The organism is Pseudomonas guariconensis, assembly GCF_040822035.1.
Lineage (GTDB): Bacteria > Pseudomonadota > Gammaproteobacteria > Pseudomonadales > Pseudomonadaceae > Aquipseudomonas > Aquipseudomonas guariconensis.
In genome coordinates this window covers 567,329-1,483,756 of sequence record NZ_CP162012.1, presented here as the reverse complement: position 1 = coordinate 1,483,756, position 916,428 = coordinate 567,329, and the positions used below count along the sequence as shown (strand labels likewise).

At 62.6% G+C, this 916,428-nt stretch carries 816 protein-coding genes, 11 tRNA genes, 3 rRNA genes, 4 pseudogenes and 1 riboswitch (2 of these 835 only partly in view); of the genes and pseudogenes, 339 read left to right on the top strand and 495 right to left on the bottom strand.

From position 1 onward, the window contains the following. Positions 1-154 carry the beginning of a DEAD/DEAH box helicase gene (locus AB1N67_RS06730; RefSeq protein WP_043209349.1) on the bottom strand. It extends 1,172 nt beyond the left edge of the window, so only the first 154 of its 1,326 coding nucleotides appear in the window; its start codon is at positions 152-154; its stop codon lies off the left edge, out of view. Between the two features lie 144 nt (positions 155-298). On the opposite strand from AB1N67_RS06730, the gene AB1N67_RS06725 reads away from it, so the two are divergent. Further along, the gene (locus tag AB1N67_RS06725) at positions 299-1,591 is read left to right on the top strand and encodes a mechanosensitive ion channel family protein (RefSeq protein ID WP_090345382.1); all 1,293 of its coding nucleotides are present in this window, start codon (positions 299-301) and stop codon (positions 1,589-1,591) included. Positions 1,592-1,639: 48 nt separating this feature from the next. Here the strand turns inward: AB1N67_RS06725 and AB1N67_RS06720 are convergent, their stop codons facing one another. The 3 genes from AB1N67_RS06720 to AB1N67_RS06710 all read right to left on the bottom strand — a co-directional run bounded on the left by AB1N67_RS06720 (position 1,640) and on the right by AB1N67_RS06710 (position 3,731). Next, positions 1,640-2,509, bottom strand: coding sequence for a carboxylate/amino acid/amine transporter (locus tag AB1N67_RS06720; protein WP_317847079.1), 870 nt, complete (start codon positions 2,507-2,509; stop codon positions 1,640-1,642). A gap of 197 nt (positions 2,510-2,706) precedes the next feature. Continuing rightward, positions 2,707-3,306 (bottom strand): FMN-dependent NADH-azoreductase, encoded by a 600-nt coding sequence (locus AB1N67_RS06715; protein ID WP_367863619.1) that lies wholly within the window; start codon positions 3,304-3,306, stop codon positions 2,707-2,709. Positions 3,307-3,404: 98 nt separating this feature from the next. Further along, positions 3,405-3,731 (bottom strand): 3-phosphoglycerate kinase, encoded by a 327-nt coding sequence (locus AB1N67_RS06710; protein WP_367863618.1) that lies wholly within the window; start codon positions 3,729-3,731, stop codon positions 3,405-3,407. 48 nt (positions 3,732-3,779) lie between these two features. Here AB1N67_RS06710 and AB1N67_RS06705 point away from each other — a divergent pair, with 48 nt between their 5' ends. The 4 genes from AB1N67_RS06705 to AB1N67_RS06690 all read left to right on the top strand — a co-directional run bounded on the left by AB1N67_RS06705 (position 3,780) and on the right by AB1N67_RS06690 (position 7,975). Continuing rightward, positions 3,780-4,703 (top strand): LysR family transcriptional regulator, encoded by a 924-nt coding sequence (locus AB1N67_RS06705; RefSeq protein WP_043209339.1) that lies wholly within the window; start codon positions 3,780-3,782, stop codon positions 4,701-4,703. Positions 4,704-4,716: 13 nt separating this feature from the next. Next, complete coding sequence (locus AB1N67_RS06700; protein ID WP_182818026.1) at positions 4,717-5,529, top strand: alpha/beta fold hydrolase; 813 nt, start codon at positions 4,717-4,719, stop codon at positions 5,527-5,529. Beyond that, positions 5,523-6,080 carry a peptidylprolyl isomerase gene (locus AB1N67_RS06695; protein ID WP_070571455.1) on the top strand — a complete coding sequence of 186 codons (558 nt, stop codon included), beginning with the start codon at positions 5,523-5,525 and terminating at the stop codon, positions 6,078-6,080. Before AB1N67_RS06700 ends, AB1N67_RS06695 begins: the two co-directional genes overlap by 7 nt. A gap of 62 nt (positions 6,081-6,142) precedes the next feature. Next, positions 6,143-7,975, top strand: a complete 1,833-nt coding sequence (locus tag AB1N67_RS06690) for an ABC transporter ATP-binding protein (RefSeq protein WP_367863617.1) — start codon at positions 6,143-6,145, stop codon at positions 7,973-7,975. Between the two features lie 59 nt (positions 7,976-8,034). Here AB1N67_RS06690 and AB1N67_RS06685 read toward each other — a convergent pair whose 3' ends face one another. Beyond that, the gene (locus AB1N67_RS06685; protein ID WP_367863616.1) at positions 8,035-9,162 is read right to left on the bottom strand and encodes a GNAT family N-acetyltransferase; all 1,128 of its coding nucleotides are present in this window, start codon (positions 9,160-9,162) and stop codon (positions 8,035-8,037) included. Positions 9,163-9,415: 253 nt separating this feature from the next. Between AB1N67_RS06685 and AB1N67_RS06680 the strand changes: the two genes are divergently transcribed. Beyond that, on the top strand, positions 9,416-10,660 hold the full coding sequence (locus AB1N67_RS06680) for a putative porin (RefSeq protein WP_043209330.1): 1,245 nt from the start codon (positions 9,416-9,418) through the stop codon (positions 10,658-10,660). A 173-nt stretch (positions 10,661-10,833) separates the two neighbouring features. On the opposite strand, the gene AB1N67_RS06675 is transcribed toward AB1N67_RS06680, so the two are convergent. Further along, complete coding sequence (locus AB1N67_RS06675) at positions 10,834-11,955, bottom strand: beta-ketoacyl-ACP synthase III (RefSeq protein WP_043209328.1); 1,122 nt, start codon at positions 11,953-11,955, stop codon at positions 10,834-10,836. 207 nt (positions 11,956-12,162) lie between these two features. After that, positions 12,163-16,068, bottom strand: coding sequence for an ATP-dependent RNA helicase HrpA (gene hrpA / locus AB1N67_RS06670; protein WP_367863615.1), 3,906 nt, complete (start codon positions 16,066-16,068; stop codon positions 12,163-12,165). A 519-nt stretch (positions 16,069-16,587) separates the two neighbouring features. Here hrpA and AB1N67_RS06665 point away from each other — a divergent pair. Together AB1N67_RS06665 and AB1N67_RS06660 are read left to right on the top strand one after the other, a co-directional pair. Further along, positions 16,588-17,952 carry a glutamine synthetase family protein gene (locus tag AB1N67_RS06665; RefSeq protein ID WP_043209325.1) on the top strand — a complete coding sequence of 455 codons (1,365 nt, stop codon included), beginning with the start codon at positions 16,588-16,590 and terminating at the stop codon, positions 17,950-17,952. A 25-nt stretch (positions 17,953-17,977) separates the two neighbouring features. Further along, positions 17,978-19,285, top strand: a complete 1,308-nt coding sequence (locus tag AB1N67_RS06660) for an FAD-binding oxidoreductase (RefSeq protein ID WP_043209323.1) — start codon at positions 17,978-17,980, stop codon at positions 19,283-19,285. 78 nt (positions 19,286-19,363) lie between these two features. Here AB1N67_RS06660 and fadD1 read toward each other — a convergent pair whose 3' ends face one another. Then, a complete protein-coding gene (fadD1, locus tag AB1N67_RS06655; protein WP_043209321.1) occupies positions 19,364-21,061 on the bottom strand; it encodes a long-chain-fatty-acid--CoA ligase FadD1 in 1,698 nt (565 codons plus the stop codon). A gap of 292 nt (positions 21,062-21,353) precedes the next feature. After that, the gene (gene fadD2 / locus AB1N67_RS06650; RefSeq protein WP_043209319.1) at positions 21,354-23,042 is read right to left on the bottom strand and encodes a long-chain-fatty-acid--CoA ligase FadD2; all 1,689 of its coding nucleotides are present in this window, start codon (positions 23,040-23,042) and stop codon (positions 21,354-21,356) included. A 212-nt stretch (positions 23,043-23,254) separates the two neighbouring features. On the opposite strand from fadD2, the gene AB1N67_RS06645 reads away from it, so the two are divergent. Next, entirely contained in the window at positions 23,255-24,199 is a 945-nt protein-coding gene (locus tag AB1N67_RS06645; RefSeq protein ID WP_070571450.1) for an alpha/beta hydrolase, read from the top strand. Between the two features lie 36 nt (positions 24,200-24,235). Further along, positions 24,236-24,706, top strand: coding sequence for a MaoC family dehydratase (locus tag AB1N67_RS06640; RefSeq protein ID WP_043209315.1), 471 nt, complete (start codon positions 24,236-24,238; stop codon positions 24,704-24,706). Positions 24,707-24,815: 109 nt separating this feature from the next. Here AB1N67_RS06640 and AB1N67_RS06635 read toward each other — a convergent pair whose 3' ends face one another. From AB1N67_RS06635 to AB1N67_RS06605, 7 genes are all read right to left on the bottom strand, one after another. Then, positions 24,816-26,057 carry an RNA polymerase sigma factor gene (locus AB1N67_RS06635; RefSeq protein WP_102081357.1) on the bottom strand — a complete coding sequence of 414 codons (1,242 nt, stop codon included), beginning with the start codon at positions 26,055-26,057 and terminating at the stop codon, positions 24,816-24,818. Next, on the bottom strand, positions 26,057-26,548 hold the full coding sequence (locus AB1N67_RS06630; RefSeq protein ID WP_090345367.1) for an SRPBCC family protein: 492 nt from the start codon (positions 26,546-26,548) through the stop codon (positions 26,057-26,059). The genes AB1N67_RS06635 and AB1N67_RS06630 overlap by 1 nt, the downstream gene beginning before the upstream one ends. Positions 26,549-26,566: 18 nt before the next feature. Further along, positions 26,567-26,911, bottom strand: coding sequence for a YciI family protein (locus AB1N67_RS06625; RefSeq protein ID WP_043209307.1), 345 nt, complete (start codon positions 26,909-26,911; stop codon positions 26,567-26,569). Between the two features lie 52 nt (positions 26,912-26,963). Beyond that, positions 26,964-27,386, bottom strand: coding sequence for a nuclear transport factor 2 family protein (locus AB1N67_RS06620; RefSeq protein WP_102081358.1), 423 nt, complete (start codon positions 27,384-27,386; stop codon positions 26,964-26,966). Positions 27,387-27,594: 208 nt separating this feature from the next. Then, positions 27,595-28,239 carry a LysE family translocator gene (locus tag AB1N67_RS06615; protein ID WP_043209304.1) on the bottom strand — a complete coding sequence of 215 codons (645 nt, stop codon included), beginning with the start codon at positions 28,237-28,239 and terminating at the stop codon, positions 27,595-27,597. Positions 28,240-28,337: 98 nt separating this feature from the next. Beyond that, positions 28,338-29,294 carry a threonine dehydratase gene (locus AB1N67_RS06610; RefSeq protein ID WP_102081359.1) on the bottom strand — a complete coding sequence of 319 codons (957 nt, stop codon included), beginning with the start codon at positions 29,292-29,294 and terminating at the stop codon, positions 28,338-28,340. A gap of 82 nt (positions 29,295-29,376) precedes the next feature. Continuing rightward, complete coding sequence (locus AB1N67_RS06605; protein WP_043209299.1) at positions 29,377-29,634, bottom strand: DUF2790 domain-containing protein; 258 nt, start codon at positions 29,632-29,634, stop codon at positions 29,377-29,379. Between the two features lie 238 nt (positions 29,635-29,872). On the opposite strand from AB1N67_RS06605, the gene AB1N67_RS06600 reads away from it, so the two are divergent. After that, positions 29,873-30,322 carry a GNAT family N-acetyltransferase gene (locus AB1N67_RS06600; protein WP_367863614.1) on the top strand — a complete coding sequence of 150 codons (450 nt, stop codon included), beginning with the start codon at positions 29,873-29,875 and terminating at the stop codon, positions 30,320-30,322. On the opposite strand, the gene def is transcribed toward AB1N67_RS06600, so the two are convergent. After that, entirely contained in the window at positions 30,277-30,813 is a 537-nt protein-coding gene (gene def / locus AB1N67_RS06595; protein ID WP_043209294.1) for a peptide deformylase, read from the bottom strand. The two genes, AB1N67_RS06600 and def, sit on opposite strands and share 46 nt — an antisense overlap. Further along, on the bottom strand, positions 30,810-31,763 hold the full coding sequence (locus AB1N67_RS06590; protein ID WP_043209293.1) for a YihY/virulence factor BrkB family protein: 954 nt from the start codon (positions 31,761-31,763) through the stop codon (positions 30,810-30,812). Before AB1N67_RS06590 ends, def begins: the two co-directional genes overlap by 4 nt. Before the next feature lie 272 nt (positions 31,764-32,035). Between AB1N67_RS06590 and AB1N67_RS06585 the strand changes: the two genes are divergently transcribed. After that, positions 32,036-32,416: a hypothetical protein gene (locus AB1N67_RS06585; protein WP_043209291.1), complete on the top strand. Its 381-nt coding sequence runs from the start codon at positions 32,036-32,038 to the stop codon at positions 32,414-32,416. Here AB1N67_RS06585 and AB1N67_RS06580 read toward each other — a convergent pair whose 3' ends face one another. Continuing rightward, positions 32,417-33,253: a S1 RNA-binding domain-containing protein gene (locus tag AB1N67_RS06580; protein WP_043209290.1), complete on the bottom strand. Its 837-nt coding sequence runs from the start codon at positions 33,251-33,253 to the stop codon at positions 32,417-32,419. A 130-nt stretch (positions 33,254-33,383) separates the two neighbouring features. On the opposite strand from AB1N67_RS06580, the gene AB1N67_RS06575 reads away from it, so the two are divergent. After that, the gene (locus AB1N67_RS06575; protein WP_090345357.1) at positions 33,384-34,244 is read left to right on the top strand and encodes a DUF6279 family lipoprotein; all 861 of its coding nucleotides are present in this window, start codon (positions 33,384-33,386) and stop codon (positions 34,242-34,244) included. 82 nt (positions 34,245-34,326) lie between these two features. Here AB1N67_RS06575 and aceK read toward each other — a convergent pair whose 3' ends face one another. Next, positions 34,327-36,042, bottom strand: coding sequence for a bifunctional isocitrate dehydrogenase kinase/phosphatase (gene aceK / locus AB1N67_RS06570; RefSeq protein ID WP_367863613.1), 1,716 nt, complete (start codon positions 36,040-36,042; stop codon positions 34,327-34,329). A 216-nt stretch (positions 36,043-36,258) separates the two neighbouring features. Here aceK and AB1N67_RS06565 point away from each other — a divergent pair, with 216 nt between their 5' ends. Continuing rightward, positions 36,259-37,134, top strand: coding sequence for a DMT family transporter (locus AB1N67_RS06565; RefSeq protein ID WP_102081362.1), 876 nt, complete (start codon positions 36,259-36,261; stop codon positions 37,132-37,134). Between the two features lie 90 nt (positions 37,135-37,224). On the opposite strand, the gene AB1N67_RS06560 is transcribed toward AB1N67_RS06565, so the two are convergent. The 3 genes from AB1N67_RS06560 to cysK all read right to left on the bottom strand — a co-directional run bounded on the left by AB1N67_RS06560 (position 37,225) and on the right by cysK (position 40,721). Next, positions 37,225-38,106: a DMT family transporter gene (locus tag AB1N67_RS06560; RefSeq protein WP_367863612.1), complete on the bottom strand. Its 882-nt coding sequence runs from the start codon at positions 38,104-38,106 to the stop codon at positions 37,225-37,227. Between the two features lie 490 nt (positions 38,107-38,596). Further along, positions 38,597-39,532, bottom strand: a complete 936-nt coding sequence (locus AB1N67_RS06555; protein ID WP_324724531.1) for an aspartyl/asparaginyl beta-hydroxylase domain-containing protein — start codon at positions 39,530-39,532, stop codon at positions 38,597-38,599. Positions 39,533-39,746: 214 nt separating this feature from the next. Next, positions 39,747-40,721: a cysteine synthase A gene (gene cysK, locus AB1N67_RS06550; RefSeq protein WP_043209279.1), complete on the bottom strand. Its 975-nt coding sequence runs from the start codon at positions 40,719-40,721 to the stop codon at positions 39,747-39,749. Between the two features lie 133 nt (positions 40,722-40,854). Here cysK and AB1N67_RS06545 point away from each other — a divergent pair, with 133 nt between their 5' ends. The 3 genes from AB1N67_RS06545 to AB1N67_RS06535 all read left to right on the top strand — a co-directional run bounded on the left by AB1N67_RS06545 (position 40,855) and on the right by AB1N67_RS06535 (position 44,171). Then, complete coding sequence (locus tag AB1N67_RS06545; protein ID WP_102081365.1) at positions 40,855-41,928, top strand: DUF748 domain-containing protein; 1,074 nt, start codon at positions 40,855-40,857, stop codon at positions 41,926-41,928. A gap of 206 nt (positions 41,929-42,134) precedes the next feature. Next, positions 42,135-42,980, top strand: a complete 846-nt coding sequence (locus AB1N67_RS06540) for an AAA family ATPase (RefSeq protein WP_367863611.1) — start codon at positions 42,135-42,137, stop codon at positions 42,978-42,980. Between the two features lie 12 nt (positions 42,981-42,992). Further along, the gene (locus AB1N67_RS06535) at positions 42,993-44,171 is read left to right on the top strand and encodes a VWA domain-containing protein (RefSeq protein WP_043209273.1); all 1,179 of its coding nucleotides are present in this window, start codon (positions 42,993-42,995) and stop codon (positions 44,169-44,171) included. Between the two features lie 188 nt (positions 44,172-44,359). On the opposite strand, the gene AB1N67_RS06530 is transcribed toward AB1N67_RS06535, so the two are convergent. The 4 genes from AB1N67_RS06530 to AB1N67_RS06515 are packed head-to-tail and all read right to left on the bottom strand — an operon-like array spanning position 44,360 to position 48,038. Beyond that, a complete protein-coding gene (locus AB1N67_RS06530; RefSeq protein ID WP_332770771.1) occupies positions 44,360-45,277 on the bottom strand; it encodes a biotin-dependent carboxyltransferase family protein in 918 nt (305 codons plus the stop codon). Further along, positions 45,274-45,969 (bottom strand): 5-oxoprolinase subunit PxpB, encoded by a 696-nt coding sequence (gene pxpB, locus AB1N67_RS06525; protein ID WP_332770770.1) that lies wholly within the window; start codon positions 45,967-45,969, stop codon positions 45,274-45,276. The genes AB1N67_RS06530 and pxpB overlap by 4 nt, the downstream gene beginning before the upstream one ends. After that, a complete protein-coding gene (locus AB1N67_RS06520) occupies positions 45,966-46,745 on the bottom strand; it encodes a 5-oxoprolinase subunit PxpA (protein ID WP_090345344.1) in 780 nt (259 codons plus the stop codon). The genes pxpB and AB1N67_RS06520 overlap by 4 nt, the downstream gene beginning before the upstream one ends. 9 nt (positions 46,746-46,754) lie before the next feature. Then, positions 46,755-48,038: an MFS transporter gene (locus tag AB1N67_RS06515; RefSeq protein WP_182941561.1), complete on the bottom strand. Its 1,284-nt coding sequence runs from the start codon at positions 48,036-48,038 to the stop codon at positions 46,755-46,757. Positions 48,039-48,168: 130 nt separating this feature from the next. Between AB1N67_RS06515 and AB1N67_RS06510 the strand changes: the two genes are divergently transcribed. Continuing rightward, entirely contained in the window at positions 48,169-49,080 is a 912-nt protein-coding gene (locus AB1N67_RS06510) for a LysR family transcriptional regulator (protein WP_043215489.1), read from the top strand. A gap of 101 nt (positions 49,081-49,181) precedes the next feature. Here AB1N67_RS06510 and AB1N67_RS06505 read toward each other — a convergent pair whose 3' ends face one another. The 3 genes from AB1N67_RS06505 to AB1N67_RS06495 are packed head-to-tail and all read right to left on the bottom strand — an operon-like array spanning position 49,182 to position 51,009. Next, positions 49,182-49,703, bottom strand: a complete 522-nt coding sequence (locus AB1N67_RS06505; protein ID WP_043215487.1) for a DUF2937 family protein — start codon at positions 49,701-49,703, stop codon at positions 49,182-49,184. A 12-nt stretch (positions 49,704-49,715) separates the two neighbouring features. After that, positions 49,716-50,489 carry a class II glutamine amidotransferase gene (locus tag AB1N67_RS06500; RefSeq protein ID WP_367863610.1) on the bottom strand — a complete coding sequence of 258 codons (774 nt, stop codon included), beginning with the start codon at positions 50,487-50,489 and terminating at the stop codon, positions 49,716-49,718. Positions 50,490-50,505: 16 nt separating this feature from the next. Continuing rightward, on the bottom strand, positions 50,506-51,009 hold the full coding sequence (locus AB1N67_RS06495) for an MFS transporter (protein ID WP_182941563.1): 504 nt from the start codon (positions 51,007-51,009) through the stop codon (positions 50,506-50,508). Between the two features lie 172 nt (positions 51,010-51,181). Here AB1N67_RS06495 and AB1N67_RS06490 point away from each other — a divergent pair, with 172 nt between their 5' ends. Then, positions 51,182-53,254: a S9 family peptidase gene (locus AB1N67_RS06490; protein WP_367863609.1), complete on the top strand. Its 2,073-nt coding sequence runs from the start codon at positions 51,182-51,184 to the stop codon at positions 53,252-53,254. Here the strand turns inward: AB1N67_RS06490 and AB1N67_RS06485 are convergent. Continuing rightward, positions 53,244-53,534: a hypothetical protein gene (locus AB1N67_RS06485; RefSeq protein WP_367863608.1), complete on the bottom strand. Its 291-nt coding sequence runs from the start codon at positions 53,532-53,534 to the stop codon at positions 53,244-53,246. The two genes, AB1N67_RS06490 and AB1N67_RS06485, sit on opposite strands and share 11 nt — an antisense overlap. Before the next feature lie 133 nt (positions 53,535-53,667). Here AB1N67_RS06485 and AB1N67_RS06480 point away from each other — a divergent pair, with 133 nt between their 5' ends. From AB1N67_RS06480 to AB1N67_RS06470, 3 genes are all read left to right on the top strand, one after another. Next, on the top strand, positions 53,668-54,039 hold the full coding sequence (locus AB1N67_RS06480; protein WP_043215477.1) for a YajD family HNH nuclease: 372 nt from the start codon (positions 53,668-53,670) through the stop codon (positions 54,037-54,039). Between the two features lie 70 nt (positions 54,040-54,109). Further along, positions 54,110-54,580 carry an RNA methyltransferase gene (locus tag AB1N67_RS06475; protein ID WP_043215476.1) on the top strand — a complete coding sequence of 157 codons (471 nt, stop codon included), beginning with the start codon at positions 54,110-54,112 and terminating at the stop codon, positions 54,578-54,580. A 127-nt stretch (positions 54,581-54,707) separates the two neighbouring features. After that, positions 54,708-54,989, top strand: a complete 282-nt coding sequence (locus AB1N67_RS06470) for a DUF2892 domain-containing protein (RefSeq protein ID WP_043215502.1) — start codon at positions 54,708-54,710, stop codon at positions 54,987-54,989. Between the two features lie 96 nt (positions 54,990-55,085). Here the strand turns inward: AB1N67_RS06470 and AB1N67_RS06465 are convergent, their stop codons facing one another. Further along, on the bottom strand, positions 55,086-56,294 hold the full coding sequence (locus tag AB1N67_RS06465) for a hypothetical protein (protein ID WP_332770768.1): 1,209 nt from the start codon (positions 56,292-56,294) through the stop codon (positions 55,086-55,088). Between the two features lie 49 nt (positions 56,295-56,343). After that, complete coding sequence (locus AB1N67_RS06460; protein WP_043215470.1) at positions 56,344-56,793, bottom strand: YcgN family cysteine cluster protein; 450 nt, start codon at positions 56,791-56,793, stop codon at positions 56,344-56,346. A 219-nt stretch (positions 56,794-57,012) separates the two neighbouring features. On the opposite strand from AB1N67_RS06460, the gene AB1N67_RS06455 reads away from it, so the two are divergent. Continuing rightward, positions 57,013-57,606 carry a nitroreductase family protein gene (locus AB1N67_RS06455; protein WP_043215469.1) on the top strand — a complete coding sequence of 198 codons (594 nt, stop codon included), beginning with the start codon at positions 57,013-57,015 and terminating at the stop codon, positions 57,604-57,606. 93 nt (positions 57,607-57,699) lie between these two features. Here AB1N67_RS06455 and AB1N67_RS06450 read toward each other — a convergent pair whose 3' ends face one another. The 5 genes from AB1N67_RS06450 to AB1N67_RS06430 form a co-directional block, all read right to left on the bottom strand. Then, a complete protein-coding gene (locus AB1N67_RS06450; protein WP_043215467.1) occupies positions 57,700-58,632 on the bottom strand; it encodes a D-2-hydroxyacid dehydrogenase in 933 nt (310 codons plus the stop codon). Between the two features lie 78 nt (positions 58,633-58,710). Continuing rightward, positions 58,711-59,004 carry a YcgL domain-containing protein gene (locus AB1N67_RS06445; RefSeq protein ID WP_043215465.1) on the bottom strand — a complete coding sequence of 98 codons (294 nt, stop codon included), beginning with the start codon at positions 59,002-59,004 and terminating at the stop codon, positions 58,711-58,713. Continuing rightward, a complete protein-coding gene (rnd, locus tag AB1N67_RS06440; protein ID WP_070571426.1) occupies positions 59,004-60,134 on the bottom strand; it encodes a ribonuclease D in 1,131 nt (376 codons plus the stop codon). The genes AB1N67_RS06445 and rnd overlap by 1 nt, the downstream gene beginning before the upstream one ends. 79 nt (positions 60,135-60,213) lie before the next feature. Then, a complete protein-coding gene (locus tag AB1N67_RS06435) occupies positions 60,214-61,854 on the bottom strand; it encodes a phosphoethanolamine transferase (RefSeq protein WP_070571425.1) in 1,641 nt (546 codons plus the stop codon). Positions 61,855-62,002: 148 nt separating this feature from the next. After that, positions 62,003-62,377, bottom strand: coding sequence for a 5-carboxymethyl-2-hydroxymuconate Delta-isomerase (locus AB1N67_RS06430; protein ID WP_043215822.1), 375 nt, complete (start codon positions 62,375-62,377; stop codon positions 62,003-62,005). Positions 62,378-62,495: 118 nt separating this feature from the next. Between AB1N67_RS06430 and AB1N67_RS06425 the strand changes: the two genes are divergently transcribed. Then, complete coding sequence (locus tag AB1N67_RS06425; RefSeq protein WP_043215824.1) at positions 62,496-62,729, top strand: YdcH family protein; 234 nt, start codon at positions 62,496-62,498, stop codon at positions 62,727-62,729. Positions 62,730-62,840: 111 nt separating this feature from the next. Here AB1N67_RS06425 and AB1N67_RS06420 read toward each other — a convergent pair whose 3' ends face one another. Then, positions 62,841-64,025: a PLP-dependent aspartate aminotransferase family protein gene (locus AB1N67_RS06420; protein WP_043215825.1), complete on the bottom strand. Its 1,185-nt coding sequence runs from the start codon at positions 64,023-64,025 to the stop codon at positions 62,841-62,843. A gap of 156 nt (positions 64,026-64,181) precedes the next feature. On the opposite strand from AB1N67_RS06420, the gene AB1N67_RS06415 reads away from it, so the two are divergent. Beyond that, positions 64,182-64,640 carry an Lrp/AsnC family transcriptional regulator gene (locus tag AB1N67_RS06415; protein WP_043215826.1) on the top strand — a complete coding sequence of 153 codons (459 nt, stop codon included), beginning with the start codon at positions 64,182-64,184 and terminating at the stop codon, positions 64,638-64,640. Between the two features lie 33 nt (positions 64,641-64,673). Here the strand turns inward: AB1N67_RS06415 and AB1N67_RS06410 are convergent, their stop codons facing one another. After that, positions 64,674-67,001, bottom strand: coding sequence for an FdhF/YdeP family oxidoreductase (locus tag AB1N67_RS06410; RefSeq protein WP_317847066.1), 2,328 nt, complete (start codon positions 66,999-67,001; stop codon positions 64,674-64,676). A gap of 276 nt (positions 67,002-67,277) precedes the next feature. Between AB1N67_RS06410 and moaA the strand changes: the two genes are divergently transcribed. Continuing rightward, entirely contained in the window at positions 67,278-68,282 is a 1,005-nt protein-coding gene (gene moaA, locus AB1N67_RS06405) for a GTP 3',8-cyclase MoaA (RefSeq protein WP_043215298.1), read from the top strand. A gap of 20 nt (positions 68,283-68,302) precedes the next feature. Continuing rightward, positions 68,303-69,202: a bestrophin family protein gene (locus AB1N67_RS06400; RefSeq protein WP_043215296.1), complete on the top strand. Its 900-nt coding sequence runs from the start codon at positions 68,303-68,305 to the stop codon at positions 69,200-69,202. Between the two features lie 91 nt (positions 69,203-69,293). On the opposite strand, the gene moaB is transcribed toward AB1N67_RS06400, so the two are convergent. Further along, positions 69,294-69,833 (bottom strand): molybdenum cofactor biosynthesis protein B, encoded by a 540-nt coding sequence (gene moaB, locus AB1N67_RS06395; protein ID WP_043215300.1) that lies wholly within the window; start codon positions 69,831-69,833, stop codon positions 69,294-69,296. Between the two features lie 175 nt (positions 69,834-70,008). On the opposite strand from moaB, the gene AB1N67_RS06390 reads away from it, so the two are divergent. Further along, positions 70,009-70,899: a LysR family transcriptional regulator gene (locus AB1N67_RS06390; RefSeq protein WP_102081372.1), complete on the top strand. Its 891-nt coding sequence runs from the start codon at positions 70,009-70,011 to the stop codon at positions 70,897-70,899. A 17-nt stretch (positions 70,900-70,916) separates the two neighbouring features. On the opposite strand, the gene AB1N67_RS06385 is transcribed toward AB1N67_RS06390, so the two are convergent. Next, positions 70,917-71,717 (bottom strand): helix-turn-helix transcriptional regulator, encoded by an 801-nt coding sequence (locus AB1N67_RS06385; RefSeq protein WP_043215291.1) that lies wholly within the window; start codon positions 71,715-71,717, stop codon positions 70,917-70,919. Between the two features lie 195 nt (positions 71,718-71,912). On the opposite strand from AB1N67_RS06385, the gene AB1N67_RS06380 reads away from it, so the two are divergent. Further along, on the top strand, positions 71,913-73,262 hold the full coding sequence (locus tag AB1N67_RS06380) for an APC family permease (RefSeq protein ID WP_289717021.1): 1,350 nt from the start codon (positions 71,913-71,915) through the stop codon (positions 73,260-73,262). Positions 73,263-73,277: 15 nt separating this feature from the next. Further along, entirely contained in the window at positions 73,278-74,375 is a 1,098-nt protein-coding gene (locus AB1N67_RS06375) for a P1 family peptidase (RefSeq protein WP_197853806.1), read from the top strand. 58 nt (positions 74,376-74,433) lie between these two features. Here the strand turns inward: AB1N67_RS06375 and AB1N67_RS06370 are convergent, their stop codons facing one another. Then, positions 74,434-75,249 (bottom strand): helix-turn-helix transcriptional regulator, encoded by an 816-nt coding sequence (locus tag AB1N67_RS06370; RefSeq protein WP_102081375.1) that lies wholly within the window; start codon positions 75,247-75,249, stop codon positions 74,434-74,436. Between the two features lie 122 nt (positions 75,250-75,371). On the opposite strand from AB1N67_RS06370, the gene AB1N67_RS06365 reads away from it, so the two are divergent. Beyond that, positions 75,372-76,187: a carbon-nitrogen hydrolase family protein gene (locus AB1N67_RS06365; RefSeq protein ID WP_182941575.1), complete on the top strand. Its 816-nt coding sequence runs from the start codon at positions 75,372-75,374 to the stop codon at positions 76,185-76,187. 159 nt (positions 76,188-76,346) lie between these two features. On the opposite strand, the gene AB1N67_RS06360 is transcribed toward AB1N67_RS06365, so the two are convergent. The 3 genes from AB1N67_RS06360 to AB1N67_RS06350 form a co-directional block, all read right to left on the bottom strand. Next, positions 76,347-77,681 (bottom strand): MFS transporter, encoded by a 1,335-nt coding sequence (locus AB1N67_RS06360; protein ID WP_090346948.1) that lies wholly within the window; start codon positions 77,679-77,681, stop codon positions 76,347-76,349. A 57-nt stretch (positions 77,682-77,738) separates the two neighbouring features. Next, a complete protein-coding gene (locus AB1N67_RS06355) occupies positions 77,739-78,809 on the bottom strand; it encodes a C45 family peptidase (RefSeq protein WP_043215277.1) in 1,071 nt (356 codons plus the stop codon). A 241-nt stretch (positions 78,810-79,050) separates the two neighbouring features. Then, on the bottom strand, positions 79,051-79,962 hold the full coding sequence (locus AB1N67_RS06350; RefSeq protein WP_043215275.1) for a LysR family transcriptional regulator: 912 nt from the start codon (positions 79,960-79,962) through the stop codon (positions 79,051-79,053). Positions 79,963-80,205: 243 nt separating this feature from the next. On the opposite strand from AB1N67_RS06350, the gene AB1N67_RS06345 reads away from it, so the two are divergent. Together AB1N67_RS06345 and AB1N67_RS06340 are read left to right on the top strand one after the other, a co-directional pair. Continuing rightward, positions 80,206-81,927 (top strand): amidohydrolase, encoded by a 1,722-nt coding sequence (locus tag AB1N67_RS06345; protein WP_090346949.1) that lies wholly within the window; start codon positions 80,206-80,208, stop codon positions 81,925-81,927. A gap of 120 nt (positions 81,928-82,047) precedes the next feature. Continuing rightward, positions 82,048-82,773 carry a TorF family putative porin gene (locus AB1N67_RS06340; protein WP_367863607.1) on the top strand — a complete coding sequence of 242 codons (726 nt, stop codon included), beginning with the start codon at positions 82,048-82,050 and terminating at the stop codon, positions 82,771-82,773. 103 nt (positions 82,774-82,876) lie between these two features. Here the strand turns inward: AB1N67_RS06340 and mcpA are convergent, their stop codons facing one another. Further along, positions 82,877-84,763 (bottom strand): methyl-accepting chemotaxis protein McpA, encoded by a 1,887-nt coding sequence (gene mcpA, locus AB1N67_RS06335; protein WP_182941579.1) that lies wholly within the window; start codon positions 84,761-84,763, stop codon positions 82,877-82,879. A 328-nt stretch (positions 84,764-85,091) separates the two neighbouring features. Here mcpA and AB1N67_RS06330 point away from each other — a divergent pair, with 328 nt between their 5' ends. From AB1N67_RS06330 to AB1N67_RS06305, 6 genes are all read left to right on the top strand, one after another. Continuing rightward, positions 85,092-86,057 (top strand): amino acid ABC transporter permease, encoded by a 966-nt coding sequence (locus AB1N67_RS06330; RefSeq protein ID WP_070574336.1) that lies wholly within the window; start codon positions 85,092-85,094, stop codon positions 86,055-86,057. Between the two features lie 15 nt (positions 86,058-86,072). Further along, on the top strand, positions 86,073-86,837 hold the full coding sequence (locus AB1N67_RS06325; protein ID WP_043214733.1) for an amino acid ABC transporter ATP-binding protein: 765 nt from the start codon (positions 86,073-86,075) through the stop codon (positions 86,835-86,837). A gap of 60 nt (positions 86,838-86,897) precedes the next feature. Then, complete coding sequence (locus tag AB1N67_RS06320) at positions 86,898-87,737, top strand: ABC transporter substrate-binding protein (RefSeq protein WP_090346151.1); 840 nt, start codon at positions 86,898-86,900, stop codon at positions 87,735-87,737. Positions 87,738-87,817: 80 nt separating this feature from the next. Next, positions 87,818-89,122 (top strand): FAD-binding oxidoreductase, encoded by a 1,305-nt coding sequence (locus tag AB1N67_RS06315; protein ID WP_043214730.1) that lies wholly within the window; start codon positions 87,818-87,820, stop codon positions 89,120-89,122. A gap of 23 nt (positions 89,123-89,145) precedes the next feature. Further along, positions 89,146-89,616, top strand: coding sequence for an Lrp/AsnC family transcriptional regulator (locus AB1N67_RS06310; RefSeq protein ID WP_043214728.1), 471 nt, complete (start codon positions 89,146-89,148; stop codon positions 89,614-89,616). A 116-nt stretch (positions 89,617-89,732) separates the two neighbouring features. Continuing rightward, positions 89,733-90,224: a GNAT family N-acetyltransferase gene (locus tag AB1N67_RS06305; protein WP_043214726.1), complete on the top strand. Its 492-nt coding sequence runs from the start codon at positions 89,733-89,735 to the stop codon at positions 90,222-90,224. Positions 90,225-90,375: 151 nt separating this feature from the next. On the opposite strand, the gene AB1N67_RS06300 is transcribed toward AB1N67_RS06305, so the two are convergent. The 3 genes from AB1N67_RS06300 to AB1N67_RS06290 form a co-directional block, all read right to left on the bottom strand. Then, positions 90,376-90,567: a YhfL family protein gene (locus tag AB1N67_RS06300; protein ID WP_043214725.1), complete on the bottom strand. Its 192-nt coding sequence runs from the start codon at positions 90,565-90,567 to the stop codon at positions 90,376-90,378. A gap of 276 nt (positions 90,568-90,843) precedes the next feature. Continuing rightward, positions 90,844-91,854, bottom strand: coding sequence for an Ldh family oxidoreductase (locus AB1N67_RS06295; protein WP_043214722.1), 1,011 nt, complete (start codon positions 91,852-91,854; stop codon positions 90,844-90,846). A gap of 91 nt (positions 91,855-91,945) precedes the next feature. Continuing rightward, on the bottom strand, positions 91,946-93,571 hold the full coding sequence (locus tag AB1N67_RS06290; protein WP_043214720.1) for an APC family permease: 1,626 nt from the start codon (positions 93,569-93,571) through the stop codon (positions 91,946-91,948). 416 nt (positions 93,572-93,987) lie between these two features. Here AB1N67_RS06290 and AB1N67_RS06285 point away from each other — a divergent pair, with 416 nt between their 5' ends. From AB1N67_RS06285 to AB1N67_RS06260, 6 genes are all read left to right on the top strand, one after another. Further along, positions 93,988-94,761 carry an AraC family transcriptional regulator gene (locus AB1N67_RS06285; protein ID WP_043214719.1) on the top strand — a complete coding sequence of 258 codons (774 nt, stop codon included), beginning with the start codon at positions 93,988-93,990 and terminating at the stop codon, positions 94,759-94,761. A gap of 227 nt (positions 94,762-94,988) precedes the next feature. Further along, a complete protein-coding gene (locus tag AB1N67_RS06280; protein WP_090346145.1) occupies positions 94,989-95,921 on the top strand; it encodes a 4-hydroxyproline epimerase in 933 nt (310 codons plus the stop codon). Between the two features lie 72 nt (positions 95,922-95,993). Next, a complete protein-coding gene (locus tag AB1N67_RS06275; RefSeq protein WP_043214714.1) occupies positions 95,994-96,941 on the top strand; it encodes a dihydrodipicolinate synthase family protein in 948 nt (315 codons plus the stop codon). A 106-nt stretch (positions 96,942-97,047) separates the two neighbouring features. Beyond that, the gene (locus AB1N67_RS06270) at positions 97,048-98,625 is read left to right on the top strand and encodes an aldehyde dehydrogenase (NADP(+)) (RefSeq protein ID WP_043214711.1); all 1,578 of its coding nucleotides are present in this window, start codon (positions 97,048-97,050) and stop codon (positions 98,623-98,625) included. 95 nt (positions 98,626-98,720) lie between these two features. Further along, complete coding sequence (locus tag AB1N67_RS06265) at positions 98,721-99,380, top strand: GntR family transcriptional regulator (protein WP_367863606.1); 660 nt, start codon at positions 98,721-98,723, stop codon at positions 99,378-99,380. An 82-nt stretch (positions 99,381-99,462) separates the two neighbouring features. Further along, complete coding sequence (locus AB1N67_RS06260) at positions 99,463-100,746, top strand: NAD(P)/FAD-dependent oxidoreductase (protein ID WP_367863605.1); 1,284 nt, start codon at positions 99,463-99,465, stop codon at positions 100,744-100,746. A gap of 31 nt (positions 100,747-100,777) precedes the next feature. Here the strand turns inward: AB1N67_RS06260 and abaF are convergent, their stop codons facing one another. The 17 genes and pseudogenes from abaF to dapA all read right to left on the bottom strand — a co-directional run bounded on the left by abaF (position 100,778) and on the right by dapA (position 125,134). Next, a complete protein-coding gene (gene abaF, locus AB1N67_RS06255; RefSeq protein WP_043214705.1) occupies positions 100,778-102,139 on the bottom strand; it encodes a fosfomycin efflux MFS transporter AbaF in 1,362 nt (453 codons plus the stop codon). A gap of 285 nt (positions 102,140-102,424) precedes the next feature. After that, on the bottom strand, positions 102,425-103,084 hold the full coding sequence (locus AB1N67_RS06250) for a GntR family transcriptional regulator (protein ID WP_070094388.1): 660 nt from the start codon (positions 103,082-103,084) through the stop codon (positions 102,425-102,427). Positions 103,085-103,252: 168 nt separating this feature from the next. Then, positions 103,253-104,836, bottom strand: a complete 1,584-nt coding sequence (locus AB1N67_RS06245) for a methyl-accepting chemotaxis protein (protein ID WP_102082638.1) — start codon at positions 104,834-104,836, stop codon at positions 103,253-103,255. Between the two features lie 1,384 nt (positions 104,837-106,220). Continuing rightward, complete coding sequence (locus AB1N67_RS06240; RefSeq protein ID WP_332770757.1) at positions 106,221-106,508, bottom strand: hypothetical protein; 288 nt, start codon at positions 106,506-106,508, stop codon at positions 106,221-106,223. An 8-nt stretch (positions 106,509-106,516) separates the two neighbouring features. Beyond that, the gene (locus AB1N67_RS06235) at positions 106,517-107,059 is read right to left on the bottom strand and encodes a hypothetical protein (RefSeq protein WP_367863604.1); all 543 of its coding nucleotides are present in this window, start codon (positions 107,057-107,059) and stop codon (positions 106,517-106,519) included. A 631-nt stretch (positions 107,060-107,690) separates the two neighbouring features. Then, the gene (locus AB1N67_RS06230; RefSeq protein WP_197853828.1) at positions 107,691-107,939 is read right to left on the bottom strand and encodes a hypothetical protein; all 249 of its coding nucleotides are present in this window, start codon (positions 107,937-107,939) and stop codon (positions 107,691-107,693) included. Positions 107,940-108,285: 346 nt separating this feature from the next. After that, entirely contained in the window at positions 108,286-108,681 is a 396-nt protein-coding gene (locus tag AB1N67_RS06225) for a hypothetical protein (RefSeq protein WP_139146859.1), read from the bottom strand. A 195-nt stretch (positions 108,682-108,876) separates the two neighbouring features. Then, a pseudogene (locus AB1N67_RS06220) lies at positions 108,877-110,025 on the bottom strand (IS3 family transposase). Positions 110,026-110,171: 146 nt separating this feature from the next. After that, a pseudogene (locus AB1N67_RS06215) lies at positions 110,172-110,456 on the bottom strand (polymorphic toxin type 50 domain-containing protein). 162 nt (positions 110,457-110,618) lie between these two features. Then, the gene (locus AB1N67_RS06210) at positions 110,619-110,855 is read right to left on the bottom strand and encodes a hypothetical protein (protein ID WP_274092749.1); all 237 of its coding nucleotides are present in this window, start codon (positions 110,853-110,855) and stop codon (positions 110,619-110,621) included. After that, positions 110,852-119,458, bottom strand: a complete 8,607-nt coding sequence (locus AB1N67_RS06205) for a DUF637 domain-containing protein (RefSeq protein ID WP_367863603.1) — start codon at positions 119,456-119,458, stop codon at positions 110,852-110,854. Before AB1N67_RS06205 ends, AB1N67_RS06210 begins: the two co-directional genes overlap by 4 nt. 22 nt (positions 119,459-119,480) lie before the next feature. Beyond that, the gene (locus tag AB1N67_RS06200; RefSeq protein ID WP_367863602.1) at positions 119,481-121,184 is read right to left on the bottom strand and encodes a ShlB/FhaC/HecB family hemolysin secretion/activation protein; all 1,704 of its coding nucleotides are present in this window, start codon (positions 121,182-121,184) and stop codon (positions 119,481-119,483) included. Positions 121,185-121,432: 248 nt separating this feature from the next. Next, a tRNA-Ser gene (locus AB1N67_RS06195) sits at positions 121,433-121,522 on the bottom strand. 92 nt (positions 121,523-121,614) lie between these two features. Then, positions 121,615-122,325: a phosphoribosylaminoimidazolesuccinocarboxamide synthase gene (gene purC / locus AB1N67_RS06190; protein ID WP_043213139.1), complete on the bottom strand. Its 711-nt coding sequence runs from the start codon at positions 122,323-122,325 to the stop codon at positions 121,615-121,617. A 29-nt stretch (positions 122,326-122,354) separates the two neighbouring features. Beyond that, entirely contained in the window at positions 122,355-123,113 is a 759-nt protein-coding gene (locus tag AB1N67_RS06185; protein ID WP_043213137.1) for an MBL fold metallo-hydrolase, read from the bottom strand. Further along, positions 123,114-124,229 (bottom strand): outer membrane protein assembly factor BamC, encoded by a 1,116-nt coding sequence (bamC, locus tag AB1N67_RS06180; protein WP_043213134.1) that lies wholly within the window; start codon positions 124,227-124,229, stop codon positions 123,114-123,116. It abuts the gene before it with no gap. A gap of 17 nt (positions 124,230-124,246) precedes the next feature. Then, positions 124,247-125,134 (bottom strand): 4-hydroxy-tetrahydrodipicolinate synthase, encoded by an 888-nt coding sequence (gene dapA / locus AB1N67_RS06175; protein ID WP_043213132.1) that lies wholly within the window; start codon positions 125,132-125,134, stop codon positions 124,247-124,249. Positions 125,135-125,393: 259 nt separating this feature from the next. Between dapA and AB1N67_RS06170 the strand changes: the two genes are divergently transcribed. Both AB1N67_RS06170 and AB1N67_RS06165 read left to right on the top strand, forming a co-directional pair. Then, positions 125,394-125,954: a glycine cleavage system protein R gene (locus tag AB1N67_RS06170; protein WP_043213129.1), complete on the top strand. Its 561-nt coding sequence runs from the start codon at positions 125,394-125,396 to the stop codon at positions 125,952-125,954. An 11-nt stretch (positions 125,955-125,965) separates the two neighbouring features. Further along, positions 125,966-126,439, top strand: coding sequence for a peroxiredoxin (locus AB1N67_RS06165; RefSeq protein WP_043213128.1), 474 nt, complete (start codon positions 125,966-125,968; stop codon positions 126,437-126,439). 47 nt (positions 126,440-126,486) lie between these two features. Here the strand turns inward: AB1N67_RS06165 and AB1N67_RS06160 are convergent, their stop codons facing one another. Next, on the bottom strand, positions 126,487-127,557 hold the full coding sequence (locus tag AB1N67_RS06160) for an AI-2E family transporter (protein WP_043213127.1): 1,071 nt from the start codon (positions 127,555-127,557) through the stop codon (positions 126,487-126,489). Between the two features lie 21 nt (positions 127,558-127,578). Next, positions 127,579-127,818: a sulfurtransferase TusA family protein gene (locus AB1N67_RS06155; protein WP_043213126.1), complete on the bottom strand. Its 240-nt coding sequence runs from the start codon at positions 127,816-127,818 to the stop codon at positions 127,579-127,581. A gap of 117 nt (positions 127,819-127,935) precedes the next feature. Here AB1N67_RS06155 and AB1N67_RS06150 point away from each other — a divergent pair, with 117 nt between their 5' ends. Further along, positions 127,936-129,372 carry a M48 family metalloprotease gene (locus tag AB1N67_RS06150; RefSeq protein WP_043213125.1) on the top strand — a complete coding sequence of 479 codons (1,437 nt, stop codon included), beginning with the start codon at positions 127,936-127,938 and terminating at the stop codon, positions 129,370-129,372. A gap of 37 nt (positions 129,373-129,409) precedes the next feature. On the opposite strand, the gene nadA is transcribed toward AB1N67_RS06150, so the two are convergent. After that, complete coding sequence (gene nadA, locus AB1N67_RS06145; protein ID WP_043213124.1) at positions 129,410-130,468, bottom strand: quinolinate synthase NadA; 1,059 nt, start codon at positions 130,466-130,468, stop codon at positions 129,410-129,412. Positions 130,469-130,695: 227 nt separating this feature from the next. Next, on the bottom strand, positions 130,696-132,204 hold the full coding sequence (locus tag AB1N67_RS06140) for a YdgA family protein (RefSeq protein ID WP_367863601.1): 1,509 nt from the start codon (positions 132,202-132,204) through the stop codon (positions 130,696-130,698). A gap of 495 nt (positions 132,205-132,699) precedes the next feature. On the opposite strand from AB1N67_RS06140, the gene AB1N67_RS06135 reads away from it, so the two are divergent. The 3 genes from AB1N67_RS06135 (at position 132,700) to AB1N67_RS06125 (ending at position 137,259) form a co-directional block, all read left to right on the top strand. After that, positions 132,700-134,052 (top strand): APC family permease, encoded by a 1,353-nt coding sequence (locus AB1N67_RS06135; RefSeq protein ID WP_043213121.1) that lies wholly within the window; start codon positions 132,700-132,702, stop codon positions 134,050-134,052. A 65-nt stretch (positions 134,053-134,117) separates the two neighbouring features. Further along, positions 134,118-136,244 (top strand): methyl-accepting chemotaxis protein, encoded by a 2,127-nt coding sequence (locus AB1N67_RS06130; RefSeq protein ID WP_367863600.1) that lies wholly within the window; start codon positions 134,118-134,120, stop codon positions 136,242-136,244. Between the two features lie 67 nt (positions 136,245-136,311). Beyond that, positions 136,312-137,259, top strand: coding sequence for a cation diffusion facilitator family transporter (locus AB1N67_RS06125; protein ID WP_070574370.1), 948 nt, complete (start codon positions 136,312-136,314; stop codon positions 137,257-137,259). Between the two features lie 34 nt (positions 137,260-137,293). Here the strand turns inward: AB1N67_RS06125 and AB1N67_RS06120 are convergent, their stop codons facing one another. Beyond that, entirely contained in the window at positions 137,294-138,094 is an 801-nt protein-coding gene (locus AB1N67_RS06120) for a polysaccharide pyruvyl transferase family protein (RefSeq protein ID WP_324724765.1), read from the bottom strand. Between the two features lie 268 nt (positions 138,095-138,362). Here AB1N67_RS06120 and AB1N67_RS06115 point away from each other — a divergent pair, with 268 nt between their 5' ends. The 3 genes from AB1N67_RS06115 (at position 138,363) to AB1N67_RS06105 (ending at position 143,553) form a co-directional block, all read left to right on the top strand. Then, positions 138,363-140,135, top strand: a complete 1,773-nt coding sequence (locus tag AB1N67_RS06115) for a phosphoethanolamine transferase CptA (RefSeq protein WP_197853448.1) — start codon at positions 138,363-138,365, stop codon at positions 140,133-140,135. Between the two features lie 494 nt (positions 140,136-140,629). Continuing rightward, on the top strand, positions 140,630-142,189 hold the full coding sequence (locus AB1N67_RS06110; RefSeq protein WP_102082139.1) for an amino acid permease: 1,560 nt from the start codon (positions 140,630-140,632) through the stop codon (positions 142,187-142,189). Between the two features lie 74 nt (positions 142,190-142,263). Beyond that, positions 142,264-143,553: an NAD(P)/FAD-dependent oxidoreductase gene (locus AB1N67_RS06105; protein ID WP_367863599.1), complete on the top strand. Its 1,290-nt coding sequence runs from the start codon at positions 142,264-142,266 to the stop codon at positions 143,551-143,553. Positions 143,554-143,577: 24 nt separating this feature from the next. Here AB1N67_RS06105 and AB1N67_RS06100 read toward each other — a convergent pair whose 3' ends face one another. The 5 genes from AB1N67_RS06100 to queE all read right to left on the bottom strand — a co-directional run bounded on the left by AB1N67_RS06100 (position 143,578) and on the right by queE (position 147,489). Continuing rightward, positions 143,578-144,294 carry a glycosyltransferase family 25 protein gene (locus tag AB1N67_RS06100; RefSeq protein ID WP_102082141.1) on the bottom strand — a complete coding sequence of 239 codons (717 nt, stop codon included), beginning with the start codon at positions 144,292-144,294 and terminating at the stop codon, positions 143,578-143,580. 279 nt (positions 144,295-144,573) lie between these two features. Continuing rightward, a protein-coding gene (locus AB1N67_RS06095; protein WP_088136181.1) for an IS3 family transposase occupies positions 144,574-145,724 on the bottom strand; the annotation gives its coding sequence in 2 pieces (ribosomal slippage) (positions 144,574-145,481 and positions 145,481-145,724; 1,152 coding nt in all). A 286-nt stretch (positions 145,725-146,010) separates the two neighbouring features. Beyond that, positions 146,011-146,086 (bottom strand) — tRNA-Lys (locus AB1N67_RS06090). A gap of 61 nt (positions 146,087-146,147) precedes the next feature. Further along, entirely contained in the window at positions 146,148-146,825 is a 678-nt protein-coding gene (queC, locus tag AB1N67_RS06085; RefSeq protein WP_367863598.1) for a 7-cyano-7-deazaguanine synthase QueC, read from the bottom strand. A gap of 16 nt (positions 146,826-146,841) precedes the next feature. Beyond that, a complete protein-coding gene (queE, locus tag AB1N67_RS06080) occupies positions 146,842-147,489 on the bottom strand; it encodes a 7-carboxy-7-deazaguanine synthase QueE (protein WP_043209562.1) in 648 nt (215 codons plus the stop codon). Between the two features lie 316 nt (positions 147,490-147,805). Between queE and AB1N67_RS06075 the strand changes: the two genes are divergently transcribed. Next, a complete protein-coding gene (locus tag AB1N67_RS06075; RefSeq protein WP_367863597.1) occupies positions 147,806-148,177 on the top strand; it encodes a hypothetical protein in 372 nt (123 codons plus the stop codon). Positions 148,178-148,203: 26 nt separating this feature from the next. Here the strand turns inward: AB1N67_RS06075 and AB1N67_RS06070 are convergent, their stop codons facing one another. From AB1N67_RS06070 to AB1N67_RS05960, 23 genes are all read right to left on the bottom strand, one after another. Further along, positions 148,204-149,202, bottom strand: coding sequence for a hypothetical protein (locus AB1N67_RS06070; protein ID WP_367863596.1), 999 nt, complete (start codon positions 149,200-149,202; stop codon positions 148,204-148,206). A 60-nt stretch (positions 149,203-149,262) separates the two neighbouring features. Continuing rightward, positions 149,263-149,562, bottom strand: a complete 300-nt coding sequence (locus tag AB1N67_RS06065) for a hypothetical protein (RefSeq protein ID WP_367863595.1) — start codon at positions 149,560-149,562, stop codon at positions 149,263-149,265. Next, positions 149,559-149,867 carry a hypothetical protein gene (locus AB1N67_RS06060; RefSeq protein WP_261239525.1) on the bottom strand — a complete coding sequence of 103 codons (309 nt, stop codon included), beginning with the start codon at positions 149,865-149,867 and terminating at the stop codon, positions 149,559-149,561. The genes AB1N67_RS06065 and AB1N67_RS06060 overlap by 4 nt, the downstream gene beginning before the upstream one ends. 213 nt (positions 149,868-150,080) lie before the next feature. Then, positions 150,081-150,905 carry a hypothetical protein gene (locus AB1N67_RS06055; RefSeq protein WP_367863594.1) on the bottom strand — a complete coding sequence of 275 codons (825 nt, stop codon included), beginning with the start codon at positions 150,903-150,905 and terminating at the stop codon, positions 150,081-150,083. A 32-nt stretch (positions 150,906-150,937) separates the two neighbouring features. Next, positions 150,938-151,273, bottom strand: a complete 336-nt coding sequence (locus tag AB1N67_RS06050) for a hypothetical protein (protein WP_186600704.1) — start codon at positions 151,271-151,273, stop codon at positions 150,938-150,940. After that, a complete protein-coding gene (locus tag AB1N67_RS06045) occupies positions 151,273-151,620 on the bottom strand; it encodes a hypothetical protein (protein WP_261239523.1) in 348 nt (115 codons plus the stop codon). Before AB1N67_RS06045 ends, AB1N67_RS06050 begins: the two co-directional genes overlap by 1 nt. Positions 151,621-152,118: 498 nt before the next feature. Beyond that, on the bottom strand, positions 152,119-152,745 hold the full coding sequence (locus tag AB1N67_RS06040) for a recombinase family protein (protein WP_186600706.1): 627 nt from the start codon (positions 152,743-152,745) through the stop codon (positions 152,119-152,121). Between the two features lie 542 nt (positions 152,746-153,287). Beyond that, positions 153,288-154,775 (bottom strand): DUF6538 domain-containing protein, encoded by a 1,488-nt coding sequence (locus AB1N67_RS06035; protein WP_023381904.1) that lies wholly within the window; start codon positions 154,773-154,775, stop codon positions 153,288-153,290. 203 nt (positions 154,776-154,978) lie between these two features. Then, on the bottom strand, positions 154,979-155,785 hold the full coding sequence (gene ybgF / locus AB1N67_RS06030) for a tol-pal system protein YbgF (RefSeq protein WP_070572287.1): 807 nt from the start codon (positions 155,783-155,785) through the stop codon (positions 154,979-154,981). A gap of 6 nt (positions 155,786-155,791) precedes the next feature. Beyond that, positions 155,792-156,292 carry a peptidoglycan-associated lipoprotein Pal gene (pal, locus tag AB1N67_RS06025; protein WP_043209505.1) on the bottom strand — a complete coding sequence of 167 codons (501 nt, stop codon included), beginning with the start codon at positions 156,290-156,292 and terminating at the stop codon, positions 155,792-155,794. Positions 156,293-156,344: 52 nt separating this feature from the next. Further along, positions 156,345-157,616 carry a Tol-Pal system beta propeller repeat protein TolB gene (gene tolB / locus AB1N67_RS06020; protein ID WP_043209564.1) on the bottom strand — a complete coding sequence of 424 codons (1,272 nt, stop codon included), beginning with the start codon at positions 157,614-157,616 and terminating at the stop codon, positions 156,345-156,347. Between the two features lie 26 nt (positions 157,617-157,642). Continuing rightward, positions 157,643-158,719 carry a cell envelope integrity protein TolA gene (gene tolA / locus AB1N67_RS06015; protein WP_043209507.1) on the bottom strand — a complete coding sequence of 359 codons (1,077 nt, stop codon included), beginning with the start codon at positions 158,717-158,719 and terminating at the stop codon, positions 157,643-157,645. Then, positions 158,719-159,171, bottom strand: coding sequence for a protein TolR (gene tolR / locus AB1N67_RS06010; RefSeq protein ID WP_012315816.1), 453 nt, complete (start codon positions 159,169-159,171; stop codon positions 158,719-158,721). The genes tolA and tolR overlap by 1 nt, the downstream gene beginning before the upstream one ends. A gap of 14 nt (positions 159,172-159,185) precedes the next feature. After that, the gene (tolQ, locus tag AB1N67_RS06005; protein WP_043209509.1) at positions 159,186-159,881 is read right to left on the bottom strand and encodes a protein TolQ; all 696 of its coding nucleotides are present in this window, start codon (positions 159,879-159,881) and stop codon (positions 159,186-159,188) included. A gap of 2 nt (positions 159,882-159,883) precedes the next feature. After that, positions 159,884-160,336 carry a tol-pal system-associated acyl-CoA thioesterase gene (gene ybgC / locus AB1N67_RS06000; protein ID WP_043209510.1) on the bottom strand — a complete coding sequence of 151 codons (453 nt, stop codon included), beginning with the start codon at positions 160,334-160,336 and terminating at the stop codon, positions 159,884-159,886. Positions 160,337-160,461: 125 nt separating this feature from the next. Then, complete coding sequence (gene ruvB / locus AB1N67_RS05995) at positions 160,462-161,505, bottom strand: Holliday junction branch migration DNA helicase RuvB (RefSeq protein ID WP_043209512.1); 1,044 nt, start codon at positions 161,503-161,505, stop codon at positions 160,462-160,464. After that, the gene (gene ruvA / locus AB1N67_RS05990) at positions 161,502-162,119 is read right to left on the bottom strand and encodes a Holliday junction branch migration protein RuvA (protein ID WP_043209514.1); all 618 of its coding nucleotides are present in this window, start codon (positions 162,117-162,119) and stop codon (positions 161,502-161,504) included. Before ruvA ends, ruvB begins: the two co-directional genes overlap by 4 nt. A 108-nt stretch (positions 162,120-162,227) precedes the next feature. After that, positions 162,228-162,752 carry a crossover junction endodeoxyribonuclease RuvC gene (gene ruvC, locus AB1N67_RS05985; protein WP_043209516.1) on the bottom strand — a complete coding sequence of 175 codons (525 nt, stop codon included), beginning with the start codon at positions 162,750-162,752 and terminating at the stop codon, positions 162,228-162,230. Positions 162,753-162,933: 181 nt separating this feature from the next. Continuing rightward, positions 162,934-163,680, bottom strand: coding sequence for a YebC/PmpR family DNA-binding transcriptional regulator (locus AB1N67_RS05980; RefSeq protein ID WP_043209518.1), 747 nt, complete (start codon positions 163,678-163,680; stop codon positions 162,934-162,936). Between the two features lie 110 nt (positions 163,681-163,790). After that, on the bottom strand, positions 163,791-165,566 hold the full coding sequence (gene aspS / locus AB1N67_RS05975) for an aspartate--tRNA ligase (protein ID WP_043209519.1): 1,776 nt from the start codon (positions 165,564-165,566) through the stop codon (positions 163,791-163,793). A gap of 94 nt (positions 165,567-165,660) precedes the next feature. Further along, complete coding sequence (locus tag AB1N67_RS05970; RefSeq protein ID WP_043209521.1) at positions 165,661-165,882, bottom strand: FmdB family zinc ribbon protein; 222 nt, start codon at positions 165,880-165,882, stop codon at positions 165,661-165,663. Between the two features lie 99 nt (positions 165,883-165,981). After that, on the bottom strand, positions 165,982-166,302 hold the full coding sequence (locus AB1N67_RS05965) for a ribbon-helix-helix domain-containing protein (protein WP_043209566.1): 321 nt from the start codon (positions 166,300-166,302) through the stop codon (positions 165,982-165,984). A gap of 168 nt (positions 166,303-166,470) precedes the next feature. Beyond that, complete coding sequence (locus AB1N67_RS05960) at positions 166,471-166,944, bottom strand: Dps family protein (RefSeq protein WP_043209523.1); 474 nt, start codon at positions 166,942-166,944, stop codon at positions 166,471-166,473. Between the two features lie 267 nt (positions 166,945-167,211). Between AB1N67_RS05960 and AB1N67_RS05955 the strand changes: the two genes are divergently transcribed. After that, positions 167,212-167,805, top strand: coding sequence for a cold shock domain-containing protein (locus tag AB1N67_RS05955; RefSeq protein ID WP_182817697.1), 594 nt, complete (start codon positions 167,212-167,214; stop codon positions 167,803-167,805). 48 nt (positions 167,806-167,853) lie between these two features. On the opposite strand, the gene AB1N67_RS05950 is transcribed toward AB1N67_RS05955, so the two are convergent. Together AB1N67_RS05950 and AB1N67_RS05945 are read right to left on the bottom strand one after the other, a co-directional pair. Next, positions 167,854-168,060 (bottom strand): SlyX family protein, encoded by a 207-nt coding sequence (locus AB1N67_RS05950; RefSeq protein ID WP_043209527.1) that lies wholly within the window; start codon positions 168,058-168,060, stop codon positions 167,854-167,856. Between the two features lie 4 nt (positions 168,061-168,064). Beyond that, positions 168,065-168,484: an HIT family protein gene (locus AB1N67_RS05945; protein WP_367863593.1), complete on the bottom strand. Its 420-nt coding sequence runs from the start codon at positions 168,482-168,484 to the stop codon at positions 168,065-168,067. Positions 168,485-169,200: 716 nt separating this feature from the next. Here AB1N67_RS05945 and AB1N67_RS05940 point away from each other — a divergent pair. The 3 genes from AB1N67_RS05940 (at position 169,201) to AB1N67_RS05930 (ending at position 173,319) form a co-directional block, all read left to right on the top strand. Next, positions 169,201-170,469, top strand: coding sequence for an OprD family porin (locus AB1N67_RS05940; RefSeq protein ID WP_197853451.1), 1,269 nt, complete (start codon positions 169,201-169,203; stop codon positions 170,467-170,469). A 162-nt stretch (positions 170,470-170,631) separates the two neighbouring features. Further along, positions 170,632-172,347: a proline--tRNA ligase gene (locus AB1N67_RS05935; RefSeq protein ID WP_043209534.1), complete on the top strand. Its 1,716-nt coding sequence runs from the start codon at positions 170,632-170,634 to the stop codon at positions 172,345-172,347. Between the two features lie 18 nt (positions 172,348-172,365). Continuing rightward, positions 172,366-173,319, top strand: coding sequence for a hypothetical protein (locus AB1N67_RS05930; protein WP_367863856.1), 954 nt, complete (start codon positions 172,366-172,368; stop codon positions 173,317-173,319). A 36-nt stretch (positions 173,320-173,355) separates the two neighbouring features. On the opposite strand, the gene dinB is transcribed toward AB1N67_RS05930, so the two are convergent. Further along, positions 173,356-174,414 (bottom strand): DNA polymerase IV, encoded by a 1,059-nt coding sequence (dinB, locus tag AB1N67_RS05925; protein WP_167358118.1) that lies wholly within the window; start codon positions 174,412-174,414, stop codon positions 173,356-173,358. A gap of 221 nt (positions 174,415-174,635) precedes the next feature. Between dinB and AB1N67_RS05920 the strand changes: the two genes are divergently transcribed. The 4 genes from AB1N67_RS05920 to AB1N67_RS05905 all read left to right on the top strand — a co-directional run bounded on the left by AB1N67_RS05920 (position 174,636) and on the right by AB1N67_RS05905 (position 179,077). Continuing rightward, positions 174,636-174,712 (top strand) — tRNA-Met (locus AB1N67_RS05920). Positions 174,713-174,834: 122 nt separating this feature from the next. Continuing rightward, positions 174,835-174,911, top strand: a tRNA-Met gene (locus AB1N67_RS05915). Positions 174,912-175,142: 231 nt separating this feature from the next. Beyond that, positions 175,143-177,785, top strand: coding sequence for a bifunctional lysylphosphatidylglycerol flippase/synthetase MprF (gene mprF, locus AB1N67_RS05910; RefSeq protein ID WP_043208727.1), 2,643 nt, complete (start codon positions 175,143-175,145; stop codon positions 177,783-177,785). Continuing rightward, positions 177,785-179,077 (top strand): virulence factor family protein, encoded by a 1,293-nt coding sequence (locus AB1N67_RS05905; protein ID WP_090346112.1) that lies wholly within the window; start codon positions 177,785-177,787, stop codon positions 179,075-179,077. The genes mprF and AB1N67_RS05905 overlap by 1 nt, the downstream gene beginning before the upstream one ends. Before the next feature lie 75 nt (positions 179,078-179,152). Here AB1N67_RS05905 and AB1N67_RS05900 read toward each other — a convergent pair whose 3' ends face one another. Then, complete coding sequence (locus AB1N67_RS05900; RefSeq protein WP_043208731.1) at positions 179,153-181,051, bottom strand: potassium transporter Kup; 1,899 nt, start codon at positions 181,049-181,051, stop codon at positions 179,153-179,155. A 235-nt stretch (positions 181,052-181,286) separates the two neighbouring features. Between AB1N67_RS05900 and rimO the strand changes: the two genes are divergently transcribed. From rimO to tsaA, 5 genes are all read left to right on the top strand, one after another. Continuing rightward, complete coding sequence (gene rimO, locus AB1N67_RS05895; RefSeq protein ID WP_043208732.1) at positions 181,287-182,618, top strand: 30S ribosomal protein S12 methylthiotransferase RimO; 1,332 nt, start codon at positions 181,287-181,289, stop codon at positions 182,616-182,618. 91 nt (positions 182,619-182,709) lie between these two features. Continuing rightward, positions 182,710-183,168, top strand: coding sequence for a GNAT family N-acetyltransferase (locus AB1N67_RS05890; protein WP_043208735.1), 459 nt, complete (start codon positions 182,710-182,712; stop codon positions 183,166-183,168). Positions 183,169-183,292: 124 nt separating this feature from the next. Then, positions 183,293-184,003 (top strand): rRNA pseudouridine synthase, encoded by a 711-nt coding sequence (locus tag AB1N67_RS05885; RefSeq protein WP_197853453.1) that lies wholly within the window; start codon positions 183,293-183,295, stop codon positions 184,001-184,003. A gap of 93 nt (positions 184,004-184,096) precedes the next feature. Continuing rightward, the gene (locus AB1N67_RS05880; RefSeq protein WP_043208739.1) at positions 184,097-184,558 is read left to right on the top strand and encodes a DUF1456 family protein; all 462 of its coding nucleotides are present in this window, start codon (positions 184,097-184,099) and stop codon (positions 184,556-184,558) included. Between the two features lie 5 nt (positions 184,559-184,563). Continuing rightward, positions 184,564-185,259, top strand: a complete 696-nt coding sequence (tsaA, locus tag AB1N67_RS05875; protein ID WP_043208741.1) for a tRNA (N6-threonylcarbamoyladenosine(37)-N6)-methyltransferase TrmO — start codon at positions 184,564-184,566, stop codon at positions 185,257-185,259. Positions 185,260-185,361: 102 nt separating this feature from the next. On the opposite strand, the gene fpr is transcribed toward tsaA, so the two are convergent. Continuing rightward, positions 185,362-186,141, bottom strand: a complete 780-nt coding sequence (gene fpr, locus AB1N67_RS05870) for a ferredoxin-NADP reductase (protein WP_043208743.1) — start codon at positions 186,139-186,141, stop codon at positions 185,362-185,364. A gap of 120 nt (positions 186,142-186,261) precedes the next feature. On the opposite strand from fpr, the gene finR reads away from it, so the two are divergent. Next, a complete protein-coding gene (gene finR / locus AB1N67_RS05865) occupies positions 186,262-187,188 on the top strand; it encodes a LysR family transcriptional regulator FinR (protein ID WP_043208745.1) in 927 nt (308 codons plus the stop codon). Here finR and AB1N67_RS05860 read toward each other — a convergent pair whose 3' ends face one another. The 3 genes from AB1N67_RS05860 to AB1N67_RS05850 form a co-directional block, all read right to left on the bottom strand. Further along, positions 187,189-187,551, bottom strand: coding sequence for a diacylglycerol kinase (locus AB1N67_RS05860; protein ID WP_043208747.1), 363 nt, complete (start codon positions 187,549-187,551; stop codon positions 187,189-187,191). It lies immediately after the preceding gene. A 75-nt stretch (positions 187,552-187,626) separates the two neighbouring features. Continuing rightward, positions 187,627-188,277, bottom strand: coding sequence for a response regulator transcription factor ErdR (gene erdR / locus AB1N67_RS05855; protein ID WP_043208748.1), 651 nt, complete (start codon positions 188,275-188,277; stop codon positions 187,627-187,629). A gap of 255 nt (positions 188,278-188,532) precedes the next feature. Beyond that, positions 188,533-189,243 (bottom strand): tRNA-uridine aminocarboxypropyltransferase, encoded by a 711-nt coding sequence (locus tag AB1N67_RS05850; protein WP_070572311.1) that lies wholly within the window; start codon positions 189,241-189,243, stop codon positions 188,533-188,535. A 222-nt stretch (positions 189,244-189,465) separates the two neighbouring features. On the opposite strand from AB1N67_RS05850, the gene AB1N67_RS05845 reads away from it, so the two are divergent. Beyond that, entirely contained in the window at positions 189,466-189,888 is a 423-nt protein-coding gene (locus AB1N67_RS05845; protein WP_043208752.1) for a quorum-sensing-regulated virulence factor family protein, read from the top strand. A 1-nt stretch (position 189,889) separates the two neighbouring features. Here AB1N67_RS05845 and AB1N67_RS05840 read toward each other — a convergent pair whose 3' ends face one another. Beyond that, the gene (locus tag AB1N67_RS05840) at positions 189,890-190,096 is read right to left on the bottom strand and encodes a hypothetical protein (RefSeq protein WP_090346107.1); all 207 of its coding nucleotides are present in this window, start codon (positions 190,094-190,096) and stop codon (positions 189,890-189,892) included. 378 nt (positions 190,097-190,474) lie between these two features. Here AB1N67_RS05840 and AB1N67_RS05835 point away from each other — a divergent pair, with 378 nt between their 5' ends. Further along, complete coding sequence (locus AB1N67_RS05835; protein ID WP_043208756.1) at positions 190,475-191,593, top strand: LOG family protein; 1,119 nt, start codon at positions 190,475-190,477, stop codon at positions 191,591-191,593. A 27-nt stretch (positions 191,594-191,620) separates the two neighbouring features. On the opposite strand, the gene recX is transcribed toward AB1N67_RS05835, so the two are convergent. From recX to AB1N67_RS05710, 25 genes and pseudogenes are all read right to left on the bottom strand, one after another. Further along, positions 191,621-192,088 (bottom strand): recombination regulator RecX, encoded by a 468-nt coding sequence (gene recX / locus AB1N67_RS05830; RefSeq protein ID WP_043208758.1) that lies wholly within the window; start codon positions 192,086-192,088, stop codon positions 191,621-191,623. Between the two features lie 7 nt (positions 192,089-192,095). After that, a complete protein-coding gene (gene recA, locus AB1N67_RS05825; RefSeq protein WP_043208760.1) occupies positions 192,096-193,163 on the bottom strand; it encodes a recombinase RecA in 1,068 nt (355 codons plus the stop codon). Between the two features lie 106 nt (positions 193,164-193,269). Then, positions 193,270-193,752: a CinA family protein gene (locus AB1N67_RS05820; protein ID WP_043208761.1), complete on the bottom strand. Its 483-nt coding sequence runs from the start codon at positions 193,750-193,752 to the stop codon at positions 193,270-193,272. 59 nt (positions 193,753-193,811) lie between these two features. Beyond that, positions 193,812-194,309, bottom strand: a complete 498-nt coding sequence (locus AB1N67_RS05815; protein ID WP_043208905.1) for a lysis system i-spanin subunit Rz — start codon at positions 194,307-194,309, stop codon at positions 193,812-193,814. Then, positions 194,306-194,854, bottom strand: coding sequence for a glycoside hydrolase family 19 protein (locus AB1N67_RS05810; protein WP_043208763.1), 549 nt, complete (start codon positions 194,852-194,854; stop codon positions 194,306-194,308). Before AB1N67_RS05810 ends, AB1N67_RS05815 begins: the two co-directional genes overlap by 4 nt. Positions 194,855-194,931: 77 nt before the next feature. Beyond that, positions 194,932-195,435 (bottom strand): hypothetical protein, encoded by a 504-nt coding sequence (locus AB1N67_RS05805; RefSeq protein WP_197853457.1) that lies wholly within the window; start codon positions 195,433-195,435, stop codon positions 194,932-194,934. Between the two features lie 233 nt (positions 195,436-195,668). Beyond that, positions 195,669-196,211, bottom strand: a complete 543-nt coding sequence (locus AB1N67_RS05800; protein WP_253131220.1) for a hypothetical protein — start codon at positions 196,209-196,211, stop codon at positions 195,669-195,671. 24 nt (positions 196,212-196,235) lie between these two features. After that, a complete protein-coding gene (locus AB1N67_RS05795) occupies positions 196,236-197,003 on the bottom strand; it encodes a hypothetical protein (protein ID WP_253131221.1) in 768 nt (255 codons plus the stop codon). A gap of 183 nt (positions 197,004-197,186) precedes the next feature. Continuing rightward, positions 197,187-198,221 carry a phage late control D family protein gene (locus AB1N67_RS05790; RefSeq protein WP_043208765.1) on the bottom strand — a complete coding sequence of 345 codons (1,035 nt, stop codon included), beginning with the start codon at positions 198,219-198,221 and terminating at the stop codon, positions 197,187-197,189. A 53-nt stretch (positions 198,222-198,274) separates the two neighbouring features. Then, a complete protein-coding gene (locus AB1N67_RS05785; RefSeq protein ID WP_043208769.1) occupies positions 198,275-198,481 on the bottom strand; it encodes a tail protein X in 207 nt (68 codons plus the stop codon). Further along, positions 198,456-199,301, bottom strand: a complete 846-nt coding sequence (locus tag AB1N67_RS05780) for a phage tail protein (protein WP_367863592.1) — start codon at positions 199,299-199,301, stop codon at positions 198,456-198,458. Before AB1N67_RS05780 ends, AB1N67_RS05785 begins: the two co-directional genes overlap by 26 nt. Before the next feature lie 9 nt (positions 199,302-199,310). After that, positions 199,311-201,500, bottom strand: coding sequence for a hypothetical protein (locus AB1N67_RS05775; protein WP_367863591.1), 2,190 nt, complete (start codon positions 201,498-201,500; stop codon positions 199,311-199,313). 125 nt (positions 201,501-201,625) lie between these two features. Beyond that, on the bottom strand, positions 201,626-201,928 hold the full coding sequence (locus AB1N67_RS05770) for a phage tail assembly protein (RefSeq protein ID WP_182941628.1): 303 nt from the start codon (positions 201,926-201,928) through the stop codon (positions 201,626-201,628). A gap of 12 nt (positions 201,929-201,940) precedes the next feature. Continuing rightward, on the bottom strand, positions 201,941-202,450 hold the full coding sequence (locus tag AB1N67_RS05765) for a phage major tail tube protein (protein ID WP_102082232.1): 510 nt from the start codon (positions 202,448-202,450) through the stop codon (positions 201,941-201,943). A 12-nt stretch (positions 202,451-202,462) separates the two neighbouring features. Then, on the bottom strand, positions 202,463-203,629 hold the full coding sequence (locus tag AB1N67_RS05760) for a phage tail sheath family protein (protein ID WP_043208780.1): 1,167 nt from the start codon (positions 203,627-203,629) through the stop codon (positions 202,463-202,465). 86 nt (positions 203,630-203,715) lie between these two features. Beyond that, positions 203,716-204,306 (bottom strand): tail fiber assembly protein, encoded by a 591-nt coding sequence (locus AB1N67_RS05755; protein WP_043208782.1) that lies wholly within the window; start codon positions 204,304-204,306, stop codon positions 203,716-203,718. 10 nt (positions 204,307-204,316) lie between these two features. Continuing rightward, the gene (locus tag AB1N67_RS05750; RefSeq protein ID WP_148921619.1) at positions 204,317-205,399 is read right to left on the bottom strand and encodes a phage tail protein; all 1,083 of its coding nucleotides are present in this window, start codon (positions 205,397-205,399) and stop codon (positions 204,317-204,319) included. 477 nt (positions 205,400-205,876) lie between these two features. After that, positions 205,877-206,932 (bottom strand): annotated as a pseudogene (locus AB1N67_RS05745) (phage tail protein); the annotation flags it as partial. Then, positions 206,925-207,533 carry a phage tail protein I gene (locus tag AB1N67_RS05740; protein WP_070572335.1) on the bottom strand — a complete coding sequence of 203 codons (609 nt, stop codon included), beginning with the start codon at positions 207,531-207,533 and terminating at the stop codon, positions 206,925-206,927. The gene AB1N67_RS05740 and the pseudogene AB1N67_RS05745, both read right to left, overlap by 8 nt. A 1-nt stretch (position 207,534) precedes the next feature. Next, positions 207,535-208,416: a baseplate J/gp47 family protein gene (locus AB1N67_RS05735; RefSeq protein ID WP_070572337.1), complete on the bottom strand. Its 882-nt coding sequence runs from the start codon at positions 208,414-208,416 to the stop codon at positions 207,535-207,537. Next, a complete protein-coding gene (locus tag AB1N67_RS05730; protein ID WP_070572340.1) occupies positions 208,413-208,739 on the bottom strand; it encodes a GPW/gp25 family protein in 327 nt (108 codons plus the stop codon). The genes AB1N67_RS05735 and AB1N67_RS05730 overlap by 4 nt, the downstream gene beginning before the upstream one ends. Before the next feature lie 164 nt (positions 208,740-208,903). Then, the gene (locus AB1N67_RS05725) at positions 208,904-209,461 is read right to left on the bottom strand and encodes a phage baseplate assembly protein V (RefSeq protein ID WP_043208791.1); all 558 of its coding nucleotides are present in this window, start codon (positions 209,459-209,461) and stop codon (positions 208,904-208,906) included. Next, the gene (locus AB1N67_RS05720; RefSeq protein ID WP_043208792.1) at positions 209,458-209,955 is read right to left on the bottom strand and encodes a hypothetical protein; all 498 of its coding nucleotides are present in this window, start codon (positions 209,953-209,955) and stop codon (positions 209,458-209,460) included. The genes AB1N67_RS05725 and AB1N67_RS05720 overlap by 4 nt, the downstream gene beginning before the upstream one ends. An 11-nt stretch (positions 209,956-209,966) precedes the next feature. Then, positions 209,967-210,305, bottom strand: a complete 339-nt coding sequence (locus AB1N67_RS05715; RefSeq protein ID WP_289716991.1) for a phage holin family protein — start codon at positions 210,303-210,305, stop codon at positions 209,967-209,969. 462 nt (positions 210,306-210,767) lie between these two features. Continuing rightward, the gene (locus tag AB1N67_RS05710; RefSeq protein WP_043208797.1) at positions 210,768-211,514 is read right to left on the bottom strand and encodes an XRE family transcriptional regulator; all 747 of its coding nucleotides are present in this window, start codon (positions 211,512-211,514) and stop codon (positions 210,768-210,770) included. Between the two features lie 139 nt (positions 211,515-211,653). Between AB1N67_RS05710 and AB1N67_RS05705 the strand changes: the two genes are divergently transcribed. Continuing rightward, entirely contained in the window at positions 211,654-212,550 is an 897-nt protein-coding gene (locus AB1N67_RS05705; protein WP_043208800.1) for a LysR substrate-binding domain-containing protein, read from the top strand. A 1-nt stretch (position 212,551) separates the two neighbouring features. Here AB1N67_RS05705 and AB1N67_RS05700 read toward each other — a convergent pair whose 3' ends face one another. Next, complete coding sequence (locus tag AB1N67_RS05700) at positions 212,552-213,937, bottom strand: amino acid permease (protein ID WP_336202839.1); 1,386 nt, start codon at positions 213,935-213,937, stop codon at positions 212,552-212,554. A gap of 235 nt (positions 213,938-214,172) precedes the next feature. Between AB1N67_RS05700 and AB1N67_RS05695 the strand changes: the two genes are divergently transcribed. The 3 genes from AB1N67_RS05695 to fdxA all read left to right on the top strand — a co-directional run bounded on the left by AB1N67_RS05695 (position 214,173) and on the right by fdxA (position 218,162). Then, positions 214,173-214,973: a phytanoyl-CoA dioxygenase family protein gene (locus tag AB1N67_RS05695; protein WP_367863590.1), complete on the top strand. Its 801-nt coding sequence runs from the start codon at positions 214,173-214,175 to the stop codon at positions 214,971-214,973. A gap of 154 nt (positions 214,974-215,127) precedes the next feature. Beyond that, positions 215,128-217,698 (top strand): DNA mismatch repair protein MutS, encoded by a 2,571-nt coding sequence (mutS, locus tag AB1N67_RS05690; protein WP_090346095.1) that lies wholly within the window; start codon positions 215,128-215,130, stop codon positions 217,696-217,698. A 140-nt stretch (positions 217,699-217,838) separates the two neighbouring features. Beyond that, positions 217,839-218,162 (top strand): ferredoxin FdxA, encoded by a 324-nt coding sequence (gene fdxA, locus AB1N67_RS05685; RefSeq protein WP_043208808.1) that lies wholly within the window; start codon positions 217,839-217,841, stop codon positions 218,160-218,162. A gap of 596 nt (positions 218,163-218,758) precedes the next feature. Here fdxA and rpoS read toward each other — a convergent pair. The 8 genes from rpoS to AB1N67_RS05645 form a co-directional block, all read right to left on the bottom strand. Then, positions 218,759-219,766, bottom strand: a complete 1,008-nt coding sequence (gene rpoS / locus AB1N67_RS05680; protein WP_043208809.1) for an RNA polymerase sigma factor RpoS — start codon at positions 219,764-219,766, stop codon at positions 218,759-218,761. 109 nt (positions 219,767-219,875) lie between these two features. Next, a complete protein-coding gene (locus AB1N67_RS05675; protein ID WP_043208810.1) occupies positions 219,876-220,736 on the bottom strand; it encodes a peptidoglycan DD-metalloendopeptidase family protein in 861 nt (286 codons plus the stop codon). 186 nt (positions 220,737-220,922) lie between these two features. Beyond that, the gene (locus tag AB1N67_RS05670) at positions 220,923-221,561 is read right to left on the bottom strand and encodes a protein-L-isoaspartate(D-aspartate) O-methyltransferase (protein ID WP_167358117.1); all 639 of its coding nucleotides are present in this window, start codon (positions 221,559-221,561) and stop codon (positions 220,923-220,925) included. A 38-nt stretch (positions 221,562-221,599) separates the two neighbouring features. Then, entirely contained in the window at positions 221,600-222,349 is a 750-nt protein-coding gene (gene surE, locus AB1N67_RS05665) for a 5'/3'-nucleotidase SurE (protein WP_043208815.1), read from the bottom strand. Beyond that, a complete protein-coding gene (gene truD, locus AB1N67_RS05660) occupies positions 222,337-223,395 on the bottom strand; it encodes a tRNA pseudouridine(13) synthase TruD (RefSeq protein WP_090346093.1) in 1,059 nt (352 codons plus the stop codon). The genes surE and truD overlap by 13 nt, the downstream gene beginning before the upstream one ends. Then, entirely contained in the window at positions 223,392-223,865 is a 474-nt protein-coding gene (gene ispF, locus AB1N67_RS05655) for a 2-C-methyl-D-erythritol 2,4-cyclodiphosphate synthase (RefSeq protein ID WP_043208819.1), read from the bottom strand. Before ispF ends, truD begins: the two co-directional genes overlap by 4 nt. Positions 223,866-223,989: 124 nt before the next feature. Then, positions 223,990-224,850 carry an S-formylglutathione hydrolase gene (fghA, locus tag AB1N67_RS05650; RefSeq protein ID WP_177343691.1) on the bottom strand — a complete coding sequence of 287 codons (861 nt, stop codon included), beginning with the start codon at positions 224,848-224,850 and terminating at the stop codon, positions 223,990-223,992. Positions 224,851-224,853: 3 nt separating this feature from the next. Next, positions 224,854-225,966 (bottom strand): S-(hydroxymethyl)glutathione dehydrogenase/class III alcohol dehydrogenase, encoded by a 1,113-nt coding sequence (locus tag AB1N67_RS05645; RefSeq protein WP_043208823.1) that lies wholly within the window; start codon positions 225,964-225,966, stop codon positions 224,854-224,856. A 108-nt stretch (positions 225,967-226,074) separates the two neighbouring features. On the opposite strand from AB1N67_RS05645, the gene AB1N67_RS05640 reads away from it, so the two are divergent. Continuing rightward, positions 226,075-226,971: a LysR substrate-binding domain-containing protein gene (locus AB1N67_RS05640; RefSeq protein WP_043208825.1), complete on the top strand. Its 897-nt coding sequence runs from the start codon at positions 226,075-226,077 to the stop codon at positions 226,969-226,971. A 60-nt stretch (positions 226,972-227,031) separates the two neighbouring features. Here AB1N67_RS05640 and ispD read toward each other — a convergent pair whose 3' ends face one another. From ispD to rpsB, 23 genes are all read right to left on the bottom strand, one after another. Next, on the bottom strand, positions 227,032-227,739 hold the full coding sequence (ispD, locus tag AB1N67_RS05635) for a 2-C-methyl-D-erythritol 4-phosphate cytidylyltransferase (RefSeq protein ID WP_102082223.1): 708 nt from the start codon (positions 227,737-227,739) through the stop codon (positions 227,032-227,034). After that, positions 227,736-228,017: a cell division protein FtsB gene (gene ftsB, locus AB1N67_RS05630; protein ID WP_043208829.1), complete on the bottom strand. Its 282-nt coding sequence runs from the start codon at positions 228,015-228,017 to the stop codon at positions 227,736-227,738. The genes ispD and ftsB overlap by 4 nt, the downstream gene beginning before the upstream one ends. Before the next feature lie 157 nt (positions 228,018-228,174). Then, entirely contained in the window at positions 228,175-229,464 is a 1,290-nt protein-coding gene (gene eno, locus AB1N67_RS05625) for a phosphopyruvate hydratase (protein WP_043208831.1), read from the bottom strand. A 149-nt stretch (positions 229,465-229,613) separates the two neighbouring features. After that, positions 229,614-230,459, bottom strand: coding sequence for a 3-deoxy-8-phosphooctulonate synthase (kdsA, locus tag AB1N67_RS05620; RefSeq protein ID WP_043208834.1), 846 nt, complete (start codon positions 230,457-230,459; stop codon positions 229,614-229,616). 3 nt (positions 230,460-230,462) lie between these two features. Continuing rightward, positions 230,463-232,091: a CTP synthase gene (locus AB1N67_RS05615; protein WP_043208837.1), complete on the bottom strand. Its 1,629-nt coding sequence runs from the start codon at positions 232,089-232,091 to the stop codon at positions 230,463-230,465. 269 nt (positions 232,092-232,360) lie between these two features. Continuing rightward, the gene (gene tilS / locus AB1N67_RS05610) at positions 232,361-233,656 is read right to left on the bottom strand and encodes a tRNA lysidine(34) synthetase TilS (RefSeq protein ID WP_090346085.1); all 1,296 of its coding nucleotides are present in this window, start codon (positions 233,654-233,656) and stop codon (positions 232,361-232,363) included. A gap of 148 nt (positions 233,657-233,804) precedes the next feature. Then, the gene (locus AB1N67_RS05605; RefSeq protein ID WP_043208841.1) at positions 233,805-234,752 is read right to left on the bottom strand and encodes an acetyl-CoA carboxylase carboxyltransferase subunit alpha; all 948 of its coding nucleotides are present in this window, start codon (positions 234,750-234,752) and stop codon (positions 233,805-233,807) included. A gap of 105 nt (positions 234,753-234,857) precedes the next feature. Beyond that, positions 234,858-238,382 (bottom strand): DNA polymerase III subunit alpha, encoded by a 3,525-nt coding sequence (gene dnaE, locus AB1N67_RS05600; RefSeq protein ID WP_102082221.1) that lies wholly within the window; start codon positions 238,380-238,382, stop codon positions 234,858-234,860. An 89-nt stretch (positions 238,383-238,471) separates the two neighbouring features. After that, positions 238,472-239,095: a ribonuclease HII gene (gene rnhB, locus AB1N67_RS05595; protein WP_043208846.1), complete on the bottom strand. Its 624-nt coding sequence runs from the start codon at positions 239,093-239,095 to the stop codon at positions 238,472-238,474. Position 239,096: 1 nt separating this feature from the next. After that, the gene (gene lpxB / locus AB1N67_RS05590) at positions 239,097-240,224 is read right to left on the bottom strand and encodes a lipid-A-disaccharide synthase (RefSeq protein ID WP_367863589.1); all 1,128 of its coding nucleotides are present in this window, start codon (positions 240,222-240,224) and stop codon (positions 239,097-239,099) included. Between the two features lies 1 nt (position 240,225). Beyond that, positions 240,226-241,002, bottom strand: a complete 777-nt coding sequence (lpxA, locus tag AB1N67_RS05585) for an acyl-ACP--UDP-N-acetylglucosamine O-acyltransferase (RefSeq protein WP_367863588.1) — start codon at positions 241,000-241,002, stop codon at positions 240,226-240,228. Next, on the bottom strand, positions 240,999-241,439 hold the full coding sequence (fabZ, locus tag AB1N67_RS05580; protein ID WP_003252314.1) for a 3-hydroxyacyl-ACP dehydratase FabZ: 441 nt from the start codon (positions 241,437-241,439) through the stop codon (positions 240,999-241,001). The genes lpxA and fabZ overlap by 4 nt, the downstream gene beginning before the upstream one ends. A gap of 113 nt (positions 241,440-241,552) precedes the next feature. Then, entirely contained in the window at positions 241,553-242,608 is a 1,056-nt protein-coding gene (gene lpxD, locus AB1N67_RS05575; RefSeq protein ID WP_102082219.1) for a UDP-3-O-(3-hydroxymyristoyl)glucosamine N-acyltransferase, read from the bottom strand. A 1-nt stretch (position 242,609) separates the two neighbouring features. Further along, on the bottom strand, positions 242,610-243,113 hold the full coding sequence (locus AB1N67_RS05570; protein ID WP_043208855.1) for an OmpH family outer membrane protein: 504 nt from the start codon (positions 243,111-243,113) through the stop codon (positions 242,610-242,612). A gap of 44 nt (positions 243,114-243,157) precedes the next feature. Next, a complete protein-coding gene (bamA, locus tag AB1N67_RS05565; protein WP_043208857.1) occupies positions 243,158-245,509 on the bottom strand; it encodes an outer membrane protein assembly factor BamA in 2,352 nt (783 codons plus the stop codon). Between the two features lie 79 nt (positions 245,510-245,588). Then, positions 245,589-246,941, bottom strand: coding sequence for an RIP metalloprotease RseP (gene rseP, locus AB1N67_RS05560; RefSeq protein WP_367863587.1), 1,353 nt, complete (start codon positions 246,939-246,941; stop codon positions 245,589-245,591). Positions 246,942-247,016: 75 nt separating this feature from the next. Beyond that, positions 247,017-248,207, bottom strand: a complete 1,191-nt coding sequence (gene ispC / locus AB1N67_RS05555; protein ID WP_043208860.1) for a 1-deoxy-D-xylulose-5-phosphate reductoisomerase — start codon at positions 248,205-248,207, stop codon at positions 247,017-247,019. Beyond that, the gene (locus tag AB1N67_RS05550; RefSeq protein WP_043208863.1) at positions 248,204-249,019 is read right to left on the bottom strand and encodes a phosphatidate cytidylyltransferase; all 816 of its coding nucleotides are present in this window, start codon (positions 249,017-249,019) and stop codon (positions 248,204-248,206) included. Before AB1N67_RS05550 ends, ispC begins: the two co-directional genes overlap by 4 nt. Then, positions 249,019-249,774 carry a polyprenyl diphosphate synthase gene (gene uppS / locus AB1N67_RS05545; RefSeq protein WP_043208866.1) on the bottom strand — a complete coding sequence of 252 codons (756 nt, stop codon included), beginning with the start codon at positions 249,772-249,774 and terminating at the stop codon, positions 249,019-249,021. Before uppS ends, AB1N67_RS05550 begins: the two co-directional genes overlap by 1 nt. A 17-nt stretch (positions 249,775-249,791) precedes the next feature. After that, complete coding sequence (gene frr, locus AB1N67_RS05540) at positions 249,792-250,349, bottom strand: ribosome recycling factor (protein ID WP_043208868.1); 558 nt, start codon at positions 250,347-250,349, stop codon at positions 249,792-249,794. Beyond that, the gene (pyrH, locus tag AB1N67_RS05535; protein WP_043208871.1) at positions 250,346-251,089 is read right to left on the bottom strand and encodes a UMP kinase; all 744 of its coding nucleotides are present in this window, start codon (positions 251,087-251,089) and stop codon (positions 250,346-250,348) included. Before pyrH ends, frr begins: the two co-directional genes overlap by 4 nt. Positions 251,090-251,269: 180 nt before the next feature. Further along, positions 251,270-252,133, bottom strand: a complete 864-nt coding sequence (tsf, locus tag AB1N67_RS05530) for a translation elongation factor Ts (protein ID WP_043208875.1) — start codon at positions 252,131-252,133, stop codon at positions 251,270-251,272. Positions 252,134-252,317: 184 nt separating this feature from the next. Further along, positions 252,318-253,055: a 30S ribosomal protein S2 gene (rpsB, locus tag AB1N67_RS05525; protein WP_043208878.1), complete on the bottom strand. Its 738-nt coding sequence runs from the start codon at positions 253,053-253,055 to the stop codon at positions 252,318-252,320. A 331-nt stretch (positions 253,056-253,386) separates the two neighbouring features. Here rpsB and map point away from each other — a divergent pair, with 331 nt between their 5' ends. From map to AB1N67_RS05505, 4 genes are all read left to right on the top strand, one after another. Then, on the top strand, positions 253,387-254,169 hold the full coding sequence (gene map / locus AB1N67_RS05520) for a type I methionyl aminopeptidase (protein WP_043208882.1): 783 nt from the start codon (positions 253,387-253,389) through the stop codon (positions 254,167-254,169). 29 nt (positions 254,170-254,198) lie between these two features. Further along, positions 254,199-256,901 carry a [protein-PII] uridylyltransferase gene (locus tag AB1N67_RS05515; RefSeq protein ID WP_043208884.1) on the top strand — a complete coding sequence of 901 codons (2,703 nt, stop codon included), beginning with the start codon at positions 254,199-254,201 and terminating at the stop codon, positions 256,899-256,901. 27 nt (positions 256,902-256,928) lie between these two features. Then, positions 256,929-258,122, top strand: coding sequence for a succinyldiaminopimelate transaminase (dapC, locus tag AB1N67_RS05510; RefSeq protein WP_070572373.1), 1,194 nt, complete (start codon positions 256,929-256,931; stop codon positions 258,120-258,122). A 104-nt stretch (positions 258,123-258,226) separates the two neighbouring features. Further along, positions 258,227-258,967: a peptidase M12 gene (locus AB1N67_RS05505; RefSeq protein ID WP_139205759.1), complete on the top strand. Its 741-nt coding sequence runs from the start codon at positions 258,227-258,229 to the stop codon at positions 258,965-258,967. A gap of 5 nt (positions 258,968-258,972) precedes the next feature. Here the strand turns inward: AB1N67_RS05505 and AB1N67_RS05500 are convergent, their stop codons facing one another. Then, positions 258,973-260,619, bottom strand: a complete 1,647-nt coding sequence (locus AB1N67_RS05500) for a Na+/H+ antiporter (RefSeq protein WP_043208891.1) — start codon at positions 260,617-260,619, stop codon at positions 258,973-258,975. A 269-nt stretch (positions 260,620-260,888) separates the two neighbouring features. Between AB1N67_RS05500 and AB1N67_RS05495 the strand changes: the two genes are divergently transcribed. The 4 genes from AB1N67_RS05495 to AB1N67_RS05480 all read left to right on the top strand — a co-directional run bounded on the left by AB1N67_RS05495 (position 260,889) and on the right by AB1N67_RS05480 (position 264,004). Then, positions 260,889-261,236, top strand: coding sequence for an ArsC family reductase (locus AB1N67_RS05495; RefSeq protein WP_090346071.1), 348 nt, complete (start codon positions 260,889-260,891; stop codon positions 261,234-261,236). Between the two features lie 41 nt (positions 261,237-261,277). Continuing rightward, the gene (gene dapD / locus AB1N67_RS05490; RefSeq protein ID WP_043208895.1) at positions 261,278-262,312 is read left to right on the top strand and encodes a 2,3,4,5-tetrahydropyridine-2,6-dicarboxylate N-succinyltransferase; all 1,035 of its coding nucleotides are present in this window, start codon (positions 261,278-261,280) and stop codon (positions 262,310-262,312) included. A gap of 79 nt (positions 262,313-262,391) precedes the next feature. Continuing rightward, a complete protein-coding gene (locus tag AB1N67_RS05485) occupies positions 262,392-263,597 on the top strand; it encodes a cysteine desulfurase (RefSeq protein WP_090346068.1) in 1,206 nt (401 codons plus the stop codon). Continuing rightward, on the top strand, positions 263,594-264,004 hold the full coding sequence (locus AB1N67_RS05480) for a SufE family protein (protein ID WP_090346065.1): 411 nt from the start codon (positions 263,594-263,596) through the stop codon (positions 264,002-264,004). Before AB1N67_RS05485 ends, AB1N67_RS05480 begins: the two co-directional genes overlap by 4 nt. A 99-nt stretch (positions 264,005-264,103) precedes the next feature. On the opposite strand, the gene tcdA is transcribed toward AB1N67_RS05480, so the two are convergent. Then, positions 264,104-264,913: a tRNA cyclic N6-threonylcarbamoyladenosine(37) synthase TcdA gene (gene tcdA, locus AB1N67_RS05475; RefSeq protein WP_070572385.1), complete on the bottom strand. Its 810-nt coding sequence runs from the start codon at positions 264,911-264,913 to the stop codon at positions 264,104-264,106. 249 nt (positions 264,914-265,162) lie between these two features. On the opposite strand from tcdA, the gene AB1N67_RS05470 reads away from it, so the two are divergent. The 4 genes from AB1N67_RS05470 (at position 265,163) to AB1N67_RS05455 (ending at position 270,294) form a co-directional block, all read left to right on the top strand. Further along, positions 265,163-267,754, top strand: coding sequence for a glycosyltransferase (locus AB1N67_RS05470; protein WP_102082214.1), 2,592 nt, complete (start codon positions 265,163-265,165; stop codon positions 267,752-267,754). Positions 267,755-267,933: 179 nt separating this feature from the next. Next, a complete protein-coding gene (gene dapE, locus AB1N67_RS05465) occupies positions 267,934-269,085 on the top strand; it encodes a succinyl-diaminopimelate desuccinylase (protein ID WP_070572389.1) in 1,152 nt (383 codons plus the stop codon). Next, on the top strand, positions 269,085-269,897 hold the full coding sequence (locus AB1N67_RS05460; RefSeq protein WP_043215786.1) for a putative RNA methyltransferase: 813 nt from the start codon (positions 269,085-269,087) through the stop codon (positions 269,895-269,897). The genes dapE and AB1N67_RS05460 overlap by 1 nt, the downstream gene beginning before the upstream one ends. Positions 269,898-269,916: 19 nt before the next feature. Then, positions 269,917-270,294 carry a hypothetical protein gene (locus AB1N67_RS05455; protein WP_043215785.1) on the top strand — a complete coding sequence of 126 codons (378 nt, stop codon included), beginning with the start codon at positions 269,917-269,919 and terminating at the stop codon, positions 270,292-270,294. Positions 270,295-270,391: 97 nt separating this feature from the next. Here the strand turns inward: AB1N67_RS05455 and AB1N67_RS05450 are convergent, their stop codons facing one another. Beyond that, complete coding sequence (locus tag AB1N67_RS05450; RefSeq protein WP_011535295.1) at positions 270,392-270,601, bottom strand: cold-shock protein; 210 nt, start codon at positions 270,599-270,601, stop codon at positions 270,392-270,394. A 231-nt stretch (positions 270,602-270,832) separates the two neighbouring features. On the opposite strand from AB1N67_RS05450, the gene plsB reads away from it, so the two are divergent. The 3 genes from plsB (at position 270,833) to AB1N67_RS05435 (ending at position 274,545) form a co-directional block, all read left to right on the top strand. Further along, complete coding sequence (plsB, locus tag AB1N67_RS05445; RefSeq protein ID WP_090346057.1) at positions 270,833-273,319, top strand: glycerol-3-phosphate 1-O-acyltransferase PlsB; 2,487 nt, start codon at positions 270,833-270,835, stop codon at positions 273,317-273,319. 102 nt (positions 273,320-273,421) lie between these two features. Continuing rightward, positions 273,422-273,820 carry a YbaY family lipoprotein gene (locus AB1N67_RS05440; RefSeq protein WP_043215782.1) on the top strand — a complete coding sequence of 133 codons (399 nt, stop codon included), beginning with the start codon at positions 273,422-273,424 and terminating at the stop codon, positions 273,818-273,820. Between the two features lie 35 nt (positions 273,821-273,855). Then, complete coding sequence (locus AB1N67_RS05435; RefSeq protein ID WP_043215781.1) at positions 273,856-274,545, top strand: DUF4197 domain-containing protein; 690 nt, start codon at positions 273,856-273,858, stop codon at positions 274,543-274,545. Between the two features lie 102 nt (positions 274,546-274,647). Here the strand turns inward: AB1N67_RS05435 and AB1N67_RS05430 are convergent, their stop codons facing one another. Together AB1N67_RS05430 and AB1N67_RS05425 are read right to left on the bottom strand one after the other, a co-directional pair. Next, complete coding sequence (locus AB1N67_RS05430; protein ID WP_070572398.1) at positions 274,648-277,704, bottom strand: efflux RND transporter permease subunit; 3,057 nt, start codon at positions 277,702-277,704, stop codon at positions 274,648-274,650. Positions 277,705-277,710: 6 nt separating this feature from the next. After that, the gene (locus tag AB1N67_RS05425) at positions 277,711-278,811 is read right to left on the bottom strand and encodes an efflux RND transporter periplasmic adaptor subunit (protein WP_090346055.1); all 1,101 of its coding nucleotides are present in this window, start codon (positions 278,809-278,811) and stop codon (positions 277,711-277,713) included. A gap of 169 nt (positions 278,812-278,980) precedes the next feature. Here AB1N67_RS05425 and AB1N67_RS05420 point away from each other — a divergent pair, with 169 nt between their 5' ends. Further along, positions 278,981-279,622, top strand: a complete 642-nt coding sequence (locus tag AB1N67_RS05420) for a TetR/AcrR family transcriptional regulator (RefSeq protein ID WP_043215915.1) — start codon at positions 278,981-278,983, stop codon at positions 279,620-279,622. A 777-nt stretch (positions 279,623-280,399) separates the two neighbouring features. Here AB1N67_RS05420 and AB1N67_RS05415 read toward each other — a convergent pair. Further along, entirely contained in the window at positions 280,400-281,182 is a 783-nt protein-coding gene (locus tag AB1N67_RS05415; protein ID WP_043213796.1) for a class I SAM-dependent methyltransferase, read from the bottom strand. Positions 281,183-281,276: 94 nt separating this feature from the next. Between AB1N67_RS05415 and AB1N67_RS05410 the strand changes: the two genes are divergently transcribed. Then, on the top strand, positions 281,277-281,900 hold the full coding sequence (locus tag AB1N67_RS05410) for an energy transducer TonB (protein WP_070575202.1): 624 nt from the start codon (positions 281,277-281,279) through the stop codon (positions 281,898-281,900). A gap of 2 nt (positions 281,901-281,902) precedes the next feature. On the opposite strand, the gene AB1N67_RS05405 is transcribed toward AB1N67_RS05410, so the two are convergent. The 7 genes from AB1N67_RS05405 to ppc form a co-directional block, all read right to left on the bottom strand. After that, positions 281,903-282,559 (bottom strand): extensin family protein, encoded by a 657-nt coding sequence (locus AB1N67_RS05405; RefSeq protein ID WP_367863855.1) that lies wholly within the window; start codon positions 282,557-282,559, stop codon positions 281,903-281,905. Between the two features lie 40 nt (positions 282,560-282,599). Next, positions 282,600-283,430 carry an isocitrate lyase/phosphoenolpyruvate mutase family protein gene (locus AB1N67_RS05400; protein WP_336202819.1) on the bottom strand — a complete coding sequence of 277 codons (831 nt, stop codon included), beginning with the start codon at positions 283,428-283,430 and terminating at the stop codon, positions 282,600-282,602. A gap of 31 nt (positions 283,431-283,461) precedes the next feature. Then, positions 283,462-284,331, bottom strand: coding sequence for a DUF72 domain-containing protein (locus AB1N67_RS05395; RefSeq protein ID WP_090346049.1), 870 nt, complete (start codon positions 284,329-284,331; stop codon positions 283,462-283,464). Positions 284,332-284,334: 3 nt separating this feature from the next. Continuing rightward, positions 284,335-284,622 (bottom strand): hypothetical protein, encoded by a 288-nt coding sequence (locus tag AB1N67_RS05390; protein WP_043213786.1) that lies wholly within the window; start codon positions 284,620-284,622, stop codon positions 284,335-284,337. A 128-nt stretch (positions 284,623-284,750) separates the two neighbouring features. Further along, positions 284,751-285,425: a tRNA (adenosine(37)-N6)-threonylcarbamoyltransferase complex dimerization subunit type 1 TsaB gene (tsaB, locus tag AB1N67_RS05385; RefSeq protein WP_197853774.1), complete on the bottom strand. Its 675-nt coding sequence runs from the start codon at positions 285,423-285,425 to the stop codon at positions 284,751-284,753. 88 nt (positions 285,426-285,513) lie between these two features. Further along, the gene (adk, locus tag AB1N67_RS05380; RefSeq protein WP_043213782.1) at positions 285,514-286,164 is read right to left on the bottom strand and encodes an adenylate kinase; all 651 of its coding nucleotides are present in this window, start codon (positions 286,162-286,164) and stop codon (positions 285,514-285,516) included. 257 nt (positions 286,165-286,421) lie between these two features. Beyond that, a complete protein-coding gene (ppc, locus tag AB1N67_RS05375; protein ID WP_043213780.1) occupies positions 286,422-289,049 on the bottom strand; it encodes a phosphoenolpyruvate carboxylase in 2,628 nt (875 codons plus the stop codon). Between the two features lie 164 nt (positions 289,050-289,213). Between ppc and AB1N67_RS05370 the strand changes: the two genes are divergently transcribed. The 3 genes from AB1N67_RS05370 (at position 289,214) to AB1N67_RS05360 (ending at position 291,078) form a co-directional block, all read left to right on the top strand. Then, complete coding sequence (locus tag AB1N67_RS05370) at positions 289,214-289,534, top strand: hypothetical protein (RefSeq protein WP_090346043.1); 321 nt, start codon at positions 289,214-289,216, stop codon at positions 289,532-289,534. A 287-nt stretch (positions 289,535-289,821) separates the two neighbouring features. Beyond that, positions 289,822-290,235, top strand: a complete 414-nt coding sequence (locus AB1N67_RS05365) for a DUF4398 domain-containing protein (RefSeq protein WP_043213775.1) — start codon at positions 289,822-289,824, stop codon at positions 290,233-290,235. A 51-nt stretch (positions 290,236-290,286) separates the two neighbouring features. Further along, positions 290,287-291,078, top strand: a complete 792-nt coding sequence (locus AB1N67_RS05360) for an OmpA family protein (protein WP_367863586.1) — start codon at positions 290,287-290,289, stop codon at positions 291,076-291,078. 103 nt (positions 291,079-291,181) lie between these two features. Here AB1N67_RS05360 and AB1N67_RS05355 read toward each other — a convergent pair whose 3' ends face one another. The 15 genes from AB1N67_RS05355 to AB1N67_RS05285 all read right to left on the bottom strand — a co-directional run bounded on the left by AB1N67_RS05355 (position 291,182) and on the right by AB1N67_RS05285 (position 307,386). Continuing rightward, positions 291,182-291,508, bottom strand: a complete 327-nt coding sequence (locus AB1N67_RS05355) for a hypothetical protein (protein WP_043213771.1) — start codon at positions 291,506-291,508, stop codon at positions 291,182-291,184. Continuing rightward, positions 291,505-292,428: an alpha/beta hydrolase gene (locus AB1N67_RS05350; protein WP_043213769.1), complete on the bottom strand. Its 924-nt coding sequence runs from the start codon at positions 292,426-292,428 to the stop codon at positions 291,505-291,507. The genes AB1N67_RS05355 and AB1N67_RS05350 overlap by 4 nt, the downstream gene beginning before the upstream one ends. Further along, positions 292,400-293,677, bottom strand: a complete 1,278-nt coding sequence (locus tag AB1N67_RS05345) for a flavohemoglobin expression-modulating QEGLA motif protein (protein ID WP_043213767.1) — start codon at positions 293,675-293,677, stop codon at positions 292,400-292,402. The genes AB1N67_RS05350 and AB1N67_RS05345 overlap by 29 nt, the downstream gene beginning before the upstream one ends. Before the next feature lie 112 nt (positions 293,678-293,789). Next, complete coding sequence (locus AB1N67_RS05340; RefSeq protein WP_043213765.1) at positions 293,790-294,338, bottom strand: hypothetical protein; 549 nt, start codon at positions 294,336-294,338, stop codon at positions 293,790-293,792. A 46-nt stretch (positions 294,339-294,384) separates the two neighbouring features. Further along, positions 294,385-295,089 carry a TetR/AcrR family transcriptional regulator gene (locus tag AB1N67_RS05335; RefSeq protein ID WP_367863854.1) on the bottom strand — a complete coding sequence of 235 codons (705 nt, stop codon included), beginning with the start codon at positions 295,087-295,089 and terminating at the stop codon, positions 294,385-294,387. A gap of 225 nt (positions 295,090-295,314) precedes the next feature. Next, a complete protein-coding gene (lysS, locus tag AB1N67_RS05330; RefSeq protein WP_043213762.1) occupies positions 295,315-296,817 on the bottom strand; it encodes a lysine--tRNA ligase in 1,503 nt (500 codons plus the stop codon). Between the two features lie 91 nt (positions 296,818-296,908). Next, positions 296,909-298,004, bottom strand: a protein-coding gene (prfB, locus tag AB1N67_RS05325) for a peptide chain release factor 2 (protein WP_102082206.1) whose coding sequence is annotated in 2 segments (ribosomal slippage) — positions 296,909-297,931 and positions 297,933-298,004 — 1,095 coding nt in all. Because the reading frame shifts where the segments join, the coding sequence is not laid out codon by codon here. Between the two features lie 136 nt (positions 298,005-298,140). Beyond that, positions 298,141-299,145 (bottom strand): PleD family two-component system response regulator, encoded by a 1,005-nt coding sequence (locus AB1N67_RS05320; RefSeq protein ID WP_043213758.1) that lies wholly within the window; start codon positions 299,143-299,145, stop codon positions 298,141-298,143. A 51-nt stretch (positions 299,146-299,196) separates the two neighbouring features. Then, positions 299,197-300,210, bottom strand: coding sequence for a chemotaxis response regulator protein-glutamate methylesterase (locus AB1N67_RS05315; RefSeq protein ID WP_090346035.1), 1,014 nt, complete (start codon positions 300,208-300,210; stop codon positions 299,197-299,199). Next, the gene (locus AB1N67_RS05310; RefSeq protein ID WP_090346033.1) at positions 300,207-302,492 is read right to left on the bottom strand and encodes a hybrid sensor histidine kinase/response regulator; all 2,286 of its coding nucleotides are present in this window, start codon (positions 302,490-302,492) and stop codon (positions 300,207-300,209) included. Before AB1N67_RS05310 ends, AB1N67_RS05315 begins: the two co-directional genes overlap by 4 nt. After that, positions 302,489-303,136 (bottom strand): chemotaxis protein CheW, encoded by a 648-nt coding sequence (locus AB1N67_RS05305; protein WP_090346154.1) that lies wholly within the window; start codon positions 303,134-303,136, stop codon positions 302,489-302,491. The genes AB1N67_RS05310 and AB1N67_RS05305 overlap by 4 nt, the downstream gene beginning before the upstream one ends. 8 nt (positions 303,137-303,144) lie before the next feature. Beyond that, positions 303,145-304,404: a protein-glutamate O-methyltransferase CheR gene (locus AB1N67_RS05300; RefSeq protein ID WP_102082204.1), complete on the bottom strand. Its 1,260-nt coding sequence runs from the start codon at positions 304,402-304,404 to the stop codon at positions 303,145-303,147. Further along, positions 304,401-304,907 (bottom strand): chemotaxis protein CheW, encoded by a 507-nt coding sequence (locus AB1N67_RS05295; protein WP_090346027.1) that lies wholly within the window; start codon positions 304,905-304,907, stop codon positions 304,401-304,403. Before AB1N67_RS05295 ends, AB1N67_RS05300 begins: the two co-directional genes overlap by 4 nt. A gap of 5 nt (positions 304,908-304,912) precedes the next feature. After that, a complete protein-coding gene (locus tag AB1N67_RS05290; RefSeq protein ID WP_043213746.1) occupies positions 304,913-306,535 on the bottom strand; it encodes a methyl-accepting chemotaxis protein in 1,623 nt (540 codons plus the stop codon). 131 nt (positions 306,536-306,666) lie between these two features. After that, positions 306,667-307,386, bottom strand: coding sequence for a tellurite resistance TerB family protein (locus AB1N67_RS05285; RefSeq protein ID WP_182941662.1), 720 nt, complete (start codon positions 307,384-307,386; stop codon positions 306,667-306,669). 238 nt (positions 307,387-307,624) lie between these two features. On the opposite strand from AB1N67_RS05285, the gene ydcS reads away from it, so the two are divergent. From ydcS to AB1N67_RS05260, 5 genes are all read left to right on the top strand, one after another. Beyond that, on the top strand, positions 307,625-308,776 hold the full coding sequence (gene ydcS, locus AB1N67_RS05280) for a putative ABC transporter substrate-binding protein YdcS (protein WP_367863585.1): 1,152 nt from the start codon (positions 307,625-307,627) through the stop codon (positions 308,774-308,776). 126 nt (positions 308,777-308,902) lie between these two features. After that, on the top strand, positions 308,903-309,949 hold the full coding sequence (locus AB1N67_RS05275; RefSeq protein WP_197853782.1) for an ABC transporter ATP-binding protein: 1,047 nt from the start codon (positions 308,903-308,905) through the stop codon (positions 309,947-309,949). After that, a complete protein-coding gene (locus tag AB1N67_RS05270; protein ID WP_043213739.1) occupies positions 309,946-310,878 on the top strand; it encodes an ABC transporter permease in 933 nt (310 codons plus the stop codon). Before AB1N67_RS05275 ends, AB1N67_RS05270 begins: the two co-directional genes overlap by 4 nt. Beyond that, positions 310,868-311,674 (top strand): ABC transporter permease, encoded by an 807-nt coding sequence (locus AB1N67_RS05265; RefSeq protein WP_043213737.1) that lies wholly within the window; start codon positions 310,868-310,870, stop codon positions 311,672-311,674. The genes AB1N67_RS05270 and AB1N67_RS05265 overlap by 11 nt, the downstream gene beginning before the upstream one ends. Before the next feature lie 16 nt (positions 311,675-311,690). Continuing rightward, on the top strand, positions 311,691-313,115 hold the full coding sequence (locus tag AB1N67_RS05260) for a gamma-aminobutyraldehyde dehydrogenase (protein ID WP_043213735.1): 1,425 nt from the start codon (positions 311,691-311,693) through the stop codon (positions 313,113-313,115). Between the two features lie 156 nt (positions 313,116-313,271). Here the strand turns inward: AB1N67_RS05260 and AB1N67_RS05255 are convergent, their stop codons facing one another. From AB1N67_RS05255 to AB1N67_RS05245, 3 genes are all read right to left on the bottom strand, one after another. Further along, entirely contained in the window at positions 313,272-314,378 is a 1,107-nt protein-coding gene (locus AB1N67_RS05255) for an NADH:flavin oxidoreductase/NADH oxidase (RefSeq protein ID WP_043213733.1), read from the bottom strand. A 414-nt stretch (positions 314,379-314,792) separates the two neighbouring features. Continuing rightward, positions 314,793-316,502, bottom strand: coding sequence for a single-stranded-DNA-specific exonuclease RecJ (gene recJ / locus AB1N67_RS05250; RefSeq protein WP_043212485.1), 1,710 nt, complete (start codon positions 316,500-316,502; stop codon positions 314,793-314,795). A 30-nt stretch (positions 316,503-316,532) separates the two neighbouring features. After that, positions 316,533-317,075, bottom strand: coding sequence for a YaeQ family protein (locus tag AB1N67_RS05245; RefSeq protein WP_043212483.1), 543 nt, complete (start codon positions 317,073-317,075; stop codon positions 316,533-316,535). A gap of 131 nt (positions 317,076-317,206) precedes the next feature. On the opposite strand from AB1N67_RS05245, the gene AB1N67_RS05240 reads away from it, so the two are divergent. Then, the gene (locus AB1N67_RS05240) at positions 317,207-318,406 is read left to right on the top strand and encodes a CaiB/BaiF CoA-transferase family protein (RefSeq protein WP_090346722.1); all 1,200 of its coding nucleotides are present in this window, start codon (positions 317,207-317,209) and stop codon (positions 318,404-318,406) included. Between the two features lie 10 nt (positions 318,407-318,416). Further along, positions 318,417-319,304: a TIGR02285 family protein gene (locus tag AB1N67_RS05235; protein ID WP_197853355.1), complete on the top strand. Its 888-nt coding sequence runs from the start codon at positions 318,417-318,419 to the stop codon at positions 319,302-319,304. A 149-nt stretch (positions 319,305-319,453) separates the two neighbouring features. On the opposite strand, the gene AB1N67_RS05230 is transcribed toward AB1N67_RS05235, so the two are convergent. From AB1N67_RS05230 to xerD, 6 genes are all read right to left on the bottom strand, one after another. Next, positions 319,454-319,735, bottom strand: a complete 282-nt coding sequence (locus AB1N67_RS05230; RefSeq protein WP_043212477.1) for a DUF3509 domain-containing protein — start codon at positions 319,733-319,735, stop codon at positions 319,454-319,456. Between the two features lie 79 nt (positions 319,736-319,814). Further along, a complete protein-coding gene (locus AB1N67_RS05225) occupies positions 319,815-320,240 on the bottom strand; it encodes a response regulator (RefSeq protein ID WP_043212476.1) in 426 nt (141 codons plus the stop codon). Positions 320,241-320,414: 174 nt separating this feature from the next. Further along, on the bottom strand, positions 320,415-321,824 hold the full coding sequence (thrC, locus tag AB1N67_RS05220; protein ID WP_043212473.1) for a threonine synthase: 1,410 nt from the start codon (positions 321,822-321,824) through the stop codon (positions 320,415-320,417). A gap of 167 nt (positions 321,825-321,991) precedes the next feature. After that, the gene (locus AB1N67_RS05215) at positions 321,992-323,296 is read right to left on the bottom strand and encodes a homoserine dehydrogenase (protein ID WP_043212471.1); all 1,305 of its coding nucleotides are present in this window, start codon (positions 323,294-323,296) and stop codon (positions 321,992-321,994) included. Positions 323,297-323,378: 82 nt separating this feature from the next. Beyond that, positions 323,379-324,140 carry a DsbC family protein gene (locus AB1N67_RS05210; protein WP_043212468.1) on the bottom strand — a complete coding sequence of 254 codons (762 nt, stop codon included), beginning with the start codon at positions 324,138-324,140 and terminating at the stop codon, positions 323,379-323,381. Positions 324,141-324,294: 154 nt separating this feature from the next. Next, complete coding sequence (xerD, locus tag AB1N67_RS05205) at positions 324,295-325,191, bottom strand: site-specific tyrosine recombinase XerD (protein WP_182817325.1); 897 nt, start codon at positions 325,189-325,191, stop codon at positions 324,295-324,297. Positions 325,192-325,259: 68 nt separating this feature from the next. Between xerD and AB1N67_RS05200 the strand changes: the two genes are divergently transcribed. Further along, positions 325,260-327,098 carry a sodium:proton antiporter gene (locus AB1N67_RS05200; RefSeq protein ID WP_043212465.1) on the top strand — a complete coding sequence of 613 codons (1,839 nt, stop codon included), beginning with the start codon at positions 325,260-325,262 and terminating at the stop codon, positions 327,096-327,098. Here the strand turns inward: AB1N67_RS05200 and AB1N67_RS05195 are convergent. The 6 genes from AB1N67_RS05195 to ffh form a co-directional block, all read right to left on the bottom strand. Continuing rightward, complete coding sequence (locus AB1N67_RS05195; RefSeq protein ID WP_043212463.1) at positions 327,092-327,502, bottom strand: acyl-CoA thioesterase; 411 nt, start codon at positions 327,500-327,502, stop codon at positions 327,092-327,094. The genes AB1N67_RS05200 and AB1N67_RS05195 overlap by 7 nt on opposite strands. Before the next feature lie 209 nt (positions 327,503-327,711). Continuing rightward, a complete protein-coding gene (gene rplS / locus AB1N67_RS05190) occupies positions 327,712-328,062 on the bottom strand; it encodes a 50S ribosomal protein L19 (protein ID WP_043212460.1) in 351 nt (116 codons plus the stop codon). A 42-nt stretch (positions 328,063-328,104) separates the two neighbouring features. Continuing rightward, positions 328,105-328,857: a tRNA (guanosine(37)-N1)-methyltransferase TrmD gene (gene trmD / locus AB1N67_RS05185; RefSeq protein WP_043212458.1), complete on the bottom strand. Its 753-nt coding sequence runs from the start codon at positions 328,855-328,857 to the stop codon at positions 328,105-328,107. A gap of 3 nt (positions 328,858-328,860) precedes the next feature. After that, entirely contained in the window at positions 328,861-329,397 is a 537-nt protein-coding gene (gene rimM, locus AB1N67_RS05180) for a ribosome maturation factor RimM (protein WP_070574704.1), read from the bottom strand. Between the two features lie 5 nt (positions 329,398-329,402). Next, complete coding sequence (gene rpsP / locus AB1N67_RS05175; RefSeq protein WP_043212455.1) at positions 329,403-329,654, bottom strand: 30S ribosomal protein S16; 252 nt, start codon at positions 329,652-329,654, stop codon at positions 329,403-329,405. Between the two features lie 237 nt (positions 329,655-329,891). Further along, positions 329,892-331,268, bottom strand: coding sequence for a signal recognition particle protein (gene ffh / locus AB1N67_RS05170; protein ID WP_043212452.1), 1,377 nt, complete (start codon positions 331,266-331,268; stop codon positions 329,892-329,894). 291 nt (positions 331,269-331,559) lie between these two features. Here ffh and AB1N67_RS05165 point away from each other — a divergent pair, with 291 nt between their 5' ends. The 3 genes from AB1N67_RS05165 to AB1N67_RS05155 all read left to right on the top strand — a co-directional run bounded on the left by AB1N67_RS05165 (position 331,560) and on the right by AB1N67_RS05155 (position 335,137). Next, entirely contained in the window at positions 331,560-332,369 is an 810-nt protein-coding gene (locus AB1N67_RS05165) for an inner membrane protein YpjD (protein ID WP_367863584.1), read from the top strand. A gap of 9 nt (positions 332,370-332,378) precedes the next feature. Beyond that, positions 332,379-333,581: a transporter associated domain-containing protein gene (locus AB1N67_RS05160; RefSeq protein WP_367863583.1), complete on the top strand. Its 1,203-nt coding sequence runs from the start codon at positions 332,379-332,381 to the stop codon at positions 333,579-333,581. 254 nt (positions 333,582-333,835) lie between these two features. Beyond that, entirely contained in the window at positions 333,836-335,137 is a 1,302-nt protein-coding gene (locus AB1N67_RS05155) for an MFS transporter (protein ID WP_090346717.1), read from the top strand. A gap of 90 nt (positions 335,138-335,227) precedes the next feature. On the opposite strand, the gene purT is transcribed toward AB1N67_RS05155, so the two are convergent. From purT to AB1N67_RS05130, 5 genes are all read right to left on the bottom strand, one after another. After that, the gene (gene purT / locus AB1N67_RS05150) at positions 335,228-336,409 is read right to left on the bottom strand and encodes a formate-dependent phosphoribosylglycinamide formyltransferase (protein ID WP_043212445.1); all 1,182 of its coding nucleotides are present in this window, start codon (positions 336,407-336,409) and stop codon (positions 335,228-335,230) included. 115 nt (positions 336,410-336,524) lie between these two features. After that, positions 336,525-336,992: a VUT family protein gene (locus AB1N67_RS05145; protein WP_043212443.1), complete on the bottom strand. Its 468-nt coding sequence runs from the start codon at positions 336,990-336,992 to the stop codon at positions 336,525-336,527. A 49-nt stretch (positions 336,993-337,041) separates the two neighbouring features. Continuing rightward, positions 337,042-337,245: a DUF1289 domain-containing protein gene (locus AB1N67_RS05140; protein WP_090346714.1), complete on the bottom strand. Its 204-nt coding sequence runs from the start codon at positions 337,243-337,245 to the stop codon at positions 337,042-337,044. 1 nt (position 337,246) lies between these two features. Next, positions 337,247-337,771, bottom strand: coding sequence for a gamma carbonic anhydrase family protein (locus AB1N67_RS05135; protein ID WP_090346712.1), 525 nt, complete (start codon positions 337,769-337,771; stop codon positions 337,247-337,249). Between the two features lie 45 nt (positions 337,772-337,816). Beyond that, a complete protein-coding gene (locus tag AB1N67_RS05130) occupies positions 337,817-338,416 on the bottom strand; it encodes a CoA pyrophosphatase (protein ID WP_070574714.1) in 600 nt (199 codons plus the stop codon). Between the two features lie 133 nt (positions 338,417-338,549). Between AB1N67_RS05130 and AB1N67_RS05125 the strand changes: the two genes are divergently transcribed. The 5 genes from AB1N67_RS05125 to AB1N67_RS05105 all read left to right on the top strand — a co-directional run bounded on the left by AB1N67_RS05125 (position 338,550) and on the right by AB1N67_RS05105 (position 348,285). Further along, a complete protein-coding gene (locus AB1N67_RS05125) occupies positions 338,550-339,104 on the top strand; it encodes an NUDIX hydrolase (protein WP_043212441.1) in 555 nt (184 codons plus the stop codon). Positions 339,105-339,123: 19 nt separating this feature from the next. Continuing rightward, positions 339,124-339,660 (top strand): murein L,D-transpeptidase family protein, encoded by a 537-nt coding sequence (locus AB1N67_RS05120; protein ID WP_043212440.1) that lies wholly within the window; start codon positions 339,124-339,126, stop codon positions 339,658-339,660. A 215-nt stretch (positions 339,661-339,875) separates the two neighbouring features. Beyond that, positions 339,876-341,498, top strand: coding sequence for a ShlB/FhaC/HecB family hemolysin secretion/activation protein (locus tag AB1N67_RS05115; protein ID WP_232092118.1), 1,623 nt, complete (start codon positions 339,876-339,878; stop codon positions 341,496-341,498). Positions 341,499-341,522: 24 nt separating this feature from the next. Beyond that, entirely contained in the window at positions 341,523-346,049 is a 4,527-nt protein-coding gene (locus AB1N67_RS05110) for a hemagglutinin repeat-containing protein (RefSeq protein WP_367863582.1), read from the top strand. Positions 346,050-346,239: 190 nt separating this feature from the next. Beyond that, complete coding sequence (locus AB1N67_RS05105; protein WP_317847836.1) at positions 346,240-348,285, top strand: PhoX family phosphatase; 2,046 nt, start codon at positions 346,240-346,242, stop codon at positions 348,283-348,285. Positions 348,286-348,379: 94 nt separating this feature from the next. On the opposite strand, the gene AB1N67_RS05100 is transcribed toward AB1N67_RS05105, so the two are convergent. After that, a complete protein-coding gene (locus AB1N67_RS05100) occupies positions 348,380-348,691 on the bottom strand; it encodes a YqfO family protein (protein ID WP_043212432.1) in 312 nt (103 codons plus the stop codon). 2 nt (positions 348,692-348,693) lie between these two features. Further along, the gene (gene purL / locus AB1N67_RS05095; protein ID WP_043212430.1) at positions 348,694-352,590 is read right to left on the bottom strand and encodes a phosphoribosylformylglycinamidine synthase; all 3,897 of its coding nucleotides are present in this window, start codon (positions 352,588-352,590) and stop codon (positions 348,694-348,696) included. A gap of 275 nt (positions 352,591-352,865) precedes the next feature. Between purL and mltF the strand changes: the two genes are divergently transcribed. Further along, a complete protein-coding gene (mltF, locus tag AB1N67_RS05090) occupies positions 352,866-354,323 on the top strand; it encodes a membrane-bound lytic murein transglycosylase MltF (RefSeq protein WP_043212426.1) in 1,458 nt (485 codons plus the stop codon). 13 nt (positions 354,324-354,336) lie between these two features. Here mltF and tadA read toward each other — a convergent pair whose 3' ends face one another. From tadA to AB1N67_RS05055, 7 genes are all read right to left on the bottom strand, one after another. Continuing rightward, positions 354,337-354,816 carry a tRNA adenosine(34) deaminase TadA gene (gene tadA, locus AB1N67_RS05085; RefSeq protein ID WP_043212425.1) on the bottom strand — a complete coding sequence of 160 codons (480 nt, stop codon included), beginning with the start codon at positions 354,814-354,816 and terminating at the stop codon, positions 354,337-354,339. After that, entirely contained in the window at positions 354,816-356,198 is a 1,383-nt protein-coding gene (locus AB1N67_RS05080) for a multicopper oxidase family protein (protein WP_043212423.1), read from the bottom strand. The genes tadA and AB1N67_RS05080 overlap by 1 nt, the downstream gene beginning before the upstream one ends. 182 nt (positions 356,199-356,380) lie before the next feature. Next, positions 356,381-359,626, bottom strand: coding sequence for a dermonecrotic toxin domain-containing protein (locus tag AB1N67_RS05075; protein WP_367863581.1), 3,246 nt, complete (start codon positions 359,624-359,626; stop codon positions 356,381-356,383). 176 nt (positions 359,627-359,802) lie between these two features. Further along, complete coding sequence (gene guaA / locus AB1N67_RS05070; protein ID WP_070574734.1) at positions 359,803-361,380, bottom strand: glutamine-hydrolyzing GMP synthase; 1,578 nt, start codon at positions 361,378-361,380, stop codon at positions 359,803-359,805. 78 nt (positions 361,381-361,458) lie between these two features. Beyond that, the gene (gene guaB / locus AB1N67_RS05065; RefSeq protein WP_043210622.1) at positions 361,459-362,928 is read right to left on the bottom strand and encodes an IMP dehydrogenase; all 1,470 of its coding nucleotides are present in this window, start codon (positions 362,926-362,928) and stop codon (positions 361,459-361,461) included. Positions 362,929-363,075: 147 nt separating this feature from the next. Then, positions 363,076-363,630, bottom strand: a complete 555-nt coding sequence (locus tag AB1N67_RS05060; protein WP_090346696.1) for a sugar ABC transporter ATPase — start codon at positions 363,628-363,630, stop codon at positions 363,076-363,078. Positions 363,631-363,676: 46 nt separating this feature from the next. Then, positions 363,677-364,432, bottom strand: coding sequence for a TSUP family transporter (locus AB1N67_RS05055; RefSeq protein WP_367863580.1), 756 nt, complete (start codon positions 364,430-364,432; stop codon positions 363,677-363,679). Positions 364,433-364,529: 97 nt separating this feature from the next. On the opposite strand from AB1N67_RS05055, the gene AB1N67_RS05050 reads away from it, so the two are divergent. The 7 genes from AB1N67_RS05050 (at position 364,530) to AB1N67_RS05020 (ending at position 373,461) form a co-directional block, all read left to right on the top strand. Beyond that, a complete protein-coding gene (locus tag AB1N67_RS05050; RefSeq protein WP_043210629.1) occupies positions 364,530-365,435 on the top strand; it encodes a LysR substrate-binding domain-containing protein in 906 nt (301 codons plus the stop codon). Positions 365,436-365,455: 20 nt separating this feature from the next. Further along, on the top strand, positions 365,456-366,835 hold the full coding sequence (gene xseA, locus AB1N67_RS05045) for an exodeoxyribonuclease VII large subunit (RefSeq protein WP_043210740.1): 1,380 nt from the start codon (positions 365,456-365,458) through the stop codon (positions 366,833-366,835). Between the two features lie 3 nt (positions 366,836-366,838). Then, complete coding sequence (locus AB1N67_RS05040) at positions 366,839-367,666, top strand: M23 family metallopeptidase (RefSeq protein ID WP_043210631.1); 828 nt, start codon at positions 366,839-366,841, stop codon at positions 367,664-367,666. Between the two features lie 431 nt (positions 367,667-368,097). After that, positions 368,098-369,771 (top strand): 2-isopropylmalate synthase, encoded by a 1,674-nt coding sequence (gene leuA / locus AB1N67_RS05035; RefSeq protein WP_043210635.1) that lies wholly within the window; start codon positions 368,098-368,100, stop codon positions 369,769-369,771. A gap of 218 nt (positions 369,772-369,989) precedes the next feature. Continuing rightward, on the top strand, positions 369,990-371,294 hold the full coding sequence (locus AB1N67_RS05030; RefSeq protein WP_367863579.1) for a hypothetical protein: 1,305 nt from the start codon (positions 369,990-369,992) through the stop codon (positions 371,292-371,294). Continuing rightward, entirely contained in the window at positions 371,291-372,436 is a 1,146-nt protein-coding gene (locus AB1N67_RS05025) for a merozoite surface protein 3b (RefSeq protein WP_070574749.1), read from the top strand. The genes AB1N67_RS05030 and AB1N67_RS05025 overlap by 4 nt, the downstream gene beginning before the upstream one ends. After that, positions 372,433-373,461, top strand: a complete 1,029-nt coding sequence (locus tag AB1N67_RS05020; RefSeq protein WP_367863578.1) for a DUF6384 family protein — start codon at positions 372,433-372,435, stop codon at positions 373,459-373,461. Before AB1N67_RS05025 ends, AB1N67_RS05020 begins: the two co-directional genes overlap by 4 nt. 143 nt (positions 373,462-373,604) lie before the next feature. Here the strand turns inward: AB1N67_RS05020 and AB1N67_RS05015 are convergent, their stop codons facing one another. The 3 genes from AB1N67_RS05015 to zwf are packed head-to-tail and all read right to left on the bottom strand — an operon-like array spanning position 373,605 to position 376,466. Continuing rightward, on the bottom strand, positions 373,605-374,279 hold the full coding sequence (locus tag AB1N67_RS05015) for a bifunctional 4-hydroxy-2-oxoglutarate aldolase/2-dehydro-3-deoxy-phosphogluconate aldolase (protein WP_196167670.1): 675 nt from the start codon (positions 374,277-374,279) through the stop codon (positions 373,605-373,607). Between the two features lie 17 nt (positions 374,280-374,296). Further along, the gene (pgl, locus tag AB1N67_RS05010; protein ID WP_367863577.1) at positions 374,297-375,010 is read right to left on the bottom strand and encodes a 6-phosphogluconolactonase; all 714 of its coding nucleotides are present in this window, start codon (positions 375,008-375,010) and stop codon (positions 374,297-374,299) included. Beyond that, on the bottom strand, positions 374,997-376,466 hold the full coding sequence (gene zwf, locus AB1N67_RS05005) for a glucose-6-phosphate dehydrogenase (RefSeq protein ID WP_043210640.1): 1,470 nt from the start codon (positions 376,464-376,466) through the stop codon (positions 374,997-374,999). Before zwf ends, pgl begins: the two co-directional genes overlap by 14 nt. A gap of 210 nt (positions 376,467-376,676) precedes the next feature. On the opposite strand from zwf, the gene hexR reads away from it, so the two are divergent. Continuing rightward, complete coding sequence (gene hexR, locus AB1N67_RS05000) at positions 376,677-377,540, top strand: DNA-binding transcriptional regulator HexR (protein ID WP_178113806.1); 864 nt, start codon at positions 376,677-376,679, stop codon at positions 377,538-377,540. On the opposite strand, the gene AB1N67_RS04995 is transcribed toward hexR, so the two are convergent. The 10 genes from AB1N67_RS04995 to edd form a co-directional block, all read right to left on the bottom strand. Next, entirely contained in the window at positions 377,533-378,387 is an 855-nt protein-coding gene (locus tag AB1N67_RS04995; protein WP_043210647.1) for a D-hexose-6-phosphate mutarotase, read from the bottom strand. The genes hexR and AB1N67_RS04995 overlap by 8 nt on opposite strands. Before the next feature lie 118 nt (positions 378,388-378,505). Next, positions 378,506-379,849: a carbohydrate porin gene (locus AB1N67_RS04990; RefSeq protein WP_367863576.1), complete on the bottom strand. Its 1,344-nt coding sequence runs from the start codon at positions 379,847-379,849 to the stop codon at positions 378,506-378,508. 42 nt (positions 379,850-379,891) lie between these two features. Continuing rightward, positions 379,892-381,040 carry an ABC transporter ATP-binding protein gene (locus AB1N67_RS04985; RefSeq protein ID WP_090346675.1) on the bottom strand — a complete coding sequence of 383 codons (1,149 nt, stop codon included), beginning with the start codon at positions 381,038-381,040 and terminating at the stop codon, positions 379,892-379,894. A gap of 3 nt (positions 381,041-381,043) precedes the next feature. Beyond that, positions 381,044-381,880: a carbohydrate ABC transporter permease gene (locus tag AB1N67_RS04980; RefSeq protein WP_043210652.1), complete on the bottom strand. Its 837-nt coding sequence runs from the start codon at positions 381,878-381,880 to the stop codon at positions 381,044-381,046. After that, the gene (locus tag AB1N67_RS04975) at positions 381,873-382,781 is read right to left on the bottom strand and encodes a carbohydrate ABC transporter permease (protein ID WP_043210655.1); all 909 of its coding nucleotides are present in this window, start codon (positions 382,779-382,781) and stop codon (positions 381,873-381,875) included. Before AB1N67_RS04975 ends, AB1N67_RS04980 begins: the two co-directional genes overlap by 8 nt. 98 nt (positions 382,782-382,879) lie before the next feature. Beyond that, positions 382,880-384,145, bottom strand: coding sequence for an ABC transporter substrate-binding protein (locus AB1N67_RS04970; protein WP_090346672.1), 1,266 nt, complete (start codon positions 384,143-384,145; stop codon positions 382,880-382,882). A 133-nt stretch (positions 384,146-384,278) separates the two neighbouring features. Beyond that, on the bottom strand, positions 384,279-385,733 hold the full coding sequence (locus AB1N67_RS04965; RefSeq protein WP_090346669.1) for an ATP-binding protein: 1,455 nt from the start codon (positions 385,731-385,733) through the stop codon (positions 384,279-384,281). Beyond that, positions 385,714-386,439: a two-component system response regulator GltR gene (gene gltR / locus AB1N67_RS04960; RefSeq protein ID WP_090346667.1), complete on the bottom strand. Its 726-nt coding sequence runs from the start codon at positions 386,437-386,439 to the stop codon at positions 385,714-385,716. The genes AB1N67_RS04965 and gltR overlap by 20 nt, the downstream gene beginning before the upstream one ends. A gap of 49 nt (positions 386,440-386,488) precedes the next feature. Then, entirely contained in the window at positions 386,489-387,448 is a 960-nt protein-coding gene (locus AB1N67_RS04955; protein WP_250034512.1) for a glucokinase, read from the bottom strand. Continuing rightward, complete coding sequence (gene edd, locus AB1N67_RS04950) at positions 387,445-389,271, bottom strand: phosphogluconate dehydratase (protein WP_043210667.1); 1,827 nt, start codon at positions 389,269-389,271, stop codon at positions 387,445-387,447. Before edd ends, AB1N67_RS04955 begins: the two co-directional genes overlap by 4 nt. Positions 389,272-389,540: 269 nt before the next feature. Between edd and gap the strand changes: the two genes are divergently transcribed. From gap to AB1N67_RS04920, 6 genes are all read left to right on the top strand, one after another. Then, positions 389,541-390,542 (top strand): type I glyceraldehyde-3-phosphate dehydrogenase, encoded by a 1,002-nt coding sequence (gene gap / locus AB1N67_RS04945; RefSeq protein WP_090346664.1) that lies wholly within the window; start codon positions 389,541-389,543, stop codon positions 390,540-390,542. Positions 390,543-390,717: 175 nt separating this feature from the next. Next, positions 390,718-391,230: an RNA polymerase sigma factor gene (locus AB1N67_RS04940; RefSeq protein ID WP_043210672.1), complete on the top strand. Its 513-nt coding sequence runs from the start codon at positions 390,718-390,720 to the stop codon at positions 391,228-391,230. Between the two features lie 91 nt (positions 391,231-391,321). Continuing rightward, positions 391,322-392,284: a FecR domain-containing protein gene (locus AB1N67_RS04935; protein ID WP_367863575.1), complete on the top strand. Its 963-nt coding sequence runs from the start codon at positions 391,322-391,324 to the stop codon at positions 392,282-392,284. 126 nt (positions 392,285-392,410) lie between these two features. Further along, positions 392,411-395,008 (top strand): TonB-dependent receptor, encoded by a 2,598-nt coding sequence (locus AB1N67_RS04930; protein ID WP_367863574.1) that lies wholly within the window; start codon positions 392,411-392,413, stop codon positions 395,006-395,008. Between the two features lie 184 nt (positions 395,009-395,192). Continuing rightward, entirely contained in the window at positions 395,193-395,786 is a 594-nt protein-coding gene (locus AB1N67_RS04925) for a biliverdin-producing heme oxygenase (RefSeq protein ID WP_043210679.1), read from the top strand. 55 nt (positions 395,787-395,841) lie between these two features. Further along, the gene (locus AB1N67_RS04920) at positions 395,842-396,258 is read left to right on the top strand and encodes a YbaN family protein (protein ID WP_090346650.1); all 417 of its coding nucleotides are present in this window, start codon (positions 395,842-395,844) and stop codon (positions 396,256-396,258) included. Here AB1N67_RS04920 and arcD (AB1N67_RS04915) read toward each other — a convergent pair. Continuing rightward, positions 396,238-397,665, bottom strand: a complete 1,428-nt coding sequence (gene arcD, locus AB1N67_RS04915) for an arginine-ornithine antiporter (RefSeq protein ID WP_090346647.1) — start codon at positions 397,663-397,665, stop codon at positions 396,238-396,240. The genes AB1N67_RS04920 and arcD (AB1N67_RS04915) overlap by 21 nt on opposite strands. A gap of 435 nt (positions 397,666-398,100) precedes the next feature. On the opposite strand from arcD (AB1N67_RS04915), the gene arcD (AB1N67_RS04910) reads away from it, so the two are divergent. From arcD (AB1N67_RS04910) to AB1N67_RS04875, 8 genes are all read left to right on the top strand, one after another. Beyond that, on the top strand, positions 398,101-399,528 hold the full coding sequence (arcD, locus tag AB1N67_RS04910) for an arginine-ornithine antiporter (protein ID WP_043210686.1): 1,428 nt from the start codon (positions 398,101-398,103) through the stop codon (positions 399,526-399,528). Between the two features lie 31 nt (positions 399,529-399,559). Beyond that, positions 399,560-400,813 carry an arginine deiminase gene (arcA, locus tag AB1N67_RS04905; RefSeq protein ID WP_043210687.1) on the top strand — a complete coding sequence of 418 codons (1,254 nt, stop codon included), beginning with the start codon at positions 399,560-399,562 and terminating at the stop codon, positions 400,811-400,813. A 66-nt stretch (positions 400,814-400,879) separates the two neighbouring features. Then, positions 400,880-401,890, top strand: coding sequence for an ornithine carbamoyltransferase (locus AB1N67_RS04900; protein WP_043210689.1), 1,011 nt, complete (start codon positions 400,880-400,882; stop codon positions 401,888-401,890). Between the two features lie 119 nt (positions 401,891-402,009). Beyond that, entirely contained in the window at positions 402,010-402,939 is a 930-nt protein-coding gene (arcC, locus tag AB1N67_RS04895) for a carbamate kinase (RefSeq protein ID WP_043210691.1), read from the top strand. Positions 402,940-402,996: 57 nt separating this feature from the next. Beyond that, complete coding sequence (locus AB1N67_RS04890; RefSeq protein WP_070574787.1) at positions 402,997-403,365, top strand: DUF5064 family protein; 369 nt, start codon at positions 402,997-402,999, stop codon at positions 403,363-403,365. Between the two features lie 101 nt (positions 403,366-403,466). Continuing rightward, on the top strand, positions 403,467-404,975 hold the full coding sequence (locus tag AB1N67_RS04885) for a sigma-54-dependent transcriptional regulator (RefSeq protein WP_043210693.1): 1,509 nt from the start codon (positions 403,467-403,469) through the stop codon (positions 404,973-404,975). A 182-nt stretch (positions 404,976-405,157) separates the two neighbouring features. Further along, a complete protein-coding gene (gene gltS / locus AB1N67_RS04880; RefSeq protein WP_043210694.1) occupies positions 405,158-406,363 on the top strand; it encodes a sodium/glutamate symporter in 1,206 nt (401 codons plus the stop codon). Between the two features lie 304 nt (positions 406,364-406,667). Then, on the top strand, positions 406,668-408,497 hold the full coding sequence (locus AB1N67_RS04875) for a potassium transporter Kup (protein ID WP_367863573.1): 1,830 nt from the start codon (positions 406,668-406,670) through the stop codon (positions 408,495-408,497). A 56-nt stretch (positions 408,498-408,553) separates the two neighbouring features. Here the strand turns inward: AB1N67_RS04875 and chrA are convergent, their stop codons facing one another. After that, on the bottom strand, positions 408,554-409,924 hold the full coding sequence (gene chrA, locus AB1N67_RS04870; RefSeq protein WP_043210698.1) for a chromate efflux transporter: 1,371 nt from the start codon (positions 409,922-409,924) through the stop codon (positions 408,554-408,556). A 434-nt stretch (positions 409,925-410,358) separates the two neighbouring features. On the opposite strand from chrA, the gene gcvH reads away from it, so the two are divergent. From gcvH to AB1N67_RS04840, 6 genes are all read left to right on the top strand, one after another. Continuing rightward, positions 410,359-410,742 (top strand): glycine cleavage system protein GcvH, encoded by a 384-nt coding sequence (gene gcvH / locus AB1N67_RS04865; protein WP_250034505.1) that lies wholly within the window; start codon positions 410,359-410,361, stop codon positions 410,740-410,742. 9 nt (positions 410,743-410,751) lie between these two features. Continuing rightward, positions 410,752-413,607: an aminomethyl-transferring glycine dehydrogenase gene (gene gcvP / locus AB1N67_RS04860; protein WP_367863572.1), complete on the top strand. Its 2,856-nt coding sequence runs from the start codon at positions 410,752-410,754 to the stop codon at positions 413,605-413,607. A 145-nt stretch (positions 413,608-413,752) separates the two neighbouring features. After that, complete coding sequence (locus tag AB1N67_RS04855) at positions 413,753-415,129, top strand: L-serine ammonia-lyase (protein WP_043210706.1); 1,377 nt, start codon at positions 413,753-413,755, stop codon at positions 415,127-415,129. A gap of 26 nt (positions 415,130-415,155) precedes the next feature. Beyond that, positions 415,156-416,277 carry a glycine cleavage system aminomethyltransferase GcvT gene (gene gcvT / locus AB1N67_RS04850; RefSeq protein WP_367863571.1) on the top strand — a complete coding sequence of 374 codons (1,122 nt, stop codon included), beginning with the start codon at positions 415,156-415,158 and terminating at the stop codon, positions 416,275-416,277. A gap of 344 nt (positions 416,278-416,621) precedes the next feature. After that, a complete protein-coding gene (locus tag AB1N67_RS04845; protein WP_043210709.1) occupies positions 416,622-416,834 on the top strand; it encodes a cold-shock protein in 213 nt (70 codons plus the stop codon). Between the two features lie 89 nt (positions 416,835-416,923). Continuing rightward, a complete protein-coding gene (locus AB1N67_RS04840; RefSeq protein WP_043210711.1) occupies positions 416,924-417,412 on the top strand; it encodes an RDD family protein in 489 nt (162 codons plus the stop codon). A 161-nt stretch (positions 417,413-417,573) separates the two neighbouring features. Here AB1N67_RS04840 and lptG read toward each other — a convergent pair whose 3' ends face one another. Both lptG and lptF read right to left on the bottom strand, forming a co-directional pair. Further along, complete coding sequence (lptG, locus tag AB1N67_RS04835) at positions 417,574-418,635, bottom strand: LPS export ABC transporter permease LptG (RefSeq protein WP_043210713.1); 1,062 nt, start codon at positions 418,633-418,635, stop codon at positions 417,574-417,576. Beyond that, positions 418,628-419,743 carry an LPS export ABC transporter permease LptF gene (lptF, locus tag AB1N67_RS04830; RefSeq protein WP_043210715.1) on the bottom strand — a complete coding sequence of 372 codons (1,116 nt, stop codon included), beginning with the start codon at positions 419,741-419,743 and terminating at the stop codon, positions 418,628-418,630. The genes lptG and lptF overlap by 8 nt, the downstream gene beginning before the upstream one ends. A 271-nt stretch (positions 419,744-420,014) precedes the next feature. Here lptF and AB1N67_RS04825 point away from each other — a divergent pair, with 271 nt between their 5' ends. From AB1N67_RS04825 to rlmF, 5 genes are all read left to right on the top strand, one after another. Then, the gene (locus AB1N67_RS04825; RefSeq protein ID WP_043210717.1) at positions 420,015-421,505 is read left to right on the top strand and encodes a leucyl aminopeptidase; all 1,491 of its coding nucleotides are present in this window, start codon (positions 420,015-420,017) and stop codon (positions 421,503-421,505) included. A 48-nt stretch (positions 421,506-421,553) separates the two neighbouring features. After that, positions 421,554-421,982: a DNA polymerase III subunit chi gene (locus AB1N67_RS04820; RefSeq protein WP_043210720.1), complete on the top strand. Its 429-nt coding sequence runs from the start codon at positions 421,554-421,556 to the stop codon at positions 421,980-421,982. Positions 421,983-421,987: 5 nt separating this feature from the next. Further along, a complete protein-coding gene (locus tag AB1N67_RS04815; RefSeq protein WP_367863570.1) occupies positions 421,988-422,356 on the top strand; it encodes a DNA polymerase III subunit chi in 369 nt (122 codons plus the stop codon). A gap of 200 nt (positions 422,357-422,556) precedes the next feature. Beyond that, positions 422,557-425,403 carry a valine--tRNA ligase gene (locus AB1N67_RS04810; RefSeq protein ID WP_367863569.1) on the top strand — a complete coding sequence of 949 codons (2,847 nt, stop codon included), beginning with the start codon at positions 422,557-422,559 and terminating at the stop codon, positions 425,401-425,403. A 107-nt stretch (positions 425,404-425,510) separates the two neighbouring features. Beyond that, complete coding sequence (gene rlmF / locus AB1N67_RS04805) at positions 425,511-426,449, top strand: 23S rRNA (adenine(1618)-N(6))-methyltransferase RlmF (RefSeq protein ID WP_043210726.1); 939 nt, start codon at positions 425,511-425,513, stop codon at positions 426,447-426,449. Positions 426,450-426,519: 70 nt separating this feature from the next. Here the strand turns inward: rlmF and AB1N67_RS04800 are convergent, their stop codons facing one another. Next, entirely contained in the window at positions 426,520-426,801 is a 282-nt protein-coding gene (locus AB1N67_RS04800; protein WP_043210728.1) for an HU family DNA-binding protein, read from the bottom strand. Positions 426,802-427,196: 395 nt separating this feature from the next. Here AB1N67_RS04800 and yejK point away from each other — a divergent pair, with 395 nt between their 5' ends. Continuing rightward, a complete protein-coding gene (yejK, locus tag AB1N67_RS04795) occupies positions 427,197-428,204 on the top strand; it encodes a nucleoid-associated protein YejK (RefSeq protein ID WP_043210730.1) in 1,008 nt (335 codons plus the stop codon). A gap of 31 nt (positions 428,205-428,235) precedes the next feature. On the opposite strand, the gene AB1N67_RS04790 is transcribed toward yejK, so the two are convergent. The 14 genes from AB1N67_RS04790 to AB1N67_RS04725 all read right to left on the bottom strand — a co-directional run bounded on the left by AB1N67_RS04790 (position 428,236) and on the right by AB1N67_RS04725 (position 440,014). Further along, positions 428,236-428,499, bottom strand: a complete 264-nt coding sequence (locus AB1N67_RS04790) for a GIY-YIG nuclease family protein (RefSeq protein ID WP_043210731.1) — start codon at positions 428,497-428,499, stop codon at positions 428,236-428,238. 102 nt (positions 428,500-428,601) lie between these two features. Next, positions 428,602-429,075, bottom strand: a complete 474-nt coding sequence (locus AB1N67_RS04785) for a nuclear transport factor 2 family protein (RefSeq protein WP_090346628.1) — start codon at positions 429,073-429,075, stop codon at positions 428,602-428,604. Between the two features lie 86 nt (positions 429,076-429,161). Beyond that, on the bottom strand, positions 429,162-430,442 hold the full coding sequence (locus AB1N67_RS04780) for a CynX/NimT family MFS transporter (RefSeq protein WP_367863568.1): 1,281 nt from the start codon (positions 430,440-430,442) through the stop codon (positions 429,162-429,164). A gap of 13 nt (positions 430,443-430,455) precedes the next feature. Beyond that, positions 430,456-431,103 carry a FadR/GntR family transcriptional regulator gene (locus AB1N67_RS04775; RefSeq protein ID WP_367863567.1) on the bottom strand — a complete coding sequence of 216 codons (648 nt, stop codon included), beginning with the start codon at positions 431,101-431,103 and terminating at the stop codon, positions 430,456-430,458. 988 nt (positions 431,104-432,091) lie between these two features. After that, positions 432,092-433,135 (bottom strand): histidinol-phosphate transaminase, encoded by a 1,044-nt coding sequence (hisC, locus tag AB1N67_RS04770; RefSeq protein WP_324723275.1) that lies wholly within the window; start codon positions 433,133-433,135, stop codon positions 432,092-432,094. A 2-nt stretch (positions 433,136-433,137) separates the two neighbouring features. Then, positions 433,138-434,463 (bottom strand): histidinol dehydrogenase, encoded by a 1,326-nt coding sequence (hisD, locus tag AB1N67_RS04765; RefSeq protein ID WP_367863566.1) that lies wholly within the window; start codon positions 434,461-434,463, stop codon positions 433,138-433,140. 125 nt (positions 434,464-434,588) lie between these two features. Next, positions 434,589-435,224, bottom strand: a complete 636-nt coding sequence (gene hisG, locus AB1N67_RS04760) for an ATP phosphoribosyltransferase (protein WP_043213301.1) — start codon at positions 435,222-435,224, stop codon at positions 434,589-434,591. A gap of 88 nt (positions 435,225-435,312) precedes the next feature. Further along, positions 435,313-436,578 (bottom strand): UDP-N-acetylglucosamine 1-carboxyvinyltransferase, encoded by a 1,266-nt coding sequence (gene murA, locus AB1N67_RS04755; RefSeq protein ID WP_043213299.1) that lies wholly within the window; start codon positions 436,576-436,578, stop codon positions 435,313-435,315. Between the two features lie 24 nt (positions 436,579-436,602). Continuing rightward, complete coding sequence (locus AB1N67_RS04750) at positions 436,603-436,842, bottom strand: BolA family protein (protein ID WP_029613593.1); 240 nt, start codon at positions 436,840-436,842, stop codon at positions 436,603-436,605. Between the two features lie 118 nt (positions 436,843-436,960). Then, positions 436,961-437,263 carry a lipid asymmetry maintenance protein MlaB gene (locus AB1N67_RS04745; RefSeq protein ID WP_043213294.1) on the bottom strand — a complete coding sequence of 101 codons (303 nt, stop codon included), beginning with the start codon at positions 437,261-437,263 and terminating at the stop codon, positions 436,961-436,963. Beyond that, complete coding sequence (locus AB1N67_RS04740; RefSeq protein ID WP_043213291.1) at positions 437,260-437,913, bottom strand: phospholipid-binding protein MlaC; 654 nt, start codon at positions 437,911-437,913, stop codon at positions 437,260-437,262. Before AB1N67_RS04740 ends, AB1N67_RS04745 begins: the two co-directional genes overlap by 4 nt. A gap of 9 nt (positions 437,914-437,922) precedes the next feature. After that, positions 437,923-438,408: an outer membrane lipid asymmetry maintenance protein MlaD gene (gene mlaD, locus AB1N67_RS04735; RefSeq protein WP_009683030.1), complete on the bottom strand. Its 486-nt coding sequence runs from the start codon at positions 438,406-438,408 to the stop codon at positions 437,923-437,925. Further along, the gene (gene mlaE, locus AB1N67_RS04730) at positions 438,408-439,205 is read right to left on the bottom strand and encodes a lipid asymmetry maintenance ABC transporter permease subunit MlaE (RefSeq protein ID WP_043213287.1); all 798 of its coding nucleotides are present in this window, start codon (positions 439,203-439,205) and stop codon (positions 438,408-438,410) included. Before mlaE ends, mlaD begins: the two co-directional genes overlap by 1 nt. Then, a complete protein-coding gene (locus AB1N67_RS04725) occupies positions 439,205-440,014 on the bottom strand; it encodes an ATP-binding cassette domain-containing protein (protein ID WP_043213285.1) in 810 nt (269 codons plus the stop codon). Before AB1N67_RS04725 ends, mlaE begins: the two co-directional genes overlap by 1 nt. A 234-nt stretch (positions 440,015-440,248) precedes the next feature. Between AB1N67_RS04725 and AB1N67_RS04720 the strand changes: the two genes are divergently transcribed. From AB1N67_RS04720 to AB1N67_RS04675, 10 genes are all read left to right on the top strand, one after another. Further along, the gene (locus AB1N67_RS04720) at positions 440,249-441,226 is read left to right on the top strand and encodes an SIS domain-containing protein (RefSeq protein ID WP_043213283.1); all 978 of its coding nucleotides are present in this window, start codon (positions 440,249-440,251) and stop codon (positions 441,224-441,226) included. A 14-nt stretch (positions 441,227-441,240) separates the two neighbouring features. Further along, entirely contained in the window at positions 441,241-441,765 is a 525-nt protein-coding gene (locus AB1N67_RS04715) for an HAD family hydrolase (RefSeq protein ID WP_043213281.1), read from the top strand. 8 nt (positions 441,766-441,773) lie between these two features. Beyond that, on the top strand, positions 441,774-442,346 hold the full coding sequence (gene lptC / locus AB1N67_RS04710; protein ID WP_043213277.1) for an LPS export ABC transporter periplasmic protein LptC: 573 nt from the start codon (positions 441,774-441,776) through the stop codon (positions 442,344-442,346). Beyond that, positions 442,333-442,857: a lipopolysaccharide transport periplasmic protein LptA gene (gene lptA, locus AB1N67_RS04705; protein ID WP_043213272.1), complete on the top strand. Its 525-nt coding sequence runs from the start codon at positions 442,333-442,335 to the stop codon at positions 442,855-442,857. The genes lptC and lptA overlap by 14 nt, the downstream gene beginning before the upstream one ends. Continuing rightward, positions 442,858-443,583 carry an LPS export ABC transporter ATP-binding protein gene (gene lptB / locus AB1N67_RS04700; RefSeq protein WP_043213270.1) on the top strand — a complete coding sequence of 242 codons (726 nt, stop codon included), beginning with the start codon at positions 442,858-442,860 and terminating at the stop codon, positions 443,581-443,583. A gap of 158 nt (positions 443,584-443,741) precedes the next feature. Next, positions 443,742-445,235 (top strand): RNA polymerase factor sigma-54, encoded by a 1,494-nt coding sequence (locus AB1N67_RS04695; RefSeq protein ID WP_090346613.1) that lies wholly within the window; start codon positions 443,742-443,744, stop codon positions 445,233-445,235. 77 nt (positions 445,236-445,312) lie between these two features. Then, positions 445,313-445,621, top strand: coding sequence for a ribosome hibernation-promoting factor, HPF/YfiA family (raiA, locus tag AB1N67_RS04690; RefSeq protein ID WP_043213265.1), 309 nt, complete (start codon positions 445,313-445,315; stop codon positions 445,619-445,621). Between the two features lie 12 nt (positions 445,622-445,633). Then, positions 445,634-446,098 carry a PTS IIA-like nitrogen regulatory protein PtsN gene (ptsN, locus tag AB1N67_RS04685; RefSeq protein ID WP_043213263.1) on the top strand — a complete coding sequence of 155 codons (465 nt, stop codon included), beginning with the start codon at positions 445,634-445,636 and terminating at the stop codon, positions 446,096-446,098. 2 nt (positions 446,099-446,100) lie between these two features. Continuing rightward, positions 446,101-446,955, top strand: a complete 855-nt coding sequence (gene rapZ / locus AB1N67_RS04680; protein WP_070577108.1) for an RNase adapter RapZ — start codon at positions 446,101-446,103, stop codon at positions 446,953-446,955. Positions 446,956-446,975: 20 nt separating this feature from the next. Then, positions 446,976-447,248 carry an HPr family phosphocarrier protein gene (locus AB1N67_RS04675; protein WP_043213258.1) on the top strand — a complete coding sequence of 91 codons (273 nt, stop codon included), beginning with the start codon at positions 446,976-446,978 and terminating at the stop codon, positions 447,246-447,248. Between the two features lie 160 nt (positions 447,249-447,408). Here AB1N67_RS04675 and pmbA read toward each other — a convergent pair whose 3' ends face one another. Then, entirely contained in the window at positions 447,409-448,755 is a 1,347-nt protein-coding gene (gene pmbA, locus AB1N67_RS04670; RefSeq protein WP_367863565.1) for a metalloprotease PmbA, read from the bottom strand. A gap of 109 nt (positions 448,756-448,864) precedes the next feature. Here pmbA and yjgA point away from each other — a divergent pair, with 109 nt between their 5' ends. Further along, a complete protein-coding gene (yjgA, locus tag AB1N67_RS04665; protein ID WP_043213253.1) occupies positions 448,865-449,386 on the top strand; it encodes a ribosome biogenesis factor YjgA in 522 nt (173 codons plus the stop codon). Positions 449,387-449,458: 72 nt separating this feature from the next. Here yjgA and tldD read toward each other — a convergent pair whose 3' ends face one another. The 8 genes from tldD to mreB all read right to left on the bottom strand — a co-directional run bounded on the left by tldD (position 449,459) and on the right by mreB (position 460,554). After that, entirely contained in the window at positions 449,459-450,898 is a 1,440-nt protein-coding gene (gene tldD / locus AB1N67_RS04660; protein ID WP_043213252.1) for a metalloprotease TldD, read from the bottom strand. A gap of 2 nt (positions 450,899-450,900) precedes the next feature. Next, the gene (locus AB1N67_RS04655; protein WP_090346610.1) at positions 450,901-451,752 is read right to left on the bottom strand and encodes a carbon-nitrogen hydrolase family protein; all 852 of its coding nucleotides are present in this window, start codon (positions 451,750-451,752) and stop codon (positions 450,901-450,903) included. Next, positions 451,752-455,570, bottom strand: a complete 3,819-nt coding sequence (locus tag AB1N67_RS04650) for a YhdP family protein (protein ID WP_324723262.1) — start codon at positions 455,568-455,570, stop codon at positions 451,752-451,754. Before AB1N67_RS04650 ends, AB1N67_RS04655 begins: the two co-directional genes overlap by 1 nt. A gap of 82 nt (positions 455,571-455,652) precedes the next feature. After that, positions 455,653-457,110 (bottom strand): ribonuclease G, encoded by a 1,458-nt coding sequence (rng, locus tag AB1N67_RS04645; RefSeq protein ID WP_043213244.1) that lies wholly within the window; start codon positions 457,108-457,110, stop codon positions 455,653-455,655. 54 nt (positions 457,111-457,164) lie between these two features. Then, positions 457,165-457,764 carry a nucleoside triphosphate pyrophosphatase gene (locus tag AB1N67_RS04640; RefSeq protein WP_043213242.1) on the bottom strand — a complete coding sequence of 200 codons (600 nt, stop codon included), beginning with the start codon at positions 457,762-457,764 and terminating at the stop codon, positions 457,165-457,167. A 33-nt stretch (positions 457,765-457,797) separates the two neighbouring features. Continuing rightward, positions 457,798-458,286 (bottom strand): rod shape-determining protein MreD, encoded by a 489-nt coding sequence (mreD, locus tag AB1N67_RS04635; protein WP_043213239.1) that lies wholly within the window; start codon positions 458,284-458,286, stop codon positions 457,798-457,800. Further along, a complete protein-coding gene (gene mreC, locus AB1N67_RS04630; protein ID WP_197971104.1) occupies positions 458,286-459,359 on the bottom strand; it encodes a rod shape-determining protein MreC in 1,074 nt (357 codons plus the stop codon). The genes mreD and mreC overlap by 1 nt, the downstream gene beginning before the upstream one ends. 157 nt (positions 459,360-459,516) lie before the next feature. Further along, positions 459,517-460,554, bottom strand: coding sequence for a rod shape-determining protein MreB (gene mreB, locus AB1N67_RS04625; protein WP_039575577.1), 1,038 nt, complete (start codon positions 460,552-460,554; stop codon positions 459,517-459,519). Positions 460,555-460,755: 201 nt separating this feature from the next. Here mreB and gatC point away from each other — a divergent pair, with 201 nt between their 5' ends. The 6 genes from gatC to AB1N67_RS04595 all read left to right on the top strand — a co-directional run bounded on the left by gatC (position 460,756) and on the right by AB1N67_RS04595 (position 465,971). After that, complete coding sequence (gatC, locus tag AB1N67_RS04620) at positions 460,756-461,043, top strand: Asp-tRNA(Asn)/Glu-tRNA(Gln) amidotransferase subunit GatC (RefSeq protein ID WP_043213235.1); 288 nt, start codon at positions 460,756-460,758, stop codon at positions 461,041-461,043. Between the two features lie 15 nt (positions 461,044-461,058). After that, complete coding sequence (gene gatA / locus AB1N67_RS04615; RefSeq protein WP_043213233.1) at positions 461,059-462,510, top strand: Asp-tRNA(Asn)/Glu-tRNA(Gln) amidotransferase subunit GatA; 1,452 nt, start codon at positions 461,059-461,061, stop codon at positions 462,508-462,510. An 11-nt stretch (positions 462,511-462,521) separates the two neighbouring features. Beyond that, a complete protein-coding gene (gatB, locus tag AB1N67_RS04610) occupies positions 462,522-463,967 on the top strand; it encodes an Asp-tRNA(Asn)/Glu-tRNA(Gln) amidotransferase subunit GatB (protein WP_043213231.1) in 1,446 nt (481 codons plus the stop codon). A 139-nt stretch (positions 463,968-464,106) separates the two neighbouring features. After that, positions 464,107-464,481 carry a septal ring lytic transglycosylase RlpA family protein gene (locus AB1N67_RS04605; RefSeq protein WP_090346600.1) on the top strand — a complete coding sequence of 125 codons (375 nt, stop codon included), beginning with the start codon at positions 464,107-464,109 and terminating at the stop codon, positions 464,479-464,481. 61 nt (positions 464,482-464,542) lie between these two features. Next, a complete protein-coding gene (locus tag AB1N67_RS04600; RefSeq protein ID WP_324723349.1) occupies positions 464,543-465,586 on the top strand; it encodes a calcium/sodium antiporter in 1,044 nt (347 codons plus the stop codon). A 10-nt stretch (positions 465,587-465,596) separates the two neighbouring features. Then, positions 465,597-465,971: a carboxymuconolactone decarboxylase family protein gene (locus AB1N67_RS04595; protein WP_043213226.1), complete on the top strand. Its 375-nt coding sequence runs from the start codon at positions 465,597-465,599 to the stop codon at positions 465,969-465,971. Positions 465,972-466,091: 120 nt separating this feature from the next. Here AB1N67_RS04595 and AB1N67_RS04590 read toward each other — a convergent pair whose 3' ends face one another. The 4 genes from AB1N67_RS04590 to AB1N67_RS04575 form a co-directional block, all read right to left on the bottom strand. Further along, complete coding sequence (locus AB1N67_RS04590) at positions 466,092-467,450, bottom strand: amino acid permease (RefSeq protein ID WP_043213224.1); 1,359 nt, start codon at positions 467,448-467,450, stop codon at positions 466,092-466,094. A gap of 54 nt (positions 467,451-467,504) precedes the next feature. Then, complete coding sequence (locus AB1N67_RS04585; protein ID WP_043213222.1) at positions 467,505-468,446, bottom strand: AEC family transporter; 942 nt, start codon at positions 468,444-468,446, stop codon at positions 467,505-467,507. A gap of 971 nt (positions 468,447-469,417) precedes the next feature. Then, entirely contained in the window at positions 469,418-469,978 is a 561-nt protein-coding gene (locus AB1N67_RS04580; RefSeq protein WP_070093026.1) for a response regulator transcription factor, read from the bottom strand. Further along, entirely contained in the window at positions 469,975-471,234 is a 1,260-nt protein-coding gene (locus AB1N67_RS04575; RefSeq protein ID WP_070577091.1) for an ATP-binding protein, read from the bottom strand. Before AB1N67_RS04575 ends, AB1N67_RS04580 begins: the two co-directional genes overlap by 4 nt. Before the next feature lie 198 nt (positions 471,235-471,432). Here AB1N67_RS04575 and AB1N67_RS04570 point away from each other — a divergent pair, with 198 nt between their 5' ends. The 13 genes from AB1N67_RS04570 (at position 471,433) to AB1N67_RS04510 (ending at position 487,222) form a co-directional block, all read left to right on the top strand. Next, positions 471,433-472,149, top strand: coding sequence for an SIMPL domain-containing protein (locus AB1N67_RS04570; RefSeq protein ID WP_367863564.1), 717 nt, complete (start codon positions 471,433-471,435; stop codon positions 472,147-472,149). 334 nt (positions 472,150-472,483) lie between these two features. Further along, entirely contained in the window at positions 472,484-474,109 is a 1,626-nt protein-coding gene (locus tag AB1N67_RS04565; protein ID WP_090345310.1) for an ABC transporter substrate-binding protein, read from the top strand. Between the two features lie 162 nt (positions 474,110-474,271). Further along, positions 474,272-475,864, top strand: coding sequence for an ABC transporter substrate-binding protein (locus tag AB1N67_RS04560; RefSeq protein ID WP_250034487.1), 1,593 nt, complete (start codon positions 474,272-474,274; stop codon positions 475,862-475,864). 203 nt (positions 475,865-476,067) lie between these two features. After that, a complete protein-coding gene (locus AB1N67_RS04555; RefSeq protein ID WP_043208163.1) occupies positions 476,068-477,444 on the top strand; it encodes an OprD family porin in 1,377 nt (458 codons plus the stop codon). A 65-nt stretch (positions 477,445-477,509) separates the two neighbouring features. Then, the gene (locus tag AB1N67_RS04550; protein ID WP_043208161.1) at positions 477,510-479,105 is read left to right on the top strand and encodes an ABC transporter substrate-binding protein; all 1,596 of its coding nucleotides are present in this window, start codon (positions 477,510-477,512) and stop codon (positions 479,103-479,105) included. 78 nt (positions 479,106-479,183) lie between these two features. Then, positions 479,184-480,194, top strand: coding sequence for an ABC transporter permease subunit (locus tag AB1N67_RS04545; protein ID WP_043208159.1), 1,011 nt, complete (start codon positions 479,184-479,186; stop codon positions 480,192-480,194). A 10-nt stretch (positions 480,195-480,204) separates the two neighbouring features. After that, positions 480,205-481,131 carry an ABC transporter permease subunit gene (locus tag AB1N67_RS04540; RefSeq protein ID WP_043208158.1) on the top strand — a complete coding sequence of 309 codons (927 nt, stop codon included), beginning with the start codon at positions 480,205-480,207 and terminating at the stop codon, positions 481,129-481,131. 10 nt (positions 481,132-481,141) lie between these two features. Then, the gene (locus AB1N67_RS04535; RefSeq protein ID WP_043208155.1) at positions 481,142-482,110 is read left to right on the top strand and encodes an ABC transporter ATP-binding protein; all 969 of its coding nucleotides are present in this window, start codon (positions 481,142-481,144) and stop codon (positions 482,108-482,110) included. After that, a complete protein-coding gene (locus tag AB1N67_RS04530; protein WP_043208153.1) occupies positions 482,110-483,078 on the top strand; it encodes a peptide ABC transporter ATP-binding protein in 969 nt (322 codons plus the stop codon). The genes AB1N67_RS04535 and AB1N67_RS04530 overlap by 1 nt, the downstream gene beginning before the upstream one ends. 352 nt (positions 483,079-483,430) lie before the next feature. Beyond that, a complete protein-coding gene (locus tag AB1N67_RS04525; RefSeq protein ID WP_043208151.1) occupies positions 483,431-484,240 on the top strand; it encodes a nuclear transport factor 2 family protein in 810 nt (269 codons plus the stop codon). Between the two features lie 64 nt (positions 484,241-484,304). Then, positions 484,305-485,711 carry an NAD(P)/FAD-dependent oxidoreductase gene (locus AB1N67_RS04520; RefSeq protein WP_367863563.1) on the top strand — a complete coding sequence of 469 codons (1,407 nt, stop codon included), beginning with the start codon at positions 484,305-484,307 and terminating at the stop codon, positions 485,709-485,711. Positions 485,712-485,744: 33 nt separating this feature from the next. Continuing rightward, positions 485,745-486,086, top strand: a complete 342-nt coding sequence (locus tag AB1N67_RS04515; RefSeq protein WP_043208147.1) for a cupin domain-containing protein — start codon at positions 485,745-485,747, stop codon at positions 486,084-486,086. A gap of 56 nt (positions 486,087-486,142) precedes the next feature. Continuing rightward, positions 486,143-487,222 carry a polyamine ABC transporter substrate-binding protein gene (locus AB1N67_RS04510; protein WP_367863562.1) on the top strand — a complete coding sequence of 360 codons (1,080 nt, stop codon included), beginning with the start codon at positions 486,143-486,145 and terminating at the stop codon, positions 487,220-487,222. A gap of 95 nt (positions 487,223-487,317) precedes the next feature. Here AB1N67_RS04510 and AB1N67_RS04505 read toward each other — a convergent pair whose 3' ends face one another. Beyond that, complete coding sequence (locus AB1N67_RS04505) at positions 487,318-488,901, bottom strand: peptide chain release factor 3 (RefSeq protein WP_043208143.1); 1,584 nt, start codon at positions 488,899-488,901, stop codon at positions 487,318-487,320. A gap of 565 nt (positions 488,902-489,466) precedes the next feature. Between AB1N67_RS04505 and AB1N67_RS04500 the strand changes: the two genes are divergently transcribed. From AB1N67_RS04500 to AB1N67_RS04485, 4 genes are read left to right on the top strand one after another with little or no spacing between them, the layout of a single operon-like run. Continuing rightward, the gene (locus AB1N67_RS04500) at positions 489,467-490,180 is read left to right on the top strand and encodes an ABC transporter permease (protein ID WP_043208139.1); all 714 of its coding nucleotides are present in this window, start codon (positions 489,467-489,469) and stop codon (positions 490,178-490,180) included. 13 nt (positions 490,181-490,193) lie between these two features. Beyond that, complete coding sequence (locus AB1N67_RS04495; RefSeq protein ID WP_043208137.1) at positions 490,194-491,105, top strand: glycine betaine ABC transporter substrate-binding protein; 912 nt, start codon at positions 490,194-490,196, stop codon at positions 491,103-491,105. After that, positions 491,102-491,755: an ABC transporter permease gene (locus AB1N67_RS04490; protein ID WP_043208136.1), complete on the top strand. Its 654-nt coding sequence runs from the start codon at positions 491,102-491,104 to the stop codon at positions 491,753-491,755. Before AB1N67_RS04495 ends, AB1N67_RS04490 begins: the two co-directional genes overlap by 4 nt. Beyond that, positions 491,752-492,912, top strand: a complete 1,161-nt coding sequence (locus tag AB1N67_RS04485; protein ID WP_090345298.1) for a betaine/proline/choline family ABC transporter ATP-binding protein — start codon at positions 491,752-491,754, stop codon at positions 492,910-492,912. The genes AB1N67_RS04490 and AB1N67_RS04485 overlap by 4 nt, the downstream gene beginning before the upstream one ends. Positions 492,913-493,018: 106 nt before the next feature. Here AB1N67_RS04485 and AB1N67_RS04480 read toward each other — a convergent pair whose 3' ends face one another. The 3 genes from AB1N67_RS04480 to AB1N67_RS04470 all read right to left on the bottom strand — a co-directional run bounded on the left by AB1N67_RS04480 (position 493,019) and on the right by AB1N67_RS04470 (position 497,034). Beyond that, on the bottom strand, positions 493,019-495,445 hold the full coding sequence (locus tag AB1N67_RS04480; RefSeq protein ID WP_090345295.1) for a TonB-dependent receptor: 2,427 nt from the start codon (positions 495,443-495,445) through the stop codon (positions 493,019-493,021). A gap of 108 nt (positions 495,446-495,553) precedes the next feature. Further along, on the bottom strand, positions 495,554-496,516 hold the full coding sequence (locus AB1N67_RS04475; RefSeq protein ID WP_367863561.1) for a FecR domain-containing protein: 963 nt from the start codon (positions 496,514-496,516) through the stop codon (positions 495,554-495,556). 17 nt (positions 496,517-496,533) lie between these two features. After that, positions 496,534-497,034, bottom strand: coding sequence for an RNA polymerase sigma factor (locus AB1N67_RS04470; protein WP_043208129.1), 501 nt, complete (start codon positions 497,032-497,034; stop codon positions 496,534-496,536). Positions 497,035-497,094: 60 nt separating this feature from the next. Here AB1N67_RS04470 and AB1N67_RS04465 point away from each other — a divergent pair, with 60 nt between their 5' ends. Then, a complete protein-coding gene (locus tag AB1N67_RS04465) occupies positions 497,095-497,415 on the top strand; it encodes a hypothetical protein (protein WP_139205752.1) in 321 nt (106 codons plus the stop codon). Between the two features lie 213 nt (positions 497,416-497,628). Further along, a complete protein-coding gene (locus tag AB1N67_RS04460) occupies positions 497,629-498,792 on the top strand; it encodes a type III PLP-dependent enzyme (RefSeq protein WP_043208127.1) in 1,164 nt (387 codons plus the stop codon). 125 nt (positions 498,793-498,917) lie between these two features. Here AB1N67_RS04460 and AB1N67_RS04455 read toward each other — a convergent pair whose 3' ends face one another. Together AB1N67_RS04455 and AB1N67_RS04450 are read right to left on the bottom strand one after the other, a co-directional pair. After that, positions 498,918-499,667: a tetratricopeptide repeat protein gene (locus tag AB1N67_RS04455; protein WP_090345292.1), complete on the bottom strand. Its 750-nt coding sequence runs from the start codon at positions 499,665-499,667 to the stop codon at positions 498,918-498,920. 3 nt (positions 499,668-499,670) lie between these two features. Next, entirely contained in the window at positions 499,671-500,351 is a 681-nt protein-coding gene (locus AB1N67_RS04450; protein WP_102081242.1) for a Fe2+-dependent dioxygenase, read from the bottom strand. 221 nt (positions 500,352-500,572) lie between these two features. On the opposite strand from AB1N67_RS04450, the gene AB1N67_RS04445 reads away from it, so the two are divergent. Next, complete coding sequence (locus AB1N67_RS04445; RefSeq protein WP_070577065.1) at positions 500,573-502,813, top strand: TonB-dependent siderophore receptor; 2,241 nt, start codon at positions 500,573-500,575, stop codon at positions 502,811-502,813. 108 nt (positions 502,814-502,921) lie between these two features. Beyond that, positions 502,922-505,477: a PepSY domain-containing protein gene (locus AB1N67_RS04440; protein ID WP_367863560.1), complete on the top strand. Its 2,556-nt coding sequence runs from the start codon at positions 502,922-502,924 to the stop codon at positions 505,475-505,477. A gap of 83 nt (positions 505,478-505,560) precedes the next feature. On the opposite strand, the gene AB1N67_RS04435 is transcribed toward AB1N67_RS04440, so the two are convergent. From AB1N67_RS04435 to trmJ, 21 genes are all read right to left on the bottom strand, one after another. After that, complete coding sequence (locus AB1N67_RS04435; RefSeq protein WP_043208116.1) at positions 505,561-506,355, bottom strand: amidohydrolase; 795 nt, start codon at positions 506,353-506,355, stop codon at positions 505,561-505,563. Further along, positions 506,343-507,491, bottom strand: a complete 1,149-nt coding sequence (locus tag AB1N67_RS04430; protein WP_102081240.1) for a pyridoxal phosphate-dependent aminotransferase — start codon at positions 507,489-507,491, stop codon at positions 506,343-506,345. The genes AB1N67_RS04435 and AB1N67_RS04430 overlap by 13 nt, the downstream gene beginning before the upstream one ends. Positions 507,492-507,659: 168 nt before the next feature. Continuing rightward, positions 507,660-509,126, bottom strand: a complete 1,467-nt coding sequence (gene der, locus AB1N67_RS04425) for a ribosome biogenesis GTPase Der (protein ID WP_043208112.1) — start codon at positions 509,124-509,126, stop codon at positions 507,660-507,662. A 117-nt stretch (positions 509,127-509,243) separates the two neighbouring features. After that, positions 509,244-510,386 (bottom strand): outer membrane protein assembly factor BamB, encoded by a 1,143-nt coding sequence (gene bamB / locus AB1N67_RS04420; RefSeq protein WP_070577057.1) that lies wholly within the window; start codon positions 510,384-510,386, stop codon positions 509,244-509,246. A 1-nt stretch (position 510,387) separates the two neighbouring features. Next, positions 510,388-511,029 (bottom strand): tetratricopeptide repeat protein, encoded by a 642-nt coding sequence (locus AB1N67_RS04415; RefSeq protein WP_043208108.1) that lies wholly within the window; start codon positions 511,027-511,029, stop codon positions 510,388-510,390. Between the two features lie 39 nt (positions 511,030-511,068). Continuing rightward, positions 511,069-512,358, bottom strand: a complete 1,290-nt coding sequence (gene hisS / locus AB1N67_RS04410) for a histidine--tRNA ligase (RefSeq protein ID WP_043208106.1) — start codon at positions 512,356-512,358, stop codon at positions 511,069-511,071. Between the two features lie 24 nt (positions 512,359-512,382). Then, on the bottom strand, positions 512,383-513,492 hold the full coding sequence (gene ispG / locus AB1N67_RS04405) for a flavodoxin-dependent (E)-4-hydroxy-3-methylbut-2-enyl-diphosphate synthase (RefSeq protein WP_043208105.1): 1,110 nt from the start codon (positions 513,490-513,492) through the stop codon (positions 512,383-512,385). 2 nt (positions 513,493-513,494) lie between these two features. Next, positions 513,495-514,535, bottom strand: a complete 1,041-nt coding sequence (locus AB1N67_RS04400) for a RodZ family helix-turn-helix domain-containing protein (protein WP_367863559.1) — start codon at positions 514,533-514,535, stop codon at positions 513,495-513,497. Next, the gene (pilW, locus tag AB1N67_RS04395; protein WP_090345282.1) at positions 514,532-515,293 is read right to left on the bottom strand and encodes a type IV pilus biogenesis/stability protein PilW; all 762 of its coding nucleotides are present in this window, start codon (positions 515,291-515,293) and stop codon (positions 514,532-514,534) included. Before pilW ends, AB1N67_RS04400 begins: the two co-directional genes overlap by 4 nt. Positions 515,294-515,305: 12 nt before the next feature. Further along, positions 515,306-516,451: a 23S rRNA (adenine(2503)-C(2))-methyltransferase RlmN gene (rlmN, locus tag AB1N67_RS04390; protein ID WP_043208097.1), complete on the bottom strand. Its 1,146-nt coding sequence runs from the start codon at positions 516,449-516,451 to the stop codon at positions 515,306-515,308. 24 nt (positions 516,452-516,475) lie between these two features. Next, positions 516,476-516,907, bottom strand: coding sequence for a nucleoside-diphosphate kinase (gene ndk, locus AB1N67_RS04385; RefSeq protein WP_023382208.1), 432 nt, complete (start codon positions 516,905-516,907; stop codon positions 516,476-516,478). An 89-nt stretch (positions 516,908-516,996) separates the two neighbouring features. Further along, on the bottom strand, positions 516,997-517,197 hold the full coding sequence (gene iscX / locus AB1N67_RS04380) for a Fe-S cluster assembly protein IscX (RefSeq protein ID WP_023382209.1): 201 nt from the start codon (positions 517,195-517,197) through the stop codon (positions 516,997-516,999). 9 nt (positions 517,198-517,206) lie between these two features. Then, entirely contained in the window at positions 517,207-517,548 is a 342-nt protein-coding gene (fdx, locus tag AB1N67_RS04375) for an ISC system 2Fe-2S type ferredoxin (RefSeq protein WP_043208095.1), read from the bottom strand. A gap of 3 nt (positions 517,549-517,551) precedes the next feature. After that, positions 517,552-519,414 carry a Fe-S protein assembly chaperone HscA gene (gene hscA, locus AB1N67_RS04370; RefSeq protein WP_043208093.1) on the bottom strand — a complete coding sequence of 621 codons (1,863 nt, stop codon included), beginning with the start codon at positions 519,412-519,414 and terminating at the stop codon, positions 517,552-517,554. Between the two features lie 43 nt (positions 519,415-519,457). Continuing rightward, positions 519,458-519,979, bottom strand: coding sequence for a co-chaperone HscB (hscB, locus tag AB1N67_RS04365; RefSeq protein WP_090345278.1), 522 nt, complete (start codon positions 519,977-519,979; stop codon positions 519,458-519,460). A gap of 8 nt (positions 519,980-519,987) precedes the next feature. Continuing rightward, positions 519,988-520,311, bottom strand: a complete 324-nt coding sequence (gene iscA / locus AB1N67_RS04360) for an iron-sulfur cluster assembly protein IscA (protein WP_043208089.1) — start codon at positions 520,309-520,311, stop codon at positions 519,988-519,990. Positions 520,312-520,353: 42 nt separating this feature from the next. Further along, positions 520,354-520,740 (bottom strand): Fe-S cluster assembly scaffold IscU, encoded by a 387-nt coding sequence (gene iscU, locus AB1N67_RS04355; RefSeq protein ID WP_043208088.1) that lies wholly within the window; start codon positions 520,738-520,740, stop codon positions 520,354-520,356. 46 nt (positions 520,741-520,786) lie between these two features. Then, positions 520,787-522,001, bottom strand: a complete 1,215-nt coding sequence (locus tag AB1N67_RS04350) for an IscS subfamily cysteine desulfurase (protein ID WP_043208086.1) — start codon at positions 521,999-522,001, stop codon at positions 520,787-520,789. Between the two features lie 42 nt (positions 522,002-522,043). Next, on the bottom strand, positions 522,044-522,535 hold the full coding sequence (gene iscR / locus AB1N67_RS04345) for a Fe-S cluster assembly transcriptional regulator IscR (RefSeq protein ID WP_043208084.1): 492 nt from the start codon (positions 522,533-522,535) through the stop codon (positions 522,044-522,046). Positions 522,536-522,703: 168 nt separating this feature from the next. Beyond that, positions 522,704-523,489: a serine O-acetyltransferase gene (gene cysE, locus AB1N67_RS04340; protein ID WP_043208082.1), complete on the bottom strand. Its 786-nt coding sequence runs from the start codon at positions 523,487-523,489 to the stop codon at positions 522,704-522,706. 6 nt (positions 523,490-523,495) lie between these two features. After that, positions 523,496-524,266, bottom strand: coding sequence for a tRNA (cytosine(32)/uridine(32)-2'-O)-methyltransferase TrmJ (gene trmJ / locus AB1N67_RS04335; RefSeq protein WP_197853161.1), 771 nt, complete (start codon positions 524,264-524,266; stop codon positions 523,496-523,498). Between the two features lie 150 nt (positions 524,267-524,416). On the opposite strand from trmJ, the gene suhB reads away from it, so the two are divergent. After that, positions 524,417-525,235 carry an inositol-phosphate phosphatase gene (gene suhB, locus AB1N67_RS04330; protein WP_043208077.1) on the top strand — a complete coding sequence of 273 codons (819 nt, stop codon included), beginning with the start codon at positions 524,417-524,419 and terminating at the stop codon, positions 525,233-525,235. A gap of 145 nt (positions 525,236-525,380) precedes the next feature. Here suhB and AB1N67_RS04325 read toward each other — a convergent pair whose 3' ends face one another. The 6 genes from AB1N67_RS04325 to queA all read right to left on the bottom strand — a co-directional run bounded on the left by AB1N67_RS04325 (position 525,381) and on the right by queA (position 531,453). After that, positions 525,381-525,929 (bottom strand): glycine zipper 2TM domain-containing protein, encoded by a 549-nt coding sequence (locus AB1N67_RS04325; protein ID WP_043208074.1) that lies wholly within the window; start codon positions 525,927-525,929, stop codon positions 525,381-525,383. Positions 525,930-526,049: 120 nt separating this feature from the next. After that, entirely contained in the window at positions 526,050-526,958 is a 909-nt protein-coding gene (gene secF / locus AB1N67_RS04320) for a protein translocase subunit SecF (RefSeq protein ID WP_043208072.1), read from the bottom strand. Between the two features lie 10 nt (positions 526,959-526,968). After that, positions 526,969-528,831, bottom strand: a complete 1,863-nt coding sequence (secD, locus tag AB1N67_RS04315; RefSeq protein ID WP_043208070.1) for a protein translocase subunit SecD — start codon at positions 528,829-528,831, stop codon at positions 526,969-526,971. A gap of 63 nt (positions 528,832-528,894) precedes the next feature. Next, the gene (yajC, locus tag AB1N67_RS04310; RefSeq protein ID WP_023382222.1) at positions 528,895-529,230 is read right to left on the bottom strand and encodes a preprotein translocase subunit YajC; all 336 of its coding nucleotides are present in this window, start codon (positions 529,228-529,230) and stop codon (positions 528,895-528,897) included. Between the two features lie 43 nt (positions 529,231-529,273). After that, positions 529,274-530,389: a tRNA guanosine(34) transglycosylase Tgt gene (gene tgt / locus AB1N67_RS04305; RefSeq protein WP_317848185.1), complete on the bottom strand. Its 1,116-nt coding sequence runs from the start codon at positions 530,387-530,389 to the stop codon at positions 529,274-529,276. Between the two features lie 14 nt (positions 530,390-530,403). Continuing rightward, positions 530,404-531,453 (bottom strand): tRNA preQ1(34) S-adenosylmethionine ribosyltransferase-isomerase QueA, encoded by a 1,050-nt coding sequence (gene queA / locus AB1N67_RS04300; RefSeq protein WP_102081237.1) that lies wholly within the window; start codon positions 531,451-531,453, stop codon positions 530,404-530,406. Between the two features lie 108 nt (positions 531,454-531,561). On the opposite strand from queA, the gene AB1N67_RS04295 reads away from it, so the two are divergent. Then, a tRNA-Leu gene (locus AB1N67_RS04295) sits at positions 531,562-531,646 on the top strand. A 409-nt stretch (positions 531,647-532,055) separates the two neighbouring features. Next, positions 532,056-532,535 (top strand): GNAT family N-acetyltransferase, encoded by a 480-nt coding sequence (locus AB1N67_RS04290; protein WP_043208062.1) that lies wholly within the window; start codon positions 532,056-532,058, stop codon positions 532,533-532,535. 47 nt (positions 532,536-532,582) lie between these two features. Here the strand turns inward: AB1N67_RS04290 and phnE are convergent, their stop codons facing one another. From phnE to AB1N67_RS04270, 4 genes are read right to left on the bottom strand one after another with little or no spacing between them, the layout of a single operon-like run. Then, on the bottom strand, positions 532,583-533,350 hold the full coding sequence (phnE, locus tag AB1N67_RS04285) for a phosphonate ABC transporter, permease protein PhnE (protein ID WP_043208061.1): 768 nt from the start codon (positions 533,348-533,350) through the stop codon (positions 532,583-532,585). Then, positions 533,347-534,174, bottom strand: a complete 828-nt coding sequence (locus AB1N67_RS04280) for an ABC transporter permease (RefSeq protein WP_090345264.1) — start codon at positions 534,172-534,174, stop codon at positions 533,347-533,349. The genes phnE and AB1N67_RS04280 overlap by 4 nt, the downstream gene beginning before the upstream one ends. Next, positions 534,168-534,962 (bottom strand): phosphonate ABC transporter ATP-binding protein, encoded by a 795-nt coding sequence (locus AB1N67_RS04275; protein ID WP_043208056.1) that lies wholly within the window; start codon positions 534,960-534,962, stop codon positions 534,168-534,170. Before AB1N67_RS04275 ends, AB1N67_RS04280 begins: the two co-directional genes overlap by 7 nt. Beyond that, entirely contained in the window at positions 534,959-535,813 is an 855-nt protein-coding gene (locus tag AB1N67_RS04270; protein ID WP_043208053.1) for a putative selenate ABC transporter substrate-binding protein, read from the bottom strand. The genes AB1N67_RS04275 and AB1N67_RS04270 overlap by 4 nt, the downstream gene beginning before the upstream one ends. A gap of 207 nt (positions 535,814-536,020) precedes the next feature. On the opposite strand from AB1N67_RS04270, the gene selD reads away from it, so the two are divergent. Further along, complete coding sequence (gene selD, locus AB1N67_RS04265; RefSeq protein ID WP_043208051.1) at positions 536,021-537,055, top strand: selenide, water dikinase SelD; 1,035 nt, start codon at positions 536,021-536,023, stop codon at positions 537,053-537,055. Then, on the top strand, positions 537,055-538,173 hold the full coding sequence (gene mnmH, locus AB1N67_RS04260) for a tRNA 2-selenouridine(34) synthase MnmH (RefSeq protein WP_070577027.1): 1,119 nt from the start codon (positions 537,055-537,057) through the stop codon (positions 538,171-538,173). Before selD ends, mnmH begins: the two co-directional genes overlap by 1 nt. A 74-nt stretch (positions 538,174-538,247) precedes the next feature. Here the strand turns inward: mnmH and AB1N67_RS04255 are convergent, their stop codons facing one another. Next, on the bottom strand, positions 538,248-539,174 hold the full coding sequence (locus AB1N67_RS04255; protein ID WP_367863558.1) for a LysR family transcriptional regulator: 927 nt from the start codon (positions 539,172-539,174) through the stop codon (positions 538,248-538,250). Between the two features lie 90 nt (positions 539,175-539,264). Between AB1N67_RS04255 and AB1N67_RS04250 the strand changes: the two genes are divergently transcribed. After that, positions 539,265-539,738 (top strand): DMT family transporter, encoded by a 474-nt coding sequence (locus tag AB1N67_RS04250; RefSeq protein ID WP_367863557.1) that lies wholly within the window; start codon positions 539,265-539,267, stop codon positions 539,736-539,738. 43 nt (positions 539,739-539,781) lie between these two features. Here AB1N67_RS04250 and AB1N67_RS04245 read toward each other — a convergent pair whose 3' ends face one another. The 10 genes from AB1N67_RS04245 to hmpA form a co-directional block, all read right to left on the bottom strand. Continuing rightward, positions 539,782-540,321, bottom strand: a complete 540-nt coding sequence (locus tag AB1N67_RS04245; protein WP_148921443.1) for a hypothetical protein — start codon at positions 540,319-540,321, stop codon at positions 539,782-539,784. An 87-nt stretch (positions 540,322-540,408) separates the two neighbouring features. Next, a complete protein-coding gene (locus tag AB1N67_RS04240) occupies positions 540,409-540,786 on the bottom strand; it encodes a YkgJ family cysteine cluster protein (RefSeq protein WP_043208043.1) in 378 nt (125 codons plus the stop codon). A 204-nt stretch (positions 540,787-540,990) separates the two neighbouring features. Beyond that, positions 540,991-542,199 carry an alanine transaminase gene (alaC, locus tag AB1N67_RS04235; RefSeq protein WP_043208041.1) on the bottom strand — a complete coding sequence of 403 codons (1,209 nt, stop codon included), beginning with the start codon at positions 542,197-542,199 and terminating at the stop codon, positions 540,991-540,993. 271 nt (positions 542,200-542,470) lie between these two features. Continuing rightward, positions 542,471-543,358 carry a heme o synthase gene (gene cyoE, locus AB1N67_RS04230; protein WP_043208040.1) on the bottom strand — a complete coding sequence of 296 codons (888 nt, stop codon included), beginning with the start codon at positions 543,356-543,358 and terminating at the stop codon, positions 542,471-542,473. A gap of 11 nt (positions 543,359-543,369) precedes the next feature. After that, positions 543,370-543,702, bottom strand: a complete 333-nt coding sequence (gene cyoD / locus AB1N67_RS04225) for a cytochrome o ubiquinol oxidase subunit IV (RefSeq protein WP_043208038.1) — start codon at positions 543,700-543,702, stop codon at positions 543,370-543,372. Continuing rightward, on the bottom strand, positions 543,702-544,325 hold the full coding sequence (gene cyoC, locus AB1N67_RS04220; RefSeq protein ID WP_043208035.1) for a cytochrome o ubiquinol oxidase subunit III: 624 nt from the start codon (positions 544,323-544,325) through the stop codon (positions 543,702-543,704). Before cyoC ends, cyoD begins: the two co-directional genes overlap by 1 nt. A 3-nt stretch (positions 544,326-544,328) precedes the next feature. Next, positions 544,329-546,347 carry a cytochrome o ubiquinol oxidase subunit I gene (cyoB, locus tag AB1N67_RS04215; RefSeq protein WP_043208033.1) on the bottom strand — a complete coding sequence of 673 codons (2,019 nt, stop codon included), beginning with the start codon at positions 546,345-546,347 and terminating at the stop codon, positions 544,329-544,331. 3 nt (positions 546,348-546,350) lie between these two features. After that, positions 546,351-547,295: a ubiquinol oxidase subunit II gene (gene cyoA / locus AB1N67_RS04210; RefSeq protein ID WP_043208031.1), complete on the bottom strand. Its 945-nt coding sequence runs from the start codon at positions 547,293-547,295 to the stop codon at positions 546,351-546,353. Between the two features lie 557 nt (positions 547,296-547,852). Further along, positions 547,853-548,359, bottom strand: coding sequence for a disulfide bond formation protein B (locus AB1N67_RS04205; RefSeq protein WP_043208029.1), 507 nt, complete (start codon positions 548,357-548,359; stop codon positions 547,853-547,855). A 480-nt stretch (positions 548,360-548,839) separates the two neighbouring features. Continuing rightward, entirely contained in the window at positions 548,840-550,018 is a 1,179-nt protein-coding gene (gene hmpA, locus AB1N67_RS04200; protein ID WP_043208028.1) for an NO-inducible flavohemoprotein, read from the bottom strand. Between the two features lie 156 nt (positions 550,019-550,174). Here hmpA and norR point away from each other — a divergent pair, with 156 nt between their 5' ends. The 4 genes from norR (at position 550,175) to AB1N67_RS04180 (ending at position 553,947) form a co-directional block, all read left to right on the top strand. After that, the gene (gene norR, locus AB1N67_RS04195; RefSeq protein ID WP_043208026.1) at positions 550,175-551,728 is read left to right on the top strand and encodes a nitric oxide reductase transcriptional regulator NorR; all 1,554 of its coding nucleotides are present in this window, start codon (positions 550,175-550,177) and stop codon (positions 551,726-551,728) included. 187 nt (positions 551,729-551,915) lie between these two features. Beyond that, positions 551,916-552,815 carry a chemotaxis protein gene (locus AB1N67_RS04190; protein ID WP_043208024.1) on the top strand — a complete coding sequence of 300 codons (900 nt, stop codon included), beginning with the start codon at positions 551,916-551,918 and terminating at the stop codon, positions 552,813-552,815. An 89-nt stretch (positions 552,816-552,904) separates the two neighbouring features. After that, positions 552,905-553,216, top strand: a complete 312-nt coding sequence (locus AB1N67_RS04185) for a hypothetical protein (protein WP_043208021.1) — start codon at positions 552,905-552,907, stop codon at positions 553,214-553,216. Further along, complete coding sequence (locus AB1N67_RS04180; protein WP_043208019.1) at positions 553,213-553,947, top strand: YkgJ family cysteine cluster protein; 735 nt, start codon at positions 553,213-553,215, stop codon at positions 553,945-553,947. Before AB1N67_RS04185 ends, AB1N67_RS04180 begins: the two co-directional genes overlap by 4 nt. Before the next feature lies 1 nt (position 553,948). On the opposite strand, the gene AB1N67_RS04175 is transcribed toward AB1N67_RS04180, so the two are convergent. Beyond that, positions 553,949-555,532, bottom strand: a complete 1,584-nt coding sequence (locus AB1N67_RS04175; RefSeq protein WP_043208018.1) for a PAS domain-containing methyl-accepting chemotaxis protein — start codon at positions 555,530-555,532, stop codon at positions 553,949-553,951. Between the two features lie 375 nt (positions 555,533-555,907). On the opposite strand from AB1N67_RS04175, the gene AB1N67_RS04170 reads away from it, so the two are divergent. The 3 genes from AB1N67_RS04170 to AB1N67_RS04160 all read left to right on the top strand — a co-directional run bounded on the left by AB1N67_RS04170 (position 555,908) and on the right by AB1N67_RS04160 (position 559,375). After that, positions 555,908-556,132, top strand: coding sequence for a hypothetical protein (locus tag AB1N67_RS04170; protein WP_043208017.1), 225 nt, complete (start codon positions 555,908-555,910; stop codon positions 556,130-556,132). A 204-nt stretch (positions 556,133-556,336) separates the two neighbouring features. Then, complete coding sequence (locus AB1N67_RS04165; protein ID WP_090345248.1) at positions 556,337-557,671, top strand: OprD family porin; 1,335 nt, start codon at positions 556,337-556,339, stop codon at positions 557,669-557,671. 207 nt (positions 557,672-557,878) lie between these two features. Next, positions 557,879-559,375 (top strand): diguanylate cyclase, encoded by a 1,497-nt coding sequence (locus AB1N67_RS04160; protein ID WP_043208013.1) that lies wholly within the window; start codon positions 557,879-557,881, stop codon positions 559,373-559,375. Here the strand turns inward: AB1N67_RS04160 and AB1N67_RS04155 are convergent. After that, on the bottom strand, positions 559,372-559,848 hold the full coding sequence (locus AB1N67_RS04155; protein ID WP_043208011.1) for a PA2169 family four-helix-bundle protein: 477 nt from the start codon (positions 559,846-559,848) through the stop codon (positions 559,372-559,374). The genes AB1N67_RS04160 and AB1N67_RS04155 overlap by 4 nt on opposite strands. 199 nt (positions 559,849-560,047) lie before the next feature. Here AB1N67_RS04155 and AB1N67_RS04150 point away from each other — a divergent pair, with 199 nt between their 5' ends. After that, complete coding sequence (locus AB1N67_RS04150; protein ID WP_070577002.1) at positions 560,048-560,269, top strand: DUF3820 family protein; 222 nt, start codon at positions 560,048-560,050, stop codon at positions 560,267-560,269. A 39-nt stretch (positions 560,270-560,308) separates the two neighbouring features. On the opposite strand, the gene AB1N67_RS04145 is transcribed toward AB1N67_RS04150, so the two are convergent. The 3 genes from AB1N67_RS04145 to ptsP are packed head-to-tail and all read right to left on the bottom strand — an operon-like array spanning position 560,309 to position 565,846. After that, positions 560,309-562,045, bottom strand: coding sequence for a PTS fructose-like transporter subunit IIB (locus AB1N67_RS04145; RefSeq protein WP_367863556.1), 1,737 nt, complete (start codon positions 562,043-562,045; stop codon positions 560,309-560,311). Further along, the gene (pfkB, locus tag AB1N67_RS04140; RefSeq protein ID WP_043208005.1) at positions 562,042-562,992 is read right to left on the bottom strand and encodes a 1-phosphofructokinase; all 951 of its coding nucleotides are present in this window, start codon (positions 562,990-562,992) and stop codon (positions 562,042-562,044) included. The genes AB1N67_RS04145 and pfkB overlap by 4 nt, the downstream gene beginning before the upstream one ends. Position 562,993: 1 nt before the next feature. Further along, positions 562,994-565,846 (bottom strand): phosphoenolpyruvate--protein phosphotransferase, encoded by a 2,853-nt coding sequence (ptsP, locus tag AB1N67_RS04135; RefSeq protein WP_367863555.1) that lies wholly within the window; start codon positions 565,844-565,846, stop codon positions 562,994-562,996. A gap of 286 nt (positions 565,847-566,132) precedes the next feature. On the opposite strand from ptsP, the gene cra reads away from it, so the two are divergent. Both cra and AB1N67_RS04125 read left to right on the top strand, forming a co-directional pair. Further along, complete coding sequence (gene cra, locus AB1N67_RS04130; protein WP_367863554.1) at positions 566,133-567,128, top strand: catabolite repressor/activator; 996 nt, start codon at positions 566,133-566,135, stop codon at positions 567,126-567,128. A gap of 2 nt (positions 567,129-567,130) precedes the next feature. Further along, positions 567,131-567,907 carry a TatD family hydrolase gene (locus AB1N67_RS04125; RefSeq protein ID WP_043207999.1) on the top strand — a complete coding sequence of 259 codons (777 nt, stop codon included), beginning with the start codon at positions 567,131-567,133 and terminating at the stop codon, positions 567,905-567,907. Between the two features lie 54 nt (positions 567,908-567,961). Here the strand turns inward: AB1N67_RS04125 and AB1N67_RS04120 are convergent, their stop codons facing one another. From AB1N67_RS04120 to AB1N67_RS04105, 4 genes are all read right to left on the bottom strand, one after another. Then, a complete protein-coding gene (locus AB1N67_RS04120; RefSeq protein WP_367863553.1) occupies positions 567,962-569,974 on the bottom strand; it encodes a methyl-accepting chemotaxis protein in 2,013 nt (670 codons plus the stop codon). 165 nt (positions 569,975-570,139) lie between these two features. Further along, positions 570,140-570,970, bottom strand: a complete 831-nt coding sequence (gene ampE / locus AB1N67_RS04115; protein ID WP_367863552.1) for a regulatory signaling modulator protein AmpE — start codon at positions 570,968-570,970, stop codon at positions 570,140-570,142. Continuing rightward, entirely contained in the window at positions 570,967-571,533 is a 567-nt protein-coding gene (gene ampD / locus AB1N67_RS04110; protein ID WP_367863551.1) for a 1,6-anhydro-N-acetylmuramyl-L-alanine amidase AmpD, read from the bottom strand. Before ampD ends, ampE begins: the two co-directional genes overlap by 4 nt. 76 nt (positions 571,534-571,609) lie before the next feature. Then, positions 571,610-573,778, bottom strand: coding sequence for a DUF1631 domain-containing protein (locus AB1N67_RS04105; RefSeq protein ID WP_043207990.1), 2,169 nt, complete (start codon positions 573,776-573,778; stop codon positions 571,610-571,612). Between the two features lie 236 nt (positions 573,779-574,014). Here AB1N67_RS04105 and nadC point away from each other — a divergent pair, with 236 nt between their 5' ends. Then, entirely contained in the window at positions 574,015-574,863 is an 849-nt protein-coding gene (nadC, locus tag AB1N67_RS04100; RefSeq protein WP_043207989.1) for a carboxylating nicotinate-nucleotide diphosphorylase, read from the top strand. 83 nt (positions 574,864-574,946) lie between these two features. Here the strand turns inward: nadC and trxB are convergent, their stop codons facing one another. Next, a complete protein-coding gene (gene trxB / locus AB1N67_RS04095) occupies positions 574,947-575,909 on the bottom strand; it encodes a thioredoxin-disulfide reductase (RefSeq protein ID WP_367863550.1) in 963 nt (320 codons plus the stop codon). Positions 575,910-576,236: 327 nt separating this feature from the next. Here trxB and cysZ point away from each other — a divergent pair, with 327 nt between their 5' ends. After that, entirely contained in the window at positions 576,237-576,965 is a 729-nt protein-coding gene (gene cysZ, locus AB1N67_RS04090; RefSeq protein ID WP_043213846.1) for a sulfate transporter CysZ, read from the top strand. Between the two features lie 60 nt (positions 576,966-577,025). Here cysZ and AB1N67_RS04085 read toward each other — a convergent pair whose 3' ends face one another. After that, positions 577,026-578,342: a PAS domain-containing methyl-accepting chemotaxis protein gene (locus tag AB1N67_RS04085; protein ID WP_043213843.1), complete on the bottom strand. Its 1,317-nt coding sequence runs from the start codon at positions 578,340-578,342 to the stop codon at positions 577,026-577,028. 178 nt (positions 578,343-578,520) lie between these two features. Between AB1N67_RS04085 and AB1N67_RS04080 the strand changes: the two genes are divergently transcribed. Further along, positions 578,521-579,738, top strand: coding sequence for a glycosyltransferase family 4 protein (locus tag AB1N67_RS04080; RefSeq protein WP_367863549.1), 1,218 nt, complete (start codon positions 578,521-578,523; stop codon positions 579,736-579,738). 177 nt (positions 579,739-579,915) lie between these two features. On the opposite strand, the gene AB1N67_RS04075 is transcribed toward AB1N67_RS04080, so the two are convergent. Beyond that, entirely contained in the window at positions 579,916-580,398 is a 483-nt protein-coding gene (locus tag AB1N67_RS04075; RefSeq protein ID WP_043213841.1) for a glutathione peroxidase, read from the bottom strand. 147 nt (positions 580,399-580,545) lie between these two features. Beyond that, the gene (locus AB1N67_RS04070; RefSeq protein WP_070576981.1) at positions 580,546-581,031 is read right to left on the bottom strand and encodes a peptidylprolyl isomerase; all 486 of its coding nucleotides are present in this window, start codon (positions 581,029-581,031) and stop codon (positions 580,546-580,548) included. On the opposite strand from AB1N67_RS04070, the gene AB1N67_RS04065 reads away from it, so the two are divergent. Then, positions 581,030-581,332 (top strand): DUF3565 domain-containing protein, encoded by a 303-nt coding sequence (locus AB1N67_RS04065; RefSeq protein WP_043213835.1) that lies wholly within the window; start codon positions 581,030-581,032, stop codon positions 581,330-581,332. The two genes, AB1N67_RS04070 and AB1N67_RS04065, sit on opposite strands and share 2 nt — an antisense overlap. 31 nt (positions 581,333-581,363) lie before the next feature. Beyond that, positions 581,364-583,454, top strand: coding sequence for a phosphate acetyltransferase (gene pta, locus AB1N67_RS04060; protein WP_043213833.1), 2,091 nt, complete (start codon positions 581,364-581,366; stop codon positions 583,452-583,454). Positions 583,455-583,500: 46 nt separating this feature from the next. On the opposite strand, the gene AB1N67_RS04055 is transcribed toward pta, so the two are convergent. The 8 genes from AB1N67_RS04055 to AB1N67_RS04020 all read right to left on the bottom strand — a co-directional run bounded on the left by AB1N67_RS04055 (position 583,501) and on the right by AB1N67_RS04020 (position 595,804). After that, a complete protein-coding gene (locus AB1N67_RS04055) occupies positions 583,501-584,220 on the bottom strand; it encodes an OmpA family protein (RefSeq protein WP_043213831.1) in 720 nt (239 codons plus the stop codon). Between the two features lie 95 nt (positions 584,221-584,315). Then, entirely contained in the window at positions 584,316-584,960 is a 645-nt protein-coding gene (locus AB1N67_RS04050) for an MBL fold metallo-hydrolase (protein ID WP_043213829.1), read from the bottom strand. A gap of 205 nt (positions 584,961-585,165) precedes the next feature. Beyond that, the gene (locus tag AB1N67_RS04045; protein ID WP_043213827.1) at positions 585,166-585,858 is read right to left on the bottom strand and encodes a sensor histidine kinase KdpD; all 693 of its coding nucleotides are present in this window, start codon (positions 585,856-585,858) and stop codon (positions 585,166-585,168) included. Next, entirely contained in the window at positions 585,855-587,462 is a 1,608-nt protein-coding gene (locus tag AB1N67_RS04040; RefSeq protein ID WP_043213825.1) for a tetratricopeptide repeat-containing response regulator, read from the bottom strand. The genes AB1N67_RS04045 and AB1N67_RS04040 overlap by 4 nt, the downstream gene beginning before the upstream one ends. A gap of 149 nt (positions 587,463-587,611) precedes the next feature. Continuing rightward, a complete protein-coding gene (locus AB1N67_RS04035) occupies positions 587,612-590,326 on the bottom strand; it encodes a LuxR C-terminal-related transcriptional regulator (RefSeq protein WP_367863548.1) in 2,715 nt (904 codons plus the stop codon). Between the two features lie 232 nt (positions 590,327-590,558). After that, complete coding sequence (locus AB1N67_RS04030; protein ID WP_043213821.1) at positions 590,559-591,923, bottom strand: DUF1329 domain-containing protein; 1,365 nt, start codon at positions 591,921-591,923, stop codon at positions 590,559-590,561. Positions 591,924-591,947: 24 nt separating this feature from the next. Continuing rightward, entirely contained in the window at positions 591,948-593,810 is a 1,863-nt protein-coding gene (locus tag AB1N67_RS04025; protein WP_043213820.1) for a DUF1302 domain-containing protein, read from the bottom strand. A 311-nt stretch (positions 593,811-594,121) separates the two neighbouring features. Beyond that, positions 594,122-595,804, bottom strand: a complete 1,683-nt coding sequence (locus tag AB1N67_RS04020) for a fatty acid--CoA ligase (protein WP_043213818.1) — start codon at positions 595,802-595,804, stop codon at positions 594,122-594,124. 226 nt (positions 595,805-596,030) lie between these two features. Here AB1N67_RS04020 and AB1N67_RS04015 point away from each other — a divergent pair, with 226 nt between their 5' ends. From AB1N67_RS04015 to AB1N67_RS04005, 3 genes are all read left to right on the top strand, one after another. Next, complete coding sequence (locus AB1N67_RS04015; protein ID WP_090345226.1) at positions 596,031-596,996, top strand: 2-hydroxyacid dehydrogenase; 966 nt, start codon at positions 596,031-596,033, stop codon at positions 596,994-596,996. 50 nt (positions 596,997-597,046) lie between these two features. Continuing rightward, positions 597,047-598,045, top strand: coding sequence for a class I SAM-dependent methyltransferase (locus tag AB1N67_RS04010; protein ID WP_043213815.1), 999 nt, complete (start codon positions 597,047-597,049; stop codon positions 598,043-598,045). A 39-nt stretch (positions 598,046-598,084) separates the two neighbouring features. Next, a riboswitch (yybP-ykoY riboswitch) is annotated at positions 598,085-598,204 on the top strand. Between the two features lie 91 nt (positions 598,205-598,295). Next, positions 598,296-598,880, top strand: a complete 585-nt coding sequence (locus AB1N67_RS04005; protein WP_177343710.1) for a TMEM165/GDT1 family protein — start codon at positions 598,296-598,298, stop codon at positions 598,878-598,880. Positions 598,881-598,958: 78 nt separating this feature from the next. Here AB1N67_RS04005 and AB1N67_RS04000 read toward each other — a convergent pair whose 3' ends face one another. Next, complete coding sequence (locus AB1N67_RS04000) at positions 598,959-599,774, bottom strand: M48 family metallopeptidase (protein ID WP_043213812.1); 816 nt, start codon at positions 599,772-599,774, stop codon at positions 598,959-598,961. A 148-nt stretch (positions 599,775-599,922) separates the two neighbouring features. Between AB1N67_RS04000 and AB1N67_RS03995 the strand changes: the two genes are divergently transcribed. Next, positions 599,923-602,064, top strand: a complete 2,142-nt coding sequence (locus AB1N67_RS03995; protein ID WP_367863547.1) for a methyl-accepting chemotaxis protein — start codon at positions 599,923-599,925, stop codon at positions 602,062-602,064. A gap of 33 nt (positions 602,065-602,097) precedes the next feature. Here AB1N67_RS03995 and AB1N67_RS03990 read toward each other — a convergent pair whose 3' ends face one another. Genes AB1N67_RS03990 through AB1N67_RS03980 form a run of 3 tightly spaced genes read right to left on the bottom strand, consistent with a single transcriptional unit; the run spans position 602,098 to position 603,176 of the window. After that, positions 602,098-602,718: an SOS response-associated peptidase gene (locus AB1N67_RS03990; protein ID WP_367863546.1), complete on the bottom strand. Its 621-nt coding sequence runs from the start codon at positions 602,716-602,718 to the stop codon at positions 602,098-602,100. Between the two features lie 12 nt (positions 602,719-602,730). Continuing rightward, complete coding sequence (locus tag AB1N67_RS03985) at positions 602,731-602,991, bottom strand: putative signal transducing protein (RefSeq protein WP_090345222.1); 261 nt, start codon at positions 602,989-602,991, stop codon at positions 602,731-602,733. Next, positions 602,991-603,176 (bottom strand): CPXCG motif-containing cysteine-rich protein, encoded by a 186-nt coding sequence (locus tag AB1N67_RS03980; RefSeq protein WP_043213807.1) that lies wholly within the window; start codon positions 603,174-603,176, stop codon positions 602,991-602,993. Before AB1N67_RS03980 ends, AB1N67_RS03985 begins: the two co-directional genes overlap by 1 nt. A 123-nt stretch (positions 603,177-603,299) precedes the next feature. On the opposite strand from AB1N67_RS03980, the gene AB1N67_RS03975 reads away from it, so the two are divergent. Then, positions 603,300-604,469 carry a 1-acyl-sn-glycerol-3-phosphate acyltransferase gene (locus AB1N67_RS03975; protein WP_080642133.1) on the top strand — a complete coding sequence of 390 codons (1,170 nt, stop codon included), beginning with the start codon at positions 603,300-603,302 and terminating at the stop codon, positions 604,467-604,469. A gap of 50 nt (positions 604,470-604,519) precedes the next feature. On the opposite strand, the gene AB1N67_RS03970 is transcribed toward AB1N67_RS03975, so the two are convergent. Further along, entirely contained in the window at positions 604,520-604,780 is a 261-nt protein-coding gene (locus AB1N67_RS03970; protein ID WP_043213805.1) for a hypothetical protein, read from the bottom strand. A gap of 159 nt (positions 604,781-604,939) precedes the next feature. Between AB1N67_RS03970 and AB1N67_RS03965 the strand changes: the two genes are divergently transcribed. Next, positions 604,940-605,146 (top strand): hypothetical protein, encoded by a 207-nt coding sequence (locus tag AB1N67_RS03965; RefSeq protein WP_043213804.1) that lies wholly within the window; start codon positions 604,940-604,942, stop codon positions 605,144-605,146. A 92-nt stretch (positions 605,147-605,238) separates the two neighbouring features. Here AB1N67_RS03965 and AB1N67_RS03960 read toward each other — a convergent pair whose 3' ends face one another. Next, entirely contained in the window at positions 605,239-605,823 is a 585-nt protein-coding gene (locus AB1N67_RS03960; protein WP_043213803.1) for a YajG family lipoprotein, read from the bottom strand. Between the two features lie 178 nt (positions 605,824-606,001). Here AB1N67_RS03960 and AB1N67_RS03955 point away from each other — a divergent pair, with 178 nt between their 5' ends. Continuing rightward, positions 606,002-606,235, top strand: a complete 234-nt coding sequence (locus tag AB1N67_RS03955; protein WP_043213802.1) for a hypothetical protein — start codon at positions 606,002-606,004, stop codon at positions 606,233-606,235. A gap of 595 nt (positions 606,236-606,830) precedes the next feature. Beyond that, positions 606,831-608,342, top strand: a complete 1,512-nt coding sequence (gene mqo, locus AB1N67_RS03950; protein WP_070576955.1) for a malate dehydrogenase (quinone) — start codon at positions 606,831-606,833, stop codon at positions 608,340-608,342. Positions 608,343-608,486: 144 nt separating this feature from the next. Here the strand turns inward: mqo and AB1N67_RS03945 are convergent, their stop codons facing one another. The 4 genes from AB1N67_RS03945 to AB1N67_RS03930 form a co-directional block, all read right to left on the bottom strand. After that, entirely contained in the window at positions 608,487-608,777 is a 291-nt protein-coding gene (locus tag AB1N67_RS03945) for a PA4642 family protein (protein WP_043215305.1), read from the bottom strand. A 67-nt stretch (positions 608,778-608,844) separates the two neighbouring features. Continuing rightward, positions 608,845-609,315 carry a hypothetical protein gene (locus tag AB1N67_RS03940; RefSeq protein WP_043215307.1) on the bottom strand — a complete coding sequence of 157 codons (471 nt, stop codon included), beginning with the start codon at positions 609,313-609,315 and terminating at the stop codon, positions 608,845-608,847. A gap of 207 nt (positions 609,316-609,522) precedes the next feature. Further along, positions 609,523-609,996, bottom strand: a complete 474-nt coding sequence (locus AB1N67_RS03935) for a WbuC family cupin fold metalloprotein (RefSeq protein WP_367863545.1) — start codon at positions 609,994-609,996, stop codon at positions 609,523-609,525. Between the two features lie 2 nt (positions 609,997-609,998). After that, positions 609,999-610,556 carry a hypoxanthine-guanine phosphoribosyltransferase gene (locus AB1N67_RS03930; RefSeq protein WP_043215311.1) on the bottom strand — a complete coding sequence of 186 codons (558 nt, stop codon included), beginning with the start codon at positions 610,554-610,556 and terminating at the stop codon, positions 609,999-610,001. 165 nt (positions 610,557-610,721) lie between these two features. Here AB1N67_RS03930 and upp point away from each other — a divergent pair, with 165 nt between their 5' ends. Further along, positions 610,722-611,360, top strand: coding sequence for a uracil phosphoribosyltransferase (gene upp / locus AB1N67_RS03925; RefSeq protein WP_028691132.1), 639 nt, complete (start codon positions 610,722-610,724; stop codon positions 611,358-611,360). Positions 611,361-611,362: 2 nt separating this feature from the next. Continuing rightward, positions 611,363-612,637, top strand: a complete 1,275-nt coding sequence (locus AB1N67_RS03920) for a uracil-xanthine permease family protein (protein ID WP_043215312.1) — start codon at positions 611,363-611,365, stop codon at positions 612,635-612,637. A 71-nt stretch (positions 612,638-612,708) separates the two neighbouring features. Here the strand turns inward: AB1N67_RS03920 and hemH are convergent, their stop codons facing one another. Beyond that, complete coding sequence (hemH, locus tag AB1N67_RS03915; protein WP_182941770.1) at positions 612,709-613,722, bottom strand: ferrochelatase; 1,014 nt, start codon at positions 613,720-613,722, stop codon at positions 612,709-612,711. Positions 613,723-613,735: 13 nt separating this feature from the next. Next, entirely contained in the window at positions 613,736-614,641 is a 906-nt protein-coding gene (locus tag AB1N67_RS03910) for a TIGR01777 family oxidoreductase (protein ID WP_043215315.1), read from the bottom strand. Between the two features lie 188 nt (positions 614,642-614,829). Between AB1N67_RS03910 and AB1N67_RS03905 the strand changes: the two genes are divergently transcribed. From AB1N67_RS03905 to phrB, 4 genes are all read left to right on the top strand, one after another. Then, positions 614,830-615,816 carry an NAD(P)/FAD-dependent oxidoreductase gene (locus AB1N67_RS03905; protein ID WP_043215317.1) on the top strand — a complete coding sequence of 329 codons (987 nt, stop codon included), beginning with the start codon at positions 614,830-614,832 and terminating at the stop codon, positions 615,814-615,816. Between the two features lie 109 nt (positions 615,817-615,925). After that, positions 615,926-616,894 carry a DUF523 and DUF1722 domain-containing protein gene (locus AB1N67_RS03900; protein ID WP_070576948.1) on the top strand — a complete coding sequence of 323 codons (969 nt, stop codon included), beginning with the start codon at positions 615,926-615,928 and terminating at the stop codon, positions 616,892-616,894. Next, complete coding sequence (locus AB1N67_RS03895; RefSeq protein ID WP_043215322.1) at positions 616,884-617,747, top strand: MerR family transcriptional regulator; 864 nt, start codon at positions 616,884-616,886, stop codon at positions 617,745-617,747. Before AB1N67_RS03900 ends, AB1N67_RS03895 begins: the two co-directional genes overlap by 11 nt. 10 nt (positions 617,748-617,757) lie before the next feature. After that, positions 617,758-619,173, top strand: a complete 1,416-nt coding sequence (gene phrB / locus AB1N67_RS03890) for a deoxyribodipyrimidine photo-lyase (RefSeq protein ID WP_043215324.1) — start codon at positions 617,758-617,760, stop codon at positions 619,171-619,173. 75 nt (positions 619,174-619,248) lie between these two features. On the opposite strand, the gene murI is transcribed toward phrB, so the two are convergent. From murI to hemA, 5 genes are read right to left on the bottom strand one after another with little or no spacing between them, the layout of a single operon-like run. Next, complete coding sequence (murI, locus tag AB1N67_RS03885) at positions 619,249-620,046, bottom strand: glutamate racemase (RefSeq protein ID WP_102081215.1); 798 nt, start codon at positions 620,044-620,046, stop codon at positions 619,249-619,251. Then, positions 620,039-620,794, bottom strand: coding sequence for a molybdopterin-synthase adenylyltransferase MoeB (locus tag AB1N67_RS03880; RefSeq protein ID WP_043215329.1), 756 nt, complete (start codon positions 620,792-620,794; stop codon positions 620,039-620,041). The genes murI and AB1N67_RS03880 overlap by 8 nt, the downstream gene beginning before the upstream one ends. Then, a complete protein-coding gene (prmC, locus tag AB1N67_RS03875) occupies positions 620,788-621,618 on the bottom strand; it encodes a peptide chain release factor N(5)-glutamine methyltransferase (RefSeq protein WP_182817185.1) in 831 nt (276 codons plus the stop codon). The genes AB1N67_RS03880 and prmC overlap by 7 nt, the downstream gene beginning before the upstream one ends. Further along, the gene (gene prfA / locus AB1N67_RS03870; protein ID WP_043215331.1) at positions 621,619-622,701 is read right to left on the bottom strand and encodes a peptide chain release factor 1; all 1,083 of its coding nucleotides are present in this window, start codon (positions 622,699-622,701) and stop codon (positions 621,619-621,621) included. Next, positions 622,698-623,975, bottom strand: coding sequence for a glutamyl-tRNA reductase (gene hemA, locus AB1N67_RS03865; protein WP_043215333.1), 1,278 nt, complete (start codon positions 623,973-623,975; stop codon positions 622,698-622,700). The genes prfA and hemA overlap by 4 nt, the downstream gene beginning before the upstream one ends. 144 nt (positions 623,976-624,119) lie before the next feature. Here hemA and AB1N67_RS03860 point away from each other — a divergent pair, with 144 nt between their 5' ends. From AB1N67_RS03860 to ychF, 9 genes are all read left to right on the top strand, one after another. Beyond that, positions 624,120-624,485 carry a hypothetical protein gene (locus AB1N67_RS03860; RefSeq protein WP_367863544.1) on the top strand — a complete coding sequence of 122 codons (366 nt, stop codon included), beginning with the start codon at positions 624,120-624,122 and terminating at the stop codon, positions 624,483-624,485. A gap of 329 nt (positions 624,486-624,814) precedes the next feature. After that, on the top strand, positions 624,815-626,542 hold the full coding sequence (locus tag AB1N67_RS03855; protein WP_090345209.1) for a tetratricopeptide repeat protein: 1,728 nt from the start codon (positions 624,815-624,817) through the stop codon (positions 626,540-626,542). Between the two features lie 3 nt (positions 626,543-626,545). Beyond that, positions 626,546-627,163 carry a lipoprotein insertase outer membrane protein LolB gene (lolB, locus tag AB1N67_RS03850; RefSeq protein WP_043214919.1) on the top strand — a complete coding sequence of 206 codons (618 nt, stop codon included), beginning with the start codon at positions 626,546-626,548 and terminating at the stop codon, positions 627,161-627,163. 3 nt (positions 627,164-627,166) lie between these two features. Next, complete coding sequence (gene ispE, locus AB1N67_RS03845; RefSeq protein WP_250034456.1) at positions 627,167-628,012, top strand: 4-(cytidine 5'-diphospho)-2-C-methyl-D-erythritol kinase; 846 nt, start codon at positions 627,167-627,169, stop codon at positions 628,010-628,012. 34 nt (positions 628,013-628,046) lie between these two features. Next, positions 628,047-628,121 (top strand) — tRNA-Gln (locus tag AB1N67_RS03840). A 47-nt stretch (positions 628,122-628,168) separates the two neighbouring features. Further along, positions 628,169-629,110, top strand: a complete 942-nt coding sequence (locus tag AB1N67_RS03835) for a ribose-phosphate pyrophosphokinase (protein WP_043214915.1) — start codon at positions 628,169-628,171, stop codon at positions 629,108-629,110. Positions 629,111-629,230: 120 nt separating this feature from the next. Then, complete coding sequence (locus tag AB1N67_RS03830; RefSeq protein WP_043214913.1) at positions 629,231-629,827, top strand: 50S ribosomal protein L25/general stress protein Ctc; 597 nt, start codon at positions 629,231-629,233, stop codon at positions 629,825-629,827. 79 nt (positions 629,828-629,906) lie between these two features. Beyond that, the gene (pth, locus tag AB1N67_RS03825) at positions 629,907-630,491 is read left to right on the top strand and encodes an aminoacyl-tRNA hydrolase (RefSeq protein WP_043214910.1); all 585 of its coding nucleotides are present in this window, start codon (positions 629,907-629,909) and stop codon (positions 630,489-630,491) included. Between the two features lie 22 nt (positions 630,492-630,513). Continuing rightward, positions 630,514-631,614: a redox-regulated ATPase YchF gene (gene ychF / locus AB1N67_RS03820; protein ID WP_043214908.1), complete on the top strand. Its 1,101-nt coding sequence runs from the start codon at positions 630,514-630,516 to the stop codon at positions 631,612-631,614. A gap of 94 nt (positions 631,615-631,708) precedes the next feature. Here the strand turns inward: ychF and AB1N67_RS03815 are convergent, their stop codons facing one another. Both AB1N67_RS03815 and AB1N67_RS03810 read right to left on the bottom strand, forming a co-directional pair. Further along, positions 631,709-633,013: a cation:dicarboxylate symporter family transporter gene (locus tag AB1N67_RS03815; protein WP_043214906.1), complete on the bottom strand. Its 1,305-nt coding sequence runs from the start codon at positions 633,011-633,013 to the stop codon at positions 631,709-631,711. A gap of 145 nt (positions 633,014-633,158) precedes the next feature. Continuing rightward, a complete protein-coding gene (locus AB1N67_RS03810) occupies positions 633,159-633,572 on the bottom strand; it encodes a VOC family protein (RefSeq protein WP_043214904.1) in 414 nt (137 codons plus the stop codon). A 100-nt stretch (positions 633,573-633,672) separates the two neighbouring features. On the opposite strand from AB1N67_RS03810, the gene AB1N67_RS03805 reads away from it, so the two are divergent. Continuing rightward, entirely contained in the window at positions 633,673-634,539 is an 867-nt protein-coding gene (locus AB1N67_RS03805) for a LysR family transcriptional regulator (protein ID WP_102081211.1), read from the top strand. Between the two features lie 68 nt (positions 634,540-634,607). Here the strand turns inward: AB1N67_RS03805 and AB1N67_RS03800 are convergent, their stop codons facing one another. The 5 genes from AB1N67_RS03800 to ycaC form a co-directional block, all read right to left on the bottom strand. Further along, on the bottom strand, positions 634,608-635,531 hold the full coding sequence (locus tag AB1N67_RS03800) for a LysR substrate-binding domain-containing protein (protein WP_102081210.1): 924 nt from the start codon (positions 635,529-635,531) through the stop codon (positions 634,608-634,610). 18 nt (positions 635,532-635,549) lie between these two features. After that, complete coding sequence (locus AB1N67_RS03795) at positions 635,550-636,488, bottom strand: HlyD family secretion protein (RefSeq protein ID WP_090345325.1); 939 nt, start codon at positions 636,486-636,488, stop codon at positions 635,550-635,552. A gap of 11 nt (positions 636,489-636,499) precedes the next feature. Beyond that, entirely contained in the window at positions 636,500-636,706 is a 207-nt protein-coding gene (locus AB1N67_RS03790) for a DUF1656 domain-containing protein (RefSeq protein WP_043214896.1), read from the bottom strand. Then, positions 636,696-638,849, bottom strand: coding sequence for an FUSC family protein (locus AB1N67_RS03785; RefSeq protein ID WP_367863543.1), 2,154 nt, complete (start codon positions 638,847-638,849; stop codon positions 636,696-636,698). Before AB1N67_RS03785 ends, AB1N67_RS03790 begins: the two co-directional genes overlap by 11 nt. Positions 638,850-638,923: 74 nt before the next feature. Then, positions 638,924-639,544, bottom strand: coding sequence for an isochorismate family cysteine hydrolase YcaC (ycaC, locus tag AB1N67_RS03780; RefSeq protein ID WP_043214892.1), 621 nt, complete (start codon positions 639,542-639,544; stop codon positions 638,924-638,926). 323 nt (positions 639,545-639,867) lie between these two features. Here ycaC and AB1N67_RS03775 point away from each other — a divergent pair, with 323 nt between their 5' ends. Further along, entirely contained in the window at positions 639,868-640,992 is a 1,125-nt protein-coding gene (locus tag AB1N67_RS03775) for a hypothetical protein (protein WP_090345199.1), read from the top strand. On the opposite strand, the gene AB1N67_RS03770 is transcribed toward AB1N67_RS03775, so the two are convergent. The 12 genes from AB1N67_RS03770 to AB1N67_RS03715 form a co-directional block, all read right to left on the bottom strand. Next, positions 640,989-642,410 (bottom strand): undecaprenyl-phosphate glucose phosphotransferase, encoded by a 1,422-nt coding sequence (locus tag AB1N67_RS03770; RefSeq protein ID WP_043214886.1) that lies wholly within the window; start codon positions 642,408-642,410, stop codon positions 640,989-640,991. The genes AB1N67_RS03775 and AB1N67_RS03770 overlap by 4 nt on opposite strands. A 349-nt stretch (positions 642,411-642,759) precedes the next feature. Continuing rightward, the gene (locus AB1N67_RS03765; RefSeq protein ID WP_043214923.1) at positions 642,760-643,497 is read right to left on the bottom strand and encodes a WecB/TagA/CpsF family glycosyltransferase; all 738 of its coding nucleotides are present in this window, start codon (positions 643,495-643,497) and stop codon (positions 642,760-642,762) included. A gap of 5 nt (positions 643,498-643,502) precedes the next feature. Then, a complete protein-coding gene (locus AB1N67_RS03760) occupies positions 643,503-644,690 on the bottom strand; it encodes a glycosyltransferase family 2 protein (RefSeq protein WP_090345197.1) in 1,188 nt (395 codons plus the stop codon). Further along, positions 644,687-645,889: a glycosyltransferase family 4 protein gene (locus AB1N67_RS03755; protein ID WP_090345195.1), complete on the bottom strand. Its 1,203-nt coding sequence runs from the start codon at positions 645,887-645,889 to the stop codon at positions 644,687-644,689. The genes AB1N67_RS03760 and AB1N67_RS03755 overlap by 4 nt, the downstream gene beginning before the upstream one ends. Positions 645,890-645,919: 30 nt before the next feature. Then, a complete protein-coding gene (locus AB1N67_RS03750) occupies positions 645,920-646,888 on the bottom strand; it encodes a DUF535 family protein (protein ID WP_090345323.1) in 969 nt (322 codons plus the stop codon). 7 nt (positions 646,889-646,895) lie between these two features. Further along, positions 646,896-647,873: a glycosyltransferase family 2 protein gene (locus AB1N67_RS03745; RefSeq protein WP_102081206.1), complete on the bottom strand. Its 978-nt coding sequence runs from the start codon at positions 647,871-647,873 to the stop codon at positions 646,896-646,898. A gap of 4 nt (positions 647,874-647,877) precedes the next feature. Beyond that, positions 647,878-648,387, bottom strand: a complete 510-nt coding sequence (locus AB1N67_RS03740) for a serine O-acetyltransferase (protein WP_367863542.1) — start codon at positions 648,385-648,387, stop codon at positions 647,878-647,880. A gap of 8 nt (positions 648,388-648,395) precedes the next feature. Further along, positions 648,396-649,352, bottom strand: coding sequence for a glycosyltransferase family 2 protein (locus AB1N67_RS03735; protein WP_043208530.1), 957 nt, complete (start codon positions 649,350-649,352; stop codon positions 648,396-648,398). Next, complete coding sequence (locus AB1N67_RS03730; protein ID WP_043208529.1) at positions 649,349-649,969, bottom strand: acyltransferase; 621 nt, start codon at positions 649,967-649,969, stop codon at positions 649,349-649,351. The genes AB1N67_RS03735 and AB1N67_RS03730 overlap by 4 nt, the downstream gene beginning before the upstream one ends. Before the next feature lie 123 nt (positions 649,970-650,092). Beyond that, positions 650,093-651,559: an FAD-dependent oxidoreductase gene (locus AB1N67_RS03725; RefSeq protein ID WP_043208528.1), complete on the bottom strand. Its 1,467-nt coding sequence runs from the start codon at positions 651,557-651,559 to the stop codon at positions 650,093-650,095. 2 nt (positions 651,560-651,561) lie between these two features. Then, the gene (locus AB1N67_RS03720) at positions 651,562-651,750 is read right to left on the bottom strand and encodes a twin-arginine translocation signal domain-containing protein (RefSeq protein ID WP_043208541.1); all 189 of its coding nucleotides are present in this window, start codon (positions 651,748-651,750) and stop codon (positions 651,562-651,564) included. 79 nt (positions 651,751-651,829) lie between these two features. After that, positions 651,830-653,206 carry an oligosaccharide flippase family protein gene (locus AB1N67_RS03715; protein ID WP_090345191.1) on the bottom strand — a complete coding sequence of 459 codons (1,377 nt, stop codon included), beginning with the start codon at positions 653,204-653,206 and terminating at the stop codon, positions 651,830-651,832. A 97-nt stretch (positions 653,207-653,303) separates the two neighbouring features. Here AB1N67_RS03715 and AB1N67_RS03710 point away from each other — a divergent pair, with 97 nt between their 5' ends. From AB1N67_RS03710 to galE, 3 genes are all read left to right on the top strand, one after another. Next, on the top strand, positions 653,304-654,830 hold the full coding sequence (locus AB1N67_RS03710) for an O-antigen ligase (RefSeq protein ID WP_102081205.1): 1,527 nt from the start codon (positions 653,304-653,306) through the stop codon (positions 654,828-654,830). Between the two features lie 5 nt (positions 654,831-654,835). After that, positions 654,836-657,463, top strand: coding sequence for a glycosyl hydrolase family 5 (locus AB1N67_RS03705; protein WP_367863541.1), 2,628 nt, complete (start codon positions 654,836-654,838; stop codon positions 657,461-657,463). A gap of 136 nt (positions 657,464-657,599) precedes the next feature. Continuing rightward, positions 657,600-658,571, top strand: a complete 972-nt coding sequence (galE, locus tag AB1N67_RS03700) for a UDP-glucose 4-epimerase GalE (RefSeq protein WP_043208522.1) — start codon at positions 657,600-657,602, stop codon at positions 658,569-658,571. 29 nt (positions 658,572-658,600) lie between these two features. On the opposite strand, the gene AB1N67_RS03695 is transcribed toward galE, so the two are convergent. The 5 genes from AB1N67_RS03695 to eppA form a co-directional block, all read right to left on the bottom strand. Then, positions 658,601-659,392 carry a CpsD/CapB family tyrosine-protein kinase gene (locus tag AB1N67_RS03695; RefSeq protein ID WP_043208519.1) on the bottom strand — a complete coding sequence of 264 codons (792 nt, stop codon included), beginning with the start codon at positions 659,390-659,392 and terminating at the stop codon, positions 658,601-658,603. An 11-nt stretch (positions 659,393-659,403) separates the two neighbouring features. Beyond that, positions 659,404-660,969: a Wzz/FepE/Etk N-terminal domain-containing protein gene (locus AB1N67_RS03690; RefSeq protein WP_090345184.1), complete on the bottom strand. Its 1,566-nt coding sequence runs from the start codon at positions 660,967-660,969 to the stop codon at positions 659,404-659,406. 21 nt (positions 660,970-660,990) lie between these two features. Next, a complete protein-coding gene (locus AB1N67_RS03685; protein WP_043208514.1) occupies positions 660,991-662,106 on the bottom strand; it encodes a hypothetical protein in 1,116 nt (371 codons plus the stop codon). 18 nt (positions 662,107-662,124) lie between these two features. Next, a complete protein-coding gene (locus AB1N67_RS03680) occupies positions 662,125-662,682 on the bottom strand; it encodes a polysaccharide biosynthesis/export family protein (RefSeq protein ID WP_043208513.1) in 558 nt (185 codons plus the stop codon). A gap of 366 nt (positions 662,683-663,048) precedes the next feature. Then, on the bottom strand, positions 663,049-663,225 hold the full coding sequence (eppA, locus tag AB1N67_RS03675) for an EPS-associated small membrane protein EppA (RefSeq protein WP_167358099.1): 177 nt from the start codon (positions 663,223-663,225) through the stop codon (positions 663,049-663,051). A gap of 379 nt (positions 663,226-663,604) precedes the next feature. Between eppA and AB1N67_RS03670 the strand changes: the two genes are divergently transcribed. From AB1N67_RS03670 to AB1N67_RS03655, 4 genes and pseudogenes are all read left to right on the top strand, one after another. Continuing rightward, positions 663,605-663,994, top strand: coding sequence for a nuclear transport factor 2 family protein (locus tag AB1N67_RS03670; protein WP_090345182.1), 390 nt, complete (start codon positions 663,605-663,607; stop codon positions 663,992-663,994). A gap of 89 nt (positions 663,995-664,083) precedes the next feature. Beyond that, positions 664,084-665,583, top strand: coding sequence for a cytosine permease (locus AB1N67_RS03665; protein WP_090345181.1), 1,500 nt, complete (start codon positions 664,084-664,086; stop codon positions 665,581-665,583). 13 nt (positions 665,584-665,596) lie between these two features. Next, positions 665,597-667,027 (top strand): aldehyde dehydrogenase family protein, encoded by a 1,431-nt coding sequence (locus AB1N67_RS03660; RefSeq protein ID WP_102081203.1) that lies wholly within the window; start codon positions 665,597-665,599, stop codon positions 667,025-667,027. Between the two features lie 377 nt (positions 667,028-667,404). Further along, positions 667,405-668,622, top strand: a pseudogene (locus tag AB1N67_RS03655) (DUF3422 domain-containing protein). Between the two features lie 130 nt (positions 668,623-668,752). Here the strand turns inward: AB1N67_RS03655 and AB1N67_RS03650 are convergent. The 5 genes from AB1N67_RS03650 to AB1N67_RS03630 all read right to left on the bottom strand — a co-directional run bounded on the left by AB1N67_RS03650 (position 668,753) and on the right by AB1N67_RS03630 (position 675,882). Further along, positions 668,753-671,146, bottom strand: a complete 2,394-nt coding sequence (locus AB1N67_RS03650) for a DUF3772 domain-containing protein (RefSeq protein WP_043208504.1) — start codon at positions 671,144-671,146, stop codon at positions 668,753-668,755. A gap of 56 nt (positions 671,147-671,202) precedes the next feature. Continuing rightward, positions 671,203-672,270 (bottom strand): bifunctional DNA-binding transcriptional regulator/O6-methylguanine-DNA methyltransferase Ada, encoded by a 1,068-nt coding sequence (gene ada / locus AB1N67_RS03645; protein ID WP_367863540.1) that lies wholly within the window; start codon positions 672,268-672,270, stop codon positions 671,203-671,205. Positions 672,271-672,361: 91 nt separating this feature from the next. Continuing rightward, on the bottom strand, positions 672,362-672,988 hold the full coding sequence (locus tag AB1N67_RS03640; protein WP_367863539.1) for a DNA-3-methyladenine glycosylase: 627 nt from the start codon (positions 672,986-672,988) through the stop codon (positions 672,362-672,364). 162 nt (positions 672,989-673,150) lie between these two features. Further along, positions 673,151-674,311: an MFS transporter gene (locus AB1N67_RS03635; RefSeq protein ID WP_043208496.1), complete on the bottom strand. Its 1,161-nt coding sequence runs from the start codon at positions 674,309-674,311 to the stop codon at positions 673,151-673,153. Positions 674,312-674,667: 356 nt separating this feature from the next. Further along, positions 674,668-675,882: an MFS transporter gene (locus tag AB1N67_RS03630; protein WP_043208494.1), complete on the bottom strand. Its 1,215-nt coding sequence runs from the start codon at positions 675,880-675,882 to the stop codon at positions 674,668-674,670. A gap of 305 nt (positions 675,883-676,187) precedes the next feature. Here AB1N67_RS03630 and AB1N67_RS03625 point away from each other — a divergent pair. After that, positions 676,188-676,264: transfer RNA gene (locus AB1N67_RS03625), tRNA-Met, on the top strand. 70 nt (positions 676,265-676,334) lie between these two features. Here the strand turns inward: AB1N67_RS03625 and AB1N67_RS03620 are convergent. Further along, positions 676,335-676,952, bottom strand: a complete 618-nt coding sequence (locus AB1N67_RS03620) for a LysE family translocator (RefSeq protein ID WP_090345169.1) — start codon at positions 676,950-676,952, stop codon at positions 676,335-676,337. Positions 676,953-677,148: 196 nt separating this feature from the next. On the opposite strand from AB1N67_RS03620, the gene AB1N67_RS03615 reads away from it, so the two are divergent. Beyond that, positions 677,149-678,042: a LysR substrate-binding domain-containing protein gene (locus tag AB1N67_RS03615; RefSeq protein ID WP_250034445.1), complete on the top strand. Its 894-nt coding sequence runs from the start codon at positions 677,149-677,151 to the stop codon at positions 678,040-678,042. On the opposite strand, the gene AB1N67_RS03610 is transcribed toward AB1N67_RS03615, so the two are convergent. From AB1N67_RS03610 to AB1N67_RS03595, 4 genes are all read right to left on the bottom strand, one after another. Continuing rightward, entirely contained in the window at positions 678,006-678,581 is a 576-nt protein-coding gene (locus tag AB1N67_RS03610; RefSeq protein ID WP_180962693.1) for a D-Ala-D-Ala carboxypeptidase family metallohydrolase, read from the bottom strand. The two genes, AB1N67_RS03615 and AB1N67_RS03610, sit on opposite strands and share 37 nt — an antisense overlap. A gap of 73 nt (positions 678,582-678,654) precedes the next feature. Beyond that, positions 678,655-679,293: a carbonate dehydratase gene (gene can / locus AB1N67_RS03605; RefSeq protein WP_367863538.1), complete on the bottom strand. Its 639-nt coding sequence runs from the start codon at positions 679,291-679,293 to the stop codon at positions 678,655-678,657. 52 nt (positions 679,294-679,345) lie between these two features. Further along, positions 679,346-679,801 carry a ribosomal protein S18-alanine N-acetyltransferase gene (rimI, locus tag AB1N67_RS03600; protein WP_043208488.1) on the bottom strand — a complete coding sequence of 152 codons (456 nt, stop codon included), beginning with the start codon at positions 679,799-679,801 and terminating at the stop codon, positions 679,346-679,348. After that, positions 679,798-680,586, bottom strand: a complete 789-nt coding sequence (locus AB1N67_RS03595; RefSeq protein ID WP_102081248.1) for an energy transducer TonB — start codon at positions 680,584-680,586, stop codon at positions 679,798-679,800. Before AB1N67_RS03595 ends, rimI begins: the two co-directional genes overlap by 4 nt. 301 nt (positions 680,587-680,887) lie before the next feature. On the opposite strand from AB1N67_RS03595, the gene mksB reads away from it, so the two are divergent. Genes mksB through mksF form a run of 3 tightly spaced genes read left to right on the top strand, consistent with a single transcriptional unit; the run spans position 680,888 to position 685,690 of the window. Beyond that, positions 680,888-682,165: an Mks condensin complex protein MksB gene (mksB, locus tag AB1N67_RS03590; RefSeq protein ID WP_367863537.1), complete on the top strand. Its 1,278-nt coding sequence runs from the start codon at positions 680,888-680,890 to the stop codon at positions 682,163-682,165. Then, the gene (gene mksE / locus AB1N67_RS03585; RefSeq protein WP_043208483.1) at positions 682,155-682,862 is read left to right on the top strand and encodes an Mks condensin complex protein MksE; all 708 of its coding nucleotides are present in this window, start codon (positions 682,155-682,157) and stop codon (positions 682,860-682,862) included. Before mksB ends, mksE begins: the two co-directional genes overlap by 11 nt. Next, positions 682,859-685,690 (top strand): Mks condensin complex protein MksF, encoded by a 2,832-nt coding sequence (mksF, locus tag AB1N67_RS03580; protein WP_043208481.1) that lies wholly within the window; start codon positions 682,859-682,861, stop codon positions 685,688-685,690. The genes mksE and mksF overlap by 4 nt, the downstream gene beginning before the upstream one ends. A 129-nt stretch (positions 685,691-685,819) precedes the next feature. On the opposite strand, the gene AB1N67_RS03575 is transcribed toward mksF, so the two are convergent. From AB1N67_RS03575 to rplU, 5 genes are all read right to left on the bottom strand, one after another. Beyond that, positions 685,820-686,275, bottom strand: coding sequence for a CreA family protein (locus AB1N67_RS03575; RefSeq protein ID WP_043208479.1), 456 nt, complete (start codon positions 686,273-686,275; stop codon positions 685,820-685,822). Between the two features lie 11 nt (positions 686,276-686,286). Continuing rightward, positions 686,287-687,405 carry a glutamate 5-kinase gene (gene proB / locus AB1N67_RS03570; protein WP_043208477.1) on the bottom strand — a complete coding sequence of 373 codons (1,119 nt, stop codon included), beginning with the start codon at positions 687,403-687,405 and terminating at the stop codon, positions 686,287-686,289. Between the two features lie 87 nt (positions 687,406-687,492). Further along, positions 687,493-688,716, bottom strand: coding sequence for an Obg family GTPase CgtA (gene cgtA, locus AB1N67_RS03565; RefSeq protein WP_043208475.1), 1,224 nt, complete (start codon positions 688,714-688,716; stop codon positions 687,493-687,495). Between the two features lie 188 nt (positions 688,717-688,904). Next, a complete protein-coding gene (gene rpmA / locus AB1N67_RS03560; protein WP_043208473.1) occupies positions 688,905-689,162 on the bottom strand; it encodes a 50S ribosomal protein L27 in 258 nt (85 codons plus the stop codon). A 37-nt stretch (positions 689,163-689,199) separates the two neighbouring features. After that, positions 689,200-689,514 (bottom strand): 50S ribosomal protein L21, encoded by a 315-nt coding sequence (gene rplU / locus AB1N67_RS03555; RefSeq protein ID WP_003247466.1) that lies wholly within the window; start codon positions 689,512-689,514, stop codon positions 689,200-689,202. Positions 689,515-689,760: 246 nt separating this feature from the next. Between rplU and AB1N67_RS03550 the strand changes: the two genes are divergently transcribed. The 3 genes from AB1N67_RS03550 to AB1N67_RS03540 all read left to right on the top strand — a co-directional run bounded on the left by AB1N67_RS03550 (position 689,761) and on the right by AB1N67_RS03540 (position 691,619). After that, a complete protein-coding gene (locus tag AB1N67_RS03550) occupies positions 689,761-690,729 on the top strand; it encodes a polyprenyl synthetase family protein (RefSeq protein WP_043208470.1) in 969 nt (322 codons plus the stop codon). 160 nt (positions 690,730-690,889) lie between these two features. Further along, positions 690,890-691,231 (top strand): zinc ribbon domain-containing protein YjdM, encoded by a 342-nt coding sequence (locus AB1N67_RS03545; protein WP_043208469.1) that lies wholly within the window; start codon positions 690,890-690,892, stop codon positions 691,229-691,231. A gap of 142 nt (positions 691,232-691,373) precedes the next feature. Continuing rightward, complete coding sequence (locus AB1N67_RS03540; protein WP_043208467.1) at positions 691,374-691,619, top strand: hypothetical protein; 246 nt, start codon at positions 691,374-691,376, stop codon at positions 691,617-691,619. 96 nt (positions 691,620-691,715) lie between these two features. Here the strand turns inward: AB1N67_RS03540 and AB1N67_RS03535 are convergent, their stop codons facing one another. From AB1N67_RS03535 to AB1N67_RS03515, 5 genes are all read right to left on the bottom strand, one after another. Next, positions 691,716-692,333, bottom strand: coding sequence for an FKBP-type peptidyl-prolyl cis-trans isomerase (locus tag AB1N67_RS03535; protein ID WP_367863536.1), 618 nt, complete (start codon positions 692,331-692,333; stop codon positions 691,716-691,718). A 93-nt stretch (positions 692,334-692,426) separates the two neighbouring features. Further along, the gene (locus AB1N67_RS03530) at positions 692,427-692,732 is read right to left on the bottom strand and encodes a DUF6482 family protein (RefSeq protein WP_043208462.1); all 306 of its coding nucleotides are present in this window, start codon (positions 692,730-692,732) and stop codon (positions 692,427-692,429) included. Positions 692,733-692,870: 138 nt separating this feature from the next. Further along, complete coding sequence (locus tag AB1N67_RS03525; RefSeq protein ID WP_043208460.1) at positions 692,871-693,359, bottom strand: TIGR00645 family protein; 489 nt, start codon at positions 693,357-693,359, stop codon at positions 692,871-692,873. A 164-nt stretch (positions 693,360-693,523) separates the two neighbouring features. Beyond that, positions 693,524-693,862, bottom strand: a complete 339-nt coding sequence (locus AB1N67_RS03520) for a hypothetical protein (RefSeq protein WP_043208458.1) — start codon at positions 693,860-693,862, stop codon at positions 693,524-693,526. Positions 693,863-694,024: 162 nt separating this feature from the next. Next, positions 694,025-696,463 carry a Lon protease family protein gene (locus AB1N67_RS03515; RefSeq protein ID WP_043208454.1) on the bottom strand — a complete coding sequence of 813 codons (2,439 nt, stop codon included), beginning with the start codon at positions 696,461-696,463 and terminating at the stop codon, positions 694,025-694,027. A gap of 263 nt (positions 696,464-696,726) precedes the next feature. Between AB1N67_RS03515 and AB1N67_RS03510 the strand changes: the two genes are divergently transcribed. The 4 genes from AB1N67_RS03510 (at position 696,727) to AB1N67_RS03495 (ending at position 700,211) form a co-directional block, all read left to right on the top strand. Next, on the top strand, positions 696,727-697,215 hold the full coding sequence (locus AB1N67_RS03510; RefSeq protein WP_043208451.1) for a DUF3015 domain-containing protein: 489 nt from the start codon (positions 696,727-696,729) through the stop codon (positions 697,213-697,215). Between the two features lie 80 nt (positions 697,216-697,295). After that, the gene (locus tag AB1N67_RS03505) at positions 697,296-699,149 is read left to right on the top strand and encodes a DUF4105 domain-containing protein (protein ID WP_043208449.1); all 1,854 of its coding nucleotides are present in this window, start codon (positions 697,296-697,298) and stop codon (positions 699,147-699,149) included. A gap of 141 nt (positions 699,150-699,290) precedes the next feature. After that, positions 699,291-699,647: a hypothetical protein gene (locus tag AB1N67_RS03500; protein ID WP_043208447.1), complete on the top strand. Its 357-nt coding sequence runs from the start codon at positions 699,291-699,293 to the stop codon at positions 699,645-699,647. Positions 699,648-699,713: 66 nt separating this feature from the next. Next, positions 699,714-700,211 (top strand): GreA/GreB family elongation factor, encoded by a 498-nt coding sequence (locus tag AB1N67_RS03495; protein WP_336202008.1) that lies wholly within the window; start codon positions 699,714-699,716, stop codon positions 700,209-700,211. Between the two features lie 91 nt (positions 700,212-700,302). Here the strand turns inward: AB1N67_RS03495 and gdhA are convergent, their stop codons facing one another. The 3 genes from gdhA to AB1N67_RS03480 all read right to left on the bottom strand — a co-directional run bounded on the left by gdhA (position 700,303) and on the right by AB1N67_RS03480 (position 704,259). Then, the gene (gene gdhA, locus AB1N67_RS03490; protein ID WP_043208443.1) at positions 700,303-701,643 is read right to left on the bottom strand and encodes an NADP-specific glutamate dehydrogenase; all 1,341 of its coding nucleotides are present in this window, start codon (positions 701,641-701,643) and stop codon (positions 700,303-700,305) included. A 292-nt stretch (positions 701,644-701,935) separates the two neighbouring features. Further along, on the bottom strand, positions 701,936-703,603 hold the full coding sequence (ettA, locus tag AB1N67_RS03485) for an energy-dependent translational throttle protein EttA (protein WP_043208442.1): 1,668 nt from the start codon (positions 703,601-703,603) through the stop codon (positions 701,936-701,938). Between the two features lie 251 nt (positions 703,604-703,854). Next, a complete protein-coding gene (locus AB1N67_RS03480; RefSeq protein WP_043208440.1) occupies positions 703,855-704,259 on the bottom strand; it encodes a hypothetical protein in 405 nt (134 codons plus the stop codon). A gap of 242 nt (positions 704,260-704,501) precedes the next feature. Here AB1N67_RS03480 and AB1N67_RS03475 point away from each other — a divergent pair, with 242 nt between their 5' ends. Both AB1N67_RS03475 and glyA read left to right on the top strand, forming a co-directional pair. Continuing rightward, positions 704,502-708,326: an EAL domain-containing protein gene (locus AB1N67_RS03475; RefSeq protein ID WP_367863535.1), complete on the top strand. Its 3,825-nt coding sequence runs from the start codon at positions 704,502-704,504 to the stop codon at positions 708,324-708,326. Between the two features lie 226 nt (positions 708,327-708,552). After that, positions 708,553-709,806 (top strand): serine hydroxymethyltransferase, encoded by a 1,254-nt coding sequence (gene glyA / locus AB1N67_RS03470; protein WP_043208438.1) that lies wholly within the window; start codon positions 708,553-708,555, stop codon positions 709,804-709,806. A gap of 109 nt (positions 709,807-709,915) precedes the next feature. On the opposite strand, the gene yjiA is transcribed toward glyA, so the two are convergent. The 3 genes from yjiA to AB1N67_RS03455 form a co-directional block, all read right to left on the bottom strand. Continuing rightward, complete coding sequence (gene yjiA / locus AB1N67_RS03465) at positions 709,916-710,893, bottom strand: GTPase (protein WP_367863534.1); 978 nt, start codon at positions 710,891-710,893, stop codon at positions 709,916-709,918. Between the two features lie 192 nt (positions 710,894-711,085). Beyond that, positions 711,086-711,283, bottom strand: a complete 198-nt coding sequence (locus AB1N67_RS03460; protein ID WP_008094130.1) for a YbdD/YjiX family protein — start codon at positions 711,281-711,283, stop codon at positions 711,086-711,088. A gap of 18 nt (positions 711,284-711,301) precedes the next feature. Continuing rightward, positions 711,302-713,368 (bottom strand): carbon starvation CstA family protein, encoded by a 2,067-nt coding sequence (locus tag AB1N67_RS03455; protein WP_043208433.1) that lies wholly within the window; start codon positions 713,366-713,368, stop codon positions 711,302-711,304. Positions 713,369-713,537: 169 nt separating this feature from the next. Between AB1N67_RS03455 and AB1N67_RS03450 the strand changes: the two genes are divergently transcribed. Beyond that, positions 713,538-713,903: a PilZ domain-containing protein gene (locus AB1N67_RS03450; RefSeq protein ID WP_043208430.1), complete on the top strand. Its 366-nt coding sequence runs from the start codon at positions 713,538-713,540 to the stop codon at positions 713,901-713,903. 261 nt (positions 713,904-714,164) lie between these two features. Beyond that, a complete protein-coding gene (locus tag AB1N67_RS03445; protein ID WP_043208427.1) occupies positions 714,165-715,682 on the top strand; it encodes a nucleobase:cation symporter-2 family protein in 1,518 nt (505 codons plus the stop codon). A 122-nt stretch (positions 715,683-715,804) separates the two neighbouring features. Here the strand turns inward: AB1N67_RS03445 and radA are convergent, their stop codons facing one another. Next, positions 715,805-717,172, bottom strand: coding sequence for a DNA repair protein RadA (gene radA / locus AB1N67_RS03440; protein ID WP_043208425.1), 1,368 nt, complete (start codon positions 717,170-717,172; stop codon positions 715,805-715,807). 175 nt (positions 717,173-717,347) lie between these two features. On the opposite strand from radA, the gene mscL reads away from it, so the two are divergent. After that, positions 717,348-717,758: a large-conductance mechanosensitive channel protein MscL gene (gene mscL / locus AB1N67_RS03435; protein ID WP_043208423.1), complete on the top strand. Its 411-nt coding sequence runs from the start codon at positions 717,348-717,350 to the stop codon at positions 717,756-717,758. An 81-nt stretch (positions 717,759-717,839) separates the two neighbouring features. Here the strand turns inward: mscL and AB1N67_RS03430 are convergent, their stop codons facing one another. Further along, entirely contained in the window at positions 717,840-718,616 is a 777-nt protein-coding gene (locus AB1N67_RS03430) for a ferredoxin--NADP reductase (RefSeq protein ID WP_090345155.1), read from the bottom strand. Positions 718,617-718,785: 169 nt separating this feature from the next. Here AB1N67_RS03430 and AB1N67_RS03425 point away from each other — a divergent pair, with 169 nt between their 5' ends. Beyond that, positions 718,786-719,910 (top strand): methyltransferase, encoded by a 1,125-nt coding sequence (locus tag AB1N67_RS03425; RefSeq protein WP_367863533.1) that lies wholly within the window; start codon positions 718,786-718,788, stop codon positions 719,908-719,910. Between the two features lie 31 nt (positions 719,911-719,941). Here the strand turns inward: AB1N67_RS03425 and AB1N67_RS03420 are convergent, their stop codons facing one another. The 3 genes from AB1N67_RS03420 to AB1N67_RS03410 are packed head-to-tail and all read right to left on the bottom strand — an operon-like array spanning position 719,942 to position 722,541. Further along, positions 719,942-720,082, bottom strand: coding sequence for a DUF2474 domain-containing protein (locus tag AB1N67_RS03420; protein WP_070576820.1), 141 nt, complete (start codon positions 720,080-720,082; stop codon positions 719,942-719,944). Between the two features lie 11 nt (positions 720,083-720,093). Next, a complete protein-coding gene (gene cydB / locus AB1N67_RS03415) occupies positions 720,094-721,101 on the bottom strand; it encodes a cytochrome d ubiquinol oxidase subunit II (protein WP_043208417.1) in 1,008 nt (335 codons plus the stop codon). A gap of 3 nt (positions 721,102-721,104) precedes the next feature. Continuing rightward, positions 721,105-722,541: a cytochrome ubiquinol oxidase subunit I gene (locus AB1N67_RS03410; RefSeq protein WP_090345150.1), complete on the bottom strand. Its 1,437-nt coding sequence runs from the start codon at positions 722,539-722,541 to the stop codon at positions 721,105-721,107. Positions 722,542-722,882: 341 nt separating this feature from the next. On the opposite strand from AB1N67_RS03410, the gene AB1N67_RS03405 reads away from it, so the two are divergent. The 3 genes from AB1N67_RS03405 (at position 722,883) to trmA (ending at position 726,750) form a co-directional block, all read left to right on the top strand. Then, positions 722,883-724,103 carry an MFS transporter gene (locus AB1N67_RS03405; RefSeq protein WP_367863532.1) on the top strand — a complete coding sequence of 407 codons (1,221 nt, stop codon included), beginning with the start codon at positions 722,883-722,885 and terminating at the stop codon, positions 724,101-724,103. Positions 724,104-724,372: 269 nt separating this feature from the next. Then, on the top strand, positions 724,373-725,668 hold the full coding sequence (locus AB1N67_RS03400; protein WP_043208412.1) for an NCS2 family permease: 1,296 nt from the start codon (positions 724,373-724,375) through the stop codon (positions 725,666-725,668). Further along, complete coding sequence (gene trmA, locus AB1N67_RS03395; protein ID WP_367863531.1) at positions 725,665-726,750, top strand: tRNA (uridine(54)-C5)-methyltransferase TrmA; 1,086 nt, start codon at positions 725,665-725,667, stop codon at positions 726,748-726,750. The genes AB1N67_RS03400 and trmA overlap by 4 nt, the downstream gene beginning before the upstream one ends. A gap of 40 nt (positions 726,751-726,790) precedes the next feature. Here the strand turns inward: trmA and pcaG are convergent, their stop codons facing one another. Together pcaG and pcaH are read right to left on the bottom strand one after the other, a co-directional pair. Next, a complete protein-coding gene (gene pcaG, locus AB1N67_RS03390; protein WP_324723130.1) occupies positions 726,791-727,396 on the bottom strand; it encodes a protocatechuate 3,4-dioxygenase subunit alpha in 606 nt (201 codons plus the stop codon). Positions 727,397-727,406: 10 nt separating this feature from the next. Continuing rightward, entirely contained in the window at positions 727,407-728,126 is a 720-nt protein-coding gene (pcaH, locus tag AB1N67_RS03385) for a protocatechuate 3,4-dioxygenase subunit beta (RefSeq protein ID WP_367863530.1), read from the bottom strand. 199 nt (positions 728,127-728,325) lie between these two features. Between pcaH and AB1N67_RS03380 the strand changes: the two genes are divergently transcribed. Both AB1N67_RS03380 and AB1N67_RS03375 read left to right on the top strand, forming a co-directional pair. Further along, the gene (locus tag AB1N67_RS03380) at positions 728,326-729,210 is read left to right on the top strand and encodes a neutral zinc metallopeptidase (RefSeq protein ID WP_090345142.1); all 885 of its coding nucleotides are present in this window, start codon (positions 728,326-728,328) and stop codon (positions 729,208-729,210) included. Between the two features lie 288 nt (positions 729,211-729,498). Further along, positions 729,499-731,427, top strand: a complete 1,929-nt coding sequence (locus tag AB1N67_RS03375) for a methyl-accepting chemotaxis protein (RefSeq protein WP_070576798.1) — start codon at positions 729,499-729,501, stop codon at positions 731,425-731,427. 144 nt (positions 731,428-731,571) lie between these two features. On the opposite strand, the gene ggt is transcribed toward AB1N67_RS03375, so the two are convergent. The 3 genes from ggt to AB1N67_RS03360 form a co-directional block, all read right to left on the bottom strand. Then, the gene (gene ggt / locus AB1N67_RS03370) at positions 731,572-733,239 is read right to left on the bottom strand and encodes a gamma-glutamyltransferase (RefSeq protein ID WP_043208402.1); all 1,668 of its coding nucleotides are present in this window, start codon (positions 733,237-733,239) and stop codon (positions 731,572-731,574) included. 118 nt (positions 733,240-733,357) lie between these two features. Then, positions 733,358-734,254 (bottom strand): LysR family transcriptional regulator, encoded by an 897-nt coding sequence (locus AB1N67_RS03365; RefSeq protein ID WP_043208400.1) that lies wholly within the window; start codon positions 734,252-734,254, stop codon positions 733,358-733,360. 146 nt (positions 734,255-734,400) lie between these two features. Continuing rightward, positions 734,401-734,991, bottom strand: a complete 591-nt coding sequence (locus AB1N67_RS03360) for an NAD(P)H-dependent oxidoreductase (RefSeq protein ID WP_043208399.1) — start codon at positions 734,989-734,991, stop codon at positions 734,401-734,403. A gap of 190 nt (positions 734,992-735,181) precedes the next feature. Between AB1N67_RS03360 and AB1N67_RS03355 the strand changes: the two genes are divergently transcribed. Next, on the top strand, positions 735,182-735,496 hold the full coding sequence (locus AB1N67_RS03355; RefSeq protein ID WP_182941792.1) for a putative quinol monooxygenase: 315 nt from the start codon (positions 735,182-735,184) through the stop codon (positions 735,494-735,496). On the opposite strand, the gene AB1N67_RS03350 is transcribed toward AB1N67_RS03355, so the two are convergent. Continuing rightward, a complete protein-coding gene (locus AB1N67_RS03350; RefSeq protein WP_043208394.1) occupies positions 735,486-736,250 on the bottom strand; it encodes a sulfite exporter TauE/SafE family protein in 765 nt (254 codons plus the stop codon). The genes AB1N67_RS03355 and AB1N67_RS03350 overlap by 11 nt on opposite strands. A gap of 77 nt (positions 736,251-736,327) precedes the next feature. On the opposite strand from AB1N67_RS03350, the gene AB1N67_RS03345 reads away from it, so the two are divergent. The 8 genes from AB1N67_RS03345 to AB1N67_RS03310 all read left to right on the top strand — a co-directional run bounded on the left by AB1N67_RS03345 (position 736,328) and on the right by AB1N67_RS03310 (position 743,573). Further along, a complete protein-coding gene (locus tag AB1N67_RS03345) occupies positions 736,328-737,212 on the top strand; it encodes a LysR substrate-binding domain-containing protein (protein ID WP_043208392.1) in 885 nt (294 codons plus the stop codon). 147 nt (positions 737,213-737,359) lie between these two features. Next, a complete protein-coding gene (locus AB1N67_RS03340) occupies positions 737,360-737,755 on the top strand; it encodes a hypothetical protein (protein WP_250034434.1) in 396 nt (131 codons plus the stop codon). A gap of 82 nt (positions 737,756-737,837) precedes the next feature. After that, entirely contained in the window at positions 737,838-738,443 is a 606-nt protein-coding gene (locus AB1N67_RS03335) for a CDP-alcohol phosphatidyltransferase family protein (RefSeq protein ID WP_090345315.1), read from the top strand. Positions 738,444-738,473: 30 nt separating this feature from the next. Further along, the gene (locus tag AB1N67_RS03330) at positions 738,474-740,222 is read left to right on the top strand and encodes a bifunctional alpha/beta hydrolase/class I SAM-dependent methyltransferase (protein ID WP_324723121.1); all 1,749 of its coding nucleotides are present in this window, start codon (positions 738,474-738,476) and stop codon (positions 740,220-740,222) included. Beyond that, positions 740,222-741,580 carry a phosphatase PAP2/dual specificity phosphatase family protein gene (locus AB1N67_RS03325; RefSeq protein WP_043208385.1) on the top strand — a complete coding sequence of 453 codons (1,359 nt, stop codon included), beginning with the start codon at positions 740,222-740,224 and terminating at the stop codon, positions 741,578-741,580. Before AB1N67_RS03330 ends, AB1N67_RS03325 begins: the two co-directional genes overlap by 1 nt. Beyond that, positions 741,577-742,005: a hypothetical protein gene (locus AB1N67_RS03320; RefSeq protein WP_090345126.1), complete on the top strand. Its 429-nt coding sequence runs from the start codon at positions 741,577-741,579 to the stop codon at positions 742,003-742,005. The genes AB1N67_RS03325 and AB1N67_RS03320 overlap by 4 nt, the downstream gene beginning before the upstream one ends. Before the next feature lie 10 nt (positions 742,006-742,015). Continuing rightward, a complete protein-coding gene (locus tag AB1N67_RS03315) occupies positions 742,016-742,639 on the top strand; it encodes a 1-acyl-sn-glycerol-3-phosphate acyltransferase (protein ID WP_043208380.1) in 624 nt (207 codons plus the stop codon). A 1-nt stretch (position 742,640) separates the two neighbouring features. Continuing rightward, entirely contained in the window at positions 742,641-743,573 is a 933-nt protein-coding gene (locus AB1N67_RS03310) for a phosphatidate cytidylyltransferase (protein ID WP_102081189.1), read from the top strand. An 88-nt stretch (positions 743,574-743,661) separates the two neighbouring features. Here AB1N67_RS03310 and AB1N67_RS03305 read toward each other — a convergent pair whose 3' ends face one another. Continuing rightward, positions 743,662-743,937 (bottom strand): metal/formaldehyde-sensitive transcriptional repressor, encoded by a 276-nt coding sequence (locus AB1N67_RS03305; protein ID WP_043208377.1) that lies wholly within the window; start codon positions 743,935-743,937, stop codon positions 743,662-743,664. A gap of 70 nt (positions 743,938-744,007) precedes the next feature. Between AB1N67_RS03305 and dmeF the strand changes: the two genes are divergently transcribed. The 3 genes from dmeF (at position 744,008) to AB1N67_RS03290 (ending at position 746,206) form a co-directional block, all read left to right on the top strand. Further along, positions 744,008-744,970: a CDF family Co(II)/Ni(II) efflux transporter DmeF gene (gene dmeF / locus AB1N67_RS03300; RefSeq protein ID WP_367863529.1), complete on the top strand. Its 963-nt coding sequence runs from the start codon at positions 744,008-744,010 to the stop codon at positions 744,968-744,970. 36 nt (positions 744,971-745,006) lie between these two features. After that, on the top strand, positions 745,007-745,765 hold the full coding sequence (locus AB1N67_RS03295) for an aminoglycoside adenylyltransferase family protein (RefSeq protein WP_090345119.1): 759 nt from the start codon (positions 745,007-745,009) through the stop codon (positions 745,763-745,765). 96 nt (positions 745,766-745,861) lie between these two features. Continuing rightward, positions 745,862-746,206, top strand: a complete 345-nt coding sequence (locus AB1N67_RS03290; RefSeq protein ID WP_043215260.1) for a cupin domain-containing protein — start codon at positions 745,862-745,864, stop codon at positions 746,204-746,206. A 204-nt stretch (positions 746,207-746,410) separates the two neighbouring features. Here AB1N67_RS03290 and mmsB read toward each other — a convergent pair whose 3' ends face one another. Then, positions 746,411-747,298, bottom strand: a complete 888-nt coding sequence (gene mmsB, locus AB1N67_RS03285) for a 3-hydroxyisobutyrate dehydrogenase (protein WP_043215258.1) — start codon at positions 747,296-747,298, stop codon at positions 746,411-746,413. Positions 747,299-747,308: 10 nt separating this feature from the next. Then, positions 747,309-748,835 (bottom strand): CoA-acylating methylmalonate-semialdehyde dehydrogenase, encoded by a 1,527-nt coding sequence (locus AB1N67_RS03280; protein ID WP_090345117.1) that lies wholly within the window; start codon positions 748,833-748,835, stop codon positions 747,309-747,311. A gap of 129 nt (positions 748,836-748,964) precedes the next feature. Between AB1N67_RS03280 and AB1N67_RS03275 the strand changes: the two genes are divergently transcribed. Next, positions 748,965-749,909, top strand: coding sequence for a LysR family transcriptional regulator (locus AB1N67_RS03275; protein WP_102081186.1), 945 nt, complete (start codon positions 748,965-748,967; stop codon positions 749,907-749,909). A 47-nt stretch (positions 749,910-749,956) separates the two neighbouring features. Here the strand turns inward: AB1N67_RS03275 and AB1N67_RS03270 are convergent, their stop codons facing one another. From AB1N67_RS03270 to AB1N67_RS03210, 13 genes are all read right to left on the bottom strand, one after another. Further along, positions 749,957-750,457 (bottom strand): OmpA family protein, encoded by a 501-nt coding sequence (locus tag AB1N67_RS03270; protein ID WP_043215252.1) that lies wholly within the window; start codon positions 750,455-750,457, stop codon positions 749,957-749,959. A 3-nt stretch (positions 750,458-750,460) separates the two neighbouring features. Continuing rightward, complete coding sequence (locus AB1N67_RS03265) at positions 750,461-751,732, bottom strand: diguanylate cyclase domain-containing protein (RefSeq protein ID WP_043215249.1); 1,272 nt, start codon at positions 751,730-751,732, stop codon at positions 750,461-750,463. Continuing rightward, positions 751,729-752,295 (bottom strand): YfiR family protein, encoded by a 567-nt coding sequence (locus tag AB1N67_RS03260; protein WP_090346963.1) that lies wholly within the window; start codon positions 752,293-752,295, stop codon positions 751,729-751,731. Before AB1N67_RS03260 ends, AB1N67_RS03265 begins: the two co-directional genes overlap by 4 nt. Positions 752,296-752,375: 80 nt before the next feature. After that, complete coding sequence (gene recD, locus AB1N67_RS03255; protein ID WP_197853205.1) at positions 752,376-754,451, bottom strand: exodeoxyribonuclease V subunit alpha; 2,076 nt, start codon at positions 754,449-754,451, stop codon at positions 752,376-752,378. Continuing rightward, positions 754,448-758,125 carry an exodeoxyribonuclease V subunit beta gene (recB, locus tag AB1N67_RS03250; protein WP_182817114.1) on the bottom strand — a complete coding sequence of 1,226 codons (3,678 nt, stop codon included), beginning with the start codon at positions 758,123-758,125 and terminating at the stop codon, positions 754,448-754,450. The genes recD and recB overlap by 4 nt, the downstream gene beginning before the upstream one ends. After that, positions 758,122-761,604 (bottom strand): exodeoxyribonuclease V subunit gamma, encoded by a 3,483-nt coding sequence (gene recC, locus AB1N67_RS03245; protein ID WP_367863528.1) that lies wholly within the window; start codon positions 761,602-761,604, stop codon positions 758,122-758,124. Before recC ends, recB begins: the two co-directional genes overlap by 4 nt. Before the next feature lie 190 nt (positions 761,605-761,794). Next, positions 761,795-761,910: ribosomal RNA gene (rrf, locus tag AB1N67_RS03240) — 5S ribosomal RNA — on the bottom strand. 122 nt (positions 761,911-762,032) lie between these two features. Next, positions 762,033-764,923 (bottom strand): 23S ribosomal RNA (locus AB1N67_RS03235). Between the two features lie 234 nt (positions 764,924-765,157). Continuing rightward, a tRNA-Ala gene (locus tag AB1N67_RS03230) sits at positions 765,158-765,233 on the bottom strand. Between the two features lie 22 nt (positions 765,234-765,255). Next, positions 765,256-765,332 (bottom strand) — tRNA-Ile (locus AB1N67_RS03225). A gap of 85 nt (positions 765,333-765,417) precedes the next feature. Continuing rightward, a 16S ribosomal RNA gene (locus AB1N67_RS03220) occupies positions 765,418-766,954 on the bottom strand. Together the 16S, 23S and 5S rRNA genes with 2 tRNA genes alongside form the textbook arrangement of a ribosomal RNA operon. A 569-nt stretch (positions 766,955-767,523) precedes the next feature. Next, positions 767,524-769,017, bottom strand: coding sequence for a CoA-acylating methylmalonate-semialdehyde dehydrogenase (locus tag AB1N67_RS03215; protein ID WP_043207811.1), 1,494 nt, complete (start codon positions 769,015-769,017; stop codon positions 767,524-767,526). Positions 769,018-769,086: 69 nt separating this feature from the next. Then, positions 769,087-770,433 (bottom strand): aspartate aminotransferase family protein, encoded by a 1,347-nt coding sequence (locus AB1N67_RS03210; RefSeq protein WP_367863527.1) that lies wholly within the window; start codon positions 770,431-770,433, stop codon positions 769,087-769,089. Positions 770,434-770,737: 304 nt separating this feature from the next. On the opposite strand from AB1N67_RS03210, the gene AB1N67_RS03205 reads away from it, so the two are divergent. From AB1N67_RS03205 to AB1N67_RS03180, 6 genes are all read left to right on the top strand, one after another. Next, positions 770,738-771,652 carry a LysR family transcriptional regulator gene (locus tag AB1N67_RS03205; RefSeq protein WP_043207816.1) on the top strand — a complete coding sequence of 305 codons (915 nt, stop codon included), beginning with the start codon at positions 770,738-770,740 and terminating at the stop codon, positions 771,650-771,652. 89 nt (positions 771,653-771,741) lie between these two features. Further along, complete coding sequence (locus tag AB1N67_RS03200; RefSeq protein ID WP_043207817.1) at positions 771,742-772,404, top strand: TetR/AcrR family transcriptional regulator; 663 nt, start codon at positions 771,742-771,744, stop codon at positions 772,402-772,404. A gap of 9 nt (positions 772,405-772,413) precedes the next feature. Beyond that, positions 772,414-773,001: a YigZ family protein gene (locus AB1N67_RS03195; protein ID WP_043207819.1), complete on the top strand. Its 588-nt coding sequence runs from the start codon at positions 772,414-772,416 to the stop codon at positions 772,999-773,001. 389 nt (positions 773,002-773,390) lie between these two features. Next, the gene (locus AB1N67_RS03190) at positions 773,391-774,077 is read left to right on the top strand and encodes an SDR family oxidoreductase (RefSeq protein ID WP_043207820.1); all 687 of its coding nucleotides are present in this window, start codon (positions 773,391-773,393) and stop codon (positions 774,075-774,077) included. 118 nt (positions 774,078-774,195) lie between these two features. Then, complete coding sequence (locus AB1N67_RS03185) at positions 774,196-775,551, top strand: 8-oxoguanine deaminase (protein ID WP_367863526.1); 1,356 nt, start codon at positions 774,196-774,198, stop codon at positions 775,549-775,551. Between the two features lie 160 nt (positions 775,552-775,711). Beyond that, positions 775,712-776,662, top strand: a complete 951-nt coding sequence (locus AB1N67_RS03180; protein WP_102081251.1) for an adenosine deaminase — start codon at positions 775,712-775,714, stop codon at positions 776,660-776,662. Positions 776,663-776,696: 34 nt separating this feature from the next. On the opposite strand, the gene AB1N67_RS03175 is transcribed toward AB1N67_RS03180, so the two are convergent. Next, positions 776,697-777,410, bottom strand: a complete 714-nt coding sequence (locus tag AB1N67_RS03175) for a helix-turn-helix transcriptional regulator (RefSeq protein WP_043207826.1) — start codon at positions 777,408-777,410, stop codon at positions 776,697-776,699. A 586-nt stretch (positions 777,411-777,996) separates the two neighbouring features. Here AB1N67_RS03175 and AB1N67_RS03170 point away from each other — a divergent pair. Further along, on the top strand, positions 777,997-778,194 hold the full coding sequence (locus AB1N67_RS03170) for a hypothetical protein (protein ID WP_080642059.1): 198 nt from the start codon (positions 777,997-777,999) through the stop codon (positions 778,192-778,194). Here AB1N67_RS03170 and AB1N67_RS03165 read toward each other — a convergent pair. Next, complete coding sequence (locus tag AB1N67_RS03165) at positions 778,145-779,326, bottom strand: multidrug effflux MFS transporter (protein ID WP_367863525.1); 1,182 nt, start codon at positions 779,324-779,326, stop codon at positions 778,145-778,147. The two genes, AB1N67_RS03170 and AB1N67_RS03165, sit on opposite strands and share 50 nt — an antisense overlap. Positions 779,327-779,431: 105 nt before the next feature. Then, positions 779,432-779,629, bottom strand: a complete 198-nt coding sequence (locus AB1N67_RS03160; protein ID WP_070572655.1) for a heavy-metal-associated domain-containing protein — start codon at positions 779,627-779,629, stop codon at positions 779,432-779,434. Positions 779,630-779,773: 144 nt separating this feature from the next. Here AB1N67_RS03160 and AB1N67_RS03155 point away from each other — a divergent pair, with 144 nt between their 5' ends. The 4 genes from AB1N67_RS03155 to AB1N67_RS03140 all read left to right on the top strand — a co-directional run bounded on the left by AB1N67_RS03155 (position 779,774) and on the right by AB1N67_RS03140 (position 785,136). Further along, on the top strand, positions 779,774-780,160 hold the full coding sequence (locus AB1N67_RS03155; protein WP_043207833.1) for a hypothetical protein: 387 nt from the start codon (positions 779,774-779,776) through the stop codon (positions 780,158-780,160). 52 nt (positions 780,161-780,212) lie between these two features. After that, complete coding sequence (locus tag AB1N67_RS03150) at positions 780,213-782,612, top strand: heavy metal translocating P-type ATPase (RefSeq protein WP_090343080.1); 2,400 nt, start codon at positions 780,213-780,215, stop codon at positions 782,610-782,612. Then, positions 782,609-783,013, top strand: a complete 405-nt coding sequence (gene cueR / locus AB1N67_RS03145; RefSeq protein ID WP_043207839.1) for a Cu(I)-responsive transcriptional regulator — start codon at positions 782,609-782,611, stop codon at positions 783,011-783,013. The genes AB1N67_RS03150 and cueR overlap by 4 nt, the downstream gene beginning before the upstream one ends. 179 nt (positions 783,014-783,192) lie before the next feature. Next, positions 783,193-785,136: a methyl-accepting chemotaxis protein gene (locus AB1N67_RS03140; RefSeq protein WP_043207841.1), complete on the top strand. Its 1,944-nt coding sequence runs from the start codon at positions 783,193-783,195 to the stop codon at positions 785,134-785,136. Between the two features lie 198 nt (positions 785,137-785,334). Here AB1N67_RS03140 and AB1N67_RS03135 read toward each other — a convergent pair whose 3' ends face one another. Then, positions 785,335-786,612: an acetyl-CoA C-acetyltransferase gene (locus tag AB1N67_RS03135; protein ID WP_043207842.1), complete on the bottom strand. Its 1,278-nt coding sequence runs from the start codon at positions 786,610-786,612 to the stop codon at positions 785,335-785,337. 119 nt (positions 786,613-786,731) lie between these two features. Here AB1N67_RS03135 and AB1N67_RS03130 point away from each other — a divergent pair, with 119 nt between their 5' ends. The 7 genes from AB1N67_RS03130 (at position 786,732) to AB1N67_RS03100 (ending at position 793,439) form a co-directional block, all read left to right on the top strand. Next, positions 786,732-788,084 carry a 3-oxoacyl-ACP reductase gene (locus AB1N67_RS03130; RefSeq protein WP_043207844.1) on the top strand — a complete coding sequence of 451 codons (1,353 nt, stop codon included), beginning with the start codon at positions 786,732-786,734 and terminating at the stop codon, positions 788,082-788,084. Positions 788,085-788,086: 2 nt separating this feature from the next. Beyond that, positions 788,087-788,938 carry a MaoC family dehydratase gene (locus tag AB1N67_RS03125; RefSeq protein ID WP_043207846.1) on the top strand — a complete coding sequence of 284 codons (852 nt, stop codon included), beginning with the start codon at positions 788,087-788,089 and terminating at the stop codon, positions 788,936-788,938. Between the two features lie 79 nt (positions 788,939-789,017). Beyond that, on the top strand, positions 789,018-789,323 hold the full coding sequence (locus AB1N67_RS03120; protein WP_090343085.1) for a MazG-like family protein: 306 nt from the start codon (positions 789,018-789,020) through the stop codon (positions 789,321-789,323). Beyond that, complete coding sequence (locus AB1N67_RS03115) at positions 789,320-790,069, top strand: methyltransferase domain-containing protein (protein ID WP_043207851.1); 750 nt, start codon at positions 789,320-789,322, stop codon at positions 790,067-790,069. The genes AB1N67_RS03120 and AB1N67_RS03115 overlap by 4 nt, the downstream gene beginning before the upstream one ends. Positions 790,070-790,090: 21 nt before the next feature. Continuing rightward, positions 790,091-790,726 (top strand): DUF4136 domain-containing protein, encoded by a 636-nt coding sequence (locus AB1N67_RS03110; protein ID WP_043207854.1) that lies wholly within the window; start codon positions 790,091-790,093, stop codon positions 790,724-790,726. A 19-nt stretch (positions 790,727-790,745) separates the two neighbouring features. After that, positions 790,746-791,312, top strand: a complete 567-nt coding sequence (locus tag AB1N67_RS03105; protein WP_070572672.1) for a DUF4136 domain-containing protein — start codon at positions 790,746-790,748, stop codon at positions 791,310-791,312. Positions 791,313-791,486: 174 nt separating this feature from the next. Then, on the top strand, positions 791,487-793,439 hold the full coding sequence (locus AB1N67_RS03100) for a pilus assembly protein TadG-related protein (protein WP_232092066.1): 1,953 nt from the start codon (positions 791,487-791,489) through the stop codon (positions 793,437-793,439). Here the strand turns inward: AB1N67_RS03100 and AB1N67_RS03095 are convergent. Next, complete coding sequence (locus AB1N67_RS03095) at positions 793,424-796,066, bottom strand: ATP-binding protein (protein WP_367863524.1); 2,643 nt, start codon at positions 796,064-796,066, stop codon at positions 793,424-793,426. The genes AB1N67_RS03100 and AB1N67_RS03095 overlap by 16 nt on opposite strands. Next, entirely contained in the window at positions 796,063-796,497 is a 435-nt protein-coding gene (locus tag AB1N67_RS03090; protein WP_043207861.1) for a TadE/TadG family type IV pilus assembly protein, read from the bottom strand. The genes AB1N67_RS03095 and AB1N67_RS03090 overlap by 4 nt, the downstream gene beginning before the upstream one ends. A gap of 75 nt (positions 796,498-796,572) precedes the next feature. On the opposite strand from AB1N67_RS03090, the gene AB1N67_RS03085 reads away from it, so the two are divergent. Together AB1N67_RS03085 and AB1N67_RS03080 are read left to right on the top strand one after the other, a co-directional pair. Continuing rightward, positions 796,573-797,043 (top strand): prepilin peptidase, encoded by a 471-nt coding sequence (locus AB1N67_RS03085; protein WP_043207863.1) that lies wholly within the window; start codon positions 796,573-796,575, stop codon positions 797,041-797,043. A 105-nt stretch (positions 797,044-797,148) separates the two neighbouring features. Beyond that, a complete protein-coding gene (locus AB1N67_RS03080; protein WP_367863523.1) occupies positions 797,149-797,925 on the top strand; it encodes a response regulator in 777 nt (258 codons plus the stop codon). 105 nt (positions 797,926-798,030) lie between these two features. Here the strand turns inward: AB1N67_RS03080 and AB1N67_RS03075 are convergent, their stop codons facing one another. The 8 genes from AB1N67_RS03075 to cpaB form a co-directional block, all read right to left on the bottom strand. After that, positions 798,031-798,291: a DUF3613 domain-containing protein gene (locus AB1N67_RS03075; protein WP_102081258.1), complete on the bottom strand. Its 261-nt coding sequence runs from the start codon at positions 798,289-798,291 to the stop codon at positions 798,031-798,033. Positions 798,292-798,310: 19 nt separating this feature from the next. After that, positions 798,311-798,982 (bottom strand): tetratricopeptide repeat protein, encoded by a 672-nt coding sequence (locus tag AB1N67_RS03070; protein ID WP_090343096.1) that lies wholly within the window; start codon positions 798,980-798,982, stop codon positions 798,311-798,313. Between the two features lie 15 nt (positions 798,983-798,997). Continuing rightward, positions 798,998-799,885, bottom strand: a complete 888-nt coding sequence (locus AB1N67_RS03065; RefSeq protein WP_367863522.1) for a type II secretion system F family protein — start codon at positions 799,883-799,885, stop codon at positions 798,998-799,000. Positions 799,886-799,887: 2 nt separating this feature from the next. Further along, positions 799,888-800,769: a type II secretion system F family protein gene (locus tag AB1N67_RS03060; RefSeq protein ID WP_367863521.1), complete on the bottom strand. Its 882-nt coding sequence runs from the start codon at positions 800,767-800,769 to the stop codon at positions 799,888-799,890. Continuing rightward, positions 800,766-802,022, bottom strand: coding sequence for a CpaF family protein (locus tag AB1N67_RS03055; protein ID WP_043207873.1), 1,257 nt, complete (start codon positions 802,020-802,022; stop codon positions 800,766-800,768). Before AB1N67_RS03055 ends, AB1N67_RS03060 begins: the two co-directional genes overlap by 4 nt. Further along, a complete protein-coding gene (locus tag AB1N67_RS03050) occupies positions 802,019-803,212 on the bottom strand; it encodes a pilus assembly protein (protein WP_043207875.1) in 1,194 nt (397 codons plus the stop codon). Before AB1N67_RS03050 ends, AB1N67_RS03055 begins: the two co-directional genes overlap by 4 nt. Further along, positions 803,209-804,405: a type II and III secretion system protein family protein gene (locus AB1N67_RS03045; protein WP_232092101.1), complete on the bottom strand. Its 1,197-nt coding sequence runs from the start codon at positions 804,403-804,405 to the stop codon at positions 803,209-803,211. The genes AB1N67_RS03050 and AB1N67_RS03045 overlap by 4 nt, the downstream gene beginning before the upstream one ends. 66 nt (positions 804,406-804,471) lie before the next feature. Next, positions 804,472-805,407, bottom strand: coding sequence for a Flp pilus assembly protein CpaB (cpaB, locus tag AB1N67_RS03040; RefSeq protein WP_367863520.1), 936 nt, complete (start codon positions 805,405-805,407; stop codon positions 804,472-804,474). A 297-nt stretch (positions 805,408-805,704) separates the two neighbouring features. Between cpaB and AB1N67_RS03035 the strand changes: the two genes are divergently transcribed. Next, entirely contained in the window at positions 805,705-805,944 is a 240-nt protein-coding gene (locus AB1N67_RS03035; protein WP_090343104.1) for a Flp family type IVb pilin, read from the top strand. A 50-nt stretch (positions 805,945-805,994) separates the two neighbouring features. Then, entirely contained in the window at positions 805,995-806,402 is a 408-nt protein-coding gene (locus AB1N67_RS03030; RefSeq protein WP_043207882.1) for a response regulator, read from the top strand. Positions 806,403-806,493: 91 nt separating this feature from the next. On the opposite strand, the gene AB1N67_RS03025 is transcribed toward AB1N67_RS03030, so the two are convergent. Then, on the bottom strand, positions 806,494-808,161 hold the full coding sequence (locus AB1N67_RS03025; RefSeq protein WP_367863519.1) for a ShlB/FhaC/HecB family hemolysin secretion/activation protein: 1,668 nt from the start codon (positions 808,159-808,161) through the stop codon (positions 806,494-806,496). Between the two features lie 112 nt (positions 808,162-808,273). Next, positions 808,274-810,628: a peptidoglycan glycosyltransferase PbpC gene (pbpC, locus tag AB1N67_RS03020; RefSeq protein ID WP_090343112.1), complete on the bottom strand. Its 2,355-nt coding sequence runs from the start codon at positions 810,626-810,628 to the stop codon at positions 808,274-808,276. Between the two features lie 77 nt (positions 810,629-810,705). Between pbpC and AB1N67_RS03015 the strand changes: the two genes are divergently transcribed. Then, a complete protein-coding gene (locus AB1N67_RS03015) occupies positions 810,706-810,999 on the top strand; it encodes a hypothetical protein (protein WP_043207888.1) in 294 nt (97 codons plus the stop codon). Between the two features lie 84 nt (positions 811,000-811,083). Here the strand turns inward: AB1N67_RS03015 and AB1N67_RS03010 are convergent, their stop codons facing one another. Further along, positions 811,084-815,985: an alpha-2-macroglobulin gene (locus tag AB1N67_RS03010; protein ID WP_090343115.1), complete on the bottom strand. Its 4,902-nt coding sequence runs from the start codon at positions 815,983-815,985 to the stop codon at positions 811,084-811,086. A gap of 166 nt (positions 815,986-816,151) precedes the next feature. Here AB1N67_RS03010 and AB1N67_RS03005 point away from each other — a divergent pair, with 166 nt between their 5' ends. Together AB1N67_RS03005 and bla are read left to right on the top strand one after the other, a co-directional pair. After that, the gene (locus tag AB1N67_RS03005; protein ID WP_043207892.1) at positions 816,152-817,489 is read left to right on the top strand and encodes an MATE family efflux transporter; all 1,338 of its coding nucleotides are present in this window, start codon (positions 816,152-816,154) and stop codon (positions 817,487-817,489) included. Between the two features lie 176 nt (positions 817,490-817,665). Beyond that, complete coding sequence (gene bla, locus AB1N67_RS03000; RefSeq protein ID WP_367863518.1) at positions 817,666-818,538, top strand: class A beta-lactamase; 873 nt, start codon at positions 817,666-817,668, stop codon at positions 818,536-818,538. A gap of 40 nt (positions 818,539-818,578) precedes the next feature. Here the strand turns inward: bla and speA are convergent, their stop codons facing one another. The 4 genes from speA to AB1N67_RS02980 form a co-directional block, all read right to left on the bottom strand. After that, positions 818,579-820,492 carry an arginine decarboxylase gene (gene speA, locus AB1N67_RS02995; protein WP_043207896.1) on the bottom strand — a complete coding sequence of 638 codons (1,914 nt, stop codon included), beginning with the start codon at positions 820,490-820,492 and terminating at the stop codon, positions 818,579-818,581. 154 nt (positions 820,493-820,646) lie between these two features. Next, positions 820,647-821,018, bottom strand: a complete 372-nt coding sequence (locus tag AB1N67_RS02990) for a translation initiation factor Sui1 (protein WP_043207898.1) — start codon at positions 821,016-821,018, stop codon at positions 820,647-820,649. A 287-nt stretch (positions 821,019-821,305) separates the two neighbouring features. Further along, on the bottom strand, positions 821,306-821,842 hold the full coding sequence (locus tag AB1N67_RS02985) for an NUDIX hydrolase (protein ID WP_043207901.1): 537 nt from the start codon (positions 821,840-821,842) through the stop codon (positions 821,306-821,308). 2 nt (positions 821,843-821,844) lie between these two features. Then, entirely contained in the window at positions 821,845-822,912 is a 1,068-nt protein-coding gene (locus AB1N67_RS02980) for a DUF2333 family protein (protein WP_070572707.1), read from the bottom strand. 251 nt (positions 822,913-823,163) lie between these two features. Here AB1N67_RS02980 and AB1N67_RS02975 point away from each other — a divergent pair, with 251 nt between their 5' ends. From AB1N67_RS02975 to accC, 6 genes are all read left to right on the top strand, one after another. After that, the gene (locus AB1N67_RS02975; RefSeq protein ID WP_090343121.1) at positions 823,164-824,801 is read left to right on the top strand and encodes a diguanylate cyclase; all 1,638 of its coding nucleotides are present in this window, start codon (positions 823,164-823,166) and stop codon (positions 824,799-824,801) included. Positions 824,802-824,913: 112 nt separating this feature from the next. After that, entirely contained in the window at positions 824,914-826,875 is a 1,962-nt protein-coding gene (locus tag AB1N67_RS02970; RefSeq protein ID WP_043207904.1) for a methyl-accepting chemotaxis protein, read from the top strand. A 138-nt stretch (positions 826,876-827,013) separates the two neighbouring features. Then, positions 827,014-828,792, top strand: a complete 1,779-nt coding sequence (locus tag AB1N67_RS02965; RefSeq protein ID WP_324722826.1) for a protein-disulfide reductase DsbD — start codon at positions 827,014-827,016, stop codon at positions 828,790-828,792. Positions 828,793-828,971: 179 nt separating this feature from the next. Beyond that, the gene (gene aroQ, locus AB1N67_RS02960) at positions 828,972-829,424 is read left to right on the top strand and encodes a type II 3-dehydroquinate dehydratase (protein WP_070090423.1); all 453 of its coding nucleotides are present in this window, start codon (positions 828,972-828,974) and stop codon (positions 829,422-829,424) included. A gap of 101 nt (positions 829,425-829,525) precedes the next feature. Further along, entirely contained in the window at positions 829,526-829,993 is a 468-nt protein-coding gene (accB, locus tag AB1N67_RS02955; protein WP_043207908.1) for an acetyl-CoA carboxylase biotin carboxyl carrier protein, read from the top strand. A 17-nt stretch (positions 829,994-830,010) separates the two neighbouring features. Continuing rightward, on the top strand, positions 830,011-831,366 hold the full coding sequence (gene accC, locus AB1N67_RS02950; protein WP_043207909.1) for an acetyl-CoA carboxylase biotin carboxylase subunit: 1,356 nt from the start codon (positions 830,011-830,013) through the stop codon (positions 831,364-831,366). 56 nt (positions 831,367-831,422) lie between these two features. Here accC and AB1N67_RS02945 read toward each other — a convergent pair whose 3' ends face one another. Beyond that, positions 831,423-835,325, bottom strand: a complete 3,903-nt coding sequence (locus tag AB1N67_RS02945) for a type III effector 1 (protein ID WP_367863517.1) — start codon at positions 835,323-835,325, stop codon at positions 831,423-831,425. A 186-nt stretch (positions 835,326-835,511) separates the two neighbouring features. Here AB1N67_RS02945 and prmA point away from each other — a divergent pair, with 186 nt between their 5' ends. From prmA to AB1N67_RS02905, 8 genes are all read left to right on the top strand, one after another. Then, positions 835,512-836,390 carry a 50S ribosomal protein L11 methyltransferase gene (gene prmA, locus AB1N67_RS02940; RefSeq protein WP_043207910.1) on the top strand — a complete coding sequence of 293 codons (879 nt, stop codon included), beginning with the start codon at positions 835,512-835,514 and terminating at the stop codon, positions 836,388-836,390. Between the two features lie 41 nt (positions 836,391-836,431). Beyond that, positions 836,432-837,796 (top strand): DUF3426 domain-containing protein, encoded by a 1,365-nt coding sequence (locus AB1N67_RS02935; RefSeq protein ID WP_090343133.1) that lies wholly within the window; start codon positions 836,432-836,434, stop codon positions 837,794-837,796. 223 nt (positions 837,797-838,019) lie between these two features. After that, positions 838,020-839,033, top strand: coding sequence for a tRNA dihydrouridine synthase DusB (dusB, locus tag AB1N67_RS02930; RefSeq protein ID WP_043207912.1), 1,014 nt, complete (start codon positions 838,020-838,022; stop codon positions 839,031-839,033). Beyond that, positions 839,030-839,350: a DNA-binding transcriptional regulator Fis gene (gene fis, locus AB1N67_RS02925; RefSeq protein ID WP_008093076.1), complete on the top strand. Its 321-nt coding sequence runs from the start codon at positions 839,030-839,032 to the stop codon at positions 839,348-839,350. The genes dusB and fis overlap by 4 nt, the downstream gene beginning before the upstream one ends. Before the next feature lie 77 nt (positions 839,351-839,427). After that, positions 839,428-841,035 (top strand): bifunctional phosphoribosylaminoimidazolecarboxamide formyltransferase/IMP cyclohydrolase, encoded by a 1,608-nt coding sequence (purH, locus tag AB1N67_RS02920; RefSeq protein ID WP_043207913.1) that lies wholly within the window; start codon positions 839,428-839,430, stop codon positions 841,033-841,035. A gap of 182 nt (positions 841,036-841,217) precedes the next feature. Beyond that, a complete protein-coding gene (gene purD / locus AB1N67_RS02915; RefSeq protein ID WP_043207915.1) occupies positions 841,218-842,510 on the top strand; it encodes a phosphoribosylamine--glycine ligase in 1,293 nt (430 codons plus the stop codon). Positions 842,511-842,642: 132 nt separating this feature from the next. Beyond that, entirely contained in the window at positions 842,643-845,414 is a 2,772-nt protein-coding gene (locus AB1N67_RS02910; protein WP_043207916.1) for a hybrid sensor histidine kinase/response regulator, read from the top strand. A gap of 144 nt (positions 845,415-845,558) precedes the next feature. After that, positions 845,559-846,155: a MarC family protein gene (locus AB1N67_RS02905; RefSeq protein ID WP_043207917.1), complete on the top strand. Its 597-nt coding sequence runs from the start codon at positions 845,559-845,561 to the stop codon at positions 846,153-846,155. A gap of 19 nt (positions 846,156-846,174) precedes the next feature. Here the strand turns inward: AB1N67_RS02905 and AB1N67_RS02900 are convergent, their stop codons facing one another. The 6 genes from AB1N67_RS02900 to cobG form a co-directional block, all read right to left on the bottom strand. Then, positions 846,175-846,798 carry a hypothetical protein gene (locus AB1N67_RS02900; RefSeq protein ID WP_090343140.1) on the bottom strand — a complete coding sequence of 208 codons (624 nt, stop codon included), beginning with the start codon at positions 846,796-846,798 and terminating at the stop codon, positions 846,175-846,177. 81 nt (positions 846,799-846,879) lie between these two features. Further along, a complete protein-coding gene (locus AB1N67_RS02895; RefSeq protein WP_052352398.1) occupies positions 846,880-847,566 on the bottom strand; it encodes a hypothetical protein in 687 nt (228 codons plus the stop codon). Positions 847,567-847,648: 82 nt separating this feature from the next. Beyond that, on the bottom strand, positions 847,649-849,370 hold the full coding sequence (cobJ, locus tag AB1N67_RS02890) for a precorrin-3B C(17)-methyltransferase (protein ID WP_197852678.1): 1,722 nt from the start codon (positions 849,368-849,370) through the stop codon (positions 847,649-847,651). Continuing rightward, positions 849,358-850,089: a precorrin-2 C(20)-methyltransferase gene (locus AB1N67_RS02885; RefSeq protein ID WP_043207927.1), complete on the bottom strand. Its 732-nt coding sequence runs from the start codon at positions 850,087-850,089 to the stop codon at positions 849,358-849,360. Before AB1N67_RS02885 ends, cobJ begins: the two co-directional genes overlap by 13 nt. After that, a complete protein-coding gene (locus tag AB1N67_RS02880; protein WP_043207930.1) occupies positions 850,089-850,715 on the bottom strand; it encodes a precorrin-8X methylmutase in 627 nt (208 codons plus the stop codon). The genes AB1N67_RS02885 and AB1N67_RS02880 overlap by 1 nt, the downstream gene beginning before the upstream one ends. Next, positions 850,708-852,033, bottom strand: coding sequence for a precorrin-3B synthase (gene cobG / locus AB1N67_RS02875; protein ID WP_367863516.1), 1,326 nt, complete (start codon positions 852,031-852,033; stop codon positions 850,708-850,710). Before cobG ends, AB1N67_RS02880 begins: the two co-directional genes overlap by 8 nt. A gap of 240 nt (positions 852,034-852,273) precedes the next feature. Between cobG and cbiE the strand changes: the two genes are divergently transcribed. The 10 genes from cbiE to AB1N67_RS02825 all read left to right on the top strand — a co-directional run bounded on the left by cbiE (position 852,274) and on the right by AB1N67_RS02825 (position 862,616). Then, positions 852,274-853,485: a precorrin-6y C5,15-methyltransferase (decarboxylating) subunit CbiE gene (gene cbiE, locus AB1N67_RS02870; protein WP_090343142.1), complete on the top strand. Its 1,212-nt coding sequence runs from the start codon at positions 852,274-852,276 to the stop codon at positions 853,483-853,485. Further along, entirely contained in the window at positions 853,478-854,572 is a 1,095-nt protein-coding gene (locus AB1N67_RS02865) for a cobalt-precorrin-5B (C(1))-methyltransferase (RefSeq protein WP_102081269.1), read from the top strand. Before cbiE ends, AB1N67_RS02865 begins: the two co-directional genes overlap by 8 nt. Then, the gene (locus tag AB1N67_RS02860; RefSeq protein WP_043207938.1) at positions 854,569-855,288 is read left to right on the top strand and encodes a cobalt-precorrin-6A reductase; all 720 of its coding nucleotides are present in this window, start codon (positions 854,569-854,571) and stop codon (positions 855,286-855,288) included. Before AB1N67_RS02865 ends, AB1N67_RS02860 begins: the two co-directional genes overlap by 4 nt. A 227-nt stretch (positions 855,289-855,515) precedes the next feature. Further along, complete coding sequence (locus tag AB1N67_RS02855) at positions 855,516-855,905, top strand: DUF2946 domain-containing protein (RefSeq protein WP_367863515.1); 390 nt, start codon at positions 855,516-855,518, stop codon at positions 855,903-855,905. Between the two features lie 46 nt (positions 855,906-855,951). Beyond that, positions 855,952-856,434 carry a copper chaperone PCu(A)C gene (locus tag AB1N67_RS02850; protein WP_043207941.1) on the top strand — a complete coding sequence of 161 codons (483 nt, stop codon included), beginning with the start codon at positions 855,952-855,954 and terminating at the stop codon, positions 856,432-856,434. A gap of 19 nt (positions 856,435-856,453) precedes the next feature. Beyond that, positions 856,454-856,885 (top strand): DUF2946 domain-containing protein, encoded by a 432-nt coding sequence (locus tag AB1N67_RS02845; protein WP_090343150.1) that lies wholly within the window; start codon positions 856,454-856,456, stop codon positions 856,883-856,885. Positions 856,886-856,951: 66 nt separating this feature from the next. Further along, positions 856,952-859,003, top strand: coding sequence for a TonB-dependent copper receptor (locus AB1N67_RS02840; RefSeq protein ID WP_090343152.1), 2,052 nt, complete (start codon positions 856,952-856,954; stop codon positions 859,001-859,003). Positions 859,004-859,060: 57 nt separating this feature from the next. Further along, positions 859,061-860,425, top strand: coding sequence for a PepSY domain-containing protein (locus tag AB1N67_RS02835; RefSeq protein WP_182817078.1), 1,365 nt, complete (start codon positions 859,061-859,063; stop codon positions 860,423-860,425). 216 nt (positions 860,426-860,641) lie between these two features. Beyond that, positions 860,642-862,057, top strand: coding sequence for a D-serine/D-alanine/glycine transporter (gene cycA / locus AB1N67_RS02830; protein ID WP_043207947.1), 1,416 nt, complete (start codon positions 860,642-860,644; stop codon positions 862,055-862,057). 40 nt (positions 862,058-862,097) lie between these two features. After that, entirely contained in the window at positions 862,098-862,616 is a 519-nt protein-coding gene (locus tag AB1N67_RS02825) for a GNAT family N-acetyltransferase (protein ID WP_043207949.1), read from the top strand. 86 nt (positions 862,617-862,702) lie between these two features. Here AB1N67_RS02825 and AB1N67_RS02820 read toward each other — a convergent pair whose 3' ends face one another. Next, positions 862,703-863,008, bottom strand: coding sequence for a chaperone modulator CbpM (locus AB1N67_RS02820; protein WP_043207952.1), 306 nt, complete (start codon positions 863,006-863,008; stop codon positions 862,703-862,705). 2 nt (positions 863,009-863,010) lie between these two features. Beyond that, positions 863,011-863,961 carry a curved DNA-binding protein gene (gene cbpA / locus AB1N67_RS02815; RefSeq protein ID WP_367863514.1) on the bottom strand — a complete coding sequence of 317 codons (951 nt, stop codon included), beginning with the start codon at positions 863,959-863,961 and terminating at the stop codon, positions 863,011-863,013. 164 nt (positions 863,962-864,125) lie between these two features. Between cbpA and AB1N67_RS02810 the strand changes: the two genes are divergently transcribed. After that, a complete protein-coding gene (locus AB1N67_RS02810; RefSeq protein ID WP_043207958.1) occupies positions 864,126-865,397 on the top strand; it encodes an Hsp70 family protein in 1,272 nt (423 codons plus the stop codon). 83 nt (positions 865,398-865,480) lie between these two features. Here the strand turns inward: AB1N67_RS02810 and AB1N67_RS02805 are convergent, their stop codons facing one another. From AB1N67_RS02805 to AB1N67_RS02795, 3 genes are all read right to left on the bottom strand, one after another. Continuing rightward, positions 865,481-866,488 (bottom strand): AI-2E family transporter, encoded by a 1,008-nt coding sequence (locus AB1N67_RS02805; protein ID WP_043207960.1) that lies wholly within the window; start codon positions 866,486-866,488, stop codon positions 865,481-865,483. Positions 866,489-866,559: 71 nt separating this feature from the next. Beyond that, on the bottom strand, positions 866,560-866,841 hold the full coding sequence (locus AB1N67_RS02800; protein WP_043207962.1) for a PsiF family protein: 282 nt from the start codon (positions 866,839-866,841) through the stop codon (positions 866,560-866,562). A gap of 74 nt (positions 866,842-866,915) precedes the next feature. Continuing rightward, positions 866,916-867,701 (bottom strand): helix-turn-helix domain-containing protein, encoded by a 786-nt coding sequence (locus AB1N67_RS02795; RefSeq protein ID WP_043207965.1) that lies wholly within the window; start codon positions 867,699-867,701, stop codon positions 866,916-866,918. Positions 867,702-867,908: 207 nt separating this feature from the next. On the opposite strand from AB1N67_RS02795, the gene AB1N67_RS02790 reads away from it, so the two are divergent. Further along, positions 867,909-868,802 carry a DMT family transporter gene (locus AB1N67_RS02790; RefSeq protein WP_043207967.1) on the top strand — a complete coding sequence of 298 codons (894 nt, stop codon included), beginning with the start codon at positions 867,909-867,911 and terminating at the stop codon, positions 868,800-868,802. Here the strand turns inward: AB1N67_RS02790 and AB1N67_RS02785 are convergent. Next, positions 868,783-869,673, bottom strand: a complete 891-nt coding sequence (locus AB1N67_RS02785) for a triacylglycerol lipase (protein WP_102081275.1) — start codon at positions 869,671-869,673, stop codon at positions 868,783-868,785. The genes AB1N67_RS02790 and AB1N67_RS02785 overlap by 20 nt on opposite strands. A 119-nt stretch (positions 869,674-869,792) precedes the next feature. On the opposite strand from AB1N67_RS02785, the gene osmE reads away from it, so the two are divergent. Both osmE and AB1N67_RS02775 read left to right on the top strand, forming a co-directional pair. Continuing rightward, positions 869,793-870,134, top strand: a complete 342-nt coding sequence (osmE, locus tag AB1N67_RS02780; protein WP_043207971.1) for an osmotically-inducible lipoprotein OsmE — start codon at positions 869,793-869,795, stop codon at positions 870,132-870,134. 47 nt (positions 870,135-870,181) lie between these two features. After that, the gene (locus AB1N67_RS02775; RefSeq protein ID WP_043207973.1) at positions 870,182-870,712 is read left to right on the top strand and encodes a bacterioferritin; all 531 of its coding nucleotides are present in this window, start codon (positions 870,182-870,184) and stop codon (positions 870,710-870,712) included. A 135-nt stretch (positions 870,713-870,847) separates the two neighbouring features. On the opposite strand, the gene AB1N67_RS02770 is transcribed toward AB1N67_RS02775, so the two are convergent. Beyond that, the gene (locus AB1N67_RS02770) at positions 870,848-872,914 is read right to left on the bottom strand and encodes an AsmA family protein (RefSeq protein ID WP_043207975.1); all 2,067 of its coding nucleotides are present in this window, start codon (positions 872,912-872,914) and stop codon (positions 870,848-870,850) included. Positions 872,915-873,223: 309 nt separating this feature from the next. On the opposite strand from AB1N67_RS02770, the gene AB1N67_RS02765 reads away from it, so the two are divergent. The 4 genes from AB1N67_RS02765 (at position 873,224) to AB1N67_RS02750 (ending at position 876,083) form a co-directional block, all read left to right on the top strand. Next, positions 873,224-873,814 carry a phage infection protein gene (locus AB1N67_RS02765; protein WP_182942246.1) on the top strand — a complete coding sequence of 197 codons (591 nt, stop codon included), beginning with the start codon at positions 873,224-873,226 and terminating at the stop codon, positions 873,812-873,814. Between the two features lie 121 nt (positions 873,815-873,935). Then, positions 873,936-874,568, top strand: a complete 633-nt coding sequence (locus AB1N67_RS02760; RefSeq protein WP_043211922.1) for a TetR family transcriptional regulator — start codon at positions 873,936-873,938, stop codon at positions 874,566-874,568. A 91-nt stretch (positions 874,569-874,659) separates the two neighbouring features. Continuing rightward, the gene (locus AB1N67_RS02755; protein WP_102081278.1) at positions 874,660-875,778 is read left to right on the top strand and encodes an AGE family epimerase/isomerase; all 1,119 of its coding nucleotides are present in this window, start codon (positions 874,660-874,662) and stop codon (positions 875,776-875,778) included. 53 nt (positions 875,779-875,831) lie between these two features. Further along, the gene (locus tag AB1N67_RS02750) at positions 875,832-876,083 is read left to right on the top strand and encodes a hypothetical protein (protein WP_043211929.1); all 252 of its coding nucleotides are present in this window, start codon (positions 875,832-875,834) and stop codon (positions 876,081-876,083) included. A gap of 47 nt (positions 876,084-876,130) precedes the next feature. Here the strand turns inward: AB1N67_RS02750 and AB1N67_RS02745 are convergent, their stop codons facing one another. The 6 genes from AB1N67_RS02745 to AB1N67_RS02720 all read right to left on the bottom strand — a co-directional run bounded on the left by AB1N67_RS02745 (position 876,131) and on the right by AB1N67_RS02720 (position 882,584). Then, positions 876,131-876,898 carry an SDR family oxidoreductase gene (locus AB1N67_RS02745; RefSeq protein ID WP_043212011.1) on the bottom strand — a complete coding sequence of 256 codons (768 nt, stop codon included), beginning with the start codon at positions 876,896-876,898 and terminating at the stop codon, positions 876,131-876,133. A gap of 600 nt (positions 876,899-877,498) precedes the next feature. Then, a complete protein-coding gene (locus AB1N67_RS02740; RefSeq protein WP_043211932.1) occupies positions 877,499-878,215 on the bottom strand; it encodes an ABC transporter ATP-binding protein in 717 nt (238 codons plus the stop codon). Beyond that, complete coding sequence (locus AB1N67_RS02735) at positions 878,212-879,087, bottom strand: ABC transporter ATP-binding protein (RefSeq protein ID WP_043211934.1); 876 nt, start codon at positions 879,085-879,087, stop codon at positions 878,212-878,214. The genes AB1N67_RS02740 and AB1N67_RS02735 overlap by 4 nt, the downstream gene beginning before the upstream one ends. Next, positions 879,084-880,373, bottom strand: a complete 1,290-nt coding sequence (gene livM / locus AB1N67_RS02730; protein WP_043211937.1) for a high-affinity branched-chain amino acid ABC transporter permease LivM — start codon at positions 880,371-880,373, stop codon at positions 879,084-879,086. The genes AB1N67_RS02735 and livM overlap by 4 nt, the downstream gene beginning before the upstream one ends. A gap of 2 nt (positions 880,374-880,375) precedes the next feature. Continuing rightward, positions 880,376-881,290 (bottom strand): branched-chain amino acid ABC transporter permease, encoded by a 915-nt coding sequence (locus AB1N67_RS02725; RefSeq protein WP_043211939.1) that lies wholly within the window; start codon positions 881,288-881,290, stop codon positions 880,376-880,378. A gap of 157 nt (positions 881,291-881,447) precedes the next feature. Continuing rightward, entirely contained in the window at positions 881,448-882,584 is a 1,137-nt protein-coding gene (locus AB1N67_RS02720; RefSeq protein WP_043211941.1) for a branched-chain amino acid ABC transporter substrate-binding protein, read from the bottom strand. A 529-nt stretch (positions 882,585-883,113) separates the two neighbouring features. Here AB1N67_RS02720 and pncB point away from each other — a divergent pair. Both pncB and nadE read left to right on the top strand, forming a co-directional pair. Continuing rightward, positions 883,114-884,319, top strand: a complete 1,206-nt coding sequence (pncB, locus tag AB1N67_RS02715) for a nicotinate phosphoribosyltransferase (protein ID WP_043211943.1) — start codon at positions 883,114-883,116, stop codon at positions 884,317-884,319. Between the two features lie 3 nt (positions 884,320-884,322). Continuing rightward, positions 884,323-885,150, top strand: coding sequence for an ammonia-dependent NAD(+) synthetase (nadE, locus tag AB1N67_RS02710; RefSeq protein WP_043211947.1), 828 nt, complete (start codon positions 884,323-884,325; stop codon positions 885,148-885,150). A 110-nt stretch (positions 885,151-885,260) separates the two neighbouring features. Here the strand turns inward: nadE and azu are convergent, their stop codons facing one another. Next, on the bottom strand, positions 885,261-885,710 hold the full coding sequence (gene azu, locus AB1N67_RS02705; protein ID WP_043211949.1) for an azurin: 450 nt from the start codon (positions 885,708-885,710) through the stop codon (positions 885,261-885,263). Between the two features lie 347 nt (positions 885,711-886,057). On the opposite strand from azu, the gene AB1N67_RS02700 reads away from it, so the two are divergent. Further along, positions 886,058-886,645, top strand: a complete 588-nt coding sequence (locus AB1N67_RS02700; RefSeq protein ID WP_043211950.1) for a TIGR00730 family Rossman fold protein — start codon at positions 886,058-886,060, stop codon at positions 886,643-886,645. Between the two features lie 120 nt (positions 886,646-886,765). Here AB1N67_RS02700 and AB1N67_RS02695 read toward each other — a convergent pair whose 3' ends face one another. From AB1N67_RS02695 to rnr, 8 genes are all read right to left on the bottom strand, one after another. Beyond that, entirely contained in the window at positions 886,766-889,066 is a 2,301-nt protein-coding gene (locus AB1N67_RS02695) for a YgiQ family radical SAM protein (RefSeq protein WP_070571141.1), read from the bottom strand. A gap of 213 nt (positions 889,067-889,279) precedes the next feature. After that, positions 889,280-890,677 carry a replicative DNA helicase gene (dnaB, locus tag AB1N67_RS02690; RefSeq protein WP_043212012.1) on the bottom strand — a complete coding sequence of 466 codons (1,398 nt, stop codon included), beginning with the start codon at positions 890,675-890,677 and terminating at the stop codon, positions 889,280-889,282. A 113-nt stretch (positions 890,678-890,790) separates the two neighbouring features. Beyond that, a complete protein-coding gene (gene rplI, locus AB1N67_RS02685) occupies positions 890,791-891,237 on the bottom strand; it encodes a 50S ribosomal protein L9 (protein WP_043211954.1) in 447 nt (148 codons plus the stop codon). A 20-nt stretch (positions 891,238-891,257) separates the two neighbouring features. Continuing rightward, positions 891,258-892,151, bottom strand: coding sequence for a hypothetical protein (locus AB1N67_RS02680; RefSeq protein WP_043211957.1), 894 nt, complete (start codon positions 892,149-892,151; stop codon positions 891,258-891,260). Between the two features lie 33 nt (positions 892,152-892,184). Further along, on the bottom strand, positions 892,185-892,415 hold the full coding sequence (gene rpsR / locus AB1N67_RS02675) for a 30S ribosomal protein S18 (protein ID WP_009403887.1): 231 nt from the start codon (positions 892,413-892,415) through the stop codon (positions 892,185-892,187). Between the two features lie 29 nt (positions 892,416-892,444). Next, on the bottom strand, positions 892,445-892,870 hold the full coding sequence (gene rpsF, locus AB1N67_RS02670; protein WP_043211961.1) for a 30S ribosomal protein S6: 426 nt from the start codon (positions 892,868-892,870) through the stop codon (positions 892,445-892,447). Positions 892,871-893,144: 274 nt separating this feature from the next. Next, a complete protein-coding gene (rlmB, locus tag AB1N67_RS02665; RefSeq protein ID WP_043211963.1) occupies positions 893,145-893,891 on the bottom strand; it encodes a 23S rRNA (guanosine(2251)-2'-O)-methyltransferase RlmB in 747 nt (248 codons plus the stop codon). Next, complete coding sequence (gene rnr, locus AB1N67_RS02660) at positions 893,888-896,467, bottom strand: ribonuclease R (protein WP_182942240.1); 2,580 nt, start codon at positions 896,465-896,467, stop codon at positions 893,888-893,890. The genes rlmB and rnr overlap by 4 nt, the downstream gene beginning before the upstream one ends. Positions 896,468-896,740: 273 nt before the next feature. Between rnr and AB1N67_RS02655 the strand changes: the two genes are divergently transcribed. The 4 genes from AB1N67_RS02655 (at position 896,741) to AB1N67_RS02640 (ending at position 899,847) form a co-directional block, all read left to right on the top strand. After that, positions 896,741-896,827 (top strand) — tRNA-Leu (locus AB1N67_RS02655). Positions 896,828-896,914: 87 nt separating this feature from the next. Continuing rightward, positions 896,915-897,001 (top strand) — tRNA-Leu (locus AB1N67_RS02650). A gap of 267 nt (positions 897,002-897,268) precedes the next feature. Next, entirely contained in the window at positions 897,269-898,282 is a 1,014-nt protein-coding gene (locus tag AB1N67_RS02645; RefSeq protein WP_043211968.1) for an extracellular solute-binding protein, read from the top strand. Next, positions 898,282-899,847: an iron ABC transporter permease gene (locus AB1N67_RS02640; RefSeq protein ID WP_043211970.1), complete on the top strand. Its 1,566-nt coding sequence runs from the start codon at positions 898,282-898,284 to the stop codon at positions 899,845-899,847. The genes AB1N67_RS02645 and AB1N67_RS02640 overlap by 1 nt, the downstream gene beginning before the upstream one ends. 95 nt (positions 899,848-899,942) lie before the next feature. Here the strand turns inward: AB1N67_RS02640 and AB1N67_RS02635 are convergent, their stop codons facing one another. The 12 genes from AB1N67_RS02635 to AB1N67_RS02580 all read right to left on the bottom strand — a co-directional run bounded on the left by AB1N67_RS02635 (position 899,943) and on the right by AB1N67_RS02580 (position 914,339). Next, the gene (locus tag AB1N67_RS02635) at positions 899,943-901,877 is read right to left on the bottom strand and encodes a methyl-accepting chemotaxis protein (protein WP_043211973.1); all 1,935 of its coding nucleotides are present in this window, start codon (positions 901,875-901,877) and stop codon (positions 899,943-899,945) included. A gap of 196 nt (positions 901,878-902,073) precedes the next feature. Continuing rightward, positions 902,074-903,366 carry an adenylosuccinate synthase gene (locus AB1N67_RS02630; RefSeq protein WP_013974430.1) on the bottom strand — a complete coding sequence of 431 codons (1,293 nt, stop codon included), beginning with the start codon at positions 903,364-903,366 and terminating at the stop codon, positions 902,074-902,076. A 56-nt stretch (positions 903,367-903,422) separates the two neighbouring features. Further along, a complete protein-coding gene (locus AB1N67_RS02625) occupies positions 903,423-904,610 on the bottom strand; it encodes an ATP phosphoribosyltransferase regulatory subunit (RefSeq protein WP_367863513.1) in 1,188 nt (395 codons plus the stop codon). A 289-nt stretch (positions 904,611-904,899) separates the two neighbouring features. Beyond that, a complete protein-coding gene (hflC, locus tag AB1N67_RS02620) occupies positions 904,900-905,769 on the bottom strand; it encodes a protease modulator HflC (protein WP_043211977.1) in 870 nt (289 codons plus the stop codon). Next, the gene (gene hflK / locus AB1N67_RS02615; RefSeq protein ID WP_043211979.1) at positions 905,769-906,947 is read right to left on the bottom strand and encodes an FtsH protease activity modulator HflK; all 1,179 of its coding nucleotides are present in this window, start codon (positions 906,945-906,947) and stop codon (positions 905,769-905,771) included. The genes hflC and hflK overlap by 1 nt, the downstream gene beginning before the upstream one ends. A 96-nt stretch (positions 906,948-907,043) precedes the next feature. After that, positions 907,044-908,345: a ribosome rescue GTPase HflX gene (hflX, locus tag AB1N67_RS02610; RefSeq protein ID WP_043211980.1), complete on the bottom strand. Its 1,302-nt coding sequence runs from the start codon at positions 908,343-908,345 to the stop codon at positions 907,044-907,046. A gap of 12 nt (positions 908,346-908,357) precedes the next feature. Further along, entirely contained in the window at positions 908,358-908,618 is a 261-nt protein-coding gene (hfq, locus tag AB1N67_RS02605; RefSeq protein WP_003258160.1) for an RNA chaperone Hfq, read from the bottom strand. Positions 908,619-908,712: 94 nt separating this feature from the next. Continuing rightward, positions 908,713-909,684 (bottom strand): tRNA (adenosine(37)-N6)-dimethylallyltransferase MiaA, encoded by a 972-nt coding sequence (gene miaA, locus AB1N67_RS02600; protein WP_182942236.1) that lies wholly within the window; start codon positions 909,682-909,684, stop codon positions 908,713-908,715. A gap of 1 nt (position 909,685) precedes the next feature. After that, positions 909,686-911,581, bottom strand: coding sequence for a DNA mismatch repair endonuclease MutL (mutL, locus tag AB1N67_RS02595; RefSeq protein WP_090343172.1), 1,896 nt, complete (start codon positions 911,579-911,581; stop codon positions 909,686-909,688). Next, positions 911,578-913,017: an N-acetylmuramoyl-L-alanine amidase gene (locus AB1N67_RS02590; RefSeq protein ID WP_167358060.1), complete on the bottom strand. Its 1,440-nt coding sequence runs from the start codon at positions 913,015-913,017 to the stop codon at positions 911,578-911,580. Before AB1N67_RS02590 ends, mutL begins: the two co-directional genes overlap by 4 nt. Next, entirely contained in the window at positions 913,018-913,491 is a 474-nt protein-coding gene (gene tsaE, locus AB1N67_RS02585) for a tRNA (adenosine(37)-N6)-threonylcarbamoyltransferase complex ATPase subunit type 1 TsaE (RefSeq protein WP_043211984.1), read from the bottom strand. Further along, positions 913,479-914,339: an NAD(P)H-hydrate dehydratase gene (locus AB1N67_RS02580; RefSeq protein ID WP_043212015.1), complete on the bottom strand. Its 861-nt coding sequence runs from the start codon at positions 914,337-914,339 to the stop codon at positions 913,479-913,481. The genes tsaE and AB1N67_RS02580 overlap by 13 nt, the downstream gene beginning before the upstream one ends. Positions 914,340-914,404: 65 nt before the next feature. Here AB1N67_RS02580 and queG point away from each other — a divergent pair, with 65 nt between their 5' ends. Next, positions 914,405-915,469, top strand: a complete 1,065-nt coding sequence (queG, locus tag AB1N67_RS02575) for a tRNA epoxyqueuosine(34) reductase QueG (RefSeq protein ID WP_043211986.1) — start codon at positions 914,405-914,407, stop codon at positions 915,467-915,469. A gap of 32 nt (positions 915,470-915,501) precedes the next feature. Here queG and AB1N67_RS02570 read toward each other — a convergent pair whose 3' ends face one another. Next, positions 915,502-916,113: a trimeric intracellular cation channel family protein gene (locus AB1N67_RS02570; RefSeq protein WP_043211988.1), complete on the bottom strand. Its 612-nt coding sequence runs from the start codon at positions 916,111-916,113 to the stop codon at positions 915,502-915,504. 107 nt (positions 916,114-916,220) lie between these two features. Then, positions 916,221-916,428 carry the 3' end of an oligoribonuclease gene (gene orn, locus AB1N67_RS02565; RefSeq protein ID WP_070571130.1) on the bottom strand. It continues 335 nt past the right edge of the window, so 208 of the gene's 543 nt are visible here — the last part of the coding sequence; its start codon lies beyond the right edge, outside the window — the gene reads right to left on this strand; it ends in the stop codon at positions 916,221-916,223.

The following is a 916,428-nucleotide window of genomic DNA, read 5'->3' as shown; positions in this document are numbered from 1 at the left end:
CGGTCTTGCCGCTGCCGGTCTGCGCGGTCACCCGCAGGTCACGCCCTTGCAGGGCCAGGGGAATGGCCGCTGCCTGCACCGGAGTCGGCTCGACAAAGTTCAGCTCGGCCACAGCTTTGAGCAGGCGTTCGTGCAGGGCGAATTGGGAAAACACGGATGTACCTCGGGCAGTCGCTGGAAATTCAGTTGCATAGGGTAACGTTTTCCATCGCTGGCGCCGAATTTCTTTTGGCAACTTGTTGCCGATCCGCGCTCTAATGGGCCTCGTTTTCGCAACACAGACCCTGCTATTACCCTCATGGATATACAACGACTCTGGAACGACGCCCTGGACCTCTGGGGCACCCTCGATCAACACCCCATGCTGCATGCGGCGCTAGGCCTGACGGTGCTGCTGTTGATTTCCCTGATCATCGGCCGCCTCGCGCGCTTTCTGATGCTGCACGCCAGCCGGTTGCTCGCTCGGCAGCAACCGCTCAAGTGGCTCGATGACCTGCGTCACAACAAGGTCTTCCACCGCCTGGCCCAAACCACCCCCTCGCTGGTGATCCAGTTCGGCCTCAAGCTGGTGCCGGAGCTGGGCGACACCGCCCAGCATTTCCTCGGCAACGTCGCCCTGGCCTTCACCCTGCTGTTCATGACCATGGCCGTCTCCTGCCTGCTCGATGCCCTGCTGGACATCTACGCCCGAACCGAGCACGCCCGCACCCGCTCCATCAAAGGTTACGTGCAACTGGCCAAGATGATGCTGTGGATCTTCGCCTCCATCGTCATCGTCGCCACGCTCATCGACCGCTCGCCGCTGTTGCTGCTGTCCGGTCTGGGTGCCATGTCGGCGGTGCTGCTATTGGTGTACAAGGACACGCTGCTGTCGTTCGTCGCCAGCGTGCAGCTGACGAGCAACGACATGCTCCACGTCGGAGACTGGATCGAGATGCCTCAGGTGGGCGCCGATGGTGACGTGGTGGACATCACCCTGCACACGGTCAAGGTGCAGAACTTCGACAAGACCATCGTCTCCATCCCCACCTGGCGCCTGATGAGCGAGTCCTTCCGCAACTGGCGCGGCATGCAGCAATCAGGTGGGCGCCGCATCAAGCGCAGCCTGTTCATCGACGCTGTTGGCGTACGCTTCCTTACCCCGGAAGAGGAGCAGCGCCTGGGCCAGGTCCGCCTGCTGGGTGATTACCTGGCGCAAAAGCGCAAAGAGTTGAGCACCTGGAACGAGTCGCTGGGCCCGGTGGCCGCTCTGTCGGCCAACCGTCGCCAATTGACCAATATCGGTACCTTCCGCGCCTTCGCCCTGGCCTATCTGCAGAACCACCCCGACGTGCAGCAAGGCATGACCTGCATGGTCCGCCAGATGCAGGCCACCGCCGAGGGCGTGCCGCTGGAGATCTACTGCTTTACGCGCACCACTGCCTGGGGCGAGTACGAGCGGATCCAGGGCGATATCTTCGACTATTTGCTGGCCGTGTTGCCGGAGTTCGGCCTGAGCCTGTATCAGCAGCCAAGCGGCAACGACATGCGAGTGGGTCTTGCTGGCAGGCCTCATTCCGCACAACGGCTGAGTGAACTCACCGAGGCTTGAAGCCGGCAGAACGGGGCCGCGCTGCGGCCCCAACGAGCCCTGACACTGTCAGCCAGATGCTGTTGCCGGGCGCTGCTGGCCCAGCCGGCTCATCCAGACCGACCCCAGAATCACCGCCCCGCCTATGAACAGCCGCCCCAGCGGCTCGTCCTGATTCCAGATCAGCAAGTTGAGCAACAAGCCCACGGGCACATGCAGGTTGTTCATTACCGCCAGTGTGCCACCACTGACCAGGCACGCCCCCTTGTTCCACCAGTACAGTCCAAGGGCGGTCGGGAACAAACCGAGGAACAACAACACCAGCCATTGCACGTCGGTGCTTGGCAGGTGCTGGGCGTTGCCGAACAACGCAAAGGCCGGCAGCACGACGATCAACGCCCCGAGGTAGAAGTAGCCAAAGCGCCGGTAGTGCGGCAGATCACTGGGATGCCGGGCGACCAGATGACGGTAGAGCACCTGGCCGGCGGCATAAGTGAAGTTGGCCAACTGCAGCAACAAAAAGCCCATGAAGAACTCACCACTGATGCTGTCGAAGCGGATCACCGCGGCACCGGCCACCGCCACCAGCGCAGCCAGCAAGGCCCAAGCGTTGAAGCGGCGGTTGAGCGCATCTTCGATCAAGGTCACATGCAGCGGTGTGAGGATGGTGAACAGCAGCACTTCCGGCACCGTCAGCACGCGGAAGCTCAGGTACAGGCAGACATAGGTGATGCCGTACTGCAGCGCCCCGATCAACAGCATCGCACGCATGAAGCGCGGCTCTACCTGGCGCCAGCGGGTCAGTGGCAGGAACACCAGCAGCGCCAGCACCACCCGTGCCAGCACCGCGAAGTAGCTGTCCACGTTGCCGGCCAGGTAGACCCCGATCAGGTTGAAGGAGAACGCCTGGATCAGCGCGACGATTATCAGATAGCCCATGATTGCCTCTCGTGAATCAAGGCGGCGACCTTAGCCGGTTGGCCTGCCGTCGTTCAACTATCAAGGCTTCGGCTAGCGCCGGGAACACAAGGCAGTGGCCTCGGCTGACGCGGCAAAAAAAAAGCCCGGCCATCATATGGCCGGGCGGATACACCCAAAGGAGCGACAGGTGTCAGGGGTTGGGAATGCGTTGCGTGTCAGGCCACTGCCGCCAGCTTGGCCTTGGCCTGATTCAGACCCTTCTCGTGGAAATCGCTGCTCATGTTCAAACCTTCAGCGTGAATGAACTCAACGTCGTGGATGCCGATGAAGGCCATGACCTGGCGCAGGTAGGGTTCCTGGTGGTCGGTGCTGGCACCGGCATGAATGCCGCCACGGGCAGTGAGCACAATGGCGCGCTTGCCAGTCAGCAGGCCCTGCGGGCCGGTCGGGGTGTACTTGAAGGTGATGCCGGCACGCAGTACATGGTCCAGCCAAGCCTTAAGCGTGCTGGGGATGGTGAAGTTGTACATGGGCGCAGCCATCACCAGCACGTCAGCGGCCAGCAGTTCATCGGTCAATCCATTGGAGCGAGCCAGAGCCTGAAGCTCGGTCGGCGAGCGCTGCTCCTGTGGCTTCATCCAACCACCGAGCAGGTCCGCGTCCAGGTGCGGTACAGGGGTAACCGCCAAGTCGCGCACACTGATTTCATCGCTCGGATGAGCGGCCTGCCATTGCTGGATGAAGTCACGGGTCAATTGACGAGAAACGGAATCCTGCTGGCGGGCGCTGCTTTCAATGATCAGTACGCGGGACATGGGAGCCTCCATCGGCAAACAAGGGGATGCGAGATGGAGGTGAGATTAAGACTTGACCTATCGATAAAAAAGCGTAAAAAGTGGGTGCAATCTATCGATTAATCAGTTCCTTCGGCTTTGCAGCTCAATGCGATGCGCAGCTTGATGATCTCCCGGTTGAAGGTGGCCGTGACATCGCGGCTCTTGCCCGCCGGCACGTTCACCCGTCGCACCCGCGGCGCTTCAGGCCCATTGCGAAAGGTCACCTTGCACGCCGCCGGGACCTGCCCATAGTTGTTCAGGGTGATCGAGCCGATACTGCGCGCGGTGTCGTAGGTGGTGTAGTCGAGCTTGACCCCTTCCAAGTCCTTCTCGACATCGATGGGGTAATAGGCCATCGCCCCGAGGGGCAGGCACATCAGCAATGCCGCACAACATTTCTTCATAGGGCGCTCTCCTTGACAGAGCGCAGCTTAGGACAACAGGAGCCGAAGATGAAAGCGCCACGCGTAACCCTGGATCAGTGGCGAACTCTCCAGGCAGTGGTCGATCATGGCGGATTCGCCCAGGCCGCCGAGGCCCTGCACCGCTCGCAATCGTCGGTGAGCTACACGGTCGCACGGATGCAGGAGCAACTGGGCGTACCACTGCTGCGCATCGATGGTCGCAAGGCGGTACTGACCGAAGCCGGCAACGTGCTGCTGCGCCGCTCACGCCATCTGGTCAAGCAGGCCAGCCAGCTCGAGGACCTCGCCCACCACATGGAGCAAGGCTGGGAGGCCGAGGTGCGCGTAGTGGTCGACGCCGCCTACCCCAGCGCCCGGCTGGTCCGCGCCCTGAGTGCCTTCATGCCGCAGAGCCGCGGTTGCCGCGTACGCCTGCGCGAGGAGGTGCTGTCGGGCGTCGAGGAAGTCCTGCACGAGGGAATCGCGGACCTGGCCATCAGCAGCTATAGCATTGGCGGCTATCTGGGCGCCGAGCTCAGTTCGGTGGAATTCATCGCCGTTGCCCACCCCGATCACAGCCTGCATCGCCTGGGACGGGAAATCACCTTCCAGGATCTGGAAAGCCAACTGCAAGTGGTTATCCGCGACTCCGGTCGCGCCCAGCCCCGCGATGTCGGCTGGCTCGGCGCCGAGCAACGCTGGACCGTCGGCAGCCTGGGCACCGCCGCCACCTTCGTCAGCAGCGGGCTGGGCTTTGCCTGGCTGCCACGGCACATGATCGAGCGCGAGCTGCAAGAGGGCGTGCTCAAGCCTTTGCCGCTGGATCAGGGTGGCAGCCGCCATCCGCTGTTCTACCTTTATTCGAACAAGGACAAGACCTTGGGTCCGGCCACGCAGATCCTCATCGAGCTGCTGCGCAACTTCGACACCGCGCCACTGGACGTGCCCTTCGCAGCCCCCCCGCAAGCCTGAGAGGACCGCGCCCATGGCCTATTTCGAACACGAAGGATGCACGCTGCATTACGAGGAATACGGCCAGGGCGAACCCCTGGTGCTGTTACACGGACTGGGCTCAAGCTGCCAGGATTGGGAGCTGCAGGTCCCGACGCTGAGCCGAAACTACCGGGTGATCCTCATGGACATCCGCGGCCATGGGCGCTCCGACAAACCCCGTGACGGCTACCAGATCGCGACCTTCAGCGCTGACCTGCTGGCGCTGCTGGAGCACCTGCACACCGGCCCCGTGCACTTCGTCGGCCTGTCGATGGGGGGCATGGTGGGTTTCCAGTTCGCCGTCGACCACCCCGCCTGGCTGCGCAGTCTGTGCATCGTGAACAGCGCACCTGAGGTCAGGCGCAACTCCGTCGCCCACTGGATCTGGTGGATCAAGCGCTGGAGCCTGGCCCGCATCCTGAGCGTCGAGACCATCGGCAAGGGCCTGGCCGAACGCCTGTTTCCCAAGCCCGAACAAACCGAGCTGCGTCACAAGATGGCCCAACGCTGGGCACGCAACGACAAGCGCGCCTACCTCAAGAGCTTCGATGCCATTGTCGACTGGGGGGTGCAGGAACGCATCGGGCAGATCCACTGTCCCACCCTGGTGATCGCCGCCGACCATGATTACACCCCGATACAACTGAAGGAGCGCTATGTCGCCCTGATGCCCCAGGCAACACTGGCGGTCATCGAGGATTCGCGGCACGCTACGCCCCTGGACCAACCCGAGGTCTTCAACCAGACCCTGCTGTGTTTTCTCGCAGCCGCCTCCACTCCTCAAGGATCTTTGAGCCCATGCTGAAAAAACTTCTGCTCACCGCCTGTTCGGTCGCCTTCGCCACCAGCGTCATGGCCTCCGACAAGACCCCTCACGTCCTGCTCGACACCAGCTTCGGCCCGGTCGAAATCGAGCTCAATGCCGAGAAGGCGCCGATCAGCACGAAGAACTTCCTCGAGTACGTCGACAGCGGCTTCTACAACAACACCATCTTCCACCGCGTGATCCCGGGCTTCATGGCCCAGGGCGGCGGTTTCACCGACCGGATGGTGCAAAAGCCGACCCGCGACCCGATCCGCAACGAAGCCAGCAATGGCCTGGCCAACACCCGCGGTACCCTCGCCATGGCACGCACCTCGGACCCGAACTCGGCCACCAGCCAGTTCTTCATCAACGTGGCCGACAACGACTTCCTCAACCCAGGCCGCGACCGTGGCTATGCCGTGTTCGGCAAGGTGACCAAAGGCATGGAAGTGGTCGACCAGATCGTCAACTCACCCACCACCATCAAGCAAGGCATGCGTGACGTGCCGGCGGACCCTGTGTACATCAAGTCCGCCAAACGCATCGACTGACCGAAGGTCTCACAAGGACGTGAAACCGCCTCAGGGTCGGATGGAACAGGAGTGTGCCCATCATGCTGTACCGTCGTTTCGAACAATTGATCGACATCTTTCGCGAGGCACCGAGCGAAGCACCGCCTAGCCAGGTATGGCCGTTCTACCTCTATTACCTGCGCCAGGTCTGGCCCAGCTTCCTTGCACTGCTGGTCGTCGGGCTGGTGGCGGCCCTGATCGAAGTGGCCATGTTCAGTTACCTGAGCCGCATCATCGACCTGGCCCAGGCCACCCCAGGCAGCGAGTTCTTCAGCCTGCACAGCGGCGAGCTGATCTGGATGCTGGTGGTGGTCCTGGTGCTGCGCCCCGTGTTCTTCGGCCTGCACGACCTGCTGGTGCATCAGACCATCAGCCCCGGCATGACCAGCTTGATCCGCTGGCAGAACCACACCTATGTGCTCAAGCAGAGCCTGAATTTCTTCCAGAGCGACTTCGCCGGGCGTATCGCCCAGCGCATCATGCAGACCGGCAACTCCCTGCGCGACTCTGCCGTCCAGGCTGTCGATGCCCTGTGGCACGTGCTGATCTATGCAATCAGCTCGCTGGTGCTGTTTGCCGAGGCCGATTGGCGCCTGATGCTGCCGCTGCTGACCTGGATCGTCTGCTACATCGGCGCGCTCTATTACTTCGTTCCGCGGGTCAAGGAGCGCTCGGTGATTTCCTCCGATGCCCGCTCCAAGCTGATGGGGCGGATCGTCGACGGCTACACCAACATCGCCACGCTCAAACTGTTCGCCCATACCGACTACGAGCAACAGTATGCCCGCGAGGCGATCAGCGAACAGACCGAGAAAACCCAGCTGGCCGCACGGGTCGTCACCAGCATGGACGTCGTCATCACCGGCCTGAACGGGCTTCTGGTGGTGGGGACCACAGGCCTTGCCCTGTGGTTGTGGAGCCAGTCGTTGATCACCGTCGGTGCCATTGCCCTGGCCACAGGCCTGGTGATCCGCATCATCAACATGTCCGGCTGGATCATGTGGGTGGTCAACGGCATCTTCGAGAACATCGGCATGGTCCAGGACGGCCTGCAGACCATCGCCCAACCGGTCAGCGTCACCGACAAGCCCAATGCCCCTGCGCTGAAGGTCAGCCGTAGGGCCGTGCATTTCGATGACGTGAGCTTTCACTATGGCAAGGGCAGCAAAGTTATCGACGGGCTGAGCCTGGATATTCGTCCCGGCGAGAAGATCGGCCTGATCGGCCCGTCCGGAGCCGGCAAGTCGACCCTGGTCAACCTGCTGCTGCGCCTGTACGACGTACAGGGCGGGCGGATCACCATCGATGGCCAGGACATCGCCGAGGTCAACCAGGCCAGCCTGCGCGCGCAGATCGGCATGATCACCCAGGACACCTCTCTGCTGCACCGCTCGATCCGCGACAACCTGCTGTATGGCCGTCCGGATGCCAGCGAAGCGCAAGTCTGGGAAGCCGTGCGCCGGGCCCGGGCCGATGAGTTCATCCCACAACTCTCAGATGCCCAGGGGCGCACCGGCTTCGATGCCCATGTCGGCGAGCGTGGGGTCAAGCTTTCAGGCGGGCAGCGGCAACGGATCGCCATTGCCCGGGTACTGCTCAAGAACGCGCCCATTCTGATCATGGACGAAGCCACCTCGGCGCTGGATTCGGAGGTCGAGGCGGCGATCCAGGAAAGCCTGGAAACCCTGATGCAGGGCAAGACGGTGATCGCCATCGCCCACCGCCTGTCCACCATCGCCCGCATGGATCGGTTGGTGGTGCTGGACAAAGGGCACATCGTCGAGAGCGGCACCCATGCCGAGCTGCTGGCCCAGCATGGGCTTTATGCCCGGCTCTGGCATCACCAGACCGGAGGGTTCGTCGGGGTGGATTGATCGCCGCAACTGCGCCCGTTCGCGGGCTTACCCGCGAACAAAGGGCCAGGCGGCGGCTTTCAATCCTTGCGGTAAGGCAACATCCCCAGCGCCTCTTCGGCATAGGCCTTGACCCCTGCCCGCTCCTGCTCGAGAAAATCCTCGACCGCCCGACGCAACCCCGGATGCAACAGGTAATGCCAGGAGCGCGTCAGCACCGGCTCGAATCCGCGTATCAGCTTGTGCTCCCCTTGGGCCCCAGCATCGAACCGCTGTATCCCTTGGCTGATGGCAAAGTCCATACCCTGGTAAAAACAGGTCTCGAAATGCAGGCGGTCGAACTCGGCCAGGCAGCCCCAATACCGGCCGAAGAGGCTGTCGCCACCGACCAGGCTCAAGGCCATGGCCACATCCCGCCCTTGCTGGCGCGCGATGACCACGCGCACTGCCTCGGGCATGCGCTCTGCCAGCAGGCTGAAGAAGTGGCGGGTCAGATAGGGCGTGCGGCGGCGCACCGCGTAGGTGTTGGCATAGCACAGGTAGACGAAGTCCCATTGCACCTGGCTCAACTCATCGCCACGGTACCAGTGGAAGTCGATCCCCTGCCCCGCCACTTGTTCACGCTCCTTGCGCATCTGCTTGCGCTTGCGTGAGCTGAGGGTGTCGAGGAAATCCTGGAAGTCCCGATAGCCACTATTGTGCCAATGAAACTGGCAGCCCAGGCGCTCCATCCAGCCCGGCACATCGGCGATCTGCTCATCCAGGGCATGGTCGGTGAAGTTGATGTGAGCGCCTGAGAGCCCTCCCTTGACCAGGTACTCAGGGATGGCCTGGAGCAACAGCAGGCCATCGGCGCAGTCTGCCGCCAGCAGGCGGGGGCCACTCACAGGGCTGAAGGGCACCGCGCCAAGCAGCTTGGGGTAGTAGGGAATGCGGGCTCGCTCGCAGGCATCGGCCCACCTCTGGTCGAACACGTATTCGCCGAACGAATGCCATTTGCGATACGCCGGCAGCACCGCGCGCACCTTTTCATCACGCTCCAGCACCAGGTGCTCGGTGGCCCAGCCTGTGGCAGGCGCGACGCTGCCGCTGTCTTCCAGAGCGCTTAGAAACGCATGGCGCAAGAACGGCTGGCCCTCGGGGACCAAGGCGTCCCAGGTCGCCGCCGGCAGATCGTGCAAATGAGCAAGGCTGTACAGGCTGGTCACGATTTCGACTCGCTGCAAAGAGATGGCCAGTATCCCGGATATGGGGCCCCGCACTCAAATGAAGGGGCGCTTGGATCCCACGCACTTAACCGCAGTGCCACCAAATAGACATCATTCTGTCATTCCCCCTCGCAATACTTGCGCCTGTTTTTCGGAACCCCAGCAACCTGTCTATTCAGGCCCTTTCCGAAGACATGCCAACTTGGGGGTGGGCGCCAAAGCCTCCCCACTTTTTTCCAACAGGGAGAACCTTATGCGTCTTGTTTCTACACTTACCGGAGTCAGCCTCACCGGCATGATGCTGGCACTGAGTGCTCCGGCCAGTGCTGCAGTCGACGCCAAGCTGCTCGAAATGCTCCGCGCCAACGGCTCGATCAACCAGGCGCAGTACAACGAACTGCAGGCCGATCTGGCCAAGGAAACCAAGGAAAAGGCAGAGCAGAAAGCCCAGTCCGAGCGCCTGAGCTCCTTCGAACAGAAAGTGGCCTGGGCCGCCAAGACCCAGATCAAAGGCGACGTGCGCCTGCGCTACGAAGACGTCAACGTCGACGACCCCAACCGCAAGAGCCCCAACCAGGACCGCGAGCGCGTCCGTGCCCGTGTCGGCTTCTACAGCGAGATCAACCCGCAGGTCGATGCCGGCGTGCGCGTGGCCACCGGCAGCAGCGCCGATGCCCGCTCCACCAACCAGAGCCTGGACAATTACTTCGAGAAGAAATCGTTGTGGGTCGACCTGGCCTACCTCGACTGGCACCCCACTGCCGTGCCGAACCTGCACTTGATCGGCGGTAAGATGATGCAGCCCTGGGTGAGCATGGGCGACATCATCTGGGACAGCGACATCAACCCAGAAGGCGTGGCCGTCACCTACAAGACCGACCTGGGCGCGGCCGAGCTGTTCGGCAGCGCCGGTCACTACAACCTCAAGGACAACGTCGACGGCGAAGGCGTACAGTTCAAGCACGACGCGCAGCTCTATCACGGCCAGTTGGGCGCCCGCTTCAATGCCGCCGACACCGTCAAGGTCACCGTGGGCACCAGCATCTACGGCTATGACAATGACAAGGACGCAGCCCCACTGCAGGCCTTTGGCAACACCACCAACGAGTTCAACCTGGTGGAAGGCTTCGGCCAGGTCGACTTCACCGGTTTCGCCATCCCGCTGTCCGCCTATGGCCAGTACGTGAAGAACACCGAAAGCACCGACGGCGAAGACAAGGCCTGGCTGGCCGGTCTGAAGACCAAGCTTGGCGCCTGGAGCCTGGATTACAACTACCGCGACGTGCAGCGTAACGCGGTGGTCAGTGCCTTCACCGACTCCGACTTCGGTGCCGGCTACACCGGTTCCCGTGGTCACAAGTTCAAGGTCGGTTACGAAATCGACAAGAACTTCTCGCTGGGCGCGGCCTACCTGATGGCCAAGACCGACCTGTCGCAACTGCCGAACAGCGATGCCGATGTCGACACCCTGCAGGTCGACCTGGAAGCCAAGTTCTAAGCGCGAGCTCCCCTGCGTTGCTCAGGCGGGAAGTGCCGACCCCATCCGGCGCTTCCCGCCTTTTTTATAGGCCATTGGCAGATAAACCCGCCCTCACCAATTGGGCGCTGCCCGTCGAGGGCGCCACTCTACCTGTGGAAGCGGGTTTACTCGCGAAAAGACCAGGGCAGGAATCAGCGCTTGCGCAAGATCACACTACCGATCGAATAGCCTGCGCCAAACGAACTCAGCACACCCAGCGCACCTTTGGGCAGATCATCCTGATACAGGTGGAAGGCAATCACCGAACCTGCCGAGCTGGTATTGGCATAGCGATCCAGAATCACCGGCGCGTCTTCCTCGGCCACATCACGGCCGACCAGCTTCTTGACGATCAGGTGGTTCATGCTCAGGTTCGCCTGGTGCAGCCAGAAGCGCTTGACGTCGGTGGGCTGCAACCCGTTCTCGCCCAGGTGCTGGCCGATCAGTTCGGCGACCATCGGGCACACTTCGCGGAACACCTTGCGGCCTTCCTGGACGAACAGTTTGTCCGGCGCCCCGATGCCCTCCTCCGCCGCGCGGTTGAGGAAGCCGAAGTTGTTGCGGATGTTGTTGGAGAACTGGGTCAGCAGCTTGGTGCTGACAATGTCGAACTGATGCTTGGAGGTGGCTTGGTCGGCACGTTCGATCAGCACTGCAGTCGCTGCGTCACCGAAGATGAAGTGGCTGTCGCGGTCGCGGAAATTAAGGTGGCCGGTGCAGATCTCAGGGTTGACCATCAGCACCGCACGCGCCTGGCCCAGTTGCACGCTGTTGGCGGCGGTCTGGATGCCGAAGGTGGCCGAAGAGCAAGCCACGTTCATGTCGAAGGCAAAACCCTGGATGCCCAGTGCCTGCTGCACCTCGATGGAAATGGCCGGGTACGGGCGCTGCAGGTTGGAGCAGGCGACGATCACACCGTCGACATCGGCCGCTGTGCGTCCCGCGCGCTCCAGGGCCTGGCGAGCAGCGGCCACGGCCATCTCGCAGAGGATCGACGGTTCGTCGTTGGAGCGCTCCGGCAGGCGCGGCTTCATGCGCTGGGGATCGAGGATGCCCGCCTTGTCCATGACGAAGCGGCTCTTGATACCGGAAGCCTTCTCGATGAAGGCCGCATCGGACAGCGGCGCAGCTTCGATCTCGCCACGCTCGATGGCGGCCGCGTTGTCTTGATTGAACTGCTGGGCCCACGTGTTGAAGGATGCCACCAGTTCTTCGTTGGAAATGCTCTGGGCCGGGGTGTACAGGCCGGTGCCGCTGATCACGACGTTATGCACGGTCGTTCCTCTGGTCAAAGGCCACCACCACACGGCGCTGGCCGGAAAAGGGCAACATAATGGCACTTTAGTGCCAATTTGTAGGCAAGGGTTTGCCCCTCGGTCACGGAGCAAACCTGCACCCACAGAACCTGCGGGGGCGGGCGTGTCCCGCGATGGGTCGCACAGCGGCCCAAATTCCCACAAGTTTGCCACATTTCCCGGGCTTTAGGCTTCCACCTGCCCCCACTGTTTGCTCAAACGCTTGTCGGAAACCGGTACCTTGGTCCCCAACTGCTGGGCAAACAACGACACCCGGTATTCCTCCAGCCACCAGCGGTAGACCGTCAGTTGTTCGTCACGCTTGCCCTCTTGGGCATGCTTGTCGGCCCGGGCCTTGTACTGCGCCCACAGATTGGCCAGCTCGCCACTCCAGACACGGTCCTTCTGCACCTGGGCGCCAAGCTTCTCCAGACGAAGTTCCACCGCCTTGAGGTAACGCGGCAACTCCTTGAACCACGCAGCCGGTGTCTCGCGGACAAAGCCCGGATAGACCAGGTTGGCCAGCTGCTGCTTGATGTCGTTCAAGGCCACTGCCTGGCTCAGGTCGATCTTGCCCTTGAAGCGCTTCTGCAAACCGTGCCACAGCTTGAGCACCTCCAGGGTCTGGCGGGCCAAGCGTTCGGCGTGCTCGGCCCAGTTGCCACGCTTACGCTCGGCAAGGCCGGCCAGGGCAGCGCCATCTCGGGGCAGCGGCGCCTCGCCTTCAAGGATGCAGCTGTCCAGGCTGGCCAGCAGAATGTCCTCCACCAACGCCTCGACACGCCCCAACTCGCGATACAGCAAGCCCAGTTCGGTCAGCCCCGGGAGCTTGCCCCGCAGGAACTTGGCAGGCTCGGCCAACTGTTGCAGCAACAGCCGTTGCAAGGCTCGGCGATGCTGGAACTCGGCTTCGGCCTGGGTCGAGAATCGCCCTTCACGCACGGTGCCGGCCTCTTCCACCAAGGCCGGGTAGACCGTCAACGACAGGCCAGCGATCTTCTGCTGCGCCGTCTGCGCCACTTCAGAGAACGCCTTGGCCTGCACCGGTTGCTCGGCCTTGTCGTTGCGCGGCATGGCCAATGCCGCCTGGCTCGCGGCGGCAAATCGTGCTGTCAGCTCGGCCAGGTCACGACCTTCGCCGAGGAACTTGCCTTGGCCATCGACCACTTCGATGTTCATGCGCAGGTGGCCTTCGACCAGCCCGGCAGCTTCCGTCCAGGCCTCGTCGGACACCCGAGCGCCCGTCATGCGCAACAGCTCCTGACCCAACGACTGAGGCAAGGCCCCCTGGCCGAATGTCATGCGCGCCAGGGCGGCCTTGACGAAGTCCGGCACCGGCACGAAGTTCTTGCGCAGGGCCTTGGGCAAGTTGCGCACCAAGGCCACGCATTTGGCCTCCAGCAGGCCTGGCACCAGCCACTCCAAGCGCTCGCCCGGCAGGTTCGGCAGCAGCGGTGCCGGCACCCGTATGGTGACGCCGTCTCGCGGATGACCCGGCTCGAAGTGGTAAGTCAGCGGCAGGCGCAGGTCGCCGACCTGAAGGCTGTCGGGATACTGCGCGGCCGTAACCTCGCTGGCCTCACGAGCCAGCACGTCCTCTTCGCGCATGATCAGCAGGTTCGGATCCTTCTGGCTGTTCATCCGGTACCAGCTGTCGAAGGTCGCAGTCTGGTGGATTTCTGCAGGCAAACGCGCCTCATAGAAGGCATAGAGCGTTTCTTCGTCGGCCAGGATGTCGCGCCGACGAGCCTTGGCTTCCAACTCGTCAAGCTGCTCGAGCAGGCGCTTGTTGGCGGTCAGGCACTTGGCCCGCGACTGGATCTCGCCGCCGACCAGGCCTTCGCGGATGAACAGCTCGCGCGAGGCCACCGGATCGATAGGCCCGAAATGCACAGGCCGGCGGCCGACCAGGATCAGCCCGTACAGGGTGATCTGTTCGTAGGCCACCACCTGGCCGCGCTTTTTCTCCCAGTGCGGCTCGAAATGGTTCTTCTTGACCAGATGCGTAGCCAGCGGCTCGATCCAGTCCGGTTCGATCTTGGCCACCATGCGCGCATAGAGCTTGGTGGTTTCCACAAGCTCGGCAGCCATCACCCATTGCGGACGCTTGCGGCCGATGCCCGAGGACGGGTGGATCCAGAAGCGCCGCTGGCGTGCGCCTTGATAGTCGCCCTCTTCAGTCTTGTGGCCGATCTGGCTGAGCAGGCCACTGAGAATGGCCTTGTGCATACGCGGGAAATCCGCAGGCTCTTTGTTGACCGACAATTGCAGGTCGCGGCAGATCAGCGCTAATTGGCGATGGGCGTCGCGCCACTCACGCAGGCGCAGGTAATTGAGAAAATGCTTGCGGCACCAGTTGCGCAGCGGGTTGGCGGTCAGCGCCTGGCGCTGTTCCTCGAACCCGCGCCACAGGTTGACCAAAGCCGCGAAGTCGGAGTCAGGATCTTTCCACAGGGCATGGGCCTGGTCGGCGGCCTGCTGGCGTTCCGGAGGACGCTCGCGCGGGTCCTGCACCGACAGGGCGCTGGCGACGATGAGCACCTCCTGCAGGCTGCCCTGGCGAGCGCCTTCGAGCAGCATGCGCCCCAATCGGGGGTCGATCGGCAGACGCGCCAGTTGGCGGCCCAAGGGTGTCAGCTGGTTCTCGCGGTTGACCGCCGAGAGCTCCTGCAACAGGTTGAAACCGTCGCTGATGGCTTTGCCATCCGGCGGCTCGATGAACGGAAACGCATCGATGGCGCCCAGGCGCAGGTGCAGCATCTGCAGGATCACCGCGGCCAGGTTGGTCCGCAGGATCTCTGGGTCAGTGAACGCGGGCCGTGCGTTGAAGTCCTCTTCGCTGTAAAGACGTACGCAGATGCCCGGTTCGACCCGACCGCAACGGCCCTTGCGCTGGTTGGCGCTGGCCTGGGATACCGCCTCGATCGGCAAACGCTGGACCTTGGCGCGGTAGCTGTAGCGGCTGATGCGCGCGGTGCCGCTGTCGATCACATAGCGGATGCCCGGCACGGTCAGCGAGGTTTCGGCAACGTTGGTGGCCAGCACCACCCGGCGCCCGGTATGGGGTTGGAAGATCTTCTGCTGCTCGGCCGGCGTCAGGCGCGCGTACAACGGCAGGATCTCGGTATGGCGCAATTGGGCCTTGCGCAGGATCTCGGCGGCATCGCGGATCTCACGCTCGCCCGGCAGGAACACCAGCACATCGCCGGGGCCCTTGCCCTCGCTGCGTTCGTGATGGGCCAGCTCATCGAGGGTAGCGAGGATCGCCTGGTCGACGGTCAGGTCGTCCTCGACCCGGTTGCCCTCTTCGTCCTGTTCGCTGGTCAGCGGGCGGTACCAGGTTTCCACCGGGAAGGTACGGCCGGACACCTCGATGATCGGCGCCCCGTCGAAATGCTTGGAGAACCGCTCCAGGTCGATGGTTGCCGAGGTGATGATCAGTTTCAGGTCCGGGCGACGGTGCAGGAGCGTCTTGAGGTAGCCGAGCAGGAAGTCGATGTTCAGGCTGCGCTCGTGGGCTTCGTCGACGATGATCGTGTCGTAGCGCTCGAGGAAGCGGTCATGCTGGGTTTCGGCCAGCAGAATACCGTCGGTCATCAGCTTGACCAGGGTACCCGCATCGCTCTGGTCCTCGAAACGCACCTGGTAGCCCACCAGAGCGCCCAGCGGTGTGCCGATCTCCTCGGCCACCCGTGCCGCGACGCTGCGCGCGGCGATCCGGCGGGGCTGGGTATGAGCGATCAGGCCATGCTGACCGCGGCCCATTTCCAGGCAGATCTTCGGCAACTGGGTGGTCTTGCCCGAACCGGTCTCGCCGGCAATCACCAGAACCTGATGCTCGGCCAGGGCCTTCTTGATCTCGTCGCGCTTGGCGGCGATCGGCAAGCTGTCGTCGTAGCGGATGCTCGGCACGCTGTTCTGGCGCGCGACAACCTGGGCACAGGACGCCTGGACCCGCTCCACCCATTGGGCAAGCTTGGCCTCGTCGGGGCGCTTGCGCAGCTCGTGCAGTTGCCGCCGTAGCCGATGGCGGTCGGCGATCATGGCGTGGTCGAGGTTCTTCAGCAGTTGATCGATGGCGTGGTCTGTCATGGGGCTTTTTGATGATGCAGGTGAGCCTGCTTTTTCATGATCGTCATTCGGAAAGTCGGGCGATTGTCGCAGATTTGCCGGTTCTCTGCTGCCTATGCGGGACTCTTCGCGGGTAAAGCCGCTCCCAGCAATTGCACAGAACTTGGAGGCTGCCCGGTCCTGTAGGAGCGGGCTTACCCGCGAAGACGCCAGCACGAATGTTTAGCCAATCACGGAATGAAGGTTGCCATTCACTGCTTTAATCAACCTTATGCCCCGTGTGAGTATCCACCGATGACCTGCCGACCGAGCAATGCGCGCCCCACCCTTCCCAAGGCCCGGGCCCGCGCCGGCGAAAACCCGCTGGTACATGTCATCCTCGCCTTCTGGGCCCTGTGGCACTGCCGCCACGCTCGCCCACCGGATACTTCGTTCGCGTCTCACTGATCCAGCCTCGGCCATCCCTGGCCGACATCAATCAGCCCGACTCGCCGCCCACTTGCGGCCGGTCCTGTGCGCCTGCGGGCGCGAGCGAACATCATGCATTTTGCCAACCCCGAGCAAGCCCGTCGCTTTCTGGCCGACAACCCCGATATCGAACTGTTCGAGCTGTTCATCCTCGATGCCAACGGCGTGCCCCGCGGCAAGCTGCTTCACCGCGACGAACTGCTGGCCGTTTATGAAAGCGGTCGCCCGCTGCCCAGCACCATCCTGGGCCTGACCTTGAATGGCGACGATGTGGAAAACTCAGGCCTGGTCTGGGATGTCGGCGACATCGACTGCCGCGCCTACCCTCTGGAAGGCAGCCTGGTGCGCCTGCCCTGGCGGCGCGTGCCGACGGCTGCCGTGCAGGTCAGCATGCACCCCAGCCAAGGGCTGCCCGCCAGCGTCGCCGACCCGCGCCACGTGCTGATTCGCACGCTCGATGCGCTCAAGGCCGACGGCTATTACCCGGTGATGGCCTGCGAACTGGAGTTCTACCTGCTCGACCAGCAGCGCGACGCCCAGGGGCGTCCGCAACCGGCGCTGGACAATGACGGTGGTCGCCCCCGCACCACCCAGGTCTATGGCCTGCGCGAGCTGGAGCAGATCGAGCCGTTTCTCGCCGACCTGTACGCTGCCTGCAAAGCCCAGGGCATCCCGGCGCGCACCGCCATCTCCGAATATGCGCCCGGCCAGGTGGAAATCACCCTGGAACACGGCGATGCACTGCAGGCCATGGACCAGGCCGTGCGTTACAAACGCCTGGTCAAGGGCATCGCCCATGCCCACGGCATGCAGGCCTGCTTCATGGCCAAACCTTTCGCCCACCTGGCCGGCACCGGCATGCACATGCACCTGAGCCTGGCCGACGCCGAGGGCCGCAACCTGTTCGCCAGCGATGATCCCGCCGGCACCCCGCTGCTGCGTCAGGCCGTGGGCGGGATGTTGCGCCACCTGCGCGAGTCGCTGTTGCTGTTCTGCCCCAACGCCAACTCCTACCGGCGCTTCCAGGCCAACAGCTATGCGCCGCTGGCGCCCACCTGGGGGGTGGACAACCGCACCGTGAGCCTGCGCGTGCCGGGCGGGCCTGCCAACAGCCGGCATGTAGAGCACCGCATCTGCGGCGCCGACGCCAACCCTTACCTGGCTGCCGCCGCGATCCTCGCCGCGACTCATCAGGGCGTACGCGAACAACTCGACCCGGGTGCCCCGATCGAGGGCAACGGTTACGCCCAGGCCACCGAACACCTGCCCACCGAATGGCTCACCGCCCTCGAGGCGCTGGAGCATTCGAGCTGGGCCCGGGAAGCACTCGGCGAAGCCTTCCTCGGCGTCTATCTGAAGGTCAAGCGCGCCGAGTATCGCCAGTTCATGGCCGAAGTCGGCGAACAGGACTGGCGCTGGTACCTGCACCAGGCCTGAGCCCCATTCACAGTAAGGAACGAACATGAACTCAGCAGTGAACAACGGGCCGGCCCAACGGGCGCCGTCCTACTACACCGCCACGCTCAACGACCCGACCCAATACCCCACCCTGACGGGCACCGAGCAGGTAGACGTGGCCATCATCGGCGGCGGTTTCACGGGCGTCGCCACCGCCGTGGAACTGGCCGAACGCGGCCTGAAGGTGGCCATTGTCGAAACCAACCGCATCGGCTGGGGCGCTAGCGGACGCAACGGCGGTCAGGTCACCGGCAGCCTGTCGGGTGACGAGGCCATGCGCACGCAGATGCGCAAGCGCCTGGGTGAAGACGTGGACGATTTCATCTGGCACCTGCGCTGGCGGGGCCACGAGATCATCGAGCGGCGCGTGGAGCGCTACGGCATCGACTGCGATCTCAAGCGCGGACACCTGCACGCAGCGATGAAGCCTTCGCACATGGATGAACTGCAAGCGAGCTACGACGAAGCCCAGCGCCGTGGCATGGGCGACCTGGTGCACCTGCTCGATCGCAATGCCGTCAGCGAACATCTGCAAAGCCCGCTGTACCTGGGCGCCCTCAAGAACCGTCGCAACCTGCACCTGCACCCGCTCAACCTATGCTTGGGCGAAGCGCGCGCAGCCCATGGCCTGGGCGCACTGGTTTTCGAGAACTCCGAGGTGCTGGAGATCGTCCATGGGCCACGCCCGGCGGTGGTCACCGCCCGAGGCCGGATCGAGGCGCGCCAGGTGCTGCTGGCCGGCGATGTCTATCACAAGCTGGAAAAGCGCCAGCTCAAGGGCAAGATCTTCCCGGCCATGGGCGGCATCGTCACCACTGCGCCGCTCGGTGAGCTGGCCGACCAGATCAACCCCCAGGATCTGGCGGTATACGACTGCCGCTTCGTTCTCGACTACTACCGTCTCACGGCCGACAAGCGCCTGCTGTTCGGCGGTGGCGCCAACTATTCGGGCAAGGATTCGCGGGACATCGAAGCCGAGCTGCGCCCGTGCATCGAGCGCACCTTCCCAGCGCTCAAGGGTGTGCCGATCGAGTTCAAGTGGAGTTGTGCGATGGGTATCGTGGTCAACCGCATTCCGCAATTGGGCAAGCTGTCGGACAACGTCTGGTACTGCCAGGGTTACTCCGGGCACGGTATCGCCACCAGCCACATCATGGGCGAGATCATGGCCGAGGCGCTGACCGGGACGTTGGAGAAGTTCGACACCTTCGCGGCGTGCAAGCACATCAAGGTGCCGATGGGGGACTTGCTGGGCAATCCGCTGTTGGCGGCAGGTATGTGGTACTACCAGATGCTCGAGAAACTGCGCTGATCACTGAGGGCTGCGTGACAGCCCCAGGATCCGAACCTTGGTTGCGCAGGGCTGCAATGCAGCCCTGCATGAGCAACGTCAGGCGATCTTCTTCAGGCCCTGCTTCTTGAGCTCTTCATCACGCAGCTCACGGCGCAGGATCTTGCCGACGTTGGTGGTCGGCAGCGCATCGCGGAACTCGATGTGACGAGGGACCTTGTAGCCGGTGACGTTGGCGCGCATGTGCTCCATCACCTGCTCCTTGGTCAGGGTCATGCCCGGCTTGACCACGATGAACATCTTGATCACTTCGCCTGACTTTTCGTCCGGCACACCGATCGCCGCGCACTGCAGCACGCCCGGCAGACTGGCCAGTACGTCTTCGAGCTCGTTCGGATAGACGTTGAAACCGGAGACCAGGATCATGTCCTTCTTGCGATCGACGATGCGCATGTAGCCATCGGGCTGGATGACTGCGATATCGCCCGTCTTCAGCCAACCGTCCTGGTCGAGAATTTCAGCGGTGGCCTCTTCGCGCTGCCAGTAGCCCTTCATGACCTGCGGGCCCTTGACGCACAGCTCACCGACCTCGCCCAGGCCCAACTCGCGACCGCTGTCGTCGATCACCTTGCACAGGGTTGAAGGCACAGGAATGCCGATGGTCCCGACCTGGTTGGCCTCGGCCGGGTTGACCGCTGCGACCGGGCTGGTCTCGGTCATGCCGTAGCCTTCGCAAATTGCGCAGCCAGTGACGGTCTTCCAGCGCTCGGCCACGCTCAGTTGCAAGGCCATGCCACCGGAGAGAGTGATCTTCAGCGCCGAGAAGTCCAAGGCGCGGAAGGCGTCGTTATTGCACAGGGCAACGAACAGGGTATTGAGGCCGACGAAGCCGCTGAACTTCCATTTGCCCAGCTCCTTGACCATCGCCGACAGGTCACGGGGGTTGCTGATCAGCACATTGTGGTTGCCGATCAGCATCATGGCCATGCAATGGAAGGTAAAAGCATAGATGTGGTACAGCGGCAGCGGGGTGATGAGGATCTCGCAGCCTTCGTGCAGGTTCGCCCCCATCAGGGCGCGACATTGCAGCATGTTGGCCACCAGGTTGCGGTGGGTCAGCATGGCCCCCTTGGCAACCCCGGTGGTGCCGCCGGTATACTGCAGCACCGCGACGTCGTTCGGCTGTGGGTTGGCTTCGGTCACCGCGCCGCCCTTGCCCAGCGCCAAGGCATCGTTGAAGCGTACGGCGCCCGGCAGGTTGTAGGCCGGCACCATCTTCTTCACGTACTTGATTACGCTGTTGATCAGCAGGCGCTTGAGCGGTGGCAGCAAGTCGGCCACTTCAGTGACGATGACGTGCTTGACCTGGGTCTTCGGCACCACCTTCTCGGCCAGATGCGCCATGTTGGCCAGGCACACCAAGGCCTTGGCGCCGGAGTCGTTGAACTGGTGTTCCATCTCCCGCGCAGTGTAGAGCGGGTTGGTATTGACCACGATCAAACCTGCGCGCATGGCACCGAATACGGCCACGGGGTATTGCAGGACATTGGGCAGTTGTACGGCAATCCGATCACCCGGTTTGAGGTCGGTATGCTGTTGCAGCCAGGCGGCAAAGGCGCCCGACAGGGTGTACAGCTCACCGTAGGTGAGGGTTTTGCCCAGGTTGCTAAAGGCCGGTTTGTCGGCAAAGCGTTGGCAGGATTGCTTGAGCACCGCCTGGATATTGGGGAACTCGTCAGGATTGATTTGCGCCGTTATCCCGGCTGGGTACTTATCCTTCCAAAAATTTTCGATCATGGAAGCCCGCTCCTTCAGCAACAGCGAATTCGTCACGCATTACGCGTTTATTATTGATATGGGATGACGGCTCATTGCAAACCGGATCATCTGGAAGCGCGCCGAGAGTAACAGCTTTGCCAGGGGTCGACTAGAGCCCAAATCGGCCCAATCGGTCACAAAAATGACTCAAAGAAATGTATCGGTCATTTTTAGAGTATTTATCCAAAACGTCGCAATTCAAGCCGAAAACGGCAGGATAGAGCGGTTTACAACCACCCTATTCTGCCGCTCGAAGAAACCTGCGTGAAAATCAGGCGATATCCCGCAGCTCGCGACGCAGAATCTTGCCCACCGGGGTCATGGGCAGCGAGTCACGCAATACGATGTATTTGGGCACTTTGTAACCGGTGAAGTTGGCTTTGCAGTACGCCTTGAGCTCGTCGACGCTCAAGCCTGCTTCTCGCGGCACCACGAATAGCTTGACCGCCTCGCCGGAGCGATCGTCGGGCACACCGATGGCCGCGCAGTTGGCAACCTTGGGATGGCCCATGACCACTTCCTCGATCTCGTTGGGGTACACGTTGAAACCCGAGACGATGATCATGTCCTTCTTGCGATCGACGATCCGGGTGAAACCGTCCGGGTCGATCACGGCGATATCGCCAGTCTTGAGCCAGCCGTCGGCATCCAGCGTCTGTGCGGTGGCCTCAGGTTGGCGCCAGTAGCCTTTCATGACCTGCGGGCCTTTGATGCACAACTCGCCCCGTTCGCCCAGAGGCAGCTCGTTGCCCTCGTCATCGATGACCTTGAATGCTGTGCCAGGCACAGGAATACCTACCGTCCCCAGACGCGCCAGCGCGCCGTAAGGATTGGTGCTGGCGACCGGAGAGGTCTCGGTCAGGCCGTAGCCCTCGACGATGCGACAGCCCGTCAGGCTCTCCCAGCGTTCGGCCGTGGCCTTGACCAAAGCCGTGCCTCCGGAGTTGGTGACCTTGAGCGAGGAAAAGTCCAGGGACTTGAAGCCAGGGTGATCCATCAAGGCGACGAACAGGGTGTTCAAGCCAAGCAAGGCAGTGAAACGCCACTTGCCCAGCTCCTTGATGAAGCCGGGAATATCACGGGGATTGGTGATCAACACGTTATGGTTGCCGGTGACCATCATGCACATGCAGTTCGCGGTGAAGGCATAGATGTGGTACAGCGGCAGCGGTGCGATCATCACCTCCTGGCCATCCTTGATCAGCTTCTGCCCATCCGGGCCGTGCTGGGAGAAACAGGCCAGCACTTGCAACATGTTGGCCACCAGGTTCCCATGAGTGAGCATGGCCCCCTTGGCCAGCCCCGTGGTGCCACCGGTGTACTGCAGCACCGCGACATCATCGAGGCTCAGGGGCACCGGCTTGGGCACCCCCGACCGGCCCTGGCGCAGCACCTGCTTGAACGATATGGCCTGGGGCAGCCGGTAGGCCGGCACCATCTTCTTGACCTTGTCGACCACGGTATTGACCAGCCAGCCCTTGGCGAACGGCAGCAGATCGCCCATCTTCGCCTCGATCAGGTACTCGATATCGGTGTCGCCCAATACCTCTTGGACCCGCTTGCCGAACATGTTCAGGTAGACCAGGGCACGGGCACCGGAATCCTTGAACTGATGGCGCATTTCTCGCTCGGTGTAGAGCGGGTTGGTGTTCACCACGATCAGCCCGGCGCGCATCGCGCCGAACACGGCAATGGGGTATTGCAGGACATTGGGCATCTGCACCGCGATGCGATCGCCCGGAACGAGGTCGGTGTGCTGCTGCAACCAGGCGGTGAAGGCAGCGCTATAACGCTCGAGGTCGCTGTAGCTGAGGGTCACGCCCAGGTTACTGAAGGCCGGACGGTCCGCAAAGCGCTTGCAGGAGCGCTCGAACACGTCGACGACCGATCGATAAGCAGTGATCTCGAGGGTGGAGGGCACGCCCGCCGGGCGTTTGTCGTTCCAGAAGTCGGCTTGCATCTTATTGTTGTTCCTCTGCCATGCGCTGTCCCTGACCTGCCTGCCCAAGCTCACGAAGGGGCAAGAAGGCGTTGAATCGACGTTAGCAGGTAAGCAGGAGACGGCATATACGCCAAGTGCCGCCATTAACATTGTGAATCTTATTTGTGCCCTTCCTGCAATCAGGCCCATTGGGCATACACTGTCTGCAACCCATGAGCCAAGGACTCGCCATGCCCCATGACGCCTTCTGGCTGCCCGCCAGCGAGCATTGCAGCTTGTATGTCCATCAGTGGTTGCCGACAACACCGGTCAAGGCCGTGGTGCTGCTGGCCCACGGCATGGCCGAGCACGCCGGCCGCTACCAGCGCCTGGGGCATGCCCTGGCGGATGCAGGTTTCGCCCTGTTCGCCCCCGATCTACGCGGCCATGGCCGCACCGCGGAACTCGGCAATCTCGGCCTATTCGCCCGCCATCATGGCTGGAACACCGTGGTCAACGACCTTGGGTTGGTGGCCCAGCACATCGGCCAGCAGTTTCCCGGCACACCGCTGTTTCTGTTCGGCCACAGCATGGGCAGCTACATCGCCCAGGCCTACCTCATGCACCACAGCGCCAGCCTCCAGGGTGCCGTGCTCAGCGGCTCGAACTTCCAGCCGCCGCTGCTCTACCGCACCGCCGCGCTGATTGCACGCCTGGAGGCCTGGCGCCAGGGCTATCTGGGCAAGAGTGCACTGATCGAATGGCTGTCCTTTGGTTCGTTCAACAAAGCGTTCAAGCCCAACCGCACGGCCTTCGACTGGCTCAGCCGCGATGCCGAGGAGGTCGACAAGTACATCGCCGATCCCCTGTGCGGTTTTCGCTGTTGCAACCAGCTGTGGATCGACCTGCTCCAGGGCCTGGCGCAGATCAGCCAGCCGAAGAACCTCGCGCAGATCGACCCGAACCTGCCGATCCTCGTCCTGGGCGGCGAATGTGATCCGGTCAGCGACGGCAAGCGTCTGAAGCATCTGGCCGACGCCCTGCGCGCGACCGGCAACCGCCATGTGCAGCTGCGCCTGTACCCTGCAGCGCGACACGAAGTGCTCAACGAAACCAATCGCGACGAGGTCACCGCCGACATCCTCGGCTGGCTGGAGCAGGCGCTGGCCCTTGGCCGCCCTGCCCGCAGTGAATGATGTACACTTGCTCGTCCGCCCCTTAAGGAAGCCCAGATGTCCCAGGTCACCAACACGCCCTACGAAGCCCTCGAAGTCGGGCAGAAAGCCAGCTATGAAAAGTCCGTGGAAGAGCGCGACATCCAGCTGTTCGCTGCGATGTCCGGTGACCACAACCCGGTACACCTGGATGCCGAATTCGCCGCCAAGAGCATGTTCCGCGAGCGTATCGCCCATGGCATGTTCAGCGGTGCACTGATCAGTGCCGCGGTTGCCTGCACCCTGCCAGGCCCAGGCACCATCTACCTGGGTCAGCAGATGAGCTTCCAGAAGCCGGTCAAGATCGGCGACACCCTGACCGTGCGCCTGGAGATTCTCGAGAAGCTGCCCAAGTTCAAGGTGCGCATCGCAACGAATGTGTACAACCAGAACGACGAGTTGGTGGTCGAAGGCGTCGCCGAGATCCTGGCTCCGCGCAAACAGCAGACCGTCGAATTGGTCAGCCCACCGAACTTCGTTGCCAGCTGATCGAGCCCGTCGACAGTACGCCTTCACGGGTGAACCCGCTCCTACCAGGCCAGCGCTGCCCTGAAAACCGTGGGCGCGGGTTCACCTGCGAAAGATTCACTCGCGCCGCCTAGCGTTCCAGCTCCCGCAGACACCGCTCGATGTGCCGCCTCTCCGGCCCCTGCCGGGTAAGCGCCAGCGCCTGCTGCCAGGCTGTGCGGGCCTGCTCGTCCTGACCCAACTGACGGTGCAACTCCGCCCGGGCAGCATGGGCCAGATGATAGTCGCGCAACTCGCCACGCTGCAGAATCGCCTCGATCGCCACAAGCCCCGCCCTTGGCCCGTCACGCCTGGCCAATGCCGCCGCCCGGTTAAGCTCGACCACCGGTGACGGCCAGTGCCGTTGCAACACATCGTACAACCCTACGATTTCCTGCCAGTCGGTCTGCTCGGGACTTGAAGCCTCGGCATGCACCGCGGCAATGGCCGCCTGCACGCTATAGGCACCAAACTGCCGGCTGCGCAGTGCTTGTTGCACCAATTGGCAACCTTCGGCGATCTGGGCACGATCCCACAGGCTGCGGTCTTGTCGGTCCAGTACCACCAACTCCCCCGCCGCATCGCTGCGCGCTTGCAATCGCGAGGCCTGCAGCAGCATCAACGCCAACAGCCCAAGCACCTCGGCATCCGGCAACAACTGGGCAAGCAACCGTCCGAGCCGGATCGCTTCGTCACACAGCTCACGCTGTATCAGGTCATCACCCGTGGAGGCCGAATAACCTTCGTTGAAGACCAGGTAGACCACTCGCAGCACACTTTCCAGGCGCTCTGGCAGTTCGGCCAGCGCCGGTACTTGATAGGGAATGCGCGCATCGCGGATCTTGGCCTTGGCGCGCACGATGCGCTGGGCAATGGTCGCCGGGCTCTGCAGGAAGGCTCGGGCGATCTGCTCGGTGGTCAGGTCGCAGACTTCACGCAGGGTGAGCGGCACCTGGGCATCGGCTGAAAGCGCCGGGTGGCAACAGGTGAAGATCAGCCGCAGGCGATCATCCACCAAGTCCTCCTCCTCGCCGGGACCCTGCCGTTGGTCCTCGAGCAACATGACCAGATCCGCCTGGGATCGGTCGAAGCGGGCGCGCCTGCGCAAGGCGTCGATGGCCTTGAAGCGGCCCGCAGACACCAGCCAGGCACGCGGGTTGTCTGGGATGCCATCGCGTTGCCAACGCTCGACCGCAATGAAAAAGGCGTCGTGTAGGGCCTCTTCGGCGAGATCGAAGTCGCCCAGCAGGCGGATCAGCGTCGCCAGGATACGCCGGGAGTCCTGTCGATAGACCGCCTCGACCTCCCGCCGCACCTGTTGAGCCTCGAGCATCAGTCCGGCATCCGCTGGGTCACCACCTCGACCAGCCGATCCAGGCTTTCACCCCAGCCCTGGTAAAAACCCATCTCCTCATGAGCACGGCAGTCGGCGGCGTTCCAGTGCAAGGCGCGTGCGGTGTAGCGGGTCTTGCCCTGTTCCTCGTCGAAGGTGATCACGGCCGTCATGAACGCTTTGTCCGAAGGTGCCCAGCCCGGCCCGAAGGCATCGGTAAACACCAACCGCCGCGGCGCGACAATCTCCAGGAACACCCCCTGGTTGGGATACTCGGCGCCATCGGGCGCTCGCATCAAGGTCCGGAACAGCCCGCCCACCCAGAGTTGCAACTCGCACTCGGGGGTGGTCATGCCATGGGGGCCCCACCACTGTGTCAGCCACTGTGGCTCGGTCCAGGCGCGAAACACCTTGGCCGCAGGAGCATCGATCAAGCGTGTGATGGACAACTCGTGTGGCGACTGTTGCGGGCCGGGCTGTGCAAGGCTCATGCTGGTCGTTCTCCGTCGTCAGGGTTGCAACTCACGTACAGGCCGTACCTCGACGCTACCGACTCGCGCCGCCGGAATGCCTTTGGCGATGTTCAGTGCCTCGTTCAGGTCGCGCGCATCGACCAGGTAGAAACCCGCCAATTGCTCCTTGGTCTCGGCAAACGGACCGTCGGTCAGGCTCATGCGCCCACCCCGCACACGCACTGTGGTGGCGGTCTGCACAGGTTTGAGCGCCTCGGCCGCAAGCATTCGCCCGGCCCCCTGCAACGACTCAGCGTAGGCCATGCATTCGGCATCTTCAGGGCTGTCGGGCAGGCTGTGCAGCAGCCCTTCGTCACAATAGACCAGGCACAGGTATTTCATGGTCGTCTCCAATGCTGCGCAAAGGTGCGTTTGCCGATGAGCGGCAGGGTCGTTAAGGCTTGAGGTTGAACAGGGCTTTCTGGGTTTGCATGTCGAACGGTGCCGACCAGTGCTCGTGAATGACCTGCCATTGCCCGCCACTACGACGATAGCCTACGGTGGCCCGCATGAAGCCGCATTGGCTCTCGTCGTCCGAAGGGCCGCAGCGATTGAGCCAATGGGCAAAGCCCAGGTCACCGTCGGCATGCACGGTCAGTTGCGCCAGTTCGAACACCATGGGCCCGGTGCAGAAGCTCATGCACATTTCCCAGTGCGCCCGGTAGGCGGCCTTACCCTTGAATTGCAATGCGTTGATGGCATCGAAGGCGACGATGTCGTCAGCGTACGGCGCGCAGATGGCGTCCAGGTCGCGGTCGCGCACGGCCTGCATCCAGCGGTTGATCAATTGGCTGAGTTGGGTTTCGGCGGTGTTCATCGGTGTTTCCTCCAATCGGTCATGAGCGGTTGGCGCCTCAAGTTTCGGCGCCTTCATGACTGGTCGAATGGTGATTGGGGAAATCGACAAGGCAGGCGAAAAAAAATCAAAGCAGCAAACACAGCGGCTTTTCAGCTTTGACGTGTAGGAGCGGGTTTACCCGCGAATGCCAAATCGTTGCTCACGGACAAATCACAGCCCCGGAAAATCACATGGCAGGGCTCGCAAGGATGAACTCACGGTACCCTGAAAGCACCACGTATCCGGCAAAGTAACAGAAGATCGCCGCCGACAGCAGGTACGACCACGTCAGCAGACGATCCCCCAGCAAACGCCCGCCGTGACTGGCGATAGCACACAGGCCCAGGCACCACACCACCCCGGCCGCAAAGAAGCCGCCCAGGAACAGTCCGGCCTCCAGCGGCCCACCGGCACCGGAGCGGGAAATCAGCACCCCGCCCACTGCCGCGAACCAGAGGATGGCACTGGGCGAAGACATGGCCAGGAACATCCCCCGCAAGAATTCGCGCCAGGCCGGCTCCACCACTGCCTGTCCACTGGCCTCCAGATGCCCACCGCGCCAGGCCGCCAGCAACATCTTCAGCGCGAACCACACCAGCAGGGCCGAGCCGCCCAGCCACAACGTCCAGCGCACCGCTTCGAACTGCAGCAGCACGGTCATGCCCGCGAGCGCGGCAACGGCATAGATCAGATCACCCACGCACGTCCCCAGCCCCAGCCACACGCCTTGCATGAAACCGCGTTGCATGGCCAGGGTGATCATGGCGATGTTGGCGACACCGATGTCCAGGCACAGGGACAGGCTGAGGAGGAATCCATTCGAAAAGGGCATGGGAGACTCGGTCATGCAGGTTCAAGGGAAGGCGATTGTGCCTGAGCGAGTGATGCCCTGTTCAGATCTTTCGCGCATGAAACATCGCCTGAATACCCTCAAGCACCGAACAGCACCCGCGCATAGCGCTCTCGATCGATGTTCGCCCCGCTCAGCACCACCGCCACACGCTTGCCGGCCTGACGCGCGCGCTCTTGCATCAACGCCGCCAGGGCCGCTGCGCCGGCACCTTCGGCGGTGTTGTGGGTGGCTTCGTGGTAAAGGCGCATGGCCTGGGCGACTTCATCGTCGGTGACGCGCACGATGCGTGCGGCGTGTTCATGAACCAGCGCGAAGGCATCAGGGTGCGGAACCCGGCAGGCCATGCCGTCGGCGAAGGTGTCGGCGGTCTCGGTAGTGACGATGCGTCCCTGCTCGAAGCTCTGGGCATAAGCATCGGCAGCACTGGAGACCACGCCGACGATCTGGGTCTTCAACCCCAGCAGGTTGCGCGCCTGGATCAGACCACAAATACCCGAACCCATGCCGATCGGCACGTAGACGCAATCCAGGTCTGCCACCGCATCGAACAGCTCCAGCGCATAGGTGGCCACGCCGCGCACCAGCTCCGGATGGAATGAAGGCACCATGGCGTAACCCAGCGACTCGGCAAGCCTGGCGGCTTCTTCGCGGGCCACATCGAAATCGACCCCGTGTTCCACCAATTCGGCGCCCAAGGCACGCATGGCGGCGTTCTTTTCTCGCGAGTTGCCTTCCGGCACTACGATCACCAGCGGCACCCCAGCCTGACGCGCCGCCAGCGCCATGCTCTGGCCATGGTTACCACGGGTGGCGGTGACCAGCCCTCGCGGTGGTTTGCCATTGGCCAACAGCGACCGCACATAGACCAGCCCGCCACGAACCTTGAAGGCACCGGTCGGTGCATGGTTTTCGTGCTTGACCCAGACCTTGCAACCCAAACGGTCGGCCAAAAGCGGCCAGGCATGCTGCGGTGTGGCGGGAACGTGCTGGTGGACGAAGTCGGCGGCTTCACGCAGGGCGGGCAGGTCGAACATGGACGATATTCCTTCATCAAAGGGAGACCGATCCTAAGCCCGACCCGACGCCGAGGTAAACCTTATCTGCCCACCGACAGTTTCAGCCCTGGCTGCAACCCTCGCCCATGGCGCGGTACTGGATGGTGTGTACCTGGCCCTGGTGGTCTTCGTAGGTCATGGTCGCAGGCACCACCTCGCAGACGTTGGGGATGGTCGACAGGCTGATCACCCGCTTGATGTCCAGGTTGGTGGAATAGTCGTACTGCTCGACTGCAGGTTGGTTGGTGGCGGTCTTGACCTCATCGGCGAAGGCGAGCGAGGACATACCGACCAGTGCGAGAATCAGTAAAGCTTTCATGAGAGGTTGGCCTTAAAAGCAATCAACTCGATTGACTTCATATGCCGTGAATGGCGCGGAGAAGTTGTCATCACTCCGAAGATGACACGAAGTACCGATCCCGTTTCGTACTGCCGGGGGATGTCTGAAAGTCTACTCCCCGCCTGGAATAGTTGAACCCCGAACTCGGACAATCACTCTTGCGAACCCTGCAACAATCTGCGAAAAAACGCCTCCACGAAAACCCTTGTCCACGCCCATGAATCCGCTCCATTGCAGCCCTCTGGGGCCCCTTGAACGTAAGCTACTCGATCACTTCTACCGCCAGCACGACTCTCGCATGCGCGCCGCGGGCGATGGCCAATGGTGGGTGGCACGGGCGGGAGGTATCGTCGCGGGCATGAGCCTGAGCCCCGTGGCCCAAGGGCACTGGCTCACAGGCCTGTTCGTTGCGCAAGCGTGGCGTGGCCAACAGGTCGCGTCCCAGTTGATCGAAGCGGCACTGCAGGTCACCTGCGGCCCGACCTGGTTGTTCTGCCATCCTGATTTGGAGGCCTTCTACCAGCGCCAGGCCTTCACCCTGACAGATACGCTGCCCGAGGCACTGGCCTCACGGCTGGCGCGCTACCAGCGCAGCAAGCGTCTGGTGGCAATGGTGCGAGATCAGTCGTCACGTGCATCGAGCCCAGGGAACAGCACCTCGGTATAGCCGAACTTGCTGAAGTCCTGAATGCGCGACGGGTACAGCCGGCCGATCAGATGGTCGCATTCATGCTGCACGACACGGGCGTGGAAACCGTCGGCGAAGCGGTTGATCGGATTGCCATCGGGGTCGATGCCCTCGTAACGGATGTGCTTGAAGCGCGGCACCACACCGCGCAGCCCCGGCACCGACAGACAGCCTTCCCAGCCGTCCTCGACCTCCGGGGACAAGGGCGTGATCACCGGGTTGAGCAGGATGGTCTGGGGTACGGGTTCGGCATCCGGATAACGCTCGCTGCGCTCGAAGCCGAAGATCACCAGTTGCAGGTCGACGCCGATCTGCGGTGCGGCCAGGCCCACGCCGCCCACATGGCGCATGGTCTGGAACATATCGTCGATCAGCGCCTGCAACTGCTCGCTGCCGATCAGGTCCGCCGGTACCGGTGGGGCGATGCGCAACAAGCGTTCGTCGCCCATCTTGAGGATGTCACGGATCATCGGGGGTTCGGCTCACTCGGCTGGGGCTCGACAGGATGTTCATGGCCGAGCACTGTCAATGTCTCCTTGGAGGTATGACCTGCGGCTTCCTTCTCACCAGGGTTCTTGCCTTCGGCCGACATGTGCTCGATCACCGCGTTCATCTCGGCACCGAGCAGCAGCACGGCGGCGGAAATGTAAAAGTACAGCAGCAGGACGATGATTGCCCCGATACTGCCGTACATGGCGTTGTAATCGGCGAAGGTCTTCACATAGTAACCGAATGCCAGCGAAGCAATGATCCACACGACCACCGCCAATACCGAGCCTGGGGTGATGAAGCGAAACTCCTGCTTCACATCGGGCATGACGTAGTAGATCAGCGCCACCGCCACCATCATCAGAATGATGATCGCCGGCCAGCGCAGGATGGTCCAGACCGTGACGATGACCTCCTGCATGCCCACCTGGGCGGCGATCCACTCCATCACCTGCGGCCCTAGCACCATCAGCGCCGCCGCCGCCAGGAGCATACCGGCGATGCCGATGGTGTAAACCACCGACAGCGGGATGCGCTTCCAGACCGGCCGCCCTTCGGGTACGTCGTAGGCGGCGTTCATCGCGCTCATCATCAGGCGCACGCCGGCCGAAGCCGTCCACAGGGCGATGACGATACCCACCGAGAGCAGCCCCCCCTTTGACTGCTGCAGCTGGTCGATCACCGGATTGACCTGCTCCAGGGCCTGGGGCGGCAGCACCAGCTCCGACTGCAGGCGCAGCCAGGAGAAGAAGTCCGGCAGGTGCAGGAAACCGATCAGGGCAATGAGGAACAACAGGAAGGGAAACAACGAAAACAGCATTTGGTAGGCGAGCGCGGACGCATAAGTGGACATCTCGTCATCGAGAAACTCGCGGACGGTGCGCACCAGCACGCGGTGCAGGGGCAAACCGCGCAGGTTGGGGAAAAACATAGCGTCTCCTTTCGCTGCAGGATCGTGTCAGGTGAAGGCCAGCCAATCGGGCAGGCACGTTTCAATGATGCAAGTCTAATAGACCACATCAGACACGTTGCAGCTCAACGCCAGGCCAACAAAAGAAAACAGCTACAAATGCCTGTAGACCGACCGGGGCTGAACCGTAAGCGCCTTGCTGCTGGACCGGGCCGCTGCTCCCAGGCTTGTTTGCCCGCAGCCGGCCCCGCACAATACCAGGCCTTATCTCGCGTCAACCCGCAGGAACCTGCATGAAACTCGACAAACCCACCGCCATCGCCCGCCGTAACCAAGCGCTGGAGCGGCCGGTGCTCAACCGCGACAACACCCTGCTCGCGATCCTGGACCGCAAACGCAACCTGTGGTGGTTCGATGTGCCGACGGCGCTACTGCGCAAAGGCCAGCCCGACTGGGTCAACCTGCTGCTGCACACCCCCGAGACCGATGAGCTGCAGCACCTGAAAGTGCCGACCAACTTCCTGCGCGCTCACCAGGAGCAGATGGAAGTCCGTCATCCGGGCAAGCGGCGCTCGACCATCAGCCTGGCCCTGAGCGCCGACCGTGACTCGCTGCTGCGCGACACCCGCCCCGGTGGCGAGCAGCTGGACTTCACGCCCTTCCTGCAGGGTTGATCAGGCCCGTTCGATGCGATCGTCAAGGATGACGATGCGGCCTTGCTTGTAGAGGGCGCCGATCGCTTTCTTGAAGTTGCCCTTGCTGACATTGAACAGTCGGCTGATCACTTCAGGGTCGCTCTTGTCGCACACCTCGAGCATCCCGCCCGCAGCCTCCAGGCGCGCCATGATCTGCTCGGGCAGGCTGTCGACCAGGACCTTGCCCACCGGCTGCAAGCTCAGGGCGATCTTGCCGTCGTGGCGCACTTCCTTGATGTAACCCTTCTCATGCATGCCCGAACGCAGGAACTTGAACACCTCGTTCTTGTGGATCAAGCCCCAGTGGCGGTTGTTGATGATCGCCTTGAAGCCCATGGGCGTCTGCCCGGCCACCAGCAGTTCCACCGGCTGGCCGGCCTGGTAGTCGGCCGGGGTGCGATCGAGGTAGCGGTCCAGGCGTGCGGTGGCGGTGATGCGACGGGTACGTTTGTCCAGGTAGACGTGCACCACGCAGTAGTCGCCGATCTTCAGCGGACGCGACTCTTCCGAATAGGGCATCAACAGGTCCTTGGACAGCCCCCAGTCGAGGAAGATGCCCGCGCCGTTGATGTCCTTGACCTTGAGACTGGCGAACTCACCGACCTGTACCTTGGGCTTTTCGGTGGTGGCGATCAGCTGGTCTTCGCTGTCGAGGTAGATGAACACATTGAGCCAGTCGTCGATCTCGGCGTCGACGTCCTTGGGGATGTAGCGCTTGGGCAGCAGGATCTCGCCATCCGCACCGCCATCCAGGTACAGGCCGAAGTCCGTGTATTTCACGATTTGCAAACTGTTGTAACGCCCAAGCAAAGCCATTTACGAAGATCCTCAAGACAAGGCGGCTATTCTACACCTGAACAGCCTTCGCCGCCTGGCCGTCCGTGCCCAGGAACCGACGGAGCTCCCTTGCGTCTACTGCCTGGCAAGCTCCAGCAAGGATTCGCCCATGCCCGTCACCCTACGCCCTGTGTTCATCATCGTCCTGTGCCTGACCCTGGCAGTGGCCGCCTGCAGCCGCATCGACCTGGCCTACCGCAACCTCGACGTGCTGGTGCCCTGGTCCCTGGATGACTACCTGAACATGAACCGCCAGCAGAAAACCTGGCTCGATGAGCGTCTCAAGCAGCACCTGGCCTGGCATTGCAAGACGCAACTGCCCGGCTACCTGGAGTGGCTCGACCAGATCCGCCAGATGGTCGTCACCGACCAAGTCACCGACCAGGCACTACTGCAGCGCACCACCGAAGCTCGCCAGGCCATCGGCCGGGTCGCCGAGGCGATCACCCCCTCCGCCACCCAGCTGTTGCGTGGCATGAGCGACGAGCAGGTCGCGCAGATGCGCCAAGCCTTTCTTGATGACATCCGCGAGCGCCAGGCCAACTATGTCGAGACGCCCCTGCCCAAGCAGATCAACGACCGCGCCAAACGCATGGAAAAGCGCCTCGAACCCTGGCTGGGCGAACTCAACGCGTCCCAACGCCTGCGCGTGCTGACCTGGTCCCAGGCCCTCGGCGACCAGAATCGTCAGTGGATCGCCAACCGCGCCCACTGGCAGCAGCAACTGGTGCTGGTCATGGCTCAGCGCGACACGCCCGCCTTCGAGCCCCGCATCGCGCAGTTGCTGCAACGCAAGGAGAGCCTATGGAGCCCGGAATACCGCATTGCCTTCCAGCATTCCGAACAACAGGCCCGCAGCCTGCTGGTGGACCTGATGAAGCAGAGCACCCCGGTACAACGGCAGTACCTCCAGGAACGGCTGAGCAAGGTGCGCAACGACTTCACCGAACTCAAGTGCATGAAGGGGTAGCACCTTTGCGCTGTCGCCGCCTCCAGATAGGCTGTAGCGCCTGGCGACAACCTGCGATGGGCTCTAAGCCAGCCTCAAACGCTCACCGCGCCTTGCGCCGATACGGAAACACGTCGATGACCTTCCCGTCACGGATCGTCGCCTGCAGCCCCTTCCAGTAATCGGCGTCATACAGCTCGCCATGCAACCGGCTGAACAGCCGTCGCTGGCCGATGTCGGCGAACAGAAACGGCGGAAACTCCTCCGGAAACACATCGTGCGGCCCGATCGAATACCACGGTTCGCCGGACATCTCGTCCTCCGGATAACGCGGCGGGGGGATATGCCGGAAGTTCACCTCGGTCAGGAAGCTGATCTCGTCGTAGTCATAGAACACCACCCGACCATGACGGGTGACGCCGAAATTCTTGAGCAGCATGTCACCAGGAAAGATGTTCGCCGCCGCCAGTTGCTTGATCGCCAGGCCGTAGTCCTCCAGCGCTTCCAGCACTTGGGCTTCACTGGCCTGTTCCAGGTAAAGATTGAGCGGCGTCATGCGCCGTTCGGTCCAACAGTGACGGATCAGCACTGTGTCGCCTTCAAGCTTGACGGTCGAGGGTGCCACCTCCAGCAGCTCGGCCAGGCACTGCGCATCGAACTTGGCCTTGGGGAAACGGAAATCGGCGAATTCCTGGGTATCGGCCATGCGCCCGACCCGATCGACGCTTTTGACCAGACGGTACTTGTCGATCACCGTGGCCCTGTCCACGGTCTTGGACGGCGAGAAGCGATCCTTGATGATCTTGAACACAGTATTGAAGCCGGTCAGGGTGAACACGCTCATCACCATGCCGCGCACCCCAGGCGCCATGACGAAGCGATCCTCGGTACTGGCCAAGTGATTGATCAACGCACGGTAGAACTCGGACTTGCCGTGTTTGTAGAAGCCGATCGAGGTGTACAGCTCCGCGATGTGCTTGCCCGGCAGGATGCGCTTGAGGAAATTGACGAACTCCGCCGGCACCGGCACATCGACCATGAAATACGAGCGGGTGAAGGAGAAGATGATCGACACCTCGGCTTCGTCGGTGATCACCGCATCCGCCTCGATGCCATGGCCCTCGCGGTGCAGCAGCGGAATCACCAGCGGCCACTGCTCATCCGGCGTGTACAGCCGCCCCACCAGGTAGGCGCCCTTGTTGCGGTAGAGCACCGGTGAGAACAGCTCGACGGCCAGCGCGGGATCCTTGCAGACCCAATCAGGCAAGCATTCGCGCAGTTGCTGCTCCAGACGTGCTACGTCCCCGTCCAGGTCGCCATAGGGCACATTGAACGGGTAGTCGGCAAAGATCGAGCGCAACAGGCTCCGGACGCTGCCGTCAGGCTGATAGATACGGGTCTGTGCAGCCCGCTCATGTCCGCGCATCGACGGCCGGGTGGTATGGATGAACATGCAGCCATCGCTGATCAGGTCGTGGCTGAACAGGCTGCAGAAGATCGAGTTGTACCAAGTCTCGGCCAACTCATCGTCAAGGCGCGGGTCGATCAGGCGGATATAGGCATTCTTCACCAGCGGCCATTGCTCGACATCGAGCAGTACCGCCTCGGCAAAGCCATCGCGCAGCCAACCATTGACCTGGGCGACCTTTTCTTCATAGAGATTGATGCGTGCCGCCGCAGCCTGCTGGATCTGCTGCCACAGCGCCTGTTCGAAGCGCTCGCGCGCGCCCAGGGTGATGCGCCGGAAATGTTCGCGGTAGTCGTCGAAACCATCGAGGATCATCCGGGCGATCTCGGCCGCCGGCCATGACTGGGACATGCAAGGGACTCCATGCGGGGGTTCAACACGCAAGCTTAGTTGCCCCTGCTTTCGTCGTGCCCTTTTCACAGGCAAACCCGCTCTTGCAGGACAATCGCCGCCCTGTGAGCGCGCACCCACGAAAGGCCACGGACAAATTCACACAGCAAGAAAGGACAAGAACCGCGCTCAGTCGATGGCGTACACTCGCGCCCTTGCCGATTGCTGGAGACCGCTGTGAGCCCCATCGCCCTTGCCCGTCTGCTGACCCTTGCCGCTGTCTGGGGGGCGAGCTTCCTGTTCATGCGCATCATCGCGCCGGAACTCGGCACCGTGCCGACAGCGTTCTTTCGCGTCTCGATCGCGTGTTTGGGTCTGATCGCCATTCTCGCCGCGGCGCGGGTGCGCTGGGACTTCAACGGCAAGCTTGGCGCCTGTCTGGTATTGGGGATGATCAACTCCGGGATCCCGGCCACCTTCTATTCAGTGGCCGCGCAGGTGCTGCCAGCCGGCTACTCAGCCATTTTCAACGCCACCACGCCGCTGATGGGTGTGCTGATCGGCGTGCTTTGCTTCCGCGAGCCCATGACCCTGGCCAAGCTGTGCGGCATATTCCTGGGGCTGTTCGGCGTCGGCATCCTGAGCGGTGCGGGCCCGGTGGCGTTGGATCTAGCCTTGTTGCAAGGTGCCCTTGCCTGTCTGGCCGCGACCACCTGCTATGGCTTTGCCGGGTTCCTTGCGCGACGTTGGGTGAGCGATCTGGATAGTCGGTTGTCGGCCTTGGGCAGCATGCTCGGCGCGACCTTGCTGCTGACGCCGGTGTTCGCCTGGAGTGCCCTCACCCAGCCACCGGCCAGCTGGGGCGGTTGGCCGGTGTGGCTGTCATTGCTGGGCCTGGGCCTGCTGTGCACGGCGTTCGCCTACATCCTGTACTTCCGCCTGCTGGCCGAGATCGGACCGGTCAAGGCCAGTACCGTGACCTTCCTGATTCCGGTATTCGGCGTCCTGTGGGGCGCCTGGCTGCTGGACGAGCCGCTGTCGATGGCGCATCTCTATGGTGGAGTGCTGATCGGTGTGGCCTTGTGGCTGGTGCTGCGTCCGGCCAAAAAATAGGGCCATGGCCCTATCACGGGACAAGGCCCTGCGTCTTGGCAATGGCGTACACCCATTCGCGAAGAGGGCCGCAAAGCGGCCCTCGGTGCATCAGGCTTCAGCCGTACGCAACACCGGCTTGCGGAACACGAACAGCAGCCCGACGACGATCAACCCCATGCCCATCAGGCTGAGCGGTGCCAGACGATTGCCGAAGATCAGATAATCCATCACGGCAGTCACCGCAGGCACCAGGTAGAACAGGCTTGTGACATTGACCAGGTTGCCACGGGCGATCAGGCGATACAGCAGCAAAGTCGCCAACAGCGAGACCACCAGCCCCATCCATGCCAGCGCACCGATGAAGCTTGCACTCCATTGCACCTGGAGCGGCTGAAATGGCGCGAACACTGCGCACATGGCAAAACCGGCTATGTACTGTAACGGCAAGGTACCCATAGGGTTGTCGGTGATGCGCTTTTGCAGGATCGAGCCCAACGTCATGCTGGCCAGCGCCAGCAGGGCGAACAGCATCCCAGCCAGGGATACCCCGCCCAGGTTGAGGCCTTGGTAGACCACCATCACCAGCCCCCCAAGCCCCAAGCCAAGCCCGAACAGCCGGCTCCAGGAACGCTGGCGCTCCATCAGCACAACGGTAAGGATCGGTTGAACACCCATGACCGTGGCCATGATGCCAGGGGTGACGTGGGTGTTGAGCGCCAGCAGATAGAAGATCTGGTAAGCGCCCAACAACACGCAACCGGTACCCAGGGCGCGCAGCACGGCACCACGACCACGCGGCCAGCGCAGCCCCAGCAGTGGGCTGACCATCAGCAGGCCGGCAAGCGCCAGGGCCGAGCGTAGCAGGAGGAAGGCAAAGGGGCTGGCCTGGGCAAGGCCAAGCTTGGAGACGATCGCCCCGCTGCTCCACAGCAGGACGAACAGGCTGGTCGTGGCCGCCGAGGCCACGGATGCTTTGGAAAAGACAGACATGTATTGCCACCTGTATAGGGCAAATGAGCCGAACGGCAGGCTGTCGCGTTAGCGAGGGAGGTAGCCGACCGTGTTCAGTAGGTTGCGAGTGTGATGGGAGGCGGCCAGAGGCCGATCAGCCCAGCACCACTGCGCAAGGAGGCGGAGCTACGCCGCCTACCACGCCACTGACAGGTGGTGGGTAATGACTGATCATGGCCGGCTGCTGACTGCCACGCACAACCACGCCCGCGACAGGCGCGAGGACGACAGCTGTGATGGAAGGGATGGCAGGCATGATCGGGTCTTCGGAGAAGAGAATGTTTCGGAATATAACGGCGAATGCTGGGCCGGGCAATAGCTGCATTCTGGATTGGCGGATCAGGCCCTTTCGCCGGTAAACCCGCTTCCGCACGTTCCAGGTTGAGCCGGTGGGAGTGAAAAACCCGCTCTCAAGGTTTGCGCTGAGCCTGTGAGAGCGGGTTTACCGGCGAATGCGATGACAGGTGATTCAGAACAGCCAACGGTACAGCAGATACGCCACCACCACCGCCAGCACTGGCCGCAGGATGCGGTAGGCCTTGGGATTTGCGCGCTTGAACTGCTTCACGCGGGTGCTGATCTTGTTGCTGAAGCGCTTGCTCCAGGCATAGGCCTGGTTGATCCCGCCCACGCGCTCGTCATCGGTGTTCTGCGGCGCAGTGGCGCGGCCCAGGAAGGCGCTGACCTTGCGGTTGATGCGGGTCATCAAAGGGCTGCTGAGCGGGCGCTCGATGTCACAGAACAGAATCACGCGGGTTACGTCGGTTTCGTTCTTCACCCAGTGCACATAGGTCTCGTCGAACATCACGTCCTCACCGTCGCGCCAGGCGTAGGGCTGGCCGTCGACGTAGATGCGGCAGTTGTCAGAATTCGGAGTAGACAGGCCCAGGTGATAACGCAGGGAGCCGGCAAACGGATCGCGGTGCGGGTTCAGATGGCTGCCACCGGGCAGCAAGGCGAACATGGCGCCCTTGACATTGGGGATGCGGCTGACCAGTTCGACGGTCTTGGGGCAGAGCATTTCGGCCGAGGGCAGCGGCTTGTCGTACCACTTCAGGTAGAAGCGCTTCCAGCCCTTCTTGAAGAACGAGCCGAAGCCTGCGTCATTGTCCTTTTCCGCGGCACGGATGTAGCCCTCGTCGAACAGGCGCATGGCCTCTTCGCGGATCACTTCCCAGTTCTCCTTGAGCACATCGAGCTCGGGAAACCGCTGACGGTCCAGGTAAGGCTTGGACGGCACGCCGGAAAACAGGTACATCAGGCTGTTATAAGGTGCGAACAGCGCCGAATGATTGACGAACTGGCGCAGCACGGGAAGACGTGCCTTGCCGCGCAGGTGCACGAACAGCACACTGGAGAAGAACACCAGCAGGACACCTGCCTTGGCGGCGAAGGAAAAGGTCATGCAACACTCCTTGGAGAAGAAACCAGGCCGTGGCCTGCTCCATTCAAAATCATCCGGCCATCATAAACCCATCTGCCCCTGGTAAAAACCTCCAGGGACGCAGTGCAGTTTTCAGGATCTTGCAACAAAGAGTGCTGCCCGGCATTGCTCCGGATCAGCGGTGCATCAGAAAAGCGGGGCCGCCACACGGCCCCGGTATCGCCAGGACCGCGTGTTACTGCTGGTTTTCCTGTTCGGTGAACAAGTCACTGAACAGCATGCTCGACAGGTAACGCTCGCCCGAATCCGGCAGAATCACCACGAGCGTCTTGCCCTGCATCTCGGGCTTCTCGGCCAGGCGCACGGCGGCGGCCATCGCCGCGCCACAGGAAATACCGCAGAGAATGCCCTCTTCCTGCATCAGGCGCAGGGCCATGGCCTTGGCCTCGTCGTCGGTGACGGTCTCGACCTGGTCGACGATGGACAGGTCAAGGTTCTTCGGCACGAAACCGGCGCCGATGCCCTGGATCTTGTGCGGGCTTGGCTTGAGCTCTTCACCCGCCAGGGTCTGGCTGATCAACGGCGAGGCCACCGGCTCCACCGCCACTGACAGGATCGACTTGCCCTGGGTGTGCTTGATGTAACGCGAAACCCCGGTAATGGTACCGCCGGTGCCGACGCCCGCCACCAGGACGTCTACCGCGCCATCGGTGTCGTTCCAGATTTCCGGACCGGTGGTCTTTTCGTGAATCGCCGGGTTGGCGGGGTTATCGAACTGGCCCGGCAGGAAGTAGTTGGCCGGGTCGGAGGCGACGATTTCGTTGGCTTTCTCGATCGCGCCCTTCATGCCCTTGGCCGGGTCGGTCAGCACCAGTTCGGCCCCCAGCGCCTTGAGCACCTTGCGCCGCTCCAGGCTCATGGATGCAGGCATCGTCAATACCAGCTTGTAGCCACGGGCAGCGGCGACGAAGGCCAGGCCAATGCCGGTGTTGCCCGAGGTGGGCTCGACGATGGTCATGCCCGGCTTGAGCTTGCCGCTGCTCTCGGCGTCCCAGACCATGCTCGCGCCGATCCGGCACTTGACCGAATAGCCTGGGTTGCGTCCTTCGATCTTGGCCAGGATGGTCACACCACGCGGAGCGATGCGGTTGATCTGCACCAGCGGCGTATTGCCGATGGAGTGGGCGTTGTCTGCGTAGATGCGGCTCATGGCAGGAGTCCTTGAACTTTGTAGGAGCAGGGAAAGCTTCAAGGGTAAGCCTGCCCCGGGGGGCAGTAAAGCCCGTTCGAACTCCCCACAGGCCATAGCGGTCAACCGGACAACCTGCCCCGGAGAGCCCTCGATGAAAGCTCGCTATCGTTGGCCGCTGATAGGCCTGGCCAGCCTGGTCGCGCTGTTGCTGGCCCTGCACCTGGCCCTGCCCTACCTGGTCCGTGACTACCTCAACGACCGGCTCGCGGACATGGGCGACTACCGCGGGCACATCACCGACGTGGACTTGGCCTGGTGGCGCGGGGCCTACCAGATCAACGAGCTGAAGATCGTCAAGACCAGCGGCAAGGTACCGGTGCCGTTTCTCGATGCCCCGCTGATCGACCTCTCGGTGAGCTGGCGTTCGCTGTGGTACGACCATGCCGTGGTCGCCGAGGTCGTCTTCGTGCACCCAGAGCTCAATTTCGTCGACGGTGGCAACAAGCAGAACTCCCAGACCGGCCAGGGTACCGACTGGCGCCGGCAGCTAGAAAAACTGCTGCCCATCACCCTCAACGAGGTGCGCATCGAAAACGGCACCCTGACCTTTCGCAACTTCAATTCCAAACCGCCTGTCGATCTGAAGGCCACCCAGTTGGACGCGAGCATCCGCAACCTGACCAACGTACGCGACGAAAAAGGCCGCCGCGACGCCCATTTCGACGGCACAGCGCGGCTGCTGGGCGATGCCCGGGTTGAAAGCCGTGCCACTTTCGACCCGTTCAGCGATTTCGACGATTTCGAGTTTCGCCTGCGCGCGACCGGTATCCAGCTGCGCCGGCTCAATGATTTCGCCAGTGCTTACGGCAAGTTCGACTTCAATGCAGGCCATGGCGATCTGGTGATCGAAGCCCAGGCCGAGAAAGGCCGTCTGCACGGGTACATCAAGCCTCTGCTGCGGGATGTGGATGTGTTCAATTGGCAGCAGGACGTGGAAGACAAGGACAAAGGCTTCTTCCGTTCGATCTGGGAAGCGCTGGTCGGCGCCAGCGAAACGGTGCTCAAGAACCAGCCCAAGAACCAGTTCGCCACCCGCGTGGAGCTGAGCGGTAGCGTGCACCAGCGCAACATCAGCGCCTTCGAGGCGTTCCTGCAGATCCTGCGCAACGGCTTTATCCAGGCATTCAATGCACGCTACGAACAACCGCCGCCCGATTCCGACTGAAGCGGGGCGCGACGCACCATTCAGAGACTGAATGACCAGTCTGCGTTTTCTCTCGCCTGGGCCCGCGTTATAGTCGCTGGCAATGACAAACACGTATCGCCTCTTTCGCGGGTGAATCCGCTGCCACAGGGCCAGCGTCACCGCTTCCTGTGGGAGTGGTCTGCCCGCGAAAGGGTCTTGAATGACACCCCGCAGAGGATCGGTTCATGAAGTTCGAAGGCACCCGCGACTACGTCGCCACAGACGACCTGAAGCTGGCGGTCAACGCAGCCATCACCCTGGAGCGCCCGCTGCTGGTCAAGGGTGAACCGGGCACCGGCAAGACCATGCTCGCCGAACAGCTCGCCGCCTCCTTCGGCGCCCGCCTGATCACCTGGCACATCAAATCCACCACCAAGGCCCACCAAGGCCTCTACGAATACGACGCGGTCAGCCGCCTGCGCGATTCGCAACTGGGTGTGGACAAGGTCCATGACGTGCGCAACTACCTGAAAAAGGGCAAGCTCTGGGAGGCTTTCGAGGCCGAAGAACGTGTGATCTTGCTGATCGACGAGATCGACAAGGCCGACATCGAGTTCCCCAACGACCTGCTGCAGGAACTCGACAAGATGGAGTTCTACGTCTACGAGATCGACGAGACGATCAAGGCCAAGCAACGTCCGGTCATCATCATCACCTCCAACAACGAGAAGGAACTGCCCGACGCCTTCCTGCGCCGCTGCTTCTTCCACTACATCGCCTTCCCCGACCGCGACACCCTGCAGCGCATCGTCGACGTGCACTTCCCCAACATCAAGCAGTCGCTGGTCAGTGAAGCGCTGGATGTGTTCTTCGACGTGCGCAAGGTGCCGGGCCTCAAGAAAAAGCCATCCACCTCCGAGCTGGTCGACTGGCTCAAACTGTTGATGGCCGACAACATCGGCGAAGCCGTGCTGCGCGAGCGCGACCCGACCAAGGCCATTCCGCCGCTGGCCGGCGCCTTGGTCAAGAACGAGCAGGACGTGCAACTGCTCGAGCGCCTGGCCTTCATGAGCCGGCGCGGCAACCGCTGACAGGAGCCGGCCATGCTGCTCAATCTGTTCAACGAAATGCGCGCGGCCAAGGTGCCGGTGTCGGTGCGCGAACTGCTCGACCTGCTCAATGCCTTGCAGCAGCGGGTGGTGTTCGCCGACATGGACGAGTTCTATTACCTGGCGCGGGCCATCCTGGTGAAGGACGAGCGGCATTTCGACAAGTTCGACCGGGCCTTCTCCGCCTACTTCAAGGGCCTGGAGAATCTCGACCGACACCTGGAGGCGTTGATCCCCGAAGATTGGCTGCGCAAGGAGTTCGAGCGCTCGCTCAGTGACGAGGAACGTGCGCAGATCCAGTCCCTGGGCGGGCTGGACAAGCTGATCGAGGAATTCAAGAAACGCCTTGAAGAACAGAAGGAACGTCACGCCGGCGGCAACAAATGGATCGGCACCGGCGGTACCAGCCCATTCGGCTCCGGCGGCTACAACCCCGAAGGCATCCGCGTGGGCGAGGCCGGCAAACGCCAGGGCAAGGCGGTCAAGGTATGGGACCAGCGCGAATACAAGAACCTCGACGACCAGGTCGAACTGGGCACACGCAACATCAAGCTGGCTTTGCGTCGCCTGCGCAAGTTCGCCCGCGAAGGCGCTGCCGAGGAACTGGACATCGATGGCACCATCGACCACACCGCACGGGATGCAGGGCTGCTGAACATCCAGATGCGCCCGGAGCGGCGCAACACGGTCAAGCTGCTGTTGCTGTTCGACATCGGCGGCTCCATGGACGCCCACGTCAAGGTCTGCGAGGAGCTGTTCTCCGCGTGCAAGACCGAGTTCAAGCACATGGAGTACTACTACTTCCACAACTTCGTCTACGAGTCGGTGTGGAAGAACAACCTGCGCCGTACGTCGGAGCGCTTCTCCACCTTCGACCTGCTGCACAAGTATGGCGACGACTACAAAGTGGTATTCGTCGGCGATGCGGCCATGGCGCCTTACGAGATCACCCAGCCGGGCGGTAGCGTGGAGCATTGGAACGAAGAAGCCGGGTACGTGTGGATGCAGCGTTTCATGGAGAAGTTCAGGAAGATCATCTGGATCAATCCGTATCCCAAGCAGGCCTGGGACTACACCGCCTCCACCCATCTGGTGCGCGAGCTGATCGAAGACAAGATGTACCCGCTGACCTTGCAGGGGCTGGAAGACGGGATGCGTTACCTGTCCAAGTAATGGCGTCGCCCGTTTCGCGGGTAAACCCGCGCCCACAGGTGCAGCACATCCATTGCGGACTGTGCTGCACCTGAGCAACTGCCCTGCATAGGCCCGACCCAGGCCAGCCCGCACCTACCGGCTTAAGCACGTACCTTGTGCAAGCCGGGGTCCGGCGCTCCGATTGCCCCGCCAGAGGGCCGGCAGCCTCACCGCCAACGTTGCAGATAAGCCTGCTGCTGCTGCCAGGCCAGCTCCTGCACCACCGCCCTGAAGCGCACCACCGCCCCGGGCAGGCACTGCGCCAGTTGCGCCAGAGCCAAGGGCGTCAGCGCTCCAAGCCGTGGATACCCACCAATGGTCTGCCGGTCATTGAGCAGCACGATCGGCTGCCCGTCCGGCGGCACCTGCACGGCGCCCAAGGGGATACCCTCCGAAATCATCGGTGCGCCCTGGTAGACCAACTGCGGCCCGAGCAGGCGCATACCCATGCGGTCGGCGCGGCTGTCCAGGGTCCACTCACGATTGAACGCCTCGAACAAGCTGGTGCCACTGAATGCGCCGATCTGTGCGCCCATGACCAGCTCCAGTTCGGGCTTTTGCGGGTAGGTCGGACGCAAATGCTGCGCCACTTCACGCAAGGCAGGCGCCCCCTTGGCGAACGACAACACTTGCCCTTTGGCCAGCGCCTTCCCTCTCCCATCGAGGCCGCCGAGCGCCTCGCGTGCCACGGTCGCGCAACTGCCCAATACCGTCTCGGCCAGAAACCCGCCAGGCGCTGCCACGTAAGCCCGCGCGCCTTGCCGAGGTTGGCGAAGACTCAGGCGCTGGCCCTTGCCCAAACGCAAGCTGCGCCAGGGCTGGACAGGCTGATCGTCGACACGCGCATCCAGGTCTCCACCGGCCAGGGCCAAGGTGCAATCGTCCTCGGCGACCAGCGTGAAGCCCCCCAGCGTCACCTCCACCACCGGCGCATCCAGCGCATTGCCCAGTAGCCAGTTGGCCCAGTACATCGCCACCCAATCCAACGCCCCACCCTGGGTCACGCCTAGGTGGCGTACGCCGAAACGCCCGGCATCCTGCAACTGACACAGCGCGGTGCTGGCCTCGATCGTCAATCGCTTCATACCAGGGCCTCCAACGGGCTGTCGTCGCCGCCCAATGCCATGAACTGCTCGTGAGACACCGCCACGAAACGCACCCGATCACCTGGTTGCAGCAGGCTGTAACCCTCACGTGCGTGGTCGAACAAGCGCACCGGGGTGCGGCCGATCAGGTTCCAGCCGCCTGGCGAGACCGCCGGGTAGGCGGCGGTCTGGCGCTCGGCGATGCCCACGCTGCCCGCTGCCACGCGCTTGCGCGGGGTACTCAGGCGTGGGCTGGCCAGGCGTTCGTCCACCAAGCCCATGAAACCGAACCCCGGCGCGAAACCCAGGGCAAATACCGGGTACTCCCGCTCGCTGTGCAGGCCGATCACCTCCGCCTCGCTCAGGCCGCTGCGGGCAGCCAGCACCGGCAGCTCCGGCCCGACGCTGGCGTGGTACCAGACCGGGATCTCATGGCGACGCCCGGTGTTGCCCGCATCCGGCTGCAAATCCGCCAATGCCTGGTCGATCAGCGCGCGCGCCTGCCCAGGTGCCTGCTCGAACTGCACCATCACGGTGGTATAGGAGGGGACCAAATCCACCAGCCCCGCCCCGAAGGCTGTGCGCAGGCGCTGGCTGGCAGCCAGGATCCACGGCATGTTGGCCTCATCGATGACGTCGAACAGGCGCACCATCAAGCTGTCGATGGCCACCACCTCGATGCATGGGTTCATGGCTGCTCCAAGGCGTCGAGGGCCTGGCGGATCTGCCGCACGGCCGCCACGGAGCTGTCATTGTCGCCATGCACGCAGAGGGTACCGGCATCCAGTTGCACAGCACTGCCGTCATCGGCCACCAGCGCCTCACCACGGGCCAGGCGCAAGGCCTGCTCGATCACCAAGGCCGGGTCGTGATGCACCGCGCCGGGCAGGCGCCGGGAAACCAGATGACCGCTAGCGGTATAGGCCCGGTCGGCAAAGGCCTCGAACCACAACGGCACACCGATCGCCTCGCCCAGGGCGCGTGCGGCGCTGTCGTCGGCGGTGGCCATCAGCATCACCGGCAGTCCCGTATCATAGGCGGCCACGGCCTCGAGTACTGCGCGCAGCTTGAGTGGGTCGGCCATCATGTCGTTGTACAGCGCGCCATGGGGTTTGACGTAGGCCACGCGGCTGCCCAGCACCTTACAGATCCCCTCCAGCGCGCCGATCTGGTAATGCAGCAGGTCTCGGATCTCCTCGTTGCTGCACGCCATGGAGCGGCGGCCGAAACCGACCAGGTCCGGGTAAGCCGGGTGCGCGCCGATGGTCACGCCGTGCTCCAGTGCCAGGGCCACGGTGCGGCGCATGGTGCCAGGGTCGCCTGCGTGGTAGCCGCAAGCGATGTTGGCGCAATCAATGTAAGGCATCACCTCGGCGTCCAGGCCCATGCGCCAACTGCCGAAACTCTCGCCCATGTCGCAATTGAGAAGCAGGCGTTTCACCGGTCGAACTCTCTTGTGGTTGTTCATGTGCCTACCTTACCGTGCCTGGAGTTGTTTGCCGCGTGTTTCAGGCAGGCTCAGGGCCGCGAGGATCACCACACCGTAGGACACCGCGGCAAAACCACCAATGCCCAGGCCCAAAGGCACTTTCTGGCTGAGCATGCCGATCAGCAGCGGGAAGAACGCAGCGATGGCGCGCCCCACGTTGTAGCAAAAGCCCTGCCCCGAACCGCGTATGCGGGTGGGGAACAGCTCGGTCAGGAAGGCCCCCATGCCGCTGAAGATGCCCGAAGCGAAGAACCCCAGCGGAAAACCCAGCCACAGCATGACGCCGTCACTGACCGGGATCTGGGTATAAAGCAGCACGATGACGAACGAGCCGACAGCGAACAGGATGAAGTTCTTCTTGCGACCCAGCAGATCGGTCAGGTACGCGCTGATCACATAACCCACGTAGGAGCCGACGATGACCATGGCCAGGTAGCCGCCGGTGCCCAGCACGCTCAGGCCACGCTCGTTCTTGAGGAAGGTCGGCAGCCAGGAGGTGATCGCGTAGTAACCGCCCAAGGCGCCGGTCGTCAGCAGCGAGGCGCGCAGGGTGGTCCAGAGCATGCCTGGGGCGAAGATTTCATAAAAATGCGACGGCGCCTGGGCCTTTTCCACAGCCTTGGCTTGGCGGTAGACCTCCGGGTCCTTGACCAGGCGGCGGACGAAGATCACGAACACTGCCGGCACGATGCCCAGCAGGAACAGCGCCCGCCAGGCCTGCTCCGGCGGCAGGAAGGAGAACAGCAACGCATAGAGGATCGCCGTCAATCCCCAGCCGATGGCCCAGCCGGACTGCACCATGCCCACGGCCTTGCCACGGTCCTGGGCGCGGATCACTTCACCGATCAGCACCGCGCCGGCCGTCCACTCGCCGCCAAAGCCGAAGCCCATCAGGGTCCGGGCGATCAGCAGTTGCTCATAGCTCTGGGCGAAGCCGCACAGGAAAGTGAAGAAGGCGAACCACAGCACGGTCAGTTGCAGGGTGCGCACCCGGCCGATGCGGTCGGAGAGAATGCCGGCAATCCAGCCGCCCAGGGCCGAGGCGATCAGGGTGCTGGTATGGATCAGCCCAGCCTCGGCGGTGGTGATGCCCCACATCAGGATCAACGTGGGGATGACGAAACTCAGCATCTGGGTGTCCATGCCATCGAGGCCGTAGCCGATCTTGCAGCTCCAGAAGGTGCGTCGTTGCTGACGGTCGATGTCGCGGTACCAGGCGAAGGGGCCGTTGGACGGCCGGGGGGCTGCCTGCTGCACGCCGGTTGGGTTCATGATTGCCTCGGCTTGTTGGTATTGTTCTCTGGGCGACGCGTTGCGTCGCGGCCTGGGCGTCATTGTTCAGAGGCCGTGCGCTGGGCGTCCAACGATAAAAACCGCCGGTCTGGAACAAGAAAAACTGATCATGAACCTTCGCTTCCTCGAAACCTTCGTCTGGGTTGCCCGGCTCAAGAGCTTTCGCCTCACCGCCGAGAAGCTCTTCACCACCCAGGCCTCGGTGTCCAGCCGCATCGCCGCGCTGGAGGCGGACCTGGGCGTGAAGCTGCTGTTGCGCGATTCGCGCGGAGTCAGCCTGACACCGGAGGGCAGCAAGGTGCTCGAATATGCCGAGCGCATGCTCGACACCGCCAAGGCCATGAAACAGTCGCTGGACACTGACCGGGCCAAGGTCGGGCGGATCCGCATCGGCGTGATGGATACGGTCATCCACACCTGGATGAGTGCCCTGGTGGCCGAACTGACCGAGCGCTACCCGCAGGTAGAGATCGAGCTGGTGGCCGACACGGCCCTGAACCTGCGCGAGCAGCTGCAGAAGGGCTTTCTCGACGTGATCCTGCAGACCGACCTGCTGCGCCAGGAGTCGATCCGCAGCCTGGACCTGGCACGCTACCCCATGGGCTGGATCGTTGCCGCGGGCTCGACCCAGCAGCATGACTATGCCTCGCTGGCCGAGCTTGCCCGCGAACGGATCATCACCTTCTCGAAGAACTCGCGCCCGCACCAGGAGGTGCTCAGCCTGCTGCAGGCGGCCGGCGCCGAGACACCTCGTTTGAATTGCGTGAATTCAGTGGCAGCCATCACCCGCCTGCTGCGCGATGGCTTCGGCATCGGCGCCCTGCCCCCGGCGCTGGTCGATGCCGAACTTGCCCGCGGCGAGTTGGTGCTGCTGGGTGGCTTGCAGCCACCGCCGAGCCTTGAGCTGGTGGTGGCCTGGCAGACCGGGGTGGAGCTGGTGGAAGAAGTGGTGAGCCTGTGTCGGCAAGTGCTGGAGCGCTACGCGCAGGATGCGGGGGAGCAGCGGATCGTGCTGGTCTGAATCGACGGCGGTGTCATCTACAAGGGCAAACCCGCTCCCACAGGCACGCCGCTGAACGTGAAGTATGCCCCGGCCCTGTGGGAGCGGGTTTCCCGCGGGCCTTAGCGCCAGCTCTCTTTGACGGCCGTGCGACGCCCGCCAAGCGCCACCCAACCAAGCCCCAGCAACAGGCTTTCGATCACCAACGCCAGCACGAAGCCGGCGCCCAAACCCCAGCCGATCGCCTCGGGCACCAGCAGGATCTGATAGCTGTAGCCATTGAGGGTTTCCTCACGCAACTGAGGATCGGCCTGCACCAGCACATGCCAGGTGCGGCTCAGCCACGGGCCTTGCAGCGCCTGCCACTCGTTTTCCAGCAACTGGTTGCGGATCAGCAGGCTTTCGATGCTGTTGGCATCGCTGTTGAACACCGGGTCATCGCTGCTGCGGTAATGGCGTATGAGGGCTTGCAGGTCGCCTTTGAAGAAGCGTTGCGCCGTCTCTTCGAACCCTGAGAGCGCCTCACGCGACTCGAACAGGTGCGCTTCGACCCGTTGGCTGTAATCCTTGATCAGCCCCGGAACCTGAAGACCGACCAACAAGCCGAAGGTGAACAACAGCAACCGCAGGTAACCTCTGAACATGCAATGGCTTCCCTAGCTCTGCCCCTGGGCTACGCACTCGCCATGCCGCCACAGGGCCCATTGACCCGGCTCGTAGCAGTGCCAGGTCTCGTTTTCGGTCAGGGCCTCGGTGGCGATCACCGTGACCACATCGTTGGGGGTGGTTTCAGCCTGGAAGTCGACGTTCAGGTCGAAGTCCTTCAGGCGCGCCGGCCCGAACGGCGCACGGCGGGTGATGTGCACAAGCTTGGTCGAGCAGAAGCAGAACAACCAATCGCCGTCGCTCAGCAGGCAATTGAACACGCCTTGGCCGCGATAGCCGGCACAGGCTTCGACCAGCACCGGCAGCAGCTGTTCGATTTCAACCGGTTCCGGGAAGGCTTCACGCACGCGGTTGAGCAAGTCGCAAAACGCCGCCTCGCTGTCGGTATCGCCCACCGGGCGGTAGAAGGTGGTCTGGCCACGGAAATCGCCCAGCTGGCCGTTGTGCGCAAAGCACCAGTTGCGGCCCCAGAGCTCACGCACGAACGGGTGGGTATTGGACAGGCACACCTTGCCGACGTTGGCCTGTCGGATATGACCGATGACCACTTCACTCTTGATCGGATAGCGCTGCACCAGATTGGCCACTTCCGACTCGCTGCTCGCGGCCGGGTCCTGGAACACCCGCAGGCCACGCCCTTCGTAGAAACCGATGCCCCAGCCGTCGCGGTGCGGGCCGGTACGCCCACCGCGCTGCATCAGGCCGGTGAAACTGAAGACGATGTCAGTGGGGACGTTGGCACTCATGCCCAGCAGTTCGCACATGTTCGATGCCCCTTGCCTACAGACGTGGCTCGACCCGGCCACGGCCGGTGCCGACAGGCACCGCCGGCAGCGGATCGTCGCGGTAGCGGTCGCGACGGTCGGCGGCGACCGGCGCCTCGACCATCACCTGCTCATCCTCGGCAGCCTGGCGCTTGGCGGCGGCATCGGCCTTGGCCCGGCGTTCGCGGGCGCGTTTTTCCAGCGGCCAGCGCACCACCACGAACACCCCGTACAGGATGAACGCAATCAAACCGTACATAGCCAGGTCCGAAGCGGCGCGCCAGGCGTTGTTGCCGACCTTGAAGGCCACGTCCAGCGCCGTGATGGCGATGGCCGGCGCGAAGCTTTCCTTGACCGGGTCAACGATGGTGGGCGTCAGCAACAGCACCGCCATGACCACCCGCAGCGGTTCGCGCAGCCAGCGCCACATCCAGCCAGTGAGCTTGAAACCCACCCACAGGCAGCCCAGGGCGGCAAGGGCGTACAAGCCCCAGGCGAGCGTATAGTCGTTCTCGGTCATGGTGTTCGTGCAAGCCAGGTAAAGAGACGCCTATGATAAACACTTTTGGACCGCGCCGCCCTCTTCACGGGCAATCCCGATTCCACAGGTCGCAAGCCATGCAGACGACCCGTAGGAGCAGGCTTACCCGCGAACAGGCCCATGCAGCCCACCCCTTGCCATGAGACTGCCAATGCCCAACACGCCCCAGCCGCCGATCGCCCACGCCGACAACGCCCCCGACCCGTACGCTTGGCTGCAACAGCGCGACACGCCCCAGGTGCTGGCTTACCTGAACGCGGAAAATGCCTACCAGCAGGCCTGCCTGGCCGACCAGGCTCCCTTGCGCGAGCAACTGTTCGAGGAAATCAAGGGCCGTATCCTGGAAACCGACCTGTCGCTGCCCTCCCCCTGGGGCCCGTACCTGTACTACACCCGCACCACAGCAGGCGATGAATACCCGCGCCACTACCGCTGCCCGCGTCCGGCGGACGACAGCAACACCGTCGATGAAAGCCGCGAAGAACTGCTACTCGACCCCAACGTGCTGGCTGCTGGCGGCTTCCTGGCGCTGGGCTCCTTCAACGTCAGCCCCGACCATCGCCTGCTGGCCTACAGCCTCGATACCAGCGGCGACGAAATCTATACCCTGTACGTCAAGGACCTGACCAGCGGCGCGGTCACCACCCTGCCCTTCGAGGACTGCGACGGCAGCATGACCTGGGCCAACGACAGCCGCACGCTGTTCTTCGCCGAGCTGGACGACACCCACCGCCCATGGCGCCTGCGCCGTCACACCCTCGGTGAGGACACCGCCCAGAGCGTGTTCGAGGAAGCCGATGGGCGGTTTTTCCTGCATTGCTATCGCACCAGCTCCGAGCGACAGCTGGTGCTGCTGCTCAACAGCAAGACCACCAGTGAAGCCTGGGTACTGGACGCCGCGACTCCACAGGCCGCGTTCACGTGCCTGGCGCCCCGGGTCGAGGATCACGAGTACTACCCCGACCACGGCCAGCTCGACGGCCAGTGGCGCTGGTTCATCCGCAGTAACCAGGACGGTATCAATTTCGCCCTGTTCCACGCCCCGGCCGAGCAGGTGCCGACCCGTGATCAATGGCAAGTGCTGGTCCCCCATCGTGACGACATCATGCTCGAAGGCCTGAGCCTCAATGCCAGCGCGCTGACCCTGAGCCTGCGCGAAGGCGGCCTGCCGATCATCGAAGTGCACCCGCGCGACCTGCCGCCCTACCGCGTCGAGCTGCCGGATGCCGCCTATAGCCTGTACGTGCAAGACAGCCTGGAGTTCGTCAGCCCCCGCGTGCGCCTGCGCTACGAAGCGCTCAATCGGCCGGCCCAAGTGCGCCAGCTGGACTTGGCCAGCGGCGCCCAGGCCGTGCTCAAGCAGACGCCGGTGCTGGGTGAGTTCGACGCCGACGACTACGTCAGCCAGCGCCTGTGGGCGGTGGCCAAGGACGGTACCCGGGTACCGATCAGCCTGGTGCGCCGCTGTGACGATCTGGGTAAAAGCGTGCCGCTCTACCTGTACGGCTATGGTGCCTATGGCGAAAGCCTCGACCCTTGGTTCTCCCATGCCCGTCTGAGCCTGCTGCAACGGGGCGTGGCCTTTGCCATCGCCCATGTGCGTGGCGGCGGCGAGCTGGGCGAGGCCTGGTACCGGGCTGGCAAGCAGGAACACAAGCAGAACAGCTTCGATGACTTCATCGCCTGCGCCGAACACCTGATCGCCGAAGGTGTGACCGACTCCGCGCACCTGGCCATCAGTGGCGGCAGCGCCGGCGGCCTGCTGATAGGTGCGGTGCTCAACCAGCGCCCGGAGCTCTTCCGTTGCGCCATTGCCGAGGTGCCGTTCGTCGACGTGCTCAACACCATGCTCGACCCAGAGCTGCCGCTGACCGTCACTGAATACGACGAATGGGGTAATCCGCAGGAGCCGGACGTGTACCAGCGGATCAAGGCCTACGCCCCCTACGAGAACCTCAAGGCCCAGGCCTACCCAGCCATGCTGGTGGTCGCCGGCTACAACGACAGCCGCGTGCAGTATTGGGAGGCAGCCAAGTGGGTGGCACGTCTGCGTACCTGCAAGACCGACGACAACCTGCTGCTGCTCAAGACCGAAATGGGCGCCGGCCACGGTGGCATGAGCGGCCGTTACCAGGGGCTGCGCGATGTGGCGCTGGAGTATGCCTTCGTGCTCAACGAGCTGGGGGTGATGCAATCCGCATTTCACCCAGCCGCTAATGCTTGATCGGCGCCTTCGGCGGCTCCGGCTGTAGCCCTGGCAGAGGCTGGTCTTTGCGCGGCCCGGGCAGCGGCATCGGCGGCAGCAGCGGCGCACCGGGCCGGTTGTCGCCGGCCTTGGGCGGCGTGCTCGGGGTGATCTGTGGGTAAGGTGTCGGCGTCGGCGTGCCCGGCGCCCCTGGCACTGACGTGTTGATCCGCGGCGTCGGCTGGCCCGCAGCCTCGGCGCACGGCGCAAGAGCAAGAGCAAGAGCAAGAATCGATACGGCGAGGATCGCAGGAAACATCAGCAACCTCCTGTCTGGAACCTACCTACAGGCTATGCCCATTCCTGCGTTTTCGCCTGTCCGAGGACAGCGCAGGCGCGCTAGACTCAACGGTAAAACCGTCATCCGCCTGAACACTAGAAAGGTAACACCCATGAGCTCGGCCTCTACTTCCGCCGCCACTGCCCGCCTCGACCGCATCCTCGCCGACGCCAAGCGCGACAAGGAAATGGGCTACCGCGACAAGGCCCTGAAGATGTACCCGCACGTCTGCGGCCGCTGCGCCCGCGAGTTCTCCGGCAAGCGCCTGAGCGAACTGACCGTGCATCACCGCGACCACAACCACGATAACAACCCCCAGGATGGTTCGAACTGGGAGCTGCTGTGCCTGTACTGCCACGACAACGAGCACTCGCGCTACACCGACCAGCAGTATTTCAGCGAAGGTTCCACCAGTACCCCGAGCATCGCCAAGGCAACCCACAACCCGTTCGCCGGCCTTGCGAGCCTGCTCAAGAAAGACTGATCGTCGAATCGCCTCCGCTGCCGCCGGCGAGTCCGTATAATCGCGCTTTTTTTGCGAAGGACCCCGGCACGTGGCAAACAAACGGTACAGCTGCATCGGCCTGTTCAATCCCAAGTCGGCAGAGAACGTAGGTTCGGTGATGCGCGCAGCAGGTTGCTACGGCGTCAATTCGGTGTTCTACACCGGCAAGCGTTATGAGCGCGCCCGCGACTTCGTCACCGACACCAAACGCGTGCACTACGACATCCCGCTGATCGGTATCGACGATCTGCAGCGCATCATCCCCCTGGGCTGCACCCCGGTGGCCGTGGAACTGGTCGAAGGCGCCCGCCCCCTGCCCGAGTACACCCATCCCGACCGCGCGCTCTACATCTTCGGCCCCGAAGACGGCAGCCTGAGCGCCGATGTCCGGGCCTGGTGCGAAGAAACCATCTACATCCCCACCGAAGGCTGCATGAACCTGGCGGCAACGGTGAATGTGGTGCTGTATGACCGCATGGCCAAGGGGCTCAATACCCGCTCGGGGCCCAAATTCAAATGAACACCACCTTCGCGAGGGGGCCTTCGCGCGGTTGAAACGCTCTCCAACAGGTTCCGCCTGGCAATCGAACTGAACGGCCAGCAGCCGTAGCGGGTCAGTTACTTACACCCCACACGGAGACCAAGCCATGCGTGATACCCCTTTGCTTGTGCATACCCATAATGTCCACGGCTGGGAGCGTGCCAGCTCCCTGGCAGGCGGCGCGCTGATGATCGGCAAGGGGCTGCGCCATGGCGGCGCGCTCGGGCTGCTGCAGATCGTGGTAGGCGGCATGGCCCTGGCCCGCGGGATCAGCGGACACTGCTCGACCAAGGCATGGTGGCAACGTCACAGGGCGGAATACCTGCGCCTGCGCGACGATATCGAACGCAGTGCGGAGCAGTTGAAGGCGCTCAAGGCCAAAGGCTGAGCCGCCTGCGTGGCGCATTCGCGGGTAAAGCGCCTCACAGTGGGAACATCGAAACATCTGTGGAGCGGGCTTACCCGCGGACAAGCCCTTGGAACTTCAGCGCAGAACCTTGCTGTCCAGCACCTCGGAAGATCGTCCCAGCACGCTTTCGCTGAGCTGGATGAACTCTGCCGTGCTGACGCTGGGCAGGCGCATCAACGCACGGGTGACGTCGTCCAGCGAGCGTTTGTTCTGGGTGTGCAGGCGGATCTCGCGGTCCAGGGCCTGGAGCAGCAGCACACCTCGGGCAACCTGGGCGGCATCAGCCCTCTCCCCTTTCAGACGGGTGACCTTGGCCGCCTGTTTGTGCAGGCGCGCCTGCCAGGCCTCGTAACGGTCATCACTGAGCCCCCCAGCCCGGCGCAGCAGCTCGGTGGCGTAGTAGTCAGCCAGGCTTTCCCCGAGCCAGTCGCTGCCCTCACGGTCGTTGATCTGGGCGAATACCTGAACCAACTCACGCATCAAAGGGCTGGCGCCACTTTCACCGATCAATGGCCGGTTGCTGTGCAGATAGATGGAATTACGCCCGGCCAGCGCCCCGCGCCACATTTCATCCCGCGCCCCCACCAACAGCAGTTTGGGCGGATTGCGCGGGAACACGGCCTGCACCTGCGGCCAGACGAAAGTCAACAAAGTCAGTGTGTCCATCCGCCGCAAGCCCTGGCCTTGCGGCGCGGCCACGGTGACCTCCGTCTCGCCCAACCGCGCCCGGCGACTGCCAAGGTTGCCAGCAAGCATCCAGCCGGTCGGACGGTCGAACAGGCGCGAGACATCGTCGATGCGAAACTTCTGCTTGCCGATACGTGGCCAAGCGGTTTCTACGCTCTTCCAGCCTGTCGGCAACTCGAACATCAGGCGCGCCACCAGCTCGGTGCCGTCCTGCTGGTCCAGGCGCGCTGGCGGCACCAGCTGGTCCCCGCGAAACAACGCCCAGTGCGGCGTGATGCGGCTTTCATAGGCGCCGCCCCGTGGTTTTTGGTCGAGCTGCACGCGATAGCTGAGCTGGGTCTTGCCCGAGGCCGGGCGCCAAATCCCCCGCTCGCCCTGCACCTGCCATTGGCCATCGGCGTGAAAATCGCTGTACGCGCTGTGCTTGCCCAGGTCGAAGTCCAGGCTGCGCACCACACTGCCATCGGCCAGGGTCAGATGCACCTCGGCCTGCCCGCTCGCCGGCAGCAGGCGCACCTGGTAATCCAGATCGACTTTCTTGGCCCAGGCCGGCGTACAGGCCAGAAGGCCCAGAACCCACAACAAATGGCAACGCATGCAGAAACTCCTTGTTCCCAGAAGCGAAAGACAAAAATGCGCGACGTGATCAGCCGGCGCGGAAGATGAGGTGGTCTTCCCAGTCGTCCTCGTCGACATCGTGCTCGCTGAGCATGCGCCCAGACTGGGAAATACGCTGTTCATGCACTTGGTTGCGATCCCCGCAGACCAAGTGATGCCAGGCAGGCAAGTCCTTGCCTTCACTGACCAAGCGATAGCCGCAGGTGGTGGGCAACCACTTGAACTGGTCGGCCTTGCCCGGGGTGAGCTGGATGCAGTCGGGCACCTGGGCGAAGCGGTTCGGGTAGTCGCTGCACTGGCAGGTGGTGAGGTCCAGCAGTTTGCAGGCGATGCGCGTGTAGTAGACGCTGTTGTCGTCCTCGTCCTCGAGCTTCTGCAGGCAACACAGGCCGCAGCCGTCGCACAGCGACTCCCATTCTTGCGGGTCGAGTTGCTCGAGGGTCTTGCGCCGCCAGAAGGGCGCGGTATCGGCGATCATCACACGTGTTCCTGCTTGGGCCAGCGGCATGCTTGAAACAACACGCTTCAAGCAAGAGCGGGCGTAACGGCTTTTTCTTGTGGCTAGCAGCTTCAAACGCGCAGCTGCCGCCATGGCGGCGCCAGTCTAGAGCCTGTCCCGAACCAAAGCCAGACCGCTTGTCAGTGCCGACCAGACGCAGTAGCGTGCGCGCTTTCCCGTCCATTTGCAGGAGCACGCATGAGCGCCAACCCACGCATCGCCGACTACGCCATCAATGAGCAGTTCATCAACCGCTGGTCGCCACGGGCGTTCACCGCCGAGCCGATCAGCGAGCAGACCCTGCTGAGTTTCCTGGAGGCCGCGCGCTGGGCGCCTTCGGCCTACAACTCACAGCCTTGGCGCTTCCTGTATGCCCGCCGTGACACGGCGAACTGGGAGCGCTACCTGGGCATCCTCAACGAGTTCAACCGCAGCTGGGCGCAACAGGCCTCGGCGCTGGTACTGGTGATGTCCAAGACCACCTTCGCCGCCCCTGGCTCCAGCGAGGAAAAACCGGCCCTGTGGCACACCTTCGACACCGGTTCCGCCTGGGGCCACCTGGCGCTGCAAGCCAGCATCAGCGGCTGGCACACCCATGGCATGGCCGGTTTCGATCAGGAGCTGGCTCGCAAGGAGCTGAAAATCCCCGAAGGCTATGCGCTGCACGCGATGGTGGCGATCGGCAAGCTCGGCGACAAGGCCACCTTGGCCGAGGCCCTGCAAGCGCGTGAAGAGCCAAGCCCACGCCGTCCGCTGAGCGAACTGGCGGCCGAGGGCGACTTCAGCCTCTGAGGCTCTCCCGGCCCTGATGCGCGGATGAACCCGCTCCTGCAAGAGACCGTGCGGTCTTTGTGAGAGCGGGTTCATCCGCGAACTGCGACCGACTCAGTACCCGCGCTTGAAATCCACTTCCCCGCGCAACCCCTGCCCCGCCTGATACGCCTGCATGTTCTCGACAAACAACCGCACCATCGCCACCGGCGAGGTGGGCGCCGAGCTGTGCCCGGTCAACAGCAGGCCCCAGGCCGTCCAGAACGGATGGCGCTGAGGCAGCGGCTCCTGCCGGCAGACATCGATCACTGCCCCGGCCAGATGGCCCTGCTTCAAGGCTTCCACCAGGTCGGCATCGACCACTGCCACGCCGCGCCCGGCATTGATGAACAGAGCGCTGGGCTTGAAGCACTTGAACAGAGCAGCATCGTAGAGATCATGCGTCGCCGGCGTGTCCGGCAGCAGGTTGAGCACGTAGTCGGCCTGCGCCACCATGCGCGGCAAGTCCTCGAGCCCGGCCACCTCGACGAATGGCGCCTGCTCGCGGGCACTGCTGGCAATGCCATACAAGGTCACGCCGAACGGCACGAGAAACTCGGCGACCCGCTGGCCGATATCGCCCGTGCCCACCACGAGCACCCGACGACCTTCGAGGGAGCGCCCCGGACGATCATCCCAACGGCGCTCGACTTGACTGACCAGACGCGCCAGCACGTCGCGCTCGTGAATCAGCATGTAGGTGAGCATGTATTCGGCCATCACCTGGCCGAAGATACCGACCGCACGGGTCAGGCGGTAATCACGCGGCAGGCCTTTGGCCAGCAGCGGCGTGATGCCGGCCCAGGTGGACTGTATCCACCGGGGCGCATGGCCCTGGCGCAGCAGACTGGCAAGCAGGTCGGGCTGGCCCAGCCATACCGGGCAGTCAGGCGCCAGACGCGATAATTCGGCGGAATCGCCGCTGGTCACGATATCCAGCTCTGGCGCCGCCTCGCCCAGCAGGCGGGCATAGTTGGCATGATCCTGTTCAGCGATCAGAACGCGCATGTAGAAGACAACCTTGGCAAACAACGAAAACGACCCGGCAGGCGGGTCGCTTGACGAACGATGGGGACCGGGCCGAGGTCAGGCCGGGTCGTTGCGGCGCAGCAGCTCTTCGGGCAGGTGCTCGATGTAGTCGTCCTCGGGCGGTGGCATCTGCAGGTGGTAGCCCTGGTTGTCGAGGTTCTCAAGCACCTTGGCGATGTCCTCACGCGCCAGCTTGCGCTCGGGGGTCAACACCAGGTCGAAGGCATGCACCGGGGTGCCAAAGAAGGGCAGCAAGGCCTCGGGCACTCGCGCCAGCCCCTCGGCCTTGAGCACATAGAGGTACATTTCGTTCTTGCGAGGGCTCTTGTAGATCGAGCAAATACGTTTCATCAGGAGTCTCCGGCGCCTGCCAGGCTGTCCAGCAGGGCCTGGCCCATGCGCTCGCGGCGCCAGCCGCGCAGCGAATCGGGCAGTTGATAGGGGCCGTTGGGGAAGCCGCTCTTGAGCAAGGCTTCGAGGGTTTTCTTGCGCAGCATCAGTTCCGGGGCGATACCCAGACGCTCGCCTTCGGCCTGGCCGACCGCGCGCAGACGCTTGAGGATGCCGGAGGCCTCGATCGGCAGCGGCTCGGGCAAGGCTTGCGGCCACTGTTCGGCCGGCAGGCTCGCCGCGCGCTTGATCAAGCCAAGCAGGAACTCGCCGTCTTGGCGGATGGTGCGCGGGTGCATGTCGTCGATCCGGGCCAAGGCCGACAGGTTGTCCGGCTGGCTTTTGGCCATGGGCCAAAGCGAGTGCTCACGCAGCACGCGGTTGCGCGGTACATCACGGCTGCGGGCCTCACGCTCGCGCCAGATGCACAATTCGCGCAGCACCGCCAGTTGCTGGGGGCTGAGCTTCCAGGCGAGCTTCACGTCGCGATAAAGCAGCTCCGGCTCGACTTCGCGGCGCAACTGGGCAACCAGCTCGGCGCCGTCTTCGAGCACCCAAGCATACTTGTCGTCCGACAGGCGCGGGCGCAGGGCACTGAACAGCTCGGCCAGGTGCACGGCATCCTCGGCGGCGTAGCTGACCTGGGTTTCGGACAATGGCCGTTGCAGCCAATCCGAACGGGTTTCGCCCTTGGGCAGCTCGATGCCCAGGACCTCTTGCACCAGGCGCGAGTAGCCCATGGAGAAGCCGATATTCAGATAGCCGGCAGCCAGCTGGGTGTCGAACAGCGGTTGCGGCAGCTTGCCGGTCAGACGCAGGAGCACTTCCAGGTCTTCGCTGCAGGCGTGCAGCACCTTGACCACGCCGTTGTCCTCGAGCAGCTCGGCCAGCGGCTGCCAGTCGCGGATCAGCAATGGGTCGATCAGAAAAGCCCGGTTGCCTTCACCGACCTGGATCAGGCCGGCCTTGGGATAGAACGTGTCGACCCGCATGAACTCGGTGTCGAGCGCCACGAAGGGCAGCTCGCGCCAGGCCCGGCAGTGTTCGGCCAGGGTCTGGTCATCTCGTATCCAGTGTATTTCGATGCCCACGAGGCTCTCCCACAAATAATGGCGGGCAGTATATACGGCGCGGGCATTGGGGGTGAAACCTGCGCCATCCTTGGTTTGATCAACGGTCGGCGGTCATCCACGGCCGGCAGCTGGCGAACATATCCATCGATTGCCGGTAGACCTCGGTACGCACCTGCAACAGGCCGAGCATCGAATGGAACAGATTGTCCTGGCTCAGCGGCGCGTCGCGCAGACGGCCCAGGCAGTCGGTGTCGAGGGCGAAGTCCTGGCGGTAGCTGTCGGAGAACCACACCAAAAGCGGCACATGACGCTGTTGCTCGGGCGCCAACATGTAGGGCGTGCCATGCAGGTACAGGTTGTATTCGCCCAGCGACTCGCCATGGTCGGAGAGATAGATCATCGCGGTGTCGACCTTGTCCTGACGGCTGCGCAGGAGATCGATCAGCGAGCCCAGCACCTGGTCAGTGTAAGCCAAGGTGTTGTCATAGCTGTTGACGATGGCCTGCTGGTCGCACTGGTTCAGGGCGTTGCTCTGGCACACCGGGGTGAAGCGCTCGGCGCTGGCCGGATAGCGCTTGTAATAGTCCGGGCCATGGCTGCCCATCTGGTGCAGTACCAGCACGGTGTCCTGAGTCAGATTGTCCAGCAGCTCGCCAAGGCCCTGCAGAAGGATCTCGTCGTGGCATTCACCATCGGCGCAGAGCTTAGGGTCCTTGAGGTTGCTGACATCGACGAACTGCACCCGGTCGCAGGTGCCCTTGCACCCGGACTGGTTGTCGCGCCACTGCACGCTCAGGCCGGCGCGCTGGAGGATGTCCAGGAGCCCTTCGCGGTTCTTGGCAACGCGAGCGTCGTAGTCCTTGCGTGGCATGCCAGAGAACATGCACGGCACCGACACGGCGGTTTCGGTGCCGCACGAATGCACATCGCTGAACGCCAGCAGGCCTTGCTCCTGGTTCAGGCGAGGCGTGGTGTCGCGTCCATAACCCAGTACCCCGAAGTTCTCGGCCCGGGCGCTCTCCCCCACCACCAGCACGGTCAGCGACTTGCGTTCGTGGCGCTGCCAGGCATGGGTGTCACGCTTGGCGTCCTCACCGTAGTGCTGGAACGGCCGCGCGGCACTGCCCAGGCGTTCGCTGACATAACCGAACGAGGCGCCGACGATGTTGCTCGGGGTGAGCATCAGGCGGATTTCATGGTGGTTGCGAAACAGCGAAGACAGCCCCTGGTAGTTGACCAGCGCCACTGAGCCCAGGGCCGCCACACAAGCACCGCTGACCACCAGCTTGCCCAGCAGCTCGCGATGCCAGGGCCGATAGGCGATCCTGGCCTTCCACAGCAGCACCGACGGCAGGACGCCGAGCAGGCCGATGTAAAGGGCAAACTTGATCGACAGCAGGTCACGGACTTCGGCGACGTTGGTCTCGGCCATGTTGCGGAACATGCCTGTGTCGATCAGCACACCGTACTGGTTCATGAAATAGGCAACCCCCGCGCCGCTCATGAACAACACGATCAACAATGGCTTGAGCACATACCTGAACGCCACCAGTGTCAGCAGCAGGTTGAACGCGAACAGCATCATCACGGCGAAGGCCAGTAACAGCCACATGCCCACCATGCCTGGAGGTACAGCGGTTTCCAGGTGCTCCCAGAGCGCGGTATTGAACCCGATCAACAGGTAAAGACTGGCCAGCAACGTGACCCATTCGGCCCGCAGTGTTTTTACGTTCAAGATGATGTTCGCAGTCGAGAATTAAGATCGGCCCACGCACCTGGCAGGGCACCGGGGAAGTTGACCGAACTCTAGAAAGCGCACCATCAAGAATTTGTGAAAAAGACGCCAACAAAGGGTTGGCTGATATCTTTTTAACATTAAATGAATTTCATCTTTCCCCGGCGGGCAGATGTAGCTTGGCGTAAGGCTCGCGGTCGATATCCTGCACCTCTACGCACAGCTGGATATCCAGCCCCTCGCGAGCGGCGATTACTTCGCTCAGCACCTCCAGCAGGCTGGCGGACAACTGCTTCTTCACCTGCGCCGAACGCCCGCTGAGAATCGCCAGCCGTACATGGGCAAACGCCCGTTCGAGCGGTGCGGTGCCCACCCGGTAATGGGCGAAGGCCTGGGCACGGCTCTTGATATCCAGCTCGTCGGCGAACTGCCCGCTGCCCACCAGGGTGTGGTTCAGGCGCATCAGCAGCAGATCGACATTCAGATCGGCCAGGTTGTCGCTGTATTCCAGGTTCAGATGAGGCATGGCGCGGGTTCCAGGTCATGGCGGGAGTGCCACAGCCTACTCCAGTCCCGCAACCGGGCAAAGGCGACTATCCTCAAGGTTCAGGACTTTTTGCCAACCCCTGACCCGAGGTGAAGAAATGCCAGTCCCGCATGATCTGCTCGCTGACCTGCACATTTCCGCTGACGATTTCCAGGCGCTGATCGACAAGGACCAGACGCTCCATCAACTGCACAAGGAGTACAACGCCAAGGACAAGGAAGTGGTGGCCGCCGAAGGCAACGGTACCGCTGACGACGCGGTCAATCGCTTGCGCAAGGAGCGCCTGCTGATCAAGGACAAGATCGAACGGATCGTTCATCCCGCCAGATAACATTCCCTCTTCAAAAACATTCGCGGATGAACCCGCTCCCACAGGTTCTGCAAAAGCCAATGGGAGCGGGTTCACCCGCGAAAGCCATACATACGACCCAAGCGGCTGTCGTTACGCCCCGGCCGAAGCCTTGAGCCCGGTCTCCAGATCCTCGATCAGGTCGCGGTAGTCTTCGATACCCACCGACAGGCGCAGCAGGTTCTCGCTGATGCCCATCTGCCCCTTCTGCTCGGGGCTCAGGGAGTTGTGCGACATGCTCCAGGAGTGGTTGATCATGCTCTCCACCCCTCCCAGCGAATCGGCCAGCACAAAGATCGACAGCGCTTGCACCAGGCGGTTGACCGCAGCGCGGTCGCCCTTGATCTTCATCGCCACCACCGCGCCGCCGCCGCGCATCTGTCGCTTGCACAGCTCATGCTGCGGATGGCTTTCGAGCTGCGGGTAATACACCTGCTCGACCTGCGGATGCCCCTCCAGGAACTGGGCCACGCGCAGGGCGTTGGCGCACTGGCGCTCCATACGCACATCGAGGGTCTTGAGCCCGCGCAGGGCCAAGTAGCAGTCGAACGGCCCCTGGATCGCGCCCACGGCCATGCTGATGCGGCGCAGGCGCTTGAGCAGCTCGTCGTTGGCCGCCACCACCACGCCACCGATCAGGTCGGAGTGCCCCCCGATGTACTTGCTCGCCGAATGCATCACCAGATCGACCCCCAGGGTGATCGGGCGCTGGTTCCAGGGCGAGCAGAAGGTATTGTCGATGCAGGTGAGGATGCCGCGCTCACGGGCCAGCGTGCACACTGCCTGGATGTCCACCAGGTGCAGCAACGGGTTGGTTGGCGACTCGATCCAGATCAGTTGGGTCTCGGGGCGGATGGCGGCGGCGACGGCGTCCAAGTCGTTGAGATCGACATAGGTGGTGGTCAGGCCAGAGGTGCGGCTGCGGTAGTCCTCCAGCAGGCGGAAGGTACCGCCATACACGCCGTTCATCACCACGACGTGGGCGTCTTTGGACAGCAGTTCCAGCACGGTGGCCGTGGCGCCGACACCCGAAGCGGTGGCGACCGCGCCCACGCCCTCTTCCAGGGCGGCGACGCAGGTTTCATAGGCATGGCGGGTCGGGTTGCTGACCCGGCTGTAGGCGTATTCGGGGTGGTCATCCAGACCGCGCTTGATGAACGAGCTGGTGGTGACGATGGCCGGGAAGATGGCGTTGTCGGCGACGCTGGTCTGCTCGCCGGCGTGGATGGTACGGGTGGCGAAATTGCGCGGCTTGTTGTCGGACATGGTCGGGTCCATTGACGATGATGAGGAAGGAAGGCGCCACTATGGCATATCCACTGCCCTTCGCCGAGCGAGGGATGAATCTGCTGCCTGGGCTGTTTGGCTATTCTCGTTATTCTTCAAGCACGCTAATCTCGAGAAACTTTTTCTCAATGGGCGCCCAATAACGGTATGGACAGTTTCGATCAACACATCCTCACCCTGCTCCAGCGCGATGCCTCCATCTCCCTCAAGGACCTGGCCGAAGCCGTCAATCTCTCGACCACGCCTTGCTGGAAGCGGGTCAAGCGCCTGGAGGATGAGGGTTTCATCCGCGGCCGCGTCGCCCTGCTCGACCCCGAAAAGCTGGGCCTGGGACTGACCGTGTTCGTCCAGCTCAAGACCCAGCGTCACGACAGCGCCTGGCTCGAGCAATTCGCCAGGGTCGTGACCGGGTTCGAGGAAGTGATGGAGGTGTATCGAATGTCCGGCGACTGGGACTACATGCTGCGGGTAGTGGTGGGCGATATCGCCGCGTATGACCGTTTCTACAAGAAGCTGATTACCAGCACCGACGGCCTTTCGAACATTACCTCGAGCTTTGCCATGGAGCAGATGAAGTACACCACGGCGTACCCGGTTCACCGCTGAACGCTGGGGCCGCAAAGCAGCCCCGGCCTTCAGTCAGTCTGCGTGGCTGACTTCGATTCTGTTGTCCGCACGCGCCTTCTGAAGCTTGATCGCCACGAACTTCGACGTTGGAGTGTAGGTCCCTTCGCCGTAGCTCTCCAGCGGCACCAGCGGGTTGGTCTCCGGGTAGTAGGCAGCCGCCTGGCCCTCGGGCAGGTCGTAGGCCACCAGGCGGAAGCCCGATACGCGCCGCTCACGGCCGTCTTCCCACAGCGACACCATGTCCACCTGCTCGCCGGGCTCGAAGCCCAGGCGGCGGATGTCAGCTTCGTTGACGAACACCACCTCACGCAGGCCGAACACGCCCCGGTAGCGGTCGTCCAGGCCGTACAGGGTGGTGTTGTACTGATCGTGCGAGCGCAGGGTCTGCAGGATCAGGTCCGGCTGGTCGCCACGGGCCAGGACCTTGGCGTTGACCAGTTGCTCAGGCAGTTCGCTGGGCGTGAACTGAGCCTTGCCAGTCGCCGTGTTCCACGTACGATCGGCGGCCGCGTTGCCCAAATGGAAACCACCCGGCTGCGCCAGGCGCGTGTTGAAATCGGCAAAGCCTGGGATCACATCGGCAATCAGTTCGCGGATGCGTCCATAGTCGCCGATCACCCATTCCCAATCGATCGGATGATTGCCCAGGGTCGCCTTGGCCATGCCGGCAATGATCGCCGGCTCCGAGCGCAGGTGCGGCGAGCGGGGTTTGAGCTGGCCGTGGGAGATGTGCACCATGCTGAACGTGTCTTCGACCGTGACGCCTTGCGGGCCTTCGGCCTGCAGGTCGATTTCGGTGCGGCCCAGGCACGGCAGGATCAACGCATCACGGCCGGTCACCAGGTGCGAGCGGTTGAGCTTGGTGGCGATGTGCACCGTCAGTTCGCAGTTGCGCATCGCCGCATGGGTGCGCGGTGTATCGGGCGTGGCCTGGGCGAAGTTGCCCCCCAAGCCGATGAACACCTTGGCCCGCTTCTCTTCCATGGCCTTGATCGCCAGCACGGCGTTATCGCCATGCTCGCGGGGGACCTTGAACTGGAAGCGTTTTTCCAGGGCATCGAGCAAGCGGGCCGGGGGTTTCTCGTCGATGCCCATGGTGCGGTCACCCTGCACGTTGCTGTGGCCGCGTACCGGCGAGAGGCCTGCGCCAGGCTTACCGACGTTACCGCGCAACAGTTGCAGGTTGACGATTTCCTGGACGGTCGGCACCGAGTGGCGATGCTGGGTCACGCCCATGGCCCAACACATGATCACCCGCTCAGCCTTGCGGTACATGCGTGCGGCCAGCTCGATTTCGGCCAGGCTCAGGCCGGACTGCTCGACGATATGCTCCCAGGATGTGGCATCCAGGACTGCCAGGTAGGCGTCCACACCCGAGGTGTGCGCCTCGATGAAGGCGTGGTCGAACACCGCCGGCTCGCCTTTGGCCTGGGCCTCGCGTTCCCACAGCAGCAAGAACTTGGCGATGCCGCGCATGACCGCCATGTCGCCGCCCAACGCCGGGCGGAAGTACGCAGTGTTGGTCGGCTCCGAGCCGTTGCTGAGCATTTCGAAGGGGTGCTGCGGATGCTGGAAACGCTCCAGGCCACGCTCCTTGAGCGGGTTGAAGCACACCACCTGGGCACCGCGCTTGACCGCTTCGCGCAGCGGTTCGAGCATGCGCGGGTGGTTGGTGCCGGGGTTCTGGCCGATGACGAAGATCGCGTCGGCTTCCTCCAGGTCATCGAACACAACGGTGCCCTTGCCCACACCCAGGGTGCTGGACATGCCCACGCCACTGGCTTCGTGGCACATGTTCGAGCAGTCCGGGAAGTTGTTGGTACCGAAGGCCCGCACGAACAGCTGGTACAGGAACGCCGCTTCGTTGCTGGCCCGCCCAGAGGTATAGAACTCGGCCTGGTTGGGCGACTCGAGCGCCTGCAGGTGCTGTGCGATGAGCGCGAAGGCGTCGTCCCAGGAGGTTTCCACGTAATGGTCGGTGGCCGCGTCGTAGCGCATCGGGTGGGTCAGTCGGCCCTGGTATTCGAGCCAATAGTCGCTCTGCTCGGCCAGGGCACTGACGCTGTACTTGGCGAAGAAGGCCGGGTCCACCGAACGGCCGGTGGCCTCCCAGTTGACCGCCTTGGCACCGTTCTCGCAGAACTTGACCATGTCGCTTCCCGGCGATTCGCCCCAGGCACAACCGGGGCAGTCGAAGCCGCCGTTCTGGTTGGTCTTGAGCATCATGCGCAGGTTCTTGAAGGCGTTCTCGCTGCCCAGCCAGGCCTTGGTCACACTCTTGAGCGCACCCCAGCCAGCGGCGGGGCCGTTGTAATCCCTGATGTGGTTGTCTTCGCTCATGGGGGTCCTCGGGCGCTTGAAAATGCACCGGCAGTGAATCTCCGGCTTTTTTCCAGCCTATGAAGAGCGGCCCCAACGCGTCCAATCGATATGCCTGACAGTGTGATAAACGGTTTCGATCAAGACCGGCAAGCCGCGTATTTCTTGGCCTGCGGCCATGATAGAGGAGACTGATCGTTTAGTCGGGGAAAGCAATTTGACGGGGGTGCGCACAGGTTATAGCTTGGAACTAGTCCGCGGCGCCCCGCCGCTTCACCTAACCTGCAGAGCACGATCGTGGAAGAAAACACCCGGGCACTGATCGACGGATTCAATCGGCGCATCGACTATCTGCGGATGTCGGTGACCGACCGCTGCGATTTCCGTTGCGTCTACTGCATGGCCGAAGACATGCAGTTCCTGCCGCGCCAGCAGATCCTCAGCCTCGAGGAGCTGTACCAGGTGGCCGAGCGTTTCGTCGCCCTGGGGACCCGCAAGATCCGTCTGACCGGTGGCGAGCCTCTGGTACGCCAGGGCATCGTCGAGCTGTGCGCACGTATTGCCGCGCTGCCTGGTCTGCGCGAGCTGTGCCTGACCAGCAACGGCTCGCAATTGGGCCGTCTGGCCCAGCCGCTGTTCGATGCCGGCGTATCACGCCTGAACATCAGCCTCGACAGCCTCGATGCCGAGCGTTTCCGCAGCCTGACCCGCACGGGTGACTTGAACCAGGTGATCGCCGGCATCGACGCCGCGCGCAGCGCCGGGTTCCAGCGCACCAAGCTCAATTGCGTGGTGCTAAAAGGCCGCAACGACCATGAAATCATCGACTTGGTGCGCTTTGCCGTCGATCGGGAACTGGACATCTCCTTCATTGAAGAAATGCCCCTGGGCGTGATCAACGAGCATGAGCGCGGCGAGTCCTACTGCTCCAGCGATGAGGTGCGCGCACGCATCGCCGAGCATTTCACCCTGGTCGACTCGGCCGAGTCGTCCCAGGGCCCGGCCCGTTACTGGCGCCTGGCCGAAGCACCACACACCCGGGTCGGTTTCATCTCGCCCCACAGTCACAACTTCTGCGCCACCTGCAACCGCGTACGCCTCACCGTCGAGGGCCGCCTGCTGCTGTGCCTGGGCAACGAACATTCGATGGACCTCAAGCAGATCCTGCGCGCCCATCCAGGCGACGCCGAGCGCCTGGAACGGGCCATTCGCGACGCCATGCAGCTCAAGCCCTACCGCCATCACTTCGAAGTCGGTGGCGAGGTGCAGATCCTGCGTTTCATGAACATGACCGGCGGCTGACCGGCCGCCTCTGGAACACCATGATCGTCCATCCCCGCCCCGATGTGCTGCGCGTGCTGTTCACCCTCAAGGGGTCGATCGTCAAACGCATTGCCCTGCGCTGCCTGATGGTGACCTTGCTGGCCGCCTTGATCGTGCTGATAGAGCACCACTTTCCGGCTTTTTTCTACCCGGTCAGTGCTACGCCATTCACGCTGCTGGGCCTGTCGCTGTCGATCTTCATGAGCTTTCGCAACAACGTCTGTTACGACCGATGGTGGGAGGGTCGCAAGGCCTGGGGGCAACTGATCATCGAAGCGCGCTCGTTCATCCGCGAAAGCCAGGTGATCAACGATGAGCACCTGCGCGCCCGGCTGCTTCGCGGGCTGTGCGGCTTTGCCCACGCCCTGAATGCACGACTGCGCAACGAAGATGAACTGCAGGCTGCCGGCCCCTGGCTGGCCGAGGCTCCCCGCGCAGGCTCTTACAACCCATGCGACGCCATCCTGCGCGAGATCGGCGAGCAGTGCTCGCGCCTGGCCGCAGACAAGCACATCAGCGAATGGCGTTACACCCTGCTCGAACAGCGCCTGGTGGGGATGTCGCAGGTGCAGGCGACCTGCGAGCGGATCAAGAGCACACCAATGCCCTTCCCTTACACGTTGCTGTTGCATCGCACCAGCTACATCTTCTGCCTGCTGTTGCCCTTCGCCCTGGCCGAACCCCTAGGCTGGCTGGCCCCGGCGTTCACTACCATCATCAGCTACACCTTCTTCGGTCTGGATGCCATCGGCAACGAGCTGGAAGACCCGTTCGGGCGCGATGAAAACGATCTGCCGACCGATGCTCTGGTACGCACCGTCGAGCGCGACGTGCTCTCAGCCCTGGGACACGAGCCACTGCCGCCGGCGTTGATGCCGGTCGATCATGTGCTGAGCTGAGCAACCGCCGCGCGGCCTGTCGCAGTGGGCTTATGCGTGAATACATCAGTGGGCCCACCAGCGCATTCGCGGGTGCCTGCCAAGCGCTTGTCTAGCCGCGGCTTTCGCAGGCTCCCACCGCCTTGAGGTGCGGGACGAAGTTGCATGGCCGGTGCCGCGCATCCAGCTGCTCCACCAGAATGCCTTCCCAGGCCGTGCGACAGGCGCCGGTCGAGCCCGGCAGGCAGCAGACCAAGGTGCCGTTGGCCAGCCCGGCCAGGGCCCGGCTCTGCACGGTCGAGGTGCCGATATCGAGAATCGACAGTGCCCTGAACAGCTCGCCGAAGCCATCGATACGCTTGTCGAGCAGGCACTCCACCGCTTCGGGGGTACTGTCGCGACCGGTGAAACCCGTGCCACCGGTGATCATCACCACCTGCACCTGTTCATCGGCGATCCACTGGGCGACCTGGGCGCGGATCTTGTAAAGGTCGTCCTTGAGCAGCGCGCGCGCCACCAGGCGATGACCGACCTCCACCGCTCGGGTGGCGAGCAGCTCGCCCGACGTATCGTTATCGAAGGTGCGGGTATCGCTGACGGTCAGCACGGCGACATTGAGCGGTACGAACACTGCATCCGGTTTCACACTCACCTTGGTTTCCTCTGCATGGGGCATGGTCACATCACGCTAGGGCCAACCCTTGGGCGACGTCCAATCGATATGACGAACCAAACCATCAACCGGCTCTATCATCACGAAACAATGGCCAGCCACGGCAGACTTGGTTAAGGTCGCGCAATCGACTCCTTGCCTGCCAGACCGCGCCATGGACATCAAACAGCTCAAATTCCTCATCGCCCTCGACCAGACCCGACACTTCGGGCAGGCCGCCGCGTTGTGCCACATCACCCAGCCAACCTTGTCCATGCGCCTGCGCAATCTCGAAGACGAACTGGACCTGGTACTGGTCAAGCGCGGCCAGCGCTTCGAGGGCTTCACCGAAGCCGGCGAGCGCATCCTGGCCTGGGCCCGCACCCTGCTCGCCGCTCACGACGGCCTGCAGGCCGAGGCCGCCAGTTGCCGTGGACAGGTGGTCGGCAGCCTGCGCCTGGGCACCGTGCCGCTGGCCAGCTTCAATCCCATGCACCTGCTGCTGCCGTTGCGCGAGAAGTACCCGGAGCTGCACTTTCAGGTCAGTTCGCTGAGCTCCGAGCAAATCATCGATGGCCTGAGCCGCAACCAGCTGGACCTGGGGATCTGCTACCTGGACCAGGTCAATACCAGCTTCTTCGAGGTGATCGAACTAGGCACCACCACCATGGGCCTGCTGCATGACACCCGGCATTTCGCCTTCGACGGACCGCAATTGCGCTGGGAAGCCTTGGCCAACCTGCCGCTGGGCCTGCTGAGCAAGGGCATGCACTACCGCCAGTCGTTGGACCTGAGCCTGCGTAGCCGGGGCCTGGAGCCCGCTGCGGTGCTGGAGAGCGACTCCACGTTCCAGCTGATCCAGGCCATCAACACCGGCCTATGCTGCGCGGTGATGCCGCTCGATTGCGGGCTGGAAGAGTTGTCCGAGCACTTGCGCATCCTGCCCATCGCCGATGCCAGCATCCACAGCCCGGTAGGCTTGCTGCTGCGCCGTAGCGAGCCGCGCTCGGCGATTGCCGAGCAGTGCTTCGACGAGGCCAAAACGCTGTTTACCGTGCAACCCTGAGCGCGTCCCTGTAGATCTCAAGGATGCTCCGGATCGTGTCCCAACGACTGCAAGAACAGCGAGAACAACTCCGGCTGCGAGGAAATATCCAGCTTGGCATACAGGTGCCGGCGGTGAACCTTGACGGTTTCCGGAGAAATCGCCAGACGCTCGGCCATGGCCTTGGATGAGTAGCCACGCAGGATCAACCGGGCGATCTCGAGCTCGCGCTCGGACAACACCCCCGCCCCGAAATGACTCAGCGCATCGCGCACCTGGGCCGCCACCGGCTCGCCCGCCGGCATCAGGCGTTGGCTGCGCAACTGCCAATGCTGTTGCATCAGGGCCAGCACCCAGGGGCAGAACATCGCCAATTGTCCGCACTGCTGCGAACTGAACGGCCGGCGCATGCCCAACGACAACGACAATGCCCCCTGGCCCGGCAACTGCAGGATGAACTGCACCTCGTCCTCCAGCACGTTGGCATGGAAGTAGTTGAGGTAGTACTCACTTTGGTGGAACTGGTCCGGCGCCACCTCATCGAGCCGGTACAACCCGCTGGACACGCCATCCTGGCAGGCCTGGAAGAACGGATCGAGCTGGTACAGGCCACTGAGGTACAGCGGCATCGCCGCCGGTCCGTCCTGGGGCGCGGCGTCGTATTCCTCGAGCACCAAGGGAGCTGCGTTGCTGGGGTAGAAGACCGCCAGGGCATTGTCGAACGGCAGCCAGCGGTGCAGGAGCAGGATCAACTGCTTCCACAAGCGGGGCTGACCGATCTGTTCGATGGTGCGACCAAGGTTGGCGTGAATGCCGACTTCATGAAACAGGCTTTGCATCCGCAGGCTCCCCTGAATAGGTGATGGGATTTGCCGTCTTTCCCGCCTGCGCGTCAAGTGGGCGTACCCCAATAGGGTAATTGGCCGCACGCCCCGTCACGCCTAGATTGCAGCCCATGCCACGCCCCGCGTCGAGGGCACGCTCCCTTTCTTCGTCACTGCCTCAACCACCAATAACAATTCGAGGAGAACGACATGCACGACAGTGCGCTCAAGCCCAGCCTGGGCATGCTCGATGTGGTCGCCATCACGGTCTCGGCGGTCACGCCGGCCAGTTCCGTGTTCGTCATCGCCCCTTTTGCCATCTCCCAGGCCGGCAGTGGTGCCTTCCTGGCCTTTGTCCTGGCCGCGCTGCTGGCCTTGATGTTCGCCTGGTGCTACGCCGAACTCGGTCGGGCGCACACCTCGGCGGGTGGCGAGTATGTCTATGCCAAGCGGGTATTCGGTGGCATGGCCGGCTACGCCACCTTCCTGACCGTGATGGTGATGCTGCTGTTCATCCCGCCCGTGCTGGCCACGGGCGCAGCCACCTACCTCAACAGCGCCCTGGGCACGCAATTCGACACCCAGACTGTCGCCCTGGCCATTGTCGCCGCCAGCTACGGCCTGGGTATTCTCAACATCCGCGTCAATGCCTGGGTCACGGGTATCTTCCTGCTGTGTGAGGTTGCCGCCCTGCTGGTGATCGTGGTGCTCGGTTTCGGCAACATCAGCCAGCCGCTCAGCGTGCTGACCCAACCCCAGCACATCGACCACGGCCTGCTCACCGCCGCGCCCTGGGCCCTGGTGATAGCCGCCATGGGCACCGCGCTGTTCTCCTACAACGGTTTCGGCGGCGCCGTGGTGCTGGCCGAGGACATGAAAGACGGCGGGCGCAGCAACCACCACGCCGTGCTCTGGTCGCTGGCACTGGTGGTGGCGATCGAGCTGATACCGATCGGCGCCCTACTGCTCGGCGCGCCGTCGCTGCAAGACATGCTCGCCAGCCCCGACCCGATCGGCTATCTGCTCACTGCCCACGGCAACGAAACGCTGTCGCGGCTGGTCAGTGCCGGGATCTTCCTCTCGGTGTTCAACGCCATCATTGCCATCGTCATCCAGTCTGGCCGGGTGGTGTTCAGCAGCGGTCGCGACCAGCTGTGGACGCCCGCGTTGAATCGCCTGTTCACCCGCATCCACCCCCGTTGGGAATCGCCTTGGCTGGCCACCTTGTTCCTCGGTGTGCCCTCGGCGGCCCTGACCTTCAGCTCCAACCTGGAGGGGCTGACCTCCTTCACGGTCTTGCTGCTGGTCATGGTCTACCTGGCCGTGGCGTTATGCGCCCTGTTCAGCCGGGTACTGCGCAGCGACCGCGAGCACCCCTACCGCATGCCGCTGTGGCCTCTACCCGCCTTGCTGGCCACCATCGGGGCTGGCTACCTGCTGCTCAATGGCCTGCTCGACGCCTCGGTCCGCGACACCTTGATCATTCTCGGCATACTGGCTGTCTCGGTGATCCTTTACAGCACCTACGGCAAGCTCAGCCCCACTTTCCAGAAACGCTGAACAACAGGAGTCCCTATGCGCGCGCGTCAACTTGGCATCACCCTGGGCCTGGGCACCCCCGGCCAATTCAACGCCATCACCGATGTGCCCGGTGTTCGCGTCGGTCACAGCACCCTCATGGCCGATAGCGACGACAAGCAGGTGCGCACCGGCGTCACCGTGATCCAGCCGCGCCCTGGCGCAGCCCGCCTGGCGCCCTGCTTTGCCGGGGTCCATGTGCTCAATGGCAACGGCGACGCCACTGGGCTTGAGTGGATCCGCGAAGCGGGCCTGTTGACCACACCGCTGGCCATCACCAATACCCACAGCGTTGGCGTGGTGCGTGACGCGCTGGTCGCCGCCGAGCGCGATGCCCTGGCGGACCCGGCCGTGTACTGGTGCATGCCGGTGGTCATGGAAACCTATGACGGCCTGCTCAACGACATCTGGGGCCAGCACATTGGCCCGGACCACGTGAACGAAGCCCTGGCCCGTGCCGAATCCGGCCCGGTCGCCGAGGGTGCGGTGGGCGGTGGCACGGGCATGATCTGCCATGAGTTCAAGGGTGGCATCGGCACCGCCTCGCGCAAGCTGTCGACCGAACAGGGCGGCTGGACGGTCGGTGCGCTGGTCCAGGCTAACCACGGTCAACGCCGCGAGCTGCGCGTCGATGGCTATCCGGTGGGCCGGGTACTGGATGGCATCCCGTCGCCCTTCGACGAGCGCGGCGAGCCCGGCATGGGCTCGATCGTGGTGATCATCGCCACCGACGCTCCGCTATTGCCACATCAGTGCCAACGCCTGGCCCAGCGGGCCTCCATCGGCATCGCCCGCACCGGCGGCGGTACCGAAGATGCCAGTGGCGACCTATTCCTGGCGTTCTCCTGTGCTGAGCAACACTTACCCGCCGCCGAGTACGGCCGCAAGGGCACCCCGTTCAGCCTGCCGGTGCAGATGCTCAACAACGACCACATCACGCCATTGTTCATGGCGGCGGCCGAAGCGGTGGAAGAGGCGATCGTCAATGCCCTGCTGGCAGGCGTCGACATGCACACCGCCGACGGCGTGCTGGTGCCGGGGCTCGGTGGCGAGCGGCTGCTGGGGGCCCTGCGCCAGGTGGGGTGGCAGGGTTAGGAACCGGGGGCTGCTGTGCGGCCCCGAATCCCCTGAAGCAGGTGCGTTTCGGAAAAAACTAGGAAACAGAGCGCAAGCTACCCAGCGCCTCGCCCGTCAGGAACAACAGCGAGAACAGCTCGCTCTGGGAGTTCACGTCCAGCTTGCGGTACACGTTGCGCCGATGGACCTTCACCGTCTCGGCGGAAAGCGCGAGCTTGGCCGCGGCCTCCTTGTTGGAGTGGCCGGAGAGGATCAAGCGCACCACATCCAGTTCCCGTGCGGTGAGCACCGACTCCAGCTGCCGGCGCGCTTCATCGCGACCTTGGGCAAAGTCCAGCGCCGGTTTGCCCGCAGGTGCCCGCTCCGGCAGGCTCTCGAAATGCAGGCGCTGGCGCATCAGGCCGATCAGCCATGGGCGGATCAGCTCCAGCATGGCGAGCTGCTCGGCGCTGAACCGTCGGCATCCCCCCAGCGACAGGCACAGCGTGCGCCCCTGCCCCACCACCACGTTGAACTGGACTTCGTCGGCGACCACGTTATGGGTGAAATACAGCCGGTAGTAATCAGTCTGCTGGAAGTGCTCCGGGGCGATGTCGGCCAAGCGCACCAGACCGGTCTGCGCCTGCTCCCGGCTGTTGAGGTAGAACGGGTCCAGCAGGTACAGACCATTGGCGTATTCGCTCACCAAGGGGTCGATGCCCTCCCGGTCATAGGGGCTTTGGTCGAAGATCAGTGGCTTGTCTTGGCTGAACAACAAGGCAACCCAGGAATCCACTTCGACGAAGTCGCCCAGCAACGTGGCCAGCGTGCGCCAGAAGCTTGGTCGATCGAGGTGCTCGATGCACTGGCCTATGCCCTGGTGCCACGAAAGATCCTGCAGACTCAGGCCCATGCCTACCCCCGGGTTAACCACTCGGCGTGATTGTTTTGACAGTCGTTGTTTTCATACTTGCATCACCCTTTGCAAAAGTCACCCGACCTCAAAGCGGTCGGACACCACGAGACGGACGCCCTATGAAGATCGAAGTCATACAAACCACGACGCGCGATGGCGACACGCCCTACAACCTCAGTTGCATCCTCAAGGACATCGCCCAGTGTGCGCCGGACACCGACGTCGTGTTGTTCCCCGAGTCGCACCTGACCGGGTTTCTCAGCCAGGAAGACGTCGGCATGCTCTCGGAATCTGTCGAGGGCGAAGCCGTGCAGGCGGTGGTCGAAGCGGCGCGCCAGCGCAATGTGGCGGTGGTGCTGGGGCTTTATGAAAATGCCCATGGCACCTTCTACAACACCACGCTGTTCATCGCGCCAGAAGGCATTCTGCTCACTTACCGCAAGACCCACCTGTGGGTGCCGGAGCATGGCATCGTGGTGCCTGGGGATCGCTTCTCCACCGTGGAGTGGCGTGGGGTGCGCATCGGCCTGCTGATCTGTTACGACAGCGAGTTCCCCGAGACGGCCCGGGCACTGACGGCGCTCGACGCACAGGTGATGCTGATCACCGATGGCTTGGCCGAGCCCGAGGATGACGTGCATCGTGTGTCGGTGATGGCCCGGGCGATGGAGAACCAGGTGTTCGCCGTGGTGGCCAATCGGGTGGGCAATGGGCCGGACGACTGCATGTTCGTCGGCAACAGTCTGGGGGTCGACCCCTTTGGCAGGACGCTGTTCGAGGCAGGCCGGGGCGAGTCACGGCATACCGTGACCCTGGATCTGTCGCTGATCGGCAAGGCCCGTGCCTTCCACGACTACCGCGCCAACCAGCGCATCGCCCTGCCGGGTGAGCGCATCGAGCATCCCAACGGCCTGCGCGAACTGCTCATCGGCTAAGTCCCGGGTGGCGCACGCACGACTACGTGGCGCCTGCTTCGCGGGTAAACCCGCTCCCTCAAGTGCTGCAGTGTCATTAGAAACACTGCTGTACCTGTGGGAGCGGGTTTACCCGCGACGTGGCCAGATCTGTCGATACAGGACTATCGCCATCCCCTCTCAATGCCGGGCCAGCACCGCCTCACCCGCCACACCAGCAGGCGCTTCGTCGATCTGCGCCATGCTCAGGCGCGAAGTCTCGCGCAGCATCAGCGAACACACCGCTACCAACGCCAATGCCCCAGCTCCATACAGGGCCACGCCCAGCGGGTTGTGGTCGGTGAGGATGAGGATCGCCGTGGCGATGCTCGACGCTGTCCCACCGCCCAGCGCGGCACCGATCTGATAGCTGGCCGAGATCCCGGAATAGCGCATGCTACGCGGGAACTGCTCACCCAGAAATGCAGGGATCGGCCCCTGGGTCGCGCCCATCAGCAAGCCCGTGAGGCTGTAGGCGAACAAAGCGATGCCGAAACTCTTCATGCCTACCAGTTCGAAGAAGGCGAACAGCCCGAGCGCCATGACCACCGCACCGAACACCATCACCGTGCGCCGGCCCAAACGGTCGGACAGGTAGCCGAACAGCGGCGCGGAGAACACGATAGCGATCGACAAGGTCAGGTCGAACATCAATGCCTGGGTGCTGCCGAAGCCCACCTGGGTGGCGTAGGTCAGGAAGAACGTGCTGCCGATGTAGGCGATGGTGCAATAGCCGAAGGCAATGCCGGTGCACAGCAACAACTGGCGCGGACGCTGGCGCAAGGCTTCGGCCAATGGTGCACGGACCGGCTTGACTGCCGGGGCTGCGACCGGTGCCGGTGCTTTCAAGCGTGCGTACAGGCCGATCAGCACCAAGGTGCCGCCGAGCCAGAACGGGATGCGCCAGGCAAAATCCACCAGGTTGTCATTGAAGGCGGCACTGACGATGGTAAACACCACAGCGCCGAGGATGCCACCGACGCCGATGCCCATGCTGGTAAAGCTACCCCACAGTCCTCGCCTGCCCGGCGGCGCCGACTCGATGCCGAACAGCGCGGCACCGCCCCACTCGCCACCGGCGGCGAAGCCCTGGATCAGACGCAACACCACCAGCAGGATCGGCGCAACGACGCCGATACTGGCATGGCTTGGCAAGCAGCCGATGAGGAAAGTGCTCAAACCCATGAGCAGCAAGGTCGCGACCAGCACCTTCTGCCGGCCGATGCGATCGCCATAGTGGCCGAACACCAAGCCGCCCAGCGGCCGGGCGAAGAAGCCGGCACCAAAGGCGCTGAAGGCCACCAAGGTCGCGGTCAGGTGATCCATCTGCGGGAAGAACACCTGGGGAAACACCAGCGCAGCCGCGGTGCCGTAGATGATGAAGTCATAGAACTCCAGCGCAGTGCCCATGCCGGAGACGCAGAAGGTCCGCAGCGCAGACCGGGACGACGCAGGTTTGGATTGTTCCGCATGCATTGTTGTTGTTCTCGTTGTCAGCGGGTGCCGCCCTGCTCAGGCAGCACCGGGTGGGGCTCAGAAACGTTCGAAGCCAGCCTTGGCCAGTTGCAGCGGCGTGCCCGCCACGTATTCCAGTACGCAGCGCTCGGTATCGATCCCCACGCTCAGCAGGGTTTCCCAACGTTCGGTGTCGGGCATGGCCATGTCCGGGTGGAAGCAGATCGGCGCACTGTCACCTTGTGCGCCACACATGGCTTCGGCGCGGGCGCGCAGATCGGCACTGCCCATCTGGCCGATCACCTGCTCCAGGTGGCCCAGGCGGCACTGGGTATCGGCACGGTCGGCAACCTGCTCGCCCAGGCTCAGTTGCGGGTCGAGGAAGTGGTTGGTGTGCAGCAACCAGCCGTCTTCACGCGGCAGCACCAGCGCCGTGCGCTCAGGGCTGAGCTCGATGCTGACGGCGCGCGGGCTGCTGTCCTCGCGGGAGAACACGGTGAGCACGGTGGAGGCACTGACCCGCGCCGAACGGGCCAGCTCGATGGCCTCCTCGACGCTGCTGGCCTCTTCGAGCAGACGACGGGCAATGGCGTGCACCGGCACACCGCCGCTGTCGTTGTCACTGGTGTGGTGGAGAATGTTGAAGTGCAGCCCCAGACCTGCGCTGTTCACGCCCAGCTTGGCAAGCATGCCGAATTCGCAGAACAGCTTGACGTTCATGCCACGTTCGGTGTGCAACGCCAGCATCAGGCCATGAGGGCAAAGGCTGTCGTGCCAGTCCCAGGTCTGCAGGGTCTGCGGCGCCCGCGGACCGCGCGGGGCATGCACGGTGGTGGAGCATTCGCTGTGGCGGGTGCGTGCAGCCAGCACCTCGGTGCGCGCGTTGAGGCTTGCCAACTGCCACACCGGCAGGTCGGCGCCGCTGGCCATGCCGATCACCTCGGCCGCCAGATTCGGGCTCCAGGCTTCCAAGGCGGCCAGACTGTTTTCGCCGATACGTTGCGCCTCGCGCACGGACACGCCCACCCGAGGGAAGAAGTCCAGGTAGAGCTGGGTGGTATGACGGATCTGCTCGGCGAAGCGCTCGCCGATCTGGCGACCACGCTCGGCAGGCGTGCGGATATCGGTGACTAGGGTATGGATCTTCACTGCGGGGAACTCCTGGTACAGCAGGCTCGGGGCATCGTTGCTGTTCTGGAAAGAGTGGGGCCGCCTCGCACCTCCGCTGCATGCACCTGCCTTGGGGGTGGCAGATGGTACTGGACCGGGCACGAAGTGGCCGCTGTGTTCAGGCAACCACCGCTAGCCTAGCGAGCCGCCCGCGGTGGATCATCGCCACAACCCGCACAACTTTTGTGCCCAGGCGGAACAATTGCGCCCCGCAGCCCGATCACAGCCCCTGGCTGCGCAGTTGCTCGTGCAGCAAGGCGATGAACGCCTGCACCTTGCGCGTGTTGCGCCGATGGGGCAGGTACAGCACGTGCACCCAGGGCCCGAAGGCACTCAAGGCCCGCCAGTAGTCCGGCAACACTTCCACCAGTTGCCCGCTGGCCAGATAAGGCGCGGCGCACCAGGTGGGCACGAACTGCAGGCCATGGCCATCGAGCAGGCAGGCGAGCAAAAAGTCGAAATTGTCGCTCACCAGCCGGGGCGTGGGCTGGCGCACACGCAACGTCTGGCCTTCATGCTCGACCCACCAGAAGCTGCGGTTTAGCAGCGGATGACGCAACAGCAGCCAGTCGTGCTGGGCGTAGTTCTCCAGGGTGATGGCCTCACCACGTCGGGCCAGGTAGTCGGGGCTGGCACACAGCACCACGCGGTTCTCGATCAGCGGCTGGGCAATCAGTTCGGGCTGGTCGGTGGGGCCATCGCGCAGCGACAGATCGTAACCGCCGTCGATCAGGTCTTCATTGGCATCGTTGAGGTTCACCTCCAGGCGCACCTGCGGGTGTTCACGCATGAAGCGAAAGCAGACCTGGTTGAGAAACGCCGGGCCGAACGAAGGCGGCGCGGTGATGCGCAAAGTGCCGCGCAGTTCGTGCTGCAACTGCTCCACCTCCTCGGTCACCAGTTGCAGATGCATCAAGGCCTGGCGCGCACCTTCCAGATACACCGTCCCGGCCTCGGTCAGGGCCATACGCCGGGTGGTGCGCTCGAACAGGCGCACACCGAGCTCGGCTTCCAGGTGAGCGACGGCCTTGGTGATGGCCGAAGGCGTCTTGCCCAACTGCTCGGCCGCACGACTGAAGCTGCCGTGTTCGGCGGCGGCGACGAAGATGGTCAGGGCCGTCATTTTGTCCATGGTTTCTTCCTGTTCGGCACAAGCGAGGCAATGAAGAGCGCGTGCGGGTATCCACGCCTTTCCATCAAACCCGCAAACACCGCGGATTTGAATAGGCGTCGAGCGGCGTGTGGCTTGCGCCATGGCAATCATAGGCCAGGGATTGTTTCCCGATCGCGAAAAAAGTTGTGCCTGTCGTCGCATTTAACCGGCCTTGCGCGTTGGCTAGGCTGCGGCGCAATCACAACAAGAACGAGGCACCGAATGAAGCACCTCCTGAAGATGGCGATCAGCGCGGGCCTGGCCTGCACCTCCCTGCACAGCTTCGCGGCAGTGGACGTGATCTTTCACAACGCCAAGGTCTACACCGCCGAGCCAGGCCAACCGCTGCAGCAAGCGGTGGCGGTCGAGGGAGAGAAGATCGTTGCCGTGGGATCCGACCAGGCCGTGCTGCGCCTGAAGGCCGCCGCCACCCGCGTCATCGACCTGGGTGGCAAGGTGCTGATGCCGGGCATGCTCGATTCTCACTCCCATGCCATCAAGGGCGGCCTGCAACTGGAACTGGCCAACCTGATGGGCGAGCAGATCCCGCTCGATGAACTGGAACAACGCCTGCTCGAGTGGCGCAAGGATGGCAAGGCCGTGCGAGGCGAATTCCTGGTCGTCGGCGGCGTGCCAGGGACCTATTGGGATGACATCCCAGCCCTGGAGCAGCGCTTCAACCATGGGCAATGGGCCGAGCAGCCGATCCTTCTGGCCGCCAATGATATGCACACCGGCTGGGCCAACCTGGCCCTGCTCAAGCGCGCCAAGATCGATGCCAAGACCATCGCGGCATTGCCTGCCGAGGCGCGCAGCACCATAGGCCAGCATGAGGACGGCACACCCAACGGGTTCCTGGCCGATGCCAGTTACTACCCGGTGACCGACCTGCTGCCACCGCTCTCCCACGAAACCCTGATGACCGCCGGCCGCATGGCCCTGGACTACTCCAAGCAGCTCGGCATTACCGGCTGGATGGACCCACTGGCCAACGAACTGCCCGGGGCGGACGTGAAGAACGACTCGCTCGGCGTGCTGCCGGTCTATAAGGACCTCTCCCAGCGCGGCGAGCTGACGGCCCACATTGCCGCGCTGCTGATGGCCGACTCAAAGGCCCGCCCGGCCGACCTGGATGAGCTGGACAAGGTACGCCAGCAGTTCCTCGGCGTGCGCAACCTCACCCTGCCCGGTATCAAGGTCTTCGCCGACGGCGTGGCCGAGATGCCGGCGCAGAGCGCAGCGATGCTCGAACCCTACAAGAACTCCGGCCAACGCGGCGAACTGCTGCTGGACCCGAAACACTTCGGTGAGCTGGTCGATGCCGCCGATGCACGCGGCTGGCTGGTGCACGTCCATGCCATCGGCGACCGCGCCGTGCGCGAGGCGCTCAATGGCGTAGAACAAGCCCGACGAGCCCGTCACAGCGGCGTCCCCCATTCGATCACCCACCTGCAGATGGTCAGCGCCCAGGACTACCCGCGCTTCAAGCAGCTCGATGTGATCGCCTCGATGCAGTTGTACTGGGCCAGTGCCGACGAGACCAACCTCGATCTGGTCAAGCCGTATGTCGATGAACACGCCTTCGCCCATAGCTATCCGGCCCACTCGCTGTACAAGGCCGGGGCGACCATCGCCGGGGCAAGTGACTGGCCGATCACTACCCCGGAGCCGTGGAAGGCGATCTACCAGGCAGTGAGCCGCAAGGGCCCCAAGGGGGTGCTCAACGCTGACGAGGCCATCGACCGGCAAACCATGTTCCAGGCCTACACCCTCAATGCCGCCCGCGCCATGCGTCTTGAGCAGCAGGTGGGCTCGCTGAAAGTCGGCAAGCAGGCGGACATGATCGTCTTGGACCGCGATGTGCTCAGCGTCGACCCCGAGGCGCTGCGAGATACCCAGGTGTTGCAGACCTGGTTCGCCGGCAAGCAGATCTACCAGCGCTGATCGCTTGGCGGGCCAACCCGCTCCACAGGTGCAACACCGACGCCTGTGGAGCGGGTTTTATCCGCAAAAAGCCACACCCCACGTCACCCGTGCACAACAACAATAAACGGAAAGCATCGAATGACCTTACGCAACCTCATCGCAGGCGGCCTGCTCGCCTGTGCCCCGCTGGCCCATGCCATCGACCTCAATGACGATTTCAGCCTCGAGGCCAAGGCTGGCGTGTTCAGCGACTACCGCACCCGTGGCATCTCCCAGACCCAGAGCGATCCAGCCCTGCAGGGGTCGCTGACCCTGGCGCACGCCAGCGGCCTGTACGCAGGCGTATGGAGTTCGAACGTCGACTTCGGTTTCGGCAGCAGCACACGCCAGGAGCTGGACTACTATGCCGGCTACTTCTGGCAGATCAACGACGATGTCACCCTCGATACTTCGTACATCAAGTACGTGTACCCGCGTCAGGGCAACTTCAACTATGGCGAGTACCACACCGAACTGCGTGCCTGGGGTGTGCTGCTCGGTGGTAACTACTCGGAGAACTTCAACGGCGACCAATCGATGCTCTACAGCTATGTGGGCTACACCACCCTGCTACCGTTCGACACCGACCTGCTGGTGCGCTACGGGCGCAACGACTACAAGGACCCAAGCTGGTTCGCCAATGACGGGACCAGCCGGGACGACTATCACGAGTGGGAAGTTAAGCTGACCCGCACGATGCTGTCGCTCGATTGGTCGGTCAGCTACATCGACACCGACCTTTCCGAAAACGAATGCGCCAGTTACCTGGGTTTCAAGGATGTCTGCTCGGCCACGGTGGTGGCTGCGGTCAGCAAGACATTCTGATCCCTGCGGCCCCCAGGGCTGCCGCCGGCTCCCACGGGTACTGCGCCGAGCCTGAGAACGGCGCGATACCTGTGGGAGCGGGTCTACCCGCGAAGGACCCGCCTCAGATCCTGAAGCTGCCCACCAGTTGCTTCAACCGCCCCGCTTGCTGGCTCAGGGCATCGCAATGGCGCAGGGTTTCGTTGAGGTTCTCTACCCCTTGCTGGTTGAGGCTGTTGATCTGGGTGATGTCCAGGTTCAGGCTCTCGACCACTGCGCTCTGCTCCTCGGTGGCGGTGGCCACCGACTGGTTCATGCCGTCGATCTCGCCGATGCGCTGGGTCACGCTGGCCAGGCGTTCACCCGCCTGGTTGGCCACCTGCACGGTCTGTTCGCTGGACACCTGGCTTTCGTTCATGGTGTACACCGCCTCGCGCGAGCCCACCTGCAGGCTGGTGATCATGCGGTGGATTTCTTCGGCCGACTCCTGGGTGCGGTGGGCCAGGTTGCGCACTTCATCGGCCACCACGGCGAAACCGCGCCCGGCCTCGCCAGCACGGGCGGCCTCGATGGCGGCGTTGAGTGCCAGCAGGTTGGTCTGCTGGGAAATGCCCTTGATCACGTCGAGGATCTTGCCGATCTCGTCGGTGCTGGCGTTGAGCGTCTCGATCTGCTCGCACGACTCGCTGATCTTCTGCGAAAGCGCGGTCATGGCGTTGATCGCATCGTCCACCACCTGACGCCCGTCGTTGGCCTGCTCGCTGGCGCCGCTGGCGTGTTGCGAGGCGTCGGCGGCATTGCGGGCGATTTCCTGGGTGGCTGCGCCCAACTGGTTGATTGCCGCGGCGACGCTGTTGGTGCGCATGCTCTGCTCCTCGGAGCCGATGATCGAAGCATTGGAGGCGTGAACCACCTTCTCCGACAGGTCATGCACCAGGCGGGTGGCCGAGGACACCTCGCTGATCGAGGCGTGGATGCGCTCGACGAAGCGGTTGAACGACGTGGCCAGCTCGCCGAACTCGTCCTTGTGCTGCACCGCCAGGCGGCGGGTCAGGTCGCCTTCGCCTTCGGCGATGTCCTGCATGGCGCGGCCCATGGTGGTCAGCGGGCGCATCAGCACCGGGATGAGCAGGCCCAGCAGGCCGGCGATGGCAGCCACGGCGATGAGCATGGCGATGATCGCCGAAGTACGGAACTGGCTCAGTGCGGCGTAGGCTTTGTCTTTGTCGATGGACAGACCGATATACCACTGCGCCGAAGGCAGGCCTTCGACCGGAGCAAAGGAGATGATCCGATCCTGGCCGTTGAGGGTGACGTCCTGCATGCCTGGCTCGACCTTCAAGGCGGCATCGGGGTAGATGTCCTTGAGGTTCTTCATCAACTGGTCCTTGTCGGGGCTGACGATGACCTGGCCGTTGCGATCGGCGAGGAAGGCGTGGCCGATGCCGCCGAAGTCTACCGAGTTGATGATCTTCACCAAGGTATCCAGGGTCAGGTCGCCACCGACCACCCCAAGCAGGGCGCCGTCGGCGCGGCTTTTGACGGGCGAGGCAATGGTGACCATCAGGCCACCGACAGCGCCTTGGTAGGGAGCTGTGATCACCGTATGGCCGGCACTGGTTGCCGCGTTGTACCAAGGCCGTTGGCGCGGGTCGTAGCCATCGGGCATCTGCGTGTCGGGACGCTGGGTGAACACGCCAGTGGCATGGCCCAGGTAGGTGAAGAGGAAGTTACTGGTGTAGGACGGTTGCTCGATCAACCCGGCCAGGTTCTCGCCGGCGCCCTGCTGGGCGATGTCCTGGGCCAGGTTTTCCAGTACCAGGATGCGTCCGGACATCCAGTTCTGCACGCTGCTGGCGGTCAGGGCGCCCGCCTGTTGCACGGACGACTCGATGTTCTGGCGGATGATGTTGCGCTGCAGGTAGTCGTTGTAGAGGGTAAACAAGGCAAACGCCAATACCACGATGCCACAGGCACTGAGCAGAATCTTGTGGCGGAATTTCAGGTTCATGTTCAGAGACCTTGGTGATTTTTCTTTTTTTTGAAGGTTGCACGCTCACCCCGCCGTCGCGGGGTTCTACCCATTCGCTATCGGCTGCCCACGCTCGGTTCTTGAGTACCCCTTAGCGGTTTTCCGACCTGCGGCACGCAACGCCTTCGCGCGCCCTCATGCCTGGCAGATTTCAAAGGCTCACCTGCATCTGTAGGGGTACGCCTCCTACAAACGCCCCAAAAAACCCTTTGACCCATGCAGATCGCAAGGTGCCGCCCGACGTTTTGCCCACCGATAATGGACCCACAACAACAAAGGGGCTCACCCCCGCAGAGGCACGAAGACAATGTACAAAGACCACATAGTCAAAACGCGTGCGACCGATAACGTCGCGTTCATGGGAACGATCGCTGTCGTCATCTTCGTCGTCGCGCTCTTCTCTGGCGTAGGTGAAGGCAGCCTGGCCCGGCTCATGGGGCCGATCGTGCTCGACCTGCAAGCCCCCTTGCTGCGCAATATCGCCGTGGCGGCCACCCTCTCGACCACGCTGGTCCTGAACCTGTTCATCCTCGGACGCTTCCCGTTGCGGGCGCAGATCATCACGGTCTGGTGTGAACTGCTGGTGCTGTTCTTGCTGTTCTTCGACACCTTCAACCTGTCTTACAGCTTCATCGCCAGCAAGGTCGGCTACATGATCACCCAAGGGGTGTTCACCACCGTCTATGTTTCCACTCTGTCTATTGCCATCGCGTTCGTCCTGGCCCTGCTGGGCGCCACGGCGCGGTTGTCCACCAACGGCTTCGCCATCGCCATCGCCAGCTTCTACACGTCGTTCTTCCGCGGCGTGCCGCTGTTGATCCAGATCTACCTGATCTACCTGGGCATTCCACAGCTCGGCTACGTGGTCGGCGCAGTGCCTGCCGGGGTACTGGCGCTGTCGCTGTGCTACGGCGCCTACATGACTGAAATCTTCCGCGCCGGTATCAGCAGCATCCCGAGGGGCCAGTGGGAAGCTTCGCGGGCAATCGGTCTGACGCCCTGGCAGACCATGAGCCGGGTGATCCTGCCGCAGTCGATGCGCTTGATCATTCCGCCGACCGGCAACCAGTTCATCTCGATGCTCAAGGACAGCTCGCTGGTCTCGGTGATCGGCGTCTGGGAGCTGATGTTCCTGGCTCGCACCCAGGGACGCGCCGAGTTCCGCCACCTGGAAATGCTCATCACCGCCGCCGTGCTCTATTGGCTGCTGTCGATTGTCCTGGAGACCGTCCAGGCCCGCCTCGAAAAACGCTTCGACCGCGCCCACCGCTGAACAAGGAGCATCACGATGAATCAAGCCTTCGCCTGCGCGGCGCCACACGCTGCAGTCTCGATCCGTGACCTGCAAAAATGGTACGGCGACTTCCATGTGCTCAAGGGCATCGATCTGGAGATCGCCAGCGGAGAAATCGTGGTCGTCTGCGGCCCTTCAGGGTCAGGCAAATCCACATTGATCCGCTGCCTCAACCTGCTCGAGGACTTTCAGAAAGGCCAGGTGCTCATCGCCGGCGCCCCGTTGACCCGCAGCGCCGACAGCGTAGCCGGGATCCGCCGCCAGGTGGGCATGGTGTTCCAGCAGTTCAACCTGTTCCCGCACCTGACCGTGCTGGAAAACCTGATGCTCGGCCCGCGGCTGGTAAGCAAGCTCAGCGAGGCCCAGGCACGCGCACTGGCCTACGAGTACCTCGATCGAGTACGTATCAAGAGCCAGGCCGACAAGTTCCCCGGCCAGTTGTCAGGTGGCCAACAGCAGCGTGTCGCCATCGCCCGCGCCCTGTGCATGCGCCCGCGCATCATGCTGTTCGACGAGCCCACTTCGGCGCTGGACCCGGAAATGGTCAAGGAAGTGCTCGACGTCATGGGCGAGCTGGCCCAGGACGGCATCACGATGCTGTGCGTGACCCATGAGATGGGGTTCGCCCGCAAGGTCGCCGACCGGATCATCTTCATGGACCAAGGCCGCATCATCGAGCAGGCCAAACCCAACGACTTCTTCGACAACCCCCAGCATGCGCGGGCCCGGGAGTTCCTCTCGCAAATCCTCAGCCACTGAAACCACACCTTGCTACCGCACGCATTCGACACCCACTACCGTGTAACCGGAGACGTACCGATGACCTCAGTTGCTCGTATCTTCGCTGCCGCCGCCGTCGCCAGCGCCTTGTCGATCACCACCTGCGCCGCCTGGGCAGGCGCGACCCTGGACCGAATCCAGCAAAGTAAGGTCCTGAAAGTGGCCACCGCCGCGAACTGGCCGCCCCAGTCATTCCTGGGCGAGGACAACACCTTGAAAGGTTTCGACATCGATGTGGCCAACGAGATCGGCCGCCGCATCGGCAGCAAGGTGACGTTCGTCACGCCGGAGTACGGCATCATCACCGCCGGGCACTGGTCCAGCCGCTGGGACCTGTCGGTCGGCTCCATGACGCCGACCACCGAACGTGGCCGGGTGCTCGACTTCCCTGCCATCTACTACTACACCCCATACGTCTTCGCCGTGCACAAAGACGCCGCCGGTACCCAAGTCGCCGACCTCAACGGCAAGACCATCGGTGTCGAAGCGGGCACCACCTCCGAGGATTACATCAATCGTCGGCTGAAGATCGACGCCGCAGACGTGCCGCCGTTCAGCTACAGCCTCGAGCCCGGCGACGTGCAGACCTATGGCGATAGCATGGGCCCGCTCGACGACCTACGCATGGGCAACGGCACGCGCCTGGATGCCACGCTGTCCGCCCTGCCCACGGTGATGGGGGCCATCAAGCACGGGTATCCGATCGTGCCGGTGGAGGGCAAGCCCGCCTACTACGAGCCCCTGGCCATCGCCGTGGACAAAGGTGACGAAGCCTTCAATGCCCAACTGGCCAAGATCATCGCCGACATGAAGTCGGACGGCACACTCAAGCAACTCTCCGAGAAGTGGTACGGCACCGACCTTACCCGCGTCCAGTAACCCCTGACTGCCCGGCCCACGCCCTTCATCACGAAGGGCGCACGGCCCGCCTGCGCCTCGAAAAAAGGATGACCGACTCGATGTCCAGCTACACCAACAACTATTACACCGCCACCATGCGCCCTGCCCCTTCGCGCCCGACACTGGCGGGCAAGGCGCAGGCAGATGTGTGCATCATCGGTGGCGGCCTGGCGGGCCTGAGCACGGCCTGGGAGCTGCTTGCCCGAGGGCGCTCGGTGGTGCTGCTGGAGGCAGCCCGCGTGGCCTGGGGCGCCTCCGGTCGCAACGGCGGCTTCGTACTGCAGGGCTGGTCCGAAGGCCTGTCGGCAATCGAACGACGCTGCGGTACCCACACGGCCGGGGCGTTGTTCCGCCTCTCGCTCGAAGGCGTCGACATCGTGCGAGCGATGATCGCTCAACATGGGCTACCCGGTTGCGCGCCCACCACGGGCAAGCTTAGCGTGGTGCGCTATGACGACGGCGACAACCTCCAACGCCAGCGCGATCGTCTGGCGCGCGAGTTCGGTTTTGAAATGGAGTACCTCGACACTCGGGCGATCCGCGACAAACTCAACACTGACCGGTACTTCCAGGGGCTGCGCGACAGCCACGGCTTTCATTTCCATCCCCTGAACTACTGCCTGGGCCTGGCCGAGCTGATCGAACTCAAAGGTGGCAGGATCCATGAGCAGTCGCCGATGGTTCGGGTCGAAAGCCGCGCCGGGCGCCATCAGGTGATCACCGCACAGGGCAGCGTCGAATGCGCTGAGGTGGTGTACTGCTGCGGCGGCTATGGCGGCCCAGAGTTCGGCCCGCTGCGTCGCGCCTTCCTGCCGATTGCCACCTACGTGGTGCTGACCGAACGCCTGGGCGAGCGCCTCGCGGACGTGGTTCGTACCACCGATGCAGTCGGCGACAACCGCCGCGCCTCGGACTACTACCGCATCGTCGATGGCGACCGCCTGCTCTGGGGCGGACACATCACCACGCGCAACTTGCAGGATGAAAAGCGTCTGGGGCAACTGCTGACCCAGGACATCCTCGCTGTCTACCCACAACTGCGCGGCCTGAAGATCGAAAAGGCCTGGTCGGGCCTGATGGGCTACGCCCGCCACAAGATGCCGCATATCGGCCCGTTGGGCGCGGGGCGGTGGTCTTGTGCATCGTTTGGGGGCCATGGTATGAACACCGCACCTGTCGGGGCGCGCGTGGTGGCCGAGGCCATCTGCGGCGAAACGGACCGCTACCGCCTATTCGATGCCTATGGCCTGGAATGGAACGGCGGCCCCTTTGGCCCTGCGGCGGCACAGACGGTCTATGCCGGCCTCAAGCTGATGGACAAGTTCCAGGAGGCGCGGTCGCAACGGCGGGCCATCAAGTACTGACCACCTGATCAAGGCCCACGTCCATGGATGCGCAAACCCCCGGTTCACTGTTCAGCCTGACCGAAAAAGACCGGCAACTGCTCGCGCTGCTGCAAGCCAACGCGCGCGAGCCCACCGCCTCGCTGGCACGCAAGCTCGGCGTCTCGCGTTCGGCAGTGCAAGAGCGCATCGCTCGCCTGGAAAAAGCCGGTGTGATCACCGGCTACAGCGTGCGCATCGACCAGGACAAGCTGCAGCAAACCATCAACTGCTTCACCATGACCTCCTGCACCAACAAGAGCTACACCGATGTGATGACCTCCTTGCGCAAGATGGAGGCGGTCCAGGCGGTGTATGCCGTATCGGGCGAAACAGACTTCATCATTCACCTGGCCACCCACACTTTGGGCGAGCTCAACGCCGAGCTCACCCGCATCAACATGATCAAGGGCGTTGCGCACACCGCCTCGCATATCGTCATGGAAACCAAGTTCAGCCGGCGGTTGATGCTGTAGTCATCGGTTGCGCTCATCCATGTCCAGAGCACTGTATGGCCGGTTTCCTGCGGATCTGTCACTAACGCCCGGGATGGGCCTGCACTAGCATCGGTCACTCCGTCGGAGTGCAGCGCATGAATGAATTCCCCTGCGATATCGATTTCTCGGGCCTGACACCTCGCAGGCTGGAAGTGAACGACCACGCGATGATCTGTGACCACCGAGAACGGATGTTCCTGGAGGCCGGGGGCGATCCTTCGCAACTGCGTGTGATGACCGAACACTTTCGGCCCTGGCTGCTGCCGCGCCTGACCGATGGGCGCTACTACGGGTTCGCCTTGATGGACGGAGCAGTCAACGCGGCGGCGATCGGTCTGATGAGCATCGACTGGCCGCCCCACCCTTCCCATCCGAACCAGGATCAGCGCGGTTATGTGCTCAATGTGTTCGTCGAACCGGCCTACCGGCGGCGGGGGTTGGCGTCGGCCTTGATGCGACTGGCCGAGGCTGAGTTCCTCGCGCGTGGGGTTGGCTTTGGGGTACTGCACGCAACGGAAGTTGGCCGGCCGGTGTATGAGGCACAGGGATGGAAGGCCACTGCCGAGATGGCCAAGTCACTGTGTTAGATAGTTGTGCTTTTGGTTTGGATGGTTGGACCTCAACAACTAATATCATAACGCCACTACTTGTTGGGCTCGGGCAATAAAAAACCCCCTACTCCATTAAGAGAGGGGGTTCTGATTACACCCAATCGAGGTGTAATCCGTACATCCAAAATTACTGCTGTTGTGGCAGCTTGTCGATCGGGCCGCAACCACCGATAACTTTGGAAATGGAAACCGATGGGTGGAACAGGTAGTCGTACGAGCAGTTCTTTGGCTGGTTGTAGACTTGGCCGGTGCAGCCGGAGAGCAGGGCCACGCCCGAAATGACAGCAACAGCGGCAGTGGCTTTGATCAGCTTTTTCATTACTAAATCCTTTAATTTATAATTCACCATCGCACTGATGGCGGCGCGATATTAACCACTTTGTCAAAAAAAATAAACGCCGTTTTCATGGTGCCATAACAAGAGTCGGCAACTTCCTGAGCGCACATAACGCACAGTTATCCAATTGGATTGTTTTTAACTAGCGAGCCATGCAAACAGCAACGCAAGCAACATCCGATTAAAACAAATGTTCGAACGTTACTTGCACGTTGCAACCAGCGCCTAGTTATATTCAGGTAGCGCTTGAAGTCCACTTCACAGCAGGCGTCGAATGTCCTCGACGACCTGACGATTCACCCAGACGCCTTGGGCCAACGAGCGCTTGCGAGCATTGAAGCGCCGCTGGGAAGGCAAGCGTGCCCCCTGGTCGGTGATGGCGGCGAACAGATGCTCTGCCCGCTGCAACCCGGCTTCGAGGTCGTCGCCGAGAAACGCCTTGGGGTCAAACGCCAGCAACAGTTCGCCATGGCACGGCGTGGCACCGGCGCCGCCATCGAAGGCCATGGACTCAAGGCTGGTCATGTCGCCAATCAGTGCGCCTGCCAGCAGCTCGATCATGGCTGCCAGGGCCGATCCCTTGTGTCCACCGAAGGTCTGCATCGCGCCGGCCAGCGCAGCGCTGGCGTCGTTGGTCGGCTGGCCCTCGCTGTCCAGCGCCCAGCCATCGGGGATCGGCTTGCCCTCCCGCGCATGCAGCTCGATATCCCCCCGGGCGATGGCACTGGTGGCGAAGTCGAAGACGAACGGCTCGCCAGCCGGGCGCGGCCAGGCGAACGCCAACGGGTTGGTGCCGAACACGCCCCGCTTGCCTCCTGCCGGCGCTACCCAGCTGTGGCTCGGGGTCATCGCCATGCCGACCAGGCCATGGGCGGCGATGGCCTCCACCTCCGGCCACAATGCAGAAAAGTGGAAGCAGTTGCGAATCACCAGGGCAGCAATGCCCTGCCGACGGGCCTTTTCCACCAGCACGGGAAGGCCGGTCTGGAAGGCCAGCAACGAGTAGCCCTGGTGGGCATCGACCTTGACGATCGAAGGCCCGACGTCATGCAGCGTCGGCAGCACCGCCGGATCGACCTTGCCAGATCGCAGCGAACGCACGCACACCAGCACCCGGTACAGGCCATGGGAATGGCACTCGTCGCGTTGACCTTGGGTGATCACTTCGGCGATGGCCTGGGCGTGGGCAGTGGACATGCCGTTGGCCAACAGCGCGCTGACGGCCAGTGCATGGACCTCTTCGAGCGTCATGTGGACCCTGTCATTCATTTGCGATTACTCCCTGAATGCGACCGCGGCAGCCCTAGGCTGCCGCGGTGCGTGCGTGAAAATGCCAGGCGTGGCGGAGTCGACCTGCGACTCAGCGTGCGTGGGCGGTGGTGAATCCTTTGGCGCTTGGCTGGACGTTCGGTTGTTCTTCCTCTTCATCGGCATCCAGACGCAACAGGTGTGCCGGCACGCCGGTGCGTGCGCCCCAGTAGTAGATGCCCAGGGAGCACAGGCCAACGACGACATTGTCCAGCGGATGGGCGAGCACGCCGATGCCACCGAAACTGCCGAGTTTGGAGAACACGATGATCATCGCGTAGAAGCCCACCAGCCACAGCGACGAATGCACTTGCTGCTTGAGCGACAGGTGTTCGGTGGGCACGAAACGGCCGGCCAACAGATAGACGACGAACATCAGGATCTGCAGGCTCAGCAGCCAGGACACCGTGCTCCAGCCCGACCAGTAGACGATCAACGAAGCGATGATGAACGACACCGGCCCCAGCACGCTCATGGCCTTGACGCGGAATGGGCGCTCCAGGTCGGGTGCGCTGCGGCGCAAGGCGGCGACCGAGACCGGAGCGACCGCGTAGCTCAGCACCAGGGCTGCCGATACCACGTTGATCAGCGCCTCCCAGGAAGGGAACGGCAGGGTCCAGAAGATCGACAGGCCGAAGGTAAGCCACAACGCCGGGCGCGGGATGCCGGATTTCTCGTCGATGCGGGTGAACACCTTGAAGAAGGTGCCGGTCCGCGCCCAGCCGTAGATGACCCGTGGCGTGGCGTTCATGTAGATGTTGCCGCAGCCGCTCGGCGAGATCACCGCGTCGGCGACCACCAGGTAAGCCAGCCAACCCACGCCCAAGGCGACGGCGATGTCGCGGTAAGGCAGCGAGAACTCCTTGTTGATCAGGCCCCAGCCATTAGCCAGCATCTCGGTCGGCACACTGCCCAGGAACGCCACTTGCAGCAGCACATAGATGGCGGTGGACAACAGCACCGAGAGGATCAGCGCGATAGGAATGGTTCGTTGCGGATTACGCACTTCGCTGGCCACCGAGATGATTGGCGTCAGCCCCAGGTACGCGAAGATGATGCCACCGCCGGAGACCGCCATTTCGATGCCGGACATGCCGAACGGCGCGAAGCCCTGGACCTCGAGGTTTTCCGGCCGGAAGAAGCTGTAGAGCACGACGATGACCAGCAGCGGCACGATGAACTTGAACGTGCTGATCAGGTTGTTGGCCTTGGCGAAGGTCTTGACGCTGCGGTAGTTGACCACGAAGAACAGGCACAAAAGGGCGAATTGCACCAGCCAGCCGGCCAGGGTCGCGTCATTGGTACCCGGATGGGTCAGTTGTGGAAACCAGGCCGCGGCGTACTGACGCGAGGCGACGACTTCGATCGCCACCAGGCTCGAGAACGCGATGATGGTGATGAAACCCATCAGATAGCCCAGCAAGGGCCCGTGGGAAAAGACCGGGTAGCGCACCACGCCACCGGCGCGCGGCAAGGCGGCGCCCAGTTCGCAGTAGACGATGCCCAGCAGCAGCACGGCGAAGCCGCCGATCAACCAGGAGATGATGCCTGCCGGGCCTGCGATGGCCGACACATGGCTGGCGGCGAACAGCCAACCGGAGCCGAAAATGGCCCCCAGACCGATGAACGTCAAGTCCATCAGCGACAGTTGTTTCTTGAATTTACCTTGGCCTGACATAGCTAAGCCCTTTTTTGTGGATTATTGAAATAGGCAGAAACTGTGTTGCAGATCAGTGTGCTTGGGCGGTGAAGTTGCAGCCTCTCGATTCGAGAATGCGCGCTCACCGGGTGTCCGGTGCGTGGCGCTCTGTTTTTAAGCGATGGGTGAACAAACCCCGTCCCAGAGAGGCGGGTGGTCTATGGCCGCCTGTGGATCGAAGGGTCCGACGAGGTGCCTGGCACGCTCTGTCTTTTTTAGGTTGAACTGATCGCGGCCACGATTGCTTGATGGTTTTCATCAGCCCTGATGACGAATTCAGCACAATTTGCAGCCACGACTTGACGCGAGGGCCAGCCGCCGAGGCATCCTGAACGGCAAACACAGCCCCTGTCGAAAGCACCCCAGGCTGCCTTCGCTCTCTCAGGACACGCACCATGCCCGAGCAGCATTTCTCCACCTTCAGCGAAGGCCTCACCGCCCACCGGCCGAAAGACATGAAGGAGCTGATGGCCTGCATCTCGCTGATGCAGCCCATGCTCGACGCCATTCCCAATGCGGTGATCTTCGTCAAGGACGCCCAGGCCCGTTACCTGATGGCAAACCGCACGCTGGTCGAGCGTTGTGGCCTCAAGTCCCTCGCCCCCCTGCTCGGACGCACCAGCGCGCAAGTCTTTCCCGCACAGCTCGGGCCGGGCTATACCGAGCAGGACCGTCGCGTCCTGGAAGGCGGCCTGGTACTGCAGGATCAACTGGAGGTGCACCTGTACGGCAGCCAGGAGCCGGGCTGGTGCCTGACCCACAAGCGCCCGATTCTCAATCGCCGCGGCGAGGTGATGGGGCTGATCGGCATTTCCGTCGACCTGCAGTCAGCCGCCCAGGCTCACCCGGCGTACCAGCGGCTGTCGGCGGTGGACACGTACATCCGCGAGCACTACCACCGCCCGATCACGCTGGACGACCTGACCGAAGTCGCCGGCCTCTCGGTGGCGCAACTGGAGCGGTACTGCAAACGCATCTTCCACCTCACGCCCCGGCAGATGATCCACAAGGCACGCCTCGAGCAGGCGCACCTGCTGCTGCGCACCGACCTGCCGATCACCGAGATCGCCCTGCGCTGCGGCTACACCGACCACAGCGCGTTCTCGCGCCAGTTCAAGACCATGACGGGCTTCACCCCGCGCCAGTACCGACAGGCAACCCGCAGCTGACCATCGGACAAAACACCTGACCGCACGTCACTGTGGGCGCGGGTTCACCCCGCAAATACGGGGCTGAACTCACCACCGCACTCTCGGCTGAACACGCTTGCACAGGTATCGATATCCGCCGAGGGAACGCATGAGGGGGTTGATTGTATAAAATCTACATTGTATAAAATCTGCAATCCGCCCATCCCAGCCCCCCGGCGAATGCGTTCAGAGGATTTACAATTTCAATGAAAAGCATCCATGTCATCGACTCCCACACCGGCGGCGAACCTACCCGCCTGGTCATGAGCGGCTTCCCTGCCGTCGCCGGCCAGACCATGAGCCAGAAGCGCGACGCATTGCGTAACGACCATGACCAATGGCGCCGCGCGACCCTGCTCGAGCCACGCGGCAATGATGTGCTGGTCGGCGCCCTTTACTGCGAGCCCGTCTCGCCGGACGCCACCTGCGGAGTCATCTTCTTCAACAATACCGGCTATCTGGGCATGTGCGGCCACGGCACCATCGGCCTGGTCGCCTCGCTGCATCACCTGGGGATGATCGAACCAGGCGAGCACAAGATCGACACCCCCGTCGGCCCGGTCAACGCCACTCTGCACGCCGATGGCGCCGTCACCGTGCGCAACGTGCCGGCCTACCGCTACCGCCATGATGTGCCGGTCCAGGTGCCTGGCTATGGCGAAGTGCGTGGCGACATCGCCTGGGGCGGCAACTGGTTCTTCCTGGTGTCCGACCATGGCCAGGTGCTGGAACTGGCCAACGTCGAAGCGCTGACCGCCTACACCTGGGCGATCCTCCAGGCCCTGGAGGCCAGCGGCATCTTCGGCGAGGACGGCGGCGTGATCGACCACGTCGAATTGTTTGCCGCCGACCCGCAGGCCGACAGCCGCAACTTCGTGATGTGCCCGGGCAAGGCCTATGACCGTTCCCCCTGCGGCACCGGCACCAGCGCCAAGCTCGCGTGCCTGGCCGCCGACGGCAAGCTCGCCCCAGGCCAGACCTGGGTCCAGGCCAGCATTACCGGCAGCCGATTCGAAGGCCGTTATGAACAGGAAGGCGAGCGCATCCGCCCTTCGATCACCGGCCGCGCCCATGTCACCGCCGACAGCCAGCTGCTGATCGACGAGCAGGACCCCTTCGCCTGGGGCATCTGCCAATAACCCCCACGCGCGTCGCGTGCGATGCGCGCCTCCTTCACGACCGACCTGAATGAATGCTTCAAGGAGCCCACAATGACTGACAACATCTTCACTGGCTGCATTCCTGCCCTGATGACCCCCTGCACCCCGGACCGCAAGCCAGACTTCGACGCGCTGGTGAAAAAGGGCCGCGAGCTGATCGATATCGGCATGAGCGCCGTGGTGTACTGCGGCTCGATGGGTGACTGGCCGCTGCTGACCGAAGCCGAGCGCCAGGAAGGCGTGGCCCGCCTGGTCGCCGCTGGCATCCCGACTATCGTCGGCACTGGCGCGGTCAACTCCCGTGAAGCCGTCTCCCATGCCGCTCACGCCGCCAAGGTCGGCGCCCACGGCCTGATGGTCATCCCACGCGTACTGTCCCGTGGCTCGTCCATCCCGGCCCAAAAGGAACACTTCAAGGCCATCCTGAACGCGGCGCCGAACCTGCCGGCGGTGATCTACAACAGCCCCCACTACGGCTTCGCCACCCGCGCCGACCTGTTCTTCGAACTGCGCCGCGAACACCCGAACCTGATCGGCTTCAAAGAGTTCGGTGGCGCGGCCGCCATGAGCTACGCCGCCGAATTCATCACTTCCAAGGATGAAGAAGTCACGCTGATGGCAGGCGTCGACACCCAGGTCTTCCACGGTTTCGTCAAGTGCAACGCCACCGGCGCAATCACCGGCATCGGCAACGCACTGCCACGTGAAGTGCTGCTCTTGATCAAGCTGTGCAAGGAAGCGGCCGTGGGTGATGCCAGGGCACGTCGCCTGGCCCTGGAGCTCGAAGGCGCGCTGGCGATCCTGTCGTCCTTCGACGAAGGCGTGGACCTGGTGCTGTACTACAAGCACCTGATGGTCCTGAACGGCGACAAGGAATACACCCTGCACTTCAATGCCACCGATGTGCTGAGCGACAGCCAGCGCCGCTACGCGGAGAACCAGTACGCCCAGTTCCGCCGCTGGTACGCCAGCTGGTCGGTTGAAAACAACCTGGTCTGATCCCGCCCCGCGTCACCTCCCTGAGGCGGCGCGCCCCCTTTGGCGCGCCGTCCTCACCGTCCCGCCCGACGCGGGAATCCGTCTTTCCCGACCTCAGGAGAGCCCCATGAGTCTTTCAGGTAACCTGCTGATCGGCCAACGCGCCATCGCCGGTACACAAGCCCCGGTCTTCGCCATCAACCCCGCCACCAACGCGCAGCTCGAACCGGCCTATCCAGGCGGCAGCCGTGAGCATGTCGAGCTCGCCTGCAGCCTGGCCTGGGAAGCCTTCGACCGTTATCGCGATACCTCGCTTGAAGCACGTGCCGCCTTCCTCGAACGCATCGCCCAGAACATCGAAGCCCTCGGCGACACGCTGGTCCAGCGCGCCGTGGCTGAAAGCGGGCTGCCGCAAGCACGCATCCAGGGCGAAATCGGTCGCACCTGCTTCCAACTGCGCACCTTTGCCCGCACCGTCCGTGCCGGCGAATGGCTCGACGTGCGTGTGGACGAAGCGCTGCCTGAGCGCCAGCCACTGCCGCGTCCGGACTTGCGCCAGCGTCATGTCGCCCTAGGCCCTGTGGCGGTGTTCGGCGCCAGCAACTTCCCCCTGGCCTTCTCGGTGGCCGGTGGTGATACCGCCTCGGCCTTCGCCGCCGGCTGCCCGGTGATCGTCAAGGCCCACAGCGCCCACCCGGGCACCAGCGAACTGGTTGGCCGCGCCATCCAGCAGGCCGTTCAGGATTGCGAACTGCCCGAAGGGGTGTTCTCGCTGCTGTATGGCTCCGGTACCGAAATCGGCATTGGCCTGGTCAATGATCCACGCATCAAGGCCGTCGGCTTCACCGGCTCGCGCAGCGGTGGCGTAGCCCTGACCCAGGCCGCCCAGGCACGCCGCGAGCCCATTCCGGTGTATGCCGAAATGAGCTCGATCAACCCGGTATTCCTGTTCGAGTCGGCACTGGCCAACCGCGGCGCCGCGCTCGCCGAAGGCTTCGTCGCCTCCCTCAACCAGGGCGCCGGCCAGTTCTGCACCAATCCGGGCCTGGTGATCGCAGTGAAGAGCCCTGCCCTGGACGACTTCATCGCCACCGCCAGCACTGCCATCGCCAAGAGCCCAACCCAGACCATGCTCACGCCCGGCATCTACAAGGCCTACAGCACAGGCGTCCAAGCCCTGGCAGCCAATGCCAATGCACGCCTGCAAGCCAAAGGTGCCGAGAGCGAAGGCCACAACCAGTGCCAATCGCACCTGTTCGTGACCACTGCCCACGACTTCATGCGTGACCACACCCTGCAGGCCGAGGTGTTCGGCTCCTCTTCGCTGATCGTCGAGTGCGACGACCTGGCCCAGGCCAGGCAAGTGGCTGAGCAACTCGAAGGCCAGCTCACGGCCACCGTGCACATGGACGATGCCGATACCGACGCGGTTGCCAAACTACTGCCAACCCTGGAACGCAAGGCCGGACGCATCCTGATCAATGGCTGGCCGACGGGTGTTGAAGTGTGCGATGCGATGGTCCACGGAGGCCCGTTCCCGGCCACCTCCGATGCCCGCAGCACCTCGGTGGGCACCGCAGCGATCCTGCGTTTCCTGCGTCCGGTGTGCTACCAGAACTTCCCCGACAGCCTTCTGCCAACGGCGATCAAGCAGGGCAACCCGCTGAACCTCAGCCGCTTGGTCAACGGCCAGCGGGTTAGCTGACCGGCAATGGCGCATCCACCTACAGGACGTCGGTGGATGCGGTTTTGCCCTTTGCATACAATATGCAAATTCCAATCGGGTTCTCGAACAGTACTATGGCTAGCTTCAAGACACGTGCCCAGCACGTTGCGGACGATCTTCGCAAACGCATCCTCAGCGGTGAGTTCAAAGGCGCCACCCAATTGCGCCAGGACGCGCTCGCGCGGGACTACGACGTCAGCCGGATCCCCGTGCGCGAGGCGCTGCTGACCCTCGAGGCCGAAGGGCTGGTGCAGTTCCATCCGCATCGGGGCGCATTCACCACCGAACTCTCCACCGCCACCATCCGCGAACTCTTCGACCTGCGCGTATTGCTCGAATGCCGGGCCCTGGCGCAGGCCATCCCGAAACTGACCCCAAGCGAACTCGACCGGGCCGAGCGCCTGCTGGACCAATACGACGCCGCACTGGATTCAGGCAGCGACATCGACAACTGGAGCGAGCTGAACTTCGCCTTCCACACTGCCTTGTACTCGCCGGCCCAGTTGCCGGAAACCCTGGCGATGATCACGCACCTCAATACCAAGTGCGATCGCTACATCCGCATGCAGCTGCTCTACACGCGGGAAATCCAGAAAGCCGAAAAAGAACACCGAGAACTGCTGCAACATGCCCGCAACAAAGACATCGAGGCGGCCTGCCGCCTATTGGACCGCCACATCCGCGAAGCCTGCGAGGGCATCGTCGCGGTCCTGGAAAACAGCCTGAACCACTGACCCCCTGCCCTGAGCCTCGTCGCCAGGGCGCGGTTTGAACACGACAATTGTATAAAATCTACGATCACCGAGGTGTGAGCAGATGCTTTCAGACGAACTTCACCGCAACGGTCACGAGGTCTATGATATCGCCGTGGTCGGCGCCGGCATCGTAGGCGTGGCCTGCGCCCTGGCCTTGTCGCGCCAGGGCCATCGGGTGCTGGTGCTCGACCGGGATGAGCCGGGCCAGGGGGCATCCTTTGGCAATGCCGGTCATCTGGCCACCGAACAGGTCTTCCCCATCGCTGACGTGTCCATCCTCAAGCGCTTGCCGGCGATGCTGCTGGACCCGATGGGCCCGCTGCGCCTGGACTGGCGTTACCTGCCCAAAGCCCTGCCCTGGTTCACACGTTTGCTGCTGAACCTGCGTCAACGCCCCTACCGCAACAGCGTCGCCGCCCTGCGCGCCCTCAACGAGGCGAGCCTGGATGCCTGGCGCCGCCTGCTGGGCTCCACCGGCAACACGCAGTTGCTCAAGGAAGACGGCTCCCTGCTGGTCTTCGAACGCCCTGAATCGCGCACCGCGATCGACGCGCTCAAGCAGAAGATGCAGGCTCAGGGCGTGCCCGTCGATTTCTGGGACGCCAACGCCGTGCGAAATGTGGCGCCGCAGTTGTCCGAATCGATCCAGGGCGCACTGTTTTTCCCCGCGACCGGTCATTTCATCGACCCTCACCAGGTGGTGAGGGCGCTGGTGCAAGCGGCCCAGGACAAGGGTGTTCGCTTCGCCCGCCAGCGCGTCGAAGGTGGCCGGGTGCATGCCGATGGCGTTGTGCTGCGCACCGACAAGGGCGAGGTCAATGCCCGAAAAGCACTGATCGCCTGCGGTGCCCACTCCGCCAAACTTACCCAGCAACTGACCGGCAAGAGCGTGCCGCTGGACACCGAACGCGGCTATCACCTGATGCTGCCCAACGAGCACGGCCGCCTGCCCATGGCTGTCACTTCCCTGGAGCGCCGCTTCATCATGACGCCCATGCAAGGCGGCCTGCGCCTGGCCGGCACCGTGGAGTTCGCAGGGCTGGAGCGAGCGCCGAACATGCGGCGGGCATGGCAACTGCATCGGCTGACCGAGGGGCTGTTCAAGAACGCGCTGAATGTAGAAGCGGCGAGCACCTGGATGGGCTTTCGTCCGTCCCTGCCGGACTCGCTGCCGGTGATCGACCAGGCCTGCGACGGCAAGGTTTTGCTCGCCTTCGGTCACCAGCACCTGGGGCTTACCCAGGCGGCGACCACTGCCGAACTGGTCGCCTCCATGACCGGATCGGTGCCCGCTGGAGCTGGGCAATTGCCTGCGCTTGCACCTTACCGTTTGGATCGGTTCTGAAGTCGGGGGCTGCTTTTCAGCCCCCAGCGTCTCAGCGCTTGGCCAACTCCTCGTCCACCGCCCGCAATGACTTGCCCCGGGTCTCGCGGGTCGCGGCCACCGCGACGATCGAGATCAGCGCAGCCCCCACCAAGTACCAGGCAATCGGCGTCGAGCTGTTGTACTCCTTGAGCAAGGTCACCGCGATCAGCGGCGCCAGCGAACCCGCCAGGATCGGTGCGACCTGGTAGCACAGCGACAGCGCCGTGTAGCGGACGTGGGTCGGGAACAACTCCGCCATCAGCGCTGAGTAAGGCGCGTAGGTCATGGACTCGATGGCCAGGCCCAAGGTGATCGCGGCCATGATCAGCCACTCATTGCCGGTGTCCATCATCGGAAAGCCAACGAAGCCCCAGAACCCGGTCAGCACCGCCCCGACCAGGTACACCGGCTTGCGCCCGATGATGTCCGACAGGTACCCCATGGCCGGAATCATGAAGAAGTGCAGTAGGTGCGCGCCGAACATCAGCAGCAAAATCTGCGAGGTGTCCTTGTGCACCACGAGCTTGAGGTAGGTAATGGAGAAGGTCACCACGGTGTAATAAAGAATGTTCTCGGCAAACCGCGCGCCGATGCCGATCAGCACCGCACGCCAGTGCTTGGTCAACACCTCCACCACGCCCAGTTGCGTCTGCGCCACTTTCTGTTGGCGCGCCTGCGCCTCCTTGAAGATCGGCGCATCATCCACCCGCTTGCGGATCCAATAGCCGATCAGAACCACGACCGCGGAGAACCAGAACGCCACTCGCCAGCCCCAATCGAGGAACTGCGCCTCCGAGAGGCTCGAGGACAGGATCAGCAGGATGACCGTGGCAATCAGGTTACCGGCCGGAACACCCGCCTGGGGCCAACTGGCCCAATACCCCCGACGGTTGTCCGGGCTGTGCTCGGACACCAACAGCACCGCGCCTCCCCACTCGCCCCCGAAGGCAAAGCCCTGGATCAGTCGCAGCAACACCAACAGCACCGGGGCGGCATAGCCGATCTTTTCGAAGGTGGGCAGGCAGCCCATCAGGAAGGTCGTGATGCCCACCACCACCAAGCTGATCTGCAGCAGGTGCTTGCGCCCCAGCTTGTCGCCATAGTGGCCGAACACCAATCCCCCCAAAGGCCGCGCCAGAAAGCCCACGGCATACAGTGCGAAGGCCGCGATGATGCCATCCATCGCGCTGCCGGTCTGACGGAAGAACAACTGGCCAAAGACTAGGGCCGAGGCCGTGCCATAAAGGAAGAATTCGTACCACTCCGCCACAGCGCCGGCCATGGCGGCAGCCACCACGCGTTTGATACCGGCGGGCGCATGGTCCGCCTTACGGTCAAGCGTTTTGGATGCCACAGAGGTCGTAGAGGTCATCGATGTTCCGCTCCGTTGATCGTTCGTCCTCGGCGTCCGGCCCCAATGTCCGGGGATGGATCGCCCACTTTTGTTATATCGTATTTCGTATACGATTTTATCCGAGCAAGAATGGGGCCAGCACTTCGCCCGGCTTCGGGCAAAGCGGCGCAGGGCGCGCTGCTACAGGGCTATCGGGTAAAACGGGACATGCCGCACAGGGCCGGGCGGCCCCGAGGGACTGTTACGGGAGGAAGCAATATGGCAGGCGATGCCACAGAAGGGATCAGCCTCAGCGCCGGTCGCTCAGCGATGGGGCAAGTGCTCGTAAAGGCTCTGGCAGACGCCGTTGATGTGCGCTTCGATCAGCTGTGCGGCCAGGTCGGCATCGCGGTTTCGGCACGCGGCGACGATGTCCCGGTGTTCGTGATCGGCGCGCTCCTTGCCGGCTGACAGGCTCATCTGCATGCGCAGGTAGCGCTCGACCTTGTCGTGAATCGAGCGGATCAAGCCCACCAAAAATGGCCTTTGCGCGGGCTCATAAAGACATGCATGCAGCGCCCAGTTCAGTTCGGCCCAACGGCCAATGTCATCCTCGCCAATGAACTCGGCGCAAATCCCTTCCGCTTTCTGGAACGTCTCTTCGGTCATGTTCGGCACCGCCAGGCGGATGGCCTTGACCTCCAGCAGCACACGCACCTCGAACATCTGCGCCAGCTCAGGCTCGGAAATCTTGGTCACCAAGGCGCCACGGTTGCGGTGAAAATCCACCAGCCCTTCCGCCTCCAGGCGCTTGAGCGCTTCGCGCACCGGGATCTTGCTCACGTTGAACGCCTGGGCGATGTCGTCCTGACGCACCGGCTCGCCTTCGGCCAGATGCCCGGAAATGATCGCTTCACGCAGGTGCTCGGCGATGATTTCAGAGGTCGAGGGTGTGACACCCAGATTGGGGGCTTTGCGGGGCAGGATCGGCACGGCGGCATCCAGAGGCAATACAGTGTGGATATCTTATACGATACGCGGCACGACCGGCGCCAACCCAGTGCCGCCGCCACCTCCATTTGATGCAAAGCCCCTGAGGCACGCGCTTCAGGGGCTTGATCCAACGACGGCGAACGCCGATTCACCCACAGGTCAAAGCTTGAATTTGCCCACCAGCAGCTGCAGTTCACCGCCCAACTGCGCCAGCTTGACGCTGGAAGCGGCGGTTTCCTCGCTGGCCGCGGCGGTCTGCTCGGACACTTCCCGCACATTGAGCACGCTGCGGTTGATTTCCTCGGCCACAGCGCTCTGCTGCTCCGAAGCCGTCGCGATCTGCAGGTTCATCGATTCGATGGTCGCCACCGAACGGCTGATGTTCAGCAGCGAAGTGCCGGCACGGCGGGTCAGTTCGACACTGTTGCTGGTCAGTGCGCGGCTGCGCTCGAGGATATCGCTGACCTGCTGCGTACCACGGTGCAGACCACTGATCAACTCTTCGATCTCTTCGGTGGAGCTCTGGGTCCGCTGTGCCAGGCTGCGCACCTCATCGGCCACCACCGCGAAGCCGCGACCGGCCTCCCCCGCCCGCGCCGCCTCGATGGCAGCGTTCAACGCCAGCAGGTTGGTCTGCTGGGCGACCGACTTGATCACATCCAGCACCGTGCCGATCTTGTCGCTTTCTCGCTTGAGCCCGGCCATCGCCTCTGTCGAATGCCCCACCTCGACGTCCAGATGGGTGATCTGCTCGATGGCCTGATTCACCACCGTGTCGCTTTCCCGCGCTTCATGGCCTGCGTTGACCGCCGCATTGGAAGCCTCCTCGGCACTGCGCGCAACATCCTGCACGGTCGAGGCCATCTGGTTCATGGCGGTGGCGACCTGGTCCGTCTCGACCTTCTGGCTGCTCACCCCCGCGCTGGTCTGCTCAGTGACCGCCGACAGCTCTTCGGCGGCGCTGGCGATCTGCACCACGCCGTCGCGCAGCCCGCCGATCAGATCGCGCAGGTTCACTGTCATGCGCTGCATGCTGGCCTGCAGTTCGCCCAGCTCATCACGCCTGGACACCGGAACGTCCTGGCTCAAATCACCATTGGCCACCCGCTCGGCGCTTTGCAGCGCTTCTTTCAACGGCAGCACGATCAAACGCGTGATCAGCCACGCCGCCAGCACCCCGAACACCAGCGCCAGCACCGCGGCGAAGATCAACCGCTGCTTGAACGACTGCACTTCATGGTCACGCTTTTGCGACTGGCTGTCCGACAACTGCCCGGCCGCTTCGAGCAGGTTCTTCAGATCCGACTCCAGCACCGCCAGGGTCTGTACGGCCTGCGCATCGCTGCGCGCCTCCACGGCGCGGACGTAATCCTGGAAGTGTGAACGGTAGGCTTCGATAGCCTGTTCAGCCTGCCCGATCCAGCGCAGATCGTTCGGATCGGTGAACTGCTTGGCGAGCGCTTCGATGCGAAGGTTGAGCTCATCCATCGCCTTGACCATTTGCGCAGCCTGCTCAGCGCCCGGGGAGACGGTGTAGTTCAGCCGCGCGATGCGCACGTCGCGCGTCTCTTCGTTGATGTGGGCGATGCTGCTGAGCTTGGCACTGCGCTCACCCAGGCTGCTCAGTGCGCCCAAACCGATTCCGGCGATCACCAGGGTCAGCAGCAACACCAGGGCAAAGCCCAGGGTCAGTTTCGACCGCACACTTATATCAGCCAACACCTTCACGATTGGGTCGATCATCCGCAGAGCCCTTCTATTGATCGTTCTTGAAATTGCCATTGCCGGGCGATCCCCTCAGGGGCCCGGTTGCACGAGGCGGGAAATGCCGTCGACGACGGCGAAAGAGGTGAGAGAGGGATCAATGCGAGATGAATGCCCGCAGCGTGTGCAGCCCTTTTCCAAGGCTGACGCTGCGCAACACGCGACATGGCATTGAGCCATCAGACGCGCGGAAATATACCTTTGGGGGAAAGGGTCGACAACAGATTGAGCCTCGATCTGTGAACATTCTCACCGCATTTCTGTGGACAGTTTTTCGAGTAGAGGGATACAGCCGCATAAGCCTGGCAGGGTGGGTTTCGCGAGGTTTGTTGGCGCGCGCGTGGGGTAACAGCTCAGGCCGCATTCATATTAGGCCCCAGCAGGCGTCATAAGTAACGACACGCGTGTCTTTGCCTATGAATCCGGCAAGCCGCGTACCCAGGTAGCGGCGTTGCCAGAGCTGGCCCGGCTGCTTTCGACCACACTCGAAGAGTTGTTTGGTCAGCAGCAGGAAACCACTGTACCTAAGCGTGGCCCGGCTCCGAAGTGGCAGCAGCAACCGGAAGCTATTAATCAACTACCCAAGAGCCAGCAGAAACTTGTTGCGCAGATACTCGGAGCCCTGCTCGCTCAGGCCACGATGCTTGAGGACAGCAGGTGCCTCTTATGCACCTATGAATTACCCATAAACGCTATTATCTGGGGCATAAATTTTCCCAATTACCCCAGCATGCAAACAATAGTTCTCTGTCTTTGGATACCCTCCAAGCGCTACTAGTGACAAAGCTCCAATCGTCACCTGACAGAGTCAATGAATCACCATCCCACTCAACCCTTTTAATAAAGAGCGGGAGGAATGACACAACAAGATTTAAAAAGCGACCATTAGTCTACCTGCCAGAGCAGCTGAATCTATCAAAATCCAAATAAACGCTGCTTCTACTGCACCATCTGTTACTTTTGTACCGACTGATACTAGCTTTCACGACTTATAAATGCCCATACCCACTATCATCAATGGGGATCGGCACATCTCTCCTGAGGCACCGAGCTGAGACTTTGTATCCCTCGTGGTAATCAGCAAGAACCTCCGTTTCCACACATGAGGCAGATTCAAGATCACCCTCACCGCCCCCCTTTTATATCGAGGCATCTTCCTGACACAGGACACACTACTGCCCTAAGCTTATCCGACACTTCGCCCAACACAGCCCTTTGAATACTCAAGCGGGCTGCTACTACCGGATCATCTATAGTAACCATATTCATGACCTCGCAGGCACGATGTGAATTCCAGTAAGTTGCCCACGAAGCTTGGCGGCATTCACTAATGCTTGCTGCATCACCTGCACCTTTTGGACCATCAGCTATCCTGCGTCAATATTTCTATAAACCTCTCAAATGCCTGATGGACAGAATCTTTTTCTTCAGGAGAAAGCAGCACATTCATAACCTGACATTCCAGAGCACAGTCATATATATCAATACCAATCCAGCCTTTAGACCAAAACTCTACTGTCCCTAGCTTACTGAAGCCTTCCAACTCTATCCTTTCAAGATCACCAAAATCTCCATTAGGAAATGATGAGTACTCTAAAGAGTACCCCTTTAAAGATGGCCTTATGCCTTCATCAAACCAAGAGCTATCCATAAGACCTCTCATTTCCTATCTAGAATCTCAATATTCTTGACCACCGGAAGATGCTCACCACCCTGTTTATTAAGCAAAAACTGCTGAGACTTGCTTGCATCTGGGCCAATCATTTTAAACCAGCCCTCTTTTCCGCCTTGCAGCAAGCTATTGGCTGGAACATCGAACTCGACATAGACATAGCCTTTAGGTGCAGGCCCTTTAAAGTCAGAAACGCCATTAGTCGAAATAAAGGTTTGTCCTCCACCACCCTGCACCACCTTACTTGTACTTTGCATCTGTGCCAGTTCGTCAGGAGACATCCATCTTCCAACACGAGTCATATTGACATCGTTGATGACCTTGGTTTCGCCAAGCTTTAACGGGGAACTGGCTGTAGCTTTTGCACCCGCAACCCGCTCAGCCTTAACCGCGGCCCAGTACTCATACGCCTTGTTTACATTAGACGAAGCCCCAGGTACAGCCCCTGCTCCCGGCCGGTTACCACCCGCCTCCGCCATCCCGGCGATGCCGCCAATGACGATAGCACCGAAGCCAGACACTTCATCCAAGGAATCCAAAGCTTTGAAGCTTCGATCGAGCTGCTCGAACTTGATGTTCTCACACGTAGCGTGTTGTACAGCGAGTCTTTTAACGCGCTACCGAAACTTCCTCCCAGCCCCAATGCTTGGCTCAAAGCCGTGCTGGTGATGTTTTGCAGCGCCTGATTGGCGGCAAATCGGCTGATATCACCAACCGTATTCAATGGCGCGACGATCTTGTCGGTCGGCAGTTGTGTTTCGGTGCCCGTCAACTTATCGAAATAACCTGTGCTCAGCCCACCCACGACTGAGGCTCGGCCAGCCAGGCGTAGTAGCCGCTGGAATGCACCTTGAGGGTCTGGCAAAGGCGACGTACCGGGTAATTCGTCTTGACCGCTGGCAGTGGTAGCGGGGAAGTAGCAAAAAGAAAGCAGCTCGATAGCTGAGAGATACCAACAGATAACTGATAAATAGCAGCCAGATAGCACAAAAGTAGCAGTTCGAACGGCGTACTCTGCGATCGTTCTTCAAACAACACGAAAGCAACTGAAAAAGAACAGAAAGACAACAGAAAGAGAACACCTGACAACTGAAAAGCAACACCGGCACGAGGCCGATGTCAGGTGAAGACTGTATCTGTACAGGTGAATAAACTGCGAAGTCAACTTAACTCGATTGACCTTAACTGCCCCTCTTCGTCACACAAGATAGTAACCATGCCGTATGGGCAATCAAGCGTTATTACTTTGTTCTTGTATTCCTCATCAACAACTCCAGACGGTCTTCGGCCGGCATTATCGAATTTAATCTCAAGAAAGTAACCCTCTCCATTGTCTTGATTCGGTAAGGCATCCCTGCTTCCTTGTGCAGATAAGATTTTCTGAATTTCCTCAATATGAATCGAAGCCATACCTCTCTGCACCTCAAGGCAGTGGGACAAATTCGCCCTTGCCCAACAAACTCTTAACTTGATTAGGCCGAATTGGACCGACAGAAATTATCTTCATCTCATCTCTTGGCACAGTAATTCGAATCAGTTCCCCTTAAACTTCTTGAATAACATCGATATGCCCCGTCCTTGTATCTAACACACGAGTAGCGCCTGGACTGTTGGCAAGCTTCTGCAGAGCATTCGCATCGAGTTTCCCTGCAAGCTGCCCCATTCGGGGATCATTAAGTTGACCAAATACTCGGTCAGCCACTGAGAAGTCTTTTACCGACCCAGCAACTTCACCAGTCCCTTTTGCACCAAAGAATCAGGCCATTAAGTTCCGAGGCACGCAGCCTTTTTCAAAGAGCATCCTAAAAATATCAACAACAGTCTCAAAATTAGTGCAAACCGCTGAGGCATCAATAGCATCTCCTAGAATATCAACTACCTTTCCTGAGTCTCCATCCCCGAGATAAGACCGAACAATGTAATCCTCGCCATTGTCCTCCCCTAAAGTCATCGCGAACACCCCATCATCTGCAACAACCTGCAAGCTCAACAGCTCAAATCCATTAAGATTCACAGCTTCTAAAGTAACAGAGCCAGACACCTCACATACTTCTCTCAGATGAAGCTCAACATTACTCCAGGACGGTTCTTTAGCTCTCCCTCCGTGGCACTCACTTCCGAATCCAACAACCCATGATAGAGAAAATTTCATCTTCTAATCCTGCTCTCTCAAAGCGCGCATGCCAGGCTGCCAGTATAGAGTCTTACCGGTTGCAGCTTCTTTAACTGTAAGAGAAGTGAGTCCAGACTTCTCTGCCATCGCAGCTATATCTCCTCGGCAATAGCCACAAACCGCTTTGCCAGAGACAGTAAGCTCCATGCTTGCTCCTGAATCGCCCCTGCTTTCCTAGACACTCTCCAAGCTCAGAAAATAGCGTTTCTCATACTCTACTGGCGACAGCTGCATAGCACTGCTGTGTCGACGTTTTGGGTTATAGAACATCTCGATGTAATCGAAAATATCACTTCGGGCTTCGTCACGCGTTGCGTAGATCTTTCGTCGGATTCGCTCCCGCTTCAAAAGCTGGAAAAAGCTCTCGGCTACGGCGTTATCATGGCAGTTTCCTCGCCGACTCATGCTGCTAATCACGTTGTTTGCCTTCAAGAAGCTTTGCCAATCTGAGCTACTGAATTGACTGCCCTGATCTGAATGAATCATCACTTGCTGCTGTGGCTTGCGGCGCCACACGGCCATCAACATCGCGTCGATCGCCAGGTCGCTGCCCATCCTGGGCTTCATTGACCAGCCAATCACTTGGCGAGAAAACAGATCCAGCACTACTGCCAGGTATAGCCATCCTTCATAGGTGCGGATGTAAGTGATGTCTGTCACCCAGACCTTGTTCGGCTCACTGACCTTGAACTGCCGCGCAAGGTGGTTAGGCGAGGCGACGGTTGGCTTTCCGCCATAAAACCCTGGGCGCCGTCGATAACCCGTTTGTGAACGCAGCCCCTCTGCCTGCATCAAACGTCCGACTCGATTTCGCCCACAGATCTCTCCCAGCTCTCGCAGGTCATCGTGAATCTTGCGATAGCCATACACTCCTCCGCTTTCTAACCAGGCATGCTTGATCAAGCCAAGCAGGCGTTGATCTCCTTTGCTCGGCAGATTGAGGCTCGGCCAACCAAGCGTAGTAGCCGCTGGGGTGCACCTTGAGGGTTTGGCAAAGGCGCCGCACCGGGTAATCCGTCGAGTGCTTCTTGATGAAGGCGTACTTCAGCCGCACTCCTTGGCAAAGTACGCGGCGGCCTTCTTTAAGATGTCTCGCTCTTCCGTCACGCGCTTGAGTTCAGCACGCAGCTTGCGCAGTTCGGCTTGCTGGTCATCGTCTTGCTGACGCTGATCTTGGGGTTTGCTGTAGAGCTTGATCCAAGCGTAGAGACTGTGAACGGACATGCCCAGACGCTGGGCAACATCGGCGACAGGCTTGCCTTTCTCGGTCACTTGTTTGACCGCTTCGATCTTGAATTCTTCAGGGTAACGCTGACGACTCATGGCACCTCCTATTTGGGCCTCATTATGAGGCTTGGAGGTGTCTACGAAACCAGAGGCGATTCATACAACTGCCCGCATATTAGCTGAAACACAACCCAAAAGCGCTCTTTGCAGAGAGAGCCTGGCAAAAACCACAGCATCGATATTCATATCACGGCCTCACCGAAACTGTTAATCCCATCTTTAGAATAGTGAATAATTCCATTGGAAGTTGGCATAGCCTTTCCTGTCACAGGATCAACATAATTGCCAATAGCCCCGCCAAAGCTCACTCTTTATTTTGATCCTGGCGCTCCTACTGGAAGATTCCCGACCTGCTGTCCAGTGCCTGCCTTTTCCGCCAGCATTCTTGGGTCAGAAGTTAATATGCTTCGTCCGGACGTATATAAATTATGCCCAGGGAAATGTTTTTCTTGAGCGCTCCATTTTATTTCTGGGACTGTAGCAGTTGCTTTTGCACCAAAAAACCTAGTAAACCACTACACCCATCAGACTCGGCACAGGAGAAACTCTGCCGTTAAAAAGCAGAGCGGGTAGCTTTGAGTCTTGACGCGTGGCCGGCTAGTGGGTGTCTCATTTTCATCATATTGCCACTACCCCTCAATCGACCTCTTCGCCAAAATTATTGATTCTAAGAAACCAGCCAGCGGGATTTTTAGAACTGAGCCATTCAAGTCAGCAAACACCTCAAGTTCTAATTTATCCACTCCTTGATCCTGATTAATTTGAGCTACCGACTCTCCCTTATACTGAATTTCAATAGTCAACTTCTCATAGCGGCTATCGCTAAACCCAAAAATCTCAAAGTCAGGGTTGCTGTCAAGTTTCATAGCTGCACCTTTGGATCTAAGAAACCCGAGAATGAGCCATCACTATTGAACCGTAGCCCTCTACCATCTGGCGTTCTCACCTCTAGCCCACCCCGACTCAAATTTTTAAAGGTTGCGTCAGGATGTTTGAGAATTTCATTAACAATTCCTTGAGCGGTAGCATTTTGCTTTTCAATCCCACCTGAAAGCTTAGGGAATGTTCCAGTTGAGCGCTGCCCAGATGCATGTTTTGTCAGGGCTCTAGCGGCCTCTGTCAGACCTTCCTTATTAATAGGATTTGCAGCCGCTGAGACGAGGTCATCAACCGTGCGCCCACCAAAGCTTCGCAATGCGCTGGAGGTTGCTTTTGCACCTACTTTAGCATTTTTCGCGAGATTACCAGCTGCCGCCATTTGCAAGACTTGCAAAGCGAAAGCCGTACGATCTCCATACTTCAGCCGGATCAACTCCTGCTGAATGGCAGTGATCGCCTCATCATTCGACTGGGAAGCCAGGAGTACTCCAACAGCAGCCCTGACATCCTCATGCCGTAAGCTATCCACAAAGGCATCATTGGCGCCACTCTCATACGCCAACTGCTTCATCACCGTCAGGCATTGCCCCGGGTCGCTTTGGCAAAGCCCTGGGAGATTCTCATTGCGCGCCTTATCCAAATCTGCATAGCGTTTGAGGGCATCCTCCTCACATTTCGCCTCTCCCCCACAGCCTTTGACTTCTTTGGCGCGCGCCTGTATTTCGTTATGCAGCAGATAGTTGTACTGCGTCGAACTCTTCGCCGTCCAGGCACCTGTCTCCAGCTGATCCGCAGTGGCATTGTTGTTCTGAACAAGTACTCCCAGTATTCCCACGAGCTGTGAGCTCATGGTCAGCAGGGCTTCGCGGCTAGCAGGTGAGTAGCTGCTGATCAGCTTGTCCAAATCACCGACGAGCGCCTCATTAAGGCCCGCCCCCGCTGCTCCAGCGGCGAAACTACCACCACGAGCCTCTGCGGCGAGCCCGCCCATCACGGCATGCATCACCACCATTTGCGCATCGCCGGCCTCTAAACCATGCGTTTTGCCAAAATCGCCTATGGCGTTGAAACCTGCTGCAGCGAAGGTGTTATACAAACTGTCCTTGAGCGCATCACTGAAACTCCCCCCCAGCCCTACGGCCTTGCTCAGGGCGGTGCTGGTCACGCTCTGCATCGCTTGGTTCGCAGCGAAACGACTCACGCCGCTGAGGCTTCGCAGATCTACGGTTACCTTGCCAGTGAACGTGTTGGTCTGGGTTTTCAGAATATCGTCGAAGTAGTTTTCCGCGAGGTAGGCGGTCGCCGCAGTGATTGCATAACGCTTCAGGTTGTCGCCACTAGTGGCTTCCTTCAGCCCACGCCCCAGATCACCTTTGTTATTGATTGTGCCAATAGCGAGGTTGCTGGCCATTGCTCCATAAAGCGGACCGAGATAAGCCGAAGCGACGATGGCAATCACCATCGACGGCGCGGCCCCCAATCCCGAGTTGCTGTACTTCCAACTGTCATGGATCTCCCGCACCTGCCGCCAATCCACATCCCCGCGCTTTTCCGCCTCCTTCAGCCACGCCAAATTCGGGTCGGCCTTGACCATCGCGTCGATGGCCTGGCTCACGCTTTGCTGGTCGATGTGCTTGATGTCGATCTTCAGCCCTTCCACGGCCTTGATCGCGACGTTGCCTTGGGCAATCAGCTGGGTCTGGCGCAGCGTCTCATCGGTTTGGCCCTTGCCTTTGGATGACTGCCAAGCCAGATCGCCTTTGCTCTTCTCATGGCTCTCCTGGTGCAGATCCTTCACTGCTTCGAAGGTGACGCTGCCTCCGCTGACGATGGCGATGTCGTTGCCGCTGTCGAGTTTGGCACCCTGGTACTTCTGGTCGCCGCCGCTGAGCAAGGTGATGTCGGCGCCCGCGCTGATCTCGCTGCCCACCGCCTTGATGTCGGTGACTTCGTCACGCTGGGTTTTGCTCTGGCCCCAGTTGCCCTTTTCCTTCATGTCGTACAGCGAGTAGTCGCTGTCGTTGGCGGCGAGCAGCTCGATCTTGTCGCCGGCCACCAGGTAGGCCTCATCGCCAGCGCCGATCTTGCTGCTGACGAGGGTGATGTTTTCGCCGGCATTGACCAGCACGTCGCCGCCCGCCTTCAGCTCGGCGGACTGCTGGCGGACCATGTCGTCCTGGCGCTGGATTTCCTTGCCGCCGCCTTTGTAGTCGCTGTTGCTGTGCGTTTCGTTCGCGGCGGCGCTGATCAGCACATCGCGACCGGCGCTGACGGCCAGGTCCCGGCCCGCCTCGACCCGGCTGGCCACGACATTGACGTCACGACCGGCGTTCACTTGCAGGTCCCCGCCCACCTGCACGTCGCTGCCGTGCTGGGTGACCTCGCTGATATTGCCGGTGACCCGACGGCTCTTGAAGTCGGCGCTGTCGACTTCCTGCGCGGACACGATGCTCAGGTCACGCCCAGCCTGCAATGCCGCGTCGCCCCCGGCCTGGATCACGCTGCCGGTGCTGACCAGGTCGCGCCCGGCGATGATGCCCAGCTCACCGCGCGATTCGATGCGTGCGGCGTTGTTGGCAATTTCCTTGTGGATGCGGTCGTTGACGCTGCGGGTATCGACCGAGGTGATGGTGCGCTCGTTGATGACGTCGCCGGTCAGGGCCGAAAGATTGACGTCGCCACCGCTGATGATGCCACCAGCGGCATTGCGGATGCTGTCCATCGCCAGCAGGTCGAGCCGCTTGCTGGCTTCGATCAGGCCAGTGTTGTCGAGGTTGGTGGCCGTGGCCGAGAGGTTGCCACTGGCGCGCAAGGTACCTTGGTTGCTGAGGTCGCCGCCGCTGATCAAGGCCACATCATTGCCCATGATCAACGCGCCGTTGGGGGCCAAGCGGCCATCGGCCTGGGCCAGGTAGAGCACCGGCACCAGGACCTTTTCGCCGTTGACCACCGCCTCTTCGAGCCAGACGATGTCGTGGGTCAGTGCGGCGACCTGTTCGGCGGTCAGGCCGACGCCCACCTTCAATTGAACGCTGTCTTTGTAGGCAATGGCGTTGTCCATCAGGTACTTGAACAGGGCTTCGTCGTTGGCTATGCCATCGATGTAACGCTGGCCAGTACGTGCCACCACGGCCTGTTGGATCAGACGCTGTTCATAGAGGCCATCACCCAGGCGCTTCTGCGCCTTGTCCGGGTCGTAGCCGACCCGGTCGAGCAGATAGTCCGAGCCCAGGAAACGCTTGAGCTTCGTCAGCTCAGGGTTGGTTTCGATCAAGTATTTGTGGCTGTTGTCCGGGGCAGCCGTGTTGGGCACGCCCTGTACACGCGGCACGCTCAAGGTAGAACCGGACACCGCATTGGCGCTTTGCCCGGCGACGATGAGCCCGCCTGTGCCTTGTGCGCTGCCACCGGCACCGCTCTGGCCACTGAGGCGGAACAAGCCGTTCTCACCTTGAGGCAGGGTGAAGCTCGGCAGGCTGATGGGGTTGACCTGGCGCTGTACCAGGTCCGGCGGCAATTGCGAGGTGACTGCGAACTGGCCGGCAGTCGCACCGTTGGCCGTGTTGACGTTGCGCTTGCTGATGGTCTGGGAGCCGGCATTGCGACGCACCACACTGTTGTCGAACTGGTCGCTGGCATTGATGTTGACGTTGCCGGCGGCCTGAAGCACGGCGTTGGCGACTGGTGTGCCCGACACTTGTACTTCTGCCGTTGCAAGGCCATGGAAGTTATGCGCGGGGTAACCGCCGGACTCGAAGACCTGCTGACGCGTCAAGGCACCAGGGTTGTAGTCCGGCGAGGCGGGATCGTTGTAGCGGTTGTACAGGTCCTTGTTGGCCCTGAATGTCCAGTAATAGGAATCGGTGCGGGTATAGAAAGACCCGTCCAGGTGCTTCTCGACGCCTCCCGCCGCTCCTTGGTTACGGAAGGTGGCAGCATGGATATCGATGTTGCCGCCCGACGCGATGCTGCTGTAGAGGTTATCGAACGCGCCACCGCGGAACCGGAAGTCACCACCGGCGGTGATGCTCGCCTGGGGTGAATCGTGCGTGACGACGTCCTCGTAGCGCTCCCAGGACTGGAACTTGAACTCACAGCCCTTACCGTCGCAGACGTCGTCAGCGAACATTCGGATGTTGCCGGCGACCAACTGCTGGCCGATCTGGAAATCGTCGTCACGGCGATTGTCGAAGTCCTGCACCAACAGCGTCATGGCTCCGGCGCTTTCGAAACTGCCGGAAACGTTCTGGACGCTGCTCGCCCAGCCTTGCTGGTCATTGGCGGCGATATGCAGACTGCCCAGGCTGTAGACATCGGCATAGCGGTTGTTGAAGTTCCCGACGCGCAACTGCATGTCGCCGCCGCTGAAGATCAATCCGTTTTCGTTGAGCAGGGTCGCGGCGGTCAGGTGCAGATCATCCGCACTGCCCAACGTGCCGTAGTTGTTCAGCGTGGCGGCGCTGACACGCAGGTCTTGGGTCGACGTCAACCGCCCTCTGTTTTCGACCAGGCCGGTGCTGGTAACGCTGGTGGTGCCTCCCCCGATAATGCTGCCTGCCTGGCCAAGCGTGATGGAACCGGTGCGCAACGTGAGGTTGCCCACGCTGCTCAGGCGTGCACTGCTCCCGTAGTTACCCGTCAAGGTGAGGTCGAGGCTGCCATCGCTGGCAATCAGCCCGCTGTTGCTCCAGTTGCCGCCGCTGCCGGTCAAGCGCTGCACTGCGAGCAACTGACCATTGGCGCCCTGATTGAATTGGCCAATCGTCAGGTTGAGATTACGCGCCTGGATGATGGCGTTGTTGGTCCAGGCGGAAGCTTGATAACTGAGGTCGCCATTGGTCGTGAAGCTGCCCCCGGCCAGGCCGGCCTGGGCCAGGTTGATGCCGAAGTTGCCGGTGCCGACATGCAGCACGGTACCCGCAGTGTTCTGCAAAGTGCCTGCGCGAAGGTCGAGGTTTTGGGCCGCCGTCTCGATTCGACCGAGTCGGTTGTTCAACAGACCGGATGCAGCTAAAAGCGTGGTACCTGTCTGGCCCAGCGCGCGAATGGCGCCGGAGGTATTGTCGATACTGGCAGCTGACAACGTCACCGGGCCGCTGCTTTCGATCAAACCGTACTGGTTGCTCAAGGCGCCTTGCAGGCTGAAGTCGATACTCGCGGCACCGACCTTGCCGCCCAGGCCGGCACTGCTGCCCTGGTTCAACAGTTGATCGGCGCGAACGTGCAGCAGCTCGCTGGCATACAGCCCACCACCACGGTTATCAAGTTCGCCGGTAACGATGCGGCTTTCACCGTCGATCGCCGAGAGGTGGCCTTTTCGGTTATCGATGGCCGTCGTCGCTTGCACATCGAGCGATTGCGCCTGGGTCGTGCCTGCGTTGTTGCCGAACCAGTCGGTGACCAGTTTCAGCCAGCCCGCACTGCTGAGAACACCGCCGCTGCCGTTGTCCAACCGGGTGCTTTGCAAATCCAGATTGCCGGCCTGGCTGGTGATGTGCCCGCCCTGGTTGTTGGCCACCTCCTGGATGCGCAAGGTCGTGTCGAGCTGCCCTCGCAGGGTGCCGTCGACGTTGTCCAGGTCAGAAGCCGCGATCTCCAGCGTTCCCGCCTTGCTGTAGATCAGGCCACCCTGACGGTTGACCAGGGCCTCGGTCAGCGTCAGGTCTAGTGCATCCTGACTGGCGATGGTGCCAGTTGCACTGTTGTCGAAGCGCCCGGCGAGGATGTGAAGCAGCCCTTGGCTGACCAGTTGCCCACCACGGTTGTCGACGGACCTGGCAGTCAGATCCAGCGGTCCGGCGCTGGCCAATGTGCTGCCCGCCCCGATGTTGAGTAGCGCACCGAGCAAGCCAAGGCGCAAATCACCATCACTGACCAGGCGGCCACCGCTGTTGTCGAGGCTGGCGGTGTCGAGCTTGACCCCGTTCGCGGTGATCTGCCCGCCGCGGTTATCCCAGGCCTTGCCACTGCCGACCAGGGTGCCGTGGGCGCTGAGCAGCCCGCCACTGCGGTTGTCAAGATTACCGGCCAGCTTCAGGCCAAGATTGCCCTGAGTTGAGAGGATGCCACTGGTGTTATTCAGGCTTGCGGCGTCGAGCGTGATATCGCCCCGGCTGACCAGCGCACCCTTGCCATGGTTGTCCAGCGCACCGCTCAACGTCAGGCCAAGTGCACCCTCGCGGCTGGAAAGCGTGCCGCCTGCGCTGTTGTCCAGGCTGACGCCTTCGACGGTCAGCCCCTGCCAGCCAGACATCAACCCTTGGTTGGCATTGCGCAAGGTGGCCGCCTGCAGGCCGAGCTGGCCTGCGCTGATGATCCGCCCTTGATCGCCGTTCTCGAGCGTGCCGCGGGCGACGAGGTCAAAGCTTTGCTTGCTGGAAACCTCGCCACCCCGGTTGTCGAAGTTACCCAGCCCTTTGATCTGCAGCAGGCCGCCTGCGCTGAGCAAGCTGGCGCGATTGTCGAAATCGCCCGGCTGAGCGCCCGTCCCCAGTTCGATCAGGACGTTGCCTTCACCAATCAGTCGCGCCTGTTGCTGAACCAGGCGGGCAACCGTCAACTGCAGGTTCTGCTTGGCAGAGACCTCACCACCGCCTAGGGATTCGAACTGCCCGGCCCGAAGCGTGAGTGCGCCCTGACTGGTGATCAGACCGCCGGATGTGCCACTGGCGTTGCTGCCATTGAGGACATTGCCGGTGGTCAGGTCGAGCCCCTGGCCGGCGCTGATCACACCGTCGCGGTTGTCGAGATTGCCCGAGGTGCCCGTCAGTCGCCCTTGGGCGATCAGGCGTCCATCGCGGTTGTCGGTCGCGCCGAGGGCAAGGGTTAGGTTGCCGTCGCTGGCAAGGCTGCCACCCTGACTGTTGTTCAACGCGCCAAGGTCGAGCTGCACGTCACCCAGGCTGCTGATCACGCCGAGGGCACTGTTGTTCAGGTGTGTGCCAGAGATGCTGACGCCGGCATCGCCGACCATCAGGCCACCGCGATTGTCCAGGCTGGGGCCCTGCACCTCGAGCGTGCCCTTGGCCGAAAGCAGGCCGTCGGCCTGGTTATCGAGCGTCTGTTTCACGCGCGCCTGAAGGGTGCCGTTACTGACGAGGTTGCCCTTGCCACTGTTGTCCAGCCGCTCAAGTTCGAACGTCAGCGACTGCTCGGCCGAGAACAAACCAAGCTGATTGATCACCTCGCCGCCCGCTACATTCACGCGATTGGCGATGGCCTTGCCCTCGCGGTTATCCAGCCGCGTGGCGCTGATACCGAGCTGAGCGTCTGCGACAAGGCGGCCCTTGCGGTTATCGAGCGTTCTGGCTGTTAGCTGGGCATCGGCCCCTTTGAGCGTGCCGCCCTGGTTGTCCAGGGTGCCTGCCTTCACCTGCAGGTTGCGGCTGGCCACCACACTGGCGCTGTTGCGCAGATCCTGCGCCGTCAGCGTTACATCGCCCTGGGTGTTGCGACTGTTGTCTGCATTGACCCCAGCCTCGACGATACCGCTGTTAATGAGCTGCGCGCCGCTGAGCTGGACATGCCGCCCGGCTGCCACGCTCTGGTTGTTGCTCAATTGGTCGCGAGCGCTCAGCTCAGCGGTACCAGCGGCATACACAGGGCCATCGACGATGACCTGCTGAGCCTTGGCGCGCAGATCGCCTGCGCCGCTGACCTGAGCCATGCGCAATTGCCCATTGGCGTCCAGCTGGATATCGCCACCGCTGGCGATCAGCTTGCCATCAAGCTTTACACCCACTCCAGCTTCTGTACCCACCAGCTTGATCGACCCGGCGTACATGCCGCCCAACGCCGAAGAGTCGATGGCCAGCTCTGGTTTGGCGCTGCCGTTGTCAGTGCGAGCAGTGGCAGCCAGTGTGCGGGCGTCGACATCGTTGCGCCCGGCGACGATGGTCAGCTCGCGGGCCTGGATCTGGGCGTTGATCTTCGCGCTGCGGGTGATGATCTCGAAGCTATCGACGTTGGTGGCGTTGAGCCCCGCCCCTTCGATGATTACTTGGCCTTGGTCGACCTGGTGACGGGCCAACTGGCCATTCTCGATCACCGGTCGCCCCGTGCTCAGCGTGGCCCGGGGCGTGTTGATGAAGCCGCAACCGTCACAGGTGATGCCGTGGGGGTTGGCGACGATGACGTGTGCCCGCTGCCCTGCAACTTCGGTGTAGCCGCGCAACTGGCTGGGGTTGGTACCGTTGACTTCGTTGAGGATGGTAGTAGCGGCGCTGCCCTTCAGATTGGGATTGCCGAGGACGATGCCACCCAACTGGGTCGCCTGGGTCCGCCCGGTGGCATTGTTGAGGATGACGCCCTGCTTACCGACGTTGTAATCACTGAAGCGGTTGTGCGAGAGCCCGCTGCCGTTGGGCGCGGCGATGTTGACGATCGGTACGCCGTTGCCCGCCCGATCAAGGCTCGTCCCCGGCGCACTGACCACGATACCTTCACCCGCCTGGGCCCATAACGGCTGCCAGAAGATGGCATTGGCCAATATGAAGGCCAAGCCACGCTTGGGCAATCCGCAAAAGCGCTCACGGGGTTGAATGCTGGCCGAGCGTTGGCGGGCCAGGAAGGCGAATAGGCGAACGTCCATGTGTGCTCTCGTGAATCAGGTGTCAGATGAAAAGGTCCAGGCGCAAATACACCGGGTGTTCCTTGTCGGGCAGCGCATCGGGTCGCTCCAGGCTGCGGGCGAAGGTCACGCTGGCCGCGAGGTGCTCGCCCCGGGCGAACAATTCCAGCGAGTGGCTGCTGGCACGCCCATGGAAGTCGCCGTTGTAGCGGTCATTGCGGATCACACCCAAGTCGTAACCCAGGCCCATGCCGTACTCGGCGACGATCGGCCGCAAGGAGGGCCAGGTGACCGGTCGACTCCAGCGCAGATCGTTGCGCCAGTAACCACCGCTGTCGCCGGACAGCGACTGGTCCTTGAACCCCCGAATCGAAGCCAAGCCCCCTAAACTGATACGTTGCGAGCTGAACAGCACATCCTCGCTGCGCTGGCCGTTGGCCAGGCTACTGAAGCTCAGGCGCTCGCCAAGGAGCTCGAAGCCTTGGATGAAGCTGAGGGTCGCGCTGTATTTGCGATAACGCGCCACTGGTTCGCCGGGCCGCGGATGACCATTGTCCTGGGCATCGAAAGCACCGATGCCCTGCTGAATACCGAGATCGAGGTTGACGAAAGCCCTACCCAGGCGACGGCCATGGTTGATGCCGAACTGCGCCTCGCTGAGGCGATTGCTGCTAGCGTCCAGACGCGTATCTTCGATGTAGTTGTTGGTACGCAGGTGGACGATCCCGACGTTCAAAGCCGTCTTGCTGACTGCGTCACGGTGCACAACGCGCTCGGCGCGCAGTTGGTGGTTCTGGTTGTCACCGGTCTGCTTGAAGGCAAAGCCGTTGGCCCGCGCTGTCGAGCGGTATTCGCTTTCGCTGTAGCTGTAGCTGAAGTTCCACCAGCCCCATGGCAGGTTGTAGTACAGCACGCGGTTGTTCGAACCTTGCGTGTGGTCGCTGACCACATCATGGCCCCCACGTAGCACCAGTTGGTCGGCCAGGCCAAGCGGGCTGTCCCATTCAAACCCCACATTGACTTGCTGCTCGCCCGTGCTGCGCTGGCCTTCATTGTTGCGCGACAGCGAGGCACGCCAAGGCTTTTGCGGTGCATTACGTACCAACACACGACTACCACCGACCGCCTCGCCTGGGGAGAGCTCCATCTGCGCCTGGTTCGACGGCAAACGATTGAGCTGGTCGACCATCTGCTCGATCTCTCGCAGATTGAGCAACTGGCCCGCCGAACCGGGAAAGGCCATGGCCAGTTCACGTTCGGACAGACCACTGCTGTCGTCGGTGCGAAAACTTTCCAGACGCCCTTCCACGACCATCACCTGCAAATGGCCTGACGAAAGATCCTGTTGCGGCAAGTACGCACGACTGGTGACCAAGCCGCGCGCCAAGTACAGGTCGGTGATGGCCTTGAGCAAAGCGTTGAGCTGGGATACGCCCAGGCATTGGCCGATGAAAGGCTTGAGCAGTGCCTGACGGTCACTGGCCGACAGGCTGTCGGCGCCTTTGAGTTCGATGGTGCTGATGTCGAAGCAGCGCACGTCTTCCGGACGCTGGGAGGGTGCGGGCTGGGCAGCCTTACCCGGCAAAGAACGCAGCTCCTCGAGTCGGCGCTGTTGTTCTTCGAGGAGGCGGTTCTGCCGTTCACGGATCAAATCCTGGTCGCCCGGCGAAGCCCACACGGAGCTGACGACACTGCCAAACACGACGCACAAGACAAACCCTTGCGCGGTAAGCTGACCGCACTTCATTGACGCTTCCCTGAGTCATAGAAAATCGGGGAGCGATGTTATTTAGGTGTCACATTTGCGTCAATTTAACACCGCCCTTTTGGCGGTAAGACGGTTCTGAAATTCGGATAAGCGACTACAACGCACCAAGAGCTGGTGGGAATAAATACGGCGCTGCATCCTCCCAGCTACGAAGCAGAGCAATGCCAAGCATTCGACCGAGAATGCAAAAAGCCCCTGAAACTTTCGTTTCAGGGGCTTTTCATGTATGGCGGAGAGATAGGGATTTGAACCCTAGGTACCCGCGAAGGTACAACGGATTTCGAATCCGTCCCGTTCGACCACTCCGGCATCTCTCCAGTGGCGCGCATCATACCAGCGATTTCGCGAAAGGCAAACCCTTCTTTGAAAAAAATCCGCGTGGTATCAGGCGCTTGCGTGAACGTGTCGCTTAGAGCGGCACGCCCAGACGCTTGGCCACTTCCTCATAGGCTTCGATGACATCACCGAGGCCCTGACGGAAGCGGTCCTTGTCCATTTTCTTGCGGGTTTCCTTGTCCCACAGACGGCAGCCGTCCGGGCTGAACTCGTCGCCCAGGACGATCTGGCCGTGGAAGACACCGAACTCCAGCTTGAAGTCCACCAGCAGCAGGCCGGCGTCATCGAACAGCTTGCTCAGCACTTCGTTGACCTTCAGCGACAGCTGCTTCATGGTCGCCAGTTGCTCGGCGGTGCCCCAGCCGAAGGCGACGACGTGGGATTCGTTGATGAAGGGGTCGCCCTTCTCGTCGTTCTTCAGGAACAGTTCGAAAGTCGACGGCTCCAGCTTGATGCCTTCCTCCACGCCCAGGCGCTTGACCAGGCTGCCGGCGGCATAGTTACGCACCACGCATTCGACCGGGATCATGTCCAGCTTCTTGACCAGGCACTCGTTGTCGCCGAGCAGCTTGTCGAACTGCGTCGGAATGCCGGCTTCTTCCAGCTTTTGCATGATGAAGGCGTTGAACTTGTTGTTCACCATGCCTTTGCGATCGAGCTGTTCGATACGCTTGCCGTCGAACGCCGAAGTGTCGTTACGGAACAGCAGGATCAAGCGGTCGGCGTCGTCGGTCTTGTAAACCGATTTGGCCTTGCCGCGGTAAAGTTCTTCGCGTTTTTCCATGATGGGCTCCGCTTGCTTGAGTGGGTGGGCTAGGCGATTTCGCGCCAGTCGAGCCCATGTTCCTGATTCGCCACCTGGAGCCAGTCCGGGTCGCACCCCAAGGTGTCGACGAAGCACTGGCGGGCCAGTTGTGGCCGGTTATTCTTGCTGCTGAGGTGGGCCAGCACCAGGTGCTGCAGATGTTTCCAGCCCAGCTCGGCCACCAGGCTCGCGGCCTGGTGGTTGTTCAAATGTCCCTGGCTGCCGCCGACCCTGAGCTTCAGGAAGTGCGGGTAGTGCCCGCGCGCCAACATGTCACGACAGTGGTTGGCTTCGATCAGCAGGGCGTCCAGGCCTTGGTAGCGCTCCAACAGATGCATGTCGTAGGAACCAAGGTCCGTGAGCATGCCGAAACGTCGACGCCCATCACTGACCACATACTGCAACGGCTCGAGCGCGTCATGTTCGACCCGCGCCGCGCTCACTTCCAAAGCGCCGATACGCAGGCTGTCGCCACACCGGAGCAGACCACTGGCAGGCACCGGCTTGCGCATGCCACGCAGGGTCCCCTCGCTGAGATAGACCGGTACATTGTAGCGCCGAGCCAGCAACCCCACCCCATGCACATGGTCGGCATGTTCGTGGGTCACCAGCACGGCGCTCAGTTGTGCCGCGGACACCCCGAGCAACGCCAGGCGTCGCTCGGTCTCCCGCAGGGAAAAGCCGCAGTCGACCAGGATGAACGTGTCACCACTGGCGATCAGCGTGCCGTTTCCCTGGCTACCGCTTCCAAGTACCGCGAAACGCACTTAGCCCAGGTGGTCCTGAATCATGCTCAGCACGCGGCGGGCCACATCGGCCGGCGCCACGGTGTTGATGTTCTTCTCGACAGTGACCTGCACGCTTTCGCCAACCTTGCTCAGACGGACCTGATAACGCTCGGCGCGAGCCTCACGCTCTTCCTTGCTCGGCTCGCTGCCGAACAAGCGACCGAAGAAGCCAGGCTGGTCCTGTTTGTCGTCGGGTTTCTCGGACAGGTTGATGTAGTAAAGGCCCAGACTGCGGTTGATGTCCTCGACACGCCATTCGCCCTGCTCCAGGGCGCGGCCCACGCTGGACCAGGCGCGATCCAGATCGGCGCCCAGATAAAGTACTGGGTTGCCGCTGCCGTCTTCGGCCAGGCTGACGCGGCTTGGCGCGTCGAAGTCGCGGGCGGCGAGCAGCGAGACCGAACCGCCCTTCTCGGCGCTGCGGTTCATGCTGGCCAGCATTTCGTCGACCAACAGGGCGTCAGCGCCGGTATTGGTGGAGCTGGAGGGGAAATCAGGTTCGGCGGTGCTGCCGGCCGGACGCTCGACGCTAACGACATACACTTCGGAGGTGTTGCGCTGCACGCCTGGCTCCATGCGCACACGGACACGTACTTCGCTGTCCGGGCTGCTGGAGGAGCTGGCAAGACGTTGCCCCAGGGACGCGGAGAGCTCGTCGAAACGCTGCCAGGTGGTGTTGAATTCACCGGTCTGCGGACGCTCCTCGGCGATGCGGAAGCCGTTGTCCTCGAAGAACTGGCGCGCCACCGGCCAGACTTCCGCCGGGGAGCGCTGGGCCAGCACCCAACGGCTGCTGCCGCTGCGCTGCAGGGTGAAATCGCTTGCCTCGGCCGTGGCGGTCAACGGCTGTGGACGGGGCACCTCGAACTCGCCGGTGGCACGATCGTCGGCGACGTTACGCGGGATCGGCAACAGCGGATCCAGGCGCTTGGGGTTGCTGGCGTCCGGCGGCAACTGCATCGGCGCAGTCGGGTGCGCCTGCAGGTAATCGCTGCCGCGGTCGCGGAAATAGCCGTCCTCGCCCCACAGCCAGCCGCAACCGCTGGTGCTGGAAATGATCAGGGCAAGGGTGGAGAGACCAGCCAGTCGCTTCATGCGGGGTACTTCCTCGATTAAACCAGTACGCCGGACTGGCGCAGGGCCGCACGGACTTTTTCGTGGCAGCCTTCGCTCAGCCAGGTGAGCGGCAGGCGGATGCCTTTTTGCATCAGGCCCATTTCCACCAGCGCCCACTTCACCGGAATCGGGTTGGCTTCGCAGAACAGGTCCTTGTGCAGCGGCATGAGTTTTTCGTTGATTGCGCGGGCCTTCTCGGCATTGCCCTCAAGGGCGGCCTCGCACAGATCGGCCATTTCGCGCGGGGCGACGTTGGCAGTGACGGAGATGTTGCCCTTGCCGCCCATCAGGATCAGCTCGACGGCGGTCGGATCGTCGCCGGACAGGACGATGAAGTCCTTGTCGACGCCGTCGAGGATGGCCTTGGCGCGCACCAGGTCGCCGGTGGCTTCCTTGATGCCGATGATGTTCTTGACCTTCGACAGGCGGATGACGGTCTCGGCCTGCATGTCGCAGGAGGTGCGGCCGGGTACGTTGTAGAGGATCTGCGGGATGTCGACGGCTTCGGCGATGTGCTTGAAGTGCTGGTACAGGCCTTCCTGGGTCGGCTTGTTGTAGTACGGCACGACGAGCAGGCAGGCGTCGGCGCCTGCGTTCTTCGCGTTCTGGGTCAGGTGGACGGCTTCGGCAGTGGAGTTGGCGCCGGTACCGGCAATGACTGGGATACGGTGGTTGCTGCGCTTGACGCGTTCGACCACATGCTTGATGACCAGGATGTGCTCCTCGACATCCAGCGTGGCGGACTCACCGGTGGTGCCGACAGCGACGATCGCGTGAGTGCCTTTTTCCAGGTGGAAGTCTACAAGTTTGTCGAGGCTGTCCCAATCAAGACGCCCTTGTGCATCCATGGGAGTGACCAATGCCACCATACTGCCCGCAATCATGTAACTGCTCCTGCCGGAAAAAGAGAGCGGTAATGGTACTGGCGCCATCGGCCTTGCACAAGCGAAGCAGGCGGGTGGAGCATTCCCCTTCGCGCTGCTTTTCGCTACCCTTCTCCCTTTGATCGGCACAGCGTGGCCCGCCGGGCCGTCGACAATGCTCCGCGCCAGCGTCCACGACCTCGAATGCGAGCCCGGGGCCCTGCCGACAGGAGGCTTATGCCTGTCCTGTGCCGACCGCTCATCGCTTTAGGAATGCTGCATGTCCACCCCCACTGTCCGCGAACAATTCCTTGTCATCAGTGCCTTGGGTCCCAACCCCATGGAGCTGGCCAACGTTCTCAGCCGCGCCGCCTTCGACAATCGCTGCGCGGTGATCACTTCGCGCCTGACCCGCCATGGCGAGACCAGTGCCCTGGTCTTGCAGGTCGGTGGCAGTTGGGATGCCCTGGCGCGCCTGGAGGCGGTACTGCCAGGCTTGGGCAAGAAGCACGGCCTGACCCTCGACGTAGTGCGCAGCGCCGATCAGGAAGTACGCCCCCAAGCCCTGCCCTACGTGGCCTATGTCAGCGCCGCCTATCGCCCGGATATCGTCAGCGAGCTGTGCCAGTTCTTCCTCGATCACCGCGTCGAGCTCGAGAGCATGACCTGCGACACCTACCTGGCCCCGCAGACCGGCAGCAGCATGCTCAATGCCCAATTCACCGTGATCCTGCCGGCCGGTACCCAGATCAGCTGGTTGCGCGACCAGTTCCTGGACTTCGCCGACGCCCTGAACCTGGATGCGCTGATCGAACCCTGGCGCCCACAGAATCCCATGTAAGGAAGCCCACCATGGCCGTAGCACTCGACCAACCCGTCGCCGACTTCCAGGCCCAGGCCACCAGCGGCCAGTCCGTTAGCCTGGCCGACCTCAAGGGCCAGCAAGTGGTGCTGTATTTCTACCCCAAGGACAGCACCCCGGGCTGCACCACCGAAGGCCAGGGTTTCCGCGACCAGCACGAAGCCTTCCGCGCCGCCAACACAGTGGTGTTCGGCGTCTCCCGCGATGGCATCAAGTCCCACGAGAACTTCAAGGCCAAGCAGGGCTTTCCGTTCGAGCTGATCAGCGACAAGGACGAGGCCCTGTGCCAGCTGTTCGACGTGATCAAGCTCAAGAAGCTGTACGGCAAGGAATACATGGGCGTGGACCGCAGCACCTTCCTGATCGACAAGAACGGCGTGCTGCGCCAGGAATGGCGCGCAGTGAAGGTGCCCGGACATGTGGATGCGGTGCTGGCAGCCGCCCAGGCGCTGAACAAGCCCTGATATGAGCGCTCACCTCTTCGCGGCTGAACCCGCGAAGAGGTGAGCGGTTACAATATGGGCGCCACTGAAGGCTCGTGCCTTGGCCAGGCATCGAGCACGGCCTTGAACAGTGTTGCCAGCGGAATCGCGAAGAAGATCCCCCAGAACCCCCACAGCCCGCCAAACAACAGTACCGCGCAGATGATCGCCACCGGGTGCAGGCTGACTGCCTCGGAGAACAGCAGCGGCACCAGCACGTTGCCATCGAGCGCCTGGATGATCGCGTACACCGCCATCAGATAGATGAACTGGTCGCCCCAGCCCCATTGGAACAGCGCGATCAAGGTCACCGGCACGGTCACCACCACCGCTCCCACATAGGGCACCACCACCGACAACCCCACCAGCAAGGCCAGCAGCGCCGCATAGTTGAGCCCCAGGCTAATGAAGGCGATATACGTGGCAATGCCGCAGATCAGGATCTCGATACCTTTGCCGCGGATATAATTGGCGATCTGCCGGTTCATTTCATCGCCTACACGATTGAGCAGCGTACGCTGACGTGGCAGGTAGCCACCAACCCAACGGGCGATCAGCTCACGATCCTTGAGGAAGAAGAACACCAGGATCGGCACCAGCACCAGGTAGATCATCGCATTGACCAACAGCGGCAGGCTGGACAGGGAGAACGTCAGCGCCCACTGGCCGAACTTGCCGATCTCACCACGCACCGACTCGATGGCGCGCAGCACTTGTTCATCGGAGACCAGGTGCGGATAACGCTCCGGCAGCAACAGCAGCAGCGACTGCCACTTACCCAGCATGCCCGGCAGCTCGTTGAACAGCGTGATCAACTGGTGCCAGAGCAACGGAACCAGCACCAGCAGGAACACCGCCAGTGCCCCCATGAATAAGGCGAACACCAACCACACCGCCAGCCGGGTGGGAACGTGCAAACGCTCCAAGGCATTGACCAGGCCCTGCATGAGAAACGCCAGGACCATCCCGGCCAGCACCGGTGCGAGCATGCCGCCCAGGGTCAGCACTGCAGTGAAAGCCAGGAACAGCAGCACTGCCAACACCACCGCCTCCTCATCGGAGAAGTAGCGCTGCATCCAGTCTCGAAGCACTTTGAACATTAATGATCCTTGGGATAAGACTCAGGCCTTGCGCAGCCAGTAGGTGTAGACACCGGCCTCGGCGGTTTCACGAAGCAGCGTATGACCGGCGAGCTGGGCAAAAGTGCGGAAGTCGCGCTGGGAGCCGGCGTCGGTGGCGATCACCTTCAGTACCGCGCCGCTGGCCAGCCGATTGAGCTCCATCTTTGCCTTGAGCAGAGGCAAAGGGCAATTAAGCCCACTGGCATCGAGTTCGGCATCGCAGGTGGGTGTGTCGATCATCCGGGCATCTCCTGGCGGGGCATCAGCATTGCAGACAAGTTCGCTAGGATAACGCCACTGGTCGCCAACGTGTGAGCCAGCTACAGTAAGGCTCTTTGATCGATGCGAGCTTCATGCATGAATCTACTGCGCCCCACCCTGTTGACGCTGGCCTGCCTGATGGCCCTTCCCGGTCATGCCGACGACCTGCCGTCACTGGGCGACGCCAGTTCCGCGATCGTCTCGCCGCAGCAGGAGCACCAACTGGGCCGGGCCTGGCTTAGCCTGCTGCGCGGCCAGGTCAACCAGCTGAACGATCCGCAGCTCAAGGACTACGTCGAGACCAGCGTCTACAAGCTGGCCGAAACCAGCCAACTGCAGGACCGCCGCCTGGAGTTCATCCTCATCGACAGCCGTGAGCTCAACGCTTTCGCCGCCCCCGGCGGGATCGTCGGGGTCAACGGCGGCCTGTTCCTCAACGCCCAGACCGAAGGCGAGTACGCCTCGGTCCTGGCCCACGAACTGGCGCACTTGTCCCAGCGCCACTTCGCCCGGGGCGTCGAGGCTCAGCAGCGCATGCAACTGCCCATGATGGCCGCGCTGCTGGCCGGTATCGTGCTGGCGGCCGGTGGTGGTGGCGACGCCGGCATCGGCGTGATCGCCGGCACCCAGGCCGCAGCGATCCAGGAACAGCGCCGCTTCTCCCGACAAAACGAACAGGAAGCCGACCGCATCGGTATCCTCAACCTGGAAAAAGCCGGTTACGACCCCCGCAACATGCCCAGCATGTTCGAGCGCCTGGCCCGCCAGTATCGCTATGACGCCAAGCCCCCGGAATTCCTGCTCACCCACCCGGTCACCGAATCGCGTATCGCCGACACCCGCAACCGCGCTGAACAAGCGCCCAAAGGCGGGGTCGAGGACAGCGCGCGCTACCAGCTGATCCGCGCCCGCGTCGCGCTGATCTACGAAGGCACACCAGGCCTGGCGGCCAAGCGCTTCCGTGCCCAGCTAGACGAAGACCCCACCCTGGATGCCGCGCGCTATGGCCTGGCCATCGCCCAGATCAAGGGCGGCCAGCTCAACGAAGCGCGGGCCAACCTGCAGCCGCTGCTGGCCAAGGCGCCCAACGACATCACCTACAACTTGGCGCAGATCGACCTGGACATCACCAACAACCGCCTGGCCGACGCCCAACAGCGGGCCGAGCGCCTGCGCGCGCTGTACCCGAGCAGCTACCCGCTACAACAGATACGGGCCGACCTTCTGATCAAGCAGAATCGCCCCGCCGAGGCGGAAAAGGTATTGGATGATCTGATCAAACGCCGACCGGACGATCCGGACGTGTGGTACGACGTCGCCGAGGTGCGCGGATTGTCAGGCAACACTATTGGCCTGCACCGGGCACGTGCCGAGTACTTCACCTTGGTCGGCGACTTCGACCAAGCCATCCAGCAACTGGACTACGCCAAGCGCCGCGCAGGCAGCAATTTCCCACTGGCCTCGCAGATCGATCAGCGCCAGCGGGAAATCATGGAACAGCAACGGATGGTCAAGGAGATGATGGGCCGCTAAGGCCAAGGGGGCGCTTTGCGCCCCAGGGCAATGCGGGTCAGGCGTTGCCGGAAAGCTTCAAGCGCGCTGCCTGGGTGAAATCAAGCATGCGATTGAGCGGTTTGATCGCTTTGGGCACAAGCGCAGGATCCACGAAGATCTCGTTGCTGCCCTTGCGCAGGCAGTCGAGGGTGCGCTCCAGGGTGTTCATGGCCATCCACGGGCAATGGGCACAGCTACGGCAGGCCGCACCGTTACCCGCGGTGGGCGCTTCGACGAACTCCTTGTCCGGGCACAGCTGCTGCATCTTGTAGAAGATGCCGCGGTCGGTGGCGACGATGAACGTCTTGTTCGGCAGCGTCTGGGCTGCCTTGATCAGCTGGCTGGTAGAGCCCACCGCGTCGGCCAGTTCGATCACCGCCTCCGGCGATTCCGGATGGACCAGGATCGCCGCGTCCGGATACAGCGCCTTCATGTCGGCCAACTGGCGCGACTTGAATTCCTCATGCACGATGCAAGCGCCATCCCACAGCAGCATGTCGGCACCTGTTTGCTTCTGGATGTAGCGCCCCAGGTGCTGGTCCGGCCCCCAGATGATCGTCTCGCCGTTGTCCATCAGGCTCTCTACGATCTCCAGCGCGCAGCTGGAAGTCACCACCCAGTCTGCCCGCGCCTTCACCGCCGCCGAAGTATTGGCGTAGACCACCACGGTGCGCTCCGGGTGCTGGTCGCAGAAGGCCGAAAACTCCTCCACCGGGCATCCCAGGTCAAGGGAGCAGGTCGCTTCCAGCGTCGGCATCAGCACGCGTTTTTCCGGGGTGAGGATCTTCGCGGTCTCACCCATGAAACGCACGCCTGCCACTACCACGGTACTGGCGGGATGGTTCTTGCCGAAGCGAGCCATTTCCAGGGAGTCGGACACACAGCCGCCCGTTTCCTCGGCCAGCGCCTGAATCACCGGGTCGCAATAGTAATGGGCCACCAGCACGGCGTTCTGGGCCTTGAGCTCGGCAGCGATGGCCGCACGGTAATCGGCCTCCTGCTCGGGCGTCAGCGGATTGGGCTGCTTGGCATCAAGATGGGCTTGAACCAACAGGCGTTCGGAAATCTGGGTCATGATCGCTGAACCTGCAGGCGCATGTGCGCGTCAGTCGAGTGTATCACCCGGCCCTGGCAGATCGGCTAAAGGGTGCCGGATGGCCGAGTGACCATCGCGACCCATCTGCGGGCGCGGACTATTATCGGAGGCCGAAGGCTACAGACAATCGCGCCAATTCAAAAGCCTTTTTTACGCCCCCAGGCCAGGGCCGACGGGGTGTCTGCACTGGCCTGGGCGAACGCATCTCACCCTTGTGACGACAGCGCCGCCAGATGAGCGCCCAACAGCACACCGAACTCCGTCAGGGTCATCTTCCTGCCGTTGAAGTCGACGATACCATCGGCATAATTCAGGCTGGAGATCACGTCATCGCCCTGCACAGTTCCCATGCCACTCTGCAACGCCATCATGCCGACCATCTCCCCCGCCTGACGCGACTGCATCGCGATGGCCTGGGCATCCGTCTGGCCGTCCAGCAAGGCCTGCAGGGTCGCCAGATCCCCGAGCATCGGCTTGGAGACGGACAGCTTGCTTTGCAGGCGGCTGACCATCTGCTCGCCTACCTGGGTCGGTGTCAGATCGAACGAGGGCGGATTGGCCAGGTCCACCGCCAGACTGAAACGACTCTCGCCGTTAGCCGTCTTGAATGACAACTCCTCCAACGCGACCTGCGGCTTGGCTGCGAGCATTCTCTGCAAGTCCGCCTGAACCTTCGCCCGCTCTTGCGGCGTCATCTCGAACGAAGGCTGCGCCTCTCCCCGGGCCGCGCTTTGCTGCAGTTGCGGCATGCGGGACTGGTACCAAGCGATCAACCCCTGCATTGCCGGGATGTCTACGGATTTCATGCTCCAGATCATCCGCCCGCTGCCCACCGCGCGTCCGGCGTAGGTAATGTCGGCGACCTTGTACTCCAGGCGTCCGGACAGCTTGTCTTCGCCCTCGGCGTCATAGCGATTGTTCTGCTCCAGGCCTTTGAGCACCAGGACTTCCTGCTTGTCGCCCAAGGTCACTTGGGTTTCGGCCAATGTCATGTCCAGATTGCCGACATAGATCATGTCATGGCCGGTGCCTTTCAGATCGCCAGCGACCTTGAAGCCGTTGAGCAGCACTTTGACCGGGGGCTGGTCGTCACCGACCAGATTCAGCGCCAGTCGCTCGGCCTTGCCGTCGACCCGCATCGATTGGCCGTCACGATCCCCCCGCAACAGCAGGCGCATGCCAGAGAAATCGAGACTGCTGCCGTCATCTTCGCTGACCTTGACAGGGGCCAGACGGATGTCGCTGGACAAGCTGCCGTCATAGCCCAAGCTGACCTGGCTGGTGATCGGCGCCTGTTCGCCGGCGGCGGTGTACCAAGACGCGGTAGCATCGTCCTTGTCCAACTGACTGTTGCTGGTGGCCAGGACCGGCGCCAGATTCAGGGATTTGACCCGCGACCAGGGGAACGGGCCATGTTCGATTCGGTCGGTCACGCCCAAGTCGAAGCTCAGCGGCTCGCCTTCGCCTAGCCAGAGGTCTTTGGCTTTGATCCGGTAGTGCGCGGTACTGGTGAAGAAGTGCTGATCCAACGAGACCAGTTCCAAGGTCATGCTGCCCCCGGTACCGGCGACCGCTTTCTTCAGTTGCTCGTTGCCCAGGGCAATGGAACGCTCCAGCTCTGCGGGCAATTGCTTGCCCGTGTACCAGGCGCCGCCGGCGGTGACGGTGGCGATGACGACGGCCAGGCCGCAGAGAATGCCTACTGATTTCTTCATGAATAAGACCGATTGCTGTCCATAGGAGGCTGATACGCGGCACCCAGCGCCACGCGGGGAGCCAAGATTATCACTGCCCGCAAAGGGACGCCTGGGCGCGCGATCTTTGCATCGCTGCAATGTAAAATTTTACGAACACAATAATCGACATAGCGACGGTAACATTCCAAAAAACGACCACTCATCTGGATAAACCGTCGATAAACCTTCATCAAAGTTACATCTTGTCACGTTTCACTTGACACCATCCCGCCCTTCGATTTTTATTTTCACCACCCGCCCAGCGCCCCACAAACGAAGAAGAACAGCGCCGCCATCATGACTTCAGTCCGCCCGCCACCTTCGACGTTTTAGGCCCTGCCAGCCCGACACAGGCGTCTCTCGCGCCCATATCCGCTCCGACAAAAAAGGTGAACAACATGGAGCCCACCCGCTCGCTCTTGCCGTGCCTGTCACACACCGTGCCCGCCTCCCAGCCCCAGGAGCGTTGCCAGCATGCAGCCTGACCACAGCACTCACGGCACCGCCCAACTGAGAAAGTCCCTGCGTCTCTGGCACGTGGTCATCATCGGCCTGGCCTACCTCACGCCGATGACCGTGTTCGACACCTTCGGCATCGTCTCCGGCCTCACCGCCGGACATGTCCCAAGCGCCTACATCCTGGCGCTGGCCGGCATTCTGTTCACCGCGCTGAGCTACGGCACGCTGGTGCGCCGCTTCCCGCAATCCGGCTCGGCCTACACCTACACCCAACGCGCCATCAACAAGCACGTGGGCTTCCTGGTGGGCTGGGCCTCGCTGCTGGATTACCTGTTGCTGCCGATGATTAACGCCTTGCTAGCCAAGCTGTACCTCTCGGCGATGTTCCCGGAAGTCCCTGAATGGGTATGGGTCGTGGGGTTCGTCACCCTGATCAGCCTGATCAACATGCGCAGCATCAACTTGGTGGCAAGCTTTAACACCCTGTTCGTCGGCGTGCAGATCGTGATCATGACGGTGTTCGCGTACCTCTGCGTGCGCGGTCTGAGCCAAGGTGAAGGGCTGGGTACCGCCTGGACCCTGCAACCGTTCGCCGACGACCAGACCCACCTCAACGCCTTGGTCGCGGGCGCGACCATCCTGTGCTTCTCGTTCCTGGGGTTCGACGCGGTCTCCACCCTGTCGGAGGAAACCCGCAATCCCGAGAAGGTCATCCCACGCGCGATCTTCCTCGTGGCCCTGATCGGCGGCTTGATGTTCATCCTCATGTCGTTCTTCATCCAGGCGTTCTTCCCGACCATGGAGCGGTTCCACGACCAGGAAGCGGCCCTGCCGGAAATCGCCCTGTACGTCGGCGGCATGCTGTTCCAGTCGATCTTCATCGTCTGCACCGTGATCAACACCATCGCCTCGGGCCTGGCATCGCAAACCAGCGTCTCGCGCCTGCTGTATGTGATGGGCCGCGACAAAGTCATCCCCCAGGGCCTGTTCGCACGCCTGCACCCACGCTACAAGACTCCGGTGCTGAACATCGCCGTGGTCGGTCTGATTTCCCTGTCGGCGATCTTCTTCGACTTGGTGACGGCCACCTCGATCATCAACTTCGGCGCGCTGGTAGCCTTCAGCTTCGTCAACCTCTCGGTGATCATCCACTGCTACCTGCGCGAGGGCCTCAACAAGGGGCTGGCGAACAAGCTGAAATACCTGGTGTTGCCAACCATCGGTTTCTGCATCATTGCCATGCTCTGGCTGAACCTGAACGTGGATTCACTGCTGTTCGGCGGCGTCTGGGCCGCGTGCGGCGTGCTATATCTAGCCTGGTTGACCAAGGCGTTCAGGGTCGCGCCGCCGACCTACCTCGCCGAATGAGACTGCCTGTCGACGACGCCCGCGCTTGATCGCGGGCGTTGTCCTTGATGAGAAGGAAAGCTCCCATGTTCCTGCGCCGCCTCTCCATCCAATGGAAGATCACGCTCCTTGCCGGCTTGTGCCTGTTGACCATCGTCGTGCTGCTGGTAGCCACCTCGCTGTTCCAGGCCAAGCGCAGCGCGGTTCAGGTCTTCCAGGCCAACACCGAACTGCTCGACCAAAGCGCGCGCCTGCGCCTGCAGGCCCACGCCGAAAGCCAAGCCTTGCGCGTGCAACGCTATTTCATGGATGCCTACCAGTACGGCAACGGCTTCGCCCGCCTGGTGCAGGCGCTTCGGCAACGCGGCGGCGAGGACCTGCGTGCCGAGCTCGTCAAGCAAGCCCGTCAGGCGCTGGCCGGCAACCCGGATCTGATCGGCCTGTACCTGGTGTTCCAGCCCAACGCCCTGGATCGACAGGACGCCCGCTTCGTCGGCCAGGATGCCAGCGGTAGCAACGATATCGGCCGCTACTCGTTCTACTGGTCCCAGCCGAGCCCTGGCACCCTCGAATCCGAGGTCATGCCTGAGTCCATGCTGGCCGACACCAGCACCGCAGCCAACGGATCCCCCTACAACCGCTGGCTGACCTGCCCTCTGGAGACCGCTAAAGCCTGCGTGTTGGACCCTTACTTCGACGAGGTCAGCGGTCGCCAGGTCCTGATGACCAGCATTGCCTTGCCCTTGTTGGAAAACGGCAAGGTAATCGGCGTGGTCGGCCTAGACATCGGCCTGGACAACCTGCAGCAATTGAGCCTGGCCGGGCGCCAGGAGCTGTTCGACGGTAAAGGTCAAGTCAGCATCGTCAGCCCCGCCGGCCTGTTGGCCGGGCACAGTCAGGACAGCGCCCAGCTGAGCAAGACACTGGAACAGGCCTTTGGGGATCAAGCCGGCGAACTCGCCGGACCGATACGTGCCGGCCAGGCCGTGGAGCGCCTCGATCACGGCTTGATGCGCATCTCGCGCCCCTTCGCGCCGATCCCGCAGGCCGAAGCCTGGCAGGTACTGCTGGAACTGCCGGAGGCTGTTCTGCAAGCACCCGCGGTCGCTCTCAACCAGCGCCTGGACGCACACAACCAGACCGCCAACCTTACCAGCCTGCTGGTTGGCCTGGCCGCCGCCGTGCTGGGCCTGTTACTGGTGTGGCTGACAGCCCGTGGCGTGACCCGGCCGATCCTTGCCGTGGCCGAGCGCCTACGTGACATCGCCAGCGGCGAAGGCGACCTGACCCGTCGCCTGGATTACACCCGCGAGGATGAACTGGGCCAACTGAGCGGTTGGTTCAACCGTTTCCTGGACAAGCTCCAGCCGGTGATCGCCCAGGTCAAAGGCTCGCTGCAGGACGCCCGCGGCACCGCCGATCAGTCCGCAGCCATCGCCAGCCAGACCAGCGGCGGTATGCAGCAGCAGCAACGGGAAATCGAACAGGTGGCCACCGCCGCCAATGAAATGAGCGCCACCGCACAGGACGTCGCGCGCAATGCCTCCCAGGCGGCCCAGGCCGCGCGCGGCGCCGACCAAGCCACCCATGAAGGCCTGGAACTGGTGGCGGTCACCCGCCAGGCCATCGACCAGTTGGTGAGCGACATGGACAACGCCATGAATCAGGCACGCGCACTGGCCGGGCGTAGCGAGCAGATCGGCTCGGTGCTTGAGGTGATTCGCTCGATTGCCGAACAGACCAACCTGCTGGCGCTCAATGCCGCCATCGAAGCCGCGCGCGCTGGCGAAGCCGGGCGCGGCTTCGCGGTAGTCGCCGACGAAGTGCGCAGCCTGGCCCAACGTACACAGGTGTCGGTGCAGGAGATCCGCCAGGTCATCGAGGGGCTGCAACAAGGCACCCACGATGTGGTCGGCGCGATGCACGAGGGCCAGCGTCAGGCCCAGGACAGCGCCACACGCATGGAGCAGGCGCTGCCCGCCCTGCAAAGGATCGGCGAGGCAGTGGCGGTGATCAGCGACATGAACCTACAGATCGCCTCGGCCGCCGAAGAGCAGAGCGCCGTGGCTGAGGAGGTCAATCGCAACGTAGCCGGCATCCGCGATGTCACCGAGTCGCTGTCCGGACAGGCCGACGAATCGGCCCGCATCAGCCAGGCATTGAATCGCCTGGCCAATCAACAACAGGCCTTGATGGAACAGTTCAAGGTCTGAAGCCCCACGACGGGGACGACACTTAAAAGGATGGCTGCCCTTGGTGCAGCCTTGATGGAGCCCCACGATGGGAAAACCGTTTTTCGACCTGACCAGCGAACAAGGCGTGCTACGCCTGTCCATCGCGGTCACCCTGTTCATCGCCTTGATCGGCATCGCCTTCGGCCTGGCGTCAGGCTCGTTCTCGATTGTCTTCGATGGTGTCTACTCACTGGTCGATGCCAGCATGAGCGGACTGTCGCTGGTGGTGGTCAAGCTGATCACCTCCCACGCCCGGGCCGAGCGCATGTCACGCAAGCTGCGCGAGCGCTTCACCATGGGCTTCTGGCACCTCGAACCCATGGTTCTGGCGCTCAACGGCATCCTGCTGACTGGCGTTGCGCTCTATGCCTTGATCAACGCCGCCAGCAGCCTGCTCGAGGGCGGGCGGGACCTGGAGTTCGGCGTGGCACTGGTGTACGCCGTGGTGACTGTTTGCGCGTGCCTGGCAATCGCCATCGCCGAGGCCCGTGCCAACCGCAAGATCGGCTCGGACTTCGTGCGCATGGACGTCAAAGGTTGGGTAATGTCAGCCAGCATCACGGCGGCGCTGCTGGTGGCCTTTTGTGTCGGCTACCTGGTACAGGGCACCCAATGGGCCTGGATCTCCCCCTACATCGACCCGGCGGTGCTGGCGCTGGTCTGCCTGGTCATCATCCCGCTGCCGATGTCGGTAGTCCGCCAGGCGCTCTCGGAAATGTTCCTGGTGACCCCTGGCGACCTGAAGCAACACGTGGACGATGTCGCCCAAGCCTTCGTCGCCCAACACGGCCTGCAGTCGTATCGGGCCTACGTGGCCAAGGTCGGCCGCTCGCGGGAAATCGAACTCTACTTCATCGTACCGGCCACCATGGCTGCCAGGACCATCGCCGAGTGGGATGCCCTGCGCGACGAGATCGGCAACGCCATCGGCGGCGAAGGTCCGGACCGTTGGCTCACGGTGGTGTTCACAGGCGATCCGGAATGGGCTGAATAGCATCAGCCCTTTGCCACCATGGCAAGCAAGCCCTTCAGAGAGATGGAAACGCCTTGACGAGGCCTTCCTGCAGGCTTTCCAGGCCTGGGCGGGCGTAGCCCTCGGTGCTGCGCTCGATGGACCAGGCCTTGTCCAGGTGAATCTGCTCCGGTGTGACCGGCACCGGGTCGGCGATCCCGAAACTGGAGTAGTAGTCCTGGAATTTGAACTCCCACTGCGGGTAGCGCTTCATGCACAACCACTGGTTCGGGACACCATAGGAGTCCGCGACGATCAGGCCGTGCAGGCTCGTCGACAAGACGAACTCGCACGACGCGATCTCCTCGAGCACCTGCTTGACCGGTGAGAACACATCGATCACTCGCGACCCCGGGATCAACGACAGCAGGCTGGCGATTTCAGGCGAATTGCGATGATTGATATGCGGGATGATGCCTACCCGAATGGTCTTCAACGCCGGCTTCTTGACCAATGAAGAAGCCAACAAGCCCGGGTCACCCAGGACCGGCTGGCCATTCAGGCCCTTTATCTGCTCCAGGCACTTGCGACCACGGACCGCGTGATAGTGGTGGTGGCCGGAAAACACATCGCCCGGCGTGCTGGAGCCGGTACCCCAGACATGCAACTTACGACGAAACCCCCACGTCTTGGCCTTCTTTTCACGGGCCAGGATACTGCCGATGGCGATCATTTCCGCCTCTTTGACCGGGCTGTGCACCACCTTGCGCCCAGAGACGAACTCCACGGTCAAAGCGGACAAATAATCACCAAAGTTCTGTTTGCCAGCATCGTCGCGCCCACTGCCACGACTCCAGAAAAGTTTGATCGGTTTCATGCCCGGGTAAATCCTCTCGCTCGCGGTACTTCGCTCGCGCCAACAGGACAGCGAAAACAGCGTGTTTATTTGGCGGGCAATATATAGGAATTGACTTATTGATTGGAGCGCCTTCGAGCTGTTAATACCCTGCGCGCAATACAATTGCGCAATATCCCTTCTTATCTCATGGATATACGTTGACGTTATTTTCACGCCCACTCCGCTAGCGTCGCAGCCTTTCCGGCAGCCGGCCCCTTGGCTGCCATCGAGTTTCAACGAGGCACACGTGGCAAGCACTACATCCCCAACGATTCGCAAAGGCATGGACTGGGCCGGGCTGGGCTGGCTCCTGCTGTTCTTCTGGTATTTCTCCGGCATCACCCAGGCACTGCTCATGTTCAGCGGCACGACCGGCTTCTCCGGGTTTCGCGATGCGCTGTTTCTGAGCACCCTGTGGCTTGCCCCGGTCCTGCTGCTGCCCCGCCACACTCGCCTCATCAGCGCGCTGATCGGTCTGGTGCTATGGGCGGCTTCGCTGGTGGGCCTGAGCTACTTCGGTATTTACCGCCAGGAATTTTCCCAAAGCGTCATCTTCGTGATGTTCGAGTCCAATACCGCCGAGGCCGGTGAATACTTCAGCCAGTATTTCAGCCTCTGGCTGTGCCTGGGCCTGGTGCTGTACACCCTGGTCGCGGTAGCCCTGTTCAAACGTGTCCGGCCAGTCACTCTCCCGCTGCGCAGCCGGATCCCATTGGTCATCCTGCTGTTGGCGGCCAATCTGGTGTTCCCCTTCTACAAGCAATTGGTGACTCAGCAACGTACGTTCGCCGAAGCAGTGGAAAAGGTTCAGCAGCGCATGGAGCCGGCGGTGCCATGGCAACTGGTGGTCGGCTACCAGCAGTACCGTCAGCAACTGGACAACATGCAGAAGCTGCTGGAGCAGAACGCAGCCCTGCCGCCGCTCAAAGACCTCAAGGACAGCAGCGGCGACGCGCCGCGCACCCTGGTGCTGGTACTGGGCGAGTCCACCACCCGTGAACACATGCATCTGTACGGCTATGGCCGGGATACCACGCCGGAACTCGACGCTCTGGCCGCCAACGACAAGAACCTCAGCGTATTCCGCAACGTGGTGTCGCCACGCCCTTACACCATCGAGGTGATGCAGCAGATCCTGACCTTCGGCGACCAGAAGAACCCGGACCGCTTCCTCACCGACCCGTCGCTGATCAACCTGATGAAACAGGCCGGTTACAAGACCTTCTGGATCACCAACCAGCAGACGATGACCAAGCGCAACACCATGCTGACTACGTTCTCCCAGCAAACGGATGTGCCGGTCTACCTGAACAATCAGCGCAACCAGAACGCCAGCCAGTACGACGAAGTGGTGCTCGCCCCCTTCGAGAAAGCGCTGCAGGACCCAGCCGAGAAGAAGTTCATCATCGTCCACCTGCTCGGCACGCATATGGACTACCGCTATCGCTATCCGGATGCCTACGACCACTTCAAGGATAACCAGGGCGTGCCGGGGGTCCTGACGCCTGACCAGGTGCAGACCTACAACTTCTATGACAACGCGGTGCGCTACAACGACTATGTGGTCTCGAACTTGATCAAACAGTATTCGGCCACCACCCCCAACGGTTTCTTGCTGTACCTTTCCGACCATGGCGAGGACGTCTACAGCTCCGGCAACCACGACCGCCTGGGGCGCAACGAAGGCGCACCGACCCGGCCGATGTACACCATTCCGTTCCTGCTCTGGACTTCGCCAAGCTGGCAGGCTGCACACCCGCGCGACCTGCAGGCCATGACCGACCGGGCTTACAGCAGCTCCCATCTGATCCACACGCTGTCCGACCTGGCAGGTCTGAGCTACGACCGTTACGAGCCCGCCAAGAGCCTGGTAAGCCCACAATTTGTCGTGGCACCCCGCTGGATCGGCGACCCCTACAGCAAGAACGGGCTGCGTGAGTTCGATGCTTTGCCTACGGACAAGACCGACAAGGAACAGCAGACCGTTACCAGCGCCAAGGTGCAACCGGACAAGACCTGAATCACGCCCTCCCCCAAACAAAAAGCCGGTGCCTGGACGATCCAGGCACCGGCTTTTTTTTCTGAGGCCGTCTGTAGGTAAGCGCCATCGAGTTTATGAGTTTTTTTCCGCCAATTTGCAAAGCATGACTACCAAGTCATACAAAATGACGAGAAAAACTGTCTTTTTGACGACCATACAACCCTCTAAATAGAGAGGTACAACGAAATTTGTCGCGTTTGTCGCGCAAACGTTGGCCTACATTATGACAGGTCAAAAAACACACAATCATTCCAAAACAGAATGATGTCTTGCCTAAAGGTCGTTTGTTCCAATGTCATTTGCAGACCGATACTGATCTCGATCAATAAAACCCGCGATTGCACAGGAGACACCGCACGGTTGACGACCGGCTCAACGCGCATTGGGCCTTGCTGCTCGGCCAGCCTCGATCGCAGGCGCCACCAGAAAACAAAAACAAATCCAAAAAATGAACGCAGGTCAAAAGGTTGCCCATGACCCATTCCAATAAAAACGCGAGTTCGGCTACCACCAGCAACACCTCCGGTCACCTGAAGAGAACCCTGAACAGCCGCCACCTGAACATGATTGCCATTGGCGGCTCCATCGGCACCGGGCTCTTCGTTTCCTCTGGCGCCACCATTGCGCAATCCGGCCCCGGCGGCGCACTGCTCTCCTTCGCGATCATCGGCTTGATGGTCTACTTCCTGATGACCAGCCTGGGCGAGCTTGCCGCCTGCATGCCGGTCAGCGGCTCGTTCGCGACCTATGCCTCGCGCTACGTCGACGAAAGCTTCGGTTTTGCCTTGGGCTGGAACTACTGGTACTCCTGGGCCGTGACCATTGCGGTCGACTTGGTGGCCGTGCAGATCATCATGTCCTACTGGTTCCCCGACACGCCCGGGGTGATCTGGAGCGCCCTGTTCCTGGGCCTGCTCTTTGCCTTGAACGTCGCCTCCGTGCGCTTTTTCGGCGAGACGGAATTCTGGTTCGCCCTGATCAAAGTCATCACCATCATCGCGTTCATCTTCATCGGTGTGCTGATGCTGCTGGGCATCCTCGATGGTGGCCAGGACGGCGGCGCGCACCTGTGGCAGATCGGCGATGGCCCGATCGCCGGCGGCCTGCCTGCACTGATCGGCGTGGCCATGATCGTCGGCTTCTCGTTCCAGGGGACCGAGTTCGTCGGCATCGCAGCCGGGGAAACCGAAAACCCTGGGCGCAATATTCCCAAGGCCGTCCGCCAGATCTTCTGGCGCATCCTGCTGTTCTATGTCTGCACCATTATCGTGATCGGCCTGCTGATCCCCTACACGGACCCACGCCTACTTAAGGATGGGCTGTCCGACATCACCATCAGCCCGTTCACCTTGATCTTCGAGAAAGCCGACATGCTGGCTGCTGCCGCCCTCATGAACGCGGTCATCCTCACCTCCGTGCTGTCGGCCGGCAACTCAGGGATGTACGCCTCGTCGCGCATGCTCTACAGCCTGGCTGTCGAGCGCAAGGCTCCGGCACTGTTCGCCAAGCTCACCCGCTCGGGTACGCCGGTCTGGGCGTTGCTCGCCACCACAGTGGTGGCGGGACTGTGCCTGCTGAGCTTCCTGTTCAGCCCCGGCAAGCTCTACCTGTGGCTGTTGAATACCTCCGGGATGCTGGGGTTCATCGCCTGGCTGGGCATCGCCATCAGCCACTATCGCTTCCGCCGCGGCTACAAGCTGCAGGGCAACAGCCTCGACAAGCTCCCGTACGTTTCGAAGTTCTTCCCGTTCGGGCCGTTCTTTGCCTTCGCCCTGTGCATGGTCGTCATGCTGGGTCAGAACTACCAGGCCTTTATCGGAGATCGCATCGACTGGGTAGGTGCGGCTGCGACTTACATCGGCTTGGTGCTGTTCGCGGTGATGTGGTACGGCCACAAGTTGATCACCCGATCGCGCATCGTCCGCTACCGGGAAATGGATTTCAGCGTGATCGAAACCAGACGCAGACAAGACGAACGAAAAGCCCAGAGCAACTTGGATGGCGTTGCGCTAGGCCAACAGGTCTCGGCCTGAACCACCAAGGCGCCGAGCACCTGCCCGGCGCCTTGTTGCCTTGAGCGAATGCCCACTACCGCGTAGGACCACCGATGAGCACCGATTTCAGCAAATCCTTCTACGAAGCCTCCGTCGCACGCGCTTCGTACCCCGTCCACTCGGGCCGCACCGATACCCGGGTGTGCATCCTCGGCGGCGGCCTGGCCGGCCTTTCCACCGCCCTGGGGCTTGCCGAACGCGGCGTCACTGACGTGGTGGTGCTGGAGTCGCAGCAGGTAGGGCATGGCGCCTCAGGGCGCAACGGGGGGTTTGTATTCGGCGGCTACAGTCTGGGCAACGCGGACCTGCTGTCCACCCTGGGCGCCACCGAAGCACGCAGGCTGTACCAGCTGACAGTCAACGCCGTCGACCTGATCCGCACGCGCGCCCGCCAATACGCCATCGATTGCGACCTGGTCGATAAAGGCGTGATCCTCGCCAACTGGTTCAACGATCCGGCCCGCCTGGAAAAACCGCGCCAATTGATGAAGCAGGCCTACGGTGTTGAGTGGGAATGCATTTCTGCCGGCGAACTCAAGGAAATGCTCAACACCGACCGCTACTACGGTGGGCTGCTGGAGCGCAACGCATTCCACTTTCACCCTCTGAAGTATGTGTGCGGGGTGGCACGCACCATCACCGACCTCGGCGCGCGCCTGTTCGAGCACTCCCCCGTGCTCGGCATTGAAAAGCGCTCAGGCAAATATGTGGTGCGGACCCAAGGCGGTGAAGTGCATGCAGAAGAAGTGGTGTTCTCAGGTGGTGGCTACGCACGAGGCGTCTATCGCCCCGTCGAACGCGCGGTACTGCCGATTGCCACCTACGTGGTTGCCACCCAACCCCTGGGAGCGCGACTGAAGGACGCCATTGCCTGCGAATCGGCTGTCTATGACACCCGCTTTGCATTCGATTACTACCGCCCCCTGCAAGACACCCGCATCCTGTGGGGCGGGCGCATCTCCATCCTCGATCGCGGGCCCGAGGCCATCGCCAAGCTGCTCAAGGCGGACCTGGTCACGGTCTACCCTCAGCTCGAGGATGTAGAGATCGACTATTCCTGGGGCGGCCTGATGAGCTACGGGCGCCACCAGATGGCCCAGATCGGCCAGGATGACAATGGCATCTGGCACGCGGTCGGCTTCGGTGGCCACGGCATGGCGCCAACCACGGTTGCCGGCGAAGTACTCGCCGATGCCATTGCGCGCAGGCTTCCTATGCCAGAGGGCTTCGGGCAGTTCGGCCTGACCCGCACCTTCGGCCTCGCTGGCCTCGTGGCCGCCCAGGCGACCTATACCACCTACCAGGCCATCGATGCCTTCGATGCCCGACGCCTGAACAAATGAAACCGAGCGCGTTTCGCCAGCTGACTAACGCGTTTTTCTGAGCAGGGTTGCCTTGAACCTGCGCAGATTGTTCATCACCGGACGCAAGAGCCGACTTCTATCCAGGAAGGACAGCTCATGCAGATCGGTGCGCGAAGGACGTTGATAGCCAAGGTTCCGGGTGAAATAGAACGCCCGTAGATCCTTGTTCGTGTGGATCAACGTGTTGAGGGCTGCGTCGTAATGCATAGGCCCGCCGTCGGGGTGACCCGGCGGCCGTTGCAGGATCTGGAACAAAAAATCCCTCAACCGTTCGATGCATCGGCCGTTCACTGCATAAAAGTGGGACAGGTGGATGGGACGATCGACCACCTGCCAGCCCGGCACATTGGCTTCCTCCTCGAACGGATGCCCGAAGTAGACGATGTCCCACTCCATCCCCTGCAGGGACTCGATCGCTTGTTTGCCGTACTGGGCGATGCGTCTGGAAAACTGGATATCGTCCTCCAGAATGAGGATGTTGTTCACTTTTGATCGGATGGCGTCTTCCAATATCCCGAGATGGCTCAGAAAGCACCCCCTCGCCCCAGCACTTGGGAAGCCCTCCCCCTCGCTGGGTGTAACCGCGTCGAAAAAGCCTATTTTTTCAAAATCGATACTGAAACCGTGACGGGCGAACTCTTGCATGGTTTCCATGCGGCGATCATTTCGAGAAGGGATGTTGATGATTCGGGCGCGATCAAAGTAGTCGATCACATTCATCCAGAGGCCCTCGGCGCAGGGGTCAGAGCGATTGGATCTGAGTATAGGAGACTTCGATCGAACCACCACGGGGCGGCGAGACAACCTGAGGCAGGCTGTCATTAGGTTTAATTTCTGGAAGGCTATATAACAAAATGCTTGGCGCAAAATAGCTAATCATCAACACTCATTTTGATAGTCCTCTGAAAAGCCAGCCAAGTGATCGGTAACTTCAACAACCTCTTCATGCTACGCGTGCGCGAAACCGCCACCGCCGAGCTGTGAATCGCCCCTGCTTTCCTAGACACTCTCCAAGCTCAGAAAATAGCGTTTCTCATACTCTACTGGCGACAGCTGCATAGCACTGCTGTGTCGACGTTTTGGGTTATAGAACATCTCGATGTAATCGAAAATATCACTTCGGGCTTCGTCACGCGTTGCGTAGATCTTTCGTCGGATTCGCTCCCGCTTCAAAAGCTGGAAAAAGCTCTCGGCTACGGCGTTATCATGGCAGTTTCCTCGCCGACTCATGCTGCTAATCACGTTGTTTGCCTTCAAGAAGCTTTGCCAATCTGAGCTACTGAATTGACTGCCCTGATCTGAATGAATCATCACTTGCTGCTGTGGCTTGCGGCGCCACACGGCCATCAACATCGCGTCGATCGCCAGGTCGCTGCCCATCCTGGGCTTCATTGACCAGCCAATCACTTGGCGAGAAAACAGATCCAGCACTACTGCCAGGTATAGCCATCCTTCATAGGTGCGGATGTAAGTGATGTCTGTCACCCAGACCTTGTTCGGCTCACTGACCTTGAACTGCCGCGCAAGGTGGTTAGGCGAGGCGACGGTTGGCTTTCCGCCATAAAACCCTGGGCGCCGTCGATAACCCGTTTGTGAACGCAGCCCCTCTGCCTGCATCAAACGTCCGACTCGATTTCGCCCACAGATCTCTCCCAGCTCTCGCAGGTCATCGTGAATCTTGCGATAGCCATACACTCCTCCGCTTTCTAACCAGGCATGCTTGATCAAGCCAAGCAGGCGTTGATCTTCCTTTGCTCGGGCAGATTGAGGCTCGGCCAACCAAGCGTAGTAGCCGCTGGGGTGCACCTTGAGGGTTTGGCAAAGGCGCCGCACCGGGTAATCCGTCGAGTGCTTCTTGATGAAGGCGTACTTCAGCCGCACTCCTTGGCAAAGTACGCGGCGGCCTTCTTTAAGATGTCTCGCTCTTCCGTCACGCGCTTGAGTTCAGCACGCAGCTTGCGCAGTTCGGCTTGCTGGTCATCGTCTTGCTGACGCTGATCTTGGGGTTTGCTGTAGAGCTTGATCCAAGCGTAGAGACTGTGAACGGACATGCCCAGACGCTGGGCAACATCGGCGACAGGCTTGCCTTTCTCGGTCACTTGTTTGACCGCTTCGATCTTGAATTCTTCAGGGTAACGCTGACGACTCATGGCACCTCCTATTTGGGCCTCATTATGAGGCTTGGAGGTGTCTACGAAACCAGAGGCGATTCAGTTTCGCTTGGAATTTCTCAGATAGATCGTCATGCATCAAAGAGGAGAACAGTCAGGAATCTGACTGACTGACAAGAACGAAAAAGCCCGCAAACCTAGATGGTCGCGGGCTATTCCATACTGAAATCACATCGAAGCGAGCCTAAGGGTCGCTCCAGGGGCAGCAAGACTAGACTGGCTGCGAGTAGCCTTCCCCCTAGTACCTGCATTACCGCTGTGAATATGGTGGGTCGTGTAGGATTCGAACCTACGACCAATTGGTTAAAAGCCAACTGCTCTACCAACTGAGCTAACGACCCGTTGGATGGCGCGTATAATACTGATTTCTAACGGGAAATCAACACCTCATCGGCAATTTTTTCAAAAAAAATAGCGGGTAGGATCCGCCACACCGGCTGCCGCGAAGCCATCGGCCCGCAAACGGCAACTGTCGCACTTGCCGCAGGCGCGCCCCTCGTCGTCCGCTTGGTAGCACGAGACGGTCAAGCTGTAATCCACGCCACGGGCAATACCAGCCTGGACGATCTGGGCCTTGCTCAGATTCTGCAAAGGCGCCTGGATACGGAAGCCCTGCCCTTCCACACCGGCCTTGGTGGCAAAGTTGGCCATGCGTTCGAAGGCCTCCACGAACTCTGGACGGCAGTCGGGATACCCCGAGTAATCCACGGCGTTGACACCAATGAAGATGTCACGGGCGCCCAGCACCTCGGCCCATCCCAGTGCCAGGGACAGGAATACGGTATTACGCGCAGGCACATACGTGACCGGGATACCTTCGCCAGGTGTCTCTGGCACATCGATACTGGTGTCGGTCAAGGCTGAGCCACCAATGCCGTTGAGGTTCAGACCGATTACCTTGTGCTCGACCACGCCCAGGTCTCGGGCAACACGCGCTGCAGCGTTGAGCTCGGCACGGTGACGCTGACCGTAGTCGAAACTCATGGTGTAGCAGCTATAGCCTTCAGCCTTGGCCATGGCGACCACGGTGGCCGAGTCCAGACCACCGGAAAGTAGAATTACCGCGCGTTTATCAGTCATATTGATACTCCTCGTTTCAGCGTCCCGGTTCGTCGTTCCACAGCAGTTTGTGCAACTGCAACTGGAAGCGTACGGGCAGGTTGTCGGCGACGATCCAGTCCGCCAGGTCGGTGGCACTCACCTGGTGGTGGCTGGGTGAAAACAGTACTTCACCCGCACGCTGCGCCAGGTTGTACTGAATCAGCTTGGAGACCGCCCAGTCATAGTCCTCGCGCGAGCAAATGACGAACTTGACCTGATCGTTACGGGTCAGGTGCTCGATATTCTCGTAGAGGTTGCGGTGCGACTCCTCCGAGCCCGGGGTCTTCAAATCGACCACGCGGCTGACCCGTCGATCGACCTGGGCGATGTCCAGGGCACCACTGGTTTCCAAAGAGACTTCGTAGCCGGCGTCGCAGAGGCGCTGGAGCAAGGGCAACGCATTGGGCTGGGCCAAGGGCTCGCCACCGGTCACGCAGACATAGCGCGGCCGGAATCCCGCCACTTGCTCGAGAATGTCGTCGAGGGTACGTACGGTGCCGCCGCTGAACGCGTAGGCACTGTCGCAATACTGACAGCGCAGGGGGCAGCCTGTAAGGCGCACGAATACGGTGGGCAGCCCAGCCGTCCGTGTTTCACCCTGCAAGGAGTAAAAGACTTCGGTGATGCGTAATGTGTCTTGCATGATCGCCACGGGCGTGACAGCTAAACAGGCTGTCCGCCTCCGTCAGGCACTGTCGCGGACTCGACATAGCGTTATCCGCACCAGCGTGTTTACGAAAAAAGGGCCAAGATTCTAACGAAGAACCGGGCAATTAGTCCAGAAGCCTTGAATTTACTGGGCTTGAGCCGTTTGTCGGCTCGTCGCGGCACGTCCGGTGCACAGGGCTTGTGCCCCGCTCTGGCACCGCAACCTTATCGAGCATGCCACTATTTTGATATGGCGGTTTCTAAGCGCCTCGACTAGCGTTGCGCAGACCATTCCTTATGAGCGGCTTGCCATGGACGAACCTTTGTTCTTTGAAGATTTGCGCAAGGCCACCGGCCTGGAGTTTGATCCCCAGTATGTTGCAGCGACGCTCCGCCTCCAAAGCTCAGACCAGCAGGAACAGTATCTGAATGACCTGCGCTTGGTGGTCGGCATCTACAACGACGCCCTTAACCATGACGGAGCAACTACACCCCAAGCGCAGCAGGTGTGGGAGCATGCAAACAAACGGATTGCGTTCTGGGCACAGATGAAGGATTACGCAACCCCTAAGCGTGCGGGGTTGTTTGGCAGGAAGGCTATCGGCCCTGCGGCCCGTATGGCTCTGATGGGCGCCTTATCACCGGAATCGGAGTTTATGCGTGATATCGAGCATGGCCTTTAGCCCGCACTAGGCGGGCCATCCATTATTTAGCCAATAGTTGCCGCGAAGCCGCCGAGGCCACCACCGTGCACGACACGACGGCTACGGTCCAGCGAACTGTTGCCTACTGCCGCCTCCTGGAAACGGTGAGGAGTACGGGCCAGGCGCTCGCCCACTTCCGCCTGCAACTGCTCCAGCGCAGTTTGGCTGACCGCCACCAGCACGCTGTGGGGCAGGACGACACGGCCACCTTGGGTTTCAGCTTCGCGGTAGAGGACGGCGCCACGGGTGCTCACCTTCACCAGCGAAGTACCGGCGCGGAACGACAAGTCAGCAGCGGACAGGCCAGCACCCGGCAAGGTGGCCGGGATGATCTCGTTACCCGCCAGCGCCACCAGCACCTCAAGGTCATGCAGCACCAGTTCAGCGGGATCAACGCCAGCGGCAAGAAGTACCATCAGGCCACGACCGGCAGCCATGACAGGCAGGTCGGCAGCACCAGCGGTGTTCAGTTTCTCGCGGGCTACAAGGTCCAGGGCGGTCGCGGCCATGGTCTTGTTACCAGCGGCAGCGGCATCCTGCACCACGTCAGCGCCAAGCACACCACGGACGCTCAGCACCGCCAGCAGATCAGCTAGCCAGGTCTGGACAGACTCAGCCAGGAGGGCGGCGTGGGCATCACTGGATTTAAGGTAATGGGCCTGCTGACCACGGTACTGCACCATGGCGGCATCATAGTCCAGGGCGGCGGGCAGGTCAGCCAGCGGCATGCCGGAACGGGCAGCCTGGGCGAGCACAGCGCCCAGCTCGCGGGCTACGTCATCTGCGCCAGTGCGCTTGCCTTCGGCTCGGGCCGGGTCAATGAAGCGCTCTGCCATACGGCTCAGCCCGGCCTTCACGTCGGCATAGTTGCTGGGGACAGCAGGCGCGGTCAGCTCCGGCACGTCGAGGCGGTCCAGGGTAATGGCGGTGCGGAGGGCGCCAAGCAGGGCTTGGGTGCGCGGGGATACGGTTGCGTTGATTACTGGCTTGTTGGTCTTGGTCATTTGTGGTCTCCGGTACGTGTTCGTCTACGTGGTTTGAATCGAGGGCGCTAATGCAGCAGGTCAGGTGTTAATGCCGAGCGAGGAGCCTGGGCGCTGGCGGCAACGCTGCAACCACTCGCCGCCAGCCACAACTTCAAGGGTGAACTGTTCGACAGATGCACTGGCTGGGGCCGATTGCGCGGACTGGCTGGCCAGCGCAGCTTCGCGGGCTTGCCTCAACTGGTAGGCCGACATCGACAGGCTCGCCAAGTCGGCTTCGGTCAGGCCACGTTGCCGCCGGGCCTGGGCCGTTGCCCTGGCGGCTTCTGCCTCGGGCGTTTCCTGCACCGATTGGATCATCTGGATCAGTTGGTGGATCATGCGGCCACCGCTGGCGAGCGCTTCCATCTGCCGCGCTGGTTGATGTCGTTGCCCTCGGCTTGAAGCTGGGCGCGTGTGCACAGCAACCAGGCAATCGCCTGGGCCTTCTCCCCGAACGGGAACTCCTTTTGATGCAGCACGCCGTTGCGCTGAACGTGGGCCACCCAGGTCAGGCGTTTAGTCAGCGAGATGCCGCGCACCTTGTCGCGGGTCATCATGCTCAGGACGACGGCCAAAGCCTTGTGGTCGAGGGTCATACTGGCGGTGGGATCTTCCTTCACAATCCGGGTATAGCGGGTGGTCATGGTGTTCTCCTTGAATGCCGCCCACGGCTTCGTCTGAGCGTCTTTGGCTCATCGGCTGGGCGGTGGGGTAGGCTCTTGGTGGGTGCGCTGGAGCGCGCAGCCTGGGCCTGTGGCAGGCCCTAGTGAACTGGCTCGCTGTACACGGCAGGTGTACACGCGTGTACAGCCAAAACTGGTTCGATTTCTATAGCTACTTCGTAGCTTTATGATTGCTCATGCATTACGCAGCAGGTAGTTAGACACTGCGCTACGCCCTTGCCCGGTAGCCTTGGCAATAGAGCCGTACGTAGCGCCCTCAGAACGCATGCGCTTGGCCACGTCGTGCCAGTGCTCACCGGACTCGGCAACATCCTGGCGCGTCTCCAGGGCAACCAGACGGGCCTTCAAAGCGGCAATCTCACGGGCTTGTTCTGCCTGGGTATCGGTGAGCCCAGCAAGGCGCTTGGCAACGTCGGCACGCTGATACAGCGCAGCCACCCCACCGGCCAGGGAGGACTTGCAGATTTCACTTACGTCGCGTGCTGTGCGCATTCCTTCGGCCTCCATGAGTCGGGCGGTGGGGTGGTCGGCCAGCTTCTGCATGGCACTCTTGATGTAGCGGCTCTTGGTTGTGGCTAGCCGTGGGGCGTCATCCTCCCCGACCTGCTGGCGCAGGATGGCGCGGGCGGACGGGCGCACATCATCAAGCGCCCGGTTGTGTGCTTCCGTCATCAGGTCCAGCACTTCCCCTGCCGAGGCGTAGCGGCCACGGTAACCGATAGCCCGCAGCTCCTTCGCCATCTCTCTTCGCTGGGCCTGGGTCTTCCCCATGTAGTGCCGGACAATGCTTTGGGCTGTGGCCGAACCTACTGCAGTGCGGTTGTGGGCGGCCTCCATCTTGGCGACCAGCAGCGTCGCCTCCGCGCCCTTGATGTAGGGGTTCTCTTTGATTACCCGCCGTAGTGCGGCTGCACGGTCGAAGGGTGGCCGCTCATCTGGCTGGCCCACCTCAGCGCCAGCCTGGCCGCGTTGTTTCAACTCTTCCAAGTTCGTTGTCATGGTTCCTCCGGTCGAAGGCGCCAGGCCATCGGTTAAGTAGTGGGATCGGTAATGCCGTACTCTGCGAGCAAGGCGGCTCGGTCGGCGGGTTCATTCTGGATCGCTGATGCAGGACCTGCCGGTCGGCTGGCTGGCGGACGCTTGAACTGCTCGCGGAGGCGCTCCAGTTCTGCGGCGGTATCAATCTCCCGAGCCGCCTTTGTCGCCTCGATCAGCTTCAACAACGACACACTCGCCGAGATCGTGGCAGCGTCCACTGGGTACCCCTCAGCCTTAGCATCTGCGTACCGCTTCTTGGTGCCTTCAATCGTCTCGGCGAGCAGCTCAAGACCCAGCCTGTCGAGGTCAATCTTCTTTCTACGTGCCATCAGGGCTTGCCTCGCTCTGCATCTTGAAGAACGATCAGCAGGGTGGTTTCGGCACGTGCGGACTGGCGTACTTGCTCAGGCGATAGGTTGATCGCCCAGGTGCGATGCTGCGTGCCAAGCAGATATTCGCGCACGTTGGTGCCGTTGATGTTGCGGACCAGAAGACCAGCCTCATCGCGCAGCCACTGCACAGCACGGAGCAGACTTGACGCTGGAAGGTCGGGCAGATGCTTGCGCAGCACAGCGGTGGTAACCGGTGCATTTTGGGTTGCCAAACGCCGCATTACCTCGACGATACGGGCAGCGGCCAAGGGCTTGCGGCCTCGCCGCTTATACAGATCGGACACGGTGAGTCCTCCTTATCAGGATGCAGATCACGCTAAAAGAAAAGGGAAACGCCAAGAGCGGCGTGGTGTGCAGGTGCGTTGCTATCGAACCTATCCAAGAACACGACGAGTGCCGCTCGGTATCTCAGATATCGCCAAAGGTGGGTTCGTATGCCCTGGCCGTTGCACAGCCGGACGGACAACGACGAATTTCGGTGCAGAAGTAAAAAGCGCAGCGACCCGGAAGGGTCCCAGGTCGCCGCGAATCACGTAGGTGTAACGTACAGCACCGGTCGAGATAGATTGACAGGTGTCTAACTATCTCTGGTGTATGGAACATTTACGATATCTATCAAATAATAAAACTTGATAGGGAGTGCCGCCAGGCGCGGAGCCAGCACAAAACAGGCCGGGAGTGCAGCACCGCGACAACTGGCGCTACAGCCGCTCCCAGGGCCTAGAAACGAAAACGCCCAGGCGGATATGCCCAGGCGCTGTGGTAACACCGGCGAGGCTGCCTCAGGCGTTGGCTGTGCGCTCCCGCTTGACCCGCTGGACGGTATTGGTCGAGCAGTCGAGCAGGTCAGCGATACCGCGCACCGACTTGCCGTCCTCCAATAACTGCGCGATTCGGCGGTGCAGATCGGCATCCACCTGGCGCCCCTTATAAGCACCAGCCGACTTTGCTTTCTCGATGCCCTGCGCCTGCCGACGGCGCCGGTCCTCATAATCCTTTCTGGCGACTGCCGCCAGCATATCCAGCAGCATCGTATTGATAGCCGCCAGCATACGACCTGTGAAGTCGTCACCAGCTTTCGCCTGGAGCATTGCTTGATGTGAGGTCGGCAGGTCAAGGGCAACAACAAGTACGCCTTTCGCCTGGAGAGTGGCCCGCAGAGCTGACCAGTCAGCCTCATTCAATCGCGCCAATCGGTCTACCTGCTCGACCAGCAAAATGTCGCCAGGCTCGCTATCTGCTAACAAGCGGAACAGCTCCGGGCGCTGCAACGTGGCGCCGGATTCGTTCTCTACATAGTAACCAGCAACGCGGTGGCCATGCTGCTGGGCGAAATCTCGCAACTGTTCCTTAGCGCGGCTGGCGTCCTGCTCGGCAGTAGAGGCACGGAGGTAAGCACGGATCATCATGATAGTCGCCCTGTAGCGGTTTGGATGTAGCGACTATATGTGTAGCGTTTAGATACGTCAAACAACAATATCGCTACACCAGCACTTGATTGATGAACGGTAGCGCTTGAGGCATACCCGTAACGCCACACTTCAATTCCTTTTGAGCGCAACAAATGTGATGTAGAGTAGCGGCCCTTAGCCACCACTCATGGAACCGAATTATGCCTGGCTCAGTCTGTCCCTCGTGCTCCCAGAAGACCTATTACAACAACGGCGCTGTCAAGCAGTGCACTCAGTGCCATGCAACTGGCTGGGGATGGAATCACGTCGTGGAGCCTGGCCAAGGTAAGGGACAGAAATGCCCGAACTGCACCAAGCAAACACTTCACAGCGTGGCGGAGGTTGGCGCCCTCACCGTTCGCCGATGCTCGACCTGTGACTACAGCCTTGTAGCAAACGAAGGCTAACCGCAATCAATCCGTGGGGACCTGACTGGCACCCCACGGGGGGATTCTGGCCTTGATCGGGTCAGACCCTCCCCTCGCACGACTACAACAAATTTAGGCCGCTGGGCTTTCGAGCAACTGGCGCACCTTGTCCAATAGCTCCCGCTGGGCCTTCAACGCAGACTTGCCACCATAGATGCTGGTCATGCTCTGTTTACCAACGTGCCCAAGGATTGCCCCGGCTTCATGCTCAGAGGCACCGGCATGCCGCATCAGGTCAGCCACTGTATGCCGAACGCCATACAACGTGTAACCGGCAGGCAGGCGACGCCCCAACAGGTCATGCAATCGACGGACACGTTGCTCAGTCCTACGGCCCAGGTCGGCAGCCTCTCCCCTTTCGGCCAGCACCAGCCGGAACAGCCGGGCGTCATCGGCATGCACCGGGAGGTCACGGCGGCTGGCATCAGTCTTCCTACCGGATAACCCTGCCTGGAACACCAGTTCCTTACCGCCCATGATGTCCTCCCGCACCGTCAATGCCTCCGGTCCCTCCCGCAGTAGTTCAGACGGGCGCAAGCCGTACCGGGCCAGGATGAGCAACGCCGCACAGTCCACCTCGGGTGCCGTGTCCTGCATGTTCTGGATACAAGCCTTGAGCATTGCAACGGGGATCGGCTGGCGGGCCTCCTTCCTGGCGCCAGCACCGGAACGAATCGTCTTGGCTGTGGCATCGAGCTTCGGCAGCTTGATCCCCTCCCACCCAGGCATGCAGCGAAGTACGGCCAGAATGGCATTGGTGCTGGTATTGAGTGACGACGCTTTCATGCCCTGCTCAAGGCGCCGTTGGCCATAGTCGAGAATGCTTTGGACCTGCTCCGCTGGGGTGGCTGGCCAACGTAGGGCGTCCCGGCACAGCGTCTGCACCTGCTGTCCACGTCGGGGTGTAGCCTGGGCCAGGTACTTATCCAAGGTCCGCTGAAACTCGGCGGCGGTGGTCTGCCCATGCCGCGCCCGTTGAGCAGGGATTGCAGGTACAGAGTGCTCTGGAACAGGCGCAATAGAAGGCACAGCGTTAGCTGGCTCAGGCGTTGAGGGCTGCCCTAGCGTGGGCACCTCGCCCCTCTCCAGGGCCTCCAGGGCGCGCAGGGCGGCCAATGCCTCCATCGGGCTGTAGTCAGCCGCGCCGGGATGCTTCCCGTCGGCAATCGCCTGTAGTGCGGCCTTGCGCCATTCAAGCTCTGCCGCCCAGGTCGGGGCCTGCCGCTGGCTCGGTTCAAGGGCTTCGACAGCCGACCGGGTAGCATCGTCTACAACGGCCCGCAGACGCTCTAGGATGCGCTCTGCCGTTACCGCTGGGACATCCCCGCCAAGGGCCTGCATCGCCCCTGTACCGCCACCGCAGGCGCTCCCTGCCAGGGCTTCGGCGCAGGTACGGTCGAAGTCAACCGACACCACACGGGCAAGCTGTAGCGCTTCCTTGCGGTCGCTGGTGCCAAGCGCCTTTCGGAACTCGGTACGGCCCACAATGCTGGCAACTTCGACAGGGAAGCGGCGGCGGTAGATGAACCGCCCGTCTCGCTTCATCAGATGATCCGACATGGCGCAACTCCTGGCAGTGGGTCACGTGCACCGGTCATGCGCCCCGGTGAAATGGCCCTCTAAACGGCTGTTGTGCCCCGGTCAACCCAGGGCTGCAAGGCCCGCAGGATGCGGCCTGCGCCGTAATCCGGCAAGGAGTTTGTGCACCATCCCTCTAACGAAAAAACCCGCGACAAGCGCGGGTTTCTTTCGAATGGCGATATTCAGAGCTTTTGCAGGTCACGCTGAGCCAGTTGTGCGGCAGATGTGCCGGGATACTGGGTGATGACCTGCTGAAGGATGCCCTTGACCTTGTCGGTGTGCCCCATACGGCGCTCGACATCTGCCAGCTTGTACAGCGAGTCAGGCACTTTGCTGTGTTTGGGGTACAGCTGGCCGACTTTGGCGAAAGCCTGGCTGGCACCTTGCAGGTCGCCCTTGGCCAGGTTCACCTCACCCAGCCAATATTGGGCATTGCCGGCGTACTGGCTATTTGGGTACTTGCGCAAGAAGGCGCCGAAGGCCTGGCTGGCCTTGTCGAAATCCTTCTGCTTGATCAGGTCGAAAGCTGCATCGTAATAGAGCTTCTCTTTAGCCGGATCACCTGGTTCGCTGCTGGCGGCCGGTTGTTGGGCCGCGGCGCCAGCAGCGGCACCGGTGGCGGCATTGGAGGCGCCACCGGTGGAAGAATTCTCGGGAGTCGCGGCAGGTGCGACACCGCTGTTGATGCGGCGGTCCAGATCCTGGTAACGCTCCAGGTTCTCCTGCTTCATGCGGGCGACATCGTTCTGCAGCTCTTCGATGATGCCTTGCTGGCGGGAAATCTGATCCTGCATCTGTTGCAGCTGCATGAACAGCTGGCCCTGTGCAGAAGCAGGGGCCGAAGCCCCTGCCCCGGCATAGGCGCCGCTCGTGCCATAACCCGCAGGCGGATAGCCACTTGCGTTGTCATCTACTACAGGAACCTCAGCCCAAGCCGCGAGCGGCAGGCTGAGCGCGAGGACGGTTACAGCACGACGGCACATACGCATAAGAACTTACTTACGCAGTTCTACGCGACGGTTCTGAGCCCAGGACTGCTCGTCGTTGCCGGTGGCAACTGGACGCTCTTCGCCGTAGGAAACCAGTTCCAGCTGAGCAGGGGAAACGCCCTGCAGAACCAGGTAGCGTTGAACGGCCTTGGCACGACGCTCGCCCAGAGCCATGTTGTACTCGCGAGTACCGCGCTCGTCGGTGTGGCCTTCCAGAACAACACGGTTGCCATTGGCTTTCAGGTCCTTGGCGTGAACGTCCAGAGCGCGCATGGCTTCTGGCTTCAGGTCCGAGCTGTCGTATTCGAAGTAGAAGGTGGTGATTGCGCGCAGGGCGGCTTCTTCGCTCAGGCTGCCGTCAACAGCGCCAGTGTTGGCACCGTAGCCAGCGTTAGGATCAACAGCGGCGCCTTCGCCAGCGTTGTCACCGCCCTTGGAGGAGCAACCTACAGCCACGGCCATGGCCAGAGCCAGCGCAGCGAATTTACCAAACTTCAGCATTTCCATCGTGAAACTCCTAATGAAACCCCAGTGTGTTAAGCAAAAGTATTACGCCGCATCAGTTCAGGTAAGGGGACCAGGACGGTTCTCTGACTTCGCCTTGAGCGGTAGGAAGCGGGAGCCTCACGCGTCCATTGAGAGAGACGAGCATCAAGACTCCCCGGCCCTGCTGGCGGGTGGCGTAGATTAGCATGGTGCCGTTTGGCGCAACAGTGGGAGACTCATCAAGACTGGTGTCCGACAGAATCTTTACACTTCCGCGCTGCAAGTCCTGGGCAGCCACTTTGAAGTTGGTGAAGCCCTGTTGGCGATGGATCATCACCAGGGTCTTTTCGTCCGCCGACAGTTTCGGGTTGGCATTGTAGTTACCCACGAACGTGACACGCTCGGCGCCACCGCCACTGACCGATGTCTTGTAGACCTGCGGCTTGCCGCCACGGTCGGAGGTGAAGTACAGGGTATTGCCATCCTTGCCCCAGAACGGCTCGGTGTTGATGCCTGGGCCTGCAGTTACACGGCTGATCTGGCGCGAGCCCATGTTCATCACGTAGATGTCCGGGTTGCCGTCCTTGGACAACACGAAGGCAAGGCGCGAACCATCTGGCGACCAGGCCGGAGCGCCGTTGAGGCCTTCGAAGTTGGTGATCTGCTCACGACGCCCGGTATCGATGTGCTGAACGAAGATGCGCGGACGCTTCTGTTCGAACGAGACATAGGCAATACGCTTGCCGTCCGGTGCGAAACGCGGCGACAGGATCGGCTCACGCGATTGCAGCAAAGTAACGGCGCGGGCACCGTCATAGTCCGAACGCTGCAAGGTGTAACGGGTGTTGTTGGCGGAGAAGCGCTCGGCAGTCACGTACAACATGCGGGTGGAGAATGCACCCTTGATGCCGGTGAGCTTCTCGAACGACTGGTCGGCGATGTAGTGCGACATGTCGCGCAGCTGGTCGACGCCACCAGCAACGCTGCCGGTCAGCACCTGCTGTTCGGTGGCGACGTTGAACAGGGCGTACTGCACCTGCAGGCGACCGCCGGACGGCACGATGCTGCCAACCATCACGTATTGGGCCCCCAGGGCTTTCCAGTCACGGAAGATGACTTCGCTGGCCTGGGTCGGCTGGCTGATCATGTTCTGCCGTGGAATGGGCGAGTAGTAGCCGGAGTTGCGCAGGTCATTGCCAATGATCTCGGCCATGTCCTCGGGCAACACGCTGCCACCCTGCAAACCGAACGGCACTACCGCGATCGGAGTCGCCCGATCGCTGCCGCTGGTGACCAGGATGTTCTTTTCCTCTGCCACGGCCATACCTGCCACGCAGCAGAGCATGACCAGCAGTCCTTTCAGACGTTTAATCACAACGCTAGATCCTCAGGTGTAAATGTCATCTTGAATGAACGGTACGGATTGAACTCGTTCGGCTTCAAGCCCTGCATCTCGGTCAGACGACCAATGTTCTTCACCGCTGCCACCGCCGAGCTGTCGAATGGACCGTCGCCACTGGAGCGCGCCACGCTGACGTTGGTGATGGTGCCATCGGGCAGCATGTTGATCTGCAGGACTACCGTCATGCCCCTGCGTGCGGACGGCGGACGCGCCCACCCTTCGGCTGCTCGCAAGCGAATCAGGTCGTCGAAATCGCCGGCCACTTCATCGCCACGCTCATCGGCCAGGGCCTGCTGCCGCTCGGTGGTATCGGACAGCAGCTCGGCCAGGGCCTGAGCTTTCTTGTCCTCTGCCGCCTTGCGGGCCGCTTCCTGCGCCTTTTTCTTCTGGGCATCCGCAGCCGCCTTCTTCTTGGCGTCTTCGGCTGCCTTCTTCTTCGCTTCCTCGGCCGCCGCTTTCTTCTTGGCATCCTCGGCTGCTTTCTTCTTGGCCTCTTCGGCGGCTTTCTTTTTAGCCTCCTCGGCAGCCTGTTTCTTGGCTTCTTCCTCGGCTTTCTTCTTGGCCTCTTCCTCGGCCTTCTTCTTGGCGATATCAGCCTGCTGCTTCTCAGCGGCCTTCTTCGCCTCCTCGGCTTTCTTGGCCTCGGCAGCCTTCTTGGCTTCAGCGGCTTTGGCAGCCTCCTCGGCCTTCTTCGCCTCGGCGGCTTCACGGGCCTCTTCGGCCTTTTGAGCGGCGTCAGCTTTCTTTTGTTCCGCGGCCTTCACAGCTTCCTGCTCGACCTTCTTCTGCTCCAGTTGCTCGACCTCAGTCTGGCGCGAAGCGGTTTTCTTCGCTTCCCCGGCAATCTTCTGATTGGTCTGGGTGGTCGCCTGACTCTTGGATTTGAGCTGATAGAGCGTAGCCTGGACGATCGGCTTGGACGGCGGCAGCTCAGGCGTCATGGCGAAGCTGACGAACAGCATCGCGAACACCAGAACGTGCAGACCAATGGCCCAGACAGTGGGCCAGAAGTAGCTTTCCGAGGCGGATGGCTCTCGCTGTTGCATCAGGGCGCCTCGGTAATCAGGCCAACGTTACCGACACCGGCCTTCTGCAACCCGCCCATGGCACCCATGACCGCGCCGTAGTCGACGGCCTTGTCGCCACGAATGAAGACCTGGGTCTGCTTGCCCTGGTCGCGACCGGCGGCGATGATCTTGGTCACCGCGCTGGTCATTTCGGGCAAGGTCATGGCCTTGTCCATCTGCTTGTCGGTATCGACTTCGCTGCCGAGGTTCCAGTAGTAGGTTTTGTCGGCCTTGATCGAGATGGTCAGGATCTGAACGTTGTTGTCCTGGGGCAAGGCTTCGCTGGAAACCTTGGGCAGGTCGACCTTCACGCCCTGGTTGAGCATGGGGGCAGTCACCATGAAGATGACCAGCAGCACCAGCATCACGTCGATGTAGGGCACCACGTTCATCTCGGCGACCGGCTTGCGTTTGTGGCGAACTCGGGCCATGGGCTTCTACCTGATTACTCTTCGCTGGTGTGCACTTTGCGGTGCAGGATTGCCTGGAACTCGTCGGCGAACGTGTAGTAACGACCGATCAGCACTTCGCTGCGGGCGGAGAAACGGTTGTAGGCAATGACCGCCGGGATCGCGGCGAACAGACCGATCGCAGTGGCGATCAGTGCCTCGGCGATGCCCGGAGCCACTGTGGCCAGGGTCGCCTGCTGAGCCGAAGCCAAACCGCGGAAGGAGTTCATGATGCCCCAGACGGTTCCGAACAGGCCGATGTACGGGCTGGTGGAGCCGACAGTGGCAAGGAACGGCAAGCTCTGCTCGAGCTTTTCTTCCTCACGGGAGATGGCCACGCGCATGGCACGCCCGACGCCCTCCATGACCGCATCCGGGTCGACACCCGGCTGCTGGCGCAGGCGCGAGAACTCTTTGAAGCCGGCACGGAACACCTGCTCCACGCCCGAGTCCGGGTCCGGATTGCTGCCTGCCTGACGATACAGCTTGGACAGGTCGATACCCGACCAGAAGCGCTCCTCGAAGGCATCGAGCGCACGACGACCGGCGCGCAGCATGGTGCTGCGCTGGAAGATCATGATCCATGAAGTGACCGAAGCGGCCACCAGGGTCAGCATGACCAGCTGTACCACTACACTGGCATTGCTGACCAGACTCCACATGGAGGTATGGTCGACGACGTTAGCTTCCACGCTTATTCTCCTGCATTCGATTGAGTACCCGTGCCGTCCGCCAGGAAGGCGTCGCGCAGTTCTGGGGGAATGGCCCGGGGTTTGAAAGTGTCGGCGCGCACGGCGGCCACCAGGAACTGCCCTTCGCAGAGCAGTGTTTCATCCTTTTCCCGCCAGACCTGCTGCACGAAGCGCAGGCTGGCGCGGTTCAATTCAAGCACTTGCGCGGTCACCCGCAATTCGTCGTCCAACCGCGCCGGCGCGTGGTAACGCGCTTCGCTGGAGTGAACTACGAACAACAGGTTCTGGCCGGCAAGCTCGGACTGGGAAAACCCCAGGTGCCGCAGCCGCTCGGTACGCGCCCGCTCCATGAATTTCAAATAGTTGACGTAATACACCACGCCACCGGCGTCGGTGTCCTCGTAATAGACGCGACAGCGGTGAGCGAACGGTTCCAGGCCATTTTGCGCGCGCATACTCTAGTGCTTACTCCTCAGCTTGCCAATCCGCCCCGGCAACTGTTTTTGCATGGATAATGTCTTATTGCCAGTGCGCCAAGCGCGTGCCAGCGGTAGGACCACGAAAACCATGATTCGATCTGTCATTCATCGGGATCGGAGAACTCTCCGCCTTCGGCGAAGCGCCCTGGAATGTTCAGGCCAAAATGCAAGTAGGCATGCCGAGTGACCACCCGCCCGCGCGGCGTGCGCATGATGTAACCCTGCTGGATCAGGTACGGCTCGAGCACGTCCTCGATGGTGTGACGCTCCTCGCTGATCGCCGCGGCCAGGTTGTCGACCCCCACTGGACCACCGTCGAACTTCTCGATCATGGTCAGCAGCAAACGGCGATCGGAATGGTCGAAGCCACGCTCGTCGACATCCAGCAGGTTCAGTGCCATGTCCGCCACGGCCTTGGTGATCTGTCCTTTGCCACGAACCTCGGCATAATCGCGCACGCGTCGCAGCAAGCGGTTGGCGATACGCGGCGTGCCGCGGGCACGACGGGCGATCTCGTAGGCCCCCTGGTCCTCGATGGACAACCCGAGGATGTTGGCCGAGCGGCTGACGATGGTCGCCAGATCCTTGTTGCTGTAGAACTCAAGGCGCTGGACGATGCCGAAGCGGTCGCGCAGCGGGTTGGTCAGCATGCCAGCACGGGTTGTAGCGCCGACCAGAGTGAACGGTGGCAGATCGAGCTTGATCGAACGCGCCGCCGGGCCCTCGCCGATCATGATGTCCAGCTGAAAGTCCTCCATCGCTGGATAGAGCACCTCCTCGACGACCGGCGACAGCCGATGGATCTCGTCGATGAACAGCACGTCATGGGGCTCCAGGTTGGTCAACATCGCGGCCAGGTCACCTGGACGCTCGAGGATGGGCCCCGATGTACTCTTGACCGACACGCCCATTTCCTGGGCGATGATGTTGGCAAGGGTGGTCTTGCCCAGGCCCGGCGGGCCGAAAATCAAAGTGTGGTCGAGGGATTCGTTGCGACCGCGCGCCGCCTGGATGAACAACGCCATCTGCTCGCGCACCACCGGCTGGCCGATGTACTCATCCAGGCTCAGAGGGCGGATAGCGCGATCCTGGATTTCTTCTCGATCGCGGCCATTGGCGGCGATCAGTCGGTCAGTTTCGATCACTTGGCGATCATTCCTTTAAGGCTACGGCGAATCAGCTCCTCGCTGCTCAGACCGCTCTTGCCCTCGATGGCCGCGACTGCCTTGCTGGCTTCCTGGGGCTTGTAGCCCAGGGAAATCAGGGCGCTGACCGCATCGGCCTCCGCATTGGAGGCAGTGCTGACGGGCATTGGGCCATCAGAGACAAGTGTGAACATTGCAGGAGAGGTTTCCCACGCTTTGAAGCGATCCTTGAGCTCCACCAGCAGGCGTTCGGCGGTCTTCTTGCCCACCCCGGGCACACGCACCAGCGCCGAGGCGTCCTGAGCCTGCACACAGCGCACCAACTCATCGACTTCAAGGCCCGACATCAGGGCCAGGGCGAGCTTCGGCCCGACCCCATTGAGGCGGATGAGCTCGCGAAACAGTTCACGCTCGCGCTTTTCGGCAAAGCCATAGAGCAGATGGGCATCCTCACGCACCACCAGATGGGTGTGCAACGTGACCGGCTCACCGATTTTCGGCAACCGGTACAAGGTAGTCATTGGCACCTCCAGCTCATAGCCCAGGCCATTGACATCGACTATCAGGTGCGGCGGCTGTTTTTCCGCCAGAGTGCCGCGCAAACGTCCAATCACGTTCCGATCCTTTCCTTCGGGTGCCGGCCAGAAACCGGTCCACCCTATCAGCAAATGCAGTGGGAGACTGTTCCCCCCACACAAAATATGTATCAGCGCATGAAGCGGCTACAGACGCAAGCGTCCACCGCGTCGCCGGGCTGTGGCCAATCCATGCGGGATGAGGCTGGACCGAGTGTGAGCATGGCACAGCGCGATGGCCAGGGCGTCGGAGGCATCCACCTGGGGCTTTTGCGTCAACTTCAACAGGTGCATGACCATCAACATCACCTGTTCCTTGTTGGCGCCACCGGTGCCGGCCACGGCCTGCTTGACCTGGCTGGCACTGTATTCGGCAATCTCAAGACCCGCCTCGGCGGCCGCGACGATCGCCGCGCCCCGAGCCTGCCCAAGCTTGAGAGCCGAATCGGCGTTGCGCGCCATGAATACCCGCTCGATGCCCATGGTCACCGGCCCGTGCTGGCGAATGATCTCACTCACCCCACGGAACACGACCTGCAGCCGCTCGTGCAATTCGCCACTGCCTGTGCGAATACAACCAGACGCCACGTACTCGCAGCCGCGAGCCGTCTGACGCACCACACCGAAACCTGTGATGCGCGAACCGGGGTCGATACCAAGAATCAGAGTCATAGGGCCTGTCATTGAAAGGAGGCATGTTTGCGAACTGCATCGGCCCTTTCGCGGGCAAACCCGCCCCACAGACATGGCACCGGTTTCGATTGCGGCGCCATGCCTGTGAGAGCGGGTTTACCTACAAAGCCCGTACAGGCGCTGACAAGCTTACAGAGCTGGTAGGGGGCGCCCGAACACCTTAGCCGAGCTTCTCCATGATCTCGTCGGAAATTTCGGCGTTGGAGTAGACGTTTTGCACATCGTCCAGATCTTCGAGCATGTCGATCAGCTTGAGCACTTTCTCCGCTCCCTCCTGATCCAGCTCGGCGCTGGTGGTCGGCTGCATCACGATCTCGGCGTCGGCGGCCTTGAAGCCGGCCTCTTCCAAGGCGTTACGTACGGCATAGAAGCTGTTGAACGAAGTGAATACATCGAAGGAGCCGTCGTCATTGGCGACCACATCGTCGGCATCCGCTTCCATGGCGGCTTCCATGAGGGTGTCTTCGTCCAGGCCCGGAGCAAAGCTGATCTGCCCCTTGCGCTCGAACAGATAGGCGACGGAGCCGTCGGTACCGAGGTTGCCGCCACACTTGGTGAATGCATGACGCACAGCCGCTGCGGTGCGGTTGCGGTTATCGGTCATGGCCTCGACCATGATCGCCACGCCACCAGGACCGTAGCCTTCGTAGCTCAGCTCTTCGACGTTGTCGCTTTCGTTGGTGCCCGCACCACGCGCCACGGCGCGGTCGATAATGTCGCGGCTCATGTTGGCACCCAGGGCCTTGTCCAGGGCCAGGCGCAAACGCGGGTTGGAAGCCGGGTCAGGCCCACCCTGCTTGGCAGCGACAGTCAGTTCGCGGATCCACTTGGTGAAGATCTTGCCTCTCTTGGCATCCTGGCGCTCTTTGCGGTGCTTGATGTTTGCCCACTTGGAATGACCAGCCATAACGACTCCGAATCCTTGAAACAGAAACAGGTTCCGCCCCGAAGGGCGGAACGCGAGAAAACTGCGCCAAAGCGCGTGGGCGCTTCCGCCAGGGAAGCGCCCTGGGTCGATTACTCGACCTTGGTCTGCTCACGCAGACGGATGTGCAGCTCGCGCAGGGCCTTGGCATCCACCAGACCTGGAGCCTGGGTCATGACGCACGCGGCGCTCTGGGTTTTCGGGAACGCGATCACTTCACGGATCGACTGGGCGCCGGTCATCAGCATGACCAGGCGGTCCAGGCCGAAGGCCAGGCCACCATGAGGTGGCGCACCGAACTTCAGGGCGTCGAGCAGGAAGCCGAACTTCTCCTGCTGCTCTTCGGCACCGATGCCCAGCAGACGGAAGACCGCCTGTTGCATTTCCTTACGGTGGATACGGATCGAGCCGCCACCGAGCTCAGTGCCGTTGAGCACCATGTCATAAGCACGCGACAGCGCAGCGCCCGGGTTGGCCTCGAGCTCTTCAGGCGAGCACTTGGGCGCGGTGAACGGGTGGTGCAACGCGCTGAAGCTACCATCGTCGTTTTCTTCGAACATCGGGAAGTCGACGACCCACATCGGTGCCCACTCGCAGGTCAGCAGCTCGAAGTCGTGGCCCAGGCGGATACGCAGCGCGCCCAAGGCTTCGCTGACGATCTTGGCCTTGTCGGCGCCGAAGAACACGATGTCACCGTCGACGGCGCCCACGCGATCAAGGATCACGTTCAGGTTGGCCTCTGGGATGTTCTTGACGATCGGCGACTGCAGGCCCTCGACGCCCTTGGCGCGCTCGTTGACCTTGATGTAGGCCAGGCCCTTGGCGCCGTAGATGCCGACGAACTTGGTGTATTCGTCGATGCGGCTGCGCGGCATGCTGGCCCCGCCCGGCAGACGCAGAGCGGTGACGCGGCACTTCGGATCGTTGGCCGGGCCTGCAAAGACCTTGAAGTCCACGTCCTTGAGCTGGTCGGCAACATCGACCAGTTCCAGCGGAATACGCAGGTCAGGCTTGTCGGAACCGTAGCGACGCATGGCCTCTTCGTAGGTCATGTGCGGGAATTCGCCGAACTCAAGATCCAGGACTTCCTTGAACAGCTTGCGGATCATGCCTTCGGTCAGGCCCATGATCTCGGCTTCGTCGAGGAAGCTGGTCTCGATGTCGATCTGGGTGAATTCCGGCTGACGGTCGGCACGCAGGTCCTCGTCACGGAAGCACTTGGCGATCTGGTAGTAGCGATCGAAGCCGGCGACCATCAGCAACTGCTTGAACAGCTGCGGCGACTGCGGCAGGGCGAAGAAGCTGCCAGCGTGGGTACGGCTCGGGACCAAGTAGTCGCGCGCGCCTTCCGGTGTGGCGCGGGTCAGGATCGGCGTCTCGACGTCGAGGAAACCGTTCTCGTCCAGGTAGCGACGGATGCTGCTGGTGATGCGCGAGCGCAGACGCAGCTTGTCGGCCATTTCCGGGCGACGCAGGTCGATGAAGCGGTAGCGCAGGCGGGTTTCCTCGCCTACATCGGAATATTCGTTCAGCGGGAAGGGTGGGGTTTCCGCCTCGTTGAGCACCTTGAGCTCATAGCCCAGCACTTCGATACCGCCGGACGCCATGTTCGGGTTGACCGCGCCAGCCGGGCGCAGACGCACCTTGCCGGTGATCTGTACGACATACTCGCTGCGCACGCGGTCGGCAGCGGCGAAAGTCTCGGCGCGATCCGGGTCGAAGACGACCTGGGCCATGCCTTCGCGGTCACGGATATCGAGGAAGATCACCCCGCCGTGGTCGCGGCGACGATGGACCCAGCCGCAAAGGGTGACTTCCTGGCCGTCCAGGCTCTCGTTCAGTTGGCCGCAATAATGGCTGCGCATCATGATGGTGGTTTCGCTTCTCGTGATTCGTGTATTCGGTGGAGGTCTTGGCCGCCCAAGGGGCTAATACTGCAAGACCCAGTCACTGCAATTCAACTCAGTCGGCCTTGTCGCCGCCTGCCAGGTTCTTCTTCGCCCCGGTCTTGAAATCGGTCTCGTACCAGCCGTTGCCGCTCAGGCGGAAGCCGGGTACCGACAGCAGCTTTTTCAGGGCTGGAGCCTGGCACGCCGGGCAGTCGGTCAGTGGTGCGGCGCTGATCTTCTGCAACACCTCCATCCGGTGATCGCAGGACGCACATTGATAGTCATAAAGGGGCATGGGGGTGTCTCTCGTCAACCACAACGCTGCCGGGGCAGTAAAAAGCGGGATTATATATGGTTAAGGAGAGCTGCGCAGCCCGCCCGGCGATCAGCGTGCTCAGGGCGGATCGAGCAGCCAGGCCACGCAGATCACCCGAATCAGCCCACTGAAGTTGCGAACCCCACCGTGACGCAAGTGGACCTCCCGATCCACGTAGGACAGCACGGCGCTTACCGTGCATTGGTTGGCCTGGGCGATGCGTTCGAGAATACGCCAGTAGACCACCTCAAGCCGCAGGCAGGTGGCAAAGCCATTGAGCCGGACCGACCGGGAGACCGGCCGAACCTGCATCATGTCGAAATCTGCCCGAAAAGGGTCAATGCACTGCTTGCCCGGCCATTTTCCCTGGCAAGCGCCTCGCCTGCCTTGTTGCATCACTTCCACCACACCACTCCATTGTCTGGAAAAATCCCCTCGCGCCCATGCACGACCGGGCAGATCAATAAAGCGCTGTCAGGGCCTTCAAAGCAGTGGCAAAACCTTCCGGGCGAAACGAAAGACCCGACCCTGGACAGGGTCGGATCGATGGAGCCTACAAACGAACGATCACTTTTCCTCGAGCAATACCCGCAGCATCCAGGCGGTTTTTTCATGGATCTGCATGCGCTGGGTCAGCAGGTCGGCGGTCGGCTCATCGCTGACCTTGTCGACGACCGGGAAGATGCTACGCGCCGTGCGCACCACTGCCTCCTGCCCCTGAACAAGCTGGCGGATCATCTCTTCGGCAGGCGGTACGCCCTCTTCTTCCTTGATTGACGAGTGACGCGCATAGAAGGCATAGGAACCTGGCGCCGGGAAGCCCAACGCCCGAATGCGCTCGGCGATCGAGTCGACCGCCAGGGCCAGCTCGTTGTACTGCTCTTCGAACATCAGGTGCAGGGTGCGGAACGCAGGGCCGGTGACGTTCCAGTGAAAGTTATGGGTTTTCAGATACAGCACGTAAGTATCCGACAACAGGCGGGAAAGCCCATCGACGATGGACTTGCGATCTTCTTCATTGATACCGATATCGATTGCCATGAAGCTCCCCTTTCCATAAGGCTTGGTCATCAAGCGGGCACCCCAAAACTGTATCAGACCCTCCCGCTCCTGCCCGTGACACAGGACAAGCCGTCGCCTCACGGTTTGAGAACCCCCTGCCTTTGCTGTTAAATAGGCACCGTGCCACCCGTGCGGACAGTCATTGCCGGGTGCATAGGCTGGCCAGTTGCGTGATCGCGCCTTGTATCTGCGCACCGCACGTCCAGCTCTTCCTGTGATCGGCCTTATCAATGTGAGCCCACTCAAATGTTCAAGATCGTCCATCTGGTGACGGGCGTAGCAGCTTTGCTGCTGTCGCTCATACCCAGCCTGAAAACCGATGCAACCCCGTTCCTGGAGCAACCTGAAGCCGTCTACCTGGCATTGCTCGGCCTGCTCAACCTGCTGTTGGCACCTGCACTGCCGCTCTACTACAAAGGCGCCCGCCAGCAACTGCAATCGCTGGCGTGCGCCTTGTTGGTGCTGGCGGTGATCCTGCAGACCATCACCCTGCTGGCACGCCCGGAACTGGGCGACCTGCCAGCCCTGCTCTGCGCCACCCTGGCCGTAGCCTTGCACCTTGGCACAGGCTTCGCCCGCAGCTTCAAGAAGCCACGCGCCAACCAAGGCACCTCACAAGATGCGGGCACACGTGATACCGGCACGGTGAAGTGGTTCAACACCTCCAAGGGCTTCGGCTTTATCTCCCGCGATTCGGGCGACGACATTTTCGTGCATTTCCGCGCGATCCGTGGCGAGGGCCACCGCGTTCTGGTCGAAGGCCAGCGCGTTGAGTTTTCGGTGATGCACCGCGACAAAGGTCTGCAGGCTGAAGACGTGGTCGCGGTTTCCCGCCGCTGACCGACAGACCCTGGCGCAGCGGATCCCTCCGCGCCAGGGTCACCCTCCTTAATAATGAGGCGGCGGCGCCTGCTCCCCCTCGCCACCGTACTGCCCCACCACTTCCTCGTAACGCTTGATCAATTCGGCCATCTGCAGCTGCAGGCGCTCGATCACCCGCCCCTGCTCGACCAGCACATCATTCAGCGCCTGAATGGTGTCGTCCTGAAACGCCTGACGGCTTTCCAGCTCGATGACTCGGGATTCCAACGACATAGCCTTAGACCTCCCGGAAGTCATCGTTCAACACCATCCGCAAACGCTGACGGATCGAGTCGATCTGGTCGGCGGTGTACTCGGTAGCAGGCACCCGCCCCCATACTGGCGCGGGCCAGGCCGCGTCGTCGCGTCGGCGCACGATCACGTGCATGTGCAGTTGGCTCACCACATTGCCCAAAGTCGCGACGTTGAGCTTGTCGGCAGCGAAGCTGTCCTTGAGTATTTCGGCCAGGTAAGTGGTTTCCTTCCAGAGCTGCTGCTGGTCGGCTTCGTTCAACTGAAACAGTTCGCTGATATCGGCGCGCCGCGGCACCAGGATAAACCAGGGGTAGTTGGCATCCTTGCTCAGCAACAAGCGACTCAATGGAAAGTCTCCCAACACCAGGGAATCCTGCTGCAAACGCGAATCCAGAACGAACACGGCAATATCTCCTCAAGACGAAACGGCCCGGCCAGAGCGCGGGCGAGATGAGCGAAGGATACCTTGCTTCAACAGCGCCAGCATGAAATGCCACCGCAAGGGCTGTCTTTTTCGGCGAGCAGCACACTTGTACGCACAACCCGGTAACACTGCGCTACTTTTCGCACCAAAAAGGAGCCGACAGCGCAACACACCCCACTGCTTTGTGCGCGGCTTAACAGTTTTCGGTAACACGTTGACTTTTAAGGTAGCTTTTCGCCCACGAGCGTGGCCGCGATTTGGCACACCATCAGACGCTTTTCGCCCCGTATTTATGGACCTTTGCCATCCCTGCCAGAGGGACTGTGAAAAATTCATGAACAAATCGTGATTTTGAGCACGCTTGTTGCATTCCCATCCGACCAAGTCACGAGGCACCTCGGTGCACGAGACAATAAAAAAAGCGGCAGGGATACCCAGGTTGTTCCACCAGCCAGGTGTGTTTACAGAATTGTTACAGCGCTGGCGTTATACGCCCCGAAACTGGGCGTAATTTGCGACATGGAAATAGCCAAACGCGACATGTTGAAAAAGTTCCCTAAAGGTTGTTTTTTCAGTGTCGCCAAGAATAGTCAGCGTGATATACATTTTCGCCGACATAACAAGAAAGAGCTCGCCCTATAACTAAAAGAGCAGGGTGAAGCGGTACTTCCTAAAAACCAAAGGAGCAAATCACGATGCGCGTGATGAAGTGGAGCATGATCGCCCTGGCCGTTGCGGCAGGGACCTCGCAGTTGGCAGTGGCCTCTTCGCAGGACGAATCCAAGGGTTTCATTGAAGACAGCCAGCTGAACGTCAAGACCCGTATGCTGTATTTCAGCCGTGACTTCCGCAACGTGCCCAACGGCGCAAAGAGCCGAGTTGAAGAAACCGGCCTGGGCTTCGTCGGCACGTACGAATCCGGTTTCACTCAAGGCACCGTCGGTGTTGGCGTCGATGCAATCGGTATGCTGGGCCTGAAACTCGACAGCGGTAAGGGGCGTGCCGGCACCGGTCTGTTCCCGCAAGGCGAAGACGGTCGCTCTCAGGATGACTATTCCAAAGGTGGCGGCGCTGTTAAGTTCCGCGTCTCCGACACAGTACTGAAAGTGGGCGACCAATTCACCGCCCTGCCAGTCTTCGCAACCGACGACAGCCGCCTGCTGCCAGAAATCGCCCAAGGCACCCTGATCACCAGCAACGAGATCAAGGACCTGACCCTGCACGCCGGTCACTTCACCAGCCTGACCGCTCAGGAAGAAACCAACCGCGACAGCCTTCACCTGAAGGAAGCCAACGTTGTCGGTGGTACCTACGCATTCACCGAAAACCTGAGCACCAGCCTCTACTACTCCAAGGTCGAAGACTACTGGCGCAAGTACTACGCCAACGTCAACTGGGCGCTGCCGATCTCCGACAAGCAAGGCCTGGTGTTCGACTTCAACATCTATGACACCAAGAGCGAAGGCCACCTGGCCCGCGCCTTCGATGGCGACAAGCTCGACAACCGCGCATTCAGCCTGTCGGGCGCCTACAACATCGGCGCTCACACCTTCACCCTGGCCTACCAGAAAGTGACCGGTGACGGCGACTACGCTTACGGCGTCGACGGTGGCGGCACCATCTTCCTGGCCAACTCCGTGGCCCGCTCCGACTTCAACGCCGAAGACGAGAAATCCTGGCAGGCTCGCTACGACCTGAACTTCGCCGAGTACGGCATTCCAGGCCTGACCTTCATGACCCGTTACGTGCGTGGTACCGACGCCAACGTTTCGAGCGGCGATAACGGCAAAGAATGGGAGCGCGACATCGATATCAAGTACGTGCTGCAGGAAGGTCCGGCCAAGGATCTGAGCTTCCGTATCCGTCAGGCTACCTACCGCTCTTCCGACGCCGTGTACCTGAACAGCTCGCCATCGATCGACGAACTGCGCCTGATCGTCGAGTACCCGCTGAGCATCCTGTAAGCCCCTGGCTTGCAATTGCCCCGCACCGAAAAAGCCCGGCGATCACGCCGGGCTTTTTCTTGGCTGACAAGCGCCCCGCCCTGGGGCATCCTGTACGCCTTCGCTCCGCCCCCGTACAATGCGGGGTCATTTCAACGTCTTAGGCAATCGACACGGCCCACCATGCGTACCAGTCAATATTTGCTCGCCACCCAGAAAGAAACCCCTGCCGATGCAGTGGTCATCAGCCACCAGCTCATGCTGCGCGCCGGCATGATCCGCAAGCTGGCCTCCGGCCTGTACACCTGGCTGCCGATGGGCCTGCGGGTGATGCGCAAGGTCGAAGCCGTGGTCCGCGAGGAAATGAACGCCGCTGGCGCCCTGGAAGTGCTGATGCCAAGCATCCAGCCCGCGGAGCTGTGGCAGGAATCCGGCCGCTGGGAGCAATACGGCCCTGAGCTGCTGCGCCTGAAGGACCGCCATGACCGCGACTTCTGCGTTGGCCCGACTCACGAAGAAGTCATCACCGACCTGGCACGCAACGAGCTGTCCAGCTATAAACAGCTGCCGCTGAACATGTACCAGATCCAGACCAAGTTCCGTGACGAGATCCGTCCGCGCTTCGGCCTGATGCGCGGTCGCGAGTTCATCATGAAGGACGCCTACTCCTTCCATGCCGACCAGGCTTCCCTGCAGGAAACCTACGACCGCATGCACCAGGCGTACACCAACATCTTTACCCGCCTGGGCCTGGACTTCCGTCCGGTGCAGGCAGACACCGGTTCCATCGGTGGCAGCTACTCCCATGAATTCCACGTTTTGGCCGAATCCGGCGAAGACGACGTGATTTTCAGCGACAGCTCCGACTACGCCGCCAACATCGAGAAGGCCGAGGCCATTCCACGCGAAACCGTGCGTCCAGCCCCCACTGAGGAGCTGCGCCTGGTAGACACCCCGAATGCCAAGACCATCGCTCAACTGGTCGAGAACTACGGCCTGCCGATCGAAAAGACCGTCAAGACCCTGATCGTGCGCGGCGCCGAAGAAGGCAAGCTGATCGCCCTGGTGGTCCGTGGCGACCATGAGCTGAACGAAATCAAGGCCGCCAAGCTCGAGCAGGTCGCCGACCCACTGGTCATGGCAACCGACGCTGAGCTGCGCGCCGCCATCGGTGCTGGCGCAGGCTCCCTGGGCCCGCTGAACCTGCCGCTCGAATGCATCATCGACCGCTCGGTCGCCCTGATGAGCGACTTCGGCATCGGCGCCAACATCGACGACAAACATTACTTCGGCGTCAACTGGGAACGTGACTTGCCGGTTCCTCAGGTCGCCGACCTGCGCAACGTGGTCGAGGGCGACCCAAGCCCGGACGGCCAGGGCACCCTGGTCATCAAGCGCGGCATCGAAGTCGGCCACATCTTCCAGCTCGGCACCAAGTACAGCGAGGCGCTCAAGTGCCAGGTACTGGGCGAGAGCGGCAAACCGGTAACCTTGTCCATGGGCTGCTACGGCATCGGCGTCTCCCGCGTGGTCGCCGCCGCTATCGAGCAGAGCTATGACGACAAGGGCATCATCTGGAACGATGCCCTGGCGCCCTTCCAGATCGCCCTGGTACCGCTGCGTTATGAAACCGACGCCGTTCGCGAAGCGACCGACAAGCTGTACGCTGAACTGACTGCCGCCGGTTTCGAAGTGCTGCTGGACGATCGCGACAAGAAGACCAGCCCCGGCATCAAGTTCGCTGACATGGAACTGATCGGCATCCCTCACCGCATCGTGGTCAGCGACCGCGGCCTGGCCGAGGGCAACCTGGAGTACAAGCACCGTACCGAGCAAGAAGCCCAGCCTCTGCCGCTCAACGAAGTGCTGACCTTCCTGCAAGCCCGCATCCGTCGCTGATAGCCCACCGCACGAGTGATCATGTCCAGAAGCACCTTTACCCTGGGGGGCGCCGCACTGTGCGGCGCCCTGCTCGTCAGCGGCTGCGCCAACCAGATGTCCCAACGCAGCGAGCATGAGGAGCGCGCCGAGCGCAAGCTGCTCGAACATACCCTGCAAATCGACGTGGGCGAGCCCAAGGTGATGGAGCTTCCCCAGCGGCGCGTACGTATTCATGAACAGAAGCGCTTCGAAGTTACCGAGTTCGAAGTCACTCGCCGTTACGACCGCTACACGCCTTACCAACCCTGGCGAGAGATCTATGAAATCCCCCTGGGCGCGGTTGCCGTGGTGGCCGGTGTCGGCGCCAACGTGGTCAACGTGTTCGCCCTGGGCAATCTACCGGAAAGCATCACTCACGATTGGCTCAGTTACGGCCTGGCTGGGCTCAACCCGTTCATGAACGTGCCGTCCAATGGTCGCGCGCAGCAGAACCTGGCTGGGGTCAGCGAAGTGCAGAAGGACAAGCGCGAGGAGTACACCAGCCTGCCTTGGAGCGAACGCCTGGTCGAAGTCAAGGCTGGCAAACTGACCCACGAGCTGACCACCGACCATAACGGCGTACTTCGCCTGAACCTGCTCGACAGCCCGTTCTCCGAGCAGAACCTCAATCACATCGGCACCCTGCACCTGCATGTAGCCGACGAGGACAATGGTGTGCGCGGCGATGCCAGCCTGCTGGTCAGCAGCAATTTGCGTGGCAAGCTGCTCGAAGCCCACGAGCTGATCTTCGATGACCTCGAGGGCGACGATGTCGGCCAATGGGTGCATCGGGTCAAGCGCCTGTCGGAGCTGGGCTTGGAAGAAGAAGCCAGCGAGCTGGAGCAAAGCCTGATCGAGTTGACCCGCAATGATCCGGAGCTGCAACGGGACTTCCTGCAAGCACTGACCAAGGACACCGGGCGACTGGTTGCCGACCCTGGAATACAGTAAACCCGCCGGGGCTGCCTAGCGGCCCCTCCCCTTCACTCACTGCGGCGGGAAGAGCTCCAACTGCTCATGCGCCCCACGCAGATCTCGCAATCGAACTCCCACGCCTAATAACCGTACTGGCTTGCCACCCCGGGCAAACGCCTGGCTGAGCAACTGTCGGTAGCTCTCCAGATCACGACCGGCTCCAGCCTGTTCCAGGGTCGTCTGGCTGAAGTCGTGAAATTTTACCTTCACGAACGGTTTGTCCGGCCGGTAACTGTTATCCATGCGCGCAATGCGCGCGTTCAGGCTCTCGAGCAGCTCGGGCAGTTTCTGCAGGCAACTCGCCAGGTCCGGCAAGTCGGTATCGTAGGTATTTTCGACACTTACAGATTGACGCCGGCTGTCATTTTGTACGATTCGTTCATCTATACCCCGCGCCAGCCCCCATAACCGCTCACCAAAACTGCCGAACTCCCGCACCAAAGCCAAGCGCGACCACTCGCGCAGCTCCAGACACGTTTCGATACCCAGGCGTGCCAGTTTGTCCGCCGTGACCTTGCCCACGCCGTGCAGCCTTGCGACCGGCAAGGCTGCTACGAATGCTTCCACCTGGTCGGGGGTTATCACGAACAAACCATTGGGCTTGCGCCAGTCGCTGGCGATCTTGGCCAAGAACTTATTCGGCGCCACGCCAGCCGAAACCGTGATGTGCAGCGTCCGAGCGACCCGCTTGCGAATGTCTTCAGCAATACGCGTGGCGCTGCCGGCGAACCATTGGCTGTCGCTGACATCCAGATAGGCCTCGTCCAGCGACAGCGGCTCGATCAAGTCGGTGTAGTCACGAAAAATGGCGTGGATTTCCCGAGAGGCCTCGCGATAAGCCTCAAAGCGCGGCTTGACGATCAACAGGTCTGGACAGAGCTTGAGCGCATGACGCGAAGACATGGCCGAGCGCACACCATAGGCACGCGCCTCATAATTGCAGGTCGCGATCACCCCGCGCTGCTCAGGCGCCCCGCCCACGGCCATCGGGCGCCCTGCCAAACGCGGGTCGTCGCGCATTTCGATTGCGGCATAGAAACAATCGCAGTCGATGTGGATGATCTTGCGCAAGGACATGGATGACCGTCAGCACTGTAAATTCATACAGATACTACCGGTGCGTCGCCATGTGTTCCAGAGCCGGCCTGTCGGAAAGCCTTCCAATCCGATGCAAGCCCCGTCATTGCTGAGCTGCAGCCCTTATTCAAACGCTAAGAGATTGAACAAAAAAGGGTTTTTCCGAAATAGCGCTTGACATGGCAGAGGATTTCCGTAGAATTCGATCTCACAGGCGCGGGATGGAGCAGCCTGGTAGCTCGTCGGGCTCATAACCCGAAGGTCGTCGGTTCAAATCCGGCTCCCGCAACCAGATTCAGAAAAAGGCCACTGTCGATACAGTGGCCTTTTTTCTTGTCTTAGAAAAAATCTACGACAAATCAAAGAGTAATGCTTGACAGCTACTCGGAATTCCGTAGAATGCGCATCCACTGACGCGGGATGGAGCAGCCTGGTAGCTCGTCGGGCTCATAACCCGAAGGTCGTCGGTTCAAATCCGGCTCCCGCAACCATATTCGTCAGAACAAACCCCGCCTGCTAACGCAGCGCGGGGTTTTTTGCTTTTGGCCCCGTGAATACTTCCCCACTTCGCCTCAAGTGGGGCTCGCCGGATGAACTATCTTTAACCCTGCCAAACCGCTGAAAGCGGGCCGGGCAGGAGTAATATCTGGATACGTTTTCCGAAGGGACTTTCACTTGGCCGCACCTCTGCCCAACCTCGCGCTCCTGGCCCGAGGTTATCCATGATTTCACACGACTCCGAACCTCAGGAGCCTCTCGCCACCGCGCTTCCCAACGCCGCCCGCCGCCTGCCCTGGCTGGAGCGGCTGAGCCGTTATCGCCAACCCTTGGGGCTGGCCTTGACGTTGCTGCTGTTCAGCATGGCCTTGATCGCCTGCCGGCACTTGCTGAGCGAACTGGACATTTATGCCCTTCACGACGCCATGCTCAGCGTGCCGACACGCTCTTTGGCGGGCGCCTTGCTGGCGACCGTCGTGGGTTTTGTGACTTTGCTGGGCTATGAATGGTCCGCCAGCCGTTACGCTGCAGTGCAGCTACCGGCCCGCACATTGGCGCTGGGCGGGTTCAGCGCCTTTGCCATTGGTAACGCGGTCGGGCTGTCGATCCTGTCCGGTGGCTCGGTACGTTATCGCCTGTATGCGCGGCATGGGCTAGGCGCCGCTGAAATCGCACGGATGACCGTGTTCGCCAGCCTATCCCTAGGCTGCGCCCTGCCCCCTCTGGCAGCGCTGGCGACATTGAGCAACCTGCAAGGTGCCGCCACCGCCCTGCGCCTGCCTGCCCCATTGCTGGCCAGTATCGCCGTGGCAGTGCTGGCGCTGACGGCCGTATTGGTAATCGGCCTCTATCGTCGCCGCCTGGACGAGCAACCTCTGGCCGATAGCCTGGTGGTGCAGTTTGGACGGCGCACCCTGCGACTACCAGGCGCCCGCTTGGCCGCCCTGCAGTTGTTGATCACCGCCCTAGACGTCGTCGCCGCCGCTACCGTGCTTTACCTGCTGCTGCCCGAAGCTCCGCCTTTCGGCGCCTTCGTCCTGGTCTACCTGCTCGCCCTGGCCGCCGGTGTACTCAGCCATGTGCCAGGTGGCGTGGGGGTGTTCGAAGCCATTCTCCTGGCCGCCTTCGCCAATCAGCTGGGCGCCGCGCCACTGGCAGCTGCCTTACTGTTGTATCGCCTGATCTATGTGGTCCTGCCTTTGCTAGTGGCCTGTGTGCTGCTGTTGGCGAGCGAAGCCCGCCGTCTGCTGTTCGCCCGCCAAGCGATCAATGCAGCCGCCGGGCTTGCTGCGCCGGTGCTGGCAATCCTGGTGTTTCTGTCAGGCGTCGTGCTGTTGTTCTCCGGGGCCACGCCCGAGATCGACACGCGCCTTGAGCACATGGGCTTTCTGGTGCCCCATCGCCTGATCGACGCTTCGCATTTTGGCGCGAGCCTCATCGGGGTGCTGTGCCTGCTGCTGGCTCAAGGGTTACGCCGGCGACTGTCGGCCGCCTGGCTGCTGACCACCGTCCTGCTGCTGGTAGGCGCACTGCTGTCGTTGCTCAAGGGCTTCGATTGGGAAGAGGCCAGCGTGCTGATCTTCACAGTGGCGCTGCTGACCTTGTTCCGTCGCTCGTTCTATCGCCCAAGCCGGTTGCTGGAGCTGCCCTTCTCGCCGGTGTACCTGGTGGCAAGCGTTTGTGTGGTCGGCGCCTCGGTCTGGCTGCTGCTGTTCGCCTACCAGGATGTACCCTACAGCCACGAACTGTGGTGGCAGTTCACCCTCGATGCCGACGCACCACGTGGCCTGCGCGCCGCCATGGGCAGTGCAGTGCTGTTAGTGGTCGTCGCGCTGACTTGGCTGCTGCGCACCGCACGGCCCGTGATTCACTTGCCCAACGATGAGGAACTGCAACAGGCCAAGGGCATTCTGATGGCCTCCGACCAACCCGACGGTGGCCTGGCACTCACCGGCGACAAAGCCTTGCTGTTCCACCCCAACCACAAGGCCTTCCTTATGTATGCCCGTCGCGGCCGCAGCCTGGTCGCCCTGTACGACCCGATCGGCCCCGCCCAGGAGCGCGCCGAGATGATCTGGCAATTCCGTGACCTCTGCGATCTGCACCACGCCCGCCCAGTGTTCTATCAAGTCCGCGCGGAGAATCTGCCGTTCTACATGGATATCGGCCTGACGGCACTCAAGCTCGGCGAAGAAGCGCGGGTCGACCTGCGCCGTTTTGACCTCGAAGCCAAGGGCAAGGAGATGAAAGACCTGCGCTATACCTGGAACCGCGGCGGCCGTGACGGGCTGACGCTGGAGATCCATGAGCCAGGCGATGCCCCGCTCGAGGCACTCAAGGCAATTTCCGACGCCTGGCTCGGTGGCAAGAACGTACGTGAAAAAGGCTTTTCCCTCGGTCGCTTCAGCCCCGAGTACCTGCAGCATTTCCGTATCGCGCTGATCCGCTTTCAAGGCCTACCGGTGGCCTTTGCCAACCTGCTCGAAACCCAGAGCAAAGAGCTGGCGAGCCTGGACCTGATGCGTGCCCATCCGCAAGCCCCCAAGCTGACCATGGAATTCATGATGATCGGTTTGATCCTGCACTACAAAAACCACGACTACGCCCGCTTCAGCCTCGGGATGGTCCCGCTCTCCGGCCTTCAACCCCGACGTGGCGCCCCCCTGACCCAACGTCTGGGTTCGATGGTGTTCCAGCGCGGCGAGCAGCTGTACAACTTCCAGGGGCTACGTCGCTTCAAGGACAAGTTCCAACCGGATTGGGAACCCCGCTACATGGCTGTGCCGGCCGGGCTCGACCCGTTGGTGGCATTGGCCGATACCGCCGCCCTGATCGCAGGCGGCTTGACTGGATTGGTGAAACGTTGATGATCCGACGCTATTGGCTTTACCTGACCGGCGCCCTGCTCCTGGCCTTGCTGGCCGGTGCCGCAGCCTTCTGGCTGTGGACCCGCCCAGCGCCCGAAGCCCGCCTGGAACACCTGACCCTGGGCGACGGCAGCAGCCTGGTCCGCGCCATACCGGGCGTACACGCCAAGGCCCACGTGGCCATTGCCGTGCCCCAGGACCAGGCGCTCAGCGACAAACAATTGCTGGACCTTAGCCAGGCCGGCGAGGCCCAGCTGGTCCAGGTGCTTCTGCCGCCTGGCGACTGCGTCAAGCAGCAGCGCGCACTCGACCAGGCCATGGGCGAGCTGGCCGCACCGCCGAACTTGGTGGCTGGAATCGGCCCTGGCGCTGCGCAGGCCTGGCGATGGCTGGCCACCCAGAGCGATGACAAGGCCCGCGCCATCTCCGTGGACTTCACCCTCGAACAACCCGGTTGCCAGCCCCTGCCCAAATCCGCCGCCCACGGCCATTGGAACGTAGCGTGGAATGACAACCCCGACGATGCCAGTGCCGCATTCGTGCGCGACCAGGCGAACGCCGAGACGAGCATCGCCGACTACGACATTCACCTGCCCCAGGTGCTCAAAGCTCAACTGACCCAGGCCCTGATCGGCAAGGACGGCAATGCACTGAGCATTCCGGTAGTTGAGGTCCCCGCCGGGCAGACCACCGACACCGTCACCCTGTTCCTCTCCGGGGATGGCGGCTGGCGTGACCTGGACCGCGACGTCGCCGGCGAAATGGCCAAGCTCGGTTATCCGGTCGTAGGGATCGATACGCTGCGCTACTACTGGCAGCACAAGACGCCGGAACAGAGCGCCGCCGACCTCTCTGAGCTGATGCAGCACTATCGCCAGAAATGGGGCACCAAGCGTTTCGTGCTCACCGGCTACTCCTTCGGCGCCGACGTGCTGCCGGCGATCTACAACCGCCTGCCGGATGAAGACAAACAGCGGATCGATGCCGTGATCTTGCTGGCGTTTGCCCGCAGCGGCAGCTTCGAGATCGAGGTCGAGGGCTGGTTGGGCAAGGAAGGTCAGGAAGCCCCGACCGGCCCGGAAATGGCCAAGCTGCCAGCGCCCAAGGTGGTGTGCGTCTATGGTGTCGAGGAGACCGATGAAAGTGGGTGCACCGACAAGACCGCAGTCGGTGAACGCCTGAAGCTGCCTGGCGGGCATCACTTCGACGAGAACTATCCAGCCCTGGCCAAGCGCCTGATCAGCGAGATCGAGACGCGCCAGGGGAAGTCCAGCGTGGCGGAACAGAACTGAAATAAGCCTGCGGGCCGCCTCGGACGGCTGATCACGGGGTTGCCCTGCGATCAGCTGTCCGAATGCCCCTGGGAATCAGATCTCGACCTGCGTTCCCAATTCGATCACCCGGTTCAGCGGCAGGTTGAAGAACCGAAGATTACCGTTGGCATTCTTGAGCAGGAACGCGAACAGGTTGCCACGCCAGCGCGCCATGCCCTCCAGGCGCGAGGCGATCACTGTCTCGCGGCTGAGGAAGTAGGTGGTACGCATCGGGCTGAAATCGAGTCCGTCCAGGTGGCACAGCTTCAGCGCCGCCGGCACGTCCGGTTCATCCATGAAGCCAAAGTGCAGCAGAACGCGGAAGAACCCATCACCATAGGCCTCCACTTCAAAGCGCTCGTGCTCCGGCACCCGCGGCCGATCCTCACTGACCACCGTCAACAGCACCACCTGGCTGTGCAGCACCTGGTTATGCAGCATGTTGTGCAACAGCGCGTGGGGCACAGCGTCTGCCCGCGCAGTGAGAAACACCGCCGTGCCCTCGACGCGATGTGGCGGCTGTACGCGGATACTGCTGATGAACACGGGCAACGGCAGGGCTCCCTCGTCGATACGGTCCACCAGAATCTGTTTACCGCGCTTCCAGGTACTCATCAGCACGAACAGCACGATCCCCGCCAGCACAGGGAACGCGCCGCCCTGCACGATCTTCGGCACGTTGGCGGCGAAGAACAATCCATCGACAAACAGGAAACCCAACAGAATCGGCACCGCCAGCACCGGTGGCCACTTCCACAGCAGCAGCATCACTGCCGACACCAGGATGGTGGTCATCAACATGGTGCCGGTCACCGCAACGCCATAGGCTGCGGCCAATGCGCCCGACGACTCGAAGCCGATCACCAGCAACACGACGCCGACCATCAAGGTCCAGTTCACCGCACTGATGTAGATCTGCCCTTGCTCGTCGCTCGAAGTGTGCTGGATCTGCATCCGCGGGATGTAGCCAAGCTGGATGGCCTGGCGGGTCAGGGAAAAGGCCCCGGAAATCACCGCCTGGGAAGCGATCACCGTCGCCAGCGTGGCCAGCCCCACCAGCGGCAACAGTGCCCAGCCCGGCGCCAGCAGGTAGAAGGGGTTGCGCGCCGCTTCCGGGTTTTGCAGCAGCATCGCGCCCTGTCCGAAATAGTTGAGTACCAAGGCCGGCAGCACCAGTGCGAACCAGGCCCGAGCAATCGGTTTACGGCCAAAATGCCCCATGTCGGCATACAGCGCCTCGGCACCGGTCAGCGCCAGCACCACCGCCCCGAGGATCGCCACACCCATGCCCGGGTGAACAATGAAGAAGTTCAGCGCCCAGCCCGGATTGAACGCCTTGAGCACTTCCGGGCTCTGCGCGATGCCATGCACCCCGAGCGCCCCCAGCACCACGAACCAAGTGACCATGATCGGCCCGAACAGCTTGCCGATTTTCTCGGTGCCATGCTTCTGCACCAGGAACAATGCCACCAGCACCACCAGCGACACCGGCACCACCCAATGATCGATTCCGTCGAAGGCAAGCCCCATGCCCTCAACCGCCGAAAGCACCGACACCGCCGGGGTGATCATGCTGTCACCGTAGAACAACGAGGCACCGACCAGACCGCAACCGACCATTAGCGCCCTGAGCTTCGGGTAATTGGCCGTCGCCCGGCGCGCCAGTGCGGTCAATGCCATCGTGCCGCCTTCCCCCTGGTTATCGGCACGCAGGATGAACATCACGTACTTGAACGAAACCACCCACAACAGCGACCACAGAATCAGCGACAGGATGCCCAGCACGCCATCATGGTTGACCTGTACCCCATACCCCCCGGTGAAGACCTCTTTGAGGGTGTACAGCGGGCTGGTACCGATATCGCCATACACCACCCCAACAGCTGCTACGAGCAGGCCCAGCGAGCGTGTCGCCCCCTGCCCACCTTCGGCGTGACTGCTTGCCTGAACCATCGACCACTCCCGCAGAAGGCCTTCTAGACCCATTTGAGTTGCACCCGCGCCGAGCCATCCCGAATGCCCCCGCGCAACGGCGCGAAGCATAGCGCAGCGTTCGTCGTATTTCTGCTGGTAAAGCGACCTTGCGCTCGCTAGAATTGCGCACTTTTTGATCAGAGGCGCCAAAAGCGCCCATCAGTATCGCCCCCGTCAGCGGCTGGGCGATCTGTCTTCAATACCGAGGTTAGCCATGTCCACCACTCCCGCCACCCCGAAGGTCGGTTTCGTCAGCCTGGGTTGCCCCAAGGCTCTCGTTGACTCCGAGCGCATCCTGACCCAGCTGCGCATGGAAGGCTATGAAGTCGTGCCTACCTACGAGGACGCCGACGTGGTGGTGGTCAACACCTGCGGCTTCATCGACAGCGCCAAGGCCGAGTCCCTGGAGGTGATCGGCGAGGCGATCAAGGAAAACGGCAAGGTCATCGTCACCGGTTGCATGGGTGTCGAGGAAGGCAATATCCGCGACGTGCACCCGAGCGTGCTGTCGGTCAGCGGCCCGCAACAGTACGAGCAGGTAGTCAATGCCGTACACGAAGTGGTTCCACCGCGTCAGGACCATAACCCGCTGATCGATCTGGTCCCGCCCCAAGGCGTCAAGCTGACCCCACGTCACTACGCCTACCTGAAGATTTCCGAAGGCTGCAACCACAGCTGCAGCTTCTGCATCATCCCGTCGATGCGTGGCAAATTGGTTAGCCGCCCGGTCGGTGAAGTGCTGAGCGAGGCCGAGCGCCTGGTCAAGGCCGGCGTCAAGGAAATCCTGGTGATCTCTCAGGACACCAGCGCCTACGGTGTGGACGTCAAGTACAAGACCGATTTCTGGAACGGTCGCCCGGTCAAGACCCGCATGCTCGAGTTGTGCGAGGCCCTGAGCAGCCTCGGTGCCTGGGTGCGCCTGCATTATGTCTACCCATACCCGAACGTCGACGACGTGATCCCCCTGATGGCCGCCGGCAAGATCCTGCCGTACCTGGACATTCCCTTCCAGCACGCCAGCCCCAAGGTGCTCAAGGCCATGAAGCGTCCGGCCTTCGAAGACCGTACCCTGGCCCGCATCAAGAGCTGGCGCGAGCAGTGCCCTGAGCTGGTGATCCGCTCCACCTTCATCGTCGGCTTCCCCGGTGAAACCGAAGAAGACTTCCAATACCTGCTCGACTGGCTGACCGAAGCCCAGCTCGATCGCGTCGGCTGCTTCCAGTACTCGCCGGTCGAAGGCGCCCCGGCCAACGATCTGGGCCTGGAAGAAGTCCCGGACGAAATCAAGCAGGAGCGCTGGGACCGCTTCATGGCGCACCAGCAGGCCATCAGCGCCGCACGCCTGCAACTGCGCATCGGCAAGGAAATCGACGTGCTGATCGACGAAGTCGAGGAGCAGGGCTCGGTTGGCCGCAGCTTCTTCGATGCCCCGGAAATCGACGGCAGCGTGTTCATCGATGGCGATCATGGCTTCAAGCCAGGCGACAAGGTGCGCTGCCGCATCGTCGATGCCGACGAATACGACATGTGGGCAGAACCGATCTGAGCCTCCTCAGGTCAGCCCCGATCAAGCCCCGCCACTGGCGGGGCTTTTTTTTGCATCTATGTTTTCCTCAGGACCCAGCAGGAGCAATGCGATGCAACCGGCACTGACGCTTCAAACGCCAAATGTGAGCGACTACCCGGAACTGGTGCGGATCTGGGAGGCCTCGGTGCGCGCCACCCACGACTTCATGCCCGATGCCTATATCGTACTGCTGCGCGAACATGTGCTACGCCGTTATCTGGACGCCGTGATGCTGGTCTGCTGCAGAGACAGCACCAGGCGCATTCTTGGTTTTGCCGGCGTCGCCAATGGCCGGGTGGACATGCTCTTCGTCGCCCCTGAATACCGTGGCCAGGGCATCGGCAAACGGCTGTTGCGCTATGCCGTCGACGAACTCAATGCCGAGCGCCTGGATGTCAACGAGCAAAACCCGCAGGCGCTGGGGTTCTACCTGCACGAAGGGTTCGAAGTCACCGGGCGTTCGGATACCGATGGACTAGGTCAGCCCTATCCCTTACTGCACATGACCCTGATTCGCACAGGCTCTTGAGCTTTGGATGCAGGATGCCGTACGCCCCTCCTGAAATGGCGTAAATGACATAGATTCCCAGCCCCAAGATCGTCCAGAGAGGTACAATGGCGGCCTTCCCTGCCTCATTTTGCGAATTGCCTTCATGTCAGAACCCCTGCGCCTCTCCAAACGCCTCATCGAGCAACTTGGTTGCTCCCGCCGCGAGGCCGAGCTGTACATCGAGGGCGGCTGGGTCACGGTGGATGGCGTCGTGGTCGAGCAACCCCACTACAAGGTCGGGACCGAGCAGGTTGCACTGCTCCCGGGAGCACGCGCCGAGCAACTGCCACCGGTCACGCTCCTGCTCAATCAAACGGCTGGTCAGGACGCCGAGAGCGGTCGCAGCAGCATGACCATGGCTACCCTCAGCGAAGCCCATCCGCCTTCGGTGCGCCCGCTGCATGGTCACTTCGCCAGGTTGTCCTGTGTCGCGCCTCTGGAACCCGGCGCAACCGGTATGCAGCTGTACACGCAGGACTGGCGAGTCACCCGCAAGCTCGAGGCCGATCTTCATCGGATGGAGCAGGAGTACATCGTCCAGGTCGAAGGCCAGGCGTCGGCAGAGGCCTTGCAGCGCCTTGCCCGTGGCATCACCCGCAGCGGTCAGGAACTGCCCAAGGCCAAGGCCAGTTGGCAGAACGAAAGCCATCTGCGCCTGGCCCTGAAGAATCCGCGGCCCGGGCAGATCGGCGCCTTGTGCGCCGCCCTTGGACTCAAGGTGCTGGGTATGCGCCGTATCCGCCTGGGCGGGGTGTCCATGGGCAAGCTGCCCGCCGGGCAGTGGCGTTACCTGGCGACCAACGAACGCTTCTAGGCCCTGTACGCAATGTATCCGCACCGGGCCACACTGCCCCTAGCATTATCGCCACGCCACTGCTGGCGTGGCGCCTGAACAGGATTTGTCACCATGAACCACAACGATGTCCTGCGCAGCCTGCGCTACATGCTCAAGGTCAGCGATGCCCAAATGGCCGAGATCATTGGGCTGACCGGCCTCGAAGTTTCTCCCGAAGCGGTCGCCACCTACTTGAAGAAAGAAGATGAAGCCGGCTACGTGCGTTGCCCGGAACGGGTCATGGCGCATTTTCTCGACGGGTTGGTGATTCACCGTCGAGGCCGCGATGACAGCCGCCCGGCGCAACCGATCGAAGTCCCGGTGAGCAATAACACCATCCTCAAGAAGTTGCGCGTGGCCTTCGAACTCAAGGAGGAAGACCTGCACGTGATTCTGAAGTCGGTCAACTTCCCAGTGTCCAAACCCGAACTCAGCGCGCTGTTCCGCAAGGTCGGCCATGACAACTACCGACCTTGTGGCGACCAGCTGCTGCGCAACTTTCTCAAGGGCCTGACCCTGCGTGTGCGTGGCTGAGCACGATGCAACACACGGTCTCACCGGTTGGCATCGTCCGCTCCTGCTTCAAGGAGAAGTTCGCCATACCTCGCCAGCCGCAGCTTGCGCCCGCCGCACGTGGCGTGCTGGAACTGCTGCCCCCGTTCGACCAGGGTGATGCCGTCGCCGGGCTCGAACAGGTCAGCCATGTCTGGCTGTTGTTCCTGTTCCACCAGGCCCTGGAAGACAAGCCCCGCCTGAAGGTGCGCCCGCCGCGCCTAGGGGGCAACAAGAGCATGGGCGTGTTCGCCACCCGCGCCACCCACAGACCCAATGGTATCGGCCAGTCAGTGGTGCGCCTGGAGGGTGTCGAGGCAGGTCGTCTGCTGCTGTCGGGGATCGACCTGCTCGACGGGACGCCGGTACTGGACATCAAGCCTTATGTGCCCTACGCCGACTGCATCGATGATGCAACCAACCAGATGGCCAGCGATGCGCCTGAACCTATTGCCGTGACCTGGAGCGAGGCCGCCCTACCCCAGGCCCATACACATGCCTTGCGTCTTCGAGAGCCATTGGTCGAGCTGATCGAGCAGTGCCTGGCGCAGGACCCACGCCCGGCTTACCAGGTACCGCCAGCTGATCGGGTGTATGGGGTGAAGTTCTGGGATGTCCAGGTGCGCTGGCACTACCCGAAGCCAGACCAGATCCGTGTTCTGGAAGTCGTACCGGACGCTTAAGCCTTTCGGAAAATTCCCGGCGGTGCAGCCGCCGGCAGTACCCTTTTCCGGACATAAAAAAACGCAGGCCATGGCCTGCGTTTTTGCGTTGTGCGATTCGTCTTACTTTTCGACGAAAGCACGCTCGATCAGGTAGTCACCTGGCTCACGCATGCGTGGGGAGATCTTCAGACCGAAGCTGTCGAGAACCTCGGCGGTTTCGTCGAGCATGCTCGGGCTACCACAGATCATGGCGCGGTCGTCCTGTGGGTTGATCGGTGGCAGGCCGATGTCGCTGAACAGCTTGCCGCTGCGCATCAGGTCGGTCAGACGGCCCTGATTTTCGAACGGCTCGCGGGTCACGGTCGGGTAGTAGATCAGCTTGTCGCGAACCGCCTCGCCGAAGAACTCGTTCTGTGGCAGGTGCTCGGTGATGAACTCACGGTAGGCGACTTCGTTGACGTAGCGCACGCCGTGAACCAGGATCACTTTTTCGAAGCGCTCGTAGGTTTCCGGATCCTGGATGACGCTCATGAACGGCGCTAGACCGGTGCCGGTGCTCAGCAGGTAAAGGTGCTTGCCCGGGTTCAGGTCGTCGAGCACCAGGGTACCGGTGGGCTTCTTGCTGATGATGATCTCGTCACCTTCCTTCAAGTGCTGCAGCTGGGAGGTCAGCGGGCCATCCGGCACCTTGATGCTGAAGAACTCCAGGTGCTCTTCCCAGTTAGGCGAAGCGATGGAATAGGCGCGCATGAGCGGACGGCCGTTGTCCTGTTGCAGGCCGATCATCACGAACTGACCGTTCTCGAAGCGCAGGCCCGGATCACGGGTGCACTTGAAGCTGAACAGAGTGTCGTTCCAGTGGTGCACACTGAGGACACGTTCGTGGTTCATGTTGCTCATCGATGGGGCTCCTGAAGAAAGACGCGGCGCGGACCTAGCGCACTATTGCGCGATATTTTAGGGGCAGCGACAATATCTGTTAAATGGATTATCAAGATATGTCTTATCGGTTATATAGATATGCGATTCACGCTTCGTCAGCTACAAGTCTTTGTCGCCGTCGCCCAGCACCAAAGCGTGTCCCGGGCCGCGAGCCTGTTGGCGTTGTCGCAATCGGCCGCCAGCACCTCGATCACTGAACTGGAGCGCCAATCGAGCTGCCAGTTATTCGACCGCGCGGGTAAACGGCTGAGCCTCAATGCCTTGGGCCATCAATTGCTGCCCCAGGCCGTTGCCCTGCTCGACCAGGCCAAGGAGATCGAGGACCTGCTCAATGGCAAGTCCGGCTTCGGATCGCTCTCGGTCGGTGCCACCTTGACCATCGGCAACTACTTGGCAACCCTGCTGATCGGCAGCTTCATGCAGGGTCACCCGGAGAGTCAGGTCAAACTCCATGTGCAGAACACCGTACATATCGTGCAGCAGGTCGCGCACTATGAAATTGACCTGGGTCTAATCGAAGGCGACTGCAACCACCCGGATCTGGAAGTGCAGCCCTGGGTGGAAGATGAACTGGTGGTGTTCTGCGCGCCTCAGCATCCCTTGGCCAAGGTGGGCCGGGCAGATGTGGAGACCTTGTCCCACGAGGCGTGGATTCTTCGCGAGCAAGGCTCGGGGACGCGGCTGACGTTCGACCAAGCCATGCGTCATCACCGCGCCAACCTGAACATCCGCCTGGAGCTGGAACACACCGAGGCGATCAAACGCGCCGTTGAGTCCGGCTTGGGCATCGGCTGCATCTCGCGCCTGGCCCTGCGCGACGCGTTCCGGCGTGGCAGCCTGGTGGCGGTGGAAACGCCGGAACTGGACTTGTCGCGGCAGTTCTATTTCATCTGGCACAAGCAGAAATACCAGACCTCGGCCATGCGCGAATTCCTGGAGCTGTGCCGTAACTTCACCGCCGGCGTCAGCCGCAGTGACGAGATCGTCCTGCCGCCGATTGCCTGATCAGAGCAGGATTACACCCCACACCAGCGCCACCATGGTCATCGCGACCAGTTGCGCGGCGCTGCCCATGTCCTTGGCATTCTTGGACAAGGGGTGGCGCTCCAGGGAGATACGGTCGATGGCCGCCTCAACCGCAGAATTGAGCAACTCGACGATCAACCCCAGCAAGCATACGGCGATAAGGATCGCACGCTCCACACGGGTGACGGGCAGCCAGAAGGCCAACGGAATCAGTACGACGTTGGCCAGCACCAGCTGGCGGAACGCCGCCTCGCCCTTGAAAGCGGTACGCAGGCCGTCCAACGAATAGCCGGCGGCGTTGAAGATACGTTTAAGGCCGGTCTGGCCCTTGAATGGCGACATGGACGGTTACTTCACCGATTAAAGGGCCAGCAGATTAGTCCAACCCGGGTCAAAAAAGCGTGAATATACGGGAACTTAGTTAGCCGAAACCGATTCGAGTTGTTGCAGCAGCAACGCTGCCTGAGTACGGGTACGCACCCCCAGCTTGCGGAAGATTGCCGTCACGTGAGCCTTGATGGTCGCCTCCGACACGCTCAATTCGTAGGCGATCTGCTTGTTCAGCAAACCTTCACAGACCATGGTCAGCACCCGGAACTGCTGCGGCGTCAGACTGGCCAGACCTTCGCTCGCAGCCTTGGCCTCGGCCGAGACATCGACCTTCTCGAACGCCTGTGGCGGCCACCACACGTCACCATCGAGCACCTTCTGCACTGCATCCTGGATGACGTCCAGGTTGCTCGACTTGGGGATGAAACCGCTGGCACCGAACTCGCGAGACTTGACCACCACGGCCGCCTCTTCCTGCGCCGAGACCATGACCACTGGAATCTGCGGGTACTGCCCACGCAGCAGGACCAAGCCGGAGAACCCATAGGCGCCGGGCATGTTCAGGTCCAACAGGACCAGATCCCAGTCGGCCTTCTCGGACAGGCGGGTTTCCAGCTCGGCGATGCTCGCCACCTCGACCAGACGTACATCCGGCCCCAGGCCGAGGGTAACGGCCTGGCGCAGGGCGCTACGAAACAGTGGGTGGTCATCGGCAATCAGGATTTCGTATGTGGCCATCGATCTAAGGATCCTGTTCTGTGCCAGGCGCGAGGGGTGGAGGAATGCCTGGCGAGCAACTCAAGGCGCAAACGGCAGGGCCGCCGGCCGCAATGGCACGGCGAAGTCCGGGATAACAGCATCTTCGTCGTGCCCGAATCGGCGCCAAGAATGCCGAGCACGGTCCGGGTGGTCAAGCCAATTGCCCGGTCGTCCCCGCCTCCTTGACTGCCAGCCTGGTCATTATGAACCAATCCACCGCGCCTGCCCCTTGGACTATAGGAAGGTATGCAACCGCCGATGCGCGTCGTCGTCCAGATCCAGCGGCAAGTGCCGCTTGGCACTCAAATAATGCAGGCTGAACACATCCAGGTAGGCGTCCAGTGCCTCGCTGGCGCGTTGGTCACCGGCCAATTCCAAGCACATTGCCGCAACCTCGGCGGTACAGAAATGGTCATCACGTTTGGAACGGCGCAGCTTGTAACGCGACATCTGCTCGGCCTGCAGGCTCAGAACTGGGAAGCGGTCCAGATAAGGGCTCTTGCGAAACATCTTGCGGGCTTCGGTCCAGGTGGCGTCGAGCAGAATGAACAACGGGCGTTTACCCGGCTCGCGCACCACCTCGCTGACAACCCGCTCTGGCGCGACGAACTCACCGGGGAAGACGATGTAGGGCTGCCATTTGGGGTCGTCGAGCAATGCGAGCAGGCGCGGGTCGACGTCGGTACGGAGCCAGCCAAAGGCCGAGGTGTCCTCTACCAGATCAGCGATCAGCCAGCCAGTATTGGTCGGCTTGAGTGGCTCTGTATCATGCATCACCAGACACATGCCGGCGTCGGCGGTGACCTTGGGCTTAAAGGCACACAGGCAGTGGCTGGCGATCACGCGGCAATCCGGACAACGCACCGCGCGCGAACCACGGGCGATGAAGGGCTTGTTGCTGCGGGCCAGGCGTTCGGCGCGCAAGCGTGCTACGGCGTGGCTCATGGCTGCACGCCTCGCAGAAGGAAGGAAACAGGCACGGTTGCAACTCGGCGGGAAACAAGCCGCCAGTCTACCAGAGGCGTTGTCATTTGCCGTGCAGGTGGACGGACGCCTCCTTTATAATCGCGATTTTGGCGACCTGGGATATCCCACAGGCGGGTGGTTTCATGGAACGCCGCTCGCTGGCGCAGGTCAAAGTGCCAGTCATCGAACCAGGAGAGATTCATGCTGCGTCTTACCATCCCGACCTTGAGCCTGCTGCTCGCACTGCCACTGGCGGCCCAGGCGGCCTCCAAGCAGGAATACGAGCTGAACCAGATGCTGCAGAAGGTCGCCAAGGAAAGCAGCGTCGGCACCCCGCGTGCCATCAACGAAGATATCCTCGACCAAGGCTATACCGTCGAGAAAGGCCGGGCGTTGGTCAACCACCTGAGCGTACGCGAGAGCCACGCCGAGCGGATGCGCGCCAACCCGGAACAGGTTCGCAGCCAGCTGGGCGACAGCGTGTGCCGCAACAATGGCTATCGTCAGCTGATGTCCAAGGGCGCGGTCCTGGTCTATCGGTTTTCGGTCTACAAGACCAACCAGCCGATCATGGACCAAGCCTTCGACGCCTCCAGCTGCGTGGCGGGTAACAAGAAGAAGTAACTCAGGCAACCCTGTCGTTGTTACTGGCGCGCCGCTGTTCTTCATCGGCGCGCAACTCCGCCAGCAGAGCCTGGAGATAACGCGAGTGCCGCTCTGCGACTTCCAACCTGCGCAAGCACTCGGCTTCCAGGCTCACTTGATGGGCCTGGGCAGCCCGCTCCAGCAGCAGATATAGCTGCCTATCCACCTCGATGATCAACCGATGCATACCGCGACCTCCTGCATCGAGACGTTGCGTTTCCAGTTAACCAGAGCTGCGTTACAGCTGGCCCCCTCCCGACGAGCGGGAAAACTGCGCTGTTATCGGACATCGCACTGTCTTCAATCGGCACGATCTAACGCTTGGGTCTAGATTGATAGCAAATACCCGCGCATTTCCGGCACCGAGGAGACTGCCCAGGCGCGGCGCTCTTGCACTGCGATAACAACAATGTGATGGACATTTGTCACTGCATCATGGCCTTGAAGGCCCACTGCAATGCTCGGGTTGCATACTCGAGCAACGGCAGCCAGCGACACACGCAGTGTCGCGGCCGGGATACCCCATCGTCCCGGTCAGAGGTTCTGCTGCAGAAGGAGACGTTGAATGCCTTACCAACCGAACGAACTCTTGTTCAATCATTTCAGGGACAACGGCATCGACCTGAGCAAGATTGATGAACAGCTGCAACTGGTCGCGCCCAACAGCCCCAACCTGCCGCTGTACCGCGACATGATGCTGACCATCCTGCGCATGGCCCACGACGACACCAACCGCTGGAACGCCAAGATCACGCTGCAGGCCCTGCGCGAACTCGACCATTCCTTCCGCACCCTGGAACGCTACAAGGGACGGCGGAAGGTCACCGTTTTCGGCTCGGCGCGTACGCCATTGGAACACCCCATGTATGCGCTTGCCCGTGAATTGGGCGCCACCCTGGCACGCTCCGACCTGATGGTCATTACCGGTGCCGGCGGAGGTATCATGGCCGCAGCCCATGAAGGCGCCGGCACCGGGCACAGCCTGGGATTCAACATCACCCTGCCTTTCGAGCAACATGCCAATGCCACAGTGGATGGCACTGACCAGTTACTGCCCTTCCATTTCTTCTTCATTCGCAAACTGTTCTTCGTCAAGGAAGCCGATGCCCTGGTGCTCTGCCCAGGTGGGTTCGGCACTCTGGATGAAGCTCTCGAGGTACTCACCTTGATCCAGACAGGCAAAAGCCCTCTGGTGCCAGTGGTACTGCTGGACTCACCAGGCGGAACCTTCTGGCGCGACGCGCTGGCGTTCATCAGCAAGCAGCTGGAGGAAAACCGCTACATTCTGCCCAGCGACATGAAGCTGGTGCGCCTGGTCCACAGCGCCGACGAAGCGGTGGAGGAGATCAACCAGTTCTACAGCAACTACCACTCCAGCCGCTGGTTGAAGAACCAGTTCGTGATTCGCATGCATCATCCCTTGAGCGATGCAGCGCTCTACGACATCCAGGAAGGATTCGCCGATCTACGCCTGAGCGGCAAGTACCATCAACAACCAGACAGCGGCCTCGAGCACGAGATAGGCAACTTCAACCACCTGACCCGATTGACCTTTGCCTTCAATGGCCGTGATCAGGGCCGCCTACGCGAACTGGTGGACTTCATCAATCTGCCGGAAAACTGGGCCAAGCCCCAGCCCATGCACACCACACAGCGAGCAAGGGAAGCCTTGAAGGTCGATTGAGAAAGGGGACAGCGGGAAACTGAAGAATCAGTCGTCAAGATTGCGGCCGCTGAGCAGGCGGCCGATCAGTTCCATGGGGAATCCACGGTAGGCAAGAAATCGGGTCTGCTGGGCACGGCTTCGGGGATCATGGGGACGTTGCCCGGCGAACTTGCGTTGCCAGACTTCCTGCAGCCGGGCCGCCCAGTCCACTCCGCTTTCACGCAGAGCCTGGTCGATGTCACCACGGTTCAGGCCGCGTTGCCCCAACTCTTCGCGAATACGCGCTGGGCCGTAGCCGGCATTGGAACGATAGGAAATGAAGCTTTCGAGGTAGCGTGCCTCACTTAGGAGCCCCTCTTCGGCAAGCCGATCGAGCGCAGGCTCGATCAACTCATCCGGTGCGCCGCGCTGACGCAGCTTACGTGTCAGCTCGACACGACCATGCTCGCGGCGTGCGAGCAGGTCCATGGCTGTCCGCCGAACGGCGACGGGGTTGTCGAGTACGACGGACATGGGCCAATCAATAACCGGCGTCGGCGTCAGCCATGTCGTCGGCATCGGCTTCAGCAGCGGCGGCCTTGCCAGCAGCGGCGACGGCACCTGCGTTGAGCAGTTTTTCGCGGATTTGTTTCTCGATCTCCGCCCCTACAGCTGGGTTGTCTTGCAGGAACTTGGCAGCGTTGGCCTTGCCCTGACCGATCTTGTTGCCTTGGTAGCTGTACCAGGCACCGGATTTTTCCACCAGGCCTTGGGATACACCCAGGTCGATGATCTCACCGTTGCGGTAGATACCCTTGCCATAGAGGATCTGGAACTCGGCCTGGCGGAACGGCGGCGAGACCTTGTTCTTGACGATCTTGACGCGGGTCTCGCTACCCACCACCTCGTCGCCTTCCTTGACAGCGCCGGTACGACGGATGTCCAGACGCACGGAGGCGTAGAACTTCAATGCGTTACCACCGGTGGTGGTTTCCGGGCTACCGAACATCACACCGATCTTCATACGGATCTGGTTGATGAAGATGACCAGGCAGTTGGCGTTCTTGATGTTACCGGTGATCTTGCGCAGCGCTTGGGACATCAGGCGAGCCTGCAGGCCCACGTGCATGTCACCCATTTCGCCTTCGATTTCGGCCTTCGGGACCAGCGCGGCCACGGAGTCGACAATGATCACGTCAACGGCGTTGGAACGCACCAGCATGTCGGTGATTTCCAGGGCTTGCTCGCCGGTGTCTGGCTGGGAGACCAACAGGTCATCGACATTGACGCCCAGCTTGCCGGCGTACTCGGGATCAAGGGCGTGCTCGGCATCGACGAAGGCGCAGGTGGCGCCGTTTTTCTGGGCTTCGGCGATAACCGACAGGGTCAGTGTGGTCTTACCCGAGGATTCCGGACCGTAGATTTCAACGATACGGCCTTTAGGCAAGCCGCCGATGCCAAGGGCGATGTCCAGGCCCAGGGAGCCAGTGGAAATGGCCGGGATGGCCTGACGCTCGTGGTCGCCCATGCGCATGACCGCGCCCTTGCCGAATTGGCGTTCGATCTGACCCAGGGCAGCAGCCAAGGCGCGCTTCTTGTTGTCGTCCATTGAAATCCTCACGTGTTCGACGGGCGGCCCTGCGGCCGGGAATAACTGTATAAGTAGCCAGTATTATTCCACAGGGATTCGCTTTGGCAAACCCCCGTCGGGTGATTTACTCCGCACCAAGCTGTAACAAGCCGTCTAACGCGGTGATCACCGTCTGTCGGCGCACCGCTTCGCGGTCGCCGTCGAAGTGCCGGCGCTCGCTGATCACATGGTTGCCATCGGCCCATGCCAGCCACACGGTACCCACCGGTTTGGCAGGTGAACCACCATCGGGCCCGGCCACACCACTGACCGCCACGGCAAAACGCGCCCCGCTGGCAGCTTGAGCGCCACGGACCATGGCCTCGACCACTTCCTGGCTCACCGCGCCCACCTGGCCGAACAACACTTCAGGGACACCCAGCTGGCGGGTCTTCTGGGTATTGGAATAAGTCACGTAACCGGCCTCGAACCACGCCGAGCTGCCGGGAATGCGGGTGATGGCCTCGGCGATGCCGCCACCGGTGCAGGACTCGGCAGTGCTCACCTGCGCATTGAGGCGCCGCAAGTGCTCACCAAGACGGGTAGAAAGAACGGTGATCGGGTCCATGGCTGGGCTCCTTGAAAACTGCGCTCTACCCTACCACCCTCGCTTGGCCAGGCAAGCGCTCAGCGCGCCAATGCCCGAATGTAATCCTGGCAGGCGCGCAGGGCGATCAGTCCCCGGTCTCCGGTGTCGGTGATGGCGATAATGCGTCGAGCATCCGCTGGGTCAAGTCGGGCGCGTACGGGGCCATGATCCACGCCGCTGGCGCTGGAGGGGGCAGGCACTGCGGGGCAGTTGGCGCCCTGTTCGACCAAGACTGACAACCGCAGGTCAGCAGTAGCCAGGCGGTCACGCAGGCGAGCTTGAGTCTGTTGGGCATGGGCGAGCTCCTGAAAATGTCGTGTTTCACTGCCTTGCAGGCGTTGTTCAAGTTGCTGGCGTCCCTCGCGCTCGGCGAGCAGCGCTCGCGCTGCTTCCTCTGCACGCGCCTGGGCCTCATGGGCTTGAGCCTCGGCCTGCTGCGCGAACAGCCGGCCGTAGCGCCAGGCCTGGACCTGCCAGGTCAATGCCGAAGACAACAGCACGAGCACCAGACACAGCCCCAGCCATAGGCGGCTCAACACAGCACCTCCCGCGCCCGTGCCCACAAGGCCAGACGATCTTCCAGCCCATTGAGCCCACCATTGATGTGACGGGTAATGCGATTGAACTCACCCCGGTCCGCCAGCGCATTGAGCCCGCGTGAATGCCAGAACCACGCCGCCGATTCACAGGCCCAGCGGGGTTGTTCAAGCATCTGCGGCTGCGCCAGCAGGCGTTCGTCACCAAACAGCGCCCGACTGCAGGCCTGATAGTTATTGCGACCGGTCACCTGGATCAGGCCACGGCCGCGATAGAGCTGACCATCACCATCAGCCTCGGGGGTATTGCCTAGCCGCTGGGCCAGGCTGCCCGTGTCATAACGCGAGAGGTAACGATCATTGCCCAGCTCCTTGAGGTAGCGCAGTTGGCCAGATTCATGGCCGACCTGGGCGAGAAACGCTGCGACGCGTTTGGGATTGTCGATTTCCCAGCGCGGCAGGGTGGTGTTCAGGGCTGGCAAAAACACGTCCGCGACAGGGCGGGCATTGGGGAAGATCGCGAGTAGTTGGTCTTCCGTAAGCATGAATATCTCCTTGATCACGCAGGATTCGGACACAAAAAAGCCCGGTGCGAACCCGGGCTTTATCGAGCCGATCGACATTATTGAAAAAGTGTCCGACGATGTTTCGAGGCGACTCTAAGTGCCGCGAAAAATGGCGCAAAAGATACAAGCGTCAAAAGCACGACATTTCGCCAGATCGACTCATTGTTCCACTCGATTATTTGTCGATTGAAATCATCATCGAAAACAACCAGCCCTTCTTGAGTCGCCAGTTCACGCAGTACAATATCTGGCTCGCCGACTTCCACGGTCAGAAGTACCTTAGAACCAATCCGTAAGCCTGTCTGCTGGTAGATCGCCTGGTTGACATACACTGCCTTGACGTGTTTTGCCCCGTTCAACCTGAAAGTGATCCCCAGTGTTACGATAGCCGGATCATGCTCCCAAGATGAGGCATGGCCGTTAACACGCCCCTCTAAGTTCACAAGCCTAGTTACATCAACCGGTGCATACACTCGAAGCTGCGAGTAGTAGAGCGCAGCAAAAGACCAAAGTCCTACCGCAATAATAAAAAGATTGAAAACCTGTTGTCTTGGGAGCATAGACGTCCATCAACATTGCCTGTACACACTCCGTGAAGACTGCGGACTTCCATGAGTTGACATCGACTTACCAACAGGGAGACGGAGAGAGCGACAAATCATGGGCGCTAAATAAAGCCACCCAACCTCCCCACTCACCCAATGGAGATTTTATATATCGGCTTGCCCCCATAACTATCACCTCCTGCCGCACGAAACTCCACCAGACCCAAGAACTGGTCAGCTAACTTGCATTATTGAAAAAGCGTCCTGCGACTTCTCCAAGCAATTCGAAGTGCCACGAACAAAGGGAATACTGCCACCAATATCAATAGACCGGCATTCCGCCAGACCGATTCATTGTTGCGTTCGATGATCCGCCGATGCAACTCATCATTGAACACAACACGTCCCTCTTGAGTTGTTAGCTCCCGCACCTCACTGTCTTGCCCCGAGGGCTCTACAGCCAAATGCACCCGGCTACCTACTTGTAACCCCGATTGCTGGTAGACCGATAAGTCAGCATACACAGGCTTAATATATTTTTTACCCTGCACACTGTAAGCAACACCAAACTGGACCACGGTTCGGTCATATGCCCAACTTTGTCCCTCACCATGGATCCGGCCCTCTACAAAAAGCAGACGGGTCAAAACAGGTAATGTATATGTCCGCAGCGTACTGTAATACAGTGCAGCGGACGCCAGCAGCACGACTGCAACCAGCAAGACATTAAAAATCTGTAGTTTAGGCGAGACCGCTTTAAGCAGTTCGCGAAACAAAATAATTGAAGACACTTGATGAGAATACCGACTTCTAAATTACCGAGAGGCCGCGGGACTGACTATTTCAATAGGACCAATATCGATTCGCCAATCAGGAAATTCGGAAAGGGGGTAAATAATTGGAGGTGGATAGCCTCTGTCTTCATCACCTACCCAAAGCCCCCAGTAGCGTTCAGGCTTACCTTCCACCAAGACAATGGATCTCGCCGAACGGCCCTCTCTACTCACTTCAGCACGGGCCGCAAAATGGATACCAAGGTGCGCGAGAGATACCCGTTTAAAATTTGGCGCCACCCAATAACTAGGGAAGCTCTCCTTCAGGCTCGCTCGAAGGTAGTTTTCCCACAACGTCTTAGTGAAGGCCACATGCAACAATTTCGCGGCATCTGACATGACGATGCTTACCACACTCGTCCCCACACCAATCGCAACGAAGGGTAGAGATATTTTTACCGCCCCAGCCAGCAATATCAAGCTACCCACAATCCCAGCCACATTCCCAACAATACTGAGAACATCACCGGGATTAACATTACCATGCCTCCGGTATTGAGCCGTTATCTTGAGGAATACTGTCGTTGCTGCAAACGTATTCATCTTGATATTCAGAAATGGCGTAAATCCAGCCGTCAACCTAACAATCGAAGTCACATTGGCCACCGCAGCCCCCGTCTGCGCGCTCTGGTTCACCAAGGCGAAGCCCGTCTTATCACTATTGTACTGATCAACCAACGACGCTCCTGCCGCCGCCGCGCCGACCGGTTTGTCGACATAACCCAAGATAATTTCAATCGTCCTAGCCATGCGGTACTACACCTCAGTCAACGTTTGAACGTCGAGGAGCAGCCGATTGGGCTATACAGTTTTTCGCAACTTACTGTTCCACTCATTACCAGATCCCCGTCATCCTCTGTATTGGACGACGGACAATAAAGGGGCATTGAAAACTAAGGCGCGGGGAAATACGCCCCTGCACTTATCTACTCGCTACTGACTCATCACGCCGGTTCGCTTGGACATTCCTCCTTTTGCCTTTGCTTTCCCCCCATTACCGCCATTGCATTGCACGGTGGTACGCCAGCCCGACAGGGTGAACACCTGCTCGACCGATTCGACCAGATAGTCCCCGTCCAGGCCATGAAGAAACCCTTGCAGATTGATACGTCGCTCGGCGAAGAGGTCGGTACGCCCTGGCATGTCCAGGCGCACGCTGGCGGTGTCGCGATTGAAGCTGGCCAGGCGGGCCCTGGCCGCTTGTTCAGCGGCAGCGCGGTTGGGGTAGAGATGGCGATCGGTGTACACAGGTTGCAGGCCGTCCGGCGCATCGCCATTGGCGAGCTCGACCGTCTTGAGTTCACCGCTGGCAGGATCTTGGTGGCGGGCGCGTACCGCTTTGTGCGTGGTTTTATCGCCCAGGCGAAACTGCCACTGGCTGACATCGGCGCGGGCAATGCTTACCACACCGAGGGCCTTGCCGCTGGCGCTCTGCCCTCCCTGGCGCGGCAGTACCAACAGCTGGCCATTGGCAAGCTTTGCAGTGCAGTCGTGCAGCCGTGCCAGGCGGGTGATGAAATTGAAATCGGACTCGCTGTACTGATCGACCCGCGGCACGTGCAGCGTCACGGGGCACACCGCCTGCCAGCCATTGCGGGCAGCGATGTCGGCAACGATGCGCTGCAGGGTGACCTGCTCCCAACTGCCGCTGCGTATGGTCTTGCCGCTGCCACGCAGGTCGCTGGCCTTGCCTCGGATCACCAGGGTATCCGGCGGGCCGGTCAGCTCGATCTCATCGACGGTGTAGCGCCCCAGCAGGTTCAATGTCTGTCCGGCATAGCCCAGGTGCACCTCGAGCACGGCGCCCCGGGACGGCAGTGCGACAGCGCCGTCACGGGCATCGATGCGCAACTCGAACTCGTCCGACTCAAGGGCAGGCTTGTCCGTGGTGCGCAGTGAGAGCAGGCGGTCGTTGATCAGCAGGGTAACGTCGTGTCCGTCGGCGGTAATGCGAAATTGCGGTTGCATGTCAGGCTCCTTGGAAGGAACCGTTGCCCGGCCCGGTCGAAACCGGCCACGCATCAGTCCCACAGTTGCAGGGTGTCGCTCGCCACCGCGGGCAGCTCCGGCAGTCGAATCCTCACGCCAGCGCGAAACGGCTGAGGCTCATCCGCCAATCCTTGGTTGGCATCCAGCACCGCCTCGACGGAGCCCACAAGGTGCCCGTAGTAGTGCTGGCAGAGCGTGTCGAGCAGATCGCCCTCAGAGGTTGCGCAGGTCTTGGCCATAGCTCACGAACTCCAGTGAAAACCCTTGTTTGCGCGGAATGCCGCCAGCCAACAGTTGGCTCTGCTCCTCTTCGATGCTGGTCAGGCACCAAGTGCCGAGCACCTCGCCGTAGCCGGTGGTCAAGGACAGGGGCAACAGTTGACGGCCGATGCTGCGCAGCGCCTGCAACTGGGCGATACCGCCCTTGAAGCCGGGGTAGATGGCCCCGCGGATGTAGATGTGCTCCTCGCCCAGGCTGACAGCCTGTTGCGCGTTGTCGCGGCTCAGGCGCTCTTGCCCGACCCAGCGATAGCGCGTCTGGCGACGCAACTGATCGAAGGCAGCGGTATCGAGGTTGAAGTAATAGGGCGCAGCGCCTGGCTTCAACGGTTGCAGAACCAACAGGTGGGGGAACGGCTTGACCGCTTCGGCGGCGGGCGTTACCTCGGGCGCGAAGCCCAGAGTCGACAGCACGCCCTCCACCGTCGAACTCACCGCCCCGACGACACGACGGATTGCCGCGCCGGCTTTGGCCGCATGGCCGGCAAAACTGTCGATGCGCTCCCGTACCTGCCGCACCACTGCCACCGCCTGGTCATATTTGGCCACGACCTTGGCCACCTGATCCTGGGCCCGGTTGATCGCGCCCAGGGTGCGCTGGAGTTTGGCCCCAATGATCGGGCCGACCACCGGCAACGCCTCCAGGTCGGAGACGGCGCCCTGGATATGATCGATCGCCTCGGCCATCGGGTCGAGCATGGCATCGGCACGCCGACGCCCTGCCTCTCCCGCCTTGACCAGGGCGTGCAGCGTGGCTTGCAGCTGCTCCAGATAGGTCATGGATAGTCCTCAAAGTGCGATATGTGGGGTATCTGCCAATTGCGCCGAGCGGGCTTGGCGCATCAGCTCTTCCAGCTGACGCCGGGCGATCATCTCCAGTTGCTGGAGGACCGAAGGATCATCCAGGCTGTTGTTGAAAGTGACCGGCATGTTGGATGTGAAGGTGAATTGCTGGTTGATGGTGGTAGGAGGAGTCGGTTGCGTCGGCGACGCAGCGGGTGATGCGGGCAACGTTGGCGGCGCAGAGGCAGTATCCAGTACTCGCGCCGCCTCGCTCACGGCAGGTTTGCCAGCCGCTTCGTCCTTGTTCGAGGCCAGCGTCCTGCCCAGCCAGCCACCGATACCCTCTCCACCCATGCTGCCCAACACGCCTCCGATCAAGCCGCCGATCGCGGTCCCGATCACCGGTACTACCGAACCGATAGCCGCACCGGCGGCTGCACCGGCAAGGCCACCACCCAGACCACCGACAGCGCTGCCATAGCCTTCGAGCTTCCGCTCCTGGGTGGCGTCGCTGTTGAAGGTTTCGGCAAATTGCAGGCCGGTGTCGAGCAACGCAACGCCTGGCACTCGTCTGAACGCCCGTCGGGCCAAGGAAGCGCCGGCACTGCCAGGACTGGCCTTGCCTGCAAGGCCGGTGAACGCGGTGCTGGCTAGGGCGAAAGCAGGCTTCTGGGCAGCCCTTTGCAGGAGGGCTGTAGAAGCAGGCTCCTGCGCCTCGGAAAACGCAGGCTCGGGCGCTGCTTCATCCACCTCCTCTTCTTCCTCGCTTTCATCCGACGCCCATTCATCAACGACTTGGTGTGCATGGCTCGAGGCTGAACGGCTTATGGCACTACCGGGGACTGTTATGGCGGACGGATCGTTGGCAGCCGGCGTGCCGGAGAACACCCCATGTACCGTCTTGCCGAGGAAGCCGCCGATGCCTTCGCCGATCAATTCGCCGATCTCACCGCCGTACTGCTGGATCCGCTTGTTCTTGGTCAGGCCTCCCAATAGCTGCGTGCCGAGGTTCCCCATCGCACCGCCAAGCGCGGATCCGACTGCTTCAGCTTGGTCTTCGCCGCTGTCCTCAAGCAGGGCCAAGCCCAAGTTACCGATCAGCTTGGCGCCAGCTTTGCCAGCGCTCTCCCGCAGACCGCCAGCGAGTCTATTGTGCCGCTTACGTGGCAGACGCGAGTAAGCTTTATGGGCTTTGCGTCCGGCCATCGCGACCGCTGCGGTACCAACGAGGGCACCGCCTATGACCAATCCCCTGTTGATGCCTTCCCGGCTGCTTGTCTGCGGCCCCTGAGAAAACGCCCCTTGTTCCGCGGGTTGCTGCGATAAGGCCGGTGACGCCTGCACTGCGCTGTCGTCAGGCACCTCGTTGGCGCCCGCCGTGTCAGAAAACCAGCCTTGGAATGTCTTGCCGATAAAGCCGCCGACACCCTCGCCTATCAGCTCACCGATCTCACCGCCATGCATTTGGATCTGCTTGTTCTTGGTCAAGCCACCCAGTAGTTGCGCGCCCATGTTTCCGAGCGCACCGCCGAGGGCTGCACCCACCGCCTCGGCCTGGTCCTGGCCACTGTCCTCCAACGTCGCCAACCCCAGTTTGCTGACCAGCTTGGCGCCCGCCTTGCCAGCGCTCTGCCGAACGCCACGGGTGATCTCACGGCGCCTTTTAAGTGATTGGCGCTTATACATCCTGTGCGCAGCACGCCCAAGCGCAGCAGCGGCAACGCCTGCGCCGACGGTGGCCGTGCCGATCATGCCGGCCTTGACTACTGTCAGACCACTGTTCGCCGACTCCAGAGGGATGAATCCCTGTTCCGAGCTACGCGGCTCAGGCGAATCACTGCTCATAGGCCGCTGTACAGGCTTCATCACGACGCTCTGGCGCGGCGCCTGCGTGGAGCCAATCTCGCTTGCAGACAGGCAAAGCTTGCGCAGGCGCTCGATCTCATCGGCCAGGCGCCGCACTTGGTCGACCTGCGCCTTCAAGGCCCATGTCTGATCGCTGGCCAGCCGTCTTTGGGCCTGTGCCGTCTTGTCGACCTCCAACCCCAGACGGCTGATCTCGCTGATGTACGGCTCGACTTGCATGCCCTCAAGCGGCATGCGCAAGCGTTCGAATTGAGCGCGCAACGTATTGAAGGTACTACCCAGTGCCCGATCGCTGGTGACGCCGACGGTGAGCACCGATGTGTTCTCCATAGGTTCCTCCTGATCACTCCGCCAGCCACCAGACCATGTCGCTGTACGACATGGTCATGATTTCGCTCGCGGAAAAGTTCAGCTCCTTGGCCAGCCGCCGGGCGGCGGCCTTCTGCCGGGCAGGGTCAAAGCTCGTCGTCCTGCACCAGGCGAAAGTAGCCGCTTTGCAGGCGGCTGTAGTCCTTCAGGGCCAGGCCTTCCAGATCCTTGACACCGACTTCGGCGAGGGAGGCGAACAAGTTCAGTTCGCGCTGCTCGTCGTCATGGGCGCCGCCTGCCTGGGCGTTACGGATGTCGCGCACCGTCGGGGCGCGCAACGACAGGCTGTCGACCTGCACGCCATTGGCCTCACTGGGGCGCGAAAGCCGCACGGTCACGCGGTCGGCACTGAGGGTCAGCCATTGCGGAAGCTTTTTCGCTTGAGCCATCGTCAGGCCTCCTTACAAGCCAAGGGCCGCGCGCTGGGCGGCCAGTTGATCGACACCGTTGATCACGCGCTTCATGCCCAGGGCGTCGATCTCGTAGACCGGGCGGCCATCGACTTCGAGCTTGTAGAAGGTCACGGCGACGCTGTGCTTGATCTCGGCTTTTTCAGCGGACTTCCAATCGCCCATCTCGACCTCCTTGAGCGCACCACGCAGAGTGACGACCACTGGGGTGATCTTGCCCTTCAGGCCCTTGAAGGCCCCGCGGAAAGTACCGTTGAAGGCGCTTGCATCGGCCAGGCCGAAGAACTTCAGCGCCTCGCGACGCACGCCGGTGGTGCTGAAGGCCGCTTCGAGTTTTTCCATGCCCAGGTCCATCTCGACCGGCATGTCCATGCCGCCTGGGCGGTGCTCCTCCATTTTCAGGGTGAGCTTGGGCAAGGTCAGGCTGGGGACATCGCCCTGGAAGCTGACGCCATCGACGAACAGGTTCAGGTTGGCCAGGGTTTCGGGAATCATTGCCATGTAATGCGCTCCTTAAGCAGCGGAATCGAGAACTTCGGTCAGCCACTGGTTGGTGACTTCGACGCGGAAGTTGGGGTTTTCGGCGGGCGGGACGTCGGTGAAGCGGATGTTCCAATACACCTTGCCCTGCTCCAGCTGGCTGGCGGTGTTCAGCTCGGGGTCGGCATAGACCTCGAAGTTGATGATCGCGCCTTGGTTCTTCAGGTCGCGCATGAAGGCCTGCAGGCCTTCGGTGACGTCCTTGACGTAGGTGGCGGTGATGGCACGATCGACGGCCCATTTGTGGCCGTACAGAATCGCGTCCATGACGATGTCCAGGGTCCGCACGCGGGTGACGAAGGCCCATTTCGGGTCGCTCGACAGCGTACGGTTGCCCCACAGACGGAAGCCGTCGTCGCGGATGATGGTGGCGACGTTGGCGTTGTTCAGCAGGTTGGCGCGGCAGCTGTCGTCGCCATCGAGGAACTCCACCGGGCGACCGGTGCCGGTGATGCCGACGAACTCCTTGTTCGAAGGCGAGGCCCAGAAGCCGTATTCGTTGTCGGTCCAGGCGAACAGGCCGGCGACCCAGGCCGAGCCCGGCGCGTCGACGGTGGCTTCGCTGTCGTTGTCCCAGTAACGCACGCCTGGGTCGACCATGAAGGCCCGCTTGGCGCCAAAGTTGCCGGCGTAGGCGATGGCCGCCTCGTCAGTGGTATTGGGGCCGTCGATGATGGCGATGCCGCGCAGCTTGTCGGCCAATGCCACCAGGGCCGTGCCGACTGCATCGGTGGCGCTGTGCTTGGGCGCCACCAGCAGGCGTGGCTGGGCATTGAAGCGGCTCTTGCCATCGAGCAATGCCTGAAGGCCGGTACGCTTGCCGTCGTTCTGGACAGTGCCGATGATGGCGGCGGTCTGCTCGGCAGCGTCTTCGACCTTGGCCACGCCGCAGGCGACGATCACCGCCTTGGCGCGGGTATAGACGGCGCGGCAGGCCTTGGTGATCGCCGCGTCCTTGCCGAATGCCGCGACCGCTTCGCGCTCGCTGGTGATCAGTACCAAGTCGTTGGCCTTGGCGGTGACACCCGGGCCTTCAGTGAAGGTGTCGACCAAGCCGATGATCGAAGACGACGGCAGCGCGATGCTACGTGCGCCGGTGTCGACGTTGGTCACGGTGACGCCGTGGAAGAATCCAGTCATAGGTATTTTCTCCATTTAGATAAAGAAAAGGCCTTGCGTGGTGGCAAGGCCTTCAGGGTTGCGGGAGCATGGCGCCGAGGGTTTCATCAGGGCTGCTCGGCGCGAGTTTGGTCAGGGCTCGTCGGCCATTTGAAAGACAAGGGATAACCTGGTTGCTGGCTCACTCGGCTGAGGTCGATCCGATAGCGCTTCCAGGCCAGCAGAGTGGCCTGCTCTTCTTCGGACGCCTCACCGATATCTGCGGCGTCTTCCAGCGGCATGATGCGCACGGCAGCTTCGCTGAGCTTTCTGTCACACAACGCGATCGCTTCAGCCATAGCTTTGTCGTATTGGGCCTCAGCATCCGCGACCCACTGGCTTCCGTTCCAGATATGGAAAGGACCTGGATATGGCAAACGAGTCAATTCAGCCGGCAGAGGTCCTAACGTGAGATGATCGCGAGCCTCGCCGGTAGCAGTCAGATAAACCGTGCCACGGTTGTCTTCGACCAGCTCCCAGGCTTCGAGGAACTGGTTACGTACAATTGCGTAACCAGTACGTTGTTCTGGAAGCGCGTCGGTATAAGCGAAAGCCGGTATGAGCCATTTCCCTTCCTCGAGTGGGCTCGGATCGGCAAATCCGTTACCGATATACTCCAGCGTGTCCGGGTGAACATAGTAGATCGTAGGGGCGTCCATTGTTGCCTCGTCAGTATTTGATGCATGCGAGCAATGCCATGTTGCGCGGGCGCGCTTCGTTGCCGCCGTTCGCGGCAATCGTAACGACGTGCGTGTGATCGCCAGCAGCTGCGGCAGTACCGGAGATCGAATGAGTGTGGGCACCGGCAGCGTGGGTAGGGGCCGTGGTGCCATTGAGCAAATTCGCGGTGGTGAAGTTGGGTGAACCACCACCTACGTCGTTGTTCTGAGCACGAGGTGCGGTGTGGGTGTGCTCACCCGCAGTCAGCGCTGTACCGCTGATGGTGTGCGTATGAGCGCCAGCAGCGGCAGCAGAACCAGTATGGGTGTGGCTGAGGTTCTGCCCGGCTTGTATCGAGCCCAGGACCCGGCTGGGATCCATGCCACGACCATCATCCAGGCCACGGATAAACTCGCCACGCAAATCCGGTACGTTGAAGGTGGTACTACCATCGCCGCCCCCGAATGTCGTACCAATCTGGGCGAACAGGCCGGCATAGGCGACGCGTCCTACTGCTGCACCGTTCGCCTTGATGTAGCCCACCGGGGGTGTCGATCTGGCTACATAGATGATACTGCCAGGAGGTACGCCGTTATCGAGTCTCGCCCAAGCGGTCCACTGGCTTCCATAGAAGCTCCGCGCATAAACCGCATTCCCGCCATTGTACTGAATCGCCAATTGCGCACGATTCGATGTAGCAGCAACTGCGACATAGAACGTCGTCGTGATGTGCCAGAAATAGGTCGGGTCCGGGGTGTTCGCATGGTTCGAGAGAATTACATGGTCGGCTGCAAGATTGGGGTCCTGGCCCGTGGATCCTTGGGCAAGACCATAGGCTGCATTCAAGGCAGCGGCCAGGCCCGAAATTTCAGCGATGGAATGACCATGCGATGCCTGCGCCGCACCTAAGGTGGCACGAGCCGCTGCGGCATCACCATCATCCAACAACGAACGGATGAACGCCGACAATGGCGTCGTCGCGAACTGGTCGGTGGCCGTGCTGTAGATCAACTGGTTCGCCGACGTGTTAACACCTGCCAACGCCGTCAAGGTCGCATCTAGTGGCTGCTTGCCCGCCAGCGCATTGGTCATGGTGGTGGCAAAGTTCGGGTCGTTGGCCAATGCTCCGGCCAGTTCCTTTAATGTATCGAGTGTCCCGGGTGCCGAATCGACAAGACCCGCAATTGCCCCCTGGACAAAGGCGGTCGTCGCCAGTTGCTGGGTATTTGTGCCCTTCACCGCAGTCGGGGCGGTAGGCGTTCCACGAAAGATCGGTGAATCGGTGAGACTCAGCTCGGCCCACGTCGACCAGTTACCTGAATAACACGAACGGCTGTACACGCGCCCATTGTTGTAGGTGATGTAGAGTTGCGTGCAGATAGTTGCGGAAGCGGCCTGCACCAATAAAGTACCCGCCACCGGCTCCGGGTAATTGAGGATTAGAGTGGCTTGGGCATTGGCTGTCTGTCCGTAAGAACCCGGCTTCGTCACACTGTTAAGATTGGTTCCGCTGGGTAGATTGCTACCGCTGATGCCACCCTCACCCCAACCAAACGCACCCAATAGCTGTCGAGCAAACTGAGTTGTGGCAATGCTCGTATCGTTACTGTTGATCGCCGGCGTGGGTGATTTCGGCGTGCCGCTCAGAGTCGGAGAAGCGAGGTCGGCCTTGAGGTCCAGCGCCGTGTCAACTTGAGCCTTGGTGTAAACGTCGGTCAGGCCATAGCCTGCAACCGTGGTGGGGTTGGTAGCCGCTGCCACTCGGCCATATTTGTCCACGGAGACGCTACGATAGGTGCCCGCGAGAATTCCGGTACGGCCAAACGCCATTTCGAAGACCAACGCTGTCACGCCCAGCGAGATCACACCATCGGTGACCAGCTGCCATGCACTGTCACCGTTGACTGTCCCCTGCTCGACATGCACCAGAAGCCCTGGCGTAACCTTGGCGGACGTATTGGCATCTATGCAACGCGTCCAGGCGCCAGTAGCCATTTCATAAAGGCCGTTATCCTTCGCTTGCGCCTGGTTCTTCACCAGTACCCGCGCTCCTGCCACCAGCGTCACACCATCGATGGGTTGAACGCCACTGAGCGAGATATTCGCGGTGGTCGCCGCCTGCACTGAGTGTTTGAAGTCCTGCCTCGCAAGTTCCTCGGTCACCCACTCACGAGTGGCAAGCACCACGCTGGGGTCGATCTTCAACTGCACATTGGCAGCGCTGCTGACTACAAGGTTCATGCGCACCACCTGGGTTCGCCCCGAGCCTTGGCTCAACAATGGCTTGAAGGTGGGCGCACAATTGGCCACGGCAATCATGTCGCCGTCTGCGTCGTAAAGTGCGATCTCACGAATCCAACGGCCGCCAACATCTGCCGGAATGACTTGCTCAGCAACAATGATGGCGCTGTTCTTATCATCCACTTTCAGCTGGTTCAGCGGAGCCCGACGCCACTCGTTGATTAACTTGGTCTGACTGGCGCTGGGAGTCGGGTCCGCCCCGTTGGCGTCACCGACTCCCATCTGAGTGATTTTCCATGGGATACCCAAGGCATCCGCATTTGCCTGTTTCGCTGCGCCCACATTGGTGAGAATCGCGTAGAACTGTGAATTCTGGTCAACCATGTGCAATATCCAAGGTATCGATTGTATGTTCACGGCCGCCGCGGCTGATCAGGCCGACGACCTCAAGATCGCGCTCTGCCAGCGGGTAGATGTCCAGTTCATCGCCGTCCTGGCATGCGCAGCCAAAATGGAACTCGCCACGGCTTTCAAGGCTGATGGTCAAGCCGGTCAGGTGGCGGCTGACAGGCCTGGCGTCGTCGATCAATGACGACAGCTGCTCATAGGTGTCTTCGTCGATGCCGGCATCGGACACTCCGATCATCAGGGCAAACGTACCGGGGACCTCCGGCGGCTCGGACTCCCACCATTCCTTGACCTCGATCAGATAACCGAATGGCTCGACCACCCTGCGCAACGCGCCGAGGGTGCCTTTGTGGGCATGGACGAAAAAAGCCGAGCGGATCACCGCACGCTTGATGGTGTCGCTCCAGCCGTCATCCCAGCGGTCTACCGACCAGGTCCAGGCCAGTTGATAAAGCAGGTGTGATGGACAGTTATCCGGGCTATAGAGCAGGCGAAGATCGACACTCAGGTCTTCCTCGCCGGCCCGCTCGATGGCCCGTTCCAGAGGTGTTTGATTAAGGGGAAGCAGACTTGGCATGTCAGGCTCCCCGCTTCACATCGATTCCCGTGCACCAAGCCGCCTGGGCTTTGGTCGGGCGCAAATCAATCCATCCGCCCAACTCCACCCGGCTGACACCGTCGATATGCAACTGGGCATCGATGCCGGAACGTGCCACCTCCAGGCCCAAGCGACGACGCGGATTGACCCAGGCATTCAGGCGGCGCTTGCACTCGGCCAGAACGGCCTCAGATTCCGGCCCCTTGTCGGTCATGTACACCACCGCATCGATGCGATACGGCAGCACCTGTGCACTGCGCACGTTGACCCTATCGGCCACCGGGCGGATGTCGTCGTCGTTGAGATACACCCTGACCTGCTCCAGCAGTTCAGCGCTGGCCACGCCGTCACCCTCAAGGCTCAGCACGGTGACATCTACCACCGCTGGAGACGGACTTTCAGCGGTCGCGTCAGCGACCAGCCCCGAAGCGTTGCGGGCATGCAAGATGTAGCTGTTGCGCGGGCCGGCGGTGGTCAGGCCTTCGTAGACCAGTTGCACCCGCTCGCGCAGGGCGTCGTCGGCTTCCAACACCTGCGCCAGCGGCGGCACCGCCTGCAAGTCCTCGGCCTGGACCACCAAGCGCTGGAGATTGACGTTGGCCGCCAGTTGGTCGAGGTCGCTCCCTTGGGCGTAGGCCAGCAGCAGCGCCTTGGCCGCGTCGTTGATACGGGCGCGGTTGAGCAGCTTGCGGTAGGCCCCGACCTCCAGCAACTTGGTTACCGGGTCGCTTTCCAATTGGGCGGTCCAGCCGTCGCCCATCTGGGCGCGGAAGGCCTCCAGGTCGGCTTGGTACAGCGCCTCGTAGTCAAGGTCTTCGAGCAACTGAGGCGCAGGGAGTTTCGACAAGTCCACCTGGCTCATATGCTGACCTCCACCAGGGCGTCATCGCCCAGGTAACGGCCGCTGAGGGCGAGGTTGACCTGGCCGTCGAGCACCGACAGCACACGCACCCGCTCAAGCTTCAGGCGCGGCTCCCAACGCCCCAAGGCGCGGGCGACTTCCGCTTGCACGGCGCTCTTCCAGCCGTCGTTGACGGGCAAGTCGACGTAGCGACGCAACTGGCTACCGTACTCGGGGCGCATGCGCCGGCTGCCTAGCGGGGTGGAAAGGATGTCCTCGATGGACTGACGAAGGTGGGCGATGCCGGCCAAAGGTTGGCCGGTGCGGCGGTCCATGCCGATCATGGTGCGCCTCCTGTTGCAAGGTGCGAGGTCCGTTGGTGGAATCGCATTTAAGAGTCTCTCCTGGTTAAGGCCTGCACCTGTTCGCGGCTAAACCCGCGATACAGACGCCACGGAGCAGGAAACCTGCTTGTCAGCGCCGGCATTTCCGATGCAGGGGGCCTCGATCAATGCTTGTGGTTAGCGGTGTTGCCAGCGGTGTCGATGATCCTGCCGCCGCCGTTGATGTCGCCGCTGACAGTCAGCGGCCCGTTGATGGCGACCTGGCCGGTCAGGGTGATAGCCGTGGCGTCGAGCTCGATGGCACCCTCGCTGACGCGTAGGGTGCTGGCGCCTACCTTGATGCTGGCGTTGCCGGCAGGCAGGTGGATGTCGTAGCGCTTGGCCTGCCAGTCATAGGCGAGCGAGCCGCCGTCCTCGAACCGCCACACCTCCACATGGTCGCGGTTGTCCGGCGCGCTGCCGGCATTGCCGTAAAGACCCGGCACGAAAGTGCCCTGGGCCGGCTCACCGCTGGGGCTGATCAACACGCCCTGCTCGCCCAGGCTCGGTGCCCGCCAGTGGCGTGCCTTACCGGCGGCCAGGCAATGCCAGCGCAACCAGGCACTGGTCCAGGCTCCATCGGATACCCGCACCCGAGCTGCGGCCAGGTCTACCGCAACAACGCGGCAAGGGATGACCAGGCTGGCCAGCATCCGATCATGCATCGCGCTGGCGTAGCTCATGGGATGTCCTCTGCAGCGATATAACGGTGCTCGTTGCCCGACCCGGTGTCCGGGTCGATGCCCAACATCAGCATGCCGGGCGGCTGATCAGGCCAGTGCCACTGGGGCTCGCCCAACAGCACCGGCTGCTCCCAACGGACAATCCAGTGGCCACCCTCGAACTGCGCCAGCGCATTGCGGCTGGCCTCGACAAAATCCAGGCCCCAATACTGCTGGCGCAGCAGGTCCATCAGTTGTGCAGCCAGCAGGCTTCCCTGCAGGCGTGCATCGGGGTCGCCGAGGTCGGGGGTGATATCCGCCTCGAAGGTGGTGACCAGCACCGAGCGCCCATCCCGTGGCGCGGCGTCCGCGGTCATGCGCACGATGCCATGGCGCAGCGACGGCAGGACGGTGCTGCTCTCGACATCAGAAGCGATATCGACTGACGCAAGTTCAGGAATCGCCTCACGAATCGTTGCGGTCAGGGCCGCATGCAAAGTGGCCAGTTCGCTCATTGCAATGCCTCCTATCGCTCATCGGCCTGGGACACATCACGCAACCCCAGGCGTTTGGCCGCCCAGCGCTCGTAGAGCCCGATAGCTACGTCGGCGCCTGCCATGGCAGTCATGCAGCCAAAGGCGCTGGCGCTCCAGATCGACATGCCGCTGGCGTACAGCAGCATCACCGTCGAGACCCCGCAGACCATGCAAGCCCCGGATCGCAACGCCAGCCGGCGCACCAGCGCCCATCCTCGCGCGCCAGCCTTGTCGGCACGCCACATCTCACCGCTCAGGCCGCCCAGCAATGCCAGGACGATCACCAGCCAGAGCGGTATCTCCAGCAACGTCTGTTGCTCGTTCGTCACTGTCCTGCCTCCTGTATGAATGCCCGCCGGTGCTACCGGCGGGACGGTTGTGTATGAACTCGGCATTCCAAAAAGCCCGGGCTGCCAGGCTTTTCAGTAATGCGTTGTCGAACCGCCGGCCACATCTGGTGACGCCTGGCGGTTCCGCTTCGAATTGGTGTCTCCGACCGCGGCCACCTGCCCGCCGGATAACTGTTCGTGGTGCTTTACGCTGCACACCCGGGCCAGTTGCCAACCCTCTGAACAGTCGAGGCCTGTTCATCGCTGCCTGTGTAACAACCGGTGTCGACCGGCTTGAGACACAGATTATGCATTGATGCATATCCAGTCAATGCATAAATTCATATTTCTAACGAATAAAATTTGCTGAAATGCATGAAGGCTATGCACGACGTGGCTTGTAGGGATTTTCTGCGGACGAAAAAAAACCCGCCGAAGCGGGTTTTCTTGAAAGGAGATGCCTCAGCGAGCGTACATGCCCCACCAGAACACATGGCCCAACAGGCTGATCTGCTCTTCCTGCATCTGCTGGAAGCTGTAGTCCTCGTCAGGGTGTTCATCGCGATTGAAGCTGCGCAAACGAATACCGGTGGGCAGACGGTAGACCTGTTTCACACGTAACTGGCCATTGTGGTTGATGGCGTAGAGGTCACCATCGATGATGTCGCCGATCGCGCATTTGCCGGTGTTGACCCCGACCGTCGCGCCATCACGCAGTACCGGCAACATACTGTTGCCGCGCACGGTCACACACTTGGCCTGGTCGAACTGGACGCCATTGTGGCGCAGGCTGCGCTTGCCGAAGCGCAGGCGGGCCTTCTCGCTTTCCTCGATGACGAATCTTCCTGATCCTGCTGCCAATTCAACCTCTCGAAGAAAAGGAACGGACACCTCGTCATCCTCGACGGGGGTTTCGTCGTCCCACAGGCTGATGTCGCTCAGGTCCGCATGGCCATGGGCCGGCTGCGCCGCCTCGCGGGACTCGCCCAGCTCGACGCGCCCGCGCAGTTGGTCGGTACTGACGCCGAAGTACTCGGCGATCTTCGACACATGCTTGTCGGACGGGTCGACGATCTTCTCGCTGAGGATGCGCGACAACGTGGATTGGGGAACGCCCGTGCGCCGGTGCAGCTCCGTCGGAGACAGGCCGTGGCGGTCGAGCAGTGCTTTGAGTACGGTGGCTACGTTGCGTTTTTGCATACCGTGCATAATGGATGTGCCGCAGCGCAAATGCAATCCGTGCGCGTGCTTTCTCTTATACCCATCGCCCGACCGTGGGGATTTCCTTGTACTCTCATGAGCCCTACACCGCGGGAAGACTCCCCGCGATAGCGAGGTCAAGACAACAATGATCGGCTTTACCTTTCGCCAGCTCGAGTACTTCGTCGCCACCGCCGAACAGGGCAGCGTCAGCGCCGCGGCGCGAGCCAAGCACATCTCCCAGCCCTCGGTGTCGCTGGCGATCTCGCAGCTCGAGGCCATCCTGGGCGAAAAACTGTTCCTGCGTCAGGCCAGCCGGGGCCTGGAGCTGAGCCCGGCGGGGCGGCAACTACTGGAGCAGGCACGCGAGATCCTGGCCATGGCGGCCGGCATACGCAGTGCGGGGGATGAGCCACAAGTGCTGCGCGGCAATCTCAGCCTGATCTGCTTCCAAGACCTGGGCCCGTGGTACGCGCCGCGCCTGCTCAGTGGCTTTCGCCAGCGCCACCCGGAAGTCGCCATGACTTTGTTCGAAACCGACCTTGCCGGGGTCAACCGGCGCTTGAACGAGGGCAAGGCAGAATTGGCGCTGACTTATGACGTGGGCCTGGACCCACAGATCGAGCGCCGAGTTCTGGCACAGGTGGCGCCGTATGCCCTGTTGCCGGCGGACCATCCTTTGGCCCGCCAAGAGCAGGTATCGTTGGCCGATCTGGCCGAGGAGTGCCTGATCCTCGAAGACATCGCGCGAACCCGCGAGTACTTCCTCTCGCTGTTCTGGGCCCACGACCTGCAGCCACGCGCCCAGCAACTGACCCAGACCTTCGAGATGCAGCGCGGGCTGGTCGCCCATGGCTATGGCGTGGCGCTCTCATGCACACGGCCTGCGGGCGACCAGAGCTACGATGGCCGGCCACTGGCGTGCCGGCCTCTGCGTGAAGCCGTCAGTCCGCAGTCGGTGGTACTGGCGCAATCGAGCGCCATGCGCCCCTCCCCTGCGGCCCAGGCATTCCTGCGCTGGGCCAGCGAGCTGTTTTCCGTCTGACTCAGGCGTTGACCGGCGCCTGGCGTGGCTGGCGCGCCACCCACAGCCAGTAGCCGACCGACAGCAGGGCCAACCAGCCCAGGCCGACATACATCGCGGTGCGCGTATCCGGGAACCAGCCCAGCACGCCGAAGATGAACAACATGAACACGATCGCCAGGGCCGGCCCGACGGGCCACAGCGGCACCGGGAAGTCCAGCGCGGCGATTTCCTCGCGGCTCATGCCACGACGCATCGCCACCTGAGACAGCAGGATCATCAACCACACCCAGACGATCGAGAAGGTCACCACGGCGGCAAGGATCAGGAACAAGTTCTCCGGCGCCAGGTAGTTCAGCACCACGCCCAGCAACAGTGCGACGCCCATCACCAGCACGGTCATCCAGGGCACGCCGAAGCGCGACAAGCGGGAGAAGCCGACCGGTGCCTGGCCGTTCTGGGCCATGCCGTACATCATGCGTCCGGCGCTGAAGATGTCGCTGTTGATCGCAGATACCGCCGCTGAAATCACCACGATGTTGAGCAGGGTTGCCGCTGAATCTATGCCCAGGCCACTGAAGATCTGCACGAACGGGCTGCCCTGGCTGCCGATGTTGGTCCAGGGGTAAATCGCCATCAGCACAACCAGCGTGAGCACATAGAACAGCAGGATACGCAGCGGCACCGAGTTGATCGCCTTGGGTAGCACGCGCTTGGGGTCCTTGGCTTCGCCGGCGGTGATACCGATCATTTCGACGCCGCCGAAGGCGAACATCACGACCGTGAAGGAGGCGATCATGCCGCCGATCCCATTGGGGAAGAACCCGCCATGAGTCCACAGGTTGGACAGCCCCGTGACCGTCTCGGCGCCGTTACCCAGCTGGATGCCGAACAGCAATACCGCGCCACCGGCCGCGATCATCGCGATGATTGCGGTGACCTTGAGCAACGAGAGCCAGAATTCCATCTCGCCGAACACCTTCACGCTGCACAGGTTCAGCGCGCCGATGAAGCAGACGATCCCCAGTACCCAGATCCAGCGCGGTGTGTCGGGGAACCACAAGCCCATGTACACCCCGAATGCCGTGACATCCGCCAGGCACACCACCAGCATGGAGAATGCATAGCTCCAGCCGGTCAGAAAGCCCAGGTAGCGCCCCAGGTATTGGCTGGTGTACTGCCCGAAGGAGCCGGACACCGGGTTGCGCACCGCCATTTCACCGAGGGCACGCATCATCATGTAGATCGCCGCGCCGCCGATCAGGTAGGCCAGCAGTACCGACGGCCCGGCCAGCTTGATCGCCGACGCCGAGCCGTAGAACAGCCCGGTGCCGATCGCCGATCCCAATGCCATGAAGCGGATATGCCGGGTACTCAGGCCTCGTCGCAAGTTGTTGTGATCGTTCATCCCAGGGACTCCTCATTGTTCTTGTTCTTGGCCGGCAGTCGCGCTGCCGTTGAAGGGTTCTCGCAAGGCCCGGAAAACGCAGGGCGCAGGGCTATTAACCGGCCAATCGCAGGGCAAGACAACAAGGTGGGGCATACAGAATAGCTATAGTGGCGCATAGGAATTCTGTGATTTACCCGGCCCTCGGCGGCACCCGATGCTGGTGCCACGACAACAACAACGAGAGGGCTGCCCCATGAATCCCCACATCGAAGATTTCCAGCGAGACGGCGCGGTGATCCTGCGCGGCGTGTTCAAGGACTGGATCGAACGCCTGCGCGAAGGCTTCGAGCAGAACCTGGCCGAACCCAGTGCCTTCGCCATCGAGAACGTTGGCTCCGGCGAGAACGGCCGATTCTTCGAAGACTATTGCAACTGGCAGCGCATCCCGGCATTCACTGACTTCGTGCTGAACTCCCCGGCCGCAGGGCTTGCCGGCGAGTTGATGGGCTCGCAGCAGGTACAGGTGTTCCACGACCACATCCTGGTGAAGGAGCCCGGCACCGCCAAGCCCACCCCTTGGCACCAGGACCTGCCCTACTACTGTGTCCAGGGCCTGCAGACCGCCAGTTACTGGATCCCGCTGGACCCGGTTACCCGTCACAACACCTTGAGCGTGGTGCTCGGCTCGCACCGCTGGCCCAAGCCCGTACGCCCCAAACGCTGGGCCAGCAATCAGGACTTCTATGGTGCCACCGACGCCGATGGCCAGAACCTGTTCATGGACATGCCGGACGTCGAGAACGGCGAGTACCAGATCCTTTCCCCGGAAATGGAACCTGGCGATGCCATCGTTTTCGATTTCCGCACCGTGCATGGCGCCGCCGGCAACACAGGCACGAACCGGCGCCGCGCCTTTTCCACGCGCTTTTTGGGAGATGACGTACGCTACGTGCAGCGTCCGGGGCGCACTTCGCCACCTTTCCCTGGCATCAATTTGAGCGACGGCGAACGCATGCGCGAGGACTGGTTCCCGGTGGTCTGGCAGCGCCGCTGACCCCTACCTGACACGCTCAAGCCCCGCGCCTCGCTACGCGGGGCTTGAGCGCTTTCAACAAGGCCGAAGTGGCCAAAGCGGCCTGTGCCCGGCTGACAAGAACCTGTAGACTTGGGCGTTTCGCATTTTGTCTGAGACAGCTTCAAGGCCTTGAATGTCTGACCTTTCCGCACACACACCGATGATGCAGCAGTACTGGAAGCTGAAAAACCAGCACCCAGACCAGCTGATGTTCTACCGCATGGGCGATTTCTACGAGATCTTCTACGAAGATGCCAAGAAAGCCGCCAAACTGCTGGATATCACCCTGACCGCCCGTGGCCAGTCCGCCGGCCAGTCGATCCCCATGTGCGGGATTCCCTTCCACTCGCTGGAAGGCTATCTGGCCAAGCTGGTCAAGCTGGGCGAGTCGGTGGTGATCTGCGAGCAGATCGGCGACCCGGCCACCAGCAAGGGCCCGGTGGAACGCCAAGTGGTGCGGATCATCACCCCCGGCACGGTCAGCGACGAAGCGCTGCTCGACGAGCGCCGCGACAACTTGATCGCCGCGCTGCTCGGGGACGAGCGTCTGTTCGGCCTGGCCGTGCTGGATATCACCAGCGGCAACTTCACCGTGCAGGAGATCAAAGGCTGGGAAAACCTCCTGGCCGAACTCGAACGCATCAACCCGGTGGAACTGTTGATCCCCGACGACTGGCCGCAAGGCCTGCCGGCCGAGAAACGCCCGGGCTGCCGCCGCCGCGCGCCCTGGGACTTCGACCGCGACTCGGCGCGCAAGAGCCTGTGCCAGCAATTCGCGACCCAGGACCTCAAAGGCTTTGGCTGCGACAAGCTGACCCTGGCCATCGGCGCCGCCGGCTGCCTGCTGACCTACGCGAAGGAAACCCAACGCACCACCCTGCCTCACCTGCGCAGCCTGCGTCATGAGCGCATGGATGACACCGTGATCCTGGATGGCGCCAGCCGTCGCAACCTGGAGCTGGACATCAACCTGGCCGGGGGGCGCGAAAATACCCTGCAATCGGTGATCGACCGTTGCCAGACCGCCATGGCCAGTCGCCTGCTGACCCGTTGGCTGAACCGCCCGCTGCGCGACCTCAAGGTGCTCAAGGCTCGCCAGGATTCGATCCGCTGCCTGCTCGACGGCTACCGCTTCGAGAAGCTGCAACCGCAGCTCAAGGAAATCGGCGATATCGAACGGATCCTCGCCCGCATCGGCCTGCGTAACGCCCGCCCACGAGATCTGGCGCGCCTGCGCGATGCCCTCGGCGCCCTGCCCGAGCTGCAGAACGCCATGGCCGAGCTCGAAGCGCCGCACCTGGCACGCCTGGCCGCCATCGCCGGCACCTACCCGGAGCTCGCCAGCCTGTTGGAACGGGCAATCCTGGACAACCCGCCAGCGGTGATCCGCGACGGCGGCGTGCTCAAGACCGGCTACGACACCGAGCTGGACGAGCTGCTGGCCATGAGCGAGAACGCCGGCCAGTTCCTCATCGATCTGGAAGCCCGTGAGAAGGCCCGCACCGGCCTGGCCAACCTCAAGGTCGGTTACAACCGCGTGCACGGCTACTTCATCGAGCTGCCCACCAAGCAAGCCGAGCAGGCGCCAGCCGACTACATCCGCCGCCAGACCCTCAAAGGCGCAGAGCGCTTCATCACACCCGAGCTCAAGGCCTTCGAGGACAAGGCGCTGTCGGCCAAGAGCCGCGCCCTGGCCCGGGAAAAGATGCTCTATGACGCCTTGCTCGAGACTTTGATCGGCCACCTGGCACCGCTGCAGGACAGCGCCGCCGCCCTGGCCGAGCTGGACGTGCTGAGCAACCTGGCCGAACGCGCCCTGAACCTGGACCTGAACTGCCCAAGCTTTGTCGACGAGCCGTGCCTGCGCATCGAGCAGGGTCGCCATCCGGTCGTCGAACAGGTACTCACCACACCATTCGTGGCCAACGACCTGGCGCTGGACAACAGCACACGCATGCTGATCATCACCGGCCCGAACATGGGTGGTAAATCCACCTACATGCGCCAGACCGCGTTGATCGTGCTGATGGCGCACATCGGCAGCTTCGTGCCGGCGGCGCGCTGCGAGCTGTCGCTGGTCGACCGCATCTTCACCCGCATCGGCTCCAGCGACGACCTGGCCGGCGGCCGCTCGACCTTCATGGTCGAGATGAGCGAAACCGCGAACATCCTGCACAACGCCACCGACCGCAGCCTGGTGCTGATGGACGAAGTGGGCCGTGGCACCAGTACCTTCGACGGGCTTTCCCTGGCCTGGGCTGCGGCCGAGCGCCTGGCCCAATTGCGTGCCTATACCCTGTTCGCCACGCATTACTTCGAGCTGACCGTGCTGCCGGAGAGTGAGCCGCTGGTGGCCAACGTGCACCTGAACGCCACCGAGCACAACGAGCGGATCGTCTTCCTGCACCACGTCCTCCCGGGCCCTGCCAGTCAGAGTTACGGCCTGGCCGTGGCGCAGTTGGCTGGCGTGCCTTCCCCGGTGATCCAGCGTGCCCGTGAACACCTGGGCCGCCTGGAAACCACCAGCCTGCCCCATGAGCAGCTGATCAAGGCTGCCAAGGGCGAGCCGCAAGTGCCGCATCAGAGCGACCTATTCGCCAGCCTGCCACATCCGGCCATCGAGAAGCTGGGCAAGCTGGACCTGGACAACATGACGCCGCGCCAAGCTATCGAAACGCTATATCAACTGAAAAACCTGTTATAACGGCGCCCACTACAAACTGGTAGAATCCGCCGCGGTTTGCTGGTGCTGCAGGTTATTAGCCTGGCCTGCAGCCAATGCCTGTAAACCGCGCGGCCCTGATGAGGAAGGGCCGCCGCCGTCGCCTGAGGAGAGAATTAGAAATGACCTTCGTCGTCACCGACAACTGCATCAAATGCAAGTACACCGACTGCGTGGAAGTCTGTCCGGTGGACTGCTTCTACGAAGGCCCGAACTTCCTGGTCATCCACCCGGACGAGTGCATCGACTGCGCCCTGTGCGAACCGGAATGCCCAGCTCAAGCCATTTTCTCGGAAGACGAAGTGCCTGCCGGCATGGAGAACTTCATCGAGCTCAACGCCGAACTGGCGGAGATCTGGCCGAACATCACTGAGCGTAAGGATCCCCTCCCTGATGCTGAAGAGTGGGATGGCAAGCCTGGCAAGATTGCAGATCTGGAACGCTGATAGCGTCCGGATACGAAAAGGCCCCAAACGGGGCCTTTTTCATTTCTGGAAATGCGCCATACAAACTGCCAAAGCCGGCGATGGACTGCAAAGCAGCCCAAGGGACAGGACCACTTCGTTCGAGGCCAAGCGGATAGCCCCTGCACGCCACATGAAGCGCAGCCTCTGCCATTGAATTCAAGGCAAAAAAAAGGGGCGGTTTGACCCGCCCACATTTTTTCCGTAGTCCCTGCTTGTCCTAAACATCATCCTGATGAATCGCATCTTGCGATGTCCATGACCTTCATCCGTGAAGGCTGTGCCGGTCCGTCGACACAGTTCGAATACTAGCCACTCCAGCACGGCGAGCAAGGGCTAAACCTCTCAAAACGCTACAGCTGACACATCTTTTAATGCCTAAAAAGGCGTTATTTTTCAGATACTTACATAAATAGATAGCTTAGAAACGACAATGATTTACTGATCCTTACGGGGAAGTCTTACACCACGAGTAAGCGATCTCTTACACGCAAAGCAACGTAGGTAGCGAAATAAACAATCCTCTCAGATACAAAAACGCCCCGAGATTATCGGGGCGTTTTGTGTTGCGGTTGCGCTTACTGGAACAGCGACTCACTCGAGAGGCCGTTCTTTTCAAGGATTTCACGTAGACGCTTGAGCCCCTCGACCTGGATCTGCCGCACGCGCTCTCGGGTCAGGCCGATTTCCAGGCCTACATCCTCAAGGGTGCTGCTTTCGTGGCCCCGCAAGCCGAACCGACGCACCACCACCTCACGCTGCTTGTCGGTCAACTCACCCAGCCATTGGTCGATGCTCTGGGAGAGGTCGTCGTCCTGCAGCAGCTCGCACGGGTCGGTCGGGCGATCGTCCGTCAGCGTGTCGAGCAGGGTCTTGTCGGAGTCCGGGCCGAGAGAAACGTCCACCGAAGAGACACGCTCGTTGAGCCCAAGCATGCGCTTGACCTCGGCCACGGGTTTTTCCAAAAGCCCGGCGATTTCTTCCGGGGAAGGCTCGTGGTCGAGCTTCTGGGTCAGCTCCCGCGCGGCACGCAGGTAGACGTTGAGCTCCTTGACCACGTGGATCGGCAGGCGGATGGTGCGGGTCTGGTTCATGATCGCCCGTTCGATGGTCTGGCGAATCCACCAGGTCGCATAGGTCGAGAAACGGAAACCGCGCTCCGGATCGAACTTTTCTACCGCGCGGATCAGACCGAGGTTGCCCTCTTCGATCAGGTCGAGTAGCGACAGGCCACGATTGACGTAGCGGCGCGCAATCTTGACCACCAGGCGCAGGTTGCTCTCGATCATGCGCTTACGGCCAGCCGGATCGCCTTTTTGCGACAGGCGTGCGTAATGCACTTCCTCTTCGGGGGAGAGCAGCGGAGAAAAGCCGATTTCGTTGAGATACAGCTGGGTGGCGTCGAGCGCCCGGCTGTAATCGATGTACTTGTGCTGTTTGAGCGATGAGCCTTGTTTGGCCTTGGTCCGAACCGAAGGTACAGCAGGTTCGTCTGACACCACATCCGTTTCCAAAACGATGCCCGTCTCCATCAACAGGAGGTCATCGTCGATGTCAAACTCCGGCACTTCTTTGCTGAGAGCCATTGTTATAGTCCTTTGCTGAGTTCGAACTCAGACTCGAGCGGCACCTGTTTCCCTGGCAGCGCTGGAGCCTGTCCCCTCTACATCAGCAGGAACAGGCTGGGTGCAAAGATCAACGACGTGGCAAGAACTGGAGCGGATCGACGGGTTTGCCCTGGCGGCGAATCTCGAAATGCAGCTTCACCCGATCAGTGCCCGTGGACCCCATTTCAGCGATCGTCTGCCCTGCCTTGACCTGCTGCCCCTCCCGAACCAAAAGCCTGCGGTTATGACCGTAGGCACTGACGTAGGTATCGTTGTGCTTGATGATGATCAGCTCGCCGTAGCCCCTCAAGCCACTTCCGGCATACACCACTGAACCACCAGACGCAGCAAAAACAGGCTGTCCCAAATCACCGGCGATATCAATGCCTTTATTCAAACTACCGTTTGAAGCGAATTTTCCAATCAGCACACCATTGGCAGGCCAGCTCCAGCCCCCTACCGAACGCTCGGCGGCAGGTACCTGGGTAATCACTGGGGCAGTCGTCGTCGCAGGTGGGGTGACCGGTTTACCGCCATTGCTGGCAGGCGGCGTGGAGGTGCTTGCCACCGGGCGGCGGGTGACCGTGGTCTTGCTCGAGGAGGACGGGCTGGACACTACCGTGGTGCTGCCACCGCTGCCGCTGCTGAAGCGGATCGGCTGGCCGGGGCGAATGGTATAGGGCGCCGCGATGCCGTTGCGCGCGGCCAGCTCTTTGTAGTCCCAACCGTAGCGGAAGGCGATGGAGTACAAGGTATCGCCGGGCTTGACCACATATTGGCCTGAGGTAACGGTCGGGCGCTTGGGCACGGTGTTGTTGCGATCCACCACGCGAGCGCCACTCGAACCGGTGCTGGAGCAGCCCGCCAGCGATGTCGCCATGGCCAGCGCAATCACCAGAAGCTTGAAAACCGACCGATCCTTGCGTTGCCGCATGATTGTGTGACCCACCCGCGCTCCCCTCATGGTGCCGAAAAACGATATGACGATACGAAATGCAATATTGTTGCAATTATAAACGAGACAGACCGGCTTGGGTGGCTGGCTCAGGTGCCGCGGCAAGCGCGACGAAACCCCGCACGATAGACAGGTTCGTGGCTGAAGAATTCGTCGACGACGCAAATATTCAGCGCGCCCTCACGCCACCGGACCGTTGAGCAGCGGTACGAAACGCACGGCGCCCAGCACACGACGGGAGAACCCATGTTCCTCGCGTACGATCAACATCAACTGTTGGGACTCGCCGGCAGCGCCCACTGGAATCACCATGCGTCCACCCGGCGCCAGCTGGTCCAGCAAGGCTTGGGGAACCTCCGGCGCCACGGCTGTCACGATGATGCCGTTGTAAGGCGCCAGCGCCGGCCATCCTTCACAGCCGTCGCCCCAACGAAACACCACGTTGCGCAGGTTGAGCTCGACCAGGCGCTCCTTGGCCCGGTCCTGCAGGACCTTGATCCGCTCCACCGAGAACACCCGCTCCACCAGTTGCGCGAGAATGGCGGTCTGGTAACCCGACCCCGTGCCGATCTCCAGGACCTTGTCCAACGGCCCGGCCTCCAGCAGCAGCTCACTCATGTGCGCCACCATGAACGGCTGGGAAATGGTCTGGTTATGCCCGATCGGCAGCGCGGTGTCCTCGTAGGCCCGGTGCGCCAAGGCCTCGTCGACAAACAGATGACGCGGGGTGCGACGGATGACCTCGAGCACTTGGGTGTTCGAGACGCCTTCCTCGTACAGACGCTGGATCAACCGCTCCCGGGTACGCTGGGAGGTCATGCCGATGCCTCGGCGCAGCAGATCGTCCTGTTCACGCATCAGAGCAGATCCTCCACCCAGCCATCGAGACGCTCGAAGGCTTCGTTGAAGGTGCGGTCCAGTTGCAGCGGGGTGATCGACACGTACCCCTGCATCACCGCGTGAAAGTCGGTACCCGGCCCGCCGTCCTCGGCGTCACCGGCCACGGCGATCCAGTAGCCTTCCTTGCCACGCGGGTTGACCACCTTGGTCGGCGCCGCTGCCCGCGCCCGATGGCCGAGCCGGGTGAGCTGGATGCCACGAATGTGTTCCAGAGGCAGGTTTGGGATGTTCACGTTGAGCACGGTGCGAGGCGGCAGCTCCAGGCGCGACTGGGCTTCAACCAGGCGGCGGGCGATGTAGGCCGCGGTCGGCAGGTTGTCCGGCAGGCGCGACAACAGCGAGAACGCCAGCGATGTGCCGCCCAGGAAGCGCCCCTCCAGTGCCGCGGCGACCGTGCCGGAATAGAGCACGTCATCCCCGAGGTTGGCTCCCAGGTTGATACCGGACACGACCATATCGGGCGTCTCGGGCAACAACCCGTTGAGCCCTAAATGCACGCAGTCGGTGGGCGTGCCGTTCAGGCTGATGAAGCCGTTGGCCAAGGTCTGCGGATGCAGCGGCCGGTCCAGTGTCAGTGAACTGCTCGCACCGCTTTTGTCTTGATCCGGGGCAATCACCACGCACTCGGCGTAGTCCGCCAGCGCAGCATGCAGCGCGGCAAGGCCGGGTGCGGTAACACCGTCGTCATTCGAAATCAGAATACGCATGGGCTGTCCGTCTGCCCTGCCGGCACCAGATCGACGAGCTCGCGCACCACCACGGTGGCGAAGCATCCGGCCGGAAGGACGAATTCCAGTTGCAGGATATCAGGCTCGGGATAATGCCACGTCAGCCCGCCAATAGGGAGCCGCAGGATGCGTCGTTCGTGATTCATGCCTGCTCGTGCCAACCACTGGCACAGCGCCAGATGCCGATCGCCGATGGCTGTTTCCAGCATAGACGTATCGCCGCGGGTCGGTGAGACGCCTTCGCCCCAGAGCGGCCCGGTGGGATGCAAGTCAAGAATCGCCAGTCGTGGATCGGTACATTCCTGCTCACCCGCCGGGAAGAAACTGCGGCTTTCTGTGAAGGCCAGCAAATCACCGACCTGCGCTGTGTTCCAGCTGCCATCGGCGACACGCGCGGCCAGTACCTGGTTGAACACGTAGCTGCGCGCGGCGGACAACAGCCGCGAGCGGACATTGCGCTGCTCCGGCAACGCGTTTCGCTCGGCCCACTGGCGGGCGTCATGCACGTTGCCGCCCTCGTGGCCGAACCGTTGGCTGCCGAAGTAGTTGGGTACCCCGTGCTGCTTGAGTTGTTCCAGGCGCGCATCGAGGGCTTGGTGATCGGCCGCAAGGGCCGTGAGGCGCAAGGTGAAGCCGTTAGCCGAATGGGCCCCGCGCTGGAGCTTGCGCTGGTGACGCACCTGCTTGAGTACGCGCAGGCTTGCATCTTCGGCACGGGACAGGTCAGGGTCGGCCTTGCCCGGCAGGTGCAGACTGAACCACTGACGGGTCAGGGCCTGTCGGTCCTTGAGGCCGGCATAGCTGATTGAGCGAACCGGCACGCCGGCGGCACGCGCCAGGCGACGGGCCGCTTCCTCGGTGTTCAGGTCACGTTTTTCGACCCACAGCCAGAGGTGCTCGCCCTGGCCAGAGAGTGGAATGTCCAGCACTTCGTCGACCTGAAAGTCCTCAGCCACTGCCTTGAGCACCGCCTGGCCCAAGGAGCCCCCCCAGGCCCGTGGGCCCAGCAGTTCCAGTTCGGTCATGCTGGCAGCAACAGGGCCACCGCATGCACGGCGATGCCCTCCTCACGGCCGGTGAAACCCAGCTTCTCGGTGGTGGTGGCCTTGACGTTGACTTGGTCGAGTTCGACCTGCAGGTCTTCGGCGATCAACTGGCGCATGGTCGGGATATGCGGTGCCATCTTGGGTGCCTGGGCGACGATGGTGGTGTCGACGTTGCCGACCTTCCAGCCCTTGGCCTGAACGATGCCGACCACATGGCGCAGCAGCGCCCGGCTGTCGGCCCCTTTGAACTGAGGGTCGGTATCGGGGAAATGCTTGCCGATGTCGCCCAACGCCGCAGCGCCAAGCAGGGCATCGCTGAGCGCATGCAGCAGCACATCGCCGTCGGAATGGGCCAGCAGGCCGTATTTGTGGGGTATACGCACCCCGCCCAGGGTAATGAAATCACCGTCGCCGAAACGGTGGACATCGTAGCCGTGGCCAATACGCATAAGAAAAAGCCCTGAATGAGTCAGGGCTGGATTCTACCTGCTTTGCTGGATATTGGGGCTGCTTTGCAGCCCCTTTACCGCAGCGACCCTGCTGGTGCGAAGCGGCCGCAAAGAAGCCCCTGGATCAGACCCTGCCCAACGCCACCGCGTGATGGCGCAGGTGTTCATCGATGAAGCTGGCGATGAAGTAGTAGCTGTGGTCATAGCCAGGCTGCAAACGCAGCGTCAGCTCATGCCCTCCCTTGCGCGCCGCCTGCTCCAGCGCCTGGGGCTTGAGCTGCTTCTCGAGAAAGTCATCCCGGTCACCCTGGTCGATCAGCAGCGGCGGGCATTGCCCGGCGGCTGTCTCGGCCAGCAGTACGCTGGCATCCCACTCGCGCCAGCGCGCCCGGTCGTCCCCCAGGTAACGGGAGAAAGCCTTTTCACCCCACGGGCAATCCATCGGATTGCTGATCGGCGAAAAGGCCGACACCGAGCGATAGCGCCCAGGGTTGCGCAGGGCGCAAACCAAGGCACCGTGCCCACCCATGGAGTGGCCGCTGATACTGCGCAGGTCGGAGGCCGGAAAATGCGCCTCGACCAAGGCGGGCAGCTCCTGCACCACGTAGTCGTGCATGCGGTAGTGCTGAGCCCAGGGCTGCTGGGTGGCGTTGAGGTAGAAACCTGCGCCCAGACCAAAGTCCCAGGCGCCATCCGGGTCACCCGGCACCTGCTCGCCGCGCGGGCTGGTGTCGGGGGCAACGATGATCAGGCCAAGCTCTGCGGCCAGGCGCTGGGCGCCGGCCTTTTGCATGAAGTTCTCGTCCGTGCACGTCAGGCCACTGAGCCAGTACAACACCGGCAGTTTCTCGCCCTGCTCGGCCTGCGGCGGCAGGTAGACGGCGAACACCATGTCGCAACCCAGGACCTTGGAGGCGTGCCGGTAGCGCTTGTGCCAGCCGCCGAAGCTTTTCTGGCAGGAGATGTTTTCCAGGCTCATGGGCAAACCTCAGAAATGGATCACGCTGCGGATGCTCTTGCCTTCATGCATCAGGTCGAAGGCTTTGTTGATGTCCTCCAGGCCCATGGTGTGGGTGATGAAGGTATCCAGCGGGATCTCGCCTTTCTGCGACATTTCCACGTAGCTTGGCAGCTCGCTGCGACCACGCACACCGCCGAATGCCGAACCACGCCAGACTCGTCCGGTCACCAGCTGGAACGGACGGGTGGAGATTTCCTGCCCGGCGCCGGCGACACCGATGATCACCGACTCACCCCAACCTTTGTGGCAGCACTCCAGCGCCGCACGCATCAGCTGGACGTTGCCTACGCATTCGAAGGAGTAGTCCACACCACCGTCGGTGAGATCGACGATGACTTCTTGGATCGGACGGTCATAGTCCTTCGGGTTCACGCAGTCGGTGGCGCCAAGCTGGCGAGCGATCTCGAACTTGGCCGGGTTGATGTCCACGGCGATGATGCGCGAAGCCTTGGCCTTCACCGCACCGATGATCGCCGACAGACCGATGCCGCCCAGACCGAAGATGGCGACGGTGTCGCCAGCCTTGACCTTAGCGGTGTTGAGCACGGCACCGATACCGGTGGTGACACCGCATCCGAGCAGGCAGACCTTCTCCAGCGGCGCATCCTTGGCGATCTTGGCCACGGAGATTTCCGGCAACACGGTGTACTCGGAGAACGTCGAGGTGCCCATGTAGTGGAACAGTTGCTGGCCTTTATAGGAAAAACGGGTGGTGCCGTCCGGCATCAGGCCCTTGCCCTGAGTGGCGCGGATGGCCTGGCACAGGTTGGTCTTGCCCGAGCGGCAGAATTTGCACTGGCCGCATTCGGGGGTGTACAGCGGGATCACGTGGTCGCCGACAGCGACCGAGGTGACACCCTCGCCCACGGCTTCGACGATCGCACCGCCCTCGTGGCCCAGGATCGAGGGGAAGATACCTTCCGGGTCGGCGCCCGACAGGGTGTAGGCATCGGTATGGCAGACACCGCTCGCCACCACACGCAGGAGCACTTCACCCGCTTTGGGCATGGCCACGTCGACTTCGACGATTTCCAGGGGTTTCTTGGCCTCGAAGGCAACAGCGGCGCGGGACTTGATCATCAACGGAACTCCAGACAAGGGATGATTGCTTCGGCTCAGTGTAATTCAAGCACTTTTGATGAATAATCCGGCGCAAGTAAAAACATTATTGCCATGCAGGGATAATCAATGAGCAGTCGCTGGGAAGGCATCGACGAATTCGTCGCGGTGGCCGAGTCAGGCCAGTTCACCGCCGCCGCCGAACGTCTGGGTGTTTCGTCCTCGCACATCAGCCGACAAATCGCTCGTCTGGAAGAGCGCTTGCAGACACGGCTTCTGTACCGCAGTACCCGCCGGGTGACCCTGAGCGAGGCAGGGCAGACCTTCCTGCAACATTGCCAGCGCTTGCAGGACGGACGCGAAGAAGCCCTGCGCGCCATGGGCGACCTTGCCAGCGAGCCCAAAGGGCTGTTGCGCATGACCTGCGCGGTGGCTTATGGAGAACGCTTCATCGTCCCCCTAGTGACGCGCTTCATGGCCCTGTATCCGCAACTGCGCGTTGAGGTGGAACTGAGCAACCGCACCTTGGACTTGGTGCATGAGGGAATGGACCTGGCGATACGCCTCGGGCGTCTGCAGGACTCACGCCTGGTGGCTACGCGCTTGGCTCCCCGGCGCATGTACCTGTGCGCCTCCCCCGCCTACCTTGAGCGCTATGGTCGCCCCCACAGCCTGTCGGAACTGACTCGGCACAACTGCCTGATCGGCAGTTCCGACCTCTGGGTATTGCAGCAGGATGGGCGGGAGTTGAGTCAGCGGGTGCAGGGCAACTGGCGCTGCAACAGCGGGCAGGCAGTGCTGGATGCAGCATTGTTGGGCATGGGGTTGTGCCAGTTGCCGGACTATTACGTACTTGAGCACCTCAACAGCGGTGCGCTGGTATCGCTGCTCGAAGCGCACCAGCCACCGAACACGGCTGTGTGGGCGCTGTACCCGCAGCAAAGGCACTTGTCACCGAAAGTGCGGCGGCTGGTGGACTTTCTGAAGGAAGGGCTGGCGGGGCTGCCAGAGTATCGGCAAAACTGAGGATTCCGATGACCTCTTCGCCGGGGGCACTTGCGAAGAGGTGGACGCAGGCGTTCGGTTTCAGCGACGGGCGGCCCAGCGCTGGCGCAACCATTCCAAGTCTTCCGGGCGGGTGACTTTTATGTTGTCGCTGCGCCCTTCAATCAAGCGCGGCGCCTGACCGGACCATTCGATGGCCGAGGCCTCGTCCGTGACCACCACATCGGAGACCAGGCATTCGGCCAGGGCCCGGTGCAAGGCCCCCAGGCGGAACATCTGCGGCGTGTAGGCCTGCCAGATGGTGCTGCGATCCACCGTGGCACTGACCCGTCCATTGGCATCGGCACGCTTGAGCGTGTCGCGAGCAGGCACCGCAAGTAAACCTCCGACAGGATCGTCGGCCAACTCCGACAGCAACCGATCCAGATCACTGCGTGCCAGGTTCGGTCGCGCCGCGTCATGCACCAGCACCCAGTCGCTGTCCGCCGCCCCTTGGGCATGCAAAAGCAATAGTGCATTGAGCACCGAGTCGGCCCGCTCACGCCCCCCGGCCGCACGCTGTATGCGTGGGTCGTTGGCACAGCGTAGGCCAGGCCAGTAGGGATCATCGGCGGCAATGCTGACCACCACGCCCTTGAGCGAGGGGTGGCCGAGAAAACAGTCGAGGCTATGCTCGAGAAGGGTCTGCCCGCCCAATTGCAGATACTGCTTGGGACGATCGGCAGCCATGCGGGCACCGACGCCCGCGGCGGGAATCACGGCCCAGAAAGCCGGTAGCGTCTGCGTCATTTCTGCGGCAACTGGTAGAGGGTTTCACCCTCCTTGACCATCCCCAATTCGTGACGAGCCCGCTCTTCGACGGTCTCCATACCTTTTTTCAACTCCAGAACTTCAGCATCCAGCACGCGATTACGCTCGAGCAGCCGCTCGTTCTCGGCATGCTGTTCGGCGATCTGCTGCTTGAGCTCGGCCACTTGCGCCAGGCTGCCGTTACCCACCCAAAGGCGGTACTGCAGGCCGCCGAGCAGCAGGAGCAGGACGAGAAACAACCAATAGGGACTGCGCATCAAGATATCCAGAGGTAAAAGGCCGCCGCAGCGAGCTTCCAATAGCACGAAGCCTGGCCGAGGCCAGGCTTCGTCGACAGAAACCCGTAAGAGGCGTCTGACAGCTCAGTACGAACGTTCAGACGGCCTCGGCTGCTGCCTTTTTACCATCTCTTGCTCAGCCGCGAAACTCGGCACGACCGCGGTACACGGCCTTGGCGCCCAGTTGCTCTTCGATACGCAGCAGCTGGTTGTACTTCGAGACGCGGTCGGAACGGCACAGCGAACCGGTCTTGATCTGGCCAGCAGCGGTACCGACGGCCAGATCGGCGATGGTGGAGTCCTCGGTTTCACCCGAACGGTGGGAGATGACCGCGGTGTAGCCGGCAGCCTTGGCCATCTGGATGGCTTCCAGGGTTTCGGTCAGCGAGCCGATCTGGTTGAACTTGATCAGGATCGAGTTACCGATGCCCTTCTCGATGCCTTCCTTGAGGATCTTGGTGTTGGTCACGAACAGGTCGTCGCCGACCAGCTGTACCTTGGCACCGATCTTGTCGGTGAGGATCTTCCAGCCAGCCCAGTCGGACTCGTCCAGGCCATCTTCGATCGAGATGATCGGGAAGCGCTCGGTCAAGCCCTTGAGGTAATCGGCAAAGCCTTCGGCATCGAACGACTTGCCTTCGCCAGACAGGTTGTACTTGCCGTCTTCGTAGAACTCGGAAGCCGCGCAGTCCAAGGCCAGGGTCACGTCGGTGCCCAGCTTGTAGCCGGCCTTCTCGACTGCCTCGGCGATGGCGCCCAGGGCGTCTTCGTTGGAGGTCAGGTTTGGCGCGAAACCACCTTCGTCACCCACAGCGGTGTTCAGGCCACGAGCCTTGAGCACGGCTTTGAGGTGGTGGAAGATTTCGGTACCCATGCGCAGGGCATCGGAGAAGGTCTTGGCGCCAACCGGCTGAACCATGAACTCCTGGATGTCGACGTTGTTGTCGGCGTGCTCGCCGCCGTTGATGATGTTCATCATCGGAACCGGCATGGAGTACTGGCCTGGGGTGCCATTGAGGTTGGCGATGTGTGCGTACAGCGGCAGGTCCTGATCCTGGGCAGCAGCCTTGGCGGCAGCCAGGGAGACGGCCAGGATGGCGTTGGCGCCCAGCTTGGCCTTGTTCTCGGTACCGTCCAGTTCGATCATGGCGCGGTCCAGGGCCTTCTGGTCGGCCGGGTCCTTGCCCAGCAGCAGGTCGCGGATCGGGCCGTTGATGTTGGCAACAGCCTTCAGCACGCCCTTGCCCAGGTAACGGCTCTTGTCGCCATCACGCAGCTCCAGCGCTTCACGCGAGCCGGTGGAAGCACCGGACGGCGCGCAGGCGCTGCCGATGATGCCGTTGTCGAGCAGAACATCGGCTTCCACGGTGGGGTTGCCACGCGAATCGAGAACTTCACGACCTTTGATGTCGACGATTTTTGCCATTGTTGTAAGCACTCCAGAATTGACGAAAACAACGCAGCTAAGGAAATCTGGGCGTTCGCCAGGCAGTTCGGAAACGGGCAGGCCTGGCGAAGGCGACCCCTGACCGTTCGGTCAGGGGTGAGGGCGGTACTTTACCGGAGAAATGAGCTTTACGCGGTCTCTACCGTCGGAAAACTTTTCACCAGGTCGTCCAGTTGCTTGAGCTGGGCCAGGAACGGCTCCAGCTTGTCCAGGCGCAGGGCGCAAGGACCATCGCACTTGGCGTTGTCCGGGTCCGGGTGGGCTTCCAGGAACAGCCCGGCCAAGCCTTGGCTCATGCCGGCCTTGGCCAGGTCGGTGACCTGGGCGCGACGACCACCGGCGGAATCGGAGCGACCGCCCGGCATCTGCAGGGCATGGGTCACATCGAAGAACACCGGATACTCGAACTGCTTCATGATGCCGAAGCCGAGCATGTCCACGACGAGGTTGTTGTAGCCGAAGCTCGAACCACGCTCGCAGAGGATCAACTGGTCGTTACCGGCTTCTTCGCACTTGGTCAGGATGTGCTTCATTTCCTGAGGCGCGAGGAACTGAGCCTTCTTGATGTTGATCACGGCGCCGGTCTTGGCCATCGCCACGACCAGGTCGGTCTGGCGCGACAGGAAGGCTGGCAGCTGGATGATGTCGCACACCTTGGCGACGGGCTCGGCTTGGTAGGGCTCGTGCACGTCGGTGATCACCGGCACCTTGAAGGTCTGCTTGATCTCTTCGAAGATCTTCAGCCCTTCTTCCATGCCCGGACCACGATAGGAGTTGATCGACGAACGGTTGGCCTTGTCGAAGCTGGCCTTGAACACGTAAGGGATACCGAGCTTCTCGGTGACCCGCACGTAGGCTTCGCAGACCTTCAGGGCCAGGTCACGGGACTCCAGGACGTTCATGCCGCCGAACAGGACGAACGGCTTGTCGTTGGCGATCTCGATGCTACCGACGCGAATGATCTTCTGGGTCATGGATCAGGCCTTGTTCTTCTGGGCCAGGGCCGCCTTGACGAAACCACTGAACAGCGGGTGGCCGTCACGTGGGGTCGAGGTGAACTCGGGGTGGAACTGGCAAGCGACGAACCATGGGTGGTCCTTGGACTCGACCACTTCAACCAGCGCACCGTCCTCGGAACGACCGGATACCACCAAGCCTGCCTCGACCAGCTGTGGCAGCAGGTTGTTGTTCACTTCGTAGCGGTGGCGGTGACGCTCGGTGATCACATCCTTGCCATAGCAGTCATGGACCTTGGAGCCGGCCGCCAGCTGGCAGTCCTGAGCACCCAGGCGCATGGTGCCGCCCAGGTCGGAAGCTTCGGAACGGGTCTCGACCGCGCCGGTGGCATCGGCCCATTCGGTGATCAGGCCGACGACCGGGTGGCCGCTGTTGCGGTCGAACTCGGTGGAGTTCGCGTCTTTCCAGCCCATCACGTTACGTGCGAACTCGATGACCGCGACCTGCATGCCCAGACAGATGCCCAGGTACGGCACCTTGTTTTCGCGCGCGTACTGGACAGCGGTGATCTTGCCTTCGACGCCGCGCAGACCGAAACCGCCCGGGACGAGTATGGCATCGGCGCCTTCGAGCAGGCTGGTGCCCTGGTTCTCGATGTCTTCGGAGTCGATGTAGCGCAGGTTGACCTTGGTGCGGTTCTTGATGCCCGCGTGGCTCATGGCCTCGATCAGCGACTTGTACGCATCCAGCAGTTCCATGTACTTGCCGACCATGGCGATGGTGACTTCATGCTCAGGGTTCAGCTTGGCATCGACGACCTGGTCCCACTCGGACAAATCGGCGCTGCTGCACTGCAGGCCGAAGCGCTCGACGACGAAGTCGTCCAGGCCCTGGGCATGCAATACACCTGGGATCTTGTAGATGGTATCGACGTCTTGCAGAGAGATCACCGCACGCTCTTCGACGTTGGTGAACAGGGCGATCTTGCGGCGCGACGACGCGTCGACCGGGTGGTCGGAACGGCAGATCAGCACGTCCGGCTGCAGGCCGATGGAGCGCAGTTCCTTGACCGAATGCTGGGTCGGTTTGGTCTTGGTCTCGCCGGCAGTGGCGATGTAAGGAACCAGGGTCAGGTGCATCAGCATGGCGCGCTTGGAACCCACTTCGACGCGCAGCTGGCGGATCGCCTCGAGGAACGGCTGCGACTCGATGTCACCGACGGTGCCACCGATCTCGACCAGGGCAACGTCGGCATCGCCGGCGCCCTTGATGATGCGACGCTTGATCTCGTCGGTGATGTGCGGGATGACCTGGATGGTCGCGCCCAGGTAGTCGCCACGGCGCTCCTTGCGCAGCACATGCTCGTAGATACGGCCGGTGGTGAAGTTGTTGTTCTGGGTCATGGTGGTGCGGATGAACCGCTCGTAGTGGCCCAGGTCGAGGTCGGTCTCGGCGCCATCGTGGGTGACGAACACTTCACCATGCTGGAACGGGCTCATGGTGCCGGGGTCGACGTTGATGTACGGATCCAGCTTGAGCATGGTGACCTTGAGCCCCCGCGCCTCCAGGATGGCCGCCAAGGAAGCCGAGGCAATGCCTTTCCCCAATGAAGAAACAACACCGCCCGTGACGAATATGTAGCGCGTCATGAAAAACCCTAGAAGTCTGCGTTAAAGCGGTCAGCGCCGCCGGAGAAAGCGAAGGAAGGCCGAAGCCCCCGATCACCTGCGTCAATCACAGTGCATCTCGAACAACTGCCGCGTCTGTACAAACCAGGGATATCCCCGGCATGGAGCTCGCTCGTCATTTTAAGAATCAGCCCAGCAAAAAACTGCTTGGTAATCGGCAACTGCTGTGTTTTCGAGGAACCCACAGAAGCTGTATCAAGAAGGGAGGGTAGTCTACCGGAATGTACCCTTCAGCTCAAACCTTGCACGCTCGTCGGCGGCCGCCAATGCAACTGGATACCGCCCTGCCCTGCCAGCGGCAGGTTGGCCACTGCCAGCAGGCGCTCGCCCTGCCACAGCAGTGGTAAACGCGAGCGCACGAAATGCGGGACTTGCAGCTCGTTCAGCAAGCGCTTGAGGTCACGACGGCCCCGTCCTGGCACCTCGAGCATCTCGCCGCCCTGACGGTAGCGCACCTGCACCTCACCTGGCGGACAATCACCCTGCACGGACACGCAACCATTACCGGGTAACGTCAGAGGCACGCTTGGGTCCGCCCAGGCCAGAACGCCCTGGACCGGCACCAGCCATTGACCCTTCAACCACCAGATGCGCCCATGACTGCGCTGCAACTCACCATCGCCCAGCCGCCACACCGGCTGGGCATCGACGACTGCGTCACGCAGGCTGTCCCAGCCGGCCCAATGACGGGCGTCGGGTAACCGAGTCCGACGGCTCAACCAATATTGCAGGGCATTTCGCTGGCGCGCTGGCGATAATGCCTCAAGCGCGGCCAGATCGAGAGAGTCCAGGCCGAGCCAGGCAAACGGTGCCCCTTGTGCGGCTCCCGCCAGATCATCTGCCGCCAGCTCGTCCAGCAAGCCCAGGGCCTCGCCCAAATGCCCAGCACTGCGGGCAAGATTGCTCGCGGCCTGAGGCCAACGATGATTCAGCACAGGGAATACCTCGCCGCGCAGGTAGTTTCGGGCATAGGTGGTATTGGCGTTGGAGGGATCCTCGATCCAGCAAAGCCCCTGTGCATTGGCCTGCGCGAGCAACTGCGCCCGCCCGACCGCCAGCAGGGGCCGGGCCAGCCACCCCTGCCCCAGGGGGCGTGCTGCCGGCATGGCCGCCAGCCCGCGCAGTCCGGCACCGCGCAACAGACGAAAGAGCAAGGTCTCGGCCTGGTCCTCGCGGTGCTGACCTGTGAACAGCACCTCCCCAGCCCCGAGCACTTGCGCGAATGCGGCATAGCGGGCATCCCGGGCCGCCTGTTCCAGGCTGGCACCGGGCGTGACCTGAACATGGATGACCTGGAGCTCGAGACCCAGCCCATCACAGATCGACTGGCAATGTTGCGGCCAATCATCAGCAGCGGCTTGCAGGCCATGATGGATGTGCACGGCGCGCAGTGGCGGGGCGCGATGACGACGGGCGTAATCGGCCAGCAGCTGCAGCAGGACGGTGGAGTCGAGGCCGCCGGAGAAAGCGACGTACCAGGCGGGGGCATTGAGCCAGGGGGAAAGTTGAGCGGTGAGGTTGATCATCAGGACCTCACATGACGGAGGATCATCGCAGATGCTTCGCGCCCCTTTCGCGAGTGAACCCGCTCCCACAATAGCACTGCGATCTAGGGCAATGCCGTCGTGGAAGGAGCGGGTTTATCCGAAGATAGGCGCGACGCCCCCGAATGGGTCAGACGCCGTAGCTCATCAGGCGATCGTAACGACGGGCCAGCAGCGCATCGTGATCGAACTTGCCCAGCATCTCGAGCTGCTCGACCAGGTCGGCACGGATGCTTTCGGACATCTTCGCAGGGTCACGGTGGGCGCCGCCCAGAGGCTCGCTGATGACCTTGTCGACGATGTTCAGGCTCTTCAGGCGCTCGGCGGTGATGCCCATTGCCTCGGCAGCATCGGCGGCCTTGTCGGCGGTCTTCCACAGGATCGAGGCGCAGCCTTCCGGCGAGATCACCGAGTAGGTGGAATACTGCAGCATGTTCAATTGGTCGCACACGCCGATGGCCAGCGCACCACCGGAACCGCCCTCACCGATGACGGTGGCGATGATCGGGGTCTTCAGGCGTGCCATTACCCGCAGGTTCCAGGCGATGGCCTCGCTCTGGTTGCGCTCCTCGGCGTCGATACCAGGGTAGGCACCCGGAGTATCGATGAAGGTCAGGATAGGCATCTTGAAGCGCTCGGCCATTTCCATCAGGCGGCAGGCCTTGCGGTAGCCTTCCGGACGCGGCATGCCAAAGTTGCGGCGCACCTTTTCACGCACTTCACGGCCCTTCTGGTGACCGATGACCATGACCGGCTTGCCGTCCAGGCGCGCGGTACCGCCGACGATCGCAGCATCGTCAGCGAAGTGACGGTCGCCGTGCAGCTCTTCGAACTCGGTGAAGATGTGGTCGATGTAGTCCAGGGTATAGGGACGACGAGGGTGACGGGCCAGACGGGCGATTTGCCAGCTGGTCAGGTTGCCGAAGATGCTTTCGGTCAGGGTATTGCTCTTGTCTTGCAGACGGGCAATTTCATCGCTGATGTTCAGCGAATTGTCGTTGCCCACCAGGCGCAGCCCTTCGATCTTGGCTTGCAGGTCGGCAATCGGCTGTTCGAAATCGAGGAAATTCGGGTTCATAGGCATCCGTCTTGGGTCTACGGCCAGGCGGCCGGCCGGTTGATCCGTTTGGCGCCCTACCTTAAGGGATCAGGCGCATTCAGGTCGAGATTAAAATTCGTCGGTTCAGCGGTATTGCAGGAAGACGTTCTCACGTCCGAACTGGTCACGCAGCGCTTGAATCAGGCCGTCGGCGGGATCGATCGACCACTCGTCGCCAAACTGCAGCATCGCCCGCGCCTCGCTCCCGGTGTACTCCAAGGTGATCGGGCAGCCACCGCGATGACGGGTGATCAGCTCGCCCAGCCAGGCCAGTCGGTCGCCCTTGAGGGCCTCGTGGGCCACCTTCAGGCGCAGACTCTCGGCCAGCTTGGTGCGGGCATCCTCCATGGTCATCACCTGCTTGACCCGCAGGCGCAGGCCGCCGGAAAAGTCGTCGTGACTGACCTCTCCTTCCACCACCACCATCGCATCCGTCTGCAACAGGGCCTGAGCCGCCATGAACGCATCGGCAAACAAAGAAGCCTCGATACGCCCGGAACGGTCGTCGAGGGTGACGAAGCCCATCTTGTCGCCTTTCTTGTTCTTCATCACCCGCAGCGCAATGATCATGCCTGCCACGGTCTGGGTGTCGCGGGACGGCTTGAGATCAATGATGCGCTGGCGCGCGAAGCGGCGAATCTCGGTCTCGTACTCGTCGATCGGGTGGCCGGTCAGGTACAGGCCCAAGGTGTCCTTCTCGCCCCGCAGACGCTCCTTCAGGGTCAGCTCGCGCACCTTGCGGTGGTTGGCGTAGACGTCGGAGTCCTGTTCGACGAACAAGCCGCCGAACAGATCCACGTGACCGCTGTCGGCAGTACGAGCGATCTGCTCGGCAGCCTTGATCGCCTCTTCCAGGGCCGAAAGCAGCACCGCACGGTTGCGGTCGATGTTGGCCTGGTAGGCCTTGATTTCGTCATGGAAGTACGGGCCCAGGCGGTCAAGCGCGCCACTGCGGATCAGCGCATCGAGCGTTCGCTTGTTGATACGCTTGAGATCGACGCGCTCGCAGAAGTCGAACAGGTTCTTGAATGGCCCGCCCTCGGCACGCGCTTCGACGATGGCCTCGACCGGGCCCTCACCGACGCCCTTGATCGCCCCGAGCCCATAAACGATGCGGCCATCGTCGTTGACCGTGAACTTGAAGTCGGAGTTGTTCACATCCGGCGCGTCCAGGCGCAGCTTCATGCTGCGCACTTCTTCGATCAGCACCACCACCTTGTCGGTGTTGTGCATATCCGCCGACAGGACCGCAGCCATGAAAGGCGCCGGGTAGTGGGTCTTGAGCCAGGCTGTCTGATAGGACACCAGGCCATAGGCGGCCGAGTGGGACTTGTTGAAACCGTAACCTGCGAATTTCTCCACCAGGTCGAAGATGTTGCCCGCCAGGTCTGCATCGATACCGTTGTTGGCGCAACCTTCGATGAAGCCGCCGCGCTGCTTGGCCATTTCCTCGGGCTTTTTCTTACCCATGGCGCGACGCAGCATGTCGGCGCCGCCCAAGGTATAGCCGGCCATGACCTGGGCGATCTGCATCACCTGTTCCTGGTACAGGATGATGCCGTAGGTCGGCGCCAGTACCGGCTTGAGGCCTTCGTACTGGTAGTCCGGGTGCGGGTAGGCCAGCTCGGCGCGTCCGTGCTTACGGTTGATGAAGTCATCCACCATGCCCGATTGCAGCGGGCCGGGGCGGAACAGCGCCACGAGTGCGATGAGGTCTTCCAGGCAGTCGGGCTTGAGCTTCTTGATCAGCTCCTTCATACCGCGCGACTCGAGCTGGAACACAGCCGTGGTCTCGGCCTTTTGCAAAAGCTCGTAGGTCTTCTTGTCGTCCAGCGGGATGAAGTCGATGTTGACATCGGGCAGGTTCTTCTTGGCCTGCTCGCGGTTGATCGTCTCCATCGCCCACTTGATGATGGTCAGGGTACGCAGGCCGAGGAAGTCGAACTTCACCAGGCCCGCAGCCTCGACGTCATCCTTGTCGAACTGGGTCACCAGGCCGCCACCCTCTTCATCACAGGCGATCGGTGAGAAGTCAGTGAGCTTGGTCGGCGCGATCACCACGCCCCCGGCGTGCTTGCCGGTGCCTCGGGTAACGCCTTCGAGCTTCAGGGCCATGTCCCAGATTTCGCGGGCATCCTCGTCGCTCTTGAGGAAGTCGCGCAGGATTTCTTCCTGCTCGTAGGCCTTCTCCAGAGTCATGCCCACTTCGAACGGGATCATCTTCGACAGGCGGTCGGCCAGACCATAGGACTTGCCCTGGACCCGGGCCACGTCCCGCACCACCGCCTTGGCCGCCATGGTGCCGAAGGTGATGATCTGGCTGACTGCATTACGCCCGTAGGCCTCGGCCACGTAGTCGATCACCCGGTCGCGGCCATCCATGCAGAAGTCGACGTCGAAGTCGGGCATGGAAATACGTTCTGGGTTGAGGAAGCGCTCGAACAGCAGGTCATAGGCCAGCGGGTCGAGGTCGGTGATCTTCAACACATAAGCCACCAGCGAGCCCGCACCCGACCCCCGGCCAGGCCCCACCGGCACCCCGTTGTTCTTGGCCCACTTGATGAAGTCCATAACGATCAGGAAGTAACCGGGGAAGCCCATCTGGATGATGATATCCAGCTCGAACTTCAGGCGGTCCAGATAGACCTGGCGCTTCTCTTCGTAATTGGGCGTGGTCTCCTTGGGCCAGAGCACCGCCAGGCGCTCTTCCAGGCCTTCGTGGGAGACGTGACGCAGGTAGTCGTCGATGCCCATGCCGTTGGGCGTCGGGAAATCGGGGAGGAAGTACTTGCCCAACTGCACGGTGATGTTGCAGCGCTTGGCGATTTCCACGGTGTTGGCGATGGCGTCCGGCAGGTCGCTGAACAGCTCGGCCATTTCCTCGGCGGACTTGAGGTACTGCTGGTCGCTGTAGGCACGGGGCCGGCGCGGATCGTCGAGGGTCCAGCCCTCGCCGATGCAGACGCGGGTCTCGTGGGCGTCGAAGTCGGACTGCTTGATGAAACGCACATCGTTGGTCGCCACCAAGGGCGCACCGAAGCGGTCGGCCAGCGCCACGGCGGCATGCACGTACTCTTCGTCACCGCTGCGATTGGTCCGCTGCACCTCGACGTAGAAACGGTCGGGGAACATGCCCATCCAATCGCCAAGCAGCGCCTGAGCCTCGTCCTGGCGCCCCGCCATGAGCGCCATGCCGATGTCGCCTTCCTTGCCAGCGGACAGCGCGATCAGCCCTTCGCTGGCGGGGGCGATCCACTCGCGCTGGATGATCACCAAGCCGTTGCGCTGGCCTTCGGTCCAGCCGCGGGAAATCAATTCCGTGAGGTTGCGATAGCCCTTGGGGTTCATGGCCAGGAAGCAGATCCGCGAGAGCGGCGCTTCCGGGTCGCTGCCAGCCAGCCACAGGTCGGCACCACAGATCGGCTTGATGCCGGCGCCCATGGCGGTTTTGTAGAACTTCACCAGGGAGCACATGTTGCTCTGGTCGGTAATCGCCACCGCCGGCATGTTCATTCCGGCCAGTGCCTTGGCCAGCGGCTTGATCCGCACCAGGCCGTCGACCAGCGAAAATTCGGAGTGCACGCGAAGGTGAACGAAGGAAACCGACATGGAAAATCCTATAGCAGTGCCAGACAACAAGAGCGGGATTGTAGCGTAAAAGCCATGAAAGTTTGGGGCCGCAAAGCGGCCCCAATCGATCAGATCAAAGAGTCGGTGATGCCCTCACGGGCCTCCCACGCCGCGCGCACCGGGGCGAAGGAACGCCGATGTATCGGCGTCGGCCCCAGACGCGCCAACGCCTCAAGGTGCACAGGCGTCGGATACCCTTTGTGCCCGCCGATCCCGTAGCCCGGATAGATCAGCTCGAACGCGCTCATCTCACGATCACGGGTGACCTTGGCCAGGATCGAGGCAGCCGCGATGGCCGGCACCTGGGCGTCCCCTTGAATCACAGGCGCCGCCGGCACCGCCAGCTTGGGGCAGCGGTTGCCATCGATCAGGGCGAGCTTGGGCGTGATGCTCAGCCCCTCGACCGCACGCTGCATGGCCAGCATCGTGGCCTGGAGAATGTTCAGTCGGTCGATTTCCTCGACCTCCGCCCGGGCAATGCAAAAGCTCAAAGCTTTTTCGCAGATCTCGTCGAACAGCGCTTCACGCTTGGCCTCGGTGAGCTTCTTCGAATCGTTGAGGCCAAGAATCGGCCGCTGCGGATCGAGAATCACTGCCGCGGTGACCACCGCCCCGCAGAGCGGGCCGCGACCAACTTCATCGACACCGGCGACCAACTCCTCGACCAGGTTGAAATCCAGCCCCATTTGCATCCTATCGGTCTCCCAGCAAGGCCAGCACCGCCTCGGCCGCCTGGTTGGAGGCGTCACGACGCAGGGTGCGGTGGATCTGGTCGAAACTTTCGGTCTGCTGCGCGCCGTTGCTGATCAGCGGTGCCACGGTCTGGGCCAAGGCTTCACTGGTGGCGGCGTCCTGCAGCAGCTCCGGCACCAGCAGGCGCTGGGCCAGCAAGTTGGGCAGCGACACGTAGGGGCTCTTCACCATGCGCTTGAGAATCCAGTAGGTCAGCGGTGCCAGGCGATAGGCGACCACCATAGGCCGCTTGTACAGCAGCGCCTCCAGGGTCGCGGTACCTGAAGCGATGAGCACCGCGTCGCAGGCTGCCAGGGCCTGGTGCGAGCGGCCATCGAGCAGGGTCACCGGCAGGTCGCGGCCCTGCAGCATCTGCTCGAGCTGGGCGCGTCGCGCCGGGTTGGCGCAGGGCGAGACGAAACGCACGCCCGGCACCAGCTCACGCAGACGCTGGGCCGTATCGAGGAACAACTCGCCCAGCCGGCCGACTTCACCACCACGACTGCCCGGCATCAAGGCCACCAATGGCCCCTCGCCCGCGCCTATGGCGTCACGGGCGGCCTGACGGTCGGCTTCGAGCGGGATCGTGTCCGCCAGCGGATGGCCGACGAAGCGCACCGGCACGCCCTTCTCTTCGTAGAATTTCGCCTCGAAGGGGAACAAGGTGAGCATCAGGTCGCAGCCTTCGCGGATCTTGAGCACACGCTTCTGCCGCCAGGCCCAGACCGAAGGGCTGACGTAATGCACGGTCTTGATCCCGGCCTGACGCAGCTTCAGTTCGATATTGAGAGTGAAATCCGGCGCATCGATGCCGATGAACACGTCGGGCTTTTCGGCGATGAGGGTGCTGATCAGTTCCTTGCGGCGCTTGAGCAGCTCGCGCAAGCGCCCGAGCACCTCGACCAACCCCATGACCGCCAGGCGCTCCATGGGGAAGTAGGACACCATACCCTCGGCCTCCATCAAGGGACCGCCGACGCCAATGAAACGCACATCGGGATGGCGCGCCTTTAGCGCGCGCATCAGACCGGAGCCGAGAATATCGCCGCTGGCCTCACCCGCGACCAGCGCCACGCAAAGCTGGGCCATGTCAGCGGGTGATGCCGCGGGCGGAACTGAGAATCGACTGACGGAACAGTTCGACCTCGCGGTATTGGGAAGCAAGCTCGCCCAGCTCGTTGAGCGCATCTTCCACGGTCAGGCCGTGGCGATAGACGATCTTGTAGGCGCGGCGCAGGGCGTGGATGACTTCGTCACTGAAGCCCCGACGGCGCATGCCCTCGAAGTTCATGCTGCGTGCCTCGGCAGGGCTGCCGAACACCGTGACGAAAGCTGGCACGTCCTTGCCGATGGCCGTCCCCATGCCAGAGAAGGCATGGGCACCGATATGGCAGTACTGATGGACCAGGGTATAGCCGGACAGGATCGCCCAGTCACCCACGTGCACATGGCCGGCCAACGCAGTGTTGTTGACCAGGATGCAGTGGTTGCCGATGACGCTGTCATGCCCGATATGGGCATAGGCCATGATCAGGTTGTGGTCGCCCAGCGTGGTTTCCGAGCGGTCCTGAATGGTGCCTCGGTGAATGGTCACGCCTTCGCGGATCACGTTGTGGTCCCCGATCACCAGACGCGTGGGTTCGCCCTTGTACTTGAGGTCAGGGGTATCTTCGCCGATGGAAGAGAACTGGAAGATACGGTTGTGCTTGCCGATGCGGGTCGGACCTTTGAGCACCACATGAGGTCCGATGACGGTGCCCTCGCCAATCTCCACGCCTGGGCCTACGATCGACCAGGGGCCCACCTCGACACCGTCGGCAATCTTGGCCGACGGATCGATGATCGCCCGAGGATCAATCGAACTCATAGGGAGCGTTCCGCGCAAGTGATCTCTGCCGAGCAGACCGGCTTGCCGTCGACCAGGGCGCGGCACTCGAACTTCCAGATCATGCTCTTACGGCTGAGGAACTTGGCTTCCAGCACCAGCTGGTCGCCTGGCAGCACCGGCTGGCGGAAGCGCAGCTTGTCGGAGCCGACGAAATAGTAAAGAGTGCCGTCCGCCGGCTTGGCATCGAGCATCTTGAATCCGAGAATCCCGGCCGCCTGGGCCATCGCCTCGATGATCAGCACGCCCGGCATGATTGGATGCGCCGGGAAGTGGCCATTGAAGAACGGCTCGTTGATGCTGACATTCTTGTAGGCACGAATGCTCTGGGCCTCGAAATCCAGATCCGTGACCCGGTCCACCAGCAGGAACGGGTAACGGTGAGGCAGGTATTCGCGAATCTCGTTGATGTCCATCATTTCGGGGGGAAGCCTGTAATAAGAATAGGGAGCGCAGGTGCTGACCACACGCTCCTTTTGCAATCCAAAGAGGAGCCAGCTAGCGTCTGTTCACTCTTGCTCAGGGAATGGTATCAGCCTTCTGATGTCGGCTGGCCACCTGAGGTCACGGTATCGACACGTTTTTCCAACTGCTGGAGACGCTTGGACATTTCATCCAACTGGCGGATACGCGCGGCGCTCTTGCGCCATTCGGCCAGAGGCTGCATGGCCGTGCCGGAAGAATAGCCGCCCGGCTCGGTGATCGAACGGGTGACCATGGTCATACCGGAAACGAATACGTTGTCGCAGACATCGATGTGACCCACCATGCCGACGCCACCGGCGATCATGCAATGCTTGCCGATGCGCGTGCTGCCGGAGATCCCGACACAGGCCGCCATTGCCGTGTGGTCACCGACCTGCACGTTGTGGGCGATCTGGATCTGGTTGTCGAGCTTGACGCCATTGCCGATACGAGTGTCCGACAGTGCACCGCGGTCAACGGCGGTGTTCACACCGATCTCAACGTCGTCACCCAGCGTCACACCGCCGATCTGGGCGATCTTCTGCCAGACGCCCTTCTCGTTGGCAAAGCCAAAGCCTTCCCCACCGATCACGGCACCGGACTGGATCACCACCCGCTTGCCGATGGTCACGTCGTGGTACAGCGTGACCCGCGGAGCGAGCCAACCACCCTCACCGATCACGCAACGTGCGCCAATAAAACAATGGGCGCCGACCGTCACGTTCGCGCCGATCCGGGCGCCGCTTTCGATCACGGCGAACGGGCCAATGCTGGCGCTGGCATCGACCTGTGCATTCTCATGTACCACGGCGCTGGGATGAATTCCCGCCACAGCCTTGGGCTTTGGATCGAACAGGTGCGAAATGCGGGCATACGCAAGGTATGGGTCCGCCACGATCAGTGCGTTGCCGGCGAAGCCTTCGGCGTCCTCGGCCTTGAGCAACACCGCGCCTGCCTGGGAATCGTCCAGGTACTTGCGGTACTGCTTGTTGGCAAGGAAGCTCAGCTGCCCGGCGGTGGCCTCCTGCAAGGTGGCCAATCCGGTGATTTGCAGCGCCTCTGGGCCTTTGAGCTGCGCCCCGAGGGCCTCGGCCAATTGGCCGAGCGTCATGGTCACGGTCATATCAACGGGCTTGGTTCATGCGCTCGATGACCTGGCGGGTGATGTCGTACTGCGGCTTGACATCGATTACCGCGCCGCGCTCGAGCACCAGGTCATAGCCACCTTTCTTGATCACTTCCTCGACAGCACCATCCAGCTTGGGCTTGAGCTGCTTGAGCATGTCACGGTCAGCAACGGCCTTGGCTTCGTTCAGCTCCTTGGACTGGAACTGGAAGTCGCGGGCCTTTTGCTTGAACTCGAGCTCCAGGCGCTCACGCTCCTGCTGCTGCATCTTGTCGCCACCCTTGATCAGGCGGTCCTGGATGCCTTTGGCACTGCTTTCCAGGTTCTTGAGCTTGGTCAGTTGTGGACCGAACTTCTTCTCGGCATCGACGGCGTACTTCTTGGCCGCGTCGGATTCGAGCAGCGCCATCTGATAGTTCAGCACGGCGACCTTCATTTCGGCGAAAGCCGGGGTGGCGACCAGCGCCGCGGCCATCACGGCCAGTTGGGTCAACTTACGCACGATGCACTCCTGGATAAACCGTTGTCGTTAAGCAAGGGCCGACCTTAGAAGGTCTGGCCCAGAGAGAATTGGAACACCTGGGTATCGGCGTCGTCCGGCTTCTTCACCGGCATCGCCAGGCTGAAGCTCAGCGGACCCAGCGCAGTGATCCAGGTGACGCCCAGACCGACAGAGCTTGCCATGCCCGAGAAACCGACCTTTTCGCAATCAGGCTTGTTGCCGCAATTGGTGTCGAACACGTTACCCACGTCCCAGAACACGGAAGTACGCAGGGAGCGCTGGTCTTTGACGAACGGCAGCGGGAACAGCAACTCGGCACCGCCCTGGACAAGGACGTTACCACCGAATGGCAGCGGATCCTGGTCCGGGTCCTTGATGGTGCCCGGCTTGGTGCCCTGGCTCGGCGTACTGCGGGGACCCAGACTGCTGTCCTTGAAGCCACGCACCGAGTTGAAGCCACCCGCGAAGTAGTTCTCGTAGAACGGCAGGCCGTCGGTGGAGCCGAAACCATCACCATAGCCCAATTCGGTGTGCAAGCGCAGGGTGTAGTCGTTGGTGATTGGCTTGAACAGCTGGCCGCGGTAGTCGATCTTGAAGAACGACAGGTCGCTGCCTGGAGTGGTTACCTCGGCGCTCAGGCTCTGGGAGTGACCACGGGTCGCCAGCACGCCCTTGTTGAGGGTCGATTCCGACCAGCCCGCCGAAGCCTTGAAGTTCAGGAAGCTGTCATCGCCTTCCTTATCCAGGAAGTCGAAGATCTCGTCGACGGTGTACTTGCCGGTCTTGATCTTGTCCTGCTGTACGTTCAGGCCGAAGGTCAGGCGCGAGGTTTCGCTGATCGGGTAACCGACGCTGACGCCAGCGCCCAGGCTGTCCACCGCATAGCTGGCCACGTCGACATCGAGGTCGTCATAGTCGGTGCTGCGGTAGAAGGCGTTGTAACCCAGGCTGACGCCGTCGGCGGTCCAGTAGGGGTCTACGAAGCCGAAGTTGTAGCGGGTCTGGTATTCCGAACGGGTCAGACCAACGGAAACCTTGTTACCGGTACCCAGGAAGTTGCTCTGGCTGATCGAACCACCCAGGATCAGGCCTGCGCTCTGGGCGAAACCGACGCTGGCGGTGATCGAGCCGGAGGCCTGCTCTTCAACGCTGTAGTTGACGTCGACCTGGTCGTCGGTGCCCGGCACCGGCGGGGTCTCGACGTTAACTTCCTTGAAGAAGCCCAGGCGCTCCAGACGGGTCTTGGACTGGTCGATCAGGTAGGTCGAGGCCCAGCCGCCTTCCATCTGGCGCATTTCGCGACGCAGCACTTCGTCTTCGGTCTTGGTGTTGCCGCGGTAGTTGATACGGTTGACGTAGGCACGCTTGCCCGGATCGACCACGAACATGATGTCGACGGTATGGTCTTCGTCGTGCGGCTGCGGCACGCCGTTGACGTTGGCGAAGGTGTAGCCTTCGTTACCCAGACGACGGGTGATCAGGTCGGAGGTGGTGGTCATCACCTTGCGCGAGAACACCTGGCCTGGCTGCACCAGCAACAGCGACTTGACCTGGTCTTCCGGCACCTTGAGGTCACCGGAGAGCTTCACGTCGCGTACGGTGTACTTCTCGCCTTCGTTGATGTTGACGGTGATGTAGACGTGCTTCTTGTCCGGGGTGATGGACACCTGGGTGGAAGCGATGTCCATGTTGATGTAGCCGCGGTCCAGGTAGTAGGAGCGCAGACGCTCCAGGTCACCGGAGAGCTTCTCGCGGGCATACTTGTCGTCGTTCTTGAAGAAGGACAGCCAGTTGGTGGTCTTGAGCTCGAACAGCTGGCTCAGTTCCTCGTCATCGAAGACATTGTTGCCAACGATGTTGATGTGCTGGATGGCAGCGACGGTGCCTTCGTTGATCTTGATCTTCAGGCCGACACGGTTGCGTGGTTGCGGTACCACTTCAGCGTCGACTTCGGCCGAGTAGCGGCCCTGGGCCACGTACTGGCGCTGCAGTTCGTTACGCACACCTTCGAGGGTGGCGCGCTGGAAGATTTCGCCTTCGGCCAGGCCGGACTGTTTCAGGCCCTTCATCAGGTCTTCGGTGCTGATCGCCTTGTTGCCTTCGATCTCGATGCTCGAAACCGATGGACGCTCGACCACGTTGATGATCAGGACATTGCCGTCGCGGCTCAGCTGGATGTCCTGGAAGAAGCCGGTCTTGAACAGGGAGCGCGTGGACTCGACCAGGCGGCGATCGTCGGCCTGGTCACCCACGTTCAAGGGCAAGGCACCGAACACGCTGCCCGCGGAGACCCGCTGCAGACCATTGACGCGAATATCGGAGATGGTGAAGGACTCGGCGTGAACTTCAGCGATCATCAGTGCGGAGAGGACCGCAGTTAGCAGCAGACGTTTCATGAAGTCCTTTTATTCCAACTGGCAATAAACAACCCGCCGCGATAAGGCGGCAGGTTCGTTCGCAATTGAGCGAAGCTTTTTATAGTCGACCCAGATCGTTGATCAGGGCGAGCAACATCACCCCGATGACCAAACTGATACCGATCTGGACCCCCCAACCTTGCACCCGATCCGAGAGCGGACGACCGCGCGCCAGCTCGATCAGGTAAAACAGCAAATGCCCCCCATCCAGTACTGGAATGGGCAGCAGGTTAAGAACCCCCAGGCTTATGCTCAGGTAGGCCAGGAAATTCAGGAAATCCCCCACGCCCGACTGGGCTGAAGCGCCCGCCACTTTAGCAATGGTTATCGGTCCGCTCAAGTTTTTTACCGAGAGCTCCCCGAACAGCATTTTCTTCAGCGATTCAAGGGTCAGGACGCTCATGCTCCAGGTGCGAGAGAGGCTCTCGCCCACCGCCTCCAACGGCCCGAAGCTCACTTCGCGGAGCATTTCGGCAGGCCATTCGACTCCCTTGACGCCAGCCCCGAGGTAACCCCCAGAGGCCTGCCCTTCCCCGCGCCGCGCAAGGGTTACCGGGACCTCCAGCTGTGCACCATCACGCTCGACGCGCAACTGCACCTTGACCTCGGGACGTGCGCGAACGCTGTCCACGACCTGCTGCCAGTCCGCCAGGGCAACTCCGTCCAGCGCAAGCAACGTGTCGCCGGTCTTGAGCCCGGCCGCAGCCGCAGGCCCCTTGGGGTCGATCTCGGCGAGAACGGGAGGGATGGCTGGACGCCAGGGGCGCAGGCCAAGGGACTGGATCGGGTCCGGCTCGTCGACGCCCTTGAGCCAGTGATCGAGATTGATTTCATGCTGACGCTCGAGGGTAGCGCCCTCATCGCGCACCCCGACCCGCAAGGTGCCGGTCTCACCAAGGCGGCGCACCAACTGCAAATTGACGGCTGACCAGCCGTTGGTCGGCTTGCCGTCGATCGACACCACTTCCTGGCCCGCGACCAGCCCAGCGGAAGCCGCCAGGCTGCCCGACTCCACCGCACCGATGACCGGACGGACTTGCTGGGTTCCGAGCAGCGCCACGACCCAGAAGAACAGGATCGCCAGGAGGAAGTTGGCGATGGGGCCCGCCGCGACGATAGCGATGCGCTGGCCAACCGGCTTGCGGTTGAAGGATTGACCAAGCAGCGCAGGGGGTACCTCTCCCTCACGCTCATCGAGCATCTTGACGTAACCACCCAAGGGAATCGCCGCCACCACGAACTCGGTGCCATGGCGGTCGTGCCATCGCACCAGCGGCGTGCCGAAACCTACGGAGAACCGCAACACCTTGACGCCGCAGCGCCGGGCGACCCAGAAATGGCCGAACTCATGGAAAGTGACCAATACACCCAGGGCTACCAGGGTGCCGATTATCATGTAGAGCGCTGTCATAACCATCTCCGAATGACGTTCAGCCCATCCCTGGAACTCGCGGCCTGCAAGGCGTGAGCATGCAGGCCACCAGCATCAGTAACCGTGGCGCCTCAACCATTCCCGGGAAAGCTCCCGGGCCCGCTGGTCGGCGGCGAATACCGCATCCAGCGTTGGCAGCGCCACCACCGGTTCCTGGTCAAGCACCTGTTCGATCATACCCGCGATCTCGGGGAAGCGGATACGCCGCTGGAGAAATGCCTCCACAGCCACTTCGTTGGCGGCATTGAGCACGGCAGGGGCACTGTTGCCGGCCTCGGCAGCCTGACGCGCCAGACGCAGGCAGGGGAAGCGCTGTTCGTCGGGGGCCTGGAAGTCCAGACGGGCGATCGCGAACAGATCCAACGGCGCGACACCGGAATCGATACGTTCAGGCCAAGCCAGGGCATTGGCGATCGGCGTACGCATGTCCGGATTGCCCAACTGGGCAAGCACCGAACCATCGACGTAATCCACCAGGGAGTGGATGACGCTCTGTGGATGGACCACCACTTCCACTTTGGCCGGAGCTGCATCGAACAACCAGCAGGCTTCGATGAGTTCCAGCCCTTTGTTCATCATGCTCGCCGAGTCGACAGAGATCTTGCGCCCCATGGACCAGTTGGGATGGGCGCAGGCCTGCTCGGGAGTGACGTCCGCCAGCGCGGCGACGGGCGTTTCGCGGAACGGCCCGCCCGAGGCGGTCAGCAGGATACGACGCACGCCCACCTGGGCCAGGCCCCGTCCATGGTCGGTCGGCAGGCACTGAAAGATCGCATTGTGCTCGCTGTCAATCGGCAATAGCACGGCGCCGCTGCGCCGCACCGCATCCATGAACAGCGCACCGGACATCACCAGCGCTTCCTTGTTGGCCAGCAATACCTTCTTGCCCGCCTCCACGGCAGCCAGGGTCGGGCGCAGGCCCGCAGCGCCGACGATGGCCGCCATCACGGCATCCACTTCAGATGCACAGGCGACCTGACAAAGACCCGCCTCCCCTTCCAACACTTCGGTGGGGCAACCGGCAGCGCTCAGACCATCACGCAGGCGCGCAGCGGCATCAGCGCTGGGCACCACCGCATAGGCCGGGCGATGCCGCACACAAAGAGCTAGCAGCTCATCGAGACGGGAGTAGCCGCTCAGGGCGAATACCTGGTAACGCTGAGGATGACGCGCGATGACATCCAGTGTGCTGAGACCGATCGACCCGGTGGCTCCCAGCACTGTGATACGTTGCGGACGACTCACATGACACCCCATTCGGCCGCCCAGAGCAGCACGGCGAACATGGGGATCGCCGCGGTCAGGCTATCGATGCGATCAAGCACGCCACCGTGCCCCGGCAGCAGGTTGCTGCTGTCCTTGATGCCTTCGCGGCGCTTGAACATGCTCTCGGTCAGATCACCGATCACCGAAGACATCACCACGACGACGGCGCCCAGCAGCCCAAGCAGTACTTGCCCGAAGCTCCAGTCGCGAACCAGGCCCACTGCAAGGGCGATCAGCAGGCTGACGGTCATACCGCCATAGACACCTTCCCAGCTCTTGCCCGGACTGACCTGCGGCGCCAGCTTGCGCTTGCCGAAAGCACGCCCGGCGAAGTAGGCCCCGATATCAGCCGCCCAGACCAGAACCATCACCGCCAGGATCAGCCAGTTGCCCAGCTGCCAATGTTTGAGCAGCACCAACCCCTGCCAGGCCGGCAACAACACCAGCAGCCCGATCAGCAGGCGACAGGCGGCACTGGCCCACAGGTCGCTGGTACGAGGATAGGTAAGGACCAGCCAGGTGGCCAGCGCCCACCAGATCACCGACGCCCCCAAGACCCAGGGTGCGAGATCCGGCATCAGATAGAGCAGCATCAACGCCCCGGCCACCACAGCGGCATAAGCCAGGCGCAGCGGTTGGGCCACCAGCCCTGCCAGCCGCGCCCACTCCCAGGCGCCAATGGTCACCACCAGGCCGATGAACAAGGCGAACTCCCCACCGTTGAGCAGGAAGAAACCACCCAGCGCGATCGGCAGCAGGATCAGCGCGGTAATGATGCGTTGTTTAAGCATTAAGCACGAGCTCCAGCCTCGACCTGCTCGCTGGTCTTACCGAAGCGGCGCTGGCGCGAAGCGAAATCGGCCAGGGCGTTGCGCATGGCCTCGTGTTTGAAGTCCGGCCAGTACAGGTCGGAGAAGTACAGCTCGGCATAAGCCAGCTGCCACAGCAGGAAGTTGCTGATGCGATGCTCGCCCCCGGTGCGGATGCACAAGTCGGGTAGCGGCAGATCACCGGTGGCCAGGCACGTCTGCAGCAGATCGGGCGTGATGTCCTCGGGGCGCAGATGGCCCGCCTGGACTTCACGCGCCAGGCGCTGCGCAGCCTGGGCGATATCCCACTGGCCGCCGTAGTTGGCGGCGACCTGCAGGATGAAGCGGTCATTGCCGGCGGTCAGGGCCTCGGCTTCGCGCATTGCAGCCTGCAACTCAGGATGGAAGCGCGAACGATCGCCAATGATCCGCAAACTGATCTTGTTCTCGTTGAGGCGCTTGGCTTCACGGCGCAGGGCCGTGAAGAACAGCTCCATCAGCGCACCGACTTCATCGGCCGGACGCTGCCAGTTCTCACTGGAGAAAGCGAACAAGGTCAGCACCTCGACCCCGGCCTCGGCACAGACTTCGATCACCGCACGCACGGCATCCACGCCAGCCTTGTGCCCGGCGACGCCGGGCAGCAGGCGTCGCTTCGCCCAGCGATTGTTGCCATCCATGATGATCGCGACGTGACGCGGCACCGAAGGCGATGCCGCTGACTTGGTCTTTTCCATGAGAGAAACCCCTGGCCTCAAACGGCCATCAGGTCCTTCTCCTTGATTTCCAGAGCCTTGTCGACTTCAGCGATGAACTTGTCGGTCAGCTTCTGCAGCTCGTCGGCGGCGCGACGCTCTTCGTCTTCGCTGATTTCCTTGTCCTTGGCCAGCTTCTTGAGATCGGCCAGGGCATCGCGACGCACGTTACGCACCGAAACCTTGGCATCTTCGGCAACGCCACGGGCCTGTTTGGTGTAACCCTTACGGGTTTCCTCGGTCAGGGCTGGCATCGGCACACGAATGGTGGTGCCAGCGCTCGACGGGTTCAGGCCCAGGTCGGAAGTCAGGATGGCCTTCTCGATGGCGGCGCTGAGGTTCTTGTCGTGGGCCACGATCTTCAGGGTACGGGCGTCCTCGACGGTGATAGCAGCCACCTGGTTCAGCGGCATCTCGCTACCCCAGGCCGGCACCTTGACGCTATCCAGGATGCTCGGGTGGGCGCGACCGGTGCGGATCGCCGCCAGGTTGCGGCCCAGGGCCTCGATGGACTTGCCCATGCGCTCCTGAGCGTCTTTCTTGATGTCGTTGATCATGCTTCGCCTTCCTCGATCAGAGTACCTTCAGCGCCACCCACCACGATGTTCAGCAGGGCGCCAGGCTTGTTCATGTTGAATACCCGCAATGGCATCTTGTGGTCGCGGCACAGGCAGATTGCGGTCAGGTCCATGACACCGAGCTTGCGATCCAGGACCTCATCGTAGGTCAGGTGATCGAACTTCTCGGCGTGCGGGTCCTTGAATGGATCGGCAGTGTAGACACCATCGACCTTGGTCGCCTTCAGCACCACATCAGCATCGATTTCGATGGCACGCAGGCAGGCTGCGGAGTCGGTGGTGAAGAACGGGTTGCCGGTACCGGCGGAGAAAATTACCACATCCCCGGAGTTGAGGTGACGAATAGCTTTGCGACGGTCGTAATGATCGGTGACACCGACCATGGAAATGGCGGACATGACCAAGGCCGGGATGTTCGAGCGCTCCAGCGCGTCGCGCATGGCCAGGGCGTTCATCACGGTCGCCAGCATCCCCATGTGGTCACCGGTGACGCGGTCCATGCCGGCTGCGCTGAGCGCTGCGCCGCGGAACAGGTTGCCCCCACCGATCACCAGGCCGACCTGGACACCGATACCGACCAGCTGACCGACTTCCAGGGCCATGCGATCAAGTACTTTCGGGTCGATCCCGAATTCTTCCGAGCCCATCAGGGCCTCGCCGCTAAGTTTGAGCAAAATGCGTTTATAGCGAGGTTGGCGACCACTCACCTGCTGGGCCATTGCGAGTCTCTCCTGCGGCGTCTTAAGTAAATTCTGCGCGGGCTGGGTAACAGCCTGCTAACTGTAGCGTGGCACTGCTTCAGCGCCAGCGGAGCCTGGCCGGATAAACCCGGCTCCGGTTTGACAAAGAGGCTGCGCGCGTGAGCGGGCAGCCTCTTTGGGGCGACAGACGAGTCCGTCTTACTGCTTGGCGGCAGCTACCTGGGCGGCAACTTCTTCAGCGAAGTTGTCGACAGGCTTCTCGATACCTTCGCCGACCTTGAAGTAGGTGAAGGAAACGATTTCAGCACCGGCCTTCTTGGCCAGCTCGCCGACTTTGACTTCCGGGTTCATGACGAACGCCTGCTCGACCAGCGAGGCTTCGGCCAGGAACTTCGAGATACGACCTTTGATCATGTTCTCGACGATGTTTTCTGGCTTGCCAGCGATCTTGTCAGCGTTCAGCTGCAGGAAGACGCCCTTCTCGCGCTCGATGGCTTCGGCCGAGACTTCCGACGGCAGCAGGAACTCTGGGTTCGAAGCTGCAACGTGCATGGCGATGTTCTTGGCCAGCTCGACGTCGCCGCCTTTCAGGACGACAGCGGCACCGATCTTGTTGCCGTGCAGGTAAGCACCGACAACGTCACCTTCAACGCGCGCCAGGCGACGGATGTTGACGTTCTCGCCGCACTTGGCGACCAGGGCTTCACGAGCGGCTTCGCGCGAGGCGATCAGCGGGGCTGCGTCGGTCAGCTTCTGGGCGAAGGCTTCTTCGATGCTTTCAGCAACGAAGTTCTTGAAGTCGTCTTGCAAAGCCAGGAAGTCGGTCTGCGAGTTCACTTCCAGCAGGACGGCGGATTTGCCGTCGGTCTTGACGGCGATAGCGCCTTCAGCGGCAACGTTACCAGCCTTCTTGGCAGCCTTGATGGCGCCCGAAGCGCGCATGTCATCAATGGCTTTCTCGATGTCGCCGCCGGCCTTTTCCAGGGCCTTCTTGCAATCCATCATGCCTTCGCCAGTACGCTCACGCAGTTCTTTTACCAGCGCTGCAGTAATTGCTGCCATTTCAAAATCCTCTTGGAAAGTTTTTCAACCATTCCACCCGCTCATCACGGGCGTTCAATTCTGGAAATCCACTGTCTTGATGTCAGCGCACTACAGGATGCGACGGGATGCTGACAGGAGGATTTCAGGTGGCAAAAAGGGGGCCAAGCCCCCTTTTTGCGTGCCAAGTAGACGCAGGCGTCAATTACTCGGCAGCTGGTGCCGCCGCTTCTTCAGCGTAGACTTCGGTGCCGCCAGCAACGTTGTTGCGGCCACGGATGACGGCGTCAGCCATCGAAGTCATGTACAGCTCGATGGCGCGGATGGCGTCATCGTTACCTGGGATGATGTAATCAACACCTTCAGGGCTGCTGTTGGTATCGACAACGCCGATGACCGGGATGCCCAGCTTGTTGGCTTCGGTGATCGCGATGCGCTCGTGATCAACGTCGATGACGAACAGTGCGTCAGGCAGACCGCCCATGTCCTTGATGCCGCCCAGGCTGCGATCCAGCTTTTCCAGGTCGCGGGAACGCATCAGGGCTTCTTTCTTGGTCAGCTTGGCGAAAGTGCCGTCTTCGGCCTGGGTTTCCAGGTCGCGCAGACGCTTGATCGAAGCGCGGATGGTCTTGTAGTTGGTCAGCATGCCGCCCAACCAGCGGTGGTCAACGTATGGCGAACCGCAACGAGCAGCTTGCTCGGCGACGATCTTGCCAGCGGAACGCTTGGTGCCGACGAACAGGATCTTGTTCTTGCCCTGGGCCAGGCGCTCTACGAACGACAGAGCGTCGTTGAACATCGGCAGGGTTTTTTCCAGGTTGATGATGTGAATCTTGTTACGCGCGCCGAAAATGAACTTGCCCATTTTCGGGTTCCAGTAACGGGTCTGGTGGCCGAAGTGCACACCGGCCTTCAGCATATCGCGCATGTTGACTTGGGACATGATAGTTCCTTGATAAGTCGGGTTGGGCCTCCACGTATCCCAATGGCCAACCCACGAGCCCATCGGACTCGGAGCACCCAGGCCATCGTGTCGACACGTGTGTGGGTTTGAGCTTCCGGAGGACCTCCCCCGAAAGCGGCGCATTTTATACCACAGACCGCGAGCGAACGGAACCCAGTCAGAACAGTTCGAATCGACAAGCGACAAGCAAAAGCAAATCGCATGCAGACGGCTGCAGCTTGCAGCTCAATGCTAGGTTTGAAGCCACCCTCTGATAGAATATGGCCTTTCCCGTTTGTTCGCGCCCTCGCGGCGCCGTAGAGAGCCCGTAATGACCGTCACCATCAAGACCGCAGAAGACATCGAGAAGATGCGCATCGCCGGCCGCCTGGCCGCCGAAGTCCTCGAGATGATCGAGGAACACGTCAAGCCCGGTGTCACCACCGAAGAACTGGACCGCATCTGCCACGACTACATCGTCAATGTCCAGCAGGCCATTCCGGCACCGCTCAACTACAAAGGCTTCCCCAAGTCGATCTGCACCTCGATCAATCACGTCGTCTGCCACGGAATCCCCAACGAGAAGCCGCTCAAGGACGGTGACACCATCAACATCGACGTCACCGTGATCAAGGATGGCTACCACGGCGATACCAGCCGTATGTTCCATGTCGGCACCGTCGCCCCGTGGGCCGAGCGTCTGTCCAAGGTGACCCAGGAGTGCATGTACAAGGCCATCGAGCTGGTCAAGCCGGGTTGCCGCCTGGGCGACATCGGCGAGGTCATCCAGAAGCACGCCGAGAAGAATGGCTTCTCCGTGGTCCGCGAGTTCTGCGGTCATGGCATCGGCAAGGTGTTCCATGAAGAGCCGCAAGTGCTGCACTACGGCCGCGCCGGCACCGGCATGGAACTCAAGGAAGGCATGACCTTCACCATCGAACCGATGATCAACCAGGGCAAGGCCGACACCAAGGTGCTGGGCGACGGCTGGACCGCCATCACCAAGGACCGCAAGCTCTCGGCACAGTGGGAACACACCATTCTGGTGACCGCTACCGGCTACGAGATCTTCACCCTGCGCAAGGACGACACCCTCCCGCGCACCTCGGCCTGACGGGGCCAATCACACAGGAACGCGACTCGATGACCCAGGTGGATCCCGAGCTGTTCGACCGCGGCCAGTTCCAGGCGGAACTGGCCCTCAAGGCTAGCCCCATCGCTGCCTTCAAGAAGGCCATCCGCCAGGCGGGCACGGTGCTCGACCGGCGCTTTCGGGAAGGCTGCGAGATCCGCCCTCTCATCGAGGCGCGCGCCTGGTTCGTCGACAACATCCTGCAACAGGCCTGGAACCAGTTCGACTGGCGCGACCAGGCCGGCATCGCCCTGGTGGCCGTCGGCGGCTACGGCCGTGGCGAGCTGCACCCCTGGTCGGACATCGACCTGCTGATCCTGCTCGACAGCGCCGAGCATGAGCAGTACCGCGACGCCATCGAGCGCTTCCTGACGCTGCTCTGGGACATCGGGTTGGAGGTCGGCCAGAGCGTACGGACGGTCGATGAATGCGCCGAACAGGCCCGCGCCGACCTGACGGTCATCACCAACCTGATGGAAAGCCGCACCATCGCCGGCCCTGAAGCCCTGCGCCAGCGCATGCTGGATGTAACCAGCACCGAGCACATGTGGCCGAGCAAGGAGTTCTTCCTGGCCAAGCGCGCCGAACTCAAGGCCCGTCACCACAAGTACAACGACACCGAATACAACCTCGAGCCCAACGTCAAAGGCTCTCCGGGCGGTCTGCGCGACATCCAGACCGTCCTCTGGGTGGCCCGCCGCCAGTACGGCACCCTGAACCTTCATGCCCTGGCCGGCGAAGATTTCCTGCTGGAAAGCGAGAACGAGCTGCTGGCTTCGTCCCAGGCGTTCCTGTGGCGCGTGCGCTATGCCCTGCACATGCTTGCAGGGCGCGCCGAGGACCGCCTGCTGTTCGACCATCAGCGCAGCGTCGCCGCTCTGCTCGGTTACAGCGACGAGAACCCCAAGCGGGCCATCGAACAGTTCATGCAGCAGTACTACCGGGTGGTGATGAGCATCAGCCAGCTGTGCGACCTCATCATCCAGCACTTCGAGGAAGTCATCCTCGCTGACGAAGACAGCGGCACCACCCAGCCGCTCAATGCTCGCTTCCGCCTGCACGATGGCTACATCGAAGCGGTCAACCCGAACGTGTTCAAACGCACGCCGTTCGCCATGCTGGAGATCTTCGTGCTGATGGCACAGCACCCGGAGATCAAGGGCGTGCGCGCCGACACCGTGCGCCAGTTGCGCGAACACCGTCACCTGATCAATGACAAGTTCCGCAACGATATCCGCAACACCAGCCTGTTCATCGAGCTGTTCAAGTGCGAAATCGGCATCCATCGCAACCTGCGGCGCATGAACCGCTACGGCATTCTGGGCCGCTACCTGCCGGAATTCGGCCTGATCGTCGGGCAGATGCAGCACGACCTGTTCCACATCTATACAGTCGATGCCCATACCCTCAACCTGATCAAGCACTTGCGCAAACTCCAGTACACCCCGGTGTCGGAGAAATTCCCGCTGGCCAGCAAGCTCATGGGCCGCCTGCCCAAACCCGAGCTGATCTACCTCGCCGGCCTGTATCACGACATCGGCAAGGGACGCCAGGGCGACCATTCAGAGCTGGGCGCGGTGGATGCCCAGGCGTTCTGCAAGCGCCACCAATTGCCGGCGTGGGACAGCAAACTGATCGTCTGGCTGGTGCAGCAGCACCTGGTGATGTCCACCACCGCCCAGCGCAAGGACCTCTCGGACCCGCAGGTGATCAACGACTTCGCCCTGCTGGTGGGCGACGAGACGCGCCTGGATTACCTCTACGTACTGACCGTGGCCGATATCAACGCCACCAACCCCAGCCTGTGGAACTCCTGGCGCGCCAGCCTGCTGCGCCAGCTCTACACCGAGACCAAGCGCGCCCTGCGCCGGGGCCTGGAAAACCCGCTGGACCGCGAGGAGCAGATCCGCCAGACGCAGACCGCGGCGTTGGATATCCTGGTCCGCGAAGGCACCGACCCGGACGACGTGGAGCAGCTCTGGGCTCAGTTGGGCGACGACTACTTCCTGCGCCACACCGCCGCCGACGTCGCCTGGCACAGCGACGCGATCCTCCAGCAGCCAGCCGATGGCGGCCCCCTGGTACTGATCAAGGAAACCACCCAGCGCGAGTTCGAAGGCGGCACGCAAATCTTCATCTATGCGCCGGACCAGCACGACTTTTTCGCCGTGACCGTAGCCGCGATGTCCCAGCTCAACTTGAACATTCACGATGCGCGGATCATCACCTCCAGCAGCCAGTTCACCCTCGATACCTATATCGTCCTGGACAACGACGGCGGCTCGATCGGCGACAACCCGCAGCGGGTCAAGCAGATCCGCGATGGCCTGACCGAAGCCCTGCGCAACCCTGAGGACTACCCGACCATCATCCAGCGTCGGGTGCCACGACAACTCAAGCACTTCACCTTCGCTCCCCAGGTGACCATCCACAATGACGCCCAGCGGCCGGTGACCATCCTCGAGATCACCGCGCCCGATCGACCTGGCCTGCTGGCCAGGGTCGGCAGGATCTTCCTGGAGTTCGACCTGTCGCTGCAGAACGCCAAGATCGCCACACTGGGCGAACGCGTGGAAGACGTGTTCTTCATTACCGATGCCGACAACCAGCCGCTGTCCGACCCGCAACTGTGCCTTCGTCTGCAGGAGGCCATCATCAAGCAGTTGCAGGCTGGCCAAGCCAGCGACGCCAGCCCGACCCGCGTGACCTTTTAACGATTAGATTGACGAGACCTTGCGCCGATGAACCATGCCCTGACCCAGCTTCAGCCCTACCCGTTCGAAAAACTCCGCGCCCTGCTGGGCAGCGTGAAGCCTGCGGCGGACAAGCGTGCCATCGCCCTGTCGATCGGCGAGCCGAAGCACGAATCGCCGGCGTTCGTCGCCCAGGCCATGGCCGACAACCTCGACAAGCTGGCGGTGTATCCAAGTACGATCGGCCTGCCAGCCCTGCGCCAGGCCATCGGCCAGTGGTGCGAGCGACGCTTCGGTGTACCGGCCGGCTGGCTCGATGCCGACCGTCATATCCTGCCGGTCAATGGTACTCGCGAGGCGTTGTTCGCCTTCACCCAAGCCGTGGTCAACCGCGCCGATGACGGCCTGGTGGTCAGCCCCAACCCGTTCTACCAGATCTACGAAGGCGCGGCCCTGCTGGCGGGCGCTACGCCGCATTACCTGCCATGCCTGGAAAGCAACGGTTTCAACCCTGACTTCGACGCTGTGCCGGTCGAGGTCTGGAAGCGTTGCCAAATCCTCTTCCTGTGCTCGCCCGGCAATCCCACCGGCGCCCTGGTGCCAATGGAGACCCTGAAAAAGCTTATTGCCTTGGCCGACGAGCATGACTTCGTGATTGCCGCGGACGAGTGCTACAGCGAGCTGTACTTCGACGAAGAGGCGCCGCCACCCGGTCTGCTCAGCGCCTGTGCCGAGCTGGGCCGCAGCGACTTCGCCCGCTGCGTGGTGTTCCACAGCCTGTCCAAACGCTCCAACCTGCCGGGCCTGCGCTCCGGTTTCGTGGCGGGCGATGCCAAGATCATCAAGCCATTCCTGCTCTATCGCACCTACCACGGCTGTGCCATGCCGGTGCAGACCCAACTGGCGAGCGTGGCGGCCTGGCAGGACGAAGCCCACGTGCGCGAGAACCGCGACCAGTACCGGGCCAAGTACGACGCGGTGCTGGACATTCTCCAGCCGGTGATGGACGTTCAGCGTCCCGACGGCAGCTTCTACCTGTGGGCCAAGGTGCCCGGCTGCGATGCCGACTTCACCCGCGACCTGTTCGAAGCCGAGCATGTGACTGTGGTGCCAGGCTCCTATCTGTCTCGTGAGGTGGACGGGGTCAACCCTGGCGCTGGCCGCGTGCGCATGGCGCTTGTCGCACCGTTGGCCGAGTGCATCGAGGCGGCAGAACGGATTCGCGCCTTCCTGACTCGCTGAGAGGCGGCGGGTCGGGCAGCGAACTGTCGGTGAGCAATAAGTACCGCACATAGCCACCGGCAACAGGAAAAGCTCCGCATCTTTGACCTAGCGGAGCTTTTCCCTTGACCTCATTGATCTTTCCTCGTCGGCGCGCACCTCTGGACATGCGCCAAGCACATGCCCTGGCGATCGCCGAAAACCCTCGCAACGCTGGCAATGCACCGTTGGCCAACCGCCGTAAACGCGCCCTTGGCGTGCATGGCAAGCTCTGGCGTCCGGGCCGTACCCTTTGGGTCTCGTTCCTAGGCTCGACTGACCGGCGCCTGAAAACCGATATCTTCGACCTGGCCAGCCAATGGCTGGACGAATCCGACGCCAACCTCTCGCTCGACCTTGCGCTGGATGACGACCCACGTGCACAGATCCGTGTACGTGCCCACCCATCGCTGATACACAACGAATCGCTCGTGGGCACAGACGCGCTGACAACCAGGGGCGAAACCATGAACCTGAACGTTGTACCGGCGCAGGCAAGTTTCGAACACGTCGTGCTGCATGAATTCGGCCACGCCCTGGGCGCGGAGCACGAACATCAGCACCCTGGCGCAAACATTCCCTGGAACCTGCCCGAAGTGCTGAAAAGCGTCACCGCGATGCCCGGCTGGACGCACCAGCACGTCATGGAGGAAATGATCGGCACACGTGACGACGTCGGCCTGGTAAAGACCGACTACGACCCCGGCTCAGTCATGCACTACCCAGTTCCCCAGGCCTACACCTTGGGGGACTGGGAAGTTGGGCTGAACAGTCAGCTGAGCGGAAAAGACCTGGCATTCATGCGCCTGGCCTATCCCCATGACTGATGTCCTCAGCGCACTTGGCCCAGGTTCGCCTCGCTGAGGTCTAGCTCGCCCAACACCTGGCGCACCACTTCATCGCCCACCAAGTGCTGGCGATGCAGGTTGTACAGTTCAAGCCGCTGGGCGCGCAGCGCACGTAGACGCAGGCGACGTTCCAACAGGTCCATCTGCTCGGCCAGGGCCCGGGCCTCTGCCGAGTCGTTGTAGCTGTCCAGCTCATCACGGTATTCGGCCATCAGACGCGCCTTCAACTCGGTGGCCATGGTGGCTTGGGTTGCATCCTGAGCGGCGTTGGCATCAATCACTTCTTCCGCCTCCAGCGCGTGGATCGCCGCTTCTGCCGTGCGTCGCCAAGCCTCTTGGACTTCCTGGCGCAAGCGATCATCCGGGCTGCGGGTAACGCCGCGCAGCAGGATCGGCAAGGTGATCACCGCGCAAATCAGTGACAGCAGGATCACCCCAGCGGCAATGAAGATGAGCAGGTCGCGCTCGGGGAAGGCCTTGCCGGCCCCCATCAGCAAAGGTATCGACATCACACCGGCCAGGGTCACGGCGCCGCGCACCCCGCCCAAGGTCAGCAACCAGCAGGAGCGAGCCGTCGGCAGCAGCACCAGTTCAGGCTTGCCGCGCCAGCGCCGCACGACCCCAATGGCGCGCCAGATGCTCTGCACCCAGACAAAACGCAACAGGATCAATGCCGCGAAAATCGCGACCACGTCCAGGCAGCGCCAAGCCAGGGTCGGCCACACCGTGGCTTCATCGGTGACCACGGCCTTGACGATGTCCGGCAACTGCAACCCGAGCAACAGGAAGATCAGGCCATTGAAGGCAAACTCCAGCAGGGACCAGACGCTGCGGTTAAGCAGACGTGTGCTGGTCTGGCGCGGTAACAGGTCGAGCCAGCTCTGCATCATGCCCGCCGCCACCGCCGACAGGATGCCCGACACTCCCAGGCGCTCGGCCAGCACATAAGCGGCGAACGGCAGCAGCAGCATGAACACCACATGGGTCGCTGGGTCATCCCAGCCCCGGGCGATCATCCACATGCGCAGGCGCCCGACCAGCCAGCTCAATACCACTCCCACGCCCAGTCCACCCAGAGCGACCAGCACGAACGTGAGGCTGGCATCGGCCAAGGAAAACACGCCAGTGATAGCTGCGACGAGGGCAAACTTGAAGGTCACCAGGCCCGAGGCGTCGTTCATCAGCGCCTCCCCCTGGAGCATGTGCATCAACGGCGTGGGCAGGCGGTCCTGGGTGATGGCCGACACCGCCACCGCATCGGTAGGCGACAGCACCGCCGCCAAGGCGAACGCCACCGGCAGGGGAATGCTGGGCAGCAGCCAGTGGATGAAGTAACCCGCACCGACCACGGTGAACAGCACCAGGCCCACTGCCAGCGCCACCACCGGACCACGGATGCGCCAAAGCTCACGCTTGGGCATGCGCCAGCCATCGGCGAACAGCAAGGGCGGCAGGAACAGGAACAGGAACAACTCCGGATCCAGCGCAACGTGCAGCCCGAGGGTCGGCCAGGCCAGCAAAGCGCCGGCGCCGATCTGCACCAGCGGAAGCGGCAGCGGAATCACCCGCCCCACCAGTTTCGACAAGCTCACCAGCATCAGCAGGATTAGGACGGTATAGGCTGACTGCATCGGCAAAGCTTCCTCTTTGAACGGACAAACGACAGCGCAGGCGAGATAGCCTTTGAAACAATATGTTAGCGGTGCTCCGCTACCTAGAGCCGCTGCACGATAGTCGCAGCTGCCCTGCCAATATGTAACACAATGCTACTCCTCTCGATGCGACAACCCTGCGCGACCACAGCCGTGGCGCTCAATGGAACGATGCCGCATAATCCGGCGACTGACTTTCGGGAGAACATGGGGAGGATTGGGGAAGCCAACGATCCCCGATGAATTCAATGGCTTACACTCTCTACGGCATCAAAGCCTGCGACACCATGAAGAAGGCCCGTACCTGGCTTGACGAAAACGCCGTCAGCTACGCCTTCCATGACTACAAGACTCAGGGCATCGACCGCGACAGCCTGAACCGCTGGTGCGAGGAGCACGGCTGGGAAGTGATCCTAAATCGCGCCGGCACCACCTTCCGCAAGCTGGACGACGCCAGCAAGGCCGATCTCGACCAGGCCAAGGCCGTCGACCTGATGCTGGCCCAGCCTTCGATGATCAAGCGCCCGGTGCTCGATCTTGGTAACCGCACCCTGGTGGGTTTCAAGCCCGACCTGTACGCCGCGGCACTGGCCTGAACCGCCTTCGCTTCAACCCCTTATTCGCATGAGGTAATTGCATGTCCACTACCCTGTTCAGCCTGGCCTTCGGTGTCGGCACCCAGAACCGCCAGGGCACCTGGCTGGAAGTCTTCTACGCTCAGCCTGTCCTCGCCCCGAGCGCTGAGCTGGTCGCAGCCATCGCGCCGATCCTCGGCTACGAAGGCGGCAACCAGGCCATTGCCTTCAGCAACGCCCAGGCCGCCCAGTTGGCTGAAGCCGTCAAGGGCGTGGACGCCGCCCAGGCCGCACTGCTGACCCGCCTGGCCGAAAGCCATAAGCCGCTGGTCGCCACCGTGCTGGCTGAAGACGGCGCCCTGACCTCCACGCCAGAGGCGTACCTGAAGCTGCACCTGCTTTCGCACCGCCTGGTCAAGCCACACGGCGTGAGCCTGGCCGGTATCTTCCCTCTGCTGCCGAACGTCGCCTGGACCAACCAGGGCGCGGTCGACCTGAGCGAGCTGGCCGAATTGCAACTGGAAGCGCGCCTCAAAGGCGAGCTGCTGGAAGTGTTCTCGGTGGACAAGTTCCCGAAGATGACCGACTACGTGGTTCCAGCTGGCGTGCGTATCGCCGACACCGCCCGTGTACGCCTGGGCGCCTACATCGGCGAAGGCACCACCATCATGCACGAAGGCTTCGTCAACTTTAACGCTGGCACCGAAGGCCCAGGCATGATCGAAGGCCGCGTCTCCGCAGGCGTGTTCGTCGGCAAGGGCTCGGACCTGGGCGGCGGCTGCTCGACCATGGGTACCCTGTCCGGCGGCGGCAACATTGTCATCAAAGTCGGCGAAGGTTGCCTGATCGGCGCCAATGCCGGTATCGGTATCCCGCTGGGCGACCGCAACACCGTGGAAGCTGGTCTGTACATCACTGCCGGTACCAAAGTGAACCTGCTGGACGAGAACAACCAACTGGTCAAGGTAGTCAAGGCGCGCGACCTGGCCGGCCAGACCGACCTGCTGTTCCGTCGCAACTCGCTCAACGGCGCGGTGGAGTGCAAGACCCACAAGTCGGCCATCGAGCTGAACGAGGCGCTGCACGCCCACAACTGAGAACCTGCCCGGGTTTGAAGTGATAAGATCGGGGCTGACGTCATGTCAGTCCCGATTTTTCATTCCAGGCCCCGCGATCATGTTCCAGCCCTCCCCCTGGCGTGCCGACTTCCCCGCCATCGCCGCCCTGCAACGCCAGCACCAGACCTACCTGGACAGCGCCGCCACCACGCAGAAACCTCAAGTTTTGCTCGATGCCCTGAGCCATTACTACGGCCATGGCGCAGCCAACGTGCATCGTGCCCAGCACCTGCCTGGCGCGTTGGCGACCCAGGCCTTCGAGGCTAGCCGCGACAAGGTAGCCGCTTGGCTCAACGCCGCAGATTCCCGGCAGATCGTGTTCACCCATGGCGCCACCTCGGCCCTCAACCTGCTGGCTTATGGCCTGGAATACCGCTTCGAAGCAGGCGATGAGATTGCAATCAGCGCCCTGGAACACCACGCCAACCTGTTGCCCTGGCAGCAACTGGCGCGACGGCGCGGTGTGCGCCTGGTAGTGCTGCCACTGGACGAACATGGCCGCATCGATCTGGACCAAGCCCTGCAACTGATCGGCCCGCGCACCCGGTTGCTGGCGGTCAGCCAGCTATCCAACGTGCTGGGCACCTGGCAGCCACTGCCGGCCCTGCTCTCCCACGCGCGCGCCCAAGGCGCGCTGACGGTGGTCGACGGTGCCCAAGGCGTTGTGCATGGCCGCCATGACGTGCAGCAACTGGGCTGCGACTTCTACGTATTTTCCAGCCACAAACTCTATGGCCCCGAAGGCGTCGGTGTGCTCTATGGCCGTCCGCAGGCACTGGAGCAGCTGCGTCACTGGCAATTTGGCGGTGAGATGGTGCAACTGGCCGACTACCAAAGCGCCAGTTTCCGTCCGGCACCGCTGGGTTTCGAGGCCGGCACGCCGCCGATCGCCGGAGTCATTGGCCTTGGGGCGACCCTCGACTACCTGGCCAGCCTCGACGCCACCGCCGTGGCCCACCATGAGACCAGCCTCCATCACTCCCTGCTGCGCGGCCTGGGCGATCGCGAAGGCATCCGCATCCTGGGCACGCCACAAGCGGCCCTGGTGAGCTTTGTGGTAGAGGGTGTGCACAATGCCGATATCGCTCATCTGCTCACCGAGCAAGGTATTGCCGTACGCGCCGGCCACCACTGCGCCATGCCACTGCTCAAAGGGCTGGGCCTGGAGGGGGCGATTCGCGTGTCCCTGGCCTTGTACAACGACAGCGACGACCTGCAGCGGTTCTTCGATGCCCTGGATCAAGGCCTGGAGCTGCTGCGATGAGCTTGCCTACCGCCGCCAGACAGGCGCTGGAGCACTTCGAACAGGCCCGGGGTTGGGAGCAGCGGGCGCGGTTACTGATGCAATGGGGCGATCGCCTGGAGCCGCTGACAGAAACACAGCAAACCGATGAGCATCGTGTGCACGGCTGCGAAAGCCTGGTGTGGCTGGTGGCCGAGCACGTCGACGGCCAGTGGCACTTCAAGGCCAGTAGCGACGCGCGTCTGCTGCGCGGGCTGTTGGCGCTGTTGCTGGTGCGGGTGCAGGGCTTGCCCAGCGCGGAGCTGGCGCAGGTCGATCTGCGCGGCTGGTTTACCCAGTTGGGGCTGGAACGTCAGCTCTCACCGTCACGCTCCAATGGCCTTCATGCGGTATTGCAGCGAATGGCTGAATTGGCGGGCCGTCAGTGACTGGGGACTCTTCGCCGGTAAGCCTGCGAAAGGGCTCCTCAGGCCACTGTCATCCCTGGCCCCTCGGCCCGATGGGGCAGGCGGCGAGCAATCACTGGCTTACTCGGCCTTGACCCGCTCCGAAGGCCGTCGGGCACCGCCCACCAGTTTTTCCACCGCCTTGCTCGCCGCGACCATGCCGAAGGTTGCGGTGACCATCATCACTGCCCCGAAGCCGCCAGAGCAGTCCAGGCGCACGCCCTCGCCCACGAAGCTCTTTTGCAGGCACACGCTGCCATCACCCTTGGGGTAGCGCAGCTGCTCGCTGGAGAACACACAGGGCACACCGTAGTTGCGCGATACATTGCGCGAGAAGTTGTAGTCGCGCCGCAGGGTCGAGCGTACCCGCGAGGCCAGCGGGTCATTGAAGGTCTTGTTCAGATCGCCGATCTGGACCTGGGTCGGGTCGATTTGCCCGCCCGCGCCGCCGGTGGTGACGATAGCGATCTTGCGACGACGACACCAGGCGATCAGTGCGGCCTTGGCCATCACGCTGTCGATGCAGTCGATGACGCAATCGAGATTTTCAGTGATGTACTCGATCATGGTGTCGCGGGTAACGAAGTCAGCCACCGCATGCACGGTACAGGCCGGGTTGATCGCCCGCAGGCGCTCGGCCATGACCTCGACCTTGGGACGTCCGACTTGCCCTTCCAAGGCATGAGCCTGGCGGTTGGTGTTGCTCACGCAGACATCATCCAGGTCGAACAGGGTGATCTCGCCAACACCACTGCGGGCCATGGCTTCGGCGGCCCAGGACCCGACCCCACCAATACCGACGATCGCCACATGGGCCCGGCGCAGGCGCTCCAGGCCTTGCTCGCCATACAGCCGGGCAACGCCGGCGAAGCGTGGATCTTCTGTGCTCATGATCACCCCCTGAAAAAACGGCGCGCATTATAAGCCAACAGGCGGGCCCTGGGGCTTTCGTGCTGCCCGCTCACCGCACCTGGCAGCCCTTGCGAGGCGCTGGTTAGTAAAGCCCCTACAAATCCTGCTTTAATATCCCACTTATCGCAGTGGTCCTGAGCAATAGCCGAGCGGCTTCAGAACTTCATCTCCGGCGGGAAATCCAAGCCATTGCCCGCCCCCGCTCTCCTTTCGGAATCTGAAACATCTATGTCATCACGCAAATTCGGTCTCAACCTGGTAGTGGTCCTGGCCATTGCCGCGCTGTTCACCGGTTTCTGGGCGCTGATCAACCGTCCAGTGTCTGCCCCCGCCTGGCCGGAGCAGATCTCTGGTTTCTCCTATTCGCCGTTCCGCCTCGGGCAAAGCCCGCAAAAGGGGCAGTACCCCAGCGACGAAGAGATCCGCCAAGACCTAGAACAGATGAGCAAGCTGACCGACAGTATCCGCATCTATACCGTCGAGGGCACCCAGGCCGACATACCGCGCCTTGCCGAAGAACTTGGTCTACGCATCACCCTGGGGATCTGGATCAGCCCGGACCTGGAACGCAACGAACGCGAAATCGCCAAGGCGATCGAACTGGCCAATACCTCCCGCAGCGTGGTTCGGGTCGTGGTGGGCAACGAGGCGCTGTTCCGCAAGGAGGTCACGCCCGAGGCGCTGATCGGGTACCTGGACCGGGTGCGTGCTGCGGTCAAGGTGCCGGTCACGACCAGTGAACAGTGGCACATCTGGAAGGAAACCCCCGAACTGGCCAAGCATGTCGACCTGATCGCCGCACACATCTTGCCCTATTGGGAATTCGTGCCGATGAAGGACTCGCTACAGTTCGTTCTCGACCGCGCCCGCGAACTCAAGCATCAGTTCCCCCGCAAACCCCTGCTGCTTTCCGAAGTCGGCTGGCCAAGCAACGGCCGCATGCGCGGCGGGGCCGACGCGACCCAGGCCGACCAGGCCATCTACCTGCGCACACTGGTCAACACGCTAAACCGACGGGGCTACAACTACTTCGTCATCGAGGCTTACGACCAACCCTGGAAAGCCAGCGACGAAGGCTCGGTGGGTGCCTACTGGGGCGTGTACAACGCCGCGCGCCAGCAGAAGTTCAACTTCGAGGGGCCGGTCGTGGCCATCCCGCAGTGGCGCGCCCTGGCGGTGGCGTCTGTAGTACTGGCGATGATTGCCCTGACCGTACTGCTGATCGACGGCTCGGCACTGCGCCAGCGCGGTCGCACCTTCCTCACGTTCATTACCTTCCTGTGCGGATCGGTGCTGGTGTGGATCGCCTATGACTACAGCCAGCAATACAGCACCTGGTTCAGCCTGACCGTCGGCGTGCTCCTGGCCTTGGGCGCATTGGGCGTGTTCATCGTGCTGCTGACCGAAGCCCATGAACTGGCCGAAGCGGTCTGGATCCACAAGCGCCGGCGCGAGTTCCTGCCGGTGCAAGGCGATTCGGCCTATAGGCCAAAGGTGTCGATCCATGTCCCGTGCTACAACGAACCGCCGGAAATGGTGAAACAGACTCTGGATGCCCTCGCCGCCCTGGACTATCCGGACTACGAAGTGCTGGTGATCGACAACAACACCAAGGATCCGGCCGTCTGGGAGCCGCTCAAGGCCCACTGCGAACGCCTGGGCGAACGCTTCCGCTTCTTCCACGTCGCACCGCTGGCCGGTTTCAAGGGTGGCGCGCTGAACTACCTGATCCCTCATACGGCCAAGGACGCCGAAGTGATCGCGGTGATCGACTCGGACTACTGTGTCGACCGCAACTGGCTCAAGCACATGGTGCCGCACTTCGCCGACCCGAAGATCGCCGTGGTGCAGTCGCCCCAGGACTACCGCGACCAGCACGAAAGCGCTTTCAAGAAGCTGTGCTACAGCGAATACAAGGGCTTCTTCCACATCGGCATGGTCACTCGCAACGACCGAGACGCGATCATCCAGCACGGCACCATGACCATGACCCGACGCTCAGTCCTGGAAGAGCTGGGCTGGGCCGAATGGTGCATCTGCGAGGATGCCGAGTTGGGTCTGCGGGTGTTCGAGAAGGGGCTTTCGGCCGCCTACGCCCACAACAGTTATGGCAAGGGCCTGATGCCCGACACCTTCATCGACTTCAAGAAACAGCGTTTTCGCTGGGCCTATGGCGCCATCCAGATCATCAAGCACCATGCCGCCGCGCTGTTGCGGGGCAAGGGCAGCGAACTGACCCGTGGCCAGCGCTACCACTTCCTCGCTGGCTGGCTGCCGTGGATCGCCGACGGCATGAACATCTTCTTCACTGTCGGTGCCCTGCTCTGGTCGGCGGCGATGATCATAGTTCCACAGCGGGTCGACCCACCGCTGATGATCTTCGCCATCCCGCCACTGGCGCTGTTCTTCTTCAAGGTCGGCAAGATCATCTTCCTCTATCGCCGCGCAGTCGGCGTGAACCTCAAGGATGCCTTCGCCGCCGCGTTGGCCGGGCTTGCTCTGTCGCACACCATCGCCAAGGCGGTGCTGTACGGCTTCTTCACCAGCAGCATGCCGTTCTTCCGCACCCCGAAGAATGCCGACAGCCATGGCTTGCTGGTGGCGATTTCCGAGGCGCGCGAGGAGTTGTTCATCATGCTGCTGCTCTGGGGCGCTGCGCTGGGCATCTATCTGGTCCAAGGCCTGCCGGGGGCGGACATGCGCTTCTGGGTGGCGATGTTGTTGGTGCAGTCGCTGCCTTACCTGGCGGCGCTGGTGATGGCAATGCTGTCATCCTTGCCGAAGCCTGGGGATGAGGCCGTCGAGGCCAAGGCTACCTGACACAGGGGCTGGCCGGGTCACGCCCTGTGGGAGCGCCTCCAGGGTTAGCGATGACTTCTGTCGGAGCGGCCTTGTGTCGCGAAGGGGCCGCAGCGCGGCCCCATTCCCAGTGCCCGTCTTATTCATTTGATATAAGATAACGCCCCTGTTTTCCCGCCCGCCTTGCCCCGGAGTCCTTCATGACGGCCCCAGCCGAGCTTTCGCCTACCCTTCAACTGGCCTGCGACCTGATCCGTCGCCCCTCGGTCACTCCCGTCGATGCCGACTGTCAGGCCCAGATGATGCAGCGCCTGGGCGCCGTCGGTTTCGAACTCGAGCCGATGCGTATCGAGGACGTCGACAACTTCTGGGCCACCCACGGCAACCAGGAAGGCCCCGTGCTGTGTTTTGCCGGCCACACCGACGTGGTCCCCACCGGCCCGGTGCAAGCCTGGCAACATGAGCCTTTCGAAGCCCTGATCGATGCCGATGGCATGCTCTGCGGCCGTGGCGCCGCGGACATGAAAGGCAGCCTCGCCTCGATGGTGGTGGCCAGCGAACGCTTCGTGCGGGACTACCCGAACCACCGCGGCAAGGTCGCCTTCCTCATCACCAGCGACGAGGAAGGCCCGGCGCACCATGGCACCAAGGCCGTGGTCGAACGCCTCAAGGCACGCAACGAGCGTCTGGACTGGTGCATCGTCGGTGAACCTTCCAGCACCAGCCTGCTGGGCGATGTCGTGAAGAACGGCCGTCGCGGCTCGCTCGGCGCCAAGCTGACCGTACGCGGCAAGCAAGGCCACGTGGCCTATCCGCACCTGGCGCGCAACCCGATCCACCTGGCCGCGCCGGCCCTGGCGGAACTGGCCGCCGAACACTGGGACGAAGGCAATGCGTTCTTCCCGCCGACCAGTTTCCAGATCTCCAACCTCAATTCCGGTACCGGCGCCACCAACGTGGTGCCGGGCGAGCTGACCGCGCTGTTCAACTTCCGCTTCTCCACCGAATCCACGGTCGAGGGCCTGCAGGCTCGCGTGGCAGCAATCCTCGACAAGCATCAGCTGGAGTGGAGCATCGACTGGGCGCTGTCTGGCCTGCCATTCCTCACCGAGCCGGGCGAGCTGCTCGATGCGGTTTCGGCCAGCATCAAGGGCGTGACCGGTCGTGATACCCAGCCCTCCACCAGCGGCGGTACCTCCGACGGGCGCTTCATCGCGACCCTCGGCACCCAGGTGGTCGAGCTCGGCCCGGTCAACGCGACCATTCACCAGGTCGACGAACGCATCCTGGCCAGCGACCTCGACCTGCTGACCGAGATTTACTACCAGACCCTGGTACGGTTGCTCGCCTGATGCTCGCCTGCCCGCTCTGCCAGGCCGCCCTGACGCGGCTCGACAACGGCGTGGTGTGCCCCGCCGGGCATCGCTTCGACCGTGCCCGCCAGGGCTACCTGAACCTGCTGCCGGTGCAGCACAAGAACAGCCGCGATCCAGGCGACAACCAAGCGATGGTCGAAGCCCGCCGCGACTTCCTTGATGCTGGCCACTACGCGCCTGTCGCCCGGCGCTTGGCTGAACTGGCCGCCGAACGCCAGCCCGGCGCCTGGCTCGACATCGGTTGCGGCGAAGGCTATTACACCGCGCAGATCGCCCAAGCGTTGCCGCAAGCCCAAGGCTATGCGCTGGATATCTCCCGCGAGGCGGTCAAGCGCGCGTGCCGCCGGGCCCCGCAGGTGACCTGGATGGTCGCGAGCATGGCTCGCGTGCCGCTGCTCGATGCCAGCTGCCAATTCATCGCCAGCGTGTTCAGCCCGCTGGACTGGCAGGAGGCCAAGCGCCTGCTCAGCCCCGGCGGCGGGCTGATGCGGGTGGGGCCGACCAGCGGCCATCTGATGGAACTGCGCCAGGTGCTCTACGATGAAGTACGGCCTTACGCCGATGACAAGCACCTGGCCCTGATTCCCGAGGGCATGCACCACGCCCATGGCGAAGTGCTCGAGTTCCGCCTGAGTCTGGCCGAGCCCAAGGCTCGCGCCGACCTGCTGGCCATGACACCGCACGGCTGGCGCGCCAGCGCCGAAAGACGCGCACGAGTGATCGACCAGCCCGAGCCGTTCGACGTGACGGTTTCCATGCGTTATGACTATTTCGTGCGCCAAGACTGAGCACACCCGGAGCCTTTTTATGCGCCAACCCGATATCGAGATCTACCTCAAGGACACCGACGTCGACCACAAGCAAGTGGCCGAATGGCTCAGCCAGGCATTGGGCACTTGCAGCGAATGGCAGCAGCGTGGCCAAACCTGGAAATGCATGGCCGGTAACATTCCGGTCACCTGGGTACCCAAGGCTGTAGGGAAATGGAACAGCCTGTTCCTCGAAAGCGACCAGACGCCATGGGACGACGACATCGCCTGTGCTCGCGCTGCCTATGCCGCGCTGGGCGTCGAGGTGCGCTGCGCACCCGGCAGCTGGGCCGAAGAAGATGGTGAAGAAGATGCCGATCGCTGGATCCGCATCAGCGCCGACGGTGAACAGGAAATCACCTGGCGCACCCACTGAGGCTACTGCCGACACGCCGCAGCTTCACGTTGGATCGCATCAGGCTGCAAGCTCCACGGACAGCTTGCAGCTTGAAGCTTACTGCTCCAGACGGCGGTCAGAGACCGACGACGTCCTCAGCCTGCAGGCCTTTCTGGCCTTGCACAAGGGCGTACTCCACCTGTTGTCCCTCGACCAGGGTACGATGCCCCTCACCGCGGATAGCACGATAGTGGACGAAGACATCCGCCCCACCTTCACGCTGAATGAAGCCATAACCCTTGGCATCGTTGAACCACTTCACATTCCCAGTCTCACGAGACGACATCTGAACTACTCCGGATTTTTATTTTGAAGATCGCCTTGCAAGCACGAGGTCACCACCCCGTGCCGACGCAGCTCGCAGAAATATCTTGCAAGCTGCGGACCGAGTATATGACAGCGAACAAAAAAATTTCATGACTGGGCGTCGATTTGGCGAATTTTGCCGAACTTGCGCAGATACGGCAGACTAACTGCCTGGAATATCACTTAAAAATCTCTCCCAGGGCACACACCCATGACCCGTTCCCCCCTGCGCCGACTGATTTTCGGCGCCTTGCGTCGCCTGTTGTACCTGTGGGTGCGCTCCGAAACCATCAACCAGTCATCTCTGTCTCTGAAGCTCGATCGCAGCCGTCCCGTGTTCTACGCCCTGCCTTCGCCTTCGCTGACGGACCTGGCCGTCGTCGATCGCGAATGCACCAAGGCGGGGCTACCGCGTCCTGTGCTGCCGGTCAGTGTCGGTTCGCTGCAGGAGCCTGCGGCTTTCTTCTACCTGACGCCCGATCCGGACTGGCTCGGCCGTCATGACAAACGCGGCGCGCCCCCTACCCTGGAGCGTCTGGTCGGCGCAGTGAGCCAGCATCCGGAAGAGGACGCGCAGATCATTCCGGTCAGCGTGTTCTGGGGCCAGTCGCCCGCCAGTGAGTCCAGCCCCTGGAAACTGCTGTTCGCCGACAGCTGGGCGGTTACCGGCCGCCTGCGCCGTCTGCTGACCATACTGATCCTGGGCCGCAAAACCCGTGTGCAGTTCTCAGCGCCTATTCACCTACGCGAGCTGATCCAGCACAACAAAGGCCACGAGCGCACCGTGCGCATGGCCCAGCGCATCATGCGCGTGCACTTTCGCAACCTCAAAACCGCCGTCATCGGCCCGGACATCTCCCACCGACGCAACCTGGTCAAGGGCCTGGTCCATGACCCACTGGTGCGCCAGGCAATCAGCGACGAGGCCGAACGCGAGAAGATCCCTTACGCCAAGGCAGAAGCCCAGGCCCTGCGTTACGGCAACGAGATCGCCTCGGACTACACCTATACGGCGATCCGCTTCCTCGAAGTGGTGCTCAGCTGGTTCTGGAACAAGATCTACGACGGCATCAAGGTCAACCACATCGAGCAGGTGCAAGGCATCGCGCCAGGGCACGAGGTGATCTACGTGCCATGCCACCGCAGCCATATCGACTACCTGCTGCTCTCGTACCTGTTGTTCCGCAACGGCCTCACGCCCCCGCACATCGCCGCCGGCATCAACCTCAACATGCCGGTGATCGGCGGCCTGCTGCGCCGTGGCGGCGCCTTCTTCATGCGCCGGACCTTCAAGGGCAACCCGCTGTACACGGCGGTATTCAACGAATACCTGCACACCTTGTTCACCAAGGGCTTCCCGGTGGAGTACTTCGTCGAAGGTGGGCGCTCGCGCACCGGGCGCATGCTGCAACCGCGCACCGGGATGCTGGCCATCACCTTGCGTAGCTTCCTGCGCTCCTCGCGCACACCGATCGTCTTCGTGCCGGTGTACATCGGCTATGAGCGCGTGCTCGAAGGCCGTACCTACCTGGGCGAGCTGCGCGGGGCGAGCAAGAAGAAAGAGTCGATCTTCGACATCTTCAAGGTCATCGGCGCACTCAAGCAGCGTTTTGGCCAGGTCTATGTCAATTTCGGCGAACCGATCCGCCTCAATGCCTTCCTCGACCAGCAGCAACCCGGTTGGCGCGAGCAAGCCCTGGGCCCGCAATTCCGCCCGGCCTGGCTGAACGAAACCACCACCCGCCTGGGCGAGACCGTGGCACGTCACCTGAACGAAGCGGCTGCGATCAATCCGGTCAACCTGGTGGCCCTGGCACTGCTGTCCACCAGCCGCCTGGCACTGGACGAACGCGCCCTGACCCGCGTGCTGAACCTGTACCTGGCCTTGCTGCGGCAGGTCCCCTACTCCCCTCACACCACCCTGCCGGAGGGTGACGGTCCGGCCTTGATCGAACATGTCAGGGGCATGGACCTGCTCTCGGAGCAAAAGGACGCCCTAGGCCGCATCCTCTACCTGGATGAAGCCAACGCAGTGTTGATGACCTACTACCGCAACAACATCCTGCACATCTTCGCCCTGCCGGCGTTGCTGGCGAGCTTCTTCCTGAGCAGCTCACGCATGAGCCGCGAACTGGTCGGCCAGTACGTCAAGGCGTTGTATCCGTACCTGCAGGCTGAACTGTTCCTGCGCTGGACACCCGAGCAATTGGACGAGGTCATCGACCAATGGCTCGACGCATTGGTAGCACAGGGTCTGCTGCGCTTCGAGAACGGCGTCTATCTGCGCCCGGCCCCAAGTTCGCGGCAGTTCGTCCTGTTGACCTTGCTGGCCCGGAGCATCACCCAGACGTTGCAACGCTTCTACATGGCCACGTCCCTGCTGCTCAACAGCGGCCAGAACACCCTGAGCGCCGAGGAGCTGGAAGACCTGTGCGTGATGATGGCCCAGCGCCTGTCGATCCTGCATGGCCTGAATGCCCCGGAGTTCTTCGACAAGACGCTGTTCCGCCATTTCATCCAGACCTTGATCGACCAGGATGTACTGCGCCCCGACGGTCAAGGCAAGCTGGGCTATCACGACAAGCTCGGCGAACTCGCCGAGGGCGTGGCCAAGCGCGTGTTGTCGGCGGAGCTGCGCTTGTCGATCCGCCAGGTAGCGCTGCACCGCGATGAGCCGGTGGAGGTAGCACCCGCCTGAGATAAGCCCGGACGCAGTAGCCCCAACGCTGAAGACTCCGGAAAAATCCGCTAAAGTCCCTGAGGTTGGCCAAAAGCCAACCCCAAGGACACCGGAGATTCCATGAAAAAACTCTTCATGCTGTGCGGCGTATCCCTGCTCGCAGCCTGCACCAGCAACACACCCTCCCACCAGGCCAGCCTGGATGGCGAAGTCTACTATCTGCAACGCATGGCTCTGCCACCGGCTGCCACCCTGAGCGTGAGTTTGCAAGACGTCTCGCTGATGGACGCCCCGGCGGTGACCTTGGCCAACCAGGCCGGCCCGGTGAAGGGCAATGTGCCGCTGCCGTTTCACCTCACCTACGACCCGACCCAGATCAAAGCCGGCCACCGCTACGCAGTCAGCGCACGCATCGAGCTGGACGGCAAGTTGCTGTTCATCAACACCGAACACCACGGCGTGAACCTCGACGGCAGCGATCCGCAGCCTGTGCGCATCAAGGTCGACCCGGTGCGCTGAGCCCGCCCTCTCCCAGCTATAAGGAAATACCCAGCATGATTCGCACCTCCCTGCGCTTCACCACCCTGTGCGCCGGCCTGCTGCTGTCGGCAAGCGCCCTGGCCCTGTCGCTCGGCGACCTGAGCCAGAAAGATGCCACCGGCGGCTTGAAGGACGCCCTGACCCAGGGCGCTCAGATCGCCGTCAAGCAACTGAGCACGCCTGGCGGCTTCAGCAACAACCCGGATGTGCGCATCGAATTGCCAGGCAACCTGGGCAAGGCCGCCAAGGCCATGAAGATGTTCGGCAAGGGTGAGCAGGTCGAAGCCCTGGAAAACAGCATGAACAAGGCGGCCGAAGCAGCGGTTCCGCAGGCCCAGGCGATTCTGGTCGATGCGGTCAAGAAGATGACCGTGACCGACGCCAAGGACATCCTCAACGGCGGCCAGGATTCGGCAACCCAGTACCTGAACAAGAGCAGCCGTGAAGAAATCCGCGCCAAGTTCCTGCCGATCGTCAAGCAAGCCACCGACAAGGTTGGCCTGGCGCAGCAGTACAACAACTTCGCCGGCCAAGCCGTGGCCCTAGGCGTGGTAGACGCCAAGAGCGCGAGCATCGAGAACTACGTGACCGAGAAAGCGCTCGATGGCCTGTTCGAGATGATCGGCAAGCAGGAGCAGAACATTCGCCAGAACCCAGCCCAGGCCGCGACCAGCCTGGCCAAGAAGGTGTTCGGCGCGCTTTGAAGCGCGCGGCTGCAAGCTGTAAGTTTCAAGCGGTAAGCCACAAGCAAGACGCGAGGCCTGCGTGGCTCGTCCCCCTTGTGGCTTGCCGCTTGCCGCTCCCAGCTAGCCGCTTTTCCTCACTCTGAACCACGCCGCATACAGCGCTGGCAGGAACAACAGCGTCAGCACGGTCGCTACGATCAACCCGCCCATGATGGCCACCGCCATCGGCCCGTAGAACACGCTGCGCGACAGCGGGATCATTGCCAATACCGCCGCCAGGGCGGTGAGCACGATCGGTCGGAAGCGCCGCACCGTAGCTTCGATGATCGCCTGCCAGCGATCCAGCCCCGCCGCGATGTCCTGTTCGATCTGGTCGACCAGGATCACCGAGTTACGCATGATCATCCCCGCCAGTGCGATGGTGCCGAGCATGGCGACAAACCCAAAAGGCTGCCGGAACACCAACAGGAACAGCGTCACACCGATCAGCCCCAAGGGCGCGGTGAGAAACACCATCACCGTGCGCGAAAAACTGCGCAACTGCACCATCAGCAACGTCAGCACCACCACGATGAACAGTGGCATGCCGGCGTTCACCGAACGCTGGCCGCGCTCGGCATCTTCCACGGCGCCACCGACTTCCAGCAGGTAACCCTCGGGCAAGGTATCGCGCACCGTTTGCAAGGTTGGCAGGATCTGCTTGACGAGCGTAGCCGGCTGCTCCTTGTCATAGATGTCGGCCCGCACGGTCACCGTGGGCAGGCGGTTGCGGTGCCAGATCACGCCTTCTTCGAAGCCGTACTCCAAGGTCGCCACCTGGGACAACGCCACGCTCTGGCCGTTGTCGGTGGGCAGCGCGAGGCTGCCGAGGTTGCCCAGCTCACGGCGTTCCTGGCCGGTGCCGCGTAGCAGGATCTCGATCAGTTCGTTGTCTTCGCGGTACTGGCTGACCGTGGTGCCGGTCAGCGAGCTTTGCAGGAAGCTCGACAGATGCGCGGTGCTTACGCCCAAGGCCCGGGCGCGGTCCTGGTCGATCTCCAGGAACACCGCCTTGCTCGGCTCCTCCCAATCGAGGTGCACGTTCACCACATGGGGGTTCTCGCGCACCTTGACCGCTACCTCCCGCGCCAGGGCACGAACCTTCTCGATATGCTCGCCCGTCACCCGGAACTGCACCGGATAGCCCACCGGCGGACCGTTCTCCAAACGGGTGACCCGTCCACGCAGCTCGGGGAATTGCGCATCCAGCGTGGCGATCAACCAGCTGCGCAGGGCTTCACGATCCTCCAGGCTCTTGGCCAGTACCACGAACTGGGCAAAGCTCGCCGCCGGCAATTGCTGGTCCAACGGCAGGTAGAAACGCGGCGACCCCGTGCCGACATAGGCCACATAGTTGGCGATGCCATCCTGCTGCTTGAGCAGTGCCTCCAGGCGCTTGACCTGCTCGGTCGTATTGGCCAGGGATGCGCCTTCGGTGAGTTTGAGGTCGACCATCAGTTCGGGCCGGCCCGAGGCCGGGAAGAACTGCTGGGGCACGAAGCGGAACAGCAGGATGCTGCCAACGAAAGCCGCGACCGTCAGCACGATCACTGTCTTGCGCCGGCGTACGCACCACTCCACGACGCGGCGCACACGCTGGTAGAACGGCGTGCCATAAGGATCCGGACCGTGCGCGCCCTCGGCGTGACGCTTGGCCAGGTCTGGCAACAGGCGGTCGCCCAGGTAAGGCACGAAGACCACCGCGGCCACCCAGGACGTCAGCAAGGCAATGGTCACCACCTGGAAGATAGAACGTGTGTATTCGCCAGTACTGGAGGCCGCCGTGGCGATCGGCAGGAAGCCCGCCGCCGTGATCAAGGTGCCAGTGAGCATCGGGAATGCCGTGCTGGACCAGGCATAGCTCGCCGCCTTGAGCCGGTCGAACCCCTGCTCCATCTTGATCGCCATCATCTCCACGGCAATGATGGCGTCGTCCACCAGCAGCCCAAGCGCCAGCACCAGTGCGCCAAGGGAGATCTTGTGCAGGCCGATGCCGAAGTAATGCATCGTGGCGAAGGTCATGGCCAACACCAGTGGAATGGCCAGGGCCACCACCAGGCCGGTGCGAAGGCCCAGGGAGAAAAAACTCACCAGCAGCACGATGGCCAGGGCTTCGACCAGGACCTGGACGAACTCCCCTACCCCTGCCTTCACCGCAGCGGGCTGGTCCGAAACCTTGCGCAACTCCATGCCCGCCGGCAGGTTGCGCGCCAGGCGGGCGAACTCGCCTTCCAGGGCCTTGCCCAGCACCAGGATGTCGCCACCGTCCTTCATCGAGACCGCCAGGCCGATTGCGTCCTCGCCCATGAAGCGCATGCGTGGCGCAGGTGGGTCGTTGAAGCCGCGATGGACCTCGGCCACATCCCCGATACGGAAGGTGCGATCACCTACGCGGATCGGGAACTGGCGAATCTGCTCGACGCTGTCGAAACGTCCGCTGACACGCAACTGCAAACGCTCGCTGGGGGTCTCGAAGAAACCTGCGGTGCTCACCGCGTTCTGCTCGCTCAGCGCCTGCTGCACCGCCTGCAACGGCACGCCGAGGGTGGCCAGCTTGAGGTTCGAGAGCTCGATCCAGATTTTTTCGTCCTGCAGGCCGATCAGCTCGACCTTGCCCACGTCCTTGACCCGCTGCAGTTGGATCTGGATACGGTCGGCGTAGTCCTTGAGCACGGCGTAATCGAACCCGGGACCTGTCAGTGCATAGATGTTGCCAAAAGTCGTGCCGAACTCATCGTTGAAGAACGGCCCCTGAATCTCGGGCGGCAAGGTATGGCGAATGTCCGCGACCTTCTTGCGGATCTGGTACCACAGCTCGGGGATGGCATCGGAGTGCATGGAGTCCCGGGCCATGAACGTCACCTGGGACTCGCCTGGACGCGAGAACGACACGATCCGCTCGTACTCGCCGGTTTCCATCAGTTTCTTTTCGATGCGCTCGGTGACCTGCCGGGAGACCTCCTCGGCGGTAGCACCCGGCCATATCGTGCGGATGACCATGGCCTTGAAGGTGAACGGTGGATCCTCGCTTTGCCCCAGCTTTGTGTAGGACATCGCGCCAATCGCGCCCAGGAGGATCATCAAGAACAGCACGATCTGCCGGTTGCGCAAGGCCCAGGCGGAAAGGTTGAAACCCATCGGGAATTACTCCTTGGTCGCCAGGTTCACATCACGGTTGGAACGGTCCACGGGCCGGACCTGCTGGCCCTCGCGCAACACATGGCCACCTGCGGCCACTACCCAGTCATCCGCCTTCAGCCCTTCGAGCACCGGCACGCTGTCATCGCCATAAGGGCCCAGGCGCACCACCGCGCGTTCGAGGCGGTTGTCCTTGCCGATGCGCCAGACGTAGGCCTGCCCCTGTTCGGCCGTAACCGCCGAAAGCGGCACCGACAGCGGCGCGCGTTCAGCGTGGGCAATGAACACTCGCGCGCTTTGCCCCAGCTCGGCCGGCGTGCTGGAGGTGGTGAAGGCAATCCGCGCAGCGAAGGTACGCGAGCGAGGATCGGCCGCCGGAGACAGCTCACGGATGCGCCCCGGATAACGCGCGTTCGGGTGCGACCACAGCTCCACACTCACCGTTTGCCCCACGCCAAAGCGGGCGAATTGCTGCTCCGGCAGGCCGATGAGCACTTCTCGCTCACCATCGGCGGCCAGGGTGAACACGGTCTGCCCTGGCGCCACAACCTGACCCACCTCGACCTGACGCTTGGCGATCACGCCTGCTTGAGGTGCCCGGAGCACGGCGTACTCCGCCTGGTTGCCGGCCACGTCGAATTCCGCCTTGGCCTGCTTGAGACGCGCCTGGCCTGCGCGATAGAGGTTCTCGGCGTTGTCGTACTGGGAACGGCTGACCATCTGCCGCTCCAGCAGCTTCTGGTAGCGATCGCGCTCAGCCCGCACCAGGGCCAGGTTGGCTTCGGCGGCAGCGAGCTGGGCGCGGTTGGCCTCCAGTTGCAGACGGACATCCTGTGGGTCGAGCTCGGCCAGCGGCTGGTCGGCCTTGACCCGCTGCCCCTCCTCCACCAGGCGCTTGCTCACCTTGCCGCCAATGCGAAAGGCCAGCTCAGGCTCGAAGCGAGCCCGCACCTCGCCGGGATAACTGTCGGCCGAAGCACCCGTTGGCTGGGGCTGGACCACCAACGCCGGGCGCGGCACAGCAGGGGCCGCGGCCTCCTGACCGCAAGCGACCAGCAGCAACGCCAAGGTGGCGGGTAAAACGATGGGCACGGCATGACGCAACATGATGGATGTCCTTTCGCGAGGAGCGCCTCGAATATTTATACTGGCGAGTATATTAAGTCAGGACACCAGGGTCGGGAAGCGGGTAACACAGAGAAAAACGTATTAACCATCCACGCCTTTAGCAGCCGGATGCGCTGCGACCCGTTAAGATGGGGGACTTTTCATCATGATGCGGATTCCCATGTCCAACGACGCACCCACTGGCCCTGGCCGGCCCAAGGACCTGGCCAAGCGCGAGGCCATCCTCGAAGCCGCCAAGACCTTGTTCCTGAGTCTTGGCTATGCGAACACCAGCATGGATGCGGTCGCTGCGGCGGCAGGTGTTTCAAAACTCACGGTCTACAGCCATTTCAACGACAAGCAGACGCTGTTTGGTTCGGCCGTCATGGCGACGTGTCAGACCCAACTGCCTGACCTGATCTTCGAGCTGCCCGAAGGCGTTCCGCTGGAACAGGTGCTGCTGAATATTGCCCGGGGGTTTCAGGCGTTGATCAGCAGTGACGAGTCGGTCAAGTTGAGCCGGTTGATCATTGCCTTGGGGAACCAGGACCCTGGCTTTGGCGAGTACTTCTGGGAGGCGGGGCCCAAGCGGGTGCTGGCCGGGATGGAAGCGCTGCTGGCCAGTGTCGCGCAGCGGGGGTTGCTGGCGATCGACAATCCCTTGCGGGCGGCTGAGCATTTCTTCTGCTTGGTGAAGGGGGCGCCGGATTATCGGCTGCTGCTGGGGTGTGCGCCGGCGTTGACGGTGGAGGAGGCGGAGGTGCATGTGCGGGAGGTGGTTGGGTTGTTCATGCGGGGGTACCGGGTTTAAGGGCTTGGGCTTTGAGGCTGTGTGAATATCCGGTGTTTGCGGTGGCACCACCGGCGCTTTTCGCCTTTACGGCGACCTACTTTTGCTCTTGGGCAAAAGTAGGCAAAAACCGCTGCCTCCCACATCCGGCCCCTGCGCTGCGCTCCGGGGTTCCCTGCGCTCCGCTGCCTTTCGGGGCTTCGCGGCCTCCGGTTTGCTGCGCAAGCCTCCATCTCGCAACTTCGGCTGCGCCGAAGGGCGCTGCGCGCCTGCCCCTACAGACACCTCCACTCGGCCTCCTGAGGTCGCGATGGGTGGCGCCTGGACTATCGCGCATCAAAAGCAACAGCAACGGCAAACAAGCTGATTAATTTGTTGTTTGTGCCGGTGTTTCGCGGGTTTACCCGCGATGGGCGGAACATACCCCACAAAAACCCCTGAATGAAACAACGCCAACCCAGACGCCGCCCGTAACTTGCGCCCCATCAGCAGGCCGAGCGGAGGTGTCTGTAGGGGCAGGCGCGTAGCGCCCTTCGGCGGTAGCCGAAGTCGCGAGATGGAGGCTGGCGCAGCCAGCCGGAGGCCGCGAGGCCCCGTAAGACACCGCAGCGAGGGGACCCGGTGCGAAGCGCCGGGCCGGATGCAGGGGCGCGCGGCTTTTGATTACTTTTGGCCAAGACCAAAAGTGACCCGCCGTAAGGGCGGAAAGGTGAATCAGCGTCGACAAATCAAACGGATAAGCCCACAAACCTCAAAACCACAACCCAGCCCCAGCCCCAGCCGCAGCCCCAAACCTAATCAAGCCTTGAGCGCCTTCTTGGGATAAATGTCATACCGACTCGATTTCCCCTCCAGACTGTGGCTCGGCTTGGGCCCATCGATAATGGGCGCCTTGCGTGGCCGCTTGACCACAACCCGGTGGGAAGCCAACGCCAACGCCGCCTCCAACAACGCCGGCGCATCCAGGTCATCACCGACCAAGGGCCGGAACACCCGCATTTCCTTCTTCACCAGCGCGCTCTTGTCCCGATGCGGGAACATCGGATCGAGATAGATCACCTGGGGTGGCTCGCCCTCCCAGGCGCGCATGCGCTCGATGGCGTTGCCGGTCAGCAGGTGCATGCGCTCGACGATCGCCCCCACCTCGTCATCCCCACGCGCCCGCGCCAGCCCATCCTCGAGCAAAGCGGCAATCAGCGGCTGGCGCTCGATCAGGGTCATCTGGCAGCCCAGGCTGGCCAGCACGAACGCATCCTTGCCCAAGCCTGCAGTGGCATCGAGCACCTGGGGGCGGACGCCTTGGGCGATGCCGACGGCCTTGGCGATCATCTGTCCGTTACCCCCGCCATAGAGCCGTCGATGCGCCGCCTGTCCTTCGACGAAGTCCACCCGCACCGGTCCCGGCGCCTGCGGCCCTAGCTGCTGGATCTGCAACCCATCAGGCCCGACCTGCACGGCAAACCCCGCCTCGTCATCCACCAGCGGCACACCCAGGCGCTCGGCCCACACTTGTGCCTGGGCCTGGAACTCAGCCGACAACGCCTCGACCCTGATACCCATGCCCTGCTCTAGCTCCACCATCGGTTCGCGCACTCGAAAAAATTAATGAAATCCCGGCCACCGCCGATACACGCAGTATCCGCTATTCTGCCAGAGCACAACGCGCGCGACTGCCATGTCAGAAACCCTTCCCATCGGCTTGACCTACCTGTCGCCTGTCGGCAACTACGGTCGACAGAACACCCAGGCACTCGGGGGCGTAAGCCACCTGTGGCAGGATTTCTTCGCCCGCGCGTTGGCCGAGCAGCAAGGGACGGAAGCGGACCCGGTCAGCCAAGCCATCGCCAAGCAGGTCGACAAGGAAAGCGGTGAACCACTGGGCGGTGTGCGCACCCTGGCGCAGATCCATGTCCAGCGTAGCTGCGATGTCCACGACACCGAGGTCAAGCCGCCCGAGCCGCTGTTCCTGCCAAAGGCCGAATTCGAGACCGAATTGCTGGAAAACGCACCCGAGCCGTTCAGCACCGCCGAACTGATCGAACAACAGCGCCAGCTCGACTTGAGCAACAGTTGGTTGCGCCCAGTGGTCATGAGTCAGGGCCATCCGCTTCCCGAGCCTGGCCCGGCGCCGTCGCCGCGGGCGTTGTTCCTGCCCATCGCCGAGTTCGAAACGGATCTGTTGGAAAACGCCCCCGAGCCCTACGACGAACCCACCTTGGCCAAACAGCAGAACGATCTGGAGTTCGACCTTCACTGGGCGCGCCCGGTAGTGCTGAACAACGTGCGCACGCACGCCTGAGCTCAGCGGCAGACCTGCCAGAGCCCCATGTCCAGGTGAAAGTGGTTGTGGTGCGCCGCGTTGTAGTCCGGCCCCAGCACCGTATTGAAACTGTTGCAGGCCGCGTCATGGACCTCCCGTAAAAACGCCGCCTTCTCCCCGCCCTTCTGCCAATCCCTCGCCAGCACGATGCGTTGTCCATCCTTGAGGCGAAAACCCGTGATATCCAATGCATTGGCGCTGGCATGCTGGCTGAGCCGACCTTGTTTACGGTGGTACACATTTCGGCAGGCAAAGCTGCCCAAGTGCTCGACCTGGGCCACGGGCTGGCCAAAAATTCGTTGCGCCGCGGGCTGCAGTCCATGCTTTTCGAACAACGCGTAGGCCACCGCCAATGGGCAAGACGCCAGGAAGCTGCTGCTAAGGCGCGCTTCGCCAGCTTCGATTCGCCACACGTTGCGCAGCGGGCAATTGGCCGTGGGCGCGCTGTCGGCCTGTGGCCGGTAGCGCAAGGCCGATGTCTGCAAGGCCTGCAGGCACAAACGTGGGTTCTCGCGCAGGCGCGCGAGCTTGTAGGGCGTCAGGAAGTTGGGCGGCTGGCGCACGTCCAGCACCGCCCAGGGGTTCCAGGCGGCAGGTGGTCGCCAGCCCAGATACCACGCCAGGACCGCCATTGTCATCAGGCCGACAACCAGCAGCGTGGCAACACGCACGGGCGCCTCAGCGACGGAACAGGTCGTTGAGCTCGGCAAACGGCAGGGCCTGCGCGCTGTAGCCGAACGAGCCCTGATCACGGATCTCCAGCGCCCCCCGCTGCAACGCTCCCAGCGCGGCGCGTGCGAGCGAGGAGCCTACGCTGATGCGCTTCACCCCCAGGTCCTGCAACTGGTTCACGCTAAGCGGCACACCAGCCAGCCCCATCAGCACGTTGACAGGCTTGGGCGCGACCGCCTGCACCACGGCGCGGATTTCTTCGACGTCGCGCAGGCCTGGGGCATAAAGCACATCGGCACCCGCCTCGGCATAGGCTTGCAGGCGCCGGATGGTGTCATCCAGGTCCAGGCGCCCGTGCAGCAGGTTCTCCGCGCGGGCGCAGAGGGTGAAGGGAAACGGCAGCGCACGAGCAGCCTGCACGGCGGCGCGCACCCGCTCCACCGACAAACCGAAGTCGTAGATAGGGTCGTCGCAGCGACCGCTGGCGTCTTCGATCGAGCCGCCCACCAGCCCTACCTCGGCCGCGCGCCGGATCGTCTCGGCACAATCCTGTGGCAGGTCACCGAAGCCGTTTTCCAGATCGGCGGCCACAGGTAACGGAGTCGCATCGACGATCGACCGGGCGTTACTCAGGGTTTCCTCCAGACTCAAGGCGCCTTCGGCATCCGGCCGCCCCAGGCTGAACGCCAAACCTGCACTGGTGGTGGCCAGGGCCTCGAAGCCGAGGCTTGCCAGCAGGCGGGCAGAACCTGCGTCCCAGGGGTTGGGAATGACGAAAGCGCCCTCACGCTCATGCATGGCCTTGAAGGCTTCGGCTCGCAGGGTTTGCACATCCATGGTCTCAACCTCGGCAGATAGTCAGGAGTCGTCAGAGTAGTCCCAGTTGTTCGACCTCGGGCGCACGCGGCAATTCCGGCAAAGGGTCAAGACCCGGCAAACGCGCCATCAGACGCTCATGAAAACGCAGGGCCAGGGCTGCGGCCTGCAGGTTGTCGGCGGTATGCAAAAAGACATAGGGACTGCGTCCTTCTTCGATCCAGGCGCCAACCTTTTCCACCCAGGGCGTGAGAAAGCTCTCGTTGGCCTCCAGCACCGGATGCCCGATGAATCGCACCTGAGGGTGCTGGCTGAATGCAGCCGGACGTGGCGGGACCCGTGGTTTCTTGGACTGTGCATGCAATACACCCGGCTCGCGCGAGGTGCAACTGAACAGCGCCCGTGGGTCCAGGCAGATGCGCTCGACACCCCGCTCGTGCAACAGCCGGTTGAGCTGGCGCTCCTCTTCGCCCCGGGCGAAAAACGCCTCGTTGCGCACCTCGACCGCCACCGGCACGCCGATTTGGTCGAGAAAATGACACAGCTCGCCAAGCCGCGAAGGGCCGAACTGGGCCGATAGCTGCAACCAGTACGGCGAAACCCGCTCGCCCAACGGCGCCATCAGCCGGGTGAATGCAAGCGCGGACTCCAGATGCTCACGCAGGTCACCCTCATGGGTCACATCACCCGGAAACTTGGCGGTGAAGCGAAAATGCGTGGGCATGACCTGCGCCCAACGCTCCACCGTGGCAGGCGCGGGACGAGCATAGAAGGTGGTGTTGCCTTCGACGGCATTGAACACCCGGCTGTACAGGCCGAGAAATTCAGCAGGACGGGCGTCGGCGGGATAGAGGTAGTCGCGCCAGGCGTTTTCGCTCCAGGACGGACAACCGAGAAAGTAAGGCAGGGGCGATGGATTCATCCATCAAATGTACAGGTCCAACCCCAGCACTTCCATCTCCCAGTCGGTGAAGCCGGCGGTGGCCAGGTAGCTGGCCAGAGCGGTAGCAGTGCGTCGATCACGGGCACGAGGAAAGATCATGTCTTGCTGGCGGGCTGGCAGACCACCGGAACGGCGGTTGGTGCGGGGCTCCTGAGGGGCTTCGACGTCCTCGACCAGTTCGGCATCGTCGATGGTCTCGTCGCGCACCGGTGCCTTGCGCGGGGTGCGCTTGATCGGATAGGACTGGGAGGAGAAACCATCGATACGCATGGACAAGGCACTCAGGATCAATGATGGCAATTTAGCAGCATCAGAGATCCCTCGCTAATGCCCAATTGATAACTGGACCACAGTTCGCACAAAAGGTTGCGACGTCGCTGCGCCGACTGACGAGAGGCTCAGCGCACCTTGGGGGTCGCTACGTTGTCGCGCAGGTACACAGGTTGCGCCTGCTCGGCCGGGATGGCCTCGCCGCGTGCCCAAGCGAAGCGGGCCAGCTCGAGGATGTCCAGGGCGTTGGGCAGCGAGCTGGCATCGCTTGCGCTCACCGGCACGGCCAGCCGTTCGCCATAACCCCATCCGGTGCCGGCGCCGAACCACTCGCCGGTGCAGGCCTCCGGTAGCTGCACACGTTCTGGCGGCAACACCGCCTCGCGCCCTACCAGGCGCATCTCGCCGTCATGGGCTTGATAGCAGCCCCAGTACACCTCGTCCATACGGGCATCAATGGCGGCGGCGACCTGCTGCACCCCGCGCTCACGCAGCGCACCCTGGGCCAGCGCCGCCAGGTTGGAGACCGGCAGCACCGGGCGCTCGAGAGCGAAGGCCAGGCCCTGGACCACACCGATGGCGATCCGCACCCCGGTGAACGCCCCGGGGCCACGCCCGAAAGCAATGGCATCCACGTCGCTGAGCGCCACGCCTGACTCGGCCAGCAACTGCTTGATCATCGGCAGCAGCTTTTGCGCGTGCATGCGCGGGATCACCTCGTAATGGCTGGTCACCTTGCCGTCATGCAGCAGAGCGACGGAACAGGCTTCGGTAGCGGTATCCAGGGCCAGCAGGGTGGTCATCGAACGAGGTATCCAGGCAACGGGGAAAAGAGCGGCAGTATAAACGACAACGGCCCGCAAGCGGGCCGTCGTGACGCACGGAGATGGATCAGCTCAGGGCTGCCAGCACCTTGGCAGTGATCGCCTCGACCGAGCCGACACCTTCGATGTGGCTGTACTTCGGCTTGCCGTTGTTGGCGGCCGAGAGTTTCTGGTAGAAGTCAACCAGCGGCTTGGTCTGGCTGTGGTATACCGACAGGCGGTGACGCACGGTCTCTTCCTTGTCGTCGTCGCGCTGGATCAAGTCTTCACCGGTGACATCGTCCTTGCCTTCCACTTTCGGCGGGTTGTGCTGAATGTGGTAGGTACGGCCCGAAGCCAGGTGCACACGGCGGCCGGCCATGCGGCCGACAATCTCTTCGTCGTCAACGGCGATTTCGATCACGGCGTCGATGTCGACACCTGCCGCGACCATGGCCTCGGCCTGGGGAATGGTGCGCGGGAAGCCGTCGAACAGGCAGCCCTTGGCGCAATCCGGCTGGGCGATGCGCTCCTTGACCAGGCTGATGATCAGCTCGTCGGAAACCAGCTGGCCGGCATCCATGACTTTCTTGAGTTCAAGGCCCAGCGGGGTGCCGGCCTTGACGGCGGCACGCAGCATGTCACCGGTGGAGATCTGTGGAATACCGAACTTCTCGGTGATGAACTTTGCCTGAGTACCTTTACCGGCCCCGGGAGCTCCCAGCAGAATTACGCGCATCTTGTGCTCCTCATATTTTTCTATGTAAATCAACGGATTCGGCGCAGAAGGCCAAGTCCGAAAAATCGGGTGAGACCGAAAATCGGTCAAAAGGCTGCTCAAGATACACAGCGCCCAGCAACCAGACAAGCGTCCCAAAGTTGCAGGAAATCGCCACTTGGGCCCGTTTCACGGCGCGGTTGCGCCCGGCGCAACCTGCCAGCACAACCTCGGCCGAGGGGCCTGCGGCCCCCAGCCAAGGTCAGCCGCCGAACGCCTCAACCGGTATTGCGAAGACCTGCGGCGATACCCGCCACCGTGACCAGCAGGGCCTGCTCCAATGGGCTGTCCAGAGCGGCTTCCCGGCTCCGAGAGCGCGCCAGCAATTCGGCCTGCAGGCGATGCAGCGGGTCCAGATAGGTATTGCGCAGGCTGATGAACTCCAGGGTCTCGGGGCTGTGAGCCAGTAGCACCGATTGCCCGGTCAACCCCAGCACCACCTGGCACGACTGCGACAATAGGTCGCGCAGATGTGCCCCCAGGGAAAGCAAGTGCGGTTGCACCAGACGTTCGTCGTAGGCCTTGGCAATCTCGGCATCGGCTTTCGCCAGCACCATCTCCAGCATGTCGATTCGGGTGCGGAAGAACGGCCACTGTTCACGCATCTGTCCCAACAGCTCGCCCTGCCCACGCGCCAGGGCATTGCTCAGGGCCGTCTCCCAGCCCAGCCAGGCCGGCAGCATCAGGCGCGTCTGGGTCCAGCCGAAGATCCACGGAATAGCACGCAGGCTCTCGATGCCGCCGGCACGGCGCTTGGCCGGACGGCTGCCCAGCGGCAGGCGTCCGAGCTCCTGCTCCGGCGTGGACTGGCGGAAGTACTCGACGAAGTCGGGGTTTTCCCGCACCACGGCGCGATACGCCTTGACGCCGTCGGCAGCAAGCTGGTCCATCAGCTCGCGCCAGGCGGGCTGCGGGGGTGGCGGCGGCAACAGGGTCGCCTCGAGCACGGCGGCCAGATACAGGTTGAGGTTCTGCTCGGCGATGCCGGGCAGGCCGAACTTGAAGCGGATCATTTCGCCCTGCTCGGTGGTGCGGAACCGCCCGCCCACCGAGCCGGGTGGCTGCGACAGGATCGCCGCGTGGGCTGGCCCGCCGCCTCGGCCGACAGTGCCACCACGGCCATGGAACAACAGCAGCTCGACCTGATGCTCTCGACAGATGCGCACGAGGTTTTCCTGAGCCCGGTACTGGGCCCAGGCCGCCGCTGTGGTACCTGCGTCCTTGGCCGAGTCGGAATACCCGATCATCACCTCCTGCGGTCCATGCAAGCTGGCACGATAGCCCGGCAGGCCCAGCAGGCGCGCCATCACCGGCCCGGCGTTGTCCAGGTCGGCGAGGGTCTCGAACAGCGGCACCACGCGCATGGGCCGGGTCAGGCCGGCCTCCTTGAGCAGCAATTGCACAGCCAGCACATCGGATGCGGCACCGGCCATGGAGATGACATAGGATCCCAGCGAAGCCGCCGGCGCGGCGGCAATCTCGCGGCAGGTGGCAAGCACTTCGGCAGTCTCGGCGTCGGGCTTGAAGTGCGCAGGCAACAACGGCCGGCGGTTTTTCAGTTCCGCCTGAAGGAACGCGATGCGCTGTTCCTCGTCCCAGTCGGCATAGCGCCCCAGGCCCAGGTAGTCGGTGATTTCGGTCAGCGCGTCGCGGTGCCGGGCGGCATCCTGACGCACGTCCAGGCGCACCAGGAACAAGCCGAAGGTCACGGCCCGGCGCAAGGTGTCGAGCAGCGGGCCGTCAGCGATGACACCCATGCCGCATTCATGCAGGGACTGATAGCACAGCTCAAGCGGCTCGATCAGCTCGCGGTTGCTGGTCAGCACATCGGCCCCAGGTGCCTGGGCGCTGCTCAGCGCCGCGTGGGCCCAGGCACGGGTGGCGCGCAGGCGTTCGCGCACTTGCTTGAGCAACGCACGATAAGGCTCGGCACTGTCACCCACGCGCTCGCGCAGGGCATTGTTGGCCTGCTGCATCGACAGCTCGGCAGCCAGGTAGTCGATGTCACGCAGGAATAGGTCAGCCGCCATCCAGCGGGCCAGCAGCAGCACTTCGCGGGTCACCACCGCGGTGACATTGGGGTTGCCATCGCGATCGCCGCCCATCCAGGAGGCGAAACGGATCGGCGCGGATTCCAGCGGCAAGCGCAGACCAGTCGCTTCGAATAACGCGTGATCTACCTTGCGCAGGTGGTTAGGGATCGCCTGCCACAAGGAATGCTCGATCACCGCGAAGCCCCACTTGGCCTCGTCCACCGGCGTCGGCCGGGTGCGCCGGATTTCCTCGGTGTGCCAGGCCTCGGCGATCAGACGCCGTAAGCGCTCACGCACCTGTTGGCGCTCAGCAGGTGTCAGGTCACGGTGATCCTGCGCAGCCAACTGGCCGGCGATGGCATCGTATTTCTGGATCAGTGTACGGCGGGCCACTTCGGTGGGGTGGGCGGTGAGCACCAGCTGGATGTCCAGCTTGGCCAACTGCCTGGCGAGGGCATCGTCCGAATGACCGGCCTGCTTCAGCCGGGTCAGTAATTCCGGCAGCACGCGCGCTTCGAAAGGCTCGGGTTGGCCAACATCGCGACGGCGGATCAACTGGTACTGTTCGGCGATGTTCGCCAGGTTGAGAAACTGGTTGAAAGCCCGAGCCACCGGTAGCAGGTCGTCGTCGGCCAGATCGCCCAAGGTCGAACTCAGTTGCTCTGCAGCGCCACGGCGGTCGGCCTTGGCACTGTGGCGGATGTCTTCGATCTTCTGCAGGAACGCCTCGCCATGCTGCTGGCGAATGGTCTCGCCCAGCAGTTCACCCAACAGATGGACATCCTCACGCAAGCGTACATCGATATCGGTCATCGGCCTTCTCTCCGGCGCGGCTCACCGCGCATCCGCTCAGGAACATTGCCCAAGAGTGCCCATGGCAAGGCCGTACTGGCAAGCCGGTTCGGCACCGAGCAACTAAAGTGAATGCAAGGCATCCGAAGTCATGCCCACTTCAGGTTTCGAGCGAGGAGTTTTCCATGGACACCTTCAGGCACATGCTGGACAGCTGGGAATCCAAGGCCCGCGAGAGCTGCGAACGCGTCGAATACACCCTTACCCTGCACAAGCAGGACTTGGTCAAGATCAAGGCATTCGCGCAGGCCTACGGGCTGGACGAGGCCTTCGTCACGGAGAGCCTGTTGCAATCCGCCATCAAGGAGGCGGAAAAGGCCATCCCCTACGTCAAAGGCTCGCAGGTGATCCGTGTCGAGGAGGGCGAGGAGATCTACGCCGACATCGGCAAGACACCCGCCTACGTGCAGGCCGAACAGGCACTGTCGAAAAGTCTTTCGAGTTGACACTTGCCCCCGCGTTGGCGGGGCACGGGACTGCTGCCCCGCCTCGCCCCGTTCGCCTTGTCGCACAGTCTTGATTTGCCACCGATCCCCTTCCACGGTCCCTGCACGTCTGCACAGGCTCGGCATTTTTTTCTGAACTATCGGAAAAAAGCCCAAGTCACAGCCTGTAGCCATCACGCTAAAACCCTGCACACACGCCGTTGTGCACAGTTCGGCCGAAATGCGCGCAGATGACAGGGAAAAAGCGATGGACTGCTAAGGATACCGTCGTAAACAGGAGTGATCCCATGGAGCTGACCATCATGAAGACCCGCACACCTCACCCCTCCTCCACGCCGCTGCGCGGGCTCAAGCTCGCCGCGCTGGCGCTGGGCGGCAGCCTGCTGCTGGCCGGTTGTGCCGGAAAACCGCCCTCCGAGCAATACGCCGTCACCCAGTCCGCGGTCAATTCCGCGGTCAGCGCCGGTGGCACCGAGTTTGCCGCCGTGGAAATGAAGGCTGCCCAGGACAAGTTCAAGCAGGCCGAGATCGCCATGCATGACAAGCAGTACGACGAAGCCAAGCGCTTGGCTGAACAAGCCGAGTGGGATGCACGCGTGGCCGAGCGCAAGGCTCAGGCCGCCAAGGCGCAGAAGGCCCTGCAGGACAGCCGTGAAGGTGTCCAGGACCTTCGCGAGGAAGGCCTGCGCAGCGCCGAATGAGCGCTGCCCTGCCCCGTTTGAGCCTTCGTCATTGATCAAAGGATGAACACTATGCGCAATTACCTCATGATCCCCACCCTGCTGGCCCTGTGCGTAGGCCTTGCTGCCTGCGCCCATGATCCGAACCCCAATCTCGAGTCCGCCCGCACCAACTTCTCCAGCCTGCAAAGCGATCCGCAGGCCAGCAAGCTGGCGGCCCTCGAGACCAAGGACGCCCAGGACTGGCTGAACAAAGCCGACAAGGCATTCATGGAGCGCGAGGACGACAAGACAGTCGACCAGTTGGCCTACCTGACCAACCAGCGCGTGGAAGTGGCCAAACAGACCATCGCCCTGCGCTCGGCTGAAAACGAGTTGAAGAACGCCTCCGCACAACGCGCTCAGGCCCGCCTGGACGCCCGTGACGCACAGATCCGCAAGCTGCAGGAAAGCCTCAACGCCAAGCAGACTGATCGAGGCACCCTGGTGACCTTCGGGGATGTACTGTTCGACTTCAACAAGGCCGAGCTCAAGAGCAGCGCCTACCCCAACATCACCAAGCTGGCCCAGTTCCTCCAGGAAAACCCTGAGCGCAAGGTCATCGTCGAGGGATACACCGACAGCCTCGGCTCGGCGAGCTACAACCAAGGCCTGTCGGAACGACGCGCCAACAGCGTGCGCATGGCCCTGGTACGCGCAGGTGTCGACCCGGCACGCATCGTCGCCCAGGGTTACGGCAAGGAGTACCCAGTCGCCGACAATGGCAGCAACACTGGCCGCGCCCAGAACCGTCGGGTGGAGGTGACCATCTCCAATGACAACCAGCCGGTGCAGCCGCGTTCGGTAAGCCAGATCCAACAGTAAGGCTGGCACAATGAAACAAGAAAGCCCCGCGATCGTCGCGGGGCTTTTCTTTGTCTGTCCTGGCTCTTCGCGGCTTTCGCCGCGAAGGCATCCAGAACGCAGGTCATTGCAGCTGTTGCGGGGTCTCCTGCCCCATACAGCGAATGGCACGCTTGCGGTTGTCCACCAGCACGCCAGTCAGGCCCTTCTGCTGGGTGTCGAACAGCACCAGCACGCCATCGACGCACTGCGCCACCTGGGGCGCCGGGTCGAGGGAGACTTTGTAGTCCTCGCCGGGGAGGGTCTTGAGCATGGTGTAGTCCTGCAGCAACAGGGCGTCCTCGGGCTTGGCGAAATGCAAGTAACCGTAATACCACAGGGTCCCTACCGTCACGATGATGGTACCCACGGCGGTCAGGATCATCGGGATGGCGTTGCGTTCTTCACTCATTGCGCGTTCTTCTCATCAGGGTAATTGGGCACTTCGGCTAGTCGCCGAAGGCCATCGAAATGGCTGGGGTCGTCGAGGAAGCGCAGCATCACCTGGCGCCACGTCGGGTCGGCGAAGGTCTGCACATGCCCGCCTCGGGTCAGTTGCAGCACCCGAGGTGGCGGGGCGTGCTGGTACAGACGGATGCCGCTGTCCATGGGCACCAGGTCGTCGTCGATGCTGTGGAAAAACAGCTTGGGCGGGGTGTCCAGGCGCTCGATCGAGCGGATCGCGCTGTCGCCGTCCGGCACCAGCCAGGACAATGGCACCTGCAACGGCCAGGTCAGCCATGACGTACTCAGGGCAAAGCGCCCCACTTCCCGATAGCTGGCGGGTACACCGTCGAATACCAGCGCACTGAAGCGCTGACGTTGCTCAGGATGGGCCGCCAGGTAGTGAATGGCCATGGCGCCGCCGAGGCTCTGGCCCAGCAGCACCAAGGGCTTGCCTTGGACCTGCGGGGCGTTGTCCAGCCAATCCATGGCCGCCTCGATGTCTTGGTAAACCGCCGGCAGGCTCGGCTTGCCCTGGGAGAGGCCATAGCCGCGATAGTCGATCATCAGCACCTGGTAGCCCTGCTCCGGCAGCCAATAGCTGCCGCCCAGATGCCAGGCCAGGTTGCCGCCATTGCCATGCAGGTGCAATACCGTGCCCTTGACCTGGACCCCTGGCTTGACCGGCATCCACCAGCCGTGAAGACGCGTACCGTCGGCGGCGATGAGGGTCACGTCACGAAATTCGAGCTTCGCCTTCTGCGGGGTGAACGGCAGGCCCGGCTCCGGGAAGAACAACAAGCTGCTACACCCCGACAATCCCAGCACGAGCAAGCCCAGGATGAGGCGGCGACAGGCTTCAGAGAATGTTCGCGTAGTCGGCTTCAATACGATCCAGGCTCAGGTGGTTGAGGAAGTTGGAGAAGCACATCCACGCAGACAGGGCGTTGAGGTCGCGGAACTGTTCCGGCAGGTACTTGGGCGGCTCCACCAGGCCCTCCTCGACCAACTGACGCAAGGTGCGCATGTCTTCCAGGGTGGTCTTGCCGCAGAACAACAGCGGGATCTGCTCGAGCTTGCCTTTCTTCACGGCCAACTGAATGTAGTTGTAAACCATGATGAAACCCTTGAGATAGGACAAGTCCTTGGTAAATGGCAGTCCGTTGGGCACCGACCCGCGAAATACCCGGCTGGCATTGCTGTAGCTCTGGGCCATCTCGAAGCCCTGGCCGCGGAAGAACTCGTAGACCTGCAAGAAGTCCGCCCCCTCCTCCACCATGTGGATGGCCCGGGTGCGGTTGGTGAGCTTGCGCAGGCGGCTGGGGTAGGAGGCGAAAGCGATCACCTCCATGAGAATGGCCAACCCTTCCTGGGTCACGGTCGACGAGGGAGGCCCCTTCGCCAGGAACGTGCAGATCGGCTGGTTGAGGCCATTGAGTGTGGTGCCCACGTGCACCAGGCCTTCGTGGACCTCCAGTGCGCGCACGTCTCGGCTGTTGAACATCGCGTCGGCACGCACCTTGATGTAATCGGCACCGGCCGCAGCGTCGGCCACGATACCGTCGGACTCGAACACGCGGATGGTCTCCTCGGCCTCGCCGAAGACCTTGTTCAAGCGCCGCTGAAGGATCGCTACGGCTTCCTTGGCGGTAAGGTTCTTCGGCTCGTCCTTCAGGTCGCCCCGGCCGTCGATGTTGTTCAGATAATCGGACAGCATCAGGCCCAGGTCGGCCAGGGTCGGGTCGCCGGCATGGAAGGCGTCGGAGGCCGCGCCATACAGCTCCTGGGAAATCAGGCCGAAATCCTCGGTGCCACGGGCTTCGAGCATGCGCACCACCATGCGGTACTCCTTGCACATGCGCCGCATGATCTGCCCGACCGGGTTGAACTGACCGAGCTGGCGAGTGATGTCGCGCTCGATGCTCTGGAACTCGGCCTTCACCGAGTTGGAATCGAACGACAGCGGTCGCCCCTGGTAATAGGCACGGTCCACGGCCGGGGGCTCCTTGCCCTTGGCCTTGAGAAAGCCGTTGCGGATATTGTCGTCCCACTTCACCGCATCGAGCACGCGGATGGGCGTCTGCGCCGCGACGATGCGGTCGGAGAGCGCGCGTATGGTCTGCTGGTACTCGTCCACCCCGGACTCCTTGTTGAATCAAGCTCGTGCTCGGCCCCTTCGCGGACAGACCCGCTCCCACAGGTACAGCGTGAACGCCCGCGAAGAGGCCAGCCAAGCCAGCGATAGTGCGCTATTTGCCACTTCGCTGGAAGCGTGCCACCTCGACGAACAGGTCGGAGTTGGCCGGATCGTCCAGATAGGCCAGCACCCGCGCCGACGGGCTGTCGATCAGCACACCTTCGCCGTTGTCCTCCGGCACCTCGGTGCTGCGTCCGGTCAACTCCTTCTTCTTGACCGCCTGCTGCACCTGGTCGACATCGAGGTTGTAGAGCACAAGTTCCTTGCCATCGACGACCTCGAAGCCGCCGATCAGGAAGTTGCCGCCCAGGCGCTTGGGCACACCGGCCGACAGATACCAGCGATTGCCATGCTGGGACACGGTAAAGACATATTCTTCCGGCGCCTTGCCCTTGGCCGTGGCCACCGCTTTATAGGCATCCCCGCCCACACGGCTGATGCTGAGCTTGAGCGGCTCGCCCCAGGCGTCCTTGCTGCTCCACTTGCCAAGCAGAGCCTTGGGCGCTGCCTGGTTGCTGGGCAGAGGCTCATGGAAGGTCACCAGACATCCACCGAGCAGCAGGAATGACAAAGTCAACAACACCAGACGCCAGGCTTTCATCAGGTTCTCCTTGAAAAGATCGGTCGCCCCTCGGGCCGGTCGTGGCCTAGGCCGATGCCAGCACCAGGTGCAGATATCGGGTAAGGATAGCGAGCATCTGCCCATCGGCTTGCGCATTCGCATCCTTGAGCAGGCCCTGATATTCCATCTGCTCGATTATGGCCGTCAACATCTGAGCATCCTGCTCGGGCTGACGCGACCCCACCACCTGCAGCATTTGCCGTGCGCCGTGCAGGAGGATCTGCTCGTGGGCGCTGACCAGTTCAGCCAGACGCGGGCACAGCAAGGCCTCCTGGCGGAAGGCTTGCTCGGCCATGATGAAGTCACGCCGAGTGTGCAACTGACGGCTGACATAATCGGCCATCATGCGCGCCACCTCGTCCGCCAGGCGTGCCCGGGCCGCGGGGCTGCCGTCGCCCTGGGCGAGCAACTGGCCCAGCACCACTTCGGAACTGGCCCAGAGCTTGGCCATGTAGGCGGCGCTGCGCTCGACGTACTGAGCGAAGGTGTCGGTCAGCAGGTCTTCGATGTCCTTGAAGTAATAAGTGGTCGCCGACAGCGGAACGCCGGCCTCGGCGGCCACCGCTCGGTGACGTACACCGCGCACGCCGTCACGCACGATGATGCGCATTGCCGCGTCGAGAATTTGCTGCCGGCGCTGCTCGCTGCCTTGGCGGGCTGTCTTGCGCCCCTGGTATTGCACGCTTTCGGCGACGGCGCTTGCCACGCCTGCCGCGCCTTGTTGGGCCATTGCGGGAGTCACGATGAATACCTCGTTGAATCTCGGTGAGGGTCGATCCCCTCTGCTTTGAGTAAAGACGGTTGTAGCTTGTTGCGGCCCAATTACGATCAAGGCCACGCCTGATAGGTTCGGTGGTGCTTCAAAAACGACTCGGCACCTGCGCCGTGACCAATCAGTCACTTTCGAACCGCAGGCATGAAAAAGCCGCCCCGAAAGGCGGCTTGTTCAGGATGCTCAGGCCTGTGGACGCATGTGCGGGAACAGGATCACATCACGGATCGACGGCGAATTGGTCAGCAGCATGACCAGGCGGTCGATGCCGATGCCTTCACCTGCGGTAGGTGGCATGCCGTATTCCAGAGCGCGAACGAAGTCGGCATCGTAGTGCATGGCCTCGTCGTCACCGGCGTCCTTCTCGGCCACCTGGGCCAGGAAACGCTCAGCCTGGTCTTCGGCGTCATTGAGCTCGGAGTAGGCGTTGGCAATCTCGCGGCCACCGATGAACAGCTCGAAGCGATCGGTGACGGCAGGGTTCTCGTCGTTGCGACGGGCCAGCGGCGACACTTCGAACGGGTACTCGGTGATGAAATGCGGCTGCTCCAGCTTGTGCTCGACCAGCTCTTCGAAAATCATCACCTGCAGCTTGCCCAGGCCTTCATGGCCGAGCACCTTGGCGCCGGCCTTCTTGGCGATCTCACGGGCGCGGTCGACGTCCTGCAGGTCGGCGGCGGTGAGCTCAGGGTTGTACTTGAGGATCGACTCGAACACCGACAGGCGGGCGAACGGCTCGCCGAAGTGGAACACCTTGTCGCCGTACGGCACATCGGTGGTGCCCAGAACCAGTTGCGCCAGCTCGCGGAACAGCTCTTCGGTGAGGTCCATGTTGTCGCGATAGTCGGCGTAGGCCTGGTAGAACTCGAGCATGGTGAACTCGGGGTTGTGCCGGGTCGAGACGCCTTCATTACGGAAGTTGCGGTTGATCTCGAACACTTTCTCGAAGCCACCCACAACCAGCCGCTTGAGGTAAAGCTCCGGCGCGATACGCAGGAACATGGCCATGTCCAGGGCGTTGTGGTGGGTTTCGAACGGCTTTGCCGCCGCGCCACCTGGAATGGTCTGCAGCATCGGCGTCTCGACTTCGAGGAAGTCGCGTTCGATCAGGAACTTGCGGATGTGCGAGATGACCTGGGAACGGACACGGAAGGTGTGGCGGGTTTCCTCGTTGACCATCAGGTCGACATAGCGCTGGCGGTAGCGCTGCTCGGTGTCGGTCAGGCCGTGGTGCTTGTCCGGCAGCGGGCGCAGCGACTTGGTCAGCAGGCGCACGTTGGTCATCTCGACGTACAGGTCGCCCTTGCCCGAACGGGCCAGGGTGCCTTCGGCACTGATGATGTCGCCCAGGTCCCAAGTCTTGACAGCGGCCAGGGTCTCTTCGGGCAGGGTCTTGCGGTTGACGTAGACCTGGATGCGACCAGTCATGTCCTGGATGACCATGAACGAGCCACGGTTGAGCATGATGCGACCGGCTACCTTGACCGGAATCGCGGCTGCTTCCAGCTCTTCCTTGGTCTTGTCCGCGTACTGCTTCTGCAGGTCGTTGCAGTAGCTGTCGCGACGGAAGTCGTTGGGGAAGGCGTTGCCCTTGGCACGCTCGGCGGCAAGTTTTTCCTTGCGCAGTGCGATCAGGGCGTTTTCTTCCTGTTGCAGGTCTTGCGATTCGGTCTTGAGGTCGCTCATGTCGTCATTGTTTCCATCAGGTGTTCGTTGCCCCTGTCGGGCAGGGCACGCGATACGGGCCGGGCCTCGTATCGCGGCGGTCGTGTGCGGTTTACAGCCCCTGCTTGAGGCTCGCTTCCAGGTACTGGTCGAGGTCGCCGTCCAGGACCTTCTGGCAGTCGCTGCGCTCGACGCCGGTACGCAGGTCCTTGATGCGCGAGTCATCGAGCACGTAGGAGCGGATCTGGTGACCCCAGCCGATGTCCGACTTGCTGTCTTCCAGAGCTTGCGAGGCGGCATTGCGCTTTTGCATCTCCAGCTCGTACAACTTGGCCCGCAGCATCTTCATGGCGGTGTCCTTGTTGGCGTGCTGGGAACGTTCGTTCTGGCAGGCCACCACGGTGTTGGTCGGCACGTGGGTGATACGGACCGCCGAATCGGTGGTGTTCACATGCTGACCACCTGCACCGGAGGAGCGGTAGGTGTCGATGCGAAGGTCGGCCGGGTTGATCTCGATCTCGACCTTGTCGTCGATCTCGGGCGAGACGAACACCGCCGAGAACGAGGTGTGGCGACGGGCTCCGGAGTCGAACGGGCTCTTGCGCACCAGGCGGTGCACACCGATCTCGGTACGCAGCCAGCCGAACGCGTATTCGCCCTTGATGTGTACGGTCGCGCCTTTGATGCCGGCGACTTCACCCTCGGAGAGCTCGATGATGGTGGCATCGAAACCACGCTTGTCGGCCCAGCGCAGGTACATGCGCAGCAGGATATTGGCCCAGTCCTGCGCCTCGGTGCCACCGGAACCGGCCTGGATGTCCAGGTAGGCGTTGTTCATGTCCATCTCGCCGCTGAACATACGACGGAACTCAAGCTGGGCCAGGTTTTCTTCCAGGCCTTGCAGCTCGGTCACAACGTCGTTGACGGCGCCTTCGTCGTTTTCCTCGACGGCCATGTCGAGCAGGTCCTTGCAGTCGGACAGGCCATTGGACAGTTTGTCCAGGGTCTCGACGACCTGCGCCAGCATGGCGCGCTCACGGCCCAAGCCCTGAGCGTACTCGGGCTTGTTCCAGACGGCAGGGTCTTCCAGTTCGCGATTGACTTCGATCAGGCGATCAGCTTTTTGATCGTAGTCAAAGATACCCCCGAATGGACTGGGAGCGTTCGGTGAGGTCCTTGATGGTGTTCAGGATCGGTTGGATTTCCATGGGCGGGCTACTCGTGCGAATTCGGTGAAAAGCCCGCGAGTATAACGCAGTCCTCGCCCCGACGGCAGACCCGCCGGGCGGTAACCGCGAGGGCCGCCGCTAATGGTGTGGACGCTGGCGGCAGACCCTAAGAGCGTCAGGCAACGCCCACCTGATTGCGACCATTGTTCTTGGCCAGATACAGCCCCTTGTCCGCAGCCGAGATCAGCTGCCGGCTGTGGCTGCCAACGCTGGGCGTGAGGGTCGCAAGACCTATGCTCACTGTCAGGCGCGCGTCTGCCTCGGGCGCGGTATGGGGGATGTTCAGACCCAGGACGGTCTGGCGCAGTTTCTCGGCGATCAGCCGCGCACCGCCGGGCGAGGTATTGGGCAGCACCAAGGAGAACTCCTCGCCCCCATAGCGCGCCGGCAAGTCGGTGGGACGCGAGCAGGAACCGCGGATGGCCTCGGCGACCTGGCGCAGGGCCTCGTCGCCGGCCAAATGGCCGAAGCTGTCGTTGTAGGCCTTGAAGTAGTCGACGTCGATCATCAGCAGCGACAACTGTTGTTGCTCGCGTATCGCCCGTCGCCATTCAAGCTCCAGGTACTCGTCGAAATGGCGCCGATTGGACAGCCCGGTGAGGCCATCGGAGTTCATCAACCGCTGCAGCATCAGGTTGGTGTCGAGCAACTGCTGCTGGCTGACCCGCAGCGCGCGATAGGCTTCATCACGTTGCAGCAGGGTCAGGTAGGAGCGGGAGTGGTAGCGGATCCGCGCCACCAGCTCGATGGTGTCCGGCAGCTTGACCAGGTAGTCGTTGGCCCCGGCGGCGAAGGCCGCGCTCTTGACCAGCGGGTCCTCCTTGGTCGACAGGACGATGATCGGAATATCCTGGGTGGCCGGGTTGTTGCGGTATTCGCGCACCAACGTCAGGCCGTCCAGCCCCGGCATGATCAGGTCCTGGAGAATCACCGTAGGTTTGATCCGCATGGCCTGGGCCACCGCCTGGTGGGGATCGGCGCAGAAATGGAAGTCGATGTTCTCCTCGTGGGCCAGCCCACGGCGCACCGCCTCGCCGATCATCGCCTGATCGTCGACCAGCAGGACCATCGCCGCACTTTCGTTGATGGTCGTGAAACCTTCGATCGGTAGATCATTCATGCCTATTCACCAGGTCACTGCCGGCCAGGCGGCGTGACTCAATACATATCGTCATTTCGAAAAGATTTCCATCAGTCGGCCCGCGATGCGTTCCAGCGACCGTATCTCCACGGCAGCCTCGATCGCCGCAGCCGCCTTGGGCATGCCGTAGACCGCCGAACTCTGCTGGTCCTGGGCGATGGTGAGGAAACCACGCTGGCGCATCTGTTTCAGGCCCTGGGCGCCGTCGCGGCCCATACCGGTGAGCAAGACGCCCACGGCATCGCCCGTCCAGAAACGCGCCACACTCTCGAAGAACACGTTGATCGAGGGGCGGTAGATTTCACCGACAGGCTCGGCCGTATAGCTAAGCTGGCCGCCCTGCAGCAGGCGGATGTGATGATTGGTGCCGGCCAGCAGCACTTGCCCTGGCTGGGGTGGCTCGCCCTCTCGCGCCAGGCGCACCGGCAAGCCCGAGACCCCGCTGAGCCATTCGGCCATGCCACTGGCGAATACCTGATCAACGTGCTGCACCAGCACGATCGACGCGGGAAACTCGCGCGGCAAGCCTTTGAGCAGGACTTCCAGCGCCGCTGGACCGCCCGCCGAAGAGCCGATGGCCACCAGGCCACGACGCTGGGACGCCCCCACCAGTGGAGCGGACACAGCGCGGGGCGCCGCGGAGCGTTGCTGGCCGATCAGCCAGCCTATATTGAGGATCTTGCGCAACAGCGGGGCTGCCGCTTCCCGTGCATCCCCCGCACCCAGCGAAGGCGTATCCACCACGTCCAGGGCGCCATGGCCCATGGCTTCGAATACCCGATGCACATTCTGCTTGCGGTCGACCGTGACAATGACGATGGCACAGGGTGTTTCGGCCATGATCCGCCGGGTCGCCTCGACGCCATCCATCACCGGCATGATCAGGTCCATGAGAATCAGGTCAGGGGTGAACTCGGCGCACCGGGCCACGGCTTCGGCGCCATCGCTGGCCACCCAGACCACCTGGTGCTCGGGCTCGAAGGCCAAGGCCCGGCGCAGCGCCTCCACTGCCATGGGCATGTCGTTGACGATGGCGATCTTCATCCCTGGGCACCCCCGATCAACTCCACCACGGCGTCCAGCAACGCATCGTCATGGAAACTGGCTTTAGCCAAATAGTAGTCGGCACCGGCGTCCAGTCCACGTCGCCGGTCTTCTTCACGATCCTTGTAGGACACCACCATGACGGGCAGCGATTGCAGGCGCTGGTCTCGACGCACCAAGGTGACCAGTTCGATGCCGTCCATGCGCGGCATGTCGATATCGGTGATCAGCAGATCGAAATCATCGGCGCGCAGGGCATTCCAGCCATCCATGCCGTCCACCGCCACGGCCACGTCGTAGCCCTGGTTGCCCAATAGTTTGCGCTGCAGCTCACGGACGGTGAGCGAGTCGTCGACCACCAGGATGCGCTTGCGCACCATGGCGCGACCGCCCCGGGCACCGCGCTCGATGCGCTCCAGCCGGCCGGTGCTGAGCAGTTTCTCGACCGAGCGCAGCAAATCCTCGACGTCGATGATCAGCACCACCGAACCATCATCGAGCAAGGCCCCGGCGGAAATGTCCTGGACCTTGCCCAGGCGCGCATCCAGCGGCATCACTACCAGCACCCGCTCGCCGATCAACCGCTCCACAGCCACGCCGTACAGTTGGTCACGCTCACGAATCACCACCACGGGCAGGCTGCGCTCGTCATCCTGCCCGGTCGGACGGTTGAGCAACTGGCTGGCCGAGACCAGCCCGACATGCCGTCCTTCGTGCCAGAAGTGCTGGCGCCCTTCGATCTGCACGATGTCCTCGGCAGCCACCGCCAGGGTGCGCTCGATGTGCGCCAGCGGGAAGGCATAGGCTTCGCCCCCCACCTCTACCACCAGGCTGCGCACCACCGACAGCGTCAGCGGCACCTCCAGATGGAAGCAGCACCCCTGGCCGGACACCTGGGTCAGCTCGATCGAGCCACGCAGCTCGCGCACCATGTGCTGAACCGCATCAAGGCCGACGCCTCGGCCCGACACCTCGGTGACCTTGTCACGCATGCTGAAGCCAGGAAGGAACAGGAACGTGAGCAGCTCCGACTCGCTCATTTGCGCTACGGTCTCGGCCGGTGACAAAGCCCGTTCGACGATGCTACGCCGCAACCGATCAAGGTCGATGCCGGCGCCATCGTCGGTCAGTTCGAGGATCAGCAGGCCTGCCTGGTGCGAGGCGCGCAGGCGAATCGTGCCGTCGACGGGCTTGCCTGCCAGCAGGCGCCGCTCGGGCAGCTCGATACCGTGATCGACGGCGTTGCGCAGCAGATGGGTCAAGGGCGCTTCGAGCTTTTCCAGTACGTCACGGTCGACTTGGGTTTTCTCACCTTCGATCTGCAACTGCACCTGCTTGCCCAGCGATCGTCCAAGGTCGCGGACCATGCGGCTCTGACCGGTCAGGACATCGGCGAACGGCCGCATACGGCAGGCCAGCGCGGTGTCGTAGAGATGCTGGGCGCGCTGGCTGGCCTGCCAGCCGAACTCGTCGATATCGGCAGCCTGTTGCTGCAGGATCTGCTGGGTTTCGCCCAGCAGGCGTTGAGTCTGGGCCAAGGCCTCGAGCACTTCGTGGCTCTGGCCGCTGCCTTCGAGCTGTTGCTTCAGGCCATCGAGGGCCCGCATGCCCTGGCCATGCATGCGCTTGAGCCGCTGCAGGCTGGCCAGGTAGGGCTTGAGTCGCTGGGTTTCCACCAGCGACTTGCTGGAAAGGTCGAGCAGGCTGTTCAAACGATCGGCGGTGACCCTGAGCACCCGTTCGCCACCCTCGCCACCGCGCTTGCCGACCTTGCGAGGCAGGCTGGGCTCAGGCTCGGCCTCGGGCTCTGGCTCTGCCACCACCGGTTCGACCTGCGTGGTCTGCAGTGGTGCAGGTTCGACAGGTGCGGCAGGCTCAGGCACGGGCGCTGCCGTGGGGTCGAGCAGATTAGCCATCTGCACCAGGAACGCCGGCACCGCGGCTTCGCCATCACGGTCATTGGGTGTTGCGATGCGCATCAACAGGTCAGTGCCGTGCAGCAAGGCATCGATATGCTCGGGGCGCAGTCGCAGGCGCCCTTCCTGGGCCGCCACCAGACAGTCTTCCATGACGTGGGCGACGCTGACACCGGCATCGATGCCAACGATCCGTGCAGCCCCTTTCAGGGAATGGGCCGCGCGCATGCAGGCTTCGAGCTGGTCGGCCTGGGTCGGGTTGCGCTCGAGCGCCATGAGCCCGGCACTGAGCACCTGGGTCTGGGCCTCGGCCTCCAGGCTGAACAGTTCGAGCAGCGAGGCGTCGCGCATTTGCTCAGGGGTCATGACAGGCTCCGCTTCACGGCCGACAGTACATGTTGTTCATCCAGCACCCGCACGCTGCGTCCACGCCATTGCAGTACCGCTGCGGTGAAGTGCGCAGCGTCCTGGCCATCGGCCAGGCGTGCCGGATCCAGGCGATGGATACCGTCGATCTCGTCCACCGCCATCACCACCGGGCCGCCCTCCGCGGCGAGGATCAGCATGCGCGGCATCACGCGCCCGGTACGCTCCTGGGCCGGCAACACCTCGACGCCCAGCAAGCCCGCCAGCGACAGGCAGGGCACCAGCGCGCCACGCACATTGGCCACGCCCTGCAATACCCCGGAGCGCTGGTGCGGCAGCGAATGCACCGACTGTAGCGGCGCGATTTCGGCCAGACAGGCACAGGCCAGCGCCAGCCACTCCTCGCCCAGGCGGAACAACAGCATCGAGCGCCCGACGCTGTCTTCGTCCGGCGGCGGCGCCTCGACCTGCTCGTCCTGCAACAGCGCATAGCGATCGAGCAGCCGCGTGGCCGCACTGGCGTAGACCTGGCAGTTGCGGCAATGAATGTGACGTTCGAGCAATGGGCACTGCTTGTCGCCGTGCACACCGATACGGTTCCAGCAATCGTCGATGAGCTCATCGTCCCGTGCGATCAGGTGCATGGTTTCACTCATCGTTCAGACTCCCGTCCCACACGTGCCGCCCGCTCCTGCATACGCCGCGCGCCCGCCTCGTCGCCCTGGGAGGCCAGCAATGCTGCCAAGTGCATCAAGGCCTCGGCATGTTGCGGCTCCAGGTACAGTGCCTTGCGATACTGGCTGATGGCCTCCTGGCTGTCGCCTTCGGTGTCGCTGAGCAGACCGAGCCAGTAGAACACCTGCGCTTTCGGCGCGAACTGCTGCAGGTAGCGCTGGCAGCTGGCGCGGGCCTGCGCGCTTTCACCGGCGTTGGCCTGACGGGCGATGGTGGCCAGCAGCTCGCTCTCACCTTGGGCGTGCGACGGCGAGCGCGGTGGCGACGAAAGAGGGCGCGACAGGCGCACCGGACGGCTGGCAGGCCGTGGGGCCTGGGGAGGCACGGAGGGGGGACGACTGATTGGTGCAACTTGCCCGACGGGTGCAGGCGCCGGGGCTGGCGCCTCCTGGCGCACATAGGCGAACGACTGGGGGATGCCCAATGGACGCATGCCCAGGCGGGCCAGCAGGCTGCCCTCGGCAGGGCCGATGAACAGCACGCCCTGGGCATGGGTCAGGTGCTTGAGCACTTCGAACACCCGGCGCTGGGTCGGGACGTCGAAGTAGATCAGCAAATTGCGGCAGAAGACGAAGTCGTACAGCCCTTGCTGACTCTTGAGTGCAGGATCGAGCACGTTGCCGACTTGCAGATCGACCTGGCGTCTTACCCGCTCGTCCAATTGGTGGCCTTCGTCGGTTTCGCTGAAATGCCGGTCGCGGAACGCCAGCTCGCTGCCCCGGAAAGAGTTGCGCCCATAGATGGCCTGTTTCGCGCGGGCGATGGAACTGGGGCTGATGTCCATGGCGTCGACACGAAATGCAGCCGGGTCCAGACCACCCTCGAGCAGCGCCATGGCGATCGAGTAGGGCTCCTCGCCCGTGGAGCATGGCAGGCTGAGGATTCGCAGCGGTCGCAGACCGGCAAGTTCGGCCAGACGCTTGTGGGCCAACCCCACCAGCGCGGTGAAAGATTCGGGATAGCGGAAGAACCAGGTTTCCGGGACGATCACCGCCTCGATCAGTGCCTGCTGCTCACTGGCCGATTGCTGCAGGCGCGACCAGTAATCGTCCAGGCCATCGGCCTGCACGGCAGCGCAGCGCTGGCGCAAGGCACGTTCGACCATGGGCGCGCCGACCGACTCGACGTCCAGGCCGATGCGCTCCTGCAGGAAACGGAAGAAGTGCTGTTCGATCATGCCGGCACCTGCCCTGGCGGCTCGGGGAACAGCAGATCGCGGACATCGTCCGGCAGCAAGTCGTCCACCTCGATCCGCTGCAGCAGCCCCCAGGCATCCTGGCGCACCGGTCCCAGGTATGGCGCATCGGCGTTGTCCAGGCCATAGGGCTGGAACTCATCGGGCCGGCATCGCAAGGTGTCGGTGGCCTGCTCCAGAATCAACCCCAGTTGCCGGTCGCCGCCATAGTGCACCAGCACAAGCCGGGTGCTGGTACGCAAGGGGGCCGGGGTGGCGAAGCTCAGCGCCGAGAGATCGATCACCGGTACCAAGGTGCCGCGATGGGCAAGGATACCGGCGACCCACGCAGGCGCCTGGGCGATGGGCTTGAGCGTGCGCCGTGGCAATACCTCGATCACCTCGCGCACGTCCAGGGCAAAGCGCTGCTCGCCGATGCAGAACTGCAGATACAGCGCTGCCTTGGCACCGTCGGCCTGCTCCTGATGGGGTTGCACGTCGTTCATCGCCGTCAGACTTTGAAGCGCGACACACCGCCGCGCAGCCCGGCAGCCACCTGGCTCAACTCGTCGATGGCGAAGCTCGCCTGGCGCAAGGACTCCACGGTCTGGGTGCTCGCATCGCTGAGCTGGGCCAGGGCCTGGTTGATTTGCTCGGCACCGGTGGCCTGGGCCTGCATGCCTTCGTTGACCATCAGCACCCGCGGCGCCAGTGCCTGGACCTGGTGGATGATCTGGGTGAGCTGTTCGCCCACCTGCTGGACCTCGAACATGCCCCGCCGCACTTCCTCGGAGAACTTGTCCATGCCCATGACCCCGGCCGAGACGGCGGACTGGATTTCCCGCACCATTTGCTCGATGTCGTAGGTTGCCACGGCGGTCTGGTCGGCCAGGCGACGCACCTCGGTGGCCACCACGGCGAAACCACGGCCGTACTCACCGGCCTTCTCCGCCTCGATGGCGGCATTGAGCGACAGCAGGTTGGTCTGGTCGGCCACCTTGACGATGGTCACGACCACTTGGTTGATGTTGCTGGCCTTCTCGTTGAGGATCGCCAGCTTGGCGTTGACCAGATCGGCGGCGCCCATCACCTGATGCATGGTCTCTTCCATGCGTGCCAGGCCCTGCTGGCCAGAGCCGGCAAGGACCGAGGCCTGGTCGGCGGCGGAGGTCACCTCGGTCATGGTACGGACCAGGTCACGGGAGGTAGCGGCGATCTCTCGCGAAGTGGCACCGATCTCGGTGGTGGTGGCGGCGGTTTCGGTGGCAGTCGCTTGTTGCTGCTTGGACGTGGCGGCGATTTCAGTGACCGAAGTGGTCACCTGCACCGACGAACGCTGGGCCTGGGCGACCAGGTCGGCCAGCGCCACGGCCATTTCGTTGAAGCCGGTCTCGATGCTACCGAACTCATCCTTGCGGGCCAGGCTCAGGCGCATGCTCAGGTCACCCGAACGCAGCTTGTCCAAGGCATGGACGATGCGCTGCACGGGCGCAGTGATGGCACGCAGCAATAGCAGACCGCAGATACCGGCAGCCAGGATTGCCAGCAGCAACGAGACGATCATGCTGCCCTTGGCCGTGGCTACGGCAGAGACGATGTCGTTGGTGGCCGCTTCGGCGGATTCGCGATTGCTTTCAATGACCCGGTTCAGGTGCTGGCGGCCGTTGATCCAGGCCGGGGTGAGGGATTCGTTGATCAGACGCTCGGCTTCGGCATAGCGCTTCTGCTGGTAGGCTTCGAGCACCTGGTCGACGAGCTTCATGTAGTCGGCTTCAAGCACCCTGAACGCATCGAGCGCGGCCTGATCGTCCGGATTATGGATCGTCGCCTGGTAGCTGGCCATCTCCTGTTTGAGGCGCTCATCGAAGCTCTTGAACTCGGCCAGGTCCGCCGGGGTGATTTCCCGGCGACCGGACAACCCCACCAACTGCTGGCTGGTGACGTAGCTGTCGACCCAGGCGCTGCGAAGCATCGAGCTGTAGTAGAAGCCAGGGATGCTGTCCGAGCCTACTGCCTCTTCACTGGCCTCGATCGCCACCAACCGCGAGTATGCGGCGACGATCATCAGCAGCATGATGGCGATGATCACGGCGAAACTTGCCAGGATCCGTTGGCGCAAGGTCCAGTTCTTCACGTTCAGCCCTCAGGAATTCATTACGAGCGGGGAAAAATCGCCAGAGTATAGCCTAGGCGCCCCGCCCGTTCGCGGCTGATTTTGCAGGCTGTGGAGGCGTCCCTTACCTGAGTGGAAGGACGCCCCGTGGCTTACCCGGCAGCGAGGCGGACCTGATCCTCGAGCGCCTGGCGCAGGCCAGGATCCAGACGCAACTGGCGGGCCAGTTCATCCAAATAAGCGCGTTCCATGAAGTTTTCCTGATCGACCATCATCACGCTGGCCAGGTACATTTCAGCCGCCATCTCGGGCGTCTGCGCGGCAGCGGCCACTTCGGCGGGGTCCAGCGGTTTGTTCAGTTCGGCGTGCAGCCAATGCTGGAGCTCGCGGTCGCTGTCCAGGCGGACGAACTCACCTTCGATCAAGGCGCGCTCGCGCTCATCGATATGCCCGTCCGATTTGGCCGCCGCCACCAGAGCGCGCAGCACCGCCTGGCTGTGCTGCTCGGCCTGGGCCGCAGGCAGGCGATCGAGGGTACGAGGCTCGTGGGCCGCGGTCTGGCCCTGGCGCGCCTGCCAGTTGCCGTAGGCCTTGTACGCCAGTACACCAAGCGCAGCCAGGCCACCGTAGGTGAGCACTTTGCCGCCATACTTGCGGGCTTTCTTGCTGCCCAGAAGCAGGCCCATGGCACCTGCCGCCAAGGCACCGCCACCGGCACCGGAGAGCAAGCTGCCCAGCCCGCCCTTGCCTGACTGGCCGCCCAGCAGATCAGCCACGCCCGCTCCCTTGGCGCCGCCGCCCTTGCCTTGCTGGTTTTGCAGCAGCTCCTGGCCGGATTTGAGCAGTTGATCGAGCAAGCCACGGGTGTTCATCTGGCATTACCTCTTGCTGAAAAGGAAAGCCCCAGATTAGGCCTGTGGACTGAACTCACGCTTAATGCATTTGCATCCGGATGTTGCGTAACCACCGGCAAAAAACGAACTAGACTCGACATCGCATGCGCCTGCCCGAACCGGCCGCAGGTGCGCGACAAGCGCACTACGCTTATCCCATCGCTTCGCTGCTTTCTTGATGACTGCCCCGATCAAAAATTCCAAAAGAGGGAACACCATGTCAGTGCACAAGACCGCATTGTCCAGCGCCGTGATCGGCGCCCTGCTGGCCAGCGCCAATCTGCAGGCCGCAGGCCTGCCCCAGAGCATCGGCGATGGCGAGGGGCGCCTGGATATCGTCGCCTGGCCCGGCTACATCGAACGCGGCGAAAGCGACAAGGCCTACGACTGGGTCACCGGATTCGAGAAAGAGACCGGCTGCAAGGTCAGCGTGAAGACCGCCGCGACCTCCGACGAAATGGTCAGCCTGATGACCAAGGGCGGCTACGACCTGGTGACCGCCTCGGGCGACGCCTCGCTGCGGCTGATCGCTGGCAAGCGGGTACAGCCGATCAACACGGCGCTGATCCCCAACTGGAAGAACATCGACCCACGCCTGCAGAATGGCGGCTGGTACGTGGTCGATAAGCAGGTTTACGGCACGCCTTACCAATGGGGCCCGAACGTGCTGCTCTACAGCACCGCAGTGTTCAAGCAACCGCCCACCAGCTGGAGTGTGGTCTTCGAGCCCCAGAACCTGCCGGACGGCAAACCGAACAAAGGTCGGGTACAGGCCTACGATGGCCCGATCTATATCGCCGACGCTGCGCTCTACCTGAAATCCACCAAGCCTGAGCTGGGCATCCAGGACCCCTACGAGCTCAGCGAAACCCAGTACAAGGCCGTACTCGACCTGCTGCGTCAGCAACAGCCGCTGATCCAACGCTACTGGCACGATGCGACCGTGCAGATGAGCGATGTGAAGAACGAAGGCGTGGCCGCCTCCAGTTCCTGGGGTTACATGGTCAATGGCCTGAAGGCCGACAAACAGCCGGTCGCCTCGACCATCCCAAAGGAAGGCGCCACCGGCTGGGCCGACACCACCATGCTGCACAGCGAAGCCAAGCACCCCAACTGCGCCTACAAATGGATGGACTGGTCATTGCAACCGAAGGTCCAGGGCGACGTCGCGGCCTGGTTCGGCTCGGTGCCGGCTGTTCCCGCCGCCTGCACCGGCAGCGAGCTGCTGGGCGCCGAGGGCTGCAAGGTCAACGGGATCGACAACTTCGACAAGATCGCGTTCTGGAAGACGCCGCAGTCCAGCGGCGGCAAATTCGTCCCTTATAGCCGCTGGACCCAGGACTATATTGCGATCATGGGCGGACGCTGAAAGATCGACTGATTGTTGTTCCGGCTTCTTCGCGGGTGAACCCGCTCGGTACGGCGTGATCGCCGTGGGAGCGGGTTCATCCGCGAAAGGGTTCACGCAGTAGATAAAATGCACGGAGCCAGCGCAATGCCCCTAGCAGTCCAGCTCACCGAGGTATCCCGCACGTTCGGCGACGTCAGGGCCGTCGACCGTGTCAGCATCGACATCCAGGAAGGCGAGTTCTTCTCCATGCTCGGCCCCTCGGGCTCGGGCAAGACCACCTGCCTACGCCTGATCGCAGGCTTCGAACAACCGAGCAGCGGCTCGATCCGTCTGCATGATGTAGAGGCTGCCGGACTGCCGCCTTACCAGCGTGACGTGAACACGGTATTCCAGGACTACGCCCTGTTTCCGCACATGAACGTGCGCGACAACATCGCCTATGGCCTGAAGGTCAAGGGGGTGGCCAAGGCCGAACGCTACAGCCGTGCCGACGAGGCCCTGGCGATGGTCGCCCTGGCAGGCTATGCCGAGCGCAAGCCGGCGCAGCTCTCCGGCGGCCAGCGCCAGCGCGTTGCCCTGGCCCGCGCCCTGGTCAATCGGCCACGGGTGCTGTTGCTCGACGAACCACTCGGTGCCCTGGACCTGAAGCTGCGCGAACAGATGCAAGGCGAGCTGAAGAAACTGCAGCGGCAATTGGGCATCACCTTCATCTTCGTCACCCACGACCAGACCGAAGCCTTGTCGATGTCCGATCGCGTCGCGGTGTTCAACCGGGGCCGCATCGAACAGGTCGATAGCCCACGCAACCTGTACATGAAACCGGCGACCACCTTCGTCGCCGAATTCGTCGGGACCTCCAACGTGATCCGCGGCGAGCTGGCCCAGCAGCTCACCGCAGACGTCTCGCCTTTTTCCATACGCCCCGAACACATCCGCCTGGCAGAGCACGCGGCAATCGCCGAGGACATCCAGGTCAGCGGCTTGCTGCACGACATCCAGTACCAGGGCAGTGCCACGCGCTACGAAGTGCGGCTGGACAACGGCCTGCTGCTGACCGTCAGCCAGGCCAATGACCGTTGGCAGGAGCGCCCCCAGCCCTGGCAACTGGGACAGCGTGTGCAGGCCCATTGGCCCCGCGCGGCAATGAGGCGCTTGCGCGAAACCATCCTGGACGAGGGCCAGACCAGATGACCCTGGCGATGCAAAGCCCGTCACTGGTCAGACGGCTCGGCACTCTGCTCTACCGGCGTCCGAACCTGTACTTGTTGCTGTTGTTGATCCCGCCGTTGACCTGGTTTGGCGCGATCTATCTGGGCTCGCTGCTGAACCTGCTCTGGCAGGGGTTCTACACCTTCGACGACTTCACCATGGCGGTGACGCCGGACCTGACGCTGGCCAACTTCGCGGCCCTGTTCGCCCCGGCGAACTTCGACATCATCCTGCGCACCTTGGCCATGGCGCTCGCCGTGTCAGTGGCCAGCGCAGTGCTGGCGTTTCCGATCGCCTATTACATGGCCCGCTACACCTCGGGGCGGACCAAGGCATTTTTCTACATCGCCGTCATGATGCCGATGTGGGCCAGCTACATCGTCAAGACCTATGCCTGGACACTGCTGCTGGCCAAAGGTGGCGTGGCCCAGTGGTTCATCCAGCAGATGCACCTGCAGGCTGTGTTGCAGGCGATCCTCGCCGTGCCCGGGGTGGGTGGCAGCACCCTGTCCACCTCGCACCTTGGACGGTTCCTGGTGTTCGTCTATATCTGGCTGCCGTTCATGATTCTGCCGATCCAGGCCTCGCTGGAGCGCTTGCCGCCCTCGCTGCTACAGGCCTCGGCCGACCTGGGCGCCCGGCCGAGCCAGACCTTTTTGCTGGTGGTGCTGCCACTTGCGGTACCGGGTATCGCCGCGGGGTCGATCTTCACGTTTTCCCTGACCCTCGGCGACTTCATCGTGCCGCAACTGATCGGCCCGCCGGGCTATTTCATCGGCAGCATGGTGTATGCCCAGCAAGGGGCGATCGGCAACATGCCCATGGCCGCGGCATTTACCCTGGTGCCCATCGTGCTGATCGCCATCTACCTGTCGATCGTCAAACGGTTGGGGGCCTTCGATGCACTCTGAAAAAGCCTCGCTGGGCCTGCGCCTGGCGGCCTGGGGCGGGTTGGTGTTCCTGCACTTTCCGATCCTGATCATCTTGCTCTATGCGTTCAACACCGAAGATGCGGCATTCAGCTTTCCTCCGCGCGGATTCACCCTCAAGTGGTTCGCCGTGACCTTCGCCCGCCAGGATGTACTGGAGGCGATCAAGCTGTCGCTGCAGGTAGCCTGTCTGGCCACGGTGATCGCCTTGGTGCTTGGCACCCTGGCCGCGGCGGCGCTGTACCGGCGCAGCTTCTTTGGCAAGGAGAGCATCTCGCTGATGTTGATCCTGCCCATCGCCCTGCCCGGCATCATCACTGGCATCGCCCTGCTCTCGGCCTTCAAGACCCTGGGCATCGAACCTGGGCTGCTCACCATTGTGGTGGGCCACGCCACGTTCTGCGTAGTGATCGTCTACAACAACGTCATCGCCCGCCTGCGCCGTACATCCCAGAGTCTGATCGAAGCCTCGATGGACCTGGGCGCCGATGGCTGGCAGACCTTCCGCTACATCATCCTGCCCAATCTCGGCTCGGCGCTGCTCGCGGGTGGCATGCTGGCATTCGCCCTGTCGTTCGATGAGATCATCGTCACTACCTTTACCGCCGGCCATGAGCGCACACTGCCGATCTGGTTGCTCAATCAGCTCAGCCGCCCGCGCGACGTGCCAGTCACCAACGTGGTCGCCATGCTGGTGATGCTGGTGACCATGCTGCCGATACTCGGCGCCTATTACCTGACCCGTGGCGGCGAGAGCGTCGCGGGCAGCGGCAAATGACCTAGGAGGAGTCCCGATGCAAACCCGAATGCTGATCAACGGTCGCCTGGTCGCAGGCGAAGGCCCCGCCTGGACCGTGCTCAACCCTGCCCTTGGCAGTGCCTTGGCGCAGATCAACGAAGCGACCGAAGCCCAGGTCGATGCCGCCGTGCGCGCCGCAGACCTGGCCTTCGACGCCTGGTCGCAAACCACTCCGAAGGAGCGCTCAGCGGCGTTGCTGGCCCTGGCCGACACCATCGAACAGCATGGCGAGGAATTGGCCAGGCTGGAATCGCAGAACTGCGGCAAGCCCTTTGCCGCCGCGCTGGGTGACGAGATTCCGGCCATCGCCGATGTGTTCCGCTACTTCGCCGGCGCCGCGCGCTGCCTGGGTGGTTCGGCGGCGGGTGAGTACCTGCCGGGACACACCTCGATGATCCGCCGCGACCCACTGGGTGTGGTTGCCTCCATCGCCCCATGGAACTACCCGCTGATGATGCTGGCCTGGAAGATTGCCCCGGCCCTGGCGGCAGGCAACACCGTGGTGCTCAAACCTTCGGAGATGACCCCGCTCACAGCCCTGCGCCTGGCGGAGCTGGCCCAGAACCTGCTGCCGGCCGGGGTACTCAACATCGTCTTTGGCCGTGGCCAGACGGTCGGCGCGCCGCTGGTCACCCATCCAAAAGTGCGCATGGTCTCGCTGACCGGTTCCATCCCCACCGGCGCGCGTATCGTAAGCTCCACCGCTGACAGCGTGAAACGCATGCACATGGAGCTGGGCGGCAAAGCGCCGGTGCTGGTCTTCGACGACGCCGACCTCGACGCGGCCATCGAGGGGATACGCACCTTCGGCTTCTACAACGCCGGCCAGGACTGCACCGCCGCCTGTCGCCTCTATGTACAGGACGGCATCTATGATCGCTTCGTCGAACGTCTGGGCGAGGCAGTGGCAAGCCTCAAACCTGGTCTTCAGGATGCGCCTGACACCGAGCTCGGCCCGCTGATCAGCGCCCAGCACCGCGACAAAGTCGCAGGCATGGTAGAGCGCGCCATCGCCCAGCCGCACATTCGTCTGGTCACCGGCGGCAAGGTCATTCCGGGAGAAGGGTTCTTCTTCGAACCAACCGTGCTCGCCGATGCCCTGCAGGACGATGAAATCGTGCGCCATGAAGTCTTCGGGCCGGTGGTCTCGGTGACGCGTTTCAGCGACGAAGCCCAGGCCCTGGCATGGGCCAACGATTCGGACTACGGGCTGGCCTCGTCGGTCTGGACCCGCGACACCGGCCGAGCGCACCGCCTGGCCGCACGCCTGCAATATGGCTGCACTTGGGTCAACACCCACTTCATGCTGGTCAGCGAAATGCCTCATGGCGGCCAGAAGCATTCGGGCTATGGCAAGGACATGTCGATGTATGGGCTAGAGGACTACACCTGCGTACGGCATGTGATGATCAAGCACTGAGCCAGAGGCGAACGGATCGAGGCTGCTTGCAGCCTCGGTTTGTTTCCGAACTACCGTGTGAGAGCAACTGGGGCGTTTATCCGCGAATGCGTCAGTGAACTCGCCGCCCATTCGCGGATGAACCTGCTTGTGGGATGAAACGCGAAGCGGTGGGCTTCAATCCCTCAAGTCCGACTCATGGATCGGGTTGGCCCGGCTGGTCGCGCGCTGATACTGGGCCGGCCAGGTGGCCTTGTTGCCGCCCAGGTCATCGTCGGCGTGCAAGGGCCAGTAGGGGTCGCGTAGCAGTTCGCGGGCGAGGAAGATGATGTCTGCCTGACCGGTTCGCAGGATGTGTTCGGCCTGGGCCGGTTCGGTAATCATGCCTACCGTGCCGGTGGCGATTTCCGACTCCTTGCGTACACGCTCGGCGAAACGAGTCTGGTAGCCAGGACCCGTGGGAATCTCGGCGTTGACCGAGGTACCGCCTGAAGACACGTCGATCAAGTCCACGCCGAGGGTGCGCAGGCGCCGGGCCAGTTCGACGGTTTCATCCGGGTTCCAGCCGTCTTCCACCCAATCGGTGGCCGACACACGCACGAACAGCGGCAACTCCTGAGGCCACACATTGCGTACCGCCTCGGTCACCTCCAAGGTCAGGCGGATACGGTTCTCGAAGCAACTGCCGTAGCGGTCCCGGCGCTGGTTGCTCAGCGGCGAAAGGAACTGGTGCAGCAGATAACCGTGGGCGGCATGCACTTCGACTACCTTGAAACCCGCGACCAATGCCCGACGGGCGGCATCGGCAAAGGATTGGACGATCCCGGCGATCTCGTCCTCAGAGAGCTCGCGGGGCACGGTGTGCTCTGGATCGAAGGCGATCCGGGACGGGCCGACCGGCTGCCAACCGCCCTCTTCGACCGTGACGCTGCCATGCTTGCCCAGCCAGGGGCGATGGGTGCTGGCCTTGCGTCCGGCGTGGGCAAGCTGGATGCCCGGCACAGCGCCTTGGGCAGTGATGAAGCGGGTGATGCGTTGCAGGGGTGGGATCTGTGCGTCATTCCACAGGCCCAGGTCCTCGGCACTGATACGGCCGTCGGGGGTCACCGCCGTCGCTTCGGTGATCACCAGGCCAGCACCACCAACGGCGCGGCTGCCCAGGTGCACCAGGTGCCAGTCATTGGCCAGACCATCTACAGCGGAGTACTGGCACATGGGGGAAACGGCGATGCGGTTGGGCAGGGTCAGCTGACGCAGGGTGTAAGGCTCGAGCAGCAGGCTCATGAGGGCACCTCCCAGGGACTCCAATGGTTTGGCCGGTCCGGGCACTTGTGTGGGGCCTTGGTCCGGTATCGGTCTTTTTCAGACTAGACCAGATAGGGGGTGGTGGTTTTTTTGTGTTGGGTTTGGGTTATCAGGTTGTGTGAATATCCGGTGTTGGTGGTGGCGCCACCGGCGCTTTTCGCCTTTACGGCGACCTACTTTTGCTCTTGGGCAAAAGTAGGCAAAAACCGCTGGCTCCCACATGCGGCCCCTGCGCTGCGCTCCGGGCCGGATGCAGGGGCGCGCGGCTTTTGGTTACTTTTGGCCAAGACCAAAAGTGACCCGCCGTAAGGGCGGAAAGGTGAATCAGCGTCGACAAATCAAACGGATAAGCCCACAAACCTCAAAACCAACAACCAACAACCAACAACCAGCTCACCGCGGCTCCATGTGCGCAATCATCAACTGCACACTCTCATTCCCCCGAAACTCATTCACATCCAGCTTGTAGGCCAACTCCACCCAGCGCACCGTCGGATTCGGCCAGACATCCCGATCGATGCCAAAGGCGATGCCATCGAGCTTGACCGAGCCGCACTCGCTCTTGAGCACCACCTTCAGATGCCGCTCGCCCACCACCCGTTGTTCGATCAGTTGGAACACACCATGGAATAGTGGCTCCGGAAAGTGCTGCCCCCAAGGCCCCGCATGACGTAGAGCGCGGGCCAGGTCCAGGTGGAACTCCTCGACCGCGAGGGTACCGTCAGACAGTAATCGCCCGGTCAGGTCCTCTTCCACCAGATGCCGACGAACCTCCTCATCGAAGGCCGCGGCAAACGCCTGGAAGTTTTCCACCGGCAATGACAGGCCAGCCGCCATGGCGTGCCCGCCGAACTTGCTGATCAGGTGCGGCTGACGCGCCGCCACCGCATCCAGCGCATCGCGAATATGGAACCCCGGCACCGAGCGCGCAGACCCCTTGAGCATGCCATCGCCGACATCGGCGAAGGCGATGGTCGGGCGGTGATAGCGCTCTTTCATGCGCGAGGCGAGGATGCCGATCACGCCTTGGTGCCAGTCGGCCTCGAACAGGCACAGGCCATAAGGCATGGATTCGACCGGCAGGTCCTTGAGCTGGGCCAGCGCTTCACGCTGCATGCCTTGCTCGATGGACTTGCGGTCCTGGTTCAGGCCATCCAGCGCTTGGGCCATCTCCAGCGCCGCGACCGGATCGTCGCAGAGCAGGCATTCGATCCCCAGGCTCATATCGTCCAGGCGGCCGGCGGCGTTCAGGCGCGGCCCTAGGATGAAGCCCAGGTCAGTGGAGGTGATGCGCCGATGATCGCGCCGGGCGACTTCGAGGATGGCCTTCAGGCCGGGGCGGGCGCGGCCGGCACGGATGCGCTCCAGACCCTGGTGCACCAGAATGCGATTGTTGGCGTCCAGCGGGACAACGTCAGCGACACTGCCCAGCGCCACCAGGTCAAGCAGTTCACCGATGTTCGGCTGCGGCTGATGATCGTAGCGCCCCAGGGCGCGAAGACGAGCACGCAGCGCCATGAGCACGTAGAAGATCACTCCTACACCGGCCAGCGCCTTGCTGGGGAAATCGCACCCTGGCTGGTTCGGGTTGACGATGGCATCGGCATCGGGCAATTGCGCACCCGGCAGGTGATGGTCGGTCACCAATACCTTGAGCCCGGCGGCCTTGGCTGCTGCCACGCCCTCGACACTGGAGATACCGTTGTCCACCGTGATCAGCAGTTGTGGCTCCCCCTGCAAAGCCACTTCGACGATCTCAGGCGTCAGGCCATAGCCGTACTTGAAACGGTTGGGCACCAGGTAATCGACATGGGCCGCGCCCAGCAGGCGAAGCCCCAGCACACCGACCGTACTGGCCGTGGCCCCGTCGGCATCGAAGTCGCCGACGATGACAATACGCTGGCGCTGGTCCAGCGCCTCCAGCAACAGGTCCACCGCCGCGTCGATGCCCTTGAGCTGTTGATACGGCAGCAGGCGCGCCAGGCTCTTGTCCAGTTCGGCCTCGGACTGCACGCCACGGGCGGCGTACAGGCGGGTCAGCAAGGGGGGCAGGTTACCGAGGAACGGCAGGCTCGGTGGCAGGGGACGGGGTTCGATACGCATGAGGTCTTCGGCAGTCAGGTTGGGGACAGGTCAGCCACGCTCACCGAGCAGCCATTCCAGCTGCACTTCGTGCTGGCCACGGTCGTCGGTCACGAACACGGTGCCTTCACTGATCATGACGTCCCACTTGATCGAGCGGGGCATGTCGGTGGCCAGAATCTCCAGCACGTCCTGGGGAACCGCGGCGATGCTGAGGTTCTTCAGGCCCTTGACCGCATCGACCACTTTGTTCTGCCACACCCGCAGGCTGCCGTAGGCCAGCAGACTGGTACGCTCGGTGCGACGCGAGCACCAGGTCAGGCGCTCGGCGTCCGGTTGGCCGACTTCGATCCAGTGCAGGACGCGGTCGTCCAGGCTCTTTTCCCACAGGGCTGCTTCGTCCACGTCGGACAGACCACGGCCAAATGACAGGTTCTCGTTGTACCAGAGCGCGTAGGCCAACAGGCGTACAGCCATGCGCTCCTCGGTTTCCGATGGGTGACGGGCGATGGTCTGACGAACGTTCTCGTACACACCGCGGTCGAGGTCGGTCAGATTCAGTTCGAACTTATAAGTGGTCGACGGCTGGGCCATGGGCGGGGGCTTCTTGCGAAATAAAAGTCACACAGTCTAACCGATCCCACTCTTCGTTGCGCCGCGGCAGTACCTGACGTCGACGACCTATGATAAAACCACGGGCTAAGCCCAGCTGCCACGGATGCCCCATGCCCACGCCAAGCAAACCCCTCGCCGGCCTGAAAGTGATCGAGCTCGGCACCCTGATCGCCGGCCCCTTCGCCTCGCGTATCTGTGCCGAGTTCGGTGCCGAGGTGATCAAGGTCGAGTCGCCCGACGGCGGCGACCCGCTGCGCAAGTGGCGCAAGCTGTATGAGGGCACTTCGCTGTGGTGGTTCGTCCAGGCGCGCAACAAGCAATCGCTGACGCTCAACCTCAAGCACCCCGAAGGCCGCGAAGTGCTCAAGCGCCTGCTGGCCGAAGCGGACATCCTGATCGAGAACTTCCGTCCGGGCGTGCTGGAAAAACTGGGCTTGGGCTGGGATGTGTTGCACGCGCTCAACCCGCGCCTGGTCATGGTGCGTCTGTCAGGCTTCGGCCAGACGGGGCCGATGAAGGACCAGCCCGGCTTCGGCGCGGTCGGTGAGTCCATGGGCGGCCTGCGTTACATCACAGGCTTCGAGGACCGGCCACCGGTACGCACGGGCATCTCCATCGGCGACTCGATCGCCGCCTTGTGGGGTGTGATCGGTGCGTTGATGGCCTTGCGCCACCGCGAGGTCAACGGGGGTCAGGGGCAAGTGGTGGACGTAGCGCTGTACGAGGCCATCTTCGCGATGATGGAAAGCATGGTGCCGGAGTTCGACGTGTTCGGCTTCATCCGCGAACGCACCGGCAACATCATGCCCGGGATCACGCCTTCCTCCATCCACACCAGCGCCGACGGCAAGCATGTGCAGATCGGCGCCAATGGCGATGCCATCTTCAAGCGTTTTATGCAGGCCATTGGCCGCGACGATCTGGCCAATGATCCAGGCCTGGCCACCAACGACGGGCGTGACCTGCGCCGCGACGAGCTGTACGGCGTGATCGACCGCTGGGTCAACAGCCTGCCGCTCGAAGAGGTCATGCGGGTCCTCACCCAGGCCGAGGTACCAGCCAGCCGCATCTATTCGGCCGAAGACATGTTCAGCGACCCACAGTACCTGGCTCGCGAAATGTTCCTCCAGGCCAAATTGCCCGATGGCAAGCCGTTCAAGATGCCAGGCATCGTTCCCAAGCTTTCGGACACGCCAGGCTCCAGCGAGTGGGTCGGTCCGACCCTCGGCGAACACACCGAGTCGGTATTGACGCGCCTGGGCTACGACGCCGCCGCCATCGGTCGACTGCGCGAAACCGGTGCGGTCTGAACGCCCACCGATGCGCGCAATCGCCAGGCACTTGCTTGGGCTGCTGATCATCCTGTGTGGGATGTTGCCGACCATGGGGCAGTCCAAGGAGCGCTTGATCTGGCTGGTGCGCGATCTGCCGCCTTTCACCATCTTCGAAGGCACGGCCAAAGGCCAGGGTGTCGTTGACAACCTGCTGCCGCGGCTGATCGCGCAGATGCCTGAGTACGATCACAGTATCGTCAGGGTGAACCGTGCACGGGGCCTGCAGATGCTCCAGGAGCCCAGCTTTACCTGCGATCCGACGCTGCTATGGACGCCTGAGCGCGCCAAGTTCGTGCGCTTTTCCATCCCTTCGCTGGGGGTATTGAGCAGCGGATTGGTGATACGCAAGCAAGACCAGGCGGCCCTGGCCCCGTTTCTCGACAACCAACAGGTCGACCTCAAAAGCCTGCTCAGCCAGACTCCACTCAAGCTGGGCATCGTCGCCGAACGCAGTTACAGCGTTCAAATCGACGAAATCCTCCGAGAACTACCCGACACGGCCTTGAGCCGCCATTACGGCAATGAAGCTACCGCCAATTTGCTACAGATGCAGCGCTTGGGCCGTCTGCAGCTGGTGTTGGGCTACTGGCCGGAAATCCGCTACTTGATCCAGGCTCAGGGCAACAACCCGGATGAATACGCCTTCCACCCGATCCAGGGCGTAAACCGCTACCAGTTTCTGCATGTGGGCTGCTCCGATACGGTTCTGGGACGCGAGGCCGTCCGTCATATCGACCAACTGCTGCTCACCCTGCGTCGCGAGACACTGCCAGCGTTTTATGCTCGCTGGCTGGCCCCGGAAGAGCACGAACAATACTTGATCGATAGCCAGCACTTTTTCGGCACCCAGACCGAAAGCGCCGAGAAGTACTGAAACTGCCTCGACTGGCTTTAAAAAAAAGAAACCCCGGGCGCAGGAAGGAACACCCAGGGTCGAACGAAAGTCAGGGGGACTTTCCGGAACAGCCTTGAGCACCGGAGCCAAGTGCTGTCGAACTGCTCTTAAGGATTCTGACGAAACCTTCAGGCAAAGGTTCCGGAAAATGCTCGCTGATGCTGCAAGGCTGCGATTACACAGGGTTGCAGACGCCCCTCGGCGATTTGCAGGTCTCGGTGCAGGCCGTCAACCAAGTCAACCAGCAGGCGCTGGTCCTGGAGCTGATGCGGGCTGACCGAACGCCTGAGTGTCACGTCACCCTGTTGATCGATCACGGTCAGTTGACGGTTGCCGCTGGCGTCTGTTTCGCCGAGCAGGGCCTGGTAAGGGGTCAAGGCGTCGTTGAGCAGTTTGCAGATTCTTTCCATCCGGCGTACTCGCTGTTCGTGGAACCTATCGGAACTGACCACCAGACGCCCTGCAAAGTTCGTTCATGCCGCGCCGGTATCAGTGAGCATGCGCGGGGTACATGACAGTTTGAATATGCCCCTCGACTTCATGATGGATACGCTCCAACGCCCGCTGCAACCTCGGCATCACCAACGGCCAGGACAGCTCACCGATAACCCGAACCCCCTGGCGCCTAGCCTCCCGGGCCAGGCCTTCGTCATGGTCGATCGATTGTCCGACGAACAACAATGCACAGGGTTGCTGCGCTTGCGCCACCTGCCGGAGCAGTGTTCGCCCGTAATGTACCGGCAAGCCGTGATCGAGGATCAAAAGGTCGATGATGCCCCGCTGAGCCAGACAATCTTTTGCCTCGGCCAGGTTCTGGGCCACGCGCACATTGAAGACGCCTTGGGCATTGCAGGCCTGATGCAGCGAGATATCGTGGGAAGGTCGTGCGTGAATCAGTACGTTGAGCCAATGCATGAACCGCTCCTGGAGTAGCACTATGCCCATATGGACGGGCGAGCCACTCTAAAAGCCCCATGCGGCGGCTGGAATAGGAAATTACTTAAGCTTCTAAAGAAAGATCTGACTCATCTTTTGCAGACGAGTAGGAAACCGTCTGGGGCCGCTGCGCGACCCCGAGCGGGTTGAATCTTAGAGCGGTTTACCGCGGTTGCCATGCTGGGCGACGAATGCCTGGACAGCCTTCAGATCGTTGGCCAGGACCGTGCAGCGTTCGTCACGGCTGAACAGGTCGCTCAGGTGCGCTGGCAGCTCAAGGGCTTTGCCGACGCCTGCCTTTTCCACCGCTTCCGGGAACTTGACCGGATGCGCGGTACCCAGGACAACCATCGGCGTATCCAGGCTGCGACGGCACTCACGGGCGGCCTTGACGCCGATCGCAGTGTGCGGATCGAGCACCTCACCGGTGGTGGCGAACACCTCGGCGATGGTCTGGCAGGTTTGCTCGTCGGTCACGGCCAGCGAATCGAACAGCTTGCGCGCCTCGGTCCAACGATCCTGTTCGACACTGAAGCCGCCGCCCTGCTTGAAGCGCTCCATCAGCTCGGCGATGGCGGCGCCGCTGCGCCCGTGCAGGTCGAACAGCAGGCGTTCGAAGTTGGAGGAGACCATGATGTCCATCGACGGCGACAGCGTCGGGTGCAAGGTGTCCTTGACGTACTGGTTACCGCTCATGAAGCGATGCAGGATGTCGTTGCGGTTGGTCGCCACGATCAGTTGGCTGATCGGCAGGCCCATGTTGCGTGCCAGGTAGCCAGCGAAGATATCGCCGAAGTTGCCGGTCGGCACAGAGAAGGCCACCGAACGGGCCGGGCCGCCCAGCTGCAGCGCCGCATGGAAGTAGTAGACGATCTGGGCCATGATCCGCGCCCAGTTGATCGAGTTCACCGCCACCAGACGGGTGCCCTTGAGGAACGACTGGTCGGCGAAGCTGGCCTTGACCATCTCCTGGCAGTCGTCGAAGTTGCCTTCGATGGCGATGTTGTGGATGTTGTCGCCGAAGATGGTCGTCATCTGGCGACGCTGCACTTCCGAGACACGCTGGTGCGGATGCAGGATGAAGATGTCGACGTTGTCGCAGCGGCGGCAACCTTCGATGGCGGCCGAACCGGTGTCACCGCTGGTGGCTCCGATGATCACCACGCGTTCACCGCGCTTGGCCAGGACGTGGTCGAGCAGGCGGCCGAGCAACTGCAGGGCGAAGTCCTTGAACGCCAGGGTCGGGCCGTGGAACAGCTCCATCACCCACTCGTTGCCCGCCAGTTGGCGCAGCGGCGCCACCGCGGCATGGGCGAACTCACCATAGGTTTCTTCGAGAATCTTCTTGAAGTCGGCGTCAGCGATGCTGCCATCGACGAACGGGCGCATCACCCGGAAAGCCAGCTCGTGGTACGGCAGGCCAGCCCAGGAAGCGATCTCTTCCTGGGTGAAGCGTGGCAGGTTCTCCGGCACGTACAGACCGCCATCGCTGGCGAGGCCCGCCAGCAGGACGTCTTCGAAATTCAGGGCCGGTGCCTGGCCACGGGTACTGATATAGCGCATGGGTGCAAACCTTTGGTTTGAGCGGCCCGTTTGAGATGCAAGCTAAAAGAGATGCCGACCGGCGTTGCTCTCGTGCTTTGCGTCTCGCCCTTGCCGCGAATTTACTCTGTTCGAAGCCTCAACACCGCACTGCCTTCATTTGCAGCTTGCAGCCTGAAGCTTGCCGCTTAATTGAGCTGTTCGACGCGGATACGCACGACTTTGCCGACCACGTCCTGCAAAGCTTCCAGGGCGACGATGGCGTCGTTGATGCGCTTTTCCACCACTCGGTGGGTCAGGAGGATCATCGGCACCAGGCCGTCCTGCTCCTCGGCTTCCTTCTGCATGATCGACTCGATGTTGATACCACGCTCGGAGAGGATGCTCGCCACTTGAGCCAATACGCCCGGGTGGTCCTTGGCCTGGATGCGCAGGTAGTAGGCACTTTCACAGGCTTCGATCGGCAGGATCGGGTGAGCCGACAGCGAGTCGGGCTGGAAGGCCAGGTGTGGCACGCGGTTTTCGGGGTCGGAGGTCATGGCACGGACCACATCGACCAGGTCGGCGACCACCGAAGAGGCGGTCGGCTCCATGCCGGCGCCGGCGCCGTAATACAGGGTGGAGCCGGCAGCATCACCGTTGACCATGACAGCGTTCATCACGCCATTGACGTTGGCGATCAGACGATCATTGGGAATCAGGGTCGGGTGGACACGCAGCTCGATGCCAGCGTCGGTGCTGCGGGCCACGCCCAGGTGCTTGATGCGATAACCCAGCGCCTCGGCGTAATTGACGTCGGCGGTGGTCAGCTGGGTGATGCCTTCGGTGTAGGCCTTGTCGAACTGCAGCGGAATGCCGAAGGCAATGGAGGCCAGGATGGTCAGCTTGTGGGCAGCATCGATGCCTTCGACATCGAAGGTCGGGTCGGCTTCGGCGTAACCCAGGGCCTGGGCTTCGGCCAATACGTCGGGGAAGGCACGGCCCTTGTCACGCATCTCGGTGAGGATGAAGTTGCCGGTGCCGTTGATGATGCCCGCCAGCCAGTTGATGCGGTTGGCAGACAGGCCTTCGCGGATCGCCTTGATCACCGGGATGCCGCCGGCCACGGCTGCTTCGAAGGCAACAATGACGCCCTTCTCGCGGGCCTTGGCGAAGATCTCGTTGCCATGCACGGCAATCAGCGCCTTGTTGGCAGTGACCACGTGCTTGCCGTTCTCGATGGCCTTCAGGACCAGGTCGCGGGCGATGGTGTAGCCACCGATCAGTTCGATGACGATATCGATCTCGGGGTTGCTCGCGACTTCGAACACATCAGCGGTAATGGGGGTACCGGTAATCTGGCAGTTCGGGTTCTGCGAGCGCATGGCGATCTGTGCCACTTCAATACCGCGCCCGGCACGGCGGGCAATCTCCTCGGCGTTGCGCTGAAGTACATTGAAGGTTCCGCCACCGACGGTCCCCAACCCACAGATGCCTACTTTGACCGGTTTCACTGTGAACTCCCCATTGAACGGCCGGCACCTGCGCCGACCGTGAAACATGCCGTCTCCCCATGGTGACGGCGTACTGATTGAATTACTTGGCAGCCTTGCCGTCGCTGGCCAAGGCCAGCTTGGCGACCTGCGGTGCCGGCTGGTAGCCCGGGATCACCTGACCGCTCTGCAGGACGATCGCCGGCGTGCCGTTGACGCCGATCGACTGCCCGAGCTCGAACTGCTTGCTGACCGGGTTGGCGCACTTGGCGGCCTTGATTTCCTTGCCATCGATCATCTTGTCCAGCGCCGCGCGGCGGTCACTGGAGCACCAGACTGCCTGCAACTGCTCGTCACCTGGCGAGCCGAGGCCCTGGCGCGGGAAGGCGACATAGCGCACCTCGATACCGCGGCGATTGAGCTCCGGCACTTCAGCATGCAATTTGTGGCAATACGGGCAGGTGGTGTCGGTGAAGACGGTGATATGCGACTTGGTCTCGCCCTTGGCAGGATAAACCACCATTTCGGCAGCTGGAATGCCGTTGATGAGCTTGGCGATGCCCTGGCGTTCGGTCTTCTCGGTGAGGTTGACCGGCTTGCCATCCTGGATCTGGTACAGGTACCCCTGCATCACGAACTGGCCATCGCCACTGGCATACAGGACACGACCACCTTGCAGCTTGACTTCATACAGGCCGTTGACCGGGCTGCTGGCGACGCTTTCGACTGGCACTTCCAGCGCAAGGGTCTTGAGGGTATTACGAATGGCCTGCTCGGCACCGGCGCTGGCATCGGTGGCCGCGGCGACGGCAAAAGTACTGGCCAACGCCAGGGCGGCGGCGGCGAAAATCTGGGTCACGCGCATGGGGTACTCCTGAAGGCGGACGGGGCCGGAGGATGTCGATCCGCGGCAAAAACGCGGCGAGTGGACGGCCCTTGATGCAAACCGTCCAAGCCTACCACAACAGGCTGATGCTAAATGCCCTCTCAACCTCCATAGGTCGGAACATGAAAATCATTCATCCACGAGGATGGTGCTGGGCATGCAGCTGCTGCAACCGTGCCTTTGCGACATGGGTATAGATCTGGGTGGTGGACAAGTCACTGTGACCGAGCAACATCTGCACCACACGCAAGTCGGCCCCATGATTGAGCAGATGCGTGGCAAAAGCGTGGCGCAAGGTATGCGGCGACAGCGGTTTGTCGATGCCGGCAACCCGCGCCTGATGCTTGATGCGGTGCCAGAAGGTTTGGCGGGTCATCTGCTCCCCGCGCTGGCTGGGGAACAGCACATCGCTCGGGCGCCCGTTCAACAGGTCGTTGCGGCCGTCGCGCAAGTAGCGTTCGAGCCAGGTCACCGCCTCTTCGCCCATCGGCACCAAGCGCTCCTTGCTGCCCTTGCCCATCACCCTCAGAACCCCCTGGCGCAGGTTGACCTGATCGAGGGTCAGGCTGACCAGTTCGGTCACTCGCAGGCCACAGGCATAGAGCACTTCAAGCATGGCCCGGTCGCGCTGACCGATGGCTTCGGCCAGGTCCGGCGCCTGCAACAGGGCCTCGACATCGTCCTCCGACAAGGATTTGGGCAATGGTCGCCCCAATAGCGGCATTTCCACTTGCAAGGTCGGGTCGACGCCTACCAGCTTTTCTCGCAGCAGATACCGGAAGAAGCCACGCAGACCGGAGAGAAAGCGTGCCGTGGAGCGCGGCTTGTAGCCTTCCTCCAGGCGCCAGGCCAGATGGTCCAGAATCAGGTCACGGCCGGCATCAGGCAAAGCCACGCCGCGCTCTTGCAGCCAGCCGTTGAATAGCGCCAAGTCGCTGCGATAGGAGACGCGGGTGTTGTCGGACAGGCCTTTTTCCAGCCAGAGGGCATCAAGAAACTGGTCGATCAGGGGATGGTCGAGAGCGGGCATGAAAACTCGGTGGCAAACGGTGCAATGGCGCTTAGTCTTTCATAACAACGATGGCATAGGGAGCCCATATGAGCGAACAGCAGATTCTCCTGAGTTTCGGTGGTATCGGCGCGGCCGCCCTCGCCTGCCAATGGCTGGCCTGGCGCCTGAAACTGCCAGCGATACTCTTTCTGCTGCTGTGTGGAATTCTGGCCGGGCCCGTGCTGGGCTGGTTATCGCCGCAGCAACTGTTCGGTCCGCTGCTGATGCCACTGGTGTCCCTGGCCGTAGCCCTGATCCTGTTCGAGGGCAGCCTGACCCTGCACTTGTCCCAATGGCGCGAGATCGGCAGCGTAGTGCATCGACTGGTGACGGTGGGTGCCTTGAGCACCTGGCTGGTGATCGCCCTCGCCACCCACTGGTTACTGGGCTTCGAGTGGCCCCTGGCGATCCTCTTCGGCACCCTTACCCTGGTCACAGGCCCGACCGTGATCGTACCAATGCTGCGAGTGGTGCGACCCAAGGCTGCAATCGCCAATATCCTGCGCTGGGAAGGGATCGTCATCGATCCGATCGGTGCGCTGCTGGCAGTGGTGGTCTATAGCTTCATCATCGCCCGTACCGACGGTGACGGGCTGAGTCAGAGCCTGGTGACCTTTGCCGGCGTGATTTTCTGCGGCAGTACCCTGGGCGCCGCGGGTGGCTGGCTGCTGGGCCAGATCATGCGCGCGCAATGGCTGCCAGAGTACCTGCACAATCTGGCGTCGCTGGCAGCGGTGCTGGGCATCTTCATCGCCGCCAACCAGATCGTCCATGAGTCGGGACTGCTGGCCGTGACGGTCATGGGTATGTGGCTGGCCAACATGCCCGGCGTGGATGTGCGGCAGATCCTGCACTTCAAGGAAAACCTCAGCGTGCTGTTGATCTCCGGGCTGTTCATTCTGCTGGCCGCCCGCCTCGACCTGCATGCACTGCTGGCACTGGGCCCAGCGGTGCTGGCATTGCTGCTGGTCATCCAGTTGCTGGCCCGGCCGCTCAATGTCTTGTTGTCTACCTGGGGCTCGAACCTGAACTGGCGCGAGCGCCTGCTGCTGGCCTGGATCGCGCCACGGGGCATTGTCGCAGCAGCCGTTTCGGCGATCTTCGCCATTCGCCTGGATGAAGCCGGCCACGAGGGTGCACTGCTGCTCGTCCCTTTGACCTTCGCGGTCATCATCGGCACTGTGGTTTTGCAAAGCGCCACCGCAAGGCCACTGGCCCGTCTGCTCAGGGTGGCCGAGCCTGCCCCAAGCGGCTTTCTCATCGTCGGCGCCAACCCGCCAGCCCGCGCCATTGCAAAGGCCTTGCAGCAATTGGGCAGCCGGGTGTTACTGACCGATTCGAGCTGGGAGAATATCCGCGCCGCGCGCATGGATGGGCTGCCGACTTACTTCGGCAACCCAGCGTCTCAGCACGCCGACGCCCACCTGGACCTGGTCGGCCTGGGCCATCTGCTGGGCCTTTCGCCCGCCGGTGAACTCAACGCCCTAGCCTGCGCACGCTTTCGCCATGACTTTGGCCACAATCGATTGTTCGTATTGGCCAGTGGCCTGGAAAAGCAGCGCAGCGACAAGCACCGTGCCAGCGAGGAGCATCGCGGCCAGCTGCTCGGTTCGAGCACGATGACCTATGGGCAACTGGCCAATCGCCTGCATCAAGGCGCCGAGCTGTACAGCACCCACCTGACCGACAGTTTCAACTGGCAGGACTACCAAGCGCTGCATGGCGAACGCGCAACCTTGCTTTTCGCCCGTGACAGCAACGGCTGGGTCCATGTCGCCAGCCCGGACTCCCCTCTCAAGCCCCAGCCTGGCTGGACCTTGGTGGCACTGGTGGAGGCAGACCTGGAGGCGACTACCAAGGTCGAGGCGCAGACCGTGGATCAGTGAGCGGGAAGCACGGGCACCGGCCGCTTGTCCTCATCGATGGCGACGAAGCTGAACACACCATGGATGGCCCGATCGCGGCCATCCAGGTACATGTTCTCGACAAAGACATCCACCTGTACCTGCAGGCTGGTATTGCCGACCTTGATCACCGTCCCCACCAGCTCGACGATCGAGCCCGCAGGAATCGGGTGTTTGAAGTCGATGCGGTCGGTCGACACGGTCACCAGCGGCAAACGACAGAACCGCGTGGCGGCGATGAACGACACTTCGTCCATCCAGGCCAGCGCAGTACCGCCGAACAGGGTGTTGTGGTGGTTGGTGGTGCTGGGGAAGACAGCCTTGGTTACGCGGGTCACCGACAGTTCGGTGCGGCGCTGGATTTCCTGATCTCGAGGGGTGGTCATGAAGGGCTCTTGTCGCAGGGGCTTGAAAGCGGTGTCGCCTGATTCGCGGGGAGCCCTGATTCCACAGGGTTGGCGCAATCGTGGTGGGGGCAGGTTTACCCGTGAAGAAGCTCACACCGCCAATACAGAAATTCAAAAAGCAAAAAAGCAGCCCGAAGGCTGCTTTTTTTCTCGCAAGGTGGCCACTGGGGCCACCGGTCAAACGGCACTCAGGCCAGTTTTTCCTTGATGCGAGCGGCTTTGCCGGACAGGTCGCGCAGGTAGTACAGCTTGGCCTTACGCACGTCACCACGACGTTTCACGGACAGGCTGTCGATCTGCGGGCTGTAGGTCTGGAAGGTACGCTCTACGCCAACGCCGCTGGAGATCTTGCGCACGGTGAAGGCGCTGTTCAGACCGCGGTTGCGCTTGGCGATAACGACACCTTCGAACGCCTGCAGACGGGAACGATCACCTTCCTTCACTTTAACCTGGACGACAATGGTGTCGCCTGGTGCGAAGGTTGGGATTTCCTTGTTCATCTGCTCGGCTTCGAGCTGCTGGATGATCTTGTTGGTCATGCTGTGCTCCTAAGGCGGATAACTCGATCCACCATCGATACGTTAACTATCGTCCCGCTCGCGGAGATATTCCTCGAGCAGCTTCTTCTCTTCTCCAGAAAGCGAGCGACTTTCCAGAAGATCGGCGCGTCGTTCGAAGGTCCTACCAAGGGACTGCTTCAATCGCCAACGCCGGATGTGTGCATGGTTGCCACTAAGCAACACGTCGGGAACGCGCTGATCCGCATACACCTCCGGTCGGGTGTAGTGCGGGCAGTCGAGCAGACCGTCGGTGAAGGAGTCTTCCTCCGCCGAGTCCACATGCCCTAAAGCTCCGGGCAGCAGTCGCGTAACCGCATCGATCAGTACCATGGCCGGCAGCTCGCCACCGGAAAGCACATAGTCACCAATCGACCACTCTTCATCGACATGAGCCTCGATAAAACGCTCGTCAATGCCTTCGTAACGACCGGCGATCAGGATCAACGATTCCTGTTGCGCCAAGTCTTTGACCGCCTGCTGGGTCAGCTTGCGGCCTTGTGGCGAGAGGTAAATCACCTTCGCCGATGCTCCGGTCGCTTGCCTGGCGCTGGCCAGGGCGTCTTCCAGAGGCTTGATCTTCATCACCATGCCCGGACCACCGCCAAACGGCCGATCATCCACCGTGTGGTGACGATCAGTGGTGTAGTCCCGCGGGTTCCAGCAGGTCACGTGCAGCAACCCCTGTTTCACCGCGCGGCTGGTAATGCCGTACTCCGTGATGGCCGAGAACATCTCGGGGAACAACGTGACGACTTCTACGCGAAGGTTACCCATCGTTTAGAAATCCGCGTCCCACTCGACCCGCATCACACCTGCTTCCAGGTCGACTGCCAGCACGCATTGCTCCGTATAGGGCAACAGTCGCTCGCGATCATCCAGGCTGCCTGCGCAAGGCTTGACCACCATTACATCGTTCGCACCGGTCTCCAACAGGTGATCGATCTTGCCGAACAGTTGTTCGTCCTGATTGATGACCTTCAGACCTACCAACTGGTACCAGTAGTACTCGTCAGCGGCCAGGTTGGGCAAAAGGCTCCGCGGAATGCAGATTTCATAACCGCTCAGAAGACGGGCTTCATCACGATCATCAAGGCCCTTCAGTTTCACGACCAGGCCCTTTTGGGAGCCACGACCGTTGACCAGCTCGACCTGTTTTACCTTGCCTTCGTGCCGAAGCGTCCAGCGCGGATAATCCAACAGGTTTTCAATCGGATCGGTAAAGGAATACACCTTCACCTCGCCGCGAACGCCGTGAACCGAAAAAATCTTGCCGACGACAATGAGAGCGTCAGCGTTTTCTGGCGTCGCGTTCATACTGCTCAGGCAGCGGCCTTGGCAGCGTCCTTCAGCAGCTGAGCAACGCGCTCAGACGGCTGTGCGCCCTGGCTCAGCCAGTAGTTGACGCGTTCCTGATTGACCGACAGCTTGACTTCAGCGCCGGAAGCAACCGGGTTGAAGAAGCCAACGCGCTCAACGAAACGGCCGTCACGGGCGTTACGGCTGTTGGTCACGGTCAGGTGATAGAAAGGGCGCTTCTTGGAGCCGCCACGGGCAAGACGGATGGTTACCATGTGAACATCGTTCCTATAGTCGGTGCTGCAAATCTGAATGCCCAAATGGGCACAGGGTGCCCAAAAGGCCGCATATTCTCGGGGAATACACGGACATTTGCAAATGCCTTTTTCGGCGCGGGGCTACCACACCGTTCAGATCTGCCGGTTAAGCCGCGAATTTCGCGACATCGTTCCCGCCGAAGCGGGATTTCGGGAGAGCTGCCTATAGATAGAAGGCAACCTCCCAGAATCGAATTAGAGCTTCGGCATGCCGCCACCTGGCAGCATCCCGCCAAGGCCACGCATCATCTTGGCCATGCCGCCCTTGGCGGAAAATTTCTTCATCATCTTCTGCATCTGCTTGTGCTGCTTGATCAACCGACCGACGTCCTGCACCTGGGTGCCGGAGCCGAGGGCGATGCGGCGCTTGCGCGAACCGCTGATGATTTCCGGGTCGCGACGCTCGGCAGGGGTCATGGAGTCGATGATCGCTTCCATCTGCTTGAACTGCTTCTCGGCCGCACCCTGGGCATTGCCCATTTGCGACAGGTTGACCCCACCGATGCTCGGCAGCTTGTCCATCAGGCCGCCCAGGCCGCCCATGTTCTTCATCTGCTGCAGTTGGTCGCGGAAGTCTTCGAGGTCGAAGCCCTTGCCCTTCTTGAGCTTCTTGGCGAGTTTGTCGGCCTTGGCCTTGTCGATGTTCTGCTCGGCCTGTTCGATCAGGCTGAGCACGTCACCCATGCCCAGGATGCGCGAAGCGATACGGTCAGGGTGGAAGGGCTCGAGCGCTTCGGTCTTCTCGCCCATACCGATGAATTTGATCGGCTTGCCGGTGATCGCGCGAACCGACAGGGCTGCACCCCCACGGGCGTCACCGTCGACCTTGGTCAGCACCACACCGGTCAGCGGCAAGGCATCGCCGAAAGCCTTGGCGGTGTTGGCGGCGTCCTGGCCGGTCATGGCGTCGACCACGAACAGCGTCTCGACCGGCTTGACCGCGGCGTGCAGCGCCTTGATCTCGTCCATCATGTCGGCGTCGATGTGCAGACGACCTGCAGTGTCGACGATGACCACATCGATGTACTTGAGCTTGGCTTCGCGGATCGCCGCCTCGGCAATGGCCACAGGCTTCTGGCTGATGTCCGACGGGAAGAAGGTCACGCCGATGTCATTGGCGAGGGTTTCGAGCTGTTTGATCGCTGCCGGACGATAGACGTCGGCAGAGACCACCATCACGCTCTTTTTCTTGCGTTCTTTAAGGAAGCGCGCCAGCTTGCCGGCAGTGGTGGTCTTACCCGCACCTTGCAGACCGGCCATGAGCACCACGGCTGGTGGTGCGGCATTGAGCGCCAGGTCTTCGTTGGCCGCGCCCATCAGGCCTTCGAGTTCGGCCTGGACGATCTTCACGAACGCCTGGCCCGGGGTCAGGCTGCGCGACACTTCGGTGCCGACCGCGCGCTCTTTGACGCTGTTGACGAAATCCTTGACCACCGGCAGGGCGACGTCGGCCTCGAGCAGGGCCATGCGCACTTCGCGCAGCGTGTCCTTGATGTTGTCTTCGGTCAGCTTGGCCTTGCCGGTGACATGGCGCAGCGTCTGTGACAGGCGGTCGGTCAGGTTTTCGAACATGGTGATCCTTTCAGGCCCTAATGAAGCCGAGGTTTTTCAGGCGCCCAGGTGAATATGCACACGCGCTGGGCACAGCAAGGCGGCGATTATAGCGAAGAGCGAGGGCGGCGCACACCTGGGTGCTGACCACTGGGGTCCAGGTGACTTGTTCGCGGGCGAACCCGCGCCTACAAGGCCAGCGCCGGCCCTGTGGAATCTTGCAGATGGGGTAGGCCCTACCGTCTCCAGTCTTCCTAGAGCGGCGGGATCTATGCCAAACTCCGTCCCTTTAGGGCTTGCCTACCAGGACTTATGCTCTCTTCCCCCAGCCTCATCCCCAACCTGCTCGCCGCCGGCCTCTACATCGCCGCCGCTCTCTACCAAGGCAGTCGCCTGGCCCAGGGCAGCCGCGCCGACAAACGGCTGCTCGATCTGCTCGGTGCCCTTGCGGTCATTGCCCAGGGTAGCGCCCTGTTCTTCCAGCTGATCACCCCGCTGGGCCTTAGCCTCGACTTCTTCAGCGCCGCCAGTCTGATCGCCGTCGCGGTGATCGCGCTGACCTTGCTGGCCTGCCTGCGCATCCCGGTCGAAAACCTGCTCATGCTGCTGTTCCCGCTCGGCGCGGTGACCGCCCTGCTGGCCCAGTTCGCCCCGCCCGGCACCGTACCGCTGGTCAATGAGGAGCCTGGGATCCTGGCGCATATCCTGCTCTCGATCCTGGCCTATGGCTTGTTCACCATTGCCGTGTTCCAGGCCCTGCTGCTGCTGTTGCAGGACTACCAGCTCAAGCACAAGCATCCTTCCGGGCTGATCCGTAACTTCCCGCCCCTGCAAACCATGGAAAGCCTGCTGTTCGGCTTCCTCTGGGCCGGTTGGGGTCTGCTGTCGCTGTCGCTGGTGTCCGGCTGGCTGTTCCTGGACAACCTGTTCGCCCAGCATCTGGTGCACAAGACGCTGCTATCCTGTGTGGCCTGGGTGGTGTTCGGCCTGCTGCTGTGGGGACGCACCCGCCTGGGCTGGCGCGGCCACAAGGCGATTCGCTGGACCCTCGCCGGTTTCTGCCTGCTGATGCTGGCCTATTTCGGCAGCAAGCTGGTACGTGAATTCATCCTGCATATCTGACGACCGCCCATGGACACCCTGCCGTACGCTCCGCTATTCGGCACTCTGGCACTGGCGCTGCTCTGGTCGGCGCTATTCACCGCCGTCGACGCGGCCCGCCAGCAATTGAACGGCCATCAGCGCCCTGCTGACAGCGCCGAGCCCGCACTGCCCGCCCAAGCCGTGGTGCTCTGCGCAGGCCTCGGCAAGCTGCTGGTGCTTGGCCTGGCCTGCCTGATCGGCCAGCGCTACAACGGCGAACACGGCTTCTGGCTGGCGGGCCTTGCCGCAAGCGGCGCCCTGTTGGTCTTGGCCGAGTACCTGCCAAGGCGCGCCGCCCGACGCAACCCGCACGCCTTCCTCAACCTCGGCCCCCTGCTCAGATGGCCTCTGCTCGCATTGCAACCGATGGCCTGCGTGCTCGACGGCTGCGCCAAGTTGATCCTTCGCCCATTGCGCGCGCAACCCGCCGCCGTGGCATTGCACCCACAGGAGCACGATGATTTCGACGAACCAGAGCCCTACGAAGCACCACGCCAAGGGCTGCTCGAAGGGCTGCAATCCCTAGACAAGATCACCGTCAACGACATCCTGGTGCCCCGCAACGAGGTGGACGGCATCAACCTGGACGACTCGCTCGAGCAGATCGCTGAACAACTGATCGTCAGCCGCCATACCCGCCTGCCGGTCTACCACAGTGATATCAACCAGGTCGAAGCCATCCTCAATACCAAGCTGATCAGCCATCTGCTGCCCCATGGCGAGCTGACCCTCCAGGCGCTGCGCGCGGCCTGCTACGAACCCTACTTCGTTCCCGAGAGCACTCCGCTGCAACGGCAGTTGCTGAACTTCCACAAGCAGCAGAGACGCCTGGGCGTGGTGGTGGACGAGTACGGAGAGGTCCAAGGCATCGTCACCTTGGAGGACATCCTCGAGGAGATCGTCGGCGAGTTCGAGGATGAGCACTCGCTGGAAAACCCGCACGTCCACCCCCTGGCCGACGGCCGCTACGTGATCGAAGGCACCGCCTCGCTGCGCGAAATAAACCGCAGTCTGGGGTGGCACCTGCCCTGCGACGGTGGCCCGAAGACCCTCAACGGGCTGGTCACCGAGGCGCTGGAAAGCATTCCGGAAAGCGCTGTATGCCTGAAGATTGGCCGCTATCGCCTGGAAATCCTCGAAACAGAGGACAATTGCGCCAGCAAGGTACTGGTGTGGACCGTGACCCGATAGCTATACTCCGGTCACGCTTACCCAGCCCTGCCGTCCCGCCTGCTACCCGCTTCCGGCACCACACGGCCGGTGCGCTCCACTGACACGCCCCGCGGTCCTGCTTCGACACCCAGAACAGCCCGCTCCCGTCCCTACCCTTGGGCTATCGTCGGTCGAGCGACTCACACTATGACGCTCCGGCGCCCGCACGCCCATGCCTGCCTGGCAGGGAGCGACCCGCCCATAGGGAGCAATGACTGTCAGGGACCTACAACATGACTATCAGCAGTACCTGCGCCGACACCTCGGCAGCCCCCGTCAATTCCCCCGCCCGTGTGGCCACCGCCAGCTTCATCGGCACCGCCATCGAATTCTACGACTTCTACGTCTACGCCACCGCCGCCGCGCTGGTGATCGGCCCGGTGTTCTTCCCGTCGGGTTCGGGCACCGCGCAGATGCTCGCGGCCTTTCTGACCTTCGGTATCGCCTTCCTCGCCCGCCCGCTGGGTTCGGCACTGTTCGGCCATTTCGGCGACCGTATCGGCCGCAAATCCACCTTGGTCGCCTCGTTGCTGCTGATGGGCGTTTCGACCACCCTGATCGGGGTTCTTCCGGGCTATGACAGCATCGGCGTCTGGGCGCCGATCATCCTTTGCCTGCTGCGCTTCGGCCAAGGCCTGGGCCTGGGCGGCGAATGGGGCGGGGCGGCACTGTTGGCCACCGAAAACGCCCCTGAAGGCAAGCGTGCCTGGTTCGGCATGTTCCCGCAGCTTGGCCCCTCCATCGGTTTTCTGGCGGCCAATGGGCTGTTCCTGACCCTGGCGCTGGTGCTCAGCGACGAGCAATTCCGTGACTGGGGCTGGCGCATTCCGTTCCTGCTCAGCGCCGCGCTGGTGATCGTCGGCCTGTACGTGCGACTGAAGCTCGAGGAGAGCCCGGTATTCGCCAAAGCCGTGGCACGCCACGAGCGGGTGAAGCTGCCGGTGGTCGATCTGTTCGCCAAGTACTGGCTGCCCACCTTGCTGGGCGCGGCGGCGATGGTTGTGTGCTACGCGCTGTTCTATATCTCCACGGTGTTCTCCCTGAGCTACGGGGTCTCGACCCTGGGCTACAGCCGCGAGAGCTTCCTGGGCATGCTGTGCTTTGCCGTGGTGTTCATGGCCTTGGCCACGCCGCTGTCGGCCTGGCTGAGCGATCGCTATGGACGCAAGCCGGTGCTGATCGTCGGCGGCCTGCTGGCGGTTGCATCGGGATTCACCATGGAGCCGCTGCTGACCTCAGGCTCGACCACCGGCGTTGCGCTGTTTTTGGCCATCGAGCTGTTCCTGATGGGCGTGACCTTCGCACCGATGGGGGCATTGCTGCCTGAGCTGTTCCCGACCCATGTGCGCTACACCGGCGCCTCGGCAGCCTACAACCTCGGCGGCATCGTCGGCGCCTCAGCGGCACCGTTCTTTGCCCAACAGTTGGTCAGCATGGGGGGATTGAGCTGGGTGGGCGGCTATGTGTCGGTAGCCGCGGTGATCAGCCTGATCGCCGTCTTGTGCCTGAAAGAGACACGCAATACAGAGCTGTAAGTGGGGAGCGGCAAGCTTCAAGCGGCAAGAAAAAGCCAAAGCCTGCGCGGATTTGCTTTTTCTTGCAGCTTGAGGCTTGAGGCTTATGGCTTAAAATTCGACCGTGACCGCCTGGGCAGCCCGGGTCGCTTTGGCCCGCGCCGCTTCGATCGACTCGTCACGCGCCAGGCATACGCCCATGCGACGTTGGCCATTGATTTCCGGCTTGCCGAACAGGCGGATGGCGGTATCGGGCTCGCTCAGGGCCGCACCCAGGTTGGCGAAGGTGGTCTGCTGTGACCGGCCTTCAGGCAAGATTACCGCCGAAGCCGACGGACCGAACTGACGCACTACCGGGATCGGCAGACCCAGAATCGCGCGAGCATGCAAGGCGAATTGCGAGAGGTCCTGGGAAATCAGGGTCACCAGCCCGGTATCGTGGGGACGCGGCGAGACTTCGCTGAACCACACTTGGTCACCCTTGACGAACAGCTCCACGCCGAACAGACCACGACCGCCCAGGGCGTCAGTGACCGCCTGAGCCACGCGCTGGGACTCGGCCAGGGCCTTCGGGCTCATGGCCTGTGGCTGCCAGGATTCCTGATAGTCGCCCTTCTCCTGACGGTGACCGACCGGTGCGAGGAAGGTGGTGCCGCCTACATGACGCACGGTCAACAGGGTGATTTCGTATTCGAAATCGATGAAACCTTCGATGATCACCCGGCCTTTGCCGGCGCGGCCGCCTTCCTGGGCATAGTCCCAGGCCTTCTGCAGATCGGCATCGCTGCGCAGCAGGCTTTGCCCCTTGCCCGAGGAACTCATCACCGGCTTGACCACGCAGGGGTAGCCCAGGTCGGCGACGGCCTTGGCGTAGTCTTCGAAGGTATCGGCGAAATGGTAGGGCGAGGTCGGCAGGTCCAGCTCTTCGGCGGCCAGCCGGCGAATGCCCTCACGGTTCATGGTCAGCTGGGTGGCGCGGGCGGTGGGAACGACATTGAAGCCTTCGTTCTCCAGCTCGACCAGGGTCGCGGTGGCGATGGCTTCGATCTCAGGGACGATGTAGTGCGGCTTTTCGGCTTCGATCACCGCACGCAGGGCAACGCCATCGAGCATGTTGATGACGTGGCTGCGGTGCGCGACCTGCATGGCGGGAGCATTGGCGTAGCGGTCCACGGCGATGACTTCGACACCCAGACGCTGCAGCTCGATCACCACTTCCTTGCCCAGCTCGCCGCAGCCACACAGCAGTACACGGGTCGCGGTGGGCGACAATGGGGTTCCGATACGGGTCATTTCAGGTCCTCGAAGGCGTCCGGGGCTGCGCCGGATTGGCTGCTGCCCGCTGAAAAAGGACCGATATTCTACACCCGCCGAGGCATTCCGGGGCCGCTGCGCAACCCCGATCACATCACCCTGCGACGACCTCGCGTCGGGCGCGCCAGGCCATGGCCAGCCACACGGCAGTGACGCCGGCAAACTTGGACGCCAGAGCCGTACCGATCACTGCCGGGGTCAGGGCGCCGATCATGCCGAAGAAGATGAAGGTGTCCACCGGAATGCTCAGGGCCGAGCTGAGCCATAGACGGTCACGCAACGGCCGACGGGTGATGCTGAACACCAGCCAGTCGATCAGCTCGGAGACGAAGAACGCGGTCGCACTGGCCAGGGCAATGGCAGGCTCCGAGGTGACATAGGACAGCACCAACGCCGCCAGCATGGCCAACAACGCGCCATGACCATAGCGGGTCTGCACCATGTCGCGCAGGATGAACACCAGCCCACCCCAGGCGGACCAGATCACATCCAGGTGCGGAGCACTGGAAAAGGCGTAGTTGATCAGCACTACGCTACTGATATAGGCAATGAGATAGAACATGGGATCACGCGTTGGGCAAGCGGCACAGAATACTTGATTTTGGAGTCAACTACAGCCCCGACCCGATGATCAAGCCTGACGCCACCGCCCGCTCGTGGCACAGCACCAGCACCTGACGGCGCTCGTCGTTGCTCATGCGCGACCAGCGGGTGATCTCGCTCACCGTGCGCTGGCAACCGACGCAGATGTCCTGCTCGTCCAGCGCACAGACATTGACGCACGGCGAGGCGACCGGGCGTTCGGCGTTCTGCATGTCAGTCATCCTGGGGGGCCAGCTCGCGCGCGTAGCGCTCGGCATTATGGACATAATGTGCGGCGCTGGCTTCGAGCATGCGCTTCTGCGCCTCGGTCAACTCGCGCACCACCTTGCCTGGCGAACCCATGACCAGCGAGCCGTCCGGAATTTCCTTGCCCTCAGGAATCAGTGCGTTGGCGCCGATGATGCAATGCTTGCCGATGCGCGCGCCATTGAGAATCACGGCATTGATACCGATCAGGCTGTGATCGCCCACCGTGCAGCCATGGAGCATCGCGTTATGGCCGACGGTCACGCCCTTGCCGAGGGTCAGCGGCGAGCCCATGTCGGTGTGCATCACCGTGCCATCCTGGACGTTGCTGCCTTCGCCGATGTCGATCAGTTCGTTGTCGCCGCGCAGCACCGCGCCGAACCAGACACTGGCCCCGGCCTGCAGGCGCACCTTGCCTATCAGGGTGGCATTGGGGGCGGCCCAACTGGTGGGATGGGTCTCGACCCGCAGGTCGCCCAGGCGGTATTTCATGTCTTGCTCCTCACGGTTGAAGGCAGATGGCGGGTTGGGCCCCGCTCAGATCTGGGTATAGCGCTCAGGGGGCTGGTGCAGGCTGATGCCAGCGTCGAACAGCACATTGACCAGTTCGACGATCATGATCGCCGACAACCCCCAGATCTTGTACTCGCCGTAGCGGTAGGCCGGCACGTACCAACTGCGCCCTTGGTAGTCGATACGGTGGGTATGGTCGCGCGGGTCCTGGCGGAAAAACGCCAGCGGAACCGTGAACACGGCGGCGATCTCCGCGTCGTTGGCACGGTATTCGACATAATCGGGGATGATCCCGACGAATGGCGTCACTTTAAGGCCATGCAGGGAGATCACCGGGCTCAGCGGACCGATGACTTCCACCAGTCCCGGCGGCAGACCGATTTCCTCCTCGGCCTCGCGCAGGGCGGTGAACACCAGGTCCGGATCCTCCGGGTCGCGTCTACCACCGGGGAAGGCCACCTCGCCTCCATGGGTGGAAAGCCCTTTGGCCCGCAGGGTCAGCACCAGCTCGGGCTCTTCGCTACGCGTGATGGGCAAGAGCACCGCCGCCTCGGGGAAACGCCGGTCGGTTTCCAGTGACGTGGGGGTGTGATTGCTCATTCGGCGAAGAAGCTCGTCCAGCATTGCACTCTCTCGATTCCAAGGCCTGCCCTGCATGATGCACCAAAGCCGTGAAGCACCCAAGCCCCGCCAGCAGGCCGCTTGCGCAGCGCAGGGCCGGCACGCCAAGATAGCTGCAGATAAAGGGAAGAACAGCATGAAATTCTGCAGCGCGTGCGGCCAGGCGGTCATTCAGCGGATCCCCGAGGGCGACAGCCGCCTGCGGTATGTCTGCGAGCATTGCCATACCATTCATTACCAGAACCCCAACATAGTTGCTGGCGTGCTCCCCACCTGGGGCAGCCAAGTGCTCCTCTGTCGACGGGCGATCGAACCGCGCCGGGGGTTCTGGACGCTGCCCGCCGGGTTCATGGAGAACGGTGAAACCCTCGATGCGGCCGCCCGACGCGAAACCGTCGAGGAGGCCTGCGCCCGGGTCGGGCAGATGAGCCTGTACCAGTTGTTCGACCTGCCTCACATCGACCAGGTACATGTATTCTTCCGCGCCGAGCTGGCTGACCTGGATTTTGCCGTTGGCGTCGAGAGCCTGGAGGTGCGCTTGTTCGAGGAACATGAAATTCCCTGGAACGAGTTGGCTTTCCGCACCGTCGTACGGACACTAGAATGCTATTATCGCGACCGCATCGGGCAGCACTACCCCGTAGGCCATGAGTACCTGCCGCCGATGAACGTCTCGTCGTCCACCACTTAGCTCTCAGGGATACGGTTTCATGCGTTGGTTGCTTGCCCTTTTCTGCCTTTCCGTTGCATCGGTGTCCCAGGCCGCCTTCACCGAGACCATCATTCGCAAGCCTGTCGAACCGTCTGCGGTCGCCAACCAACCGCTGATCGACAAGGTCCTGGTGATCAAGTCCGAGCGCCGCCTGCAACTGATCAGCCGTGGCGAGCCACTCAAGACCTACCGCATCTCCCTGGGCAAGCAACCCAAAGGCACCAAAGAGCGCGAAGGCGACAGCAAGACGCCCGAAGGCCTGTACTGGCTTGACTGGCGCAAGGTCAGTGACCGCTTCAACCTGGCCATGCACATTTCCTACCCGAACATCAGCGATGCCGCCCGCGCCCGCCGCGAGGGCGTGAGCCCAGGCGGCATGATCATGATCCATGGCACGCCGATCAACGAGGACTACCCGGAGTGGTACTTCCATACCCTGGACTGGACCGAAGGCTGCATCGCCATGCGCAACAATGACATGCGCGAGGTCTGGGACATGGTCAAGGACGGGACCTTGATCGAGATCCGTCCCTGATTCCTACAATTCGATTAACTTTGTAGGAAATTACACACATTAAACCCACCCCCACCTGACGCCCAGATGGGTACGGGACCGCATCCAAACGGTAAGTCGGATTCTTAGAATCCCCGCAAAAAAGCACATACGTGCAGCCATTGCGGGGCTTCTCCATGTCGACTTCCTTGCGTCGCTTCGCCAGGCCAATACTGGCCAGCCTGGCCCTTGCCTTGATGGTCCACCCAACTGCGTGGGCCAACGATCCCGCCACCTCGCAACTACGCGAGCAACAACGCACCCTGCAGCTTCAAGAACGCCGGCAGCGCCTCGAGCGATGGCAACGCCGTCGTCAGCCAGGCCCGGTACGGGTCGACCCTGCCCCACCTACTCGCGCAGATTCACACTGCTGGCCCACCGCCGGGTTACGCCTGAGCGGGAACCGAGTGCTATCGAATCAGCAGCTGGAAGCGGTCCTGCGTCCCCTGTGGCGCCCTTGCCTGAGCGTCGACGACGTCAACACGCTGCTCAGGGCCATCACCGACAGCTACGTCCAGGCAGGTTATCCGGCCAGCCGCCCTTACCTGGCGCATCGGCCCCAGGCCGGCAAGCCACTGGCTATCGTCATCGTCGAAGGCTTCGTCGAATCCATCGAACTGGCCGGTACCGACCTGCCGCTTTCCTTGCGAGGCGCCTTTCCCGACCTGCTCGGTCAGCCCTTGTACCTGCCCGCACTCGAGCAAGGCCTGGACCAGCTCAATCGCCTGCGGGCCTACGACTTGAACGCCGACCTGCTACCGGGCGAGATCCAAAGTGGTACACGCGTGGTCATCCAGCCGCGCCGCACCGGTTCGCGCTGGCACCTGGACAGCCGCCTGGACAACCGTGGCAGTGACCTGACCGGTCGTCATCGCCTCAACCTTGGGTTGGGACTGGACAGCCCACTGGGCTTGAACGACGACCTACGCCTGGGCGTGGCCTCGACCGTGTTCGACGCCCCCGGCCAAAGCCAAGGTGTGAACCTCTATTACAGCGTGCCCTACGGCCCGTGGAGCCTGGCCGTGAACGCCAGCTGGATGCGTTATCGCGCTCCCCTGCCACAACGGCGTCAGGTCAGCACCGGCGAAAGCCATCTCCAGGGCCTGAGCGTGGAACGCCTGCTATGGCGCAACAGCCAAGGGATGTTGAGTGCGCTCGCCCGACTGGACCGCAAGCAACTGGTCAACCGCATTCAACACACGGCGATCGCGCAGCAAAGCCCGACGCTGACCACCTTCGAGGCCGGCCTCAACCTGCTGTGGCTCGAAGGGGGACTGTGGAACGCCTATGTGGGCGTGTCCCAGAACCTGGACTGGTTTGGCGCCGAGCATTCACTGCTGCCCTCGGAAAGGGCTGCGCAAACGCATTGGCGCAAGTACCGGGCCAGCTTCGTGCATTTGCGCCAGGGGCCTGCGCAATGGCCCTGGCGTTGGCAGAGCGAGTTGAACCTTCAGTACAGCGAGCAACCGCTTCCGGCGATCGAGCAATTGCTGCTTAGCGACGACGCCGCCGTTCGCGGCTGGCGTCAGGACACGGTCGCCGGTGCCAGCGGCGCGGTCTGGCGCAACACCTTCAGCCAGCCCCTGCCCTTCTCCCGGACATTGGAGATACGCCCTCACCTGGGCCTGGACCTGGGCTGGACCCGCTTCACCCCCGCCAGCGCTCCCCAACGGATCGCAGGGGGCGCCCTGGGTGTAGTGCTAGGGCCTCCCGCCAATCACCTGCGCCTGGACTATCAACGAGCCCTGTACGCCAGCGAACGCAACCGCCGCTCGCTGGAACCTGGCCTCTGGGTCCTGGAGTGGACCCTTAGTCTCTGATCACACAACAAAAGAGAAAAAACAGTGACCCTTACTACCCACCCCCACTCGGTGAGCCCGGATGTCTTGCGCTGGGCCATTTTCATCGCCCTGGTGACATGCTCCTGCGCCGTGGCCGCAGATGGCCTGCAACCAACCACCGGGCCCGGCGGTACGCCGGTCGTCAACAATAACCACGGCGTACCGGTGATCGACATCGTCGCCCCTAACGCCCGCGGCCTGTCCCACAATCAGTTCCTCGACTACAACGTCGCCAAGCCCGGCGTGGTGCTCAACAACGCCTTGCGGCCTGGCCAATCACAACTGGTCGGAGCCCTGAACGCCAATCCACAATTCCAGGGCCAGGCCGCGTCGACCATCCTCAACGAAGTCGTCAGCCGCAACGCCTCGCTGATCGAGGGACCGCAGGAGATTTTCGGTCGCGCCGCCGACTACATCCTGGCCAACCCCAACGGCATCACCCTCAATGGCGGCAGCTTCATCAACACCACACGTGCCGGACTGCTGGTCGGCACGCCGGACATCCAGGATCAACAGATCCGCTTTCTCGATACCCTGAACGCCAGCGGTACCCTGCAGGTGCTCGAAGGCGGACAATCCAACCGCGAGGCGGCGCTGGAGCTGATCGCCCCACGCATCGATCAGCACGGGGCGCTCGATGCCCGCACAGATCTGAACCTGACTGTCGGGCGAAATCGCATCGATGCCCAGGACGGGCAAATCATTCAGCACCTGCCCAGCGCCCCGGCCAGCATCGATGCCAGCCTGTTCGGCGCCATGCGTGCCGGGCGCATCCGGGTGGTAAGCACTGCCGAAGGTGCAGGTGTACGCGTGGGCCCTTCCCCATTGAGCGCGGATAATGGCATCAGCGTCCGTTCTTCAGGCACCCTGCACGTCAGCGGCACCGCCGATGAACGTGCGCGTCTGCGCACCGAGCAGGGTGAACTGGCGTTGACCGCAGCTGGCGACCTGACGCTCGACGCCGTCGAGGCCAAAGCCGGGCGTATCGAATTCACCGCCGGCAACAAATTGACCCTGGACGCCAAGACTCGGGAAAGCCTCCAGCGCGATCACGAACAATGGAACAACAAGTTCCTCTTCGTCACCACCGAGACCTACAACCGCGAGCGCACCACCACCGACCGTCAGCAACAAGGGACACTGCTGCACGCCGACGAAGGGATCGCACTGCAATCAGGCGATGACATGCGCCTGGTGGCGGCGGACCTTCGAACCCGAGGCGAGCTGAGGCTCGACAGCGCGGCCAAGCTCGATGTCGAAGCCGGCATCGACAGTCAACGGATCGAAGAACAGGTGCGCCACCGCAAGCACCTGTGGCGCGGCGACAGCGATACCGACCGCTACAAGGAAACCGCCAACGCCAGCCAGCTGGAAGGCGGACGCATCGTGATGACCGCCGGCGATACGCTCAAGGTGCAGGGCAGCCGCCTGCAAAGCCAGGGCGACACCCTATTCAAGGCCGGTCAGGTGAGCGTGACCACGACCACCCTGCAGGACACAGGCACACAACGCGACTATCGGGGCGATCTGGTCTCCGGCGCCTTCTTCGGTTCACGCGATGGCAACGAACGCCAGGGTCAGACGGTGGCCGGCAGCGAGCTCAAGGTAGGAGGCGATCTCGACATCATCGCCGATCAGGTCACGGTCAAGGGCAGTACCTTGAGCAGCCAGGGCGATTCGGTCCTGTTCAGCGAAAAGGGCCTGCTGGCCATCGAGGCCGATCGCAACCGCATCACCACGACCGAGCACGAGCGCGACAGCAAGCTGTTTGGCCTGTTCGGTAGCGACCAGACACGCACCACGCGCCAGGAGCAAGCAATCGTCAGCGACCTGAACGCCACCAGCGACCTGCGCCTGGCCAGTGCTGAAGAGATGCGCCTGATCGGCGCCAAGGCCACGGCAGGCAAAACGCTGCAGGTGCAGGCCAAGGGCGACCTGCTGATCGCCAGCGCGCAAGCCCAGACCCACAGCGAAACCCAGCAGGTACAGCGCGGGCTGAAAGCCAGCGCCCGCCAGACCCAGGATGCCCAGGACGGTAAGGCGGATTCGCGCCAGTTCGAAGCGAGCCTGGGGTACCAGGTCACCAACACCCAACAGCAGGCCGATCAGACGATGCAGACACCCAGTGAACTCAAAGGGGCAACGGTAAGCCTCGACAGCGGCGCTCACCTAAAGGTCGATGGCTCCAGGGCCCAGGCCACCGCCGGCACGCTCACCGCCCAGGGCGCGAGAATCTCCCTCGGCGCAACGCACGATTCCGTCCGATCGACCACCGAAAAGACCCGCAGCGAAGGAGGCCTCACAGTCTCGGGTGGCATCGACCGGCTGGGCAGCGCCACGACAGGCCAGCGTCGCCAGAACACCACCGTCGAAAACGACAGCACGGCCGTGCGCAGCGAACTGCTGGCCAAGGGCGATCTGACGCTCTCTACCGCATACCTTGCCAGCGACGCGGCCCGGGTGGAGGCAGGCGGGACCTTGCAGGTCAACGCAGGGCAGATCGACAACCGGGCCGTTGAAGACCTCAAAGAGCGCAAGCAGGATGCCACCGACTGGCGCGCCGGCCTTGGCGCCAGCTTGGAATACCGCGACCTGACCCGGCCCATCGAGCGCCTGGTCCAAGGCGAGGAGGCTGCGCGCTTCCAACAAGCCTCGGTCGAGGATGCCCTGGCCGCCCCCAGCATCGGCGGCGACCTGACTGTCGAGCACATCAAGCGCCTGGAAAACCAGCGACGAGGCTATGCACAGGTCAGCGAATTCACCGGTGCCTCTCTCCAGGTCAAGGCCGACCGGATCGAGGACCAAGGCACTCAATGGCGAGCCACTGCCGGCACGCTGAAGATCGACGCCGGGCGCCATCAACTGAAAGCGGCCAGCGATTCCCAGTCCGACACCCTCCAGCGCCTGGATGCCGGGGGCGACCTACGCGTGGACACCAGTACCGGGCAGGACATCAATGGCCGCGGCGCAGGTAAGGGAGGCTCTGTGGATAAAACGCAAACCCAGCTCACCGCACGCCCTGGCGGGCTGTTCGGCCAACAAGGCGTCCAGATCCAGCTCGCAGGCCCGGGCCTCTATGAAGGCACGCGGGTCGATGCAGGCAACGGCGCCTTCAGCGCCCAGAGTACCGGCAGCTTGACCTTTGCCGCCGCCACCGACAGCACATCCAAGCAATCGCTCCAGCTCACCGGCAACGCCTGGCTCAAGGGCGGCAATCGCCCCGGCAGCACAGGCCTTGAGGGGCGTGGCTATCTTGACCGCGAGCGCGAGCAACGCCAATCGGGTAACGCCCACGTCGCGCAGATCGACGCCAAAGGCGACGTCATCCTCAAAAGCGGCGGCGACCTGCTGCTCGAAGGCACCCGTATCGGCAGCCGGGAGGCGCCCACAGGCGAGGTCCGCCTGGACAGCGATGGCTTGCTGCAGATCAAGGCCGCCCGCAATACCCAAACGGCCAGTGGCGGCAAGATCGGTGGAGGCCTGGAACTGGCCGCCAAGACGGGTAACAGCAAGGGGGGCGCCCTGGGCGGCCACTTCACCCATGCAAAACTGGATGAAGACGCCAACCAAGCGGTCGACGCGCGCATCGACACTCGCGCAGAAGTGCACATGAGCAGCCGCGCCCGCGAGGACGTCGCCCTGCACGCGCAAGGTCTGCAGGTCTCGGCCACGCGGCTCGATCTGCAGACGCCCAATGGCGGCCTGCTGCTAGAGGCTTCAGGCAACCAGGACAAGCGCAGTAACCTGGACATCACCGGCGGCGCCGGCCTGCCCCTCAGCCGAGGCGAACTCGACAGCCGCGGCCTGTATGGCCGGATCAAGCTCGACCTCGATAAACGCGACAACCAGACCTGGAATGCCAACACCCTACGCGCAGACCACATCAACCTGTACACCCAGGGCGATGCCCGCTTCGAAGGTACCAGCCTGGGAGCCGGACGTATCCAGGGTTCGGTTGGCGGCGACCTGTTGCTGGCCAGTCGCAAGGACCGCATCGATACCCTGACCGTCGGGGTAGATGCGCGCTTGAGCCAAGAGAAGAACCCACAAAGCTATACCAACGCGGCCAAAGCCCTGGCGGGCCCGGCATCAGGCAAAGTCGGCAATAAGACCAGCTCCGCCCTGAGCCAGGCCGAGCCCGGCTTGTCCCCTACCTTCAAGCTGGACCTGTCCCATCAACAGCGCGACACCGTGGCCCATCAAGCCACCTTCAAGGGCACCGACGGCATCGCCCTCAAGATCGGTGGCGATGCGAAGCTGGTGGGTGCGCGCTTGCTGTCGGCAAACGGCTCTGTCGAGCTGGATGCAGCCTCCGTCACCCGCCAAACCCTCTCGGGCACCGACTACCGTCGAGATGTCTCGATCGACGCGTCCAACTCGCCGGTCGACCTGGGGACAGCCATCGCCGAGCTGGCCAAGGACAAAGGCGCGGCCGAGGGCGACAACCCACTGGATCTGGGCCTGGTACGCACCAGTGGACACAACCGCACGGAGCAATGGGCCTCGCACATCGAGCAGAAGCGCCGCTAGGCCAACCGTGGCACGAGCAGGCATGCCTGCTCGTTTTCGAGGGCAAGGCCATCCATCACACATCTTGAAAACCAATCCTGGCCGTGACGAACGGGTTTCGGCGACCCTTTCATGGTTTTGCCAAAAAATCGTCATACTTTGCGTTCAAAGTCGCGGTCTTCCTTCCACTCAGCAACGCAAGGACACCCTGATGAGTCGAGAAAGCGGCGATAACCTTGATCGCAACTCCAGCGGCAACCTGCCCATGGCCAGTGTCATGGATGCCTACCTGAGCCGGCGCAGCGTCATGCGCGGCAGCTTGGGGGCGGCCATCGCGCTGATCGCAGGGGCAGGCCTGACCGGCTGCCTGGGCAGTGGCGCCAACCAAGGCACGCCCGCTCCGGCCCGTCCCGCCACTCCCAGGCCCAGACTGGGGTTCCAGTCGATCCCCGGCTCGCGTACCGATGGCTGCGCCGTGGCCGCCGGCTACAGCGCCTATGTACTGGCGCCCTGGGGCACACCGTTGAACAGCAAGGCCAGCCCCTGGAAAGCCGACGGCAGTAACACATCCACAGATCAGGCCAACGCCATGGGCATGCACCACGACGGCATGCACTTCTTTCCCATCGGTGGCAGTTCCGACGATGGCCTGCTGGCAATCAACTTCGAATACATCGACCCTGCCGCGCTGCACCCGAACGGCCCGACCACCTCTGCCAATGGCAAGCGCCCGGCCGAAGAAGTGCGCAAGGAAATCAACGCCCACGGCGCCGGCGTGGTTCGCCTGCGCAAACTCAACGGGCGCTGGCAGGTGGTCGACAATGACCCGCTCAACCGCCGCTTCACCACCGCCTCGCTGATGGAGATCGCCGGCCCTCTGCGCGGCAGCGAGCACGTCAAGACCCGATTCTCGCCCACCGGCACCCAGTGCCGTGGCACCAACAACAACTGCGGTAACGGCTATACACCCTGGGGCACTTACCTCACGTGCGAGGAGAACTGGCCCGGCATCTTCGTCAACAAGGGCACCCGCCCTGCCGACCAAGTGCGCATCGGCGTGGCCACCTCGAGCGGCCAGTACGGCTGGGAGAGCGCCGCAGGTGACCGCAGCGAAGCCAACGACGAGTTCGCCCGCTTCGACATCACCCCTCGCGGCGCCAGTGCCACCGAGGACTACCGCAACGAAGCCAGCACTTACGGCTACATCGTCGAGATCGACCCGTACGACGCCCGCACGCGCGCCGTAAAACGCACCGCGCTGGGCCGGTTCCGCCACGAGGGCTGCTGTCCTGGCCTGGCGGTAGCCGGCAAGCCGCTGGTCTGGTACATGGGCGACGACTCCAACAATGAATACCTGTACAAGTTCGTCTCTGACGCTGTCTGGGACCCTGCCGACGCCAACCCGAGCGATCGACTGGCCACCGGCGCCAAGTACCTGGACCACGGCAAGCTCTACGTGGCGCGCTTCGATGCCGACGGCACCGGCCACTGGCTGTTGCTCGCCCCCGGCACAGCCACCACCGGCGGCAGCACCTTGGGTGCGCTGTACGGCGACCTGGCCGGGATCATTCTCAATACCCGGGGTGCTGGCGATGCCGTGGGCGCAACGCCCATGGACCGCCCGGAGTGGACGGCGGTCAATCCCCTCAATGGTGACGTCTATGTCACCCTGACCAACAACAGCGAACGCACACCGGCCACGGTCGATGCGGCCAACCCACGCGGCCCGAACCGCCACGGCCACATCATCCGTTGGCACGACAGCGACGATCAGCGCAGCTTCACCTGGGACATCTTCGTCTTTGGCGCCAATGCCGATGGCGGTGCCGACATCAATCGTTCGGGCCTGACCGAACTGAACCAGTTCGCCAGCCCCGATGGAATGAGTTTCGATAGCCGCGGTGTGCTGTGGTTCGAGACCGACAACAGCGAATCGAGCGTGACCCGCTATACCAACGACCAGTTGCTCGCGGTGATCCCCACCGATCTGGTGGACGCAAACGGCAGGCAAGTGCCGATCGATGCCCGCAACCAGGCAGACTTGCGCCGCTTCTTCGTCGGGCCGAACGGCTGCGAAGTGACTGGCATCACCTTCACTCCCGACAACAAGACGTTGTTCGTCAACATCCAGCATCCGGCCAACTGGCCCCGCAGCGACATCGCTACCGACGCCACCCCCACGGGCAGCCGCGTGCGGCCTCGGTCGTCGACCGTGGTGATTCAACGCAAGGATGGAGGAGAGATCGGCATCGGCTGATGCCTGTAGAAAGGGCCGCTACGCGTCCCATCGCAAGCGTCGAGCGCGCTGCGATGGGCTGCATAGCGGCCCCTGGGATATCACACGAACGGGATCAGAACTCGGCGAGCCGCCAGACCTCGTAGGCTGGCGTCTCGTACGGGTGGCTCGCCTTGAGCGCGGCGACGACTTGGGCGATCAACTCATCCGCCACCACCAGCTCGACCTTCCACTCCTCCACCTGCTCGACCTGACCGGTCTGCCCGAGGTACGGCTGGCTGCCGTCCAACGGGCGGAACTGGCCCAGGCCCTGCGTCTGCCAGGCACAGTGGTCATAGTCGCCGATGCGTCCGCCGCCTGCGGCGAACACAGCGGCCTTGACCACTTCCACATGGCTCGGCGGCACGAAGAAGGCGAGCTTGTACACGTTTAGTTCACCCAGACGCGCGCATTGCGGAACATGCGCATCCAGGCGCCGTCTTCCTGCCACTCGTCCGGACGCCAGGAGTTCTGCACGGCACGGAATACACGCTCAGGGTGCGGCATCATGATGGTCACGCGACCGTCGCGGCTGGTGAGGCCGGTGATGCCGCGCGGCGAGCCGTTCGGGTTGGCCGGGTAGGCCTCGGTGACCTTGCCGTGGTTGTCGACAAAGCGCAGGGCCACGCAACCGGACAGGTCCGCTTCCAACAGGGCTTCCTCGCTGGCGAACTCGGCATGGCCTTCACCGTGGGCGATGGCGATCGGCATGTGCGAACCGGCCATGCCCTGCAGGAAGATCGAGTTGGACTTCTGCACCTCGACCATCGCCACCCGCGCCTCGAACTGCTCCGAACGGTTGCGCACGAAGTGCGGCCAGTACTCGGTGCCCGGGATGAGTTCGTGCAGGTTGGACATCATCTGGCAACCATTGCACACGCCCAGGGCGAAGCTGTCGTTACGCTCGAAGAACGCCTGGAAGGCTTCACGGGCACGGCTGTTGAACAGCGCCGACTTGGCCCAGCCTTCACCGGCGCCCAACACGTCACCGTAGGAGAAGCCACCGCAGGCCACCAGGCCCTTGAACTCGGCGAAGTCGACACGACCGGCGAGAATGTCGCTCATGTGCACATCGATGGCGGCAAAGCCTGCGCGGTCGAAGGCAGCAGCCATCTCGACCTGGCCGTTGACGCCCTGCTCGCGCAGGATGGCCACTTGCGGGCGCACGCCCTTCTTGATGTACGGCGCTGCGATGTCGTCGTTGACGTCGAAGCCCAGCTTGACCGACAGGCCTGGGTTTTCTTCTTCCAGCAGGACGTCGTATTCCTGGTCGGCGCAATCGGCGTTGTCACGCAGGCGCTGGATCTGGTAGCTGGTCTCGGCCCACTGGCGCTGCAGCAGACGACGCTGGTCGTCGAACAGCACTTCGCCATTGAGGCTGATGGACACTTCGCCGTTGTTGACCGGCTTACCGATCACCGCGACGCAGTCGCCCAGGCCAGCGGCGCTGAACTGTGCCAGCACGTCCGGGGTGGCGTCCTGGCGAACCTGGATGACCGCGCCCAGCTCTTCGTTGAAGAGAATGGCCGGTACGTCGCCTTTGCTGTCGGTCAGCGGATCGAGTTGCAGGTCCAGACCGCAGTGGCCAGCGAAGGCCATCTCCAGCACGGTGGTCAGCAGGCCGCCGTCGGAACGGTCGTGGTAGGCCAGCAGGTGGCCGTCGGCGTTCAGGCCCTGAACCACTGCGAAGAAGGCCTTAAGATCCTCTGGGTCGTCGACGTCCGGTGCCTGGGCGCCGAGCTTGCCGAAGGTCTGGGCCAGGATCGAGGCGCCCATGCGGTTCTTGCCGCGGCCCAGGTCGATCAGGATCAGGTCGGTCTCGCCCTTGTCCATGCGCAGTTGCGGCGTCAGGGTGTCACGGATGTCGACCACCGGTGCGAAGCCGCTGACGATCAGCGACATCGGTGCGGTGACGCTCTTCTCGACGCCGTCCTCGCTCCATTTGGTCTTCATCGACATGGAGTCCTTGCCCACCGGAATGGTAAGGCCCAGTTCAGGGCACAGCTCCATGCCGACGGCCTTGACGGTGTCGTACAGGCGGGCGTCTTCACCCGGGTGCCCAGCCGCGGACATCCAGTTGGCCGACAGTTTGATGTCGGAGAGTTTCTCGATACGGGCACCGGCCAGGTTGGTCAGTACTTCGCCGATGGCCATACGGCCAGAGGCTGGGGCATCGAGCAGGGCCAGCGGGGTGCGCTCGCCCATGGCCATGGCTTCGCCGGTGTAGACGTCGAAGCTGGTGGCGGTGACGGCGCAGTCGGCCACCGGGACCTGCCACGGGCCGACCATCTGATCGCGGGCGACCAGGCCGGTGATGGTGCGGTCGCCGATGGTGATCAGGAAGCTCTTGCTGGCAACGGCCGGGTGGTGCAGGACGCGCTCGACGGCGTTGTCCAGGTCCAGCGTGCTCGGGTCGAAGTCATCGCCCAGCTCGGCTTCACGGGTGACCGAGCGGTGCATGCGCGGCGGCTTGCCGAGCAGCACATCCAGCGGCATGTCCACCGGGGTGTTGTCGAAATGGCTGTCGGTGACGGTGAGGTGTTTCTCCTCGGTGGCTTCGCCGACCACGGCGAACGGGCAGCGCTCGCGCTCGCAGATGGCCTTGAAGCGCTCGAAGTCCTCGGCGCTGACCGCAAGCACGTAACGTTCCTGGGACTCGTTGCTCCAGATCTCGTGCGGGGCCATGCCCGGCTCGTCGTTGGGCACGTTGCGCAGTTCGAAACGCCCACCGCGACCACCGTCGTTGACCAGTTCAGGGAAGGCGTTGGAAATACCACCGGCGCCGACGTCATGGATGAAGGCGATCGGGTTCTTGTCGCCCAGTTGCCAGCAGCGGTCGATGACCTCCTGGCAACGGCGTTCCATTTCCGGGTTTTCGCGCTGTACCGAGGCGAAGTCCAGGTCGGCGGAGCTGGCGCCGGTGGCAACCGACGAAGCCGCGCCGCCACCCAGGCCGATCAGCATGGCCGGGCCGCCGAGCACGATCAGCTTGGCGCCGACAGTGATTTCGCCCTTCTGCACGTGGTCTTCACGGATGTTGCCCATACCGCCGGCGAGCATGATCGGCTTGTGGTAGCCGCGCACTTCTTCACCGCGCGGGGTGTCGATGGCCTGCTCGAAGGTACGGAAGTAGCCGGTCAGGGCCGGACGGCCGAACTCGTTGTTGAATGCGGCGCCGCCCAGGGGGCCTTCGACCATGATGTCGAGAGCGTCGACGATACGGCCCGGCTTGCCATAGGCCTGCTCCCACGGCTGTTCGAAGCCAGGGATGCGCAGGTTGGAAACGGTGAAGCCGGTCAGGCCGGCCTTGGGCTTGGCCCCACGACCGGTGGCGCCTTCGTCGCGGATCTCGCCGCCGGAGCCGGTGGAGGCGCCGGAGAACGGGGCGATGGCGGTCGGGTGGTTGTGGGTCTCGACCTTCATCAGGATATGCACCGGCTCCTGGACCGCGCCGTACTGGCGGGTTTCAGGATTCGGGAAGAAGCGGCCCGCCACGTGGCCGACGATGACCGAGGCGTTGTCCTTGTACGCGGACAGCACGCCTTCGCTGTGCATCTGGTAGGTGTTCTTGATCATGCCGAACAGGCTCTTTTCCTGAGCCTGGCCGTCGATGTCCCAACTGGCGTTGAAGATCTTGTGGCGGCAGTGTTCGGAGTTGGCCTGGGCGAACATCATCAGCTCGATGTCGTTCGGGTTGCGCTTGAGGCCCTGGAAGGCATTGACCAGGTAGTCGATCTCGTCTTCGGCCAGGGCCAGGCCCAGGTCGACGTTGGCCTGGGCCAGTGCGGCACGGCCACCGCCGAGAATGTCCACGGAGGTCATCGGCTTGGGCTGGGCGTGGCTGAACAGGTCCGCTGCGTCCTCCAGACGGGCCAGCACGCGCTGGGTCATGCGGTCGTGCAGCTCGGCGGCGATCAGCGCGACGTCGGCATCGGACAGCTCCCCGGCGACGTAGTAGGCGATACCGCGCTCCAGGCGCTGGATGCTCTGCAGGCCGCAGTTATGGGCGATGTCACTGGCCTTGCTGGCCCAGGGCGAGATGGTGCCCAAGCGCGGGACCACCAGGAACAGGCGACCGGCCGGCTCCTGGACCGGAACGCTCGGACCGTACTTGAGCAGACGCCCCAGCACCTGCTGCTGGTCGGCGGTCAGCTCGCCATCGACATCGGCGAAGTGGGCGAATTCGGCATACAAACCAGTAACAGCGGGGACTTTCTGGCTCAGTTGCTCGAGTAACTTACCGTGGCGGAAGGCAGAAAGGGCAGGAGCGCCGCGCAGGATCAACATCGTCGGGACAGCCTCAGGAAGGGGTGTGCTTAGAGGCCGTGCATTCTAGCCTAATTCGCAGACTTTCGGCACCCGCTCTAAGCCAATGCTGCCGGGCGGCGGAACCGGACTTCGGGGTCAGAAATATCGCTTCAAGCGGCAAGCCTCAAGCGCAAAGAAAATGCAGGCCGCCACGGTCCGCTTTTCGCTTATCGCTTGCCGCCTGAATCAGCTAGCAGACCTGCCAACCATTGTCGAGATATGGCGGGACCGGTCCTTTGCGTATACTGCAACCTATGTTCGCCCTCACTGCTTTGCGCCAGCGCTGCGCCAGATGGCTCTTCGCAACCGGACTCTTCCTGCTGCTCGGTGCCTGTGTTGAAAAACCCAGCACCCTCGAGCGCGTCAAGGAGGACGGCGTGCTGCGCGTGATAACTCGCAACAGCCCCGCCACCTATTTCCAGGACCGCAACGGTGAAACCGGTTTCGAGTACGAACTGGTCAAGCGTTTTGCCGACGAACTGGGCGTGAAACTCGAGATCGAGACCGCCGACAGCCTCGATGAACTGTTCGACCAGCTGGGCAAGCCCTCCGGCCCGGTGCTGGCCGCCGCCGGACTGGTCAGCAGCGAAAAACGCACGGCCCAGGCAAGGTTCTCCCACCCTTACCTTGAGGTGACCCCGCAGGTCATCTACCGCAACGGCCGCTCACGCCCCACCAACGTCAAGGGGCTCATCGGCAAGAAGATCATGGTGCTCAAGGGCAGCAGCCACGCCGATCAACTGGCCGAACTGAAAAAGCAGAATCCTGCCCTGGTATACGAAGAGTCCGACGCGGTCGAGGTCGTTGATCTACTGCGCATGGTCGATGAAGGCCAGATCGACCTGACCTTGGTGGATTCCAACGAACTGGCCATGAACCAAGTCTACTTCCCCAACGTCCGAGTGGCCTTCGACCTGGGGGATTCCCGCGATCAACGCTGGGCGGTTGCCGCCGGCGAAGACAACAGCCTGCTCAACGAGGTCAACGAGTTTCTCGACAAGTCGCAGAAGAACGGCACCCTTCAGCGCCTGAAGGATCGCTACTACGGCCATGTCGACGTGCTCGGCTATGTCGGGGCCTACACCTTCGCTCAACACTTGCAGCAGCGCTTGCCCAAGTACGAGAAGCATTTTCGCACCACCGCCAAGGCCGAGCAGGTGGACTGGCGCCTGCTGGCTGCGATCGGTTACCAGGAATCGATGTGGCAGCCGGAGGTTACCTCCAAGACCGGCGTGCGCGGCTTGATGATGCTGACCCAACGCACCGCCCAGGCCATGGGCGTGTCCAATCGCCTGGACCCGAAACAGAGCATCCAGGGCGGCGCCAAATATTTCATGCTCGTCAAGGACCAGCTCGACGAGAGCATCAAGGAACCGGATCGCACCTGGTTCGCCCTGGCCGCCTACAACGTCGGCAGCGGCCACCTGGAAGACGCACGCATGCTAGCCAAACGAGAAGGCCTGAATCCGAACAAGTGGCTGGACGTGAAGAAAATGCTGCCGCGCCTGTCGCAGAAGCAGTGGTACCGCAAGACCCGCTACGGCTATGCCCGCGGTGGCGAACCGGTGCACTTCGTGGCCAACATCCGCCGTTACTACGACATCCTTACCTGGGTGACCCAGCCGCAGCTCGAGGGGCAGGTGGCCGAAGGCAACCTGCACGTGCCGGGGGTCAACAAGGACAAGCCGGCCGAACAGCCCTCGCCGATGTGACGCACAGGCGTTGCTAGCACTTGGCCCGCCGTGCCTTGAAGAAATCGCTCAGAATCTGCCCGCACGCCTCGGCCAATACCCCTCCCTCGAACATCACCCGATGATTCAAAAAGCCCTGGGTGAAGAACTGCCCCTGGCTCTGCACGATCCCGGCCTTGGGCTCCAACGCGCCATAAACCACCCGCGCAATGCGCGAATGCACGATCAGCCCGGCGCACATGCTGCACGGCTCCAGTGTCACGTACAGCGTACTGCCGGGCAGTCGGTAGTTGCTGGCGGCCTGCGCGGCCGCACGGATAGCTACCATCTCGGCGTGCGCACTGGGATCGCTGTCGGTGATAGGACGGTTGAAGCCCTGTCCGATGACCTGGCCATGCTGCACCAGCACCGCGCCAACCGGCACCTCGCCCATGGCCGCCCCCTGTGCGGCGAGTTCCAGGGCTAATTGCATGAATTCCTGATCGCGGCTGCGATCGATGATCTGCGGACGCATCAGACCACCGCTATCGCGGCCATAAGGCCGGTTTCCATGTGGTCGATCACATGGCAATGGAACATCCAGGTACCAGGGTTATCAGCCACCAGCGCTACCTGGGCGCGCTCGTTCTTGCCCAGCAAATAGGTATCGGTGAACCAAGGTTCGACGATCTTGCGGCGATTGGACGCAATTACCTTGAAACTCATGCCATGCAAATGAATGGGATGCTGGTACTGGGTCATGTTTTTCAATTCGAAGATGTAACTCTTGCCCTTCTTTAGCGTGGCGATCGGGCGATCGGCGCAGGTCTTGTCGGTGATGTCCCAGGCCTGACCGTTGATCTGCCACAAGCTCGGTGGACGACCGTTGTCGGTATCCACCGACACCTTGCCGGCCCATTCGAAATTGAAGTTGAGCTTTTGCGCATTCTCCAAGTCCGGCTCGGCGATCGGGTTGGCCGGTAGCGCCTTGGGCCAATCCCCCGGCGCCTGGTCGCTGGCCACCGAACGCAGGGTCCCCAAGCGCACGAAGCCGTCACGCAGAGAAATCTCCTCGCCTGCCTCGGGGATGCGGATCGCCAGGCAAATGCGCATGCCTGGGCCGAGCCAGTAATCCTCTTCCAATACGCGCGGAGTGACGGGATTGCCATCGAGCGCGTACACCCGCGCCTCGCAGTTGCCCTTGAGGTTGATGCGGTAGGTCCAGGTGTTGTCCAGGTTCAACAGACGCACCCGCACCACCTGGCCTGCCGGCAGCTCGGTGACCGCGTCCGCCTGGCCGTTGATGGTGATCAGGCGCCCAGCCGTACCGTTGCGCGCGGCTTCGCGAGGGATACTGAACGGCAGCCAGCCCCCCTGTTCGTCCACGTGCCAGTTCTTCAGGCTCAAGGTCCGCTCATGCAGGAAACCGGTAGGCTCGCGCTCCTCGACGATCAACGGACCGACCAGGCCACGCCCCAGCTCTTCGGAACTGCTGACGTGGGGGTGGTACCAGTAGCTGCCAGCATCGGGCACACGGAACTTGTAGTCGAAGAACTCGCCCGGCTTGACTGGCAATTGCGAAACGTAGGGCACCCCGTCCATTTCCAGCGGCAGACGGATGCCATGCCAATGGATGGTCGTTTCCACGGGCAGGTGATTGATGAAGCGCACCCGCAACCAGGTGCCCTGACGGACACGCAGTTCAGTACCTGGCGCCGAGGGGCCAAAGGCCCAGGCCTGGGTTTTGAACCCCGGCACCAGCTCCACGTCCAGCGGAGCAGCGATCAGTTCATAATCGTGCCCGGCGTTCTCGTCCTCGACTTTGCCCAACCAGTAACGCGCCGCGCCTCCGGCGCCCAAGCCAACCACGGCAAGGCCGGTCAGGCCCTTGAGCATTTGTCGACGGGTAAAGGACATCGGTGCGGGTACCTCGTTTCTGCGCAATCAGTCTGCCAGCAGTGCTGGCAATGAAGGGCGAATACGATACACCTGCATTTGCGAAAGATTAAGTGAAGTATTGAGCGGGCGACTGGATCACCTTGTCGCAGCGGGAGCGCGCAGAAGGCCTGACTCCCCATAACCCTCTACGCGCCTCGCTATCAATTGCCCGCCTGTCCCACCGTCGCACTCCAGGAATTCTCCGCTCCTGCCCGGATTTTCAACCGCCGCCCAAAGGGGGCATAGAAATCAACGGCAGCATCTCGAAATTCGAGATACGCCAGAGAACGCATCCCCGCCTTGGGCTTCAACACATCGTCAAGCAGGTCCGCGTAATCTGGACGTACGCGCTTAAGTGTGTCGAGGAACATCTGAGGACCACTGATTGCAAAGATCTTGCGCATATAGGGATTGGTCCCGTCAGCGTTTAGCCCGCGGGAACTTTCCAGCTCCCGCAGTGCGTCGATCTCATTGATCCAACGACGATAGGCCGCCTGCTGGATCTCCTGCAGGACCGGATTACCGGCGTGACTCGCAAAATGGCTGTTACCTGGGCCGTAAAAGCCCATTCTTGGTGACGAGACTGCCCCACCGGTCAATACATCATCCGGCCCCGCATTGAGTTCAGCGTCTTCGAACGCCCCGACCATGACGTCATCACAATCCATGTAGAGACCGCCGTATTCGTGAATCAGGCGATACCTCAAGATATCCGAAGCGGCCGCCAGATTTTGTCCGGTGCCACTGCGAAAGTAACGATAAGGCACCACGGTTTCATTATCGGTAAGAAACTTGAAGAAAAACGGCTCGTCCCTCAGCTCTGAAACCACCATGTTGGGAAACTCGGCGAACGCCTGTTTCAACCGATCCAGTTCACCCGTGAACGCGGCATTATCGACGTCCAGATGCAGCGTGAACTTCAAGCCAGGATTGGCACGAATGTTCGTCTTCATCGTTTCAATCAATTCTCCCCTGGGCCCTCGCTCACCAAGCCAAATCTGGTGAACTTCCCGGTTGATCGCACGGGCCTCCTGCGAGACGCCCGGAATACGAGGAAACGTGTAGATCTCATAACGCACGCCGAACCGAAGCGATGCCCGAGCCGCAAGAAACGACTTCACACTGCCTTGCTTCCAGACACCCTTATTGTTCAGCCAGTGGACCTTTCCATCATAAGATTTCCATCCCCCGATATCGGCATCGAAAGTGACGCGCGTGCCCTCGGCGGAGTTCATCGCGTAATACGTGTCTATCTGTTGTTCTTCTTCGAACGCCGGGCGCACCTCGATACCATCCAAGGGCACTTCGATCTGTACGGGAGGATGTGCACGAACCAGGGTAATGCCCGGTTTGACACGCTCCGGCAACGGCTCAGCCTGCGCTGTCACCTCGATGAAACTCTCACCACCGCGCAGGCCAGGTTTGACATCGATATCGGAATAAAACCCCTTCAACCGTTTGATATAGGGGCCTTGGATATCGGCCTCGTATGGAGAAACGATTCTGTACTGCCCTGCGCGCTCGATGCGCTCGACACGGTATACCTTGGCATGTACCCGAGCGTAGCGAGTGAGGACTCCGGAAGCTGCGTCGGTTTCCTGATAGACAGCACCGAAATCATCCACCACCCATTTGCCGCCCTCGCCCAGCGGCCCGTTGTATTCGAACTTGGCCAGTTCATCGCGCAGTTGGGGTGACAATGAACGAAGGCCGTCGGGCTCGATACCGAACGCTTTCACACTGTCAAAGGTTTGAGCATGGAGGTTGGCGCGCGCCTGCCTTTGCGTCTCTTCATGCGCGCGACGGGCCATTCGCTCATCGGCCGATTCATTGGCCCGCTCTTCTCGCTGACGGGCAATCTCTTGCTCCTGCTGCTCTGCCGTAGTGGCATTTTCCAGTTTTTCCTGGGGGGTGAGCGTATTTGCCTTCTGCCCTATCTCGTCCGCAGCCCCTGGGGTGACCGTATCGCCTACCCGCGCCGCAGCGCCTGCAGCCTTGGCCAGCTCCAAGGTGGCTGGCACAGCGTTGAGAATGCCAAAGAAGATGCGGCGCTTGCCTTGCGCCTGATCCTCGACCGTGCCGTTGACGACCTCATCGGCTCCCAAGCCGATCAGCGCAGCGGACATCGTTGCCACGGGCAGCCAAAGTGCCGGGATCGCCATTGCAACGATACTGGTGATAGTCAATGCGGTGGACAGTACCTCGCCTGCGACCCCTTGATTGTAAGCGGCACGGCTTCGAATCAGCCGCACGGCATCGGACTGCAGACGGCTTTTCAGAGAGTTTTTGAAATGTGTGAACGGCCAAGGATGTAGAGCGGGGCCGAGGCTAATTTCATCGTGCGGATTCCAGCGGGAGTAATTGCCCACATGCCAAGAGGGAAAAGCCCCCAGCCCCAACAGCGCTGTCTTTAGGCCTGACACGAATATCCCGTCCGGGTCGTCTTCGGCCTTGAAATGACCTTCCAGAACCGTGCGTCGCTGAGTGAATCTGCACTGCAGGGCGAACCAGTCGCAAAACGCTGCCATATCCTCAAAACCCTGCAGCGGCGAAGAATTGCCGGGGATGTAAACCAGCAGGCGTCCGGACTGTTCATCCTTGAAGACAATAATGTCGCTCGCCGTATAGCGATAAACCAAGAGCTCGCGAATGCTAACGACATGCTGATCGAGCGCCGCTTGTTCGAACGCCTGGTAAGTCAGTGTTTCCCAAGTGGTGGACACCTCAAGCCCCAAGGCCCTGAGCACCATGTACTTGTCATTGAGCGTCAGCGAACCTTCTTCATGCTGAACAAAGGCAGCCCTGAGCACCGATGCCTTGATCAGCAAGTTGTAATCGCGCTCATGAAGACGCCAGAAGTTCTCCAAGTGCCTCAGATAGTTCGCTTGAAGATCGGCCTCCCAGGCGAAATGTTTGAACTGCTTCGGGTCCAGGCGGACTTGCGTATCACTGGAAAAGCGCTGAGGCGTGGTCTTGCGATAGATCGCCTCATAGGCAAAGCAGTTATCCAACGGCAGAGGCGCCTCGCTGATGACCGTGGGATAGCCCTCGACCCTGAACGCCTCCAATGTCCCAAGATGACTAAAGAGGCTGCCATCACCCTGTTGCTGCCAATTACGCATCAGGGCATCGGTCAAGGTCATGGACGATGCGATGTTTGCGCGTTGATCACCCTCATCCCAGGCATCGATATACAAGGTCGTGATGAACAGATCATCAGGGTCGATATCCAGCGCCAACGCTTGCAATACATAGGCCTTGGCCACGTCATGGGCGAATTTGCGCGGCGATGGATAGTCCAATGCCTGCTGGTTCACGAAGTCCTTCAATAAAAAAGGCCCACTTGCTTCCTGCCTGGAGGCAGTTACTTCGTCGTATAAATCCTGGAAAACGCTTCGCTCGGTCATTTCGACAGCCCTTCGCAATGAAGGCCATAGCATGCGAAGTCTGTCGATTCTTAAAAATCCAACTATTTACCACCTGCTGAGAACCCGCCATCCGCTGCGGCGCGCCCAACAAAAAGCCCGCAGATATGCGGGCTTTTTGTTGGCGCTTCAGTTGCCGGGTTACTCCGGCAAGCCGGTCATTCCCACTCGATGGTCGCTGGCGGCTTGCTCGACACGTCGTAGGTGACGCGGGAGATGCCGTCGATCTCGTTGATGATACGGCCGCTGACGGTTTCCAGCAGCTCGTATGGCAGGTGCGCCCAGCGAGCGGTCATGAAGTCCACGGTCTCGACGGCGCGCAGGGCCACGACCCAGGCGTAGCGACGGCCATCGCCAACGACGCCGACCGACTTGACCGGCTGGAAGACCACGAATGCCTGGCTGGTCTTGTGGTACCAGTCGGCCTTGCGCAGTTCTTCGATGAAGATATGGTCAGCGCGACGCAGCAGGTCGGCGTATTCCTTCTTCACTTCACCCAGGATACGCACGCCCAGGCCTGGGCCCGGGAACGGGTGACGGTAGACCATGTCGTACGGCAGGCCCAGTTCCAGGCCGATCTTGCGTACTTCGTCCTTGAACAGCTCGCGCAGTGGCTCGACCAGCTTGAGGTTCATTTCTTCCGGCAGGCCGCCAACGTTGTGGTGCGACTTGATCACATGGGCCTTGCCGCTCTTGGCGCCCGCCGACTCGATCACGTCCGGGTAGATGGTGCCCTGGGCAAGGAACTGGATGTTCTCCAGCTTGCTGGCTTCGGCATCGAACACGTCGATGAAGGTGCGACCGATGATCTTGCGCTTCTTCTCCGGGTCGGTTTCGCCGGCCAGGTTGTCGAGGAACTGCTGCTCGGCATCGGCGCGGATCACCTTGACGCCCATGTTCTCCTTGAACATGGCCATCACTTGGTCGCCTTCGTGCAAGCGCAGCAGGCCGTTGTCGACGAAGACGCAGGTCAGTTGGTCGCCGATGGCGCGGTGCAGCAGCGCGGCGACCACCGAGGAGTCGACACCGCCGGACAGGCCCAGCAGCACGTTGGCCGAGCCGACTTGCTCACGGACCTGGGCGATGGCGTCTTCAACGATGTTGGACGGGGTCCACAGGGCCTCGCAGCCGCAGATGTCCTGGACGAAGCGGGACAGGATGCGACCGCCCTGCTTGGTGTGGGTCACTTCCGGGTGGAACTGCACGCCGTAGTAGCCACGCGCGTCGTCGAACATGCCGGCGATCGGGCAGCTCGGGGTGCTGGCCAGCACGTGGAAGTTGCCCGGCATCTGGGTGACCTTGTCGCCGTGGCTCATCCAAACGTCCAGACCCAGTACACCGTCGTCATCAACGTGGTCTTCGATACCGTCGAGCAGGCGGCTCTTGCCGACCACATCAACACGGGCGTAACCGAACTCGCGCAGGTCGGAACCTTCGACCTTGCCGCCCATCTGTTCGGCCATGGTCTGCATGCCGTAGCAGATGCCCAGTACCGGCACGTTCAGGTCGAAGACCGCTTGCGGTGCGCGCGGGCTGTTGGCTTCGTGGACCGACTCGGGGCCGCCAGCGAGGATGATGCCGCGTGGGTTGAATTCGCGGATCGCTTCATCGTCCATGTCGAACGGGTGCAGTTCGCAGTAGACACCGATCTCGCGCACGCGGCGGGCGATCAACTGGGTGTACTGGGAACCGAAATCGAGGATCAGGATGCGGTGAGCGTGAATGTCGAGGGCCATGACTCAATCTCGTCAGTGGAAATCGGAAACGACGCGGGGCTGTCGTGACAGCCCCGCTAACAGGTATTGCTGGAAGCCTTAGCCTACGCGGTAGTTAGGGGCTTCTTTGGTGATCTGCACGTCATGCACATGGGACTCGGCCATGCCGGCACCGGTGATGCGCACGAATTCAGGCTTGGTGCGCATCTCTTCGATGGTCGCGCTGCCGGTGTAGCCCATGGAAGAACGCAGGCCACCCATCAGTTGGTGGATGATCGCAGCCAGGGCGCCCTTGTACGGCACACGGCCTTCGATGCCTTCCGGAACCAGCTTCTCGGCGCCAGCCGAGGAGTCCTGGAAGTAACGGTCCGAGGAGCCTTGGGCCTGTGCCATGGCGCCCAGCGAGCCCATGCCGCGGTAAGCCTTGTAGGAACGGCCCTGGAACAGCTCGACCTCACCCGGCGCCTCTTCGGTGCCGGCGAACATCGAACCCATCATGACGCAGGAGGCGCCAGCGACGATGGCCTTGGACAGGTCACCGGAGAAGCGGATGCCACCGTCGGCGATCAGCGGTACGCCAGTGCCTTCCAGTGCGGCGGCGACGTTGGCGATGGCGCTGATCTGCGGCACACCGACACCGGCGACGATACGGGTGGTGCAGATCGAGCCCGGGCCAATACCGACCTTGACCGCGTCAGCGCCGGCTTCGGCCAGGGCTTTGGCAGCGGCGCCGGTGGCGATGTTACCGCCGATCACCTGCACTTGCGGGTAGGTCTCTTTGACCCAGCGAACGCGATCGATCACGCCCTTGCTGTGGCCGTGGGCGGTGTCGACCACCACCACGTCAACGCCGGCGGCAACCAGGGCGGCAACGCGCTCGCCGGTATCCTTGCCGGTGCCGACCGCAGCGCCGACGCGCAGACGACCTTGGTCGTCCTTGCTGGCCAGCGGGTAGGCCTTGGCTTTTTCGATGTCCTTGACGGTCATCATGCCCTTGAGGCTGAACTTGTCGTCGACGATCAGGACTTTTTCCAGGCGGTGCTTGTGCAGCAGCTCGCGGACTTCGTTCTTGTCGGCGCCTTCGCGCACGGTGACCAGACGCTCTTTGGGCGTCATCACTTCACGAACCTTGGCGTCCAGGCGGCTTTCGAAGCGCACGTCACGGGAGGTGACGATGCCGACCAGGTCGCCGTTCTCCAGCACTGGAACACCGGAGATGTTGTTCAGGCGGGTCAGGTCGAACAGGTCGCGCACGGTGGCGTCGGCGTCGATGGTGATCGGGTCCTTGACCACGCCAGCCTCGAACTTCTTGACCTTGCGCACTTCGGCAGCTTGCTGCTCGATGGTCATGTTCTTGTGGATGATGCCGATGCCGCCTTCCTGGGCCATGGCGATGGCCAGGCGCGCTTCGGTCACGGTATCCATGGCGGCGGAAACCAGGGGAATGTTCAGCTCGATGCCGCGGGTCAAACGGGTCTTGAGACTGACTTCATTGGGCAGTACCTCAGAATAGCCAGGTACAAGGAGAATATCGTCGAAGGTCAGGGCTTCTTGGCTGATACGCAGCATCGCGGGGGCTCCCGGGCGGGAAAAATGGAAGCGCGCCATTATACTCATCCACGGCGCGCCGCTCAATGCAATTCAAGCTCCAAGTTACAAGCGGCAAGCGACGAGATTCACTCCACCCACGTCTGCGCTTTTGCTGTCGCTTGCCACTTATGGCTGGCAGTTGACCTGCACCACCGCCACCGGCTGGTCCAACCAGTCGGCGAAGCTGTCGAGAAAGGCCTGGGTGAACCCGGCCTCGCCCCAGTTGTTGAAGATGAACCCCAGGTTGGAAAAGGCGCACGGCTGCAGGAACAAAAAGCCGTTGATATCGTCCTCGAAGCCGCACAGCGGGCAGGTGAAGTTGTCGCTCACCCCAGGCATCCACTCCTCCAGGCTCTCGAACAGCGGCTCGCCGATTTCGCGCCGACACTCAGGGCAACCCGCTTCTTCGAGAAAGCCCTCGGTCGGTGTATAGATGCAGCGCTTGAGCATCACCTCCAGGCCGTTGATCTGCTCGCCGAAGGGGAGTCGTTCCGGATGCAACGCGACCTTGCGTGCGCCCTGGGCCAAGGCGTACCCCATGCGATTGCCGGTGCGCCCACAGGTGCTGAGCTGCTCCTCGACGATCTTCTCGCGCACCAACCAGCGCAGGATCGCCCGGGCACGGGCTTCGTGGACCGGGACGGTGGAGAGTTTGGGAACGATGATGCTCTGGGTGTTCATGAACGAAACGGGCCTGCGGACTGCGGTAATAGCGAGATTCTACCGCTCAGCCGCCCAGGTAGCGACCGATCAACGCCACGCCACTGCCCAGCACCAGCCAGGTGACCACACGCACGAAGGCTTCGCGGGACAGCCTCAAGGACAGGTGCCGCCCCAGCCACAGCCCGGCAGCCATCACCGGCAGCAGGCAGGCCGCGACAAACAACAGGCTGGCATCGGCGTATACCCCGGCAGCAACAAACAACGACAGGCGCACAACAGTACTGCAACTGATGAGCGCACTCTGGGTCGCCCTTGCCTGTTCCGTTGAATCCAGCCGGGCATTGAGGTAGATCGCATACAGAAGGCCACCGCTGCCGAACAAGGCGCCGAACAGCCCACCCGCCGTGCCCATCGGCACCGCCCAGGCGCCTGCGAGTCGCGCCGGCCGCACCTTTACGGCCAGGCTATACAACGCATACCCGGTCACGAACAGGCCCATCAGCAACAGCAGAAGGTCCGATTTCAGGCGTAGCAGAAAGACCACGCCCAAGGTACAGCCCAGCGCCATGCACGGCAGCAAGCGCAGCAGTTCGCCACGCACCACCGACTGGCGCGATGGCAACCAGTTGCCAAAGGCCGCGACGAAGTCCAGCAGCACCAGCAACGGAATGATCCGCGACAATGGCATGAAGTGGATCAGCACCGGCCCCGCCACCAACGCCGTACCGAAACCGGCGATACCGAACACGATGTAGGCCACGCCTACCCCCAGCAGGATGGGCAGCCAGTCGAGACCTGAAAACGGCAATTGAGCAAGCATGGGCATGACTCCTGAAAACACCGAGACAGGTTAGCCAGCCACGAGCCATGCCGACTAATATGCCTTTTAACCCTCAGATATCTCGAAAAGGCATGTCATGACTTCCATCCGCCAGTTGCGCTACTTCGTTGAAATAGCCCAGAGCGGCAGCTTCAGCGCGGCCGCCGAGCGGCTATACATCGCCCAGTCTGCGCTAAGCCGTCAGATCAAGGAGCTGGAACATCAGCTCGGTACGCCTTTGTTCGAGCGAACTGCCCGCCAGCCTCGGCTGACCTCGGCTGGCCTGGCCTTTCTCGATCGCGCGCAGCGCCTGCTGGCCGATCTGGACCAAGCCGAGCGCCTGGCCCAGGAGATCGGCCAGGGCCTGCGCGGCAGTCTGCGCCTCAATCACTCCAGCACCGTCCCCTTGACCGGCCGGCTCTTGGCGAGCCTGGGCAGCTACCTGAACAACAATCCTGGCGTGTCCCTGGAGATTGCACAGCAGTCCTCCGAGGCCCAACTGGAGGATATCGCCGAAGGCCGGCTCGAACTCGGTCTGTTGCGTCTGCCGGTGCTGCGCCAGCACCAGGAGGTGGAGATCCATGCCCTGTTCAGCGAGCCATTGCTCTTGGCCGTGGCGGCAGACCATCCACTGGCCGACGCCCCCCAGGTGGCACTGGCGCGATTACGAGATGAGCGTTTCATTTCCATCCCTCATCGACAGCGAGGGGGCTTGAGCTACCTGTCCGCTTCGTTGTGCATGGAGGCAGGATTCTTTCCACGCGCCGCCCAGGTCGTGTCTCGCAAGACCACGCAACTGCAGCTGATACAGGCAGGATTCGGGGTGGCGCTGTTACCAGCCTGTATGCGCGACATCGCGCCGGCCTCGGTGCGTTTCATACCGTTGCAAGAGGCTTGCCCGAGCACCGTGGCCCTGGCGTGTCGACGAGACGCGGGGGAACTGGTGCGCCAGTTCGTCTCGACAATGTCCGGCTCAAGCGCCAGCACAGACAACCAGGCGTGATGTCCTTTATGATGCCGGCCATGATCAGAGACCCCTTCGAACGACTCGGCCTGGACCGCGAGGTCCTCACCGTCAGCCAGCTCAACGGCCGCGCGCGCGTGCTGCTCGAGGATGTGTTCCGCAGTGTCTGGGTGGAAGGCGAGATATCCAACCTCGCCCGCCCGGCCTCCGGGCACATGTACTTCACCCTCAAGGACAGCGGCGCCCAGGTGCGCTGCGCACTGTTTCGGCAGAATGCAGTACGCGTACGCCAGGCCCTGCGCGATGGCCTGGCAGTCAGGGTGCGCGGCAAGGTATCGCTGTTCGAGGGGCGTGGTGACTACCAACTGATTCTCGACACGGTCGAGCCCGCAGGGGATGGCGCCCTGCGCCTGGCCTTCGAGGCCTTGAAGGAAAAGCTCGGCGCCGAGGGCCTGTTCAGTGCCGAACGCAAGCAACCTCTGCCGGCCCACCCGCGCCGCATCGGCATCATCACCTCCCCCACTGGCGCGGTGATCCGCGACATCATCAGCGTGTTCGGCCGACGCGCCCCCCAAGTGGAACTGAACCTGATTCCCACCGCAGTACAGGGCCGCGAGGCCATTGCCCAGATCGTCCGAGCCCTGCGCCTGGCCGACAGCATGGGCTTCGATGCATTGATCCTGGCCCGGGGCGGAGGTTCGCTGGAGGACCTGTGGTGCTTTAACGAAGAGGACGTCGCCCGCGCCGTGGCCGCGTGCGTGACGCCCATCGTCAGCGCCGTGGGTCATGAAACCGACGTCTCGATCAGCGACTTCGTCGCCGATGTGCGCGCGCCGACCCCATCGGCCGCCGCCGAATTGCTGGCGCCGGACAGCAGCGGTCTGCAACAGCGCCTGGACAGCCTGCAGCGGCGCCTGTTGCTACGCATGAAAAACCGCCTGGCTCATGATCACCTGCGCCTGGATGGCCTGGCCCGCCGCCTGCGCCACCCCGGCGAGCGCTTGCGCCAACAGGCACAGCGCCTGGATGACCTGGATATGCGCCTGCGCCGCGCCTTCATGCTCAACATGAACCAGCGCCACGAGCGCCTGGGCCGTCTGGACACCCGCCTGGCCGCGCAACATCCGGGGCGCGCGCTTAAACTGCTTGGCCAGCGCCTGGACAGCCTCGCCGAACGCCTCCCGCGGGCTATGCGCGAAGTGCTCAAGGATCGTCGGCAACGCTTCCAGGCCCAGTTGCAGACCTTGCACGTGGTCAGCCCCCTGGCGACCCTGGCCCGCGGCTACAGCATTCTGCTCGACGAGCGCGGCCAGGCCATCCGCAGCGCCGCCCAGACCCACAACGGCCAGCGCCTGACCGCCCGCCTGAACGAAGGCGAGCTCAAGGTGCGGGTCGAGGACAACCACCAGACTCCGGTCACCCTCTCGCTACTGGACTGACACATGCCCCGCCTGCTCGCCCCTCTGCTCGCCTTCTTCTTGCTGTTGCTCGGTACCCACGCCCAGGCCAGCTACATCACGCGCCAGCTGAACAAGCCGGTGCCCGGAGGCGTGGCGGTGGTCGACCTGGGCCCTGCCCCCTCGGCACCCAGCGCACGCTTCGATGGCAAGCCGGTGCTGGTGGTCCAGGAGCAGGGCAACTGGCTGGCCATCGTCGGCATTCCTCTGACCCAGAAGCCCGGCACCGCGGTGCTCACCCAAGGTTCGCGTACCCTGCCCTTCACGGTCGGCAGCAAGAAGTACCCCGAGCAACACATCACGTTGAAGAACAAGCGCCAGGTCAATCCTGACCCCGCCGACCTCAAACGCATCGAGCGCGAGCTGGCCGAACAGCTCAAGGCCTACCGCAGCTTCAGCCCTGCCCTGCCGAGCAACCTGATCCTCGACAAACCGGTCAGCGGGCCACTGTCGAGCAAGTTCGGCGTGCGTCGCTTCTTCAACGGAGAGGAGCGCAACCCCCATGCCGGCCTGGACTTCGCCGTGCCCGCCGGTACGCCTATCAAGACCCCGGCCAATGGCAAGGTAATCTTGGTGGGGGATTACTTCTTCAATGGCCGTACCGTGTTCGTCGATCACGGACAGGGCTTCATCAGCATGTTTTGCCACATGTCCAAGATCGATGTGAAACCTGGCCAGACGCTGCGTCGCGGCGAGGTGGTCGGCCGCGTGGGCGCCACAGGCCGGGCGACCGGGCCGCATATGCACTGGAACGTCAGTCTCAACGACGCGCGGGTGGATCCGGCAATTTTCATCGGGGCGTTTCAGCCCTGATCCAGGCGTACCGACTTCGCGAGTGAACCCGCACCCACAAGGCCGACGCTGTATTGGAGGCGTTCACAGAACCCTGTGGCGGCGGGTTTACCCGCGAAAAGGCTCACACCGCCAACAACCTTTCCCTTGAGTTGCGCCATCAAAAAATAGCGCGCAAAAATACCGAAGTCGCCGTTCGATATCAGCCATAAAATCTCGCACAAGCGCTTTTTTTAAGCATTCCTCTCAATTTTTTCCGAATGCTTGCCATCCCACCGGTCACTGGTTAGGGTTGAGGCATGAAAACCTTCAGCACCCTCATCCTGCTCCGACAACATCGCAGCCTCTGCCTGGTCAGCGCCCGACTACCAGGCTGATCGCGTCGCCTCGCCTCTTCATCTCGTTATCGCTCGGCAGGCCCGATCTCGGCCGCACATAAAAGGATTGCTTCCATGACCATGCTCAAAGACCCTTCGAAGAAATACCGCGCCTTCCCGACCATCGATCTGCCGGACCGTACCTGGCCGTCGAAGACCATCACCCAGGCGCCGATCTGGTGCAGCTCCGACTTGCGTGACGGCAACCAGTCGCTGATCGAGCCGATGGATTCGGAGAAGAAACTGCGTTTCTGGAAGACCTTGGTGCAGGTCGGCGTGAAGGAAATCGAAGCCTCGTTCCCGTCCGCCTCGCAAACCGACTTCGACTTCGTGCGCACCCTGATCGAAGACGGCCACATCCCGGACGACACCACCATCCAGGTGCTCACCCAGGCCCGTGAAGACTTGATCGCGCGTACTTTCGAATCCCTGCGTGGCGCCAAGAAAGCCATCGTCCACCTGTACAACGCCACTTCGCCGTCGTTCCGCCGCATTGTCTTCAACCAGGACAAGCAGGGCGTGAAGGACATCGCGGTGAACGCCGCCAAGCTGTTCGTCAAGTATGCCGCTCAGCAGCCGGAAACCCAGTGGACGTTCCAGTACTCGCCGGAAACCTTCAGCGCCACCGAGATGGAGTTCGCCAAGGAGGTCTGCGACGCGGTGATCGAGGTGTGGAACCCGACCCCTGAACACAAGATCATCCTCAACCTGCCGGCCACCGTCGAAGTGTCGACGCCCAACGTCTATGCCGACCAGATCGAATGGTTCTGCCGCAACGTCAACCGCCGCGACAGCGTGATCATCAGCCTGCACACCCACAACGACCGCGGCACTGGCATCGCAGCCACCGAACTGGGCCTGATGGCCGGCGCCGACCGCGCCGAAGGCTGCCTGTTCGGCAACGGCGAGCGTACCGGCAACGTCGACCTGGTGACCCTGGCCCTGAACCTCTACACCCAGGGCATCGACCCCAAACTGGACTTCTCCGACATCGACGGCGTACGCAAGGTCGTCGAGGAGTGCAACCAGCTGCCTGTGCACCCACGTCACCCGTACGTGGGCGATCTGGTCCACACCGCATTCTCCGGCTCGCACCAGGACGCCATCCGCAAAGGCTTCGCCAAGCAGAAGGAAGACGCACTCTGGGAAGTGCCTTACCTGCCGATCGACCCGGCCGACATCGGCCGCAGCTACGAGGCGGTGATCCGCGTCAACAGCCAGTCCGGCAAAGGCGGCATCACCTACCTGCTCGAGCAGGAGTACGGCATCAGCCTGCCACGTCGCATGCAGATCGAGTTCAGCCAGGTGGTACAGGGCGAGACCGACCGCCTGGGCCTGGAGATGACTGCTCAGCAGATTTACAGCCTGCTGCACAAGGAATACCTCCAGGCCAACACGCCCTATGCGCTGGTCAGCCATCGTCTGCAGGAAGAGAACGGCCACAGCGCCGTGGAAGTGGAAGTCGCCGGCGAAGGCGAAACCACCCTGCACTGGCGCGGTAAAGGCAACGGCGCGCTGGAAGCGCTGGTCGCCGGCCTGCCCATCAGCGTGGAAATCATGGACTACAACGAACACGCCATCGGTGCCGGCACCAACGCCAAGGCCGCGGCCTATATCGAATTGCGCGTGGCCGGTGGTCGTCCGGTGCATGGTGTGGGGATCGACGAGAACATCACCACCGCCAGCTTCAAGGCGCTGTTCAGCGCACTGAACCGTTCGCTGAGCCAGCAGGCAGCCAAGGCGGCGTAAGCCTCAGCCGTCCCTGAAAAGGGCCCGTATCCGCCGATACGGGCCCTTTTTTTTGCGCAAGATCGCTCGGCCATACACAGAAGGCAGGTAGCCATCACTTTGCCCATAATGCTGGGTATACTCGCTTCATCTTCCACCGCTTCGATCAAGGATGACGACCCGTGAACCCGTCCGCCATCACTCGATCACCGGCAAACGGACCAGGGACGCTGCTTCTGATGACTCCCGTCACCCTCATGGCACTGGCTGACCAAAACAGCCAAGACTACTTGAGCCGCCTAATCGACTGCCTGCACAGTTGCGCCCACCTACACACAGAGCACCTGCAATTACAGGTACACATTCTCAGTGATCTGTACGACATCGCCGATGACAGCTTCGAAGCCCGCCAGATCCAGCACGTGCTCAAGCAACGTCAGCAGCAGCAAGCCCAGTACTACGCGCAACTGAAGCAGGCGAGCCAAGACGCAGCCGTATCGACCCAGACGCTGCGCGAACATCAAGCCAAGCTGGACCAGGATCTGCAACAGGCGCTGGGCGAATCCAGCCAGAGCCCCGCGATGCGTGAGTGCCAGCACGAACTGCAACAGGCTCAAGACGCACGCGAACCCTTGAAGCGCGACCACCTACTGCTCAGCCAGGAGTGCACGCAGAAGCTTGCGAGCTATGTCCGCCATCCGATGTATCGGTACCTGCGCCAGCAAGGCTTTGCCAGCACGACCTATCGACGCAACGCACTGAACCGGTTCCTGGACGAATGGCTCGCCAAGCACTGCAATTTCAGCCAGAACCTGCGCAATGAACAGCTGCTCAACGCCATGCAGCAACACAGCGCCGCACAACTGGCCGAGCATGACAAACACATAGGCGCGCTGGAGCAGCGCCTTGAGGATCTACGCAAGGCACTGACTCAACAGCCCGTCCAGGCCAAGCAAGTGCGACGCATCGAAACGCTGGTCAACCAGGTCATCGATCACTGGGCCCAAGTCGAGCCCCTTTATCTCGAAGCCCTCCGGTATGCGCGCTGCGAGGACGAGGACGGCCAGGATGCCCTGCGCTGGCTGAAGTACGAACTCAAGGCCGAGTCACTGGAGGCAGCACTTGCGCAATGGGCAGCCATCGGCTCGCCCCAGCCCGAGCGCTATCGCCGGGAATTGCTCGCGCTGCGCCAGCGACTGGACATCGCCACCGAGCAGATCAACGAGGCACTAGACGCCCTTCGACATGCCGAGGCACTGGAGTTCGCCTTGCGCGCCAGCATGAGCCCATTCGCTTGCACGTGCGGCGCCCAGTCCACGGCGCCCGTACGGTGTACCTGTCACCTGCTGTTGCCCACAGGCGAGCGCTATACGCCGCGCCCGGACTATGCGTCACTGATCGACAGCTACATGAATCGCGCGCTGCTGCTGGGTTCCCTGATCAATACGATCAAGGCCGCACGCCTGGCACCGGCCACGGCGCCGGAACACACCGTCAGCGACACCTTCTCCCCAGCCCCACAACTCATGCAAGGACACCCATGAGCCAATATCTGGAACGAGCCCTCAATGGCCTGCAACAACTCGGTATCAGCTTCGGCCAGCCCGCCGCTCAGCCCGCCCCGGTGTTAGTGCTGCTGGATAAAGTCGCGCATTACGACAACGACCGCGTCACGGCCATCGCCGCTGTATTGCAGCAAGCCACCCTGTTCAACCAGATCGTGCGCGAGCAGATCGAGGGGATGGACATCGCCAACCGCTACCTGGACATCACCGAAAGCTTCACCTCGATCCGCGAAGATGCCGCGAACATGGCCTCGTGGATGGACGATGGTCGCCTGGACACCCTCGAACGCCTGAAACTGGGTTGGATGAACATGGCCCGCGGCTCGATTCCCAGCCGTTTTGGCGACATTCGTAAGCACTACCTGGAGGTGAGCAAGGCCGCCAGCGACCAGATCGCACGGGAAAACCTCATCCTGGAAACCTACATGGATTTCCGCCTGGCGATGAAGACCGCCGAGGTCGAGGCCCAGCAGGTGCTGGCCATCGCCGCCCAGGCGCTCAAGGCGCGCACCCAGGCCCTGGATGCGGCCAGCGCCCAGGTGACCGCAGCCGAGCAGCAGGACCCCGCCCGGCGCGCGGCGCTGGAACTGGCTCGCGACGAAGCCGTGCGTGCGCTGCAAAACGAAGACAAGAGCTACCAGATCATCAAGGACATTGCCGATGACCTGAGGGTTGGCTACAACACCGCCGAAATGGTCTTCGCCCGCATCAGCCAGGTCCACGTGGTCAAGGAACGCCAGTACCAACGTATGGTTTCGTTCTTCTCCACCAACGAAGTGGTGCTGACCAGCCTGGCCGTTTCGTTCACCGCCAACCAGGGCATGAACGAGGCCACCCACACGCTCAATGCCACCACCGATGGCATCAGCAAGGGGCTCGAAGCCCTTGGCCAACTGGGTAACCAACAGCTGGACGCCGCACTCAAGGCCAGCTATGGCTCGACCGTCCGCGTCGATTCGGTACGCGCCCTGGCCCAGGCCACCCTGGACTTCCAGAATGACATGAAAGGCCTGACCGACACCTACCGTGCAGAGTCCACCAAAGCTGCACAGGAAATCGCCACCGCCGTGGAAGACGCCAAGCGCGCCTTCTCCGCCCTGCTGACCAAAGCCGCGCAATGAGCAACGGCACATTCAGCGAACAGATGGGGGCCATGGCCCTGGTCGACGAGCTACGCCTTCAGCAACGCCAGATGCAGGAACATCTGGACCTGCCGCGGCGCCGCGAGGAAGTCGCCGAACGCATCCGTGGCTACTATCAACGCCAGGGCATCGCCTGCGATGACGCGCTGATCGAACAAGGCGTGCGCGAGTTCTTCGCCCGCCGCCTGGTGTTCGAGGCGCCCGCGCTGAGCTGGCCGCGCCGATTGCTGGCCGGACTTCTCCTGCGCCGCGCGCTGACAGCGTGGTTGCTGGTAGGCGTCGCCCTGCTCGGCGGCACGCTGCTGGCGACCAAGCAGCACCAATCTCCGGCACCCTCCCAACCGAGCAAATCCAGCGTTGCCAGCGCCGGCAACGGCCTGGCCGTGCCCGCACCACAGTGGTCGTCAAAAGCAGAACAGGCCGCCTACCAGGCACGCCTGGAGCAATACACGCAGCTGGTGGCCCGTATCGACGCCATGCCGCTGTCGAGCGACATGCGCGCCAGGCTGATGCCGTACGCCCTGTCAACCGGCCCGCTGGTAGCCAACCATCAACCGGCCGCATCCAGCCAAGCGCTTCGCGAATTGCAGTTGTTCACAGACTTCGTCGAGTCGAAACTGCAACTGGTGATTCCCGACGGCACGGGCGAGGTGTCCGGTTACGAACGCTGCCTGATGGGCGACACGTGCCAGCGAGGCAGTAAAGACGGCAAGGCATGGTTCCTGGTCTTCCAAGGGCACGACCCTCAGGGGCGGGTGGTGACAATGCCGGTGTTAGGCAGCAACGGCTTAACCACCTTCACCGACACCGTGGGCGTCCAGGTCAGCCGTGCGCAATACCTCAGGTCGCGCAAAAGCAAGAGAGCCACTGGCCACATCGACAAGCCGATCTTCGGCAAGAAGGACGCCTACAGCCTTGACCGAGGTTTCGACGCTCGCATTATTCCCGGTGGCAGATACGACAACCCATCCGAAGACCCACAGTACATCACCGCCCGCTTCTGACCGGACCGACCGCAGGCACGCCTGCGGCGCCTCTATTGAGGACCGCTCCCCGGGCAGCGCTCACACATCGTCTTCATGGCAGGCAAAAAAAGGGGCGCCAATTCGGCGCCCCGCAAGCGTTGTAGCACACAACAGAATCAGGTTCAGTCCAGCAGTGCCATCGCCTCGGCGCTGCAGGCCTCGATCCGTGCCCAGTCGCCGTTCTTGATCCAGCTGCTGTCGAGCATCCAGGTCCCGCCCACGCACATCACGTTGGGCTGGGCCATGTAGTTGCGCACGTTGGCCGGGTTGACGCCACCGGTGGGGCAGAAGCGGATGTCGCCGAACGGGCCGGCGAAGGCCTTGATCGCCGCCACGCCGCCGCTGATTTCAGCGGGGAACAGCTTGAAGCGACGGTAGCCCAGGGCATAGCCCATCATGATTTCCGACGGTGTGCTAATACCGGGCAACAGCGGGATATCGCTTTCGACGCCGGCCTGGAGGATGTCCTGGGTCACCCCTGGGGTGACCACGAACTGCGCGCCGGCGGCCTCGACCGCGGCGAACATGGTGCGGTCCAGCACGGTCCCGGCACCGACGCACAGCTCCGGGCGCTGCTCGCGCAGCACACGAATGGCCTTGAGGCCATGCTCGGAACGCAGGGTCACCTCCAGGGTACGGATGCCGCCGGCGGCCAGGGCGTCGGCCAGGGGCAGGATGTCTTGCTCACGGGCGATGGTGATCACCGGCAGAATGCGCGCCTTGCCGCAGATCGCGTCGATCCGGGCGGCTTTCTCGGCCATCGAGAGCAGAGGCTGTTGGCGTTCGAGCGTGGTCATGAGAGTGGATCCTTGGCTCATGGGCACCAGTAGATGTCCAGGGGGTCGTGAAGAAAGGCGCGAATCGGCATTTCGGTTGGTTCAGCGGCCGCTAATGCGGCGCGCAGGGTAGCGAGTTTGCCCAGGCCTTGCACGGACAGCGCGGTGAAACCGGCGCTGGCCAACAGGGCTCGGGTCATGCTCAGGCGCTGGCGCGGCACACTCGGTGCCAGCATCGGCAGGCAGCGGTGCGTGCTTCGCAGGTCCAGGCTTTCAGGCAGGTTGGGGCTGGCCGGGAACAACGAGGCCGTGTGACCGTCATCGCCCATGCCCAGCACCAGCACATCGATTGGGGGCAACGCAGCCAGGGCCTGGTCGGCCAGAACAGCGGCGGCATCGAGACTCTCGGCACAGTGATACAAGCCCACGAAGCGAGCCTTGGCGGCCGGGCCCTTGAACAGGTGACGTACCAGCAATCCGGCATTGCTGTCGGCATGCTCGACCGGTACCCAGCGCTCGTCGGCCAGGCTGACCGTGACCTTCGACCAGTCCAGCGCTTCGCCTGCGAGCTTCTCCAGGAAGGGTACCGGGCTGCGGCCACCCGACAGGACCAGGCACGCCTGCCCCTTATCGACAATGGCCTGGCGCAGGCGCTCGGCCACATCATGGGCCAATGTCGCCGCCAAGGCCTTGCCATCAGCCAGCGAATGCATCGTTACGCTCGCCGGCAGTTGCAGTTCAGATATCGCCATACCACGCCCTCCCATCACGTGTGATCAGTGCGATGGAGCTCATCGGCCCCCAGGACCCCGCCGCATAAGGCTTGGGTGCGTCGCCAGCGTTCTTCCAGCCGGCAATCAGCTGATCGCACCACGTCCAGGCATATTCGATTTCATCTTTGCGCACGAACAGGTTCTGGTTGCCGCGCATCACTTCCAACAACAGACGCTCATAGGCATCCGGGATGCGCGCGCTGCGCCAGGTGTCGGAGAAATTCAGTTGCAAGGGCCCGCTACGCAGTTGCATGCCTTTGTCCAGGCCTTGCTCCTTGGTCATGACCCGCAAAGAAATGCCTTCGTCCGGCTGCAGGCGGATGATCAGCTTGTTACCGATCTGCAAACGCTGCTCGGGGGCGAAGATGTAGTGCGGCGTTTCCTTGAAGTGGATGACGATCTGCGACAGCTTTTGCGGCATACGCTTGCCGGTACGCAGGTAGAACGGCACGCCGGACCAGCGCCAGTTGCGGATGTCGGCACGCAGGGCGACGAAGGTCTCGGTGTCGCTCTGAGCATTGGCGTTGTCTTCTTCCAGGTAGCCCGGCACCGGTGCACCATCGCTGTAGCCGGCAATGTACTGGCCGCGCACCACCCGGGTGCTCAGGGCTTCGCCGGTGATTGGCGCCAGGGCTTTGAGCACCTTCACCTTTTCGTTGCGGATGCTGTCGGCGGACAAATCGCTGGGCGGGTCCATGGCAATCAGGCACAGCAGCTGCAACAGGTGGTTCTGGATCATGTCGCGCAGCTGGCCGGCCTTGTCGAAATAGCCCCAGCGCCCTTCGATCCCCACCTTTTCAGCCACGGTGATTTCCACGTGGGAGATAGAGTTCTGGTTCCACTGGGTTTCGAACAGGCTGTTGGCAAAACGCAGTGCGATGAGGTTCTGCACCGTCTCCTTGCCCAGGTAGTGATCGATACGATAGACCCGACTTTCCGGGAAGAACCGCGCCACGGCATCGTTGACCCGACGGGACGACTCCAAGTCGTGACCGATGGGCTTTTCCAGCACGACCCGAGTACGGGCGGCCAGGCCGGCTTTGTCCAGGTTCTCGCAGATCGCGCCGTACACCGAGGCGGGCGTGGCGAAATAGGCGATCAAAGGCAGGTCTGCGGCCACCTGTTCGGCCAGCGCCTGGTAGCCATCGGCCTGGAGGAAGTCCAGGCGCACGTAGCTCAGGCGGGCGAGGAAACGCCCCAGCGCACCGGGCTCGATGTCCGCCTCCGGCACGAAGCGGCGCAGGTGCGCCTCGATGGTCGCTAGGTGCTGCTCGCCATCGCCGGCTTCACGGGCCAGGGCCAGCAGGCGCGAATCGGCGTGCAGCAAGCCGGCGCGGTCGAGCTGATAAAGCGCGGGAAACAGCTTGCGCAGTGCCAGGTCGCCAAGGGCGCCAAACAGGGCAAAGGTGCAAGGTTCTACACTGATCGCAGCCATGATGTTGGTTCTTTCCTAAAGTTGGCCTAGGAATATCGTTTTCAACCGCGGTTTTCAAGGGGTAATGTAGTAAAAACCACAACATCACCCTACAACTGTGACAGACAAGTGGTGCGGCAACCTCGCCGACAGTACGATAGACACCGTGCAAAAAGCCCGCTGTTCCATCAGCCGGCTGTCTTCCCGACCCAAGGACACACCATGGACCGCGTGAGAAACCTCCTGGAGCAGATCCAGGGACGCCTCGACGAGCTGAACAAGGCCGAACGCAAAGTCGCCGAAGTCATCCTGCTCAACCCGCAACAAGCCACCCGCTTCAGCATCGCCGCGCTTGCCCAGGCCGCCAAGGTCAGCGAACCGACGGTCAACCGTTTCTGCCGCTCCTTCGGTGTCAGTGGCTACCCCGAACTCAAGCTCCAGCTGGCCCAGAGCCTGGCCAGCGGCGCCGCTTATGTCAGCCGCGCGGTGGAGGCCGACGATGACCCGGCCGCCTACACCCAGAAGATCTTCGGCAGCGCCATCGCATCGCTCGACAGCGCCTGCCAGGCGCTCGACCCGCAACAGGTCAGCCGCGCCGTGGACATGATGATCCAGGCTCGGCAAATCCACTTCTTCGGCCTGGGCGCCTCGGCCCCCGTGGCCCTCGACGCCCAGCACAAGTTCTTCCGCTTCAACCTGGCGGTGTCGGCCCATGCCGACGTGCTCATGCAACGCATGCTGGCCTCGGTCGCGCATACCGGCGATTTGTTCGTGATCATCTCCTACACCGGTCGCACCCGCGAACTGGTGGAGGTGGCCCGCGTGGCGCGTGAAAACGGCGCCTCCGTCCTTGGCCTGACCGCCGCCGGCTCGCCCCTGGCCAAGGCCTGCAGCCTGAGCCTGCACATCCCATTGCCGGAGGACACCGACATCTACATGCCAATGACCTCGCGGATCATCCAACTCACCGTGCTCGATGTGCTGGCCACCGGCATGACCCTGCGCCGCGGCGTGGACTTCCAACCGCACCTGCGCAAGATCAAGGAAAGCCTCAACGCCAGCCGTTACCCGATCGAGGACGACGAGCTCAACTGAGCCGGTGTGCCTGCAGGCTCAGGTGAGCCTGCTGCCCCGGCGCCAGGCTCAAGCCCTCGCCGCTGCCGCTGGCGATCTCGACGCAGACAAACCGCTGACACTCGCGGCCGCTGACACCCACCAGCGGGCGCTTGCCCGGGTGCCAGACCACTGTGTCGTCGGAATCCCCACTGTCGATGCACAGTTCACGCTCCCACGCAGGGTCCTGCAGCTGCACCCGGGGCGTACCCGGATAAACCTTCTGGCAACCGCCCTTGACCTTGAGCGCACCGTCCTCGCGGCACGCCTGGCGGTTGAGGCGGTCATAGCCTTCGATGTCCTCAAGCCCAGACAGCGCTATCTCAGACACGTCACTGATACGCCAATAAGCCAGCAGCGCATGACTCAACTGGCAAGGTTCGCTGTCCTGGTGCTCGGTGGTCAGGCTCAGTTCCATGCCGCTGCCCAAGCGCGCGTGCAAGTCCACTTGCCAGTCGCACAGCTGCAGGCGCCAGGTAAGGGTCACGCCCTCCTCGTCCTCCTGGCTCTCGACCAGCTTCCAGTCGAGCAGGCGCGCCCAACCATGGGACGGCCACAAATCTTCGCTGGGATGACGTCCATACCATGGCCAGCAAACCGGCACGCCACCTCGGATCGCCCCGGCCAGCGGCCACTGCTCGGCACACCATAGCCACGGACGTTCGCCGGCAGGCTGAAAATGCACCAGCTGCGCGCCCTGGCGACTGAATACGGCCTGGCAACGGGGGTGATCGATAATCAACACATCGCGCTGCTGGTAACGCTCCCACTCGAACGTCGGCCTGGGCCTCTGCGCGCCAAAGAAGCGATGTAGCGGATGTTCGGGCATGGTTCCAAGCTCTTGTTGTTTGAGATAGCGCTGTCTCGGCGCAGGCTTCATTTCCACCGAGATCCAGTGGAAATGAAGTGGCCGGGAAATGGATGGCGTAAATTTACAACAATTTTTCTCAGAATGACGACTGAATCTTCAATCCTGCGACCAGCGCATTGTCGACCTCATCCACTCCCCCAGGGCTCTTGATGTACTGCAGGTTCGGCCGCACGGTCAGCCAGTTGGTGACGTGAAAGCCATAGTAGAGCTCGGCGTTGTATTCGGTGCGCTGCAGCGGCACGAAGCCCGGATTGTCGTAATCGTCGATACCACTGCTGGCATTGAGCTGCTCGGCGCGCTTCTTGACGTCATCATTGACATGGATCCGCGCGATGCCAAAGCCAATGTCGTCCTTGGGCCGGGCATCGAAGGGGCCTTTGTAGACCATGCCTATCTGCTGGTAGTTGTCGACGACGTTGGTAGCCTTGTCGTGCACGGTGAAATTGGCGAACAGGCTCAGGCCCCGGTTGACATCACCCTGGTGCGCCGTCACCTGCTGCTGGGCCACGACCCACCAGCCGTGCTTGCTGGAGTGGGATTTGAAGTCATTGCCGGTGATGCCCTGGGGCTGGCCGTTGACGTCCTCATAGACATCGTCAGCCTTGGCGGTGCTGTAGTAGTAGCCCAGGCGGTATTCACCCGGCAGGCCGTTGACCTTGGGCGACCAGACCATCTCCACCGGCAGGATCGCGCCCTTGGTGCCGCTGCCGCTGAGTTTGAAGCCGTTGCCGGTCTCAAGGTTCGACGGATTTTGCTCGAAGGCCCCCACCTGCACGAAGAACTCCGGGTTGATGTTGTACTTGACCCGCAGCGCCCACTGGCTGACCGGCCAGTTGTACCAGATACCGCCCACCCAGTTGCCCACCTGGGAGCCGCAGAAGGCCAAGTTCTGGAAGTCGCAGGGGAAGCTGTTGAAGTCCTCGCCCTCACCGAAGCGCCCGAATTTCACATCCAGGGCCCCATCGAAGTACTTCTGCTTGATCCACATCTGCGTCAGCCGCCAGGTCTGGCCACGGCCCCAGACTTCCTGGACCGAGCTGAACTGCCCAGCGCGCGGGTCACTGATGCGGTCGTTGGACAGGTTGCGACCACTTCGTTCGGTGATTGCCAGCTTGAATTCGGCGTCGTGCCAGCCAAGGATCTTCTGAAGATCCAGGTGCGCGCCCAGGGCGAACTGGTCGCTGTAACGGACAGTCTTGTCGTCGTTGTAGCCGCCGTGCAGGTTGCCGGCCACCTCGCCGACATAATCGAGGGTGAAGTCGTAGCCTTTTTCCAATAGCTCGGTTCGGGTGCCGCCCCAGTCCCCGGTCATCCATTTCGAATCCGCCGAGAAGGCCTCGGCCGCGTGTGCCCCACCACTGCCGACAAAGGTCAGCACCGCCAGCGAGCCCAGCGTCCTGATGCGTTTGCGATGGTCCATCCCTTGTTCCTCACTTTTCTTGTTATTGATGGTTTAGACGACTCAGCGCCCTTTGAAACGCGCCACATTGCCCCCAGCGACCGGCGCAGGGGCAACCTGCCCCAGGCGCTCCCCGCTGGCAGCATCGAACAGCAGCACCCGCGAAGGATCGAACTGCAGCTGCAAGCTGTCTCCCACACGGCAGGCGACATCCGGCGCCAGCCGGCAGCAAACCTTGACCTGGTTGAGGGAGACGAACACCAGCAGGTCCGGCCCGGTGGGCTCAGTCACCTGCACCTCGGCGCGGATGCCATGCATGCCCTCGCCCGCGCCCACGCCGATCTGCTCGGGGCGAATGCCTAGCACCACTTCGCACCCTTCGAGTTCGTCCGACAGATGCCCGACGGGCAACTCGCAACGGGCCTGCCCGCTGTCGAGCAACGCCACCAGACGCCCTTGTTGTTTCGTCAGGCGCGCCGGGATGAAGTTCATTGGCGGTGAGCCGATGAAGCTGGCGACGAACTGGTTGGCCGGGTCGTTGTAGATCTGCTGCGGGGTGCCGAACTGCTGGATGACGCCGTCCTTCATTACCGCCACCTTGTCACCCAGGGTCATGGCCTCGATCTGGTCATGGGTGACGTACACGGTGGTGGTTTTCAGACGCTGGTGCATCAGCTTGATTTCGGTGCGCATCTCAACCCGCAGCTTGGCGTCGAGGTTCGACAACGGCTCGTCGAACAGGTAGATCTTCGGCCGCCGCGCCAGGGCCCGGCCCATGGCCACCCGCTGCTGCTGGCCGCCGGAAAGCTGGCCTGGCTTGCGCGTGAGCAGGTGTTCGATCTGCAGCAGCTTGGCCACCCGCGCCACCTCGTCGTCGATCGCCGCCTGAGGCATTTTGCGGATCTTCAGCCCGAAGGCGATGTTGTCGCGCACGTTCATGGTCGGGTACAGCGCATAGGACTGGAACACCATGGCGATGTCCCGATCCTTGGGGCTCATGCCGCTGATGTCGGTGCCGTCGACGAGGATTTCGCCGCCACTGATGTCCTCCAGCCCGGCGATGCAGTTCATCAAGGTCGACTTTCCACACCCTGATGGGCCGACCAGAATCAGGAACTCACCGGACTCGATACCCAGGTCAATGGCCTTGAGGGTATCGGGCAGGCCGCTGCCGTAGCGCTTGTTGACGTTGCGAAGTTCGAGCCGTGCCATGTGTCACCCCTTGACCGCGCCGGCGGTCAGGCCGCGCAGGAAATATTTGCCGGCCAGCACATAGACCAGCAGGGTCGGAAGCCCCGCGATCATTGCCGCCGCCATGTCGACGTTGTATTCCTTGACCCCGGTGCTGGTGTTGACCAGGTTGTTCAGGGCCACGGTGATGGGCTGGGCGTCGCCGCTGGCGAACACCACACCAAAGAGAAAGTCGTTCCAGATCTGAGTGAACTGCCAGATCAGGCAGACCATGATGATCGGCACCGACATCGGCAGCAGGATCCGCCCGAAGATCGTGAAGAACCCCGCGCCATCCAGCCGCGCCGCACGTACCAGGGCCTCGGGCACGCTGCAGTAGTAATTACGAAAGAACAGCGTGGTGAAGGCCAGCCCGTACACGATATGCACCAGCACCAGTCCTGTGGTGGTGCTGGCAAGGCCAAGCTTGCCGAGGGTGAACGAGGCCGGCAGCAAGACGGTCTGAAACGGCAGGAAGCAACCGAACAACAGCAGGCCGAAGAACAGCTGCGAACCCCGGAAGCGCCACATCGATAGTACATAGCCGTTCAAGGCGCCCATCAAGGTGGATATCAGCACGGCTGGCACGGTGATCTTCACCGAGTTCCAGAAGTAGCCTCCGACCGTGTCCCAGGCCTTGATCCAGCCGATCCCAGTGATCACTTCCGGCCAGCTCAGCAGGTTGCCTGCGCGGATGTCTTCCGGCGATTTGAAGCTGGTCAGCAGCATCACCACCAGCGGTATCAGGTACAGCGCACAGGCAGCCAGCAAAGTGGCATGGATGGCCAGGCGGCTGGGGGAGAACCAACGTGGACTAGTCATGGCGCTTGGTCCTCAGTTCCGAATACAGGTAGGGCACCAGGATCGCCAGAATGGCGCCGAGCATGAGGATCGCACTGGCCGAGCCCATGCCCATCTGCCCACGGCTGAAGGTGAAGTTGTACATGAACATCGCCGGCAGGTCGGAGGCGTAGCCCGGGCCGCCAGCAGTCATTGCGGCCACCAGGTCGAAGCTCTTGATGGCGATGTGCGCCAGGATCATCAAGGCACTGAAGAACACCGGCCGCAGGCTCGGCAGCACGATGCGCAAATAGATCCTCGGCAGGCTCGCGCCATCGACCTGGGCAGCCCGAATGATCGACGGGTCGACCCCACGCAGGCCGGCCAGGAACAGCGCCATGACAAAGCCTGAGGCCTGCCACACCGCAGCGATCACCAGGCAATAGACCACCCGGTCCGGGTCCACCAGCCAGTCGAAGCGAAAGCCCTCCCAGCCCCAGTCCCGCAGCAGTTTGTCCAGGCCAAGACCTGGGTTGAGCAGCCACTTCCAGGCGGTACCGGTGACGATCATCGACAGCGCCATCGGGTACAGGTAGACCGTGCGGATGACGCCTTCGCGGCGGATGCGCTGATCGAGCAACACCGCCAACAGCACCCCCACGACCAGGCTGATGGCGATGAACAAGCCACCGAATACCAGCAGGTTCTTGCTAGCGACCCACCAGCGGTCGTTGGCCAGCAGTTTGGCGTACTGGCTCAGCCCGGCCCATTTGTAGCTGGGCATGAAGCTGGAGTTGGTGAAGGAGAGCACGAAGGTCCAGAGGATGTAGCCGTAAAAGCCCACCAGGACAATCAGCATGCTAGGCGCCAGCACCAGTTTCGGGAGCCAGCGTTGCAGGGCGTCCAGGGGGGAGGCCCGCAGGGTTGCGGTTGCTGTGTTCATGTGAAGTACCGAAGAACATGCATCTAGCGCGAGTCCTGTGGAAGCGGGTTTATCCGCCTCCACAGGGGCCAGTAAGGTCAGAGAGACCGCCAGCGGTGCTACTGCGCGGCCTTGATCGCCGCGCCCAGCTGCTTGGCCGCCTTGGCAGGGTCTGCCTTGGGGTCGTTGAGGAAGTTGGTGACCACATCGAAGATGGCCCCCTGCACCGCCAGCGATGAGGCCATGTTGTGCGCCATGCTAGGTTGCAGCCCCTGGCCTTTCTCGGCCTCCTGGAAGTCCTTTTGCGACTGCTGGGTGCAGGCATCGAACGGCGTCATGTCCATGCCTTGGCGCACTGGCAGCGAGCCCTTGGCTTGGTTGAAGGCGGTCTGGAAGGCCGGCTCCAGCGCGACCTTGGCCAGGTCGTTCTGGGCCTCGATATCGTGCTCGTTCTTGAGTTTGAACATCGCCAGGGAGTCGATGTTGTAGGTGAAGCTACCCTGAGTGCCGGGGAATGGCACGCACTGGTAGTCCTTGCCGGCCACCTTGTGGGCGGCGGTCCATTCGCTCTTGGCCCAGTCACCCATGATCTGCATGCCGGCCTTGCCGTTGATGACGTCGGCGGCAGCGATGTTCCAGTCTCGGCCGGCGCGGTTGGCGTCCATATAGGTGCCAAGGCGCTGCAAGGTCTTGAAGGTCTGCACCATCTTGTCGCCGGTGAGCGTCTGTTCGTCCAGCTCGACGAACGCCTTGTGGTAGCCCTCAGGCCCCAGGATGCTCAGCACCAGGCTTTCGAACACCGTGCTGTCCTGCCAAGGCTGGCCGCCATGGGCCAGTGGCTGGAAGCCTGCGGCCTTGAGCTTGTCGGCGGCGACGAACAGTTCATCGAGCGTATGCGGCACCTTGGCGCCTGCCTTCTCGAACACCACCGGATTCACCCACAGCCAGTTGACCCGGTGGATGTTCACCGGCACGGCTACATAGTGATCATCGTACTTCCAGATAGGGGTCAGCTTGGCCGGTAGCAGTGCGTCCCATTGGTTGGCCTTGGCCACCTCGTCGAGCTCGGCGAGCAGGCCCAAGGCACCCCACTCCTGGATATCCGGGCCCTTGATCTGGGCGGCGGCGGGTGGGTTGCCGGCCACGGCGCGGCTCTTGAGCACGGTCATGGCCGCAGCACCGCCGCCACCGGCCACGGCGTTGTCCTTCCAGGTGAAACCGTCTTTTTCGACCTGCTGCTTGAGGGTGTTGACGGCGGCGGCCTCACCGCCGGAGGTCCACCAATGCAGGACTTCGACAGAGCCCTTTGCATCAGCAGCAAGGGCGGTCAGCGGCATGAATGAGGCGAGGGAAACGACAGCGGCTAGGCGAGTGATCGCATTCATCGTGGAGAACCTTTCTTGTTGTTATGCGAGGCAAGTCGTGGTGCTTGCGCTTGCCTTGGAGTCTAAACAGCCGTCGAAGGCCGCCAGGTAACGAAGGGATGCGCGAATGTCACAAAGCGGTGACATTCGCCGCTCAATCGGTGCTACGCGGCAGGCTTAGAGTGACCCGCAGGCCACCCTGACGCAGGTTCAGCAGGCTGACCTCTCCGCCATGGCTATGGGCGATGTTGCGCGCGATGCCCAGCCCCAGGCCGTAGCCCTGCTGCTGACCGGCCAGGCGAAAATGCGGTTCGAAGACCTGCTCAAGGCGCTGTTCGGGAACTCCAGGCCCCTGATCATCCACCTGCAGGACAAACCCCGTGGCGCTGTCGAGAATGCGCAGATGGGCCCGTTCGCCATACTTGATGGCGTTGTCGATCAGGTTACCAATGCACCGACGCAGGGCCAGGGGCTTGCCCGCGTAGGGCGCCAGGGCACAGCCTTCGAGGGTGATGCGGCCGTCGCCCAAGTAGGGCTCGGCGAGTATCTCCAGCACCTGGTTGAGGTCCACCGGCTCGATGTTCTCGTGGATGTCGGTGTCCTTCACACACTGCAATGCCCCTTTGACCAGCAGTTCGAGCTCGTCCAGATCACGACTGAACTTGGCCTGTAGCTGTTCGTCCTCGAGCAGTTCGACCCGCAGGCGCAAACGCGTGATAGGCGTGCGCAGGTCATGGGAAACGGCGCTGAACAGCTGCGCGCGCTCAGTCAGGTAGCGACTGATGCGCTCGCGCATGCTGTTGAAGGCCCGCCCCACTTCTGCCACTTCGCTGCCCCCACCTTCAGTGACTGGCGCGACATCGGCGCCCAGGGACATCTCCCGCGCCGCCCGTGCCAGACGCTTGAGCGGGCGGCTCTGCCAATGCACGAGCAGACCGATGAACAGCAACAGCAAAGCGGTGGTCAACGCGATGAAGCCGATCTGCTGACGCGGCAAGCGCTCGGTTTCCAGGCTCGTGTAGGGCTCAGGCAACAGCGAGGCGATGTACAGCCACTCGTCTTTGTCCAGGCGGATCTGGGTGACCAGCACCGGCGGGTTGAGCGGCTCCAGGGTCAGTGAGTAATGCGCCCAGGAGCGCGGCAGCTCGTCGAGCTTCAGGCCACTATTGAAAATACGCAGCTCCTGGGGGCTGACGAATTCCACGGAGATTTCCATCTGCGGCCCCAGCCGCTCGTGCAGTACCGACTGGAACACGTCGATCACCGCCTGCTTGCGTGGCGTGATCGGCAGCACCGGCATATCCAGCGGCTTGTCGTTGAGCGAGACGAAGAACCGCGTGCCCCCCATGCTGCGCAACTGGTCCAGCACCATCGGCCGATAGGCGACTGGCAATGAGCGGAAGTAGCTGACACTGGCGCTCATCGAATGGGCCAGGCTACGGGCACTGGCCTGCAGGCCCTGGAGCTGGCTGGCACGCAGTTGGGAGACCCAGATCACGCTCGACAACCCTTGGGCCAGCAGCACCACCAACAACGTCAACGACAACATGCGCCCGAGCAGCGAGCGCGGCAGCAAGCGCCAACGCCGCTCAGCAGGCAGGGCAGACATGGGCCGCCAGGAGGTAGCCACTGCCGCGCACGGTGCGGATCAGCCGTGGCGGTTTATCCGTGTCACGTAGCCGCTGGCGCAGGCGGCTGACCGCCATGTCGACGATGCGGTCCAGCGGCATCGGCTCACGGCCTCGGGTGGCATTGCCGATGGTGTCGCGGTCGAGGATCTGCTGCGGATGGTCGAGAAACAGCTTGAGCAAGGCGAAGTCGGCGCCGGAGAGAATCACTTCTTCGCCATCGCGATGGAACAGGCGATGACTGATGGTATCCAGGCGCCAATCGTCGAAGGCCAGCACCGCCTGACTGGGTGCCGCCTGACCGAACTCGGCGCGGCGCAGCAACGCCTTGATCCGCGCCTGCAACTCGCGCGGGCTGAAGGGTTTGCCCAGGTAATCGTCGGCACCCAGCTCCAGGCCGATCACCCGATCGGTTTCATCGGAGCTGGCAGTCAGCATGATGATCGGCACCCGCGCCAGACGCGGGTGCTGACGCACCCAACGACACAGGCTGAAGCCATCCTCGTCGGGCAGCATCACATCGAGAATCACCAGATCGCAGGGCTCGGCCTCCAGCGCCTGGCGAAAGCCTTTGCCATCGGCCTCGGCATGCACCTGAAAACCTGACCGGCTCAGGTACGCCTGCAACAATTCGCGAATGTCCTGGTCGTCGTCGACCATCAGGATCGATTTGCCAGCAGTGGTCACTGAACCTTCCTCTGGTAGTGATAACGGATGGGCATCAAGGGCCTGGCGATCAATGACCCAATGCCTGCTGCAACGCCACACCGGCCCCCAGCAACCCGGAAAACTCCGCAGTCACCAGCCACACCGGCACCCCTTCGAAATAGCCGCTCATGCAGCCCTTGTCGGCAAAGCTCGCGGCAAAGCCACTGTGTAGAAACAGTTCGGCAAAACGCGGAATCACGCCGCCGACAATGTAAACCCCGCCCCGTGCTCCCAAGGTCAGTACATTGTTACCGGCCACGCGCCCGAGGAAACGGCAGAACTGCTCGATCACCGCCAATGCCCGCGGCTCGCCGCCCAGCGCGGCATCGGTGATATGCGCAGGCGTCTTGTGCCTGGGGATGTCGCCATCGAGCGCGCACATGGCTTGGTACAGACGCACCAGCCCGCCGCCACTCAATACCGTCTCGGCGCTGACATGGCCAATCTGCCGATGGATCTGCTGATGGATCGCCGCTTCGCGTTCGTTGCCCACCGGCAGATCGACATGACCTCCCTCACCCGGCAAGGCCAGCCAATGCTGGTTGTCCAGGCGCAACAGGCTGCCCACGCCCAGGCCGGTACCTGGGCCGATGACCAGAGCCGGGCGTGCAGGGTCGGCTGCGCCCGGACACACCTGGCGATACTCGCCCGGCTGAAGGCGCGTCATGCCCAGTGCCATGGCACTGAAGTCGTTGATCAACAGCAGGTGCTCGACCTGCAAAGCCTGGCAGAAGGCACGGCGGCTCAGACGCCAGTGGTTGTTGGTAAAGCGAAATGCGTCGCCGCTCACAGGCCCGGCGACTGCCAGGCATACGGCCGCCAGCCCGCCGCGGGCAATGCCTTGCCCGGCCAGATAAGCCTCGATGGCCTGCTCGGGGCTGGTGTAGTCGGCAGTGGCCAGAACCTGCACCGCCTGCAACTGGTTGTCGTGCCACAAGGCAAAGCGGGCATTGGTGCCGCCGATATCGCCAACCAGCAGCGCAGTCATTTGAGCTGCTCCAGGGCCGAGGTGAAGGCGCTGGCGCCTTGCTCGGCCGGGCTGAACGCCACCCGCATGAAGCCGAACAGCTCGCGCCCCATTCCCAAGTCGTTGCCCTGGGGTGGTGCCGGCAGGTCACGGGTGGCCAGCTCCTCGGCCGACACCATCAGCTGCAGCGTGCCTTCGACGCCATCGACCCGCACGATATCGCCATCGCGCACCCGCGCCAGCGGGCCACCGTCGTAAGCCTCGGGGCACACATGGATGGCCGCCGGGATCTTGCCCGAAGCGCCGGACATCCGCCCGTCGGTGACCAGCGCCACTTTGTAGCCACGGTCCTGCAACACCCCTAGGAAAGGGGTCAGCTTGTGCAACTCAGGCATGCCGTTGCAGCGCGGCCCCTGGAAGCGCACCACCGCGACGAAGTCGCGCTCCAGCTCGCCGGCCTTGAACGCATCGGCCAGGGACTGCTGGTCATGGAATACCCGGGCCGGCGCCTCTACGACCTGGTGCTCAGGTGCCACGGCCGAGACTTTCATCACACCTCGCCCGAGGTTGCCGTTCATCACCCGCAGGCCACCTTCGGCGGAGAACGGTCGCGCCACTGGGCGCAGGATGCTCTCGTCCAGGCTCTGGCGCGGCCCTTCACGCCAGACCAGCTTGCCCCCCTCGAGGAAGGGCTCCTGGGTGTAGCGGCGCAGGCCGTGGCCGGCCACGGTGTTGACGTCCTCATGCAACAGCCCGGCGTCGAGCAGTTCGCGGATGAGAAACGCCATGCCGCCCGCCGCCTGGAAGTGGTTGATGTCGGCCTTGCCGTTGGGATAGACGTGGGACAAGGTCGGTACCACCTCGGAGAGGTCCGCCATGTCCTGCCAGGTCAACTGGATGCCGGCAGCCTGGGCGATGGCCGGGATGTGCAGGGTGTGGTTGGTGGAACCGCCGGTGGCGTGCAGGGCGACGATCGAGTTGACCAGTGCCTTCTCATCGACGATCTCGCCCAAGGGCATGAAGCTGCCGCTGGCCTTGGTCATGCGTGTGACCTGTTGCGCCGCCTCGGCGGTCAGGGCGTCACGCAGCGGTGTATAGGGATTGACGAACGATGCGCCGGGCAAGTGCAGGCCCATGACCTCCATCACCAGCTGGTTGGTGTTGGCCGTGCCATAGAAAGTGCAGGTGCCGGGGCTGTGATAGGACTTCATCTCCGATTCCAGCAGCTCTTCGCGGCTGGCCTTGCCTTCGGCGTAGCGCTGGCGTACGTCGGCCTTTTCCTTGTTGGAGATCCCCGAAGGCATTGGCCCGCCTGGGACGAAGATGGTCGGCAGATGACCAAAGCGCAGGGCGCCCATCATCAGGCCGGGCACGATCTTGTCGCAGATGCCGAGCATCAATGCGGCATCGAACATGTTGTGGGACAAGGCGATGGCGGTGGACATGGCGATCACTTCACGGCTGGCAATGGCCAACTCCATGCCCGGTTCGCCTTGGGTGACGCCATCGCACATGGCGGGCACGCCACCGGCGAACTGGCCGACCGAGCCGATCTCGCGCAGAGCCTGTTTGATCTGTTCCGGGAAGTGCTGGTACGGCTGGTGCGCCGACAGCATGTCGTTGTAGGCCGAGACGATGGCCACGTTGGCGGCGTTCATCATCCGCAGGCTGTGTTTGTCCTCGGCACCGCAGCCGGCCACGCCGTGGGCGAAGTTGGCACATTGCAGGCGGGCGCGCATGGGACCGTCGCTGGCCGCGCCGCGAATCAGCTCCAGGTAGCGTTCACGGGTGGCACGGCTGCGTTCGACCAACCGTGCGGTGACCTCAAGGATGCGCGGATGCATGTACTGGACTCCAGGCTGACTGACTGTAAGGGTGGCGTCGATGGGCATTTCCCCTTCAAACGATTGCGGCCTAGGCTCAAGGTAAGGGGGCCTGACGCGATTTGGGGGTGGTCTGCCCGACCACTCGTTGTAGGTTTAACAAAATACTGCCATCAAAAAGGCTTGTTTTCTATCAAGCAGTGAATAATCTTGTAATTCCAATAACAAAACCGTTTCAGTGAAGTGACCTTTTTGCCACAAGCTTCACTCGGACTGCCAGAGGTAATGCCATGACCCTTCGGATCGCCATCAATGGATTTGGCCGCATCGGACGCAACGTCCTGCGCGCACTCTATACCCAAGGCTACCGCCAGGACCTGCAAGTCGTCGCCATCAACGACCTGGGCGACAGTGCGATGAATGCCCACCTGCTCAAGTACGACAGCGTGCACGGCACGTTCGACGCTCAAGTCGAATCCGACCAGGAGAGCCTGACGGTCAATGGCGACCGTATCTCGGTCAGTGCCATTCGCAACCCGGCGGAGCTGCCCTGGAAGGCCGAAGCGGTGGATGTGGTGTTCGAATGCACGGGCTTGTTCACCGACCGCGCCAAGGCAGCAGCCCACCTGAGCGCCGGCGCAAGCAAGGTGATCATCTCGGCGCCCGCCAAGGGAGCCGACGCCACGGTGGTGTACGGGGTCAACCACGACACCTTGCGCGCCTCGCACCAGATCATCTCCAATGCTTCTTGCACCACCAACTGCCTGGCGCCGATCGCCCAGGTGCTACACCGTGAGTTCGGCATCGAGCACGGGCTGATGACCACCATCCACGCTTACACCAATGACCAGGTGCTCACCGACGTCTACCACACAGACCCCTATCGCGCGCGCTCGGCCACCCAGTCGATGATCCCGAGCAAGACCGGCGCCGCCGAGGCCGTGGGCCTGGTGCTGCCGGAGCTGGCCGGAAAGCTCACGGGCATGGCGGTGCGGGTGCCGGTGATCAATGTGTCGCTGGTAGACCTGACCGTCAACCTCAAGCGCGAAGCCAGCGCCGAGGAGGTCAACCAACTGTTCCTCGAAGCCAGCCGGCACTCGCGCATCCTGGGCTACAACGCCCTGCCGCTGGTGTCCTGCGATTTCAACCATAACCCGCTGTCGTCGATCTTCGACGCCAACCACACCCGCGCCAATGGCCGGATGCTCAAGGTGATGGCCTGGTACGACAACGAATGGGGCTTCTCCAACCGCATGCTCGACAACTGCCTGGCGCTGTGCAACGCGGGTTGACCTGGCAGACCATCGCACGCTGCGCCAGCGCCTGGTGGGTTCTTTTGTAGGACCTGGCGAAGCCTGCGACGGGTCGCAACACCGCGCCACTTACCCACTCTTTACATCGATGAGGCTTGACCAAACCACAAGATGATAAGCATTATCATTTGCCTTTCGTCGGTCAGGTTTCCTCGTGAGTCAGTCCCGGTTCAACACAGTGTTCCTCACCCAGCGCCTCCCTTTGCTGCGCACGTTGCAGCGCATGGTGGGCAACCCCAGCACGGCCGAGGATCTGCTCCAGGAGACCTACCTGCGGGTCACCCGCGCCTTGGGCGAACGCCCCATCGAGCACTTGGAGCCGTTCGTGTTCCAGACTGCGCGCAACCTTGCCCTCGATCACCTGCGCGCGCGCCGCGTGCAGGCCCGCACGCTGGTTGACGATGTCCCTGACGAGGTGCTGCACAACGTCGCCGCGCCGACGAGCAGCAGCGAAGAGGCCGCTCACGCCGAGCAACTGCTCAAGCACCTGAGCGTCAGTCTCGATCAGCTCACCCCACGCCAGCAGCGCATTTTCATCCTCAGCCGACTGCATGGCGCCAGTTACCTGGAAATCGCCGAGCAGTTGAAGGTGTCCGCCAGCACCGTACAGAAAGAGCTGAAACTGATCATGGCCATCTGCGTGGGCGTCGCCGAGCGCCTGCGCTGAGCCGACCATTCGCCGGTCGGCAGCGCCCCCCACTTGCCACGCCTGCTCGCAGCCATGATCATTCGCGAAAAACCCATAGCAAGGATTTTCTGTGACAGACAGCCCTGCCCCTCGCCCGTCTCCCGACGCGCCTGATGCCCGAGCGCGTGCCATGGACGAAGCGCTGAACTGGCTGGTACGTCTGCAATGCGCCAGTGAGCAAGACACTCGGGATTTCGAAGCCTGGCTGGGCGCCGCCGCAGAGAACGCCGAAGCCTATGTCGAAGCCGAAGCCCTGTGGAACGGCGCACCGCTGCATCAGGCCGCCGTGCAATTGAACCACCGTCACCGCACCGCCTTGCGCGGTCGCCTGCGTACCCACTGGAAACCTTTGGCCACCGCCGCCGTGCTGCTGGTCGGGCTGCTTACCTTCGGCAACCTGCCCGTGCGCCTGCAGGCCGACCACTTGACCGTGGTCGGCGAACGTCAGCGCCTGCAACTGGACGACGGCGCCCAGGTATTGCTCAACACCAATTCAGCCTTCGCCAACGACCTGCGTGACGGCCGCCAGGTCGCACGTCTGTTGCAAGGCGAGGCTTACTTCCAGGTACCGGGCAACAGCCCTGCCCCGCTGGAGTTGGAAGCAGGCCCACTGCGCGCGCAGGCAAAAGACACCGACTTCGCCGTGCGTTACCTCGATGGCGAAGCGCAAGTGCGGGTGCAGCGTGGCGATATCGACTTGCAGGGCGCCCGTGACCAGCGCATCCGCCTGTCGGCCGGCGACAGCATCAGCGTCGGCCCTCAGGGGTTCGGCCAGCGCCAACGCCCGGACATGCACAAAGACCTAGCCTGGGTCGAAGGCCGTCTGGTGTTCGAGAACTGCCCGCTCAGCCAAGTGCTTGCCGAAGTGCGCCGCTACTACCCCGGTTGGATCATCAACCGCAACCCGAAGCTCGAACAGGTTGCGGTGACCGGCAACTACCGCCTGGACCAACCTCTGGAAACCCTGCGCGCCCTGGCCCACATCACCTCTGCACAAGTGCATGAGTATCCGGCGCTGGTGATCCTCAATTGACGCCCTGAAGTTTTTTTACGCGATCGCGCCTTCCCGTCCGTCTCGTTATAGCCAATGCAACTGATTCTTGTTTGAAACAAGAACGGTCACCACCTATAACAGTTCGCGCGTCAGGGAGCGCCTTCGATGTCCACAGGTCCAACTCGCCCGTCCACCCCTTCCCGCCGCATGGGGCAATTGTCCTTGCTGACCCTGGCCCTGCTCGCCAGCGGCGCCTGCAGCCTGCCTACCCTGGCCGCAGAACCGGCCAATACCAGCAACCCACGCCTGGGCGACTACCGCTTTGCCATCGAGCAGCAGCCACTGGTCTCGGCGATCAACGCGTTCAGCCAGATCACCGGCTGGCAGGTCGGGTTCAGTGCCGAATTGGCCGAGGGCGTGTCGTCACCGGGGGTACGGGGCTCGCTGCCTGCTGAAGCCGCATTGCGCCGTCTGCTGCAAGGCACCGGGCTGAGCCTGCGCAAGATCGGCAACGCCAACGTGGTATTGGAGCGCCAGCAGGCCGGCAACACCATCGCCCTGCAGCAACTGACCGTGAGCGCCACCCGCAGCGCCCAGGACGTCAGCCAGGTGCCAAGCACCGTCAGCGTGCAGACCCGCGAGCAACTGGATCGCAGGAACGTCAACGACATCAAGGAACTGGTCCGTTACGAGCCCGGCGTCTCCGTCGGCGGCGTCGGCCAGCGCAGCGGCCTGAACGGCTACAACATCCGCGGCATCGATGGCGAACGGATCCTCACCCAGGTCGACGGCGTCTCGGTTCCGGATGGTTTCTTCTACGGCCCCTATGCCCAGACCCAACGCAACTATGTCGATCCCGAGATCGTCAAGCGCGTGGAGATCCTTCGCGGCCCAGCCTCGGTGCTCTATGGCAGCAATGCCATTGGCGGCGCGGTCAGCTACTTCACCCTCGATCCGGACGACATCATCAAGCCTGGCAAGGACATGGGCGCCCGCCTCAAGACCGGCTACAGCTCGGCCGATGAAAGCTGGCTGACCTCCGCCACCGCCGCCGGCCGCCAGGGCGACTTCGACGGCCTGTTGCATCTGAGCCAGCGCAACGGTCACGAAACCGAATCCTACGGCGAGCACGGTGGCACCGGCCTTGACCGCACCAAGGCCAACCCCGAGGATGCGCGCACCACCAACGTACTGGCCAAACTTGGCTGGAACTACGCCGAGGACGCGCGAGTGGGCGTTACCTACGAGCGTTACAAGGACGATCGCGACCAGAATGTGCTCAGTGCCGTGGGTGGACCGTTCATTCCCGGCATGGGCGCTTCGAACATGTATCGTGCCCGAAGCGCCGATGACACCATCACGCGGGAACGCTTCGGCATCACTCATGAGTTCGGCCTCGACAGCCTGCTGGCCGATCACATGAAATGGAGCCTGAACTACCAGATCGCCAAGACCGATCAACGCACCGAGGAGCTGTACTTCGCCCGTGGCCGCGAAGTGCTTCGTGATCGGCAGACGACCTACAAGGACCGCCAATGGGTGCTCGATGCACAGCTCGACAAAGCGTTCACCGTTGGCGCCACCGACCATCTGCTGACCTACGGCACAACGCTCAAGCAAGAAAAAGTCACCGGTTCTCGCAGCGGTACGGGCGTCTGCCTGAATGTTGGTGGCTCCTGCACAGCCATCGGCCAGATCAGTCCCCCAGACAGCCTGGCCCGGGTCAGCGACTTCCCCGACCCGACCATCAACACCTACAGCCTGTTCGCCCAGGACGAGATCCGCTGGAACAACTGGACCTTCCTGCCGGGCGCACGCTACGACTACACCCGGCTCAAGCCGCACCTGACCGATGAGTTCCTGGCCACCCTGCCGACCTCGGGCAACACCACCGTCAGCGACAAACAGAAGAACTGGCACCGCGTTTCGCCCAAGCTGGGCGTCACCTACGCCTTCAACGACCACTACACCTGGTACGGGCAGTACGCCGAAGGCTTCCGCACGCCGACGGCCAAGGCATTGTATGGCCGCTTCGAGAACCCGGCCGGCGGCTATGTGGTCCAGCCGAATCCGAACCTTGAGCCGGAAAAGAGCAAAAGCTACGAGACCGGTCTGCGCGGCAACTTCGATGCGGGCAACTTCGATGTCGCCGTCTTCTATAACAAGTACCGCGATTTCATCAATGAAGACGCCCTGCTCAACGGCAACGACGCGCTCGACTTCCAGGCGCAGAACATCAAGCACGCCACCATCAAGGGCGCCGAGGTCAGAGGTCGTCTGAACCTGGATCGCTTTGGCGCACCGCAAGGCCTGTACACCCAAGGCTCGGTGGCCTACGCCTATGGCCGCAACGATGACACCGGCCAGCCGCTGAACAGCGTCAACCCACTCACTGGCGTGTTTGGCCTGGGGTATGAGCAGGACAGCTATGGCGGCCTGCTGAGCTGGACATTGGTCAAGCGCAAGAACCGCGTCGACGACACCACGTTCTTCTCCCCCGACGGCAGCACTTCGCGCTGGCGTACTCCCGGCTATGGCGTGCTCGACCTGAGCGGCTTCTACAAGATCACGGACGATGTGACCGTCAATGCCGGTCTGTACAACCTGACCGACAAGAAGTACTGGCAGTGGGATGACGTACGCAGCTATGCCACTGTCGGCCAGAACGGCCAGAGCGAAGCCGCCGTCACCCAGCCCGCCAACCTCGATCGCCTGACCGCGCCGGGACGCAACTTCGCCATCAATTTGATCTGGGATATCTGAGCGCCGTCGTGCGACGGCACCGCATCGCCTGCTTCGCGGCTGAAGCCGCTCCCACAGGGGCTGCGCCGGTCTCAGGATCGGCGCGGTACCAGTGGGGCCTTCACCCCTCTGCAAACACCTTTTTTACGGTCGGACCCGACCCGATTCGTCTCGTCTAGAGCCCTCATCTGCCAAGGACCTTTCCATGACCGCCACCCCCGCCCTGCGCTCGCAGCGCCTGAACCAGGTCACCCACGCACCGCACACCGAGCTGGACGCCCTGGTCAAATCCCACAAGCCATTCGACAGCCGCGAAAGCTTCGCCCGCTTCGTGGTCGCCCAGTACCTGTTCCAGTCCGAACTGCAGGCCCTGTACAACGACCCGCGACTGATCGCCATCGTGCCGGACCTGGCCCAGCGCTGCCGTGCCGAGCAGGCACGTCTGGACCTGGCCGACCTGGACACCGACGTTCCCGCCCCTTTGCCCGGCGCGTTGCAAGGGCCGAGCCTGGGCCAGGCCTTGGGCTGGATCTTCGTCTCCGAAGGCTCCAAACTGGGCGCCGCGTTCCTGATCAAGCGTGCCGTGGCTCTTGGGCTGTCCGACAGCTTCGGCGCCCGTCATCTGGGCGAGCCGGCCGGTGGTCGCGCCGAAGGCTGGAAGCAGTTCACCCGAATCCTCGATAACCTCGAGCTTTCGGCCGAGGAGGATGCCGCCGCCGAACGTGGCGCAGTGGCGGCCTTCGAGCGCTTCACCGAGCTGCTCAAGCATGCCTATGCCGCGGATGCCGCACTGGCCTGAGAGGCTTCACCCGGTCACCGCTCCGTTGGCCGGACCGTTTTTTCGCAGTGAGACCATGACCCGACCAGCCCGCTCGAAACTCGCCCGCCTGCTCTACGCAATCCTGGCCTATGTCAGCTTGGGTATTGGGCTGGTCGCGATCGTCGTACCCGGCCTGCCCACCACCGAATTCATTCTCCTGGCCGCCTGGGCAGCGACTCGCAGCTCCCCGCGTCTGAGCGCCTGGCTGGAAAACCATCGGTTGTTCGGGCCGATCCTCCATAACTGGCGCAATGGCAAGGTGATCCAGCGCCGTGCCAAGGTCAGCGCCACGCTCAGCATGCTGCTGTGCGCGGGGCTGATGCTGGCGTTCTTCGAGCATCGCTGGCCAGTATTTCTGGCCATTGGCGGCATGACCCTGGGCAATCTGTGGATCTGGTCGCGCCCGGAGCGACCTGTCCCGCCCTGCCCCTCACAAACTCAGCACCCCTGAATACAAGCCGTAGGCCGCTAGCCCCGCTCCGGCCAGCACCGCTGCGAAGATCAGCTTTTCCCAGCCAGTGAACAACGCCTTGCCTTGTTCGTGCTTGGCTCGGGCGAACAGGATCACGCCCGGCGCATAGAGCAGGGCCGAGAGCAGCAGGTACTTGAGCCCCCCGGCATACAGCAACCAGACGGCATAGAGCAGCGCCACCAGGGCGACTACCAGGTCCTTGCGACGCAACTGCGGCTGCTCGGCATAGCCTTCACCACGCAGGGTCAGCAGCACCGCGTAGGCCGCCGACCAGAAGTACGGCACCAGAATCATCGACGACGCCAGGTAGATCAGGCTGGTGTAGGTGCCCGCCGAGACCAATGTGATCAGCAGGAAGCCCTGAATCATCACATTGGTCAGCCACAGGGCGTTGGCCGGTACATGGTTGGCGTTCTCCTTGGCCAGGAAACGCGGCATGGTCTGGTCCCGCGCCGTGGCAAAGAGGATCTCGGCGCACAGCAGCGCCCAGGAAAGCAGCGCACCCAGCAGCGATATCGCCAAGCCAATGCTGATCAGCAAGGCGCCCCAGGGCCCGACGATGTGTTCCAGCACCGAAGCCAACGAGGGGTTCTGCAGATTGGCCAGCTCTGGCTGGGTCATCACCCCCAACGACAGCACATTGACCAGCACCAACAATGCCAGCACCCCGAGAAAGCCGATGACCGTGGCCTTGCCCACGTCCGAGCGATGCAGCGCCCGCCCCGAATACACACTGGCGCCCTCGATGCCGATGAACACGAACACGGTCACCAGCATCATGTTGCGCACCTGCTCCAGCACGTTGCCGAACTTGGGGTTGCTCAGCCCCCAGATGTCACGGGTGAAGATATCGGCCCGGAAGGCGAAGGCGGCAATGACGATGAAGATCAGCAGCGGCACCACCTTGGCCACGGTGGTCACCTGGTTGATGAACGCCGCTTCCTTGATGCCGCGCAGTACCAGAAAGTGCACTGCCCACAACAGCAAAGACGCACAGGCGATGGCTACCGGCGTATTGCCCTCGCCGAAGACCGGGTAGTAGAAACCCAGGGTGCTGAACAGCAACACGAAATAGCCCACATTGCCCAGCCATGCGCTGATCCAGTACCCCCAGGCCGAGGAAAAGCCCATGTACTCGCCAAAGCCGGCCTTGGCGTAGGCGTACACCCCTGAGTCCAGCTCCGGCTTGCGGTTGGCCAGGGTCTGGAACACGAACGCCAGTGCCAGCATGCCCACGGCAGTGATGCCCCAACCGATCAGCACCGCGCCCACATCGGCGCGCGCCGCCATGTTCTGCGGCAACGAAAAGATCCCACCGCCGATCATCGAGCCGACCACCAGCGCGATCAACGCACCCAGGCGTAGCTTCTGTCCCGGTTCACTCATAGGGCTCCCCTTTGGGCTGTTGTCATACGCATGAAACACCTTGTTGATTCTTATAACGGAGCGGTCAACTCATATTAGACCAAGCGATCAAGGCTAAAACCCTCATAACGAGTCGGTCTATATAGTTGGCATTAATACTGCGCGTTCCATGAGGCAGGTCAGTGACAAACATAGTTAAGACGGGGTTTTCTCGAAAATTTGCTTATTGCCCAAAAGCGGCTAGCTTGAAACCTCGCAGGCCACACGAGCTTTTGCTCTAGAAGGACACGGAGGTGCCAGCGCATAAGGCCTGCAGCATAAGCAGTCGGCACTCTCCAGGAGTCATGTGAAGGAGTTTTCCTACTTCGCATCACCATGAAACTGACCCATGTCAGCACATGGCACAGGCGTCGGATTTACTCTGAGGTCAACTTTCTCCTGGTATGGAGTTGTTAAATGTCTGATTCTCCCGGAAAACTAAAACTGGGTGCACTTGTTGCACTTGTCGTCGGTTCCATGATTGGCGGCGGGATATTTTCGTTGCCGCAAAACATGGCCGCCAGCGCCGGTGTCGGTGCTGTATTGATCGGCTGGGCCATCACGGCGGTCGGCATGTTGACCCTCGCCTTCGTGTTCCAGACGCTGGCCAATCGCAAACCGGATCTGGACGGCGGGGTGTATGCCTACGCCAAGGCAGGGTTCGGCGACTACATGGGCTTTTCCTCAGCCTGGGGCTACTGGATCAGCGCCTGGCTGGGCAACGTCGGCTACTTCGTCCTGTTGTTCAGCACCTTGGGCTATTTCTTCCCGATCTTCGGTGAGGGCAACACGCCGGCGGCCGTGATCGGCGCCTCGATCCTGCTGTGGGCGGTGCACTTTCTGGTACTGCGCGGCATCAAGGAAGCGGCGTTCATCAACCTGGTCACCACCGTGGCCAAGGTCGTGCCACTGGCGCTGTTCGCGCTGATCTGCCTGTTCGCCTTCAAGCTGGACATTTTCACCGCCGACATCTGGGGTAAAGGCTCCCCTGACTTAGGCAGCGTGATGGACCAGGTGCGCAACATGATGCTGGTCACCGTATGGGTGTTCATCGGCATCGAGGGCGCGAGCATCTTCTCCTCCCGGGCGGAAAAACGCTCCGACGTAGGTAAGGCTACCGTCATCGGTTTCATCACCGTGCTGCTGTTCCTGGTGCTGGTCAACGTACTGTCGCTGGGCGTGATGACCCAACCGGAACTGGCCAAGCTGCAGAACCCCTCGATGGCTGCCGTGCTCGAGCACGTGGTCGGGCACTGGGGCGCGGTGCTGATCAGCGTCGGGCTGATCATCTCGCTGCTCGGTGCGCTGCTGTCATGGGTGCTGCTGTGCGCCGAGATCATGTTCGCCGCGGCCAAGGACCACACCATGCCGGAGTTCCTGCGCCGCGAGAACGCCAACCATGTACCGGCCAATGCGCTGTGGCTGACCAACGCCATGGTGCAGATCTTCCTGGTCATCACCCTGTTCTCCAACAGCACCTACCTGTCGCTGATCTACCTCGCCACCTCGATGATCCTGGTGCCTTACCTGTGGTCGGCGGCCTATGCGGTGCTGCTTGCGGTACGGAGCGAAACCTACGAACAGGCCCTGGCCGAACGCCAGAAAGACCTGATCATTGGTGGCATCGCCCTGCTGTACGCCATCTGGCTGCTGTATGCCGGCGGCGTGAAATACCTGCTGCTCTCGGCCCTGCTCTATGCCCCTGGCGCGATCCTGTTCGCCAAGGCCAAGCGCGAGGTCGGCCAACCGATCTTCACCTCGGTTGAAAAACTGATCTTTGCCGCCGTCGTGGTGGGCGCCCTGGTGGCCGCCTACGGACTCTACGACGGCTTCCTGACGCTTTGATCCACGTCTTCGCATTCTTGGAGGAATGAACATGTCCACGGAAAAACAGAAGTACGGTGTCCACTCCGAAGCCGGCAAACTGCGCAAAGTGATGGTGTGCGCTCCAGGTCTTGCTCACAAGCGCCTGACCCCGAGCAACTGTGACGAGCTGCTGTTCGATGACGTGATCTGGGTCGACCAGGCCAAGCGCGACCACTTCGACTTCGTCACCAAGATGCGCGAGCGCGGCGTCGAGGTGCTGGAGATGCACAACCTGCTCACCGACATCGTGCAGAACCCCGAAGCACTGAAATGGATCCTCGACCGCAAGATCACCCCTGACACCGTCGGTGTCGGCCTGACCAACGAAGTGCGCAGCTGGCTGGAAGGCCTGGAACCGCGTCACCTGGCCGAATTCCTGATCGGCGGTGTGGCCGGCCAGGATCTGCCGGAAAGCGAAGGTGCCAGCGTGGTCAAGATGTACAACGACTACCTGGGCCATTCCAGCTTCATCCTGCCACCTCTGCCCAACACCCAATTCACCCGCGACACCACCTGCTGGATCTACGGCGGCGTGACCCTCAACCCGATGTACTGGCCAGCACGACGCCAGGAAACCCTGTTGACCACCGCCATCTACAAGTTCCACCCCGAGTTCACCAAAGCCGACTTCCAGGTCTGGTACGGCGACCCGGACAAAGACCACGGTCAGGCCACCCTCGAAGGCGGCGATGTGATGCCGATCGGCAAGGGCATCGTGTTGATCGGCATGGGCGAGCGCACCTCGCGCCAAGCCATCGGCCAACTGGCACAGAACCTGTTCGCCAAAGGTGCGGTGGAGAAAGTCATCGTCGCCGGGCTGCCTAAATCTCGCGCGGCCATGCACCTGGACACCGTGTTCAGCTTCTGCGACCGCGACCTGGTCACGGTTTTCCCGGAAGTGGTCCGCGAAATCGTGCCGTTCATCATTCGCCCGGACGAAAGCAAGCCTTACGGCATGGATGTGCGCCGCGAGAACAAGTCGTTCATCGAGGTGGTCGGCGAGCAACTGGGCGTCAAGCTGCGCGTGGTCGAGACCGGCGGCAACAGTTTCGCTGCCGAGCGCGAACAGTGGGATGACGGCAACAACGTGGTGGCGGTCGAGCCCGGCGTGGTCATCGGCTACGACCGCAACACCTACACCAATACCCTGCTGCGCAAGGCCGGAATCGAAGTCATCACCATCAGTGCCGGCGAACTGGGCCGGGGCCGTGGCGGCGGCCACTGCATGACCTGCCCGATCGTTCGCGACCCAATCGACTACTAACGACCATTTCCCCGGCCGTCCTCACAAGGCGACGGCCGGGCCGACCCGAACTCAAGGAGAACCGTCATGGCGTTCAACATTCACAACCGCAACCTGCTCAGCCTCGAACACCACACCACCCGCGAGCTGAAATACCTGCTGGACCTGTCCCGCGACCTCAAGCGCGCCAAGTACACCGGCACCGAACAACAGCACCTGAAGGGCAACAACATCGCCCTGATCTTCGAGAAGACCTCGACCCGCACCCGCTGCGCCTTCGAAGTCGCCGCCTATGACCAAGGCGCCAACGTCACCTACATCGACCCGAACTCCTCGCAGATCGGCCACAAAGAGAGCATGAAGGACACCGCTCGCGTGCTGGGCCGCATGTACGACGCCATCGAGTACCGTGGCTTCAAGCAGGAAATCGTCGAGGAGCTGGCCAAGTTCGCCGGTGTACCGGTGTTCAACGGTCTCACCGACGAGTACCACCCGACCCAGATGATCGCCGACGTGCTGACCATGCGTGAGCACAGCGACAAGCCGCTGCACGATATCAGCTATGCCTACCTGGGCGATGCCCGCAACAACATGGGCAACTCGCTGCTGCTGATCGGCGCCAAGCTTGGCATGGACGTGCGCATCGCCGCGCCCAAGGAACTGTGGCCTCATGACGATCTGGTCCAGCGCTGCAAGCAGTACGCCGAAGAAAGCGGCGCACGCATCACCCTGACCGAGGATGCCAAGGCTGCGGTCAAGGGCGTCGACTTCATCCACACCGATGTCTGGGTGTCGATGGGCGAGCCGGTCGAAGCCTGGGGCGAGCGCATCAAGCTGCTGCTGCCCTACCAGGTGAACAAGGAACTGATGAAGTCCACCGGCAACCCTCGCACCAAGTTCATGCACTGTCTGCCGGCATTCCACAACTCCGAGACCAAGGTCGGCAAGCAGATCGCCGAACAGTACCCGCACCTGGCCAACGGCATCGAAGTCACCGAGGACGTATTCGAGTCGCCAGCGTGCATCGCCTTCGAGCAGGCGGAAAACCGCATGCACACCATCAAGGCGATCCTGGTGTCGACCCTGGCTGATCTCTAACGCTATTGGCTGCAAGCTTCAAGTTCCAAGCCACAAGAAACGCGGCGCCTCACACCGACCCGCCTCTGCTTGCAGCTTGCGACTTGAAGCTTGAAGCTGACCTGAGAAGGACATTCACCATGCGTATCGTTGTTGCATTGGGCGGCAACGCCCTGCTGCGTCGCGGCGAGCCCATGACCGCTGAAAACCAGCGCGCCAATATCCGCACCGCCACCGAGCAGATCGCCAAGATCCATCCTGGCAACGAACTGGTCATCGCCCACGGCAATGGTCCGCAAGTCGGCCTGCTGTCGCTCCAGGGCCTGTCCTACAAACCCGACGAGGCTTACCCGCTGGACGTGCTGGGTGCCGAGACCGAAGGCATGATCGGCTATATGATCGAACAGGAGCTGGGCAACCTGCTGGCCTTCGAAGTGCCGTTCGCCACGCTGCTGACCCAAGTGGAAGTGGATGCCAACGACCCAGCCTTCAAGGACCCGACCAAGTTCATCGGCCCGGTCTACAGCAAGGAAGAGGCCGAGCGCCTGGCCAAGGAGAAAGGCTGGGTGGTCAAGGCCGACGGCGACAAATACCGCCGCGTAGTGGCCAGCCCCAAACCCAAGCGCATCTTCGAAATCCGCCCGATCAAGTGGCTGCTGGAAAAGAGCAGCATCGTGATCTGCGCAGGCGGCGGCGGCATCCCTACCATGTACGATGAAAACCGCAAGCTCAAAGGCATCGAAGCCGTCATCGACAAGGACCTGTGCTCGGCCTTGCTGGCCGAACAACTCGATGCCGACCTGCTGGTGATCGCCACCGACGTCAACGCCGCATACATCGACTTCAACAAGCCGACTCAGAAAGCCATTGCCCAGGCCCACCCCGACGAACTGGAACGCCTGGGCTTTGCCGCCGGCTCCATGGGGCCCAAGGTGCAAGCGGCCTGCGATTTCGCCCGCCACACCGGCAAGGTGGCGGTGATCGGCTCGCTGTCGGACATCGAGGAGATTGTCAAAGGCACCGCCGGTACCCGCGTGTCCACCGCCAAGCCGGGGATCAGCTACCGTTGAATGCAGTAGGCGGGCGTCTGACGCCCGCCGTTTTCGACCTTCCAGAGGAGCGTGTCAATGGCCCAATACCACCCCGGTCATGTCCATATCGAGCGCACCGCGCTGAACAAGAATGACCACAGCTATGACTTGAACATCGAATACGAGGCCGCGTCGGACCCCAAGGAAGGCAGAGGCATCCAGTTCCACATGCACGGCATCATCGAGGGCAAGACGGTCGAGGAAAAATTCTTCCTGGCCAAGGACCAGGTGCTGCCCAGCTTCCTCATGCAACTCTCCCGCCGGGCCCAGTCCTACCTGGCGCCGCCCAAGAAGTTCGAGAACCTGGGTTCGCCGCACAAGATCTACGACTGGATGTTCAAGGACATCCGCGAGAAGCTGGACGTGAAATCGGGCGACCCGATCAAGCCTGAACACCTGGAATGACTTCACGATCAGGGGCCGCACAGCGGCCCCGGCAATATTGGGCTTGATCGACCGACCGAGGCATACTACCGCCCTCCCCTGGCCACAGCCCCCTCAACCCCATGCGCATCCACGTCAGTTTCATCGACCGCGTCGGCATCACCCAGGAAGTCCTGGCCCTGCTCGGTGCCCGCAATCTCAACCTGGACGCCGTGGAGATGGTGCCGCCGAACGTCTACATCGATGCGCCCACCCTTAGCCCTGCCGTGCTCGAAGAGCTCCACGATGCGTTGTTCGAAGTCCAGGGCGTGCAGTCGGTGGAAGTGGTCGACATCCTTCCCGGCCAACGCCGACACCTGCAGCTCGATGCTCTACTGGCCGCCATGAGCGACCCGGTGCTGGCGGTGGACAGCGCAGGCAAGGTGCTGCTGGCCAACCCGGCGTTGATCGCCCTGTGCGGGCGCGAATCGGCCGGCCGCTCCGTGGGCGAGCTGTTCAATGACCCAGGTCTGCTGCAGGCTCTGCTGGACAACAATTTCCACCTGCCGATGCGCGAGATGCAGCTCAATGGCCAGAGCTTGCTGCTCGACGCTACACCGATCACCCATGCTGGCGGTCTGCTCACGCTTTACCCGCCGAACCGCATGGGCGAACGCCTGTCGGCCCTGCATCACGACCATGCCGAAGGGTTCGATGCCTTGCTCGGCGACTCCCCGGCGATCCGCACCCTCAAGGCCCGCGCCCTGCGCGTCGCGGCCCTGGACGCGCCACTGCTGGTGCACGGCGAGACCGGCACCGGCAAGGAGTTGGTGGCCCGTGCCTGCCATGCCATCAGCAGTCGCCATGCCGCGCCATTCCTTGCGTTGAACTGCGCGGCCCTGCCCGAGAGCTTGGCCGAAAGCGAGCTGTTCGGCTATGCCCCAGGGGCATTCACCGGGGCACAACGCGGCGGCAAGCCGGGGCTGATGGAGCTGGCCAACCAGGGCACCGTGTTCCTGGATGAGATCGGCGAAATGTCGCCTTACCTTCAGGCCAAGCTGCTGCGTTTTCTGAGTGACGGGAGCTTTCGCAGGGTCGGCGGCGACCGGGAAATCAAAGTGGACGTGCGCATCATCAGCGCCACCCACCGCGACCTGGAGCGCATGGTGGCCGAGGGAAGCTTTCGCGAGGACCTGTTCTATCGCCTCAACGTGCTGAATCTGCAGGTTCCCCCCCTGCGCGAACGTGGCCAGGACATCCTGCTGTTGGCGCATTTCTTCATGCAACAGGCCTGCACACAGATCCAGCGCCCACCCTGCCGCCTGGCCCCGGCCACACACTCGGCGCTCTTGGCCAACCCCTGGCCGGGTAACGTGCGCCAATTGCAGAACGTGATCTTCCGCGCCGCAGCCATCAGCGAACATAGCCTGGTGGACATCGACGATCTGGACATTGCCGGCACCGCCGTGGCCCGTGGCCAGGACGGCGAAGTGGCCAGCCTCGAGCAGGCCGTGCAGGCCTTCGAGCGCGATCTGCTGCAGCGGCTATACCTGAGCTATCCGTCCACCCGCCAATTGGCCAGCCGCCTGCAAACCTCCCACACCGCGATTGCCCAGCGGCTACGCAAGTACGGGATTCCAAACAAAGCATGAAGCGGGGCTCGCGCCTCGGTTCGACAGCGCCCCGCCAGCGTCGGGGTGACGCATAAAACCACAAAAATAACCGTCATAAGCCGATAACTTTCAGAATAAACCTACGTACTCGCGTAATGGCCGTCCCTAGAATGGCGCGCCCAAGTAAATATTCTTCTGAATTTACAAAGAGTACGCATCACATGCTTGAGCTCGATTTCTATGGGACACTCGTCGCCGCCTCCCTGGTGCTGCTATTAGGACGAGGCCTCGTTGCACGCATCGCTTTTCTGCGCACTTACAATATTCCCGAACCGGTCGCCGGTGGCTTGCTGGTCGCCGTGGTGTTATTGGGACTGCGCAGTTTCGATATCCAGGTCCAATTCGATACTTCACTGCAAACACCTTTGATGTTGGCATTCTTCGCCACCATCGGCTTGAGTGCGGATTTCGCCAGCCTGAAGAAAGGCGGCCGTGTCGTCGGCATCTTCCTGCTGGTGGTCACCGGATTGCTGGTGGTCCAGAACGCCATGGGCATCGGACTTGCCACGGCGCTTGGATTGGACCCGCTGATGGGCTTGCTGGCAGGTTCGATCACCTTGTCGGGCGGGCACGGCACAGGCGCTGCGTGGGGAGCCACCTTCAGCGAGAAGTTCGGTCTGGCCTCAGCGTCCGAACTGGCACTGGCCTCCGCCACGTTCGGCCTGGTGTTGGGCGGTTTGATTGGTGGTCCGGTCGCACGCTTGCTCATCGCCCGCGTCCAGACGCCGGGTGTCGAGCAAGAGACGCCCCGCTTGCCACAGGGGTTTGAACAACCCAACAAAGAGCGCCTGATCACACCCTTTTCTCTGATCGAAACCATCGCGCTGATTTCGGTCAGCTTACTGGCAGGTTCCCTATTGAATAAGTTTCTGCACGGGACCGCATTCGAACTACCGACCTTCGTGTGCGTCTTGTTCGTAGGCGTACTGCTACGAAACGGGCTTTCGATGTTTGGTTTGTATCAAGTATTCGAGCGCGAAGTTTCGGTCATGGGCAATGTCAGTTTGTCGTTGTTTCTGGCCATTGCATTGATGTCGCTGAAGTTATGGGATCTTGCGGCGCTGGCATTGCCGTTCTTCATTCTTCTGGCAGTCCAGGCATTGGTGATGGCGCTCTTTGCGATCTTCGTGACCTTCAGGGTCATGGGCCGCAACTATGATGCTGCCGTACTTGCAGCCGGCCATTGCGGTTTTGGCCTGGGCGCCACGCCAACGGCGATTGCCAATATGCAGGCTGTGACGCAACGCTATGGCCCATCGCAGATCGCGTTTCTGGTGGTGCCGATGGTGGGGGCATTCTTCATCGACATCATCAACGCCATTGTCATCAAGCTGTACTTGGCGTTGCCATTTTTTGCCGCCGTGTAACGACCAACTGAATCATCGGGACACGCGGCAGCAGCAGGACGGCCCTGGTCGCAGCGGCAATTTTTACGCTCTTTTTACACTCACCAAAAGCAGTTGAAACGATACTGGCTGCGCTTGCTGCTTGAACGGTCTATGCCGGCGTTGCGCCTCTGCGTAGCGCCAGCATGGACCGTTCAGGCGCCAGGGAAGCGCGCAGCATAGGGAAGGCACGCGCTCTCGACCCGCCCGTCCAGAGAAGTCATCCGTGAGCCAGACTGCGACCACTGCACATCAAACCCTTCCCAGCAAAACCTCAGGCGTCGGCATGCTCGTTGCCGCAGTCGGCGTGGTGTATGGCGACATCGGTACCAGCCCGTTGTACACCCTCAAAGAAGTCTTCTCAGGCCACTATGGCGTCCAGGTCAACGCAGCCGGCGTATTGGGCGTGCTGTCGTTAGTGTTCTGGTCGTTGATCTGGGTCGTCTCGATCAAATACGTGTTGTTCATCCTGCGGGCCGACAACCAGGGCGAAGGCGGCATCATGGCCCTGACGGCGCTGGCGCACCGGGCCGCGGCGCCTTATGCGCGACTGAGCCGGGTGCTGGTGTTGCTCGGCCTGTTCGGCGCTGCCTTGTTCTATGGCGACAGCATGATCACTCCAGCGATTTCCGTGCTGTCGGCGGTCGAAGGGCTGCAACTGGCCTTCGATGGCATCGAGCATTGGGTCGTGCCCGTCTCGGTGGTGGTACTGGTCGCGCTGTTCATGATCCAGCGACACGGCACAGCGCGCATCGGCATCCTCTTCGGGCCGATCATGGTGCTGTGGTTCGTGGTGCTCGGGGCGCTTGGCGTTCATGGCATCGCGCAGCGCCCCGAGGTATTGCAAGCGCTCAATCCCACTTGGGCGGTGCAGTTCTTCGTTGTCCACCCGGGCATGGGTGTCGCCATTCTGGGGGCGGTGGTACTGGCATTGACCGGCGCGGAGGCGCTCTATGCCGACATGGGGCATTTTGGCCGCAAGCCCATCGCGCGGGCCTGGTTTGTGTTGGTGTTGCCCGGGTTGGTGCTGAACTACTTCGGGCAGGGCGCGTTGATCCTGGGCAACCCAGACGCCGTGCGCAACCCGTTCTATCTGCTGGCGCCCGGCTGGGCCTTGTTGCCGATGGTCGGGCTGGCCACCCTTGCCACCATCATTGCCTCACAAGCGGTGATTTCCGGCGCCTTTTCCCTCACCCGCCAGGCGATTCAGTTGGGCTATGTACCGCGCATGTTCATCCAACACACGTCCAGCGAGGAACAGGGCCAGATCTACATTGGTATGGTGAACTGGGCACTGATGGTCGGCGTCGTACTACTGGTGATCGGCTTCGAATCCTCCAGCGCCCTGGCTGCCGCCTATGGCGTGGCCGTCACCGGCACCATGCTGATCACCACGCTGCTGTCATCGGCGGTGGTGCTGTTGCTGTGGAAGGCGCCGCGTTGGTTGGCCGTTCCCTTGTTGCTGGGCTTCTTGCTGGTCGACAGCCTGTACTTTTCCGCCAACGCGCCGAAAATCCTGCAAGGCGGAGCCTTCCCGGTCATCGCCGGGGTTGCCCTGTTCGTGCTGATGACCACCTGGAAGCGCGGCCGCCGGATCATCGTCGAGCGACTCGACGAAAGCGCACTGCCGCTCGACCTGTTCATCGCCAGCCTGCAGTTCCAGCCTCCGCATCGGGTACAAGGTACGGCGGTGTTCCTCACTGCCAGGGCCGAGGCGGTGCCCCATGCGCTGCTGCACAACCTGCTGCTGCATGAACAGGTTGTCCTGTTGACCGTCATGTCCGAAGACGAGCCGCGTGTCAGCGCCAACAAACGCTTCGAGGTCGAGGCTTTCGGCGAAGGCTTCTTCCGCGTGACCCTGCACTTTGGCTTCATGGAGGAGCCGGACGTACCGAAGGCGCTAGGCGGATGCCAACGCGACGGCCTCGATTTCGGCCCCATGCGTACCACCTACTTCCTCAGCCGCGAAACCGTCATCGCGACCAAGCGAATCGGCATGGCCCGGTGGCGTGAGTACCTGTTCGCCTTCTTGCTCAAGAATGCCAACAGCAACCTGAGATACTTCAAGTTGCCGTTGAACCGGGTGATCGAACTCGGTACGCAGGTCGAGATGTGAGGCAAGGGGCCAAAGCCTGCCAAGCCGGCCGACGACACATCGGCCGGCAACCGCTATCACGTGCGCAGCAAGTGCACCGCCAACCCTACCAATGCGCACGCCAGCAGCACTTGAATGACACCACGCTTGAAGCGAAACAGCGCGATGGCCGCAGCGATGGCGATCAGCGCAGACGGCCAATCGAATGCACCACTGAAGCCCTGCGGCCAAAGCACGTGGTAACCGAAGAACAGCGCCAGGTTGAGAATGACGCCCACCACAGCAGCCGTGATGCCGGTCAGCGGCGCTGTGAACTTGATCTCGTTGTGCGTCGATTCCACCACCGGGCCGCCGGCGAGAATGAACAAAAATGACGGCAAAAAGGTGAACCAGGTGACCAGGCTCGCCGCCACTGCTCCGGCGAGAAACGGGTGCTCAGCGCCAAACATCGGATACACATACCCGCCGATGAAGCCAACGAAAGCAACCACCATGATCAGTGGGCCTGGCGTGGTTTCCCCCAGGGCAAGCCCATCGATCATCTGGGTGGGCGTGAGCCAACCATAATGCCCGACAGCGCCCTGGTAGACGTACGGCAGCACCGCGTAGGCGCCGCCAAACGTCATCAGCGCGGCCTTGGTGAAGAACCAGCCCATCTGCGTGAGGGTTCCACTCCAGCCAAACGAGAGCGTCAGAAGCGCCATGGGCAGGGTCCAGAGCACCGCTCCGATCACAACCAGGCGCAACAGATGCTTCCACTGAAAACGTGCATGTGCGGGCGTGGGGGTATCGTCATCGATCACCGCCGGCCCATGGTTGCTCTTGGCCGCGCCATGTCCACCACCGATCACGAACGTGCTCGGCGCGAATCGCCCGCCCAGGTAGCCGATGATCCCCGCCACCAGCACGATCAGCGGGAACGGCACGTTGAGCGCGAAGATGGCCACGAATGACGCCGCAGCCATGGCCCATAGCCAGCCGTTCTTGAGCGCACGCGAGCCGATCCGGTGAGCCGCGTGCACGACGATCGCCGTCACCGCGGGCTTGATGCCGTAGAAAATCCCCGCCACCACAGGCACTTCACCGAAAGCAATGTAGACCCAAGACAAGCCGATCAGGATGAACAACGAAGGCAGCACGAACAGGGCGCCAGCGATCAACCCACCCCAAGAGCGATGCATCAGCCAACCGATGTAAGTGGCCAGTTGCTGCGCCTCGGGGCCTGGCAACAACATGCAGTAGTTCAACGCATGCAAAAAGCGCTTTTCGCTGATCCAGCGTCGCCGCTCCACCAGCTCCTGATGCATGATCGAGATCTGTCCAGCCGGCCCGCCAAAGCTGATGAACCCTAGCTTGAGCCAGAACAGGAAGGCTTCGAACCAACCGACCGGCTGCCGGGCAGCATGCGACGCCGACTGTTCGCTTACCGCGCTGGGTCTCTTGACCATAGGGTTTCCTCGTATGAGAGCGCCGTCAGACCCTCCGGCGACGTGCGGCGGGATCCGCGCGCAGCCGCGCTCGAGGCGATCATCGAGGCTTCTGAATTGTCGCGTTACATTAATCCGGACCGGACAAAAATCAACAGGATAGCCGCGATCGGAAACAGGACACCGCCGCAACCGTATCGATTTCGATACGACGTATTGAAATCGATACACGGCGCGTTGACACCGTCTACGCAACGGTTTGATCCGACAAGGCTTTTCAATCGTCGCTGCTGCGTAGCGATTTCATTACAGGCAGATGACCTAAGCGCACGCACATTCGGACTCACCCCCTGATTTACAAGGCCTGGAGTGACTTGGCCGCATTATTGCTACGGGAATTACAACCAAGAGCGCGGAACCACCGTGCCCACTTCCCTGCTTCGCGAGGATCCCCCATGAGCGAGTTGCGTTTCACCGAAGATCACGAATGGCTGCGCGTCGAAGCTGACGGCAGCGTCACCGTGGGCATCACCGCCTACGCCCAGAATGCCCTCGGCGATGTGGTTTTCGTGCAACTGCCGGAACTGCAGCACTACGACAAAGGCGCAGAAGCCTCCACCGTGGAATCGGTGAAAGCCGCCAGCGGCGTCTACATGCCATTGTCCGGCGAAGTGGTCGCAGTCAACGACCAGCTCGACGCAAGCCCTGAACTGGTCAACGAAGACCCGATGGGCGAAGGCTGGTTCTTCCGTTTCATCCCCGCCGATGCCAGCGCCATCAGTGGCCTGCTCGACCAAGGCGCCTATGACCGCCTGCTCAACGCCAACGACGACGCCTGAGGACCTGCCATGACCATCAACCTCGGCACCGCCAATGAATTCATCGCTCGCCACATCGGCCCACGCAGCGCCGATGAGCAGGCCATGCTCGCCGCCCTGGGCTTCGAGTCGCTGCAAGCCATGACCGCTGCGGTCATCCCTGACAGCATCAAAGGCACCAGCGTGCTCGGCGGCCACGACGGCCAGAGCGAGGCCGATGCCCTCGCCGACCTCAAAGCCATCGCCGGCAAGAACCAACTGTTCAAGAACTACATCGGCCAGGGCTACTACAACACCCATACCCCGGCACCGATCCTGCGCAACCTGCTGGAAAACCCGGCCTGGTACACCGCCTACACCCCCTACCAGCCAGAGATCTCCCAAGGCCGCCTGGAAGCGCTGCTCAATTTCCAGACCTTGATCAGTGACCTGACCGGTCTGCCGATCGCCAACGCCTCGCTGCTCGATGAAGCCACCGCCGCCGCCGAAGCCATGACCTTCTGCAAGCGCCTGTCGAAGAACAAGACCGGCCATGCCTTCTTCGCTTCCAGCCATTGCCATCCACAGACCCTCGACGTGCTGCGCACCCGTGCTGAACCGCTGGGTATCGAAGTGGTGGTTGGCGACGAACGTGAACTGACCGATGTCAGCAGCTTCTTCGGCGCTCTGCTGCAATACCCAGCCAGCAATGGCGACGTATTCGACTACCGCGAGCTGGTACAGCGCTTCCATGGCGCCAACGCCCTGGTGGCCGTGGCCGCCGACCTGCTGGCCCTGACCCTGCTCACGCCGCCCGGTGAATTCGACGCCGACGTCGCCATCGGCAGCGCCCAGCGCTTCGGTGTGCCGCTGGGCTTCGGTGGCCCGCACGCGGCGTACTTCGCTACCCGCGACGCCTTCAAGCGCGACATGCCAGGCCGTCTGGTGGGCGTTTCGATCGACCGTTTCGGCAAGACAGCCCTGCGTCTGGCCATGCAGACCCGCGAACAGCACATCCGCCGCGAAAAGGCCACCAGCAACATCTGCACCGCCCAGGTGCTGCTGGCCAACATCGCCAGCATGTTCGCTGTGTACCACGGCCCGGCTGGCCTCAAGCGCATTGCCGAACGCACCCACGCCCTGACCGCGATCCTGGCCGCCGGGTTCGAGCAGTTGGGCGTCAAGGTCGTCACCCGCGCCTACTTCGACACCCTGACCCTGGCCACCGGTGATGCCACCGCCCGCCTGCATGAACTGGCCCGCGCCCAGCGCATCAACCTGCGCCAGATCGATGCCGCCCATCTGGGCCTGTCTCTGGACGAAACCAGCACCCAGGCCGACGTCGAGACCCTGTGGCGCCTGTTCGCCGAAGGCAAGGCAGTACCGGCGTTCGACAGCTTGGCCGCCACCACTGCCTCGCGCCTGCCGGCCGCACTGCTGCGCCAGTCGGCGATCCTCGAGCATCCGGTGTTCAACCGCTACCACAGCGAGACCGAACTGATGCGCTACCTGCGCCGCCTGGCCGACAAGGACCTGGCGCTGGACCGCAGCATGATCCCGCTGGGCTCGTGCACCATGAAGCTCAACGCCGCCAGCGAAATGATCCCGGTGACCTGGGCGGAATTCGGCAACCTGCACCCGTTCGCGCCTGCCGAGCAGAGCCAGGGCTATCTGCAGATGACCACCGAGCTGGAAGCCATGCTCTGCGCCGCCACCGGCTATGACGCCGTGTCGCTGCAGCCGAACGCCGGTTCCCAAGGCGAGTACGCAGGCCTGCTGGCGATCCGCGCCTATCACCGCAGCCGCGGCGAAGGCCATCGCGACATCTGCCTGATCCCCTCCTCGGCCCACGGCACCAACCCTGCCACCGCCCACATGGCTGGCATGCGCGTGGTGGTCACCGCCTGTGACGCCCGCGGCAACGTCGATGTCGAGGACCTGCGCGCCAAGGCCATCGAACACCGTGACCGCCTCGCCGCGATCATGATCACCTACCCGTCGACCCACGGCGTGTTCGAGGAAGCGATCGGCGAGATCTGCGCGATCATCCACGACAACGGCGGCCAGGTGTACATCGACGGCGCCAACATGAACGCCATGGTCGGCCTGTGCGCCCCCGGCAAGTTCGGCGGCGACGTCTCGCACCTGAACCTGCACAAGACCTTCTGCATCCCTCACGGTGGTGGCGGCCCGGGCGTCGGCCCGATCGGTGTCAAGTCGCACCTGGCGCCGTTCCTGCCGGGCCATGCGACGCTGGAGAACACCGAAGGCGCGGTCTGCGCCGCACCGTTCGGCAGCGCCAGCATCCTGCCGATCACCTGGATGTATATCCGCATGATGGGCGGCGCGGGCCTCAAACGCGCCTCGCAGATGGCGATCCTCAATGCCAACTACATCGCCCGCCGCCTGGAAGAGCACTATCCTGTCCTCTATACCGGCGGCAATGGCCTGGTCGCCCATGAATGCATCCTGGACCTTCGCCCGCTCAAGGACACCAGCGGCATCAGTGTCGACGACGTGGCCAAGCGCCTGATCGACTTCGGCTTCCACGCCCCGACCATGTCCTTCCCGGTGGCCGGCACCCTGATGATCGAACCGACCGAAAGTGAGTCCAAGGAAGAACTGGACCGTTTCTGTGACGCAATGATCCAGATCCGTGAGGAAATCCGCGCGGTCGAGAACGGCACTCTGGACAAGGACGACAACCCGCTGAAGAACGCCCCGCACACCGCGGCGGAGCTGGTCGGCGAGTGGGCCCACGGTTACAGCCGTGAGCAGGCGGTGTACCCGCTGCCGAGCCTGGTGGAGGCCAAGTACTGGCCGCCGGTGGGTCGGGTCGACAACGTGTTCGGCGACCGTAATCTGGTCTGCGCGTGCCCGTCGATCGAGAGCTACCAGGACGCCTGATAGCCCTTGCGCCACCTGACTTGGGTGGCGGCCTGTGGGCGCGGGGTTATCCGCACATGCGAGGGTGGCTTAACCGCCGCGTTCGCGGGTAAACCTGCTCCCACAGAGCTCACCGTCCGCCCAATCAATCTGGCAGGAGGTCACCATGTCTTTGAGCGTTTTCGACCTGTTCAAGATCGGCATCGGCCCCTCCAGCTCCCACACGGTCGGCCCCATGCGGGCGGCCGCACGCTTTGCCGAAGGGCTACGCCGTGATGGCCTGTTGGCACAGACCGACAGCATCAAGGCCGAGCTGTATGGCTCGCTGGGAGCTACCGGCAAGGGCCATGGCAGCGACAAGGCTGTCCTGTTGGGCCTTGAAGGCGAGCATCCAGACACCATCGACACCGAATCGATTCCCGCGCGACTGCAGGCGATCCGCGACAGCGGCCGGCTGCGCCTGCTGGGTGAGCACGAGATCGGCTTCGTCGAAAAACAGCACCTGGCGATGATCCGCAAACCCCTGCCCTACCACCCCAACGGCATGATCTTCCGCGCCTTCGATGAAGCCGGATTGCAAATCCGTAGCCGGGAGTACTACTCGGTGGGTGGTGGTTTCGTGGTCGACGAGGACGCTGCCGGTCACGACCGGATCGTCGAGGACAGCACCGTGCTGCCCTACCCGTTCCGCACGGCCAAGGAACTGCTCGCCCACTGCAGCGAGCAGCACCTGTCGATCAGCCAGGTGATGCTGGCCAACGAAGCGGCCTGGCGCCCGGAGGGCCAGACGCGCGCACGCCTGTTGCATATCTGGCAGGTCATGCAGGACTGCGTCGAGGCGGGTTGCCGTCATGAGGGCATCCTACCCGGTGGGCTGAAGGTCAAGCGACGGGCTCCGGCGTTGTACCGCCAGCTCAGCCGGCATCCCGAGGCGAACCTGCGCGACGCCTTGTCGGTGCTCGACTGGGTCAACCTCTATGCGCTGGCGGTCAATGAAGAAAACGCCTACGGCGGACGGGTGGTCACGGCGCCCACCAACGGTGCGGCTGGCATCGTCCCTGCGGTCCTTCACTACTACATGCGCTTCGTGCCCGGCGCCAGCGAGGACGGGGTGGTGCGGTTTCTGCTCACCGCCGCCGCCATCGGCATCCTTTACAAGGAAAACGCCTCGATCTCCGGCGCCGAAGTCGGCTGCCAAGGGGAAGTCGGCGTGGCTTGCTCCATGGCCGCCGGTGCACTGTGCGAGGTCATGGGGGGCACCCCGCAGCAAGTCGAGAACGCTGCCGAAATCGGCATGGAACACAACCTGGGCCTGACCTGCGATCCGATCGGCGGACTGGTCCAGGTGCCCTGCATCGAGCGCAACGCCATGGGCTCGGTCAAGGCGATCAATGCGGTACGCATGGCCTTGCGTGGCGATGGGCAACATTACGTGTCGCTCGACAAGGTCATCCGCACCATGCGCCAGACCGGCGCAGACATGAAAAGCAAATACAAGGAGACCGCCCGCGGTGGTCTGGCCGTCAACATCATCGAATGTTGACCCGAACAAAAAACGAGGAGTCACCGATGTCCGAAACACTGCAAAAGACCCCCTTGCACGCCCTGCACCTGGAACTGGGCGCACGCATGGTGCCGTTCGCCGGCTACGACATGCCGGTGCAGTACCCGCTGGGCGTGCTCAAGGAACACTTGCACACCCGCGAGCAGGCAGGTCTGTTCGACGTCTCGCACATGGGGCAGATCCGTCTGCGCGGCAGCGATGCGGCCAAGGCCTTGGAATCGCTGGTGCCAGTGGACATCATCGACCTGCCGGTAGGCATGCAGCGCTACGCGATGTTCACCAACGAGCAAGGTGGCATCCTCGACGACCTGATGGTCGCCAACCTGGGTGACGACGAGCTGTTCCTGGTGGTCAACGCTGCCTGCAAGGACCAGGACCTGGCCCACCTGCAAAAGCACATCGGCTCCCGCTGCGAGATCGAGCCGCTGTTCGAGGAGCGCGCCCTGCTCGCCCTGCAAGGCCCGGCGGCGGTCAAGGTGCTCGAGCGCCTGGCGCCGGAAGTCGCCAGCATGACGTTCATGCAGTTCCGCCCTGTCACCTTGCTCGGCGCCGACTGCTATGTCAGCCGCTCGGGCTACACCGGTGAAGACGGTTACGAGATCTCGGTCCCGGCAGCCAATGTCGAAGCCTTGGCCCGCCGACTGCTGGCCGAGCCCGAGGTACAGCCGATCGGCTTGGGCGCCCGTGACTCGCTGCGCCTGGAAGCTGGTCTGTGCCTGTATGGCCACGACATGAACACCAGCACCACGCCGGTGGAGGCCAGCTTGCTGTGGGCCATCTCCAAAGTACGCCGCGCCGATGGCGAACGTGCCGGTGGTTTCCCTGGCGCCCACGCCATCTTCGAGCAGCAACGGCAAAGTGTTGCTCGCAAGCGTGTTGGCCTGCTGCCGCAGGAGCGCACCCCGGTTCGCGAAGGCGCACAGATCGTCGACGCAGACGGACGCACCGTCGGTGAAGTGTGCAGTGGTGGTTTCGGCCCGACCCTCGGTGCACCGGTCGCCATGGGATATGTCGAGAGCGAACATGCCGCGCTCGATACCGCATTGTTTGCTGTAGTGCGCGGCAAGCAGGTTGCCTTGAAGGTCAGCAAAATGCCTTTCGTTGCGCAACGTTACTATCGCGGTTGATTGACTGTGGGCAGGTTCGTCATATTCGTTTTCGAACCTGCCCAATAACTTTTGAACATAGCGCCAGCCCAGGCGCCATGCCGTTTCCGACAATTTTGTCGGTTATCGGAAAAACCCTGAATTCCGGCGGTCTGGAGGGCTTGTTTTTGTCGGCGGAGTTAGCGTAGAGTCACTGCACTGTGTTTGCATGGGTCGCAACAGTTCGTGACCTGGGCCAGTAGCTGAATCTGCTACAACCCGTTCGACGTCTCTTACTTTCCTGCAACCCAGCCCGGTAATCTTTTATATCGGATAGATATGAAAGTAACTGTCATCAAAAATTAAGCTTCATAGGAAACAAGACAATGGCTGAGCGTCAGAACGGTACCGTCAAGTGGTTCAATGACGAGAAAGGTTACGGCTTCATCACCCCAGAAAGCGGTCCGGATCTGTTCGTGCACTTCCGTGCCATCGAAGGCAACGGCTTCAAGAGCCTGAAAGAAGGCCAGAAAGTCTCCTTCGAAGCCGTGCAAGGCCAAAAAGGCATGCAAGCTGACAAGGTTCAGGTCATCGCATAAGCGAGATCCAGACTCCCAAAAGCCCCTGCCAAGTGCAGGGGCTTTTTTTTGCCCGTAGAATAGCGGCTTCGTCATACGGAGCGTCATGCATGTCAAAGCCTCTGCTCACCCCTCAGGGTGACTTCCCCCCGGCTGGCCTGGGCCGTCGACTGGCCGCCATGTTCTATGACTTCCTGCTGTGTACCGCCCTGCTGATCGTGACAGCAGGCGTCTACAAGATGGTGCAGATGTCGATCATCGGCGAAGCCCGCATGCGCGAGCTGACCGAAGCCGGCGCCTTGGACGGCGACCCCCTGTTGTCGACCTTGCTGCTGTTCGCCCTCTTCGGTTTCTTCGCCAAGTTCTGGACCCACGGCGGTCAGACCCTGGGCATGCAGGTGTGGGGCGTGCGCGTGCAGAACGCCGATGGAAGCGCGATCAGCCTATGGCAGGCGCTGCTGCGCTTTGTCGTTTCCATCGCTTCCTGGCTATGCCTGGGGCTCGGGTTCTTCTGGGCGTTGATCGACAAGCGCAAGCGTGGCTGGCACGACATCTATTCGGACACGCAGCTGGTGCGTGTGCCCAAGCGTAAGCCGTAATGTCGTAGCTACTACGCCCCCCGCAGGCTTCGCCAGCTCCCGCAGGATCACCTCCGGCCGGCAGACTGCAAAAGCTGTGGGAGCGGATTTACCCGCCAAAGCAGAACGCCACCCACAAAAAAGCCGACCCTAGGGTCGGCTTTTTCATGTCGCTCGGGCCATTACCCTGCCCGACGCAACAACCACACACCCGCCAGCGCACAGATACCGGCCGGGATCACTACCGCCAGCAGCGGCGGGAAGCCGAACACCTGACTGGAAGGGCCGAGCAGGTCCTGGCCAATGCGGAACACGAAGCCCACCAGTACACCGGTGAACACACGCTGGCCCAGGGTCACGGAACGCAGCGGGCCGAAGATGAAGGAGATCGCCATCAGCACAAGGGCCGCGGTCACCATCGGTTGCAGCACTTTGGTCCAGAAGGCCAACCAGTAACGGGCGTTGTTCAGGCCCTGGTCGGACAGGTAGTGAATGTAGTCCCACAAACCGGTGATCGACAGGGATTCCGGCGCCAGGATCACTGTGTTGAGCAGTTGCGGGGTTACCGACACGTCCCAGCGCTCCTGCGGCGCCTTAACCACTTCGGTATGGTCGCCACGGAAGTAGGTGGTGGCCACGTCGCTCAGCACCCAGTGGTCCTCGTTGTACTGCGCACGGCGCGCAAAGCTGGACGTCACGATGTGTCGCTCGGCGTCGAAGCGGTAGCGGGTCACCCCCAGCAGCAAGCCGTTGGGCTGCACCGAGTTGATATGCACGAACTCTTCGCCCTGGCGGTGCCACATGCCGCGCTTGGAGCTCTGCGCATCACCGCCACCCTGGGCCAGGGAGCGCTCGGCCTGGGCCTTGTTCTCGGTGACTGGCGCCACGTACTCGCCGATCAGCAGGCCGACCAACATCAGCACCAGCATGGGCTTCATCACCGCCCAGACGATACGGCCGATGGACACGCCAGCGGCGCGCATGATGGTCAACTCACTACTGCTGGCCAGGCTGCCCAGGCCGATCAGGCACCCAATCAGCGCAGCCATCGGCAACATCTCGTACAACCGGCGCGGCGCGGTGAGCAGGACGAAACTGCCGGCATCCATCACGGTGTAGGTATCGCTCAGGTCGCTCATCTCGTCGATGAAGGCGAACAGCGAAGCCAGGCCAAGGATGATGCCCAGCACCGCCAGGATGGCCAGGAGCACGCTCTGGCCGATATAGCGATCCAGTTTAGCCATGGGCCACCTCCGTACGACGGGCGGCACGCTTGAGCTGCAGCGGCTCCCAGTACATCAGGCCCAGGCCGATCAGCAGGAACAGCCCGTGGACCCACCACATGCCCAGGGCGATCGGGATCTTGCCCTTCTCCAAGGCGCCGCGTACGGAAATGAGCATCGTCAGATAAGCCATGTACAGAAGAATGGCCGGCAGCAGCTTGAGGAAGCGGCCTTGGCGTGGATTGACCCGGGACAGCGGCACCGCCAGCAGCGTCACGATGAACACCAGCAGCGGCAGGGAAAGGCGCCATTGCAGCTCGGCCTGTTCACGCAGACCGTCCTTGCCGAACAGCTCGGACGTCGGGATGGCTTCACGCTCGGTCACTTCTTCGCTGACTTCGGGCTTGGGCAGCAACACGCCATAGGTGTCGTACTTGATCGCGCGGTAATCGGCCTGGCCGGGGTTACCGTCGTAGCGATAGCCGTTCTCGAGGATCAGGTAGCGATTGCCGTCGGCCTGCACTTCCTGGTGCCCCTTCTCGGCGACCAGCACCGAAGGCGCACGATCCTTGGTCTTGTCCTGGTTGAAGCGCTTCTCGGAAATGAACACACCACTCAGATTGACGCGATCGTCCGACAGCTGCTCGGTGTAGGTCACCCGCGAGCCATCGCGCAGAGTCTGGAAGCGCCCGGGCACCAGGGTATCGAACTCGGTGAGGGCGTCCTGCTGGTTGATGATCTGCTGCACCTGGGCAACGCCCTGGGGCGCCAGGCTCAGGCTCAGCCAGGCCACCAGCAGGGCGACCAGCGCGGCCGGCGCCATGGTCAGCGCCAGCAGGCGCTGCTGGCTCATGCCAGTGGCAGAAAGCACGGTCATCTCGCTTTCGAGGTAGAGCCGGCCATAAGCCAGCAGGATGCCGAGGAACAGGCCCAAGGGCAGGATCAGTTGCAGGAAGCCCGGCAAACGGAAGCCCATGATCAGGAACAGCACGCTCGGATCGAGCACGCCCTGGGCGGCCTGAGCCAGGTACTTGATGAAGCGCCCGCTCATGATGATCACCAGCAGCACGGCGCTGACGGCGCTCAAGGTCACCAGGACCTCGCGGGACAGATAACGAAAGACGATCAAACCAGACACTCCTGGGTTGTCAGGGGCGCAGAGCCAAACAATGACTTGCCGGTTCGCCGACGGCGAACCTCCATATAAAGTGCGCGCATTATCCTGTGATTGACCGCGCCTGTCACTTGGCCGCGCATGACGGCGCATGTCGGGGTTGTCATCCAGGTTCCCCCAGGCTCAAACTGGCAGCTTTTCAAGTGGCACGCGACCTTGCGGCCACACCTGTTTCGGGCGCTTGCACGAGATTGCGCCAACTGACAGATCATTCGGGGACCCTGACATGGAACTGGTTGTAAAAAGTGTAGCCGCCGCCTCCTTGAAAACCGCCACCTTGGTGCTGGCCGTCGGTGAAGGGCGCAAGCTCGGCGACATCGCCAAAGCCGTCGACCAGGCCAGCAATGGCGCAATTAGCGCGGTGCTCAAGCGCGGCGACCTGGCAGGCAAGCCGGGCCAGACCCTGCTGCTGCACAGCCTGCCGGGCCTGAAGGCCGAGCGCGTGCTGCTGGTCGGCAGCGGCAAGGAAGCGCTGGGGGATCGCAGCTGGCGCAAGCTGGTCGCCAGTGTCGCCGGTGTGCTCAAGGGCCTGAACGGCAGCGACGCGGTGCTGGCTCTGGATGACGTCAGCGTCACCGCCCGCGACGCCCATTACGCCAAATACCGCCTTCTGGCCGAGACCCTGCTCGATGGCGAGTACGTCTTCGACCGTTTCAAGAGCCAGAAGGCCGAGCCCCGCGCCCTCAAGAAAGTCACCCTGCTGACCGACAAGCCGGGCCAGGCTGAAGTCGAGCGCGCCGTGAAGCACGCCAGCGCCATCGCCTCGGGCATGTCCTTCACCCGCGACCTGGGCAACCTGCCGCCGAACCTGTGCCACCCGACGTTCCTCGCCGAACAGGCCAAGGAGCTGGGCAAGGCGCACAAAAACCTCAAGGTCGAGGTGCTGGACGAGAAAAAGATCAAGGACCTGGGCATGGGCGCGTTCTACGCCGTTGGCCAGGGCAGCGACCAGCCGCCACGGCTGATCGTGCTCAACTACCAGGGCGGCAAGAAGAGCGAAAAACCGTTCGTGCTGGTCGGCAAGGGCATCACCTTCGACACCGGCGGCATCAGCCTCAAGCCTGGCGCCGGCATGGATGAAATGAAGTACGACATGTGTGGTGCGGCCAGTGTCTTCGGCACCCTGCGCGCCGTGCTGCAGCTGCAGTTGCCGATCAACCTGGTGTGCCTGCTGGCTTGCGCCGAGAACATGCCCAGCGGCGGCGCCACGCGCCCGGGCGACATCGTCACCACCATGAGCGGCCAGACCGTCGAGATCCTCAACACCGACGCCGAAGGCCGTCTGGTGCTGTGCGACACCCTGACCTACGCCGAACGCTTCAAACCTCAGGCAGTGATCGACATCGCTACCCTGACCGGCGCCTGCATCGTCGCCCTGGGCAGCCATACCTCGGGGCTGATGGGCAACAACGACGAACTGGTCGGCCAACTGCTCGACGCCGGCAAGCGCGCCGACGACCGTGCCTGGCAACTGCCGCTGTTCGATGAGTACCAAGAGCAGTTGGACAGCCCGTTCGCCGACATCGCCAACATCGGTGGCCCCAAGGCTGGCACCATCACCGCAGGCTGCTTCCTGTCGCGCTTCGCCAAAGCTTATAACTGGGCGCATCTGGACGTTGCCGGCACCGCTTGGATCAGCGGCGGCAAGGACAAAGGCGCCTCGGGCCGCCCGGTCCCGCTGCTGACCCAATATCTGCTCGATCGCGCCAACGCCTGATGCCACAAGGCCGGTGGCGCCCGCGCGCTGCCGGCCGGTTGACCGAACATGAGCAAAGTCGATTTCTATATCCTGCCCACCGATGCGTTGTCGGCGCGCCTGGATTTCGCCTGCAAGCTGTGCGAAAAGGCCTGGCGCCTGGGCCATCGGGTCTATCTGCACTGTCAGGACGCCGAGCAGCGCAACGCGCTGGACGAGCGCCTGTGGCACTTCAAGGGCGAGGCCTTCGTCCCGCACGACCCTGCCGAAGCCAACGCCGAAGCAGCAGTAGCCCTGGGGCTGGGTGATGACGCCGGCACCCACCGCGACCTGTTGATCAACCTCGGCGCCGAGGTACCGGGGTTCGTCGGCCAGTTCGAACGGGTAGCCGAGATCGTCGTCGAGGAGCCGGGCATTCGCCAGGCTGCGCGAGAACGATTCCGTTTCTACCGCGAACAGGGCTATGCTCTGCAAGACCACCGCTTACAGCGACTTTGACGACGATGGACAAGCACTCTCCCCTGCCCAATTCCGCTCATCTGCTCGACGACCTAGAGTCGATCCGCCAGTTGCTGGGCGATGCCGATCTGCAACCGCCCCTGCTGACCGAAACGGTGGAGCAGATTCCCCTGCTGCTCGACGAGCCAGCAGGCAACACCTCGTCAGTGGCCGAGCCTCTCTCGGTCGCAACCACCGAAGACGATCCGCAGACCCGCCGCCAGGACACCCTGCTGCACCTTGAAGCCGACCTGCGCGCCGCTGCCCAACAGATCATGCAAGACGTGATCAACGACTTCACCCCGCACATCGAGAACGAGATCAAACGACGCCTCGATGCACGCATGGAACGTCTGCTCAAGCGCTCCGAATAAACGCCGCTTTTCTTTGCGGGCAAACCCGTCACTACCGGTACACCGCCGCGCTCAAGGCGCGCACGAGGTCCGTGGGGGCAGGTTTGTCCACAAAGAAGACACCGTTGCGCCTACAGATATCAGCAGCTTGTCGCCTGCGGCCCCTGGCTTGGTTATACTTCCCGGCTTTCCCGAATTAATGCCATAGGGTCCCGCCGCGCATGGATAAGACCTACCAGCCGCACGCCATCGAAACTTCCTGGTACAACACTTGGGAGTCCGAGAACTATTTCGCCCCGCAAGGTGCAGGCGAGTCCTACACCATCATGATCCCGCCGCCGAACGTGACCGGCAGCCTGCACATGGGCCACGGCTTCAACAACGCGATCATGGACGCCCTGATCCGCTTCCGCCGCATGCAGGGCCGCAACACCCTGTGGCAGCCAGGCACCGACCACGCCGGTATCGCCACCCAGATGCTGGTGGAGCGCCAGCTCGAGGCCAAGGGCCAGAACCGTCATGACCTGGGCCGCGAGAAGTTCCTGAAGAAGGTCTGGGAGTGGAAGGATCAGTCCGGCGGCAACATCAGCCGCCAGATTCGCCGCCTGGGCTCGTCGGTCGACTGGACCCGCGAACGGTTCACCATGGACGACGGTCTGTCCGAAGCGGTCAAGGAAGCCTTCGTGCGCCTGCATGAAGACGGCCTGATCTACCGTGGCAAGCGCCTGGTCAACTGGGACACCAAGCTGCATACCGCCATTTCCGACCTCGAAGTGGAAAACCACGACGAGAAAGGCCACCTGTGGAACCTGCGCTACCCACTGGCCGATGGCGCCAAGACCGCCGAAGGCAAGGACCACTTGGTCGTTGCCACCACCCGTCCGGAAACCTTACTGGGTGACGCGGCCGTTGCTGTGAACCCGAACGACGAGCGCTACCAGGCCCTGATCGGCAAGTTCGTCGAGCTGCCGCTGGTCGGCCGCCGCATCCCGATCATCGCCGACGATTACTGCGATCCGGAGTTCGGCACCGGCTGCGTGAAAATCACCCCGGCCCACGACTTCAACGACTATGAAGTCGGCAAGCGCCACAACCTGCCACTGCTGAACATCTTCGACAAGAACGCCCTGGTGCTGGCAAGCGCCCAGGCCTTCAACCTCGACGGCAGCGTCAACGAGCAGATCGACACCAGCCTGCCGGCCCAGTACGCAGGCCTGGACCGCTTCGTCGCGCGCAAGCAGATCGTCGCCGACTTGGACGCCCAGGGCCTGCTGGTCAGCATCGACGACCACGCCCTGAAGGTACCCAAGGGCGACCGTTCCGGCACGGTCATCGAGCCGTGGCTGACCGACCAGTGGTACGTCTCTACCAAGCCGCTGGCAGAACCTGCCATCGCCGCCGTGGAAGACGGCCGCATTCAGTTCGTGCCCAAGCAGTACGAAAACATGTACTTCTCCTGGATGCGTGATATCCAGGACTGGTGTATCAGCCGCCAGCTGTGGTGGGGGCACCGCATCCCGGCCTGGTACGACGAAGCCGGCCAGGTCTATGTCGGTCGCAGCGAAGAAGAAGTCCGTGCCAAGCACAACCTGGGCGCCGACGTGGCGCTGCGCCAGGACGAGGACGTCCTCGACACCTGGTTCAGTTCGGGCCTGTGGACCTTCTCCACCTTGGGCTGGCCGGAGCAGACCGAGTTCCTCAAGAAGTTCCACTCCACCGATGTGCTGGTCACCGGTTTCGACATCATCTTCTTCTGGGTTGCGCGCATGATCATGCTGACCATGCACCTGATCAAGAACGAAGATGGCACCCCGCAGGTACCGTTCAAGACCGTGTACGTCCACGGCCTTGTACGTGACGGCCAGGGCCAGAAGATGTCCAAGTCCAAGGGCAACGTCCTCGATCCACTGGACATCGTCGACGGCATCACCCTTGAAGCCCTGCTGGAAAAACGCACCAGCGGCATGATGCAGCCCAAGCTCGCCGAAAAGATCGCCAAGCAGACCAAGGCCGAGTTCCCCGAAGGCATCGCCAGCTACGGCACCGACGCCCTGCGCTTCACCTTCTGCTCGCTGGCTTCCACCGGCCGCGACATCAAGTTCGACATGGGCCGCGTCGAGGGTTATCGCAACTTCTGCAACAAGATCTGGAACGCCGCCCGCTACGTGCTGGACAAAGGCGAGGATTGCGGCCAGAACGGCGAGGCCTACGAACTGTCGCTGGCCGATCGCTGGATCATCTCGCAGCTGCAGCGCACCGAAGCCGAGGTGACCCGCCAGCTCGAGCAGTTCCGCTTCGACCTGGCCAGCCAGGCCTTGTACGAGTTCATCTGGAACCAGTACTGCGACTGGTATCTGGAGCTGTCCAAGCCGGTACTGTGGGACGAGAATGCCCCCGTCGAGCGCGCCCGCGGCACTCGCCGGACCTTGGTTCGCGTGCTGGAAGTCGCCTTGCGCCTGGCACACCCGTTCATGCCGTTCATCACCGAAGAAATCTGGCAGCGCATCGCGCCGCTGGCCGGTATCGAAGGCAAGACCATCATGCTGCAACCTTGGCCTGTGGCCAATGAAAGCCGCATCGACACCGCCGCCGAAGGCGATATCGAGTGGCTGCAGCAACTGATGGTAGGTCTGCGCAACATTCGCGCCGAGATGAACATCGGCCCTGGCAAGCCGCTGCCGCTGTTCCTCAAGAACGCCAATGCGCACGACCAGCGTCGCCTGCAGGAGAACGAGGCGCTGCTCAAGAAGCTGGCCAAGGTCGAGTCGTTCACCGTGCTCGGCGAGCAGGACGAAGCACCGCTGTCGGCCACCGCACTGGTGGGTGACTTGCAGGTACTGGTGCCGATGGCCGGCCTGATCGACAAGGACGCGGAACTGGCACGCCTGAGCAAGGAAATCCAGCGTCTGCAAGGCGAAGTCCAGCGCGTAGGCGGCAAGCTGTCCAATGCCGCGTTCGTCGACAAGGCCCCGCCTGCCGTGATCGAAAAAGAACGCGCCAAGCTGGCCGAGTCCGAACAGGCCCTGGCCAACTTGACAGAGCAACATGCGCGGATCGCGGCACTGTAACAGCCGCAGACCTCAGTGATGCCCTCGCGGGACAAGCCCGCTCCCACAGATCAACGACGATCATATGGGAGTGGGCTTGTCCCGCGATGCTTTTGAGATTTCACCCCATGAATCAAAAACCCACCCTGCACCCGCGCAATCGCCATCAGGGCCGCTACGATTTCCCCAGCCTGATCAAAGCCCATCCTGAGCTGGGCAAATTCACCATTACCAACCCCTATGGCAAGCCGAGCATCGACTTCGCCAATCCCGAAGCGGTACGGGTCTTCAACCGCGCCTTGCTCAAGGCCCAATACGGCATCCAACACTGGGACATCCCGGCCGACTACCTGTGCCCGCCCATCCCTGGGCGGGCCGACTACATCCATGTGCTGGCCGACTTGCTGGCCGAGGATTGCGGCGGCGAGATCCCCCGAGGCGTACAGGTGCGCGCGCTGGACATCGGCGTCGGTGCCAACTGCATCTACCCGCTGCTTGGCCACAGCGACTACCGCTGGCGTTTCGTGGGTTCGGACATCGACGCGGTGGCCCTGGCATCGGCCCGGACCATCGTCCAGGCCAACGGCCTGGGCAAGGTCATCTCCTTGCGCCAGCAAGCCAACCGCAAGCACATCCTCACCGGCCTGCTGCAGGATGACGAGCGTTTCGACGTCACCCTGTGCAACCCGCCGTTCCATGCCTCCCGCGACGAAGCCACCCGCGGTAGCCAGCGCAAATGGAAGAACCTTGGCAAACAGGATCCCAAGCGCAAGCTGCCAGTGCTCAATTTCGGCGGGCAGAACAACGAGCTGTGGTGCGAGGGCGGAGAGATCCGCTTCGTCACCCAGTTGGTGGAAGAGAGCGTGCAGTACGCCGGCCAGGTGCTGTGGTTCACCAGCCTGGTATCCAAGGCCAGCAACTTGCCCGGTATCGAGGCGGCGCTGAGGAAGGCAGGCGTGAAGGCACAACAGGTAGTGGCCATGGGGCAAGGCCAGAAACAGAGCCGCATGGTAGCCTGGAGCTTCCAAGACGCCGCCGCGCGCCAAGCCTGGCATCGCTCACGCTGATACCCCTTTCGCGGGCATGAAAAAACCGCGCCCGGACAAGCCGGGCGCGGTTTTTTCAAAGCTTCAACAATTACTTGTTGACGGCGTCGTTCAGGACCTTGGCAGGTACGAACTTGACGACTTTCTTGGCAGCGATTTCGATGGCAGCGCCAGTCGAAGGGTTGCGGCCGGTACGGGCAGGACGCTCGGAGACTTTCAGCTTGCCGATGCCTGGCAGGGTGATTTCAGCGCCGTTCTCCAGTTGGTCGGCGACGATCTGGCCCAGTTGCTCCAGGGCGTTACGCGCGGTGGTTTTCGGCGCGTCGATGGCTTCGGCGATATCGGCAATCAGTTGGTCTTTGGTCAATGCCATGGTGGTGTTCCTTCCCTATCAAATTCAGTGGTTATGCAGCGTGCCAGGTCGGTAATCGGGCCAGCCCCTGAAAAATCCGGCGGGCCGCGCCAATCGCGTATGTAGATACGAAAATCGGCGTTTGGTTCGACACGAGCCCAGCGATCTGCCAGCAATGCGCCACCCAAGGGGCGCAAGACCGCGCAAAGCTACCACAGGAATAGATAAATATCCGCTGCCGACTTCGATTTTATGCAGGTTTTTCGGGGCTTTTATCGTAAAACGCAAAAAATTGAACAAAAAACGAACAACAGACATTTACGCCACTATCTGACCACTGCATCGCCCTCTGCCTGGGTTAAACTGCACGACTTTGCAGCGCGGCCTAGCACCGCCCAACCCCGCTCGAGATTTCCATGCCAATCCGTCATTGCATCGTTCACCTGATCGACAAGAAACCCGATGGCAGCCCAGCAGTCCTGCATGCCCGAGACTCCGAACTCGGCGCTTCCGACGCCATCGAAAACCTGCTGGCCGACCTCAACGACAGCTACAACGCCAAGCAAGGCAAGGCCTGGGGGTTCTTCCACAGCGAATCGGGGGCCTACCCCTTCAGCGGCTGGCTCAAGCAGTACCTGGATGAAGAAAAAGACTTCACCGCCTTCAGCCGCATCGCTGTAGAGCACCTGCAAAAGCTGATGGAAGAATCCAACCTGTCCACCGGCGGCCATATCCTGTTCGCCCATTACCAGCAAGGCATGACCGAGTACCTGGCCATCGCCCTGCTGCACCACAGCGAAGGCGTGGCTGTGAACGCCGAGCTCGATGTCACCCCGTCGCGTCACCTCGACCTCGGCCAGTTGCACCTGGCGGCGCGGGTCAACTTGTCGGAGTGGAAGAACAACCAGAACTCCAAGCAGTACATCTCGTTCATCAAGGGCAAGAATGGCAAGAAGGTGTCGGACTACTTCCGCGACTTCATCGGTTGCCAGGAAGGTGTCGACGGCCCAGGTGAGACCCGTACCCTGCTCAAGGCCTTCAGCGACTTCGTCGAAAGCGAGGACCTGCCCGAGGAGGCCGCCCGCGAAAAGACCCAGACCTTGGTCGACTACGCCACCACTCAGACCAAACTCGGTGAGCCGGTGACACTGGAAGAACTGTCCAGCCTGATCGATGAAGATCGACCCAAGGCCTTCTACGACCACATTCGCAACAAGGATTACGGCCTGTCGCCGGAGATTCCTGCGGATAAACGCACCCTCAACCAGTTCCGCCGTTTCACCGGCCGCGCCGAAGGCCTGTCGATCAGCTTCGAGGCCCACTTGCTGGGATCGAAGGTGGAATATGACGAAGAAGCCGGCACCTTGATCATCAAGGGCCTGCCGACCCAACTGGTCGATCAGCTCAAACGGCGCAAGGATTGAGCATAGCCGGGGCTGCAGCGCAGCCCCTGATCTAGCCTTCGGTACCTGCATAGGCTGCCACCAGCGCTTCCTTGGCCGATTTGCGCAGCTTTTTCACCAACCGCTCCTGACGCAGTGCCTCGCCTTTGTCCGGCCACTGCTCCATATATACCAGCGCCTGGGCCGGGCTGGTCTTGAAGTAACGCGCCCCCTGCCCCCTCTGATGCTTCAGGAACCGCCGCTGTGGGTCATCACTGATACCGCAATACAGCGAACCGTTGGCAGCCCGCACCAGATAGACATACCAGGGTTTCACATCCCCGCCCGGAGGTTTTTCACTCGGAGCATCCACTCTTTGCGTCATTAATTTGAAACCCAAAGCCCCACTACACCTAACACGAAAATGAACAGCCCGTGGCTATACCGCGCTTTGCTGGTATGTCCGCAACCCCTTGAACGCTTGCTGGCGAACTTTGTTCTGCAGCAACGGCGACCAGCCCAGCAGCAACCCCGGCAGGCCCAGGGCCTGACGCGACCAGCGCCACAGGTCGAAACTGTCGTCATGCTGGCAAATCAGCCCATCGCGGATCACGAAGCGGGCCTGTATGTCATTGACAACAGTGCGCCCGGTCTGGGTGAACAGATAGCGCGCCACCCAGTGCGCATTCCCCCCGTCCTGATTGGCGCTGACGCTGTCGAAGGTCAGGGAGAAATTTTTGGCACGGCTGGTCAGCATCCGCCACATGTCCCCCACATCACGGCCTCGCAAGGTACCGAAGACAGGGTCACTGAAGGTGATGTCATCGCTGTAGCAAGCCACCATCGCCTCGGCGTCCAGGCGCTGGAAGGCTTGGTAGAAACGTGTGATCAGCTCACGATTGGCGTCGCTCATGGGGCGGGTCCCTCCGGGGGCAAACCTCAACGATAATGTGCCCCGCATGGGAGCGCCATGCTCATTCGCGCCATGAATAGGCTTTGTCACACCTTCTCGCTGACCACCTGCACATGCAATGCCCGCCCAGCCCCAAGGCCGAATAGAATCGCCCCAATGCCCAGCGCCGCGAATATCCAGCCCACAGCCGTCCAGCCCCCCGTCAGGTCATGCACCAGGCCTACGGCAAACGGCCCTGCGGACGCCAACGTATAGCCGACCCCTTGCGCCATGCTCGAAAGATTCGCAGCTACATGGGAATCCTTCGAGCGCAGCACGATCAACGTCAACGCCAGGGCGAACGTACCACCCTGCCCCAGTCCGAGCACGACGGCCCAGCCCCACAGCCCTGAAACCGGTGCATACAAGCAACCGAACAACCCTGCCAGGGTGACCAGCATGACGATGACGATAGCCAGGCGCTGGTCCTTGCCTCGGGTGGCCAGCCAAGGCGCGCTGAGCGAGCTCACCAGTTGCACGATCACCGACCCGGACAACACCAACCCAGCCTCCGTAGGGCTCAACCCCCGGCCGATGAGAATCGAGGGGAGCCAGCCAAACACGATGTAGGCCAGCGAAGACTGCAAGCCCATGTACAGCGTGACCTGCCAGGCCAGCGGATCGCGCCATAGACCGCGCACGCGATAGGCCACCTTGTGCAGGCCGTGCCCCTGGCGCGCCTGGGGCAGCCATACCACCATCGCGATCAACGCAGGCACCAGCCAGAAGCCCAAGCCCAAGGCCCAACTGTCATCGAAGTGGCGCGCCAATGGCACCGTGGCACCGGCGGCCAGAGCCGCCCCCAGGCACAAGGCCATGGTATAGACACCGGTCAGGGTACCGGCATGCTGTGGGAAGTCCCGTTTGACGATGCCCGGAAGCAACACGCCGATGATGCCGATGCTCGCGCCGGCCATGACACTGCCCAGAAACACGCCGGTCACCCCCAGGACACTGCGTACCAAAATACCCAGCGCCAAGGTCAGCAGAATGCCCAGCACCACCCGCTCACTGCCAAAGCGTCGAGCCAGGACCGGTGCCAATGGAGCGAACAGGCCAAGACACAGCACCGGCAAAGTCGTCAGCAGGCCCGCCTGGGACGCGTTCAGCCCTAGTCCCTCCGATACTTGGCCCAGTACCGGCGCCATGCTCGACAGCGCAGGACGCAGGTTCAGTGCCACCAGTACCAAGCCAAGCAACAGCAACCATGGCCGCTGCAGCACTACAGGCTGCTGCTGGACCTGCTCGTCGTCGGCTTCGGCGTCGATCAGCAGTTCTTCGAATTCCTGCTGGCGATGAGCAGTTTCGTGAATGGTGGGTTCGGCCATGGGCGTCTCATTGTCAGGATTCAATTAGGGTACGGCTCAAGTACTTGGCACGTTCCGGATCACATTGTTCGATGGCATCGACGATCTGACCGTGCAGATCGAATACCGTCTGGCACCGGGGGGTGGTCGCCATGTTGTGCTCCAACGCCGCGGCCACAACGCCGGAAAAGTAACGGTAGAGCTCGCTCAACGCAGGGTTGTGGGCGGCGTCCACTAACTGCTGGTGAAAGACCAAGTCGCACTCAACGTAAGTCTTTATATCGCCATGAAAATGCGCAGCAGTGTTCTGCAAAGCCTGGCGCAGGCGGTGTATATCCGCTTCGGTGCGGCGCTGGGCGGCCAGGCCGATCGCTTCGGTTTCCAGAATACGGCGAGTTTCCCGGGCCTGTTCCGACGTGCAGCGGGCCATGGCCTGGACCGCCTGGAGCGGGTCTTGGGCGGTGCGCAGGTAACTACCATCGCCTTGGCGGATCTCGACCAGGCCGCTGAAGGCGAGCACGCGCATGGCTTCACGAACGGTGTTGCGGCTGATGCCTAGTTCGTGGGCGAGTTCGGGTTCAGTGGGCAGGCGTTGGCCGATGGACCAAATACCGCTGGTGATGCGGGTGCGGAGTTGGTCGACGGCTTGTTCAACTAGGGAGCGTTTGATGAGTAGGGTCATGGGTAGATCCGGTCATCGGATGAATTTTGGGTAAGATAGCTGGGTGGTGGGGGTGGGGCAAGGTTTCGGGCTTGGGCTTGGGCTTGGGCTTTCAGGCTGTGTGAATATCCTGTGTTGGTGGGGGCGCCACCGGCGCTTTTCGCCTTTACGGCGACCTACTTTTGCTCTTGGGCAAAAGTAGGCAAAAACCGCTGGCTCCCACATGCGGCCCCTGCGCTGCGCTCCGGGGTTCCCTCCGCTCCGGTGCCTTTCGGGGCTCCGCGGCCTCCGGCTGGCTACGCCAGCCTCCATCTCGCGACTTCGGCTCACGCCGAAGGGCGCTGCGCGCCTGCCCCTACAGACACCTCCACTCGGCCTCCTGAGGTCGCGATGGGTGGTGTCTGGACTATCGCGCATCAAAAGCAACGGCAACGGCAACGGCAAACAAGTTAATTGTTTGGGTGTTTGTTCCGGCCTATTTGCGGGTAGGAGCGGCGGTTCGGCGCCCCGGTTTACCCGCGAATGGCCCAAAAGCTCACCACAAAAACCACTCAATGAAACAACGCCAGTCCAGGCGCCGCCCGTAACTTGCGCCCCATCAGCAGGCCGAGCGGAGGTGTCTGTAGGGGCAGGCGCGTAGCGCCCTTCGGCGTAGCCGAAGTCGCGAGATGGAGGCTGGCGCAGCCAGCCGGAGGCCGCGAGGCCCCGTAAGACACCGCAGCGAGGGAACCCGGTGCGAAGCGCCGGGCCGGATGCAGGGGCGCGCGGCTTTTGGTTACTTTTGGCCAAGACCAAAAGTGACCCGCCGTAAAGGCGGAAAGGTGATTAACCGTCGACAAATAAAACGGATAAGCCCACAAACCTCAAAACCCACAACCAACAACCAACAACCAACAACCAACAACCAACAACCAACAACCAACATAAGGGCGAACAGGTGATCAGTGTCAGCACATCAACGGATAACTCCACGCCCGTCGAACCACCAACCACCCATCCACCTACTCACTCACAGCGCATCAAGCAACGCCTGGTTCTGCTCCGGTGTCCCGATGGTAATCCGAAGGAACTGCGCAATCCGCTCTTGCTTGAAGTGCCGCACGATCACCCCTTGCTCGCGCAAGCGCGCCGCCACCTGGGCAGCGTCCCGCTCAGGGTGCCGTGCAAAGATGAAGTTGGCCGCCGAAGGCAGCACTTCAAAACCGCGCGCCGTCAATTGCACGACCAACGCCTCACGGCTCTCGATCACCTTGTGGCAGGTCTGGTCAAAGTAGGCTCGGTCTTCGAACGCTGCCGCCGCGCCCACGATCGCCATGCGGTCGAGCGGGTAGGAGTTGAAGCTGTTCTTGATCCGCTCCAGCGCCTCGATCAGCGCAGGATGCCCCACCGCCAGGCCGACCCGCAGGCCGGCCAGGGAGCGCGACTTGGACAGGGTCTGGGTCACCAGCAGGTTATCGTAGCGGTCCACCAGGCTGATGGCGGTCTCGCCGCCGAAATCGATATAGGCTTCATCCACCACCACCACCGAGTCACGGTTGGCCTGCAGCAGTTGCTCGATCGCCTGCAACGGCAACAGGCAACCGGTCGGTGCGTTGGGGTTGGGGAAGATGATGCCGGCGTTGGGCTTCTTATAGTCCTCGATGCGGATCTGGAATTGCTCATCCAGCGCCACCTGCTCGAATGCGATTCCGTAAAGGCCGCAGTAGACCGGGTAGAAGCTGTAGCTGATGTCCGGGAACAACAGCGGCGCATCATGCTGGAACAAGCCGTGGAAGATGTGCGCCAACACTTCATCCGAGCCGTTGCCGACGAACACTTGCTGGGCAGTGACGCCATAGTAGTCGGCGACCGCCTGCTTGAGCCGATCACCGTTCGGATCCGGGTACAGGCGCAGGTTGTCGTTCAGCTCGCCTTGCATGGCCTCCAAGGCCTTGGGCGACGGGCCGTAGGGGTTCTCGTTGGTATTGAGCTTCACCAGGCGGGTCAGCTTGGGTTGCTCCCCCGGTACGTAAGGCACCAGGTCCTTGACGAAGGGGCTCCAGAAACGGCTCATGTTCAGTTCCCCTTGCTCTCGGTGAGGATGCGGTATTCGGCACTGCGGGCGTGGGCGGTCAGCGATTCGCCGCGCGCCAGGACCGATGCCGTGTGGCCCAGCTCGGAAGCGGCCTGCTCCGAGCAGAAGATGATCGACGAACGCTTCTGGAAGTCATACACGCCCAACGGCGAGGAGAAGCGCGCGGTGCCGGAGGTCGGCAGCACGTGGTTGGGGCCGGCGCAGTAGTCGCCCAAGGCTTCGCTGGTGTGACGCCCCATGAAGATCGCGCCCGCATGACGGATCTGCGGCAACCATGCCTGCGGCTCGGCGACCGAAAGCTCCAAGTGCTCGGGAGCAATGCGGTTCGCAACGTCCATGGCCTGTTGCATGTCGCGAACCTGGATCAGCGCGCCACGACCATTGATCGATTTCTCGATGATCTCGGCCCGCTCCATGGTCGGCAACAGCTTGGCGATACTGGCCGCCACGCGATCGAGGAAGGCGGCGTCAGGGCTGACGAGAATCGCCTGGGCATCCTCGTCGTGCTCAGCCTGGGAGAACAGGTCCATGGCAATCCAGTCCGGGTCGGTCTGGCCGTCGCAGACAACGAGAATCTCCGACGGACCGGCGATCATGTCGATGCCAACCTGGCCGAACACGTGGCGCTTGGCAGTGGCTACGTAGATGTTGCCCGGACCGACGATCTTGTCCACCTGGGGCACGCTCTCGGTCCCGTAGGCCAGGGCCGCAACGGCTTGGGCGCCACCGATGGTGAAGACGCGATCGACGCCTGCGATGCACGCGGCGGCCAGCACCAGTTCGTTGACCTCCCCGCGTGGGGTCGGCACCACCATCACCACTTCGGACACACCGGCGACTTTGGCCGGGATGGCGTTCATCAGCACCGACGATGGGTACGAGGCCTTGCCGCCCGGCACGTACAGGCCGGCGCGGTCCAGCGGCGTGACTTTCTGGCCGAGCACGGTGCCATCGGCCTCGGTGTATTGCCAGGAATCCTGCTTCTGCCGCTCGTGGTAGCTACGCACTCGGCTGGCGGCGATCTCCAAAGCTTCGCGCTGGGTGGGCGTGATGCGGGTCAATGCCAGCTCCAGGCGTTCACGGCCTAGGATCAGGTCGTCGATACCCTTGGCCTCGACGCCATCGAAACGCTGGGTGAACTCGACCAACGCGGCATCGCCCCGCTCGCGGACAGCCTTGATGATGTCGAGCACGCGCTGATTGACCGCGTCATCGGACACGCTTTCCCAGCTCAGCAGATGATCCAGATGTCGGGCGAAACCCGGATCAGCGGCATTGAGACGGGCAATTGCAGTGGACACGGTCATGACGAGGGCCTCGTTTTATTAGCGAATGCTCAGGCGCCCTAGGCTACCAGTCCATCCGCGCGGGCACCCGAGAAAAATGGCTATGACGCGGATAGACGGACGCGACAGAAAGTCGCGTGCGAAGGTCAGCCGCGGTGTCGCGATTCGACGGCTTGGCGCAGGGTGTCGATCAAGCTCTGGATGCGGGCATGCTGCATTTTCATGGAGGCTTTGTTGACCACCAGGCGCGAGCTGATGGTTGCGATCAGCTCCTGGGGTTCCAGACCGTTGGCACGCAGCGTGTTGCCGGTGTCGACCACGTCGATGATCTTGTCGGCCAGGCCGATCAGAGGTGCCAGCTCCATGGAACCGTACAGCTTGATGATGTCGACCTGACGGCCCTGCTCGGCGTAATAGCGCTTGGCTACATTGACGAACTTGGTAGCCACGCGCAGACGCCCCTTGGGTTCCGGCGCGCCAACCGCCCCGGCGGTCATCAGCTTGCAGCGGGCAATCTGCAGGTCCAGCGGCTCGTACAGACCCTGACCGCCGTATTCCATCAACACGTCCTTGCCGGCCACACCGAGGTCAGCGGCCCCATGCTCGACATAAGTCGGCACGTCGGTGGCGCGCACGATCAGCAGGCGCACATCGTCCTGGGTCGTCGGGATGATCAGCTTGCGGCTCTTGTCCGGATTCTCGGTCGGCACGATACCGGCCTCGGCCAGCAATGGCAGGGTATCGTCGAGGATTCGGCCCTTGGATAGCGCGATGGTCAACATGGGAAACGTCGGTCCTTAAGCGGCTACAGCCGACCGGGCAAGCGCCCGGCCGCGTGGAATTCGGTGGCGCATCCCTGCGCCGAACAGACTAGCCCGGTACGCGGCGGATCTTCGCCCCGAGCATCTGCAGTTTTTCCTCGATGCACTCGTAACCACGGTCGATGTGGTAGATGCGGTCGATCAGGGTATCGCCCTCGGCGACCAAGGCCGACAGCACCAGGCTGGCCGAAGCCCGCAGGTCCGTAGCCATGACCGGTGCACCCTTGAGCGCCTTGACCCCAGTCACGATGGCGGTGTTGCCTTCGACCTGGATCTGCGCACCCATGCGGTGCATTTCATAGACGTGCATGAAGCGGTTTTCGAAGATGGTCTCGATCACCGCGCCAGTGCCTTCGGCGATGGCGTTGAGCGAGATGAACTGCGCCTGCATGTCGGTCGGGAAGGCCGGGTACGGAGCAGTACGCAGGTTGACGGCCTTCGGTCGCTTGCCGTGCATGTCCAGCTCGATCCAGTCTTCGCCGGCTGTGACTTCGGCACCCGCTTCCTTGAGTTTTTCCAGTACGGCTTCAAGGATGGTCGGATCGGTGTCCTTGACCTTCACGCGACCGCCGGTGACGGCAGCGGCGACCAGGTAGGTGCCGGTCTCGATACGGTCGGGCATCACGCGGTAGGTGGCCGAGTGCAGGCGTTCGACGCCATCGATGGTGATGGTGTCGGTGCCGGCGCCTTGGATCTTGGCGCCCATCGCGATCAGGAAGTTGGCCAGGTCGACCACTTCAGGCTCGCGGGCGGCGTTCTGCAGCACACTGCGGCCCTTGGCCAGGGCAGCAGCCATCATGATGTTCTCGGTACCGGTCACGCTGACGGTGTCGAAGAAGAAGTGCGCACCACGCAGGCCGCCTTCAGGCGCCTTGGCCTTGATGTAGCCACCTTCGACTTCGATCTTCGCACCCATGGCCTCGAGACCGCGGATGTGCAGGTCTACAGGGCGCGAACCGATGGCGCAACCGCCAGGCAGCGCGACTTCAGCTTCACCGAAACGGGCGACCATCGGGCCGAGCACGAGGATCGAGGCACGCATGGTCTTGACCAGCTCGTAGGGCGCAACCAGGGTCTTGATGGTGCGCGGGTCGATCTCAACCGAGAGCTTCTCGTCGATCACAGGCTCGATGCCCATGCGGCCGAACAGCTCGATCATGGTGGTGATGTCGTGCAGGTGTGGCAGGTTACCTACGGTGACCGGGCCGTCAGCCAGCAGGGTCGCCGAAAGAATTGGCAGGGCGGCGTTCTTCGCCCCGGAAATGCGGATCTCGCCGTCGAGGCGCGCGCCGCCAGTGATAATCAGTTTGTCCATTGCAATCTCGCCGCCAACGTTGGCTCAGGTGCGCTCAGCCCAGGCTGCGCTGCTGAAAAATTTCATGGTTACCGCATGGATGCTGCCATCGGCGATCCACGGATTCAGGTGAGCATAGATCGCCTGCTGGCGCTTGACCGGGCTCTGGCCGGCCAGCTCGTCGCTGATCACGTTCAACTGGAAGTTGCAGCCTTCGCCCTCAACTTCGACCCGGGTTCCCGGCAATTTCTCTTCAAGGAAGCTTTTAACTTCTACGGCCTGCATGCTCAACCTCAATCGGCGCCCAGTGCGCGCGGGTCGGCCATCATACAAAAAAGCCCCTCGCCTGCGAAGCCCATGGTGGGGTGCGCTGACCGAGGGGCTATCCCTTAGGGGCGAACCATCAGCCCGCCAACACTTCATCGAGGTCATAAACCCCGGCGATTTCCCGCATGTCATCAGGCATGCCACGCAGTTCCCAGCCCTTGCCTGCGGCCTGGGCATCACGGATGAAGCCCAGCAGCAGGGAGAGGCCGACACTGCTGGACTTGGCCACCGACGAGCAATCGAACACCAGCCTAGACTCACGACAAGCCGCGATCAGCGCCTTGCCCTCCTTGCGCAGGGCCGGACCGCTGCGGTAGTCCAGAACCCCGGCCAGGCGCAGGACGCCCGGCTCGGTCATGCTCACGCCAGCTTCGCTCATTTCACTTCCTTGTCTGGCGAATTGTCGGCCGCTTCCTTGGCCTTGGCCACCTCGCCGGCCCAGCCGTCGATGGTCTTGTCCAGATTGTTGCCATTGCGCTGCATGGCATCTGCGAACTGATCGCGGAACAGCTTGCCGATGTTGATGCCATTGACGATCACGTTACGTACCTTCCACTCGTCACCGAGCTTTTGCAGGGTGTACTGGACCGGATAAACCGCACCGTTGTTGCCGGTGACCTTCATGCCCACGCTGGCGCGATCGCCATTTTCAGTCTTGGCCGGATCGACGGTGATGCCTTGGTTGTTGTACTCCAGCAGTGCGTTGCCATAGAACTGCATCAGGCTACGCTTGAAGTTTTCCTGGAAACGCTGCATCTGCTCGGGCGTGGCCTTGCGCGAATACTTCACGGTCATGATGCTCTTGGAGATGCCATCGGCATCGACCACTGGGCCGAGAATACGATTGAGCGCATCGTAGAAGGCCTGAGGGTTGGTCTTGTACTGTTCCTTATTGGCCTTGAGGTCGCTCAACAGGGCATCGGTGGTGCCTTGCACCACGTCACGTGGGGTTTGCCCAGGTGCCGCCAGGGCCAGCAGAGGGAAGGCCGCCAATAGGACCAGCAGGCCGCGTCGCAGGATCGAGATCATGGAAACTCCTTAATTAGCGGGTTGGGCTTCTTTGGGTTCCTTGCCAACGGAATTGAGCAGGAACTTGCCAATCAGATCTTCCAGCACCAGTGCCGACTGGGTGTCATGGATGGTAGAGCCATCCTTGAGCACGTCTTCTTCACCACCCACGCTGATGCCGATGTACTTCTCGCCGAGCAATCCGGCGGTCAGGATAGAAGCAGTGGAGTCGGTCGGCAGATTGTCGACGCTTTTGTCCAGCTGCAGGGTCACCCGACCGGTGTAGGAGTCGCGATCCAGATCGATGGCCGTGACCTTGCCGATGGTCACACCGGCCATGGTCACTTTAGCTCTGACCGTCAAACCAGCGATATTGTCGAAGTACGCATAAACTTTATAGGTGTCGCTGCTGGGGCTTGCGGACAAACCACTGACGCGCAAGGCCAGCAGCAGCAACGCCAGGATCCCGGCCAGCAGGAACAGGCCGACACCGATTTCCAGGGTGCGGTTTTGCATCAGAAATCTCCAAACATCAAGGCGGTCAGAATAAAGTCCAGACCCAGGACTGCCAACGAGGCATAGACCACGGTCTTGGTGGTGGCACGGCTGATCCCTTCCGAAGTGGGTTCGCAGTCATACCCCTGGAACACGGCGATCCAGGTCACGACGAAGGCGAACACAACGCTTTTGATCAACCCGTTGAGCACGTCGTCGGTGAAGGAAACACTGTTTTGCATGTTGGCCCAGAACGAGCCCTCGTAGACGCCCAGCCAATCCACGGCCACCCAGGATCCGCCCCAGATACCGACCACACTGAAGATCAGCGCCAGCATCGGCAGCGAGATGAAACCGGCCCACAGACGCGGGGCGACGATGTACTTGAGTGGGTCGACACCGATCATCTCCAGACTGGACAGTTGTTCGGTCGACTTCATGTTGCCGATTTCGGCGGTCAGGGCCGAGCCCGCGCGCCCTGCGAACAGCAAGGCAGTCACAACCGGCCCGAGCTCACGCAGCAAGGTCAGGGCGATCATCTGGCCAACGGCCTGCTCCGATCCGTACTTGGTGAGAATGCTGTAGCCCTGCAGCGACAGCACCATGCCGATGAACACGCCGGAAACCACGATGATCGCCAGCGACAGTACACCTACCGAATAAAGCTGCTTGACCAGCAACTGGAAGCCGCCACCGATGCCTCCGCGCCCACCCATGGCGTGCCCGAGGAACAGGCAGGAGCGGCCGAGCACAGCCAGGACGTCGATGGCCGAGCGGCCGAACAAACGAATGCGTTCGAGTATGGATTTTCTGCGCATCACCGCGCCCCCAGCAGATCGGCGCGATAGTCAGGCGCAGGAAAGTGAAATGGCACCGGGCCATCCGGATCGCCCTTCATGAACTGGCGGATACGCGGATTATCCGACCCCATCAGCTCGTCGGGCGTGCCCTGCCCCAGCACCTGGCCATCACCGACCACATAGATGTAGTCAGCGATGCTCGCGGTCTCGGCCAGGTCATGGGAGACCACGATACTGGTGATCCCAAGGGCGTCGTTGAGCAGCCGGATCAGGCGCACGAGCACCCCCATGGCGATGGGATCCTGACCGACGAAAGGTTCGTCGTACATGAGGATCTGTGGATCCAGCGCGATCGCCCGAGCCAGCGCCACCCGGCGCTTCATGCCACCGGACAGCTCGTCCGGCATCAGGTCGATAGCCCCGCGCAGGCCCACGGCCTGCAGCTTCATCAGAACGATGTCGCGGATCATCTCGTCCGACAATTGGGTGTGCACCCGCAACGGGAATGCAACGTTCTCGAAAACGTCGAGATCGGTGAACAAGGCACCGCTCTGGAACAGAACGCCCATCTGCTTGCGCGCATCGAACAGGTCGCTGCGCGACAGGCTCGGCAGGTTCTGCCCGGCGACCCAAACCTCGCCGCTGGAGGGACGCAACTGCGCGCCCATCAGGCGCAACAGGGTTGTCTTGCCGCACCCGGAAGGCCCCATGATGCCGGTGACCTTACCCCGTGGGATGCGTATGTCGACATTGCTGAAAATGCTGCGCGAACCGCGCTTGAAGGTAACCCCCTTCAACTCGACCGCGTAGGCGCTATCCACACTCATCTAGACTCCTTGCGATGCAGCCTCGTCTGCAATGGACGCCTACCCTCTTCATGAAGGCACACGCGTCCCTGCCGGGCGCAATAGCGGCGAACTATAGCACCGCTGCAATGCCGCCCCCAAGGCCATTGCAGGGGCTGTTCAGGCCCGCGACAGCAACCCAGGCAAACGAAAGATGAGGGTTTCGCACATTGCCGTTATAATCGGCACCTTTTTTACCAGACATTGCTTTCCGACATGAGCCAATCCAGCGAGCTGATCCAATCCGCCCAGCGCACCCTGCGCCTGGAACTCGAAGCCGTAGAGGGCCTGCTGCCCCGCATCGACGGCAATTTCGTCAAAGCTTGTGAGCTGATTCTGAACAGCAAAGGCAGAGTCGTCGTGCTCGGCATGGGCAAGTCGGGCCATATCGGCAACAAGATCGCCGCGACCCTCGCCAGCACCGGCACCCCAGCGTTTTTCGTGCACCCGGCCGAGGCCAGCCACGGCGACATGGGCATGATCACCCGCGACGATGTCATCCTGGCACTGTCCAACTCAGGCAGCACCGCCGAGATCGTTACCCTGCTGCCATTGATCAAGCGCCTGGGCATCCAGATGATCAGCCTCACTGGCAACCCGGACTCTCCCCTGGCCCAGGCCGCCGAGGTCAACCTTGATGCCAGCGTCGCCCAGGAGGCCTGCCCGCTCAATCTTGCGCCCACCTCCTCCACCACTGCCGCGCTGGTGCTGGGTGACGCCCTGGCCATCGCCCTGCTCGAGGCACGCGGGTTCACGGCCGAAGACTTCGCTTTCTCCCATCCGGGAGGCGCGCTGGGTCGCCGCCTGCTGCTGAAGGTGGAAAACGTCATGCACACCGGCGAAGCACTGCCGATCGTGCCGCGTGGCACCCTGCTCAAGGACGCCCTGGTAGAGATGTCGCGCAAGAGTTTGGTAGGCATGACCGTGGTCCTGGAGGCCGACGGCCGTCTGGCCGGGGTGTTCACCGACGGCGACCTGCGCCGCGCCCTGGAGCGCAACATCGATGTGCACAAGACCATCATCGACCAGGTGATGACCGTCCACGGCAAAACCGCACGCGCCGAGATGCTCGCCGCCGAGGCCTTGCGCATCATGGAAGACAACAAGATCAACGCGCTGGTGGTGGTCGACCAGAACGACCGCCCCACCGGCGCCTTGAACATGCATGACCTGCTGCGCGCAGGCGTGATGTGATGGAGTGCAATGCAATGAACCCGGATCTTCTGCAACGCGGCAAGGCCATCAAGCTGGCCGTGTTCGATGTCGATGGCGTGCTGACCGACGGACGTCTGTATTTCCTTGAAGACGGCAGCGAGTTCAAGACCTTCAACACCCTGGATGGCCACGGCATCAAGATGCTCATGGCTTCGGGCGTGACCACAGCGATCATCAGCGGGCGCAAGACCCCGGTGGTCGAGCGCCGAGCAAAAAACCTCGGCATCCCGCACCTGTTCCAGGGCCGCGAGGACAAACTGGTAGTGCTCGACAGCCTGCTCGCCGAACTGGGCCTAAGCTATGAACAGGTCGCCTACTTGGGCGATGACCTGCCAGACCTGCCGGTGATCCGCCGCGTAGGCCTTGGCATGGCGGTGGCAAGCGCCGCCCCGTTCGTTCGCCAGCACGCCCATGGCGTGACCCAGGCCCGCGGCGGCGAAGGTGCCGCACGCGAGTTCTGTGAACTGATCATGCAGGCCCAGGGCACCCTGGACGCTGCCAACGCCAACTACCTCTAAGGCCAGACATGTTCAGCAAGAAAGCCAGGAATATCGTGCTGCTCGGTGCGATCGCCGCACTGCTGGTGGCCGTCGGCTACTGGAACATCAGCCCCGAGAGTTTCCTCGAAAAGCCGGTGGCCCAGGTCGATGAGAATGCCATCGACTACTATGCGATCAATGCCCACAGCGTGCAGTACCTGCCTGATGGCAAGGTGCAATACGAAATGACCGCCGACAAGGTGGAGCACCTCAAGTCCAGCGAGATCACCCTGGTGACCACGCCGGACCTGCACATGTACCGGGGCACCCAGTATCCCTGGCACGTGCAGAGCGTGCGCGCCGAGGTCAACCCGGATGGCAGCGAGGTCGAGCTGATCGACAAGGTCCGGGTTGCCCGCACCGATGAAAAGCAGCGCGAAACGATCATCACCACCACCCGCATGACCGTCTTCCCGCAGAAGCAATATGCGCAGACCGAGCAAGCCGTTAGAATCGACGGCGCCGGTGGGACGACTACGGGCAAAGGAATGAAAGCGTATTTGAAAGACGGCAGGATGGACCTGCTGTCCAACGTAAGAGGACAGTATGAGGCTCGTTAACACCCTCCCCTTTTTGCTCAGCCTGAGCGCGGCACTGGGAAGCGCGAGCGCCTTGGCCCTGCCGAACGATCGTGACCAGCCTATCCGCATCCAGGCTGACAACGCTCACCTGGACGACAAGCAAGGCGTCGCCACCTACACCGGCGACGTGATCATCACCCAGGGTTCGATGATGATCAAAGGCAACACCGTGACCATCACCCGTGCCGCCTCCGGCGATATCGACGTGGTCACCTCGGTGGGCAACCTAGCCTACTTCGAGCAACAGCAGAGCGCCGCCAAACCCGACAAGATGAAAGGCTGGGGCGTGACCATCCAGTACCAGGCGCAAAAGGACATGGTGATCCTCACCGACCGCGCCAAGGTCGAGAACGAAGGCAACACCACTGAAGGCGAGAAGATCGTCTACAACACCAAGACCCAGGTGGCTACCGCCGGTCGTGGTGGCAATGTGACTTCACCACGTCAGCGTATCGACATGGTGATCCAGCCGAAGAAGAAGGCCGAGTAAATGGCAACCCTCAAAGCCCAGCACTTGGCCAAGAGCTACAAGAGCCGCCAGGTTGTCCGCGACGTCAGCCTGTCGATCGACAGCGGTCAGATCGTCGGCCTGCTCGGCCCCAACGGCGCCGGCAAGACCACCTGCTTCTACATGATCGTTGGCCTGGTCCGCGCCGACCAGGGACGCGTACTGATCGACAACCTGGACGTCAGCCACCAGCCCATGCACGGTCGCGCCCGCGCCGGCATCGGCTATCTGCCCCAGGAAGCCTCGATCTTCCGCAAGCTGTCGGTGGCCGACAACATCATGGCCATCCTCGAGACCCGCAAGGAGCTCGACCGTGACGGCCGCAGAAAGGAGCTGGAAAGCCTTCTGCAGGAATTCCACATCAGCCACATCCGCGACAACCTTGGCATGAGCCTCTCCGGTGGCGAACGCCGCCGGGTCGAGATCGCCCGCGCCCTGGCCACCGCACCGAAGTTCATCCTGCTGGACGAACCTTTCGCGGGTGTAGACCCGATCTCCGTTGGCGATATCAAACAGATCATCCACCACCTCAAGGCCAAGGGCATCGGGGTGCTGATCACCGACCACAACGTCCGTGAAACCCTTGATATCTGTGAAACCGCCTACATCGTCAATGATGGTCAGCTGATCGCCGAGGGCGACGCCGAGACCATCCTGGCCAACGATTTGGTCAAGGAGGTTTACCTGGGCCACGAGTTCCGACTTTAAAGGCCCGGAGTCTGCTTGGAGCACTGAAGGAAGTGACACAGTGCTCTAGGCAAACGCTACAATTTCAGGCATATAACTTGCTTAAAATTGGCGCCTCGGCGCCCTACGTGTAGTGGATGGCGCATGCGCGCCGGCGAACAAGGTATTAAGCCCCAGCCATGAAACCATCGCTCGTCCTAAAAATGGGCCAGCAACTGACGATGACCCCGCAGTTGCAACAGGCCATCCGTCTGCTCCAGCTATCCACCCTGGACCTGCAACAAGAAATCCAGGAAGCGCTGGAGTCCAATCCGATGCTCGAACGTCAGGAAGACGGCGACGACTTCGACAACAGCGACCCGATGGCCGACAACGCCGAAAGCAAGCCGGCTGCCGAAGCCCAAGAGAGCAGCTTCCAGGAAAGCACCAGCAGTGCCGAGAACCTGGAGGAAGGCGAATGGAACGAGCGCATCCCCAACGAATTACCCGTGGACACTGCCTGGGAAGACATCTACCAGACCAGTGCCAGCAACCTGCCCGCCAGCGATGACGACGAGTGGGACTTCACCACCCGCACTTCCGTCGGCGAAAGCCTGCAGAGCCATCTTCTGTGGCAACTCAACCTGGCGCCGATGTCCGACACCGACCGGCTGATCGCCGTGACCCTGATCGACAGCATCAACGAACAGGGTTACCTGGAGGACAGCCTCGAAGAAATCTGCGCAGGCTTCGACCCCGAACTGGATATCGAGCTCGACGAAGTCGAAGCGGTACTGCACCGCATCCAGCAATTCGAACCCGCAGGCATTGGCGCCCGCAGCCTTGGCGAGTGCCTGCTGCTGCAGCTACGTCAGCTTCCGGCGAACACCCCCTGGATGGCTGAGGCGCAGCGCCTGGTCACTGATTTCATCGACTTGCTCGGCAGCCGCGACTACAGCCAGCTGATGCGTCGCATGAAGATCAAGGAGGACGAGCTGCGCCAGGTCATCGAACTGGTGCAGAGCCTGAACCCGCGCCCTGGTTCGCAGATCGAGTCCAGCGAGCCCGAGTACGTGGTTCCCGACGTCATCGTGCGCAAGGACAGCGACCGCTGGCTGGTCGAACTGAACCAGGAAGCGATACCACGCCTGCGGGTCAACCCGCAGTATGCCGGCTTCGTCCGCCGCGCCGATACCAGCGCCGACAACACCTTCATGCGCAACCAGTTGCAAGAAGCGCGCTGGTTCATCAAGAGCCTGCAAAGTCGCAACGAGACGCTGATGAAGGTCGCCACCCAGATCGTCGAGCACCAGCGAGGCTTCCTGGACCATGGTGACGAGGCGATGAAGCCGCTGGTACTGCACGATATCGCCGAAGCGGTAGGCATGCACGAATCGACCATTTCCCGGGTCACCACGCAGAAATACATGCATACCCCGCGCGGTATCTACGAACTGAAATACTTTTTCTCGAGCCATGTAAGCACCTCCGAAGGCGGTGAATGCTCGTCTACGGCGATCCGCGCGATCATCAAGAAACTGGTTGCGGCGGAAAATCAGAAAAAGCCATTGAGTGACAGCAAGATCGCTGGTTTACTGGAGGCACAAGGCATCCAGGTAGCCCGTCGCACCGTCGCCAAGTACCGCGAGTCCCTCGGCATCGCACCGTCGAGTGAGCGCAAGCGACTGATGTAGCCCCTGGAAGAGCCATAGCGTTTCAGTGGCAGGTGCAATACCTGCCCTTTATGCACGGGCAACAAAGGAGAAGCTGTATGCAAGTCAACATCAGTGGACAGCATGTAGAAGTCACTCAACCACTGCGCGAGTATGTCCTTGAAAAGCTCGCCCGCGTGGAGGGGCATTTCGACAAGATCACCAACGTGACGGTGATCATGAAGGTCGAAAAACTGCAGCAGAAGGTGGAGGCCACACTCCAGATTCCCGGCGGTGAAGTGGTCGCCAATGCCGAACACCAAGACATGTATGCAGCGATCGACGCCCTGGCTGACAAGCTCGACCGCCAACTGAAAAAACATAAGGAAAAACAGCAAAGCCTGCTGCAAGGTGCAGCCGCCCGCTGATCCCTCTCATCCATGATCCGACTTGAAACCATCCTGACCCCCGGCCGTTCCCTCGTGAACGTGCCGGGCGGCAGTAAAAAGCGCGTGCTCCAGGAAATCGCCACCCTGATCGCCAGGGAAGTGCCCGAACTGGAGATGGAAGACGTATTCGAAAAACTGGTTGGCCGTGAAAAGCTCGGATCCACCGGTTTCGGCAACGGCATCGCCATCCCCCATTGTCGCCTCGAAGGCTGCACCGCTCCGGTCAGCGCCCTGCTGCACCTGGATGCCCCCATCGACTATGACGCCATCGATGGCGCGCCGGTGGATCTGCTGTTCGTCCTGCTTGTGCCAGAAGCCGCCACCGACGCCCACCTTGAACTGCTGCGCCAGATTGCCAGCATGCTCGATCGCAAGGAGGTCCGCGATCGCCTGCGTGCCGCCAACAGCAGCGAGGCCCTGTACCAGGTAGTCCTGGACGCACAGAACGAGCACTGAACATGCGCCTGATCATCGTCAGCGGCCGGTCTGGCTCCGGCAAAAGCACCGCCCTCGACGTGCTGGAAGACAACGGTTATTACTGCATCGACAACCTACCCGCCGGGCTATTGCCGCAGTTGGCAGAAAACGCGTTGATCAATACCGAACTGCTGCAACCCAAGGTGGCTGTCTCCATCGACGCGCGCAACCTGCCCAGTCACCTGACGCGCTTCCCCGAACTGCTTGAGGGCGCGCGAGCCCAGCATATCCAGTGCGACGTGCTGTATCTGGATGCCGACGAGGAGACCCTGCTCAAGCGCTTCTCCGAAACGCGTCGTCGACACCCGCTGACCAACGCCAATCGCTCCCTCGCCGAAGCGATCCGTGTCGAAAGCGAACTGCTGGGCCCGATCGCCGATCTGGCCGATCTCAAGATCGACACCACCAACCTCAACCTTTACCAGTTGCGCGACTCGATCAAGCTGCGTCTGCTCAATCAGCCCGAGCCAGGCACAGCGTTTCTGGTGGAGTCCTTTGGCTTCAAGCGCGGCATGCCCGTGGATGCCGATCTGGTGTTCGATGTCCGTTGCCTGCCTAATCCGTATTGGAAGCCCGAGCTACGCGAACACTCCGGGCTGGACCAGCCGGTAATCGACTACCTGGCCGCCCAACCGGATGTCGAAGAGATGTTCCAGGACATCTCCAGTTATCTGCTCAAATGGCTGCCTCGATTCGCCGCCAGCAATCGCGCCTATGTCACCATCGCGATTGGCTGCACAGGCGGTCACCACCGTTCTGTCTACCTGACCGAGCGCCTGGGCCAACTTTTGCAACCCACCCTGAAAAACGTCCAGGTCCGCCATCGCGACCTCTAGCCCACAGGATCCGCACCCCAATGCCCGCCCGCGAAATCACCATCATCAACAAGCTGGGGCTCCACGCCCGGGCGGCAGCCAAGTTCGTTGGCGTAGCCGGGCGCTTCCCCTGCCAGGTCAGGGTGGGGCGTGCGCCGGACAAAATGGTGGATGGCAAGAGCATCATGGCAGTGATGATGCTCGCCGCGGGCAAGGGCACCCAGGTGCACCTGATGACCGAGGGAGAACAGGACAATGAGGCCATGGACGCCTTGGTCGAGTTGATCAACAACTATTTCGACGAAGGCGAGTAATCCGCCGCGAAGGGCTCGAATCGAGCCGACCTGGCTGACCTTGCCGCGTAGCCGTACCGGCTCAGATCCAATTCTGGGATGGCAACATCCCCCACACAGAACAAAAGCAAAGGGCCGCTATGCGGCCCTGAGTTTCAATCGTCCCGCCTGCTGGCAGGTATCAGCTCCCCGCCACCGTCATCCGCTCGATCAGCACCGAGCCGCTATGAATATTGCTCCGGGTTTCGATATCACTGCCGATCGCTACGATCTGCTGGAACATGTCCTTCATGTTGCCGGCGATCGTCACCTCCTGGACGGGGAACTGGATCTCGCCATTCTCTACCCAGAAGCCCGCCGCGCCGCGGGAGTAATCCCCCGTCACCATGTTGAGGCCGTGCCCCATCAGTTCGGTCACCAGCAAGCCACGCCCCATGCGGCGGATCAGTGCGGCCTGGTCCTCCACCCCATGGGTGACGAACAGGTTATGCACACCACCAGCGTTGGCAGTACTTGGCAGTCCCAGCTTGCGTCCGGAATAGGTGCCCAGCAGGTAGGAGACCAGCTCGCCTTTTTCCACGAATGGCTTTGCATAGGTCGCCAGGCCATCGCCGTCGAAAGCTGCGCTTCCCAGGGCTCGCGGCAAGTGGGGACGTTCATCGAGCGTCAGCCAGGTAGGGAACAGACGCTGGCCGATAGCGCCATCAAGGAAGGAGGATTTACGGTACAGATTGCCGCCGGAGATGGCCGACAGGAAGCTGCCGAACAACCCGCCGGCCAGTTCCGCGGAAAACAGCACGGGCACCTCGCAGGTCGGCACCGGACGAGCACCCAGGCGGCTGGCGGCACGCTGTGCGGCGCGCTGCCCGATGCTACGCGGGTCGGCCAGCAATTGGCCCTGGCGATTGACGTCGTACCAGTAGTCACGCTGCATCTGTCCTTCGCCTTCGGCGATCATCACGCAGCTCAGGCTATGGCGCGTGGAGGCATAACCGCCGATGAAACCGTGGCTGTTGCCATAGACTCGGCAGCCTTGGTGGGTGTTCAGGGTCGTGCCATCGGCATTGAGGATGCGCGGGTCGGCATCGAAGGCTGCGGCCTCACAGGCCAATGCCATCTCGACGGCCTTTTCCGGCTCCAGGGCCCAATCATGGTAAAGGTCGAGATCAGGGATCTCGCGGGCCATCAGCGCCGCATCGGCCAGGCCTGCGCATTCATCCTCGGAGGTGTGCTGGGCAATGGCCAGCGCAGCCGCCACAGTCTCGCGAATCGCGTCCGGGCCGCTGGCCGATGTACTGGCCGAGCCTTTGCGCTGGCCAACATAAAGGGTGATACCAAAACCTTGATCGCGGTTGAACTCGACCGTCTCGACCTCACGTTGACGCACCGTAGTGGACAAGCCCTGCTCCAGCGACACCGCAACTTCGCAGGCGCTGGCGCCCTGGCGACGTGCTTCGGCGATGATCCCCTCGACCTGTTCCTGCAACGCCGGCAGGTCCTTGGGGCCTACGCTCTGGACTGCACTCATGGTTCTCTCCACTCGAAATTCTGCGTACGGCTAGGGTCATTCTACGACCGGGCCGGACAAGCGGCCCCCGACTGGTTATCATGGCGGCGATTTCTAGCGGACTGCCACCATGGTTGATTCTTACGACGACGCCTTCGACGGCGAAAAAAGCAAAACCCAGATCAAGCGCGAGCTGCATGCGCTGGTCGAGCTCGGAGAGCGCCTCACCACGCTCAAGGCCGATACCCTGGCTCGCCTGCCCCTGACCGACGAGCTGCGCCGGGCACTGGCCGAAGCCCACAAGCACACTGCTCATGGTGCTCGCAAACGCCATATGTCGTTCGTCGGCAAGCTGATGCGCGATCAGGACATCGATGCCATCCATGCCCTGCTCGAACAAATCGACAGCTCGAGCCGCCAGTACAACGAACGTTTCCATAACCTGGAGCGTTGGCGCGATCGCCTGGTCGATGGCAATGACGAAGACCTCGAGCGCTTCGTCAACGAGTATCCCGACACCGACCGCCAGCACCTGCGCTCGCTGATCCGTCATGCCCAGCACGAGAAGGCCCGGAACAAACCGCCGGCCGCCGCGCGCAAGGTCTTCAAATACATACGCGACCTCGACGAGACCCAACGGGGCCTGCGCTGAGGTCCTCGTCCCGGGGCTGACATGCAACCCCGGTGAAATCCCAAAGGACCGCAATGCGGTCCTTTACCCTTGTCACGCGCCTGTACCACCCACGGTGATCGCGTCCAGTTTCAGGGTCGGTTGGCCAACGCCTACCGGCACCGATTGCCCATCCTTGCCGCACGTCCCGACGCCGCTGTCCAAAGCCAGGTCGTTGCCGACCATCGAAACCCGGCTCATCGCCTCCGGACCATTGCCGATCAGGGTCGCACCCTTGACCGGCGCTGTGATCTTGCCATCCTCGATGAGGTAGGCCTCGCTGGTCGAGAACACGAACTTGCCGCTGGTGATATCAACCTGGCCACCACCGAGGTTGGCGCAGTAGATACCCTTTTTCACCGAGGCGATGATTTCCTGTGGGTCGCTGTCACCGGCGCGCATGTAGGTGTTGGTCATGCGCGGCATCGGCAGGTGGGCATAGGATTCGCGCCGTCCGTTGCCGGTGACCGCCATGCCCATCAGGCGTGCATTGAGCTTGTCTTGCATGTAGCCCTTGAGAATGCCGTTCTCGATCAACGTGGTGCACTCGGTCGGGGTCCCCTCGTCGTCCACGCTCAGCGAACCACGGCGCCCCTCGAGCGTGCCGTCGTCGACGATGGTGCACAGCGTCGAGGCCACCTGCTCGCCAATGCGCCCGCTGTAGGCCGAACTGCCCTTGCGGTTGAAGTCCCCTTCCAGGCCATGGCCCACCGCTTCATGCAGCAGTACGCCGGACCAGCCCGGGCCGAGGACCACCGGCAAGGTACCTGCCGGGGCCGGCTTGGCTTCGAGGTTGACCAGCGCCTGGCGAAGCGCCTCCCGGGCATACCCCATGACCCGCTCCTCGGTGAAATAGCGGTAGTCGGTACGCCCGCCTCCGCCTTGGCCACCGCGCTCGCGGCGACCGTTCTGCTCGACGATCACACTGACGTTGAAGCGCACCAGCGGGCGAACATCAGCTGCCAGGCTGCCATCGACCGCGGCCACCAGGATCCGTTCCCAGACCCCGGCCATGCTCACGGTGACCTGCTGGATACGTGGATCCAGAGCGCGAGTGGCCGCATCCACGCGCTTGAGCAGCTCGACTTTTTCGGCGCGACTGAGCACGTCCAGCGGATTGTCTGGAGCGTACAGGGCCACCACATCCTGGCTGCGGAAGGCCTGTACGCGGCCTTCCTGCCCAGCGCGTGAAATCGATCTCGCGGCACGGGCCGCCGAGGTAAGGGCCTCGAGGTTAATGGCATTACTGTAGGCGAAGCCGGTCTTCTCACCGGACTGAGCACGCACGCCCACGCCTTGGTCAAGGTTGAAACTGCCTTCCTTGACGATGCCGTCCTCCAGCGCCCAGGTCTCTGAAATCTGCCCCTGGAAGTACAGGTCGGCTGCATCGATACCGGGCCCCGCCAACTCGCCAAGCACAGCCTGCAGGCTGTCCAGGGTCAGTCCGCCCGGGGCCAGCAGCTGTTCGCTGACGGTGGATAACATCTGGCTCATAGTCACTCCGAGGTGTGCGCAGGCCGCAAGGCGTCCTGCGAGAAAAAGCGCCGGTGCAAGGCAACCGGCATTCGCGTCCGGATGGACGCCTGTTCTGCGCTGTCGCGCTCGGCCAGCAATACGCCTTCGCCGCGCGCCTGTTCGGCGATGATCCGTCCCCAAGGGTCGATGATCGCCGCATGACCATGGGTTTCCCGTGGTCCCGGATGAGTGCCGCCCTGGGCTGCCGCCAATAGGTAGCACTGGGTTTCGATCGCCCTCGCACGAATCAGCACTTCCCAATGGGCCGCGCCGGTCACAGCGGTGAAGGCCGCCGGAGCGCTGATCAGTTCCGCACCGGCCTCGCGCAAGGCGCTGTACAGCTCGGGAAAGCGCAAGTCGTAGCACACCGTGAGACCCAGACGACCGACCGGCGTATCGGCGACCACCACCTGGCTGCCGTGGGCATAGTCATCGGACTCACGATAGCGCCCGCGGCTGTCAGCCACATCCACATCGAACAAGTGCAGCTTGTCGTAACGCGCCGCGACCTCACCGTCCTCGTCGATCAGCAAAGAGCAGGCATGGGCCTTTGCATCTGGCTGGTCGGCAGGCGGCAATGGCAGGGTGCCGGCCACAATCCATAACCTGAGGTCGCGGGCCGTGCGTTTCAACCAGGGCAGGATCGGGCCCTGACCAAGGGCTTCGGCGTGGCCGATCGCCGCCGCATCGCGCCGCCCCATGGCGGCGAAGTTCTCCGGCAGCACCGCCAGCCGGGCGCCGCCGTCGGCAGCCTGCTCCAACAGAGCCCTGGCGCGCTGCAGGTTGGCCAGCACATCGTCCTGGCTGACCATCTGGATGACCGCTGACTTCATTAGCGTTTCTCGAAAGGTTTCACAAAGGTCATTCTAGGCTCTTTCCAGGGCCCCTCGATGCGGTAGTTCACGCTGGCAAAGCGCGACACACGATCACCGATCAGCCGGTCCACCAGGAACAGGGCGCCACCGACAGCCGGTGCGCCGACGATCAAGGCGGCTAGCGGCAGGTTGTTGGTGACCGGCAAGGTCACCTGCAGGTTTGCATCGACGCGATCGCTCACCAGGTCCAACGTGCCATCGAGTTCGAAGTTGCTCGAGGGGCCTTTGATAGTGATCGGCTCGCGGGTCACATAGACCCCCTGGCTTGCTACCAGCAAGCCCTTGACCCGGTCGTAGGCCAGGCCTTTGTCGAACAGATCGGAGAAGTCCAGGCGTAGACGCCGACCAATGGAGTTGAAGTTGAGCAGGCCGAATACCCGCAGTGCCTGGGCACTGCCTTCGACTTCGACGAACTGACCGGAGCGCAAGGCGGCATCCAGGCTTCCGGAGAAACGCTTGAGCGCCACCCACGCCGGCGAGCCAGGCCAGCGACCATCCACGTCGAGGCGGAAATCACGGCTGGTGGCGGTGGGCGCGAAGCCCCACGCCTTGAGTACGTCGGCCAGGTTCTTGCCCTCCAGGCGGCCTTTGTACCAGCTGCCGGTACTCCCTGGCTCGCCTTCCCAGCCACCGCTTCCATCGATACGCAGGCCTTTAAGGTCCAGGTCGACGTCATCGAAAATCATGCCGCGCGGTGTAGGGCGCAGTTTGACCGCCAGGCTACCGAACAGGTCATCTCCGCGGTACAGCTTGTCGATCGTCACATCCAGGGCCGGCACCTTGCGCGGGTCGAAATCGGCGAGCGGGTCCGGCGCATCCTCAGGCTGCTTGCCCGCAGGATCCCCAGGCGGCAGGCGCAAGGTTTGCAATCTGACGACAATCGGCGCCGACTTGGCATCGGGAAGGCGCGCGTTGCCAATGACCTCCCGGCTGTCCAGACGCGCGTCCCAGGCACCACTGCCACGGGCCAGACGCACGACCGCCTGGTTCAGATCGAGGCCAAACGCCTTGAGCTGGCCAATGCTCAAGTCCACGCCCTGCAGGTTCTGCCGGGCATTGCCGCCTGGATCTTGACCTGCGAAGCGCTCCATTTGCGCTTGCCAGGGTGCAATATCCAGCGATTCGATCCGCCCCCGCACCCGCAGGCCCTGGCCAGACGGCAGCTGTGCGGTGCCACCGCCCAGCAGCAGCTCCCCGCGCCCCTGGGCCAGCGTGGCGGCTGGTGCAGCATAGGCGAAGCGGGCAAGCTCACCGTAGCTGGCATCGATACGCCGTTCAGGCCCTTTGAGCGTCATGCTGAAACGGCTGTCGCGGGTGTCCTGAGTGGCCTTGCCGAATGGGGCAGGCAGATCGATTGCCAGGCCTTTGAGCGAGGAGTTGACGCTCAGCCGGTTATCGCGACTGCCCAGGTTGATTTGTAACTGGAAGGGGAGATCGCCTGATGCGGGCAGCGGCTGGGTGAATTTCAGCCAGTCGGTCAGTGCCTTGAGGGGCATCTGGCCACTGGCATCGATGCGGGTCTGGATCTGACCGGGCTTGCCCTCAGCGAAAATCTGCGCGGTGACCGGTTTGCCGAAAGCCTGCAAGGTGATGCTCTTGCCACTTAGGCCTTTGTCCAGATCAAAGCTGAAGTCGCCTTTCAAACGGTTCAACTCCAGGCTCGGCGGGGCGACCTTCAGGCGCGCATCGGCGGTGGCGAAATCGACCTGCACCTTGGGGTGCTCGCCATGGGCCAGGGGAATATCGAGCTTGACCTTACCCTTGAGCGGCCCTTCGCCCTCCCAACCGGCAAACATCTCGCCAGTGCCGATCGGAGCCTCTTGGAGAATCTTCAAGCCATCGCTCAGACGACCATCGAAATCCCCATCAAGGTACAGATGGCTGTGCTCGCCAGCCGCCACATGAGGGATATCGACGCTGACATCACTGACCTGGGTGTCGAGCAGTTGTCCATGCCGGGCCTTGATGCGCACGCCGCTGTCCTCGATCAGCACATCGCCATCGACCTGCTGCACCTGCGGCCAGCCGGGCTGGAAGTCCAGCGCCGCATCGTGCACCTTGAAGAACAGGCTGATGCTCCGCGCTTCGGGCGATGCGCCATGGTTCAGCGAGCCTTGATACTGGAAATAGCCTTCATCGACGTTGCCTTTGACGATAGCGCTGCGCAGCCACTCGTCCAGGGCAGGACTGAGCACCTCGGGCAGGTACTTGGCAGTGTAGCGCCCGTCACCTTCGGTCAGGCCGACGCGCAAATCCATGTAATCCTCGCGGCCTTCCTCGAACAACAAGCGGATGAGGAAGTCAGCGGCAATCTTGCCTTCTTCACCCAGCACCTTGATGTAAGGGGCGATCAGGGTGAAGCCTTCCTGGTCCAGGCGCCAGGTGAGCCGTGCGTTGGCCTTCTGGTAGTGCCAGGGTTTGGCGAAGATGGGATACAGATGCAACATGAAGGCGTCGGTATCCAGGCGCAGTTCGCCTTTGCCCAGGTCGCCGCTGATGCTACCGCTCACGTTACCGGCTGCCGGGGCGCCGTGATAGGCATCGAAGCCGACCTTCTCGAGGTTGGCGGCGAACTGCAGGCGCTGGTCTCCCTCAGCCTTGGGGCGCACGTCCAGGCGCACATTGCGCAGCGCTCCGGTGACCTTTAGGGCGTCTACCACGGCCATGAGTTTTTCCGGCAACGGCGCCAGCCCTTGGACCAGCGGCGTCAGCGGCGTCAGGTCAAGCCGGTCGGCCTGGATCTGCCAGCTTTCCTGGTTCGCCTCCTCGCCGACCTGCTGCTTGAGCTGTACATGGGTTTCCCAACGCTGCTTGCCGATGCTGACGGCCAACGAATCGACCACACCTTCGAAACCGTCCTTGCCGCGCTGGAGCCAGGCGGTCAAAGCCAGGTTATCGAGGGTCACCGCTTTGCGCTCGCTGTAGGCACCGCGCAGCTGCGGCGCATTGAGCCGCACTACCGCCCGTTGCAACTGGCCCCGCCCCCAATCGACCCAGAATTCTCCCCCCGCCCGCAAGGTACGAGCCTTCCACTGCCCCAACAGACGTGGCGGCAGCCAGCGGGCCCAATCGCTTTGCGGCAGGCTCAGGTAGGCTTCGAATTCACCGTCGCGCCAGGCCTGGGCATTGGCGCGGCTATGCACATTGATGGCCATGGGCTGACCATCCGGCAATGTCGCGCGAAGATCCAGAGCCTGGCGGGACGCACCGGCCTGCAAACCCAGGCTCACATAGGTGAGGGTCAGAGGATCGCGTTGCCAGGGATGGAGGGTCACCTGACTGTCGAAGACATCGACCCTGCCCAGTTGTCGCAAGCGTTGCAGGACCTGGGCGGGGTCCAAAGGCGTATCGTCCTTGCGGGGCAACCCTTCGAGCGCCCATGCGCCCTGTTCGTCCTCACGCAGGATCAGTTGCAGACCGCCCAGCTGGATACGCGCCAGACGCAGTTCGCGCGCTTTGAGGCTGGCCCACAGGTCAGGAACGGCCTTGACTTCATCCAGGCGCAATGCCGAGGCGCCCTCGCCCACTTGCAGGTCGCGCACCCGCAGCACCGGTGCCAGGCCACTCCAGCGTCCCTCGAGGGCACCGACATGCACCGGCAGCCCCAAGGCTTGCTCGGCCTTGCTTTCTACTTCGGCACGGTATTCGGCCACCAAGGGGACCAGTTCCCGACCGAGGCTGACGTACAGCGCCACCAGCACCGCCAGCAGGGCGCAGAATCCCAGCCCCCAGCGGGTCAAGGCGCCTAGAACGTGGGTCAGACGTCCCATGGCCATGGCCCTCCAAGTCGTGCCTTAACTATGGCTCGGTACCGTGGCTTTGCCAGCACGCCCGACCGCATAAAGGTTTCAGAACGAGTCAGAGCAGCACCACATCGTATTGTTCCTGCGAGTACATGGATTCGACCTGGAAGCGAATGGTCCGACCGATGAAAGCCTCCAGTTCGGCAACGTTGCCGGACTCCTCGTCCAGCAGGCGATCGACGACTTTCTGATTGGCCAGAACCCGGTAACCCTCGGCCTGGTATGCCCGGGCCTCACGGAGGATCTCCCGGAAAATTTCGTAACACACGGTCTCGGGCGTCTTCAGCTTGCCGCGCCCCTGGCACGCGATGCAGGGCTCGCACAGCACTTGCTCGAGGCTTTCACGGGTGCGCTTGCGGGTCATCTGAACCAAGCCCAGCTCAGTGATGCCGATGATGTTGGTCTTGGCGTGATCCCGCTCGAGCTGCTTCTCCAGGGTGCGCAGCACCTGGCGCTGATGCTCCTCGTCCTCCATGTCGATGAAGTCGATGATGATGATCCCGCCGATGTTGCGCAGGCGCAGTTGTCTGGCAATGGCAGTAGCCGCTTCGAGATTGGTCTTGAAGATGGTCTCTTCGAGGTTGCGATGGCCGACGAAGGCACCGGTGTTGACATCGATCGTGGTCATCGCCTCGGCAGGATCGACCACCAGATAGCCACCGGACTTGAGCGGCACCTTGCGCTCCAGGGCGCGCTGGATCTCGTCCTCGACGCCATACAAGTCGAAGATCGGCCGCTCGCCCGGATAGTGTTCGAGGCGGTCGGCGATCTCAGGCATCAGTTCGGCGACGAACTGCGTGGTTTTCTGGAAGGTTTCTCGAGAATCGATGCGGATCTTCTCAATCTTCGGATTGACCAGGTCGCGCAGGGTGCGCAAGGCCAGTCCCAGATCCTCGTAGATGACCAACGGGGCACCGCAAGTCTGGATCTGGCTGCCGATCTGCTCCCACAAGCGACGCAGGTAACGGATGTCCTGGAGGATTTCGTCGGTGCGGGCGCCCTCGGCGGCGGTACGCAGGATGAAGCCACCAGCGTCCTTGATGTCTTCTTTTTCCACGCAATCGCTGACCACTTGCTTGAGGCGCTCGCGCTCGGCCTCATCCTCGATTTTCAGGGAAATACCCACGTGGCTGCTGCGTGGCATGTATACCAGGTAGCGCGACGGGATCGACAACTGGGTGGTCAGGCGGGCGCCCTTGGTGCCGATCGGATCCTTCGTCACCTGGACCACCAGCGCCTGGCCTTCATGGACCAAGGCGGTGATGTTCTCCACCGCCGAACCTTCACGTTGGGAGATTTCCGAGGCGTGGATGAAGGCAGCGCGTTCCAAGCCTATGTCGACGAAAGCCGCCTGCATGCCGGGCAGGACGCGTACCACTTTGCCTTTGTAGATGTTGCCGACAATGCCCCGACGCTGTGTGCGCTCGACGTGGACCTCTTGCAGGACACCGTTTTCCACCACTGCCACACGTGATTCCATCGGGGTGATGTTGATCAGGATCTCTTCACTCATGGCAGGCTCTCGTCAAAGGTGTTCGGTAATGATGGATCGCGGTCGAGTAGCTGGCTAGCGCGGCGCTGGAACCTCGTGCTGTTGCCAGCAGGCAATCGCGAACTGCCCGAGCAGATCGGCGGTTTCGCTCAAAGGCAGGCCGACCACGGCCGAGTAGCTGCCGGTAAGACCGGTGACGAAGACCGCACCAAGGCCCTGGATGGCATAGCCACCGGCCTTGTCCTGCGGTTCGCCACTGGCCCAATAGCGCTCGGCCTCGCTTGCGCCGATCGCACGGAAACGCACGGTGCTCGCCACGCAGGCGCTCAGGCACCGCTGGCCATCGGTCAAGGCGACGGCGGTGAGCACCTGGTGCTCGCGATCGGAAAGTTCGGCCAGCATGGCCAGGGAATGTTCACGGTTTTCGGGCTTGCCGAGGATGCGGCCATCGAGCACCACGGCGGTGTCGGCCCCCAACACCACCCCAGCGCCTTGAACCTGGGCGAGGCCTGCAGCCGCCTTGGCCCGGGCCAGACGCTCGACATAATCGGCAGCGCCTTCGCCTGGTAGCGGAGTTTCATCGATGGGGGCAGCGACCAGGGTGAACGGGACGCCTATCTGAGCCAGCAGTTCACGACGGCGTGGCGAGCCTGAGGCCAGGTACAGCGGGGTCATGTCGACATCTCCCTGTCAGATTCGGCGTTGCCGTCAGTTGATGTGCAAGCGTCGGCGCAAATCGCGCAGGGCAAAGCTGATCCATGGCCAGAGCAAGGCACTGATGACCGCCGACCAGACCAACGCAAGCGTGGGCAGGCGGTTACCGGTCAGGGCGCTGAGCCACAGCTGGATCAGCTGGGCGATGCCGAAGATCACCAGGATCACCAGGCTCTGCTGCCACATGGGATACATACGCAGGCGCTGTTGCAAGGACAGTACCAGGAACGTGATCAGCGTCAGGATCAGGGCGTTCTGCCCTAACAGGGTGCCGTACAGCACATCCTCTGCCAGACCGAGAATGAATGCAGTGGTCATGCCGACCTTGTTGGGCACCGCCAAGGTCCAGAAGGACACCAGCATGGCCAGCCACATGGGCCGGAACACTTCCATGAACTGGGGCATTGGCGAAACGCTGAGCAACAGGCCGATGATGAATGTCAGCCAGATCACCCAGCCGTTCTTGCTGCGGGAGCGAGCCATCATTGTCTCCGGGAGGGGGGCGGTGCTGCGGGAGCCGATGCCGGCGCGGCAGGGGCAGCAGCAGGTGCAGGGACCACAGGCGCGGCGGGGGCGGCCGCTGGGGCAGGTGTCGTGGCAGGCGTACCCTGCCCGCCTTCGCCGGTACCCTGGCCGTTGGTGCCCGTCGCGCCTTTGCGATCGGCCTCTTCCTGGGCGATCCCGGCATCGGTAGCACGCTGCTCGGCCGTGCGCCGGTCGCTGAACACCAGCAACATGTAGCGGCTGCGGTTGAGCGCGGCGGTGGGAATCGCGCGCACGATCGCAAATGGCTGACCGGAATCGTGGATCACTTCGTTGACGGTGGCCACCGGGTAACCTGCAGGGAAGCGCTGGCCCATCCCGGAGCTGACCAGCAGGTCGCCCTCTTTGATGTCAGCCGTGTCAGCCACATGACGCAGCTCCAGACGCTCCGGGTTGCCGGTGCCGCTGGCGATGGCCCGTAGGCCGTTGCGGTTGACCTGGACCGGAATGCTGTGAGTGGTGTCGGTCAGCAACAGAACGCGCGAGGTGTAAGGCATCAACTCGACCACCTGCCCCATCAGGCCACGGGCATCGAGCACCGGCTGACCAAGGAACACGCCGTCACGCTCGCCCTTGTTGATGAGGATGCGGTGAGTGAAGGGGTTGGGGTCCACGCCGATAAGTTCGGCCACTTCGACCTTCTCATTGACCAGCGCCGAGGAGTTCAGCAATTCGCGCAACCGCACGTTCTGCTCGGTCAGGGCCGCCAGCTTCTGCAGCCGCCCTTGCAGCAACAGGGCTTCGGTCTTGAGTTTTTCGTTTTCCGCGATCAATTCGGTACGGCTGCCGAACTGGCTGGCCACACCCTGCCACAGGCGTTGCGGCAAGTCGGTGACCCAATAGGATTCCATCAGTACCAGCCCCATCTGGCTGCGCACTGGCTTGAGCACCGCGAAGCGCGAATCGACCACCATCAGCGCGACCGACAGCACCACCAGTACCAGGAGACGAACGCCCAGCGAGGGGCCCTTGGAGAAAAGCGGTTTAATGGGCCGTTCCTCGTGGACGACGATTCAGGAGGTCATTGGACATGAAGCAATGCACCGGCCTGCTTGCGGGTTAACGGAAACGACGCCCGGACGGACGCCAGCCCAGCGCATACAGGTAGCACTGTGCGTGCTACCTGTAAACCGGGCGAACACAATCCATGCGTGCATGGACCGTATGGGATCACTCGCTGGAGAGCAGATCCATGGCGTGCTTGTCCATCATCTCCAGTGCACGACCACCACCGCGGGCAACGCAGGTCAGAGGATCTTCGGCGACGATCACCGGCAGGCCGGTTTCCTGGGCCAGCAGCTTGTCGAGGTCGCGCAGCAGCGCACCGCCACCGGTCAACACCAGGCCACGTTCGGCGATGTCCGAAGCCAGCTCTGGCGGCGACTGCTCCAGGGCGCTCTTGACCGCCTGGACGATGGTTGCCAGGGATTCCTGCAGGGCTTCGAGCACCTCATTGGAGTTGAGGGTGAAGGCCCGCGGCACGCCTTCAGCCAGGTTACGGCCACGAACGTCGACTTCGCGAATTTCGCCGCCCGGGTAGGCGGTGCCGATTTCCTGTTTGATGCGCTCGGCGGTGGATTCGCCGATCAGGCTGCCATAGTTGCGGCGTACGTAAGTCACGATGGCTTCGTCGAAGCGATCACCACCTACCCGCACGGATTCGGCGTAGACCACGCCGTTCAGGGAAATCAGCGCGATCTCCGTGGTGCCACCGCCGATGTCCACGACCATCGAGCCGCGGGCTTCCTCTACCGGCAGGCCGGCACCAATGGCTGCGGCCATCGGTTCTTCGATCAGGAACACCTCACGGGCACCGGCTCCCAGGGCGGACTCGCGAATGGCGCGGCGCTCTACCTGGGTCGATTTGCACGGCACGCAGATCAGCACACGCGGGCTGGGCTGCAGGAAGCTGTTCTCGTGAACCTTGTTGATGAAGTACTGCAGCATTTTTTCACAAACGCTGAAATCGGCGATCACGCCGTCCTTCATCGGACGAATGGCAGCGATGTTGCCAGGCGTACGGCCCAGCATGCGCTTGGCCTCGGTACCGACCGCGACGACGCTTTTCTGGTTGCCGTGGGTACGAATGGCAACGACCGAGGGTTCATTCAGGACGATACCGCGCTCACGCACGTAGATAAGGGTGTTGGCAGTACCCAGGTCGATGGACAGATCGCTGGAAAACATGCCACGCAGTTTCTTGAACATGGGAAAGTGACCCTAGGCAAAGCGTGGGTAAAAAAGTGCGGCAAACTCTAACAATGGCGGGGATTTTGGGCAAGGAGCCAATATGTTAAATTGGCAGTTTTTCCGAGCACGCCAGCAGATGATCGCGGCCGTATGACCATCGATCGGCTGGCATGTTCCTCACCACGGACCCTATCCGTTCCGTTTTTCCTGGAGATCCCCATGGCGCTTCAACGCTGCGACGTGGAAAAGATCGCCCATCTGGCCCGCCTGGGCCTGAATGAAGGCGAACTGCCACGCATTACCGATGCCTTGAACAGTATTCTCGGGCTGGTCGACCAGATGCAAGCCGTCGACACCAACGGCATCGAACCCCTGGCCCACCCTCTGGAGGCCAGCCAGCGTCTGCGCCCCGACCAGGTTACCGAAAGCAATCAGCGTGACCGCTACCAGGCCATCGCCCCGGCGACCGAAAACGGCCTGTACCTGGTTCCGAAAGTCATCGAGTAAGGGAAACAGCCTGCCATGCATCAATTGACCCTGGCCGAGATCACCCGTGGACTCGCCGACAAGTCGTTTTCCTCCGAAGAGCTGACCGGCGCCCTGCTGGCGCGCATCAAGCAGCTCGACCCTCAGATCAACAGTTTCATCAGCATTACCGAAGAGCAGGCCCTGCAACAGGCCCGCGCCGCCGACGCCCGTCGCGCTGCCGGCGAGAACAGCCCCCTGCTCGGCGCACCGATCGCCCACAAGGACCTGTTCTGCACCAACGGCATCCGCACCAGCTGCGGCTCGAAGATGCTCGACAACTTCAAGGCGCCCTATGATGCCACCGTGGTCGCCAAGCTGGCCGAAGCCGGCATGGTCACCCTGGGCAAGACCAACATGGACGAGTTCGCCATGGGCTCGGCCAACGAATCCAGCCACTATGGCCCAGTGAAGAACCCCTGGAACCTCGAGCACGTCCCCGGCGGTTCTTCGGGTGGTTCCGCCGCTGCAGTGGCCGCGCGCCTGCTGCCGGCCGCCACCGGCACCGACACCGGCGGTTCGATCCGCCAGCCGGCTGCACTGACCAACCTCACCGGTCTGAAGCCGACCTACGGTCGCGTCTCGCGCTGGGGCATGATCGCCTACGCCTCGAGCCTCGACCAAGGCGGCCCGATGGCTCGCACCGCCGAGGACTGCGCCTTGCTGCTGCAGGGCATGGCCGGCTTCGACGCCAAGGACTCCACCAGCATCGACGAGCCGGTGCCGGACTACAGCGCCAGCCTGAATGCACCGCTCGAAGGCCTGCGCATCGGCTTGCCGAAGGAATACTTCGGTGCCGGCCTCGACCCACGCATCGCCGACCTGATCCAGGCCAGCGTCAAGGAGCTCGAAAAGCTCGGCGCGGTGATCAAGGAAATCAGCCTGCCGAACATGCAGCACGCGATCCCGGCGTACTACGTGATCGCGCCCGCCGAGGCCTCCTCCAACCTGTCGCGTTTCGACGGCGTGCGCTTCGGCTACCGCTGCGAGGAGCCCAAGGACCTCACCGACCTGTACAAGCGCTCCCGCGGCGAAGGCTTCGGCATCGAAGTGCAACGGCGCATCATGGTCGGCACCTACGCCCTGTCGGCTGGCTATTACGACGCCTACTACGTCAAGGCGCAGCAGATCCGCCGACTGATCAAGAACGACTTCATGGCCGCCTTCGAGCAGGTCGACGTAATCCTCGGCCCAACCACGCCGAACCCGGCCTGGAAGCTCGGCGCCAAGAGCAGCGACCCGGTCGCCGCCTACCTGGAAGACGTCTACACCATTACCGCCAACCTGGCCGGCCTGCCGGGCCTGTCGATGCCAGCCGGCTTCGTCGAAGGCCTGCCGGTCGGCGTGCAGCTGCTGGCGCCGTACTTCCAGGAAGGCCGCCTGCTCAACGTCGCGCACCGTTACCAGCAAGTCACCGACTGGCACACCCGCGCCCCTAACGGCTTCTGAGGAATTCACACATGCAATGGGAAGTTGTGATCGGGCTGGAGATTCATACCCAGCTCGCCACCCAGTCGAAGATCTTCTCCGGCAGCGCCACCACCTTCGGCTCCGAGCCGAACACCCAGGCCAGCCTGGTCGACCTCGGCATGCCCGGCGTTCTGCCGGTGCTGAACCAGGAAGCCGTGCGCATGGCCTGCATGTTCGGCCTGGCGATCGACGCCGAAATCGGCAAGCGCAACGTGTTCGCGCGCAAGAACTACTTCTACCCGGACCTGCCCAAGGGCTACCAGATCAGCCAGATGGACCTACCGATCGTCGGCAAGGGCCACCTGGACATCGCCCTGGAAGACGGCACCATCAAGCGCATCGGCATCACCCGCGCGCACTTGGAGGAAGACGCCGGCAAGAGCCTGCACGAAGACTTCAGCGGCTCCACCGGCATCGACCTGAACCGCGCCGGTACGCCACTGCTGGAAATCGTCTCCGAACCGGACATGCGCAGCGCCAAGGAAGCCGTGGCCTACGTCAAGGCAATCCACGCCCTGGTCCGCTACCTGGGTATCTGCGACGGCAACATGGCCGAAGGCTCGCTGCGCTGCGACTGCAACGTTTCGGTCCGCCCGAAAGGCCAGACCGAGTTCGGCACCCGCTGCGAGATCAAGAACGTCAACTCGTTCCGCTTCATCGAGCGTGCGATCAACAGCGAGATCCAACGCCAGATCGATCTCATCGAGGACGGCGGCAAGGTTGTCCAGGAAACCCGTCTGTACGACCCGAACAAAGACGAAACGCGCTCGATGCGCAGCAAGGAGGAGGCCAACGACTACCGTTACTTCCCCGACCCGGACCTGCTGCCAGTGGTGATCGAGGACGCCTTCCTCGAAGCTACCCGCGCCAGCCTGCCGGAACTGCCGCAGCAGAAAGTCGAGCGTTTCCAGAGCCAGTACGGCCTGTCGGCCTATGACGCCAACGTATTGGCAGCTAGCCGCGAACAGGCCGACTACTTCGAGGAAGTCGCCCGCATCGGTGGCGACGCCAAGCTCGCCGCCAACTGGGTGATGGTCGAGCTGGGCAGCCTGCTCAACAAGCTGGGGGTGGAGATCGACCAAGCCCCCGTCACTGCCGAGCAGCTCGGCGGCATGCTGCTGCGCATCCGTGACAACACCATCAGCGGCAAGATCGCCAAGACGGTGTTCGAGGCCATGGCCGCCGGTGAAGGCGACGCTGACAGCATCATCGAAAGCAAAGGCCTCAAGCAGGTGACCGACACCGGTGCGATCGACAAGATGCTCGACGAGATGCTCGCTGCCAACGCCGAACAGGTCGAACAGTACCGCGCCGCCGACGAGGCCAAGCGTGGCAAGATGTTCGGCTTCTTCGTCGGCCAGGCAATGAAGGCATCCAAGGGCAAAGCCAACCCGGGGCAAGTGAACCAATTGCTCAAAGCCAAGCTCGAAGGGTGATTCTGTTCTGGGGCTGCTAGGCAGCCCAACGCAGGCATCGCCAGCTTCCACAGGAGATATAGCCGCTATCCTGTGGACGTTGGCGAAGCAGGCGATGGGGTGCGTAGCGCCCTGAAACCGCAGTCCTGGAGCTTTCGACTTGATCAAGCGTTCCCTCGGCACCCTCGCCCTCTTTTCCCTGCTGGCCGGCTGCGCCAGTCACGATATCGATTCCCGCGGTTACGACCAGACCGGCACTGCCTCTTATTACGGCTCCCGTCACCACGGCAAACGCACCGCCAGCGGCGAACCCTTCAACCAGCATGGCCTGACCGCCGCCCACCGCAGCCTGCCTTTTGGCAGCCGCGTACTGGTGACCAACCTGAGCAACAAGCGCAGCGTCGTCGTGCGTATCAACGACCGCGGCCCGCACACGCGAGGCCGACTGATCGACCTGTCACGGGCTGCCGCAGAAAAAATCGGGATGATCCGTAGCGGAACGGCGCGCGTCCGGGTACAAGGGCTGAGCGACTGATCTGACAGGAGTCCCAACCATTTTCGACCTGGCCACCCTTCCCACCTTCAGCCTTCTGCAACTGGGCATGGGCCTCGTGCTGCTCGTCATCGGCGCGGAGCTTTTGGTACGCGCTGCCTTGCGCCTGGCCACGCGCCTGCACGTACGCCCGCTGATCATCGGTCTGAGTCTGGTGGCTTTCGGCAGTACCGCGCCGCAACTGACCGTGAGCCTGCAAGCGGCCTACCAGGGGGCACCGGACGTCGCAGTGGGCAGCGTGGTCGGCAGCAATATCTTCAATGTGCTGGTGATTCTCGGCCTGGCTGCGTTGATCATTCCCTTGCGAGTTTCCCGGCAACTGGTGCGTCTGGACATCCCGCTGATGATCGCCGCCAGCGCGCTGGTCTATCTGCTGGCAATCAACGGACAGCTGGGGCGACTCGAAGGCCTGCTGCTCTTGCTTGGTCTGCTGGGTTATCTGGCCATGCTCTGGCACCAGTCACGCCACTACGCCCGGACCTACCCGGCCCCCGAGGCCATTCATAGCAGCGCTCCACGCTTCTGGACCGGCGCCGCGCTGCAAGTACTGTTCGGCCTGGGCTTGCTGAGCCTGGGAGGCCACCTGCTGCTGGAGGCGGCGGTCGAGGTCGCCACCGATCTGGGTCTTTCCGAGCGAATCATCGGCCTTACGGTCGTCGCGGTCTGCACATCGCTGCCCGAGCTCGCAGCAGCATTGATCGCCGCCTTGCGAGGTGAACGGGAGATCGCAGTAGGCACGGTGATCGGCAGCAACCTGTTCAACCTGCTGGCCGTGCTGGGTCTGACCGCCCTGGTCACCCCGACACCCTTGTCGATCTCACCCAATGCCTTGGACTTCGACTTACCGGTGATGTTGGGCGTCGCGGCACTGAGCCTGCCGGTGTTCTATTCCGGCTACCGGGTCACCCGCGCTGAAGGCCTGGTGTTCCTTTGCCTGTATCTGGCCTATGGCCTGCATGTGGTGGCGTTCACCACCGGCATGCCGCTGGCTGGTCGCCTGGAGCGGCTCATGCTGTTCTACGTAATGCCCGTGCTCGGCCTGGTGCTGCTGTACACCACGGTACGCGCCTGGCGCCGTCAACACTAAGGAATTGGATATGACCGACTCGAGAAAATCCGGCGAGCAGATACGCCGCCAGGTCATGGGCGATGCGTTCGTCGACAGGGCACTGAACAACGCCACCGACTTCACCCAGCCACTGCAGGACTTCGTCAACGAACACGCCTGGGGCAGCGTCTGGGCCCGTGAAGGGTTGCCACTCAAGACCCGCAGCCTGATCACCTTGGCCGCCTTGACCGCCCTCAAATGCCCTCAGGAGCTCAAAGGCCATGTCCGCGGTGCATTGAACAACGGCTGCACCGTGGAAGAGATTCGCGAAGCGCTGCTGCACTGCGCTGTGTATGCGGGGGTGCCAGCGGCAATCGATGCGTTCCGCGCGGCACAGGAAGTGATCGACAGCTACGAAGGCTGAAGCCGTCTTCAATGCCCCGCCGCTTCGCGGCCTTACCACACCCACAGGTATTGCGCTGCCTTCATTCAATGCGCAACACCTGTGGAAGTGGATTCATCCACGACGAAGCCGCCGCCGTTCTTATCTGGCTTGGCGAGCCTTCTTCAACTTGAACGCCACCCACAAGACCGCGATCCACAGCGGGATCAGCATCACGGAAATGCGGATCGGTGGCGTCAGGTACATCACCACCAAGATCAACACGATGAATGCCAGGCACAGGTAGTTAGTCAGCGGATGTCCCAGACTGCGGTAGAACGGCATGATGCCCGCCGCCAGCTTGGCCTTGCGGAACTTCAGGTGGGTGATGCTGATGCTCGCCCAGTTGATAACCAGTGCCGATACTGCCAGCGCCATCAGCAAGCCGAAGGCCTCCCCCGGCATCAGATAGTTGATCAGCACGCAAAGCCCTGTCGCCAGCGCAGAGACGCCCAACGCGGTCAACGGCACACCCCGGCGGCTGACTTTCAGCAATTGACGCGGGGCATCGCCCTGGCTGGCCAGGCCGAACAGCATGCGGCTGTTGGCGTATACGCAGCTGTTGTACACCGACAGCGCAGCGGTGAGCACCACGATGTTGAGGATGGTCGCCACCAGGTCGCTATCCAGTTCGTGGAAGATCATCACGAACGGGCTGCCGCCTTGCACGACTTTCTGCCAAGGGTAGAGCGACAACAGCACCGCAAGGGCGCCGATGTAGAAAATCAGGATGCGATAGACCACCTGGTTGGTGGCCTTCGGAATGCTTTCACGGGGGTTGTCCGCTTCAGCAGCGGTGATTCCCACCAGCTCCAACCCGCCGAAGGAGAACATGATCACCGCCAGGGCCATGATCAGCCCGGTGATGCCGTTGGGGAAGAACCCACCGTACTGCCACAGGTTGGCAACACTGGCGTCCGGCCCGCCATGGCCACTGCCCAGCAGCCAGGCACCAAAGCCGATCATGCTGACGATGGCCACCACCTTGACCAGGGCGAACCAGAACTCCAGTTCACCGTAGACCTTCACCTGGGTCAGGTTGATGGCGTTGATCACCACGAAGAAGATCGCTGCGGTGGCCCAGGTGGGGAAATCCGGCCACCAGTACTGTACGTAGATACCGACGGCCGTGAGTTCGGCCATGCCGACCAGCACATACACCACCCAGTAGTTCCAGCCTGAGACAAAGCCTGCGAACTCGCTCCAGTACTGATGGGCGAAGTGGCTGAAGCTGCCAGCGACCGGCTCTTCGACCACCATCTCGCCGAGTTGGCGCATGATCAGAAAAGCCATCAAGCCAGCGATGGCATAGCCCAGCAGAACGGACGGGCCGGCCAACTGGATGGTCTGGGCGATTCCCAGGAAAAGCCCGGTGCCGATGGCCCCGCCCAGCGCGATAAGCTGGATGTGGCGATTCTTCAGCCCGCGCTGCAACCGCTCGGGCGTGCTCTGGTCTTGCATGAAGTGTCCTCAATTCGGGAGGCAGTGTTGTTGGTGTTGTTTGCAGTCAAGGATCTAGATCCATCCGCCCCACTGCAAGATGAAAATGCCAATATTGGTGGTGATCGCAGCAAGTAGCGTAGTAATCACGATGATCGAGGCTGCCAGCTCATGATTGCCATTGGCGGCCCGCGCCATCACATAGCTGGCAGCGGCGGTCGGGCTGCCGATATAGAGGAATAGGATGCCCAGTTCCGCTCCTCGAAAACCCCATAACCAGGCGCCCAGCGTGCCGAGCAATGGCAGCCAGACAACCTTGACCAGGCTGGCATCGATCGCCAGCCTGCCGCTGTCACGCAGCGCCGCGAGGGACAAGGTGCCACCGATGCAGATCAGTGCCAGCGGCAGGGTCATTTGCGCCAAGTAGTCGCTGGAGGTGAGCAACCAGTTGGGCAATGGAATCTGGGCGTAAGCCATGGGGGCGGCAAGCAGCACGCTGATAATCAGCGGGTTGCTCAGGATGCTCTTGCAGATGCTCCAGGGGTCGGACTTCAGGTCCGGGCTGTAGACCGCCAGGACCACTGCCGACAGGGAGTTGTACAAAAGGATTACCAACCCCGCGAGCACTGCCCCCAGGGAAATGCCGTAGTCACCGTACAGACTGGCCGCCAGGGCCAGGCCGATCACACCGTTGTTGCCGCGAAAGGCGCCCTGGGTGTAGATGCCCCGGTCGACAGGCGGACAGCGCCAGATGGCCAGGCCCCAGGCCATGGCGAAGCCTGCCAGGGTGGCGATGATGAAATAGACCAGTACTCCGGGCTTGACTGCGGTGGCGAGGTCGGCGTGATAGATACCCAGGAACAGTAAGGCTGGCATGCAGACATTGAAGACCAGGGTCGAGGCGACCTTGATGAAGCTGTCGTCGATCAGGCGGATGCGTTTGAGGAGCACGCCCATGAACAGCATGGCGAACACCGGGGCCGTGATGTTCAGCGTCTGGATGAGGAGGGCGAGCATTGCGGGTCCTGGGGGGTTGCCGTTAGGGGGCTAATGATACGCGAGCGGTGGGAGTTGCGGGGAATTGGCGGTGATTTAGGAAGCTTCCTGCAAGTTTGGCTTTCAGGCTGGGTGAATATCCGGGTTTGGTGGGGGCGCCACCGGCGCTTTTCGCCTTTACGGCGACCTACTTTTGCTCTTGGGCAAAAGTAGGCAAAAACCGCTGGCTCCCACATGCGGCCCCTGCGCTGCGCTCCGGGGTTCCCTCCGCTCCGGTGCCTTTCGGGGCTTCGCGGCCTCCGGTTTGCTGCGCAAACCTCCATCTCGCGACTTCGGCTCACGCCGAAGGGCGCTGCGCGCCTGCCCCTACAGACACCTCCACTCGGCCTTCTGAGGTCGCGATGGGTGGTGTCTGGACTATCGCGCATCAAAAGCAACGGCAACGGCAACGGCAACGGCAACGGCAACGGCAACGGCAAACAAGTTAATTGTTTGGGTGTTTATTCCTGCCTATTCACGAGTAGGAACGTCGAACCGCCGCTCCTACAGGCACAGCGCCGTTCTCAAGAGCGACGGTGAGCCTGTGTGAACGGCAGTTCGGCGTCCCGATTTAATCGCAAATAGGCCCAAAAGCTCACCACAAAAACCATTGAATAAAACAACGCCAGTCCAGGCGCCGCCCGTAACTTGCGCCCCATCAGCAGGCCGAGCGGAGGTGTCTGTAGGGGCAGGCGCGTAGCGCCCTTCGGCGTAGCCGAAGTCGCGAGATGGAGGCTGGCGTAGCCAGCCGGAGGCCGCGAGGCCCCGTAAGACACCGCAGCGAGGGGACCCGGTGCGAAGCGCCGGGCCGGATGCAGGGGCGCGCGGCTTTTGGTTACTTTTGGCCAAGACCAAAAGTGACCCGCCGTAAAGGCGGAAAGGTGATTAACCGTCGACAAATAAAACGGATAAGCCCACAAACCTCAAAACCCACAACCACAAACCACAAAGCCTCACCGCCGCACAGGCCGCTTCTGCAACTTACGCTGCAACGTGCGCCGATGCATCCCAAGGGCCCGCGCCGTCGCGGATATGTTCCCGTCATGCTCGGCCAACACCCGCTGGATATGCTCCCACTGCAGGCGATCCACCGACATCGGGTTCTCCGGCACCAGCGAATCCAGATCCGCATGCTCGGACAACAGCGCCGCCAACACATCATCGGCGTCCGCCGGCTTGCACAGATAGTTGCAGGCACCGCGCTTGATAGCCTCAACCGCGGTGGCGATGCTCGAATAACCCGTCAGGATCAACACCCGCATTTCAGGGTCCAGCTCCAGCAGCTTGGGCAGCAGCGCCAGCCCGGAATCGCCGTCCATCTTGAGGTCTAGGGTCGCGTAATCAGGCACGTCCTGCTTGGCCAGCACCAACCCCTCCTCGGCCGAGGAGGCGGTGCTCACGCGGAAACCGCGACGGCTCATGGCGCGCGCCATGACGCGGGTGAAGGTGGCGTCGTCGTCCACCAGCAACAAGTGCGGCAGCTCTTCGCCTTCGACCAGGTTTTCTTCGCTCATCGTTCATCTCCTCGCTTGCCATGGGGCAGGCGCAGCTCGGTGAGGGTGCCGCCCTGTTCATGACTATAGAGTTTCACCGAGCCGCCAGCACGGGTCACGCTGGCCTTGCTCAGGAACAGGCCCAGGCCGAAGCCTTTGCCCTTGGTGGTAAAGAAGGGTTTACCGATCGCCTCGGCGATGGCGACGGGAACGCCAGGGCCGTGATCGCGGATCGTGATGATGATGTCCTGGGCGTTCCAGTCCAGGCGCACTTCCAGATCCTCGGGGCAGGCATCGGCGGCGTTGTTAAGCAGATTGAGCAAGGCCTGGGTCAAGTCCGGGGGGGGCGTCAGACGCGGAACCTGGCCATCGCGCAGGCGCTGGAAGCGGTAGGTGGCCTCCGGGCGCATCAGGTGCCAGCGGTTGAGCGCTTCATCCAGCCAGGCGGTCACCTCCTGCTCGACCACGCTCAGACGACGGTTGGCTTCGGCGGCGCGGACCAGTTGCTGCAAGGTCTCCTTGCACAGCTTGACCTGGTCCTGAAGGATCTCCAGGTCTTCCTGCAATTGCGGGTCTGTGTGGTCCTGACGCATTTCATTGAGCAGCACGCTCATGGTCGCCAGAGGCGTGCCCAGTTCATGGGCGGCCCCGGCGGCCTGGGTGGCCACGGCGAGCAGTTGCTCGTCTCGAAGGCTCTCCTCGCGGCGATCGGCGCGCAGTTTCTCCTGGCGACGAAGCTCTTCAGCCATGCGTGCGGCGAAGAACGTGATCACGCCGGCCGCCAAGGCGATGCTCAACCACATGCCATAGACCTGCATCTTTTCCCGCGCCATGGGCAGGGTCTCGAGCGGGTAGAACTGCACCAGCAGCAGGCTATAGGCCACCAGAGCAATGCCAGACAGCACCAGCGAATAGATCCATGGCAAGGTCACCGCGGCGATCGCCAGCGGTACCAGGTAGTAGGAAACGAACGGGTTGGTCGAGCCGCCGGAGTAGTACAGCAAGGCACTGTGGATCAGCAGGTCACAGGCCAGCTGCAGGGCATACTCGAGTTCGGTGACCGGCAACGACAAGCGCAGGCGCAAGGCGGTGAAGGCACACAGCAACGACGACAAGGCCAGTGTGATAGCCAGCGACAGCCAGGGCAGCGGGACCAGTTCGGTCCAGTAGGCCACGCCAACGGAGCCAGCCTGGGCGGCCAGGACCAGGATACGAATGAAGGTCAGACGCCAGAGGTTCTGGCGCGTAGCGGACAGCGGATGTGCGGCAGCGAGCATGAGCTCTCCTGATGAGTGCTCCAGGAAAATCGACCGGAGTATACCGAAGCCAGGCGCCCCGCTGCAGCGATGCGGCAAAGCGCCACACTTTGTCACAGGTTAATGATGGCATTTAGGAACCCACTACACTGTTCCCGGTCTGATGGGCCATGCGCGGGATGGACAATGCCCGCGCCTTTATTTGCCAAGGAGTCCTACATGCACATCCCCCGTCGTGGCACCGCGCTGATCCTGTCCTGTGGCCTGCTGGCCAGCCTGCAGGCGTTGGCGGACGATGCGCCGCGCTACAACCAGGTATCGCTGCGCGCCGAAGTCACCAAGGAAGTGGCGCGCGACTTGATGGTCGTAACCCTGTACAGCGAAGCCCAGAACAACGACCCAGGCAAGCTGGCCAAGGAAATCACCGAGACCATGAACAAAGCCGTGCAGCAGGCACGCCAGGTCAAGGACGTGAAGATCAGCCAGGGTAGCCGCAACAGCTACCCGGTCTATGACAGCAAAGGCCAGAAGATCACTGGCTGGCGCGAACGCGCCGAACTGCGCCTGGAAAGCGCCGACTTCCCAGCCCTGTCCAAACTCACCGGGGAGCTGCTCCAAGACCTGAAAATGGGCGGCATGGACTTCTCCATCGCCCAAGCCACCCGCAAGAGCAACGAGGATGCCCTGCTCAAGGAGGCCGTCGACGCCTTCAAGGCACGCGCCCAGTTGGCCACCGAAGCCCTCGGCGGCAAAGGCTACAAAGTGGTCAGCCTGAACCTCAACAGCAGCGGCTACCCACGCCCCTACCTGCGCAGCGCGCCGATGGCCATGAAGGCCATGGCAGCCGATGAAGCCGCTCCCGCGCCGGACATCGAAGCCGGTACCAGCGAAGTCAGCATGAACGCCGATGGCCTGATCGAAGTCCAGATGCCCTGATCGACCTCAGTGAACCGAAGCGACGGGTGCAATGCCCGTCGCTTTGATGTCATTTCCAGAACTGACAGTTTCAAAGCCTCATTCCTACAGCGCTATAGCTGCTTTCCTATTGACTTCAAAGTTGAAAAACATCTGGCAAATTGCCTGCAAAAAACCAGCGCAAACGTTCAACTTTCATGAAAATTACATGGATGCGACATCCATGTACGTTAGTCCCACAATTTTGACGTCAACTATCCCTCTGCCTGTTGCATTGGCGATCTACCCTGCATAAGTATCCGCAGGTCGGCTCACGAGGCCGCCTCAATCGAAAAATGACAACAATGAGGCCACCATGCTTAAACACGCAGTCATTCCGTTCCTGGTCAGCGCAGGCTTGCTCGCCGGCGCACCCTCCGCGCTAGCCGCGACCAACCTGGTGTTCTGCTCCGAAGGCAGCCCCGCAGGCTTCGACCCGGGCCAATACACCACAGGAACCGACTTCGACGCCTCGGCCGAAACCGTCTTCAATCGCCTGACCCAGTTCGAGCGCGGCGGCACCGCGGTCATTCCGGGGCTGGCAACCAAGTGGGACGTCTCCGACGACGGCAAGACCTACACCTTCCACCTGCGCGAAGGCGTCAAGTTCCACACCACCGACTTCTTCAAGCCGACCCGCGAGTTCAACGCCGACGACGTGCTGTTCACCTTCAACCGCATGCTCGACAAGAACCATCCGTTCCGCAAAGCCTACCCCACCGAATTCCCCTACTTCACCGACATGGGCATGGACAAGAACATCGCCCGTCTCGAAAAGGTCGACGATCACACCGTACGCTTCACCCTCAACGAGGTGGACGCCGCCTTCATCCAGAACCTGGCCATGAGCTTCGCCTCGATCCAGTCCGCCGAGTACGCCGACCAGTTGCTCAAGCAGGGCAAGGCCGCCGACATCAACCAGAAACCGATCGGCACCGGCCCGTTCGTGTTCAGCAAGTACCAGAAGGACGCCCAGATCCGTTTCAAGGGCAACAAGGACTACTGGAATCCCGATGACGTGAAGATCGACAACCTGATCTTCGCCATCAGTACCGACGCCTCGGTACGCATGCAGAAGCTCAAGAAGAACGAGTGCCAGGTCACTCTGTTCCCACGCCCTGCCGACATCGAGCCGCTGAAGAAAGATCCGAAACTTCAAATGCCTGAACAGGCCGGCTTCAACCTTGGCTACATCGCCTACAACGTGATGGACAAGATCAAGGGCAGCAACGAAGCCAACCCCCTGTCCCAGCTGAAGGTTCGCCAGGCGCTGGACATGGCGGTGAACAAGCAGCAGATCATCGAATCGGTGTACCAGGGCGCAGGCCAACTGGCGGTCAACGCCATGCCGCCGACGCAGTGGTCCTACGACACCTCCATCAAGGATGCCAAGTACGACCCGGAGAAAGCCAAGCAACTGCTCAAGGAAGCCGGCATCAAGGAAGGCACCGAGATCACCCTGTGGGCCATGCCCGTGCAGCGCCCCTACAACCCCAACGCCAAGTTGATGGCCGAAATGCTCCAGTCCGACTGGGCCAAGATCGGCATCAAGGCCAAGATCGTCAGCTACGAGTGGGGCGAGTACATCAAGCGTTCCAAAGGCGGCGAGCAAGGCGCCATGCTGATCGGCTGGAGCGGCGACAACGGTGACCCCGACAACTGGCTGGGTACCCTCTACGGCTGCGATGCCATGGATGGGAACAACTTCTCCAAGTGGTGCTACAAGCCCTACGACGACCTGATCAAGCAGGCCAAGGCCACTTCCGACCAGGCCAAGCGCACCGAGCTGTATCAAAAAGCGCAACACATCCTCAAGGAGCAAGTGCCGATCACGCCGATCGCTCACTCCACTGTCTATCAGCCGATGAGCGACAAGGTGAAGGACTTCAAGATCAGCCCGTTCGGCCTGAACTCCTTCTACGGCGTCAGCGTGGAGAAATAGGGCCAGCCCCTGCGCCGTGGGCCTGAGCGCCCACGGTGACATTCCGCGCCACGAGCGCCCCCCAGAAACAAGCGCCCTCCCGATGCCACCCGCAGCGGGATCGGATTCCTGTTGCCGCGATTCCTACAAGGTTGCGGCACGACAGATGCAAAAGGACTAGCCATGCGCCCCATCACTCTCCTCGGCACCCTGCTCGGCCTCGGCCTGATGACCCAGGCCCCCGACCTGCTCGCCAAGAACCTGGTGTTCTGTTCCGAAGGCAGCCCGGCCGGCTTCGACACCGCCCAGTACACCAGCGCTACCGACAACGATGCCGCCGAGCCGATCTACAACCGCCTGGTCGAATTCGAGCGAGGCGGCACTGCCGTGCATCCGGCGCTGGCGACCTTCTGGGAGATCTCCGAGGATGGCATGCGCTACACCTTCCACCTGCGCGAAGGCGTCAAGTTCCATGGCAACAAGGACTTCACGCCAAGCCGTGATTTCAGCGCCGACGACGTGCTGTTCACCTTCAATCGCATGCTCGACAAACGACACCCCTTCCGCAGGGCCTACCCCACCGAGTTCCCCTACTTCGTCAGCATGGGGCTGGACAAGAACATCGCCAAGGTCGAAAAGACCGGCCCGCTGACGGTGGTGTTCACCCTCAACAGTGTCGATGCCGCGTTCATCCAGAACCTCGCCATGAGCTTCGCCTCGATCCTCTCCGCAGAATACGCCGACCACCTGCTGGCCGAAGGTCGCGCCAGCGACATCAACCAAAAGCCGATCGGCACCGGCCCGTTCGTGTTCCAGCGTTACCAGAAGGATTCGCAGATTCGCTACAAGGGCAACCCGGCCTATTGGGCGCCGGAGCAGGTCAAGCTCGACAACTTGGTGTTCTCCATCAACATCGACCCTTCGGTACGCATCCAGAAACTCCGCCGCAACGAATGCCAGGTCACCTTGCACCCCCGCCCCGCCGACCTGCCGGCGATCAAGGCCGACAGCAAGCTGAGCGTGCTGCACAAGCCGGGCTTCAACCTTGGCTATATCGCCTACAACACCCAGCATCCGCCCTTCGATCGCCTCGAGGTACGCCAGGCCATGGACATGGCCGTGAACAAGCAGGCGATCATCCAGGCCGTGTACCAAGACTCCGGCCAGGCGGCGGTCAACGCCATGCCGCCGACTCAGTGGTCCTATGACAAAACCATCAAGGACGCAGGTTTCAACCCGGCCAAAGCCCGCGAACTGCTCCAGGCCGCCGGCGTCAAGGAGGGCACCGAAGTGACCCTGTGGGCCATGCCGGTACAGCGGCCCTACAACCCCAATGCCAAGCTGATGGCCGAGATGCTCCAAGCCGACTGGGCCAAGGTCGGCATCAAGGCCAGGATCGTCAGTTACGAATGGGGGGAATACCTCAAGCGCATGAAAAACGGCGAGCACGACATCGCCCTGATCGGTTGGACCGGCGACAACGGCGACCCGGACAACTGGCTGGGGACTCTGTACAGCTGCGATGCCATCGGCAGCAACAACTACTCCCTGTGGTGCGACCGTGAGTACGACACGCTGGTCAAGCAGGCCAAGCAGGTCACCGACCGCGAGCAGCGCACCCGGCTCTATCAGCAAGCCCAGCAACGTCTCAAGCAACAGGTGCCGATCACCCCGGTGGCCCACTCCACGGTCAACCAGCCGATCAGCGCCAAGGTCAAGGACTTTCGCGTCAGCCCCTTTGGACGCAACGACTTTTCCGGTGTGAGTGTTGACTGATTAGCCCCTCTCTTCGCGAGTAAACCCGCTCACGCACTGATCACCGCCCCTGCGGCAGCGGGTTTATCCATGAACAGACCGGCACCGCCAGCACAACGCCCCCGACTCTGCCCGGCGATCCCGCGGCACCCCTGGCAACACCGCAGCAAAACCCCCAGCCCACAAGGCGCGGGAATAACTAGAAATAGAAAGGGAGCTTCACCTTGAGACGTACAACCTTTACCGCACTGGCCCTGTCGTTAGGCGCATTGTCCGCCACAGCCCAGGCCGAACCCGTCAGCCAGGACTTCGTCCCGGTCACCCTCAAATCCAGCAGCGAGCAGGCCGAGGCCACAGGCTTTCTCGAAGGCCAAAGCCTGACCGGCAGCACGCGCAACTGGTACGCCCGCGAACGCGCAACTCGCGCACCGCTGTTCAGGTACTACAAGAGCGACGGCACTCTGCACCGGACTCACAGCCGTGACAACTGGGTGCAGGGCACCATCCTGAATTACAGCTCAGGCTTCACCCAAGGCACCGTGGGCTTCGCTGTCGAAGCCGCCGGCTACAACGCCATCGCCCTCGAGCGTGGCCGCGCCGCGGTGGCCGGGCCGAACAACCGCACGCTGACCCACAGCGATGGCGACGTGATCGGCCAGTGGAGCAAGATGGGCTTGGGCAACGTCAAGGCACGGGTATCCAACAGTACCCTTACCGTGGGCCGTCAGTCGGTGGACACGCCGATGATTTCCTACATCGGCAACCGCGCGTTGCCGTCGAGCTTCCAGGGTGCATTCCTGCACAGCGCCGAATTCGACAACCTGTCGTTCGACCTGGGCACCTTCGACCGCGTCTCGCCCCGTACCGAGCAGAGCTTGAGCAAGTTCCGCAGCGAGTATGGCAATGGCGTGGAAACCGACCGTGCCAGTACCGCCGGGGTCAACTACCAGCCGTTCAAGAGCCTCTCCACCAGCCTCTACGCCACCAAGGTCGACGACTTCTGGAACCAGTACTATTTCGGCGCCAACCACGTGCTGGGCGACAGCGCGGTGCTGAGCCTGACCACGGGCCTGAACTACTACAAGACCGTGGATACCGGCAGCAAGAAGATGGGCGAGATCGACAACGACACCTACAGCCTGTCGTTCGGCCTCACCCATCAGGCCCACACGCTCAGCGCCTCCTGGCAACAGGTCAACGGCAACGAGTACTTCGACTACCTGCACGAAACCAACGGCATCTACCTGGCCAACTCGCTGCTGTCGGACTTCAACGGCCCCAACGAGAAGTCCCTGCAGATCTCCTACGTGCTGAACATGGCCCCCTATGGCGTGCCGGGCTTGAAGTTCAACGTCTACAACGCCCGTGGCTGGGGTATCGACGGCACCCACTACCGGGGCGATGCCTACGACGTCAAAGGCATGGATGGCGAGACCCACTACGAGTGGGGCATCGGTACCAGCTACGCCGTGCAGAGCGGTCCGCTGAAAGACACCAGCATCCGCGCCACCTACACCGCGCACCGCGCCAGCAAAGCCCAGGCCGACGGTAGCCTGGACGAGCTGCGTATCGTCACCACCATTCCATTCAACATCCTCTGACCCCCGCGCCGGCCCGCCTTGTGCGGGCCGAAGCGCTACGCTGGAACAATCTGCAGGGAGGTTTCATGACATCGCTACCATTACGTGCCGCCCTGGCGGCCGTCCTTCTCGGCGCCGCGACCCAGCTCGCGGCCAAGCCGTTGGTGGTGTGCACCGAGGCGAGCCCGGAAGGCTTCGACATCGTCCAGTACACCACCGCGGTCACCGCCGACGCCTCGGCCGAGACGCTCTTCAATCGCCTGGTCGACTTCAAGCCCGGTACCACCGATATCCAGCCAGCGCTGGCCAAAAGCTGGGACATCAGCCCGGACGGGCTGACCTACACCTTCCACCTGCGCGAAGGCGTAAAGTTCCACACCACCCCGTACTTCAAACCCACACGCGACTTCAATGCCGATGACGTGCTTTGGAGCCTCAACCGCCAGCTTGACCCGAAGCATCCCTGGCACGACAAGACCAGCGTCGGCTATCCCTACTTCGAGAGCATGGCCTTCAAGGACTTGCTCAAGTCGGTAAGCAAGACCGACGACCACACCGTGGTGATCACCCTGACCCGTCCGGAAGCCCCCTTCCTGCGCGACATGGCCATGGCCTTCACCTCGATCTACTCCGCCGAGTACGGCGACCAGTTGCTCAAGGCCGGCAAGACTGGCGAGCTCAACAGCAAGCCGATCGGCACCGGGCCGTTCATCTTCCAGCGCTACAACAAGGACGCCCAGGTTCGCTACAAGCCCAACCCGGATTACTTCCGGGGCAAACCACCGGCAGACGCGTTGATCTTCGCCATCGCCACCGACAGCAACGTGCGTCTGCAAAAGCTGCGTGCCAACGAGTGTCAGATCGCCCTGTATCCAAAGCCGGACGACGTGCCGGCGATCAAGGCCGATCCGAAACTCAAGGTTGCCGAGATCGAGGCGCTGGTCACCGGTTACATCGCCATGAACACAGAGCACAAGTACCTGAATGACGTACGGGTGCGCAAAGCCCTCAATATGGCCTTCGACCGTCAGCATCACATTGACCAGCTGTTCGGCAAAGGCAACGCGACCGAGGCGGTCAATCCGTACCCGCATACCATGTTGGGCAACAACGTGACGATCCAGAATCCGCCACGCGACCTGGACAAGGCCCGAGCGCTGTTGAAGGAAGCTGGCGTGCCGGAGGGGACCGTGATGAGCCTCTTCACCCGCAACGGTGGCGGGCCAACCAACCCCAACCCGCGGCTGTCCGCCGAGATGCTCCAGGCGGACCTGGCCCAGATCGGCATCAAGCTGGACATCCGGGTGATGGAATGGGCCGAAATGCTGCGCCGTGCCAAAGCCGGTGAAGCCGACCTGGTGTCTGCCGGCTGGGCCAGCGACAACGGTGACCCGGACAACTTCCTCGGCCCGTTGCTCAGCTGCGAGGCTGCAAAGAACGGTGAGAACTACGCCCGCTGGTGCAACAAGACGTTCCAGGATCTGATCACCCGCGCACGCACGATCACCAAGGATGAAGAGCGCGGATGGGTCTATGCCGAGGCCATGAGGGTGTACGATGACGACCAACCCTGGATCAACATGGCCCATCCCAAGATGTTCACCGCCATGCGTGACAACGTGGAGGGTTACGTGATCAACCCTCTGACCAACAACAACTTCGCCACCACCAAGGTGAAGTAACACAACAACAACGACCGCCGGCGACCCACACGGGAACCGGCGGCACCGCCTGACCGGCTTAATGAGGTACACCCGACGATGTTGAGTTTTATTGCCCGGCGCCTCGGCTTGCTGATTCCGACCTTCTTCGGCATCACCCTGCTGACCTTCGCGCTCATACGCCTGATCCCCGGCGACCCGGTGGAAGTGATGATGGGCGAACGCAGGGTCGACCCTGAAATGCACGCCCAGGCCATGGAGCGCCTGGGCCTGAACAAACCGCTGCCGGTGCAGTACGTGGATTACATCGGCAAGCTGGCCCAGGGCGACCTGGGCGAGTCCCTGCGCACGCGTGAGAGCGTGTGGAACGAATTTCTCACCCTGTTCCCCGCCACCCTCGAACTGGCCTTCGCCGCCTTGCTGTTCGCTGGCATCGTTGGCTTGTTGGCCGGGGTGATCGCCGCGCTCAAGCGCGGCTCGCTGTTCGACCACGGGGTCATGGGCGTCTCGCTGGCCGGCTACTCCATGCCGATTTTCTGGTGGGGCCTGATCCTGATCATGTTCTTCTCGGTGAGCCTTGGCTGGACGCCGGTCTCAGGGCGGATCGACCTGCTCTACGACATCGAGCCGAAAACCGGCTTCATGTTGATCGACACATTGCTCAGCGACGAGGAAGGCGCGTTCAAGGACGCCGTCATGCACCTGATCCTGCCGGCCATCGTGCTGGGCACCATCCCCCTGGCAGTGATCGCCCGCATGACCCGCTCTTCAATGCTCGAAGTCCTGCGCGAAGACTACATCCGCACCGCCCGCGCCAAGGGCCTGTCGCCCAGCCGCGTGGTGTTCATCCACGGCCTGCGCAACGCACTGATCCCGGTGCTGACGGTGTTCGGCCTGCAGGTCGGCACCTTGCTCGCCGGTGCCGTGCTTACCGAAACCATCTTCTCCTGGCCGGGCATCGGCAAGTGGCTGATCGAAGCCATCGGCGCCCGTGACTACCCCGTGGTCCAGAACGGCATCCTGCTCATCGCCTGCCTGGTGATCCTGGTCAACTTCGTCGTGGACATCCTCTACGGCCTGGCCAACCCACGCATCCGTCATCAGCGCTGAGGCCCAAGCCATGACTAGCCCTATTCCAAAATCCGTCACACCGGCCAGCCCAGTGGACCAGAGCCTGCTCTATCCTTCCCCGTACAAGGAATTCTGGCAGGCGTTCTCGCGCAACAAAGGCGCCGTGGCCGGCCTTGCCTTCATGTGCCTGATCGTGTTCTGCGCACTGTTCGCCCCCTGGATCGCGCCGCACAACCCGAGCGAACAATACCGCGACTTCCTGCTCACCCCGCCGGTGTGGCTCGAAGGCGGTACCTGGCAGTTCATCCTCGGCACCGACGAGCTCGGCCGGGACCTGCTTTCACGCCTGATCCAGGGCGCGCGGCTGTCGCTGCTGATCGGCCTGTCGTCAGTGGTGATGTCGCTGATCCCTGGCATCCTGCTGGGCCTGCTGGCCGGATTCTTCCCGCAGATCCTCGGCCCTTCGATCATGCGCCTGATGGACGTGATGCTGGCGTTGCCATCGCTGCTGCTGGCCGTGGCCATCGTCGCCATCCTCGGCCCTGGCCTGATCAACACCGTGATCGCCATCGCCATCGTCTCGCTGCCCTCCTACGTACGCCTGACCCGCGCGGCGGTGATGGGCGAGCTGAACCGTGACTACGTCACCGCCGCACGTCTGGCCGGAGCCGGCCTGCCGCGCCTGATGTTCGTCACCGTGCTGCCCAACTGCATGGCGCCGCTGATCGTACAGGCCACCTTGAGCTTCTCCTCGGCGATCCTCGACGCCGCCGCCCTGGGTTTCCTGGGTCTGGGCGTGCAGCCGCCGACGCCCGAATGGGGCACCATGCTGGCCTCGGCCCGCGACTACATCGAGCGCGCCTGGTGGGTGGTGAGCCTGCCGGGCCTGACGATCCTGCTCAGTGTGTTGGCAATCAACCTGATGGGCGACGGCCTGCGCGATGCGCTGGACCCGAAACTCAAGAACGCCGCCTGAGGAGAACGCCATGTCACTGTTGCAGATCAACAACCTGAACGTGCGCTTCGGCGACGCCAACGCCGTACCCGTGGTGGACGGCCTGGACCTTGCGGTGGACGCCGGCGAAATCCTCGCCATCGTCGGCGAGTCCGGCTCCGGCAAGTCGGTGACCATGATGGCCCTGATGGGCCTGATCGACGCCCCCGGGCGCATCACCGCCGACGTGCTCAATTTCGACGGCACCGACATGCTCAAGCTGAGCGGCCGGCAACGGCGCAAGGTCGTGGGCAAGGACATCGCCATGGTCTTCCAGGACCCGATGACCGCCCTGAATCCCAGCTACACCGTGGGCTACCAGATCGAGGAAGTCCTGCGCCAGCACTTGGGCCTGAAGGGCAAGGCCGCTCGACAGCGGGCCCTGGAGCTGCTCAAGAAAGTCGAGATCCCGGCTGCCGAAAGCCGTCTGGACGCCTATCCCCACCAGCTCTCCGGCGGCATGAGCCAACGTGTGGCGATCGCCATGGCAATTGCCGGCGAACCTAAGCTGCTGATTGCCGACGAACCGACCACGGCGCTGGATGTGACCATCCAGGCGCAGATCATGGAACTGCTGGTGAACCTGCAGAAAGAGCGCAACATGGCGCTCATTCTCATCACTCACGACCTGGCCGTGGTGGCCGAGACCGCAAAGCGCGTATGCGTGATGTATGCCGGCCAAGCCGTGGAAGTGGGCCAGGTGCCGGAGCTGTTCGACGTCCCCGCTCACCCCTACAGCGAGGCCTTGCTGGCTGCCATCCCCGAGCACAGCATCGGGGCCGAGCGCCTGGCCACGCTGCCAGGCATCGTGCCAGGGCGTTACGACCGGCCCAAGGGCTGTCTGTTGTCGCCGCGCTGCCCCTATGTGCAGGAAAACTGCCGCCAGCAGCGTCCGCCCCTCGATCCCCAGGCCCATAGCCTGGTGCGTTGCTTCTATCCGCTGAACCAGGAGGTGGCGTGATGACCGTCGTCCTATCCGCCCGTGAGCTGACCCGCCATTACGAAGTCTCCCGCGGCCTGTTCAAGGGCCATGCGCTGGTGCGCGCCCTCAATGGCGTGTCATTCGAACTGGAGGCCGGCAAGACCCTTGCCGTGGTCGGCGAGTCCGGCTGCGGCAAGTCCACCCTGGCCCGAGCCCTGACGCTGATCGAGGAGCCGTCCTCCGGCTCCCTGCAGATCGCCGGAACGGAGGTCAAAGGCGCCAGCAAGGCTGAGCGCAAGCAACTGCGCCGCGACGTGCAGATGGTCTTCCAGAGCCCTTACGCCTCGCTCAACCCGCGGCAGAAGATCGGTGACCAACTCGCAGAACCCCTGCTGATCAACACCTCGCTGAGCAAGACCGAACGCCGCGAGAAAGTGCAGAAGATGATGGAGCAGGTCGGCCTGCGTCCGGAGCACTACCAGCGCTATCCGCACATGTTCTCCGGTGGCCAGCGCCAGCGCATCGCCCTGGCCCGGGCGATGATGCTGCAGCCGAAAGTACTGGTGGCCGACGAGCCGACGTCGGCCCTCGACGTGTCGATCCAGGCACAGGTGCTGAACCTGTTCATGGACCTGCAGAAGGAGTTCAACACTGCCTACGTGTTCATCTCCCACAACTTGGCGGTAGTGCGACATGTGGCCGACCAGGTGCTGGTGATGTACCTGGGACGACCGGCGGAGATGGGACCGAAGGAGGATATCTACGAGAAGCCCCTGCACCCTTATACCCAGGCGCTGCTGTCGGCGACTCCGGCGATTCACCCCGATCCACTCAAGCCGAAGATCCGTATCGCCGGTGAGCTGCCCAACCCACTCAATCCACCGGACGGCTGTGCGTTCCACAAGCGCTGCCCGTATGCCACCGAGCGCTGCGCCAAAGAAATACCAGCGTTGAGACAAGTGGGTACGCGGCAGGTGGCCTGCCACTACGCCGAGCAGTTTCTCTAGATCGGTCTAGACCTGTTCGCGGGTAAACCCGCTTCCACCAGGATCATCGCTCCCCCTGTGGAAGCGGGTTAGCCGTGAACAGGCCGCACAGTGGCCCTGTGCCTCAATGCATGAAGAACCAGATCAAAATGATCACCGGAATCGGCACCCCAATCATCCAAAGCAGTATCGAGCGCATGGCCTTTCTCCCGTTCGTTGGTGAAAAGACAGCTGCAGTGCCCATGCCAGCCTCACTGAAAAATCACCCTCAGCGTAATCAACGGCTTAGCCGACAAGCCGCTTGGCAACACCGTGCAATATGCCGGATCCGCAGCCTTGCGCCAGGGTGTTCTGCAATGCACTATCAGTGTCCATGACCGCCACTACCCTCCCCGACGGCCCCGAGCAAACCCCGCTCACCGCCGACACCGTGTTGCGCTACCACCTGTGCTGGAAGCACCGCGACCTCGACGGTGTCATGGCGCTGTACCACCCCGACATCCAATACCACGACTTCTTCCAGAACCGCGTGCTCGGCATCGATGAGCTGCGCGATTACGTTCGCGCCTCGCTGCCCCACCAGGTCGGCGAAGACATCGTACACAGCGACCGCATCCGCGTGGACGGCTGCACGGCATTCATCCAGTACGAAGTCACGGTCCAGGGTGGTGACGGATTGGTGGCGTTCCAGGCCAGCGAGGCGATCACCGTCAAGGATGGGCTGATCTGGCGTATCAACGAATACGCCACCTTGGTGCGTCGTGATGCCCAAGGCGCCCGCCGCGCCAACCCGCGTTCGGCCACCAGCCGCCTGGGCCTTTCACCGCGCCAGCTCTCCACCATGGCCCAGGACCTGGAGCACTACTTTCAGCGACAGCGCCCCTACCTTGACCCGGAGCTGGACCTGCAACAGGTCGCCGACCACAGCGGCTACAGCCGCAATCAGATTTCCTACCTGCTCAACCAGGTGCTCGGCCAAAGCTTCTACCGCTACGTCAACCAGGCCCGCCTGCAACATCTGTTGGCCAGCCTCGACGCCCAGCACGCGACAACCCCGGTCGACGATCTGGCCTTTGCCGCGGGTTTCAATTCGCTGTCGGCGTTCTACAAGTGCTTCCGCGAGCACACCGGTTTGTCGCCCAAGGCCTATGTGAAGCAGATTTCCCTGCGTGCACGCACGTAAGACAACCCTCCCCACACGCCACTAGGATCGCCCGCAGACCTTTACGGATGTGGAGCCGAACCCGATGCAAGCCTGGCGTACGATCAGCCTTTGGATGGACCAGCTCGAGGAGCCACTCCGCGCCCGCCCGGCCCTGGACCAGGACCTGGAGGTGGATGTATGCATCATCGGCGCCGGCTACACAGGCCTATGGACCGCCTATTACCTCAAGCGCCAGGCGCCACAACTGAACGTCGCGGTGATCGACGCCAATATCGCAGGTTACGGCGCCTCGGGCCGCAATGGCGGCTGGCTGATGGGCAACCTGCTGGGCGAGGACCGGATGCTCGCCACCCTCTCGCCCCAGCAACGCCGCGCCAGCACCGATTTGCTGCATGACATCCCCAACGAGGTCCACAGCGTCCTGCAACGCGAAGGCATCGACTGCGACTACCGCAAAGGCGGCGTGCTCTATTGCGCCGCCCGTTACCCGGAGCAGGAACGCAGTCTGCGTGCCTACCTGGATGACCTCTATCGCCAAGGCATGAATGAAGACGACTACCGCTGGCTGGGGCCTGAGGCGTTGAATGGCCAACTGCGGGTGAGCAATGCCTATGGCGCGATCTTCAGCCCGCATGTCGCTACCCTCCAGCCGGCCAAACTCGTGCGCGGCCTGGCCCGTGCGGTCGAACGCCTGGGCGTACCGATCTACGAGAACACCCCGGCCATCGACTGGCGAACCGGCGAGGTACGTACGCCCCAGGCGACGATCCGCAGCCAGTGGATCGTGCCAGCCGTGGAGGGCTACGCCGCCAGTCTGCCGCCGCTGGGACGTCATCAGTTGCCCGTGCAGAGCCTGCTGGTGGCCACCGAACCCCTGCCTGAATCGACCTGGGCACAGATCGGCCTGGATCAGGGCCAGGCCTTCAGCGAGGGCAGCCGCCAAGTCACCTATGGCCAACGCACCGCCGACAACCGCCTGGTGTTCGGTGCCCGTGGCGGCTACCGCTTCGGCGGCCGGCTGCGGGAAGACTTCAGCCTTACCGACAGCGAGATCGCCCTGCGCCGCTACCTGTTCGGCGACCTGTTCCCACAGCTCAAGGACGTGCGCATCACCCATTCCTGGGGCGGCAACCTGGGCATGGCCCGGCGCTTCCACCCGCACATGCTGTGCGATCGCCAGCGCAGCATTGCGTTGTCGGGCGGCTATGGCGGCGAAGGCGTCGGCGCCACCAACCTGGGCGGACGCACCCTGGCCGCGCTGATACTCGGCCAGCACAACGCCCTGACCGCGCAGCCTTGGGTGTACGACAACCGCCCGCTGTCGAGCCTGGCCAGCTGGCCGCCCGAGCCCTGCCGCTGGCTGGGCTACAACGCGATCATCCGAAGCTTCGTGCACGAGGACCAGACCCTCGCCCAGCCCGGCAGCGCTCCTTGGCGAAGGCGCCTGGCCAGCACGCTTGCCGACTTCATGGAAGGCTTCATGCGCTGATTCAACCCAAACCAACACACAGGATCCAAGGTCATGAGCATCACCCAGTTCAAGCACACGGGCAGCGTCACCCTGGAAAGCACCAGTCCTGTCGCCGTCCCTCTCGGCGAGCCGGTTGCGGTCACCTCCGTGACCTGCGTCGAGCGTAACGACGGCGTCGAAACCGGCATCTGGGAGTGCACCCCGGGGCGCTGGCGGCGGCAGATCGTGCAGCAGGAGTTCTGCCATTTCATCAAGGGCCGCTGCACCTTCACCCCCGACGGTGGCGAGCCCTTGCTCATCGAAGCCGGCGACGCCCTGATGCTGCCGGCCAACAGCACCGGCACCTGGGATATCCAGGAAACAGTGCGCAAGACCTACGTTCTGATTTTCTGATCCGACGATCGCCTGCCGCCCTTCGATAACAACAAGCACAGCAAGGTATACCGGACATGCGCACCCTCCTGCTCGCCCCTCTGATGCTCGCCACCTGCGTGGCCAACGCCGCCGACTCGGTGAAGATCTACAACTGGTCCAGCTACATCGCCCCCGACACCCTCAAGCAGTTCCAGCAGGCCACCGGCATCCAGCCGACCTATGACGTGTTCGACAGCAACGAGACCCTCGACGGCAAGCTGATGACGGGCAACTCCGGCTACGACGTGGTGTTCCCCTCCAACCACTTCATGGCCCGGCAGATCCAGGGCAAAGCCCTCAAGCCGCTGGACAAGAGCCAGTTGCCCAACTGGCATAACCTCAACCCGGTGCTGCTCAAGGCGCTGGAGGTGAACGACCCGGGCAATCGCTATGGCTTCCCCTACCTCTGGGGCAGCACGGGCATTGGCTACAACATCGACAAGGTCAAGGCGGTACTGGGCGACAATGCGCCGGTGGATTCCTGGGACCTGATCTTCAAGCCCGAGAACATTTCCAAACTCAAAAGCTGCGGCGTTGCCGTGCTGGACAACGGCCCGGAGCTGCTACCGATCGCCCTGCACTACCTGGGCCTGCCGCACCACAGCCAGAACCCGGCCGATTATGACAAAGCCAAGGCGCTGTTGATGCAGGTGCGGCCGTACATCAGCTACTTCCACTCATCCAAGTACACCGGCGACCTGGCCAACGGCGATGTCTGCGTGGTGGTAGGTTTCTCGGGGGATGTGCTGCAGGCGAAGAACCGCGCCGAAGAGGCGAACAATGGGGTGAAGGTGGGCTACTCGATACCCAAGCAAGGGGCGCCGCTGTGGTTCGACATGGTCGCCATGCCCGCCGACGCACCGGACGAAAAAGCCGGCTACGCCTACATGAACTACCTGTTGCAGCCAGAGGTGATGGCCAATATCAGCGACTCTGTGCAGTACGCCAACGGCAACTTGAAGGCAGACAGCCTGGTGGACCCGAAACTCAAGGCCAACAGCATGATCTACCCGAGTGACGAGGTGCTGGGCAAGCTGTATGCCCTGGAGGCGATGCCGGCGAAGATCGACCGCATCCGTACACGGATCTGGACCAGTATCAAAGCAGGCAACTGACAGTCGTCAGCGGCAAGCGGCAAGCGGCAAGAAGAACGGAGCCCGTTCAGGCTCGCGCCGCTTGAAGCTTGCTGCTGGTAGCTTGCCGCTGCTCTTTAGTGATGCTCGCGAGTGGCGCGGAACTTGATGTCCGGCCAGCGCTCTTCCATCAACGATAGGTTCACCCGGGTCGGCGCCAGGTAGGTCAGGTGACCGCCACCGTCGATGGCCAGGTTCTCCATGGCCTTGTTCTGGAATTCCTCGAGCTTCTTCTTGTCGTCGCAGCTGATCCAGCGCGCCGACCAGACGGTGATGGGCTCGTAGGCACATTCGACCTTGTACTCTTCCTTCAGGCGGCTGGCGACCACATCGAACTGCAGCACACCCACGGCGCCGAGGATGATGTCGTTGCTGCGCTCGGGGAAGAACACCTGGGTCGCGCCTTCTTCGGCCAGCTGTTGCAGGCCCTGGCGCAGTTGCTTGGACTTGAGCGGGTCCTTCAGGCGCACGCGGCGGAACAGTTCCGGGGCGAAGTGCGGAATACCCGTGAAGCCCAGCGCCTCGCCTTCGGTGAAGGTGTCGCCGATCTGGATGGTGCCATGGTTGTGCAGGCCGATGATGTCGCCGGCATAGGCTTCCTCGAGCTGTTCACGCTCGGAGGAGAAGAACGTCAGCGCATCGCCGATGCGCAGGTCCTTGCCCAGGCGCACGTGGCGCATCTTCATGCCTTTTTCGTACTTGCCCGAACAGATCCGCATGAAGGCGATGCGGTCGCGGTGCTTCGGGTCCATGTTCGCCTGGATCTTGAACACGAAGCCGGTGAACTTCTCTTCCACAGGCTCGACGGTACGCTCGTGCGCCACGCGGCCCAGCGGACGCGGTGCCCAATCGACAACTGCATCGAGCACATGGTCGACACCGAAGTTGCCAAGGGCGGTACCGAAGAACACCGGGGTCAGCTGACCGTTGATGAACTCGTCCTGGTTGAACTCATGGCAGGCGCCCTGCACCAGTTCCAGCTGCTCGACGAACGAATCGTACTGGTCGCCCAGGTGCGCACGGGCCTCGTCGGAGTCCAGCTTCTGGATGATCTTGGCTTCGGTGCGCTCATGACCATGACCCGGGGTATAGACCACGATGTAGTCGCCGGTGAGGTGGTACACACCCTTGAAGTCGCGGTAGCAACCGATCGGCCAGGTGATCGGCGCAGCCTTGATCTTCAGGACCGCCTCGATCTCGTCGAGCAGTTCGATCGGGTCGCGGATGTCACGGTCGAGTTTGTTGATGAAGCTGACGATCGGCGTGTCGCGCAGGCGGCAGACATCCATCAGGGCGATGGTCCGCGGCTCTACACCTTTACCGCCGTCGAGCACCATCAGCGCCGAGTCGACCGCGGTCAGGGTGCGGTAGGTGTCTTCGGAGAAGTCCTCGTGGCCGGGGGTGTCGAGCAGGTTGATCATGTGCTCGCGGTAGGGGAACTGCATCACCGAGGTGGTGATGGAGATGCCGCGCTGCTTCTCCATTTCCATCCAGTCGGAGGTGGCGTGGCGGTCGGACTTGCGCGACTTCACGGTACCGGCGACGGCAATGGCCTTGCCCATCAGCAGGAGCTTCTCGGTGATGGTGGTCTTACCGGCGTCGGGGTGGGAAATGATGGCGAAAGTGCGGCGCTTCGCGACTTCGGCGGCCTGGTTGGTCATGGGAAATCGCCTGACTTGGGATCAAAAAGGGGCAATATCATACCTGAAGTCGGAGCAGGGCCAAAACCCGCCTGAGGCCATTGGGCATCAGCTTTGAATCTTGCGAGTCGCCGGTGTCGCAGAGAGCCTTCAAGCGTGACCAGTGCATGCCCAGCCATATGCGGTTCAAGCTCAAGTGTTCCGCCGAGAGCCTCGATTCAAGCGAATAACAAGAAAATTGCCCAGCCAAGTCGCCGTACGGCAAACCGCCGAATAGCAGGTACTTCAACGCCTCCACGTGCTATCCACGCTTTTTTATCGCGTGATTTTTCTGAAGAGCCAGTGATTAACACTGGCCAAACGCCTCTTCAGATGGGAACCTTTAACGCCTCGGAGACGTCCACTCCCCTGCAACCCGCCTCGGTTCAGGGCGTGTTTCATCTGCATTTCGGGCCCGACGGGGTTCGGCTCATGGCGTGACCGCCTGTCTTCAGTGCGTCACGCTGCTACTCGCGACCACACTGCCTGGCGCCAGGTATGGCGCCCGCCACGGGAGTGTGTTCGCCGACTGAAAAGGAGTCCGCCTGTGGCTGAACGCTATGGCAAAGGGCTGTTGGGATGGGCCGCCGTGCTCGTCATCCTGGCCCTGCTGGTCCACTGGATCGGCATCGATACCTTCGCGCGTTATCGCGAAGACCTTTGGTTCTATCTGCAAGCGCACCTGGTGCTGGTGCTGGCTTCGATGGCGGCGGCGTTAGCCGTGGGTATCCCAGCCGGCATTGCCTTGAGTCGACCGCACAGGGTCGACAAGGCCGAGCGCTTCATGCAGCTGTTCAACGTTGGCAACACCATCCCTCCCCTGGCCGTCCTGGCCATTGCCCTGAGTGTCCTGGGCATCGGCGCAGGCCCTGCGATCTTCGCCCTGTTCCTCGCCTCCCTCCTGCCCATCGTGCGCAACACCTACGAAGGCCTGAAGAACGTCCCCGCCTCACTCAAGGAAGCGGCCACCGGCATCGGCATGACCGCGCGCCAGCAACTTTGGCAGGTAGAGCTGCCCAACGCTGTGCCGATCATCGTCGGCGGTGTGCGCGTGGCCCTGGCGCTGAACGTGGGCACGGCCCCCCTGGCCTTCCTGATCGGCGCCAACAGCCTGGGCAGCCTGATCTTCCCCGGCATCGCCCTGAACAACCAGCCGCAACTGTTGCTGGGCGCAGCCTGCACGGCCTTGCTGGCACTGGCGCTCGATGCCTTGGTGAGCCTTTCCAGCAAGCGCTGGCTGGAACGCGGCCTGTCCCAATAAAAAGAGGGAACCAATGAACAAGAAAATCGCCTTGCTCCTGGGCGCGGCCATGCTATTCGCAGGGCTCTCCCAGGCCGCGGAAAAACCGCTGATTCGCATCGGCGCGCGGGTCTTCACCGAACAGACCGTGCTCGCTGAAATCACCGCCCAATACCTGCGCGCCAACGGCTACACCGTGCGCGTCACCGAAGGCCTGGGCAGCAACATTGCACGCCAGGCCCAGGAAACCGGCCAACTCGACCTGATGTGGGAATACACCGGGGTTTCGCTGGTCTCCTACAACCACATCGACGAACGCATGCCCAGCGCCGAGGCCACCTACGCCAGGGTCAAGGCACTGGACGCCGAGAAGGGCCTGGTCTGGCTAACCCCGTCGAAATTCAGCAACACCTATGCCCTGGGCCTGCCCCAAGCCGTGGCCAAGGCTTACCCGCAGCTCAACACCATCAGTCAGTTGCAGCGGGTGCTGCGCGACGAGCATGAGCGCAACCACCTGGTGGCACTGGACACTGAGTTCGCCAACCGGCCGGACGGCCTGGTGGGGCTGCGCGAGTTGTATGACCTGCCGCTCGACCGGCGCAACATTCGGCAGATGGACGGCGGCTTGGTCTATACCGCAATGCGCAATAACCAAGTCTTCGCCGGCCTGGTGTACACCACCGACGGGCGCCTGAACGCGTTCAACCTCAAGCTGCTCGAAGACGATAAACACTACTTCCCCGACTACACCGCCGCCCCGGTGGTGCGCCAACAGACGCTCGACGCCAACCCGCGCCTGGCCGACCTGCTCAAGCCTCTGGCCGAGCTGCTCGACGACCAGACCATGCGTGCACTCAACGCCAAGGTCGATGTCGAGCACCAGAGCCCGGCGACCGTGGCCGCGGCATTTCTGCGCGAGCACCCGATCAGCGAGGTACAGCCATGAACCTGCTCGATACGTTCACGCATCTGGACTGGTTCCAAGTGCTGCACCTGACCGGCCAGCACATCACCCTGGTGGGCGTGGCCGTGGGCCTGGCGATCTTGGTCGGGGTGCCCTTGGGGGTCTTGATGACCCGCTTCCCATCCTTGGCTGGCCCCCTGCAGGCCAGCGCCACGGTGCTGCTGACCGTCCCTTCGATCGCCCTGTTCGGCCTGCTGCTGCCGTTCTACTCCAAGTTCGGCCAGGGCCTGGGGCCATTGCCCGCGATCACGGCGGTATTCCTTTATTCGCTGCTGCCGATCATGCGTAACACCTATCTGGCCCTGACCAATGTCGAACCTGGCATCCGTGAAGCGGCGCGCGGCATCGGCATGACCTTCGGCCAGCGCCTGCGCATGGTCGAGTTGCCCATCGCGGTGCCGGTGATTCTCGCCGGCGTGCGCACCGCCGTGGTGATGAACATCGGCGTGATGACCATCGCCGCCACCATCGGCGCCGGCGGCCTGGGTGTACTCATCCTCACCTCCATCAGCCGCAGCGACATGTCCATGCTGCTGGTCGGCGCCGTGCTGGTCAGCCTGCTGGCGATCATCGCCGACCTGCTTCTGCAAACCCTGCAACGTGCCCTGACTCCGGAAGGACTGCGTCCATGATCGAACTGAAGAACCTCAGCAAGACCTTCAACGTCAACGGCAAGGACGTCAAAGCCGTCGACGCGGTCAGCCTCACCGTCAACGAAGGCGAAATCTGCGTGTTTCTCGGCCCCTCGGGCTGCGGCAAGAGCACAACCCTGAAAATGATCAACCGCCTGATCACACCGACCAGCGGCCAGGTATTGATCAACGGCGAGGACACCAGCGCCCTAGACGAGGTGACCCTGCGCCGCCACATTGGCTATGTGATCCAGCAGATCGGCCTGTTCCCGAACATGACCATCGAGGAAAACATCACAGTCGTCCCGCGCTTGCTGGGCTGGGACAAGCAAAGATGTCACGAGCGCGCCCGCGAGCTGATGCACATGATCAAGCTCGAGCCCAAGCAGTACCTGCAGCGCTACCCGCGTGAACTTTCGGGCGGCCAGCAACAGCGGATCGGCGTGATCCGTGCCTTGGCCGCCGAGGCACCGGTGTTGCTGATGGATGAGCCTTTCGGCGCGGTCGACCCGATCAATCGCGAGATGATCCAGAACGAGTTCTTCGAGATGCAACGGGCGCTGAACAAGACCGTGATCATGGTCAGCCATGACATCGACGAGGCGATCAAGCTGGGCGACAAGATCGCCATCTTCCGCGCCGGCAAACTGCTGCAGCTCGACCACCCGGACACCTTGCTGGCCCATCCGGTGGATGACTTCGTGAGCAATTTCGTCGGCCAGGACAGCACCTTGAAGCGCCTGTTGCTGGTTCGTGCCGAGGATGCCGCAGACAACGCCCCGTCCCTGAGCCCCGAGACGCCCGTGAGCGATGCCCTGGAGCTGATGGACGAGCATGACCGCCGCTACGTGGTGGTCACCGATGCGCAGAACCGGGCGTTGGGATACGTGCGCAGGCGCGACCTGCATCGCCAGCAAGGGAGCTGTGGCGATTTCCTGCGCCCGTTCAACGCCACCGCAGCCCACGACGAACACCTGCGCATCCTCCTGTCGCGGATGTATGAGTTCAATCGTGCCTGGTTGCCGGTGCTCGATGCCGAGCAGGTGTTCCTGGGCGAGGTGACCCAGGAGTCCATTGCGGCCTACCTGAGTTCGGGGCGTTCGCGTGGGGGCAAGACCAGTATCGTTTCGCCGGCAGAGGCGGTTGTCGCCCTCTAATAGGCGTGTCGGTTGTGCCGACCGCTTCGCGGGTAAACCCGCTCCTACAGCCAATAGCGTTGTATTTGCGGGAGCGGATTTACCTGCGAATCAGGCACCACTGGTGTCAGAACCCTACACTGGCCTGCACATAGAAGGTGCGCGGCTCCCCCACATAGAGCCCGGCATTGTTGTCGCTGGAGCGGGTGTAGTACTGCTTGTCGAAGAGGTTCTTCACGCCCGCCGCCAGCTTCAGGTTCGACAGCTGCGGTCCGAAGTCATACCCACCACGGGCATGCCAGGTGACATAACCCGGAATATCGCCGAACCGTCCATCGGCACTCGGCTCGGTGATGTAGTTGCCGTTGAACTGGCCATTGGTGATTCCCGTGCCTGGCGAGCGCTGCTTGGACTGGGCATAAGCATCCAGATTCCAGGTCCAGCGGTTCATCTCGTAGCGCAGCCCCGCCGTGGCCACCTGGCGGGAGTAGAACGGCAGGTCACGACCTTTGAAGCCAGGGATCTCGCCTTCATAGGTGGCGCGGGTATAGGTGTAGCCTGCATTGGCCGTCAGCCCTTGCAGGCGTGCATCCAACCCGGACAGGTCATAACGCACGGCAGCTTCGATGCCCTGGTGCTTGGTCGCCCCCAGGTTGGTCCAGCCGACCTCGTTGCTGATGTATTGCAGCTCGTCGTCGAAGTCGATGTAGAACGCGGTCAGCTCGCCCGCGAAATGGCCATCGTCATAACGCGTGCCGATCTCGTAGGTCTTGGCCTTTTCCGGCTCCAGGCCATTGGCGGTGCTGTCGCCTTTACCACCTTGCCCAAGCTGGAAGTACTGCAGGCTGCCGAAAGAGGTCTCGTAGTTGGCGAACAGCTTCCAGGCATCGGACAGGTGATACATCACGCTCAATGCTGGCAGGGGTTCGTTGCTGGTGACACTGCGGTTTTTCTCAGGGACGCGCTGGTAGTCTCCATCCAGCACCGGGCGGTCGCGCCAGTCGGTATTGATGTGCTCGAAGCGGATGCCGGGGGTGATGGTCCAGTTGCCGACGTCGATCTTGTCGTCGATGTAGTAGGCACTGGCTTCGGTGCCCCCGCTGCGGTCCTGGATGACATGGCCGTCGGAACCCGGGACCGGCGTCGGCACGTTGTCGATCAGCGCCAGCTGCGAAGACTGCTCGCGCATGGCTTCCTTCAGGTAGCGATAGCCGACGCTGACTTCCTGGGTGGTAGGGCCGGCGAAGAAGATCCGCGACAGGCGCGGCTCGATGGCGAAGGTATGGTAATTGCGCGGGTACGACGACAGGGTCTTCATGGTGCGGTCGGCGATGGAGCTGCCGCGGAAGCTGTCGGTGTAATAGGTCAGCACTTCGAACTGGGTGGCCTCGTCGAGCTGACGCTGCCACTTGAACGACACGTCCTTGCGACGGCCGGCGAAGTAGTCGTAGTCGCGCACCGACTGGAAGGGGTCTTGGTCGAACTGCGCCTGGGTCAGGCCACCGGGCATGTCGGCCCGACCATCGTAGTAATGGAAGTTGAGCCAGAACTCGTCGCTGTCGGTGGGCGCCCAGTGGGTCTTGAGGATGACGTCGTCGATGTCATTGCCATTGTTGCTGCTGCGGTAACCGTTGCCGTTCACGCCGGTATAGAGCAATGCCACACCCATGCCGTTATCGGCAGTGCCGCCGACAAATGCCGACTCGGTGTGTTTCCAGCCGCCATGGCGAGAGGTTTCCAGCGTTGTGGACAACTCACCCGAAGCTTTCTCCGGGATGGCACGGGTCACGAAGTTGATCACCCCGCCGACGTTCTGCGGGCCATAGCGCACGGAGCCTGCGCCGCGAACCACATCGATGCTGTCGAGGTTGCCCGAGGAAATTGGCGCCATGGACAGCTGTGGCTGGCCATAGGGCGCGAACGCGGCGGGGATACCGTCGATCAACACCGTCGAGCGCGGCGACAGGCGTGATGTCAGTCCGCGCACACCCACGTTGAGCGACAGGTCGCTGCCACCGGTGCCATTGGAATCCTGGACCTGCACACCGGGGATGCCGCGCAGCACGTCGCGTACGTTCATCGCGCCCTTTTCCACCATGGCCTCACGACGCACCACGGTGCGCGCGCCGGGATGGTTCTGTACCACGCTCTGCTGGGCATCCCCCAGCCAGTCGCCGACCACTTTGACGTCGGTGGGCGCCAGCTCAAGGCTGCCGGTGGTCAACACGCCTGCGCTCTCGGCCGGCTTGACCACCACGGTGCCCTGGGACAGCTCATAGGTCAGCCCACTGCCTTGCAATAATTGTTGCAGCGCCTGCTCCGGCGCAAGATTTCCCGAGACCGCCGGGGCCTGCTTGCCCGCCACCAGTTCAGGGCTGAAGAACAATTGCAGGTTGGTCTGTTGCCCCAACTGGCTCAAGGCCGAAGCCAGGGGCTGAGCCTGGATTTGGATCGTCGCCGGCGTTTGTTCGGCGTAGGCATTGGCCGTGGCGGCACTGATCGCCAGGGCCAGCGCGAGGGAAGGCAAACGCAGGAAAGGCTTGTTGTTATTCACGTCGTCGAAGAATCCTGAAAGTCCGGATGAACGCCAACCACACGCAAATGGAAATGCTTGGCAGTTGCAGCTGGCGAGGAAGACGAACGAGAAAAAAAAAACCTGAATTTATTTCGCGATAATTTCGCTGGAGCCGTCGCCGTGGGTCTTGATGGCCACCGGCAAGATGCTCGGCAGGGCCCGAAGCAGCGCGTCGGTGTCATCGACACTGAAGGTGCTGGACAGGCGCAGGCCCGCCGCCTTGCCAGGGGCGACGCGCAGTGGCTGGCTGCGGTAACGGGAGACTTCCGTCACCACCTCGGCCAAGGTGGCGTTATCGAACACCAGCTTGCCGTGACGCCAGGCCGTCACGACAGCCGCATCCACAGGGTACGGCGCCACGACCTGGCCTTGCGGATCGATATGCGCGCCCAGGCCCGCGGTGAGCTGCGCCGATGGACCCGAAGCCCCTTCCACCTTGACGGAGCCCTGTTCCACGGCCACCCGGGTGTGCCCGCGGTCCAGGCGCACATCGAAACGGGTCCCGGTTACGGTGACGCGTCCCTGAGCGGTGTCGACCACGAAAGGCCGTGCGCTGTCGTGGGCGACGCTGAACATCACTTCACCCGCTTCGAGCACGACCTGTCGCTGCCCGGCGCTGTACCTCACGCCCAGGCGAGTCGCGCCATTGAGTTGCAGCTGCGAGCCGTCCGGCAGCTCGATATCACGGCGCTCGCCCAAGGCGGTCTGCAGGTCTTCGCTATGGTTTTCGCGGGTGTATTGCCAGCCACGCCAGCCCAATCCAAGGGCGGCGGCGCCCACTCCCGCCGCCAGGGCCTGCTGCAGGAAACGCCGACGGGGCAGATGCCGCACAGGCTCAGGAACGCACAGCGCCTCCAGGCGCTGGGGCGGGATGTTGTCGGCGGCCTGCCACAACCGCTCGAGCAGGCCGTACTCCTGGCGGTGGCGAGGATCGGCCTTAAGCCACTGATGCAAGCGCGCCCGCAGCTGGGTATCTCCCGGCGCATCCTGGATACGCGCGAACCATTCGGCGGCCTGCTCACGCACGTCTTCGGCGCCGGGCTGTTTCATGCAAAGGGTCTCCTGACTCATCGGGTGGACACATCCAGGTGCTCACGCAGATGCCGGAGCGTGCGGATCATATACTTTTCGACCATGTTCTTGCTCAGGCCCATGCGCTCGGCAATCTCCGCCTGGGTCAGCCCCTCGAGCTTCTGCCAGACGAACACCTGCCGGCAATTGACCGGCAGCTCGGCCAGGGCGCGCTCGACGCTGTCGGCCAGTTCCAGGGCATGTACATAGGCTTCCGGATCACCATTGCCTGCGGCACCTTCATCGAACATCTCCTCTTCCAAGGCCTGGCGCCGGTCCTCACGGCGGTAACCGTCGACGGCAATGTTGCGGGCCGTCTGGTGCAGGTAGGCGCGCGGCTGCTCGATGACCTCTCGCGGGTTTTCCAGCACCCGCACGAAAGCGTCATGGGCGAGGTCCTCGGCCTGTGGACGGTTGCGCAGCTTGCGCGTCCAGGTGCCGATCAGCTCGTGATAGTGATCGAGGAAGCCTTTGTGTCCAGACATGGTCGAGGCCATCTAGGGGCAGGTACAAGGTCGCGAATAGTAATGCTTCTCATAAACGACGGCAAATCAACGATGACCCAGCCCGACCTAGAGATCGGTAACAAAAAATTTATAGGAATTTCGGTCGATCTGACGCGCCCCTCAAGTGGCCATAAATATGAACACTTTGGCGCCATCGATCTGTTGCCTTTGCTCGGTCTCGCGTCGCCAAGAGAACACCATGGCGTCTTTTTCGGGGGCTCGCCTCTGAAGGGGGCGGCGCGCTCCATTCCACAATTCTTTACGCTTGGGAACATCAGCCGTTCACACAGGTCGGTTATTCCAGTGGCAGGTGGCCAAAACGCGACGAACGTGCCGGGATTGCCTGTTGATTCTGCATTCCTCACGCCCTAAAGTGCGCGCCGAACGTCCATGCTGGAAACGATCCATCCGGCTCAAGTACTGACGACGAGACAGCAAGGTCACCCGCCGCTCCGCTTCACGGGCACGGTTGACCTTTTTGCTTTCGGCGACATGCCTTGGGAAGTAGGCGAACCAAAGTGGGGATACGGAGGACGTTCAGTTTGCACCACTTAATTTTTCAGTTTGCCCATGGAGTCCCTCAGCATGTCGATCCAGGTCGAAGACTATTTCGCGCGTGACACCTTCCAGAAGATGAAGGCGTTCGCCGACAAGCAGGAAACCCCGTTCGTACTCATCGACACCCAGATGATCAGCCAGGCCTATGACGACCTGCGCGCAGGCTTCGAATTCGCCAAGGTCTACTACGCGGTCAAGGCCAACCCGGCAGTCGAGATCATCGACCTGCTCAAGGAAAAAGGCTCGAGCTTCGATATCGCCTCGATCTACGAGCTGGACAAAGTGCTGGGCCGTGGTGTCACCGCCGACCGCATCAGCTACGGCAACACCATCAAGAAGTCCAAGGACATCCGCTACTTCTACGAGAAGGGCGTGCGCCTGTACGCCACCGACTCCGAGGCGGACCTGCGCAACATCGCCAAGGCCGCACCGGGTTCGAAAGTCTACGTGCGCATCCTCACCGAAGGCTCCACCACTGCCGACTGGCCGCTGTCGCGCAAGTTCGGCTGCCAGACCGACATGGCCATGGACCTGCTGATCCTGGCCCGTGACCTGGGCCTGGTGCCTTACGGCATCTCCTTCCATGTCGGCTCCCAGCAGCGCGACATCAGCGTCTGGGACGCGGCCATCGCCAAGGTCAAGGTGATCTTCGAGCGCCTGAAGGAAGAAGACGGCATCGAGCTCAAGCTGATCAACATGGGCGGTGGTTTCCCGGCCAACTACATCACCCGCACCAACAGCCTCGAAACCTACGCCGAGGAAATCATCCGCTTCCTCAAAGAAGACTTCGGTGACGACCTGCCGGAAATCATCCTCGAGCCAGGTCGCTCGCTGATCGCCAACGCCGGCATCCTGGTCAGCGAAGTGGTGCTGGTGGCACGCAAGTCGCGCACCGCTGTCGAACGCTGGATCTACACCGACGTGGGCAAATTCTCCGGCCTGATCGAAACCATGGACGAGTCGATCAAGTTCCCGATCTGGACCGAGAAGAAAGGCGAGACCGAAGAAGTGGTCATCGCCGGCCCCACCTGCGACAGCGCCGACATCATGTACGAGCACTACAAGTACGGCCTGCCACTGAACCTGGCCATCGGTGACCGCCTCTACTGGCTGTCCACCGGCGCCTACACCACCAGCTACAGCGCGGTGGAGTTCAACGGCTTCCCGCCGCTGAAGGCCTACTACCTGTAATGCAAGACGGGGCCGCGAGGCCCCGTTTTCATGTGCGCCTTCTTCGTGGGTAAACCCGCCCCATCAAGTCCATTACGGGGCCTGGTGGAGCGGATTTACACGAAGGACTGTAAAGACAGACGCCTTCAAGGCTTACGCCTTTGCAGCTCTTGGGCATACCGCGCGGCAAACGCCATCAGCATCGGCCCCGCGTGCTGCAAGGTCACCAAGGCACTGCGCAGAAAATTCAGGTTCCCCTCGACCCGCGCCCGCTCCAACCAAGGCTGGGCCTCGGCCAACTGCCCACGTTCGACCAGTACCATCGCCAGGCTGAACATGCCGCGAAAATCACCCGCCTCAGCCGAACGGCGATACCAGCGCACCGCGCGCACCGGACTGGCAGCGGTGGCGATCCCCTGCTCCAGGTAACGGCCATACAGGTTCATCGACTTGGCATGGCCCAAGTGCGCCGCCTTTTCATAACAGCTCAACGCCAGAGCCTGGTCCACAGCGACGCCTCTCCCGGTAGCCAGCAGGTTGGCATAGTTGTACAGCCCCCAGTCCAGACCGGCGTCAGCCGCCTGGCGATAGTGAGCAGCGGCCATCCGCAGGTCGCTTTCCCCGCCCCAGCCATGCTCCAGGCATCGTCCCAGCATGTTGTGCCCCATGGCGCTTGCGCCTTGGGCCGCTATAGCAAACCACTGCCGCGCCAGCGCCCGGTCCTGCTCGATGCCGCGGCCATCCAGCAGAATCTGCCCGAGCATCAACTGCGCCTCGACAACCCCCCGTTGCGCCGCGGCCAGGATGGCTTGGGCCGCCTTGCCAGGGCTTTGTTCGAGCATGGCTTGCAGACCTGCGATATCGACGACTTCCTCACGACGCAACTGATATGACACGGCTCAGACCTCGGCCCAGCGGCGCAGCAGGTTGTGATAGGTGCCGGTCAGTTGCAGCAACGACGGGTGATCGGGGACATCGGCGGTCAATTGGCGGATGGCATTGTCCATCTCGAACAGCAAGGTACGCTGGCTGTCCTCGCGCACCAGGCTTTGGGTCCAGAAAAACGCCGCATAGCGCGCCCCACGGGTAACCGGATTGACCTTGTGCAGGCTGGTGCCCGGATACAGCACCATGTCGCCGGCCGCCAGCTTGACCTGCTGCACACCATAGGTGTCCTGGATGACGAGTTCGCCACCGTCATAGCTGTCCGGATCGCTCAAGAACAACGTAGAAGAGACATCCGTGCGTATCCGCTCGACGCTGCCCTTGGGCTGACGCAGCGCGTTGTCGATGTGGAAGCCGAAATTGCCGCCTTCGCGGTAGCAGTTGATCAGCGGTGGAAACACCTTGTGCGGCAATGCCGCAGACATGAACAGCGGATTGCGCCACAGACGATCGATCAAGGCGCTGCCGATCTCCTTGGCCAGCGCGTGCCCTTCTGGCAACTGCAGGTTGTGCTTGGCCTTAGCCGACTGATAACCCGCGGTGACCTTGCCGTCGGCCCAGTCCGCCTGCTCCAGCGCCTCACGGATGCGGGAGAGTTCGTCGGCGTCGAACAGACCGGGAATGTGAAGCAGCATGACGGTGGCACCTGAGAGGTAGTAAGGCTGCCAATGATATTGATTCCCTTTTGCACCACACAAGCCCCGCCAGCCGCTTAAGACGTTTCAGCACAGCAAAACCGTAAAGAGAAATTGTAAAGATTGTAAGTTTCTCGCGACTGTTAACGATTCTCAATTGAGACTCGCAATTGCTTGCATTAAGATCCGCCGACTTCAAACCTTGGGGAAGGTTCATCGAAATGCGTCACGTGCCATCTGCTGTGAGTTCACCACGTCTGCTCGCCTCCGCCATCGGCGTTGCCATCACTGCTTCCTCCGCCGCCCAGCTTGCCCTAGCGGCGGAACAGCCAACCGATGGCGTCGTCTCGCTGGATGCCACCAGTGTCAACGCGGCACAGGACACCACCAGCTACAAGACCGACACGGCAACCTCGAAGAAGTACACGGCGCCGCTGCGCGAAACACCCAAGAGTGTCACCGTCATCCCACAGCAGGTCATTCGTGATACGGGCGCAACCAGTCTCGTAGACGCATTGCGTACGACCCCTGGCATCACTTTCGGTGCTGGCGAAGGCGGCAACCCGGCAGGCGACCGTCCGATCATTCGCGGTTTCAACGCAGAAAGCGATGTATTCGTCGATGGCATGCGCGACGTGGCTTCGCAGAGCCGTGAAATCTTCAACGTCGAATCGATCGAAGTCAGCAAAGGCCCTGGCTCGGCCTTCACAGGCGCAGGCTCCACGGGTGGCAGCCTGAATCTGGTCACCAAAACCGCCAAGCTCGGTGATGCCTACAATGGTGGCTTTACTTGGGGCTCTGACCAGACCAAGCGGACCACGTTGGACCTGAACAAGCAGCTGACCGACACTTCGGCGTTTCGCCTGAACCTGATGAAGCACGAAGCCAACGTAGCCGGCCGAGATGATGTGGATGTCAGCCGTTGGGGTGTCGCCCCCTCGTTCGCGTTCGGCCTCGGTACCGATACTCGCGTGACCGTCGGCTACTACCACCTCAAGACCGACGACATGCCGGACTACGGCATTCCGCTCACGCGTAGCGCCAATCGCAGCAAATACAACGTCGACAAACCCGCGCATGTGGACCGCGACAACTTCTACGGCCTGAACGATCGCGACTATCGCAAGACCACCAACGACAGCGGCACGATCAAGATCGAGCACGACTTCAACGAAAACCTGACGCTGTCCAACAGTTTCCGCATGTCGCGTTCAACCTTGGACTACATCGTCACCAACCCTGACGACAGCAAGGGCAACGTGGCCGACGGCACAGTCTACCGTGCGACCAAGAACCGGAATTCGACCTCCAAAGGTTGGGTCAACCAGACCGACTTGAGCGCGAAGTTCAATACCGGTTCCATCGAGCACAGCCTCGTCACTGGTTTGGAGTTCACCTACAGCGATACGCACAACCGGGGTTACGACATCAAATCCGCGGCGGGCAATGGCACCAAGTGCACCCCTGCTTTGCTGGCATCTGGCGACTGCACCAGTCTGCACGATCCGTCTCCAGATGACGCATGGTCCGGCACCATCACCGACAGCAAGGCGTTTACCGACACCGACACCAAGACCAGCGCTGTCTACGTCTTCGACACGTTGAAATTCAATGAGCAATGGTCGTTGAACATGGGGCTGCGCTACGACGACTACCAGACCAAGTCCAGTGGTTACGCCAACGCAGGTCGTAATGGCCCGGCCGGCAGCTTCTCGCGCGAGAACAATACCCACCTGTGGAACTACCAATTGGGCGTGGTCTACAACCCTCTGCCCAATGGCAGCATCTATGCCGCATGGTCAACTTCGAGCAACCCTTCGGGTGAAACCAGCGGCAACGGTGGCTTGGATTTGACGAGAAACAACAGCGACCTCGACCCAGAACGTAACCGCAACTACGAGATCGGCACGAAGTGGGACTTCTTCGATGACAACCTCTCGCTGACCGCTGCACTGTTCCGCACCGACAAGACCAATGCGCGGGTAACGGACCCTGACAATGCCAGCTACCAAGTACTGGACGGTGAACAGCGTGTCCAAGGCCTCGAGTTCACCTACGCGGGCAACCTCACCCAGAAATGGAAGGTCTATGGCGGCTACACCTATATGGAAAGCGAGATCGTGAAGACCACGACCCCGGCGAACAAGGGCAATCACATGCCTAACACGCCTCGTAACAGCTTCACCTTCTGGTCTACCTACGACATCGTTCCACAACTGACCGTTGGTGCAGGCGCTACCTTCATGGATTCCCGCTTTGGCGATGAAGCCAACTCGGTCGAAGTACCGTCGTACTGGCGTTACGATGCGATGGCGACCTATCGCTTGACCAAGAACGTCGATCTCCAACTCAACGTGCAGAACCTGACCGACAAGCGCTATTTCGATCAGGTGTTCGCTCCGCACTATGCGCACGTCGCACCAGGACGTACTGCACTGATGAGCGCGAACTTCCACTTCTAATCAAGTCGCGCCCCAAAGCCCCGCTCACCTTTCCGGTGACCGGGGCTTTCGCGTACCAAGGCATAATGCTCGCCGCGCCTCGCCCGGCGTCCAGACAAGGTGAATGATGTGGTGAAGAAGTCGCTGTTCCAATTGCACTGGTTCTTTGGCATCACCGCCGGTCTGGTGCTGGCGTTGATGGGCGTCACCGGGGCGGTTTATTCGTTCCAGGAAGAACTGCTGCGCCTGTTCAATCCGCACGTGCTCAAGGTGCAGGTACGCCAGGAAGGCGTGCTACCGCCGGCCGAGCTGGTGCGCCGGGTCGAGGCGGCCCAGGGCGACACCGTCTCGATGCTGTGGGTCGATACCCGTGAGGGCAACGCTGCACGCATTTTCTTCCAGCCGCCACCCGGTGAGCGCCGCGGCCAGATGCGCTATGTCGACCCCTACACCGGCCAGTTCCAGGGTGACGTCACGGGGCAAGGCTTCTTCAATCTGATGCTGCAGCTGCATCGCTTCTTGGCCATGGGCGACACCGGTCGCCAAATTACCGGTGCCTGCACCCTGATGCTGGTGTTCTTCTGCCTCTCAGGCCTGTATCTGCGCTGGCCACGTCAGGCGTTGAACTGGCGGGCATGGCTGACGCTGGAGTGGGCCAAGAAAGGCCGTGCCTTCAATTGGGACCTGCATGCCGTCGCCGGGACCTGGTGTCTGCTGTTCTATCTGCTGTTCGCCCTGACGGGCTTGTTCTGGTCCTACGAATGGTACCGCGAAGGCCTGAACAAACTATTGGCCGACGCCCCCGCCGCCGGGCAGCAGCAAAATCGTGGAGAGGGTCGTGGCCGCCACGGCCCGCAGAAGCTCGACAAGGACGCACCGCCTCTGGTGGTGGACTACGACGCCATCTGGACCAGCCTCAAGGAGGCCGCAGGCCCCGGCCTTTTGACTTACAACCTGCGCCTGCCGCCTGCCGGAGGGCGACCGGCGACGCTCTTCTACCTCCTCGAAGGTGCCGACCACGAGCGCGCTTTCAACACCCTCACGCTGGACCCGGCCACCGGCCAGGTGAAACACCACGAGCGCTACGCCGACAAACCGTTCAAAGCGCAGTTGCTGCAAAGCGTCTATGCCTTGCACGTGGGCAGCTACTTCGGCCTGCCAGGTCGGATCATCGTCACCGTGGCCAGCCTGACCATGCCGCTGTTCTTCATCACCGGCTGGCTGCTGTACCTCGATCGCCGACGCAAGAAACGCCAAGTGCAGGCGGCCCGCAGCTCGGTAACCCCCGCCAAGGCCGGTGGCGACAACTGGCTGATCGGTTTCGCCAGCCAGAGCGGTTTCGCCGAACAGCTGGCCTGGCAGAGCGCCGGCCAACTGCAAGCAGCCGGTCTGCCGGTGCAAGTCCGTGCGCTCGCCGAATTGGGTCAAGCCGACCTGCAACAGGCCCGTCGCGCGCTGTTCGTGGTCAGTACCTTCGGCGACGGCGAAGCCCCTGACAGCGCCCGCGCCTTCGAGCGCAAGGTGCTCGGCCAACCGTGGGCGCTGGACCACCTGAACTACGCCGTGCTCGCGCTGGGCGATCGCCAGTACCCGCACTTCTGTGGCTTCGCCCGCAGACTCCAGGCCTGGCTGGGCGAGCGCGGCGCCACCCGTGCCTTCAGCCCAGTGGAAGTGGACAACGCTGATCCGGCAGCCCTGCTGCAATGGCATCAGGCACTCGCCCGACTGACCGGAGCCGAACCGGTGACTGCCTGGCCAGCACCGTCGTTCGCCAACTGGACCCTGCGCCAGCGCCAATGCCTGAACCCAGGCAGCCAGGGCGCACCGGTCTATCTGCTGGCGCTGCAGTCAGACCAGCCCCACACCTGGGAAGCGGGTGATCTGGTAGAGGTCCTGCCGCGCAACGGTCAACCGCGCATTGACGCCTTGCTCGCCGGCCTGGGGCTGGACGTGACGACCCCGGTGCAACTGGACGGCCTGTGCGAGCCTCTCGGTAAGGCCCTGGCCACCCGCCAGTTGCCGCTGGGCCGGGAACATCTGGTGGGTCTGCATGCCCAGGCAGTGGTCGATGCCTTGATTCCCATCACCCCACGGGAGTACTCCATCGCGTCGATCGCCAGCGACGGCATGCTGGAGCTGATCGTTCGTCAAGAACTGCACCCCGACGGCAGCCTGGGCCTGGGCTCAGGCTGGCTGACTGAATACTTACCGCTGCAGGGCAATGTCACCCTGCGCCTGCGTCGCAACAGCGGCTTCCGCCTGCCGGATGCACCCGCGCCGATGATTCTGATCGGCAACGGCACAGGCCTTGCGGGCCTGCGCAGCCTGCTCAAGGCGCGTATCGCCGCTGGCGAAACACGCAATTGGTTGCTGTTCGGCGAGCGCAACCGCGCTCATGACTTGCTGTGCGGGAACGAGCTTCAGGCCTGGTTGACCGCTGGCGACCTGCAACGACTGGACCTGGCGTTTTCACGGGACCAGGCAGAGAAAGTGTATGTGCAGGATGTCCTGTTGCAGCAGGCCGAGATGCTCAAGCGCTGGGTGGCCGAGGGGGCTTGTATCTATGTCTGCGGCAGCTTGCAGGGGATGGCCGCTGGCGTGGATGCAGCGCTCAATGGAATCCTCGGGGCCGAGATGGTGCAGCAGTTGATCGAGGATGGGCGGTATCGGCGGGATGTGTATTGATTGAGCAAACCCGCACCTACAGGTATTGCGCTGTCCTGTGGCTCAGCGCAGTACTGGTGGGAGCGGGTTGACCTGCGAAAGATTCAATAATGCAGTTCGAAGGTATCGGCATCCAGGTTGGCCGGGAAACGTGCGCGATACGCCGCCAGCTCCGCCGCCCGGAGCACCACGGTGAACACCCCATCGGCTTCGCCGGCACTGAGCAGGCTCTCCCCTTGGAAATCCAGCACCTGGCTGTCGCCTGAATAGGCAAAGCCCTTGCCGTCGGTGCCGACACGGTTCACTGCCGCCACATAGCACAGGTTCTCGATCCCCCGCGCCGGCAACAGACGGTTCCAGTGCTGACGGCGCGCGGCCGGCCAGTTGGCGGTATAAAGCAAAAGGTCGGTGTCCTGGGCATCACGGCTCCACACCGGGAAGCGCAGGTCGTAGCAGATCAGCGGACGCACGCGCCAACCTTTGAGCTCGAACTGCACCTGGCGCTCGCCCGGTGTGTAGTGCCGGTGTTCGCCGGCCATGCGGAACAGGTGGCGCTTGTCGTAATGCAGGATCTCGCCATCGGGCCGCGCCCACAGCAAGCGGTTGCGGTGGCTGCCATCGGCGGCCTGGATGATCACGCTGCCGGTGATCACCGTATCGAACTTCTTGGCCTGAGCCTTCAGCCATTTGTAGGTGGGGCCATTCTCAGGCTCGGCGAGGCTTTCGGACTCCATGGAGAAGCCAGTGGTGAACATCTCGGGAAGGATCACCAGATCCGCCTCGCCGACCTGGGCCAACAGCTCTTCGAAATGCGCATAGTTGGCCTCGCGGTCGTGCCAGGCCAGGGTTGTCTGCACCAGGGCGACTTTCAGGTTAGGCAGTTGGCTCAGATCGCGCATAGTTTTTCCGCCGCCTGACGCAGCGTCTCCTCACGTTTGGCAAAGCACAGGCGCACCAGGCGTTGCTCGGGGATAGGTTGCTGGTAGAACACCGAAACCGGAATGGTCGCCACGCCGTGCTCACGGGTCAGCCACAGCGACATTTCGACATCACCCAGATCCGGGCGTATCTGCGAATAATCCACCAGCTGGAAGTAAGTACCTGGGGTACGAGTGAAGGTGAAACGCGAGTCCTGCAGCAAGTCGCAGAACAGGTCGCGCTTGGCCTGATAGAAGCCCGGCAACTCATCCAGATGTTCAGGGTGCTCGGCCATGTAGTCGGCCAAGGCACACTGCAAGGGCGTTACACCACAGAAGTTGACGTATTGGTGGACCTTGCGCAACTCCACGCTCAACGCCGGTGGCGCCACCACATAGCCGGTCTTCCAGCCAGTGACGTGATAGGTCTTGCCGAACGAGCTGATCACGAATGCACGTGAGTAGAGCTGCTCATGGGCCAATACACTGGCATGGCGCACGCCGTCATAGATCAAGTGCTCGTACACTTCGTCGCTGACCAGGTAGATATCACGACCTTCGATCAAGTGTGCCAGCTGGTCCAGGTCCTCACGGCTAATCAATGCGCCGCTGGGGTTGTGTGGCGAATTCAGGATGACCATGCGCGTGCGCGGCGTCAGTGCATCGCTGAACTTCTGCCAGTCGATACGGAACTCGCCATCGCACAGTTGCACGTGCACGCAGCGTCCGCCGGCCAGTTCAACGGACGGCTCGTAGCTGTCATAGGACGGATCGAAGACAATCACCTCGTCGCCCGCCTGGATCACCGCCTGGATGGCACAGAAGATCGCCTCGGTGGCACCTGGCGTGATGGTCACTTCCTGATCGGCATCGACCGTCACGCCATACAGGCGTGCGATCTTGGCCGCCACTTGCTGGCGCAAGGCTGGCAGGCCGGTCATCGGCGAGTATTGGTTATGGCCGGCCATGACATGGCGGCACACGGCATCGAGCAGCGCCTGGGGCGCGTCGAAGTCTGGGAAGCCTTGGGACAGGTTGAGCGCACCTGTCTGTACGGCCAACTGCGACATGGTGGTGAAAATGGTCGTGCCGACGTTCGGCAATTTGCTGCGGATCATGAAGCCCTCTTTCCTGAACACTGCATACGGCACGGGGTAGAGCCCGAGCATAGCGGATCGAGCGGTCAGGAAAAAGGACGAAGCCACACGCGAAAAGCTTCAAGCGGCAAGAAAGAGCGGACTCGGTGCACTGCTCTCTCTTGAGGCTTGAAGCTTGAAGCTCGCCGCTTACTTGCGCTTGTCCTTGCGCTTCTTCTCGGCTTTCTTGTGGTGCGACATCAGGCGGCGCTTCTTGTTGACCTGACGATCGGTGAGGGTGTTCTTCTTGCCCTCGAACGGGTTGTCGCTGCCCTTGTACTCGATACGGATCGGCGTGCCGACCAGCTTGAGCACCCGGCGGTAGGTGTTTTCCAGGTAACGCGAGTACGACCGCGGGATCTTGTCGGTCTGGTTGCCGTGGATCACGATCAGCGGCGGGTTCGCGCCGCCGAGGTGGGCATAACGCAGCTTGATGCGACGACCGTTGACCATTGGCGGCTGGTGCTCGCTGATGGCGTCCTCGAGGATCTGGGTCAGGCGGCTGGTCGGCCAGCGGGTGACTGCCGACTTGAACGCAGCCTGCACGGATTTGTACAGATGGCCCACACCGGTGCCGTGCAGCGCAGAGATGAAGTGGATGTCGGCGAAGTCGACGAAGAATAGCCGGCGCTCGAGCTCCGTCTTCACGTATTCGCGCTCGCTCGGCTCCATGCCGTCCCACTTGTTCAGGGCGATGACGATGGCACGACCCGCTTCCAGAGCGAAGCCCAGCAGGTTCAGGTCATGATCGACCACGCCTTCACGGGCATCCATGACAAAGATCACCACGTTGGCGTCCTTGATCGCCTGCAGCGTCTTGACCACCGAGAACTTCTCGACTTCCTCGTGGATCTTGCCGCGCTTGCGCACCCCGGCGGTGTCGATGAAGGTGTACTTCTCGTCGTCACGCTCGAACGGGATGTAAATACTGTCCCGGGTAGTGCCCGGCTGGTCGTAGACCACCACGCGCTCTTCGCCCAACATACGGTTGACCAAGGTCGATTTGCCGACGTTGGGACGACCGATAATGGCGATCTTGATGCCATCCTTCTCGCTCGGCCCCGGGATGCGTGCGGCTTCTTCACCTTCGGCAACGTCTTCGTCGAGGGCTTCCTCGACCTTGTCGCGCGGAATGTGGCCCAGCACGGCTTCCATCAAGGCGTTGATGCCACGCCCTTGGGAGCCGGCGACCGGGATGGCATTACCCATGCCCAGTGGCGAGAACTCGGCGCGGGCAACGTCCGCATCGATGTTGTCGATCTTGTTGGCGACCAGGATTGCCTCTTTGTTTCGCTTGCGCAGGTGCTCGGCGATCATCTGGTCAGCGGCGGTCATACCGGCGCGGGCATCCACCAGGAACAACACATAGTCGGCTTCTTCGATGGCCATCAGCGACTGCTCGGCCATCTTCTCGTCCATGCCCACTTCGTCACCGGTGATACCACCGGTGTCGATCAGGATGTAGGAACGACCCTGCCAGGTGGCATCACCATATTGGCGGTCACGGGTCAGGCCCGACAGGTCACCGACGATGGCATCGCGGGTCTTGGTCAGGCGGTTGAACATGGTGGATTTGCCGACGTTCGGCCGTCCCACCAGGGCGATTACGGGAACCATGCGGCTCTCCACTCTTGAATTCTTGAAAATGCAAAGGCCGCTGCAAGGCAGCGGCCGGAGTTCGTGCGGCGCATCAAGCGCCGCGGCTCGAGGCCGTATCCGGCCTCAAGCTTAGCTTCAGCGGATGGTCAGTGCCTCGAGTTTGCCGCTGTTGCCGAAGACATAGATGGTGTCGCCGACCACCAGGGGACGGGCGCGCAGGCCATCGCTGTCGATCCGCTCGCGACCCACGAAGCGACCATCGACCTGGCTGAGCAGGTGCAGGTAGCCCTCGAAATCACCTACGGCCACGTAGCTGGAGAACACCTCCGGCGCTGACAGCTGACGGCGTGCCATGGAGTCGTTGGTCCACAGGGCGCTGGACGAGCGCTCATCGACGCTTTCCACGGTGCCCGACGCTTCGCTGACATAGACGTTGCCGAAGCCCTGGGCGACACCGACGTAGCTGGAGGCATCGCGCTGCCACAGCACACGTCCGGTTTCCAGGTCCAGGCCCGCAACGCGGCCCTGGTAGGTGCTCACGTACAGGGTGCCGCCGGACAGCAGCAGGCCGCCGTCGATGTCCACCACGCGGTCGAGCTCGGAACGGCCCTGCGGAATGGCCACGCGGCTCTCCCACACCGGCACGCCGTTGCGCACATCCACCGCGACCACCTTGCCGGTGGACAGGCCGGCCACGGCCAGGCGGTTGGTCACCACCGGTGCGCCGGTGCCGCGCAGGGTCAGTACCGCCGGAGTGTTCTCATAGATCCACAGGCGGTCACCGGTGGCAGCGTCGAGGCCGATCAAACGGTCGTCCTGGGTCTGCACCACTACCACGTCACCGTTGTTGGCAGGCGGCGCCAGCACTTCGCTGGTCACCCGAGAACGCCAGCGCTCTTCGCCGGTGCTGGCATCCAGGGCAATGACTTCGCCCTTGAGGGTGCCGAGCATGACCAGACCGTAACCCACGCCGACTGCGCCGGAGACCGACAGGTCCAAGTCCTTCTTCCACACCACGTCGCCGTCGATGCGGTTCAGGGCCATGACCCGACCGTTGACGTCGGAGGCATAGATGCGGTCGTTCTCGATGGCCGGAACCAAGGTGTTGTACGTCTCACCCTGGCCGTCGCCGATCGAGCGGCTCCACTGCTTCTTGAGCACCACTTCCTCGGTGAACTTGGTCAGCTCGGCCGGAGGCAGTTCCTTCTTGCTGTTGCTGCTGCAACCTGCGGCCAGCACGGCCAGGGTGAGCACTGCTGCTTGTTTCCAACCGATCACGTCAGGCGTCCCCTTTGGCCAGGTCATCCAGCTTCAGTTGCAAGCCACCGACCGCAGCGTCATCGGACAACGCAGCCTTGGCTTTTTCATAGGCGCTATGGGCATCGTCGGCTCGCCCCAGCTGAACCAGCAAATCGCCCTTGAGTTCTTCGCGGCTGGCCAGGAAGGCCTTGTCGGCATCACCGTCGAGCAGCTTGAGGGCTTCTTCGGCTTTGTCCTGGGCGGCGAGCACACGGGCCAGACGCTGACGTGCGATCTCACCCAAGGTGGCATCGGCCGGCTTTTCCATCACGCTTTTAAGCTCGGCGGCAGCGTCGTCAAGCTTGCCGCTGTCGACCGCGACCTTGGCCACGAACAGGCTGCCGTACTGGGCATAGGCCGAGCCACCGAACTCGCTCTTGAGCTTGCCGGACAGTTCCGCAACCTTGGTTGCGTCTGGCTGACCGCTTGGCGTCAGGCTGGTTTCCAGCAGGGCCTGGTACAGGGCCGAGGCGCCTTGCGACTGGTTGTTCTGGTACTTGTGCCAGGTCTGCCAGCCCATAACCACCACGCCGGCCAGCAGGGCACCGGTCAGCAGCGGCTTGCCGTTGCGGTTCCACCAGTCCTTGGCTGCGGCCAGGCCTTCATCATCGGTACTCGACACCCCAATACTCCTTTTCAGCAATTCGGCTGTTTGACCCTGTCACGCCTGCGCGACAGCGGCTTGCAGATGCTCGGCCAGAGCATCCCAGGCAATGTTCTGTTGTTCGCCCTGGCCACGCAGGGGCTTGAATCCAATCATTTGCTGCGCCAGTTCGTCATCACCGAGGATCAGGGCGAACAGCGCCCCGCTCTTGTCGGCCTTCTTGAACTGGCTCTTGAAGCTGCCGCCACCGGCGTTGACCGCCAGGCGCAGACCCGGCAGGCGATCGCGCAGGGCCTCGGAAAGACGCAGGCCGGCCAGCTCCGCCTGCTCGCCAAAGGCGCACAGGTAGACGTCGATCTGACGGCTAATGGATTCGGGCACCTTGCCCAGGGTCTCCAGCAGCAGGATCAGACGCTCGATGCCCATGGCGAAACCAACGCCCGGGGTCGGCTTGCCGCCCATCTGCTCGACCAGCCCATCATAGCGGCCACCGGCACAGACAGTGCCCTGGGCGCCGAGCTTGTCGGTGACCCACTCGAACACGGTCTTGCTGTAGTAGTCCAGCCCGCGGACCAGCTTGGTGTTGATCACGAACGGAATGCCGGCGGCGTCCAGGCGAGCCTTGAGGCCCTCGAAGTGCACGCGGGACGCTTCGTCCAGGTAGTCTTCGAGCTTTGGCGCACCGACCAGCACCGCCTGGGTACCCTGGTCCTTGCTATCGAGGATACGCAGCGGGTTGCTCTTGAGGCGACGCTGGCTGTCTTCATCCAGTTGCTCGAGACGTGCCGACAGGAATTCGACCAGCGCTTCGCGGTAGCGGGCACGGGCCTCGCTGGTGCCCAGGCTGTTGAGTTCGAGCTTGACCGCGTCCTGGATGCCCAGCAGGCCCCACAGGCGCCAGGTCAGCATGATCAGCTCGGCATCGACGTCCGGCCCTTCGAGGTTGAACACCTCGACACCGATCTGGTGAAACTGGCGGTAGCGGCCCTTTTGCGGGCGCTCATGGCGGAACATCTGGCCCACGTACCACAGCTTCTGCACCTGGCCGTTGCCGGTGATGCCGTGCTCGAGGACGGCGCGCACGCAGGCGGCAGTGCCTTCAGGACGCAAGGTGAGCGAATCGCCGTTGCGGTCCTCGAAGGTGTACATCTCTTTTTCGACGATATCGGTGACTTCACCGATCGAGCGCTTGAACAGCTCGGTGAATTCGACGATCGGCGTGCGGATCTGGCTGTAGCCATAGGTGTCCAGCAGGCCGGCCACGGTACCTTCGAAGTAGCGCCACAGGGGCGACTGGTCGGGCAGGATGTCGTTCATGCCACGGATGGCTTGCAGCGATTTGCTCACGAAAAGTCCTTACGAATCTGGGAATCAGCCGCGGGCGATCAGCGCCGCGTCGGCCTCGGCCTTTTCGGCCGCTTTCTGGCGGATGAGTTTTTCCAGCTCATCGACCAGGTTGTCATTGGTCAGCTTCTGCGACGGTTTGCCGTCGATGTAGACCAGGTTCGGCGTGCCGCCGGTCAGGCCTACATGGGACTCCTTGGCTTCACCCGGGCCGTTGACCACGCAGCCGATTACGGCCACGTCAAGCGGTACCAGCAGGTCTTCCAGGCGCCCTTCCAACTCGTTCATGGTCTTGACCACATCGAAGTTCTGGCGCGAGCAGCTCGGGCAGGCGATGAAGTTGATACCACGCGAACGCAGGTGCAGCGACTTGAGGATGTCGTAGCCGACCTTCACTTCCTCGACCGGATCGGCGGCCAGGGAAATGCGGATGGTATCGCCAATGCCTTCGGCCAGCAGCATACCGAGGCCGACAGCGGATTTCACCGTCCCCGAACGCAGGCCACCGGCTTCGGTGATGCCCAGGTGCAGCGGCTGGACGATCTGCTTGGCCAGCAAGCGGTAGGCCTCCACGGCCATGAACACATCGGACGCTTTGACGCTGACCTTGAAGTCCTGGAAGTCCAGGCGATCAAGGTGCTCGACATGGCGCAGTGCCGACTCGACCAGCGCTGCCGGGGTCGGTTCGCCGTATTTCTTCTGCAGGTCCTTCTCCAGGGAACCGGCGTTGACGCCGATACGGATGGGGATACCACGGTCACGGGCGGCGTCGACCACCGCACGCACGCGGTCCTCGCGACCGATGTTGCCCGGGTTGATGCGCAGACAGTCGACGCCCAGTTCGGCCACACGCAACGCAATGCGATAGTCGAAGTGGATGTCGGCGACGAGCGGCACGCTGACCTGCTGCTTGATGCGGCCGAACGCCTCGGCGGCGTCCATGTCCGGTACCGAAACGCGAACGATGTCGACGCCGGCATCGACCAGGCGCTGGATCTGCGCGACCGTGGCAGCGACGTCATTGGTGTCGGTGTTGGTCATGCTCTGCACCGCGATGGGGGCATCGCCGCCCACGGGTACATTGCCGACCCAGATCTTCCGGGATTCGCGACGTTTGATCGGAGATTCGCCGTGCATGGTTACTGTCCCAACTTCAGGCGAGCGGTCTCGCCACTGGTGAACGGAGCTACGTCGACCGGCTGGCCGTTGTAACTGACCTGGGCGCCACGGGCAAAGCCCAGGCGTACCGAGAACGGCGGTTTGCCGCTCAGGTCGAGGCTGTCGCCCTTGCGTTTGATGGCGCTGAACAGCACCTTGCCGTTGCCGTCGGTGACCTGGGTCCAGCAATCGGCGGTGAACTGGATTTGAACCTTGGCGCTGCCCACCGGCGCTTCGGACGGGGTCGTAGCGGCCGTGAGCGGTGCATTGGTAGGAGCGGCCGGTGCCGACGGAGCTGCGGCGGGCACCACAGGCGCAGCAGCAGGTGCCACAGGCGCGTTGGCGGCTGGGGCTGCGGCTGGGGCCTGAGGCGCTGGCGTGACTGCAGGGGTTTCGGTCGTGCTTGCCGGCGCTTCGCTGCTGATGACCGCCTCAGGCGTAGAGCCCTCGGTGGCCTGCTCAAGCGGCAGCGGTGAGGCTTCCGGTTGCTGGCCTTCGGTGACAGCCTGGTCTTCCGGCTCGTCCAGCGGGTGGATCTGGGTGGTGCCGTCGGCGCTTTCGACCTCGACATGCTCCAGGGCGATCTTGGCCAGGTCCTTGCCGCGCAGGCTGCTCTGGTCCTGCCACCAGAAGAAGCCACCACCGACTACGACCACCAGCAACAGCAGGCTGACGCCGCGCAGGATGTTGTGCGACAGACGCACCGGCTCTTCGATCCGGCCCAGGGAATGGACCTCGCTGCCCTTGGCATGAGTGCCGGTGTAGTGATCGAATGCCTCGACCAGAGGCGCCTGGTCCATGCCCATCAGCTTGGCATAGGCACGGATGTATCCGCGGGCGAAGGTGTGCCCCGGCAGCTTGTCGAAGGCGCCGTTTTCAAGGTTGTTCAACGAACTTACCGTGAGGTTGAGCTTGCGGGCCACCTCGGCTTGCGACCATTCCCGATTCTCGCGGGCCTGGCGCAAGACCTCACCGGGATTCTGGCGAGTCGCTGCTGCTACTTCGGGGTGCGCGGCTTTCATCGTTGCTCCGACAGGTATTGCTGATATTCCGGCGTACCGGGATAAAGTCGTTGTAATTGCTGGCCCAGTTCGGCCACCGTGCCAGGCTCGTCGAATGCCTGGGCAAGGCGGCTACCCAGCAACAGGCTACGGGCGCTCGGGTCGTTCAGCTGGCTGAAACGATCGTAGTAGTCCCGGGCCGGCACATAATGCCTGTTTTCATAGGACAACTCAGCCATTTCGAGCAACGCCTTCGGTTGCTGCGGATTGAGTTGCAGGGCTTTGACCAGATACTCATGCGCCCGGTCCCGACGCTCGAGCTTCAGGGCGACCAGGCCAAGATTCTCGTAGATTCGCGAGCGCTCAGGATACAGGGTATCGGCGGCGGCTTGGCGAAACATCTGCTCGGCCTTGGCAAATTGCCCCTGAGCATAAAGGAAACTGCCGTAGTTGTTGCGAATACGCGTGTCCCCCGGGCGCGCTGCCAGGGCCTTACGGAAATGCGCTTCGGCCAGCTCTGGCTCGCCTTCGGCCTGGAACACCAGCGCCAGCGCGGCGTGGGCATCGGCATCGCCGCCGTTGAGTGCCAAGGCTCGCACCAATGGAGCCTTGGCCTGCCCGGTCAAACCTTGTTGCAAATAACCCAGGCCCAATTGCACGTAGGCCCGCCCGGCCTCTTCGCGCCCTTGGCGACTGGCCAGAGGGTCACCTGCGCCACCAGACACGCAGCCGGCCAGCAGCGAAAGCGACAGGATCGACAGCGCGGCGCGCAAGGTCATGGGCGGGTACCGTCAGTGGCGCGGGGCGTTGTCTTGGCGCTCTGCATCGGCGCTCAACTGGCGCACGGCGATGTAGCGCTCGCTGCGACGGGTGCGATCCATGACCTGGCCGACCAGTTGACCACAGGCGGCATCGATGTCTTCGCCGCGGGTAGTGCGGGTGGTGACATTGAAGCCACCGTGGTGCAGCAGATCCTGGAAGCGGCGGATGGCATTGTTGCTCGGCCGCTCGTAGCCCGAATGCGGGAACGGGTTGAACGGGATCAGGTTGATCTTGCACGGCACATCGCGCAGCAGCTCGATCATCTGGGCGGCATGCTCGGGCTGGTCGTTGACGTCCTTGAGCAGGGTGTACTCGATGGTGAGCACACGCTTGCCGCCCAGGGTCGACATGTAGCCCATGCACGATTCGAGCAGCATCTTCAGCGGGTACTTCTTGTTGATCGGTACCAGTTGGTTGCGCAGTTCGTCATTGGGCGCGTGCAGCGACAGGGCCAGGGACACATCGATGTGCTTGGCCAGCTCGTCGATCATCGGCACCACGCCCGAGGTGGAAAGCGTGACGCGGCGCTTGGAAATGCCATAGCCCAGATCATCCATCATGATCTTCATGGCGGCGATGACATTGTCGAAATTCAAAAGCGGTTCGCCCATGCCCATCATGACCACGTTGGTAATGGCGCGGTCGATCTTGGCCGGGACGGTCCCGAAGGATTTGTTGGCAAGCCACACCTGGCCGATCACTTCGGCGGCAGTGAGGTTGCTGTTGAAGCCTTGCTTGCCGGTGGAGCAGAAACTGCAATCCAGCGCGCAGCCGGCTTGGGACGAAACGCAGAGGGTGCCGCGATCGTCGGTGGGAATGTAGACGGTCTCGACGCAGCTGCCGGAGGCAACGCGGACCACCCACTTGCGGGTACCGTCGGCGGAAATGTCTTCGCTGACCACTTCCGGAGCCCGAATCTCGGCAACGGCCTCGAGCTTTTCGCGCAAGGCCTTGCCGACATTGGTCATGGCAGCGAAATCATCGACGCCAAAGTGGTGAATCCATTTCATGACCTGACCGGCACGAAAACGCTTCTCTCCGATGGACTCGAAGAATTTTTCCATTTCCTGCAGGGTCAGGCCCAACAGGTTGATCTTGCCAGTCATGTCACTCATGGAATCACCCAAGACCTGCTTCGCTTAGCGAATGCGGTCGCACAGCTCGGTAGCGGAGAAGAAGTAAGCGATTTCGCGGGCAGCCGAAGCTTCCGAGTCGGAACCGTGGACAGCGTTCTCGTCGATGGAAACGGCGAAGTCGGCGCGGATGGTGCCGGCAGCAGCTTCTTTCGGGTTGGTAGCGCCCATCAGCTCACGGTTGGCCAGAACGGCGTTTTCGCCTTCCAGAACCTGAACGATGACTGGACCAGAGGTCATGAAGGCAACCAGATCAGCGAAGAAACCGCGCTCTTTGTGCTCAGCGTAGAAGCCTTCGGCTTCGGCTTTGGACAGTTGCTTCATTTTCGAAGCGACGACACGCAGGCCGGCTTTCTCGAAACGAGTGGTGATTTCGCCGATGACGTTCTTGGCGACGGCGTCAGGCTTGATGATGGAGAAAGTACGTTGAACAGCCATGGATAACTCCAGAAAATTGAGTGTTGCGAAAAATTAAACCCGCGAATTATACGCGGGTTCCAGGGGATTGCCTAACCTGCAGGTAACGCTCAGTCGGCTTCTTCGATCCAGGCCGCCTGGATGGCCTCGAGCACCTTCTCACCGCCGCGTGACGGATCGTCGCTGAACTCTGGCAAAGCCAGCACCCAGCGGTGCAGATCGACGAAATTCACATAACGAGGATCGACGTCCGGCTTGCTTTCCGCAAGCTGGATGGCGATCTCAAGTACATCAATCCATTTCAGGCTCATGCTGAAACCTCAGTGCGGCGCTTCGGCGGCGTGGTTGAGCGAATACTTGGGAATCTCGATGGTCAGGTCTTCTTCCCCGACGATCACCTGGCAGGCCAGACGCGATTGCGCCTCCAGACCCCAGGCCTTGTCCAGCATATCCTCTTCCAGCTCATCGGCTTCCTCCAGCGAGTCGAAACCCTCGCGGACGATGCAATGACAGGTGGTGCAGGCACAAACGCCACCGCAGGCGCTCTCCATTTCGATGTGGTGCTCGTGAGCCAACTCCAGGATATTGGTGCCTGGCTCCACCTCCACCACCAGCCCATCCGGGCAGAACTTCTCGTGCGGCAGGAAAATCACCTGGGGCATCGGTTACTCCTCGATCTCATTCAGGTTGCGCCCGGCCAGTGCGGCTTTGACCGTCGAATCAAGGCGACGGGCGGCAAATGCATCGGTCACCTGCGACAGACGCTTGGTCTGCTGCTCGATGGCCGCGCCATCGGTGCCGCTGAGCAAATCACGCAATTCTTGCATCTGGTACTCGATCGCTTCGCGCTCGTCGCTGCTGAGCAGTCGATCGCCATCGGCATCCAAGGCGCCCTGCACCGCTTCGAGCAGGCGTTCAGCGTCGACCTGATGCTCGCGCAACTGGCGCGCCTGCTTGTCGGAACCGGCATGCTCGAAGGAATCCTTGAGCATGCGGGCGATTTCGCCGTCGGTCAGCCCATAAGACGGCTTGACCTGGATACTGGACTCAACGCCCGAACCCAGCTCACGGGCCGAGACGCTGAGCAGGCCATCGGCATCCACCTGGAAGGTGACGCGGATCTTCGCCGCGCCCGCCACCATGGCCGGGATGCCGCGCAGCTCGAAGCGCGCCAGCGAACGGCAATCGCTGATCAGCTCGCGCTCGCCCTGCAGGACGTGGATCATCATGGCCGACTGGCCATCCTTGTAGGTGGTGAACTCCTGCGCGCGAGCCACCGGAATGGTCGTGTTGCGCGGGATCACCTTCTCCATCAGCCCGCCCATGGTTTCCAGGCCCAGGGACAGCGGGATGACGTCCAGCAAGAGCAGTTCGCCGCCTTCACGACGGTTGCCGGCCAGCGTATCGGCCTGGATGGCAGCACCGATGGCAACCACTTGGTCCGGATCGATCGAAGTCAGCGGAGTACGGCCGAACAGGCCACCCACCGCCTCGCGAACGCGAGGTACGCGGGTCGATCCACCGACCATCACCACCGCACCGACCTCCTCGAGCTCAACGCCACTGTCGCGCACGGCGCGGCGGCAGGCCTTGAGGCTACGGGCAATGAGCGGTTCGATCAGCGCTTCGAAACCGGCACGGCTCAACTCTCCGTGCCAGTCGCCATGACGCACGCTGACGACATCGGCGTCGGTCAGGGCTTCTTTGGCAGCACAGGCAGCCTGCAACAGCTGGCGCTGGGCAGATGGGTCAAGGTCGGACGAAAGACCGGCCTGTTCGATGATCCAGCCGGCGATGGCATGGTCGAAATCGTCGCCACCCAAGGCCGTGTCGCCGCCAGTGGCGAGGACTTCGAAGACACCACCGGTCAGGCGCAGGATGGAAATATCGAAGGTGCCACCACCCAGGTCATAGATGGCCACCAGCCCTTCGGCGTTCTGGTCCAGGCCATAGGCCACGGCAGCTGCGGTAGGCTCGTTGAGCAGGCGCAAGACGTTAAGACCGGCCAGGCGCGCAGCGTCCTTGGTGGCTTGGCGCTGGGCATCGTCGAAATAGGCCGGAACGGTGATCACAGCCCCCACCAGCTCACCACCGAGGGTCTGCTCGGCGCGCTGGCGCAATACCTTGAGAATGTCTGCAGACACTTCCACCGGGCTCTTGGGCCCCTGGACAGTGTCGATGAACGGCATATGCGACTCGCCGCCGACGAAGCGGTACGGCAGTTGCTCACCCAATTGCTTGACGTCGGCCAAGCCACGCCCCATCAGGCGCTTGACCGAAAGAATGGTGTTGAGCGGGTCGCTTGAAGCGGCTTCGCGCGCAGCCAGGCCGACTTCGCTGCGGCCGTCGAGGTAGCGCACCGCGGACGGCAAAATGACGTTGCCCTGCTCATCGGGCAGGGGTTCGCTGCGACCACTGCGCACGGCAGCGACCAAGGAGTTGGTGGTGCCCAGGTCAATCCCCACCGCCAGGCGACGCTGGTGAGGCTGAGGGCTTTGACCGGGTTCGGCGATCTGCAGTAGGGCCATGCTTATCTGAGTACCTTAGGCGTCGTCACGGGCAACGCCGGAGTTAATCGTCGAGGCGCTCTTCGAGTTGGCGCACTTCCTGGGCGAGCTTGTCGAGGAACTGCATGCGGCGCATCAGGCGCTCGGCCCTGTCACGCTCGCCAGCCACGTCCCAGCAGGCGGCGAAGTCCTCGTTCAACGTCTCCTGCGCAGCCTTCAGGCGCTTCTTGAACACCGCCACACCTTCCAGATCGGCTTCGTCCTGCAGCTCTTCGAGTTCTTCGCGCCACTGCATCTGCTGCAGGAGGAAGTCCGGATCGTGCACGGTGACTTCCTGGGGCACTTCATGGCCACTGATGGCCAGCAGGTAACGGGCACGGCGCGGTGCGCTGCGCAGAGTCTGGTAGGCGTCGTTCAGTGCCGCCGATTTTTCCAGCGCCACGCGCTGCTCACGCTCGGAGGCATCGGCGAAACGGTCCGGATGGACCTCACGGGCCAGCTCGCGATAGCGATTGGCCAGTTTATCGAGGTCCAGACGGAAACCAGGCTGGAGGTCAAACAGAGCGAAATGGCAAGGAGTACCCACGTCAAGCCTCAGACATTGAAGCTTTCGCCGCAGCCACACTCACCGCGCACGTTGGGGTTGTTGAACTTGAAGCCTTCGTTCAACCCTTCCTTGACGAAGTCCAGCTCGGTGCCATCGAGGTACACCAGGCTCTTCGGGTCGATGATGACCTTCACGCCATGGTTCTCGAACACTTGGTCTTCGGCGGCCAGCTCATCAACGAACTCCAGGACGTAAGCCAGGCCCGAGCAGCCGGTGGTGCGCACGCCCAGGCGGATGCCTTCGCCCTTGCCGCGCCCTTCGAGGGAACGCCGCACGTGGTTGGCGGCGGCTTCTGTCATGCTGATAGCCATCGGAACTCTTTCCTCAACGTCAGTGGCCTTGCGACAGGCGACTTAGAGCAAGCCTTTCTTCTGCTTGTAATCGCGCACGGCCGCCTTGATGGCGTCCTCGGCAAGTACCGAACAGTGGATCTTCACCGGCGGCAACGCCAGTTCTTCGGCCAGCTGGGTGTTCTTGATGGTCTCGGCTTCGTCCAGAGTCTTGCCCTTCATCCACTCAGTGGCCAGGGAGCTGGAGGCGATGGCCGAGCCACAACCGTAGGTCTTGAACTTGGCGTCTTCGATGACGCCTTGCTCGTTGACCTTGATCTGCAGGCGCATGACGTCGCCGCAAGCCGGCGCGCCGACCATGCCGGTACCGACATCCGGATCATCGGCGTTCATCTTGCCGACGTTGCGTGGGTTTTCGTAGTGGTCGATGACCTTTTCACTGTATGCCATGGTGCAATTCCTTCCTCATCAGGGAGCCGCTCTTGCTGGCGACTGCTTAGTGGGCGGCCCACTCGATCTTGGAGATGTCAACGCCGTCTTTGTACATGTCCCACAGCGGCGACAGCTCACGCAGTTTGTTCACGGCCTCGCAGACTTTCTGCGCGGCGTAGTCGACTTCTTCCTCGGTGGTGAAGCGGCCGAAGGAGAAGCGGATCGAGCTGTGCGCCAGTTCGTCGTTGCGCCCCAGGGCGCGCAGCACATAGGACGGCTCGAGCGAAGCGGAGGTACAGGCCGAACCGGACGATACGGCGATGTCCTTGAGCGACATCAGCAGCGATTCGCCTTCAACGTAGTTGAAGCTCAGGTTCAGGTTGTGCGGCACGCGGGCAGTGCGGCTGCCGTTGACGTACAGCTCTTCGAGGTTGGATACCTGCTCGAAGAAGCGGTCGCTCAGGGCCTTGATGCGCGCGTTCTCGGCGGCCATTTCCTGCTTGGCGATGGCGAAGGCCTCGCCCATGCCGACGATCTGGTGGGTCGGCAGGGTGCCTGAACGCATGCCGCGCTCATGACCACCACCATGGATGATGGCTTCCAGGCGTACACGTGGTTTGCGGCTGACGTACAGCGCGCCGATGCCCTTCGGACCATAGACCTTGTGCGCCGAGAACGACATCAGGTCGACCTTGAGCTTCTGCAGGTCGATCTCGACCTTGCCGGCCGACTGCGCGGCGTCGACATGGAACAGCACACCACGCGAGCGGGTCAGCTCACCGATGGCGGCGATGTCGTTGATCGAGCCGACTTCGTTGTTCACGTGCATCAGCGAGACCAGGATGGTGTCTTCGCGCAGTGCAGCCTCGACCATGGCCGGGGTGACGATGCCGTCTTCACCCGGCTCCAGGTACGTGACTTCGAAACCTTCACGCTCGAGCTGGCGAGCGGTATCCAGGACCGCTTTGTGCTCGATCTTGGAGGTGATGATGTGCTTGCCCTTGGTCTGATAGAAGTGCGCCACGCCTTTGAGGGCGAGGTTGTCGGACTCGGTGGCACCGCTGGTCCAGACGATCTCGCGCGGGTCGGCGTTGATCAGCTCGGCGACTTGGCGACGGCCGTTCTCGACCGCTTCCTCGGCCTTCCAGCCGAAGACGTGGGAGCGCGAGGCCGGATTACCGAAGTTCCCGTCGACCAGCAGGCAGTCGGCCATCTTCTGGGCGACACGGGGATCGACCGGAGTGGTCGCGGAGTAATCGAGGTAGATCGGCAACTTCATTGAGTATCTCCTATCAGGCGGTGGCGTCGCTCGTCGCTGCTATCAGTCGACGGCGGACGTCTCAATCTTGTCCAGCTGGGCGGTACGGCCCGCGACGCGTCGCAGGTCCTGGCGGTGGGCGACTTCCTGCACCTCGCGGCGCATGACGAGGTCGGCCAGGCTGATACCGCTAAGGAATTCATGGATCTGCTGGCTGAGGTCGCACCACAGGTGATGGGTCAGACAGGTGTCACCGGCGTGACAGTCCCCCAGGCCCTGGCAACGGGTGGCATCGACCGATTCGTTGACCGCATCGATGACCTGGGCCACCTGGATGGTTTCCATGCCCCGCGACAGCTGGTAGCCGCCACCCGGGCCGCGCACGCTGGAAACCAGGCTGCTGCGGCGCAACTTGGCGAACAGCTGCTCCAGATAAGAGAGGGAAATGCCCTGGCGCTCGGAAATGTCGGCCAAAGACACCGGCCCATGCTGCGCGTGCAACGCCAGATCGAGCATGGCGGTCACGGCATATCGGCCTTTGGTAGTCAGTCGCATGGCTAATGGGTACCACGGGAGTTACAGGATGTGAGCGAGTATGCGATTCCCGAGCATTTAAGTCAACTATTAGACCTACTGCTTTAGTCGGGTTTGCATCAGGGAGGCGGGCGCGAGTTTAACAGACCAGGGGCGCGAGCACACGCCCCGTGTGTCATGGCGCCGTAATCAATGCGGCTGAGTGTCGCTCTGTGCGGCTTGCTTGACTTCGACGAAGTCTTCCTCGGGCAGCGCAGGCAGCTCCTTGCCGCAATAATCGCTACCGAGTTTGGTCAGCGCCCCGCACATACCTTCCAGCCGCTCGTCGACCGCTTGCAGATGATCGAGCATCTGACCGATCGCACGGGCAACTGGGTCAGGCATATCGCCACTGACGCCATAGGCATCGAAACCGATTTTTTCAGCCATGGCCTTGCGCTTGGCTTCGACCTCGGTGTCCTCGGTCTTGACGATGATACGCCCCGGAATGCCGACCGCTGTGGCACCCGCAGGCACTGCCTTGGTGACCACGGCGTTGGAGCCTATCTTGGCCCCGGCCCCGACGGTGAACGGACCAAGCACCTTGGCGCCCGCCCCCACCACCACGCCATTCTCGAGGGTCGGATGGCGCTTACCCTTGTTCCAGCTGGTGCCGCCGAGGGTCACGCCCTGGTAGAGGGTGACGTCGTCGCCAATTTCGGCGGTTTCGCCGATGACGATGCCCATGCCATGGTCGATGAAGAAGCGCCGTCCGATGGTCGCTCCCGGATGGATCTCGATGCCGGTGAGCCAGCGACCGAAGTTCGACACCAGGCGCGCCAGCCACTTGAAGTCACGAATCCACAAGGCGTGGCCCAGGCGGTGCAGCCAGATTGCATGCATGCCCGGGTAGCAGGTCAGCACCTCGAAGGCGTTGCGCGCCGCCGGGTCCCGATGGAATACGCTCTGGATATCTTCACGCAGACGCTCGAACATCTCTTTCTAGTCCTTCCGTTTATGCGGCTCGCCCCGGGCGACTTTCTGGGTCTCGGTGAGAATGCCGCGCAAAATGCTCATTTCCGAACGATTGACCGAGCTGCGCCCATAGAGCCTGCGCAGTCGCGGCATCAGATGCTTGGGCTTTTCAGGGTCGAGGAAGCCGATTTCCACCAGGGTCTTCTCCAGGTGTTCGTAGAACAGCTCCATTTCGTCCATGGTCGCCAGCTCACCGCTACGCAGCGAGTTGGCTTCGAACTTCTCGACCTTGGTTGGCGAACCTTGTGCCGCCAGCCAAGCCATGCGCACCTCGTAGGCGAGCACCTGGACCGCGGCGGCAAGGTTCAGCGAACTGAAGTCGGGGTTCGAGGGAATGTGCACGTGGAAGTGACATCGCTGCAGCTCTTCGTTGGTCAGACCGGCGTGCTCACGACCGAACACCAGGGCGATTTCCTCACCAGCCCGCGCCTGCTCGACGGTCTTTGCACCGCATTCGCGGGGGTCGAGCAAGGGCCAAGGAATGCTGCGGTCGCGGGCACTGGTGCCGATCGCCAGACTACAGCCGACCAGTGCCTCTTCGAGGCTATCGACCACTTGGGCATTTTCCAGCACGTCATCGGCGCCCGATGCGCGGGCGGTGGCGTCCACCGCGGGGAAATCCAGTGGCTGGACCAGCACCAGGCGCGACAAGCCCATGTTTTTCATGGCTCGCGCAGCGCCGCCGATATTGCCGGGGTGGCTGGTATTGACCAGAACAACACGAATATTTTGCAGCAAGGTGTAGAGCTCACAGAGACAGGAAAAGGGGGAGTCGATCTTACAGAACCGACAGACGTAACGCCATGAAAGCAAATGTCACCCTTCTGCCGGAACAGTTTTCTGATAGAATGTGCGGCTTTCTTCTTTAACATCCCAGGTGAAACGCCCATGCAGCCTATGCTGAATATCGCGCTGCGCGCCGCTCGCAGCGCCAGTGAACTGATTTTCCGCTCCATCGAACGCCTGGATAGCCTCAAGGTCGACGAGAAAGACGCCAAGGATTACGTCTCCGAAGTCGATCGCGCCGCCGAGCAGACCATCGTCAACGCCCTGCGCAAGGCCTACCCGAACCACTCCATCCAGGGTGAAGAGACCGGCCTGCACGCCGGCTCCGGCGAGGAAGGCAAGGACTACCTGTGGATCATCGACCCACTGGACGGTACCACCAACTTCCTGCGTGGCGTTCCTCACTTCGCCGTCAGCATCGCCTGCAAGTACCGTGGCCGCCTTGAGCACGCCGTCATCGTCGATCCGGTTCGCCAGGAAGAATTCACCGCCAGCCGGGGTCGCGGCGCGCAACTCAACGGCCGTCGTCTGCGCGTCAGCTCGCGCACCAGCCTGGAAGGCGCCCTGCTGGGTACCGGCTTCCCGTTCCGCGACAACCAGATGGCCGATCTGGACAACTACCTGGGTATGTTCCGCGCCCTGACTGGCCAGACCGCCGGCATCCGTCGGGCCGGCTCCGCGAGCCTGGACCTGGCCTATGTTGCTGCCGGCCGTTTCGACGCCTTCTGGGAGTCGGGCCTGTCCGAGTGGGACATGGCCGCTGGTGTACTGCTGATCCAGGAAGCTGGTGGACTGGTGAGCGACTTCAATGGCGGCCACGACTTCCTCGACAAAGGCCACATCGTCGCCGGCAACATCAAGTGCTTCAAGGCCGTGCTGACTGCCATCCAGCCACACCTGCCCGAGCACATGAAACGCTAAGCGCCGATTGCCGCATAAAAAAAGCACCCCTCGGGGTGCTTTTTTTATGGTTCAGAGAAAGACTACAAGCGCTGTGCAAGCCTAGAACCTGTGAGAGCGCGGACTCACCCGCGAAGCGGCCAGCACCAGAGTGCCGGCGTGAGCGTCATTGTCCTGCCTGGTTTTCGCTAAGGACCAGGTTGCCGTTCTTGTCCAGCGGGATGGTCGAACCCGGCTCGTGATTCATTTTCACCCGCCCGACCTTGTCTCCAATGGAATAGGTCACGTTGTAGCCGACCACTTTCTCGCTCAGGTCATTGACGGTGTTGCAGCGGGTTTGCGTGGTGGTATAGGTGTCACGCTCCTGCATGCCCTCCTGCACCTTGTTTCCCGCATAGCCGCCACCGACCGCACCGGCCACGGTCGCGATCTTCTTGCCGGTGCCGCCACCGATCTGGTTACCCAGCAGGCCACCTGCGATTGCTCCGACCACGGTACCGGCGATCTGGTGCTGGTCCTTGACCGGCGCCTGACGCGTGACCGCGACGTCCCGGCAGACCTGACGCGGCGTCTTGATGGTTTCCTTGATGGGCTGCACGTCCGTGACCTGGGCGTACTCCGGCCCCTTGTTCACCAAGCTGTAGGTCGCCACAGCACCTCCGGCGGTAACACCGACAGCACCCAGAACCGCACCCACCAGCATTGATTTATTCACGTGAACCTCCTGATCGCACCTGCGGGCTCGCGCCCGCCTTCTCCCAGCCTTGGAGCAAAAAAAAAGGCGCGAGTTCAATACTCGCGCCTCTCTTTACGCCAAATGGCGTAGGAAACAACCTTACGGACGGTCGTCCACACCGTCAGTCTTGGCGGGCGGAATCAGGTCTTCACTGCTCAGATTCAGCCAGATCAGCACCACGTTGGCGATGTAGATCGACGAGTAGGTACCCGCCATGACACCGATGAACAGCGCCAGGGAGAAGCCGAACAGGTTGTCACCACCGAAGAACAGCAGCGCAGCGATAGCCAGCAAGGTCGACACCGAGGTGGCGATGGTACGCAGCAGGGTCTGGGTGGTCGAAACGTTGATGTTCTCGATCAGCGAGGCCTTGCGCATGACGCGGAAGTTTTCACGTACCCGGTCGAAGACGACGATGGTGTCGTTGAGCGAGTAACCAATGATCGCCAGGACCGCCGCCAGCACCGTCAGGTCGAAGGTGATCTGGAAGAACGACAGGATACCCAGCGTCACCACCACGTCGTGGATCAGCGAGACGATTGCACCAACGGCGAACTTCCACTGGAAACGGAATGCCAGGTAGACCAGGATGCCCCCCAGCGCCAGGAGCATGCCCAGGCCACCCTGGTCACGCAGCTCCTCGCCCACCTGAGGGCCGACGAACTCGACACGCTTGACGGTTGCCGGATTGTCGCCACCTGCCTTCTGCAGGGCTTCGGCCACCTTATTACCCAATTGCGGGTCGTCACCAGGCATACGCACCAGCAGGTCGGTGGTGGCGCCGAAGCTCTGCACGACAGCCTCGTGGAAGCCGGAGTCGACCAGCTCGGCACGGACCGCCTTGAGGTCCGCAGGACGCTCATAGGTCAGCTCGATCAGCGTACCGCCGGTGAAGTCCAGGCCGAAGTTCAGGCCCTTTTGCCACCAGCTGAACAACGCCAGGACAGTCAGGAGCGCAGTGATGGCGAACGCGACGTTGCGTACGCCCATGAAGTTGATGGTTTTCATGTCAGCTCCCTCAAACCCACAGCTTCTTGATGTCACGCCCGCCACAAGTCAGGTTGACCAGTGCACGGGTCATCATGACGGCGGTGAACATCGAGGTGAAAATCCCGAGGGACATGGTGACGGCGAAGCCTTTGACCGGACCGGTACCCATGGCGAACAGGATGCCGCCGACCAGCAGCGTGGTCAGGTTGGCATCGACGATCGCCGAGTAGGCACGGTTGAAGCCTTCGTGAATGGCGCGCTGAACCGACATGCCCGCCGCGATCTCTTCACGGATACGCGAGAAGATCAGCACGTTGGCGTCCACCGCCATACCCATGGTCAGTACGATACCGGCGATACCCGGCAGGGTCAGGGTAGCGCCCAGCAGCGACATCAGCGCCAACAGCAATACCATGTTGCCCGCCAGGGCGATGGTCGCCAGCACGCCGAAGGCACGGTAGATGGCGATGATGAACAGCGAGACGAACAGCATGCCCCACAGGGACGCATCGATACCCTTGGTGATGTTGTCGGCACCCAGGCTCGGGCCGATGGTGCGCTCTTCGGCAAAGTACATCGGCGCCGCCAGGCCACCAGCACGCAGCAGCAGGGCCAGCTCGGACGATTCGCCCTGGCCGTTCAGGCCGGTGATACGGAACTGGCTGCCCAGCGGCGACTGGATGGTCGCCAGGCTGATGATCTTCTTCTCTTCCTTGAAGGTCTGGACCGCGACGTCTTTCTCGACACCGTTGACCATCTGCTTCTCGTAGCGGGTCATCGGCTTCTGCTCGATGAAGATCACCGCCATGCTGCGCCCGACGTTGGTACGGGTAGCGCGGCTCATCAGCTCGCCGCCGTGACCATCGAGACGGATGTTCACCTGCGGACGGCCATGCTCATCGAAGCTGGCCTGGGCGTCGGTCACCTGGTCGCCTGTGATGATCAGGCCACGCTCGACTGCAGCGGAACGGCCACCTTCGCGGAACTCGAAGACCTCGGTGGTAGCCTTGGACGCGCCCGGCTCGGCGCCGAAGCGAAACTCCAGGTTGGCGGTCTTGCCCAGGATACGCTTGGCCTCGGCGGTGTCCTGCACGCCTGGCAGCTCGACCACGATACGGTTGGCACCCTGACGCTGAACCAGCGGCTCGGCGACGCCCAGCTCGTTGACCCGGTTACGGACGGTGGTCAGGTTCTGCTTGATCGAGTATTCGCGGATCTCGGCGACTTTGGCCGGGGTCAGCGCCAGACGCAGCACGGCGAGCTCGTTGCGCTCGGTGGTGGTCAGGTCGAAGTCATTGAAATTCTTGCGGACCAGGCTGCGAGCCTGTTCGCGGGTGGCATCGTCGGCAAAGCCCAGCATGATCGCGCCGTCCTGCTGGGGCAGGCTGCGATAGCGGATGCGCTCTTTGCGCAGCAAGGTCTTGACCTCGCCTTCGTAGACTTTCATACGGGCGCTCATGGCCTTGTCCATGTCCACTTCCAGCAGGAAGTGCACACCACCGGACAGGTCCAGGCCCAGTTTCATCGGGCTGGCGCCGAGGTTGCGCAGCCATTGCGGGGTGGTCTGGGCCAGGTTCAGGGCCACGACGTAATCATCGCCCAGTGCCTTGCGTACCACATCCTTGGCTGGGAGCTGGTCTTCCTGGTTGGTCAGGCGCACCAGCGCACTGCCCTTCTCACCCAGGCTGCCGCCCTTGACGGCGATACCGGCATCGGTCAGCGCCTTGGTGGCGCGATCCAAATCGGCCTGGCTCACATGCAGCGCGGAGCTCGCACCGCTGATCTGCACCGCCGGGTCATCCGGGTAGAGGTTGGGAGCGGAATAAATAAAGCCGATCGCCAGTACCACCAGGATCAGCAGGTATTTCCACAGAGGGTATTTGTTCAGCATCACGCCGCCCGTTCAAGACGCGGGGCGCGTTGCGCGCCCCGACTGGAAAAGATAACCGGTAACTCAGATAGCCTTGAGCGTACCTTTTGGCAGGGTCGCGGCAACGGCGCCCTTCTGGAACTTCAGCTCGACGTTGTCGGACACTTCCAGTACCACGAAGTCATCGGAGACTTTGACGATCTTGCCGGCGATACCGCCGTTGGTGACAACTTCGTCACCTTTTTGCAAGTTGCTCAGCAGGTTCTTCTGCTCCTTGGCACGCTTGGCCTGTGGGCGCCAGATCATCAGATAGAAGATGACCAGGAAACCGACCAGGAAGATCCATTCAAAACCGGTACCGGCAGGGCCGGCGGCAGGGGCTGCTGCGTCCGCGTAGGCGGCGGGAATCAAGAAGCTCATTGGGCACTCCTAATGGATATTTTCTAATAATGGATGCGAATAGTCAGTCCAAAGGCGGCACAGGCAGCCCGCGCTTGGCATAGAAGGCGTCGACAAAGGCGGCCAATTTACCTTGTTGAATAGCCTCGCGTAAACCGGCCATCAAGCGCTGGTAATGGCGCAAGTTGTGGATGGTATTCAGCATGCTGCTCAACATTTCGCCGCATTTATCCAGATGATGAAGATACGCGCGCGAGAAGTTGGTGCAGGTGTAGCAATCACAGGTCGGATCGAGCGGCGAATCATCATGACGATGGAACGCGTTACGGATCTTGATCACCCCGGTATCGACGAACAGATGACCGTTGCGCGCATTGCGCGTCGGCATCACGCAGTCGAACATGTCGACGCCGCGGCGCACACCCTCTACAAGATCCTCCGGCTTGCCTACCCCCATAAGGTAACGAGGTTTGTCAGCCGGCATCTGGCCTGGCAGGTAGTCCAGCACCTTGATCATCTCGTGCTTGGGCTCGCCCACCGACAGACCGCCAATGGCCAGGCCGTCAAAACCGATGTTTTCGAGCGCTTCGAGCGAGCGCATGCGCAGGTCTTGATACATACCGCCCTGAACGATACCGAACAGCGCCGCTGTGTTGTCGGCGTGAGCATTCTTCGAGCGCTGGGCCCAGCGCAGCGACAGCTCCATGGAGGTGCGCGCCACGTCGTGCTCGGCCGGGTATGGCGTGCATTCGTCGAAGATCATCACGATGTCCGAGCCCAGGTCACGCTGGACCTGCATGGACTCCTCGGGGCCCATGAACACCTTGGAGCCATCAACCGGCGAGGCGAAGGTTACGCCCTCTTCTTTGATTTTGCGCATGGCGCCGAGGCTGAACACCTGGAAACCACCGGAGTCGGTGAGAATCGGGCCTTTCCACTGCATGAAATTGTGCAGGCTGCCGTGCTTCTTGATCACCTCGGTGCCTGGACGTAGCCACAGGTGGAAGGTGTTGCCCAGGATGATTTCGGCGCCGATCGCTTCGATGTCGCGTGGCAGCATGCCCTTGACCGTGCCATAGGTACCCACCGGCATGAACGCCGGAGTCTCTACCGTGCCACGGGGGAAAGTCAGACGGCCGCGACGGGCCTTGCCGTCGGTGGCCAGCAGTTCGAACGACATTCGACAGGTGCGACTCATGCTTGATCCTCGGGGCCGCGTGGCGCCGGATTGCGGGTGATGAACATGGCATCACCGTAACTGAAGAAGCGGTACCCCTGTTCGACCGCCGCCGCGTAGGCAGCCATGGTCTCGGGGTAGCCGGCGAAGGCCGAGACCAGCATCAGCAGCGTGGACTCCGGCAGGTGGAAGTTGGTGACCAAGGCATCGACCACATGGAACGGCCGACCCGGGTAGATGAAGATATCGGTGTCGCCGCTGAAAGCTTTCAACTGGCCATCACGGGCGGCGCTCTCCAGCGAGCGCACGCTGGTGGTACCCACGGCAATTACCCGGCCACCTCGGGCGCGACAGGCCTGGACAGCGTCCACCACCTCCTGACTGACCTCCAGCCACTCCTTGTGCATGTGGTGGTCTTCGATCTTGTCCACGCGCACCGGCTGGAAGGTACCGGCGCCCACATGCAAGGTGACGAAGGCACGTTCCACGCCCTTGGCGGCGATCCTTTCCAGCAGGGCCTCATCGAAATGCAGGCCTGCGGTCGGCGCCGCCACGGCGCCCGCACGCTCGGCATAGACCGTCTGGTAGCGCTCGCGGTCGGCACCTTCGTCCGGACGATCGATGTATGGCGGCAGCGGCATGTGCCCGACACGGTCCAGCAGCGGCAGCACCTCCTCGGTGAATCGCAGCTCGAACAGCGTCTCGTGGCGCGCCACCATCTCGGCCTGGCCACCGCCATCGATGAGGATTTGCGTGCCCGGCTTGGGCGCCTTGCTGGCACGCACATGGGCCAGCACCCGGTAGCTGTCCAGCACGCGCTCGACCAGCACTTCCAGCTTGCCACCGGAGGCCTTCTGGCCGAACAACCGCGCCGGGATGACCCGGGTATTGTTGAAGATCATCAGGTCGCCGGGGCGCAGGTATTCCAGCAAGTCGGTGAATTGCCGGTGCGCCAGCTCCCCGCTCGGCCCATCTAGGACCAGCAGACGGCTGCCATGGCGCTCGGCCAGGGGATGACGGGCGATCAGGGAATCGGGGAGTTCGAAGGAAAAATCGGCGACGCGCATGATGGTGTTCGGTTCGACAGGGTCGGAAAGTTTAGCCCAACGAACGAAAATTGACCATGAAACCCGATTGACCGACCCACGGCGGCTCTCTATACTGCGCCCCCACAAGCCCTGATGGCGGAATTGGTAGACGCGGCGGATTCAAAATCCGTTTTCGAAAGGAGTGGGAGTTCGAGTCTCCCTCGGGGCACCAAGATCCGGAAAAAACCGACCTTATGGTCGGTTTTTTTGTGCCTGGGATTTGGCCTGCATGGCGTTGACTTTTTCGCGGTAAACCCGTTCCCACAGCGTACGCGCCATTCTGGCTGACCACGCTACACGCAGGCATGCCTCGATCCTGCCGCTGGATCAGGCCTCGGCGATGCTGGCGTGTGTAGGGCGGATGACCTTGTTTCCAGCGACCGGCGGGGAGCGACCTGGAGCGGGCTGCGCACCTGCTGTCAAGGGCGGCAGCGTCCGTAGCCATGTCATCGGGGCCGCGTCGCGACTCTTTGGGGGACAAGCACTGACTAGAGAATGAGAGTCGAACGGCAGCCCGACTTGCCCGTCGATCGGCAACGCCATCAGTATGTAAATCGAAGCCCCCCTCGAAGGCATACCCCATGAAGCTGTCACACCGCCCCGTACGCCACGACGACATCGCCGCTATCTGCTGCTTCCCTCAAGGCCCGGACGAGCTTTTCTACATGTTCCCGAAGGCCACCTACCCGCTCACGCCCGACCAACTGAGCGATGCCATCGCCCAGCGCAGCGGATCGACGGTGATCGAAGGCGATGGCGTGGTGCTGGGCTTTGCCAATTTCTACAAGGCCGAGCATGGTGGCGTGTGCGCCTTGGGCAACGTGGTGGTGGCCCCTGCCGCGCGAGGCCACGGCGTGGCCCGCTATCTGGTGCAATGCATGATCGACCAGGCGCGGGAGCGATTCGCGGCACGGGAGGTGTGGGTATCGTGCTTCAACCACAACACGGCGGGTTTGCTGCTTTATCCACAGCTGGGCTTCGTGCCGTTTGGCATCGAAGAGCGCCAGGCGCCGGATGGCAGCCGAGTGGCATTGGTGCAGATGAGGCAGGTGCTCGCTTGACCCTCGCTTCCCCGGCCCTTTCCTAGTGAGCGCAGCCCACCAAGGGCTCAGGCGCGCACGTACCGCTGGCGCAGCACGTCGCTGAAGGCATCCACCAGCAACACCAGCACCAGCATGCCGATGATCACGGTGCTGGCCTGGGCCTCTTGGAACAGGCTCAGGGTGGTGTAGAGCATCTGTCCCAGCCCGCCGGCGCCGACGAAACCGAGCACGCTGGCCATGCGGATATTGTTTTCCCAACGATAGAGGCTGTAGGCAAGCAGTTGCGGCCAGAGGTTGGGCAAGGTGCCGAAGCAGAACGCCGCAGCCTGGCTGCCACCTTGCAGGCGGATGGCGGCAGCAGGCTCGGCGGGGGCGTTTTCCAGGGCCTCGGCGAACAGGCGGCCCAATACGCCTGCAGTATGCAGGGCCAAAGCCAGGGTGCCGGCGTTGGGGCCTAGGCCCGCAGCGAGCACGGTCAAAGCGGCCCAGACGAGCTCAGGGATTGCACGCAAGGCATTGAGCAGCAACCGCGCAGCGCCCTGCAGCGGCCAGCCGAAGCGGCCGGCGGCCGGCAGCGCCAGCAACAGGCCGAGTACCATTGCCAGCAGGGTTCCAAGCCCAGACATGGCCAGGGTCTCCAGTGCGCCCTTGCCTACGGCTCGCAGGTGCTCGGTGGACAGGTCCGGGCTCAGGAATCGGCGTGCATATTCGCCCATCTGCGCCAGCCCGCCGTTGCCGACCACCGACGCCATGTCCAGCTCGAGGTAGCTGAACGACGCCACCACAGCGGCGAGAATCGCGACGACGATCAGCAGGTTGATCACCCGGTTCATGCCAGCCTCCCCCGCAGCACCCGGCTGAGCAGATCGGCCAGCACCACCAGCACCAGGAACGCCAGCAGCATGCTCGCGACCTCGGCCCCGGCGAACATGCGCATGGACAAGTCGATCTGCTGCCCCAGGCCGCCCGCACCGACAAAGCCCATCACCACCGAGGCCCGCACTGCACACTCCCAGCGATACACGGTGTAGGACACCACCTCCGCGGCAGCGCCGGGCAAGATGCCGTAGAAGAACGCCATCAACCGCCCGCTTCCGGCCTGCAACAGCGCATGGGCCGGGCGCTGGTCGACCGATTCGAAGATTTCCGCGTAGACCTTACCGAGCATGCCGGCGTAGGTGATGGCAATCGCCAGCACGCCAGCCGTAGGCCCAAGGCCAACGGCGCGCACGAACAACAAAGCCCAGACGATCTCCGGCACGCTGCGCAAAAATACCAGCAAGCCGCGCACCGGCATGCGCAGCAGCCGCGACCACAGCCCCGGGCGACCACCGCGTGAAGCGGCCCTCAGCGACAGGGCGCGACTGGCCAAAAGGCTGGTCGGCACCGCGAGCAGCAATGCCAAGGCCATGCCAGCAGTGGCCACGGCCAGTGTCTGCAAGGTGGCTTCGAAGAGCAGCGAGAGAAAGTCGCTATCGTGCGCCGGTGGCCAGAAAGCGCTGACGAAGCTGCCCATCTGCTGACGGTTTTCCGCCTGCAGCAGCACACCAGGGTTCAGCTCGCTCAAGCGCAGCCCAGGCCACAGCAACGCCAGAGCGAGCAAGGTCAGCAACAGCCGGGGCAATGCCGCAGGGTCGCGTGTGTCGGCCTTCAGCATCGCGGGATCTGTACCGTCAGGGTCGGCCCAGGGGTGGGCGGCGAGGCCAGCTGTTCGTTGGCATAAAGCGCATCGAGCAGGCTCTCGGTCACCGCCTGGGCAGGGCAGTCGAATGCGACCTGACCTTCGCGGATCCCGATCACTCGGGGAAAGTGCGCCAGTGCCAGATCGACTGCGTGCAGGCTGGCCACCAAGGTCACGCCGTTGTCCTGGGCATGACGATTGAGCAGAGCCAGGCTGTGGTCGGCGAGCACCGGGTCCATGGCCGAAACCGGCTCATCGGCCAGCAACACTTCAGGCCGCTGATACAACGCTCGGGCAATGCCGACTCGCTGCAACTGACCGCCGGACAACTGCCCACACTGAACGAACAGTTTGTCCGCCAGTCCCAGCTCGGCCAACGCCTGACGAGCCCCAGGCACATCGCTCGGGTAGATCAGGTTGAGCAGGCCACGCAGGATGCCCCACTGCCCCAGGCGCCCGGCCAGCACCGCCGTGACCACGCGCTGGCGCGGTGGCAACGGCGGCGCCTGGTGCACCAGGCCCACCCGCGCGCGCAGGCGCTGGCGGGCTCTGGCAGACAGCGCCCAAGGTTGCTGGCCGAGCAGCTCCAGGCGCCCGGCACTGGGCTGGACCGCCGTCGCCATCAGGTGCAGCAGGCTCGACTTGCCGGCCCCGGAAGGGCCGATGATCGCCACCCGCTCACCTTTGTCGATGCGCAGGCTCACCGCATCGAGGGCGCGAACCTGGCCATGGCGCAGGCTGGCGCCGTGCAGATGAATAGTCACTTGAGCAGACCGGCCTCACGGGCAGCTTGCTCGGTGCCTACGTAGTTTTCAGGCTTGGTTTCGATGAAGCGGCTGGCGGCCTGCAGGTCGAGGATCGCCTTGTGCTCCGGGTTGGCTGGGTCCAGCGCCAGGAAAGCGGCCTTGATCTTCTGCTTCAGGGCCGGGTCCAGGTTGCCGCGCACGGTCCAGTTGTAGTCGTAGTAGGTCGGAGTGGTGGCAAAGACCTTGACCTTGTTGGTGTCGACCTTGCCGGCATCGACCAGCTTCTGCCAGACACTGGCGTTGAGCACGCCGCCATCGACCTTGCCAGCCTGGACCCAGGCCACGGTGGCATCGTGGGCGCCGGAGTAGGCAACGCGGCTGAAGTAGCTCTCAGGCTTGATGTTGTCTTCTTTGAGCATGAAGTAACGCGGCATCAGGCTGCCGGAAGTCGAGGAAATCGAACCGAAGGCGAACGATTTGCCCTTGAGGTCGGCCAGGCTCTTCACATCCGGGTTGGCGGTGATGAACTTGGAGGTGAACTGGGCATCCTGCTCGCGCTGCACCAGCGGCGTGGCGGTCGGGTCCTTCAAGTGCACTTGGACGAAGGTGAAGCCGCCCAGCCAGGCCATGTCCAGACGATTGGAAGCCAGCGACTCGACCACCGCCGGGTAATCGGCCACCGGTACGAACTTCACATCCATGCCCAACTGCTTGGAAAGGTATTCGCCCAGCGGCTTGAACTTGCGCTGCAGTTCGGTCGGCGCTTCGTCCGGGATGGCGCTTACCCTCAGGGTGTCAGCAGCCTGGGCAATGACGGCACAGCAAGACAGCACGAGACCGGCGGCGACCGCCAGGGGACGTTTGAGCATGGGATTCTCCGGTTCAATAGCGGGGAAAGGGTAACTGCAACTGCAAGCTACAAGAGAAAGCGAACCGCGTACTTCGCTGACTATCCCAAGTACTTGCCTCTTGGCGCTGGGAACTTGGAGCTTGCAGTCGGCCCGGGGGATTATAAGAGCCGGTGGCGCAAAGGCCAGCTTTGCTACAATCGCGCATCACGAAAATCCGAGGTGCGTATGAGCGAACCGATTCGTCTGACCCAGTACAGCCATGGCGCCGGCTGTGGTTGCAAGATCTCCCCCAAGGTGCTGGATGTGATTCTCGCCGAAAGCGGCGCCCAGGCCCTGGACCCGAAACTCTGGGTCGGTAACGCCTCGCGCGACGATGCCGCCGTGTACGCCCTGGACGATGAACGCGGCGTGGTCTCGACCACCGACTTCTTCATGCCGATCGTCGACGACCCGTACGATTTCGGCCGCATCGCTGCCACCAACGCCATCAGTGATATCTACGCCATGGGCGGCGACCCGCTGATGGCCATCGCCATCCTCGGCTGGCCGGTCAACGTCTTGCCGCCGGAAGTCGCCCGCGAAGTCATCCGCGGCGGGCGCGCCGTGTGCGCCGAAGCGGGTATCCCGCTGGCCGGTGGTCACTCCATCGATGCGCCCGAGCCGATCTTCGGCCTGGCGGTCACCGGCGTGGTCAGCAAGCGCCACCTCAAGCGCAACGACACCGCCCACGTCGGCTGCCGCCTGTACCTGACCAAGCCCCTGGGCATCGGCATCCTCACCACCGCCGAGAAGAAGGCCAAGCTGCGCACCCAGGACCAGGGCCTGGCCCGCGATTGGATGTGCACCCTTAATACCCCCGGCAGCCGCTTCGGCAAGCTCGACGGCGTCAAGGCCATGACCGACGTCACCGGATTCGGCCTGCTCGGCCACCTGGTGGAGCTGGCCGAAGGCAGCGGCCTGACGGCGCACCTGCGCTACGATGCCGTGCCACGCCTGCCCAGCGTCGATCACTACCTGGCCGAGGGCTGCATCCCTGGCGGCACCCTGCGCAACTTCGACAGCTACGGCCACAAGATCGGAGCCTTGACCGAAGACCAGAAACACCTGCTGTGCGACCCGCAGACCAGCGGTGGATTGCTGGTGGCGGTCAGCCCCGAGGGCGAGGCCGAATTCCTCGCCGTAGCCGCAGAACTGAACCTGGCCCTCTCGCCGATCGGCGAGCTGGTCGAGCGACAGACCCACGCGGTCGAGGTGCTTTGATGCGCAACGACTGCACCGACTACCGCCAACTGTTCCTCGACGACGTGCCGATGATGGACATGCGCGCGCCGATCGAATTCGCCAAGGGGGCCTTCCCCGGCGCCGTCAACCTGCCGCTGATGAACGATCAGGAGCGGCAAAAGGTCGGCACCTGCTACAAGCAGCAAGGCCAGGCCGCCGCCATCGCCTTGGGTCACCAGCTGGTCGGCGGCGCCATCAAGCAGGCACGCCTGGAAGCCTGGGCGGCGTTCGCCAAGGCCCACCCCGACGGCTATCTGTACTGCTTCCGCGGAGGCCTGCGCTCACAGATCGTCCAAGGCTGGCTGAAGGACGAAGCCGGCATCCAGTACCCGAAGGTCAAGGGTGGCTACAAGGCCATGCGGACCTTCCTGCTGGAGACCACCTTGCAAGCTGTCGAGCAGTGCGACTTCGTGCTGGTAGGCGGCCTTACCGGCACGGGCAAGACCGACGTGCTGCTTCAGTTGGACAACGTGCTCGACCTCGAAGGCCACGCCAACCACCGCGGCTCGAGCTTCGGCAAGCGGGCCACGGCGCAGCCGGCGCAGATCGATTTCGAAAACCAGCTGGCCATCGACATCTTGAAAAAGCGCGCCCGAGGAATGCAGCAGTTCGTTCTGGAGGATGAAGGGCGCATCGTCGGGAGTTGCTCGGTGCCCCTGGAGCTGTACCAGGGCATGCAGCAGTACCCGCTGGTGTGGCTGGAAGACAGCTTCGAAAACCGCGTGGAGCGCATCCTGCGGGACTACGTGATCAACCTGTGCGCCGAGTTCGTCGCCTTGCATGGCGAAGAAGACGGCCGTCGGCTGTTCGCCGAACGCATGCTGCAAAGCATGGGCAATATCCACAAGCGCTTGGGCGGTGAGCGCTTCCAGCGGTTGTCGGCGCTACTGGGCCAGGCCCTGGACGAGCAGCTGCGCAGTGGCGCGGTGGATCTGCACCGGGGCTGGATCGAAGGGTTGCTCAACGAATACTACGACCCGATGTATGCCTACCAACGCCAAGCCAAGGCAGAGCGTATCGAGTTTGCCGGCGACGGGGTCGAGGTGCGCGAATACCTCAAGGCCCGGGCCAAACGCGAGCCACGCCTCGCGCCCTGAGCCCTGCCCCGCATAAGCCAGGGGCGCCGGAGCGGCGCTCCCATGGCGACGGCGCCACCCTCAGAACCCTGCGCTCAACTGGCTAAGCTCGGCACATCGTGTTCATCGCAAAGCGTACGGATGAGTTCACGCAGCCAGCGGTGACCGGCATCGCCCTCGCGCCGGGTGTGCCAGGCCTGGGTAAAGGCAAACGGCGCGATCGGTAGTGGTGGCGCAAAGCAGCGCAACCCAGGGTCGAGCCGGGTACCCGCCAGGCTGCGGCGGGCCACGGTCAGAATGAGGTCCGTACCGCTGATAACGCCTTGGGCCACGCCCCAGTGCGGCAGGGTGAGCGCGATCCGCCGCCCCTGACCCGACGCCTGGAGCGCCAAGTCGATCTCGTTATCGATGCCCGGCCGCACGGCCACCAGCACGTGAGGTCGCGCCAGCCACTGAGCCAGCGAAAGCCCGGTGCGCGCCGGTAGACTGTGGCGGTCCGCCAGGCAAATGAACGACTCCTCGAACAACACCTGTACCTGCACCTCTGAGGGCAAATCGGGGAACACCCCGAGGGCCAAGTCCACTTCACCGTCGATCAACTGTCCGATCATCGCTTCACGGCTGCCTTGGGATACCACCAGGTCGATGCCTGGCGCCTGCTCTCTGAGCTTGCGCATCAGCCCCGGCAACACCACCCGCGCGCCATAGTCCGACATTGCCAGGCGAAAGGTGCGTCGCGCCCGGTTCGGTTCGAAACGCGGACGGCCCAAGAGGCCGTCGAGCTGTGCGAGGGCCTGCTCCAGCGGCTCACGCAGGGCCTGGGCACGGCTGCTCAAGTGCAGACGGCCGCCCCGGCGCACCAACAGTGGGTCAGCGAAGATGTCTCGCAGCTGGGCCAGCGCATGGCTCACGGCAGGCTGACTGCGGTGCAGGCGTACGGCAGCCCGTGAAACATGCTGCTCGCTGAGCAAGGCATGCAGGGTCAACAGCAGGTTGAGGTCGATACGACGCAAATCATCCATATAACGAATACAGCCTGTGTGAATTTCGAATTTCCATCATTGAAATGGATAAACAACACTGCGCCTAGTGTTTTCCACAGGAGCCATTCAATGCCGCACGCCCTCTCCTTCTCAGCCGTCCTCCCTTTGCTCGTTGCACTGCTGGCAGGCGCCGCCGTGCCTTTCCAGGCCGGCAGCAATGCCGCGCTCGGTCGCTTGCTGGGCCACCCTTTGTGGGCGGTGGGGGTATCGCTGACCGTCAGCCTGCTGATGCTGGTCCCTGCCTTGCTGCTGATGCGAGCACCTGTGCCGCAGTTGCAGAACCTGGCCCAGGCGCCTTGGTGGGCCTGGTTTGGCGGTGTGGCGGGTGTGCTCTACATCACTGCCGCACTGGTGCTGACACCCCGGCTGGGGGCTGCGGGATTCATCGTCTGCGTGATCGCCGGGCAGGTGCTGTCGTCACTGCTGATCGACCAATGGGGGCTGATGGGGTTGCCGGAACGGCCCGTCAACGCTCTGCGCCTGGCGGGCGTCGGGATGATCGTGGCGGGTATGCTGGTGGTGCAGTGGGGTACGTCTCGCTGATGTGGTGTTCGCACTGTCTTGCTCGCTGGCAACACAGCTGCAGTCACAGCGACTGTGACGACTCCGGCGGCATCAGGACCTTGTCCACATCGAAATGCAGTGCAGGCATCTGAGTGCCGGCATACATCGTGACGGCGATCGCAGCAATCAGCGCCACATCGAGCCAGTGCCAGCCGGGCATGTCGTCGGCGCGCCGTGCCTTCCAGCACCACCAGGCCTGCCCCAGGCAAAACACCAGGATCGCCAGGCTCCACAAGTAGAAGCCAACACCGAAGCCGGTGACGTCCTGGAAGGCATAGCTGTGGTTGTCCGGCAGCCGCTCGATACCCAGGCTACTGAGCGCCAGGTACAGGGCGCACACCCCCAACAGCAACGCCAACCGGCGAAAGCGCCGATGGGCCAGCACCGCTAGCACCAGCAACGGGTTGGCAAACCATTGATACAAGCCGAACGGTACGCCCCAGGGCCCGTAAAGCAGCATCTGCAAGGCAGGCATGTGCCGACCTGCTCCCATCAACGCACCGTCAAAAAACAGGCCGATCAGGTACACAAGCAGGCTCAACGGCAGGTAATAGGCAGACAACCTCAGGCTCCAGGGTATTTGGACGAACCTGGAACCATACAGCACCTGTGTTTCACGCAACAGGTGGTTTCCCGCCACAAGCCCCTGTCAGGCCACTTCGGCCCCATCATCCTCCGGCCAGTGCGGCTCGTTGGCCTCCAGCGGCGGCAGCCCATAATGCGCGCGGGCTGCGTCACAGCTGGGGTTATGCACACCGTTGACCCACGAGGCTTCGAATTCTCGGCATGGACTCGAGCGGTTTTCGTAGATGGTGCAAGCGACCTGCTTGCCGATCTCGCCACCCAACGCCGTGCAGCGGCAAGGTTTGGCATCGGTGCCGATCATCGCGACCCGGGTTGGGTTGATCTGAACCACCAAATCGTCGGGCACCACGCCCCCGGCTGATTGGCATTCGCCCCAGAAAAAAGACACACGGAAGTACCCGCAGCAGGCGCCGCAGTCAAGGCAAGGGTTGTATTCGGACATGATGGCACGGAGGGAGGGTTGTTGTTATGAGGGCTAGGCCCGCGCGCCATTCTCAGTCCAACCAGGGGTGGCTGAGAAGAGGGGGAAAGCAAAAAAAACCACCGCTTGTCAGCGGCAAGTAGCAAGCGGCAAGGCGACTTGCTGCATCAAGATTGAAAAGCCGCAAAAGGCCGCTGCTCACGCGGCCCTCTTGCGGCTTGCAGCTTATTTTCGCGTCAAGCCATCGGCCCTGAACATCTGCCGAATGCCGCGAATGGCCTGGCGAATACGGTCCTGGTTCTCGATCAGGGCGAAGCGCACATGGTCATCGCCATAGTCGCCAAAGCCGATCCCGGGCGACACACAGACCTTGGCCTCGGCGAGCAGTTTCTTGGAGAACTCCAGCGAGCCCAGGTGAGCATAGGCTTCGGGAATCTTCGCCCACACGTACATCGAGGCTTTGGGGTTTTCGACCATCCAGCCGATCTCATGCAGCCCTTTGACCAGCAGGTTGCGGCGCTGGCGGTATTGCTCGGCGATATCGCGTACACACTGCTGGTCGCCTTCGAGCGCGGCGATGGCCGCCACCTGCAACGGGGTGAAGGTGCCATAGTCGTGGTAGCTCTTGATCCGGGCCAGGGCGCTGACCAGCTCCGGGTTGCCGACCATGAAGCCGATGCGCCAGCCGGCCATGTTGTAGCTCTTGGACAGGGTGAAGAATTCCACCGCGATGTCCTTGGCGCCTGGCACCTGCATGATCGAGGGGGCTTTCCAGCCGTCATAGACGATGTCGGCGTAGGCCAGGTCGTGAACCACCAACACGTCATACTGCTTGGCCAGCGCGACCACACGCTCGAAGAAGTCCAGCTCGACGCACTGGGCGGTCGGGTTGGACGGGAAGCCCAGGATCATCATCTTGGGCTTGGGGATCGATTCGCGAATCGCCCGCTCCAGCTCGTTGAAGAAGTCCACGCCTGGCACCAGCGGCACCGAACGCACCTGGGCACCGGCGATCACCGCGCCGTAGATGTGGATCGGGTAACTGGGATTGGGCACCAGTACCGTGTCGCCATGGTCGAGGGTGCCAAGCATCAAGTGCGCCAGGCCTTCCTTGGAGCCGATGGTGACGATGGCTTCGGTTTCCGGGTCGATGTCGACCTCGTAGCGCTCCTGGTACCAGCGTGAGATGGCGCGGCGCAGACGCGGGATACCGCGGGAGGTGGAATAACCGTGAGTGTCTTCCCGTTGGGCGACTTGGACGAGCTTCTCGACAATATGCGGTGGCGTGGCACCGTCGGGGTTACCCATGCTCAGGTCAATGATGTCCTCGCCACGGCGGCGGGCGGCCATCTTGAGCTCGGCTGTGATGTTGAAGACGTAAGGGGGGAGACGATCGATGCGCGCAAAGCGGCGCGGCGAACCTGGGTTGGCCATGGCTTCCTCGAATGACGTAAGCGCCCGGAACCGTCCGAGCGACGTGGGCCGCTGCGGCGGCCGAATCAGAAGATAGTGCCGAAACATACAACCTGTAAAGGACGATTTCCTGTTTTATTAGATCTTTTTAGGCTTATTTATCGAATTCATTAGATTTACGTTGCCTGGGCTGGCCCTATCACCGGTAAACTGCGAAGAAGCCGCAACACACACCACAGGCATAAAAAAACCCCGGCACAAGGCCGGGGTTTTCGTGTAACAGGCGTCTGTATCAGCGTGCGTATGTCATCAGCACGTCCGCGGCAGTCTGGCTGTCCACCGACATCATCACGCTCAGGGCAGTGACGGTGAGGATGGAGAAACCGAAGACCTTGCGGGCCCACTTGCTATCGTCCTCAGCCTTGTAGCCGCCCCAGGCCATGTACAGCCAGTAAAGGCCCATAGCAGCCGCCACGGCGAGGTAACCCAGGCCGGCGTAACCGCCCAAGGTCAGCATCAGGGTGGCAAGCACGAAGGCCAGTACGTACAGCACGATCTGCTTCTTCGCCGCGAGAATACCGCGTGCCACCGGCAAAACCGGAATGTTGGCAGCGCTGTAATCCTTGAAGCGGAAGATGGCGATGGCAAAGCTGTGTGGCATCTGCCACAGGCTGAACATCACCAGCAGCGTCACGGCAGCCAGGTCGAAGCTGTTGCTGACGGCGCAGTAACCGATCACCGGAGGCATGGCACCGGACAGGCTGCCGACCAAGGTACCGTGTACCGACTTGCGCTTGAGCCACAGGCTGTAGAAGCCGACGTAGACGACGAAGCCCACAGCTGCGCAGAACGCCGACAGCGGATTGGCCTGGACATACAACAGGCTGAAGCCCGCCACCCCGAGCAGGGTGGCGTAGATCAGCGCGAGGGTCAGCGACATGCCGCCCTGAACCATGACGCGGTTCTTGGTGCGCTCCATCTTCTGGTCGATGTCGCGGTCGATGCAGTTGTTGAACACGCAACCGGACGCGACGACCAGAGAGGTCCCCACCACTACCGCCAGGAACAGGGCGAAGTCCACATGGCCCTTCGAGGCAAGGAAGAAACCGCCTGCCACGGAAAGCACGTTACCGAAAATGATCCCCGGTTTGGTGATTTGGATAAAGTGCTTCACGGACATGCAGTCTTACCTCACTTGGCCATCATTTCGATGTGGATGCTGAACATGATCCACAGCGACAGGCCGACCAACAGAGCGATTACGAGAGTGGTGAACAGGAACGTCGACACATTCGAACGCTGCTCTTTCGAGCGGTCCATGTGCAGGAAGTACACCAGGTGCACCACCACCTGAATGACGGCCATGGCCACCACGATCAGGACGGTCAGGTTCTTCGGCAGGCTCGGGTACATCACCAGACCGAACGGGATCGCGGTCAGGATGATCGACAGGATGAAGCCGATCGCGTACGACTTGACGCTGCCGTGGTTGCCTTCGTGATGAGTGTCGTGTGCGCTAGCCATTACAGAACTCCCAGCAGGTAGACGACGGTGAATACGCAGATCCAGACCACGTCCAGGAAGTGCCAGAACAGGCTCAGGCAGCTCATACGGGTCTTGGCGGTCGGGGTGATGCCCTTGGTGCTGATCTGATACATCAGGACAGCCATCCAGATCAGACCGGCAGTCACGTGCAGACCGTGGGTGCCGACCAGGGCGAAGAAGCCCGACAGGAAGCCGCTGCGGTTCGGGCCGAAGCCTTCGCCGATCAGGTGATGGAACTCATAGACTTCCATCGCGATGAAGCCAGCACCGAACAGGAAGGTGATGGCCAGCCAGCCCAGCACGCCACCTTTGTTGCCCTTGAACATCTGCAGCATGGCAAAGCCGAAGGTGATCGAGGACAGCAGCAGCAGTGCGGTTTCAACAGCTACGAAATCGAGCTGGAAGATGTCATGACCCGACGGGCCGCCGGCAAAACTGCCGGACAGCACCGCGTAGGTGGCGAAGAGCGACGCAAACAGGATGCAGTCGGTCATCAGGTACAGCCAGAAACCGAGTACGGTCATCTGGCCCGAGTCGTGGTGGTGATCGTCGTGCCCATGGTCGTGACCATGAGCGCCGGCGTGGATTACTTGACTGGACATTGATTACACCCGCTCAAACGATTCGACACGTGCGCCGGCAGGCAGAGCACCTGCTTTGGCCAGCGCTTTCATGCGCTCGCCTTCGATGCGCGCCACTTCTTCGGCCGGAACCATGTAGCCCTGGTCGTCACGCGCGGCGTGGCGAACGAAGACAGCGATGGTTGCAACCAGGCTCGCGCCAACCAGCCACCAGATGTGCCAGATGAATGCGAAGCCGAAGACGGTCAGGAACAGGCCCATGAACAAACCGGTGGAGGTATTGCTCGGCATGTGGATCGCTTCGTACTTGGCCGCAGGCTTGTAGGCGACACCGGCTTCCTTGGCTTCGTGCCAGGCGTCCAGGCCAACCTTCTCAGGCATGTGGGCGAAGTTGTAGAACGGAGGTGGCGACGAAGTCGACCATTCCAGGGTACGGCCACCCCATGGATCGCCAGTGACGTCCAGGTTCTGGTTGCGGTCGCGGACCGATACGTACAGCTGGATCAGCTGGCAAGCGATACCGAACAGGATCAGCACGGCGCCGACGACGGCAACGTACAGGTAGGGTTCCCAAGCCGGGTTGTCCGAGTGGTTCAGACGACGGGTCATACCCATGAAGCCCAGGGCGTACAGCGGCATGAACGCTACGTAGAAGCCGGAGATCCAGAACCAGAAGGCAGCCTTGCCCCACTTCTCGTTCAGGGTGAAACCGAAGGCTTTCGGGAACCAATAGGCGAAGCCGGCGATGTAGCCGAATACCGCACCACCGATGATCACGTTGTGGAAGTGGGCGATAACGAACAGGCTGTTGTGCAGAACGAAGTCAGCACCTGGAACAGCCAGCAGAACGCCAGTCATACCACCGATCGAGAAGGTGACCATGAAGCCCAGGGTCCACATGATCGGAGCGGTGAAACGCAGACGGCCCTGGTAGATGGTGAACAGCCAGTTGAACAGCTTCACACCGGTCGGAATGGAGATCAGCATCGTCGCCAGACCGAAGAAGGTGTTGACGCTCGCGCCTGCACCCATGGTGAAGAAGTGGTGCAGCCAGACGGCAAAGCCCAGAACAGCGATCGCGCCCGATGCGTAGATCATCGAGTGGTGGCCGAACAGACGCTTGCCAGCGAAGGTCGAGGTGACTTCCGAGAACACACCGAAGGCCGGCAGGATCAGGATGTAAACCTCAGGGTGACCCCAGGCCCAGAACAGGTTGACGTACATCATCGGGTTCCCACCAAGCTCGTTGGTGAAGATGTGGAAGTCCAGATAACGGTCAACAGTCAGCAGAGCCAGTGCAGCGGTCAGGATCGGGAAGGAAGCGACGATCAGCACGTTGGCCCAGGTGCAGGTCCAGGTGAAGATCGGCATGTCCATCAGCTTCATGCCAGGCGCGCGCATCTTCATCACGGTGACGAGGAAGTTCACACCGGTAAGCGTCGTACCCAATCCGGATAGCTGTAGCGCCCAGATGTAGTAGTCCACACCCACGCCAGGGCTGTACTGGATACCCGCGAGCGGCGGATAGGCAACCCAACCGGTCTTGGCGAATTCACCAACGCCCAGGGAGATGTTGACCAGCAGCACGCCTGCCAGCAGCAGGTAGAAGCTCAGGGAGTTCAGGAACGGGAAGGCAACGTCACGTGCACCGATCTGCAGAGGAACCGCCAGGTTCATCAGGCCGGTGAAGAACGGCATCGCCATGAAGATGATCATGATCACACCGTGGGCGGTGAAGATCTGGTCATAGTGTTCAGGCGGCAGGTAGCCTTCGGCGCCGCCGGTAGCGGCAGCCAGCTGGGTACGCATCATGATGGCGTCGGCGAAGCCGCGCAGCAGCATGACCATCGCGACGATGATGTACATCACCCCGATTTTCTTGTGGTCGACCGTGGTCAGCCACTCAGTCCACAAGTAGGTCCACTTGCGGAAATAGGTGATAGCACCGACCAAAGCGATACCACCGAGCGCAATCATGGCAAGCGTCACCATGACTATCGGCTCGTGATAGGGTATCGCCTCCAGGCTTAATTTACCGAACATCTCTTACTCCTCTGCACCGGCAGCTGGTTGCATACTCGATTCCACACCCTTGGTAGTGGCCAGATCTTTGCTGCCTGCTTCTTCGTGGCTCGGACGACCGCGGTTCATGCCTTCGTACTTGTCGACGATCAGCTGGAACTGGTCAGGCGAAGCCTCGCTATACAGCGCGACTGGGTTGTTTTCGCTTGGTTTGGCCAAGGCGTCGTATTCAGCCTTGTCCAGCTTCTTCGGCGACTGCTTGACCTCGGCGACCCACTTGTCGAAGTCTTCCTGGGAGGTGGCAGTAGCCTTGAATTTCATGCCGGTGAAGCCAGCACCGCTGTAGTTGGCGCTGATACCGTCGAATTCGCCGTTCTCGTTGGCGATCAGGTGCAGTTTGGTGGTCATGCCGGCCATGGCGTAGATCTGGCCGCCCAGGCCCGGGATGAAGAAGGAGTTCATCACGGCGTCGGAGGTCACGCGGAAGTTGACCGGGGTGTTAGCCGGGAAGACGATCTTGTTGACGGTGGCGATGCCCTGCTCCGGGTAGATGAACAGCCACTTCCAGTCCAGCGCGACCACGTCGATCTGCACCGGCTTCACTTCGGAATCCAGTGGACGGTACGGGTCCAGCTTGTGGGTGGAGTGGTAGGTGACGTAGCCCAGGGCAATGATGATCAGGATCGGGATGATCCAGACAGCCGCTTCGATCTTGGTCGAGTGCGACCAGTCGGGCGTGTAGGTGGCAGCCTTGTTGGAAGCACGGTACTTCCAGGCGAACGCGATGGTCATGATGATGACCGGTACGACGACCAGCAGCATCAGGCCAGTGGCGATCAGGATCAGGTTCTTTTGCTCAATGCCGACCTGGCCCTTCGGGTCGAGCAGGGTCCAGTTGCACCCACTGAGTAAAAGCATGCCTAAAAAGGGCAATATGCCAAACAGTCTGGGGTAACGCTTTTTACTCATCTCACGACCTCTAGATCAGCTTGCTTCAATGCAATTTGTGTTTTGGTAGCCAACACTTCGTCCTGCCAAGTGAGGCATTTCGCGCCCGTACTCGCTCCTGCCGGAGGTCCGACTGCAGGACCTTGGCGTCAAGCGGGTTAGCGGTGCTTATGGTTTCGTAGGCAACAGGCCTGTACTTCAGACCAAGTCCATTTGGTGCGGGAAAACGCGGAGGGGGGTCCGCCCGGTATCGCCGTTGGGCGAAACTTGACGAAGTCAGCAAAAAGGAGCCTCGGCTTCCTTCAATCCTGCGACTTGCAAGCAGTGCCGAACGGAAATTGGGGGCGATTGTAGATAGGTCGCCCACCCTTGACTATGACTTATTGCGCAACAGTCTTTTACCATTTCGGTAACAATACAGAAGGGAAAATCAACTTCGCGACAGTTTGTCGCACCCCGCTTGATAGCCCTGAAGCCCGCATTGCACAAGGCTTCGTGGTTGATCTGGGTCAAGCGGGAGGCAAGTTTCTTTTGGTTTCTCGCCGTGCAACAGAAGAGGTCGGAAGCGGGACTTTTGTCTAAGCCTTGCGTCGGTTCCGATAGATACCCAGCGGCACCAGGACGGCAGTGAGGACGAACGCCAGAAGCGCCCACTGAGCCAGGGACAATCCAAGGATCGGCGGGTATGGCGTGCTGCAGAATCCATCGACCTGGAACGCCAGTGGCCAGACCTGCGCCAGCGGCAGGTCATCGACGATCGGCTGCAGCGTGTCGATACCGCAGCTGACCATCGGGTGCGCGAGTATATACACATGGTTGCCGGCCGCAACGATTCCGCCGATCGCGCTGAGCACCACCAACGCCTCGAAGAACGTCAGGCTGCGTTTTCCCGGCATGGCGGCGGCAAGGAAAGCGAACACCGCGATCAACAGCAGCGCATAACGTTGCAGGATACACAGCGGGCATGGGGCCTCGCCGAGCACTACCTGCATGTAGAGCGCCCCGCCGATCAACGACAGGCAGATCACACCCAGCAGAACCAGGAAGCGCCGTTCGCGATTCAGGCGCGATGTTTGTTCGTTCATTACCGATTCCTTCGATGGATAGAGGCAGCGCCAGGCCTGTCGGGGCAATGGCCTGCCTGGGCGACAGTCTACACGTGCGTCGAGGAAGCGGCGTGATAGCACTGCGCGGGGCTATCCGATGACGTCTTCAGACCAGCCGGGGTGACGTCGGTTCAACGTCAGCCGCCAAAAAGCGGCAACCCGGATGCCGGACAGGCGAACGCCCCTCGACACCCGGGAGTGAAGGATACAGTGATTAAAGGAAGATTAAAGATGAAATTGGCCTCGCTTATTTCATCTCCTTATATAAGAAGCGACCTACAGGTCCAATCGCTGGCAAGCCAGCCCCCGCACGAACGATGTCGCGTTCGCTTCGTCTCGATTACCCACGTCCGGGAGCACCGCATACGAGAGCTGGCTTGCCAGCGATTGGAATGGAAATCCTGCGTCGTCCGCTTCGTGGATTGCCCCCCGAAGCGGACTGACCAGATTATCGAGGCATCACTCCAGCGCCGCCGCCGGCCCGAAGAATTCGTAACGGCTTTGCTGCTCGGGCACACCCAGGTCCTTGAGGTGGCGCTTGACCGCCGCCATGAAGCCTTTCGGGCCCAGGAAGTAGGCATCCACATCACGCTCGGCCGGCAGCCACTGGCCCAGTTGCTCCTGACTCAGCACCCCGACCGCGTCGGCCTCGCCCTTGCCGTCCTGCTCGGCATAGCAATAGAAGCGTTTGAGCTGTGGATGACGCGCCGCCAGGCCATCGATCCAGTCACGGAAGGCGTGCACCGCCCCGTTGCGCGCACAATGGATGAAATGCACCGGGCGTTGCGTCTGCAAGGCGGCCTGGAGCATCGCCAGGGTCGGCGTAATGCCTACGCCTCCGCTGATGAGCACCAGCGGCTTGTCGCTGTGCGTCAAGGTGAAATCTCCGGACGGCGGGAACAATTGCAGGGTCTGGCCGACCTGCAGTTGCTGATGCAGGTAATTGGACACCTTGCCACCGACTTCACGCTTGACGCTGATGCGGTACTGCTCGCCATCGCACAGGGCCGACAGTGAATAGTTGCGGCGCTGCTCGACACCGTCGATGAACAGCTGCAGGCCGATGTACTGGCCAGGCTCGGCTTTCAGGACCGGCTTGCCATCCACCGGTGCGAAATAGAAAGAGACGATCTCGCTGCTCTCCTGCTCCCGACGCACCAGACGAAACTCACGGGTACCGCGCCAGCCACCGGCCGCTTCTTCTTTCTGTTTATAGAGGCTTTCCTCGGCGCCGATCAGGATATCGGCCAATTGCCCGTAGGCCGCGCCCCAGGCAGCGATCACCTCAGCGGTGGCGATGTCCTTGCCAAGGACTTCCTCGATAGCGCGCAGCAGGCAGCTGCCGACGATCGGATAATGCTCGGGCAGGATCTGCAAGGCGACATGCTTGTTGATGATCTGCCCGACCAGACCACCGAGTTGCTCCAACTGGTCGATGTGGCGGGCATACATCAGCACACCGTTGGCCAGTGCGCGCGGCTGATCGCCGCTGGCCTGGTGGGCCTGGTTGAACAGCGGGCGCACTTCGGGGTACTCGCTGAGCATCATCTTGTAGAAATGCGTCGTCAGGGCCTCGCCACCGCTTTCGAGCAGCGGGACAGTGGCTTTGATGATTGCGCGTTGTTCGGCATTGAGCATTTGGTACGACTCCTGAGCCTAGGGCTTGAACTGGTCTGCCCTCGGTATTTCATCAACCGTGCCAACTTCTGAGCCCAGTGTTTACGGGGTTTTCAAGCAATGCGAGTCAAAACGACACCAATGCGCGTATAGTCATAACGACCAACAGGAGTCCATATGACTACACGCCCTCTGCTCACCACCCTGCTCCCTCTGGTCAGCGATCTATCCCGTGATCTTCCGGACCAGGAGCGCTATCGCCGCCTGCTGCAAGCCATGCGCAACCTGCTGCCATGCGATGCAGCCGCCCTGTTGCGCCTGGATGGCGAATGGCTAGTGCCGCTGGCGGTCGATGGCCTGTCGCCCGATACGCTGGGTCGACGCTTCAGGGTCAGTGAACACCCGCGCTTCCAGATCCTGCTCAGCCGTCCCGGCCCGACCCGCTTCGCCAGCGACAGCGAACTGCCCGACCCGTACGACGGCCTGGTCAACGCGCCGCATGCCGACCTGCACGTGCACGACTGCATGGGCTGCCCCTTGATGGTCGATGAACAACCCTGGGGCCTGGTCACCCTCGATGCCCTCACGCCCGGGCGTTTCCAAAGCCTGGAACTCGAGTCCCTGCAAGCCTTCGCCAGCCTCGCCGCGGCCACTGTCACCGTGGCCGAGCGCATCGAGGACCTGGCCCTACGCGCCGAGGATGAACACCAACGCGCCGAGGTCTATCGCCAGGCCAGCGGGCAAGCCAAAGAGCTGATCGGTCAGAGCAAGGCACACAAACGCTTGCTGGAAGAAATCCGCCTGGTCGGCGGCAGCGACCTGACTGTGCTGATCACCGGCGAGACCGGTGTCGGCAAGGAGCTCGTGGCCCAGGCCCTGCACCAGGCCAGCAACCGCGCCCACAAACCGCTGATCAGCCTCAACTGCGCCGCCCTGCCCGACACGTTGGTGGAGAGCGAACTGTTCGGCCACGTGCGCGGGGCTTTCACCGGCGCCCATGGCGAGCGGCGCGGCAAATTCGAGCTGGCCAATGGCGGCACGCTGTTTCTCGACGAGGTGGGCGAACTGCCCCTGACAGTACAGGCCAAGCTGCTGCGGGTCCTGCAAAGCGGGCAGTTGCAGCGCCTGGGCTCAGATCGCGAGCACCAGGTCGATGTGCGCCTGATCGCTGCCACCAACCGCGACCTGGCCATGGAAGTGCGCAACGGCCACTACCGCGCCGACTTCTACCACCGCCTGAGCGTCTATCCGCTGCAGGTCCCGCCGCTGCGGGAGCGCGGCCGGGATGTGTTGCTGATTGCCGGATACTTCCTCGAGCAGAACCGCTCCCGCCTGGGCCTGAACAGCCTGCGACTGAGTGCCGACGCCCAGGCCGCCTTGCTGGCCTACGACTGGCCTGGCAACGTGCGCGAACTTGAGCATCTGATTGGCCGCTCGGCACTCAAAGCCCTCGGCCAGCATCCCGAGCGTCCTCGCATTCTGACCCTGGAAGCCAGCGACCTGGACCTGCACACCGCCCTTGCGCCCCAACACGCCCCCACTCCTGCCCCGGTTCAGCCACTGCTCAACCTGCCCGACGGTGGCTTGCGCGAAGCGGTGGACGCATATCAACGGCAGGTGATCGGCGCTTGCCTTGAGCGCCACCAGGACAACTGGGCGGCAGCAGCGCGCGAGCTGGGGCTCGATCGCGCCAATCTCAGCCGCCTGGCCAAGCGCCTGGGGTTGCGCTGACCCTTGCGCCCAGTCCCGCCACCGCGAAACGACCTTCGGCGCCCAGATTTACCCGCGAAAGGGTCAACGCAGGCGATACCTGCCCAGGCAACGCCTGCGATTGACCGCACCGTGACCTAAAGCCTGGCCCCAACAGGCCGATAACCCGGCATCCTCCTTTTATTACCGACAGACTCGAAGGTTGCCCATGGCCACGCAAAACGCCCGTGCGGACTCGTTGTCCCTGCTGCTGTTCACCTTGCGCAGCGGCAAGCTGATGGCGATCAACCTGCTCAAAGTCAGCGAGATCATCCCTTGCCCGCCGCTGACCCGCCTGCCGGAATCGCATCCGCACGTCAAAGGCGTGGCGACGCTGCGCGGCAACCCGCTGTCGGTGATCGATCTCTCCCGCGCCATCGGCGAGCAGCCGTTGGCCGACCCGTCCGGTGGCTGCCTGATCGTCACCGAGATCAGCCGTTCGCGCCAGGGCCTGCATGTGCAGGCGGTGAGCCGCATCGTTCACTGCCTGAGCACCGACATCAAGCCGCCCCCCTACGGCTCGGGCAACCGCTCGTTCATCACCGGCGTGACTCGGGTCGACAACACCTTGGTGCAGGTGCTGGACATCGAAAAGGTCATCCACGCCATCGCACCGCCCGAGCCAGAACCGCACCCAGGCGAACTCAGCGAGGAAGACGCCAGCCTGCTGGCGGCCGCCAACATTCTGGTGGTGGATGACAGCCAAGTGGCTTTGCAGCAGTCGATCCATACCCTGCGCAACCTGGGCATCGAATGCCACACCGCACGCAGCGCCAAGGATGCGATCAACGTGTTGCTGGAACTGCAAGGCACCGAGCGGGAAATCAACATCATCGTCTCGGACATCGAGATGTCAGAGATGGACGGCTACGCCTTCACCCGCACCCTGCGGGAAAGCCCGGACTTCCAGCATCTCTACGTACTGCTGCACACCTCGCTGGACAGCACCATGAGCGGCGAAAAAGCCAAGCTGGCCGGCGCCAACGCGATTCTCACCAAGTTCTCTTCGCCCGAGCTGACCGATTGTCTGGTGGTGGCCGCGCGGGCCGTGGTCTTTGCCGAGCACTGATATAGTCAGCGACAATTTCCCTGGCTTGCTGCCCGGGACGACTCGGGCATAATTCGCGCCCTTCGGTTGTTTTGTTGCCGGTACCTTGTATGAAGTTTCTCAGCACCCTTCTGATCGCCTGTGTCCTCGCCAGCGGCATGGCCCAGGCTTCCAGCAGTCAAGCCTGGAATGAACAACGCCAACAGATGCTCAAGGGCTGCCTGGCCGCCAGCCAGCTCAAGGATGCCCATGCCCGCGGCAAACCCGCGGAGTTCGACGACCAGGTGGGCTACAGCGTCCTGCTGATCGAGGGCATCTACCCGCAAAAGCACATGCAGCAGCGCACCGGCACCGAGCTGTGCCTGTATGACCGCCAGCGTCACCAGGCCTTCGTCAGCGAATGGAGCCCAGGCGCGCCGTGAGCGACAGCATTCGTTTCGCCTGCACCGGTTGCGGCAAGTGCTGCACCGGCCATCATGTGCCGCTGACCCTGGACGAAACCCGCCAATGGGCGGCCAACGGCGGCCAGGTGGTGGTGCTGATCGAAGGGTTCGTCTGCGACGGCCCCGGCATGCCGGCAGAACAACGCGACCATGTCCTGCGCCGGGCCTACCCGGTTGTCTGCGGCACGGCCCGGCTGCACGTGTCGGTGACGTTCGCCGCCTTCAACCCGGGCCGTTGCCGCAACCTGGACGACAACGACCTGTGCACTATCTATGAGACCCGCCCGTTGGTTTGCCGCATCTACCCGGCCGAAATCAACCCGCACCTGCCCCTGCGTCCGGAAAACAAGGACTGTCCGCCCGACGCCTGGAGCCAAGGCCCTGAACTGATCCACGGCCAGTCACTGGTGGACCCGCACCTGCGCGCCCTGATCGAAGCCTCGCGCCAGGCCGACCGTGACGACATCGCCGCCAAGGTGGCCCTCTGCCAAGCCTTGGGCATGACCACCAGCGCTCTCAAGGGCAACGGCTTCACGGCCTACCTGCCCGCCATGGACGCTTTCGCCGCGGCCTTGGAACAGCTGCCGGCCGACAACCAGGCGCCCTGGACCTTGCACATCGAAGCCCCGCCTCTGATGCACGAGTTGGCCGCACTCGGTCTATCGACCACCGCCGAACCGCCGCTCTACTACGCCTTCATCGGTTTCTGATTCACTGGCAACGGCGCCAGAACTCATCAGCCAGACGCCGCAGGTCCATGGCGAGGTCCGCCACGTCGGTCGCATTGGCATGGCTGCGCTGGCCGACATCGACCGTCGCTTCGCTGGCCTGGCGGATGCTGATGATGTTGCGGTTGATGTTTTCGCTCACCTGGCTCTGCTGCTCCACCGCAGCGGCAATCTGCAGACTCATCTCATTGATCTGGTTGACCCGTGCGCTGATGCCATCGAGCGCACCGCTGGCCAGTTGCGCTTGCTCGACGCTGTGCCCGGCGTGGCTGCTGCTCTGGCGCATCACCTGCACCGCGGCACGAGCCCCGTCCTGCAGCGTGCCGATCATGCGCTGGATCTCGTGGGTCGATTGCGTGGTGCGCTGGGCCAGGCCGCGCACCTCGTCGGCCACCACGGCGAAACCTCGGCCCTGATCGCCCGCCCGGGCAGCCTCGATGGCTGCGTTGAGCGCCAGCAGGTTGGTCTGCTCGGCGATCCCCCGGATCACGTCAAGCACTCCGGAAATATCACTGCTGTGCTGCTCCAATTGATGGACTGCATCACTGGCTTCGACCAGCGACCCGGCCAGGTCCTGGATCGCGCAGCGATTGCGGTCCACCACTTGATGGCCGGCCTGGGTTTCATCTTCGGCTTGGTTGGCGGCCACGGCCGCCAACTGCGCACTGCTGGCCACCTGGGCGACACTGGCGCTCATCTGGTGAATGGCGGTGGCCACCTGGTCCGCCTCTTCCTGCTGCTCCAGGCTGTTGGCATGGCTGACCTCAAGCGCCTGCACCAACGACCCGGAATGCCCGGCCAGGCGTGCCGAGGTATCGCCAATGCGCCCCACCACCGCACCCAGCTGGGCCTTGAGCATGCGCATGGCGAATTCGATCTGGCCAATGGCATCGCGCCGCCCGGTGTACAACTGCTGGCTCAGCGGGTTGTCGGCAATCGCCAAGGCCTGCTGGCGCAAGCGCTCGAAGGGACGCAGCTGCCAGATCAACAGCGCACTGCTGGCCCCGGCTGCAAGCATTATTTCCGCCAGCGAACGCCACACCGGCACACCCTGCCAGCCATGTCCGACGCCGACCACCAGCGCTAGCGCCGCTGCGACGCCCAACGACAGCCGCAGTCCCAGGCCGAGCACCGGCAGGCGCGCGCGCCAGTTACGCCGCCCTTCGCGCAGTTGTCGATAGCAGCGCTCGGCCGCCGCCACCTGCTCGGCGCTGGGCCGGGTGCGCACCGACTGGTACTCGATGGTTCTGCCACCGCTGCTGATCGGCGAAACGAACGCACTGACCCAGTAATGGTCGCCGTTCTTGCAGCGATTCTTCACCAACCCCATCCAGGAGCGCCCAGCCTTGAGCGCCCCCCACATCTGTTCGAACGCCTCGGGCGGCATGTCCGGGTGGCGCACGATATGGTGCGCATGGCCCAACAATTCATCGCGAGTGAACCCACTGATTCGCACGAAATCGTCGTTGGCATAGGTGATCCGGCTGTCCAGATCGGTGGTGGACAGGATGTTGGCATCGCCGGGGTAATCCACTTGGCGACCGGTAACAGGCAAATTGCACTTCATCGGAGGCACTCGTTGTTGTTGTGGGGAAAATCGGCAGGGCGTTCGACTCTAGGGCCAATGACTGACAAAACATTGATCCAGAGCAGCATATTGGCAATTGGCCACCAACCAACTGAAACCGATGGGGCTGTCAGCCTTGATGGACAGCAGGGGGCGCTTTTTCGTTTGCAGCGCGCAGGGCGGCAACACCTTCGGCATTTTGCCTGCCGGACGCTCAAGGACGCTGGTTTGCGCGTTGGATCCTAGCGTTTTCGCCGCCAATCATTACTTTTTGCGTAACAGTGCTTATCCAACTTCAGCCTGTTTCTACATGGTTGAAGGGACTAACTTATGCCTGTCCTCGTTAACACTTGCATCGCAAGAAGGTTGTTTTAAATGTCCAACAGTATGGGTGTTGCCAGCGTTTTCATTCTGTCTTCCCTGTTGTTGTCGCCTCTGGCCATGGCTGAAGAATCGCCGGCCTTCGCTGCCCGTAACGCAGAACTTGCAGTTGTCCATCAACAGGCTCGCGAAGCCTATGCCGCGCAGAAGGCAGATGCTGCTAAAGACGTACAGCAGACCGCTTCCAAGGCCGTCGCCGACGACAGTGCCGATAGCTGATCGACTGTTTTCCGCTCCTGTTTTTTCCCTTGGCTCTCACACGGGCGCCCCGTGCGCCAATATGTTAGCCTTTCAAAGCCGCTGCCGATCAGCGGCTTTTTTTATGTGCCAAAACTATCAGCCAGGCTGTTGCGTACATAACAAGAAACTTGCATTCCCCAAAACAACAACGACCCCACCGCCAGATCAAAGGAGCTCGTACCGGTGCCTTCCGCGTTTCGTTTTACCCCGCTGTTCGTTGCATTGACTGCAACGATGCCGTTCGCTGTCCAGGCCGATGAAGACAAGGCTGATGGATTCATCGAAGGTTCTTCCCTGAACCTGCATTTTCGCAATGCCTACTTCAATCGCAACAACCTCAACCCCGCAGAGCGCGACCTGCGTGAATGGGGCCAAGGCTTCGTTGCGCGTTTCGAGTCCGGCTATACCCCCGGCGTGATCGGCGTCGGTGTCGATGCCCATGCCATGCTGGGCCTGAAGCTCGACGGCGGTGGCGGCCACTCCGGCACCAGTATCCTGCCCAAACACGTACAAGACGATGGCGAACCGGGGGCAGCCCCGCATTCGTTCTCCACTGCAGGCGCGGCGGTCAAGTTCAAGGCCTTCGACACCGAGCTCAAGGCCGGTGACCTGTTCCTCACCAACCCGGTGATCGCCGGTGGCGAGTCGCGCATGCTGCCGCAGACCTTCCGCGGCGTGAGCCTGACCAACACCAGCATCGACGGCCTGCTGCTCGAAGGTGGCCAGGCCAGCTTCACCAAGCCGTACAACCAGAGCGGGCATCGCCGCATCGATACCTACTACGGCAGCCTGGATGATGGAAGCAAAAGTGACCACCTGACCTGGGCCGGGCTGTCCTGGAGCGGTACCGAGAACGTCACCACCAATCTCTATGCCGCCGAACTGAAGGACATCTGGAACCAGTACTACGTCGACTTCGACTACACCTATGTGGTCAACGACTTGGTCAGCCTCAACCCGGGCCTGCATTTCTATCACACCCAGGACACCGGCCAGGCACTGCTGGGCAACATCGACAACAACACCTACAGCCTGCATTTCACAGTCAATGCCGGCTACCACAGCATCACGGCCGCCTACCAGCGCGTGAACGGCAACACGCCGTTCGACTACATCAACCTGGGCGACAGCGTGTACCTGGACAACTCGCGCATGTATTCGGACTTCAACGCGCCCAACGAGCGGTCCTGGAAACTGCAGTACGACTATGACTTCACCGGCCTCGGCATGCCCGGCCTGAGCACCTCGCTGTCGTACTCGCGCGGTGAAGCGGACCTGACCAAGGCCGACCAGGACACCACCCACTACGCCTACTACAATCCCGAAGGCAAGAACGCCATGCACTGGGAACGCGACCTGGACGTGAAGTACGTCTTTCAGGAAGGCAGCCTCAAGGACCTGTCGGTGCTGTTGCGCTACGCCAGCCATCGCGGCAGCCAGGGCTATGCCGCCATCGATGGCAACAGCGACAACGATGAAGTCCGGGTGATCGTCGACTATCCGTTGAACATCTTCTGACCTAAAGACCTGCGAGGGCTTGGCCCTCGTTCGCCGCGCAAGCCCGCACCTGCAGAGGACACCGTAGCCTCTGTGGGAGCGGGCCAGGCCTGCGATAGGCCGTACAGCGGCCGGCCTCGTTTTTCCGTCGAACGAATCTTGTCCGACAATCCTGGCTTCCCTAGAATACCGCCGCCGCATAATGGCCCCGCCTGTGCAGTAGCGAACATGCCCACCCGATCATCGCGCTTTACCCTGTACAGGTCGCACCCCGAACTGATCCTCAACCTGGGCAGTTGCCTTGCCGTGCTCGCCATCGTGGCGATCGTCAGCTACCTGCTGAGCCGCGAACGCGACAGTGTCGAACAATCGGCCAAACGTTCCTCCAGTAACATCGTCCAGCTCATCGAAAGCGATATCCTGCGCAACGTCGAACTCTACGACCAGACCCTGCACGGCCTGATCTGGGCGGTGAAGCACCCTGAACTGCTGGATACCTCGCCTGAGCTGCGCCAACAAATCCTCTTCAACCAGACCTTCGCCGCCCCCGTACGGGGCGATATCCTCTGGGTCGATGCCCAGGGCAAGGTGCTCGGTGACTCGCTCAGCATGCCGCCAAGGCAAGGAGATCTGAGCGACAGCGTTGCCTTCAAGGCCCATCGCGACCGCCCGGGCCTTGGGTTGTTCATCAGCCCGCCGTTCAAAGCGCGTCTGGGGGATCTGGATTGGTGCATCAGTTTCAGCCGGCGCATTTCCGGCCCTGATGGCGAATTCGCCGGCATCGCCTCCGGTGCCCTGCGCCTGTCCTATTTCAGCGAGCTGTTCGAACGCCTGGACATCGGCAACGACAGCAGCATCAACCTGCTTAACACCGAAGGGCAGTTACTGGCCCGCCAGCCCTCCCGGGCGCAAGACCCGATGATCGGCAGCAATTACCGCGAACGGCCCAATTTCCAGCGCATCCTCAGCGAACGCAGCGGCAGTTTCACCGCGCGCTCCGGGTCGGCCGGCACGCCGCATATCTATACGTTCGCCCGGGTCGCTGACCTGCCGTTGATCGTTCTGGTGGTGGACTCGGCCGAAGAGGTGTTTCAGTCCTGGCGACGCACTGCGATCCTGGTCAGCGTAGCGACCGGCATGCTGTGCATCGGCATTCTTTGGCTGACCTTACTGCTAGGCCGCGAATTGCGCCGTCGTCACGAAGCCGAACAATGCCTGGCGACTCTGGCGGCCACCGACAGCCTCACAGGCTTGGCCAATCGCCGGCATCTCGATCAGGTGCTGCGACAGGAATGGGCGCGGGCCCAGCGCAATCGTCAGCCGCTGGCCATTCTCATGGTGGATGTGGATCACTTCAAAGCGTTCAACCAGCGCCACGGCCATGCCGGGGGCGATCATGCGCTGCGTGAAGTCGCCCATACGCTCGAACACTGTATTCGCCGCCCGGCGGATCTGGCGGCGCGGTATGGTGGGGAGGAATTTCAGGTGGTGCTGCCGGAGACGGATTTGGCCGGTGCGCGCCTGCTCGCCGAGCGCATCCGCGCCCAGGTCGAGGCGCTACCGACTTTCGCAGGCGACGAACGACCGGTGACCGTCAGCATTGGTATCGGCGTGCACGTCCCTGGCACCCAGCAGGACCTGACGGGCCTGCTGGGCAGCGCGGACGAGGCGCTCTACAGGGCCAAGGCCAACGGCCGCAACCGTGTCGAGGGCCCGGAGCTTTAGGACCGAGCGCGCGCGGCGTCGCGCAGCGCTTTGACCTGGTCATGGTTACGCTGCACACCTTGCAGCTGCTTCTCTACCAACGCGTAGGTCTGGTCGCTGGCGCTGCGGCCGAGCTTGACCAGTTTCTCGCGGGCGTCCTTGTAGGCCTTGAGCGCGAAGTCCTCGCCGCGCTCGACCTCGTTGAGCACCGCTTCCTCGCTCTTGCCGGTCAGCATGGACTTCAAGTTGACCCAGCCCCGATGCAGGTCGCCACTGAGGCTTGTAGAGGTTTCCGGGTCGCCGCCCAGACGACGCACCTCGCTCTGCAGCTCGGCGGCAGCGCTGGCGCATTCACCGGCGCGTTGCACGAAGAATGCCTTCAACTCGGTATTCTTGACGTCTTCGGCCGACTCTTTGAACCCCTTTTCGCCGTCCTTGCTGTACTCGATCAGGTCGTTGAGCACATCGATCACGTCGTTGTTTGGATGACTCATGGCGCGAACTCCTTGGCAGGTGATAGTCACTTGGAATGGAGCAGGCATCGTGCCAAATCGACCAAAAGGATAATTCTTCGTTAATTCAATGAGTTACGAAACCGTGGAGCAACACCTTGGGCGGCGTTCTGCATGATCGCCGCTTGGGTGTTCGTGCAGTTTGCAGTATGGTCGGCGCTTTGTTCGGTAAGGGCTGGCGATGAAACCTGAAACCCTGCAGCTGCTGGTCACCCGCACCATGCCCTTTGGCAAGTACCAAGGTCGCCTGATCGCCGACCTGCCCGGCGACTATCTGGCATGGTTCGCCCGCAAGGGCTTCCCGCCTGGCGAGTTGGGTGGACTGCTGGCTTTGATGCATGAGATCGACCACAACGGGCTGGGTGAACTGCTGACGCCGTTGCGCCAGAAACACCGCCGCTGAATCGCCTGGGGCTGCGCTACGACCTCAGGCTCGCTTTCTTCAGCCCTTTGCCGGCGCCACCGCCAATTCCACACGCTCGCCCTTCTTGATCAGTGCATACACCACCGCCGTCAGCAGGCTGCCCGCCAGGATCGCCAGCAGGTAAAGCAACGCATGGTTGATCGCGTTGGGGATCAGCAGCACGAACAGCCCGCCATGGGGCGCCATCAGCTTGCAGCCAAAGTACATCGACAGCGCCCCGGTCAGCGCGCCGCCCGCGACACTGGCCGGGATCACCCGCAGCGGGTCCTTGGCGGCAAACGGAATCGCGCCCTCGGAGATGAAGCACAGCCCCAGGGCCAATGCCGCCTTGCCCGCCTCGCGCTCGCTCTGGGCGAACTTGCGCCGGGCCAGGAAGCTGGCGATGCCCAGGCCGATCGGCGGCACCATCCCGGCGGCCATGGTCGCCGCCATCGGTGCATAGCTGGACGAGGCCAGCAGCCCCACCGAGAAGGCGTAGGCCGCCTTGTTGATCGGACCGCCCAGATCCACGCACATCATGCCGCCCAGCAACAGCCCAAGCAGAATGGCGTTGGAGGTGCCCATGCTGTCGAGAAAGCGCGTCAGGCCTTCGAGCATCGCCGCTACTGGCTGGCCGACCACGTAGATCATCACCAAACCGGTGAACAGACTGGCCAATAGCGGAATGATCAGGATCGGCTTGAGCGCCTCGAGGCTGCTCGGCAGACGCGCCCAGCGGCTGATGGCCTTGGCGCTGTAGCCGGCCAGGAAGCCTGCGATGATGCCGCCGATGAAGCCCGCCCCCAATGTGCTGGCAAGCAGACCACCGATCATGCCCGGCGCCAGCCCGGGGCGGTCGGCGATGGACCAGGCGATATAGCCGGCCAGCAGCGGCACCATCAGCTTGAATGCCGCCTCGCCGCCGATCTGCATCAAGGCCGCTGGCAAGGTGCCAGGCTCCTTGTAGGCCTCGATGCCGAAGACGAACGACAAGGCGATCAACAGGCCACCGGCCACCACCATCGGCAGCATGAACGACACGCCGGTAAGCAGGTGTTTGTAGACGCCGCTCTTCTCGCTTTTCTTCACGGTCTCTGCGGCAGCCTCCACCCCTACCTCGACCTTGCCTTCGGCCAGGGCCTTGTCGAGGATGGTGCGCGCCTGCTTCAACGCGATGCCAGTACCGCAGCGGTAGATGCGTTTGCCGGCAAAGCGCGCCGTGGGCACTTCGATGTCGGCGGCCAGCAATACCACATCGGCGTCGGCGATGGCCTCGGCTGAGAGCGGATTGCGCGCCCCTACCGAGCCTTGGGTTTCCACCGTCAATTGATAGCCCAAGTCCTTGGCTGCCTGTTGCAACGCTTCGGCGGCCATGAAGGTGTGGGCCACACCGGTGGGGCAGGCAGTGACAGCAACGACCCTCGGCAGCGTACCGTTCGCCGTGGGCACCGCAGGCGTCTGCGCCTCCAGCACTTGGGCCTGGGCCGCCGCCTCATCCAGGAAACGCTCCCGATCGGCCAGGGCCTGGGCCGGTGTGCTGCGATAGACCCGCTTGCCGACGAAGCGCTCCAGATCCACAGGGCCAATGCTGACCACCAGTACCCAGTCGGCCTCGGCGATCTGCGCCGGACTCAAGCGCCCCTCGGCACGTTCGACATCCTGCACCTCGACCAAGGGGTTCCAGCCGCGTTGCCGGGCGGCAGCCGCCAGCAAGCGCGCGCTCAGAACGCTGGACACCTGGCCGTTGGGGCAGGCGGTGATGATGGCGATGTTCATCGGCAACCCTCTTGTTGTTCTGTCAGTTGCACAGCGTTTTCCAGGCGCGCCAGCTGTTCGCGATCGCGAATCCCAAAGCCGACCTGAGTGACCGCCTGAGCGGCGATGGCCGTGGCCCGGCGTAGCGTGTGCTCGCGCGGCTCATCCAGCAGCAGGCCATGGACCATGCCCGCGACCAACGAATCACCGGCGCCGACAGTGCTTGCCACCTGCACCTTCGGCGGTCGCCCATGCAGGGGTGGCCGATCTTGGGCAAACCAGCTCAGGCCCTGCTCGCCTTGGGACACCACCACGTGCTCGACGCCGCTGGCCAGCAGCCGCTCGGCAGCCAGGCGCTGGGCTTGCGCAGTGTCCACCTTGGCGCCGAGCGCCTCGCCCAGTTCCTCGGTGTTGGGCTTGACCAGCCAGGGCCCGACCTGCAGGCCGACACGCAAGGCTTCGCCGCTGGTGTCCAGGGCAATCTTCAAACCCTGCTGCTTCAGTTGCAGCAGTAGCTGATGGAACCACTGCGCATCGACACCTCGGGGCAGACTGCCGGCCACCACCACAGCATCGTGCCCCGCCGCCACCTGTTCCAAGCGACGAAGCAGGGCAACACGGGCCGCCTCGTCAACTTCCGGCCCTTGACCGTTGATATCGGTGACCCGGCCATCGGCCTCGACCAGCTTGATGTTGCTACGGGTCTCGCCCGGCACCCGGACAAAGCAGTCGGCAAAGCCGCGCCAGGCGATCAGCGCCTCGAACGGCTCGATATTGTCGCGCCCCAGAAAGCCGCCCACAGTCACGCTGTGGCCCAGGTCGGCCAGGACCTGGGCAACGTTCAGCCCCTTGCCCGCGGCATGGCTGTGCTGGCTGTGGCTGCGATTGACATGGCCGGGGCGCAGGGTGTCCAGGCTGACGGTGATGTCGAGCGCCGGGTTCAGGGTAAGGGTGAGGATCTTGGCCATTTCAATAACGCTCCACCAGCGCCCGGACCGCCGCGGCGCTGTCTTGTTGCAAGGCCTCGCGCGCCAGGGCGCGTGCCGTCTGGTGATCGGCCTGGCGGACCAGCGCCTTGACTTCGGCAATGCTGCGGGCCGCGACGCTCAGCTCGTCCACATCCAGGCCCAGCAGCACCGCGACCGCCTGCGGGTCCGCCGCCAGCTCGCCGCACACACCCACCCATTTGCCTTGGGCGTGGGCGGCGCGTACGGTCACGTCGATCAGTTGCAGCACCGCCGGGTGCAGGCCGTCGGCCTGGGCCGAAAGGCTCGGGTGGCCACGGTCGATGGCCAGGGTGTACTGGGTCAGGTCGTTGGTGCCGATACTGAAGAAATCCACTTCGCGCGCCAGTTGCGGTGCCAGCAGCGCCGCTGACGGCACCTCGACCATGATGCCCACTTGCAGGTCAGCCACCGGGATTTGCGCACGCAGGCGATCGACCATGGCCTTGGCCTCACGCCATTCATGCACCTGTCCGACCATCGGGAACATGATGCGCAGGGGGCGGTCATCGGCTGCCTGCAGCAAGGCGCGCAGCTGGGCTTCCATTATCTGGGGACGCTGCAGGGTCAGGCGCACGCCGCGAACCCCCAGGAAGGGATTCTCCTCGGCGTCGATCGGCCAGTACGGCAGCGGTTTGTCGCCCCCCACATCCAGCGTGCGCACCACCAGGGGCCGCCCGCCCAGGCCATCGAGCACGCGGCGGTATTCAACCTCCTGGGTGGCGATATCAGGTGCCTGGGGGTGGGCCATGAAGATCAGTTCGGTGCGCAGCAGGCCGACGCCTTCGGCGCCCTGCTCCACCACCTTGTCGATCCCCGTGCTCTCGCCGATGTTGGCGAACACTTCGACCGCATGGCCATCGCGGGTCACCGCCGGCTCGTGACGCTTGGCCCAGGCGGCCTGCAGGCGTTGCTCGCGCAGGTCGCGCTCGGCCAGGGCCCGCTGCAGGTCATCGGCCGCCGGCGCCACGCTGACCCGGCCACGCTGGCCATCGAGCAACAATGGCGTGCCGGGCTCCAGCAACAGAATGGCGGCACCAGCCCCCACCACCGCCGGAATGCCCAGCGCGCGGGCAACGATTGCGCTGTGGGCCGTGGCACCGCCTTGGGCAGTGACAATACCGGCGACCCGGGCCGGGTCCAGGCGGGCCACATCCGACGGGCCCACCTCGGCCATCACCAGCACGTAGGGCTGCTCAGGTTCGACGATGTCCTGGACACCGCACAGTTGCGCCAGCACTCGCCGGCCGATATCACGCAGATCCGCAGCACGCTCGGCCAGCAGGGTGTCGTGCAACGCCTCCTGCTGACGCGCCGCGCCGTCGATCACCGCCATCCAGGCAGCCGCCGCGCTCTCGCCTTGGGCCAGGCGCTGCTCGACTTCATCGCTCAGGCCCGGGTCGGCGAGCATTTCCTGGTGGGTGACGAATATCTCGCCGATCGTGGGGTCACTACGCTCCACCAGGGCCTGCAGCTCGGCATTCACCACCGCCAGCGCATCGCGCAGCTTATGCCGCTCTTGGGCAGGCGACTCGCCGCGTAGCGGGTAGTCGATCTGGCGCTCTACCTGCACAAAAGCCGGGCCACTGGCGATGCCCGGCGCAGCGCCGACACCCTGCACGACGCTTCCGGCCGCCGGCGCCTGGAGCGTCTGCACAGGCTCTTGGACACTTGGCGAGGCCGTTTCAGGCAGCGCTTCCACCACCTCGCCCAGGCCTTGCTCGATGGCCGCCAGCAAGACCGGCAGGGCATCGTTGGCAATACTGGGTTCGGCGATGAGCTCCAGCGTCTGGCCGCGCCGGGCCCCAAGGCTGAGCAGCTTGCTCAGGCTCTTGAGCGACACTGCCGGCTCGACGCTGTCCTGCAGGCGGACACGCAACTCGCCCTCGAAACCTTTGGCCAGCTGGGCCAGCACCTTGGCTGGGCGCGCATGCAAACCGTGGGGATTGGCCAGCACCACGCAAACGCTCGGCCAATCGGCCGGGGCCTCTCCACCGAGCACCTGCAGCACGGCGCGGCTGTTGGGCGCTTGGTAGAGCATTTGCCCACGGCCTTCGATCAGCACTTCACACAGGCGCTCGAGCAAAGCTTGATGAGCGACACCCAGGCTCGCCAGACAGAACAGGCCGTTGAGCGGCTGGCCACGGTAGCGCAGCGGTTGCTGCGGCGTGACGAAGGCCAGGCCTGGCTGACGCACAAGGCGCTCGCTGTGCAGCCACCACAATCCCTCACCCAGGGGCAGCGGCTCGGCCTGTTGCAGCACGTTGGCAAACCCGGCATCGACGCAGCCGGCACGTTGCAGCAGCCGCGCGCCACGCCAGGCCAGCTCGTCGAAGTCTTCGGCGGCCAGGCCCAGCCCCACCAGTTGCGCGTCCAGCGCCAGGGCCTGGGGTGCGCCTTGCAACAGCTTGAGCAACGCCTCAGCGCTGGAGGCACGGCGCAGGGCCTCGGCCAGGTCGGTCTCGCCCAGGGCACGGGTCAGCAATTGCAGCAGGCGCAGGTGCTCGTCGGACCGGGCGGCAATGCCGATGGCCAGGTAGACGATCTGACCGTCCCCCCAGTCCACCCCCTCGGGAAACTGCAACAGGCGCACGCCGGTGGCGAAGACTTGGTCGCGGGTCTGCGGCGTGCCGTGGGGGATGGCGATACCCTGGCCAAGGAATGTCGAGCCTTGCGCCTCGCGGTCCAGGAGCCCTTGCAGGTAACCTTCGGCGACCAGGCCATCGGCGACCAGCCGATCGGCCAGAAGGCGCAGCGCCTCGGCCTTGTCGGCAGCCACCTGGTCCATAGCGATCTGCTCCTGAGCGAGCTCCAGCATGACCTTCTCCTTTTGCAGCCCCCGGGGCGGGGACCTGAGGTATTGTTGTGAATTCCACGAATCGGGTCTGTTCAACGGTCTTGCGCAGACGGTACACGGGGCAGAAAATTTGCCTGCTGAATCGTTTAACCTGACCAGGTGGCCACGTTACTCGATAATCTTCCGACGAAAAAGCCCCATCCTGTCGGACAATTGCGACAATGGTCGCCTGCCCAAGGCCCCGGCGCCAGGTGAAACTACCCGGTCCGGCCTCGCAGGCAGCCCCGGTAATAACAAGGAAAATTCGGTGAAACTCAGCGATATCGCCCGTCTGGCCGGTGTGTCCGTGACCACCGCCAGCTACGTCATCAATGGCAAGGCCGAACAACAGCGCATCAGCAACAGCACCGTCGAGCGCGTGCGTGCGGTGGTCGAGGCCCACGGCTTCACGCCCAACCCCCAGGCCGCCGGCCTGCGCAGCCGGCACACCCGCACCCTGGGCTTCATTCTCCCGGATCTGGAGAACCCCAGCTACGCCCGCATTGCCAAGCAACTCGAACAGGGTGCCCGCGCCCGCGGCTACCAGTTGCTGATCGCCAGCAGCGATGACCAGCCCGACAGCGAACGCCAGTTGCAGCAGCTGTTCCGCGCCCGTCGTTGCGATGCGCTGTTCGTCGCCAGTTGCCTGCCGCCTGATGACGAAAGCTATCGTGAGCTGCAGGACAAAGGCCTACCGGTCATCGCCATCGACCGGCGGATGGCACCGGAATACTTCTGCTCAGTGATCAGCGACGACCGCGACGCCAGCCGCCAGCTGTCCCAAAGCCTTCTGGATACCCGCCCAGACACCATCGCCCTGATCGGCGCACGCCCGGAGCTGTCGGTCAGCCAGGCCCGTGCTGGCGGTTTCGACGAAGCCCTGCAACCGTTCACCGGCCAGGTGCGCCGCTACCAGGGCGAAGCCTTCAGCCGCGAGTGTGGCCAGCGCCTGATGCAGCAACTGATCGAGGACTTCGGCGGCCTGCCCGACGCCTTGGTGACCACCTCCTACGTGTTGCTCCAGGGCGTGTTCGATACCCTGCAGACGCGCCCGGCCGACTCGCGCCAGCTGCAACTGGGTACTTTCGGCGACAACCAGTTGCTGGACTTCCTGCCCTTGCCGGTCAATGCCATGGCCCAGCAGCACGGCCTGATCGCGGCCACCGCCTTGGAACTGGCCCTGGCCGCGATCGAGGACAAGCGCTACGAACCCGGCGTGCATGCGATAGCCCGGACCTTCAAGCAACGCATCAACGCAGGCTGACCATGCGCCTGATCGACACCCATACCCATCTGGACTTCCCCGACTTCGACGCCGACCGCGACCGCCTGCTGACCAACGCGGCGGCTCGAGGCGTGGAGCGCATGGTGGTGCTGGGGGTGTATCAGGCCAATTGGCAACGGGTGTGGGATCTGGTCTGTGGCGAACAGCGGCTGTTCGCGGCCTTGGGCCTGCATCCGGTGTACCTCGACCAGCACCGCCCCGAGCACCTGGCACAACTGCGCGCCTGGCTCGAACGTCTGCGCGGCGACCCGCGTCTGTGTGCGGTGGGTGAGTTCGGCCTGGACTATTACCTGCCGGAACTGGACAAGGAACGCCAGCAAGCGTTGTTCGAGGCGCAGTTGCAACTGGCCTGCGACTTCGACCTGCCCGCCCTGCTGCACGTACGCCGCAGCCATGCCCAGGTGATCGCCACCCTCAAGCGCTATAAGCCTGCGCGCGCCGGTATCATCCACGCCTTCGCCGGCAGCTATGAAGAAGCGCGCGAATACATCAAGCTCGGCTTCAGGCTGGGCCTGGGCGGCGCGGCCACCTGGCCTCAAGCCCTGCGCCTGCGCAAGACCTTGCCCCGGTTGCCGCTGGAAAGCGTGGTGCTTGAGACCGACGCCCCGGACATGGCACCGGTGATGTTCCCCGGAGAACGCAACAGCCCGGAACATCTCCCGGAAATCGCCCACGCACTGGCCGAGGTGATGGGCATAGACGCCGAGCGCCTGGCTCAGATCAGCAGCCGCAATGCCTGTGAGCTGTTCGGCTGGTAAGCCATCGCAGGCCCATCCGCGGGTAAACCCGCGAAGAAGTCGCCACGAATCAGCCTAGACGCGGAACGCGCCGATCAGTCGCTTGAGCTCGTCCACCTGGTTCGACAACGCCCGGCTGGCCTGTTCGGTCTGGCAGGCGCCTTGGGTGGTGTCCTGGGCAGCGCGGTTGATTGCCACGATATTCAGGTCGATGTCATGGGCCACCGCGGTCTGCTGCTCGACGGCCGCGGCGATCTGCTGGTTCTGCGCGACGATGCCGCCCACCGCACCAAGGATGTTGCCCAGCGCCTGTTGCACCTGACGTGCTTCGTCCACCGTCCCCGCCGCCATCTGGTGGCTGCTGCCCATGGCCGTGACCGCCGCGTCGACGCCCGCCTGCAGGCGCTGGATCATCTGGGCGATCTCCTCGGTGGAGTCCTGGGTGCGGCGCGCCAGGGTGCGTACCTCATCGGCCACCACGGCAAAGCCCCTGCCCTGCTCGCCGGCCCGAGCCGCCTCGATGGCGGCGTTGAGCGCCAGCAGGTTGGTCTGCTCGGCGATGCTGCGGATCACCTCCAGCACCCGGCCGATGGCCCGGCTGTCACCGGCCAGCTGGTTGACCGCAACCACGCTCTGGTCAATCTCCCCGGCCAGGCGGGTGATGCTGTCCTGCTGGTTTTCCACCAGGCCACGGCCGGTGGCGCTCTCGCGATTGACCTGTTGCGCGCCTTCGGCGGCCAGGGCTGCACTGCGGGCGACCTCCTGGGAGGTGGCGCTCATCTGGTTCATGGCGGTGGCCACTTGTTCGATCTGCTCACGCTGGCCACTGACCGCCTGGTTGCTGCGCACCGACACCTCCAGCACCTGCCCGGCTTGCTCCTCGACCGTCGAGACAGTCCGCCCCACCTGATCGATCAGCTCGCGAATGCGCAACACCGTTTGGTTGAAGCCTTGGCCCAGCTCGCCGAGCTCGTCGCGGCTGTGGGCCTTGAAACTCACGGTCATGTCGCCGGCTGCGACCTTGTCCATGGCCGCGCCCAGATTGCCCAAGGTTTGGCGGATGGACACATAGAAGCCGCTGTCCAGATAGATGATCAGGGCAAATACCGCCAGCAGCGCGGCGACCAGCGCGATCATGCGCAGGCGGTGCTCGTCCAGGCGATCCTGCAGTTGCACCTGAAGGTGGGAGAGGATGGCGTCGTTGAGGCGGTAGGTCTGCACCATCAGGTCGCTGACCTGCTGATAGAACCCAAGCCATGGCGCGTCCAGGGTTTCGGCCATCACCACACGGTCTTCGAACAAGGTCGCGGCCTGTTTCACCGTTGCCTGGCTGGCTTCGGCCAGCGCGGCCAAGTCGGTCCTTGCGCGCGGGTCAGCGGCCAGTGCGTCGTCCAGGCGAATGCCGTAGTCGGCAGACAGCCGCTCCAAGCGTTGCAACAAGTCTTCGAAACGGGCACTGCCGGCCGAATCGATGAAGCCACGGCCCAACGCCATGGCCCCCAATGCCCGCCCTTCGCCCAGGGTCTGGGTTACCTGACCGGTGGCACTGCCCAGCAGCTCGCTCAGATGCCGCACCGAGGCCTGGTGGTCCTGGTCCAGCCCGGATTGACTGGCCACCTGTTTGGTCAGGACCTGGGCCTGAACCAACAGCTTGTCGAACAGAGCCGCCTTGCTTTGCAGGGAGGACTCGTTGCGCGCGCGGGTGAAGATTTCGCTCAGCTCTTCTCGTCGGGCCTGTAGCTGCGGGTCGCTCGTGGGTATCGCCTCAAGCCCCGCGGCGACCTTGTCCTCAAGGGCGCCGATACGCTGCTCCACGTCGCCGGCCTGTCCCGACTGGCCCAACAGGGCGTTGATCTGCAACAGGTTGCCCAGGGTTTCCAGATCGCTACGCAGGGTCAGGGCGCCAGCCAGGGGCCCCAAGCCCTGCAGCTCGACGCCGGTGGCGTGGAATTCGTCGTAGACGTCGCGCACCAGGTAGAAGCTGGTGACCAGCATGGGGACGAAGAACAAAGTGCTGATCAAGCTGAACTTCAAGCCGAAGCTCAGCCGGTCCATCAGGGCGATGGCCGGATAGAGCAAACGCTTCATGCGCATCTCCTTGGATTCTTTTTATTCTGCGAGGTAGCACAAGGCCATTAACGGCCAGGGGACTTGTATAACGCAGATCGAACCCAAGGTTTGTAATTTAAGGTTAAGCGCTGCTTGCGTAGGCCTGGCTCGCTCGATACCAGGCCGACAAGCCGAAGCACGCACTCAGACCAATACCGTCCACAGCGCAAAGCAGGCATACCACAGCACCGCGCAACGCAGCAGCAGCTCCCAGAGGCTGTCCAGACGACCGAGCCCCCGCTGGGTGTCTTCTTCCTCAGGCGCGCTGTCCGCCACGCGTCCGACCCGCGCCACCAGATGCCCCGCACTGATGTGCCAGTTGAGCAGTTCATGCAGCATCACCCGCACCACGGCGACAAAGTTGCCTACCAGGGCAAAGCTCAGGGCCAGCACCCGCACCGGCAACCAGTCCAGGGCATGGCGCAGCTGCTCGGCGCGCTCCTTGAGTGCCGGTTGGCGGCTGTTCTCTACACTCAGCGCCAGCAGCCGATAGGCCAAGGCCGCGCCCGGGCCGAGCAGGAAGTACCAGAAGATCACCGCGAAAAAGCTCTGGTAGGCCTGCCACAGCAAATGCCCCTGCACCCGCACCAACAAGCTAGGGGCATCGTGGGCGGCCAGGCCCAGATCCCGCTCGGCCACATGCAGCGCGGCTTGGTCATCGGCCCGGCGCCAGGCATCTCGAAACGGCCCCAGGGATGCCTTGATGTCGCCACGCCCGAGGCTGTAGATCAGCACCAGCAGGTGCACTGGCAAGGCCAGCAGGCCGTAAGCCACAGGCTCCAGCACGTGCAGCAACAGCACCAGCAACGCTACGGGCGCCAGCACCAGGATGGCCAGCGTCCACCAGGGATGCACCTTGCCGCTGCGCTCCAGACGTACCAGCTCGCCGATGAAGAACCCGTCACGCTGCAACCGCTGGCGCAGGGCCGAGAACTTCTCGAACCAGAGCACCAACACCAACACTAGAAAGCTCATGCGTCGTCCTCACTGCACTGCAGGGCCGCCCGGTAGCGGCACCAATCGAAAGCCGGGCCCGGGTCGGTCTTGCGCTCCGGGGCGATGTCGCTGTGACCGCAGATACGTCCGAGGTCGATCACAGGCCACGCGCCGCGAATCTGCTCGGTCAGTTGTTTCAAGGTCTGGTACTGGGCGTCGGTGTAGGACAAATCATCGGTGCCCTCCAGCTCGATACCAATGGAAAAATCGTTGCAACCCTCGCGCTCGCCGAAGCGCGAAACACCGGCATGCCAGGCACGGTCCAGCAAAGAGACGAACTGGGTCACCGCCCCGTCCCGCTCGATGAACAAGTGCGCTGAGACGGTCAAATGGCAGATGCTTTCGAAGTAGGGGTGCTCGGCGGGATCGAGCCGGTTCTGGAAGAACTGCTGGACCTTGCCGGTGCCGAAACAGGCCGGAGGCAGGCTGATGTTGTGGATAACCAACAGGGAGATGGCTTCGCCTTCAGGGCGCGCGTTGAAATTCGGCGAGGGGCAGTGGGTGACGCCGGAGAACCAGCCAGTCGCACGGTCCAATTGCATGGAGCAGTTCCTGAAATCGCCAGGGAGGAGCCGCCAGTATGCCCCGCGTCCGGCAGGCTTGCATGTAAATGATTGTTCAGCGCGTCTGCTGGCTGCGCAATCGTTCCAGCACAGCGTCCAGCGCGCGCTCGAACAAAAGACCGTCGTCGAGCAGACGAACCTCACCACGCCGCAGGGCCTGGACCAGTCCGGCGCAGCTCCACTCCCGCACCTTCATGCCGGTACGATTGGCGAAGACATAGCGGTCGCTGCTGTCGATCACCGCCACCAACTTGCAGCGCAGGGGCTCATCGTCATCCATCACTTCTACCCAGGCACCGATGCGCAGCCGCCGCACCTGTCCCAGTTCAGGGCTTTGTCCATCCAGACGCAGCAACGGACCACAGGCCGATTCATCGGCCACCGCCAGAATGATCTGCTCGGCCACCAAGACCTCATCCAGGTCAGGCGCGCCGTCGGTGGATGAAACGTCACCGCCAGCAAAGGCGCGCAGGTGCAACTGCTCCAGTCGCAGGAAGAACTCCCGGGTCGCGGCGGCTTCGGTGACCACCCCGGCCAATCCGTCGCGCAGGTTCTTGAGCAGCACCGGCACCTGTTGCAACAAGCGCTCCCGCGCCTGTGGATCTCGGTGTGGGGCGATGCTGGCCAGCAGGGCATCGACTGTGTCCAGGCCATCGCGCCAGGCGCTGGAGTCTTCGCCCTCCTTGAGCCAGGCCAGCAGCAAGACCTGGCTCCAACCATGCACCAGCATGTGTACCACCGCGTGCGGCAGCACCCGACCTTGTAGGCGCAAGTTCAGTGCCTGCTGTACCCGTTGCCGGGCTTGCAGCGCCCGGGCGCGCCCCTCTTCGGCGTCACGGGTGCGCTGTTCGAGCAGTTCGTTGCGCCGCCGCTCTTCCTGGTTGAACGCGAGAAAATCCTCGAGCAGATCGGCGAACACGCGGGAATCGTCAGTGAAGTCGTTGAGCAGGCGTTGGATCACCCGCTCCACGCGCAGATGCAAGCTGTCGCGCACGCCCTCGCTGCCGCTTTCCCAGCCGATCGCGGCGGCGGCAATCTCGTTGAGCAGACGCCGGGCAGGATGACTGGCACGGCTGAACAGGCCTTTATCGAGCAAGGCGACCTTGAGCAGTGGAATGTGCAAGCGAGCGATCAACCCGCGCAGGGATACAGGCAAGTTGTTGTCGGCCTGGATGAAGTCGAACAGCAGGCCGACCAGATTGAGGGTGTCTTCGTCAGCCGTGTCGATCCGGCGGCGCGTGCCGCTGCGCACGCTCACCCGCAGCAGCAACTGCTCCAACTGCTGGCCAAGCGAGAAGTCATCCGCCTCGCAGGTGGCCGGTACATAGTGCTGAAGATGCGACAGCAGGCGCAGCAGGTCGGCGGTGCTGATCGGCTGGGCGCTGGCGACCTGCTGCACACGCGGCGCGATTCGGCCTCGGATCGGGGCCAGCAGTGCCTGTACGGAATCGAAGAACGCCTGGCCTGCGCCATCGAGATCCGGCGCTTCGTCGCGCGCCAGCTCGGCTGACAGGCGTTGGACGGATTGGCGACGATCGTCGGCACGACGGCGCGGTGTCGGCTTGAGTTCAGGCAGCACACCGGCGTCGGCCAGCAACTGGTTGGCTTGATCGTACAACTGATCGAGGTCGCGCAACACGTAGCGTTCGAACAGCTTGAGCAGGATCAGCTTGACCCTGCGGGTAACGCCTTGGCTGCGCGCGGCCTCCAGGAAATAACCGCACAAACGGTCCGGCCCCAGGGGGTTGTCCGGCGCCGCCGCGGCGTTGCCGAGCAGGGCTTGCAGGCGCAACGCCAGGTGTTCCAAAGCAAGACCATCGCGCGAAAGCACCCGGGCGACCATGGTTTCGAGGACGGCGGTGCGTGCCAACTGCGCCGAACCGAGCGGGTCCTCGCTAAGGGTGAATGCCGAGGCTTCGACCTGCCCTACCTGGGCAAAGCGGTCATAGAAAGTGTCGAGAAAGCCGCGCTCGATGCTCTTTCGCTTCAGACGCAGGTCGCGCATGGCTTCGAAGTACAGGTTCTGCTCGAAACGATCAGGAGCCTTGTCGGCCATTTCGAAGAGCGTGTCGTCAGCATTGTCGAACAATGCCTGCAGCCCTTGGCGCAGCTGCAATGCAGCCTGGTCGCGCACTTGCAGAAGCGGCACCGGGAGGCACGAGGGCGCATGAGCCCCGCGATCGATGGCGACCGCCAAAGGCACCACCTTGCCTTCTTTCTGCATCCCGGACTCCTTGTGGGTGTTTTCGTTGGCGCGATGCCAGTCAAAACCATGACGCCAAATACTGGGCGCATTATCGGTAAAAATTCCGATAGCTACTAGAGCGTTCTTCACACGCCAGCAACTGACACTCCATTCGCCGCAATGCTCAGCCGTCCCGACCAAAGGTCAGTCCCGTTGCCGCTGTACACGCCGCCCCCCTGCCCTATAATCGCCGCACCTAGCTTGTGGAGCCGACCATGCCGAACCTACGCCTCGCCGACCTGACCGCCGAAATCGAAGCCAACGTGCGCCGCGCGCTGCTCGAAGACATCGGCAGTGGCGACATCACCGCCCAGCTGATTCCGGCCGAGCGCCTGGCCAAGGCAACCATCATCACCCGTGAGGACTGCACCATCGCCGGTACCGCCTGGGTCGATGCGGTGTTCCGCCAGCTCGACCCGCGGGTCGCGGTGCATTGGCAGGTGTCCGATGGCGATCGGGCCACGCCCAACCAGGCGCTGTTCCACCTCGAAGGCCCGGCACGCTCGCTGCTCAGCGGCGAACGCACGGCGCTGAACTTCCTGCAGATGCTGTCGGGTGTGGCGACCCGGGCGCGCTTTCTCGCGGACTTGGTACAGGGCACCCAGGTGCGCCTGCTCGACACCCGCAAGACCCTCCCCGGCCTGCGTCTGGCGCAGAAGTACGCAGTCACCTGCGGCGGCTGTCACAACCACCGCATCGGCCTGTACGACGCGTTCCTGATCAAGGAAAACCATATCGCCGCCAGCGGCGGGGTGGCCGAGGCCGTCAACGCAGCGCACCGCATCGCGCCGGGCAAGCCTGTGGAAATCGAGGTCGAAAGCCTGGACGAGCTGCGCCAGGCCTTGGCGGCCGGCGCCGACATCATCATGCTCGATGAACTCACCCTCGATGAAATGCGCGAAGCCGTGCGCATCACCGCTGGCAAGGCCAAGCTCGAGGCCAGCGGCGGCGTGAACGAAAGCACGCTGCGGGTGATCGCCGAGACCGGCGTGGACTACATTTCCATCGGCGCCATGACCAAGGACGTGAAGGCGGTGGACCTGTCGATGCGCCTTAGCCTGTAAGGCTCTTTCAAGACACAAAAAAACCGGCCATCAGGCCGGTTTTTTTGTAGGGGGCCAAAGCCCCGGTGGACGCTGGCGAATCCTTAGAACGAAGCGTTCGCCAGGCCGTCCAGGTAACGCTCCACGTCCAGTGCAGCCATGCAGCCGGCACCGGCGGAGGTGATCGCCTGGCGGTAGACGTGGTCGGCCACGTCGCCAGCCGCGAACACGCCTTCGACGTTGGTGGCGGTAGCGTTGCCTTCACGGCCGCCGTTGACAACCAGGTAGCCGTCCTTGAGGGTCAGCTGGCCTTCGAACAGCGAGGTGTTCGGGGTGTGGCCAATGGCGATGAACACGCCGTCGACCTTGATTTCGTCGCTGCTACCGTCGTTGTTCTTCAGGCGCGCACCGGTCACCCCCATGTCGTCACCGAGCACTTCATCCAGGGTGGCGTTGAGCTTGAGCTCGATCTTGCCTTCGGCCACACGGGCGTGCAGCTTGTCGACCAGAATCTTCTCGGCGCGGAAGGTGTCGCGGCGGTGGACCAGCGTTACCTTGCTGGCGATGTTGGCCAGGTACAGGGCTTCTTCCACGGCGGTGTTGCCACCACCCACCACGGCAACCGGCTTGTTGCGGTAGAAGAAACCGTCGCAGGTTGCGCAGGCCGAAACGCCTTTGCCCATGAAAGTCTCTTCCGACGGCAGCCCCAGGTAGCGAGCGCTGGCACCGGTGGCGATGATCAGGGCGTCGCAGGTGTAGGTGCCGCTGTCGCCGCGCAGGGTGAACGGCTTGTTGGCCAGGTCCACGGCATTGATGTGGTCGAAGACGATCTCGGTCTCGAAGCGCTCGGCATGCTCCTGCATGCGCTGCATCAGGGCCGGGCCGGTCAGGCCGTGGGGGTCGCCCGGCCAGTTGTCGACTTCGGTGGTGGTGGTCAGCTGACCGCCGGCCTGCATGCCGGTGATCAGCAGCGGCTTCAAGTTGGCACGGGCGGCATAGACCGCTGCGCTGTAACCGGCCGGGCCGGAACCGAGGATGATGACGCGCGAATAACGTACTTCAGACATGTCGAACTCCTGTCGAGACGGCCGCTGGGCCGGCGTCGGGGCACCGGCAGTGCCGGCTGGAATGAAAAGGGACCTACGCAGCGCTTGGGGAAGCCTATGACGCGCAGATCCGAAACCAAAAAGTTGAGCGCACTGTAGCGAGGTCGCAGAGATTAAGGAAATATCCTTCGACAATCCACCTTATAGGCTGCCTCTATCTCCCGACCGAACCGATAGAAAATCTTCCCTCGCTTTTGTTACAGCCCGTTGCTCCCGCACCAGGCGGCTTTCGTCGAGGCCTCAAACTCGGTAAGGTCAGCGCGTTTTCCCCTGATCCGGAGCGTCTCGATGCAAGCCCCTGTCCTCTCTGGCCCACAGTACCTGCGCGAAGGGCTGAAACTGGTCATGAGCCCCAGCCTGCGCCTGTTCGTGCTGCTGCCGCTGACAGTCAACCTGTTGCTGTTCGGCGGGCTGATCTACTTCGCAGGGCATCAGTTCAGCCTGTGGGTCGATACCCTGATGCCCACCCTGCCGAGCTGGCTGAGCTTTCTGACCTACATTCTGTGGCCACTGTTCGTCGCCTTGGTGATCCTCATGGTGTTCTTCACCTTCACCCTGGTGGCCAACGTCATCGCCGCGCCCTTCAATGGGTTTCTGGCCGAAAAGGTCGAGGTGGTGGTCCGCGGGCAGGATAACTTCCCCGCATTCAGCTGGGGCGAGTTGATCGCCATGGTGCCACGCACCTTCGGCCGTGAAATGCGCAAGCTAGGCTACTTTCTGCCACGGGCCATCGGCCTGTTCATCCTGTCTTTGATCCCGGTGGTCAACGTGGTGGCCGCCCCGTTGTGGCTGATCTTCGGGGTCTGGATGATGGCCATCCAGTACATCGACTACCCGGCGGACAACAACAAGATGAGCTGGCAGGACATGCTCGCTTGGCTGCGCGAAAAGCGCTGGCAGTCACTGGGCTTTGGCGGCATCACCTACCTGGCGCTGATGATCCCGCTGGTGAACGTGGTGATGATGCCAGCCGCCGTGGCGGGCGCGACCTTGTTCTGGGTACGCGAGCGCAGCTGACCTTGCGAGGGGGCGTACTGCGCCCCCTTCGCGGCTAACCCCGCCCCACGGTGCGGGGCATCAATGATTCAGCTGGTTGGAAAACTGCCCTACCGCATCCACCACCTTCTTCGCCCCGTCCTGGATTTCGACGATCACGCTGCCGGTTTCGGCAGCCAGGGTCAGGCCTTGCTCGGCCTGGCGCTTGCTGGTGTCGATGATGTCCACCGCCGCCTGAGCCAATTGTTCGTTCTGCTGCACTACCTTGGCGATCTCGTCGGTGGCGGTGCTGGTGCGCGAGGCGAGCTGGCGCACTTCGTCGGCGACCACGGCGAACCCGCGTCCCTGCTCTCCCGCGCGCGCCGCTTCGATGGCGGCGTTGAGCGCGAGCAGGTTGGTCTGCCCGGCAATGTCACTGATGGTCTTGATGATCGAGCCGATCACCCGGGACTGGGTGTCCAGCGCCTGGATGCCCTGGGCGGCATCCTGCATGGAGCTTTCCAGACCGCGCATGACATCGACGGTCTGGGTGACCACCTCAGTGGCCTTGCGGGCACTGGCGTCGGTACCCAGCGAGGTGTTGTAGGCGATGTCTGCAGCCTGGGCGACGGCGATTTCCTGGTTGACTTGGTCGGTGATCACGGTGGCGAATTTGACCACTTTGTAGAGCACGTCATGGGCATCGATGATCGGGTTATAGGAAGCTTCCAGCCACACGGTCCGGCCATGGGCATCGACACGCTTGAAACGGTCGGCAACGAATTCGCCCCGGCGCAGCTTGTCCCAGAACGCCTGGTAAGCCGGCGAATTGGCCTCTTCCGGTTCGCAGAACATGCGGTGTGGTTTGCCACGCACTTGCTCCAGGGTGTAACCCATCGCGTTGAGGAAGCGGTCGTTGGCGGTGAGCACTTCGCCTTGCAGGTTGAACTCGATCAGGGCGGTGGAACGCATCAGGGCCTTGATCAGGCTCTCGTGCTCGCGGGAGGCCTCGATGGTGCGGGTCAAGTCGCTCGAATGCATGCTGAAATGCTTGATCCGCCCATCGCTGCTCTTGACCGGCTGCAGGATCGAGCGCAGCCAGGCTTCCTCGCCGTTGCCGCGTAGCAGGCGGAACGCGCCGTTGAGGTGTTCGCCACGGGTGATGGCGCCTTTCATGCGGTGATAGAAGTCCAGCTCCTTCACATGAGGCGGCACGATTTCTTCGATGTTGCGCCCAATCAACTGCCCGGCGCTGTACAGCATCTCCTTTTCGAAGTTGCTGTTGACCGACTCGATGCGCCCGTGGGGGTCGAGCTGAAGCACCAACATCTCGCTGTCCAGGCTGCTTTTGACTTGCTCGACGGACATCAGGTCCTCGCGCAGCTGTTGGATTTCTTTCTTGAGTTTGCTGTTGAACATGACCGCTCTCCCGGAGCGCACCTCGAGTGTCGAATACATCTGCATCGGCTGGTCCTGGGGGATTCTTGAGCACCCCAAAGGGGAAATTTCCAAGCATTTTTCTCTTCAAAAAATGGCGTCACCCGGCCGTCACAATGACGTCACAGAACCGCAACGCGGCGGGTGGAAACTTTTTGTCATGAATAGACCACCCCTACGTATCACCCTTGTCAGCGAGACGTTTCCACCCGAGATCAACGGCGTGGCCAATACCCTCGGACGCCTCATCGAAGGGCTGCGCCAACGTGGTCATCAGGTCGAGCTGGTGCGCCCAAGACAGGCCAGCGACACCTCGCAGCGTGAAGGGGATGATCTGCTGCTCTGCCGGGGCTGGCCACTGCCGGGTTACCCAGGCCTGCAATGGGGCGAGATCACCAAGCGCACACTGCTGCGCCGCTGGCGCAAGCACCGCCCGGACGTGCTCTACATCGCCACCGAAGGGCCGCTGGGCCTCAGCGCACTGCGTGCGGCGCGGCAGTTGGGGGTTGCCGTGGTCAGCGGCTTTCATACCAATTTCCAACAATATTCGCGGCAGTACGGCCTGGGCCTGCTGACGCGCCTGCTCACTCATTACCTGCGCTGGTTTCACCGGCGCACCGCCATCACCCTGGTGCCGAGCGCGAGCCAGCGCCTGGAGCTGGAGCGCCGTGGTTTCGAGCGCCTGGCGCTCATGGCCCGCGGCGTCGACGCCTGCCTGTTCAATCCGGCCCGGCGCAGCCAGGCGTTGCGCGAGCGCTGGGGCCTGGGCGCGGACGACATTGCCGTGCTGCACGTGGGGCGGCTGGCCGCAGAGAAGAACCTAGGGCTGCTTGCACCGTGCATGGAGGCCTTGCGCAAGGCTTATCCACAGCGCCGCATGCGCCTAGTCATCGTCGGCGACGGCCCCCAGCGCGATACGCTCGAACAGCAGTTGCCCGATGCCGTGTTCTGTGGCGCCCAACGGGGCGAGGTATTGGCCGAGCACTATGCCAGCGGTGACTTGTTCCTGTTTCCGAGTCTGACCGAAACCTTCGGCAACGTTGTTCTCGAGGCCCTCGCCTCGGGCCTGGCGGTGGTTGCCTATGACGAAGCAGCGGCCGCCCAGCACATCCGCCACGGGCACAGCGGCGCGTTGGCAATGCCGGGCGACCAGGCGGCGTTCATCGACGCGGCCTGCTGGCTGATGGAAGAGCAGGAAACCTTGCGCACGGTACGTCTGAATGCCCGCCAGCACGCCAGTCGCCAGGGCTGGCCGGCGATCGTCGAGCAGTTCGAAGGGTACCTGGCTAGTGCTTGTCGCCAGGCAGGAATGATGAACACTCAGGCTGTAAAGACAGATCTGGCGATCAAGCGAGGCTCGACCACACCGCGCAGCTGATCGCTCGTCGGACTCAAAACGGTGGTCCATTCGCGAGTAAACCCGCTCTCACAGGCCTGCGCCGGCCTTCAGGCTGGCAGAGCCCCTGGGGGAGCGGGTTTACCCGCGAATGGACTGCGCAGTAGGGCCGCCGTTGTTTGGCGACTCGCAGGACTGAAGCCCCGAATCAAATAGGACTCAGGCCAGCGCCTTCTCGATCGCCTGGACCACCGTCGGGTCATCCGGTGTGGTACGCGGTGCGAAACGAGCCAGGACCCGGCCATCCTTGCCGACCAGGAATTTTTCGAAGTTCCAGGTGATATCCCCGGGGAATTCAGCCCCCTCACCCGCCAGCAGGCGGTACAGCGAATGACGCTGCGGCCCGTTGACTTCGAGCTTGGCCCCCAACGGGAAGCTCACGCCGTAGTTGAGGCTGCAGAACGCCTGGATTTCCTCCTCGCTGCCCGGCTCTTGCCCGGCGAACTGGTTGCAAGGCAAACCGAGGACGTTGAAGCCTTTGTCCTTGTAATCCTGGTACAGGTTCTCCAGGGCTTTGTATTGCGGTGTCAAACCACACTTGGAGGCGACATTGACCACCAACACCACCTGGCCCTTGAACGGTGCAAGGGGCAGATCCTCGCCGTTCAGCGCCTTCAACGTCAGGTCGTGAAATGCACTCATGATGACTCCCCTCTCAGGTTCCCGGTTGTCGCAGGGGCGAAAGGCGCCCACTAAAAAGGCGCGCGGCCAAACCGTCCACACCTTCCCCAAGGAAGGCAAGTCGGCTTGCCCGAGCGCCTGGCGACTCTCTGAGCTTAGCGCAGAAAATCAGTGGTGATGGCCACCTTCACCGTGGATGTGGCGGTGAGCGATTTCTTCGTCGCTGGCGTCACGCACATTGACCACCTTGACCTTGAAGTTCAGGCGCTGGCCGGCCAGCGGGTGGTTGCCGTCGACAGTGATGTCGTCGCCGTCGATGTCGCGGATGGTGACGATCTGCATCTGGCCGTCCGGTGCCGAAGCGTGGAACTGCATGCCCACTTCCAGTTGATCGACGCCTTCGAACAGGCTGCGGTTGAGGGTGCTGACCAGTTCGGCCAGGTACTCGCCGTAGGCCTCTTCAGGCTCGACGCTGACGTTCAGTTCGTCGCCGGCCTGCTTGCCTTCCAGGGCTTTTTCCAGGCCTGGAATGATGTTGGAGGCACCGTGCAGGTACACCAGCGGAGCACCGCCGGCGGAACTGTCGATGACCTCCCCGGCGTCGTTGGTCAGGGTATAGTCGATGGAGACAGCCTTGTTGGCGGCAATCAGCATGGGGCAAGACCTTTTGCAAAAGAATGTAGAGCGAATAAGTGTAACCAAGGCATCGCCCGATTGCGAACGCCCCTCGGACATTGAGCGCCCCGTCAGTCGGGTGACTGGGTTTCACCAGGACGAAGACGGCCACTGGGTGGTTGAGCTTTCCTGCGGCCATACCCAGCACCTGCGCCACCAACCGCCCTGGCAGGCCAGGCCCTGGGTGCTCGATGCCCAAGAGCGCGAACGGCGCATCGGCCAGGTATTTGCCTGCGGCTGGTGCGCCCAGGGTACCGATAGCGATACCCTTGGCCGTTGATCCCTTGCACCGCTTATTTCGAGAAGCACGCATGCAGACATTTTTCATCGCGCCGACAGATTTTGGTGTCGGCCTGACATCCATCAGCCTCGGCCTGGTCCGCACCCTCGAGCGCGGCGGCCTGAAGGTCGGCTTCTTCAAGCCGATCGCCCAGCACCACCCTGGCGACACAGGCCCGGAGCGCTCCAGCGAACTGGTCGCCCGCACCCACGGCATCCGCCCGCCCACACCCCTGAGCCTGGCCCAGGTCGAGCGCATGCTCGGCGATGGCCAGTTGGACGAGTTGCTCGAGGAAATCATCCGCCTGTACCAGCAGGCGTGCATCGGCAACGACGTGGTGGTGGTCGAGGGCATGGTGCCCACCCGCCATGCCAGCTACGCGGCCCGGGTCAACCTGCACCTGGCCAAGAGCCTGGACGCCGAGGTGATCCTGGTGTCGGCACCGGAAAACGAAGTACTCAGCGAGCTGTCCGGCCGTGTCGAACTGCAGGCCCAGCTGTTCGGTGGTCCGCGCGATCCGAAGGTGCTCGGCGTGGTCCTGAACAAGGTTCGCACCGAAGAGAGCATGGCCGACTTCGCCACCCGCCTGCGCGAACACTCGCCCCTGCTGCGCGGCGATGACTTCCGCCTGCTCGGCTGCATCCCCTACCAGGCCGAGCTCAATGCCCCACGGACCCGCGATGTGGCCGAGCTGCTAGGCGCCCAAGTGCTCAATGCCGGCGACTACGAGCAGCGGCGCATGAACACCATCATCATCTGCGCCCGCACCGTGGCCAACACCGTGCCGCTGCTCAAGCCGGGCACGTTGGTGGTGACGCCGGGTGACCGCGACGACATCATCCTCGCGGTGAGCCTGGCGGCGATCAATGGGGTCCCGCTGGCGGGCCTGCTGCTGACCAGCGACAGCAAGCCGGACCCTCGCATCCTGGAACTGTGCCGCGGCGCCCTGCAGGCCGGCCTGCCGATCCTGTCGGTGAGCACCGGTTCCTACGACACCGCCAATCGCCTCAACTCACTCAACCGCGAAATCCCAGTCGATGATCGCGAACGCGCCGAGTTCATCACCGACTTCGTCGCCAGCCACCTGGATGCCGCCTGGCTGCATCAGCGTTGTGGCACACCACGCGAGTTGCGCCTGTCACCGGCGGTGTTCCGCTACCAGTTGATCCAGCGCGCCCAGCAGGCCAACAAGCGCATCGTCCTGCCCGAAGGCGCCGAGCCGCTGCTGGTGCAGGCCGCCGCCATCTGCCAGGCGCGGGGCATCGCCCGTTGCGTGCTGCTGGCCAAGCCCGAGGACGTCCAGGCGGTCGCCCGCGCCCAGGGCATCACCCTGCCACCGGATCTCGAGGTGCTCGATCCGGAGTTGATCCGCGGCCGCTACGTCCAGCCCATGGTCGAGCTGCGCAAGAGCCGGAATCTCAACGCTCCCATGGCCGAACAGCAACTGGAAGATCCAGTGGTGATCGGCACCATGATGCTGGCGCTCGACGAGGTCGACGGGTTGGTGTCAGGGCTGGTCCATTCGACTGCCAATACCATCCGCCCTGCCCTGCAATTGATCAAGACCGCACCCGGCAGCAGCCTGGTGTCGTCGGTGTTCTTCATGCTCTTCCCCGAGCAGGTGCTGGTCTACGGCGACTGCGTGATGAACCCGCACCCCAGCGCTGCGGAACTGGCCGAGATTGCCAGGCAGAGTGCCGAATCGGCCCAGGCCTTCGGCATTGCCCCACGCGTGGCGATGCTCAGCTACTCCAGCGATTCGGCCGCCAGCGACGAGGAAGTGGAGAAGGTACGTGAGGCCACCCGCCTGGCGCAGCAGGCCGAGCACGATCTGGTGATCGACGGCCCGTTGCAGTACGACGCCGCCGCCAACCCCGAAATCGCTCGTCAGCTGGCTCCGGCAAGCCCTGTGGCCGGGCGGGCGACAGTATTCGTCTTCCCGGACCTGAACACCGGCAACACCACGCACAAGGCCGTGCAACGCAGCGCCGACTGCGTCAGCCTCGGCCCGATGCTGCAAGGGTTGCGCAAGCCGGTGAACGACCTGCCACGCGGGGCTCAGGTAGACGATATCGTCCACACCATCGCCTTGACCGCAATTCAGGCCAGTACCGTGCGCTGAAATGAACAGGGGCCGCTATGCGGCCCCTGTCATGTGGGTCTGACGCTTACGGGTACTGCTGGACTGTGCCCTGCTGATCGTACTGCTGACCCGGAATCGGCTTGAGGTTGACCTCTACACGACGGTTCTGCGCACGGCCATTGGCGTCGGCGTTGCTGGCGATCGGCTGGTCCGGGCCCATGCCGCGCACGCTGACGCGGGACGGGTCGACGCCCTGGGAAGTCAGATAGCTGCTGACGGCCTGGGCGCGACGCTGGGACAGGTCCATGTTGTGCTGGCGGCTGCCGGTGCTGTCGGTGAAGCCGACCACCTCGATGGTGTTCTGGTTGAACTGCTTGAACGAGTTGGCCAGGTTGTTCAGCGGCGAGTAGAAGCTTGGGGAGATGTTCGCCGAATCGGTGGCGAAGGTGATGTTGCCCGGCATGATCAGCTTGATCTGGTCGCCTTGGCGCTGCACTTCGACACCGGTATTGGCCATCTTGGCGCGCAGCTCGGCTTCCTGTTTGTCGGCATAGTAACCATAGCCAGCAGCGGCGGCGCCCACTGCGGCGGCGCCGATCAGCGCGCCCTTGCCACGGTTGTTGTGATCGATGGCAGCGCCGGCGATGGCACCGGCCAGCGCGCCCAGGCCACCATACTTGGCGGTCTTGCTCATCCCGGTGGAGCCCTGCGCCTGGCCCTGGCTGTCATAGGGGTTCTGGCCGGCACAGCCGGTCATCAGGGCAGCAGCGGTAGCGACGATAATCAGACGACGCATGGTGAACATGGACAAGCTCCTACAGAAATTCGAAAGTGCAAAAGGTCGTGGATGGCCCTATGCCAGCCTTGGACCGAAGCGAGGCGGAATAATTCCGTGAAACCTCACGCCCGCACGAAAGGATTTTCGCGCATTTCGTCGCCAAGACGAGTATCCGGGCCATGGCCGGTCACCACCACCGCTTCCTCGTCCAGGCGATAGAGCCGCTCCTTGATGGAACGGACGATCGCCCGCTGATCCCCACCCCACAAATCGGTGCGACCGATTCCCCGGCGGAACAACGTATCACCTGCGATCAGCAGCTTGGCATCGGCGAACCAGAAGCTCATCGAGCCCGGTGTGTGTCCCGGCGTATGCAAAGCCACACCGCAGCCACAGGCCAGTTCCTCGTCGTCTCCCAACCAGCGGTCCGGTGGCGGCACCGGCGTGTAGGGCACGCCGAACATCTGGCATTGCATCTGAAGGTTGTCCCACAAAGGCTGGTCGTCCTTGTGCAGATGCAAGGTCGCGCCAGTCAGTTCCTTGAGTTTGCCCGAGGCGAGGAAGTGATCGAAGTGGGCATGGGTGTGGATGATGCTCACCAAAGTCAGGCCATGGGCCTGCAGGCGGGCGAGAATCTTTTCCGGATCGCCCCCCGGGTCGACCACGATTGCCTTCTTGCTGATCGGATCGCCGATCAGAGTGCAGTTGCACTGCAGCGGGCCGACGGGGAAGGTTTCCCGAATGAGGCTGGGAGATTGGGGATTCATGTGCGTTTGGTCCTGCTTGCGTTCAGGCAGAAACCATACAAGAAAAACCCCAGGCTCCCCATACCAATAACAGAGAACTGAAGAGCAACTGTCTCGCTTCGTGGCGCCTTCTTCGCGGGTAAACCCGCTATCTGGCCCGCGTTGCCCCTTGCGGGGGTGGGTTTACCCGCGAACGAGGCTTATACAAAACGTGTTCGACACAGCATCAAGGCAAATACAACCGGAACAAACCGCCCCCCAGCACCCCGCCGTTGCTGATCTCGATCCGCCCGCGCACGCCATTGCGCTCGTGCAGGGCGGCGATGCGGGCGGCGAAATACAGACCAAGGCCTGTGCTGCCGGTGCTCGAGTCGATGCCTTGGACGTAGTCCTGCTGGCGTTCGAGCATGCGCTGTGGATAACCGGGGCCATCGTCGTTGACGCTGATCACCAGTTGCTCTCCCACGTCTTCGATGCTGATCTGCAAGGCGTGACCGGCATGGCGAATGGCGTTGGTGAGGACGTTGCCCACCACCGAAGCGACCAGCTCGCGGTCAAAGAAACCCAGCGGGCTTTCGGTCTCCAGGCGCCAGGTGGCGAGAATGTCGCGATGCTCCAGCACCTCCTGCTGGGCGGCGAGCTGGGCTTCGATGAAGTCGTCCAGTTCGTGGTAGTCCGGGCAGATCGGCAACTGGTTGATATCCAGCTTGTACAGGCCCAGCAACTGCACCAGCATGCCGTTGAGGTGGCGAAACTCGTGCTCCATCACGCCTTGCTCGCTGCCGCCGTGCAGCACTTCGGGCAGCCGCGCCAGCCATTGGTCGTGGGCCTGGATCAGCGCCGACAGCGAGTTTTTCATGTCATGCACGGTAGACGCGATCACCGTGGAGAAATCCAGCCCCTGCTCGTCTCGATTCATGCGCCGAATACCCGGATATGCAGTTTGCGGTAGCGATCGTAGCGGTTGTCACTGGCCGGAATGCCGGCGACGCTCTGCAGGCAGTTGCGGCACTCCTGCATCAGTGCAGGCGCCGGGTTTTCGCCACCGATACGCAGCAGCGCCTGGGCGGTATTCAGTGCAATGCTGATGTTCTTGGGCTGCAACGCCAGCGCCCGGCGGAACATCTCCAGCGCCTCGTTGAGCTGGCCGCCCTGGTAGCTGCGCACGCCTTGGCGGTTGAGGTCCACCGCCTCGGTGACAGCACCGAGCACGCTAGGGTCGTCGGTGAGCTTGGCCACGCTCTGCATGACCTTGGGGTCGTCGCCGTAGGTTTCCACACAGCCCTTGAGGATGCTGGTGCCGGCCGAAGCCTGGCCGAGTTGCTGCAACTGCTTGGCCACGGTCAGGGCCGCTTCGACCGAGAAGAACTGGTCCATCTTCTCCAGGCGCTGCATGGCCTGCTCGGTGAGTTTGCCCGCCGTTTCCTCGTCACCGGCCTGTTGCAGACTGGCGGCTTTCATCAGTCGGGCACGCACCTGCAGGCCCTGGTCCTCGACGTTTTCCTTGGCCACTTCGCTGAGCACCGTGTTGATCTCGACGCGAGTGCGGGCATCCAGGCCATTGCCGGCGTTCTTGCTCATCAGCGCCTGGACCAGGCCCAAGTTACTCTCCGGGCTTTTATAACGAGAACTCTGGCCTTGGTTGACGGCGTGACGATAGGCCTTGGAAGCGCTCTCGAAGTCTTCGTTGTCCAGCGCCAGCTTACCCAGCGCCGCCTGCCGGCGTACCGCCAGGGGCGACAGGCGCACGGCTTCTTCGAGCATGTGCTGGGCCCGCTTGGTCTCGCCCTGGGCGACCAGCACTTCAGCCATGCCATCGTACAACCCCGGCATGATCGGGAACGCCTTGAGCGCCTGCTCATAGACACCCTGGGCCTGGGCATGCTGACCACGCTTGTGCAGCAGGCTGCCAAGGGACGCATAGACCCACGGCTGGGGGCGACTGGCAAGGATGCTGGTGAGGAATTTTTCCAGCTCTTCGAAGCGGTTCAGGTCGCGCAGCGCATCAGCGCGATAGCGCAGGCACAGCGGGGCGAAGCGTGGGTCCTTCTTGCACAGCTCGGCGCAGGCCGCCAGCACTTCGGCAGGGCGTGCACGGTCTAGGGCCTGGAGAATCGGCTTGAGCAGGGTCTTGCGCTGAACGAGTTTTTCCAAGCGCTGGGCCAGACCCACCCGGTTGAACGGTTTGGTCAGATAGGCATCGGGCTCATGTTCGAGTGCGCTCAGGACGATGGACTGGCTGCTCTCGGCGGTGACCATGATGAACACGCATTCATGGCTGATCAGCTTGTCCAGCAGCAGGTCTTCGAGCACCTGCTGACCGTTTTTCTTGCCGTCGCCCAGGTGGAAATCCTGGAGGACGAAGTCGTAGCGCTTCTGCGCGCACATGCGCAAGGCTTGCTCGCCGCTGTCGGCGGTATCCACATCGCGCACCCCCAGCTCACGGAGCATGGAGCGGGTCGAGGTGCGAAAGTCGGTGAAGTCGTCGACGATCAGGAAGCTTTTTTGCCCGTACTGCAGCATCAACACGACCCTGTATTGGCAAGAGTTGGAGAATGGTCCGTGGCGATGCGTACCGCCGAACAGGCTATCGGCAGCGAGTCAGGAAAGATGAGCCCGCGATGGCCGCCCAGAAATAATGGCCATGAGCCATTATCCGACCCGATCCACGATCAGGCAAGCAGCCCCAGGCTCTTGGCCTTGGCCACGGCCTGTGTGCGACGCTCAACGCCAAGCTTGGCGTTGATGTGACTGGCGTGGGTCTTGACGGTATGCAGGGAGATGAACAGCCGCTCGCTGATCTGTTGGTTCGAGCAGCCTTGGGCGATCAACTCGAGCACCGCCAACTCGCGTCCGCTGAGCGCCTCGATGTTTTCCGCGACCGCTGCGGGGCGCGGCAGGCGGGCGAGCAATTCGGCCTGGACTTGACAGGCCGGGCGTGTGGCCAGTTGCTCACGCAGCCAGTGGGGCTGCTGCTCGAGCAGTCGCTGGAACGGTTGCAACACGCCGCCCCGGGCGGCCTCGAGGGCTTGAGGCAACAAGGCCGCCGCCTCCTGCTCCTGCCCCTCGGCCAGTAACAGCGACATCCATTGGCACATGGCGTTGACGACCAGCATCATGCCGCCACTGGCCTGACCACGCTCCACCAGTGCACGCAGACGCTCCGCCGCCTCCTGAGGCCGCGCCAGCACGGGCTCGAGCAGCGACTGCTGCAACTCGATGTGCAGCGCCAGCAACGGATGGAATTCCGGCGCCGCCGCCGGTCGTTCGCCGCCGTAGGTCTGGCCCAGGCGCAACAGCCAGGAGCCGGCCAGGTCGGTACGCCCCTGGGCCAGCCACAGCTCGCATTTCACCAAAGTGATCATGGCCAGGTAGAAGATCGGCGGCACATCCCAGATGTGCATCAACCGCTCGGCCTCGGCCAGTTCGGCGAAGGCCTCGGCGAACCGGCCCTCCCGACCGTCGAGCGAGGCGATCACACAATGGCCGATCAGCACGCTGATATCGCGGCAAGCCCGCGCCTCGCTGAGCCCGGCACGAAGCCGCGCGCGGCCTTGGGCGGGCTGCAGGCGCGAGACCAGCAGATACCCCTCATACAAGGTCAGCCGGGCGCGTACGGCATACAGGCGTTGCGCCGACAACCCTTGCAGACGCTGCAGGCCTTGATGCACTTCATCCAGGGCACGCAGCACCTCACCGCGGGCGTGCAGCACGCGAGCCCGATCGTAATGGGCCAGGGCCTCGAACAACGGATTGCCGACGCGCTGCGCCAACTCCAAGGCTTCTCGGTTCCAGCCTCGGGCCCGCCAGAAATCGCCATCGGCGATCGCCAGGTTGGATAGCGTCGATAGGCACACCAGACGCTGGCCATAGCGTTTGTAAGGCAGGCTGCGCAGTGCCTCGCCACAGTAGGCCAGGGTGCGCTGACGGTCCCCACGCCCCCGGGCGATCACCCCGCTCAATGCCAGCCACTGGGCGAGCATGGATTTCTGCGCAGTGGCCGAAGGGGCCGGCAGGAAACGGCTCAAGTGCGCCGCCAGCTCTTCGGCCGCATCAAGCTGGCACGCCAGGCCCAAGGCCCAGCTATACAGCACGATCAGACGCGGGGTGCTGATCAGCAGGCTATCGGGCAGGTCCATCTTCCAGCGCAGCAGCATGCCGACGTTCTGCTCGGCCAGCAGTTGCTCTTCAGACAGGCTCTGCACCAGGTCGGCGGCTACGTCCAGATGCCCCGCGCGCAAGGCCTGTTCCACGGCCTCGTCGAGCAAGCCTTGGGCCTGGAACCAGCGGCACGCCCGCAGGTGCAAGGCGCCTAACGGCTGGCTGGAGTGACGGCTGCGCAACAGATCGGAGAACAGATGGTGATAACGGAACCAGCGGCCATGTTCGTCCAACGGCACCAGAAACACCTGGTGGGCCTGCAGGTATTTCAGGATGCCGGCGCTGTCCTCGCGTTCGCGCAATGCATCGCACAGCTCAGCGCAGAAGCGCTCCTGGCAGGCGGTGTCATAGAGAAACGCCTGCACATGGGCCGGCAGGATCTCGATGACCTCTTCGAGCAAGTAGTCGCGAATCAGCCCTTCGCCGCCGTGCAAGGCCTGGGGCAAGGCGTTGTCCTCGCCGGACTCGCTGGCCGCCAGTTGCCAGAAACGCAGCCCGGCAACCCAACCGTCGCTGCGCTGGATCAAGTTGTCCAGCGCCTGCCCGCGCAGCCCTGTGGGTTGGCGGCCGATCACTGCCAAGGCTTCGTCGGGCGTCAGGCGCAGGTCCTGCTCATTGAGCTCGACCAATTGGCGCGACAGCCGCAACCGCGCCAGGTGCCAGTCAGGTCGCTGGCGGCTGGTGACCAGCAAGACCAGGCCGGTGGGCAAATGGTTGAGGAAGAACTGCAGACAACGGTCCAGCACGGGCCCCTGGGCCAGGTGATAGTCGTCCAGCACCAACAGCAACGGAGAGTCCGCCTGCAGGTAGAGCGCGAGCTCGTCGAGCAGGCCATCGAGCCACTGTTCGAAGGCGAACGGTTGGTGGCGCTGACGCATTTTCAGCAGCCCCATGGCCTGGCCCCCCAGGGCCGGACAGAACTGCTGGAGGCCTTCGAGCAGGCGTTCAAGGAAGCGGCCGGGGTCAGCATCGCGCTGGCTGAGGCCAAGCCACAGGCTGCGCCACTGAACAGGTAAGGCCTGACAGAACTCGATAGCCAGGGAGCTTTTGCCGAAGCCCGCCGGTGCGTTGACCAGCAACAGACGCCCGTCGAGGCCCAACTGCAGGCGCTGGCACAGCCGCGACCTGGGCACATGGCCATCAGGCAGGGGCGGCCGGAAGAAACGCCCGTCCAACAGGCCGAAGGCCTGACTGGCAAATCCATGCATACGGGACAGGTCTGTCATGGCCGGCTCGTTCTGGGTGGAGGACTACGGCGGGTATGGATTGTTGCGAGACTAGCCGGTAACGCCGCTCATTTGAAGATGATGGCTGCGGTTGGCAAGAAAAAGACTACAACAAAAAGAAACAAGGCCGATGGCGGGAATGAGCAGGCATTGGACGTGCGAATGGCAGGCAGGGTGTGTAAACCTCTGGGGCTGCTTTGGCAGCCCCAGTGGCTTCAGGCGAAATCAGACCTCAACGCACGCCGTCCTGGCGCAGCGCCGCCGGTTGGAAGTCGCTCTTGCTGGCACTGAAACCGAAGTCGTAGGCGCGTTTTTCCTCGTTCTTCATGCCCAGCGCCAGGTAACGGCCCGATTGCAGGTCGTAGATGGTCTCCAGGGTGTACCACGGCACTTGCACGTTGTAGTAGTCCTGGGCATGAGCCTCCGATACACGCCACAGCTGGCCACGGCCGTCGTACTGGTCGATCACCGCGGCCTGCCAGGTGTCCTCGTCGATGTAGAAGTCACGCTTGGCGTAGATGTGCCGCTGGCCAGGCTTCAAGGTCGCGACCACATGCCACACACGGCGCAGCTCGTAGCGGGCCAGGTCCTGGTTGATGTGCCCCGGCTTGAGGATGTCGGCGTACTTGAGGGTGGGCGAGTCGAGCTTGTAGCTGTTGGAGGCGATGTACAGCTCCTTCTTGCCTTCGAGCTTCCAGTCGTAGCGGTCCGGTGCACCGTTGTACATGTCCAGGTTGTCGGAGGTGCGCAGCCCGTCCGCGGCGGTGCCCGGCCCATCGTAGGACACCTGTGGAGCCTGGCGCACACGACGCTGGCCAGCGTTGTAGATCCAGGCCTTGCGCGGCTCCTTGACCTGGTCGAGGGTCTCGTGAACCAGCAGCACGGTGCCCGCCAGACGCGCCGGGGCGGTGACCTTCTGCTTGAAGTAGAACAGGATGTTGCCTGGGTTGTTCGGGTCGTAGTCCTTCATGCGGTCACGGAAGACGAACTGGTCCTGGAAGTACACCAGGCTGTAGGAGCCGTTCTGCTGGGGCGTAGCCTGGGTGACCAGGCGGGTCACGCTACCGCCACGGTAGCGAGTGATGTGGTTCCAGATCACCTCCAGACCGCTTTTGGGGATCGGGAACGGAATGGCGGTGCGGAAGTTGTTCAGGCCGTTGCCGCCTTCGACCAGCGTGGTTTTGGTGGCGTTTTCCTTGATGGCGGCGAACACTTCATCGGGCACGGTCGCGCCGCGGTGGGTCTTGTACACCGGGATCTTGTACGTGTCCGGGTAGCGCTTGAACATCGCCACCTGGCCTGGTGACAGCTTGTCCTTGTACTGGTCGACGTTTTGCGCGGTGATGGTGTAGAGCGGCTTGTCGCTGGCATAGGGGTCGGACAAAAAGCCCTTGGCGTCAGCGCTGCCTGCAGTCTTGGACAGCGGTTCCCACGGGCCGATGGAGCCATCGGCATTGCCGGCCTTCTCTGCCCCCATTGGGGTCAGGCTGGCGCCCAGCTTGGCAGCCTCGTCGGCGGACACCGCGGCCATTACGCTGGTGGCCAGCAGGGACAGCCCCAGTACACCGGCTTTGAGCAGACTTCTGGTCTTGTTCATTGTTGTCGTCCTGGATCAGTGTGCTTAGAAGTTCACGCCAAAGCTCAGCGCCACGAAGTCGCGATCGTCCACGGTGCTGTACTTGCCATCGAAGAAGTTGGTGTACGAAAGGCTCGCCGTGTAGGTGTTCTGGTATTCGGCGTCCAGGCCCAGACTGATGGCCTTGCGGCCTTCCTCGAAGTTGGCGCCAGGGCCTGGCGAATAACCCGAGACGTCATGGGACCAGGCCACGTTCGGCCGCAGGTTCACCCCGGCGAAGACATCGTTGTAGTCCCAGATGGCGCGGGCGCGGTAACCCCAGGAGGTCGTGGTGGTAAAGCCATCGTTCTCGCAGTTGCGGCTGATGTTGGCGGTGGAGCTGTTCAGGCCAGAGCCCCCGATGGTGCTGCCGTTGAGCGCTTCGCAGGTACCGTTGGGCAGATTGCCTGGGCCAAAGACCGGGTCGCGACCGTACCGCGCTTTGCTCGAGCTCTCGAGCCCGCCTACGTGGGTGACGCCCACTTCACCCACCACGGTGAGGCGGCTGGCACCCATGACCTGATCGAAGAAGTGGGTCAAGGTGGTCTGGAACTGGGTGATTTCCTTTCGAGTGTACCCGTGCAGGTCCTCGCCCGGCACGCCGGTGAGCACCGAGGCATCGGCGTAAGGGCCGCCCAGCGGACGCACGGCCGAGAAGAGGATGTCGGTGGTGTTCAACTGCACCGGAGCGTTGGGGCGGTAGCTCAGCTCGCCACTCCAAGCAGTGCCGGTGGGCAGCGTGGTGGAGAAGCTCAGGCCATACAGTCGGATATCCTCAGGGTATTCGACGAAGTATTTCGAGTTACCCGCGACGATGATCGGCGCCAGTCGACCGAAGTTGCCCGCTGCGGCATAGACCGACGCAGGTGCGCCAGTTGCGCTGAAGATCGGCGCACGGCTGTGGTAGTTCATGAAATACGCGCCGAACTCGGTATCCAGCGGCTCGAACATGTAGCGCATGGCCACGCCGAACTGGCCACTGTCGCGTGCATCGCGGTCCGGCCCACGGGCGACCTTCACGCCCTCCTGGTTGATATCCACCCCTTGGCTGGCCAGAAGGCCCAGCACCGGAGCCGGCAGGGAGCGGCTGCTGTTGAGCACGCGCAGGTTGTCGCTACAGCCATCGGCGATGATGTCGGCCTGGGAGAAGAAGGTGCCGCAGTTGTCGACGACCGTCTGGTCCCATTCGATCTGATAGAAGGCCTCGGCCGACAGGTTGTCGGTCAGGCTTTGGGAGATATAGAACATGTTGACCGGGATCAGGCCTTCCTTGATCTCGGCGCCAGGGCGGCGGAAGGCAGATACGTCGATCGGGTTGATCGCGTTGATGCCGCCACCGATGAAGGTGCTCTCACCCCAGCTGACCACCTGCTTGCCCAGGCGTACGGAGCCTGGCAGATCGCCGATGGAGTAGTTGTGGTAGACGAAGGCGTCGAGCAGCTCGGCGCCCGAGGACTTGGCGCCTTCCTTGCGATTGGAGTCGCTGATGTCCTTGAACTGGCGGTGCTCGTCCTTGAGTTCGAAGTCATACCAATACTTGCCCCGGACGAACACGCCGGTGTCGCCGTACTTCAATTCCAGGTCATGGATGCCCTTGAAAATCTTCGAAAAGGTCTCGCCCTTCTTGAAGTTCAGGTGGCCATCATCGGAGGTCTGGGACAAGCCCTTTCCACCGTTGTTGACCCCGATCAGGTTCTGGTTCGGATTGGCCGTTGACCAGCTGGCCCCGATGGAGAGCGACGAATCGAACTGGCCTTCGATTTCCCCGATGTTGAAGCTGACACCGAATGCGGGACTTGCGAGCGTGGAAGCGAGGCTGACGGCCAAGGGCAGCTTCGCCCGGCGCCAGAACAGGTTTGCAGATGTCATCGACGCTACTCCATGTACTTTATTGTTATGGCAGTGAGTCCTTTCAGAAACGGCCCGTGCGACCGGTGTGCAGGCTTGCGCCCGCGGCGCTGCGACTTGCGCGCAGTGCCTTGCCCCATTCCTGAAAATCACCTGGCCCCGACTATAGCCAGCAGGTCCGGGTGCTTGATCCCTCTAAAGTGTGATTTGTGTTTCCTGGGCCGACGATGGCTTTCAGGACGCGCGCAAGCATGGCGCAATTTCAGCGTTTTACAAGCGCCAGCCGCTCTGGCCTGCGGGTCGCGCGCAGACGAGCGCGACCCGCAGGGAGGTTACAAGGTCGACAGAAACGCGCTGTTACTGGCCTGCCACTGGACGATGTCCTGGCGGATACGCTTCTTGTCGAGCTTGCCGACACTGGTCTTGGGAACTTCAGTAACAATCGCGATCTGGCTAGGGATCGCCCACTTGTTGATGTGCCCCTGCTCGACGAACGGCTTGAGGTGATCCTTGAGCGCCCGGGCATCGATGGCCTGCCCTTCGCGGACCACCAGCAAGGCGAATGGCCGCTCGCCCCATTGCGGGTCGGCCACACCGACCACCGCCACTTCGCGCACCGCCGGGTGGCGACTGATCAGGTCCTCGAGGTCGAGGGAGGAGATCCACTCGCCACCGGTCTTGATCACGTCCTTGATGCGGTCACGGATGTCGATGTAGCCCATGCCGTCGAGGGTGGCGACATCGCCGGTATGCAGCCAGCCGCCCGCCCACAGCTCCTCGCTCTTTTCGGATTCCTTGAAGTACCCCTGGGTCAGCCAGGGTGCGCGCAAGACCAGTTCGCCCTGGGTCTCGCCATCGGCTGGGAGGAAGTTGCCGTTACCATCGACGATCGCCGCCTCCACCAACGGTACCGGCACACCCGCCTTGATGCGGTAGGAAATACGCTCGTCCTCGCTGCCGGCCTGCAATTCGTCGTTGAGGTGGGCGCAGGAAATCAGCGGGCAGGTTTCCGACATTCCGTAGGCTGCGGTCAGCTGGATGCCCCGCGCCAGGGCCGCCTCATAGAGCGCCCTGTTGAGCGCGCTGCCGCCGATGATGATCTTCCAGCCGCCAAAATCCTCGCCTTGGGCAGACGGGCAATTGAGCAGCATTTGCAGGATGGTCGGCACGCAATGGGAGAAGGTGACCTTTTCCTCGCGCCACAGCTTCACCAGCATTTCCGGCTCGTAGCGCCCCGGATAGACCTGCTTCATGCCGAGCATGGTGGCCGCATAGGGAATGCCCCAGGCATGCACGTGGAACATCGGGGTGATAGGCATGTACACATCGTTGCTGCCCAGCAGGCGCACGCTGTCGATACTACCGGTGACCGACGCCTCGGCCAGGGTGTGCAGCACCAACTGGCGATGCGTGAAATACACCCCCTTGGGGTTGCCGGTGGTGCCAGTGGTGTAGAAGGTGGTGGCCACCGAGTTTTCGTCGAAATCGGGAAAGTCATAGTGTGGACTGGCCGCGGCGAGCAGTTGCTCGTACTCGCCGACCAGACTGGGCAGATCGGCCTGTTTGTCTGGCCCATCGGTCAGCAGGATGGTTTTGTCCACCGTGGTCAACTGGCCGGCGATGGCTTGGTAAAGACCGGCGAAGTCGCTGTTGACCAGCACCACGCGATCCTCGGCGTGGTTCATGGTGTAGAGAATCTGCTCCGGCGACAGGCGCACGTTGATCGTGTGCACCACCGCGCCAATCATCGGGATGGCGAACATGCACTCCAGGTATCGATGGCTGTCCCAATCCATCACCGCCACGGTATCACCGGCCTTGACCCCAGCCTCGGTCAACACGTTGGCCAGACGCGCGATGCGCTCGACCAGTTGCGGATAGGTCAGGCGCAACTGGTCGCGGTAGACGATCTCTCGGGTCTTTTCGTAGCGGCTGCCCGACATCAGCAGACGCTTGATCAACAGCGGGAAGGTATAGGCGCCCTCGGCGGGCTTGATGATACGCGTCTGCAACATAGGGATCCCTTATCTGCAATGCTGGCCGGAGAAGTCTGATGTCTACTCTAGAACGGTGACACTTTGGTCAAATCAGCCGAAGGAATGATTCGAAGGGATAAAGGTATGAGTGGCCTCGCCCCACACGCTTGACACTTTGCCAACCCGCCTTCAGCTTGATCGGCTGCGCTGTCGCGCAACGGCTGACCTGATCTGTCACCGCCCGAACCCCAGCCCGGAGCCCCTCATGCCTAGCCCGCGTCGCGCCGTCTTCCTCGATCACCAGTCCCTTGACCTGGGCGACCTCGATCTCGCGCCCTTGCAACGCCCCTTCGACAGCCTGCAGCTGTTCGCCTCTACCCAGCCGGAACAGGTCGCCGAGCGCCTGCAAGGTGCCACAGCGGTGATCAGCAACAAAGTAATGATCGACGCCGCGGCCATGGCGGCCAATCCACAGCTCAAGCTGATTCTGGTTGCCGCCACCGGCACCAACAATGTCGACTTGGCCGCCGCCCGTGCCCAGGGCATCACCGTGTGCAACTGCCAGGGTTATGGCACCCCATCGGTCGCCCAGCACACTCTGGCCTTGTTGCTGGCCTTGGCCACGCGCCTGTGCGACTACCACCAGGCGGTCAGCGAGGGCCGCTGGGCCACGGCCAGCCAGTTTTGCCTGCTGGACTTCCCGATCGTCGAACTGGAAGGCAAGACCCTCGGCCTGCTAGGTCACGGCGAGCTCGGCGGCGCGGTGGCGCGGCTGGCCGAGGCGTTCGGCATGCGCGTGCTCAGCGGGCAGATCCCCGGTCGCCCAGCCCGCGCTGAACGTTTGCCACTGGACGAACTGCTGCCTCAGGTCGATGCGCTGACCCTGCACTGCCCGCTCAACGAGCACACCCGCCACATGATCGGCGCGCGCGAACTGGCGCAGCTCAAACCCGGCGCCCTGGTGGTCAATACCGCTCGAGGCGGCCTCATCGATGAACAGGCGCTGGCCGACGCCCTGCGCAGCGGCCACCTCGGCGGCGCAGCCACTGACGTGCTGAGCGTCGAACCCCCGGTCGATGGCAACCCCTTGCTGGCCCCGGACATCCCGCGTCTGATCGTCACCCCGCACAGCGCCTGGGGCGCGGTGGAGTCGCGCCAGCGCATCGTCGGCCAGTTGAGCGAGAACGCCCAGGCCTTCTTCGCCGGCCAGCCACGGCGAGTGGTCAGCTGAATCGGCAAGGGGCTCTGGTACACTGCGCGCTTTTTCAGGAGACGTCGTCCATGGACCCGCGCAGTGAAGTGTTGCTTCGCCAGGCCGAACTGTTCCAAGGCCCGCTGTTGCTCGCCGGGCTGCCCGCCGACGACCTGCTCGGCCAACTGCCGCAGGCTAGCGGCTGGTCCTGGCACGCCGGGGACCAGGCCCTGCTCGACAGCCGTTTCAGCGACCGCAGCCACTATGGCGTGCACGTGCCCGAAGTGGCCTTCGAGGCCGCCGTACTGTTTCTGCCCAAGTCGCGGGAGCTTGCTGCCTATCTGCTCAATGCCCTGGCGTCCCGCCTGGCAGGCCGTGAGTTGTATCTGGTAGGCGAGAAGCGCGGGGGCATCGAGGGCGCTGCCAAGCAGCTGCAAGCTTTCGGCAAGCCGCGCAAGCTCGACAGCGCGCGTCACTGCCAGCTGTGGCAAGTGACGGTGGACCATGCTCCGCAGGCCAAACCCCTGGAGAGCCTGGCCGAACGTTTCGAGCTGCCCCTGGAAGACGGCCCGCTGCAGGTCGTGAGCCTGCCCGGCGTGTTCAGCCATGGCCGTCTGGATCGCGGCACTGCCCTGCTGCTCCAACACCTGGACAACCTGCCGGCCGGTCACGTGCTGGACTTCGGCTGCGGTGCCGGCGTACTGGGCGCGACCATCAAACGCCGTTATCCACAGAGCCGCGTCACCCTGCTCGATGTGGATGCCTTCGCCGTGGCGAGCAGTCGGCTGACCTTGGCGGCCAATGGTCTGGAAGGCGACGTGATCAGTGGCGACGGCATCGATGCCGCGCCTACCGGGCTGAACGTGATCCTGAGCAACCCGCCCTTTCATACCGGTGTGCATACCAACTACCAGGCATCGGAGAACCTGCTGAAAAAGTCAGGTCTTCATCTGCAAAAAGGTGGGGAAATGCGTCTGGTCGCCAATAGCTTCCTGCGCTATCAACCGCTGATCGAAGGCGCCCTGGGCAATTGCCGGGTCTGCGCCGAGGCGGACGGCTTTCGTATCTACCAGGCCACACGCGGCTGAAAACAGGGCTTGCCGAAACGCATTCACCTAGGCAGAATCCGCACCGTCCTAGGGGAGTAGTCTCCCGCGAGCGCCCTGCTCGCCCGGCACGCGTCAACACACTTGGCCCACAGGCCATGGCGCGTGCGACCCGCGGTCTGCGCAGACAGATCCAGGGTTTGACAAGACCTATGACACGCACACCTTACCCGGGGCGGGGAGGTCGTACGTGTCATAGCCGTGTCGACCCGCCCCCGTAGGAAACCTGATGCTGGAATCCCTGCTCGTCCCCACCGCAATCGTCGCCCTCGCTGAAATCGGCGACAAGACGCAATTGCTCGCCCTCATTCTCGCCGCGCGTTTTCGCAAGCCTTGGCCGATCATCGCCGGCATCATCGCAGCCACCCTCGCCAACCATGCCGCCGCCGGTGCCGTGGGCGCCTGGGTCAGCAGTTTCTTCAGCGAGACGGTATTGCACTGGATCCTCGCCGCGAGCTTCGCTGCAACAGCCCTGTGGACATTGGTTCCAGACAAGATGGACGATGACGAAAACAGCGCCGCACGCCGCTTCGGCCCCTTCGTCACCACGCTGATCGCATTTTTCCTGGCTGAAATCGGCGACAAGACCCAGGTCGCCACGGTCATGCTGGCGGCCCAGTATCCTCACCTGATCATGGTCATCCTCGGGACCACCCTGGGCATGCTGATTGCCAACGTGCCGGTTGTGCTGGCGGGCAACTTCGCCGCCGAGAAGCTGCCACTGACACTGATTCGACGCCTGGCAGCGGCTGCATTCTTCGTACTGGCCATCGTCGCCGTGTACTCGGCCATGAAAGCCAGCGGCTGGGTGGGCTAAAGACTGAAGCTGCAAGCTGCAAGCTGCAAGAGAAGCGAGTCACGCCGTCCTAACAGCTTGAAGCCTGAAGCTTGCAGCTTACTTCTTGGCAGCCTGGTAGAGCGGCATCACCTTCGGAATCGCCGCCTGCAGCGAGGCAATACGGCTGCTTGAGGCCGGGTGGGTGCTCATGAACTCAGGCGGCGCGCCTTCGGAGGCCTTGCTCATCTTGTTCCACAAGGTGATCGCGGCATTCGGGTCGTAACCGGCACGCGCCGCCAACTCCAGGCCGATCAGGTCGGCCTCGTTCTCGTTGGCGCGGCTGTTGGGCAGGGTCATGGCGTAGTTCACCACGGTGTCCGCCAGGGCCATGCCGCCCTGACCCAGGCCGAACAGAGCACCGGCGCCTTGGCGCGCCATTTCCACCCCATAGGCCTTGGACATGGCTTCGCGGCCATGCTCGCGCAGGGCATGGGCGATTTCATGACCCAGTACAGCAGCAATCTCAGCGTCGGTGAGCTGCAGCTTGTCCATCAGGCCGGTATAAAAAATGATCTTTCCGCCCGGGCCACAGTTGGCGTTGAGCTCGTCGCTGTCGATCAGGTTGACCTCCCAGTTCCACTGCGCGGCGTCCGGCCGGAACTTGGGCGCCTGGGCGATCAGGCGGCTGGCGATGGCCTGGATACGCTTGGCCTTGGCGCTGCTCTTGTCCAGCTCACCCTTGCTCGAGGCCTCGCTGAGCGTCTGTTGATACGACTGGGCATACATCTGGTTGACCTGGTCGGTCGAGAGCATGCTGAACATGTACTGCTGGCGATCGACGCCCACGGCACCACCGCTGGTGGTATTCACTGCCTGGCAACCAGACAGCAGGATACTGGCGCCGATCAGGCTGGCAACGAATGAACTACGCATGAAAGCACTCCGTTTTTACATGCCGCGTATCCTAGGCCGAGTCGCCTGGCCTCGCCAGAGCCGCAGGTAAGATTTCTCATCACCCCTCATGCTTTCGCCAGGCCCCGCCGATAACCCGGGAAACAATCATTCTCGAACGCGGTGCCCCATGAAGTTCAAGTCGATTCAGTTTTCCGTGGCTGCCCTGGCGGGCGCCATCGTTTTGAGCATTGTCGCGGCCCTGGTGCTGTACGCCGTGTACTCCGGCGAACGCACTCAGTCGCTGGTGCAGGAACGCACCCGTCAACAGTTTGAAAACGTGATCGAGCAACGCCTGGGGGCCCTGGCCCGTACGCAAGTCAGCGAGATCCAGCGCGGGCTGGAAGCGCCGCTGCTGATTGCCCGCAGCCTGGCCACCAGCAATGCCATGATCGGCATGCAAGGCACCGACGGCCAACCGCTGATGCGCGTCGACCGCCAATCCCTGGTCAACCAACTCAAGCGCACCGTCGAGGTCAACCCGACCGTGCTCGGCGCCTACCTGGGTTGGGAGCCCAATGCCCTGGACCATGACGATGCCCGCTATGTCGGCAGCAACATGGTTGGCGTCGATAGCGCCACGGGACGTTTCCTGCCGTGGTGGTTCCGTAATGGTGACGGCAGCCTCGGCCAGGACAAGCTGATCGATGTGAACGACCATACCGTGCTGGCCACAGGCGTACGCGCCAGTGAGTACTACCTGTGCCCGAAAGAGTCGAAGAAGCCCTGTGTGATCGATCCGGCGCCTTACAAGGTGGGCGACAAGACCGTCATGCTCGCCTCGTTCGTCGCACCGATCATGATCGATGGCCAGTTCCAGGGCATGGCCGGTGCCGACCTGTCGGTAGACTTCATCCAGGACTTGCTCAACAACGCCGACCGTCAGCTATACGACGGCGCCGGCGAACTGGCCCTGGTCTCGAGCAACGGCCGCCTGGTGGCCTATACCCGTGACCCGTCGAAGTTCGGCGAAAAAGCCAGTGATGTGCTGGATGCCGAGGAGTCGGGCACGCTTACGTCCCTGACTGGCGAAAACCTCCACTATGAGCTCGACGAAACCAAGGACCGCATCGAACTCTACTTGCCCTTCCGCGTCGCCAGCACCGACGCCCGCTGGACGCTGCTGCTCGAACTGCCGCTGAGCACAGTGATGGCCGACGTCAACCAACTGCAGAAAGACCTCGCCGCACAACGGCGCACCGACATCACCGGCATGACCCTGATGGGTCTGGGTATCGCCGCCATCGGCTTGTTGGTGATCTGGCTGCTGGCCCACGGTATCGCCCGCCCCCTGCGTCAGATGGTGGCCATGCTCGACGACATCGCCCAGGGCGAAGGCGACCTTACCCGCCGCCTGCACAGCGACCGTGCCGACGAACTGGGCGCGATCGCCAAGGGCTTCAACACCTTCCTGGCCAAGTTGCAGGCGATGATCACCCAGGTGGTTGGCTCGGTGCAGAAAGTCAGCGACTCCTCGGAGCACACTGCCGATATCGCCATTCGCACCAACCAAGGCGTGCACAAGCAGATGGCCGAGATCGATCAGGTGGCCACTGCCGTGCAGGAAATGACTGCCACTGCCCAGGACGTGGCGCGCAATGCGACCCACGCCGCCCAGGCCACGAACAACGCCGACCAGGCGGCCAACCAGGGCTTGCAGATCGTGCGCGACACCTCCCATTCGATCAGCGTGCTGGCCACTGAGATAGGCCGTGCGGTGGAGGTGGTCCAGACCCTGGCCCGCGACAGCGAGAACATCAACGCGATCCTCGTGGCGATCCGCGCCATCGCCGAGCAGACCAACCTGCTGGCACTCAACGCCGCCATCGAAGCGGCCCGCGCGGGCGAGCAAGGCCGGGGCTTTGCCGTGGTCGCCGACGAGGTCCGCAACCTGGCGCAGAAGACCCAGCAGGCCACCGAAGAAATCCAGCAGATGATCCAACAGCTGCAGCAAGGCACCCGCGAAGTGGTCAAGGTCATGGAAGACAGCCAGGGCAAGACCGACGACAGCGTGCAACAGGCCACCCGTGCCGCCGAAGCGCTGGAGAGCATCACTCAGGCCGTGTCGGTGATCAACGACATGAACACCCAGATCGCCAGCGCGGCCGAGCAGCAGAGCGCCGTGGCCGAAGACATCAACCGCAACGTCATCAACATTGGCCAGGTGGCCGGTGAAGTGGCCGGCGGTGCCGACGAGTCGAGCCAGGCCAGCGCCGAACTGACCAAGCTGGCCGAACAGCAGCGGCGCTTGATCAATCAGTTCCGCGTTTGAGGAACAAGGGGCTGCCTTGCAGCCCCGTGAGGTTCACGCCGGGGTCAGGCACTCCGGCGCATCGAGCTTCGGATCATTGACGAAATGCGCCAGCGCCCGCTCGCGCAACGCTGCTGGTGGGCTGGCCAACAGCTCGTGCAGCCGCGCCAGCGGCGTTTCCGGGTCCAACCAGGCCGCCTGCCCCGCTTCATCGAGAATCAGCGGTCGACGTTGGTTCATCGCCGCCTGGGTCACTACCGCGCAACTCAGCCAGACCTCGTCCTGCACCGGATACGCCTCCCACACCGCCGCGAAGAACAGCGAGGCCCCCTCCCCCGGTGTCAGCCAGTACGGCCGCTTGCGCACCGTGCCACGCCACTCGTAGAAACCATTGGCCGGCATCAGACAGCGCCTCTGGCGGAAGGCCTCGCGGAACATCGGCTGCTCCGTCAAGGTTTCGGCACGCGCCTGGGCAGGTGTGCGGGATAAGTCGGTCAGCCAGGCCGGGGTCAGTCCCCAGCGGGCCCTGGCCAACTGGATCTGGCCGTCGAGCTGACGTTGGATCAGCACCGAAGCGCCTGGGGCAATGTTCCATTGCGCCTGCTGGTCGGCGGGGTACCCGGGCAAGGCGGCAAAGGCCGGGGACCAGCGAAACAGGGCGTAGCGTCCACACATGGCGATAAAAACTCAGCAGATCAGGGTTCCGGGGAAACTCTCCGGTTCGTCGCCGGCAAGTGGCAGGGCCGCATTGTACGCATCGATCAACTGCCGTGCGTACCCAGCCTGCTCGTCCGGTACTACCAGACCGAGCAACCCTTGCATCGGCAACTCGCCGGCAGCGCCGACCAGATCACGCCCGGCCAGATGTACCTGGACACCCTCGCTGGCCAGCATGCCCACCAGCAACTGCGCCTCCATCAGGCTCTCCGGCTCGTAGATCCGCATCATCAGGCATCATCCTCGCGTCTGACATCGAGCATCCATTCGTCACCATGCACCTGCAAGATGAACACCACTGGCTGGCAACACACCTGGCAGTCCTCGGTGTACACCTGGTCGCCGCCGGAGATATCCACCGTGGTTTCCACGGTTTCACCACAATAGGGACAACGATAGAAGTCGGTTTCCAGCATCGCGGCCTCCGCGGTGACTTATGCGTATAATTGCCGGTCTGTTTACAGGGCCTGCGTGTGTCCGAGCCGTTTTTTCGGACCCCACCCCTACCTTATTACCCTAGCCGTTTCCAACAAGAGAGCATGATGGGCGAATTCGATGCCATCCGACCGTACGACGACGCTGAGGTCCCTGCCGTCCTGGCACGCCTGCTCAGCGACCCGGCATTTCTGGATATCCTCACCCACTTCCGCTTCCCGCGGGCGGCCGGCGCCTTCGGCTGGCTGCTCAAGCCACTGATCGCCCGCCGCCTGCGCAACGAGTTCGCCGGCGTTACCTGCGTCTCGACCCTGCAGGACAAGGTCGAGCACTACGTCGACCAGACCATCGAGCGCGCCACCGATGGGGTCACCTACTCCGGGGTCGAGCAGCTCAAGTCAGGGACGGCCTACCTGTTCCTGGCCAACCACCGCGACATCGTCATGGACCCGGCCTTCGTCAATTACGCGGTGTATCACGCCGGCCTGCCGACGCCGCGCATCGCCATTGGCGACAACCTGCTGCAAAAGCCCTTCGTCAGCGACATGATGCGCCTGAACAAGAGCTTCATCGTCCATCGCTCGCTGAGCGGTCGCCGGGAAAAACTCGCCGCCTACCAGCTGTTGTCGGCCTATATCAATCACTCGATCCGCAACGACTGCGTGTCGATCTGGATCGCCCAGGCCGAAGGACGGGCCAAGGACGGCGATGACCGTACCGATTCGGCGATCCTCAAGATGTTCCACATGAGCCGCAAGGACGAAGCCTTCGGCGCCGTGATCCAGAGCCTGAACCTGACACCGGTGTCGATCAGCTACGAGTACGATCCGTGCGACCTGGCCAAGGCCCGCGAGCTGTACATCCGCGCCACCACCGGCACCTACAAGAAGGCACCGGGCGAGGACGACAACAGCATCGCCCAGGGCATCACCGGCTACAAAGGTCGGGTGCATATCAGCTTCGCGGCCCCGGTGACCGAGTACTTCGAAGACACCAAGCAACTGGCGCAGGAAATCGACCGGCAGATTCTCGGCGGCTACCGCCTGTTCCCGGTGCATTACCTGGCCTATGGCATGTGGAGTGAAGCAGACCCGGCCCTGCAGGTGCCGAGTGCGGAGAAACTGTTCCCCGCGCAGGAATTGGCCAAGGCCAAGGAAGAATGGCAGCGCCGCCTGGACGCTTGCCCGGTGGAACACCAGCCCTACCTGGTGCAGCAGTACGCCACCCCGGTGCGCAACCAGTACCAGGTCAAGGCTCAAAGCCCCGTCGCCTGAAATATCCCCTGTTGGGGCGGGTTACCCGTCCCAACAGGGGCATCCGGTGTTCAGATCCAGGTGCTGAACCAGGACAGCAGCAGCGCCATGGCCAGGCAAGAGAATCCGAGGATGTAGTAGTAGCGCGGCACCCGCTGGTCGAAGGCATCGACCACTGCCTCGTCGCTCGCACCACTTGCCCGCGCCACCACTTCGCGCCGCCGTGCGCTTTGCAGCAGCAGCCCGCCGGGACAGGTAATCAGCAGGGCCAGCAGATTGATCAACTTGGCCGGATGGGCAGCCAGGAATCCCCAGAGCACTTGCAAGGACATCGCATAACCTCGGAAAAGAACGACGGCAAAGCCCGGCATTCTACCCAAGCCCAATCCTGCTGCTCGGATTTTGCGACCAACTGTCATTGAATTTCACTGTCACACGCTCGTCATCAGGACAGGCCACCCTGTCGGCCTTTTCCTACGATGGAGCTTGTCATGTTGCACGCCGAAAACCAGGACCGCCTCTACCTTGTCGCCCAGAGCGATGAACAACAGGCGCTGATCGACGGCTTGGCCATTAACGTCCAGGATCGCCAGTGGCTGGTCTATTGCGCCTTGGGTGGTCATGCTCACCAAGACCTGCCCGAAGTCGATATTTATACCGGCCGTAGCCTGCTCGACTTTCGTATAGAGGCCGCATGACAAGCTGGCCTGCTCCTTAGCCTCTTCACAGGCAACAAAAAGCCCGCTACCGGAAGCACCCGGCAGCGGGCTTTTTATCGAGGGCGCTGCGCTTATTCGCCTAGGACCTGGCCGATGGTCGGGTCCTTGAACAGGCGGGTCAGGGCATCGCTGAGCACGTCACCGACCAGCTTGGTGTTGGTCTCCTGATTCGGCGCCATGCCGAAGCGCTGATCCAGGGAAGCACCGTAACGGCCGCTGTAGCGACGGTTGGCGTTGGACACATCGGCACGGAAGGTGGCGCCGATGGTGGCTTCGGTCACATACATCTTGTCCTTGGGCGACTGGTACTTGAGCTCGGCCAGGGTCACGGTCAACTGGGGGGCATTGTAGGCGTTGGGCGTCGGGGTGAAGCCCAACAGGCGTACCGCGGCCTCGGCCTGGGCCTGCAGCTTGGGCACGATATCGTTGCCACTGACGCTGATGGTGCTGGTTTCAGGGTACATGCCACCCCGGGTCCCCAGCGATTGCGAGGCACGGCCATCGACCACCTTGACCACGACCGGCTGGCCACGGCCGACCGGATTGAGCTGGGCGGTGAGCTTGGGTTGCGGGCTGAGTTGTTGCGGGCTGTGGGCACAACCGACCAGGCTCAGGCTGGCCACCGCGATCAAACCGAACAACAGACGTTGCAACATGCGCGTTTCTCCAGAAAATACGGCAAAGGCCCACAGTATACCTAGCGACAAGCTTCACGCTGCAAGCTGTTAGAAAAAGCAGCCGAGCAACCGATCCGCCTCCTTAATTGCGATTGTCACATGGGTTTCATGCCGGGCGTTCATCCTGTTGCCAGACAGACCGAACAGGATCGCCGCCATGACCTCGCTGTGGAATCTGCTTTTCTCCCGCCCCCGCCAGAACACCTATGTCCGCCTCGATGCCGAGGGCAATTGCCTTGGATTCCTGCACTGCACACGACGGCCCAGCAGCAGCGGCTGGGTGCAGGTCAGCGAAGCCCAGCTGGGCTGGCTTGGTCAGCCGCTACCGGACAGTGCTCGGGTTTGCGCCCACGCAAGCCGCCGCTGGCAGCAACGCACCCTGCCAGCCTGACAAACGCAGCAATAAAAAGCCCATTAAGCGCACCTTTCTGCCCGCGACATCGTTATAATCTCCCCCCGATTATAAGGACGTCTCCTGATCGGGCCCCGCATCGCCGTTGACCACGGCACTTTCGACGCTTTGCCCACAGAGAGCCTTCCACTCAGGTCTTGCATCCGCCGCGCCTGCTGTCCCGGCCTTCGCATTGCAGGAACCTGTGGATTGCCATCGCGCAGTCCCTTTTGAGGTTCACGTTCCAAAAGAGCGTGAAAAAACGGGTTTTTCAAACTTCACAAGAGTGTGGCGAGCAAATGAACAGTCTGGCATGTGCAAAAGCGACAGATGCGTCCCGAACAGCCTCGAACAGACGGCAAAAGTGCTCATCCTCGATGAAGTACTGAAGCCGGTCCATACCGCACGGCGGATACCTTGACCATAAGTCGAATTGCCGCACCCGTGGCAAGGGCGTTCAATAGCCGAACACCAAGACTGAATTGGCAGGGTCCGCGGAAGTGGCAAGAACTGCGAAGAGTCGGACATGGCGATCCTGGCCAACCCAGGGATCCTATGCTGTCAATTAGGTGCTGTAGATTGTGGAGACGCGTTAATGGCGCAGAACGAATCGGTTGATGTGGTACTGGTAGGCGCGGGCATCATGAGTGCCACCCTGGCCGTACTGCTCAAGGAACTCGACCCGTCGATCAAGCTGGAGGTCGTCGAGGCGATGGACTCCGGTGCCGCGGAAAGTTCCAACCCCTGGAACAACGCAGGGACGGGCCACGCAGGCCTGTGCGAGCTGAACTACACGCCTCAGGCCGCCGATGGCAGCATCGACATCAAGAAGGCCGTGCACATCAATACCCAGTTCGAGGTGTCCCGCCAGTTCTGGGCCTATCTCGTGCGCAAGGGCAGCTTCGGCTCGCCACGTGCCTTCATCAATCCGGTCCCGCACCTGAGCTATGTCGAAGGTGACAAGGGCGTTTCCTTCCTCAAGAAGCGCTTCGAGCTGCTCAAACAGCACCATGCCTTCAGCGAGATGGAGTACACCGAAGACAAGGCCGTGATGGAGCAGTGGATGCCGCTGATGATGCCGGGCCGCCCGGCCGACCAGCGCATCGCCGCCACACGCGTGATCAAGGGTACCGACGTGAACTTCGGCGCCCTGACCAACAAGCTGCTCAAGCAACTGGGCAACTGCGCCGATGCGCAGGTCAAGTACAGCAAGAAGGTCGTCGGCCTGCGCCGCAACGGCAGCGGCTGGACCGTCAGCATCAAGGACGTCAACAGCGGCGGCAGCCGTGAAGTCGATGCCCGCTTCGTCTTCCTCGGCGCTGGCGGCGCGGCCCTGCCGTTGCTGCAGATGTCCGGCATCCCCGAAAGCAAGGGCTTCGGCGGTTTCCCGGTCAGCGGCCAGTGGCTGCGCTGCGACAACCCCGAGATCGTCAAGCAGCACCAGGCCAAGGTCTACAGCCAGGCCGCGGTCGGCGCTCCGCCCATGTCGGTTCCACACCTGGACACCCGTGTGGTCGATGGCAAGAAGTCGCTGCTGTTCGGCCCGTATGCAGGCTTCACCACCAAGTTCCTCAAGCACGGCTCTCTGCTCGACCTGCCGCTGTCGGTACGCATGGGCAACATCGGCCCGATGCTGGCCGTCGCCCGTGACAACATGGACCTGACCAAATACCTGGTCAGCGAAGTGATGCAGTCGATGGAACAACGCCTGGAGGCCCTGCGCCGCTTCTACCCTGAAGCCAAAGCCGAGGACTGGCGTCTGGAAGTTGCAGGCCAGCGCGTGCAGATCATCAAGAAGGATCCGAAGAAAGGCGGCATTCTGCAATTCGGTACCGAGCTGGTCTCGGCACAGGACGGCAGCCTGGCAGCCCTGCTCGGCGCCTCGCCAGGCGCTTCGGTGACCGTCTCGATCATGCTTGAACTGATCGAGCGCTGCTTCCCCGAGCAGGCCAAGGGTGCCTGGGCTGCCAAGCTCAAGGAGATCTTCCCGGCTCGCGAGAAGGTCCTGGCCACCGATGCCGCGCTCTACCACAAGATCAGCGCACAGAACGACGAAGCGCTGGAAATGGTGGAAGACACCAGCAGCCCGGCCCAGCACTACGCTTGATACCGACCCACAAAAAAACGCCCCTCGGGGCGTTTTTTTGTGCCTGGATTTGCGGTGCTCTTCGCGGGAAACCGCGCCCACAAGCATTGCGATGAACCCTGTGGGAGCGGGCCTACCCGCGAAAGGTCGGCACAGGCTTACCGATCAGCCACGGGCGTTATTGATGATCTCGATGTATTCAGGCGCATTGCGCTGGTCGGCGATCAGCTCGACAAAGGTCTTGCCGTGCTCATCTTTGCCGTCCAGGTCCAGACCCGCCTCGACGAAGAAGCCGACGAAACGCTCGAAATCGTCTACGCGCAGGCCACGATAGGCCTTGACCAGTTTGTGCAGCGATGGCGAGGTCACGCCATCGGCCGGCTCGAACTGGAGGAACGTCTTGACGTAGTCGTCGCTGATCTCGTCACCAATCACCTGCTTCTTGTCTTTACGCATTGCCGACTCCAACTGGGCCATATGGGCATTCAAAGGCCCGCAGTTTACCCCTCACGGCCCGCGGGTCTCAACGCGTACGTACGGTGCCAGTGTGCAGATCCGCCCAGAGATGACCGTTGGGGTAAGTGAGGAACTGCACGTACAACGTCTCGTTGCGCAGCAGGTCCATGATCACTCGATAGTTGGCCAGCGGATAGCTCAAGGTGAGGGTTCGGGTCTTTTCGTCGTAGACCGGCTTCTTCAGGCTCTTGCCGCCTTCGCCATCGAAATTGATCAAGACCTGGCTGAGGGTGGCGCCCTTGCTCAAGGGCTTGCCCTTCAGGCGCAACAGCAACGATGAGGTGATCGGGATGGGTTGCTGGTCGGACTGGCGCTGGATGCCGGTCACCACCGAATAGTCGGTCACCTGCAGCAGTTGCTGGGCTGTCGGAGCCTCTTGGCGCAGGGACAGCTCATCGGGGGGCAGGAACTGGCCATGCAGCGGCGCCGCGGACAGCGGCAGGCTCACCGCCAGCAGGAAAGGAAGAATCGCACGCATGTGAGGCTCCTTGGCAGGGAGAAGCACTCTAGCATGGAGGTGGGTTCAGGATCCTGAGTGGGCGTGGCGCTTTTTGATTGCGTCTGCGTCCCTTCGCAGAAAACCGCTGCCACTCAGGTTCATGGTGAAACTGCCTTGCTCTGCGGTGTCGTCTCAGTGGGTACACTCGCCCCCAAAGGCACTGCGGACCAGGCTTACCCGCGAACGCTACTCGAACTGCGCACGCATCCACGCATGGTATTCGGCCACGCCTGGCTCGCCCTCACGCGGCGCCCAATGAGCATGCTCGCCCTCGCCCACCGGCCGGTAGGGCCCGGCCTTGCATTCGAACAGCATGCTGTCGGCTTCTAGCACCACCAGCCCATGGTAGATACCCGGCGCCAGGTCGACACCCAGGCAATCGCCTCCGGCCTGCATCACCCGCTTGTCGATCACCACGCCCTGCTCGTCGAAGATCAACAGGCCCAGGCGCCCCTTGAGCACGATCAGCGCCTCGGCCTTGTCGTCGCTCAGGTGGCGGTGGGGCGGGATGTAGGTGGTGGGCTGCAGGCCGACGGCCATGCGGTGGCAGGGTTCTTCCATCTCATGGAAATTATGGTGTTGCCGCCCACGGGGGCTGTCGGCAGCTTTTTGCGCCAACTCGGCAAACAACGCGTGGTCGATGAATGCAGGTTGGCGCATGGTCACAGGCCCTTGACTGCGAAGATGCCGTTGGCGTTGCGCCAATAGCCTTTGTAGTCCATGCCGTAGCCGAAGATGTAGCGGTCGACGCACGGCAAGCCGGCATAGTTGGCCTTGAGGTCCGGGCTGGCTTTACGGTCGTGATCCTTGTCGATCAGCACCGCGGTGTGCACGGAGCGGGCACCGGCATGCTTGCAGAAATCGATGATGGCGCTGAGGGTGTGACCCTCATCGAGGATGTCGTCGACGATCAGCACGTCGCGGTCAATGAAGGAAATCTCAGGCTTGGCCTTCCAGAACAGTTCGCCGCCGCTGGTTTGGTTGCGGTAACGCGTGGCGTGCAGGTAGGAGGCCTCAAGCGGGAACTGCAGGTGAGTCAGCAGCTTGCCGGCGAAGATCAGGCCACCGTTCATGACACAGAAGACCACCGGGTTCTTGTCATGCAGGTCTTGGCAGATCTGCTTGCCGACCTTGGCGATGGCCGCTTCGACCTCGGCTTCGGTGTACAGGCAGTCAGCCTCGCGCATGACTTGACGGATATGCTCGAGATCGGCGGACATGGCGCTCTCCAGGGGGCTCGGAATTGGAAAAGCGGGCAAAGGTACGCATCCGCCCGCCCCAGATCAAGCATTTATGGACTAACGTCCAGAATGAGCAGACGACATGCCGGACTGAATAGATTAATCTACCGCCGTTTTTTTGCCCGCCTCCCGGAGCCCTCCCCTATGCCTACTCGTGAGATCCGCCACCCGCTGATCCGCCACAAGCTCGGCCTGATGCGCCGCGCCGATATCAGCACCAAGAATTTTCGCGAACTCGCCCAGGAAGTCGGCGCGCTCCTGACCTATGAAGCCACCCAGGACCTGCCGCTGGAGACCTACGAGATCGACGGCTGGTGCGGCAAGGTGCAGGTCGAGAAAATCGCCGGCAAGAAGATCACCGTGGTTCCGATCCTGCGCGCAGGCATCGGCATGCTCGATGGTGTGCTCAGCCTGGTGCCGGGCGCCAAGGTGAGCGCCGTGGGCGTTGCCCGCAACGAAGAAACCCTCGAAGCACATACCTACCTGGAAAAGCTCGCGCCGGACATCAACCAGCGCCTGGCCCTGATCATCGACCCGATGCTGGCCACCGGCGGCTCGATGGTCGCCACCATCGACCTGCTCAAGAAGGCAGGCTGCAAAGAGATCCGCGCCATGGTCCTGGTCGCCGCACCCGAAGGCATCGCCGTGGTGGAGAAAGCCCACCCAGACGTGCAGATCTACACCGCATCGATCGACCAGCGCCTGAACGAACACGGCTACATCGTCCCAGGCCTGGGTGATGCCGGCGACAAGATCTTCGGCACCAAGCAGAAGGACGCCTGACCATGCAGGACGGCTTCAACGACCCGCTCTGGCGCCAGGTCGTCTCGGGCGCGCAGATGCTCTTCGTGGCATTCGGCGCGCTGGTACTGATGCCGCTGATCACCGGCCTCGACCCCAACGTGGCGCTGTTCACCGCGGGCATCGGCACCTTGCTGTTCCAGCTGGTTACAGGCCGCCAGGTCCCAGTATTCCTGGCCTCCAGCTTTGCCTTCATCACCCCCATCATTCTCGCAAAGGGCCAGTTCGGCCTGGCCGAGACCATGGGCGGCGTGATGGCAGCGGGCTTCGTGTACACCTTCATGGGCCTGATGGTGAAGATCAAGGGCACCGGTTTCATCGACCGTATGCTACCGCCTGTGGTGATCGGCCCGGTGATCATCTCCATCGGCCTGGCCATGGCGCCGATCGCGGCCAACATGGCCATGGGCAAGGCCGGTGATGGCAGTGTGCTGATGCCGTACAAGACCGCCATGTTGATCTCCATGCCGGCATTGCTGACCACGCTGATCGTGGCCGTGTTCGGCAAGGGGATCTTCCGTCTGGTACCGATCATCGCCGGCGTGCTGGTGGGCTTTGGCCTGTCGTTCGCCTTTGGGGTGGTCGATACCGCCAAGATCGCCTCGGCGCCCTGGCTGGAGCTGCCGAAATTCACCGCGCCGGCATTCAACTGGCAGGCGATCCTGTTCATCGTTCCGGTGGCTCTGGCTCCGGCGATCGAGCACATCGGCGGCGTCATTGCCGTGGGCAGCGTGACCGGGCGCGATTACCTGAAAAAGCCGGGCCTGCACCGTACCCTGCTCGGCGATGGCCTGGCCACCACCGCAGCCGGCCTGTTCGGCGGCCCGCCCAACACCACCTATGCCGAAGTGACCGGCGCAGTGATGCTGACCAAGAACTACAACCCGAAGATCATGACCTGGGCGGCGATTTTCGCCATCACCTTGGCGTTCATCGGCAAGTTCGGCGCGCTGTTGCAAAGCATTCCGGTACCGGTGATGGGCGGGATTCTGTGCCTGCTGTTCGGTTCGATCGCCGCAGTGGGCATGAACACCATGATCCGTCACAAGATCGACCTGGCCGAAGCCCGCAACCTGGTGATCGTCTCGGTGACCCTGGTGTTCGGCATCGGCGGCGTATTGATCGGCAGCGGCGACGGCCCCGATGACTGGGGTCTGAAGGGCATCGCCCTGTGCGCCATCGTGGCCATCGCCCTGAACCTGATCCTGCCGGGTAACGACAGCTGGAAGCACAAGAAACTGGACGATCAGTTGCCCTGACACCCGACTTCAGCCTGACCAGGCCTCTTCGCGGGTTTACTCGTGAAGAGGCCGAACAGGTGGTCAGAAAGTCAGGCCTTTTCGCACATCCCTGCCAGCACCTTCACCCACTGCGGGTGGTCGTTCAGACATGGCACCAGCACCAACTCTTGACCTCCCGCCTCGATGAATTGCTCACTGCCGCGCTGACCAATCTCCTCCAGCGTCTCGATGCAATCGGCGACGAACGCCGGGCACATCACCAGCAGCTTCTTCACCCCAGCCTTGCCCAGCTCATCCAGACGCGTCTCGGTATAGGGCTCGATCCACTTGGCACGCCCCAGGCGTGACTGGAACGACACTGACCACTTGCCATCGGCGATCCCCATCTTTTGCGCGAACGCCTTGGCCGTGGCCAGGCATTGACCGCGGTAGCAGATCGCACGGGTCTGGGCATCGGCATCCTTGCAGCAATCGGCGGCCTGGAAGTCATGCTTGCCGGTCGGGTCGAGCTTCTTCAGATGTCGCTCGGGCAAGCCGTGGAAGCTCAGCAGCAGGTGATCGTAGCCCTGCTCAAGATACGGCTTGGCGCTGGCCACCAAGGCATCGATGTAGTCGGGGTGATCATAGAACGGCTGCAGCACGCGCATCTGCAATGGCAGCTGACGATTTGCGATGGTCTGCTTGGCCAGCTCCACCACCGTGGTCACGGTACTGTCGGCGAACTGTGGATAAAGCGGCGCCAGGGTAACCTTGCGCACACCCTGGGCTGCCAGACGCTCCAGCACCTCGGGCAAGGCCGGCTGGCCATAGCGCATGGCAATCTCCACCGGGCCATGGGGCCATTGCTCGACCATGGCCGCTTGCAGGCGCCGGGTCAGGACCACGAGGGGCGAGCCCTCGTCCCACCAGATCGAGGCGTAGGCGTGGGCCGACTGCTCCGGTCGCTTGATCAGGATCAGCGACACCAGCAGACGACGCACAGGCCACGGCAGGTCGATCACGTAGGGGTCCATGAGGAACTGGTTGAGGTAACGGCGCACGTCGGCAACCGAGGTGGAGGCCGGCGAACCCAGGTTGACCAGTAGCAAGGCGTGATCGGTCATGCAGCATCCTATGTCAGAGGCGGCTGGACAGGTCGTCCAGGGCCGATTGCAGATCGTTGAAACGGAATGTGAATCCTGCCGCCAGCAAGCGGACCGGGCGCGCCCGTTGTCCGCCAAGCAGCAGCGTCGAAAGCTCGCCCAGGCCCGCCCTGAGCAGTAGCGCCGGTGTCGGCATGAAGGCAGGCCGATGCAGGGCACGCCCCAGACGCTTGGCGAATTCGCGGTTGCGCACCGGCTCTGGCGCGCAGGCATTATAGGGACCGGTGGTGTCCTTGTGCTGCAAGAGAAAATCAATCAAGCCGACCTGGTCTTCTATATGGACCCAGGGCATCCATTGCCGACCATCTCCCAAACGCCCGCCCAGCCCCAGCTTGAACGGCAGGCGCAGGCGCGACAAAAAGCCGCCGTCGCTGGCCAGCACCAGCCCGGTTCGCACCAGCACCACGCGAATGCCCAGCCGTTGCGCACGCTGGGCGGTTTCCTCCCAGGCGATGCACAGCTGGCTGGCGAAATCTTCCTTCACCGGAGGCGAGGCCTCGGTCAGTTCCCGCTCGCCACCGTCGCCGTACCAGCCCACCGCGGACCCCGATATCAGCACCTCGGGGCGCTGCTCACGGCTCTCCAGCCACGCCAGCAGCTGCTCGGTGAGGGTGATGCGGCTGGCCCACAGCAGGGTCCGTCGCGAGGCAGTCCAAGGACGGTCGGCGATCGGTGCGCCGGCCAGGTTGATCACCGCGTCGACCTCTTCATCCGCTGCCAGGTCTTCCAGTCGGGCGATGCCGCGCACGCCGGTGCCGCAGATTTTAGCGACCTGCTCGGGGCGACGGCTCCATACGGTCAGGCGATGGCCCTGGCCGAGCCAGTACTGGCACAGGTGCCGGCCGATCAAGCCAGTACCGCCGGTCAGCAATATATGCATGGCTGTGTCCTCGCAAGTTGCGGCCGTGGTCTATTTTTAAGAACAAGGCACTTTTTAGACCGGATGCTCTCGGATTAAACATAGGCCAACCTGCCCTATCGAGCGGTATAACCTTATACAAATTTTGTGCATTGTACAGGTTTGCCTAACAGCGTAGTCTGCTTACAGCAAGGTTCGAAGAGGCCATCATGACAGTACCTATTGCCATCATCGGTGCCGGTATCGCCGGCCTTTCCGCCGCCCAGGCTCTGCAGAAAGCCGGGCAGACGGTCCACTTGTTCGACAAGGGCCACGGCAGCGGCGGCCGCATGGCCAGCAAACGCAGCGAAGCGGGCGCACTGGACTTGGGTGCGCAGTACTTCACCGCCCGTGACCGGCGTTTCGTCGAGCAGGTCCATCAATGGGTCGAGGCCGGCTGGGTGCAGCAGTGGAAGCCTCAGCTGTACAACTACCGAGACGGCGAACTGACCCCCTCACCCGACGAACAGACGCGCTGGGTCGGTGTGCCGCGCATGAGCGCCATCACCCGCGGCCTGCTCAAGGACGTGACGGTGAACTTCGGCTGCCGCATCGCCGAAGTCTTCCGTGGCAAACAATACTGGCACCTGCAGGACACCGAAGGGTGCAGCCACGGCCCCTTCAGCCGTGTGGTGATCGCGGTGCCCGCGCCCCAGGCGACACCGCTGCTGGCCGCGACGCCCAAGCTCGCCGCCGTGGCCGCTGGCGTGCAGATGGAGCCTACCTGGGCCGTCGCCCTGGCTTTCCAGACCGCCCTCGATACGCCCATGCAGGGCTGCTTCGTACAGGACAACCCGCTCGACTGGCTGGCCCGCAACCGCAGCAAGCCTGGGCGCGACGAACAACTCGACACCTGGGTACTGCACGCCACTTCGAACTGGAGCAAGCAGCATATCGACCTGCCCAAAGAGGACGTGATCGAGCAGCTGTGGGGCGAATTCGCTGAGTTGATTGGCTGCATCGTGCCGCCACCGACCTTCGCCCTGGCGCACCGCTGGTTGTATGCCCGTCCGGCCGGCAACCATGAGTGGGGGGCCCTGGCCGATGCCGACCTTGGGTTGTATGCCTGCGGGGACTGGTGCCTGTCCGGCCGCGTGGAAGGCGCCTGGCTCAGCGGTCAGGAGGCTGCCCGGCGGCTGCTGGAGCACCTCGATTAACGCGATCCGCAGAGCTGTACAAAAAATTTCTCTTGCATAAGTTTTTCGGTGTGCTGGAATGAACCTGTACAAGACGCACATCAACGTACAGGTTTTCCGGAGACCCGCCATGGACATCGCTTCGCCCACCGACAAGCCGCGGATTGGTATCAGTGCCTGTCTGCTCGGCCAATCCGTGCGCTTCAACGCCGGTCACAAGGCCTCTCCCCTGTGCCTTGAGTTGCTCGCAGATCACTTCGAATGGGCTCCGGTATGCCCTGAGGTGGCCATTGGTCTAGGCGTTCCCCGCGCCGCTATCCGCCTGGTCGGCGATCCTGAACGCCCTGAAGTGATAGCCCCCCAAAGCCCTGGCACTGACCTGTCGGGCCCGCTGCGCGCCTATGGCGAGCAGATGGCCGAGTCGCTCGATGACCTGTGCGGTTACATCTTCATGCAGAAGTCGCCGTCCTGTGGCCTGGAGCGGGTGAAGGTCTATCAGCACGACGGTCAGCTCTCTCGCCTGCCGGGGCAAGGTGCATACGCCAGTGCATTTTGCGCGCGCCGCCCGGATCTTCCGGTGGAAGAAGAAGGCCGCCTGCACGACCCGGTACTACGGGAAAACTTCATCAGCCGCGTCTATGCCTATGCCGACTGGCAGCATCTGCTGACGCAGGGCCTGAACCGCGGAGCCCTGGTGCGCTTTCACTCGCGCTACAAATACCTGCTCATGGCCAACAATCCTCAGGCCTATCGCGAACTGGGCCGAATGCTCGGCAGCATGCGCCGTGACGACGACCCGCTCGACATCGGCCCCCGTTATTTCAGCGCGCTGATGCAGGCGCTACGCCGTCGCGCCAGCCGTGGCACCCATGGCAACGTCTTGCAGCACCTGAGTGGTTACTTGAGAGATGTTCTGGGACAAGGCGACCGCAACGAACTGCAGCAGCTCATCGGCCAGTACCAGCAAGGCATCGTGCCGTTGGTGGTGCCCCTGACCTTGCTCAAGCATCACCTGCGCAACCACCCCGACCCTTATCTGCTGCAACAGGCTTACCTGCAACCACACCCCGCGCCCCTGGGCCTGCGCAATGCTCTCTGAAATCCTGCTGCCGATAGGCGAACTGGCCCGGCGCACAGGCGTCAACCCGATCACGCTGCGGGCCTGGGAGCGGCGTTATGGCTTGCTCAAACCCCAGCGCACCGCCAAAGGCCATCGCCTTTATCCGCCAGAACAGGTCGAGCGGGTGCACGCCATCCTGAGCTGGCTGGAACGCGGCGCGTCGGTGGGCCAGGTGCGCGAGCTGCTCGAACGCCCGCCGAGCGTTGCCCCGGTGGGCGACTGGCAATTACGCGAACAGGCGATGATCGAGGCCATCGCCTCGCTTTCACATCATGCTCTCGACCAGCAATTCAATCAGGCGATGGCACTGTATCCGGCCTTCACTTTGTGCGAGCAATTGCTGCTGCCCCTGCTGGACAGCCTGGAACAACGCTGGCGCAGCTACTTCAACGCCCGGCTCGAGCAAGCATTCTTCTACACCTGGCTGCGTAGCAAGCTGGGCGCGCGCGTTCAGCACGACAGCCTGTCGCTGCCAGGCCCCGCCGTGCTCATCACAACCTGCGGCGATGGCGCGTTCGATCCGCACCTTTGGCTGTGCGCCTGGTTGCTCGGCAACAGTGCGATCGCCGTGGAGGTGCTCGAACAACCGCTCACCGGCCCCTGCCTGCACCGCGCGGTGCAAGCCCTGCGGCCACGGGCGGTGATCTTCTACCTCGGCACCCGTGTCGACATCCGCTCGTTCAAGGCAGCGTTGACCGGCATCGACATCCCACTGCTGGCCGGTGGTGGCACTGTCTTCGCGCACGGCCCGCGCCTGGTCGAATCCGACGTCGAGGGCTTGCAGTTGTTCGACACGCCCCTGGCAGCCCTGCGCCTGCTGCAATCACTTTGAGGAAACGCTTTTGCAACTGATCTGGCTGCGCAGCGACCTGCGCGTCGAAGACAACACCGCCCTGAGCGCGGCCTGTGCCCTTGGGCCGACCCTCGCCCTGTGGCTGGCCAGCCCCGGCCAGTGGCTCGCCCATGACGATGCTCCCTGCAAGGTCGATTTCTGGCTGCGCAACCTGCAGACCCTGCGCCAGTCCTTGGAGCGCCTGAATATCCCCTTGCTGATCCGCCACGTCGACACCTGGCGACAGGCGCCCCAGGCGGTGCTGGAGGTCTGCCGAGAACATCGGATCGAGGCGGTGCATTGGAATGAAGAGTACGGCGTGAACGAGCAGCAGCGTGACGCCGCTACCCAGGATCTGCTCGAGCAGGCGGGCATCCTCACCCATGGCCACCTGGATCAGCTGCTGCTTCGCCCAGGCTCGGTGCTGACCCGAAGCGGGCACTACTTCCAGGTGTTCGGCCAGTTCCGTCGGGCATGCCTTGAGCATCTGCATCTGAGCCTGCCAAGCCTGGCGCCTCCCGTGAAACGTCAGGCACCGCTGCGCATTGCCAGCGATCCCCTCCCCCAGGGCTTCACCGGTTTTCCGTCCCCACCGCGAAGTGTGCGCGAGCACTGGCCAGCCGGAGAAAACGAAGCCCATCGGCGCCTGACCCGCTTCATCGACGAGACGGTCGAGGACTATCTTCAACTACGGGACCTACCCGCCCGGACCGGCACCAGCCAACTCTCGCCATACTTGGCTGCCGGCGTGATTTCGCCGCGCCAGTGCCTGCACGCTGCCTTGAGCGGGAACCAGGGCGAGTTGGACAGCGGCAGCGTAGGTGTACAAACCTGGATCAACGAGCTGCTGTGGCGGGAGTTTTACAAACACATCCTGGTGGGTTATCCACAGGTCTCTCGACACCGGGCCTTCCGCGCCCCCACCGAAGCGCTGCCCTGGCGGGATGCCCCCGAAGACTTGGAAGCCTGGAAAACCGGTCGTACCGGTTTTCCGATCGTCGATGCCGCCATGCGCCAATTGCTGCACACCGGCTGGATGCACAATCGTCTGCGCATGGTCGTGGCGATGTTCCTGAGCAAAAACCTGCTGATCGACTGGCGCCTGGGCGAACGGCATTTCATGCGACACCTGATCGACGGCGATCTGGCCGCCAACAATGGTGGATGGCAATGGAGTGCCTCCACCGGGACCGATGCAGTGCCCTATTTCCGTCTGTTCAACCCGGTCAGCCAGTCACGCCGCTTCGACCCGCAAGGGCAGTTCATCCGTCATTGGCTGCCGGAATTGCAGGGGCTCGATGACAAAACCATCCATGAACCGGGTGCCGGCGGGGATTTATTTTCTGCGTCATACGTGCAGCCGATCGTGGACCTGGGCAGCAGTCGTGAGCGGGTCTTGGCGGCGTTTCAAGGTCTTAAGGATTGAGCCTGTGGCGCGCGGGGCGCCCCATCGCAGGCTAAGCCAGCGTCTGCAGGCGCCCCCTTGGGCAGCACACTTCGGTTACAGCGGAAAAGGCAGAACCCGATCGGCACGCCCCCAGAGCAGCGGCAGCACGTCGTTCAGCGACTGTGGTTCGGCGCTGGTCCAGAACGCGGTGTCACGCGCTGGCCCCTCGGCCAGCAGGTCCCGCGCCGCCAGCAAGCGCTGCAGTTGCCGCGCCACAGCGGCACCGGTATCGATGATGGCCACATCCGCCGGCACCATGCTGGCCAACAGCGGACGCAGGAAGGGGTAGTGGGTGCAGCCAAGGATGAGCGTGTCGCAACCTGCGTCCAGCAAAGGCCGCACATAGCCGTGCAACAACTGGCGCAGCTGTGGACTGTCGAGATCCCCCGCCTCGATGCGCTCCACCAGGCCAGGACACGGCTGGGTGATGACCTGGACATCGTTGGCGAAACGATCGAGCAAGGCAGCGAACTTGGCGCTCTGCAAAGTGCCGGTGGTGGCCAGCACCCCGACCACGCCAGAGCGCGTCGCTGCAGCGGCCGGCTTGACCGCAGGCTCCATGCCCACCAGAGGCCAATTCGGGTACAGCTCGCGCAGGTCGGCCACTGCCGCCACGGTCGCAGTGTTGCAGGCCAGGACCATCGCCTTGGCACCTTGCGCGTGGAAGAACCCGGCAATGTGGCGCAAGCGCTGGCGGATATAGTCCGGCGACTTTTCGCCGTACGGCACATGGCCGCTGTCGGCGACATACAGGAGCGATTCGTTGGGCAACAGGCGCTGGATCTCGGCGAGCACCGACAGACCGCCGACCCCAGAATCCATCACGCCGACCGGCGCCGCACGCTCAGCCATGCCGGCTGCCACAGACAGCACACGCCGGATCGCGCTTGACCCGCAGCTCGCGCATGCGTGTGCCCAACGCATCGATCAACAGCAAGCGCCCCACCAGAGGATCGCCGAAGCCGGCCAGCAGTTTCATCGCCTCGAGTGCTTGCAGGCTGCCCACCAAGCCCACCAACGGACCGAGCACACCCGCCTCGCTGCACGTCAGCTCAGCCTCGCTGCCATGGCCATAAAGGCAGTGGTAGCAGGGGCTGTAGTCACGACGGGGGTCGAACACCGACAGCTGCCCTTCCAGGCGGATCGCCGCACCACTGACCAGCGGCTTGCCTGCTGCGACACAGGCGGCGTTGACCGCTTCGCGGGTGGAGAAGTTGTCCGAGCAGTCCAGCACCACGTCGACCGCGCCGACGGCCGCGGCAAGGGAGTCTTCGTCCAGCGCCTCGCGGTGCGCAACCAGCTTGACCTCGGGGTTGATCGCCTCAAGACGCTTGCACGCCGAGTCGACCTTGCTCATGCCCACGCTGTCGCTGTCATGGATGACCTGGCGTTGCAGGTTGGTCAGGTCGACGGTGTCGAAGTCGGCCAAGTGCAGCTCGCCGACACCGGCCGCGGCCAGGTACAGAGCAACCGGCGACCCTAGCCCCCCAAGCCCGACGACCAACGCCTTGCTGCGCTTGAGCCGCAACTGACCGTCGATATCCACCTGGGCCAGCAGGATCTGCCGGCTGTAGCGCAACAGTTCCTGATCACTCAGCATGGCAGTCGTCCCATGGAAATGCGTTCGTGACCGGCCAGGTCCAGGCGGCTGGCCACGTCGATAAAGCCGTGGCGGGTGAGCAGCTCACGCACGGCCGAGGCCTGGTCGTAACCGTGTTCGAGCAGCAGCCAGCCACCGGCCGATAGGTGATCCGGCGCCTGGGCGATGATCACTCGCAGGTCATCCAGGCCATCCTGCCCCGCCACCAGGGCACTGCTGGGCTCGAAGCGCACATCGCCTGCGACCAGATGCGGGTCGTCGGCAGCGATATAGGGAGGGTTGCTCAGGATCAGGTCGAAGCGCTCGCCAGCCACGGCGTCATACCAGTGGCTCAGGCGTACCTGGGCATTGGCCAGGCCAAGGCGATCGCGGTTGCGCTCGGCCAGGGCCACGGCTTCGGGCACGCGGTCCAGTGCCGTTACCTGCCAGGCCGGGCACTCGCTGGCCAGGGCCAGGGCAATGGCGCCGGTGCCAGTGCCCAGGTCAAGCACCCGCGCAGGTCGCACGGGCAGCAGCTCCAACGCCGCTTCTACCAGCAGCTCGGTTTCCGGACGTGGGATCAGGGTGTGCGGCGCGACTTCAAGATCGAGCTTCCAAAAACCCTGCTGGCCCAGGATGTAGGCCACCGGCTCACCGGCTCGGCGACGCGCCAGGTAGCCGGCGAACGTCTCGGCGGCCTCGCTGCTGACGATTCGCTCTGGCCAGGTGTGCAGATAACTGCGCGACTTACCCAGGGCTGCGGCGAGCAATAGCTCGACGTCCAGGCGCTCGGTCGGGGAATCCGGCAACTGCGCGTCGCGCAGCAGGCTGGCGATGATGGTCATTCAATCCCCCAGGGCGGCCAACTGATCGGCCTGGTATTCAGCGAGCAAGGGTTCGATGACCGCATCGACGCCCCCGGCCAGAATGTCATCCAGGGAGTACAGGGTCAGGTTGATGCGATGATCGGTCACCCGGCCCTGTGGATAATTGTAGGTGCGGATACGCTCGGAGCGATCGCCCGAGCCCACCAGCAGCTTGCGCTCGGTGGCAATGGCGTTTTGCGCGGCGCTGGTCTGCATGTCATTGAGCTTGGCCGACAGCCAGGACATGGCCCGGGCACGGTTCTTGTGCTGCGACCGCTCCTCCTGGCATTCGACCACGATGCCGGTAGGCAGGTGGGTGATGCGAATCGCCGAGTCGGTCTTGTTGACGTGCTGACCACCGGCGCCCGAGGCGCGGTAGGTATCGATACGAAGGTCGGCCGGGTTGATCTCGATGGCGACCTGTTCATCCGGCTCCGGCAAGACCGCCACGGTGCAGGCGGAGGTGTGGATACGCCCTTGCGATTCGGTCTCCGGCACTCGTTGCACGCGATGTGCGCCAGATTCGAATTTGAGCTTGCCGTAGACACTGTCGCCTTCGACCCGGGCGATGATCTCCTTGTAGCCGCCGTGCTCGCCTTCGTTCTCGGAGAGAATCTCCAGACGCCAGCCACGCTTTTCGGCGTAACGCGAATACATGCGGAACAAGTCGCCCGAGAAGATCGCGGCCTCGTCGCCACCAGTACCGGCGCGGATCTCGAGGAACACGTTGCGCCCGTCGTTGGGGTCCTTGGGCAGCAACATGCGCTGCAACCGGGCCTCCAGGCCGACCAGTTGCTCCTTGGCCTCACGCACTTCCTCGACAGCCATTTCGCGCAAGTCCGGGTCGCTGTCCTTGAGCAGCGCCTGAGCGCCGGCCAGATCGTCCTGGACCTTTCGCCACTCTTTATAGGCGTCGATGACCGGCTCGACTTCGGCGTATTCACGCGAATAAGCGCGGAAACGGGTCTGGTCGGAAATGACCTCGGCATCGCCCAACAGAGCGGTGAGTTCTTCGAAGCGGTCCTGGAGCGTGTCCAGTTTATTGAGCAGCGACGCTTTCATTGCGGGGTTTTGTCCGTCGAGCCCTCGTTGAGGGCAAAGAGTTCCTGGGCCATGGCCAGCGCATCGAGGCGGCCTTCGGCGGAGAGCTTTTTCAATTGCACGCTGGGCGCATGCAGCAATTTGTTGGTCAGCCCCCGGGCCAGCTGGGCCAGTACCTCTTCGGGATTGCCGCCATTGGCCAGCAGGCGCTGGGCCTTTTGCAGTTCTTCGTCGCGCAGGCGCTCGCTTTGCTGGCGATAGGCCTTGAGCACATCCACCGCGGCCAGCTCGCGCAGGCGCGCCATGAAATCCTCGGCACCGACCGATACCAGCTCCTCGGCAGCCTGGGCCGCGCCTTGGCGGCTCTTGAGGTTTTCCGCGACGACGTCATGCAGGTCATCGACCGTATATAGGTAGACGTCATCGAGCTCGCCAACCTGCGGTTCGATGTCCCTTGGCACGGCGATATCGACCATGAAGATGGGCTTGTGCCGACGCTGCTTCAAGGCGCTTTCCACCGCGCCCTTGCCGAGGATCGGCAACTGGCTGGCGGTGGAACTGATGACGATGTCGCTGTTGGCCAGCTCCTGAGGGATGTCCGAAAGCAGCACCGCATGGGCACCGAACTGTTCGGCCAGGATGCTGGCGCGCTCCAGGGTACGGTTGGCCACGACGATACGCCGTACACCCTGCTCATGGAGGTGGCGGGCGACCAGGGTGATGGTCTCGCCAGCGCCGATCAGCAGCGCCTGGCTGCGACCCAGGTCGCTGAAGATCTGCTTGGCCAGGCTGACGGCGGCGAAGGCTACGGAAACCGGGTTCTCGCCGATGGCGGTGTCGGTGCGCACCTGCTTGGCAGCACTGAACGTGGCCTGGAACAGGCGCCCGAGCAGCGGGCCGATGGTCCCGGCCTCGCGGGCCACGGCGTAGGCCGACTTCATCTGGCCGAGAATCTGTGGCTCGCCCAGCACCAGCGAATCCAGGCCCGAGGCCACACGCATCATGTGCCTGACCGCATCATGCTCTTCGTGGATATAGGCGCTGGCACGCAGCTCTTCGAGGTTGAGCTGATGATACTCGGCCAGCCACTGCAGCACGGCGTCGGCGGCCAGGTGGTCCTGTTCGATATAGAGTTCACTGCGGTTGCAAGTCGACAGGATCGCCGCCTCACGGCTGGCGGTCAGTCGGCAAAGCTGCTGCAGGGCATCGACCAGCTGCTCTGGCGTAAACGCCACGCGCTCGCGTACGTCTACCGAGGCAGTCTTATGGTTGATACCAAGTGCAAGAAAGGCCATGCAAGGTCGCTGGTTGTGACGAGAAGCCGATAATTGTCCTACTTCGCAGGTTTCAGAACAACCACCGTTCGCTATTGTCGCGATACCCGAGGGCTATCGACGGTGGCGGGCCGTTGCGCCGGCCAGACGCTGCGAGCACATACAGTGACTGACAGCCCTCGCTCTCACCCTATCGGCTTTGGCTTTGGCTTTGGCTTTGGCTTTGGCTTTGGCTTTGGCTTTGGCTTTGGCTTTGGCTTTGGCTTTGGCTTTGGCTTTTTGGTGCACGATGGCCCAAACACCGCCGGTGGGCATTTTCAGCGTGGGAATATCCGTTCCCTGCGCCGGCGCAGACTCACCTTTCGCCCTTACGGCGACCTCCTTTTTGTCTTGGCAAAAAGGAGGAAAAAACCGCTTGCTCCTGCATCCGGCCCCTACGCTGCGCTCCGGGGTCCCCTCCGCTCCGGCGCCTTCCGGGGCTTCGCGGCCTCCGACTTGCTTCGCAAGTCTCCATCTCGCAACTTCGGCTGACGCCGAAGGGCGCTGCGCGCCTGCCCCTACAGGCACCTGCACTCGGCCTCCTGAAGTCGCGATTGGCGGCGCCTGAACTAATTTGTGCAATTAAAAGCAAAAGCGGGATTGGGATTGGGATTGGGATTGGGATTGGGATTGGGATTGGGATTGGGATTGGGATTGGGATTGGGATTGGGATTTTGGTCCGGTGATTTCGAAAGTCCAGAACAACCCGCTAATAGAATGGTCCGAACAATCCGAAACCTCGCAACCTCGACCTTCGCAGGTGGGTTTGCCATCGCGCTTGTGTCATCATGCTCCGACCGCCGGTATCCAAAGCCTTCTTTATGAACAAGTCCTACGCATTGTTGCTTGCTCTCGCCCTGCTCCAGGGCTGCCAAAGCCTGGCCCCGCAGAAGAACGAGGCCGCGTCGCCCGTTGCCGCGGCAGGCAAAAGCGCACCGGAAAAGCCTGTGGTGTACGGCTCGTTCAAAGAGGAAACGCTCTACAGCCTGCTGGTGGCGGAACTGGCCGGGCAACGTAACCGCTTTGACATTGCCCTGGCCAACTATGTCGACCAGGCTGAGAAGACCCAGGACCCAGCCGTCTCCGAACGCGCCTACCGCATCGCCGAATACCTCGGTGCCGACGAGCCCGCGCTGGACACCGCGATGATCTGGGCACGCAACGATGCGCAGAACCTCGACGCTCAACGGGCCGCGGCCATTCAACTGGCCCGCGCCGGACGCTACGACGAATCCATGGCCTACATGGAAAAGGTCCTCCAGGGCCAGGGCGACACCCACTTCGACTTCCTCGCGCTGTCCGCAGCCGAAACCGACCAGAACACCCGCGACGGCTTGTTGCAAAGCTTCGACCGCCTGTTGGTCAAGTATCCGGACAACGGCCAGTTGGTGTTTGGCAAAGCACTGTTGCTGAACCAGGATGGCAAGACCGAGCAAGCCCTCGAACTACTCGAATCGCACCCGCCGCAAAACGGCGAAGTCGCCCCGGTGTTGCTGCGCGCCCGTCTGCTGCAGACCCTGGACCGTGGTTCGGAGGCTTTGCCACTGCTGCGCGGGGCTATTCGCGACAATCCCGACGACAAGCGCCTGCGCCTGACCTACGCCCGCACTCTGGTCGAGCAGGACCGCATGGCAGATGCCAAGGCCGAATTCGAGAGCCTGCTCCAGCAGTACCCCGAAGATGACGAGCTGCGCTATTCGCTCGCTCTGGTCTGCCTGGAAACCAAGAACTGGGACGAGGCCGAGGGGTATCTGCAGGAGCTGGTGGAGCGCGACAGCAATGTCGACGCCGCACACCTGAACCTGGGCCGCCTGCACGAAGAGCGCGGCGATCCCGAGGCCGCCCTGCGTGAATACGCCCTGGTAGGCCCTGGCCCCGATTACCTGCCGGCGCAATTGCGCCAGGCCGACATCCTCATCGCTAACGGCCGCTCTAGCGAGGCGTCGCGCCTGCTCGGCGAAGCCCGAGAGGCCCAGCCGGACTACGCCATCCAGCTGTACCTGATCGAGGCGGAAAGCTACGGCAACAACGCCAAGGAAGCCCAGGCTGAACAAGTCCTGGCCCAGGCGATCAAGCGCTACCCGGATGACCTCAACCTGCTTTATACCCGCGCCATGCTGGCGGAGAAGCGCGATGACCTGGGGCAAATGGAAAAAGACCTGCGCGCCATCATCCAGCGCGAACCGGAAAACGCCATGGCCCTGAACGCGCTCGGCTACACCCTTGCCGACCGCACCACGCGCTACGCCGAAGCCAAGGCGCTGATCGAAAAAGCCCACCAGCTCACCCCGGACGACCCCGCTGTGCTCGACAGCCTGGGCTGGGTCAACTACCGCATGGGCAACCTCGACGAAGCTGAACGCCTGCTGCGCCAGGCCCTGGCGCGCTTCCCCGACCACGAAGTAGCAGCCCACCTGGGTGAAGTGCTCTGGGCCAACGGCAAACGCCGCGAAGCCCGCCAGGTCTGGGCCAAGGCCTTCGAGGGCCAACCCGACAGCCAAATCCTGCGCAAGACTCTCCTGCGCCTGACCGGATCAGAGACCCTGTAAACCATGTTCCTGCGTCATTGCATCACCTTTACCCTGATCGCCCTGCTGGCCGGCTGCGCCGGATTCGGTAGCCGTGAATCCCTGCAAGGCCACGGCGATCCACAGTTGTGGCGCGCCCATAAAGAGCAACTGAGCAACCTCGACGGCTGGCAGATCAACGGCAAGGTCGGCATTCGCGCCCCCCGTGATTCGGGCAGTGGTACCTTGTTCTGGCTGCAACGCCAGGACTACTACGACATCCGCCTGGCCGGCCCCCTGGGTCGCGGGGCGGCACGCCTGACCGGACGCCCCGGCGGCGTGGTCCTGGAGGTGGCCAACCAGGGCCGCTACGAAGCCCCAAGCCCCGAGGCACTGCTCGAAGAACAGCTGGGCTGGCAATTGCCGGTCTCGCATTTGGTCTGGTGGGTCCGTGGCCTGCCTGCCCCCGACAGCAAGAGCCAACTGACCCTGGATGGCGACAGCCGCCTGGCCAGCCTGACCCAGGACGGCTGGCAGGTGCAGTACCTGAGCTACACCCAACAGAACGGCTACTGGCTACCTGAACGCCTGAAGCTGCACGGCCAGGACCTGGACGTCACCCTGGTGGTCAAGGACTGGCAGCCACGTCAGCTGGGGCATTGATCGATGGCCACGCTCACCCTTCCCGCCCCGGCCAAGCTCAACCTGTGGCTGCATATCATCGGTCGCCGCCCAGACGGTTACCACGAGCTGGAAACCGTGTTCCAGTTTCTCGACCATGCCGATCAGCTGCACTACAGCCTGCGTGACGATGGCCAGATCCACTTGCGCACCGAAATCGCCGGCGTGCCCCACGACAGCAATCTGATCGTGAAAGCTGCACGCAAGCTGCAACAACAATCAGGCTGCGCGCTCGGCGTCGACATCTGGCTGGACAAGATCCTGCCCATGGGCGGCGGCATCGGTGGCGGCAGCTCCAACGCCGCGACCACGCTGCTGGCCCTCAATCATCTGTGGCAACTGGGCTGGGACGAAGACCGCCTGGCCGGCCTGGGCCTGGGGCTTGGCGCCGATGTACCGGTGTTCGTCCGCGGCCACGCCGCCTTCGCCCAAGGTGTGGGTGAGCAACTGACCCCGGTGGACCCCGAAGAGCCCTGGTACGTCGTACTGGTGCCGCAAGTGTCTGTCAGCACAGCGGAAATTTTTTCGCATCCAGAGTTGACACGTGATTCCCTCCCCCTTAAGATGCGCCCCGTTCCCGAGGGAAACAGTCGAAATGACTGCCAACCGGTGGTAGAGCAAGGTTATCCAGAAGTTCGCAATGCGTTGAATCTGCTGGGTAAATACACTGAAGCTCGTCTAACCGGCACTGGAAGTTGTGTGTTTGGGGCCTTCCCAAGCAAAGCCGAAGCTGATAAAGTTCTGGCCCTTCTTTCAGAGACCCAAACAGGGTTTGTGGCAAAGGGAAGCAACATTTCGATGTTGCATCGCAAGCTGCAGAGCCTGCTCTAGAAGTCGAGTATTCTGTACTCGCAGCAACAGATACAGGGGCGTCGCCAAGCGGTAAGGCAGCAGGTTTTGATCCTGCCATGCGTTGGTTCGAATCCAGCCGCCCCTGCCATTTTCCTTATACTCATCCAGGTTACCCTCAGCCTTCAGGTACTGCGCGTGTCCAAGATGATGGTCTTCACGGGGAATGCCAACCCCGATCTGGCTCGGCGTGTCGTACGTCAGCTGCATATTCCACTGGGTGATGTTTCTGTCGGTAAATTCTCCGACGGCGAAATCAGTGCTGAGATCAATGAAAATGTTCGTGGTAAGGACGTTTTCATCATTCAGCCAACCTGTGCCCCTACCAACGACAATCTGATGGAACTGGTAGTGATGGCCGACGCCTTCCGCCGCTCCTCAGCGTCACGAATCACTGCCGTGATTCCTTACTTCGGATACGCCCGCCAGGACCGCCGTCCGCGTTCGGCACGTGTAGCCATCAGCGCCAAAGTCGTCGCTGACATGCTCACTGTCGTGGGTATCGACCGTGTACTCACTGTCGACCTGCACGCTGACCAGATCCAGGGCTTCTTCGATATTCCCGTCGACAACATCTACGGCTCGCCCGTACTGGTCGACGACATCGAAGACCAGCGTTTCGAGAACCTGATGATCGTCTCCCCGGACATCGGTGGTGTCGTGCGCGCACGTGCCGTCGCCAAGTCCCTGGGTGTCGACCTGGGTATCATCGACAAGCGCCGTGAAAAGGCCAATCACTCCGAAGTGATGCACATCATCGGCGACGTCGAAGGACGCACCTGCATCCTGGTAGACGACATGGTCGATACCGCCGGTACCCTGTGCAACGCGGCCAAGGCCCTGAAAGACCACGGCGCGGCCAAGGTCTACGCCTACTGCACGCACCCGGTACTGTCGGGCCGTGCGATCGAGAACATCGAGAAGTCGGTGCTGGACGAGCTGGTGGTGACCAACACCATCCCGCTGTCCGCCGCTGCTCAAGCCTGTGACCGTATCCGCCAGCTGGATATCGCACCGGTTGTCGCTGAAGCGGTTCGCCGCATCAGCAACGAAGAATCGATCAGCGCGATGTTCCGCTAAGCGGAACGCTCGCTGACGAAAAGCGCCCCGCCCCGGCATCTTGTCGGGGCGGGGCTTTTTTGCCAATCCCGATGGCGCTGGTCGCAAACGCCATACGGGAGGCTATTTTGGAGATACAAAATGACCGATTTCATCCTGAACGCCCAAGCGCGTACTGACCTGGGGAAAGGTGCGAGCCGCCGCCTGCGTCATTCCGCCAACATCCCAGCCGTTGTCTACGGTGGTGGCAAAGAAGCCCAATCCCTGACCATCCTGGCCAAGGAAATCACCAAGCTGTTCGATAACGAAGCTGCCTTCAGCCACGTTCTGGAACTGAACGTCGACGGCACCAAGCAGAACGTCGTCGTCAAGGCCCTGCAGCGTCACCCAGCCAAAGGCTTCATCATGCACGCCGACTTCGTTCGCGTCGTTGCTGGCCAGAAGCTGACCGCCAAGGTACCGGTTCACTTCATCAACGAAGAAGCCCCGGTCAAGAAAGGCGGCGAGATCTCCCACGTAGAAGCCGAGATCGAAGTTTCCTGCGAAGCCAAAGACCTGCCTGAGTTCATCGAAGTCGACCTGGCCAAGGCTGAAATCGGCACCATCATCCACCTGTCGGACCTGAAAGCTCCGAAAGGCGTAGAGTTCGTCGCTCTGGCCCACGGTGATGACAAAGCTGTTGCCAACGTCCACGCCCCGCGCGTAGCCGCTGACGCTGCTGAAGGCGCTGCCGAGTAATCCACTCGCACGCCGGCGTTGATCGGGTTACAGTGCCGCGCGCACCGTAACCCACCAACTCCAAGGAAGAGCCCCTGACGTGACCGCCATCCAGTTGATCGTCGGCCTGGGTAACCCCGGCCCCGAATACGAACAGACCCGGCATAACGCAGGGGCTCTTTTCGTTGAACGCCTCGCCAGCGCCCAGCGTGTATCGCTGACCGCTGACCGCAAGTATTTCGGCCTGACGGCTAAGTTCAGCCATCAGGGCCAAGACGTTCGTCTGCTCATTCCCACCACCTACATGAACCGCAGCGGCCAGTCCGTCGCGGCACTGGCCAATTTCTTCCGGATTCCACCGGCGGCCATCCTGGTGGCGCATGACGAACTCGACCTGCCCCCGGGCGTCGCCAAGCTCAAGAAAGGCGGCGGCCATGGTGGGCACAACGGCCTGCGCGACATCATCGCGCAGCTCGGCAACCAGAACGACTTCCATCGCCTGCGGCTCGGCATCGGCCACCCAGGTGACGCCAAACTGGTCTCCAACTTCGTCCTGGGCCGCGCACCGCGCGCCGAGCAGGAGAAGCTCGACGCCAGCATCGATTTTGCCCTCGGCGTGATGCCGGACGTGCTCGCAGGCGATTTCGCCAAGGCGATGCGCGAACTGCACAGCCAGAAGGCCTGATTTCCTAGAGAGGGGAATTCCCATGGGTTTCAATTGCGGCATCGTCGGCCTGCCCAACGTCGGCAAGTCCACCCTGTTCAACGCCCTGACCAAGTCCGGTATCGCGGCGGAGAACTTCCCCTTCTGCACCATCGAGCCGAACAGCGGCATCGTGCCGATGCCCGATGCACGCCTCGACGCCCTGGCCGAGATCGTCAAGCCTGAGCGTGTGATTCCGACCACCATGGAATTCGTCGACATCGCAGGTCTGGTCGCCGGTGCCTCGAAGGGCGAAGGCCTGGGCAACAAGTTCCTCGCCAACATCCGCGAGACCGACGCCATCGCCCATGTGGTGCGCTGCTTCGAAGACGAGAACGTGATCCACGTCTCCAACAGCGTCGACCCCAAGCGTGACATCGAGATCATCGACCTGGAACTGATCTTCGCCGACCTGGACAGCTGCGAGAAGCAACTGCAGAAGGTCGCGCGCAACGCCAAGGGCGGTGACAAGGAAGCCCTGGCCCAGAAAGCCCTGCTGGAAAAGCTCATTGCCCACTTCACCGATGGCAAGCCTGCGCGCAGCCTGATGAAGAACATGAGCGTCGAGGAGAAGGCCGTGATCCGCGGCTTCCACCTGCTGACCAGCAAGCCGGTGATGTACATCGCCAACGTGGCCGAGGACGGCTTCGAGAACAACCCGCACCTGGACGTGGTCAAGGCCATCGCCGAGGAAGAAGGCGCGGTCGTGGTGCCAGTGTGCAACAAGATCGAAGCGGAGATCGCCGAGCTGGAAGAAGGCGAGGAGAAGGACATGTTCCTCGAGGCCCTGGGCCTGGAAGAGCCTGGCCTGAACCGCGTGATCCGCGCCGGCTACGCCCTGCTCAATCTGCAGACCTACTTCACCGCGGGTGTGAAAGAAGTCCGCGCCTGGACCGTGCGTGTCGGTGCCACCGCGCCGCAAGCCGCCGCCGTGATCCACACCGACTTCGAGAAAGGCTTCATCCGCGCCGAAGTCGTGGCCTATGACGACTTCATCCAGTACAAGGGTGAAGGCGGCGCCAAGGAAGCCGGCAAATGGCGTCTGGAAGGCAAGGACTACATCGTCAAGGACGGTGACGTGATGCACTTCCGCTTCAACGTCTAATCGGGAGTCGAGATCGCACGAGCTCCTGATGGACATCAAAACCCCTTGAATACAGCCGATTCAAGGGGTTTTTTATTGCCCACGAGTGTCCGGTTCAGCCCCCCCCTTCGCTTGCCAACGCGTTCATAGGGCGCTCACCCGCAACTGCGTCAGGCTGTTGGCTAGGTGCTATTCGAAATTGGTTTTCCCACTTGGAGATCACCAAGGGCGCCAAGGCGTTGCCCAGCACATTCAACGCGGTGATCGGCATGTCCATGAGCCTGTAGACACCGGCGATGAAAGCGATGCCCTCCACGGGAAGCCCGGCACTGGTCAGCGTGGCGGTGAGGATGACGAACATCGCCCCTGGCACACCCGCCGCGCCTTTGGACGTCAAAACCATGATGAGCACCAGCACCGCCTGGTCAGCGAGGCTCAATGGGATTTCATACAGTTGGGCGATGAAAAGCGTACCAATGCCCACGAAGAGCGATGCGCCATCCAGATTGAACGAGTACCCAGTAGGAATCACCAAGGAAGCAATGGACCTCGGCGCGCCGTAAGCCTCCACCTTCTCGATGAGCTGTGGCATCACGGTAGCCGAAGTGGCGGTACTGAATGCCAAAATCAGTTCATCCTTGATGAACGTGATCAGGTCGAAGATGTTAATGCCAACCGCTTTGGCTATTCCGCCAAGTACGACCAGTCCGAACAGCAGGACAGCGGCGTAAGTGACAAGAATCAATTTACCCAACGGCAACAGCGCAGAAAGTCCGAAGTTAGACACCGTCACGCCAATGAGACCGAAAATGCCGATCGGAGAATAGTGCATGACGATGTGCGTGACTTTGAACATCGCTCCGGAAAAGGCGTTGAACACAGCGATCAGCGGTCGCTTCTTATCCGCATCAAGCGCATTCACACCAAAACCGAACAGGATCGAAAAGAACAAGATGGGTAGCAAGTTACCCTGCGCCATTGCATTCACGATGTTATCCGGAATGACACCAAGAATCACACTTCCGACATCGCCACCCTCCGAAGAAGAGGGCAACGTCAGTGACTGGGCAGCCGAAAGGGTACTCAAGTTCGCGCCGGTACCTGGCTGGGCCACATTACCTATGATCAAACCACAAACAATGGCGATACCCGTGACGACGAAGAAGTAGAACATGGTTTTGGCCCCCACCCGCCCGATTGCCTTGCTGTCGCCATTACCGGCAACGGCACTGACCATGCAGGCAAAGACCAGTGGCGCCACGATCATTTTCATCATCTTGATGAAAATATCACCGGCTGGCTGCAGGACCTGACTACTCACCCATACTTTGTAATCTGGATAAATATTTAACAGGGCACCCACTATAATGCCCAACACTAGACCCACGATGATTCTTGTGACCAGACTCGCCTTCGCCATACGTCCTCCCATTATTATAATTTGGACTGTCAACTGGCTGGTAAACGCCGCGCACACTCAAGCATCCGGTATTCGCACTCATGCGTTGGTGCTCATGATAAACAGCGTGATCGACAAAGCGTGCTGCTTGGATAAAAGCACGCCTTCAAACAGCAAAGACTTCTTTGAAGTCCTTGAAACCTTTTATCTCGATTGGGTTGCCACTTGGATCGAGGAAGAACATTGTCCGCTGCTCACCCGGCTGACCCGGGAAGCGCACAACGGGGGGAATATCGAACTTCACCCCATGGGCTTGCAGGCGCTCTGCCATCGCCATCCAATCATCCAACTGAAGCACCAGGCCGATGTGCGGCATCAGCACCATGTGCTCGCCGACCTTGCCGGTGCGCGTGGTCGGAAATGGCGTGCCTTCGTGAAGGGAAATTTGATGACCGAATAAGTCGTAATCGATGTACGTCTCGCTGGAGCGGCCTTCTTTACAGCCCAGCACCTCGCCGTAAAACTTGCGAGACTCTTCAAGGTTTGTTACATGATAGGAGGCATGGAAAAATGCGGTCACGGAAACGCCCTCTTGTTTGGGTGGGAATTTCGTGCAGCCTACCCTATCCTTTCGCTTGTTCTGGAGCGTGATTTTCCATCTCTGACCGAAAGGAATTGTTTTGGATATTCGATTTCTCGAAAGCTTGGTCGCGGTTATTGAAACAGGTTCCATCGCGGCAGCCGCCCGCCGAGAAAACCTTACTGCACCTGCCATCAGCCAGCGTATTCAAGCGCTTGAGAAATCGCTCTGCTGTGAACTATTGAACCGTGGATCCCACTCAGTTGATCCCTCTGAACAATGCTTGGCACTGTTGCCGAAAATGCGCAACTTAATTCAGTGCGCCACGGAACTCAGGGATGGATTCGACACCAATGGGCTTACAGGTGATTTCAAGTTAGGCGCTATTTCAACTGCGTTGACAGGCCTGCTTCCAGAATTAATGCACCAATTAACGATAACGGCACCGCACCTGAGGCTTAGAATCACACCTGGCGACTCGCGCGCGCTGTATGAGCAGGTGGTAACAGGTGAACTCGATGCCGGGCTTATGGTCTGCCCCCCGTTTTCCGTACCGAAATCCATCAAGATGCAAACGCTGCGGCATGAACCTTTAATGCTGTTGACAAAGGAACCCATTGAGCAGAGCAATATAAATACGACCATTCTCACCCACCCGTTGATTCGATACGATTCAAATGCTTGGGGCGGGCAGATAGCCCTGCAATACTTGCATGACAACGATCTAAGCCCTGATCTGCTGTGCAACCTCGATGCGCTTGACGCCATTTACATCATGGTAGAGAAAGGGATGGGTGTATCGCTCGTTCCCGCATGGGCAGGTTTGAAAAGTGGGGAGGTATTCGCCACGCCCGTCTCAGACTCCGATGACTACATACGCCAACTCGTTTTACTGTATAAATCCATCCCGCGAAGGCCCAAAGCGCTGGATGCCATAAAAGAAATACTCAAGCGCACGGCTTTATGATCCGCTCTCTACGAAGCGGACACCGAGCCTTGCAGCTCCCTGGCCTCCCACCTCGTGACCTCCCCGTTTCAAAGGGTTTGTCGCATCTGGCCTTCAGCCTCTCGCTCGAACGCCGCCACCAAAAAGTCGATCAGCTTGCGCACCGCAGGCATCACCCCGCGTCGTGACGGGAACAGCGCAACGATCTCGCCCTTGCGTGGGGTCCAGTCTTCCAAGGCAGGCACCAGGCGCCCGGCTGCCAGGTCGGCGCGCACCAGTTCCTCGGGGAGCAACACCACACCGACACCTGCCAACGCACCCTGGCGCAGCACCGCGACATCGTCCGACACCAGGCGGGGCCGGTAGCGAATCGACGCCACGGCGCCGTCCGGCCCGTCCAGGTCCCAGGTGTACTCCTGTACATTGGCGCCCCAGCCCAGGCTCGGCAGTTCGAACAGGTCCGAGGGGCGCAGCGGTTGCTCATGTCCGATCAGCAGCCTGGGGGCGACTACCAGGCATTGACGACTATCGGCCAACTTGCGCATCACCAGCTCGCTGCTCTCCAGTGGCCGATGGCGCACGCTCAGGACCAGGTCGAAGCCCTCGCCAATGACATCGACACGCCGGTTGTAGCTTTTGACCAGCAACTCCACCACTGGGCATTCGGCCATGAAGCGCGCCAGCATCGGCGCCAGGCGCGAGTCCAGCAGCGAGGTGCTGCAGGCCAGGCGGATAATACCGCTGGGCACCGCACGGCTGCGCTCGATCGCGTCTTCGGCGGCATACGCCCGGTCCATCATCGATACACAGTGATGGTAGTACTCCAGGCCCACCTCGGTGACGGCGAACTGGCGGGTGGAGCGCTGGATAAGACGCACGCCCAGGCGCTCTTCCAGCAGGGCCACACGACGGCTAAGGCGCGACTTGGGCAAGCCGAGGACACGGCCGGCGGGGGCGAAGCCACCGTGCTCCACCACCTTGGTGTACAGGTACAAATCATTCAGATCGAACATGCGACAGACTCACCCAACTCAATCCACGATGGTGACCGTCGCCGTGGTCCCAGCGCGCAGCGGCGGTGCGTCGGCGCTGCGCTCCAGACGCAGGCGCACCGGGATCCGCTGGGCAAGCTTGACCCAGGTATAGCTCGGATTGACGTTGGCCAGCAGGCGGTTGCCCGGCTGGTTCTCACGATCGGTGATGGCGTAGGCGATGCTTTCCACCGTGCCCTCCAGCACCTCGCCGCTCATCAAGGCGATGCGCGCATGGCTGCCCACCTTGATCTTCGGCAGCTTGGTTTCTTCGAAATAGCCACTGACGTGGAACGAGCTGCTGTCGACCAGCGCCAACAGCGGCGTGCCGGATTGGGCGAAATCCCCCTGGCGGGTCAACAGGTTGGTTACATAGCCGCTGACCGGCGCGGTGACCCGTGTGCGCTCCAGGTCCAGGCGGGCCTGCTTCAATGTGGCCTCGGCGAGCTGCACGTTGGCCTGGGCCAACCCCAGGTTGGACTGCTCGCGTAGAAGATCGGCCTGGGCCACGGCCACGTCCGTGCCGGACTTCTCCCACTCTTCCGCGGAAATCGCCGACAAGGACTGAAGCCTACGCCGGCGTTGCTCTTCGCTGCGCCGTTGCTTGAGCAGGGCTTCGTTGGCGACGATCGATGCCTTGGACTGCCCCAGTGCGGCGCGAGCGACCTCGACCGCGCGCTCGGCATGCAGTACCGCAAGCTCATAACGGGCGGGGTCGATCTGCAGCAGCAGCTCGCCTTGCTTGACGAACTGGTTGTCATGGATCGGCAGTTCGATGATGCGACCGGCCACCTCGGCCGACAGGGTCACCACGTCCGCCCTCACCCGGGCGTCGCGGGTCCAGGGCGCACGGGTGTAGTAGTCCCAGGCAAACCAGCCCAGCACCAGGGCAAGGGCCAGCACGGCCAAGGTCAGTGCCTTGGAAAATACAGGTTTCAAGGCAGGCATTGTTAGACACTCACTCCCATCGATAACACCAGGGCCGCGCAGATCGCGGCATACAGAGCCCCCTGGAACAAGGCGGGATGCCACACCAACGCCAGCACCCCAACTCGACGCAGCAAGGCGTCGGCAAGCAGAAACAACGGCAAGCCCAGCAACAACGCCTGGGCGATCGGCGGCAGGTAGACACCGCCGAACTCGAAATCAATGGGCATAGGCGCCCTCCTCTTCAGACTGCGTGGTCGGCGCCAGTACCTGGCGGTAGCGCTGGAGCAACTGGCCGGCGATCGCCAAGGCGACCCGCAGGATGAACAACTGACGCAGCGCCTCCCGGCCCGCCTCGAAATGCGCCTGATGCAAGGCGTCCAGGGTTTCGCCAAGCGCTTCGAGCTCGTGCAGCAGTGCGTCCAGGTCCACCTGACGACGCGCACCGATGAAGTCCGCCATCTCTTGCAACCCTAGGCGCAATCGCGCCTTTACGCCTTCCGGCAAGGTCTCGCTGGTGACGCACTGGGCCTGTGCCTTGGCCAGGACGATAGCCAATGCCGGGCACACCAGATTGCACTCGAACAGCTCACGCGAACGCGCATCGCTGGTGGCCGGCAGCAGGCCGATCATGGCCGAGAGCCGGTCGAGCATGCGGCTCTCGAAATCGAACTGGCGCACCAGGCTGGAGGGGGCAGTCACGTGTTGGTACACATCTTCCCGGCTCAGGCGAAACAGGCGGGCCATGCGCCTTTGCGGGTTGAACGGGAAGACCAGGGCAAACACCACCATCGCCAGCAGCCCCCCGGCCAGGTAGGCCCCGGCGAACTCGAACCATTGGATGGCGCTGTTGTGGTAAGCCCCGACGTTCTGCGGGCCGATCATCAGCAGGCCCACCAGGCCGATGCCCATGCCGATCCCGGCGGTCATGGGGTTGGCCAGACCGACGGCGGCCAGATAGAGCAAGGGTGTCAGGCACAGGGCGAGCATTTCGAAATCGGTGAAGATCGGCAGCAGGCCGAACTGATAGACCGCTGAGAGTACCAGCGCCACCAGCAATCCGCGGTTGTAGTTCTGGCTGGCCAGCAGCGGTCGAGGCAAAGTGGCCATCAGCGAGCACATGACGCCGATCAGGATCACTCCAGAGCGGGCGCCGTCCCAAGCGGTCTCGATCCACAGCCACCCTGCCAGGAACAACGCCAGGAAGGCCCGCGCGGCGTTCATGCCGGCCAGGCGAAAATCCAGGTGCAGGGCACTGACCCGCCCTTGGGCATGGGGGCAGCTGGCAGCCCTGCCCTGCTGGATCGCCTCGTTCAGCTCGATCAGCTCGTTCAGTTGTTGCAACAGACGCGCCTGCTCCCAACGCAGGGCCCAGGCCAGTGAACGCAGACGCGGTGGCAATGGTTCGCTGAGAAATTCCGCACGGTCGGCGGCCTGCTCGAAGCGCTGGTTCAGGTGGTGTATGGCCTGGCGACGCTGCGCCGATAAGGCCACACCCTCATTGGCCAGGGCATCTAGGCTGTCCAGCTCATCGTTGCGCAACAGTTGGATGTCGGCCGGCAGCGGCCCTTGCCAGTGCTGCTTGATCAGCTCACGTTGCTGTCGCAACACCAGTAGGCGCGACACCAGCAGCACCAGCTGGTTGGCCAGCAGTTGCACCAGGCCATCGGCGTTGCGCAGGTGCGGGGCATCGAAATAAAGATGTCGGCGCAGGCCTTCCAGCGCGCTGACCTGGGCGATCAGCTGGGCTTGGCGCTGGTTGAAAGCGGCTTCGTCTTCCTCGGTCCTGATGACCTCGGCGGCATGCCGAGCGATCAGCTTGACCAGGCTGTCGACCTGGGCGAAGTAACCTTGGGCGACCGCCTGCGGACGCGCTGTCAGCAGGCTGACCACGGCTACACAGGCCACTGCCAGCAGGGTTTCGGTCAGGCGCGTGATGGCCAGCAGCAGGATGCCGTCCGGTTCGGGCACCGCCAGCATCGCCACCACCACGGCAGTGAAACCACTGAGGACGAAGGCATGGGAGTCGGTATAGCGCAGCAGCGTGCCCCCTGCCGTGCAGAACGCCAGCCACAAGGCCAGGCAAACGATGAAGGGCATCGGTGCCTGGGGGAACAGCGCCATGAGCACCACCGCCACCGCCGCGCCCGCCGCCGTGCCGATCACCTGCGCGAAGCTGCGCTTGAGGGTCATGCCGGCCAAGGGCAGGCTGATGATGATCACGGTCATCAGCGCCCACTTGGGCTGTTCCAGATCGAAGATGAACGCCAGATACAGACACAGCAGGCCTGCGACGATGGTGCGTAAGGTGAAGAGCAACACCCCACGCCCGGGATTGAGGGCCAGTTTGAAATAGCCGATCAGTGGACCCATCCGGTACCTCTGGATACGGACGGGGAACCCTGCCCCAGGCGCATGAGCCCCTAAGGCAAAGCTCCCACGCCGGATTACTTCGTCAGCGTGCTGAAGCTGGTCATCAAGTTACGGTAGTCCGGGATGTGGTTGGAGAACAGTGTGCCCAGGCCTTCGATGTCGTTGCGCCAGTCGCGGTGCAGCTCACAGGCCACGCCGAACCAGGTCATCAACTGCGCACCGGCCGCCTCCATGCGGCGCCAGGCAGAATCACGGGTCAGTTCGTTGAAGGTCCCGGAGGCATCGGTGACCACGAACACATCGAAGCCCTCTTCCAGGGCCGACAGCGCCGGGAAGGCCACGCACACCTCGGTCACCACACCGGCGATGATCAGTTGCTTCTTACCGGTGGCCTTCACCGCCTTGACGAAGTCTTCGTTGTCCCAGGCGTTGATGTTGCCGGGGCGGGCGATATAGGGCGCATCTGGGAACTGCGCCTTGAGCTCAGGCACCAGCGGGCCATTGGGGCCGTTTTCGAAGCTTGTGGTGAGGATGGTCGGCAGCTTGAAGTACTTGGCCAAGTCCGAGAGGGCCAGCACGTTGTTCTTGAAGCGGTCCGGTTCGATATCACGCACCAGGGAGAGCAGACCCGTCTGGTGATCGACCAGCAAGACAGCGGCGTCGTTCTTGTCCAGACGCTTGTATTGGAAAGCCATGGTAATGCTCCTTTCTTCGGTGGGATTTTTAGACGTACGCAATCCAGTTGCCGCCTGCCCGCAATTCATGTGCGGGACTATCAGCGTAGGCAACACCGGCCATGCCAAGCGACCGTCAGTCGGCTCGATTCGGCGGTCGGCGCCCCTTCTGAAAAAACAATAGACACAACGTTAGTCCGACGAGTGGACAGTCGCTAGATACTCAAATCAGACCTCAGCGTTCCATTGGGTGAACACTGTGGCCCTGCCTTGCGAGCTGGCCGTTTCACATCTTTACTCGTTCTAGGTATGCACATGCCCCTTGAAGGAGCGCCAGCACCGCGATGAAAGAACAGCTCGCCCTACTGGCCAGGCAGTGCATTTCGCCGTCGGTCCGCTTCGAAATCAGGGCCACGTCCGCCAGGCTCAAGGACCTGGCCAGCCGCGCCTGCCTGTGGCGCTGGGAGCGCAGCCGCTTCAAGCCCGACCAACAGAGCAGCCACGAGGTGGTTTACTTGGGCCGCAAAGCCCACCGCGACCTGGCCAAGTTACTGATGGGGGCGACCACGCCGGCCAGCGCGACCAGCGATGCCGTGGTACTGGCCAGCGAAGTGCCGGTGCCCGGAGCCCTGCAGGTGCCGCATTTTTTGAGCGCCGTGGTGCCATTGGGGCGCTCTCTGGACAGCATCGTCGCCACCTACAACAGTGAGTTGCGGCGCAGCCTGCGCAAGCACCGGCCGCGCTATCACATGCGCCCGGCAGTCACCGACGAAGAGATCGCCCATGCCGACACGACGATGCTGCAACCCTACGCCAAGGCTCGCCATGGGGCGTCCGCCTCGCAGATTGCCACTGCCGAGGTCTTCAGGCTCGCCAAGTCCGCAGGCCGGCTGGACCTGATCCTGCGCGACGATGAAGTGGTGGCCTGCCACCTGGGCTGCGTCATCACCCGTGCCGGTAAGCGCTACTGGAGCACCATTCGCTTCGGCTACCCCGAGTCGGTTTTCGCCGATGCCAAGCAGCTGCGCGAGGTCAACTCGATTACCACCTTCATGGCGTTGGAGTGGGCGCTGGAAAACGGCTTCGACTACTACGACATTGGCTGCTGCCTGGCCCGCCCCGACGATGGGCTGCTGGAATGGAAAAGACGCCGCGGCGGCGACGTCGATACCTTAGGCAACCATGCCCACTTCTTTGTCAGGCTCCCCCGCACCGGCTCGGAATGGTTCCTCTGGAGTACGCCGCTGTTCGCGGTGGAGGATGGCCGGCTGACCTTGCACCTGGGTGTGCCCGAGGGGCCGAGCGATGAAGAGATCGCCAGCCGCTACCGGGAAATGGGCTTTGGCGGGTTGTCCAAGGTGTACTTGCATTGCTCCCGGGTACCAAGCCCGTCCTTGATCGAGACCTTGCGCAGCCGCTACGCGCACCTGAACCCGATGCCGATAATCCAGACACGTCTGACGCGCTAGTACGCCTGCTTGCCGGTGAACGCCGAAAGCGTGCGCACGAGAATGATGAAATCCAGCCACACCGACCAGTTGTTGATGTATTCGATGTCCGAGTCGACCCGCTGGATCATCTGTCCCAGATCCTTGGTCTCTCCCCGGTAACCGCGCACCTGCGCCAACCCTGTCATGCCGGGCTTGATGTTGTTGCGCGCGAAATAGTCGGCGATGTCCCTGGAATACTGAGTGTCGTGCTGGATGGCGTGCGGACGTGGCCCCACCAGGGACATCTCGCCCATCAATACATTGAACAGCTGCGGTAACTCGTCGAGGCTGGTGCGGCGAATGAACGCCCCGACCCGGGTCATGCGCGGGTCGTTCTTCTGCGCCTGTTGGAGCACCCCGGTTTCGGGCTGGTGCACGAACATGCTTCTGAATTTCCAGATGCGGAAGGTCTCGCCGCTCCAGCCCATGCGCTCCTGGCGGAAGAACACTGGCCCCGGGCTGTCGAGCTTGATGGCCACAGCGATGATGAGCAGGACCGGTGCGGCACACAGCACAATCAATGCGGCCAGCAGTTTGTCTTCGAGGTTCTTGAGGAACAGGCTGGTGCCGGTGAGTGGCGTTTCGGAAAGCGTGAGCACAGGGATACCGGCAATTTCGCGCACGCTATGGTTGATCAGCCGCAGCGAGAAGATGTCGGGAATCCAGTTGACCGAAACGCACTTGTCCAGCAGCCGCAGGTACACATCGCGGATCAGTTGCGAGCCTTCCAGCGGCGTGACCAGGTAGACGGTCTTGATGCCATGACGTACCACGATGTCATCCAGCTGGGAAATATCGCCCAGGATCACCGGGCCACCCTCTCCCTCCTGCGCCCCTACTTGCAGCTCCGTCTCACCGATGTGCACGCAGCCGACGATCTTCTCGCCCAGCCAGGGGTTGTTGCTGATCTTCTTGTGCAGGAAGGTCGCCAGTTCACCGGAGCCGATGATCAAGGCGTTCTCCTGGCTGTAGGGCAGCGTCAGGAATTTCACCTGGATTTCACGTACCAGAAAATGCAGCAGCAACTGGATGAAATAGCCGATGACGAACAGCTCGCCCACCAGCAGGCGCGAATACTGCTCGCTCTGTTTGGTGAGAAAAGCCATGGCCACGAGAAAGCAGAACGTCACCGTCCAGGCCTTGAACAGCTTGAACGCCTTGATCGACAGGCCCACGTTGCTGCGGTAGATGGCGTAGTGGTCATAGACCACCGCCAGGGCGCCGATCAGCAACAGCAGCATGATGACGTAGTCGGGGGTGATGTAACCGACGTGCAGGTAGATCAGGTACCAGGCGACTCCGGTCACCGCGATGCCGTCAAGCCCGGCCTGGATGGCGTTGCTGATGCTGCGTCTGCGCTGGAGTAGGGAACGGTTACTTCTGGGTTCGAAAACCATTGCTCGTCCTCACTGATGCCGAGAAACCACACGCTTTCCTACCAAGCCAAGAACAACCGCATTCATCCTGAAAAGACAAAGACCCGACGCGCACTCAGCGAGTGCCGCCTGGTCAATGACGTAGGAGATCGTCCCCGTGACTATCGATCACCTGAATCACACGCTAATGCGCGGACTGCTCCCCAGGGCGATAGTGCGACCCGTTTGCCGAGGGTCCTCGGCACATGGGTGCGTTTGATATCACTGTAGCAGTACTTTGGAACCGCGCCGGGGATTTACCCTTTTGGGCCGTTGCAGAGGCGCGTCGCCCCCTTCGCAGGTTTACCCGCGAAGCAGACACCACTCCCTGTCAGTGACCACGCGCTCGCGCATAGCTCAACGTGCGCCAGAGGAACAATGGATTGCCGAGCACATACCGGCTGAACAGCCGCCTAGGCTCACGCAGCAGTCGGAACAACCACTCGCAGCCCAGGCGCCGCATCCACCGAGGCGCACGCGTCACCTTGTCGCCGAGAAAATCCAGGATCGCCCCGCCGCACACCACCACGCAGGGCACGCCGCTTTGCGCCAGCCGGGCAGCGACCGCCTCCTGCTTGGGCATGCCCATGCCCAGCACGATCAGCTCCGGCCGCTGCCGGTGCGCCAGGGCCAGGTAGGTATCGATCTGATCGAAACCATGGTGAACAGACGTCACCTGAACCCCGAAGCGGGCTTCGCTGCTGCGCGCTGCGTTTTCCAGATAAGGCGCTTCGGTGCCCCAGAACGCCACACGCCGCCCGCTGAAGGCCATCAGCAACTTGGGAATGAAGTCGGTGCCGTTCATGTTCAGGCCAGGCGCCAACCCCAGCCGGCGCAACAGGATCGCCATGCCCGAACCGTCGCGCAACAGCACGTCCGCCGAAGCCAGCGCCTGGAGGTAAGCGCGGTCGCGGGTCACCAAGTTCATGGCATGGGCGTTGACGAAACCCAGCACCCGCCGCGCCCCAGGTGTGGATAACTGGGCCAGCAAGCGCTGCTCATCCTCTGCGTCTTCCACCACCCGCAGCTTGTCGACGATGGTGCTCCAGTGGCCTTGCCAGATCGACATAGGCATCAGTTGCCATCCCGTTTGGAGCGCACCCAGTCCACCTGGCGTTTGACCAGGAACCCCAGGTAGATAGGGATTTTCTTCGCCGCGTAGAGCGGCGCGTAGAGCAGCACTGAAAATGCGATCAGCCCTCGGCAGAACCGGTACCAGGCCAGCAGGACGGCGATGCCCAGCAATACCACTGCGCAGCTCGCCAGCCACGGCGCGGTGCTGACATCCAGCAGCAACCAGGCCAACCACGAAAGGCAGAAAACCCCGGCCAAGGCCAACACCAGCAAGGCCAGCGGTGGCACCATCAGGTCCAGCGCCAGGGCCAACAACGCACCATTGCGACGGGCGAGGCTTTCGATCAACAACCGTGGCGCATCCTTGAGCAAGACGCCCAGGTGCCCGTGCTCCCAACGTCGGCGTTGCGCCCCCAGCCCTTCGTTGCTGACGGGAAACCAGCTGGTGACCCTGGCATCGGGACAGAACAACGGCGCCTTGCCGATGCGGCACAGGTCCAGGCCCATCTTCAGGTCCTCGACCAAATGGCCACTGGCAAGCTCCAGCGAGGCCAGGTCACGCCAGGTGAACGCCATGCCAGCGCCCATCAACTGACAAGGCAGGCCCAGCCGCGCCCAGCCGCGTGGACGCACCAGGTTCTTCACGCGCCAGGCGAACTCGGCCACGCGGGTCTTGAGTCCTGCGCCCTCAGGCGCCTGCATCAGGTACAACGCCTGAACCGGACGCCCGCTGTCGATGCAGCAGGTAGCAAGGCGCGTGAGCGCGCCCTCGCCCAGCTGGCAATCGGCATCGACCACGACGATCACCGGCGGTGGGTCGAAACCCAGGTAGCGCACTCCAAAGTCCAGCGCATAACCCTTGCCCCGCGCCTGTGCATCGAAGCGCTCGACCACCTCGGCACCTGCTGCCCGCGCAAGCGCTGCGGTGTCATCGGTGCAGTTGTCCGCCACCACCAGCAGTCGATCACCCTCGCACAGCTGCGCACGGATGCTGTCCAGCGTGGCGATGATGATCGAGGCCTCATCATGGGCCGGCACCAGCACCGCCAAACGCGGACGCGGCACGCGGGCCGCAGGCGGCAGCCGTGCCGGCAGGCAGGCCATCAGCACCTCGATGAACAACACCAGCGTCGGCAACAGCACGAGCAACGCCAGCGCGCCCAGTATCGCCGCCGCGAGCCCTGTCATGCCGGAGCCCTGAACAGTGCGGCCAGCTTACCGGCCTCGGTGTCGATGTCATGGCGCTCAAGCACCCGCGCATACGCCGCCTCCCCCATACGCTGAAGCACCTCCACCGGTTGCGCCAGGCAGTCGGCCATGGCCTGCGCCAGTTCCTCCACGGCCCCGGCGCTGAACAACCAGCCGTTCTCACCCTGGCGGACCAGCTCGGGGATGCCCGCCACATAGGTCGTTAAGACAGGTCGGCGCAGGGCCATGGCCTCCATGATCACCACCGGCAGACCCTCAGCGAAACTCGGCAGCACCAGGGCGCGCGCCGCCAGGATCTCGGCACGCACCTGCGCGCTGCTGATCCAGCCGGTGATGCGCACCTGGGCCTGCAGGCCGTGCCGGGCGATCAGCGCCTCGATATCCGCCCGCATCTCGCCATCGCCCGCCAGCACCAATTCGCAGGCCACACCGCGCTCGGCCAGGCGCCGCGCCGCCTCGAGCAACAGCAGTTGCCCTTTCTGTTCGCACAGCCGCCCCACGCACACCAGCCGTGGTACCGCCGGAGCCGGTACTGCCGGCACGTCGTGGAACATCCGCTCCAGGCCGCAATGCACCACCTTCACCTTGGCCCAATGCCCATGGGCGACCCAACGGAACAACTGGCTGCGCCCGTAGGAGCTGATCGCCGCGACGAACGCGGCGCGCCGGACCTTCTCGCCCAAGTGGAGAAACTGGGGTTTGTCGAACTCTTCCGGCCCGTGCACGGTAAAGCTGTACGCCGGCCCGCCAAGGGCATTGGCCAGCATCACCACTTCGGTGGAGTTGGTGCCAAAGTGCGCATGCACATGCTCGCTGCCAAATGCCCGCAATCGCTGCAGCACCCAGCAGGCTTCAGCCAGGTAGACCACGTGGTAAGGCAATGGCCGGTCGGCGCGCCAGCCCAAGCGCAAGGCCAGCCAGAATGCGGTAAAAAACCGTCGCGGGTCGGCCCGCAGCACCTGTAGCAAGGGCTTGATCAGCCCTCTGAGGCCGCCTTGCAGGACGTACTGGGTCTGATCCCGCTCGGCCATGTCGTCGGCATCCAGCAATTGCGCATCCCAACCCCGCAAGGCCATGCGCTGGATGATGAAGCCCTGACGCTCCAGCGCCAGGATTTCACGGCGTATGAAGCTATGGCTGACCTTCGGGTACTGATTGACGAAATACGTAATGCGCATAGGGACCCGACTGAATGCGTGTTCGATTGATTATGGGTGCACTCCTGACTCAGGGTAGCCTGCCTCCTTCACGCTCACCGATTGTTTACCTTGCAAACGCAACGTGGCGTCCACCTGGGCGAATACATCGTCCAGCAGGTCATGACGGCGGCGGTACATCGCGCGCTTCTTGGGCGCGACGTCGTCCAGGCTGCGCCGGGCCTCGTCGATCGGCATGACGTAGAAGTCCTGGCGCTGCGAAGGCAGCGCACCGTGCTCTTGCCAGATGACATCGTAGTTGGTCGGCAACTCCTGGGCCTTTTGCGCACCGAAGTAGGCATGGCGATGATGCCGGTAGCTATCTCCCACGGCGTAGAGCCGCGTGACGCCCAGGCGCGTGGCCAGGTGGCGGAGCACCTCGATCAACAGGCTGCGCGGGCGCAGCCCTTCGAAATCCTTGGTCAGCGTCCGATAGATCGACAGTGACGTTTCGCTGTCGATGCCTTTGTGAATGCCCTGCACTGCGCCGATGAACACGCACAGCTCGCCGTCCTCCAGGCCCAGGCTGAAGGCCAGCGACGCGACCCGCAGATCATGTTGGAACAGGTTCAGCACCAACTCCCCTTCGCGCATGAACCAGAACGCCCGATCAAGCACCAAAGAGCATGCCGGTGAATAGCGCGACAGGTCATCGAGCAGCAGCCGCTCTTCGCGCCCCAGCAGCAGCAGGCTCGGGCACCGGCTGCTGACCACTTCGTAGTGCGAGGCCAGCGCATCGAAGCGCATCGACGCCGGCCAGTCCTTGCTGATGTACGGCCACTGGACCAGGCCAATGCAATCGATGCCCAGCCGCTCCCGGCCACTGTCGCCCAAGGCAAGCGACAGACGCCGCTGGAACGCATTGAGGCCGGACCATTCCCGCGCCATGTGCCGTACCAGACGGAGCTTGTTGTGCAGCGCCCGCAGCGAGTAACCGGGGTGCAAGGTGAACACGCTTTTGACCAGTGACCGATATGTCATGGACATCTCACTTGTATTCGATCAACACGGATTTGCCGACACCGAACCTTTTCAGCAAGAACTTCACCTGCCCACACATTTCGGGAAACTTGCCCAACACCAGAAACCCCGCCTGCAACCCGTTCTGCTGCAACGACCCGCGCCCCCGGCGCATCAGCCGAAGCACCTGCAGCGGGTAGACGAGCAACAGCAACAGCCCGCCCCAACCGAACAACGTGCAGGCCAGCAGGGTCGCCAAGGGAATCCCCAGCCCCCACACCCAGGCTCGGCGCGACTCACGCAGCCAATGGCGCTCGGGTGCCGCGCCATGCAGGAACGCGCCTTCGGCAAAGGCATAGCCGCCGCGCAGGCTGCGCCGCCACCATTGGCTGAAGCGGGTCATGGCCGCGTCGTGCAGGGTCATTTCGGCGTCCAGACGCCAGACCTTCCAGCCCTGGGCGCGCAGGCGCACGCACAACTCCGGCTCCTCGCCGGCGATCAAGTCAGCGCGGTAGCCATTCACTTGGACGAAGGCATCGGCGCGCATGAGCGCATCGCCGCCACAGGCCTTGGCCTGGCCGACCGGGGTGTCCCACTCCAGGTCGCACAATTGGTTGTAGATCGAACGTGTGGGGTATCGCTCGCGGCGCCGACCACAGACCACGGCGACCTCAGGGTGCTGGTCGAGAAAGGCCTGCGCCGCGGGCAGCCAGCCGGCGACCACTTCGCAATCGCCATCGACGAACTGCACGTAACGCACCGAAGGCATCAAGCGATGCAAACAGGCAAAGCCTTCGTTGCGCGCACGCGCGGCAGTGAAGGGCTGCGTCATGTCCAGGGCCAGCACCTCGATACCTTGCGCCTGCGCCATCTGCACAGACCCGTCGGTGGAGCCTGAGTCGACATACACCACCTGATCCGCCGCACCGGCCAGCGACGCCAGGCAGCGCTCCAGCCGCGAGCCCTCGTTGCGCCCGATCACCACCACACCGATGCCGGTCATCATGGATTCATCCGCCACTGCGTCGGGGCTTGATGACCGCGGGCACACCGACAGCCAGCGAATCGTCGGGCACATCGGTCAACACCACCGCGTTGGCCCCGATGATCACGTTGTTGCCGATGCGGATATTGCCCAGCACCTTGGCCCCGGTGCCGATATCGACGTTGTTGCCGAATACCGGCGCGATGGGCTCCTGCACGTTCTTCAAGCCCACCACCACGCCATTGCGAATGCGGCAGTCATCGCCGAAGCGGGCATAGCCGCTGACCACGATGCCGCCAAAATGATCGATGACGAAGTTGCGCCCCAGCTCCACCTCGCAGGGCAGTTCGATGCCGGTGAGGATCTGCACCAGCTTGAACAGCACCTTGTAGATGAACGACAGCAGCTTGCGCAGCAACGCCGGACGCACCCCGTAGCGCCAGCGCCCGAAACGGTAGACCAGCATCACCCAGAAGCCCTGTGCCGCCCAGTCGCCTCCATGGGCCCGCAGGTCCGCGCGAACGTTATCGAACATACGGCCCCCTAGCGTGTCGGCTGGCTTGCAAAGCGCGTGTCGAAGAGCAACGCCCAGGTCGCCCGGGCATGCTTCCAGCTGGCTTTCACGGCCCCCCAGCCACGTCGTTTGAGCAATGCCTTGAGCGCCAGCAAGGTGTCCCCGAGGCTCACCAGCAGCATGTGCAGCACAAGCCCTGGCACGCCATGGTGCTTGCGAAAATACAGCAGCTCGCTTTCGATCTGCATCACCGAGATCTGCCGGCTGGCCGCTTCGAGCTCGGTGACTGACTTGGAGCTTTCGCCGCCAATGTGCACCACCGTGGTGTAGGGGTAATACACGACTTTCCAGCCAGCCTGCTTGACCCGTTTGCAATGGTCCACTTCCTCGTAATAGAGGAAGTAGCGCGGGTCGAACAAGCCTACCTGCTCGATGACCTCGCGTCGGACCAGGTAGAAACAGCCTGGCAACCAGTCGCATTCACGCACCGAGTCGTGGTCCCAGTTCATCTCGTCGATGGTCTGCAGCCCAGGGAAGAAGCGCTCCAGCCCCGTGCGCGCGGCAAACATGTTCAGCGGCGTCGGAAAGTACCGGCAGCTGGGCTGAAGGTCTCCCTCGCGCCCCACCAGACGCACCCCGAGCACGCCGCACTGCGGATGCGCTTCCATGTATTCGACCGTTCGCACCAGGGTGTCGTGCGCGACGAAGGCGTCGGTATTGAGCAGCAAAGCGTATTTGCCCTGCAGGTGCTCGACCAGCTGGTTGTTGGCGCGGCCGAAACCGACGTTCTTCGGATTGGCCACCAGCAGCGCCTCGGGGCAGACCGCCGCCAGGCGCTCCAGGGAGTCATCGACCGAGGCGTTGTCGACCACCAAGTAGCTCGCCAGATCCGCGCCCTCGCCACGGCGCAGGGCATCGAACATCGGTTGCAGCAGCCCTGCGGTGTTGTAATTGACGATCAGCACATCGACGAGCTTTTCAGTCATGTCTCCTGCCTCCCGGTGCCGTAAAAGTACTCGGCGCGCATGGCAGCCAGTTTCGGCTCCAGCTGTGGATCGAAGACATCTGCCCGATTCTTGATCAGGTCGATCCACGGGTAGGCCTCGCAGCGCGCCTCGACCCGCTTGACCAGGTCTTCGAGCGTGCACAGGACCTTGGCGGGGTTGCCACCAACGACCGTGCCCGGCGGCACGTCCTTGGTCACCACCGCCCCTGCGGCCACGATGGAGTTCGGCCCGATGGTCACCCGCGGCATGACGATCGCCCCATGGGCGACCCAGCTGTTGTCACGGACATCGATGAAACCCACCGAGTCGAGCTTCTTGCCGTAGATGACCTCGATCAGCTCCACCACACCGTCGTGCCCGATCAGCGTGCAATCCGACAGCCCGCAATTGTTGCCCAGGCGCACCAGGGAAGGGTCGGTGATATTGCACCCCGGGTTTATCTGGACGTTGGTCCCGGTGGAGTGAAACCGCCCCCAGCGCGACAGGTACGCGCCCCACTGGATAGCGTTGGGGCGGCACAGGCGCCTGTACAGTCCGGCCCCACGTCCGGTGGACATGGCGTAATGCGCCACGATTTTTCTCAGCCATCCCATCATGCTGTTGCCCTCGCAAACCTATCGATGTCGAACCGAACCCAGGCCGCACGTTCCTCGCACGGTACCTGCCCCATCAGCGCAGCTGCCAGACATCCACAGGTTGCAGGCGCGCTGCCACACCCTTCAGGCGAACTCTCCCGCCTGAGACTTCATCTTTGCGTCCAGATGGTCCGCCAGCCGCAAGGCGAACTGCAGAAGCGGCATCGTCGGATTGCTCGCCCCGCCCTTGGCGAAAATGCTGCTGCCAGCGATATACAGATTGTCTGTGCCGAACACCTTGCAGTCCGGGTCGACCACCCCGGCATCGGGCGAGGCCGCCATGCGCGTGGTGCCCATGTGGTGCGCGTGGGGCGACATTTTCAGGGGCAGGGACGTGTCGTGGACGAAGTCGTTCAACTTGACGAAGGCCAGCCCGCTTTCGGCGAAACGCTTTGCCAGCTCGACGCCGATGCACTTGATGGTCTGGCGGTCATCGCCGCTCAGTACCCAGTTCATGTTCACTTTGGCCACGCCCAGCGCGTCCTTTTCTTGCAATGTCGAAAGGCGGCTCTGCAGGTTGGGGAACTGTTCGATCATGGTGCTCAGCACGCCATCGCCGGGGCAGTTGAACTTGGCGATGAAATCGATCTTGTGGGCGATTCCCATATCGCAGCTGAGGGTCTCGAGGAAGTCCTTGACCTGGGCGGTCCGGCCATAGTTCGTCACCTCGTCCAGCACCGTCGCGGAGACGTTGCCTTTGCCCGCGTGATACTCGGCCACGAACGCATCGGTGGTGAAGTACTGGCGAGGCTTGTCCACTTTTCCGCTATTGAGGATGAACGTGCCCAGGTCGACATTTAGGTGCTCCATGAAACAGCGCCCGACAAAACCATCGGGCTTGACCACGCCCGCGGCAGCCAGTGACTCGCTATTGAGCAGTTGCCGGGCATTTTCCACAGCGCCCATGGCCAGTACGAACTGCCGGGCGATCACCCGCTCCCGGTGCAGATCGTAATCGGACACCACTACAGCCTTGACCCTATCGGCAGCGTGATCGAATTCCAGGTCGACGCAATTGCAGTGGATGAACACATCCAGCCCTGGCGTCTGCTCCAGCGCCTTGGCGTACTTCTGGGCAAACCGAGTGGGCGGGCTGAGCAAGAACTCGTCAGGTACGAAGTCATCACCGAGCCGACTGACATTGATCGCCTGGAAGTGCGCGCCTTCCGGCAGGTCGACGATGGCCATGGCGGCCGGCAGGTACCGCTCGATCTCGGCATAGGCGATGGGCCAGCCAGGAATGCCGCCCGGCGGCGGGACAGAAAAGTCCGAGGCTTCGAATGGCCGGCAGCGCCCGGCCCAATGGTTGGAGGTGCCGCCCAGAAAGCGCAGGCGCGTATTGTGGATATACGCCTCCAGACCGGAGGAGGTGCATTGATAAAGATCCTGGGATTGCTGGGAATACTCGTGCCCGCCGCCTTCGAGCAACACCACGCGCCAGCCTGCTTCGGCCAGGCGCAAGGCCAGGGTGATGCCCGCAGGTCCCCCGCCGATGATGCAGAAGTCGTAGTCATCACGCAGTGCTTTGTGCGTCTGATAATCCTTGATCATGCTCAGGCCTTGCGAAAGTATTCGGCGGGCAACACCCATCCGTTGATCACCACGAAGCCCCCGGTCTGAGTGACTTTGCGCGTGGCGGTCCCGGAAAGCCCGAAGACCAGCCCGCCTGCACCCAATACCGCGCATCCCTTGAGAAAGCCCCTGCGTCCTAGCAGCGGGGAAACAGAGTCATGCTTTCCCATGATTCCAAGACCCATGCCGTGAAATTGACTTTGGAATTCTAGGTTTCCGACGGCGACAGACAGCGTATTCGCGATGGAATCAGAACCCGTTGAAAAGCCGCGTCACCAGCTCACCACACAACGCGCCGACCGCGATGATCGGCAAGACCATCAGCTCACGCTTGAGGCTGAACATCTCCAGTTTGCGATTGACGTAGAACACCAGGATCAACGTGGGGAAGGTATGCAGCGCCACCCACCAGATCGCGTAGTCCACGCCGCCGATGGCCAGCATCACTGGCATCCCCACCCAAAGCGAAACGGCCCGGATGATGTTGTCCATGGCCTGGTACTTGGTCAGCCCCACGGCCAGCCACACCTGATGGGCCAAGCTGTAACGCAAGGTGAAGAACGACCATGAAAGAATAGCCAAGATCCGGCCCGCATCCTGGTAACGGTCGTCGTACAACCAGCTGATGATCAGCGGGCTGACCGTGAGGAACAGGCCGCAGGCGAACAGGCAGGCGGTGTCGAAGTACAGCCTGAAGTGGTTGTACAGCTTGAGCAGCCGGGGTTTGTCGCCAGCGCGAGTGGCCTCGCTGAAGGCCGGCAGCACCACCGCCCCGCCCAGTTTCAGCAAGCCGACCTGCACGGCCGAGAGAATCAGCACCGCGATGGAGTAGACGCCCATGTCGAAAGTGGACATCACCCCGCCGAACCAGATGCGGTCGCCGTTCATCGCCAGCACGCCCACCATCGAGGACAACAGAATCCAGCGGCCATAGTTGATCAGCTCGGTCAGCGCAGACTTGTCCCAGCACAAGCGGCTGCGTGGCCCTTCGAATAGCAAGTGGCTCATCACGGTGGAGACGAGGGTGGAGACGATCCCGGCGGCCACCAGCGACCAGATCGACCGGGTGAGGTAGCCGAACACCAGCATGACCAGCAATCCGACGAACTGCGCCGTGAGCTCGAGAATCACCACGCGCTTTTGCTGGAACGCCCGCACGGCCAGGTCGATGGTGTTGGACTGCAAGCCGTAGATCACTGCGGAAATGCCGGTGACCGCCAGCACCAACGGCAGCTCCGGAGCGGCATAGGAGGATCCGGCTGGCCACAGGTTGATCTGCTGGGTCGCCCAGGAGCCAAAGGCGATGAGCAGCGTCACGGCGAACAGCAGGATGCCGCGCAGCAGTTGCACGGTCCAGGCGGTATTGAGAAACAGCGGATCGTCGCCGCGCGGGCTCTGGATGATGTTCTGGCGCAGGCCGACATCCGACAGCAGGTGCAGGACCACCGACAAGGTAGTGGAGATGGCCATGATGCCGAACATGTCCGGCACCAGCAGCCGTGCCATGATCAGGTTGCCGCCAAGGCGCAGGGCCTGCGTACCGACCAGGGAGACCATGTTCCACGCACCCGCTCCCAATGCGCGTTTGCGCAGGCTGGTCGGCGGCGATAAGTCGACTGACGGCATGACTACATTCCCTGACCTATTGGCTAAAGTCACTATAGTCTCAATCTGCCATGTCGCTAGCCGTCGTCCATCACAAAGGGACAGGTCATCACCGCCTATGCCAGAACACCTTCGCGCATTGATCGTCATCCTGTTCCTGGCCACCGTGGTGTTCACCATGGCACGACGGCCGGCGCTGGACCTGATCCGTTCAGCCGACTTCAAGCGTCGGCGCAACCTCTGGTTCGCGCTCACCTTGCTGGTGTTCGTGTCCGGCAACTTCTGGGTGTATGCCGTCATTGCCGTCCTGGTGCTGCTGGTTGCCGGACGGCGCGAGCACAACCCGATGGCGCTGTTCCTCATGCTGCTGTTCCTGATGCCGGCGGCGGCGATACCGGTGCCTGGCTTTGGCGTGATCAACTACCTGGTCGACCTGGACCATATCCGCCTGCTCAGCCTGAGCGTACTGTTGCCCGCGGCCCTGGCCCTGCGCCAAGAGTCGGACACCTTGCCGTTCGGGCGCACATGGCCTGACCGCTTCCTGCTCGCCAGCCTGGTACTGATGAACCTGCTCTACCTGCGCGAGACCAGCCTGACCGACACGTTGCGCCAGACGTTGTACCTGTTCCTGGATATCTTCCTGCCGTACTACGTGGCCAGCCGGGCACTCAAGGAACTCAGCCATTTCAAGGACGCCTTGCTCAGCTTCGTGATCGCCACGATGTTGCTAGCACTGATCGGAACCTTCGAGTCGGCGCGCCATTGGCTGTTGTACAACGCCTTGACCTACGTGCTGGGCATCCACATGGACATGACCAGCTACCTGAGCCGGGGCGGTGCACTGCGCGCCAGCGCCACCACAGGCCAGGCGATCGTTCTGGGCTACCTGATGATGGTCGGCATCGGCTTGTACCTGTTCGTCCAAGGCTATGTACGCAGCACACTGCAACGCACCCTGGGCGCCCTGCTACTGGCAGCCGGACTGTTCGTGCCGTTGTCGCGCGGGCCCTGGGTCGGCACGGGCGTGATCATCGTGGTGTTCATCGCCACCGGGCGTGGCGCGGTCAAGCGCCTGGGAATGCTGGCGGTCGCCGGCCTGCTCTGCTTGCCGTTGCTGGCCGTGGTGCCGGGGGGCGAGAAGGTGATCGACATGCTGCCGTACATCGGCACGCTGGAAAAAGACAACATCACCTATCGGGAGCGGCTGCTGGACAACTCACTGATCGTCATCGAGCGCAACCTGTGGTTCGGCTCGTTCGATTTTCGCAAGACGCCGGAAATGCAGTCGATGGTCCAGGGCCAAGGCATCATCGACATCGTCAATACCTACCTGAACTTGGCCCTGCGCTTTGGCGTGGTCGGCCTGGCCCTGTTCGTCGCCTTCTTCGCCTCCGCGCTGCTGAGCCTGCGCAAGACACTGCGTACGTTTGCCGACAAGGACGAGCACCTGTGCCGACTCGGGCGCAGTTTGCTGGCCACCCTGCTTGGCATCCTGATCACGATCTTCACCGTCAGCAGCATCACGTTCATCCCCGTGGTGTACTGGTCCCTCGCCGGTGTAGCCGTTGCCTATGTGCAGATGGTGCGCCGGTTCAAACTCGCCCACGCTGCCGGCATCGTTGGTGTCGGCCTGCCCGCCCGGTGACCCGCATGACACGACGCTGCCTGGTTTCATCCCTGCTGCTCACCCTGCTGCTGGCATTGCCCCCCGTCACTCACGCCGAGGACTGGGTCGCCAGTATCGACGAAAGCCAGGGCCTGCCACAGTTGACCCGTGGCGGTAACCTGGCGATGCAGGCCAAGTTCAAGTTCTTCGCTGCCGACTGGAAATGGGCGAACTTCGACAGCGGCGCCTTCAAGGTAGAGGCCCCCTTCACCTACAGCCTGCAGGCCAGGAACTCCACACTGGGGTTCGACCTCAAGGCCCAGATCGCCAAGACCACGCAGCAGAGCCTGACCTGGGCTTTCGACTTGCAGGCCCACAGCCGCAAAACCAATGTGATGGGCGGCGGCATCTCGTTCCAGTTCGACCGCGCCCTGTTCACTGAAATGGGCAAGCCAAGCCTGCTGCCGGGCAATCGAGGCTGGACCTGGGGCGACCGCGCCAAGGGACCGTACATCGAGATGCGCTTCGATCCGCCCCTGACGAGCGTGTACATCGAGCCCATCGACGACGCCGAAGTACGGGCGTTCTTCTACAAAGACCAGATCGTTCCCGGCACCCAGCAGATCAAAGGCGTGCTCACGGTCTCGCAGGGCATCGAGCTGGCCCAGACCTCCGATGAGCGCTTCGGCCTGGGCGACACCAGCCGCTGGCCGCTGGACCAGACCGACTGGCGCACCTCGCCGGTGGACCTATCGTTCCTCAACGCTGGAGAAAAACCGGCCGGCAAGCGTGGCTTCGTCAAGGCAGTGGGCGATCGGTTGCAATTCGCCGATGGCACCCCGGCGCGCTTCTGGGGCACCAACGTCTCGGCCTATGCCCTGTTCAACACCACGGACGACGAAATCCGTGCCCAGGCCAAGCGCCTGTCGGCCCTGGGATTCAACCTCGTGCGCCTGCATCACCACGATTCGTATTGGGTGACACCGAGCATCTTCGGCCGGCACGACCAAGTGCGGGACACCCAGAACCTGAGCCCTGAGTCTTTGCAAAAGATCGACTGGTGGATCAAATGCCTCAAGGACGAAGGGATCTACGTGTGGCTGGACCTGCACGTCCAGCGCGCCCTGATGGCCAGGGACAAGATCCGCGGCTTCGATGAATTACCCAAGCGCGAAGGCCTGACCGACCGCGACAAACAGCCCATCGCCGACCTCAAGGGCTACAACTATGTCAACGACACCATCGCCCAGACGATGAAGCGCTTCGCCGAGCAGTACCTGGGGCACGTCAACGCCTACACCGGCCTTGCCTACAAGGATGACCCGGCCATCGCCGCCGTACTGATCACCAATGAAAACGACCTCACCGGGCATTACGGCAATGCCCTGCTTCCAGACAAGACACCCACCCAGCACATCAAGCGCTACATGGAATTGGCCGAAGCCTTCGCCAAGCAACATGGGCTCGCGAAGGAGCAGACCTGGCGCGCCTGGGAACATGGCCCATCCAAGCTGTTCCTCAACGACCTGGAGCAACGCTTCGACCAGCAGATGATCGATCACCTGCGTACTTTGGGCGTGAAGGTGCCGATCGTCACCACCAGCACCTGGGGACGCAATGGCCTGAGCGCCTTGCCGGCCTTGACCAGTGGCGACCTGATCGACGTCCACAGCTATGGCGGCGCAGGCCAGCTGGAAAAGAACCCGCTGACCAGCGACAACCTGGTCAACTGGCTCGCCGCGGCCCAGGTCGTGGGCCGGCCGTTGAGCGTGACCGAGTGGAACAACGAATGGCAAAGCGACACCCAGCCTGTGGCCGATCGCTACACACTGGCGCTGTATGTCGCCGCCACGGCCCGCTATCAGGGCTGGGACGCCTTGATGCACTACGCCTACAGCCAGGAGCCGTTCCGCGAGCAGGATCGTTCGGCGAGCAACTGGCACGCCTACAACGACCCCAGCCAGCTGGCCACACTCCCGGCCGCTGCCCTGGTCTATCGCCGCGGCGATGTACGTGAAGCCGACCAAAGCTACGTCTTCGCCCCCACCTCGGACACCTTGTTCAACCAGTCCATCTCGCCAGCCGATTCGGTGCTGCTGCGCACAGCCATGGAAAAAGGCAAATTGCAGATTGCCATGCCAAAGACACCGGCGCTGCCGTGGCTGCAGGCGAGCGCACTGCCCGCCGGCGCCAAGGTTATCCAGGATCCCAACCAGTCCCTGCTGCCGGCCAACGCCAGCGAGGCCCGCAGCGACACCGGCGAGCTCAGACGCAACTGGCAACAAGGGCTCTACACCATCGACACACCGCTGACCCAGGCGGCCATCGGCTGGCTCGGCGGCAAGACGCTCGCGCTCGGTGACATCCAGCTCAAGCTCAAGACCGCCAGCGCGAGCGTGGCGGTGCAGAGCCTGGACGGCAAACCGCTGAAACAGTCGCGAAACCTGTTGATCTCCCTGGGCACCCGGGCCGAGCCCCAGCCGAACAAGCGGACCCCGTTTCGTGTCGAGCCGCTGGACGGCACCTTGTCGATCCAGGCCGTCGACGGCTTGAAACTGTTCAGTCGAAACGCCCAGGGACAGCTTCAGGAATACCCCGTCAGCTATCAGGACGGGCGCTATCTGATCCATTTCGACGGCAGGCAGATGACGAATTGGCTGTTCTTGAAATAGGCATCTAGGCTCCAAGAAACCAGGGGCGTGCCCATGCAGATGGCCAACCCGCTGACCACCTGATCCGCTTGCTAAGGATGACCGCCCGGCCCCTCCGGAGCGCGCTTGCACATCAAACAGATTCCAGGAGGCTTGGATGAAGTTCTTGGTTGTCGGCGGCGCGGGCTACATAGGCTCGCACATGGTCAAACACCTGCGTTGCGCAGGGCACGACGTCATCGTGGCGGACAATTGCGCCTGCGGGCCGCGTCCGAACTGGGTCAGGCTGGACATCGCCGACGCCCATGCTTTGGATGCCTTGTTCGCCCAGCATCGATTCAGCGCGGTGTTTCATTTCGCCTCGTTCATCCAGGTGGGCGAGTCGGTGGTCGAACCCTCCAAGTACTACCAGAACAATGTCGTCGCGACCCTGACCCTGTTGCAGGCGATGGTGCGCGCCAATGTCCGTCACCTGATCTTCTCCTCGACCGCCGCCGTCTACGGCGACCCGCAGCATGTGCCCATCGACGAAGCGCATCCCAAGCAGCCGATCAATCCTTATGGACGCAGCAAGTGGATGGTCGAGCAGATCCTCGAGGATTTCGACCGCGCCTATGGCCTGCGCTCAGTGTGCCTGCGCTACTTCAACGCCGCGGGCGCGGACCCGGAGGGCGAACTGGGTGAATGCCATGAGCCTGAGACCCACCTGCTGCCGTTGATTCTGCAGGCGGCCTCCGGACGGCGTGAGACGATCACGGTGTACGGCCGGGACTACGACACGCCGGATGGCACCTGTATCCGCGACTACATTCATGTGGCAGACCTGGCTGCGGCGCATTCACTGGCGGTGGACTACCTGCTCGCCGGTGGTGCGAGCACGGCATTCAACCTGGGCAACGGGCTGGGCTTCTCGGTGCAGGAAGTGATCGACACCGCCTGCGGCGTGACCGGGCGCAAGATCGCCACCAGCGACGCCCCCCGCCGCGCCGGCGACCCGCCCCGCCTGGTGGCAGATGCCAGCCGGGCCAGGACCGTGCTGGGCTGGCGACCGGCCTTCGCGGCGCTGGAGCAGATCGTCTCGCATGCCTGGCATTGGGAGCAAAAGTACCCTTGGTACTCCCCGAACTGATCGGCAGCCCTTGCCCAGTGGCCAGCAGTTCAGTAGTAGGTGCGCGGCTGTTCCTCGGCCTTGTTCAGCACCGTCCCGATCAGGTTACTGGTACCCAGGTGATACAGGCTGTCCTCGATGTCCTTCTTGCTGTTCATGCCATTGGCCACCACCAGCAACACGCAATCGAATTTCGGCAGCAGCGTGATGGCGTCATCGGAGCTCAGCAGCGGCGGCAGGTCGAAGATGGTGATGCGCGACTCGTAACGCTCGCGCAACTCGTGGATCAGGTTGCTCACCAGCGGCGAGGACAGCAATTCGGTCGACAGCGGAATGGGCTCGCGGGTCGGCAACACCACAAAGCGTGGCAAGGTCGGGTTGACCATGGCATCGCACAACTCAGCTTCGTTGGCCAGGTAGTCGTTGAGTGACTTCTCCATCGGCAACCCCAGGCAGGCGCCGACCCGTGGCCTGCGCAGGTCGAAGTCCACCAGCAACGCAGTCTTGGTGGTGTGGTGGGCGATACTCATCGCCAGGTTGATCGCCAGCACCGTCTTGCCCGCCTCAGGCGTCGGCGAGGTGATGGCCAGCGTGCGCCAGCCGTTCTCCTCCATGGCTTGCAGCACCTGGGTGCGCAGCAGGTCGAAGGCCGAGCTGATCGCCGAGTTCTTCTTGTAGGCCACGATGCGGTGACGCTCCAGATGGTCCGGGCGCAAGGGCACGACCTTGGTGCGCACATAGTCGAACAGGCCTGGCACTTCCGGATGCTTGACCGGCACGATGGAGGAAGGCGCTGATGCGCCGGTCTTTTTCGTTTCGTCTATCGGCGTGATCTTGTTCATCGCAGCTGTCCCTATCCGAACCGACTCATGGCCTTCATCAGCAAGAGGTCAAACGGCATATAGAAGAAGTGCAGCAACACCACCCCTAGCACCGCCAGTGCCAGGATCGAGACCACCAGCCACACGCGCCAACGCCGCCGCTGCGCAAGCTCGGCCTGGGTCGGGATATGCGGAATGCTGACCAGGACCCGCTTGCCCACGATGCTTTCCAGGGCCCCCACACCGCGCACGCGCTGGTTGAGCATTTCCAGCACCATTACCAGTGCGCCACCGCCGGCCGGGGCCAGGACGAAGCCCAGCGCGACGATCTTCTTGCGATTAGGCTTCACCGGTTTTTCCGGCAACATCGGCGGCTCCAGGAGCACGAAGCGCTCGGCCTTGTTCTCCTGCTCCAGGCTTTCGGAAATCTTCGCCGCCATTTGCTTGGCACGAATCTCTTCGTACTTCTTGCGGGCGTTGTCGTGGTCGCGCATCAGGTTGACCAGGCCACGCTCGACCTGGGGTGCCTCGAGGATCTCGGCCTCGTAGGCGTTGATCTTCTGCGACATGTCGCGCTTTTGCTGGGCCAGCGAGGCAACGCGCTCCTGCGCCGCGGCCATGCGGGTGCGTACCTTGGCCACGTCCAGGTTACCCTCGACGCCAATGCCACCGGCGCCGCCGCCGGCTTTCAAGGCGTCGATCTTGCGCTTGACCGCACGTACGTCGGGGTGCGCTTCCTTGTAGCGGGAGAGCAACTGGGTGTACTCGGCCTGCAGGCTGGCCAGATCCTGCGGCGGCTCCGCCGTACGAGGCCTGCCGCCATCGAGTGTGCTAGGCACGCCGGCCTTGGCCCCGGCCAGTTCCAAGTCCAGGTAGCGCAACTCCTCTTGGGCGGCCTTGTAGTCACGATCGATTTCCCTGAACTCCATCTCCGAGCGCGACAGCATGTTCATGCGCAGGGTCTGGTGTTCCGGCAGTGCGTTGGCATGCGCTTGTTTGAAGTCGGCCAACTGGTTCTCGAGGCTCTGCAGTTCGGCGCCCAGCTTGTCCGCTTCCTGGCTGAGGAACTCGGTGGTCTCACTGGCGCGCTCGGTACGCTGCTTGATGTTCTCGTTGAGGAACAAGGTCACCAGCTCGTTGGCGACCTCCCTGGCCACCTCCGGCTGCTTGTGTTCGAAGGACACATTGAAGGCGACCGTGGCCTCGCCACGCCCTTTTATGAAGGTACTCAAGGTCTCGACCAAGATCGCGGTGCGCATCAGCTCGACCTTGTCGGCGTCACTGAGCTGGCGGGCCTTGCTGGAAAACAGCCCGTACTTGTCGATGATCCGCAGCAGGTTTTCGCGGGTCATCACCCGCTGGCGGATCACCTCGATGCGTTCGTCGGCAAAGCTGTTGTTGTTGTTGGCGACCAGATCCGGAGATATCTGCTGGGACTCCACCAGGATAGTCCCGGTCGACTGGTAGACCGGCGGCACCGCCACGGCGACCGCCACGGTCGCCGCGAGGATCACCACGATGACAATCGCCAGCACCAGTGCACGATCCTTGATGATGGAGATGTAGTCCCTGATCGACAGCTCGTATTCAGATTTCATAGTCACCACACCGCTGAAAAATCAGTAGTCGGGAAATCTATAGGTCAAGCTCAGTCCGATAATGGTGCCGGTGGCATCTGGCAGGTTGTCTTGCTGGCGCTCTCTGTACACCAAGGATAGGCGCGCTACCCAAAATGGCGAGAGCTCTCGACTGGCCCAGGCGCCAACCGACCATAATTTGTTGGGCGTTTGCCCTTTGCTGTCCTGCCAGCTGGCATCGAACCCGACCCGATCGGTGTCGGCGACCAGGTAGCTCCAGGAGCCGCGCAACGTGTCGATCTCGGAAAACCCACCCTGACCGCTGGCCACCGAACTGCGGTCGGCGGCGACGTTGGCGTCCATGCGCTCGCCCCGATAGCGCAACGACACGCCGCCCTGCCCCTTGCGTCCACCGCCGTCACCGGAGACTTCGTTGACGCCGACGTTCACGCTCCCCTCCAGGCGTTCGGTGAACTGGTGCGTCATGCCGATCACAGGCGTGTAGCTGTTCGAGGCGATCGCCGCATCGCGATCATCCGGTTCGTAACGCCGGTAGATGAACCGGGTGAACAGGTCGGTGCGCTCGGTCCAGGCATAGGTGTAGCTCAACCGGTTGGCGTATTCCTTGTAGCCGATCAGCGTGGACACGTCGTAGCTGGCGTCGTCGTACGAGGTCTCGTTTTCCAGAAGGCCTCGCTCGCTGAGCTGCCGGCTCCAGTTGCCGGTCAGGGTGTAGAGCTTCTGCGTACCGTCGGTGGTAACCACGCCGGTTTCGAGTACCGCACTGGACAGCGTCGAACTCTCGACGTAGGTCCCCACCAGGCCATAACGGCCTTTGTCGTAATCGCGTTGCCACCCCAGCCGCACGCGAGGGTCCTCGCGGTTGTCGAGGATGTTGCGATCGGATGAGCGCAACACATGAGCCCCTAGACCGAAGTCGAACTGATCGCGATCGAAAGTGCCCAGCAGGCCGACTTCCGGATCGAGGTAGGTGCTGGTCACTGCTTTCTCCTGAGAGGTCAGCAGCAACGGGTTGCTGTCATGTTCGACGGTCATGGGTACGGCGACCGACGTGTGCCAGAGCGCTGCCTGGACCACGGCCGGGCAAGGAAGAATCAGGATCGCCGCGGCGACCCGGGAAGTTTTCAATACAGACACGATAGGCTCAGAGCAGGATCAAGGAACGACCAGCGTATCGCCGGCCTGCAGTTGGAAATTGGTGGTCATGTCACGTCCGGAAACCAGGTCCCGGTAGCGCACGGGCAGCACTTGCTGGCTCTCACCCTTGCGCCGGATCACTTTGATGGAGCCTTCATCGGCGAACTTGTCCAGGCCACCGGACATGCTCAGGGCCTGCAACACCGCCATGGGGCCTTCCATCAGCACCGGGCCGGGCTTGAGCACCTTGCCCTGCACATAAACGAGGTTGCCGGCGATGCTGGTGACGACCACGCTGACATTCGGCTCGGGCAGGTACTGCTCGAGTTTCTTGGCAATCTTCTGGGCGACCGTGCTGGCATCGAGGCCGGCGACGTCGACGCGCCCGGCAAGCGGGAAGGTGATGCTGCCATCGGGAAGCACCTTCACCTCCTGGCGAAGGTTTTCTTCCTGCCAGACCGAGACCAGGATTACATCGCCAGGGCTCAGCAGGTAGGCCGCATTCGGCTCGGTGGCATTGGCCGCCGAAGGCAGGAGCATCAGTGCGCAGAGTGTGGAGATCAGGAAACGGAACATCGGGATCCCTCCGGTCAAGTAGCCATGCCCAGCGCTACACAATAGAACGGGGCGAAAACGCTCGCCTTTGCCGTAAAACAAGTACCGACCGCAATCGCCTCGACCGTCCTGGAGGATGTTTCCGCGATGAAACACATCGACGAAGCTTCCTGCTCCCGCGGCGTCCGCTGGGGGGCGCCGACAAGTGGAATATAGCAACGGCATGGGATTCCACAAGCCGTTGCTCCGTCCTGATAAAACGCGGTTCTTCCAGGAACTTTCACATCGTTTTCACTTATCGGCGCAGGGCAATACACCGCACGCCAATGTTTAAAACGTACGCATTAAAACCAAGGTGTTAATGCACAGAAAAGCGAATAACTTTCACTATATTTTCGATCGGTTGGCGAGGGCGATAAACCCTATCACCGCAAAGGAAAATAGCCATCCCGCCGTCGCGGCAGGCACTACACTCGCCTTGCTGATGTAGGAATCCGCAGCGCCAGCTGCGCCACTCATCAGCACCAACAAGAAAATCGACTTGATGATCAGTGTCGAGCGCATGATCCCCTCCCTGAAAGAGGATTGAAACTGTTTAATTGAGAAACAGCTTTCTTTTTATATGGCTTGAGTATGGGGCACCATGACACTACGTCAATAGACCGCCACCATGATAAATCTCAATGGCCCCTCCCCTGCCTCGTCAAAATCTCGACAACCATTCTGTGGCTAAAAAACGCGCACTGTTTCAGCAGCGTTGCAACGGCCGTCGCTGACTGTGTGGAAACTCCAAGGTTCTGGAAAACGTCACAGCGGCCGCCCCCCCTTGGATGACTTGGTTCACAAATTCCTGAACTGATTATTTATCCCCAGCGATTTTTCCCCCCGCCAAGGCTCACCAGAATCGCTGCACCACAATCACAATAACCGTGAGGCCACTGCTGTGGACCAGACCCTCCAGGTACGCCAGGCCGCCGCCGACCTCGTCGCCGCTTTCGCCAGCAACGATACCGCTCGCTATTTCGCCTGTTTCAGCGAAGACGCCACCTTCCTCTTCCATACCCTGGCGCAGCCGCTGCTGTCGCGCCGGGCCTATGAGCACCTGTGGGCCCAATGGCAAGCCGAAGGCTTCGCCGTGCTGGCGTGTCAGTCCAGCAATCAGCACGTGAGCCTGCAGGGCGACGTAGCGATCTTCATGCACGATGTGGCCACCCGCATCCGCATCGCAGGCCAGGAGCACTCGCTCGCCGAACGCGAAACCATCGTCTTCCGCCGCCAGGACGAAGGCTGGCTGGCCTGCCACGAGCACCTGTCGGTCGTCTCCGACGCCTGACCTTTTCCGCGGCCTTGCCGCACTGCCAACGCAACCACAATAGGGTCGCGCCCCGCGACGACCTACAACATGCGCGCTGGAGCCTTGCCATGAGTCAATCGACCGGTATCGAGACCAACGGCGTCGAACAGATCCCCGACGATCAACGCGACGCCTCCCCGCTGGACCTGTTCCGCCTGATATTCGGCGGTGCCAATACCTTCGCCACCGCGGTGCTGGGCAGCTTCCCGGTGCTGTTCGGCCTGTCGTTCCAGGCCGGTGTCTGGGCGATCCTGCTCGGCGTCGGGGTCGGCGCCCTGATCCTCGCGCCCATGGGCCTGTTCGGCGCGCTCAACGGCACCAACAACGCGGTGTCGTCAGGTGCGCACTTCGGCGTGCATGGGCGCATCGTCGGCTCGTTCCTGTCGCTGCTCACCGCTGTAGCGTTCTTTTCCCTGTCGGTGTGGAGCTCGGGCGACGCCTTGGTCGGCGGCGCCAAGCGCCTGGTCGGGGTGCCGGAAACCGACCTGACCCTGGGCCTGGCCTATGGCCTGTTCGCGGTGCTGGTATTGGTGGTGTGCATCTTTGGCTTCCGCTTCATGCTGTGGGTCAACAAGATCGCGGTATGGGCGTCGAGCCTGCTGTTCCTGCTAGGCATCCTCGCCTTCGCCGGCCCCTTCGACCTCAACTTCGCTGGCAGCGTCAATCTCGGTCAGCCAGGCTTCTGGGCGGCATTCGTGGGCGCGGCGATACTGGCGATGAGCAATCCGGTCTCGTTCGGCGCTTTCCTTGGCGACTGGTCGCGCTACATCCCACGCCAGACGCCCAAGGCGCGCATCATGCTGGCGGTGATCGCTGCCCAGCTGGCGACGCTGATCCCGTTCCTGTTCGGCCTGTGCACCGCGACCCTGGTCGCCACCCAGGCACCGGACTACATCGCGGCCAACAACTATGTCGGCGGCCTGCTGGCGATCTCGCCGAGCTGGTTCTTCCTGCCGGTATGCCTGATCGCGGTGATCGGCGGCATGTCCACCGGCACCACAGCGCTGTATGGCACAGGCCTGGACATGTCCAGCGTCTTCCCGCGCCTGCTCAGCCGCGCCGGCGCCACCCTGCTGATCGGGGTCGCTGCCATCGCCTTCATCTTCATTGGCCGCTTCACCTTCAACCTGGTGCAGAGCGTGTCGACCTTCGCCGTGCTGATCATTACCTGCACCAGCCCCTGGATGGTGATCATGATCCTCGGCCTGATCACACGCCGCGGCTTCTACCACGCCGATGACCTGCAAGTGTTTACCCGGGGCCAACGCGGCGGCCATTACTGGTTCCTGCATGGCTGGAACTGGCGCGGCATGGGCGCCTGGATCCCCAGCGCGGCGGTGGGCCTATGCTTCGTCAACCTGCCCGGACAGTTCGTCGGCCCCCTGGGTGAACTGGCCGGCGGTATCGACCTGAGCTTGCCAGTCACCCTGGGCTTGGCGGGCGTGCTGTACCTGATCCTGCTCAATCTGTTCCCTGAACCTGCCGGCGTCTATGGCCCGAACGGCCCGCGCTGGGTGCGCTGCAAAAGCGCGCCGCGCACGCCGGTAACCTCCGCCGAAATCGCCTGACTGGAATCCGATCATGACCGCACCTCACTACATCGATGGCCACTGGGTCGAAGGCCAAGGCAACGACTGCATCGTCGTGCATGACCCTTCGCTGGGCCAGCCGTTCGCCGAACTGATGTCGGCCAGCGCTGCTCAGGTCGACCAAGCCGTGGCCGCCGCCCGCCGCGCCCTGCCTGCCTGGAAAACCACCAGCCCGGCCACCCGCGCCGCACTGTTGCGTGGCTTCGCCGATCAACTCGGCCAACGCCGCGAGGCGTTGATCACTCTGCAGATGCGCAACAACGGCAAGCCGCGCCACGAAGCCGAGATCGACCTGGACGATGCCATCGCCACTTTCGGCTACTACGCAGACCTTGCCGAGCAACTGCCCGAGAAGAACCGCGTCGTGCCCCTGGCCGCCCCAGGCTTCACCGCCCGCACCCGCCTGGAGCCGGTAGGCGTGGTCGGCCTGATCGTGCCGTGGAACTTCCCTCTGGTGACCAGCGCCTGGAAACTCGCCCCAGCGCTGGCCGCAGGCTGCACCGTGGTGCTCAAACCCTCGGAAGTCACCCCGCTGATCGAACAGGCCTACGGCCAGATTGCCGAGGCCTTGAACCTGCCTGCCGGTGTGCTGAACATCGTCAACGGCAAGGCCGAGACCGGCGCCGCCCTGAGTGGCCACAACGGCCTGGACAAGCTGTCGTTCACCGGCAGCAATGGCGTCGGCAGCCAAGTGATGCGCGCCGCCGCAGCCCAATGCCGGCCGGTGACCCTGGAGCTTGGGGGCAAGTCGGCGATCGTGGTGTTCGATGACTGTGACGTGGACCAAGCAGTGGAGTGGATCGTCGCAGGCATCACCTGGAACGCCGGCCAGATGTGCTCGGCCACCTCCCGCCTGCTCGTGCAGGACGGCATCGCCGATGCTCTGCTGCCACGTCTGCAGGCAGCCCTGGAGCAGATGCAGGTGGGCAATCCGCTGACCGAGGAGGTGGCCATGGGCCCACTGACCAGCCAGGCGCAATGGCTGAAGGTCGCCGGCTACTTCGCTACCGCGCGCGAAGAAGGCCTGCACTGCCTGACCGGCGGCCAGGTACTGGACCGTGACGGCTGGTTCGTCAGCCCCACCCTGTACGTGGACGTGCCCGAATCCAGCCGCCTGTGGAGCGAGGAAATCTTCGGCCCGGTGCTTTGCGCCCGCCGCTTCGCCACTGAAGACCAAGCCATCGCCCAGGCCAACGACAGCCGCTTCGGCCTGGTCGCCACGGTCTGCAGCGCCGACCTCGAACGCGCCGAACGTGTGGCCGATGCGCTGGAGGTCGGGCACGTGTGGATCAACTCGGTCCAGGCGGTATTCGTCGAGACGTCCTGGGGCGGAACCAAGGGCAGCGGCATCGGCCGTGAACTGGGGCCGTGGGGCTTGTCGGCGTATCAGTCGGTCAAGCATGTGACGCGTTGCCTGGGCTGATAGCCGGAGACGAAAAGCCCCTTGCTGACGGCTGTCACAAGGGGCTTTCACAAATAAGGCACTGGCTACCGAAGCGCCAGCATCATCGTCTTGAGTGATAGATCAGGGCAGTGCCTGAACCCCGCATATTGTGCGTAGAACTGCTCAAGCCGCTCGGTACGCGGATGAACGACAGACGCAACGCAACCCACTCTTTCAGACGCGACCAGAGCTCGTTCGATTGCATCCTGCAAGCGATCGGTCGCCACAATGACGTTACGCAGCGAGCGGGTCCCACAACCCGCCGGCACATTTCTGTGCCTCTGGTGACTTTTATCTAAAATGAAAGAGTCCCACCCCTGGTAGCCCAACAATCACAACACCAGGCCAGACCTCCCATGCACCCGCAACGCACCGCCCTGCACAACGAACTGCACGCCCGACCTTCGCTGTATTTCAACGAGCCTGCCCATGTCCATCACCTGGCACTGCTGGGCGATGAGGCCGACTGCCGGGCCTTGCTGCAGCGCTGTTGCCCGGATGCACTCGACACCGAGGCCGCCCAAGGCATCACCCGGCTGGAGGGCCATCCGTTCAAATGGGAGCGCCACGCCGAGTTCTTCACCCTGACGCTGGTGGTGCCCTGCGCCGCCCACGATGCCGGCTGGCAGGGGCTGCCCTAGGTCCTGGCCGAGGCCGTCGCGCCGCAGGCGGCGCAAGTGATCAATGCCGTACAGGTGCTGGTGCGTGGCGAGCAGGACCTGGACCTGACACGGTACGGTTTCAAGGACCCCTGCGGCTCGTGCGTCGGGGGCGGCGATGCGGTGGTGTGGAGCGACTTTCGCCTGACCGAAGACGGCACCAACCGCCTGCTATTCGTCAACCGGCGGCTCAATGCCTACCGCCAAGGTCGCATGATCCGGCGCCTGCTGGAGATCGAGACCTACCGTATGATGGCTTCGCTGACACTCACCACGGCCAAGACGTTGAGCCAGGAGCTCGATGCCTTTGACCGGACCCTGGTGAGCCTCTCCGAACGCAGTGCCAGCGTCGACGGCCAGGACTCCAAAGCCCTGCTCGAAGCCATTGCCCACCTCTCGCGCCAGGTGGTCAGCCGCACGGTCAAGACCCGTCATCGATTCGGCGCGACCCAGGCCTATGCACAGCTGGTGTTCGAGCGCCTGGGGGAGCTGCGCGAAAGCCATGTGGGCGACTGCCAGCGTCTAGGGGTGTTCATCGAGCGGCGTTTCAAGCCGACCGTGCGTTACTGCGCGGCCACCGAGCAACGCCTGGAACAATTGGCCAAGAACGTGGCCAACCTGGGCGACCTACTGCAGGCTCGGGTGCAAGTGGAGATGGAAGAACAGAACGCCGAGATCCTGCGCAGCCTCAATGCCCGCGCTGACGCCCAGGTGAAGATCCAGCGGGCCGTGGAAGGGCTGTCGATCATCGCCATCACCTACTACCTGTTGAACCTGTTCAAGCTGCTGTATGGCGGGCTGAACGTGCTGGGGGCTGGGCTGACGGCGCGCGAGGCGTTGCTGGGAATGGCGGTGCCGGTGATTCTGCTGCTGGGGATGATCCTGTTGCGGATCCGGCGGGCGAAGCAGCATTGAGCCTGATGGTGCTTACGCCTCTATTCCACGAACACCGACAACGCCGGTCTGAACGACCGAGCCGTCGGCTTCGCGGGCAACTCCAGGATTTACGCTTCGCTCAAAAGCACCGGGGTGCCCGCGATGGGCCTCACACAGCTCCGTCCGCTGGCCGTGCATTGTCCTGCAACAGCACCATGCTCTGCGGCGACGACAGTGCGATGCCCTCGTCGCGCAGACGCCCCAGCACCGTGAACAACAGGTCGCTGCGCGCGCCCGACACCTGGCGGGGGCTGGCCACATAGCCGCTGACGCTGAGCACCATACCGCTGGTGGTGAGGTCCTTGAAGGTCACCGACGAGGCCGGCGCATCGAGGATCGACTCATGTTCGCGGAAGGCCGTCAGCAGCAGTTCGCGCACTTTGTTCGCATCGGTTTCCAGCGGCAAGGTCAGGGTGATGCCGACCACACCCAGGGCATTGCCCATGGTGACGTTGCGCACGTTCTGCGAAATGAACTGGGAGTTGGGCACGATCACCGTGGAGCGGTCTGACATCTGGATTTCCGTGGCTCGCACGTTGATCCGGCGGATATCCCCTTCCACACCGGCCAGGCTCACCCAGTCACCTACTTTGACCGGACGCTCAGTGAGCAGGATCAAGCCGGAGATGAAGTTCTGCACGATCTGCTGCAAGCCAAAACCGATACCCACCGACAGGGCACTGACTACCCAGGTGAGGCTGGTGAGGTTGATGCGCAGGGTCGTCATCACCAGCATGGCCAGGAACAAGAAGCCCAGGTAGCCGACCAAGGTCACCAGGGAGGCACGCATGCCGGCATCCATGTCCGTCTCCGGCAGCAGGCGCTCGCTCAGCCAGCGCTTGACCACACGAATGGCGAACAGACCGCCCAGGAACATGGCCACGGCCAGCAGGATGTCCTGGGGCACGATGTTCAGGTTGCCCAGCAGCTTGCCGCCGGTGTCATCCCAGTCCGCCAGGCTCTGCAGCAGCTCGCCCGGGCTGGTGCCCGACGGCATGAGCACCAGCAGGCCGGCGACAAACAACAAGAAGGTGCGGCCGATCCCTGCCAGGATCGTGCTGGCCTGGGCCTGGTGGCGCTGCTGCAGCCCCAGCGCAGCGGCCAGGGCCAGGCCACCAGGCTGGCGTGGCGAGAGCAAGGTTTCGCACAGATCGCCAAACACCGTGACCAGCAGGTAGGCGCAGGTGCCCACCACGCTGACCCAAAGCAGCTTGGCGGTGAGGAAATAAGCCAGGGTCAGGTAACCGGTGAGCAGCGCCAGCAGGACCAACGCGACCCACACCACGATCACGAACGGGATCAGCCCCGCAAGCCCAGGTGCCCGTTCCAGCTGATGCTGCTTGCGGGCACGACGATAGCGCACCAGCGCTGCGACGAAGATCAGCGACACCACCAGCGCGGTCAGGCCATTGGTGGCCACGGTGAGCGCGAGGCTGGTACCGATCACGCTGTTGATGCGCTCCTGGGTCAGCAGCACCATCAACGCCAGCGCCAGGAGCTTGGGGAACCAGCCGAGGGCGCTGGCCACTTCATCCGGAATCGGCGGCAGTCGCCAGGACGGACGCTGGAGCATCAGCATGGCGCGGCCAAGGCCAGCAATGAAGGCACTGAACACCACCAGCGCCAGAATGTGGTTGGTCAAGCTGGCAATGTCATTGCCCAGCTCGGCGCTGTTCTCCAGGCCCCAACGCACCAACGACACCGAGCCGCCGATGGTGCTCAAGGTCGCCAGACTGACACTCAAGGCCAAGGCGCTGCGACGTAGGCGGCCCTCGGGCAACCAGCGGACCATGGCGTTGGCCAGCAAGCGCTCGAGCAAGCGGCGTACCCAGGTCCAGACCAACAGCGCGGCCGCCAGGCTGCCAATGAACAACCAGCGGTGATCGGCACTGAAGGCGCTGGCCACAGCGTCAGTCGCCTCGCCACGCAGATCGCGCAGGCGGGCGACATCTTCGTCGGTCGGCCGGATCAGGCTCGACCAGAACGCCGGACTCAAGGGGCTGGCAGCACGGGTGGTGACCTGGGAGTTGAACTGGCTGCGGCGCAGGTTGACGATCTGCGTAGCCAGGTCGCGCGCCGACTGGGTCAGCTTGATGGCCTGCTGTTGCTCGGCCAGCACCTGCTTTTTCTCGTCACTGAGCTGCTTGCGCTGACGCGTGATGCTCTCGGCTTCATCCGGCAATACTGGGCCAAGGACCTTGAGCTGGTCGTCCAGACGCTCGACATCGGTCGTACGCTGGGCGCTCAAGGCGTCCGCTTGGCGCTGCACCTGCAAGGCGGCCTGACGCAACTGTGACAGCAAGTCATCGTTGGCTTCGCTGGTCAGTTCCTGGCGAACCTGATCAAGCCGATCGGTCAGTTGCTTCAAGCTGGCGTTTTCGTCCAGCACCGGCAGTTCGTCCAGGCTCAGCGGCCCGACGGATGCCGACCAGGCCGGTGTCGCCACCCACAGCAACAAGGCGAGGATTCCCACGTAAAAACGGCAATGGCTGAGTCGCCCCATCGAATTCCCCTATTTACAAGCTCGATTGGGCGAGAATTCTACGCTGCTCCTGATGATCACGTGAGTGCCGTTTCTCGCTCCAGCAATTGCCGCTTGCGCTCGACACCCCACCGGTAGCCACTGAGGTCGCCATCGCGGCGCACCACCCGATGGCAGGGGATCGCCACGGCCAGGTGGTTGGCCGCGCAGGCCTGGGCCACCGCACGCACGGCCTTGGGCGCGCCGATGCGCTGGGCGATGTCGGTATAGCTGACCCGGCTGCCCAGCGGCACCTCACGCAGCGCCTGCCAGACCCGCTCCTGAAAGGCCGTGCCCTGCACATCCAGCGGCAAGGCCAGCCCTATTGCCGGCTGCTCGACAAAGCCCACCACCACCGCAACCAATTGCTCGAAGCCGGCATCACCGCCGATCAACTGCGCATTGCGAAATTGATCCTGCAACTCGCGCAACAGCTGCTCCGGGTCGTCTCCCAACAGAATGGCGCAGATGCCGCGCTCGCTCTGGGCCACCAGGATCGCCCCCAGAGAACATTGGCCAATGGCGAATCGGATCCTCGCCCCCGCCCCGCCGGCGCGGTACTCGCGCGGGCGCATGCCCAGGCGTTGGCCTGCGCTTTCATAGAATCGGCTGTTGGAGTTGTAACCGGCGTCATAGATCGCGTCGGTCACGGAACTGCCTTGATCATCGAGCCGCTCGCGCAGGCGACGGGCGCGGAAGGCCGAGGCGTAGGCCTTGGGCGTAAGGCCGGTTTCAGCCTTGAACAGGCGATGCAGGTGGAACGGGCTCAGTGCCAGTTGCTCACCCAGTTGCTCGAGGTTGGGTGCGGTGTCGCTGGCCTCGATCAAGCGACAGGCACGAGCAACCAGCTCAGTGCGTCGCGCAACCTGCTCGGCCTTGGCCTCGGTGCAGCGTCGGCAAGCACGATAACCGGCCGCCTCGGCAGCCCCGCTATCGGCGAAGAACTCGACGTTCTCGCGCTTGGCCAGCCGCGACTTGCAACCGGGTTGGCAATAGACCCCCGTGGTGCGCACGGCATAGACGAAATGACCGCAGGCCGCAGCGTCGCGCGCCTGCACAGCGTGCCAGCGGTCGGTATCGGTGAGGTAAGTCGAGGCAGGCTTCATGGGCATCTCCTGGCTGCGGATGGTTCAAGCCTGACAGGGTGCTTGGAGCGTGGCACTCCGATTCTTGCCGAGCAATCTGTGCGTCATCGGTTCAAGCCCGCCACAGATACCAGGACGCCACCGTCCGATACGGGCTCCATACCCCACCCAACGAACGCAACTGCGCGGGGGTCGGGGCCTTGTCCATGCCCTTGAGCCGCCGGTAACCCTCCCGTACGCCGAAGTCGTCCACCGGCAGGATGTCAGAGCGCTCCAGGCAATAGATCAGGAGCATCTCCACCGTCCAACGGCCAACACCGCGCAGGCTCACCAACCGTTCGATCAGTGCGTCATCGGTCAAGGTCATGGCCTGCTCGCGGCTGGGCACGATACCGTCCAGGCGCGCCTGGGCGATACCCTGCACGGTCGCCAGCTTGCTCGCAGAAAAGCCACAGCCGCGCAGCACCTCAGGCGGTGTCGCCAACAGCTGCTCAGGTTCGGGGAATGCGGCATCAGGAAACAAGGCCAGCATCCGCGCCAGGATCGCCTCGGCTGCCCTGGCATGCAGTTGCTGATAGGCCACCGACCGCACCAGCGCTTCGAAGGGTTCACGCTCGGGCGCAGCGCTGTGCAGGCAAGGGCCGATGGTGTCGATATGCCGGGCCCAGTCCGGGTCCAGAGCGGCCAGATAATCCGTGGCTTCACGGTAGGCCGCGGGCGAGAGGTCGGCGTGGATCATGCGCAGTGCCCTCCAGGGAGCGGAAAACACCCAGCTTAGACCAATCGCTCACCGGCTAAACGACGGATCTTGCGCGGGTAATTCCGCTTTCAATGGTCTTGCTCCGTGGCGCCTTCTTCGCGAAATGCCTGCGAACAGACCGATATTGGCAGCGCCTTGGCGTCAGTCTGTCACAGCCCGCAGCCTGGCCGCCCGACGATACGACTGCCGGGCAAAGCACACGAACAGACCCGCCATCAGCGCCAGCGCCATCGGCAACCCATGGGGCGCCACATCCATCGCCGCGCCGCTGACCAGCGGCCCGACCAGGCTGCCGACACCCCATAGCAAGCCGACACTGGCGTTTGCGGTGACCAGGTCCTGGCCCTTGAAGCGCTGGCCGATCAGCACCAGCGCCAAGGTGTAGATGCCACCGGCCACTGCCCCCAGCAGCACCAGCATCGGCCAGAGCAACCAGGTTGCCTGCAACAGCCACGGCAGACCTATGCCGATCGACATCGCCACTACCCCGCACACCAAATGCAACCCGGTGCGCTCGACCCGGTCGGCCAGCCAGCCCAGGGGCAACTGGAAGATCATGTCGCCGGCGAACACCACCGTCACCATCAGCGCCGCCACGCCCACCGCAAAGCCATGACTGCTGGCGTACACCGGCAGCAACGACAGCACCACGGCATCGAAGAAGGAAAAGAACAACACCGCCACGCACAGCGCTGGTGCCACGCGGAAGAAGCCGGCGAGGGTGAAACTCTTTTCGCCCTCCTCGCCGTGTTCCACATGATCCTTGGGCACCGTCAGCAGGATGCACAACAGGGCCAGGCCGTAACAGGCCGTCACCACGCCGGTGACCCAGGGGCTATTGGCACCGACCAGCGCCAGCATCGCCGGGCCCAGCACCTGGAAGCCGGTGAAGCTGGTGGCGTACAGCGCCATGATCTTGCCGCGGTTGTGATCCGGGCACAGCTCGTTGACCCAAGATTCACCCAGGATGATCGCGATTCCCATGCCAACCCCCAACGCCAGGCGCAGCAGCGCCAGGTACCAGATCGAGGCGAACGACCACTCCAGCAAGGCGATGCTCAGGGTGCAGAGGCTAAAGCAGAACAGGTAGATGGTGCGCCGGGTCAGGTGCCGGCAGCAGGCATCGACCATGAACGCCGAGAGCATCATTCCTGCCGCCGGAATGGCCGAGATGATGCCAATTTCAAGGGTGCTGGCCCCCGCCTCGTGAAGGCGTAACGACACCAGCGGCAGGCTCGCTCCGAGGCTGAAGCCCACCACTGACACGGCGAACAACAGGCCCGCCAGTAAACGCATGTTCATGTACCACTCCTTGCGCGCCGCCAGGCAGCCCCCATGGGGGCCCGGTCGGCTGGAAAAATCACTGAAAACAGATGCAAGCGCAGACGCGCACCGCAAAGGCGCGGCGCAGGTAAGCGCGGATCAGATCAGGGCAAGGTGTGGCGAGAAAGTGAAGGCGAACAGCACGCTGCGTCGACGCTTGAGCACCGTGTCGCTCGGCCACGTGCGACGTGCAGCCTGGAAAGCAGGCCGGCGAACAAGGCGAGAACTCAGGGAACAGCGCATTGCATCGACTACGTGGAAAGAAAAGAGCCGGCACTCTAGGCCAACGGCCGCCGACTCGTCAATCTCGGGACCGCCAGGCGGTCCCAACGACATCAGCGCTTGCTGGTGGACGGCAAGAACACCGCCAGCAGGCCGAACAACGGCAGGTACGAACACAACCCGTACACGTACTCGATTCCCCGCAAGTCAGCCAGATACCCGAGCAACGCCGCCCCAATGCCCCCGAACCCGAACATCAGGCCAAAGAAGATCCCGGCAATCATGCCGACACTCCCAGGCACCAGTTCCTGGGCGTACACCACGATCGCGGAGAAGGCCGACGCGAGGATGAAGCCGATCACGACACTGAGCACGGTGGTCCAGAACAGATCGGCATAGGGCAGCACCAGGGTGAATGGCGCCACGCCCAGGATGGAGAACCAAATCACCGCTTTGCGCCCGATGCGATCACCGATCGGCCCGCCAAAGAAGGTCCCGGCGGCCACTGCGCCGAGGAACAGGAACAGGTGCAACTGGGAGCTGGCCACCGACAGGTCGAACTTCTCGATCAGGTAGAAAGTGAAGTAACTGGTGAAGCTGGCCATGTAGAAGTACTTGGAGAACACCAACAGGCCCAGTACCACCAGCGCCAGGATCACTCGCTGGCGGGAGATGCCATGGCTGGCCTGTACGGCCTTGCGCGCCTTGAACTGGTTGAGGTGCCCGGTGTACCAGCGGCGCAGCAGCAAGGTCACGGCGAAGAAGAACAATCCGGCCAGTCCGAACCAGGCCACGTGGGTCTGGCCGAAGGGAATGACGATCGCCGCCGCTAGCAACGGGCCGAAGGCAGAGCCGGCATTGCCGCCAACCTGGAACGTCGACTGGGCCAGGCCAAACCGTCCGCCCGAGGCCAGACGGGCGATCCGCGAGGTTTCCGGATGGAAGGTCGACGAGCCGATGCCTACCAACGCCGAGGCCAGGAGAATCATCGGAAAGCTGCCGACGAACGCCAGCATCACGATCCCCACCAACGTGCACACCGTGCCCAGAGGCAACAGGTTCGGCGTCGGTCGCCGGTCGGTGAAAAAGCCCACCCAAGGTTGCAGTAGCGAGGCAGTGACCTGGAAGGTCAGGGTGATCAGGCCGATCTGGGCAAAGCTCAGGTCATAGTTCGCCTTGAGCATGGGGTAGATGGCTGGCAACACCGACTGGATCAAGTCGTTGATCAGATGCGCCAAAGCGCAGAAGGCGATGATGCGCATCACCAGCGGGTTGGCTTGGGCCGTCGCGCTGGCGGCAGTGGAAGTCTGGGCGCTGCTGATGGCCATGGCAGGTATTCCGTCCGCGAATTTGGGATCCGATTATCCGGAAATAAGTAGATAGATAGCTACCTTTTTATATTGTCGCCACAATCTCTCCAGCGGCGCGTCAGTGATGACTTCACCATCGACCCCCCACACAGCGCGCAGCACGCTTGGCTGGCGAACAGCATTCGCGCCTGGTCAAGGTGCTCGGCCATTGTCTGGTGATGCGCGGATTCAGGGCTTTCTGGCTAAGCGATTGAAAGCGCGTAAATTTTTTTTGAAATGAGTGTTGACACAATCGCGTTTCAGGCGAATAATGCGCGCCACTTGGCTACATAGCTCAGTCGGTTAGAGCACGGCATTCATAATGCCGGTGTCCGGGGTTCAAGTCCCTGTGTAGCCACCATATTGAAAAGGGCTTATCGAAAGATAAGCCCTTTTTCTTTGCCCGCGAAAAGTCGCGCCAGCTCTATCACTCATCGCACCCCCGCCGCCACCACCGCGACGCCCAGCCCGATCAAGGCTACGCCGATCACCCGATCGACCATCACCTGCCGCTCGATCATTGCCTTGCGCAACACCGCACTGGAAAAGAACACCGCCACCAGGCTGAACCACAGCCAATGGGCAAAGGACATGAACGCACCATAGGCAAAGTCCAGGGCTAACGGGCTACCCGGTTGCACGACCTGGGTATAGGCGCTGACGACGAACAGCATGGTCTTGGGATTCAGCGCATTGGTCAGAAAGCCCGTGCGCAACGCCTGCAACGTGCTCGCCTGGCCGTCCTGCGCAAGGCCATCGAGGCAGATGCGTGAGGTGTTGGTCAGCGACTTGTAGCCCAGGTAGATCAGGTAGCCCGCCCCCACCACCTTCATCGCCATGAACAACACCGGGCTCTGGCTGATGATCACGGCAATACCCAGGACGGTGTACAGCACATGCACCTGCACCCCCAATGCGATGCCGATGGCAGCGGCAAGTCCTGCCTTGCGCCCTTGCGCATAACTGCTGCGGGTGACCATGGCGAAGTCAGCGCCCGGGCTGATGACAGCCAGCACGGTGAACAGGGCGACAGCGATCAGTTCATTCACAAAAAACTCCTCGATAGGCGATGAAAATACACAGAAGCGCCAATTATCGAGGGCTTATCCACAGGCAAAAATCGATTTATAGTGCGACAAATCCGCTAGTTTCTTTCACGGATTTGAGAGCGAACTCGCTCTTGAAAACACAGGATTCCCTTCGCGGGCGAACCCACTCCCACAGGGCTGTCGCGCCGACACGATCATGAAAATGCCGCCACTTACCGCTTTTCGTTACTTCGACATCGCCGCCGAAACCGAAAGCTTCGTGCGCGCCGCCGAGCGCCTGCATGTGACCCATGGTGCGGTCAGTCGCCAGGTGCGACTGCTGGAGGAGAGCCTTGGCATCGAACTGTTCGAACGGCGCAACCGGGCGATCTTCCTCACCGCTGCCGGCCGGACACTGCACAGCACCACCCAATCGATCTTCGAACAACTGGAAGGCACGGTGCAGCGCCTGCAAACCCAGGAGCGCGATAACGTCCTGGTGTTGTCGTGCGAGCCGACCATCGCCATGCGCTGGTTGATTCCGCGCCTGCCCCGCTTCCACGCCACCCACCCTGACCTGCAACTGCACCTGGTGGCCGCTGGCGGCCCGCTGGATTTCGCACGAGCGGGTGTCGACCTGGCCCTGCGGCGTGACGACTTCCATTGGGACCGACAGCTGCACAGCTTGAAGATCTGCGACGAATGGATCGGCCCGGTCTGCCAACCCAACCTGGGAGGCAGCCTCGAAGGCCAACGGCTGCTGCACAGCGCCACCCGCCCCAACGCCTGGAGCACTTGGCTGCGCCTGGACGGTAGACAGGCCCGAGAGACCGAGCGTAGCGACTTCGAGCATTTCTATCTGTCGATACAGGCCGCCAGCGCGGGCCTGGGCCTGGCGATCGCTTCAGCCTTGATGGTTCGCGACGAGCTCGACAGCGGACAGCTTCAGGCGCCGTTTGGCTTCCTGCGTGATGGCTCTGCCTATCACCTGCTCAGCCCCCGCCCCTTGGAGGCCGGTGACAAGCGCCAGCGCTTCGCGACGTGGGTGGTTCAGGAGTGCCACAGCTGCTTGGCTCACTTGGGCTTGATACAGAACGACGAGCCCGAGTGACCGTCGCCACCCCAAGTCCGAAACCCTGCGGTATCCAGATGAATGCGCCCAGTCGGGTAGCGCCCCAGCCCCATGTTCCAGGCCTGGCCGTGCTGCTGCCAGAAGCGGCAAAGCGGATTGGGATCTGACCACGCCGGCAGCAGCACGTCGACCGCGAAAGCCCGCGTGTGAGCGCTACCCGGCGCGCCGCCCGCACAGGCGTTCAGGCGCGGATCGCGATAGGCCGAGACCACTTCGAACTGACGCAGGATGCCTTGTTCATCAAGGGTCTTGAGCAGCGCCAAGGTGGATCGCACCTGGGGCCATTGGGCGGCCGGCGGCACGGCGAAGGGCGAGGCCTGGCACAGGCGCCAGTCCGAGGCCGAGCGCAGCAGTTGATGGATCGGCACTACACCATAAAGGCGTGCATCCACCAGCATCTGGCGGAAGGCACGCGTCTCGTGGTCACCCGCCCATTGGGCGAACATCCACAGGTCTCGATCATCGGCGCGAGCGTGGGCGCCCATCACCAGACTTGCCGCCAATGCCAGCAGCGTCATGCCTTTCATCTACCACTCCTGTGCTCGTCCCTACACCGAGTAAAGCACGGGCCCCGCGCTATTGAGGTAAGGGCTACTCAAGAGGCCGCAGGCGATATTGAGGCGGCAACTGGGCAAAGCCGCTGATGGTGGTGTCCAGGCTCTTCCAGCGACCATCCTTGATGCCATAGATACAGCCATGAATCGACAGCTCCTGTCCGCGATGCCAGGCGTTCTGCACGATGCTGGTATGAGCCACGTTGGCGACCTGCTGGATGACATTGAGCTCGCACAGCCGATCGACCCTGGCCTCTTCGCTCTCCAGCTTGGCCAGCTCGCCGCGCTTTTCGTAATACAGGTCGCGGATCGAGCGCAGCCAGCCATCGATCAGGCCCAGCTGGCGGTCCTGCATGGCCGCCCGCACCCCGCCGCAGCCGTAGTGGCCGGTGACCAGGATGTGCTTGACCTCGAGCACCTCGACCGCGTACTGGATCACCGACAGGCAGTTCAGGTCGGTGTGCAGCACCACGTTGGCGACATTGCGATGCACGAACAGATCGCCCGGCAGCATGCCAACAATCTCGTTGGCCGGCACGCGGGCATCGGAGCAGCCGATCCAGAGGAATTCGGGGGTTTGCTGGCGGGCCAGCTTGGCGAAGAAATCCGGGTCGCGCTGCTTGATCGCATCGGCCCAGCGCTCATTGTTGTCGATCAGTTCCTGCAGGTCATGCATGGTCGTTGCCTCATCAGGGTATGGCTGTGTGACACGACCTGCTCCTGCAAGGTCACTCTTCGAGCAGGGTGCAGGCCATCACCAGGGCGTCTTCGCGGCCGCCGGCGACCGGATAGTAGTCCCGGCGCCGGCCGATTTCGTTGAATCCGTAGCGCTCGTACAAACGATAGGCCGACTGGTTGCTGGCGCGCACCTCCAGGAAACATTCGCGACCATTGAGCTGATAGGCCCGCGCCATCAGGTGCTCGAGCAAGCGCAGGCCCAGGCCGCGTCCCTGGTTCTCGGGCTTGACGGTGATGTTGAGCAAGTGGGCTTCGTCGATGATCACGTTGATCACGCCATGCCCCACCTGCTGCTGCCCGTCGAACATCAGCCACACTTCGTAGGATTTGAGCGCATCCTGAAAGATCCCGCGGGTCCAGGGATGACTGAACGCGGCATATTCGATCTTAAGCACGGCATCCAGATCCGCCTCGGTCATTCGGCGGAAACTGATCGAGTCACTCATTCAACGCTCTTCCAGCGCGCCATCAGCCGGCGCATCGCTTGCCAGACGTCCGCCTTGCGTTGCGGCTCGTCCATCAACAGTTCAAGGCCCGGCAAGGCCCAGGCATCGCCCAGGCCCTCGACCTTCAGTTCTTGGTAGTAGGCCTCGCTGTCGGCTTGGCCGGCAAAGCGCACGGCTGGCAGGCCGACCAGCCACAGGCAGGTGCAGGGCGCCTCTTCCAGGCGAGCCTGAATGAACCCTTGGACGAAGTCGCGCGCAGCCTCTGGGCCTTGGTCCATGTTGCCGCGTACCAGCAGCGGCCAGCGCACCGGCTCGCCGATGATCTGCGGCGCATCGGGCAGGCCGGCGGCGCGCAGCATGTCCTTGAGCAGCAAGTAAGACGGGTCACGGCTCTGGAACGGCTGGCCGGTGGCCAGCTCCACCAACAGCAGGCAACTGCCGGCACGCAGCAATTGCAGGGCGAAACGCGGCGGCGGCACAGGCACTGGCCGGGGTGCCGGCGCCTGCTCCTCGACTTCGACCGGTTTGCTGGCGGGCTTGGGAGCGCTGCCAGGTCGGGGGATCTCGATCTTCGGTCGTTCCGCCGAGCGGGCCAGCGGCGCGGCTGGCGCCTGCTCGGACGATGGCACCGAGGCCCGCACGTCGATTTCGACGTCCTCGACCGGCGCCAAAGGCGCCAACAGCTCCGGACGCGACGGTGCGGCGAACGGCAGTTCGGCGCGCGGCAGCCAATGCACCACTTGCATGGCGGATAGGTAAGCGCGGCGGCGGGGCTCGGTCAGCAAGGCACAGGCATCCGGGGAACGAAAACAGTCGGCCATTCTAACGCCGTTGCCCAGCAAGTGCCGCAACTGGTCGGCGGAAATTTGTTGTTTGCTTCCCCATCCGCAGGCAAACCCGCGTCCACGGATACAGCGGTGTTGCTGAGCGCACCACTGGACCAGGCGAGAGCGGGCTTGCCCGCGAAGAGGCCAGGCAATTCCCTGCAAGGCTTGGGGCCATCCCGATTACAGACCAAGGGGTGAAATCCTCCCCCCCGGATGCAGTACAATCGCCCCTTTTATTTGGCAACGAGTCGACCCGCCAATGATCGAACCCAAGCGCGTCCTGCGCGCCCTAGCCGAACACTGGGCCCTGATCGAGCCGCTGTGCGAGCGTTTCGACCAGGGCACCCTGAGCCTGGTCGAACTGCGCCAGCAGCTTGCCCGGCAGCAGGTGGAAAGTACGCCGCAGGACATCACCCAGCTGCTGGACGTATGGATACGCCTGGATATCCTGGTGCCGGTGGCCAAGAGCCCGAACCGCTTCGAGCTCAACGCCCAGATCCACGACTTCCTCGCCTACCTGCGCCGCGAGCACCGCCTGGGCCTGTGCCTTGAGATCGAGGCCTACCTGCGCCACCTGGAGCGCCTGGCCGGGCACATCCAGGACGCCTTCGACAACCGCGACAGCGACGACCTGGCGCGCCAACTACGCCTGCTCGACATGCGCGTGCGCGATGTCCTCAAGAAACTCGACAACGACGAGCAGGCGCTGGTCGCCGTGGCCGAACGGGCCAAGACCAGCAACCGCCAGATCCCTCTGCGCCAACGTTACGCCGAAGTCCTGGCGACTTGGGACGAATACGTCGAGCCGATGATCCAACTGGTCAATGCCGACGGCGCTTTCGAACAAGGCGTGCGCAAGGTCGAAACCGTGCTGCTGCGCCTGCTGGGCGAGCAGGCGCGCCTGGGCCATCTGGTCGACGACGACATGTTGCTGCGCACCCATGCGCGCATCCTCGAGATGCAGACCAGCGCCCAGCTCACCCTGCGCCATGCCCGTGAGCTGCTGCTGCCGCTGCGCGAAGAAGCGCGCCGGCACAACGCGGTCACCCGTGGCGCGGCCCTGGCCCTCTCGGTGATCCGACGCAAAGGCATCGATGCGGTGCCGCATGCGGCCATGCCGATGTTCACCCGCCCGCAGAGCACGTTCCTCGGCAGCGCCAGCCAGGTCGAGGCCTATGTGTATGCCTTGGCCCGCTTCGAGCCCAAGCCGGCGCGCTTCCCCAAGGCGCACAAGAGCCAGAAGGGCCCGCTGCCCCGCGCTCCGCGCACGGTCAAGGAAATGCTCGAGCGCTGCGAGGACGCCTTGCCCCTGCCGGATCTGATGGTCTGGCTGCTCGAGCAGGAGCCCGAAGGCGCCACCGACGAATTGCTGTACTGGTTCTCGCGCCTGTCGCGGGAGAAGCGCTTTAGCCGCGAACGCCTGGACCGCCGCGAGTACACCACCCGCGAGCACCTGGTCTGCCTGCGCTCCTTCGCCCTGACCTCCAGCCGCGAAACCACGCCTGAATCCAACGCGAGCCCAGCCAATGCATCTTGATCTTTCCGAACTGTCCCAGCTCGCCCCCATCTTCCGCGAGCTGTTCAAAGGTTTTCACATCAGCCGCCGCGACCCTGAGCTGTATGCCCAGTTGTCGAACTTCCAGGACCAGTACCGCACCCTGTTCAAGGCCCTGGGCTTCGAACTGGTGTGCGATACCCGCGGGTTCTACTACTTCGTGCCCGAGCAGGCCGCCGCGCAGGTCAACAAGACCGCCCAGCGATTGTCGCTGTTCACCTTCATCCTGGTCGAGCACCTGGCCGACCAGGGCCGCGATCCAATGGCCGTGCTTGACGGCGGCAGCATTGGCCGCGATGAGCTGCCTTCGCTGCTGGAAAAGTACCGCGACCTGTTCATCCAGGCCGAAGTGCAGACCGTCGACGAGCTGGAAGAAAAGATCCTGCGCCGCATGACCCAGCTGGGTTTTGCCCACGAGGAAGGCGGCATCTACCGCTTCCTGCCGCCGATGCACCGCTTCCTGGATGTGTGCCTGTCGGTCCAGCAGGACCGGGATCTGGCTGCCAGTCTGCACAGCGACCTGCCGTTGCCAACGCCGGTACTGGTCGAAGAAGAAAGCCCGGAAGAACTCAACCGCACCGACGATCCGCTCGACCTGTCGCCGTTCGACAGCGAGGAGAGCGAGGAAGAAGCCCTCGCCCGAGCCATCCGCGAAGAGCAACAGGAGATTGACGCATGAGCCAGGAACGCTACGGTATTCGCCGCTTCGCACTGCTCAACACCGCCGGCTACAGCCTGGGACTGTTCCCTCTGGAGCAGCCGCTGTCGGTCTATGGTGCCAACAACCTCGGTAAATCCGCCTCGATCAACGCCCTGCAGTTCCCGATCCTGGCGCGCATGTCCGACATGAGCTTCGGCAAGTACAGCCTGGAGCAGTCGCGCCGGTTCTACTTCGCCAGCGACACCAGCTATATCCTCTGCGAGCTGAACCTGCCCCACGGCCCCCACGTGATCGGTGTGGTCGGCCGCGGCCCAGGGGGTGGTTTCGGCCACCAGTTCTTTGCCTACCAGGGACAGCTGGACCTGGCGCACTACCAGAAGAACGACACCTGCCTGCGACAGAAGGAGCTGTTCACCAACCTCGAGCAGCACGGCCTGAAGGCCTACGAACTCAAGCCCGACGAACTGCGCCGACTGCTGGTCGGCGGTCATACGTCGGTGCCGCTGGACCTGACCCTGATCCCGCTGCGCTCGACCAGCGAACAGAGCCTGAAGACCTTCCGCTCGCTGTTCATCAACCTGCTGCACATGCGCGAGATCACCGCAGCCAAGCTCAAGCAGCTGTTCCTCGATGCCTTCGAGCACAGCCTGCGCTCGGGCAGCGTCGATTACATCGCCGCCTGCGAGGAAGCCTTCCGCGACGTGCGCCGCATGGAGCAGGACTACAATGCCCTGGTCGCCGCAGGCCCGCTGGTCGAGGCCCTGGCCGGCGGCGTGGCCCAGCGCGACATCCTGCGCGGCAAGCTGCACCGCCTCTCGCCCCTGCTCGACAACCTGCTGGGCACCTGGCAGGAATACGCCATGGCGCGCAAGGAAGAACTGGTCATCCAGGCCGAGCACTACCGCAGCGAACAGGACCGCCTGCAGAACGACCAACGCGGTGGTACCCAGGAGCTGATGCGACTGGAGCGCGAGATCACCGGCATCCAGCGCTGGCTTGGCGAGCTGTCGGTACTCAAGCATCGCTTCGCCTTGGTCGAAGATGCCAAGGTCCTGGAGCAGCAACTGCTGGCCGCCAAGGATGCCCACGACGAATTGGCCGGCGCCCTGGCCCAGTCGCGTCAGTTCTCCGCCGAGGACCTCGACGAGCGCGTGCGCGATCTGGAAAAACGCCTAAAGCAGGTCAAGCAGCAGCTCGATCACGCCGACAACAACAGCTACGCCCGCCTGCGCGAGGAGTTTTCCCAGCAGGATGTCGACCGCCTGATGCGCCTGTTCAACGGTGCGCTGTTCAGCCTGCCGCTGGGCGATCGGGGCATCGAGCTGGACGACAGCGATGTCTGGGTCAAGACCCTCGAAGCAGTGCTCGACAGCTTCAAGGGCGAGCGCTTCGAGGCGCCTGGCCTGTCCATCGACCTTTCGCACATCGACCCGCCGGCCCTGCAGGCCCTGGCCGACCGCGCCGCCTTGCGCGACCAGAAGGAGCGCCTGGAAAAAGAACTCAAGCAGCTCAAGACCCAGCAGGCAGTCGCCGCCGACCGCAACGCGAGCAAGGCCCAGACCGAGGCCCTGTACCAACAGGTGCTCGATGCCCAGAAGGCCCTGGAAGACTTCCGCCGCAGCGAAACCCTGAGCGCCGAAGAACCCGAGAAGATGGAGCAACTGGCGCAACTGGAAGCCGCCCAGGACGAGCTCAAGCGCTCCAGCGACGCCTTCACCGAACGCGTCCAGCAATTGTCGGCCAAGCTGCAACTGGTCGGCCGGCAGATCGCCGACCTCGAAGCCAAGCAACGCACCCTCGACGACGCCCTGCGCCGCCGCCAGCTGCTGCCGGCCGACCTGCCGTTCGGCACGCCGTTCATGGAAGCGGTCGACGACTCCATGGACAACCTGCTGCCACTGCTCAACGACTACCAGGACAGCTGGCAGGCGCTGCAGCGGGTGGACAACCAGATCGAGGCGCTGTACGCCCAGGTGCGCCTCAAGGGCGTGGCCAAGTTCGACAGCGAAGACGACATGGAACGCCGCCTGCAGCTGCTGATCAATGCCTACTCGCACCGCACCGAAGAGGCCCTGACCCTGGCCAAGGCCCGTCGCGCGGCGGTCACCGACATCGCCCGGACTCTGCGCAACATTCGCAGTGACTACGACAGCCTCGAGCACCAACTGGCGCTGTTCAACCGCGAGATCAACCGGCGCCAGGTGTCCAACCTGGAGAGCTTCCGCGTGGTCCTGGCACCGAACAAGGAAGCGCTCAAGCACATCGACCAGATCATCCACAGCGCCGGCCAGTACGAAGAAGGCGAGACCCTGTCGGTGTTCGACCTAACCCAGAGCGCCGAGCAGGATCACAAGAACGAAGAGGCCAAGGAGTACCTGGCGCGGCTGGTGGCGGCCAACCACAACCAGCTGGGCCTGAAGGACCTGTTCGAGCTGGCCTTCGAGATCACCAAGATCAACAGCCAGCCGGTGATCCACGCCGACATCGATGGCGCCGCGTCCAACGGCACCACCATGACCATCAAGGCGCTGACCAACATGTACCTGCTGCTGCACTTGATGGATCGCGATCTGGCCGGGCGCATCCGCCTGCCTTACTACCTCGACGAGGCGGCGGACATCGACGAACGCAACCAGGCAGCGCTGCTGGAAACCAGCCAGCAGCTAGGCTTCGTGCCGATTCTGGCGAGCGTGAAGCCGCAGGTGTCGGCGCGGGTCGCGATTGACCTGGAAGGGGGTAGCGGACCGAACGGCATCTACATCGACGAAGCGGACTGGAAGTTCATCAGCCGTATCGATGAAGTGAAGGCGATCGTGCGTGAGGATGTGGCAGAGGAACTGGCCTGAGTCGGTGAGCTGGGGCCGCTTTTGCGGCCCTTCGCAGGCTAGCGCCAGCGCCTGCATGCTTTGAGTCTGGCGTGACTCCCTTGCAGCGTAGGATGGGGCCAAAGCCCCCTCCCGACGGTCAACCAGGTATCACTGCGCCCACGGCAGGATGGGAATTGCCGTTACCGCATTTTGCGGGCTGCCTTCGATCATCCGGTCGCTGTACACCAGGTACACCAGCGTGTTGCGCTTCTTGTCCAGAAAGCGCACCACCTGCATGGTCTTGAACACCAGCGAGGTGCGCTCCTTGAATACTTCCTCGCCGTCCTTGAGCTCACCCTTGAAGTTGATCGGACCGACCTGACGGCAGGCGATCGACGCCTCTGCGCGGTCTTCGGCCAGACCCAGCCCACCTTTCACACCGCCCGTCTTGGCCCGCGACAGGTAGCAAGTCACACCCTCGACCTTCGGATCGTCGAACGCCTCGACCACAATGCGGTCGTTCGGCCCGAGGAACTTGAACACAGTGGATACCTGGCCGATTTCATCGGCTGGGGCCAGCACCGGCAGCGCCAAGGCCGCCAGGGCAATCATCTTTTTCAGCATGCCCCGCCTCCTCAGACCAGCACCAGGTTGTCGCGGTGCACCAGCTCCGGTTCGGCGCTGTAGCCCAGCAGGCTCTCGATGGCATCGGAAGGCTGGCCGATGATCTTCTGCGCCTCCAGGGCGCTGTAATTGGCCAGGCCACGGGCCACTTCACGACCATCAGGCCCTACGCAGACCACCATTTCGCCACGACGGAAGCTGCCCTGCACGGTCTTCACGCCAACCGGCAACAGGCTCTTGTTCGACTCGCGCAAGGCCTTCACGGCGCCGTCGTCCAGCACCAGGGTCCCGCGGGTTTGCAGATGGCCGGCCAGCCACTGCTTGCGTGCAGCGAGCATGCCGCGCTCGGGCGACAGCAGAGTTCCCAAGCGCTCGCCAGCCTTCAAGCGATCCAGGACACGCTCGATGCGGCCACCGATGATGATGGTATGGGCGCCGGAACGGGCAGCCAGGCGCGCGGCGCGCAGTTTGGTCTGCATACCGCCGCGACCGAGCGCCCCCCCGGTACCGCCAGCAACGGCATCGAGCGACGGATCATCGGCGCGAGCCTCATAGATCAACTGCGCCTGCGGGTTGTTGCGTGGGTCTGCGTCGAACATGCCGTCGCGGTCGGTGAGGATCACCAGCAGATCGGCTTCCACCAGGTTGGCCACCAAGGCGGCCAGGGTGTCGTTGTCACCGAAACGGATCTCGTCGGTGACCACGGTGTCGTTCTCGTTGATCACCGGGACCACACCCAGATCGACGAGAGTACGCAGGGTGCTGCGCGCATTGAGGTAACGCTTGCGGTCGGAAAGGTCATCATGGGTCAGAAGAATCTGCGCGGTGTGTTTGCCGTGCTCGCCGAAGCTCGACTCCCATGCCTGCACCAGGCGCATCTGGCCAATGGAAGCGGCGGCTTGCAGCTCGTTCATCGCGCTCGGTCGCGAGGTCCAGCCCAGCTGGCTCATGCCCGCTGCCACGGCCCCGGAGGAGACCAGCACCAATTCCACACCTGCTTCCCGCAGTGCGACCATCTGCTCGACCCAGACAGCCATGGCGCCGCGGTCGAGGCCTTTGCCATCCGCCGTCAGCAGGGCGCTGCCGATCTTCACGACCCAGCGCTTGGCGCCTGTCACCTTGCTTCGCATCTTCTCTTCCAACCTATGTCGAATCTGTAGATACCGTAGATACAAAAACGCCGCTCGTTTGAGCGGCGTTTAGTGTACTGCAACCGATCAGTCGCGCACGTAAATGATTTCCGGACCGTCTTCGTCGTCCTCGAAATCATCCCAGTCATCGTCGTCGCCGATGTCGTGCACGCTCTTGACGCCGGTGCGGCGCAGAGTACGCGCGTCATCCAGCGCCTGCAGCTGGGCACGGGCTTCATCTTCGATACGCTGATCGAGCTCGGCCAGCTCTTCGGCGTAGGCCGGGTCGTTGGCCAGGCGGTCGGCGCGGTCTTCCAGGTAACGCATCAGGTCGTGGCTGAGCTGTTCGGTGCCCTGCTTGGCAATGGCCGAAATCACATAGACCGGACCATCCCAGTTCAAGCGCTCGACGACTTCCTTGACGCGCTCTTCGCGCTCATCGTCCATGATCATGTCGGCCTTGTTCAGCACCAGCCAACGCTCACGATCGACCAAAGCCGGGCTGAACTGCGCCAGCTCGTTGAGGATGATTTCAGCGGCATCGGCCGGGCTGCTGCCGTCCAGCGGCGCCAGGTCGACCAGGTGCAACAGCACACGGGTGCGCGCCAGGTGCTTGAGGAAGCGGATACCCAGGCCGGCGCCATCGGAAGCACCTTCGATCAGGCCCGGGATGTCGGCGATGACGAAACTCTTCCAGCGGTCGACGCTGACCACACCCAGGTTCGGCACCAGGGTGGTGAACGGGTAGTCGGCAACCTTCGGCTTGGCTGCGGAAACCGCACGGATGAAGGTGCTCTTGCCCGCATTCGGCAAGCCCAGCAGACCGACGTCGGCCAGGACCTTGAGCTCCATCTTCAGGTCGCGCTGCTCACCCGGTTTGCCTGGCGTGGTCTGACGCGGCGCGCGGTTAGTGCTGGACTTGAAACGGGTGTTGCCAAGGCCGTGCCAGCCGCCCTGGGCGACCATCAGCTTCTGCCCCGGCGTGACCAGATCACCGATCACCTCCTGGGTCGAGGCGTCGATCACGGTGGTGCCGACCGGCACGCGCAGGAACAGGTCTTCACCTTTCTTGCCGGTGCAGTCGGTGCTGCCACCGTTCTGACCACGCTGGGCTTCGTGATGACGGGTGTAGCGGTAGTCGACCAAGGTGTTGAGGTTCTCATCGGCAACCATGTACACCGAGCCGCCGTCGCCACCATCACCACCGTTGGGGCCACCGTTCTCGATGAACTTCTCGCGGCGGAAGCTCATGCAACCATTGCCGCCGTCACCGGCCTTGACCCGGATCGATACTTCGTCAACAAACTTCATAAAAACCGCCTCTCGTCTTCCGACGAGCTGAATGACTCAATTACATGAGGCTCTTGCAAAAATGAGCGCGGCGGCCCCGTACGACCGTAGAAACCCACGCCGGCAGCCCATACAAACAGCTTTGCAAGAGGCTCACCACAAACGAAAAAGCCCCGTCGCATGACGGGGCTTCTCCAGCGACAGCGCGATTAGGCCGCGACGACGCTTACGTAACGACGACCGAACTCGCCTTTCTTCTCGAACTTGATCACGCCTTCGATCTTGGCGAACAGGGTGTGATCCTTGCCCATACCAACGCCGTAGCCGGCGTGGAATTCGGTGCCGCGCTGGCGGACGATGATGTTGCCTGGCTTGATAACCTGGCCACCATACATCTTCACGCCAAGGCGTTTCGATTCTGAGTCGCGACCGTTACGAGTACTACCACCAGCCTTTTTGTGTGCCATGGTTCAATTCTCCAATAAATTCAGGGGATCGGGGCGATTAAGCCTGGATACCGGTGATTTTGATTTCGGTGAACCACTGGCGGTGGCCCATGCGCTTCATGTGGTGCTTACGACGACGGAACTTGATGATGCGAACCTTGTCGTGACGGCCTTGCGAAACGACTTCGGCCACAACCTTGGCACCTGCGACGACTGGAGCGCCGATGGTGACTTCTTCGCCGTTGGCGACCAGCAGAACGCGATCGAAGGTCACGGATTCGCCAGTAGCGACTTCCAGCTTCTCGATCTTGAGGAATTCACCTTCAGCGACTTTGTACTGCTTGCCGCCGGTAACGATTACTGCGTAAGACATTGGGTATTTCTCCGATAATCCTGCTCACCCAGCGCTTTATATGATGAGTATTGGCTGGCATGGCTGCACTGGGCTGGAACGGCCCGGTGCAATTGCGTAAGGCAGGTGCTGCCCAGGAAGTTAGGGTGCGCGATTGTACGCAACCCAATAAATGCTTGCAAGTGGCGGCCAGGGGCCACGGGCACCGCGCCTTGACACACCGGGACCCGCGACCTAGCATGCCGCGCAACCTCAATGGAGCAGCCGATGCAACCCCAAACCTTCTACCGCGCGGTAGCTGACGATTTCAGCGCCGTCGACGAGATCATCAAGAAGCAGCTGACCTCGCGCGTGCCGCTGGTATCGAAGATCGGCGACTATATCACGTCCGCTGGCGGCAAGCGCCTGCGCCCATTGCTGGTGCTGCTGTGCGGCAAGGCCCTGGGTCGTGAAGGCGACGACCTGCGCTTGCTCGCGGCGACCATCGAGTTCCTGCACACCGCCACCTTGCTGCACGATGACGTGGTCGACATGTCCGGTATGCGCCGTGGCCGCTCCACCGCCAACGCCCTGTGGGGCAACGCCCCGAGCGTGCTGGTCGGCGACTTCCTTTATTCGCGCTCGTTCGAGATGATGGTCGAGCTGGGCTCGATGCCGGTCATGCAGATCCTCTCCAAGGCCACCCGGGTGATCGCCGAGGGCGAGGTGCTGCAACTGTCGCGAGTTCGCGATGCCAGCACCACCGAAGAGGTCTACATGGATGTCATCCGCGGCAAGACCGCGATGCTGTTCGAGGCCTCCACCCACAGCGCCGCTGCACTGGCCGGCGCCAGCGACGAGCAGCGCGAAGCCCTGCGCACCTTCGGTGACCATCTGGGCGTGGCCTTCCAGCTGGTCGACGACCTGCTGGATTACAAAGGCGACTCGCAGACCCTGGGCAAGAACGTCGGCGACGACCTGGCCGAGGGCAAGCCAACCCTGCCGCTGATCTACACCATGCGCGAAGGCACCGCCGAACAGGCCGCCCTGGTACGCCAGGCGATCCAGAAGGGCGGTATCGAGGACTTGGAGCAGATCCGCATCGCCGTGGAAGCCTCCGGCGCCTTGGACTATACCGCCCAGCTCGCCCGGGACTACGTCAAGCGCGCCATCGAATGCCTGGAAGTGCTGCCAGCCAGCGAATACCGTGACGCACTGATCGAACTGAGCGAGTTTGCGGTAGCCCGAACCCACTAAGATCGCATCGCCCTCATTCGCGGGTAACTCCGCCCCACAGATTGCGCCGCGTCTGTGGGAGCGGGGTTACCCGCGAATGCGTTTGCACAGGCAAAACACACTATCCGATCAAAACCTTATACAATGTGGGCCTTAATCCCGCTTGTCTTGAGGAACCCCTGTGAGCACTTTGCCACCTTGCCCCAAATGCAACTCCGAATACACCTATGAGGATGGCACTCAGCTGATCTGCCCCGAATGCGCCCACGAATGGTCGGCCAATGGCGAAGCCGAAGCCGCCAGCGACGACGTGGTGAAAAAGGATTCGGTCGGCAATGTCCTGCAGGACGGCGACACCGTCACGGTCATCAAGGACCTCAAGGTCAAAGGATCTTCCCTGGTGGTGAAGGTCGGCACCAAGGTCAAGAATATCCGCCTGTGCGATGGCGACCACGATATCGACTGCAAGATCGACGGCATCGGCGCCATGAAGCTGAAGTCCGAGTTCGTACGCAAGGTCTGACCCCGCACCGGGGCCGCCACCCGGGCGGCCCCTCAGGTCTGCGAGAAGTCCCTACCCCGCCCGGAAGAAAACTTCCAATAGGGTCTTGCTATTTTGATAATAAGAATTATTCTCACTGGAACCCATTCCAAGGAGAACAGCCATGACCTATCTGATCGATGCCTGGCTCGACCGGCCTCACCCCTACCTGCGCATTCTGCATCGCGAAACAGGCGAAGTCTGTGCCGTGCTCGAGCAAGACGCGCTCGATGAGCTGCGCGACCAGGGCGACCTGGACCTCAATGGCCTGAATTCAAGCGAGCCGGGAGTGCTCAAGGAGTTGGTGCGAAATCTGTTTCTGTATTGCTATGCACGGGCATTGCGCCCCGGGGGAACAGAGTGGAACTGATGCCACAGGCTTGGCCAACTCCCGCACGCGCTGAATGCACGGCACCTGCGGGAGCGGGCTTGCCCGCGACTGGGCCGCAATGCGGCCCCGACGGCATTACAGAACGTCGAGCAGCTCGACGTCGAACACCAGTACGCTGTGCGGCGGGATGCTGCCGACGCCCTGGGCGCCATAGGCCAGCTCGCTCGGCACGTACAGACGCCATTTGCTACCGGCATTCATCAGTTGCAGCGCCTCGGTCCAGCCCGCGATGACACCACCGACCGGGAATTCGGCCGGCTGGCCACGATCGTAGGAGCTGTCGAACACAGTGCCGTCGATCAGGGTGCCGTGATAGTGGGTACGCACGTTGTCTTCGCGAGTCGGCTTGGCGCCTTCGCCTGCGGTCAGGACTTCGTACTGCAGGCCCGACGCCAGGGTGACGATGCCGTCACGCTTGGCATTCTCGACCAGGAACTGCTTGCCAGCGGCAGCAGCAGCTTCGGCCTTGGCAGCCGCTTCGGCTTGCATCACTTCACGGATGACCTTGAAGCTGGCCGACAGGTCGGCTTCGCTGACTCGGCTCTCGGCACCGCTGAACGCATCGGTCAGGCCAGCCAGGATGGCTTCCAGGCTCACGCCTGGCGGCGGGTTGTCACGCAGTTGGCCGCCCAGCTGACGGCCAATGCCATAGCTGACGCGCGTTTCGTCGGTGCTCAGGTTCAGTTCGGACATTTCACTCTCCGCTTGAGGGCGAAGGAAATCCGCCCTGCATGAAAAAGGGCGAGAAGCCTAGCACACAGCGGCGCAGTGATTCAGCTATCAGGGCTACCAGGCCGAACGCTGGGAGATCGGCACTTTCAAGTCCTCCTCCGGGTGCGAACCCATTCCGCACATTTCGTCCTGGACCGACCAGTGCACCAGGTTCATCGACAACATCGGCAGAGCGTTGAGCAGTTGCCGCGCATCCTCCACCGAATGCACCCGCAACCGTTCGCCACGACCATCTGCCAGTGGGTGGGCATGGCCCTGGATCCGGGCCTCGAGCAGATAATCACCGCCTTCGATGGCGATCAGATTGAGTTCCTCGACATGGCCAGCCCTGGCTTCGACATTGAGCTGATGCAGGTTCATGAGAGCACCTCACAAGTGGGAACCACGCATGACTGCTCATTTTTTGTACACCCGTTGAAAAATCACAAGCCATGAGCGCAACCGCCCGTCCGTTTGGCAACGGACGGGCGGCGGCTAGATGCTCGGCAACAGCGTCGATCAGTGCTTGGTGAGCTTGTCCAGGTAACCCATGACGAACGCCGAGACCACGAAGGTCATGTGGATGATCACATACCACATCAGATAGTCGGTGGAGATGTTCTGGGCATCCATGAATACCCGCAGCAGATGGATCGAGGAGATCGCCACGATGGAGGCCGCGACTTTCATCTTCAGCGAAGAAGAATCCATCTTGCCCAGCCAGTTGAGCTTCTCCTTGTTGTCGTCGATGTCCAACTGCGAGACGAAGTTTTCGTAGCCAGAGATCATCACCATCACCAGCAGGCCTCCGACCAGCGACATGTCGATCAGCGACAGGATCACCAGAATCAGGTCGGCTTCGCTCAGCGCGAAGACATTCGGCAGGACGTGGATGACTTCCTGGAAGAACTTCAGCGCCAGGGCCAGCAGGCCCAGGGACAGGCCGAAATAGATCGGAGCGAGCAGCCAGCGCGAGGCATACATCGCATTTTCAAGGATACGTTCCATGGGGAGATAGAGACTCGTCAGATGGCGAAAAAGCGAGCGCGAGTATAGCTACCCCTCCGGGACAGCAAAAGCCTGGAGCCCAGAGCGTCGCGGGTTAACCGCCTCCACCGGTGGAGGCGGCGCCCCCATGCTCCAGGCAGCCGAACGCAACGACTGCCGAGCAATCAGGTCTCGGGATGGAACTGATAATCCCCTAGGTTGCGACAGCGCTCGCCATTGATCCGCCGCAACTGCGCTTGCAGGTGCAGGCACCAGATCTGCGGGTCGTCAGCGACCTGATAACCATGCAAGGTCAGGCTGTCGACAATGGCATTGAGCACCGACTCGGCGACCAGTGGACCATGGAATGGTCCTTGAGCCTTGATGGCCGAAGGTTGCTCTCCCTCCATCCCGGCAGCGAAGAGCAAGGTCCACATCCCGGTGTCGCCGGCCAGCGGACGGATACTGCATTCGATACGCGTCACCAGGCCCAGGCACTGGCGGGTGAGGCTGAGGTTGCGCATGGCGGCGTCCCCTCTGTGAAGCCTTGTTCAGCCCGAAAACTTCAGGCTGTTTCCATCCTGAACGCTGATGCCGTCCTAAGTTCCAGCATAGAAGACCCACAAAAAAAGATGGAAAACCGGCGCTGAACGGTAGCCATTTGCCTCCAGCGCCGGTTTATTGACTCAAGCGGGATTCGCTTGGGCCACGACCTCCTCCATGCGCTCTTTCTCGGCTTCCTTGATGTCTTCCTCGCTGATCATCTCGGCAATCACACGCAAGCGCTCGACCACCCGCGCATTGACGCTGCCTTCAGGGAATTGGCCCTTCTCGTCAGGTGCCCCGGCCTCCTCGCCCACCAGTAGGCTCAGGGCCTCGTCGGCCTGGCTGACGGCATAGACGTGGAACCGTCCGGCCTCGACCGCCTGAACCACCCGCTCATCGAGCATCAGCGTAGCGACGTTGGCGCGCGGAATGATCACGCCTTGCTCACCGGTCAGCCCGCGTGCCTCACAGAGACGGAAGAAGCCTTCGATCTTCTCGTTGACCCCTCCCACCGCCTGCACTTCACCGAACTGGTTGATCGAACCGGTGATGGCGAAGCACTGCTTGAGCGGGGTGCGGGACAAGGCCGAGATCAAGGTACAGACTTCGCCGAGCGATGCGCTGTCCCCGTCCACATATCCATAGGACTGCTCCAGCGCGATGCTCGCCGAGATCGCCAGCGGGAACTCCTGGGCATAGCGGCTCCCCAGATAACCGGTGAGGATCATCACGCCTTTGGAGTGAATCGGCTGGCCTAGGTTGACCTCACGTTCGATATCGACGATGCCGCTGCCGCCCGGGTAGACAGTCGCGGAGATCCGCGCCGGCATGCCGAACGCCGAATCCCCGACCTCGAGCACGGTCAGGCCGTTGCACTTGCCGATGGCGGCACCCTCGGTGTCGATCAGGATGATGCCGGCGAGCATGTCGTCGAGCACTCGCTGCGACACTCGCCCGGTGCGTGTGGCCTTGGCCTTGAGGGCGCGTTCGATGTGCCCGGCATCGGTCATGTCCTCGCTGGCCAACTGACGGATGAAGTCCGCCTCACTGACCAACTGGAACAGGTCACCGATACGCGCCGACAGGCGCGACTGGTTCTCTGCAAGACGGGCGCTGTAGGTGGCCAGCCGGGCCACGGCATCGCTGGTCAGCGGGGCCATGCCTTCCTCGTTGGTGCGGGTGCGCAGCAACTGGGCGAACTGCTCGAGGTTCTCGTCGACCATCGGCATGTCTTCGTCAAAGTCCACCAGCACCCGGAACATCTCCTGGAAGTCCGAGTCGTGGTCCTGCAGCGCGTAGTACAGCTGGCGAGAACCGATGATGACCAATTTGATGGTGAGCGGGATCATCTGCGGCGTGAGGGTCACGCTGGCGACCCGCCCCAGTTCGCCCAGCGGCGATTCCATCTTCAGCTTGCGCGATTGCAGGGCGCGCTTGAGGGCGTCCCAGACGAACGGCTCGCCGAGCATCTTCTCCGCTTCGAGGATCAGGAAGCCACCATTGGCCCGGTGCAGCGCACCCGGGCGCAGCTGGCGATAGGAGGTGTAGAGCGCGCCCTGGTCGGTGCTGTACTCGATTCGGCCGAACAGGTTGTCGTAGGTCGGGTGCGGCTCGAACACCATCGGCGCTCCGCCGCTGACGTGATGACCGACCACCAGGCTCGGGGCGTATTGCTCCTCGAGCATCTTGCGCGCCACGGCATCGGTCTTGCTGTCGTCGACCAGTTGCTCCACCACGGTACGCAGCAGGTTCAGTTGCATGGACTGCAGGTAGGCGCAGACGGCCGCATTCTCTGCGTATTTTTCAGACAGCGGCGCCAGCAGTGGCTGAAGGGCCAGGGTGATGGTTTCTTCATTGAGTTGACGCAACTGGTTGTTCGATTCGCGCTTCCACTGAGGCAGGCTGGCCAGCTCCTCGTTGAGACGCTCCTCGAGTGCGGCGATGTCCTCGTGGAACTGCTCGCGCACCTCCTCGGGCAGTTGAGCGAACTCGGCCTCGTCCAGGGCCTTGCCATCGGCCATGGGCGTGAAGGCGACGTTGCTGGCGTCGCGATACAGGGCCACGTCCTTTTCCAAAGACGCCCGCTCGATCACATCCAGGGCACGGTCGTAGCGCTGGTTGAAGGCCCGGTCGATCGCGCCTTTCTTCTGTTGGTAGGACGGATGCTCGAACACTGCCGGGAACGTGGCCAGCAGGTTGTCGATCAGGCCGTTCATGTCGGTGATGAATTCGTTGGCGCTGCCAGCCGGCAGCTCCAGTGCCCGTGGCTCGCGGGTGTCGTCGAAGTTGTTGACGTAGACCCAGTCAGACGGCGTCTGCTGGCGTTTGCCCTCAGCCTTGAGGTAACGCTTGACGAACGAGAAGCGGCCGGTGCCCGGCTCGCCCATGACATACACGTTGTAGCCTGGGCGCGGCATGGCCACGCCGAACTGCAGGGCCTCTACGGCACGCTCCTGGCCCAGGACCCCTCGAAACGGCTCCAGATCGTCGGTGGTGGAAAAGGCAAACTGCTCAGCGGAGAAACGCCGGGTCAGGGCTTCGGGCGCGAGACGCAGGCGCGAGGCGACAGAATCGGGCATGGGGTTTCCTTACTTCGGCGGGGCGGATGAAAGGCATTCTGGCGCTGCCCGCGCGCTGCTTGCAAGGCTTGGCGGGACTTTATGTCGCAGCCCAGCCAATGCGAATGCGCAAGCAATTTTTCGCAATAAATAACGCAACCTTTGGATCGTGCCTAAACTCCAACCTGCGCGGGTGGGCGTATTTGCTTTCCCGACCTGGCAACCGCGTTGCCAGAACCCTGACCATTGGTACGTCTACTGAAACCGAAAAAGAGAACAAAGCTATGAAACGGATTCTTCTGGGTACTCTGTTCGCCGCTGTTTCGATCAATGCCATGGCGGAAGCGCCGGGCGGCCCGAACTGCGGCTGGGGCAACTTGCTGTTCGAGGGCCAGCGCGGTACACCGGCCCACTTCCTGGCTTCCACCACCAACGGCACTTCCGGCAACGCGACCTTCGGCATGACCTCTGGTACCAACGGCTGCTCGACCAAGGCAGCGCTCACTTATGGCGGCAAGTCCTGGTTCGCCATGAACGGCATGATGAACGAGCTCTCCGAGGACATGGCCCAGGGCCAGGGCGAAGCCCTGACCACCTATGCCGTGGTTCTTGGTGTGGCACCTGAAGACCGCGCGCACTTCGCCGCTGTCACCCACCAGCACTTCAGTGAAATCTTCAGCAGCGCCGACGTCACTGCCGAGACCGTGCACAGCAACACGCTCGCTGTTCTCAAGAGCGATCCACGCCTGGCCAAATACGCCACCGAGGCTTGAGGCCTGCCCTTTCCCGCCCCGGTTTCGGGGCGGGTTCGGTCACTTTTACCTTCGGCATCATCCAGACGTAGTTGCCCGATATGCTCAAACGCCTCGCTTCCCTGGCGCTGGTCGCCAGTGCTCCACTTCATGCCGCGCCACAGCTCGATCAGGCGCGAGTCCAACAACTGGCCTCGACCCCTTACTGGATTGCCCTGGGCCACTACGAGACGGCCAAGCTCGGTGGCTGGCGCAGCTATGTGGACGATGACGCGTTCTTCCTGGCCCCCGATGGCGCCCATCATCCCGATCAGGAGCTCGAGGCCACGGTCCAAGCGCTGTATGCCCCGGCCAGCCTGGGTGACAAACATGCCCAATGCGTCTTCCCTGCGCGCACCCGCTGGCTGCGTGAGCAACTGCAGCTCACGGACTTGCCTCAACCGAACTGCCAGGAATTCGCCACCTGGTACAAATCCATCGACCCGCACAGCGCCGTGCTGGTGTTTCCGGCGGCCTACCTGAACAGCCCTTCGTCGATGTTCGGCCATACCTTGCTGCGCATCGACCAGTCCAATACCCGCAGCGACGACACCACGCTGCTGAGCTACGCGATCAACTTCGGTGCTTATATCGAAGGCAGCGACAACAGCATTCTCTATGCCTGGAAGGGGCTGATGGGCGGTTATCCCGGCCTGTTCGCCCTGATGCCCTACCAGGAAAAACTCTCCGAGTACCGCAGCCTGGAAAATCGCGACCTGTGGGAATACCAGCTGGACCTGACACCCGAAGAGACCGGACGCATGGTCGAACATGTGTGGGAACTCAAGCAGATCCAGTTCGATTACTTCTTCTTCGATGAGAACTGCTCCTACCGCCTGCTGGAGTTGTTGCAGGTGGCCCGCCCCAGCCTGGACCTCACCTCGCAGTTCCCGCTGACCGCCATCCCCACCGACACGGTCAAGGCGGTCAAGCAGTCCGGGTTGGTCGCCAGCGTCCATTACCGCCCCTCCCGCGAGCGTGAACTGCTGGCCCGCGCCGAATCACTGGATCACGACGAAAAGCAGCAGGTGCTGGCCGTCAGTGCCGATACCGCAGAACTAAAGGCTCCCGCCTTCACCGCCCTGCCCCGCGAACGCCAGGCCCTCGTGCAGGACGCCGCCTACCGATTGGAGCGTTACCGCGCCAATGGCCAGGTCCGCGACCCGGCCCAGGCCCGGCGCAGCTTCGAACTGTTGCAGGCGATCAACCGCAACCCGCCACCGCCACTGGCAATCGAGCGGCCGGGCTTGCCCGAGGACGGCCATCAGTCACGCACCTGGCAACTGGGCGTCGGCACCCGCGACGACCGCGCCTACGCCGAATACGGCCTGCGCATGGCCTACCATGACCTCAACGACAATGCCTACGGTTTCCCGCTGGGCGCGCAGATCGAGATCCTGCAGCTCAAGCTGCGCCAGTACGAAAACAACGACTGGCAGGTGCAACGCCTGGACCTTGCGACCATCCGTTCACTGACACCACGCAACGAACTGCTCCAGCCCTGGTCCTGGCAGGTAGCGGGAGGGCTCGAGCGGGTGCCGGGCAAGCATGATGACGAGGTCCTGGTCAGTCATGTCAACGGTGGCGCCGGTGCCACCTGGCAGCTGGCCGACGGCCTCTTGGGCTTCGCCCTGGGCACCGCGCGGATCGAGCACCACAACGACTTTGCCCAGTTCATCGCCCCGGCGGCAGGTTTCAACGGCGGGCTGTTGTGGCGCAACGGCCTGGGCAATCTGACCCTGGAAGCCAAGGGCGACTACTTCACCAATGGCGAGGTACGCCGTACGCTGAGCCTCAACCAGCAGTGGGAAATCAGCCAGAACCTCGGGTTGCGGTTAAGTGCCAGCCGCCAGTTCAGCCAGCTGGCGACGGCGCAGAATGAGGTGATGCTGGAGTTGAAGTGGTACCACTACTGAGTCGCCCCTGTCCGTGTTAGCGGGTTTACCCGCTGACACCTCAGCAAACAGGAACGCTGTGCGAGTCATTGACACGGTTTTGACGCCCCACCGACAAATCGCCGCCTAGACTTTCCCGTATCGGTCAGAGGGTATGTGGTCATGCGTTGGTGTGGGGTCGGGTTGTGGATAACGTTGTCGCTCACCGGCTGCCAGTCAGCCCACCAGCACATGATCGACCAGGGCTATCCGCCCGCCTATGCCGATGGTTTCGAGGACGGCTGTAGCAGCGGTCGCCAGGCAGCCGGGCTAATGGTCGGGGGCTTTCGCAAGAACGTGGCGCGGTACCTGCACGAGCGCCAGTACGAAACCGGTTGGGACGACGGTTTTCGCCAGTGCAATGCAATGCAGTCCAACGAAGATCTACGCCAGTATCGCGAACGCTATTGGGATGAGCGCGACCGGCAATGGCAGCAGGAAAAAGACCGCGACGCCGCGCGCGCCTATCGCCGCCAATGAGTCGCAAACGGACAACCGTTGAAACCCGCACGCTGCCACCATGGTCTCCTGCACAAGGAGGCTTTCATGAGTCGAGCATTTGTCAACGAGGATCAGGCCGCTGCCCAGGCCAGCCAACCGGTGGAGCGACGGGTCAGCGACCAGCCCAACTACGTCACCGCCAGCGGGCTCGCCCAGCTGCAGCAGCGTGTGGCCGAGCTCAACGCACTGCGCAACGAGCTCATGGCCCAGGGCGAGCGCGCCGACAAGCAGCGCCTGGCCGACAGCGAACGGGATTTACGGTATTTCTCTGCGCGGGTACAAAGCGCCCAAGTCGTGCCTGCTGCCCATTCCACCGAAAAAGTGCAGATTGGCAGCCGGGTGACCTTCGTCGACGAAAATGACCAGCAACACACCGTGCAACTGGTGGGGGAAGACCAGGCCGACGCTACGCGTGGCCTGGTCAACTGGGGCTCACCGTTGGGCCGGGCGCTGCTGGGTGCGGGGCCCGGGGATGAAGTGCTGTGGCGACGACCGGTGGGAGATCAGTCGATCGAGGTCGTCAGCATCGAAGGCGAGCCCTGAAACAGCGTACGCCCTTTTCTCGGGCGACCCGCTCTTACAAGCTGGATCCTTGTCGGAGCAGGTTTACCCGCGAAAGGGTCAGTGATGGCTTTTAAACCACACCCTGGGCCAGCATGGCATCGGCGACCTTGACGAAGCCGGCGATGTTGGCGCCCTTGACGTAGTTGATGGTGCCATCGGCTTCTTCGCCGTAGTGCACGCAAGCGTGATGGATCGACTGCATGATGTTGTGCAGCTTGCTGTCCACCTCACCGGCAGTCCATAGCAGGCGCATGGCGTTCTGCGACATTTCCAGGCCCGAAACCGCCACGCCACCTGCGTTGGAGGCTTTGCCCGGCGCATAGAGGATGCCCGCTTCCAGGAAGATATCCACCGCCTCGAGGGTGGTCGGCATGTTGGCGCCCTCGGCCACGCAGATGCAGCCGTTTTGCAGCAGGGTGCGGGCATCTTCGGCGTTGAGTTCGTTCTGGGTGGCGCATGGCAGCGCGATGTCGCATGGCAGACTCCAAGGCGTCTGGCCTTTGCGGAACTCCAGACCGTACAGGCTGGCCATCTCGCTGATGCGGCCGCGCTTGACGTTCTTGAGCTCCATCAGCGCATCCCACTGCTCGTCGGTCAGGCCGGCTTCGCAGAACAGGGTGCCCTCGGAATCCGACAGCGAAATGACCTTGCCGCCCAGGTCCATGACCTTGCGCGCGGCGTACTGCGCCACGTTGCCCGAACCGGAGATCGCCACACGACGGCCATCGATACGCAGATCGCGGCGTTTGAGCATTTCTTCGGCGAAGTACACACAACCGTAGCCAGTGGCTTCCGGGCGGATCAGGCTGCCACCGTAGGTCATGCCCTTGCCGGTCAGTACCGAGGTGAACTGGTTGGCCAGGCGCTTGTACTGGCCGAACAGGTAGCCGATCTCACGGGCGCCGACCCCGATGTCACCGGCCGGCACGTCCAGGTCGGCGCCGATGTGACGATACAGCTCGCTCATGAAGGCCTGGCAGAAGCGCATGACTTCGGCATCGCTCTTGCCTTTCGGATCGAAGTCCGAGCCCCCCTTGCCGCCGCCCATGGGCAGCGAGGTCAGTGAATTCTTGAACACCTGCTCGAAGGCCAGGAACTTGAGCACCCCCAAGTTGACCGATGGGTGGAAACGCAGGCCGCCTTTGTAAGGGCCGATAGCGCTACTCATCTGGATGCGGTAACCGCGGTTGACTTGCACCTTGCCTTGGTCGTCGACCCACGAAACGCGGAACAGTACTGCACGCTCGGGCTCGACCATCCGTTCGAGAATACCGGCCTTGAGGTAGCGGGGGTTGGCTTCGAGAAAAGGCCACAGGCTGCGCAAAACTTCTTCCACGGCCTGGTGGAATTCAGGCTGGGCCGGGTCGCGCTGCTTCAGGCGGGCCAGGAAATCGTCGACGGATTCGATCATGGTAGACATCTCACCAAGAGGATTGGACTTATTGGTTTTTTCCGAGACTTTACCAAGAACCAATCGCACCGGAACAGGGCGGCATGTCGTTTTTTTGAAATTTTCTGGTGCAATTTCTATAACTGTATACAAACAATACGTTGCCAATCGGTGAGTTCAAGAGCGGTTTGCCATCGCGCCCAACCTCAATAAAAGGCCCTCTTCGACTGCCGCGCTCATGCGCAGCGCCGTTACGCGCCAGGCACAAAAATGGGGCCCCTGAGGGCCCCATTCTTGTGCAGCGCTTGCCGGCTTACTGGGCCAGCTTCTTGTGCCGTACCCGGTGCGGTTGGGCAGCGGCATCGCCCAGGCGCTTCTTGCGGTCGGCTTCGTACTCGGTGTAGTTGCCCTCGAAGAACACCACGTTCGAGTCGTCCTCATAGGCCAGGATATGAGTGGCCACACGGTCCAGGAACCAACGGTCGTGGGAGATCACGATCGCGGCGCCCGGGAAGTCCAGCAAGGCTTCCTCCAACGAACGCAGGGTTTCGACGTCGAGGTCGTTGGACGGTTCGTCGAGCAGCAGGACGTTGCCACCCTCCTTCAAGGTCAGGGCCAGGTGCAGACGGCCACGCTCACCGCCGGACAGGTCCTTCACGAATTTCTGCTGGTCGCCGCCTTTGAAGTTGAAACGGCCAACGTAGGTACGCGACGGGATTTCGTAGTTGCCGATACGGATCACGTCCGAGCCGTCGGAAATCTGCTGGAACACGGTCTTGCTGCCGTCCAGGTCCTCGCGGCTCTGGTCGACGCAGGCCAGTTGCACGGTCTCACCGATCTCGATGCTGCCCGAGTCCGGCTGCTCCTTGCCCATCAGCATGCGGAACAGGGTCGACTTACCGGCACCGTTACCCCCGATCACACCGACGATGGCGCCCTTGGGCATGGAGAACGACAGGTTGTCGATCAGCACGCGGTCGCCGTAGCCCTTGGTGACGTTCTTGAACTCGATGACTTTGTCGCCCAGGCGCGGACCGGCCGGGATGTAAATCTCGTTGGTCTCGCTGCGCTTCTGGAACTCTTGGGACTGCATCTCTTCGAAGCGTGCCAGACGAGCCTTGGACTTGGACTGGCGGGCCTTGGCGCCTTTGCGCACCCACTCCAGTTCTTCCTTCATGGCGCGTTCGTGGGCGCTCTGCTGCTTGGATTCCTGCTCCAGGCGCGCCGACTTGGCTTCCAGCCAGCCCGAGTAGTTGCCTTCGTACGGAATACCGGCGCCACGGTCCAGTTCGAGGATCCAGCCTGCAACGTTGTCCAGGAAGTAACGGTCGTGGGTGATCGCCACCACGGTCCCGGGGAAGTCGTGCAGGAAGTGCTCCAGCCAAGCCACCGAGTCGGCATCCAGGTGGTTGGTCGGTTCGTCCAGCAGCAGCATGTCGGGGGCCGACAGCAGCAGGCGGCACAGGGCCACACGGCGCTTCTCACCACCGGACAGGTGCTCGATCTTGGCGTCCCATGGCGGCAGACGCAGGGCGTCGGCGGCGACTTCCAGCTGGCGCTCCAGGTTGTGGCCGTCGGAGGCCTGCAGGATCGCTTCGAGCTTGGCCTGCTCGGCAGCCAGCTTGTCGAAGTCGGCATCCGGCTCGGCGTAAGCGGCGTAGACCTCGTCCAGGCGTGCCTGGGCATCCTTGATCACGCTCACCGCTTCCTCGACGACCTCGCGGACGGTCTTGCTCGCGTCCAGCTGCGGCTCCTGGGGCAGGTAGCCGACATTGATGTCCGGCATCGGACGGGCTTCGCCGTCGAACTCCTTGTCGACGCCGGCCATGATGCGCAGCAGGGTCGACTTGCCCGCGCCGTTGAGGCCGAGCACACCGATCTTCGCGCCGGGGAAGAACGACAGGGAAATGTTCTTCAGGATTTCCCGCTTCGGCGGCACGACCTTGCTCAGCCGATGCATGGTGTAGACGTATTGAGCCAAAACCAAGCCCTCTATCAGAAAGGTAAAGACAACGACCCCGGCATGGGCCAGGGGGATGTGTTTACGGGGTGTCGTTGAACAAAGTGGGCCATTCTACGCCAAGTCGTGGCGTTTCACAGATGGCGGGGCGTCGAATGGGTGCATTGAAGGGCCAGTGCTCTGGCGAGGCCGTTCCCATCCGTACACGGGCTGTGCCGGAGGGAGCGGCCTTGAAGCCGCGACCGAGGGGCGCAGCCTGCGGCCAGGCAAGCTTAGACGTGAGCTTGTTTGGCCTTGCCGCGTGGCAGACGGCAACGGTCGTTCTGCTCGGCCAGGCGCGCAGCCCAGGCGGCCTTGACGCTGAAACCACCGGTGCGTGCCGGCTTGCTCGCACCTTGCTTGGCGGCTGGCTGGGCACCCGGTTTGGCGGCAGGTCTTGCCGAAGGCACAGCCACGGCAACCGACTCGACAACCGGCTCGACGGTCGCCTTGGCCGACTTGCGCAGCTCAGCCAGCGAAGGGCTCTTGCGCACCGCCGCGTTGGCAGCATCTGGCTTTGCCAGCGAACGCTGGCAGGACTTGCAGGATACGTCGTCGGTCACGGCAGTGCTGACCAGGGTCTGACTGCTGCGCCCACAGGCGGAATCGAGGCCATTGGTGGAATAGTGAGTAACCAAAACCGTACATCTCCAGAAGCGTTGACTATGAAGCGGCGCGCATTCTCGCACAGCTTGAAGGGTCTTGCCGAACAGGATGTCGACCATCGGCAGGGGACAGAAGAGTGGCACTTTGCCATAATTCAAGGCATGCTAGTCGGCTTGATGCGCCACTCTATAATAGTGCGCCCGGCGATATGCCCAGGCACGCCCCATGCATGTTCAGCCCCTGCCATCGCCAGCCCAAATCGCAGGATCAACGCTTGACCAATCTCACTCAACCGCCCTCCCTGCGCCCTGCTGAAGCTGCCTCGGCTGGCAATCCGCGTGGCTCGCTCAAAGGCGCCCTGGCCTTGTTGGCCCTGGTCCTGCTGGCGTTGCTCCTGTGGCAACTGTTCTCGCAATACCGCCATACCCAAAACGACCTGCACCGCCAGAGCTTGGCAGCGAGCGCCCAGCTGGCCGATCACTTGAGCCTGAGCATGGCCCTGAAGGCCGAACAGGCCGGGAACATTCTGCAACCTTACGTCAACGCCCCGACACCTTCGGCACTGCCTTCGGTGCTGCACGCGGTTCGTGACCGGCTTCCCAACCTGCAACAGCTGGCCTGGCTGGACGACAGCGGCAGGGTGGTGGCCGACAGTCTGGTCGGCAGCCCGGACCGTCAATCGATTGACGAGCTGCTGCAATTGAGTCAAGGCCGCTCGTACTTCTTCAGCAACACTGCAGACAATAACCAGATCTACCTGCTGCTGCGCCAGCCAGACGACCGCGGCTACTGGTTGTTGCGGCTCGCCCCTCGCTACTACCAGCAACTGTCCGAACACCTAAACGGCACGAGCCACCTCCTGTGGCTGCTGGAAAACAGCCGCAGCGGCACGGTTCTGGAGCGGCACGGAGCAGTACCGCCGCCTAGCGAGCCGCTACAAAGCGTGATGCTGGCCTTCATCGACAACAGTGCCTGGCAACTGCGCGGTCTGTTCGACGCCGAGCAGGCACGTGCCGATCTGCTCCCTCCCCTGATCGGAAAGTGCTTGCTGGTGCTGTTCTGCGCCCTGCTGCCGGTGCTGGCCCTGATCAACATGCGTCGCCGCCATCGGGCGCTGCAAGAGGACCGCCGTCGCTACCAGGAAATCTTCGAAGGCACTGGCGTGGCATTGTGCGTGCTCGATCTGTCCAGCCTGCCTGGTCAGCTCGACCGTTACCACCTGCGCAACCATGCCGCCCTCAAGCAGAGCCTGGCCCTGGATGCCAATTTGCGCCGCTCGCTGCTGCAAGAGCTGAAGATCACCGAAATCAACGAAGTCGCACGCCAGCTGCTCAACGTGCATTGCCACGAGGGGGCCTGGCAGCGCCTGATCGACGGTAGCGGCGATGGCCGTGAAAGCGTCGGCATGCAACTGATCGATGCGCTGATCGAACAACGCAGCCTGCTGGAACTGGAAGTGCGCCTGCCCACGTCCACCAGTGGCGAGTTGCACCTTTGGCTGATGGCCCGCCTGCCCCAGCAGCGCCGGGACTACCAGGCAGTAATCCTGAGCATCAGCGACATCACCCGCCGCAAACAGGTCGAGCTGTCCCTGCTCGAACGTGAGAGCTTTTGGTCGGACGTGGTGCGCACCGTTCCCGACCAGTTGTACGTGCAGGATGTGCATAGCCAACGGATCATCTTCAGCAATCGCCACCTCGGCCAGACCCTGGGCTACGACCGCGCCGAGCTTGCACAGATGGGGGACCGCTTCTGGGAACTGCTGCTGCATCCGGAGGATGCCGAACACTACGAAACGCTACGCCAGCAGCAGCGTGAGACCGGTCACGGCCAGACCCTGCATTGCCAACTGCGCTTCCGCCACCGTGACGGCGGCTGGCGCTGCTACGAAATCCGCGAGCAGGTCCTGACCCGCGAGGCCAATGGCCAAGTGACACGCATCATCGGGGTGGGCAAGGACGTCACGGTGCAGATCGAAGCCAGTGAATCGCTGCGCGACAGCGAGCAGCGCTACCGCATGCTGGCAGAAAGCATCAGCGATGTGATCTTCTCCACCGACAGCCAGTTGCAACTGAACTATGTCAGCCCGTCGGTGCAGGCGGTGCTGGGCTATCAGGCCGACTGGATCTTCGAGCACGGCTGGCAATCGATCGTCGCCAACCCGGCCCAACTCACGGGCGTCTACACCCTGCTCGAGCGGGTCAGCAAGGCATTGCACGACAGCGAGCAGCTCGCCCAACTGCGCAGCCAGCTGCCCACTCAGTTGTTCCTGTTCGACTGTCTGCGCGCCGATGGCCGCAAGATTCCCATCGAGCTGCGCCTGGTGCTGGTCTGGGACGAGCACGAACACTTCGAAGGTGTGCTCGGTGTCGGGCGTGACATCAGCCAGCAGCGCCGCGCCGAAAAAGACCTGCGCATGGCCGCGACGGTATTCGAGCATTCCACCTCGGCCATCCTCATCACCGACCCTGCCGGCTACATCGTGCAAGCCAACGAAGCATTCAGCCGGGTCAGCGGCTATGCGGTCAGCGAGGTGCTCGATCAACTGCCCGGCATGCTCACGGTCGACGCCCAGCAAGAGGCGCACCTGCGCTATGTGGTCAAGCAACTGCATCAGCGCGGTAGCTGGGAAGGCGAAGTCTGGCTCAAGCGTCGCAACGGCGAGCACTACCCGGCCTGGGTCGGCATTACCGCCGTGCTCGACGACGAGGGCGACCTGGCCAGCTATGTGTGCTTCTTCACCGACATCAGCGAGCGCAAGGCCAGTGAACAGCGCATCCACCGCCTGGCCTACTACGATGCCCTGACCCACCTGCCCAACCGGACCCTGTTCCAGGATCGCCTGTTCACCGCGTTGCAACAGGCCGAGCGCCACAAGTCCTGGGTGGTGTTGATGTTCCTGGACCTGGACCGTTTCAAGCCGATCAACGACTCCCTCGGCCACGCCGCGGGCGATCGCATGCTCAAGGACATGGCCCAGCGCCTGCTGGCTTGCGTCGACGATGACGATACCGTTGCGCGCATGGGCGGCGATGAGTTCACGCTGCTGCTGCAACCCAAGGCCAGCCGCGAGATGGCCCTGAACCGCGCTATTCACGTGGCCGAGAACATCCTCGGCAGCCTGGTGCGCCCGTTCGTCCTGGAAAACCGCGAGTTCTTCGTCACTGCCAGTATCGGCATCGCCCTCAGTCCGCAGGATGGCGGTGAACTGAGCCAGTTGATGAAGAACGCCGACACCGCGATGTACCACGCCAAGGAGCGCGGCAAGAACAACTTCCAGTTCTACCAGGCCGACATGAACGCCAGCGCCCTGGAGCGCCTGGAGCTGGAAAGCGATCTGCGCCATGCCCTGGAGCAGAACGAGTTCATCCTCTACTACCAGCCGCAATTCAGCGGAGACGGCAAACGCCTGACCGGAGCCGAGGCCTTGCTGCGCTGGCGTCACCCGCGCCGAGGCCTGGTTCCACCGGGCGACTTCATTCCGGTCATCGAGGAGCTGGGCCTGGTGGTGGACGTCGGCGACTGGGTGCTGCGAGAAGCCAGCCGCCAGCTCAAGGCTTGGCACAAAGCCAAGCTGCGGGTGCCGAAGGTGTCGGTGAACATCTCGGCGCGGCAGTTCTCCGATGGCCAGTTGGGTACGCGTATCGCCACCATCCTCGAGGAGACCGGACTGCCCCCGGCATGCCTGGAGCTGGAACTGACCGAAAGTATCCTGATGCGCGAGGTCAGCGAGGCCATGCAGATTCTCGACAGCCTGAAGAACCTCGGCCTGAGCATCGCGGTCGACGACTTCGGCACCGGCTATTCGTCGCTCAACTACCTGAAGCAGTTCCCCATCGACGTGCTGAAGATCGACCGCACCTTCGTCGATGGCCTGCCGGAAGGCGAGCAGGACGCCCAGATCGCCCGGGCGATCATCGCCATGGCCCACAGCTTGAACCTGGCGGTCATCGCCGAGGGGGTCGAGACTCACGAGCAGTTGGAGTTCCTGCGTGAGCACGACTGCGACGAAGTGCAGGGCTACCTGTTCGGTCGCCCCATGCCAGCTCACCAGTTCGAGGCGCAGTTCAGCCACGAGACGTTGTTCGTGTTCCAGTGAGCGAGGCGGTTCGCAGGTTTACCCACAAAAGCGTCGCTTGACCGCCCCAGGCCAGCCGAAGGCAAAACCGGACTTTCGAGTCAACCTGCACAGGTGCGCAGCCCAGTCAGGGCGCGGGTTGCAACATGAACCCCATTGGTCTGCTACGTGACACCACTTCATATGCCAGTGGCGAATCAATCGGTTAGAATGCCCACCCAATTCAGCCCGATCCTTGAGGACCGCCATGTTCAGCCGTGATTTGACCATTGCCAAGTACGACGCCGAGCTCTTCGAAGCCATGCAGCAAGAAGCTCTGCGCCAGGAAGAGCACATCGAGCTGATCGCTTCGGAAAACTACACAAGCCCCGCCGTCATGGAAGCCCAGGGCTCGGTACTGACCAACAAGTACGCCGAAGGCTATCCAGGCAAGCGCTACTACGGTGGCTGCGAGTACGTCGACGTCGTCGAGCAACTGGCCATCGACCGTGCCAAGCAGCTGTTCGGCGCCGACTACGCCAACGTCCAGCCGCACGCCGGCTCCCAGGCCAACGCAGCCGTCTACCTGGCCCTGCTGTCGGCCGGTGACACCATCCTGGGCATGAGCCTGGCCCACGGTGGCCACCTGACCCACGGCGCCGCCGTGAGCTCCTCCGGCAAGTTGTACAACGCCATCCAGTACGGCATCGACAGCAACGGCCTGATCGACTACGACGAAGTCGAGCGCCTGGCGGTCGAGCACAAGCCGAAGATGATCGTCGCGGGCTTCTCGGCCTACTCGCAGGTCCTGGACTTCGCCCGCTTCCGCGCCATCGCCGACAAGGTCGGTGCCTACCTGTTCGTCGACATGGCCCACGTTGCCGGCCTGGTCGCCGCTGGCGTCTACCCGAACCCTGTTCCGTTCGCTGACGTGGTCACCACCACCACCCACAAGACCCTGCGCGGTCCACGCGGCGGCCTGATCCTCGCTCGCAAGAACGAAGAAATCGAGAAGAAGCTCAACTCGGCTGTCTTCCCAGGCGCCCAGGGCGGCCCGCTGGAGCACGTCATCGCTGCCAAGGCGATCTGCTTCAAGGAGGCACTGCAGCCTGAGTTCAAGGCTTACCAACAGCAGGTCGTGAAGAACGCCCAGGCCATGGCCAGCGTGTTCATCGAACGTGGCTTCGACGTCGTTTCCGGCGGCACCCAGAACCACCTGTTCCTGCTGTCGCTGATCAAGCAGGACATCTCCGGTAAGGACGCCGACGCCGCCCTGGGCAAGGCCTTCATCACCGTCAACAAGAACTCGGTCCCGAACGACCCACGCTCCCCGTTCGTCACCTCGGGCCTGCGTTTCGGCACCCCAGCCGTCACCACCCGTGGCTTCAAGGAAGCTGAGTGCCGCGAGCTGGCCGGCTGGATCTGCGACATCCTCGCCGACCTGAACAACGAAGCGGTGATCGACGCCGTTCGCGAGAAGGTCAAGGCCATCTGCAAGAAGCTGCCGGTGTACGGCAACTGATCGGCAATCGCCTGATGTAAAAAAGCCCGGCCTTGTGCCGGGCTTTTTCATTGTGCGTAAGACGGGCGATGCTTTCGGCTTGCCCAGCGATCAGTTGCGGGCTCAGTTGCTAGCCTTGGCTCAACGCCTCGAACCCCGCCCGGATCTTCTCTTCCGGCAGCTCATCGGCAATGAACACCATCACGCTTTCCCGCTTCTCGCCCTCGGCCCACTCGGCGTCCCAGTCGAAGCCATACAGCTTGAGCACGCCCTGGAACACCAGACGGCGGTCCTCACCGGCGATGTTCAGCACGCCTTTGTAACGCAGCAATTGCTTGCCATGGCTTTCCAGCAGCTCGTTCATGAAGTCGCTGAGGCGGTCGATGTCCAGCGGGGTGTCGGTACGCAGCACGAGGGTCGAAATACGATCCGGGGTCGCGGGCTTGAGCACCGGGCGCAATGCGGGCTTGAGGTTGGCGCCCAGGTCGGTATTGAGGTTGAAGCCGCGCACATCCAGCAACTCGGCCAAATCGATGCGGCCATGCTCGACCACGCGGATCGCGGCACGGCCGTTGATGCGGGACAGGCGCTGCTCCAAAGCTTTCACGCCCTCAGGCTCGACCAGGTCGGTCTTGCTCAGCAGCAGGCGGTCGGCGAAACCGACCTGGGCCTGCGCGATGGCCTGGGTGAGGTGCACCTCGGCGTGCGCGGCATCGACCAGGGTAATGATGCCGTCCAGCAGGTAGCGCTCGCGCAGGTCTTCGTCGATGAAGAAGGTCTGCGCCACCGGAGCCGGGTCAGCCAGCCCCGTGCATTCGATCACCAGGCGGTCGAAAGCGATCTCGCCGGCATCCAGGCGCTCAAGCAGCAAGTACAGAGCCTTGGTCAGGTCGGTGTGGATGGTGCAGCACACGCAGCCGTTGGCCAGGGTCATGACCTGTACCGGCTCGTCACCAAGCAGCTGGCTGTCGATGCCTGCTTCACTGAACTCGTTTTCGATCACAGCGATCTTCATGCCATGTTCGGCCTTGAGCATGTGCTTGAGCAGGGTGGTCTTGCCGGCGCCGAGAAAGCCGGTCAGCACCGTCACGGGAATAGGCGTTTGCACGCGGTCGTCTCCTGAAGCTGATAAGAATTGCGCGAGGCCTCAAGCAATAAACCTGTGGGAGCGGGCTTGCCTGCGAATGCGCCAGTGAACTCACCGACGTTTTCGCGGGTAAACCCGCTCCCACAGGTTCTGCTACTCAATGAGGGGCGTGATGTTCAATGGGAGGCCGGAGCCGACCTCCCAAGGGTTGCGTCAACAGCACTTGGGGCCGGACTTGCCACCGTAACGGGCCTCCTGACGCTCACGGAAGAACGCCTCGTAGCTCATCACCGGTTTGTCCGGGTGCTTGGTCTGCATGTGCTCGACATAGTTGTCGTAGTCAGGCATGCCGACCATCAGGCGGGCTGCCTGCCCTAGGTACTTACCCAGTCGCCCCAGGTCGTTGAACATCACTGCATTCCTCTTCGGTTACGCGTCAGGCAAGGCCTGGAACGGAGTTTCCTTGTCGCTGCGCTCCTTGCGGCCCAGGGCGGCGATGCCGACCTTGATCGCGAAGATCAGCACGCTGAACACCACCACCAGGAACAACACGGTCAGGCCCGCGTTGGTGTAGGCGTTGTAGATCACGTGCTGCATCTGGCCAATGTCCTTGGCCGGCGCCAGCACCTGGCCTGCGTCCAGCGCAACGCTGTACTTGTTGGCCAGGGCCAGGAAGCCCACTGCCGGGTTCGGATCGAACAGCTTGATCAGGCCCGCGGCGGTGGTGCAGATCAGCAGCCAGGCCGCCGGCAGCAGGGTGACCCAGACGTACTGCTGGCGCTTCATCTTGATCAGCACCACGGTGCCGAGCATCAGGGCGATACCGGCCAGCATCTGGTTGGAAATGCCGAACAGCGGCCACAAGGTGTTGATACCACCGAGCGGATCGATCACCCCTTGGTACAGCAGATAGCCCCACAAGGCCACGCAGCCTGCGGTACCCACCAGGTTGGCACCCCACGAGTCGGTACGCTTGAGGGCTGGAACGAAGCTGCCCAGCAGGTCCTGCAGCATGAAGCGACCGGCACGGGTACCGGCGTCCACCGCGGTGAGGATGAACAGCGCCTCGAACAGGATCGCGAAGTGGTACCAGAACGCCATGGTGTTATCGCCCGGCAACACCTGGTGCAGGATCTGGGCGATCCCCACCGCCAGGGTCGGCGCACCACCGGCACGGGCCAGGACAGTGTGCTCGCCGATGTCACGGGCGGTGGCCTCGAGCTGCTCGGGAGTGATCAGGAAGCCCCAACTGCTGACGGTCTGGGCGACCGACGCAACGTCGGCACCGACTACCGCAGCCGGACTGTTCATGGCGAAGTACACACCCGGCTCGATCACCGAGGCGGCGACCATGGCCATGATGGCGACGAACGACTCCATCAGCATGCCGCCGTAGCCGATGTAGCGAGCGTTGACTTCGTTGTCCAGCAGCTTGGGTGTAGTCCCCGAAGAGATCAGCGCATGGAAGCCGGACACCGCGCCACAGGCAATGGTGATGAACAGGAACGGGAACAGGGTGCCCTTCCAGACAGGGCCGGTACCGTCGGTGAACTGGGTCAGGGCCGGCATCTTCAGTTCCGGCGCGATGATCAGGATACCGATGGCCAGGCCCACGATGGTGCCGATCTTGAGGAAAGTCGACAGGTAGTCACGCGGCGCCAGCACCAGCCATACCGGCAGCACGGCAGCCACGAAGCCATAACCGACCAGCATCCAGGTGATCTGCACGCCGGTGAAGGTGAACGCCGGGCCCCAGACCGGATCGGCCGCCACCTGGCCCCCCAGCCAGATCGACAGCAAGAGCAGTACCACGCCGATGATCGAGATCTCGCCGATGCGTCCCGGACGGATGTAGCGCATGTACACGCCCATGAACATCGCGATCGGGATGGTCGCCATCACCGTGAACATGCCCCATGGGCTCTCGGCCAGGGCCTTGACCACGATCAGCGCCAGCACCGCAAGGATGATGATCATGATCAGGAAGCAGCCGAACAGGGCGATGGTGCCGGGGATGCGGCCCATTTCCTCACGGACCATGTCCCCAAGGGACCGGCCGTTACGGCGAGTGGACAGGAACAGGATCATGAAGTCCTGGACCGCACCTGCCAGCACGACGCCTGCAATCAGCCAGAGCGTGCCGGGCAGGTAGCCCATCTGCGCGGCAAGCACCGGACCGACCAAGGGGCCTGCGCCGGCAATGGCCGCGAAGTGGTGACCGAAGAGAATGTGTTTGTTGGTCGGGACGTAGTCCAGGCCATCGTTGTTGAGCACCGCCGGTGTGGCCCGACGGGGATCGAGTTGCATCACCTTGGTGGCGATGAACAGGCTGTAGTAGCGATAGGCGACCAGGTAGATGGCCACTGCCGCGACCACGATCCACAAGGCGTTGATCGCCTCGCCGCGACGCAGGGCGACCACACCCAGCGCGCAGGCTCCTATGACTGCCAGCGCCAGCCACGGAATGTGGCGTAGCAGGCTATTATTGTTGTTCATGGTTTACTTCCAGCTGGTGGATTGGAAAAAGACCGCCCATCGAGTCTAGGGCGTGTCATCGCGCATTGCCACACTTGCTTTGGTCTAGAGCCTTTGCGGCCCGATTCAGGTACCGGTAGGACATACACAATCAACTATAGTCAGGAAGTACCCCCGGAGGGCCTGCCCCATGAGCGAACACGACGAACGCCGCCGTTTCCTGCGCATAGATTTCGACGCCCCCACCGAACTGCGCCAGGGCCTCAAACGCTGGCCGGTAAAGCTGCTCGATCTCTCGCTGAAGGGCCTGTTGATCGAAAGGCCAGAACCCTGGGATGCGGATCTGACCCAGGATTTCGACGCCATCATCCACCTCGACCCGAAAAATCACGTGAGCATGCAGGTCGAATTGCGCCACGAAGAACCCACCCGCCTGGGCTTCGTCTGCCTGTATATCGATATCGACTCGATGACGCATTTGCACCGTCTTGTGGAGCTGAACGTGGCCGACGGCACCGAAATGATGCGCGAGCTGCGCGAACTCATCGAATATTGATATCTCTTAGCCTGCTAACGTTCTAGCCTCAATGTGTTTCCTGTCTACCCAGACAGCTTTCTGTCGGCTGGTGGACAGGATGTACACACCCCTCTAGCACCGCCTCTGACACTTTGGAACACAACCTGCATTCACTTGTAGCGCACGTGGCGGTTACCTGCGTCCGTGCTCCGATCAAAATCTTGTATACAATTCATATGGTATTTGGTTGTAAGAATTGTCTACAGTAGCGGCACAACAATAAACAAGTGAGCCTGCTCCATGACTACGTCCCCTAGCACGTCTCCCACCAAACGTCCCGAAGACGAAAATCTCGGGCTTGGTGCCAACTTGGCTTATGGTCTGCAACACGTATTGACCATGTATGGGGGCATCGTTGCCGTACCCCTGATTCTCGGACAGGCCGCAGGCCTGGCACCTGCGGAAATCGGTATCCTGATCGCCGCATCGTTATTCGCAGGCGGTCTGGCGACCTTGCTGCAGACCCTGGGCCTGCCGTTCTTCGGCTGTCAGCTACCGCTGGTGCAAGGGGTTTCGTTCGCCGGCGTGGCAACCATGGGCGCCATTCTCAGCAGCCAGGACGGCGGCGGTCTTCCAGGTGTACTCGGTGCGGTCATGGCGGCGTCGTTCATCGGCTTCCTGATCACGCCGGTGTTCTCGCGCATCACCAAGTTCTTCCCTCCGCTGGTGACCGGCATCGTCATCACCACCATCGGCCTGACCCTGATGCCCGTCGCCGCACGCTGGGTCATGGGCGGCAACAGTGCCTCGCCGGAGTTCGGCAGCGTGGCCAACATCGGCTTGGCAGCACTGACCTTCGCCATCGTCCTGGTGCTGAGCAAGCTGGGCAGCGCGACCATCTCGCGCCTGTCGATCCTGCTGGCCATGGTCATCGGCACCCTGATTGCCTGGTCGCTGGGCATGACCGACTTCAGCAAAGTCACCGAAGGTCCGATCTTCGCCTTCCCCACCCCGTTCCACTTCGGCATGCCGACCTTCCACATCGCCGCGATCCTGTCGATGTGCATCGTGATCATGGTGACCCTGGTGGAAACCTCGGCAGACATCCTCGCCGTGGGTGAGATCATCGACACCAAGGTCGACTCCAAGCGTCTGGGCAATGGCCTGCGCGCCGACATGGCCTCGAGCATCCTGGCGCCTATCTTCGGCTCCTTCACCCAGAGCGCCTTCGCCCAGAACGTCGGCCTGGTAGCCGTGACCGGGGTCAAGAGCCGCTATGTGGTGGCTACCGGTGGCGTCATCCTGGTGATATTGGGCCTGCTGCCAATCATGGGCCGCATCATCGCTGCGGTACCGACCCCAGTCCTGGGCGGCGCCGGCATCGTATTGTTCGGCACCGTGGCAGCCAGCGGCATCCGCACCCTGTCGACAGTCAGCTACAAGAACAACGTCAACCTGATCATCGTCGCTGCCTCCCTGGGCTTCGGCATGATCCCGATCGCTGCGCCGACCTTCTACCACAACTTCCCGAGCTGGTTCGAAACCATCTTCCACTCCGGCATCAGCTCCGCGGCGATCATGGCGATCTTGCTGAACCTGCTGTTCAACCACCTCAAGACCGGCAACTCGGACCAGCAGTCGGTATTCGCCGCCGCTTACGAACGCACCATCCAGTACTCTGACATCTCCTGCCTGCGTGATGGCGACTACTTTAAAGACGGTAAGCTGTTCGACGCCGACGGCAACGAAGTGCCTGTGATGGAGCTCGATGAACATGGCAACGAGGCGCCCCGGCGCAAAGCGTTAGCCGAGCACTGATCGCCCGCCGAGGTGGTCGAGGGGAGCCGATGCGCATCGTCGGCTCCCCTTTTTCTTTGCGAACAGGCCCGATGTCGCGGTGTGCTCTTCGCGGGTAAACCCGCGATAGGGCCGCCGCGATGTCACTCGAACAATGCATCCAGCGCCTGCTCCAGGCGCGTCACGGCAATGACCTGCAAGCCCGCCGGCGCCTCCTTCGGCGCATTGCCCTTGGGCACGATGGCGCGCTTGAAGCCATGCTTGGCCGCCTCCTTGAGGCGCTCTTGGCCGCTGGGTACCGGACGCACTTCGCCAGACAGGCCGATCTCGCCGAACACCAGCAGCCCATGGGCCAGCGGGCGGTTGCGCAGGCTGGACATCACTGCCGCGAGCAACGCCAGGTCAGAAGCCGTCTCCAGCACCTTCACCCCACCCACTACGTTGAGGAACACGTCCTGGTCATGGGTGGGAATCCCGCCGTGTCGATGCAGGACCGCCAGCAACATGGCCAGGCGGTTCTGGTCCAGGCCCAGGGTGACCCGCCGTGGGTTGGCCAGGTGGCTGTCGTCCACCAGCGCCTGGACTTCCACCAGCATCGGCCGGGTGCCCTCCCAGGTCGCCATCACCACGCTGCCCGGAACTTCCTCCTGGGTGCGGTTGAGGAAGATCGCCGACGGGTTGGAGACCTCCTTGAGCCCACGGTCGGTCATGCCGAACACGCCCAGTTCGTTGACCGCGCCGAAGCGGTTCTTCACCGCCCGCAGCAGACGCAGTCGGCCATCGGATTCGCCCTCGAAATACAGCACGGTATCGACCATGTGCTCCAGCACCCTCGGGCCGGCGAGCGAGCCTTCCTTGGTGACATGGCCCACCAGGAAGATTGCCGTACCGCTTTGCTTGGCATAGCGCACCAGCAAGGCCGTGCTTTCGCGCACCTGGGCAACGCCGCCGGGGGCTGACTGCAACTGTTCGGTGAAGATGGTCTGGATCGAGTCGATGACCATGACCCGGGGTTTTTCCACCCGTGCGGTGGCGATGATCGTCTCGATACAAGTCTCGGTCATCACCTTGAGCTGCTCCTGGGGCAACCCCAGGCGACGCGAACGCATGGCTACCTGCTGCTGGGATTCCTCCCCGGTGACGTACAGGGCCGGCATGCGGGTGGCGATGTTGCACAGGGTCTGCAGAAGGATGGTCGACTTGCCGATGCCCGGATCGCCGCCGATGAGCACTACCGAGCCATCCACCAGGCCCCCGCCCAGCACTCGGTCAAGCTCGGTGCTGCTGGTGGTGAAGCGTGGGATCTCCTCGACGCTGACTTCGGCCAGGGTCTTGATCTGCGCCTGCTGCCCGGCCCAGCCGGTACGCCCGGCCGGGGCTGCGGCGCCACCGCTTTCGATCATGGTCTCGACCAGTGTGTTCCAGGCCCCGCATTCGCCGCATTGGCCAGCCCATTTGGGAAAGGTTGCGCCGCACTCAGTGCAGCCATACAAGCGCTTGGCCTTGGCCATGGGCTCAGTCTCCTGGAAAAAATCGCCATGATAGCCGAGCCGGACGTGTCTCGAATGCGCCGGGAGGCGACAAAACTATTCGCTCTAAGCGAAGTCTGTAATCGCGATGCAACGCATGAAGCGCATTGCTGGCTTACACTGCGATTACCTCTCCATTTGTTACAAGGAATAAACCATGGGCATGCTCAGTGAATTCAAGGCCTTCGCGGTCAAGGGAAATGTCGTCGACATGGCAGTCGGTATCATCATCGGAGCGGCCTTTGGCAAGATCGTATCGTCCTTCGTCGGCGACGTGGTCATGCCACCGCTGGGTCTGTTGATTGGCGGCGTGGACTTCAGCGACCTGGCCGTCACCCTCAAGGCGGCCGAAGGTGACGTGCCGGCGGTAGTGCTGGCGTATGGCAAGTTCATCCAGACGGTGATCGACTTCCTGATCGTTGCCTTCGCCATCTTCATGGGCGTCAAGGCGATCAACCGCCTCAAGCGCGAAGAAGCCGCGGCGCCGAGCGCACCGCCCGTGCCGAGCGCCGAGGAAACTCTGCTGACCGAGATCCGCGACCTGCTCAAGGCGCAGAACCGGCAGTAAGCTGCAAGCTGCAAGCTGCAAGCGAACAGGGTGGATTCCACACTCACTTGCAGCTTGAACCTTGCAGCTTGACGCTTCCAACTACCAGTAATTCTCCACGGCCACCTGCCCCGGCCGCTTGCTCAGGCTCAACTGCAGGTCCCGTGCTTTCAGAGCCTTGCGCGTGTCATCGATCATCTGCGGGTTGCCGCACAGCATGATCCGCGAATGCTCCGGCGACAGCGCCAAGCCCGCCGCCCTTTCCAGCTCACCGTTTTCGATCAGCGTGGTGATCCGCGCATTCAGCGCCCCGGGGTACGCCTCACGAGTGACCACAGGGATGAACTGCAACTTGCCCGCGAACTCGGCAAGATACTCCCGTTGCTCGAGGCCTGCGATCAGATCCAGGTAGGCCAGCTCCTTCGCTTCACGCACCGAGTACACCAGCTTGATGTGCTCGAAACGCTCCCAGGCCTCGAAGTCTTGCAGGATCGACATGAACGGCGCGATACCAGTGCCGGTCGCCAGCAACCACAGGTCGCGACCGCCAACGAAGCGGTCGAGGGTCAGGTAACCGAAGGCCTGGCGGTCGATCAACAAGGTGTCGCCCTCCCCCAGACGGCTCAACTCGCTGGTGAACTCTCCTCCTGGCACGACGATGGAGAAAAAGTCCAGATGCTCGTCATGAGGTGCGCTGACCATCGAGTACGCCCGCCACACCACACTGCCGTCGGCCTTGGTCACGCCCAGTCGGGCGAACTGCCCGGAGCGGAAGCGAAATCCAGGATCGCGAGTGACCCTCAGCGTGAACAGGCTGGGGGTAAGCGGCTGAACGTCAAGCAGTGTCTGGCGGGTGAACTTGTCGGCGCTGGCGGTCATGACGGACTCCATCGAGCAGGTGCGCCCAGTGTCGCGCAAAGCGCCAGGGATGAACACCGATGGTTTGTAGGGCCTCCATCGTACAAGCGGACGACAAAGCCCTGTAGAATCGCGCCTTTGAAGCTCGACGTGGCCTGCGTCGAGCAGATTGGTACCCGAGCCCTACGCCATGCCCCTGCTGACCAGCCCTTTCGCCGAACTCGACCTCATCCGCCAGCCTGAGCAGGCCAACGACCCCTTGCAGGCCTTCGACGCCGCCGACCAGTACCTGCTGGAGCACCTGGCCAGCCAGGCGCCTGCCGCCGATTGCCGGGTACTGGTGCTCAACGACAGCTTCGGCGCGCTGGCCGCCACCCTGGCAGGCCGTTTGCCGGTAGTCAGCAGCGGCGATTCCCACCTGGGCCGCCTGGCGCTGGAGAAGAACCTGGTGCGCAACGGCAAGCCCTTCGACAGCGTGCCCTTCATTCCCGCCAGCGAGGCCTGGCAAGGCATGTTCGACCGGGTCCTGGTGCGGGTACCCAAGACCCTGGCCCTGCTCGAGGAGCAACTGATCCGCCTGCAAGGCCACCTGGCCCCCGGCGCGGAGGTGATCGCGGGCGCCATGATCAAGCACCTGCCGCGAGCGGCAGGTGACCTGATGGAAAAGTACATCGGCCCGGTCCAGGCATCGCTGGCCCAGAAAAAAGCCCGGCTGCTGACCGCCACCGTTGCCGAGCGCCCGCTCGCCCGCTCACCCTATCCCACCCGTTATCGCCTGGATGCGCCGGCCCTGGAGCTGATCAACCACGCCAATGTTTTCTGCCGCGAAGGGCTGGACATCGGCACGCGCGCCTTCCTTCCACACCTGCCGCGCAACCTGGGGCAGGCGCGGGTCGCGGACCTTGGCTGCGGCAATGGCGTGCTTGCGATCGCCAGTGCCCTGGCCAATCCCGAGGCCCATTACACGCTGGTGGACGAGTCGTACATGGCTGTGCAGTCTGCCCGTGAGAATTGGCAGGCGGCGCTGGGTGGGCGGGACGCGGAAATCCGCGCCGCCGACGGTCTGGCGGGGCAGGAAAAACAGTCGCTGGACGTGGTGCTGTGCAACCCGCCGTTCCATCAGCAACAGGTGGTCGGGGACTTTCTAGCCTGGCGCATGTTCCAGCAGGCCCGTGAAGCGTTGGTGGTAGGAGGGGCGCTGTACATCGTCGGCAACCGCCACCTGGGCTATCACAGCAAGCTGGGGCGGTTGTTCAGAGGGGTGGAGCAAGTGGCGGCGACCCCCAAGTTCGTGATCCTCAAGGCACGCAAGTAACCTGATTGGGGCCGCCTTGCGGCCCCAGGGTTCAGTGGGTACTCAATCCAGCCGCACTCATGAACATCCGCATCAGCCAGGCCACCACACCGAGGGCGGCCACGCTGCCCGCCCAGATCAGCAACAGCCAGCCCAGGCGTTGCCACAAGGGCTTCTTCTGTTCAGCCATCATTGCCCGACCTCCTAGTGATAGCCCTGGTCATGGGTCACCTTGCCGCGGAACACGTAGTAGCTCCAGAAGGTGTAGCCCAGGATGAATGGCAGGATGAACAGCGTCCCCACCAGCATGAAGCCCTGGCTTTGCGGTGGTGCCGCGGCATCCCAGATGGAAATCGACGGCGGGATGATGTTCGGCCACAAGCTGATGCCAAGGCCGCTGTAACCCAGGAAGATCAGCACCAAGGTCAGCAGGAACGGGGTGTAATGCGCATTGCGCGCCACCGCCCGCAACAGGCCGTAGAAGGTCACCAAGACCAGGATCGGCACCGGCATGAACCAAATCAGGTTGGGCATGCTGAACCAGCGGTCGGCGATCTGCGGGTAAGCCAGCGGTGTCCACAGGCTGACGATGCCGATCACCGCCAGCAACACCAGCGCCAGGGGCTTGCCCAGCGTGTGCATCTGCTCTTGCAACGGTCCTTCGGTCTTCATGATCAGCCAGGTGCAGCCGAGCAAGCTATAGGCGACGATCAGCCCCAGCCCAGAGAACAGACTGAATGGGGTCAACCAGTCGAAGGCCCCGCCCGCATAGTGACGATCGACCACCTTGAAGCCTTCGATGAAAGCGCCCAGGGCCACGCCCTGGAAGAAGGTCGCCACCAGCGAGCCCCAGATGAACGCCTTGTCCCAAAGATGACGCTTGTGCGCCGTGGCCTTGAAGCGGAACTCGAACGCCACGCCCCGGAAGATCAACCCAACCAGCATCAGGATCAACGGCAGGTACAGCGCTTCGAGCACCACCGAGTAGGCCATCGGGAAGGCACCGAACAGCCCCGCCCCACCCAGCACCAGCCAGGTCTCGTTGCCGTCCCACACGGGGGCAACGGTGTTCATCATCACATCCCGGTCACGCTCTGCCTTGACGAAGGGGAAGAGCATGCCGATCCCCAGGTCGAAGCCGTCCATCACTACATACATCATCACGCCGAAGATGATGATCACGGCCCAGATCAACGGAAGGTCGATACCCATGGCTCAGTTCCCCTTGCTCAGACTGGCGGAATCGGCCGGATGGCCTTCATCGGCGGCGGACAGCGGCCGCGCCGGCGTACGTTTCTGGCCAGGCCCGCCAGGATTGTGCTCGTCACCCTCGCCAGTCTTCGGCCCTTTGCGCACCAGACGCATCATGTAGCCCAGGCCGGTGCCGAACAACGCGAAGTAGACAACCACGAAGATCACCAGCGTCAGGCCCAACTGGCCGTAGCTGTGGTTGGAAACCCCATCGGCGGTGCGCATCAGGCCGTAGACCACCCAGGGTTGGCGGCCGATTTCAGTGGTGAACCAGCCCGCCAGCAAGGCGATCAGACCCGAAGGCCCCATCCACAACACCATGTGCAGGAAGGGACGCGAGCTGTACAGCGTGCCGCGCTTGCGCAGCCACAGGCTCCAGAAACCGACGGCGATCATCAGAAGGCCCAGTCCGACCATGATCCGGAACGACCAGAACACGATGGTCGAATTGGGGCGGTCTTCGGGCGGGAACTCCTTCATCGCCGGGACTTGCTTGTCCAGACTATGGGTGAGGATCAGGCTGCCCAGTGCCGGGATCTCGATCTTGAAGTGGGTGGTCTCGGCCTTCATGTCCGGGATGCCGAACAGGATCAACGGTGTCGGCTCGCCAGGCTTGTTCTCCCAGTGACCCTCGATGGCGGCGATCTTCACCGGCTGATGCTTGAGGGTATTCAAGCCATGGAAGTCACCGATCACCGCCTGGATCGGCGCAACGATCAGCGCCATCCACATGGCCATCGACAGCATCTTGCGTACAGCCGGATTGTCACGCCCGCGCAGCAGGTGCCAGGCAGCCGAGGCACCGACGAAGAAGGCCGTGGAGACGAACGCGGCAGTGGCCATGTGCATCAGGCGGAAGGGGAAGGACGGGTTGAAGATCACCGCCAGCCAGTCCACCGGGACCACCCGGCCATCGATGATCTCGTGGCCCTGTGGCGTCTGCATCCAGCTGTTGGACGCCAGGATCCAGAAGGTCGAGACCAGGGTCCCGAGCGCCACCATGACCGTGGAGAAAAAGTGCAGGCCACGGCCGACACGGTTCCAGCCAAACAGCATGACACCCAAGAAGCCCGCCTCGAGGAAGAAGGCAGTGAGCACTTCGTAGGTCAGCAGAGGGCCGGTGATGGAGCCGGCGAAGTCGGAGAAGCGGCTCCAGTTGGTGCCGAACTGATACGCCATGACCAGGCCTGAGACCACGCCCATGCCGAAGTTGACGGCAAAGATCTTGGACCAGAAGTGGTAAAGGTCGCGGTAGGTGTTGTTGCCGGTCCTGAGCCAAAGGCCCTCCAGAACCGCCAGGTAGCTCGCCAGGCCAATGGTGATGGCCGGGAACAGGATGTGAAAGGACACGGTAAACGCAAACTGGATTCGGGCGAGCTCCAAGGCCTCTAAACCGAACATAGTGCTTCCTCTTCAGGTAATCCGGCGTCCGGGCTCGTGGCCCTGACGCCCACTGCCCCCACGGTTATCGAGTGCGCTGTCTTGGAATTGTTCTGTTCGATCGCAGGGATTGCGGCCGATGGCCGGATCGTTGCATTTGGAACGATTGACCCAAATCAACGATTGTTGGGAAGCATAGACCCGAATACACAGGCGAGCCGTGCGGTTGATTGCCGCGTGACCGGTTGTCCCACCGTCTTGAAGGGGTGTGAAAAAGCTGTCTGCCCCGGCAAACAGCAACCATTTGTTACAAACAGGTGATACCCTGCAGCGCCTCCACGTACCGAGGCCAAGGCTCACCGATGTCCGACCCCACCCCGCTTCTGCTCCGCCAGCATCGCCCCTTTTTGGCGTTCTGGCTGGCCCGTGTGTTCACCGCCAGCGGCTTTCAGATGCTCACCGTGGCCATTGGCTGGCACCTCTACCAGTTGACCGGCAATGTGCTGGACTTGGGCTTGGTCGGCCTGGTGGAATTCGCCCCGCGGGTGCTGTTCATGCTGCATACCGGCCACGTCGCCGACCGCTATGACCGGCGCCGTGTCGCCGCCCTGTGCCAAAGCCTGCAGGCGCTGATCGCATTGGCCCTGGCCGTGGGCAGCGCCACCGACAACGTCAGCCGTGAGCTGATCTTCGGGCTGGCCTTCCTGCTCGGTGCCACCCGCTCCTTCGAAATGCCGGCCACCCAGGCCCTGCTGCCCAATGTCGTACCGCCAGGGCTGTTCCCGCGGGCCGTGGCAGCATCGGCATCGGCAACCCAGGCGGCGACCATCGTCGCTCCGGCCGTGGGTGGCTTTCTCTATGCCTTCGGCAGCATCTGGGTGTACGGACCGACCGTGGCGCTCTACGTCATCGCCTGCCTGCTGACCTTGAGCCTCGATGCCCGCCAGCAAGTGGCCCAACGTGGGCGCGCCAGCCTGGAGTCCCTGTTGGCTGGGATCCGCTTCATCCGTAGCCGCCCGGACATCTTCGGAGCGATCTCCCTGGACCTGTTCGCTGTGCTGCTCGGTGGTGCCACGGCCCTGCTGCCGGTGTTCGCCAAGGACATCCTGCTCACCGGCGCCTGGGGCCTGGGCCTGCTGCGCTCGGCGCCGGCGGTGGGGGCGCTGCTGATGTCACTGTGGCTGGCGCGCTTCCCGGTGGAGCGCAAGGTGGGTCTGACGATGTTCACCGCCGTGGGCGTGTTCGGCGTGGCCACCATCGCCTTCGGCCTGTCGACCTCGTTCTGGTTCTCCCTCGCGGTGCTGGTGGTACTGGGTGCGGCGGACATGATCAGCATGGTCATCCGTGGCGCCTTCGTGCAGTTGGAGACGCCGGACGAGATGCGCGGCCGGGTCAGCGCGGTGAACGGCCTGTTCATTGGCGCCTCGAACCAGCTCGGCGAGTTCGAGTCCGGCGTGACGGCCCACTGGTTCGGTACCGTGCCGGCGGTGGTGCTCGGTGGCGTGGGCACGCTGGTGGTGACCGGCACCTGGATGAAGCTGTTCCCGACCTTGGCCAAGCGCGACAGGCTGCACGGTGAGTGATACGGTCCATTCGTGGGTAAACCCGCTCCCTCACGGGTTACGTCGGCTTCTGTCTCAAGGCCCTGCAGGCCCTCTTTAGGAGCGGACTCCCCCGCGAACGGGCCAACGCGGCCAGCGGCCTTCCCACCGGCCATAGGCCCTCGCCCCCCATACTGGTATCATGCGCGGCTTTTTTGTGCCCCACACAAATGCAGGCATCGTCGACGGTCTGTGCTTTGCTGATTGGGGACGATTCAATCGCGGCGCCGGGGGCGCCTTGGGGAGCGGGCATGCTGGACAGGCTGTTTCAACTAAAAGCACACAACACCAACGTGCGCACCGAGATTCTCGCGGGCGTCACCACCTTCCTGGCCATGGCCTACATCCTGTTCGTCAACCCGAGCATCCTCGGCGAGACCGGCATGGACAAGGGCGCGATCTTCGTCGCCACCTGCCTTGCCGCAGCCATCGGCTCGGTGACCATGGGCCTGATCGCCAACTACCCTATCGCCCTGGCACCGGGCATGGGCCTGAACGCGTTCTTCACCTACACCGTGGTCCTGCACATGGGGCACACCTGGCAAGTGGCGCTGGGCGCGGTCTTCCTCTCGGCAGTGCTGTTCTTCCTGTTGTCGATCTTCCGCATCCGCGAATGGATCGTGAACAGCATCCCGCTGCCGCTGCGCTCGGCCATCGCTGCCGGTATCGGCCTGTTCCTGGCGCTGATCGCCCTGCACAACGCCGGCATCGTCGTGGACAACCCGGCCACCCTGGTGGGCCTGGGGGACCTCAAGCAACCTGCACCGATCCTGGCGACCCTGGGCTTCTTCCTGATCGTGGCCCTTGAGGCCATGAAGGTCCGTGGCGCGGTGCTGATCGGCATCCTGGCGGTGACCCTGGCCTCGATCCTGATGGGCGTGACGCCCTTCGGCGGCGTGGTGTCCATGCCGCCATCGCTGGCCCCGACCTTCCTGCAACTGGACATCAAGGGCGCCTTGGACGTCGGCCTGATCAGCGTGATCTTCGCCTTCCTGTTCGTCGACCTGTTCGACAACTCCGGCACATTGATCGGCGTGGCCAAACGCGCCGGCCTGATGGGCAAGGACGGCCACATGCCGAAAATGGGTCGCGCCCTGATCGCCGACAGCACCGCCGCCATGGCCGGCTCGCTGCTGGGCACCTCGACCACCACCAGCTACATCGAATCCGCGGCCGGCGTGAGCGCCGGTGGCCGCACGGGCCTGACCGCAATCGTGGTCGCCATCCTGTTCCTGCTGGCGTTGTTCTTCGCGCCGCTGGCCGGTAGCGTACCGGCCTTCGCCACCGCCCCCGCGCTGCTGTTCGTCGCGGTGCTGATGGCCTCGGGCCTGGCGGAAATAAACTGGGACGACGTCACCGAAGCAGCGCCCGTGGTGGTCACCGCCCTGGCCATGCCGCTGACCTACTCCATCGCCAACGGCATCGCCTTCGGCTTCATCGCCTGGACCGCCATCAAGCTGATCTCCGGTCGCTACCGCGACCTGAACTCGGCATTGGTGATCCTTTCCATCCTGTTCGTCATCAAGCTGGGCTGGTTCAACGCATGAGTGCTGTCTTCGACCCTTCCGCCTATTCCACGCAGCTCGAGGGCAAAGTCGCCCGGCTGCGTGAGCTATTGGCGCCGTTCGGCGCGCCGGAGCCCGCCGTCTTCGATTCGCCGCGCGAGCACTACCGCCTGCGCGCCGAGTTTCGCCTGTGGCGCGAAGAGGGCCAGCGCCACTATGCGATGTTCGCCCCAGGCGAAAAACACAAGGCGATCCTGATCGATGACTTCCCCATCGCGAGCGAACGGATCAACGCATTGATGCCACGCCTGAAGGCCGCCTGGCAGGCCAGCGAGGAACTGGGCAACCGACTGTTCCAAGTGGAGTTCCTCACCACGTTGGCCGGCGACGCCATGATCACGATGTGCTATCACCGCCCGCTCGATGACGCCTGGGAAGTCGCTGCTCGGCAATTGTCCGAGGATCTGGGCGTCAGCATCATCGGCCGCTCCAAGGGCAAGCGCTTGGTCATCGGTCGCGACTATGCCGTGGAAAAACTCAACGTGGCCGGCCGCGTGTTCAGCTATCGCCAGCCAGAAGGCGCTTTCACCCAACCCAACGGCGCGGTGAACCAGAAGATGCTGAGCTGGGCTTACGAGGCTATCGGCAAGCGTGACGATGACCTGCTGGAGCTGTATTGCGGCAACGGCAACTTCACCCTGCCGCTGGCCACCCGCGTGCGCCAGGTGCTGGCCACCGAAATCAGCAAGACCTCGGTCAATGCCGCGCTGAGCAACCTGGATGAGAACGCCGTGGAAAATGTGCGCCTGGTGCGCTTGTCGGCCGAAGAGCTGACCCAGGCACTGAACGAGGTGCGCCCGTTCCGTCGTCTTGAAGGCATCGACCTGAAAAGCTACGACTTCGGCACCGTGTTCGTCGACCCGCCGCGCGCCGGCATGGACCCGGACACCTGCGAGCTGACTCGCCGCTTCGAGCGGATCCTGTACATCTCGTGCAACCCCGAGACGCTGGCAGCCAACATCGCCCAGTTGCAGGACACTCACCGCATCGAGCGCTGCGCGCTGTTCGACCAGTTCCCTTACACCCACCACATGGAAAGCGGCGTACTGCTGGTTCGGCGTTGAGTTTCAGGGCCTGGGGCTGCACTGCAGCCCCAGAGTTCACTCAGAAGTCGAAGAACACCGTCTCCCCTTCCCCCTGAATACGGATATCGAAACGATACGCCGTCTTCCCGTCCACCTCGCAACGCCGAGCGATCAGCGTCTCGCGCCGTTGCGGCTGCTCGATCAGGTTGAGCACCGGGCACTGGGCATTGGCCTGGGCCTCATCGTCGAAATACAACCGGGTGTGCAGGTGGATGTTGATCCCCCGCGCGAACAGGCTGAGGTTGATGTGCGGCGCCATGGGCACCCCGGCGGCATTGTTCACCACGCCTGGCTTGACCGTGTGCAGGGTCCACTCACCGGCATCGAAGGTGGTGGCGGTACGGCCAAAGCTGTTGAAGGCGTTCTCGTGGTGGTACTGGTCCTGGTATTCACCGTTGGCATCGGCCTGCCAGAACTCCAGAAACGAGTCGCGCACCAGGTGCCCATTGCCGTCGTACACATGACCGAACAACAGGATGTGCTCACCTGGCGCGTCAGGCTTGGCCAGGCGATTCCAGATTTCCTGGTCGCGGGTAGGGTTGCCGGCCGCTTCCAGGGCCAGGCCAATGTGCACATAGGGGCCGGCGGTCTGAGAAGGGGTTTCCGGCAGCAGTTCGATAGGCATGACGGGGTCCTCAGCAGTTTTCGAAGTGGGTCTTGCGCTGGCCGCGCAGCACGATGTCGAAGCGATACGCCAGGCAGTCCATGGGGTTGGCGTTGCTCATGTCGAGCTTGGCGATCAGGCGCTGCACCGCGTCGGGGTTGGCGATCGACTTGACGATCGGGCACAGCGGGATCAGCGGGTCGCCTTCGAAGTACAGCTGGGTGATCAAGCGGGTGGCGATCGACGGGCCACTGACCGACACGTGGATGTGCGCCGGGCGCCAGTCGTTGGGGCCATTGCGCCACGGATAAGGCCCTGGCTTGATGGTGCGAAAACTGTAGTAGCCGTCACGGTCGGTCAGGCTGCGGCCGACACCACCGAAGTTCGGGTCCAGCGGCGCCAGGTAGCGGTCATTCTTGTGCTGGTAACGGCCACCGGCGTTGGCTTGCCACATCTCAACCAAGGTGTTGGGCACCGGCTGGCCATACTGGTCGACCACCCGGCCTGCGACGATGATGCGCTCACCGATCGGCAGACCGCCGTGGTTGAAGTTGAGCAACAGATCGTTGTCGTGAGGGCCGAAGCCCAGGTGGGAAAAGTCCGGCCCGGTGCTTTCGCTGATCGACTGCGGGATGCTGACCAGCGCCTGGCGTGGCGAGCGGGCCACGGATGTTTTGTAGTCAGGCGTGAGGGCTTTGGGGTGCCAGTTGCGATCACGGATCACGAAGCGGCTGGTGTCCTGGGCGGGCATGCCGTGTTCCTCTCTTGGAATTGTCGTGCACCTGTGCGTGGCAGGTGGACATGCAGTTTCAGATAGGTCACCGGGCATGAACATTGAAAACAAAGTGACCTTACATAACCAAATGGTTATGCATCTACAGATTGGCTGACACCCGAAACAGCCCTGAACTAATCTTTGTGCTCATGTTTCAGGCTCCGGAGAACATTACATGGAATGGCGAAAAGGCCGACGCAGCGACAATGTGGTCGATGCCCGAGGTGAAGGCGGTGGCGGCGGCATGCGTTTTGGCGGTGGCAAAGGGCTGGGGCTGGGCGCCATCCTGCTGATCGTCGGCATCGGCTGGATCACAGGGCAAGACCCGCTGCAGATCCTCGGCCAACTCGCCGGCCAGATGGAGCAGCAGCAACAGGCGCCGTCGGGCGCGGGTGGCAAGGCGCCACCGGCCAACGACGAGCAGGCCGAGTTCGTCGCCTCGATCCTGGGCGACACCGAGGATACCTGGAAGGCCTTGTTCGCCCAGGCCGGCAAGCAGTACCGCGATCCCAAACTGGTGCTGTTCAGTGGCCAGGTGAATTCCGCCTGTGGTTTCGCCTCCTCGGCGGTCGGGCCGTTCTACTGTCCGGCAGACCAGCGGGTGTATCTGGACATGACCTTCTTCCGCGAGATGGAAACCCGTTTTGCCGCCGCCGGTGACTTCGCCCAGGCTTATGTGATCGCCCACGAGATCGGCCATCACGTGCAGACCTTGCTGGGCGTCTCGGCCAAGGTCGACGCGGCGCGGCGCAACGGCCAACGCATGGAAGGCGACAACGGCCTGCTGGTGCGCCAGGAATTGCAGGCCGACTGCCTGGCAGGCGTCTGGGCCTACCAGGCGCAAAAGCGCCTGAACTGGCTCGAACCTGGCGATGTGGAAGAAGCCCTGAATGCCGCCAACGCCATCGGCGACGACCGCCTCCAGCAGCAGGGCCAGGGCCGTGTGGTGCCAGACTCCTTCACCCATGGCACCTCGCAGCAGCGGGTGCGCTGGTTCAAGACCGGCTTCTCCAGCGGGGACGTGAACCGCTGCGATACCTTCGGCTCACGCAGCCTCTGACAGACAGGGCCGCGCTGCGGCCCCCCTCTCAGGCTTCGCCCTTTCCCACGAACTTCCAGCCATCTTCACCGCTGTAGAAGCTGCCAAAGCCTTCGATAGGCTGCGACGTCGCCGCCTGCCATCTCCAAAACGCAAACGTTTTCAGTAGGTTACAAATCTGCTGAAAAAGCGTTTCAGCTTCGCTCGATCTTGCCGATAACCCCTGGCATGAATCAGCGGGCGCCGATAACAACAATGCCCAGCGATTGGAGATCAAGCGAGCGAAATCAATTTTCTGGAGAGCGTGCCATGAACGGCTGGTTTGCCAATATCAGCGTCAACCTCAAACTCGGATTGGGCTTCGGCCTGGTCCTGCTTCTGACCGGCCTTCTGGCCCTGACCGGCTGGACCAGCCTGGGCAGCCTGATCGACCGCAGCAACTGGATGAGCGACATCACCAAGCTCAACAGTGACCTGACCAACCTGCGCGTGGCGCGCCTGCAGTACATGCTGACCAACGGCGACGACACCTCGGCCGCCAACGTGCTGGACAAGCTCGATGCTTTCGGTGCCCAGCAACAGCATCTGGTCAATACCTTCAAAAGCCCAGAAAACCTCAAGCTGCTGCGCGAGCAGGGCGAGACCATCGCCAAGTACCGGGTCTCGCTGGAGAAGATGCGCAAGGCCTACAAAACCGGCCTCGCCGCGCGAGAAGCCCTGAACCAGAACGCCCGCCAGGCCAGCGAGGCGCTCGCCGCCATCGAGGCCGTCAGCCGCGACGCGTTGGCGCGCACTTCCGGCGACACAGCCACCCTGCAGCAGTTCCTGGCCATCAGCCAGGCCAAGGAACAGCTCGTCCAGCTGCGCCTGGACGTGCGCAGCTATATCGCGGACCTCACCAGCGATGCCGAACAGACCGTCACCCGTCAGGTTGAAAAAACCTTGGTGGAGATCGACAACCTCAAGCGCCACCTGCCTGGGGAGACCGCCCGAATCCAGGCGTTCGAGTCGGCCATGAGCGGCTACCGCGATGCACTGCGTCAGTTCCGCGATGCCAACGCCGAAGTCGGCGTGGCCCGTGCGGAAATGACCGTAGAAGGCGCCGATATCGTCAAACGCAGCGACCAGCTGTACCAGATCCAACTGGACCGTCGCGACAGCGAAAGCGCCCAGGCCCGCAGCCTGCAGACCATCGCCACCTTGCTGGCCCTGCTGGTCGGCGTGCTGGCAGCATTCCTCATCACCCGCCAGATCACCCGCCCCCTGCGCGAGACCTTGGACGTGGTGGAAAAAATCGCCAATGGCGATCTGACCCAGAACCTGCGTGTCACTCGCCGCGATGAACTCGGCGCGCTGCAGCAAGGCATCGCGCGCATGGGCACGACCCTGCGCGAGTTGATCACCGGTATCCGCGATGGCGTCACCCAAATCGCCAGCGCTGCCGAGGAACTGTCGGCGGTGACCGAGCAGACCAGCGCCGGCGCCAACAGCCAGAAAGTCGAGACCGACCAGGTGGCCACCGCCATGCACGAAATGGCGGCCACCGTACAGGAAGTGGCACGCAACGCCGAGCAAGCCTCCCATGCCGCGACTGGCGCCGATCAAGAAGCCCGCGCAGGTGATCGCGTGGTAGGCGAGGCGATCAACCAGATCGAACGCCTGGCCTCGGAAGTGCACCGTTCCACCGAAGCCATGAGCCTGCTGCAGCAGGAAAGCCAGAAGATCGGCAGCGTCATGGACGTGATCAAATCGGTGGCCGAGCAGACCAACCTGCTGGCGCTGAACGCCGCCATCGAAGCCGCACGCGCCGGGGAAGCCGGCCGCGGTTTTGCGGTGGTCGCCGATGAAGTCCGCGGCCTGGCCCAGCGTACCCAGCAGTCCACCGAGGAAATCGAAGGGCTGGTGGCAAGCCTGCAAAATGGCACCCAGCAGGTGGCTGATGTGATGAACGACAGCCGCAGCCTGACCGACAGCAGCGTTGAGCTGGCGCGCAAGGCTGGCGCTTCGCTTGAGAACATCACCCGTACGGTGTCGAACATTCAGTCGATGAACCAACAGATCGCCGCCGCCGCCGAGCAGCAGAGTGCCGTGGCCGAAGAAATCAGCCGCAGCATCCTGAATGTGCGTGATGTGTCGGAGCAGACCGCTACCGCGAGTGACGAGACCGCCGCCTCGAGTGTCGAGCTGGCGCGCCTGGGCGGACATCTGCAGACACTGGTCAGCCAGTTCCGCGTCTGACCTGAGATTCATAGAGCCCTCTTCGCGGGTGAGCCCACTTCCACAGAGGCAGCGGTGTCGTTAGAACAGCGCACCCTGTGGGAGCGGGTTTACCCGCGAATGCGTCAGGCCAGGCAATCTTGCATGACCTGACGCACCATCGGCTTACTTGACGATCATCCCTACCCCTCGCCCACGCGGGTCAGAGGCAGTCTCGAGCTTCTCGCCGGTCACCCGGATCGCCTGGATGTCGCCCATCTCCCAGCCTTGGTCCTCCAGCACATAACCCATTTTCTTCAGCTCATCGGCCACCTGGCCAGTCAGTGGCGCATAGCTGTCGAAATAGATGGTGTCCTTGGGCAGCAGTTGGTGATGCACGCGCTGCGCCGCCACGGCTTTTTCAAGCGGCATGTCGTAGTCGTACAGGTTGTTCATCACCTGGAAGATCGAGGTGAAGATCCGCGAACCACCGGGTGTGCCGAGCACAAGCGCCACCTTGTCGTCACGGGTCACCAGGCTGGGACTCATCGACGACAGCATGCGTTTGCCCGGCTCGATGGCATTGGCATCGCCGCCTACCACGCCGAAGGCGTTGGCTGCGCCCGGCTTGGCGCTGAAGTCGTCCATTTCGTCGTTGAGCAAGAAGCCCGCGCCCTTGACCACCACGCCGCTGCCGTAATCGAGGTTCAGGGTGTAGGTGTTGCTCACCGCATTGCCCTGCTTGTCCACGATGGAGAAGTGCGTGGTCTGGTGCGGCTCCAGGCCCGGCTTGACCTTGTCGGTGTCGGAGATGGCGTTTGGGTTGACCTGGGCGGCGCGCTTGGCGAGGTAGTCCTTGGCGATCAACTGGTCGACCGGCACCTTTGTGAAAGCCGGGTCACCCAGATAGTCGGCACGGTCGGCGAACACACGCTTCTCGATCTCCGAAAGCAGGTGGATGTACTTGGCCGAGTTGTGCGCCACACCCTTGAAGTCCGCCGCGCGGTCTTCTTTGATGCCCAGCAACTGGGCCAGGGCCACGCCTCCAGAGCTAGGTGGCGGTGCGGTGTAGACAACATTGCCACGCCAGCTGATCGCCATTGGCTGACGCCACACGGCTTTGTAGTCCTTGAGGTCGGCCTTGGTGATCAGGCCTTTATCGGCCTGCATCTGCGCCACCAGCAAGTCGGCGGTCTTGCCCTGGTAGAACTCGCTGACGCCCTTGTCGGCGATTCGCTCCAAGGTCTGGGCGAGCTCAGGCTGCTTGAACAGCTCACCTACCTTCATGTTGCCGAAGTAGTCGTTGAAGTTGGTGGCGGTCTTGAACATGCCTTGGGCATCGTTGCGGTACTGGTACTGCTTCTGGGCGACCTTGAAACCGTTCTTGGCATAGCCGATGGCGGGGGTCAGCAGTTCGCTCCAGGGCAGCTTGCCGAACTTCTTGTGGGCCTCCCAAAGCCCCATCACCGTACCTGGCACACCAGCGGCTCGGGCTCCGACCAGGCTGAGGTTCTCGATGACCTCGCCTTTTTCGTCGAGGTACATGTTGCGACTGGCCGCCTTGGGCGCCACTTCGCGGTAATCGAGGAAATACGGCTTGCCATCGACGAACAGGGTCATGAAGCCGCCGCCACCGATGTTGCCGGCTTCAGGGTAGGTCACCGCCAGGGTGAAGGCCGTGGCCACGGCGGCATCCACTGCATTACCGCCCTTCTTCAGAATGTCGGCGGCCACCTGTGCGCCATATTGATCGGGCGCGGCCACCGCGCCACCCTCCAGGGTGACCGCAAAGGCGGACGAACAGCTCAGGATCGCGGCCCCGAGGGCCATGGACTGGAACATGACGATACGCATGCGCACTTCCTTGGTGTTGTTTTTGTTGATCAGTCATTAAGGCCGAAGCCGTTCGACTAAGCAAACACCCGGGGAAGATTGCGCCGCCCCTGCACAGGTCCTGTCGTGTTCAGGCAACTCAGCAGGCGTACATCGCCAGCTTCTTCTGAATGAAATCCAGGAAGCATTGGATACGCAGGGCCAACTGGGTATTGCGGTAGTACACCGCATGGATTGGCTGGCGATAACCGTTATTGAACTCGCCCAGCACCACCTGCAAGCGGCCGGTGCGGATGTCCTCATGGGTCATGAAGTGCGAGAGGCTGACAATGCCCTCTCCCGCCAAGGCCAGCTGACGCAAGGTTTCGCCGCTGGAGGCAATCAGACTAGGACGGATCTGCCAGTAATCACCTTGGGCATGGCGCAGCGGCCAGCGATTGAGCGACTCCGGCTGGCTGAAACCGAGCAGGGAATGCGCGTTCAGGTCCTCGACCTTTTCTGGCGTGCCATGGCGCGCCAGGTACTCGGGGCTCGCCAGCACTTGGATCGGGCTGCACCCCAGGGCGCGAGCATGCAGGCTGGAGTCAGCAAGGTCGCCGATGCGGATGGCAACGTCGGTGCTTTGCTCGAGCAGGTCGATGATCAGATCGTCCGTGTTGAGTTCCAGCTCGATGCCAGGGTACTGGCGACGAAACTCACCAATCCACGGCAGGATGGCATGCAGCATGAACGGCGCCGCGGCATTGATGCGCAGACGCCCGGAAGGCGTCTGGTTATGCATCGACAGGTGCTCTTCCATGTCGTCCATTTGCTCGAGGATCTGCCGCGAACGCTCCAGAAAAAAGCGCCCTTCCTCGGTCAGGTCCATGCGCCGGGTGGTGCGGTTGACCAACGTGGTGCCGAGCTTACCCTCGAGCCGTGACAACGTGCGGCTGACTGCCGACGGCGTCTGGCCGATCTGCTCGGCAGCGGCGGAAATCGAGCCGCAGTCGATCACAGCGACGAATACCTGGAGCTCTTCGGATCGGGTTTTCACGTATCAGGCCTGTATCGGAGAATGCCGTGATTGATAGCGGGTGACAGAGATTCATGCAAGGCGCCCATCGCAGTCCAGGGCTGCTTCCGACGCACGTGGAGAGCGCTGACCGAGCCTGCGAGGGGCTGCACCACAGCCTTAGCCCTTCACTGGGCCTTGCCGAACACCTTGTCCAGATGGGCTTCATAGGCTGCCACCGCCGCCGGCACATCCGGACGCTTCATCACGTCCACTGCCAGGAAAGTCGGCAGGCCGGTCATGCCCAGGAACTGGTTGGCCTTGTGGAACGGGAAATACACCGCATCCACACCTTTGCCCTCGAAGAAGTCGCTCGGGTCGTCGAAGGCTTGCTGCGGGGCATTCCAGGTGAGCGAAAGCATGTACTGCTTGCCCTGGATCAGACCGCCGCTGCCGTACTTCTGCGAGGCGTCGGAGCGGGTGCGGCCATCATTGGCGTACAGGCTGCCGTGGCCTGCGGTGAAGACTTCATCGATGTACTGCTTGACGGTCCACGGCGCGCCCATCCACCAGCCGGGCATCTGCCAGATCACGACATCAGCCCAGAGAAACTTGTCGACTTCTTCCTGAACGTCGTAGCCACCATCGATGAAGGTCTGCTTCACGTCGAAACCTGCGCGGTCCAGATGGGCCAGGGCAACCTCGTGCAGGGTCGTGTTGAGACGACCGTCGGAATGGGCGAAGCGTTTGCCGCCGTTGAGCAGAAGAATCTTTTTCATGGGAGCCTCCGATAAGGGGACCCGAGGCTGTCGGCCACCGGTCACGTCAAGTTCGATGGCGGCAGATTAGGCATCCGGGAAGCTGAGAAAAAGCGCTCGATCGGCAAAATACATTTGCGCTCGAATCACGAATTGAACACACATTATTGCTTTAAAATTCTTCCCATCTTTTAACCCACGAGGCCAGTCCATGACCGAGCAATACGCGTTCATTCTCAAAGCTAAGACCCGCCCAGAAAAAGCCGAGGCTTTCGAGCGGTTGTTCCGCGCCTATGTCGAACCGAGCCGCCAGGAGCCGGGCTGCATCGAGTACCACATGTTGCGCGACAAGCAGGATCCCAGCCTGTTCGTGTTCTATGAGGTCTGGGCCAGCAAGGCCGACCTGGATGTGCATTCGGCCCTGCCGCACATGCGCGAATTCTTCGAACAGCGCATGGAGTACCTGGAGCGCGATTTCGACATCCAGCTGATCGAGATGCTCAGCCCTTCCTCGACTAGCCGTTGAGCAGCAGGTGCCCGCCCAGCAGCGCCAGGCCGATGAAGAAACAGCGCTTGAACACCTGCGCGCTGATGCGCTGACGCAACCACTGGCCGCCAAGCATCCCCAACAGGGCGGGCACCAACATCAACAGTGATGCGCCAAGCGTCTGTCCGCCGAGGGCATCCTGACCGGCCAGGCCCAAGGCCAGCGCCAGCGTGGACACCGTGAACGACAGGCCCAGGGCCTGGACCATCTCGTCACGCGACAAGCCCAGGCTTTGCAGGTAAGGCACCGCCGGCATCACGAACACGCCCGTCGCCGCCGTCACCAGGCCGGTCACCAGGCCGCACAACGGTCCCAGCCACACTTCCCATGCGGGCCGCACCTTCATCGTTGGCCCCGACAGCCCATATACGGCATACAGCAGCAACGCCCCACCCAGCGCATGAGCGGCCCAAGGTCCACTGTCGATACCCAGCCAGGCACTGCCGATCAGGGTGCCGGCCAGAATCATCAGCAACAACGGGCCCAGGCGACGCAGCAATCCACGCAAATGCCCCCCAGAGGCCAACTGCCAGAGGTTGGTGACGGTGGAAGGAAGGATCAGCAGTGCGGCAGCCTGCGACGGTGCCATAGCCAGACCGAGCAGGCCCATAGCGATGGTCGGAAGGCCCAGGCCAATCACTCCCTTGACCGCACCGGCCAGCAAAAAGGTCATCGCCACCAGCAACCACAATGCCGGGCCCATATCCTGATAAAACGCCAAGAAAGTCTTCATGGCGCCAGAATGACGTCTCGGCGCCTGGCTGAAAATCTGCCATATACTCAGCCAGACTATTGCCAGGACAGAGGCTGATGCATTTCGACCTGACCGACCTCCAGCTGTTTCGCCACACCGCCGAGTGCGGCAACATCACCGCAGGCGCGCGTCGCAGCCACCTGTCGCTGCCCGCCGCCAGCGCCCGCATCCGCGCCATGGAAGCCTCGCTCGGCATCGCACTGCTGGAGCGCAATCGCCGTGGCGTACTGCCCACACCCGCCGGCCAGGCCCTGTTGCAGCATGCCCGGCTGATCAGCCAGCAGGTCGAACGCCTGCAATACGATCTGGCCCAGTACGCCCAAGGCCAATATGGCCAGGTGCGCCTGTTGTGCAACACCGCCGCGCTGACCGAATACCTACCCGAGCTGCTGGCCGCCTATCTGTGTAGCCATCCCGGTGTCAGCGTCGATGTTCAGGAAATGCCGAGTCTGCGCATCGTGCAATCGATCACCCAGGGCATGGCCGACCTGGGCATCATCTCTACCGCCGCACCCAACGAGCACCTGCAGACTCGTCCCTTTCGCGACGACCCGCTGGTACTGGCGATGCCCATCACTCATCCCCTGGCCGAGCAGGCCGCGCCGACTTTCATCGACAGCCTTGCCCACGGCCATGTCGGGCTGGGTGCCAACAGCGCCCTGGCCCTGCATCTGGAGGAACAAGCCCTGCGGGAAGGACGGCGCATGCAGGTACGGGTGCGGGCAGAAGGATTCGACGGGGTGATTCGCATGGTTGCCGGCGGCGCCGGGGTAGCGGTGGTGCCGTTGGCATCGGTGCGACGCTGGGAAGGGGTATTGCCACTGCGCTGGATCGCATTGCCCGAGCCTTGGGCCAACCGTCGACTGTTACTGTGCGCCCGGGATTTCGGAGCGTTGCCAGGGTATGCCGCCGCTTTGGTGAAACAACTGGAGGACAGCTGAAACCCGCGCAGGCTGCAACCCCATCACCCCCACCGCGAAATCGAGACTCAACCTACAACCAACCCGGCACGGTCCTGGCGCGCCTGGCCCGGCATCTACGTTAAAACCCTGAGCGAACGCGATCTTTCGTTTCCACGGGATGCCTTCATGAATCGACACGACAATCGCCTGTGTTCCAGTGACGATCTGGAGCGCCTGCTGCAGACGTTCGCACAGCGATATATCCGCAAGACATTCATCTCGCGCTTCATGCATGAAGCGAAGAAAAAACCCGAACAGCTGCACGCCCGGGTTTGCCATAGCCCTGAGCAGCTATTCCATGGCGGCCTCAGAGGCTCCCCGCAATGCTTGCCTGCCACAGGTGAATTCCTGACATTGGAGAATACGGGCTTCAAGGTCGGTACCTGGGAGCACTGCGAGGCGGACCTGCTGATTTGCTTCGGCGGCCTGGTCATTGCGCAGGGAGGTGCCTGGTTCTGGGCACGCAGCGAACCGACAAGGCAACGACCGGGCAACGAATACCACGGCATGCCGCACCGTTGAAGGTCATCAACGTCCCCCCTTGCCGCCCACCTGGCTCATTCCTCACAATCGGGTCTTGTCGCGCCATGAAAGGGAGTTCAACGTGCCGTCGATCTATCAACTCAAACCCCGTTTCCAGGCCCTGTTGCGCCCTGGCGTAAAGCGCCTGTACGCGCGCGGCGTCACCGCCAATCAAGTCACCGTGGCAGCCGCATTGGTGTCGGTACTGCTGGGCCTGTTGCTGGCCTGGCAGCACGATGTGACCGGGCTGTTCATCCTGGTGCCGGTGTGGATGCTGCTGCGCATGGCCCTCAATGCCGTCGACGGCATGCTGGCGCGGGAGTTCGGCCAGCAATCGAAGCTTGGGGCTTACCTCAACGAGCTGTGCGACGTGGTCGCCGATGCGGCGCTGTACCTACCATTCGCCCTGTTGCCGGGGGTATCACCGGCGCTGGTGGTGCTGGTGGTCGTGAGCGCGGTCATCAGCGAGTACGCCGGCGTGATGGGGCCGCTGGCGGGGGCTTCGCGGCGATACGACGGGCCCATGGGCAAGAGCGACCGGGCCTTCGCCTTTGGTGTGCTGGGCACCGGGATCGCTTTCGGGGTGCTGAGCGCAGCATGGATCGACGGCCTGCTGCTGGTCATCCTCGCACTCTCGCTCTATACCCTCTACAACCGGGTTCGCCAAGGCCTGGCCGAAACTCGCTGACCTCTTCGCCGCCGGACAAGGACCTTCGCCATGCGCCAAGCGCAATCGCTGCACTTCTGCACCCATGATGGCGTCGAGCTGCATTACCGCTATTGGCCCGCCACCCGTAACGAATACCAGCCACGCCGGGCGGTGGTGATGTTCCACCGCGGCCACGAACACGGCGGGCGCATGGCCCATTTGGCCGATGAGCTGGACATGCCCGGCTACGACTTTTTCGCCTGGGACGCCCGGGGCCATGGCCAGTCACCCGGAGCACGTGGCGACAGCCCAGGCTTTGCCACCAGCGTGCGGGACGTGCAGACCTTCATCGAGCATGTCCGCGACAGCCATGGCATCGCCGAGGCGGACATGGTGGTACTGGCCCAGAGCGTGGGGGCGGTGCTGGTGGCGACCTGGGCCCATGACTACGCGCCGAAAGTGCGCTGCCTTGTGCTGGCCTCGCCGGCCTTCAAGGTCAAGCTTTACGTGCCGTTCGCTCGCCCAGGCCTGAAGCTGCTCAAGGCATTGCGCGGCAATTTCTTCGTCAACAGCTACGTCAAGCCACGCTTGCTGACCCACGACCCGGAGCGGGTCATGTCCTACTTGGCCGACCCGCTGATCAGCCGGCCGATCTCGGTGACCATGCTGCTGGGCCTGTATGAAGCGGCCGACCGAGTGGTCGCCGATGCCCAGGCGATCCAGGTGCCGACCCAGATGCTGGTGTCCGGCGCCGACCTTGTGGTCGAACGCAAGCCCCAGGAGCGCTTCTTCGAGCGTCTGGGCAGTGCGCGCAAAGAGATGCATGTTTTGCCGGGCTTTTTCCACGACACCCTCGGCGAGCGCGACCGGGCCCACGCCCTGGTGCGGATCCAGCGCTTCGTTGCGCACTGCTTCGACAGGCCCTTACCGGTGCCCTCGCTGCTCGATGCCGACAAGAGCGGCGCCAGCTGCGCTGAAGCCGAAAGCCTGGCCGCGCCGCTACCTCGCAACTCGCCCCGCGACCTTTACTGGCGGGCCACCCGTGCCGGACTGCGCTTGGGCAAGGGCTTCTCGGAAGGGGTGAAGCTGGGCTTCGACACCGGCTTCGATTCGGGCAGTACCCTGGACTACGTGTATCGCAACCAGCCCAGCGGCAAAGGCAAGCTGGGCGAACTGATCGACCGGAACTACCTCAACGCCATCGGCTGGCGCGGCATCCGCCAGCGCAAGCTGCATGTGGAGGAACTGCTGCGCGAAGCCATCCGCCGCCTGCGCGAGCAGCAGCGCCCGGTACACATCGTCGACATCGCGGCAGGCCACGGTCGTTACATCCTCGAAGCGCTGCAGGAGCAGATGCCCGACTCGATCCTGCTGCGCGACTACAGCGAGCTGAACGTCCAGCAAGGCAGCGCCTTGATCGCCGAGAAGGGCCTGACCGAGGTGGCCCGCTTCGTCCAAGGCGATGCCTTCGACCGCCAGAGCCTGGCCAGTCTCGATCCGCACCCGACCCTGGCAGTGGTGTCTGGCCTGTATGAGCTGTTCGCCAGCAATGACCTGGTGGGCAGTTCCCTGGCGGGCCTGGCCGATGCTGTTCAGCCGGGCGGCTATCTTGTGTACACCGGCCAGCCCTGGCACCCGCAACTGGAGATGATCGCCCGTGCCCTCACCAGCCACCGCGATGGCCAGGCCTGGGTAATGCGTCGGCGCAGCCAGGCGGAGATGGACCAGTTGGTGGAGGCGGCAGGCTTTCGCAAGGTCGCTCAGCGCATCGATGAGTGGGGCATTTTCAGTGTCAGCCTGGCGCAACGGGTGGATTGATGACGCGCGAACCCGGCTTGATCCGCCGAGGCGTGCTCTGGCTGTTGCTGCTGGGGCCGTTCTTCTTTCTCAGCTATGGGCTGGTCAACAACCACACCGCTACCCGCGACGACGTCGGCAGCCTGGTGTTCGGCTGGGAAGGGCAAACGCCACTATGGCCGTGGACGATCGTGCCCTACTGGTCGATCGACCTGCTGTACGGGTTGTCCTTCCTGTTGCCGACCACCCGCCGGGAGATGGACCGCCACGCCCTGGCCCTGCTGACCGCGCAAGTGATCAGCGTCGGCTGCTTCTTGCTGTGGCCACTGCGCTTTACCTTCGAACGCCCAGCGCTGGACGGCCTGTTCGGTTGGCTGTTCGATGTGCTGATGGGGTTCGACAAGCCCTTCAACCAGGCACCGTCACTGCACATCGCGCTGTTGGTGATCATCTGGACAATGTTTGCCCGTCATGTTCATCGCCAGCCTTGGCGCGGGCTGATGCATGGCTGGATGGCTTTGATCGGGGTATCGGTGCTGACCACCTGGCAGCATCATTTCATCGATCTGCCCACCGGGGCACTGGCGGGGCTGGTATGCGTCTGGCTGTGGCCGAGGGAGGGCGAGCTGCCGCTGCGGGCAGCACGCCTGGCCCGTGATCCTCGACGCTGGCGGCTTGCCCTGTATTACGGGGGCGGCGCGCTGTTGTGCGCGGTGCTGGCGCTGCAGTTGGCGGGCGCCTGGCTATGGCTGCTGTGGCCGGCGGTTTCGCTGCTGATGGTGGCGCTGAACTATGCCGTGTTCGGTGCCGGTGGATTCCAGAAAGGCGCGGATGGACGGCTATCCAATGCCGCCACTGGGTTGCTGGCGCCCTATTTGTTAGGGGCCTGGATCAACTCGCGGCTCTGGACCCGCAAACGGCCACAGGCCGATGAGGTGTGCGATGGGGTATTTCTGGGGCGCATTCCCGGAGCCGGCGAGGCCTCCTCATTCAATGCCGCGCTGGACCTGACGGCTGAACTGCCGTGCTATGCCTGTGCCGGCGCTTTCGCGGGTAAACCCGCAAATGGGCCAGGCCAGACAATGCAGATGCCCGCACATTACACCTGCCTGCCCACCCTGGACCTGATCGTCCCGGATGCCAGCTTGCTCAGACAGGCCGCCGAGGCCATCGAATGCCTGCGTCAGCAGGGCCCGGTCCTGGTCTGCTGCGCCCTGGGCTACTCCCGCAGCGCCAGCGCGGTGGCCGCCTGGCTGGTGCACAGTGGCCGTTGCGCCAACGTTACCCAGGCCGAAGCGCTGATCCGCAAAGCCCGACCCTCTGTCGTGTTACATCCAGGCCATCGCATGGCACTCGAACAGCTGGAGGCCCAGCCATGAACCTGCATCTGGTGGCCAGCCTGCTGGGCCGTGGTCGACAGCTCGAATGCTTGTCCGATGGCATCACCCTGTTGGCCCTGGCCTACGGCCTGGCCCCCCTGGTGACACACCTGCCCCCGCTGGCCAGTGCGGTGTGCGCGGTGTTGCTGGGGCTGGGGCTGCTGCACAAGTACTGGGCAATCCGCGTAGCCTTGGACGCCGCGCTGTTCGCCCGGCTCGCCAGCAGCGCAGACCTCACCGCCGACACCCAAGCCTTGGATCGCGCCCTGTTTGACTTGAACCTCAAGCCCCACGCCCACGACGCACGCGACTGGCCCTCGCGCAGCCAGGGCGCGCTGGGCCTGCTGCGACGCCAGGCGCTGTGCTTCGCCGCGCAAGTCGTGCTAGCCCTGACTACCCTGCTGTTACTCTCTTTCACCGGATAACCACCGCGCCATGTTCGCCGCCTTGACCGCCTTTGCCATCACCTCTGCCGCACGCCTGATCACCGGTGCCCGGGCTCTCTGGCTCGGCTGCACGCCGCACCCCAGGCAACGCCTGTATTTTGCCAACCACAGCAGCCATGGCGACTTCGTGCTGCTCTGGGCCTCGCTGCCCGAACCACTGCGCCGCCGTACACGCCCGGTCGCCGGGGCCGACTATTGGGCCAAGCCGGGCATCCGGGAGTTTCTGATCCGTAACGTGTTCGACGCCGTACTGATCGACCGCCAGCGTGGCGAGTCCAACGACAACCCACTGCAACCGGTGCTCGATGCCTTGGGCCAAGGCGATTCGCTGATCTTCTTCCCTGAAGGCACCCGCAATCTCAGCGATGAGCCACTGCTGCCGTTCAAGAGCGGCCTGTTCCACCTGGCCTCGGCCAACCCTGATATCGAGCTGGTGCCAGTGTGGATCGCCAACCTCAACCGCGTCATGCCCAAGGGCCGCGCCCTGCCCTTGCCGCTGCTGTGCACCTTGAGCTTCGGCGAACCCCTGCACCTGCTGCCTGACGAGAGCAAGCAGGCCTTTCTCGAGCGGGCCCGCCAGGCCCTGCTGAACCTGGCCCCGAAGGATGCCTGAGATGGACGACAACACCCTTTCCCTGTTCGCCGGCATCGGCGCCCTGCTCCTGCTCGCCAGCGTGATCGGCCGTCTACTCAAATGGCGCGCCGGCCCCGCGCCGCACGCAGTGATCGACAACCTCAACGCCCGCATCAACGCCTGGTGGGTGATGGTGCTGGTGATCGGCATCGCTTTCGTGTTCGGCAAGTACGGCGTGATCGCCCTGTTCTACTTCGTCTCGTTCTATGCCCTGCGCGAGTTCATGACCCTCACGCCCACCCGGCGCAGCGATTACCCGGCGTTGGTGGCGGCGTTCTACGTGGCGCTGCCGGTGCAGTACCTGTTGATCGCCATGGACTGGTACGGTTTGTTCAGCATCTTCATCCCGGTGTACCTGTTTCTGTTCCTGCCGATCCTGGCGAGCTTCGGTGGCGACACCACGCGCTTTCTCGAGCGCGCTTCCAAGGTGCAGTGGGGGCTGATGATCGCGGTGTACTGCCTGTCCTCGGTGCCGGCATTGATGACCTTGGACATTCCCGGTTATGAAGGCCGCAACCTGTTGCTGATCGCTTGGCTGATCCTTGTGGTGCAGATCAGCGATGTGTTGCAGTACGTCTGCGGCAAGCTGTTCGGCAAACGCAAGGTGGCGCCTAACCTGTCGCCCTCCAAGACCGTCGAAGGGCTGGCCGGCGGCGTAGCTTTGGCCACCTTGGTGGGCGCCTTGCTGTGCTGGATCACCCCGTTCAACTTCTGGCAGGCAGCGCTGATGGCGCTGACCGTCAATGCCATGGGCTTCTTTGGCGGGCTGGTGATGTCGGCGATCAAGCGCGACCGCGGGGTGAAGGACTGGGGACACATGATCGAAGGCCACGGCGGCATGCTGGACCGCATGGACTCGGTGTGCTTCGCGGCGCCGGTGTTCTTCCACTTCGTACGGTACTGGTGGGCCTAGAGAAATACCCCCAGGGGGTATTCAGAACTGCGGCCTGGGCTTGCCGAATCGCCAAGCCTGCGATGGGCCGCAACGCAGCCCACACTGGTTACTTGAGGTAAGAGCGCAGCAGCGAGGCCACCTTGTCGGCCTCCTCCTGGCGCTGCTCGGCACTCAGGTCATCGGCCACCAGATGCTCACGAATGTGCCCTTCCATCACCTCGGCCATCAACCCATTCACCGCACCTCGTACGGCGGCGATTTGCTGCAGGATCGCCAAGCAGTCCTTGTCCTGCTCCAACGCGCTTTCCAGGGCTGCGGCTTGGCCCTTGATCTTGCGCACACGGGTCAGCAGTTGCTTCTTGCTCTTGATGGTATGTGCCATAGGGTTCTGCATCACTCTAGGTATACTGGGGTATAGTATATTTCGCCTATCTACCGGAGCATGATAAACCATGGTTGCGCAAACCTCAGACAAGTGGCTGCACAGCCATCAGTTCCATACCGGCAACCTCGGCGCCGAGCGCAAGACACGCCTGGCCGTGTGGCTCACGGCGGTGATGATGGTGGCGGAGATCGCCGGCGGCTGGTACTTCAACTCCATGGCGCTGCTGGCCGACGGCTGGCACATGAGCTCCCATGCCCTGGCCCTGGGGCTCTCACTGCTGGCGTACGCTGCCGCACGGCGCTACGCCCGCGACCGTCGCTTCGCCTTCGGCACGTGGAAGATCGAGATCCTCGGCGGCTACTCCAGCGCTTTGCTTCTGCTGGGCGTAGCCGGGCTCATGGCCTTCCAGTCGGTCGAGCGGCTGCTGACACCTGGGCCGATTCACTATGACCAAGCCATCACCCTTGCGGCACTCGGGCTTGCCGTGAACCTCGCCTGTGCCTGGCTGCTGCGCGACGATCACCATCACGATCACCATCACGATCACCATCATGGCCATCATCATGATCACCACCACCACCACCACCACCACCACCACCATGACCTGAACCTGCGATCGGCCTACCTGCACGTGATGGCCGACGCCGCGACCTCGGTGCTGGCGATCATTGCCCTGCTGTCCGGCAAGTTCTGGGGCGCCGGCTGGCTCGACCCGGTGATGGGCCTGGTGGGAGCGGTGCTGGTGGCGGTGTGGGCCAAAGGCCTGCTGCGTGACACCGGGCGGGTATTGCTGGACGCCGAGATGGACGCGCCCGTGGTCCAGGAGATCCGCGACGCCGTGGCGCAACTGTCGGTACCGGCCACCCTCACCGACTTGCACGTGTGGCGTGTCGGCAAGGACCAGTACGCCTGCATTCTCAGCCTGGCGGCGACGGGCTGTCTTAGCGCCGACACCGTACGCCAGGCACTGGCGGTCCATGAAGAACTGGCGCACATCACGGTCGAAGTCAACGCAATGGCCAACGCCTGAGGGTGATTGCTATGGTGTGCCCTCAGGAGGCGCACCATGACCGACCCACAACTGCTCGCTGCCCAGCAACTGCTTGCCCAGCACCTTGGCGACGCCTTGCAGGCCATCCACCTGTACGGCTCGGCCGTGGCCGGTGGATTGAGGCCGCACAGCGATCTCGACCTGCTGGTGACTGTGTCCCGACCGCTGTCCGACGCCACACGCCAGGGGTTGATGCGCGCGCTGCTGGATGTTTCCGCACCACCGGGAGCAGACCCCAACCTGCGCGCCCTGGAGGTGACGCTGTTGGTACGCGACGACATCCATCCCTGGCGCTATCCGGCCCGCCGCGAGCTGCAATTCGGTGAGTGGCTGCGAGCATCGCTGCTGGCAGGCGAGGTCGAACCTGCCCAGCTCGACCCGGACCTGGCCATTCTGCTGACCAAGGCCCGCCAGCACAGCCTTTGCCTGGTGGGCGAAGCGGCTGCGAGCTGGTTCGACCCGGTGCCGCCCGCCGACCTGAAACAAGCCTTTGCCGACACCCTGGCCCAATGGAACACGCCCGAGGACTGGACCGGCGACGAGCACACCGTGGTGCTCGCCCTGGCGCGCATCTGGTACAGCCTGGCGACGGGGTCGATCGCAGCCAAGGATGTAGCCGCCCAGTGGTTGCTGGAGCGTTTGCCAGACGCGCACCAACCGGTGCTGGCCAACGCGCGCGCCGCCTACCTGGGTACCGCGCCGGACCTGCTCGCCCAATGGCCGGAACAGGTCAACGCCTTCGTTCTTCATTGCAAGTCGCATATGCCCACATAGCGCATCCAGACACCTGGACGTCGAGCCCAGGCAACTCCAGCGCCAGCGCAGGCCCTATGGTGACGTGTCATTCAGCCACTTACCTGGGAACCTGCCATGTCCGACTTCATTACCGTCCTGCGCGAAACCTGCCCGACCCCGGCCCTGAACGCCACCCCGTGGAAGCGCATCGGCGGCAACCCGCAGACCGTCAACCTGAACGCCTATCTCTCTGCCGATGGCAGCAAGATCATGGGCACCTGGATCTGCACTCCCGGCAAGTTCGAGATCAACTACGAGAAGTGGGAGTTCTGCCACTTCCTCGAAGGCTACGTGATCATCACGCCGGAAGGTGAAGAGCCCAAGCACCTGAAGGCAGGCGACGTGTTCATCATCGAGCCAGGTCTCAAAGGCACCTGGGAAGTGGTCGAGACCGTGCGCAAGTACTTCGTCTTCGCCTGATGCCAAAGCCCTTTCGCAGGGCTTTGAATGGCGCAGCCAGGACAACACGGCGCGTCCCTGTGGGAACGGGTTTACCCGCGCCCACAGACTGCACCACACCTGAAAAATCGAGCACGAAAAAAATCGCGAGGCAGGTGCCCTTCCCTCTGGTGCGCAGTTACAGAGGGAAGGCCACCTGGCCCGCGATAAAATTCACCTCGCTCGTCAATCCTTCTTGCGATAACTCTCGACGATCGCCGAAAAGTCCTTGCCGCCCTCGCCACGCAGGCTCATGGCCTGATAAAGCTGCTGCGCCACGGCGCCGAGGATCACCGGCTGGTGCGCCAGACGCGCAGCCTCGGTGGCCAGCCCCAGGTCCTTGAGCATCAGCTCGGCGCCAAAGCCGCCGGTGTAACCGCGCGAAGCCGGGGCGGTCTCGATGATGCCTGGCCAGGGGTTGTAGGTATCCGAACTCCAGCAACGCCCGGTGGAGCTGTTGATGATGCCGGCCAGCACCTTGGTGTCGATGCCCAGCGCATTGCCCAGGGCCATGGCTTCGGACACACCAATCATCGAGATACCCAGCAGGAGGTTGTTGCAGATCTTGGCGATCTGTCCGGTACCCACCTCGCCGCAGTGCACGATGTTGCGCCCCATCTGTTCCAGCACCGGCTTGAGCGTGGCGAACAGCTCGGCGCTGGCACCGACCATGAAGGTCAAGGTACCCGCTGCCGCGCCACCGGTACCACCGGACACCGGCGCATCGCCCATGTCCACGCCCTTGGCCGCTGCGGCTTTGGACACTTCGCGGGCGGTCTGCGGATCGATGGTGCTGCAGTCCACGGTCGGTGTGCCCGGCCGTACACCCGCCAGCACGCCATCGTCACCCAGATAGACACTGCGCACGTGGGCCGCCGCCGGCAGCATGGTGATCACCAGATCACTGCTGGCCGCCGCCTCCTTCGGCGATGCGCTGACCTGCCCGCCCAGTTCGGCGAGCTCGGCCAGCACGGTCTTGTTCAGGTCGAACAGGTTCAGTTGATGCCCGGCCTTGATCAGGTTTCGGGCCATGGGCGCGCCCATGTTGCCCAGGCCTATGAATGCGATACGCATGACGAACTCCTTAGCGCAGGCTGATGGTGGTGTTCACACCGTCATTGACGCTGTCATCGTCGAACCAGCGGGCGGTGACGGTCTTGGTCTGAGTGTAGAACTGCACCACCTGCTTGCCGTACGGGCCCAGGTCGCCCAGCTTGGAGCCGCGCGAACCTGTGAAACTGAAGAACGGCACCGGCACGGGAATCGGAATGTTGATGCCAACCTGGCCGATGTCGATCTCGCTCTGGAACTTGCGCGCTGCCGCACCGCTCTGGGTGAACAGGCCCGTGCCGTTGCCGAACGGGTTGGCATTGACCAGGGCGATGGCCTCGTCGAGGGTGTCGACTTCCAGGGTCACCAGCACCGGGCCGAAGATTTCCTGGGTGTAGATCTGCATGTCGGTGCGTACCCCAGAGAACAGGGTTGGGCCGACAAAGTTGCCCTGCTCATAGCCCGGCACCTTGACGTCACGCCCGTCCAGTTCGAGCTTGGCGCCTTCTTTGATTCCGCTTTCGATCAGCCCCAGCACGCGCTCCTTGGCACGCTTGGAAACCACCGGGCCGACGTCGGTGCCCGGCTCGCAACCAGCATTGACCTTGAGCTTGCTGGCGGCTTCCTTGATGTCCGGCAGCCATTCGCGGGCCTTGCCTACCAACACCGCCACCGAGGTGGCCATGCAGCGCTGACCGGCCGCGCCGAAAGCAGCACCGACCAGGGCATTGATCGTCTGGGTACGGTTGGCGTCCGGCAGCACCACGGCGTGGTTCTTGGCGCCCATCATCGACTGCACGCGCTTGCCGTGCTGGCTAGCCAGGTTGTACACGTGGGTGCCGACCTCGGTGGAACCGACAAAGGAAATCGCCTTGATGTCCTTGTGGGTGCAGATCGCATCCACCACCTGCTTGCCGCCATGCACCACGTTCAGCACACCGGCCGGTATGCCGGCTTCCAGGGCCAGTTCCACCAGCATCATGGTCGACAGTGGGTCCTGTTCGGACGGCTTGAGCACGAAGGTGTTGCCGCAAACGATGGCCATCGGGAACATCCACAGCGGAATCATCGCCGGGAAGTTGAACGGGGTGATGCCAGCGCATACGCCGATCGGTTGGCGCAGGGTATAGGTGTCCACGCCACCTGCGACGTTTTCGGCGAACTCGCCCATCTGCAGGGTGCCGATCGAGGCCGCGTGCTCGACCACCTCCAGGCCGCGGAAGATATCGCCTTCGGCATCGGCGAGGGTCTTGCCCTGCTCGGCACTGAGGGTCTGGGCGATACGCTTGGTGTGTTCGCGGATCAGCGCCTGCAGCTTGAGCATGATGCGCATACGCGCGCCGATGGGGGTGTCGCGCCAGCTGGCGAAGGCTCGCTGGGCCGCAGCCACGGCGGCGTCGACTTCCTCTACGGTGGCGAACGGCACCCGCGCCAGCACCTGCTGGGTGGCCGGGTTGACGATGTCGCGCCACTCGGTGGTCTTGGACTCGACCCACTGGCCGTCGATCAGCAGCTTGACCTGCTCGACCTTGGCCTGATCGGGGGTATGGGGTGCGTTCATCTGCGCTCTCCTTGGAATTATTGTCGGAACGAGATCGCCAGCGCGCCGAGGCGGGGTGGCGCCGTGGGGCTTTTTTCGAGTATAGATGTGCAAACATCCAACAAGAACGCACAAAAAAACCGGATCATCATGCAAAAAGACCTCACCTCCCTGAGTTCATTGAACTGGGACGATTTGAAGTTCTTTCTTGAAGTGGCGCGCACCCGCAAGGCCAGCAGCGCGGCCAAGCGCCTGGCCGTTGACTACACCACGGTGTCGCGACGCATCAGCTCGCTGGAAGGCGCGCTGGGCACGCTTCTGTTCGAAAAATCCCGGACCAACGGCTTTGTCCTGACCTCTGAGGGTCAACGCCTGCTGGGCTACGCCGAATCGATCGAAAGCACGCTGCACATGGCCTGCGAGCAGGTCTCAGGCTCAGGCGTGGCACTTTCGGGCCATGTTCGCATGGGCTGCACCGAGGGCTTCGGCAGCTTCTTCGTCACTCCGCAACTGAGTCACTTCGTCGATGCCTACCCGGCAATCTCGGTGGACATCCTGCCCCTGCCACACTTCATCAGCCTGTCCAAGCGCGAGGCCGACATCGTCATCGCCTTGGAGCGGCCCGAGCATGGGCCCTATGTGTGCTGCAAGCTGTGCGACTATCGCCTGCGGCTGTACGCGACCCAGGAATACCTGGACAACCACCCGCCAATCCGCCAGGCCGCAGACCTGACCCAGCACCGGTTCATCAGTTATGTGGACGACTTGGCGTTCAGCTCCGAGCTTTTGTACCTGGCCAACCTGATCCCCAACGCCAACGCCCACCTGCGCAGCACCAGCGTGATCGCCCAATACACCGCGGCCTTGCAAGGCCGGGGCCTGGCAATCCTGCCGTGTTTCCTGGCTGCGCAGGATGCACGATTGATCAATCTATTGCCTGAAGAGGTGGAGATCACTCGGCAGTTCTGGATGTACTGCCGGGAGGACCTGCGCAAGTTGAAGCGCATCACCTTGCTGTGGGACTACATTCGCGATGTGACCGAGGCCAACGCGCCGTTGCTGATGGGCAACAGCCGGGAGATGAAGTTCGCGTGATGCCGGATGGGCGCATCTGCGCCCAATTGCAGGCGCCAGCGCGTGCCTCAGTAGGACGCTACCACGATCGATACGCGGCGGTTCTCGGTTCGCCCGCTGGCGGTGCGGTTGTCCGCCACCGGCTGGCTGCTGCCCAGGCCAACGGTGCGGATGTTCTGAGGCTGCATGCCGATCCCGATCAGCGCCTGGGCGACGCTCTGCGCACGGCGTTCGGACAACTGCTGGTTATACGCCTCCTTGCCCGAGGCATCGGCATGGCCGTCAACCCTCACCCGCTGGATATCCACCGACAGCAAGGCTTTGCCGATGCGCTCGACGATCGCGCGGCTCTGGCTGTTCAGGCTGTCCAGATCGCTGCCAAACAACACCTTGCCAGAAAGATCGAACGCCCAACCTTCGTCAGTCGGCGCGAAGCCTTCACGCTTGAGCACGGCGATCTGCTCTTCACTCAAACCCTTGGGAACGCTCTGGCAACCGCCGAGCGCCAGCAACGTCAGCAATGCCAATACCAGCGTGGGAAAACGCAGTGCAACGACACGGTGAATCACGGTTCAGCTCCTGTTATCAACGTCAGTGGCCGAATGCTCCGTCTGCGCCACTTGCCAATGGCCACGGCGCATGCGCTTGGCCTGATACATCGCCCCATCGGCGGCATTGAGCAGCCCTGCCGGGTCCAGGCCGTCGTCGGGGAAGTAAGCGATGCCTACGCTCAACGAGGTGGTGATGCTGTTGCCGGTTTCCAGATGAATCGGCAGCTGCATGCTGGCGATGATCTTTTCAGCGATGCGCTCGGCGTCGCCTCGCGACTGCAAGGGCGTCAGCAGCACCGCGAACTCGTCCCCGCCGAGGCGCGCCACCAGGTCGTGTTCGCGCAATTGCGCGCGGATCCGACTGGCCACGCTGATCAGCACCTCATCCCCCGCCGAGTGGCCCAGGCTGTCGTTGATCTGTTTGAAATGGTCGCTGTCGAGGAACATCAGCGCCAGCCGCTCCTGCTGGCGGACGGCATTGCGTAGGCTACGGCTCAGGCGCCCCTCGAAGAATGCTCGATTGGGCAGGCCGGTAAGGCTGTCATGGGTCGCCTGGTGAGCCAGGTTCTCGTTCTCACTGCGCAGGTGACTGTCCCAGGCCTCCAGTTCGTCGAGCAGTGCATTGAAGTCGTTGCCCAGCTCGTTGAGCTCGGCGATCTGCGTTTCGGGTACGCGCCGGTCGAAGGTACGATCGCGGCGGGCGGCGTGAGCCACGCTGGCAAGGCTGCGCAACGGGCGAATGATGTCGCCGAACAGCCGACGCGACAGATAGAGAGCCACCACTGCACTGAGCAACGTGCAGAACACGATCCCCGCCAGGCCACTGAACAGGAAGCGCAGCAAGTTGCCGCCCTGCCCGGACACTTCGATGTGCCCGACCTTCTGTTGCTGATGCATCACCGGCAGCGTGATCGGTTCCTCCAGTAGCGCGCTGGCCACTTCCGCCTCCAGCTGGGCAAACATGCCATCATCGTCACGGTGCCAATGGGCCAGTTGCACGCCTTCGTCATTGAACACCTTGGCATCGGCCACCTCTTCGGTGGCTGCGATCAACGCCAGGGCTTCCTTCGCAGCAGGAGCATCGTCGAACACCACAGCCGCTTCGACGGTGTAGTTGATCGAGCGGGCAATCAGGTGCAGGTTGTGATTGGCATAGACGCGCAAGGCGAGCACACCGAGCAGGGTCAGGGAGACGCCTGCCAACCCTACCGCCAGCAAGGCCAATCCCAGATGGCCGCGGCCAAGTACCGAACGCAGGGTTGGGCGAACGCCAGGCTTGATGCACCTTCTCATGGCTGCACCGCCCGTCGACGAGACAACTGCAACACACTGGGATGGATTCGCACACCGCTGCGAGCGACTGAATCCAGGTTTACGTCAAAGGCCACCTGCTCGTCACTGACCCGCAGGCAAAACAGGCTGCCCACGGTGCAGGGATCGTCCGCCTCGCTGATGCTGAGCACCGGATGGCCGCTGACCGACTGGAACAGCCGCTCCCGCTCACCTTGGTCGAGCTTGCCGATATAAAGTGCGTCGCAGGCGCTGGCGACACGCTGGTCGTTCACCAACAAGCGCCGCACCTGCAAGGGCTGGCCGGAGTTCTGCACATTGCCCTTGATCAGGTCATCGGCGTATTCGGTCGGCCCTACCAGGCACAAACGCAGCGGCACTGGCTCTGCCGGCCAGCGCGCATAGCTGAGAATGCCCAGCACGACTTGGGTCACGGCCTTGGCCCGCTGTTGGACCTGAGCAGCGCTCGCAGGGGTGTCCGCCCGTGCAGGGCCTGCGAGCAGCAAGGCGGCCATCAACAGCGCAAGCGCACGGCCCATCACGCGTCCCCGAGGCGAGACAGCCACCATTTAGGAAATCCCACAAAGTCCCTTCAGATTTGGCGAAACGATAGCACAAGGCCTGCCGCTCAGAAATGTGCGCTACGTCACACTTGCTCGAGCATCAAACCGGAGATCCGTCGCACCCTGCGCGCCACCGCCTCTTCGAAAACGCCGGTGCGCGGCTCGATCAGGCTGAAACAGTGCTTGGCGCGGGTGATACCGGTATAGACCAACTCCTTGGTGAGCACCGGGTTCAATGCATCCGGCAACACCAAGGCCGTATGGCTGAACTCCGAGCCCTGGGACTTGTGCACGGTCATGGCAAACACCGTTTCCACCTCGTTGAGCCGGCTCGGCAACACAAAACGCACCCCGCCTTTGCCATCGTTGCGCGCAAAGGCCACGCGCAGTACCGGCTCGCCCAGATCATCCGGCAGACGCAAGGCAATGCCGATGTCGCCGTTCATCAGGCCCAAGCCATAATCGTTGCGCGTGACCAGCACTGGCCGGCCTTCATACCAGGGTTGCTGGTTGTCGATCAGCCCGGCGTTGCCAAGCACACGCGCCACACGTTCATTCAGACCCGCAACCCCCCAAGGGCCCTTGCGCACTGCGCAGAGCAACTGGAAGTGCTCGAAACTCTGCAGCACCTTGCTGGCCCACTGCTCCCAGCGCGGGTCATCGACGGGCGTGCCAGGGGGCGGACGATGACGACCAATGGCACGCAGATAGCTGCGGTAACCCTGGGGCCCATCGTCGCCACGGCCCAGGCCGTCCAATAGCAAGCGATCAAAAGCCCGGTCCTGTTCACCGCGCAGGGTCAGACCGAACACATCGCTCGGCGGCAGGGTCAGCAGATCACGCGCCTGCTGTGCCTGCTGGCGGTTGACCAGGCGGGCCAGCTGGCCGATGCCGCTGCCTTCGCCGAAACGGCGCGAGTAACGCAACATCACCACCTGCTGGGCCAGCGGATTGCGCTGCGCATCCCCGGGCGTGAGACCACAGCCCTCCAGCGATTGGCCGCCGACTTGCTCCAGCCAGGCCCGGGTAGCCGGGGAATAACAGCCCTCCTCGGCATCGCGACACAAATCACCCAACACCGCGCCGGCCTCGACCGAGGCCAACTGGTCCTTGTCGCCCAACAGCACCAGACGTGCCTTGGGCGGCAAGGCGTCGAGCAGGTTGGCCATCATCTCCAGGTCGATCATCGAGGCTTCGTCGACCACCAACACGTCCAGCGGTAACGGGTTGCCCGTATGGTGGCGGAAGTGCCGGGACCCCGGTCGGCTGCCCAGCAGACGGTGAACGGTGCTGACCTCGGTCGGGATCTGTGCGCGCACCTCACCGCTGACCTTCAGCCGCTCGACCTGCTGGCCGATCGACTCGGTCAAGCGGGCAGCGGCCTTGCCGGTGGGCGCCGCGAGGCGAATGCGCAAAGGGCGCCCCCTCTCCACGGCAGGCGCCTGCAACAACGCCAGCAAACGCACCACGGTGGTGGTCTTGCCGGTGCCAGGGCCGCCGGTGATGATGCTGAACGCCGCCCGCGTGGCCAGCGCACACGCAAGTTTCTGCCAGTCCACCTGCCCTGCCGGGGCGCCGCCTTCGAACAAGTGATCAAGCCGTGCGGGCAGATCCGCCGGCATGGCTTCGCTCTGGGTCAGGCGCTGGCGCAAGGCGTCGTCGATGCGCCGCTCATAGCTCCAGTAGCGGCGCAGATAGAGACGCTGGCCGCTGAGCACCAGCGGCCGGGCACCTTGCCCCGGGCTATTGCCCGCGGCCACCAGAGGGCTGGCGGCAATGCGCTGCAGCCAGGTGTCCAGGGGCAGGCTGGCGAGCAGTTGCGAGGGCAGCAGCAAAGGCCCGGCCAGTGCGTCGCCCTCCGGCGGCAGCGACAAGGCGAAATCAGGCTCGGCGAGGGTCTGCTCCAAATCGAGGCAGACATGACCATGGCCCAACTGATGACTGGCCAAGGCCGCTGCCAGCAATAACAAGGTGTCGCTGCCAGGGGCGCGCTCTTCGAGAAAATTCACGAAGGCACGGTCCAGTGCCCGCAGCCAGCCTCGCTCGACCCAGCGATCGAGCAGCACCAGCAGGTCACGGCTCTCGCGCAGGGGCGCCAGAGCCGTCAGTTGTTCGGCATCTACAGGGGTAGGCAAGAGGTCATCGAGGCATCGGCTCATGGCGCGACTCCGGCAAACAGGTCCTGCTGTTCCGGCTCATGGGCACCGCGGAACAGCGCATCGAGCGCCTCGATCAGCGCCCGCGGCGGCTTGGCGAAATACAAGCCATGGCCGGCGCTGTCGGCACCACGCAGGAAGATGAACACAGCACCGCCCACATGACGGTCGTAATCGTAGTCCGGCAACCGAGCCCGCAATTGGCGATGCAGGGCCAGCAGATAGAGCACGTACTGCAGATCGTAGCGATGCTCCAGAATCGCCTGCTCCATGGCCAGGCCGTTGTAGGCCTGGGTGTCCGGACCGAGCCAGTTGGATTTGTAGTCGGCCACGTAGTAACGGCCGTCCAACTCGAATGCCAGGTCGATGAAGCCTTTGAACATGCCGTTGAGCACCGTGGGCAACGCCGCAGGACGCGCCGCTGCGCCATGGGTATGGCGGGCGACCAGATGGTCAAGGCGCACGGCATCCACTTGATGGCTGGCGAACCAGAACTCCATCTCGATCTGATAGTGACGCAGCTCGGCGAGGATCAGGCTCGGGCCGTCGGCGTGCAAGGGAAGCGGCTGGCTCAGCAACTGCCCCAGCCACTGCTCCAAGGCGGGAATCCAGCCGGTCCAGCCCCGGCGGTTACAACGTTCCCCCACGGTGCGCTTGATCAAATCCGGCTTGCCGCTGACCTCGGCGAACCCTTCCCGGCCGGCCCACTCCAGCAGGCCGTGGAGGAAGGTGCCGGGGTTCGGCCCGCGAGGGAAGCGGTGAATATCGCCGCCCTCGGCGGGCACCTCACGCAATGCCTGGGTATCGACTATTTCGTCGTCCAGCAATTGCTGGGCTTGGGAACTGTCGGCGCTCAAGGTCTGATCACCGACTCGCAGGGCACTGTAGGAGGCGATCCACCAATGCTCGGCGGCGGCCCGCCGTGGCTTGCGCGCCGGCAACAGCTCGCGCTCGTCACGAGGGGGGTGGTAGCGCTGGGCGTCGGCTTCGGGCAGTACGCTGCATGTGATGTCCGCACTCGAGCCCTGCAACTGCGCAAGCCATTCGCCCAGTTCGCTGGAAGCTGCCAGAGGCAAGCCTGCGCCGAGCAGATAGCCCAGAGCACAGCGGTGCAATTGCGAGGTCTTCTGACTGCCGCGCTTGAGGTCGGCGACACCCAGCCAGCAGGCATACTGTGCACGGGTCAGGGCCACGTAGAGCAGGCGCAGATCTTCGGCCAGGCGTTCATCATCGGCGCGGGCGATCTGTGTTTCGTCGGGTGTCAGGGTGAGGTGGATCCGGCCTTGGCTATCGTGCCAGGTCAGAGGCAGGCGCTGACCATCCACCGGTTTGCTGGTGCAGATGAACGGCAAATAGACCAAGGGGTATTCCAGCCCCTTGGATTTGTGGATGGTCACTACCTTGACCAGTTGCTCGTCACTTTCAAGGCGCAGGATTTGCTCTTCGCCGGCGTGACCAGCATTGGCCAGGTGTTCGGCCAGGTGGCGGATCAAGGCCTGCTCACCGTCCAACTCACTCGCCGCCTGCTGCAGCAACTCCGCCAGGTGCAGCAAGTTGGTCAGCACCCGCTCGCCGTCGCTGCGGGCCATGAGCATGCGCGGCAGCTGGAAGTCATGCAGCAGGCGGCGCAGCATCGGCAACACGCCCTGACGCTGCCAGGTCTCGCGGTACTGACGAAAACGCATGACCCAACCTTCCCACACGCGCTCGTCCTGGTTCAGGCGGTCCAGATCGGCGAGTGGCAGGTCGAGGGTCAGGCTGGCCAGGGCGCCCTTGAGCAGACGCTCGGAATCCGGCTCGGCACAGGCCTTGAGCCAGACCAACAAGTCATGGGCTTCTTGGGCGGCGAAGACCGAGTCCTTGTCCGACAGATACACGCTGCGTACATCGCGCGCCGCAAGCTCGGCGCGTATCAACTGGGCCTCTCGGCCATCGCGTACGAGGATGGCGATGTCCGACGGCAAGCAGGGGCGAAGCGTGCCCTGGCTGTCGAGCAGTCCGCTCACGCCTTGCTGGCCGCCATTGAGCAGGCCGACGATATGACTGGCGCAACTGGCCGCCAGTTGCTGGCGGTAGAGCGTGCTGGAGACCGGCTCCTCGCTTTGCAGTTGCCAGCATTGCAACGCCGCAGCGGGCTGGCCGTCGATCATCAATCGCTCATCGCGCCCCTTGGCACGGACCTCGACGAAGGGCAAGGGGTTGTCCTGGCCCTCGCGGAACAGGAAGGCGCCGCGCCCCTGGCGGCGCTCTTCGGCCTGGAGAAACACGCGATTGACCGCCGTTACCATCGCCTGGCTGGAACGGTAGTTGGTATCCAGACTGTGCAAGCGCCCTGCCGTGGCGCGGCGGGCGGCCAGGTAGGTGAAAATGTCGGCCCCACGGAAGGCGTAGATCGCCTGCTTGGGATCGCCAATCATGAACAGACCGGTCTCTCTATGGTTCTCGCTGATCCGGTAGATGCGCTCGAAGATGCCGTATTGCACCGGGTCAGTGTCTTGGAACTCGTCGATCAGCGCTACCGGGAACTGCTCGCGAATCAAACCGGCCAGACGCTCGCCAGACTCGCTGGTCAACGCTTGCTCCAGACGCAAGAGCATGTCGTCAAAACCCATCTCGGCGCGCTTGCGCTTCTCCACCTCGAAACGGGCCGACACCCAGGTCGCGGCGTGCTCCAGCAGCCGCGCATCGGGGCTGGCCAGCCCCTGCAATTGCTCACGCAGGCTCTGCATGGCATGCAGGGCGGGATGATCAGGCGGCTCGCCGGACTTCCAGGCTTCTGCCATGCCCGCAGGCGTCAGTCGGGTGAAACCGGTGCCCAAATCCAGCTCAAGTACTTGATCGTCACCGGCCCAGGCCCGGAGCTTGTCGAACCAAGGCTCGAAGAAGCGTGCCTGCAGCTTGCGGCCGTCCGCCAGTTTTCCGGCCACAGCCGCCTGGCAAATCTGGTGCAGTTCATCGGCCCATTGCCCCCAGGGCGCCTTGAGCTGGCACAGCTGCGCGGCCCGCTCGCGCAAGGCCTGCTCGATCAACGCTTGCGGCTGAGCATCATCCACCTCACCGCGCACCCGCCCAAACAATGGGCGGATACGTGGCAGCAACGCGTCGGGGCTGCCCCACTGGTTGCGTACCCAGGCCAGGGCTTCGCCTTGCATGCTGTAACAGAAACGCCGCCAGTAATCGCGCATGACCTGACCCAGCAACTCGCTGTGATCGGTCTCCAGGCTCTGGGTGAACAAGCTTCCGCTGTCGAAGGCGTGCTCGCGCAACATACGCTGGCACCAACCGTGGATGGTCGATACCGCGGCTTCGTCCATCCACTGGACCGCAACGTCGAGGCGACTGGCGCAACGCGCCCACTGCTCGGCGGGATAATCATCGCGCAACATCTGCAGCAGCGGATCAGCTTCGGCCAGCTCACCGCGGAAGAACCGTGCCGCTTCGGCCAGGCGAGCACGGATCCGCTCACGCAACTCTTTGGTGGCAGCGTCGGTGAAGGTCACCACCAGGATCTGTGGCGGCAGCAGCTCACGGCCAAAGCCTTGCTCGCCGCCATGGCCTAGGATCAGGCGCAGGTACAACGCCGATATGGTGAACGTCTTGCCGGTGCCAGCACTGGCCTCGATCAGTTGGCTGCCGTGCAATGGAAAGCTCAGGGCCAAGGGGCGGGCCTGGGTCATGCGGCATTCTCCGGATTGCCCAGGGTCTGCCAGGGCGCTGCGAACAAGGGGCGGTACAGGGTCTCGCACCAACCTTCGAAGGTTTCATCGGCGCACAGCGCGGCGAAGTCAGGGAACTGACGTGCCAAGGCAAGGCTCTCGCCGCGCTCGCCGGTGGTGTTCTGCCCATCGCCCTCGTAGGCGCGGACTGCTGAGGCCAGGGCTTTGTCCGGATCGCTCTGGGCCAACCAGGCGAACGCGGTCTTGGCGGCCACGGGCAGCGGCGCATTCATGGCCGCCTGGCGAGCCACGATCAGGTCGCCCAAAAGCTCCGCCGCCTGGGGCTGCGGCAGCGGGTCGAGCAACAATGTCAGGTCGCTGGCGACCATGGCGGTATGCAATGGATAGCCTGCGGCACAGGCCGCCAGATGTACGACCCAGGCAGGGATCAGGCGATGCCATTTACGGCTATTGCGTCCGGCACTTAGGGTGTTGGGTACGGTGGTGATGCTCAGAAGGCTCAGGTCCTGGGCTTGGTACACCCTCCCCAACCAGCCTTCCAGACGCTGCGTTGCGTGGTCGAAATGAATCGGCAGCGCCCCATCGACCACGGTTGGCCAACGTTGCAGCAACTGGCGATGACGCTGCAGCAGGTCAGGTAGGGGTTGGATCAGCTCGGCCTGGAGGATTTCGCCGAACCCCGCCAGCGGCAGCAGGCCGCAAGCCTGAAGGCGACGAGCCTGGCTCAGCAGCGCGTGATCGGCGTTGTCGGGATCGGCCAGCGCGGCGCCGAGCAGGCTTTCGCTCAGCCCGTAGCGCTGCAAAGCATCGAGCACGAAGGGTTCTTCATCCGGCGTTGGCGTTTCCAAGGCCTCGAAGAACACTTTCAGACGCTGACTGAAGAAGTGCCGCACAGGGTGACGCAGAAAATCCTGCAACTGGGTGAGGCTCAACGCCTCCTCGGCTACATAGGGCGGCAGCGTGTCACGACAGGCCACAGGATCCGTGTCGAGCTGGTGCAATACCTGCCACTCATGGGCGTAGCTGAACAACGCGCTGCCTTTCTGGAAATAACGTTGGCTGAAGGGTTGGAGGGGATGCTCCTGGGTCAGGGCATGCAGCAACTGCTCACCAGGGTTTTCCCGCAGTCCCTCCTTGGCGCCCGCCAGACGCCAACCTGCGGCGAGGTGGTCGCGCAACTGGCCGATCAACACCGATGCGGGACGCTCGCTGTTGTCACGAATGCTGCGCCCGACCCAACTGATGTAGAGCTGGTCACGCGCCGAGAGCAGGGCTTCAAGCAACAGGTAACGGTCATCTTCACGACGGGAGCGATCACCAGGGCGGTAGTCGCTGGCCATCAGATCGAAGTCCAGCGGCGGCTGGGCACGTGGGTAGTCGCCGTCATTCATGCCCAGCAGGCACACCACCCGGAAGGGGATCGCGCGCATGGGCATGAGCGTGCAAAAGTTCACCGAACCTGCCAGGAAACGTTGGGACAACTTGCCTTGGTCCAGCCCCGACAACCAGGCCTCACGAACCACCGTTAGCGGCAACACGTCTTGCAAGCCAACCGCTTCGCACGTGGCCAACCAGGTGTCGCGCAAATCCTGCAGCTGCATCAACAGGAACTCGTCCTGCTCATCCTCGGCGAGGAAGAACACTTGTAGCAGCGCTTGCAGACGCTCGCCCCACTCGCGCGCCGTAGCCGGCTGCGACAAGGCTTCGCATGCCACATCGAGCGCGTCGAGCAGGGCCACGAGCGGGCCGATCAAGGCAGCATCGAGGCCACCGATTTCATCATAGGGCTCGATCTCGTCGAAGCCCTCCCCGACACCGACGGCATACCCCAGCAACATGCGTCGCAGGCCAAATCGCCAGCTGTTCTGCTCCAGGCCTTCAGGCAGTCCCAGGGTCGCACGTTGTTTGGCGCTCAGTCCCCAGCGGATGCCGGCGCCCTCGATCCAGCGATGCAAGGTCGGCAAATCGCTCTGTGCGATGGCAAAGCGCGCACGAAGCGCAGGGACGTCCAGCAGGTCGAGCACTTCGCTGACGGCAAAGCGACTCTCGGGCAACTTGAGCAGATGCTCCAGAGCGATCAGCAGCGGTTCTCGACCACGCTGGCCTTGGTCGGTGAGAGTGAAAGGAATGTAGCGAGGGTCGTTGCGCTCAAGTTGGCCGAAGACCGCGCGGATATGCGGTGCATAGTCGTCGATGGCCGGCAGCATGACGATGACATCACGCGGGCGCAGCGTGGGATCTGCACTGAAGCGGGCCAGCAACTGGTCATGAAGAATCTCCACTTCTCGCTGCGGACTGTGGGCCACATGGAAGCGCACCGAGCGATCCTTGGCGGGATCGACAGGAGCCCACTGCTCGCGGGTTTCGGCCAGTGGGCGCAACTCGAGAATGTCATCCTGCAACTGGCGAAGCAGGCAGTTTGGCTCAGACTCTTGGAAAAGGTCGATGCGACCCTCGCTGAATACACCGCGGTAGCTGCCGGGGTCATCATAACTGTCGAGAAGGTTGATGTAGTCACGGCCCTGCTTGCCCCAGGCAGCCAGTAATGGATGAGCATGCTGATGCAGGCTTTCGTCATCCAATTGCAAGGGGGTGCCGTGCTTGCGCTGCTGACGCTTGTACTGATGACGTAGCAGGTCCTTGTCTGCAACGATATCTGCCCAATGATGGCGGCATGGGTTATGCACGCACAGCAGCACCTGACTGAAGCGAGCAAGCCCCGCCAGCGCCTCGAGTGCTTGGGCAGGTAAGGACGAAATGCCGAAAACGATCACCCGTTTGGGCAAGCCGGAGGGGGCTTGGTCCAGGCTGTTGATACGTTCGATGAAACGCTGGTGCACCCCGGCGCGACTCTGCGCCATGCCCGCCTCGCCGACATCCTCGAGCAAAGCTCGCCATAGCTGCGCCTGCCAGCGATTACCGACCGGTAAGGGCTTGCGTTCGCCACGAGCGCTATTGAGCACATGCTCGCCTACTGCCCAATCCTTGAGCCAGTCGGCGCGATAGACTTGGTATTGGTCGAACAGGTCCGCCAAGCGCTCGGCCAATTGGTAACGCTTGCGCAGATCACCATCGTCCGTGAGGAAACGGCGCAGCGGTTCGAAATGGGGGCGCTCGATCAACTCAGGAAGCAGGCGCATCACGCGCCAAGTGAGGGGAGCTTTGTCCAGCAACGAAACCTCAGGAATTTCATCGCGCCCCAGAACACGGCGATACAACTGCCACATGAAACTGCCCGGCAACTGGACATCGATAGCAGCCGCAATCCCACATCCGCCTTGATCGCCCTCCTGCGGGTCTTCGGCCAGGGCCAACTTGAGCCATTGGGCGATGCCATTGCTTTGAACCAGCGCGATCTCGTTCTCCAGCGGTGCCAAGGGATAACGACGCATCACACCCACTACCAGATGGCGCAAGTCATCCAGACGGTTGCCTTGAACGATCATGAAACCTGGATGCAGGGAGGATGTGTCGGTCATTGAGCGTCTCAGCCGGGGAGGTTCTGGTAGGGAACCATATCACAGGGGCTGCGCATCGCCCGAGGTGTTGCAGGCCCCATATCGCTGTAGGAAGCGCCTTTCTGGAAAGTACTGATTGGGCTGCCAATATAGGCTGCAGAAAAGACAAAACCCCTACCTGCTCGCGCAGATAGGGGTTTTGCGAAATGAATCTTGACGATGACCTACTCTCACATGGGGAAGCCCCACACTACCATCGGCGATGCATCGTTTCACTACTGAGTTCGGGATGGGATCAGGTGGTTCCAATGCTCTATGGTCGTCAAGAAATTCTGTTGCCAGACTGTCTCATGACACTCCAGCCAATTCGGATATGTGATCGTTGTGGTTGCGAACTTTCGGTTCTCTCCACCACCGCAATCTGCAGAAGCAAATTGCTTGGGTGTTATATGGTCAAGCCTCACGGGCAATTAGTATCGGTTAGCTCAACGCCTCACAGCGCTTACACACCCGACCTATCAACGTCGTAGTCTTCGACGGCCCTTTAGGGGATTCAAGATCCCAGTGAGATCTCATCTTGAGGCAAGTTTCCCGCTAGATGCTTTCAGCGGTTATCTCTTCCGAACATAGCTACCCGGCAATGCCACTGGCGTGACAACCGGAACACCAGAGGTTCGTCCACTCCGGTCCTCTCGTACTAGGAGCAGCCCCTCTCAAATCTCAAACGTCCACGGCAGATAGGGACCGAACTGTCTCACGACGTTCTAAACCCAGCTCGCGTACCACTTTAAATGGCGAACAGCCATACCCTTGGGACCGGCTTCAGCCCCAGGATGTGATGAGCCGACATCGAGGTGCCAAACACCGCCGTCGATATGAACTCTTGGGCGGTATCAGCCTGTTATCCCCGGAGTACCTTTTATCCGTTGAGCGATGGCCCTTCCATACAGAACCACCGGATCACTAAGACCTACTTTCGTACCTGCTCGACGTGTGGGTCTCGCAGTCAAGCGCGCTTTTGCCTTTATACTCTGCGACCGATTTCCGACCGGTCTGAGCGCACCTTCGTACTCCTCCGTTACTCTTTGGGAGGAGACCGCCCCAGTCAAACTACCCACCATACACTGTCCTCGATCCGGATCACGGACCTGAGTTAGAACCTCAAGGTTGCCAGGGTGGTATTTCAAGGATGGCTCCATGAGAACTGGCGTCCCCACTTCAAAGCCTCCCACCTATCCTACACAAGCAAGCTCAAAGTCCAGTGCAAAGCTATAGTAAAGGTTCACGGGGTCTTTCCGTCTAGCCGCGGATACACTGCATCTTCACAGCGATTTCAATTTCACTGAGTCTCGGGTGGAGACAGCGCCGCCATCGTTACGCCATTCGTGCAGGTCGGAACTTACCCGACAAGGAATTTCGCTACCTTAGGACCGTTATAGTTACGGCCGCCGTTTACCGGGGCTTCGATCAAGAGCTTCGCTTGCGCTAACCCCATCAATTAACCTTCCGGCACCGGGCAGGCGTCACACCCTATACGTCCACTTTCGTGTTTGCAGAGTGCTGTGTTTTTAATAAACAGTCGCAGCGGCCTGGTATCTTCGACCGGCATGGGCTTACGGAGCAAGTCCTTCACCCTCGCCGGCGCACCTTCTCCCGAAGTTACGGTGCCATTTTGCCTAGTTCCTTCACCCGAGTTCTCTCAAGCGCCTTGGTATTCTCTACCCGACCACCTGTGTCGGTTTGGGGTACGGTTCCCAGTTATCTGAAGCTTAGGAGCTTTTCTTGGAAGCATGGCATCAACCACTTCGTCGCCTAAAGGCAACTCGTCATCAGCTCTCGGCCTTGAAATCCCGGATTTGCCTAAGATTTCAGCCTACCACCTTAAACTTGGACAACCAACGCCAAGCTGGCCTAGCCTTCTCCCGTCCCTCCATCGCAATAACTGGAAGTACAGGAATATTAACCTGTTTTCCATCGACTACGCTTTTCAGCCTCGCCTTAGGGACCGACTAACCCTGCGTCGATTAACGTTGCGCAGGAAACCTTGGTCTTTCGGCGTGCGAGTTTTTCACTCGCATTGTCGTTACTCATGTCAGCATTCGCACTTCTGATACCTCCAGCAAGCTTCTCAACTCACCTTCACAGGCTTACAGAACGCTCCTCTACCGCATCACCTAAGTGATACCCGTAGCTTCGGTGCATGGTTTGAGCCCCGTTACATCTTCCGCGCAGGCCGACTCGACTAGTGAGCTATTACGCTTTCTTTAAAGGATGGCTGCTTCTAAGCCAACCTCCTAGCTGTCTAAGCCTTCCCACATCGTTTCCCACTTAACCATGACTTTGGGACCTTAGCTGACGGTCTGGGTTGTTTCCCTTTTCACGACGGACGTTAGCACCCGCCGTGTGTCTCCCATGCTCGGCACTTCCAGGTATTCGGAGTTTGCATCGGTTTGGTAAGTCGGGATGACCCCCTAGCCGAAACAGTGCTCTACCCCCTGGAGTGATACATGAGGCGCTACCTAAATAGCTTTCGAGGAGAACCAGCTATCTCCGAGCTTGATTAGCCTTTCACTCCGATCCACAGGTCATCCGCTAACTTTTCAACGGTAGTCGGTTCGGTCCTCCAGTCAGTGTTACCTAACCTTCAACCTGCCCATGGATAGATCGCCCGGTTTCGGGTCTATACCCAGCGACTAAACGCCCTATTAAGACTCGCTTTCGCTACGCCTCCCCTATTCGGTTAAGCTCGCCACTGAATATAAGTCGCTGACCCATTATACAAAAGGTACGCAGTCACCTAACAAAGTAGGCTCCCACTGCTTGTACGCATACGGTTTCAGGTTCTATTTCACTCCCCTCTCCGGGGTTCTTTTCGCCTTTCCCTCACGGTACTGGTTCACTATCGGTCAGTCAGTAGTATTTAGCCTTGGAGGATGGTCCCCCCATGTTCAGACAAAGTTTCTCGTGCTCCGTCCTACTCGATTTCATTGATAAGAGACTTTCGTGTACGGGGCTATCACCCACTATGGCCGCACTTTCCAGAGCGTTCCACTAATCTCAAATCAACTTAAGGGCTGGTCCCCGTTCGCTCGCCACTACTAAGGGAATCTCGGTTGATTTCTTTTCCTCAGGGTACTTAGATGTTTCAGTTCCCCTGGTTCGCCTCTTGCACCTATGGATTCAGTACAAGATACCTAGGTTATCCTAGGTGGGTTCCCCCATTCAGAGATCTCTGGATCACAGTCTGTTTGCCGACTCCCCAAAGCTTATCGCAGGCTACCACGTCTTTCATCGCCTCTGACTGCCAAGGCATCCACCGTATGCGCTTCTTCACTTGACCATATAACCCCAAGCAATCTGGTTATACTGTGAAGACGACATTCGCCGAAAATTCGCATGTTGCTCAATAAAGAGCAGAACTCACAAATTTTACCTTAGCCTGATGGCCCACCAGTGAAAGTGGTCATCAGTCTATCTATCACATATCCGAATTTTTAAAGAACGATCTGACAAAAGTCAGAAATCAACATTCACATTGGAATGTTCATTTCTAAGTTCTGCAGGTAACGGCAAGTGGTGGAGCCAAGCGGGATCGAACCGCTGACCTCCTGCGTGCAAGGCAGGCGCTCTCCCAGCTGAGCTATGGCCCCGTAGTCATCTGCACCAAGCTAATGGTAGGTCTGGGCAGATTTGAACTGCCGACCTCACCCTTATCAGGGGTGCGCTCTAACCAACTGAGCTACAGACCTATAACAGGGTCGCGTTACAGCATCGTCTTCTTCAAGGAATCAAGCAATTCGTGTGGGAGCTCATCAGCAGGCTGATGTCTTCGATTAAGGAGGTGATCCAGCCGCAGGTTCCCCTACGGCTACCTTGTTACGACTTCACCCCAGTCATGAATCACACCGTGGTAACCGTCCCCCCGAAGGTTAGACTAGCTACTTCTGGTGCAACCCACTCCCATGGTGTGACGGGCGGTGTGTACAAGGCCCGGGAACGTATTCACCGCGACATTCTGATTCGCGATTACTAGCGATTCCGACTTCACGCAGTCGAGTTGCAGACTGCGATCCGGACTACGATCGGTTTTGTGAGATTAGCTCCACCTCGCGGCTTGGCAACCCTCTGTACCGACCATTGTAGCACGTGTGTAGCCCAGGCCGTAAGGGCCATGATGACTTGACGTCATCCCCACCTTCCTCCGGTTTGTCACCGGCAGTCTCCTTAGAGTGCCCACCATGACGTGCTGGTAACTAAGGACAAGGGTTGCGCTCGTTACGGGACTTAACCCAACATCTCACGACACGAGCTGACGACAGCCATGCAGCACCTGTGTCAGAGTTCCCGAAGGCACCAATCCATCTCTGGAAAGTTCTCTGCATGTCAAGGCCTGGTAAGGTTCTTCGCGTTGCTTCGAATTAAACCACATGCTCCACCGCTTGTGCGGGCCCCCGTCAATTCATTTGAGTTTTAACCTTGCGGCCGTACTCCCCAGGCGGTCAACTTAATGCGTTAGCTGCGCCACTAAAATCTCAAGGATTCCAACGGCTAGTTGACATCGTTTACGGCGTGGACTACCAGGGTATCTAATCCTGTTTGCTCCCCACGCTTTCGCACCTCAGTGTCAGTATCAGTCCAGGTGGTCGCCTTCGCCACTGGTGTTCCTTCCTATATCTACGCATTTCACCGCTACACAGGAAATTCCACCACCCTCTACCATACTCTAGCTCGCCAGTTTTGGATGCAGTTCCCAGGTTGAGCCCGGGGCTTTCACATCCAACTTAACGAACCACCTACGCGCGCTTTACGCCCAGTAATTCCGATTAACGCTTGCACCCTCTGTATTACCGCGGCTGCTGGCACAGAGTTAGCCGGTGCTTATTCTGTCGGTAACGTCAAAACAGCAAGGTATTAACTTACTGCCCTTCCTCCCAACTTAAAGTGCTTTACAATCCGAAGACCTTCTTCACACACGCGGCATGGCTGGATCAGGCTTTCGCCCATTGTCCAATATTCCCCACTGCTGCCTCCCGTAGGAGTCTGGACCGTGTCTCAGTTCCAGTGTGACTGATCATCCTCTCAGACCAGTTACGGATCGTCGCCTTGGTGAGCCTTTACCTCACCAACTAGCTAATCCGACCTAGGCTCATCTGATAGCGTGAGGTCCGAAGATCCCCCACTTTCTCCCGTAGGACGTATGCGGTATTAGCGCTCCTTTCGGAACGTTGTCCCCCACTACCAGGCAGATTCCTAGGCATTACTCACCCGTCCGCCGCTGAATCAAGGAGCAAGCTCCCGTCATCCGCTCGACTTGCATGTGTTAGGCCTGCCGCCAGCGTTCAATCTGAGCCATGATCAAACTCTTCAGTTCAATACTGCTTGGGTTTTTAAGAAACCCTAAACTTGGCTCAGCAATCTCAAATGACTATGTGATTTCTCGCATGGCCACTTGTGATGCTGATAATCTTGGCGACGATCAGTCCGTACTCACAAGCACCCACACGAATTGCTTGATTCGATTGTTAAAGAGCGAGTTGGTTAAGCGCTTTGCTCAACCGAGGCCGCGCATTCTACGCTTTCCTCTAAGCCTGTCAAGCGTTTATTTTGAAGTTTTTCCGAGAAACCCGTTCAACTTCAACCGCTTAACTCGCTGCGATCTCTCGTAGCGGGGAGGCGAATCATACAGCGTTAAAACCTGCTGTCAACTGCCTTTTTAACCGCTGCCGATCTGAAGACCGAAGCCCTTCCGATACTACCTGAAGCGTTCAACCCGTTGATTATCAAGGAGTTTTGCGTTTCGAATGCGTCGGAAGTGGGGCGCATTATAAGGGGATTCGAAACCCCGTCAACACTTATTTTCAAAAAACCTTAATCCGGCTGAAAAGCAAAACGGGGTGGCCTGGCGGCCTCCCCGTTTTGCTTTTGGGCTTGCTCTATCTCTTACAGGCTTGGGAACGCGAACTGCGAAGCCTCATGGCTGGCACGTTGTGGCCAACGCTGGGTGATAGCCTTGCGACGGGTATAGAAGCGCACACCATCCGGGCCATAAGCATGCAGATCGCCGAACAGCGAACGCTTCCAGCCACCGAAGCTATGGTAGGCAACCGGTACCGGCAACGGCACGTTCACCCCTACCATGCCGACTTCGATCTCGTCGCAGAACAGGCGCGCCGCTTCACCGTCACGGGTGAAGATGCAGGTGCCGTTGCCATATTCATGCTCGTTGATCAGTTGCATGGCCTCTTCGAGGCTCTTCACACGTACCACGCACAGCACAGGGCCGAAGATCTCTTCTTTATAGATGCGCATTTCTGGCGTGACGTGGTCGAACAGGGTGCCGCCCACGAAATAGCCATCCTCATGGCCGGTCACGCGCAGACCACGCCCATCGACGACCAACTTGGCACCAGCCGCCACACCGTCATCGATGTAGCCAACCACTTTGTCACGGGCAGCCGCGGTCACCAGCGGGCCCATGTCCAGGCCACAGGAGGTACCGGCGCCGATCTTCAGCGCCTTGATCTGCGGCTCCAGCTTGGCGATCAGCGCATCGGCGACCTGGTCGCCCACGCACACGGCAACCGAGATGGCCATGCAGCGCTCGCCGCAAGAACCATAAGCCGCCCCCATCAGCGCACTGACGGCGTTGTCCAGGTCGGCGTCGGGCATCAGTACCGCGTGGTTCTTGGCGCCGCCCAGAGCCTGGACACGCTTGCCGCGCTTGGTGCCTTCGGCATAGATGTATTCGGCGATCGGCGTCGAACCGACGAAGCTCAAGGCCTTGACCTCTGGCGCTTCAATCAATGCGTCGACCGCTTCCTTGTCGCCATGGACGACATTCAGGATGCCTTTGGGCAGGCCGGCCTCATGCAGCAATTGGGCGATGAACAGGGTCGAGCTCGGGTCACGCTCGGACGGTTTGAGGATGAAGGCGTTGCCACAGACGATGGCCAGCGGGTACATCCACAGCGGCACCATGGCCGGGAAGTTGAACGGGGTGATACCGGCAACGATGCCCAGCGGCTGGAAGTCGGACCATGCGTCGATGTTCGGACCTACGTTGCGGCTGTATTCGCCCTTGAGCAGCTCGGGTGCGGCGCAGGCGAACTCGACGTTCTCGATACCGCGCTTGAGCTCACCCGCAGCGTCTTCCAGGGTCTTGCCGTGCTCTTCGCTGATCAATTGCGAGATACGTGCTTCGTTCTGCTCCAGCAGTTGCTTGAAGCGAAACATCACTTGGGCACGCTTGGCCGGCGGCATATTGCGCCAGGCCGGGAAGGCTGCCTTGGCTGCGTCGATGGCTTCTTGAATGGTTGCGCGGCTGGCCAGTTCGACCTTGCGGGAACTCTCGCCGGTGGACGGGTTGAAGACATCGGCGGTGCGCTCACCCTTGGAAACCAGCTCGCCGTTGATCAGGTGCTGAACGATGCTCATGCAAAACTCCAGATAAAGAAGGTTGATGCAGGCGCATGAACATGCGCCTGCCGTCAGAGTCGGAAGAAATCAGTCGATCTGGTTCAGGGCTTCGCCCACCGCGTCGAACAGGCGATCCAGTTCCTGCGGCTGGGTGTTGAAGGTTGGGCCGAACTGCAGCGTGTCGCCGCCGAAGCGGACATAGAAGCCTGCTTTCCACAGTTTCATTGCAGCCTCGTACGGACGCACGATGGCATCGCCGTCACGGGCGGCGATCTGGATGGCGCCGGCCAGTCCATAGTTGCGGATGTCGACGACGTTCTTGGTGCCCTTGATACCGTGCAGCACTTTCTCGAAGTGCGGCGCCAGCTCGGCTGCGGATTGCACCAGGTTTTCCTTCTGCAGCAAGTCCAGCGCAGCGATACCGGCAGCGCAGGCCACAGGATGGGCCGAGTAGGTGTAGCCGTGAGGGAATTCCACGGCGTATTCCGGCGTCGGCTGGTTCATGAAGGTCTGGTAGATCTCGCTGCTGGCGATCACCGCGCCCATCGGGATGGCGCCGTTGGTGACCTGCTTGGCGATGCACATCAGGTCCGGGGTCACGCCGAACGCTTCGGAGCCGGTCATGGCGCCCATGCGACCGAAGCCGGTGATCACTTCATCGAAAATCAAAAGAATGTTGTGCTGAGTGCAGATCTCGCGCAGACGCTTGAGATAGCCCTTCGGTGGCGGCAGAACGCCAGCCGAGCCAGCCAACGGTTCGACGATCACGGCGGCAATGTTCGAGGCATCGTGCAGCTCGATCAGCTTGAGCATCTCGTCCGCCAGGGCGATACCGCCCTCATCCGGCATGCCTTTAGTGAAGGCGTTGCCCGGCAGCACGGTATGAGGCAGGTGGTCGACATCCAGCAATTGGCCGAACAGCTTGCGGTTGCCGTTCACGCCACCGAGGCTGGTACCGGCAATGTTCACGCCGTGATAGCCACGGGCACGGCCGATGATCTTGGTCTTGGTCGCCTGGCCTTTCAGGCGCCAGTAGGCACGCACCATCTTCAGCGCGGTGTCGCAGCACTCGGAACCGGAGTTGGTGAAGAAGACGTGGTTCAGATCGCCCGGGGTCAGCTCAGTGATTTTCTCTGCCAGCTGGAATGCCAGCGGGTGGCCGAACTGGAAGGCTGGCGAATAGTCCAGCACGCCCATCTGGCGCGAAACGGCCTCGGTGATTTCCTTGCGGGTGTGCCCAGCGCCACAGGTCCACAGGCCAGACAGTGCATCGAACACCTTGCGGCCCTTGTCATCGACCAAGTGGTTGCCTTCGGCCGCCACGATCAGGCGTGGATCGCGCTGGAAGTTGCGGTTGGCGGTGTAGGGCATCCAGTGGGCGTCCAGCTTGAGCTGGCTTGCGATACCGGTGGTGGCGGTTGCGGGCATGTTCATCGGCGGTTCCTCGGAAGACGATTAGGCAACGATGGATGTTGTTGCAGCTAAGTTGTCATGGGACTAACGTAAGAAAAATGCCGCTTTTCTAATCTTTAGATTCATGCAGGCTAAACTTAAGCTCGACAAGATCAACACATACCAATAACCCGCTACTGATCAATTACTTGGTCGATACGCCGGTATCCGTCCGTCAGGGGCCTGGGCAGGCAGATATGCAATGAACGGTTGCAGCTCGCCGACTGATTTATGCACAGGGTTTGGTTAAGGTTGCGCCCCTGACTCACTCCATTGAAGGCTTCCCGTGAAACGCCCACAGCCCCTTGCCCAAGTCAGCGACTTCGATATCCGCCTGCTGAAGATCTACCGCAGCGTCGTGGAATGCGGAGGTTTTTCCGCCGCCGAGAACGTCCTTGGCATCGGCCGCTCGGCGATCAGCCAGCAGATGAACGACCTGGAGCAGCGCCTGGGCCTGCGTCTGTGCCAACGGGGCCGCGCCGGTTTCTCACTGACCGAGGAAGGCCGGGAGGTTTATCACTCGGCCCTGCAACTGCTCAGCGCCCTGGAAACCTTTCGCACCGAGGTCAACGGCCTGCACCAGCATCTGCGCGGCGAGCTGAACATCGGCCTGACCGACAACCTGGTGACTCTGCCGCACATGCGCATTACCCATGCCCTGGCAGAACTCAAGGACCGTGGCCCCGATGTACGCATCCAGATCCGCATGATCGCCCCCAGCCAGGTCGAGCAAGGCGTACTGGACGGCAGCCTGCATGTCGGCGTGGTGCCACAGACCAGCCCGCTTTCGGGTCTGGAGTACCAACCCTTGTACAGCGAACGCTCGCTGCTCTACTGTGCCGTCGGGCACCCGCTGTTCTACGCAGATGATCAGCAGATCGACGACGAACGCCTCAACAGCCAGGACGCCATCGCGCCGACCTTTCGCCTGCCAGCCGATATCCAGGCGCATTACCAGGCGCTGCACTGCACGGCGAGTGCATCGGACCGCGAAGGCATGGCGTTTCTTATCCTCACCGGGCGTTACATCGGCTATCTGCCTGACCACTACGCGATGTTCTGGGTTCAGCAGGGGCGCCTGCGTGCACTCAAGCCCCTCGAGCGCTTCTATGACCTGAGCCTTAGCTGGGTCACACGCAAGGGGCGGCGTCCAAACCTTGTGCTCGAAAGCTTCCTGGAAAGCCTGGCTGCGACACGTTGATGCCTGACTCTGCCGCTAATGCTTGTCAGGTGCTCAGAGGAAGGTAATCTGTCCGGCAGCCGTTGCCACAGACTCGTACGGAATCGTCCATGACCCTTGAAGTTCCCGCGCATCGTCCGCCCCTCTCGGGCAAACCCGCAGGCCGCATTCGCCAGAAGAACGAGCAGGCCATCATCCAGGCCGCCGAAGACGAGTTCGCCCGCCATGGTTTCAAGGGCACCAGCATGAACACCATCGCCCAGAAGGCCGGCCTGCCCAAAGCGAACCTGCATTATTACTTCACCAACAAGCTTGGCCTGTACATCGCCGTGCTCAGCAATATCATCGAGCTGTGGGACAGCACCTTCAACGCCTTGAGCGTCGAGGACGACCCTGCCCAAGCGCTGAGCCACTACATCCGCACGAAGATGGAGTTTTCCCGACGCAACCCGCAGGCCTCGCGGATCTTCGCCATGGAAGTCATCAGTGGCGGAAACTGCCTGAGCGAGTATTTCAGCGCCGATTACCGCGAATGGTTCCGCGGCCGTGCCGCGGTGTTCCAGGCCTGGATGGATGCTGGCAAGATGGACCGCGTCGACCCGGTCCACCTGATCTTTCTGCTCTGGGGCAGCACCCAGCACTACGCCGACTTCGCGACCCAGATCTGCCAGGTCACCGGGCGCAGTCGCCTGACCAAACAGGACATGGAAGACGCCAGCAACAACCTTATCCACATCATTCTCAAAGGCTGCGGCATCACCCCCACAGCCTGACCCGGACTTATGCCTTCTACCCTGCTTGACCTCTGCGAGTTCCGCGAGGAAATCCGCAAGAGCCGCTTCATCACCCTTGCCGGCCCGATCACCAGTGCCGCCGAGGCGATGAGCTTCATCGAACGCCATAGCGACCTGGCAGCGACCCATAACTGCTGGGCCTGGAAGCTCGGAGCCCAGTACCGCAGCAGCGACGACGGTGAACCCGGTGGCACTGCAGGTCGGCCGATCCTGGCCGCCATCGAGGCGCAGGACTGCGACCAGGTCGTGGTGCTGGTGATCCGCTGGTATGGCGGCATCCAGCTGGGCACCGGCGGCTTGGCCCGGGCCTACGGGGGTGGGGCCAATAAATGCCTGCAACAGGCGCCCAAGCGGTTGCTTGTCCAACGCAGCGAGTACCACTGCAGTTGTACCTTCAGTGAACTGGCGCTACTCAAGCTGCGTCTGGCGGAAGTCGACGGTCTGGTATTGGACGAACAGTTCACTGCCAACGGCGTGGACCTACAGGTTGCGGTTGGCGAGGCGCATCTACAGACACTGCAACAACAGTTGGCGGATCTGAGCCGCGGACGCATTCGCCTGGCGCCCTGTGAGTAACCCAAGCACTGCGGTTGCTCACAACTACTGTGGGTCCGCCTGTGGATAAGCTTGGGGCATTTGATTACAGCCCTTTCACCACAAGGCCTGCAGGGCATTGATCATATTTTGATCACATTTTCATGACAGCGTCGCAAGCACCTGAATAACAGCAAGTTATCCCCAATTCAGCGATCCCTTTCCCTGATTGAAGCACCTGCAATCACGTGCTGCCTTGCTCACAGATAATGTGGAGGGGATTGTGGATAACCCGTGCATCCCTGGGGCAAACGCCCGGATTCACGGGCCTTCTATCGAATGGTCATTTTTTGTTCAAGTCACGACCGGGCAGCATTCGGTTCGCTGAATTATCCTCAATACCCCGACTTTCAAAGATCAAGGAGCCCCTCATGTCCACTACCAGAACCGCCCTGATCATCGGCGCCTCCCGCGGGCTGGGCCTGGGCCTGGTGCAACGCCTGCACGAGGACGGCTGGAACATCATCGCCACCGTACGCGACCCGCAAAAGGCCGAGGCCCTGCGCGCCGTGCCTGGCGTGCGCATCGAGACCCTGGAAATGAACGACACCGCCCAGCTCGATGCTCTGCGTCAACGCCTGCAGGGTGAAGTACTGGATCTGCTGTTCATCAACGCCGGGGTCATGGGCCCACTGCCGCAAGACCTGGAAACAGTAGGCACCGCCGCGCTGGGCGAGCTGTTCATGACCAATGCCGTGGCACCGATTCGCGTCGCCCGTCGCCTGGCCGGCCAGGTACGGGAGGGCACTGGCGTGCTGGCCTTCATGAGCTCAATCCTGGGCAGCGTGACCATTCCCGATGGTGGCGAGATCTGCCTGTACAAGGCCAGCAAGGCTGCACTCAATTCGATGATCAACAGCTTCGTGGTCGAGTTGCAGCGTCCGGACCTGTGCGTTCTGGCCATGCACCCGGGCTGGGTGAAGACCGAAATGGGCGGCGAAAATGCCGAAATCGATGTGCTCACCAGTACCCGTGGCATGCTCGATCAGGTCAAGGCGCAAAGCGGCAATGCAGGGCTGCGCTTTATCAATTACAAAGGTGAAGCGCTCGTCTGGTGAATTGAAAGCCGTGTGGCGAGGCAGTAGACTGCGAGCCTCGCCCACGGCGAACCTGGATCAGCAGACAGGGCAACACTGAGCTGGCTAACCTGAACCCACTTTCAGAGGAGCCGGCACCATGCCTGCGACCCGTACCTGGTTGAAATCCCCCCTTGCCATCTTCACTGCCAACGGCACCGACGCCCGTGGCGGCCTGGTCATCGAAGATGGCCGCATCACCGAACTGCTCGCCCTTGGCGAAACACCCAGCAAGCCCTGCGACCAGACCTTCGACGCCCGTGAGCACGTAGTGCTGCCAGGCCTGATCAACACCCATCATCACTTCTACCAGACCCTCACCCGCGCCTGGGGGCCGGTGGTCAACCAGCCGCTGTTTCCCTGGCTGAAAACCCTCTACCCGGTCTGGGCACGCCTCACCCCAGCCAAGCTGGAGCTGGCCAGCCAGGTCGCCCTGGCGGAGCTGCTGCTGTCCGGCTGCACCACCGCCGCCGACCATCACTACCTGTTCCCACAGGGCCTGGACAACGCCATCGACGTCCAAGTCGAAGCCGTGCGCAAGCTGGGCATGCGCGCCATGCTGACCCGCGGCTCCATGAGCCTGGGAGAGGCCGACGGTGGCCTGCCGCCACAGCAGACCGTGCAACAGGGCGAAGTGATCCTGGCCGACAGCCAACGACTTATCCACAGCTACCACGAGCGCGGCGATGGCGCACGCATCCAGATCGCGCTGGCACCCTGTTCGCCCTTCTCGGTGACCCCCGAGATCATGCGCGCCAGCGCTGCCCTGGCCGACGAGCTGGACGTGCGCCTGCACACCCACCTGGCCGAAACCCTCGATGAAGAGGACTTCTGCCTGCAGCGCTTCGGCCTACGTACCGTCGATTACCTGGACAGCGTTGGCTGGCTCGGCCCGCGTACTTGGCTCGCCCATGGCATTCACTTCAACAACGAGGAAATTGCCCGCCTGGGCGAGGCCGGCACCGGCATCTGCCATTGCCCGAGCTCGAACATGCGCCTGGCTTCCGGCATCTGCCCGACCGTGGAACTGGAAGCCGCCGGCGCACCGGTTGGCCTCGGCGTCGACGGTTCGGCCTCCAACGATGCTTCGAACGTGATCCTCGAAGCCCGTCAGGCCCTGTACCTGCAGCGCCTGCGCTATGGCGCCGAGCAGATCACCCCCGAGCGAGCCCTGGGCTGGGCGACCCGAGGCTCGGCACGTCTGCTGGGACGTAGCGACATTGGCGAGCTGGCCGTCGGCAAGCAGGCAGATCTGGCGCTGTTCAAGCTCGACGAGCTGCGCTTCTCCGGTAGCCACGATCCACTCTCGGCGCTGCTGCTGTGTGGTGCCGACCGCGCCGACCGGGTCATGGTCGCAGGCCAATGGCGCGTCATCGACGGGCAGATCGAGGGCCTAGATGTACAAGGCCTGATTGCTGACCACCGCCAAGCTGCCGCCCAGCTGATCGCCGGCTGATCCTGCACGGAGGCAGAAGCCCTCAGCCTCGTCATGACACAAGGCAGCCCCACGGGCCCACACGGGATCCTTGGGGCGGCCTTGTGTCATGAGCGGGCTGCGCAGTTGCCGCGCACGCCCTGTAGAATGGCGCGAACCGTACCTGATCGAGACTACACCTATGTATGACTGGCTCAACGCCTTGCCCAAGGCCGAACTGCACATGCACCTGGAGGGCTCGCTGGAGCCGGAACTGCTGTTCGCCCTGGCCGAACGCAACAGGATCGCCCTGCCCTGGGCCGATGTGGAAACCCTGCGCAGCGCCTATGCCTTCAACAACCTGCAGGAATTTCTCGACCTTTATTACCAAGGTGCCGATGTACTGCGAACCGAGCAGGACTTCTACGACCTGACCTGGGCCTACCTGCAACGTTGCAAAGCCCAGAACGTGGTGCATACCGAACCCTTTTTCGACCCGCAGACCCACACCGATCGGGGCATCCCCTTCGAAGTGGTGCTCAATGGCATCAGCCAGGCCCTCAAGGATGGCCGCGAACAGCTGGGCATCGGCAGCGGCCTGATCCTGAGCTTCCTGCGCCACCTCAGCGAAGAGCAAGCACAACAGACCCTCGACCAGGCGCTGCCCTGGCGTGATGCTTTCATCGCCGTGGGCCTGGACAGTTCGGAAAAAGGCCATCCGCCGAGCAAGTTCCAGCGCGTCTTCGACCGCGCCCGCAGCGAAGGCTTCCTGACCGTCGCCCATGCCGGTGAGGAAGGCCCGCCCGAGTACATCTGGGAAGCCCTCGACCTGCTGAAGGTCCAACGCATCGATCATGGTGTACGCGCCATCGAAGACGAACGGCTGATGCAGCGCATCATCGACGAGCAGATCCCGCTGACAGTGTGCCCGCTGTCGAATACCAAGTTATGTGTGTTCGAGCACATGGGTCAGCACAACATTCTCGACATGCTCGAGCGTGGCGTGAAGGTGACGGTGAACTCCGATGATCCGGCCTACTTTGGTGGCTATATCACCGAGAACTTCCATGCCTTGCACACCCACTTGGGCATGACCCAGGATCAAGCCCGACGCCTGGCGCAAAACAGCCTGGACGCCCGCCTGGTTCGATAGCTTGCCCCTCTGGCTGGCCCGCCCGGGCTAGCCCCTAGCCAACCTGCAAGGCTGGCATGCGGGCGATACGGTTGATCTGCTGGACGCCCAGTGGAGAGATCTGCAACGCCCGCGAGCCTTCCTGTTCGCACAGCCAACCCGATTGCAGGAACAGCCTGAACAAAGCGTGGCCCAGGCTGCCTCCCAGGTGCGGCCCCTGATCGCTCCATTCATTGCAGTGACAAATCATGCAGCCGTTCTTCTGACCGGATGCCAACGCCTCGGTGTAAACCCCGACAGCGGCCAATTGGGCCCGGCCTTCGAGGCTGACCCTCGGCTGCTGCTGGGTGCCTTCCAGCCACCCGGCTACGATCAGCCGATGCAGCAGATCGGCCGCCAGCTCTCCCCCGAGATGGTCGCCACAGCGGCGCGCCCGACGCATGGACATGGGCACCTGCAAAGGTGTGGCTTGTGTGTTTCCTTGCCCGCGGCTTTCGAGATGCACACTGGCCAAGGCTTCCACCGCCGCTCCCACCTGCGGCGTGGCGAGACGGAAATACCGCTTGCGGCCACGTGACTCCAGCCTGAGCAGGCCCGCCGACGACAACAGCGACAGGTGCGCACAGGCGGACGACGAGGTCAGGCCGGTCATCAGGGCCAACTCATCGGCAGGGCGAGGGACCCCGTCGATCAATGCCCATAACATGGCGCTGCGCTTGGGGTCGGCCATCAGGCCGGCGATCTGGGCGATACTGCTGACTGCTTTCATTTCCAACTCCCTGCATGATCACGTCGGTTCCTATCGGCCAACCGCCAGCGTGGCACCTCTGCCGGAACTGGCAGGAACGGATACGCCGGAGCCCGCAAACGACGCAAGGCGCTCCGGTCGCGCTCGAATCGACGCAGTCTCTTGCCGTTCCCTAGCAGGGAAATCTCTCTCGCTGGTACTGGCCGGGCTAGCCAGTATAAGTCGCTACAGGCCTTGCGCCTGCGCCGGCAGCCGGCGTCCACAGAGCAGAACAGCATTGGGGGGTATCACCCTCGGCCAGGCTTGCGGCGTTGCGCCAGGCTTCGGCCAGAGCGCCATGTAACCGGTGGCCCCATGACAGCGAGCACGCGGTCCCACAGAGGCCGACAGTCTCAGCTCAATGCAGGAAACAATACCGACGCAAACCTTCCTCATGTACGGCAGGCCAAAGCGAAGCTTCCACATGCTACTGAACATTGCCCGAACCGACCGGGCATCCCTCCGACCAGAGGCACGACCGTCAGTCCGAAGGCCTGTACCAAGCCATGGCACCCGCAAGTGGCAGCGCTAAACTGCATCGGCTCCCGCCCATTGGAGGTATGCCGCGATGAAGATTGTCGTCAGTGCTTCGAACCGCAACCCCAACTGCCCGTGGCAAGTCCGGCTCGATCAGCATGTGGTGAGTTTCCGCAGCGAAGCCGAAGCTCGCTCGTTCGTTGCCACGCTGGAAAGTCGCCTGCAGGCGCCTCACCCCCTCATGCGGGACGCCTGGCCTGCAAGCGCCGAGTCAACATCGCGACACTGACGACCAGCACGCCACACAAGCTGATCACCAAGGCCATGGGCACCGCACTGCCATCGTGCAGCACGCCCACCAGCGCTGCCGCGCCGGCAGCGACGCTGAACTGCGCGCAGCCCATCAAGGCCGAGGCACTACCGGCCCTGGCGCCTTGACCGCTCATGGCGCACGCCGATGCGTTGGGGATGATGCAGCCCAGGCTTGCGATGCACAGGAACAACGGCACCAGCAGTGGCCACAACGACTCCGGCCGCAACGCCGCGACGCACAGCAGCGCCAAGCCCGCCAGTAGGTACAACCACACCGCCCGCGCCAACAGGAATGCCGGGCCGCGCGTGGCCAGCAGACGCGCATTGACCTGGGCCATGAGGATGAAGCCTGCGGCATTGGTGCCGAACAGCCAGCCATAGTGCTCGGCGGGAACGCCATACAGCTTGATGAACACGAAGGGAGAGCCGGCGATGTAGGCGAACATACCGGCAATGGCGATTCCACCGGTCAGAGCGTGCCCCAGGAACACCCGATCACCGAGCAAACGCAAGTACTGGCGCAAGGCACCGGACAGCGGTTGGCGAGGCATGTCCGGCGGCAGGCTTTCCGGCAGCCCCAGGCTCACCGCGAGCAGACAAGCCGCACTGAACAGGCTCAAGGCCAGGAAAATCGACTGCCAGCCCGACACATTGACCAGCACCCCACCTAGCATCGGTGCCAGGATCGGCGCCAGCCCCATCACCAGCATCAACTGCGAGAACACCTTGGCCGAGGCCACCGGGTCGCACTTGTCGCTGACAATGGCCCGCGACAGTACCATCCCCGCGCAACCGCCCAGGGCCTGGACGAAACGCGCCAGCACCAGCGTCTGGAGGTTCGGTGCATAGGCACAAGCCAGGGAAGCCAGGGTGAACAGAGTGATGCCGAACAGCAGCGGCGTACGTCGGCCGAAGCGATCGGCCACCGGGCCATAGGCCAACTGGCCGAGCGACAGGCCGAGGAAGTAGGCCGCCAGTGTGGTCTGGACGTGCTTTTCGTCGGTGCCGAAGGCTTGCGCCATGGCGGGGAAAGCGGGCAGGTAGAAGTCGATCGCCAGGGGCCCGAACGCACTGAGGGCGCCCAGGATCAACACTATTCGCAGGTTCATCGGGAATCCATAGCTGGCTAAGCAAGTGCGTCAGTCTACCTGCACTGGGCCCGATCAGCTTGAAAACCTTTGTAATAAATGGGGGCGCCATGCACCCCCGGACGATCAGGCTTGCTCAGCCTGGTAACCTTCCTCACGAATCGCCGCCAGGATCTGCTCGGCAGCCAACTGGCTCTGTACGCGCACTTGCTGGCTCGGCAGATCGACCTGCACCTGGGCAGCCGCATCCTGTGCCTGCACCGCTCGGGTTACCGCCTTCACGCAATGGCCGCAGGTCATGCCTTGAACATTGAACACTTGCATCGGGTGTCTCCTTCAGGGGTTTTTCGCAGTCTCGTCCTTACCATCATGGCAAGGTCAAGTATTGCGTTGACCGGCCGGGCTGGAAATCCGCGCGCGGCTCGGCCAAGCTGCGCCTTTGACGATTTGGCAAGCAGGAGATTCTTCATGTTCAGGGCAGCATTGGGCCTGGTTGGATTGCTCGGCACACTGGCCGCGGTGCCGCCAGCCAGCGCCGAAGGCAACTCGGACTACAGCGTGCTGATCATTTCCCGGGAACGCCTGGAAGTGGCCACCAGTTGCGAGATCGGCATCTACCTCAACGACCAGCTCTCCGGGCGTCTGTTCCAGGAGCAGTCCACCTCCTTCAATTTGCCACCCGGCCCGGTGGACGTCCGCCTGCGCCTGTTGCCAGGACAGGTGCCCGGCTGCGCGCCCGGTATCGAAGACCAACGCAGCACACGCCTGAGCCTACAGGCCGGACAGATCAGCAAATACCGCATCGCCATGGGTGCCAATGGGCTGCAGTTGAAGAGGGCCGGCTTGGGGTATTGACCTTCCCCGTGTGGCAAGGTTGATGCTGAAGGCCTGTCCAAGGAGGAGAGCCATGTCCGCATCCACCACGTTCGACCTGCCGATCTCCGGCATGACCTGCGCCAGCTGTGCTGGCCGGGTAGAGCGCGCACTGCGCAAGGTCACCGGCGCTGAACAGGTCAGCGTCAATCTCGCCACCGAACAGGCCAGGGTCCAGGCCCCGGCCGACAGCCTTCCCGCCCTCGTCGACGCAGTTCGAGAGGCCGGTTATGGCGTTCCCACCCGCACTCTCGAACTGCAGATCGTCGGCATGACCTGCGCCAGTTGCGTGGGCCGGGTCGAACGCGCCCTCGCCAAAGTGCCGGGGGTCGAGCAGGTCAACGTCAACCTAGCCAGCGAACGCGCCCACCTCGAAGTCCTCCAGGGGCTCGACGACACCCTACTGATCGATGCCGTGCAAAAGGCAGGCTATAGCGCCAGCCTGCCCCAGGCCGCACGTGACGACCAGGCCGACGCCCAGCGTCGCCTACGCAACGAGCGCCTGGCCGTCGGTGCCGCACTGTTGCTGGCGCTGCCCTTGGTACTGCCCATGATTGTGCAACCCTTCGGTCTGCACTGGATGCTCCCGGCCTGGGTGCAGTTCCTGCTGGCCACGCCTGTCCAGTTCATCCTCGGCGCGCGCTTCTATGTGGCTGCCTGGAAAGCCGTGCGCGCTGGTGCCGGCAACATGGACCTGCTGGTGGCCCTGGGTACCAGCGCGGGCTATGGCCTGAGCCTGTACCAGTGGGCCCAGGCCCCGTCAGGCATGCAGCCACACCTGTATTTCGAGGCCTCGGCGGTGGTGATCGCTCTGGTGTTGCTGGGTAAGTACCTGGAAAGCCGCGCCAAACGCCAGACTGCCAGCGCCATCCGAGCCCTGGAAGCCCTGCGCCCGGACCGGGCCGTGCGGGTGGTCGACGGCCGAGAGGAAGACGTGCCCATCAACCAGTTGCGCCTGGGGGATCTGGTGCTGGTCAAACCTGGCGAGCGATTCCCGGTCGACGGCGAGGTGCTCGAAGGTAGCAGCCATGCCGATGAAGCCCTGATCAGCGGCGAGAGCCTGCCGGTGCCCAAGCAGCCGGGCGACGCCGTCACCGGCGGCGCGATCAACGGCGAAGGCCGCCTGTTGATCCGTACCCAGGCGCTGGGCACCGAAACCGTGCTGGCCCGGATCATCCGTCTGGTCGAAGATGCCCAGGCGGCCAAAGCGCCGATCCAGAAGCTGGTGGATCGGGTCAGCCAGGTATTCGTTCCGGCGGTGCTGGTGATCGCCTTGATCACCTTGATTGGCTGGTGGCTGGCCGGTGCGCCGCTGGAAACCGCGCTGATCAATGCCGTCGCCGTGCTGGTCATCGCTTGCCCCTGTGCCCTAGGCCTGGCCACGCCTGCGGCGATCATGGCAGGCACCGGTGTCGCCGCCCGCCATGGCATCCTCATCAAGGATGCCGAGGCGCTGGAGCGCGCCCACGCGGTCAATCGCGTGGTGTTCGACAAGACCGGCACTCTGACCTCAGGAAGCCCTCGCGTGGTCCATAGCCAAGCCCTCCACGGCGACACCGGCGAACTGTTCCAGCTGGCCGGTGCCTTGCAACGCGGCAGCGAACATCCCTTGGCCAAGGCCGTGCTCGATGCCTGTGCCGAACAGGGCCTGGACGTGCCGCAAGTGGCCGACAGCCAATCGCTCACCGGCCGTGGCATCGCCGGGCGTGTCGGCGAGCGCGAACTGGCCCTGGGCAACCGCCGCCTGCTCGATGAAAGCACCCTGTCGCCTGGCGAACTCGCCACCCAGGCCCAAGCCTGGGAGGCCGAGGGCCGCACGCTGTCGTGGCTGATCGAACGCCAACCGCAACAGCGGGTGCTGGGCCTGTTCGCCTTCGGTGACAGCCTCAAGCCCGGTGCCGGACACGCTATCGAAGCCTTGCATGCGCAACACATCAGCAGCCACCTGCTGACCGGCGACAATCGGGGCAGCGCCAAGGTCGTGGCCGATGCTCTTGGGATCGATGATGTCCATGCCGAAGTGCTGCCCGCAGACAAAGCCGCCACCGTGGCCGCGCTCAAGCGCGACGGGGTGGTGGCGATGGTCGGCGATGGCATCAACGACGCTCCGGCCCTGGCGGCTGCCGACATCGGTATCGCCATGGGTGGCGGCACCGACGTGGCCATGCAAGCCGCCGGCATCACCCTCATGCGCGGCGATCCGCGCCTGGTGCCTGCGGCGCTGGAGATCAGCCGCAAGACCTACGCCAAGATCCGCCAGAACCTGTTCTGGGCCTTCATCTACAACCTGATCGGCATTCCACTGGCCGCGTTCGGCCTGCTCAACCCCGTGCTGGCCGGCGCCGCCATGGCCTTGTCGAGTGTCAGCGTGGTGAGCAACGCTCTGTGGCTCAAGACCTGGAAGCCCACCGACAACGCGCAGGAGCATCCATGAACATCGGCCAGGCCGCCCGCAGCAGCGGGCTCAGCACCAAGATGATCCGTTACTACGAGTCCATCGGCCTGCTCAAGCCGGCCGTGCGCAGCGACAGTGGCTATCGCCTGTACCAACAGGACGATCTGCACACCCTGGCGTTCATCAAGCGCTCGCGTGACCTGGGGTTTTCCCTGGAGGAGGTGGCCAAGCTGCTGACCCTCTGGCAGGACCGCCAGCGCGCCAGCGCAGACGTCAAAGCCCTGGCGATGCAACACATCGAGGCGCTGAACAAGCGGATCGAGGAACTGGTCAGTCTGCGTGACACGCTCAGCGACCTGGCTGCCCACTGTCAGGGCAATGACCGTCCGGACTGCCCGATCCTCAAGGACCTGGCCAACGGCAAGAGCTGCTGCGCCTGATCCTGCTCTGCAGGAGCGGCCCTAGGTCGCTGCTGCAGGCTGGGCGCAAATCATGACCGATCGGTCACAAAACACGATTTTGGCTAATAAATCTGGGCACTCCCCTACAAAAAAGCCGAATGCTGCCGATGTCTAAGACACCTGCCTCAGGTATCGATAAAAACAATCGGGGATCGTGGATGAACATCAAGCAAAAACTGACCTGGGCCTTCGCCATTATCGCGGGCCTGCCCATCGTCCTCGTGGCCACCTTGGTGGTGCTCAACCTGCGCAGTGAAGCCCGTGAAGACTTCCTCGGCAACAGCAGCCGGGAAATCCGCCAAGTCGGCAATGCGATGAACCTGTTCTTCCAGGGCATCGAGCAGAACGTGAACTACATTGCGGCGCAACCGGTGGTCGCAGCGACCGGCAACAACCTGAACAAGTACCTGACCGCCAACCCGACCCGGGAGCTGGGCGAGCAGGACAAACAAGTCTTCGAGTTCATGACCCGCCTGGCCGAGGCCCATCCCAGCTATGCCTACATCTCCTACGGCGTGAGCGACGGCGGCTACGTCGGCTGGCCGAACGACGACACCTTCGCCAACTACGACCCCCGCCAGCGCCCCTGGTACCAGCTGGCCCTGGCCAACCCCGGCAAGACCTTGCGCACTGCACCTTACTACTGGGCATCCGGCGACGTGGTGCAGATCAGTGTGGTACGCGCGGTGGGCAACGCACTGGGCAGCCTGGGCGGCGTCGTGAGTATCGATGTGTCGCTCAATGGGCTGACTGATCTGCTCAAGCAGATCAAGCTGGGCGAAACCGGCTACCTGATGTTGGTCGAGAAAAACGGCAACGTGATCGTCGACCCGCGCGACCCCAACCACAACTTCAAGCAACTGGACAGCTTCGGCGACGGCTATGCCACCCTGGCCAAGGCCGACAAGGGCCTGGTCGAAGTAGAGCTGGGCGGCGAACGCTACATGGCCAACATCTATCCCGACGCCCAGACGGGCTGGACCTTCATCGGCCTGATCCGCCACGACGAAGTCATGCAGACCACCACCCGCCTGACCTGGGTGATCGGCACCATCGCCCTGGTCCTGGCCTTGCTGTTCGCAGGGGTCGGCGCGGCCTTCGCCAAACTCATCGTGCGGCCGATCAATAGCGTCAGCAGCGGCCTGGAAGACATCGCCCAGGGCGAAGGCGACCTGACCCGCAGCCTGGAGATCCACGGCCGCGACGAAACCGCGCAACTGGCCAACTGGTTCAACCAGTTCCTCGGCGCCATCCGCAGTTTGATCCAGCACATCGGCGCCGCCGCCGGGCAGATCCTGCATACCTCCAGCAGCTCGACCCGCGTCTCCAGCGACATGAGCGAAGCGGCCAGCCGCCAACGCGAGTCGGTGGACATGGTTTCCACCGCCTTCCACGAAATGGTCGCCACCGCCAACGAAGTGGCCCGCTCCTGCAGCCAGGCCGCGCAGTCGGCCGACAGCGGCCAGCAGCAGGCCCGCGAAGGCCAGCAGCAGATCGACGCGGCGGTGCAAAGCGTGGACCGCCTGAGCCAGGAGATCGAGCAGTCGGCCCAGTCGATCCAGCAACTGGAACGCGACAGCAATGCCATCCAGTCGATTCTCGGCACCATCCGTTCGATCGCTGAACAGACCAACCTGCTGGCCCTGAACGCCGCCATCGAAGCCGCCCGCGCCGGCGAGCAAGGCCGTGGCTTTGCCGTGGTCGCCGACGAAGTCCGCGCCTTGGCTAAGCGCACCGCCGATTCCACTGCCGAGATCGACGGCCTGCTGGGCAACCTCGCCTCGCGCACCGCCGAGGTCGCAGAGCAGATGCACGCAAGCCTCGAGGTCTCGCAGCAGTCGGTCAGCCGCATTGGCCTGGCGCGTGACAGTTTCGGGCAGATCCGCGAGTCGGTGGACATCATTCGCGACATGAACACTCAGATCGCCACTGCCGCCGAAGAGCAACATCAGGTGGCCGAGGACATCAACCGCCACATCAGCCAGATCCACGGCGATGCACAGTTGGTGGCCGAGCTGGCCCAGGCCGCACGTCAGGACTCCGAGAGCCTGGCGGGGCTGTCCAATGAGCTGGATGCACTGGTGCGCAGGTTCCGTACCTGAGTCATGCCCTTAGCGGGTCAATCGGAGCAGCGGTTTCACCTCCGATTGCCCGCGAACGGGCCACGACCTGCGGGCGCTAGAACTGCAACGCCCAGGCGTGGAGCCCAACGGAGCCTAACAGCCAGGGTTCATCGGCTACTGCGCCAGTGGGAGCTGGCGACAGCCTGCGATGGGCTGCACGGCAGCCCCAGCCGCCCCTCACCGCTCGACGATCATCGTCACCCCCTGCCCTCCCGCCGCGCAAATGGAGATCAGTCCTCGGCCCTTACCGGCCGTGGCCAGCAACTTGGCCATGTTCGCCAGGATGCGCCCGCCGGTAGCCGCGAACGGATGCCCTGTCGCCAGGGAGCTGCCTTTGACATTGAGCTTGCTGCGATCGATGGCGCCCAACGGCTGCGCAAGGCCCAGGCGCGTGCGGCAGTACTCCTCATCCTCCCAGGCCTTGAGCGTGCACAGCACCTGGGCGGCGAAGGCCTCGTGAATCTCGTAGTAGTCGAAATCCTGCAGGGTCAGCCCATTACGCGCCAACAACCGAGGTACCGCGTAGACAGGCGCCATCAACAGCCCTTCGTGACCGGTGACGAAATCCACTGCAGCGGTCTCGCCATCCACCACATACGCCAGCACAGGCAAGTCGTGCTCCCTGGCCCATTCTTCGGTGCCCAGCAATACCAGTGATGCGCCATCGGTCAGCGGTGTGGAGTTGCCGGCCGTCAGGGTGCCCTGCCCGCTGCGGTCGAACGCGGGCTTGAGCTTGGCCAACTGCTCCAAGGTCAGGTCCGCACGCAGGTTGTTGTCCCTAGCCAGGCCCAGGTAAGGCGTGAGCAGGTCCTCATGCCAGCCCTCATCGAACGAGGCCAGCAGACGTTGATGACTGAGCAGGGCCAGCTCGTCCTGCTCGGCACGACCAATCTGCCAGGTCTGCGCCATGCGCTCGCAATGCTCGCCCATCGACAGCCCCGTGCGCGCCTCTTCGATACGCGGCAGTTCAGGTAGAAAGTGCCTGGGACGCAGCTTGAGGAACGGCTTGAGCCGCTCGGGCCAGGTTCTGGCGCTGTTGGCCTGCAACAGGATGCGCCGCAGGCCCGGGCTGACGGCGATCGGGGCGTCCGAGGCGGTGTCCACGCCGCCGGCGATGGCACAGTCGATCTGCCCGAGGGCAATCTTGTTGGCCGACAGCAGCGCCACCTCCAGGCCCGTGCCACAGGCCAGCTGAAGGTCATAGGCCGGTGTCTGTGCCGAAAGTCGTGAGCCCAGCACGCTCTCGCGGGTCAGGCTCATGTCGCGGGCATGTTTGACCACCGCGCCCGCGGCCACCTCGCCCAGGCGCAAGCCATGCAGATGGCAGCGCTCAATGAGGCCCTCGAGCGCGGCGGTGAGCATCGCCTGGTTGCTAGCCTTGGCATAGACGCCGTTGGAGCGGGCAAACGGTATTCGGTTGGCGCCCAGGATCGCGACGCGGCGGGGTGAAACCATGGCGCATGTTCCTTCTGAAACAATTTGATCCGTACAGACTAGGTGTTTTTACCGCAGTCGAACGACCTCGACACAAACTTGGTCCACACTTGCAAGCTTGTCCCCTGGGAGACCCGCACATGAGCGACCGCTATCTCGGCTTTGCCAACTCCAACCTTGGCCGACGCCTCGTCGATGCCTTGGGCCTGCCCCGTCCGGCGCCGCTGGAGCGATGGCAGGCAGGGCGCCTGCGTCCCGTGGAGGGTGCCCTGGTGCTCGGAGGTGGGCCCCTGGCAGTCCAGGTGGAGGCCATCGCTCCACGCCTGACCGACACCCTCTACAGCTTCAACGGCGAAGGGCTGCAGGCGCAGACCTGGGTCGCCGGCCTGGGGCCGAAGCTCAAGGCCGTGGTATTCGATGCCAGCCATCTGGCCGACAGCGACGATTTGCGCCAATTGCGTGAGTTCTTCCAGCCGCTGCTGCGCAGCTTGGCCCGCTGCGCCCATGTGGTGATCCTCGGGCGCGCGCCCGAAAGCCTCGACGACCCGCAGGCCAGCGTGGCCCAGCGCGCCCTGGAAGGCTTCAGCCGTTCACTGGGCAAGGAACTGCGCGACGGTGCCACCGTGCAGTTGCTGTATGTCGACAAGGCCGCCGAAGACCAGCTCGAAGGCGCCTTGCGCTTCTTCCTGTCGCCCCGCAGTGCCTTCATCAGCGGCCAAGTTCTGCGCCTGGGCCCTTGCGCCAACCACGTCGAGGACTGGACCCGCCCGCTGGCCGGCCGCCGCGCCCTGGTGACCGGTGCCGCCCGAGGGATTGGCGCAGCCATCGCCGAGACCCTGGCCCGCGATGGCGCGGACGTCATCCTGCTGGATGTTCCACAGGCACAAAAAGACCTCGACGCCCTTGCCGCCCGCCTGGGTGGCGAGGCCCTGGCCCTGGACATCTGCGCCAGCGATGCCCCAGCCAAGCTGGTCGAAGCCCTGCCCGACGGCCTCGACATCCTGGTGCACAACGCCGGCATCACCCGCGACAAGACCCTGGCCAACATGACGCCCGAATATTGGGACGCGGTGCTGGCCGTGAACCTCAAGGCCCCGCAAGTCCTGACCCAAGCGTTGTTCGACGCCGGCAAGCTTCACGACGGGGCGCGCATCACCCTGCTCGCCTCGGTCAGCGGCATCGGCGGCAATCGCGGGCAGTCCAATTACGCAGCGAGCAAGGCCGGCCTGATCGGCTTCGCCCAAGCCTGGGCACCCAAGCTGGCCAAGCAGGGCGCCAGCATCAATGCCGTGGCCCCAGGCTTTATCGAAACCCACATGACCGCCGCCATGCCCATGGGCCTGCGCGAAGCCGGACGACGCCTGAGTTCGCTGGGCCAGGGCGGCGTGCCACAGGACGTCGCCGAGGCCATCGCCTGGCTCAGCCAGCCCGGCACGGGCGCGGTCAATGGCCAAGTCCTGCGGGTCTGCGGCCAGGCACTGATGGGGGCATGACAATGACGCGTTCATGGCACGACCTGCACAACCCCGACGCACGCGCCAGCCTTTACCTGCGGGCGTTGCGCAAACGCGGTATCAGCGGCGACCGATTGCCCGAGGCCGGCCTGCGCTGTTTCCTGCGGGTTCAGCCCGACAACCTGGCGGCCTATCGCCGACTGTGCCATTTCGCCGACCACGGCCGCCTGCCGCCGACCTATCCCCACATCATGGCCTTCACCCTGCAGCTCCAGTTGCTCACGGCCCATCGCTTCCCTTTCCCGCTGCTCGGTTTGGTCCACCTGCACAACGAAATCCAGGTCCATCGTCCGCTGGGCGGTATCGATGGCCTGCGCTTTGCGGTCTACGCCGACAACCTGCAGCCCCACGCCAAAGGCGGCACCTTCGATCTGGTCACCGAGGCCGAGGATGGGCTGGGTCTGCTCTGGCGGGAAACCAGCCGGATGCTGGTGCGCGGCCTGCGTTTGGAAGGCCAGGGGGACGAGGTGCAGACCGTCGAACCCGGCAACCTGCCGGAGGTCACCCGGTGGTACGCCGACAGTGATATTGGCCGGCGCTACGCCAAGGTGTGCGGCGACTACAATCCGATCCACCTGAGCGCCTCCAGCGCCCGCCTGTTCGGCTTCCCCACCGCCATCGCCCATGGCATGTGGACCAAGGCCATGGCGATGGCCGCCTTGCGCGGCCATCTGCCGGCCAGCGGCTATGCCTTCGCGGTGGATTTCCACAAACCCGTGCGCTTGCCTTCGGAGGTGGTGCTCAGTGCCAGCGAAGCCGGGCCGGAAGGCGTGTTGCGCCTGGAGGGGCATGGGGCGCTGGTGCACATGCTCGGGCGCTGGTCCCCGCTCTAGCCCTGGGGCTGCCATGCAGCCCGAGGCGCTTGCTTTGCAGCCAGGCTCATCCGAAGCTATGCGCCATTAGGAGAGCCCAATGAACCTGCAAGAACTGACTGAACGCCTGCACCGGATCCGCGACACCAACGACTGGCGCGGCTTCCACAGCCCCAAGAACCTGGCCATGGCGGCCAGTGTCGAAATGGCTGAACTGGTGGAGATCTTCCAATGGCTGACCGAGGATCAGTCGCGCCAGCTTCCCCCTGAAAAACTCGCCCACGCCGGCCAGGAAGTGGGCGATATCGTCCTCTACCTGTTGCTGCTGTGCAGCGAACTGGGGCTGGACATGAACGAAGTGGTGTGTGCCAAGCTGGCTGACAGCGAGAGGCGCTTCGCCAAATGAACGACCGTCATTTCGATGAATTGGCCACCCGTTTCGCCGAGAAGATCTATGGCGGCGCCAAAGGCGCGATCCGCCTCGCGGTCCTTCAGGCCGACCTCGCCGAAGCCCTACCCGACCGTCCCTTGCGCGTGCTGGACATCGGCGCAGGCTTGGGCCACATGGCCCTGTGGCTGGCCGAACGCGGCCACCACCTGACCCTCGCCGAACCCGCCGCGCCCATGCTCGACGGTGCCCGCGCCCGCTTTGCCGAGGCCGGCCAGGCAGCCACCTTCATCCAGGCGCCCTGGCAGGACCTGCTCGGCCAGCTGACCGAGCCGTTCGACCTTGTGCTGTGCCACGCCGTGCTGGAATGGCTGGCCGAACCCGAGAGCATCCTGCCGGTGCTGCACCAGTTGACCGCTCCTGGCGGCTGGTTGTCCTTGGCGTTCTATAACCGCGACGCGCTGGTCTACCGCAACCTGCTCAAAGGCCATTTCCGCAAGTTGCGCAGCAACCGCCTAGCGGGTGAAAGCCAGAGCCTGACTCCGCAGAAACCGCTTGATCCAAGGGAGCTCAAGGCGCAACTTGAACCCATGTGGCAAGTCGAAAGTGAAAGTGGCGTGCGGGTGTTCCATGACTACATGCCCAAGGACTTCCAGGCCAAGGCCGAGCTGCTCGACCTACTGGAGATGGAGCTCGCACACCGCCGCCACCCCAGCTTCGCTGGGCTTGGCCGCTATCTGCACTGGATCTGCCGACCGCATTGACCCGCTTGCCGGGAGGACCCCATGCCGTACCCGCAACTCTGCCTGGCATTGCTCACCCTGACCCTGGCTGCCTGCCAGGGCAGCAACCCTTATGTCGCCAGTAGCCGGCCATTGCCGCCGGCACCGGCCCAGGCAGCCAACACCTTCGATGCCAGCGCTTATCCTGCACCGCCGCGCGACTACGGCCGCTATCGCAGCTGGCGCTGGCGCGACGGCCAGCCGCCAAGTGCCAATGCCAACGCCGACCCTGCGCAACTGGCCGAGGCGGTCAGCAGCGCCCTCGACCAGCATGGTTTGCGTCCTGCACGCGGCAATGCCGCGGACCTTCTGGTAAGCGCCGACATCCGTCTGGAGCGTCGCCTGCGCCAGGTGCGTGACTACGACTATTACGACCCCTACTACGGCCCGTACCCCTACGGCAGCATCGGCTATGGCGGTTATCGCAATGGCTATGGCGCCTATGGCAGCGTGCCGATCGTGCGCACCTATGAAGTCGAAGTCATGGTGGTGCGCATCGACCTGTTCGACGCGCGCGACGGCCAACCGGTATGGAGCGCCAGCGCCGAGAGTGGCAGCGGCAAGGACTCGCCTCGGGACCGCGAAAACGCTTTGCGCGAGTCTGTGGGCAAGGCACTGAGCGGCTATCCTCCCAGTTAGTGTCCAACGGAGAACCATCATGTTGCGCCGCCTCGTTCTGTTGTCATTCGCGTTGTTGCTCACCGCCTGCGCCAACAACAACGTCACCCAGGATTTCGACGCCAGCCGTGACTTCGCTGCCTACCGCAGCTGGGCCTGGCAGGAACCGGCGTTGCAGTACCGCCCGGACGACCCACGGATCAAGAGCGACCTGACCGAGCAGCGCATCCGTCAGGCCGTGGCCGACCAGCTCGACCAACGCGGCCTGAGACCGGTGCAGGGCAATGCCCAGGCCGATGTGAAGGTACGCGCCTACCTCATCGTCGAGGAACGCCAGCAGCAGATCACCACCAACTACGGCGGCGCCTGGGGTGGGTACTGGGGAGGTTATTGGGGCGGGCCGATGTACAACGAGACCCGTAGCGTCGACTACAAGGTCGCGACCATCCAGGTGGACATGTTCGACGGTCGTGACGGCAAGCTGGTCTGGCGTGCCAGCGCCGAACAGATCATGAACAACTACCCGCCCGGCCCGGAAGAACGCAACACTGCGATCCAGAAGACCGTCACCCAGGTGATGTCGCACTATCCACCGCGCCGGCAGTAAACAGACGATGCAGTGATGGCACGGGCTTCGCCCGTGTTCGCGGGATAAGCCGCGAACACGGGCCGGCAACGTCGTCACGATCGACCAAGCAAACACGGCAATTAGCCATCACCTTTACTACACTCCTTTCACCGCCGCCGCGCTGCTTGGCCAGAGGCCTGCAAAGGAGTGCCCGTGGTTCTTCGTTATCCCGCACGCCAACGCGGCGCGATCGGCCTGATGGCCGCGCTCACGCTGGGCCTTGCCCTGCTGTTCATGCTGCTGGTGGTAGACAGCGGCCGGCTTTATCTGGAGCAGCGTAAACTTCAGCGCATCGCCGACATGGCAGCATTGGAGGCGGCTGGCCAGCACGCCGTGTGCACCGGCACCGGTCCCCAGGCCCCCACCCTTGCGCGCACCGCCGCCACCCGCAATGGCCATGATCCGAGCAACCCGCTGGTGGCCAGTTGTGGCCATGTGCAAACCGGGGCCGACCACCTGCGCACCTTCACCGTCGATGCCTCGCGCAATGAGGCAATCAGGGTGCAGGTCAGCAACACCGTCCCCACCAGCGTTGCCGCCGGTGTCTTTGCCTTGGTCAAAGGCGATGGTTTGCCCTTGACCAGCACTTTGACTGCCAGCGCCGTGGCCTCAGTGCCCACGCAACCGCAGGCGATGCTGCGAATCCGCAGCACACTGGTGAAGATCGATACCCGCCAGGCGGCGCTGCTCAATGCTCTGCTCGCCCCCCTGGGTGGCAACCTGCAGCTCGACGTTGCCGGCTGGCAGGGCCTGGCCGACACCCAACTCAATCTACTCAAGTACCTGGATCAGTTGGCAGTGGACCTGAACATCAAAGCCGGCGACTACCAGACCCTGCTCGACACGAACGCCAGCGCAACCCAACTGCTGCAAGCCGCCGTGAAAGTCCTGCAGCAAAGTGGCACCGCGGTTGACGTGGTATCGAACCTGGGCAAGGTGGCACTGGCCGGCAGCGGCAGTTCATTGCATCTGGGGGAGCTGGTCGATATCCAGAACGGCACCGCCAAGGCCGGGCTCGATGCTAGCCTTCAGTTGCTTCAGTTGGTCCATGGCATGCTCATGGTCGCAGCCAGCGACAGCGCCGCAGGCATCGACCTCTCGCCCAGCGTGCTTGGCCTGGCCAATGGTCGAATACGGGTGAAAGTCATAGAGCCACAACAGATTTCCTCGGTGGGTGACCCATCAAAAGATGAGCTCAGGGTGCATACCGCCCAGGTCAAAGTCCTGGTGTCGGTCGATCTGCCGTTGCTGGACAGCGTCGTCGGCCTGGTAAACGCCGTGCTCGACCTGGCGGCCCCCTTGACCAACGTGCTGAACAATCTGCTCAGCCTGAACCTGTTCGGCACCGTGCAATCGCTGACCTGTAGCCTGGGCATTCCGTGCAAGGTCAGCGACATCAAGCTGATGCCGGACAAGCTTCACCTGGATATCGGCCTGGAGATAGGCGAAGCCACCAGCCGCCTCAAGCCGCCGTTGACGAGCAGTTACAGTTGCTCCCCCAAGCGCCTCACTACCCTCACCGACCGCTCCGCCGTGAAGATCTCGGTGGGCAGGTTCGACTCGCCCGACACGTTTTTCGCCCAGGGCACCGCTGCGAACAAGGCCCTGCCTTTGATCGACATCGGCACCAATGTCTGCAGCCGCGTGTTGATCCTGCCGCCAGTCTGCGGCACCCGCGTGCCCTTCGCCGGTGGCGGCATCGGCGTGCGTGTCGACAGCAAGGTACTGGGGTACGGCCAGGGCGAACATGACTTGGTATTCCAAGGCGCGAGCGAGCCGCCCGATATTGGTCTCGATCCGCGCTATCAGGCGATGGCGACCGCCAACAGCAATGTGGTGGGCAGCCTCAGCGACACCTTGCTGGGGATTCACCTGGAGGCCTACGAACCCACTGCGAACAGTGGCCTGGGCAAGATCTTGGTGTTGACCGCAGGCCTGCTCGACGGTGTGAAGAGCATCCTCGAACCGCTGATCAAGAACCTGCTCAGCCCGATCATCGATCCGTTGGTGGAAATGCTCCTCAAGATGCTCGGCATCGACCTGGTCAACGCCGAAGTCGGGGCCAACCTCAGTTGTTCCAGCGGCCGCGCTCAGTTGGTGCTGTAAACCGGCAGACACACCCTGAAGCACGCGCCCTCGGCTCCGTTGGCCACGCTCAGGCTGCCTTCCATGGCTTCGATGATGCCATGGCTCACCGACAGTCCTAGCCCGGTGCCGACACCCGCCGGTTTGGTGGTAAAGAACGGCTCGAAAATACGCGCCTGGACCTGCGGGTCGATGCCGCCGCCGTTGTCCTCCACCCACAGGCACAGCTGCCCAGGCTGCAAGGTCTGGCGGATGCTGATCCAGGGCTCGGCGCAACGTTGTTCGAGCAGGGCATCGCGGGCATTGATCATGAGGTTGATCATCACCTGCTCCAGTTGATCCTTGTGCCCCAGCACCTGCGGTTGGTCCTCGGGCGTCTCGATCCGCAGGGAGACGCCCTTGCCGCGCAGGCTTTCCTCGAGCATCGCCGTCGCCTCCTGCACCGCGCTCCAGGCTGCGAAGCGCTGACGCTCGACCTCGGAGCGGCGCCCGAACACGCGCATGTGGTCCACCAGCCGTGCGGTACGCTCGATCTGCGCTTCGATGCGGTGCAACTTATCCTCCAGATAGGCAGGCTCGGCCGTGCCGTTCTCCAGGCGTTTCAGGGCATTGGCCGCCGCCATGCGCATGACGTTCAATGGCTGATTGATTTCATGCAGCAGGCCGGTGGTCAACTCGCCGAGTGTCGCCATCTTGGCGCCTTGCAGCAGCTGCCGCTGGCTGCGTCGCACTTCGGTGTTGTCACGGCCCACTGCCTGGATCTCCAGCAGCCGCCCCTGCTCATCGAACAGCCCGCGGTCGGCCCAGACCCACCAGGCGTGCTCGCGACCAGGCAACTGCAGGCAGATCTCCGCGCTGCTCATCGGTTGCTCGGGGGTCAGCAGTTGCAGCCGCGCCAGGAACGCTTCGCGCTGCTCCTGCGAGAGCCACTGGCCGAGGTTCATACCCTCCAGTTGCTCCGGCGCGCAGTGCAGGTAGTCGGCCAAGGGTCGGTTGCCGAACACCAGGGTCAGGTCTGGGCGATAACGGCAGATCATCGCCGGAGAGTCCTCTACCAGCACCCGGTAGCGCTCCTCGCTCTGGCGTACCCGGTCGGCGGCCTCGGTGGCCTCGCTGACATCCAGCCACAAGCCGACCACCTCCAGCGGCTGGCCAATATCGTTGCGCAGCAGTCGCGCCTCATCGAGTATCCAGTGGTAGCCACCCCGGCTATCGCGCAGGCGGTAGCGGCTACGGGCCTGGCCCTCGCGCAGCAAGGTGCGGGTACGCTCCAGCCACAATGCGCGGTCGTCCGGATGCACGGCCAGGCCCGGCTGGCGGGCCTGTTCGCTGTCCGGCGTCCAGCCCAGCAGCGGCATCAAGCTGGCGCTGAAAAATTCACTGTGCAACGCACCTTCGGCGTAGCGCTGTATGTAGATCACCGCCGGTGAACTGGCGATCAGGCTTTCCAGGCGTGTGCGCGCCGCGCTCGTCTGCAGCTCCTGCGCCTTGAGCGCGCTGATGTCGAGCAGAAAACCGCACAGCTCGCTGCCCTGCAACCGGCCCACCCAATGCAGCCAGGCCGGATCGCCATGCCCTTGGAGCGCCGGCACACGCACGCTCAGGCTCAAGTCATCGCCCATGCAGGCCTGCTCCAGGGCCAGGCGCGCCGGCTCCCGGTCGGCAGGGTGAAGCCGCGCAAGCCACTGCTCCAGGCTGGGGTGGTGGGGCAGATCAAGACGCGCGGCCAGGGTCGGGTCCAGGTGCAGGCCGTCCTCGCGTGACCAGGCCCACCAACCTGCGCCCAGTTGTTGCTGCAACTGCGCCAGGTAACCGCTCTGCTGTTGCAGCCGGGCATGCCGATAACGGCTGAGCACAGGTTCGATCAAGGCCTGCCACAACAGGTGCGCATCGGCGGGCATCTGCTGCCCGCCGGCACACAGCAGCCAGGCCTGGACCTGCGAGCCTTCAAGGTACGGCAGCACGAACAGCGAAACGCCGCCACACAGGGTCAGCAGTTCTGCAGGCAGCATGGCGGCTGTCTGAGGTTGCGCCGACAGACCGTCCAGCCAGGATTGCAGGCGGGCGTCGCCCGGCCACGGCCAAGGTGTCTCGTTACCGGCGAAGGTGCGCCAACCCGAAGCCTGCGGCAGCATCAGGCGCACGGCGGGCACATGCCAGTGCTCGGCCAGATGCTGCAATTGCACCGCCACACATTGGGTCAAACGCTCCGCGCTGCACTCGCGCAAGGCGCGGTCGATGTCCTTTGCCAACTGCCACTCGCCTTGATGCTGCCAGGCGTGGGTCCGCTCGAGCAGCAGGTCGCCGATATCGAACAGCTGCAACAACCAGCCATCGCCCTGGCGCATCACCCAGCCACGGGTACACAGGGGATTGCCCGTGGCAGTGCGAAAATCCAGATCCAAGGGTTGCCCCTGCCAATCGGCAGGCTGCCCTTCCAGCACCAGCCAGCTGTGCCGCTCTAGGTAGTCCTGGACCCGGCCACCACCTTTGAAGGGCAACGCCAACAAGGTGCGCAACGGCCCAGACAAGCGCTGCACGCTGCCTTGCCCATCGAGCCACAGTTGCAGGCCAACGGCGGCAGGCGCCTCAGGCTCGGAAACAGCTGGCTGCGTGCCGCCGCGCCAACGGTCGAACAGCCCGGTCACAGTTGCAGACTCGCTTTGGCCTGCAACTGCTCGGGCAAGCGTGGTACTTCACCGATCACAGGCAGCACCAGCAATGGCAACACGCGGGTCAGGCGCTCACGCGGGTATTGAATGGTTACGGTCAACAGCTTCCCGCTCAACTCGACCTTGGCATCCTTGACCGCGCTGAAGCCCAAGGCCGCGGGCATCCAGGACAGCTGCTGGTCGATCGCCTGCTGTGCCACGGCGCTGTAGCTGGCCAAGGCGCTGCCGGGCTCGAGCGCCACGCAGCGGCGCACCGCCTCGCTGGCCGCCTGGTTGAACGACTGCACCATCAGCATCGGCAACGCATAGCTGACCAACCCGTAGAACACCGCGAAAAAAACCATGAAGACTGCGACGAACTCGATGGCAGCCGCACCTTTTTGCCGTCTTGCCAGGCTTGCTTTCATGTTCGCGTCTACCCTGACTATGACACCTGAAACACAGCATAGAACCGTTCAACGAATAGGGATGGCATTTTGCCAATGCAAAGCATTGTTCTCCTGATGTGGCTTGCCTTGTGCACCGAACAAGATATCCGCGAACGGCAGCTCTCCAACGCTCTGACCCTGGGCGTTGCGGCTTGTGCCTTGGTCTGGTTGTTCGCCACCGGGCGCAGCTGGATCGGCGCCGAACCCAGCGATGCCGGTTGGGCACTGGCCATCGTCATGCTGCTCACCCTCCCCGGCTACATGCTTGGCCGCTTCGGCGCTGGCGACGTCAAGCTGATGGGCGCCCTGGCCCTGGCCACCAGCCCCCCGTACGTGCTTGGAACTTTCATCGGCGCCGGCATCACCGTGCTGGCCTGGCTGCTTGGCCGCCGCAGGCTGTGGATCCTGCTCAATCCCAAGGTGAAAAAGCGCCTGCAGAAACTGGCCGAGGAAGTCGGCGACAAACAACCCTTCGCGCCCTATGTGCTGGTGGGTTTTCTGCTGACAGCCGTATGGATTCAGTAACGACACCAAAAACTATACAAACCTTGTACAAAACCACCAACACCAGCTACCGTCTTTAGCGTTCATGCGCAGGAACAAGGGCCCAGAACGAACAGGGAGTTGATCGTGAACAAACAGCCCAGCACGGTGAAGATTCTGGTCGTCGATGACCAGCCAGAGGTGGTCGAACAGCTGTGTGAATATCTCGAACTTCACGGCTACGCCTGCACCCCGGCCAACAGCGCCATGCAAGGCATTGAGCGCTACCAGGCCGACGATCAGATCGGCTTGGTCCTGTGCGATCTACACCTCCCCCAGATCGATGGCATCGAGATGGTCCATGCGCTCAAGAAACTCACCGGTCGCCAGCGCGTGTTCGAAGCGATCATGCTGACCGGACAAGCCGAGAAGCAGGACATCATCCGCGCCCTGCGGGAAGGGTTCGCCGATTACTACCAGAAGCCCGTCGACCTGCAGGAGCTGCTCGAAGGCGTGCGACGCCAGGAGCAAGCGCTGCTCGAACGCCAACGCAACATCCATGAACTGGGGCACCTGAACCAACGCTTGCAGGAGCTGGCCGAGTCCATCGATATCCTTTACCAAGACCTGGAGAAAGCCCGCGGCCAAGGCATGCATCGCCGCGCCACGGACCTCGAAGAGCCCGAGGCCGAGCTGCCCCCGGTCTTCGACAAGCTCTCGCCGCGTCAGCTGGAAGTGGCCAGGCTCGTGGGCAAGGGGAAGACCAACTACCAGATCGCCTGTGAGCTCGGGATTACCGAGAACACCGTCAAGCTCTACGTGTCGCAGGTGCTGCGTCTGACCCACATGCACAACCGCACCCAACTGGCCTTGGCGCTGATGCCAGGCGCTTCGCCGCTGAGCCAGCGCTTCTCCACCCACTGAACGGCACAGGCTTGTAGTCTGTTGCCGGCTCGCTCGCCGATGCCCGTTCCCACAGGTAGCGTGCCGCGCTCATGGTCTGCGCAGGACCGGCAGGCGTTGGCTGCGTCAGTTACCGGTGGTGCTCATCGACTGATAGCGGAAGGCATCGGGGATCGGATACTTGTAGCTGTCCAGCCAGCGCTGTAGGGACAACTCCCGCTCCTTCGCGCTCTGCCTCTGGGGTTTCGGCGAGGCCTGCTGGTTGCTCGCCTGCACCCGCAACCAGGCTTCGGCGCCAGTGTCCGGCGGCGCCCGGCGAGGCGGGTCCTCGGCCTGGGCGAGCAGTGGGCAGGAAAGGCAGAGCACAACCATCATTGGCTTGAACATGGCAACGCCTCCTTTGTCTTCAACCCACCGAGCCACGCCCGGTCTCCTTCAACTGCTTGGCCCGCGCCTGGGCCTCGGCGAACTGCTCCGGCTTGAGCCCTAGCCGGGTCACCAGGTCGGCGGCCTGCTGCCAATTGTCCTCGACCAGCGACAGGGTCACCAGGTTGACTGCCGGCAGCGGGTTGTCGTCCTTGAGCTCGATGGCGGTCAGGAACTCGAAGCGCGCCTGTTCATGATCGCCCAGGTTCATCAGCACCACTCCCAGGTCATTGCGCACCTTCTCGTCGGTTGGCGCCAGACGCACCGCCCGCTGCAAGTTGCGCAGCGCCTGTACATCGTCCCCCCGCGCCGAGGCAAGCTGGCCCAGGCCATGCTCGGCTTCGGCCGCCAGGCAGCCGCCGAGCAGGCTGCGGTAAAGCGGTTCGGCTTCGCTGCGCCCAAGCAGGCGCAGCACCTTGGCTTTGCGCAAGCGCACCTGATCGAGGTCGTCCGGCAGTTGCTGCAGGTGCGCATAGCTGGCGTGCGGGCGCCCGTCGTTGAGCATCTCGTCCGCCAGGTTCAGTGCCAGTTGCTGGTCGGCGGTGGGCTTGCCGCAGGACGAGGTGCCCAGCAACCTGGCAAACCCCTCGGGTGGCTGGCCCGCACAGCCTGCCAGCAAAAACAGACCGGTGAACAACAGGATCGCTTTCATCCGACTCTTCCTTCCTCAGAACGCCAGGGCCCGCGTCAGTGCGGTGAAACCCGGTCCGGCCAGGACGATGATCAAGGCCGGGAACAAGAACATCATCATCACCGCCGACATCTTTGCCGACATCTTCGAGACCCGCTCCTGCAGACGCGTCAGGCGCCGATCATCGAGCAAGGTCTTAAGGCCCAGCAGCGACTTCATCGCACCGCTGCCCTGCACCAGCAACTGGCGCAGGATCACGCAGGTGTCGATGAATTCGTCCACCGCCAGCAGGCGTGCGGTCTTTTCCAACTCCGGCCCCAACGCAAGCCCGGAGTCCACGCGTTGCAGGACCAGCCGCAGCTCTTCACTCACATGCGGCACCAACGTGCGGCTCTCGTGGCTCAGCACCCGCAGGGCCTGTTCGACCGCCAAGCCGCTCTCGAACAAAATGCGCAGCAGCGGGATCACCAGGCTCACCTCCTGGGCGATGCGCTGCTGGCGGCGCAATGCGGCCATCGCCAGCAGGCGCTTGGGCAGCAGGTAGCCCACCCCCAGGGCACACAGGGGCAACACCACCCCATGGCCAAAGCCGCCCGACACCAGGCCCTGCTGTAGCAACAGCGTCAGGCCCGCCGCCAACACCGGCAGCCCCAGTTGCACGGCCGCGAACAACGCCCGGTGACGGCTACGACGCCAACCCACTCGCTCCAGCAGGGTCTGGGTTTCGCTGTCCAGGGTCTGCAGACATCGGCCCAAGGCCGAGTTGCCCAGCCAATGCAGCCAGTCTCCCAGCCGCTCCTCACGGGCCAGCTGGCCTTGCAAACGCCGTGCGATCATCTGCCGGGCGCGGACCTGGCGCAGCGCCTGCAAGCTCAACAGGACAAAGCCTGCGAACAGGCAAAGGGCACAGATCAGCCAGGCCATGATCACAAGCTCCTCATCATGCGCCACAGCATCAGACACCCCACCGCCTGCAGGGCGAAGGCGAACAGCAACATCATCTGCCCCTGGCTGTCGCGCCACATGGCCATCAGGTAGCCGGGGTTACCCAGCAAGAAGTAGCCAACCATGGTCAGCGGCAAAGCGCCGAGAATCCAGGCGGTGATCCGTGTCTCACCGGTCATGGCCCTGAGCTGGCGAGCCCCTTGCTCACGTTCGCGGATCAGCTTGATCAGGTTCTCCATCAGCTCGCTGGCGTTGCCGCCATAGTGCTGGTTGATGCGCAGCCCCAAGGCGAACAGCCGCAGCTCGTCCTGCTCGTACAGTTCAGCCAGCTCATGCACGGCCTCCTCCAGAGGCACACCCATGCGCACGTTGCGCTGCACACGGCCCATGGCCGAACGCAACGGCTCGCGCGTGCCTTCGATCCCACCGAGCACCGCATCGCTGAGCGTGCGGCCGGCCTTGAGGCTGCGCACGCTGTAGTCCAGCAGCCCAGGCAGTTGTTCGACGATCAGCGCCAGACGGCGGCGACAGCGCCAGCTCAGGTACAGGTAGGCCAGCAGTGGCAGCGCGGTCAGCACCAGCACGGCCGCGACCCAGCCGGCCAACAACAAGGCCAACGCGACCAGGCCCAGCCAGCCTGTCAACCAAGGGCGCAGGCTGAACTCGCCCTGGGCCAGCCCCGCACGCTGCAACAACGGGTCGAGCCAGTCACGCCGCACCGTGGCGGTTCGCACGCTCTGGTAGGCACGTCCCAAGCGCTGCAGGATGCGCTCCTCGCGGCGTTTGTACTGACCTCGGCGAAACAGCAGCAAGGCCACGCTCAGCAACAAAGGCGCCAGTGCCAGCAGCAGCGGGCCCATCACATCACCCCGTCCTGGCGCAGCTTGGCGCCCGCCGGGTTGGGGGCATCGCGCAAGAAGCCCTCGCCGCCGCGCCGGTCGAGGCGGAACAAGGTATTGGTGACATACACGTCGTCACGCACCCCGACCACCTCAAGCACCTCGCTGACGCAACGCCGGCCATCGGCCAGGCGGGTCAGCTGAATCACCACATCGAGCGCCGCGCACACCATCTGGCGCAGCGTCTTCTCGGCCACCTGGCGCCCCGTCAGCCCCACCAGGGTCTCCAGGCGCAGCAAGGCATCCTGCGCGGTGTTGGCGTGCACCGTGCTCATCGAGCCATCGTGCCCGGTGTTCATCGCGGTGAGCACGTCGAGCACTTCGGCTCCGCGGATCTCGCCGAGCAGGATGCGGTCCGGGCGCATCCGCAAGGCGTTGCGGATCAGCTCGCTGGCCTTGATCTCGCCATGCCCTTCGGCGTTCGGTGGCCGGGTTTCCAGGCGCACCACGTGCGGGTGGTGCAGCTGCAACTCCGCCACGTCTTCGATGGTCACCAGGCGCTCATGGGGAGAGATCATCTGGCTGAGGATGTTGAGCAAGGTGGTCTTGCCCGTGCCCGTGCCGCCGCTGACCAGGATATTGCAGCGCCGAGCCACGGCCCGCTCGAAGAAGTCGAAGATGGCCTGGTCGATGGCACGGGTGGCCAGCAGGTCGGCGCTCTTGAGCATGTCCTGGCGGAACTTGCGGATCGACAGGCAAGGCCCGTCCAGCGCCACCGGCGGGATGATCGCATTGACACGGCTGCCATCGGGCAGGCGGGCGTCGACCATCGGCGAGGATTCATCCAGGCGACGCCCGAGCGGCGCGAGAATGCGCTGCATCACTCGCTCCACGTGATGGGCGTCGATGAAGCGCAGGTCGGTGCGCTGGAGCATCCCGGCCCGCTCGACGAAAACCCGGTGCGGGCCGTTGACCAGGATCTCCGTGACACTGGCATCGCGCAGCAGCACCTCCAGCGGGCCATAACCGGTCAGCTCATCGACCAGCTCCTCGGCCAGGCGCTCGGTCTCGTAGCGCGACAGCGCCAGGTGCAGGCGTGCCACGTAGTCGCCGACCTGCTCCACGACGAACTGGGTGAGGGCAGGCCGCGCGCCTTCGAGCAGGTTGCGGCCGCTGTCTTCGATGGCATCGATGACGAAGCGGTGCAGGGCACGCTTGAGTGCCTGCGGGTCGGCCCCCGCGTGGCGCGGGCCGCCAAAGGGTTCGTCGGCACTCATTTATGGCTCCACAGGCGGCGCAGCCAGGTAGTGGGGGTGGGCTTGGCCAGGTGCTCCGAGCGCCGCGCCAATCGCTCGCCGAGGTAATGCAAGGCCTGGGTCAGGCTCTCCCGGGGGGCCAGCTCGAACAGACTCAGCCCCTGGTTCTTGGCATTCAGGCGCACCTCAGGGCTGTAGGGCAACGCCTTGAGCAAGGTCAGGCCATAGCGCTTGGCCAAAGCATCGGCATCCGGCGCCACGTTGCGCAGGTAGCGGTCCACCAGCAGCACGGCATGGTCGAGCTTGATGCCCCGGTCGCGCCACTGCTCGAGCACCTCCAGGTTGCGCCGGCAGTCGAGGATGTTCTGGTCGGTATAGACGATCAGCTTGTCGCAATGGCTGACGATGGTGCGCAAGGCATCGTTGTCGGCCTGGCCGGTGAGGTTGACCACGATGTGCTGGAAGTGCTGGCGCAGGGCACTGAGCAACATGTACAGCTCGGCCGCGCTGGTCTGTTGCAGCGGATCGTCGCTGTCGGCGTAGGCCAGGATGCGCAGACCGCCCTTGTCACGCGGGAAGGCGCTGTCGATGAGGGTGCCATCGAGCCGACGCAAATGGCGCAGGGCGTCGCCGAAATAGAACGATGCCTCCAACCCGAGCAAAGTCAGGCTGTCCCCCCGCGGCAGGCCAAGGTCGAGCAGCAAGGCTTGCTGGCCGCTCTCCTGCACCACCCGCGCCAGGTGGGTGGTCAGCAATGCGCCATCGGCTGCGGCCTGGGCCCCGTAGAGCACCGTCAGCCCGCCCAGGCTTGGGTTGCTGGTGACCGCCGGCAGCCGCTTGCTCAGGCGCCGCACCAAACCTGCCACTTCGCTGGCGCGCGAGCCGTAGGCGACGAAGTCACGGGCACCGGCGCGCATGGCGTGCAGGACCAGTTGGTTGTCCATGCCATCGCCCAAGGCCACGATGGCCAACATCGGCTTGGCTTCCAGCACACCCTCGATCAGCGCGCACTGATTGATCAACTGCTCGCGGTCCAGGCCAATGAACAGCAGGTTGCTGAAGGTCACGTCGACCAAAGCCAGCAACTCGTCGAGGCTACCGCCACTGGCACCGATCACTTGGCCGAGCGGGGCGAGCGCGCCCTGCAGCCAGCGCAGGTCCTCCTCGTTGCGGGTGATGGCCAGGTAGGTCTGGTTCAGGCTCTCGCTCATCGTGATAACCCGCTACGGCCTTCGAAATTGCCGTTTTCCAGGAAAAACAGCTGCCCCCAGCTGGGGTCGTAGGTGCGCAGACGCTCGCCCGGCAGCTCCGGCAAACGGGCATTGGCGGCCAGCGGCTGGACCAGGTGAGGCGTGACGATCATCAGTAGCTCGGTGTCTTCGCGATTGACCGTCGACTGACGGAAGAACGCACCGAGAATGGGCAGGTTGCCAAGACCCGGGAACTTGTCCACACCCGAGCGGGTGCTGCTGCTGACCAGGCCACTGATGATGAAGCTTTCCCCATCGGCCAGCGAAATGCTGGTGTCGGTACGCCGGACTTTAAGCCCCGGCACCTGGGTGCCGGCGATATTCACCGCGTTGGTGTAATCCAGCTCGCTGACTTCCGGCGCGACCTTCAGATTAATGCGGTCGCGGCTGACCACGGTCGGCGTCAGGGCCAGGCGCACGCCAAACTCTTTGTATTCGATCGACACGCTGTCGCTGCCGGTGCTCGGCACCGGGATAGGGATTTCGCCGCCCGCGAGAAAACTGGCGGTCATGCCACTGAGCACGGTCAGGCTCGGACGGGCCAGGGTGTAGGCGAAGCCGCTGGTTTCCAGCGCATTGATCGCCGCCAGAAAGCGGCTGCTGCCACCGCCCCAGACAATGTTGAACACGTTGTCGTCGAGCGGAATCAACGGCCGGGCGATCGGCACAGCGCCAGGTGTGACGCGGGTCCCAGGCACAGTACCCGGTGAGCCGATCAGGCTGTTGTTCGATCCTTTGAAGAACAGCCGCGCCCCGGCTTCCTTGTATTTGTTGCGCTGCACTTCGACGAAGCGGATATCGGCCTGCACTTGGCTGGGCAATTGAGGGTCCTGGGAAGGCAGCATCGTGTCTTCGGCCATGTCCGCGCTGGCCCGGCCTTTGACGAACAGCATGGCCCGGTGGGGGGCCGGTGCACAGGCGGTCCATAGCATCAGGCTGGTATTGCCTGCCCCGACCGCCGTCAGCAACACGGCGCGCTCGCCGCTGGCCTGGACATCGGCGACCTTGGGCTCGCCCACCGCCACCCGGCTGATGGCCACCGGCAGGCGCAGCTCCTGTTGCAGGCCTTGGTCCATCTCGATCACCGACGGCAGTTGGCTGAATGCAGCGCAGCCTTTGTCGGCCGCCTGGGCCATCGGCAGCAACGTCACCATCGTCAGGGCAGGGCACAACTGTCTGAGTATCCGCTCGATACTACGCATGGCGGCGTCCTTGCTAGGTCACGGAGTCTTTGAGGTATCGGCAGCCTGGGCGCCACGGATGATCTGCATGCCCGAGATGCCGCTGCCAGGCGCCACCGTCTTGGCAATCGGCACCTGGGACAGCTGACTGAAACGATAGAGGTCACGGTTGGCGTTTTCCACCTGGGCACTGGCTTCGGTGCCGGCCCAGTAGCGGGCCAGGCGTTGTTCGTCGGCGCTGCGCACCGCCAGACGCAAGGTCCCTGTCTGGGCCGCCAGCATCAGTCGGCTGGCCAGCGCTTCAGGCACGGCCAGTGCCACGGTGCGGGTCGTGCTACCCGGTTGATCGCGACGGGCCTTCTGCTCCTCCTGGGTCTGTGCCGGCCGGCCATCATTGGCCAAGCCCATCTGCTCGCCGACGCTGAGCACGCGCAGTGCAGGCAACACCACCTGCGCGGAAGACTGGGGATTGTTGTTTTCCTCTCGCAGAAACAACAGCACATCCACGTAGTCGCCCGGACGAAGCTGCCCGGCGGCACCGATTACATCGTCTACCGCCACGGCCACGGCCCGCTCGTGTGGGCGGATCATCCGCGCCAGCGGACCACCTGCCTGGAAACTGTCTTCGGCAAGCCAGCTGCCTGCCGCCAAAGGGCGCATGCTGCTACGCCCGACAACCTGCTCGATTCGCTGGAATGCCCCTGCCGGCACTACCTGCAGGCGCTCGAGCAACAGATCGTCTGGGGTCAAGGGGGTATTGGCAGCAACGTCGCGGCGCAGCACGACAATCTGTGAGCGCACAGGCTCCTCTGCCTTGGCCGGGGTCGGCGCGGCAGGCGCAGCCACGGGAGCCATCACCGGGGCCGGTTGCTCGACGGGCACCGAGGGGCGACTAAGAACCAGCCCCCAGTACCCAGCCACCAACGCGGCGACCAGGAAATAACCGGCGAGCATCATGGTCAAGCGACTACTCATATCCGCTATCCCCTTACGCCGTTTGCGCATTTAGCTGATGGCAAAAAGAAACTATTTCGCTATTGCAACGTAGTCCAAATGCCACAAATTGCCATGAGAAACAGGTGCTTTTTGATGCCACTAAATTGACACCTCGGCAAAACAGAAACTTAGCGCGGCTATTCGAAACTCATACTTTTGGATTAATCCGTTGTTACATTTGCAGCCTCCAATCGCTTGGCGAATTCTGTGATGGCAAAGGGGTATCACCGAGGGGATTCCCCGCCATCAGCGCTCGAACGCGCGAGGAGTTGCACCATGTCGCTCAAACGCATCCTTCTTCACTGCAAACAGTTCATCCAACGCAAGGACGGCGCCTCCGGTATCGAATACGCGGTGATCGCCGCCATGGTGGCAGTCGTGCTGGCGGGGTTCGTCCCGGGCGTGTCCAACAATGTCAAATCGGTCATGGATAAGATCCAGGCTGCCATCACTACAGGAACCAGTGGCACGACTGGCGGCAGCAGTGGAGGAAGCTCTACGACTGGTGGTACTTAACGATCAAGATGGCAGCAACGATTTTGGAACCCATTCGAAAGGAGCCGGCCATGTCACTCTCTTCCTTGCGTCAACAGATCCTCCTGGTAGACGACGAGGAAGAGGCCCTGCTCGAACTCGCCGAACTGCTGGAGAACGAAGGTTTCATCTGCCTGACCGCCACCTCGGTCAAAGGCGCCTTGCTCCAGCTCACCCGCCACCCGGACGTGGCCCTGGTCATCACCGACCTGCGTATGCCCGAAGAAAGCGGCATCGGCCTGATCAAACGCCTGCGCGACCACACGGCCCGCCAGCATCTGCCGGTGATCGTCATGTCCGGTCACGCCGACATGGAAGACATCAGCGACCTGCTGCGCCTTCAGGTACTGGACCTGTTCCGCAAGCCCATCTATCACGCACGCCTGCTGGAGACGCTGGAGAACTTGTTCCCCAAGCCGCGGATGCAGGTCGTGTGCTGACCCCTGGGGACGCTACGCGCCCCATCGCAGGCCTCGCCAGCGCCCAAGAAACAACAGTGGTAGGGCTCGCTCTGCTAAGCGCCACTCACCCTCACAGGGAAACACTTAGATTCACCATGATCCTCGGACTGCGATCCAGGCTGTCCTGCGCCACATCCGCCAGGGGCTTGGCCAGTTCCACGGCCAGGTTGTAAAAGCGCCTATCCCCTATGCGCACTCCCAACGCCGCCGAGGCCAGTCGTGCCCGCTCCAGGTCGCGCCCGTTCGACCACGCCCGGGCGGCATCGAGCGCCAGATAGGGCTGCAGCAACCGTACCCAAGCGCCGTCGCGGTAGACGCTGTAGTCCAGCTCGTAGGCCAATCCCCACCCCTTGTCACCCGAGGCCTGGTCGGCCGGGTAGCCGCGGCCGAAGTGCTGGCCACCGAACAGCAGGCGTTCGCTGTCGGGCAGGTCGTTGCCGCTCCAGTACACCGCGCCGGACACCACACCCTGCCAGTCACGCGCCAACGCATCGCGCTGCAAACCAGACAGGCGCAGGCGCAAGAAATCCACATCGCGGGCGCTGTCACTGCGAGCGCCGAACAGATCCAGGCCTTGGTGCACGCCGGCACTGACTCTACGCAACCGACCGTCCTCGACCTTGCGCCAGTCCCCTTCGAAGGACACCGCCCGAGCATAGGTGTCACTGTCGTCCTGGCGCGCTGGGTCGGCCGTGCGCCAGTCGACGTGATCGGCCGTGGTGTAGAACTGCCCGACCACATCCAGCCACTCGTCGGGTTTGACGATCAGGGCTTGGCTGACGCCGATGGCAAGGCGCTCGCTATCCCAACGCTGGCGCAGGTTCTCACCGTCATCCAAGGGCACAAAGGTGCGCGGCTCGCTGCGAAAGCGGGACGCCGAAAGCAGCAGCCGGCTGCCCTCGGCGTCCAGGTATTGGCTGTAGTCGAGTCGGTAGTAATGGGCCTCGTCGTCACCAGGCGGCAGCAGGACGCGGGCGCTCAACTGCTCGGCGAAACGGGTCTGGGCCTGGCTGTCGAACGCCATCAGCGCTTGCGCGGACGTGCGACTACCCTCGGCCAGGGTCAACCTGGCGCCAAAGGGTTTGCGCCCGACATGGACGATCAGGCGCATGGCGCCATCGCGCCACCCGGCGGGCTGCAGTTCGGCCTCGACGCTCACACCAGGCATGCGACCGATCAGGCCGGTATAGCGCTCGAAGGATTCTCGCGTCAGTGGCCGCTCGGCCTTGAGCTTGTCGAGGATTTGCTCCAGGTAGCCGACCGCGGGCCCGATCTCCCCGTGCACCTGGGTTTCGCCGATATAGCCCTCCTCCAACACCACGTGGACACGGCCATCAGCAAAGTCCTGAGGCGGCAGGTAAGCCCGCGATAGCAGGTAGCCATCGCGCCGATAACGCTCGGTCAGGCGGTCGGTCACTGCGATGAGTTCAGCCAGGGTCACCTGATGGCCGACCACGTGCTGGTAGTGCTCGCGCAATTCGCTCAGCAGGTACACCGTACCGCCTTCGAAGCGCACCTTGCGGACTGCCACAGACGTGTTCAGCGGCCATGCAGGCGCTATTTTCTCCGCGGCCGGCATGCGCACCCCCGCCGGAAGAGGACGATAGGTATCGATCGGCAGGTTGGCGGTGGGCAGGCGTCGTTCGACCTCATTGCCGTCGAGCACGCTCGGCAGCGACCCGGCATGGCAAACACAGGCCCCGGACACCATCAGCAGCGTAACGACCAGAGGACGCATAGGACGCTCCATGACCCCGCGAAGACCGGGCGCAACAGGACCGCCCTGTGGTTCAAGCGTAGGTGCTGGCCTCACGATCGTCGAACGGCCGAAGCGAGCGGCGCGGTGGTCGCTATTGGCTGACCTGAAACTCTACCCGCGCGGTCTCGCCACTTTCGTCCAGCGCGCTGAGTTCGATGCGCCCGGTCTTTTCGAAGCGCACCAGCAGACTGTCCTGGTCGCGGGTCTCGCCCAAGGGCTGTCCATTGAGGAACCACCAGCGCTGACCGCTGCCGCCCAAGGCCGAAACCGGCACCTGCAGCGGTTCGCGACTGGTTGCCGGGCGTCGCAGGGTGTCACCGGGGCGCACACCGACGATCGACAGCGGCGGCGCGCTCACCGGCACTTGGGGCGGACAGCTAGGGTCCACCGCCGGCAGGCGCGCGGCGCGGCGCTCGATGCGGGGCAGCCACGGCTCCAGCGGCGCCGGCCACAACGCCACCTCCTGCGCCTTGGCGCCGCTGCAACTGGCATCGACGCGCAAACCACGCCCATTGACCCAAACCGTCTCGCGCAACCCAAGCCCCAGCGGCTGATCGGCCGCTTGCAGGGTCGGCGGCGTAGTGCCGTCCAATGTCCAGGCGAAGCGCTGGCGACGGCAGTTGGGGTCCAGGCGGTTCATGGGCTGGCCCAATGGCCAACAGATGGCGGCCACACCGACGCTCGCCGGCACCCGCTCGGCCGGCACATTGATCCCCCGCTGGCTGTCACGGTTGCTGAGCAGGTCGTGGACTTGCAGCATCAGCGGCGCCGCCGAAGCCAAGCCGAACTGTCCCGGCACCGGCGTGCCGTCGGGTCGGCCGATCCACACACCGATCAGGTAGCGCGGCCCCACGCCCACCGACCAGGCGTCACGAAAACCGTAGCTGGTGCCGGTCTTCCAGGCCAACTGCGGGCGCTGTACCAGCTCAGCGTGAAGATCACGGTCCGGCCGGGCCTGGCCGCTCAAGATACGCCGGACGATCCAGGCCGAACCAGGCGACAGCAGCTGCCGCTCGACCAGCGGATCCTGAGGTTGCAGGCGTACCCGCGCGCTCTTCCCTTCACGGGCCAGGGCCGCGTAGCCACCCACCAGGTCCTCCAGACGGCTGCCCGCTCCGCCGAGGATCAGCGACAGGTTCGGTTCGGCGAGCGGCGGCAGTACCAGCGGCATGCCACCCATGCGCATCTGCGCGGCGAAACGCTTTGGTCCGTAAGCCTCGAGCAACTGCACTGCCGGCAGATTCAGCGACAGGGCCAGGGCGGAACTGGCCGAAACCGGGCCCGTGAAGCCCATGGAGAAATTACCAGGCCGGTAGTCGCCATAACGACGTGGCACGTCCTGCAACAAGGATTCTGAGTGGATAAGCCCATCGTCCATGGCCATGGCGTAGAGGAACGGTTTGAGCGTCGAGCCGGGTGATCGCAAGGCCTGGACCATGTCGACATGACCGAAGCGGCGCTCATCGGCCAGGTCGATGGAGCCGAGGTAGGCGCGCACGGCCATGGTTTGCGCCTCCACCACCAGCAGCGCCGCTGAGGTGCGCTCGGGCAGCCGTGCACGCCAGCCCAACAGCAGGTCCTCCAGGCGACGTTGCAAGGCCGCATCGAGGGTAGTGCGAATCAGCGGTGGGCTGTTGGCGCTGTTCAGACGCCGGGCCAGCAAGGGGGCCAGGGCCGGCTCCTGGCGAGGCGCCAGCAGCAAGGGTTCTTCCTGCGCCTCGCTCACCCGCTGCGCCGGCCATACCTGGTACTCGGCCAAGCGCTCCAGCACCTTGTCGCGGGCCCGCTGGGCACGCTCGGGGTGGCGATCCGGGCGCAGCCGGCTGGGCGCCTGGGGCAGCACCGCCAGCAGCGCTGCCTCGGCAGGCGTGAGGTGCATCGGCGACTTGCCAAGGTAAGCCCAGCTGGCGGCGGCCACCCCTTGCAGGGTGCCGCCGAACGGGGCGCGGTTGAGGTAGAGCTGAAGGATCTCACGCTTGGACAGGTGCCACTCCAACTGCGCCGTACGCCACAGCTGACGCAGCTTGCCCGACAGGGTGCGTTCGTGAGGGTCGAGCAGGCGTGCGACCTGCATCGACAGCGTGCTGCCGCCCGACACCACCCGGCCACCACGCAGGTTCAGCCAGGCTGCACGCGCCAGCGCCAGCGGGTTGACCCCGGGATGGCTATAGAACCAACGGTCCTCGTAGGTCAGCAGCGCTTCCAGGTACAACGGCGAGACCTCCTCGGGGCTCACCGGATACCGCCACACTCCGTCGGCATCGGCAAAACGCCACAGGGGCGTGCCATCCTCGGCAAGCACCACCCGCGCCAGGTCATCGCCCGGCATGGGCAACGGCCACAAGCGATCGGCCAGCCACAACAGCGCCACGACCAGCACACTGGCGATGCCGATACCACGCACGACCCTTGCGGTGCGGGTGCGCAGGCACGCTACCATTGGCATCGGGAACCGACCTGTCCGAGTGATGGCCAAAGGCTAGGGAACGGCACCCGCGCCGATTCGTTCATCAGGAAGCAACTATGCATGTAGAAGGTTTTTTCGAGTGGCTGGGCCAAGCACTGGGTTCGTTGATCCGTTTCATCGTCGACGGCCTTAGCGGGTTGTTCAACCTGCTGGCCAACGCCGGCAGCAGTTTCATCGACGGCTTGGCGCGCAACCTGGGCATGGACACCTCGCTGGTCAGCATCCTGGCGCTCATCGTCGGCCTGATGCTGCTGTACTCGGCCGTCCGCGCCTTCATGCGCGCCTCGATCATCCTCGGGATCATCTGGGCGTTGCTGGGCCTGTGGGTGTTGAGCTGGATCGTTCATTAGAGCTGCAAGCTGCAAGCTGCAAGCAAGCGTGGCTCACACCACCTGCTTTTACTTGCCGCTTGCCGCTCGAAGCTCCAAGAGCCCTCAGCGCCCTCTCACGATCATCTCTCCCTGCCCTTCCCCAACCGCCTGCAGGTTAGGCCGGTACATCGACTCCACCTGCGGTGGGGGAATGCGATAGGTCCCCGGCGTCACTGCCCGGGCCAGGTACAGCAGATGGCTGGTGCCGTAGCCATCGAGCTTGAGCGCGGCCACATAGCGGTCGTCGCGATACTCCTGGTGCACCAGGCTGGCATTCTGCATCGACTCGCGCCACTGCTTCACCGCGCTGCTGGCGTTGTCCAGGCTGGCGGCGCTCTGGGCCAGGTTCTGGTTCTCCAGCTCCAGGCCCGCCGGCAACAGGTCCACCACCAAGGCGTCCGGCACCGCGGTGGAGGCCTTGAGCGCCAGGTGCACCAGCACCAACTCGCCGCTGCGTAGGCTGCGCACATCCAGCGGCTGGCCGTTCATGCCCAGGTACTCACGGCGGATCTCCATACCGTTGCCCCCTGCAGGCGGGGCCTGGCGCGGGTAGCCGGAGAGGGTCAGCTGCTGGTAGAGGGTCTCGCTGCCCTGGTTCTGCACGGTCAGCGGCGACATCAGCAAGGGGCCTTCGAGCTTCATGCCCGATTCAGCGTTGTTGAACTCGCGGATCTCTCCGGCGCTGTCCAGGCGTGCCTGCCACTGGCCTTCCGGCTTGCCCAGCAGGCCACGACCGGCCAGGTACAAGGCGTTGCGCTCCTGGGTCGACAGCCAGCGGTTGGCCGCCAGCTCATCGGACAGCGCGAACAGGCGCTGGTCGACCTGGTTGGCGGCCAGGTTGTTCTCCTGCAGCAAGGCCAGGATCAGTGCCTGGTCTCGAAGGGTGCTGCCGTAATCGGCCATCCAGCCATCGCTGCGCTTCACGCCAAGGCCCGCCTGCAAGGCTTGCTGGGCACGCGGCTTGTCACCCATCTTGTCCAGCGCCACTGCCAGCTGCACCAGTGGCAAGCCGGAGCGCGCATCGCTGCGGCGCTCGAACAGGCCACGCAGGGCACCGAGCGGCGCCTGCTGGTTGCGCGCGAGCACCAGCGCGGCATAGGCCTGCACGGCAAAGCGGGTGTGGTCGGCGTTCTGGCTGTAGTCCACCTCGATCAGGTTGCGCTCCTGCACATAGCGCAGCAGGCGTTCATTGGCTTTCTTCAGGGCCTCGGCCGGTACACCGAAGCCTTGCTCGCGGGCGCGCAGCAGGAAGTCGGTGACGTAGGCGGTGAGCCAATATTCCTCTTCGCTGTCCGAGCTCCACAGGCCGAAGCTGCCGTTGTAGCGCTGCATGCCCAGCAGGTGCTCGATGCCCATCTCGATCTTGCGCTTGCGCACGTCGGCCGGCTCGCCCTTGATTCCCAGGCGCTTGAGGCTTTCGGCATCGGCGTAGAGCGAAGGGTACAGGCCGCTGGTGGTCTGCTCCAGGCAGCCGTAGGGGTAGGCCTCCAGGGCGCGAATCTGTTCGGCCAGGTTCAGCGGTGGGCGGCTGGACAGCGCCAGGCTGGCTTCCAGGCCCGCGGTCTCGAAGGCCGCGAGGTCGCCTTCAGGCAAGGTCCAGGGCTGGTCCTTGAGCGCCACGCGGTAGTGCTTGAGCATCGCCGGATAGGCGGGGCGCACGCCAAGCGTCCACTGGCGCTCGAAGGCTGGGGTCGGCTCGCCAGGCAACTGCAGGCCGTTGACCCGCACCTGCACTTTGCCTTGGCCCAGGCCACCCTGGGCCTGCACCGGGATCATCAAGGTCTTGCGCTGGCCCTCGGCCAGGCTGACGCTCTGCTGGCCTTCGCCGGCCAGAGCCAACTGGCCCTCGGCGCTCACCTGCACGTTCAGTTGCTGGGCGCGGCCGGACAGGTTGGCCAGGTCCAGCGCCAGGCTGGTGCGATCGCCACCGGCCAAAAAGCGCGGCGCCGAGAGTTCGGCGATCAGCGGTGCGGCGACGACCGTCTTGCCTTCGGCCATGCCGAAGTGCTCGTCGGTCCAGGCCTGGGCCATCAGGCGCAGCTCACCGTTGAAGTCCGGAATCTCGACAGTCGCCTCGCCCTCGCCTTGTTCATTGAGCGTTACCGGAAGGCTTTGCTGGGCAACGATGGTGACCGTGGTGTTGGGGCGTTTGCCGCCCTTGGCCATGGCCGCGTCGCCGCCGAATGCCAGGCTCGCCAGACGGCCCTGCCCGGCCTCGATCAGCTGGCCGTAGATATCCAATTGGTCGGCACCGTAGGCCTTGCGGCCGAACAGGCTGGCGAACGGGTCCGGGGTCTTGAAATCGGTGATGTTGAGGATGCCCACGTCCACCGCCGACAACAGCACATGCACCTGTTTCGGCACGCTGCCATCGGCGTTGGCGGCCTTGAATTTCACGGTCAGCGGTTGCTTGGGGCGCATCTTCTGCGGGGCCTGCAAGGTCAAAGCGAGCTTGCGTTCGGCACGGTCCAGCGGCAGATGCAGTACACCCACGGCGCGCTTTGGCGTGGCGTTGGCCTTGCGTTCGCCGGGGCGGATCACCAGGGCGCTGATGTACAGGTCGTGACGCGCCCACTTTTCATCCAGCTGCACGTCGAAGGTCTTGCCCTCGGCGGGCACGTCGATCTCCTGCCACCACAGCGGGCCATCGCTGGATTCGATCATCAGATAACCGCTGCCGGCAGCAGGTGGGGTGACCGTGACCTTGGCGGTGGCCCCGTCGGCATAGGACGGTTTGTCCAAGGCCAGCTTGACCTGGTCCGGACGCACCGCGCCACCTTCGGCGTTGTCCTGGGCCCGGTAGCCCGCCCAGAAGCGCACGCTGGAGACCAGCCCTGTCTGCGGGTCTTCTACCTCGACCCGGTACGGGCCCCACTCCACCTGGAAGTTCAGCTTGGCGGTGCCGCCAGCCTTCACGCTGACGGTCTCCTCGCTCTGGGTGAGGAATTTCTCGTTGTAGTTGTAGCTCCAGCCGTCGCTCTGGGAGTAGTTCCAGTAATAGTCGCGACGCTCGCGCACCAGACGCACCTTGAGGTCTTCGGCGGCAAGCTTGTGACCTTCGCGATCGGCCACCAGCACTTCGAATTCCACGGGACCGTCGCTGTCGGTTTCCTCGCCCTCGAACAGGCCACGCAGGCCCGGCAGGCGTTCGGCCGGCCAGATCGGCTGCTCCAGGCGGCGGGTGATCGGCCGTCCGCCAGACTCCTGGAGGCTGGCCTGGACAGTCAGTTGCAACGGCGAACGGGCCTCGGCCCAGCGGCTTTCGATATCCAGGGTGGCCTTGCCGGCGTTGTCGAGGGTCACCTCGTCCAGCTCCAGGTCTTGGTTGAGTTCGGTCTCGGTGACCGAACCGAACTGATAGCCCGGCAGCGCCGGCACGGCTTCGCGCAGAGGGCGTACATAGGCCTGGCCGCTCAGACGGTTGCCGGCGGCAGGCGCGCCGTAGAGGTAACGGCCATTGACCTGGATGCGCGCGGTTTCGTCAGGCGACAGCGGCGCGCTGCTGCCCTTGAGCTCCAGGGCCAGGCGCTCTGGGAGGAAATCCTCGACCAGGAATTCATAGACCTGCTTACGCCCGCCCCCCAGGTCGAGCAGCAGTTGCCAGCGTCCGGTCGGGGCTTCGGTGGCCAGTTGCAGTTGGTATTGGAACAAACCGTTGCTGTCGGCCTCCCAGACGAACTTGCGGCTGACCTGCTCATCCGGCCGACGCACCTCGACCGTCACCGGTTGCGCCTTGACCGGCTTGCCGTCCTGATCGCGCAGCAAGCCGTTGAGCAACACCGTCTCGCCCGGGCGATACAGGTCGCGCGGACCGAAAATGAAGAACTGCAGCGGATTGGCCTGAGGGCCTGTGATGTCGAACTCGGCCAGGTCCAGGGCGGCGGTGTTCAGGCGTAGCAGCGTGGTGTTTACACCCTGGGTGGCGATCAGCGTGTCGGCCTTGGCAGTGATCGGCAGTTGTGCGTGGCCCTCGCCGTCGGTTTCGGCCTGGGCCAGCAGCTTGCCCTTGTCATCGTGCAACTCGAGAGTGACGCCCTTGAGCGCCTTGCCGCCTTCCAGGGCCTGGGCGAATACGTCCAGGCGATCCCGGTAGCGATGGGCGGAGACGCCGATGTCGCTCAAAGTGAACAGGGTCGCCGGCTGGGAATAATCATAGGTGCCCGAGGCGCGCATCACCGCCAGGTACACGCCCGGCTCCTGCAGCGGCTTGATCCCGGCGATCGGCAGCAGCACAGTCTCGCGGGTGTTGCGCGCAGGGTTGAGGTCGAAGCGGCCGCTGTAGACCAGGTCGGCCATGTCCAGGGTTTCCTTGGACTGGTAGTAGTACAGGCTGCTGTTGCGACCCCAGTTGACCAGGAAGCTGGAGAGCATGTCCGGCTTGATGCGGAAAAATTCCACATCGACCTTGTCGACGTTCAGGGCGATCACCGGCAGGCCTTCGGCCAGGCGGGTGGGCAACAGCGAGCCGCGACTGGCGAAGCCCACGGTCGGCTGCATGTCGCGGGTTTCCAGACGGGTCACTGACTCCTGCTCCAGACGCTTGTCGTTGACCGCCAGCAGGCCCTTGTCGACCGTCAAGACCAGCTTTCGCTGCGGCTCCAGATGACGCAGGCGCAGTTCCATCTGGTTGTCCGAAAGCTCCCAGGCGCCGTCGATCTTGCCTTTGACGGTATCGACCAGATGGACCTTGGAGGCGAAGTCCTGATTGGCGTCCAAGGGAGCGGAGAAGCTGACCGAGAGGGTACTGGCACCATCGAGTTGGACTTCCGAGACGTCCAGCACGGTCAGCTCGCGGTCGGCGTAGCGCTTGGCCAGGACGGCCGGGTCTTCGCGCTTGGGCGCCGGGGTGGCGGCAGGCGCCGACGCAGCCGGCTTGTCGGCAGGAGCCGGAGCATCCTTCGACGAGGAATCACAAGCACTGAGCAGCGCCAGCGCGCAGGCCAGCAACAATCCTTTGTTGAGCATGGAAAGAGAACTCTTGGGCAGCGTGTCGATAAGGGCGCAACTATAGCGCAATGGTTGGCCACGTACCTGCCATGAGCGTGCAACTGAGACCCTGTTCGCGCACAGCCTTGGCCTGCCCGCTACAATGGCGCCACTCTCCAAGCGGCCCTTCAGCCCAAGGTTTCACATGTCCGCACTGTCCACCGACTGGCACGACCGCCGTACCCACCGCAAGGTCTGGGCGCTGGCCGCGCCGATGATCCTGTCCAACATCTCGGTACCACTGGTGGCCCTGGTCGACAGCACCGTGATCGGCCACCTGCCCCATGCCCATCAATTGGGCGCAGTGGCGGTGGGGTCGACCTTGTTCACCTTCATGGTCGGGCTGATGGGTTTCCTGCGCATGGGCTCTACCGGGTTCGCCGCCCAGGCTGCAGGACGCTCCGATGGAGCCGCTTTACGCCAGGTACTGGTGCAAGGATTACTGCTGGCCCTGGCCTTCGCACTGCTGATCGGCCTGCTGGCGATTCCTTTCAGCCAATTGGCGTTGCAGGCGATGCAACCGAGCGCGGCGCTGCACCAGTCCACCGAGGATTTCTTCCATACCCGTCTGCTAGGCCTGCCGGCGGCGCTGGCCAGCTACGCCCTGGTCGGCTGGTTCCTGGGCACGCAGAACGCCCGGGCGCCAATGGCGATCCTGCTGACCACCAACGTGCTGAACATCGTCCTTAACCTGTGGTTCGTTCTTGGCCTCGACTGGGGCGTGCTGGGCTCGGCGCGGGCCTCGGTCATGGCCGAATGGAGCGCCGCGCTGCTCGGGCTTGCCCTGACGCGTCCAGCCCTGCGCGCCTACCCTGGGCACATTGCCTGGGCCGCACTCAAGCGCTGGCAGTCCTGGCGGCCGCTGCTGTCGGTCAACCGCGACATCTTCCTGCGCAGCCTGGCGCTGCAGTTGGTGTTCCTGCTGGTAACCGTTCAGGGGGCGCGACTGGGCGAAGCCACTGTGGCGGCCAACGCCCTGCTGCTCAATGGCCTGATGCTCACCGCCTATGCCTTGGACGGCCTGGCCCATGCAGTCGAAGCCCTGTGCGGCCACGCCATCGGTGCCCGAGACCACCAGACCCTACGCCGCTCGCTGGTGGTGGCCTGCGGCTGGTCGCTGATCGTCAGCCTGGGTTTTGCCGCGCTGTTCTTGGTCGCAGGGCATCTGTTCATCGACCTGCAGACCGATATCGACAGCGTGCGCGTAGCGGCCTACCCGTTCCTACCCTACCTGGCGGTATTGCCGTTGATCGCCGTATGGAGCTACCTGCTCGACGGCCTGTTCATCGGCGCCACACGCGCACGGGAGATGCGCAATGCGATGCTGCTCAGCGTGGCGCTGAGCTTGCCCTTGGCGCTGGCGATGAGCGGGCTGGGCAACCATGGTCTGTGGTTGGCCTTTCTCGTATTCATGGGGCTACGGGCGATAACGCTGGGATGGGTGGGTTGGCAGCTGCGGCAACAAGGCCTATGGGTTCCATGAGGGACGGCGATGCGTCTGCATCACGACCTGGCATTGAGGCAATCAAAGGAATGCCCCAGAAACACCCTACCCAATAACCAGAACAAGTCTTCGTAGCTTGAGGCCATATCCTGCATCTGAAACAACCAAAGCCTCTTAACGTCGCCCGCTCCCTCTTTTATCGACAGGACTTACTCATGCTTTCCCGTCAGGTCAGACGCTTGGTCGGCTCATGGCTGTTCGCTACTGCTGTCACTTTCCCAGCCCAGGCGGCCATGGCCGGCGGCGACCCAATCCAAGAAGCAGCCCTGCAGATAGAGCGCACGCTCAAGGCGACAGTCGGATACTCGATTCATGACACCGGCACGGGTCGCTCCTGGCAGTATCGGGCCGACGAACGCTTTCCGATGGCAAGCACCGTGAAGCTTCTTTTGTGTTCGACGCTGCTCAATGAAGGGCAAGCGCTGATGACCCGATCGGTGCCTATTCACTCGCAAGACATCCTGGCCTACGCGCCGGTGACCAAAGACCTGGTCGGCACGCATGTACCTGCGGCAAAACTGTGCGCCATCACCCTCAAAACCAGCGACAACACCGCCGCCAATGCCGTATTCGAGGTCCTGGGAGGGCCCAAGGTAGTGACCGCTTTTGTCCGAGGACTGGGCGACCAGACCACCCGATCGGATCGAAACGAACCGAGTTTGAATGAGGTCATGCCTGGGGATGAGCGTGACACCACGACACCACGGGCCATGGCAAACACGGTAAAGGCATTGTTACTGGGAACGACCCTGGACACACCGTCCAGGGCACAACTGACCGAATGGCTGAGCAACAACGAGGTGGGTGGCCCGCTTTTGCGGGCGGCAATCCCCAACGACTGGCGAATCGCCGACAGGACCGGCAGCGGAAGTTTCGGGGCGCGAGGCATTGCGGCGGTCCTATGGCCGCCGCGGGGCGAGGCGATCGTCGCGACCATCTACCTCAAGGACACCGAAGCTTCCCTGGATGAACGCAACGCGGCGATCGCCGCCATCGGCAGGGCCATGGTCAAGGCCGTTTCACCCTAGCCCGCGCCTCGATCGCTCCAGACGCTAGCGCATCGTGCCATCAGGAAGACAGGTACGACGACCGGGTCAGCCCCAGACGCAGCGCATCCAGGAACTGGGTACGCTCACGCGCCGTGATGCGGGCGCTGGCGACCTTGTCGCGGTAGTGCGTCATCAACTCCTCCGGCGAGAGGTGCACATAACGCAGCATGTCCTCGATGGTGTCGTGGGTCTCGATGCCGGCGTGGTACACGCTGCCATCGGCGTTCTGGTAGATGTTCACCGAGTCGGTGTCGCCGAACAGGTTGTGCATATCACCCAGGATTTCCTGATAGGCACCGACCAGGAACACACCCAGCAGGTAGTCCTCGCCTTCCTTGACCGCGTGCACTGGCATGCTGGTCTCGATGCTCTGTTCGTCGACGTACTGGTTGATCTTGCCGTCGGAGTCGCAGGTCAGGTCCTGCAACACGGCGCGGCGCATCGGTTCCTCGTCCAAGCGGTGCAGCGGGATGATCGGCAGCACCTGGCCGATGGCCCAGGTGTCCGGCAGGCTCTGGAACACCGAGAAGTTGCAGATGTACTTGTCGGCCAGCTTGTCGTTGAGCTCGTCCAGCACCTGGCGGTGCGAGCGTTGACGGGCCTTGAGCGAGTTGTGCAGGCGGCGGCACACGGCAAAGTAGCACTGCTCGGCCAGGGCTTTCTCGGCGAGGCTGATCTTGCCGTCAGCATATTGCGCGGCCACATCGCCCATGTAGTGGGTGGCGCGCCAGTAGGTCTCGGTGACCATCTCGATGTCGGTCGGGCCCAGCAGGTCGACCAGCCACTGCACGGTTTCAGGCAGCGATTCCTTGTTCTCGATGGTCGGCACTTCGTCGTTGTGCTTCTCGACGTCGGTCACCTGGATCACCAGCATGGCGTGGTGCGCGGTCAGCGAGCGGCCGCTCTCGGAGAAGATGTGCGGATGCGGCAGGCCTTGAGCGTCGCAGAACTCCTTGAGCATGCCCACCACCACGCCGGCATAGTCGTCCATGTCGTAGTTGATGGAGCTGGCGTTGCGCGAGTGTGTGCCGTCGTAGTCCACGCCCAGGCCGCCACCGACGTCGATGTGATCGACCGGCAGGCCCAGGGCGCGCAATTCGCCGTAGTAACGAATGGCCTCCTTGAAACCGTGCTGGTAGTCGGCCAGGTTGGCGATCTGCGAGCCCATGTGGAAGTGCAGCAGGCGAATGCCCTGGTCGAGGCCTGCATCGCGGAAGCGCTGCACCACCGAGATCAGCTGTGCGGCGGACAAGCCGAACTTGGACTTCTCGCCCCCGGTGTCGGCCCACTTGCTCGAAGCCAGCGACGACAGGCGCACACGAAGGCCGACCTGCGGCTTGACCTTGAGATCGGCGGCTTCCTCGATCACCAGGGCGACCTCGGACTCCTTCTCGATAACGATGAACACGTTGTGGCCAAGCTTCTGGCCCATCAGCGCCAGGCGGATGAACTCACGGTCCTTGTAGCCATTGCAGACGATGGTCCCACCCTTGGGCGCCAACGCCAGGACCGCCAGCAGCTCGGGCTTGGACCCGGCTTCAAGGCCTATGGAAACGTTCTGGGTGGCGATGATGTTCTCCACCACCGCTTCCTGCTGGTTGACCTTGATCGGATACAGGGCCGTGTACTTGCTCTGGTATTCCAGGCGCGCGATGTTGGCATCGAAGGCGCCGGTCAGCTGGCGCACGCGGTCCTGCAGGATGTCGGGGAAACGCACCAGAAGCGGCAGCGACAGGCCGCTCTGGCGCAACTCGTCGACCTGCTCGTACAGGTCGATCGGGGCACTGTCCGGACCGTTGGGGCGCACTTCGACGCGCCCGGCCTCATTGATGGCGAAATAACCAGCGCCCCAATGGCGGATCCCATAAACACTGCGGCTGTCGGCCACGGTCCACTGGCTGCCATCATCTTTGCGTGTGCGTCGTACGGACATTCAAGTCCCCTGTAGATAAGTCGAAGACACTGCACCACGAGGGCGCGGATGCAGTGTAAAAACCGAAAATGACGATTCGTCCGTGCCAGGGGATAGACCCTTGCCACGGGAACGAGTTTAGAAAGCAATGGGCGAAAAATCGCGCGAGCCGGGATCAGCCGCCGGATTTCTTCGCCTTGAAGCCCTGCTTGGTCAACTCACCGAGCAGCAGCTCGACATGGTCGCCCTGGATCTCGATGACCCCGTCCTTCAGCGCGCCTCCGGTGCCACAACGGCGCTTGAGGTTGCTGGCCAGCTCCTTGAGCTGGTCGAGGGGCAGCGGGACGCCACTGATGGTGGTCACGGTCTTGCCGCCACGGCCTTTGCTTTCGCGGCGCACGCGGGCGATACCATCACCTTCGGGGATGACCTGTTGCTTGCAGATGCAGGCGTCCACCGGCTTGCCACAGTCCGGGCAATGCCGACCGGCATCGGTGGAGTAAACGAGACCGCCAAGGGCGGCGAAGGAAGAAGCTTTCTTGGCCACTTTTGTTCCTCTTTGCTGAGGACAAAAACTGGTCGGTGCCTGGGGCCAGGACCGACCGCGAAGCCCCACTCTGGCAGGGGCAGCGCTACTGCCGCAAAATCCTGCGACAGCCCGAAAAGGGCGCGCAGTGTAACGATAAATCTGCCGGTTGCTAAGTACCGGAATGCGCCATTTTTCGAATGTTTTGCGACCCTTCGCGAACAAACCCATTCCCACAGCGCTCAAGCGCTATATGAGCCCTGTGAGTGCGGGTTCACCTGCGTAAGAGCCGGCCCCTGCCAACACAGCTATTTCAGACTGGCGGCGTAACGATCCAGCGCCGCCAGCGAGTCCGGACAGAACGACAAACGTCCACGATCGGCTTCTATCTGGGCAAGACTCATGAACCGCGCTTCACTGACTTCTTCGGGCTGCAGCTTCAACGGTGCATCGGAAACCGCCGAGAACACCGCGCACCATAGGCGGTTGTCCGGTTGATCGAAGTAGAACCGCTCGTGAAAGCGCAACTCGACGCCCGAGATACCCAGCTCTTCCTCCAGTTCACGCGCCGCCGACATCTCGTAACTTTCGCCGGCTGCCACCATGCCACCAGCTGCCACGTCCCAATAGCCGGGATACAAGGCCTTGCTCAACGTGCGCCGGTGCACGCACAGCTCACCGGCGCTGTTGAACAACAAGATGAAGGTGCAGCGCCCGATCAGGCCGCGCTCACGCAGCTCGGCCCGGGGTAGCGCGCCGAGCAGTCGGTCGGCCTCGTCGACCCAGGCGACCGATTCACGATCGGAGGCCGCGCGATGCGCAGCCTCCTGTGGGCTGATGGTCATCCTCAGCCCTGCGACAGCAGTTGACGCAGATCGATGACAGCGGCGTTGGCCCGGGAAATATAGTTGGCCATTACCAGCGAATGGTTGGCCCACATGCCAAAGCCACTGCCGTTGAGCACCATCGGGCTCCACAGCGCCTCCTGGGAGGCCTCCAGCTCACGGATGATCTGGCGCACGCTGACCGTGGCGTTCTTCTTGGCCAGTACATCGGCGAAGTCGACCTCGATGGCGCGCAGCAGGTGCGACAGCGCCCAAGCCTGACCCCGGGCTTCGTAGAACACGTTGTCGATCTGCAGCCATGGGGTTTCCACCAGTTCCTCGTCGACCTGCGGCGCCTGGCCTGGAACGACCGACTCGGTCTTCAGGGTGCTGTTGAGCTTGACCCGACCGACACTGGCCGACAGGCGCTGGGACAACGAGCCCAGGCGGGTGGCCACATCACCTAGCCAGTTGTTCAGGTTGTCCGCGCGGGTATAGAAGATGGCGCCCTGGTCGCCGGCAGCCAGACGGCGCTGGTAGCGGCTGAGCGACTTGATGCCCTCCTCGAACTCCGATTCGCTCGACGGCAGGATCCAGCTCTTGTTGTCGAAGTTAAAGCGCGGCTCGGCCTTGGCCAGGTCCGCATCTTCGGTCGATTGCGACTGGGAGCGGGCGAAGTCCTTGCGCAGGGCGCGGGACAGGTCACGCACCTGGACCAACACGCCGTATTCCCAGCTCGGCATGTTGTCCATCCACAGCCCTGGCGGGAAACGGTCGTTGGAGATGTAGCCGCCCGGCTTGTTCAGCAGGGTGCCGGCGACGGTCTTGAGGGTCTCGATGGTGGTATAGCCCACCACCATTTGCTGGCCGGTGCGCTCGGCGGCAGCCTGGGCGTTCTGCTGAACGGGGAACAGCTCCGGCTCCTGGCTCCAGTACCAACCGAGGCCGATGCACACCAACAGATACAGGCCGATCAGGGTGCCCAAGGCTCGGCTCCACAGCCCCCCCAGATAGCTACGTGCAGCGGCGCCACGGGCGTCGACGCGCTCACGGGGCTCGGCTTTGGCCTCGCGGTTTTTCCAATCCAGCATGGCGTTGTCCTTATCAGTCCGACAGTTCAGGGGCTTGGACCACCAGCCCCAGCCAGGGTGCCACGGCAAGCCCGCGTGGCAGCACTATAAAGCAGACACTGCCTTACGCATAAGCGACCAATCGGTCGGTAACTGAATATTCGTACCTGGGCAGACTTTGTTGACATGGCGCACTGGCCAGTCCAGAAATGAGTGCTAGCATGGAGCCATCATTGCACCTGCATAACCACACACCAACAAGCAGTCAGGACATGACCCAGCCAGCCGACCCGAGCCACGAGCGCCTCAAGCAGCACTTCGCCCAGCGGGTCATCCACCAGGCCCGACAGATCCTGGAGATCTGGCAGCGCCTGCAACGGGGCGAGTGGTCGGCTGCGGAGCTGGGCGAGCTGTGCGAGGCCAACCTGCGCCTGCAACGCTATGCCGAGCGCTTCGAACAACCCGAGCATAGCGTGCTCTCGACGGCGATCGGCCAGACGTTGCGGGCCATCGAGGCCAACAGCGCGCGGCTGAACTCGGAGCTGATCAGCGAGCTCAACCGCCTGATGCAGCGCCTCTCACGTACCGGCCTGCGCAAAGGCGACCAGCTCGACAATGTGCCCCTGCCACCCGTACGCAAGCCCGTCTACATCCTGCTTCAGGACCACGACCGAGCCGAGCGCCTGGCCCAGCAGCTCGAATTCTTCGGCCTGGGCGTGCAGGCGCTGTACAGTGCCGAGGCCTTCTGCGCCTCGATGCGTGAACGTTTGCCTTCGGCCATCGTGATGGATGTGGACTTCACTGGCCCAGGCCAAGGCCTGAAACTCGCGGCCCTGGCCCAGCAAGGGCTGGATCAGCACATCCCGCTGCTGTTCTTCAGCCACCACGAGACCGACACCCCCACCCGTCTGGCCGCCGTACGCGCCGGAGGCCAGGAGTTCCTGACCGGCACGCTGGAGGCCTCGAGCCTGCTGGAGAAAGTCGAGCTCTACACCAGCGCCACCCAGTACGACCCCTTCCGTGTGCTGATCATCGACGACTCCCGCGCCCAGGCCATGTATACCGAACGCCTGCTCAACGGCGCGGGCATGATCACCCGCACCCTCACCGAGCCGATCCGCACCATGGCCGAGCTGGCGGATTTCCAGCCCGACTTGATCATCCTCGACCTCTATATGCCCGACTGCACCGGCCCCGAGCTTGCCAAGGTCATCCGCCATAACGATCGCTACGTCAGTGTGCCGATCATCTACCTGTCGGCCGAGGATGATCTGGACAAGCAACTGGACGCCATGAGCGAGGGCGGTGACGACTTCCTGACCAAGCCGATCCGCTCACGCCACCTGATCACCACCGTGCGCAATCGCGCGGCCCGCGCCCGTCACCTCAAGGCCCGCATGGTGCGCGACAGCCTCACGGGGCTGTACAACCACACCCATATCCTGCAGTTGCTGGAAGATTGCAGCTTCCGCGCACGCCGCGAAGCGCAGCCGCTGAGCTTCGCCATGCTCGACATCGACCATTTCAAGAAAATCAACGATCGCCATGGCCACCCGATGGGCGACCGGGTGATCAAGAGCCTGGCGCTGTTTCTCAAGCAGCGGCTGCGCAAGACCGACTTCATCGGGCGCTACGGCGGCGAGGAGTTCGCCATCGTCATGCCTAACACCGCGCTGGACGCAGCCCACAAGGTACTGGACGAGATTCGCCGACGTTTCGCCGAAATCCTCTACCCGGCCCAGCCCCACGATCTCACGTGCACGTTCAGCGCCGGCGTGGTGCAACTGGACGACAACCTCGATGCCCTGACCATGGCCAGCGCCGCGGACGAGGCGCTGTACCGCGCCAAGCATGCCGGGCGCAACTGCGTGGTGCGTGCCACCTGCTTCTCCGACCGGCTTGGCCAATAAAGGCAAATAGCCACTTTTTTGTAAGGTCACGCCTTTCTCGTCATCACCTCGTCACAAAATCGCAATAACTTCAGGCACCTACCTCTCCACTCCCCGCCGGAAGTTCGCAGCTATGCGCCTGAAGTGGCTGACCAATTTCAATACTTTGCTGCTAGTGACCGTCTGTATCGCCCTGGGCGCGACCCTGTGGTGGTCGCAACGCGCCCTGGAGCGCCCCTATCAATTGATGGAGCGCTACCTGGATTTGTCCCAACAGTTCCAGCGTGATGCAGCGCGCAATATCCAGGCCTATTTGGGCAGTGGCGACGCCCTGCGCCATGCCGCCGCCATGGAGGCGACCAAGCAGTTGCAGGCCTCCCTGGCCGACTGGCCACAGGCGCTTTCGGACAAGCTGCGCCCCAGCCTGGACCACCTGCAGACCTTTACCGCCAACGAGTTGCTCGCCGCCGGCAAGCTCGCCGGCGACCCGCAGGCCTTGCTGCTTCAGGCCGAACGTGAGCTGGGGGCCAATTTTGAGCAATTGGCAGCTTACGCCCGTGACAGCGCCAGCCCAGACGCGGGCCGGTACCTGACGCCCGTGCTGGACGCCTCGGTGCACCTGGGGCGCCTGTCCCTGGCTCGGGACAAGCTGGTCAGCAGTGGCCGTGCGGAGCTGGCCGACGAAGTCGAACGTGAACTGCAACTGATCCGCGCCCAAGCCCAGGCCATCGACAGCCTGCCACTGCTGGGCGTGACCCGCGCTGCCGAGTCCAACGCCGACGATTTCGCCGCCCTGATGGGGCTGCAGACACAGGCCAGCGAGCAACGCGAAGATGTGGCGGTGGGCCTCAAGCGCGAGCTGCAAAGCCTGCTGGCCCGCTACCCGGCCGAACTGCAACGCACCCGCGAACAGATCGAGCGCCGTACCGCCCTGGCCGCCAGCACAGGCGAGCGACTGGAAGCAGTGCAACAGGCCATCGCAGCCCTGGAGCCTGAGGTACGGGGCCTGCACGCCAAGATCGCCGGCGAAGTGCGTATCATCCAGGGGCTGATGATTGGCCTGATCCTGCTCATCGCCCTGCTCATCGACACCCTTCAGCGCCGCTTGGCGCGGACCTTGACCGGCCTTGCCCCTGCCCTGTCGCGCTGGGCCGAGGGCGACTTCGCCCAGGCCATCACCTTGGGGCGCACCAACCGTGAGCTGCACGATATCCAGGCGTCGCTCAATCGCCTGCGCCAATACCTGGTGGACCTGGTCGGCACCCTGCGTCACAACGCCGAACAGGTTGCCGGCAGCAGTCATGCCTTGGCGGGAATGAGCACTGCCCTGCACGACGGCGCCGAGCGCCAGGCCGGTGACACCGCACAGATCCGCGATGCCTTGGGCGAACTGGAGGCGACCATCCAGCAGGTCGCGGGCGATGCCAGCGCCGCCGCCGAAGCCAGCCGTGATGCCGGGCGCGCCGTGGAACAGGGCCAGGCGGTGATCGGCCAGAGCCTGTCCGGCCTGCGTGCATTGGTCGATGAAGTGCAAGGCAACGCGCAGACGATCGAGCAATTGGCCGAGGAGTCGGCCACCATCGGCGGTGTGTTGACAGTGATTCGTGCGATCGCCGAACAGACCAACCTTCTGGCACTCAATGCCGCCATCGAGGCTGCACGGGCGGGCGAGATGGGCCGTGGCTTCGCTGTGGTCGCCGACGAGGTGCGCTCGCTGGCCCAGCGCACCACGGGGGCTACGGGTGAAATCCAGGGTTTGATCGACCGCCTGCAACAAGCCGCCCGGGAATCGGTGAACGGCATGCGCACCCAGCTCGAACACGCCGAGGCCACCGCCAGCCAGGCCCAGGCTGCCGATGGCGCACTCGATGAAATCGTCGGTGCCATCCGCACGATCGCCGACACGGCGGTACGCATCGCCGAGGTAACCGCCCAGCAGACAGGGGCGGTGAGCGAGATTCGCGACCACAGCGAGCGGATTCACGCACTGGGCGAGGACAACCTGCAACGCATAGGCGAAGGGCGTGAGCAAGGTGAGCAGTTGCTCCAGCTTGGCAGCGAGCTGAACACGGCGGTGCGGGCGTTTCGGCTCTGAGCGTCTCGGCACCTGAGCGGTTGCGTCGGCACTGACAACATGAAATCCAGCGGCCATGTGTCGCGCTGCCGGCCAACCAGGCCCCAATCGTGGGCAAGTCCGCTATGATGCGCCCACGTTTCACCTAGCGAGACCGCCATGCGCCGCCTGTTTTTCCTGCTGTTCCTGCTGCTGGCCAGCCCTGCCTTCGCCGCGGGCCTGCTCGACAACCGCCCCAGCGCCACCCTCGGCGCCGCCTCTCTGAGCAACAGCGCCGACTTCTTGCCTGTCCACGAAGCCTTCAAGCTCAGCCTGGTCCAGGCCGACGCCCAGACCGTCAAGCTACGCTTCGTCGCCACCGACGGCTATTACCTTTACCGCCACCGCTTCCAGTTCCGTACGGAGCCCGCCGACATCGCCCTGGGCCAGGCCGATATTCCCAAGGGCGAAGCCAAGCACGACGAGTTCTTTGGCGATGTCGAGGTCTACCACGGCGTGGTCGACATCCAGTTGCCACGCACCGATCCACGTGCCTTCACCTTGCTGGTGGGCTACCAAGGCTGCGCCGACAAAGGCCTGTGCTATCCGCCGGAAACCGAACGGCTGAGCATCGATGGCACCGGCGGGAAACCCGAGGCCGGCGCAGGTGGCGCCGAGCAAGGCTGGGGCTGGCAGTCACTGCTGCTGTTCTTCCTCGCCGGCATAGGCCTGACCTTCACCCCCTGTGTGCTACCGATGCTGCCGATCCTGTCCGGTGTGGTGCTGCGCGGGCAAGTGGGTGGCTGGCGTGGGCTGAGCCTGTCGCTGGCCTATGTGCTGCCGATGGCCGTGTCCTTTGCCGTGCTTGGGGCGCTGATGGGCATGTTCGGCGCCAGCCTGAACCTGCAGGCACGCCTGCAGTCGGCGTGGGTGCTGGTGCCATTCGCGCTGTTCTTCGTGCTGTTTGCCCTGGCCATGTTCGGCTTGTTCGAAATCAAGCTCCCGCAGGCGCTGAGCAACCGCCTGGACAGCATGGCCAACCGCACCAAAGGCGGCTCGTTGCTGGGTGCGGCAGTGCTTGGCGTGCTGTCCAGCCTACTGGTCTCCCCCTGCGTGTCGGCGCCGCTGGCCGGAGCCCTGCTGTACATCAGCGCGAGCGGCGATGCATTGGGCGGGGCGCTGAAACTCTTCGCCCTGGGCCTGGGAATGGGCGCGCCGCTATTGCTGGTGGCCACCGGAGGAGCAGCGTGGCTGCCCAAGAGCGGCCCGTGGCTGAACACCGTCAAGAATGCCATCGGGGTTCTCCTGCTGGGCCTGGCCATCGGCCTGCTCAGCCGCGTGCTGCCGGGGCCTGCGACGTTGCTGTTGGTCGGTCTGCTCGCCGCGGGCGTGGCGCTGTTCCTCGGCGCCCTGGAGTTGGTGGTCAAGACCCCGCGTCAACGCCTGGCCCAATTGCTCGGCCTGGCCCTGCTGGTCTACGCCTTGGCCTGCTGGTATGGCGCCCTGAGCGGTCAAGGCGACCCCTTGCGCCCCTTGCCGCCCCCGGCAGCAGCCAGCCTCGACGCCAGCCGGGCCAGCAAGACCGACGCCTGGCAGACCATCACCACGCCCGCCGCACTGGATGCAGCGCTCGCCGACGCCAAGGCCGCCGGCAAACCGGTACTGCTGGACTGGTACGCCGACTGGTGCATCAGTTGCAAAGTGATCGAACACGAAGTACTGAGCGCACCACAGGTCCAATCACAATTGGGCGCGTTCAAGTTGTTGCGTTTCGACATCACCGAAAGCAACGCAGAGCAACGCACCCTGCTCGACCGCTACCAGCTGTTCGGCCCACCTGCGCTACTGTTTTTTGCAGCGAACGGCAGCGAACTTTCCGTTGATCGGGTCATTGGCGAGATAAACGCCGGCGAATTTGCGGCGATTCTGACGCGCGTGCGCGGCAAACTGGGTCTATAACTTCTCCGGACCGGGCAACTTCACTAAAGGAGTGACCAGACTTAATGATCTGGTCACATACTTTGCGCGAACCTCGGACAACGTGTTGGCTATTGCAGGGAACTGGACACCCGACGCCCTCTTGCGGCATAGTCGCCGCGCTCATGTCGTATTGCCCTACAAAACCCAAGGAATCGCAGATGGCAACCCTACTGGTGCTGCACGGCCCCAACCTGAACCTGCTCGGTACCCGCGAACCAGGCCACTACGGTGCCGTGACCCTGGCCCAGATCAACCAGGACCTGGAGCAGCGCGCCCGCGCCGCTGGCCACCACCTGCAGTACCTGCAGAGCAATGCCGAGTACGAATTGATCGACCGTATTCATGCCGCCCGCAACGAAGGCGTGGACTTCATCCTGATCAATCCGGCTGCTTTCACCCACACCAGCGTCGCATTACGTGACGCATTGCTGGCTGTGAGCATCCCATTCATCGAAGTGCACCTCTCCAACGTGCACAAGCGTGAACCGTTCCGTCATCACTCCTACTTTTCAGATGTCGCCGTAGGGGTGATCTGCGGTCTGGGCGCCACCGGTTATCGGTTGGCCCTGGAATCCGCGCTGGAATACCTGGCTGCCAACGCACAGCCCTGATGACACAAGGCTTTGGCCCTTCGGGGCCAGGGCTGTAGAGAAACGTTTTAGACACGTTTTTAAAATTAAGTCCCCGACCGAACCTTGGGAGTTGATGATTAATGGATATCCGTAAAGTCAAGAAGCTGATCGAACTGCTGGAAGAGTCTGGCATCGACGAACTGGAGATCAAGGAAGGCGAAGAGTCCGTTCGCATCAGCCGTCACAGCAAGACCCCGGCCGGCGCCCAGTACTTCGCCGCCCCGGCTCCGGCCGCTGCCCCTGTCGCCGCTGCCGCGCCAGTCGCTGCCGCTGCCCCGGCCGCCGAAGCCGCCGCTGCCGCTCCAGCCCTCAAAGGCACCGTGATTCGCTCGCCAATGGTCGGTACCTTCTACCGCAAGCCTTCGCCGACCTCGGCCAACTTCGCTGAAGTCGGTCAGACCGTGAAGAAAGGCGACACCCTGTGCATCGTCGAAGCCATGAAGATGATGAACCACATCGAAGCCGAGATCGGCGGTGTCATCGACGCCATCCTGGTGGAAGACGGTCAGCCGGTTGAGTTCGACCAGCCGCTGTTCACCATCGTTTGAACCGCGGAGAGCCAACGATGTCTGGGAAGCTCGAAAAAGTCCTGATCGCCAACCGCGGGGAAATCGCCCTGCGGATCCTGCGTGCCTGCAAAGAGCTGGGTATCAAGACCGTCGCTGTTCACTCCACGGCCGACCGCGAACTGATGCACCTGGGCCTGGCAGACGAGTCGGTCTGCATCGGTCCTGCATCGTCCAAGGATTCCTACCTGCACATCCCGGCGATCATCGCCGCTGCCGAAGTGACAGGCGCCACCGCCATCCACCCGGGTTACGGCTTCCTGGCGGAAAACGCCGACTTCGCCGAGCAGGTGGAGAAGTCCGGTTTCGCCTTCATCGGCCCTAAAGCCGACACCATTCGCCTGATGGGCGACAAGGTTTCGGCCAAGGACGCGATGATCAAGTCCGGCGTACCGACCGTGCCAGGCTCTGACGGCCCGCTGCCGGAAGACGAAGAGGTCGCCCTGGCGATCGCCCGCGACGTCGGCTACCCGGTGATCATCAAGGCCGCCGGTGGCGGTGGTGGTCGCGGCATGCGCGTGGTGCACAAGGAAGAGGACCTGATCGCCTCGGCCAAGCTGACCCGTACCGAAGCCGGTGCCGCCTTCGGCAACCCGATGGTCTATCTGGAGAAGTTCCTGACCAACCCACGCCACGTGGAAGTCCAGGTCCTGTCCGACGGCCAGGGCAACGCCATCCACCTGGGCGATCGCGACTGCTCGCTGCAGCGCCGTCACCAGAAGGTCCTGGAAGAAGCGCCAGCGCCAGGCATCGACGAGAAGGCCCGTCAGGAAGTCTTCAAGCGTTGCGTCGACGCGTGCATCGAGATCGGCTACCGCGGTGCTGGTACCTTCGAGTTCCTGTACGAGAACGGCCGTTTCTACTTCATCGAGATGAACACCCGCGTCCAGGTCGAGCACCCGGTCTCGGAAATGGTCACCGGCATCGACATCGTCAAGGAGATGCTCAGCATCGCCGCTGGCAACAAACTGTCGATCCGCCAGGAAGACGTGGTCATCCGTGGTCACGCGCTGGAGTGCCGTATCAACGCCGAGGATCCGAAGAAGTTCATTCCGAGCCCAGGCAAGGTCAAGCACTTCCACGCCCCGGGCGGCAACGGCGTTCGCGTCGATTCGCACCTGTACAGCGGTTACTCGGTTCCGCCGAACTACGACTCGCTGATCGGCAAACTGATCACCTACGGCAAGGACCGCGACGAGGCCATGGCTCGCATGCGCAATGCCCTGGACGAGATCGTCGTCGACGGCATCAAGACCAACATTCCACTGCACCGCGACCTGGTGCGTGATGAAGGTTTCTGCAAAGGCGGCGTCAACATCCACTACCTCGAGCACAAACTGGCCAACCAGGAGTGATCGCGTTAGCGTGATGCAAGAAACCCCGGCCCAGTGCCGGGGTTTTTATTGGGTGGTCAGGACACCAGATGAATCGCGATGGCGTTGTTCTCGTACTCGCTGGTCCTGTAGAGACGACCCGCGCCATCGCTGACCTGGCCGCTGCGCAACTGGTACAACGGTTCGGCCCTGACTCGCGCTAGCACTCGGCCAGCCCTGCCGCTGATACCCGCGGCACCCGCGCGTGCTCCACGCAGAATCGGATCGTACAAGCCTGCTACCAAGTCGCCGGAGGTGGTATAGACCTGGGTCACACCGGTGCCCAAGTCCAATGTCATGCCATAGGTCTTGCCAAAGCATGAAGAGTACGACCAATGGTCCCACTGCGCGGATATCCCCTGGCGCCTGAGCACTGACCGGATCGGTTCGCCGATGCTCGTCCCTCCCAACCAATCCCCACCCGCCATCACGGCACGCACCTCCCCTGCTCCGGCACTCTGGATGCGAGACAGAACGTCCCGGATCGCGCGTTCGATGAGCCCGCGGATGTTATGGTCGAAGTGGATGACAGCGCCCCATTTGGTTGCCGGGTTGTACAGCGAAACGGCCACGCAGCTCTGCACATTGAGCGTGAACAGGTAGTTGTCCGCGCTGCTGGCCGACAGCCGCCCGACCACCGCTTCGCCCTGCAGCGCTCCGCGAAGCGGATCAGGGCTCGTACCCTGGGCGACTTGCCGCACGTCGGTGATCCGCCCTAAGTCATGCACGGTGTTGCCGCCGCGCAGGCCTGTGCTATTGGCCACCCAGCGACCATCTGCACTGCGGACGATGGCCTCCCGGTGAAGACTGTCGGGCCGGTTGGCCTTGATCACGCGCAGCGTGCCATGTTCCACGTCCCTCTCGACCTGGAAGTACCGCCCCTGGTGGCGGACGAAGTGCCGGACCCCAGGCGCCTCGCTTGATGCGCCGATGCGGTAGGTGCCTTGCCAGATGCCCACCTCGGTGACTTCCTGAAGGTTCGCCGGCTCACCCTTGACCGCCCACCGCTTGTCCAAACGCATCGAAGGAGCGCGCCTGCAGCTGGCAGAGGACACTTGCTTGATCGCCAGCATGTGCCGTGTTTCGTCCAGCAACGACCTGACCGCTCTGAGCGAAAACCCTGGCAGCACGATCATCAGCCCCAACAAACCCCAAGAGGCGAGCAACCACTGTTGCAGGGCATGCGCGGTGTCCTTGCGCGTGTGGGCGATAATCGCCGAGCGCAGCGGCGCCGCGACAAAATAGGCGCCCAGCAACGCTGCGAACGGCGGCGAGACGAGAGAAAGCGGCACCAGCGCGTACAACAGCCCCTTGGCGACTTGCGTGCGAATCACCTCGAAGTGGCTGCTCGTCACCTCATCGACATCCGCCAGCGCATGTTCGATATAGGCCTCGTATTCAGCAGCGATGGTGATGACGTGCTGAAGGCCGCGCAGTGAATCTCGGGAGGCACTGCCCGAAGCCAGGGCAATCAGGCGTTGTTCGACCTTGCGCCTGCCCGCCAGAGGCGCCCGCGCAAGCAGGTAATCGTTTGCCACCCCTGACATCTCATGCCCCAGTGTGCTGTATCGGCTGAACAAACGACCGTTCGGCTCCGCCGGCGCATACAGCCAGTCCTGGGCTTTCCCCTCCTGGATGTGGCGGAACACATAGCACCCCAGGATGACGTACCCCTCGATGGTCAGCCGAAAGATCCCATCGTGATTGGCCACTTGTTCGGAAGACCCGCTTGCCTTCTCTTTTTTTAGCGTGCGTCCCAGTTCAGTGACCAGACGCGTCAGCGCCTCGTAGGTCTCAAGATCGATCTCTGCGCGACCATGCGCAACTCGCAAGTCACGATCCATGCCGCTCAGCAGGGCACTGCCGAACAGCTGCTGGTAGTTCGCATACTCCACCGAACCGGCCAGCAGGAAGCGCTCACGCACATGAGCAATGTACTTTTCTCCCACATAGGCACCACGCGCGTATCGGGCAAGGTCGGCGCTTCGCAGCGCAGATAGGTCCTGACCGACAAGCGAGCGCACGCCTCGCTTCGGGTGGTCGATACCCGAATTGTCGTCATAGCCATAGCAGACCACGTCGAGCAGATTGACAGAACGTGTCGTCCCATCGGCCAATGTCGTGCTCAAGTCGAAGACGATCGATTCCGGTGCCACCGGATCGGTGATGCCCTGCTTTACCAGATACGGCTTGATGGCTTCGCCCACCGTACGTCGGGCAAAGTCCTGAAAACTCTCATAGTCTTTCAGCACCTCGATGAATGCCTGCTCAGCGCCACGGGCCTCGTTGCAAAGCAGGTTGATCACCCGACGCTCTTCAATGCCCAGCACGCTGTACCAACGAGGCGACTCGCTGGCCTGCACTTCGTGCTCGCGTATCGTCATGCGCGCCCGAACGCCTTCTTCGATACAAGCCTGATAACCCCGGCTCGCGCTGCGAAGATCGCGGGTCAGATCCCATGCAGCGGGCAGTGACTGGATGTTTTTGATTTCCAAGACAGCCCTGTCGCGCTGCTCCCCGGGCAATTGCGACAGCAGGTAGTCTTGGCCAGCCGCCTCTTTCATCCAGCCGCCAATCTCGGCGCTGAGCATGCGAAGGGAGCTGAGCTCGATCCACTCCTGTCCGTCCGGCTTTGCTGGCGCATACAAGAACAGGCTGTCCAAGACGCCTTCTTGGCTACGAAAGAACACCAACAGGTCACTGCAAACCATGCCGTCGAACAGCTCGATGGCACTGACCTCCCACTGAGCCTGATTGCCCTGCCGCAGGGATGACAACCGGGCATGATGAGCGTCCTGCAGATGCCCTGCATACACGGCGCGTTGCGCGCTGTACTTCAGGCCGAAATCATAGGCATCGAACAGCGCCTGCTTGACCTCGGCTGCTTCGTGGCGCTTGGTCAGCGCTGGCAGGTAGGTTGCCTTGGCATCGACGCTGGCCGCCAACTCGCGAATCTGCGCTGCGCTCGGTGGCGGGCACAAAAGCGAGGTGTTGGTGATATCACTGAGCTCATATAGCTGGTCGATATTCAGCGCCCCTTCCGCCACCAGCTCCGTCAAGCTCAGCGATTTCCCGTCCTGCAGTGAGGCGCCTCGCCTTCGCCGCTTGAATGTAATCCGGTCAGCGAGCAGCGGTGCGTCAAAATGCTCGTCCAGATAGTCTTGCGCACAGCGACTGGCGTGGCGCTGCAGCGAACGCACATCGCCCAGTGCGCGACCCGCTTGGTCCTGCGCATCCTGCCAGTCTTCCCAAGCCTTCTCCAGACAAGCGCGCTGGCTTTCATCCAGCAATTTGTACCAATGTGGAGAGTGGGATTTGGTCACGCCATCGACCGCTTCACGCTCGGCTTCGGTGGCCAAGCTTGATAACGCCAACTGCTCATGCCACTGGTGTTCGTGCTCACCGAGCTGCGCACGCAGCCTCTCCACCGACATGTCGAGAAGCGCTGCCGACTCCAGCGTGGCCTTGATGCTCTGGCAATGCGCTTCCACTCGCTCGGCAACACGGACGAGATACGCTTGCCGCTGCACAAGCCCCTGGGGCGCCACCTGCCAGTAACGGGTCAGGTAATCCTGGTAATTATCCAGAAGCCGGGTGCTTGCGCTTTCCACGAGCTGGACCATGACATCCCGGCGCGTCTCGGGTATTTCCTGAACGACACGCCCATCCGGACGATAAGGCGCGTGCAACTGCGCATCGAATACCAGCGGCCTCTGATCGATCCGATGTTGCAGCGCCGCATCGAGCAGGTCGTGCGGCAAACGCGGATCGATAGCGTCGCTGTAATGGGTTTTCAACTCCACCAGAAGATTGTTCTCGGCGACCTCGAAGAAGGTTGACTGATCGTTCAGCCGTCGCTGGAAATGCTCGGCCCAGACAATGAGGCGCTCAAGGATAGGCGAGCTGGTCGTGGAGACAGGTGGCGAAACGGATGCACTCATGACGATCAATCCTGATTGAGAAGCCACCAAGGATTGGTCTGGACACCGACCGACATGCGGTAGCAAGCAACTACCCGCGCCGGAAACCGCCAATGCACGGAATGCACAAACCCCACGCACTCAAGTAAACTGCCAGGCTACGCGCAGCCCTGGGCTGCCCCTGTCGATTTACCAAAGGTGCCCGCCATGCCCTGGCTGCAAGTTCGCCTGGCCATCAGCCCAGACCAAGCCGAAACCTACGAAGACGCCCTGCTCGAAGTCGGCGCCGTCTCGGTGACTTTCATGGACGCCGAAGACCAGCCGATCTTCGAACCGGACCTCAACACCACTCCGCTCTGGTCGCACACTCACCTGCTGGCCCTGTTCGAGGCTGACGCCGAGCCCGAAGCGGTGTTCGCCCACCTGCGCCTGCTGACCGGCGCCGAGTTGCCCGAGCACCACGCCGAAGTGATCGAAGACCAGGACTGGGAGCGCAGCTGGATGGACAACTTCCAGCCCATGCGCTTCGGCCGGCGCCTGTGGATCGTGCCAAGCTGGCACGAGGCCCCGGAAAAAGACGCGGTCAACCTGCTGCTGGACCCAGGCCTGGCCTTCGGCACCGGCACCCACCCGACCACCGCCCTGTGCCTGGAGTGGCTGGACGGCCAGCAGCTCGAAGGCACCCAAGTCCTGGACTTTGGCTGCGGTTCGGGGATTCTCGCCATCGCTGCCCTGCTGCTGGGCGCCCGCGAGGCGATCGGCACCGACATCGACGTGCAGGCCATCGAAGCCTCGCGTGACAACGCCCAGCGCAACGGCATCGCCGACGAGCGACTGGCCCTGTACCTGCCCGAGCAGATGCCCGCCATGCAAGCCGACGTCCTGGTCGCCAACATCCTGGCCGGCCCGCTGGTCTCGCTGGCCCCGCAATTGTCCGGCCTGGTTCGCCCCGGAGGCCTGCTGGCCTTGTCCGGCATCCTTGCCGAGCAGGGCGACGAAGTAGCCGCTGCCTATGCTGCCGACTTCGATCTGGACCCAATCGTCGTGCGCGACGGCTGGGTACGCATCAGTGGTCGCCGCCGCTAGGCCCACCTAGACTTAACCACCTGCATAGCCCGGATTGCCGCATGACCGACAGTTTCGTCACCCAGTGCCCTCATTGCCAGACCAGCTTTCGCGTCACCTACCAGCAATTGAGCATGGCGCGCGGTGTGGTGCGCTGCGGCCACTGCCTGCAGGTGTTCAACGCTGCCAAGCAGTTGCTGGAGCAGAACCGGAGCGCCGACACGCCTGAGGCGGCTAGCCCGCCACCAGCACCAGCGCCAGCCCCGGTCGCGCAACCGGAGCCGGCCCTGCCGCCTCAGGACGTGCCTGCGCAGCCGGCACCGAGCCCGCAACAGGACGATTGGGCGGTCACCGCACAAGCGCTGGATGATTTGGACCTGGACCAGGAACTCGCCCGTCTCGAGCGTCGCGAACCCCACCGGGAGCGCCAGGCGCCATCACGTGAAGAGGCCTTGCAGGCCCGCCGCGATGACCATCGCCACGATGAGCACGCGCACGAGCCCTTCGGCACCGCCACCGATCATGTGCCGGAGCCGCCTTCCGCCGAAGCGCCTGCCCCCGTGCTGGTCGAACAGGAAACCCTCGATCTGGACCTCGAGCCGGCACCCGGCGAACGCACCGAGCCGACCTTGGGCGGCCTGGACCTAGACGACGACGAGCCTCGCCCACTCACCCAGGACGCGCCGCGCGACGTCCTTGCCGACGCGCCGCTGGCACCACTCTCGATCCACGACGACATCCCTGAGAAAGGCCTCTCTGCCCGCGACGACGACGAACCCGGCAGCCTGCGCCTGTCTGCACGTGATGACGACGAGCCAGACGATCTGCATGATGAGCGGCCGGAGCCGATGCTGGCCGCCAAGGCCGAACGTCCTTCCCGCAAGGAGCCGCTGGTGCATGTGGTGGACGACCCATTGCAGCTCGACTGGCAAAAGGCCAAGCCAAACGGGTTCAAGCGCCTGCTGTGGGGCCTGTTGACCCTGCTGGCCGCAGGGCTGCTGGTCTTCCAGTACATCGCCTACCACTTCGATGAAATGGCCCGCCAGGACCAGTACCGTCCCTGGTTCCAGCAGCTGTGCCCGATGCTCGGCTGCACAGTGCCGACCCGCGTCGACATCTCCCGCATCAAGAGCAGCAACCTGGTGGTGCGCAGCCACCCGGACTTCAAGGGAGCCCTGATCGTCGATGCGATCATCTACAACCGCGCGCCGTTCGCCCAACCTTTCCCACTACTGGAGCTGCGCTTTGCCGACCTCAACGGCCAGTTGATCGCCAGCCGTCGCTTCAAGCCCAGCGAGTACCTGTCGGGTGAGCTGGCCGGGCGCGGCGAGATGCCCAGCCAGACCCCCATCCATATCGCCTTGGACATCCTCGATCCCGGCCCGAAGGCCGTTAATTACAGCCTGAGCTTCCGCTCGCCGGAATGAAAAGCAGCGCTCGTTAGCAAGCTTCAAGCCACAAGAAAAACGCAGGCCAATCAACGATTGGCGTGAAGCTTGCGGCTTGAACCTTGCAGCTAGAAGCGTCTCGTTATAAGCCCGCAGCTGTTCAGATTTTATCCAGATTCATCTTTATCCAGTCATCGAGAGCGGGTATCATGCCAACCCTTTTTCGGACTCCCATGATTCGGCCCCACAACAGGGAACACCTATGTCGGCGGTACGCATCGGCCCTTACACACTGCGAAACAACCTGATCCTCGCCCCCATGGCCGGGGTGACGGACCAGCCTTTCCGTACACTTTGCCAACGCTTGGGCGCCGGCATGGTGGTTTCGGAGATGGTGACCAGCGACATGAGCCTGTGGAACAGCCGCAAATCGCGCCTGCGCCGCATCCATGAAGGCGATCCCGAGCCTCGCTCGGTGCAGATCGCCGGTGGCGATGCGCAGATGCTGGCCGCGGCGGCCCAGGCCAATGTCGAGGCCGGCGCGCAGATCATCGATATCAACATGGGGTGTCCGGCAAAAAAAGTCTGCAACAAGGCGGCAGGCTCTGCTTTATTGAGAGATGAAGCCTTGGTCAGCGAAATCCTCCACGCCGTGGTCGGCGCGGTGGACGTACCGGTGACCCTGAAGATCCGCACCGGCTGGGACCGGGCGAACAAGAACGGCCTGACCGTGGCGAAGATCGCCGAACAGGCCGGCATCCAGGCGCTTGCGGTCCATGGCCGTACACGCGCCGATCTGTATACCGGCGAAGCCGAGTACGACACCATCGCGGCGATCAAGCAGGCGGTGTCGATCCCGGTTTTTGCCAACGGCGACATCACGTCGCCGGAAAAGGCCCGGGCGGTGCTGGACGCCACCGGCGTCGACGGCCTGCTGATCGGCCGTGCCGCCCAGGGGCGGCCGTGGATTTTCCGCGAGATCGAGCATTACCTGCGCACGGGCGAGCACCTGCCTGCCCCGGCGCTGGATGAAGTGGAACACATTCTGCTGGAGCACCTGGCTGCACTGCATGCCTTCTATGGCGATGTGATGGGCGTGCGTATCGCCCGCAAGCATGTGGGCTGGTACCTGGCAACACGACCTGGCGCCAAGGAGTTTCGCGCCCGGTTCAACGCGCTGGAAGACACACAAGCGCAGTGCGCCAACGTTCGCGCGTTCTTTTGCGAACGTCGAGAGAGCCTTGAGACAGAGGACGGACAAGGGGTGGCCGCATGACGATGATGACCGAGACATTAGTGAGTGGAACAACGCCCGTGAGCGACAACGCCAACCTGAAACAGCACCTCAATACGCCGAGCGAAGAGGGCCAGACCCTTCGCGACAGCGTGGAGAAGGCGCTGCACAACTACTTCGCCCACCTGGAAGGCGCGACCGTCACGGACGTCTACAACCTGGTGCTGTCGGAAGTCGAGGCACCGCTGCTCGAAAGCGTGATGAACTACGTCAAGGGCAACCAGACCAAGGCCAGCGAGATGCTCGGGCTCAACCGTGGCACCTTGCGCAAGAAACTCAAGCAGTACGATCTGTTGTAATCCGAATCCCAATCAGAAAAGGCGGCTCTCCCAAGAGGCGCCTTTTTTGCTGAAACCACCGCGTTATGGAATCCGAAATGACCGACCAGACTACCCGCCTGCCGATCCGCCGCGCCCTGATCAGCGTCTCCGACAAGACCGGGATCCTCGAATTCGCCCGTGAACTGCAACAGCTGGGCGTCGAGATCCTGTCCACCGGCGGCACCTACAAGCTGCTCAAGGACAACGGCGTGAACGCGGTGGAAGTGGCCGACTACACCGGCTTCGCTGAAATGATGGATGGCCGGGTCAAGACCCTGCATCCGAAGATCCACGGCGGCATCCTTGGCCGCCGCGGCATCGACGACGCCATCATGAACGAGCACGGCATCAAGCCGATCGACCTGGTCGCCGTCAACCTGTACCCGTTCGAGGCGACCATCGCCAAGCCAGGCTGCGACCTGCCGACCGCCATCGAGAACATCGACATCGGCGGCCCGACCATGGTCCGTTCCGCGGCGAAGAACCACAAGGACGTCGCCATCGTGGTCAACGCAAGCGACTACGCCAGCGTCCTGGAAAACCTCAAGGCCGGTGGCCTGACCTACGCCCAGCGCTTCGACCTGATGCTCAAGGCCTTCGAGCACACTGCCGCCTACGACGGCATGATCGCCAACTACATGGGCACCATCGACCAGGCCAAGGACACCCTGTCCACCGAAGGCCGCAGCGAGTTCCCGCGCACCTTCAACAGCCAGTTCGTCAAGGCCCAGGAAATGCGCTACGGCGAGAACCCGCACCAGAGCGCGGCGTTCTACGTCGAGGCCAAGAAGGGCGAAGCCAGCGTCTCCACCGCTATCCAGCTGCAGGGCAAAGAGCTGTCGTTCAACAACGTGGCCGACACCGATGCGGCGCTCGAGTGCGTGAAGAGCTTCGTCAAGCCGGCCTGCGTCATCGTCAAGCACGCCAACCCGTGCGGCGTGGCCGTGGTACCGGAGGACGAAGGCGGCATCCGCAAGGCCTATGACCTGGCCTACGCCACCGACACCGAGTCGGCGTTCGGCGGCATCATCGCCTTCAACCGCGAACTGGACGGCGAAACCGCCAAGGCCATCGTCGATCGCCAGTTCGTCGAAGTGATCATCGCGCCGAAAATCTCCCAGGCTGCCCGCGAAGTCGTGGCTGCCAAGCAGAACGTGCGTCTGCTGGAGTGCGGCGAGTGGCCAGCCGAGCGCGCCGCTGGTTGGGACTTCAAACGCGTCAACGGTGGCCTGCTGGTACAGAGCCGCGACATCGGCATGATCGGTGCCGACGACCTGAAGGTCGTGACCAAGCGCGCCCCGACCGAGCAGGAAATCCACGACCTGGTCTTCGCCTGGAAAGTGGCCAAGTTCGTCAAGTCCAACGCCATCGTCTACGCCAAGCAGCGTCAGACCATCGGCGTGGGCGCCGGCCAGATGAGCCGCGTCAACTCCGCCCGCATCGCGGCCATCAAGGCCGAGCACGCCGGCCTGCAGGTTCAGGGCGCGGTCATGGCCTCGGACGCCTTCTTCCCGTTCCGTGACGGCATCGACAATGCGGCTAAAGTGGGTATCACCGCCGTGATCCAGCCAGGTGGTTCGATGCGTGATGCCGAGGTTATCGCTGCCGCCGATGAAGCTGGCATTGCGATGGTATTCACCGGCATGCGCCACTTCCGCCACTGATTTACGGCAATCGGCCGCACTGAGGCAGGCATCTGCTGCATTGGGGCCGGTTCCGCTGATGCTCATTGCCAGAAGGCAACTCCGCTCATCGGAACCGACCCCGCCTTGCATCTACCTGCTTCATTGCGACCTCGTACAGCGTGAGGCTTTGCCTCCCGTCCGAAAGAATTCGAGGTTTTGACATGAAAGTTTTGATCATCGGCAGCGGCGGCCGTGAGCACGCCCTGGCCTGGAAAGTCGCCCAGGACCCACGCGTCGAGAAAGTCTATGTTGCCCCGGGCAACGCCGGCACCGCTATCGAGGCCAAGTGCGAGAACGTCGCCATCGACGTCACTGCCCTGGAGCAACTGGCCGACTTCGCCGAGCAGAACGTGCAGATGACCATCGTCGGCCCCGAGGCCCCGCTGGTGGCCGGCGTGGTCGATCTGTTCCGCAGTCGTGGCCTGGACTGCTTCGGCCCGACCAAGGGCGCAGCCCAGCTGGAAGGCTCCAAGGCCTTCACCAAGGACTTCCTGGCCCGTCACAAGATTCCGACCGCCGACTACCAGAACTTCACCGAGATCGAGCCGGCCTTGGCCTACCTCAAGGAAAAGGGCGCGCCGATCGTCATCAAGGCCGACGGCCTGGCTGCGGGCAAGGGCGTGATCGTCGCCATGACCCTCGAGGAAGCCGAAGCCGCCGTGCGTGACATGCTCGCCGGCAATGCCTTTGGCGATGCCGGTTCGCGTGTGGTCATCGAGGAGTTCCTCGACGGCGAGGAAGCCAGCTTCATCGTCATGGTCGATGGCCACAACGTGCTGCCGATGGCCACCAGCCAGGACCACAAGCGCGTCGGCGACAAGGACACTGGCCCGAACACTGGCGGCATGGGCGCCTACTCCCCGGCTCCGGTCGTCACCGCCGATGTGCACCAGCGCGTGATGGACCAAGTGATCTGGCCGACCGTGCGCGGCATGGCCGAGGAAGGCAACGTCTACACCGGCTTCCTCTATGCGGGCCTGATGATCGACAAGGCGGGCAACCCCAAGGTCATCGAGTTCAACTGCCGCTTCGGCGACCCGGAAACCCAGCCGGTCATGCTGCGCCTGGAGTCGAGCCTGGTGCTGCTGGTCGAGGCGGCTTTCGCCAAGGCCCTGGACAAGGTCGAGGCCCAGTGGAACCCGCAGCCGAGCCTGGGCGTGGTACTGGCCGCCGGCGGCTATCCGGGCGACTACGCCAAAGGCGCCGTGATCAACGGCCTGGACGCTGCCGCCAAGCTCGAGGGCAAGGTTTTCCACGCCGGCACCGCGCTCAAGGACGGCAAGGTCGTGACCGCCGGTGGCCGTGTGCTCTGCGCCACTGCCATGGGTGCCACCGTCGAGGCCGCCCAGCAACAGGCTTATCGCCTGGCCGAGCAAATCGACTGGGACGGTAGCTTCTACCGCACCGACATCGGCTACCGTGCGATCGCCCGCGAGCGTGGCGAGCACCAGTAAGCTGCAACGGATCGCCGTGACGCCCCTGGCTCACGGCCTCCGGCTCGTCGACAAGGCCCCGACGGGGCCTTGCCTTCGTCTTGGCGCCCCGCGCATAGTTATCCTGCACAACGGCTAGGAAGGGATCTCGTCTTGCGTCGGCTTCGGATTGCCATTGCCCTGATCGTCAGCCTGCTGACGCTGCTCTGCCTTCCCCCGGCCTCGGCCGAACAAGGTGGAGGCTGGAGCGTTCTGCTCGACGAACAGGCCAACCTGCAACTGAGCGATATCCGCTCGGACCGCTACCGCAACCAGTTCAGTCCTCTGCAACTGTTCGAACTCGATGCCGCCCCCGCCGACCAGGCGCTGTGGCTGCACTACCGGCTCGAGCCAGGTGAGCAGGAGCAATTGCTGCGGGTCTTCGCACCCGACCTTTCACGCCTGGACCTCTACGCGCTGGATGGCGACAAGCTCGTTCGCCAGCTGCACCATGGTCGTCAAGGCGGTAATGCCAGCCCGACGCTGCGCAGCAGCGACCACCTGCTGCCGCTGCCCAACAGCCCGCGCGCGCTGGACATCTACCTGCGACTGGTATCCGAACACCAGTTGCGTCCGGCCATCAGCCTTGAGCCTGCGGCTTGGGCCGCGGCCGACCAGACGCGCCCATTGCTGTTCGGCCTGCTGTTCGGCGGTCTGGTGATGCTGATCCTGCACAACCTGATCCGCTTCCTCTACACCCGCTCGAGCACCACGCTGATCCTGGCCCTTTACCACGGCCTGATGCTGCTCAGCGCCTTGATCCTGCTGAACCTCAGCGGCCCCTGGTGGCAGCTGTGGCACAGCGCCCAGACCCCCGCCGCCTATCTGACCTTGGTCTTGGCCGGGCTGGCCGGGCTGTATTTCACCCAGCATTTCTTCACCCCCTGCAGCTCGATCCGCTGCAACCGGCTGCTGCATGCAGAAATGCTGATCGTCGCGGTCAGCGGCCTGGTGCTGCTGTTCGTGGACACCCTGCCACTGAACCTGATGACCTACGCCCTGCTCGCGCTCGGCAGCGTGACCATGCTGCTGGTCAGTGCCTACCACTGGTACAAGGGCTACGGCCCTGCGCGACTGTTCGCCGTGGCCATGCTGATATTCAACCTGGGCGGTCTGGTGCTGCTGCCGGCCTTGCTGGGCCTGACGCGCACCTCGACCCCATGGCTGCTGTTCATCCTGATGGGGCTGACCGTGGCCAGCGGCTTGCTGCTGAACCTGTCGGTCAGCGAACGGCTGCGCCGCATCAGCGAGGAGCGCTTCCGCGCCAGCCGCGCATTGGCTGCCAGCGATGCCGAGATCAACGCCAAGGCCGAGTTCCTGGCCAAGATCAGCCACGAGATCCGCACCCCCATGAATGGGGTGCTGGGCATGACCGAATTGCTGCTGGGCACGCCGTTGTCGGTCAAGCAGCGCGACTATGTGCAGACCATCCACAGCGCCGGCAACGAACTGCTCACGCTGATCAATGAAATCCTCGACATCTCCAAGCTCGAATCCCGACAGATCGAGCTGGATGATGTGCAGTTCGACCTCAATGCCCTGATCGAGGATTGCCTGAACATTTTCCGGGCCAAGGCCGAACAGCAGAACATCGAGCTGATCAGCTTCACCCAGCCCCAGGTGCCACGAGTCATCAGCGGAGACCCGACCCGACTGCGCCAGGCGCTGTCGAGCCTGCTGGAAAATGCCCTGAAGAACACCGAGCAAGGCGAGATCCTGCTGGTGGTGGCCCTGGACCAGCGCGGCGACCTGCCACGCCTGCGCATCGCCGTGCAGGATAGCGGCGAGTCGATGCCCGCCGCCGAGCGTGAAGCCTTGCTGCAAGCCCAGTTGCACAGCCATCAGTTCCTTTCCAGCAACAAGCTCGGCGGCCATCTGGGGCTGGTCATCGCCAAACAGCTGATCGGCCTGATGCAGGGCGAATTCGGCATCAAGAGCAGCACCAGCATGGGCAACACCCTCTGGCTGACCTTGCCGCTGGACCCCTCGCGCCTGGAGCAGCCGCCGGCCGACCTCGATGGCCCGCTGCGCGACGCTCGCGTGCTGGTGGTGGACGACAACGACACCTGCCGCAAAGTCCTGGTGCAGCAGTGCAGTGCCTGGGGCATGAACGTCAGCGCCGTGCCTTCGGGCAAGGAAGCGCTCGCCCTGCTGCGCACCAAGGCACACCTGCGCGACTACTTCGACGCCGTGCTGCTTGACCAGAACATGCCCGGCATGACCGGCATGCAGCTGGCGGCCAAGATCAAGGAAGATCCGAGCCTGAACCACGACATCCTGGTGGTGATGCTCACCGGCATCAGCAATGCGCCGAGCAAGATCATCGCCCGCAATGCCGGGGTCAAGCGCATCCTGGCCAAGCCTGTGGCCGGCTATACCCTCAAGACCACGCTGGCCGAAGAGCTCGCCCTGCGCGGTCGCGAGCAGCCGCCTGCCCCTACACTGCCCGGCCCACCTCCGCCATTGGACCTGCCCAGCGACTTCCGTGTGCTGGTCGCCGAGGACAACAGCATTTCCACCAAGGTCATCCGCGGCATGCTCGGCAAGCTCAACCTCGAACCAGATACCGCCAGCAATGGCGAGGAAGCCCTGCGCGCCATGAAAGCGCAGCGTTATGATCTGGTGCTGATGGACTGCGAGATGCCAGTGCTCGATGGCTTCTCCGCCACCGAGCAGCTACGCGCCTGGGAAGCCGCCAACCAACGCGAGCGCACCCCTGTGGTTGCATTGACCGCGCATATCCTCACCGAACACAAGGATCGCGCGCGCCAGGCCGGCATGGATGGGCACATGGCCAAGCCGGTGGAGCTGTCGCAATTGCGCGAGCTGATCCAGTTCTGGGCCAGCAAGCGGGCCGCGGCCTCGGACCGTTTGCAGACTCCGTGAGATCCCTGAAGGAACAACGCTGCTGTGTCGCCTGCGCCGCAGCCATTCACCGCGCCGCCTGCTTCGTGCACGAGAGCCTCGCAAGCCGCGCCGCCATTGTGCCTGATACACTTGCCCACACCCTCACCGCCATGGATTTGCGCCATGCTCCATGAGTTGTTCAGCGTCTACCTGAAAATGCTCGTGCTCTACAGCCCATTCTTCGTGCTGTCCTGCTTCATCAGCCTGACCCGCGGCTACTCCAGCAAGGAGCGCAAGCAGCTTGCCTGGCGTGTGGCCATCGCGGCACTGGTGGCCAGCGTCGTGCTCTACCTGTTCGGACGTGCCATCTTCGGCGTATTCGGCATAACCCCCGACGCCTTCCGTATCGGCGCCGGCAGCGTGCTCTTCATCTCGGCGCTGGGCATGGCCCAGGGCAAGGCAGCGGTCCAGGCTGACAACGTGCAACAGGACGTGACCATCGTTCCGCTGACCATCCCGCTCACCGTCGGCCCCGGCACCATCGGTGCGTTGCTGGTGATGGGCGTTGGCCAACCGCACTGGGACGACAAGCTGCTGGCCATCGTCAGTATCGCGCTGGCGAGCTTCACGGTTGGCTTGGTGCTGTATCTGTCGAACCGCATCGAGCGGATCCTGGGCGACCAAGGCCTGCAGATCGTCAGCCGCCTGATGGGGCTGTTCGTCTGCGCCCTGGCCGCACAGATCATCTTCACTGGGATCAAAGGTTATCTGGTGCCCTGACCGGAATGAGCCCATGGTCTCAAATTTCGAAGGAAAGGATCTGCTGCCGGGCGATCTTCTCCAGGCGCCTTTCCACCAACTCACGAAACTGCTGATCGAACAGGCGCGTGTTGAAACGGACGAGCTCGGCCTGAACCCGGGTTTCCTGCCGGTTGCGAAACAGAAATCCAGTACCCAGCGTATCGGTCTCACAACGCTCGTGGTAAAGCACCAGATCAACATATCCGGGTTTCCCGGGAGCACAGGGTAGTAGTTGGAATACTCCGCGCTCACGAGTGCGCTGCTCAAAATTCAACAGCGGCCAGTCGTTCAAGGCCAAACCGTTCATCGCCAGCTTCACGGCGGTCGAATAACGTTCACCGGCCGTGGCTTCTATACGGCGCAGCGCGGCATTGACTATGCCGGGGCGCTCGAGCTCAGGCCAATGAACCTGCTGCGCCGATACCGCGTCCCAACCATAAAACTGCAGTTGCCTGCGGTAATGGCTGAACCAGTCGGTCACCAGCCCCTCGTCATGGTCGGTACGCGTCACCCGCTCCGCCATCAGCGCTGCCGACAAAACCGCTTGGCGCTGCGCCAAGGTGATGCCTGGCAGGAAAGCGACCAGGCTGCTACCTGCCACTGCAGCTCGATGCTTGTTCACGATGCATATCCTCGTTGGGCCGACAAGGCATGCTTCCCACGTAGTACCTACAGACGCTACGCGCAAAGCAGGTACCGGGCGTCAGAAATCGTATTGCAGTACATTGTCGAATCGGCGATCACCCAGCCGCTTTTCCACATGCTCGCGCACGCGGGCGTAGTGTTGGGTGTTGAACGTCAGAAACGCGGTACCCGAGTAGTGGTAGGCAGCGTTGTTTTTCCACTCGAACGCGATCGTGTCCAGATCCCGTACCATGCCTTTGGTACTGACTGCGGTTTGCACCATCATCAGCCGCCCGTCATCCGTCTCGAGACAAGCCGTCAAGCCAACAGTGCCCGCCATTTTATCCTTGAAGTTGCGCTTGAAGAGTTCTTGGGCTTCGGTGAACTTCCCCAGCCCATCAAGCGCCGACTCGGCGATCTTGCTAATCGCCTCAGTGACGGGGCCGCCGAAGACAGCCTGGCCCACAACCTTCATCGCCTTGAAGGCGATGGCGCCCAGAACGAGCGATTGCTCGCCGGAGTGTTCACGCTCGTAGGTTCGGCGCACTGTCAGCCAGCCCAGGTCTTCCATGACCTTGAGGTTCTGCTTGTACCACTGCTCGCTCTGGTCTTCGCTGTCATAAAGTTTGGAGGCGACCAGCGATGCGAACTGGTAGGAGCTCATGACATCGATGCGATTCTGCAGGCTCATCCCAGCAGCGAATGTCATCAGCGATTGCTCCACCACAGCGGCGGAGTTTGTATCGGTAATCAGTTTGTCGTTCATCATGCAAATCCTTGAGTCGGAACCCGGCGGATACCGGGTAGGACTCGAAGACTATGCATGTAGGGATGAGTAGTTCAGCAGGTCATGCTTCCAGGAGGTTGGGCTTAAGCGGGTACCAACGCGGGGTATAGACCCATTCGCCGCCGTTTGCGCGTGGGAAGGTACAGGTGGTCGAGGAGCCGATCAGTACCATCGTGCGCATGTCCACCATCGCCGGCACCAGCTCGCCCAGGGTGACCACCCGCAGCGACTGCCCCGGGCGCCCGATGTCACGGCCCAGCACGACGGGCGTACTCGCCTCGCGGTGCTTGCGAACGACGCTCAGCGCCAGCCCCAACTGGTGGGGGCGAGCTTTGGAGATAGGGTTGTAGAAAGCCAGGACCAGATCGGCCTGGGCGGCCAGGTCCAGGCGCTTTTCGATGATCGACCAGGGCTTGAGGTTGTCCGACAGGGACATGACGCAGAAGTCATGCCCCAGCGGCGCACCGGCCTGGGCAGCGGTGGCCAGCGATGCCGAGACGCCGGGCAGGATCTGCAGGTCCACCCGGTGCCAGGCGGGGTCACTGGATTCGTGCAAGGCTTCGAGCACGGCAGCCGCCATGGCGAACACGCCCGGATCACCCGAGGACACCACGACCACCGAACGCCCTTCGGCTGCCAGCTCGAAGGCGTGTCGGGCACGCTGCATCTCTTCGCGGTTGTCGGTGCAATGCAACACCTGGTCGGTGCGGAACGGGCCGGCCATGCGCACGTATGTTTCATAGCCGAGCACATCCTGTGCCCGCGCCAGCTCTGCCTTGACCGCAGGCACCATCAGGTCGGCCGCGCCGGGGCCGAGGCCGATCACTGCCAGGCGGCCACGGCCGCGACCGACCTGGGCCGGCTCGATCGGCGCTGGCGCCACGGCGATCACCACATCGCCCTGCTCGATCAGGCGCGCCCCTGGCACGGCCTGCTCGACCTGCTCGGACAGGCGCCCAGCCGCTGGCGCGAAACGCAGGGCGACACCCAACACCTGGGCCGCCTCGTGCAAGGCTGGCTCGGCCATGTAGTGCTCATCGGCCAACAGGCAGGCCAACGCGGCCTGGGCGATACCTGCCTCGGCCAACGCCTGAAGCACGCGCTCTGCCAGATCAGGCGCCGCGCCGTCGACCGCCACCAACACCGAGCGGGCATGGATAAGCAGCTCGTCACGGCAGGCCGGACGCGCTTCGCATCCCACACGGATGATGCGCCGGGCCTGGTCGTGCTGCGGCAATTGCGCCTGGTCGAGCCAGGGCGCATCGCCTTCGACCCGCACCGACTCGCCCGCCAACAGGTCGGAGACGAAACGCTTGCCCTGCTCCAGGTCCGCCAGGGCGTAGCCCTCGGGGGGATTGAGCAGGCAAGTGCCGAAGCGCAGCTCGCCGCTGGTAGTGATGGCCGCAGCCACGTCCAGCGCCTGGGCGATCGCCCGGGCCATGACATTGACCCCCGACAGGCCGCCGAGCAGCGGCACCACAGCGCTGCCGTCCTCGGCCACGGCCAATACCGGCGGCTCGGCGCCTTTTTCGGTGAGCAGGCTGGCCAGGGTGCGGATCACGATGCCGGCAGCGCACAGGGCGATGATCGGGGTGTCCTGCTGGTAGAGCTGGCGCAGGGTGTCACCGAAATGTTCATAGTGAGCGTCCACGCCCTCCACCCGACCCGCCAGGCCCAGGATCTTCGCCTGTGGATAACACAGCTGGATGCGCTGCGCCGTCGCCAGGCTGCCGGGGCCAAGGATGACGATTGCGGGTGCCTTGCCGATGTTCATCCCTGCCATTTCTCACCCGGTACGACGATCAAGGAAAAGTACGGCGAGGACTGCGGGTCCACGTCATCGAGCGGCACGATCTTCTGGTTGGCCATGGTCGCGCGCTCGACATACAGCGCACGTTGAGCCAGGCCCAGTTCGCCGAGCACTTGGCGCACCTTGGGGAAGTTGCGCCCCAGTTTCATGATCACCGCCGCATCGGCATCGGCCAAGCGACGCTTGAGCTCCTCATGGGGCAGCACGCCGGAAAGCACCGAAAGGCTCTGGTTGCGATACACCAGTGGCGCGCCCAACACCGAGGCGCCACCGAGCATCGAGCATACGCCTGGGATCACCTGGGTCTCGTAGCGCTGGGCCAGGCGGTCGTGCAGGTACATGTAGGAACCGTAGAAGAACGGGTCGCCCTCGCAGATCACCGCCACGTCGCGACCGGCATCCAGGTGTTCGGCCACCTGCACGCCGGCTTCGTCATAGAAGTCGCTGATCACCTGCTCATAGGACAGTGGCTCGGGCAGCACCTCGGTGGTCACCGGGTACACCAGTGGCATCAAGGTCTGCTCAGGCTGCAGGTGCGCTTCGATGATGCCAAAGGCATTGCCGCGCTTGCCCTTGGCCACGAAGTAGGCCACCACAGGCGACTCGCGCAGCAGGCGCAGGGCCTTGACCGTGATCAGCTCGGGGTCACCGGGGCCCACGCCCAGGCCGAACAGACGTCCGCGTGGCTGCATCATTCCACCTCCGTGGCCAGGGCGTTGACCGCGGCGGCGGCCATCGCGCTGCCGCCCAGACGGCCCTGCATGATCACGAACGGCACACCACGGCTGTCGGCGGCCAGCATCGCCTTGGACTCCGCCGCGCCCACGAAACCGACCGGGAAACCAAGGATCAGCGCAGGCTTGGGCGCACCGGCATCGAGCATTTCCAGCAGGTAGAACAACGCGGTCGGCGCATTGCCGATCACCACCACGCTGCCTTCCAGATGCGGACGCCACAGTTCCAGCGCCACCGCCGAGCGGGTGTTGCCCAACTTCTTGGCCAAGTCGGGCACGCTGGGGTCGCGCAGGGTGCAGATCACCTGGTTGTTGGCCGGCAGGCGCGCACGGGTCACGCCTTCGGCGACCATGTGCGCGTCGCACAGGATCGGCGCACCGTTGGCCAGCGCCTGTCGACCTGCAGTGCCGGCGCCTTCGGAAAATTGCAACCCATCGATGGCATCGACCATGCCGCAGGCATGGATCACCCGCACGGCGAGTTTCTCCAGGTCGGCGGGGATCCGCTCGAGCCGGGCTTCCTCGCGGATGATCCGGAAGGAATTGCGATAGATCTCCTGACCATCGCGGATGTAGTCAATCATCAAGGTGCTCCGTCGGCAGGTCGAGCATGGCGCCTGCTTCTTCTGGGGAAAGGTCGCGCGCACGCAGCCTGCCGAAGCCTGGCTGGTTCGCGTCGCGCAAATACAGGTCATAACGGCCCGCAGAGCGGGCCAGCAAGGTGGCCGGGGCGACATGAGCCACGGCACAGGAACGCAGGCAGCCGGAAACATGCACACTGCCGGGGCCACCTTTTTGCAGCAAGGAAGCGATGATCAGGGCATCGGCCTTGGTATCGGCCAGGGCCTTGGCACAGCCGGCGGCGCCGGTGCAGGCGGTCAGGCGGGCCAAGGGCTGGCCGGCATCCCAGATCAGCCCAAGACAGTTCAGCTCGGCCCGGTCGATCATCGCCAGGTCGACATTGGGCAAAACGAGACTCTGCCAGGGGCTCACGCGCAGACTGCCGTCACCGGCATCACGGGCCAGCCTGGCGAGGCTGCGCAACATGACCGGAGTCAGCCGGCCCAATGGCGGGGCGACACCCCAGGCCATGCCTTGGCGTTGAGGCAGCGGCCCCAGCCAGTCGCGAGTGGCCGGCGCACGCCGCCAACCCAGCACTGCGCCATCGCGCCGAATCTCCAGGCCCAGGCTGTCGACGAAACGTTCAGCGGGGCAGTCCTCGAGCAACTGGCGCATTCGCGACTGCGCTGGCTCGGCCAGGTCCAGGAAGCGCTCCAGCACGGCATGAACCAGCGTTAGCCCGTGCTCGGCCGGCACGGCGCCCAGGACCTGGCCACTGGCCGGACAGCCGGCCAAGCCGAAGGCATACCAGGCGCGGCCGTCGAGCATCATTGCCGAAAGCCACAGGTCGTGAGGGTGTTCGAGCATTGCCAGATGCTCGCCGCCATCGAGCTGCACAGCGAACTTGGCCGACAGTCCATGCAAGCGCGGGGTGGTCTCCAGCAGGTGCAGCAATTGCTCGGACAAGGGGCGCGTGTCGATGAGCATGTCAGGGTCGAGCCCGGCCAGCGGGCTTTGCATCACATTGCGCACATCGTCGCCTGCTGCTTCGCGCGGGCCGAGGCCGGCGGCCAACAGATGCTCGATCAGGCCAGCGTGGTCTGCGCCGATGCCGCGGATTTGCAGATTGCCGCGATTGGTCGCTTCGATCACGCCGCCCGCGAAACGCTCCGCCGCCGTCGCCACAGCCTCGGCCTGGTCGGCCAGCAGCACGCCTCCGGGGAGTTTGATCCGGCAGATGCCACCGTCACGGGCCGCGACGATGCGCCACAACCCCGGGCAAGCCGAGGGGCGGGGTGACACGGCAGGGACGAGAGGCTGATTCAAGGGGGCGTCCGGCAATCTTGAAAATGCGCTTGAGTGTAGAAGGCGCGGTATTATGCCTGCTTTGTCCGGCGGCATGAAAAGCCGACGGTCGAGCATCGACTGCGATTGAGCAGAAATTCCGGACCGCGTCGCCCTCTTCGCGGGTGAGCCCGCTCCCACAGGATCATCCGCCCCCCTTGGGATGTGCGGCTTCTGTGAGTGCGGGCTCACTCGCGAAGGGCGCCAAGCGGCCCCAAAGATGGCGGAACGAGACACATGACTCCCTGGCTGACAGTAGTGGGCATCGGCGAAGACGGTTTCAGCGGCCTGGGCAAGCAAGCCCGGCGTGCGCTGCTGAGCGCTTCGCGGATCTTCGGCAGTCCGCGCCAATTGGCCCTGTTGCCACGCTGCGTGGTCGGCGAACGCTCGCACTGGCCAAGCCCCTTCTCACTGGCGCCGGTCCTGGCTCTGCGCGGCGAGCCCGTGTGTGTATTGGCCAGCGGCGATCCGATGTTCTATGGCGTGGGCGCAAGCCTTGCCCGCCAGGTGCCGGCCGAAGAGCTGCATGTGCTATCGATGCCGTCCTCCTGCGCACTGGCTGCTGCGCGCCTGGGTTGGCCGCTGCAGGAGGTGCAGGTGGTGTCGGTCGTCGCCCGCCCCCTGGCCGCGCTCAACGCGCATCTCTACAGCGGCATGCGCCTTTTGGTATTGAGCAATGATGGCCAAAGCCCGGCAGCCGTCGCCCGACAACTGTGCGAACGCGGCTTCGGCCCGAGCCGCCTGCATGTACTGGAGCATCTGGGCGGCGCCGAGGAGCGCCATCTGCGCGGCACCGCCGAGGATTGGCCGCATGCGCGTACAGCCGACCTCAACGTGATCGCCATCGACTGCCAGGCCGCCATCGACACCCCACGACTATCGCCTGTCACCGGTTTGCCCGACAGCGCCTTTCGTCACGACGGCCAACTGACCAAGCGCGATGTGCGCGCCATCACCCTCGCACGCCTCGCGCCACAACCGGGCGAGCTGCTGTGGGATGTCGGTGCCGGCTGTGGCTCGATCGGCATCGAGTGGATGCGCGCCCATCCCAGCTGCCGCACGCTGGCCATCGAGGCCGATGAAGGCCGCCAAGGCCATATCGAATACAACCGCGACGCCCTGGGCGTACCGGGCCTGCAACTGGTCCGTGGCAAAGCGCCCCAGGCCCTGGCCGATCTCGAGCGGCCCGATGCGATCTTCATCGGCGGCGGCGTGACCCGCGAGGGCGTGCTGCCCTTTTGCTGGGAGCGCCTGCGCCCCGGCGGGCGCCTGGTCGCCAACGCCGTGACCCTGCAAAGCGAGCTGGCGCTGGCCAACTTCCGCGAAGCCCATGGCGGCGAACTGACCCGCATCCACGTGGCCCATGCCCAGCCGTTGGGCAATTTCGATACCTGGCGCCAGGCTCTGCCGATCACCCTGCTCGACGTGGTGAAGCCCCTCGATGCGTGAAGAAACCCGCGAAAAAGCCGCGCCCCTGCGCAGCGGCCTCACCACTGGCAGCTGCGCCACCGCCACCAGCCTGGCGGCGGCTCGCCTGCTGCTCACCGGCGAATGCGACGATGCCGTTCGTATCACGCTGCCCAAGGGCAAGCAGGTGACCCTGCGCCTGGCGTTCTGCCGCCGCACCGACAACGGTGCCGAGGCCGGCACGATCAAGGATGCCGGCGACGATCCGGACGTGACCCACGGCGCATTGCTCTACACCCAGGTGCGGCTGCTCGAGCAGCCTGGCGTGCGCTTCGTCGCCGGTCAGGGCGTCGGCACCGTCACCCGTCCCGGCCTGGTGCTGGCGGTGGGCGAGCCTGCCATCAACCCGGTGCCACGGCGGATGATCAGCGAGCACCTGCAACAGCTCGCCGAAGCCTGCGGCCATGGTGGTGGCTTCGAAGTGACGGTCAACGTGCGCGACGGCGAACAGCTCGCCCTCAAGACCATGAACCCACGCCTGGGCATCCTCGGGGGGTTGTCGATTCTCGGCACCAGCGGCATCGTCCGGCCTTTCTCCTGCTCGGCCTACATCGCCTCGATCCAACAAGGCATCGACGTCGCCCACAGCAATGGCTATACCCACATCGCCGCCTGTACCGGCAATGCCAGCGAAGACACCATGCGCCAGGTCTACGGCCTGCCGGAAATCGCCCTGATCGAAATGGGCGACTTTGTCGGCGCGGTGCTCAAGCATTTGCGCAAGGTCCCTGTCGCCCGCCTGACCCTGTGCGGCGGCTTCGGCAAGATCAGCAAGCTGGCCGCCGGGCACATGGACCTGCACAGCCGCAGTTCGAGCATCGACCTGCCGCAATTGGCGGCCTGGGCGGCAGACATCGGCGCCGACGCCACCCTGCAAGCGGCAATCATCGCGGCCAACACCAGTCAGCAGGCCTTGGCCTTGGCCCACGCGGCTGGCGTCCCGCTCGGCGATGCGGTGTGCGCCCACGCCCTGGCCTTCGCGCGCAGCGTGGTGCCCGCGCAGGTGCAAGTCGAGGTGTTCGCCATCGACCGCCAAGGCGGCATCGTCGGCAAGGCGGGTGTGCAATGAGCCCGCGCATCCTGCTGCTCGGCGGCATCACCGAAGCCTTGGCCATCGCCCGCCAGCTGGGGCCCGAGCATATCTATAGCCTGGCCGGCATCGGCCGCGTCCCGCAGGATCTGACGTGCCAGGTGCGCGTCGGCGGTTATGGCGGCGCCGACGGCCTGGCGGTCTATCTGCGCGAGGCGCAGATCAGCCTGTTGATCGACGCGACCCACCCCTACGCCGCGCAAATCAGCCACAACGCAGCCCAGGCCGCACGCTACGCGGGCATCCCCTGCTGGGCTCTGCGCCGCCCGGCCTGGCAGGCGCAGCCTGGCGATGACTGGCGCGAAGTCGCTGACTGGGCCGGACTGATCGAAGCCCTGACCCCCTTCGAACGCCCTCTGTTCACCCTGGGGCGCGAGCCCCTGCAACACCTCGATGAGATCCCCGCGCACCAGTTCTGGACCCTACGCGCCCTCGAAACCTACCCAGGCAACGAGCGCTGCGAAGTGATCGGCGCCCGTGGACCGTTCAACCTGATGGACGAACGCGCCTTGTTCCAACGGCGCCGGATCGATGTGCTGGTGAGCAAGAACAGCGGCAGCACAGCCACCGAGCCCAAGCTGGAAGTGGCCAGGGAACAGGGCATACCGGTACTGGTGCTCAAGCGCCCGGTGTTGCCGGCGGTGGATCGCGTCTTCGATCAGGTGGCTGATCTGATGGCTGCGATCAGGCCTTAGTCCAATGAAAATCGGGTCCCAGCATGGCACGTGAAAGCGCGGCCTGACGTCCTTGCTGGTATCCCCTCTCACACAAATTTAGCGGTGCCCCTTGTCGGGCGGGCTCTGCCGCGCGACACGCAGTACCGTCTCCAGGGGGCTGCCCCTGCGGCACTTCACCGCACCCCGGCACTTTTACCTATACTCGCCCTTACAATAGCCACCTGATTCCTGACCGGATCTCTCCCATGCCCCCACGTCGGCACATTGCCTGGATAGCCTGCCTTGCAGTGCTGTTCAACCTGCTGGCCATGCCGCTGTCTTCCGCCGCGCCCAAAGGTCCGGCCGAGCAGCTGCTGTGGGGGGCTTTCTGTTCGAGCATGGCGAACAAAGGCAAGGTCGATGTCCAGGCACTGGCCAAGATCGACCTGGGGCCGCAAAGCAACGACTCCGCCAGCCTGATGAACTGCTGGTGCTGCTCAGGCGCCGCGCCGCTGCTGGCACTGCCCGGCTACCCGCCGCAGCTGCACAACCCACCGTTGCTGCTCGGCAGCCACCTGGCGTCACCTGCCGCCTACACTCCCACGCCGCGCCAGCTATGGCCGGCGCTCAATCCCCGAGCCTCTCCGATCGTCTGAGTTGACCACGCTGTCTGCCCGCACCTGAACAGATCGGAGACTCACCATGCTCAAGCAAGCCCTCGTCCTGGCCGCCCTGTTGCTGCCCGGCGCTTTCGCCAACGCCCACGAATACACCGTCGGCGACCTGCACATCGCCCATCCCTGGTCGTTGGAGCTGCCGCCCAATGCCCCCAACGTCGCGGCCTACTTCGTTGTTCACAACAACGGCCAGCAGGACGACCGCCTGCTCTCGGTCGACAGCCCCATCACCGACGACGCCCAGTTGCACGAGCACGCCAAGACCGCTGACGGCCTGATGAAAATGCAGCAGGTCTCCAGCGTGGCCGTCCCGGCCGGCCAAAACCTGACCTTCGCCCCCAGCGCCTATCACGTGATGCTGATGCAGCCCAAGGACCGCAGCCTGCTCATCGACGGCAAGCGCTTCCCGCTGACCCTGCACTTCGAGAAGGCCGGCGACATCACCGTCGAGGTGGCCGTGCAAAAGCAGCCGCCCGCCGACCAGCAAGGCCAGGCCCATACGCACTGACCGCTGACAGACACTCGCCATGAGCCTGCCGCGCGACCGGTTCACCCGCTTAACCCGCCCTGATCGCAGGCGCCTGGGTGGTGGCTGGCTGAGCCTGTTCGCCATGTGGATGATCTTCATCGGCCCACTGGTTTCCCAGTCGATGCCGATGGATCACCACGCCGGCATGAACATGTCCACGCCGATGGACATGCCCATGGCAGCCGGGCATGACCACGGCGCCGACCACCATGGCCACGACGACGGCCAGTTGCATGTGGTCTGGGAAAAATGCGGCTACTGCACGCTGCTGTTCAATTGCCCGGCCCTGCCCCAGGCCCTCAGCCCGCTCAGTGCCGGCGTCGTACTTCCCCCCGCCCTACTCCCCGTACCGCCCCACCAGGGCCACGCCCGGCAGGCCGTCTTCCCTGGTGCGCGCAGCCGCGCGCCACCCGCCTCGATCAGCGCCTGAACACAACGCTATCGCACGAAGCCTGGAGGCTTCGCGCTCTTTCCTGACTGATCGACTGGAATCACTATGTCTGGCTGTACCCCTGTTTTTGCTCTTTCCCTGCGGGGAACGATCGCCGTGCTCTGCGGCTCTGTGCTCGCGCCCCTGGCCCTGGCCGCCGAAACCGGCCATGACGGCCATGCGCACGAGATGGCCGAGCTGAGCCCGACGGTCATCACCGCCATTGCCCCCAGCTCGCCGCTGACCGTGGTCACCAATCCCAAAGACCCACGCCAGCCGGTGCCGGCCAGCGATGGCGCCGACTATCTGAAAACCATTCCCGGCTTTTCGGCGATCCGCTCCGGCGGTACCAACGGCGATCCGGTGCTGCGTGGGATGTTCGGCTCGCGCCTGAATATCCTCACCAACGGCGGCGTGATGCTGGGCGCCTGCCCCAACCGCATGGATGCGCCCACCTCGTACATCTCGCCGGAAACCTACGACCGCCTCACCGTGATCAAGGGCCCGCAAAGCGTCATCTGGGGCCCTGGCGGTTCCGCCGGCACCATCCTCTTCGACCGTGAACCCGAGTCCTTCGGGACACTCGGCAGCCGGGTCAATGCCAGTCTGCTGGGAGGCTCCAACGGCCGCTTCGACAAGGTGCTCGATGCCGCCGCCGGCAACAGCCAGGGCTATGCCCGCTTTGTCGGCAACCAGTCGCGCTCGGATGACTACGACGACGGTCACGGCGATACCGTGCCGTCGCGCTGGGACAAATGGAACGGCGATGTAGCCCTGGGCTGGACGCCGGACGCCGATACCCTGCTGGAGCTCACCGCAGGCAAGGGTGACGGCGAAGCCCGCTATGCCGGACGCGGCATGGACGGCTCGCAGTTCAAGCGCGAGAGCCTGGGCCTGCGCTTCGAAAAATCCAACCTCGGCGAGGTGCTCGACAAGGTCGAAGCCCAGGTCTATTACAACTATGCCGACCATGTGATGGACAACTACAGCCTACGCACGCCTTCCGGCAGCGGCATGATGGGCATGCCCATGGTCAGCAACGTCGATCGCCGCACCCTTGGCGCTCGCGTCAAAGCCACCTGGCGCTGGGCCGATGTACAACTGGTCAGCGGCCTCGACGCGCAAACCAACGAACACCGCAAACGCGGTGGCATGGGCATCGACGCACACAAAGGCCAGCCCTGGACCAAGGACGCCGACTTCCACAACTATGGCGTGTTCAGCGAGCTGACCTGGTACGCCACCGGAAACGACCGCCTGGTCACCGGCGCCCGCCTCGATCGCGCCTCGGCCCGCGATTTTCGCCAAGGCAGCCCCACCGAGGGCGATACCCGCGCCGATACCCTGCCCAGCGGCTTCGTGCGCTACGAGCACGACCTGGCGGTGATTCCGGCAACCACGTATGTCGGCCTGGGTCATGCCCAGCGCTTCCCCGACTATTGGGAGCTGTTCTCGCCCAAGCGGGCGCCAGCCGGCGCGGCCAATGCCTTCGATGGCATCAAGCCGGAAAAAACCACCCAGGTGGATTTCGGCATCCAATACCAGGACGAGCGCCTGGAAGCCTGGGCCTCTGGCTATGTCGGGCAGATCCGCGACTACATTCTGTTCGACTACCAAGGCATGAGCTCCCAAGCCCAGAACATCGACGCCCGCATCATGGGCGGCGAGCTCGGCGCCGCCTACAGGCTGACCGAGAACTGGAAGGCCGACGCGACTTTGGCCTATGCGTGGGGCAAGAACAGCAGCGACGACAAGGCGCTACCGCAGATGCCGCCGCTGGAAAGCCGTCTGGGGCTGACCTACAGCCGCGATCTGTGGAGCGTCGGGGCCTTGTGGCGCCTGGTCGCGGAGCAAAATCGCATCGCCGAGAACCAGGGCAATGTGGTCGGCAAGGACTACGAGAAGAGCGCAGGTTTCGGTGTGTTCTCGCTCAACGGTGCCTACAAGGTCAACCGCAACCTCAAGCTCAGTGCAGGCGTCGACAACCTGTTCGACAAAACCTACGCCGAGCACCTGAACCTGGCCGGCAATGCCGGGTTCGGCTATCCGGCCACGGACCCACAGCCGGTGAACGAGCCAGGTAGGACCTTCTGGACCAAGGTCGACATCAGCTTCTGACAACAACAAACAGGGCGCGGCGATCACCGCGCCCAAACCGGGTCATCTGGAGGTTCCATGAGCGGACAACGCATTTCCTTCTACAACCTGGCGTGGCGCTGGCATTTTTATGCCGGGCTGTTCGTCGCGCCTTTCATGATCCTGCTGGCGATCACCGGGATCATTTACCTGTTCAAGCCGCAGCTCGACCCAGTGCTGTACCGCGACCTGATGGTGGTCGAGGCCGGTCACCAACGCCAGGATGCCGACACCCTCCTGGCCCAGGTGCGCCAGGCTTATCCACAGGGCCACGTGGGCCAGTACCTGCCGCCGGCCAATGCCGAGCGCAGCGCCCAGTTCGTGGTGCACGACGGCGGGCGCGAGCTGAACGTGTTCATCGACCCCTACAGCGCCAAGGTGCTGGGCGAGCAGGACGCCAAGGACAACCTGCAAGCCGTGGCCCGCGCCCTGCACGGTGAGTTGATGGTCGGCACCGTGGGCGATCGTCTGGTGGAACTGGCCGCCGGCTGGGGCATCGTGCTGGTGGTGTCCGGCCTGTACTTGTGGTGGCCACGTGGGCGCAGCAGCGCAGGCGTGCTGTGGCCGCGCCTGTCCGCCCGTGGCCGGGTGTTCTGGCGCGACCTGCACGCAGTCAGCGGCTTCTGGGGCTCGCTGCTGTTGTTGCTGATGCTGCTCAGCGGCATGACCTGGACCGGCCTGTGGGGCAAGCAGTATGCCGATCTGTGGAACCGCTTCCCGGCGGCCATGTGGAACGATGTGCCCACATCCGATCAACGGGCCGGCGCGCTGAACAACGCCCACCGCCAGACCGTGCCCTGGGCGCTGGAGAACACACCGATGCCGGTTTCCGGCGCCCATGCCGAACATGGCGCCCACCACGGCATGTCCAACGCACCGGCGGCGCCGCAGGTGAGCCTGCAGCAGGTCGAGGACCTGGCCACCACGCGCCAGGTCGAGCCCGGCTACAGCATCACCCTGCCGAGCTCGGCAAGCGGTGTGTTCACCGTCGCAGTGTTCGCTGATGACCCGCGCAACGACGCCACCCTGCATGTGGACCAGTACACCGGCCAGGTACTGGCCGACGTGCGCTGGCAGGACTACAGCCCGGTCGCCCGTGCTACCGAGCTGGGCGTGATGCTGCATGAAGGCAAGATGTTCGGGCCGCTGAACCAGGCGATCATCCTGGTGGTGTGCCTGATGATCCTGCTGGGTTCGGTGAGCGGGCTGGTGATGTGGTGGAAGCGCCGGCCAGCAGGCGGGCTGGGTGTTCCGCCACTGCGCCATGACTTGCCCCGCTGGAAAACCGCCACGGTGGTCATGCTGGTGCTGGGCGTGGCCTTCCCGCTGGTGGGCGCCTCGATGGTGGTGATGTGGGTGGTCGACAGCCTGGTGGTGCGCCGACGGATCCTGGCCGGGGCTTGAAGACTGCTTGTCTGTGCCGCCTCTTTCGCGGGAAAAACCGCTCCGACAGATTTCAGTGATCCTCTGTGCGCGCGGGTTTACCCGCGAAAAGGGGCGGCACAGGCACCACGCTGCTACACAAAAATCGAGGCGATCTGCCGCGCCCCTGGACTGGAACGCGCGTGTTAGCCTACTTGGCTCTGCACAAGAAGACTGACCCACAACGGAATGCAGCCCATGACCCGGACCTCATCAACCTCCGCAGACGATTCACATCTGCAACGCAACCTGACCAACCGCCACATTCAGTTGATCGCCATCGGTGGCGCCATCGGCACGGGCCTGTTCATGGGCTCGGGCAAGACCATCAGCCTGGCGGGGCCGTCGATCATCTTCGTGTACATGATCATCGGCTTCATGCTGTTCTTCGTCATGCGTGCCATGGGCGAATTGCTGCTGTCGAACCTCAACTACAAGTCGTTCATCGACTTCTCCGCCGACCTGCTCGGCCCGTGGGCGGGCTACTTCACCGGCTGGACCTACTGGTTCTGCTGGGTGATCACCGGCATCGCCGATGTGATCGCCATCGCCGCCTACTCGCAGTTCTGGTTCCCCGACCTACCCCAGTGGATACCCGCGCTGATCTGCGTCGCCGTGCTGCTGTCACTGAACCTGATCACAGTGAAGATGTTCGGCGAGGTCGAATTCTGGTTCGCCATGATCAAGATCGTCGCCATTGTCGGCCTGGTCGCCACCGGCCTGTACATGGTCGTCACTGGCTTCGAATCGCCGGCCGGGCGTACCGCGCAACTGGCCAACCTGTGGAACGATGGCGGGATGTTCCCCCATGGCCTGATGGGCTTCTTCGCCGGATTCCAGATCGCCGTGTTCGCCTTCGTCGGCATCGAATTGGTGGGCACCACCGCCGCAGAGGCGAAGAACCCCGAGCGCACTCTGCCACGGGCGATCAACTCGATTCCGGTGCGGATCATCGTGTTCTACGTGCTGGCGCTGATCGCGATCATGGCCGTCACCCCGTGGCGCGACGTGGTGCCAGGCAAGAGCCCGTTCGTCGAGCTGTTCGTCCTGGCTGGCCTGCCTGCTGCGGCAAGCATCATCAACTTCGTGGTGCTCACCTCGGCAGCCTCCTCGGCCAACAGCGGCGTGTTCTCCACCAGCCGCATGCTCTATGGTTTGTCCCAGGAAGGCGATGCGCCCAAGGCATTCGAAAAGCTGTCGCGGCGCGCCGTGCCGGCCAACGGCCTGTACTTCTCCTGCACCTGCCTGTTGCTGGGCGCTGCGCTGATCTACGTGATTCCCGACCTGGTCGAGGCGTTCACGCTGGTCACCACGGTCTCGGCGTTGCTGTTCATGTTCGTCTGGACGCTGATCCTGCTGTCGTACCTGAACTACCGCAAGCACCGCCCCGCATTGCACCAGGCCTCGAAGTACAAGATGCCCGGCGGACGCCTGATGTGCTATGTATGCCTGACGTTCTTTGCCTTCATCCTGGTGCTGTTGAGCCTGGAGGACGATACCCGCAAGGCCCTGATCTTCACGCCGCTGTGGTTCGTCATCCTCACCGCCACCTACCAGTTGGTGCGCAGCAAACGACACCCGCGCACCGCCGTGCGGGACACCCAGGACAGCTGAGCTGTCCTGGCCCAAGTACCGATCCTTGCGAGCCGCTGTCATGACCGCTGAAATCCGCGATGCCCTGCCCAATGACGTACCCGGCATCCTCGAGATCTACAACGACGCCGTGCGCAACACCACGGCGATCTGGAACGAGACGCCAGTCGACCTGGCCAACCGCCAGGCGTGGTTCGAGGCGCGTGCACAGCAGGGCTATCCGATCCTGGTGGCGGTGGATGACAGTGGCGTGTTGGGGTATGCCTCGTTCGGCGACTGGCGCCCCTTCGAAGGCTTTCGCCACACGGTCGAGCACTCGGTTTATATCCGGGGCGACCAGCGTGGCAAGGGCCTGGGGCCATTATTGATGAGCGCGTTGATCGATCGGGCGCGGGCGTGCGGAAAACATGTGATGGTCGCCGCCATCGAGAGCGGCAATGCGGCGTCGGTCCGCCTGCACGAGCGGCTGGGGTTCGTGGTGACCGGGCAGATGCCGCAGGTAGGGGTGAAGTTCGGCCGCTGGCTGGACCTGACGTTCATGCAGTTGATGCTCAACCCAGGCGCCAAGCCAAGCGCCTGACGGTCCAGTCGATGCGGTCTGTTCGCGGCTAAACCAGCATCCGCAGGGTTCGCGCGAAGCGGGTTTACCCGCGACCTATCCTGCGTTCAGAGGTGTATGAACCTGCCCAAACGCTGGCGCAGCATGCTGTTCTCACTGCGCAACTGTTGCACCTCATCGAGCAACTCCAGCGCCAGGGCCACCCCTTCCCATTCCAGCTCCAGGTCCCGGTGCAGCTTCACTGCCCGCCTGGCCAGCAGCGGTGCCTGATCATCGAACAACCAATCCTCCGGCGTTCGCCCCGAAGGTTCAACGATGCCGTGCTCGACGATTTCGATCACGCAGTCGGCCGTGATGTCGGCTTCCTGGCAGAGGGTTCGCATGTCCAGTTGAACGATCAGGGTGCTGCTCATGATCAACTACTCCATTGTGTCCTCGGGTTGAACGCAGCTTTCTCGGAAAGCTTGGTCCAGAGTTCGCGCGTGGCCGCATCCGACTGGCTAGGCATGACGATCTTGAGCTGGGCGTAAAGATCACCGCGCTCGCCTTGCTTGTTGGCAAGGCCCATGCCCTTGACCCGCAGACGCTGGCCACTCTGGCTGTCGGGGCGGATGGTCAGGTTGATCTTGCCGGTCAGGGTCGGCACCGCCACCTTCGCGCCCAATGCCGCCTCCCAGGGGGCCAGGGGCACGGTGATGATCAGGTCATGGCCTTCGACATCGAACAGCGGGTGCGGTGCCATGCGGATGGTCAGGAACAGGTCGCCATTGGCACCGCCCCCGACACCGGGCGCGCCTTGACCCTTGAGGCGGATACGCTCGCCGTCCGTCACCCCGGCCGGGATCTTGACGTTGAGGGTCTTGGTGGTGAACCCGGTGCGCTGGCCCATGGCGTTGGTCTGCGGCACCTGGAAGCTGATCTGCTTGGATTCCTTGCTCAAGGTTTCTTCGAGGAAGATCGCCAGTTCCAGCTCCACGTCCTGTCCTCGCCTGCCCGCGCTGCGCTGCTGCTGACCCCGGCCAAAGGGATTGCCGCCCCGGCCGCCGAAGATCGAGCTGAAGAAATCGGAGAAGTCTCCGCCCTCGAAACCACCACCACTGCCACGGCTTTCCCAGCCTGGAGGCGCCTGGAACGGCCGGCCATGCTGGCCGCCGTACTTGCGGATCTCGTCGTACTCGGCGCGTTTCTGGGCGTCGCCCAGCACCTCGTAGGCCTCGTTGGCCTCCTTGAATTTGTCCTCGGCGTCACGCTCTTTGCTGACATCGGGGTGATACTTGCGGGCGAGCTTGCGGTAGGCGGCCTTGATCGCCTTTTCATCCGCGGTGGGCTCGACGCCGAGTATCTTGTAATAGTCTTTGAAGTCCATCTAAGGGATCACCGTTGGGAATTTTTACGATGTTTCTGAAGATTGGGGTCAAGCATAGCCTTTCAAGGTTCGCCTGGGGTTGTTCCAGAGCAGACGACCGGTCTTGATTTAGTCGGCCACTGGCATAAACTGCGCGGCCGTTTTGCCTCCGGAAGCTCCTCCCCATGTCTGACGTATCCCCGGCCCGTGCCTGTGGCATCGACTTCGGCACCTCCAATTCCACGGTCGGCTGGCACCGCCCCGGCCTGGAAACGCTGATCGCCCTGGAAGACGGCAAGATCACCCTGCCTTCGGTGGTGTTCTTCAATATCGAGGAGCGTCGTCCGGTCTACGGTCGTCTGGCGCTGCACGAGTACCTGGAAGGCTACGAAGGCCGTCTGATGCGCTCACTCAAGAGCCTGCTCGGTTCCAAGCTGATCAAGCACGACACCAGCGTGCTAGGCAGCGCCTTGCCGTTCAAAGACCTGCTGGGCATGTTCATCGGCGAGCTGAAAAAGCGCGCCGAAGCCAATGCCGGACGCAGCTTCGACGAAGTCGTGTTGGGCCGTCCGGTGTTCTTCGTGGATGAGGATCCGGCCGCCGACCAAGAAGCAGAAGACACCTTGGCCGAGGTGGCACGCAAGATCGGCTTCAAGGAGGTGTCGTTCCAGTACGAGCCGATCGCCGCGGCGTTCGACTACGAGTCGGGCATCAGCCGCGAGGAACTTGTGCTGATCGTCGATATCGGCGGCGGTACCTCGGACTTCACCTTGATCCGCCTGTCGCCGGAGCGCCACCTGGTAGCCGAGCGCCAGAGCGACATCCTCGCCACCGGCGGCGTGCATATCGGCGGGACCGATTTCGACAAGCAGTTGAGCCTGCAGGGCGTGATGCCGCTGTTCGGCTATGGCAGCCGGATGAAAAGCCAGGCGCTGATGCCCACCAGTTATCACCTGAACCTGGCCACCTGGCACACCATCAACGCGCTGTACTCGCAGAAATCCCAACTGGCCTTGGGCAGCATGCGCTACGACATCGAAGACACCCTGGGCATCGACCGCTTGTTCAAGCTGATCGAAGAGCGCGCCGGGCACTGGCTGGCGATGGAAGTGGAAGCCAGCAAGATCGAGCTGACCCACCAGGACAGTCGCCGCCTCGACCTGGGCCGCATCGAGCCGGAGCTGGCCGTGGAGTTGACCCGACCACTGTTCGAAGATGCCATCGAAGGTCTGCTCGCCCGCGTGCGCGGAAGCGTCACCGAACTGCTGAACAAGGCCGGCGTGAGCGAAAGCCAAGTGGACACCGTGTTCTTCACCGGCGGCTCCAGCGGCATTCCGGCGCTGCGCAACAGCGTAGCGGCCATGTTGCCCAACGCGCGGCATGTGGAAGGCAACATCTTCGGCAGTATCGGCAGCGGGTTGGCGATCGAAGCACGCAAGCGCTACGGCGCCGTCTAAAAGCTGCAAGCTATAAGCTGCAAGCTGCAAGAAGTGGGTGTCTCCACCGACTCGCTTTTACTTGCAGCTTGCAGCTTGAAGCTTCAAACCAGCTCAGCCCGCTTGAGCTCGCTTTTCAGGTACGCGTAGTAGATCGGCCCCGCCACGACGCCGGGCAGCCCGAACGCCGCCTCGAACACGAGCATCGCTAACAGCAGCTCCCACGACTTGGCACTGATCTGACCGCCCACGATTCGCGCGTTGAGGAAGTACTCGACCTTGTGGATGACGATCAGATAGCCCAACGCTGCCACCGCCACCCAGATCGACAACGAAAGCCCCACGATGGTGATCAGGGTGTTGGACATCAGGTTGCCGATCACCGGCAGCAGCCCCAGCAGGAAGGTCAGCACGATCAAGGTCTTGGTCAACGGCAGGTGCACCCCGAACAGCGGCATCACCACGGCCAGGAAGACGCCGGTGAATGCGGTGTTGAGCAGGGAAATCTTGATCTGCGCGAAGACGATATTGCGAAACGCCTGCACCAGCAGGCTCAGGCGCTCGAACAGCGCCGCAGCCAGGGGTTTGCGTCGGGAAATGTCGGGGATGCGCTGCAGGGCCACGATCGCGCCGAGGATCATGCCGATCAGCAAGGTGACGAACATGTGCGCCATGCCCTTGCCCACCAGTTGCAGCTCACCCAGGTGGCTCTTGAGCCAGTCGCCGATCGCCACTTTGAACTCGGCGGCGCTGGCCGGCAGGTACCCTTCGATGAACGGTGGTAACTGGCTGCGGGCGCGCTCCACCAGGGCCATGAATTTATCCAGCGAGGCGCCAGGGTTCTCCGCCTCGTGAAGCAGGAAACTGAAGGCCCCGGCGATCAGCAGCGTCAGCGTACTGACCACCAGGGTGCCAAGCAGCGCCACGGCCAACCAGCGCGCGCGTTGCCCAGCGATCACCGGCTGCAGGCGCGGCGTGAGCATGTTGACCAACTCGAACACCAGCAAGCCTGCCAGCAGGCTGGGCAACAACTTCAGGGGCAGCACCAGCAGCAGGCCGGCAAACACGATGATCCAGCTGGCCAGGGTAATCTGGCGGGGGGTGAAGGTCATACAGCCTCAACGGCGGACAACGGGAAAGAGCCGCAGTCTGCCAGCCTTCGCCAGACAAACATAGGCGCAGGTCATTTCTTCTTCAGGCAATCGCTCATGAAGGCTTTGCGCTCGTCTCCCTTGAGCGCCTTGGCGCTGGCATCGGCGTTGCAGGTTTTCATCTTTTCCTGCTGGGTGGCGGGCTTGGCTTTGAGACAGGTACTCATGAAGGCCTTGCGCTCGTCGCCCTTGAGGGCCTTCTCCGAGGCCTGGGCATTGCAGGTGGTCATTTTCTCCTGTTGGGCGGTGGCTGCGAAGCTCTGGGCACTGATCAACACACCCAACACCAGCAAAGGCACGTGCAGCATTTTCATGAAGCGATCTCCTTGTCTCCACGCTGCATGCGTGGTCGTCGAGCAGAGTGTAGCCAAGATTTTTCGCCGTCCGCTCAGGCCGTGCGCGCCCGGCGACGATACTGCTCGGGCGTGCAGCGGGCCTGGCGCTGGAACATGGCGATGAACGCCGAGGCGGTGCTATAGCCGAGGTCGAAGGCGATGGACTGGATCGACAGACCCGCCTCCAGCGCCTCGATGGCGCGCAGAAAGCGCAGGCGCAGGCGCCATTCACCGAAACTGATCCCCAGCTCACGCAGGAACTGGCGCGCCAAGGTGCGTTCGCTCACATGCACAAGGCCGGCCCACTCGGACAACGGGCGATTGTCGCCAGGCTCGGCATGCAAGGCTTCGAGCACCTGGCGCAGGCCTTCACTGCGGGCGAATGGCAGGTAGCAGGCCTGCGTCGGCGCAAGGTGCAACTGGTCCAGCAGCACCTGGACCAGGCGCTGGTCGCGTTCGTCCTGGGCCACCTTGAGATCGCGTTGGGCGAAGTCGCCGAGGATGGCCTTGAGAATATCGCTGATCACCAGGGTGCAGGCCTGCTGGGGCAGGTCCTGGCACAGCTCGCTGGCCAAGTACACCGAACGGTAGACGATCGCCTGGGGGTTATAGCAGCCATGCTCGGTCCCTGGAGGCACCCACACGGCGTAATGGGGCGGCGAGACGAAGCGCTGGCCATCGACGTCCAGGTGCATGACGCCATGGGCTGCGTAGTTGAGTTGCCCCCAAGGATGACGATGCGGGGCGCTGTGGGTATCAGCGCCGAATTCGTCGTAGCGAAAGTACACCGGCGCCGGGAGTCGCTCGAAGGCAGGGATGTCGAGATATTTGCGGGCCATGTTGGCTGCTTCGAAGGGTGGGTTGTCTGGATGCGAGTATAGGCTTGTGAACAGACAAAGGATAATGACTGCCAGCTTGGGCCTGCCTGCACTTCGCGGCTCATCCGCGCCTACAGGAATACGCCGGACCTGTGGGAGCGGCTTTACCCGCGAAGGGCTTCAAGGCAGTCCCGAATTTTTGCAACACCCTCAGAGACTCACAGTTCCATGAATTACGCATTTCCCCTGCTGGCCATCCTCATCTGGGCCGGCAATACCGTGGTCACCAAGCTTTCGGCCGGGGCGATCTTCCCTGCCGAGATCGGCTTCTACCGCTGGTTGCTGGCAGGCCTGTTGTTCACGCCGTTCCTGCTGCCCCAGGTCTTGCGCAACCGCGCCGCGATCGCCCCACACCTTGGCAAGATCTTCGTCCTTGGTGTGCTGGGCATGGCCATGTACCAGAGCCTGGCCTACTTCGCCGCAGGCATCACCAGCGCCACCAACATGGGCATCATCCTCTCGCTGATGCCGCTGATGTCCCTGGCCCTGGCCATCGCCTGGCTCGGCCAACACCTGACCTTCGGTGCACTGTGCGGCGCGTTGTTATCGTTCATCGGCGTGCTGGAAGTGGTCTCGGCCGGCAAACCCAGTGCCTTGCTGCAGCAAGGCCTCAACAGCGGCGACCTGTTGATGCTGGTGGCCACCTTTGCCTACGCGCTGTACAGCTTCCTTCTGAAGAAATGGCAACTGCGCCTGCCGGCGATGCAATTGCTGTACTTGCAAGTGGTGGTGGCGATCTTCGTGCTGCTGCCGTTGTTTTTGCTGTCACCGAAAACCGGGCTGAATGCCCAGAACATCGGCCTGGTGCTGTACGCCTGCGTGCTCGCCTCCATGGTGGCGCCACGGGTATGGATGCAGGCCGTGCATCGCCTGGGGCCCAGCCGCACCACGCTGTTCTTCAACCTGCTGCCGGTGGTGACGGCAGTGATCGCCGCCGTGGTGCTGGACGAGCAGTTGGCCAGCTATCACCTGTATGGCGGCCTGCTGACATTGGCGGGCGTGCTGTTGGCCGAACGCTGGACCACACCTGTACGCCGGCCTGTTACAGCCCCGCAGCCTTGAGCCGGGCAGCGTGTTCGGTGAACAGGCGCACCGGGTCGGCGCCCCTGCCCACCGCGCCGAGGGATTGATTGACAATGTCCAGGTGATCGAGCGGGTAGTCATCGCCGATCACCTGGCCAAGATGCGAGCTGAAACGCCCGACCATGCCGTCGCACTGGCCTTTCTCATGCTCGAACGTTCGGGCGAACAGACGACAGAAGCGGTTGCTGGCGTCGAAGCGATTGCGCCCCTGATCGGTACGCCCCGGCTGCAAGGTGCCGGACCAGGAGTAATAGCGCACGCCATTGACCTCGGCATCGCCCTGCCCGCCCCAAGTGACAGGCAGGCCCTGTGGATAAGCCTGGTTGAAGCGGGCCACACCGGCAGTGGTGAAGGACTGGTGCGAGGCATGCACATCGATCGGCAGCGGGTCACGGCGCCAGCCGGTTTCCAGCCAGACCAACAGCACCGCCGTGCCATGCAGCACGGCTTTGAGCATCCGCCCTTGGGCTGAGTCTCCCGGGGCCTTGCGTTCTAGGTAGTCGGCCAGTTCCGAGCCTTGGTTGGGCCCTGCCACCGAGGTCACCGAGGCGACCCGGTCGGGCCGTTTCGCCGCGGCGTAGCGGGCGCTGAGGGCTCCCTGGCTGTGGCCGATCAGGTTGACGCGCGCAGCGCCGGTGCGCCCGCAGATGTCCTCGATGATCGCCAGCAATTGCTCGCCGCGCAGCTCACTGGAATGCAGCGGCGAGACCTGCACCGCAAAGACCTGCGCCCCGCCCCGGCGCAATGCCGGGACGATGCCGAACCAGTAGGGATAGAGCAGCAACCGCACGAAGCCGAGCATGCCCGGCACCAGCACCAACGGGTAACGCGTGGCAAGTTCCTGGCTCATTCCCTGCCCTCTGCCTGGATCGTAGGCCAACACTACAAGGCCGTGCCGGCGCGATGCAATCGAACTCCTGAGGCGCCCTGCGGTTCCAACCAGAACACCCCTGAGCAAGGAGCCGGACCATGTACAGAAAGACCCTGGCCATCCTGTTGGCAAGCGCGGCGCTGGCCGCCTGCGGCAGCCATCCGGAAAACCCGGTGGATTACGTGACCTACCGTGACGAGCCGCTGGTCAAGCAAGTGGAAAACGGCATGACCATGCAGAAAGTCATCGCCATCGGCGGCAGCCCGTCGAACGCTACCGACCTGCCCAATGGCGGTACCTGCAATGACTACATCCTCAACCGCGACGGCCACCAGCAGCCCTACTACGTGCGCTTCGACGCCACCGGTCATGTCGACGCCAAGGGCTTCAAGACCTGCAAGCAACGAGAAGAGGACCGCGAGGCCGTACCCGGCGCGTGAGCCCTCCCTGACGCACCGTGAATACCCTGATCCTTTCGGAGACGAACATGAACGCTATTGAACTGACCGATGTCCGGACCCTGCGCGAGCGTGCCCGACAACATGTCGAACAAGGCGCCGTGACCGAGGGTTACAACGCCGACCGGGACAAGATCCTTACCCTCCTCAACGAGGCGCTGGCCACAGAGCTGGTCTGCAACTTGCGCTACAAGCGCCATTACTTCATGGCCAGCGGGATCAAGGCCAGCGTCGCTGCCGACGAGTTCCTCGAGCATGCCACCCAGGAGGCCGAGCATGCCGACAGGCTGGCCGAGCGAATCGTCCAGTTGGGCGGCGAGCCGGATTTCAACCCCGACAACCTGAGCAAGCGCTCCCACGCCCAGTACGTGGCCGGCAGCACGCTCAAGGAGATGGTGCTGGAAGACTTGGTGGCCGAGCGCATCGCCATCGACAGCTACCGTGAAATCATCCAGTACATCGGTGAGAAGGACCCGACCACTCGGCGTATCTTCGAGGATATTCTGGCCCAGGAAGAAGAACATGCCGATGACATGGCGGACCTCTTGAAAGGGTTGTAAGCCAGTTTGGGGGCTGCTCTGCAGCCCTCGCGAAGAAACCCGCTCCCGCAAGCTCTGCAGTGCCGTCAGTCACACCGCTATCTGTGGAGCGGGCTTACCCGTGAAGCCTGTCTCGGCGCCCGCACTCGTCACCGATCACTTTTTCTTGCCCTTCACCGCACTCGGCGCCTTGCCTGCCTTCATTTGCTCCAGCAGCGGTGTGCACTGGTTGGGCACATCATCTCCCGGTGCGATCAGCGCCAGCAGCCCGGCCGCAGGTCCCATGGCCACGCCCAGGGCGACCATCCCTGCCCCGCGAAGCGCCAGCGGAACCGCCTGCACCCCAGCGCTGGGCTTGGCGAACGGCCCCCGCACGTAGAGCGGGGATCGCAGGGAGAACAGGCGCAGCCCTTTGGATTCAGGCGTGATCTTCAGGTCCAATTGCTCGGTGGCAAAATTCGCCGTGCCATTGATGTAGATGATCGCGTTTTCGGTGTCGAAGACGAACAGGCGCGTGGTCGCCAACCCGTCCTTGATACCCACGTTGGCCGCCGCACAGTTGATCTTCACCTCCTCGTCGCCGAACAACTTGCCAATCACATAGTTGCCCACGTTGAGCCCGGCGATTTCCATCAGGCTGCGGCTGATGGCGCCGTCGTTGATCAACAGGCTCAGATCACCATTGGAAGTGCCCAGCAAGGCCGCCACCGAATTGCCACGTCCGCTGAGGTCGGCATCGCCATTGAGTTCGCCGAAACTGGTCTGCATGGGCGCAAAGCTTGGGAACAACTGCTTGAGTTTGAAGCCCCGGGCGCTCAGGCGCGCCCGCCCCTGCATCGGCACGCTGCGCCCGTCCAGGCGTATGTTCGCGTTCAAGTTGCCGCCCGCCACGCCAAAACGCAGAGGCTCCAGACGCAACAGGCCGTCCTCCAGCAATACGTGGGCGGAGAGGTCCTTGAACGGCAATTGCTCGCTGTGCACGATGCGTTTGCCGCTGAAGGTGACGTCCGCATCCATCGCGCGCCAGCGCTCGGTACGGAACTCCTCTACCGGCAGTACCTTTCCGGTCGGCTGCTTGCTGGCGCCGCCCCGGGCCTTCTGCTCGGCGTTGGAGTCGGCGCCGATCAGCGGCGCCAGGTCCTTGAACAGCAACTGCTCGGACACCAGGTTGCCAGAGAGCTTCGGTCGTGGCTGGCTGGCGACGAACGTCAGGTCGCCGTGGATATCGCTGTCGCCAATCTTGCCGTTGAAGCCTTCATAGCGAAACCGCGCCCCCTGGGCATCGTGCAGGTTGGCGGTGAGGTGACCGTCGGTTGCGTAGGCCGGGGTGTCTGGCAGGGTCACACCCGTGAGGGGGTACAGATTGCCCAGGCTGCTGCCGGACAAGCGCAGGCGCAGATCGAGCGCCCCTAGGTTGCGCGGGTCGGTCAGGGTGCCGGCGAGCGCCACCCGGGTATCGCCGATCCGCGCGTCGGCCTGCAGCGGAAAGGGCTGGCTGGCGTCCTGCAAGGCCAGCAGACCGCCGATCTTGCCCGTGCCGGAGACCGGCTGGCCTTTGTAGGTGCCTTGGGCCTTGAGGCCAAAGGCGTAATCCTGGGCAACGCCGGTCTTCTCGGCACGGGCCTTGCCGACGATCTCGCTGAAGGGGATCGGCTTGCCCAGCGGATCGATCTGGACCTTCATTCGGGTTTTCAGCGTCTGGTCATCGAAACTGACGTTGCCTTGATCGAAGCCGATGGCGCCGATGTCCAGCACCCAGGGAGAGGGTTGGGCGTTCTCATCCTTGGGGCCGAGGTCGAAAGTCCAGTTGGCCCGGCCATCGGCCAAGCGCGTCAGGCTGGCGGTAGGCTTGGTGAGGTCGATGCGTGGAATGACGATCTGCTGGAATACCAGCGGCACCGGCGACAGACGAAACGTTACACGCTCAAGGCCGACCATGCGCGGCGCTTCGAGCCAGTCGGGGTTGCCGAGGGTCAAGTCCTCGGCCACGAAGTGCGGCCAGGGGATCCAGGCGCGCCAACCGCCCTCTGAAGGTTCACGGTGCCATTGCACGGCCAGATTGCCGTTGATCGCAAAAGGGCGGTGCAGGGCTTCGGAGACCTTCTCGTTGAGCAGCGGCTTCACGCGGTTCCAGTCGAACGTGGCGATTACCACCACCAGTATCGCCAGCAGGGTCAACAGGCTGGTGAGGATCCAGGTAAGGATGCGCAAGGGACGCGTCATTGCGTAATTCTCCTGACTGCATGGCACAAAACGGGCACCGCGATGGCACTCATTATGTCGGACTGACGAAAGCGCGCCGGGTTTAATCGATGGCGATCATAAACCGGCCCGAGCGGTCGGTGCGCGGGCCTCAACCACCGGTGACACTCCAGTTGGACTTCTCTGAAAACACTGAGCCAGAGCCGCTCAAGCGGTGTATCAATGGCATCGATTGTTACCATTACCCGGATGAACTTTTCTCTGGCGTTACCGAGCGTAGCATTGGCCTCGTACCCACTTTTCCCAGCCCCCTAGAGGAGCACCGAGATCATGAAACGCCATCTGCTGCTGAGCCTGACCCTGACAGCCCTTGCCGCCAACGCCTTCGCTTTGCCGGCTGCCGAACAACATCTTACGGCTGAATCCCGGTCCAGCGCTGCCACCGTCAGCCAGCCACTCAATACCCTGGCAGAAGGCGGTTCCGATCGCCTGATCGAGCGCAACAACCGCGTCGCCGAGGGTGGCTCCGATCGCCTGATCGAGCGTAACAACCGCGTCGCCGAGGGTGGCTCCGATCGCCTGATCGAGCGTAACAACCGCGTCGCCGAAGGCGGCTCCGATCGCCTGATCGAACGCAACAACCGCGTCGCCGAGGGTGGTTCCGATCGCCTGATCGAGCGCAACAACCGCGTCGCCGAGGGTGGTTCCGATCGCCTGATCGAGCGTAACAACCGCGTCGCCGAGGGTGGCTCCGATCGCCTGATCGAGCGTAACAACCGCGTCGCCGAGGGTGGTTCCGATCGCCTGATCGAGCGTAACAACCGCGTCGCCGAGGGTGGTTCCGATCGCCTGATCGAGCGTAACAACCGCGTCGCCGAAGGCGGTTCCGATCGCCTGGTAGAACTTGGCCGCATGGGCTGATCATCATGGCCAAGAACAACAACCCGCCAAGCAATACCTGCTCCCCTCCAAGCCCGGTCCATTGACCGGGCTTCGTTTTTTTATCTAGAGTGCCCAGCCGTACAGTCACAGAATACGTCCCATGCTGCCGCGCGCCGAACAGAAGCTACAGACACGCCAGGCCCTGCTCGATGCCGCCTGCCAGCTCATGGAGAGTGGCCGGGGTTTCGGCAGCATCAGCCTGCGCGAAGTAGCCAAGGCCGCGGGTATCGTCCCCACCGGTTTCTATCGGCATTTCACCGACATGGACGCCCTGGGCCTGGCCCTGGTGGCCGAGGTCGATGCGACGTTCCGCCAGACCATCCGGATCGTGCGGCACAACGAGTTCGAACTCGGAGGCATCACCGACGCTTCGGTGCGGATATTCCTGGATGTGGTGGCAGCCCACCGCGCGCAATTCCTGTTCCTGGCCCGCGAACAGTACGGTGGCTCCCAGGCCGTGCGCCAAGCCATTGCTCAACTGCGCCAGGGCATCAGCGCAGACCTCGCCACCGACCTGGCGCGCATGCCGCGTTGGCAGCATCTGGACGGCGCCGCACTGGCAGTGATGGCAGACCTTGTGGTCAAGACCGTGTTCGCCACGTTGCCCGAACTGATCGACAGCCCTGACGCCGCGAATCCACAGGCCCTCACCCCGCAGGAAAAGATCACCCAGCAACTGCGCTTCATTTTCGTGGGTGCGCGCCACTGGCAAGGGTTGGGAAATCCAGGCTGATCATTGCCAACAACGGCAAAGTACCGGCGCGAGCGCCCTGCAACCCCATTCTGCTACCATGGCGCACTGCCCGATTGCGACGAGCGCCTTCATGTCCGACCCCCGCCCCACCCTGCCCGAACTGGCTCGCTTCAACCAGCACTTCGCCGACTGCATCGTGCCACTGTGGCAAGGTCCGGGCTGGAATGCCGAACTGGCCCTGCCCTTTGAAGCCCTCGATGGCGAACACCGGCCCATGCCCGTGCAGCGCTACCGCGCCATGGCCTGTGCCCGACAGCTGTACCTGTTCAGCAGCCGGATCGAGCAACCGGGCGCGGCCGAGCGGGCGGCGGCGCTGTTCCGCTCGCTGCAACGGCATTTCCACGATGCCGAACATGGCGGCTGGTTCTACAGCATCGATGCCGAAGGTCGGCCACTGGACCGGCGCAAGGACCTCTATACCCATGCCTTCATCGTCTTCGCATGCGCCCATTACTGGGGCAAGGTGCGCGAGGGTCTGGTGGAGTCCGCGCTCAACGCCGCCCTGGATATCGTCGCCGAGCGCTTCGCCCGGGATGACGGGCTGTATGAGGCCAGCCTGGGCGAAGACTGGTCGGACCTGGGTAGCGGCCCCCTGCAAAATCCTCAGATGCACCTGACCGAAGCCTTCCTGCAGACCCTGGCGGTGCGCGAGGACGACGCTGTCGAGCACGCCTTGTTGTCGCTGTGTGAAGCGCTGCAGGCGCGCTTCGTCGATCCCGTCCACGGCTTGATGCTGGAGAAACCGAACGGGGCTGTGGATAACTGGTTCGAGCCGGGGCATCAGTTCGAATGGTTCTATCTGCTCGACACCTCGCCGCTGCTGCGTGGCACCCCGCTGCATGCCTCCATCGATCGTGCATTCATCTATGCCGAACAGTCCGGCGTTAAGGATTCGGCAGTGTTGGCCATGCTGGATGTCGCGGGTAAGGTGATCGACCCCACCCAACGCATTTGGGCGCAGGCGGAATACCTGCGAGCGCTGGCGTTGCGGCCGGGGAGCGGGGCGAAGTTACTGGCGCAGTTGCAGGCGCTCGAGGGTCGGTTCCTGCATGCCGGAGGCTGGTATGAATGCCGCGATGGCCAAGGCGAGGTCAGCCGGCACGACATGCCGTCCACCACGCCCTACCATTTGGCGACGTGTCTGGAAGGCCTGCAGGCTGCCTGTGCGGACAACACTTCCCTCTGCTGATCGACCGCCATGCCCCCTCACCATTGTTCTTCCATCTCGGAGGAACAATGGACATGAAAAACAACGATTTTGCAGCATTCGTGGAAACGCAGATCGACAGGGCGGCCCAGAAGATCATCGACAGCAGCAATCAACGCTACGATGAACACGCCCATGGGAAACTGAGCTACCTGCTGAGCTTGCGCCGCGTGATGAGCCAAAAAGCCACCGCCGAGGATCTCGGCCGACAGGACGCCATCAACGATGTGCTTCAAGCCCTGAACATCATCGAGCCCAACAAAACCTACTTGTCACTGATCAAATAAAGTATCGACGGCACTGCAAGAACCGGCCAAAGCCGGTTCGCGTCCGTTCAGTCCTTGCTCGAGCGGTGGACCGAAAAACCAGCCCAGTCCTGGCTCACCGGCATCAATTCGAGACTGTTGATATTGATGTGCGCCGGTTGGGTAAGCATCCAGAAGATGGTTTCTGCAATGTCCTGGGGCTGGATCGCTTCGGCGCCCGCGTAAGTGGCATCGTACCGCGCCTGGTCCCCGCCGAAGCGCACCAGCGAAAACTCGCTCTCGCACAGTCCTGGCTCGATGTTGCTGACACGCACGCCGGTGCCGCGAAGATCGCAGCGCAGGCTCAATGAAAACTGCCCGACGAACGCCTTGGTGCCGCCATAGACATGGCTGCCCGGATAGGGATAGTTGCCCGCCACCGAACCTACGTTGAGGATACTGGCCCCACGGCCATGGGCAATCAGGCGCGGCAACAGCAGCCGGGTGGTGTACATCAAGCCCTTGATGTTGGTGTCGACCATGGTTTCCCAGTCGTCCAGGTCGCAGTCCTGGGCAGGTGACGCGCCCAGTGCCAGGCCTGCGTTGTTGACCAGGCCCTGCAGCTTGTCGAAAGTCGGCGGCAGGCTGGCGATCGCCTGTTCCATGGCCTGGCGATCACGTACATCGACCGCAAGACCATGCACTAGGGTCTTGGCCGACAGCTCGGCACACAGGGCGTCCAAGCGCTCCTTGCGCCGACCGGTGAGCACCAGCTTCCAACCTGCCTCAGCGAAACGGCGGGCGGTGGCTTCACCAAAGCCGGACGTCGCGCCGGTGATGAATACGGTGGATGTCATGCGCATCTCCTTCACGGTGGGTTGTCGTCGACAGATGCTCAGCATGGTCTGCTACATCGTCTCCAGCAAGCTCACCCCATGCTGGTCAATAAATAGCCAACACCTTGAAACCCTTGTAATAGACAGGCTCAACGCACCTATACGCACCTTATCCACAAGGCTTTCCCCACGGATTGGGGGCAACTCGTCATCCTGAATGAACGCAACGTTGTCCAGCGGGTCTGTGGAGCGCTTTTCGGTGATGGCCCAACGCTTTCAATGGTGCCGCTTGCAGCGGTCTGTCCAAGGCTTTTTCACAGAGTTATCCACAGCCTTCGCCAAACATCGACACGCTGTTTGCGGACTGCGCGGCTGCAGTAAAAACGTCCTCAAGCCTGACCTGGTCAAAAAACATACAGATGCCTGTAAGGCGCGCCGGTAAAGGCGTAGAGACACCTGCCACCATGTTTTCCACAGGCGGTTCCACACGATCCGTGGACAAAACGAAGCCTGTGGAAACAATGACTTGCGAAGGGATTCTGCGGGCCCTCGTGCAGGGTATGCGACAAGTTGTCCACATTGGCGTGAACAACCGGGCCGCGCTGCGGCCCGGTTACTGGGTCAGTGTCCGCCGAGGTAGGCGTTGCGCACTTCCTCGTTGACCAGCAGCTCCTGTCCCGTACCGCTCATGCGGATCTGGCCGTTGACCATCACATAAGCCCTATCGGAGAGCTTCAGCGCATGGTTGGCGTTCTGCTCCACCAGGAAGATGGTCATCCCTGTCTTGGCCAGCTCGCGCAAGGTCGAAAAGATCTGCTTGACCACGATCGGCGCCAGCCCCAGTGACGGCTCGTCAAGCAGCAGCAACTTGGGACGGCTCATCAATGCCCGGGCGATGGCGAGCATCTGCTGCTCGCCGCCGGACATGGTCATGGCCCGCTGGTTACGACGCTCCTTGAGCCGCGGGAACAGTTCGTACATGCGCTGCATGTCCTCATCGGCATGCTTGTCGCCAATCGGGATGGTCCCCATCATCAGGTTTTCCTCGACAGTCATGTCGGGGAACACCCGGCGTCCTTCCGGCGACTGGGCAATGCCGTTGGAGGCGATGTAGTGCGAGGACTTGCGGGTGATGTCGGTGCCCCGGTAGACGATCTGCCCGGACGCGGCCCGGGGCTGGCCGAAAATCGACATCAGCAAGGTCGACTTGCCGGCGCCGTTGGCCCCGATCAGGCTGACCGTCTCGCCTTCGTTGATGTGCATGCTGACTTTCTTCAGCGCCTGGATGGGCCCGTAGAACACATCCAGATCCTTGAGCTCGAGAATGGGTGCACTCATACCAGTTCCTCTTCGTCGGCACCCAGGTAGGCGGCGATTACCGTCGGGTTGTTGCGGATGTCCTGCGGCGCACCTTCGGCAATCACGTTGCCGTGGTCGAGCACCACGATATGGTCCGAGATGCTCATGACCATGCCCATGTCGTGCTCGATGAGCACCACGGTGATGTCGTGTTCATCGCGAAGCACGCGGATCATGCGGCTCAGGGCTTCGGTTTCCTGGGGGTTGAGACCGGCAGCCGGTTCGTCCAGGCAGATGATCTTCGGCCGCGTGCACATGGCCCGGGCGATCTCCAGGCGACGCTGCTGTCCGTAGGACAGCTCGCCGGCCAGGCGATTGGCGCAATCGACCAGATCGACCACCTCCAGCCAGTAGAACGCATGGTCCAGGGCATCGCTTTCGGCCTTGCGGTAGGCCTTGGTGTTGAGCACGCCAGCCAGCAGGTTGCGGTTGACCCACATGTGCTGAGCCACCAGCAGGTTCTCCACCACCGACATTTCCTTGAACAGGCGAATGTTCTGGAATGTCCGGGCCAGGCCTGCGCGGTTGACCAGGTGGGTACCGCCGAACATCTTGTAGTACAAGCGATTGGCAAAACGCGCCGGGGACACGAAATCCGCCGCCTGGAAACGCTCGCCGAGCAACTGGATCACATTGGTGCGGCCACCGCGCACGTTCAGTTCGATGCGCCCGCCACTGGCCTTGTAGAAGCCGGTCAGGCAGTTGAACACGGTGGTCTTGCCGGCGCCGTTGGGGCCGATCAGGGCGAAGATCTGGTTGCGCCGGACCTTCAGGCTGACATCGCTGAGCGCTTTGATGCCGCCGAACTGCATCATCAGGTTGTCGACCGAGAGAATGATATCGTCGCTCATGGCGCCACTCCTTTACGCGGGGTCACACCGGCACGGCTGATGCGGATCAGCCCTCGCGGTCGCCAGATCATCATCAGCACCATCAGCACACCAAACAGCAGTACCCGGTATTCAGAGAAGCTGCGCAGCAACTCAGGTGCCACAGTCAGCACGAACGCGGCAATCACCACGCCTACCGTCGAGCCCATGCCGCCGAGCACCACGATCGCGAGAATCAACGCCGATTCGAAGAAGGTGAACGAAGACGGGTTGACGAAGCCTTGATAGGTGGCGAAGAACACCCCAGCCAGGCCTGCGGTGGAAGCGCCCAGGGTAAACGCCGATAGCTTGACCAGTACATGGTTCAGGCCCATCGAGCGGCAGGCGATCTCGTCCTCGCGCAGCGCCTCCCAGGCCCGGCCGACCGGCATGCGGGTCAGACGGTGCTTGATGTACAGGACGGCCAGCACCACGATGAACAGCACTGCATAGATGAACACGAACTTAAGGTTGGCGTTGTATTCGAAACCGAAGAACTCGTGGATGGGCACTCCGCCATCCTTGGCCCTACGGCCGAACTCAAGGCCCATGAAGGTCGGCGCCGGTGCCGGCATGCCGTTGGGGCCACCGGTGAACGACAGCCAGTTGTTCAGCACCAGGCGGATGATCTCACCAAAGCCCAAGGTCACGATCGCCAGGTAGTCGCCATGCATGCGCAACACGGGGAATCCAAGTATGCACCCGGCCAGTGCCGCGGCGATGGCCGCCAGTGGCAGCACACTCCAGAAGCCCAGGCCAAGGTACTGGTAGCCCAAGGCCAGACCGTAGGCACCAATGGCGTAGAACGCCACGTAGCCCAAGTCGAGCAGGCCCGCCAGACCTACCACGATGTTCAGGCCCAAGCCCAGCAGCACGTAGATCAGGCCGAGGATGACCACGGTGAGCAGGTACTTGTTGGCAAAGACCGGAAACACGATGGCGATGACGATCAGCGCCGGAATGATGTAACGCAGCCGTGATTTGTAGTCAGGCGCCAGCACGTGCACGCCCGAGCCGCCACTTTCGAAGCCCTGGAGCATGCGCTGCCCCGAGGCGGTCTGCAAAAACAGGCTGAGCAGGAAGCGCCCCAGCATCACCCCTCCGACCAGCCAGGCCACGCGACGGGGTTCGGCATTGAAGCTGTAGCCGTCGAGCACCACGCCGACGACAGGGCCAAACACGATCAGGGCGAGCAGGCCAGCGACGATGGTCTCCAGCAGGCTGCGCTTGATATCGAAACCAGAAGAAACAGTATTGGCAGCAGACATGTTCACACCTTAGCCACGAGCGGGCGACCCAACAGGCCTTGGGGACGGAAGATCAGAATCATCACCAGCAGTGAGAAACTGAACACGTCCTTGTAGTCGGAGTTGATCAGGCCGGAGAACAACGACTCGGAGATCCCCAGGATGATCCCGCCAAGCATGGCGCCTGGGAGCGAGCCAATGCCGCCGAGCACCGCGGCAGTGAACGCCTTGATGCCGATGATGAAGCCGGCATAGAAGTCGAAGGTGCCGTAGTTCATGGTGATCAGCACGCCTGCGAGGGCAGCCATCACCGCACCGATGACGAACACGTAGGAGATCACCCGGTCGGTGTTGATCCCCAGGATCGAGGCCATCTTGCGGTCTTGCTGGGTCGCGCGGCACATGCGGCCGAGCTTGGTGTACTTGATCACATAGGTGAGCAGGGCCATGCCGACGAAGGCCGCCACCAGGATGAAGATCTTGGTGTAGGTCAGTTGCACGAAGCCGGTCCCCACTTCGACGCGCCAGGCGCCTTCGAGCAGGGTGGGCACGCCTTGCTGGCGGGCACCCTGGCTGATCTGCGCGTAGTTCTGCAGGATCAGCGAGATGCCGATGGCACTGATCAGCGGTGCCAGGCGGGTGGAGTTACGCAGGGGCTTGTAGGCGATGCGCTCGATGGTGAAGCCATAGATGCCCGTGACGACGATGGTGAACAACAAGGTTCCCAACATCAGCAGCGGAAACGACTCGATACCGAAGTAGGCCAGCAATGCCAGGCTGATCGCCGCGAGGTACGCGGAGATCATATACACCTCGCCGTGCGCGAAGTTGATCATGCCGATGATGCCATAGACCATTGTGTAGCCGATGGCGATCAGACCATAGACAGACCCGAGGGTCAGTCCATTGATCAGTTGCTGCAGGAAAATACCATCCATAACGCAATCTCACCTGATTGAGATTGCACGAGCGCCGACCACGGCGGACCACCGCTGAAGCGGCCCTCGCAGCGCAGAACTGTGCAGATCTACGGATAAAGACAGGTACCGCGGGGCTGCGGCCCGGAGCACTGCGCATCCGGGCCGGTCGCCATTGTTATTTTTGTTTTTCCAGCTGGTGGTACTTGCCGTTGGCATCCCACTGGTAGACCACGTAGTCGGAGACGGTCAGGTCGCCCTTGTTGTCCCACTTCTTCTCGCCCATGACGGTCTGGACCGGGTTGGCCTTGAGCCACTTGGCAGCGTCTTCGCCCTTGTTCGACTTAGCGCCGTTGAACGCGGCAGCCAGGGCCTGGAGGGAAGCGTAGGCGTACAGGGTGTAGCCCTCAGGTTCGGTACCGGCCTTGCGGAACTCCTCCACCACCGCCTTGCTGTCAGGCAGCAGGCGCGGGTCGGCACCGAAGGTCATGTACACGCCATTGACGTACTGGGCACCGCCAGCGGTGGCTACCAGTTCGTCGGTCACGATGCCGTCGTCGGACATGAACTTCACATCTTTCAGACCTTGTTCGCGCAGTTGGCGTACCAGTGGGCCGGCTTCTGGGTGCAGACCACCGAAGTAGACCACGTCGGCACCGGTGGAACGAATCTTGGTGACCACCGCGCTGAAGTCTTTCTCGCCTCGGGTCAGGCCTTCGTACAGCACAGGTTTCACGCCACGTTTTTCAAGCTGCGCCTTGGTCGCATCGGCCAGGCCCTGACCATAGGTGTCCTTGTCGTGCAGGACAGCGACTTTCTTGCCCTTGAGTACATCGACGATGTAGTCGCCGGCCACGATGCCCTGCTGGTCGTCGCGACCGCACATGCGGAACATGGCCGAGAGCCCTCGCTCGGTCACCTGAGGGTTGGTCGAGCCTGGGGTGATGGCGATCACGCCAGCTTCGTCGTAGACCTCAGAGGCCGGGATGGTGTTGGAGGAGCAGAAGTGACCGACCACGCCGATGACTTTGTCCTGATCGACCAGACGGTTGGCCACGGCCACGGCTTGCTTGGGTTCGCAGGCGTCATCGCCCTTGACCAGGATGATCTTCTCGCCGTTGACCCCACCTGCGGCGTTGATCTTGTCGGCTGCCGCCTGGGCACCTTTCATGTACTGCTCGCCAAACGCTGCGTTGGCACCGGTCATCGGGCCTGCGACGCCGATCTTCACATCGGCCTGAACAAACGAGGAAACACCCAGTGCCGAAGCTACGGCGAGAGCCAGGAAACCTTTCTTGTAAAACGTCTGCGACATGAGGTGGTGCTCCTTAGAGTTTTTTTGGTTGGCACTACAACTTTCAGCACTGAGCTCAGAGCAAGCGCCGTGCCAGCAGATTTGTCTTCGTCGCAAAACGCAGTGAGAGAGCGGACTAAAGGCGACCGACGGCCTTTTCTTTATTGAGCGTGCAACCGTCTAACCTAGACAAGTCGCAACCCTGCTGGCCATTCTGTGCAACCGCTCGGCGCCATCATTGCAACCCTGGCAAGTGTTTACGTGCAACCGCCCTGTAACAGGGCGACGTCACCGAACTGCACACTGCAAGTGCACAACTGCTACAGGGGGCACCGTTACGAGGCGGCGCAGTGTGTAGGAAAGTGCCCGTATCACGGGCGACAAAAGCGCCAAATCGCGGAACAAGCCCGCTCCGACAGGGGCTGCCCGGGCCGAACCGCACGGGCCATTACCGAAGCCAATGTGCTCACGACGGCGCAAACGCTGGCACAATGGCGCGGATTCCGCGCGCCTGCTTTGTGACGCGAGCGCCGCCACTTGGAGCCCCTCAATGAGCGAGAGCGCATTTGCCGAGCGCATCGTGCACAACCTGCTCGACACCGACTTCTACAAACTGACCATGATGCAGGCTGTCCTGCACAACTACCCGGATGCAGACGTGGAATGGGAGTTCCGCTGTCGCAACGGCGAGGACCTGCGCCCGTACCTCGACGAAATCCGCAAAGAAATCGAACACCTCAGCGACCTTAGCTTGGACGAAGGTCAGCTGGCCTTCCTCGAGCGCATCAGCTTCCTCAAGCCCGACTTCCTGCGTTTTCTTGGGCTGTTTCGTTTCAACCTGCGTTACTTGCGTATTGGCATCGAGAACGATCAGCTGTTCTTGCGCCTGCGTGGCCCATGGCTGCACGTGATCCTGTTCGAAGTGCCGTTGCTGGCCATCATCAGCGAAGTGCGCAATCGTCATCTGCACCCACGCATGCGCCTTAGCGAGGCGCGTGATCAGTTGTACCGTAAGTTCGACTGGCTGCGTGCCCATGCCAGCGACGAGGAGCTGGCCGAACTGCAAGTGGCCGACTTCGGTACCCGGCGGCGCTTTTCCGGTCGAGTGCAGGAAGAAGTGGTACGGGTGTTGCGTGATGACTTCCCAGCGCGCTTCGTCGGCACCAGCAACGTGGACCTGGCCTGGAAGCTGGATGTCAGGCCCCTGGGCACCATGGCCCATGAGTGGATCATGGCCCACCAGCAACTGGGCCCTCGGCTGATCGACAGCCAGATCGCCGCGCTGGACTGCTGGGTCCGCGAATACCGCGGGCTTTTGGGCATCGCCTTGACCGACTGCATCACCATGGATGCCTTCCTGACCGATTTCGACCTGTACTTCGCCAAGCTCTTCGACGGGCTGCGCCATGATTCCGGAGATCCGGTAGCCTGGGCGGAGAAGGCCATCGCCCATTACCGTAAACTGGGCATCGATCCGATGACCAAGACGCTGGTGTTCTCCGACGGCCTGAATCTGACCCGTTCGCTGGAAATCTTCCGCGCCTTGCGCGGTCGCATCAATGTCAGCTTCGGTATCGGCACCAACCTTACCTGTGACATTCCTGGTGTAGCGCCGATGAGCATCGTGCTTAAAATGACCGACTGCAACGGCTCGCCGGTGGCCAAGATCTCCGACGAGGCCGCCAAGACACAGTGCCGTGACGAGAATTTCGTCAATTACCTGCGCCACGTATTCAAAGTCCCCAGCAAGGAGTAACCCATGCAAGCCGTTCAGCGAGAGATTGCGCAGCAGCTCAAGGTGCAGCCCCCGTTTGCCGACGCCGCCGCGCTCCAGGCCGAAGTCACCCGGCGCGTGACCTTCATCAAGGGATGCCTGGCCAATGCTCGGCTCAAGACCCTGGTCCTGGGCATCAGCGGCGGGGTCGACTCGCTGACCGCCGCCCTGCTCGCCCAGCGCGCGATCAATGAGTTGCGTGCCGAGACCGGAGACGACAGCTACCGCTTCATCGCCGTGCGCCTGCCCTATCAGGTACAGCACGACGAACACGACGCCCAGGCGTGTCTGGATGTGATCAAAGCCGATGAAGTGCACACCGTGGATATCGCCCCGGCCGTCCGCGCCCTGGCAGCCGAGACCAAAGCCTTGGAAGGCGGCTCGCCGACCCTGGTGGATTTCGTCGTGGGTAACGTCAAGGCGCGCATGCGCATGGTGGCCCAGTACGCCATTGCCGGCGCCCGGGGCGGCCTGGTGATCGGAACAGATCATGCTGCCGAGGCGGTGATGGGCTTTTTCACCAAATTCGGTGATGGTGCCTGCGACCTGGCACCACTGAGCGGCCTGGTGAAGAACCAAGTGCGAGACATCGCTCGCAGTTTCGGCGCGCCGGAAGCGCTGGTGGAAAAAGTCCCGACCGCGGACCTGGAAGACTTGGCGCCGGGCAAGCCGGACGAAGCCTCCCACGGCGTGACCTACAAGCAGATCGACGCGTTCCTGCACGGTGAGCCGGTCAGCCAGGAGGCGTTCGACATCATCGTCGCCACCTACCGCAAGAGCCAGCACAAACGCGAGCTGCCGTTCGCGCCTTGATCAGCCCCTAGAAACGCCTGTGGGAGCGGGCTCACCCGCGAATGCAGTGGCAGACCACCGAGGCATTCGCGGGCAAACCCGCTCCCACAGGTTATACGCTCAGGTTTCGCTTACTTGACGATGACCTTGCCCTTCATCATCGAGATATGGCCTGGGAAGGTGCAGAAGAAGCTGTAGTCGCCACCGGCTTCGAGCTTGGAGGTGTCGAACTTAACTTCGGTTTCCTTCTCTGGCGCACCGATCATCTTGGTATGGGCGATGATCCCGGCATTGGCGGCATTGAGGTAGTCGTTTTCCAGACCCTTGCTCATGCCTTCGGTGGCGATGCCCTGCATGTCGGCAGTCTTGCTGATCACCAGGTTGTGGCCCATGACGTTCTTCGGCAGGCTGCCGGAATGGGTCAGCTTGACGGTGAACTCTTTGCAGCTCTTGTCGACGGTGAATTCCTTGGTGGTGTAGGACATCTGGTCGGTGGACTCGACAGTCACCGAGCACTCGGCTGCAAAGACAGAAGCGCTGGCGAGGGTCAGCAGGGATACCGCTACAGCTTTCGCAAACATCATGAATCTCCTTGGCAGGGTTTAATCATTGCGAGACTGCCTGAAGCCGCTCGCCTCCCCGCTGATATGGGTCAAGGAGGAAAGGCCTCAGCCAGTAGATTTGTTCAATGGATTGTATACAACCAATCTAAGTGCACATCATGCCCTCTTAATGGACGATGGGACAACCTCTCATTCAGGAGCAAGTACCATGACATTGAGCAGCATGATGCGCAGCCTGCTGGCTGCCTACGCCTGTGGCGCCAGTGGCGCGGCAGTTTGCGAATTCTCCCGCCCCGAGTGAATCGGCGCTTGGAAGCGGCAGGCATGCGCCTTACCCTGTGCGCGCATGTGATGGGAGATTAGCAATGCCTGTACGTTCCGTTTGTGTCTTTTGCGGTGCCAGCATCGGCACCCACCCCGCTTATCGTGAAGCCGCGGTAGCTCTGGGCCAGGCCATCGCCCGGCGCGGCCTGACCCTGGTGTACGGCGGGAGCTCCGTGGGCCTGATGGGCGCTGTGGCCGATGCCGCCATGGCGGCTGGCGGGGAAGTGATCGGCGTCATGCCACAAAGCCTCATCGATGCGGAAATCGGCCATAAAGGCCTGCCACGGCTGGAAGTGGTCGACGGCATGCACGCCCGCAAGGCGCGCATGGCCGAGCTGAGCGATGCCTTCATCGCCCTTCCGGGGGGCCTGGGAACGCTAGAGGAACTGTTCGAGGTCTGGACCTGGGGCCAGCTGGGCTACCACGCCAAGCCATTGGGCTTACTGGATGTGAACGGGTTCTATGAAAAACTGGGCGGGTTCCTCGACCATATCGTCGAAGAAGGCTTCGTAAGACCGCAGCACCGGGCGATGCTGTTGCTTGGCAAGCAGCCGGATGAGCTGCTGAATGCGATGGAGGAATTCGTGCCGCCCGTGCTACCCAAGTGGGTCGACAAGAAACCTGATTGATCTCGATCGATGGGCCCCGCATCTGACCTGTGGAACGGGTTTTACCGCCAATGCGTCGGTAGACACCTCAGCATTCGCGGATAAGCCCGCTTCCACAGGGTCCAGTGCCCAGGCTATCGATCAGCGCGGAATGACTGGCTGACGAGGCTTCTTCTTGCCTTTGCCGCCCTTGGCCGCTTCCCTGCGCTCTTTGGCCGCTTGTTGGTTGCGAGCGAACGCTTCGGCCTTGGCCTTCTCCCGTTTGTCCCACGGCTTGCTGCCATCGCTGGCGCGCGGCGGCAGGCCGGTGTGCTGGGTCAGGATCTTCTGGTCTTTGCCCACCTTGTGGCTGCCGGCAGGAGTCGAGTTCTTACGGCGAGCGCTCTGGTAGCTGTCGGTCTGCGGCTGATGCAGCGGGATCAACTGGTGCTTGCCCGGACCGATCAGGTCAGCGCGCCCCATGCGTTGCAGCGCTTCACGCAGCATTGGCCAGCCCTTCGGATCGTGATAGCGCAGGAAGGCCTTGTGCAGGCGACGCTGTTCTTCGCTCTTGACGATCTCCACCCCTTCGCTCTTGTAGGTCACCTTACGCAGCGGATTCTTGCCCGAGTGGTACATGGCCGTGGCCGAGGCCATCGGCGAAGGGTAGAACGCCTGCACCTGGTCGGCGCGGAAACCATTGCTCTTGAGCCACAGGGCGAGGTTCATCATGTCCTCGTCGGTGGTGCCTGGGTGCGCGGCGATGAAGTACGGGATCAGGTATTGCTCTTTGCCCGCTTCCTTCGAGAACTTCTCGAACATGCGCTTGAAGCGGTCGTAGGTGCCGATCCCCGGCTTCATCATCTTGTCCAGCGGCCCCCGCTCGGTGTGTTCCGGAGCGATCTTCAGGTAACCGCCGACGTGGTGGGTCACCAGCTCTTTGACGTACTCCGGGGACTCCACGGCCAGGTCGTAGCGCAGGCCGGAAGCGATAAGGATCTTCTTCACCCCCGGGAGGGCACGCGCCTTGCGGTACAGCTCAATCAGCGAACTATGGTCGGTGTTGAGGTTCTCGCAGATGCCGGGGAACACGCAGGACGGCTTGCGGCAGTGCTTCTCGATCTCGTGGCTCTTGCAGGCGATGCGGTACATGTTGGCGGTCGGGCCGCCGAGGTCGGAGACCACGCCGGTGAAGCCTGGCACCTTGTCACGCATTTCCTCGATTTCGCGGATGATCGAGTCGTGGGAGCGGTTCTGGATGATTCGGCCTTCATGCTCGGTGATCGAGCAGAAGGTGCAGCCGCCGAAGCAGCCACGCATGATGTTCACCGAGAAGCGAATCATCTCGTAGGCCGGGATGCGCTCCTTGCCATAGGCCGGATGCGGGACGCGCGCGTAAGGCATGCCGAACACGTAGTCCATTTCCTCGGTGCTCATCGGGATGGGTGGTGGGTTGAACCACACGTCCACCTCACCATGCTTCTGCACCAAAGCGCGGGCGTTCCCGGGATTGGTCTCCAGGTGCAGCACACGGTTGGCGTGAGCGTAGAGGACCGGGTCGTTGCGCACCTTCTCGAACGATGGCAGGCGGATCACCGACTTCTCACGGGTCATGCGCGGGCTGTCGAGAATCTGCACAACCTTGGCTTCGTTCGGGTCCTCGACTTCACCCTTGGCCTGCTCGATGGCGCAGGCCTGGGTGTCCTGGGTGTTGACGTAGGGGTTGATGATCTTGTCGACACGTCCTGGCCGGTCGATGCGGGTCGAGTCGATCTCGTACCAGCCCTCTGGTGTGTCACGGCGCACGAAGGCGGTGCCGCGTACATCGGTAATGCTTTCGATGCTCTCGCCCTGGGACAGGCGCTGGGCGACTTCGACGATGGCGCGCTCGGCGTTGCCGTACAGCAGGATGTCGGCACTGGCATCGATCAGGATCGAATGACGGACCTTGTCCTGCCAGTAGTCGTAGTGGGCGATGCGACGCAGGGAGGCTTCGATGCCACCGAGGACGATCGGCACATGCTTGTAGGCCTCCTTGCAGCGCTGGCTGTACACCAGGCTTGCGCGGTCAGGGCGCTTGCCCGCCAGGCCACCCGGGGTATAGGCATCGTCGGAACGGATCTTCTTGTCCGCGGTATAGCGGTTGATCATCGAGTCCATGTTGCCTGCCGCGACGCCGAAGAACAGATTCGGCTCGCCAAGCTTCATGAAGTCGTCCTTCGACTGCCAGTTCGGCTGTGCAATGATGCCGACGCGAAAGCCCTGGGCTTCCAGCAGCCGGCCAATGATGGCCATGCCGAAGGACGGATGGTCGACGTAGGCGTCTCCGGTCACGATGATGATGTCGCAGGAATCCCAGCCGAGCTGATCCATCTCCTCCCTGCTCATGGGCAGGAACGGTGCCGGCCCGAAGCATTCGGCCCAGTACTTGGGATAGTCGTAGAGTGGTTTGGCTGCTTGCATGTCAGTGACCGGTTCTGGTGTGCAGGGAAATCGCGGGCGCGGAATATAGCACAAAATTTGATCAAATCCGACGATAGTGGTCGGATTCGTGTGCTCAAAAAAAGAGACTTCCGCCCTGTGGGAGCGGGTTCACCCGCGAATGCGATGGCGCAGAGTCCACTGTATTCGCAGGCAAACCCGTCGTCACATGGGACAGACGTACCGCTGGAAGGGCTATTCGTCGTCGTCGAAGTTGTACATGCCCGGAGCGAGGTTCTCGAAACGGGTGTACTTGCCGATGAACGCCAGGCGGATGAAGCCGATGGGGCCGTTACGCTGCTTGCCGATGATGATTTCGGCGATGCCCTTGTGCTCGGTCTCGGGGTGATACACCTCGTCACGGTAGACGAACATGATCACGTCGGCGTCCTGCTCGATCGCTCCGGATTCACGCAAGTCGGAGTTCACCGGACGCTTGTTGGGGCGCTGCTCGAGGGAGCGGTTGAGCTGCGACAGGGCGATGACCGGGCAGTTGAATTCCTTGGCCAGCGCCTTGAGGGAACGCGAGATCTCGGAGATCTCGTTGGTCCGGTTATCACCGCTGGAGCCAGGGATCTGCATCAACTGCAGGTAGTCGACCATGATCATGGCGATATCGCCATGCTCGCGGACCAGACGGCGGGTACGGGCACGCATTTCCGAGGGACTGATGCCGGCAGTATCGTCAATGAACAGCTTGCGGTCGTTGAGCAGGTTGACTGCCGAGGTCAGGCGCGGCCAGTCGTCGTCGTCCAGCTGACCGGAACGCACCTTGGTCTGGTCGATGCGCCCCAGGGACGACAGCATACGCATGATCAGCGCATCGCCGGGCATCTCCAGGGAGAACACCAGCACCGCCTTGTCGCTGCGCAGCACTGCGTTCTCCACCAGGTTCATGGCGAAGGTGGTCTTACCCATCGAAGGGCGACCCGCGACGATGATCAGATCCGCTGGCTGCAGGCCGCTGGTCTTTTCATCCAGGTCGGTATAGCCGGTCGACAGACCGGTGATGTCGCTGTCGGAGTTGAACAGCGTGTCGATGCGGTCAATGGCCTTGGTCAGCAGCTCGTTGACGCCCACCGGGCCACCGGTCTTGGGCCGTGCTTCGGCGATCTGGAAGATCTGCCGTTCGGCGTCATCGAGAATTTCCGCAGCATTGCGGCCCTGGGGGTTGAAGGCGTTGTCGGCGATATCGGTGCTGATGCTGATCAACTGGCGCAGCGTGGCCCGCTCGCGAATGATCGCCGCATAGGCCTTGATGTTGGCCACCGAGGGTGTGTTCTTGGCCAGCTCGGCCAGGTACGCCAGCCCGCCGACCTGGGTCGAGAGGCCTTCCTTGTCCAACTGCTCGTGCAGCGTGACCACGTCGAACGGCTGGTTCTGATCCACCAGTTTGTGGATGGCGCGGAAGATCAGGCGGTGGTCATGCCGATAGAAATCACCGTCCGAGACCTGGTCCAGCACCCGCTCCCACGCGTTGTTGTCCAGCATCAGGCCACCGAGCACGGCCTGTTCGGCCTCGATGGAGTGCGGCGGCACCTTGAGGGCGGCAGTCTGCAGGTCTAGTTGTTCGGGATTGCTGATCTCGTTCATGTCCACACGAAAAATCTGGGTGATGAAAAAGACAAAGGGCACGACCTGCATGATGCAGGACCGTGCCCGATGTTAACCGGCTGGCCCCGAGGAGCCAACCGATTCGCGGCAGCTTAGGCTGCGACGACAACCACGCGAACGGTGGCTTCAACGTCGCTGTGCAGGTGCACGGCAACGTCGTATTCGCCGACGTTACGGATGGTGCCGTTCGGCAGACGAACTTCAGCCTTGGCCACTTCAACGCCGGAGGCGGTCAGGGCGTCAGCGATGTCGTGGGTGCCGATCGAACCGAACAGCTTGCCTTCGTCACCAGCGGTGGCAGTGATGGTCACTTCCAGCTCGGCCAGTTGGGCAGCGCGGCTTTCAGCCGAAGCTTTACGCTCGGCAGCAGCTTTTTCCAGCTCGGCGCGACGCTCTTCGAACGCAGCCAGGTTGACGGCGTTGGCAACGACGGCCTTGCCGAAAGGCAGCAGGAAGTTACGGCCGTAACCACCTTTTACTTTTACTTTGTCGCCCAGGTTGCCCAGGTTGGCGACTTTTTCCAGCAGGATCAGTTCCATTTGGTAAAACCTCTTAACTTTTAACCTTCACCGTTCGCGGAATCGTCACCCTGGTGAGGGGACTTGCGACCGCGAAAATCAATCAGGCTATCGACAATGGCCAAGACCACGAGCAACGGATAAGTCAGCTGCATGAACAGCACCAGCGTCACGTACAACCCCACCAGCCAGAACTTGGCCAGGCGCTTCTGGGCCACCAACCCATGCAGCAGGGCGATCCCCGCGAACATGAGCGGCACACTGCACAGTGGTGTCAGCAATGCCAGGCCAGGACCGAAGTTCGGGCCGAACAGCATGCAGGCCAACAGCACCAGCATCGGCACCAGGGGAATCCGTACCGCGTGAAACTCGCGGCCGAAACCTCCCGGGTTGTACAACACGGCTTGCCAGTAGCGACCCAACATCAGGGCCAGCACGCTGACAACTTGCAACAGGGCCGCAATCAGGCCGCCGAGCACCGGTACGATGAGGCTTCCAAGGTGTGCCTGTTCCTCTACCGACAACTGCTGGTAGAGGCCGTCGAGCATCTGCGGCAGGGCTTTTTCAAGCGCTCGCGCCAGAGCTTCAATCGGTTCGCGGAACACCGAACCAAGCACAACACCGTACAACAGGCCCAGGGCGATGCTGGACAACAGCACCCGGTTCCAGGAATGTCCGGCGCGCAGCAGCGCAGCCAGCCCCAGCGTCCCCAGCAGCACCATCAAGGTGCGTGGCTCGCCGAAGATCCACCAGGCCAACGCCGGCAAGATACCCCAGACGATGACCGAGGAAGCGTCCTTGAAACCGCGCCGCAGGAACACCAGGCTCCCGGCGGCGGCACTCAACCAGAACAACAGCGGCAACGCCGCACAACCGGCCACCACAATGGAGGCCTGCACACGACCGCGCATGATGAAATCAGCCAACGCTCGCATGCTTATCCCTTGCTACTTGTCGACGACCCGGTCTCAGCGGCCGTGGCTGTCGGTGTAGGGCAGCAGGGCCAGGAAGCGGGCGCGCTTGATAGCGGTAGCCAGCTGACGCTGATAACGAGCTTTGGTACCGGTGATACGGCTTGGAACGATCTTGCCGGTTTCGGATACGTAAGCTTTCAGGGTGTTGAGATCTTTGTAGTCGATCTCTTTCACGTCTTCAGCAGTGAAGCGGCAGAATTTACGACGACGGAAGAAACGTGCCATGTAATAGGCTCCTCAAAAAGGTCCGTGGATTACTCGTCAGCGTTATCGCTGTTGTCGCTGTCGTTGCTGTCGTCGCCATCGACGCCATCAGCAGCTTCAGGACGCTCGCGACGCTCACGGCGCTCGCTGCGGTTCTCTTCGGCCTTCAGCATCTCGGACGGGCCGGTGACGGCTTCGTCGCGACGGATGATCAGGTTACGGATCACGGCATCGTTGTAGCGGAAGTTGTCTTCCAGCTCGGCCAGGGCCTTGCCGGTGCACTCAACGTTCAGCATCACGTAGTGAGCCTTGTGAACGTTGTTGATGGCGTAGGCCAGCTGACGACGGCCCCAGTCTTCCAGGCGGTGGATCTTGCCGCCGTCTTCCTCGATCAGCTTGGTGTAACGCTCAACCATGCCGCCGACTTGCTCGCTCTGGTCCGGGTGAACCAGGAAGATGATTTCGTAATGACGCATGAATGCTCCTTACGGGTTAGTAGTCTGCCAGCACTGTGGTCAGACAAGGAGTGAATGACACTGTATGTCTTGCCTTGGAAAGAGGCACATGCGCGCCTGCCTGCTTGGCAAGGGGCGCAATTGTAGAGAAGGCGGGGAGTACAAGCAAGGTGGCTGGCGATTATTTGAACAGCCGGAAACAAATTGCCGGAGCCCCGCGAAAGAGGCGCCGCCCCTTTTGCGGGTAATCCCGCTCCCACTGCCCTGTAGCAGCGGGATCAGCCGCAAATGGGCATCAGCCCTTGACCTGACGCTGTCGCACAGCCTCGAACAGACACACCCCGGTAGCCACCGACACGTTCAGGCTGCTGACGCTACCGGCCATCGGCAACTTGACCAGGAAGTCGCAGTGCTCGCGGGTCAGGCGACGCATGCCCTTGCCTTCGGCGCCCATGATCATCACCAGCGGGCCAGTCAGATCCTGCTGGTAGATCTCCTGCTCGGCCTCGCCTGCAGTCCCGACCACCCATAGCCCACGCTGCTGGAGTTTCTCCAGCGTACGGGCAAGGTTGGTCACGGCCACCAGTGGAATCACCTCGGCAGCGCCGCAGGCGACCTTGCGCACCACGGCCGTGAGCGTCGCCGACTTGTCCTTGGGAATCACCACTGCCGTGACACCGGCAGCATCGGCAGTACGCAGGCAGGCACCGAGATTATGCGGATCGGTGACACCATCGAGCACTAGGATCAGCGGTGGCCGTTCGGCACGTTCGAGCAACTCGTCGAGCATGGCCTCGCCCCAGACCTGGCTCGGGCTGACCTCGGCAACGACACCTTGGTGCACACCTTCGACCCAGGCATCGAGCTCGCGGCGCTCGGCCTGGCCGACCGGAACGCGGTTTTCCGCCGCCAAGGCCAACAGGCTCTGGATACGCGGCTCGCTGCGTCCCTCGGACAACCAGATCTGCTTGACCCGCTTGGGATGATGCTGCAACAGCCCCTGCACGGCATGCACGCCGTAGATTTTTTCCAGCTGACTCATGACTTGTTCTTGCCTTTGCGCGGCGCGCCGGACTTCGACGGCCCCTTGCGATGCTTGGTCGGCTTGCCGGACGCCTTGGCGCCTTTGTCCGACTTGCCGCTGGCGTGGCTGTGACGGGCCTCGCTCATCAGCGCCTTTTTCATTTCCCGGCTTTTGCGCACTTCGGCATTACGCTGCACGGCGTCCTTGGGGAAGTACGCCTCGGCAGTCTCGCTTTTGCGGCTGCGCGGCTTGGGCGAAATCTTCGCCTCGGATGCAGGTGCCGGCTGGGCTGCAGGTACCGCTTTGTCGCCCGCGGCAGCGGGTTTGCGACCGACCGGGGCGTTGACGCTCGCCTCGGACATCTCGAAGTCGATCTTGCGTTGCTCCAGGTCGACACGCATGACCTTGACCTCGACAGTATCGCCCAGGCGGAAGCTGCGACCACTGCGCTCGCCAGACAGACGGTGGTGCACCGGATCGAAGTGGTAATAGTCACCCGGCAAGGCGCTGACATGTACCAGGCCTTCCACATAGATGTCGGTCAGTTCGATGAACAGGCCGAAGCCGGTCACCGCGGTGATCACGCCCGGGAAGGTCTCGCCGACACGGTCGCGCATGTATTCGCACTTGAGCCAGTTGACGACGTCGCGCGTGGCCTCGTCGGCACGTCGCTCGGTCATCGAGCACTGCTCGCCCATCTGGTCGAGGGTGTTCTCGTCGTATGGGTAAATGCGCGCCTTCGGAATGCTCATGGCACCCGCCCGCTTGACATGCGGAGTATCGATCTTCGAGCGGATCACGCTGCGGATGGCGCGATGCACCAGCAAGTCCGGGTAACGGCGAATCGGCGAGGTGAAGTGGGTGTAGGCCTCGTAGTTCAGGCCGAAGTGGCCGTTATTCTCGACGCTGTACACCGCCTGGCTCAACGAGCGCAGCATGACGGTCTGGATCAGATGGAAGTCCGGGCGCCCGGCAATGCTCGCCAACAGGGCCTGGTAGTCCTTCGGCGAAGGATCCTTGCCCTTGTGCAGCGAAAGGCCCAGCTCGCCCAAGAATGCGCGCAGTTTTTCCAGGCGCTCCGGTGGCGGGCCATCGTGAACACGGTAGAGTGCCGGAACGCCGTGCTTCTGCAGGAACTCGGCGGTGGCCACGTTGGCCGCCAGCATGCACTCCTCGATCAGCTTGTGGGCATCGTTGCGTACGGTCGGGCGAATCTCATCGATCTTGCGGTCTTCACCGAAGATGATGCGGGTTTCCTGGGTCTCGAAGTCGATCGCGCCACGGGTGTGGCGAGCCGCCACCAGCACCTTGTACAGGGCATAGAGGTGCTTGAGGTCCGGCAGAACCGCGCTGTACTCCTCGCGCAGGGCCTTGCCTTCGCGGGTACGGGCATGTTCGAGCATGCTGCTGACCTTGTTGTAGGTCAGGCGGGCATGGGAATGAATCACCGCTTCGTAGAACTGATAGTCGACCATCTGGCCGGCCTTGTTGATGGTCATTTCGCAGACCATGGCCAGGCGATCGACGTGCGGGTTCAGCGAACACAGGCCGTTGGACAGCTCCTCGGGCAGCATCGGAATCACGCGCTCGGGGAAGTACACCGAGTTGCCGCGCTGCTGCGCCTCGACATCCAGGGCCGAACCTAGGCGCACATAGCTGGAAACGTCAGCGATCGCCACGTACAGGCGCCAGCCGCCCGAGAACAGCCGCAGCTTGCCCAAGGGCTCGCAATAAACGGCATCGTCGAAGTCGCGGGCATCTTCGCCATCGATGGTGACAAACGGAAGATGACGCAGATCGATGCGCTTTTCCTTGTCCTTCTCTTCGACCTCGGAGCGGAACTTGCGCGCTTCCTTGATCACATCTTTAGGCCAGACGTGAGGAATATCGTAGCTACGCAGCGCGACATCGATCTCCATGCCGGGCGCCATGTAGTTGCCGATCACCTCCACCACATCACCCTGGGGCTGGAAGCGTGGGGTCGGCCAATGGGTGATCTTGATCTCGACGAACTGGCCAATCTTCGCACCACCGTTACGCCCGGCAGTCACCAGCACTTCCTGCTGGATCTTCGGGTTATCGGGAGTGACATAACCAATGCCACCTTCCTCGAAGTAGCGGCCGACCACGCTCTCGTGGGCACGGGAGATGATTTCGACCAGCACGCCTTCACGACGGCCACGGCGATCGACACCGGAAACCCGGGCCAGACCGCGGTCACCGTCGAACACCAGGCGCATCTGCGCAGGGCTCAGGAAGAGATCTTCACTGCCATCATCCGGGATCAGGAAGCCGAAACCATCGCGGTGGCCGGAAACGCGACCGCAGATCAGGTCAAGCTTGTCTACCGGGGCATAGGTGCCGCGCCGGGTATAGATAAGCTGGCCATCGCGCTCCATGGCGCGCAGGCGGCGGCGCAGGGCTTCGATCTGGTCTTCTTCGTGCAGGCCGAACTCGGCGGCCAGCTCTTCGCGAGCGGCCGGTTCGCCACGGTCGGCGAGACGCTGCAGGATCAGCTCACGGCTAGGAATGGGATTTTCGTATTTTTCCGCTTCGCGAGCGGCCTCGGGATCGAGGGATTGCCAATCGGCCATCAGAAGGGGTTCACCTTGGGGTATATAGATAAGAATTCTGGCATAGGCGTATTGAAACCGGAAATGTCTGCCTTGGACAGCCCCAGCGGAGCGTCGAAGTGGAGGCAATAGGCCTGCGGAATCAACAAGTTGAATTTTTTGAATTTTTTTTTGATCCGGGGCTTTACAGCCCTCAGGAGCGTCCGTATAGTGCGCACCACAACGACGGACAGCCGACGTTGTAGTTGAGATGCAACGCGATGTAAAGCATCATGTGACCTCGACGAAATGTGTGCCCAGGTGGCGGAATTGGTAGACGCGCTGGTTTCAGGTATCAGTGGCTTAACGGCCGTGGAAGTTCGAGTCTTCTCCTGGGCACCAACTATTTTCAAGTAACAGATGACCAAGGATCTGTTACTACCGTGTTAAACGAACGATAGTCGTCTTGCACAGAAGATGTAAAGCTTTGCCCAGGTGGCGGAATTGGTAGACGCGCTGGTTTCAGGTATCAGTGACTTAACGGTCGTGGAAGTTCGAGTCTTCTCCTGGGCACCATACAAAAACCCACTAGCTTGCTAGTGGGTTTTTTCTTGCCTGCGATTTAGCCCCCCGCCCTCTGCAGCAACGGCTTCATGCGCAAACACCGGCAAAGCCGGTGCCAAGCACTGCGTATCGCTCTCCACAGGCAAACCAGCCCCACCAGGAAGAGACGCCTCCTTAGCCCTTTGTCTGCTGATGAATTTCTCGCCATACGGCCACTTGAGAAACGATTTCGTTTACCATTGTTTCCAAATATGTAGCCGTAAGCGAGGAAGTACCCGCATGACGATCCGCCCGCAACTGCTGATGCGCAGCCTGGCCGCCGCTCTCTTCGGCCTGGTGATCGGCGCACCGGCCGCCTTGGCTGACGAACCGGTCACGCTGACCCTGTACAACGGCCAGCACAAAGAAATCGGCGAAGCCATCGCCAAGGCCTACGAGGCCAAGACCGGCATTCACATCAATATTCGCAAGGGCAGCAGCAACCAGCTGGCCAGTCAGATCATCGAGGAAGGCGATCGCTCGCCCGCCGATGTCATCTATACCGAAGAATCCCCGCCTCTGAACAACCTGGGCGAACTGGGCCTGCTGGCGAAAATCGATGACGCGACCTTGGACATGCTGCCCAAGCAATACGTCGGCGCCAACGGTACCTGGATGGGTGTGACCGCGCGAACCCGGATCGTCGTGTTCAACCCCAAGAAAATCGACGAGAAGGACCTGCCGAAAAGCGTCATGGACTTCGCCAACCCCGAGTGGGATGGCCGTGTCGGCTACGTGCCTACCAGCGGGGCCTTCCAAGAACAAGCCGTGGCCATCCTCAAGCTGCATGGCCGCGAAGCGACCGAGGAATGGCTAACCGGCCTCAAAGCCTTCGGCAAGGCCTACACCAACAACATGGTGGCCCTCAAAGCCGTCGAGCGCGGTGAAGTCGATACCGTGCTAGTGAACAATTACTACTGGTATGCCCTCAAGCGCGAGCGTGGCCAGCTGGACTCCAAGCTCTACTACCTGGCCGACGGCGACGCCGGCAATCTGGTAACCATCTCCGGTGCCGGCGCCGTCAAGGCCAGCAAGCACCCGAAGGAAGCCCAAGCCCTGCTCAACTGGATGGCCAGCGAAGAAGGCCAGCGCGTCATCACCCAGACCACCGCCGAATACCCGCTGCATAAAGGCATGGTCTCGGATCAGGGCCTGAAGCCGTTCGAAGAGCTACGCCCACCGAAGATCTCGCCGGCGGACCTTGGCAACGCCGAGGAAGCCTTGGAGCTTGAACGAGAGGTCGGCCTGCTCTGATGACTGCCGCCCTGCCCCAGCCGGCCCTGGCGCGCTTCGTGCCACGCCGCAAGCGCCCCTCGATCTGGGTGGTGCTGCCCGTCCTGTTCCTGGTGGCGATGAGCTTGCTGCCATTGCTCTACGTCGCCCTCAAGGCATGGCAAGCCGGCTGGCATGAAGCCTTTCGCCTGCTCTGGCGCCCCTTCGTCTGGGGGCTGCTGCGCAACACCTTGATGTTGATGATAGGGGTCACAGTGGCCTGCCTGATCGTCGGACTGGCGTTGGCCTGGCTGCTGGAGCGCAGCGACCTGCCAGGCCGTCGCCTCTGGGGGGTGGTGCTGTGCCTACCCTTTGCTGTGCCGTCGTTCGTCAGCAGCTTCACCTGGGTGTCGCTGAGTTCGGACTTCGAGGGCCTGGGCGGGGCAATCTTGGTCATGGCGCTGTCGAAGTACCCGCTGGTGTTCCTGCCTGTGGCCGCGACCCTGCGCAACCTCGACACCTCTCTTGAGGAGTCGGCGCGCACCCTGGGCTGCAGCCGCTGGGGGGTATTCTTCAAGATCACCCTGCCGTTGCTGTGGCCCTCGATGATCGGCGGCGCACTGCTGATTGCCCTGCACATGCTGGTGGAGTTCGGCGCCCTGTCCATCCTCGGCCTGCAGACCTTCACCACGGCCATCTACCAGCAGTTCGAACTGGAGTTCAGCAACGCCAACGCGGCCATGCTTTCGGCTGTGCTGCTGGCGCTGTGCCTGGCAATGCTCTGGCTGGAACTGCGCGTACGTGGCAAGGCGCGCCATGTGCGGATCGGCCAGGGCGTGGCCCGTCGCGGTCAACCGGTTCGCCTACGGGTTTGGATGCCCTTGGGGCAGTTGTTCTGCCTGTCACTGGCGGTACTGGGCAGCGGAATCCCCTTGGCCATGCTCGGCTACTGGTTGAGTGTGGGTTCATCGGCAGCATTTCCGGTTACGGAAATCGGCAAGGCACTGCTGACGTCGCTGTCAGTCTCCTTGGGTGGAGCCGGTTTTTGCGTGCTGCTGGCGCTGCCCATCAGCTTTCTGGTGGTGCGCTACAAGGGCCGCCTGGCGATCTGGGCCGAGCGCCTGCCCTACCTGCTGCATGCCTTGCCAGGGCTGGTGATCGCGCTGACGCTGGTGTTCTTCGCCCTGCACTATGTGCCGGCCCTTTACCAGACGTCCGCCCTGCTGCTGCTGGCCTATGCCTTGCTGTTCCTGCCACTGGCACAGGCCCCCGTGCGCACGGCCCTGAACAAAGCCTCCCCCACGCTGGAAGAAGCGGCCCGAACCTTGGGCGCCAGCAGTTTTGGCGCCTTCTGCCGGGTGACTCTGCCAATCATCTTCCCAGCCCTGGCAGCGGCCTTCGCCCTGGTATTCCTCGATGCCATGAAGGAGCTGACCGCTACCCTGCTACTCAGCCCCACCGGCATGACGACGCTGGCAACAGAAGTCTGGGCGCATACCGCCAACGTCGAATTCGCCGCGGCGGCACCTTATGCGGCGCTACTGATCGTGGTGTCGGGGTTGCCGGTGTATTTGCTGACCACGCGGATGTATCTGAACAAGGCGTAAACCGCTTCGTAGATCCCACCGCCGCTCCAGGGGCTGCTTTACAGCCCCTGGATCCGGCAGGGCAACAGTCGCCCCGTCACACCCCCTACGTTTTTTCAGGCGCGGAACTGCCCCAGGCTCGCCCGCAACTGTGCCGCCAGATCATCCAGCACCTTGCTGCTGGCCGTGGTCTGCATCACCACCTCTGCCGAACGCTCAGCCTGGGCATGGATATTCTCCACTCGTCCGCGCACAGCCTGCGCGCCGTGAGCCTGTTGTTCAGCCGCCCGGGTCGCGAGACCGATGGCCGAGTGCACCTGCTCCACCGCTGCCTGTACCGACTGCTGACGACGCTCATTGTCACGCAGCACCAACAACCCTTCGCTTGCCTGGCGACCGGCCTGGCTAATGGTGGCCACCGCCTCCTTGGCTCCTGCCTGCAAGGCGGCGATGTGCGCCTGGATATCGCCCGTAGAGCTCTGGGTCTTGCTTGCCAGGGCGCGCACTTCATCGGCGACCACGGCAAAGCCGCGTCCCGTCTCTCCGGCCCGGGCAGCCTCGATAGCGGCGTTGAGCGCCAGCAGGTTGGTTTGCTCAGCGATGCCGTGGATCACGGTCAACACCACTTCGATCTGCTCGCTCTGCTTGGCCAGCCGTTCGATTACCTGAGAACCCGTCTCCACCTCCCCGGCCAGGTTCTCGATCAAACGCGCCAGCTGGGTGGAAGCGCGACTGTTCTCGTCAGTGGCTTGGCGGATATCCACCACTTGCTGCAAGGCCGCTTGCATGGCCTGGCTTTCGGCCTGGGCCTCGTCCGCCATGCTCGAAAGATCACGCAGACTGGCGGCGACCTCGTCACGCTGCAGCGCAGCGGCTGCGTCGGCACCTGCGTTGCGCTGAGCCATGGTGTCGATTTCCACTCCCGTACGCTGAGCCACTTCGCCAGCCTCGCGGACGATGGGCTGCAGCTTGTCGACGAAGCGATTGACCGCCGAGGCCATATCACCGATCTCGTCACGGCTGTCGAGCGCCACCCGCTTGGTCAGATCGCCCTCGCCCGCCGCCAGATCGTTCAGCGCCCCAATCAACAAGCGCAGCTTGTTGACCACACGCCGCCCCAGCACCACGGCCACCACCAACAACACGCCCAAGCCTACCAGCACCAGGCCCAGGCCGATCCGCCAGCGCAGCTCGGCCGCGGCATCGCGCACGGTTTGCGCGGTGTTGGCCTGCATGGCGGTGGCGCTGTTCTGTGCGGTCTCGAGACGCGACCGCAGGGCCTTGCCACTGTCGGCGGCGGCCGCCACCAGGCTATCGCCCACCAGTTGCTCGCCGCTGGCGATCAAGGCAGCAAAGCGCTGGTCCAGCGCCTTGAGCTCCTGCTCCACCCCGGCGGTCGACACGCCCATCAGCACCTTGCCGATCTCAGCGCCATTGGGGTTGATGGACGCCTCGACGTAGTACACCGAAGGGTCCTTGCGCGCGGCATCGAGCACCTTGTCCAACGCGCGCTCGCCCTGCCCGCGCTCGATCAGCGTCTGGTTGATGGGATTTTGGCGATTCAGGTAGCGGGTCAGGTGTTGGCCTTGGGCGTCGTCATAAATGACGAACAACACATTGGGATTGCGCTGCGCGCGACGCGCAAAGTCCGAAAGCGTCGGTACATCGTTGTCCCAGATGGCGCGCGGCGCGACAGAGGCCAATAGCTCGGCCATGTCGTTGGCCGAGTCCTTGAGGTTCTTCTCCAGCGTGGCGCGCAGTTGCTGCTGCTCACCCTGCAGGCGCTCGGAAAGGCCGGCGCTCAGGCGCTGACGAGTGCTGGCCGAGAGGCTGTCGAGCCCGGCGCGGACATCCTGCCCGGCCTGCTCCAGTTCAGCGGCCAGTTTCTGGCTGTCGCTGCCCAAGCGTGCACCCAAATCGGCTTCTAGGGCGGTGACCGTGCTCCGCGTTAGTGCAACGGCAACCAGCACCTGCACCAGAAGAGCGATACCAAGTGCAACAAACACTGGCCGCAAGAGGCGGCTTCGTAACAGTGAAAGAATGGCAGACACGTTGTAACTCCCGTGTTTTCTGGCGCCATTACTTTGATGGCACCGACAGGAGTTTCATACAGCAAGGGTTATGCCCAGCACAGCAGGGATAAACGCCAATGTCTGGCGCCTGACAAGGCATTTCTGCATGGTGCCCAAATGAAAACGCCGCGACTCCTTGCGGAGCGCGGCGTTCGATCACTGCCGAAGCGACTGATCAGGCGAACGGATGACGCAGCACGATGGTCTCGTTGCGGTCCGGGCCAGTCGAGATGATGTCGATCGGCGCACCGATCAGCTCCTCGATGCGCTTGATGTAGGCGCGAGCGTTGGCCGGCAGTTCTTCCAAGGTTTTCACGCCCAGGGTCGACTCGCTCCAGCCTGGCATCTCTTCGTACACCGGCTCCAGGCCGATGTAGCTGTCAGCGTCGGAAGGCGCGTCGATGACCGCACCGTTCTCGTTCTTGTAGCCAACACAGATGTTGATGGTTTCCAGGCCGTCCAGCACGTCCAGCTTGGTCAGGCAGATACCCGAGATGCTGTTGACGTCGATAGCGCGACGCAGGATCACGGCATCGAACCAACCGCAGCGGCGAGCACGACCGGTGGTGGAGCCGAACTCATGGCCGCGCTTGGCCAAGGTGGCGCCAGTCTCGTCGAACAGCTCGGTCGGGAACGGGCCAGAACCCACGCGGGTGGTGTAGGCCTTGGTGATGCCGAGGATATAGTCCAGGTACATCGGGCCAACGCCGGAACCCGTGGAGATACCGCCAGCGGTGGTGTTGGAGCTGGTGACGTACGGGTAGGTGCCGTGGTCGATATCCAGCAGCGAGCCCTGGGCGCCTTCGAACATGATGTCCTTGCCAGCGCGGCGCAGGTTATGCAGTTCGGCGGTGACGTCGAGCATCATCGGCTTGAGCTGCTCGGCGTAGGCCATGCACTCGTCCAGTGTCTGCTGGAAGTCGATGGCCGGCTCTTTGTAGTAATTCACCAGCTGGAAGTTGTGGTAATCCAGCAGCTCACCGAGCTTGGCGGCAAAACGCTCGCGGTGGAACAGATCGCCAACACGCAGGCCGCGACGAGCGACCTTGTCTTCGTAGGCTGGGCCGATACCACGGCCAGTGGTACCGATCTTGGCTTCGCCACGCGCCTTTTCACGGGCCTGGTCGAGGGCCACGTGGTAGGACAGGATCAGCGGAGCAGCCGGGCTGATGCGCAGGCGCTCGCGCACCGGTACACCCTTCTCTTCCAGCTTGGTGATTTCACGCATCAAGGCATCCGGAGCCACGACCACGCCGTTGCCGATCAGGCACTGCACGCCTTCACGCAGGATGCCGGAAGGAATCAGGTGCAGAACGGTCTTCTCACCGTTGATCACCAGGGTGTGACCCGCGTTGTGGCCACCCTGGTAGCGCACTACGGCGGCAGCATGTTCGGTCAGCAGATCGACGATCTTGCCTTTGCCCTCATCACCCCATTGGGTGCCCAGGACGACGACATTCTTACCCATAACACTTGTCCTCATTCACGCAAACTTGGTTGCCGGCCCACGGCCGACGAAGAATCTCAATGGGTCAGCGGCAGTACCTGCCAGCGCCCGTCTTGCTGAATCAATTGCCGATCACAATCCGCCTCGAGAGCAGCACTCAACGGCTGACCAGGCAGTGCCTGGACCACACGCTGGCCCTCGTTGCGCAACTGGCAGACCATCTGCCAGAGGGCCGTGTCGCCGCTGTCGGGCATCCAGATCCCGCCAGAAGGCAATACGACCTCCGCTCGCCCCAGTGTGACCAGGGTCTTCAAATCCGTGGAAAATCCAGTGGCTGGGCGTGCCCGGCCAAAATCGGCGCCGATGTCGTCGTAGCGTCCGCCCTGGGCGATCGACTGACCGACGCCTGGAACGAACACGGCGAACACCACGCCGGTGTGATAGTGATAGCCGCGCAACTCGCCCAGGTCGAAGTACAGCGGCAAGTCCGGATAACGCGCCGCCAGGCGATCGGCGATCGCCAGCAAATCGTCAAGCGCCGCCAGCACGCTGGCTGGCGCACGCCCCAGGCGGACGCGGGCCTCGGCCAGGACCTCACGACCACCGCACAGCTCGGTCAGGGCACGCAGCATGTTGCCCAGATCCTTCGGCAGGTCGGCGGTCAGGGCCTGCACTTCATCGACGGCCTTGCGCTGCAGGGCGTCGAACAACTGCTGCTCGACCGACCCGGACAAGCCGGCGGCACGGGCCAGGCCACGGTAGATGCCCACATGGCCGAGGTCCATGTGCACATCGGCGACATCGGTCAGTTGCAACGTGGCGAGCATCAGGCTGATGACCTCGACGTCACTGGTGGGACTGGCATCGCCGTACAACTCAGCACCGAGCTGAATCGGGCTGCGCGAAGTGGACAGGGCACGGGGTTGAGCGTGCAGAACGCTACCGGCATAGCACAGGCGGCTCGGCCCTTCGCGACGCAAGGTGTGGGCGTCGATACGCGCCACCTGCGGAGTGAAGTCGGCGCGGAAGCCCATCAGGCGACCGGACTGCGGGTCGACCACCTTGAAGGTGCGCTGGTCCAGGTCCTGGCCGGCACCGGTGAGCAGCGATTCCAGGTACTCGATATGCGGGGTGACGACCAGCTCGTAACCCCAACTCTGGAACAGGTCCAACACCTGGCGACGCGCGATCTCGATGCGCGCAGCCTCAGGCGGCAGTACTTCCTCGATGCCATCTGGCAGCAGCCAGCGGTCTACCGTTGCCATTACGCCATTTCCCCTCTGGTCCGGGCGGCTTGCCAGCTGGCGAGCCGTCAGTAAAGCAGGCATTGGCGCACAGCAGCGGGCAGCACCGATCCCAGCGCTACCACCGTACCCAATACCCTCGAATAGCCTTGCGACCTGACCAAACCGTCAACCGACACGTTGCCGATCAACCTTGCAGACGCAAAAAAGCCGGGAATTTCCCGGCTGACTCATCATACACCCCTTTTCCTTCAGGATGCACCCCGCTTGGCATTTTAGCTGCCAGGCGGGGTGCGTCTTCAGGAAGGGCTCAAGGCTTGCTCTTGTCCAGGAAGCGGAAGAACTCGTTCTTCGGATCGAGGACCAGCACGTCGCTCTTGCTGGAGAAGCTCTCGCGATAGGCCTGCAGGCTACGGTAGAACGCATAGAAGTCCGCGTCCTGGTTGTAAGCCTTGGCATAAATGGCAGCCGCCTGGGCGTCGCCGTCACCGCGGGTCTCTTCCGCTTCACGATAGGCCTCGGCCAGCAGTACACGACGCTGACGGTCGGCATCGGCACGGATACCTTCGGCCAGTTCGTTACCCTTGGCGCGGTGCTCACGGGCTTCACGCTCACGCTCGGTGCTCATGCGGTCGAACACACTGCGGTTGACTTCCTTCGGCAGGTCGATGGCCTTGACGCGCACGTCGACGACCTCGATACCCAGTTCCTTGCTGGCCATGCGATTCAGCGAAGCGGTGATGTCGGCCATCAACGCATCACGCTCACCGGAGACCACCTCGTGCAGGGTGCGCTTACCGAACTGGTCACGCAGGCCGCTTTCCAGACGACGGGACAGACGCTCATCGGCGATCTGCTTGAGGCCCGAGGTCGCGGTGTAGAAGCGTTCGGCGTCCTTGACTCGCCATTTGGCGTAAGCATCGACCATCACCGCCTTCTTCTCGAGTGTCAGGAAGCGCTGGGTCGGTGCATCCAGGGTCATCAGACGGGCGTCGAACTTGCGCACCTGGTTGACGTAGGGGACCTTCACATGCAGGCCTGGCTGGACATCCGCCTGGACCACGCGGCCGAATTGCAGCAATACCGCACGCTCGGTCTGGGACACGATGTAGAAGCTGTTCCAGGCCACGATGGCCAGCACCACGGCGGCGATCAGGGCGATCAGCGATTTATTGCTCATCAGCGGCTCTCCCTAGAACGCAGCGATTGTTGCTGCTGTTGCATTTCCTGCGCCGCGCGCGCGGCCGCATCGTTGGCCGACGCCGGTACTGTGCTGACCGGTGCGGCCGAATGGCGGCTGCCTTCGACCATCTTGTCCAGTGGCAGGTAGAGCAGGTTGTTCTGCCCATCCTTGCTGGTCACCAGGACCTTGCTCGAATTGCTGTAGACCTCCTGCATGGTCTCCAGGTACAGGCGCTGACGGGTCACGTCCGGTGCCTTTCGGTACTCGGCAACCAACTTGCTGAAGCGATCGGCCTCACCCTTGGCGCGGGCGATGACTTCATCGCGGTAGCCGTTGGCATCCTCGATGATGCGCTGAGCCTGACCACGGGCCTCCGGCACCACACCGTTGGCGTAGGACTCGGCCTGGTTGCGTGCACGCTGCTCGTCCTCGCGGGCACGGATCACGTCATCGAACGCTTCCTGCACTTCACGCGGGGCTGCCGCGCTCTGCACGTTGACCTGAGTGACGGTGATACCGGTGCGGTAGTTGTCGAGGAAGCGCTGCAGGCGCTCACGGATATCGACGGCCATCTGCTCACGGCCTTCGGTCAACACCTGGTCCATCGAGGTGGAACCCACCACATGGCGCAGGGCGCTGTCGGTCGCGTGCTGCAGGCTGACCTCCGGCTGGTCGACGTTGAGTACGAAGTCCTGCAGGTTGGTGATCTTGTACTGCACGGTCAGCGGCACCTCGACGATGTTCTCGTCCTCGGTGAGCATCTGGCCCTGCTTGGTGTAGGCCCGCTCGCGGGTCACGTTCTCAAGATATTTACGGTCAATGGGCGGGAAATAGATATTCAAGCCCGGACCGACAGTCTCGTAGTACTTGCCGAAGCGCAGCACCACAGCCTGTTCCTGTTCGTCCACGACGTACACGGCGCTGTACAGCCAGATGGCCGCAAGCACGGCCAGGCCGATGCCCAGCAGGCCCAGGCCGCCACCTTTGCCAACATTGCGGTCACCACCGCCACCGCGTTTCTTGCCGCTGCCAAACATGCCGTTGAGACTGTCCTGCAGCTTGCGGAAGGCCTCGTCCAGATCCGGTGGACCTTTCTTGTCGCCACCACCGCCGCCACGACGGCCGCCCCAGGGATCCTGATTGTTCGAGTTGCCACCCGGCTCATTCCAAGCCATAGCGCTCTCCATCTGATAAAGCAAAGACGCGCCCACGGCGCGCCGTCCAATGCTACAGAATGCCTGTCACGGTCGCCCGGCGACCTCGACGGGCATTTATTGCAAAGTGTGTTGCTCGATGAAAAGTTCAGGCTCCATGCCCTCGCGACTGACCAGGCGATTGAGCTCCACCCGGGGCAATCGCACGCTCAGCAGGCTGCGACCTTCTTCATCGTGCTCTTCGCCTTGCACCGCGCCCAGAGCGAAGAATTGCGCGCGCAAGCGGGCAAGTCGCTGTTCCAGACGCAGGGTTCCGACATACAGATCATCCCCCAGCAACTCGGCAATCGCCTGGCCAACCAGTTCCAGGCCACGTCCATCACGTGCCGATACCCAGACCCGCTGCGGTTTGCCGTCGGCATCTCGCTGGATCTGCGGCTCGACATCTTCGAGCAGGTCGAGTTTGTTATAGACCTCGAGGATCGGCAAGCCTTCGGCTCCGATCTCGCCCAGCACCGCCAGTACCTGCTCGATCTGCTCCATACGCTCGGGCTCATGAGCATCGATGACGTGCAGCAACAGGTCGGAGTTGCTCGATTCTTCGAGCGTAGCCCGAAATGCCTCGACAAGCTTGTGCGGCAGGTGGCGGATGAATCCCACGGTGTCGGCCAGCACGATCGGGCCTAGGTCGGCGAGTTCGAGTCGGCGCAAGGTCGGATCGAGGGTCGCGAACAACTGATCGGCGGCGTAGACGTCGGAGGTGGTCAAGGCGTTGAACAGCGTGGACTTGCCGGCGTTGGTGTAGCCCACCAGCGAAACGGATGGGATATCCGCACGTTTGCGGCCGCGCCTTGCCTGTTCGCGCTGACTGCGCACCTTTTCCAGACGCGCCTTGATCTGCCGCAGGCGGACCCGCAACAGGCGGCGGTCGGTTTCCAGCTGGGTCTCACCCGGGCCGCGCAGGCCGATACCGCCCTTCTGCCGCTCCAAGTGGGTCCAACCGCGTACCAAGCGCGTGCTCATATGCTCGAGCTGAGCCAGTTCGACCTGCAGCTTGCCCTCATGGGTGCGCGCCCGCTGGGCGAAAATGTCAAGGATCAGCCCGGTACGGTCGAGCACACGACACTCGAAGACGCGCTCGAGGTTGCGCTCTTGGCTGGGCGTGAGGGTGTGATTGAATATCACCAGATCGACCTGTTCGGCGTGGACCAGATCGCGCAGTTCCTCGACCTTGCCACTGCCAATCAGGTACTTGGCTGTAGGCTGGTGCCGGGCCACCGTGGCCAGCGAAACGATCTCCGCTCCGGCCGACAGCGCCAGCTCCTGAAACTCCTGCGGGTCTTCGCGCGCCTCAGGGTTCTGACCTTCCAAGTGAACGAGCAACGCTCGCTCACCACCACCGTGGCGCTCAAAGAACAATGCAGGCTCCTATCAGGCGTTGCCTGGCTCGCTGTCGCCGTGTTCGGAATCGGACGGGCTTGGCAGGCGAACCGGACGGGCAGGAACCACGGTCGAAATGGCGTGCTTGTAGACCATCTGGCTGACGGTGTTCTTCAGCAGTACCACGAACTGGTCGAAGGATTCGATCGAGCCCTGCAGCTTGATCCCGTTTACCAGGTAAATGGAAACCGGGACCTTTTCTTTTCTCAAGGTGTTCAAGTAAGGGTCTTGTAGCGAATGCCCTTTTGACATATGCCGCACTCCTGTAAGGATCAATAGTAAAAAAACAATAAAATCGGTCATTCAAGCCATTCTAATCGCAAGAATAGACGGCAATTGCAGGGACTCAGCTCAATATGGAGATGGCCCCCAGGTATTTCAAGGTGCGGGACAGATTGTCGCAGGCCAGGCTGTCGAGCCACTCCACGCCGGACCAACCACGTAACCAGGTGAATTGCCGCTTGGCCAATTGGCGAGTGGCAATGATACCGCGTTCACGCATTTCTTCGGCTGTCAGCTTGCCGTCCAGGTAGTCCCAGACCTGCCGATACCCCACTGCCCGTATAGACGGCAGCCCTGCGTGCAAGTCACTTCTGGCACGCAGTGCTCGGACCTCGTCGACGAACCCCTGTTCCAGCATTTGCGAAAATCGTAGCGCAATTCGCTGATGCAAAATGTGACGATCTGTAGGAGCGATCGCCAAACTGGCGACAGTATAGGGCAAATGACCGCCCGCGCCTGCGTCTGAGCCGCGACTTTCCGCGTATTGACGTTGCCGGTGCGCGGTCATGCTTTCGCCGCTCACGCGATAGACTTCCAAGGCGCGAATCAGTCGCTGCGGGTCGTTGGGATGGATGCGCGCCGCCGATTCCGGATCCACTTCGGCCAATTGCCGGTGCAGCTCGGCCAAGCCCAGGTCCCGCGCCTGGGCCTCAAGCTCGGCACGCACGGCAGCGTCTGCGGCGGGCATATCCGCCAAACCATCGACCAGCGCCTTGTAATAAAGCATGGTGCCGCCCACCAGCAAAGGGATCTTGCCCCGCGCGGTGATCTCGGCCATCGCTTCCAGCGCGTCGGTACAAAATTGCGCCGCCGAGTAGCTCTCGGCCGGGTCGAGAATGTCGATCAGCCGATGGGGGTGTGCAGCCAGCACGTCCTTGGGAGGCTTGGCGGTGCCAATATCCATGCCGCGATAGACCAGCGCCGAATCGACACTGATCAGCTCACAGGGCAGCACCTTGGTCAGCTCGATGGCAAGGTCGGTCTTGCCGGCCGCCGTCGGGCCCATGAGGAATATCGCTGGGGGCTTGCCGCTCATGTCATCGACCGCGCAGGAAAAGTTTGTCCAGGTCATCCAGCCCTAGCTGGGTCCAGGTCGGCCGACCGTGGTTGCACTGGCCACTGCGCTCGGTGTTCTCCATGTCACGCAGCAGCGCGTTCATCTCGGGGATGGCCAGGCGGCGGTTGGCACGCACCGCGCCGTGGCAGGCCATGGTACCGAGCAGCTCGTTGAGGTGCGCCTGGATACGATCACTGGTGCCGTACTCCATGAGATCCGCGAGCACGTCCTGGACCAGCCGGTTGGCCTCGGCCTGCTTGAGCAAGGCAGGAATCTGCCGGATCGCCAGGGTTTCTGGGCCCAGGCGCTGCAGTTCGAAGCCCAGGCGCTGGAACCATTGGGCATGCTCCTCGGCGCAGTCGGCCTCGCGCTGGCTGAGGGCCAGCGACTCGGGCACCAGCAGCGGCTGGCCACTCAACCCCTCGCTGGCCATGGCCACCTTGAGGCGCTCGTACATGATGCGTTCATGGGCGGCATGCATGTCTACCAGCACCAGGCCAACGGCGTTCTCGGCCAGGATGTAGATGCCTTTGAGCTGGGCCAGGGCAAAGCCCAATGGCGGCACATCGCCCTGGCTTTGCGGCAACGCCGCCGGGACAGAGGCGCCGCCCTCCAGCGGGGCGAAGAATTCACGATAGACAGCCTGCGCTTCAGCAACCGGCACAGGCTGCGAGGGGCGTGGGGTGTACTGGTACTGATAACCCGAGCCACCACCGGCGAACGACTGGCGCGGCTCGGCTTGAGGCTGCTCCAGCACCGGCGAGGCCAGGCGCATCTCGCCCTGGGGCCCGAACTCACCGGCCTGCAGACCACTGGGACGGACGATCTCGGTAGCCGCTGCCGGTGCGGCGAGCTGGTCTTCCGGACGCACGTCCGCCAGGGCACGGTGCAGAGTGCCATACAGAAAATCGTGGACCATGCGCCCTTCGCGAAAACGCACTTCATGCTTGGTGGGGTGCACGTTGACGTCAACCCCGTTCGGCTCGAGTTCGAGGAACAGCACGAAGGTCGGGTGCCGGCCATTGAACAGCACGTCGCGGTAGGCCTGCCGCACCGCATGGGCCACCAACTTGTCACGCACGGCGCGACCGTTGACGAAGAAGTACTGTAGATCAGCCTGACTGCGCGAAAACGTCGGCAGGCCAACCCAGCCCCACAAACGCAGGCCATTGCGCTCGACATCGATAGGCAGCGCCTGCTCGAGGAAGCCCGGGCCGCAGATCGTGCCGACCCGCCGCGCCCGGGTCAGCTCATCGGGCGCCTCGTGCAGACTGAGGATGCTCTTGCCGTTATGTCGCAAGTGGAAGCCGACATCGAAGCGAGCCAAGGCCAGACGCCGGACGACTTCCTGCAAGTGATCGAACTCGGTCTTCTCCGACTTGAGGAACTTGCGCCGGGCCGGGGTATTGAAGAACAGGTCACGCACCTCGACCGAGGTACCGACAGGGTGCGCGGCGGGCTGTACACGCGGCGTCATGTCGCGCCCCTCGGTCTCCACCTGCCAGGCTTCACCAGCGCCGGCGGTGCGCGAGGTGAGCGTCAGGCGCGCCACTGAACTGATCGACGCCAGGGCCTCGCCGCGAAAGCCCAGGCTGAGCACGCCTTCGAGGTCTTCGAGTTCGCGAATCTTGCTGGTGGCATGGCGCGCCAAGGCCAGCGGCAGATCGTCAGGCGCGATGCCGCCACCGTCATCCCGCACGCGCAGCAGCTTCACGCCGCCCTGCTCGACTTCCACATCGATACGCCGGGCACCGGAGTCCAGGCTGTTCTCAAGCAGCTCCTTGGCGACCGAAGCCGGGCGCTCGACCACCTCGCCTGCGGCGATCTGGTTGGCCAGCCGAGGGCTGAGCAACTGGATGCGCGAACCACCACTCATTGCTGGGCAGCCAGGGTAGTGCCAGGGATGTCGAGGTGCTGGCCGACCTTCAGCTCATCGCTCTTGAGGCTGTTGGTGGTCCGCAGGCTGGCCACGCTGACCTGATAACGCACGGCGATCATGGCCAGGGTTTCGCCGGGCCGCACAGTGTGCTCGCGCGGTCCCTGGGCAATCTTGCCGCTATCGCGCAGCCATGCGATGTAAGTCCCGGGAGGGGGGCTTTGCTGGAAATACTGACGCACACCAGTGTGGATCGAGCGGGCCAAAGCCTGCTGGTGGCTCTTGGTCGCCAGCTTGGCGGCTTCGTTGGCATTGGAGATGAACCCGGTTTCCACCAGGATCGACGGAATATCCGGGGATTTCAGCACCATGAACCCAGCCTGCTCCACGCGGCGTTTGTGCAACGGGGTGATGCGCCCCATGTTGCCCAACACCTTCTGCCCCACATCGAGGCTGGAGCTGAGCGTGGCGGTCATGGACAGATCCAGCAGTACACCTGCAAGCATGCGGTCCTTGTCATCGAGGCTGACATTGCCGGCGCCCCCGATCAGGTCGGAGCGGTTTTCCGTGTCGGCCAGCCAGCGCGCGGTCTCTGAGGTTGCGCCCCGGTCGGACAACGCGAACACCGATGCACCGAAAGCGGCCTTGGACGGCGCGGCGTCGGCATGGATGGAAATGAACAGGTCGGCGCCCTTCTTGCGCGCGATCTCGGTGCGCTTGCGCAACGGGATGAAGTAATCGCCCGTTCGGGTCAGTTCGGCGCGATAGCCACGCTCGGTGTTGATTTGGCGCTGCAGCTCGCGGGCAATCTGCAGGACGATGTCTTTTTCATGCTGCCCACGCGAGCCCGATGCGCCTGGGTCCTCGCCACCATGGCCGGCGTCGATGGCGACGACGATGTCGCGCTTGCCACTGGGCACCGGCGGCAATTTGATAGCCGGCTGGGCAGGCGACACCGGCACGGCCGGGGCAGTAGCGGGTGTTTGCGCAGGCGGCGGGGTCGGAGTACTGGCGGCAACGGCATCGGCTTCCTGATCGTACAGATCGACCACCAGACGGTTGCCATACTGCGCGTTGGGCGCCAGGGTGAAGCTCTTGGGCGTCACGGCCTTTTTCAGATCGACCACCACGCGCAGGTCAGTGGGCGTGCGCTGGGCGGAGCGCACACTGTTGATCGGCGTATTGGAGGTGGCGACATTCAGCGTACCGCCCAGGGTGGCGCCGTTGATGTCGATGACCAGGCGGTCCGGCGCGGTCAGGGTGAAGACGCTGTGCTGCACAGGGCCGGACAGGTCGAAGACCAGCCGCGTATTGTCCGGTGCGCGCCACAGACGCATGCTCTTGACTTGTGTGACGGCCAGAGCGTCAACGGTCACCGCTGTCAGCAGCAGCCCAACGACGGCGACCAGTGCGCGTATGCGCATACCTAACCCCATTTACTGTTTGAATTCTGTGGCCAGGGCGGCGCACCAGGCCTCACCGCGAGCCCCCTGCGGTGAAAGGAGAAGCGAGCGTCCACTCGCTTGCGGGCTTATGGTAATGGTCAGGTCGGGCTTTGGCAAAACGCCCGCACCCTTTTGTGGCCATTCGAACAGGCACAGCGGGTCCCCTTCGAAATAGTCACGGATCCCCATGAACTCCAGCTCCTCCGGATCGACCAGACGGTACAGGTCGAAATGGAAGGCGCGCACATCGCCAATTTCGTAAGGCTCGACCACGGTGAAGGTCGGACTTTTGACTGCCCCGGTATGGCCCAGGCCGCGGATCAGCCCGCGCGAAAGCGTGGTCTTGCCCGCGCCCAGATCGCCTTCGAGAAAGATCACGCCATGACCGCCGGTCACTTCGGCCAAGCGTGCACCAAATGCGACGGTGGCCGGTTCGTCGGCCAGAAACAGGGTTATGCCAGACACGCTGAATGCTCCTCCAACAACTCACGAATGACCGGAACCAGATCACTGGCCGCCAAGCCTCTTCCCTTCACACCCAAGCGCTCCCCTGCACAGGCGTGCAACCACACGCCCAGGCAAGCGGCCGACCACGCGTCCATGCCTTGGGCCAGCAAGGCGGCCAGCACACCGGTCAGCACATCGCCCAGGCCCGCGCCCGCCATGGCCGGATGGCCACGCTCGCACAGCGCCAACTGCCCATCCGGGCCTGCCACCAAGGTACCGGCGCCCTTGAGCACGCAGACACTGGCATGCTTGCGCGCAAGCTTGCGGGCGGCTCCCGGGCGGTCGGCCTGAACCGCCTCAGTGGAAATACCCAGCATGCGCGCTGCCTCCCCAGGATGCGGGGTGAGGATGCTGCCGCTGTGCAGGGCCAAGGGCCTGTGCGCCAGCTGATTCAGCGCATCGGCATCCCACACCTGCGGCACAGGCGCGTTGGCCGCCGCCGACAACAGGCTGCGCCCCCAGGCGGCCTGGCCCAGGCCAGGGCCGACTACCAACACCGAGGCGCGCTCGAGCACGCCCATCAACTGGTTGGCCGAACTCACGCCGAGCCACATGGTTTCGGGCAGACGTGCAAGCCCTGCACTGACGTGCTCGGGGCGTGTGGCCACGCTCACGAGGCCAGCACCGCAGCGCAGGGCCGCCTCGGCACTGAGCATCACCGCTCCGCCGGTGCCCAGATCGCCCCCGACCACCAGGACGTTACCGAAGTCGCCTTTGTGGGCGTCGGCGCGGCGCGCTGGCAGGTGCGCAGTGGTCAGGCTGCTCAGCAGCTGGGGGGCATTACCGGGGTGTTTGGTCTGAGGCATGGGGTCAAAGGCTCCGATGTCTGGCAGAATTATACGCACCTCTGCCTGTATTGCCTTGTCCATCCATGTCCGCTTGCCTTCCTGACCTCAATACGCTGGCCCAATCGATCAAGGATTGGGGCCGCGAACTCGGTTTCGCACACGTCGGTATCGCCGACGTGGCGCTTGGCGAGCACGAACATCACCTGCAGCGCTGGCTGGAAGCCGGTTACCAGGGCGAGATGGACTACATGGCCGCCCATGGCAGCAAACGCTCGCACCCCGACGAACTGGTACCCGGCACTGTGCGTGTGGTGTCACTGCGCATGGACTACCTACCCGGCGATACACGCATGGCCCAGATGCTCGCTCAGCCTGAGAAAGCCTACATTTCCCGCTATGCCCTGGGTCGCGACTACCACAAGCTGGTGCGCAAACGCGTGCAGCACCTGGCCGAGCGTATCCAGCAGGCCATCGGCCCCTTTGGTTTTCGCGCCTTCGTCGACAGCGCCCCAGTATTGGAAAAAGCCATCGCCGAACAGGCCGGCCTGGGCTGGATCGGCAAGAATACCTTGCTGCTCAATCGCAAGGCCGGCAGCTACTTCTTCCTTGCTGAGCTGTTCGTCGACCTGCCACTGCCGGTGGATCAGGCCCAGACCAGCGAACATTGCGGACGCTGCCAGGCCTGTCTGGACATCTGCCCGACCGCCGCCTTCGTCGGGCCGTATGTGCTCGACGCCCGTCGCTGCATTTCCTACCTGACCATCGAACTCAAGCACGCAATTCCGGTCGAGTTACGCCCGCTGATTGGCAATCGGGTGTTCGGTTGCGACGATTGCCAGATCGTCTGCCCTTGGAACCGCTTCGCCCGCCCGACCCAGGAAAACGACTTCAAGCCACGTCACGGCCTGGACAACGCCGAGCTGGCCGCACTGTTCCTCTGGGATGAAGCGACCTTCCTGAACAACACCGAGGGCTCTCCCCTGCGCCGTGCAGGCTACGAACGTTGGTTGCGCAACCTGGCGGTGGGGCTGGGGAATGCCCCGACTACCATCCCTGTACTCGAAGCTTTGCGTGCCCGGCGCGAGCACCCCTCGGCACTGGTGCGCGAGCATGTGGAGTGGGCGCTGGCACAGCACGAAGATCAGTAGCGACCCAGCCCCTCAGGCCTGCAGAGAGGCAATCATTGCTGGTCGTTGTAGTGAAACTTGGGCATTTCCCAATGGAAGCGGATTGCCAGCAAGCGCACCAGGAACCCACCGAACAAGGTCAGCAGCATGGCCTGCTCGGCTGGCACTTTGAAGTGCACGCAACCCAGGTAGAACCAGGCGGCGGCAAAGGAGACGCTGGCATACAGCTCCCGGCGGAATACCAGCGGGATATCGTTGCAGAAGATGTCCCGCAGGATGCCACCGAACACACCGGTGATCACGCCACTGATCGAAGCCACCAGCATGCCCTGCCCCATCTCCAGGGCGGTCATGCAACCGATCAAGGTGAAGGCCACCAACCCCAGCGCATCGAGCACCAGAAACAGCGAGCGCAGATGGCGCATCAGCGGCGCTATGAAGATGGTCAGCAAAGCTGCAAAGCTGGTCAGCACGAGGTACTCGGGATGCTTCACCCAAGTCAGCGGGTAGTGCCCAAGCAGTACATCCCGCACCGAACCGCCGCCCAGCGCGGTGACGCAGGCGATCAGCACCACGCCAAACCAATCCATGCCGCGGCGCCCCGCGGAAAGCGCGCCGGTCATGGCTTCGGCGGTAATGGCGACAAGGTAGAGCATCAACAACATGGTGCATGTCCAAAAAAAGCGGCAAACGCCAAACCCACAAACAAAACGCCACGGCTGGCTGATCACTCAGCCGCTGTGGCGCTGATGCTTGGCTCGAGGCTCGAAACTTAGACTTTGATGAAGTGTTCGCGGTAGTGCCGCAACTCAGCGATCGACTCACGAATGTCGTCCAACGCCAGGTGGGTCCCCCCCTTCTTGAAGCTGTCGCGCACCTGCGGGGCCCAGCGGGCTGCCAACTCCTTGAGCGTGGAGACGTCCAGGTTGCGGTAGTGGAAGAACCCTTCGAGCTTAGGCATGTGGCGATAAAGGAAGCGG

What these genes read in the sequence shown, in the direction of transcription:
- AB1N67_RS06725 (WP_090345382.1), top strand. Translation starts at nt 299, where the DNA reads ATGGATATACAACGACTCTGGAACGACGCCCTGGACCTCTGGGGCACC.
- AB1N67_RS06720 (WP_317847079.1), bottom strand. Translation starts at nt 2,509, where the DNA reads ATGGGCTATCTGATAATCGTCGCGCTGATCCAGGCGTTCTCCTTCAAC.
- AB1N67_RS06715 (WP_367863619.1), bottom strand. Translation starts at nt 3,306, where the DNA reads ATGTCCCGCGTACTGATCATTGAAAGCAGCGCCCGCCAGCAGGATTCC.
- AB1N67_RS06710 (WP_367863618.1), bottom strand. Translation starts at nt 3,731, where the DNA reads ATGAAGAAATGTTGTGCGGCATTGCTGATGTGCCTGCCCCTCGGGGCG.
- AB1N67_RS06705 (WP_043209339.1), top strand. Translation starts at nt 3,780, where the DNA reads ATGAAAGCGCCACGCGTAACCCTGGATCAGTGGCGAACTCTCCAGGCA.
- AB1N67_RS06700 (WP_182818026.1), top strand. Translation starts at nt 4,717, where the DNA reads ATGGCCTATTTCGAACACGAAGGATGCACGCTGCATTACGAGGAATAC.
- AB1N67_RS06695 (WP_070571455.1), top strand. Translation starts at nt 5,523, where the DNA reads ATGCTGAAAAAACTTCTGCTCACCGCCTGTTCGGTCGCCTTCGCCACC.
- AB1N67_RS06690 (WP_367863617.1), top strand. Translation starts at nt 6,143, where the DNA reads ATGCTGTACCGTCGTTTCGAACAATTGATCGACATCTTTCGCGAGGCA.
- AB1N67_RS06680 (WP_043209330.1), top strand. Translation starts at nt 9,416, where the DNA reads ATGCGTCTTGTTTCTACACTTACCGGAGTCAGCCTCACCGGCATGATG.
- hrpA (WP_367863615.1), bottom strand. Translation starts at nt 16,068, where the DNA reads ATGACAGACCACGCCATCGATCAACTGCTGAAGAACCTCGACCACGCC.
- AB1N67_RS06665 (WP_043209325.1), top strand. Translation starts at nt 16,588, where the DNA reads ATGCATTTTGCCAACCCCGAGCAAGCCCGTCGCTTTCTGGCCGACAAC.
- AB1N67_RS06660 (WP_043209323.1), top strand. Translation starts at nt 17,978, where the DNA reads ATGAACTCAGCAGTGAACAACGGGCCGGCCCAACGGGCGCCGTCCTAC.
- fadD1 (WP_043209321.1), bottom strand. Translation starts at nt 21,061, where the DNA reads ATGATCGAAAATTTTTGGAAGGATAAGTACCCAGCCGGGATAACGGCG.
- fadD2 (WP_043209319.1), bottom strand. Translation starts at nt 23,042, where the DNA reads ATGCAAGCCGACTTCTGGAACGACAAACGCCCGGCGGGCGTGCCCTCC.
- AB1N67_RS06645 (WP_070571450.1), top strand. Translation starts at nt 23,255, where the DNA reads ATGCCCCATGACGCCTTCTGGCTGCCCGCCAGCGAGCATTGCAGCTTG.
- AB1N67_RS06640 (WP_043209315.1), top strand. Translation starts at nt 24,236, where the DNA reads ATGTCCCAGGTCACCAACACGCCCTACGAAGCCCTCGAAGTCGGGCAG.
- AB1N67_RS06635 (WP_102081357.1), bottom strand. Translation starts at nt 26,057, where the DNA reads ATGCTCGAGGCTCAACAGGTGCGGCGGGAGGTCGAGGCGGTCTATCGA.
- AB1N67_RS06630 (WP_090345367.1), bottom strand. Translation starts at nt 26,548, where the DNA reads ATGAGCCTTGCACAGCCCGGCCCGCAACAGTCGCCACACGAGTTGTCC.
- AB1N67_RS06625 (WP_043209307.1), bottom strand. Translation starts at nt 26,911, where the DNA reads ATGAAATACCTGTGCCTGGTCTATTGTGACGAAGGGCTGCTGCACAGC.
- AB1N67_RS06620 (WP_102081358.1), bottom strand. Translation starts at nt 27,386, where the DNA reads ATGAACACCGCCGAAACCCAACTCAGCCAATTGATCAACCGCTGGATG.
- AB1N67_RS06615 (WP_043209304.1), bottom strand. Translation starts at nt 28,239, where the DNA reads ATGCCCTTTTCGAATGGATTCCTCCTCAGCCTGTCCCTGTGCCTGGAC.
- AB1N67_RS06610 (WP_102081359.1), bottom strand. Translation starts at nt 29,294, where the DNA reads ATGTTCGACCTGCCCGCCCTGCGTGAAGCCGCCGACTTCGTCCACCAG.
- AB1N67_RS06605 (WP_043209299.1), bottom strand. Translation starts at nt 29,634, where the DNA reads ATGAAAGCTTTACTGATTCTCGCACTGGTCGGTATGTCCTCGCTCGCC.
- AB1N67_RS06600 (WP_367863614.1), top strand. Translation starts at nt 29,873, where the DNA reads ATGAATCCGCTCCATTGCAGCCCTCTGGGGCCCCTTGAACGTAAGCTA.
- def (WP_043209294.1), bottom strand. Translation starts at nt 30,813, where the DNA reads ATGATCCGTGACATCCTCAAGATGGGCGACGAACGCTTGTTGCGCATC.
- AB1N67_RS06590 (WP_043209293.1), bottom strand. Translation starts at nt 31,763, where the DNA reads ATGTTTTTCCCCAACCTGCGCGGTTTGCCCCTGCACCGCGTGCTGGTG.
- AB1N67_RS06585 (WP_043209291.1), top strand. Translation starts at nt 32,036, where the DNA reads ATGAAACTCGACAAACCCACCGCCATCGCCCGCCGTAACCAAGCGCTG.
- AB1N67_RS06580 (WP_043209290.1), bottom strand. Translation starts at nt 33,253, where the DNA reads ATGGCTTTGCTTGGGCGTTACAACAGTTTGCAAATCGTGAAATACACG.
- AB1N67_RS06575 (WP_090345357.1), top strand. Translation starts at nt 33,384, where the DNA reads ATGCCCGTCACCCTACGCCCTGTGTTCATCATCGTCCTGTGCCTGACC.
- aceK (WP_367863613.1), bottom strand. Translation starts at nt 36,042, where the DNA reads ATGTCCCAGTCATGGCCGGCGGCCGAGATCGCCCGGATGATCCTCGAT.
- AB1N67_RS06560 (WP_367863612.1), bottom strand. Translation starts at nt 38,106, where the DNA reads ATGTCTGTCTTTTCCAAAGCATCCGTGGCCTCGGCGGCCACGACCAGC.
- AB1N67_RS06555 (WP_324724531.1), bottom strand. Translation starts at nt 39,532, where the DNA reads ATGACCTTTTCCTTCGCCGCCAAGGCAGGTGTCCTGCTGGTGTTCTTC.
- cysK (WP_043209279.1), bottom strand. Translation starts at nt 40,721, where the DNA reads ATGAGCCGCATCTACGCAGACAACGCCCACTCCATCGGCAATACGCCG.
- AB1N67_RS06545 (WP_102081365.1), top strand. Translation starts at nt 40,855, where the DNA reads ATGAAAGCTCGCTATCGTTGGCCGCTGATAGGCCTGGCCAGCCTGGTC.
- AB1N67_RS06540 (WP_367863611.1), top strand. Translation starts at nt 42,135, where the DNA reads ATGAAGTTCGAAGGCACCCGCGACTACGTCGCCACAGACGACCTGAAG.
- AB1N67_RS06535 (WP_043209273.1), top strand. Translation starts at nt 42,993, where the DNA reads ATGCTGCTCAATCTGTTCAACGAAATGCGCGCGGCCAAGGTGCCGGTG.
- AB1N67_RS06530 (WP_332770771.1), bottom strand. Translation starts at nt 45,277, where the DNA reads ATGAAGCGATTGACGATCGAGGCCAGCACCGCGCTGTGTCAGTTGCAG.
- pxpB (WP_332770770.1), bottom strand. Translation starts at nt 45,969, where the DNA reads ATGAACCCATGCATCGAGGTGGTGGCCATCGACAGCTTGATGGTGCGC.
- AB1N67_RS06520 (WP_090345344.1), bottom strand. Translation starts at nt 46,745, where the DNA reads ATGAACAACCACAAGAGAGTTCGACCGGTGAAACGCCTGCTTCTCAAT.
- AB1N67_RS06515 (WP_182941561.1), bottom strand. Translation starts at nt 48,038, where the DNA reads ATGAACCCAACCGGCGTGCAGCAGGCAGCCCCCCGGCCGTCCAACGGC.
- AB1N67_RS06510 (WP_043215489.1), top strand. Translation starts at nt 48,169, where the DNA reads ATGAACCTTCGCTTCCTCGAAACCTTCGTCTGGGTTGCCCGGCTCAAG.
- AB1N67_RS06505 (WP_043215487.1), bottom strand. Translation starts at nt 49,703, where the DNA reads ATGTTCAGAGGTTACCTGCGGTTGCTGTTGTTCACCTTCGGCTTGTTG.
- AB1N67_RS06500 (WP_367863610.1), bottom strand. Translation starts at nt 50,489, where the DNA reads ATGTGCGAACTGCTGGGCATGAGTGCCAACGTCCCCACTGACATCGTC.
- AB1N67_RS06495 (WP_182941563.1), bottom strand. Translation starts at nt 51,009, where the DNA reads ATGACCGAGAACGACTATACGCTCGCCTGGGGCTTGTACGCCCTTGCC.
- AB1N67_RS06490 (WP_367863609.1), top strand. Translation starts at nt 51,182, where the DNA reads ATGCCCAACACGCCCCAGCCGCCGATCGCCCACGCCGACAACGCCCCC.
- AB1N67_RS06485 (WP_367863608.1), bottom strand. Translation starts at nt 53,534, where the DNA reads ATGTTTCCTGCGATCCTCGCCGTATCGATTCTTGCTCTTGCTCTTGCT.
- AB1N67_RS06480 (WP_043215477.1), top strand. Translation starts at nt 53,668, where the DNA reads ATGAGCTCGGCCTCTACTTCCGCCGCCACTGCCCGCCTCGACCGCATC.
- AB1N67_RS06470 (WP_043215502.1), top strand. Translation starts at nt 54,708, where the DNA reads ATGCGTGATACCCCTTTGCTTGTGCATACCCATAATGTCCACGGCTGG.
- AB1N67_RS06465 (WP_332770768.1), bottom strand. Translation starts at nt 56,294, where the DNA reads ATGCGTTGCCATTTGTTGTGGGTTCTGGGCCTTCTGGCCTGTACGCCG.
- AB1N67_RS06460 (WP_043215470.1), bottom strand. Translation starts at nt 56,793, where the DNA reads ATGATCGCCGATACCGCGCCCTTCTGGCGGCGCAAGACCCTCGAGCAA.
- AB1N67_RS06455 (WP_043215469.1), top strand. Translation starts at nt 57,013, where the DNA reads ATGAGCGCCAACCCACGCATCGCCGACTACGCCATCAATGAGCAGTTC.
- AB1N67_RS06450 (WP_043215467.1), bottom strand. Translation starts at nt 58,632, where the DNA reads ATGCGCGTTCTGATCGCTGAACAGGATCATGCCAACTATGCCCGCCTG.
- AB1N67_RS06445 (WP_043215465.1), bottom strand. Translation starts at nt 59,004, where the DNA reads ATGAAACGTATTTGCTCGATCTACAAGAGCCCTCGCAAGAACGAAATG.
- AB1N67_RS06430 (WP_043215822.1), bottom strand. Translation starts at nt 62,377, where the DNA reads ATGCCTCATCTGAACCTGGAATACAGCGACAACCTGGCCGATCTGAAT.
- AB1N67_RS06425 (WP_043215824.1), top strand. Translation starts at nt 62,496, where the DNA reads ATGCCAGTCCCGCATGATCTGCTCGCTGACCTGCACATTTCCGCTGAC.
- AB1N67_RS06420 (WP_043215825.1), bottom strand. Translation starts at nt 64,025, where the DNA reads ATGGACCCGACCATGTCCGACAACAAGCCGCGCAATTTCGCCACCCGT.
- AB1N67_RS06415 (WP_043215826.1), top strand. Translation starts at nt 64,182, where the DNA reads ATGGACAGTTTCGATCAACACATCCTCACCCTGCTCCAGCGCGATGCC.
- AB1N67_RS06410 (WP_317847066.1), bottom strand. Translation starts at nt 67,001, where the DNA reads ATGAGCGAAGACAACCACATCAGGGATTACAACGGCCCCGCCGCTGGC.
- AB1N67_RS06400 (WP_043215296.1), top strand. Translation starts at nt 68,303, where the DNA reads ATGATCGTCCATCCCCGCCCCGATGTGCTGCGCGTGCTGTTCACCCTC.
- AB1N67_RS06390 (WP_102081372.1), top strand. Translation starts at nt 70,009, where the DNA reads ATGGACATCAAACAGCTCAAATTCCTCATCGCCCTCGACCAGACCCGA.
- AB1N67_RS06385 (WP_043215291.1), bottom strand. Translation starts at nt 71,717, where the DNA reads ATGCAAAGCCTGTTTCATGAAGTCGGCATTCACGCCAACCTTGGTCGC.
- AB1N67_RS06380 (WP_289717021.1), top strand. Translation starts at nt 71,913, where the DNA reads ATGCACGACAGTGCGCTCAAGCCCAGCCTGGGCATGCTCGATGTGGTC.
- AB1N67_RS06375 (WP_197853806.1), top strand. Translation starts at nt 73,278, where the DNA reads ATGCGCGCGCGTCAACTTGGCATCACCCTGGGCCTGGGCACCCCCGGC.
- AB1N67_RS06370 (WP_102081375.1), bottom strand. Translation starts at nt 75,249, where the DNA reads ATGGGCCTGAGTCTGCAGGATCTTTCGTGGCACCAGGGCATAGGCCAG.
- AB1N67_RS06365 (WP_182941575.1), top strand. Translation starts at nt 75,372, where the DNA reads ATGAAGATCGAAGTCATACAAACCACGACGCGCGATGGCGACACGCCC.
- AB1N67_RS06360 (WP_090346948.1), bottom strand. Translation starts at nt 77,681, where the DNA reads ATGCATGCGGAACAATCCAAACCTGCGTCGTCCCGGTCTGCGCTGCGG.
- AB1N67_RS06350 (WP_043215275.1), bottom strand. Translation starts at nt 79,962, where the DNA reads ATGGACAAAATGACGGCCCTGACCATCTTCGTCGCCGCCGCCGAACAC.
- AB1N67_RS06345 (WP_090346949.1), top strand. Translation starts at nt 80,206, where the DNA reads ATGAAGCACCTCCTGAAGATGGCGATCAGCGCGGGCCTGGCCTGCACC.
- AB1N67_RS06340 (WP_367863607.1), top strand. Translation starts at nt 82,048, where the DNA reads ATGACCTTACGCAACCTCATCGCAGGCGGCCTGCTCGCCTGTGCCCCG.
- mcpA (WP_182941579.1), bottom strand. Translation starts at nt 84,763, where the DNA reads ATGAACCTGAAATTCCGCCACAAGATTCTGCTCAGTGCCTGTGGCATC.
- AB1N67_RS06330 (WP_070574336.1), top strand. Translation starts at nt 85,092, where the DNA reads ATGTACAAAGACCACATAGTCAAAACGCGTGCGACCGATAACGTCGCG.
- AB1N67_RS06325 (WP_043214733.1), top strand. Translation starts at nt 86,073, where the DNA reads ATGAATCAAGCCTTCGCCTGCGCGGCGCCACACGCTGCAGTCTCGATC.
- AB1N67_RS06320 (WP_090346151.1), top strand. Translation starts at nt 86,898, where the DNA reads ATGACCTCAGTTGCTCGTATCTTCGCTGCCGCCGCCGTCGCCAGCGCC.
- AB1N67_RS06315 (WP_043214730.1), top strand. Translation starts at nt 87,818, where the DNA reads ATGTCCAGCTACACCAACAACTATTACACCGCCACCATGCGCCCTGCC.
- AB1N67_RS06310 (WP_043214728.1), top strand. Translation starts at nt 89,146, where the DNA reads ATGGATGCGCAAACCCCCGGTTCACTGTTCAGCCTGACCGAAAAAGAC.
- AB1N67_RS06305 (WP_043214726.1), top strand. Translation starts at nt 89,733, where the DNA reads ATGAATGAATTCCCCTGCGATATCGATTTCTCGGGCCTGACACCTCGC.
- AB1N67_RS06300 (WP_043214725.1), bottom strand. Translation starts at nt 90,567, where the DNA reads ATGAAAAAGCTGATCAAAGCCACTGCCGCTGTTGCTGTCATTTCGGGC.
- AB1N67_RS06295 (WP_043214722.1), bottom strand. Translation starts at nt 91,854, where the DNA reads ATGAATGACAGGGTCCACATGACGCTCGAAGAGGTCCATGCACTGGCC.
- AB1N67_RS06290 (WP_043214720.1), bottom strand. Translation starts at nt 93,571, where the DNA reads ATGTCAGGCCAAGGTAAATTCAAGAAACAACTGTCGCTGATGGACTTG.
- AB1N67_RS06285 (WP_043214719.1), top strand. Translation starts at nt 93,988, where the DNA reads ATGCCCGAGCAGCATTTCTCCACCTTCAGCGAAGGCCTCACCGCCCAC.
- AB1N67_RS06280 (WP_090346145.1), top strand. Translation starts at nt 94,989, where the DNA reads ATGAAAAGCATCCATGTCATCGACTCCCACACCGGCGGCGAACCTACC.
- AB1N67_RS06275 (WP_043214714.1), top strand. Translation starts at nt 95,994, where the DNA reads ATGACTGACAACATCTTCACTGGCTGCATTCCTGCCCTGATGACCCCC.
- AB1N67_RS06270 (WP_043214711.1), top strand. Translation starts at nt 97,048, where the DNA reads ATGAGTCTTTCAGGTAACCTGCTGATCGGCCAACGCGCCATCGCCGGT.
- AB1N67_RS06265 (WP_367863606.1), top strand. Translation starts at nt 98,721, where the DNA reads ATGGCTAGCTTCAAGACACGTGCCCAGCACGTTGCGGACGATCTTCGC.
- AB1N67_RS06260 (WP_367863605.1), top strand. Translation starts at nt 99,463, where the DNA reads ATGCTTTCAGACGAACTTCACCGCAACGGTCACGAGGTCTATGATATC.
- abaF (WP_043214705.1), bottom strand. Translation starts at nt 102,139, where the DNA reads ATGACCTCTACGACCTCTGTGGCATCCAAAACGCTTGACCGTAAGGCG.
- AB1N67_RS06245 (WP_102082638.1), bottom strand. Translation starts at nt 104,836, where the DNA reads ATGATCGACCCAATCGTGAAGGTGTTGGCTGATATAAGTGTGCGGTCG.
- AB1N67_RS06240 (WP_332770757.1), bottom strand. Translation starts at nt 106,508, where the DNA reads ATGGATAGCTCTTGGTTTGATGAAGGCATAAGGCCATCTTTAAAGGGG.
- AB1N67_RS06230 (WP_197853828.1), bottom strand. Translation starts at nt 107,939, where the DNA reads ATGGCTTCGATTCATATTGAGGAAATTCAGAAAATCTTATCTGCACAA.
- AB1N67_RS06225 (WP_139146859.1), bottom strand. Translation starts at nt 108,681, where the DNA reads ATGAAATTTTCTCTATCATGGGTTGTTGGATTCGGAAGTGAGTGCCAC.
- AB1N67_RS06210 (WP_274092749.1), bottom strand. Translation starts at nt 110,855, where the DNA reads ATGAAACTTGACAGCAACCCTGACTTTGAGATTTTTGGGTTTAGCGAT.
- AB1N67_RS06205 (WP_367863603.1), bottom strand. Translation starts at nt 119,458, where the DNA reads ATGGACGTTCGCCTATTCGCCTTCCTGGCCCGCCAACGCTCGGCCAGC.
- AB1N67_RS06200 (WP_367863602.1), bottom strand. Translation starts at nt 121,184, where the DNA reads ATGAAGTGCGGTCAGCTTACCGCGCAAGGGTTTGTCTTGTGCGTCGTG.
- purC (WP_043213139.1), bottom strand. Translation starts at nt 122,325, where the DNA reads ATGGAAAAACGCGAAGAACTTTACCGCGGCAAGGCCAAATCGGTTTAC.
- bamC (WP_043213134.1), bottom strand. Translation starts at nt 124,229, where the DNA reads ATGAAGCGACTGGCTGGTCTCTCCACCCTTGCCCTGATCATTTCCAGC.
- dapA (WP_043213132.1), bottom strand. Translation starts at nt 125,134, where the DNA reads ATGATTGCGGGCAGTATGGTGGCATTGGTCACTCCCATGGATGCACAA.
- AB1N67_RS06170 (WP_043213129.1), top strand. Translation starts at nt 125,394, where the DNA reads ATGTCCACCCCCACTGTCCGCGAACAATTCCTTGTCATCAGTGCCTTG.
- AB1N67_RS06165 (WP_043213128.1), top strand. Translation starts at nt 125,966, where the DNA reads ATGGCCGTAGCACTCGACCAACCCGTCGCCGACTTCCAGGCCCAGGCC.
- AB1N67_RS06160 (WP_043213127.1), bottom strand. Translation starts at nt 127,557, where the DNA reads ATGTTCAAAGTGCTTCGAGACTGGATGCAGCGCTACTTCTCCGATGAG.
- AB1N67_RS06155 (WP_043213126.1), bottom strand. Translation starts at nt 127,818, where the DNA reads ATGATCGACACACCCACCTGCGATGCCGAACTCGATGCCAGTGGGCTT.
- AB1N67_RS06150 (WP_043213125.1), top strand. Translation starts at nt 127,936, where the DNA reads ATGAATCTACTGCGCCCCACCCTGTTGACGCTGGCCTGCCTGATGGCC.
- nadA (WP_043213124.1), bottom strand. Translation starts at nt 130,468, where the DNA reads ATGACCCAGATTTCCGAACGCCTGTTGGTTCAAGCCCATCTTGATGCC.
- AB1N67_RS06140 (WP_367863601.1), bottom strand. Translation starts at nt 132,204, where the DNA reads ATGAAGAAATCAGTAGGCATTCTCTGCGGCCTGGCCGTCGTCATCGCC.
- AB1N67_RS06135 (WP_043213121.1), top strand. Translation starts at nt 132,700, where the DNA reads ATGCAGCCTGACCACAGCACTCACGGCACCGCCCAACTGAGAAAGTCC.
- AB1N67_RS06130 (WP_367863600.1), top strand. Translation starts at nt 134,118, where the DNA reads ATGTTCCTGCGCCGCCTCTCCATCCAATGGAAGATCACGCTCCTTGCC.
- AB1N67_RS06125 (WP_070574370.1), top strand. Translation starts at nt 136,312, where the DNA reads ATGGGAAAACCGTTTTTCGACCTGACCAGCGAACAAGGCGTGCTACGC.
- AB1N67_RS06120 (WP_324724765.1), bottom strand. Translation starts at nt 138,094, where the DNA reads ATGAAACCGATCAAACTTTTCTGGAGTCGTGGCAGTGGGCGCGACGAT.
- AB1N67_RS06110 (WP_102082139.1), top strand. Translation starts at nt 140,630, where the DNA reads ATGACCCATTCCAATAAAAACGCGAGTTCGGCTACCACCAGCAACACC.
- AB1N67_RS06105 (WP_367863599.1), top strand. Translation starts at nt 142,264, where the DNA reads ATGAGCACCGATTTCAGCAAATCCTTCTACGAAGCCTCCGTCGCACGC.
- AB1N67_RS06100 (WP_102082141.1), bottom strand. Translation starts at nt 144,294, where the DNA reads ATGAATGTGATCGACTACTTTGATCGCGCCCGAATCATCAACATCCCT.
- queC (WP_367863598.1), bottom strand. Translation starts at nt 146,825, where the DNA reads ATGACTGATAAACGCGCGGTAATTCTACTTTCCGGTGGTCTGGACTCG.
- queE (WP_043209562.1), bottom strand. Translation starts at nt 147,489, where the DNA reads ATGCAAGACACATTACGCATCACCGAAGTCTTTTACTCCTTGCAGGGT.
- AB1N67_RS06075 (WP_367863597.1), top strand. Translation starts at nt 147,806, where the DNA reads ATGGACGAACCTTTGTTCTTTGAAGATTTGCGCAAGGCCACCGGCCTG.
- AB1N67_RS06070 (WP_367863596.1), bottom strand. Translation starts at nt 149,202, where the DNA reads ATGACCAAGACCAACAAGCCAGTAATCAACGCAACCGTATCCCCGCGC.
- AB1N67_RS06065 (WP_367863595.1), bottom strand. Translation starts at nt 149,562, where the DNA reads ATGATCCACCAACTGATCCAGATGATCCAATCGGTGCAGGAAACGCCC.
- AB1N67_RS06060 (WP_261239525.1), bottom strand. Translation starts at nt 149,867, where the DNA reads ATGACCACCCGCTATACCCGGATTGTGAAGGAAGATCCCACCGCCAGT.
- AB1N67_RS06055 (WP_367863594.1), bottom strand. Translation starts at nt 150,905, where the DNA reads ATGACAACGAACTTGGAAGAGTTGAAACAACGCGGCCAGGCTGGCGCT.
- AB1N67_RS06050 (WP_186600704.1), bottom strand. Translation starts at nt 151,273, where the DNA reads ATGGCACGTAGAAAGAAGATTGACCTCGACAGGCTGGGTCTTGAGCTG.
- AB1N67_RS06040 (WP_186600706.1), bottom strand. Translation starts at nt 152,745, where the DNA reads ATGATGATCCGTGCTTACCTCCGTGCCTCTACTGCCGAGCAGGACGCC.
- AB1N67_RS06035 (WP_023381904.1), bottom strand. Translation starts at nt 154,775, where the DNA reads ATGTCGGATCATCTGATGAAGCGAGACGGGCGGTTCATCTACCGCCGC.
- ybgF (WP_070572287.1), bottom strand. Translation starts at nt 155,785, where the DNA reads ATGCGTATGTGCCGTCGTGCTGTAACCGTCCTCGCGCTCAGCCTGCCG.
- pal (WP_043209505.1), bottom strand. Translation starts at nt 156,292, where the DNA reads ATGGAAATGCTGAAGTTTGGTAAATTCGCTGCGCTGGCTCTGGCCATG.
- tolB (WP_043209564.1), bottom strand. Translation starts at nt 157,616, where the DNA reads ATGCTCTGCTGCGTGGCAGGTATGGCCGTGGCAGAGGAAAAGAACATC.
- tolA (WP_043209507.1), bottom strand. Translation starts at nt 158,719, where the DNA reads ATGCAACAGCGAGAGCCATCCGCCTCGGAAAGCTACTTCTGGCCCACT.
- tolR (WP_012315816.1), bottom strand. Translation starts at nt 159,171, where the DNA reads ATGGCCCGAGTTCGCCACAAACGCAAGCCGGTCGCCGAGATGAACGTG.
- ybgC (WP_043209510.1), bottom strand. Translation starts at nt 160,336, where the DNA reads ATGCGCGCGCAAAATGGCCTGGAACCGTTCGCTCACCGCTGTCGCGTC.
- ruvC (WP_043209516.1), bottom strand. Translation starts at nt 162,752, where the DNA reads ATGACTCTGATTCTTGGTATCGACCCCGGTTCGCGCATCACAGGTTTC.
- AB1N67_RS05980 (WP_043209518.1), bottom strand. Translation starts at nt 163,680, where the DNA reads ATGGCTGGTCATTCCAAGTGGGCAAACATCAAGCACCGCAAAGAGCGC.
- aspS (WP_043209519.1), bottom strand. Translation starts at nt 165,566, where the DNA reads ATGATGCGCAGCCATTATTGCGGCCAACTGAACGAGAGCCTGGACGGC.
- AB1N67_RS05970 (WP_043209521.1), bottom strand. Translation starts at nt 165,882, where the DNA reads ATGCCCCTTTATGACTATCAATGTGCGTCCTGCGATCACCGGATGGAG.
- AB1N67_RS05960 (WP_043209523.1), bottom strand. Translation starts at nt 166,944, where the DNA reads ATGGCAATCGATATCGGTATCAATGAAGAAGATCGCAAGTCCATCGTC.
- AB1N67_RS05955 (WP_182817697.1), top strand. Translation starts at nt 167,212, where the DNA reads ATGTTCAAGATCGTCCATCTGGTGACGGGCGTAGCAGCTTTGCTGCTG.
- AB1N67_RS05950 (WP_043209527.1), bottom strand. Translation starts at nt 168,060, where the DNA reads ATGTCGTTGGAATCCCGAGTCATCGAGCTGGAAAGCCGTCAGGCGTTT.
- AB1N67_RS05940 (WP_197853451.1), top strand. Translation starts at nt 169,201, where the DNA reads ATGCGCGTGATGAAGTGGAGCATGATCGCCCTGGCCGTTGCGGCAGGG.
- AB1N67_RS05935 (WP_043209534.1), top strand. Translation starts at nt 170,632, where the DNA reads ATGCGTACCAGTCAATATTTGCTCGCCACCCAGAAAGAAACCCCTGCC.
- mprF (WP_043208727.1), top strand. Translation starts at nt 175,143, where the DNA reads ATGATTTCACACGACTCCGAACCTCAGGAGCCTCTCGCCACCGCGCTT.
- AB1N67_RS05905 (WP_090346112.1), top strand. Translation starts at nt 177,785, where the DNA reads ATGATCCGACGCTATTGGCTTTACCTGACCGGCGCCCTGCTCCTGGCC.
- AB1N67_RS05900 (WP_043208731.1), bottom strand. Translation starts at nt 181,051, where the DNA reads ATGGTTCAGGCAAGCAGTCACGCCGAAGGTGGGCAGGGGGCGACACGC.
- rimO (WP_043208732.1), top strand. Translation starts at nt 181,287, where the DNA reads ATGTCCACCACTCCCGCCACCCCGAAGGTCGGTTTCGTCAGCCTGGGT.
- AB1N67_RS05890 (WP_043208735.1), top strand. Translation starts at nt 182,710, where the DNA reads ATGCAACCGGCACTGACGCTTCAAACGCCAAATGTGAGCGACTACCCG.
- AB1N67_RS05885 (WP_197853453.1), top strand. Translation starts at nt 183,293, where the DNA reads ATGTCAGAACCCCTGCGCCTCTCCAAACGCCTCATCGAGCAACTTGGT.
- AB1N67_RS05880 (WP_043208739.1), top strand. Translation starts at nt 184,097, where the DNA reads ATGAACCACAACGATGTCCTGCGCAGCCTGCGCTACATGCTCAAGGTC.
- tsaA (WP_043208741.1), top strand. Translation starts at nt 184,564, where the DNA reads ATGCAACACACGGTCTCACCGGTTGGCATCGTCCGCTCCTGCTTCAAG.
- fpr (WP_043208743.1), bottom strand. Translation starts at nt 186,141, where the DNA reads ATGAGCAACATGAACCACGAACGTGTCCTCAGTGTGCACCACTGGAAC.
- finR (WP_043208745.1), top strand. Translation starts at nt 186,262, where the DNA reads ATGCGATTCACGCTTCGTCAGCTACAAGTCTTTGTCGCCGTCGCCCAG.
- AB1N67_RS05860 (WP_043208747.1), bottom strand. Translation starts at nt 187,551, where the DNA reads ATGTCGCCATTCAAGGGCCAGACCGGCCTTAAACGTATCTTCAACGCC.
- erdR (WP_043208748.1), bottom strand. Translation starts at nt 188,277, where the DNA reads ATGGCCACATACGAAATCCTGATTGCCGATGACCACCCACTGTTTCGT.
- AB1N67_RS05850 (WP_070572311.1), bottom strand. Translation starts at nt 189,243, where the DNA reads ATGAGCCACGCCGTAGCACGCTTGCGCGCCGAACGCCTGGCCCGCAGC.
- AB1N67_RS05845 (WP_043208752.1), top strand. Translation starts at nt 189,466, where the DNA reads ATGCTGCGTCTTACCATCCCGACCTTGAGCCTGCTGCTCGCACTGCCA.
- AB1N67_RS05840 (WP_090346107.1), bottom strand. Translation starts at nt 190,096, where the DNA reads ATGCATCGGTTGATCATCGAGGTGGATAGGCAGCTATATCTGCTGCTG.
- AB1N67_RS05835 (WP_043208756.1), top strand. Translation starts at nt 190,475, where the DNA reads ATGCCTTACCAACCGAACGAACTCTTGTTCAATCATTTCAGGGACAAC.
- recX (WP_043208758.1), bottom strand. Translation starts at nt 192,088, where the DNA reads ATGTCCGTCGTACTCGACAACCCCGTCGCCGTTCGGCGGACAGCCATG.
- recA (WP_043208760.1), bottom strand. Translation starts at nt 193,163, where the DNA reads ATGGACGACAACAAGAAGCGCGCCTTGGCTGCTGCCCTGGGTCAGATC.
- AB1N67_RS05820 (WP_043208761.1), bottom strand. Translation starts at nt 193,752, where the DNA reads ATGGACCCGATCACCGTTCTTTCTACCCGTCTTGGTGAGCACTTGCGG.
- AB1N67_RS05810 (WP_043208763.1), bottom strand. Translation starts at nt 194,854, where the DNA reads ATGCTTACGGAAGACCAACTACTCGCGATCTTCCCCAATGCCCGCCCT.
- AB1N67_RS05805 (WP_197853457.1), bottom strand. Translation starts at nt 195,435, where the DNA reads ATGCTCCCAAGACAACAGGTTTTCAATCTTTTTATTATTGCGGTAGGA.
- AB1N67_RS05795 (WP_253131221.1), bottom strand. Translation starts at nt 197,003, where the DNA reads ATGGCTAGGACGATTGAAATTATCTTGGGTTATGTCGACAAACCGGTC.
- AB1N67_RS05790 (WP_043208765.1), bottom strand. Translation starts at nt 198,221, where the DNA reads ATGCAACCGCAATTTCGCATTACCGCCGACGGACACGACGTTACCCTG.
- AB1N67_RS05785 (WP_043208769.1), bottom strand. Translation starts at nt 198,481, where the DNA reads ATGGCCAAGACCTGCGCAACCTCTGAGGGCGATCTGCTCGACACGCTC.
- AB1N67_RS05780 (WP_367863592.1), bottom strand. Translation starts at nt 199,301, where the DNA reads ATGACCTATCTGGAGCAGCTGCAAGCCACGCTGCACGCCCTGGTCAAG.
- AB1N67_RS05775 (WP_367863591.1), bottom strand. Translation starts at nt 201,500, where the DNA reads ATGGAGAACACATCGGTGCTCACCGTCGGCGTCACCAGCGATCGGGCA.
- AB1N67_RS05770 (WP_182941628.1), bottom strand. Translation starts at nt 201,928, where the DNA reads ATGGCTCAAGCGAAAAAGCTTCCGCAATGGCTGACCCTCAGTGCCGAC.
- AB1N67_RS05765 (WP_102082232.1), bottom strand. Translation starts at nt 202,450, where the DNA reads ATGGCAATGATTCCCGAAACCCTGGCCAACCTGAACCTGTTCGTCGAT.
- AB1N67_RS05760 (WP_043208780.1), bottom strand. Translation starts at nt 203,629, where the DNA reads ATGACTGGATTCTTCCACGGCGTCACCGTGACCAACGTCGACACCGGC.
- AB1N67_RS05755 (WP_043208782.1), bottom strand. Translation starts at nt 204,306, where the DNA reads ATGGACGCCCCTACGATCTACTATGTTCACCCGGACACGCTGGAGTAT.
- AB1N67_RS05750 (WP_148921619.1), bottom strand. Translation starts at nt 205,399, where the DNA reads ATGACCAATGCGCTGGCGGGCAAGCAGCCACTAGATGCGACCTTGACG.
- AB1N67_RS05740 (WP_070572335.1), bottom strand. Translation starts at nt 207,533, where the DNA reads ATGCCAAGTCTGCTTCCCCTTAATCAAACACCTCTGGAACGGGCCATC.
- AB1N67_RS05735 (WP_070572337.1), bottom strand. Translation starts at nt 208,416, where the DNA reads ATGAGCCAGGTGGACTTGTCGAAACTCCCTGCGCCTCAGTTGCTCGAA.
- AB1N67_RS05730 (WP_070572340.1), bottom strand. Translation starts at nt 208,739, where the DNA reads ATGATCGGCATGGACCGCCGCACCGGCCAACCTTTGGCCGGCATCGCC.
- AB1N67_RS05725 (WP_043208791.1), bottom strand. Translation starts at nt 209,461, where the DNA reads ATGAGCTACGCCAGCGCGATGCATGATCGGATGCTGGCCAGCCTGGTC.
- AB1N67_RS05720 (WP_043208792.1), bottom strand. Translation starts at nt 209,955, where the DNA reads ATGAGCGAACTGGCCACTTTGCATGCGGCCCTGACCGCAACGATTCGT.
- AB1N67_RS05710 (WP_043208797.1), bottom strand. Translation starts at nt 211,514, where the DNA reads ATGCACGGTATGCAAAAACGCAACGTAGCCACCGTACTCAAAGCACTG.
- AB1N67_RS05705 (WP_043208800.1), top strand. Translation starts at nt 211,654, where the DNA reads ATGATCGGCTTTACCTTTCGCCAGCTCGAGTACTTCGTCGCCACCGCC.
- AB1N67_RS05700 (WP_336202839.1), bottom strand. Translation starts at nt 213,937, where the DNA reads ATGAACGATCACAACAACTTGCGACGAGGCCTGAGTACCCGGCATATC.
- AB1N67_RS05695 (WP_367863590.1), top strand. Translation starts at nt 214,173, where the DNA reads ATGAATCCCCACATCGAAGATTTCCAGCGAGACGGCGCGGTGATCCTG.
- mutS (WP_090346095.1), top strand. Translation starts at nt 215,128, where the DNA reads ATGTCTGACCTTTCCGCACACACACCGATGATGCAGCAGTACTGGAAG.
- fdxA (WP_043208808.1), top strand. Translation starts at nt 217,839, where the DNA reads ATGACCTTCGTCGTCACCGACAACTGCATCAAATGCAAGTACACCGAC.
- rpoS (WP_043208809.1), bottom strand. Translation starts at nt 219,766, where the DNA reads ATGGCTCTCAGCAAAGAAGTGCCGGAGTTTGACATCGACGATGACCTC.
- AB1N67_RS05670 (WP_167358117.1), bottom strand. Translation starts at nt 221,561, where the DNA reads ATGACCTCCCAGCGTACCCGGGAGCGGTTGATCCAGCGTCTGTACGAG.
- surE (WP_043208815.1), bottom strand. Translation starts at nt 222,349, where the DNA reads ATGCGTATTCTGATTTCGAATGACGACGGTGTTACCGCACCCGGCCTT.
- truD (WP_090346093.1), bottom strand. Translation starts at nt 223,395, where the DNA reads ATGACCGAACTGGAACTGCTGGGCCCACGGGCCTGGGGGGGCTCCTTG.
- ispF (WP_043208819.1), bottom strand. Translation starts at nt 223,865, where the DNA reads ATGCGTATTGGCCACGGCTACGATGTCCACCGTTTCGGCGACGGTGAT.
- AB1N67_RS05645 (WP_043208823.1), bottom strand. Translation starts at nt 225,966, where the DNA reads ATGATCAAGTCCCGCGCCGCTGTTGCCTTCGAGGCCAAGAAACCCCTG.
- AB1N67_RS05640 (WP_043208825.1), top strand. Translation starts at nt 226,075, where the DNA reads ATGAGCAGTCGCTGGGAAGGCATCGACGAATTCGTCGCGGTGGCCGAG.
- ispD (WP_102082223.1), bottom strand. Translation starts at nt 227,739, where the DNA reads ATGACGCAGACGCTACCGGCTTTCTGGGCCGTGATTCCCGCCGCGGGC.
- ftsB (WP_043208829.1), bottom strand. Translation starts at nt 228,017, where the DNA reads ATGCGCAGTCCCTATTGGTTGTTTCTCGTCCTGCTCCTGCTGCTCGGC.
- eno (WP_043208831.1), bottom strand. Translation starts at nt 229,464, where the DNA reads ATGGCAAAAATCGTCGACATCAAAGGTCGTGAAGTTCTCGATTCGCGT.
- kdsA (WP_043208834.1), bottom strand. Translation starts at nt 230,459, where the DNA reads ATGACCCAGAAGATCATTCGCGTCGGTAGCATCGAGATCGCCAACGAC.
- AB1N67_RS05615 (WP_043208837.1), bottom strand. Translation starts at nt 232,091, where the DNA reads ATGACGCGCTACATATTCGTCACGGGCGGTGTTGTTTCTTCATTGGGG.
- tilS (WP_090346085.1), bottom strand. Translation starts at nt 233,656, where the DNA reads ATGATCAACCTCACCGCTCAACTTTCCCCCTGGCTCAATGCCCCCGCC.
- AB1N67_RS05605 (WP_043208841.1), bottom strand. Translation starts at nt 234,752, where the DNA reads ATGAACCCGAATTTCCTCGATTTCGAACAGCCGATTGCCGACCTGCAA.
- dnaE (WP_102082221.1), bottom strand. Translation starts at nt 238,382, where the DNA reads ATGTCGGTTTCCTTCGTTCACCTTCGCGTGCACTCCGAATTTTCGCTG.
- rnhB (WP_043208846.1), bottom strand. Translation starts at nt 239,095, where the DNA reads ATGCAAATGGGGCTGGATTTCAACCTGGTCGAGGAGTTGGTCGCCGGT.
- lpxB (WP_367863589.1), bottom strand. Translation starts at nt 240,224, where the DNA reads ATGGCCCAGCTTTGCGTGGCGCTGGTCGCGGGTGAGGCCAGCGGCGAT.
- lpxA (WP_367863588.1), bottom strand. Translation starts at nt 241,002, where the DNA reads ATGAGTTCGATTGATCCTCGGGCGATCATCGATCCGTCGGCCAAGATT.
- fabZ (WP_003252314.1), bottom strand. Translation starts at nt 241,439, where the DNA reads ATGATGGACATCAACGAGATTCGCGAATACCTGCCTCACCGTTACCCG.
- lpxD (WP_102082219.1), bottom strand. Translation starts at nt 242,608, where the DNA reads ATGACCGTGACCATGACGCTCGGCCAATTGGCCGAGGCCCTCGGGGCG.
- bamA (WP_043208857.1), bottom strand. Translation starts at nt 245,509, where the DNA reads ATGAAACGTCTGCTGCTAACTGCGGTCCTCTCCGCACTGATGATCGCT.
- rseP (WP_367863587.1), bottom strand. Translation starts at nt 246,941, where the DNA reads ATGACAGCGCTCTACATGATAATCGGCACCCTGGTAGCCCTGGGTGTA.
- AB1N67_RS05550 (WP_043208863.1), bottom strand. Translation starts at nt 249,019, where the DNA reads ATGCTTAAACAACGCATCATTACCGCGCTGATCCTGCTGCCGATCGCG.
- uppS (WP_043208866.1), bottom strand. Translation starts at nt 249,774, where the DNA reads ATGGAAAAGACCAAGTCAGCGGCATCGCCTTCGGTGCCGCGTCACGTC.
- frr (WP_043208868.1), bottom strand. Translation starts at nt 250,349, where the DNA reads ATGATCAACGACATCAAGAAAGACGCTCAGGAGCGCATGGGCAAGTCC.
- pyrH (WP_043208871.1), bottom strand. Translation starts at nt 251,089, where the DNA reads ATGGCCCAGCAGGTGAGTGGTCGCCAACCTCGCTATAAACGCATTTTG.
- tsf (WP_043208875.1), bottom strand. Translation starts at nt 252,133, where the DNA reads ATGGCAGCAATTACTGCAGCGCTGGTAAAAGAACTGCGTGAGCGTACT.
- rpsB (WP_043208878.1), bottom strand. Translation starts at nt 253,055, where the DNA reads ATGTCCCAAGTCAACATGCGCGATATGCTGAAGGCCGGTGTGCACTTC.
- map (WP_043208882.1), top strand. Translation starts at nt 253,387, where the DNA reads ATGACCGTCACCATCAAGACCGCAGAAGACATCGAGAAGATGCGCATC.
- AB1N67_RS05515 (WP_043208884.1), top strand. Translation starts at nt 254,199, where the DNA reads ATGACCCAGGTGGATCCCGAGCTGTTCGACCGCGGCCAGTTCCAGGCG.
- dapC (WP_070572373.1), top strand. Translation starts at nt 256,929, where the DNA reads ATGAACCATGCCCTGACCCAGCTTCAGCCCTACCCGTTCGAAAAACTC.
- AB1N67_RS05500 (WP_043208891.1), bottom strand. Translation starts at nt 260,619, where the DNA reads ATGCAGTCAGCCTATACCGTCCTAATCCTGCTGATGCTGGTGAGCTTG.
- AB1N67_RS05495 (WP_090346071.1), top strand. Translation starts at nt 260,889, where the DNA reads ATGGCTTACACTCTCTACGGCATCAAAGCCTGCGACACCATGAAGAAG.
- dapD (WP_043208895.1), top strand. Translation starts at nt 261,278, where the DNA reads ATGTCCACTACCCTGTTCAGCCTGGCCTTCGGTGTCGGCACCCAGAAC.
- AB1N67_RS05485 (WP_090346068.1), top strand. Translation starts at nt 262,392, where the DNA reads ATGTTCCAGCCCTCCCCCTGGCGTGCCGACTTCCCCGCCATCGCCGCC.
- AB1N67_RS05480 (WP_090346065.1), top strand. Translation starts at nt 263,594, where the DNA reads ATGAGCTTGCCTACCGCCGCCAGACAGGCGCTGGAGCACTTCGAACAG.
- tcdA (WP_070572385.1), bottom strand. Translation starts at nt 264,913, where the DNA reads ATGAGCACAGAAGATCCACGCTTCGCCGGCGTTGCCCGGCTGTATGGC.
- AB1N67_RS05470 (WP_102082214.1), top strand. Translation starts at nt 265,163, where the DNA reads ATGTCATCACGCAAATTCGGTCTCAACCTGGTAGTGGTCCTGGCCATT.
- dapE (WP_070572389.1), top strand. Translation starts at nt 267,934, where the DNA reads ATGACGGCCCCAGCCGAGCTTTCGCCTACCCTTCAACTGGCCTGCGAC.
- AB1N67_RS05460 (WP_043215786.1), top strand. Translation starts at nt 269,085, where the DNA reads ATGCTCGCCTGCCCGCTCTGCCAGGCCGCCCTGACGCGGCTCGACAAC.
- AB1N67_RS05455 (WP_043215785.1), top strand. Translation starts at nt 269,917, where the DNA reads ATGCGCCAACCCGATATCGAGATCTACCTCAAGGACACCGACGTCGAC.
- AB1N67_RS05450 (WP_011535295.1), bottom strand. Translation starts at nt 270,601, where the DNA reads ATGTCGTCTCGTGAGACTGGGAATGTGAAGTGGTTCAACGATGCCAAG.
- plsB (WP_090346057.1), top strand. Translation starts at nt 270,833, where the DNA reads ATGACCCGTTCCCCCCTGCGCCGACTGATTTTCGGCGCCTTGCGTCGC.
- AB1N67_RS05440 (WP_043215782.1), top strand. Translation starts at nt 273,422, where the DNA reads ATGAAAAAACTCTTCATGCTGTGCGGCGTATCCCTGCTCGCAGCCTGC.
- AB1N67_RS05435 (WP_043215781.1), top strand. Translation starts at nt 273,856, where the DNA reads ATGATTCGCACCTCCCTGCGCTTCACCACCCTGTGCGCCGGCCTGCTG.
- AB1N67_RS05430 (WP_070572398.1), bottom strand. Translation starts at nt 277,704, where the DNA reads ATGGGTTTCAACCTTTCCGCCTGGGCCTTGCGCAACCGGCAGATCGTG.
- AB1N67_RS05425 (WP_090346055.1), bottom strand. Translation starts at nt 278,811, where the DNA reads ATGTTGCGTCATGCCGTGCCCATCGTTTTACCCGCCACCTTGGCGTTG.
- AB1N67_RS05420 (WP_043215915.1), top strand. Translation starts at nt 278,981, where the DNA reads ATGCGGATTCCCATGTCCAACGACGCACCCACTGGCCCTGGCCGGCCC.
- AB1N67_RS05415 (WP_043213796.1), bottom strand. Translation starts at nt 281,182, where the DNA reads ATGGTGGAGCTAGAGCAGGGCATGGGTATCAGGGTCGAGGCGTTGTCG.
- AB1N67_RS05410 (WP_070575202.1), top strand. Translation starts at nt 281,277, where the DNA reads ATGTCAGAAACCCTTCCCATCGGCTTGACCTACCTGTCGCCTGTCGGC.
- AB1N67_RS05405 (WP_367863855.1), bottom strand. Translation starts at nt 282,559, where the DNA reads ATGACAATGGCGGTCCTGGCGTGGTATCTGGGCTGGCGACCACCTGCC.
- AB1N67_RS05400 (WP_336202819.1), bottom strand. Translation starts at nt 283,430, where the DNA reads ATGGATGTGCAAACCCTGCGAGCCGAAGCCTTCAAGGCCATGCATGAG.
- AB1N67_RS05395 (WP_090346049.1), bottom strand. Translation starts at nt 284,331, where the DNA reads ATGAATCCATCGCCCCTGCCTTACTTTCTCGGTTGTCCGTCCTGGAGC.
- AB1N67_RS05390 (WP_043213786.1), bottom strand. Translation starts at nt 284,622, where the DNA reads ATGCGTATCGATGGTTTCTCCTCCCAGTCCTATCCGATCAAGCGCACC.
- tsaB (WP_197853774.1), bottom strand. Translation starts at nt 285,425, where the DNA reads ATGACCACCCTGCTGGCCCTGGATACCGCTACCGAAGCCTGTTCCGTC.
- adk (WP_043213782.1), bottom strand. Translation starts at nt 286,164, where the DNA reads ATGCGCGTAATTCTGCTGGGAGCTCCCGGGGCCGGTAAAGGTACTCAG.
- ppc (WP_043213780.1), bottom strand. Translation starts at nt 289,049, where the DNA reads ATGACCGATATCGATGTACGCTTGCGTGAGGATGTCCATCTGTTGGGT.
- AB1N67_RS05370 (WP_090346043.1), top strand. Translation starts at nt 289,214, where the DNA reads ATGGACACCTTCAGGCACATGCTGGACAGCTGGGAATCCAAGGCCCGC.
- AB1N67_RS05365 (WP_043213775.1), top strand. Translation starts at nt 289,822, where the DNA reads ATGGAGCTGACCATCATGAAGACCCGCACACCTCACCCCTCCTCCACG.
- AB1N67_RS05360 (WP_367863586.1), top strand. Translation starts at nt 290,287, where the DNA reads ATGCGCAATTACCTCATGATCCCCACCCTGCTGGCCCTGTGCGTAGGC.
- AB1N67_RS05355 (WP_043213771.1), bottom strand. Translation starts at nt 291,508, where the DNA reads ATGAGTGAAGAACGCAACGCCATCCCGATGATCCTGACCGCCGTGGGT.
- AB1N67_RS05340 (WP_043213765.1), bottom strand. Translation starts at nt 294,338, where the DNA reads ATGAAAGCCTGGCGTCTGGTGTTGTTGACTTTGTCATTCCTGCTGCTC.
- AB1N67_RS05335 (WP_367863854.1), bottom strand. Translation starts at nt 295,089, where the DNA reads ATGGCCCAACAAGGCGCGGCAGGCGTGGCAAGCGCCGTCGCCGAAAGC.
- lysS (WP_043213762.1), bottom strand. Translation starts at nt 296,817, where the DNA reads ATGAGCGACCTCAAGACCGAATCGCAAGACCTGCAACAGGAAGAAAAC.
- AB1N67_RS05320 (WP_043213758.1), bottom strand. Translation starts at nt 299,145, where the DNA reads ATGAATGATCTACCGATCGAAGGTTTCACGACCATCAACGAAAGTGCG.
- AB1N67_RS05315 (WP_090346035.1), bottom strand. Translation starts at nt 300,210, where the DNA reads ATGAAGATCGCCATCGTCAACGACATGCCCATGGCAGTGGAGGCGCTG.
- AB1N67_RS05310 (WP_090346033.1), bottom strand. Translation starts at nt 302,492, where the DNA reads ATGACCCCTGAGCAAATGCGCGACGCCTCGCTGCTCGAACTGTTCAGC.
- AB1N67_RS05305 (WP_090346154.1), bottom strand. Translation starts at nt 303,136, where the DNA reads ATGCACCTGATCGCACGGGACGATGAGCTCATCGACGATTGCTGGAAC.
- AB1N67_RS05300 (WP_102082204.1), bottom strand. Translation starts at nt 304,404, where the DNA reads ATGATCGAACAGCACTTCTTCCGTTTCCTGCAGGAGCGCATCGGCCTG.
- AB1N67_RS05295 (WP_090346027.1), bottom strand. Translation starts at nt 304,907, where the DNA reads ATGAACGACGTGCAACCCCATCAGGAGCAGGCCGACGGTGCCAAGGCA.
- AB1N67_RS05285 (WP_182941662.1), bottom strand. Translation starts at nt 307,386, where the DNA reads ATGAACACCCGTGGCTTGCTCGATCAACTGCTCAAATCCGGCCAGGAG.
- ydcS (WP_367863585.1), top strand. Translation starts at nt 307,625, where the DNA reads ATGTCAGTGCACAAGACCGCATTGTCCAGCGCCGTGATCGGCGCCCTG.
- AB1N67_RS05275 (WP_197853782.1), top strand. Translation starts at nt 308,903, where the DNA reads ATGCCCCTAGCAGTCCAGCTCACCGAGGTATCCCGCACGTTCGGCGAC.
- AB1N67_RS05270 (WP_043213739.1), top strand. Translation starts at nt 309,946, where the DNA reads ATGACCCTGGCGATGCAAAGCCCGTCACTGGTCAGACGGCTCGGCACT.
- AB1N67_RS05265 (WP_043213737.1), top strand. Translation starts at nt 310,868, where the DNA reads ATGCACTCTGAAAAAGCCTCGCTGGGCCTGCGCCTGGCGGCCTGGGGC.
- AB1N67_RS05260 (WP_043213735.1), top strand. Translation starts at nt 311,691, where the DNA reads ATGCAAACCCGAATGCTGATCAACGGTCGCCTGGTCGCAGGCGAAGGC.
- AB1N67_RS05255 (WP_043213733.1), bottom strand. Translation starts at nt 314,378, where the DNA reads ATGAGCCTGCTGCTCGAGCCTTACACCCTGCGTCAGCTGACCCTGCCC.
- recJ (WP_043212485.1), bottom strand. Translation starts at nt 316,502, where the DNA reads ATGCGTATCGAACCCCGTCCCCTGCCACCGAGCCTGCCGTTCCTCGGT.
- AB1N67_RS05245 (WP_043212483.1), bottom strand. Translation starts at nt 317,075, where the DNA reads ATGGCCCAGCCGTCGACCACTTATAAGTTCGAACTGAATCTGACCGAC.
- AB1N67_RS05240 (WP_090346722.1), top strand. Translation starts at nt 317,207, where the DNA reads ATGCCCACGCCAAGCAAACCCCTCGCCGGCCTGAAAGTGATCGAGCTC.
- AB1N67_RS05235 (WP_197853355.1), top strand. Translation starts at nt 318,417, where the DNA reads ATGCGCGCAATCGCCAGGCACTTGCTTGGGCTGCTGATCATCCTGTGT.
- AB1N67_RS05230 (WP_043212477.1), bottom strand. Translation starts at nt 319,735, where the DNA reads ATGGAAAGAATCTGCAAACTGCTCAACGACGCCTTGACCCCTTACCAG.
- AB1N67_RS05225 (WP_043212476.1), bottom strand. Translation starts at nt 320,240, where the DNA reads ATGCATTGGCTCAACGTACTGATTCACGCACGACCTTCCCACGATATC.
- thrC (WP_043212473.1), bottom strand. Translation starts at nt 321,824, where the DNA reads ATGCGCTATATCAGTACCCGTGGCCAGGCACCGGCCCTGAATTTCGAA.
- AB1N67_RS05210 (WP_043212468.1), bottom strand. Translation starts at nt 324,140, where the DNA reads ATGCGCGTGACCCAGATTTTCGCCGCCGCCGCCCTGGCGTTGGCCAGT.
- xerD (WP_182817325.1), bottom strand. Translation starts at nt 325,191, where the DNA reads ATGCCCGCTCTCGACCATCCCCTGATCGACCAGTTTCTTGATGCCCTC.
- AB1N67_RS05200 (WP_043212465.1), top strand. Translation starts at nt 325,260, where the DNA reads ATGAGCGAACAGCAGATTCTCCTGAGTTTCGGTGGTATCGGCGCGGCC.
- AB1N67_RS05195 (WP_043212463.1), bottom strand. Translation starts at nt 327,502, where the DNA reads ATGACCACCCCTCGAGATCAGGAAATCCAGCGCCGCACCGAACTGTCG.
- rplS (WP_043212460.1), bottom strand. Translation starts at nt 328,062, where the DNA reads ATGACCAACAAGATCATCCAGCAGCTCGAAGCCGAGCAGATGAACAAG.
- trmD (WP_043212458.1), bottom strand. Translation starts at nt 328,857, where the DNA reads ATGGGTAACCTTCGCGTAGAAGTCGTCACGTTGTTCCCCGAGATGTTC.
- rimM (WP_070574704.1), bottom strand. Translation starts at nt 329,397, where the DNA reads ATGAACGCGACGCCAGAAAACGCTGACGCTCTCATTGTCGTCGGCAAG.
- rpsP (WP_043212455.1), bottom strand. Translation starts at nt 329,654, where the DNA reads ATGGTAACCATCCGTCTTGCCCGTGGCGGCTCCAAGAAGCGCCCTTTC.
- ffh (WP_043212452.1), bottom strand. Translation starts at nt 331,268, where the DNA reads ATGTTCGAAAACCTGACCGACCGCCTGTCACAGACGCTGCGCCATGTC.
- AB1N67_RS05165 (WP_367863584.1), top strand. Translation starts at nt 331,560, where the DNA reads ATGCTCTCTTCCCCCAGCCTCATCCCCAACCTGCTCGCCGCCGGCCTC.
- AB1N67_RS05160 (WP_367863583.1), top strand. Translation starts at nt 332,379, where the DNA reads ATGGACACCCTGCCGTACGCTCCGCTATTCGGCACTCTGGCACTGGCG.
- AB1N67_RS05155 (WP_090346717.1), top strand. Translation starts at nt 333,836, where the DNA reads ATGACTATCAGCAGTACCTGCGCCGACACCTCGGCAGCCCCCGTCAAT.
- purT (WP_043212445.1), bottom strand. Translation starts at nt 336,409, where the DNA reads ATGACCCGTATCGGAACCCCATTGTCGCCCACCGCGACCCGTGTACTG.
- AB1N67_RS05145 (WP_043212443.1), bottom strand. Translation starts at nt 336,992, where the DNA reads ATGTTCTATCTCATTGCCTATATCAGTAGCGTAGTGCTGATCAACTAC.
- AB1N67_RS05140 (WP_090346714.1), bottom strand. Translation starts at nt 337,245, where the DNA reads ATGCAGAACGCCGAACGCCCGGTCGCCTCGCCGTGCGTCAATGTCTGT.
- AB1N67_RS05135 (WP_090346712.1), bottom strand. Translation starts at nt 337,771, where the DNA reads ATGAAATACCGCCTGGGCGACCTGCGGGTCGAGACCCATCCCACCAGT.
- AB1N67_RS05130 (WP_070574714.1), bottom strand. Translation starts at nt 338,416, where the DNA reads ATGCTGGACGAGCTTCTTCGCCGAATGAGCAATCACACCCCCACGTCA.
- AB1N67_RS05125 (WP_043212441.1), top strand. Translation starts at nt 338,550, where the DNA reads ATGAAATTCTGCAGCGCGTGCGGCCAGGCGGTCATTCAGCGGATCCCC.
- AB1N67_RS05120 (WP_043212440.1), top strand. Translation starts at nt 339,124, where the DNA reads ATGCGTTGGTTGCTTGCCCTTTTCTGCCTTTCCGTTGCATCGGTGTCC.
- AB1N67_RS05115 (WP_232092118.1), top strand. Translation starts at nt 339,876, where the DNA reads ATGGTCCACCCAACTGCGTGGGCCAACGATCCCGCCACCTCGCAACTA.
- AB1N67_RS05105 (WP_317847836.1), top strand. Translation starts at nt 346,240, where the DNA reads ATGAGTCGAGAAAGCGGCGATAACCTTGATCGCAACTCCAGCGGCAAC.
- purL (WP_043212430.1), bottom strand. Translation starts at nt 352,590, where the DNA reads ATGTTGATCCTGCGCGGCGCTCCTGCCCTTTCTGCCTTCCGCCACGGT.
- mltF (WP_043212426.1), top strand. Translation starts at nt 352,866, where the DNA reads ATGTTCGCCCTCACTGCTTTGCGCCAGCGCTGCGCCAGATGGCTCTTC.
- tadA (WP_043212425.1), bottom strand. Translation starts at nt 354,816, where the DNA reads ATGCGTCCGCAGATCATCGATCGCAGCCGCGATCAGGAATTCATGCAA.
- AB1N67_RS05080 (WP_043212423.1), bottom strand. Translation starts at nt 356,198, where the DNA reads ATGTCCTTTACCCGTCGACAAATGCTCAAGGGCCTGACCGGCCTTGCC.
- AB1N67_RS05075 (WP_367863581.1), bottom strand. Translation starts at nt 359,626, where the DNA reads ATGACCGAGCGAAGCGTTTTCCAGGATTTATACGACGAAGTAACTGCC.
- guaA (WP_070574734.1), bottom strand. Translation starts at nt 361,380, where the DNA reads ATGGCCCTCGACATTCACGCTCACCGCATCCTGATCCTCGATTTCGGT.
- guaB (WP_043210622.1), bottom strand. Translation starts at nt 362,928, where the DNA reads ATGCTGCGTATCAGCCAAGAAGCCCTGACCTTCGACGATATTCTCCTT.
- AB1N67_RS05060 (WP_090346696.1), bottom strand. Translation starts at nt 363,630, where the DNA reads ATGAACACCCAGAGCATCATCGTTCCCAAACTCTCCACCGTCCCGGTC.
- AB1N67_RS05055 (WP_367863580.1), bottom strand. Translation starts at nt 364,432, where the DNA reads ATGCTTGCTCAATTGCCGTTTTCAGGTCTCGACTGGCTGCCCATCCTG.
- AB1N67_RS05050 (WP_043210629.1), top strand. Translation starts at nt 364,530, where the DNA reads ATGACTTCCATCCGCCAGTTGCGCTACTTCGTTGAAATAGCCCAGAGC.
- xseA (WP_043210740.1), top strand. Translation starts at nt 365,456, where the DNA reads ATGATCAGAGACCCCTTCGAACGACTCGGCCTGGACCGCGAGGTCCTC.
- AB1N67_RS05040 (WP_043210631.1), top strand. Translation starts at nt 366,839, where the DNA reads ATGCCCCGCCTGCTCGCCCCTCTGCTCGCCTTCTTCTTGCTGTTGCTC.
- leuA (WP_043210635.1), top strand. Translation starts at nt 368,098, where the DNA reads ATGACCATGCTCAAAGACCCTTCGAAGAAATACCGCGCCTTCCCGACC.
- AB1N67_RS05030 (WP_367863579.1), top strand. Translation starts at nt 369,990, where the DNA reads ATGACTCCCGTCACCCTCATGGCACTGGCTGACCAAAACAGCCAAGAC.
- AB1N67_RS05025 (WP_070574749.1), top strand. Translation starts at nt 371,291, where the DNA reads ATGAGCCAATATCTGGAACGAGCCCTCAATGGCCTGCAACAACTCGGT.
- AB1N67_RS05020 (WP_367863578.1), top strand. Translation starts at nt 372,433, where the DNA reads ATGAGCAACGGCACATTCAGCGAACAGATGGGGGCCATGGCCCTGGTC.
- AB1N67_RS05015 (WP_196167670.1), bottom strand. Translation starts at nt 374,279, where the DNA reads ATGACCACGCTCGAACGCCAACAGCCTCTGCTCTCGATGGCCGAGAAA.
- pgl (WP_367863577.1), bottom strand. Translation starts at nt 375,010, where the DNA reads ATGGCGATATCTGAACTGCAACTGCCGGCGAGCGTAACGATGCATTCG.
- zwf (WP_043210640.1), bottom strand. Translation starts at nt 376,466, where the DNA reads ATGGCTGCGATCAGTGTAGAACCTTGCACCTTTGCCCTGTTTGGCGCC.
- AB1N67_RS04995 (WP_043210647.1), bottom strand. Translation starts at nt 378,387, where the DNA reads ATGCCCGAACATCCGCTACATCGCTTCTTTGGCGCGCAGAGGCCCAGG.
- AB1N67_RS04990 (WP_367863576.1), bottom strand. Translation starts at nt 379,849, where the DNA reads ATGGACCATCGCAAACGCATCAGGACGCTGGGCTCGCTGGCGGTGCTG.
- AB1N67_RS04985 (WP_090346675.1), bottom strand. Translation starts at nt 381,040, where the DNA reads ATGGCACGGCTCGAACTTCGCAACGTCAACAAGCGCTACGGCAGCGGC.
- AB1N67_RS04980 (WP_043210652.1), bottom strand. Translation starts at nt 381,880, where the DNA reads ATGACTAGTCCACGTTGGTTCTCCCCCAGCCGCCTGGCCATCCATGCC.
- AB1N67_RS04975 (WP_043210655.1), bottom strand. Translation starts at nt 382,781, where the DNA reads ATGAACACAGCAACCGCAACCCTGCGGGCCTCCCCCCTGGACGCCCTG.
- AB1N67_RS04970 (WP_090346672.1), bottom strand. Translation starts at nt 384,145, where the DNA reads ATGAATGCGATCACTCGCCTAGCCGCTGTCGTTTCCCTCGCCTCATTC.
- AB1N67_RS04965 (WP_090346669.1), bottom strand. Translation starts at nt 385,733, where the DNA reads ATGTCTGCCCTGCCTGCTGAGCGGCGTTGGCGCTTGCTGCCGCGCTCG.
- AB1N67_RS04955 (WP_250034512.1), bottom strand. Translation starts at nt 387,448, where the DNA reads ATGACTGCGCTGCTGGTTGGCGATATCGGCGGCACCAATGCCCGCTTT.
- edd (WP_043210667.1), bottom strand. Translation starts at nt 389,271, where the DNA reads ATGCATCCGCGCATCCTTGAGGTCACCGCACGGTTGGTCGAACGCAGC.
- gap (WP_090346664.1), top strand. Translation starts at nt 389,541, where the DNA reads ATGACCCTTCGGATCGCCATCAATGGATTTGGCCGCATCGGACGCAAC.
- AB1N67_RS04930 (WP_367863574.1), top strand. Translation starts at nt 392,411, where the DNA reads ATGTCCACAGGTCCAACTCGCCCGTCCACCCCTTCCCGCCGCATGGGG.
- AB1N67_RS04925 (WP_043210679.1), top strand. Translation starts at nt 395,193, where the DNA reads ATGACCGCCACCCCCGCCCTGCGCTCGCAGCGCCTGAACCAGGTCACC.
- AB1N67_RS04920 (WP_090346650.1), top strand. Translation starts at nt 395,842, where the DNA reads ATGACCCGACCAGCCCGCTCGAAACTCGCCCGCCTGCTCTACGCAATC.
- arcD (WP_090346647.1), bottom strand. Translation starts at nt 397,665, where the DNA reads ATGAGTGAACCGGGACAGAAGCTACGCCTGGGTGCGTTGATCGCGCTG.
- arcD (WP_043210686.1), top strand. Translation starts at nt 398,101, where the DNA reads ATGTCTGATTCTCCCGGAAAACTAAAACTGGGTGCACTTGTTGCACTT.
- arcA (WP_043210687.1), top strand. Translation starts at nt 399,560, where the DNA reads ATGTCCACGGAAAAACAGAAGTACGGTGTCCACTCCGAAGCCGGCAAA.
- AB1N67_RS04900 (WP_043210689.1), top strand. Translation starts at nt 400,880, where the DNA reads ATGGCGTTCAACATTCACAACCGCAACCTGCTCAGCCTCGAACACCAC.
- arcC (WP_043210691.1), top strand. Translation starts at nt 402,010, where the DNA reads ATGCGTATCGTTGTTGCATTGGGCGGCAACGCCCTGCTGCGTCGCGGC.
- AB1N67_RS04890 (WP_070574787.1), top strand. Translation starts at nt 402,997, where the DNA reads ATGGCCCAATACCACCCCGGTCATGTCCATATCGAGCGCACCGCGCTG.
- AB1N67_RS04885 (WP_043210693.1), top strand. Translation starts at nt 403,467, where the DNA reads ATGCGCATCCACGTCAGTTTCATCGACCGCGTCGGCATCACCCAGGAA.
- gltS (WP_043210694.1), top strand. Translation starts at nt 405,158, where the DNA reads ATGCTTGAGCTCGATTTCTATGGGACACTCGTCGCCGCCTCCCTGGTG.
- AB1N67_RS04875 (WP_367863573.1), top strand. Translation starts at nt 406,668, where the DNA reads ATGCTCGTTGCCGCAGTCGGCGTGGTGTATGGCGACATCGGTACCAGC.
- chrA (WP_043210698.1), bottom strand. Translation starts at nt 409,924, where the DNA reads ATGGTCAAGAGACCCAGCGCGGTAAGCGAACAGTCGGCGTCGCATGCT.
- gcvH (WP_250034505.1), top strand. Translation starts at nt 410,359, where the DNA reads ATGAGCGAGTTGCGTTTCACCGAAGATCACGAATGGCTGCGCGTCGAA.
- gcvP (WP_367863572.1), top strand. Translation starts at nt 410,752, where the DNA reads ATGACCATCAACCTCGGCACCGCCAATGAATTCATCGCTCGCCACATC.
- AB1N67_RS04855 (WP_043210706.1), top strand. Translation starts at nt 413,753, where the DNA reads ATGTCTTTGAGCGTTTTCGACCTGTTCAAGATCGGCATCGGCCCCTCC.
- gcvT (WP_367863571.1), top strand. Translation starts at nt 415,156, where the DNA reads ATGTCCGAAACACTGCAAAAGACCCCCTTGCACGCCCTGCACCTGGAA.
- AB1N67_RS04845 (WP_043210709.1), top strand. Translation starts at nt 416,622, where the DNA reads ATGGCTGAGCGTCAGAACGGTACCGTCAAGTGGTTCAATGACGAGAAA.
- AB1N67_RS04840 (WP_043210711.1), top strand. Translation starts at nt 416,924, where the DNA reads ATGTCAAAGCCTCTGCTCACCCCTCAGGGTGACTTCCCCCCGGCTGGC.
- lptG (WP_043210713.1), bottom strand. Translation starts at nt 418,635, where the DNA reads ATGGCTAAACTGGATCGCTATATCGGCCAGAGCGTGCTCCTGGCCATC.
- AB1N67_RS04825 (WP_043210717.1), top strand. Translation starts at nt 420,015, where the DNA reads ATGGAACTGGTTGTAAAAAGTGTAGCCGCCGCCTCCTTGAAAACCGCC.
- AB1N67_RS04820 (WP_043210720.1), top strand. Translation starts at nt 421,554, where the DNA reads ATGAGCAAAGTCGATTTCTATATCCTGCCCACCGATGCGTTGTCGGCG.
- AB1N67_RS04815 (WP_367863570.1), top strand. Translation starts at nt 421,988, where the DNA reads ATGGACAAGCACTCTCCCCTGCCCAATTCCGCTCATCTGCTCGACGAC.
- AB1N67_RS04810 (WP_367863569.1), top strand. Translation starts at nt 422,557, where the DNA reads ATGGATAAGACCTACCAGCCGCACGCCATCGAAACTTCCTGGTACAAC.
- rlmF (WP_043210726.1), top strand. Translation starts at nt 425,511, where the DNA reads ATGAATCAAAAACCCACCCTGCACCCGCGCAATCGCCATCAGGGCCGC.
- AB1N67_RS04800 (WP_043210728.1), bottom strand. Translation starts at nt 426,801, where the DNA reads ATGGCATTGACCAAAGACCAACTGATTGCCGATATCGCCGAAGCCATC.
- yejK (WP_043210730.1), top strand. Translation starts at nt 427,197, where the DNA reads ATGCCAATCCGTCATTGCATCGTTCACCTGATCGACAAGAAACCCGAT.
- AB1N67_RS04785 (WP_090346628.1), bottom strand. Translation starts at nt 429,075, where the DNA reads ATGAGCGACGCCAATCGTGAGCTGATCACACGTTTCTACCAAGCCTTC.
- AB1N67_RS04780 (WP_367863568.1), bottom strand. Translation starts at nt 430,442, where the DNA reads ATGGCCGAACCCACCATTCACGAAACTGCTCATCGCCAGCAGGAATTC.
- AB1N67_RS04775 (WP_367863567.1), bottom strand. Translation starts at nt 431,103, where the DNA reads ATGACCCTACTCATCAAACGCTCCCTAGTTGAACAAGCCGTCGACCAA.
- hisC (WP_324723275.1), bottom strand. Translation starts at nt 433,135, where the DNA reads ATGAGCCGTTTCTGGAGCCCCTTCGTCAAGGACCTGGTGCCTTACGTA.
- hisD (WP_367863566.1), bottom strand. Translation starts at nt 434,463, where the DNA reads ATGACCGTGTCCACTGCAATTGCCCGTCTCAATGCCGCTGATCCGGGT.
- hisG (WP_043213301.1), bottom strand. Translation starts at nt 435,224, where the DNA reads ATGTTGACCATCGCGCTATCCAAGGGCCGAATCCTCGACGATACCCTG.
- murA (WP_043213299.1), bottom strand. Translation starts at nt 436,578, where the DNA reads ATGGACAAACTGATTATCACTGGCGGCGCGCGCCTCGACGGCGAGATC.
- AB1N67_RS04750 (WP_029613593.1), bottom strand. Translation starts at nt 436,842, where the DNA reads ATGCAGGCCGTAGAAGTTAAAAGCTTCCTTGAAGAGAAATTGCCGGGA.
- AB1N67_RS04745 (WP_043213294.1), bottom strand. Translation starts at nt 437,263, where the DNA reads ATGAGCGAAGCTGGCGTGAGCATGACCGAGCCGGGCGTCCTGCGCCTG.
- AB1N67_RS04740 (WP_043213291.1), bottom strand. Translation starts at nt 437,913, where the DNA reads ATGATCTCGATCCTGCGACGCGGCCTGCTGGTCCTATTGGCGGCCTTC.
- mlaD (WP_009683030.1), bottom strand. Translation starts at nt 438,408, where the DNA reads ATGCAAAACCGCACCCTGGAAATCGGTGTCGGCCTGTTCCTGCTGGCC.
- mlaE (WP_043213287.1), bottom strand. Translation starts at nt 439,205, where the DNA reads ATGCGCAGAAAATCCATACTCGAACGCATTCGTTTGTTCGGCCGCTCG.
- AB1N67_RS04725 (WP_043213285.1), bottom strand. Translation starts at nt 440,014, where the DNA reads ATGAGTGTGGATAGCGCCTACGCGGTCGAGTTGAAGGGGGTTACCTTC.
- AB1N67_RS04720 (WP_043213283.1), top strand. Translation starts at nt 440,249, where the DNA reads ATGAGCCAATCCAGCGAGCTGATCCAATCCGCCCAGCGCACCCTGCGC.
- AB1N67_RS04715 (WP_043213281.1), top strand. Translation starts at nt 441,241, where the DNA reads ATGAACCCGGATCTTCTGCAACGCGGCAAGGCCATCAAGCTGGCCGTG.
- lptC (WP_043213277.1), top strand. Translation starts at nt 441,774, where the DNA reads ATGTTCAGCAAGAAAGCCAGGAATATCGTGCTGCTCGGTGCGATCGCC.
- lptA (WP_043213272.1), top strand. Translation starts at nt 442,333, where the DNA reads ATGAGGCTCGTTAACACCCTCCCCTTTTTGCTCAGCCTGAGCGCGGCA.
- lptB (WP_043213270.1), top strand. Translation starts at nt 442,858, where the DNA reads ATGGCAACCCTCAAAGCCCAGCACTTGGCCAAGAGCTACAAGAGCCGC.
- AB1N67_RS04695 (WP_090346613.1), top strand. Translation starts at nt 443,742, where the DNA reads ATGAAACCATCGCTCGTCCTAAAAATGGGCCAGCAACTGACGATGACC.
- raiA (WP_043213265.1), top strand. Translation starts at nt 445,313, where the DNA reads ATGCAAGTCAACATCAGTGGACAGCATGTAGAAGTCACTCAACCACTG.
- ptsN (WP_043213263.1), top strand. Translation starts at nt 445,634, where the DNA reads ATGATCCGACTTGAAACCATCCTGACCCCCGGCCGTTCCCTCGTGAAC.
- rapZ (WP_070577108.1), top strand. Translation starts at nt 446,101, where the DNA reads ATGCGCCTGATCATCGTCAGCGGCCGGTCTGGCTCCGGCAAAAGCACC.
- AB1N67_RS04675 (WP_043213258.1), top strand. Translation starts at nt 446,976, where the DNA reads ATGCCCGCCCGCGAAATCACCATCATCAACAAGCTGGGGCTCCACGCC.
- pmbA (WP_367863565.1), bottom strand. Translation starts at nt 448,755, where the DNA reads ATGAGTGCAGTCCAGAGCGTAGGCCCCAAGGACCTGCCGGCGTTGCAG.
- yjgA (WP_043213253.1), top strand. Translation starts at nt 448,865, where the DNA reads ATGGTTGATTCTTACGACGACGCCTTCGACGGCGAAAAAAGCAAAACC.
- tldD (WP_043213252.1), bottom strand. Translation starts at nt 450,898, where the DNA reads ATGAGCCAGATGTTATCCACCGTCAGCGAACAGCTGCTGGCCCCGGGC.
- AB1N67_RS04655 (WP_090346610.1), bottom strand. Translation starts at nt 451,752, where the DNA reads ATGAAGTCAGCGGTCATCCAGATGGTCAGCCAGGACGATGTGCTGGCC.
- AB1N67_RS04650 (WP_324723262.1), bottom strand. Translation starts at nt 455,570, where the DNA reads ATGGCCATGGGACGTCTGACCCACGTTCTAGGCGCCTTGACCCGCTGG.
- rng (WP_043213244.1), bottom strand. Translation starts at nt 457,110, where the DNA reads ATGAGTGAAGAGATCCTGATCAACATCACCCCGATGGAATCACGTGTG.
- AB1N67_RS04640 (WP_043213242.1), bottom strand. Translation starts at nt 457,764, where the DNA reads ATGACCCCGCTGTACCTGGCCTCAGGCTCGCCACGCCGTCGTGAACTG.
- mreD (WP_043213239.1), bottom strand. Translation starts at nt 458,286, where the DNA reads ATGGCTCGCTCCCGCAGCAAGAACGGCTGGGTGATCTGGCTGACATTC.
- mreB (WP_039575577.1), bottom strand. Translation starts at nt 460,554, where the DNA reads ATGTTCAAGAAACTGCGTGGCATGTTTTCCAGCGATCTGTCCATCGAC.
- gatC (WP_043213235.1), top strand. Translation starts at nt 460,756, where the DNA reads ATGGCGCTTCAACGCTGCGACGTGGAAAAGATCGCCCATCTGGCCCGC.
- gatA (WP_043213233.1), top strand. Translation starts at nt 461,059, where the DNA reads ATGCATCAATTGACCCTGGCCGAGATCACCCGTGGACTCGCCGACAAG.
- gatB (WP_043213231.1), top strand. Translation starts at nt 462,522, where the DNA reads ATGCAATGGGAAGTTGTGATCGGGCTGGAGATTCATACCCAGCTCGCC.
- AB1N67_RS04595 (WP_043213226.1), top strand. Translation starts at nt 465,597, where the DNA reads ATGACCGACTCGAGAAAATCCGGCGAGCAGATACGCCGCCAGGTCATG.
- AB1N67_RS04590 (WP_043213224.1), bottom strand. Translation starts at nt 467,450, where the DNA reads ATGCAAGACCAGAGCACGCCCGAGCGGTTGCAGCGCGGGCTGAAGAAT.
- AB1N67_RS04585 (WP_043213222.1), bottom strand. Translation starts at nt 468,446, where the DNA reads ATGCTCGCCCTCCTCATCCAGACGCTGAACATCACGGCCCCGGTGTTC.
- AB1N67_RS04580 (WP_070093026.1), bottom strand. Translation starts at nt 469,978, where the DNA reads ATGAGCGAAGAAAACCTGGTCGAAGGCGAAGAGCTGCCGCACTTGTTG.
- AB1N67_RS04575 (WP_070577091.1), bottom strand. Translation starts at nt 471,234, where the DNA reads ATGCTCGCTGCCGCACATCCGCTGTCCGCTACGCGCCAGAACCTCTGG.
- AB1N67_RS04570 (WP_367863564.1), top strand. Translation starts at nt 471,433, where the DNA reads ATGCACATCCCCCGTCGTGGCACCGCGCTGATCCTGTCCTGTGGCCTG.
- AB1N67_RS04565 (WP_090345310.1), top strand. Translation starts at nt 472,484, where the DNA reads ATGCTTAAACACGCAGTCATTCCGTTCCTGGTCAGCGCAGGCTTGCTC.
- AB1N67_RS04560 (WP_250034487.1), top strand. Translation starts at nt 474,272, where the DNA reads ATGCGCCCCATCACTCTCCTCGGCACCCTGCTCGGCCTCGGCCTGATG.
- AB1N67_RS04550 (WP_043208161.1), top strand. Translation starts at nt 477,510, where the DNA reads ATGACATCGCTACCATTACGTGCCGCCCTGGCGGCCGTCCTTCTCGGC.
- AB1N67_RS04545 (WP_043208159.1), top strand. Translation starts at nt 479,184, where the DNA reads ATGTTGAGTTTTATTGCCCGGCGCCTCGGCTTGCTGATTCCGACCTTC.
- AB1N67_RS04540 (WP_043208158.1), top strand. Translation starts at nt 480,205, where the DNA reads ATGACTAGCCCTATTCCAAAATCCGTCACACCGGCCAGCCCAGTGGAC.
- AB1N67_RS04535 (WP_043208155.1), top strand. Translation starts at nt 481,142, where the DNA reads ATGTCACTGTTGCAGATCAACAACCTGAACGTGCGCTTCGGCGACGCC.
- AB1N67_RS04530 (WP_043208153.1), top strand. Translation starts at nt 482,110, where the DNA reads ATGACCGTCGTCCTATCCGCCCGTGAGCTGACCCGCCATTACGAAGTC.
- AB1N67_RS04525 (WP_043208151.1), top strand. Translation starts at nt 483,431, where the DNA reads ATGACCGCCACTACCCTCCCCGACGGCCCCGAGCAAACCCCGCTCACC.
- AB1N67_RS04520 (WP_367863563.1), top strand. Translation starts at nt 484,305, where the DNA reads ATGCAAGCCTGGCGTACGATCAGCCTTTGGATGGACCAGCTCGAGGAG.
- AB1N67_RS04515 (WP_043208147.1), top strand. Translation starts at nt 485,745, where the DNA reads ATGAGCATCACCCAGTTCAAGCACACGGGCAGCGTCACCCTGGAAAGC.
- AB1N67_RS04510 (WP_367863562.1), top strand. Translation starts at nt 486,143, where the DNA reads ATGCGCACCCTCCTGCTCGCCCCTCTGATGCTCGCCACCTGCGTGGCC.
- AB1N67_RS04505 (WP_043208143.1), bottom strand. Translation starts at nt 488,901, where the DNA reads ATGACCAACCAGGCCGCCGAAGTCGCGAAGCGCCGCACTTTCGCCATC.
- AB1N67_RS04495 (WP_043208137.1), top strand. Translation starts at nt 490,194, where the DNA reads ATGAACAAGAAAATCGCCTTGCTCCTGGGCGCGGCCATGCTATTCGCA.
- AB1N67_RS04490 (WP_043208136.1), top strand. Translation starts at nt 491,102, where the DNA reads ATGAACCTGCTCGATACGTTCACGCATCTGGACTGGTTCCAAGTGCTG.
- AB1N67_RS04485 (WP_090345298.1), top strand. Translation starts at nt 491,752, where the DNA reads ATGATCGAACTGAAGAACCTCAGCAAGACCTTCAACGTCAACGGCAAG.
- AB1N67_RS04475 (WP_367863561.1), bottom strand. Translation starts at nt 496,516, where the DNA reads ATGAAACAGCCCGGCGCCGAAGACGTGCGTGAGCAGGCCGCCGAATGG.
- AB1N67_RS04470 (WP_043208129.1), bottom strand. Translation starts at nt 497,034, where the DNA reads ATGGCCTCGACCATGTCTGGACACAAAGGCTTCCTCGATCACTATCAC.
- AB1N67_RS04465 (WP_139205752.1), top strand. Translation starts at nt 497,095, where the DNA reads ATGACCCAGCCCGACCTAGAGATCGGTAACAAAAAATTTATAGGAATT.
- AB1N67_RS04460 (WP_043208127.1), top strand. Translation starts at nt 497,629, where the DNA reads ATGTCGATCCAGGTCGAAGACTATTTCGCGCGTGACACCTTCCAGAAG.
- AB1N67_RS04450 (WP_102081242.1), bottom strand. Translation starts at nt 500,351, where the DNA reads ATGCTGCTTCACATTCCCGGTCTGTTCGACGCCGACGAACTCTCCCGC.
- AB1N67_RS04445 (WP_070577065.1), top strand. Translation starts at nt 500,573, where the DNA reads ATGCGTCACGTGCCATCTGCTGTGAGTTCACCACGTCTGCTCGCCTCC.
- AB1N67_RS04435 (WP_043208116.1), bottom strand. Translation starts at nt 506,355, where the DNA reads ATGCGCGATCTGAGCCAACTGCCTAACCTGAAAGTCGCCCTGGTGCAG.
- AB1N67_RS04430 (WP_102081240.1), bottom strand. Translation starts at nt 507,491, where the DNA reads ATGATCCGCAGCAAATTGCCGAACGTCGGCACGACCATTTTCACCACC.
- der (WP_043208112.1), bottom strand. Translation starts at nt 509,126, where the DNA reads ATGGTTCCCGTAATCGCCCTGGTGGGACGGCCGAACGTCGGCAAATCC.
- ispG (WP_043208105.1), bottom strand. Translation starts at nt 513,492, where the DNA reads ATGCACGGCGAATCTCCGATCAAACGTCGCGAATCCCGGAAGATCTGG.
- AB1N67_RS04400 (WP_367863559.1), bottom strand. Translation starts at nt 514,535, where the DNA reads ATGAAAGCCGCGCACCCCGAAGTAGCAGCAGCGACTCGCCAGAATCCC.
- pilW (WP_090345282.1), bottom strand. Translation starts at nt 515,293, where the DNA reads ATGACCTTGCGCGCCGCGCTGTCGATCCTGTCGCTTTCGCTGCTGGCC.
- rlmN (WP_043208097.1), bottom strand. Translation starts at nt 516,451, where the DNA reads ATGAGTGACATGACTGGCAAGATCAACCTGTTGGGCCTGACCCTGCAG.
- ndk (WP_023382208.1), bottom strand. Translation starts at nt 516,907, where the DNA reads ATGGCTGTTCAACGTACTTTCTCCATCATCAAGCCTGACGCCGTCGCC.
- iscX (WP_023382209.1), bottom strand. Translation starts at nt 517,197, where the DNA reads ATGAGCCTGAAATGGATTGATGTACTTGAGATCGCCATCCAGCTTGCG.
- fdx (WP_043208095.1), bottom strand. Translation starts at nt 517,548, where the DNA reads ATGCCCCAGGTGATTTTCCTGCCGCACGAGAAGTTCTGCCCGGATGGG.
- hscA (WP_043208093.1), bottom strand. Translation starts at nt 519,414, where the DNA reads ATGGCCCTACTGCAGATCGCCGAACCCGGTCAAAGCCCTCAGCCTCAC.
- iscA (WP_043208089.1), bottom strand. Translation starts at nt 520,311, where the DNA reads ATGGCTATCAGCATGACAGAAGCCGCCGCCAACCACGTGCGGCGTTCC.
- iscU (WP_043208088.1), bottom strand. Translation starts at nt 520,740, where the DNA reads ATGGCATACAGTGAAAAGGTCATCGACCACTACGAAAACCCACGCAAC.
- AB1N67_RS04350 (WP_043208086.1), bottom strand. Translation starts at nt 522,001, where the DNA reads ATGAAGTTGCCGATCTACCTCGATTACTCCGCGACCACTCCGGTCGAT.
- iscR (WP_043208084.1), bottom strand. Translation starts at nt 522,535, where the DNA reads ATGCGACTGACTACCAAAGGCCGATATGCCGTGACCGCCATGCTCGAT.
- cysE (WP_043208082.1), bottom strand. Translation starts at nt 523,489, where the DNA reads ATGTTCGAGCGTCTGCGTGAAGATATCCAGAGCGTATTCCATCGGGAC.
- suhB (WP_043208077.1), top strand. Translation starts at nt 524,417, where the DNA reads ATGCAGCCTATGCTGAATATCGCGCTGCGCGCCGCTCGCAGCGCCAGT.
- secF (WP_043208072.1), bottom strand. Translation starts at nt 526,958, where the DNA reads ATGAAAACCATCAACTTCATGGGCGTACGCAACGTCGCGTTCGCCATC.
- secD (WP_043208070.1), bottom strand. Translation starts at nt 528,831, where the DNA reads ATGCTGAACAAATACCCTCTGTGGAAATACCTGCTGATCCTGGTGGTA.
- yajC (WP_023382222.1), bottom strand. Translation starts at nt 529,230, where the DNA reads ATGAGCTTCTTGATTCCCGCCGCCTACGCGGACGCAGCAGCCCCTGCC.
- tgt (WP_317848185.1), bottom strand. Translation starts at nt 530,389, where the DNA reads ATGTCGTTCGAACTGCTGGCCACCGACGGCAAGGCCCGTCGCGGCCGT.
- queA (WP_102081237.1), bottom strand. Translation starts at nt 531,453, where the DNA reads ATGCGCGTCGCCGATTTTTCCTTCGAACTCCCCGATTCCCTGATCGCC.
- AB1N67_RS04290 (WP_043208062.1), top strand. Translation starts at nt 532,056, where the DNA reads ATGAAGCTGTCACACCGCCCCGTACGCCACGACGACATCGCCGCTATC.
- phnE (WP_043208061.1), bottom strand. Translation starts at nt 533,350, where the DNA reads ATGAACCGGGTGATCAACCTGCTGATCGTCGTCGCGATTCTCGCCGCT.
- AB1N67_RS04280 (WP_090345264.1), bottom strand. Translation starts at nt 534,174, where the DNA reads ATGCTGAAGGCCGACACACGCGACCCTGCGGCATTGCCCCGGCTGTTG.
- AB1N67_RS04270 (WP_043208053.1), bottom strand. Translation starts at nt 535,813, where the DNA reads ATGCTCAAACGTCCCCTGGCGGTCGCCGCCGGTCTCGTGCTGTCTTGC.
- selD (WP_043208051.1), top strand. Translation starts at nt 536,021, where the DNA reads ATGAGCGAACCGATTCGTCTGACCCAGTACAGCCATGGCGCCGGCTGT.
- mnmH (WP_070577027.1), top strand. Translation starts at nt 537,055, where the DNA reads ATGCGCAACGACTGCACCGACTACCGCCAACTGTTCCTCGACGACGTG.
- AB1N67_RS04255 (WP_367863558.1), bottom strand. Translation starts at nt 539,174, where the DNA reads ATGGATGATTTGCGTCGTATCGACCTCAACCTGCTGTTGACCCTGCAT.
- AB1N67_RS04250 (WP_367863557.1), top strand. Translation starts at nt 539,265, where the DNA reads ATGCCGCACGCCCTCTCCTTCTCAGCCGTCCTCCCTTTGCTCGTTGCA.
- AB1N67_RS04240 (WP_043208043.1), bottom strand. Translation starts at nt 540,786, where the DNA reads ATGTCCGAATACAACCCTTGCCTTGACTGCGGCGCCTGCTGCGGGTAC.
- alaC (WP_043208041.1), bottom strand. Translation starts at nt 542,199, where the DNA reads ATGGCCAACCCAGGTTCGCCGCGCCGCTTTGCGCGCATCGATCGTCTC.
- cyoE (WP_043208040.1), bottom strand. Translation starts at nt 543,358, where the DNA reads ATGTCCGTGAAGCACTTTATCCAAATCACCAAACCGGGGATCATTTTC.
- cyoD (WP_043208038.1), bottom strand. Translation starts at nt 543,702, where the DNA reads ATGGCTAGCGCACACGACACTCATCACGAAGGCAACCACGGCAGCGTC.
- cyoC (WP_043208035.1), bottom strand. Translation starts at nt 544,325, where the DNA reads ATGTCCAGTCAAGTAATCCACGCCGGCGCTCATGGTCACGACCATGGG.
- cyoB (WP_043208033.1), bottom strand. Translation starts at nt 546,347, where the DNA reads ATGTTCGGTAAATTAAGCCTGGAGGCGATACCCTATCACGAGCCGATA.
- cyoA (WP_043208031.1), bottom strand. Translation starts at nt 547,295, where the DNA reads ATGAGTAAAAAGCGTTACCCCAGACTGTTTGGCATATTGCCCTTTTTA.
- AB1N67_RS04205 (WP_043208029.1), bottom strand. Translation starts at nt 548,359, where the DNA reads ATGAACGAACAAACATCGCGCCTGAATCGCGAACGGCGCTTCCTGGTT.
- hmpA (WP_043208028.1), bottom strand. Translation starts at nt 550,018, where the DNA reads ATGCTCAATGCCGAACAACGCGCAATCATCAAAGCCACTGTCCCGCTG.
- norR (WP_043208026.1), top strand. Translation starts at nt 550,175, where the DNA reads ATGACTACACGCCCTCTGCTCACCACCCTGCTCCCTCTGGTCAGCGAT.
- AB1N67_RS04190 (WP_043208024.1), top strand. Translation starts at nt 551,916, where the DNA reads ATGGCCACGCAAAACGCCCGTGCGGACTCGTTGTCCCTGCTGCTGTTC.
- AB1N67_RS04185 (WP_043208021.1), top strand. Translation starts at nt 552,905, where the DNA reads ATGAAGTTTCTCAGCACCCTTCTGATCGCCTGTGTCCTCGCCAGCGGC.
- AB1N67_RS04175 (WP_043208018.1), bottom strand. Translation starts at nt 555,532, where the DNA reads ATGAAGTGCAATTTGCCTGTTACCGGTCGCCAAGTGGATTACCCCGGC.
- AB1N67_RS04170 (WP_043208017.1), top strand. Translation starts at nt 555,908, where the DNA reads ATGTCCAACAGTATGGGTGTTGCCAGCGTTTTCATTCTGTCTTCCCTG.
- AB1N67_RS04160 (WP_043208013.1), top strand. Translation starts at nt 557,879, where the DNA reads ATGCCCACCCGATCATCGCGCTTTACCCTGTACAGGTCGCACCCCGAA.
- AB1N67_RS04155 (WP_043208011.1), bottom strand. Translation starts at nt 559,848, where the DNA reads ATGAGTCATCCAAACAACGACGTGATCGATGTGCTCAACGACCTGATC.
- AB1N67_RS04150 (WP_070577002.1), top strand. Translation starts at nt 560,048, where the DNA reads ATGAAACCTGAAACCCTGCAGCTGCTGGTCACCCGCACCATGCCCTTT.
- AB1N67_RS04145 (WP_367863556.1), bottom strand. Translation starts at nt 562,045, where the DNA reads ATGAACATCGCCATCATCACCGCCTGCCCCAACGGCCAGGTGTCCAGC.
- pfkB (WP_043208005.1), bottom strand. Translation starts at nt 562,992, where the DNA reads ATGGCCAAGATCCTCACCCTTACCCTGAACCCGGCGCTCGACATCACC.
- ptsP (WP_367863555.1), bottom strand. Translation starts at nt 565,846, where the DNA reads ATGCTGGAGCTCGCTCAGGAGCAGATCGCTATGGACCAGGTGGCTGCC.
- AB1N67_RS04125 (WP_043207999.1), top strand. Translation starts at nt 567,131, where the DNA reads ATGCGCCTGATCGACACCCATACCCATCTGGACTTCCCCGACTTCGAC.
- AB1N67_RS04120 (WP_367863553.1), bottom strand. Translation starts at nt 569,974, where the DNA reads ATGAAGCGTTTGCTCTATCCGGCCATCGCCCTGATGGACCGGCTGAGC.
- ampE (WP_367863552.1), bottom strand. Translation starts at nt 570,970, where the DNA reads ATGAGCTTTCTAGTGTTGGTGTTGGTGCTCTGGTTCGAGAAGTTCTCG.
- ampD (WP_367863551.1), bottom strand. Translation starts at nt 571,533, where the DNA reads ATGCAATTGGACCGTGCGACTGGCTGGTTCTCCGGCGTCACCCACTGC.
- AB1N67_RS04105 (WP_043207990.1), bottom strand. Translation starts at nt 573,778, where the DNA reads ATGCAGAAAGAAGGCAAGGTGGTGCCTTTGGCGGTCGCCATCGATCGC.
- nadC (WP_043207989.1), top strand. Translation starts at nt 574,015, where the DNA reads ATGCCGAACCTACGCCTCGCCGACCTGACCGCCGAAATCGAAGCCAAC.
- trxB (WP_367863550.1), bottom strand. Translation starts at nt 575,909, where the DNA reads ATGTCTGAAGTACGTTATTCGCGCGTCATCATCCTCGGTTCCGGCCCG.
- cysZ (WP_043213846.1), top strand. Translation starts at nt 576,237, where the DNA reads ATGCAAGCCCCTGTCCTCTCTGGCCCACAGTACCTGCGCGAAGGGCTG.
- AB1N67_RS04085 (WP_043213843.1), bottom strand. Translation starts at nt 578,342, where the DNA reads ATGTTCAACAGCAAACTCAAGAAAGAAATCCAACAGCTGCGCGAGGAC.
- AB1N67_RS04080 (WP_367863549.1), top strand. Translation starts at nt 578,521, where the DNA reads ATGAATAGACCACCCCTACGTATCACCCTTGTCAGCGAGACGTTTCCA.
- AB1N67_RS04075 (WP_043213841.1), bottom strand. Translation starts at nt 580,398, where the DNA reads ATGAGTGCATTTCACGACCTGACGTTGAAGGCGCTGAACGGCGAGGAT.
- AB1N67_RS04065 (WP_043213835.1), top strand. Translation starts at nt 581,030, where the DNA reads ATGGGGCAAGACCTTTTGCAAAAGAATGTAGAGCGAATAAGTGTAACC.
- AB1N67_RS04070 (WP_070576981.1), bottom strand. Translation starts at nt 581,031, where the DNA reads ATGCTGATTGCCGCCAACAAGGCTGTCTCCATCGACTATACCCTGACC.
- pta (WP_043213833.1), top strand. Translation starts at nt 581,364, where the DNA reads ATGCAGACATTTTTCATCGCGCCGACAGATTTTGGTGTCGGCCTGACA.
- AB1N67_RS04055 (WP_043213831.1), bottom strand. Translation starts at nt 584,220, where the DNA reads ATGTTCACCATGCGTCGTCTGATTATCGTCGCTACCGCTGCTGCCCTG.
- AB1N67_RS04050 (WP_043213829.1), bottom strand. Translation starts at nt 584,960, where the DNA reads ATGAATCCCCAATCTCCCAGCCTCATTCGGGAAACCTTCCCCGTCGGC.
- AB1N67_RS04045 (WP_043213827.1), bottom strand. Translation starts at nt 585,858, where the DNA reads ATGAATCGAGACGAGCAGGGGCTGGATTTCTCCACGGTGATCGCGTCT.
- AB1N67_RS04040 (WP_043213825.1), bottom strand. Translation starts at nt 587,462, where the DNA reads ATGCTGCAGTACGGGCAAAAAAGCTTCCTGATCGTCGACGACTTCACC.
- AB1N67_RS04035 (WP_367863548.1), bottom strand. Translation starts at nt 590,326, where the DNA reads ATGACAGACCTGTCCCGTATGCATGGATTTGCCAGTCAGGCCTTCGGC.
- AB1N67_RS04030 (WP_043213821.1), bottom strand. Translation starts at nt 591,923, where the DNA reads ATGAACAAGACCAGAAGTCTGCTCAAAGCCGGTGTACTGGGGCTGTCC.
- AB1N67_RS04025 (WP_043213820.1), bottom strand. Translation starts at nt 593,810, where the DNA reads ATGACATCTGCAAACCTGTTCTGGCGCCGGGCGAAGCTGCCCTTGGCC.
- AB1N67_RS04020 (WP_043213818.1), bottom strand. Translation starts at nt 595,804, where the DNA reads ATGTTGCAGACGCGTATCATCAAGCCCGCCGAGGGCGCCTATACCTTC.
- AB1N67_RS04015 (WP_090345226.1), top strand. Translation starts at nt 596,031, where the DNA reads ATGCCTAGCCCGCGTCGCGCCGTCTTCCTCGATCACCAGTCCCTTGAC.
- AB1N67_RS04010 (WP_043213815.1), top strand. Translation starts at nt 597,047, where the DNA reads ATGGACCCGCGCAGTGAAGTGTTGCTTCGCCAGGCCGAACTGTTCCAA.
- AB1N67_RS04000 (WP_043213812.1), bottom strand. Translation starts at nt 599,774, where the DNA reads ATGCGTAGTTCATTCGTTGCCAGCCTGATCGGCGCCAGTATCCTGCTG.
- AB1N67_RS03995 (WP_367863547.1), top strand. Translation starts at nt 599,923, where the DNA reads ATGAAGTTCAAGTCGATTCAGTTTTCCGTGGCTGCCCTGGCGGGCGCC.
- AB1N67_RS03990 (WP_367863546.1), bottom strand. Translation starts at nt 602,718, where the DNA reads ATGTGTGGACGCTACGCCCTGTTTCGCTGGTCCCCGGCCTTTGCCGCC.
- AB1N67_RS03985 (WP_090345222.1), bottom strand. Translation starts at nt 602,991, where the DNA reads ATGATGCGGATCTACGAGCCGGAGAGCCTGATGGAGGCGCAGTTGCTG.
- AB1N67_RS03980 (WP_043213807.1), bottom strand. Translation starts at nt 603,176, where the DNA reads ATGCTGGAAACCGACTTCTATCGTTGTCCCTATTGTGGTGAAACCGTG.
- AB1N67_RS03975 (WP_080642133.1), top strand. Translation starts at nt 603,300, where the DNA reads ATGATGGGCGAATTCGATGCCATCCGACCGTACGACGACGCTGAGGTC.
- AB1N67_RS03970 (WP_043213805.1), bottom strand. Translation starts at nt 604,780, where the DNA reads ATGTCCTTGCAAGTGCTCTGGGGATTCCTGGCTGCCCATCCGGCCAAG.
- AB1N67_RS03965 (WP_043213804.1), top strand. Translation starts at nt 604,940, where the DNA reads ATGTTGCACGCCGAAAACCAGGACCGCCTCTACCTTGTCGCCCAGAGC.
- AB1N67_RS03960 (WP_043213803.1), bottom strand. Translation starts at nt 605,823, where the DNA reads ATGTTGCAACGTCTGTTGTTCGGTTTGATCGCGGTGGCCAGCCTGAGC.
- AB1N67_RS03955 (WP_043213802.1), top strand. Translation starts at nt 606,002, where the DNA reads ATGACCTCGCTGTGGAATCTGCTTTTCTCCCGCCCCCGCCAGAACACC.
- mqo (WP_070576955.1), top strand. Translation starts at nt 606,831, where the DNA reads ATGGCGCAGAACGAATCGGTTGATGTGGTACTGGTAGGCGCGGGCATC.
- AB1N67_RS03945 (WP_043215305.1), bottom strand. Translation starts at nt 608,777, where the DNA reads ATGCGTAAAGACAAGAAGCAGGTGATTGGTGACGAGATCAGCGACGAC.
- AB1N67_RS03940 (WP_043215307.1), bottom strand. Translation starts at nt 609,315, where the DNA reads ATGCGTGCGATTCTTCCTTTCCTGCTGGCGGTGAGCCTGCCGCTGTCC.
- AB1N67_RS03935 (WP_367863545.1), bottom strand. Translation starts at nt 609,996, where the DNA reads ATGCGCCAACCTGCATTCATCGACCACGCGTTGTTTGCCGAGTTGGCG.
- AB1N67_RS03930 (WP_043215311.1), bottom strand. Translation starts at nt 610,556, where the DNA reads ATGTCCGCCGATCTCGAGCATATCCGTCAAGTCATGCGCGAGGCTGAC.
- upp (WP_028691132.1), top strand. Translation starts at nt 610,722, where the DNA reads ATGCCTACTCGTGAGATCCGCCACCCGCTGATCCGCCACAAGCTCGGC.
- AB1N67_RS03920 (WP_043215312.1), top strand. Translation starts at nt 611,363, where the DNA reads ATGCAGGACGGCTTCAACGACCCGCTCTGGCGCCAGGTCGTCTCGGGC.
- hemH (WP_182941770.1), bottom strand. Translation starts at nt 613,722, where the DNA reads ATGACCGATCACGCCTTGCTACTGGTCAACCTGGGTTCGCCGGCCTCC.
- AB1N67_RS03910 (WP_043215315.1), bottom strand. Translation starts at nt 614,641, where the DNA reads ATGCATATATTGCTGACCGGCGGTACTGGCTTGATCGGCCGGCACCTG.
- AB1N67_RS03905 (WP_043215317.1), top strand. Translation starts at nt 614,830, where the DNA reads ATGACAGTACCTATTGCCATCATCGGTGCCGGTATCGCCGGCCTTTCC.
- AB1N67_RS03900 (WP_070576948.1), top strand. Translation starts at nt 615,926, where the DNA reads ATGGACATCGCTTCGCCCACCGACAAGCCGCGGATTGGTATCAGTGCC.
- AB1N67_RS03895 (WP_043215322.1), top strand. Translation starts at nt 616,884, where the DNA reads ATGCTCTCTGAAATCCTGCTGCCGATAGGCGAACTGGCCCGGCGCACA.
- murI (WP_102081215.1), bottom strand. Translation starts at nt 620,046, where the DNA reads ATGGCTGAGCGTGCGGCGCCGGTCGGCGTGATGGATTCTGGGGTCGGC.
- AB1N67_RS03880 (WP_043215329.1), bottom strand. Translation starts at nt 620,794, where the DNA reads ATGCTGAGTGATCAGGAACTGTTGCGCTACAGCCGGCAGATCCTGCTG.
- prmC (WP_182817185.1), bottom strand. Translation starts at nt 621,618, where the DNA reads ATGACCATCATCGCCAGCCTGCTGCGCGACGCGCAGTTGCCGGATTCC.
- prfA (WP_043215331.1), bottom strand. Translation starts at nt 622,701, where the DNA reads ATGAAAGCGTCGCTGCTCAATAAACTGGACACGCTCCAGGACCGCTTC.
- hemA (WP_043215333.1), bottom strand. Translation starts at nt 623,975, where the DNA reads ATGGCCTTTCTTGCACTTGGTATCAACCATAAGACTGCCTCGGTAGAC.
- AB1N67_RS03855 (WP_090345209.1), top strand. Translation starts at nt 624,815, where the DNA reads ATGAACAAGTCCTACGCATTGTTGCTTGCTCTCGCCCTGCTCCAGGGC.
- lolB (WP_043214919.1), top strand. Translation starts at nt 626,546, where the DNA reads ATGTTCCTGCGTCATTGCATCACCTTTACCCTGATCGCCCTGCTGGCC.
- ispE (WP_250034456.1), top strand. Translation starts at nt 627,167, where the DNA reads ATGGCCACGCTCACCCTTCCCGCCCCGGCCAAGCTCAACCTGTGGCTG.
- AB1N67_RS03830 (WP_043214913.1), top strand. Translation starts at nt 629,231, where the DNA reads ATGACCGATTTCATCCTGAACGCCCAAGCGCGTACTGACCTGGGGAAA.
- ychF (WP_043214908.1), top strand. Translation starts at nt 630,514, where the DNA reads ATGGGTTTCAATTGCGGCATCGTCGGCCTGCCCAACGTCGGCAAGTCC.
- AB1N67_RS03815 (WP_043214906.1), bottom strand. Translation starts at nt 633,013, where the DNA reads ATGGCGAAGGCGAGTCTGGTCACAAGAATCATCGTGGGTCTAGTGTTG.
- AB1N67_RS03800 (WP_102081210.1), bottom strand. Translation starts at nt 635,531, where the DNA reads ATGTTCGATCTGAATGATTTGTACCTGTACACCAAGGTGGTGGAGCAC.
- AB1N67_RS03790 (WP_043214896.1), bottom strand. Translation starts at nt 636,706, where the DNA reads ATGCCCATTGATTTCGAGTTCGGCGGTGTCTACCTGCCGCCGATCGCC.
- AB1N67_RS03785 (WP_367863543.1), bottom strand. Translation starts at nt 638,849, where the DNA reads ATGGGTCCACTGATCGGCTATTTCAAACTGGCCCTCAATCCCGGGCGT.
- ycaC (WP_043214892.1), bottom strand. Translation starts at nt 639,544, where the DNA reads ATGGCTTTCCAATACAAGCGTCTGGACAAGAACGACGCCGCTGTCTTG.
- AB1N67_RS03775 (WP_090345199.1), top strand. Translation starts at nt 639,868, where the DNA reads ATGAAAGAACAGCTCGCCCTACTGGCCAGGCAGTGCATTTCGCCGTCG.
- AB1N67_RS03770 (WP_043214886.1), bottom strand. Translation starts at nt 642,410, where the DNA reads ATGGTTTTCGAACCCAGAAGTAACCGTTCCCTACTCCAGCGCAGACGC.
- AB1N67_RS03765 (WP_043214923.1), bottom strand. Translation starts at nt 643,497, where the DNA reads ATGTCGATCTGGCAAGGCCACTGGAGCACCATCGTCGACAAGCTGCGG.
- AB1N67_RS03760 (WP_090345197.1), bottom strand. Translation starts at nt 644,690, where the DNA reads ATGACAGGGCTCGCGGCGGCGATACTGGGCGCGCTGGCGTTGCTCGTG.
- AB1N67_RS03755 (WP_090345195.1), bottom strand. Translation starts at nt 645,889, where the DNA reads ATGCGCATTACGTATTTCGTCAATCAGTACCCGAAGGTCAGCCATAGC.
- AB1N67_RS03750 (WP_090345323.1), bottom strand. Translation starts at nt 646,888, where the DNA reads ATGACATATCGGTCACTGGTCAAAAGCGTGTTCACCTTGCACCCCGGT.
- AB1N67_RS03745 (WP_102081206.1), bottom strand. Translation starts at nt 647,873, where the DNA reads ATGATGACCGGCATCGGTGTGGTGGTGATCGGGCGCAACGAGGGCTCG.
- AB1N67_RS03740 (WP_367863542.1), bottom strand. Translation starts at nt 648,387, where the DNA reads ATGTTCGATAACGTTCGCGCGGACCTGCGGGCCCATGGAGGCGACTGG.
- AB1N67_RS03735 (WP_043208530.1), bottom strand. Translation starts at nt 649,352, where the DNA reads ATGACTGAAAAGCTCGTCGATGTGCTGATCGTCAATTACAACACCGCA.
- AB1N67_RS03730 (WP_043208529.1), bottom strand. Translation starts at nt 649,969, where the DNA reads ATGATGGGATGGCTGAGAAAAATCGTGGCGCATTACGCCATGTCCACC.
- AB1N67_RS03725 (WP_043208528.1), bottom strand. Translation starts at nt 651,559, where the DNA reads ATGATCAAGGATTATCAGACGCACAAAGCACTGCGTGATGACTACGAC.
- AB1N67_RS03720 (WP_043208541.1), bottom strand. Translation starts at nt 651,750, where the DNA reads ATGGGAAAGCATGACTCTGTTTCCCCGCTGCTAGGACGCAGGGGCTTT.
- AB1N67_RS03715 (WP_090345191.1), bottom strand. Translation starts at nt 653,206, where the DNA reads ATGCCGTCAGTCGACTTATCGCCGCCGACCAGCCTGCGCAAACGCGCA.
- AB1N67_RS03710 (WP_102081205.1), top strand. Translation starts at nt 653,304, where the DNA reads ATGCCAGAACACCTTCGCGCATTGATCGTCATCCTGTTCCTGGCCACC.
- AB1N67_RS03705 (WP_367863541.1), top strand. Translation starts at nt 654,836, where the DNA reads ATGACACGACGCTGCCTGGTTTCATCCCTGCTGCTCACCCTGCTGCTG.
- galE (WP_043208522.1), top strand. Translation starts at nt 657,600, where the DNA reads ATGAAGTTCTTGGTTGTCGGCGGCGCGGGCTACATAGGCTCGCACATG.
- AB1N67_RS03695 (WP_043208519.1), bottom strand. Translation starts at nt 659,392, where the DNA reads ATGAACAAGATCACGCCGATAGACGAAACGAAAAAGACCGGCGCATCA.
- AB1N67_RS03690 (WP_090345184.1), bottom strand. Translation starts at nt 660,969, where the DNA reads ATGAAATCTGAATACGAGCTGTCGATCAGGGACTACATCTCCATCATC.
- AB1N67_RS03680 (WP_043208513.1), bottom strand. Translation starts at nt 662,682, where the DNA reads ATGTTCCGTTTCCTGATCTCCACACTCTGCGCACTGATGCTCCTGCCT.
- eppA (WP_167358099.1), bottom strand. Translation starts at nt 663,225, where the DNA reads ATGCGCTCGACACTGATCATCAAGTCGATTTTCTTGTTGGTGCTGATG.
- AB1N67_RS03665 (WP_090345181.1), top strand. Translation starts at nt 664,084, where the DNA reads ATGAGTCAATCGACCGGTATCGAGACCAACGGCGTCGAACAGATCCCC.
- AB1N67_RS03660 (WP_102081203.1), top strand. Translation starts at nt 665,597, where the DNA reads ATGACCGCACCTCACTACATCGATGGCCACTGGGTCGAAGGCCAAGGC.
- AB1N67_RS03650 (WP_043208504.1), bottom strand. Translation starts at nt 671,146, where the DNA reads ATGGGGCGACTCAGCCATTGCCGTTTTTACGTGGGAATCCTCGCCTTG.
- ada (WP_367863540.1), bottom strand. Translation starts at nt 672,270, where the DNA reads ATGAAGCCTGCCTCGACTTACCTCACCGATACCGACCGCTGGCACGCT.
- AB1N67_RS03640 (WP_367863539.1), bottom strand. Translation starts at nt 672,988, where the DNA reads ATGATCCACGCCGACCTCTCGCCCGCGGCCTACCGTGAAGCCACGGAT.
- AB1N67_RS03635 (WP_043208496.1), bottom strand. Translation starts at nt 674,311, where the DNA reads ATGAACATGCGTTTACTGGCGGGCCTGTTGTTCGCCGTGTCAGTGGTG.
- AB1N67_RS03630 (WP_043208494.1), bottom strand. Translation starts at nt 675,882, where the DNA reads ATGGCCATCAGCAGCGCCCAGACTTCCACTGCCGCCAGCGCGACGGCC.
- AB1N67_RS03615 (WP_250034445.1), top strand. Translation starts at nt 677,149, where the DNA reads ATGAAAATGCCGCCACTTACCGCTTTTCGTTACTTCGACATCGCCGCC.
- AB1N67_RS03610 (WP_180962693.1), bottom strand. Translation starts at nt 678,581, where the DNA reads ATGACGCTGCTGGCATTGGCGGCAAGTCTGGTGATGGGCGCCCACGCT.
- can (WP_367863538.1), bottom strand. Translation starts at nt 679,293, where the DNA reads ATGCATGACCTGCAGGAACTGATCGACAACAATGAGCGCTGGGCCGAT.
- rimI (WP_043208488.1), bottom strand. Translation starts at nt 679,801, where the DNA reads ATGAGTGACTCGATCAGTTTCCGCCGAATGACCGAGGCGGATCTGGAT.
- mksB (WP_367863537.1), top strand. Translation starts at nt 680,888, where the DNA reads ATGATCGAACCCAAGCGCGTCCTGCGCGCCCTAGCCGAACACTGGGCC.
- mksE (WP_043208483.1), top strand. Translation starts at nt 682,155, where the DNA reads ATGCATCTTGATCTTTCCGAACTGTCCCAGCTCGCCCCCATCTTCCGC.
- mksF (WP_043208481.1), top strand. Translation starts at nt 682,859, where the DNA reads ATGAGCCAGGAACGCTACGGTATTCGCCGCTTCGCACTGCTCAACACC.
- AB1N67_RS03575 (WP_043208479.1), bottom strand. Translation starts at nt 686,275, where the DNA reads ATGCTGAAAAAGATGATTGCCCTGGCGGCCTTGGCGCTGCCGGTGCTG.
- proB (WP_043208477.1), bottom strand. Translation starts at nt 687,405, where the DNA reads ATGCGAAGCAAGGTGACAGGCGCCAAGCGCTGGGTCGTGAAGATCGGC.
- cgtA (WP_043208475.1), bottom strand. Translation starts at nt 688,716, where the DNA reads ATGAAGTTTGTTGACGAAGTATCGATCCGGGTCAAGGCCGGTGACGGC.
- rpmA (WP_043208473.1), bottom strand. Translation starts at nt 689,162, where the DNA reads ATGGCACACAAAAAGGCTGGTGGTAGTACTCGTAACGGTCGCGACTCA.
- rplU (WP_003247466.1), bottom strand. Translation starts at nt 689,514, where the DNA reads ATGTCTTACGCAGTAATCGTTACCGGCGGCAAGCAGTACAAAGTCGCT.
- AB1N67_RS03550 (WP_043208470.1), top strand. Translation starts at nt 689,761, where the DNA reads ATGCAACCCCAAACCTTCTACCGCGCGGTAGCTGACGATTTCAGCGCC.
- AB1N67_RS03540 (WP_043208467.1), top strand. Translation starts at nt 691,374, where the DNA reads ATGACCTATCTGATCGATGCCTGGCTCGACCGGCCTCACCCCTACCTG.
- AB1N67_RS03535 (WP_367863536.1), bottom strand. Translation starts at nt 692,333, where the DNA reads ATGTCCGAACTGAACCTGAGCACCGACGAAACGCGCGTCAGCTATGGC.
- AB1N67_RS03530 (WP_043208462.1), bottom strand. Translation starts at nt 692,732, where the DNA reads ATGAACCTGCATCAGCTCAATGTCGAAGCCAGGGCTGGCCATGTCGAG.
- AB1N67_RS03525 (WP_043208460.1), bottom strand. Translation starts at nt 693,359, where the DNA reads ATGGAACGTATCCTTGAAAATGCGATGTATGCCTCGCGCTGGCTGCTC.
- AB1N67_RS03520 (WP_043208458.1), bottom strand. Translation starts at nt 693,862, where the DNA reads ATGCGCAACCTCAGCCTCACCCGCCAGTGCCTGGGCCTGGTGACGCGT.
- AB1N67_RS03515 (WP_043208454.1), bottom strand. Translation starts at nt 696,463, where the DNA reads ATGCCCGATTCTGTCGCCTCGCGCCTGCGTCTCGCGCCCGAAGCCCTG.
- AB1N67_RS03510 (WP_043208451.1), top strand. Translation starts at nt 696,727, where the DNA reads ATGAAACGGATTCTTCTGGGTACTCTGTTCGCCGCTGTTTCGATCAAT.
- AB1N67_RS03505 (WP_043208449.1), top strand. Translation starts at nt 697,296, where the DNA reads ATGCTCAAACGCCTCGCTTCCCTGGCGCTGGTCGCCAGTGCTCCACTT.
- AB1N67_RS03500 (WP_043208447.1), top strand. Translation starts at nt 699,291, where the DNA reads ATGCGTTGGTGTGGGGTCGGGTTGTGGATAACGTTGTCGCTCACCGGC.
- AB1N67_RS03495 (WP_336202008.1), top strand. Translation starts at nt 699,714, where the DNA reads ATGAGTCGAGCATTTGTCAACGAGGATCAGGCCGCTGCCCAGGCCAGC.
- gdhA (WP_043208443.1), bottom strand. Translation starts at nt 701,643, where the DNA reads ATGATCGAATCCGTCGACGATTTCCTGGCCCGCCTGAAGCAGCGCGAC.
- glyA (WP_043208438.1), top strand. Translation starts at nt 708,553, where the DNA reads ATGTTCAGCCGTGATTTGACCATTGCCAAGTACGACGCCGAGCTCTTC.
- AB1N67_RS03460 (WP_008094130.1), bottom strand. Translation starts at nt 711,283, where the DNA reads ATGTTCAACGACCTGGGGCGACTGGGTAAGTACCTAGGGCAGGCAGCC.
- AB1N67_RS03455 (WP_043208433.1), bottom strand. Translation starts at nt 713,368, where the DNA reads ATGAACAACAATAATAGCCTGCTACGCCACATTCCGTGGCTGGCGCTG.
- AB1N67_RS03450 (WP_043208430.1), top strand. Translation starts at nt 713,538, where the DNA reads ATGAGCGAACACGACGAACGCCGCCGTTTCCTGCGCATAGATTTCGAC.
- AB1N67_RS03445 (WP_043208427.1), top strand. Translation starts at nt 714,165, where the DNA reads ATGACTACGTCCCCTAGCACGTCTCCCACCAAACGTCCCGAAGACGAA.
- radA (WP_043208425.1), bottom strand. Translation starts at nt 717,172, where the DNA reads ATGGCCAAGGCCAAGCGCTTGTATGGCTGCACTGAGTGCGGCGCAACC.
- mscL (WP_043208423.1), top strand. Translation starts at nt 717,348, where the DNA reads ATGGGCATGCTCAGTGAATTCAAGGCCTTCGCGGTCAAGGGAAATGTC.
- AB1N67_RS03430 (WP_090345155.1), bottom strand. Translation starts at nt 718,616, where the DNA reads ATGACCGCCAGCGCCGACAAGTTCACCCGCCAGACACTGCTTGACGTT.
- AB1N67_RS03425 (WP_367863533.1), top strand. Translation starts at nt 718,786, where the DNA reads ATGCCCCTGCTGACCAGCCCTTTCGCCGAACTCGACCTCATCCGCCAG.
- AB1N67_RS03420 (WP_070576820.1), bottom strand. Translation starts at nt 720,082, where the DNA reads ATGATGGCTGAACAGAAGAAGCCCTTGTGGCAACGCCTGGGCTGGCTG.
- cydB (WP_043208417.1), bottom strand. Translation starts at nt 721,101, where the DNA reads ATGGGTATCGACCTTCCGTTGATCTGGGCCGTGATCATCATCTTCGGC.
- AB1N67_RS03410 (WP_090345150.1), bottom strand. Translation starts at nt 722,541, where the DNA reads ATGTTCGGTTTAGAGGCCTTGGAGCTCGCCCGAATCCAGTTTGCGTTT.
- AB1N67_RS03405 (WP_367863532.1), top strand. Translation starts at nt 722,883, where the DNA reads ATGTCCGACCCCACCCCGCTTCTGCTCCGCCAGCATCGCCCCTTTTTG.
- AB1N67_RS03400 (WP_043208412.1), top strand. Translation starts at nt 724,373, where the DNA reads ATGCTGGACAGGCTGTTTCAACTAAAAGCACACAACACCAACGTGCGC.
- trmA (WP_367863531.1), top strand. Translation starts at nt 725,665, where the DNA reads ATGAGTGCTGTCTTCGACCCTTCCGCCTATTCCACGCAGCTCGAGGGC.
- pcaG (WP_324723130.1), bottom strand. Translation starts at nt 727,396, where the DNA reads ATGCCTATCGAACTGCTGCCGGAAACCCCTTCTCAGACCGCCGGCCCC.
- pcaH (WP_367863530.1), bottom strand. Translation starts at nt 728,126, where the DNA reads ATGCCCGCCCAGGACACCAGCCGCTTCGTGATCCGTGATCGCAACTGG.
- AB1N67_RS03380 (WP_090345142.1), top strand. Translation starts at nt 728,326, where the DNA reads ATGGAATGGCGAAAAGGCCGACGCAGCGACAATGTGGTCGATGCCCGA.
- AB1N67_RS03375 (WP_070576798.1), top strand. Translation starts at nt 729,499, where the DNA reads ATGAACGGCTGGTTTGCCAATATCAGCGTCAACCTCAAACTCGGATTG.
- ggt (WP_043208402.1), bottom strand. Translation starts at nt 733,239, where the DNA reads ATGCGTATCGTCATGTTCCAGTCCATGGCCCTCGGGGCCGCGATCCTG.
- AB1N67_RS03360 (WP_043208399.1), bottom strand. Translation starts at nt 734,991, where the DNA reads ATGAAAAAGATTCTTCTGCTCAACGGCGGCAAACGCTTCGCCCATTCC.
- AB1N67_RS03355 (WP_182941792.1), top strand. Translation starts at nt 735,182, where the DNA reads ATGACCGAGCAATACGCGTTCATTCTCAAAGCTAAGACCCGCCCAGAA.
- AB1N67_RS03350 (WP_043208394.1), bottom strand. Translation starts at nt 736,250, where the DNA reads ATGAAGACTTTCTTGGCGTTTTATCAGGATATGGGCCCGGCATTGTGG.
- AB1N67_RS03345 (WP_043208392.1), top strand. Translation starts at nt 736,328, where the DNA reads ATGCATTTCGACCTGACCGACCTCCAGCTGTTTCGCCACACCGCCGAG.
- AB1N67_RS03340 (WP_250034434.1), top strand. Translation starts at nt 737,360, where the DNA reads ATGAATCGACACGACAATCGCCTGTGTTCCAGTGACGATCTGGAGCGC.
- AB1N67_RS03330 (WP_324723121.1), top strand. Translation starts at nt 738,474, where the DNA reads ATGCGCCAAGCGCAATCGCTGCACTTCTGCACCCATGATGGCGTCGAG.
- AB1N67_RS03325 (WP_043208385.1), top strand. Translation starts at nt 740,222, where the DNA reads ATGACGCGCGAACCCGGCTTGATCCGCCGAGGCGTGCTCTGGCTGTTG.
- AB1N67_RS03320 (WP_090345126.1), top strand. Translation starts at nt 741,577, where the DNA reads ATGAACCTGCATCTGGTGGCCAGCCTGCTGGGCCGTGGTCGACAGCTC.
- AB1N67_RS03315 (WP_043208380.1), top strand. Translation starts at nt 742,016, where the DNA reads ATGTTCGCCGCCTTGACCGCCTTTGCCATCACCTCTGCCGCACGCCTG.
- AB1N67_RS03310 (WP_102081189.1), top strand. Translation starts at nt 742,641, where the DNA reads ATGGACGACAACACCCTTTCCCTGTTCGCCGGCATCGGCGCCCTGCTC.
- AB1N67_RS03305 (WP_043208377.1), bottom strand. Translation starts at nt 743,937, where the DNA reads ATGGCACATACCATCAAGAGCAAGAAGCAACTGCTGACCCGTGTGCGC.
- dmeF (WP_367863529.1), top strand. Translation starts at nt 744,008, where the DNA reads ATGGTTGCGCAAACCTCAGACAAGTGGCTGCACAGCCATCAGTTCCAT.
- AB1N67_RS03295 (WP_090345119.1), top strand. Translation starts at nt 745,007, where the DNA reads ATGACCGACCCACAACTGCTCGCTGCCCAGCAACTGCTTGCCCAGCAC.
- AB1N67_RS03290 (WP_043215260.1), top strand. Translation starts at nt 745,862, where the DNA reads ATGTCCGACTTCATTACCGTCCTGCGCGAAACCTGCCCGACCCCGGCC.
- mmsB (WP_043215258.1), bottom strand. Translation starts at nt 747,298, where the DNA reads ATGCGTATCGCATTCATAGGCCTGGGCAACATGGGCGCGCCCATGGCC.
- AB1N67_RS03280 (WP_090345117.1), bottom strand. Translation starts at nt 748,835, where the DNA reads ATGAACGCACCCCATACCCCCGATCAGGCCAAGGTCGAGCAGGTCAAG.
- AB1N67_RS03275 (WP_102081186.1), top strand. Translation starts at nt 748,965, where the DNA reads ATGCAAAAAGACCTCACCTCCCTGAGTTCATTGAACTGGGACGATTTG.
- AB1N67_RS03265 (WP_043215249.1), bottom strand. Translation starts at nt 751,732, where the DNA reads ATGAGAAGGTGCATCAAGCCTGGCGTTCGCCCAACCCTGCGTTCGGTA.
- recD (WP_197853205.1), bottom strand. Translation starts at nt 754,451, where the DNA reads ATGAGCCGATGCCTCGATGACCTCTTGCCTACCCCTGTAGATGCCGAA.
- recB (WP_182817114.1), bottom strand. Translation starts at nt 758,125, where the DNA reads ATGACCCAGGCCCGCCCCTTGGCCCTGAGCTTTCCATTGCACGGCAGC.
- recC (WP_367863528.1), bottom strand. Translation starts at nt 761,604, where the DNA reads ATGACCGACACATCCTCCCTGCATCCAGGTTTCATGATCGTTCAAGGC.
- AB1N67_RS03215 (WP_043207811.1), bottom strand. Translation starts at nt 769,017, where the DNA reads ATGAGCATCGTTCAGCACCTGATCAACGGCGAGCTGGTTTCCAAGGGT.
- AB1N67_RS03210 (WP_367863527.1), bottom strand. Translation starts at nt 770,433, where the DNA reads ATGAACATGCCCGCAACCGCCACCACCGGTATCGCAAGCCAGCTCAAG.
- AB1N67_RS03200 (WP_043207817.1), top strand. Translation starts at nt 771,742, where the DNA reads ATGACCCTTGAAGTTCCCGCGCATCGTCCGCCCCTCTCGGGCAAACCC.
- AB1N67_RS03195 (WP_043207819.1), top strand. Translation starts at nt 772,414, where the DNA reads ATGCCTTCTACCCTGCTTGACCTCTGCGAGTTCCGCGAGGAAATCCGC.
- AB1N67_RS03190 (WP_043207820.1), top strand. Translation starts at nt 773,391, where the DNA reads ATGTCCACTACCAGAACCGCCCTGATCATCGGCGCCTCCCGCGGGCTG.
- AB1N67_RS03185 (WP_367863526.1), top strand. Translation starts at nt 774,196, where the DNA reads ATGCCTGCGACCCGTACCTGGTTGAAATCCCCCCTTGCCATCTTCACT.
- AB1N67_RS03180 (WP_102081251.1), top strand. Translation starts at nt 775,712, where the DNA reads ATGTATGACTGGCTCAACGCCTTGCCCAAGGCCGAACTGCACATGCAC.
- AB1N67_RS03175 (WP_043207826.1), bottom strand. Translation starts at nt 777,410, where the DNA reads ATGAAAGCAGTCAGCAGTATCGCCCAGATCGCCGGCCTGATGGCCGAC.
- AB1N67_RS03170 (WP_080642059.1), top strand. Translation starts at nt 777,997, where the DNA reads ATGAAGATTGTCGTCAGTGCTTCGAACCGCAACCCCAACTGCCCGTGG.
- AB1N67_RS03165 (WP_367863525.1), bottom strand. Translation starts at nt 779,326, where the DNA reads ATGAACCTGCGAATAGTGTTGATCCTGGGCGCCCTCAGTGCGTTCGGG.
- AB1N67_RS03160 (WP_070572655.1), bottom strand. Translation starts at nt 779,629, where the DNA reads ATGCAAGTGTTCAATGTTCAAGGCATGACCTGCGGCCATTGCGTGAAG.
- AB1N67_RS03155 (WP_043207833.1), top strand. Translation starts at nt 779,774, where the DNA reads ATGTTCAGGGCAGCATTGGGCCTGGTTGGATTGCTCGGCACACTGGCC.
- AB1N67_RS03150 (WP_090343080.1), top strand. Translation starts at nt 780,213, where the DNA reads ATGTCCGCATCCACCACGTTCGACCTGCCGATCTCCGGCATGACCTGC.
- cueR (WP_043207839.1), top strand. Translation starts at nt 782,609, where the DNA reads ATGAACATCGGCCAGGCCGCCCGCAGCAGCGGGCTCAGCACCAAGATG.
- AB1N67_RS03140 (WP_043207841.1), top strand. Translation starts at nt 783,193, where the DNA reads ATGAACATCAAGCAAAAACTGACCTGGGCCTTCGCCATTATCGCGGGC.
- AB1N67_RS03135 (WP_043207842.1), bottom strand. Translation starts at nt 786,612, where the DNA reads ATGGTTTCACCCCGCCGCGTCGCGATCCTGGGCGCCAACCGAATACCG.
- AB1N67_RS03130 (WP_043207844.1), top strand. Translation starts at nt 786,732, where the DNA reads ATGAGCGACCGCTATCTCGGCTTTGCCAACTCCAACCTTGGCCGACGC.
- AB1N67_RS03125 (WP_043207846.1), top strand. Translation starts at nt 788,087, where the DNA reads ATGACGCGTTCATGGCACGACCTGCACAACCCCGACGCACGCGCCAGC.
- AB1N67_RS03120 (WP_090343085.1), top strand. Translation starts at nt 789,018, where the DNA reads ATGAACCTGCAAGAACTGACTGAACGCCTGCACCGGATCCGCGACACC.
- AB1N67_RS03115 (WP_043207851.1), top strand. Translation starts at nt 789,320, where the DNA reads ATGAACGACCGTCATTTCGATGAATTGGCCACCCGTTTCGCCGAGAAG.
- AB1N67_RS03110 (WP_043207854.1), top strand. Translation starts at nt 790,091, where the DNA reads ATGCCGTACCCGCAACTCTGCCTGGCATTGCTCACCCTGACCCTGGCT.
- AB1N67_RS03105 (WP_070572672.1), top strand. Translation starts at nt 790,746, where the DNA reads ATGTTGCGCCGCCTCGTTCTGTTGTCATTCGCGTTGTTGCTCACCGCC.
- AB1N67_RS03090 (WP_043207861.1), bottom strand. Translation starts at nt 796,497, where the DNA reads ATGAAAGCAAGCCTGGCAAGACGGCAAAAAGGTGCGGCTGCCATCGAG.
- AB1N67_RS03085 (WP_043207863.1), top strand. Translation starts at nt 796,573, where the DNA reads ATGCAAAGCATTGTTCTCCTGATGTGGCTTGCCTTGTGCACCGAACAA.
- AB1N67_RS03075 (WP_102081258.1), bottom strand. Translation starts at nt 798,291, where the DNA reads ATGTTCAAGCCAATGATGGTTGTGCTCTGCCTTTCCTGCCCACTGCTC.
- AB1N67_RS03070 (WP_090343096.1), bottom strand. Translation starts at nt 798,982, where the DNA reads ATGAAAGCGATCCTGTTGTTCACCGGTCTGTTTTTGCTGGCAGGCTGT.
- AB1N67_RS03065 (WP_367863522.1), bottom strand. Translation starts at nt 799,885, where the DNA reads ATGGCCTGGCTGATCTGTGCCCTTTGCCTGTTCGCAGGCTTTGTCCTG.
- AB1N67_RS03055 (WP_043207873.1), bottom strand. Translation starts at nt 802,022, where the DNA reads ATGAGTGCCGACGAACCCTTTGGCGGCCCGCGCCACGCGGGGGCCGAC.
- AB1N67_RS03050 (WP_043207875.1), bottom strand. Translation starts at nt 803,212, where the DNA reads ATGAGCGAGAGCCTGAACCAGACCTACCTGGCCATCACCCGCAACGAG.
- AB1N67_RS03045 (WP_232092101.1), bottom strand. Translation starts at nt 804,405, where the DNA reads ATGGTGACGTTGCTGCCGATGGCCCAGGCGGCCGACAAAGGCTGCGCT.
- cpaB (WP_367863520.1), bottom strand. Translation starts at nt 805,407, where the DNA reads ATGAGTAGTCGCTTGACCATGATGCTCGCCGGTTATTTCCTGGTCGCC.
- AB1N67_RS03035 (WP_090343104.1), top strand. Translation starts at nt 805,705, where the DNA reads ATGTCGCTCAAACGCATCCTTCTTCACTGCAAACAGTTCATCCAACGC.
- AB1N67_RS03030 (WP_043207882.1), top strand. Translation starts at nt 805,995, where the DNA reads ATGTCACTCTCTTCCTTGCGTCAACAGATCCTCCTGGTAGACGACGAG.
- AB1N67_RS03025 (WP_367863519.1), bottom strand. Translation starts at nt 808,161, where the DNA reads ATGCGTCCTCTGGTCGTTACGCTGCTGATGGTGTCCGGGGCCTGTGTT.
- pbpC (WP_090343112.1), bottom strand. Translation starts at nt 810,628, where the DNA reads ATGCCAATGGTAGCGTGCCTGCGCACCCGCACCGCAAGGGTCGTGCGT.
- AB1N67_RS03015 (WP_043207888.1), top strand. Translation starts at nt 810,706, where the DNA reads ATGCATGTAGAAGGTTTTTTCGAGTGGCTGGGCCAAGCACTGGGTTCG.
- AB1N67_RS03010 (WP_090343115.1), bottom strand. Translation starts at nt 815,985, where the DNA reads ATGCTCAACAAAGGATTGTTGCTGGCCTGCGCGCTGGCGCTGCTCAGT.
- AB1N67_RS03005 (WP_043207892.1), top strand. Translation starts at nt 816,152, where the DNA reads ATGTCCGCACTGTCCACCGACTGGCACGACCGCCGTACCCACCGCAAG.
- bla (WP_367863518.1), top strand. Translation starts at nt 817,666, where the DNA reads ATGCTTTCCCGTCAGGTCAGACGCTTGGTCGGCTCATGGCTGTTCGCT.
- speA (WP_043207896.1), bottom strand. Translation starts at nt 820,492, where the DNA reads ATGTCCGTACGACGCACACGCAAAGATGATGGCAGCCAGTGGACCGTG.
- AB1N67_RS02985 (WP_043207901.1), bottom strand. Translation starts at nt 821,842, where the DNA reads ATGACCATCAGCCCACAGGAGGCTGCGCATCGCGCGGCCTCCGATCGT.
- AB1N67_RS02980 (WP_070572707.1), bottom strand. Translation starts at nt 822,912, where the DNA reads ATGCTGGATTGGAAAAACCGCGAGGCCAAAGCCGAGCCCCGTGAGCGC.
- AB1N67_RS02975 (WP_090343121.1), top strand. Translation starts at nt 823,164, where the DNA reads ATGACCCAGCCAGCCGACCCGAGCCACGAGCGCCTCAAGCAGCACTTC.
- AB1N67_RS02970 (WP_043207904.1), top strand. Translation starts at nt 824,914, where the DNA reads ATGCGCCTGAAGTGGCTGACCAATTTCAATACTTTGCTGCTAGTGACC.
- AB1N67_RS02965 (WP_324722826.1), top strand. Translation starts at nt 827,014, where the DNA reads ATGCGCCGCCTGTTTTTCCTGCTGTTCCTGCTGCTGGCCAGCCCTGCC.
- aroQ (WP_070090423.1), top strand. Translation starts at nt 828,972, where the DNA reads ATGGCAACCCTACTGGTGCTGCACGGCCCCAACCTGAACCTGCTCGGT.
- accB (WP_043207908.1), top strand. Translation starts at nt 829,526, where the DNA reads ATGGATATCCGTAAAGTCAAGAAGCTGATCGAACTGCTGGAAGAGTCT.
- accC (WP_043207909.1), top strand. Translation starts at nt 830,011, where the DNA reads ATGTCTGGGAAGCTCGAAAAAGTCCTGATCGCCAACCGCGGGGAAATC.
- AB1N67_RS02945 (WP_367863517.1), bottom strand. Translation starts at nt 835,325, where the DNA reads ATGAGTGCATCCGTTTCGCCACCTGTCTCCACGACCAGCTCGCCTATC.
- prmA (WP_043207910.1), top strand. Translation starts at nt 835,512, where the DNA reads ATGCCCTGGCTGCAAGTTCGCCTGGCCATCAGCCCAGACCAAGCCGAA.
- AB1N67_RS02935 (WP_090343133.1), top strand. Translation starts at nt 836,432, where the DNA reads ATGACCGACAGTTTCGTCACCCAGTGCCCTCATTGCCAGACCAGCTTT.
- dusB (WP_043207912.1), top strand. Translation starts at nt 838,020, where the DNA reads ATGTCGGCGGTACGCATCGGCCCTTACACACTGCGAAACAACCTGATC.
- fis (WP_008093076.1), top strand. Translation starts at nt 839,030, where the DNA reads ATGACGATGATGACCGAGACATTAGTGAGTGGAACAACGCCCGTGAGC.
- purH (WP_043207913.1), top strand. Translation starts at nt 839,428, where the DNA reads ATGACCGACCAGACTACCCGCCTGCCGATCCGCCGCGCCCTGATCAGC.
- purD (WP_043207915.1), top strand. Translation starts at nt 841,218, where the DNA reads ATGAAAGTTTTGATCATCGGCAGCGGCGGCCGTGAGCACGCCCTGGCC.
- AB1N67_RS02905 (WP_043207917.1), top strand. Translation starts at nt 845,559, where the DNA reads ATGCTCCATGAGTTGTTCAGCGTCTACCTGAAAATGCTCGTGCTCTAC.
- AB1N67_RS02895 (WP_052352398.1), bottom strand. Translation starts at nt 847,566, where the DNA reads ATGAACGACAAACTGATTACCGATACAAACTCCGCCGCTGTGGTGGAG.
- cobJ (WP_197852678.1), bottom strand. Translation starts at nt 849,370, where the DNA reads ATGGCAGGGATGAACATCGGCAAGGCACCCGCAATCGTCATCCTTGGC.
- AB1N67_RS02885 (WP_043207927.1), bottom strand. Translation starts at nt 850,089, where the DNA reads ATGCAGCCACGCGGACGTCTGTTCGGCCTGGGCGTGGGCCCCGGTGAC.
- AB1N67_RS02880 (WP_043207930.1), bottom strand. Translation starts at nt 850,715, where the DNA reads ATGATTGACTACATCCGCGATGGTCAGGAGATCTATCGCAATTCCTTC.
- cbiE (WP_090343142.1), top strand. Translation starts at nt 852,274, where the DNA reads ATGACTCCCTGGCTGACAGTAGTGGGCATCGGCGAAGACGGTTTCAGC.
- AB1N67_RS02865 (WP_102081269.1), top strand. Translation starts at nt 853,478, where the DNA reads ATGCGTGAAGAAACCCGCGAAAAAGCCGCGCCCCTGCGCAGCGGCCTC.
- AB1N67_RS02860 (WP_043207938.1), top strand. Translation starts at nt 854,569, where the DNA reads ATGAGCCCGCGCATCCTGCTGCTCGGCGGCATCACCGAAGCCTTGGCC.
- AB1N67_RS02855 (WP_367863515.1), top strand. Translation starts at nt 855,516, where the DNA reads ATGCCCCCACGTCGGCACATTGCCTGGATAGCCTGCCTTGCAGTGCTG.
- AB1N67_RS02850 (WP_043207941.1), top strand. Translation starts at nt 855,952, where the DNA reads ATGCTCAAGCAAGCCCTCGTCCTGGCCGCCCTGTTGCTGCCCGGCGCT.
- AB1N67_RS02845 (WP_090343150.1), top strand. Translation starts at nt 856,454, where the DNA reads ATGAGCCTGCCGCGCGACCGGTTCACCCGCTTAACCCGCCCTGATCGC.
- AB1N67_RS02840 (WP_090343152.1), top strand. Translation starts at nt 856,952, where the DNA reads ATGTCTGGCTGTACCCCTGTTTTTGCTCTTTCCCTGCGGGGAACGATC.
- AB1N67_RS02835 (WP_182817078.1), top strand. Translation starts at nt 859,061, where the DNA reads ATGAGCGGACAACGCATTTCCTTCTACAACCTGGCGTGGCGCTGGCAT.
- cycA (WP_043207947.1), top strand. Translation starts at nt 860,642, where the DNA reads ATGACCCGGACCTCATCAACCTCCGCAGACGATTCACATCTGCAACGC.
- AB1N67_RS02825 (WP_043207949.1), top strand. Translation starts at nt 862,098, where the DNA reads ATGACCGCTGAAATCCGCGATGCCCTGCCCAATGACGTACCCGGCATC.
- AB1N67_RS02820 (WP_043207952.1), bottom strand. Translation starts at nt 863,008, where the DNA reads ATGAGCAGCACCCTGATCGTTCAACTGGACATGCGAACCCTCTGCCAG.
- cbpA (WP_367863514.1), bottom strand. Translation starts at nt 863,961, where the DNA reads ATGGACTTCAAAGACTATTACAAGATACTCGGCGTCGAGCCCACCGCG.
- AB1N67_RS02810 (WP_043207958.1), top strand. Translation starts at nt 864,126, where the DNA reads ATGTCTGACGTATCCCCGGCCCGTGCCTGTGGCATCGACTTCGGCACC.
- AB1N67_RS02805 (WP_043207960.1), bottom strand. Translation starts at nt 866,488, where the DNA reads ATGACCTTCACCCCCCGCCAGATTACCCTGGCCAGCTGGATCATCGTG.
- AB1N67_RS02800 (WP_043207962.1), bottom strand. Translation starts at nt 866,841, where the DNA reads ATGAAAATGCTGCACGTGCCTTTGCTGGTGTTGGGTGTGTTGATCAGT.
- AB1N67_RS02795 (WP_043207965.1), bottom strand. Translation starts at nt 867,701, where the DNA reads ATGGCCCGCAAATATCTCGACATCCCTGCCTTCGAGCGACTCCCGGCG.
- AB1N67_RS02790 (WP_043207967.1), top strand. Translation starts at nt 867,909, where the DNA reads ATGAATTACGCATTTCCCCTGCTGGCCATCCTCATCTGGGCCGGCAAT.
- AB1N67_RS02785 (WP_102081275.1), bottom strand. Translation starts at nt 869,673, where the DNA reads ATGAGCCAGGAACTTGCCACGCGTTACCCGTTGGTGCTGGTGCCGGGC.
- osmE (WP_043207971.1), top strand. Translation starts at nt 869,793, where the DNA reads ATGTACAGAAAGACCCTGGCCATCCTGTTGGCAAGCGCGGCGCTGGCC.
- AB1N67_RS02775 (WP_043207973.1), top strand. Translation starts at nt 870,182, where the DNA reads ATGAACGCTATTGAACTGACCGATGTCCGGACCCTGCGCGAGCGTGCC.
- AB1N67_RS02770 (WP_043207975.1), bottom strand. Translation starts at nt 872,914, where the DNA reads ATGACGCGTCCCTTGCGCATCCTTACCTGGATCCTCACCAGCCTGTTG.
- AB1N67_RS02765 (WP_182942246.1), top strand. Translation starts at nt 873,224, where the DNA reads ATGAAACGCCATCTGCTGCTGAGCCTGACCCTGACAGCCCTTGCCGCC.
- AB1N67_RS02760 (WP_043211922.1), top strand. Translation starts at nt 873,936, where the DNA reads ATGCTGCCGCGCGCCGAACAGAAGCTACAGACACGCCAGGCCCTGCTC.
- AB1N67_RS02755 (WP_102081278.1), top strand. Translation starts at nt 874,660, where the DNA reads ATGTCCGACCCCCGCCCCACCCTGCCCGAACTGGCTCGCTTCAACCAG.
- AB1N67_RS02750 (WP_043211929.1), top strand. Translation starts at nt 875,832, where the DNA reads ATGAAAAACAACGATTTTGCAGCATTCGTGGAAACGCAGATCGACAGG.
- AB1N67_RS02745 (WP_043212011.1), bottom strand. Translation starts at nt 876,898, where the DNA reads ATGACATCCACCGTATTCATCACCGGCGCGACGTCCGGCTTTGGTGAA.
- AB1N67_RS02740 (WP_043211932.1), bottom strand. Translation starts at nt 878,215, where the DNA reads ATGAGTGCACCCATTCTCGAGCTCAAGGATCTGGATGTGTTCTACGGG.
- AB1N67_RS02735 (WP_043211934.1), bottom strand. Translation starts at nt 879,087, where the DNA reads ATGAGCGACGATATCATTCTCTCGGTCGACAACCTGATGATGCAGTTC.
- livM (WP_043211937.1), bottom strand. Translation starts at nt 880,373, where the DNA reads ATGTCTGCTGCCAATACTGTTTCTTCTGGTTTCGATATCAAGCGCAGC.
- AB1N67_RS02725 (WP_043211939.1), bottom strand. Translation starts at nt 881,290, where the DNA reads ATGGATGGTATTTTCCTGCAGCAACTGATCAATGGACTGACCCTCGGG.
- AB1N67_RS02720 (WP_043211941.1), bottom strand. Translation starts at nt 882,584, where the DNA reads ATGTCGCAGACGTTTTACAAGAAAGGTTTCCTGGCTCTCGCCGTAGCT.
- pncB (WP_043211943.1), top strand. Translation starts at nt 883,114, where the DNA reads ATGAGCGAGAGCGCATTTGCCGAGCGCATCGTGCACAACCTGCTCGAC.
- nadE (WP_043211947.1), top strand. Translation starts at nt 884,323, where the DNA reads ATGCAAGCCGTTCAGCGAGAGATTGCGCAGCAGCTCAAGGTGCAGCCC.
- azu (WP_043211949.1), bottom strand. Translation starts at nt 885,710, where the DNA reads ATGTTTGCGAAAGCTGTAGCGGTATCCCTGCTGACCCTCGCCAGCGCT.
- AB1N67_RS02700 (WP_043211950.1), top strand. Translation starts at nt 886,058, where the DNA reads ATGCCTGTACGTTCCGTTTGTGTCTTTTGCGGTGCCAGCATCGGCACC.
- AB1N67_RS02695 (WP_070571141.1), bottom strand. Translation starts at nt 889,066, where the DNA reads ATGCAAGCAGCCAAACCACTCTACGACTATCCCAAGTACTGGGCCGAA.
- dnaB (WP_043212012.1), bottom strand. Translation starts at nt 890,677, where the DNA reads ATGAACGAGATCAGCAATCCCGAACAACTAGACCTGCAGACTGCCGCC.
- rplI (WP_043211954.1), bottom strand. Translation starts at nt 891,237, where the DNA reads ATGGAACTGATCCTGCTGGAAAAAGTCGCCAACCTGGGCAACCTGGGC.
- AB1N67_RS02680 (WP_043211957.1), bottom strand. Translation starts at nt 892,151, where the DNA reads ATGCGAGCGTTGGCTGATTTCATCATGCGCGGTCGTGTGCAGGCCTCC.
- rpsR (WP_009403887.1), bottom strand. Translation starts at nt 892,415, where the DNA reads ATGGCACGTTTCTTCCGTCGTCGTAAATTCTGCCGCTTCACTGCTGAA.
- rpsF (WP_043211961.1), bottom strand. Translation starts at nt 892,870, where the DNA reads ATGCGTCATTACGAAATCATCTTCCTGGTTCACCCGGACCAGAGCGAG.
- rlmB (WP_043211963.1), bottom strand. Translation starts at nt 893,891, where the DNA reads ATGAGTCAGCTGGAAAAAATCTACGGCGTGCATGCCGTGCAGGGGCTG.
- rnr (WP_182942240.1), bottom strand. Translation starts at nt 896,467, where the DNA reads ATGGCCGATTGGCAATCCCTCGATCCCGAGGCCGCTCGCGAAGCGGAA.
- AB1N67_RS02645 (WP_043211968.1), top strand. Translation starts at nt 897,269, where the DNA reads ATGACGATCCGCCCGCAACTGCTGATGCGCAGCCTGGCCGCCGCTCTC.
- AB1N67_RS02640 (WP_043211970.1), top strand. Translation starts at nt 898,282, where the DNA reads ATGACTGCCGCCCTGCCCCAGCCGGCCCTGGCGCGCTTCGTGCCACGC.
- AB1N67_RS02630 (WP_013974430.1), bottom strand. Translation starts at nt 903,366, where the DNA reads ATGGGTAAGAATGTCGTCGTCCTGGGCACCCAATGGGGTGATGAGGGC.
- AB1N67_RS02625 (WP_367863513.1), bottom strand. Translation starts at nt 904,610, where the DNA reads ATGGCAACGGTAGACCGCTGGCTGCTGCCAGATGGCATCGAGGAAGTA.
- hflC (WP_043211977.1), bottom strand. Translation starts at nt 905,769, where the DNA reads ATGAGCAATAAATCGCTGATCGCCCTGATCGCCGCCGTGGTGCTGGCC.
- hflK (WP_043211979.1), bottom strand. Translation starts at nt 906,947, where the DNA reads ATGGCTTGGAATGAGCCGGGTGGCAACTCGAACAATCAGGATCCCTGG.
- hfq (WP_003258160.1), bottom strand. Translation starts at nt 908,618, where the DNA reads ATGTCAAAAGGGCATTCGCTACAAGACCCTTACTTGAACACCTTGAGA.
- miaA (WP_182942236.1), bottom strand. Translation starts at nt 909,684, where the DNA reads ATGAGCGGCAAGCCCCCAGCGATATTCCTCATGGGCCCGACGGCGGCC.
- mutL (WP_090343172.1), bottom strand. Translation starts at nt 911,581, where the DNA reads ATGAGTGGTGGTTCGCGCATCCAGTTGCTCAGCCCTCGGCTGGCCAAC.
- AB1N67_RS02590 (WP_167358060.1), bottom strand. Translation starts at nt 913,017, where the DNA reads ATGGGGTTAGGTATGCGCATACGCGCACTGGTCGCCGTCGTTGGGCTG.
- AB1N67_RS02580 (WP_043212015.1), bottom strand. Translation starts at nt 914,339, where the DNA reads ATGCCTCAGACCAAACACCCCGGTAATGCCCCCCAGCTGCTGAGCAGC.
- queG (WP_043211986.1), top strand. Translation starts at nt 914,405, where the DNA reads ATGTCCGCTTGCCTTCCTGACCTCAATACGCTGGCCCAATCGATCAAG.
- AB1N67_RS02570 (WP_043211988.1), bottom strand. Translation starts at nt 916,113, where the DNA reads ATGTTGTTGATGCTCTACCTTGTCGCCATTACCGCCGAAGCCATGACC.